A 672,300-nucleotide genomic window follows, 5' to 3' on the forward strand; every position below is an offset into this window, starting at 1 on the left:
TGTCGATTCGCTGGGGCGATTACTTGCGGATCGGCTTACGCGGACCTTTACGGGTACGCGCGTTGGTCTTGGTACGCTGACCGCGTACTGGAAGACCACGACGATGACGCAGACCGCGATAGCAACCGAGGTCCATCAAGCGCTTGATTTTCATGTTGATTTCGCGACGCAGGTCACCTTCAGTGGTGAACTTCGCCACTTCGCCACGCAGCTGTTCAATTTGCTCGTCGCTCAGATCCTTGATCTTTGCCGCTGGGTTAACCCCAGTCACTGCACAAATTTTCTGTGCAGTAGTGCGACCAACACCATAGATGTAGGTCAGCGAGATAACAGTATGCTTGTTATCTGGAATGTTGACGCCTGCAATACGGGCCATTCAGTGGGACTCCAATTGACAGCTACCTACGCCCCGGAAGCCAAGAAATAGGGCGCGAGATAATATCGCTGTAATAACAAATAATCAACCCGGCAGCGCACTAGCTGCCGGGCTTAAAGCACAATCACACTCAGCCTTGGCGCTGTTTGTGACGCGGTTCCGCGCTGCAAATTACCCGAACAACACCTTCGCGGCGAATAATCTTGCAGTTACGGCACAGCTTTTTCACCGATGCACGAACTTTCATCACCAACTCCTCGAACCTTATGGACGCTACTCAGCGCAACATGCCGCTGCCGTAGCCCTTCAGGTTGGCTTTCTTCATCAGGGATTCGTACTGGTGCGAAACGAGGTGCGATTGTACTTGGGACATGAAGTCCATCACAACCACGACCACGATCAGCAACGAGGTCCCGCCAAGGTAGAACGGTACGTTTGCCGCAACCACCAGGAACTGGGGCAACAGACAGACGGCCGTCATGTAAAGAGCACCGAACATGGTCAAGCGAGTCAGAACGCCATCAATGTAGCGCGCAGACTGCTCACCTGGACGGATGCCCGGAATAAAGGCACCGGACTTCTTCAGGTTTTCCGCTACGTCTTTCGGATTGAACATCAACGCCGTATAGAAGAAGCAGAAGAAAATAATCCCTGCACTAAACAGCAGAATATTCAACGGCTGACCAGGAGCGATCGACTGCGAGATGTCCTGCAACCAGCCCATACCTTCAGACTGGCCGAACCAGGCACCCAACGAAGCCGGGAACAGCAGGATGCTGCTCGCGAAAATAGCCGGAATTACGCCGGCCATGTTCACCTTCAACGGCAAGTGGCTAGTCTGCGCAGCAAATACCTTGCGGCCCTGCTGACGCTTGGCGTAGTGAACAGCAATACGACGCTGACCACGCTCAATGAACACCACGAAACCGATAATCGCTACTGCCAGCAGACCGATGGCAACCAGGGCGAAAATATTGATATCACCCTGACGCGCAGACTCGAAAGACTGCCCGATCGCTCTCGGAAGACCGGCGACGATACCTGCGAAGATCAACATCGAGATACCGTTGCCAACACCACGCTCAGTAATCTGCTCACCCAACCACATCATGAACATCGCGCCCGCCACAAACGTGGTTACCGCAACGAAATGAAAGCTGAAGTCAGCAGTGAACGAAACGCCCTGCCCCGCCAAGCCGATGGACATGCCAATGGCTTGAACGAGAGCGAGGACGACAGTGCCGTAGCGGGTGTACTGGCTGATCTTGCGACGGCCAGCTTCACCTTCCTTCTTCAACTGCTCCAGCTGCGGGCTGACGGCGGTCATCAGTTGCATGATGATCGATGCCGAGATGTACGGCATGATCCCCAGTGCAAAGATGCTCATCCGCTCCAGCGCACCGCCGGAAAACATGTTGAACAAGCTAAGAATGGTCCCCTCATTCTGTCGAAACAGGTCCGCGAGTCGGTCCGGGTTGATACCTGGAACCGGGATGTGTGCGCCTATTCGGTAGACGATAATCGCCAGGAACAGAAAACGCAGACGAGCCCAGAGTTCAGACATACCGCCTTTGCCGAGCGCAGAGAGAGCACCTTGCTTAGCCATTTATTCCTCGAACTTGCCGCCAGCTGCTTCGATAGCCGCACGCGCACCTTTGGTGGCGCCGATTCCCTTTCCGATGGTGACAGCACGAGCAACTTCGCCCGACAGCATGATTTTCACACGCTGTACGTTCTGGTTGATCACGTTGGCATCCTTCAGGGACTGCACGGTGACGATGTCGCCATCCACTTTGGCCAGCTCGGACAGACGCACTTCGGCGCGGTCCATGGCTTTCAGGGAAACGAAACCGAACTTCGGCAGGCGACGATGCAGCGGCTGTTGACCGCCTTCAAAGCCTGGAGCGATGGTGCCACCGGAGCGGGAGGTCTGACCTTTGTGGCCACGGCCACCGGTCTTGCCCAAACCGCTACCGATACCACGGCCCGGACGATGCTTTTCGCGACGGGAACCCGGCGCTGGACTCAGATCATTGAGTTTCATCGATTAACCCTCGACACGCAGCATGTAGTAAGCCTTGTTGATCATCCCGCGATTCTCGGGAGTATCCAGGACTTCTACAGTGTGACCGATGCGACGCAGACCCAGACCCTTAACGCACAGTTTGTGGTTAGGGATGCGGCCGGTCATGCTTTTGATCAGCGTAACTTTTACGGTAGCCATGATCAGAAGATCTCCTTGACGCTTTTGCCACGCTTGGCGGCAATGGATTCAGGAGACTGCATTGCTTTCAAACCCTTGAAAGTGGCGTGAACCACGTTTACCGGGTTAGTCGAGCCGTAGCACTTGGCCAGAACGTTCTGAACGCCAGCAACTTCGAGGACAGCACGCATAGCGCCGCCAGCGATGATACCGGTACCTTCAGAAGCAGGCTGCATGTACACCTTCGAAGCGCCATGGGCGGACTTCATTGCGTACTGCAGAGTGGTGCCGTTCAGATCAACCTGGATCATGTTGCGGCGAGCAGCTTCCATTGCCTTCTGGATCGCAGCAGGCACTTCACGCGACTTGCCACGGCCGAAGCCAACACGGCCTTTACCATCACCCACTACGGTCAACGCAGTGAAAGTGAAGATACGGCCGCCTTTAACGGTTTTGGCTACGCGGTTAACTTGAACCAGCTTCTCAATGTAGCCTTCGTCGCGCTTTTGGTCGTTATTTGACATAACTTAGAACTCCAGCCCAGCTTCACGAGCAGCATCAGCCAGCGCCTTGACGCGGCCGTGGTACTTGAAGCCAGAGCGGTCGAAAGCCACCTGCGAGACGCCAGCGGCTTTAGCACGCGTAGCGACCAGCTGGCCAACCTTAGTGGCCGCGTCGATGTTGCCAGTGGCGCCATCACGCAGTTCTTTATCCAAAGTCGAGGCACTTGCCAGGACTTTGTTGCCGTCGGCCGAAATGACCTGGGCGTAGATGTGCTGCGACGAGCGGAACACGCAGAGACGCACGACTTCGAGTTCGTGCATTTTCAGGCGTGCTTTGCGAGCGCGACGCAGTCGAGTAACTTTTTTGTCGGTCATTTGCTATGCCCTACTTCTTCTTGGCTTCTTTACGACGGACGACTTCGTCCGCGTAGCGCACACCTTTGCCTTTGTACGGCTCTGGTGGACGGAAGTCGCGGATCTCGGCGGCCACTTGACCTACCAGCTGCTTGTCGATGCCCCGGATCAGGATATCGGTCTGGCTAGGAGTCTCAGCGGTGATGCCTTCCGGCAGTTCATAATCCACTGGGTGCGAGAAGCCAAGAGCCAGGTTCAGCACTGTGCCTTTTGCTTGCGCTTTGTAACCAACACCGACCAGCTGGAGCTTGCGCTCGAAGCCTTGGCTTACGCCTTGGACCATGTTGTTTACCAACGCACGAGTGGTACCAGCCATTGCGCGAGTCTGTTGATCGCCATTGCGAGCAGCGAAACGCAACTCACCAGCTTCTTCAACGATCTCAACGGACGAATGGATGTTCAGTTGCAGAGTGCCCTTGGCACCCTTCACCGAAAGCTGTTGGCCTGCGAATTTGACTTCGACACCGGCTGGCAGCTTAACGGGGTTCTTAGCGACGCGTGACATGCTTATCCCCCCTTAGAACACAGTGCAAAGAACTTCGCCGCCGACACCGGCAGCGCGCGCAGCACGATCCGTCATCACACCTTTGTTGGTGGAGACGATAGACACGCCCAGGCCGCCGCGAACTTTCGGCAGATCCTCGACGGACTTGTACTGACGCAGGCCTGGACGGCTAACGCGCTTCACTTCCTCGATGACCGGACGGCCTTCGAAGTACTTCAGCTCGATGGACAGCAGTGGCTTGATTTCGCTGCTGATCTGATAACCCGCAATGTAACCTTCGTCCTTCAGGACTTTGGCAACAGCTACCTTCAACGTAGAAGATGGCATGCTTACGACGGACTTTTCAGCCATCTGGGCATTACGGATACGAGTTAGCATGTCCGCTAACGGGTCCTGCATACTCATGGGCTAGACGCTCCTAATACACAAAAAATTAGCCTTTCGGCTAGTACGTGTCGCCGAGCGCATCCGCGTAGTAAAAACACGGGCTCAGGCGAGCCGGGTATTCTAGACACACCCCACAAATGAATCAAGCCCCAATAGGGGCTTGATTCAAGTTCAAGGTCACCGACGGTCAGGATCTTGCGATCCCGAACGCCACGACTTTGACATTGCTTACCAGCTGGCTTTAACCAGACCTGGAACGTCACCACGCATTGCAGCTTGACGCAGCATGTTACGGCCAAGGCCGAACTTGCGGTACACGCCGTGCGGACGACCAGTCAGGCGGCAGCGGTTACGCATGCGCGAGGCGCTTGCGTCACGTGGCTGCTTCTGCAGGGCTACGGTAGCTTCCCAACGCGCTTCTGGACTTGCGTTCAGATCAACGATGATAGCTTTCAGCGCTGCACGCTTGGTGGCGTACTTGGCAACGGTGAGCTGACGCTTCAGCTCACGGTTCTTCATGCTCTTCTTGGCCATTTTCCTACTCCAATCAGTTGCGGAACGGGAATTTGAAAGCGCGCAGCAGTGCGCGACCTTCATCATCCGTCCGAGCAGTGGTGGTCAGGGTAATGTCCAGACCGCGGAGAGCGTCGATCTTGTCGTAATCGATTTCCGGGAAAATGATCTGCTCTTTAACGCCCATGCTGTAGTTGCCACGACCATCGAAGGACTTGGCATTCAGGCCGCGGAAGTCGCGAACCCGAGGCAGGGAGATCGACAGCAGACGATCCAGGAACTCGTACATACGCTCACGGCGCAGGGTCACTTTGACGCCGATCGGCCAACCTTCACGGACTTTAAAGCCAGCGATGGATTTCCGAGCGTAAGTCACGACGACTTTCTGACCGGTGATCTTTTCCAGGTCAGCAACAGCGTGCTCGATGACTTTCTTGTCGCCGATCGCTTCGCCCAGACCCATGTTCAGGGTGATTTTGGTAACGCGCGGAACTTCCATCACGTTCGAAAGCTTAAGTTCTTCCTTAAGTTTCGGTGCGATTTCCTTCCGGTAAATCTCTTTTAGTCGTGCCATGGTCTTCTACCTAGCAGTGTTCAAGCATCAACCGCTTTTTGGGTCGACTTGAAGACACGAATTTTCTTACCGTCTTCTACTTTGAAACCAACGCGGTCAGCCTTGTTGGTTTCGCCGTTGAAGATGGCGACGTTGGAAGCGTGCAGTGGCGCTTCTTTCTCGACGATACCGCCCTGTACGCCCGACATCGGGTTAGGCTTGGTATGACGCTTGACCAGGTTCAGACCACCAACAACCAGACGGTTGTCAGCAAGAACCTTCAGCACCTTACCGCGCTTACCTTTGTCTTTGCCGGCGATCACGATGATCTCGTCGTCACGACGAATCTTTTGCATGTCGGATCTCCTTACAGCACTTCTGGGGCGAGCGAGACGATCTTCATGAACTTCTCAGTACGAAGTTCACGGGTCACTGGCCCAAAGATACGGGTGCCGATCGGCTCTTGCTTGTTGTTCAACAGAACAGCAGCGTTGCCATCAAAGCGGATGATGGAGCCGTCAGCACGACGGACGCCATGGCGAGTGCGGACTACGACAGCAGTCATCACTTGGCCTTTTTTCACCTTACCGCGAGGAATTGCTTCCTTGACGGTAACTTTGATGATGTCACCGATACCAGCGTAACGACGATGGGAGCCACCCAGCACCTTGATGCACATAACACGGCGAGCGCCGCTGTTATCGGCCACATCGAGCATGGATTGAGTCTGAATCATATAATTTCTCCGACCCCTAGCCCTTAGACTTCCACAGCGCGTTCGAGAACATCAACCAGCGCCCAAGACTTGGTCTTGGCCATCGGACGAGTTTCACGAATAGTGACTTTGTCGCCGATGTGGCACTGATTGGTTTCGTCGTGCGCGTGCAGCTTAGTCGAACGCTTAACGTATTTACCGTAGATCGGGTGCTTAACGCGACGCTCGATCAGAACGGTGATGGTTTTGTCCATCTTGTCGCTGACAACACGGCCAGTCAGCGTACGGACAGTTTTTTCGGCTTCAGCCATGATTACTTACCTGCCTGCTGGTTGAGCACAGTTTTCACGCGAGCGATGTCACGCTTAACTTGCGAGAGCAGATGAGACTGCCCCAACTGGCCAGTTGCTTTCTGCATACGCAGATTGAACTGGTCGCGCAGCAGGCCGAGCAGTTGCTCGTTCAGCTGCTGTGCTGATTTTTCACGAAGTTCATTCGCTTTCATCACATCACCGTCCGTTTAACAAAGGAGGTGGCGAGCGGCAGCTTTGCAGCAGCCAGGGCGAAAGCCTCACGCGCCAGCTCTTCAGAAACACCCTCGATTTCATACAGGACTTTGCCTGGCTGAATCTGGGCAACCCAGTACTCCACGTTACCCTTACCTTTACCCATACGAACTTCGAGTGGCTTCTTGGTGACAGGCTTGTCCGGGAATACACGGATCCAGATCTTGCCGCCACGTTTTACGTGACGGGTCAGAGCACGACGCGCTGACTCGATCTGACGAGCGGTGAGACGACCACGAGCAACAGACTTCAGCGCGAACTCGCCGAAGCTGACTTTGCTACCGCGCAATGCCAGGCCACGGTTGTGACCGGTCATTTGCTTGCGGAACTTCGTACGCTTTGGTTGCAACATTTGGCGTACCCCTTACTTAGCAGCTTTTTTACGAGGCGCTGGTGCTTGTGGCTTCAGCTCTTCTTGGCGACCACCAATTACTTCGCCTTTGAAGATCCAAACCTTTACACCGATCACACCGTAGGTGGTGTGAGCTTCGTAGTTGGCATAGTCGATGTCGGCACGCAGGGTGTGCAGTGGCACACGACCTTCGCGATACCATTCAGTACGTGCGATTTCAGCACCGCCGAGACGACCGCTCACTTGGATTTTGATGCCTTTGGCACCAATGCGCATTGCGTTCTGTACAGCGCGCTTCATAGCGCGACGGAACATTACGCGACGCTCCAGCTGCTGAGCTACGCTCTGCGCAACCAGCATACCGTCGAGCTCCGGCTTGCGGATCTCTTCGATATTGATGTGCACAGGCACACCCATTTGCTTGGTCAGGTCCTGACGCAGTTTCTCAACATCTTCACCTTTCTTCCCGATAACGATACCTGGACGAGCGGTGTGGATGGTGATACGTGCAGTCTGCGCCGGACGATGGATATCGATACGGCTTACGGACGCGCTTTTTAGTTTGTCTTGGAGATACTCACGCACCTTCAGATCAGCGAACAAGTAGTCCGCATAAGTCCGACCGTCTGCGTACCAGACGGAGGTGTGCTCCTTGACGATTCCCAGGCGAATGCCAATGGGATGTACTTTCTGACCCATCTCTTCGACTCCGTTACTTGTCAGCAACCTTGACAGTGATATGGCAAGACCGCTTGACGATGCGATCAGCACGGCCTTTGGCACGTGGCATGATGCGCTTCAGCGAACGCCCTTCGTTGACGAAAACGGTGCTGACCTTCAGGTCATCAACGTCTGCGCCTTCGTTATGCTCGGCGTTGGCTACGGCCGACTCCAGCACTTTCTTCATGATCTCGGCGGCTTTCTTACTGCTGAAAGCCAACAGGTTGAGCGCTTCGCCCACCTTCTTCCCGCGGATCTGGTCGGCGACCAAGCGGGCTTTCTGGGCGGAGATTCGAGCGCCCGACAACTTAGCGGCTACTTCCATTTCCTTACCCCTTAACGCTTGGCTTTCTTGTCAGCCACGTGCCCACGGTATGTGCGGGTACCGGCGAACTCGCCCAGTTTGTGGCCGACCATGTCTTCGTTCACAAGAACTGGGACGTGTTGGCGACCGTTGTGTACTGCGATGGTCAAACCGACCATTTGTGGCAGGATCATCGAACGACGCGACCAGGTCTTAACTGGTTTGCGATCGTTCTTTTCCGCCGCCACTTCGATCTTCTTCAGTAGGTGAAGATCAATAAAAGGACCTTTTTTCAGAGAACGTGGCACTGTCGTATCCCTCTATTTACTTGCGACGACGGACGATCATTTTGTCGGTACGCTTATTACCACGAGTCTTCGCGCCCTTAGTCGGGAAGCCCCATGGCGATACCGGATGACGACCACCAGAGGTACGACCTTCACCACCACCATGTGGGTGGTCAACCGGGTTCATGGCAACACCACGAACGGTTGGGCGAACGCCACGCCAGCGCTTGGCACCAGCTTTACCCAACGAACGCAGGCTGTGCTCGGAGTTCGAGACTTCGCCCAGGGTCGCACGGCATTCAGCCAGTACTTTACGCATCTCACCAGAACGCAGACGCAGGGTCACGTAGACACCTTCACGAGCGATCAGCTGAGCCGAAGCACCAGCGGAACGAGCGATCTGTGCGCCTTTACCTGGCTTCAATTCGATGCCGTGTACGGTGCTACCAACTGGAATGTTACGCAGTTGCAGAGCGTTGCCCGGCTTGATCGGTGCCAGGGCACCTGCGATCAGCTGGTCGCCAGCACTCACGCCTTTAGGGGCGATGATGTAGCGACGCTCGCCATCTGCGTACAGCAGCAGAGCGATGTGAGCAGTACGGTTTGGATCGTATTCGATACGCTCGACGGTGGCAGCGATGCCATCCTTGTCGTTGCGACGGAAGTCGACCAGACGATAATGCTGCTTATGACCACCACCGATGTGACGAGTGGTAATACGGCCATTGTTGTTACGACCACCAGACTTCGATTTTTTCTCGAGCAGCGGTGCGTGAGGAGCGCCTTTATGCAGCTCCTGGTTGACCACCTTGACCACAAAACGGCGGCCAGGGGAAGTCGGTTTGCATTTAACGATTGCCATGATGCACCCCTTCCTTACTCAGCACTGCTGCTGAAATCGAGATCTTGGCCTGGCTGAAGGGAGATAACTGCCTTCTTCCAGTCATTACGCTTGCCCAGACCGCGAGCAGTGCGCTTGCTTTTACCCAGAACGTTCAGGGTAGTCACGCGCTCTACTTTCACGCTGAACAGGCTTTCGACGGCCTTCTTGATTTCCAGCTTGGTTGCGTCGGTAGCAACCTTGAAAACGAACTGGCCTTTCTTGTCTGCCAGAACCGTAGCCTTCTCGGAAACGTGCGGGCCAAGCAGAACTTTAAATACGCGTTCCTGGTTCATCCCAGCAGCTCCTCGAATTTCTTCACGGCCGACACGGTGATCAACACCTTGTCGTATGCGATCAGACTGACCGGATCGGAACCCTGCACGTCACGAACGTCGACGTGTGGCAGGTTGCGAGCAGCCAGGTACAGGTTCTGATCAACAGCGTCAGACACGATCAGGACGTCAGTCAGGCCCATGCCGTTCAGCTTGTTCAGCAGATCTTTGGTTTTCGGTGCTTCAACAGCGAAGTCCTGAACCACGACCAGACGATCAGTACGCACCAGCTCAGCAAGGATGGAACGCATTGCTGCGCGATACATCTTCTTGTTCAGCTTCTGGGAGTGATCCTGAGGACGAGCTGCGAAAGTGGTACCGCCGCCACGCCAGATTGGGCTACGGATAGTACCGGCACGAGCACGGCCAGTACCTTTCTGACGCCATGGGCGCTTGCCGCCACCGGAAACGTCGGAACGGGTCTTTTGCTGCTTGCTACCTTGACGGCCGCCGGCCATGTAGGCCACGACTGCTTGGTGAACCAGCGTCTCGTTGAATTCGCCGCCAAATGTCAGTTCGGAAACTTCGATCGCTTGAGCGTCATTTACATTTAATTGCATGTCAGCTTCCCCTTAACCGCGAGCCTTGGCTGCTGGACGTACAACCAAGTTGCCGCCAGTAGCGCCAGGAACAGCGCCCTTGACCAACAACAGATTGCGTTCAGCGTCCACGCGCACTACTTCGAGGGACTGCACGGTCACGCGCTCAGCGCCCATATGACCGGACATTTTTTTGCCCTTGAATACACGACCAGGAGTCTGGCACTGGCCGATAGAGCCTGGAACGCGGTGGGATACGGAGTTACCGTGGGTGTTATCTTGCCCGCGGAAGTTCCAACGCTTGATCGTACCCTGGAAGCCTTTACCTTTGGACTGACCGGTTACATCAACCAGTTGACCAGCGGCGAAGATTTCAGCGTTGATCAGATCGCCGGCCTGGTACTCGCCTTCTTCAAGACGGAATTCCATTACGGTACGACCAGCGGCTACGTTCGCCTTGGCGAAGTGGCCAGCCTGAGCTGCTGTTACACGCGAAGCGCGACGCTCGCCGACAGTGACTTGCACTGCACGATAGCCATCGGTCTCTTCAGTTTTGAACTGGGTGACGCGATTCGGCTCGATCTCAATGACCGTGACCGGAATGGAGACACCTTCTTCGGTGAAAATACGGGTCATACCGCATTTACGACCGACTACACCAATAGTCATGTTGTAAACCTCATGAGTGTACGGGGCTTTCACCCGCTATGGCCGCCCATTTCAGAGCGTTACACGACTAAGACCGAGTCTTAGCCGAGGCTGATCTGCACTTCCACACCGGCCGCAAGATCAAGCTTCATAAGTGCATCAACGGTTTTATCCGTTGGCTGGACGATGTCCAGAACGCGCTTATGAGTACGGATCTCGTACTGGTCACGCGCGTCTTTGTTGACGTGCGGGGAGACCAGAACGGTAAACCGCTCTTTACGGGTAGGCAGTGGAATTGGACCACGCACTTGAGCACCAGTACGTTTCGCGGTTTCCACGATTTCCTGGGTGGATTGGTCGATCAGGCGATGGTCAAAAGCCTTCAACCTGATACGGATTTGCTGATTTTGCATTGGATTTCAGACTCCGGCTGCTATTCCCACCGGGCGCAATACGCCCGTTAAAAGGAGGCGCAATTCTATAGACGCCCCCGATAGGTGTCAACCCAATAAAAAAGCCCCCGCTAAGCGGAGGCTTTTTCAACTCATCAAGCTGACTCTATATGAGACTTACTCGATGACTTTGGCTACGACGCCAGCGCCGACGGTACGACCGCCTTCACGGATAGCGAAACGCAGACCGTCTTCCATCGCGATGGTCTTGATCAGAGTGACAGTCATCTGGATGTTGTCACCTGGCATTACCATTTCAACGCCTTCTGGCAGCTCGCAGTTACCAGTCACGTCAGTTGTACGGAAGTAGAACTGTGGACGGTAGCCTTTGAAGAACGGAGTATGACGGCCGCCTTCTTCCTTGCTCAGAACGTAAACTTCTGCGGTGAACTTGGTGTGCGGCTTGACGGTGCCTGGCTTGACCAGAACCTGGCCACGCTCAACGTCGTCACGCTTGGTGCCGCGCAGCAGCACGCCGCAGTTCTCGCCAGCACGACCTTCGTCGAGCAGCTTGCGGAACATTTCAACGCCGGTGCAGGTAGTTTTCTGAGTGTCGCGCAGACCGACGATCTCAACTTCTTCCTGGATACGGACGATGCCACGCTCAACACGACCAGTCACAACAGTACCGCGACCGGAGATCGAGAATACGTCTTCGATTGGCATCAGGAACGGCTTGTCGATAGCACGCTCTGGCTCTGGGATGTAGCTGTCCAGAGTTTCCACCAGCTTCTTGACAGCAGTGGTGCCCATTTCGTTGTCGTCTTGGCCGTTCAGAGCCATCAGAGCCGAACCGATGATGATTGGAGTGTCATCACCTGGGAAGTCGTAAGTGCTCAGCAGGTCGCGCACTTCCATCTCAACCAGTTCCAGCAGCTCAGCGTCGTCAACCATGTCAGCCTTGTTCAGGAAGACAACGATGTACGGAACGCCTACCTGACGGGACAGCAGGATGTGCTCACGGGTTTGTGGCATCGGACCATCAGCGGCCGAGCAAACCAGGATCGCGCCATCCATCTGGGCAGCACCAGTGATCATGTTTTTTACGTAGTCGGCGTGACCTGGGCAGTCAACGTGTGCGTAGTGACGCACGGCCGAATCGTATTCAACGTGAGCGGTGTTGATGGTGATACCGCGAGCTTTCTCTTCCGGGGCGCTGTCGATCTTGTCGAAGTCAACCTTGGCCGAACCGAAAACTTCGGAGCAGACACGGGTCAGAGCAGCGGTCAGCGTGGTTTTACCGTGGTCAACGTGACCGATGGTACCAACGTTGACGTGCGGTTTGTTCCGTTCAAATTTTTCTTTAGCCACGACAATTAACTCCTAGCTTAAAGGGGCTGAATCAGCCTTGCTTTTTGGTAACAGTCTCGACGATATGCGACGGAGCTGTATTGTATTTTTTGAATTCCATAGAGTAGCTTGCGCGACCCTGAGACATGGAACGAACGTCGGTCGCGTAACCGAACATTTCACCCAACGGGACCTCAGCACGAATCACTTTGCCGGAAACCGTATCTTCCATACCCAGAATCATGCCACGACGACGGTTAAGGTCGCCCATGACATCACCCATGTAGTCTTCAGGCGTAACGACCTCTACTGCCATGATCGGCTCAAGCAACTCACCACCGCCCTTCTGGGCCAGTTGCTTGGTTGCCATGGAAGCAGCCACCTTAAACGCCATCTCGTTGGAGTCGACGTCATGGTAAGAACCATCGAACACAGTCGCCTTCAGGCCGATCAGCGGATAGCCGGCAACAACGCCGTTCTTCATCTGCTCTTCGATACCCTTCTGGATCGCGGGGATGTATTCCTTAGGAACCACACCACCTACGACTTCGTTCACGAATTGCAGACCTTCCTGACCTTCGTCAGCCGGTGCAAAACGAATCCAGCAGTGACCGAACTGGCCACGACCACCGGATTGGCGAACGAACTTGCCTTCGATTTCACAGTTCTTCGTGATGCGCTCACGATAGGAAACCTGAGGCTTACCGATGTTGGCTTCGACGTTGAACTCACGGCGCATCCGGTCAACCAGGATGTCCAGGTGCAGCTCGCCCATGCCGGAGATGATCGTCTGACCAGTCTCTTCATCAGTCTTGACGCGGAAAGACGGGTCTTCCTGAGCGAGCTTGCCCAGTGCAATACCCATTTTTTCCTGGTCGTCCTTGGTCTTAGGCTCAACGGCAACCGAAATAACCGGCTCCGGGAAGTCCATGCGAACCAGGATGATTGGCTTGTCGCCATTGCACAAAGTTTCACCAGTGGTGACGTCCTTCATGCCGATCAAGGCCGCGATGTCGCCAGCGCGTACTTCCTTGATCTCTTCGCGGGCGTTTGCGTGCATTTGCACCATACGGCCTACGCGCTCTTTCTTGCCTTTTACAGAGTTGATCACGCCGTCGCCGGAGTTCAACACGCCCGAGTAAACTCGAACAAAGGTCAAGGTACCCACGAATGGGTCGGTAGCGATCTTGAACGCCAGAGCCGAGAACGGCTCGTTGTCGTCTGCATGACGCTCCAGCTCGACAGTCTCGTCATCCGGGTCAGTACCCTTGATGGCAGGAATGTCGGTCGGCGCAGGCAGGAAGTCGATAACGGCGTCGAGAACCAGGGGAACACCCTTGTTCTTGAAGGAAGAACCGCAAACAGCCAGGACGATTTCACCAGCGATAGTACGCTGACGCAGAGCGGCCTTGATTTCCTCATTGGTGAGTTCTTCACCTTCGAGGTACTTGTTCATCAGCTCTTCGTTGGCTTCGGCCGCAGCCTCAACCATGTTGCTGCGCCACTTCTCGGCTTCTTCCAGCAATTCAGCAGGAATGTCCTTGCGAACAGGGACCATGCCTTTGTCAGCATCGTTCCAGTAGACAGCCTGCATGTTGATCAGATCGATCTGACCCTGGAAGTTGTCTTCAGAACCGATAGCCAGCTGGATAGGCACTGGAGTGTGGCCCAGACGCTGCTTGATCTGACCGATCACGCGCAGGAAGTTGGCACCAGCACGGTCCATCTTGTTCACATAAACAAGACGCGGAACGCCGTATTTGTTGGCTTGACGCCATACGGTTTCCGACTGAGGCTCAACGCCCGAGGTACCGCAGAATACAACCACAGCGCCGTCGAGTACGCGCAGGGAACGTTCTACTTCAATAGTGAAGTCAACGTGGCCCGGGGTATCGATGACGTTGAAGCGGTGCTCGTCCTTGTACTGCTTCTCGGAACCCTTCCAGAAAGCGGTAATGGCAGCAGAAGTAATGGTAATACCACGCTCCTGCTCCTGCACCATCCAGTCGGTGGTCGCGGCGCCATCATGCACCTCGCCCATCTTGTGACTTTTGCCGGTGTAAAAAAGGACGCGCTCGGTGGTGGTGGTTTTACCAGCATCCACGTGAGCAACGATACCGATGTTACGGTAGCGGTTAATCGGTGTAGTACGAGCCATAAAGCCCTCGCAAATTGAGTGACGCTAAAATTAGAAGCGGTAGTGCGAGAAAGCCTTGTTGGCTTCAGCCATACGGTGCACGTCTTCACGCTTCTTAACTGCAGCACCTTTACCTTCAGCAGCGTCCAACAGTTCGCCAGCCAAACGCAGGGCCATGGACTTCTCGCCGCGCTTGCGGGCGAAGTCTACCAACCAGCGCATTGCCAGGGCGTTACGACGGGACGGACGAACTTCGACCGGAACCTGGTAAGTAGCACCGCCTACACGGCGCGACTTCACTTCGACCAGCGGAGCGATGGCGTCGAGAGCTTTCTCGAAGATTTCCAGGGGATCGCTGTTCTTGCGTTCCTTAACTTTGTCCAGTGCGCCATAAACGATACGCTCGGCAACGGCTTTCTTGCCGCTTTCCATTACGTGGTTCATGAACTTGGCGAGAATCTGGCTTCCGTATTTCGGATCGTCCAGAATCTCACGTTTGGCTGCTACGCGACGTCTTGGCATTGATAAGCCCTCAAACGGTCTTCAGGTTAGCCCGGGACAGCAGATGCGTGCCCGACCTTACTCTTATCGACTCAATAAAATTAAAAACTGCAAAACGGCCGATTATTTCGGACGCTTGGTACCGTACTTCGAACGACCCTGGTTACGACCTTTAACGCCGGAAGTATCCAACGAGCCGCGAACGGTGTGGTAACGAACACCTGGCAAGTCTTTTACACGACCGCCGCGGATCAGTACCACGCTGTGTTCTTGCAGGTTGTGGCCTTCACCGCCGATGTACGAGGAAACCTCGAAACCGTTGGTCAGACGCACACGGCATACTTTACGCAGTGCCGAGTTAGGTTTTTTCGGCGTGGTGGTATACACACGGGTGCATACGCCACGACGTTGCGGGCAGTTCTGCAGCGCAGGTACGTCGGATTTCTCGACGATACGCTTACGCGGCTGACGTACCAGCTGGTTGATAGTTGCCATCTACTAGCTCCACTGTTGTCTTGCGACGCTATTGTCTTACAAGAAAAGCAAAATGGCAGGAACGAATTCCCGCCAAATTTAGGGGATCAAGAGTCTAAAGAGGATCTTGTCCCCAGTCAAGGCAAGGCCCCGACCTCCCCGCCCGCCGGATCTCGACAATTTGTCTCGATCCGCCGAACGGGGCGACCAGGGCCAGGCACTCAATTACCGCAGAACTCAGTTACCACTCGAGTTCAGTGCTTCGGTCAGTGCAGCTTCCACTTCACTGGCGCTTACGCGCAACGGCTTGTCAGCTTCACGGCGACGCTTGCGCTCGCTGTGATAGGCCAAACCGGTACCGGCCGGGATCAGACGACCCACGACCACGTTTTCTTTCAGGCCGCGCAGGTAATCGCGCTTGCCGGTTACCGCCGCTTCGGTCAGTACGCGGGTGGTTTCCTGGAAGGAAGCCGCCGAGATGAACGATTCGGTGGACAACGACGCCTTGGTGATACCCAGCAGCACGCGAGTGAACTTGGAGACAAACTTGTCTTCGGTCGCCAGGCGCTCGTTTTCCACCAGTACGTGAGTCAGTTCCATCTGGTCGCCCTTGATGAAACTCGAGTCGCCGGATTCAGCGATCTCGACCTTACGCAGCATCTGACGCAGGATGGTCTCGATGTGCTTGTCGTTGATCTTCACGCCTTGCAGACGGTAAACGTCCTGGATCTCGTTCACGATGTACTTGGCCAGCGCACTCACACCCAACAGACGCAGGATGTCGTGTGGATCGCTCGGACCGTCCGAGATAACTTCGCCGCGGTTTACCTGTTCGCCTTCGAAGACGTTCAGGTGACGCCACTTCGGAATCAACTCTTCGTACGGATCGCTACCGTCGTTCGGGGTAATGACCAGGCGACGCTTGCCCTTGGTCTCTTTACCGAACGCGATGGTGCCGCTGACTTCAGCCAGAATCGAGGCTTCTTTCGGACGACGGGCTTCGAACAAGTCGGCAACACGCGGCAGACCACCGGTGATGTCGCGGGTTTTCGAAGTTTCCTGCGGAATACGGGCGATAACATCACCGATCGCGATCCGCGCACCGTCCGCAACACCGACCAGGGCGTTGGCTGGCAGGAAGTACTGAGCGATTACGTCAGTGCCTGGCAGCAACAGATCCTTGCCGTTGTCGTCGACCATCTTCACAGCAGGACGGATGTCCTTGCCAGCAGCTGGACGATCTTTCGCGTCAAGTACTTCAATGTTGGTCATACCGGTCAATTCGTCGGTCTGACGCTTGATCGTAATACCTTCTTCCATGCCCACGTAGGTCACGGTACCTTTCATTTCGGTAACGATCGGGTGAGTGTGCGGATCCCACTTGGCCACGATGGCACCAGCGTCGACCTTGTCACCTTCCTTCACCGAAATCACAGCACCGTACGGCAGCTTGTAGCGCTCACGCTCACGACCGAAGTCATCAGCGATGGCCAGCTCACCGGAACGCGATACTGCCACCAGGTGACCATCCACTCGCTCAACATGCTTGAGGTTGTGCAGACGGACGGTACCGCCATTCTTCACCTGAACGCTGTCGGCCGCGGAGGTCCGGCTTGCCGCACCACCGATGTGGAACGTACGCATCGTCAGCTGGGTACCCGGCTCACCGATGGACTGGGCAGCGATAACGCCGACCGCTTCACCGATGTTCACCTGATGACCACGTGCCAGGTCGCGACCGTAGCACTTGGCGCAGATGCCGTAGCGAGTTTCGCAGCTGATCGGCGAACGCACGATCACTTCGTCGATACTGTTGAGTTCGATGAACTCGACCCACTTCTCGTCAACCAGGGTGCCCGCAGGAACGATCACGTCCTCGGTACCCGGCTTGAATACGTCGCGAGCGATGACACGACCCAATACGCGTTCACCCAATGGCTCTACAACGTCACCGCCTTCAATGTGCGGAGTCATTACCAGGCCATGTTCGGTGCCGCAATCGATCTCGGTCACGACCAGATCCTGGGCAACGTCTACCAGACGACGAGTCAGGTAACCGGAGTTCGCCGTTTTCAACGCGGTATCCGCAAGACCCTTACGAGCACCGTGAGTGGAGATGAAGTACTGGAGTACGCTCAAGCCCTCACGGAAGTTCGCGGTAATCGGGGTCTCGATGATGGAGCCGTCCGGCTTGGCCATCAGGCCACGCATACCGGCGAGCTGACGGATCTGCGCAGCAGAACCCCGTGCGCCCGAGTCGGCCATCATGTACATCGAGTTGAAGGATTCCTGATCGACTTCGTTGCCATGACGGTCGATGACTTTCTCTTTCGAGAGGTTGGCCATCATCGCCTTGGAGACTTCGTCGTTCGCCTTGGACCAGAGGTCGATCACCTTGTTGTACTTCTCGCCCTGAGTTACCAGGCCGGAGGCGTACTGACTTTCGATCTCTTTCACTTCTTCGGTAGCAGCACCGATGATGCGAGCTTTTTCATCCGGGATAACGAAGTCGTTAACACCGATGGAAACGCCGGAAATGGTCGAATAGGCAAAACCGGTGTACATCAACTGGTCAGCGAAGATCACGGTCTCTTTCAGACCAACCACGCGATAGCACTGGTTGATCAGCTTGGAGATCGCCTTTTTCTTCATCGGCAGGTTGACGACGTCGAAGGACAGACCTTTTGGCACAACCTGGAACAACAGCGCACGGCCGACGGTAGTGTCGACGATACGAGTGTTGGTCACGCTGCCGCCGTCACGATCGTTTACGGTTTCGTTGATCCGCACCTTGACCTTGGCGTGCAGTGCGGCTTCGCCGGCACGGAACACACGGTCAACTTCTTGCAGATCCGCGAACACACGACCTTCGCCCTTGGCGTTGATCGCTTCACGCGTCATGTAGTACAGACCCAATACAACGTCCTGCGACGGAACGATGATTGGCTCACCGTTGGCTGGCGACAGGATGTTGTTGGTCGACATCATCAACGCACGCGCTTCCAACTGGGCTTCCAGTGTCAGCGGTACGTGCACGGCCATCTGGTCGCCGTCGAAGTCGGCGTTGTACGCAGCACAGACCAGCGGGTGCAGCTGGATAGCCTTACCTTCGATCAGTACCGGTTCAAACGCCTGGATGCCCAGACGGTGAAGGGTCGGTGCACGGTTGAGGAGAACCGGGTGTTCGCGAATCACTTCAGCGAGAACGTCCCAGACCTCTGGCAGCTCGCGCTCGACCATTTTCTTGGCTGCTTTGATAGTGGTCGCAAGACCACGCATTTCCAGCTTGCCGAAAATGAACGGCTTGAACAGCTCCAGGGCCATTTTCTTTGGCAGACCGCACTGGTGCAGACGCAGGGTCGGGCCTACGGTAATTACCGAACGACCGGAGTAGTCAACACGCTTACCGAGCAAGTTCTGACGGAAACGACCCTGCTTACCCTTGATCATGTCAGCCAGGGATTTCAGAGGACGCTTGTTGGAACCGGTGATAGCGCGGCCACGACGACCGTTGTCGAGCAGTGCGTCGACCGCTTCCTGCAACATACGCTTTTCGTTGCGCACGATGATGTCCGGAGCGGACAGATCGAGCAGGCGCTTCAAGCGGTTGTTACGGTTGATCACTCGACGATACAGATCGTTGAGGTCGGAAGTCGCGAAACGACCGCCATCGAGTGGAACCAGTGGACGCAGGTCCGGCGGCAGAACCGGCAGAACGGTCAGCACCATCCACTCTGGCAGGTTGCCGGAACCCTGGAAGGCTTCCATCAACTTCAGACGCTTGGACAGCTTCTTGATCTTGGTTTCGGAGTTGGTTTGCGGAATTTCTTCGCGCAGACGGCCAATCTCGTGTTCCAGGTCGATAGCGTGCAGCAGCTCGCGGACAGCTTCGGCACCCATGCGGGCATCGAAATCATCGCCGAACTCTTCCAGCGCTTCGAAGTACTGCTCGTCGTTGAGCAGCTGACCCTTTTCAAGGGTGGTCATGCCTGGGTCGATAACGACATAGCTCTCGAAGTAGAGAACGCGTTCGATATCACGCAGGGTCATGTCCATCAGCAGGCCGATACGGGACGGCAGCGATTTCAGGAACCAGATGTGGGCAACTGGCGAGGCCAGTTCGATGTGCGCCATGCGCTCACGACGAACTTTTGCCAGCGCGACTTCAACGCCGCACTTCTCGCAGATCACACCACGGTGCTTCAAGCGCTTGTACTTACCGCACAGGCACTCGTAATCCTTGACCGGGCCAAAGATCTTGGCGCAGAACAGGCCGTCACGCTCAGGTTTGAACGTACGGTAGTTGATGGTTTCCGGCTTTTTAACTTCACCGAACGACCACGAACGGATCATCTCAGGCGAGGCCAATCCAATGCGGATGGCGTCGAACTCTTCGACTTGACCCTGGTTTTTCAGCAAATTCAGTAGGTCTTTCAAGGCCTTTCCTCCTGGCGGAGCAGAGAGCGGGCAAAACAGCCCCGCTCTCGATTCGCGTCACGTGTTATTCGGTTTCCAGATCGATATCGATGCCGAGGGAACGAATTTCCTTGATCAACACGTTGAAAGACTCGGGCATGCCCGGCTCCATACGGTGATCGCCGTCCACGATGTTTTTGTACATCTTGGTCCGGCCGTTCACATCGTCCGACTTCACTGTGAGCATTTCTTGCAGAGTGTATGCAGCACCGTACGCTTCCAGTGCCCAGACCTCCATCTCCCCGAAACGCTGACCACCGAACTGCGCCTTACCACCCAGCGGCTGCTGGGTAACCAGGCTGTAAGAACCGGTAGAACGAGCGTGCATCTTGTCGTCTACCAAGTGGTTCAGCTTCAGCATGTACATGTAGCCAACGGTAACCGGGCGCTCGAACTTGTTGCCGGTACGGCCGTCGAACAGCTGCATCTGGCCGCTTTCTGGCAGGTCTGCCAGTTTCAGCATGGCCTTGATTTCGCTTTCCTTGGCACCGTCGAACACCGGAGTAGCCATTGGAACGCCGCCGCGCAGGTTCTTCGCCAGATCCAGGATTTCCTGGTCGGAGAAGGTGTCCAGCTCTTCGTTGCGACCGCCGATCTCGTTGTAGATCTCGTGCAGGAACTTACGCAGGTCAGCGACCTTGCGCTGCTCTTCGATCATACGGTTGATCTTCTCGCCCAAGCCCTTGGCCGCGAGGCCCAGGTGGGTTTCAAGGATCTGACCAACGTTCATACGCGAAGGTACGCCCAACGGGTTGAGGACCACATCGACCGGGGTGCCATTGGCATCGTGCGGCATGTCTTCAACCGGCATGATCACGGAGACCACACCTTTGTTACCGTGACGACCGGCCATCTTGTCGCCCGGCTGGATGCGACGACGGATTGCCAGGTAAACCTTGACGATTTTCAGCACACCTGGAGCCAGGTCATCGCCCTGCTGCAGTTTGCGCTTCTTGTCTTCGAACTTGTCGTCCAGCAGACGGCGGCGATCAACGATATAGGCCTGGGCCTTCTCGAGCTGCTCGTTCAGAGCATCTTCAGCCATGCGCAGTTTGAACCACTGGCCATGCTCAAGACCGTCGAGCACTTCGTCGGTGATTTCCTGACCTTTCTTCAGGCCGGCGCCGCCTTCGGCTTTGTGGCCGACCAGAGCGGAGCGCAGACGCTCGAAAGTTGCGCCTTCGACGATACGGAACTCTTCGTTCAGGTCCTTGCGGATCTCGTCGAGCTGAGTCTTCTCGATCGACAGTGCACGAGCATCACGCTCAACGCCGTCACGCGTGAAGACCTGTACGTCGATGACGGTACCCTTGGTGCCGGTAGGCACGCGCAGGGAGGTGTCTTTAACGTCGCTGGCTTTTTCACCGAAGATGGCACGCAGCAGTTTTTCTTCCGGAGTCAGCTGGGTCTCGCCTTTCGGAGTGACCTTGCCCACCAGGATGTCGCCTGCGCCTACTTCAGCACCTACATAAACGATACCTGCTTCGTCCAGCTTGTTCAGTGCAGCTTCACCCACGTTCGGGATGTCCGCAGTGATTTCCTCTGGGCCAAGCTTGGTGTCACGGGCCACACAGGTCAGTTCCTGGATGTGGATCGTGGTGAAGCGGTCTTCCTGAACCACACGCTCGGACAGGCAGATGGAGTCTTCGAAGTTGAAGCCGTTCCATGCCATGAACGCGATGCGCATGTTCTGACCCAACGCCAGCTCACCCATATCGGTGGACGGACCGTCGGCCATGATGTCGCTACGCTGAACCCGATCACCTTTGCTCACCAGCGGACGCTGGTTGATGCAGGTGTTCTGGTTGGAGCGGGTGTATTTGGTCAGGTTGTAGATGTCGACACCGGCTTCGCCAGTTTCAACTTCGTCATCGGCAACACGAACCACGATACGGCTGGCGTCGACGGAGTCGATCACGCCACCACGACGAGCCACGACGCAAACGCCGGAGTCACGGGCAACGTTACGCTCCATGCCAGTACCTACCAGCGGCTTGTCGGCACGCAGGGTGGGTACAGCTTGACGCTGCATGTTCGAACCCATCAACGCACGGTTGGCGTCGTCGTGCTCGAGGAACGGGATCAGCGACGCTGCAACCGAAACTACCTGCTTCGGCGATACGTCCATCAAGGTGACGTCTTCCGGCGCCTTGACGGTGAACTCGTTCAAGTGACGAACAGCTACCAGCTCGTCGACCAGGACCTTCTTGTCGTTCATCGTGGCCGAAGCCTGAGCGATCACGTGATCAGCTTCTTCGATGGCGGACAGGAACACGATCTCGTCGGTAACCAGGGCGTCTTTCACCACGCGGTACGGGCTCTCGAGGAAGCCGTACTGGTTGGTGCGCGCATAGGCTGCCAAGGAGTTGATCAGACCGATGTTCGGACCTTCCGGCGTTTCGATCGGGCATACACGACCGTAGTGAGTCGGGTGTACGTCACGAACTTCGAAGCCAGCACGCTCACGGGTCAGACCGCCCGGGCCGAGTGCAGAGACACGACGCTTGTGGGTGATCTCGGACAGTGGGTTGTTCTGGTCCATGAACTGGGACAGCTGGCTCGAACCGAAGAACTCCTTCACCGCCGCAGCCACAGGCTTGGCGTTGATCAGGTCTTGCGGCATCAGGCCTTCGCTTTCAGCCATCGACAGACGTTCCTTGACCGCACGCTCTACGCGCACCAGGCCAACACGGAACTGGTTCTCGGCCATCTCACCTACACAGCGAACACGACGGTTACCCAGGTGGTCGATGTCATCGACGATGCCCTTGCCGTTACGGATGTCGACCAGGGTCTTGAGAACGGCAACGATGTCGTCCTTGTTCAGTACACCCGAACCTTCGATTTCGGTACGACCGATACGACGGTTGAACTTCATCCGGCCGACCGCAGACAGGTCATAGCGCTCAGGGCTGAAGAACAGGTTGTTGAACAGGGTCTCGGCGGCATCCTTGGTTGGCGGCTCGCCAGGACGCATCATGCGATAGATCTCGACCAGGGCTTCCAGTTGGTTACCGGTGGAGTCGATCTTCAGCGTGTCGGAGATGAACGGACCGCAGTCGATGTCGTTGGTGTACAGCGTCTCGATGCGAACGACCTGGGCCTTGGCGATTTTTGCCAGGATCTCGGTGTTCAGCTCGGTGTTGCACTCTGCCAGGATTTCGCCGGTGGCCGGATGCACGATGACCTTGGCCGTGGTGCGACCCAGGACGTAGTCCAGAGGCACCTGCAGCTCTTTGATCCCGGCCTTTTCCAACTGGTTGATGTGGCGAGCGGTGATACGACGACCCTGCTCGACAATAACCTTGCCTTTGTCATCCTGGATATCGAGGACAGCGATTTCACCGCGCAGGCGCTGAGGCACCAGTTCCAGGCTGAGGTTCTCACCTTGCACATGGAAGACGTTGGTGGTGTAGAACGCGTCCAGCACTTCTTCGGTGGTATAGCCGAGCGCGCGCAGCAGTACCGATGCAGGCAGCTTGCGACGACGGTCGATACGCACGAATACGCAGTCTTTCGGGTCGAACTCAAAGTCCAACCACGAACCGCGGTAAGGAATGATGCGCGCGGAGTAAAGCAGTTTGCCGGAGCTGTGCGTCTTGCCACGGTCGTGGTCGAAGAACACGCCCGGAGAACGGTGCAGCTGGGAAACGATTACACGCTCGGTACCGTTGATTACGAAGGTACCGTTCTCAGTCATCAGGGGGATTTCACCCATGTAGACTTCTTGCTCTTTGATGTCCTTGATCGCTTTGTTCGACGATTCTTTGTCGAAAATGATCAGGCGCACTTTTACCCGCAAAGGTACGGCGTAAGTAACACCGCGCAATACGCATTCTTTGACATCAAATGCCGGTTCGCCCAGGCGATAACCGACGTACTCCAGCGCAGCATTGCCGGAGTAGCTGATGATCGGGAAAACGGATTTGAAGGCCGCATGCAGGCCCACGTCGCGGAACTGATCTTTAGTCGCTCCCGCTTGCAAGAATTCACGATACGAATCCAGCTGGATGGCCAGGAGGTACGGCACATCCATGACGTCCGGCAACTTGCTAAAGTCCTTGCGGATACGTTTTTTCTCAGTATATGAGTAAGCCATCAGCGTTCCCCAGCTTGGTCACCTGCTTGTTTGGCCCCTCCCGACGGGAGCAGCCAGAAAATCGTGCAAACCCCATGGTTTGCGCCACCACATCGGGTGGTTACAGCTCGCTATCGGCACCGACCCAGTCGGCTGCCAATAACGGAAAAAGGCCGGTGGCAAGAGCCACCAGCCATCAGCCTGTCGCTTAACGCTCGGGCTGGAGACGCAAAGTCGATGCTTACTTCAGCTCGACTTTAGCGCCTGCTTCTTCCAGAGCGGCCTTGGCTTTGTCAGCTGCGTCTTTGGCAACAGCTTCCAGAACCATGGCAGGAGCGCCGTCAACTACAGCCTTGGCTTCTTTCAGGCCCAGACCGGTCAGTTCACGTACTGCCTTGATCACGTTTACTTTCTTCTCGCCAGCTTCGGTCAGCATGACGTTGAATTCGGTTTGCTCTTCAGCAACGGCAGCAGCAACAGCTGGGCCAGCGGAAGCAGCAGCAGCGGTAACACCGAATTTTTCTTCGAAAGCTTTGATCAGCTCAACAACTTCCATTACGGACATGTTGCCAACGGCTTCGAGGATATCGTTTTGAGAGATAGACATGAATCTAAATTCCTGGATTGGGGGACGGCCTACGCGACCATCGAAATAAACAAAAAACGCGAAAAGGAGTGTCGAGCCTTAGGCTGCGGCAGCTTCTTTCTGGTCGCGCAGTGCCGCCAGAGTACGAGCCAATTTGCTGGTTGCGCCTTGAATCACGCTCATCAGCTGGGAAATTGCTTCGTCACGGGTCGGCAGAGTTGCCAGTACGTCGATCTGGTTAGCTGCGAGGAACTTGCCCTCGAACGCAGCTGCCTTAATCTCGAACTTGTCCTGACCTTTGGCGAATTCCTTGAACAAACGGGCAGCAGCGCCAGGATGTTGGGTGGAGAACGCGATCAAGGTCGGGCCGGTGAACACGTCGTTGAGGACACTGTATTCAGTGTCAGCAACAGCGCGCTTGAGCAGGGTGTTACGTACAACACGTACGTAAACGCCAGCTTCACGAGCCTCTTTACGGAGTCCGGTCATAGCGCCTACTGTTACGCCACGGGCATCAGCCACGACAGCGGACAGAGCAGCTTTGGCAGCCTCGTTGACTTCAGCGACGATGGCCTTCTTGTCTTCGAGTTTAATTGCCACGGGTTTAACTCCTGCTTGTTACCGTTTCATCCGGTCGAAACCGAATGTCGTTTTGGTGTCTGATTCGGTAAGGAACCGGGAGCACCATCTGCGTAGGCTTGTGGTTTAAGACTTGCGTCGCCTACGGTCTTGGACAGCCCCCGCCAGGCAGGGACCCCAATTTTTTGATTGGCGCGATCACTCGCGCCAACCTGAGTCTTACGCGTCGAGCGAGCTCTGATCGATGACCAGACCTGGGCCCATAGTGGTGCTCAGGGTAACGCGCTTGACGTAGATACCTTTCGAAGAAGCTGGCTTGATACGCTTCAGATCAGCGATCAGGGCTTCAACGTTTTCCTTCAGCTTGACGGCGTCGAAGCCGATCTTGCCAACGGAAGTGTGGATAATGCCGTTTTTGTCGGTGCGATAACGAACCTGACCAGCCTTGGCGTTTTTAACCGCGGTGGCTACGTCTGGCGTTACGGTGCCGACTTTAGGGTTAGGCATCAGACCACGTGGACCGAGGATCTGACCCAACTGACCTACAACGCGCATGGCATCCGGGGACGCGATCACTACGTCATAGTTCAGGTCGCCGCCCTTCATTTCAGCAGCCAGATCGTCCATGCCTACGCGATCAGCGCCAGCAGCCAGAGCAGCTTCAGCTGCTGGGCCCTGGGTGAAGACAGCTACACGAACGGTCTTGCCAGTGCCGTGTGGCAGCACGGTAGCGCTACGAACGACCTGGTCGGATTTACGTGGGTCAACGCCCAGGTTTACAGCAACGTCGAACGACTCGCTGAACTTGACAGTCGACAGCTCAGCCAGCAGAGCGGCGGCGTCTACAAAGTTGTAGGCCTTGCCTGCTTCGATTTTGCCGGCGATAGCCTTTTGACGCTTGGTCAGCTTAGCCATTACACACCCTCCACGTTAAGGCCCATGCTACGAGCAGAACCGGCGATAGTACGCACGGCTGCATCCATATCAGCTGCAGTCAGATCCGCGTTTTTGGTTTTCGCGATTTCTTCCAGCTGAGCACGGGTAACGGTGCCAACCTTAACGGTGTTTGGACGAGCGGAACCGCTGGTCAAACCTGCAGCCTTCTTCAGCAGAACCGAAGCTGGGGTGCTTTTTGTTTCGAAAGTGAAGCTACGGTCGCTGTAGACAGTGATGATCACTGGAGTCGGCAGACCTGGCTCAAGACCCTGAGTACGGGCGTTGAAGGCCTTGCAGAATTCCATGATGTTCACGCCGTGCTGACCCAGGGCAGGACCAACAGGTGGGCTTGGGTTAGCCTGAGCGGCCTTCACTTGCAGCTTGATGTAAGCGGTAATTTTCTTGGCCATGAGGCACTCCAATTACGGGTTCGAACGCCTCGAAAGGCTCCCCGGTTACTTGCGCGTTTATCCCAGTGACGACAAAACCCCACAGCCTTGGGCTGCGGGGTTGGGATGCCTGTTCAATCAGACCTTTTCGACCTGACTGAACTCTAACTCTACCGGAGTAGAGCGACCGAAAATGAGCACTGCCACTTGGATCCGGCTCTTTTCGTAGTTAACTTCTTCAACCGTGCCGTTGAAATCAGCGAATGGACCGTCGGTGACGCGTACAACCTCACCTGGTTCAAACAGTGTCTTCGGCTTCGGCTTGTCGCTACCATCAGCGACGCGACGCAGAATCGCTTCTGCCTCTTTGTCTGTGATCGGTGCAGGCTTGTCGGCGGTACCGCCAATGAAGCCCATCACCCGAGGGGTATCCTTGACCAAGTGCCAAGTCCCTTCGTTCATGTCCATCTGTACCAGCACATAGCCCGGAAAGAACTTACGTTCACTTTTGCGCTTCTGGCCATTACGCATCTCAACCACTTCTTCAGTGGGGACCAGAATCTCGCCAAAGCCATCTTCCATGCCAGCCAGCTTTACGCGCTCTACCAGCGAGCGCATGACATGCTTCTCGTAACCCGAGTAAGCATGCACAACGTACCAACGCTTAGCCACGGGACACCCTTAGCCAACAATCAAGGAAACAAGCCAGCCGAGCAGGGAATCGAGCCCCCACAACAGCAACGCCATAACCAGGACAACAGCCACAACAATCAACGTGGTCTGCGTGGTTTCTTGGCGAGTCGGCCATACGACTTTACGAATCTCGGTGCGAGCTTCCTTAGCGAGTACAAAGAAAGACTTGCCCTTGGCTGTTTGCAGGCCTACAAAGGCAGCTACAGCAGCAATGGCAAGCAAAGCGAGTACACGGTACAGGATCGGCGAAGCAGAGTAATACTGATTGCCAACAACGCCAACAACCACCAAAGCGACTACCACTAGCCACTTGAGCAGATCGAAGCGAGAGCCTTGAGCTTCAGCTTTAGGAGTCATCTATGAAGATCCTGTGAAAAGAAAGCCAGACACACCAAGTGAATCTGGCAGGTCAGGAGGGAATCGAACCCCCAACCTACGGTTTTGGAGACCGTCGCTCTGCCAATTGAGCTACTGACCTAAAACAAAATCAGGCCGACCATTATGCCGGCCCGAAAAAGACATTACAACTGTTTACTCGATAACTTTGGCTACGACGCCAGCGCCGACGGTACGACCGCCTTCACGGATAGCGAAACGCAGACCGTCTTCCATCGCGATGGTCTTGATCAGAGTGACAGTCATCTGGATGTTGTCACCTGGCATTACCATTTCAACGCCTTCTGGCAGCTCGCAGTTACCAGTCACGTCAGTTGTACGGAAGTAGAACTGTGGACGGTAGCCTTTGAAGAACGGAGTATGACGGCCGCCTTCTTCCTTGCTCAGAACGTAAACTTCTGCGGTGAACTTGGTGTGCGGCTTGACGGTGCCTGGCTTGACCAGAACCTGGCCACGCTCAACGTCGTCACGCTTGGTGCCGCGCAGCAGCACGCCGCAGTTCTCGCCAGCACGACCTTCGTCGAGCAGCTTGCGGAACATTTCAACGCCGGTGCAGGTAGTTTTCTGAGTGTCGCGCAGACCGACGATCTCAACTTCTTCCTGGATACGGACGATGCCACGCTCAACACGACCAGTCACAACAGTACCGCGACCGGAGATCGAGAATACGTCTTCGATTGGCATCAGGAACGGCTTGTCGATAGCACGCTCTGGCTCTGGGATGTAGCTGTCCAGAGTTTCCACCAGCTTCTTGACAGCAGTGGTGCCCATTTCGTTGTCGTCTTGGCCGTTCAGAGCCATCAGAGCCGAACCGATGATGATTGGAGTGTCATCACCTGGGAAGTCGTAAGTGCTCAGCAGGTCGCGCACTTCCATCTCAACCAGTTCCAGCAGCTCAGCGTCGTCAACCATGTCAGCCTTGTTCAGGAAGACAACGATGTACGGAACGCCTACCTGACGGGACAGCAGGATGTGCTCACGGGTTTGTGGCATCGGACCATCAGCGGCCGAGCAAACCAGGATCGCGCCATCCATCTGGGCAGCACCAGTGATCATGTTTTTTACGTAGTCGGCGTGACCTGGGCAGTCAACGTGTGCGTAGTGACGCACGGCCGAATCGTATTCAACGTGAGCGGTGTTGATGGTGATACCGCGAGCTTTCTCTTCCGGGGCGCTGTCGATCTTGTCGAAGTCAACCTTGGCCGAACCGAAAACTTCGGAGCAGACACGGGTCAGAGCAGCGGTCAGCGTGGTTTTACCGTGGTCAACGTGACCGATGGTACCAACATTGACGTGCGGCTTATTACGTTCGAACTTTTCCTTAGCCATCGAAATCACCCCTAGGAGAAGAATTTAGCGAGTCACACAAGCCATTAAAACAAAGGCAGATATTTTCATATCTGCCTTGTTATATGGAGCTCTTGAGCGGATTTGAACCGCTGACCTCACCCTTACCAAGGGTGTGCTCTACCAACTGAGCTACAAGAGCGAAACACTTTGCACAACCTGCAAACTTGGAGCGGGTAGCGGGAATCGAACCCGCATCATCAGCTTGGAAGGCTGAGGTTCTACCACTAAACTATACCCGCGGAGCTTGCAGCTCACGCTAAAAATGGTGGAGGGGGAAGGATTCGAACCTTCGAAGTCGTAGACGTCAGATTTACAGTCTGATCCCTTTGGCCGCTCGGGAACCCCTCCTAAGCGAGCCGGCATTCTATATCATGCCAGCCTTCTGTCAAGCATTTTCTCATTAAAAACCTGAGGTTAGCTGCGTTGACGTCGCTTCGTATCGCTAGCCTTTAAAGGTCTTCGCTGCGAAGCGGGCGCCATTCTATGCAAACTACCCAGCGGGTGCAACCCCCTCGCATGGCATTATTTTATGTTTTAACTCATTGAATTCTTTAGAAAGGTTTTGAAGCAACGTTTCATTCACCCTTCCCGCGCTTTCCTGGGAAACCTGAACCCAGAATCCCCCACCCTCGGGGAGGTTTGGCGAGTTCGACGCAGCAGAACGACCTACGACGCCCGAGGCAGCCAATCGCTGCTCCAGCTGCCTGGCCAGCTCCGGACGCACAAAACCACCCAAGTAAATACAGGTCTTTTGCGCCTCGCCGGATTTACCCAAGTCGCGCCTGACAAGTGCATCCGCCGTTTCGCTCAGAAGGTGAATATCCTGCTGCGAACCGCGGTACAAACTGAGCGGAGTCACATCCTTGGCGCGAAGTGGGGCCTCCTGCTGATGCCAGATGTAGTAGAAGACATTCAGAACCAGCAACAATAGAAACAACCACCGCATAGAAACCTCAAGACAAAGGACAGGCCATCGCCAAACCGACAAAAACCAGGTCGGGCACCACCTTGGCATCAGGAACAACCCCGGAAACCAGATTGGCGTCCCCCCCTGTGAGAAACACCACGAAATCCTTTCCCCAATATTGCTGCGCCATTTCAAGCTGAGTCAGGACAAACCCTCTGAGCATCAGCATGCAACCGCGCTCGACCGCCTCGACAGTTGTCCGACCTGGAGCAAGACTCTCATGGGCTCGCTCGGCTGCCATATCGTCGTAGCGAATTCTTCGCGTATGGGTACGCAATTGGTTACGCATCAAAGGCATGCCCGGACAAATAAATCCGCCGAGATGCTCACCGTCCGCTGCCACAAAATCAGCCGTAATGGCAGTACCAAAATCAAGGACCAGACACGCACCTGAAGCAAGATGAAACCCACCCAGCAAGGCCAGCCATCGATCAAGCCCCAGCCGCTCATAGTCCTGGTAGCCGTTTTTCACCCCCGCCATTTCCCGAGCAGGCGCAGCACGCGTTACCGACACTCCAAACACATCAACTAGAGAGGCGACCAATAAATCCGTCTCCTCCAGGGTCCTTACGCTAACAAGACGACATTTCTTGAGCTGGAACTTCTCGGCATTACTCAGGCTCACCAACAAATCGTTGTCAGAGCTGACCACGCCACCTTCGACCGGCGTCACTCCGTCGGAACGAAGAACACGCCATTTGATAAAGCTATTGCCGCAGTCAAGCTCAAGAATCATCACGCAACCTCAGACTGAGCTCACCACCGCTAAAGTTTTTTTCCACACCCTCTACCTTCAAACGCAGCGCACCCTGGTGATCAATGCCCAGCACAATACCGTCAATTTTATTAACACCGGCAATCAGGGAGACAGCCCTTCCCTGCCAAAGATGATATTGCTCCCACTCCGACTGGATTGCGGCAAACCCAGATGCATGATGAAGCTTCAGATAGTGCTGAAGCTTCGCCCCCAATCGTGCTACCAACTCGTTTCGATCAAAATCCCTGCCTGCCTCAAGACACATGGATGTCCATTGCTGGTCGACCTCATCAGTCGATTGCATATTCACATTAATCCCCACACCCAGGACAACATGGCAAACGTCGGCAGGATCCCCGACCAACTCAAGCAAAATGCCGGCGATCTTTTTCTCTCCAACCAGGACATCATTAGGCCATTTCAGCCCCGCCTCAGCGATCCCCATATCACGCAGGGCGTGCATGACAGCAAGCCCAACGACCAGACTCAGCCCTTCAATCTGTCGCATGCCGCCATCAATGCGTAACACCAGGCTATGGTAGAGGTTTTCGGCAAACGGACTGACCCACTTACGGCCACGACGACCGCGACCGGCGATCTGTCGCTCAGCCAGAACCATGAACGGCGCTGTCGCCCCACGCTCGATGAAACGCAGCGCCTCTGCGTTGGTAGAGTCGATAGTGTCGAAGATATGGACAGGCCACTCATGAAGGCCTTTTGCGCAAATCTCTGCAGCATCCAAAAGCACCAGGGGCTTAGCCAACTGATACCCCCTACCTCGAACCTTATGAACAGAAAGCCCTATTTCTGCTTCCAAGTGCTGCAATTGCTTCCATACAGCACTACGACTGATACCCAGCGCAGCACCCAGCGCCTGCCCTGAATGAAAGCGACCATCCTTCAGAAGTTTTAGCAACGTGAGCATGCGGACTGCGCCTGATAATGAGGCCCGCATGATAGCCATGCGCAAGACAGTTGCATAGAAACACAAAGTGACTTCCCCGCAGGCAAAACAAAACCCCTACCTGCGTCAGCAGATAGGGGTTTCGGAATTTAATCTTGACGATGACCTACTCTCACATGGGGAAACCCCACACTACCATCGGCGATGCATCGTTTCACTGCTGAGTTCGGGATGGGATCAGGTGGTTCCAATGCTCTATGGTCGTCAAGAAATTCGGTAGCCGGTGCGTGCCTTGCGGTCACGTGCCAGCGAATGGGTATGCGATAGTTTGTGTGTTGCTGGTGAGTTCTCGAACTTTCGGTTCGTTTCGTCTTCACACACCGCAATCTGGTCTCTTTGCTTTTCAGCTTGGAGCATACAAATTGCTTGGGTGTTATATGGTCAAGCCTCACGGGCAATTAGTACAGGTTAGCTCAACGCCTCACAGCGCTTACACACCCTGCCTATCAACGTCGTAGTCTTCGACGGCCCTTCAGGGGACTCAAGGTCCCAGTGAGATCTCATCTTGAGGCAAGTTTCCCGCTTAGATGCTTTCAGCGGTTATCTTTTCCGAACATAGCTACCCGGCAATGCCACTGGCGTGACAACCGGAACACCAGAGGTTCGTCCACTCCGGTCCTCTCGTACTAGGAGCAGCCCCTCTCAAATCTCAAACGTCCACGGCAGATAGGGACCGAACTGTCTCACGACGTTCTAAACCCAGCTCGCGTACCACTTTAAATGGCGAACAGCCATACCCTTGGGACCGGCTTCAGCCCCAGGATGTGATGAGCCGACATCGAGGTGCCAAACACCGCCGTCGATATGAACTCTTGGGCGGTATCAGCCTGTTATCCCCGGAGTACCTTTTATCCGTTGAGCGATGGCCCTTCCATACAGAACCACCGGATCACTAAGACCTACTTTCGTACCTGCTCGACGTGTCTGTCTCGCAGTCAAGCGCGCTTTTGCCTTTATACTCTACGACCGATTTCCGACCGGTCTGAGCGCACCTTCGTACTCCTCCGTTACTCTTTAGGAGGAGACCGCCCCAGTCAAACTACCCACCATACACTGTCCTCGATCCGGATAACGGACCTGAGTTAGAACCTCAAAGTTGCCAGGGTGGTATTTCAAGGATGGCTCCACGCGAACTGGCGTCCACGCTTCAAAGCCTCCCACCTATCCTACACAAGCAAATTCAAAGTCCAGTGCAAAGCTATAGTAAAGGTTCACGGGGTCTTTCCGTCTAGCCGCGGATACACTGCATCTTCACAGCGATTTCAATTTCACTGAGTCTCGGGTGGAGACAGCGCCGCCATCGTTACGCCATTCGTGCAGGTCGGAACTTACCCGACAAGGAATTTCGCTACCTTAGGACCGTTATAGTTACGGCCGCCGTTTACCGGGGCTTCGATCAAGAGCTTCGCGTTAGCTAACCCCATCAATTAACCTTCCGGCACCGGGCAGGCGTCACACCCTATACGTCCACTTTCGTGTTTGCAGAGTGCTGTGTTTTTAATAAACAGTCGCAGCGGCCTGGTATCTTCGACCGGCGTGGGCTTACGCAGCAAGTGCTTCACCCTCACCGGCGCACCTTCTCCCGAAGTTACGGTGCCATTTTGCCTAGTTCCTTCACCCGAGTTCTCTCAAGCGCCTTGGTATTCTCTACCCAACCACCTGTGTCGGTTTGGGGTACGGTTCCTGGTTACCTGAAGCTTAGAAGCTTTTCTTGGAAGCATGGCATCAACCACTTCGTCACCCAAAGGGTAACTCGTCATCAGCTCTCGGCCTTAGAATCCCGGATTTACCTAAGATTCCAGCCTACCACCTTAAACTTGGACAACCAACGCCAAGCTGGCCTAGCCTTCTCCGTCCCTCCATCGCAATAACCAGAAGTACAGGAATATTAACCTGTTTTCCATCGACTACGCTTTTCAGCCTCGCCTTAGGGACCGACTAACCCTGCGTCGATTAACGTTGCGCAGGAAACCTTGGTCTTTCGGCGTGGGTGTTTTTCACACCCATTGTCGTTACTCATGTCAGCATTCGCACTTCTGATACCTCCAGCAAGCTTCTCAACTCACCTTCACAGGCTTACAGAACGCTCCTCTACCGCATCACTTGCGTGATACCCGTAGCTTCGGTGTATGGTTTGAGCCCCGTTACATCTTCCGCGCAGGCCGACTCGACTAGTGAGCTATTACGCTTTCTTTAAAGGGTGGCTGCTTCTAAGCCAACCTCCTAGCTGTCTAAGCCTTCCCACATCGTTTCCCACTTAACCATAACTTTGGGACCTTAGCTGACGGTCTGGGTTGTTTCCCTTTTCACGACGGACGTTAGCACCCGCCGTGTGTCTCCCATGCTCGGCACTTGTAGGTATTCGGAGTTTGCATCGGTTTGGTAAGTCGGGATGACCCCCTAGCCGAAACAGTGCTCTACCCCCTACAGTGATACATGAGGCGCTACCTAAATAGCTTTCGAGGAGAACCAGCTATCTCCGAGCTTGATTAGCCTTTCACTCCGATCCACAGGTCATCCGCTAACTTTTCAACGGTAGTCGGTTCGGTCCTCCAGTCAGTGTTACCTAACCTTCAACCTGCCCATGGATAGATCGCCCGGTTTCGGGTCTATTCCCAGCGACTAGACGCCCTATTAAGACTCGCTTTCGCTACGCCTCCCCTATTCGGTTAAGCTCGCCACTGAAAATAAGTCGCTGACCCATTATACAAAAGGTACGCAGTCACCCAACAAAGTGGGCTCCCACTGCTTGTACGCATACGGTTTCAGGATCTATTTCACTCCCCTCTCCGGGGTTCTTTTCGCCTTTCCCTCACGGTACTAGTTCACTATCGGTCAGTCAGTAGTATTTAGCCTTGGAGGATGGTCCCCCCATATTCAGACAAAGTTTCTCGTGCTCCGTCCTACTCGATTTCACTTCTAAGATCCTTTCGCGTACAGGGCTATCACCCACTATGGCCGCACTTTCCAGAGCGTTCCGCTAAAATCAAAGAAGCTTAAGGGCTAGTCCCCGTTCGCTCGCCACTACTAAGGGAATCTCGGTTGATTTCTTTTCCTCAGGGTACTTAGATGTTTCAGTTCCCCTGGTTCGCCTCTTGCACCTATGTATTCAGTACAAGATAACCATCTTATGATGGCTGGGTTCCCCCATTCAGACATCTCCGGATCAAAGTCTGTTTGCCGACTCCCCGAAGCTTTTCGCAGGCTACCACGTCTTTCATCGCCTCTGACTGCCAAGGCATCCACCGTATGCGCTTCTTCACTTGACCATATAACCCCAAGCAATCTGGTTATACTGTGAAGACGACATTCGCCGAAAATTCGATCTTGCTCAAAGAGCAACTCACAAATTTTACCTTAGCCTGATCCGTTACCAGTGAAAGTAACGTTCAGTCTATCTTTCTATCACATACCCAAATTTTTAAAGAACGAACTAGTCAAAGACTAGAAATCAACATTCACCATCGAACCGATGGAATGCTCATTTCTAAGCTTTATACAATCGAAGCAGTAGTGGTGGAGCCAAGCGGGATCGAACCGCTGACCTCCTGCGTGCAAGGCAGGCGCTCTCCCAGCTGAGCTATGGCCCCGTATTTCTACAGGCGTTTCCCACACAAAATTGGTGGGTCTGGGCAGATTCGAACTGCCGACCTCACCCTTATCAGGGGTGCGCTCTAACCAACTGAGCTACAGACCCAATTTCGGGCTGCTTCTTTCGTCTTCTTCAATGAATCAAGCAATTCGTGTGGGAGCTCATGGAGCAGCTGCGGTCGTCGATTAAGGAGGTGATCCAGCCGCAGGTTCCCCTACGGCTACCTTGTTACGACTTCACCCCAGTCATGAATCACACCGTGGTAACCGTCCCCCCGAAGGTTAGACTAGCTACTTCTGGTGCAACCCACTCCCATGGTGTGACGGGCGGTGTGTACAAGGCCCGGGAACGTATTCACCGCGACATTCTGATTCGCGATTACTAGCGATTCCGACTTCACGCAGTCGAGTTGCAGACTGCGATCCGGACTACGATCGGTTTTGTGGGATTAGCTCCACCTCGCGGCTTGGCAACCCTCTGTACCGACCATTGTAGCACGTGTGTAGCCCAGGCCGTAAGGGCCATGATGACTTGACGTCATCCCCACCTTCCTCCGGTTTGTCACCGGCAGTCTCCTTAGAGTGCCCACCATAACGTGCTGGTAACTAAGGACAAGGGTTGCGCTCGTTACGGGACTTAACCCAACATCTCACGACACGAGCTGACGACAGCCATGCAGCACCTGTCTCAATGTTCCCGAAGGCACCAATCCATCTCTGGAAAGTTCATTGGATGTCAAGGCCTGGTAAGGTTCTTCGCGTTGCTTCGAATTAAACCACATGCTCCACCGCTTGTGCGGGCCCCCGTCAATTCATTTGAGTTTTAACCTTGCGGCCGTACTCCCCAGGCGGTCAACTTAATGCGTTAGCTGCGCCACTAAGAGCTCAAGGCTCCCAACGGCTAGTTGACATCGTTTACGGCGTGGACTACCAGGGTATCTAATCCTGTTTGCTCCCCACGCTTTCGCACCTCAGTGTCAGTATCAGTCCAGGTGGTCGCCTTCGCCACTGGTGTTCCTTCCTATATCTACGCATTTCACCGCTACACAGGAAATTCCACCACCCTCTACCATACTCTAGCTCGACAGTTTTGAATGCAGTTCCCAGGTTGAGCCCGGGGATTTCACATCCAACTTAACGAACCACCTACGCGCGCTTTACGCCCAGTAATTCCGATTAACGCTTGCACCCTCTGTATTACCGCGGCTGCTGGCACAGAGTTAGCCGGTGCTTATTCTGTCGGTAACGTCAAAACACTAACGTATTAGGTTAATGCCCTTCCTCCCAACTTAAAGTGCTTTACAATCCGAAGACCTTCTTCACACACGCGGCATGGCTGGATCAGGCTTTCGCCCATTGTCCAATATTCCCCACTGCTGCCTCCCGTAGGAGTCTGGACCGTGTCTCAGTTCCAGTGTGACTGATCATCCTCTCAGACCAGTTACGGATCGTCGCCTTGGTGAGCCATTACCCCACCAACTAGCTAATCCGACCTAGGCTCATCTGATAGCGCAAGGCCCGAAGGTCCCCTGCTTTCTCCCGTAGGACGTATGCGGTATTAGCGTCCGTTTCCGAGCGTTATCCCCCACTACCAGGCAGATTCCTAGGCATTACTCACCCGTCCGCCGCTCTCAAGAGGTGCAAGCACCTCTCTACCGCTCGACTTGCATGTGTTAGGCCTGCCGCCAGCGTTCAATCTGAGCCATGATCAAACTCTTCAGTTCAAACATCTTTGGGTTTTGAGAAAACCCTAAACTTGGCTCAGCAATCGTTGGTTACATCTTTGATTTCTCGCGGAGTAACTTGTGATGCTGATAATCTGTTGACTAGCAGTCTGACTCCACAAACACCCACACGAATTGCTTGATTCAGTTGTTAAAGAGCGGCTGGCTGAGTCTTTCGTCTCAACCGAGGCGCGCATTCTACAGCGCCCCGTGCATCTGTCAAGCGGTTATTTTAAGAAGTTTTCAAAGTTTCGCTTCGGAAACATCAACAACTTCAACCACTTGCGCTTCCGATCTCTCGTTAGCGGGAGGCGAATTCTACAGCGTTACTCGCTGCTGTCAACACCTCTTTTTCACCGCTTTCGACCGAGAAGATCGAACCGCCGATAGAGCCAAACAACACTGCTCTACCTGCTCATTCCGGGCTTCGATGAACTGAAGCCCAACACCTTCGAAACTTACTTAACTCATTGAATCTCAAGGAGTTTTCCGTTTCGACTGCGCCGGAAGTGGGGCGAATTATAGACTTCCAGAATCTGCCGTCAACCCCTACTTTCACCTTTATTCAGATTTCAGCGTAATACGCGCGAAAGCCTTCTTGCCAGCCTGGCATACATGAGTAGAACCCAGCTCATATATATAGGTGCGATCCACAACCTCACCATCTATACGCACACCACCCGAACCCAGGAGGTCTCGCGCCACCGCCGCGTTCTTGACCAGACCCGCCTTGTTAAGAACTGCCGCAATCGGCATATCCTCGGCTGCAGTCAGCTCGATCTCCGGCAAATCGTCCGGAAGCTCGCCATCCTTCATACGATTACCCGCCGCACGATGGGCATTGGCCGCAGCCTCTTCACCATGGAAACGAGCAACGATCTCTTCGGCCAGCTTGATCTTGATGTCTCGCGGATTGGCCCCTGCCTCTACATCGGCACGGAACGCATTGATCTCATCCATGGACCGGAAGCTCAACAACTCGAAGTAGCGCCACATCAACACATCGGGAATGGAGACCAGTTTGCTGTACATGACGCCCGGCGCTTCCTGGATGCCTACGTAGTTGCCCAGCGACTTGGACATCTTCTTCACGCCATCCAGACCTTCGAGCAGTGGCATGGTCAGGATGCACTGCGCCTCCTGCCCATAACCGCGCTGCAGTTCACGCCCCATCAACAGATTGAACTTCTGGTCTGTACCGCCGAGTTCAACGTCCGCGCGCAACGCGACCGAGTCATAACCCTGTACAAGCGGGTAAAGAAACTCATGAATGGCAATTGGCTGATTGGTTTTATAGCGCTTGTCGAAATCATCGCGCTCGAGCATACGGGCCACGGTGTACTGGGACGTCAGGCGAATGAAATCCGCCGGCCCCATCTGATCCATCCAAGTGGAGTTGAAAGCCACTTCGGTCTTGGCCGGATCAAGAATCTTGAAAACCTGAGTCTTGTAGGTCTCGGCGTTATCGAGAACCTGCTCACGGGTCAGCGGCGGGCGCGTAGCGCTCTTGCCACTCGGATCACCGATCATCCCGGTGAAGTCACCTATAAGGAAGATGACCTGGTGCCCCAGATCCTGGAACTGGCGCAGCTTATTAATAAGCACGGTATGACCCAGGTGCAGATCGGGTGCCGTCGGATCGAAACCAGCCTTGATACGCAGCGGCTGCCCGCGCTTGAGCTTTTCGATCAGCTCGGACTCGACCAACAGTTCTTCCGCACCACGTTTGATCAGCGCTAGCTGCTCTTCAACCGACTTCATAACAGACCCGTAAGGCTCAGATTCAAAGGGCCCCAACCATACAAGATCGCGCACCAAATACAAGGTTTGCCCGGCGCGCGTACACCAATCCACAGAACAGAGCGTCCGCGGGCTTGCTTCGCAGGGGTTTTGGTTATATTTTATACAGTTATTTCATCTTCATCATGTCATTCATCTTTTCCAATCCATCTTTTCAAAAGTCAAAATTACCTATGACCACAGAACCGTCTAAAGCGCCACCGCTTTACCCAAAGACCCACCTGCTTGCCGCAAGCGGTATTGCAGCCCTCCTTAGCCTGGCGCTCCTGGTGTTTCCCTCCAGCGATGTTGAAGCCAAAAAGACGACTCTGAGTCTTGAACTGGAAAGCCCTGCTGATCAACTGACACAAGAACAAGACGCCGCCGAAGCCGTTCAAGCCACAAACGAAGCGGCCGCCTCTCCCTTTGCGCAGATTGAAAACAGCCCAGAGGCCACCGCCCAGGCAGAAGCGCCTGTGGCAGAAGAAAAGAAAGGACCGGACCATCGCGAAGTGATTGTTGCCAAGGGCGACACACTATCCACCCTCTTCGAAAAGGTTGGCCTACCCCCAACCTCGGTCCATGAAGTCCTGGCCAGCAACAAGCAAGCCAAGCAGTTCACTCAACTGCAACGCGGCCAGAAACTTGAATTCGAACTCAGTCCAGACGGACAGCTGAATAACCTGCACACCCAGCTGAGCGATCTGGAAAGCATCACCGTAACCAGAAACGACAAGGGTTACGCATTCAACCGCGTCATTACCAAACCTACCGTCCGCTCGGCCTATGCTCATGGTGTCATTAACAGCTCATTATCTCAGTCGGCCGCACGCGCCGGCCTTTCCCACAGCCTGACCATGGACATGGCCAACGTATTCGGCTACGACATCGACTTCGCCCAGGACATTCGCCAGGGAGACGAATTCGACGTCATCTATGAGCAGAAAATGGTCAATGGAAAGAGCGTCGGCAACGGCCCGATTCTCTCTGCGCGCTTCACCAACCGCGGCAAGACATATACCGCCGTGCGCTACACCAACAAGCAAGGCAACAGCAGCTACTACACCGCCGATGGCAACAGCATGCGCAAGGCGTTCATCCGTACGCCGGTTGATTTCGCTCGCATCAGCTCGAAGTTCTCCGTGGGCCGCAAGCATCCGATCCTGAACAAGATTCGCGCCCATAAAGGTGTCGACTACGCAGCTCCCCGTGGCACGCCAATCAAGGCCGCCGGCGACGGCAAGGTATTGCTGGCCGGCCGTCGCGGCGGTTATGGCAATACCGTGATCATCCAGCATGGCAATACCTACCGCACGCTTTACGGCCACATGCAAGGTTTTGCCAAAGGCGTGAAGACAGGCGGCACCGTCAAGCAAGGCCAGATCATCGGATACATCGGCACTACCGGCCTGTCCACCGGCCCGCACTTGCACTATGAGTTCCAGGTCAATGGGGTCCACGTCGATCCGCTTGGCCAGAAATTGCCGATGGCCGATCCGATCGCCAAAGCTGAGCGCGCACGCTTTTTGGCCCAAAGCCAACCCTTGATGGCTCGTATGGATCAAGAGAAAGCCACCATGCTGGCCTCGAGCAAGCGCTAAGCATGGCGCTCTATATCGGCGTGATGTCCGGGACCAGCCTGGATGGCCTGGATATCGCACTGATCGAACTGACCCCGGCGATCAAATTGATCGCCACGCACTACATCCCGATGCCCGCCACCCTGCACACCGAATTGCTCGGTTTGTGCAGCAGCGGACCCGACGAGATCGCTCGATCCGCCGTTGCCCAGCAAAGCTGGGTAAAACTGGCCGCACAGGGTATCCATACCCTGCTCGATGAACAGAAACTCAAGCCTGACGACATCACAGCGGTTGGCAGCCACGGCCAGACCATCCGCCATGAACCAGCCCGCGGATTTACCGTACAGATCGGCAATCCAGCCTTATTGAGCGAGTTGACCGGCATCGCCGTCGTCAGCGATTTCCGCAGTCGTGATGTCGCCGCTGGCGGACAAGGCGCACCACTGGTTCCGGCGTTTCACGAAGCATTGTTCGAAGAACGAGTCGGCAATCGCGCCGTGCTGAATGTCGGCGGTTTCAGCAATCTCAGCCTGATAGAGCCCGCAAAACCTGTAGCCGGTTTCGACTGTGGCCCAGGCAACGTATTGCTCGATGCCTGGATACATCAACAACGAGGCGACCGTTTCGATCGCGACGGTCAATGGGCTGCCAGCGGGAAGGTCGAGCCAGTTCTACTCAAGACGCTGCTCAACGACCCCTTCTTCGTCACCAAGGGTCCGAAAAGTACCGGGCGCGAAGTATTCAACCTGCCTTGGCTGATACAGCATTTGTCTCAGTTGCCAGCCTTCGCCCCGGAAGACGTGCAGGCAACGTTGCTCGAACTGACAGCCCTGACCATCGTCGAATCACTCCAACATGCCCAGCCCGATACTCAGGAGTTGCTGGTCTGTGGCGGCGGTGCGCACAACCAGGCGCTCATGAGGCGCTTGGCTGACTTGCTGCCGGATGCCAAAGTCAGCAGTACGGCGGTGTACGGCGTAGACCCGGATTGGGTTGAAGCCATGGCTTTCGCCTGGCTTGCCCATTGTTGCCTTGAAGGTATTCCAGGCAACCGCCCAAGTGTCACCGGCGCCCGTGGGCTGCGCGTACTCGGCGCTATCTATCCGGCCTGAATCCGTTATTGCGGACAAAAAAACGCCGCAGGACCTTAAGGCACTGCGGCATTTTTATTGAAGCGCTCAGATCGAGAATGAAGAACCGCACCCACAGGTCGTGGTCGCGTTAGGGTTCTTGATCACGAAACGCGAGCCTTCCAGGCCTTCCTGATAATCCACCTCGGCACCTGCCAGGTACTGGAAGCTCATCGGATCGACCACCAGGCTGACCCCTTCGCGCTCGACGATGGTGTCATCTTCGGCCACTTCTTCATCAAAAGTGAAGCCGTACTGAAAACCGGAACAACCGCCGCCCGTTACAAACACGCGCAGCTTCAAACGATCATTGCCCTCTTCATCGACCAGGCTCTTCACCTTGTGCGCGGCACCGTGGGTGAATTGCAAAGCCGTGGGGGTGAAGGTTTCGACGCTCATGCTGAATATCTCCCGGCGCTTACGCCGCCATAATGCGTGATGGCGGGCATTATCCGCTTCTCCTAGAAAATCGGTCAACTATTTAGAAGAGCAGCGGCAAACTACAAGCTCAAGCGTGTAGCTGCCAACTTGAAGCGTGTGACTACCGTTACGGCAGCATCCCCGCGTGGGACAGCCCCAGGCGCTCATCCAGCCCGAACAGGATGTTCAAGTTCTGCACTGCCTGGCCAGACGCGCCCTTGACCAAGTTATCGATGACTGACAACACCACCACCAGATCGCCGTCCTGCGGACGATGCACAGCGATCCGGCAAACGTTCGCACCGCGCACACTGCGGGTTTCTGGATGGCTGCCGGCCGGCATCACGTCGACGAACGGTTCGTTGGCGTAACGCTTTTCAAACAAAGCCTGCAGGTCCACCGACCGATCGACGACGGTTGCATAAAGAGTGGAGTGGATGCCACGAATCATCGGCGTCAGGTGGGGCACGAAGGTCAGCCCGACTTCCTTGCCCGCGGCCCGGCGCAATCCCTGGCGAATTTCCGGGAGGTGGCGATGCCCCTTGACCGCGTATGCCTTCATGCTTTCCGACGTCTCGGAGTACAGCGAGCCGACACTGGCTCCGCGCCCGGCACCGCTGACACCGGATTTGCAATCGGCAATCAGACGCGAAGCATCGGCAAGACCGGCCTCAAGCAGCGGCAGGAACCCCAACTGTGTGGCCGTCGGATAGCAACCCGGCACGGCGATCAATCGTGCCTGTTTGATTTTCTCGCGATTGACTTCCGGCAATCCATAGACCGCCTCGACGAGCAGATCTGGCGCGCCGTGAGGCTGGCCATACCACTTGGCCCATTCATCGGCGTCCTGCAGGCGGAAGTCCGCCGATAGGTCGATGACCTTGGTCCCGGCTGCCAGCAGTTCACCTGCCAAGGCATGGGCGACGCCATGGGGCGTGGCGAAGAACACCACATCGCAGGCACCGAGGGTCTTGATGTCCGGAACGCTGAACGCCAGGCCGTCGTAATGGCCTCGCAGGTTCGGGTACATGTCGGCGACGGCCAGGCCGGCCTCGGATCGGGAGGTGATGACCACCACCTCAGCCTGCGGGTGCTGTGCCAGCAGACGCAGCAGTTCGACACCGGTGTAACCCGTGCCGCCGACGATACCGACCTTGACCATAAACCTGCCCTCAACGAACCCACTGGAAAGCCGTCGATGATAGGGGCCGCAAGGCGCGGCGACAACCGTCAAGGTGACGTGTGGCCGCTCTAACCTCTACTATCAGGCTACCGTGAATTCTGGGAATAACTAAAAATGCTCTATCTGTGGCTCAAAGCACTTCACATCGTCAGCATGGTCTGCTGGTTCGCCGGTCTGTTCTACCTGCCTCGCCTGTTTGTCTATCACGCCCAAAGCGAGGACAGCGTCAGCAAAGAACGTTTCAGCGTCATGGAGCGCAAGTTGTACCGCGGCATCATGGGTCCGGCGATGATTGCCACCCTGGTATTCGGCATCTGGCTGCTCAGCCTCAACGCCAGCGCCTACTTCACCCAAGGTGGCTGGATGCACGCCAAGCTGACCCTGGTCGTGCTGCTAATCGGTTACCACCATATGTGCGGCGCCCAGGTGAAGCGTTTCGCCCGTGGCGAAAACACCCGCAGCCATGTCTTTTATCGCTGGTTCAATGAAGTGCCGGTTCTGATATTGCTGGCTATCGTAATTCTGGTCGTGGTCCGGCCGTTCTAACCTCCAATCTGCATCCATTATCCGGGGTACTTGCCATGTCGTTGCCCGCTCTGCTTGAACAACGCTTGCGCCTGCCCATCGTGGCGGCGCCAATGTTCCTGATTTCCAATCCGCAACTGGTACTGGCTTGCTGCCGCAACGGTATCGTCGGCAGTTTTCCGGCGTTGAACCAGCGCGAAAGCAGTGGTTTCAAGAACTGGCTGGAGGAAATCGAAGCAGGCCTGGCGACCCTGGAAAATCCGGCCCCCTACGCCGTGAACCTGATCGTCCATCACAGCAATCCGCGACTTCAGGCCGACTTGGCCATCTGCATCGAACACAAGGTGCCGATCGTCATCACCAGCCTGGGCGCGGTGAAAGAGTTGGTGGACGCGGTTCACGGTTACGGCGGCCTGGTGTTCCACGACGTAACGACCCGGCGCCATGCCGAGAAAGCAGCAGAAGCTGGTGTCGATGGCTTGATCGCCGTTGCCGCCGGTGCAGGCGGGCACGCCGGGACCTGGAGCCCGTTTTCGCTGATTGCCGAGATACGCCAGTTTTTCGATAAGACCTTGCTGCTTGCGGGATGCCTGAACCATGGCCATCAGATTTTGGCCGCACAATTGCTCGGCGCCGATCTGGCCTATTTTGGTACACGCTTTATCGCTACGAGCGAAAGCCACGCCCCTGACGCTTATAAAGAGATGTTGCTCACATCCAGAGCCGCAGACATCGTGCATACTCCCGCTGTATCCGGGGTACCGGCCAGTTTCATGCGCCAGAGCCTGGAGAACGCCGGTTTCGATCTGGCCGTTCTGCAGAACAAAGGCGAGGTGGATTTTGGCTCGAAACTCAAACCGCTGAACGATGAAGCCAAGGCCTGGAAAACCGTATGGTCCGCTGGCCAGGGCGTGGGTGAAATCGATGATTTGCCCAGCGTCGATCAGTTGGTGGCACGCCTGGATGAAGAATACCGTCAGGCACATGCCCGGGCGGCGCAGCTTGGCGGGCAATGGCCCCGCTGAAGCAGCCTATAAAACAGTTACTTAATTTTCAGAGACAAGGATGCCGGGCATGAGCGAAACCCGTTTCAACATAGTATTCGACGGAGGCCTGATGCCGGGCGTCGACAGCACCACGGCCAAACTCAACCTCGCCGAACTGTTCAAAAGTGATATCAGCGCCATTGAACGGCTGTTCAGTGGTCGCAAGATTGCCCTTAAAAGCAACCTGTCCCAGAGTGAAGCCCAACAGTACCTGGAAGCGCTCAACAAGAGCGGAATCGATGCCCGAATCGAAGCCGAACCCACCCTCCAGCTGAGTCTTGGCGAAGTACAGGAGTCGCCACAACAGCCGGGTGGACGCCATCCAGAGTCGATCGTCGACCCCGTCTCGCCGTACGCGCCTCCCCGGGCCGAAGTGGGTGATACGCTCGCCGAGTACAGCACGCTCAAGCCGTTCAGCTTCGATGGGCGTATCGGGCGTTTGCGCTACCTGGCCTGGACCATGGTGTTGACCCTGGCCATGCTACCTTTGGTCGGCCTGGGCTTCTGGTTGGCCACGGCCTGGCTGCTGGTTTCAGACTCGATAGCTGCACTGGTCGTCGGCGGCCTGCTCGGCGCAGCCGTCGTACTTGCCTTTGCCTTCGTGAGCATCCAGTTCAACGTCCAGCGCCTGCATGACCTCGGCTGGTCGGGATGGTTGTGGCTGGTCAACCTCGTTCCATTCGTGGGCAGCATCTTCCCGTTCATCCTCATCATTGCCCCGGGCAATACCGGCGCAAACCAATATGGCGCGCCACCACCGCGCAATACCACGGCGGTCAAATTGCTGGCGTCGCTTTGGCTCGTGATGATCGTCCTGATTTTCCTGGCTACCTTTGCCGGCATCTTCGGAGCCCTCCAGGAGGACTACGACAGTAGCAGCCTGAGCAGCTATGAAAGCAGCGAGTACAGCAACGAAACCGTCGAAGAACCCGCTGTCGAGGCAGCCGAGCCCGCCTCGCCTTCTGTAGACTATGAAGAAGAGGAACAATAAGCGCGCTTCATGCCGGTGACAGCCCAGTCGACTGGCGGCGGGCTGTTGCGATGGAGAACTGCATGACCCGTTACGCACTGATCACTGGCGCCTCCAGCGGCATTGGCCTGGCCATGGCCGAAGCGCTGGCCCGGCGCGGTCGCAACCTGATACTGGTGGCTCGACAGCGCGATCGGCTGGAAAGTATTGCAATCGAACTGACTCAACGGTTTGGCGTGGAGGTGTTGTTCCGGGCTTGCGACCTGGGAGAACCGCTGAGGCTTTCAGGCTTTCTCCTGGAACTTGAGGAAGGTGAGCGGCAGATCGACCTGTTGGTCAATTGTGCAGGCATCGGCACCAGCGGGCCGTTCCTTGGCCAGGACTGGATGACCGAGCAGGACCTGATCGAAGTCAACATCCTCGCCCTGACACGGCTTTGTCATGCCATCGGCAACAGCATGGCGCTGCTTGGCGGCGGCCAGATCCTCAACGTCGCCTCGATTGCCGCGTTCCAGCCCGGCCCCTGGATGAGTACCTATTACGCCAGCAAGGCCTATGTGCTGCACTTCTCCGAAGCCCTGCGGGTGGAGCTGAAGAAATGCGCGATCAAGGTCTCGGTGCTTTGCCCTGGCCCGACCCGGACCGGCTTCTTTTCCAGGGCGCAGATGGACGAACAGAAACTCATCGACAGCAAGTTGCTAATGAGCCCGGAAGAAGTGGCCCTGTACGCTGTGCGCGCGCTGGACCGCAACCGCGCCATCATCATTCCCGGACGCCGCAACCGCTGGCTGGCCGCATTGCCACGACTGGGGTCGCGATGGCTGGTCCGAACCATCGCCGGCATGATCAACAAGGCCTATTGCCCGCGCTGATCCCTTCAATTTGAACTACCAGGCGCCTCAACCGGAGCCTTCACGCCCTCGACCTCGACGAACCCAATGGAGAAAACAGCTGTGGATACTCTGTTCACCAAGATCATCAACCGGGAAATCCCGGCGAAGATCATTTACGAGGATGACCAGGTATTGGCCTTCCACGACATCGCCCCACAGGCGCCTGTACATTTTTTGGTCATACCGAAAAAACCGATCCGCACCCTCAATGACCTGACCGAAGAAGACAAAGGCCTGGCTGGACACATCTTGTTCACTGCTCAGCGCCTGGCGCTTGAATTGGGCTGTGAAGAAGGTTTTCGCGTGGTAATGAACTGCAATGAACTGGGGGGACAAACGGTCTATCACATTCATATGCATGTGCTGGGGCAGCGCCAGATGAACTGGCCGCCGGGCTGATACCCCTGACCCAACGCAAATCTTCGGCGGTCGATTGGGTTAAACTGGCCGCTGTGATTTTTCCCGGAGGTAAGCATGACTACCCAACGTCACTACTCGCCGATTGACCGTTTGTTGCTGCAAGCTGATACCGCGATGCGCACACTGCTGCCCTTCAGTGGCCAGCCGTACCGCCCTTCACCGGCTATCGTGCAGCCGGACGCGCAACTGAGTGACGAGCAAACCCGCCACGTCGCCGGACTGATGCGCATCAACCACACCGGTGAAGTCTGTGCCCAGGCGCTGTACCAAGGCCAGGCGCTGACAGCGAAGCTGCCACAAGTGCGAGAGGCAATGGAGCATGCCGCCGAGGAAGAAATCGACCATCTGGTCTGGTGTGAGCAACGGATTCGCCAGTTGGGCAGCCACACCAGCGTCCTGAACCCGCTGTTCTATGGGATGTCATTCGGAATCGGCGCCGTTGCCGGGCTGATCAGCGACAAAGTCAGCCTCGGCTTCGTTGCGGCGACCGAGCATCAGGTGTGCAAACACTTGAATGAACACCTCGAACAACTGCCGGCCGAAGATGAAAAATCCCGGGCGATCCTTGAGCAGATGCGCGTGGACGAGGAACACCATGCCGAGAGTGCGCTAGAGGCCGGAGGCTTCCGATTTCCGGCCCCGGTAAAGTTCGGCATGAGCCTGCTGGCCAAAGTCATGACCAAGAGCACTTATCGGATCTGACGGCGATGGGGACTGAATAGCTCGTCCTCATGCCCACGGAAATTAAAAAGGCGGCTCCCCCAGGGGAAGTCGCCTTTTTTCCATCCAAAAACTCAATACAGCCAGTCGCAGGCCGTTGCTATTGGCTATCGACTCACCCCAACTCGATGATTTCATAATCGTGGGTGATTTCGACCCCGGCGGCACCGAGCATGATCGAAGCCGAGCAGTATTTCTCGGCGGACAGCTCAATGGCGCGCTTGACCTGGGCTTCCTTCAGGGCTCGTCCCTTCACTACGAAGTGCATGTGGATCTTGGTAAACACTTTTGGATCTTCGGTGGCACGTTCTGCCTCCAGGAAGGCTTCACAGCTTTCGACGGCCTGGCGGGACTTTTTAAGAATGCTGACCACGTCGAAGTTGCTGCAACCGCCTACGCCCAACAGGAGCATTTCCATCGGCCGAACACCCAGGTTCCGCCCACCGGCCTCTGGCGGGCCGTCCATGACGACCACATGACCACTGCCTGACTCACCGAGGAACATGGCTTCGCCAGCCCATTGGATGCGTGCCTTCATCGCCAAGACTCCACTGTTAAAAAAGGGTTGCCAGCTTAGCACAGCACTCCGGAATGACCGCTCTGCGTCTTAGGAGACCTGACCTGCCAGCATGTAGGTAAATTCTCAAATCAATTAAGAACGCCTCTGTTAAGCTGGCGCCAACTCGCTGGCGTATGGCCAGCTTTTAGCGATAACCCTTCGCGCCTATAAAAAAAAAACCAAACCATCACACTGCGCAGTCTTTCGGGATACAACCATGGTTGCCGTTACTCCCACGTTCAAGATCAAGAATCTCGACAAGCTCTTGATGCATTGCCAGCGCCGCCGCTATCCAGCCAAACACAACATCATTTGTGCGGGAGATCGTTCCGACACGCTGTTTTTCATCATCAAGGGCTCGGTCACTATCCTGATAGAAGATGACGACGGTCGGGAAATGATCATCGCCTACCTCAACTCCGGAGATTTTTTCGGCGAGTTGGGGTTGTTCGAACAGGCGGGCAAGGAACAGGAGCGCAGTGCCTGGGTGCGGACCAAGATTGAATGTGAAGTCGCAGAAATCAGCTACGCCAAATTCCGAGAACTGTCCCTGCAAGACCCGGACATTCTTTACGTCCTCAGTGGACAAATCGCACAACGCCTGCGTAATACCACCCGCAAGGTGGGTGATCTTGCGTTTTTCGACGTCACCGGACGTGTCGCGCGTTGCCTGTTGGAACTGTGCAAGCAGCCCGATGCCATGACCCACCCCGACGGCATGCAGATCAAGGTGACCCGCCAGGAGATCGGTCGGATTGTCGGTTGTTCGCGTGAAATGGTCGGTCGCGTACTCAAGGATCTTGAAGAGCGCAACCTGGTCAGCGTCAAAGGCAAGACCATGGTGGTGTTCGGAACGCGTTAAGCGCCCAGCAGATTGGTCAGCAGCTCCCGGTACAAAGCCTCGAGTCGCTCCAGCGCGTGAGGCGCCGGGAATTTTTCATGCAAGGCAATATGGCTCTCGGCCCGCACTCGCTGCTCCAGGCCGCAAGCCTCATTGAAGCGATTGACTGCCGCGACCATGGACTCGCGCTCGTTCTGCAGCAAAAGCGCGCCATGGACCAAGCCCACCGGCCGTTGACCGCCCTTGCTCTGACGCCAGCGCTGAGCGGTACCCACCATTTTCCGGCCGTCGAGGTTGACGTTGAAGCGCCCGTCACAAAAAGCCCCTTGCACCTCTCCCAGCGAAGCCACCCCGCCCAGCTCGTCCAACAGCTGACAGATGGGATCGCACAATCGGCGATACCCGGTTTCGATACGTCCGTGGTCACCTTCGCTGCGCGGTGGTGCATAGACCAGGGCAATATTGACGGTAGCGCCCGACTGCGGCACCGGTTCGCCACCCGTTTCACGCAGCAAGACAGGCCAGCCATGGGCGGCTGATACTTCACAGGCGTGTGCAAACCCCGGCAGGCGACTCAAGCGACGCGGCATCACCAGCGCACGATCGTTGGGCTGCCAGAACAGCAGGCCGAACTCCGCGTCGCCTGCACAGATGCTGGCCAGCAGTTCCTGTTCGGCTTGCAGGCCAGCTTCGACGGTCAGTGAAATCACAGGCGACATGGATCAGTCCAGCGTCGAGCCGCTCACCGGCAAGCCTCGTTCAGGAAAGAACAGTCGCTGCAATTCCGTACCCGGGTTCTCGGCCCGCATGAACGCTTCGCCCACCAGGAACGAGTACACATCGCTGACTTCCATCAGTTCGACATCGGCCCGGTTGAGGATGCCGCTTTCGGTGATGACCAAGCGATCGCGCGGGATGCGCGGCAACAGGTCCAGGGTGGTTTCCAGGTTGACTTCGAAAGTGTGCAGGTTGCGATTGTTCACGCCGACCAGCTTGGTATCGAGGGTCTTCAGGGCTCGCTCCAACTCGTCACCGTCGTGGACTTCCACCAGGACATCCAGCCCGACGCTTTTGGCAACGGTCGCCAGCTCGGCCATTTTCACGTCGTCCAAGGCGGAAACGATCAACAGTACGCAATCGGCGCCCAACGCACGCGCCTCGATGATCTGGTACGGGTCGATCATGAAATCCTTGCGGATCACCGGCAGCTTGCACGCCGCCCGTGCTTGCTTCAGGTAGTCGTCGGCCCCTTGAAAAAAGTCGACGTCGGTCAGCACCGAGAGGCAGGTCGCACCGCCCTTTTCGTAGCTTCGCGCGATCTCGGCCGGAACGAAATGCTCACGAATCACGCCTTTGCTGGGGGATGCCTTCTTGATTTCGGCAATCACCGCCGGTTGTTTTTTCTTGGTCTGATCGATCAGGGCCTGGGCAAAGCCACGCGGCGCATCCGCTGAACGCGCCAGGCCTTCCAACTCGGCCAGACTGACCCGGGCGCTGCGCTCGGCCACTTCCTGGGCCTTGCGAGCCAGAATGTTTTCCAGAACCGTTGGCACGCTCATCCTTCGTTCTCCACTTTGAATACGGCAGTAAATGCACCTAACTCTTCGAGCTTTTCCCTGGCCAGGCCGGTATGCAGTGCGTCATGGGCCAACTCCACGCCTTGCTTGAGGCTGCTGGCGTGGTCGGCGGCGTACAACGCGGCACCGGCATTGAGCACGATCATCTCAGCGGCTTTCTGGCCATTCTCGGTCTTGCGGCGACCCAAGGCATCACGGATCAGTTCCAGCGATTGGGCCGGGCTGTCGACCGCCAGCCCGTGCAGGCTCTGGCTCTTCATGCCGAGGTCTTCAGGTTCGACCCAATACTCGCTGATCTGATCATTTTTTAGTTCGGCCACGAATGTTGGCGCCGCCAGGCTGAACTCATCCAGGCCATCCTTCGAATGGACCACCAGCACGTGCTTGCTGCCCAGGCGTTGCAGGACTTCAGCCAATGGCCGGCACAACGCCTGGCTGAACACTCCGACCACCTGATGTTTCACGCCGGCCGGATTCGTAAGCGGGCCGAGCATATTGAACAGCGTGCGCAGCCCCAGATCACGACGGGGGGCCGCGGCGTGTTTCATGGCGCTATGGTGGGTCTGGGCAAACATGAAACCGATGCCGACGTTATCGATGCAGCGTGCCACCTGGATCGGCGTCAGGTTCAGGTAGATACCGGCCGCCTCCAGCAGATCGGCACTGCCGCTCTTGCCGGAAACTGCCCGATTGCCGTGCTTGGCAACGGTGCAACCCGCCGCCGCGACGACAAACGACGAGGCAGTGGAAACGTTGAAGATATTGGCGCCGTCACCGCCGGTACCGACCACATCCACCACACCGTCCAGCGTCTTGAGTTCGACCTTGTCCGCCAGCTCGCGCATCGCCGAAACCGCACCAACGATTTCATCGATGCTCTCACTCTTCATGCGCATGGCCATCATGAACGCGCCGATCTGCGCATCCGTGCATTGGCCGGTCATGATTTCGCGCATCACATCGCGCATCTCGTCGGTGCTCAGGTCGAGATGGCCGACGATACGGCTCAGGGCTGTCTTGATATCCATGAAAAGTCCTTAGCGCGTGCCGCCGGTTTGTTTGAGAAAGTTGGCGAACAGTTCGTGGCCCTGTTCGGTGAGAATAGACTCGGGATGAAATTGCACACCCTCGATATTCAGCGTCTTGTGGCGCAGCCCCATGATCTCATCGACCGAGCCGTCTTCAAGTTGGGTCCAGGCCGTCAATTCCAGGCAGTCAGGCAGAGTTTCGCGCTTGACCACCAGGGAATGGTAGCGGGTTACGGTAAGCGGATGATTCAGCCCCTCGAACACGCCCTTGTCCTCGTGGAATACCGGGCTAGTCTTACCGTGCATGACTTGTCGGGCGCGCACCACGTCACCGCCGAACGCCTGGCCAATCGACTGATGTCCCAGGCAAACACCCAGGATCGGCAGCTTGCCGGCGAAATACTTGATGGCCTCGATGGAAATGCCCGCCTCGGTCGGCGTGCACGGGCCGGGCGAAACCACGATGCGCTCAGGCTTGAGGGCTTCGATTTCGGCGATGGTCAGTTCGTCGTTGCGCACGACCTTGACCTCGGAGCCCAGCTCGCCGAGGTACTGCACAACGTTGTAGGTAAAAGAGTCGTAGTTATCGATCATCAGCAACATGGCGTAAGCAACCTATTGAATTCACTGACTTTAAATACAACCTTCAGAGAGTGACCCGCACGCTGCTGCGCTTGGCGAGGCAAGTGATGCCCCTGCGAAGCGGCTCTACAAGCGGGTAAAGAAGGCAAATCGGTACAGGTCCGGCGAGGCCGGCGGAGAATGTTCAGGCGCGCCAACGCCAGCGGGCGTGTGCCTTGATCATTTGATCCAGAAGTTTGCTGACAATCGACACAGGGAAAGTCTCGTTCATACGTCCCGGCACAGTAGCTTAGCTGGGCGGAGCACGCAATATGACCGTTCCCGAAGGGCTTTGAAACAATCGCGACGTTCAAGATGGATGGCAAGACGCCGGAAATTTTTGGCACTATCGTTTCGTTCTAACAAAAACAAGATGGAAACGGACTTTCTCAGGCCATCTATGGGCATTCAGCACGCGTGTAGGCTATGACATCGCCCAACCGGGCAGCGAGTGGCACCTCTCGCCGTTTGTCAGCGCTGACTATGCGAAGGTGAAGTCGATGGTTATTCGGAAAAGAGCAACCGCTCCACGGCCCTGACCTTCGATGACCAGACCCGTGATTCGAAACGCCTGGGCATCGGCTTGCAAGGCAAATACAACATCACCCGCCAGACCCAGGTGTTTGGCGAATATGCCCACGAACGCGAGTACGAAGACGACACGCAAAAGGTCAACATCGCCCTCAACAGCCTGCCGGCCAACGACTTCACGCTGGAAGGCTATACGCCACAGAGCCACCTGAATCGCCTGAGCCTGGGGGTCAGCCTGGATTTCTAACGAAGGGGCGACTTGCTTCTGCAGGAGCTGCCGGAGGCTGCGATCTTTTGATCTTGATCTTTTGTTCTGGACTCAATTGGTCTTGGAAAGATCGCAGCCTCGTTGCACTCGACAGCTCCTACACAACGCCTACACAGCGCCTATGTCGTGTCAGGTGGATCAGTTGCTGGGGGTCTGCTCGGCCAGTGCCACGGCGCGGAACATCGCCCGACGCTTGTTCAGGGTTTCTTCCCACTCCAGCGCCGGCACCGAGTCGGCGACGATGCCGCCGCCAGCCTGCACGTGCAGTTCGCCGTTCTTGATGACGGCGGTGCGAATGGCAATGGCGGTATCCATGTTGCCGTTCCAGGCGAAGTAACCCACGGCCCCGCCGTACACCCCCCGCTTGACTGGCTCCAGTTCGTCGATGATTTCCATCGCGCGGATTTTCGGCGCGCCGGACAAGGTGCCGGCCGGCAGGATCGCCCGCAAGGCGTCCATCGCTGTCAGTCCGGCCTTCAACTGGCCCGTGACGTTGGAGACGATGTGCATCACATTGGAATAGCGCTCGATGACCATCTTCTCGGTGAGTTTCACCGACCCGATTTCCGAGACCCGCCCGGTGTCGTTGCGCCCCAGGTCGATCAGCATCAGGTGCTCGGCGATCTCCTTGTCATCCGACAGCAGGTCCTTTTCCAAGGCCCGGTCAGCTTCCTCCGTGGCGCCACGGGGGCGAGTGCCGGCGATCGGTCGCACGGTGATCAGGTTGTCTTCGACCCGTACCAGCACTTCCGGCGAACTGCCCACGACATGGAAGTCGCCGAAGTTGAAGAAGTACATGTAGGGCGTCGGGTTGAAACAGCGCAGCGCCCGGTAGAGATCGATGGGCGCCGCCTTGAAGTCGATGGACATCCGTTGCGACGGCACGACCTGCATGCAATCACCGGCGAGGATGTACTCCTTGATGGTATCGACGGCCCGTTCGTAATCGTCCTGGGTGAAACTGGAACGAAACACCGGATCGGCCGCCGACTGCTTGCTGAAGTCCAGGCCGGGACGCGGAGCGATCGGCTGACGTAACTTTTCCAACAGTGCTTGCAGGCTTTGTTGACCTTGCTCGTAGGCACCTTCCTGGGACGGATCGGCCAGGACGATGGCGTGCATCTTGCCGGCGAGGTTATCGAAGACCACGACCGCGTCGGAGACCATCAGCAAAATGTCTGGCACACCCAGCGGATCGGGGTTCGGGCAAGTGCCCAGGCGTTTCTCCACGTAGCGCACGCAATCGTAGCCGAAATAACCCACCAGGCCGCCGTTGAAGCGCGGCAAGCCAGGGATGGTTGGCACGTTGTAACGAGCCTTGAAGGTTTCGACGAAGGCCAGCGGGTCTTCGACTTCGAGGCTTTCGATTTCGACACCGTCGTGGGTCACGCTGATGCGATGGTCATGGACCCGCAGCACTGTACGGCACGGCAGGCCGATGATGGAGTAACGGCCCCATTTCTCGCCGCCCTGCACCGATTCGAGCAAGTAGGAGTTGGGCTGGTCGGCCAGCTTGAGGTAGATCGACAGCGGCGTGTCGAAGTCGGCCAGGGTTTCACAGGCAAGGGGGATGCGGTTGTAGCCGGCAGCGGCTAGACGCAGAAATTCTTCACGGATCATGGGGTGCCTCGTGGCAAGAGGAGCTGACAGTCAGGTATGCAAACGCGCCGGATAACCGGCCAGGATCACGTCAGGTGCGCCAACGCCAGCGGGCCAGGGCCTTCATGACTTTCATCCAGAGCTTGCGAGTGACCACCACGATGGCGTTTCCAGAAGAGGATTGAACAGCGTCGGGCAACGTTATCTCAGCGGCCGGGTCCAGGCAACCGGGAATTAACAGGCGCAAATCGTCGATCACCAGCGTTGGAAACTCTTCGGCGATCGGCCGACCATGGTTGTAGCCATAACTCAACGCCACACATTTGACCCCAGCCGCTTTCGCCGCCAGCACATCGCTGCGCGAGTCGCCGACGAACAACGATTGGGAGGCCGGGATGTTGGCCATTTTCATCACGAAGAACAGCGCGGCCGGGTCCGGTTTTTTCTGCGGCAAGGTGTCGCCGCCGATGATCCAGCGGAAATAACGGCCGATTTTCATCTGGTCCAGCAACGGCGCAACGAAGCGCTCCGGCTTGTTGGTAATCAGGGCCATTTCCACGCCCTGTTTTTGCAGCCACTTGAGGGTGGAGCGCACGCCGGGATAGACCACCGTCAGTTGGTGATTGTCTTCGTAGGCGTCATTGAACAACGCCAGCGCCCGCTCGGCCTCGGCATCATCGACACCTTGGGCGTCGATGTCATTGGCCAGGGCCCGGCGCACCAGCATCGGCGCGCCATTACCGACCCAATGGCGTACCGAATCGAGGCCGGCAGGCGGGCGTCCAAGCTTGAGCAGCATCGTGTCCACCGCCGCCGCAAGGTCCGGGACCGAATCGACCAATGTGCCATCGAGGTCGAACATCACCAGACGCGGCAAGCTGCCGGGGAACAGCTGCTCGAAGCCGCTCATGGGCGCGCCAGGGCCAGTTCGGCGCGCATTTTTGCAATCACCTCTTTGTAGTCGGGTGCACTGAAGATCGCCGAACCCGCGACGAACGTGTCGGCGCCGGCCGCGGCGATTTCACGGATATTGTTCACGTTCACGCCACCGTCGATTTCCAGGCGGATATCACGGCCCGAGGCATCGATCAGCGCACGGGCTTCGCGCAGCTTGTCGAGGGTGCCCGGGATGAACTTCTGCCCGCCGAAGCCAGGGTTGACGCTCATCAGCAGGATCATGTCGACCTTGTCCATCACGTACTTGAGCACGTCCAGGGGCGTGGCCGGGTTGAACACCAGGCCGGCCTTGCAACCGCCTTCGCGGATCAGCTGCAGGGAGCGATCGATGTGCAGCGTGGCTTCCGGGTGGAAGGTGATGTAGGTGGCGCCGGCTTCGATGAAGTCACCGACAATGCGGTCCACCGGGCTGACCATCAGGTGCGCATCGATCGGCGCGGTGACGCCGTACTTGCGCAGCGCCGCGCAGACCATCGGGCCGATGGTCAGGTTGGGTACGTAGTGGTTGTCCATGACATCGAAGTGCACGATGTCGGCCCCGGCGGCCAGAACGTTGTCCACTTCCTCGCCCAGGCGGGCGAAGTCGGCAGAGAGAATCGACGGAGCAATAGCGAAGGGCTGCATGACGCACCTGTTTTGAGCGAAATCACGATGGCGCGCATTGTATACCTCAAGATTTGGCGCGCCCACCGCGACAATCGATCAATACGCTGCGCGGTAGATTTCCTCGATATCGGCAGCGCTCAGTTTGCGCGGATTGTTGCGCATCAGCCGTTCTATCCCCGCCGCTTCCACCGCCATGGATGGAATCACCTCCTCGGTCACGCCCAGGCTGCTGAGGCCCTTGGGTATTTCCACCGCGGCACACAGCGTTGCCATGGCCTCCACAGCCTCGTCGGCAGCCTCAAGATCGCTCAGGTGAGCGGTCTTGAGGCCCATGGCCTCGGCGATGTCACGCATGCGTTCGACACACGCCATCTTGTTCCAAGCCATGACGTACGGCAGCAACAAGGCGTTGGCCACGCCATGGGACACGTGAAAGCGCCCGCCCAACGGATAGGCCAGCGCATGCACCGCTCCAACTCCGGCATTGCCAAATGCCATGCCGGCCATCAGGCTGGCCGTGGCCATGTCTTCACGGGCTTGCAAGTGAGCCGGGTTGGCATAGGCCTTGGGCAGCGCGCGGGTGATCAGCTTGATTGCGCCTATGGCCAGGGCATCGGTGATCGGCGAAGCATTGAGCGACAGGTAGGCCTCGATGGCGTGGACCAGCGCATCAACGCCACTGGCAGCCGTGACGCTGCGCGGGCATGTGAGGGTCATCTGCGGGCTGACCAGCGCCACGTCCGGCAACAGATAATCGCTGACGATGCCTTTTTTCAACTGCGCGGCCTTGTCGGAGAGGATCGCCACGTTGGTGACTTCCGAACCGGTACCGGCCGTGGTGGGGATGGCAATCATCGGCGGGCCTTTGCGCGGCACCTGATCGACGCCGAACATATCTTGCAACTCGCCGTGGTACCCGGCATAGACCCCCACGCACTTGGCGATGTCGATGGCACTGCCGCCACCCAGACCAATCAGGCCGTCATGACCACCGTCGCGGTAGGCTTGCATGCAGTCTTCGACAATGGCGATTTCCGGGTCCGGCATGACCCGGTCGAAAATCTCGTAGTCCCGTCCACCCAGATGTTGCAGGGCCAGCTCAACAGTGCCGGACTTGACGAGCGCGGCATCGGTGACGATCAGCGGGTTGTCGACATCCAGCCGGGTCAGCTCAGCCGCCAGTTGCTCGATGGCAGCGGCACCGGTGATCAGTTTGTGGGCGATCTTGAATGAGGAAAGACTCATGTGCGCGGCCTCTTATTCGAGTATGGGCTGGCACAAGGATAGCTCGGTATTGAGGGTTGTCTGCTATTCAGCGCATGAATACACCCCAGCCCCCGTGGGAGCGAGCAAGCCCGCTCCCACAGGGACCAACGCTGGCCTCAGACTTGGGCAGTGCGCAGTTTCTCGCTGCGCCCACGCAACCATTCCAGGGTCAGCAGCAGGATCACCGAGAAGGCGATCAGCAGCGTCGCCGCCGCCGCGATGGTGGGGCTGAGGTTTTCGCGGATGCCGCTGAACATCTGCCGTGGCAGGGTTACCTGCTCGGGACCCGCCAGGAACAGGGTCACCACCACTTCATCAAACGACGTCGCGAAGGCAAACAGTGCGCCGGAGATCACCCCCGGGGCGATCAACGGCAGGGTCACCCGACGAAACGCCGTCAGTGGCGAAGCCCCAAGGCTGGCGGCGGCCCGAACCAGGTTGTAGTTGAACCCCTGCAGGGTCGCCGACACCGTGATGATCACGAACGGTACGCCCAGCACGGCGTGGACCACGATCAGCGAGACGAAACTGTTGCCCATCCCCAGTGGCGCGAAAAACAGGTAACTGGCCACGCCGATGATCACCACCGGTACCACCATCGGCGAGATCACCAGGGCCATCACCAGCGCCTTGCCTGGGAAGTCGCCACGGGTCAGGCCGATGGCCGCCAGTGTGCCGAAGATCATCGCCAGAAACGTCGCCGCCGGGGCCACGATGATGCTGTTTTTCAGCGCCCGCATCCATTCGGCCGAGGCGAAGAAATCGTGGTACCACTGCAGCGAAAAGCCTTGCAGCGGGTACACCAGGAAACTGCCGGAGTTGAACGACAGTGGGATGATCACCAGCACTGGCAAAATCAGGAACAGCAGGATCAGCCCGCAGAGTATGCGCAAGCTGTAGAACCACACCCGTTCGACGGGAGACATGTAAGGACTCAGCATTTCAATCTCCCCTTAGCTCAGGCGCAGGCGACTGGCGCCCACCAGCCAGTTGTAAATCAGGTAAAGCACGACGGTCGCCAGCAACAGCAACCCGCCGAGCGCCGTGGCCATGCCCCAGTTGATACTGGTGTTGGTGTAGAACGCGACAAAATAGCTGACCATCTGATCGCTCGGGCTGCCCAGCAGCGCCGGGGTGATGTAGTAGCCGATGGCGAGGATGAACACCAACAGGCAACCCGCGCCGACACCGGCATAGGTCTGCGGGAAGTACACGCGCCAGAAACTGGCAAACGGATGGCACCCCAGGGAAATCGCCGCACGCATGTAAGTCGGCGAGATGCCTTTCATCACGCTGTAAATCGGCAGGATCATGAACGGCAGCAGGATATGGACCATGGAGATGTACACACCGGCGCGATTGAACACCAGTTCCAGAGGCTTATCGATGATACCCATGGCCATCAGGCCACTGTTGATCAATCCGCCCGATTGCAGCAGCACAATCCACGCTGCCACCCGCACCAGGATCGACGTCCAGAACGGCAACAGCACCAAAATCATCAGCAGGTTGCTCTGGCGTGACGGCAGGTTCGCCAGCAGGTACGCCAACGGATAGGCCAGCACCAGGCAGATCGTGGTAATCACCAGGCCCATCCAGAACGTACGGGCAAAAATATCCAGGTAGATCGCCTGATCGGGGGTGGCCGGGGCCAGTTCACCGAGGTCATCGATGCGATGATCGACAGCCGCCAGCAGGTAATACGGGGTGACATCACTGGTGTTGCGGCGGATCACCTGCCAATACGCCGGATCGCCCCAGCGTTCGTCGAGGTTCTCCATCGCTTCTTTATAAGAGGCCGGCTCAGTGGCGAACGGCAGCGCACGGGCGGTCTTGGTCATCAGGCTGCGATAGCCGGCCAGTTCCATGTTCAGGCGCTTGGACAAATCGCCCAAGGTCTGATTCTTGCGGGCTTCGGCCAGGTCTTCGCTGGCGGCCTTGTATACCGGCTCGCCTGGCAACCCACGTCCGTCCCAGGCAGCGACCGCAGCGACGGTGCGCGGCATGCCATTGACCACTTCCGGATTGCTGACACTTTTGAACAGCAGCGCCACGATCGGCACCAGGAACACCAGCAACAGAAACAACACCAGCGGCGCGATCAAGGCCTGGGCCTTCCAGCGGTTGACCCGCTCGGCGCGCTTGAGCCGTTGCTTGAGGGTGGGGCTGGTGCCCGCGTTCAGTGGAACGGCGATGGCCATGGCGAACTCCGCAAATCTTTTTGATCGTTACAGCGGCGGCGAACCGCCACTGTTTATGGTGAAACGCAAATCCTGTAGGAGCTGGCGCAGCCTGCGATCTTTTGAGGCCCTCATGGACACTGAAGATCAAAAGATCGCAGCCTTCGGCAGCGCCTACTTGGCCGCCCAGGAGTTGAAGCGCTGTTCCAGTTGCTCACCGTTGTCAGCCCAGAAGCTGACGTCGATCTGCACTTGGTTGGCGATGTTTTCCGGAGTGGTCGGCATGTCTTTCAGAACATCCTTGGCCAGCAAGGGTACTGCCTGGGTGTTGGCCGGGCCGTAGGCGATGTTTTCCGAGTAGGTCTTCTGCTGCTGCGGCGCCACCGAGAAGGCGATGAACTTCTTCGCCGCTTCCGCCCGGGTCTTGTCCAGGCCACGCGGAATGGCCCAAGCGTCGAAGTCGTAGATGCCGCCGTTCCACACCACTTTCAGGTTGCTTTCTTTCTGTACCGCGGCGATCCGGCCGTTGTAGGCCGAGCTCATGACTACGTCACCGGACGCCAGGTACTGCGGCGGCTGGGCGCCAGCTTCCCACCACTGGATGTTCGGCTTGAGCTCATCGAGCTTCTTGAACGCACGGTCCTGACCGTCTTTGCCAGCCAGCACTTTGTAGACGTCTTTCGGTGCGACACCATCGGCCATCAGGGCGAATTCCAAGGTGTACTTGGCGCCTTTGCGCAGGCCGCGCTTGCCTGGGAATTGCTTGGTGTCCCAGAAGTCCGCCCAACTGGTCGGCGCGGTTTTCAGTTTGTCAGCGTTGTAGGCCAGCACGGTCGACCACACGAAGAAGCCCACGCCGCAAGGCTGGATGGCGCCCTTGACGTAGTCTTCGGCCTTGCCGAACAGGGCCGGGTCCAGTTGTTCGAACATGTCTTCGTCACAACCACGGGACAATTCCGGGGACTCGACTTCTACCAGGTCCCAGGAAACGCTCTTGGTATCGACCATGGCCTTGACCTTGGCCATTTCGCCGTTGTATTCGCCAGCGATAATTTTACCGTTACCGGCCGCTTCCCACGGTGCGTAGAAGGCTTTGACCTGAGCCGCCTTGTTCGCCCCGCCAAAAGACACCACGGTCAGGTCCGGGCCCGCCGCCATCGCGCTTGCCGCACCCATCATGCCCAGGGTCAGGGCTGTGAACTTCAGGGATCTCAACATTTATTGTTCTCTCCACGTGCAGGGTTGGTGTTGGTACAGCAGGGGGCGATCAATTCGCCTCTAGAAGGGGATCGAGCGCACGCACATGCTCGACTTGCCAGCCAAGCGGAACCACGTCCCCGACAGCGAGCTCGGGGTCGAGCTCGGCAATCGGTTGTTTCACGAAGAAGTCATTCTTGCCGCAGACTTCCAGGCGAACCCGGACGTGGTCGCCCAGATAGATGAATTCCGCCACCCTCCCTGAGAAGCGGTTGACACATTGTTCGCTTGCGCCGTTGAGGCTCACCCGCTCCGGACGGATCGACAGGGTCACCGGCTCGCCGGGCTTGCCGACATTCACCGCCAGTGCCTCGACCTTCTCACCGCGCCCCAGCTCCACCAGGCAGCGCTCGCCGGTTTGACTGTGCAGACGACCATTGAGACGGTTGTTCTCGCCGATGAAGTTGGCGACGAAGGTGTTTTTCGGCTCTTCATACAGGGTACGCGGCGGGGCGATCTGCTGGATCTCGCCCTGGTGGAATACCGCCACGCGGTCGGACATGGTCAGGGCTTCGCCCTGGTCGTGGGTCACGTAGACCACCGTCACGCCAAGGCGCTGGTGCAGGTGTTTGATTTCCATCTGCATGTGCTCGCGCAATTGCTTGTCCAGCGCACCCAAGGGTTCGTCCATCAGCACCAGCTGCGGCTCGAACACCAGGGCCCGGGCCAGGGCTACCCGTTGCTGCTGGCCACCGGACAGTTGCGCCGGGTAGCGCTGGGCGAAGCTGTCCAGCTGGACCATGCTCAAGACGCGCTTGACCCGATCACTCACGTCGCTCTTGTTCAGGCCACGCACAGTAAGCGGGAACGCCAGGTTCTCGGCGACGGTCATGTGAGGGAACAAGGCGTAGTTCTGGAACACCATGCCGATGTCGCGCTTGTGCGGTGGCACATTGTTGATCGAGCGCCCGGCCAGCAGGATCTCACCGGCGGTTGGGGTTTCAAACCCGGCGAGCATCATCAGGCTGGTGGTCTTGCCGGAGCCGGAAGGCCCGAGCAGGGTCAGGAATTCGCCTTTGCGAATATCCAGGTTGAGGTCCTTGACGATCAGGTTCTCGCCGTCGTAGCTCTTTTGCACACCACGAAAGCTGACCAGCACATCACTGGCCCCCGCGCTTGAATCGACCTGGCTCATACCCGCACCTTTTGTATTGATGACTGCTTGTGAATCAAGCCTAGTGGACCCTGGGAGCCGCGCAAATCGGGAGGCAGGAGAGAATCGCCTCAGCCGGATGGAAGAGTCGGGGTAGGGATTGCCCTACAAGGATGGCGGGATTGGGTAAATGCAGCGGCGAGTTGTAAGCGGCAAGCTGCAAGTAGGGGCAAAAAGCGCTGTTGGAGTGTGTCGCAAATGGATATGCCGACACATTTCCCGTGGGAGCGAGCTTGCTCGCGATAGCGCCATGTCAGCCGACATCAATATTGAATGTGCCGCCGCCATCACGAGCAAGCTCGCTCCCAGGGGGGAATTGCGGGGTTCAGAGCAACTTGTGCTCCATCGCATATTTCACCAACTCTGCCAATGAGGTGATGTTGAGCTTCTGCATCAGCCGCGCCTTGTGGGTGCTGATGGTCTTGCTGCTCAGGGCCAGTTGCTGGGCGATGTCGTTGACGTTGGCGCCCTGGGCCAATCGTTCGAAGACTGAGAACTCACGCTCGGACAGCAGCGAGTGCAACGGCCGCGTGTCGGTCAGGCCGACTTCAAAGACCATGCGGTCGGCCAGGTCCGGGTCGATATAGCGTCCGCCGGCCGCGACCTTGCGAATCGCCATGAGCAGCAGGGCCGGGTCGCTGTCCTTGGTCGCGTAGCCGGCGGCGCCGACCTTCAGGGCGCGGGCAGCCATTTGCGCCTCGTCATGCATCGACAACACCAGGATGGCCGGCGGATTGTTCAGCGCCCGGATCCGTGGGATTGCCTCCAGGCCGTTGACGCCCGGCATGGAAATGTCCAACAGCACCACCTCGCAGGGCACGTGGCGCAAGGTCTCGAGCAACTGTTCGCCATTGCTCGCCTCCCCTACCACCACCAGATCCTTGGCCAGGCCGATCAACTGCTTGATGCCTTCACGGACGATGGTGTGGTCTTCGGCTACCAGTACACGGATCACGTTGTTCTCCAGATTCAGGATCTCATCGCGAGCAAGCTCGCTCCCCCAGGGTCATGTGTACATCTCAATCAATGTGGGAGCGAGCTGGCTCGCGATTGGGCCCGCCCAGGCAACCCACCCCATCAGACCTCATGCAACGGCACCCGCACCGACAGGGTCGTGCCCTCCCCCGGTTCACTCTCCAGGGTCAACTGCCCGCCCATGATCAGCACCCGCTCACGCATGCCGACCAGGCCAAAGGAGGTTGGCCGACCCGTATCGGCAATAAATCCTACACCGTCGTCGCTGACGGTCAGGCACAATTCGTCGCCCTCCTGAACCAGCGTCAGCTCTACAGTATGCGCTTGGGCGTGGCGCATCACGTTGGTCAGCGCTTCCTGGAGAATCCGGAACAGGCCAATGGCCTTGGCATCGCTCAGGGCCGGCAGGTTGTCCGGCACCTGCACCAGGCATGGGATCTGCGTACGCGCCTCGAAACGCCGAGCCTGCCATTCGATGGCCGAGGCAATGCCAGCATCCAGGATCGGCGGGCGCAGCGCCGTTGCCACGTCCCGCACCAGTTGGAACAACTGGGCAATCAGGCGCTTCATGCTGTTGAGCCGCTCATGCAGGCCCGGGTCGAGTTGCGCGTAGGCCAATTCACACATGGATGTTTCTAGCTTCAACACCGTCAGCATCTGGCCCAGCTCGTCGTGAACTTCCCGGGCAATGCGTGCCTTTTCCTCTTCCCGCACGCTTTCCAGGTGCGCCGACAACTCGCGCAACTGCTCCCGGGAGCTGGCCAGTTCCAGTTCGATGCGCTTGCTTTCGGTGATGTCCCAGACGATCCCGTCCCAGACGTAGGCCCCATCTTCCAGGCGACGGGTGATAGCCTTGATCTCGGCCCAACGCTCCTGGCCTTCGCGGGTCAGGATGCGGCCCTGCCACGACCAGTCACTGTCGGTGTCCAGCGCCTGGTCCTGGGTGCGGTGGTAATCGGCCTTGTCCTGCGGGTGCACCAGGCTGCGCAGCCCGGTGTCGCTGCGGGCCAGGGTTGCAGGGGAATAACCCACCAGGCTTTCGCTGCCTTCACTGATGTAGGCAAAGTCGATCTGGCCGGTCACTGGCGCCCGCTCCAGGCGAAAGACCAGGCCTGGCACATTAGCGGCGATACCTTGCAACCGCGCTTCGCTTTCGCGCAACGCCGCCAGCGCACGTCGACGTTCGGTCACGTCATTGAGGTAGACCACCAGGTATTCGGCGTCGCGAAAACGCAGGAAACTCAGGGAAACGTCGGCCGGCAGAATGCTGCCGTCGGCTCGCACGCACTCGGTCTCGAAACTCTGCGGCCGGTCTTCACTGGCCCGGGCGCGCTTCCACAGGTTCAGCCAACGATCCATGTGCAAGCCCGGCTCGAAGTCGATCAAGGGACGGTCGATGATGGCGCCCGAGGCATAGCCGAGCATGGTTTCAGCCGCTCGGTTGGCATAGCGCACGTGGCTGTCCCAATTGACCCAGAGGATGCCGACCGTGCTTTGATCGATGGAAAACTGCGTCAGACGCAAGGCTTCCTCGCTGGCAGCACGCTGGGCGATGTCCTCCTTCGCGGCCCGTAGACGGCGTTCCAGTGCGCGTTGCTGGCGGCGCTGCCAGAACACGATGGCGATGCTGCTGAGCAGCAGGGCCAGAATCAACAGGGTCAAGTTCTGCCAGAAACCCGGGGTCTCGGTCAGGCGCGGGTATTTCGGCTTGAGCCAGCGGCTGTGCAGTTGCTCCAGCTCCTTGGCCGGAATTGCCTGCAAACCGCTCTCGATGATATCGGCCAGTTCCGGCCAGTCCCGGCGCGTGGCAACCCGCAGCAACTGCGGCAGGCCGATGTCGCCCACCACCGCCAGCTCGGCGAATTCGGGCTCGACCATCAGCCGCCCGAGCTGAGCCTCATCGACCACCGCATATCGAGCCTGCTGGGTCAGCAACAATTGCAGGGCCGCGCGCTCCATCGGCACGCCTTGCAGATTCAGCATCGGGTAGTTGCTGCGCAGGTAATCGGCCGTGGCGCTGGGCATGCGCACCGCGACCCGGGCCTGGGTGTCGAGTTTTTCCAACTCCACCCCCTCGGCCCCCTTCTGCGCACCGACGATCAATTGCGGCACGCGCATGTAGGGATCGGAAAACTGCCAGAGCTTGAGCCCGCTCGGAGATTGGCTCAGGCCCGGAGCAATGTCCACTTCGCCAGCGCGCACCGCCGCTTCCAGTTGCGCCAGGTCCTGGAAATTGCGCCACGTGAGTTCGACGTTCAACGCCTTGCCCAGCCATTGCATCAACTCGACGTTGGTGCCGGACAACCGCTGCAAGCGCCGGTCGTATTGCGCATAGGGCGCCTGCAATACCAGGCCGACCCGCCATTGCGGATGCTGCGCCAACCACTGGCGCTGCCCTGCATTCAATTGCACCCCGTGCGCCGACGGCGCGGGCGCGGCCCACGCCATCAAGGGAAGCCATAAACAGCCGATAACCCACAGGCAGCAAAAACGCATCATCGAAGTCTCATGCACTGACAAATACTGACCAACCCATTAGGCTGCCGGAAATACTTCTGGTCATGGAATATCCGATGCCCTCTGTTTATCGCCTGGCGTTGCCAGCATTGTGCCTGTCGCTGATCCTGCCAAGTGCCTTTTCTGTGCAGGCCAGCGAAACGGCACCCGCCGCGCAGCAACCTGCCGAGGAAAAACCCGTCGAGCGCCAACCCTTGCTCGAGCGTAGCCAGGAAGAAGCGATCGCACTTGAGCGAACGATCCCACTTCAGGAACAACAACAGTTGCAGACCGGCAGCGATACCTTCCTGGCGCTGTGGAAACCGGCCAATACCAGCGACCCCAAGGGCGCAGTCATCATAGTCCCCGGCGCCGGCGAAACAGCTGACTGGCCTCAAGCTATCGGCCCGTTGCGTAAAAAATTGCCCGATGTTGAATGGAGCAGCCTGAGTATCACCCTGCCGGACCTGCAAAGCGACGTCATTGCACCGCGCGTGATGGAAACACCGCCCGAAACCAAGCCGGCCGACACCGCTGCGGCAGCACCGGATGCCACCACCGCGGCGCCGATCGAACAGGTCGCGGGCGGCGAAGCTGATGCGGCAGATCCAATCGTTCCCCAAACTGATGAAGAACACGCCAAGGCCGATGCCGAGCGCATCTTCGCCCGTATCGATGCAGCGCTGGCCTACGCCGAACAACAAAGCGCGCGCCGCATCGTGCTGCTGGGCCATGGCACTGGCGCCTATTGGGCAGCGCGTTACTTGAGTGAAAAACAACCCTCGCAAGTCGAACGCTTCGTGATGGTGGCCGCCCAGACCCCGGTCACCGCCAAGCCGGCCCTGGCCGAACTGACCTCGACCTTGAAACTGGCGACCGCCGACATTTTCTACATGGACAAGCCGCTGGATCGCAACGCGGCGCTGGAGCGCTTGCAAGCGAGCAAACGCTTGAAAGGCTCGACCTTCAGCCAAGTGTCCCTCAAGGCCCTGCCGAACCCGGCGGCGGAGCAGGAGCAACTGTTCCGTCGGGTTCGGGGTTGGTTGAGTCCGCAGAAAGCCGGGGAGTAAGGCTGACTATGGCCCCACCCACCGTGGTGGGGGAGCTTGCTCCCGTTGGACCACGCTGTAGGAGCTGCCGAGCGAAGCGAGGCTGCGATCTTTCCAAGGCCAGTTGAGTCTCAGGCGAAATATCAAGATCGCAGCCTTCGGCAGCGCCTACCGCAGGCCAGCAGGCTACCGAAAATCCCGCCGCTCGCGAATCAGTCGATAGGCATTGTGCAGCTCCCGGGTTCTGTCGGTGGCCTCACGCACCTGCAAGGGCGTTGCCCCGCTACCGGCAATCTTGTCCGGATGATGACGACTGAGCAGACGCCGGTAAGCACGCTTGATCTGTGACGGTTCGCTGGTGGCCGAAACACCCAACAAGCGCAAGGCTTCCTGATAGGTCACGCCGCTGTTGGGCCGCGACAGTTTCTGCGGTTCGTAATCAGCCGCCAGCGCTTGGACCTGTTGCGGCGTCCAGCCCAGCCACCGGCCCCACTGCGCCACCAGTTCTCGCTCGTTGACACCGGCACGCCCATCGGCCCAGACCATCCGCCAACACGCGCGCAATACCCCTTCAGCCGCATGAGGCTGGACGGCCAGGCGCCGCATATAACCGCGCAAGTGATCATTTGCGGACTTGCCCCGGTTGAACGCCGCGATCGCCCGGCGCTGCGCCGACTCGCTCAAGTCCAGCGCACGCATTTCCTGGCGAGCCTGCTGGATGTGGCCATCGACCACACGCCCATCACTTTTCGCCAACCGCCCCAGCAATACAAACAACAACTCATCGTTGCGTAACGCCGGGCGCCCACCCAGGCGCTCACGTACCTGCGCCCAGCCCTGCAGGTTCAGGCGCCGATCCAGCGCCTGTCCCAACAACGCCCCAAGCATGGCCCCCGGGATGCTGGCTATGGCAAAGCCAGCCCCGGCTCCAATCAGAGTCCCTGGCCACCACATATCAACCGCTCGCTTCTATCAAGGTTTCGACCTGCGCCAAACGTTCATGGGTGCCGACATCGACCCAATGCCCTTTGAGGTGCTCGCCACTGACGCGTCCCTCGGCCATGGCCGCGCGCAACAGCGGTGCGAGCTTGAACGCACCGGCCGAGCAACCGTCGAACAAGCGCGGGTGCAGGACGGCGATGCCGCTATAGGTCAGGTTGTCGGCAGGTGCGCGCCTATCGTGAACCTTTCCGTCGGCCAGGACGAAATCGCCGTCCGGGTGATGCTCGGGATTATCGACGAGCACCAGGTGCGCCAGCCCCTCGATCGGCCGGCGCAACGCACTGAAATCGTAGTCGGTCCAGACATCGCCGTTCACCACCACAAACGCTTCATCGCCCAGCAGCGGCAAGGCCCTGAAGATTCCGCCGCCGGTCTCCAGCGGCTCGCCTTCGGGGGAAAACCGAATGCTCACGCCAAACCGAGAACCATCCCCCAGGTGATCTTCGATCTGCTGACCGAGCCAGGCGTGATTGATCACGATCTCGGTGAAGCCGGCCCTGGCCAGCGCCCGCAAGTGGTATTCGATCAAGGGAACACCCCCCACGCGAATCAACGGCTTTGGCGTGGTCAGGGTCAAGGGCCGCATGCGTTCGCCCTTGCCCGCCGCCAGGATCATCGCCTTCATGCCGTTGCTCCGGCCGATTGCCGCAGGCTGCCCAGCAATTCACCGAGCGGTGCCAGTTCCGGACGACGGGCAATGACCGCTTCTATATAGGCAAAGAAGCGCGGCACATCGCCGAGGTAGCGTGGCTTGCCATCACGATGGCAAATGCGCGCGAAGATCCCGATGACCTTGAGATGGCGCTGCACGCCCATCAAGTCGCTGGCCCGCAGGAAGTCCTCAAGGTCCGGCTGGACGGGAATGCCAAGGGCGCCGGCCTGCTGCCAGTAATTCTCCAGCCAGCCGCGCACGCGCGCCTCGGGCCAACTGAGGAAGGCGTCCTTGAACAGACAGGTCACGTCGTAGGTGACGGGGCCATAGACCGCATCCTGAAAATCCAGCACACCGGGGTTCGGCACGCTGAGCATCAGGTTGCGCGGCATGTAGTCGCGGTGCACCAGCACTTTGGGCTGGGCCAGGGCGCTGTCGATCAGCAATTCGCTGGCCTGCTGCCAGAGTTGCTGCTGGGCCGAATCCAATTCGATACCCAGCTCGCGCTTGACGTACCACTCGGGGAACAATTCCAGCTCCCGGCGCAGCAACGCGACATCGTAGCTCGGCAACGGCGCAACCATCGGCAGTTGCTGGAAAGCCAGCAAGGCTTGCAGGGCATCGCGGAATAAATCGTCGGCATTTTCGCCGTTGATCACGTCCAGATAGGTCTGGTTGCCCAAGTCATTGAGCAAAAGAAAGCCGCGATCGAGGTCTTCGGCATAAATTTTTGGCACGTTAATGCCGGATTTCGCCAGCAAAAAAGCAATATCCACGAAGGGTTTGCAGTTTTCCTGGGGCGGCGGCGCATCCATTACGATCAAACTGCGACCCTCGCCTTCCCAGCGGAAATAACGCCGGAAACTCGCGTCACTGCTGGCGGCGGTCAACGTGGCCGGGGGTACGACTCCCCAGCCCTGTTGAGTAAAAAGGATAGGCAGTTGTTCATCGAGCCAAACTTTCAGGTGTTGCAAGCGTACATCTTGGTCGGGCATTGCAAGGGTCTCCGACGGCGCTAGCCGTCAAGCGGGTCATGCTTTATTATCCAGCATCTTGTGCGACACGCGTAGCGTGCCTCCAGCTTCGCGATGAGGAGTCATCGTGAAGGGTTCTTGCAAAGGAACCAACAGCCCGGCAGCCAATTCGGGAAACAAAACCGCCCAAGGAGTCCTTCGCTTAAAAAGACTCGTTGTCGCTGCGGCGCAATAGCGAACCCAAAACCACTTAGCACTCGGAAGCGTGGTTATGGTCCGGATTTCGGACTGGGAGTGCTTACTTCATCACATCGGCCCCATGGCCTTACTCTGACGGGAAGAATCCCCGCAGGGGTTCCTCCTTCTGCAAATAGGGGGAACATCACCCAGACAAGCCGTTTTCCTACGGTCCTTGTCCATTTCAACTGGAGACATGAGCGAAAGTTCTGTCTGTCATTGTCCAACTGTTGCAGTCACTGAACAGTAGCGGACTCGTTGTGCGACCAACGATAGCCTAGGAAGACATGCGTCACTGGTAACGGTGGGGTATGAAGCTCTTCCGACAATGTAGCCCCCGTCAGGGCGTGATCTTGCTGCGAGGCAAGTCATGGATGCTCGGAGCAGTACCGGGTTGAGGCGCTAGGCTGGCTGGCAAGGGCAACGTAAGTGAACTGCTGATAAACGCCGTAAGGATAACCATGCCCAAACTGCTGTCAGGCATGAACCAAAAGGTACGAGGCCAGATATTCCTGTGGGATGTGGGAATACGTCGCTGCACAAGCCTCCGGCGAAAAGGCAGGTCCTAAACCAGTCGTGTGACAGTCAGGGAACGTGGTAAGCCCGTATGGCTGCCTTCGGGCAGGCAAACCGCAAGGTGAACTGTTGGCTGTGCGGGTATGGGATCGCAGAGAAAGCGAACGCCGGGCTGTAATGGTTCGGATAGGGATTGGAACATTATCCCACGGGAAACCGGGCAGACTTCTGCGTGGTCTTTCGTCGCATGAATGCTGATTGAGCCTGTTTCAATGAACTTCGAGGTCCAGAAATACCGGACCTTCCAATAGTCCAACCCTGACGGGAGCGCCCCTCCTCATCAGGGGATGCGTACGTCTTTTGCTCAGGGTCATCTGAGAGGAAGGCAGCATGATAGAACACAGCCAAATGGCCGTGTCTGCGCCTTCCGACGTTCCGCAGCAATGGCACGACATCGACTGGTGTCGCGTTCAGCGGAACGTTCGGGCAATGCAGATACGGATTGCGAAGGCTTGTCGGGAAGGCAACTGGCGCAGGGTGAAAGCCTTGCAACGGATGCTGACCCGCTCACGCTCGGCCAGATACTTGGCCGTACGGCGAGTCACTGAAAACCAGGGTAAGCGCACGGCGGGAGTCGACCGCGTGCTCTGGGATACACCGGATGCCAAATGGAAAGCGGCAGATGGATTGAAGCGCCACGGGTATAAACCTCGGCCGCTACGGCGAGTGTTTATCCCAAAGTCGAATGGAAAGGAGCGCCCTTTGGGCATCCCGACCATGACTGACAGGGCAATGCAGGCGTTGTACTTGCTTGCTCTGGCGCCCATCGCAGAAACCACGGGTGATCCCAATAGCTACGGCTTCAGGATCGAACGTTCGACGGCGGATGCGATGGGGCAGTTGTTCGTTTGCCTGTCCAAGAGGCTATCGGCCAAATGGGTTTTGGAAGCGGACATCAAGGGCTGCTTTGACCATATCAACCACGACTGGCTGATCCACCACGTCCCTACGGACAAAATGGTTCTTCGCAAATGGTTGAAAGCAGGCGTGATCCATAAAGGCCAGCTTCAGGCAACGGATGCCGGTACACCTCAAGGCGGGATTATCTCGCCGACCTTGGCAAACATGGTGCTGGATGGCCTGGAAACACAGCTCAAGCGATATCTGGGCGTGACACGGGCCAAGAAGCTGAAAATCAATGTAGTGCGATATGCGGACGATTTTGTGATCACTGGCGAATCGAAAGAGGTGCTCGATAGCGAAGTCAAACCTTGGGTGGAGCAGTTCCTCGCGGTGCGCGGATTGCAGTTATCCCCTGAGAAAACCCATGTCGTCCATATAGATGAAGGCTTTGACTTTCTGGGTTGGAATTTCCGCAAGTACGGCGGGAAGCTTCTGATCAAGCCGAGCAAGAAAAACGTGAAAGCGTTCTATCGCAAGGCCAAGGAGGTCATCAGCACCAACAAAGCGGTGACGCAAGAGGATCTGATCCGATTGCTGAACCCGATGCTGCGAGGCTGGGCGTTCTATCACCAGCCAGTAGTCGCCAAGAAGGCGTACAGCCGCATGGACTTTCAAATATTCCAAGCGCTATGGCGCTGGGCAAAACGGCGACACCCGAACAAAAACCTCGACTGGATCAGGAAGAAGTATTTCCAACTCATCGAGGGTCGAAACTGGGTGTTCTGCACCACGTTACTGACAGAGACTGGGGACAAAGAGGAGATCAGGCTATACACCCTTGAGGCTACGCCGATCGAGAGGCACAGAAAAATCAGCGGGGAGTACAACCCGTTCGATCCTTCGATGGAGGAAATGGGCGAGAAACTGCGGATGTCCCGGATGCTCGGGAAGCTGAAATACCGTAAACAAGTATCAAACCTGTTTCAATCGCAAAAAGGTCTGTGTTTACTGTGCAAGAACCCGATAACCAGGGAGACGGGGTGGCACGACCACCACATCATTTATCGCTCACAAGGCGGTGGTGACTCGCTAAGCAACCGGGTACTATTGCATCCCATTTGCCACCAGCAGCTTCATGCTCGTGGGCTAACAGTGAACAAACCGGCTCCCGATTTCGGGGGTTAAGTAGAGACTTGAGCCGTATGCGCTGAAAGGCGCACGTACGGTTTTTAGGGGGGAGCAGGCCAGAAATGGTCTGCTCCTACCCAACTTTCAGACCATCGAGAGGCGTGCGGCCCACACCGCGGGCAGATGGCACGCAGGAAGCCCGGACTAATAAGATGGCATTGAAATCCCCCGCGTTTCGTAAAAAATTTCCGTTGCTGGTCACCGGCAGTCTGCTGGCCCTGCAACCCCTGGCCTCTTCATTCGTCGTCGCGGCGCAGCAGTATGACTGCTCCGTCTCCGCTTCGGGTGCCTGGGACTGTGCGCCCAAGACACCGGCCGCCGCGTTGCCGCCGCGTCCCGTGCATGACGGCAGCGCGGTTTCCGACAGCGGCGCAACTGCAGCCGACAGCAGCTCGGGCGAGGAAGCCGGCGAAAAGCCGATGCTCGTTACCGAAGCCAAGGGCCGTGGCCTGAAGTCGCGCAGTGCAGACTACAGCCACCTGGATTGGGTTCCACGCGAGAACCTCACCCCGGCGCAATTGGCTGAAACCGGGCCTTACTGCTCGGGTGCCTATATCGAGCCGACCCGTCCTGGCATGAACGACAAGACGGCCAAGAGCGACGCCCCCACCTTCCTCGGCGCCAAGGCTTCACGCTATCAGCAGGAAGAACAGGTGGCGACCCTGGCCGGTGACGTGGTCATGCGCCAAGGCAGCATGCAGGTCGAGGCCGACGAGGCCAACTTGTACCAGGCCGAGAACCGTGGCGAGCTGAGCGGCAACGTGCGGGTTCGCGACAACGGGGCGCTGATCGTCGGCGATCACGCCGATGTACAGCTGGACACCGGCGAAGCCAAGGTCGACAACGCCGAATACGTGATGCACAAGTCGCGCATCCGCGGTAACGCGCTGTACGCCAAGCGCGCCGAGAACGCGATCATCCGCCTCAAGGACGGCACGTACACCACGTGTGAACCGAACAGCAACGCCTGGACCCTCAAGGGCAACAACATCACCCTGAACCCAGCCACCGGCTTCGGTACCGCGACCAACGTGACGCTTCGGGTCAAGGACATTCCAGTCCTGTACACGCCTTATATTTATTTCCCGATCGACGACCGTCGCCAGTCCGGCTTCCTGCCACCAACCATCGGCAGCGGCAGCGATACCGGCTTCCTGCTGGTCACGCCGTACTACTTCAACCTGGCGCCGAACTACGATGCCACGTTGTACCCGCGCTACATGAGCAAGCGTGGCCTGTTGATGGAAGGCGAGTTCCGCTACCTGACCAAGTCCAGCGAAGGTCAGTTCGGCGCGGCGTATCTCAACGACGAAGAAGACGAACGCGCCAAGCAGTCCGACTACAGCAAGACCCGCTACATGTACAACTGGCAGCACAAGGGCGGCCTCGACTCGCGCGTGCTGACGGAAGTCGACTACACCAAGATCAGCGACCCTTACTACTTCCAGGATTTGCAGACCGACCAGATCGGTGTCGAGTCCAGGGATTATGTAAACCAGCAAGGGGCCGTCAGCTATCGAGGGGACAACTACGTTGCCCGCTTGAATGCCCAGGCTTACCAGATGGCGACGATTTCGAAGATCACGCCATATAACCGCCTGCCGCAGATCACTTTCAACGGTGCGCTGCCGCAGCATCCGTACGGCCTGGATTTCGCCTACAAAACCGAACTGGTTCGATTTGATCGGAATCTGCGCGATGGTCTCTATAGTGATGAAGATGGCGTCACGACACCGTGGCTGGATACTCGGGTTTGGGGCCTTGCCCGGGCGAATGGCAATCGCATGAACCTGGCGCCTGTCATCAGCCTGCCGATGAACGCAAGTTATGGCTATATCAAGCCATCACTCAAGTACCAGTACACCCAATATGATCTGGATTTGGACGGCGAAGGCAAAGGTGACATCGCTGGACAGACCGCAGAACAGGATCGTCTGCGCGGCACCTATAGCAGCAGCCAGAGCCGTGGCGTTCCAATCGCCAGCATCGACAGCGGCTTGTATTTTGACCGCGATACCCAATGGTTTGGCACCAACTATCGCCAGACCCTGGAACCACGCTTGTTCTACCTCTATGTACCGGAGAAGGATCAGAGCGATATTCCGGTCTTCGATACCAGCGAATCGACCTTCAGCTATTCCTCGCTGTTCCGGGACAACCGCTTTACCGGCTCCGACCGTGTCGGCGACGAAAACAAGCTGTCCCTGGGCGTAACCAGCCGCTGGATCGAAGAAAACGGTTTCGAACGCCAGCGTATCAGCGTCGGCCAGGCCCTGTACTTCAAGGATCGCGAAGTCCAGTTGCCGGGCATCGACTTCAAGACACGTGAAGACGCCAAGTCGGACGTCTCCCCATACGCCCTGGAATACGAATACCGTTGGAACCGCGACTGGCGCACCACCGCCACCTACAACTGGGACCCGGACACTCGCAGCCCTCGCTCGGGCAGCGCGATGTTCCACTACCAGCCGGAAGACAACCCGAACAAAGTCATCAACGCCGGTTACCGCTATCGCAACGACCAGGTCCGTTACGACGAAGCTACCGGTACATGGCAAGTGGGCGGTGGCGACTACGGCACCCCGGGTACTCCTGGCTACGTGAAGGACTACTACAAAATCAAGCAGCACGACTTCTCGGTCATATGGCCGATCGTGCCGCAGTGGAACGTAATCAGCCGCTGGCAGTATGACTACAACCGCAACCGCACCCTGGAAGCCTTCGGTGGTTTCGAATATGACAACTGCTGCTGGAAACTGCGCCTGATCAACCGTTACTGGGTCGACTATGAAGAATTCAGTCAAGCCGCCCCGGAAAACGAAAAAGGCGACCACGGCGTCTTCCTCCAAATTGTTCTGAAGGGACTCGGCGGCCTGACTGGCGCCAAGGTAGAGAGCTTCCTCGACAAAGGCATCCAAGGTTATCGTGAACGTGAAGACCAAGCTTTCTGATTGTCTGCGCCCGCTGATGCTGGGCGCGCTGTTCCTGGGTACTGCGGCCAACGCCGCGGTACAGCCCATCGATAAAGTGGTGGCCATCGTCGACAACGACGTGGTCATGCAGAGCCAGCTGGACCAGCGCGTCCATGAAGTGCAGCAAACCATCGCCAAGCGCGGTGGTGGCCTGCCGCCGCCAGGCGTGCTGGACCAGCAAGTGCTCGAACGCCTGATCGTCGAAAACCTGCAGTTGCAGATCGGCGAACGTTCCGGCATTCGCATCACCGATGAAGAACTGAACCAGGCCGTTGGCACCATTGCCCAGCGCAATAACATGAGCGTCGACCAGTTCCGTGCCGCCCTGGCTCGCGACGGCCTCTCCTACGAGGACGCCCGCGATCAGATCCGCCGCGAAATGATCATCAGCCGTGTGCGCCAACGCCGTGTAGCCGAACGCATCCAGGTGTCAGAGCAGGAAGTGAAGAACTTCCTCGCCTCTGACCTGGGCAAGATGCAGCTTTCCGAAGAACTGCACCTGGCGAACATCCTGATTCCTACCCCGGAAAGCGCCAACTCCGAAGCGATCCAGAGCGCTTATCGACAGGCGATGGATGTCTACCAACAGCTCAAGCAAGGCGCTGATTTCGGTCAGATGGCCATTGCCAAGTCGGGCAGCGACAACGCCTTGGAAGGCGGCGACATGGGCTGGCGCAAACCCGCTCAACTGCCGCCTCCGTTCGACCGCGAACTGAGCGCCATGGCCGTGGGCGACATCACCCAGCCAGCGCGCACGCCAGGCGGCTTCATCATCCTGAAAGTGCTGGAAAAACGCGGTGGCGGAACCCAGGTGCGTGACGAAGTGCATGTTCGCCACATCCTGATCAAGCCCAGCGAGATTCGCAGCGAAGCCGAGACCAAGCGCCTGGCGGAGAAACTCTACGATCGCATCGAAGCGGGCGAAGACTTCGCCGAACTGGCCAAGAGTTTCTCGGAAGACCCGGGCTCGGCCCTCAACGGCGGCGACCTGAACTGGGTCGACCCCAATGCATTGGTTCCTGAATTCCGCCAGGTCATGGCCAACACGCCGCAAGGCCAACTGTCCAAGCCGTTCAAGAGCCCTTATGGCTGGCACGTGCTGGAAGTCCTTGGCCGCCGCGCCACCGACAGTACCACCCAGGCTCGTGAACAGCAGGCGATGACGGTCTTGCGCAACCGCAAATACGACGAAGAGCTGCAAACCTGGCTGCGGCAGATTCGCGACGAAGCCTACGTTGAAATCAAACTTCCTGGTGCAGACCAGGCAGCGCAGTGAAACCCAAGCGTTTTGCGCTGACACCCGGCGAACCAGCCGGCATCGGTCCCGACCTGTGCCTGCTGCTCGCCTCGCAAGCCCAGCCATATCCCCTGATTGCCATCACCAGTCGCGACCTGCTCCTTGAGCGGGCCGCGCAACTGGGGGTGGTCGTCAAGCTGTTGCCCGTGACACCGCAGGCCTGGCCGGATGTCCCGGCACCCGCCAATAGCCTGTATGTCTGGGATACGCCCCTGGGCGCTCCGGTCGTCACAGGGCATCTGGACAAGGCCAACGCCGCATTCGTCCTCGAGACCCTGACCCGCGCCAGCCAGGGCTGCCTGGACGGCGCGTTCGCCGGCATGATCACTGCCCCCGTGCACAAAGGCGTGATCAACGAATCCGGGATTGCCTTTTCCGGGCACACCGAATTCCTGGCTGAGCTGACCCACACCCCGCAAGTGGTGATGATGCTCGCCACCCGAGGCTTGCGCGTGGCCCTGGTGACCACTCACCTGCCCTTGCGGGACATCGCCGACGCCATCACCGCACAACGCCTGGAGCGGGTCACGCGCATCCTGCACGCCGACCTGCAGGAAAAATTCGGCATCGCCCGGCCACGCATCCTCGTCTGCGGGCTCAATCCCCATGCCGGCGAAGGCGGACACCTGGGCCGTGAAGAAATCGACATCATCGAACCCACCTTGGAGCGCTTGCGCAGCGAGGGCATGGACCTGCGTGGCCCGCTGCCTGCCGACACTCTGTTTACCCCAAAATATCTGGAGCACTGCGACGCGGTGCTGGCGATGTACCACGACCAGGGCCTGCCCGTGCTGAAGTACAAAGGCTTTGGCGCGGCGGTCAACGTGACGCTGGGCCTGCCGATCATCCGCACCTCCGTGGACCATGGCACCGCCCTGGATCTGGCCGGCAGCGGCAAGATCGATACCGGCAGCCTGCAAGTCGCCCTGGAAACCGCCTACCAGATGGCCGAGACCCATTTATGACCGAGCAATACCAACACCGCGCGCGCAAGCGTTTCGGCCAGAACTTCCTGCATGACGCCGGCGTGATCGATCGCATCCTGCGTTCCATCCGGGCCAAGCCCGACGACCGCCTGCTGGAAATCGGCCCGGGCCAGGGCGCCCTGACCGAGGGCCTGCTCGACAGCGGCGCGCAACTGGACGTGGTGGAACTGGACAAGGACCTGGTCCCGATCCTTAACCAGCAGTTCGCCGGCAGGAGCAATTTCAACCTGCACCAGGGCGACGCGCTGAAGTTCGACTTCAATAGCCTGAACGCCGCGCCGAACAGCCTGCGGGTAGTGGGCAACCTGCCGTACAACATCTCCACGCCGCTGATCTTCCACCTGCTGAGCAACGCCGGCCTGATCCGCGACATGCACTTCATGCTGCAAAAAGAAGTGGTCGAGCGCCTCGCCGCCGGCCCGGGCGGGGGTGACTGGGGCCGCCTGTCGATCATGGTCCAGTACCATTGCCGGGTCGAGCACCTGTTCAACGTAGGCCCGGGCGCCTTCAACCCGCCGCCGAAAGTCGATTCGGCTATCGTCCGCCTGGTACCCCACGCCGTCCTGCCGCACCCGGCCAAGGATCATCGCCTGCTGGAACGTGTGGTGCGCGAAGCGTTCAACCAGCGCCGCAAAACCTTGCGCAACACCTTGAAACTGCTGCTCAGCAGCGCCGAAATCGAAGCCGCCGGCGTCGATGGCAGCCTGCGCCCAGAGCAGTTGGACCTGGCAGCGTTCGTGCGCCTGGCCGACAAACTCAGTGAACAGGTCGCCCCGCAAGTCGACGCCAACTGAACGAGTGACGATCGCTATCGGGCAGTACGCCAGTCTGGTCTACTACCCGATACTTGGCCTAGACTGATCCCTTGAGTCGCGCCCGCGTCCCGCTTCGCTTTTAAGGCCTTTTTGCATGTCCGATCCTCGTTACCAGGTCGACGTCAGCGTCACCACCCGTTTTCTGGCAGAACAGTCGCAACCCGAGCATGACCGCTTCGCCTTCGCCTACAGCATTACCGTGCGCAACAACGGCTCCCTGCCGGCCAGGCTGCTGTCGCGGCACTGGATCATCACCGACGGCGATGGCCATGTCGAAGAAGTGCGTGGCGAAGGTGTGGTCGGCCAGCAGCCATTGATCGACGCTGGCAAAAGCCACAGCTACAGCAGCGGCACAGTGATGACGACCAAGGTCGGCACCATGCAGGGCACCTACCAGATGCAGGCCGAGGACGGCAAACGCTTCGACGCCGTCATAAAGCCTTTCCGCCTGGCCGTGCCCGGAGCCCTGCACTGATGGCCACGTATGCGGTCGGCGACCTGCAAGGCTGCCTCGACCCGCTCAAGTGCCTGCTGGAGCGCGTTGCCTTCGATCCTCAAAAAGACACGCTGTGGCTGGTGGGCGACCTGGTCAACCGTGGCCCGCAATCCCTTGAGACGTTGCGTTTTCTCTACAGCATCCGCCAGTCGCTGGTGTGCGTGCTCGGTAACCACGACCTGCATCTGCTGGCTGCCTGGCAGAACATCGAGCGCCTGAAAAAATCCGACACCTTGAGTGAAATTCTCGACGCCCACGATTGCGTTGAACTGCTGGAGTGGCTGCGCCAGCAGAAGCTCATGCATTACGACGAGGCGCGCAACCTGGCGCTGGTCCATGCTGGCATCCCGCCCCAATGGTCCTTGCGCAAGGCGCTCAAGTGCGCCGGCGAAGTCGAACAGGCATTGCGCGACGACAATCTATTGGCCCCTTACCTGGATGGCATGTACGGCAACGAGCCGGTCAAGTGGGACAATGACCTTACCGGCAGCGCCCGTCTTCGCATCATTACTAATTATTTCACGCGCATGCGCTTCTGCACCCGCGACGGCAAGCTCGATCTCAAGGGCAAGGAAGGCATCGAGACGGCACCGCCCGGCTATGCCCCCTGGTTCAAGCACAGTGAGCGCAAGACCCGTAACCTGAAGATCATTTTCGGGCACTGGGCGGCACTGGGTGGCCAATGCGACGAACCCGGCGTCTTTGCCCTCGATACCGGTTGCGTGTGGGGCAGCGCCATGACGCTGATGAACGTCGACACCGGCGAGCAACTGCGTTGCGATTGCGACGAACAGGGCCACGCCAAAACCCATCAACCGACCACTGCACCATTGCCGGCCGGCACTGCCGTTTGACCGGCGTTGCGCTTGAGCCACAGGAGCCCTTCATGAGCGAATTCAAACGCATCCCCCCGGAACAGGCCCAGGCCTTGCGCGAGCAAGGCGCGGTCGTCGTCGATGTCCGCGACCCAGCCACTTTTGCGGCTTCGCATATCAGTGGCTCCCGGCATCTGGATAACCATTCCATCGCCGACTTCATCCATGCCGCCGACCTCGATGCGCCTACAGTCGTGGTCTGCTATCACGGCAACTCCAGCCAGAGCGCAGCCGCCTATCTGGTCAGCCAGGGCTTCAGCGACGTCTATAGCCTGGACGGCGGTTTTGAGTTGTGGCGTGCGACTTATCCTGCAGAAACAGCGCAAGACAATCAGGAATAATTTTTTATGTTGTCCAAGCCCGCGTGAACCGTGGGCTTGAGCGATCGCAGACAAACGGTCTGCCATAACTAATTACGTATTCCACCTTTACCTCCGCGATTCCGAACTATCCTTAGCCTCAGGCCATCCAAAACAGGGGAGAGCCGGTACACCGGCGCGCGGGTCATCGGGAGTCAGCTTTCAAGAGCCTGCATTCTTGAAAGCATTCTGGGGGGTAAACGGCAACTGGGTTCCCAGCGGCTGTCCAGCATCGACTGATTGATCCGACACCGGCTCCACGTATCGAGCGAGGTGACGTCATGAGCATTTTTAGCCACTTCCAGCAACGTTTCGAGTCCACGCGGCAGGAGGAATACTCGCTGCAGGAATACCTCGAACTCTGCAAGCAGGACCGCAGTGCCTATGCATCGGCTGCGGAGCGTCTGTTGCTGGCAATCGGAGAACCGGAGCTGCTGGATACCTCGACCAACTCGAGGCTCTCGCGAATCTTCTCCAACAAGGTGATTCGCCGCTATCCGGCCTTTGCAGACTTCCACGGGATGGAAGAATGCATCGAACAAATCGTGTCCTATTTCCGCCATGCCGCCCAAGGCCTGGAAGAGAAAAAACAAATCCTTTATCTGCTTGGCCCCGTGGGTGGTGGTAAATCATCCCTGGCCGAGAAGCTCAAGCAATTGATCGAAAAAGTGCCCTTCTTTGCCATCAAGGGCTCGCCGGTGTTCGAATCGCCCCTGGGGCTGTTCAACGCCACCGAGGATGGCGAGATCCTCGAGGAGGATTTCGGCATCCCACGCCGCTACCTCAATACCATCATGTCGCCATGGGCGACCAAGCGCCTGGCCGAGTTCGGCGGTGACATCAGCCAGTTCCGGGTGGTCAAGCTCTACCCATCGATCCTCAACCAGATCGCAGTGGCCAAGACCGAACCGGGTGACGAAAACAACCAGGATATTTCCGCCCTGGTGGGCAAGGTCGATATCCGTAAACTGGAAGAATTTCCACAGAACGACGCCGACGCCTACAGCTATTCAGGTGCACTGTGCCGGGCCAACCAGGGCCTGATGGAATTCGTCGAGATGTTCAAGGCGCCCATCAAGGTGCTGCACCCGCTGCTGACCGCCACCCAGGAAGGCAACTACAACAGCACCGAGGGCCTGGGGGCCATTCCGTTCACCGGCATCCTGCTGGCCCACTCCAACGAATCGGAATGGCATACCTTCCGCAACAACAAGAACAACGAGGCCTTCATCGACCGGATCTACATCGTCAAGGTGCCGTACTGCCTGCGAGTGAGCGATGAGGTGAAGATCTACGACAAGCTGCTGTTCAACAGTTCGCTGTCCAAGGCTCATTGCGCCCCCGACACCCTGAAGATGCTTGCCCAGTTCACGGTGCTGTCGCGCCTCAAGGAGCCGGAAAACTCCAACATCTATTCGAAGATGCGCGTGTACGACGGTGAAAACCTCAAGGACACCGATCCGAAGGCCAAGTCGATCCAGGAATACCGCGACAACGCGGGGGTCGACGAGGGGATGAACGGGCTGTCTACACGTTTTGCGTTCAAGATCCTGTCCAAGGTCTTCAACTTCGACCCTCACGAGATCGCGGCCAACCCGGTTCACCTGCTGTATGTGCTGGAACAGCAGATCGAGCAAGAGCAATTCCAGGCCGAAACCCGCGAGCGTTACCTGCGCTTCCTCAAGGAATACCTGGCCCCGCGCTACATCGAGTTCATCGGCAAGGAAATCCAGACGGCGTACCTGGAGTCCTACAGCGAGTACGGCCAGAACATCTTCGACCGCTACGTGCTGTACGCAGACTTCTGGATCCAGGACCAGGAATACCGCGACCCGGAAACCGGCGAAATACTCAATCGCGTGGCCCTCAACGAGGAACTTGAGAAAATCGAGAAACCGGCGGGCATCAGCAATCCGAAGGACTTCCGCAACGAGATCGTCAACTTCGTGCTCCGCGCCCGGGCCAACAACAACGGCAAGAACCCAACCTGGCTGAGCTATGAAAAGCTGCGGGTGGTCATCGAGAAGAAAATGTTCTCCAACACCGAAGACCTGCTGCCAGTCATCAGCTTCAACGCCAAGGCCAGCAAGGAGGACCAGCAAAAACACAACGATTTCGTCACACGCATGGTCGAACGTGGCTACACCGACAAACAGGTACGACTGCTCTCCGAGTGGTATCTGCGGGTCCGGAAATCGCAGTAAGCAGCGGCAAGCTTCTAGCTACAGCCTGCAAGGGAACGGCGTTGAGCCACGGCTCGACGCCACGCCCCTTGCAGCTTGAGGCTTACGACTTGAAGCTCCCTCGGAGGGGCCTATGAGCTATGTGATCGACCGACGCCTTAATGGCAAGAACAAGAGCACGGTGAACCGCCAGCGATTTCTGCGGCGTTACCGTGACCACATCAAGAAGGCCGTTGAAGAGGCGGTCAGCCGGCGCTCCATTACCGACATGGAACACGGCGAACAGATCAGTATCCCCGGCCGCGACATCGACGAGCCGGTGCTCCACCATGGTCGCGGCGGCAAACAGACCGTCGTGCACCCCGGCAACAAGGAATTCACCAGTGGTGAGCACATTCCCCGTCCCCAGGGCGGAGGCGGCGGCAAGGGGCCCGGCAAGGCCGGCAACTCCGGCGAAGGCATGGATGAGTTCGTGTTCCAGATTACCCAGGAGGAATTCCTGGAGTTCATGTTCGAGGACCTGGAACTGCCCAACCTGGTCAAGCGCAACCTGACTGGCACCGACACCTTCAAGACCGTGCGTGCTGGTATCAGCAATGAAGGCAATCCATCACGTATCAACATCATCCGCACCCTTCGTTCAGCCCACGCCCGGCGCATCGCGCTGTCGGGCAGCAGCCGGGCAAAACTACGCGAGGCCAAGGAAGAACTGGCCCGCCTGAAACGCGAAGAACCTGACAATTTCGGCGATATTCAGGACCTTGAAGCGGAAATCGAGAAACTCAGCGCCCGCATCCACCGCGTACCGTTCCTCGACACGTTCGACCTCAAGTACAACCTGCTGGTGAAACAGCCAAACCCCAGCTCCAAGGCGGTGATGTTCTGCCTGATGGACGTCTCCGGTTCCATGACCCAGGCCACCAAGGACATCGCCAAGCGCTTCTTCATCCTGTTGTACCTGTTCCTGAAACGGAACTACGACAAGATCGATGTAGTGTTCATCCGCCATCACACCAGTGCCAGGGAAGTGGACGAAGAGGAGTTTTTCTACTCCAGGGAAACCGGCGGCACCATTGTCTCCAGCGCCCTGAAGCTGATGCAGGAGATCATGGCCGAGCGCTACCCCGCCAACGAATGGAACATCTATGCAGCCCAGGCGTCGGACGGCGACAACTGGAACGACGATTCACCGATCTGCCGTGACATCCTGATCAACCAGATCATGCCGTTCGTCCAGTACTACACCTATGTGGAAATCACTCCACGCGAACACCAGGCCTTGTGGTACGAATATGAACGGATTGCCGAAGCTTTTTCCGACACATTTGCCCAACAGCAATTGGTCTCGGCCGGGGATATCTACCCGGTCTTCCGTGAACTCTTCCAGCGCAGGTTAGTGACATGACCGCCAAAAAAGAGCAGAAGCGCCAGCCCATTTCCACCGGCTCCGAATGGACGTTCGAGCTGATCAAGGCCTACGACCGCGAAATCAGCCGTATCGCGGACCGTTATGCCCTCGACACCTACCCAAACCAGATCGAAGTGATCACCGCCGAGCAAATGATGGATGCCTACGCGTCGGTCGGCATGCCGCTGGGCTATCACCACTGGTCCTACGGCAAGCACTTCCTCAGTACCGAAAAATCCTACAGCCGCGGCCAGATGGGGCTGGCCTATGAGATCGTCATCAACTCCGATCCTTGCATCGCCTACCTGATGGAAGAAAACACCATCTGCATGCAAGCCCTGGTGGTGGCGCACGCCTGTTATGGGCACAACAGCTTCTTCAAGGGCAACTATCTGTTCCGCACCTGGACCGATGCCAGCTCGATCATCGATTACCTGGTGTTCGCCAAGCAGTACATCATGCAATGCGAGGAACGCCACGGCATCGACGCGGTGGAGGACTTGCTGGACTCCTGCCACGCCTTGATGAACTACGGCGTGGACCGCTACAAGCGGCCGTATCCGATTTCCGCCGAAGAAGAACGCCGGCGCCAGAAGGATCGCGAAGAGCACCTGCAAAAACAGATCAATGATCTGTGGCGCACCATTCCCAAAGGTGCAGACAAGTACAACGAAAAAGACAATGCCCGCTTCCCTGCCGAGCCCCAGGAAAACATTCTGTATTTCATTGAAAAACATGCGCCGTTGCTGGAACCGTGGCAGCGGGAAATCGTGCGCATCGTGCGCAAGATCGCCCAATACTTCTATCCACAGCGCCAGACCCAGGTCATGAACGAGGGCTGGGCCACGTTCTGGCACTACACGCTGATGAACGACCTGTACGACGAGGGCCTGGTCACCGACGGCTTCATGATGGAGTTCCTGACGTCCCACACCAGCGTGGTGTTCCAGCCTGGCTTCGACAGCCCGTACTACAGCGGTATCAACCCCTACGCCCTGGGCTTCGCCATGTACCGCGACATCCGGCGCATGTGCGAAAACCCTACCGAGGAAGATCGTCGCTGGTTCCCGGAAATCGCCGGTTCGGACTGGTTGTCCGCCATTAAATTCGCCATGAGCAGTTTCAAGGACGAAAGCTTCATCCTGCAGTACCTCTCGCCCAAGGTGATCCGCGACCTGAAACTGTTCAGCATCCTCGATGATGACCAGAAGGATGACCTGGTAGTACCTGCCATTCACGATGAGAGCGGCTACCGCATCATCCGCGAAACCCTGGCGGCGCAATACAACCTGGGCAATCGCGAACCCAACGTGCAGATCTACAGCATTGACCGCCGCGGTGATCGCTCGCTGACGCTGCGGCACCAGGCGCATGACCGCAAGCCACTGGGCGACTCCACCGACGAAGTGCTCAAGCACCTGCATCGCCTCTGGGGTTTCGATATCCACTTGGAAACCCTGCAAGGCGACCAGGTGATGAAAACCCATCACGTGCCTCCCAGAGGCGAACAAGCCGAAGGAGACTATGGCCGCCTGGACCTGGCCGTCATTCATCTTTGATCCCGTTTTCCCCTCCGGACGTCCGACGCAAAGGTTATCCTGTCGGACCAACGGAGGTTTTTTATGCAGATCTATAAAGTCGGCGGCGCCGTTCGCGACCGCCTGCTAGGCATTCCCGTCACCGACGTCGATCGGGTCGTGGTGGGGGCCACCGCCGAGGAAATGCTCGCCAAGGGTTTTCGCCCTGTGGGGGCCGATTTTCCGGTATTCCTCGACCCGAAGACCGGCGAGGAATACGCCCTCGCCCGCACCGAACGCAAAAGCGGCCGAGGCTATGGCGGCTTCGTGTTCCATGCCAGCCCTGAAGTGACCCTGGAGGAGGACCTGGTTCGTCGGGACTTGACGATCAACGCCATGGCTGAAGATGACCACGGCAACCTGACCGATCCGTACCACGGTCAGCGCGACCTGGAAGCCCGGGTCCTACGTCACGTTTCCCCCGCTTTCGCCGAAGATCCCCTCCGAGTCCTGAGGGTTGCCCGCTTTGCCGCGCGTTATGCTCCATTGGGTTTCAAGGTGGCGGACGAAACCCTCGAACTGATGCGCCAACTCAGCGACTCCGGCGAGCTGGAAGCACTGACGGCCGAGCGCAGTTGGAAGGAAATTTCTCGCGCTCTCATGGAGAAACAGCCACAGGTATTTATCCAGGTCTTGCGCGACTGCACGGCCCTCAAGGTCCTGATGCCCGAGGTCGATGCGTTGTTTGGCGTGCCCCAGCCCGAAGCCCATCATCCGGAAATCGATACCGGCGTCCACACCCTGAGCGTGCTGGAACAAGCCGCCCTGCACCGACAACCGCTGACGGTCCGCTGGGCCTGCCTGCTCCATGACCTGGGCAAAGGCCTGACGCCCCAACACGAATGGCCGCGACACATCGCCCATGAGCACACGGGGTTGAGGCTGATCAAAGCGGTCAATGAGCGCTTCAAGGCGCCTCGCGACTGCCAGGAACTGGCGTTATTGGTTGGCCAGTACCACACCCATGGCCATCGCGCGCTGGAGTTGAAGGCGTCTACCCTGCTTGAACTGCTGCAAAGTTTCGATGTGTACCGCCGACCTCAGCGCTTCGAGGAGTTCATCGCAGCCTGTGAGATGGATGCACGGGGACGCAAAGGGCTTGAAGAGCGAAGTTATCCACAGGCTGATTATCTGCGGGGCGCAGCGGCAGCGGCCCGCGCAGTGGCGGTACAGCCTTTGCTGGAGAAGGGTTTCAAGGGGCCGGAGCTGGGTGAGGCGATCAAGCGTGAGCGTCTCAGGGCGTTGAAGGCCTACAAGGAAGCGGCGAACTGACGCTGAGTTTCGGGTCAGCTTGCATTTTTGCCGGATATACCGCCGTCATCGCGAGCAAGCTCGCTCCCACAGTGGATCTTGGCTGAACACAAAATATGTGCCCGCTGAAACTCCAATGTGGGAGCGTACTTGCTCGCGATAGCGGCAGGTGCCTCAGCGCAGATTCGATGGCGTAAGTTGCTGGCCGCGCCATTCGAAAGCCACCGGCGCCAGTACCTGGTCGATCTGCGCTTCTTCCCACAATGTGGCAAAGCTTTTGCCAACACCCGGATGAATTCGATCCGGCGCGATCAACGACAAAGGCCACAGGACGAAGGCGTTCTTGAGGATTTCCGCGCGCGGCAGGATCAATCCATCGAAGTTGCCGACCTGCTCGCCATACAACAATACGTCGATATCCAGCGGCAGCCCCTTGCGGTCCGGCGCATAGCGACCATTGTCCGCCTCGATGAACTTGAGGCGGCGATCCAGTTCCATCAACGGCAGATCCGTGAAGGCCGAGACGACGAAATTGAAGAATGGCCCGCTCTTGATACCTACCGGCTGGCTCTCGAACACGGCCGAACAGCGCATGCCCACCAGGAAACCGGCCAAGGCCTCAAGACCGGCGCACAGATGGGTTTCGCGCTCGATATTGCTGCCGAGCCCGAGAAAAACCTGAGTCAGCGACATCCGCGCTCGATCTCCACACCAACGCCGCTGGCTGCCGGTACGGCGCCAGGCTTGGTTAATTTCAGACGCAGCCACGTGATCTTGAACTCATCCATGAGCGCCTGGGCCAGTCGCTCGGCAAAGGTCTCGACCAATTGGAATTGCGCCTGTTCGGCAAATGCCTGGATGCGCGACGAAACGCTGGCGTAGTCGAGCGCCAGGGTCAGGTCGTCGCCCGCAGCGGCCGGACGGTTGTCCCAGGCAAAGCTCAGGTCAAGTCGCAGGCACTGTCGGATGCCTCGCTCCCAGTCGTAGGCCCCGATGACCGTGTCGACTTCCAGGCCTTCGATAAACACTCTGTCCAAGCACTCTTCTCCGCAGCACGACAAGGGCGCAATGCGCCGTTAGAATCAGGGCGTCCTCGCCCGGAATAGTTAGCATGTTTTGGTTACTGGCGATTCTCGCCTACCTGCTCGGCTCGCTGTCCTTCGCCATTTTGCTCAGCCGCCTGACCGGTCGCCCGGATCCGCGAATGAGTGGCTCAGGCAATGCCGGCGCCACCAACATGCTTCGCCTGGCCGGACGCAAACTCGCCATCCTGACCCTGCTGGGCGACCTCTGCAAAGGCCTTGTCCCGGTATTGATCGCCAGCCTTGCAGGGCTCTCGTTGCAGCAACAGGCCTGGATCGGCGTCTGCGCCGTCATCGGCCATCTATTCCCGCTGTACTTTCGCTTTCGTGGCGGCAAGGGCGTCGCCACTGCCGCCGGCATGCTGCTGGGCCTGTACCCGCCCGCCGCGCTGCTGGCTGCCTGTGCCTGGCTGCTGACGTTCTACCTGACCCGCACCAGCTCCCTGGCCGCACTGATCGCCACGCCGCTGACCTTGCCGTTGCTGGCCTGGCAGGAACCGGCGGCCTTGCTGCCAATGGCCGCGCTGGTTGCGCTGATCGTCTGGCGTCACCGGGGCAATCTACGCGACCTGTTCGCCGGGCGCGAACGGCATTTTTAAATGACGCTTCACAGCGGCGCCAACTGCTCCATCGGCCAGCGCGCCTGTACGCTGATCGCCAAGCTTTCGTGCTGGCCGGCCTGCAAGCGCTGGCAGCCGGCAAAGGCAATCATCGCGCCGTTATCTGTACAGAACTCCGGCCGGGCGTAGTAAACGTCGCCCTTCATGTCGCCGAGCATCTTCTCCAGCGATGTCCGCAGGGCCTTGTTCGCGCTCACGCCACCAGCGATCACCAGGCGCTTGAGCCCGGCCTGTTTGAGGGCACGCTTGCACTTGATGGTCAAAGTCTCCACCACGGCCTGCTGGAACGCCAGCGAGATGTCGCAACGGGCTTGTTCACTGTCGTCCCCGGCGCTGACGCACTGCTGCCAGGTGTTCAGGGCGAAGGTCTTCAGCCCGCTGAAACTGAAATCCAGGCCGGGACGGTCACACATCGGCCGCGGGAACACGAAACGCCCATCGACCCCTTGTGTCGCAAGCCGGGAGATTTCCGGCCCACCGGGATAGTTGAGGCCCATCATTTTTGCAGTTTTGTCGAACGCTTCGCCGGCAGCATCATCGAGCGTCTCGCCGAGCAACTCGTATTGGCCGATGCCATCGACCCGGATGAGCTGCGTATGGCCGCCCGACACCAACAAAGCGACGAACGGAAATTGCGGCGGTTGCGACTCCAGCATCGGCGCCAGCAAGTGGCCTTCCATGTGATGCACACCCAGGGCCGGAATACCCCAGGCAAAGGCCAGGGCCTGGGCGCAAGAGGCGCCCACCAGCAGCGCGCCCACCAAGCCCGGGCCGGCGGTGTAGGCAATGCCGTCGATCTCCGTCGGCACGCAGCCGGCTTCGGCCAGGACCTGGCGGATCAAGGGCAGCATGCGCTTGACGTGATCGCGGGAGGCAAGCTCGGGCACCACCCCGCCATAGGCACGGTGCAGGTCGATCTGGCTGAACAGCGCATCGGCCAGCAGGCCGCGCTCACTGTCGTAAAGTGCGACACCGGTTTCGTCGCAGGAGGTTTCTAATCCCAGTACTAGCATGGGTTTGCGCCTTGTAGAGGCTGAATTCGAAGGCGCGCATAATAGTCGCCGCGTTGTGCCCCGACCAGCGGTTTTCGATCAGAGGCTTTGCATTCCGAGCGTTGAGGGGTTAACATCCGCAACCCTTAAAAACCGACGTCTTCAAGTGCTCTTTTGCCGCGAGGATGTTGACCCCGGTAATGAATGAAGGTAGCTCTGGATGCCAGCCGTCAAAGTAAAAGAGAACGAACCCTTCGACGTAGCTCTGCGTCGTTTCAAGCGCTCCTGCGAAAAAGCCGGTGTTCTGGCTGAAGTTCGTAGCCGCGAATTCTACGAGAAGCCGACTTCTGAGCGTAAGCGCAAGGCAGCAGCCGCTGTTAAGCGTCACGCCAAGAAAGTTCAGCGCGAACAGCGCCGCGCCGTACGTCTGTACTAATACACAGACGTCCGTAGCAAGCTTCTGCCAAGCCCGGCCTTCAAGCCGGGCTTATGGCATTTGCGGAATAACGCTTGATGCTTCACCGTCAAAGTCGCAGACGCGACCAAGACAACCTGCTTCAGCGCGTCAGACCTGGCTCTTTTGCCAGCGGTGCACGTCTTTCCTGACGAGCCTTCCAAGGCTACCGACGAGCACACCCTGATTCCTCTAACGACGATCAGCCCAAGGCACCTGCCTGCGTGTCCGCTTCATGAGCTATCCGAGGCCTGAACGGCCGTTACCGGACTCAGCGCAACACATTCAAACAGTCGAATACTGATAGTTATTAACGTCAGTGGATTATCGGCAGATACACTTCCCGACAGCGATGATGCAGACGACCCGGTCGAGCCACCGATTTAGCGTGCCTCAAACCCAGACCCGGTTACGCCTGCCGATTTCGGGTCCATATTTCGCGCAGTGATGACGAGAACGCCATGGCCGGGCTGATTCCCCAGAGCTTTATTGACGACCTCCTGAACCGCACCGACATCGTCGACGTGGTCAGCTCTCGCCTGCAAATGAAGAAAGCGGGCAAGAACTACACGGCGTGCTGCCCGTTCCATAAAGAGAAAACGCCTTCTTTCAGCGTGAGCCCCGACAAGCAGTTCTACTATTGCTTCGGCTGCGGCGCTGGCGGCAACGCCCTCGGCTTCATCATGGACCACGACAACCTGGACTTTCCCCAGGCCGTCGAAGAACTGGCCAAAGCCGCCGGCATGGAAATACCCCGCGAGGAAAGCGGTCGACAGCACAAGCCACGCCAACCGACCGATTCTCCGCTTTACCCACTGCTGACGGCGGCGGCGGATTTTTATCGCCAGGCCCTCAAAAGCCATCCGGCACGCAAGGCCGCGGTGGATTATCTCAAGGGCCGCGGCCTGACCGGCGAAATTGCCCGAGACTTCGGCCTCGGCTTCGCCCCGCCCGGCTGGGACAACCTGTACAAGCACCTAAGCAGCGATACGCTGCAACAGCGCGCCATGATCGACGCTGGCCTGCTGATCGAAAATGCCGAAACCGGCAAGCGCTACGACCGCTTCCGTGACCGGGTCATGTTTCCGATTCGCGACACGCGGGGGCGGATCATCGCCTTTGGTGGCCGGGTGCTGGGCGACGACAAGCCGAAATACCTGAACTCCCCGGAAACCCCGGTGTTCCACAAGGGCCAGGAGCTCTATGGCCTGTACGAAGCGCGCAAGAACAACCGCAACCTCGATGAAATCATTGTCGTCGAAGGCTACATGGACGTTATTGCCCTGGCCCAGCAAGGCCTGCGCAACGCCGTCGCGACCCTGGGCACGGCCACCAGCGAAGAGCACATGAAGCGCCTGTTTCGCGTTGTGCCCAACGTGCTGTTCTGCTTCGACGGCGACCAGGCCGGCCGCAATGCCGCCTGGCGCGCACTGGAGGCTACCTTGCCGTGCCTGCAGGACGGTCGCCGGGCACGCTTTCTGTTCCTGCCCGAGGGCGAGGACCCGGACACCCTGGTGCGCTCCGAAGGCACCGACGCGTTCCGTGCACGGATCAACCAGCACGCACAACCGTTGGCCGACTATTTTTTCCAGCAGTTGACCGAAGAAGCCGATCCACGCTCCCTCGAAGGCAAGGCCCACATGGCCACCCTCGCGGCACCGCTGATCGACAAGGTACCCGGTGCCAACCTGCGCACACTCATGCGCCAGCGCCTGACCGAGATCACCGGCCTGAACAGCGAAGCGGTCAATCAGTTGGTGCACAGCGCCCCCCAGGAGGCGCCGCCGGCGTATGACCCTGGCATCGACTACGACGCGATGCCGGATTTCGCCGACTATCATCAACCCCAGCAGGATTACGCCCCCCAGCAGGAATGGACGCCGAAAAAACCCGGCAGTGGCGGCAAGAAATGGGACAAGAAACCCTGGGACAAGAACGGCAAGCGCGGCGATCGCGACCAACCACGTGCCCCGCGCGTGCCGGCCGCCGTCGAACCACCAACACTGGCCGCCTTGCGCACCTTGCTGCATCACCCGCAACTGGCGGAAAAAGTAGAGGACGCCGGGCACTTCGCCGCCGAGGACCACAGCAACACGCAATTGCTGGTTGCACTCCTTGAAGCCGTGCAGAAGAACCCCAAGCTAAACTCTTTCCAGTTGATCGCACGGTGGCACGGCACCGAGCAGGGGCGCTTGTTGAAGGCCCTGGCCGAGAAGGAATGGCTGATTGAGGGAGACAACCTTGAACAACAGTTTTTCGACACCATTACTAGCTTGTCCGCCCGCCAACGCGAGCGAAACCTGGAACAACTTCTGCGAAAAGCTCGCCAGAGCGAGTTGACCAGCGAAGAGAAAAACCAATTGCGCGACTTACTCAGCCGCAATGTTTGCGCATCAAACCCGACCTCAACTGGCGCGTGAGGTCACAGCTCAGGTATAATCCTCGGCTTGTTTTTTGCCCGCCAAGACCTTCAGTGGATAGGGTGTTATGTCCGGAAAAGCGCAACAGCAGTCTCGTATCAAAGAGTTGATCCTATTGGGTCGTGAGCAGGGCTACCTGACTTACGCGGAGGTCAACGACCACCTGCCGGAGGATATTTCAGATCCGGAACAGGTGGAAGACATCATCCGCATGATCAACGACATGGGGATCAACGTATTCGAGGTTGCTCCAGATAAGGATGCCCTTATGCTGGCCGACGCCGATACCGACGAGGCGGCCGCTGAAGAAGCGGCCGCAGCGTTGGCAGCGGTCGAGACCGACATTGGTCGCACCACCGACCCCGTGCGCATGTACATGCGTGAAATGGGTACGGTAGAGCTCCTCACGCGTGAAGGCGAAATCGAAATCGCCAAGCGTATTGAAGAAGGCATCCGTGAAGTGATGGGCGCAATCGCGCACTTCCCTGGCACGGTTGACCATATTCTCTCCGAGTACACCCGCGTCACCACCGAAGGTGGCCGCCTGTCCGACGTCCTGAGCGGCTATATCGATCCGGACGACGGCATTGCGCCGCCTGCCGCCGAAGTGCCGCCGCCGATCGATGCGAAAGCCGTCAAGGCCGACGACGACACCGATGACGACGAGGCCGAAGCGAGCGACGACGAGGAAGAAGCCGAAAGCGGTCCGGATCCGGTCATCGCAGCACAGCGTTTCGGCGCTGTGGCCGACCAGATGGAAATCACCCGCAAGGCGCTGAAAAAGCACGGCCGCAACAACAAGCAGGCGATTGCCGAGCTGTTGGCACTGGCCGAGCTGTTCATGCCGATCAAGCTGGTACCGAAGCAATTCGAAGGCCTGGTCGAGCGTGTTCGCAGTGCCCTGGATCGCTTGCGCCAACAAGAGCGCGCGATCATGCAGCTTTGCGTGCGTGATGCCCGCATGCCGCGCGCCGATTTCCTGCGCCAGTTCCCCGGCAACGAAGTCGACGAAAGCTGGACCGATGCACTGGCCAAGGGCAAGAGCAAATACGCCGAAGCCATTGCCCGCCTGCAACCGGACATCATTCGTTGCCAGCAGAAGCTCAGTGCGCTGGAGGCCGAGACCGGCCTGAGCATCGCCGAGATCAAGGACATCAACCGTCGCATGTCGATCGGCGAGGCCAAGGCCCGTCGCGCGAAGAAAGAGATGGTCGAAGCGAACTTGCGTCTGGTGATCTCCATCGCCAAGAAGTACACCAACCGTGGCCTGCAATTCCTCGACCTGATCCAGGAAGGCAACATCGGCCTGATGAAGGCGGTGGACAAGTTCGAATACCGTCGCGGCTACAAGTTCTCGACTTATGCCACCTGGTGGATCCGTCAGGCGATCACTCGCTCGATCGCCGACCAGGCCCGCACCATCCGTATCCCGGTGCACATGATCGAGACGATCAACAAGCTCAACCGCATTTCCCGGCAGATGCTGCAGGAAATGGGTCGCGAACCGACGCCGGAAGAGCTGGGCGAACGCATGGAAATGCCTGAGGACAAGATCCGCAAGGTATTGAAGATCGCCAAAGAGCCGATCTCCATGGAAACCCCGATCGGCGATGACGAAGACTCCCATCTGGGTGACTTCATCGAAGACTCCACCATGCAGTCTCCGATCGATGTCGCCACTGTCGAGAGTCTCAAGGAAGCGACTCGCGAAGTACTCTCCGGCCTCACTGCCCGTGAAGCCAAGGTACTGCGCATGCGCTTCGGCATCGACATGAATACCGACCATACCCTTGAGGAAGTCGGTAAGCAGTTCGATGTAACCCGTGAGCGGATTCGTCAGATCGAAGCCAAGGCGTTGCGCAAACTGCGCCACCCGACGCGAAGCGAGCATCTGCGCTCCTTCCTCGACGAGTGACCTTCAAAACCCCCGGCCCTGCCGGGGGTTTTGTTATGCAAAGATAAAATCCCCTTCGTTACGCTCCTCACCACCCTGTTGCCCGTCTACACTCGAATCATCCTCCCCAAGCCATGACGAGACAGTGATGCCCAGACTGACGGCCGCGCTTTTGCTGTCATTGATGACCTGGACCGCAACAGCTGGCGCGTTGACGCTCACCGACGAGGAGCTCCGCTGGCTCAAGGACCACCCCGACCTGCGCCTGGGCGTTGACGCCTCATGGCCGCCGTTTGAGTTTCGTGACGACCAGGGCCGCTATCAGGGCCTGGCTGCCGACTACGTTGAGATCATTCGTGAACGGCTGGCCATCAAGCTCACCCCCATCGAGCCGGCCAGCTGGACCGCCGTGCTGGAGCAGGTCGCTCAGGGCAAGATCGACCTCTTGCCGGGCATCATGTCCACGCCGGAACGCCAGAATTACCTGGCGTTTACCCGGCCTTACCTGGATTTCCCCATTGTCATCCTGGCCCATCGCGGTGGCGCCCAGCCTCACAACCTCAAGGAGCTGTACGGGCTGAAAATCGCCGTGGTGGAGAACTATGCCCCCCATGAATTGCTGCGCAACCACCATCCCGACCTGAACCTCGTGGCGCTGCCCAATGTCAGTTCAGCCCTGCAAGCGCTGGCAACCGACGAAGTGGATGCGGTGGTGGGCGATCTGGCATCCAGTGTCTGGAGCCTGCGCCAACTCAAGCTCGAAGGCCTTTATGTCAGCGGGGAAACGCCTTATCGCTATCAGCTGGCAATGGCCGTCCCTCGAGACAACAAGGTATTGGTGGGCATCCTGGACAAAGTCCTGGCAGACATGAGTCCGGCCGAAGTTGCCGAGATCCAGCAGAAGTGGGTCGGCAATGTGCATGATTACCGTCAGCTCTGGTCAGACCTGCTAATTTACGGCCTGCCTGCGTTGCTGCTCCTGGTCGGCATACTGGCGGTGGTGATTCGCATCAACCGCCGACTCAGTTCGGAAATCGCCCGGCGGGTCGAGCTGGAACAGGAACTGCGCAGCAGCGAATACCATTACCGTGGACTGGTGGAGAGCCTGTCGGCCATTGCCTGGGAAGCCAGGGTCAGCGATTTTACCTACAGCTACGTATCGCCCCACGCCGAAGACCTGTTGGGTTATCCCCTCTCCCATTGGCTGGTCCCAGGCTTCTGGCGCAACATCATTCATCCGGCCGACCTGATCCGTGCCCAGACCTACTGCAACCATGAAGTGCTGGCCGGTCGCGACCACTGCATCGATTACCGGGTTCTCACCGCTGATGGCCGCTGCCTGTGGGTGCGCGACATCGTCAGCCTGATCGAGCACGGTCACGAACCGCTGATGCGCGGGCTGATGATCGATATCAGTGAAGCCAAGCGCACCGAGGAAGCACTGCGCCTTTCGGAGCAGAAATTTGCCTCTGTTTTCCGCCAGTGCCCGGACATTCTGGTGATCGCACGGCTATTGGACGGTTGCCTGCTAGAGGTCAACAAGGCCTTCGAAGAGCAGGTCGGCCTCAGTGCCGCCGAGGTGGTGGGACGAAACGCAACCGAACTGAATATCTGGGGCATCCAAGGCGTGGGGCCGGCCCTGTTGCAGCGCTTGCAGGCCGGCAGCATCCGCAACCTGGAAATGCCCTTCCGTCGCAGCAATGGCCAAGTGTTCACCGGGCTGATTTCCGCCGAGCCCTTCGATCTCGACACGACGCCAGCCCTGGTCGTGGTGGTGCGGGACATCAGCCAGCTCAAGGAAACCCAGCAGCAATTGCAGACCTCCGAAGAGAAATTCGCCAAGGCGTTCCACGCCTCGCCCGATGGCCTGCTGCTGTCCCGACAAAGCGACGGCCTGCTGATCGAAGTCAACGAAGGTTTCAGCCGCATTACCGGCTTCAACAGCGTCCTGTCGGTGGACCGCTCCACCTTGGACCTGGGTATTTGGGTCAACCTCAACGAACGAAAGCAGATGCTCGACCTGCTTAAGCGGGACGGCTTCGTGAAGGACTTCAGTTGCCATATCCGTCGCAACGACGGGCAGATCCGGCTCTGCGAAGTCTCCAGTCGCCCGCTGCCCATCGGCAACGAAGACTGCATGCTGACCATCGCCCGGGACATCACCGAACGCCACCTGATGCAGGAGAAACTGCAACAGGCCGCTACCGTGTTCGAAAGCACTGCCGAAGGCGTGCTGATCACCGATACGCAACAACACATCAGCGCCGTGAACCGAGCCTTCACCGAAATCACCGGCTACAGCGAAACCGAAGCCCTGGGCCATACACCTCGATTATTGGCCTCCGGCCTGCACGACAGCGCGTTTTACGCGGCGATGTGGCACCAGTTGACAGCCGAAGGGCACTGGCAGGGAGAGATCTCCAACCGGCGCAAGAACGGCGAACTGTACCCCAGTTGGCTAACCATCAGCGCGGTGCGCAATCGGGACCGACAGATCACCCATTTCGTCGCGGTCTTCGCCGATATCTCCAGCCTCAAACACGCCCAGGCCCGGCTCGACTACCAAGCCCACCACGACCCGTTGACGGGCCTGCCGAATCGTACGTTGTTCGAAAGCCGCTTGCTGACGGCCCTCAACAGCCAGCAGGAAAACGGCGGCCAGGGGGCGGTGCTGTTCCTGGACCTGGACCGCTTCAAACACATCAATGACAGCCTTGGGCACCCGGTCGGCGACCTGCTGCTCAAAGGCATCGCCGTGCGTTTGCGCGAACAGTTGCGCGACATCGACACCGTGGCACGCCTGGGCGGCGACGAGTTCATCATCCTGCTGCCTGGCTTGCAGCAACCCAGCGATGCCGAGCACATCGCCCAAAAACTGTTGAACTGCTTTGCCGCGCCGTTCCAGGCCGGCGAGCACGAGTTCTTCATCAGCGCCAGCATCGGCACCAGCCTCTACCCGCAGGACGGCTGCGACGTCGCCACGCTGGTCAAGAACGCTGACGCGGCGATGTACCGCTCCAAAGCGAAGGGCCGCAACCGGGTAGAGAAATACACCTGTGACCTCACCGCCCAGGCCAGCGAGCGCGTGGCCTTGGAACACGAGCTGCGACGAGCGATTGAACGCAACGAATTGTCATTGTCCTTCCAACCAAAAATCAGCCTCGTCGACAATCAACTGGTGGGTGCCGAAGCATTGATCCGCTGGACGCACCCCACGTTTGGCGACGTGCCGCCGGAACACTTCATCCCCCTGGCGGAAGAAAACGGCATGATCCTGCAAATCGGCGATTGGGTGCTGGAGCGCGCCTGCCGGCAATTGTCTGAATGGAACGACGCCTACGACAGCCTCGGCCCCCTTTCGGTCAATCTGGCCGGGGCCCAGCTGCGCCAACCCAACCTACTGGGGCGTATCGAACAACTGCTGCGCGAGCACCAGCTCGAACCCGGCTTATTGCAACTGGAAATTACCGAAAACTTCATCATGAGCCAGGCCGAAGAGGCCCTGACGGTGCTGCACCAGCTGAAAAAGCTCGGCGTGCAATTGGCCATCGACGACTTCGGCACCGGCTATTCCTCCCTGAGTTACCTCAAGCGCCTGCCACTGGACATCCTCAAGATCGACCAATCCTTCGTCCGCGGCCTGCCCGACGACCCCCACGACGCGGCCATCGTGCGAGCAATCATCGCCCTGGGCCGCAGCATGCAATTCACCGTGATCGCCGAGGGCGTCGAAACCCTGGCCCAGCAGCAATTCCTGACCGAAGAAGGTTGCGAACAGATCCAGGGCTACATCGTCAGCCTGCCGCTGTGTGCCGACGAGTTTGCCGCAACGTTTCTTCGTATGACCGTATCGGATTTTTCGGATAGCACAGCCGAGAAACCATCGCTATAATCCGCGGCCTACTGAGGGCCCATAGCTCAGTTGGTTAGAGCAGAGGACTCATAATCCTTTGGTCCACGGTTCGAGTCCGTGTGGGCCCACCAATTCGAAAGCCGCGCATTGCGCGGCTTCGTCGTTTTTGAGACTGTGGACTTTGCGCACTAGCCGAAGGTTTTCATAAACGGCTCTGCAAACAGGTAGTCCCCAACGAGCCTCCTACTGCCGCCTTCAGGCGCGGCAACCCACAACACAAACACTGCGCCCCCCAAGTCCCTTGAAGGCAGCGACCCGATTGAACATCGACACACGCATCAAATTCCGTCATCTGGTGTGTTTTCTCGAAGTGGCGCGCCAGGGCAGCCTGGCCCGTGCGGCAGACAAACTGGCGATCAGCCAACCGGCGCTTTCCAAGACGTTGAAGGAGTTGGAAACGTTGCTGGCCGCCGTGCTGTTCGAACGAAGCAAGAAGGGGGCGACGCTGACGGAAGCCGGCGCAGCTTTTCTGCGATATGCGGGGCCGAGCGTGCAAGCGCTGCGCGAGGGGGTCAATAGCCTGCGCGCAGGTGTCCATGAGCCCGTTGCCATTAGCGTTGGCGTGCTGTCCACGGTTGAAAGCCTGTTGGTCCCAGAGGTTGTCTGTCGATTGCATGCTCGTCATCCGGCCTTGGTAATCAGCGTGGTGACCGGCCCCAGTGCGCATTTGCTATCGCAACTGCGCGTCGGTGAACTGGACCTGGTGGTTGGCCGAATGACCGATAGCCCATTGATTCACGGGCTGGCATTCGAACACCTCTACAGCGAGTCCATGACCCTGGTGGTGTGCAACGACCATCCTGTGCTCGCGAATCCACAGGGGCATAAGAATCTCGAGGACTATCCCTGGGTACTCCCCTTGGCGGGGACGACCATCCGTAAATTCGCCGACGCCCTGTTTGTTCAGCACGGCATTACCCCATCACGCCAACGCCTGGAAACCCTATCGGTCGCGTTGAGTCGGCGCTACGTACAATGCAGCCAGGCCATCTGGGTGGCGCCTTTCGACGCGGTCCGGCAGGACTTGAAACAAGGCGTTTTGGTGGAGCTGGAATTAGGGGCACGCGAACCTGGCGGTTCCGTGGGGCTGTGCACAAATCCCGCGTTGCCGGTGACACCCCAGGCACAGTGGTGCATGGAGGCACTTCGCGAAGTCGGGCAGGAATACCTCGAAGGAAAATACCCATAACCATTTGGATATGGATCAAGTCGGTTTTTTCAATTTTGGGTTGGGCCGGGCAAGAGGAAACTGGGCTACCAGTTGCTGCCAACGCAGCGCTTGCCTTTGCCGAACCATAACAACAGGAAAAATCGACATGTCTGATGCGCATGACAGCCGCTTCGTCATTCGTGACCGAAATTGGCACCCCAAAGCCCTGACACCTGACTACAAGACTTCGATCCTGCGTTCACCGCGCCAGGCCCTGGTGAGTATTCCCCAGTCCCTGTCGGAAACCAGCGGGCCGGATTTTTCCCATCTGAAAATGGGCCAGCACGATAACGATCTGCTGCTCAATTTCAATCACGGCGGCTTGCCCATCGGCGAACGCATCATCGTCGCGGGCCGGGTCTGTGACCAATTCGGCAAACCGATTCCCCATACGTTGGTGGAAATGTGGCAAGCCAATGCAGGGGGGCGTTACCGGCATAAGAAAGACAGTTATCTGGCGCCGCTCGATCCCAATTTCGGCGGGGTCGGCCGCGCGCTGACTGACCGTGACGGCAACTACAGCTTTCGCACGGTCAAACCGGGCCCCTACCCATGGCGCAACGGCCCCAATGACTGGAGACCGGCCCACATCCATGTCTCCATCAGTGGTCCGTCCATTGCCACGCGCTTGATAACTCAGCTGTATTTCGAAGGTGATCCGCTCATTCCCATGTGCCCGATCGTCAAGACGATCGCGAGTCAGGAGGCGGTGCAGAGCTTGATCGCCAAGCTTGATATGAGCATGGCCAATCCTATGGATTGCCTGGCTTATCGCTTTGATATTGTTTTGCGCGGACAGCGCAAGACCCACTTCGAAAACCGCTGAGGAGGCATGCGCATGTCCGTTCAACTTCTGCCTGAAACCCCTTCGCAAACTGCCGGCCCTTATGTGCATATCGGCTTGGCGCTGGAGGCGGCTGGTAATCCGCCGCGAGCACAGGAAATCTGGAATGAAATGGCCAAGCCTGGCGCGCCAGGTGAGCACATCGTACTGATGGGCCACGTGTATGACGGCAACGGCCATTTGATTCGTGACGCGTTTCTCGAGTTTTGGCAGGCTAATCCGCAAGGCGTCTACGACACCGAATACGCTCTGGAAAAGCCCTTCAACTGTTTTGGCCGTACTGCCACCGCCGACGATGGCGCGTGGATCATCAAGACCGTAAAACCCGGCACCGTGAAAAACGCCGCAGGCTTTCCCATGGCCCCGCATATCAACGTTTCCCTGTTTGCTCGCGGGATCAACATTCACTTGCAGACCCGCCTGTATTTCGACGACGAATCCGAGGCGAACGCCGTGGACCCCATCCTGGGTCTGATCGAGCAGCCGCCACGTCGCCAATCCCTGATTGCCAAGCGCTCCACGCTCGATGGCAAGTTGGTTTATCATTTCGACATTCATGTGCAAGGTGAATCAGAAACGGTGTTCTTCGATTTTTAATCGCCACTTGCACAGCATCGGGGGTGTGAGCACTCGGATTGTTTAGACGCCCTCCCTAAAACCAGCCCCATCAGGGTCTGGTTTTTTGTCGAATTCAGCTTTAAAGGCTGACGGTTTTTTGATCGCCATAGCAACTCCGGCAACCCATCGCTCCCCGCCCTTGTCCCTGTACTCACCGGCAGTAATACTCTGTGACGTTCACCCTTCCCACACCTAAGACCGTTCAGCCTCCTCAGCGAGACACCCATCATCGCCAGCCCCAGCCTCTCTCGACTGTTTCTAGACCTGTTCTGGCAACTCAGCATCCTGCTGGTGCCGGCCTTTTTCGTAACATTGCTACCACCTGCGCTGGCTTTATCGGTGGTGCTGTTCTTCGGCCTGCTGATGGGAGTTGCCGCGCGTCTGGGCTGGCTATCGATCGGCCGAGGCTGTGCCCGGCTGATGATCGGCGCCGTGTTCGGCCTGGGCTTCAGCCTGGGCAGGGCCCTGCCCGAGTGGTGGGGAATTCTGGTGGCAATTGTCAGCATCATCGGTGGGCTCGCGGGCGTCAGTGCATGGGAGCGGCGCCTGGGCTTGGTGTTGGTTAGCCTCAAAGGAGCCAGTGCCTGGGGAGGAAACGAACCGCAACTGACGCCTGAAGGCGAGCCGATCCGGGTGTTCAATCACGGTGAGATCGCCATGGGCGGCCCGACTTATTGCGACTATCTGTTCCCCGACGGTGTGCTCCTGCAAGGCTTGGGCTCTTCGGCCGTGTTCTCCAGCGACGGGCGCTATTTCGCGGCGCCGGTACCGTCCCGGCAGGCATGGGGACTGGTGGTGCTCGACCGTCAGCAACGCCAGTTGTACCGCTGCGCCGACAGCGGGCTTTGGGAGTTGGACGCTTTTGACCTCGACGTCTTGCGCGGCCGCCACAGCCCCTTGGTGGACGACAGTGTTCGCGAAACCCGGCTCGATGAGCTGTTAAAAACGGCCAGCGTTTCCAGTCTGGTGCCTGTCGCCGATCTCTGGCTGGAACCCGACTGGCATCCGGAGAATGTCCTACACACGTTCGAACGACGTTCCGCTGATGGCCTGCAATGCCTGCAAGGCAACATTTCATTGCCTTCGACGTTCCGTGATCTGGCCCAGCCATTGGAACCGCTGCGTTCACCGCGCTACACCGTCAGCGTCAACGGGCAACCGTCTGGCCTGCTGATGGCGGCCGATGCGCCGCTGGTATGGAGCAGCGATCAACGCGCGCTGGTGTGTCTGGCCCAGGCGCGGGATTCTCAAGAGGGCGACCAGTATTGGTTGTGGCAGCTCGACAAAGGCTGGCGCGCCTTGCCGTTGCCGTGGGTGAAGAGTGTTACTGAACCGTCTTTCTATTGGCATGAGTTGCTGAGTCTCGACGCGCACCATGTGCATATCGGCGCGTACCTCGACTATCCCCGACCAGGCTCTGGCCGTTATGGCTACCGCCTGGACAGCATCCATAGCGACACCGAAACCCAGGCCGGTCATGACGCCCAGGGTCGGGTAAAGGTCGCTGAGTTCACACTGACCCGCACGGCCATTGTGATGCCGTTGGACAGCCGGGGCCTGCGCGGTGACTCATACATCGAGACGCAGCCGATGCTGGGTGGCGCATGCGCTCAGTTGATCTGGCTTAGCGACAATCGCGAGGGGCTTGGCGGTTATCGCTGCCAGATTGGTGATTGGCACTTGCCAGGCAGTTGGCTGCTGGATCATCGCGTCTCTGACTGCGGGCGTTACCTGGCGCTGCTGCCCTTTGCAGACTCGACGACAGTGACCACCCATGCGGTCATTGCAGATGTGAAGGATCGACGCCTGCTAGAAGGCCCCGCCATGTGGGTGGAACGAATACTCGATTTTCGGGATGGCCGGCTGAGCCTGGCGGTTGTGGCCGGTCGTCTTGACCAAGACCTGGACAGCAGCGCGCTGCAACGCTTCAACATCCCCGCGCCGCCGATCGGCAGCGACCCTTCGTTCTTTCATCCCCGCGAGCAATCCCGGCTGTTCTACAACACCGTGGACCTGCAGGTAACAAACTCACAACTGCACCGCGTTGCCCCCTGGCGCCTGGTGGATCGACCGCAAGTGGCCAACGCCGACGGTGACTTCATCCAGCCCGCCCGCGACCATCAGGATGCCGCCTGGCTGTTCGGCAGCGAAACGGAATATGCCGACAGTTGGGTGCGCGCGCAGACGCCCCGGCTCGCAGGCCATCTGCTGACAGCCTCAGGCTGCGCGTTGGTCGACCTTGCACCGTCGATGATCTGGTCGACGGATAGCCGCTACTTGGCCCTGACTTGCATGGCAACCGATGTGACGGAACAGTGTGGCAGTTATCGAGGCTGGCAATTGCTGCTCCTGGATGTCCAGGCGCACTCGTTGCGGGTGCATCCGCAGTGGCTGGGCAACCGGCCGCTGTTTGAACGCTTCGACGCCGAGCAGCTGCATGTCCGGTGCTTCGAGCGCGATTGGGAAGCGCAAGACGATGACGACCCAGGCTCAGTACAGTCGTTCTCACTGGATCTCTTGTTGCAGCTGCCCGCCGAACAACTGGTTCGCCAGGACGGTTTCTGGTTCAGGGCTTCACAGGTGCATCTGGCCCCCGCCTGGCGCGCACTGACTTTGCCTGCCATTGGCTATTTCGCACGTGAGAGCCTGTAACATGCTCGCCATCGAATGCCTGCGCCGGAGCCCACTGTGACTGACACCCGCCCTCCCGTCCTCGACGAAATCGACCGGCAGCTGATCGCGGCGCTGCAAATCAATGCACGGGAAAGCGTCGCCATGCTCGCCCGGCAACTGGGTATCGCCCGTACGACCGTGACCTCGCGGCTGGCGCGCCTGGAAAAGACCAAGGTAATTACCGGATATGGCGTGCGCCTGGGGCAACGAGTGATTGACGGCGGCTTGCAGGCTTACGTCGGCATCAAGGTCCAGCCGCGCTCCGGCAAGGACGTGCTGCGACGCTTGAGCGCCATGGCCCAGGTGCAGCAGCTGTGCGCGGTCAGCGGTGAGTTCGACTATGTCGCCTGGTTGCGCACGGACTCGCCGGAACAGCTGGACCAGTTGCTGGACCAGATCGGCAGCGTGGACGGCGTGGAAAAGACCACCACCTCGATCATCCTCAGCAGCAAGATCGATCGGGGCCAGCCAGTCTAAGCCCGCTCCCACAGTGACATGTTTCGTCATTACGACTTACAAGCACAACAAAGTGACTAGAAACCGTTCAAAACGACGACACATTGTGTCTTATTAACGTGTTCCACCCTCCCTAGAATGGCGGGCATCTTTCCTATACTCAGACGCGAACACCGCGTCGAGTCGCCCATCAAGGTCAGCCATGAACAAGAACAATCGCCACCCAGCAGACGGTAAGAAGCCCATCACCATTTTCGGGCCGGACTTTCCTTTCGCCTTTGACGACTGGATCGAGCATCCGGCTGGCCTGGGCAGTATTCCCGCTCACAACCACGGTGCGGAAGTGGCGATTGTCGGGGCCGGGATCGCTGGCCTGGTGGCGGCGTACGAGCTGATGAAGCTGGGTCTCAAGCCCGTGGTCTACGAAGCGTCGAAAATGGGTGGGCGCCTGCGTTCACAAGCGTTCAATGGCGCCGAAGGCGTGATCGCCGAGCTGGGCGGCATGCGCTTTCCGGTGTCGTCCACTGCGTTCTACCATTACGTCGACAAGCTGGGCCTGGAGACCAAACCGTTCCCCAACCCACTGACCCCGGCGTCCGGCAGCACGGTCATCGACCTGGAAGGCCAGACCTACTACGCACAGAAGCTGGCGGATCTCCCCGCACTGTTCCAGGAAGTCGCCGACGCCTGGGCCGATGCGCTGGAGGATGGTTCGCGCTTCGGCGACATCCAGCAGGCAATCCGTGACCGCGACGTGCCACGCCTCAAGGCGCTGTGGAACACCCTGGTGCCACTGTGGGACGACCGCACCTTCTACGACTTCGTCGCCACCTCCAAGGCCTTTGCCAAGCTCTCTTTCCAGCACCGCGAAGTGTTCGGCCAGGTCGGTTTCGGCACGGGCGGCTGGGATTCGGACTTCCCCAACTCCATGCTGGAAATCTTCCGTGTGGTGATGACCAACTGCGACGACCACCAGCACCTGGTGGTCGGCGGCGTCGAGCAGGTGCCCCACGGCATCTGGAACCATGTGCCGGAGCGCTGCGTGCACTGGCCAGAAGGTACCAGCCTGAATTCGCTGCACCTGGGTGCCCCGCGCAGCGGCGTGAAACGCATTGCCCGCGCGACTGATGGCCGGTTCAGCGTGACCGACGTCTGGGATAACACCCGCGAGTACGCCGCCGTGCTGGTCACCTGCCAGAGCTGGCTGCTGACCACCCAGATCGAATGTGAAGAAACGCTGTTCTCGCAAAAAATGTGGATGGCCCTGGACCGCACCCGCTACATGCAATCGTCGAAGACCTTCGTGATGGTCGACCGGCCATTCTGGAAGGACAAGGACCCGGAGACCGGCCGCGACCTGATGAGCATGACCCTGACCGACCGTCTTACCCGCGGCACCTATCTGTTCGACAACGGGGACGACAAGCCAGGGGTGATTTGCCTGTCGTATTCCTGGATGAGCGACGCGCTGAAAATGCTGCCGCATCCAGTGGAAAAGCGCGTGAAGCTGGCCCTCGATGCCCTGAAGAAGATCTACCCCAAGGTGGACATCGCCGCACGGATCATCGGCGATCCGATCACCGTGTCCTGGGAAGCCGACCCGCATTTCCTCGGCGCCTTCAAGGGCGCCCTGCCCGGCCACTATCGCTACAACCAGCGCATGTATGCGCATTTCATGCAGGACGACATGCCAGCCGAACAACGCGGGATCTTTATCGCCGGTGATGACGTCTCATGGACACCGGCCTGGGTCGAAGGCGCGGTACAGACCTCCCTCAATGCCGTGTGGGGCATCATGAAGCACTTCGGCGGTGAAACTCACGCCGAGAACCCGGGTCCAGGTGATGTGTTCCACGAGATCGGTCCGATCGCCCTGCCCGAATAAAGGAGTTTTTGATGCGTGTAGCCCTCTACCAATGCCCGCCGCTGCCACTGGATCCGGCCGGCAACCTGCAACGCCTGCACCAGGTGGCGGGGGAAGCCAGGGGCGCCGATGTGCTGGTGCTGCCGGAGATGTTCATGACCGGCTACAACATCGGCGTCGACGCGGTGAATGTATTGGCCGAGGTCTACAACGGCGAGTGGGCGCAACAGATCGCCCGCATTGCCAAGACGGCCGGCCTGGCGATTGTTTATGGCTACCCTGAACGCAGCGAAGACGGGCAGATCTACAACGCCGTGCAGCTGATCGACGCCCGGGGCGAGCGTCTGGCCAACTACCGCAAGAGCCACCTTTTCGGCGATCTCGATCACGCCATGTTCAGCGCTGGCGACGACGCATTGCCCATCGTGGAGCTCAATGGCTGGAAGCTCGGCGTCCTGATTTGCTATGACCTGGAGTTCCCGGAAAATGCCCGACGCCTGGCCCTGGCCGGCGCCGAGCTGATCCTGGTGCCGACCGCCAATATGCAACCCTACGAGTTCATCGCCGACGTCACCGTGCGCGCCCGGGCCATCGAGAACCAGTGTTTCGTGGCGTACGCCAACTACTGCGGCCACGAAGGTGAACTGCAGTATTGCGGCCAAAGCAGCATCGCCGCCCCGAATGGCAGCCGCCCGGCCCTTGCGGGGCTGGATGAGGCCTTGATCGTCGGAGAACTGGATCGACAACTGATGGACGACTCCCGCGCGGCCTACAACTACCTGCATGATCGTCGCCCCGAGCTTTACGACGACCTGACAAACATTGATTGAGGATTGAGAACGCGGCCTAATCCGCTAGCATGAGCGCATCTTTGTTCTGGAAGCGCTCATGCCGGCCCCCGACTCCCTCCGCCCCCACACTGAAACCCTGGCCAACGGCTTGCGGGTGACATTGCGTCACGTCCCAGGCCTCAAGCGCAGCGCTGCAGTACTGCGAGTCGCGGCTGGCAGCCATGATGCGCCCCTGGCCTGGCCGGGAATGGCGCACTTGCTCGAACATCTGTTCTTCCTCGGCACCGAGCGTTTTCCCACTGGGGAGAACCTGATGGCCTACGTGCAGCGCCATGGCGGCCAGGTCAATGCGCGTACCAGCGAACGCACCACGGACTTTTTCGTCGAGTTGCCGCCCGCAACCTTCGCCGACGGACTGGAACGACTGGGGGACATGCTCGCCCACCCGCGCCTGGATGAAGCCGATCAAGTGCGCGAACGGGAAGTGCTGCATGCCGAGTTCATTGCCTGGTCCCAGGATGCTGCAGCCCAGCGACAGCTCGCCTTGCATGATGGCCTGTCGGCGACCCATCCACTGCGGGGTTTTCATGCCGGCAATCGCGACAGCCTCGCGGTGACGCAAACCGAATTCCAAAGCGCATTGCACGACTTCTATCGCTGCTTTTACCAGAGCGGCCAGATGACCCTGAGCCTGGCCGGCCCGCAAAGCATCGACGCCTTGAAAGCGCTGGCAGAACAGTTCGACAGCCACATACCGGCCGGTGAAGCGGTTGCCAGGCCCGCACCGCCAAGGCTGATGGCGTCGTCCCAGACGAGTTATCAACAGACCCGCGCGGGTGGCCTTGATCTGCTGTTCGCCTTTGAAGATTTGCCCGCTGCCTCGCCTCAAGCCCTGGATTTTCTCTGTACGTGGCTGAACTCCAGCAAACCGGGTGGCCTGCTCGCCACGCTGCGTCAGCGCGGCCTGGCTGACAGCCTCAAGGCCACGCCGCTGTATGAATTTGCCGGGCAAGCGCTGCTGCACCTCGAACTCAAGCACGCCAACGCTCTGGCAGCAGAGCAGATCCTACCGTTGCTGCTCGACTGGCTGGGGTTCATTGCCGCCCAGGCCGACTGGGCGCCGTTGCGCCAGGAGTTCACCGCACTGTTGCAGCGCCGGCAGGAGACAGGATCGGCCTTGCAGTTGGCCCGCTGGGATTGTGAAGGGCGTGACGGGCCGCTGCTGGCAAAAGACCTCATGAGGCTCAGGGAAATCCTCAAGCAGCTGCACCCCGTCGACAACGTCACGCAACAATGGCAACTGCCCGCGCCCAATCCGTTTCTGCAAACGCCAAGCGAAGCGCCACGCGCCGGCCTGATACGCGGCCAGACCAGTGCCCACCGCGGTTTACGAACTTTCGCCCAGGACCGCTCCCGGGGGCGCCGGGAACGTTCGCCCATGCAGTTCAGCCAGGCGCTGCCAGACAACGGTCGTGAAGGCGCGGTGTACCTGCGCTGGCAATTGACGACCCAGGCACCGCTCGACTTTCAACCCAGGCTCGACCGGCACCTGCAGGATGTGCGCGAGGATGCTCGCCAGGCCGGTGTGGACGTCAGCTTCGAGCCCTCCGGTCATCAATGGCTACTGAAACTGGTCGGTTTACAGGCGCCGATACCATTGGTACTCGAACACGTTCTGACGAAGCTTGCGCAACCGCTGCCAATGGTCCAGGCCGATCATGAAACTCCGCTGATGCCGATTCGACACCTGCTGAAGGCCTTGCCGAATCACTGCCGGCAATCGTCAACGTTGCCAATGCCCGACAGCGATCAACATGTGTGGACAACGGCCCGATGGGACGGGTTGGCCATCGGTCTGTCGACGGCCACCCAAGGAGCGCTGGGCCCTGCGTTGGCCCGGGTGCCAGGCATCGCCGACGAGGACGTCAACCTGGCAGCGGCACCTGGCGGGCAGTGCCTCTGGCATACGCTCCAGACTCACGGCGAAGAACCGGCCGTGTTGCTGTTTTGCCCGACAGCCACTCCGGCACTGGCCGACGAAGCCGCCTGGCGGTTGCTGGCGCAGCTGTGTCAGACACCGTTCTACCAGCGCCTGCGCGTCGAGTTGCAGTTGGGTTATGCGGTGTTCAGTGGATTGAAGCAGATCGATGGACAAACCGGGGTGTTGTTCGGCGTCCAATCGCCCAGCCTCTCGGCCACGCAACTGAGCGCCCATATCGAACAATTCCTGGCCGGGTTACCGGCATTGATCGAGCAGCTCGATGATTTATCCCTGACTGGCCAGCAACAAGCGCTCGCCGCCCAACTCCAGAGCACCGCCCTGCCCTGCGCCCAAGCCGCCGAGCTGCTTTGGCAGGGCAAGCTGGCCGGCCACCCGTCGGATTATCTTGAGCAACTGTCCGCTGCCATCGCGTGCCTGGATCGCACGCAGCTAAAAATGGCCGCCCAACGTCTGCTCGAGGCTGAAGGGCGATGGCATTGCCTGAGCAACGGAACCTGCCCGGGAGGACGCTGGCAAGCGGCGCAGTGATCATTGCAGACGCTGTAATGAGCTTTCTTCGAGAATCGCGGCGAACGAATAGGTCAGATTTAGTAACATAGGCGCCTAAGCATCTGAACATCTCCGAGCGGAGGTGGACTATATGTATAGGTCTCAACCGTTCTGTCTAACGAAAGCATCCCAAAGGAGTATTCCCATGTCCTGGTCCAAACCCGCATATATCGACCTGCGTATCGGTTTCGAAGTCACCATGTACTTCGCCAGCCGTTGAATGCTGCAGGCGGTTAAGCACGCAGCACTACGCCTCGGTCAGCCGAGGCGTTTTTATTTCGGTTTGCAGATGGAGCAGCCATGTTCGTCCAGATTCTAGGTTCTGCCGCCGGTGGCGGTTTCCCCCAGTGGAACTGCAACTGCGCCAATTGCGCAGGTTTTCGCGACGGCAGCCTGCGGGCCCAGGCGCGCACCCAATCGTCCATCGCCCTGTCCGATGACGGTGTGAACTGGGTGTTGTGCAACGCCTCTCCGGACATTCGCGCCCAGCTCCAGGCGTTCGCCCCGATGCAGCCGGGCCGGGCCCTGCGTGACACCGGCATTGGCGCGATCATCCTGATGGACAGCCAGATCGACCACACCACCGGCCTGCTCAGCCTGCGCGAAGGTTGCCCACATCAAGTCTGGTGCACCGACATGGTCCATGAAGACCTGAGCACCGGCTTTCCGCTGTTCAACATGCTGACCCACTGGAACGGCGGGTTGAGCTGGAATCGCATCGAACTCGACCAGAGCTTCACCATCGCCGCCTGCCCGAACCTGCGCTTCACCCCCCTGCCCCTGCGCAGCGCCGCGCCACCCTACTCACCGCATCGCTTCGACCCGCACCCGGGCGACAACATCGGGCTGATCGTCGAAGACCTGCGTACAGGTGGCAAGCTGTTCTATGCCCCAGGCCTGGGCAAGGTCGACGAGTCGTTGTTGGAGATCATGGCCGGCAGCGATTGCCTGTTGGTGGACGGTACGATGTGGGACGACGATGAAATGCAGCGCCGTGGCGTCGGCACCCGCACCGGCCGGGAAATGGGCCACCTGGCCCAGAATGGCCCCGGCGGCATGCTGGAAGTGCTGGAACAAGTGCCTGGGCCGCGCAAGGTCCTTATCCATATCAACAACACCAACCCGATCCTGGACGAAGATTCGCCTGAACGGGCTGAGCTTGTACGTCGAAAGATTGAAGTGTCTTACGACGGAATGAGTATTGAGTTGTAGGAAGGGCGGAACGATTGTGGGGGTGAGCCTGCGGTGCATCAGCCTAGTCGATGCTGGCTGGACTGGCCTCATCGCGAGCAAGCTCGCTCCCACAGTAGTTCGAGTCGCATTGGATACCTGATTCACAGCAAAACCAGTGTGGGAGCGAGCTCGCTCGCGATGGGGCCAGCCCTGACGCCACAAAACCCACGGGCATTTCCCGGAGAACCCAAATGACTGACACCCCCCTGTCCCCCGCCGAGTTCGAAGCCGCCCTGCGTGCCAAGGGTGCGTATTACCACATCCATCACCCGTATCATGTGGCGATGTATGAAGGCCGCGCGACTCGCGAGCAGATCCAGGGCTGGGTCGCGAACCGCTTTTACTACCAGGTGAATATCCCGCTCAAGGACGCCGCGATCCTGGCCAACTGCCCGGACCGGGAGATCCGCCGCGAGTGGATCCAGCGCTTGCTCGACCATGACGGCGCTCCCGGCGAAGATGGCGGCATCGAGGCCTGGCTGCGACTGGGCCAGGCCGTGGGGCTGGACCCCGATCAACTGCGCTCCCAGGAGCTGGTACTGCCAGGTGTGCGTTTCGCCGTGGACGCCTACGTCAACTTCGCCCGCCGGGCCTGCTGGCAGGAAGCCGCCAGCAGCTCGCTGACCGAACTGTTCGCCCCGCAGATCCACCAATCGCGCCTGGACAGTTGGCCCCAGCATTACCCATGGATCGACCCGACCGGCTATGAGTACTTCCGCACCCGCCTGGGCCAGGCCCGACGTGATGTGGAACATGGCTTGGCGATCACCTTGCAGCACTACACCACCCGTGCCGGGCAGGAGCGCATGCTGGAGATTCTCCAGTTCAAGCTGGACATCCTCTGGAGCATGCTCGACGCCATGAGCATGGCCTACGAATTGAACCGCCCGCCTTACCACAGCGTGACCGAGCAACGGGTGTGGCACAAAGGGATCACCTTATGAGTTTCGACCGCAGCAAAACCCCGAACTGGCGCCCCGGCTATCGCTTCCAGTACGAACCGGCCCAGAAAGGCCACGTGCTGCTCTATCCTGAAGGCATGATCAAGCTGAACGACAGCGCTGCGCTGATCGGTGGCCTGATCGATGGTAAACGGGATGTAGCGGCCATCATCGGCGAGTTGGCCAAGCAGTTTCCCGACGTGCCGGAACTCGATGACGACATCGAGCAATTCATGGAGGTCGCCCGTGCACAGCACTGGATCGAACTTGCCTGAGACCCCTGGCCTGCCGCCCAAACCTGAAGTCGGCTTGCCGCTGTGGTTGCTGGCGGAGCTGACTTATCGCTGCCCGCTGCAATGCCCGTACTGTTCCAACCCGCTGGACTTTGCCGAGCAGGGCCAGGAGCTGAGCACCGAGCAGTGGTTCAAGGTCTTTCGCGAAGCCCGCGAGATGGGTGCCGCGCAACTGGGGTTTTCCGGTGGCGAGCCGTTGGTGCGCCAGGACCTGGCCGAGTTGATCGGCGAGGCACGCAGGCTAGGCTTCTATACCAACCTGATCACCTCCGGCATCGGCCTGACCGAGCAGAAAATCAGCGACTTCAAGAAAGCTGGCCTGGACCATATCCAGATCAGTTTCCAGGCCAGCGACGAGCAGGTGAACAACCTCCTGGCCGGCTCGAAGAAAGCCTTCGCGCAAAAACTGGAAATGGCCCGGGCGGTAAAGGCCCACGGTTATCCGATGGTGCTGAACTTCGTGACCCATCGGCACAACATCGACAAGATCGATCGCATCATCGAGCTGTGCATCGCCCTGGAAGCCGACTTTGTCGAGCTCGCCACGTGCCAGTTCTACGGCTGGGCGCAGCTCAACCGCGTCGGCCTGCTGCCCACCCGCGAGCAACTGGTACGCGCCGAGCGTGTCACCAACGAATACCGCGCCAAGTTGCAAGCGCAAGGCAATCCGTGCAAGTTGATCTTCGTCACGCCGGACTACTATGAAGAACGCCCCAAGGGCTGCATGAACGGTTGGGGCAGTATTTTCCTCACCGTCACGCCGGACGGCACAGCGTTACCCTGTCATGGCGCCCGCCAGCTGCCGGTGCAATTTCCCAACGTGCGCGACCACAGCATGCAGCACATCTGGTACGACTCGTTCGGCTTCAACCGCTTCCGCGGTTATGACTGGATGCGCGAACCGTGCCGCTCCTGCGATGAAAAGGAAAAAGACTTCGGCGGCTGCCGCTGCCAGGCGTTCATGCTCACAGGCGACGCCAGCAACGCCGACCCGGTGTGCAGCAAGTCCGAACATCACGGGGTGATTCTCAGAGCGCGTGAAGACGCCGAGCACGCTACGCAAACCATCGAACAATTGGCCTTTCGCAATGAACGAAACTCGCGCCTCATCGCCAAAGGCTGAGCCTTTCAGTGCCGCCCAGGCCGTTGCCGCCGGCACTGACTTCGCCGAACTGCAGCTCGGGCCTTTGGGCCTGTTCTGGAATGAATACCGCCCCGCAGACGGCGCCTGCCGGATCTGGCATTGGCAAGACGGCATGCCCCGTTGCCTGACGCCGGACGGGTTCAGCGCGCGCAGCCGGGTCTATGAATACGGCGGCGGGTCATTCTGCCTGAGCCATGACGGCGTGCTGTTCGTCAATGAGGCCGACCAGCAGTTGTACCACCAATCCCTGAGTGACGAACGCCCCGTAGCGCTGACCTTAGGTGACTGCCGTTATGGGGATCTGAGCTTCGTCGACGGTCAGGTATTGGCCGTGGAAGAACAGGCCAACCAGCATCGACTGGTGTCGATCGGGCTGGCGGATCATCAGCGGCATCTGCTGGCCGAAGGCGCAGATTTCTATGCTTCGCCAACCGTGAGCCCGGACGGTCTGCGGCTCGCCTGGATTGAGTGGAGCCGTCCGCATCAACCCTGGACCGCAACGCGCTTGATGCTGGCCGAGCGCAACGCTGCGGGTTGGGGTGAGCCGCGCTGTGTCGCGGGCAACGGTGAAGAAGAGTCCATCCAGCAACCGCGCTTCGATGCGGCCAGTCGTCTTTATTGCCTGACAGATCGCGAGGGTTATTGGCAGCCTTGGATAGAGTCGGCCCAGGGCCTGCAACCGCTGCCTGCCGCCCAAGCCGATCACGCCCCAGCGCCATGGCAACTGGGTGGCTGCACCTGGCTGCCGCTGGGCAAACACACGTACCTGGCCAGTTGGACCGAAGCGGGTTTCGGCCGTCTGGGCCTGTGCCAAGATGACGATATCGATGAGGACTTCACCGGCCCCTACACCCGCTTTCGCAGCCTGGCGCTGGATGAGCGGTTCATCTACGCCGTTGCAGCCTCGCCGACCCACCCATCGACGGTCATTGCCATTGAGCGCCATAGCCACGAAGTGTCCGTGCTGGCCGGCGGCGTCACGCCATTGCTCGTCGAACAGATCAGCCGTCCTCGAACCCTGCGCTATCCATCCGCGTCAGGGGAGGCCCATGGGTTCTTTTACCCGGCCATGAACGCACCCGCGAAGCCGCCATTGGTGGTGTTCATTCACGGCGGCCCCACCTCGGCCTGTTATCCCCTGTTCGACCCGCGTATCCAGTATTGGACCCAGCGTGGTTTTGCCGTTGCCGATCTCAATTACCGCGGCAGCAGCGGCTATGGCCGAGCCTATCGGCAGGCGTTGCATTTGAAGTGGGGCGTGGTGGATGTCGAGGATGCCTGCGCGGTGGTCGCTTATCTGGATGAACAAGGCCTGATCGACGGCCGTCATGCGTTCGTTCGAGGTGGCAGTGCCGGTGGCTACACGACGCTTTGCGCACTGGCATTCCATGATGTATTCCGCGCTGGCGCCAGTCTTTATGGCGTGAGCGACCCCGTCGCTCTTGGCCGTGCCACGCACAAGTTCGAAGGTGATTATCTGGACTGGCTGATCGGCGATCCGCAACAGGACGCCGAACGCTACCGCGCCCGCACCCCGCTGCTGCACGCCGGGAACATCCGCGTGCCGATGATCTTTTTACAGGGTGAGCTGGACGCCGTGGTCGTGCCGCAGCAAACCCGCGACATGGTCAGTGCTTTACAGGCCAACGGCGTGGCGGTCGAGGCGCACTACTATCCCGATGAGCGCCACGGTTTTCGCAAGGCTGCGAACCAGGCCCATGCGCTGGAGCATGAGTGGTTGTTCTATCGCAAGGTGATGGACGCGCGCCTATAGGAAGTGGCGAACATTTGTGGCGAGGGGATTTATCCCCGCTGGGCTGCGTAGCAGCCCTGAAACCAGACACCGCGGTGTGTCAGATTCATTGAGTCCAACCTTCAAAGGGCCGCTACGCAGCCAACGGGGATAAATTCCCTCGCCACAACAAGCCTGTTCCCTGCGCGACAGCGGGCGAGCGCTTCCTCGCCACAGGTACGTCCAACAACAGAACCTTCAGCGCTTGGCGATGATGTACACCGCATGCACGATGCCAGGGATATAACCCAGCAGCGTCAGCAGGATATTCAGCCAGAAAGCCCCGCCGAAGCCGACCTGTAGGAATACCCCGAGTGGCGGCAGCAGGATGGCGATAATGATGCGAATGAAATCCATGGGTGACTCCCTGATCGACGCTGGCCAAATTGCCATACAGCTCATTGACCCCAGGCCGTTCGCCAGGGTTCAGTGAAACGTAACCAGAAGCAGCCCCGATGGCGGGCGCCTGCAAGAAACAAAAAACGCAGGCAAAAGAAAACCCCGCCGAAGCGGGGCTTTGCAGACTGTTTCCCTGACATCCATTTCACTCCGCCATCCTGGCAGAATCCTACGTATCCGTGTTGTTACTTTGCGCGTCCTGCGCTACATCCATGGAAGCTAGATTAGCCGTGGATCCAATCCGCCGATAGAGGGAAAACGCCAGCACGACGTGTAAGAGAATGCTTACACATCGTCATGATTTCAGAACTGGCCGGCTTCCAGCAGGAACAGCGACTCGCTGCCCGCCTTGACCGAAGCGCTCAAGGAATGAATACGCGGCAGCAGGCGGGCGAAATAGAACCGCGCCGTCCCCAGTTTGCTCGCGTAGAAATCATCCTGGCTTTCTTTGCCCAAGGCCGCCCTGGCCATCAGCGCCCACATGTAGGCATACGCGGTGTAGCCAAACGCCTGGAGATACTCCACCGACGCCGCGCCGATTTCGTTCGGGTTGCTTTTCGCCCGGTCCAGCAACCAATCGGTCAACGCGTCCAGTGTGTCGACAGCGCTGTTCAATGGCTTGATGAACTCCGCCAGGTCGCTGTTCGCGGTGGCCGTGAAGTGACGGATTTCATCAGCAAACAACTTGTAGAACGCACCGCCGCTGCCGACAATCTTGCGCCCCACCAGGTCCAGCGCCTGGATACCGTTGGTGCCTTCGTAGATCTGGGTGATACGCACGTCGCGCACCAGTTGCTCCTGGCCCCATTCACGAATGTAACCGTGGCCGCCGAACACCTGTTGACCATGGACGGTGGTTTCCAGGCCCAGGTCGGTCAGGAAGGCCTTGGCCACTGGCGTCAGCAACGCCACCAAGTCTTCGGCGCGCTTGCGGGTGACTGGGTCTTCGCTGAACTTGGCGGTATCGAGTTGCATCGCCACGTAGGTGGAAAATGCCCGGCCGCCCTCGTTCGAAGCCTTCATGGTCAGCAGCATCCGACGCACGTCGGGGTGGACAATGATCGGGTCAGCGACCTTGTCCTTGTTCTGCGCACCGGTTGGCGAACGGCTTTGCAGGCGGTCACGGGCATATTCGACGGCGTTCTGATAGGAGCGCTCGCCGGAGGCCAGGCCTTGGATGCCAACCCCCAGGCGCTCGTAGTTCATCATGGTGAACATCGCCGCCAGGCCTTTGTTCGGCTCGCCCACCAGGTAACCCACGGCGTCGTCGAAGTTCATCACGCAGGTGGCGGACGCCTGGATGCCCATCTTGTGTTCGATCGAGCCGCAGTTGGCCGCGTTGCGCGCGCCCAGGCTGCCGTCGGCATTGACCATGAACTTGGGCACCAGGAACAGCGAGATGCCCTTGGGACCTGCCGGCGCGTCCGGCAGTTTCGCCAGCACCAGGTGAATGATGTTCTCGGTGAGGTCGTGTTCACCGCCGGTGATGAAAATCTTCGTGCCGCTGACTTTGTAGGACCCGTCAGCCTGGGGTTCGGCCTTGGTGCGGATGATCCCCAGGTCCGTTCCGGCGTGAGGCTCGGTCAGGCACATGGAACCGGCCCAGACGCCGGCGTACATGTTCGGCAGGTACGCCGCTTTCAGCTCTTCACTGGCGTGGGCGTTGATCGACAGGCAGGCACCGGCGGTCAGCATCGGGTACAAGCCGAAGGACAGGCTGGCGGAGTTGACCATTTCCTCGACCTGGGCCGAAACGGCCTTGGGCATGCCCATGCCGCCGTATACCGGGTCACCGCCGACACCGACCCAACCGCCTTCAGCGTAAGTCTTGTAGGCCTGTGGGAAACCTGCCGGCGTGGTGACAACGCCGTCAGCCCAGTGGCAACCTTCTTCGTCAGCGGCGCGGCTGAGGGGCGCGATACTTTTGCTGGTGACTTTACCGGCTTCTTCAAGGATCGCTTCGACCGTTTCGGCATCCACGGTGTCGGCCAGCGCCGGCAATTGGGCCCAGAGTTTCGCCACCTCGAACACTTCATTGAGGACGAAGCGCATATCGCGCAGGGGCGCTTTGTAGTCAGCCATGGCAAACCTCGCAGGATCTAAACAGTTGGTTCGTAAAAGACGGTTTTCGCAATGGCCTGAGTGTACCTCAACAACTTTTGCGACACATAGGGTCAACCCATGACCGTTTTGTTATTTTTGGTCACCAAGAAAGATCGCAGGCTTCGCCAGCTCCTACAGGGAATACGCATTTCCATGTAGGAGCTGGCGAAGCCTGCGATCTATTGGCATTTCCTCTAAATCAAAGCGCAAACAACTCCGCCGGCAGCTTCATCAGACAATCACTCCCCGCCTCGACGGCAGCCCGATGGGCGGTCGTGCGCGGCAGCAGGCGCTTGAAGTAAAACTCACACGTCGCCAATTTACCCCGGCAGAAATCCCCATCACCCTGGCCGCTGTCGAGTTGCGCCTGAGCCACCAAGGCCATGCGCAGCCACAGATAGGCCAGGATGATGTAGCCGCTGTACATCAGATAATCCACCGAGGCGGCGCCCACTTCATCGGGATTCTTCATGGCCGCCATACCGACCCGGGTGGTCAGTTCGCCCCATTGCTGGTTGAGCCCGTCGAGTTGCGCAACGTAATCGTTGAGCTGCGGATGTCCAGCGTTGGCAGCGCAAAATTTATGGACGATTTTGGTGAAGCCACGCAGCAACTTGCCTTGGCTGCCCAGCACCTTGCGCCCCAGCAGATCCAGGGCCTGGATGCCATTGGTGCCCTCGTAGATCGGCGCAATGCGGCAATCTCGCACCAATTGCTCCATGCCCCACTCGCGAATGAAGCCGTGACCACCGAACACTTGCATGCCGTGGTTGGTCACCTCCAGCCCCGTGTCGGTCATGAAGGCCTTGCAGATCGGGGTGAGGAACGCCAGCAGGTCCTCGGCCTCCTGGCGGGCGGTTTCGTCCGGGCTCAGGTGCGCGGTGTCCAGCAGTTGCGCGGTGAAATATGTCAGCGCCCGGTTGCCTTCGTTGAAGGCTTTCATGGTCAGCAACATCCTGCGCACATCGGGATGGACAATGATCGGGTCGGCGACCTTTTCCGGTGCCTTGGGGCCGGTCAGCGCGCGCATCTGCAAACGGTCGTTGGCATATTTGATCGCGCCCTGGAAGCTCGCCTCGCCCAGGCACAGGCCCTGCATGCCGGTGCCGAGTCGGGCGTGGTTCATCATGGTGAACATGCAATTGAGGCCCTTGTTCGGCTCGCCGATCAGGAACCCCTTGGCCCCGTCGAAATTCAGCACGCAGGTGGCTGATGCCTTGATGCCCATCTTGTGTTCGATCGAGCCACAGGACACGCCATTGCGCGCCCCTGCCTCACCCGTGGCGTCGGGCAGGAACTTGGGCACGATGAACAGCGAGATGCCCTTGGTCCCGGCCGGGGCGTCCGGCAACTTGGCCAGCACCAGGTGGATGATGTTATCGCTCATGTCGTGTTCGCCGGCGGAAATGAAGATCTTGCTGCCAGAGATCGCGTAGCTGCCGTCGGCCTGGGGCACAGCGCGGGTCTTGATGATGCCCAGGTCGGTGCCGCAGTGGGCTTCGGTCAGGCACATGGTGCCGGTCCACTGGCCGGCGGTGAGTTTGCTCAGGTAGGTCTGCTTCTGTTCTGCAGTGCCATGGGCATGGATCGCCGACATGGCGCCGTGAGTCAGGCCGGGGTACATGCCCCAGGAGGTGTTGCTGGAGCCGATCATCTCGCTGATGACCAGGCCCAGGGAGCTGGGCAAGCCCTGGCCGCCATATGCCGGGTCCGCCGCCAGCCCATGCCAGCCGCCCTCAACGTACTGTGCAAAAGCCTGTTTGAAACCTGTAGGCGTGGTGACTACGCCGTTATCGAAGTGACAACCCTCTTCGTCACCGGAGCGATTGAGCGGCGCCAGCACGTTCTCGCAGAACCTGGCGCCTTCCTCGAGAATCGCGCTGACCATGTCCGGGCTGGCATCGCTGGCACCCAGCTCGGCATACCGGCCATGGAAATCAAAGACGTGATCGATCAGAAAGCGCATGTCGCGCAGGGGGGCTTTGTACTCGGGCATGGTGGTTTTCTCCGGTAGCAGGTCGTTTCAACCTACTGCTGGCCACCCAGGCCCACAATCACAGTCCAGACGCTGAATGCGCCGTCATCACTCAACCCGTGGCGGCTTCCATGCGCACCGCGCCGCGGCGGTTCTGCCCGAAGGCAATCACACAGTTGCGCCCCGCTCCCTTGGCGTTATAAAGCGCCTGGTCGGCGGACTTGAGCACTTCTTCAGGCGTGCGTTGCTCGAGGCGCTCCGCTACGCCGATGCTGACCGTCACCGAGACGCTGGAGGCGCCTGCGCCGGAGCGACGCTGACGACCTTGTTGATCATCCTGGGGACGGCTGTCGGGATTGCGCAGCTGGATGGCATACGTTTCGATGGACTGGCGGATGACCTCCAGATGGGGCATGCACTCGTCGATGGTCTTGCCTGCAAACACCAGGGCAAATTCCTCGCCGCCGTAGCGATACGCCCTACCGCCACCGCCGATCTTCGACAATTTGCTGGCGACCAGGCGCAACACCTGATCGCCCACGTCGTGGCCGTGGGTGTCGTTGAATTTCTTGAAGTGATCCACGTCGCTCATCGCCAACACATAATTACGCCCCAGGCGCTGCATGCGTTCATTCAACGCCCGGCGCCCAGGCAGGCCGGTGAGTTCGTCACGGAACGCCATTTGGTAGGCCTCGTGGGCGACCGCGGCGGCGATCATCAACATCACCTGGCTGCACATGATGTTCAGGGTGAACGGCAGGATGAAGGTTTTCGGCAACATCCAGAACAACCCCAGCAACCCCACCAATTGCGCAGCATGCAATGGCCGAGGGTGACGCCAGTATTGCCAGGCCAGCAACAGGAATGCGGCTGCGAACATCGGGTAAGACAATTGGATCAGGCTCATCCAGGCGCCGTGCAACGCCGGCCAGCGGATCTCCGAAAGCCACAACAGCAGGGCCTGGGGAAAGCGCTGCTCCAGGGCCAGCGCCACACTGCCGAAAACCAGCAGCACGGCGAACCGCGCCACCATGTCCTGGAACAGGTGGGTGCGCTCCTGCCACGCCGCGAACAAGCCGAACAACAGCGGCAGCAACAGGCAAACGAGATGGAACACCACCGCCGCGTCTTCGCGCACCTTGCCGTTATCGCGGTAGAAGTCAGTCTGGGTGTCCAAGAGGAAGTAGGCGATATACACCGTGACCATCAGAAACAGCTCACGTTGACGTCGGTAAACGGCGCAATACGCTCCGCCCAGCAATAACACCAGCGTCGGCAGGACGTTGAACAGCGAGGTGAAGAAAACGTTGAGATCCTTGACGTACGCAGCCGCAAGCCCCGCCAGCAATAGCAGTAATGACGGTAGGAAATGGCTTAGACGTACAGCGGAAGAACGCGGCAAGGGTAAAGCTCCGACCCGGCTAATCAAAGATGGCATTGTGCCTGCAACTGGCGCAGTAAGGCACGCCAGATGTGACAGATGTCACACTGCCATCCCTGTAACGGCAGGAGGGAATGTTTTCTTAGGGTTCTGTTTGATGAATGTTTTTTCGAAATATTTAGAGATCCGCTGTGTGCGGGCTTGCTCGCGAAAGCGGTGGGTCAGCTTGCATTGATGTTGGATGTGCCGCCTTCGCGAGCAGGCCCGCTCCCACAAGGGGATTTGCGACAGGCATGAAAAAGCCGCTGCTCCCGAAGAAGCAGCGGCTTTTAGAAGAAGCGCGTGAGGCTTAGTAGCCCAGCGCGAAGTCCTCTTCCTTCATGTCCATCAGGTTGTTGGCGCCCGACAGCATGGTTGCCACGTGGGTACGGGTACGCGGCAGGATGCGCTGGAAGTAGAAGCGCGCGGTCTGCAGCTTGGCGGTGTAGAAGGCTTCTTCAGTGGTGCCGGCAGCGAGTTTTTCCGCCGCCAGGCGCGCCATGTCGGCCCAGAAATAGGCCAGGCAGGCGTAACCGGAGTACATCAGGTAATCCACCGATGCTGCGCCGACTTCTTCGCGATCCTTCATGGCCGCCATGCCGACCTTCATGGTCAGCTCGCCCCACTCCTTGTTCAGCGCAGCCAGGGGCTCTACGAACTCCTTGATCGCCTCGTTGCCTTCGTTGCCCTGGCAAAACTTGTGGACGATCTTGGTGAAGCCCTTGAGTGCCTCGCCCTGGGTCATCAGCACTTTACGGCCCAGCAGGTCGAGGGCCTGGATGCCCGTGGTGCCTTCGTACAGCATCGAGATACGGCTGTCGCGAACGTTCTGCTCCATGCCCCACTCGGCGATGAAGCCGTGGCCGCCATAGATCTGCACGCCATGGTTGGCCGATTCGAAGCCGACTTCAGTCATGAACGCCTTGGCGATCGGCGTCATGAACGCCAGCAGCGCATCGGCCTTTTTCTTCTCTTCTTCATCCACGCCGTACTTGACGATGTCGACCTGCTTGGCGGTGAAGTAGACCATCGCCCGGTTACCTTCGGCGAAAGCCTTCATGGTCAGCAGCATGCGACGCACGTCAGGGTGGACGATGATCGGATCGGCAGCCTTGTCTGGCGCTTTCGGGCCAGTCAGGGAACGCATCTGCAGGCGATCGCGAGCATATTTCAGACCACCCTGGAAGCCGATCTCGGCGTGGGCCAGGCCTTGCAGCGCGGTGCCCAGGCGTGCGGTGTTCATGAAGGTGAACATGCAGTTCAGGCCTTTGTTCGCCGGGCCGATCAGGAAACCGGTGGCCGCGTCGAAGTTCATCACGCAAGTGGCGTTGCCGTGGATGCCCATCTTGTGTTCCAGGGAACCGCAGCTCACCGCGTTGCGCTGGCCGATGGAGCCGTCGGCGTTAGGCAGGAACTTGGGAACGATGAACAGCGAGATGCCCTTGGTGCCAGCTGGTGCGTCCGGCAGGCGTGCCAGCACAATGTGGACAATGTTGTCGGCCATGTCGTGTTCGCCGGCCGAAATGAAGATCTTCGTACCGGAAACCTTGTAGGAACCGTCGGCCTGAGGCTCGGCCTTGGTGCGCAGCATGCCCAGGTCGGTGCCGCAGTGCGGTTCGGTCAGGCACATGGTGCCGGTCCATTCACCGGAAACCAGCTTGGTCAGGTAGGCCTCTTGCTGTTCGGGCGTACCGTGCTCGGAAATCGTGTTCATCGCGCCATGGGACAGGCCCGGGTACATGCCCCACGACCAGTTGGCTTCACCGACCATCTCGCTGACCGCCAGGCCCAGGGACTCCGGCAGGCCTTGACCACCATGCTCGACGTCGTGGGCCAGGCTTGGCCAGCCGCCTTCGACGAATTGCTTGTAGGCTTGCTTGAAACCCGTCGGGGTTTTCACGCCGGACTCGCTCCAGGTGCAACCCTCGATGTCGCCCACGCGGTTCAGCGGAGCCAGCACCTGCTCACAAAACTTGGCGCCTTCTTCGAGAATGGCGTCAACCATGTCCGGAGTTGCGTCCTGGCAAGCCGGAAGGCTTTGATAATGCGCTTCGTAGCCAAGCAGTTCGTCACGAACGAAGCGAATATCACGCAAGGGGGCCTTGTAGTCAGGCATAGCGATAAACCTCTGCTGTTATAACCGGGAATGAGCGACCGCGTGAATTTGTTGTAGCGGTCAAACAGTTGTTTGAAACATACGTTTACGCCCAAATCTTGTCAAGCGCCGATCTTTTGCCGTTGGTCATCAGCCAGAGAAAAATGTCGGACACAGGAAATCCATCGCGCTGAAGAATTCAGCGATGCGCGTAGGAAAAGATTAGTTGAGCAATAAGACGTTAGAGACAAGAACGCCGCGAATAATCGCGGCGTTTTCGTAAAATCTGAAGCACAGGATCAAGCGAAGGTATCGATCAACGTACCAAGCATTTCATCGGATGCCTTGGCGACATTCACGCCCAGTTGCACCTGGAACTTGCCTTGGGCCATTTCGACCATGTTGCTGGCCGTGTCCGACTGCTGGCTGCGATCCACTGAACGCAGGCGATCGACCTGCAATTCAGACGACTGGCTGGTGACCGAACGCTCGATCGTGGTGTTGGCAATCTGGCCGGCCGCCTGATCGACACGGTTCTGCCCCGTCTGAATCGTGCTCAGACCGGCATAGAACGCGGTGTTTCCTGAGATTTCCATAGCAGAGCTCGTCTTCTTGAAGGGTCGACTGTGGCCATTGAATCAGAACCCCGAGGAAAAGACCCGACAAAAACACTAATGGCACAGTGCCTTGCCATAGTAAAAACCTTCCCTTGGATGATTAATCCAGTAGATCCAGGTGCAGATGCTCAGCCACGATATCGGCAGTGATGCCTTTGACCCTAGGCACGCGCCCCAGGCACGGCGCAGGGAGGCGTTCGGCCAGGGTGGCGAGATTTTCTTCCAGGCGCGAGGTCTTGGGATCGATGATATTCGCCACCCAGCCGGCCAGTTGCAGGCCGTCCCGGGCGATGGCCTCGGCGGTCAGCAGCGCATGGCTGATGCACCCCAGGCGCACGCCCACCACCAGGATCACCGGCAGGCCCAGGGCAATTGCCAGGTCCGAGAGATTGTCCTGATCGGCCAACGGCACGCGCCAACCGCCCGCGCCCTCTATCAAGGTGAAATCGGCCTTCAGGGCCAGCAACTCACGCATCGGTCCCAGCAAGGATTGCACCGTCAGCGCCACGCCGGCCTCCCGGGCGGCCAGATGCGGCGCTATTGCCGGTTCGAACGCCACCGGATTGACCTGTGCATAAGTCAGCGGTATCGAGCATTCGGCCAGCAAGGCCAAGGCATCGGCGTTGCGCAGCCCCTTGGGCGTTACGTCGCAACCCGAGGCCACGGGTTTTCCGGCAGCCGTGCTCATGCCAGCCTGCCGCGCAGCATGCAGCAGACCCGCCGCGACGGTGGTCTTGCCCACGTCGGTGTCAGTGCCGGTAATGAAATAGGCCTGGCTCATAGCGGTTTCTCCAAAACGGCGTAGACCACCTGGTAAGTCGCCGGCAGCCCCTGCACCTGACGAAACTGCTCATAGGCTTCGACCAGCGCCAGGATTCGCGCCCTGCCGGTCAAGCCGCCGGGACGGCCGGGGTTCAGATTGTGGGCGCCCAAGGCTTTCAATTCGTGAGTCAGGCTGCGCACGTCGGGGTAATGCAACACATGGGGACGGTTTTCAAGACTGACGACATTCAGCCCGCTGTCCGCGCAAAGGTGTTGATATGTCTCGAACGCCCGGAAACGGTTGACGTGCACCAAGCCATCCACCTGACGCCAACTGTCACGCAATTCGTACAGAGTGCCCACGCAGAGGCTGGTAAAGGCAAACACCCCACCCGGTTTCAACACACGATGGGCCTCGCTCAGCACCGAGGCAAAATCCGCACACCACTGCACTGCCAGGCTGGAAAATACCAGGTCGCAGCTCGCCGCTTGCAAAGGCAACCGCTCCGCGTCGCCAGCAACAAAATGCGCGGCGCCACCTTGGGGACGAGCATGGTTGAGCATGCCTTCGGCAATGTCCAATGCCAGGCCGGAGGTCACGCCAAAACGCACGCCCAGGGCCCGGGTGAAATAGCCGGTGCCGCACCCCAGGTCCAGCCAACGCGGCGGGATGAACGAAGTCGGCAAGCGCCCGAGCAACTGTTGGCCCACGTCACGCTGCAGTTCGGCCACGCTGTCATAGCTGGTTGCCGCCCGGGAAAACGAAGCCGCCACCTGGCGCTTGTCGGGCAAGGCACCGGGCAATTTGGGAAGAGACAGATCAGTCATCGCCGGACTCATGCAAAAAAGCCTGGATCGCCCCCGCTACACCGTGCGGGTCCTCCAGAAGGAATCCGTGGCCGGCCTGTTCGATCAGACCGATTTCAACATCCGGCAGCAAAACCAGCAATTGAGTCGCGGCCTCAGCCGGCACCAGGGCATCGAGCCCGGCAAACAGATGCAGTTGCGGGCCACGAAAGCTTTGCAATGCGGCGCGCGTGTCCAATTGCGCCAGCAGTTCGAGCCCGGCCATCAAGACCTCGGGCGACGTACTCGGCGCCCCGGCCAATAACAACCGCGACAACCCGCGTGGATCGCTGCCGCCCTGGGCGCACAGCAAACTGAAGCGCTTGAGGGTCTGGCGAGGGTCGGCCGCACAGCTGGCGAGAAAGCCATCGAAGGTCTGGCCGTCCATCGCGCTCGGCCACTGTTCATGGGCGACAAACGACGGATTGCTCGCCAGGGTCAACAGGCCGCAGCAGCGCTCACCCCGACGCGCCGCCAACGCCGAGGCCAACATGCCGCCCAGGGACCAACCGCCCAACCAAGCGTCCTGGGGCACGGTGGCGTCCAATTCTTCGAGCCATTCACCCGGATCGTTCGAGACCAACGCCGGCAACGGTTCGATTTCCACTCGCAGGTGTTCGTCGAGCCCTTGCAACGCCGCCGCCAGCGGCTCCAGCGGTGAAACGCCCAAGCCCCAGCCCGGCAACAATATCAGTCGATCACGCATCGCTTGGCTCCGGTCCCAACAGGGCAAAACACTCGGCCAGTGCATTCAACAATAGCTGCACCTGGGCCTCGCTGTGGGCGGCGGTCAGGGTCACGCGCAAACGGGCGCTGCCGGCCGGCACGGTGGGCGGGCGGATCGCCGTGACCATCAACCCGCGCTCACGCAGCATCTGCGACAGGCGCATGGCCCGCCCCGCATCGCCAATCAGGATCGGCTGGATCGGCGTGAAGCTGTCCATCAAGTGCAGGCCGATCTGCTCGGCGCCCTGGCGGAACTGGCGGATCAGCAGCTGCAAATGCTCACGCCGCCAATGCTCGCTGCGCAGCAGTTCAAGGCTCTTGAGCGTGGCACAGGCCAGGGCCGGCGGTTGGCTGGTGGTGTAGATGTAGGGGCGAGCGAACTGGATCAGGCTCTCGATCAACTCTTCACTGCCGGCGACAAAAGCCCCGGCGGTACCAAAGGCCTTGCCCAGGGTGCCCACCAACACCGGCACGTCATCCTGGCTCAAGCCAAAATGCTCGACGATACCGCCGCCATGAGCCCCCAATGGACCGAAGCCGTGGGCATCGTCGACCATCAGCCAGGCGCCCTTGGCCTTGGCTTCACGGGCCAGGGCGGGCAGGTCGGCAATGTCGCCGTCCATGCTGAAGACGCCGTCGGTGACCACCAGGGTATTGCCGGTGGCTTTCTCCAGGCGGCTGGCCAGGCTCTGGGCATCGTTGTGCAGGTAACGGTTGAAACGCGCACCGGACAACAGCCCGGCGTCGAGCAGCGACGCATGATTGAGGCGGTCTTCCAGCACCGTGTCGCCCTGCCCCACCAGCGCGGTGACCGCGCCGAGGTTGGCCATGTAACCGGTGGTGAACAGCAACGCCCGCGGGCGGCCGGTCAGGTCAGCCAAGGCTTCTTCCAGGGCGTGATGAGGGCTGCTGTGGCCGATCACCAAATGAGAGGCGCCACCACCGACACCCCAACGCAGCGCCCCGGCGCGCCAAGCTTCGATCACTTGCGGGTGATTGGCCAAGCCCAGGTAATCGTTGTTGCAGAACGCCAGCAACGGCTGGCCGTCCACCACCACTTCCGGGCCCTGCGGGCTTTCGAGCAGCGGGCGCTGGCGATAGAGGTTGTCGGCACGACGGGCAGCCAGGCGTGCGGCGAGATCGAAGGGCATGCAGGCCTCAACTGTTTAAAGATTGGCCAAAGCCCCTTGCGGGAGCGAGCTTGCTCGCGATGAGGCCATTACATTCAACATTTCTGTCGGCTGTTATACCGCCATCGCGAGCAAGCTCGCTCCCACAGGGTCTTGCATTCCAATCCGGGAATCGGTGAGTGGTCAAACAGCGGCGTTATAGAACTGCTCGCTGCTCTTTTGCTCCACCAGCGCCTGTTCAATCGCTGCCTGGTGCACTTCGTCGGCATGTTCTTCGCGGGCTTCGGGCTGGATGCCCAGGCGTGCGAACAACTGCATGTCCTTGTCAGCTTGCGGGTTGGCGGTGGTCAACAGCTTGTCGCCATAGAAAATCGAGTTCGCACCGGCCAGGAACGCCAAGGACTGCATCTGCTCGTTCATCGCTTCACGGCCAGCGGACAGGCGCACGTGGGACTGGGGCATCATGATTCGCGCCACGGCGAGCATGCGGATGAAGTCGAATGGATCGACGTCCTCGGCATTCTCCAGCGGCGTGCCGACGACTTTGACCAGCATGTTGATCGGCACCGATTCCGGGTGTTCCGGCAGGTTCGCCAGTTGGATCAGCAGGTTGGCGCGGTCGTCCAGGGATTCGCCCATGCCGAGGATGCCGCCGGAGCAGATCTTCATCCCCGAATCACGCACATAGGCCAGGGTTTGCAGGCGCTCGCTGTAGGTGCGCGTGGTGATGATGCTGCCGTAGAACTCCGGCGAGGTGTCGAGGTTGTGGTTGTAGTAATCCAGGCCGGCCTGGGCCAGCGCTTCGGTCTGTTCCTGGTCGAGGCGGCCCAGGGTCATGCAGGTTTCCAGGCCCATGGCCTTCACGCCTTTGACCATTTCCAGCACATAAGGCATGTCCTTGGCCGACGGGTGCTTCCAGGCCGCGCCCATGCAGAAACGGGTCGAACCGATGGCCTTGGCGCGCGCGGCCTCTTCGAGGACCTTCTGCACTTCGAGCAATTTCTCTTTATCCAGGCCGGTGTTGTAGTGACCGGACTGCGGACAATATTTGCAATCTTCCGGGCATGCGCCGGTCTTGATCGACAGCAGCGTGGAAACCTGGACGCGGTTGGCGTCGAAGTGCGCGCGGTGCACGGTCTGCGCCTGGAACAGCAAGTCATTGAATGGCTGGACGAAGAGTGCTTTGACTTCGGCCAAAGACCAGTCATGACGCAGGTTGGCAGTGGTGCTGGCGCTCATGGGCAATTCCTTGATTATGCTTGGCTGGCCCCTGGAGGATGGAATACCCACAGGGGCGACACGGATGTTCGGCATATTTAAGGAAGAGTCATGCGCTGTCAACCACGATACAAAGGACCGGTTTACATCTGGTTAAAAAACAAACAATTCTGTTTGCTGTGTGGCGAAAGCACCGATACGCCGCAGCCCATCTGCACGCCCTGTGAAAGCGAGCTGCCCTGGCTCGGCGATCAATGCAGCGTCTGCGCCCTGCCGCTGCCCATGGCCGGACTGCGTTGCGGACAATGCGCCTCACAGCCGCCGGCCTTCGAGCGGGTCCTGGCGCCCTGGGCCTACGATTTCCCGGTGGACAGCCTGATCACCCGTTTCAAGCATCAAGCGAAATGGCCCCTGGGTCGGCTGTTAGGCGAATTGCTGGCGCAGTCGCTGCAGCATCACTTCGACGAAGGGCTGGAACGGCCCGACGCACTGGTACCGGTGCCACTGGCGACCCGGCGTTTGCGCCAGCGCGGTTTCAACCAGGCGGCGCTGCTGGCCCGCTGGCTCAGTGGGCCGTTGGCGATCCCTTGCGAAGAACACCTGCTGCGACGCACCCAGGACACGCCCGCACAACAGGCACTCGATGCCAGGGCCCGACGGCGAAACCTGCGTCAGGCCTTTGCCCTGGCACCCCAGACTGCGTTGCGCAACCGTCACCTGGCGTTGGTCGACGACGTGCTCACCACGGGGGCCACCGCCCAGGCACTGGCCGCCCTGCTGCTCGATGCCGGCGCTGCGCGGGTCGATGTGTACTGCCTGGCCCGCACGCCGAAACCCGGTGACATGGCTTGACGCGCCGCGCCCGAGGCGCCAACGTCCATTCATCGACCTTTACAGCAGTTTTCCGTCATGTCCTTGCCCACGCTTTTGACCCAGCACATCGTTCGACGCCCGCAACGCATCGCCCTGTTGCAGCACATCGCCGAACAAGGCTCGATCACCCGCGCCGCCAAGAGCGCGGGCCTGAGCTACAAAGCGGCGTGGGACGCCATCGATGAATTGAACAACCTGGCGGACCAGCCGTTGGTGGAGCGCAGTGTCGGCGGCAAGGGCGGTGGCGGCGCCAAGCTGTCGGAGGAAGGCCAACGCGTACTGCGCCTGTATCTGCGCCTGCAAGCACTGCAGGCGCAACTGCTGGAAGCGAGCGAGGATGCCGGCGACCTGGGCCTGCTCAGTCGCCTGATGCTGCGCACCAGCGCCCGCAATCAATTGCACGGCAAGGTCCTGGGTATCGAGGCCCAGGGGCACAACGACCGGGTATGCCTGGAGCTGGCCCGGGGCCTGGTCATCGAAGCCCAGATCACCCACGACAGTACGCTGCGCCTGGAGCTGGATGTTGGCACCAACGTGGTGGCGCTGATCAAGGCCGGCTGGCTGCAATTGCACCCCGTCGAACAAGCGGAGAAAACGGGAGTGAATACGCTGCGCGGCGTGATCGAGCATATCGCCGCCGCCGAAGACGGCCCCAGTGAGGTGCGCATCGGCCTGCCCAACGGCCAGACGCTGTGCGCCCTGGCCGACGCGCTTGAGCTACAAAAGCAGCATCTGGAAGGCGGCTCACCGGTGCAAGTGACATTTTCAGCGACAAATGTGCTGCTCGGCACACCGCTGTAGCGCGCTGCAACAATAGTTTCATCGACCCGCTTTAAGGTGACTGCCAAAACCAGCAGGGAGCCTGATGATGAGCCTATTAGAAGAAAACCAATCCACCGACCTGGAAAAGATCGTCGGCCTGAGCCGTCGCAGCTTCATCAGCGCCGGCGCCCTGTGCGGCGCGGCGATGTTCCTGGGCGGCAACCTGCTGAGCCGCAGCGTGCTGGCCGCCGCCGTGAGCGAAGGCAACAGCCGGCTGCTGGGCTTCAACAGCATCGCCGCCGCCACGGCCGACACCATCACGTTGCCGCCAGACTATAAAGCCTCGGTGCTGATCAGCTGGGGCCAGCCGCTGCACAAAAATGCACCGGCCTTCGACCCCAGCGGCAACGGCACCGCCCGCGCACAGGAAATGCAGTTCGGCGACAACAACGACGGCATGAGCCTGTTCCCGTTCCCCGACGACAAGAACCGGGCGCTGATGGCGATCAACAACGAGTACACCAACTACCAATACCTGTTCCCTCACGGCGGCCAGCCGCAGTCGGCCGAGGACGTGCGCAAGGCCCAGGCCAGCGAAGGGGTGTCGGTGATCGAGATTCAGCGTCGTCGCGGCCAGTGGCAGTTTGTCCAGGAGTCGCGCTACAACCGCAGAATCCACGGCAACACGCCGATTCGCCTGCGTGGCCCAGCCGCCGGGCACGACCTGCTGAAAACCAGTGCTGACAAGAGTGGCAAGAAAGTGCTGGGGACTTTCCAGAACTGCGCCAACGGCATGACGCCTTGGGGTACTTACCTGACCTGTGAAGAAAACTTCACTGACTGCTTCGGCAGCAGCAAGTCAGACCTGCAGTTCGACGCTGCACAGAAGCGCTATGGCGCCACTGTCACCAGCAGTGAAATCAACTGGCACTTGCACGACCCGCGCTTTGACCTGGCGAAAAACCCCAACGAACTCAATCGCCACGGCTGGGTGGTGGAAATAGACCCGTTCGATCCGCAATCCACTCCGGTAAAACGCACCGCCCTGGGCCGCTTCAAACACGAAAACGCCGCCCTGGCGCAGACTAATGACGGTCGCGCCGTGGTGTACATGGGCGATGACGAACGTGGCGAGTTCATTTACAAGTTCGTCAGCCGCGACCGTATCAATCACCGCAATGCCAAGGCCAATCGTAACCTGCTGGACCATGGCACCTTGTACGTAGCGCGGTTCGATGCCGGCGACGGCAATCCTGACCATCCCAAAGGCAAAGGCCAGTGGATCGAGCTGACCCATGGCAAGAACGGCCTCGACGCCAGCAGTGGTTTCGCCGACCAGGCCGAAGTGCTCATCCATGCGCGCCTGGCCGCCAGTGCCGTTGGCGCCACCCGCATGGACCGCCCGGAGTGGATCGTGGTCAGCCCCAAGGATGGCCAGGTCTATTGCACCCTGACCAACAACTCCAAGCGCGGCGACGCCGGCCAACCGGTGGACGGGCCGAACCCTCGGGCCAAGAACGTCTACGGGCAGATCCTGCGCTGGAAAACCGACCGCGACGATCACGCCTCCAAGACCTTCGCCTGGGACCTGTTCGTGGTCGCCGGCAACCCGACGGTACACGCCGGCACGCCGAAAGCCGGTTCGTCCAACATCAACCCGCAGAACATGTTCAACAGCCCTGATGGCCTGGGCTTCGACAAAGCCGGCCGGCTCTGGATTCTCACCGACGGCGACTCCAGCAACGCCGGGGACTTCGCAGGCATGGGCAACAACCAGATGCTCTGCGCCGACCCCAACAGCGGTGAAATCCGCCGTTTCATGGTCGGGCCGGTGGGCTGCGAAGTGACCGGAATCAGCTTCTCGCCGGACTACAAGGCTATGTTCGTCGGGATCCAGCATCCCAGCGGCGGCTCGACCTTCCCAGAGCACCTGCCCAACGGCAAGCCGCGGTCTTCGGTGATGGTGATTACCCGGGAAGATGGCGGGGTGATCGGGGCCTGACACTTTGTGGCGAGGGAGCTTGCTCCCTCGCCACGAAGATCGATGCAAGTCTCACCGATCAATCCCGACTGCTTTGCGCTACCATGCTGGGCCGGACGCGGCAGCCCTGCCGCTGCGCAGGAGTCAGCATGTCCCATCCGTTTGAAACCCTCACGCCCGACCTGGTGCTCGATGCCGTTGAAAGCATTGGCTTTCTCAGCGACGCCCGCGTGTTGGCCCTCAACAGCTACGAGAATCGCGTCTACCAGGTGGGCATCGAAGACGCCGAGCCGCTGATCGCCAAGTTCTATCGCCCTCAGCGCTGGACCAACGAAGCGATCCTGGAAGAGCACAGCTTTACCTTCGAACTGGCCGAATACGAAGTGCCCGTGGTCGCACCGCTGATCCACAACGGCACCAGCCTGCACGAACATGCCGGGTTTCGTTTCACCCTGTTTCCCCGTCGTGGCGGCCGTGCACCGGAGCCGGGCAACCTCGATCAGCTCTATCGCCTGGGACAACTGCTCGGACGCCTGCACGCGGTCGGGGCGACCCGTCCGTTCGAACACCGTGAAGCCCTGGGCGTAAAGAACTTCGGCCACGATTCGCTGGCCACCGTGCTGGCAAGCGGCTTTGTACCCCGCAGCCTGCTGCCGGCCTACGAGTCGGTCGCCCGGGACCTGCTCAAGCGCGTCGAAGAGGTCTACGCTGCCACGCCCCACCAGAACATCCGCATGCACGGCGATTGCCACCCGGGCAACATGATGTGCCGCGACGAGGTGTTCCACATCGTCGACCTGGACGACTGTCGCATGGGCCCAGCGGTGCAGGACTTGTGGATGATGCTCGCCGGCGATCGCCAGGAATGCCTAGGGCAATTGTCGGAATTGATGGACGGCTACCGTGAGTTCCACGACTTCGACCCGCGTGAACTGGCGCTGATCGAGCCGCTGCGGGCCCTGCGCCTGATGCACTACAGCGCCTGGCTGGCGCGACGCTGGGACGACCCGGCGTTCCCACGCAGCTTCCCGTGGTTCGGCAGCGAACGCTACTGGGGCGACCAGGTATTGGCGTTGCGCGAACAACTGGCGGCGCTCAATGAAGAGCCGTTGAAGTTGTTCTGACTGGGACTGGCTCCAACAGCCACCGCAGGCCCGCTCCCACAAAGGGATTTGCTGTGAAACGCTCACAAAGGTTCACAGCACAACCAGACAAATCTCCTTACAATCATCCCTTTGTTAGCTGCCTAAGCAAGGATTCTGCATGCAAGCCGCCAACCCGCGTCGCGGGTACATCCTGGGCCTGAGTGCCTATATCATCTGGGGTCTGTTCCCGATCTACTTCAAAGCCATCGCCAGCGTGCCATCGGTGGAGATCATCATCCACCGGGTGCTGTGGTCGGCCTTGTTCGGCGCGGCGTTGCTGATGGTCTGGAAACACCCGGGCTGGTGGCGCGAGTTGCGGGACAATCCACAGCGCCTGGCAATCCTGGCCCTGAGCGGGACGCTAATCGCGGCCAACTGGCTGACATACGTCTGGGCAGTGAACAACGGCCGCATGCTCGAAGCCAGCCTGGGTTACTACATCAACCCGCTGGTGAACGTATTGCTGGGCATGTTGCTGTTGGGTGAGCGCCTGCGCCGCATGCAATGGCTGGCGGTGGGGTTGGCGGCGGTCGGCGTGGCCCAGCAGGTCTGGCAAGTGGGCAGCCTGCCTTGGGTGTCGCTGGTGCTGGCGCTGACCTTCGGTTTCTATGGGTTGATCCGCAAGCAGGCGCCGGTCAAGGCATTGCCGGGGCTGGTGGTGGAAACCTGGATGCTGGTGCCGATCGCCATCGCCTGGTTGCTGTTCAATCCCACGGCCACCAGTGCCCAGGCGGCATTCTGGACCACCTCCGAAGCCTGGTGGCTGGTGGCGGCCGGCCCCGTGACGTTGGTGCCGTTAGTGTGTTTCAACGCCGCAACACGGCATTTGCCCTACACCACCATCGGTTTTCTCCAGTACATCGCGCCGACGCTGGTGCTGCTGCTCGCCGTGATGCTGTTCGGTGAGCACCTGTCGTCCAGCACACTGGTGGCGTTCCTGTTCATCTGGGCCGGGCTGGCGGTGTACAGCGTCGATGCCGTGATCAGCATGCGCCGACGCAGCTGATCAAAAAACGCACAAATCTCTACAGGCCACGTCTGGCGTGGCCTGCGCTTATCCTTCCCAAGGTTATCCACAGCGTGATCCCCGCCGTTTGTGCACAAGCCCTTGAAAACTGGTGTTTTTTTGATCATTGACCGCTGAGCCCCGGCGGGCCTGGGCTGGCGCCGGGTCTCTACAGGTTATCCACAGGCAGGCGCAGTTTTTCCTTGGATAACCTTCGTCACGCTTCGTCGCTGAGCTTGAGCTCCACCATCAACTCATCGGCCAGGGTCTCCAGGCGTTCCTGCAACGTCTCCAGCGACAGGGTCAACGGCACCCCCAGGATCGCTTCGGCGTGGAACAACAGTTCGCTGCTCATCGGCGCCGGTCGCACATCGGTCACCAAGCGCTCGACGTTCACTCCCTGCTCACTCAACAACCGCGTGATGTCCCGCACGATGCCGGGACGATCATTGCCCACCAGTTCCATGGCGATGGGTTTCCAGGTGCAGGACTCTTCAACGGCGCTTTCAGCGATCAACACGCGGATGCCGTGAGTCGATAGCCCCTGCAAGGCTTCGATCAGTTCCTCATGGGCCTCGGCCGGGGCGCTGAGGCGCAGGATCCCGGCAAACTGCCCGGCCAGGTGCGACATGCGGCTTTCCAGCCAGTTACCGCCGTGTTCGGCGATGCAATCGGCAATGCGCTCGACCTGCCCGGGCTTGTCCGGGGCGAAAACAGTGATGACGAGGTGGTCCATGGCGCAGTCCTCTTGTTGGGGAAGGGACAGTATAGGCAAGGCTGAAGCTCAACACGGTCGCGCTTTCGTGATGAGGGAGCTTGCTCCCGCTGGACTGTGTAGGAACTGTGGAGCTGTCGAGTACAACGAGGCTGCGATCTTGCCCCTGTCAATTGAGTCTAAAGCGAAAGGTCAAAAGATCGCAGCCTTCGGCAGCTCCTACAAGGGAGTCTCTGCAGCGATATGTGTACGAACTACAGATTTATCTGGAACAATCCATCAGTTTTTTGAGAACATCCCGTGTCCCGACGTGACCGTAACACTTTAGTCGGTCGCGGAACGACGCAATTAGTCTAATTTTCACAACCGCAATTGATCATGTAGTATGCCGCAGCGAGCACTACATAGCGTTGTACCGATGTCTGCTTAAGGCGCAGTCGCATCCCTGAAAAGCCCCGTCAGCAAGGCTTACCACCCAGCCGCCAGCGATGGCATGTACTGGTTCCGGGGTTTGTGGTTTAAATGTCCCGAGGCTTCATTGTCAAAATCGAAGAGCTGAAAAGCGAAATAGCTGAGCAGAGTGAGGCAAGCAATGACTGAACACGTTCAAGTCGGTGGCCTGCAGGTCGCCAAAGTCCTGTTCGACTTCGTGAATAACGAAGCCATTCCCGGAACCGGCCTCACCGCCGACGCGTTCTGGGCCGGTGCCGACAAGGTCATTCACGACCTGGCGCCGAAGAACAAAGCCCTACTCGCCAAACGCGATGATCTCCAGGCGCGGATCGACGCCTGGCACCAGGCCCGTGCCGGCCAGGCCCACGACGCCGTGGCTTACAAAGCCTTCCTGCAAGACATTGGATACCTGCTGCCAGAAGCGGCGGATTTCCAGGCTACGACCCAAAACGTCGATGACGAAATCGCCCGCATGGCCGGCCCGCAGCTGGTGGTGCCGGTGATGAACGCCCGCTTCGCCCTCAACGCATCGAACGCCCGCTGGGGTTCGCTGTATGACGCGCTGTACGGCACCGATGCCATCAGCGAAGCCGATGGCGCGGAAAAGGGCAAAGGCTACAACAAGGTGCGCGGCGACAAGGTCATCGCCTTCGCGCGCGCCTTTCTCGACGAAGCCGCGCCCCTGGCGGCCGGCTCCCATGTCGACTCCACCGCTTACAAGATCGTCGACGGCAAACTGGTGGTCACCCTCAAGGGCGGCAGCAACAGCGGCCTGCGTGACGATGCCCAGTTGGTCGGCTTCCAGGGCGATGCCTCGGCACCGACCACCGTGCTGTTGAAACACAACGGCCTGCATTTCGAAATCCAGATCGATGCCAGCACCCCGGTCGGCCAGACCGACGCGGCCGGCGTCAAAGACATCCTGATGGAAGCCGCGCTGACCACCATCATGGATTGCGAAGACTCGGTCGCCGCCGTCGATGCCGATGACAAAGTGGTGATCTACCGCAACTGGCTCGGCCTGATGAAAGGCGACCTGGCTGAAGAAGTCGCCAAAGGCGGCCAGACGTTTACCCGCACCATGAACCCCGACCGTGTCTACACCGCCGTCGACGGTTCGAGCGTGACCCTGCACGGCCGCTCGCTGTTGTTCGTGCGTAACGTCGGCCACTTGATGACCATCGATGCGATCCTGGACAAGCATGGCAACGAAGTGCCCGAAGGCATTCTCGACGGCCTGATCACCAGCCTGGCAGCGATCCACAGCCTCAATGGCAACACCAGCCGCCGCAACAGCCGCACCGGTTCGGTGTATATCGTCAAGCCGAAGATGCACGGCCCGGAAGAAGCCGCGTTCACCAACGAGCTGTTCGGTCGCGTCGAGGACGTGCTGAACCTGCCGCGCAACACCCTCAAGGTCGGGATCATGGACGAGGAGCGCCGTACCACGGTCAACCTCAAGGCCTGCATCAAGGCTGCCAGCGAGCGCGTGGTGTTCATCAACACCGGCTTCCTCGACCGCACGGGCGATGAAATCCACACCTCCATGGAAGCCGGCCCGATGGTGCGTAAAGCTGACATGAAGGCTGAGAAGTGGATCGGTGCGTACGAGAACTGGAACGTCGATATCGGCTTGAGCACTGGCTTGCAAGGCCGTGCGCAAATCGGCAAGGGCATGTGGGCCATGCCGGACCTGATGGCCGCGATGCTCGAACAGAAAATCGCCCATCCAATGGCCGGTGCCAACACTGCATGGGTGCCATCGCCGACCGCCGCTGCCCTGCACGCGCTGCATTACCACAAGGTCGACGTGTTCGCCCGCCAGGCCGAACTGGCCAAGCGCACGCGTGCATCGGTGGACGACATCCTGACCATCCCGCTGGCCGTCAACCCGAACTGGACACCGGAGCAGATCAAGAACGAACTGGACAACAATGCCCAGGGCATCCTTGGCTACGTGGTGCGCTGGATCGACCAGGGCGTGGGCTGCTCCAAGGTGCCGGACATCAACGACATCGGCCTGATGGAAGACCGTGCGACGCTGCGTATCTCCAGCCAGCACATCGCCAACTGGCTGCGCCACGGCATCGTCACCCAAGACCAGGTAATGGAAAGCCTCAAGCGCATGGCGCCGGTGGTGGACCGCCAGAACGCCAGCGACCCGCTATACCGTCCGCTGGCACCGGACTTCGACCGCAACATCGCCTTCCAGGCAGCGGTCGAGCTGGTGATCGAAGGCACAAAGCAGCCTAACGGCTACACCGAGCCGGTACTGCACCGTCGTCGTCGCGAGTTCAAGGCAGCCAATGGGTTGTGATTGAGCGGTAGACGCGGCACAAAAAAAAGCCCTGATCGAAAGATCAGGGCTTTTTCATTTGCAACACCTGACTGCCTTTGTGGCGAGGGAGCTTGCTCCCGCTCGGTTGCGCAGCGACTGCAATACAGGTCAATGAGATTCCCAGGTCTGGAAAAGGGTCTGCTTCGCAGCCCAGCGGGAGCAAGCTCCCTCGCCACAAAAGCGATCTCGCCATGGTTTCGTTCCTGGAGGAAGACGATGGACTAGAGATCCATCCCCAACTCACGCTTGACCAACCCCAGCAGCTTGTCGGTATCGATCGGCTTGAGCAAAAAGTCCACCACGCGCAGGTGCATGGCTTCGATGGCGTCCTTCACGTCAGCATCGCCCGACACGATGATGATCGGCAACTCCGCCCGCTCGGACTCGCGCACCAGGCGAACCAGTTCCAGGCCATCGACATTGCCCATGCGCAGGTCGGTGATCAACAGGCCGATCGATGGCCTGGTCTCCAGCATCTTGAGTGCCGTTTCGCCACTGGCGGCGGTCATGCAGTGAATGCCATCCAACGCCAGGATCTCCGACAGCAGCTCACGAGCGTCCTTGTCGTCATCGACGATCAAGACGCGCTGCGGCGGCAGGTCAGGTTCCAGCATGACGGCACTCAGCGCCTCGCGCTCGGCGTCACTCAAAATATCGTGGTCGGACATGGTGCTCTCTACGTTCTTTAAATCGATCCCCTGGCACAGTGGTCAGACATCGTTCTGCGTCGCTTCAATGTGCACTTCGTCGGATTTTTTTCCAAGTACATTCAACGAGGATTTTTCCGGCGCCTGGCGTAGGATTTTTCCGTAAGCCGACCCCTGCTCAGCGACCTAGACTTACGTCCAATGGGCACCCCGCGCTGAGGGGCCGACCATGGAACAGATCCGACCACAACAATTCAAAAAAAGACTGCGCAATGGTTATGAAAAAAGCGGACGCCTTCACCCAGGCAGGGAAAACCGCGGTGTTGCAGAACATCCAGGGGACGCTGCAGTTTCTCCAGCGCTTCCCCCCGTTCAACCAGATGGAAAATGCCCACCTGGCCTATCTGGTGGAGCAATGCCTGCTGCGTTTTTACGCGCCGGGCGAAACCATCATCAAACCGGCCGACGGCCCGGTGGAACACTTTTACATCGTCAAGCAAGGCCGGGTGATAGGCGAACGTCCGCATTCGGCCAAGGGTGGCACCGAAACCACCTTCGAAATCACCACCGGCGAATGCTTCCCCCTCGCCGCGCTGCTGGGCGAACGGGCCACGCGCACCGAACACCGGGCCGGCGAGGACACGTTCTGCCTGCAACTGAACAAGCAGGCCTTCATCAAGCTGTTCGCCCTGTCCGGCCCGTTTCGCGACTTCGCCCTGCGTGGGGTCAGCAGCCTGCTCGACCAAGTCAACCAACAGGTCCAGCAAAAGTCCGCACAAACCCTGGGTACCCAGTACTCCCTCAACACGCGGCTGGGTGAACTGGCGATGCGCCATCCGGTCAGTTGCAGCCCGGACACGCCGCTGCGCGAAGCCGTGAAGCTGATGCACGACCAGCAAGTGGGCAGCATCGTGGTGGTGAATGAACAGAAAGCCCCGGTGGGGATCTTCACCTTGCGCGACCTGCGGCACGTGGTGGCGGATGGGGCCGGGGATTTTTCCCAGGCCATTGTCGGACACATGACCCAGGCACCGTTTTTTCTCTCGCCGGACCACAGCGCCTTCGATGCGGCCATCGCCATGACCGAACGGCACATCGCCCATGTCTGCCTGGTCAAGGACCATCGCCTGTGTGGCGTGGTGTCGGAGCGCGATCTGTTTTCCCTGCAGCGCGTCGACCTGGTGCACCTGGCCCGGACCATTCGCAACGCGCCCAGGGTGGAAAACCTCGTGGCCCTGCGTGGCGAGATCGGCCAACTGGTGGAGCGCATGCTGGCCCACGGTGCGTCGTCGACCCAGATCACCCATATCATCACCCTGCTCAACGATCACACCGTGTGCCGCGTCATCGAACTGACCCTGGCCGAGAAAGGCGACCCGGGGGTGCCGTTCAGTTGGCTGTGTTTCGGCAGTGAAGGCCGGCGCGAGCAAACCCTGCACACCGATCAGGACAACGGCATTTTGTTCGAAGCCCGGGACGCCGCCCATGCCGCACAGATTCGTGGCTTGCTGCTGCCCATCGCCCAGCAGATCAACCAGAGCCTGGCCCTGTGCGGCTTCACGTTGTGCAAGGGCAACATCATGGCCGGCAACCCCGAGTTGTGCCTGTCCCGCGCTGAATGGGCCCGGCGCTTTTCGGCATTCATTCGCGAAGCGACCCCGGAAAACCTGCTGGGCTCGAGCATCTATTTCGACCTGCGGGTGGTCTGGGGCGATGAGCAAGGCTGCGAACAGTTGCGCCGGCAGATCCTCGATCAAGTGGCCGACAATCGTTTGTTCCAGCGCCTGATGGCCGAAAACGCCCTGCGCCACCGCCCGCCCGTGGGGCGCTTCAGGGATTTCGTACTGAGCCGCAAGAATGGCGAAAAGGCCACCCTCGACCTGAAAGTGCAAGGCCTGACGCCCTTCGTCGACGGCGCCCGCCTGCTGGCGCTGGCCAACGGCATCGAAGCCAACAATACCCTGGAGCGCTTGCGGCAATTGGTCGACAAGCAAGTGATCGAACCGCTCGATGGCGCGGCCTATGAAGAGGCCTATCACTTCATCCAGCAGACCCGCATGCAGCAGCACCAACTGCAAACCCGCGAGAACCTGCCCTACTCCAACCGCGTCGACCCCGACAGCCTCAACCATCTGGACCGGCGCATCCTGCGCGAGTCCCTGCGCCAGGCCCAACGCCTGCAAAGCAGCCTGACGCTGAGGTACCAGTTGTGAGCATTTTTTCCTGGTTGCGCCCAGCCCAGCCCATGTTGTCCGAAGACATGCAAAGGCGCCTGGAATGCCTGCCGACGGCTTCAGCCTTGGGTGAATGCGACCTGCGCGAACAACGCTGGGTCGTGCTGGACCTGGAGACCACCGGGTTGAACCTGAACAAAGACCAGGTGCTGTCCATCGGCGCGGTGGTCATCGAAGATGGCGCCATCGACTTCAGCCAACAGTTCGAACGAACCTTGCAATGCGATAAGCAGAAACTCGGGCCGAGTGTGTTGATCCATGGCCTGGCGCCCAGCGCCATTGCCGCCGGCAGCGACCCGGCCGAGGCGCTGCTGGCGTTCATGGAGTTCGTGGGCGACAGTCCGCTGCTGGCTTTTCACGCGCCGTTCGATTCCCACATGCTCGGGCGGGCCTTGAAAGACTACCTGGGCTATCGCCTGCAGCATTCGTTCCTCGACGTGGCTGACCTGGCACCGATGCTTTGCCCACAAGCCCATCTGCGCAAGTCAGGCCTGGATGAGTGGATTGACTGGTTCAAGCTGCAAGTCTTCGATCGCCACAACGCCAGTGCCGATGCCCTGGCCACGGCGGAACTGGCGCTGATCCTGTTCAGCCGCGCCCGCCAGCAACGGCTCCACAGCCCACTTGAGCTGCAACAACGCCTGAGCCAGTGGAAACGGCGGCAACAGGCGCCTTCGCTCTAAATCCCCTGCTCCAAGGGTGGTCACCTGTGGGAGCAAGGCTTGCCCGCGATGGCATCGCCGGGTTTGACAGGCAAATCGAGTCGCCTGCATCGCGGGCAAGCCTTGCTCCCACAGACCTCTTTGGCCCACAGACTTATGTGGCCCCACAAAATCGGGTCCCGACCAGCGCCAATTGCTTTCCCTCCCCACCCTCTGCCACAATCGCGAACAATTCTCGTTACTTAAAACATCGGTGATGCTTCGTGTCGTCAGTTCCTAGTGCCCGGTCTCACAGTGATTTGGTTGGTGCGTTGTACCGTGACCATCGCGCTTGGCTATTGGCATGGCTGCGACGCAACGTGGCGTGTGCGCACCGGGCCGAGGACCTGAGCCAGGACACCTTCGTGCGCTTGCTGGGTCGTGAGGAGCTGAAGGCGCCCCGCGAGCCGCGGGCGTTTCTGGTGGCCATCGCCAAGGGCCTGTTGTTCGATTATTTCCGTCGAGCGGCCCTGGAGCAGGCCTACCTCACCGAACTGATGCTGATCCCCGAGGCCGAGCAGCCCTCGGTGGAAGAACAGCAAATCATCCTCGAAGACCTCAAGGCCATTGACCGCCTGCTCGGCAAACTGTCGAGCAAGGCCCGCGCAGCCTTCCTCTATAACCGCCTCGACGGCCTCGGCCACGCCGAAATTGCCGAGCGCCTGGGGGTTTCGGTGCCACGTGTACGGCAGTATCTGGCCCAAGGCATCCGCCAGTGCTACATCGCACTTTATGGTGAACCGACATGAGCCAGGCCCATGCCAAACCGGTCTCGGCCAGCGTGCTGGATGCCGCCATTGCCTGGCAGTTGTCCCTGGACTCGAGCAGCGCCCAGGAACGTGAAGCCTTCGCCCGCTGGCATGCCGCCGACGAAGAACACGCCCGGGCCTGGCGGCAGTTGGGCATGCTTGACCAGCGCTTCAGTGTGGCCACCGGGCCGGCGCGCGCCGCGTTGCTGCAATCGCGGGTGAGCATTCGCCGCCGGATACGCAAGATCGGCAGCGGCCTGGCCTGTGTTGTCGCGGTCATCGGCCTGGCCTTGTTTGCCGGCGATCGTTACCTGCCGCTGGATTACTGGCTGGCCGATCAGCGCACCGCGACAGGCGAACAGCGCACCCTGCGCCTGGCCGATGGCACGCTGATCAACCTCAACACCCACAGTGCCCTGGATGTGCGTTTCGATGACAAGCAGCGACGCATCGTCCTGCAGGAAGGCGAGATCCTGGTGGAAACCGGTCACAACGACCCTCGCCCATTTATCGTCGAGACCCGCGAAGGCAGCCTGCGCGCCTTGGGCACACGGTTCCTGGTCAAGCGTGAAGACAAAGGCACGCGCCTGAGCGTGTTGAAATCCGCTGTGGCCGCCCATCCACAGGCCACGGACAAGGAACAGATCCTGCGCGAAGGCCAACAAGTGCTGATGCGCCGCGACGGCCTCGGCCCGACCCTTGCCTTGAAGCCCGGCGCCGATGCCTGGACCCGCGGCATGCTGGTGGTGGACAACGCGCGCCTTGAAGACCTGGTCCACGAACTGGGACGTTACCGGCGAGGCTACTTGGGGGTCGCGCCGCAAGTGGCAGACCTGCGCATCACCGGCAGTTTCCCGCTGCACGACACTGACCTGGCCTTGACCGCCCTGCTGCCGACCTTGCCGGTGCAGGTCGAGCATCACACGCGATGGTGGGTAGTGGTGGGGCCGAGCATGGCGCCGAAACCCTGATGTGAACGGCACGCCGTTGTAGGGGCTGCCGAAGGCTGCGATCTTTTGATTCTGATCTTTCGCTTGAGACTCAATGTCTGGAGAAAGATCGCAGCCTCGCTTCGCTCGGCAGCTCCTACAGAAGGGTTTTCCGCTTTATCTGAATCTAAATTATTTTCATCCAGCCCTATCACTTTTCGATTTTCATCCGGCACCCAGGCAATTGAGAAATATTTTCATTCAGGAGCCGCCGTATGTCCCGCCCGCTAGACACCCTGTTGCGCCCCAGCCTGTTGGCCATCGCCATTGCCCTCGCCACTCCCTTAGCCAGCGGCCCGTTGCTGGCCGCCGAACAGGCCTCCAGCGTGCGCACCTACAACCTGCCCGCCGCACCACTGGCTAGCACCTTGAACCAGATCGCCAGCCAGGCCGGCCTCGCCCTGAGCCTGAATCCGTCGCTGGCCTCGGGCAAGACCTCAGCCCCGGTCCAGGGCCAGTTCGACGCCACGGGCGCATTGCGCGAAGCCTTGCGCGGTACCGGCCTGCAACTGGAACAAAGCAGCGCCGGCACCTACAGCCTGGTGGCGGTGCCTGAAGGCGTCATGGCCTTGCCGGAAACCAGTGTGATCGGGTCCGGCCTCAGCGAAACCGCGTGGGGCCCGACCGAGGGCTACGTCGCCACCCGCACCGCCGCCGGCACCAAGACGGATACGCCGATTGTCGAACTGCCGCGTTCAGTCTCCGTGGTCACGCGCCAACAGATGGAAGACCGTTCGGTCCTCAACCTCAATGACGCCCTGCGCTACACCGCTGGCGTGCAGAGCAGCGGCTACGGTTCGGATTCGCGCAACGACTGGCTGCTGGTTCGCGGTTTCATACCGACCCAGTTCCTCGATGGCCTGCCGCTGCCCAAGGGCAACTACATCACGCCAAAAATCGAGCCCTGGAACCTTGAGCGCATCGCCGTGCTGCGTGGCCCGGCCTCCTCGGTCTACGGCCAGACACCACCCGGTGGCATGCTGGACATGGTCAGCCGTCGTCCACAGGCCGAAAGCAGCAATGAGGTCGAGTTGCAGGCCGGCAGCAACGAACACAAGCAGATCAACTTCGACAGCACCGGCAAAGTCGATGACGAAGGCCAGTTCCTCTATCGAGTCAGCGGCACCGTGCGCGACAGCAATGCCCAGGTCGATCACATCCCGGACAAGCGCTACAACCTCGCGCCGAGCCTGACCTGGAACATCAACGACGACACGCGCCTGACCTTCCTGTCCCAGTACACCCGCGACGACACCGGCATCACCGGGCAATTCTTGCCGCTGCAGGGCACCAAGCTGTCCTCGCCAGCGGGCAAGATTTCCCATCACAAGAACCTCGGCGACCCGGACTGGGAATTCTACGACCGTACCTACTACGCACTCGGCTATGCGTTTGAACATCGGCTGAACGACACCTGGCAGTTCCGCCAGAACCTGCGCTACACCAAGAGCGACCTGGAAACCCAAGGCATTTCCGCTGGCGGGCAATTCTGGCCAGCGGGGCCTGAGCAAGCAGTGAGCGCCGATGGCACCGTCAAGCGCAGCGCCAGCGTCATTGACGAAGACATCAGCCAGTTCGCCGTGGACAACAACTTCCAGGCCGACTTCCAGACCGGCGCCCTCAGCCACACCCTGCTGCTGGGCCTGGATCACCAGCGCTCCAACAGCAATTCGCGCTGGGATTGGGGTTCGACTGGCGTGCCGACCAGCAACATCAACAACCCGATCTACGGACAGGATTTCTCCAACGTCCAGTACTTCACCATGTACGACTACAACCAGAAAACCAATCAGACCGGCCTGTATGTCCAGGACCAGATCGCCCTGGACAACTGGCGCCTGACCCTCGGAGGTCGTGAAGACTGGATTCACACCGGCACCGTGTTCCACAACCTGAACAACGTCACCAACACCCAGCGTGACAAGAAATTCAGCGGCAACGCGGCGTTGAGCTACGTCTTCGATAACGGCGTGACGCCCTACATTTCCTTCGCCCAATCGTTCCAGGCGGCGGCAGGTTCAACCGTCAACAGCACCGAAGCATTCAAGCCGACCGAAGGCGAACAGTACGAAGCGGGCATCAAGTACCAGCCACCCGGCACCAAGACCCTGCTGACCGCTGCGGTGTTCGACCTGACCCAGAAAAATAACTCTGTCACCGAAAACAACGTCACCCGCCAGGTGGGTGAAGTCCAGGTGCGTGGCCTGGAACTGGAAGCCTCGGGCGACGTGACCGACAACCTCAAGCTCATCGGCTCCTATACCTACAACGACAGCGAAATCACCAAGGGCACGGCGGCGGAAAAAGGCAAGCGCATGGCCCAGGTGCCGCGCAACCAGGCCACTGCCTGGGCGGATTACACCTGGCATAACGGCCCACTGGACGGCTTCGGCGTCGGCGCCGGTGTGCGTTACGTCGGCGACACCTACGGCAACACCACCAACACCGACTGGGGCCATGTCGGGTCCTACACCGTGTATGACGCCTCGGCCCATTACGACCTGGGTCGTCTGAACCAGACCCTCAAAGGGGTCACGGTGGCGGTGGATGCGAAGAACCTCTTCAACAAGGACTACCTGTCCACTTGCGACGGTTTCTACTGCTACTACGGTGACCAACGCAATGTCGTCGCCAGCGTGAATTACAAATGGTAAACGGTTAGCATTTGCAAAATCTTTGAGGGCACCTGTAACCGAGATCCATCAGTCAGATGAAATCCCTGTGGGAGCGGGCTTGCTCGCGAAGACGGCGTAACAATCAACAATGATGTTGTCTGGCACACCGCTTTCGCGAGCAAGCCCGCTCCCACAGGTTTCTCGGCTGATATCAGGCATCGTGGCCCTCTTGCATTCGGATCGATCATGAAAAGCAAAACCATCCGCCGCTGGTCTTTCGTCCACACCTGGACCAGCCTGATCTGCACGGTGTTCCTGCTGATGCTGGCAATCACCGGGCTACCGTTGATCTTCCACCATGAAATCGAACACCTGTTGGGCGACGCCCCGCAGCTTCGGGAAATGCCGGCCGACACGCGGCCGCTGGACCTGCAACAACTGGTGGAAAAAGCCAAGGCTCACCGCCCGGGTGAAGTGGTCCAGTATTTTGGCTGGGACGATGACGAGCCCAACGGCGTCATCACCATCATGGCGCCGACGCCGGGCACCGAACCCAACTCGTCCCACACCTTCATGCTCGATGGGCGTACCGGCGAGGCCCTGGAAATGCCCTCGGCCAATGGCGGTTTCATGATGGTCATGCTGCGCCTGCACGTGGACATGTTCGCCGGGCTGCCGGGCAAGTTGTTGCTGGCGTTCATGGGCCTGCTGTTCGTGATCGCCATCGTCTCCGGGGTGGTCCTGTACCTGCCGTTCATGCGTCGCTTGAAGTTCGCCACGGTGCGCCAGGACAAATCCACGCGCCTGCGCTGGCTCGACCTGCACAACCTGATCGGCGTGGTCACGCTGGTCTGGGCACTGACCGTGGGCGTCACCGGCGTGATCGCCGCGTGCGCCGACCTGATCATCGCCGCGTGGCGCAACGACAGCCTCAGCGCCATGGTCGAACCCTACCGCAACGCCCCGCCACTGACCCAACTGGCGCCGGCCACCCGGCTGCTGGACATCGCCAAGGACGTCGCTCCGGGCATGGAACCGAGTTTCATTGCCTTCCCCGGCACGTTGTTCTCCAGCGAGCACCACTACAGCGTCTTCATGAAGGGTGACACCCACCTGACCTCGCACCTGCTCACGCCCGTGCTGATCGATGCCACCACCCTGGACGTCACCGCCGTCGCCGAACGGCCGTGGTACATGGACATGATGAGCCTGTCCCTGCCGCTGCACTTCGGCGACTACGGTGGCCGGCCGATGCAGATCTTCTGGGCGACCCTCGATGTACTGACCATCATCGTCCTGGGCAGCGGCGTTTACTTGTGGTTGGTGCGGCGTAAAGCGGCCAGGCGGGCAACCGTTGGTACGGAGGTCGCCTCGTGAGGCCTCGGCAGTCGAGTTTCTGGAAGGTGTTTGGTATTCCCCTGATGATCGGTGCGCTTAGCGCGGCGGGGTTGTTCAGCGCGTTGCTCGGTGACGGAGCCTGGGATGCGGTGAGCTGGGTGGGTTTGGGGGTCCCGACGGTCCTGGGAACGTGGGGATTGATCAAGCGCGGATAACTCCAGACGGACGCTCCCACACTGGAACTCGCCAGCTGCCTTGGAACTGTCTAGGCTAAGCCCCTGGCCGATTATCGAGGATGCCTGCATGTCCAATCCCAGCATGACGCTGTTCCACAACCCCGCTTCGCCCTTCGTTCGCAAAGTCCTGGTGCTGCTGCACGAAACCGGCCAGCAAGACCGCGTGGCGTTGCAGCTCAGCCAGCTCTCGCCGGTCAAGCCAGACCGGGCGCTCATCGATGACAACCCGTTGAGCAAGATCCCGGCCCTGCGCCTGGCCAACGGGACGGTGATCCACGACAGCCGCGTCATCCTCGACTACCTCGATCACCAGCACGTCGGCAACCCGCTGATCCCCCGGGACGGCGCGGCCCGCTGGCGGCGCCTGACCCTGGCCTCCCTGGCCGATGGAATCATGGATGCGGCTGTGATGATCCGCTACGAAACTGCGCTACGTCCTGTGGAAAAACACTGGGACCAATGGCTCGATGCGCAACGGGACAAGATTCGCCGGGCCCTGGGCATGCTCGAAGCCGAAGCGATTGCCGAACTGACCTGCCATTTCGACGTAGCCTCCATCAGCGTGGCCTGCGCCCTGGGCTACCTGGACCTGCGCCATCCGGACCTGGAATGGCGCAAGGCCAACCCGCAATTGGCAGCGTGGTTTGCCGAAGTGAGCTTGCGGCCGTCGATGCTCGAGACAGTGCCCAGGGTCTAGCTTTGCGTTAGCTGTACCGGCCTCATCGCGGGCAAGCCTTGCTCCCACATGGACCACCGCTCAACCTGTGGGAGCAGGTTGGCTCCCACATGGACCCGCTCGACCTGTGGGAGCAAGGCTTGCCCGCGATGGCAGCGCACCGGATCCAAAGGAAACAACCCGGCAATCTGCATCACCAACACCTCCCGCACCCGCTGATCCTCCCGCAACCCCAACGACCGGCTCATTTCACCTCTCCCAGCTCAAAGCTCATCGCCACCGCCGGCTTCGCCCCAACCCCATACCAGTCCAACTTGCGGGTCAGCACCATGAACACGCCCAGCAGGCCGAACAGCAACAGCGAGCCCATCAACAGCGCGTAGTCCTCGGCGCTCAACAGGCCGTAGAGCAAACCGTACAAGCCCGCCAGCCCTGCCGAGAATCCCAGGCCATGGCTGACGCTGCGCAGCACATGGCAGACATAGAAGCCGATCAGCAAGACACAGGCGCTGGCCGACACCAGGTACGCCAGGGTGAAGCCGATGTGCTCCGACAGCGACAACAGCAGCAGATAAAAGAACGCCAGCGCCACACCCACCAGGGCGTACTGGACCGGATGCACCGCCAGGCTCTTGAGCACTTCGAAGAGGAAGAAGCCGGCGAAGGTCAGGGCGACAAACAGCAGCGCATATTTGATCGCCCGGTCGCTCTTGAGGTACTGGTCCACCGGGTCGATGAAGCTCACGCCGAAGGCCCGGCTGCGGAACGCGTCACAACCATCGCTCGGTTCGCAGGCTTGTAGTGTTTCCAGCAGGTTGGTGGAAAAAAACGACGTCTGCCAGTCGGCACTGAAACCCTGTTCATTGATCTCACGCTGGCTGGGCAGGTAGTTGCCGATGAAGCTGGGGTGTGGCCAGTCGGCCGACAGGTGCACCTTGGTGGATTTGCCCACTGGCAGAATCTGGAACTCGCCAGTGCCTTGCAGGCGCAGGTCGAAACCGAAGGTCAGCTCAGGGCTGCCCTGGGCGGTGATCATCGGCAGCGGCACATGCACACCCTGCCCCAGCCAACCGAGCCGCGAGCCTGGCAGGAAGTCGACGGTCTGCTGGTTCAGCGTCAGGGTCAGCGTATTCTCGATGCCGCGAATATCGCTGATACCGACGCTCAGGTACGGTTCATCGAAGCGATAGTCGGCAAAGTCCTTGGCGGCGACACCGTAGCGCTCAGGCACCTTGAAGCGGCCATCGATCCGGTTATCGGCATGGAACAACCGCGCTTCGTAGATGCCCCGGGCACGGGTTTCGGTGCGGACCTGGCCGTCGAGTTCGAATTGCTCCGGCAAAAAATACAACTCGCCGGTTCGCTCGACGGTTTCCAGGAAACGCACACCGGTCTTCTCGTTGGTGTTCCAGACCTTCACGCTCTTGCGAAACGGCACCACGATCATCGGCCCGATCAGTTGCTGGCTGTAGCTGGAGCTGCGGGCGATGTCCTGCAGCACACCGTCGCGCAACTCCTGGCGCTCATCGATGAGGCCGTTGATCATCAACAGCGGGATCATCAGCAAGAGAATCAAGAGGGCGATCATGCCCAGTTTTATGGCGAGGCTGCGGTTCATGTGGGGCTCTCCCTGTTCGAATGCGGGAGAGTCTGGAATGGCTGTGTGAGGGATTTATGGGGAGAATATGGAGATTGTGTGGAGACTGGAATCCGCCTGATCAATGAAACCTGTGGCGAGGGAGCTCGCTCCCGTTGCGCCCTGTAGGAGCTGGCGAAGCCTGCGATCTTTTGATCTTTTGATCTTTTGATCTTTCACTTGGAGATTCAAGTGTCTTTGAAAAGATCGCAGCCTCGTTGCACTCGACAGCTCCTACGCAGCTCCTACGCAGTTCCTACGCAGCTCTTGCACAGTTTCTACAGGCGCAACCCAGCGGGAGCAAGCGCCTTCGCCACAATAGGGTTCCAGACCGAGTAACGGGGTGTTCAGGGCAACCGCAGAACCACTTCCACCCCGCCCTCGACATTGCCAATACTGAACTGCCCTCCATGCAACTGCACCACCTCCTCCACGAAGTTGAGCCCCAGGCCGGTGCTCTTGCGGCCGCTGTCCGGGCGCGGCAGAGAATAGAAACGCTCGCTCAAGCGCGGCAGCGCGTAGTCGGGGATCGGCGCGGCCTGATTGAACAGGCGGATCTCGACACGCTTCCCACGGCGCTCAGCGCTGACCCGTAGCAGGCCGTTGACGGGGGTAAAGTCCAGGGCGTTTTCCAGCAGATTGCCCAAGGCCTGGCGCAACAGGAACGGCTCTCCGGTCAACGTCAGGTCAGCAGCGATGCGCTGTTCGATCCTCAATTGCCGACTTTCAATCCAGCCGCCGCGGGCCTCCAGCAGCTCGTCCATCAACGCCGCCAGCGGCACCGCGACTTCTTCCTCCAGTCCCTGGCGCTGCTCGATCTGGGCCAGGTTGAGCAAGCGTTCGATCAACTGCTGCATGCGCGCACTTTCGTTGTCGATGTTGCTGACAAAGCGCTGATGCTGGGCGGCGGGCATGTCGCTTTGCAGCAGTTCGGCGGCGCCGCGAATCGCCGCCAGCGGGCTCTTGAGTTCGTGGGTCAACGTGTGCACGTAACGCTCGACGTAAGCCTTGCCTTCCAACTGAGTGCGCATGTGTTCCACCGCGCCCGCCAGTTGCTCGAACTCGCCGCCGCGATAATGCGGCACCTCCACCCGCCGCCCCTGGCTGACCGCCTGGGCATAGGCCGTCAACCGGCGCAATGCCGCGCTCAGCCACCACGACAGCAAGCCCCCCAGCAACAGGCCCAGGCCGATCAACCCGGCGCCATAGGCCAACAGCCGCCGCTCGGTGCGATCGACATAAGGCTGCAATGAACTGTTGGGCTTGGCGACGGTGACGACCCCGATGATGTGGCCGTTGTCGCGGATCGGCGCGCCGACGTGCATCACCGAAGACGTCGGATCATCCGGATCGCTGCGGCTCGAACGGGCGCCGTAGTGGCCGCGCAAGGTCAGGTAGACGTCGTTCCAGCGCGAATAATCCTGCCCCACCGCCACACCACTGGAATCGAGCACCACGATGCCATTGGCATCGGTGACGTAAATGCGGTGGCTGACCTGGTTTTTCGGCAAGCCCCAGATCGTGGCCGCCGGCTGACGCTCGCCATAGGCCTTGAGCAGCTGCGGCCAGCGATTCTGATTGAGGGTGCCGGCCTTGAAATCGTCCCGCAGGATCTCGGCCATCAGGTTGGCCGTGTCCACCAGGGTTTCTTCGGTGGACTGACGCACGCCGGGGCGGATTTCCTCCATGACCGTGTTGAGCACGAAATAACCGGTCAAGGCGATGAACAGCACATACACCAGGAAAATCCGGATCCCCAGCGACATCAGCTGTGCCCCGGGCTGTAGCTATAGCCCAGGCCCCGATGCGTCTGGATCGGCTCGGCCTCGGCCCGGACCAGGCGCAGCTTGGCGCGCACGCTCTTAATGTGGCTGTCGATGCTGCGCTCGTAGCCGGCATCGCTGGGCACCCCCAGGGCATCGAGCAACTGTTCGCGGCTGAAGACCCGTTCGGGTTGCTCCAGCAGGCAATTGAGCAGGCGGAATTCGTGGCGGGTGAGGTTCAGCGGTTTGCCGCGATAGTTGATCTGCACACGCTCGGCATCGACCTGAAACAGCGCCATGCCCGGCTCCACCAACGGCCTCGGTGCCACGCGCTTGAGAATCGCCCGGACCCTGGCCGCCACCTCGCGGGGGCTGAAGGGTTTGACCACGTAATCGTCGGCACCGATCTCCAGACCCACCACCCGGTCTATCTCGCCATCCCGTGCTGTCAGAAAGATGACCGGAACGTCGCTGAAACGTCTGAGATTTTTACATGTCTCGAATCCGCTGATATCCGGCAGCCCCACATCGAGGATGATCAGGTCCGCCGGGGTGCTTTTCTGGTGCTCGAGGGCCGCCGCGCCAAGGCTCAGCCACGTGGTGTCGAAACCCTCCCCTTGCAGGGCAAACACCAGCGTATCGGCGATGGCGGCTTCGTCTTCGACAATCAGGATATGAGGCATGGCTTGCGAGCCTGGCAGTAAAGTTGCCGGAACGGTGCCGCAAGCCTTGGGGTGAGTCAATCAGGGAAATCAGCAGTCAGGCTTATCCGCCGTAAACCGCCGCGCCGGGTTCACTGCCGCGCCGAATTCACGTAACGCCTTGGCGCCAATCAGCAGCGGGTAATTGAAACTGCTGCGGTCCGTCAGGTTGACCTCGACCGTGCGCCTGACGTTACCCAGGCACAACTCCAGATCGACCACCGGACGCTTGGTGGGCGCGATCTTTTCATCGTCGTCTTCATCCTCCTCGGAGCGGGTCTTGATCTTGCTGATGCGCGCAATCTTGTGTTCGTAGACCTTGTTGCTCGCATCCTTGGTCGCCAGACGGAAGCGCACCCAATCATCGCCGTCGCGGGTGAAGGTTTCGATGTCCTTGGCCGACAGCGAGGCGGTCAGGGCGCCGGTGTCCATCTTGGCCTTGAGCACCTCACCGCCGATTTCCGGCAGCGCGATGTATTCGTAGCGCCCGTACAGGGTCGGCTCGGCGGCCAACACTGGAAGGGCCACCAGGGAAAGCAGGGCGAGAAAGGATTTCATGCAATAGGGCTTCCTATGTGGGTGGTTTTTTAGACCGTGGCTGATGAATTCGTTCGGTTGAACACGCCTGTGGCCTGCTCGGACCTGTAGAAGCTGTCGAGTGACACGAGGCTGCGATCTTTCCCCAGCCACTTGAGTCTCAAGCGAAAGATCAAAAGATCGTCCGAACGCGGCCCGAGCCTTCGTCAGCTCCTACAGAGCCCTGCAGGAGCAAACTGTGGCCCACAAAAACCGACCCAGTTTAGCCAGGCCAAAGTGAAACTTTCGTTCCAGCCGATTTGGCCTGCTGCCCGAAGCTTGCTTATCATGGCCCGCCCATCTGTTTGCAAGAGTCATCTATGCGCCGCCTGCTCACCGGCTGTTTCGTCACGCTGCTGTTGTTGCTCAATACCCTGGTGCTGTTCGGACCGTTGATGGTGTTCGCGGTACTCAAACTGGTCCTGCCCGGGCGTTTTCGCGACTACGCCTCATGGGCGGTGATGTGGATCGCCGAAACCTGGGCCGAGATCGACAAGCTGATCTTTGCCCTGTGCATCCCCACCCGCTGGGACATCCGTGGCGGCGCCGACCTGCGCGGCGACACGTCTTATCTGGTAATCAGCAATCACCAATCCTGGGTAGACATCCCCGCCCTCATCCAGACCCTCAACCGGCGCACACCGTTCTTCAAATTCTTCCTCAAGAAAGAGCTGATCTGGGTGCCGTTCCTGGGCTTGGCCTGGTGGGCACTGGACTACCCGTTCATGAAGCGCTACACCAAGGCTTTCCTGGCAAAGAACCCGGAACTGGCCGGCAAGGACCTGGAAATCACCAAGGCCGCCTGCGAGCTGTTCAAGCGCCAACCGGTCACCGTGGTCAACTACCTCGAAGGCACCCGCTTCACCGCCACCAAAAGCCAACAACAGCAATCGCCCTTCACCCACCTGCTCAAGCCCAAGGCCGGCGGCGTGGCGTTCGTGCTGGCGGCCATGGGCGAACAGCTGGACGCGGTGCTGGACGTGACGGTGGTGTACCCGCAGGCACGCATTCCCGGTTTTTGGGATTTGATCAGCGGCGCGGTGCCCAGGGTCATCATCGACATCCAGACCCGCGAACTGGACCCGGCACTGTGGCAGGGCGACTACGAAAACGACCCGGTGTTCCGCCAGTACGTGCAGGACTGGGTCAACCGGCTCTGGACTGAAAAGGATCGGCGCATCGCGGCTTTACGCAACAAGGGGAGCTGATCAGGCTCCGGCTCCCCAAATACCCCCCAGGTTCTGCAGCAACGAACCCGCCACCCCCTGTTGGCCGAGGTACTGCAAGATGATCGGGGCAAACTGGCCGATCATGCCGCTGTCCATGCCCAACGCACTGAAGGCATTGTTCAGGTCATCGGTGTCCTTGACGTTACCCAGCAACCCGTCGAGCAGTGCGTTTTTGTCCGACCCGCCCCCGAGCAAACCGCCCAGGCCATTGAGCCCGCCGATGGCGCTGTTCCCGGCGATCTGATCCAGGCCCGGCACACTTTTGCTCAACTCGGAGAACTGCGGCTCGCTGAGTCGGTTCTTCGCCAGCCCCAGCATCGCACCGGCACCGCCGATGGCCTGTTCCGGCGTGATCTTGAGTTCCGATCCCAGCGTGTTGAGCAACCCGGCGGCTTTCGGCGCGGCGGCCACAACGCCCTCGCCCTGCTCGCCTTGGTTGCCCTGCATGGCCGACACCACATTGGCCGCATCATTGAGGCTGAACTGCGCGAAGGCTGGGCTGGCAGCCAGCGTCAACAGGCAAGACAGAGCAAAACCGCGTGAAACCTTCATCCTGGAGATCCTCTTGAGCATGAAAAAGCCGCCCATGAAGAGCGGCGTGAAGCGTGCGTTGGACTGGCGTGGACGGAGATTGTTCCTACATGTATTACATAAATGGCCGATAGCCATTACAGAAAAATCTTTCAAGGCCGTCAGAAACATCCGATTCAAGGAAAACTGCACTTTTTTATATAGCTAAAAGTTACCAAATATCCATATACAGTTCTGAATTGACATAAATAACTGTCAACATTGACAGTGGCCCGCCCGACCAAAGTCATGAAATCGTCGAACTGAGCCTTGGAGGTTGGTAAATGAAAAAAATACTGGCTGGAGGCGCGGCATTATTTTTGCTGCTCATTGGCCACGCCCATGCCGGTGAAATAACGTGCCCTGCCGTCACTGACATCCATAGAAACATTGAATCGGTGGAAGATGTTTTCTTCGTCGATGTACAGGACGGTCACGAATGGGAAAGCGAAAGCCTGGTGGACGTGGTCAACCCGACCTCGTTGCGATTCGAAGGTGCCGAGTACGTTATCCATGAGGCCGACGAGGACCAACAGGCAGCCACAACGGCGACCATCACGTGCCGGTACGGGGATATCAATCTGAATCTGGAGTATCAGCAGATCCTGGAACCGGCATTTTCAGGATGGGCGAATAGTCGCTGTGACAGCCCGGACATCAGAATGTGCAGGTTAATGGACAGCGACTACTTCAACCTGACTTTCTGATCGGCAATGGCAACCGCGTCACTGTTCCTGCACAACGTCTCAAGGCGTCCTGCCATCACCTGCTCCGTTACCGTACAGTGCGGCCTCCTCGCCGACGATGATCAGCCTGGCGTTCAGCTTCCTGGCCCTGACCTGGGCACAAAATGATTGCCGCGACCCGAACACCCAGGGTGTTCTGCCCGCAGTTCTGCGAGCGGGTCAGGATGGCAGTCGCTCGCGATTAACCGTAGCGAGCGTGGGTTCTGCAGGAACTGGCGAAGCCTGCGATCTGTTGACCTTTCGCTTGCATGACAGCTGCGCCAGTCATCCAACTATCAACGCAAAATCCGTTATTTCTTCTCGGTATTGCCTACTGTCAACTCTGACAGTAGGCAACTGGATATGGCGATTCTAATCTCCAGCCGAGACAGCGAAAAACAAGGCTCTGGGCAAACTACAGTCCCTGTGCCTTTCTTCATTCGGGCAAGCAGGACAATAAAAATGAACGACCGAATCAAAGGAACCGTTAAATGGTTTAACGATGCAAAAGGCTATGGTTTCATCACCTGCGGCAACGACGGCGAGGAACTGTTCGTTCATTATTCGGCGATAGCAGGTGAAGGTTATAAAACGTTAAAACAGAAGCAAATGGTCTCCTTCGAAATCGAGAAGGGGGATAAAGGCATGCAAGCCACGAGGGTGACGCCGGAATAACGTTCGGTCCGAGCTACCACGATCAGCGTGTGGCGCAACAACAGGGCCAGGGCAACGTTTTCGAAACATAAAAAAGGGCGACATCACTGTCGCCCTTCTCCCGTCTTGCTTCCAACCTTACGCCGCACTAAACAACTTATGCGGATCGATCACAAACTTCTTCGGCACGCCCGCATCGAACTCGCCATAGCCCTTCGGCGCGTCATCCAGGCTGATCACCTGCACGCCTACGATTTCAGCAATGTTGATACGGTCCCACATGATCGCCTGCATCAACTGGCGGTTGTACTTCATCACCGGGGTCTGGCCGGTGTGGAAGCTGTGGGATTTAGCCCAGCCCAAGCCGAAGCGAATGCTCAGGCTGCCCATTTTCGCCGCGGCATCGACAGCGCCCGGGTCTTCGGTGACGTAGAGGCCAGGGATGCCGATTTTGCCGGCCACGCGCACCACGCCCATCAACGAGTTGAGCACGGTGGCCGGGGCTTCGTGCTTGACGCCGTCATGACCGTGGCCGCGGGCTTCGAAGCCTACCGCATCGACGGCGCAATCGACTTCAGGCTCGCCCAGCAAGGCGGCGATCTGTTCGTGCAATGGGGTGTCCTGGGACAGGTCGGCGATTTCAAAACCCTGGGCCTTGGCATGGGCCAGGCGAACCGGGTTGACGTCGCCAATGATCACCACCGCCGCGCCCAGCAGGCGGGCGGAAGCAGCGGCCGCCAGGCCAACCGGGCCGGCACCGGCGATGTAGACGGTGCTGCCAGGACCAACGCCGGCGGTGACGGCGCCATGGTAGCCGGTCGGCAGGATGTCGGACAGGCAGGTCAGGTCGCGGATTTTCTCCATGGCCTTGTCGCGGTCCGGCAGTTTCAACAGGTTGAAGTCGGCGTACGGCACCAGTACGTATTCGGCCTGGCCGCCGGTCCAGTCACCCATGTCCACATAACCGTAGGCACCGCCGGCACGGGCCGGGTTGACGGTCAGGCACACGCCAGTGTGTTGCTCCTTGCAGGAACGGCAGCGCCCGCAAGCCACGTTGAACGGCACCGACACCAGATCACCGATTTTCAGGTTCTCGACGTCGCTGCCCTTTTCGATCACTTCACCGGTGATTTCGTGACCCAGGACCAGGCCGGTCTGGGCAGTGGTACGGCCGCGCACCATGTGCTGGTCGGAGCCGCAGATGTTGGTGGAGACCACGCGCAGGATGACACCGTGCTCAATCTTCCTGCCGCGCGGGTCCTGCATTTTTGGATAGTCGATTTTCTGTACTTCGACCTTGCCGTTGCCGAGATACACGACACCACGATTACCAGACATGCTTTCACCTCGCTGTTGTTTTTGTGGAACTGCGTTGCCCAGGCAGGCAGCGCGTTGATTGCTCGGGTAGTGCTTGTGTCTTGTTTCTTTGTTGTCTGTAAGGGCCTGCTCGCGATGGCGATCTAAAGAACAACGGTTCGGTTGGCATTGAGAAACACCCGCCGCTCGATGTGATACCCCACCGCCCGGGCCAGCGTCAGCCCTTCGATGTCCCGGCCCTTGGCGATCAGGTCTTCGGGATAGTGGCTGTGGTCCACCACTTCCACGCCCTGGGCGATGATCGGGCCTTCGTCCAGGTCGTTGTTGATGTAGTGCGCCGTGGCACCCACCAGTTTCACGCCTTTGTTGTAGGCCTGGTGGTACGGCTTGGCGCCCTTGAAGCCCGGCAGCAGCGAGTGGTGGATGTTGATCGCCTTGCCGTCGAGCTTGCGGCACAACTCCGGCGACAGCACTTGCATGTAGCGCGCAAGGATCACCAACTCGGCGCCGGTGTCTTCGATCACCTGCCACACCTGCCGCTCCTGGGAAGGCTTGTCGTTCGGGTCCAGGGGGAAGTGGTAGTAGGGAATCTGGTGCCAGTCGGCCAGCGGCTTGAGGTCCGGGTGGTTGGACACCACGGCCACCACGTCCATGGACAACTGGCCGATGCGCTGGCGGTAGAGCAAGTCGTTGAGGCAGTGATCGGCCTTGGAGACCATGATCACCACTTTGGGCCGGTAGTTGGGCGGCGTCAGTTCGAAAATCATGCCGAAGGCTTCGGCACGCTCGGCCAGGCCGGTGCGGAAATTCTGCTCGTCAAAACCTTCCGGTTGGCGAAACTCCACGCGAATGAAGAAGCGTCCGGAGAGGCGGTCGTCGAAGGAGTGGTGCTCGGTGACGTAGCAGCCCTGCTCGAACAGAAAGCGGGTCACCGCGTCCACCGTGCCGAGCACGCTGGGGCAGTCGGCAGTCAAGATCCATGTGTCTGGGGCGCGGCTCATTGCGGTGACTCCTGTTTGTTATGGATAACCCCCCCGCCGGACACAGAACCTGTGGCGGAGGATTTATCTGTGGGAGCAAAGCTTGCTCGCGATAAAAACAACGCGGTCTATCTGGAACTCAAGCGCCCGCATCGCGAGCAAGCTTTGCTCCCACAGTTTTGCTTCCACAAGGACTGCAGTGTTTCAGCCCTGCACGCTCAACCCATACTCAGCCGCGGCATCCTGCAACCACAGCCACCAGTAATCGGAGAAGCTGCGGCGGATCACCAGTTCCCAAGTGTCTTCGCCCGTGTGGCGGATCACCAGTTGCGACTTGGCAAACACCGTGCCCACGGCCTTGCCCACCGGAAAGTTGTTTGGGTGAACGTCGTAGCTGGTGGATTTCATCAGCACGTCGCGCACGTTCGGGCCGGACAGTTCGAGAATCTGCTGGCCGCCGCTGACGTTAACGATCTGGATATGCAGCTCGCCCAGGGCTTCGCGCAGTTTCTTCTCGGCGGCGAATTCTTCGCCAGTGGGCACCACCAGCAGCCACTCGTCCGGGCCGAGCCATTGCAGGCTGGTTTCACCCTTGACGATGACGGTCAGCGCACCTGGCAATTCCAGGCCCAAGGCCTTGTGCACGCCGGCGGCGAACGCCGGGTCGTGACCGTCGCCACGAAGGGTCAGGTGACCCAGGAGTTTTTTCTCGCGCACGGTCACGCCGGCGTTCTTGCGGCCCTTGCCCACCCTGCTTGCGAGGTCGGCATGGTGCAGCGACGACTCGGCCTTGGCCCCGGTGGTTGGGCGTTGTTGGTACACGTTGACTGCGGTCATATGGAGCACCTGTCTTGAATGCTTGCTCGACCTGCCGGTGCGTGGCGCTGCGGGAGCAAGCCTTGCTCCCACATGCCCCCACCACAGGGCTTGAATGTTAGATGTTCTGCCGATCCCCCTTCGGATCGAAGAACACCGAAGAAACAATCTCTGCCTCGATCACGCTGCCGTCGGCCAATGGTGCGAACACGCGCTCGCCCATCCGCTTGAGGCCGCCCTTGACCACGCCCATGGCAAATGAATAACCCAGGGAGTTGTGGGCATAGCTGGAGGTCACGTGGCCAACCATGGTCATCGGGATCGCCTGCTTGGTGTTGAACACCAGTTGCGCACCTTCCGGCAGCCAGACATTCGGGTCGATCGGCTTGAGGCCCACCAGTTGCTTGCGGTCTTCACGCACGCAATCCTCGCGATTCATGCCGCGCCAGCCGATCCACGAGAACGGTTTGGTCCGGCCTACGCACCAACCCATGTTCAGGTCGTCCGGGGTCATCGAGCTGTCCGTGTCCTGACCGACGATGATGAAGCCCTTCTCGGCCCGCAACACGTGCATGGTCTCGGTGCCATACGGGGTCAGGTTGTACTGCTTGCCGGCCTCGACGATCTGCTCGAGCACGCCCATGGCGTAGTCGGCCTGCACGTTGATTTCGTACGACAGTTCACCGGTGAACGAGATCCGGAACACCCGCGCCGGCACGCCGCCCACCAGGCCTTCCTTCCAGGTCATGAACGGGAACGCGTCCTTGTCCAGGTCGATGTCGGTGACGTGGCTCAGCAGCTTGCGGCTGTTGGGGCCCGACAGGGTCATGGTCGCCCAGTGGTCGGTGACCGAGGTGAAGTACACCTTCAGGTCCGGCCATTCGGTCTGGTGATAGATCTCCAGCCATTGCAGCACGCGCGCCGCGCCGCCCGTGGTGGTGGTCATCAGGAAGTGGTTGTCCGCCAGACAGGCCGTCACGCCGTCGTCGAAGACCATGCCGTCTTCCTTGCACATCAGGCCGTAGCGGGCCTTGCCCACGTCGAGCTTGGTCCAGGCGTTGGTGTAGACGCGGTTGAGGAACTCACGGGCGTCCGGGCCCTGGATGTCGATCTTGCCCAGGGTCGAGGCGTCCAGCAGGCCAACGCTGTCGCGCACGGCCTTGCATTCGCGCTTGACCGCGGCATGCATGTCTTCGCCGTTCTTCGGGAAGTACCAAGGGCGCTTCCATTGGCCGACGTCCTCGAATTCGGCACCGTTCTTCACATGCCAGGCATGCAGTGCGGTGTAACGCACCGGCTCGAAGATGTGCCCACAGTGCCGGCCAGCCACCGCGCCGAAGGTCACCGGCGTGTAGTTCGGACGGAACATGGTGGTGCCCATCTGCGGGATGCTCACGTTCAGCGAACGGGCCGCGATGGCCAGGCCGTTGACGTTGCCCAGCTTGCCCTGGTCGGTGCCGAAGCCCAGTGCGGTGTAGCGCTTGACGTGTTCCACCGATTCGAAGCCTTCGCGGGTGGCGAGTTCGATGGCGGCGGCGGTGACGTCGTTCTGCAGGTCGACGAATTGCTTCGGCGCTCGTGCAGTGGATTTTTCGTGGGGCACCTGGAACAGCGCCAGGGTTGGCTCTTCATGACGGCTCAAAGCTTTGGGCAACACGCCCTCAACCGCTTTGAAGCCGGCTTCGCTGGCCGCGCGCACGCCGCCTTCGAAACCGTCGGCCAAGCTGTCGCCGAGGCTGTAGACGCCGTTCACACCACCGACACACACACGTTTTTGCGGTGCTTCGCCCGGTACGAAACCGAGGATGTCTTCACGCCAGATCGGCTTGCCGCCCAGGTGCGAAGCCAGGTGAACCACCGGGCTGTAGCCGCCGGAACTGGCCACCAGGTCGCAGTCCAGCCATTCGCCGGGGCTGGTGACTTTGTGGGCACGGACGTCGATCGCGGCAACACGTGCCCCGGTGACGCGCTTGCTGCCACGGGCCTCGATCACGGCGCTGCCGGTGAGGATGCGGATGCCCTTGGCGCGGGCTTCTTCCACCAGCGCACCACGCGGATTGCTACGGGCATCGGCCACGGCCACCACTTGCAGGCCAGCGTCGAACCAGTCCAGGGCCACGCGGTAGGCGTGGTCGTTGTTGGTGCTCAGCACCAGTTTCTTGCCCGGTGCCACGCCGTAGCGACGCACGTAGGTGGACACCGCACCGGCCAGCATGTTGCCCGGCACGTCGTTGTTGCCGTAGACCAGCGGACGCTCGCAGGCGCCGGTCGCCAGGACCACGCGCTTGGCGCGAACGCGGTTGATGCGCTGGCGGACCTGGCCGATCGGTGCGCGGTCGCCGAGGTGGTCGGTGAGGCGCTCGTGGATGGTCAGGAAGTTATGGTCGTGGTAACCGTTCACCGTGGCGCGAGGCAGCAGCACCACGTCCGGCATCGACTTGAGTTCAGCCACGACAGCAGCCACCCATTCGGTCGCAGGCTTGCCGTCCAGGCTCTCGCGGGAGTCAAGCAGGCTGCCGCCAAACTCTTCCTGCTCATCGGCCAGGATGACACGCGCACCGCTGCGGGCCGCGGCCAGTGCGGCGGCCAGGCCAGCAGGGCCGGCGCCGACGATCAGCACGTCGCAGTGACGGTTCATGTAGTCGTAGGTGTCCGGATCGTTCTCGGTCGGCGAGCGACCCAGGCCTGCGGCCTTGCGGATGTACTTCTCGTAGGTCATCCAGAACGATTGCGGGTACATGAAGGTTTTGTAGTAGAAGCCCGGCGGCATCAGCTTGCCGCCGACCTTGCCGAGAATGCCCATCATGTCGTTGTTCACGTTCGGCCAGCCGTTGGTGCTGGTGGCGACCAGACCCTGGTACAGCGCCTGTTGCGTGGCGCGCACGTTAGGGATTTGCGTGGCTTCGGTGGCACCGATCTGCAGCACAGCGTTCGGCTCTTCGGCACCGGCGGCGTAGATGCCGCGCGGCCGGGAATACTTGAAGCTGCGGCCGATGATGTCGACACCGTTGGCCAGCAGCGCAGCGGCCAGGGAATCGCCCTCGAAGCCTTTGTAGGTCTGGCCGTTGAAGGTGAAGCTCAGCACTTTGTTGCGGTCGATCCGTCCGCCGTTGGACAGGCGATTGATCTGGCTCATACCTTCTCTCCCAGAGCCTGTGCAGCCGCTTTCGGACTGTCAGCCTTGTCGGTGAACTGCGGCTTTTGGCCGATCTTGTAGGTTTCGAGAATTTCGTAGGTCACGGTGTCACGGGTCACGTTGAAGTACTGGCGGCAACCGGCGACGTGGTCCCACAGTTCATGGTGCAACCCGCGTGGGTTGTCACGGAAGAACATGTAGTCGCCCCACTGCTCGTCGGTGCAGGCATTCGGATCCAGCGGACGCGGGATATGCGCCTGGCCGGATGCATGGAATTCCTCTTCGGAGCGCAGTTCGCCGCAGTGAGGACAGAAGATGTGCAACATGGGGATTTCTCCTGTTAGTGGGCAACCGCAGCAGCGCCGTGTTCATCGATCAACGCACCGTTATGGAAACGGTCGATGGAGAAAGGTGCAGCCAATGGGTGCATTTCACCCTTGGCCAGGCTCGCGGCAAATACGTTGCCCGAGCCAGGTGTTGCCTTGAAGCCACCGGTGCCCCAACCGCAGTTGAAGAACATGTTCGGCACCGGGGTCTTGGAGATGATCGGGCAGGCGTCCGGCGTGGTGTCGACGATGCCGCCCCACTGGCGGTTCATGCGTACGCGGGAGAGCACCGGGAACATCTCGACGATGGCCTGGACCGTGTGTTCGATCACCGGGTACGAGCCGCGCTGGCCGTAGCCGTTGTAGCCGTCGATACCGGCGCCGATCACCAGGTCGCCCTTGTCGGACTGGCTGATGTAACCGTGCACGGCGTTGGACATGATCACGCTGTCGATGATTGGCTTGATCGGCTCCGACACCAGCGCTTGCAGCGGGTGGGATTCGATCGGCAGGCGGAAGCCCGCGAGCTTGGCCATGTGCCCGGAGTTACCGGCCGTCACCACGCCGACACGCTTGGCGCCGATGAAGCCCTTGTTGGTTTCCACGCCGATGCATACGCCGTTTTCCTTGCGGAAACCGATCACTTCGGTCTGCTGGATCAGGTCCACGCCCAACGCGTCCGCCGCCCGGGCAAAGCCCCAGGCCACGGCATCGTGACGCGCCACGCCACCGCGACGCTGGACGGTGGCGCCCATCACCGGGTAGCGGGTGTTCTTCGAGCAATCCAGGTACGGGATCTCGTCGGCCACTTGCTTGGCGTCGAGCAGCTCGCCGTCCACGCCGTTGAGGCGGTTGGCGCTGACACGACGCTCGGAATCACGGATGTCCTGCAGGGTGTGGCACAGGTTGTAGACGCCACGCTGGGAGAACATCACGTTGTAGTTCAGGTCCTGGGACAGGCCTTCCCACAATTTCATCGCGTGTTCGTACAGGTGGGCCGATTCGTCCCACAGGTAGTTGGAGCGCACGATGGTGGTGTTGCGCGCGGTGTTGCCGCCGCCCAACCAGCCCTTCTCGACCACGGCCACGTTGGTGATGCCGTGCTCCTTGGCCAGGTAGTAGGCGGTCGCCAGGCCATGCCCGCCACCGCCGACGATGACCACGTCATAGACCTTTTTCGGGGTCGGCGTGCGCCACATCCGCTGCCAGTTTTCGTGATGGCTGAGAGAGTGCTTGAAGAGGCCGAAGCCCGAATAGCGTTGCATAGTCATTACTCCAAAACCGACTCAGCGATAAACCGGGAAGTCCGCGCACAGGGCCGCCACTTGCTGCGCGACATTGGCCTCGACATCGGCATCGCCGAGGTTGTCGAGAATGTCGCAGATCCAGCCGGCCAGCGTGACGCACTGGGTCACCTTGAAACCGCGCGTGGTCACCGCCGGGGTGCCGATGCGCAGGCCCGAGGTCACGAACGGCGATTGCGGGTCGTTCGGCACGGCGTTCTTGTTGACGGTGATGTGGGCACGGCCCAGGGCAGCATCGGCGTCCTTGCCGGTCAGGCCCTGACGGATCAGGCTGACCAGGAACAGGTGGTTATCGGTACCACCGGACACTACATCGTAGCCGCGCTTGATGAACACGCCAGCCATGGCCTGGGCGTTGTCGATCACTTGCTGCTGGTAAGCCTTGAAGCCTGGCTCCGCCGCTTCCTTGAAGCACACTGCCTTGCCGGCGATCACGTGCATCAGCGGGCCGCCCTGGGCGCCCGGGAATACGGCAGCGTTGAGCTTCTTCTCGATCTCTTCGTTGGCCTTGGCCAGGATCAGGCCGCCACGTGGACCGCGCAGGGTCTTGTGGGTGGTGGTGGTGACCACGTCGGCGTACGGCAGTGGATTCGGGTACAGACCGGCAGCGACCAGGCCCGCCACGTGGGCCATGTCGACGAACAACAGGGCACCGACCTTGTCGGCGATCTGGCGGAAACGTGGGAAATCCAGGGTCTTGGAGTAAGCCGAGAAACCGGCCACGATCATCTTCGGCTTGTGCTCGACCGCCAGGCGCTCGACTTCGTCGTAGTCGATCAGGCCGGTGGTGGTGTCGATGCCGTATTGCACCGCGTTGTAGAGCTTGCCCGAGGACGACACCTTGGCACCGTGGGTCAGGTGACCGCCGTGGGCCAGGCTCATGCCCAGGATGGTGTCGCCAGCCTGCAGCAGGGCCAGGTACACGGCGCTGTTGGCTGAAGAGCCGGAGTGCGGCTGGACGTTGGCGTAATCGGCACCGAACAACTGCTTGGCGCGTTCGATGGCCAGGGCTTCGACTTTGTCGACGTGCTCGCAGCCACCGTAGTAGCGCTTGCCCGGATAGCCTTCGGCGTACTTGTTGGTCAGGCCGCTGCCCTGGGCCTCCATTACGCGCTTGCTGGTGTAGTTCTCTGACGCGATCAGCTCGATGTGATCTTCCTGGCGTTGCTCTTCGGCATTCATCGCCGCCAGCAGTGCATCATCGTAGCCTTGGATTTGGTCTTGCTTGCTGAACATCGCGTCTCTCCCAGCGGCGGCGGTGCGCCTTTCGTCTCGGTGAGGCACGGACCGTTCGGTCGTGCCCTTTGGATGCGATGGTATGGCTGGCGCAGGCAGGTCAAATGCCTATGGACGCCACGCAAAGGTGCGTTTACGACATGGGATCAAAGAGTCGCAGAGCAAGGCCTGCGCGATAGCACTGTGGGAGCAAAGCTTGCTCGCGATCCAGGCGCCTCGGTCCATGGGAGAGCGCGGCGCTTTCATCGCGGGCAAGCCTTGCTCCCACTGGCTTTGCTCCCAAAATGCTGCTCCCATAGGATTAGGCGACGATCTGGCGAACCACGAGCAAGACCAGGAAATGCGCGGGATAAAGGCCATAGGCCCAACGCCGCATCGCCGGTGGATGAAAACGACCAGCCTGTCGCAAAAGCATCAGCCCAAGCCATGGCGCGATCAGGCAAGCCACCAACCCGCCGATCGCCACCGCATCCCCCAGCCATGCCGCGCCATACAACACCCGCCATTGGTTGGCCGCCACGCACACCAACCCCGGCAACCACGCGAAATACCAGGGCCGACGAAACACCAGCAGCATCGCCAGCGGCAGCAGCACGCCGAAGAACCCGAACATCAGCCGCGACGAAAACAGCGCCGCCATAAGCAGCGCCCCCGCGGCCAGGCTGCGCGCCTCCAGGGACGATGCCTGCCAGCCGCGCGCCACCAGCAAGCCCAGGACCAGGGTCGGCATGACATTCAAAGTGGCCGGGGCAGGAAAGAACAGTCGATAGGCTATTTCGCTCACGGCACTGAACAACAGCAACCAACCCAGGTAGCGCCAGGGGGCTGCACTGGCGCCGTTTCGCGCCAGGTTCGCCGCCATCGCCAGACAGAACCAGGGGAACGCCAACCGTCCTGGCACATAGAGCCAATCGACGGAAAAACCAACATATCGAAGATGATCGAGGACCATCGACAAAAGAGCCAGCCACTTGAGCAGGTCCAGCGCACCGTCGCGCCGGTTCATGTGCAAAACGGCTCGATGACTTTGATACTTTCCGACAGAAACATCCGGTGTGTTCCCCCGCTAATCTTGGGTAAAGTGCGCACGAGTATCGACCACGGCGCTGTGGACCCAAACACGCCGAAAACCAAGGAACGCCCCACCCGGGCATTCCACCAGGGATCTCTTTACCCAGGACTCTCTATTCAAGGAGCAAGGCCATGACCGACAAGAGTCAACAGTTTGCCAGCGACAATTATTCCGGCATTTGCCCCGAAGCCTGGGCGGCCATGGAAGAAGCCAACCAGGGTCACCAACGCGCCTACGGCGACGACGAGTGGACCCACCGCGCGGCGGACGATTTCCGGGCCTTGTTCGAAACCGACTGCGAAGTGTTCTTCGCGTTCAACGGCACGGCGGCCAACTCTTTGGCGTTGTCCTCACTGTGCCAGAGTTACCACAGCGTGATCTGCTCGGAAACCGCCCACGTCGAAACCGACGAATGCGGCGCCCCGGAATTCTTTTCCAATGGTTCCAAGCTGCTGGTGGCGCGCACCGAAAACGGCAAACTGACCCCCGAGTCGATCCGTGAGATCGCCCTCAAGCGCCAGGACATCCATTACCCCAAGCCCCGGGTCGTGACCCTGACCCAGGCCACGGAAGTCGGCAGCGTCTACACCCCGGAAGAAATCCGCGCCATCAGCGTCACCTGCAAGGAACTGGGGCTGAACCTGCACATGGACGGCGCGCGGTTTTCCAACGCTTGCGCCTTCCTCGGCTGCTCCCCGGCCGACCTGACCTGGAAGGCCGGCGTGGACGTGCTGTGCTTCGGCGGCACGAAAAACGGCATGGCGGTGGGTGAGGCGATCCTGTTCTTCAACCATGACCTGGCCGAAGACTTCGACTATCGCTGCAAACAGGCCGGGCAACTGGCCTCGAAGATGCGTTTTCTCTCCGCGCCCTGGGTCGGCTTGCTGCAAAACCAGGCCTGGCTCAAGCACGCCCGCCACGCCAACCACTGCGCCCAATTGCTGGCAGAGCTGGTCAGCGACATTCCCGGCGTGGAATTGATGTTCCCGGTCCAGGCCAACGGCGTGTTCCTGCAACTCTCGGAGCCGGCCATCGCCGCGCTGACCGCCAAGGGCTGGCGTTTCTACACCTTCATTGGCAAAGGCGGCGCACGGTTCATGTGTTCGTGGGATACCGAAGAGGTGCGGGTGCGGGAATTGGCGGCGGATATTCGGGAAGTGATGAGCGCCTGAAGCAACGACCGATATCTTGTAGGAGCTGTCGAGCGAAGCGAGGCTGCGATCTTTCCAAGCCAGATTAAATCTCAAGCGAAAGATCAAAAGATCGCAGCCTCGCTTCGCTCGACAGCTCCTACAGAGCCGAGCGGGAGCAAGCTCCCTCGCCACAAGGGGCTCACTGCAGCATCAGAACTCGATCCGCACATCCCCCTTCGGCACGCTGCAGCACGACAGGATGTAGCCCTCGGCCTCGTCGTCCTCGGTGATCCCGCCGTTGTGGTCCATCTCCACTTCCCCGCCCAGCTTCAGCACTTTGCAGGTGCCGCAAATGCCCATGCCGCAAGCCTTGGGGATCATCATGCCAAGCTTGGCGGCGGCGGCGTGGACGGTCTCTCCCGGACCCACGCGAATACTCTTGCCGGAGGCGGTGAACTCCACCAGATGCAGGTCCGCCATATCGACTTCCGGGGCATCGGCAGCCTGTTCGGCTTGTTCCACCGCGTCGGCGCGGGCTTCCGGTGGCGTGGCGCCGAAGGATTCCTCGTGGTAACGCGTCATGTCGAAGCCAGCGGCTTCCAGCAGGCGCTTGACCGCGTTCATGTATGGCGTCGGGCCACAGCAAAACACTTCGCGCTCCAGGAAGTCCGGCGCCATCAACTCCAGCATCTTGTGGTTCAAATAGCCGCGATACCCGGCCCAGGGCTCGCCCAGCCCGTGTCTTTCGCAGATCAGGTGCAGGTTGAAGTTATCGATCCGCGACGCCATGTGCTCAAGCTCGCGGTGATAGATGATGTCCTTGGGCGAGCGGGCGCTGTGGATAAACACCATGTCGACGTTGGCATTAGTGTCGTAGTACCAGCGCGCCATGGACATCACCGGCGTGATGCCGACGCCGCCGCTGAGGTAAAGCACCTTCGGGTTCGAGAAGTCGATGGCATTGAACAGGCCAACCGGCCCGTGTACCGCCAGTTCCTGGCCTTCATGCAGGGTGTCGTGCAGCCAGTTGGACACCTTGCCCCCCGGTACGCGCTTGATGGTTACCGAAAAACTGTAGGGCACCGACGGCGAGCTGGAGATGGTGTAGGACCGCATGATCGGCTGACCTTCGATTTCCAGCTCCAGGGTCACGAACTGCCCCGGCTTGAAAAAGAACAGGATCGGCTGATCAGCCATGAAACAAAAGGTGCGCACATCCCAGGTTTCCTGGATGACTTTGACGCAACGGACAATGTGACGACCATTGGCCCAGGTCTGGGTGGTTACCGGGTTCAGGAAGCTGTTGGACATGCTGATCTCCACGGCCGACTGTCGGCCTCTTATGAGGCGATTCTGCGTATAGCGCGAACCGCCCATTTACCTATCTGCGACATTCACATGCTTACCGCGACCAGCCCCCAACGGCCGGACCTTGCGCGTCGGGAACAGATTGGGCCATGTCGCCCATGGATAAGGTTCGCCCCCTGCGCGGCCCCACACTCGCCCCCAACAGACAAATAATATTTTCTGCCTTGCGTAGCACATATGATCAGCCACTTTCGCCGGCCACGTAGAGGGCCATGAGGATAAAACGATGGACGTCACCGCAACCCTGAGCCTGGGCGATCCGCTGGAACCCGCACGCAAGGCCACCGCGCAAATGCTGCAGGAACGCGAGCGCACTTTCTCGCTGCCGCAGCCGTTCTACTCCGATGAGCGCCTGTTTGATATCGACATGCAGGAAATCTTCCAGAAGGAATGGTTGATCGCCGGCATGACCTGCGAAATTCCGACCAAGGGCAACTACCTGACCCTGCAGGTTGGCAAGAACCCGATCATCGTGATTCGCGGCGCCGATGGCGTGGTGCATGCGTTCCACAACGTCTGCCGTCACCGTGGCTCGCGGCTGTGCACCAGCGAAAAGGGCAAGGTCGCCAAGCTGGTCTGCCATTACCACCAGTGGACCTATGAGCTGGACGGTCGTCTATTGTTCGCCGGCACCGAAATGGGCGCCGATTTCGACATGAACCAGTACGGCTTGAAGCCAGTAAACGTGAAGACCGCTGGTGGCTACATCTTCATCAGCCTGGCGGAGAACCCGCCGGCCATCGATGACTTCCTGTCGACCCTGACCCATTACATGGAACCCTACGACATGGAAAACACCAAGGTGGCGGTGCAAACCACCTTGATGGAGAAAGCCAACTGGAAACTGGTACTGGAAAACAACCGTGAGTGCTACCACTGCGGCGGCGCGCACCCGGAACTGCTCAAGACCCTGCTGGAATGGGACGACGTCACCGACCCACGCGCCGACCAGGCGTTCAAGGACCACGTGGCTGCCTCCGCCGCTGCCTGGGACGCCGAGAAGATCCCTTACGCCCACGCCAGTTTCGGCCTGCGCAACCGCATCGTGCGCATGCCGCTGCTCAAGGGCACCGTGTCGATGACCATGGACGGCAAGCAAGGCTGCGCCAAGCTGATGGGCCGCATCAAGAACCCGGACCTGGGCTCGATGCGCATCCTGCACCTGCCGCACTCGTGGAACCACTGCATGGGCGACCACATCATCGTGTTCACCGTGTGGCCGATCAGCGCCCAGGAAACCATGGTCACCACCAAGTGGCTGGTGCATAAGGATGCAGTCGAAGGCGTGGACTATGACGTGGCGCGCATGCGCCAGGTCTGGGACGCCACCAACGACCAGGACCGTCGCCTGGCCGAAGAAAACCAGCGCGGCATCAACTCCACCGCCTACCAGCCAGGCCCGTACTCCAAGACCTATGAGTTCGGCGTGGTGAACTTCGTGGATTGGTACAGCGAGCGCATGCTCAACAACCTGGGGGCCGAACCGGCACCGTACCTCAAGGGCGTTCCGGTCCAGGGCTAAGTCAGAAGCATCGCGAGCAAGCTCGCTCCCACAGGTTTTGTGAACGACACAAAACCCCTGTGGGAGCGAGCTTGCTCGCGATAGCGGTCTAAGATTCACCGGCTACTTGGAAGACCACCGCACACTGCCATCCTCCCCATAAAACGTCTCGACAATCTCCTCCCCCTTCAGCCGCACCTTCACATACCCGTTCAACACCCGTTGCGGATACGCCTCGTCCCCTGCCAACTGGGTCTCCGACCACAGCACCCGGGCATGCCCATTCAATTCGCTCGTGGTGCCGTAGGGGATCGCCCCGTGCCCGGCGCAGCGCGCATGCAATCCGCCTTGCGGCGCGTAGCAGATGCCGTTGTGCAGATGCCCCCAATACCAGTAGTCCGGTTCTCGCCCCAAGGCATCGCACACCGGTTGGTAGAGCGCGGTCTTGTTGTGCCCGGAAATGTCGAAGCCCTGGTGATGACTGAGCACCATGAGTTTCTTGCGCTTGGGCAGGGTCTTCATCCACTCGATCTGCTGGGTGTTGAGGGTGCCGTCCATGTACAGGTTCATGGCGTCCGAGGCGTAGGCGCTGTCCAGGCCCACCACCAGCCAGTCGTCGTTGTACAAGGCAAAGTAACTGGTGCCTTGCTGCACCGGGAAACGCTTGGACAGTTCCTTGAAATAGCCGTGGGCGCCGCTGTACATCTCGTGGTTGGAATTGAGGGTGAACGCGCCATGCTTGCCCTGGGGCCAGCCGACCATGTCGACGTCTTCCTGGGAATGGGTGCCGGCGTAATACACGTCACCCAGATGGATGGTGAAATCGGCCAGGGCCAGCTGCATCTGGTTGGCCACCGCCACGGCCGGGGCGTGACTGTCGAACGGCCCGGTGCCCCAGTCGCCAGCGATGGCCAGCACCACGTCGTTGTCCATTTTCACCAGCGCCGGGTTGGTGGCGAACGGCGCATGGTGGCGCAGGTTTTCGATCCACTTGAGCAGCGCCTCGCTCCACAACAGGTCCAGCAGTTCCCATTTGCGGCAGCCGAGCAAGGTGCCGTCCTTGAGCACCCGGGTCGGCAACTCGTCCTCGCTTTGCGGCAAGGGCGTGGCGTTGCCGATCTTGAGGATCGACAAGCCGTGGGACAACTCCCAGGGTACGGCAGGTTCGTCGTCCGGCAGTTCGCCATGTTCGATGACATGCCGCGCCTGGTCGTGGCCTCGCTGCAATAATTTGACGATGGCCTGGAATTCCTCGGGCTCCAAGTCGTTGACCAGTTTTTTCCAGGACATCTCCAGCCGCGTGACCAACCCGTGCAGGCGGACCTTGACCTTGTCGAACTCATGTTCCCAATGATGCAGTAATGACATGTGAACGCTCCTTCGCAATGCCCTGGGCTACAGGGTCTTCATGAATTCGATCAGGGCCCGTTTGTCGACGTCCGACAGCTGCGTGCCATACAGGTGACCGCCGTTGTGGTTGCCTTCCAGGCGGGTGTCATATTTGAAATCCGCCGACGCCTTCATCTGCGCGCCGCTGGTAATGAAGCCGACCTTCTCCTGGTCGTAGATGTCGGAGCCGGTGTAGAACACCTGCGGCCGCTGTTCCGGTGCTTGCAGCAAATCCCACAGGGTCGGCACCGAACCGTTGTGCAGGTATGGCGCGCGCAGCCAGATGCCGTCGGTGGGCGTGTTGCTGTAGCTCTGGGTCTTGCGGTAGGCGCCAAAGTCGAACGGCGGCTTCTTGAAGCCGTGGAATGCCGCCACCAGGCCGGTGGTGAAGGAGTTCAGGCGATGAGGGTCGGTGCCCAACTGGTCGATGTTGGTGGTGACCTGGCCGGTGTCGCTGCGGCCAAAATCATGGCAACCGGCGCAGTTTTTCTCCCAGATCGGTTTGCCTTGGGCGACTTTCGCCTGGTCCAGGGCGAACGGCCAGGCCGGTGCCTTGTGGCCCAGCAGCCAGTTGGTCACGCGATTGAAACTCGGTGGCAGCACCGATTCCGGCGTCGCGCCCACGGCCATGGCCGCTGCGTAGTTGCGTTCGTGGATCTGGTTGTTATTGCCGTCCCAATGCAGGTACATGGACTCGCGGGGTTTCTGGTTCCAGACCTGCGGCAGGTCCACGGTGCCGATGGTGGAGTCATCCGGGAAGCCGAACACCACCATTTTGGTCGGGTTGAAAGTGTCGGTCCGCCCTGGCCCCTGGTCCGGACGCAGTTTCTGCCAGGCGTACGCTTGCTTCTGCTTGAGCAGCGCGGTCTTGGCCATCGGGATGATCAGGTAACGGTTGTACAGCTTTTCGAAAAAGCCCAGCTGGAACTTGCTGTTGATCGCCGCCATCACCGCATCGGGGGTGAATTTCGGGTCGCTGGCACAATCGTAGGCGAACCACTGGAAGGCTTGCAGTTGCAGGGTATTGGCCGGTGCAGTGGCGACCGGAACCGCTACGTCACTGGTGTTGGCCCGATAGGAACCGGTGTGGCACAGGGCGCAGTTGGGCTCCACGGTGGGGTAGCCGAGTTGCCGCTTGGCCATGCCGATGGGCAGGTCGTTGCCGTTTTCATAGAGGAACCCGAACACCTCATAGCCGCCCGGCTTGGGCAGTTTTTCCGGGCACATTTGCGGCAGCACGGCGAACAGGTAGTAGGGAATCCGCGCCTCGATGCCCAGGCCGATGGCGGCGTATTTGTAATGGTCTTCATCGGAGGCGAAGTCCGGTTGCGGCACTTCGCGGATCATCTGGTACCAGGTCTGGTAACCGATGAAACCCAGCAGCAATACCACCACCAACGTGCCGACCTTGAAACCGTGGCGCTGCCAACGCAGCGCCCAGCCGGCGCGCCACTCCCGCCAACCGGCGCAGAGCAAGGCCAGCGGACGATTGGCCACTGGGCAGCCCAGGTACAACAGCACGCCCAGGATCAGGAACATGCTCAGGTCGCCCATCAACATCGGCACGAACAGCTGGCCCTGGTTGTTGGTGTTGATCAGGTAGATCCAGAACACCACCGCCACCAGCCGCGACAGCACGCACAACCATGAGTGCACGACGAAACGCGGCGCGTTGAACCCCGAGGGCATGTAGAACAGGCTGATCCCCACCAGCAACATGCCGGTATTTTCCAGCCAGGGATCGGACAACACGGGCGGCAGGCCGAGCATGGACGTCAGCAACGCCGGCGCGAACAGCGCCGGTATCGCGAAGACCATGTTCATGACAATCCCGACCCAGATGATGCGTTGGAACCAGCGGATGTAAGTGTTCATGGCATCCTTTTCCTTATTCTTGACTCACCACACAGCCTTTGCGGCCAGAGCTTGCTCCCGCCGAACTCCTGTAGGAGCTGTCGAGCGAAGCGAGGCTGCGATCTTTCCAAAGACACTCGAATCTCAAGCGAAAGATCAAAAGATCAAAAGATCGCAGCCTTCGGCAGCTCCTACAGAGCCGAGCGGGAGCAGTGATTAGCCAAGCGCCGTCTTCTCCAGGTGCTCAAGGATGATCGGATACACATCCACCACCGCATCCTTGCCGAACATGCAGTCGATGTGGCCGTACCCCGGTATTTCGTGGCGACTGAACAACTGCGGGCCGTGCATCTCGCACAATCGTTCGTAGGTCTTGAGGGTGCTTTGCGGCAGGTAGCACTGGTTGTCGGCGCCGCTGATGAAGCAGATCGGCAACTTCAGCCGATCGAAATGCGGCATGTAGACGTCGTTGCCCTTGAAGTCCACCAGGTGCCCTTTGCGCACGATCAGCGCCAGGTGCTCGAAGGTCTGGATGTTCGATTCGCCGAACAACTCATGCAGGTTGTCGTGCAGGGTTTCGTTGAGGGTGTCGTGGCGGTACAGCGAGGCATACATAAACGTGATGCGATGGCAGACCGGGTTGGTGCAATAGCCCTGGGCCTCGATCCGGGCATAGCCATTGAGGGCCTTGTCGTAGAGTTTGTTGAACCAGCTTTCCTTGGTATCGGCGTAGGCCGTGAGGGACTTGATGCCGATGGCATCGAGCATCCCCGGCAAGTGCAGACCGGCTTTCAGACCAGTGGCGGTGGCGACCACCGTGTCGGCGGCGATCTGCGAGCAGACCACCGAGCGCACGCCCTGCAAGCCTGCCAGCATCGACATGAAGAACGTCGTCGCACCGTAGCAATGCACCACGCACTGCACGTCCCGGGCCAGGGTCGCTTGCTGGATCTGCTCGATGGCGGCCTTGAAGTCGTACTGGGCCACTTGGTCGCCGTTCCATTCGTTTTTGCTGGCCGGCAGCAGGATGCTCACCCGCAGGTCCAGCAGCCAGACGTCGTATTCGTGCTTGCAGAGGTATTCCAGCAGGTTGGTGTGGATGGTGTCGGTGGAGAAAATATTCGAGCCCACGCCCAGGCCATGGACCAACATCACCGGGCCTTTGGTGCCGGCCTGGTACCGCGTCAGGCGCAGCTCGACGCTGTCTTCGGTCTGGAAGAAATGTACCACCGGTGGCGGCGCATCCAGCGGCCGTTTCAACCGGGGTGGCGCGTCCGGATTGAAGTAGACGTCGCCCGCGAAGACACCGCCGTAGCTCTCCCACAAGATGCCGGCAAAGAACTTGCCGAACCGCGCCAGCGCCTCCACGCGCTCACGTTCATTGCGCGCGTTAAGCACTTTCATGGTGGTCATTTGCTTGGCGAAGTCGGCCGGCAGAATGTGCATCACCCCGGAGCCGATCACCGCGCCGGTCTTGTCCGGCCCGTGATAGAGCGTGACATAGAGCGTGCTGGTGTCGTGCCAGATGTTCAGCACGCCGTTGTCCTCGGGCACGGTCTTGAAGGCGCTGAAATAATAGTCGCTGCCGTCTTCGGCGGTCAGCTTCATGTCGTAGTTCATGTGCCGCACACCAACTTGTTCCTGGTACTGCTCGAACAGGTTGAACACCCCATTGCTGGCGACCAGCGGCTGCGGCGAGAGCGACGGTGCGTCGAGGGTGCCCACCAGGGTCGCGGCGTGCTCCGGTTCCTTGATCAGCCGGTTGAGGTCGGCGGCGGTGATGGTCAGGGTGAATTCGATGGGCGAGTTGTCGGCCTTGCCACGCTTGGCCGCCGCTTCGTACAGGCTCAGATCGGTGCCTTGGGGCTGGGTGAAGGCGGTGGAAAAGTAACCCTTCATGGTTTCGGTGAACTGCACGCCGAGGGTGGGTGCCGCCACCGGTTTGCGCGGGGCCGAGGGCAGCGTGTAGTCGATGACCCAGCCTCGATCAGCCGCCAGCAGGCCCATGTTGCGCTCGCTCACCGCCGAGATGGTCAGCAGCGGGTTAACCGCCAGTGACGTGGGAATCACCGCACCGTCGGTCACGTACAGGCCCGGATAGACATCGGTGCCGCTGGTGCCACTGAACACCTGGCCCTTGTGATTGACCACGCCTTGGGTCGCATCTTCGCCCATCACGCAACCGCCCAAGGGATGGACCGAGACGATGCTGTGCTTGAGCAGCTTGGTCCAGATCGGGTTCTCGACCCAGATCCCGCCCAGGGCCTTGGTGCTCTGGTGCAGCCGTTCATTGCCGAGGGTGACGTTCTCCTGTTCGCCGACGCCGGGCCAGTCGATGCGCAACTGATCCTTGTTGTCGAGCAGCATGCGGCCCTTGGCGTTGTCATGGCTCATGATCAGGTAGGTCTGCATGTTATGCAGCGCGCCGTAGTAGGGGCCGCGCAAAAAGCTCTCGGCCTCCCGTCCCTTGTACTTGAGGCTGGCGCCGAAACCGGTGTCGGTGGGCACGCCGATCATTTCGGCAAACGCCGCCATGCTCGGCACCATGGCCCGGCCGAGGGCGCCGGGAATCGAACCTTCTTCGATGACCATGCGGCTGCGCCAGTCGCCCTCGGTGCGCATGTCGATGATCGAGGTGATGCACGGCCCCACCGGCTCCAGTTCCTTGGCCGAATGGGCGCCGAAGCCGATGCCGTTGATGGTCTGGTCGCAGTTGTGGCCGAAGCCCAGGATGTCGCCGTTGCCGCTCATGTGTTCGCCCAACTGGCTGGACATCGACAGGCCCTTGTCCCGCGAGCGCAACATGATTTCAGTGGAGCCCAGGGTACCGGCGGACACCACCACGATGTCGGCGCGAACGAACAGGGTCGGCGCCGAGAACATCTCCCGACCGCTGTCCAGGTATTGGAAGTGCACGATCCAGCCATCGCCGTCGCGCTCCAGGTGCCGCACCTCGGCCTGGCAGAAAATTTCCGCGCCGTGGTTCCAGGCATCGGGCAGATAGTTCATCAGCGTGGTGTTCTTGGCCTTGTTGTTACAGCCCGAGACGCAATCGCCACAGCCATTGCACGGCAGCTGTTCGACGCCGACGTGATTAAGATTGTTGGGCAGTTTGTCGAAGGTCACGTTGATCGGCGGCTTGTAGAAATGCGCGCTTTGCTTGAGGTAATCGGCGGACTTCTTGTGGGCATCAAGCTTGGGCAGGTTCGGCCCCGACGCCGGATACGAATTGGGCTTGAGCATCTCCCGGGCCCGGGTGTAGCCGTCCTTGAGCAGCGTGTCGCGGTGTTCCCGTACCGCCTGGGGCCAGCGCGGGTCCTCGAACACGCCAGGCTCCGGCTCCAGCGAAACGTTGGCATTGATCAGCGACGTGCCGCCCAGGCCACAACCGACCACCACGTTTTGCTGGGCGTTGACGTGCAGGTCGAACAGCCCGGTGCGCGAACCGATGTGGCCATCCGGGTCGTGAACTTGCAGTTCCTCGGTGGCCGCGAGCAGGGTATTGGGGTATTCGCCGGGCTGGATTTCCCGGCCTCGCTCCAGCAGGCACACCTTGCGTCCGGCCCTGGACAGGCGCGAGGCAGCAATACCGCCACCGTAGCCGGAACCGATGACAATCACGTCGTAGTGTTCCTGGATGTCACTGATGGGGGTCGAGATCCGTGTCATGTTCAAGTCCTCTCAGGCAGAAGGGGCAACTCTGCGGTTGCCTGCAAATCGACAGGCGCACGAACGCCTGGCCGCTATCCCGCAAGGGGCGAACGGCAGTGAGCGGTTACGAAGCAAACTCAGGTACTGATCAGGGCGCTATAGCCGCGCACGCTGATTGACGGCACGTCGACGGGGGCGCTTGGGCAGCGCGGTGGGACGCTTCGGCACGCACGTTACAGGGAAAAAAAAATAGGTGCGGGGGGGCTGGCTATCCATCATGCGTTCTCCCTGAACCTGACATGGATAAAGTGACGATGTCCTTGTGCCATGGAGTGAAGACAGCCCACAGACCCTCGTCAAGGCAGTGACTTAGAACTGTATGAAATTTGATCTATCGCGATTTGCACTATGCAGGCCGTGGCTTGCAGCGTTCGGCGAACAAGTTATCCACACGACCACCCACAGCTAATGGGGACAAGTGCGGGTATGCCCGGCATTTTTCCACCGGCAAAGTGAATAAAAACCGTGACTTATGAACAATGATGGTTTTACCGGCCTATCGGTTGTTTTTTGATCAAAGGCCTGTAAGCCTTGCCTGGCAAGGGGTGTGGCGGTGAGCGAACACCTTATCCACAGAAGCACCAACAGTGTTTGGGGGTAATTTTGACGATTCTGTGGAAAACCCATTGAACGGCTTGTAAATCGAGGTTTTCCAGGCGTTTTCCCGACAAAAAGGACTGATTGATCATTTTATAATCAACTGACTGAACGCCACGTCCCGTATGGCCTGCAGCGTAGAGCGAACATCTTATCCACAGAAGCGCCAACAGAGATTGGGGGCAAGTTTCAGCTTGAACGGATAACTACTCACAGGCAAAAGCCAATAAAAACCGTGGGTTAGGCTGGCTATTTTTTGAGCGCAGGCCTGCAGGGCCTGGTTTTCATAGGTTGCAGCGAGGGGCGAACAGGTTATCCACAGAGGCGCGCACAGGGATTGTGGGTAACCCACCATGCCTATCTGCTGTAGGAGCTAGCCCTGTGGGAGCAAAGCTTGCTCGCGATGAAAACGCCTCGGTCTCTTAAGTCCAAGCCGCCTGGATCGCGAGCAAGCGTTGCTCCCACAAGGGGGTTAGGGGTATTTGAGGTCAGCGAACCACGCCTTCCTCCACCAACAGCTTGAGAATCGCCTCGGCCCCTGCCTCCGGGCTCACGTCCTTGAGCACTTGCCCGCCTCCACCGCTGGCCTTGGCCGTGGCTGCTTTCATGCGGTCGGCGCCGCTCTTGGCCTTGATCACTTTCAAGCGTTTGGGGCGTGGCTTGGCCGGTTGCAGGGTTGCCACCGCCAGCAAGGTGTCGTCGATCACCTCGACTTCCTCGCCATGCAATGCCCCCCGCCGGGCCGGGCCGAAGGCGCTTTGCCGGGGTTTTGGCGCGGCGTTATCCACAGTGGCCAGGAACGGCAGGCGCACTTTGAGACGGCGACGTTGACCGCGAGGCAAGGCTTGCAACACCAGGGCCACGCCGCCGTCGATGGATTCGACCTGGGCCAGCCCCACCACCAGCGGCCAACCGAGATTCTCGGCCAACAGGAACGGCAACATGCCCGAGCCTTCACCGGTTTCCGCCTGGCTGCCGGTGAGCACCACTTGGGCACCGGCGTCACGCAGGTAATCGGTCAGGGCCGGCAGGGCGTCGGCACCCACGGGGTTTTCCAGCACATGCAGTTCGTCCAGGCTCATGCCCAGGTAGGCGCGCAGGGCCGGTTCGGCCACGTCGCCGGCGTGCAGCACTTGCAGGTCGCTGCCGGCCAGCTGCAGGCCCAGTTCAACGGCCCGGGCGTCCTGTTCGGCGCGCCGGGGCCGACCGGAAGTGGGGTGGGCGCCGATGGACACGAGGCTGATCACTTGGGTACTCATCAACTTATCCTTCTTAAGCCGCATCGCGCTTGGCTTCGTTGCGGTAAGCCTCTACCGCCGCGATCAAGGCCTGGAGAATCGCCGCGCTGTCACCGATCACCGACAGGTCTGCCCGTTTGATCATGTCGCAACCTGGGTCGAGGTTGATCGCCACCACCTTGTCGCAGGCGCCGATGCCCTGCAGGTGCTGGATCGCCCCGGAAATCCCCACGGCCACGTAGACCCGCGCCGTGACCCAGGTGCCAGACGCACCGACCTGGCGATCGCGGGCCATGAAACCGTCGTCCACCGCCACCCGCGAAGCGCCTTCGGTGGCACCCAGGGCCGCAGCGGTCTGGTGGAAAAGATCCCAGTCCTTGACCCCGTTGCCGCCGGAGAAAATGAATTCGGCCTCGGCCATCGGGATCGCGCCCGGGTCCACTGCCACCGCACCGAGGTCTTCAATGCGCGACAAGCTACGGGCCACGCTTGTGGATAACTCCACCGGCAAGGCTTCGTGACGGGTCTCACTGACCGGTTCGGCGCATTCGGCCGCCGCCAGGATCAAGCGCGCCAATGGCCGGGCCAAGTCTTGCAGGCCGGCACCGGCGCGGCCGATGCACTCTTCGCCCTTGACCTGCCAGACCCGCGTAGCCGGGCGTTCGCCCAGGGCTGCGGCAAAACGCCGACCCAGTTCACCGCCACCGGTGCGGCTGTCGGGCAGCAGCCAATGGCGTGGGTTGAACTGGTTATCCACAGCCCGCAGGCCTTGCACTCGTTGCTCCGGTGCATAACCGCTGAATGCCTCACCTTCCAATACCAACAAGCGGTCGACACCGGCCGTGGCGAAGGCGTTTTCCTTATGCTCGCCGAAGACCACCGCCAACACCGCACCTTCGCTGCCGGCAAGCTGATGGGCCAGGCCCAGCAGATCGCGGTCGTGGCTGCTCAAGCGGCCACCGACCATGTCCGGCACCACACTGATGTAGAACGCCGGTTGCGGCACCTGATGCAGCGGCAGTTGCACTTCAGCGGCGGCGGTACGCTTGGTCGCGCCACCCTGCTGGGCGCCGCTGCGGTCGATGCGCTTGATGCCGTTGGGGCCGATGAAACCGACACCATGGACATTCTTGCGAATGATGCCGTTAGGCCCCATCCAGCTGTGCTGCACCGGTTGCATGGCTGCGTGCAGCGGGTGCAGGCGGTTGCGGGCGATCCACTCGGCACGAGGGTCGCGGCGGATGATTGTGCTCATGAATGCACCTGCGCGAGTTCACGTTTGGACGGGGCCACTGGCTTGCTTGGCGCCGCGTCTTCGAGCAGCGCGTCGGCCACCAGTTCGGCAATGTCCTTGATCATCGGCCGCGGTTCGACCACGCCTTCCAGCATCGCGGTGCACTGTGGACAACCCACGGCCACCAGTTCGGCGCCGGTTTCGCGGATGTCTTCCATGCGCATGTCAGGGATTCGCTGCTTGCCGGGGATGTCCGTGATTGGCGCACCGCCGCCACCGCCGCAGCAACGCGAACGGAAACCGGAACGCTGCATCTCCTTGACCTCGATGCCCAGCGCGCGCAGCACCTGGCGCGGCGCCTCGTATTCGCCGTTGTAGCGGCCCAGGTAGCACGGGTCGTGATAAGTCACGCTGTCGCCCTTGTGCTGGCCGAGGTTCAGCGCCCCGGCGTCGATGATTTCCGCCATATAGGTGCTGTGGTGCTGCACCAGGTAGTTGCCATCGAAGGCGCCGTATTCGTTTTTCAGCACGTGGAAGCTGTGGGGGTCGCAGGTGACGATGCGGTTGAAGTTGTATTTGGCCAGGGTCTGGATGTTGCGCTTGGCCAATAGCTGGAACGTCGCCTCATCACCCAGGCGCCGGGCCACGTCGCCACTGTCGCGTTCTTCGAGACCGAGCACGGCAAAGTCGATTTTCGCCGCCTTGAGCACTTTGACGAAGGCGCGCAAGGTGCGCTGGTTGCGCATGTCGAAGGCACCGTCGCCGACCCAGAACAGCACGTCGGTGGATTTCTTCTCGCTGAGCAGATTGAGGTTCAGGTCCGCCGCCCAGTTCATCCGTCCGCCCGGGGCGAAGCCGCCAGGGTTGTCGGTGGCGATGAGGTTTTCCAGCACTTCGGCGCCCTTGTTCGGCGTGGCGCCTTTTTCCAGGGTCAGGTGCCGACGCATGTCGACGATGGCGTCGACGTGCTCGATCATCATCGGGCATTCCTCGACGCACGCCCGGCAGGTGGTGCAGGACCACAGCGTCTCGGCGTCCACCAGACCGTTGACGATCGGCTGATGTGGGTTGCCGCTGTGCTCGCCCACAGGTTTGCCTGGGTAGGGGCTACCGGCGAATTTCGCATCGGTGCCGCCGGCCAGGCCGACGACCATGTCCTGGATGAGTTTTTTCGGGTTCAGCGGCTGACCGGCAGCGAACGCCGGGCAGGCAGCTTCACACTTGCCGCACTGTACGCAGGCATCGAAACCCAGCAGTTGGTTCCAGGTGAAGTCCTTGGGTTTTTCCACACCCAGCGGCGCGCTCGGGTCATTCAGGTCCAGCGGCTTCAGGCCGGTGGAGCGACCGCCACCAAAGCGCTCGGCTCGGCGGTGCCAGGCCAGGTGCAGGGCACCGGCGAAGGCGTGTTTCATCGGCCCGCCCCAGGTCATGCCGAAAAATAGTTCCGACACGCCCCACAGCACGCCGACACCGAGGATCGCCGCCACCAGCCAACCGCCGAAGTTTTCCGGGAGGATACCCGCCACCGGCAGGGTCACCAGGAAGAACGACGCCGAGAAGGCCAGCAGGCTTTTCGGCAGGCGCATCCACGGGCCCTTGGACAAACGGGCCGGCGGATTGCGCCGGCGCAGGTAGACGAAGATCGCACCGACGAACATCACGGCCGACATCAACAGCAACGCATAGCCGAGGAAGCGATTATGCAGGCCAAACCCGTGGACCAGGATCGCCAGCACCACCGACGCCACCGCACCACCGGCCGTGGCGACGTGGGTATTGGCAATGTATTTGTCCCGAGCCACCACATGGTGCAAATCCACCATGTAGCGCTTGGGCATGGCGAAGAGACCGCCGATCAGGTCGACCTTGGCCGGTCGTCCGCGGCGCCACATGTTCACCCGCCGCAAGGCGCCAAGGACCGCGAGGCCCAAGGCAGCGAACAGCAGGATTGGAAGAAGGGTGTTCAACATGGTGAAGCTCCCAAAGACCTCAGGGTCATGTGCGCGCCAGTGAGAGCGACGCACCTACTTGTGGCGAGGGAGCTTGCTCCCGCTGGAGCGCGAAGCGCTCCCAAAACAGCCCCAGGTGTAAACCTGACGCTCCTCGACTGATAATTTGGGGCCGCTTCGCAGCCCAGCGGGAGCAAGCTCCCTCGCCACAGGTGATGGTGTTAAGCCGTTAGAAATCCTTGCACAACCGCAGGGCGTCGTAGATGGCCGCGTGGGTATTACGCTGGGCCACGCAGTCGCCGATGCGGAACAGCAGGTAGCCGTCGCCACTCTGCGCAAGGCACGGCTGGGGCTTGATCGCGAACAGGGCTTCAACGTCGATCTGGCCCTTGTTGCGCGAACCTTCCTTGAGCGCGTAGTAGATTTCCTCGTCCGGCCGCACGCCGTTTTCCACCACCACCTGGTCCACCACGCGTTCTTCCTTGGCACCGGTGTATTCGTTCTCCAGCACCGCCACCAGCTTGTCGCCTTCGCGGTAGACCTTCTCCAGCATCATGTCCCCGGTCATGATCACTTCCTTGGGGTACATGCTGCGGTAGTAGGTAGGGAACGACGTCCCGCCAATCGCCACGCCCGGCTTGATGTCGTCGGTGACGATCTCGACCTGGCTGCCTTTGTCGGCGAGGAAGTCGGCCACCGACATACCGGTGAATTCGCAAATGGTGTCGTAGACCAGCACGTTCTTGCCCGGCGCAACCTTGCCGTCGAGCACGTCCCAGCTGCTGACCACCAGCCCTTCGGCAGCGCCCCAGTGTTCGTTCTGCTCCAGGAACGGATGGCCGCCGACGGCCAGCACCACCACATCCGGACGCAGGTCCATGATGGTCGCCGCGTCAGCCGCCACGCCCAGGCGCAGGTCGACTTTCAACCGTGCCAGTTCCAGTTGGAACCAGCGGGTGATGCCGGCGATCTGGTCCCGTTGCGGGGCTTTCGAGGCGGTGGTGATCTGCCCGCCGATGAATTCCTTCTTCTCGAACAAGGTCACATCGTGGCCACGTTCGGCGGCCACGCGCGCCGCTTCCATCCCCGCTGGGCCGGCACCGACCACAACGACTTTGCGCTTGGGCCCGGTGGACTTCTCGATGATGTGCGGCACGCCCATGTATTCACGGGACGTCGCGGCGTTCTGGATGCACAGCACGTCCAGGCCTTGGTACTGGCGGTCGATGCAGTAGTTGGCGCCGACGCACTGCTTGATCTGGTCGATCTGGCCCATCTTGATCTTGGCGATCAGGTGCGGGTCGGCGATGTGGGCGCGGGTCATGCCGACCATGTCGACGTAACCGCCCTCCAGGATCCGCGTGGCCTGGTTCGGGTCCTTGATGTTCTGCGCGTGCAGAACCGGAACCTTGACCACTTCCTTGATACCGGCGGCCAGGTGCAGGAACGGCTCCGGTGGATAACTCATGTTCGGGATGACGTTGGCCAGGGTGTTGTGGGTGTCGCAACCCGAGCCCACCACGCCGATGAAATCCAGCATGCCGGTGTCGTCGTAATACTTGGCGATCTGCTTCATGTCCTCATGGGACAAGCCGTCCGGGTGGAATTCGTCACCGCAGATGCGCATGCCCACGCAGAAGTCGTCACCGACCTCGGCACGCACGGCTTTCAACACTTCCAGGCCGAACTTCATGCGGCCTTCGAAGGTGCCGCCCCATTCGTCGGTCCGCTTGTTGACCCGCGGGCTCCAGAACTGGTCGATCATGTGCTGGTGCACGGCGGACAGCTCGACGCCGTCCAGGCCACCGGCCTTGGCACGTCGTGCGGCCTGGGCGTAGTTGCCGATCACCCGCCAGATCTCTTCCGGCTCGATGGTCTTGCAGGTGGCGCGGTGCACCGGCTCACGCACACCGGACGGCGACATCAGGGTCGGCCAGTTGAAACCGTCCCAACGCGAGCGCCGGCCCATGTGGGTAATCTGGATCATGATCTTGGCGCCATGCTTGTGCATGGCGTCGGCCAGGTTCTGGAAGTGCGGGATGATGCGGTCGGTGGACAGGTTCACCGAACTCCACCACTCCTGCGGGCTGTCGATGGCGACCACCGACGAGCCACCACAGATCGCCAGGCCGATGCCGCCCTTGGCCTTCTCTTCGTAATACTTCACGTACCGGTCGGTGGTCATGCCGCCGTCGGTGGCGTAGACCTCGGCGTGGGCGGTGCTGAGCACACGGTTGCGGATGGTCAGCTTGCCGATCTGGATCGGCTGGAACATTGCTTCAAAAGCCATGGCGCAATCCTCGACTTACAACGGCTTGACGATGAACAGGCCGTCGTCGTGGCCTTCTTCGGAACCGCCGTAGACCTGCTCGGCCACGGTGCGGATCGAACTGCCGCGCGCGGCCAGGATCTGGTCCATGGCGCCGGCGAACCAGCCGGTGAACATGTAGTCGACCTTGCGCCCGACCTTGCCGTACACATAGACGAACGCCGAGTGTTCGAGCTTGACGCTGGCGGTGCCTTTGTCCAAGTCGATGTCCTGGATCTTGAACAGGCCCCAACCACGCTGCGACAGGCGCTTCATGTAGTGCTCGAACACCGCGACGCCTTCCAGGCCATGGCATTCGGCTTCTTTTTCACACCAGTGCCAGGCGGATTTGTAGCCGGCCTTGTAGAGAATCTCGGCGTAGGCGTCGGCGCCCAGCACTTCTTCGATGCCCATGTGGTTGTTGACGAAAAAGTGACGCGGCACGTAGAGCATCGGCAGGGCGTCGGAGGTCCAGACACCGGTTTCGCTGTCGACTTCGATAGGCAGTTGGGGGGCGATCTTGGCCATGAAAACTTGACTCCGGAAATTCGTGGTATTGCCTGCGGCGCAGAGGGCCGCAGGTAGAGGATTAGCGTGCGGCGGCGTTTATTCGCCCCAGACGTCTTTCAAGACGTTGACCCAGTTTTCACCCATGATCTTGCGCACCACCCGCTCGGGATGGCCGCGCTTGAGCAGCGTTTCGGTGAGGTTCGGGAACTCGCCCACAGTTCGGATGCCCAGGGGGTTGATGATCTTGCCGAAGCTGGTCAGACGACGGGCGTAGCCCTTGTCATGGGTCAGCATTTCGAAGAAGTCCTGGCCGTGGCCCTGGGTGAAGTCGGTGCCGATGCCGATGGCGTCTTCACCGACGATGTTCATGGTGTATTCGATGGCTTCGGCGTAGTCGTCGATGGTCGAATCGATGCCCTTGGCCAGGAACGGCGCGAACATGGTCACGCCGACGAAACCGCCATGGTCGGCAATGAACTTCAGCTCTTCATCGGATTTGTTGCGTGGGTGTTCTTTCAGGCCGGAAGGCAGGCAGTGGGAATAGCACACTGGCTTCTTCGATTCGAGGATGACCTCTTCGGAGGTCTTGGAGCCGACGTGGGACAGGTCGCACATGATGCCGACGCGGTTCATCTCGGCGACGATTTCGCGACCGAAGCCCGACAGGCCGCCATCACGCTCGTAGCAGCCGGTGCCCACCAGGTTCTGGGTGTTGTAGCACATCTGCACCACACCGACGCCCAGTTGCTTGAAGATCTCGACGTAGCCGAGCTGGTCCTCGAAGGCATGGGCGTTCTGGAAGCCGAAGATGATGCCGGTCTTGCCCTGTTCCTTGGCGCGACGGATGTCGGCGGTGGTTTTCACCGGGATCACCAGGTCGCTGTTCTCGCGGATCAGTTTCTGGCTGGCCACGATGTTGTTGATGGTGGCCTGGAAACCTTCCCACACCGACACGGTGCAGTTGGCTGCGGTCAGGCCGCCCTTGCGCATGTCTTCGAACAGGTCGCGGTTCCACTTGGCAATGATCAGCCCGTCGATAACGATGCTGTCGGCGTGCAGTTCGGCTGGGCTCATCAGGCAGTCCCCTTTTGTCAGCGATTCATGCGCCGAATCGTGTGCCGGCGCTTTGGGGCCAGCATATGCCTGAGGGCCGTGGCGACCGGGTGCAAAAACGACAGGGGAATTGCCGAAAGCGTCAATCCACGACAAAGGGGTATGCCAGGCCCAGCCTGCCCGTCTGTTCTTTAGCCGACGCTTGCCCCAGAATCCGCCGCATCACTGGTTTTCACTGGACTCGAGCGGCAACACAATGAAATCAATCTTCCTGGCTTTGGCACTGATCAGCACCGTCGCACACGCAACCGAAGACACCGAACCAAACCCCTGCGATGAAGTTGAAAACGACGTCCAGACCCTGGCCTGCTCGGCCTACGGCAAAGCCGCCGCCGAGCAACTACTCGCCGAAAACCTGCAAAGCCTCTTTGAGCGCCTGCAAACCCGCTACGCCAGCGACAAGGCCCAGCTCAACGACATCACCGCCAAGGTCAAGTCCGCCCAACAACTGTGGCAAAAACAGCGCGACGCCGACTGCGCCATCGCCGCTTTCCCGGCCAAACCCAGCAGCGAAGCCTACAAAATCGCCGAAAACGATTGCATGGCCCAGGTGAGCGACGATCGGTCGGAGTTTTTGGAGTCGATTGGGCAGGAGTGATGCTTCAGAAACCGTTTAGCGCGGTAAGCTGCTTGCATCATTGGTAAAGGGATTCACATGAAAACGTGCGGCATCGAAATCAAAGGCAGCGAAGCGATCATCGCCGTTGCCTCGCTGGATCAACAGGCGTTGAGCCACGTCCCTCTGAACACCAAGAAAATCGCCCTGGACGACGATGACGAAGCCGCCAACGTCAAGGCGTTCGCCGCGCAGGTGCGAGCGTTCGTGACTGATAATGGTATCGAACGCATCGCCATCAAGAAGCGCAGCAAGAAAGGCGAGTTCGCCGGCGGGCCGACGACGTTCAAGATCGAAGGGGTCTTCCAGTTGCTGGAAAGTTGCGAGGTGACGCTGCTGTCGCCGCAGACCATCAATGCGCAGAGCAAGAAACATGACTTCGTCCTGCCGGCGACGCTGAACAAGTATCAGCATGAGGCTTATAAGGCGGCGTGTTCGGCGTTGGTGAAGAAATAGAGCTTTTCCAACCGGACACCGTACCTGTGGCGAGGGAGCTTGCTCCCGCTCGGCGCTGTAGGAGCTGTCGAGTGCAACGAGGCTGCGATCTTTCTCCAGACACTTGAGTCTCAAGCGAAAAATCAAAAAAATCGCAGGCTTCGCCAGCTCCTACAGCGCCGAGCGGGAGCAAGCTCCCTCGCCACAGGATGTATTTCAAATTCAATGTTGCTGGCGATACCCCTTCAACCACTCCGCAAACGCCTTGTCCTCCAGCGCATAACCACCCCGGTTGGACTTCCACACCAATTCCTTTTCACGCAGCGCATCAATGCAGGCTTGGATGGTCTGGGTACCGGGTACGACTTCGCTTCCCATGGTCCTCAGCGCCTTGCCCACCGCCTCCAGCGTTGAATCGGTGAAGGGCGCGAAGGGTTCGTTGTTCTGCGAGCGTTCGGCCATGACCTGCAGCACCGCGCGTTGTGGCACCGTCAGGGCGTTCCAGGCGCTCTCGAACTCGGTCCAAACGCCGGCGCGCAGCATTTCGGCGCTGCTGCGCAGCAATTCACCCAAATGGCTTGCCTCCCCCAGCTCCAGAGCAATTTCGCCGATGACGCTGCGCAACATCTCGGGACGGCGCCCCACCAGCTCAAAAGCCTGGTCGAGATCATCGGCATTGAACTGGTTGGTCTGGGCCAGGTGCGCGTTCAAATGAGCGGTATAGGCTTGGGTGAAGGCTTTGCCCAACAACGGAAACGGCGTGATGCTGGACCCGTAGAACGGTTGGTTGCGGCTCAGTACCAAGTGGGCGAGCTTGTCGCGATTGGAGCCGGTGAACACCAGCCGCAGTCCGCTGGTATCCCCCTCACGTCCCTGGTTGAGCTGGTCACGGGCAGCCTTGAGGCCGAACATCGCGTTGACCCCGGCCTCGGTGGTCAAGGCATGCTGGGCTTCATCGATCACCAGCACCACGGTTTTATCCGCGGCACGGTGCAACAGCTCCAGCGCCTGGGTCAGCGTCGCCCCCTCGGGCAGTTGCGGCTGGCTGAAATCCCAGGACAACGTGCGCAAGAAGCTGAGTTTGTCGATGCCCATGGATTTGGCGAGCTTGCGGATGCCCTTTTCATAAGGCACCAGTGCCCCGGCGATGGCCGAGGCGATCAGGTCGGCAGGGTCCTTCTCCTTGTTTGCCCAAAGGTCGACGTAGACCGCGAGCCAACCTCGCGTCTCGCATTCGGGAATCAAGTCTTCGCGCAGGAACGTACTTTTTCCGGTACGCCTTGGCGCGGCCAGGAACAGGCCTGAGGTGTAATCCTGGATCCCGGCGCCAGCCAGCCCATCGACAATATTGCGGGCCAGATCGGGGCGCCGGAAGACAAAACCGGGATGCTTGGACATGGTTTTATACTCAATTATGGCGGCAGGTATAATTTATAGTCGCGAGTATAATTAAGTATAAAAGCCTGTCAAACCAGTTCTCGCCCATCCCCCTGCCGTCGCCGATCCTCCCGCGGGCAGCGCTCGAACCGGGCCCGATAGCTGCGAGTGAAATACGACGGTGATTCGAAACCACAGGCAATGCTCACTTCCAGCACGCTCATGTCGGTCTGGCGCAACAGTTGCTGGGCCTTTTCCAGGCGCAGGCGCAGGTAGAAGTTGCTCGGGGTGTCGTTCAGGTGCAGGCGGAACAGGCGTTCGAGCTGGCGACGGGTGACGTTGATCGCCTCGGCCAGCGCCAAGGTGCTCAGGGGCGGTTCGCTGTGGGTTTCCATCTCGCCGATGACGTGCACCAGCTTCTTGTTGCGAATGCCATAGCGGTTGGCGATTTCCATGCGTTGGTGATCTTTGCGCGGGCGGATGCGGCCGAGCACGAACTGCTCGCTGACCTGGATCGCCAGTTCCGAACCGTGGGCCTGGCCGATCAGGTCCAGCATCAGGTCGATGGAGGCGGTGCCGCCCGCGCAGGTGATGCGACGACGATCGATTTCGAACAGTTCCTGGGTCACGCTGAGCTGTGGATAAGACTCCTTGAACGCCTCGATCGCTTCCCAGTGCAGGGTCACGCGGTGCCCTTCCAATAGTCCCGCCTGGGCCAACACCACGGAGCCGGTGTCGATCCCGCCCAAGGTCACGCCTTCGTTGTCCAGCCGATGCAGCCAGCGCTCCAGTGCCGGGGTGGCGAATTTCAGCGGTTCGAACCCGGCCACCACCCAGAGGGTCGCGCCTTTCTTCAAAGGCTCCAGTGCGGCATCGGCGTTGACCGACATGCCATTGCTCGCCAGCACCGCCCCGCCATCAGCGCTCAACACATGCCAGCGGTACAGCTCGCCGCGAAAACGATTGGCAACCCGCAACGGCTCGATGGCCGAAATGAAGCCGATGGCCGAAAAACCCGGCATCAGCAAGAAGTAGAAATCCTGGGACATGGAGCGCACTCGGTTGGCGGGTAGCGTGCGGACCTTGATACGCCAGTTGCAACGGCCGTTCAAGAGTCGCTGCAGTGCAAGAGCACGTCGCCGCTGTGCGTTTTGCCAGGCGCCGGGCTGCGTAACTTGGCATCACCGGTGCGCAGATGCCGGAACCCATAACAATAAGCTGCCGAGGAACCCGACATGAAACGACTGATCAGCTCTTGCGCTCTTGCACTTTGCGGTACCACTTTCCTCAATGGCGCCGCCATGGCCGCCGAGCCCGCCGCGTGCCAGAACGTGCGCCTGGGCGTGGTCAACTGGACCGACGTCATCGCCACCAGCGCCCTGACCCAAGTGATGCTCGACGGCCTCGGCTACAAGACCAAGCAAACCAGCGCCTCCCAGCAAATCATCTTCGCCGGCATCCGCGACCAGCGCCTGGACCTGTTCCTGGGCTACTGGAACCCGTTGATGACCCAGACCATCACCCCGTTCGTCGAAGCCAAGCAGGTCAAGGTGCTGGAGCAGCCCAGCCTCAAGGACGCCCGCGCCACCCTGGCCGTACCGACCTACCTGGCCGACAAGGGCCTGAAGACCTTTGCCGACATCGCCAAATTCGAAAAAGAATTGGGCGGCAAGATCTACGGCATCGAACCCGGCTCCGGCGCCAATACCCAGATCAAGGCGATGATCGCCAAGAACCAGTTCGGCCTGGGCAAATTCCAACTGGTGGAGTCCAGCGAAGCCGGCATGCTCGCCGCCGTGGACCGCGCCGTGCGGCGCAAGGAAGCCGTGGTGTTCTTCGGCTGGGCGCCGCACCCGATGAACGTCAATGTGCAAATGACCTACCTCACCGGCAGTGACGACGCCCTCGGCCCGAACGAAGGCATGGCTACCGTCTGGACAGTCACCGCGCCGGACTACGCCCAGCAATGCCCCAACGTCGGCCGCTTGCTGAGCAACCTGACCTTCACCGCCGAAGACGAGAGCCGGATGATGCAGCCGTTGCTCGATCACAAGGACCCGCTCGAATCGGCCCGGCAATGGCTCAAGGATCATCCGCAAGACAAGCAGCGTTGGCTCGAAGGCGTGACCACCTTCGACGGCAAGCCGGCGGCCGACAACCTGAAACTCACCAGTAACTGACCAAACGTTCTCCACCTGCGCAGCACCAACGGGCTGCGCGGTGACTCACCACGCCTGAAGGAATCCGCACCATGAACCACGACGTCATCATCACCTGCGCACTCACCGGTGCTGGCGACACGACCGCCAAGAGCCCTCACGTGCCGGTCACTCCGAAACAGATCGCCGCCGCTGCCGTCGAGGCCGCCAAGGCCGGCGCCACGGTGGTTCACTGCCACGTCCGCGACCCGCAGACCGGCAAGTTCAGCCGCGACGTGGCGCTGTACCGCGAAGTGATGGAGCGCATCCGTGAAGCGGACGTGGACATCATCGTCAACCTTACCGCCGGCATGGGCGGCGACCTGGAGATTGGTGCGGGCGAACGGCCAATGGAGTTCGGCCCCAACACCGACCTGGTGGGTCCGCTGACGCGCCTGGCCCACGTCGAGGAGCTGCTGCCGGAAATCTGCACCCTGGATTGCGGCACCCTGAACTTCGGCGACGGCGACACCATTTACGTCTCCACCCCGGCGCAACTGCGGGCCGGGGCCAAGCGCATCACCGAACTGGGGGTCAAGGCCGAGCTGGAAATCTTCGACACCGGTCACCTGTGGTTCGCCAAGCAACTGATCAAGGAAGGCCTGCTGGACAACCCGCTGTTCCAACTCTGCCTGGGCATCCCGTGGGGCGCGCCGGCCGACACCACCACCATGAAAGCCATGGTCGACAACCTGCCCGCCGACGCGGTGTGGGCAGGTTTCGGCATCGGCCGCATGCAAATGCCGATGGCCGCCCAGGCGGTCCTGTTGGGGGGCAACGTGCGCGTCGGCCTGGAAGACAACCTCTGGCTGGATAAAGGCGTACTCGCCACCAACGGCCAACTGGTGGAGCGCGCCGGCGAAATCCTCAGCCGCCTCGGCGCGCGCGTGCTCACGCCGGCTGAGGGGCGCAAGAAGATGGGCCTGACCCAGCGCGGCTGAGCCGACATCCACCTTCCCCTATTGGGGGGCTCAACCTGTGGGAGCAAGGCTTGCCCGCGATAACGGTATGTCAGTCGACATCCCCGTTGAATCTACTGCCGCCATCGCGGGCAAGCCTTGCTCCCACAGGAGATCACCGAACTATTTTTTCAGGAAATCACCATGAGCTTTATCACCGACATCAAGACCTTCGCCGCCCTGGGCAGCGGTGTGATCGGCAGCGGCTGGGTCAGCCGGGCCCTGGCCCATGGCCTGGACGTCGTCGCCTGGGACCCGGCGCCGGGCGCCGAAGCGGCGTTGCGCAAGCGCGTCGCCAATGCCTGGGGCGCCCTGGAGAAACAAGGCCTGGCGCCCGGCGCTTCGCAAGATCGGCTGCGCTTTGTCGCCACCATCGAAGAATGCGTGCGCGACGCCGACTTCATCCAGGAAAGCGCCCCCGAGCGACTGGAATTGAAACTCGAGCTGCACGCTCAGATCAGCGCCGCCGCCAAGCCAAACGCGCTGATCGGCTCCAGCACTTCGGGGTTGCTGCCAAGCGAGTTCTATGAGGGTTCCACCCACCCGGAACGCTGCGTGGTCGGGCACCCGTTCAACCCGGTCTACCTGTTGCCGCTGGTGGAAGTGGTCGGCGGCAAGCACACCGCGCCCGAAGCCGTACAGGCGGCGATGCAGGTGTATGAATCCCTCGGCATGCGGCCACTGCACGTGCGCAAGGAAGTGCCCGGTTTCATCGCCGACCGTTTGCTCGAAGCGCTCTGGCGCGAGGCCCTGCACCTGGTCAACGACGGCGTCGCCACCACCGGCGAAATCGACGATGCGATCCGCTTTGGCGCCGGCTTGCGCTGGTCATTCATGGGCACGTTCCTGACCTACACCTTGGCCGGCGGCGATGCCGGGATGCGCCACTTCATGGCCCAGTTCGGCCCGGCGCTGCAACTGCCGTGGACCTACCTGCCGGCGCCAGAGCTGACCGAGAAGCTGATCGACGATGTGGTGGACGGCACGAGCGCGCAATTGGGCAGCCACAGCATCTCGGCCCTGGAGCGCTATCGTGATGACTGCCTGCTGGCGGTGCTGGAGGCGGTGAAGGCCACCAAAGAAAAGCATGGGATGGCCTTCAGCGAATAACCGGCTGCAGGTCTGGCCCCATCGCGAGCAAGCTCGCTCCACATTGGCTCTGTGTCGTTCACAAGACCTGTGGGAGCGAGCTTGCTCGCGATAGCGCCGGCTCAATCACCACAACCATCGGAACCCACCCCATGCCCACCCTCACCACCTACCAAACCCGCATCCTCCCCGAATGGGTCGATTACAACGGCCACCTGCGCGATGCCTTCTACCTGCTGATCTTCAGCTACGCCACCGACGCGCTGATGGACCGACTCGGCCTGGACAGCCAGAACCGCGAAGCCAGCGGCCACTCGTTGTTCACCCTCGAATTGCACCTGAACTACCTGCACGAAGTGAAGCTCGACGCCCAAGTCGAGGTGCACACGCACATCATCGGCCACGACGCCAAACGCCTGCACCTCTATCACAGCCTGCATCTGGTCGGCGGTGATAAAGAACTGGCCGGCAATGAACAGATGCTGCTGCACGTCGACCTGGCCGGCCCACGCTCAGCACCCTTCGCGGAACCGACCCTGGACCGGCTCAAAACCCTGCTCGACCAGCAATCCGACCTGCCGCCCCCAGCGTACATCGGTCGGGTCATCGCCCTGCCTCCCGCCCGATAAGCCTTGCACTGGAGATCGCCATGAACACCGCCGCCGCTTTTGCCGACTTCCGCCGTTACCCCCTGATCTTCCCATTGACCGCCGCCACGCCGTTGGCCGATCGGGTGCAAGTGACGTGGGCGGACGGTCGGGTCAGCCCCTTTCATCACCAGTGGTTGCGGGACAACTGCCCTTGCCCACAATGCGTCTACAGCGTCACCCGCGAGCAGGTGCTGGAGATCGTCGACGTCCCTGAAGACATCGCCCCCGGCGCGACCCGCCTCGACGACGAAGGCTGTCTGTGCGTGGACTGGCAGGACGGTCACCAGAGCCGTTTCGACCCGGGCTGGTTGCGCGCCCACGCCTACGATGATCAGTCCCGCGCCGAGCGCCTGGCGAACAAGCCCCGGCGCCAACTGTGGCGACACGACCTGCAACTGCCCGTGTTCGATTACCCGGCACTGATGGACGATGCCGATGCGTTGTTGCAATGGTTGCTGGCAGTGCGCGACATCGGCCTGACCCAGGTGCGCGGCTTACCCACCGAACCCGGCTCGCTGAGACGGATTGCCCAGCGCATTTCCTTCATTCGCGAGAGCAACTTCGGCCTGCTGTTCAACGTGCAGTCCAAGGCCGATGCCGACAGCAACGCCTATACCGCCTTCAACCTGCCATTGCACAGTGATTTGCCGACCCGGGAATTGCAGCCGGGGCTGCAGTTTTTGCATTGTCTGGTGAATGACGCCGACGGTGGCGAGAGCATTTTTGTCGACGGTTTTGCCATTGCCCAAGCGCTGCGCGAGGAAGACCCCGAGGCCTTCGACGCGCTGTGCCGGATTCCGGTGGAATTTCGCAACAAGGACCGTCGCAGCGACTACCGCTGCCTGGCACCCATCATTGCGCTGGACGCCGTCGGGCAGGTTTCGGAGATCCGCATGGCGAACTTCCTGCGTGGGCCGTTCGACACCTCGGTCGAGCAGATGCCCAAGCTTTACCGCGCCTACCGCCGCTTCATCGGCCTGACCCGCGAGCCGCAATTTCGCCTGGTACAGCGTCTCGAACCCGGCCAGCTCTGGTGCTTCGACAACCGTCGCACCCTTCACGCCCGCAATGCCTTCGACCCGGCTTCCGGGGCGCGACATTTCCAGGGGTGCTATGTGGATCGGGATGAATTGTTGTCGCGGATCCTGGTGTTGCAACGCTAGACCGCGTCATCGTTCATCGCGAGCAAGCCCGCTTCCACAGGGGTTCTGTGCCGTTCACAAAATCTAATGTGGGAGCGAGCTTGCTCGCGATAGCGGTCTGTCCTGCCGCCCATCGCCCCCCTGATTCACAGGCAAAAAAATCCCCGATCAAGCCGTGACAGGATCGGGGCAGGTTGCGTTACTGGAGGAGCTGTCGCGCGAGGGTGACCAAACCATCGTGATTCAGCTTGGGGCCAGTGTGCACAGTCCAGATCCGCACAAGTTAGCCGAAAACGACGCCTCCATAGTCATTCATGACATCGCGACCATTTGCCCTTGCCGCCGCTTCGGGTGGCTACCAGAATCGAGACACGACCCCAATCCCTGAACAAGGAAAAGCGTCATGATGTACGCCGATTTGATCGACCAGGAAGACCTGCTGGGCCATCTCAAGGCCCTGGGGGTGAACATACCCAGTAACTCCACCGCCGAGCAGGCGTGCGAGTGCGCCGTACGTGGGCTGGACACGGTCCGAGCCAATGAATTGCGGCGGATGGTCAAGGAGATGTACACCAGCAGCGCCACCATCCTGCCGGCCGTGCGCCAGGCGATCGATAAGCAGCTGTTGCCGGCTCTGACGGATTACCAGCAAAACCATAGCGCCTGACAGAACCCAATTGCTCCCACAGGATCTGTGTCGTTCACAAAACCTGTGGGAGCGAGCCTGGTCGCGATGAAGGCGCTGCGGTCTCAGAGCCTCACACTGGCAAACGTCGACTCATTACGCGCCTGGCTCAGCGCCGACAGCGGGCCGGACAATGGCGACAGCACCAGCGCCTGCGGCAACGGCATCATCGCCACCTGTTGCGTGGTGTTGGAACCCACGCGCTCGTCGCGCGGCGGAATGCCGAAGTACTCGCGGTAGCACTTGGAGAAGTGCGGGGTGGAGACGAAGCCGCACACCGAGGCCACTTCGATGATCGACATCGGCGTCTGCTTGAGCAGTTGCCGCGCACGGATCAGCCGCAGCTTGAGGTAATAGCGCGATGGCGAGCAGTGCAGGTACTTCTGGAACAACCGCTCCAGCTGGCGCCGGGACACGGCGACATACACCGCCAGTTCGTCCAGGTCGATCGGCTCTTCGAGGTTGGCCTCCATCAACGCGACGATTTCCTGCAACTTCGGCTGATTGGTGCCGAGCATGTGCTTGAGCGGCACACGCTGGTGATCCTGCTCGTTGCGGATACGCTCGTAGACAAACATTTCCGAGATCGCTGCCGACAGCTCACGACCGTGATCGCGGCTGATCAGGTGCAGCATCATGTCCAGCGGCGCGGTGCCACCAGAGCTGGTGAAGCGGTTACGGTCAAGGCTGAACAAGCGGGTGCTCATCGACACCCGTGGGAAAGCTTCCTGCATCGCCGCCAGGCATTCCCAGTGCACGCTGCAATCGAAGCCGTCCAGCAGGCCGGCGCAGGCCAGGGCCCAACTGCCGGTACAAACTGCGCCGAGGCGACGGGATTGGCGGGCCTGGCTCTGCAGCCATGACACGTGTTCGCGTGTCACGGTGCGCTGGATGCCGATGCCGCCACAGACGATGACGGTGTCCATGGCCGGCGCCTTGTGCATGGAGGCGTCGGGGGTGATCTGCAAACCGTCGCTGGCCCAGACCTGGCCACCATCGACCGTGAGGGTGGTCCAGCGATACAGCTCGCGACCGGACAATTGGTTGGCCATGCGTAGCGGTTCTACCGCGGACGCCAGGGAAATCAGCGTGAAATTGTCCAGCAGCAAAAAGCCGATGGATTGAGGCGTACGGTTCTGGGGCCCGGCCCCGGAGTTGGACGGCGTCATCGCGGTATCTCCTCACACAAAGCGGGTGATGGCCTCAGGCGGAGGCTCTTTTTATTGGTTATTGCCCTCGTTCTCACGAAAGAGATGGGCTTTACAGCGATAGAGCAATTGCCATGCCTAAATTGAATGCGTGTTCAATAAATCCTGAAAACGACATCGAGACCTGTCTATATAAGGCGTGTATCAAGTACGGATCATGAGCGCTATCAATGGCGGCTGGCGCTGGTCACAGAGGGCTGTGAGCAGTTCGGTAGCACTTGTGGGAACTGGGCTGCGGGGCTTGCGCAACAGGTATCACCACAGGTGCGAATGACGGACGGTCGAGCACGGTTCAACGGTTGGCTCGACAACAGGGCTCTTGTCTGTTTGCGACGCGCTAAAAGGTGGCGCGTTTGCAGATTGGTGTTCATTTTGTGAGCGGTTTTTACATTCATCTGCATGGAAGGAGCTTGCTCCCGCTCGACCCTGTAGGAGCTGGCGAAGCCTGCGATCTTTTGATCTTTTGATCTTTTGATCTTTTGATCTTTCGCTTGGGACTCAAGTGTCTGGGGAAAGATCGCAGCCTCGTTGCACTCGACAGCTCCTACACAGCTCCTCCACAGTTCCAACACAGTTCCGACACAGCTCCCTTACCTGGCCACAAGGTTCGGCATGAACGTTGGATCAGCACTCCACCGCACTGACCGCCAAGCCGCCGCGCGAGGTCTCTTTGTATTTGTCATGCATGTCGGCGCCGGTATCACGCATGGTGCGGATCACCCGGTCCAGGGAGATGAAATGCTGGCCGTCACCGCGCAAGGCCATTTGGGCGGCGTTGATGGCCTTGACCGCGGCGATCGCATTGCGCTCGATGCACGGCACCTGCACCAGGCCGCCCACTGGATCGCACGTCAGGCCAAGGTTGTGCTCCAGGCCGATTTCCGCCGCGTTGCACAGTTGCGCAGGCGTTGCCCCGAGGATCTCCGCCAGGCCGGCCGCCGCCATGGCGCAAGCCGACCCCACCTCGCCCTGGCAACCGACTTCGGCGCCGGAGATCGATGCGTTCTTTTTGCACAGGATCCCGACGGCCGCCGCACCGAGGAAATAATCCACGACGTTGGCGTCGGTGACCGCTTCGCTGAATTTCATGAAGTAATGCAACACCGCCGGAATGATCCCCGCCGCGCCATTGGTCGGCGCCGTGACCATGCGCCCACCGGCAGCGTTCTCCTCGTTGACCGCCAGCGCGAACAGGTTGACCCACTCCATGGCACTGAGGGTCGAGCCGATGACATTGGGCTTGTTCAGCTCTTGCAAGCTGCGATGCAACTTGGCCGCACGCCGACGCACATTCAAACCACCCGGCAAGATGCCTTCGTGCTTGAGGCCCTGCTCGACGCAGTCCTGCATGGCCCGCCAGAGCTTCATCAGGCCGCTGCGGATCTCGTCTTCCGAACGCCAGACCTTTTCGTTGGCCATCATCAACTCGGCCACCCGCAAGTTATGGCTGCGGCACAACTCGAGCAGCTCTTGGGCGCTGGAAAAATCGTAAGGCAGTTCAGTGCGGTCCAGGTCCACCACACCGCTGGTAGCCTGGGCCTGATCGACGACGAAACCACCGCCGACCGAGTAATAGGTGTCGCGGTGCAGCTCGCCGTTGGCGGCCTCAGCCACCAGCGTCATGGCGTTGGGATGAAACGGCAGGTTCTCGTCGATCAGGCGCATGTCCCGGGACCAGACGAAAGGCACCGGCAGGCGACCGTCCAGCAGCAGGGTCTGGGTCTGGCGCAGTCGCTCGATGCGCGCACCAATCTGCGACGGATCGATCGCGTCCGGCCACTCGCCCATCAAGCCCATGATCACCGCGTTATCGCTGCCATGGCCGATGCCAGTGGCCGAAAGCGAACCGTAGAGCTGAACTTCCACCCGCGTTACTTGTTCCAAAAGTCCTCGCTCACGCAAACCTTGCACGAACAACGCAGCGGCCCGCATCGGGCCCACGGTGTGTGAGCTGGATGGGCCGATACCGATTTTGAACAGGTCGAAAACGCTGATTGCCATTGCCGAAAACCTCCAGAACAGGCACATCCGGGCGCAGGAGCGTCCGGTGACGGAGCTGCTACGCTCAACGCCGGGATGGCCGCATCATCCGGTTTTTGCCTTGGGGTCCGACGTCTGACACCGACGCAATCATGCCCACCAACGCCGCCCCGTCCTGGCCTCGGTTTTACGCCGTTTTTCTGCGTATCAGAGGCCCGCCAGGGGCGGAAAAAATCTGTAAACGACGTCACCGACACTGGATGCGACCCTCCCTGTACTGGATACGACCCACCCTGTAGGCGTCAGATTTGCACTGGTACATGATCGGTTACGGCTCGTTTGCAAGGCCGCGTGTCAGAGAGTGCCCACGCGCCACCAACCGCAACATCCAATAAGCGCGGTTGTCCTGACCGGACACCGCCGATAAAACACCAGGAGTCCACCCATGAAAGGTTCCACATCGTTGTTGTTGGCCGCCATGCTGAGTCTTCCGATGCTGGCCAACGCTGCAGAACCCGAACAGTGCAGCACCGTCAACTTCTCCGACGTCGGCTGGACCGACATCACCGTGACCACCGCCACCACCAGCGTGGTGCTCGAAGCCCTCGGCTACAAGACCAAGACCACCATGATTTCCGTGCCGGTGACCTACAAGTCCCTGGCCGACGGCAAGAACATGGACGTGTTCCTCGGCAACTGGATGCCGACCATGGAAAACGACATCAAGGCCTACCGCGAAGCCGGCACCGTGGAAACCGTGCGCACCAACCTCAAGGGCGCCAAGTACACCCTCGCCGTGCCTCAGGCCTTGTATGACAAAGGCCTGCACGACTTCGCCGACATCCCCAAATTCAAGAAAGAGCTGGACGGCAAGATCTACGGGATCGAACCTGGCAACGACGGCAACCGCCTGATCCAGAGCATGATCGAAAAGAACGCCTTTGGCCTGAAGGACGCAGGCTTCAAAGTCGTCGAGTCGAGTGAAGCCGGCATGCTCTCGCAGGTCGACCGCGCCTCCAGGCGTGGCACCGATGTGGTCTTCCTCGGCTGGGCGCCACACCCGATGAACACCCGCTTCAAGATCCAGTACCTGACCGGCGGCGACGACTTCTTCGGCCCCGACTTCGGTGCCGCAACCGTGGCGACCAACACCCGCAAGGGCTACAGCCAGGAATGCAGCAACGTTGGCCAGTTGTTGAAAAACCTGGAGTTCACCGTCGACATGGAAAGCACGCTGATGGGCAACGTGCTCGACGACAAGATGAAGCCTGAAGCCGCCGCCAAGGCCTGGCTGAAGAAAAACCCACAGGTACTCGATACCTGGTTGGCTGGCGTGACCACCATTGACGGTAAACCTGGCCTGGAAGCCGTGAAAGCCAAGCTCGCGCAATAACTGCTTATGTTATGCCGGGCGAGTTCGCTCGCCCGGGCTGTTTATCCCTTGCATGCGGACGTTCGCTACCATGCTTATTGATCAGAAAATACCCTTGGGCCAGTACATCGCCGGCTTCGTCGAATGGCTGACGGAACACGGCGCCGACACCTTCGATGCCATCGCGCTGTTTCTGGAAACGATGATTCACGGCGTGACGTTTGCGCTGACCTGGTTCAATCCCCTGGCCCTGATCGGCCTCATCGCGCTATTGGCGCACTTCATCCAACGCAAATGGGGCCTGACCGTATTCGTCATTGCGTCCTTCCTGTTGATCCTCAACCTGGGTTACTGGCAAGAGACCATGGAAACCCTCGCCCAGGTGCTGTTCGCGACCCTGGTTTGCGTACTGATTGGCGTGCCGCTGGGCATTGTTGCCGCGCACAAGCCGATGTTCTACACCCTGATGCGGCCGGTGCTCGATCTGATGCAGACCGTACCGACCTTCGTCTACCTCATTCCTACCCTGACCCTCTTCGGGCTGGGTGTGGTCCCGGGCCTGATCTCCACGGTGGTGTTCGCGATTGCCGCGCCCATCCGCCTGACCTACCTGGGCATCCGCGACGTACCGGACGAACTGATGGACGCCGGCAAAGCCTTCGGCTGCTCCCGACGCCAGCTCCTGTCGCGCATTGAACTGCCCCATGCGATGCCGAGCATCGCGGCCGGTATCACCCAGTGCATCATGCTGTCGTTGTCGATGGTGGTGATCGCCGCGCTGGTGGGTGCCGATGGCCTGGGCAAACCGGTGGTCAACGCACTGAATACCGCCGATATCGCCCTGGGCTTCGAAGCCGGCCTGGCGATCGTGTTGCTGGCGATCATGCTCGACCGAATCTGCAAACAACCCGACGCCAAAGTAAGGGGTGACGCATGAGCACCATTCGTTTTGAAGACGTCGACGTGATCTTCGCCAAGGATCCACGCGAGGCCCTGAAACTGCTCGACCAAGGCATGACCCGCAACGAAATCCTGAAGAAAACCGGGCAAATCGTCGGCGTGGAAAAAGCCAGCCTGGACATCGAGAAAGGCGAAATCTGCGTCTTGATGGGCCTGTCCGGCTCCGGCAAATCCAGCCTGCTGCGCTGCATCAACGGTCTGAACACCGTCAGCCGCGGCAAGCTGTTCGTCGAACACGACGGCCGGCAGATCGACATCGCCTCCTGTACCCCCGCCGAACTGAAGATGATGCGCACAAAGCGCATCGCCATGGTGTTCCAGAAGTTCGCCCTGATGCCCTGGCTCACGGTGCGCGAGAACATCAGCTTCGGTCTGGAAATGCAGGGCCGTCCAGAGAAAGAACGCCGCAAGCTGGTGGATGAGAAGCTGGAGCTGGTGGGCCTGACCCAGTGGCGCAACAAGAAGCCCGACGAATTGTCCGGCGGCATGCAGCAACGGGTCGGCCTGGCCCGCGCCCTGGCGATGGACGCCGACATCCTGCTGATGGACGAACCCTTCTCCGCCCTTGACCCGCTGATCCGCCAGGGCCTGCAGGACGAACTGCTGGAGCTGCAACGCAAGCTGAGCAAGACCATCGTGTTCGTCAGCCACGACCTCGACGAAGCCCTGAAGCTGGGCAGCCGTATCGCGATCATGAAAGACGGCCGGATCATCCAGTACAGCAAGCCGGAAGAAATCGTACTGAACCCGGCGGATGACTATGTGCGCACCTTCGTCGCCCACACCAACCCGCTCAACGTCCTGTGCGGTCGCAGCCTGATGCGCACCCTGGACAACTGCAAGCGCATCAACGGTTCAGTGTGCCTGGACCCGGGCGGCGATTCCTGGCTCGACCTGGCCGAAGGCAACACCATCAAGGGCGCCCGGCAGAACGGCGCGGCGCTGGACCTGCAAAACTGGGTACCGGGCCAAGCCGTCGAAGAGCTGGGCCGACGTCCGACCCTGGTGGACTCCAACATCGGCATGCGCGACGCGTTGCAGATTCGCTACCAGACCGGCAACAAACTGGTGCTCCACGATAACCAACAAGTCGTCGGGATCCTGGGCGACAGCGAGCTGTACCACGCACTGCTCGGCAAAAACCTGGGCTAAGCCAACACCTGCAAAAACGCCGCGAGATGAACGCGGCGTTTTTGTTTGGTGGTTCTGAACTGCTGACTAGCTTGACCTTGAATGCAAATAACTGTGGCGAGGGGATTTAGCGAAACGTCGCACCGCCCCGTCCGGCTCTGTAGGAGCTGGCGAAGCCTGCGATCTTTCGCTTACGACTCAATTGTCCAGGACAAGATCGCAGCCTCGTTTCACTCGTCAGCTCCTACGGCCCAACGGGGATTTATCCCCTCGCCACAACAGTGTTTCAGCTATCAAGCGCATTAGGCCTGCATGCCAACCGACGAGTGTTATAAAGACATCCCCAAAAGTCTTCGCCCCGGCAAACAGCGATGACTTGTCATAGAACTTATTTTTTGTTGATTGAACGTTCAATCAAAACAAAATAGACTGGCTTTCGTTCCGGCAGACGACATTCGTGCGCCGGATGGCCTAAGGAGATGTGCTAGATGCCCAAGGTCGGTATGCAACCCATCCGCCGCCAACAACTGATCGAAGCCACGTTGCAAGCGGTCGATCAAGTCGGCATGGGGGACGCCAGCATTGCGCTGATCGCCCGTTTGGCCGGTGTCTCCAACGGCATCATCAGTCACTACTTTCAGGACAAGAATGGCCTGATCGCGGCCACGGCCCAGTACCTGATGACTGTCCTGAGCGAGAACGTCACCGCGCGCCGCCAGGCACTGGAGGACGCAAGCCCCCGGGCTCACCTGAAGGTGATCATCGAAGGCAACTTCGACGCCAGCCAGGTCAACGGCCCGGCAATGAAAACCTGGCTGGCCTTCTGGGCCACCAGCATGCACCACCCGTCTTTGCACAGGTTGCAGCGGATCAACGATCACCGTCTGTATTCCAACCTGTGTTGCCAGTTCCGCCGCGTGTTGCCCGTTGATCAGGCACGCAGCGCGGCACGGGGCCTGGCCGCGCTGATTGACGGCTTGTGGCTGCGCGGAGCGCTGTCGGGAGACGCGTTCGATACCGCCCAGGCGCACCAGATCGCTTACGAATACATGGATTTCCAACTGGCCAAAGCAGGGGCGCCAGAGCACACAGAACCGCTCGACTCCTGAACCGCCGCCCAAGCGCGTAGTCAGCTATAAACGACACGCTCCGGTGGCCAGCCAACCACTCATGCACTTGCGAGGACTTTATGGCCCGTTTCGAACTGCAAAAACTCTACATCGATGGCGCGTACAGCGATGCCAGCGGCGACGCTACTTTCGAAGCCATCAACCCTGCCAACGGTGAAGTCCTTGCCCAAGTGCAGCGTGCGACGTTCGAGGACGTCGAGCGCGCCGTGGTCAGCGCCGAAAAAGGCCAGAAGGTCTGGGCCGCCATGACCGCCATGCAGCGTTCGCGCATCCTGCGTCGCGCCGTGGACATCCTGCGCGAGCGCAACGATGAGTTGGCCGCCCTGGAAACCCTGGACACTGGCAAGGCCTACTCCGAAACCCGCTACGTCGACATCGTCACCGGCGCCGACGTGCTGGAATACTACGCCGGCCTGGTGCCAGCCATCGAAGGCGAGCAGGTTCCGCTGCGTACAACTTCATTCGTCTACACCCGTCGCGAGCCCCTGGGCGTGGTGGCCGGTATCGGCGCATGGAACTACCCGATCCAGATCGCCCTGTGGAAATCCGCCCCGGCCCTGGCAGCCGGTAACGCGATGATCTTCAAGCCGAGCGAAGTCACCTCGCTGACCACCCTGAAACTGGCCGAGATCTACACCGAGGCCGGCGTCCCAGCGGGCGTGTTCAACGTACTGACCGGCAGCGGCCGTGAAGTCGGCACCTGGCTGACCGAGCACCCGCGCATCGAGAAAATCTCCTTCACCGGTGGCACCGACACCGGCAAGAAGGTCATGGCCAGCGCCTCGAGCTCTTCGCTCAAGGACGTGACCATGGAACTGGGCGGCAAGTCGCCGCTGATCATCTTCGACGACGCCGACCTGGATCGCGCCGCCGACACCGCGATGATGGCCAACTTCTACAGCTCCGGCCAGGTCTGCACCAACGGCACCCGCGTGTTCGTGCCGAGCCACCTCAAGGCGGCCTTCGAAGCCAAGATCGCCGAGCGCGTGGCGCGCATCCGCATTGGCAACCCAGAGGACGAAAACACCAACTTCGGCCCGCTGGTGAGCTTCGCCCACATGGAAAGCGTGCTGGGCTATATCGAGAAAGGCAAAGCCGAAGGCGCGCGCCTGCTGTGCGGCGGCAGTCGCCTGACCGACGGCGAATTGGCCAAGGGCGCCTTTGTCGCCCCGACCGTGTTCACCGATTGCACCGACGAGATGACCATCGTGCGTGAGGAAATCTTCGGCCCGGTGATGAGCATCCTCACCTACGACACCGAAGAAGAAGTGATCCGCCGCGCCAACGACACCGACTTCGGCCTGGCCGCCGGCGTCGTCACCCGCGACCTGAACCGTGCCCACCGTGTGATCCACCAGCTCGAAGCCGGCATCTGCTGGATCAATGCCTGGGGTGAATCGGCGGCTGAAATGCCGGTCGGTGGCTACAAGCAATCGGGCGTGGGCCGGGAGAATGGCATCAGCTCGCTGAACAACTTCACCCGCATCAAATCGGTACAGGTCGAGCTGGGCGATTACACGTCGGTGTTCTGATCTGACACCGAGCCTGAGGCCGGGGCCTTTTGTGGCAAGGGGGCTTGCTCCCGCTGGGCTCTGTAGGAGCTGGCGAAGCCTGCGATCTTTTGATCTTTTGATCTTTTGATCTTTTGATCTTTTGATCTTTTGATCTTTTGATCTTTCGCTTGAGATTCAAGTGTCTTTGGAAAGATCGCAGCCTCGTTGCACTCGACAGCTCCTACACAGCTCCTACACAGATCGTATACAGCTCGTATACAGACCGCGGCCTGAACCCAATTCAAAAAGAGGGTGCATTTCATGTCCCAAACATTCGATTACATCATCATCGGCGCCGGTTCGGCCGGTAACACCCTGGCCACCCGCCTGACCGAAGACGAAGGCGTCACCGTCCTGCTGCTCGAAGCCGGCGGCCCGGACTATCGCCTGGACTTCCGCACGCAAATGCCCGCTGCCCTGGCGTTCCCGCTGCAAGGCCGGCGCTACAACTGGGCCTACGAGACCGACCCGGAGCCGCACATGAACGGTCGCCGCATGGAGTGCGGTCGCGGCAAGGGCCTGGGCGGTTCTTCGCTGATCAACGGCATGTGCTACATCCGCGGCAACGCCCTGGACTATGACAACTGGGCCAAGCTGCCGGGCCTGGAAGACTGGACCTACCTCGATTGCCTGCCATATTTCCGCAAAGCCGAAACCCGCGACATCGGCCCGAACGACTACCACGGTGGGGAAGGCCCGGTCAGCGTGACCACACCCAAGGCCGGTAACAACCCGCTGTTCCACGCCATGGTCGAAGCTGGCGTGCAGGCCGGTTACCCGCGTACCGAAGACCTCAACGGCTACCAGCAGGAAGGCTTCGGCCCGATGGACCGTACCGTCACGCCCAATGGCCGTCGTGCCAGTACCGCGCGCGGATACCTGGACATCGCCAAGAAGCGTTCGACACTGACCATCGTCACCCACGCCCTGACCGACAAGATCATCTTCGAAGGCAAACGTGCGGTCGGCGTGCGTTACCTGGTAGGCGCCGCCGAAGAGCGCGTCGAAGCCCGCGCCCGCAAGGAAGTACTGCTGTGCTCCGGCGCCATCGCCTCGCCGCAGATCCTGCAACGTTCCGGTGTCGGCCCCGCCAAGCTGCTGGAAAGCCTCGACATCCCGGTGGTTCACGACCTGCCAGGCGTCGGTGAAAACCTGCAGGATCACTTGGAGCTGTACCTGCAATACGCCTGCACCCAGCCGGTTTCGCTGTACCCGTCGCTGCTCTGGTACAACCAGCCAGCCATCGGCGCCGAATGGCTGTTCAACGGCACCGGCATCGGCGCCAGCAACCAATTCGAGGCCGGCGGTTTCATCCGCACCCGTCCGGATTTCGATTGGCCGAACATCCAGTACCACTTCCTGCCGGTGGCGATTAACTACAACGGCAGCAACGGCGTGAAGGAACACGGTTTCCAGGCACACATGGGCTCCATGCGCTCGCCAAGCCGCGGCCGGATCCAGGCCAAGTCCAAGGACCCACGCCAGCACCCGAGCATTCTGTTCAACTACATGGCGACCGAGCAGGACTGGCAGGAATTTCGCGACGGCATCCGCCTGACCCGCGAGATCATGCAGCAGCCGGCGCTCGATCCGTTCCGTGGCCGCGAGATCAGCCCAGGCATCGAAGTGCAGACGGACGAGCAGTTGGACCAGTTCATCCGCGAACACGCCGAAACCGCCTTCCACCCGTCCTGCTCGTGCAAGATGGGCACCGACGACATGGCGGTGGTGGACGGCGAAGGCCGCGTGCATGGCATGCAAGGGTTGCGCGTGGTGGATGCTTCGATCATGCCGATCATCACCACCGGCAACCTGAACGCGCCAACGATCATGATGGCCGAGAAAATCGCCGACAAGATCCGCGGTCGCAAGCCGCTGCCACGTAGCACCGCCCCGTACTTCGTGGCCGGCGACGCGCCAGTGCGTGGCAAGCCACTGCGGGAAGTCGGGCCTAGCGCCCAGTAAGGCCCAGGACCGCCATCGCGAGCCTGCTCGCGATGGCGTCCAACCTGACCCCAAACTTCCATCTACCTTGATCCCTCCCCCGCCCAGGCCTAATCTAGAGCCGCCGCGTCAATGCACCGCACCTCGCTGCACCGCCACTCCATACAAGGAGGTTCCATGTTCGACTTCCACCCCCAGCTCAAGCAGCGTTTTGCTGCCCTGCGCACGGGCGCTGAATTCTTTTCCCTGCGTTACGTGCGCGAATCCGGCCAGCATTTGTCGGTGCGCAAGAATGTCGCCGAACCGCCCAGCCTGGGCCGTGATGAAGGGGCGATGCTCACCGTGCGGGTCAACGGGGTCGAGGCGTATGCCGCCACCAACGACCTGTCCCAGGCCGGCCTGCAAGCGGCGCTGGAGCGTGCCGAGCAACACGCGCGCGGGCTCAAGCCCCATGCCCTGTTGGACCTGCGCGAGCATACGGTGTCCAGCGACCGTGCCGATTACTTCTCGCCGCATTTCGACCAGGCCTTCCCACCACTGAGCGATTGCTACCAATTGCTCGGCGACGAGTCAGCCGCGGTGCCCCAGGACGAACGCCTGGTGAACTGGCAAGCCAGCATCGGCCTGACCCAGGTCGAGCAGATCTACCTCAACAGTGCCGGCGCTGAACTGCGCCAGGCCCAGCGCTTCATCTACCCGGCCCTGGAAGTCACCGCCTTCGACGGCCACGACAGCCAGACCCGCACCCTGGGTCGGGAAAACTTCGGCCAGCAAGGCGGCTTCGATGTGATCAGCCGCAGCGGCCTGATTGGCGCCGGGCTGAGAATTGCCGACCAGGCCCTGCAGTTGCTGCTGGCGCCGAACACGCCGCAAGGCCCCCGCGACCTGCTGCTGATGCCCGACCAGATGATGTTGCAGATCCACGAATCCATCGGTCACCCGCTGGAACTGGACCGCATCCTGGGGGACGAGCGCAATTACGCCGGCACCAGCTTCGTCAAGGCCAGCGATTTCGGCCACCTGCAATACGGCTCCAGCCTGTTGAACGTGACCTTCGACCCGGACATTCCCGAAGAACTGGCGAGCTACAGTCATGACGACGAAGGCAGCGCCGCCAGCAAACAATTCCTGATCCGCGAAGGCCTGTTGCTGCGCCCACTGGGCGGCGCACTGTCGCAGTTTCGCGCAGGCCTGGACGGCGTCGCCAACAGCCGCGCCTGCGGCTGGAACCGTCCGCCCATCGACCGCATGGCGAACCTGAACATCGAACCCGGCGACCAGTCCTTGGAACAACTGATCCAGGGCATCGAGCACGGCGTGTTGATGCGCACCAACCGCTCATGGTCCATCGACGACGCCCGCAACAAATTCCAGTTCGGCTGCGAGTGGGGCCAGTTGATCGAGAACGGCGAGCTAAAGGGCGTGGTGAAGAACCCCAACTACCGGGGTATTTCCGCGCAATTCTGGAAGAGCCTGCGCGCCGTGGGCGATGCCAGCACCTCCCGGGTCCTCGGCACGCCGAACTGTGGCAAGGGCGAACCGAACCAGGTCATCCGCGTCGGCCATGCGTCACCGGCGTGCGTGTTCAGCAACATTGATGTGTTTGGGGGAGATGCCTGATGAGCACCCTTAATAATGAGGCCGAGGCATTCAAGGTATTGGTCGACTGGCTGCGCGCTGCCCTGCATGAGCAGGAACAGTTCACCTTGGGTTATGCCGCCGAGTCCTCGGCCTTCGTGCGCTTCAACCACGCCCTGGTGCGCCAGGCCGGGCAGGTGCAGCAGGCCAATGTCAGTTTCAAATTGATCGACGACGGACGCCATGCCGACTTGCAGATCACTTTGTCCGGCGACACCGAGAGCGACCTGCAACGCCTGTCCGAAGGCCTGCAACAGCTGCGCGACACCTTGCCGCTGCTGCCCCGCGATCCGTATCTGCTGCTCAACCACAACCACTGGCAGAGCCATAACGTGCAGGACCATCCACTGCCGGACACCGAACAGGCCGTGGCTGAAATTACCCGTGCCGCCAAAGGCCTGGACCTGGTGGGATTCTATGCGGCCGGGCCCATCAGCCGAGGTTTCGCCAGTTCTTCGGGAGCGTTTGGCTGGCATCAGGCCAACAGCTTCAACTTCGATTTCAGCCTGTTCCATGAAAACGGCCAGGCCGTGAAAGCCAGTTACGCCGGGCATGCGTGGAGCAGCGAAGGATTCGCCCAGCGCTTCGAACAGGCCCGCGAGCAACTGGCATTCCTGGGCCGACCACTGCGCACGCTACCGCCCGGCGAATACCGCGCCTACCTGGCGCCGGCCGCCCTGGAAGAGATCATGGGCATGCTCAGTTGGGGCGGGTTCTCGGCCCGGGCAATTGCCAGCAAGCAGAGCCCGCTGCAGAAGTTCTACGCCAACGAAGCAAGCTTGAGCCCCAACGTGTGGCTGAGCGAACAGGTCAGCGGCTCCTTGAGCCCAGCGTTTTCCGACGAAGGTTATCCCCGTGACGACCTGGAGCTGATCGCCAAGGGCACGGCCAATGCGCAGTTGATCAACTCCCGCAGCGCCGCCGAATACGGCCTCACCGCCAACGGCGCCAGCAGCTACGAATACCCCACGGCACTGGACATGCAGGGCGGGCAACTGGAGCACAACAATATCCTCGAACAACTCGGCACCGGCCTGTACATCAGCAACCTCTGGTACCTGAACTACTCGGACCAACCGGCCGCCCGCCTGACCGGCATGACCCGCTTCGCCACGTTCTGGGTCGAGAACGGCCAGATCGTAGCGCCGGTCAGCACCATGCGTTTCGACGACAGCGTCTACGGCCTGCTCGGCTCGCAACTCGAAGCCCTGACTCGGGAACGGGAATTGCTGCTTTCGGCCAGTACCTACAGCCAGCGAGCCACGGCCTCGATGTTGTTGCCGGGGGCGCTGGTCAAGCGATTGACCTTGACGCTGTAAAAAAGCATCGCGGGCAAGCCTTGCTCCCACAGGATGTGCGCCGTACGTGTGGGAGCAAGGCTTGCCCGCGATGAAGCCAACAGACACCCGAACACAAACAAGAGGTCCCATGCCCAACCGTGCACCGCTCGACGCCGTCACCGCCCGCTGGCTTCCGTGGGTGGTGGCGATCGCCTTCTTCATGCAGTCCCTGGACGGGACCATCCTCAACACCGCCCTGCCCGCCATGGCCAGCGACCTGGCGGAAAACCCGCTGCGCATGCAGGGCGTGATCATTGCCTACATGCTCACCGTGGCGCTGCTGATCCCGGCCTCGGGCTGGATCGCCGACCGCTTCGGCACCAAGAAGATTTTCTTCGGGGCGATCCTGCTGTTCAGCTTCGGCTCGCTGCTGTGCGCCTTGTCCAGTTCGTTGAGCATGCTGATCGGCGCCCGGGTCATCCAGGGCCTGGGCGGAGCGCTGATGCTGCCGGTGGGCAGGCTGGTGGTGCTGCGGGCGTATCCGCGCTCGGAACTGGTGCGGATCATGGGCTTCATCACTATTCCCGGCCTGCTCGGCCCACTGATCGGCCCGACCATGGGTGGCTGGATGGTGGAGTACCTGACCTGGCACTGGATCTTCATCATCAACCTGCCGGTGGGCGTGATCGGTTGTTATGCCGTGTGGAAGTTCATCCCCGACCTGCGGGGCAGCGAACGCACGCGGTTCGATGGGCTGGGGTTCCTGCTGTTCGGCGCGGCGATGGTGCTGATCACCATCGCCATGGAAGGCCTGGGTGAACTGCACTTGCCGCACCTGCGCGTGATGTTGCTGCTGTTCGGCGGCATGGCCTGCCTGGCGGCCTATTGGCTGCGGGCCGGGCATGTCGAGAACGCGCTGTTCCCACCGTCACTGTTCAAGACCCGGACCTTCGCCGTGGGTATTCTTGGCAACCTGTTCGCGCGCCTGGGCAGCGGCGCCCTGCCGTTCCTGGTGCCGTTGCTGCTGCAAGTCGCCCTGGGCTATTCACCGTCCCAGGCCGGGATGAGCATGCTGCCCCTGGCGGCGGCGGCCATGGTCGCCAAGTCCGTGGCCCGACCGTTGATCGAGCGCTTCGGCTACCGCACCGTGTTGACCGGCAACACCCTGGCCCTGGGCCTGATGCTGGCGAGCATGGGCCTGGTCAACGAGCAGACGCCGTACTGGCTGCTGCTGGCGCAACTGGCGGTGCTGGGGGCGATCAACTCGCTGCAATTCACGGCGATGAACACCGTGACCCTGATCGACCTGGACGACGCGAGCGCCAGCAGCGGCAACAGCCTGCTGTCGGTGGTGGCGCAACTGTCCCTGAGCCTTGGTGTGGCCTGCGCAGGTGCCTTGCTCGGCGGCTTTACCGCCCAGGTGGGCAATGATGGGGTGGAGACAGTGCTGGGGGCGTTCCAACTGACCTTCGTGACGGTGGGAGTCATGGCGATGCTGGCGGCGACGATTTTTTCCCAGTTATCGAAACAGGATGGACGGCGGGTCAAGCGACCGGATGAGCATATCGAGCATTAATTGGAGGCCCCCCCGCTGGAGCGTAGGAGCTGTGTAGGAGCTATGTAGGAGCTGTGTAGGAGCTGTGTAGGAGCTATGTAGGAGCTGTGTAGGAGCTGTGTAGGAGCTGTGTAGGAGCTGTCGAGTGCAACGAGGCTGCGATCTTTCCCCAGCCACTTGAATCTCAAGCGAAAGATCAAAAGATCAAAAGATCAAAAGATCGCAGGCTTCGCCAGCGCCTACAGAGCCCAGCGCGAGCAAGCTCCCTCGCCACATGTTCTGCGGTTTGGCCCTCACAGCTCGTCCAGAACTTTCGAAGAAAGTGGCACGGGGCTGCTACACTGCGCGACATTTTGTTTTGCAGGCCAGTCCCGTGACCACCATTGCCACCGCTTTTAATACTTTGCCGCTGTCCGCCGCCATGCTGGCTAACCTCGAATCACTCGGTTATGCCCAGATGACGCCGATCCAGGCGCAAAGCTTGCCGGTGATCCTCAAGGGCATGGACCTGATCGCCCAGGCCAAGACCGGCAGCGGCAAGACCGCCGCCTTCGGCATCGGCCTGCTGAACCCGATCAACCCGCGTTTCTTCGGCTGCCAGGCCCTGGTGATGTGCCCGACCCGTGAGCTGGCCGACCAGGTCGCCAAGGAAATCCGTCGCCTGGCCCGCGCCGAAGACAACATCAAGGTCCTGACCCTGTGCGGCGGCGTGTCCTTCGGCCCGCAGATCGCCTCCCTCGAACACGGCGCCCACATCATCGTCGGCACGCCAGGACGCATCCAGCAGCACCTGCGCAAGGGCTCGCTGGTGCTGGATGGCCTCAACACGCTGATCCTCGACGAAGCCGATCGCATGCTCGACATGGGTTTCTACGACGCCATCGAAGACATCATCCAGCAGACCCCGGAACGCCGCCAGACGCTGCTGTTCTCCGCCACCTACCCGGTAGGCATCAAGCAACTGTCGTCCAAGTTCATGCGTAACCCGCAGCAAGTGAAGGCCGAGGCGTTCCACTCCGACGCGCAGATCGAACAGCGCTTCTACGAGATCTCCCCCGAAGAGCGTATGGACGCAGTGGTCAAGGTGCTGGCGCATTTCCGCCCGGCTTCCTGCGTGGCGTTCTGCTTCACCAAGCAGCAGGTCCAGGAAACCGTCGACCACCTGACGTCCAAAGGCATCTCGGCCGTCGGCCTGCACGGCGACTTGGAACAGCGCGACCGTGACCAGGTGCTGGCGATGTTCGCCAACCGCAGCACCTCGGTGCTGGTGGCCACCGATGTGGCGGCCCGCGGCCTGGACATCGATGCGCTGGACATGGTGATCAACGTCGAACTGGCCCGGGACTCGGAAATCCACATCCACCGCGTCGGCCGCACTGGCCGCGCCGGTGAGAAAGGCATCGCCATCAGCCTCGTGGCGCCGTCCGAAGCCCACCGCGCCCAGGCCATCGAGCAACTGCAGAAGTCGCCGCTGAGCTGGGACCAACTGGACAACCTCAAGCCCCAAGGCGGCGGCCCGCTGTTGCCGGCCATGAGCACCCTGTGCATCGGTGCCGGGCGCAAGGACAAGGTCCGCCCCGGCGACATCCTCGGCGCCCTGACTGGCGAAGCCGGCATCCCCGGCACCCAGGTCGGCAAAATCGCGATCTTCGATTTCCAGGCCTATGTAGCCGTGGAGCGAGGGATCGCCAAACAGGCCCTGCAACGCCTGAACGATGGCAAGATCAAGGGCCGCTCGTTGCGGGTGCGGATCCTCTGACGGCGGTTGATTCACCCTGTGGCGAGGGAGCTTGCTCCCGCTGGGCTCTGTAGGAGCTGGCGAAGCCTGCGATCTTTTGATCTTTTGATCTTTCGCTTGGGATTCAAGTGGCTGGGGAAAGATCGCAGCCTCGTTTCACTCGACAGCTCCTACACAGCGCCTACGGGAGCGCCTCAGCGGGAGCAAGCTCCCTCGGCATAAAAGCTCCCTACCTATCCAAACTTGAGGACACCGTTTTGCGCTCTACCGAAGTCGTGATCATTGGCGCTGGCGCCGCAGGGTTGATGTGCGCGCTGACCGCGGCCGCGCGCGGGCGGCAGGTGATGTTGCTGGACCACGCCAACAAGGCCGGCAAGAAAATCCTCATGTCGGGCGGTGGACGCTGCAATTTCACCAACATGTACACCGAGCCGGGCAATTTCCTTTCGCAGAACCCGCACTTCTGCAAATCGGCCCTGGCCCGCTATACCCAATGGGATTTCATCGCCCTGGTGGCCAAGCACGGCGTGCCCTATCACGAGAAAAAGCTCGGCCAGTTGTTCTGCGATAACAAGTCCAGCGACATCCTTGGCTTGCTGCTGGAGGAATGCGACCAGGCCGGCGTCAGCCTGCACCTGGACACCTCGATCACGCAGATCGAAAAAACCGACGGCGGCTACCTGTTGCAAACCACCCTCGGCGCCATCGCCTGCCAATCCCTGGTGATCGCCACGGGCGGGCTGTCGATCCCGACCCTGGGGGCGACCGGTTTTGGTTATCAGGTGGCAAAACAGTTTGGCCATGAACTGCTGCCGACCCGCGCCGGCCTGGTGCCGTTCACCATCACCGATCAGCTCAAGACCCTCTGCACCGAACTGTCGGGCACGTCGGTGGATTGCCTGGTGAGCTGCAACGACCAGAGCTTTCGCGAGAACATCCTGTTCACCCACCGCGGTCTGAGCGGCCCGGCGATCCTGCAGATTTCCTCGTTCTGGGCGCCAGGGGACACGGTGCAGATCAACCTGTTGCCCGACCACGACGTGCCGCAATGGCTGCAACAGCAACAGGCCGAACGCCCCAACAGCGAACTCAAGACGTTGCTGGGCGAGTTGTTCACCAAGAAAATGGCCAACCTGCTGGCGGACACCTGGTTCGTCTCCAAACCCATGAAGCAATACACCCACGCGGAACTGGCGGACATAGCCGAGAAACTGGCGAGCTGGAACGTCATCCCCGCCGGCACCGAAGGCTACCGCACTGCCGAAGTCACCCTGGGCGGCGTCGATACCCGGGAAGTCTCGTCCAAGACCATGGAATCGCTGAAAAGCCCCGGCCTGTATTTCATCGGCGAAGTGCTGGACGTCACCGGGCACCTGGGCGGGTTCAACTTCCAGTGGGCGTGGGCATCAGGGTATGCGGCGGCGCAGTACGTCTGAGCCCCATCTATGCTGAGCCTGCTTTTGTAGCAAGGGAGCTTGCTCCCGCTGGGCTCTGTAGGAGCTGGCGAAGCCTGCGATCTTTTGATCTTTTGATCTTTCGCTTGAAACCCAAGTGTCTGGGGAAAGATCGCAGCCTCGTTGCACTCGACAGCTCCTACGGCCCAGCGGGAGCAAGCTCCCTCGCCACAGGGTAGAGATGTGTCCTTCGCATGCCGGAACACTTTTTGCTGTCAGATGTGATCGCCGCCATTGCGTCGGCGTCATTACTGCCTCAATTTAGCGTCATTGCCCGTCAGGCCCGTGTACTTCATGTCATCGACTTCGTTTAGCCAGTCTCTGCGTCGCCTTTGGGCGTTGGATAAGTTCAGTTATAGCGTGCGGGTCTTCATCGCCCTGACCGGCAGCATGGGGCTGTGCTGGTACCTGGACGAGATGGCGCTGCTGATTCCCTTGTTCCTGGGCATCATCGCCAGCGCCCTGGCCGAGACCGATGACACCTGGCAAGGCCGCCTCAACGCGCTGGCCGTGACCCTGGTGTGCTTCACCGTCGCGGCACTGTCGGTGGAATTGCTGTTCCCCTACCCCATCCTGTTCATCATCGCCCTGGCCCTGGCAGCCTTTGGCCTGACCATGCTTGGTGCCCTGGGCGAGCGTTATGGTGCGATTGCCTCGGCCACGTTGATTCTTTCGGTCTACACCATGATCGGCGTGGACCAGCGCGGTGGCGCGGTCACCGACTTCTGGCATGAACCGCTGCTGCTGGTGGCCGGTGCCGCGTGGTACGGCCTGCTCTCGGTGTTGTGGCAAGCGCTGTTTTCCAACCAACCGGTGCAACAAAGCCTGGCGCGGCTGTTTCGTGAGCTGGGCCGTTACCTGAAGCTCAAATCGTCGCTTCTGGAGCCGATCCGCCAACTGGACGTCGAAGCCCGACGCCTGGAACTGGCCCAACAGAATGGCCGAGTGGTCGCGGCGCTGAACGCGGCGAAAGAGATCATCCTGCACCGCGTGGGCAATGGCCGCCCCGGCTCGAAAGTCAGCCGCTACCTGAAACTGTACTTCCTGGCCCAGGACATTCACGAACGCGCCAGCTCTTCCCACTACCCCTACAACGCCCTGGCCGAGGCCTTCTTCCACAGCGACGTGCTGTTCCGCTGCCAGCGCCTGCTGCGCCAGCAAGGCAAGGCCTGTCAGGCACTGGCCGAGTCGATCCAGCTGCGCCAGCCGTTCGTCTACGACGACACCTTTGCCGAGGCCCTCAACGACCTGCACGCGTCCCTCGAACACCTGCGCATCCAAAGCAACCCGGCCTGGCGCGGCTTGCTGCGATCGCTGCGAGCCCTGTCGGCCAATCTTGCCACCATGGATCGCCTGCTCAGCGATGCCAGCAACCCCGACGCCCTGGCCGACGCCACCGACAGCAGCCTGCTCGACCGCTCGCCGCGCAACCTCAAGGATGTCTGGCTGCGCTTGCGCACCCAGCTCACGCCGACCTCGCTGCTGTTCCGTCATGCCCTGCGCCTGCCCCTGGCCCTGAGCGTGGGCTACGCCATGGTGCATCTGATCCACCCGTCCCAGGGTTATTGGATCATCCTCACCACGCTGTTCGTCTGCCAGCCCAACTACGGCGCCACCCGGCGCAAGCTCGGCCAGCGGATCATCGGCACCGCCATCGGCCTGACGGTGGCCTGGGCGCTGTTCGATCTGTTTCCCAACCCGCTGGTGCAATCGAGCTTCGCCATTGCCGCCGGGGTGGTGTTCTTTACCAACCGCACGACCCGCTACACCCTGGCGACAGCGGCGATCACCATCATGGTGCTGTTCTGCTTCAACCAGGTGGGCGACGGCTACGGGCTGCTGCTGCCGCGGCTGTTCGATACCTTGCTCGGCAGCCTGATCGCCGGGCTTGCGGTGTTCCTGTTCCTGCCCGACTGGCAGGGCCGCCGGCTGAACAAGGTGCTGGCCAATACGCTGACCTGCAACAGCATTTACCTGCGCCAGATCATGCAGCAGTACGCCGCCGGCAAAAGCGACGACCTGGCCTATCGCCTGGCCCGACGCAACGCCCACAACGCCGATGCCGCGCTGTCCACCACGCTGGCCAACATGCTGATGGAGCCGGGGCATTTCCGTAAGGAAACCGATGTGGGGTTCCGCTTCCTGGTGTTGTCCCACACCCTGCTCAGTTACCTGTCTGGCCTGGGCGCCCACCGGGGCACCGAACTGCCGGCGCAGGTACGCGAACAACTGATCGATGGCGCGGGGGTGAAACTGGCGACGAGCATCGACGAAATCGCCCAGGGCCTGGCGAGTAAAACGCCGATTGTGGTCCAAAGCGACGAAGAGGAAGCCCTGGCCAATGAGCTTGAGCAGATGCCCGATGAAATCGACGAAGGACAGCGGTTGGTGCAGACGCAGTTGGGGTTGATCTGCCGGCAACTCGGTCCGTTGCGGACCTTGGCGGCGCATTTGATCAAGGACACCAGCGAGGCTTGAGGTTGTGGTGAATGGGCCGGCCCCTTCGCGAGCAAGCCCGCTCCCGCATTTGGAATGCGTACTCCTGTGGGAGCGAGCTTGCTCGCGATGAGGCCAGCCCGGGCACCCTACATCCCGTGAGCTTTCAATAACCGCGCATAACTCCCATCCGCCTTCATCGCAGCGATCTCCCGGTCAAACCCCGCCACGATCTGTTCATGCTCCGGGTTCTTCAGGCTGACCAGGATGTGCAGGCTGTTTTCACTCAACGCCTTCGGCAAAAATTCCACGGCATTACGCACCCTGGCGGATTCGCGGGCCAGGTAATAACGGGCAACGTACTCGTCTTCCAGGGTCAACTTCACGCGGTCGGCAGCCAGCATGCGCACCGCCATCGCGAAGTTGTGCACAGGGACTTTCTGCATTTGCAGGTCTTGGTCGAAGTCCTTGGAATAGGCGTAGCCCCGAACCACGGCGATGGGATAAGCACGCAGTTGTTGCAGGCTGTCGAACTGAATCGCTTCGCCCTTGCGCTTGAGGAAACGCACGCGGTTGAGCAGATACTCGGCCGAGAACTGGCCGATGTGAGTGCGTTCTTCGCTGTACCAGGCGTTGACCAGCACGTCATAGCGGCCCTCGCCGATGCCCAGCATCGCCCGGGCCCAGGGCACCTGTTCGAAGTCCGCGGCATAGCCGGCCCGGGCCAGGGCCGTGCTGACGATATCGGTGGCCAGGCCACCATTGATCAACGTGGAATCGGTAAAGGGCGGCCAGGCATCGGCGACCAGACGCAGCTTTTGCGCACAGGCCTCGTAGCTCAGCAACAGCAACCCGATCAATGCAAGAGCTCGATGCAATCGCGGCATGCCAAACATCCTTGACGGGTTCAAAGCCCGGTTTGTTTTTAGCCGAAACTCAACGGATATTCTCAGAGATCCGGTCCTAACATTAGCTCATTGGAACCGCTGCGCAGCGCTGTCACGAAGATTACACAAAGAAGACAACGCTGCGACAGGGGAATGATGGCATTTTGACCTTTATCGCAGATTTTCCAGTCGACCGAAAAAGAGACTTCCGGGCCAAGCACGCTTAAGATCGGCACCAGGTTCTTCAGGAAATTTTAAAAAATGGATATCGAGTGGGTCTGCAAACATCACAATGACCTGAGCAAGAAACAGCTGTATGCCATCCTCAAATTGCGTGCCGAAGTATTCGTTGTCGAGCAGAACTGCGCCTACCAGGATGTCGACGGCCTGGACCTTGAAGGCGACACTTGCCATCTGATGGCCTGGCAGGGCAACCACCTGGTGGCCTACCTGCGCTTGCTCGACCCGCACTCGCAAAACAGCGACGTGGTGATCGGGCGCGTAATCATCGCCCCGCAAGCACGCGGCCAAGGGCTGGGTCACACGCTGATGGAGCAAGCGCTCAAGCAGGCCGAGAAGCATTGGCCCGGTACGTCGATCTCATTGTCGGCCCAGGCGCATCTGCAGGGGTATTACGGACGGTATGGGTTTGAAGTGGTGGGCGTGGAATACCTGGAGGATGGGATTCCACACATCGGCATGCACCGGCCGTAGGAGCTGCCGTAGGAGCTGCCGTAGGCTGCGATCTTTTGATCTTGAGCTTGATCTTGAGCTTTCGTTTGAGATTCAAGCGTCTGGGGGAAAGATCGCAGCCTCGTTGCACTCGTCAGCTCCTACACAGCTCCTACACCGCTCCTACACAGCTTCTACACCGCTCCTACGGGTACTCAAGCACCGCCTTGATCCGCGGCAAATTCCCTTCGATCCACCCCCGATCGATCGCTCCCCAATCGCGAATCCGATACCGCCCGGCATGATTGCGCGCGCCGTCCTCTTGCTCGAACTCACAAACGATATCCAGGTCGGCCAGCGCGGCGATGGTGTCCTGGGCGGTGCGCCGCGGCATGCCGGTGGCTTCGATGAGGGCCGGGACGTTGCTGGCGACGCCGCTCTCGATCAGGTAAGCCACGTACAGGCGACGGTAGAAGCTGCTCTTGGTCTTGCTGACGTCCATTCGGTCATTCCTTGTGGGGTTGCAGGTCCCGCCAGGTCAGGTACACCCGCAGGTCGAATTCCAACTGGTGATAGCCCGGCAGCATGTGCTCGCAGAGTTGGTAGAACGCCTTGTTGTGGTCCGACTCCTTGAAGTGCGCCAGCTCGTGCACCACGATCATGTTCAGGAACTGCGGCGCCGCGTCCTTGAACAGGGCCGCGATGCGGATTTCCTTCTTGGCCTTGAGCTTGCCGCCCTGCACCCGTGACACCGCGGTATGCAGGCCGAGGGCGCGGTGGGTCAGGTCCAGGCGACTGTCGAACAACACCTTGTCGATGGCCGGCGCGTTACGCAGGTATTGCTGCTTGAGGTCCAGCGCATAACCGTACAGGGCCTTGTCGCTCTGGATCGAATGCCGGCCCGGATAGCGCTGTTGCAGGTAATCGCCCAGTCGGTCCTGGGCGATCAATTGCTGCACTTGGGCTTGCAGGGCGGCGGGGTAGGCCTGGAGGTATTTGAGCGCGGTCATCAAGGGGCAACACAGTCACAAGAGGCCGCCAGTGTAGCGAATTCAAGCCTGCACCGCGCTCCAGTCGAACGGCGTGGCAAAGGCATCGGTGTCTTCGGCCATCAAGGGCCGCGCCACGAGGAAGCCCTGCACGTACTCACAGCCATGGGCCTGCAGCCACTGATATTGCTCGTGGGTTTCCACCCCTTCGGCAATCACCCGCAAGCCCAGTTGCGTACACAGGTCGATTACCGAGGCGGCCAACGCGGCATCCCGGGGCGACCCTGGCAGGCGGGCGATCAGGTGCCGGTCGAGCTTGAGAGTGTCGAGTTCAAGGTCGCGCAGATGCGTCAGAGAACAAGGCCCCGAACCAAAGTCATCCAATGCCACCCGCACTCCGAGGTGACGCAGCAGGCGCAATTGCTTTTGGGTTTCATCGGGATTGCGCATCAGCGCATCTTCGGTCACCTCGACCTCCAACTGCCTGGGCTTCAAGGCATGGCGCTCCAGGACCTGGCGTAACTCGGTCACCAGGTTGGGCATGCCGAACTGGGTGCTACTCAGGCTCACCCCCAACACCAGGTCGTCAGCGAACAACCGTTCCCAGACTTTGCGCTGAGCCGCGCTGCGATGATAAATCCAGCTGCCCAGGCGACTGATCAACCGCGCCTCTTCCAGCAAGGGCAGGAACAGGCCCGGCGGAACATCCCCAACGCTGGGGTGCTGCCAGCGCAACAGCGCCTCGAAGCCGCGGATCCGCCCATCGTTAATGCTCACCTGCGGTTGATAGACCATATTGAAATCGCGGTTCTCGATGGCCGAGCGCACGCTTTCTTCCAGCATCAGCCGTGAACGGGCTCGACCGTTCATTTCATGATCGTAAAAACGGTATTGCTGACGGCCGGCACGCTTGGCTTCGTACATGGCGATGTCGGATGCCCGCAGCAACCCATCGAGATTGGCGCCGCAATCGGGGTACGTCGCGATGCCGATGCTGGCCCCCAATGCCACGTCCATGCCTTCGATCTGCTGGCAGATCGCGACGCGCTCGATGAGTTTCTCGGCGATCTTGGCCGCCTGCTCGGGAAACTCCAGGTCCAGCAGCGCCGTGAACTCATCCCCGCCCAGCCGCGCCAGGATATCGAATGGCCGCAGGCACGCCTTCAACTGCTCCGACACCCAGCGCAATACCCGGTCCCCGGCATCGTGTCCCAGCAAGTCATTGACCCGCTTGAAGCCGTCGAGGTCCAGGTACAGCAACACCCAGTTGCTTTCCAGTCGCTCGCTGCGCATCAACAGGTTTTCCGCCGTCTGGTAGAACCCCCGGCGGTTGAGCAAGCCGGTCAACGGGTCCGTGACAGCCTGGTATTCGAGTTGTTGGTGCAAGTGGCGAACCACCGACATGTCCTGGAGCGTCACCACCATCGCCTTCTGCTCCGAGGGCAGCGGCGCACAGGACAAGGCCACCGACACCTGCTGGCCGGGTGCCGTGCGCAGGACCGCGTCATGCAAGCGCCAGGTTTCACCCCGACGATAGGCATTGTGGATATCGGAATCGACCCACTCGGGAATGTGCGGTTTCTGCAGGAAATCCAGGAACGGCATGCCCTGCAACTGCTTGGCGGTAGCATTGAGCAAGCGGCAGGTGGAGGGGTTGGCGAAGCGGATACACCCATGCTCATCCACCACCAGGATGCCTTCGGCGGCGTTGTCCAGCACCGAGGCATTGAAAGCCCTGGCTGCTTCGAGATCCTGGCTCAGGCGCTGCAAGGCCCGGCGATTGCGCTGGTGCTCGAGCAGCGCCTGGACCTTAGGCTTGAGGATCTGCGGATCGAAGGGCTTGAACAGGTAATCCACGGCGCCACTGGCATAACCCTTGATGACTGCATCCTGGGATTGCTCGTTGGCCGTCAGGAAAATGATCGGCGTGAGCCGCGTGCGCTGGCTGCCACGCATCAGGCGCGCCACTTCGAAACCGTCCATCTCGGGCATCTGCACATCCAGCAGAACCAGGTCGATATCGTGTTCGAGCAACAGGTTGAGCGCCTCGACCCCCGAGGACGCGGTCATGACTTGCCAATCCTGACGCTGCAACAAGGCTCGCATGCTGAGCAGGTTTTCAGGGTAATCATCAACAATCAAAAGGACAGAGCTGTCTTCGCCGAGCGTTGGTTGCGCGCATTCCATGCTGCTTCTCTTATCGGGCGCCACGTCCGTTTTTACGTAGCAAAGCGGACAAATACTGTCCCCTCACTCTAGACCGGGATTATGAAAAGCAGTAGGTGTCAACGCGCCATCATCCGGGCAAAGCCCGAAATAGCCGACTAACGGTCACCCTCATCGGGCACAGAAACTGCAACGACACCCTCGACGAACATTTGACGTCAAACATCCGCCGAACGGTTAACAAGAAAAGCCCCTGTCCAGCGTTCCAAAACGCTTCAAAAGGGCGGTTTAAAGCCTCCCGCTACGGCATAAACGTTTACATCTCGATACGCAGGACCTGGACATGATTGATCTCGCAACCTGGAACTTGAGCATCCCCGAGGGCAGCCCGGCGATGACCATCGAAACCCCTCGGCTGGTCCAGGGGTTCAAGGACCAATATTTCAACGCAGAAACCGGCACCGTATTCTTCTGGGCACCGGTGACCGGCACCAAGACGGCCAACGCCAGTTACCCGCGCAGCGAACTGCGCGAAACCTACGCTGACGGCACCCTGCGCAATTGGCTTTACCCTGCGGCGGACAATTCCCTGCGCGCGATCGTGACCGTCAATCAGGTGCCTAGCACTGGCAAGATCGTGATCGGCCAGATTCACGCCAAGGACAGCACCAGGCCGATGGTGAAACTGGAGTACCAGTACAAAACCTACAGCTCTACCGGAAATATCGTTGCCAAGGTGCGCATGCGTCCTGACGACGCGACGGGCCAGGTCATCACTATTGCCACGGGCGTGACTCTCAACCGCAGTTTCTCTTACATGATCCACTTGAGCCCCAAGGGCGCGCTGGGCATCACCGCCGCAGGCTACAACTGGCGAACCACCATTGATCCGAGCTGGAAAGCCAAACCGCTCTATTTCAAGGCCGGCGTGTACGTGCAGGACAATACCGGCTATGTCACCGAAGGTGGGAAAGCGACGTTCAGCCTGCTGGAAATCAAACACACCACCCGTTGAATACCGCTCGACTTCGAAGGCATCCGTTTTCCGGGTGCCTTTTTTTTGTCCGCGTAAGGCGAAAGAGCCAAATGGCCATCGCCCAATTGTTCCGAGAAAATCCTGGCTAGCCGACCAACGGTCATTGGTCTCGGGCACAAAAGCGATAAACGCAACTCTGACGGACTGTTGACGCCAACCCTCCGCCAGACGAACGTGCCAAACATTCGCCTGCGCTCCCTTCTGGCCTCAGCAAAAAGCGCGTCTTAGGGCCTCCGGCTGTGGCGTAAATCATTTCTTCTTCTCAGAAAGGATCCGAACATGGTCGATCTTGCAACCTGGAACCTGAGCATCCCCGAAGGCAGTCCGCCGAAAACCATTGAAACGCCTCGGCTGGTGGATGGGTTCAAGGATAAATATTTCAACTCCGAAGGCAGCACGGTGTATTTCTGGTCACCGGTGACCGGCACCAAGACTGAAAACGCGATCTACCCACGCAGCGAATTGCGCGAGACCTACAAGGACGGCACTTTGCGCAATTGGGTCTATCCCGACGCCGACAATCAGCTACGGGCAAAACTCGTTGTCAATCAAGTGCCCAGCAGCGGCAAGATCGTGATTGGTCAGATCCATGCCAAGGACAGCAGCAAGCCCATGGTCAAACTGGAATACCAATACAAGGACGCCAGCGCCACCGGGAACATCGTCGCCAAGGTCCGCATGCGCCCCGATGACAGCGAAGGCAGGGTCATTACCGTTGCCACGGGGGTGGAGCTGAACCGGTCCTTCTCTTACCGGATCCACCTGGATCGTACTGGCGACCTGGGCATCACCGCAGCCGGTCATAGTTGGTACACCACCGTGGGCCGCGCCTGGCGCGACAAGCCGTTGTATTTCAAGGCTGGGGTGTATGTGCAGGACAACACCGGCTACACCAGTGAAGGTGGGAAAGTGACGTTCAGCGTGCTGGATATCGATCACAACACCTGAAATTTCACTTCCGATAATCTCGTAGGAAACCCCCTCTTGTGGCGAGGGGATTTATCCCCGCTGGGCTGCGAAGCAGCCCCTCTTTTCGTCAGACCCACCGCATGTGCCGACTTTACGGCGGCTGCGCCCCCGAGCGGGAGCAAGCTCCCTCGCCACGGGGGGCCGGTGCGTCCTACAGGTCGGTTTTGGCTTCGAAAATCTCCTCTATAGTTCGGTGGGTCTGCTGGCTTTGGTCAGTGGGCAAGGGTTTCGCAGCCCACTGACAGAACAGAGACTTTGCACCGTCAAATGAAAATTCAGGCAAACTCGCCTGCGTTCATTTTATGGCGGTTGCGCGCGGGAGACCTTCGGGTCTGCCGGGTTTGGTCTCTATCTCGGTCTGCGAACCCGCGCGCAACTGCCACCCATTTGTTTCGCAGCAAGAAGGTGGCGATCAATTTTTATTAATAGAGCCCAAACCTTATGACGACGACTCAATCACTTAGCCGCTTCACCCCTCTTACTCCAATCGCCACCACCCAACCTGTGCTGTTCATCGACAAAACCGCCCCGCTAACAGAGCTTCACGCCTGCGCCAGCGAACGCCTACACGCCACCCTCGACTACCTGACACTCATGGCCTGCGCCACCCTGCGCGATTCGGCCGCCAGCGACTTCAATACCCTCACCAATGTTGCCCGGATCCTGGTTCAGGATGTCACCGATGTGTTCGGCGTCATTGAGCAGCGTGGGCTTGAAGAGGAATAAATATTGCGGGCATATCCATTGCTGCGGTAACGGCTGCTTAGGGTTCCGCCCTGACGGCGGCTCACTTTTGAGAAGCGCAAAAGTAAGCAAAACGCTCCTGCCCCACCACTCGGCACCTCGCCTAGGCTCGGTGTGCCCGAACGAAGGCATTGCTCCGTGGGCCCGCCGCGAAGGGCCATCCATGGCCCAGAGTGTGTCAAAACCCTGAAGCCAACCCTTGCTATGATTTCCCCAGGACTTCATTGCAAGGGCTGCCCATGAAACGCTTCATCCAAGGTGAACATCGAGATCAAACTACCTTGCTCCCCGAGAGCTTGGACGACTACGTCAGCGATACCAATCCGGTGCGCGTTGTCGATGTCTTCGTGGATGAACTCGACCTGATCACCTTGGGTTTTGAAAGCGCTGTCCCCGCTAAAACGGGCCGACCGGCTTATCACCCTGCAGTCATGCTGAAAATCTACATCTACGGCTATCTCAACCGTATCCAGTCAAGCCGGCGTCTTGAGTGCGAGGCGCAGCGCAACGTCGAGTTGATGTGGCTGACCGGTCGCCTGATGCCGGATTTCAAGACCATCGCCAACTTCCGCAAAGACAACTCAAAGGCCATTCGAGGAGTCTGTCGGCAGTTCGTCGTGCTGTGTCAACAACTGGGGCTTTTCTCGGAACATTTCGTTGCCATCGATGGCAGTAAATTCAAGGCGGTGAACCACCGCGACCGCAACTTCACCAGCGCCAAGCTGAAGCGCCGGATGGAAGAGATCGAATCAAGCATTGCCCGTTATCTGAAGGCGCTGGATGAGGCTGATCGGCAAGAGCCCAAGTCTTCAGGGCCCAAAGGCGGCCTGGAAGAGAAGATCGCCAAATTGAAGGAGCAGATGAAGGCGCTCCAGGCGATTGAAATACAGCTTGAAGCATCGCCGGACAAACAGATCTCGCTGACCGACCCGGACGCGCGCTCGATGATGATGACGAGCGGTCATGGCATCGTGGGCTACAACGTGCAGACAGCAGTCGATACCAAACACCATTTGATTGTCGCGCACGAGGTGACCAATGTCGGTCACGACCGTGATCAGCTTAGCTCGATGGCCCAGCAGGCCCGTGAGGCGATGCAAATCGAATCGTTGTCGGTGGTAGCGGACCGAGGGTATTACAAAAGCAGAGAAATCCTGGCCTGTCACGAGGCAGGGATCACCGCTTATGTGCCGAAAACGCTGAGTTCGCGGGCCAAATTTGATGGCCGTTTCGGTAATGACGAGTTTATTTACGACGCGGACAAAAATGTGTATGTCTGCCCCGCCAAGCAAGTGCTGATCTGGCGCAACTCTTATGTCGACAAGGGCAAGAAGCTGGACGTTTACTGGCACTCCAACTGCCAGGCCTGTTCGATAAAGGCGCAATGCACGCCGGCCAGAGAGCGAAAGATTCGGCGCTGGGAACATGAGGCGGTACTGGAGGAAATGCAGGTCCGCCTGAACAATGAGCCGCAGATGATGAGCATCCGCAAGCGAACGGTCGAACACCCCTTCGGGACGCTGAAGCAATGGATGGGGGCGACGCATTTTCTGACGCGGCGGCTGGCTGGGGTAAGCACCGAAATGAGCTTGAATGTGCTCGCTTACAATTGGAAAAGGGTGATGAAAATCCTTGGTGCGCAGGGTCTGATGAAAGCGCTGGCGGCCTGAAGCCTGCCGTTTTGCCCCGTTAATCAAGCCTACGGAGCCTTGCTAGCGCTTGTAGGGGCCGTTTGGAGCTACAAGAGCGCTTTAGGTTTTAATCAATTGGCCAACACCTGTCGGCACTACGTGCCGACGATGTTTTATTTGTTTTTACACACCCTGGGCCCAGCGCGGCTATCCCGGCATCCATGCCGGGATGCCCACTCCACAATGCCTGCGTTCGGCCAGCGTGGTTAACGGGGCGCCGAGATCAACGTCCACCGCGAGGCGGCCTTATAGCCGGCCTGGCTCTCCCGGTCGTACACCCATCAAATCTGTTTAAGCAGGACCTGTGGGAGCAAAGCTTGCTCGCGAGGCGGCCTCACAGCCGACCTGGTTCTCCGGGTCGTACACCCATCAGATCAGTTTGAGCAGGACCTGTGGGAGCAAAGCTTGCTCGCGAGGCGGCCTCACAGCCGACCTGGTTCTCCGGGTCGTACACCCATCAGATCTGTTTGAGCAGGACCTGTGGGAGCAAAGCTTGCTCGCGAGGCGGCCTCACAGCCGGCCTGGCTCTCTCAGTCGTACACCCCTCAGATCTGTTTGAGCAGGACCTGTGGGAGCAAAGCTTGCTCGCGAGGCGGCCTGACAGCCGACCTGGTTCTTTCCGGAGGTATACCAATCAGATTTTGGGGGAGCGAGCCTGCTCGCGAAGAGGCCGGTACATTCAACATCTTCATCGACTGAACCACCGCCTTCGCGAGCAAGCTTTGCTCCCACAGGTCCTGCTCAAACAGATCTGACGGGTGTACGACCGGGAGAGCCAGGTCGGCTATAAGGCCGCCTCGCGGTGGATGTTGATCTCGGGCGCCCCGTTAACCACGATGGCCGAACGCAGGCATTGTGGAGTGGGCATCCCGGCATGGATGCCGGGATAGCCGCGCTGGGCCCAGAGTGTGTCAAAACCCTGAAGCCAACCCTTGCTATGATTTCCCCAGGACTTCATTGCAAGGGCTGCCCATGAAACGCTTCGTCCAAGGTGAACATCGAGATCAAACTACCTTGCTCCCCGAGAGCTTGGACGACTACGTCAGCGATACCAATCCGGTGCGCGTTGTCGATGTCTTCGTGGATGAACTCGACCTGATCACCTTGGGTTTTGAAAGCGCTGTCCCCGCTAAAACGGGCCGACCGGCTTATCACCCTGCAGTCATGCTGAAAATCTACATCTACGGCTATCTCAACCGTATCCAGTCAAGCCGGCGTCTTGAGTGCGAGGCGCAGCGCAACGTCGAGTTGATGTGGCTGACCGGTCGCCTGATGCCGGATTTCAAGACCATCGCCAACTTCCGCAAAGACAACTCAAAGGCCATTCGAGGAGTCTGTCGGCAGTTCGTTGTGCTGTGTCAACAACTGGGGCTTTTCTCGGAACATTTCGTTGCCATCGATGGCAGTAAATTCAAGGCGGTGAACCACCGCGACCGCAACTTCACCAGCGCCAAGCTGAAGCGCCGGATGGAAGAGATCGAATCAAGCATTGCCCGTTATCTGAAGGCGCTGGATGAGGCTGATCGGCAAGAGCCCAAGTCTTCAGGGCCCAAAGGCCGCCTGGAAGAGAAGATCGCCAAATTGAAGGAGCAGATGAAGGCGCTCCAGGCGATTGAAATACAGCTTGAAGCATCGCCGGACAAACAGATCTCGCTGACCGACCCGGACGCGCGCTCGATGATGATGACGAGCGGTCATGGCATCGTGGGCTACAACGTGCAGACAGCAGTCGATACCAAACACCATTTGATTGTCGCGCACGAGGTGACCAATGTCGGTCACGACCGTGATCAGCTTAGCTCGATGGCCCAGCAGGCCCGTGAGGCGATGCAAATCGAATCGTTGTCGGTGGTAGCGGACCGAGGGTATTACAAAAGCAGAGAAATCCTGGCCTGTCACGAGGCAGGGATCACCGCTTATGTGCCGAAAACGCTGAGTTCGCGGGCCAAATTTGATGGCCGTTTCGGTAATGACGAGTTTATTTACGACGCGGACAAAAATGTGTACGTCTGCCCCGCCAAGCAAGTGCTGATCTGGCGCAACTCTTATGTCGACAAGGGCAAGAAGCTGGACGTTTACTGGCACTCCAACTGCCAAGCCTGTTCGATAAAGGCGCAATGCACACCGGCCAGAGAGCGAAAGATTCGGCGCTGGGAACATGAGGCGGTACTGGAGGAAATGCAGGTCCGCCTGAACAATGAGCCGCAGATGATGAGCATCCGCAAGCGAACGGTCGAACACCCCTTCGGGACGCTGAAGCAATGGATGGGGACGACACATTTTCTGACGCGGCGGCTGGCTGGGGTGAGCACCGAAATGAGCTTGAATGTGCTCGCTTACAATTGGAAAAGGGTGATGAAAATCCTTGGTGCGCAGGGTCTGATGAAAGCGCTGGCGGCCTGAAGCCTGCCGTTTTGCCCCGTTAATCAAGCCTACGGAGCCTTGCTAGCGCTTGTAGGGGCCGTTTGGAGCTACAAGAGCGCTTTAGGTTTTAATCAATTGGCCAACACCTGTCGGCACTACGTGCCGACGATGTTTTATTTGTTTTTACACACTCTGGGCCATGGATGGCCCTTCGCGGCGGGCCCACGGAGCAATGCCTTCGTTCGGGCATGCCGAGCCTAGGCGAGGCACCGAGTGGTGGGGCAAGCCTTTTTTGCTTACTTTTTTTGGCGTTTGAAAAAAAGTGAGCCGCCGTCAGGGCGGAACCCTAAGCAGCCGTTACCAAAGAAACGGATATACACCCAAATCCCAAACATAAAAAAACCCGCATCACTGCGGGCTTTCTAACAACGCTAAAACATCAATTAACCTTAGCGTTCAACTCACCTTTCAAATACCGCTGATACATAGCCTCCAGCGAGATCGGCTTGATCTTGGAAGCATTACCCGCAGTACCAAACGCCTCATAACGCGCAATACACACATCACGCATCGCCGTCACAGTCGCACCGAAGAACTTACGCGGATCAAACTCACTCGGATTGGTCGCCATCAAACGACGCATCGCACCAGTGGAAGCCAGGCGCAAATCGGTATCGATGTTGACCTTGCGCACGCCATACTTGATGCCTTCGACGATCTCCTCAACCGGTACACCGTAGGTCTCTTTGATGTCGCCACCGTACTGGTTGATGATCGCCAGCCACTCTTGTGGAACCGAGGAAGAACCGTGCATCACCAGGTGAGTGTTGGGGATGCGCTTGTGGATTTCCTTGATGCGGTCGATCGCCAGCACGTCGCCGGTTGGCGGCTTGGTGAACTTGTAGGCGCCGTGGCTGGTGCCGATGGCGATGGCCAGGGCGTCGACCTGGGTCTTCTTGACGAAGTCCGCGGCTTCTTCCGGGTCGGTCAGCATCTGGCTGTGGTCCAGCACGCCTTCGGCGCCGATGCCGTCTTCTTCACCGGCCATGCCGGTTTCCAGCGAGCCCAGGCAACCCAGTTCGCCTTCCACCGACACGCCGCAGGCGTGGGCCATGGCGACGGTCTGTTGGGTGACGCGTACGTTGTACTCGTAGTCGGTCGGGGTCTTGCCGTCTTCGCCGAGGGAACCGTCCATCATCACCGAGCTGAAGCCCAGCTGGATGGAGCGCTGGCAGACGTCCGGGCTGGTGCCGTGGTCCTGGTGCATGCACACTGGGATGTGTGGGAATTCTTCGATCGCTGCCAGGATCAAGTGACGCAGGAACGGCGCGCCGGCGTATTTGCGGGCACCGGCCGAAGCCTGGACGATCACCGGAGAGTCAGTCTTGTCAGCGGCTTCCATGATGGCGCGCATCTGCTCAAGGTTGTTGACGTTAAAGGCTGGAACGCCGTAGCCGAACTCGGCTGCGTGGTCCAGCATCTGACGCATGCTGATAAGTGCCATTAGTGTGTCTCTCCCGGTCGAGGGTCGTTAATCGTGCCAGCCTGCCGGAGCGGCGGCGGCTATTCAAGTCATTGCGGATCGGGGGTCGGCCCCGTTCTGCGTGTTCAATGAAACAAAAACTCAAAACGTATGGAGGCCCCTGTGGGAGCGGGCTTGCTCGCTCCCACATTGGATCTCAGTGGATCAATCAGCCTTGCAGCCACGCCCAATCAAGTCATTGGTGGCGACCCAATACACCAGGCCTTCCTCACCCTTGACGTGGAACGCCAGCATGTCATCGCTGTACAGCGAACCCGACGCGCCTGGCTCCTGCTTGAGGTGATAAACCTTATCCGCGCCGCCCAGGCGTACATCGACTTCCTCGCGGGCGGCATCGGTGTAGCGCCAGAGCACTTTGGCCTCGCTGTCACAGGTCCAGGTCGTCCAGCCCTGTGCAACAGGTTCGGACGAGTGCAAAAAACCCAGTTGCGCACAACCGCCCAGCAATGCCAACGCCACGACGGCGATCAAGCCTTTCATCCGTGTTCCTCGACTGACGACGCGCGCCGCCAGCCATGAGTAAAAAGTCTGACCCGTCAAGGACAGCCATGTTCCTTGACGGGGGTTTGCGTCTCGTATTTGTCCAGGCCATCCGGCCCGGAACGCTTGTTCAGCACCGGGTTGGTCTCGGCCTGCCATTCGGCCTGGTAGCAGCCCTTTTCAGGCGGCGTCCCAGTCTCGGGGGCCGTTTCCTTCGGGCTGCTCGAGCAGGCCGCCAGCACCGTCGCCGCCAACAGCAACGTGAACGTCTTGACCATCAGAACACTCCTTTGCCTGGTCAACGCAGCTTCAAGCCTTGGCCCGGCTTTCCAGGACTTCCACGGCAGGCAACACTTTGCCTTCGACGAACTCCAGGAATGCGCCGCCGCCGGTAGAAATGTAGGAGATCTGCGAGGCCACGCCATATTTGTCGATGGCCGCCAGGGTGTCGCCGCCGCCAGCGATGGAGAATGCGTCGCTCTCGGCGATGGCCTGGGCCAGCACCTTGGTGCCGTTGCCGAACTGGTCGAACTCGAACACGCCGACCGGACCGTTCCACAGGATAGTCTTGGAAGATTTCAGCAGTTCGGCGAAGTTGGCTGCGGTTTGCGGGCCGATGTCGAGGATCATGTCGTCCTCGGCTACGTCATCGATCAGCTTGACGGTGGCGGTGGCGCTTTCTGCGAATTCCTTGGCCACGACCACGTCCACCGGCAACGGCACGCTGACCTTGGCGGCGATTTCCCGGGCGGTGTCCAGCAGGTCCGGCTCGTACAGGGATTTGCCGACCGGGTGACCGGCCGCGGCGAGGAAGGTGTTGGCGATGCCGCCACCGACGATCAACTGGTTGCAGACCTGGCTCAGACTGTTGAGCACGTCCAGCTTGGTGGAGACCTTGGAGCCGGCAACGATGGCCGCCATCGGCTGGGCCGGGGAGCCCAGGGCCTTGCCCAGTGCGTCCAGTTCAGCAGCCAGCAACGGGCCTGCGGCGGCGATTTTGGCGAACTTCGCCACGCCATGGGTCGAACCCTCGGCGCGGTGGGCGGTGCCGAACGCGTCCATCACGAACACGTCGCACAGGGCAGCGTATTGCTGGGCCAGCTCGTCGGCGTTCTTTTTCTCGCCTTTGTTGAAACGCACGTTTTCGAACAGCACGACATCACCGGGCTTGACGTCCACGCCGCCCAAGTAGTCGGCCACCAGCGGCACGTCACGGCCCAGGGCACGGCTCAGGTAATCGGCGACAGGCTTGAGGCTGTTCTCGGCCGAAAATTCGCCCTCGGTCGGACGGCCCAGGTGCGAGCAGACCATCACTGCCGCACCTTTTTCCAGGGCCAGCTTGATGGTCGGCAGCGAAGCCAGGATACGCGCGTCGCTGGTGACAACACCGTCCTTGACGGGGACGTTGAGGTCTTCGCGGATCAGTACGCGCTTACCTTGCAGATCGAGGTCGGACATCTTCAACACGGTCATGGGTCGCAATTCCTGGGTAACTGTTTAGAGAGCAGGTTTTTTAGAAGCGGTTTGCAGGTAATGCTCGGCAACGTCCAGCATTCGGTTGGCAAACCCCCATTCGTTGTCGAACCAGGCCAGGATGTTCACTAGCCGAGGCCCGGAAACACGGGTCTGGCTGGCATCGACAATGGCCGAATGCGGGTCATGGTTAAAATCACAACTGGCATGAGGCAACTCGGTGTAGGCCAGAAGGCCTTTGAGCGGACCGCTAGTGGCGGCTTCGCGCAGGATCCGGTTGACCTCGGTGGCGTCGGTATCGCTCACGGTCTGCATCGTAATGTCGAGGCAGGACACGTTGACCGTCGGCACCCGCACGGCTTTGGCCTGAATTCGCCCGGCAAGTTCCGGCAACAGCCGTTCGATGCCGCGCGCCAGACCAGTGGACACCGGAATCACCGACTGGAACGCCGAACGGGTGCGGCGCAAGTCTTCATGGTGGTAGGCGTCGATCACCGGCTGGTCGTTCATCGCCGAGTGAATGGTGGTGATCGACACATATTCCAGGCCAATGGCCTGGTCCAGCAGGCGCAACAGCGGTACACCGCAATTGGTGGTGCAGGACGCGTTGGACACCAGCAACTCGTCGCCGGTCAGGCAATCCTGGTTCACACCGTAGACGATAGTGGCATCCACGTCCGCTTCACTGGCCATCGGCTGGGAAAACAGCACCCGTGGCGCGCCAGCAGCGAGAAAACGCTGGCCGTCTTCGCGGGTGTTATAGGCACCGGAGCACTCGAGCACCAGATCGACATCCAGGGACGCCCAATCGATGCTTTCGGGGGTGGCACTGCGCAGGACTTTCACGCAGTCGCCATTAATATGCAGACAATCGCCCTCGACCCGCACTTCGCCGGGAAACCGGCCGTGGGTGGAGTCAAAGCGTGTCAGGTATTCGATGCTGGCCATGTCGGCCAGATCATTGATCGCCACGATCTCGAAACCAGCCTTGGCCCCTCGCTCGAACAACGCACGCAAGACGCAACGACCTATCCGGCCGTAGCCGTTGAGTGCAACTTTGTAGGGACGCGGTTGGGGCATGGGGTTCTCGATAGTCGCGGGAAACGAATTCGTGCTGACCACACAAATCCCTGTAGGAGCTGACGAGTGAAACGAGGCTGCGATCTTTCCCCCAACGCTTGAATCTCAAGTGAAAGATCAAGATCAAAGGATCGCAGCCTCGCTACACTCGTCAGCTCCTACAGGAAGCGCGGTGGTCTCGGCCACCGCCTCGTGTCTTAGTCTTCCAGCAGCTCTTCAGCCTGGCCCAGGATATTTTCCAGGGTGAAGCCGAATTCCTCGAACAGCGCCGGCGCAGGTGCCGATTCGCCGTAGGTGGTCATGCCGATCACGCGACCTTCCAGGCCCACGTACTTGTACCAGTAATCGGCATGAGCAGCCTCGATGGCGATCCGCGCACTGACCTGCAATGGCAACACCGCTTGCTTGTAGCCAGCATCCTGGGCGTCGAACACGCTGGTGCAAGGCATGGACACTACGCGCACGTTGCGGCCCTGCTCGGTCAGCTTGTCGTAGGCCTGGACGGCCAGGCCGACTTCGGAACCGGTGGCGATCAGGATCAGCTCAGGCTCGCCAATGCAGTCCTTGAGCACGTAGCCGCCGCGGGTGATGTCACCGATCTGGTCGGCATCGCGGTTCTGGTGCTGCAAGTTCTGGCGGGAGAAGATCAGCGCCGACGGGCCATCGTTACGCTCGATGGCGTATTTCCATGCCACTGCCGACTCCACGGCATCGCATGGGCGCCAGGTGTCCAGGTTCGGCGTGCAACGCAGGCTCGCCAGTTGCTCGATCGGCTGGTGAGTCGGGCCGTCTTCGCCCAGGCCGATGGAGTCGTGGGTGAACACGTAGAGCACGCGCTTTTTCATCAGCGCCGACATGCGCACGGCGTTGCGGGCGTATTCCATGAACATCAGGAAGGTCGCGCCGTAAGGTACCAGGCCGCCATGCAAGGCCACGCCGTTCATGATTGCGCTCATGCCGAACTCGCGAACGCCGTAGTACATGTAGTTGCCGCTGGCGTCTTCAGCGCTGACACCTTTGCAGCCTTTCCACAGGGTCAGGTTGGAACCGGCCAGGTCGGCCGAACCGCCCAGCAGTTCCGGCAGCAATGGGCCAAAGGCGTTCAAGGCGTTCTGGCTGGCCTTGCGGCTGGCGATGGTTTCGCCCTTGGCGGCGACCTCAGCGATGTACGCCGAGGCTTTTTCGGCGAAGTCCGCCGGCAGCTCGCCGCTGAGGCGACGCACCAGTTCATTGGCCAGCTCAGGGAATTCGGCGGAATACGCGGCGAAGCGCTGATCCCATTCGGCCTCGAGCGCGCGGCCTTTTTCCTTGGCATCCCATTCGGCATAGATGTCGGCCGGGATTTCGAACGGGCCGTGGTTCCACTTCAGTGCGGCGCGGGTCAGGGCGATTTCCTCGGCACCCAGTGGTGCGCCGTGGCAGTCTTCCTTGCCTTGTTTGTTCGGCGAGCCGAAACCGATGGTGGTCTTGCAGCAGATCAGGGTCGGCTGGGCGCTTTTGCGGGCCGTCTCGATGGCGGTCTTGATCTCTTCCGGATCGTGGCCGTCGACGTTGCGGATCACCAGCCAGTTGTAGGCTTCGAAGCGCTTGGGGGTGTCGTCGGTGAACCAGCCTTCGACTTCGCCATCGATGGAGATGCCGTTGTCGTCATAGAAGGCGATCAGCTTGTCCAGGCCCAGGGTGCCGGCCAGGGAGGCGACTTCATGGGAAATGCCTTCCATCATGCAGCCATCACCCAGGAATACGTAGGTGTGGTGATCGACGACGTTATGGCCTGGGCGGTTGAATTGCGCTGCCAGGACTTTTTCCGCCAGGGCAAAGCCCACGGCGTTGGCAAGACCCTGGCCCAATGGACCGGTGGTGGTTTCCACGCCTGGGGTGTAGCCGTATTCCGGGTGGCCCGGGGTGCGACTGTGCAGTTGGCGGAAGTTCTTCAGGTCATCGATCGACAGGTCGTAGCCGGTCAGGTGCAGCAGCGAGTAGATCAACATCGAGCCGTGACCGTTGGACAGTACGAAACGGTCACGGTCGGCAAACGATGGGTTGCTCGGGCTGTGCTTGAGGTAGTCGCGCCAAAGCACCTCGGCGATATCCGCCATACCCATGGGGGCACCGGGATGGCCGCTGTTGGCTTTCTGCACGGCATCCATGCTGAGGGCACGAATGGCATTGGCACGCTCACGACGGCTGGGCATCGCTGTTCTCCTGCGGGTATTGAATCGAGAATGAATAAAACGAAACTGAAAAAGGCGAGCATTTTCCCTCACCCACCCGCCCCGGGGCAATGACAGATAGTCATCCTTGGGTGTTTTTCCGGTGGATAAAGTCGCATTCGCCAGGTGAAACCTTTCCGCTGATGGCTTGTAGAGTCAAGCACGGGTTGGGAAGTGCCATTTATCTACCAATATCAAAACTTTTTGATATTGGACTTGCGGGGTTCCAGTCCCCTCACTAGACTGCCGCACATGAACTTACCTGCGCCTTCCATTCGCCATGACGACTGCGATGAGCTGGCGGCCCTTTGCAAGGCCGGCGGCGATCCGTTGCGGCTCAATGTATTGCGCGCCCTGGCCAACGATTCGTTCGGCGTGCTGGAGCTGGCGCAGATCTTCGGCATCGGTCAGTCCGGCATGAGCCACCACCTCAAGGTCCTGGCCCAGGCCGACCTGGTGGCGACCCGCCGCGAAGGCAACGCCATTTTCTATCGCCGCGCCCTGCCCCACACCGACCTGCTGGGCGGCAAGCTGCACGCCGCGCTGCTGGACGAAGTGGACGCGCTGAACCTGCCGACGGACGTGCAGGCTCGCATCGCCCAGGTACACGGGCAACGGGCCGCCGCCAGCCAGGACTTCTTCGCACGGGTCGCCGAGAAGTTTCGCGCCCAGCAAGACCTGATCGCGGGATTGCCGCAATACCGCGAAAGCGTCGTGGCGCTGCTCGACAAACTAAGCTTCGAACCCACGGCCACGGCGATCGAAGTCGGCCCCGGCGATGGCGCCTTTCTGCCAGAGCTGGCACAACGTTTCAGCCAGGTGACGGCGCTGGACAACAGCCCGGCCATGCTCGAGCTGGCGCGCCAGGTGTGTGAACGCGAGGCCCTGGCTAACGTCAGCCTGCAACTGGCCGATGCACTGGATGGCATGAGCCTGCAGGCCGACTGCGTGGTATTGAACATGGTGCTGCATCATTTCGCCGCGCCGGCCGATGCCCTCAGGCACATGGCCGGCCTGCTGCAACCGGGCGGCAGCTTGCTGGTGACCGAGTTATGCAGCCACAACCAGAGCTGGGCCAGGGAGGCCTGTGGCGATCTCTGGCTCGGCTTTGAACAGGACGACCTGGCCCGCTGGGCCACCGCTGCGGGCCTCGTGCCCGGGGAAAGCCTCTATGTAGGCTTACGTAATGGTTTCCAGATCCAGGTTCGCCACTTTCAGCGGCCCACTGGCGACACTCACCAACGGTAACTTGTAGGAAAACATCGAGATGAGCGAATACTCCCTTTTCACCTCCGAGTCCGTGTCTGAAGGGCATCCGGACAAAATCGCCGACCAGATTTCTGATGCGGTGCTGGACGCCATCATTGCTGAAGACAAGTTCGCCCGCGTGGCGTGCGAGACTCTGGTGAAAACGGGCGTGGCGATCATCGCCGGCGAAGTCACCACGTCGGCCTGGGTCGACCTGGAACAGATCGTCCGGGACGTCATCCTGGGCATTGGCTACAACAGCTCCGACGTCGGCTTCGACGGCGCGACCTGTGGCGTCATGAACATCATTGGCAAGCAGTCCCCCGACATCAACCAGGGCGTTGATCGGGCCAAGCCTGAAGACCAGGGCGCCGGCGACCAGGGCCTGATGTTCGGCTACGCCAGCAACGAGACCGACGTGCTGATGCCGGCCCCGATCACCTTCTCGCACCAGTTGGTTCAACGCCAGGCCGAGGCCCGTAAATCCGGCCTGCTGCCTTGGCTGCGTCCGGACGCCAAGTCTCAGGTGACCTGCCGTTACGAAGGCGGCAGGGTGGTCGGTATCGATGCCGTCGTGCTGTCGACCCAACACAACCCGGAAGTGTCCTACAAGGACCTGCGCGAAGGCGTGATGGAGCTGATCGTCAAGCATGTGCTGCCTGCCGAGCTGCTGTCCAAGGACACCCAGTTCCACATCAACCCGACCGGCCAGTTCATCATCGGCGGCCCGGTGGGTGACTGCGGCCTGACCGGCCGCAAGATCATCGTCGACAGCTACGGCGGCATGGCCCGTCACGGCGGCGGCGCGTTCTCCGGCAAGGACCCATCGAAGGTTGACCGTTCGGCCGCCTACGCCGGTCGCTATGTCGCCAAGAACATCGTCGCCGCCGGCCTGGCCGAGCGCTGCGAGATCCAGGTGTCCTACGCCATTGGCGTGGCCCAGCCTACGTCGATCTCGCTGAACACCTTCGGCACCGGCAAGATCGGCGATGACAAGATCATCAACCTGGTCCGTGAAGTGTTCGACCTGCGTCCGTACGCCATCACCACCATGCTCGACCTGCTGCACCCGATGTACCAGGACACCGCTGCCTATGGTCACTTCGGTCGTACGCCACAGACCAAGACCTGGGGTGACGATACCTTCACCACCTTCACCTGGGAAAAAACCGACCGCGCCGACGCCCTGCGCGCCGCTGCCGGCCTGTAATACCCGCGTGTAAAGAAAAAGCCCCTGGCGACTGGGTCGTCAGGGGCTTTTTCATGCCAGGTGCTTGGCTACTCAGAGGGTAAAGTCATGCCAGGCTCTTGTGGCGAGAGAATTTATCTGTGGGAGCAAGGCTTGCCCGCGATGAAAACAACGCGGTTGCTGCGGTAACGAGGCGCCTGTGTCGCGAGCAAGCCTTGCTCCCAAAAACCCCCTCGCCATGGCGCTCATGATCGCCGTGCCACCAGCAAAAACGAAGCCGCACTGGCCAGCAGTCCCGCGCACATCCGATTGAACAGGCGCTTGCCACTGGGACGGGCGAACAACCGCCGCGCGTAAATGCCCATGTAGCAATACAAGCCGATGGCGATGCACTCCAGCGCCAGGAACAAGCCTCCCAGCACGGCGAATTGTTGGGTGACGGTGCCTGTACGGTCGACGAATTGCGGCAGGAACGCGGTAAACAACAGGATCGCCTTCGGATTGCCGATCGCCACCAGGAACTCCTGGCGCGCCAGGCCGGCCCGGCTCATCGACGCGACCGCGGCTTCGCTGCCGGCCTCAGGCTGGGCCCGCCACAACTGCACAGCCAGATAGAACAGGTAGCCGGCACCGACGAGCTTGATCCCCAGGAACAACAACTCCGAGGTGTGCAGCACAGCGGTGAGCCCCACCGCTGCCAGGGCGATCATGATCGCAAACGCCAGCAACCGACCAATGCCGCCACTGCACGCCCGGACGAAGCCATACCGCGAGGCGTTGCTGATGGACAGCAGGTTGTTCGGCCCCGGCGCCATGTTCAGCGCAAAGCAGGCCGGGATGAAAACAGCGAGTGTCGTCAGTTCCATCGGGAGCACTCCAGGCAGAGGCGAATCGAAGGTCCATTCTGCGCCGGTCGTTGACGAGGACAAGGCACAGTTGCGCGACTAAATCGCCGCGCACTGTACCGCCGCGACTTTGCCAGCAGGCACCGTAAAATCCGGTAACGCTCCAGGCCTCGCAACTTCCGGGACGGTGGCTAGCCTTCAGTACTCAACCGAGCAAGGATGCTTCGATGCCACCGTTTCTGTATGCACTCGCCTGTCTTGTCTGCATCACCCTTCCCGCAGTCGCCGCGCCCTGCCCCGACTGGCCCACTGAACGCGCCCGTGCCGAAGTCGCCGCGCTGCAACAGCAAATCGATACCTGGGACGACAGTTATCATCGCCTCGGCCAATCGCTGGTGGCCGATGAACTGTATGATCAATCCCGCACAGAGTTGGGCCAATGGCGCCGCTGTTTCAACCTCGCGGCGTCCGACGAGCCGCTGCGCTCCGCGGGCGGAAAGGTGCCGCACCCCGTTGTCCATACCGGCCTGGAAAAACTCAAGGATGCCGACGCCGTAGGGGCTTGGCTGCACGGTCGAGAGGACGTCTGGGCCCAGCCGAAAGTCGACGGCGTGGCGGTAACCCTGGTTTACCGCAAGGGGCGCCTGCATCAGGCAATCAGCCGTGGCGATGGTGTCCAAGGACACGACTGGACCACGAATGCGCGCAAGATTGGCGCCATCCCGCAACGACTGCGCCAGCCTGTAGACCTGGTGGTCCAGGGCGAGTTGTACTGGCACCTGCAAGCCCATGTCCAAGCCAGCAGCGGCAGCTTGAACGCCCGCGGGACCATGGCCGGCTTGATGGCACGCAGCAATCTGACGGTGCACGATGGTGTGTATATCGGCCTGTTTGTCTGGGATTGGCCACAAGGGCCGGACACCCTGCCCGAGCGAATGGCCGCACTGAGTGAGTTGGGCTTCGCTGACACCCTCGTCTATAACCAGCCTGTCCGGACATTGGCCGATGCCGAGCAGTGGCGCGACCACTGGTATCGCACCCCCCTGCCATTTGCCAGCGACGGGATCGTCCTGCGCCAGAGTCGCCGCCCACCCGCCGATCGCTGGCAGGCCCGGGCGCCATTCTGGAGCGTGGCCTGGAAGTATCCGTATGCCCAGGCCCTGGCCGAAGTGCGCAAGGTGCACTTCAAGATCGGTCGTACCGGACGCATCACCCCCGTACTGGAGCTTGAACGCATCCGGCTCGACGACCGGTGGATTCGCCGGGTAAGTGTCAGCTCCCTCAAGCGTTGGGAGGAGATGGACATTCGCCCCGGCGACCGGGTCGCTATCAGCCTGGCCGGGCTCACCATCCCGCGACTCGACGCGGTTGTGCTGCGCAGCCTCGAACGCCAGGACGTCAATGCCCCGGCAGCGGGTGACCATCACTTCTTGAGCTGCTGGCAAGCGACGCCCGGCTGTGAAAGCCAGTTCCTCGCACGCCTGGACTGGCTCAGTGGCAAGCACGGGCTCGCCCTGCCCCATGTCGGTCCCGGCACCTGGGAAAAACTCCTGGCTGCAGGTCGACTTCACGGATTGCTGGATTGGTTGACCCTTGATGCCGCCGAGCTTGCTAATATTGACGGCTTCGGCGAACGCAGTAGCGCCCGCTTGCTCGCCAGCCTGGACAGCGCCCGGCAACGCCCTTTCGGGCAATGGCTCAAGGCCCTGGGCCTGCCGCCCGTCGGTGAGGCCCGGTTGAAAGGGCCGTGGCAGACGCTGGCCGAGCGCAATACCGAACAATGGCAAGCCGAAGCCGGCATCGGACCGGGACGCGCCGCGCAGCTGAGCGCATTTTTTCGCGACCCACAGGTGCTGGCTTTGAGTGACGTATTACGCACCGCCGGGGTCGACGGTTTTTGATCCGGACCCCGTGCGGTTGAACCCAAGGGGCAAGCATGCGTTCCAACAGCGCATCGGTCCTGACCGCTCGCGATTTTTCACGGAGTTGCTATGAATTTCCTGTCCCCCGTTGCCCTGCTGGTGTTATGCAGCGCCATGGCCGCCCCTTTGATGGCGGACGAGCAAACCCCGGAGCTCACTGGTTGCGCGGCCAAGCGCCAGGGCATCATCAACCAGATCGAACTGGCCAAGTCCCGTGGTAACCAGGACCAGCAGGCCGGCCTGGAAACCGCATTGAATGAAGTCACCACCCATTGCACCGATGCGTCCTTGCGCAAGGAGCGTGAAAACAAGGTGCTCGATGCAAAACACGAGGTGAGCCGACGTCAGGCCGACCTGGAAAAGGCCATGAAGAAAGGCGACGCCGAGCGGATCAACAAACGCAAGGACAAGCTCGCGGCCTCCCGCAAGGAACTGCAGGAAGCGGTGGATGAGCTGGACAAGTGAACATTGAAAGGATCGCAGGTTCCTACAGGCTCAATGCGATCCCCTGCAGGGGCTGGCGAAGCCTGCGATCTTTCAAGCCATGTCAATGATCCCGAAACTCCTTATGACAGGCACTGCACGCATCCTCGACCTTCTGCACCGCCGGCCCCAGGTAACTGGCCTTGTAGGGTTGGACTTTGCTGGCGGTTACCAATTCACCGGTGGCGGCTTCAAGGTTGCGGGCCAGCTCCTGGAAACGCGCCTGCTTTTGCCAGACTTCATCCCGGGCACTGGTGTGGTCTTGCTCACGCACTTGCGGGAAGTGTTTCCACGGTTCATGGGAGAGTTGATCCAATTGCGCCGCGCCTTCGGCAAATCGTGCGCCATCGAATGGGACTCGGCCGCGCAACATGCCGCCCAACTCTTCGTTGGTCTTGAGCATCTGCTTGAAGATAGCCTTGCGCTGGCCAAGGGGAGAATTGGGATCGACGCCGCCACAGGCGGACAACATCAGGCAGGCCAGTACGGCCATGGAAAATCGTTTTACAAACATCTTGGCCTCGGAGCAGGAAACGGCAATTAGTATCCTCGGATCATCGGTAAAGACCAATGGCCCTATCAACAATACGGGTTGTTCGAGCGCCTGACTGCCTACGAATGACTGCAAAGGAAATTTTCATGAACAGCCGCATCAAGACCTGGCACAAAGGCCTGGCATTGGCCCTACCGCTGATCGCACTGTTGGCCGGTTGTAATCGCGGCGAAAAGGTCGAAAAACCTCAGACCCACGCCGTCGCCACCTATGTCAGTGCACCCTGGGAGGCGTTGCCGTCGGTGTCCGATGCAGACCTGCTGGCCGGTTTCGGTTCCTGGCGCAGTGCCTGCACCCGGCTCAAGGCCGATGCGACCTGGGGCCCAACCTGCGCGGCAGCAGCCAATGTGCCGCAAACCGCACAGGGTGTACGCAATTTCCTGAAACAGAACCTGGACGTCTATGGCCTGCGCTCGGGCGACAACAGCCCCAACGGCCTGATTACCGGCTACTACGAACCGGTCTACCCCGGCAGCCTCACCCAGACCGCCACGGCGAATATCCCGGTCTACGGTGTGCCGGAGGACATGATCATTGTGTCGCTGGACAGCATTTACCCTGAGCTCAAAGGCAAACGCCTGCGTGGCCGCCTCGAAGGCCGGGTGCTCAAGCCATACGACGACGCGGCCACCATCGAAACCAACGGGGTGAAGGCACCGGTCATCGCTTGGCTGACCGACCCCATGAACCTGCAATTCCTGCAGATCCAGGGTTCGGGACGCATTCGACTCGACGATGGCCGCCAACTGCGCATCGGTTATGCCGACCAGAACGGCCACCCTTATCGGCCTATCGGACGCTGGCTGGTCGAGCAGGGCGAGCTGAAGAAAGAGGACGTGACCATGGGTACCATCAGTGCCTGGGCCAAGGCCAACCCGAACCGTATTCCCGAATTGCTGGGCAGCAACCCCAGCTACGTGTTCTTCAACCGTAACCCCGACAGCAACGAAGGCCCGCGAGGCTCGCTGAATGTCCCGCTGACCGCCGGCTACAGCGTGGCGGTGGACCGCAAGGTGATTCCACTGGGCAGCCTACTCTGGCTATCCACCACGCGCCCCGACGGCAGCGCCTTGAACCGGCCCGTCGCCGCCCAGGACACTGGCGGTGCAATTGCCGGCGAAGTGCGGGCGGACCTGTTCTGGGGCACTGGCGAGGCGGCCGGGCAACTGGCCGGGGACATGAAACAACAAGGCCAGATCTGGATGCTCTGGCCCAAGGGCATGGCGTTGCCGCAAGTGCCGCAGGTGGCGAATGCGGTGACCGCCAATCCCTAGGAATGGGTTGACCGTGCTTCCGCCTTCGCGAGCAAGCCCGCTCCCACATTTGATCTCCAATGGACGCAACATTTGTGAGCGACCTGAGATCAGTGTGGGAGCGGGCTTGCTCGCGAAGAGGCCAGTACAGGCGCCTTGATTCAAAAACCAGGCTCAGACCGAAACAAAGAAGAAACTCAAGACCAACCCAGCCCCCACGAACCACACCAGCGAACGCAGGATCGCCCAGTCCGCCAGATAGCAAATGATGTAGAGCAGGCGACTGGTGATGAACAGCACCGCCAGCACATTGATGGTCACCAGCTCGGCATTGCCAGCCAGGTGCGCGACGATCACGGCGGCGGCAAAAAACGGGCTGATTTCGAAGCTGTTCAGTTGCGCAGCGTATGCCCGTCGGGGGGCGCCTTCGAGTGTGTCCAGAAAGTCCCGAGGGTCGTTGTTATCTGCCAGCCTGTATCGTCCACCGATCTTGGCAATGGCGATGCACAGGTAAGGCAGGATAAAGGCAATCAAAATACACCACAGGGCAACCGTCATTGATGCAGTTCCTTCTTTGGGTTTTATAGAAAATCGCGAGTTCGGGCGCCGGTCAGAACTTCATCACCAGCATGCCAACCAACACCAGCCCGCAGGCTAAGAGCCGCGGCAAGCCGAAAGGTTCTTTCAAGTAACGCATGCCGAACAGCACCACCAGGATCACGCTGACTTCCCGCAGCGCGGCCGCCTCGGCGATCGAGCCCAGTTGCATGGCCCACAGCACCAGAGCGTAGCTGAACAATACGCAGAATCCGACCGCCAACCCCAACCGCCACTGCTCACGCCAGAACCGCATGAACGCCGGCCGCTTGCTCACCAGCGCCAGCAACGGGAACGGCCAGGCACTGAGCAGCGTGACCCAGACCAGGTAATCCAGCGGATGGGACCAGCGCCGCAGAGCGTGGCCGTCGATAAAGGTGTAGCACCCGATGCACAGACCGATCAGCGCCACCACCGGCAGCATCGACCAGGGCAGCCGCTCGCCACCACCGCCCTGCCACAACAGGCAAAGCATGCCGAACGGGATCAGCAAAATGCCGATGACCTGCTGGGTCGTCAGGGCTTCACCGGCGAATATAAATGTCAGGGCCAGTACCACCAGCGGCGACAGGCCGCGCATCAGTGGATAGACCAACCCCAGGTCACCGACCCGATAAGCCTGGATCAGCAAATAGCGATACAGCAGCTCGAACGCCGCCGACGCCAGGATCCACGGCCAGATCTCCAACGGCGGCAACGCCACGAAACCCAGTGCCAACGCGACGAACAGCAAGGCGACGCTGTCCATGCACGCCACCACCAGCAAACGCTCGCCGCTGAACTTGATCAGCGTATTCCATGCCGCATGCAACAAAGCCGCGACCAACACCAAGGCCGTTGCAAGCACGGCACGCTCCTTATCTTGTCCCCCGCCCCGTAGGAGCTGTCGAGTGCAAACGAGGCTGCGATCTTTTGATCTTTCGCTTCAAACTCAATTGTCGGCGGAAAGATCGCAGCCTCGTTTGCACTCGACAGCTCCTACAGCTCCTACGCTCAGTAAGGCTCATGAATTGATTGGCTATCGTTTATACTGCAAACCGATCACGCCGCACTCAGTTGCGCATATTCCTATTCCAATAATCTCGCTGCTGTCCCATTCACTCGAATGGGTGCGCCGGCATGCGTATGCCTGATCCGGGCGTCAAGACTACAGACAGAGACCTTGCGCATGCCACTCGCCTTGCTTGCTTTGGCCGTCGCCGCTTTCGGCATCGGCACGACTGAATTCGTCATCATGGGCCTGTTGCCCGATGTCGCCCGGGACCTGGCCGTGAGCATTCCCCAGGCCGGGCTGTTGATTACCGGCTACGCCCTGGGCGTGGTGTTCGGCGCGCCGATCCTGGCGATTGGCACCGCCAACATGCCGCGCAAGGCCACGCTATTGGGCATGACCCTGATGTTCATCCTCGGCAATGTGCTCTGCGCCCTGGCGCCGAACTACGCCACGCTGATGGCCGCCCGGGTCATTACGGCCCTGTGCCACGGAGCGTTCTTTGGCATCGGCTCGGTGGTGGCGGCCGGGTTGGTGGCGCCGAACAAACGGGCCCAGGCGATTGCCATGATGTTCACCGGCCTGACCCTGGCAAACGTGCTGGGCGTGCCGTTGGGCACGGCCTTGGGTCAATACGCCGGTTGGCGTTCGACGTTCTGGGCGGTATCGGTGATCGGCGTGATCGCCGCCATCGCCCAATGGGTCTGGCTGCCCAGGGAAATCCCCATGGACAAAGCCAACCTGGCCAGCGAGTTCAAGGTGCTGGGCAAGGTCAACGTGTTACTCGCCCTGGGCATGAGCGTACTGGCCTCCACCAGTTTGTTCAGCGTGTTCACTTACATCGCGCCGATCCTGCAGGACATCACCGGTGTCAGCCCCCACGGCATCACCGTCATGTTGCTGTTGTTTGGCGTCGGCCTGACGGCGGGCAGTTTCCTCGGCGGGCGCCTGGCGGACCGGCGCCTGCTGCCTTCACTGGTGGCCATGGCCCTGGCCGTGGTGCTGGTGCTGGCGGCGTTCAGCCAGACCAGCCAATCGGTGATCCCGGCGGCGATCACCCTGGTGCTATGGGGCATCTTCGCCTTCGCCCTGTGCCCGATCCTGCAACTGCTGATCATCGACCAGGCCCATGAAGCACCCAACCTCGGCTCGACCCTGAACCAGAGTGCCTTCAATCTGGGCAACGCGGCAGGGGCGTGGATGGGTGGGCTAGTAGTGGCCAGTGGTGCCGACCTGGCGGATCTGCCGTGGACCGGGGCCCTGGTGGGCGGGCTAACCGTACTGGCCGCGCTGTATTTTATTTATCGCCAGCGTCATCTCGGCGCTGCGGCAAGCCTTGCCGACTGAGGGGCGTATTGGTCTCGCTGCGCACCTGTGCGTGGCTGATCAGCGCAAAGATGAAACTGCCGCCGATGATATTTCCCGCCAACGTCGGCCCGGCGAACACCATCCAGAAGTCCTCCCAGGACAATTGGCCGGCAAATACCAGATATGACACTTCGGCCGAGCCGACGACGATGTGGGTGAAATCCCCGAGCGCCATGAGGTAGGTGATCAGGATGATGATCCACATCTTGGCGCTTTCCATGGACGGGATCATCCAGACCATGGTGGCGATCATCCAGCCGGAAATGATGCCCTTGGCGAACATCTGGCCGGTGTCGTTCTCCATGACTTTGCGACCGATTTCCAGGAAGGCCTGGTCGGTGCGCTGATCGAAAATCGGCAGGTGCAACATGACGTAGGCCACCAGCAAGGTGCCGCACAGGTTGCCTACCAGCACCACGCCCCAGAGCCGCAACAGCCGGCCGAAGTTGCCCAGCGTGGGCTTGCTCATGATCGGCAGCACGGCGGTCAGGGTGTTTTCGGTGAACAACTGCTGGCGAGCCAGGATCACCGCGAGAAAGCCGGCGCAGTAACCAAAACTGGCGATGACCTTGAAGCCTTCGTGTTCCGGCAGCCGGGAGTTGAGCAACCCCATGGCCATCAGCGACAGGCCCATGGTCAACCCCGCCGCCAGGGCCGACCACCAGAGCGCGGCGATACTGCGCTCCAGTTCCTGATTGCCCTGGGTGCGGATGATTTCATGCAACACGGCCGCCCGCGGCGGCTGGTTGCGGTCGACTTCATGCTGCTCCTGAGCCGAGAGATCAGGGGTCTTGCCTTCTTTATGGGTGTCCATACAGCTCCTGAACCGGTGGCGTGATGTATCTACGACACGCGGCGCTCAGTGCTGTTCAGTATGGCCTGCTCGCGAAGGCAGCGTCGCCGATCTCACACCACGACATCGTCCTTGAACTGATCCTTGACGTAGGTGATCTCGGTCCGCCCATGCGGCGCAGGCAGGCCGTCTTCGCCAAGGTTGACGAAGACCATTTTCTCCACGGTCAGGATGCTCTTGCGGGTGATTTTATTGCGCACCTCGCAGGTCAGGGTGATGGAAGTACGGCCAAACTCGGTGGCGGTGATGCCCAGCTCGATGATGTCGCCCTGGCGCGAGGCGCTGACGAAGTTGATTTCCGAGATGTACTTGGTGACCACGCGCTGGTTGCCGAGCTGGACGATGGCGTAGATCGCTGCCTCCTCGTCGATCCAGCGCAACAGGCTGCCGCCGAACAGCGTGCCGTTGGGATTGAGGTCTTCGGGCTTGACCCATTTGCGGGTGTGGAAATTCATGATCACTCCTGAGTGTCTGGCCGTTGGATTGCTGCATCATGGCAGACCGCAGGGCCGGGCTCTACGTCGCGGCCCCTATGACGGTCATCGGCAATTTCGATTTGCCGACAGAAACCCTTTTGGAAGATCCGATTAGCCCGTTATAATCGCCACCGCTTTACCTCGGTCCACCCTTTGGACCGTTCCCGCCACCTGTCCGAGGGGCGCTGCAGCAGGCTCGACCTGTCAGGCTCGGATGGGGCGTTGTTTGTACGGGGGCTCCCCGCGCAGACACTAAACGCACAACGGCGCCCATTCGCATACATTACGAATGGAGGCTCTTCATGAGCGCTGTTATCACGCCTGCCGATTTTACCGACTACAAAGTCGCCGACATGTCCCTGGCTGCCTGGGGCCGTCGCGAAATCATCATCGCCGAATCCGAAATGCCAGCCCTGATGGGCCTGCGCCGCAAGTATGCCGGCGAGCAACCGCTCAAGGGCGCGAAGATCCTCGGCTGCATCCACATGACCATCCAGACCGCCGTGCTGATCGAAACCCTGGTTGCCCTGGGTGCCGAAGTGCGCTGGTCGTCCTGCAACATCTTCTCGACCCAGGACCAGGCCGCTGCCGCCATCGCCGCCGCCGGTATCCCGGTATTTGCCTGGAAAGGCGAGACCGAGCAAGAGTACGAGTGGTGCCTGGAGCAGACCATCCTCAAGGATGGCCAGCCGTGGGACACCAACATGATCCTCGACGACGGCGGCGACCTGACCGAGCTGCTGCACAAGAAGTACGCAGCCGTACTGGAAAACGTCCACGGTGTGACCGAGGAAACCACCACTGGCGTGCACCGTCTGCTGGACATGCTGGCCAAGGGCGAACTGAAGATCCCGGCCATCAACGTCAACGACTCGGTGACCAAGAGCAAGAACGACAACAAGTACGGCTGCCGTCACAGCCTCAACGACGCCATCAAGCGCGGCACCGACCACCTGCTGTCGGGCAAGCAGGCGCTGGTGATCGGCTACGGTGACGTGGGCAAGGGTTCGGCCCAGTCCCTGCGTCAGGAAGGCATGATCGTCAAGGTGTCCGAAGTCGATCCGATCTGCGCCATGCAGGCCTGCATGGACGGTTTCGAGTTGGTTTCGCCGTTCATCGACGGGATCAACGACGGCACCGGAGCCAGCATCGACAAGGCCCTGCTGGGCAAGATCGACCTGATCGTGACCACCACCGGCAACGTCAACGTCTGCGATGCCAACATGCTCAAGGCCCTGAAGAAGCGCGCCGTGGTCTGCAACATCGGTCACTTCGACAATGAAATCGACACCGCTTTCATGCGCAAGAACTGGGCATGGGAAGAAGTGAAGCCGCAGGTTCACAAGGTGCACCGCACCGGCACCGGCAGCTTCGACCCACAGAACGACGACTACCTGATCCTGCTGGCTGAAGGCCGCCTGGTTAACCTGGGCAACGCCACCGGCCACCCAAGCCGCATCATGGACGGCTCGTTCGCCAACCAGGTCCTGGCCCAGATCTTCCTGTTCGGCCAGAAATACGCCGACCTGTCGCCGGCCCAGAAAGCCGAGCGCCTGACCGTGGAAGTGCTGCCCAAGAAACTCGACGAAGAAGTGGCCCTGGAAATGGTCCGCGGTTTCGGCGGCGTGGTCACCAAACTGACCAAGCAACAGGCTGACTACATCGGCGTGACCGTCGAAGGCCCGTTCAAGCCGCACGCTTACCGCTACTGATCGGCTCTATTGCCTGCTCTCCCTGTGGGAGCGGGCCTGTGGGAGCAAAGCTTGCTCGCGATGCAGACACCTCGATCCAGCTATCGGAGCGAGGCGAAGCCAATCGCGAGCAGGCTCGCTCCTACATGAACCCGCTCCCACAAGGGCTATGCAAGCCTCTCCGGCCTACGCGTTTCCAAGGATATGACCATGTCCCAAGACCGTCGCTACAGCTTCGAGTTCTTCCCGACGAAGACCGATGCTGGGCATGAAAAACTGATCGCCACTGCCCGCCAGTTGGCCAGCTACAACCCCGACTTTTTCTCCTGCACCTATGGCGCCGGCGGTTCGACCCGTGACCGCACCCTGAACACCGTGCTGCAGCTCGAAAGCGAAGTCAAAGTCCCGGCCGCACCCCACCTGTCTTGCGTGGGCGACAGCAAGGACGACCTGCGCAGCCTGCTGACCCAGTACAAGGCCGCTGGCATCAAGCGCATCGTTGCCCTGCGCGGCGACCTGCCATCAGGCATGGGCATGGCCAGCGGCGAACTGCGCCACGCCAACGAACTGGTGAGCTTCATTCGTGAAGAAACCGGCGAGCATTTCCACATCGAAGTGGCTGCGTATCCAGAAATGCACCCCCAGGCACGCAACTTCGAAGACGATCTGCGCAACTTCGTACGCAAGGCCAACGCTGGCGCCAATAGCGCGATCACCCAGTACTTCTTCAACGCCGACAGTTACTTCTATTTCGTCGAGCGCATACGCAAGCTGGGCGTCGACATTCCTGTCGTGCCAGGCATCATGCCTATCACCAACTACAGCAAGCTGGCGCGCTTCTCCGACGCATGCGGTGCAGAAATCCCACGCTGGATCCGCAAGCAGCTGGAGGCCTACGGCGACGACTCCTCCAGCATCCAAAGCTTTGGCGAGGAAGTCATCACGCAAATGTGTGAGCGCTTGTTACAAGGTGGTGCACCGGGGCTGCATTTCTATACCCTTAACCAGGCCGAGCCCAGCCTCGCGGTATGGAACAACCTCAAGCTGCCGCGCTGAATGACTTGATGCGGTGGTACAAAGAGGCCTTGGCGAAAACCAAGGCCTTTTTTTTAAGCAAAGATATCCGGAGGATTGCAGTAGATGCCTAATGGTCACAGGTTAACGACCCCACAACTCATTTACCTGGTCTACGGGGCCGAAACCTATCACCAGGAAGCGTTGTTCAGCATCGCCAGCGCGTTGGCAGGCCTACGCAAGACGCCGGACGATGCATTGGATATCCAGGTGTTCACCGACAATCCCGTGCCGTATGAAGGATTGCCGGTGCGTGTGCGCCCGTTGGACAACGAGACCCGCAAGGCCTGGATCGAACCCCACGGTTATCACTTCCGTGCCAAGCATGTGGTGATGCAGAAAGTCCTTGAAGAAGCCGAAGTGGCGTTGCTGATCGACACCGACACTTTTTTCCATTGCTCACCGCTCGAACTGTTTCGCCGCGTCCAGCCTGGCACATTGCTGTGCAATGCCTTCGGCCTGACCTATGGCGCCAACAAGGACGCCGGGCTTTACCTGACACTGGCCGACGCACTGCGCCAACGGCAGTTGGCAGACGATGACATGCCCTTGTTGAACTCGGGGGTCATCGGCCTCAACTGCGTCGATGCCTCAGTCCTGGATCGCTCGATCGCCCTGATGGATGAGCTGTATCCATTGGCACAGGGCGCCTACACATTGGAAGAGTTCTGCCTTTCGGTGGCGGCCTATCGCTCGGTGCAGGTGCGCGAATGTCCGGACCTGATCCATCATTACTGGAGCCGCAAGCAACTATTTCGCGCCAAGATCAAAGCCTGGCTCGACAAACACCGAGCCGCACCGGTTTGCCAACTGGCCTTGGATGAAACCGGGCAAGTCACCGCCATCCTGCCCCGCCCACCGACCTTTCAGCGCCTGACCTACAAGTTCATCACCCTGGCGCTGCCCAGCCATAAACGCCAGTTCATGCGCGAGATCCTCTACGGCTGCTACCGCCACACCAACCAGTTCGATCAAGCCTGCGCCCCGGTCTGGTGGGAAAAGGCCTTGGAGAACGTCGAAGACCGCCGGAAGAAACCATTGCAAGACCATGAGCTCAAACGCTGGCTCAATCATCCACTGATTCGCCTGGTACTGGGTGAGCGCCGCGAAGCCATCTACGAGCACCTGATGCAGGCCACCAGGGCGCAGTCCAGAGGGCTCTAGCTATTTGATGAGCTCTCGTCGTAACCTCAGGCCATGCCCGTCATTGTCCAGCTGCTGACCGCCCTTCTTCTCTTGTGCCTGAGCATGGTTGCCCGGGCCGAGAAGTTGCGCATTGTCACTGAACCCTGGGCCCCATATGTCTACGAAGAAAACGGCACGATGCTGGGCCTGGACTACGAAACCACGGCCATCGTGTTCAAACGCCTGGGCATCGACGTGGAATGGCACTTCCTGCCGTGGAAGCGCTGCCTGGTGATGCTGGAGCAGGGGTTGGCGGATGGTGCGCTGGACATCTTCCACAGCGACGAGCGCGATACCATGCTGCTTTACCCCAGCGAACCGCTGTCGGACGTGGAGTTCGTGATGTTCTACGCCAATGCCCGGCCCCATCCGTTTCGCACGTTCGATGACCTGGCCGGCCTGACCGTCGGCACCTCGCCCGGTTACCTCTACAGCCAGGCCTTCAGTGAGTCGACCCTGTTCACCCGGGAAACGGCGCCAACCCACGAAGCCAATTTCGGCAAGTTGCAGCTGGGACGGATCGACCTGCTCATCACCGACCGCAGGGTGGGCCGACATGTGCTCGAACAAATGCAGTTGGGCGACCAGATCACCGAAAACCCGACGGTCGTGAGCCGTCAAAGCCAATACCTGGCGGTACGACGCAGCGCCGGGATGGATTTGCTGGTGCAACGCTTCGGTGCCGAACTCAAGCGCTTCAAGCGTGAACCGGCCTATGCCGAACTGAGCGCCCGTTACGGCGCCGGACCGATGGCCAAGGCCACCTCGCCCGGCCAGGCTCAACGTTGAAATAAACCGTTGAGCAGCAGGAAAGCGGCGCACGGCGTTTGCTCTGTTATACTCCGGCCTTCCCGCCAGGCTCACGCCCGGACGCCCGGCCTTGCAAAAGGCATCCCGACACCGCTACAGCGCCGCCTACGGCCCGCGCGAGCCTTGTCCGGACCCGCCTTCGAGGCCCGGCAGGACCGGACGGGATGACGTCTTTTTATTGAACGTCATTCGCGCCAGGCAAGACTATCCCATTGGGCCAGGCCCTCACTAAAACAGGATTACTCATGTCCTTTGCTTCCCTCGGTCTCTCCGAGGCTTTAGTCGGCGCCATCGAAGCCGCCGGCTATACCCAGCCTACCCCGGTGCAACAGCGGGCCATTCCCGCCGTGTTGCAAGGTCGCGACCTGATGGTCGCGGCGCAGACAGGTACTGGTAAAACCGGCGGTTTCGCCCTTCCGATCCTGGAGCGGTTGTTCCCCAACGGTCACCCAGACAAATCCCAGCGTCATGGCCCGCGCCAACCGCGCGTACTGGTCCTGACCCCAACCCGCGAACTGGCGGCCCAGGTACACGAGAGCTTCAAGGTCTACGCTCGCGACCTGAAGTTCGTCAGCGCCTGTATTTTTGGCGGCGTGGGCATGAATCCCCAGGTCCAGGCCATGTCCCGTGGCGTCGATGTACTGGTCGCCTGCCCCGGTCGCCTGCTGGACCTGGCCGGCCAGGGCAGCGTCGACTTGTCCCACGTGGAAATCCTCGTGCTGGACGAAGCCGACCGCATGCTCGACATGGGCTTTGTCCATGACGTGAAGAAAGTCCTCGCCCGCCTGCCCGCCAAGCGCCAGAACCTGCTGTTTTCGGCGACGTTCTCCAAGGACATCACCGACCTGGCTGGCAAGCTGCTGCACAACCCGGAGCGCATCGAAGTCACGCCACCGAACACCACGGTCGAGCGCATCGAGCAACGCGTCTTCCGCCTGCCGGCCAGCCACAAGCGTGCCCTGCTGGCGCACCTGATTACCGCCGGCGCCTGGGAACAGGTCCTGGTGTTCACCCGCACCAAGCACGGCGCCAACCGCCTGGCCGAGTACCTGGACAAGCACGGCCTGCCGGCTGTGGCGATCCACGGTAACAAGAGCCAGAACGCCCGCACCAAGGCCCTCGCCGACTTCAAGGCTGGCGAAGTGCGCATCCTGGTGGCCACCGACATCGCGGCCCGTGGCCTGGATATCGACCAGTTGCCTCACGTGGTCAACTTCGAGCTGCCAAACGTCGATGAAGATTACGTGCACCGTATCGGCCGTACCGGCCGGGCCGGTCGTTCGGGCGAAGCGATCTCGCTGGTCGCGCCGGACGAAGAAAAGCTGCTCAAAAGCATCGAGCGCATGACCAAGCAAAAAATTGCCGACGGCGACCTGATGGGCTTCGATGCCAGCACCATCGAGGCCGAGAAGCCTGAAGTGCGCGAACGTCCGGACGTGCGCAATCCGCGCAATGCCCGTGGCCCGCGCGGCGACGGTCCGAACGGCGGCGGTGGTGGCGGCGGCCGCAAAGACAAAGGCAAGGACAAGGGCAAGGAAAAATCGGCCAGCAACAGCAATGGCCGCGGCGAACGCCCAGCCCGCGAGCAGAAGCCCCGCGAAGGCACGCCAGCCCGTGAACAGCAGCGTCCAGCCCCCCGCGCAGCAGCCGATCGTGCCCCGGACGAGTTCCTGGACGACGATATCGATAACTTCGGTAACCGCGTCGACTACGTGCCACAGCAGAAACCGGCCCAGGGTCGCGGTCGCCGTCCAGGTGCCCCGGCACAAGGCGCTGGTGCAGGTGCACCGCGTAGCGGCCAGCCACAAGGTCGCCAGAACGGTCCACGCAACAGCAATGGCTCGTCCACCGGCACGCCACCGGCCAAGCGCAGCGGCCCACGCAACGGTGCCCCGCGTGACGGCCAGGCCCGTCGCGACGACACCCGCCCGCGCCGTCCGGCCCGTGACGACCAGCCTCGTCAGGAACCCGCCGTGCAGAACCCGCGCAGCAACCAGCCGAAGATCATGCACAAGGAATCGAAAGCCGATCGCTTCCCGACGCCTGAACAGCTGGATCAACTGCCAAGCCGTCCACGGGGCGAAAAACCAGCGCTGCTGACCCGCAATCGCTGAGTTTTTCCAAGCCGTACAAAATGCCCCAGGTCTCGCGACCTGGGGCATTTTTTTGGCCCAACACAATTCCAAATGTGGGAGCGAGCTTGCTCGCGATAGCGGTATATCAGTCAACATCGAAGTCGGCTGGCATGACGCCATCGCGAGCAAGCTCGCCCCCACAGGGTTCTGTGTATTACCCGAATCCGCGTAATAAAAAACGCCCCTGATCGCAAGACCAGGGGCGTTTTTTGTCAGGCGCGAAGGTTACTTCGCTTTGACACCTTCAAACGAGATGTACAGCTCAACGGCGTCGGATTGCGGACCCAGGTCCATCATCTTGCCGAAGTCGGAACGCTTGATGCTGGTGGTGCCCTCGAAGCCAGCACGGTAGCCGCCCCACGGATCCTTGCCTTCGCCCAGGAACGTGGCCTTGACCACGATTGGCTTGGTCACGCCGTGCAGTGTCAGGTCACCCATCACATCTGCAGTGTCTTTACCATCAGCGTTCTTGCCGGTGGGCTTGACGCTGGTGGACACGAACTTGGCATCGGCGAACTTGCCTACGTCCAGGAAGTCCTTGCTGGCGATGTGCTTGTCGCGTTCGGCGTGGTTGGTGAACACGCTGGCGGTACGTACGTTGAACTCGATCTTGCTGGCTTCAGGCTTGGCGGCGTCAAAGCTGAACTTGCCGTCGATGTCCTTGAAGGTACCGGTAATGTAGCTATAGCCCAGGTGGCTGATCTTGAAGTCGACAAAGGCGTGCTGGCCTTCCTTGTCGACGACGTAGTCAGCAGCCATGGCCTGGCCGGCCGACAGCAGGGCAGAACCGATTGCCAGGGCGGCGAGCGTCTTTTTCAACATGCTTTCTATTCCTTTGGAGTCGAGGTTGAACATCAGGCTTGGCGTCCCAGCATTCGCTTGAGGGTCGCGTCACGGTCGATAAAGTGGTGTTTCAATGCTGCCAAGGCATGAAGGCCGGAGAAAATGACCAACGCCCACGCCAAGTAGAGGTGAATCTGGCCGGCGACGTCTGCCTGATCGGGCAGTCCGGACACCAGCGCAGGAACTTCAAACAGACCGAACACCGGGATCCCCACACCGTCTGCGGTGGAAATCAGGTAACCGGCAATCATCACGGCGAACAACCCGAGATACAGTGCACTATGGCCGAGCTTGGCGCTGGCGCGGGTCAGGCGGCCATAGGTTGGCAGGGTCGGCGGCGGCGGGCTGACAACGCGCCAGATCACCCGCAGCAACATGGCCGCCAGCAGCACCAGGCCGATGCTCTTGTGCAGGTCCGGTGCGTCTTTGCGCCAGGCGCTGTAGTAATCCAGGCCGACCATCCACAGGCCCAACGCGAACAGCCCGTACACCGCCAGAGCAACGCCCCAGTGCAAAGCGATACTGACCCAGCCATAGCGAGAAGAAGAGTTGCGTAGCTGCATTGCTCATTTCCTGTAAAAACTGCGACCAAGACTAGCGAGTTATCTATCGATTTAAAGCGGAAAATTTCGCTTTGAAATATCGAGAAATACGATCATCAGTCTGGGATGAGTGGGTTAAGGAAAGATTAAAGGCAAGACGATGCGTGATAACGGGACGGACCTCATCGCGAGGAAGCTCACTCCTGCGCTGGCCTTGTGGGAACTAACTCGCTCGCGACAGCGGTTTCACAGGCAAAAAAAAGCGCAGCTGACACGCCACGCTTTTTTTTCTGACACCGAGCCTTACTGAGCCTTGGTCTCAGTCGCCGCCGGTGTTGTCGCTGCCGGCTTGGCCGCCGGTTTTTTCGCCGGTGTGGCTTTCTTCACTGGCGCTTTTTTAGCCGGAGCCTTGGCGGCTGGTTTTTTCGCCGTCGGTTTGGCCGCTGCTTTCTTGGCTGGCTCAACCTTCGCTGGAGCAGGTGCAGGTGGTTCCACCGGGGCCGGCGCAGGAGCGGGTGCAGGTACCGGGGCAGGCGCTACCGGCTCCGGTGCCTTGACCGGCTCTGGCTTCTTGTCGTCATCCGAGCCACCAAACAGGTTAGTGAAGAAGTTGCCCTTCTTCGCCGCCACCGCACCGGCCGCTGCCGCTGCCACTGGCGCGACCTTGGCCGGTTCGAACGACTTGCCCGCCGCCAGGTCTTCAACCTGGCTGGCGGCCCGTTGACCGCTGCGCAGCGCGCCTTCCAGGGTGCCCGGATACAGGGTGTCGGTGTGTTCACCGGCAAAGGCTACGCGCTGCAATGGCCTTTCCCAGAGGCGCCAGTACTTGCTGATCTGGCCCGGGCCAAAGGCCAGGTACGCACCGCCCATGGACGGGTCGGTGCTGTAGCGGCGGATTTCATAGCCGGTGAACGCGCCACGGGCCTGTGGATAAAACGCGTGCAGGCGGATCAGTACCTGATCGACCATCTGCTTGTCGCCGAACGCCTGCATCACCCGGGCGTTGTCGCCGGACAGGTTGATGACCACGTTGGCACCGCCCTTCATGGCCGGTTCGATCCACATCATGCCCAGGCCGGCGTTGCTGTAGATCTCACCTGACATGCGCGCCTTGCTGTCCCAGACCGGGGTCTTGAACTTGAGCATGATCTGGTCGCGCCAGCCGTAGTTGGTGCCCTTGATGGCGCCTTGATGCTGGGCGTCCAGGGCCGGGGTCAACTGGATCTTGTTCAGCGCCCGCAACGGCACTGCCAGCACCACGTAATCCGCCTGGTAGCCAACGGCGCCAACCTTTACGGTTACCCCGTCCTTGTCCTGGGAGATGGCCGACACGGGCGAACTGGTCTTGATGGTTTTCAGTTGCTTGACGAACGCCTGGGCCAGGACCGGGCTGCCGCCGAGCAGGCGCGAGGCCCGCCGGTCACGGTCGGAGACGCCGCGATAGACGCGGTTCTGCTGGGCGAAATACAGCAGCGACAGGCGCGAAGGTTCGTCATACCGAGTGCGAATTTCCTGGTTCACCAACTGCCGCGCCGTGGCCGGCAATTGCAGGCGGTCGAGCCAATTGGACACGGTGATCTGGTCCAGCGCGTGCAGCGTATTGTTGGCCGCCGGGTTCTGCGGGTCTTCGATGGAGCGCGCCAGGTCGTCCAGGGTGGTTTCGTAGCGCTTGAGGGCTTCGGCGGTGGCCGGCTGTTTGGTCGCCAGGTCCGCGGCGGTGAAGTAGGTGCCGTCGATCAGATAGCTGGGGGTGCGCACGAATTCCGGGGCCGGCGTGGTGCTCAGCTTGAAGGTGGAGATGTACTTGTTCAGCACTGGCTGGGTCTTCTCGTTGCCGATCCACTCGCTGGTGGCCATGCCCGAACGGCCGCCCAGGCTCGGCTTGGCTTCCAGCAGCGTCACGGCCCAGCCTTTGTTCTGCAGCTCATAGGCCGCCGTGAGCCCCGCCAGGCCGCCGCCGATGACGATGGCCGTCGGTTGTTTGTCCTTGGCCAGCGCCGAAACGCTGAACAGCCCTATCATCACCAGCGCACAGGCGCGTAGCCAACCAGCAGACATTCAACGAACTCCGGATTAAAACTTGGGAAACTTCAGCTTTCGAGCCAGTCGGCTCAGGGAACGGCGAAGAATACGTCAGCCATCAAAACGCCGCCAGCGACGTCTATCGCCTCGTTCAAAGTAGTGGGAATGACACAATGGGTTGTCCGCGGGGCCGCCATTGCATAGGCTTGCGCGATTGTTTTGCCCGCGCCCGCCGCGAGCCGCCTCGAGGAGACTGTAAATGGGCCTGAATAACCAGTGGATGCAACGCGACCTGGCGGTGCTGTGGCATCCCTGCACCCAGATGAAAGACCACGAACAGCTGCCGCTGATCCCCATCAAGCGCGGTGAAGGCGTGTGGCTGGAAGATTTCGAAGGCAAGCGTTATCTCGATGCCGTCAGCTCCTGGTGGGTCAACGTGTTCGGCCACGCCAACCCGCGCATCAACCAGCGCATCAAGGACCAGGTCGATCAGTTGGAGCATGTGATTCTCGCCGGCTTCAGCCATCAGCCGGTGATCGAGTTATCCGAGCGCCTGGTGAAGATGACACCCGAAGGCCTGACCCGGTGCTTCTACGCCGATAACGGCTCGTCCTGCATCGAAGTAGCGATGAAGATGAGCTTTCACTACTGGATCAATCGCGGCCGGCCGGATAAAAAACGCTTCGTCACCCTGAGTAACAGTTACCACGGCGAAACCATCGCGGCGATGTCGGTGGGCGATGTGCCGTTGTTCACTGAAACCTACAAGGCGTTGCTGCTGGACACGATCAAGGTGCCGAGCCCCGACTGCTACCACCGCCCTGAAGGCATGGGCTGGGAAGAACATTCGCGCAATATGTTCGCGGCCATGGAACAGACCCTGGCCGAGCACCACGACACGGTGGCGGCAGTGATCGTCGAACCGCTGATCCAGGGCGCCGGCGGCATGCGCATGTACCACCCGGTATACCTGAAGTTGCTGCGCGAAGCCTGCGACCGCTATGGCGTGCACCTGATCCACGACGAAATAGCCGTCGGCTTCGGCCGTACCGGGACAATGTTCGCCTGTGAGCAGGCCGGCATCACGCCGGATTTCCTTTGCCTGTCCAAGGCCCTGACCGGCGGTTACTTGCCGCTGGCGGCATGCGTGACCACCGACGAGGTCTACAGCGCGTTCTACGATGACTACCCGACCCTGCGCGCCTTCCTGCATTCCCACAGCTACACCGGCAACCCGCTGGCCTGTGCGGCGGCCCTGGCGACGCTGGATATCTTCGAAGAAGACAACGTCATCGAAAACAACCAGGCCCTGGCCCTGCGCATGGCGAGCGCCACCGCGCACCTGGCCGACCACCCGAACGTCGCCGAGGTGCGCCAGACCGGCATGGTGCTGGCCATCGAGATGGTCAAGGACAAGGCCAGCAAAACCGCTTATCCGTGGCAAGAACGGCGCGGCCTGAGCGTGTTCCAGCACGCCTTGGAGCGTGGTGCCTTGCTGCGACCGCTGGGCAGCGTGGTGTATTTCCTGCCGCCGTATGTCATCACCCCGCAGCAGATCGATTTCCTCGCCGAAGTGGCCAGCGAAGGCATCGACATCGCCACCCGGGACAAGGTCAGCGTGGCGGTGCCGAAGGACTTTCACCCGGGTTATCGCGACCCGGGCTGACACTGCGATGCACTGTTGGAACACTATTGTGGCGAGGGGATTCAGCGAAACGTCGCACCGAACCGCTGGGCTTGTAGGAGCTGGCGAAGCCTGCGATCTTTTGATCTTTTGATCTTTTGATCTTTTGATCTTTCGCTTGAGATTCAATTGTCTGGGGAAAGATCGCAGCCTCGTTGCACTCGACAGCTCCTACACCGCTCCTACACCGCTCCTACATAGCTCCTACATAGCTCCTACATAGCTCCTACATAGCTCCTACACAGCTCTACACATTTAACTTTTCCAGAGATTCAGTATGAGACTGTCCCGCTTCTTCATCGATGCGCCCCTGAGCCTCGGCGACCACGAACTGCCTGAAGCCCAGGCCCACTACATCGGCCGTGTGCTGCGCATGGCCGAGGGCGATGCCGTGCAGGTGTTCGATGGCTCGGGCCAGGAGTTTCGCGGCACCCTGGCCGAGGTCGGCAAGAAACGCGTGCGGGTGCAATTGGACGAGCAGTTCGCCGGACAGCCTGAATCGCCGCTGCGCATTCACCTCGGCCAAGGCCTGTCCCGAGGCGAGCGCATGGATTGGGCGATCCAGAAAGCCACGGAGCTGGGGGTCGGCGAGATCACGCCGATCTTCAGCGAACGCTGCGAAGTGCGCCTCAAGGACGAACGCGCCGACAAACGCCTGCTGCACTGGCGTCAGGTGGCAATCAGCGCCTGCGAGCAGTGCGGGCGCTCGAGCGTGCCGATCATCCACCCGCCCCTGCTGCTGGCTGACTGGCTGAAGCAGACCGAGGCCGAGCTCAAACTGGTGCTGCATCCGGTGGCCGAGCCCCTGGTCAGCCATGACAAACCGTCGACGCTGGCGTTCCTGATTGGTCCTGAAGGCGGTTTGTCGGACGCCGAAGTCGAACAGGCCAAGACCGCCGGCTACCACGCCGCCCGCCTCGGCCCTCGCGTGCTGCGCACCGAAACCGCGCCGGTGGTGGCGCTGGCGGTGGCGCAGCAGCTGTGGGGGGATTTCTAGAGTCAAATGTTGAACCCATGGCGCTAGAGCACGTAGAACAGAATCGCCACGAAGTGCAGCAAACTGCCGGCGATGACAAACAGGTGCCAGATGCCATGGGCGTGGCGTAGCCGATGGTCGAGGGCGAAGAAGATAATGCCCACGGTGTACAACACGCCGCCCGAGGCCAGCCAGGCAAACCCGGCGCTGCCCAGGGCCGCCAGCAGCGGCTTGACCGCCACCAACACGATCCAGCCCATCACCGCGTAGATGACGATCGACAGGATCCGCGCTTCGGAACGCGGCTTGATCTCCTGCAGTATCCCGATCAGCGCCAGCCCCCAGACGATTCCGAACAAGGTCCAGCCCCACGGCCCGCGCAGGGTCACCAGGCAAAACGGGGTGTAGCTGCCGGCGATCAACAGGTAGATCGAAAAGTGATCGACCTTCTGCATGATGGCTTTTTTGCGCCCGCGCACGCTGTGGTAAACCGTCGAAGCGCTGTACAGCACCAGCAAGGTGAACCCGTAGATTGCCACGCTGACGATCTTCCACGGATCGCCCGCCATACCGGCAATCACCAGCAACCACACCGCCCCGATAAAAGCCGCCACCGCCCCGACCAAGTGCGTCCAGGCGTTGAGTCGTTCCCCGTGATACATCCAGTCCCACCTCACATTCCAGAACAGAGGCCAAGGCTCAGGCCTGGCGCGCCAAAGTGCAATGCTTTGCTTCAAGCCAGCCAAGTACGAACCTGTGGCAAAAGACTTATCTGTGGCGAGGGAGCTTGCTCCCGCTTGAGTGCGCAGCGCTCACAAGATTCTTGGGGCGGCTTCGCCACCCAGCGGGAGCAAGCTCCCTCGCCACAACAGCTTCCAAGCGACATAAATCGCGTCGCTGGGAAGACATGGGGCACAATCGGCCAATACGAATAAGAGTCCGCCCCATGCTGATCGACGAAGAATTGACCCTGAAGAAACTCGAGGTGTTCCTGGCCTTCATGCGCACTGGCAACCTGGCGCGGGCGGCCGCCGAGTTGCAGACCAGCAACGTCAGCGTGCACCGGGCCATTCACTCGCTGGAGAGTGCCCTGCGTTGCCCGTTGTTCAAGCACGAAGGCCGCAACCTCACGCCGTTGGAAAGCGCTTATGTGCTGGAAGAGCGGGCGCAGAGGCTGATCCAGGACGTGGTCGAAAGCGTACGCCTGACCCGCGAAGCCGCCGGTTTCTCCGCCGAACGCTTCAAGCTCGGCTCGCTGTATTCATTGACGGTCAAGACCGTGCCGCAACTGATCATGGGCCTGAAGATCCGCCGCAGCGAACTCAATATCGACCTGATCCTGGGTTCGAACATCGACCTGCTGTACAAGCTCAAGAACATGGAGGTAGACGCGATCCTGATCTCCCTGGACGACAGCGTGAACGACCCGGACTGCGAGCATATCGAGCTGTTTTGCGACGACATCTTCCTCGCCACACCGGCCGATTCTCCCTTTGCCCAACGCACTGAGGTCGATCTGGCCGAGGTGCGCGACGAGACGTTCATTACCCTGACCCAGGGGTTTGCCACGCACCAGGACGGTATCCGGGTGTTCAAGCAGGCGGGGTTCGAACCTAAGGTGGCGATGCAGGTCAACGACATCTTCACCCTGCTGAGCATGGTCAGTTCCGGGGTGGGCTATGCGTTGCTGCCAGGACGAATTGCGGCGGTGTATGAAAACCGGGTGAAACTGATCCCATTGCAGGAAAAGTACCGGTTGCAGCAGCGCATCGGCGTGGTGTTCCTGAAGGCCAAGGAGCGTGATCCGAATTTGCTGGCGCTGCTGGCTGAGTGCCGGATGTATGCCAATCGGCAGGCTTGAGACCGTGTTGCCTTCATCGCGAGCAAGCTCGCTCCCACAAGGGATGTGTGAACACCGATCCAATGTGGGAGCGAGCTTGCTCGCGATGGGGACAGTCCTGTCAGCAAGAGACTTTGCCTTACCCCATCAACCCCCGCATGATCAGAAACAACAACGAAGGCCCCAACAAGCAACCAAGCGCCGTATAGAACGCCGCCGTCAGGCAGCCATATGGCACCAGCTTCGGATCGGTCGCCGCCAACCCACCGGCCACACCGCTGGAGGTACCCATCAAGCCACCGAAAATCACCGCACTGCGTGGATTATTCAGGCCAATTAACGGTGCCACGAACGGCGTCGCCACCATCACCAGGATCGCCTTGATCAACCCGGCGGCAATGGACAGCGCCATCACTTCGGAACTGGCACCAATTGCCGCTCCGGTCACCGGCCCGACGATGTAGGTCACCGCCCCGGCGCCAATGGTGGTCAGGCTCACCGCATCGGTGTAACCGAAGGCCATTGCCACGCCCACGCCAGCAATGAACGACGTACCGACCCCGACAAACAGCGCCAGCACCCCGACAAAGCCGGCGCGCTTGAGTTCTTCGACACTCACGCCAAACGCCGTGGCGACGATGGCGAAGTCCCGCAGCATCGCACCACCCAGCAAGCCGATCCCGGACAGCAGCGGAATGTCCACCACGCCCTTATGCCCGCCGGTCACGGCACCGCCAATGTAGGAGAGCACCAGCCCCAGGAGAATGGCGATGGCCGAGCCGTGCAGGCGGCCTTTGGTGAACGTGTCGCTGATCCAGTAGGACACCCACATGGTGATGCCGACAATGGCAAAACCGCTGATCAGGCCGTAGCTGGTGATGACTTTCATCATGGATTCGTACATGGCAATCACCCGACCGTCTTAACGGAAACATCGGCCTGAGGCCCTTTGTTGCCAATGCGCACCAGCACCGGCACCATCGCAAAGGCAATCACCACCGCCAGGGTCCCGGCCAGGATCGCCATCGGCCCGCCCTTGAGCGCGCCGTAGACGTTTTGCTGCGCCGCCATCGCAACCACGATGGGGATGTAGATCGCACTCCAAAATTCCACGCCAGCCTCGGATTTGCCCTTGAACAGGCCGCGCTTGCTCAGGTAACTGCCCAGGCCGATCAACAGCAGCATCGCAATGCCGACGCCGCCGACGTTGGCCGGCACGCCGATCAACTTGCCCAGCAGCTCACCGATAAAAATACCCGTCAGGGTACAAAAGGCCAGAAATGCCACACCGTAGATAATCATTGTTGTAGTCCTCAAAGTGCATCGTCGAAGTTGTTGTTTTTGTGCTTCGCCAGCTTGAGTCGGTGGTTTAGGGTTGGCGGTTTCCCTCCTCACGCAACAGCGCTTGCAAGGTGTCGAGCCGGGCGCCGTCGAAAGCCATGACAGTGCCTTGCTCGAATACCCGGCGCGCCAGGGCGGTCAGTACCGCACCGGGGGGCAGTTCGATTTGCAGTCGTACGCCACGCTCGTAAGCGCTTTGCACGGTACCGCGCCAATCCACCACGCGGCACATGTTGAACGCCAGGTCGTCGCGCAAGGCCTCGGTGTCGATCACCGGTCGCGCGCGGCTACCGCTGAGATAACCCAAGGCCGGTGCTTTCAACGGCACGTCGGCAAATGCCTGGGCCAATGCCCGGGCCGGTGCTTCCAGCAACGGGCAATGGGACGGCACACTCACCGCCAGCCGACAGGCCTTCCCGGCCCCCAGGCTTCGCGCTTGCCTGGCAACGTCGGTCATGGCCTCGTCGCTGCCGGCGATGACCACCTGGTTATCGGCGTTGATGTTGGCCAGATAGACCGGGGTACGGTCGCTGTGCACCTGCGCCAGCAACGCTTCCACTGCCGCGAGGTCCAGGCCGATGATCGCGGTCATGCCATAGCCTTGCGGGTACGCCTGCTGCATCAATTCGCCCCGCAGGCTGACCAGTCGCAAAGCATCCTCGAACCCCAGCGCTCCGGCCACTACCGCTGCCGGATAAGCACCGATGGACAGCCCCGCCACGTAATCCGGCGCAGGGGCCAGTTCCAGCAATCGGCGCGACGCTGCCACGCCGGCGATCAACAGGCACAGTTGCACGGCGCGGGTCGATTGCAAGGCCTCGGCACTGTCCAGTTGCAGCACGTCCTCACCGAGCACGTCACCTGCCTCGTCGAGGACTTGCGGCGCCAGGCCATGGAGCATCCCCACGCGCTGCGCACCCTGGCCGGGAAAGACGAAGAGGCTGCTCACGCGACTTGCTCCAATGAAGGCTGCCAAGGATCGCTCACCAGCCGTGCCTGAACATCATCCTTGAGCAGGACCCGCCGCGACGAACCCGCCCACTCGCGCAAGGCGACGGCACCGCAGGGCGTTTGCAATTGCAGGTCCACGGCGCAGACCGAAGCATCCAGTTGCGCCAGCAACTCCTTGGCCTGGAGTCGGTCGATAACGTGCGGCGCCCGCAGAATCAAATCCAGGTCGCTGCGTTCATGCAGCGCCTCGACGCCCGTGGCGAGCTCGAACCCGGCGCTGCCGCTGACGCCCCAGACCCAGCCACTGGCATCGAGCAGCGGACGCAGGCGGGACAGCGCTTGCAGGGCTGGCAAGTCACGAGTCGACGGAACATGACAAAGATCTTCCGGCCTTACACGACGGGAAATCGCCGCGACCGCCATCGACGTTGCATAACGCTGCTCGCGCAAGCGCCCGCGCACGCCGACCGCGATTTGATCCGGTGCCGTCAGCGCGCGTCGAACCACCACCGGTTGACCGGCGGCAATCGATTCGACCACCCATGCCGGCGCACCCGCAGGCAGCTGCCCCGGGGTCAGCCCCCAGAGCAGGTCATGGGCCAGATACCTATTCACCACTGCGCTCTCAGCAGCTGGCGCACGGTGCTGGAAGCCGCGCGATGGGTCGCACCGAGGCGACTGCTCAAGTCCCGAGGTGCCCCGGCAACATCGTTGATCGCCTGTTGCAGGCAATCCGTTACCCGAGCCAGATCCGCCGCCGTCGGTTGCTCGATCTGCTCCACCGACAAGGTTTCCCACAGCAGGCCCAAGCTGGCAAAGCTTTCGATGTCATAAGCCATTGGCGGCACGCTGGCAGCCAACGCCTCAAGCTCTTCGACACTGCGCAGGGTCACCCGCGCCGCCGAGGCCTTGCCCATGGCGTGGACCATCACGCCCGGGTCGCGCAGGGCAATCAGCCGGTTGGCCTGGTAGCCGTGGGCCAGGAACGCCCCGGACATGGCCTTGCCCACCAGCAAACCGATCACCGGATGTCCGGCCAATCGGGCGCGGGCGTAACTGTCCGCCGCACCGGCCAAGGCCTGATGAATACCCAGGGCTTCTTCACGCCGGCCGTAGGCCTGGCTCGGTACATCGACAATGGCGATCAGCGGACGCTTGTTGACTGCCTCGCGGTCGGCGTCGATAGCATCGTCCACCGCTTTAGCCAGGCCCCAGCCCTCCAGCAAACCGACTTCGCCATTGCGAGCACGGGGAAAGCGACTGTCGGGATCCGCCACCACGGCCAGCAGGCGCACGGTTTGCTCGCCCAGCCGGACGTCAGCGACTTTCAACGAAGCCGGCAAGCCTTCCAGCGGTTTGGCGTCGCCACCCAAGGCCTCGAACCAGCGCAAGCCTCTCAACGAATAGGCACTCATGGGCGTTCTCCCTGATACAGCTGGCGAACCGTAGCCGGTTCGATTTGCACTTTTGTGTCCAGGCGGGCCAGACGTTGCAGGAACAGCTCGGCCTGGCCGCTGCGGTGTTCGGCGGCAATGCCCTGATGCAGCAACTGGCCGACCTGTTGGCGGATCTGCGCCACATCATCGGCGACGTAACGGTCCACCAGCCCACTGGCGAAACGCTGTTCGCCGCCGGTCAGGCTCCAGATGAATGGCCGGTCACGGGAGTCGTATTCGTCGATCCCGGCCTCCTGTTCGATCACTTGTGGGCCGTTCAGGCCCAGCCGCGCTTCCTGGGTCACCAGCAGATAACTGCACAGCCCGGCGGCGATGGACATGCCACCAAAGCAGCCGACGCTGCCAGCCACCACGCCGACCACCGGTTGGTATTGGCGCAGATCGACAATCGCCGAATGAATCTCGGCAATCGCCGCCAACCCGAGGTTGGCCTCCTGCAACCGCACGCCGCCGGTTTCCAGCAGCAACACGGCGCGGGTCGGGATGCCCTTGCGGTTGTCCTCGGCGGCTAGTTCCAGCGCACCGGCAATTTTCGCCCCGCCGACTTCGCCGAGGCTGCCACCCTGGAACGCGCCTTCAATGGCGGCGATTACCACGGGCAGGCCATCGAGCGTGCCCTTGGCGATCACCACCCCGTCGTCGCTTTGCGGCACTACGCCCTGGCGCAACAGCCACGGCGACATGACCCGTTGGAACGGGTCGAGCAGTTCACGGAAGGTGCCGTCATCGAGCAAGGCTTTCGCCCGTTGCCGGGCGCCGAGTTCGACGAAGCTGTGCTTGTTGAGCAACGCTGCACTGTCAGTCATGGCCGATCTCCTCGAAGCCTTGCTCCAGGCGCAAACGCACCACGCCGGGGGTAGCGCCGAAATCGTGGATGTCGATAGACAAGGCCGGCGGTGTCTGGCCGTCGAACATGCGGGCGAACAGGTGCTGCCAGCGTTGTTCACTGCCGTTGACCGAGGTCTGCACCTGGATGGTCAGCTTGCCCGCCAGGCCGGGTTCGATCAGTACTTCCAGGTCGCCCGAACCGACACAGCCCACCAGCGCCCGGCCCCGAGGCGGCTGCCCGGCGGGGAATTCAAAGGATAAGGTTTCCATCAGCACACTCCAGGGAAGAGGCCATCGCCGCGTTCGATACGGTCGAGGAACAGGCAGGCGGCGAGCAGGTCGGCAGCACCACCGGGCGAGGCATTCAAGGCAATCAGTTGTTGGTCCAGCGCGTGCAATTGGCGACGACCGCCCAGGCTCGCACTGCCACCGGCATCGAGCACAGCCTTGGCCCCCTGTTGCATGGCCTGCAAACCCGGCTCGCCAGCGCGGTAGAGCACGCAGGTGTCGGCCAGGGTGGTCATGATCGCCAGCAAGGCATCGAGCCGGGCGTTCTGCTCTCCCGCGCCCGCCGCGCGACTGCGCTTGAGCTGCGGCAGGCCCAGGCCAGTCACCGCGGGAAACGCCAGTTGCGCTTCTTCCCGGGCACCGCGTACGCCGTAGCGTTGGGCTACCTGGGCGCCATGGCTCAAGGGTTGGGGCGCATAACGGTCGTTGAGCAAGGCCAGCCGGGCAGCACGTAAAGTGACGGCGCCAGCGACCCTGGATTCAGATTCCAGCGCTGCCGCAGCGACCAACAGGCCCAAGGCCCAGATCGCACCCCGGTGCGTGTTGACGCCGCCAGTGGTGACGAGCATCGCGGCTTCACCTTCACGGCCGATGCGTCCCAGGGCTTCGCGCAGCGGCAAGCCGATCTCGCCACAGTCAAGGGCGGCTTCGGCCATTTCCTTGAACGCCGGCCACAGCGACAGTGCCGAGGCGTGCATCAGACCCAGGTGCAGGTCGGTGTGGGCGCCATTGCCACGCCGGTCCACCAAGGCCGGTTTAGGCGAGAGGTCGGCTTCGTCGATCAGCGCATCCACCGCCATATCCGCCAGGCGCTCGGCCAAGGACAGTTTTTTCGGTTGCAGGTTGAAGGCGTGCATTTACCAGCTCCTGAACTTGGCGGGCGGGTTGTAGAGGCCACCGGACCATTCCACCAGATCGGCCACGCTCTTGGCTGCAAGCAACTCGCGGGTGGCATCGGTGCGGCGGATGCCGAGGTCCTCGGGCAAGGCGATCAGCCCTTCGCGGCGCATGCGCGCGGTGTCTTTCGGGTTGTGGCGCAGGCCAATGGCAGTAACGCCGGCCACGGCCGCGATCATCGCCTGGCGCTCCTCCAGGGAGCGGGCCTTGTACAGGTAGGCGATGCCCTCTTCGGTCAGCAGGTGGGTGACGTCGTCGCCGTAGATCATGATCGGCGCCAGGGGCATGCCGGCTTTCTTCGCCACGTCCACCGCATCGAGTGTCTCGACGAAGGTCGGTTTGCCGCCCTCCTGGAACGTCTCGACCATCTGCACCACCAGCTTCTTGCCGCGTTCGAGCAACGGCGCCTCGCCATCGCCGTGGCGCATATCGAGCCAGGCCGGCGTGCCGTGACGACGACCGCGCGGGTCGTGGCCCATGTTCGGCGCACCGCCGAAGCCGGCCAATCGGCCACGGGTCACGGTGGAGGAATGGCCGTCGCCGTCCACTTGCAGGGTGGCGCCGATGAACAGGTCCACCGCGTACTGCCCGGCCAGTTGGCAGACCATGCGGTTGGAGCGCAGCGAGCCATCGTGGCCGGTGAAGAACACATCCGGCCGGGCGGCGATGTAGTTTTCCATGCCCAGTTCGGTGCCAAAGCAATGCACGCTTTCGACCCAACCACTTTCGATGGCCGGAATCAGGGTCGGGTGTGGATTGAGGGTCCAGTTGCGGCAGATCTTGCCCTTCAGGCCGAGGGATTCGCCGTAGGTCGGCAGGATCAGTTCAATAGCGGCAGTGTTGAACCCGATGCCGTGATTGAGCGACTGGACGTTGTGTTTTTCATAGATCCCGCGGATCGCCATCATCGCCATCAGCACATGCACAGGCTTGATGTGGCGCGGGTCGCGGGTGAACAGCGGCTCGATGTAGAACGGCTTGTCGGCCACCACCACGAAATCGACCCAGGAGGCCGGGATGTCGACCCGTGGCAAGTCGCTGACGTCGTCCACCAACTGGTTGACTTGGACAATGACGATGCCGTCACTGAAGGCCGCCGGTTCGATCAGCGCCGGTGTGTCTTCGGTGCTGGGGCCGGTGTAGATATTGCCGGCACGGTCGGCCATGAAACCGGCCGAAAGCACCACGTTGGGGATCAGGTCCACCACCAGCCGGGCATAGAGTTCGATGTAGGTGTGGATCGCGCCAATTTCCAGCAAGCCATCTTCGAGCAACTGGCTGATGCGCAGGCTCTGGGTGCCGGCAAAGGAGAAATCGAGCTTGCGAGCGATGCCGCGTTCGAACAGGTCCAGGTGCTCGGACCGCCCGACGCTGGGCATGATCATGTGCAAATCGTGCAGCTTCGAAGGGTCGACCTTCGCCAGGGAGCGGGAAAGGAAGTCCGCCTGCTTCTGGTTATTGCCCTCCAGCACCACACGGTCGCCGGGCAGGATCAACGCCTCCAGCGCCGCCACGATCTTGTCGGTGGGCAGCACCACACCGTCGGCAAGCCCCTTCACCAGCCCGAGACGCCGCTGCTTTTCGCTGCGCCGCCGCGTCCAGCGCGAGTCGGGGGATATTGTTGTTGTCATGACCACTCCACGGGTTCGCTGTCGTGGAGGTCACATTAGGAGTGTTGTGGCGCGGGCATCAATCAAGCTCGACGGCGGATCGTTACGGTTGGAGTAATGATTGAACGCCATCCTTGCTCGCGATGGCGTCGAATCAGTCAACATTGTTGTTGCCTGACACTCCGCTATCGCGAGCAGGTTCGCTCCCACATAGGTCGTTTATAAGATCAGTGCTCACCGCTAATCCTGTGGGAGCAAAGCTTGCTCGCGATAGCGATGGGTCAGATTGCATCAATGCAGAATGTGCCGCCGCCTTAGCGAGCAAGCCCGCACACAATTGGATTGGGTACACCTGCAATCGCAGGTCGGCTGTCAGGCCGCCTCGCGAGCAAGCTTTGCTCCCACAGGTCCTGCTCACACAAATCTGGTTGGGGTACACCCGCAAGAGCCAGGCCGGCTGTCAGGCCGCCATCGCGAGCAAGCTCGCACACATTGGAACTTCGTATGTCTCAGGTTTTGTAGGGTTGAATCAGGCCCGCAGCCATCACCAACTCCTCCAACGCCAGCAGATCCGGCACTTTCGCCACGTGTTCCCCGACCTGCACCGCCGCCTGTTCCAACCCACACAGCGGCACGTCGACGTAGCTCAATTGGCTGTCGAGCTTGTAGGAGCGGGGGATGCCTTGCACCAGCAGGGCAATGAAACGCAGCTCCGGCCGCCCGCCCAGGGCGTTGAGCACGACGATGCGTGCTCGCTCGCCAATCACGGTTTTCTGGCCGCAGGCCGACTCGAAGCTCAGCAACGGGATTTGCCGTTCGCGCCAGCTCACCCAGCCCAGGAACCACGGCGGGGTGTCCATATCGAATACGCTGTCCTGGTAGTCGATCAGTTCGGCCACGGCCACGTTGGGCAACACCAGGTGCCGGTCGGCCAATGGCAGCAGCAGACCGGTGAGGGGGCTGGTGCGCGAGTGAAGATGCAGGTCATGCATGGGTTTTGCTCCAGTACGCGATGCTGTCGAGCAGCACCGACTCCTGGTACGGCTTGCCCAGGTAGTCGTTGACGCCGATGGCCATGGCGCGGTCGCGGTGTTTCTGGCCGGTGCGGGAGGTGATCATGATGATCGGCAGGTGCGCCAGGCGCGGGTCGTTGCGCACCTGCGTGGCCACTTCGAAGCCGTCCATGCGCGGCATCTCGATGTCCAGCAGCATCAGGTCAGGCATATGTTCGGCCAACAACGCCATGGCGTCCACGCCATCCTTGGCGGTCAAAACGTGCATGCCGTGGCGCTCCAGCAAGCGGCTGGTGACCTTGCGCACCGTCACCGAGTCGTCCACCACCAGCACCAGCAGCGGCCGTTGCGATTCGCCCTCGCCCTCAGCCGGCACCTGGCGGCGCGGGACCTGGTGGGGCAAGGCGCGGATCGGCGCCAGCAGGTCGAGAATCAACACCACCCGGCCGTCCCCCAGGATCGTCGCCCCGGACAGCCCCTGCACCGCCGAAAACTGCGGACCGAGGCTCTTGACCACGATCTCCCGGGTCCCGGCGGTAGCGTCCACCTGCACAGCGACATGCCGCTCATTGCACTGCACCAGCAGCACCGGCAACGGTTGGCTCTGGCCCAGCAGTTTCGGGCGGGTGCCGGTTTTCAGCAGCTCACCGAGGTAGCACAGCTCATAACGTTGCCCGGCATAGGTGTAGGTCGGCGGATCGAGCTGGTAATAGCCATCCAGTTCGACGGGCAACACCCGGACAATGCTCTCGATGGTGTTCAGCGGGATCGCGTACTGGTCTTCCTGGCAGTGCACCATCAACGCCCGGTTCACTGCCACGGTAAACGGCAGGCGAATGCGAAAATGCACGCCCTGCCCCCGCGTGGAATCGATGATCATGCTGCCGCCCAGTTGCCGAACCTCTTCGTGGACCACGTCCATGCCAACGCCGCGGCCGGATATCTGGGTGATTTTCTCAGCAGTGGAAAACCCCGGCTGCAAGATGAACTGCAGCACGTCGCGGTCGCTGATGTCGCTGTCCGGCGCCAGCAAGCCACGCTTGATCGCCTTGTTGCGCACCGCCTCCAGCGGCACGCCGGCGCCATCGTCGCGGATGTCGAAAATAATGTCGCCGCCTTCCCGGGACAGGTCGAGGCTGATGCGTCCGCGTGCCGGCTTGCCGGCGGCAATGCGCACGTCGGCCGGCTCCAGGCCGTGATCGACGGCATTACGCAACATATGTTCAAGCGGCGCGGCCATGCGCTCCAGCACGTTACGGTCCATCTCGCCCTCGGCATTGCCGACCACGAACTCCACGTCCTTGCCCAGTTCCTGCGCCACTTGCCGGACGATGCGCTTGAGCCGTGGCAGCATGCGTTCGAACGGCACCATGCGCGTACGCATCAGGCCTTCCTGCAGCTCGGTGTTGATCCGTCCCTGCTGTTGCAGCAGGACCTCGGCATCGTGATTGCTACGGTCGAGGGTTTCCTTGAGCTCAAGCAAGTCCGAGGCGGATTCGAACAGTGCCCGGGACAACTGCTGCAATTGGGAGTGGCGGTCCATCTCCAGCGGGTCGAACTCTTCATAGCCCAGGCGCTCGGCCTCGACCTGCTGGCGGCTGAGAATCCGCCCCTGGGTTTCGGTGTCCAGGCGCCGCAACTGGTCGCGCATGCGCTCGATGGTGGTTTCCATTTCACCCAAAGCCACCCGCGCGTCATTGACCTGCTGTTCGATGCGCCCACGGAAGATCGACGTTTCACCCGCCAGGTTCACCAGGTCGTCGAGCAGTTCGGCGGAGACCTTGACCATGTCCGCGCCGTCGCCTGATGTACTGGGGTCCGGCCTTGCAGGCGCCGCTGGCGGAGCTACGGCGGGGGCCGGCTCCGGTACCGGGACAGCCTGCGACGCAGCATTCTCGGAGGGATGATTCACCGCCTGGATCTGCGCGATCAACCGGTCGGCCAGCGGGCACGGGTGGCCGGCGCGCACCGCGTCGAGCATCTGCGCCAGTCGGTCATGGCTGCTTTGCAACAAGGTGAACAACGCCGGGGTCGGCTGAAGCAGGCCCGCCGACAGGCCTTCGTAGAGGTTTTCCAACTCGTGGGCCAGGTCGCCGATGGGCACGATCTCCACCATGCGCGCACCGCCCTTGAGGGTATGCAAATCCCGCAGCAGGGTTTCCACGGCCTGGCGATTCGACGGCTCGTCCTGCCAGCGCACCAGCGCCGCGCCCGAGCTGTCGAGGATGTCGAAGCCTTCCTCAAGGAAGATTTCCAGCAGCTCGGGATCATGGCCGGTGCCGTCGGCCTGGGCCGCTGCGCTCGTCTCGATGCCGTTCGGCTTGTCCTGGCGGAACCTTCGCAGGGCGTCGATCAGCGCTACGGGATCGCCCAACGGCTGGCCCTGTTGCAGCTGCCCAAGCAACAGATCGAGGCGTTCGTGGCTGCTGGCGAGCAGTTGCGCCAGTTCCTCGCTATAGCTGTAGCGCCGGTCTACCAGCCCTTCGTAAAGGTTTTCCAACTCCTGGGCCAGGTCGCTCACTGGCCGGATGTCGGCCATTCGCGCACCGCCCTTGAGGGTGTGCAAGTCACGCTGCAGCGAGGACAGCGGCGCGCCGTTATCCGGATCGGCCAACCAGCGGTGCAGGGCCTGGGCGGCGCTTTCAAGAATGTCCTGGGCTTCTTCGAGGAAAATCGCCGCGAGGTCATCTTCCATCGAAGTATCGACGGGCGCGTCACGCTCCATTTGCGCCGTCGCGTGGCTCAGTTCGCGGATGCTCAGGGTGCGGCTGCCGTCGCTGCGTATCAGGCCGGTGGCCGACGGGTCGAGGCTCTCCTGGAGCAGGCGGCGCAAGGCCTGTACCCGTTCGGGCTGCGGATGCACATGCTGCCCGGCCGCCAGTTCATCGAGCATGTCGATCAGCGCTTCATGGGCGCGCTGGGCCTCCTGGAAAAATTCATCGCTGACCGCCAGGCTGCTTTCTTCAACCGCGCCATAGAGGTCCAGCAAGGCTTCGCAGAGTTCGTCCACCGGGTGCAGGTCGGCCAGGTGCGCGCCTTCGCCGAGTGTGGTCAGCTCATCGAGCAGCGCACTCAGCTCCTGGCCTTCGCCGGGGTGCTGCTGCCAGCGCTGCAAGAGGCTTTCGGCGTCCAGCAGGATGTCCATGCCCCGGGCGAGGAAGTTGTTGATCAGTTGTGGGTCGCGCTTGGTCCGCAGCGCCTTGTCCGGCGCACTGTTGGCGGCATGCAGACGCTCGGCCAGCAGGGCCTGGGCGCGCTGGATCAGGTCCTCGGCGCCGGGGATCGCGGCCAGCGGCTCGCTGTGCAACTGGCGCAAGCCACGGCGCAGCAGGCCTTCGGCTTCCAGCAGCAATTCGACCTCATCCAGGTCGAGGGCAATCAGGTGCGCCCGGTATTCCCGGGCCAGCTCATCCATCGCCCCGGCCAGCTCGGCGATCGGCAGCACGCCGGCCATCGAAGCGCTGCCCTTGAGCGTATGCAAGGCCCGCTGCAATTCATCACTGGCCTGCAAGGGCAGGTGATCGGCCGACTGATCGAGAAAGCGATTGAGGCTGGCGAGGTGGCCCTGGGCTTCGTTGTCGAAGATCTTCAGCAGCAGCGGATCGAGGGCGGTCACGTCCTGCTCGTCCTCATCCTCCTCATCGCCGCCCTTGGCCAGGACATGGGCGCGGGCGGCCAAGCGGTCGACGTCGTCGCGCTGGCGCTGGTGATTGGCCGCGAATTCGGCCACCAGGGCCGGCAACAACTGCACCGTGTCTTCGATCAACTGGCGGACCGAGGCCTGCGGCTCGACACTGCGCTCCAGCACCCGGTTGAGCAGGTTTTCCACGGCCCAGGCCAGTTCACCCAACACCAGCGCCCGGACCATCCGGCCACTGCCCTTGAGGGTATGGAAGGCCCGGCGCAGTTCGCTCAGTGCAGCGTGGTCATCAGGATGCGCACTCCAGCGCGGCAAGTATTCACGCAGGACGTCCAGCACCTCGTCGGTTTCCTCGAGGAACACCTCGCGCAACTCGTCGTCCACCGGACTTTCATCCGGCGGTGGCGGCAACAGGCTGCCCGGGGTGCTCCTGGCCGGCGGATTGACCGCCGAGACCGGGCTGGCCAACACCTGGGCCAAGGATTGCACTGTCTGCGGGTCGTCCAGCTCCTGCAAGTCTTGCATGACCTGGGCTTCGTTGGGGCTCAACACCTCGTCGAGCACCGGCACCCGCGCTTCGTCAGGGAAATAACCGAGCGCGGCCAGGCTCCGCTCGACCGCATCCAACAAGGGTTCGCCGGGGGTTTCGGGGTCCTCGCTCAAGCGCTCCAGGTAGTATTCAAGGCCGGTGATCACGTCGGCCAGGTGGTCGAGTTCTTCCCAACCTGGCTGGGCCTGCTCCAGCAGCAGGTGGTCGCGGATAAACCCGTTGCAGGCCTCCACCAGGCTGGCGGCACGGCTCAGCGGGATCATCGCCAGCGCGCCGCGCACCTGGGTCAGCAGCGCCGGCAAGGGCTGCAGTTGCTCGCTGCTCCAGTCCGCGTCGATGTAGTCGACGATCATGTCCTTGGCCTGTTGCAGGCAGGTGTGGGCTTCCTTGATGACGATCTGGTGGATCTGGGTCAGGTCGGTGGTGGGCAGGTGGGTGTCTTCGCGACTCTCCGGCTCGACGGTGCCGACCATGCCGGCCAGGGTCGCCTCGACGTAGAGCAAGGCCCCGGCGACGTCCATGAGGGTCGCGTCATCCGGCTCGCGCTGGCCCTGGGCGAGGCTCAAGACCACCGCCAGTTGATCGATGATGACCTTGCGCGGCTGGCCGAAACCGAGCACCGCCAGGGTGTCGGCGATCTGCCGCAGCGGCGCCAACAGGCTTTCCAGCTCCGAGGCGTGCTGGCGATCGCTGCGCACGAACAGGTCCAGGCGCTCCTTGACCCGTACCAACTCCTCGCACAGCGCGGCAAGCACCGAGCGCATGGCATCGCGGTCGGGCCCGGCCAGGCGCGCGCGTTCTTCGTCGACCATGGCGCTGTCGGGCAGCGCGTCGTCCAGTGAGTAGCGTTCTTTCATGATCTGCATCTGCCCGCTGGGGTGTTCGGCCTTGGCAATATAGAACAACAAACTCTTGAGCAAGTGGGGCGGTGCCGGCTGATTGATGCCTGGCATGCTTTGGTCCAGCAGGCGCTTGAGTTCCTTGTCGGCTTCCTTGAACAGGCTGCGCAGCGCCGGGCTGTTGGCGATGCGCCCGTCACGCATGCCTTCGACCAGCGCCGAAGCCACCTGCCACAAGGCATTGAGGGGCGCATCGGCACACAGGGTTTCCAGGCGATGGAAGACCTTGGCCAGGTAACCGAGGTAGGTCGCGTCATCCTGTTCGCGCAACAGGCCCACCAGGGCCATTTGCAGGGTCTGGCGACATTTGCGCAAGGTGTTTGGCAGGTCAGCGGGTTCCAGGCGCTGCAAGGCCTCGTCGCTGAGCGGCGCAATATCGGGCAACTCGGGGCTGAACAGGCTGGTTTCCGACAACAGGCTCTCGCCCCGGGCACTGCGCAGGTCGTTGATCAAGGGCAACACCACCAGCGGCAGGTCGCGACGGGCACCTTGTACGCGATCCAGGTAGATCGGCAACTGCCCCAGGGCCTGGCTCAACAGGCTGATGGCTTCGTCGCGATGGGTGACGCGGTTGTCCTGCAGGGCGGCGCACAGCTGCTCCATCTCCTCGGCCAGCAACGCCGCACCGTAGAACTCGACCATCTGCAGGCCGCCGTGGACCTGGTGAATGCACGCCAGGCATTGCCCGAGGGCATCCGACGCCTGCGGATCGTCCACCAGGCGGTTGAGGGCCAGGTGCGCCTGCTTCAGCGTTTCGGCAATCTCGCCCTTGACCCATTCCAGGGCCACATAGTCGTGCCGATCACCCATAACCACTCCAATCAGGAGAACACAACACGCCTGCGGGGAAGGGATTTACCTGTGGGAGCAAAGCTTGCTCGCGATGCAAACACCTCGGTTCCCGAAGAACCGCGTTATCTTCATCGCGGGCAAGCCTTGCTCCCACAGAAACCTCCTCGCCACAAAAAGCCTTTTCCAACGGATGGATCCGGTTGGTCACCCTTTTTCCTCATCGCCAGCCGCTGCCGTCGGCAACGTGAACCCCGACACCGAACGACGCAGCTGGCTGGCCATTTTCGCCAGGTTGCCGATGCTCTCGGCAGTGGCGGTGGAACCGGACGAAGTCTGCGAAGTGATCTGCTGGATCACGTTCATGGTCAAGGAAATCTGCCCCGCCGAGGTGGTCTGTTGCTGCGCCGCGTTGGAAATGCTCTGGATGAGCGCCGCCAAGGTCTTGGACACACCTTCGATTTCTTCCAGGGCGACGCCGGCGTCCTGGGCCAGTCGCGCACCGCGCACCACTTCGGTGGTGGTCTGCTCCATGGAAATCACCGCCTCGTTGGTGTCAGCCTGGATCGCCCGCACCAGGGTCTCGATTTGCCGCGTCGCCGCCGAAGAGCGCTCGGCCAGGCGCTGCACTTCATCGGCCACCACCGCGAACCCGCGCCCGGCATCCCCGGCCATGGACGCCTGGATGGCGGCGTTGAGGGCCAGGATGTTGGTCTGGTCGGCGATGTCGTCGATCAGGCTGACAATGTCGCCGATTTCCTGGGATGACTCACCCAGGCGCTTGATGCGCTTGGCGGTGTCCTGAATCTGCTCGCGAATGTTATCCATGCCATGAATGGTGTTGTGCACCACCTCATTACCCTTGTTGGCAATCTCCACCGACCGCTCGGCCACCGCCGACGACTCGGCGGCATTGGCCGACACCTGGTCGATGGACTGGGCCATTTCATTAATTGAAGTCGAAGCTTCGGAGATTTGCTGGGCCTGGTGCTCGGAAGCCTGGGCCAGGTGCATCGCCGTGGCCTGGGTTTCCTGCACGGCAGCCGCGACCTGGCCGGCGGTGAGGTTGATGGTCGCCACCAGATCGCGCAGTTGATCCACCGAGTAATTGATGGAGTCGGCGATGGTGCCGGTGAAATCCTCGGTGACCGAGGCCGTGACGGTCAGGTCGCCGTCGGCCAGGTCTTCGATTTCATCCAGCAACCGCATGATCGCGTTCTGGTTGCGCTCGTTCTTTTGTGCGGTTTCGTGCAACTGGCGGTTGGTTTCGCGAACCATCACCAGGCCGATCAGGATGATCGACATCAGCGCCAGCAAACCCAGCACATAGCCGCCGATGGTGTTGATGGAACGCCCACTGGCAAGGTTTTCGAAGGCCGTGGCCAGGTGCGAAGCCTCGTCAAGCAGGGTCTGCGACAGGTTGAAGATGTTGCCGGCCGATTCGCGAACCTTGAACAGCTCCGGGGAGGTCTCGAGGATTTCGTCCACCGAACCGGAGACGAACTCGAAGAGTTCGCTGATTTCACTCAGGCGTGCCCGGGCATCGCGGTCCTGGACCTGGGATATCTTCAAGGCCGGGTCACCTTGCAACATGCCATTGAGCACCTGGCCAAAACGCGCGGCGTCGCGACCGAAGGTGTCGGCGGCCTGGCTGGCATTTTCGTCCCCCGCCAGCACGGTATTCACCGCGCCGAGAATCCGTTCGGCCAGCAGCGACTGGCGCTGGGCCATGGCCACCTGGGTGGCCGGCGCGCCGCGTTGCAGCAGGATCTCGACGACTTTTTCGTATTCGACCTGCAGCTGCGGCACGGTTTCGGCCAGGGTCGCCGCCACCTGGTGCAGCGACAGCACGGTCTGTTCGCTGGAGAGGATGGCATCGGTGTTCTTGAGCAGGCGTTCCCAATCCAGCTGCACGGCGCGCATCTGCGGGCGCAGGGTGGCGGGCGCAGGGGGCAGGCCGGTCACCGGGTCGCCCTGTTTCAAGGAACCCCAGCGCTGGGCGAAGTCATTGCGCGCATCGCTGAGCAGCTTGAACGCCGCAGGCTTGCCGGCGGCGGCCTCGGTGGCGTTCTTGGCGATGCGCTGGGACAGCACCCGCAGCTCACCGGCATGGCCGATGTACTGTTTGTCATAGGTCGATTGGGTGTTGAGGTACGCAAAGTTGGCGAACAGCAGCATGATGAAGACGATCAGCGCGACGAACAGCACGATGATCTGCGAACGACTGCGCGACGCTTCCAGTGGCTTGCCTGTTTTTGCTTTGATCATCGGTTCTCGCCTGTGCTGCCCAATCTATCCACAATCCCAAGCCCGACTGGATTCCCCGTAGGAGCTGCCGAAGGCTGCGATCTTTTGATCCTAGGGCGTATGCCAAAGCAAGCTGTCTGTTGGAAAGATCAAAAGATCGCAGCCTTCGCCAGCTCCTACCCTGAGTTGCGCTGTCGCCTAAATCGCCACATCCATGAACCCTGGCGAGCGCGCCAGGGCAAACGGGCTGAACACTTGCCACTCGCGCTCGCCGCCAAACCGGCCCTTGACGAAGGCCGCTTCCGGGCCGTCGAGGTCGTCCGTCAGCGTCGGTTCCAGGCGGTCCTGGGCAAAATGCTGCAGCCCAAGGACCTCGTCCACCAGCAACCCGGCGAATACCTCGTCGTGATCCACCACCAACACCCGTCGCTGCTTGCGCACGGTCGACAGCTCGTGACCAAAGAACCCGCACAAGTCCATCAACGGCAACAAGCGCCCGCGCAGGTTAGCCACTCCACGCACCCACGGCTTGACCCCGGGCAAATGCGTGTGACGTGGTTCGTGCAGCACTTCGCTGACTTCGCCCATCGGCGCCACGTACCAGTGCTCGCCCAGACGAAAGCCGATGCCGCTCCAGCCGGCGCGGTGGGTCGGCTGAGAGGGCAGGTCCGCCCCCAGCAACCGGCAGCGCCGGTCGATCTGCAGCAGCAGTTCGAATGCGGTCAGGGATTGGCTCATGGCCGCGCCGTCAGCCCGCCAGCACTTTGTTCAGGGTTGCGATCAGGGTTTCTTCGTCCACCGGTTTGGTCAGGTAGTCCTTCGCCCCTTGGCGCGTGCCCCAGACCTTGTCGGTGTCCTGGTCCTTGGTGGTAATGATGATCACGGGGATGTGGCCGGTGTCCGGGTCCTTGGTCAGCTGGCGCGTGGCCTGGAAACCGTTGAGGCCGGGCATGACGATGTCCATCAGCACCGCATCGGGTTTTTCCTGGCGGGCCAGGGCCACGCCATCGGCGCCATTCTCGGCCTTCAGGACCTGATGGCCGTGCTTTTCCAGCATGCCGGTCAGTTTGTACATTTCAGTCGGCGAATCATCGACGATCAGAATTCGTGCCATGGTGTTCCCCATTTTTTGTTGACCCCGGGCCCGGTGGCCGAGTGTCATTAATGTGCCTGGTGCGGCTGGACAGCGGCAAAGCCCGGGACATGGGCCTGTATCGCACCCAGCAGTTCTTCCTTGCTGAACGGCTTGGTCAAAAACTGATCGGAACCGACGATGCGCCCCTTGGCCTTGTCGAACAACCCGTCGCGGGACGACAGCATGATCACTGGCGTGGCCTTGAACGCACTGTTGTTCTTGATCAGGGCACAGGTCTGGTAGCCATCGAGGCGCGGCATCATGATGTCGACAAAAATGATGCCCGGATGATGGTCGGCGATCTTGGCCAGGGCATCGAAGCCATCGACGGCCGTGATCACCTCGCAGCCCACGTTGCGCAGCAAGGTTTCGGCGGTGCGGCGGATGGTCTTCGAGTCGTCGATGACCATGACCTTCAAGGCGCTGGGTTGCTGCTGCGTGAGATGCTCTGCCATTGCCACTGCGAACCGGTTTTTAACGCGTAAGTGTGATCGACAGCGCAAACCCTTGATGTTCAAGGCCCGCACGTCACATGCCAGCCTTTTTAGCACAGTCTCCATCGCCGATCTATCGGCCGCTTGGCACGGTGGTTTTTCCTTGACCGCCAATCTTCCGGGCGCCACTCTGACGCCACTTTTTCACGCCAATATGTGCCCATCAAATTTCGAGGAACCAAGCCATGAGCGTACGCGTCGGCATTGTCATGGACCCTATCGCCCGCATTTCCTATAAAAAGGATAGCTCGCTGGCCATGCTGCTGGCCGCTCAGAAGCGCGGCTGGGAGCTGTTCTACATGGAGCAGCGCGATCTCTACCAGGCCGAGGGCCAGGCTCGGGCGCGGATGAAGCCGCTGAAAGTCTTCGCCAACCCCGAAAAATGGTTTGAGCTGGGCACCGAGCGCGATGCGCTGCTCAGCGACCTGGACGTGATCCTGATGCGCAAGGATCCGCCGTTCGACATGGAGTTCGTGTACTCCACCTACCTCCTGGAGCAGGCTGAAAACGCCGGTGTGCTGGTGGTCAACAAGCCCCAGAGCCTGCGCGACTGCAACGAAAAGCTGTTCGCCACGCTGTTCCCGCAATGCACGCCGCCAACCATCGTCAGCCGTCGCCCGGACGTGTTACGCGAATTTGCCGACCATCACGGCGACGTGATCCTCAAGCCCCTGGACGGCATGGGCGGCTCCTCGATCTTCCGCCACACCGCTGGCCACCCTAACCTCTCGGTGATCCTGGAAACCCTGACCTTGCACGGCAAGCAGCAGATCATGATCCAGGGTTACCTGCCGGCCATCGTCGATGGCGACAAGCGCATCCTGATGATCGACGGCGAACCGGTGGATTATTGCCTGGCGCGCATCCCGGCAGCTGGCGAAACCCGCGGCAACCTGGCGGCCGGCGGGCGTGGCGAGGCGCGCCCGTTGACCGACAAGGACCGCTGGATCGCCGCCCAGGTCGGCCCGACCCTGCGCGAAAAAGGCCTGCTGTTCGTAGGCCTGGACGTGATCGGCGAGCACCTGACGGAAATCAACGTCACCAGCCCGACCTGCATCCGCGAGATCGACAATGCCTTTGGCACCGACATCGGCGGCATGCTGATGGATGCCATCGATCAGAAGCTCAAGGCTCGTTGATCCAGATCTGCTGAAGGAAACCCACATTGCGTTATCATGCCCGGCCTGAAAAAAACGCGATGTTGGTTTCCTTGTCATGACACTCCCGTCCGATCTGCCCCAAGAGCTCGCCCATCGTAGCGTGCGCCCGGCTGATCGCCTCGGTTTTACCCTGTTCCTGGCGGCGTTGATCCACCTGGCCCTGCTGCTGGGCGTCGGTTTTGCCACGGTCGAGCCCAAGCAGATCAGCCAGACCCTGGAAATCACCCTGGCCACCTTCAAGAGCGAGACCAAGCCCAAGAAGGCTGATTTTCTCGCCCAGGAAAACCAGCAAGGCAGCGGCACCCTGGAAAAAAAGGCGACCCCCAAGACCACCGAGATCGCGCCGTTCCAGGACACCAAGGTGCAGAAAGTCACCCCGCCGCCAGCTGCAAAGCCCGAAGTGAAGGAGACGGCGCCCAAGGCAGCCGTGACCACCGTGGCGCCGAAGCCGAAAAAGGCCCCGGTCAAGGAAGAGGTCAAGCCTGATCCCAAGCCCAAGGCCCCCGAACCCACCTTCGACAGCTCACAGTTGTCCAGCGACATCGCCAGCCTGGAAGCCGAACTGGCCCAGGAGCAACAGCTCTACGCCAAGCGCCCGCGCATCCACCGCCTGAGCGCCGCCTCGACCATGCGCGACAAGGGCGCCTGGTACAAGGACGAGTGGCGCAAGAAGGTCGAGCGCATCGGCAACCTCAACTACCCCGACGAAGCGCGGCGCAAGCAGATCTACGGCAACCTGCGGCTAATGGTCTCGATCAACCGTGACGGCTCGCTGTATGAAGTGCTGGTGCTCGAATCCTCCGGCCAGCCGCTTTTGGACCAGGCCGCCCAGAGGATCGTGCGCCTGGCCGCGCCGTTTGCACCGTTTACCGGGGACCTGTCGGACATCGACCGCCTGGAGATCATCCGCACCTGGAAGTTCGCCCGTGGCGACCGGCTCTCCAGTAACTGACTCAGGCCTGAGCCCGCCACAGATCCCTTGTGGGAGCGGGCCGTGTGGGAGCAAGGCTTGCTCGCGATGAAAGCGCCGCGGCCTCTTGAGAACCGCAGCGCCTGGATCGCGAGCAAGCCTTGCTCCCACAAAGCCCTCTCCCACATTTGGTCGGAGTCGCCAACCAGATCGAGACATTTCCTGCACATCCCCAGCTTGTCAGTTCGGCCCTGCCCCGCCACACTAGCGCCTATGAAAAACGTCAGCCCCACCTACCTCAAGCATCACTTCCTGATTGCCATGCCGCACATGGCCGATCCGAATTTTGCCCACACCTTGACCTACATCGTCGAGCACACGGCCAATGGGGCCATGGGGCTGGTAATCAATCGCCCGCAGGAGCTGAACCTGGCGGACATCCTGGAGCAGTTGCGCCCCGAAGTGGAACCGCCACTCTTGTGCCAGCACGTACCGATTTTCATCGGTGGCCCGGTGCAGACCGACCGCGGCTTCGTGCTCCATCCGTCGGGCCCCAAATACCAGGCCACCGTGGATCTGGACGGGATATCACTGTCCACCTCCCAGGACGTGCTGTTCGCCATCGCCGACGGCGTCGGCCCGCAAAAGAGCCTGATCGCCCTCGGCTATGCCGGTTGGGAACCCGGGCAACTGGAAGCCGAACTGGCCGACAACGCCTGGCTGACCTGCCCGTTCGATGCCGACATCCTGTTCAACACCAGCAGCGAACTGCGCCTGGAAGCGGCGGCCAGCCGGCTAGGGGTCAACCTCAGCCTGCTCACCAGCCAGGCAGGACACGCCTGATGGCCCTGCGCTTGCTGCTGGGTTTCGATTACGGCACCAAACAGATCGGCGTAGCGGTCGGCCAGGTCATTACCGGCCAGGCCCGCGAGTTGTGCACCTTGAAGGCGCAAAATGGTGTTCCGGACTGGAACCAGGTCGAAGCGCTGATCAAGGAGTGGAAACCCGATGCCGTGGTGGTCGGCCTGCCGCTGAACATGGACGGCACGCCCAGCGACATGTGCCTGCGCGCCGAGAAATTCGCCCGCCGGCTCAATGGCCGCTACAACCTGCCCTTCTATACCCATGACGAGCGCCTGACCACGTTCGAGGCCAAGGGTGAGCGCCTGGTGCGCGGCGGGCAGAAAGGCAGTTACCGCGACAACCCGGTGGACGCCATCGCCGCCGCCCTGCTGCTGCAAGGCTGGCTCGACGCCAACGCCGCCCTGTTCGAAACCTGATTTTTTGAAAGCGCCGCCAAGGCGCTTTCTCTTAGCGATAGACCGCGCCACTCACCACCGGCCCGGGAACCTGAAGGAGCCAGCATGAGCCTGCCCAATCCTGCCGAACTGATCAGCCAGATGGCGATTCGTCTCAAGGCACACCTGGAACACCGCGGCATCAGCGACCCGCGCTACATCGGTATTCGCACCGGTGGCGTCTGGGTCGCCCAGGCCTTGCTCGAAGCACTGGGCAGCCAATCGCCACTGGGCACCCTGGACGTGTCCTTCTACCGCGACGACTTCAGCCAGAACGGCCTGCACCCGCAAGTGCGCCCCTCGGCCCTGCCGTTCGAGATCGAAGGCCAGCACCTGGTGCTGATCGACGACGTGCTGATGAGCGGTCGGACCATCCGCGCCGCCCTCAATGAACTGTTCGACTACGGCCGCCCGGCCAGCGTGACGCTGGTGTGCCTGCTGGACCTGGACGCCGCCGAGCTGCCGATCCGGCCGAACGTGGTCGGTGCGACGCTGACGCTGGCCGCCCATGAGCGGGTCAAGCTCTCCGGCCCGTCGCCGCTGCAACTCGAACTGCAAGACCTTGCCCTTTAACTGCCCTTGTAAGAGTCCATCGCGATGACGCCTCTCGAAACCAAGCGCCCGCTGCAGCTCAACGACCAGGGCCAGCTGCAGCACTTCCTGTCCCTCGACGGCCTGCGCCGCGAGCTGCTGACGGAAATCCTCGACACTGCCGACTCGTTCCTGGAAGTCGGTGCCCGGGCGGTGAAGAAAGTCCCATTGCTGCGCGGCAAGACCGTGTGCAACGTGTTCTTCGAAAACTCCACCCGCACCCGCACCACCTTCGAACTGGCGGCCCAGCGGCTGTCGGCGGACGTGATCACCCTCAACGTGTCCACGTCCTCGGCGAGCAAGGGTGAAACCCTGCTCGACACCCTGCGCAACCTCGAAGCCATGGCCGCCGACATGTTCGTCGTGCGCCACGGCGACTCCGGTGCAGCGCACTTCATTGCCGAACACGTCTGCCCGCAAGTGGCGATCATCAACGGCGGCGACGGCCGTCACGCCCACCCGACCCAGGGCATGCTGGACATGCTGACCATCCGTCGGCACAAGGGCGGCTTCGAGAACCTGTCGGTGGCCATCGTCGGCGACATCCTGCACTCGCGGGTGGCCCGCTCGAACATGCTGGCCCTCAAGACCCTCGGCTGCCCGGACATCCGTGTGATCGCGCCCAAGACCCTGCTGCCCATCGGCGTCGAGCAATACGGCGTGAAGGTCTACACCGACATGACCGAAGGCCTCAAGGATGTGGACGTGGTGATCATGCTGCGCCTGCAACGCGAGCGCATGACCGGCGGCCTGCTGCCCAGCGAAGGTGAGTTCTACCGCCTGTTCGGCCTGACCACCGCCCGCCTGGCCGGGGCCAAGCCGGACGCTATCGTCATGCACCCGGGGCCGATCAACCGCGGCGTGGAGATCGAGTCGGCGGTGGCCGACGGGCCGCACTCGGTGATTCTCAACCAGGTGACCTACGGCATCGCCATCCGCATGGCCGTGCTGTCCATGGCCATGAGCGGGCAAACGGCCCAGCGCCAATTCGACCAGGAGAACGCCCAGTGAAGCTCAGCATTCTCGGCGCACGCGTGATCGATCCAGCCAGTGGCCTGGATCAAGTGACTGATATTCATATCGATGCCTGCAAGATCGTCGCCCTTGGCGCAGCGCCGGCCGGTTTCGTCGCGGTCGAGACCCTCGACGCCCAAGGCCTGGTGGCCGCTCCCGGCCTGGTGGACCTGAACGTCGCCCTGCGCGAGCCGGGCTACAGCCGCAAAGGCAGTATCGTCAGCGAGACCCGGGCCGCCGCTGCCGGTGGCGTGACCAGCCTGTGCTGCCCGCCGCAGACCAAACCGGTGCTGGACACCTCGGCCGTGGCCGAACTGATCCTTGACCGCGCCCGCGAGGCCGGCAACACCAAGGTTTTCCCCATCGGCGCACTGAGCAAAGGCCTGGACGGCGAGCAACTGGCCGAGCTCATCGCCCTGCGTGACGCCGGTTGCGTGGCGTTCGGCAACGGCCTGAACAGTTTCCGCAACACCCGTACCCTGTGCCGTGCCCTGGAATACGCGGCGACCTTCGGCCTGACGGTGATCTTCAACTCCCAGGACCACGACCTGGCCGAAGGCGGCTTGGCCCACGAGGGCCCGACCGCCAGCTTCCTCGGCCTGCCGGGCATCCCGGAAACCGCCGAGACCGTGGCCCTGGCCCGGGACCTGCTGTTGGTCGAGCAAAGCGGCGTGCGCGCCCACTTCAGCCAGTTGACCAGTGCCCGCGGCGCGGCGCTGATCGCCCAGGCCCAGGCCCGCGGCCTGCCGGTGACCGCCGATGTGGCGCTCTACCAGTTGATCCTGACCGATGAAGCGCTGATCGATTTCAACAGCGTCTACCACGTCCAGCCGCCGCTGCGCACCCGCGCCGACCGCGATGGCTTGCGCGAGGCGGTGAAATCCGGGGTGATCTCGGCCATCTCCAGCCATCACCAACCCCACGAACGCGATGCCAAGCTGGCACCGTTTGGCGCCACCGAGCCGGGCATCAGCAGCGTCGAACTGCTGCTGCCGCTGGCCCTGACACTGGTGGAAGACGGTTTGCTGGACCTGCCGACCCTGCTGGCGCGCCTGAGCGCCGGTCCGGCCCAGGCACTGCAATTGCCGGCGGGGAAACTCGCGGTGGGCGCCGCGGCGGACCTGGTGCTGTTCGACCCTGCCACGTCCACCGTGGCCGGTGAAGCCTGGCGTTCCAAGGGTGACAACTGCCCGTTCCTCGGCCATAGCCTGCCGGGAGTGGTGCGTTACACCCTGATGGATGGGCGGATTACCCACCAGGCCTGATACCGCGCCGCGCCTATCGCGAGCAAGCTCGCTCCCACAGGTGGATCTTTGGTGAACACATGATTTGTGAACATCTCGATCCAGTGTGGGAGCTTGCTCGCGATGCAGGCGACCCGGTCTTACTGAAAAGCCCCACGCTTCTGCGCATTACGAATCGACACCTGATCGTTCAGCGTCCAGAAGTCATACAGCACCCCCAGGAAAAACACCCCGCCGGTCAGCAGGTAAAGGATCCCGCTGAGCCATTTGCCCTGGTACATGCGGTGTACGCCCAGCACCCCGAGAAACGTCAGAAGAATCCACGCCACGCTGTATTCGATGGGCCCCGGGGTGAAACGCAGGTCCGCTTCGCGGTCCATGGCCGGAATCAGGAACAGGTCGATCAACCAGCCTATGCCCAGCAGGCCGAAGGTGAAGAACCAGATCGTGCCCGTGACCGGCTTGCCGTAATAGAAACGATGGGCCCCTGTGAACCCGAAAATCCACAGCAGATACCCAATGACCTTGCTGTGGGTATCGCGGATTGCATCCTGCTGATAGCTGTTCATGAATGGCCTCTTTTGCCTCGATAGATAAATTTTTTCTGACTTTTTGTGACTTTTTCGTGTCTGGCCGACAAACGGTTCTCGGCGCCCCGAACCGACGAAAGCCCCGTGGCATAGGGGTTCTGTCGGACAATCCGGTCAATTTGTCGCATTTTGCTGGTTTTTGCGCGGCGTTTCGAATCGACAAACGGCCTCGGAATGGCAAAAAAAGCTGTTATAAAGTTGCGCGCCAACCTTTAAGAGCCCTGCCTAATGCGTCCATTTTTCAAGACATGGCTAACCCTCTGCCTATTATTGCCACTGGCCGCCCACGCCACCAATCGTGAGCAACGTCTTCCCAACGTCAACGGCTATACCCCGAAATCCCATGTTTCTGCTTCCTTGAGCAAGAACAAGCCAAGCGCCCAGCGCGTGAGCACGGCCAACAGCAAGCTGGTCCCGCCGATGGCGACCAAAACGAGCAGCAATGTGTTGAGTCGCGCCGTGAATGTACTCGGCACACCTTACCGTTGGGGCGGCAGTAGCCCAAGTAAAGGTTTCGATTGCAGCGGGCTGGTGAAATACGCCTTCAACGACGCCACCTTCGACCTGCCGCGCACCTCCAACGCCATGGCCACCGGTCATGGCGAGAAAGTCGAGCGCAAGGATCTCAAGCCAGGCGACCTGATCTTCTTCAAGCTCAGGAGCCGCCGGGTCAACCACGTGGCCATCTACCTGGGCAACGACCGCTTCATCCACGCCCCGCGCCGTGGCAAGTCGGTGAGCATCGATACCTTGAACAAGCCGTATTGGAACAGTCATTACGTGATAGCCAAGCGCGTGCTGCCCAAAGAGCCGGGGGCGATGCGCGTGGTTCAGCGCTGAAGAGCGCATGGCCTTTAGCTAGGTTGCACTTGTAGGAGCTGCCGAAGGCTGCGATCTTTTGATCCTGATCTTTCGCTCTCGACTCAATCGGCAGTGGAAAGATCGCAGCCTCGTTGCACTCGACAGCTCCTACAGGGACTGCCGCCTCCCTGTTCCTGCTTAGAAGTTATCCGGCGTACGCGCCCGCTCCCGCGCATGCTCGCGGCTGATCAGCCCCTTGTTCACCAAGTCCTTCAGGCACATGTCCAGCGTCTGCATCCCCAGCGAGCCGCCGGTCTGGATGGCCGAGTACATCTGCGCCACCTTGTCTTCACGGATCAGGTTCCGAATGGCCGCGGTGCCCAGCATGATTTCATGCGCCGCGATCCGGCCGCCGCCGATCTTCTTGACCAGCGTTTGGGAAATCACCGCCTGCAACGATTCCGACAACATCGAGCGAACCATGGACTTCTCGTCACCGGGGAACACGTCCACCACCCGGTCAATCGTCTTGGCCGCCGACGTGGTGTGCAGGGTGCCGAATACCAGGTGCCCGGTTTCGGCGGCGGTCAGCGCCAGGCGAATGGTCTCCAGGTCGCGCATCTCCCCCACCAGGATCACGTCCGGGTCCTCCCGCAGGGCCGAACGCAGGGCCGTGGAGAAACCCTGGGTGTCGCGGTGCACCTCGCGCTGGTTGATCAGGCATTTGCGCGGTTCGTGAACGAATTCGATAGGGTCTTCGATCGTGAGGATGTGATGGTGCTTGTGGCTGTTCAGGTAATCGATCATGGCCGCCAGGGTGGTGGACTTGCCTGAACCGGTCGGCCCGGTCACCAACACCAGCCCGCGAGGGGCCTCGGTCACTTTGCGAAACACCTCGCCCATCCCCAGGTCTTCCATGGTCAGGACTTTCGACGGAATGGTGCGGAACACCGCCCCCGCACCGCGATCCTGGTTGAAGGCGTTGACCCGAAACCGCGCGACGCCCGGTACGTCGAAGGAAAAATCGGTCTCCAGAAACTTTTCGTAATCTACGCGTTGCCGGTCGTTCATGATGTCGTAGATCAGTTCATGAACCTGCTTGTGGTCCAGTGCCGGCAGGTTGATGCGCCTGACATCGCCATCGACGCGGATCATCGGTGGCAGCCCGGCGGACAGGTGCAGGTCCGACGCGCCCTGCTTGGCGCTGAACGCCAGTAACTCAGTGATATCCATAGCGCTCCTCAATTCCAGTAGAATGCCGCGAACCTCACCGCTGGCGCTTCCTTATGTCCACGATAGCAGACAACATCGCTCAGGTTAGTTCGCGCATCCGCGCTGCGGAGCAGGCCGCCCAGCGTGCCGAACACAGTGTCCAACTGCTGGCCGTGAGCAAGACCAAGCCCGTCCAGGCCCTGCGCGAAGCCTATGCCGCCGGCCTGCGGGACTTCGGCGAGAACTACCTGCAAGAAGCCTTGGGCAAACAGCTCGAACTGACCGACCTGCCCTTGATCTGGCACTTCATCGGCCCCATTCAATCGAACAAGACGCGCGCTATCGCCGAACATTTCGACTGGGTGCATTCCGTGGATCGCTTGAAAATTGCACAGCGTCTGTCCGAGCAGCGTCCGGCCGACCTGCCACCGCTGAACATCTGCATTCAGGTCAACGTCAGCGGTGAAGCCAGCAAATCCGGCTGTACCCCAGCGGACCTGCCCGCCCTGGCCAGCGCCATCAGCGCCCTGCCCCGCCTGAAACTGCGCGGGTTGATGGCGATTCCCGAACCCACCGAAGACCGCGCCGCCCAGGATGCTGCCTTCGCCGCTGTCCAACGCCTGCAAGCCAGCCTGGCGCTGCCGCTGGACACCCTTTCCATGGGCATGAGCCACGACCTTGAGTCGGCCATTGCCCAGGGCGCCACCTGGGTGCGCATCGGTACAGCCCTGTTTGGTGCCCGCGACTACGGTCAATCCTGAAACATGGCCGACTCATCTCTTTATAAGGACCTGTCATGAGCAACATGCGTATTGCCTTCATCGGCGCCGGCAACATGGCCGCCAGCCTGATCGGCGGCCTGCGGGCCAAGGGCCTGGACGCTTCCCTGATCCGCGCCAGCGATCCGGGCGAAGCGACCCGCACCCGGGTGAGCGCCGAGCACGGCATCGAAACCTTCGCCGACAACGCCCAGGCCATCGACGGCGCGGACGTCATCGTGCTGGCGGTCAAGCCGCAGGCGATGAAAACCGTCTGCCAAGCCCTGCGCCCAAGCCTCAAGCCCCATCAACTGGTGGTGTCGATTGCCGCCGGCATTACTTGCGCCAGCATGAACAACTGGCTCGGCGAGCAGCCCATCGTACGCTGCATGCCCAACACCCCGGCGCTGCTACGCCAGGGCGTCAGCGGCCTGTTCGCCACTTCCCAAGTGTCCACCGCACAACGCCAGCAGGCCGAGGAGCTGCTGTCGGCTGTCGGCCTGGCACTGTGGCTGGACACCGAACAGCAACTGGACGCCGTCACCGCGGTCTCCGGCTCGGGCCCCGCGTACTTCTTCCTGCTGATCGAAGCCATGACCGCCGCCGGCGAGAAACTCGGCCTGCCCCGGGAAACCGCCGCTCAGCTGACCTTGCAGACCGCACTGGGCGCCGCGCACATGGCGGTGTCCAGCGACGTCGATGCGGCCGAACTGCGCCGCCGTGTGACCTCGCCGGCCGGCACCACCGAAGCGGCCATCAAATCGTTCCAGGCCGGGGGCTTCGAAGCCCTGGTGGAAAAAGCACTCGGCGCCGCCGCGCACCGCTCGGCCGAAATGGCCGAACAACTGGGCCAATAAGGAGTCATTCATGATTGGATTGAACACTGCAGCGGTGTACGTGCTGCAAACCCTCGGCAGCCTGTACCTGCTGATCGTGCTGCTGCGCTTCGTGCTGCAACTGGTGCGCGCCAACTTCTACAACCCGCTGTGCCAGTTCATCGTCAAGGCCACCCAGCCACTGCTCAAGCCGCTGCGTCGGATCATCCCGAGCCTGTTCGGCCTGGACATGTCGTCGCTGGTCCTGGCTATCCTCGTGCAACTGGCGCTGATGGCCCTGACCCTGCTGCTGACCTACGGCACCACCGGCAACCCGCTGCAACTGCTGATCTGGTCGATCATTGGCGTGACCGCGCTGTTCCTGAAGATTTTCTTCTTCGCCCTGATCATCAGCGTGATCCTGTCGTGGGTCGCACCGGGCAGTCACAACCCGGGCGCCGAACTGGTGAACCAGATCTGCGAGCCGGCCCTGGCGCCGTTCCGCCGTATCCTGCCGAACCTCGGCGGCCTGGATATCTCGCCGATCCTGGCATTCATGGTGCTCAAGCTGATCGACATGCTGGTGATCAACAACCTGGCGGCGATGACCATGATGCCGGAAATCCTGCGCCTGCTGATCTGACCCACGTGAGCTACTTTCGCTGGGATGGCGACGACCTGATCCTGGAGTGTCACCTGCAACCGGCAGCCCGCAGCGATGATTTCGCCGGGCTGCACGGTGACCGCCTGAAGATCCGCCTCACCGCCCCGCCGGTCGAGGGCAAGGCCAACGCATACTTGATGGCGTTCCTGGCCAAGGCGTTTGGCGTGTCCAAGAGCCAGGTCAGCCTGGTCAGCGGCGAATTGAACCGGCAGAAACGGGTGCGCATCCATTCGCCGAAGAAACTGCCGGAGTTGCCGGGCCTCGCCCGGCCCACCTGATCCGGCTTGGATCGGGGGCATGGTTAACCCTGTGGCGAGGGAGCTTGCTCCCGCTGGGAGGCGCCTGCAGGAGCTGCCGGAGGCTGCGATCTTTTGATCTTGATCTGTTGTGCGTTCGCTCACGACTCAATTGCCTGGGGAAAGATCGCAGCCTCGTTGCACTCGACAGCTCCTACAGGGCCGCTTCGCGCCCCAGCAGGAGCAAGCTCCCTCGCCACAAAAACAACGGCGGACAATCAGCCGCGCCTTTGCTTGCCGCCCGCCACAGCGGTCTTTAGACTTACGCCTCATTTCAACGCGAGCAGGGTCGATGCCAGCTGCCTTTCCCCCCGATTCCGTTGGTCTGGTGACGCCGCAAATGGCGCATTTCAGCGAGCCCCTGGCCCTGGCCTGCGGCCGTTCGTTGCCAGCCTATGACCTGATCTACGAAACCTACGGCACCCTCAATGCCACGGCGAGCAATGCCGTGCTGATTTGCCACGCCTTGTCGGGGCATCACCACGCCGCCGGCTACCACAGCATCGACGACCGCAAGCCCGGCTGGTGGGACAGTTGCATCGGCCCGGGCAAGCCCATCGACACCAGCAAGTTCTTCGTGGTCAGCCTGAACAACCTGGGCGGCTGCAACGGCTCCACCGGCCCCAGCAGCCTCAACCCGGACACCGGCAGACCCTTCGGCGCCGATTTCCCGGTGCTGACCGTGGAGGACTGGGTCCACAGCCAGGCACGCCTGGCCGATCGCCTCGGTATCGGCCAGTGGGCAGCCGTGATCGGCGGCAGCCTGGGGGGCATGCAAGCCCTGCAGTGGACCATCACCTACCCGGACCGCGTGCGCCACTGCCTGGCAATCGCCTCGGCGCCCAAGCTGTCGGCGCAGAACATCGCCTTCAACGAAGTGGCACGCCAGGCGATCCTCACCGACCCCGACTTCCACGGCGGCTCGTTCCAGGAGCACGGCGTGATCCCCAAGCGCGGGCTGATGCTGGCGCGGATGGTCGGGCACATCACCTACCTGTCCGACGACTCCATGGGCGAGAAATTCGGCCGCGGCCTCAAGAGCGAAAAGCTCAACTACGACTTCCACAGCGTCGAGTTCCAGGTCGAGAGCTACCTGCGTTATCAGGGCGAGGAGTTCTCCGGGCGTTTCGACGCCAACACGTACCTGTTGATGACCAAGGCACTGGACTACTTCGATCCGGCGGCGAACTTCGACGATAACCTGGCGAAAACCTTCGCCAATGCCACCGCCAAGTTCTGCGTGATGTCGTTCACCACCGACTGGCGCTTCTCCCCGGCGCGCTCGCGCGAGCTGGTGGACGCGCTGATGGCCGCGCGCAAGGACGTCTGCTACCTGGAAATCGACGCGCCCCAGGGTCACGACGCCTTTTTGATCCCGATCCCGCGCTACCTGCAGGCGTTCGGCAACTACATGAACCGTATAACGCTGTGAGGACGCCATGAGAGCCGATCTGGACATCATCCAGGAATGGATCCCCGCCGGCAGCCGCGTGCTCGACCTGGGCTGCGGCAACGGCGAACTGCTGACCTGGCTGCGGGACAACAAGCAAGTCAGCGGCTACGGCCTGGAAAACGACCCGGACAACATCGCCGAGTGCGTTGCCAAGGGCATCAACGTCATCGAGCAGGACCTGGACAAGGGCCTGGGCAATTTTGCCAGCAACAGCTTCGACATCGTGGTCATGACCCAGGCGCTGCAAGCGGTGCACTACCCGGACAAGATCCTCGACGAAATGCTGCGGGTCGGACGCCAGTGCATCATCACCTTCCCCAACTTCGGCCACTGGCGTTGCCGCTGGTACCTGGCGAGCAAGGGTCGCATGCCCGTTTCGGAGTTCTTGCCCTACACCTGGTACAACACGCCGAACATCCACTTCTGCACCTTCGAGGATTTCGAAGCGCTGTGCCGCGAGCGTCAAGCCAAGGTCATCGATCGCCTGGCCGTGGACCAACAGCACCGCCACGGGTGGGCCAGCAAGCTATGGCCTAATCTGTTAGGTGAGATAGGCATCTATCGGGTCAGCAGCCCAGGCCTTAACGATCATCAGGTCGCGGTCTGAGCCCCGGCCTTACCCAGGAGCACGACATGAAACGTCTAGCGTTGTTTCTCATCACCGCTTGCCTGAGCGTTGGCGCCATGGCCGCCGACGCTATCAAGGGTGAGCGCAAGGAAGTGTTCGGTGATATCACCGTGCACTACAACACCTTCAACTCCACCTTCCTGACACCGGACATCGCCAAGGGCGCCGATCTGATTCGCAGCAAGCAACAAGGTGTGATCAACGTCTCGGTGCTCAAGGATGGCAAACCCTTGATGGCCCAGGTCAGCGGCACTGTGAAAGACCTCACCAGCCAGAGCATCCCGCTGCAATTCAAGCAGGTGACCGAGCAAGGCGCGATCTACTACATCGCCCAGTACCCGGTGCCCCAGCAGGAAACCCGTACCTTCGAGATCAAGGTGCAGACCGGCGACAAGATCAACACCATCAATTTCAACCAGGAACTGTTCCCGGGCCAATGATCAATTTCACCCAACTCGTACTGGCCAGCCACAACGCCGGCAAACTCAAGGAACTGCAAGCCATGCTCGGCGGGTCGGTGCAGCTGCGCTCGATTGGCGAGTTCAGCCAGGTGGAACCGCAAGAGACCGGCCTGTCGTTCGTCGAGAACGCCATTCTCAAGGCCCGCAATGCCGCACGCATCTCGGGCCTGCCAGCGCTGGCCGACGATTCCGGGCTGGCCGTGGACTTCCTGGGCGGCGCGCCCGGCATTTATTCGGCCCGCTATGCCGACGGCAAAGGTGACGCGGCGAACAATGCCAAGCTGCTCGACGCCCTCAAGGACGTGCCCGAAGCTGAGCGCGGCGCGCAGTTCGTTTGTGTGCTGGCCCTGGTACGCCATGCCGATGATCCATTGCCGATCCTCTGCGAAGGCCTGTGGCACGGGCGCATTCTCACCGAAGCCAGCGGCGAGCACGGTTTCGGCTATGACCCGTTGTTCTGGGTGCCGGAACGCAATTGCTCCAGCGCCGAGCTGGGGCCGGTGGAAAAGAACCAACTGAGCCACCGCGCCCGTGCGATGGCCCTGCTGCGTCAACGCCTGGGCCTGCAATGATCGATGACGCTCCCGCACCGCTGATTCATGGCGGTGTACAAACGCCTCGGGCACCACTGCCGGTGCTGCCGCCCCTGGCGTTGTACGTCCACATCCCGTGGTGCGTGCGCAAATGCCCGTATTGCGACTTCAACTCCCACACCGCCAGCCCTCAGCTGCCGGAAGAGGAATATGTCGACGCCTTGCTGGCCGACCTCGAACAGGACTTGCACGCGGTCCATGGTCGCCCGTTGAGCTCGATCTTTTTCGGCGGCGGCACCCCGAGCCTGTTCAGCGCCCGGGCCCTGGGGCGTCTGCTCAAGGGGGTGGAAGCGCGGATACCGTTCGCCCAGGACATTGAAATAACCCTGGAAGCCAACCCCGGCACCTTCGAACAAGAAAAATTCGTCGCTTACCGGGCCTTGGGCATCAATCGCCTGTCCATCGGCATCCAGAGTTTCCAGCAGGCCAAGCTTGAAGCCCTGGGCCGGATCCACAACGGCGACGAGGCGGTGCGCGCCGCCGGCATGGCCCGCCAGGCCGGTTTCGACAATTTCAACCTTGACCTGATGCATGGGCTGCCCGACCAGTCCCTGGAAGACGCCTTGAGCGACCTGCGCCAGGCCATCGCCTTGCAGCCGACCCATTTGTCCTGGTACCAGCTGACGCTGGAGCCGAACACGGTGTTCTGGAACCAGCCGCCGACATTGCCCGAAGACGACACGCTGTGGGACATCCAGGAAGCCGGGCAAGCCTTGCTGGCCGAACACGGCTACGCCCAATACGAGGTTTCGGCCTACGCCCAACCCGGCCGGGCGGCGCGGCATAACCTCAATTACTGGAGCTTCGGCGACTTCATCGGCATCGGTGCCGGCGCCCACGGCAAGCTCAGCCATCCGGACGGGCGCATCGTGCGCACCTGGAAGACCCGCCTGCCCAAGGACTATCTCAACCCGGCCAAAAGCTTCCAGGCCGGCGAGAAAACCCTGGCCAACGAAGAGCTGCCGTTCGAGTTCCTGATGAATGCCCTGCGCCTGACCGCAGGCGTGGAAGCGCGGCTGTACCCGGAGCGCACCGGGCTGCCCCTGCAAAGCCTGGCCGAAGGTCGGCGCGAGGCCGAACAAAGCGGGTTGTTGCAGGTCGAACCGACACGTCTGGCGGCCACCGAGCGCGGACAGCTGTTTCTCAACGACTTGCTGCAGACATTTCTGAGCTGATCAACACAAGGAAATCGAATGGATCTGGTACTCGATCTGCTGGCCACCGTGTCCCGCTGGAGCCGCAGCAATCTGTCGGAAATCTCCCTGGCATTGGTAGGTTGCCTGCTGGTGCTGTTTGGCGCCGACATCAAGGGTTGGGTCGAACAACGCCTGGGCAGCATCGCCGGCGCCTTGCGCGTCCCGCTGATCGCCCTGCTGTGCATGATCGGCAGCGGCGCGGCACTGATCTACGCCACGCCGTGGGTCGTCCGGGGCTTGAGCCAGTTCAACAACTACAGCCTGGCGCCGGTGTTGTTGGTGGTGCTGGTGTTGATCGGCGTAGTCGCGGATCGGCGCTGATCCCACCCACACCACAAAACAAATGTGGGAGCTGAGCTTCTGTGGGAGCAAGGCTTGCCCGCGATAGCAGCGCCTCGGTACCCACTTGAATCCCGAGTTGCCTGCATCGCGAGCAAGCTTTGCTCCCACAAAGCCTTGCTCCCACAGAAGTTCAGCTCCCACATTGGGTATTGGTGATGCTTAAGCCACCTTCTCGAACTTCAAATCCCAAACCCCATGCCCAAGCCGCTCGCCTCGGCGCTCGAACTTGGTGATCGGCCGCTCAGCCGGGCGCGGCACGCACTTGCCGTCTTCGGCCAGGTTGCGGTAGCCCGGGGCGACGTTCATCACTTCCAGCATGTATTCGGCGTAGGGTTCCCAGTCGGTGGCCATGTGCAGCACACCGCCGACCTTCAACTTGCTGCGCACCAGTTCAGCGAACGACGCCTGGACGATACGGCGCTTGTGGTGGCGGCTTTTGTGCCAAGGGTCCGGGAAGAACAACATCAGCCGGTCGAGGCTGTTGTCGGCCACGCAGCGGTTGAGCACTTCGATGGCGTCGCAATCGTAGACCCGCAGGTTGGTCAGCCCTTGGGTCAGCACGCCGTTGAGCAGCGCACCAACGCCGGGACGGTGGACTTCCACACCGATGAAATCCTGCTCCGGCGAAGCCGCAGCCATTTCCAGCAATGAATGGCCCATGCCGAAGCCGATTTCCAGCGAGCGCGGGGCCGATCGGCCGAAGACCTGGTCAAAATCCACCGGCGCATCGGCAAGCGGCAGGACAAACAGCGGCGCGCCCTGCTCCAGGCCGCGCTGCTGGCCTTCAGTCATGCGCCCGGCGCGCATCACGAAACTCTTGATGCGGCGGTGCTGGCGCTCTTCGCCTTCTTCCGGCAGGACCGGCGTGTCGTTCGATTCAGTCATCAATGGCTCTTACTTGATCAGACCATCCAGCGGCGAGGAGGCGCTGGCGTAAAGTTTTTTCGGCATGCGGCCGGCCAGGTACGCCAGGCGACCGGCGACGATGGCGTGCTTCATGGCTTCGGCCATGAGGATCGGCTGCTGGGCGTGAGCGATGGCCGAGTTCATCAGCACTGCTTCGCAACCCAGCTCCATGGCGATGGTGGCGTCGGATGCGGTACCGACACCGGCATCCACCAACACCGGGATCTTGGCTTCTTCCAGGATGATCTGCAGGTTGTACGGGTTGCAGATCCCCAGGCCGGTGCCGATCAGGCCGGCCAGCGGCATGACCGCGATGCAGCCGATTTCCGCCAATTGACGGGCGATGATCGGATCATCGCTGGTGTAGACCATCACGTCGAAGCCTTCCTTGACCAGGGTTTCGGCGGCCTTGAGGGTTTCGATCACGTTGGGGAACAGGGTTTTCTGGTCCGCCAGCACTTCCAGCTTCACCAGGTTGTGGCCGTCGAGCAGCTCACGGGCCAGGCGGCAGGTGCGCACGGCCTCGATGGCGTCGAAGCAACCGGCGGTGTTCGGCAGGATGGTGTAGCGATCCGGCGGCAGGATATCCAGCAGGTTCGGTTCGCCCGGGTTCTGGCCGATGTTGGTCCGGCGCACAGCGACGGTCACGATTTCGGCGCCCGAGGCTTCGATGGCCAGGCGGGTTTCTTCCATGTCGCGATATTTGCCGGTGCCTACCAGCAAGCGCGACTGGTAGGTACGACCGGCCAGGACGAAGGGCTTGTCGCTACGAACGATGCTCATGGGAAATCCTCTGTTGGGGTGAGGTTCTTGCGAAATACCGCGAAACCGAGGCGACTAGCCGCCGCCGATGGCGTGGACCACTTCGACGCTGTCGCCATCGTTCAACGTGGTTTCGGTGTGCTGGCTGCGCGGGACGATATCCAGATTGAGCTCCACCGCGACGCGGCGTCCGGTGAGTTCCAGACGGGTCAGCAGGGCCGCAACGGTTTCACCGTCGGGCAGTTCAAGGGGTTCGCCGTTCAACTGAATGCGCATGCCGGATGCCGCCATCATTTTTAGGGGCTGGCATTCTAGCCCGATCAGTCTGGGTGACCCAAGCCATTCGTCATGAAATGGACCGCCCGGTCAGCCCAGCCGCCAGGCGGCAAGCCCCAGGCACAGCCAGCCGATCAGGAACGCCACGCCGCCAAACGGCGTGATGATGCCCAACTTGCTGATACCTGTGAGGGTCAGCAGGTACAGGCTGCCGGAGAACAACAGGATACCGATCACAAATGAAACCCCGGCCCAGGTGACGATGCGGCCGGGAATGTGCGTGGCCAGCAGCGCAACGCCCAGCAACGCCAGGGTGTGCACCAGTTGGTAGGTGACGCCGGTGTGGAAAATCGCCAGGTATTCGGCGCTCAGGCGGCCTTTGAGGCCATGGGCGGCAAATGCCCCCAGTGCCACGCCCGTGAAGCCGAAAAAAGCAGCCAGCATCAGAAAGCTACGCAGCATGAGAACTCCAGTCAGACTCGGTGGACAGGGTCTGTATAATGGCCCGCTCGACGGGTTCGGCCAAGCCATCTCTATGCTGCGTTTATTATTTCGACGATTCCTTAACGCCCTGCTCTGGTTCGCCGTTGGCAGTGTTGTGCTCGTACTGTTGTTTCGGGTGGTGCCGCCGCCGTTCACGGCGCTGATGATCGAGCGCAAGGTTGAATCCTGGTTCGGCGGCGAACCGATCGACCTGCAACGTACCTGGCAGCCTTGGGATCAGATCTCCGATAGCCTGAAAGTGGCGGTGATTGCTGGCGAAGACCAGAAATTCCCCGAGCACTGGGGCTTCGACTTCGGTGCGATCCAGGCTGCGCTTACCCATAACGGACGCGGCGGCTCGATTCGCGGCGCCAGCACCCTCAGCCAGCAAGTGTCCAAGAACCTGTTCCTGTGGCCCGGCCGCAGTTGGCTGCGCAAGGGCCTGGAAGCCTGGTTTACCGCGCTGATCGAAATATTCTGGCCCAAGCAGCGGATCCTCGAGGTGTACCTCAACAGTGTCGAGTGGGATGACGGCGTGTTCGGAGCTGAAGCGGCAGCGCGACATCATTTTCGCGTAGGCGCCGACGCCTTGTCTCGGCAACAGGCCAGCCGTCTGGCGGCGGTATTGCCCAACCCGCGGAAATGGAGCGCCAGCCGGCCGAGCCCTTACGTACTGCGACGGGCGAGCTGGATTCGCCAGCAGATGAGCCAGCTGGGGGGCGACAGTTATTTGCTGGAGCTCAATAATTCGCGGCGAGCGCCTTGGGCCCAGTAACCAAGACACTGGAGATCCCTTGTGGGAGAGGGCTTGCTCGCGAATGCGGTGCACCAGATACATTGATGTGCACTGACACACCGCATTCGCGAGCAAGCCCGCTCCCACAGGTGGAGTGTCGGGTCCGACATCGAGCACAAAAAAACGCCCCGATCATCACTGATCGGGGCGTTTTTTCATGGCCGCTATCGCAGTCAGGCAGCGATCGACACCTTGAGCTTGTTCATCGCGCTCTTCTCAAGCTGGCGAATCCGCTCGGCCGACACGTTGTACTTCTGCGCCAGGTCGTGCAGCGTGGCTTTTTCCTCGGCCAGCCAGCGCTGGTAGAGGATATCGCGGCTGCGCTCGTCCAGCACTTCCAGGGCTTCGTGCAGGTTGGTGTTGGAGTTGTCGCTCCAGTCGGCGTCTTCCAGTTGACGCGCCGGGTCGTACCGGTGGTCTTCTAGGTAGTTGGCCGGCGATTGGAAAGCGCTGTCGTCGTCCGCTTCGGCGGCCGGGTCGAAGGCCATGTCATGGCCGGTCAGGCGGCTTTCCATCTCGCGCACCTCCCGAGGCTCTACACCCAGGCTTTCGGCGACACGATGGACTTCTTCGTTGTTCAGCCAGGCCAGGCGTTTCTTCTGGCTGCGCAGGTTGAAGAACAGCTTGCGCTGGGCCTTGGTGGTCGCGACTTTCACGATGCGCCAGTTGCGCAGGATGAACTCGTGGATTTCCGCCTTGATCCAGTGCACCGCAAACGACACCAGGCGCACGCCCATTTCCGGGTTGAAACGCTTGACCGCCTTCATCAGGCCGACGTTGCCTTCCTGGATCAGGTCGGCCTGGGCCAGCCCGTAGCCGGAATAGCTGCGGGCGATATGTACGACAAAACGCAGGTGGGCGAGCACCATCTGCCGAGCCGCCTCAAGATCCTGCTCATAATAGAGACTCTCGGCCAGTTCACGCTCCTGCTCGGGGGTCAGCAGTGGAATGCTGTTGACCGTGTGCACATAGGCCTCCAGGTTCGCACCCGGGACCAGAGCATAAGCAGGTTGCAAAGAAGTGGTCATACGAAAAAACCTCCGACTCACATAACTCGTGCAGTTCAGCACTGCGAAAATTGACCGGAAACCCTAGGACAAGTTCCCACAAAAATTGAAAGGTCAATACACGCAAAAAACACTTATTTTGGCGCAAGCTCACGCAAGTGGCGTGCGACCGCAATCCATGCACCGATATAACCCAACAGCACCGCGCCAAGCAAGAGCGACAGACCATCGGCGACTGGCACACCGGCGAGCGAGAAATCACTGCCGTACAAACCGGCCAACCTTGTTACCGCGTCGTTCAGCCAATCCAGTCCGAACGCCAATACCCCCCAGGACAGGATCCCGGCACCGAAGCCATACAACGCGCCCATATAAAGGAAAGGCCTGCGTACATAACTGTCCGTACCACCGACGAGTTTAATCACTTCTATCTCGGTGCGGCGGTTTTCAATATGAAGACGAATGGTATTGCCTATCACCAAAAGTAATGCAGAAACCAGCAGCACCGTCAGACCGAAGACGAACCGGTCGCCGAGCTTGAGGATCGCCGCAAGACGCTCGACCCAGACTAGATCAAGTTGCGCCTGTTGTACCTTCGGCAACTCGGAAAGTCTTTGTCTCAATGCTTCAAGGGTCGGTTTGTCGACCTCGTTCGGCGTCACCAGTACCACGCCCGGTAGCGGGTTCTGCGGCAACTCCTTGAGGGCGTCACCCAGGCCGGACTGCTGCTGGAACTCTTCAAGCGCCTGCTCGCGGCCGATGTACTCGGCTTCGGCCACGCCCGGCATGGCCTTGATCTGCTCGCGCAACGCCTGGCCTTCGCCGGGGCTTGCGTCCATCTGCAGGTACAGGGAGATCTGCGCCGCGCGCTGCCAGGAACCGCCCAGGCGCTCCACATTACTTAGCAATAATGACAGGCCCATGGGTAGACTCAGGGCAACCGCCATGACCATGCAGGTAAAGAAGCTGCCGATGGGTTGCTTGCCCAGGCGCCTCAGGCTGTCCAGCAGGCTGGCGCGATGGCTTTCGATCCAGGCGTGCAGCAGCGTAGCGAAGTCCGGGCCGTCGTCATCGTCGCGTTTTTTCTTTTGCGGCTGCGGATCGGAGGCCTTCGGGGCCACGCGTTCGGCCACTTTCGGGCTGCGGGTCGCACTCATACGCCAGCCTCCCCGTCACCAATCAGTCGTCCACGTTGCAACGTGAGCATGCGGTGACGCATACGCGCAATCAATGCCAGGTCGTGACTGGCGATCAGCACGCTGGTACCCAGGCGGTTGATGTCTTCGAATACGCCCATGATTTCCGCCGCCAGTCGCGGGTCGAGATTACCGGTGGGCTCGTCCGCCAGCAGCAACGCCGGGCGATGGACGATGGCGCGGGCGATGCCGACGCGCTGTTGCTGGCCGGTAGACAGGTCGCCCGGGTACAGGTCGGTCTTGTCCGACAGGGCCACGCGCTCCAGGGCCGAATCCACGCGCTTGACGATCTCGGCCTTGGACAGGCCAAGGATCTGCAACGGCAATGCCACGTTGTTGAATACCGTGCGGTCGAACAGCAACTGGTGATTCTGGAACACCACGCCGATCTGCCGTCGCAGGTAGGGGATCTGGGCATTGCTGATGGTGCTCAGGTCCTGGCCGGCCAGCAGCAATTTGCCGGTGGAGGGCCGTTCCATCGCCAACAGCAGGCGCAGCAAGGTACTTTTACCGGCGCCGGAATGGCCGGTGACAAACAGAAACTCGCCCCGACGGACCCGAAAGCTCAGCTCATGCAAGCCGACGTGACCGTTCGGATAGCGTTTACCGACCTGTTCGAAACGAATCATGAATGCTCCCGTTCGGCAAACAGTGCCTGGACAAAGGGCTCGGCTTCAAAGGTGCGCAAGTCGTCGATGCCTTCGCCCACGCCGATATAGCGAATGGGCAGGCCGAACTGCTTGGCCAGGGCGAAAATCACCCCGCCCTTGGCGGTGCCGTCGAGCTTGGTCAGGGCCAGCCCGGTCAGTTCGACGGTCTGGTTGAATTGCTTGGCCTGGTTGATGGCGTTCTGGCCGGTACCGGCGTCCAGCACCAGCAGCACTTCGTGGGGGGCGTCGGCGTCGAGCTTGCCGATCACCCGGCGCACCTTCTTCAATTCTTCCATCAGGTTGTCTTTGGTGTGCAGGCGACCGGCTGTGTCGGCGATCAGCACATCGATGCCACGGGCCTTGGCAGCCTGCACGGCGTCGAAGATCACCGAAGCGGAGTCGGCGCCGGTGTGCTGGGCGATCACTGGGATCTTGTTACGCTCGCCCCACACTTGCAGCTGCTCGACCGCGGCGGCGCGGAAGGTGTCGCCCGCGGCCAGCATGACTTTCTTGCCTTCGAGCTGCAGTTTCTTGGCCAGCTTGCCGATGGTAGTGGTCTTGCCTGCGCCGTTGACGCCGACGACCAGGATCACGAACGGCTTGTTCTGCGAGGCGATCACCAGCGGCTTTTCCACCGGCTTGAGCAGGCTGGTCAGCTCGCCTTGCAGGGATTTGTACAGTGCGTCGGCGTCGGTCAGCTGCTTGCGCGCAACCTTCTGGGTCAGGCTCTGGATGATCACCGAGGTGGCCTCCACACCGACATCGGCGGTCAGCAGGCGGGTCTCGATGTCTTCCAGCAATTCGTCGTCGATGACCTTCTTGCCCAGGAACAGGCTGGCCATGCCTTCGCCGATGCTGGCGCTGGTCTTGGACAGGCCCTGCTTGAGGCGGGCGAAGAAGCCGACCTTGTTTTCCTCGGCGCTACGCACGGGCTCGACGGTTTCCAACACAGCGGGTGCCGGCTCGGGTGCGGCAGGCGCAACCACGGGTGCAACGGCGACTGGCGGCTCAATGACTGCTTCGACGACTGGCGCCTCGACAACCTGCGTCGGCGCTGGAATCGGCGGGGTGATATGGGGCGCCGTTTCCTCCACCAACGCGACCGGTTCTTCCGCCACCGGCAAGGTCAACCAGGGGGTTTGCTCGGCGGGCGGGGTCAGCGGCTGCTCGGCCACTGGCTCAGCAACGGTCTGAGGCTCGACCGGTTGCAGCACCGGCTCGGCAATCGGCAGGACAATGGGCGCGGTTTCTTCGGCCACTGCCTCGGCGGGCTCAGGCAGCGGTTGCGGCTGTTCGACGACGGTTTCCTGCGGTTTCTTGCGCAGCCATCCGAACAGGCCTTTCTTCTCGCCAGCCGCAGCTGGGGTCTTCTTGTCGTCGTTGGAACCAAACATGGAGGACGGCTATCTCACGGTAGCGACGCGCCAAAGGGCGCCTCGGTAATAAATATTCAATGCTGAACAGACTGCGTTTCATCCAGCTTGTTCACGCGCAACATTTTGTCGAGACGTCCCATGGACACCTCAAAGTCGATTTTTTCGAAGGACTGGTACGGCATCATCGGCGAAAACGCCGGGATCAACGGGCAAACCCGACAATTCTCCGGGGAACCCAGACAACCCCGGACCGATAAAAGGCCCGATAGGCGTGGCCGCCAGTAAAACGGACCGTTATCCTAGCACCCTCTCGCCCGCCGACGCTAAGACCTAGCGGGCAACCCAACAGGTTTAAACACGAATGAATGCTCTTGCCCGCCGCGCCGCAGGCCTGCTGCTCAGCACAGTTTGTCTGCCCTTTTCAGCCTTGGCTGCCGACCCACAACCCACCCATGAATTTACCCTCGACAACGGCCTGAAGGTCGTCGTGCGCGAAGACCATCGTGCGCCGGTGGTGGTCTCCCAGGTCTGGTACAAGGTTGGCTCCAGCTACGAAACGCCAGGCCAGACCGGTTTGTCCCACGCTCTGGAACACATGATGTTCAAGGGCAGCGAAAAAGTCGGCCCCGGCGAAGCCTCGCTGATCCTGCGCGACCTCGGTGCCGAAGAGAACGCCTTCACCAGCGATGACTTCACCGCCTATTACCAGGTACTGGCCCGTGACCGCCTGGGCGTGGCCTTCGAACTGGAAGCCGACCGCATGGCCAGCCTGCGCCTGCCGCCGGAGGAGTTCAGCCGCGAGATCGAGGTGATCAAGGAAGAGCGCCGCATGCGCACCGACGACAAGCCCATGTCCAAGGCCTACGAGCGCTTCAAGGCCATGGCTTACCCAGCCAGCGGCTACCACACGCCGACCATCGGCTGGATGGCCGACCTGGACCGGATGACCGTCGAGGAGCTGCGTCACTGGTACGAATCCTGGTACACCCCGAACAACGCGACCCTGGTGGTGGTCGGCGACGTGACGCCGGACGAGGTCAAGTCCCTGGCCCAGCGCTACTTCGGCCCGATTGCCCGGCGTGCGGTGCCGGTCGCGAAAATCCCCCTGGAACTGGCCGAACCCGGCGAGCGCCAGATCACCCTGCATGTGCAGACCCAACTGCCCAGCGTGATGCTGGCCTTCAATGTGCCCAGCATCGCCACCGCCACGAACAAAACGTCGGTCAATGCGCTGCGGCTGATCTCGGCCCTGTTGGACGGCGGCTACAGCGGGCGGATCCCGACCCAGCTGGAGCGCGGCGAAGAGCTGGTGTCCGGCGGCTCGTCGAGCTACGACGCCTACACCCGTGGCGACACGCTGTTCACGTTGTCGGCGACGCCCAACACGCAGAAAAACAAAACCATCGCCCAGGCCGAAGCCGGCCTGTGGCGCTTGCTTGAACAGCTGAAAACCACCGCGCCGACGGCCCAAGAGCTGGAACGCGTGCGCGCCCAGGTCATCGCCGGCCTGGTCTATGAACGCGACTCGATCACCAGCCAGGCCACCGCCATCGGCCAGTTGGAGACCGTCGGTTTGTCCTGGAAGCTGATGGACACCGAGCTCGCTGAACTGCAAAGCGTGACCCCGCAAGATATCCAGAAGGCAGCCCAGCTGTATTTCACCCGCTCGCGCCTGAGCGTTGCGCATGTCCTGCCCGAGGAGAAAGCTCATGAGTGAGCGCAAATCGCGGCGCCCGGTACTGATCGGCCTGGCGCTCATCGTCCTGGCCGGCTCCCTGGCGTTCTATCTGTCGCCGACCACCGACGTCACCGCCAGCCAGGCGTTGGATAACGCCAAGTCCGGCAACAAGCTGCAATCGTTGGCGGAACTGGACGGTAAAGCCCCCAGCCACCGCCAGCTCGACGTGCAGACCTGGAAAACCGCCGACGGCGCCAAGGTGCTGTTCGTCGAAGCCCGGGAATTGCCCATGTTCGACCTGCGCCTGACCTTCGCCGCCGGCAGCAGCCAGGACGGCGACGCTCCCGGTCTCGCGCTGCTGACCAACGCCATGCTCAACGAAGGCGTGGCCGGCAAGGATGTCAGCGCCATTGCCCAAGGCTTCGAAAGCCTTGGTGCCGTCTTCGGCAACGGCGCCTACCGGGACATGGCCGTGGCGTCCCTGCGCAGCCTCAGCGCAGCCGACAAGCGTGAGCCGGCATTGAAGCTGTTCGCCGAAGTTGTCGGCAAACCGACCTTCCCTGCCGACTCCTTCGCCCGCATCAAGAACCAGATGCTCGCCGGTTTCGAGTACCAGAAGCAGAACCCCGGCAAACTGGCCGGCCTGGAACTGATGAAGCGCCTGTACGGCGATCATCCTTATGCCCACTCCAGCGACGGCAGCGCCGAGAGCATTCCACCGATCACCCTGGCCCAGGCCCGGGCTTTCCACGCCAAGGCCTACGCCGCCGGCAATGCAGTGATCGCGCTGGTGGGGGATTTGTCCCGTGCCGAAGCCGAAGCGGTTGCCAACCAGGTATCCGCCGCGCTGCCCAAAGGCCCGGCCCTGGCGAAAACCCCGCCGCCGGTGGAGCCCAAAGCGAGTATTGGCCACATCGAATTTCCGTCCAAGCAGACCAACCTGATGCTCGCGCAACTGGGCATCGACCGAGACGATCCGGACTATGCCGCCGTATCCCTGGGCAACCAGATCCTCGGCGGTGGCGGCTTCGGCACACGACTGATGACCGAGGTGCGGGAAAAGCGCGGCCTGACCTACGGCGTATATTCCGGCTTCACGGCGATGCAAGCCCGCGGCCCGTTCATGATCAACCTGCAGACCCGTGCGCAGATGAGCGAAGGCACCTTGAAACTGGTGCAGGACGTGTTCGCCGACTACCTCAAGAACGGTCCCACCCAGAAAGAACTCGATGACGCCAAGCGTGAGTTGGCCGGCAGTTTCCCGCTGTCCACCGCCAGCAATGCCGACATCGTCGGCCAGCTCGGCGCCATGGGTTTCTATGACTTGCCGCTGAGCTACCTGGAGGACTTCATGCGTCAGTCCCAGGAATTGACAGTCGAGCAGGTCAAGGCCGCGCTGAACAGACACTTGAGCACCGATAAAATGATCATCGTCACCGCTGGCCCGAGCGTGCCGCAAGAGCCGCTGCCGCCCCCCACTGACAAACCTGCCGAGCAGCCGCTCGGGGTTCCGGAGCACTAATGGCCCGCCCATCGAATTCCAGCAAGAAACCCGTGCACAACGGTGTGAACCAGTTGCGCATCATCGGCGGCGAATGGCGCAGCCGGCGCCTGAGCTTCCCGGATGCCCCGGGGCTGCGTCCCACTCCCGACCGCGTGCGCGAAACCTTGTTCAACTGGCTCGCACCCTACGTGGCGGGTGCCCGGGTGCTCGACCCGTTCGCCGGCAGCGGCGCGCTGTTTCTCGAGGCCCTGTCCCGTGGCGCCGCCATGGGCCAGGCGCTGGACGCCAGCAACCTGGCGGTCTCCAGCCTGAAAGAACATTTGGGCACCCTGCGCTGCACCGTCGGCCAAGTGCAGACCGCCGACGCACTGCGCTACCTGGACAGCCAACCGGCAACGCCTTTCGACCTGGTTTTCCTCGACCCGCCTTTCAATCAGAACCTGCTGCCGACGGTTTGCGCCTTGCTCGAGGAACGTCAGTGGCTGGCCGAGGATGCCTGGGTCTACACTGAAAGCGAGACAGCCCCGTCCACCCTGGGCTTGCCGGGCAATTGGCGCTTGCATCGCGAGCAGAAATCCGGACGGGTGTATTACGCGTTGTGGCAGCGTTTGACAAAGGACATGGACTGAACGGCTGGCCAGTGCATCGAGAATAATAATGATGTCCGCCGCATTTGAACGTTTCGTCCCCGCCCCGGGCCTTGGCAACCCGCATTTGCAAACCTTATGGGGCCCATTGTGGCGCCAGACCACTCACCTCGATCGCCAACGCGAACGCCTGTGGCTGGACGACGGTGATTTCCTCGATCTTGACTGGCATGGCCCCCACAGCGCCGAGGCGCCATTGGTGCTGGTGCTACACGGGCTGACCGGTTCTTCCAACTCGCCTTACGTGGCCGGGCTGCAACACGCCCTTGCTCGCCAGGGTTGGGCCAGTGCGGCCTTGAACTGGCGTGGCTGCTCGGGTGAGCCGAACCTGCTGCCGCGCAGCTACCACTCGGGCGTCAGCGAAGACCTGGCCGCCGCCATCACCCACTTGCGCGCCCGACGGCCCTTGGCACCGCTGTTTGCGGTGGGTTATTCACTGGGCGGCAATGTGCTGCTCAAGCACCTGGGGGAAACCGGCCGCGACAGCCAGTTGCAAGGGGCCGTGGCGGTCTCGGTGCCGTTTCGCCTCGACCAGTGCGCCGATCGCATCGGCCAGGGCTTTTCCAGGTTCTACCAGGCGCATTTCATGCGCCAGCTCGTGGCCTATGTGCGCAACAAGCAACGCCAGTTCCAGCACGACGGACGCCACGAAGGCCTCGCGACCCTCGCGGCGCTTGGCCCGTTGGAAAACATGCGCACCTTCTGGGACTTTGACGGCCGGGTGACGGCGCCGCTGCATGGGTTCTCCGATGCGGCGGATTACTACCGCCGTGCCTCCAGCCGTTATTTCATGGCAGGCATCAGCACGCCGACCCTGGTCATCCAGGCCGCCGACGATCCTTTTGTGTTTCCCCACAGCGTGCCAGAACCGGGCGAATTATCCGCCTCGACCCGAATTGAACTGCACGCCCAGGGCGGGCATGTGGGATTTGTCGACGGAACGCTGCGGTGTCCGGGGTATTACCTGGAGCGACGGATTCCCGATTGGCTGGCCAGCCTGTAACAGGCCTGTAGGAGCTGACGAGTGCAACGAGGCTGCGATCTTTCCACAATCACTTGAGTCCAAGAGCGAAAGATCAAAATCAAAAGATCGCAGGCTTCGCCAGCTCCTACGGGGATTGCATTCAGTCCCCGACGGCCAATGGCCTTTGGGGATCATTGATCCACTCACTCCACGAGCCGGCGTACAGCCTCCCCAGCGGATACCCTGCCAGGCACAAGGCAAACAGGTTATGACACGCCGTCACGCCGGAGCCGCAATAGGCCACCAGGTCGGTGGGCGAGCGCTCGCCCAGTTTTTCGGCGAAGCGCTGCTTGAGCTGGTCGGCCGGCAAGAAACGGCCATCGGCGCCCAGGTTGTCTGTGAACGCCGCACACCGGGCGCCCGGGATATGCCCGGCCACTGGGTCGATCGGCTCGACTTCACCCTTGAATCGCGGCAACGCCCGGGCATCGAGCAGGGTCATGTCCGATTGGCCGAGGCGCTGTTGCAGCGCTTGGGCACTGACCATCAAGCTCGCATCCGGCGCCCCACTGAAAGTCCCGCGACTGTTCTGCGGCGGATCCAGGCTCAAAGGCAAGCCGGCGGCGTGCCAGGCCTTGAGCCCACCGTCGAGGATGTACACGCCATCGCGCTTGCCCAGCCAGGCCAGCAACCACCAGGCCCGCGCGGCATAGGCGCCGGGACCGTCGTCGTACAGCACGACATCGCTATCGTTATCGATCCCCCAGGCCTTGAAGCGCTCGATCAACGCCTCGGGCTCGGGCAGCGGATGACGCCCGGTCACGCCTTTGATCACCGCCCCGCTCAGGTCGCGCTCAAGGTCCGCGAACGACGCATCGGCGATGTGACCCTCGGCATAACTGCGCTGACCGTAATCGGGGTCTTCCAAGGCAAAACGGCAATCGAGGATGACCAGCCCGGGCTGTGATCGCCGCTCTTCGAGGGCTTGAGGGCTGATGAGTTGCGCAATGGGCATGGTGAGCTCCTGTGGCTAAGTCGGGGGGTCGATCCTACTGCCCTTCCTCCAGGGTCTGGGCCAGGGGGACGTAATACTCTTTGAACAATGCATCCACCTCTTCGCGGGCCTGATCGGTCACAAAACCGGCCTCCAACACCAGCACCTGATACACGCCACGCTTGATGGCCTGCTCGCTCAGGTGGCTGAAGTTTTCCCGCGTGGTGCACAGGAACCGCACCCAGGACGTGAGGATGATCCAGGCATTGAGGGTCAGGGACTCGATCTGCACCCGGTCCATCTTCAGGATGCCGGCGGCAACGAAGCCTTCATAAATAGCGGTGCCATGGATCAGGCTGCGCTGGGAAAACCGTCGATAGCGCGCCGCAAGGTCCGGATCGCTGTCGAGCAGATGTTCCAGGTCCCTGTGCAGAAAACGGTAGCGCCACATGGCCGCCAGCAGCTCCTGCAAATAGAAGCGCTTGTCCTCCACCGTGGCCGCACGGCCCTGGGGCGGGCGCAAGAAGCTGTCCACCAGGTTCTCATATTCACTGAACAACACGGCGATGATCGCCTGCTTGTTGGGGAAGTGGTAATAGAGGTTGCCTGGGGACATGTCCATGTGGGCGGCAATGTGGTTGGTGCTGACGCTGCGCTCGCCTTGCTGGTTGAACAGCTCGAGGCTGTTCTGCACGATGCGCTCGCTGGTTTTCATTCGTGGGGCCATGGTTTGGGCTTTAATTCGACGAAGGCATTGATCGGCATCTTACGACCTATCGGTCACAGGAAAAACCCATCGCCGTTACGGATGCCATTGACTTTCTAGAGTATAAGCTCTAGAAAACATCCACTCTAATAATATCCGGTGCCCGACGATGCCTGCCGACGTTGCCTACCTGCACGAGTCTCAACAACAACTGGACGAGCTGCGGTCGCTCTTCGATGCCCAGCGCCAGGCCTACGCCGTCCAGCCGATGCCACCGGCCGAACAACGCCGACAATGGCTCAAGGCACTGCGTGAGGTATTGAGTGACGAACGCCAAGCCTTGATCGAAGCCATCAGCCAGGATTTCAGCCACCGCAGCGCCGACGAAACACTACTGGCCGAGCTGATGCCGAGCCTGCACGGCATCCATTACGCCAGCCGACACCTACGCGGCTGGATGAAACCTTCCCGGCGCAAGGTGGGCATGGCCTTCCAGCCAGCGTCGGCCAAAGTCGTGTACCAGCCGTTGGGCGTGGTCGGGGTCATCGTGCCGTGGAACTACCCGCTGTTCCTGGCCATCGGGCCGCTGACGGGAGCGCTGGCGGCGGGCAACCGGGTGATGCTCAAGCTCAGCGAATCGACACCGGCGACCGGCTTGCTGCTCAAGCGACTGTTGGCCCGGGTCTTTCCCCAGGACCTGGTGTGCGTGGTGCTTGGCGAAGCGGAGGTCGGCATGGCGTTTTCCAAGCTGCCCTTCGATCACCTGTTGTTCACCGGCGCCACCAGCATTGGCAAGCATGTCATGCGCGCCGCTGCCGAAAACCTGACCCCGGTCACCCTCGAGCTGGGTGGAAAGTCGCCGGCCATCGTGTCGACCGATGTGCCGCTCAAGGACGCCGCCGAACGCATCGCTTTCGGCAAGACCCTGAATGCCGGGCAAACCTGCGTCGCCCCGGACTACGTACTGGTACCGCAGAACCGCGTTGGCGAGTTCGTCGAGGCGTATCGCGAGGCGGTTCGCGGGTTTTATCCGACCCTGGCGGACAACCCGGACTACACCGCAATCATCAACGAACGACAGCTGGCGCGGCTCAACGGCTACATCAGCGACGCCACCAGCAAGGGCGCGCTGCTGATCGAACTGTTCGCCCAGGGCCAGGATCGCCGCATGGCCCACAGCCTGCTGCTCAACGTCAGCGATGAAATGACCGTCATGCAGGACGAAATTTTCGGCCCGCTGCTGCCTATCGTGCCCTATGAGCACTTGGACCAGGCGTTTGCCTACATCAATCAGCGACCTCGCCCGCTGGCGCTCTACTACTTCGGCTACAACAAGGCCGAGCAGAATCGCGTGCTCCACGAAACCCATTCCGGCGGCGTCTGCTTGAACGACACGCTGCTGCATGTCGCCCAGGACGACTTGCCATTCGGCGGCATCGGCCCCTCGGGAATGGGGCATTACCACGGGCATGAGGGTTTCCTGACCTTCAGCAAGGCCAAGGGCGTGCTGACCAAACAACGATTCAACGCCGCGAAGCTGATTTATCCCCCGTATGGCAAGCCTTTGCAGAAATTGATCCAGAAGCTGTTTGTCCGCTGACGCGTCTCTTGCCGGGTGATCACAATAATGAACCCAAGCCTCACCGATTCACCCGTGCTGTCACGGCGCGGCCTGCTGAAGTTCAGCCTCGGCGCCAGCGCCTTCCTGGCCACCGTCGGTGTGGGTGCCAGCCTGAGCGGTTGCTCGCCAAGCCAACCGGCCAACGGCCTGGCGGCCCTGCGCGACAGCGACCTGCCATTTTTACGCAGCGTCATCCCGGTGATGCTGGACGGTGCAGTGGCCGTCGGGCAGGTCCCCGCCGCCATTGACGCGACCCTGCTAAGCCTGGACAGCAGCCTGGCCCACCTGTCCCCCGCCATGCTCAAGCTCACGCGCCAACTGTTCGACGTGCTCACGCTGGGTATTACCCGCGGGCCACTGACCGGCGTCTGGGGCTCGTGGGAAAACGCCAGCGTCGATGACATCCGCCAGTTCCTCGGGCGGTGGGAAAACAGCTCGCTGGACCTGCTACAACAAGGCCACAACTCGTTGCTGCAACTGGTGATGATGGCCTGGTACGTCCGGCCCGAGGCCTGGGCGCATTGCGGGTATCCGGGGCCGCCCAAGATTTGAAAGCCATTGAGATCCTGTGGGAGCTTGCTCGCTCCCACAGGGTTCTTCATCGCCCGTTCATAACAATAAGAGAGCCCTGAACATGCCCGTACCCGATCTCTTCCGCGAAGGCCTGGCCCGTGGCTGGACCACCTACAACGGCGCGCAGTTGTCCCAGGACCTGATCCTGGAGGCCGACGTGGCCATCGTCGGCAGCGGTGCCGGTGGCGGTACCACGGCGGAAATACTCAGTGCTGCCGGCTACAAGGTGTTGCTGATCGAGGAGGGGCCGCTCAAGACCAGTCATGATTTCACGCTGCTCGAAGACCAGGCCTACAGCAGCCTGTATCAGGAAGGCCTCGGGCGCATGAGCAAGGACGGCGCCATCACCATTCTCCAGGGCCGGGCCGTCGGTGGCACGACGCTGATCAATTGGACCTCCAGCTTCCGCACGCCCGACCAGACCCTCGACCACTGGGCCGCCGAGCACAACGTCAAGGGCCACGGCCGCGCTGAAATGGCGCCCTGGTTTGCGCAGATGGAACAACGCCTGGGCGTGGCGCCGTGGCTGGTTCCGCCCAATGCCAACAACGACGTGATCCGCAAGGGTTGTGAACAATTGGGCTACGCCTGGCACGTCATCCCGCGCAACGTACGCGGCTGCTGGAACCTGGGCTATTGCGGCATGGGCTGCCCGACCAACGCCAAGCAGTCGATGCTGGTCACCACCATCCCGGCCACGCTGGACAAGGGCGGCGCGCTGCTTTACCTGGCGCGGGCCGAGCGTCTGACGATCAAAAATGATGCCGTCATCGGCCTCGAGTGCCAAGCCATGGACGAACGTTGCGTGGCGCCGACCGGACGGCGCATCACCGTCAAGGCGCGGCACTACGTGCTGGCGGGCGGCGGAATCAATAGCCCCGGATTGCTGCTGCGCTCCGATGCGCCAGACCCGCATCAACGCCTGGGCAAGCGCACCTTCCTGCACTTGGTGAACATGTCCGCCGGGCAATTCGACGAGGTCATCAACCCGTTCTACGGTGCGCCGCAATCGATTTATTCGGATCATTTCCAATGGCAGGACGGAACCACCGGCAAAATGTCCTACAAGCTTGAAGTCCCGCCCCTGCACCCGGCGCTGGCCGCCACGCTATTGGGCGGCTTCGGCCCCGAGAACGCCTTGCACATGTCCCGGCTGCCCCATACCCACGCCATGCTGGCGCTGTTGCGCGACGGCTTTCATCCAGACAGCCCCGGCGGCAGCGTCGAATTGCGCAGCGACGGCACGCCGGTGCTCGATTATCCCGTGACTCCGTATGCCTGGGATGGCCTGCGCCGGGCCTTCCACAGCATGGCCGAGATCCAGTTTGCCGGCGGCGCCAAGGCGGTCATGCCCTTGCACAACGATGCCCGCTACGTAAAGACCCTGGCCGAAGCCCGCACGCTGATCGACGGGCTCGACCTGGTGTTGTACCGCACACGCCTGGGCAGCGCCCACGTGATGGGCGGTTGCGCCATGGGTGAAGACCCGAAAACCGCCGTCACCGACAGCCTTGGCCGCCATCACCAACTGGGCAACCTGTCGATCCATGACGGCTCGCTGTTCCCCACCAGCATCGGTGCCAACCCGCAATTATCGGTGTACGGGCTGACCGCGCAATTGGCGACGGCCCTGGCCGAGCGCCTGAAAAATCCATGAATTTGCGGATTATTCGCAGCGTCTATAGTGCTTTCTTACGCAACAGCCGACTTGGCCGACCGAGAAGGCTGCGATACCATCCGACTCCCCAACGGACTCCCGCCAGGACGACGCGATGAACCGAGTGTTGTACCCAGGTACCTTCGACCCTATTACCAAGGGCCATGGCGATCTGGTCGAACGCGCCGCGCGCCTGTTCGACCATGTGATCATTGCCGTCGCCGCCAGCCCGAAGAAAAACCCGCTGTTCCCGCTGGAGCAACGTGTGGAACTGGCCCGCGAGGTCACCAAGCACCTGCCCAACGTCGAAGTGGTCGGTTTCTCGACGCTTTTGGCGCACTTTGCCAAGGAAAAAAACGCCAATGTGTTCCTGCGTGGCCTGCGGGCGGTCTCGGACTTCGAGTATGAGTTCCAACTGGCCAACATGAACCGCCAACTGGCACCGGACGTCGAGAGCCTGTTCCTGACGCCGTCTGAGCGCTATTCCTTCATTTCCTCGACCCTGGTACGGGAAATCGCGGCGCTGGGCGGAGATATCACCAAGTTCGTCCACCCGGCCGTGGCCGATGCGCTGACCCTGCGCTTCAAGAAATAATCCGCGGGCTGTGACCCGCTTCGCTGCCCAGCACAGCGCAGTCCATCGCGCCCGCGTGCACTGCGCTCGCCAATGCGGCACAATTGCGCCCATACGTTTTCATATGCCCGGGCCCAACGCCCCGGCAGGAGCCTGCATGTCCCTGATCATCACCGACGACTGCATCAATTGCGACGTCTGCGAACCCGAATGCCCGAACGAGGCCATTTCCCAAGGCGAAGAGATCTACGTCATCGACCCGAACTTGTGCACCCAGTGCGTCGGCCATTACGACGAACCCCAGTGCCAGCAGGTCTGCCCGGTAGATTGCATCCCTCTGGACGAGGCTCATCCGGAAACTGAAGAACAGTTGATGGCCAAGTATCGCAAGATTACCGGCAAGGCTTGAGCCGGGTGGTCTTGTAGCGTCTTTGCCGACCTCTTCGCGAGCAAGCCCGCTCCCACAGGAATCGACTGTGCTCAGATAATTTGTGCCTAAGTACATCCCTTGTGGGAGCGGGCTTGCTCGCGAAGAGGCCCTCAGCCACCACCCATATGTAACTGTTGACCTTCACTCCTGCCGCTCAAACCCCTCCCCAATACACCCCAGGCAGCGCACAAACGTGGCTTTTGCCGGGTCCACCACCAACGCCTTGCCCGCATCGCCTACCCCGCCGCCCAGCGCGGTAAAGGGCAACGACACCACGAATGCCCCGGCACCGACCACAGTAGCGGCCAGCAGCAGCGGACGGGCGATCAGCAGATCGCCGATCATGGCAAAGGCAGGAGGATTCTGGATGGTATAGCGTGGGTCGCCGCTGCCGTCGCTTGCCAAGGCAGGCAAACCGACACTCAGCAGCAGCGCGAGAACGACAGGTCGAAGCAGTTTCATCGGGCGATCCTTCGGCTAAATCAGTATGAAAGTGGCCTGTGTGGCTAGTTCGTTAGCTCAAATTCGGATGCCAGAAGTCCATAGCCAAGGCGCTGTGACGAGTCATAGCCCGCTATGGCGAGGAACAGCAACGCAGGATATGGACTTCTGGCGCCGAAGTTGACTAACAGAACTAGCCACACAGGCCACTTGACTATAGACCGTAGGACAAATCAGCTCTGGCAGCGCGGACACCAGACGCTCGCACGCTGGCCCAGGCGGATTTCCCGCAGCCCCGTGCCACACACCTTGCACAGCTCCCCGCCGCGGCCGTAGACGAACAGTTCCTGCTGGAAATAGCCGGGCTGGCCATCTCCGCCGATAAAGTCCCGCAGCGTGGTGCCGCCGCGCTCGATGGCATGGGCGAGGATGCGCTTGATCTCGATCGCCAGCTTCAGGTAACGCGCCCGGGAAATGCCTCCGGCGGCCCGGCGCGGATCGATCCCGGCGGCGAACAACGCCTCGGTCGCGTAGATATTGCCCACCCCCACCACCACCGCGTTGTCCATGATGAACGGCTTGACCGCCATGGAACGCCCCCGCGAAAGCTGGAACAACCGCTCACCATCGAACAGGTCGGTCAACGGCTCGGGGCCAAGGCGAATCAACAGCTCATGATTGAACGGATCAAGGCTCCAGAGCATCGCGCCGAAGCGGCGAGGGTCGGTGTAGCGCAAGGCCAGCCCGGACTCCAGCTCGATGTCCACGTGCTCGTGCTTGGCGGCAGGCATGCCGACCTCCACCAAGCGCAGGTTGCCGGACATGCCCAGGTGGCTGATCAACGTGCCGACCTCGGCATTGATCAACAGGTACTTGGCCCGCCGCTCGACCTGCACGATGCGCTGGCCCGAAAGCCGCACGTCGAGATCTTCCGGGATCGGCCAGCGCAGGCGGCGGTCGCGGACCACCACGCGACTGACTCGCTGGCCTTCAAGATGGGGCGCGATGCCGCGACGGGTGGTTTCGACTTCCGGCAGTTCTGGCATGGAGTTCTCGCATCAGGCGAAGCACCGCACTCAACGAGAGGCGAGGTCGCGAATTTCCTGTTTCTGGGTCTGGAAGTCGTATTCCGACAAACCGATGTAATCGAGCACAAGGCTGCCGACGCAATCCCACTCGTGGTCTTCGGCCTGATTGCCGAGCACCCGGTGGGACGCACAGATGTTTTCGGACATTTTCAGGATCGCCAGCAGGTTCTTCAGTTGGCTGTTGTTGCGTGAAGACTCGTCGCTGAAGATCGCCAGGGCGTTGTGGTGGTTGGCGATGGCCTGGCTGACGTGATCCGGCAAGCGCCAGGACTTGGAGGTGTAGTAACCGACCACGGCATGGTTGGTGTTGAACACGCGGTTCTCGCTGTCCACCACCCGGCACTCGGCGCTGGCATTGGCGTAGGCCTCTTCCAGCACGCCCATGTAGTTGGGGAACTGCTTGAGCATCAACGGCACGCCGCAGTCGTGGAACAACCCCAATGCATAGGCTTCGTCGCCATTTTCCAGGCCGACGCGCTTGGCCAGGGTCAGGCAAGTCATCGCCACATCCTGTGCGGTATCCCAGAAGCGGTTCAGGGTGACGATGGCGTCGTCGTGCAACTCGCCCTTGATCGACTGCGCGTTGATCAGGTTGATGATCGAACGGCTGCCCAACAGGTTCACCGCGCGCTGGATCGAGGTGATCTTGTTGTGCAAGCCGTAGTACGGCGAGTTGACGATCTTGAGCAGGGCCCCGGAAAGACCAGGATCGTGGGAGATCAGCTTGGCGATGGCCTCCAGGTCCGGGTCGGGCATGTACTGTTCCATCTGCAGATCCACCATGATCTGCGGCTGGGGCGGCACGCTGATGCCTTGCAAGGACTGTTGGATCTGTTCGGCGGAAAGTTCTTTGGACATGAGTACACACTCCGGGTCAGGCGGGGATTCTAACCCTTAAAGATGGATCCGATACACCGCCGGGTAGATCGACGGAACTTTCCTTCAGGCGCAGGCTTCGGACTTTACAGGGCCGACATTCAAGCCTGCATAAAGGCTTGAGTCGGCAGCCCAGCCACTCAGCTTGAGGAGATTTTTCATGCCTGGCTCCCTGAACAACAAACGTGTCGCCATCCTCGTGACCGACGGTTTTGAACAGGCCGAACTGACCGGCCCCCAACAGGCCCTGGAACAGGCCGGCGTCGAGGTGGACATCGTTTCGGCCCGCGAAGGCCAGGTCAAAGGTTGGAACCATGACCAGCCGGCCGACGACTTCCGGATCGACCTGACTTTCAAGGCCGCCAATGTCGAGCAATACGACGCCGTGGTGCTGCCCGGTGGCGTGCAGAACTCCGACACCATCCGCATCGACGCCGATGCCCAGAAGCTGGTCAAAAGCTTCGAGGCGGCGGGCAAGCCCATTGCGGTGATTTGCCATGGCGGCTGGCTGCTGGTGTCGAGCGGGCTGGTCAAGGGCAAGACCATGACCAGCTACAAAACCCTCAAGGATGACCTGGTCAACGCCGGCGCGAACTGGGTCGATAAGGAAGTGGTCAAGGACGGCACGTTGATCAGCAGCCGCCAGCCCGATGACATCCCGGCGTTCAACCGCGAGTTGATCAGCGCGTTGTCCGCCTGAGCCTGCTGCGCTCTGTGTAGGAGCTGGCGAAGCCTGCGATCTTTTGATCTTGATCTTTCGCTTACGATTCAAGTGTCTGGGGAAAGATCGCAGCCTCGTTTCACTCGACAGCTCCTACATAGCTCCTACATAGCTCCTACATAGCTTCTACGCAGCTTCTACGGCTAAGCGAGAGTGTGCTTGCTCACCGCATGTCCACCGCAAGCCCCGCCAGAGTTGCAACACGGTATACTCCCGCTCTTTTTTCCGGAGCGACGTCATGTCCCTGCCTAGCCTGCGCCTCAAAGCCAACGCCGACCGTCGCCTGCGCGCCGGCCACCTGTGGGTCTACAGCAACGAAATCGATGTAGCCGCCACGCCGCTGCACGGCTTCAAGGCCGGCGACCAGGCCATCCTCGAAGCCGCCGGCGGCAAGCCGCTGGGCATCGTTGCGATGAGCCCCAACAACCTGATCTGCGCCCGGCTGCTGTCCCGTGACGTGAAGCTGCCGCTGGACAAATCCCTGCTGGTGCATCGCCTCAATGTGGCGTTGTCCCTGCGCGAGCGGCTGTTCGACAAGCCGTTCTATCGCCTGGTCTACGGTGACTCCGACCTGTTGCCAGGCCTGGTGGTCGACCGTTTCGGCGACATCCTGGTGGTGCAGATCGCCTCGGCCACCATGGAAGCCCACAAGGACGACGTGATCGCCGCCCTGACCCAGGTGCTCAAGCCCAGCGGCATCCTGTTCAAAAACGACTCCGCGGCCCGTGACGCCGAAGGCCTGAACCGCTACGTCGAGACCGTGTTCGGCCTGGTGCCGGAATGGGTCGCGCTGGAAGAGAACGGCGTGAAGTTCGAAGCGCCGGTCATGGAAGGCCAGAAAACCGGCTGGTTCTACGACCACCGCATGAACCGCGCACGCCTGGCCCCGTACGCCAAGGGCAAGCGTGTACTGGACCTGTTCAGCTACATCGGCGGCTGGGGCGTGCAAGCCGCAGCGTTCGGCGCCAGTGAAGTGTTCTGCGTCGATGCCTCGGCCTTCGCCCTCGACGGTGTCGAGCGCAACGCCGCGTTGAACGGCTTCGCCGAGAAGCTGACCTGCATCGAAGGCGACGTGTTCGAAGCCCTGAAGGAACTCAAGGCCAGCGAAGAACGTTTCGACGTGATCGTGGCCGACCCACCCGCTTTCATCAAGCGCAAGAAAGACCTGAAGAACGGTGAAGGCGCCTATCGCCGCCTCAACGAACAAGCCATGCGCCTGCTCAGCAAGGACGGCATCCTGGTCAGCGCGTCGTGCTCGATGCACCTGCCCGAAGACGATCTGCAAAACATCCTGCTGACCAGCGCCCGTCATCTGGACCGCAATATTCAACTGCTCGAACGCGGCGGCCAAGGGCCAGACCATCCGGTACACCCGGCCATTGCCGAAACCCGCTACATCAAGAGCATCACCTGCCGGTTGTTGCCCAACAGCTGAGGCCGGGCGGGGCCAGGGCCATAGCGCTGTGCCCCGCACACTCCAATTGCACTCTGATCGCAGCCTCGGCTGCGATTTTTTTTTGCATGTCTGAATAAGTCCGTAGGAGAACCCCCACGCAATTACCAGAGCCTTCCTACTCAATCTCCCCCACGCCTGGCCGGCATGACGCATTAGGATTGAAAGCGCACCTCAGGCACGTCTTGGAACTGTTCGATGACTGATCCGCAAAACCGCCTGGCCGCCCGCAAACCGGCCATCGTCGGCCTATTGCTGACACTGACACTGCTCGGCGTCTTTCCAATCGACGTCGTGCTGCCTTCGTTCCCTGCCCTCTCCGAGCACTTTGAACGTCCATCGTCGGACATTGCCCTGTCTGTCAGCCTGTACGCAGTGGGCATCGCCCTTTCGCAACTGCTGGTTGGCCCACTCTCCGACACCATGGGGCGAAAAAACCTGCTGCTGATCGGGATCGCTGTTTCAGCGGTCGGCGCAGCAGGTTGCGTGCTTGCCGATGGCTACTGGTCTTTTTTGCTGTTGCGTATTGTCCAAGCCTTGGGGTGTGGCTGCTTCGTGCTGTCCCAAGCGCTGATCCAGGACCTGTTCACCGGCCGGGAACAGCAGCGACTTCGTATTTTCCTGGTCACCTGCGGGGGGATTTTCATTTCCGTTTCGCCCCTGGCCGGCACCGGCCTGCAAAGCTGGATGGGCTGGCGTGGCAGCTTCCTGGTGTTCATTGCCCTGGCAATCGGCGCATTCATCGGCGCCAGTCGTTTACTTCAACGTGGCGCGGCAGGCAGCCAACCCAGGCGACTGGAACTCATCGCTGCCTATCGAAAGGTCTGCCGCGACTTCAGCTTCATGGCCTATTGGCTCACCTCGGCGCTGGCTTTTTCCTGCCATTTCTCGTTCATCGTCATTTCGCCATTGGTCTTGATCGACCAGTTGCACCTCTCGCCCGAAGCTTTTTCACTGGCGCTGCTGGGCTATGGCTTGGCCTACATTGGCGGGGGCGCGGTGGCGACCGTGCTGAGCAATCGCATCGACTCGCAGACGCAAATCATCACCGGCCTGGGCCTGATCCTCGCGGCAGGGATCCTGATGCTGGGGCTTTCCAGTCACCTTGGCTTGTCGGTCACCACCCTGCTGCTGCCCATGATCGTGTGCACCGCCGGGACAACCATTGCCCGCGCAGCCGCACACACCCAAGCCATGAATAGATTTCCCGGGCAGGCTGGCACATCGGCCTCGGCCGGTAGCGTGCTGATCTTCATCGTCGGCGGGCTGACCAGCGCCGCGATCAGCCTCACCCCGCTGGACTTGCAGGTTACCCTGGCCCTCTGCCTGGTCCTGCTCAGCCTGCTGGGGCTGGCCCTCAATGCCCTGGTCCGGCATCGCTACAGGGGCTTGCTGGCCGACTGAACCCTGCCAGTCGTCATCCTACGCACGACATTGGCGCCCAATCAGCTCTTTGCGTCATTTCATCCTGGCGCCAGCGGTGTAGAATCGCGACATTCATCGCCATTCATCCCCGGCGGGTTTATGAGCTCATGCTGAGGCGCGCAGTGATCCTGCAAAGTCATCAGCCACTTCCGGACACACGGCCAAACCCGGGTATTCCAGACGTTGACGCAAGCTCACTTCCCCATTGATACCTGATAAGTACCTGTTTAGCCGCCCGGAGTGCTCCATGCCTGATTACCGCTCGAAAACATCCACCCATGGCCGCAACATGGCCGGCGCCCGTGCCTTGTGGCGCGCCACGGGGATGAAGGATGACGACTTCAAGAAGCCGATCATCGCCATTGCCAACTCCTTCACCCAGTTCGTGCCCGGCCACGTCCACCTCAAGGACCTCGGCCAACTGGTTGCCCGGGAAATCGAACGCGTCGGCGGCGTAGCGAAAGAATTCAACACCATCGCCGTGGACGACGGCATCGCCATGGGTCACGACGGCATGCTCTATTCGCTGCCGAGCCGCGAGATCATCGCCGACTCCGTCGAATACATGGTCAACGCCCACTGCGCCGACGCCATCGTGTGCATTTCCAACTGCGACAAGATCACCCCGGGCATGCTCATGGCCGCCCTGCGCCTGAACATCCCGGTGATCTTCGTCTCCGGCGGCCCGATGGAAGCCGGCAAGACCAAGCTCGCCAGCCACGGCCTCGACCTGGTCGACGCCATGGTGATCGCCGCCGACTCCAGCGCCTCTGACGAGAAGGTTGCCGAGTACGAGCGCAGCGCCTGCCCGACCTGCGGTTCGTGCTCCGGCATGTTCACCGCCAACTCGATGAACTGCCTGACCGAAGCCCTGGGCCTGGCCCTGCCGGGCAACGGTTCGACCCTGGCCACCCACAGCGATCGCGAACAGCTGTTCCTGCAGGCCGGCCGGACGATCGTCGAGCTGTGCAAGCGCTACTACGGCGAGAACGACGACTCGGTGTTGCCGCGCAACATCGCCAACTTCAAGGCGTTCGAAAACGCCATGACCCTGGACATCGCCATGGGCGGTTCCACCAACACCATCCTGCACTTGCTGGCCGCGGCCCAGGAAGCCGAGATCGATTTCGACCTGCGCGACATCGACCGCCTGTCCCGTCACGTGCCGCAACTGTGCAAGGTCGCGCCGAACATCCAGAAGTACCACATGGAAGACGTGCACCGTGCCGGCGGGATCTTCAGCATCCTCGGCTCCCTGGCCCGTGGCGGCCTGTTGCACACCGACCTGCCGACCGTGCACAGCAAGACCATGGCCGAAGGCATCGCCAAGTGGGACATCACCCAGACCACCGACGAGGCCGTGCATCACTTCTTCAAGGCCGGCCCGGCGGGCATCCCGACGCAAACCGCGTTCAGCCAGTCGACCCGTTGGGAAACCCTGGACGACGATCGTGAAAACGGCTGCATCCGCAGCGTCGAGCACGCCTATTCCAAGGAAGGTGGCCTGGCCGTGCTGTACGGCAACATCGCCCTGGATGGCTGCGTGGTGAAAACCGCCGGCGTCGACGAGTCGATCCATGTGTTCGAAGGCAACGCGAAGATTTTCGAAAGCCAGGACAGCGCCGTGCGCGGCATCCTCGCTGACGAAGTGAAGGCCGGCGACATCGTGATCATTCGCTACGAAGGTCCGAAAGGCGGCCCGGGCATGCAGGAAATGCTCTACCCGACCTCCTACCTGAAGTCCAAAGGCCTGGGCAAAGCCTGCGCCTTGTTGACCGATGGCCGGTTCTCCGGCGGTACCTCGGGCCTGTCCATCGGCCACGCTTCGCCGGAAGCAGCGGCGGGCGGTGCCATCGGCCTGGTGCGCGATGGCGACAAAGTCCTGATCGACATTCCGAACCGCTCGATCAACCTGTTGATCAGCGACGAAGAACTGGCCGGGCGCCGCGTCGAACAGGACAACAAGGGCTGGAAACCGGTGGAAGTGCGTCCACGCAAAGTCACCACGGCTCTCAAGGCCTACGCCCTGCTCGCCACCAGCGCCGACAAGGGCGCGGTGCGTAACAAGGCAATGCTCGACGGCCTGTAAGCGTCGACAACGCCCATAAAAAGCCCCGCCAAGTGCGGGGCTTTTTTTGATTCCAGTTCGCCCCTTGGAGCCAAGTGCTCTTTGTGGCGAGGGAGCTTGCGCCCTCGCCACGGGTTCATCCCCTTTCGAATCCCTGATAATCCCTGTGGGACGGGGGTTACTGGATATCTTCCGGTTTGACGATCACCCAGTTCTTGTCCGCCGTCACCGACAGCCCTTCCTTGGCCTGGGCGGCAGCGTGCTTGGCCATCATGCCGTTAATCTGGGTCATGTATTTGTCCTTGCGGTTGACCCACAGATGGATGCCGCCCTTGGCCACGTCCACATCGTGGAACAGCATGTAGCCGTCACTGCTCGGCGTGTCACCGGCCACCAGCACCGGTTTCTTCCATTCGTCGATGTACGTCAGGATCGCCGCGTGCTTGCCGGCCATCCAGGTCGCCGGGGTCCACAGGTAAGGCGTGTACTCCAGATCAAGGTTGGCCTTCTCGTCATACTTGCCCGCGGTGATTTGTTTGCGGGCGGTGGTCAGCTCGCCAGTCTTGCGGTCCTTGAGCAACGTGGTCACGCCGATCACATTCTGCGGCTTGAGGTTGTAGCCATACTTCGGATCCGAGGCGACCATGCGCACCAGCTCTTCGGAAGCGGCGGTCATGACATAGACCTCGATGCCGTTTTCCATCAGCTTGTTGTACAGCTCGGCCTGGCCGGTGAAGATTTTCGGTGGGTTGACGCTGTACTGGACCACCTTGTCGCCGTCGTAATACGTGGTCTGCACTGGCTTGCCGGACGCCATCAGTTCGTCGACGTAGCCCTTGAGCTCCTTGAGGGTAAAGCCGGAAAACACCTGGGCCACCCAGGGGTAGCAGACCATGTCATCGACTTCGCACAGGCGGTAGTAATAGCTGAACAGGCTTTCCTTGTGGTCGGCGGTGTCCTTGAACGGCATCAGCTTCAAGGACGGGTCCAGGGTTTCCCGGGTGATGAGGCCCTTGTTCTCCAGGAACGGCAGCAACGACTCCTCAAGGTCGTAGCGGTAACTGGTGTTGTCCATGTCGAACACCGCGTAGTTACCCTTGTTGGCGTTGGCCGCGATCATCGCCTCCAGGGCCTTGGCTTGTTCCGCCGGCCAGTGCTTGAGGTCAGTGGCCAGTGCCTGGCCAACCAGACCAAGGCTCAAGGCGACAGCGAGAAAACGAGGTACGAGCTTCATCGGCATTTCTCCCGGGTTCAAAAGAACTCGACGCTAACAAATGCTTGTGACAGTCCTCGCCTACCCGCGACCGCTTACGTCTTGATAGCGCCAGCGACATATCCGTAAACGTCGCCGCCTTATTCCATAAACGACAATCCAGATGCGTTTTTAGTATTAACTCGTTAGTTATCAGGCTATTAGGCTCACTGGCTCGCAGTCGCGGCCTCAGGTGACTGGCACCCGCCTTATCAGAGTTTTTTGATGAATCTGCCGCGGATCCTCAATCCTCAGATATCGCTCCCACATGGCCTACAGCTTTTCCCACACCTCAAAGCTATAGGCCGGCTTGTCCCCTTCGGCCGGGTTTGGCTGGCTCGAAACCAGCGTCCACTGGCTCGGATCAAATGCCGGGAACCACGCATCCCCTTCCGGGCTCAGCGCCACGCGGGTCAGGTACAGCCGATCCGCCTGCTCCAGGGCCTGGGCGTACAGTTGGGCACCGCCAATCAGCATCAACTCGTCGACGCCTTGTTCCTGCGCCCACGCTTGGGCCCGCGCCACCGCGGCCTCCAGGGTGGAAAACACTTCTGCGCCCTCCAGCACCAGGCCCGGCTGACGGCTGACCACGATGTTCAGGCGTCCCGGCAGCGGTCGACCGAGGGAATCCCAGGTCTTGCGCCCCATGATGATCGGCTTGCCCAGGGTGGTGGCCTTGAAGTATTTGAAATCCCCCGGCAGGTGCCAGGGCATGCGGTTGTCGACGCCGATCACACGGTTTTCACCGAGGGCTGCGATCAGGCTTAAAGGGAGAGTTTTGTTCATGGCCGCGAGGATACCAGAGGCCCGTCGTACCCCGACAGGCATCACAGCGGTTATGCTCAACCCTCATTCGAGCAACGGAAGCACCCGTGACAGCACTGCAGAACCTCTGGTTGACCGAGACGATACGCCTGCGTGAAGAACACGCCGGCCCGCTCGAGGACCAGGAAGCCAATCGCCTGGCCCGTGCGGCAGGCGGCGACTTAGCCACTCGCATCCACCACCGCGCCCGCTGGCTGGCCGAACGCGATGGCCTCACCGCGGCCCTGCACCACTGGCTGCAAGGGGCGCGCCTGGCGCTGATCGCATTGGCGCTGCTCGCCATCATCAGCGGCGCCGGCCTGGGCTTTGCCGCACTCGGCGACGGGCAGGCACCGGTCAATGTGTTCTGGGCCTTGGGCAGTCTGTTGGGGCTGAACCTGATCCTGCTTATCGGCTGGGCCCTGGGCCTGATATTCGCTGGCGAGCAAGGCGCAACGCTGGGACGCCTGTGGTTGTGGCTCAGCGAAAAATTCGCCCGCGACGCCAAGGCTGCCCACCTGGCGCCGGCCCTGCTGCTGTTGCTGCAACGGCACAAACTCAATCGCTGGGCCCTCGGTGTGTTGGTCAACGGCCTGTGGCTGCTGGCGATGCTCAGCGCGCTGGTCATCGTGCTTCTGCTGATGGCGACCCGGCGCTATGGCTTCGTCTGGGAAACCACCCTCCTCGGCGGTGAGACCTTCGTCGCCATGACCCAGGCCCTCGGCGCGCTGCCCGCCCTGCTGGGTTTCAGCGTGCCAACGGTGGAAATGATCCGCGCCAGTGGCGACGGAGCCCTGAACATCGAGAGCGCCCGCCAGGCCTGGGCCACCTGGCTAGTGGGTGTGCTGCTGGTCTATGGCCTGTTGCCGCGCTTGTGCCTGGCACTGCTGTGCCTGTGGCGCTGGCGGCGCGGCCGCACCACCCTGCGCCTGGACTTGAACCTGCCCGGCTATGCCCAATTGCGTGAACGGCTGATGCCCAGCAGCGAGCGACTGGGCGTCAACGACGCCGCCCCCGCGCAATTGCATCGAGTCGAAAGTGCTGTCAGTGCAATGGACAGCGACGGCGCGCTGCTGGTGGCAATCGAGTTGGACGATCGACCCTGGCCACCCAAGCTGCCCGAGACCGTGAAAAACGCCGGCATTCTCGACAGCCGCGAGTCTCGCCACAAACTCCTTGAACAACTGTCGCGCTTTCCCCCTGCGCGCCTGGCTATTGCCTGTGACCCACGCCGTTCACCGGACCGCGGCAGCCTGGCGCTGATCGCCGAGCTGGCCCGTTGCGCCAGCGCCACCCGCGTCTGGCTGTTGCAGGCACCGCCCGGCGAAGCGCTGGACGCCGAGCGCCTGGGCGACTGGCATACCGCACTGCAACAGTTGCAGTTGCCCTTCGCCGACTGCATGCCCTTGAACTGGCTGGAGACCGGCCATGACTGAGCCCATGAAGCCGCTGAAGCTGGCGGTGGTCGGCCACACCAATGTGGGCAAGACCTCGCTGCTGCGTACCTTGACCCGCGACGTCGGCTTCGGCGAAGTGTCCCATCGCCCGAGCACCACTCGGCATGTCGAGGGCGCGCGCCTGTCGGTGGATGGCGAAGCGCTGCTGGAACTGTACGACACGCCAGGCCTGGAGGACGCCATCGCCCTGCTCGATTACCTCGAGCGCCTGGAGCGTCCTGGCGAACGCCTGGATGGCCCGGCGCGCCTGGCCCGCTTCCTCGAGGGCAGCGAGGCGCGGCAACGCTTCGAACAAGAAGCCAAGGTACTGCGCCAACTGCTCGCCAGCGATGCTGGGCTGTATGTGATCGATGCCCGGGAGCCAGTGCTGGCCAAGTACCGCGATGAACTGGAAGTGCTCGCCAGTTGTGGCAAGCCGCTGCTGCCCGTGTTGAACTTCGTCAGCAGCGCCCACCATCGCGAGCCCGACTGGCGCGAAGCCCTGGCGCGATTGGGGCTGCACGCCCTGGTACGTTTTGACAGCGTGGCCCCGCCCGAGGACGGCGAGCGGCGCCTGTATGAGAGCCTCGCGCTGTTGCTGGAAAGCGCCCGTGAGCGGTTGGATCGACTGGTCGCCGACCAACAGGTTCAACGCCTGGCCCGGCAGCAGAGCGCGGCGCGCGTGATCGCTGAACTGCTGATCGACTGCGCCGCCTGCCGACGCAGCGTCGCCAGCGACGCCGAGCTGGAACGCGAGGCCATCAGTAAACTGCGCAACGCGGTGCGCCAGCGCGAACAGCGTTGTGTCGAGGCCCTGCTCAAGCTCTATGCTTTCCGTCCCCAGGACGCCGCCGCCAGCGACCTGCCGCTGCTCGACGGACGCTGGGGCGACGACCTGTTCAACCCCGAGACCCTCAAGCAACTGGGCGTGCGCGTCGGTGGCGGGATCGCGGCGGGCGCGGCGGCCGGGGCTGGCGTCGATTTGCTGGTGGGCGGCCTGACCCTTGGGGCCGCCGCCCTGGCCGGGGCCATTGTCGGCGGCACCCTGCAAACCGCCCGCAGCTATGGCAACCGTCTGATGGGCAAGCTCAAGGGCCAACGGGAACTGACAGTGGACGACAGCGTGCTGCGCCTGTTGGCCCTGCGCCAACGCCAACTGCTGCAAGCCCTCAACCAGCGCGGCCATGCGGCGATGGACAGCATCCGCATCGCCACGCCCCAGGACAAGACCTGGCGCGAAGGCAAGCTGCCCGAAGCCTTGAACAAGGCGCGGGCGCATCCGCAATGGTCATCCCTGAATACTCAACCGCGATTGAGCCAGGCAGAGCGCCAAGAGCTGATAGAGCAGCTGGCCGAGCAGCTCTGAACGACACGAAACCTTGCTCCCACTGGGCTCTGTAGGAGCTGGCGAAGCCTGCGATCTTTTGATCTTTTGATCTTTTGATCTTTCGCTTGAGATTCAAGTGTTTTGGAAAGATCGCAGCCTCGTTGCACTCGACAGCTCCTACGCAGCTCCTACATAGCTCCTACATAGCTCCTACATAGCTCCTACGCAGCTCCTTCGGCCCAACGGGGATAAATCCCCTCGCCACAAAAGCAATCCATCAGTCGTTGCTCAAGGCCTTGAGGGCCGCCGCCGCTTCAGGCAACTCCAGTTCACTGAATACCTTCACGCCATGGCGCTTGAGCAACGCAGCCGTCACGCCTTCGCCGCTGACCTTCACACCGCTGAACGTTCCATCATAGGTCTGCAGGTTGCCGCACGACGGGCTGTTGGCCTTGAGCACGGCGATGCGGATGCCGTGTTCACGCACCCGCTCCAACGCTTGATACGCGCCTGACAGGAACTGCGCACTCACATCCTCGCCGTCGGTGGTGATGACCATTGCCTGGTCGTCGAGCACTTGCGCCCCCTGCCCGCCAGCAATCTCCGCCGCCGCCCGAGGCGTGGGCAAGCCGCCGGCGACTTCCGGGCACAGCGGCACGATCCGGCCTTCGTCGAGCCACTGCTGAAGTTGATCGAACGGCCCGCTGGCGCCGCCGTCGTAACGCACGCGATGCCCGAGCAGGCAGCGACTGACCAAGACCTTTTCCATCTCAGAACAACTCATTGCCACGACGACGAAACCAACCGGTCAAGGACAGGCGATTGCGCGTGGCCGGCAGCACTTCATGGGGAATGCCCCCCGACAGGAACACCACCAGGCAACCGCCGATGGGCACCACCTCCCGCTCCACGCCATCCTCCAGGTACATGCGCAACTGGCCGCCGTGCTCCGGTAGCCAATCATCGTCGTTGAGGTAGAGCACCGCCGACACCATGCGTCGGTCGTCATCGCGAAAGCGGTCGACATGCCTGAGGTAGAACGCGCCGGGTGGGTAGAGGGCAAAGTGACTTTCGAAGTCTTCCAGGCCCAGGAACAACCCACGATTCATCGCCTCGCGCAGGCTGTCCATCAGCGCCAGGTAATGGTCGCAGGCTTGCGCCTGGCCGGGTTCGATCCACTGGATGTGATCACCCCGGATCCCTTCGCGGATCTCCGAGAACGGCCCGCGCCCGACCGCTGCCGGGGCCAGTTCGCCCTCGGCGGCACGCTGGCGGCATTCAGCCGCCAGGGTGCGGGTCAGCGCATCCGGCAGGAAGAGGTTCTGCTGCGACCAGCCGCGCTCGGCCAGGTCGTCGACGATACGTAACAGCAGCGGGTGATCAGAAGGTATTTGCATGGCGCGCATAGTATGCCTGTGCCTGCAAAACCGACAGCGCCACGCAGCGGGTTCGCTGCGTCAGTTCGCTGCGTCAAATTGCACCGCCGTACGAACTTGATACGAATTCTCGACAAGACCCCACACCCCACGGAGAATAGTCGGCTGCTGACAGGAGTCCCTATGCGCCGTTTGCTTTTCTCACTGTTGATGTTCTGTGTTTTGCCCGCCTGGGCAGACAGCTACGACCAGTTGTACAAGGTCGCCGGCTGGCCGCAACAGCGGGCGCATTTCAGTGACGCCTTGAGCGCTGCCCAGCAGCGCTATCAGAGCAGCCTGCCGCCGGCGGTGTTCCAGGCCCTGGTGAACAACAGCAATCAACGTTTTGCCCCCCAGGCCATGGACCAGCGGGCCGAGGCGCAAATGCGCAGCAATCTTCAAGACCCGAGCCCGGCCCTGAGCTTTTTCCAATCGCCCCTGGGCCGCAAGGTCGTGGCGGCCGAGTTGCTGGCGACCCGGCGCGATCAATTGGCGAAAAACGCCAAGGGCCTGCCGAAGATGCCCGCCAGCGACAACCGCCTGTTGATCATCGGCCACCTGGCCCAGGCCCTGCCCGCCCGCGAGGCCGGCGCCGAAGTCAGCCTGGCGATCGCCGGCGTGGCGGCCGACAGCCTGAGTTCGATGATCCCGGGGCTCCTGGGGGCCGGCCAGGCCCAAGGCATGCTCAATGGCCAGCGCCAACGGTTGATGGAACAGATCGGCGCGGACCTGAACAACACGCTGCTATACGTCTACCGTGACCTGACGGATACCGAACTGGAAGAGTTCGCCACCTTCGCCGAATCGACCGAGGGCCAGGCTTATTATCAAGCGGCCTTGGCGGCGATTCGGGCGGGATTGGCGGTGGGGCAGAATCTCGGGCAGTAGATAGATCATCCGCGTCTGCCATACCGCTTTCGCGAGCAAGCCCGCGAAGGCGATTGATCAGTCACCGCCGAACCCGGCTCATCCGCTTGCTCAAGAACCCAAACATCTCCTGCCGCATCGCCAGTGCCTCATTCGCCAAATGATGGCGCCCCTCGGGCAACATCAACACCTGCGGCCGATCGAACTTGCTGCGCAGCACTTGCAGGTTATGCACCCAATCCACCGTCATGTCCGCCTGCCCCTGCACGATCAAGGGCTGGCGCGGGCTGCTCGGGGCGGCTTCGATACGTTTGATCCATTGCCCCAACGCGCCCACCCAGGCGGTGGGCAGGCGCAGAGGTTGCAATGGGTCGGCTTGCAGGAAGGGCAGGAACTGCGGGTCGGTGGAGTTCTCGCTGAAACGCCGGGCGATACCGCTCACGAAGGGCTTGAGCAGGTAATAACTCAGGCGCGACCACCCCCAGGCCCGCGGCCGCACCAGGGGCGATAGCAGGATGACCTGGCCCTGGGCCGGGCTCTGCGCGCCCTGATTGAGCACGTGATCGACGACAATGGCCCCGCCGGTGCTTTGCCCGCATAGATGCCAGGGCTGCGGCAGGCCCAGCGTCCCGGCCTCGGCCAACAGCCCCTGCAACGTGGCCTGGTACTCGGCAAAATCCTCGATGCTGGCGCGTTCGCCGCTGGACAGGCCGTGTCCCGGCAGGTCGCAGGCGATCACCGCGAATTTCTGCTCCAGGGCCCACTCGATCAAGTGGCGATACAGCCCCATGTGATCGTAGTAACCGTGGAACACAAACAAGGTCGCCACGGCTTTTTCCGGCCACCAGACCTGGCTGACCAACTCATACCCGCCCACTTCGAAGCGCCCCAACCCCTTGCGCACGACGCGCTGGGGAAAGTCCAGCCCATAGAACCGCTGGTAGGCCTGGGCTTGCTCGGACAGGGCTTGCCACTGGGCCAGCGGTTGCAGGCTGGCACGCAGGAGATCGGGGTCGAAAGTGGCAGGCATCAAGATTTCCAGGCATAGGCGCATCGCGCGAAACAGACTTTGTAGGCCTGCGATATTCATCTGTCGCGGCAGGCATGGCAAGCTACGCGCCTTCAGAGGATCGACTCCATGCGCCCGTCCCACCGCACGACCTTGCTCGCCAGCCTGCTCGCCCTCGGATGCGCCGTCGTCTTGTGGATGGCCTACGACTGGTTCCAAGGCCGTTTCCTGCGGGCCTTCAGCCAACACACAGCGGTGTTTTCCGGCGATCCTTTGCGCCTGCCTGCCGATCTGGCCGGCCCCGGCGCAATACGCCTGGTGCATTTCTGGGACCCGGCGTGCCCATGCAATGTCGGCAACCAGCAGCACCTTTCCGAGTTGATCGATAAATATGTGCCGCAAGGCGTCGAGTTTTATGCAGTACAAAAAGCCGGCAGCCAAGGTCAGCTGCCGGCCACGTTGAGCCACTTGAAAACCCTCCCGGCGCTCCCCGGCTCGAGCCAGATTCCTGCAAGCCCGGCCGTGGCGATCTGGGATCGCAGCGGCAAACTGGCGTACTTCGGCCCCTACAGCGAAGGCCTGACCTGCAACTCGAGCAACAGCTTCATCGAGCCGATTCTCGAGGCATTGAGTATTAACCGACAAGTTAACGCGACCCATACCCTGGCGGTGGGTTGTTATTGTGCGTGGTCGACTTCAAATTGATCTAGCGACACTACTGCCGAATCAAGCAAACGTACCGTGGCAGAACATCACCAATCCAAACCGGGACAGCCTGCCCCATACCCAACCCCCAGGTGTGGGACGCGCTATCGAGAACCTCTATACCACCACTCGCGGCGCTAACCAGCTGGCTACGCAAGCCACTGTCGCGGGGCTCAACGTAGGTGCCGAGTGGATTCAGAGCTTGGCACCGAGATCTAAAAACCCTGGTGCTGGCGACAATATGGAGCTGGCGGAACGAGGCGAAGCGCGGACCCAGGGCGGGCCGGCCAACGAACCAGCACCCACCACCCGGCCAAGCTGATGAAACCGCCGGGCCATCGACGATCACCGGTTGAAACGCCCTTCTACGCCGGCCACAGGAGCCTCCTGTGGCCGGCCCTCGCGACACACGCCGACTCATATCCCTTTGTGCTTCGACGACGGCCGACGTGATTGCCGTGCCGATCGCCGATAGCCTTCCGATTCGCGGCACCGGCCTCCAAAGCCCAGCCGCTACCCGAAACCTTCCACCGCCTATACTCCCGCCCGCGAGGCGACCTGGAGAAAATCCCTCCGACGGACGATGGGCCGGGAAGCAGCCGTATGCTAAACAGGGAATCAACAGCGAGACCATGGAGCCGCTGTCATCAGAATAAGGAATCACCATGAAACGCACCCTCATCGCCTTTCTGTCATTGCTCGTCACCGCGATCATCGTTGCGGGCGGCTACCTCTACAGCAAGCAGCCCACCCGCCAGGGCACGGTACAGTTGCAAGGGCTGCAGGGCTCGGTGACGGTGCGCTACGACGAACGCGGTGTGCCGCATATCCGCGCCGAAAACGAAACCGACCTGTACCGCGCCCTTGGTTATGTCCATGCCCAGGATCGGCTGTTCCAGATGGAGATCATGCGCCGCCTCGCCCGTGGTGAGCTGGCCGAGGTGCTGGGGCCGAAACTGCTCGACACCGACAAGCTGATGCGCAGCCTGCGCATCCGCGAGCGTGCCGCGGCCTACGTGACCGAGCAGGACCCGCAATCCCCGGCCTGGATCGCCATGCAGGCCTACCTGGACGGCATCAACGCCTATCAGGACAGCCACACCCGCCCCGTGGAGTTCGATGTGCTGGGCATTCCCAAGCGCCCCTTCACCGCCGAAGACACCGTGAGCATTACCGGCTACATGGCCTACAGCTTCGCCGCCGCCTTTCGCACCGAACCCCTGCTGACCTACGTGCGCGATGTGCTGGGTGCCCACTACCTGAGCATTTTCGACCTCGACTGGCAGCCTCAGGGCGTGCTGGCCGAAGGTCGCAAGGGCAGCCTGCCGCTGGCCGCCGCCGATTGGAAAGACCTCAATGCCCTGGCCCGCCTGAGCGAGCAGGCCCTGGCCGATAATGGCCTGCCGCAGTTCGAGGGCAGCAATGCCTGGGCGGTCTCCGGCAGCCGCACCCACAGCGGCAAGCCGTTGCTGGCGGGTGACCCGCACATCCGCTTTTCCACGCCTTCGGTGTGGTACGAAGCGCACTTGTCGGCCCCGGGGTTCGAACTCTACGGGCAGTACCAGGCGCTGATGCCCTTTGCGACGCTGGGCATGAACCGGGATTTCGGCTGGAGCATCACCATGTTCCAGAACGACGACCTGGACCTGATCGCCGAGAAGGTCAACCCGGACAATCCCGAACAGGTCTGGTATCGCGACAAATGGGTGGACATGACCCGCAGCGAGCAGCAGATCGCAGTCAAGGGCCAGGCGCCGGTGACGCTGGTGCTGCGCCAGTCGCCCCATGGCCCGATCGTCAATGATGCCCTCGGCGCGAATGCCGGCAAGACCCCGGTCGCCATGTGGTGGGGATTCCTGGAAAGCCGCAACCCGATCCTCGACGCCTTTTACCAGCTCAACCGCGCCGACACCCTGGCCAAGGCCCGTGGTGCTTCGGCCAAGATCCACGCACCGGGGCTGAACGTGGTGTGGGCCAATGCCAAGGGGGACATCGGCTGGTGGGCCGCCGCGCAACTGCCCAAGCGGCCGGCCGGCGTGAAGCCCGGCTTCATCCTCGACGGCAGCAGCCCGGAGGCGGAAAAGGAAGGCTTCTATCCGTTCAGCAGTAACCCGCAGGAAGAGAATCCGGCGCGGGGCTACATCGTCTCGGCCAACTTTCAGCCGGTGCCGGCCAGCGGCATCGAGATCCCGGGTTACTACAACCTCGCCGACCGCGGCCAGCAACTCAACCACCAGCTCAGCGACAAGCAGGCGAAGTGGGACATCGAAACCACCCAGGCACTGCAACTGGGCACCACCACCGCCTATGGCCCTCGCCTGCTCGCGCCTTTGCTGCCGGTACTGCGTGAAGTGGTCAGCGACCCGCAGGAACGCAAATGGGTGGAACAACTGGCTCAATGGCCGGGCGATTACCCCCTGGACTCCACCAGTGCCACGCTGTTCAACCAGTTCCTGTTCAACCTGGCCGACGCCGCCCTGCACGATGAGCTGGGCGACGGGTTCTTCGAAACCGCCCTGTCGACCCGGGTGATCGACGCGGCCTTGCCACGCCTGGCAGCTACCGAGAACTCACCGTGGTGGGATGACCGCACCACCCTCGGTACCGAGACCCGTGCCGACACCGTGAAAAAGGCCTGGGCCAAGAGCCTGGCGCACCTGAAGGTCACCCTCGGCGACGATGCCTCGCAATGGCAGTGGGGTAAGGCCCACACCCTGACCCACGGTCACCCGCTGGGCATGCAAAAGCCGCTGGACCGGATCTTCAACGTCGGCCCCTTCGCCGCGCCGGGCACCCACGAGGTGCCCAACAACCTCTCCGCCAAAATCGGCCCGGCACCGTGGCCGGTGACCTACGGGCCTTCGACACGGCGCATCATCGACTTCGCCGACCCGAGCCACAGCGTCACCATCAACCCCGTCGGCCAGAGCGGCGTGCCGTTCGACAAGCATTACGAGGACCAGGCCGAGGCATACATAGAGGGGCTGTATCACCAGGCGCACCTGGCCGAGGAAGAAGTGACGGCCAATACCCATGGCACCTTGAAACTGTTGCCGGCCCGGGCGCCCTGAATCGGGCGCGCAGGCTTTTTCATCGCCACCTGGGCTTGATCGTCATTGATGGTCAAGACTAGAGGGGCTCAATCCCGTCTCGTCCTTAGGAGTCAACGCAATGTTCAATAACTGGTCCGAGCTGCTGCCTACCATCAAGAGCGCCTTTGGCGCCCTGGGCAAAAGCAATCCGAAGATGGTCAAGGCCTACATGGCCCTGGACGAAGCCGCGGCTGAAAACAACGTGCTCGATGCCAAGACCCGTGAGCTGATCTCCATCGCCGTCGCCATCACCACGCGCTGTGACGGCTGCATCGGCGTACACACTGACGCCGCCATCAAGGCCGGCGCCACCCGCGAAGAAATCGCCGCCACCCTGGCCACCGCCGTGTCCCTGAATGCGGGCGCGGCGTACATCTACTCCCTGCGCGCGCTGGAGGCCCATGACGCGTTGAAGAAGTGAGCGGCTGACACCTACGCCAGCGCGCCGAAATTCAGCCTGAATTGCTGTGGCGTCACGCCCAGCCTGCGATCGAATACGCTGCGCATGTGCTGGGCATCGCGAAAGCCACATTGCCAGGCCACGGTCTTGAGCGGGGCGCGGGTGCTTTCCAGCATCACCCGCGCCGCGTCCACCCGGGCCTGCTCGACGAACTCCGCCGGCGTGATCTTCGCTTCCCGGGTGAACACCCGAGAGAAGTTGCGCGGGCTCATGTTCGCGGCACTGGCCAGGTCGGCGATGGTCAGGTCACCGTTCAGGTGCGCCAGGACATACGCCTGGACCTGGGCCACGGTGGACGTCGGCTCAGCGTGGGGCGCAAGAAATGGGCTGAATTGCGACTGCCCGCCCGAGCGCTGGGTAAACACCACCAGCCGCTTGGCGACACTCAGGGCAACGTCCGGCCCATGGTCCTGGGCCAGCAGGAACAACGACAGGTCGATGCCTGCGCTGACCCCGGCAGAGGTGTAGAGCTGGCGATCCTGCACGTACAAACGATCCGCCTCGACCCGGGTCGAGGGGCACAGCTGCGCCAGCGCCGCGGCGTCACCCCAATGGGTGGTGACGGTCCGCCCCTCCAGCAATCCAGCCCGGGCCAGCATGAAAGCGCCATTGCAGATCGAGCCAAAGCGCCGCGCTCGTGCGCAAGCATCCCGCAGCCAGGCATCGAATACCGCGCCAACGTGCATGAACGGTAACTGCGGCCCGCCCGCCACCAACAGCAGGTCGTAGGCCTGTCGAGCCTCGCTGAAATGCCGATGGGCATTCAGGGACAAGCCGTTGGAACAGGACATCGCGCCTTGCTCGGTGCCGATCACTTCAAGCCGATAGTGATCCTCGGCGGCCAGGAACCGATTGGCTTCGCTGAACACGTCCATGGGCCCGGTAACGTCCAGCGACTGGACGCCTGGGAATACCACGACGGCGACGACTTTCTGCATGGTGCTCACTTGCCTTCGAGTGGAACGACTCCAGCACCCTAGCCAATTCGCGTCCCGGAAGCCATCTGGCACGAAACCCAGGCTTATTGGCAAGGATCGCAGCCATGGGAACATTGTTCGGCTAACGCCCGGCGAACAGACTGAAACCCTCGGCGCCGCACTGGCCCATCGTCAAGAGGAGAACAGCATGAACAGCATCGCCGGCATCAAGATCCCCGATAGTCCCCTCGCCCGCGCCACCACCGAATACATCCGCGATATCGAATCCGACCTGCTGTACCACCACTCCCGCCGGGTGTTTCTGTTCGGCGCCTTGAGTGGCCAGCGTCGGCAGTTGGCCTACGATCCGGAGTTGCTGTACGTCGGAGCGATGTTCCACGACCTGGGCCTGGTGGAAGGTTATCGCAGCGATGATGAGCGTTTCGAAGTGGACGGGGCGAACGCGGCCGCAGCGTTTCTCAAGCCCTACGGGTTGAGCGATGACGACATTGAGCAGGTGTGGCTGTCGATTGCCCTGCACACCACGCCAGGCGTGCCCAAACACCTGCGCCCCACCGTCGCCCTGGTGACCGCTGGTGTGGAGATGGACGTGCTGGGCATGGACTACGCCGCGTTCCCGGCAGCACAGCGCGACGCCGTGGTGCACGCTCATCCCCGCGAGGAAGGGTTCAAGGAATGCATCATCTGCGCCTTTGCCGACGGTTTGCGGCATCGTCCGCAGACCACATTTGGCAACGTGAAGACCGACGTGCTGGTGGATCAGGAACCCGGGTTCAAACCGATGAACTTCGTGGAGGTGATCCGCACTTCGCCTTGGCATTCGTAGCCAGCACGCCCCACCGCTATCGCGAGCAAGCTCGCTCCCACAAGGGCATCTGCGTTCGGCTGCGGATTTGCAGGTGCCCCAAAAACACCTGTGGGAGCGAGCTTGCTCGCGATGACGGACTGACATTCAACATCTTCGCTGACTGCCACACCGCTATCGCGAGCAAGCCCGCTCCCCACATTCAGACCGGTGCGGTCTCGGCCCGGCGTACTTCCGGTTGTTTCCAGGAGTCGGCGGCGCTTTCTTCGATGGCTTGCTGGATCGCGCGCCTGCGATTTTCTTCGGCGCGACGGCTGAAGTACCAGACCAGGAAAGTCACCAGCGACACCGCCAGCAGGATCAGGCTCGCCACGGCATTGATTTCCGGTTTTACCCCCAGGCGCACGGCCGAGAAGACTTCCATCGGCAAGGTCGTCGAACCAGGGCCGGAGACGAAGCTCGCCAGCACCAGGTCATCCAGGGACAACGCGAATGACATCATGCCCCCCGCCGCCAGTGACGGCGCGATCATCGGGATGGTGATCAGAAAGAACACCTTCCACGGCCGCGCACCGAGGTCCATGGCCGCTTCTTCGATGGACAGGTCCAGCTCACGCAAGCGCGCCGAGACCACCACCGCCACATAGGCCGCGCAGAATGTGGTGTGGGCAATCCAGATCGTGACGATGCCACGCTCCTGGGGCCAGCCGATCATCTGGGCCATGGCCACGAACAGCAGCAACAGCGACAGGCCAGTGATGACTTCCGGCATCACCAGCGGCGCGGTGACCAGGCCACCGAACAACGTGCGGCCCTTGAAGTGGGTGATGCGGGTCAGCACGAAGGCCGCCAACGTACCCAGGGCCACCGCGGCAATCGCCGTGTAACAGGCGATTTCCAGCGAGCGCACCACCGAACCCATCAACTGGCTGTTGTCCAGCAGGCCGACGTACCACTTGATCGACCAACCGCCCCACACCGTCACCAGTTTCGAGGCATTGAACGAGTAGATCACCAGGATCAGCATCGGCGCGTAGATGAACAGCAAACCCAGCACCAGCATCAGGCTTGAAAAACTGAAGCGCTTCATTCCTTGCCCTCCATTTCCTTGGCCTGACTGCGGTTGAACAGGATGATGGGCACGATCAGGATCGCCAGCATCACCACCGCCAAGGCGGATGCCACCGGCCAGTCACGGTTGTTGAAGAATTCCTGCCACAGCACTTTGCCGATCATCAGGGTTTCCGGGCCGCCCAGCAGTTCCGGGATCACGAACTCGCCCACCACGGGAATGAACACCAGCATGCAGCCTGCGATGATGCCGTTCTTGGACAGCGGCACGGTGATTTTCCAGAAACTGTTGAAAGTACTCGAACCCAGGTCCGACGCGGCTTCCAACAGGCTGGGGTCATGTTTCACCAGGTTGGCGTACAACGGCAGGATCATGAACGGCAGGTAGGAATAGACGACCCCGATATACACCGCCAGGTTGGTGTTGAGGATTTGCAGCGGTTCACTGATCAAACCGATGCTCAGCAAAAAGCTGTTGAGCAAGCCGTTGTTACTGAGGATGCCCATCCACGCGTAGACGCGGATCAGGATCGCGGTCCAGGTCGGCATCATGATCAGCAGCACCAGCACCGTCTGCATCTCTTTGCGGGCGCTGGCGATGGCGTAGGCCATCGGGTAACCGATCAACAGGCACAAAACGGTGCTGATCAGGGCCATCTTCAGCGAGCCGAGGTAGGCGGCAATGTACAGCTCGTCCTCACTGAGCATCACGTAGTTGGCGAGGTTGAGCAGCACCTGCAGTTTCTGATCTATGTAGCTATAGATCTCGGTGTACGGCGGGATGGCCACGGCGGCTTCGGCGAAGCTGATCTTCAGGACGATGAAGAACGGCAGCATGAAGAACAGGAACAGCCAGATGAAGGGCACCCCGATGACCAGCTGGCGGCCACCGGGCGTTATTCGAGCGAGTCGGCGTTTGAGTTTGCGCAGGTTCATGAGCGAAGCACCACGCCGCTGTCGTCTTCCCACCAGACGAACACCTGGTCGCCCCAGGTCGGACGCTGGCCGCGGCGTTCGGCGTTGGCGACGAAGGACTGCACCAGCTTGCCGCTTGGCAACTCGACGTAGAACACCGAGTGGCCGCCCAGGTAGGCGATGTCATGGACCTTGCCGCTGGACCAGTTGTGTTCGCAGTCTGGTTGCTCGGCGGTGACCAGCAGTTTTTCCGGGCGAATGGCGTAGGTCACGGACTTGTCCTGCACCGATGTGCTGATGCCGTGGCCCACGTAGATGTTGCGGTCCAGATCCTTGCAGGTCAGCACCGCATGGCCTTCGGCGTCGTCCACCACTTCAGTCTCGAAGATGTTGACGTTGCCGATGAACTCGCAGACCAGCCGGCTGGTCGGGGTTTCATAGATGTCGATCGGGCTGCCGATCTGGGCGATCCAGCCCAGGTGCATGATCGCGATGCGCTCGGCCATGGTCATGGCCTCTTCCTGGTCGTGGGTCACCATGACGCAGGTCACACCGACCCGCTCGATGATCTCCACCAGCTCAAGCTGCATTTGCGAGCGCAGCTTCTTGTCCAGGGCTCCCATCGGTTCGTCGAGCAGCAACAGCTTCGGCCGCTTGGCCAGGGAACGGGCCAGGGCCACGCGCTGGCGCTGGCCACCGGAGAGCTGGTGCGGCTTGCGCTTGGCGTACTGGCTCATCTGCACCAGCTTGAGCATTTCAGCCACGCGGGCATCGACCTCGGCTTTCGGGATCTTGTCCTGCTGCAAGCCGAATGCGATGTTCTGCGCCACCGTCATGTGGGGGAACAAGGCGTAGGACTGGAACATCATGTTGATCGGCCGCTCGTAGGGCGGCATGTCGGTGATATCCACGCCATCGAGGAAAATCCGCCCCTCGGTGGGCCGCTCGAAACCGGCCAGCATGCGCAGCAGGGTGGACTTGCCCGATCCCGAACCGCCGAGCAAGGCGAAAATCTCGCCTTTCTTGATTTCCAGGGACACATCGTCCACCGCAATCGTCTCGTCGAACTTCTTCGTGACCCGGTCGATTTTGACCAACACCTGCTTGGGTGTCTGGTCGCCCTCGAGGGCTTTCTTATAGGCGCCGGAGGCAACTGCCATTTACGAAACTCCCACAGAATTTGCAGTTCGCCCCACGCGGGCGAACCTTAAGAGTGTTGACGTTATTTACCCGACTTGACCTTGGTCCAGCTGCGGGTCATGAGTCGTTGGATCTTGGGCGGCAACTCGGAGTTGACGTAGAGCTTGTCGACGACTGCTTGCGGTGGGTAAACCGCTTCGTCGGTGCGTACTTCCTGATCCATCAGCTCGCCAGCCTTGGGGTTCGGGTTGGCATAACCGACAGTGTCGCTGACCTGGGCGATGACCTCAGGCTTGAGCAGATAGTTGATAAAGGCATGCGCTTGCTTGACGTTGCCGGCGTCGCGCGGGATCGCCAGCATGTCGAACCAGAGATTGCCGCCTTCCTTGGGAATCACGTAGGCGATATCGACGCCCTTGCCGGCTTCGCTGGCACGCTCGCGGGCCTGGAAGATGTCGCCGGAGAAACCGGCGGCCACGCAGATCTCGCCGTTGGCCAGGTCGGAGATGTACTTGGAGGAGTTGAAGTAGGTCACGTAAGGCCGGATCTTGAGGAGCTGGGCCTCGGCCTTCTTGTAGTCTTCAGGGTCTTGGCTGTTGGGGTCCAGGCCCAGGTAGTTGAGCATCGCCGGGATCATCTCGTCACCCGAGTCGAGGAACGAAACACCGCAGCTGGACAGTTTCTTGATGTTTTCCGGTTCGAACAGCATGGCCCACGAATCGATCTTGTCGACACCCAGGACCGCCTTGATCTTCTCGACGTTGTAGCCGATGCCGTTGGTGCCCCACAGGTAAGGCACGGCGTACTGGTTACCCGGGTCGTTCTTTTCCAGGCGCTTGAGGAGCACGGGGTCGAGGTTGGCGTAGTTGGGCAACTGCGCCTTGTCGAGCTTCTGGAACGCCCCGGCCTTGATCTGTTTGCCCAGGAAGTGGTTGGACGGCACCACCACGTCGTAACCGGTACGCCCGGCCAGCAACTTGCCTTCCAGGGTTTCGTTGGAGTCGAACACGTCATACACCGGCTTGATGCCAGTGGCTTTTTCGAAATCCGCCAGGGTGGTCTCGCCGATGTAGTCCGACCAATTATAAATATGCACGGTGGAGGCGGCCTGGACGCTGACGGCGAGCGTCAGGCCGGCACCGACCAGCAAGGCGTTGCGTAACAAAGAAAAGACTGGCATGTGGAGGTCCTCTTAAATAGTTGGGCCCAAGTTGCCCCCGTTACTTGGCCAAGAGAGGCCCTGCAACAAAACCGGCGCGCAACTTACCCTCGATAAACCGATCCAGCAAAATTTTTTGGTTATTTAATTGCTCCTGTTGCCGCCGCCGCGACGGCAGCGACAACAGGAGGATGCTTCAGGCCGGCTTATTTACCGGATTTGATCTTGGTCCAGCTGCGGGTCATGATCCGCTGGGTCGCGGACGGCAGATCGGCGATGGCGTAGAGCTTGGCCTTCACTTCGTCAGATGGATAAATGCTCGGGTCACCGGAGATTTCCTTGTCCACCAGAGGGGTGGCGGCTTTGTTGCCGTTAGGGAAACGCACGTTGTCGGTGATCTCAGCCATGATTTCCGGCTGCATGATGAAGTTCATCCACTTATAAGCGGCTTCGATGTTTTCGGCATCCTTGGGGATGGCGACCATGTCATAGAACGAACCGGCACCTTCCTTGGGAATGGTGTAGGCCACTTTCACTTTGCCGCCAGCCTCGGCAGCACGGCTCTTGGATTGCTCGATATCACCCGAGTAGCCCACGGCGACGCAGATGTTGCCGTTGGCCAGGTCGGAGATGTATTTGGACGAGTGAAAGTAACTGATCGATGGACGCAGTTTAAGGAACAGCGCTTCGGCCTCGGCCAGTTGCTTCTTGTCCTGGCTGTCGGTCGGGTAGCCCAGGTAATGCAGGGCTACCGGAATCATTTCGGTTGGCGAATCGAGGAAGCTCACACCGCAGCTCTTGAGCTTGGCGATGTTCTCTGGCTTGAGCAGGGTGTCCCAGGAATCGATCTTGTCGACGCCCAAGGCGGCCTTGACCTTCTCGGGGTTATAACCGATCCCGATAGTGCCCCACATGTAAGGGAAGGCGTGTTTGTTGCCCTGGTCGCTGGCATCGCCGACCGCCTTGAGCAGGTCGGTGTCCAGGTTCTTCCAGTTCGGCAGTTTGGACTTGTCCAGTTCCTGGTAGACCCCGGCCTTGATCTGCTTGGCCAGGAAGTTGTTCGACGGCACCACGATGTCATAACCGGACTTGCCGGCCAGCAACTTGGCTTCCAGTGTTTCGTTGCTGTCGAACACGTCGTAGACGACTTTGATCCCCGTTTCTTTTTCGAACTTGGCGACCGTGTCCGGCGCAATGTAGTCGGACCAGTTATAGACGTGCAGCACTTTGTCCTCCGCCTGAACGGCGCCCGCCATCACGCCCATCAGGGACATGGCGAGGAGGGTCTTGCCAGCTATCTTCATACCTAATGTCTTCATGCCTAATGCCTTCATGAAAAAGTGCTCCAGTTATTCTTCTTAGCCACAGTTCAGTAGCCGGCCACCAGTCTGGCAAGTTACAGGCCGGGCTTTCAACACAAGCCCAGACTTTTGTTCGCGCTGGGCGAGGCCCTTGCAGGAACCTCGCTCAGAGCCTAGCACTTAGCCTTGCAACGCACTGAGCGTCAGGTCCAGGCACTGCCGCGCCTTGGTCACCAGTTCATCGATCTCGGCCTTGCTGATCACCAGCGGCGGCGCAATGATCATGGTGTCGCCCACCGCGCGCATGATCAGCCCGTTATCGAAACAGAACTGCCGGCAGATCATGCCCACGCCCTTGCCTTCGTAGCGCTTGCGCGTGGCCTTGTCCTGGACCAGCTCGATAGCCCCCAGCAAACCGACACCGCGCACCTCACCCACCAACGGATGATCGTTCAGCTCGCGCAAACGTTTCTGCAAATAGGGTGCCGTTTCAGCATGGACGCGCTCGATGATCTTTTCGTCGCGCAGGATGCGGATGTTTTCCAGGGCCACCGCGGCGGCCACCGGGTGACCGGAATAGGTAAACCCATGGTTGAAGTCACCACCTTCGTTGAGCACCGCGACCACGTCGTCACGCACGATCAGCCCGCCCATGGGGATGTAGCCGGAGGTCAGGCCCTTGGCGATGGTCATCATGTGGGGTTTCAACCCGTAGTAGTCGGTACCGAACCACTCACCGGTACGACCGAAACCGCAGATCACTTCGTCGGCCACGAACAGGATGTCGTACTTGGCGAGGATTTCCTTCATGCGCGGCCAGTAGCTGTCCGGCGGCACGATCACGCCACCGGCGCCCTGGATCGGCTCGGCGATGAAGGCACCGACGTTGTCCACGCCGAGCTCCAGGATCTTCTCTTCCAGCTGGTTGGCGGCCCACACGCCGAACTCTTCGGGGCTCATGTCGCCGCCTTCGCCGAACCAATAAGGTTGGGCGATGTGGACAATGCCCGGGATCGGCAGGTCGCCCTGCTCGTGCATATAGGTCATGCCGCCCAGGCTCGCGCCGGCCACGGTCGAACCGTGATAACCGTTCTTGCGGCTGATGATGACTTTCTTGTTCGGCTGGCCCTTGATCGCCCAATAGTGGCGGACCATCCGCAGCATGGTGTCGTTGCCTTCGGAGCCGGAACCGGTGAAGAACACGTGGTTCATGCCTTCAGGGGCGATGTCGGCGATGGCTTTGGACAATTCCAGCACCGGCGGGTGGGCCGTCTGGAAGAACAGGTTGTAGTACGGCAGCTCGCGCATCTGTTGGCTGGCGGCATCGGCCAGTTCCTCGCGGCCATAACCGACGGCCACGCACCAGAGGCCGGCCATGCCGTCGAGGATCTTGTTGCCTTCACTGTCCCAGAGGTAGACACCCTTGGCGTGAGTGATGATGCGCGGGCCTTTCTCTTTGAGCTGCTTGAAGTCGCTGAACGGCGCCAGGTGGTGATCGTTGCTCAGGGCCTGCCATTCACGGGTCTGCGGGTTGTTGCGGGTCATGCCAATTCTCCTTTTATCGGTGAGGGCGAAGCTGCCTGAAGCAGCTCCGCCCGGCGCTTCAGACGGCGAAGAGCAGGAATTCCCGCTCCCACGAACTGATGACGCGCTTGAAGTTTTCATGCTCGGCCCGCTTGACCGCGACGTAGCCTGTGATGAATTTCTTGCCCAGGTATTTCTCGATGGTGGTGCTGTTTTCCATGCGTTCCAAAGCATCTTCGATGGTCAGCGGCAAACGCAGGTTGCGGCGTTCGTAGCCTCGGCCCACCACCGGCGCGCTCGGGTTGATACCTTCGACCATGCCGATGAAGCCACACAGCAGGCTGGCGGCAATCGCCAGGTACGGGTTGGCATCGGCACCCGGCAAGCGGTTTTCCACCCGACGGTTCTGCGGCCCGGCATCCGGCACCCGCAGGCCCACGGTGCGGTTCTCTTCGCCCCACTCCACGTTCACCGGTGCCGATGTGTCCGGCAGGAAGCGGCGGAACGAGTTGACGTTGGGGGCGAACAGCGGCAACAGCTCGGGGATGAATTTCTGCAGGCCACCGATGTGGTGCAGGAACAGATCGCTCATGGTCCCGTCTTCATTGGAGAAGACGTTCTTGCCGGTTTCCTTGTCGATGATGCTCTGGTGCAGGTGCATCGCACTGCCCGGCTCGCCGGTCATGGGCTTGGCCATGAAGGTGGCGGCCACGTCGTGCTTGAGGGCCGCCTCGCGCATGGTGCGCTTGAACACCAGGATCTGGTCGGCCAGGGACAGGGCATCGCCATGACGGAAATTGATTTCCATCTGCGCCGTGCCGTCCTCGTGGATCAGGGTATCGAGGTCAAGCTCCTGCAGTTCGCACCAGTCGTAGACGTCTTCGAACAGCGGGTCGAATTCGTTGGCCGCCTCGATCGAGAAAGACTGACGGCCGGTTTCCGGACGGCCGGAGCGGCCAACGGGCGGTTGCAGCGGAAAGTCCGGGTCGTCGCTGCGCTTGGTCAGGTAGAACTCCATTTCCGGCGCGACGATCGGCTGCCAACCCTTGTCGGCGTAGAGCTTGAGCACTTTCTTGAGCACGTTGCGCGGCGACAGCTCGATGGGGTTGCCCTGCTTGTCGTAGGCGTCGTGGATGACCTGGGCTGTGGGCTCGATGGCCCAGGGCACAAGGAATACTGCGTTCTCGTCCGGGCGGCAGATCATGTCGATGTCAGCAGGGTCGAGCAGTTCGTAATAGATGTCGTCTTCGACATAGTCGCCCGTAACGGTCTGGAGCAGAACGCTCTCGGGCAGGCGCATGCCTTTCTCGGCGATGAACTTGTTGGTCGGCGAGATCTTGCCCCGGGTGATACCGGTGAGGTCGCCAATCATGCATTCGACTTCTGTGATCTTGTGGTCTTTCAACCAATCGGTGAGCTGGTCGAGGTTGTTACTCATAAATGCCTCTAGGCGTGAGTTTCCTGACTGCTATTAGTCGTCAGGCGTTGTTTGACGCATCGGCGTCGCGTTGGATTGCCCTTGCTCGGCAGGCATCGCCAAATGCCTGGAAAATCGCAAGGTAGTGCGGGTTAGAGCTTACCTCCCATTCGGGGTGCCATTGCACACCTAAAGCAAAAGCCTTGCCTTTTGGCACCGAAACCGCCTCGATCAGGCCATCGGGCGCCACCGCTTCGGCCCGCAACCCAGGCGCCAGGCGGGCGATGCCTTGGCTGTGGATCGAATTGACCGCTATCTGTTGAGGCAGCCCCAGGCCTGCCAGTACACCGCCAGGCTGGATATGCACGGCGTGGGCAGGGCCGTATTGGACATCCACCGCTTGAGTATCGTCTTCACGATGATCGATGAAGGTTCCGACTTCATGAACTTTCTGATGCAGGCTGCCGCCAAAGGCGACGTTCATCTCTTGGAACCCACGGCAAATGCCCAGCACCGGGATGCCCGCATCGACAGCGGCGCGGATCAGCGGCAAGGTGGCGGCGTCCCGTGCAGGATCATGAGCAGTGCCTGGCGCACTGGCCGGGCCTTGGTAATGAAAAGGTTCTATATTGGAAGGAGAGCCGGTAAAGAGGATACCGTCCAGAGCGTCCAGAATATCGGACGGCGAAAACAGATCCGCCATGGACGGGATCAGCACTGGCAAGCCCTTGGCGGCTGTCGCGACAGCCCGGGCATATTTGTCGCCGGTGGTGTGATAAGCATGCAGACCGATCTGCTTGGAGCAGGTGGTGATGCCGATTAACGGCAGGCGAGACATGAAGCACCCCGGTATTATTGCTGTTATGGGTTTGAATCGAGCTTAGCCTTGTTCATTTTTTTACACAACACCCCCGTAAAAAATACAACACGGCCCGCTCAAGCCTGCGGGCGCCAAGCCCCCTTAACGGGAAAAAACGCCCCAAATTGCCTCAAAAAAGCCCTGCAGGTGCTTTTTTAGGGCAAAAAAGGCCCTGCTTGACTTCGGCATGCCGTTCGGGTTGACTGGGTTTGGAAGAGATCAATGATTGATATTTTTAACAACAAAGGTGTTGCATCATGTCGGTACCCCCGCGTGCCGTTCAGCTTAACGAAGCGAACGCGTTCCTTAAGGAACATCCTGAGGTTCTGTACGTTGACCTTCTGATTGCGGATATGAATGGTGTGGTGCGCGGCAAGCGCATAGAACGCACCAGCCTCCACAAGGTTTACGAGAAAGGCATCAACCTGCCGGCCTCTTTATTTGCCCTGGATATCAATGGCTCCACGGTGGAAAGCACCGGCCTGGGTCTGGACATCGGCGATGCCGACCGGATCTGTTATCCAATCCCTGACACCCTGTGCAACGAGCCTTGGCAGAAGCGCCCGACTGCGCAACTGTTGATGACCATGCACGAACTTGAAGGCGAGCCTTTCTTCGCCGACCCGCGTGAAGTCCTGCGCCAAGTCGTGACCAAGTTCGATGAACTGGGCCTGACCATCTGCGCCGCATTCGAGCTGGAGTTCTACCTGATCGACCAGGAGAACGTGAATGGACGCCCACAACCGCCCCGCTCGCCGATCTCCGGCAAACGCCCGCACTCGACACAGGTCTACCTGATCGATGATCTCGACGAATACGTCGATTGCCTCCAGGACATTCTGGAAGGGGCCAAGGAGCAAGGCATTCCTGCCGACGCCATCGTCAAGGAAAGTGCCCCGGCGCAGTTCGAAGTGAACCTGCACCATGTGGCCGACCCGATCAAGGCCTGCGACTATGCGGTCCTGCTCAAGCGTCTGATCAAGAACATCGCCTACGACCATGAAATGGACACCACCTTCATGGCCAAGCCTTATCCGGGCCAGGCGGGTAATGGTCTGCATGTCCACATCTCGATTCTTGATAAAGATGGCAAGAATATTTTTGCCAGCGAGGATCCCGAGCAGAACGCCGCACTGCGTCACGCGATCGGCGGTGTGCTCGAGACCCTGCCCGCGCAGATGGCTTTCCTCTGCCCGAACGTCAACTCCTACCGTCGTTTCGGCGCACAGTTCTACGTGCCGAACTCGCCGACCTGGGGCCTGGACAACCGCACCGTGGCTTTGCGCGTTCCTACCGGTTCGGCCGATGCCGTGCGCCTGGAACACCGCGTCGCCGGTGCCGATGCCAACCCGTACCTGCTGATGGCCGCCGTGTTGGCAGGCGTTCACCATGGCCTGGTCAACAAGATCGAGCCCGGGGCGCCAGTGGAAGGCAACAGCTACGAGCAGAACGAGCAAAGCCTGCCGAACAACTTGCGTGATGCCTTGCGCGAGCTGGACGACAGCGAAGTCATGGCCAAGTACATCGACCCGAAATACATCGATATCTTCGTGGCCTGCAAGGAGAGCGAGCTGGAGGAGTTCGAACACTCCATCTCCGACCTTGAATACAACTGGTACCTGCATACCGTGTAAGCGGGTTGCAGTAAAAAAACGCCGCAGGCCTTCGGGACTGCGGCGTTTTTTTATATTTGGGTGGATGGCCGCCTTCGGCGGATCGCGAGCAAGCTCAGCTCCCACAGAGGGGCTCTTCTGATCATTTGGTCTGATTCACAATATATTGCTCTGTGGGAGCAAGGCTTGCCCGCGATGACGGCCCGGCAGACAACACATAAATCGACTCGTACAATGCCCGGCAGCCCCGCAGGAGACGTCCATGACGCGCATCGCCACCCCCCGCAAACCCCGCGCACGCAGCCAGGCCCGGATCGACAGCATTCTTGATGCCGCCCGTACGCTGCTTACCGCCGAAGGCGTGGCCAGCCTGTCGATCTACAGCGTCGCCGAGCGCGCCGGGATCCCGCCCTCTTCCGTGTACCACTTCTTCGCCAGCGTCCCGGCCCTGCTCGAAGCCCTGACCGCCGACGTCCACGCCGCCTTTCGCGCCTGCCTGCAAGCACCGATCGATCATGCGGCGCTGAACCATTGGCACGACCTGTCACGGCTGGTGGAACAGCGCATGCTCACCATCTACAGCCAGGACGCCGCCGCCCGCCAATTGATCCTGACCCAGCATGGCCTGACCGAAGTCACCCAGGCCGACCGTCAGCACGACCTCGAGCTGGGCGACCTGATGCATAAGGTGTTCGACCATCATTTCGAACTGCCGACCCTGCCCGACGACGTCGACGTGTTCGCCCTGGCCATGGAACTGGGCGACCGCGTCTACGCCCGCTCGGTACAGCAACACGGCCAGATCACCCCGCGCATGGCCGAAGAAGGCATGCGGGTGTTCGATGCATACCTGGGGCTGTATCTGCCGCCGTATTTGCCCAAGCGCTCTGATTGATCGTTGATCGCCAGGGACCGGAAAGCCCCGAAGGGCTCTCACCTTCCGGGGCTGTGGGTCAAGCATCGCTCACAATTTGGCGATAGACACCTCGGTGGATTTGACGAAGGCGATCACTTCGCTGCCGATCGCCAGTTCCAACTCCTTGACCGAGCGGGTGGTGATGACCGACGTGACGATGCCCGACGCGGTCTGCACGTCGATTTCCGACAGCACGTCGCCTTCGACGATTTCCTTGATGGTGCCTTTGAACTGGTTGCGTACGTTGATGGCTTTGATAGTCATGGTGTCGATTCCTGTCTGGATGAAGTTATTGCGCCCAACGCAATTGCGTAGGCAAGGGTGAAACGGGGTCGGGTTCCGGCGGTTGGCCGGGCAAGGACAGCACACGGGTGAGGACTTCGGTTTCCAGGCTCGCCAGGCGATGAGAGCCGCGAACCCGCGGGCGTGGCAGGTCGATAGTCAGGTCGAGGCCGATATGGCCGTCCTCGATCAAGATCACCCGATCGGCAATCGCTACCGCCTCGCTGACGTCGTGGGTCACCAGCAACACCGTGAAGCCGTGCTGCTGCCAGAGGTTTTCGATCAGCTGCTGCATCTCGATGCGGGTCAGTGCGTCCAGCGCCCCCAAGGGTTCGTCGAGCAGCAACAGGCGTGGCTGATGAATCAGGCCGCGGGCCAGGGCCACTCGTTGTTTCTGTCCGCCGGACAACGCCGCCGGCCATTCGTGGGCGCGATCGGCCAAGCCGACGGCTTGCAGTGCCTGCAACGCCTGCGGGCGCCAGTTGCCTTTTAGTCCAAGGCCGACGTTGTCGATGACTTTTTTCCAGGGCAGCAAACGCGCTTCCTGGAACATCAACCGCGTGTCCTGTTGCGCAGCACTCAACGCTGCCGAGCCCGCCAGCAGTTGGCCGTCCGTGGGTTGGTCGAGGCTGGCCAGCAACCGCAACAAGGTACTTTTGCCGCAGCCACTGCGACCGACCACGGCCACGAACTGCCCGGCCGGGATATGCAGGTCGATGTCGCGCAACACTTGGCGCGTGCCAAAGGTTTTTTGCAGCTTGCGCACTGCCAGCGAGATACCACGGCGCAGGCACGGCGGTTGTTGGGCGGTCATGCGACACCTCCCTTGTTCACCTGGTACGCCGGGTGCCAACGCAGCCAGACCCGTTCAAGCCCGCGGGCGGCAAGGTCGGCCAGCTTGCCCAGCACGGCGTACAAGAGAATCGCCAGCACCACCACATCGGTCTGCAGGAACTCCCGGGCATTCATCGCCAGATAGCCGATGCCAGAGCTGGCCGAGATGGTTTCCGCCACGATCAGCGTCAACCACATGAAACCCAGGGCAAAGCGCACACCCACCAGGATCGAAGGCAAGGCCCCCGGCAGGATCACCTGGCGAAACAGGCTGAAACCGGACAAGCCGTAGCTGCGGGACATTTCCACCAGCGCTGGGTCGACGTTGCGAATGCCGTGGTAGGTGTTGAGGTAAATCGGGAACAACGTGCCCAACGCCACCAGGAAAATCTTCGCCGACTCATCGATGCCAAACCACAGGATCACCAGCGGAATCAGCGCCAGGTGCGGGATGTTCCGGACCATTTGCACGGAACTGTCCAACAGGCGCTCGCCCCACTTCGACAAACCGGTGATCAAGCCCAGGGCCAGGCCGATACCGCCGCCGATCAGGAATCCGACCGCTGCGCGCCAACCGCTGATCGCCAGGTGCGTCCAGATCTCGCCGCTGCGCACCAGGTTGACCCCGGCCTCGATCACGGCCACGGGTGTCGGCAGGATCCGCGTGGATAACCAACCGGCCGATACCGACAGTTGCCATACCGCCAGCAACAGCAGCGGCACCGCCCAAGGCGCGAGGTTGTGGATGATTTTCTTCATGGCCGCCTCAGCTCTGGGACGCGGCTTTGGGAAGAATATCGTTGGCGACCATTTCACCGAACGGGCTCACATAGCCCTGGCTCCTGGACCACTCCGGGCGCTCCACGTCCAGGTGCGGGAACAGCAGTTCCGCCACGCGATAGGACTCTTCCAGGTGTGGATAACCGGAGAAAATAAAGGTGTCGATGCCAAGATCGGCGTATTCCTTGACCCGCGCCGCCACGGTCGGGCCATCGCCCACCAGCGCCGTGCCGGCCCCGCCGCGCACCAGGCCGACACCGGCCCAGAGGTTGGGGCTGACTTCCAGCTTGTCGCGACGGCCACCGTGCAGGGCGGCCATGCGTTGCTGGCCCACCGAGTCGAAGCGCGCCAGGGAAGCCTGGGCAAGGGCAATGGTCTCGTCGTCCAGGTGGGAAATCAGCCGGTCGGCCGCTTGCCAGGCTTCGGCGCTGGTTTCACGTACGATCACATGCAGGCGGATGCCGAATCGCACGGTACGGCCAAGCTTCGCGGCCTTGGCTCGCACTTGTTCGATTTTCTGTGCGACAGCTGCGGGCGGCTCGCCCCAGGTCAGCACCATGTCCACCTGCTCGGCCGCCAAATCCTGGGCGGCTTCGGAGGAGCCGCCGAAGTACAGCGGTGGTCGCGGTTGCTGGATCGGCGGATAGAGCAGCTTGGCGCCCTTCACACTGATGTGCTCACCGTCGTAATCCACGGTTTCGCCTTCCAGCACCCGACGCCAGATGCGGGTGAATTCCACCGACGCCTGGTAGCGTTGCTCGTGGTCCAGGAACAGGCCGTCGCCGGCCAACTCATCCGGGTCGCCGCCGGTCACCAGGTTGAACAGAGCACGTCCGCCGGATAACCGGTCGAGGGTCGCGGCTTGGCGCGCTGCCACCGTTGGAGAAATGATCCCGGGGCGCAGGGCAACGAGGAATTTCAGGCGCTGGGTCACCGGAATCAACGAAGCGGCCACCAGCCAGGAGTCCTCGCAGGAACGCCCGGTGGGAATCAACACGCCGCCGAAACCCAGTCGATCTGCCGCTTGGGCAACCTGCTGCAGGTAACCGTGATCGACGGCGCGGGCACGTTCGGCAGTGCCAAGGTAATGGCCGTCGCCATGGGTAGGCAGGAACCAGAAAATATTGAGGCTCATGGAGTGGTCTCCTAAGGGATCGAATTACTGCGCTTTCGCAACGGCCGCCGGCGGCGTCCAGATCACGTCCTTGATGCTCAAGGGTTTTGGAATCAATTTGAGCTGGTAGAAGCTGTCGGCGATTTTCTGCTGCGCCTCCACCACTTCCGGCGTAAGGAACAACGCCCCATAGCCTTGGCGCTTCACCGCCGTCAGGGTGATGTCCGCCGGCAGGCCGAGCAGCGGTGATACTTGCTGGGTCACGTCTTCAGGGTTGGCCTTGGACCACGCCCCCACTGCGCGCACCTCTTCCACCAGTGTCTTAATGACCTGGGGATTTTTTTGCACATAGGGTTTGGTGGCGAGGTAGAACTGGTGGTTATCGACGATGCCTTTGCCGTCACGCAGGGTGCGCGCCTGCAGCTGCTGTTCGGCGGCCGCCTGGTACGGATCCCAGATCACCCAGGCGTCGACGCTGCCACGCTCGAACGCGGCGCGGGCGTCGGCCGGCGGCAGGAAAACGGTCTGGATATCGGAGTATTTCAGGCCAGCATCTTCCAGCGCCCGCACCAGCAGGTAGTGGACATTGGAGCCTTTGTTCAGCACGACTTTCTTGCCCTTGAGGTCTCGCACCGACTGGATCGCCGCCCCCTTGGGTACCAGGATCGCCTCGCTGGTGGGCGCCGGTGGCTCGTAGGCGACGTAGAGCAGATCGGCGCCCGCGGCCTGGGCGAACACCGGCGGGGTTTCACCGGTCACGCCAAAGTCGATGGAGCCGACATTCAAGCCTTCAAGCAGCTGCGGCCCGCCGGGGAACTCGGTCCATTGCACGTCCACGCCAAGGACTGCGAGACGTTTCTCCAACGTACCCTTGGCCTTGAGCAGCACCAGGGTGCCGTATTTCTGATAACCGATCCGCAAGGTTTCGGCTTGAGCTTGGGTGATGACGCCGAGGGACACAGCCGCAGCAAACAGAGCGACCAGCCCGCGACGCAAAATGACAGTGCGCATGGCACCTCTCCTTTTTGCTGTGGGGTTTTGGCTGCACCTGCTTGGCCGTTGACGGCTGAGTAAGGTGAGTTGAATCAGGGGTGTTCGGGGTTCATATGCTCCAGCGAGCGCTCAGCAAACGTTCGTTCAATACACTGGGGTCCAGCGGCCTGGGCCGACGGGCCATGGCGCTGAAAAACTGTTCCAGCGCCTCGTCCAGGCGCTGTTGCAGGGCCGGCGCCAATTGCGCCGGGGCGCTGCCTTCGCCATAAGCGACCTGGCTGTCTTCAGCAAAGATCCCGTGGAGCATTTCCTGGGCCTTGAGCGCCGACAAAACCGGCTTGAGGGCGTAATCCACCGCCAGCATGTGGGCGATGCTGCCGCCGGTTGCCATCGGCAACACCACTTTATGGGCCAGGGCGCGCTCAGGCAGCAGGTTCAGCACGGTTTTCAGCGCACCGGAAAAAGACGCCTTGTACACCGGCGTGGCGATCAACAGGCCATCGGCATTTTCGATCTGCTGGAGCAAGTCGATCACCTTCGGGCTGTCGAAGCGGGCATGGAGCAGATCTTCGGCCGGGAAGTCGCGCACCTGATAGCTCACCACTTCCACACCTTGCTGCTGCAACGAGCGTTGCGAGTTCTCCAGCAGCACCCCGGAGCGGGAGCGTTGGCTGGGACTGCCACCGAGCGAGACGACCAACATGCCTGCTATTCCTTAACTGTCACGTGCGATTCGCGGTGGGCGATCTCGCGGTATGTAGCCAACCATAACAGGGGGACACATATATCTTTAAATCATATTTATTCATTTATTTATGCAGTTAAGAGATATGCAACCCACTCTCTTTAAGCATTAAAAAAAGGCCGTCGAAACGGCCAAAACCCTTGGTGCACAGAAATCCCCTGTGGGAGCGAGCTTGCTCGCGATAGCGGTGTATCAGTCGACATCGACGTTGGCAGATCCGCCGCCATCGCGAGCAAGCTCCCACAGGTTCAGGTCGGGTGTGCGTCAGCGGTTGGGCTGCGGGGTCAGGCGCAGGTAAGGTTTCACGGCGCGATAGCCCTTGGGAAAGCGCTGCTTGAGTTCCTCTTCATCCTTGAGCGACGGCACGATCACCACTTCATCACCGTCCTGCCAATTGGCTGGTGTGGCGACTTTGTAGTTGTCGGTCAATTGGAGGGAGTCGATCACCCGCAGGATCTCATTGAAATTGCGCCCGGTGCTGGCCGGGTAGGTAATGGTCAGGCGGATCTTCTTGTTCGGGTCGATCACGAACAACGAACGCACGGTCAAGGTGTCGCTGGCGTTAGGGTGGATCAGGTCGTACAGGTCCGACACCTTGCGGTCGGCATCAGCCAGGATCGGGAAATTGACCACGGTGTTCTGGGTCTCGTTGATGTCCTCGATCCACTTGTGGTGCGAGTCCACCGGGTCGACCGAGAGGGCAATGGCCTTGACCCCGCGCTTTTCGAACTCGTCCTTGAGCTTGGCGGTCAGGCCCAACTCGGTGGTGCACACCGGGGTGAAATCCGCCGGATGGGAAAACAGCACACCCCAGCTGTCACCGAGCCACTCGTGGAAGCGGATCTTGCCGGCGCTGGAATCCTGTTCGAAGTCGGGGGCGATGTCGCCGAGTCTGAGGCTCATGGTGCGGCTCCTGGATGAGAGGGTTGTGAGCCCAAACTTTGCACCGCTTTCGATTGCTTTAAAAAGAATGAATATCCATTTATGTAGATCTTTAGTGAATATAAAAAACTGTTCACTGGCGCCATAACGCATACCGGCACAAGATCGTCAGCGAGGTTCGAGAAGGCCTCGAGTTGCTGTAAAGAGGAGAGGTTTCGAGAAGGGCTACAGGGGTGGGCCTGACTCGAAAACGCAAAGCCCCGCCCGGCGTGTTGCCGGGCGGGGCTTTTTTTTGTTTTGTACCCACACTACGGAAATTATTGAGGCGATTTCAGAACGAGCGGCTAGGATAGGCAGCATGAACACTCAAGCCTTGCTGACTCATCTGCAAAACCACCTCCCTGGCCTGCTCGCGGTCTACCTGTTCGGCAGCCATGCACAGGGCACCGCCGGGCCTGACAGTGATGTCGATTTGGCTGTGCTTTTGTCCGGCGAGATCGACCCTGTGTCGTTATGGCAGCTTTCAGGTGATCTGGCGGATATCGCGGGCAGTCCAGTGGATCTGATCGATCTACGCGGCGCAACGACCGTCATGCAGTATCAGATCCTGACCCGCGGTCGGAGGCTCTGGGCCAGAGACATCCAGGCGGGGTTGTTCGAGTGTTTTATTCTTAGCGAAAAAACCGCTCTCGACGAGGCTCGGGCCGGATTGCTCCAGGATATTCAGGAAGAAGGCAGCGTGTATGGCCGATGACATACTGATTAATAAAGCAGCGAGTATCGAGCGTTGCGTCGCCAGGGTGCGGGAGGAGTACGAGAAGGATCCCGCTACGTTTGCCACTGACTTCACTCGCCAGGATTCGGCAGTCCTGAATATCCAGCGTGCGTGCGAAGCGGCACTGGATATGGGACAGCATCTGATTCGACGTGAGCGACTGGGTGTCCCGCAAAGTGCCCGCGATACATTCGAGTTACTTTTTCAAGGTGGCTGGGTGGAAGAAGGTCTGGTGAAAAACCTGAAGAACATGGTGGGTTTCAGGAATATCGCCGTGCATGACTACCAAGCCCTGCAATTGCCGATCATGGTCGCGATCATTACCCAGCATCTGGGCGACTTCCTGGCTTTCAGCACGTTCATCCTGCGTAAGGACGCGGCGGAGTCCAAGGGATAAAGCGATATCCGGCTCGTTGAGACAAAAACGTAAAAGCCCCGCCCGGCGTGTTGCCGGGCGGGGCTTTTTTTACTTCGCTACGTCTTACATGAAGTTGTAAGTGTAGTTGAAGATCAGGCGGGTCTGATCCTGGCTGTCGCCCACGCCGCTGCTGCGGTATGTACCCTGACGCAGGGTAGTGCCGAAGCCTTTCAACGCGCCCTGCTGGATGACGTAATCCACACGCATGTCGCGTTCCCACTCGGAGTAATCGCTTGCGCCGTTGGTGGTTTTAACGTCGTCACCGCGCAGGTAGGAAACCGAGGCTTTCAGGCCTGGAACGCCCAAGGAAGCGAAGTCGTAGGAGTATTGGCCAAAGGTGGTGTTTTCACCGGCACGGACAAACCCGTTGATCATGCTGTCGGTGAACAGGTAGAAACTCGCGCCACCGGCACCTTCGGGACGACCGTTGCTGTCAACCACGTTGCCCTGGTTCAGGTATACGAAGCCACCGTCATCACCGACTTGCTGGTGACCCAGCAGGAAGGCGCTGCCGCCGAGGGTGTAAGTGAACATGGCGCTCCAGGTCTTGTTATCGACCTCGCCCGCATGTTTGGCATAACCGCTGTTGTTGTTGAACTCATAACCCGCGTCGCCGTTACGGCCATCCGAGCTGCTGTCGAAGTAACGCAGGTCAGTCTTGAACGACTGGCCTTCGCTGATCGGGAACACATGAACCGCACCCAGGAAGTGCTGCTTGTAGTAATCCTGCAGGTTGGCGTAGTAGTACTGCAGGGTCAGGTCCTTGGTGACCTTCCAGTCAGCACCGGCAAAGCGGAACTGGTTGCTTTCCTCGGTACCACCCGCCACTGCCAGGCCGGTGCTGTTGCTCGATGCACGACCTGTGGCGTGTTCCAACTGACCAGCGTTGAAAGTGACGTTGTCGATTTCCTTGGAGGTGATGGTGCCACCTTCAAAGGTCTGTGGTAGCAGACGGCTGTCGTTGGAAACCAGGATCGGCAGGTTTGGCGCCAGTGCGCCACCCACGTGAGCTTCGGTCTTGGAGAACAGCGCCTTGACGTTACCCGACAAGCGGCTCCACTCATGTACCGCCGAACCATCAGTATCGGCTGGCATATAGGAACCGTTGTTACGACCCCTTCCCCCATCGAGACGGATACCCACCAGCGCCTGAGCGTCGATACCGAAACCCACAACACCTTGCGTGAAGCCAGACTTGTAGTCGAACTTCAGGCCCGTGCCCGTTTCGCGCAGGTCTTCTTTGCCCGTTTCGTGGTTGTCATTATTGAAATACAACGTACGAGAACTGACAGACGCCTTGCTGTCTTCGATAAAACCAGCGGCGCCTGCCTGCTGCGCCAGAACCCCAACGGCCACAGCCAGTGCCAAGGTGGACTTGTTCATGCTTCGCTCCTCTCGTTTTCTAATTCTTGTGTGTCTTTGGTTCCGGATCGAACGCCCGGATCCCGCGGATGCGCGATTAGCGCCAGACCGTGACCGACAAGTCAATCGTAACCATTTATGACTACGACTATGGTCTAACCCCCGCTACACGGTCCGCAGGATAATGGATTCTTTATGACGGTAAGAAGAATTGTTTCAAAAGTTTTCAGATCGTTTCGATACATGATCGCATCACAGCACCATCAGGCCGTGACATGACTTATCGGCGAAGCAGGAAATTACTGAACGATGATTCGTCGGGGATTCATGAGGCCCGCGAATGCTTGGCGGCGAGATAGGTTTGCGCGCCTCCTGCGCCTTCGATTCCTGTTTACGACAGCTCGCGCATGCCGCGATCTTGACGCGATCCAGACTAGTTACTCATTGTCTGAAATCAAGAAGATCGCGGCAGTGCACGTTTTCCGAAGCCGCTTACAAGGATTTTTCGAAGATTTTCGAATTGCGCTGGTAGTTGTAGAGCGAAGCCCGCGCCGCTGGCAGGCGCTCGACACTGCTGGGTTCAAAGCCACGTTCACGGAACCAGTGGGCGGTCCGCGTCGTCAGCACGAACAGCGTCTTGAGCCCTTGGGCGCGGGCCCGGGTTTCGATCCGTTCCAGCAATTCGTCACCGCGCCCGCCGTGGCGGTACTCCGGGTTCACGGCCAGGCAAGCCAGCTCCCCGGCGTCCGAATCGGCGATCTGGTACAACGCCGCGCAGGCGATGATCATCCCTTCGCGCTCGACCACGCTGAACTGCTCGATCTCGCGCTCCAGCACTTCGCGGGAGCGACGCACCAGGATCCCCTGCTCTTCCAACGGGCTGATCAGGTCCAGCAGGCCGCCAACGTCCTCGATGGCCGCTTCGCGTACCACCTCGAATTGCTCCTGGGCCACCAGCGTACCGCTGCCATCGCGGGTGAACAGTTCGGCCAGCAGCGCACCGTCCTCGGCATAGCTGACGATATGGCTGCGGGCCACGCCGCCACGACAGGCCTGGGCTGCCGCATCCAGCAGTTCGGCCTGATAGTCGCTGCCCAGGCGCTGCATATGGCCCGGAACCTGTTGCGGGCGCAATTCGCGGACCAGCCGACCGTCTTCCCCGATAAGCCCCTGCTCGGCACCGAACAGCAGCAGCTTGTCGGCTGCCAGATCGATGGCCGCCCGGGTGGCAACGTCCTCACAGGCCAGGTTGAAGATCTCTCCGGTGGGCGAATAACCCAACGGCGACAGCAACACGATCGAGCGCTCGTCCAGCAGACGATTGATACCCTTGCGATCGACCCGGCGCACTTCACCGGTGTGGTGATAATCCACGCCTTCGAGCACGCCGATGGGACGTGCGGTGACCAGGTTGCCGCTGGCGACCCGCAGCCGCGAGCCCTGCATGGGCGAGGACGCCATGTCCATGGACAGCCGGGCCTCGATGGCGATGCGCAACTGGCCGACCGCGTCGATCACGCACTCCAGGGTCGCGGCATCGGTGATGCGCATGCCGTGGTGGTAGTGCGGCGTGAGGCCCCGTGCAGCGAGGCGGGTCTCGATCTGCGGGCGCGAACCATGGACCAGCACCAGGCGCACGCCGAGGCTGTGCAGCAGCACCAGGTCATGGACGATGTTGCCGAAATTAGGATGCTCCACCCCGTCGCCAGGCAGCATGACGACAAAGGTGCAATCGCGGTGGGCGTTGATGTAGGGCGAAGCGTGACGAAGCCAATTGACGTATTCGGGCATGAACCTGGACCTGTAATAAATAACAGCCAAAAAAAAGACGAAACAGAACGCACAACGGGCTGGTGGTTATCGTCGGAACAGGCTTGGCGACACGCGCGCTCTCCTCATGTGATGAATACGGCCCCGCAAGGGGGCAATTTAACCGACCGTGGCCGGTGTCAGGCAGTAATGACCGATCAATTGTTGCAACAGCTGTACGGTAGGTTGCAAACGTGACATTTCTAGGTACTCGCCCGGCTGGTGGGCGCAGGCGATATCGCCAGGGCCGAGCACCAGGGTTTCGCAGCCAAGGCGCTGAAGATAAGGCGCTTCGGTGCCAAACGCCACTGCTTCGGCACGATGGCCGGTGAGTCGCTCGGCCACCCGCACCAGCTCGCAGTCTTCGGCCTGCTCGAAGGGTGGCACTTCAGGGAACAGCGGTGCGTAGTCGATCTTGACTTTATGGCGTTCGGCGATGGGGTCGAGCTTCTGTTGGATCGCTGCCCGCAGCACTTGCGGATCCATGCCCGGCAAGGGCCGCAAGTCGAATTCCATGGAACACTGGCCGCAGATCCGGTTGGGGTTGTCGCCACCATGGATGCAGCCGAAGTTCAGGGTCGGTTGCGGCACGGTGAACTGCGGGTTACGGAACTCACGCTGCCATTGCAGGCGCAGCCCACGCAGTTCGCCCATGGCATCGTGCATGGCTTCCAGCGCGCTGTGGCCCAGGCTCGGGTCGGAGGAATGGCCGCTGCGCCCGAGAATGTCGATGCGCTCCATCATCACGCCTTTGTGCAGGCGAATCGGCTTGAGGCCGGTCGGCTCACCGATCACCGCCGCACGCCCCAGCGGTCGCCCGGCATCGGCCAGGGCCCGGGCGCCGGCCATGGAGCTTTCTTCGTCACAGGTCGCGAGGATCAGCAGCGGTTGCTTGAACGGTTGGTCCAGCAGCGGCTTGACCGCTTCGATGACCAAGGCGAAAAAACCCTTCATGTCACAACTGCCCAGGCCCACCCAACGGCCATCGACCTCGGTGAGCTTCAGCGGATCGGTCTGCCACAACGCGCCGTCGAACGGCACCGTGTCGCTGTGGCCAGCCAGCACCAGGCCGCCGGGGCCGCTGCCGAAACTGGCCAGCAGGTTGAATTTGCCGGGGCTGACCTGCTGGATATCACAGCAGAACCCAAGCTCAGTGAGCCAGCCTGCCAGCAGCTCGATCACGGCACTGTTGGACTGGTCCAGCCCAGGCTGGGTGCAACTGACCGAAGGCGTGGCGATCAGGGCAGCGAATTGATCTTTCATGGAAGGCAAAGGCATCGCTGACTCCGGGCTTACAGATTGATGTCCATCATAGAACCATCCGGCGCCAGGAATAAACCGTCGCAGCACCTAGGGCGGGTGAGTCCTGTACACTGCACGGCCTTGGCAGCCACACCTTCCCCCGGCTGCACACCCGATCCCTGGATTTTCCGGCCATGCAGAAAGAAACCGAAATCAAACTCCGCGTCAGCCGCGAGACCCTGGCAGCCTTGCGCGAGCATCCGCTGCTGAAAAAACGCAACAAGAGTGGCTGGGAACGCCACGAACTGATGAACCAGTATTTCGACACGCCGGAGCGTGACCTGGCACGGGCCAAGGTCGCCCTGCGCCTGCGTCGCGACGGCGAAGAGGTGATCCAGACCCTCAAGACCCGCGGCCAGAGCGTTGCCGGCCTGTCCGAGCGCAACGAGTACGATTGGCACCTGCCCAAGGCCAAGCTCGACCTGAAAAAACTCGACGGTGAATGCTGGCCCGAAGCCTTGACCGAACTGGACAAGAAAACCCTCAAGGCCATCTTCACCACCGATTTCGTTCGCGAACGCGCTGAAATCGCCTGGGGCCGTGGCAAAAGCAAGGTGGTCATCGAAGCCGCCCTGGACCTGGGCCATGTGGTGGTCGGCAAGCAGAAGGAAGAAATCTGCGAACTGGAGCTGGAACTGCGCGAAGGCGAACCCGCCGCCCTGCTGGAACTGGCCGCCGAGCTGGCCGCGACCCTGCCCTTGATGCCTTGCGACATCAGCAAGGCCGAGCGTGGCTATCGCCTGTATGACGCAGGCAGCTACGCCCTGAGCCTACCAGCGCCACAACTGACCGCCGAAACGCCGCTGGATGACGCCTTCGCCGCGCTGAGCTGGCATCTGCTCGGCAGCAGCCAGCGCTTGGCCGAGCAGTACCGTTTCAACGGTCACTGGCGCCTGCTGCAGGACTGGGTGGAAAACCTCGCCGAACTGCGTGCCCTGCTCAGCAGCCTCGGCCAGGCCGCGCCGCGCCAATCGACCCACGACTTGCGCCTGGCCCTGGACGCGTTGCTGGAAGACTGGCGCCCACTGGTCCAGGCCGGCCTGGATGACGAAGACGTGCGCAAGGCGGCGCCGGAACAGTTCCTTGAAGAGCTGCAAGACCCGCGCTGGGGCCTGTTTTCCCTCAACACTTCACGCTGGCTGCTGGCTCGCAGCTGGGCCGCCGAGCGCAACACCCGTGGCAATCGCCAGGGCGCGGCGCAACTGGGCAGCTGGCTGCCGCGCCTGCTGGGCGAAGAGTCCTCGTCCCTGCAACTGCAACGCTATCAGCAGCAACCGGAAGACCTGGCCGAGCAACTGCCGCGCATCGAACGCATCCAGGCCTGGCTGCACCACGCCCGCCATGTGCTGGAGATCCCGGAAATGGATCGCCTCTACGGCGAGCTGAACAAACTGGCGCAACTGGCCAACCAGCCGATCACCGACGAAACGCTGGATGCGCGCAAGCAGCAGGCAATTGCGGTTTACCAGAATCGGGCCTGGAAGACTTTGCTGCGCCTGTAATATCGCCATCGCGAGCAAGCTCGCTCCCACATTGGATCAGTGCTGTACACACATCTTGTGGCCACTGAAGATCAACTGTGGGAGCGAGCTTGCTCGCGAAGGGGCCGGCACATTCACCTCAGATCCAACTATCGCAGCACCGGCAAACTCGTCGTCGACTTGATCTCCGACAGCGCCACGATCGAGTTCACTTCCTGGATCCCCGGCACCATCGACAGCTTTTCGAAAAAGAATCGCTCATACGCCTCGATGTCCGCCGTGACGATGCGCAGCAGAAAATCCACCGACCCCATCAGCACGTAACATTCCAGCACTTCGGGGAAGCCGCGGATCGCCTCGGTGAACTCGGTAAAGTTCGAACGACCGTGGGCGTTGAGTTTGATCTCAGCGAATATCTGCGTGTTGAGGCCGATTTTCTTGCGATCCAGCAGGGTCACCTGGCCGCGGATGATGCCCTCCTCCTTCATCCGCTGGATCCGCCGCCAGCATGGCGATTGAGACAAGCCGACCTGTTCGGCGATCTGCGCACTGGACAGCGAGGCATCCTCCTGCAGCAGCGCCAGTATCCTGCGGTCGTAGCCATCCAATTCGCTGTGCATGAATAAACCCGAAATAATTGATTTAGAGAATCAGGCGATTCGAAACTTCGCCAGAGTTACTCATTTTAGATAAGAAATACCTCGGGTCGCATGTAAATATTTCTCCCGTCACCCAGGAGACCGAACATGCCCCCACTCGAAGCCGTTGCCATTGCCCCGACCCGCGCCGACGTCTGGCACGCCGCCCATACCCATTGTCGGGCGAGGTACCAGATACTGGCCGAAGCCGAACCGGATTTACTGTGCCGGGCGATGAACCTGTTTGCCTTGCAGGGCCTGACGCCGCAGCAGGTTCAGGTCGAGCGACTCGACGATGTGCTGTCGCTGGACATCGTCATGGATGGGTTGAGCTGGCACCGTGCCCAGGTCATCGCTGAAAAATTACGTAACTTGATCAGCGTCTGTTCGGTGGACTTGCAAGACGCTGATATTGCGCACGTTGGGCCGGCCCAGACCGCCTGTTGAATGCCCAAGGGCAAGAATTGGTAACTCATTGGTCGGGTAGTGGCCCAACGGTCCACGGGGTCGGGACTATTCTTTTGCAGACCGAGCGAGGACGCCGAAGCGTCTGTATCGCGGCTTTGCTGCAATTGTCCAATAGGAACCCGCATGTCCACCAAACACGCCACTCAGGACCGCTGGCTGGACCTCAACGATCTGCTGCGCCAACTGGTCACCCAGGGCCTCATCAGCCAGGATTCGGCTGAAACCGCGCTGAACGCCCGCCGACGCCATAGCGCCAATAGCCAGTTGCATCCGCTGGAGTTCATCGCCAACCAGCACTTGGACGATCTCAGCCGACCTGGCAAGCACCTGGACCTGGAGAACCTGACCCTGTGGTTGTCCCAACAGGCCGGCCAGCCGTACATGCGCATCGACCCGTTGAAAATCAACGTCGCGGCCGTGACGCCCTTGATGTCCTACGCCTTTGCCCAGCGCCACAAGATCCTCGCGGTGGCGGTCGATCGTGACACCGTCACCGTCGCCAGCGCACAGCCCTACGTCAACAGCTGGGAAGCCGACCTGACCCACGTGCTCAAGCTGCCGATCCAGCGGGTGGTCGCCAACCCGGTGGACATCCAGCGCTTGAGCGTGGAGTTCTATCGCCTGGCCAAATCGGTCAGCGGCGCCACCACGGTCGATCAGCAACCGAGCAACCTGAGCAACTTCGAACAATTGCTCAACCTGGGCGCCAGTGACCAGGAGCCGGACGCCAACGACGCCCACATCGTCAATATTGTCGACTGGCTGTTCCAGTACGCCTTCCAGCAGCGTGCCAGTGATATCCACATCGAACCGCGCCGCGAACAGGGCACCGTGCGGTTTCGCATCGACGGAGTGCTGCACACCGTCTACCAGTTCCCGCCGCAGGTCACGATGGCGATCGTCAGCCGCCTCAAGAGCCTGGGGCGGATGAACGTCGCAGAAAAACGCAAACCCCAGGACGGCCGGGTCAAGACCAAGACGCCGGACGGCGGCGAAGTGGAATTGCGCCTGTCGACCTTGCCCACCGCGTTCGGCGAAAAAATGGTCATGCGGATCTTCGACCCGGAAGTGCTGCTCAAGGATTTCGACCAACTCGGCTTCTCCGCCGACGACCTGCGGCGCTGGCAGGACATGACCCGCCAGCCCAACGGCATCATCCTGGTGACCGGGCCTACCGGTTCCGGCAAGACCACCACGCTCTACACCACCCTCAAGAAACTGGCGACGCCGCAAGTGAACCTCTGCACCATCGAGGACCCGATTGAAATGGTCGAGGCCTCCTTCAACCAGATGCAGGTCCAGCACAACATCGACCTCTCCTTCGCCGCCGGGGTGCGGGCCCTGATGCGACAAGACCCGGACATCATCATGATCGGTGAGATCCGCGACCTGGAGACCGCCGAAATGGCGATCCAGGCGGCGCTCACCGGGCACCTTGTCCTGTCGACGCTGCACACCAACGACGCGCCGAGCGCAATCAGTCGCCTGCTGGAGCTGGGTGTGCCCCATTACCTGATCAAGGCCACCGTGCTCGGGGTCATGGCCCAGCGACTGGTGCGCACCCTGTGCCCACATTGCAAGACGCCCCTGGCCCTGGACGAAGACGACTGGCAAACCCTGACGCGTCCCTGGCAGGCCCCGCTGCCCAGCAATGCGCAGCAGGCGGTCGGTTGTTCGGAATGCCGCGATACCGGCTATCGTGGGCGTGCTGGGGTATACGAAATCATGCAACTGACCGACAGCGTCAAGGCCTTGATCCACCCTGACACCGACCTGCTGGCAGTGCGCCGCCAGGCATTCAAGGAAGGCATGCGCAGCCTGCGACTGTCGGGGGCACAAAAGGTGGCGGCGGGTTTGACCACGGTCGAGGAAGTGCTGCGGGTGACGCCGCAGAGCGAGCAGAAGTAGCGACGGGAAGTTGATCTCCGCTGAGCCGTAGCAGCTGTGTAGGAGCTGTGTAGGAGCTGTGTAGGAGCTGTCGAGTGCAACGAGGCTGCGATCTTGTCCCAGACAATTGCGCCGGAAGTGAAAGATCAAGATCAAAAGATCGCAGCCTTCGGCAGCTTCTACAGGGCTCAACGTGTCACTAAATCTCCACGGCACAAGGACTATAGGGAAGATAATGGCCGCTTGCCTTACACTCAGGGCTCGCAGGTCCATCTCAATTCACACAAGGAACCGTCATGCAGATCGGCAGTGTACTTTTACTTTTCATCGGCCTCGTGGTCGCCATTCTATTCATGGGTTTCAAGGTCGTGCCCCAGGGCTACCAATGGACCGTCGAGCGGTTCGGCCGCTACACCAACACCCTCAAGCCCGGCCTGAACATCATCATTCCGGTGATGGATCGCATCGGTCGCAAGATCAACGTGATGGAAAGCGTGCTGGACATCCCGCCCCAGGAAGTCATTACCGCCGACAACGCCACGGTACAGATCGACGCCGTGTGTTTCTTCCAGGTGGTCAACACCGCCCAGGCCGCCTACGAGGTCAACAACCTCGAACACGCCATCCGCAACCTGCTGCAGACCAATATCCGTACCGTGCTGGGGTCCATGGAGCTGGACGCGATGCTGAGCCAGCGCGACGGTATCAACGAAAAACTGCTGCGCACCGTCGATGAAGCCACGGCGCCGTGGGGTATCAAGATCACCCGGATCGAGATCAAGGACATCAGCCCGCCGGCCGACCTGATGGCCGCCATGTCGGGGCAGATGAAAGCCGAACGTATCAAGCGTGCCCAGATCCTCGAAGCCGAGGGCCTGCGAGCGTCGGCGATTCTCACTGCCGAAGGCAAAAAGCAGGCGCAGATCCTCGAGGCCGAGGGCAGCCGTCAAGCCGCATTCCTGGAGTCCGAGGCCCGCGAACGCCAGGCACAAGCCGAAGCGCTGGCCACCCAGGTGGTGTCCCAGGCGATTGCCGACGGCAACGTCCAGGCCGTGAACTACTTCGTCGCGCAGAAATACATCGATGCGCTGGGCAAACTGGCTTCGGCCAACAACAGCAAAGTAATCCTGATGCCTCTGGAAGCCAGCCAGGTCATTGGTGCGGTCGGCGGCATTGGCGAGATCGTCAAAGCCACCTTCGACAGCAAGAAAGCCTGAGGCACGCATATGTGGGTGTTCCTGCAACACATGTCGTACTGGGACTGGCTGGCGCTGGGCGTGATCCTGCTGATCCTCGAAGTGTTCGGCGCCGGCGGCTACCTGCTGTGGATCGGCATGGCCGCCGCGGCTGTCGGCGTGCTCACGTTCCTTCTGCCGCAGATGGCGTGGGAGCTGCAGTTCCTGCTGTTCGGCCTGTTCGCCATCGCAACGGCGCTGTATTGGTGGCGACGCCAGCGCAGCGCTGTTCGCGAAAGCGATCAGCCGCACCTGAACCTGCGCGGGCAAGAGCTGATCGGCAAGGTCTTCCAGGTTCATGAAGCGATTGTCGATGGCCGCGGCAAGATCAAGGTGGCCGACAGTGTATGGCTGGCCAAGGGCCCCGAGTCGGCCGTGGGCACGCGGGTCAGGGTGGTGGCGCAGGAAGGCGCGGTGCTGCAGGTGGAGCGGGCTGACTGAGGAGTCATGGAACTGAACAGAGGCGCAGGTAATCCAACGTGATAGTTAACCCAGTGGAGTCACCTATCATGCGTCTCAAACTTGCTGTCGCTACCCTAGCCTTGCTGTCTCTTCCTGTTGGCTCGGCAATGGCTGACACGTTTTGGCGTAACGTCATCTCATCCGGTGCGACTACCGGTTCCACCTACCTGACTTTCAAGGATCACAAGCTGATCGTCGCCGCCCAGGACGACGCCGGCAGCTTCGTCGCCAGTGACGGCGGTATTCGGGGCCCCTACCTGGAAGCGGCGATGCAGAAAGTGCGTGCCGATAACCCAGGCCTGCAAGCCACCGACATGGAACTGGCCAACGCGATCCTGGCGAAAAACGCCGTCGCCCAGGATTGATTCAAGGCCAATAAAAAATGCCGCTCGATTGAGCGGCATTTTTTTGCCCGGTGAATGCCCCAAGGCTGTACTCACACATTAGATCCGGGTTATTCGCCGATAGCGGACCTGTAGCCTGCTGCATCGAGCAGCTTGTCCAGGTCGGCCTTATCGCTCGGCTTGAGCTTGAAGATCCAGGCGCCGTACGGATCGGAGTTCAACGACTCCGGCGAACCGCCCAAGTCTTCGTTGATCGCGATCACTTCGCCGGCAATCGGGGAGTAGATGTCGGAAGCGGCCTTGACCGACTCAACCACACCGGCCTGGTCACCTGCGGCAAAAGTCTTACCGACTTCAGTCAGCTCGACGAATACCACATCGCCCAAGGCTTCCTGCGCATGATCGCTGATGCCCACGGTGACGGTACCGTCAGCTTCCAGGCGTGCCCACTCATGGCTTTCGGCAAAACGCAGTTCGGCAGGGATATCACTCATATTCTGTGTCCTCAAGAGAAAGTGTCAGCGGCCAGCGGCCCACCGCAAAAGGTTAGATCAGGGTTCTGCCATGGCGGACAAAGGTCGGTTTGACCACCCGTACCGGGTACCACTTGCCGCGAATTTCCACCTCGGCACGGTCGGCGGTAGCCATCGGAACACGTGCCAGGGCAATCGACTTGCTAAGCGTAGGAGAAAAACTACCACTGGTGATCTCTCCATCGCCAACATTGGCGATGCGAACCACCTGATGGGCGCGCAAGACACCCCGCTCCTCCAGCACCAGCCCGACCAGTTTGTGCTGCACACCGCTGGCAAGCTCGGTTTCCAGCGCACTGCGCCCGATGAACTGACGGCTCGCCGGTTCCCAGGCGATACTCCAGGCCATGTTCGAGGCCAGCGGCGAAACGCCTTGGTGAATGTCCTGACCGTAGAGGTTCATGCCGGCCTCCAGGCGCAAGGTATCGCGGGCACCGAGGCCGATGGGCGAAATACCGGCACCGACCAGGTCGTTGAAGAAACTCGGGGCCTCCTGGGCGGGCAGGACGATTTCCAGGCCATCTTCGCCGGTGTATCCGGTCCGGGCGATGAACCATTCGCCGTCGGCGCGACCTTCGAAGGGCTTGAGCTGCAGGATGATTTGCCCACGCGGTTGTGTCACCAGTTCGGCAATCTTCTGCCGGGCCTGGGGGCCCTGGATCGCCAGCATCGCCAGTTCGGGGCGCTCATGCAACTGCACGTCGTAGCCACCGAGCTGTGCCTGCATCCACGCCAGGTCCTGATCGCGGGTCGAGGCGTTGAAGACCAGCCGATAGCCGTCCTCGACACGGTAGATGATCATGTCGTCGACGATGCCGCCGCGCTCATTGAGCATCGCGCTGTACAAGGCACTGCCTGTGTCCTGCAAACGATCGACGTCATTGGCCAGCAAACGCTGCAGCCAGACCTTGGCCTGGGGACCGGCGACATCGATCACGGTCATGTGGGATACATCGAACACTCCGCAGTCGCGACGCACCTGATGGTGTTCTTCGACTTGCGAGCCGTAATGCAAAGGCATATCCCAACCGCCAAAATCGACCATCTTCGCGCCGAGGGCGAGATGAAGGTCATACAGAGGCGTACGCTGTCCCATGGGTTTCTCCTTCCGGGCTTGGCGAAGGTGCGGACGGACACTGCGTAGCGCGAACGTCTGAAAAAAGGAGTTTTCTGACATTCTCAGTTGCCCGGTCCGACAGATGGACCGCACCGAATGCCGCGCATTGTAGCCGCATGAGGTAGGACTGACACCTAGCTGTTTCGATGGGCCGAACGTCGTATCAATCCGATGACCGGCAAGAGGCCCACAAGCACCAGCGTCAGCGCCGGCAAGGCAGCCCGGGCCCACTCCCCTTCGCTGGTCATCTCGAAGATCCGCACCGCCAGCGTGTCCCAGCCGAACGGGCGCATCAGCAGGGTCGCGGGCATTTCCTTGAGCACGTCGACGAATACCAGCAACGCCGCGCTCAAGGTGCCGGGCAGCAGCAGCGGCAGATACACTTTGAAAAACAGTCGCGGCCCACTGACCCCAAGGCTGCGTGCCGCTTCGGGCAAAGACGGACGAATTCGCGCCAGGCTGCTCTCCAACGGACCGTAGGCCACGGCCAGGAAGCGCACCAGATATGCCAGCAACAGCGCCGACAGGCTACCTAACAACAGCGGTTTGCCTGCACCGCCGAGCCAGGTCGACAGCGGGATGACCAGCTCACGGTCCAGGTAGCTGAATGCAAGCATGATCGATACCGCCAGCACCGAACCGGGCAAGGCATAGCCCAGGTTCGCCAGGCCGACGCCGACACGAATCGGGCGGGTTGGCGCCAGCCGGCGGGCGAACGCCAGCAGCAAGGCCACGCAGACGGTAACCAGCGCGGCCAGGCCGCCCAGATAGAGGGTGTGGACGATCAGCCCGGTATAACGTTCATCCAGGTCGAAACGACCGCGTTGCCAGAACCACACCAGCAACTGCAGTACCGGGATGACAAAGGCACAGGCGAACACCAGGAAGCACCAACTGCTGGCTGCCACGGCCTTGAAACCGCGCAACGTATACAAAGCCTTGGCCCGGGGACGCTCGTTACTGGCTCGGTGGGCACCGCGGGCCCGGCGTTCGCCGTAGAGCACCAGCATCACCGCCAGCAACAGCAGGCTGGCCAGTTGGGCAGCGCTGGAGAGGCTGAAGAAGCCGTACCAGGTCTTGTAGATCGCGGTGGTGAAGGTGTCGAAGTTGAACACTGACACTGCGCCGAAATCTGCCAGGGTTTCCATCAACGCCAACGCTACGCCCGCACCGATGGCCGGCCGGGCCATCGGCAGCGCTACGCGCCAGAACGCCTGCCACGGTGACTGCCCGAGCACGCGGGCGGCTTCCATCAACCCCTTGCCCTGGGCCAGGAAGGCACTGCGCGCCAGCAGATAGACGTAAGGGTAAAAGACCAGCACCAGCACCAGGATCACCCCGCCGGTGGAGCGGACCCGGGGCAGGCGCAAGCCGCTGCCGAACCATTCACGCATGAGCGTCTGTACGGGGCCGGCAAAATCCAGCAGGCCAACGAAGACAAACGCCAACACGTAAGCCGGAATCGCAAATGGCAGCATCAACGCCCAGTCGAGCCAGCGTCGCCCGGGGAACTCGCACAGACTGGTGAGCCAGGCCAGACTGACACCCAGCAAGGTCACCCCGACGCCCACGCCAAGGATCAACGTGAGGGTGTTGCCCAACAGGCGCGGCATCTGCGTCTCCCACAAGTGGGACCAGATCTGTTGATCGATGCTCTGCCAGGACAGCAGCAAGACGCTCAGGGGCAACAGGACCAGCGCGGCGATGGCGAAGACCAGGGGGTACCAGCGGCGTTGGGCGGGATGGGCCAAGGAATACTCTCGTTAAACAAACAGGACTTGCTACCGCTGGACTCTGTAGGAGCTGGCGAAGCCTGCGATCTTTTGATCTTTTGATCTTTTGATCTTTTGATCTTTCGCTTGAGATTCAAGTGTCTTTGGAAAGATCGCAGCCTCGTTGCACTCGACAGCTCCTACATAGCTCCTACACAGTTCCTACATAGCTCCTACAGGGCTCCTACAGGCCCGAGGGGAGGGAGCTCCCTCACCACAGGTTCAGTTCCAGCCAGCGCGATCCATCATGCGAATGGCTTCAGCCTGGCGCTTACCCGCGACTTCCACTGGCAGGGTATCGGCCTTGAACTTGCCCCAGGCCGCCACTTCCTTGGACGGCTCGACGTTCGGGTTGGCCGGGAACTCCTGGTTCACGTCGGCGAAGATGTTTTGTGCTTCTGGCGTGGTCATCCACTCCACCAGTTTCTTCGCCGCATCCGGATGCGGTGCATGCTTGGTCAGGCCAATGCCCGAGAGATTGATGTGCACGCCACGGTCGGCCTGGTTCGGCCAGAACAGCTTGACCTTCAAATCCGGCTTCTGTTGGTGCAGGCGGCCATAGTAGTAGGTATTGACGATGCCGACATCGCACTGCCCGGCATTGATCGCCTCGAGCAGCGCGGTGTCATCGGAGAACACGTCGGTGGACAGGTTCTTGACCCAGCCCTTGAGGATTTCCTCGGTTTTTTCCGCCCCGTGGGTTTCGATCAGCGTGGCGGTCAGGGACTGGTTGTAGACCTTCTTCGAGGTCCGCAGGCACAGGCGGCCTTCCCACTCTTTGCCAGCCAGCGCTTCATAGGTGGTCAATTCGCTAGGTTTAACCCGCTCAGTGGAGTAGACAATGGTCCGCGCCCGCAGGCTCAGGCCGGTCCAGGCGTGGGAAGAGGCGCGATATTGGGACGGGATATTCGCGTCGATCACCGGCGAGTTGAACGGCTGGAGAATGCCCATCTGCTCGGCTTGCCAGAGGTTGCCGGCGTCGACGGTGAGCAGCAGGTCGGCGGTGGCGTTCTCACCCTCGGCCTTGATCCGCTGCATCAACGGCGCTTCCTTGTCGGTGATGAACTTCACCGCCACGCCGGTTTTCTTGGTATAGGCATCGAAGACCGGCTTGATCAGCTCGTCGATACGCGAGGAGTAGACCACCACCTCATCGGCGGCCTGGGCGGCAGTAGAACCGATCAGGGTCAAGGCGAGGGCGGACAGCAGGCGTCTGGTTGCCAACATGGTAGCGGTCTCTGGATGGTGAGCGAAGCGCAAATGATAAGGACTCACATTTGGCATCTCAATCGAACAATAGTTGGACACATTTCCAAATGTTGCGACTTTGAGAAGATGTGCAGTGTTTGCGTCCGTCATCGCTTGTGGGAGCAAGGCTTGCCCGCGATAGGGCCATAAGCCCCAACCTACCTCTCAGGCCTTGGCCAAGTCCGGCAAATCCCCAATCAACCCCAGCGCCTCGCGCACGAACAGCGCCTTGGCTTCAGGCATGCGGTCCACCAGTTTCAATCCGGTATTACGCAACCAGCGCACCGGCAACGGATCGGCCTGGAACAAGCGCTCGAACCCTTCCATCGCCGCCATAAGCGCCAGGTTATGGGGCATGCGTCGCCGCTCGTAGCGGCTCAGCACCTTCACGTCTGCCAGTCGTTCGCCACGCCCGGCCGCCTGCAACAGCACTTCGGCCAGCACGGCGGCGTCGAGGAAGCCCAGGTTCACGCCCTGCCCGGCCAACGGATGAATGGTATGGGCCGCGTCGCCGATCAGCGCCAGCCCTTCGGCCACATAGCGCTTGGCATGTCGTTGGCGCAGCGGCACGCACAGGCGCGGGTCGGCGCTCAGTACCGTGCCGAGCTGGCCTTCGAAGGCCCGTTCCAGTTCGTTGCAGAACTCAGCGTCATCGAGCGCCATCAAGCGCTGCGCTTCACCGGGGGTGGTGGACCAGACGATCGAGCACCAGTCGTGCTGACCGTCACGCTCAAGCGGCAGGAACGCCAGCGGACCGTTGTCGGTGAAACGCTGCCAGGCCGTCATTCGATGCGGCCGGACGCTGCGCACGCTGGTGACGATGGCGTGGTGCAGGTAATCCCATTCGCGTGTGGCGACGCCAGTCAGGCGGCGTACCGCGGAATTCGCGCCGTCAGCCGCGATGACCAGGGGCGCGCGCAACGTGCGGCCATCGGCCAGGGTCAGCAGCCAGTCGTCACCGGAACGACGCATCTGTTCCAGCCGGGCATTGGCCAGCAGACCCAGGTCGCAGTCATGCAGTCGATCCAGCAAGGCGTCCTGCACAACACGGTTTTCAACGATGTGCCCAAGCGCCTCGGCGTGCAGGCTGGCGGCTGAAAAATGGATCTGCCCGGTGCCGCTGCCGTCCCAGACGTGCATGTCGGTGTAGGGGCTTGCGCGTCGGGCGATGATGCCGTCCCAGACGCCCAGGCGATCGAGGATCCGCTGGCTGGCCATCGACAAGGCACTGACCCGAGGCTCGAACGCGGCCTGGGGATCGAAGGGTTTGACGCTCATCGGGCTGCCGTCGAGCAACAGCACTTGCAGGCCACTGCCCTGCAACGCCAGCGCCAGGGCGCTGCCGACCATACCGGCGCCGACAATCAGCAGATCTGCACGCAATTCCATGCTCTAAGCCTGTTTTGCTGGCGACATCAGTCGCCCATGAAAAGAAATGACAGCCCCGGCCTCAAGCATCGGGACGCGTCCCCAACCCCATGGCCTGGCGGGCGAACCAGCGCTTGGCCGGCGGCAGCAAGTCGAGGCCCAACAGGCCGAGGTTACGGCCCAGGGACACCAGTGGCAGGCTGCTGGCGAACAGGCGCGTGACCTGGTCGGAGAAGCCCACGGTCAGGGCCTGATCCATTCGCTGGCGCTCGCGATAGGCTTGCAACACGGCAAAATCCCCAGGCTCGCTTTCGCTGTCGAGCAAGGCATCGGCCAAGGCCTGGGCGTCGCGCAGGGACAGGTTGAACCCCTGCCCGGCAATCGGATGCAGGCTGTGGGCGGCATTGCCCAGGATCGCCAGGTGCGGACGAACCTGCTCTTCGGCCTCCACCAGCGCCAGCGGGTAAAGATGGCGCACGCCTACCTGTTTCAGGGTGCCCAGGCGATAGCCGAACACGCCCTGCAATTCGCTGAGGAAACTGCGCTCGTCAAGGGCTGCGAGCCGTTGTGCGTCCATGCCCTGGCGGGTCCAGACCAGCGCGCAACGATTCTCCGGCAGCGGCAACAAGGCCATCGGGCCGTCATCGGTGAAACGTTCGAAGGCCATGCCGTTGTGGGATTCGCTGGGGGTGATGTTGGCGATCAAGGCGCTCTGGTCATAGGGTCGACTGCGCACGCCGATACCCAACTGCTCGCGCAGGCCGGAGCGGCCGCCATCGGCCAGTACGGCAAGGTCGCACTCCAAGGTGGTTTCGTCGTCGAGGGTCAAGCGATAACCGCCGACCAGCGGTTCCATGCGGGTGACCTGTGCCGGGCAGCGCCAACTGACGACCTCCGGGTCCAGGCCTTGCCACAGGCATTGGCCGAGCCAGGCGTTTTCCACCACGTAACCCAGCGCCGGCACGCCCTCTTCCATGGCCGACAGCCGCGCCGTGGAAAACCGCCCGCGGTCGGACACGTGAATCTGCTTGATCGGTTCGGCGCGGCGGGAAATTTCCTGCCAGACACCCAGGCGTTGATAAATCTGCCGGGCACCGTAGGACAATGCCGAGGACCGGGCATCGTAGCTTGGCTGCCAGGCGTCGCCGGGGGCGAAGGGCTCGATCAGCATGATCTTCCAGCCCCGGGCCTTGGCACCGGCCTGCAAGGCCAGGGCCAGACTCGCGCCGACCAGGCCGCCGCCGATGATCGCCAGGTTGACCCGGCTCATGCTGCTTGCGTCCGGGCGGCGGCCATCAGGGCCTCGATGTCGGCGACCGTCTTCGGTACGCCGTGGCTCAAGATTTCACAACCGGTTTTGGTCACTACCACGTCATCCTCGATGCGCACGCCAATGCCGCGCCATTTTTTCGCGACGCTGCGGTTGTTCGGGCTGATATAGATGCCCGGCTCCACCGTCAGCGTCATGCCCACCTCAAGTACCCGCCACTCGCCACCCACCCGGTATTCACCCACGTCGTGCACGTCCATGCCCAGCCAGTGGCCGGCGCGGTGCATGTAGAACGCCCTGTGGGCCTCGCTGGCAATCAAATCGTCCACCTCACCCTCCAGCAGCCCCAGGCGCACCAATCCTTCGGTAATGACCCGCACCGTCGCTTCATGGGCCTGGTTCCAGTGTTTGTCCGGCGCAATCTGGGCAAACGCGGCTTCCTGGGCGGCCAGCACCACTTCGTAGATCGCCTTCTGCTCGGGTGAAAACTTGCCACTGACCGGCCAGGTACGGGTGATGTCGCTGGCGTAGCAGTCGATTTCACAACCGGCGTCGATCAGCACCAGGTCGCCGTCCTTGAGCAACGCGTCGTTCTGCTGGTAGTGCAGGATGCAGCTGTTGCGCCCCGCCGCGACAATCGAGCCATAGGCCGGCATCTTCGCCCCGCCCTTGCGAAACTCATAATCGAGCTCGGCTTCCAGGCTGAACTCATGCAGCCCCGGGCGCGCCGCCTGCATCGCCCGGATGTGCGCCTGGGCGGAGATCCGCGCCGCTTCGCGCATCACTTTCACTTCTGCCGCCGTTTTATACAGGCGCATGTCATGCAGCAGATGATCCAGGGCAACGAATTCGTTCGGCGGCTGGGCGCCGAGGTGGGCCTTGGAGCGAATCACGTTGATCCATTCCATCAGGTGCCGATCGAATTCCGGGTTGCTGCCCATGGCCGAATACACCCGGTCGCGGCCTTCGATCAGGCCTGGCAGGATGTCGTCGATGTCGGTGATGGGAAACGCGTCGTCGGCACCGTAGTCACGGATCGCCCCTTCCTGGCCGGCGCGCAGGCCATCCCACAATTCACGTTCGGCGTTGCGCTCGCGGCAAAAAAGGATGTATTCGCCATGGGCGCGGCCAGGCATCAGAACGATCACCGCCTGCGGCTCGGGGAAGCCGCTGAGGTACTGGAAGTCACTGTCCTGGCGATAGACGTGCTCGACGTCGCGGTTGCGGATGGCAACGGCGGCGGCGGGCAGGATTGCGATGCTGTTGGGTTCCATCTGCGCCATCAGCGCCTTGCGGCGACGGCTGTATTCCGATTTCGGGATATGAATCATGGGCAGACGGGGTTCCCTCTAAAAATTAATGCAAGGATGGCTTGGGGGCCGCTGCATCGGTTTTCTTGGTCTCGGTGAACAGCAGCAATGGCGCGACCCGCAGGTACTCCATCACTTCCATGTAGTCGCTTTCGCCGTCATCGGACTCTTCCAGGGCATCCTGGACCTGGGAGATCGCGGCCAAGTCCTGCAACACTTCCTTGGCCTCTTCGCTCAAGGCGTATTCGCGGCGGGTCAGGCCGAAGCCGGCAAGGAAGCCCTGGCACCACTGGCCCAACGCAGCGGCGCGTTCGGCCAAGGGGGCGTCGTCGGTGGGCAGCAGCAGGACGACGGTCATGTCGTCGCTGGTCAGCTCGCCCTTGACCATTTCCTGCAGGCCGATAAGCGCGTTGCGGACGTTGTCAGCCGGTTCGCCTTCCAGCAGCTCGGCGGCGTCGGCCAACCAGCCGTCGGCTTCGAAACCGGCGCCGGCGCAGCTGCGACCGAGCAGCAGGCCATGCAGTTCGGCAGGCGAGACAGGATGACCGCTGGTGCTCAGCAGGGTGGCGAATGCTTGATACGGGGAATTCTGAATGGGCATGGGCAGCTAGGCGCCAGACGGCGCTATGTCTAGAATGGAGGCCTTGTATCCTACATCGACAGACTCGCCAAGACTATCAGAGGCTGTGCGACCCATACCCTCCATCAGACACAATCTTCAGTGGACACAATGGAAGACACCGACCTGCAAGCGCTGATGGCCAGACTCGAACTGCTAATTGACCGGGTCGAGCAACTTAAGAGCCAAAACGGACTCCTATTAGCTCAGGAAAAAACCTGGCGCGAGGAACGCGCGCACCTCATTGAAAAAAACGAAATCGCCCGACGTAAGGTCGAATCGATGATTTCGCGCCTCAAGGCCCTGGAGCAAGACTCATGAGTTCAAGCAATAGCGTTACCGTGCAGATCCTCGACAAAGAGTATTCGATCATCTGCCCCCAGGAAGAGCGCAGCAACCTGGTGAGCGCCGCCCGTTACCTGGACGGTAAGATGCGCGAGATCCGCAGCAGCGGCAAAGTCATCGGTGCCGATCGCATCGCGGTGATGGCCGCCTTGAACATCACCCACGACCTGCTGCATCGCCAGGATACGCCGGACGTACAGGTCAGCGGCTCGACCCGTGAACAGGTGCGCGACCTGCTCGATCGGGTAGATCTGGTGCTCGCCACCGATCCAGACGTCAGCAAAGGCTGATTCGCGAGGCTGCCTGGGGTATACTCGCTTCACTCCCTGGGGTGCTTGCCAGTTGGTGATGTCCCTGAGCCGATACGCACAACCACGGGGGTTGCACGTTGGGGCCGGTGTGCATGTCCGCTTGACGGAAAGCCTTAACGCCCCCTGCAACTTCCACCTTGAACTTTCGGGTTCAAGGGCTAAGCCGACAGCGGTTCATCCGGGGAGCCTGACTCCAGACAATGCCAGTCCATGTGGACTGGCATTGTCGTTTCTGGCGCAGGCATTTCTGAGCAGCCTGTTTTGCGGTTACGCTGTGGCATCGTCACCGCGTGAAGCTCTGATATGACCGAACCTGCGCTGCTGCCCCGCCCGCAACTTCGCCGCCTGCTGCGCCAGGCCCGTCGCGCCCTGACGCCCGCCCAGCAACGGCAAGCCGCCCGCGGGCTGTACAAACAACTGGCTCAGCATCCGCTGTTTCGCCGCGCCCGCCACATCGCCCTGTACCTGCCCAACGACGGCGAGATCGACCCGCGCCTGCTGCTGCGCGCCGCCCAACGCCGGGGCAAGGCCACTTACCTGCCAGTGCTCAGCCCATGGCCGCAGACCAAAATGGTGTTCCAGCGCATCCACCCCGGCGAAAAAATGCAGCCCAACCGGTTTCGTATTCCTGAGCCGCGCAAGAACATCGCCCGGCAACGCAAGGTCTGGACGCTGGACCTGGTGTTGTTGCCACTGGTGGGGTTCGACGATGCGGGAGGCCGGCTGGGCATGGGCGGCGGCTTCTATGACCGCAGCCTGGCGTACCTGGCACGGCGCAAGCAGTGGCGCAAGCCGACGCTATTGGGGCTGGCCCATGAATGCCAGAAAGTCGAACGATTGGCACAGGCGAGCTGGGACGTGCCGCTGCAGGGAACGGTCAGCGACAAGCATTGGTATATCGCGGGGTAGACGCCGCAATAATCAGCGGCGCCAGGAAAGCGGGTTCAGCGTTTGAGCGATGGCGCGGACTGGGTGATTTCCATCGGCGCATCGGTGGTCTTGTTGGCCCATAGGCTTTGGGCGTAACCCGTGGTCACGACACCTAGACCGAACAGAATGACTAAGATCCACAACAAATCCGGTTTGCGTTTCATCGATTGCCCCCCTCAAGGCAGATCACACACGATGACAGCAGCGGTTTTCTTATTGGCCGTGCAGCAGCGTCAAGCTTGGAAGGCCGGCATTTTGCGGCAACCGGCCCCGACACGCAAACTCTGGCGTCAACCGACTGTCGGTTTGTCATAAAATCGCTGAACTATTTTTTTCAACACCGCCAAGGAGCAGCAATCATGGCCTATTGGCTGATGAAGTCCGAGCCCGACGAATTATCCATCCAAGGTTTGGAAAAACTCGGCCAGGCACGCTGGGACGGGGTTCGCAACTACCAGGCGCGCAATTTCCTACGGGCCATGGCGGTGGGGGACGCGTTCTTTTTCTATCACTCCAGTTGCCCCGAGCCAGGCATTGCCGGGATCGGCCGGATCGTCCGCGCAGCCTATCCCGACCCAACAGCGCTGGAACCTGACAGCCATTACTTCGACCCCAAGGCCGGCCCGGACAAAAACCCCTGGACCGCGATCGACGTGGCCCACGTCGAAACGTTTGCCCACGTGCTGAAGCTCGACTACCTCAAGCAACAGACCGCCCTGGCTGAAATGCCGCTGGTGCAGAAAGGCTCGCGACTGTCGGTGATGCCTGTCACGCCTGAACAATGGGCCGCGGTGATTGCCCTGCGCTGATCGCCGATGAGTTGATGGATATCAAGCTGGATCGGTCGTTGATCCCGCAGACTTCGATGCTATAGCCGCAGGATGCTGGATATGTCGACGAACCATCGTACCTCTCGCTTTTTTGCCCTCGCCTTGATGACTGTATTGCTGGCCGCTGGTGGTTTCGGCTATTGGAAATCACGCCACGATCGCCTTCCGGAAGGCCTGAGCATGGGCAACGGGCGCCTGGAGGCCACCGAAGTCCAGATTGCCAGCAAGACACCCGGGCGCCTGGCCGAAGTGCATGTCGACGAAGGCGACAACGTCATCAAAGACCAAGTGCTGGCGCGCATGGACACCCGCACCCTGGAGGCCCAGCGCAACCAGGCAGAGGCCGAAGTCGTGCGTGCCCGGCAGAACCTTGCCGCCGCCGAAGCCAACGTGCAGTTGCGCCAGAGCGAACAATTGCTCGCCCATCAGGAACTCAAGCGAACCCAGGAACTGTTCAAGCGCGGTTACGCCAGCGCCCAGGTCATCGACCAGCAACAGGCCCGAGTCGACACCGCCAACGCTGCGGTCAACGCTGCCCGGGCCCAGGTATCGGCAGCGACGGCCGCCATCGGCGCGACCCTGGCTCAAGTGGCCCAACTCACCAGCGAAATAGACGACAGCACGTTGCGGGCACCACTCGACGGCGTGATCCAGTTGCGCTTGGCCGAGCCAGGTGAAGTGCTGGGTGCCGGTGGCCGAGTACTGCTGATGATCGATCCGAACGACCAATACATGAACCTCTACCTGCCGGCGTCGGTGGCCGGGAAACTGACGGTGGGCGATGAAGCGCGACTGCTGCTCGACGCCCTGCCCGAGCGGCCGCTGCCGGCCAAGGTCAGCTTTGTCGCAGCCAAATCCCAGTTCACCCCCAAAGAAGTCGAGACCCGTGATGAGCGGCAGAAACTGGTGTTCCGCGTCAAAGTACGCCTGACCCAACCCGGCGAGATGCCCCAGGCCAAACCCGGCATGCCCGGCGCCGGCTATGTACGCACCGCCCCCATCGGTTGGCCGGCCAACCTGCAATGACCATCGCCCTCGGTGAGGCACTGCACGCTTCGGGCATCGAGCATCGCTACGGCCAGCAGGTGGCGTTGAGCGATATCACCTTCAGCCTGCCGGTCGGCACTCGCTGTGGCCTGATCGGCCCGGACGGCGCCGGCAAGTCGAGCCTGCTGGGGCTGATTGCCGGAGTGAAGAAACTCCAGCACGGCCAATTGGACGTGCTCGGTGCCTCGATCGACGACCGACGCCATCGCAACACCCTCTACCGACGCATTGCCTTCATGCCCCAGGGGCTGGGGGGTAACCTTTACCCGGACCTGTCGATACGCGAGAACATCCGGTTCTTCGGCACGTTGTTCGGGTTATCGCGGGCAGACTGCGAACAACGCATGGGCACCTTGTTGTTGGCCACTGATCTGCAGCGTTTTGCCGATCGCCCGGCGGGCAAACTGTCCGGCGGCATGAAACAGAAGCTCGGCCTGTGTTGCGCACTGATCCATGAACCGGACCTGCTGATTCTCGACGAACCCACCACCGGCGTGGACCCGCTGTCCCGGCGACGCTTCTGGGAACTGATAGAAGACGTGCGCCGACAACGCCCGCAACTGACCCTGCTGGTCGCCACCGCGTACATGGAAGAGGCTGAACAATTCGAGCATTGCCTGATGCTCGATAACGGTCGCTTGATCGCCAAGGGCTTGAGTACCGAGCTGGCGAAGGTCACCCCGGACGGCAAGCTCGATTCGGCCTTCACCCATTTCCAAGGCGACAGCGGTCGCAACGCCGAACCGCTGGTGATTCCCCCCAGGAGCGCCAACACCACCGACATTGCCATCCAAGCCCACGACCTCACCTTGCGCTTCGGTGATTTCACGGCCGTCGACAACGTCAGCTTCGCGATTGGTCGCGGCGAGATCTTTGGGTTCCTGGGTTCCAACGGTTGCGGCAAGACCACCACCATGAAGGTGCTGACCGGACTGATCCCCGCCAGCGAAGGCAGCGCCCGGCTGCTGGGCAACCCGGTCAACGCCAAGGACCTCGCCACCCGCAAGCGGGTGGGTTTCATGTCCCAGAGCTTTTCGCTGTACGGCGAACTGAGCGTGCGCCAAAACCTGGAACTGCACGCCAAACTCTTCGACCTGCCCACAACGCAGAGCCGCCAACGCATCGACGAACTGATCCAGCGCTTCAATCTCCAGGCTCTGGCGGACCAGCCTTCCGGCGCGCTGCCGTTGGGCCTGCGTCAGCGTTTGTCCCTGGCGGTGGCGGTGTTGCATCGCCCGGAAGTGTTGATCCTCGATGAACCGACTTCAGGTGTCGACCCGGCTGCACGGGATGATTTCTGGCGACTGCTGATCGAGTTGTCTCGCGAACAGGGCGTGACGATTTTCCTTTCCACGCACTTCATGAACGAGGCCCAGCGCTGCGATCGCATTTCGCTGATGCACGCTGGCAAGGTCCTGGCCTGTGATACACCGGCGGCCTTGCAGGCGCAGTTCAACGGCCAGACGCTGGAAGCCGCGTTCGTCACCTGCCTGGAAAAAGCCCAGGGCCAGACGCAACAAGACGCCGCCCCCGTGACCCTCGACAGTGCCGACGCCCCCCGTGACCGGCGCGGCCTGAGCCTCGGTCGCCTGTGGGCCGTCGCCAGCCGGGAGGGCAAGGAACTGTTGCGCGACAAAGTGCGGATGGCATTCGCCCTGCTGGGGGCCTTGTTCATGATGGTGGTCTTTGGCTTCGGTATTTCCCTGGATGTGGAGAAACTGGCCTTCGCCGTGTATGACCAGGATCAGAGCCCGCAAAGCCGTGCCTACCTGGAAGCGTTTCGCAGTTCGCGCTACTTCGAGGAGCAGCCGATCATTCTCGACGCGAAGGAGCTGCACCGCCGTTTGCAGCGCTCGGAGATCAAGCTGGCCCTGGAAATACCCCCCGGTTTCGGTCGTGACCTTTATGCCGGCCGCCAGCCGACAGTGGGTGCCTGGCTGGACGGCGGCATACCGTTCCGGGCCGAGACCAGTCGCAACTACGTCCAGGCCGTGCACCAGGCCAACCTTGAGCAACTGGCTGAATTCAGCAGCCGCGCGCCGACCCGGCAACCCGGTGCGACACTGGAGACGCGCTTTCGTTATAACCAGGACGTGGTCAGCGTCAACGCCATCGGCCCGGGGGTGATGGCGCTGATCCTGGCGTTCATTCCGGCCATGCTGACGGCGCTGGGCATCGTGCGGGAGAAGGAACTGGGCTCGATCACCAATTTCTACGCCACGCCGCTGACCCGCCTGGAGTTCCTGCTGGGCAAACAAGTGCCCTACCTTGTGGTCAGCCTGATCAACCTCGCCCTGCTGACAGCGATGAACCGCTGGCTGTTCGGCGTGCCGTTCAAGGGCAGCGGCCTGACGCTGGCGGTGGGCGGCCTGCTCTATGTACTGGCGACCACCAGCATGGGGCTGCTGATCTCGGCGTTCACCCGCACCCAGATCGCGGCGATCCTCGGCACCATGATCATCACCAGCCTGCCGACCATCCAGTTCTCGGGGCTGATCGTGCCGCGTTCATCCCTGGACGGTGCGGCCTCGGTGATGGGCCAGTTGTTTCCCGCCGGTTACTTCCTGGATATCGCCGTCGGCACCTTCACCAAGGCCCTGGATTTGCGCCAGCTATGGCCGCAATGCCTGGCGCTGGGCGGGTTTTTCCTGGCCTTCACCGGGCTCAGCCTGATCATGCTGAAAAAGCAGGAGGCCTGATGCACACGCTTTCACATATCTGGCGCCTGGGGCTCAAGGAGCTGACCAGCCTGCGCTACGACTCCGTCCTGCTGCTGTTTTTAGGCTACGCCTTCACGGTGGCGATCTACATGCCAGCCGCCGGTTCGGTAATCGGTGTCCACAACGCCAGTGTCGCAATAGTGGACGAAGACCAGAGCCACCTTTCGCGTCAATTGGCCCAGGTCCTGCAACCGCCGGAGTTCCAGAACCCGGTGGCCTTGCCCTATGCCGAACTGGACAAGGTCATGGACAGTGGCCGCTACACCTTTGTCATTAACGTGCCCGCCAACTTCCAAGCCGACCTGCTCGCAGGACGCGAACCGACACTGCAACTCAATGTCGATGCCACGGCCATGAGCCAGGCGTTCATGGGCGCCGGCTACATCGGGCGGATTTTCCAGCAGGAACTGACGACCTACGCCGGCCAGGCACAAACGAGCGAAGCAACGCCCGTGAGGCTGACCACGCGTTCGCTGTTCAATACCAACCTGGAAGGTGGCTGGTTCCTGGCGGTGATCCAGATCGTCAACAACATCACGATCCTGGCCATCATCCTGACGGGGACCGCGTTGCTGCGCGAGCGCGAACACGGCACCCTCGACCACTTGCTGGTGCTGCCGCTGACGGCAGTGGAAATCATGCTGGCGAAAATCTGGAGCAACCTGCTGGTAGTGGTGCTGTGCACCTGGGCGTCGCTGGAAATCATCGTCAAGTTCGCCCTGGGGGTTCCACTTGCCGGCTCCATGGTGCTCTTTCTGCTGGTGACTGCACTCTACCTGTTCGCCAGCACCTCACTGGGTATCTTCCTCGCCACCCTCGCCCGTTCGACTCCGCAATTCGGCTTGCTGGCGATCCCGGTCATCATTCCGATGCTACTGCTGTCGGGCGGCAGTACACCGCTGGACAGCATGCCGCAATGGTTGCAATGGGTGATGCAAGGCTCGCCCTCGACGCATTTCGTCAGCCTTAGCGCGGCGATCCTGTTCCGAGATGCCGGCCCTGGTGTGATCTGGCCGGACCTGCTGGCGCTGGCGGCCATCGGGCTATTGTTCTTTGTCATCGCCCTGGCCCGGTTTCGGAAAAGCCTGGCGTCTTGACGAAAAAAAGCAGCCTTGGGCAGCGCCAGGAGATCCGGCACTGCCAAAGGCTGCGATCGAGCCGGTTTACTGAATGATCAGGTTGTTGAACAACAGGTCATCAACCATCGGCTTGCCGGTTTCGTCGCTCATCACCTGTTGGGTCTGCTTCAGCGCTTCCTGGCGCAGCTTTTCCTTGGCTTCCAGGTTATTCATGGCCTCGGTGGTCTGCTGGGCAAACAGCGCTACCAACTGGTTGCGAATCAACGGCTCATTGGCCTTGACCGCTGCTGCAGCGGCATCTCCTGTCACGCGCAGGGCTACATCGGCCTTGTAGACCCTCAGCTTCGCCGAACCGTCGAGCCCATAGTTGCCAACAAAGGGTGGGCTGAGGGTGATGTAACTGACCTTCGGCGCCTCGCCTTCCTTCGCTTCCTTGCCCTCTTCGGCCATCGCTGCCACAGGCAACGACAGGGCCAGCATCAACATGATCCACGCTTTCACAATTGATTCCTCATCCGGTTTGCGGCCCAGCATACCGCCCCGCCGTTCAAGCACAAGCTTATAGCCGGCTATCAGGGCAGGGCATGCTCGTTGACCCGTTGTCTCTCACACCTACACTTATCGGCCATCACTCCCAAAGGAATAGCCCTGATGAAAGCCGTGCTGTGCAAAGAATTCGGCCCCGCCGAATCGCTGGTGCTGGAAGACGTCGCCAGCCCCGTCGCCAAGAAGAACGAAGTGCTGCTGGACGTGCATGCCGCCGGGGTGAACTTCCCTGACACGCTGATCATCGAGGGCAAATACCAATTCAAGCCACCCTTCCCGTTTTCCCCCGGCGGCGAAGCCGCTGGCGTGGTCAGCGCGGTGGGCGAGAAGGTCAATCATCTCAAGGTCGGTGACCGGGTCATGGCGTTGACCGGCTGGGGCAGCTTTGCCGAACAGGTGGCGGTACCTGGCTACAACGTGTTGCCGATCCCCGCATCCATGGACTTCAACACCGCCGCCGCCTTCAGCATGACGTATGGCACCTCGATGCACGCCCTCAAGCAACGGGCCAACCTGCAACCCGGCGAAACCCTGCTGGTGCTTGGCGCCTCGGGCGGCGTTGGCCTGGCGGCGGTGGAGATCGGCAAAGCCATGGGCGCCAGGGTGATCGCCGCTGCCAGCAGCGCAGAGAAACTCGCCGTGGCCAAGGCCGCCGGCGCCGACGAATTGATCAACTACACCGAAACCAACCTGAAGGATGAAATCAAGCGCCTCACCGACGGCCAGGGCGCCGACGTGATCTACGACCCGGTGGGTGGCGACCTGTTCGACCAGGCCATCCGCGCCATCGCCTGGAACGGCCGGTTGCTGGTGGTGGGCTTTGCCAGCGGACGCATCCCCGAACTGCCGGTGAACCTGGCCCTGCTCAAGGGCGCCGCCGTGGTGGGCGTGTTCTGGGGCTCCTTCGCCCAACGCCAGCCCCAGGACAACGCCGCCAACTTCCAGCAATTGTTCGGCTGGTTTGCCGAAGGCAAGCTCAAGCCACTGGTGTCACAGGTGTATCCGCTGAGCAATGCGGCACAAGCCATCAATGATCTTGGCCAACGCAAGGCGGTCGGAAAGGTGGTGGTGCAGGTTCGCTGATTGCTTACCTAAAACTGTTTATACCGGGCCGCAACCCTACGACCCGGTTTCGCCATTCCCATACCGCCCTTCATTTATACCTGAGCGACATGTTCATAAAAGAACACTGTATCTCCAAAATTCCCGCTTTTTTGTTGATGCGAACCGATGCTATTTTCGGTAACGAAACTGTAACATTCGCATCCGCAGTCAAAACAAGAAATTTGGAGCTCTTGAATGTTTGCTTTCTTTCGCCCTGCCGCACATCAGGCTCCATTGCCTGAAGAAAAAATAGACAGCACCTATCGACGCCTTCGCTGGCAGATCTTCGCCGGGATTTTCATTGGGTATGCGGGTTACTACCTGCTGCGCAAGAACTTCACCCTGGCGTTTCCGGATCTGATCGCCCAAGGCTATACAAAAGGCCAGCTGGGGGTGGCGGTGTCGGCGATCGCAATCGCCTACGGCCTTTCCAAGTTTTTGATGGGCATCGTGTCCGACCGCTCCAATCCTCGTTACTTCCTGCCCTTTGGCCTGATCGTGTCCGCCGGTGTCATGTTTGTTTTCGGTTTCGCACCGTGGGCAACCTCCAGCGTGACCATGATGTTCATCCTGTTGTTCATCAACGGCTGGGCCCAAGGCATGGGGTGGCCACCTAGCGGGCGCACCATGGTGCACTGGTGGTCGCAGAAAGAACGCGGTGGTGTGGTTTCGGTATGGAACACCGCCCACAACGTCGGCGGCGGCCTGATCGGTCCACTGGCAATACTTGGCATGGGCTGGTTCAACGACTGGCACAGCAAATTCTACGTACCGGCAGCGGTGGCGCTGCTGGTCGCTGTATTTGCCTTCATTGCCATGCGCGACACGCCGCAATCGACCGGCTTGCCACCCATCGAGAAGTACAAGAACGATTACCCGGAAGGCTACGATGCCAGCCACGAAGAAGAATTCAGCGCCAAGGACATCTTCGTCAAATACGTGCTGCGCAACAAAATGCTCTGGTTCATCGCGCTGGCCAACGTCTTCGTCTACTTGTTGCGTTACGGCATCCTGGATTGGGCGCCGACCTACCTTAAAGAGGTCAAGCACTTCAACTTCGACAAGACGTCCTGGGCTTACTTCCTGTACGAGTGGGCCGGCATTCCCGGCACGCTTCTGTGCGGGTGGATGTCGGACAAGATCTTCCGGGGCAACCGTGGCCTGACGGGCATGGTGTTCATGGCATTGGTGACCGTTGCGACGATCGTTTACTGGCTGAATCCGCCGGGCAACCCGATGGTCGATATGATCTCGCTGTTCGCGATCGGCTTTCTGATCTACGGTCCGGTCATGCTGGTGGGTCTGCAGGCACTGGAACTGGTGCCCAAGAAAGCGGCGGGCACGGCTGCCGGCTTCACCGGTCTGTTTGGTTATCTCGGTGGTTCGGTCGCGGCCAGTGCCATGATGGGCTACACGGTGGACTATTACGGCTGGGATGGCGGTTTCATCCTACTGGTTAGCGCTTGCCTGCTGGCGATGGCCTTCCTCGCGCCAACCCTGTGGCACAAGCAAATCGCCAGTCAGAGCCGCGAAGCGGTCGCCTGATCCAGCGCTGATTTGCAGCGCTTGAGCCGCGCCTCCAGATTCCGGTCTGGCATGGCGTGGCTGCGCAGGGCGTGGATGGTCTGCTCGACGTAATCGCGAGTGGTGCCGTAACGCCCACAGGCGCTTTCGAACACTTGGCTCAGCACATGGTCCGGCAGGTTGCCGGCATAGCTGGGCAGGTGTCGCTCCAGCACGAACCCCAAGGCTTGCACCCGGCTGCCATCCTCGAGACGGCAAGTGAGCCAGTGCGGACGATAGGACGGGACCGGCATCTCGCGCTGCCACAGGGCAAACAGCGAGTCCTCGAGATTCTCCTGCGGCAATCGGTAGGCGAAACCGCTGCACGAACCGCCGCGATCCAGCCCGAACACCAGCCCCGGCAACTCCGGTGTACCGCGATGCTCGTGGGACCACAGGTACAAACCGCGATGATAACCATGGACCCGGCCGCGCATCCGCTCCACCGCCGTGCATTCGGGCCGCCAGATCAATGAACCGTACGCGAAGAGCCAGACCGGACCGCCCTGGTGGAGGCTCATGGTCAATTGCATCGAGGCGAGCAGTTGCTCACGGGTCAGCTGCGGCCCCAGTTCCAGTCGTGGTGGATACAGGGCACAGGTAATGGCGGATTCGATAGCGGTCATGGCCGGTAGCGTTTGGCTCCTCGCGGGTCGGAAGGTGAAGGGACGCCCGTCATGCAGTTGACGTTTATCGGGATCAAGGCAAGTTAAATGCCATCCCGCACTCTATATACGTTATCGGTATCTAGCCTAGAGACTAAATATCGAAACGAAATATATGAAGTTATATCGACGGAAAGGTAGCACCCACTCCTGTGGCGAGGGGATTTATCCCCGCTGGGCTGCGCAGCAGCCCTAATGCAGTGAACTCAATCTTCCTGGCACACTGAGTTGCCTGGTTTGGGGCTGCTTCGCAGCCCAGCGGGGATAAATCCCCTCGCCACAAAAAGCTCACTAAGCCTGGGTAGATGAATGCGATTCAAGCCCGCGGCGCATACGCAAACACGTCGGCGCGCATTTGGTGGGCGTCCATTCCAGCTTCCACCAGCGCATCGAGCGTGGCGTAGATCATGGCCGGCGAGCCGCTGGCGTAGACGTGCACGCCGCAAAGATCGCGGATGTCCTCGCACACGGCCTCATGGAGCATGCCGCAGCGCCCTTCCCAGCCGCACAAGTCGCTGACGACTTTGTGCAGGAACAGGTTCGGCAGTTTTTTCCATTCGTCCCAATGCTCGATTTCATAGAAATCTTCCGGCCGGCGCACCCCCCAATACAGGTGCACCGGGTGCTTGAAACCCGCCGCCCGGCAATGCTCGATCAGGCTGTGCATCTGCGCCATGCCGGTTCCGGCGGCGATCAACACCAACGGTCCGTCCGGCAGTTCGGACAAATGCGTGTCGCCAAAAGGCATCTCGATACGCACGCTGGGGTTGCGTCGCAGTTGCTCCAGCAAGGCTTGTGCACTGCTTTCGCGCACCAATACGTGCAATTGCAGCTCGCGCCCCGAATGCGGTGCCGAGGCCAGGGAGAAGGCCGATTTTTCGCCGTTCTCCCGTTCGATCATCAGGTACTGCCCGGCGTGATAGCGTGGCGGCTTGCCGGCCGGCGCACGCAGGCGCACCCGCCAGACATCGCCCCCCACGTCGGCGCACTCGACCACCTGGCACGCCAGGTTGCGTACCGGCAGCTCACCCGGCGACAGCACGCCATCCCACAACACCACGCAGTCCTCCAGCGGCTCGGCGATGCAGGTGAAGATCTCACCGTGATCGCGCACCTCGCCCGCCTGTTCCACACGGCCTTCCACCAACAACGCGCCACAGACGTGGCAGTTGCCGTTGCGGCAGCTTTGCGGGCATTCATAGCCCAGGCGCCGCGCACCATCGAGAATCCGCTCGGCGGGCCGAATCTCCAGCACCGCCCCGGAAGGCTGCAAGGTTACACGCATCAATCTATTCCTAACTGATTCCAGATGGCATCGATCCGTTGGGTAACGGCTTCATCCTTGACGATAACCCGGCCCCACTCACGGGTGGTTTCACCGGGCCACTTATGCGTGGCATCGAGCCCCATCTTCGACCCCAGGCCAGACACCGGCGAGGCGAAGTCGAGGTAGTCGATCGGCGTATTCTCGATCATCACCGTGTCGCGCTTGGGGTCCATGCGCGTGGTGATGGCCCAGATCACGTCGTTCCAGTCCCGTGCGTTGATATCGTCGTCGGTGACGATAACGAACTTGGTATACATGAACTGTCGCAAAAACGACCAGACCCCCAGCATCACCCGCTTGGCGTGTCCCGGATACGACTTCTTCATGGTCACCACGGCCATGCGATACGAACAGCCTTCCGGCGGCAAATAGAAATCGGTGATTTCCGGAAACTGCTTCTGCAGGATAGGCACGAACACTTCGTTCAGCGCCACGCCAAGAATGGCCGGCTCATCGGGCGGACGACCGGTATAGGTGCTGTGGTAAATCGGCTTGATCCGATGGGTGATGCGCTCGACGGTGAACACCGGGAAGCTGTCGACTTCGTTGTAGTAGCCGGTGTGGTCGCCATACGGGCCTTCATCGGCCATCTCGCCAGGATGGATCACCCCTTCGAGGATGATCTCGGCGGTGGCCGGCACTTGCAGGTCATTGCCGCGGCATTTCACCAGCTCGGTACGGTTGCCGCGCAACAGGCCGGCGAACGCATATTCGGAGAGGCTGTCGGGCACAGGCGTGACGGCGCCGAGGATGGTCGCCGGGTCCGCGCCCAGGGCCACCGACACCGGGAAGGGCTGGCCGGGGTGTTTTTCACACCACTCACGGTAGTCCAGTGCACCGCCGCGATGACTCAACCAGCGCATGATGACTTTGTTGCGGCCAATCACCTGCTGACGATAGATACCCAGGTTCTGGCGGTCCTTGTTCGGGCCTTTGGTAACGGTCAGGCCCCAGGTGATCAGCGGGCCCACGTCGCCCGGCCAGCAGGTCTGCACCGGGAGCATGGCCAGGTCGACATCGTCGCCCTCGATCACCACTTCCTGGCAGATCGCGTCCTTGACGACTTTCGGCGCCATGGCAATGATCTTGCGGAAAATCGGCAGCTTGGACCAGGCGTCCTTCAAGCCTTTGGGCGGCTCGGGCTCCTTGAGGAACGCCAGCAGCTTGCCGATTTCACGCAGCTCGCTGACGGCTTCGGCGCCCATGCCCAGGGCCACGCGCTCCGGCGTGCCGAAGAGGTTGCCCAGCACCGGAATGTCATACCCCGTCGGGTTTTCGAACAATAACGCTGGGCCTTTGGCGCGCAGGGTGCGGTCGCAGACCTCGGTCATTTCCAGGACGGGGGACACCGGCACCTGGATGCGCTTGAGTTCGCCGCGCTGTTCCAGCCCGCTGATAAAGTCGCGCAAGTCGCGATACTGCATGCAAAAGCCTCATGATGGCCGTGGCGTTCGGGGGCCCGAGTTTAACGCCGCCCGTCCAGAATAGTGAATGCACAGATAGCAAAAAGCCGGGTTTCCCCGGCTCTTGCTGGCCTGTCTTGGCGATTTACTTGCGTTTCATCGACAGGAAGAACTCATCGTTGGTCTTGGTCGCCTTCAGCTTGTCGACCAGGAACTCGATGGCAGCGACTTCATCCATCGGATGCAGCAACTTGCGCAGGATCCACATGCGCTGCAACTCGTCGTCGGCAGTCAGCAACTCTTCGCGGCGCGTGCCGGAGCGGTTGATGTTGATGGCCGGGAACACACGCTTCTCGGCGATACGACGATCCAGAGGCAGCTCCATGTTGCCGGTGCCCTTGAATTCCTCGTAGATCACTTCGTCCATCTTCGAACCGGTTTCAACCAGCGCGGTGGCGATGATGGTCAGCGAACCGCCTTCCTCGATGTTCCGTGCGGCACCGAAGAAACGCTTCGGTTTTTCCAGCGCGTGGGCATCGACACCACCGGTCAACACCTTGCCGGAGCTTGGGATCACGGTGTTGTAGGCACGGGCCAGACGGGTGATGGAGTCCAGCAGGATCACCACGTCTTTCTTGTGCTCGACCAGACGCTTGGCCTTCTCGATCACCATTTCGGCAACCTGCACGTGGCGGGTCGGCGGCTCGTCGAACGTCGAGGCGACCACTTCGCCGCGCACGGTGCGCTGCATCTCGGTCACTTCTTCCGGACGCTCGTCGATCAGCAGCACGATCAGGTGAACTTCAGGGTTGTTACGGGCGATGTTGGCCGCGATGTTCTGCAGCATGATCGTCTTGCCCGCTTTCGGCGGTGCCACGATCAGGCCACGCTGGCCTTTGCCGATGGGTGCGCACAGGTCGATGACACGACCGGTGAGGTCTTCGGTGGAACCGTTGCCGGCTTCCATCTTCATGCGCACGGTCGGGAACAGCGGCGTCAGGTTCTCGAAGAGAATCTTGTTCTTCGCGTTTTCCGGACGATCGAAGTTGATCGTGTCGACCTTGAGCAGCGCGAAGTAACGCTCGCCTTCCTTCGGAGGGCGGATCTTGCCAACGATGGTGTCACCGGTGCGCAAGTTGAAGCGACGGATCTGGCTCGGCGAGACGTAGATATCGTCTGGGCCGGCGAGATAGGAAGCGTCTGCAGAGCGGAGAAAGCCGAAGCCGTCCTGGAGAATCTCCAGCACGCCATCACCGGAGATTTCCTCGCCGCTTTTCGCGTGCTTTTTGAGCAGGGAGAAAATCACGTCCTGCTTGCGCGAACGGGCCATATTTTCTATGCCCATCTGTTCGGCCAATTCGAGCAGTTCGGTAATCGGCTTTTGCTTGAGTTCAGTCAGATTCATATAGGAATGACGTAATCATTTATGGAGGGGGGAAATTAAGCTTTTGGCTTAATGAGGCCGCGCCGCGGAGAAGGCGACAGGATCGCGTACTTATTCGAAAGGAGAGCGTCGGCGACGGCTTGCAGGGGGCAATGGAGAAACCAGTGCGGGGCCGAATGTACCACCTGGATTTGCAAGCGTCTAGCCCCGAATAACGAAAAAGCCCCGCGATTTGCGGGGCTTTTCCAGTGGCATTCGGCGCTTAGATGTTGGCGTCGAGGAAAGCAGCCAGCTGCGACTTCGACAGCGCACCCACTTTGGTGGCTTCGACGTTGCCGTTCTTGAACAGCATCAGGGTCGGGATACCACGCACGCCGTGCTTGGCCGGAGTCTCCTGGTTTTCGTCGATGTTCAGCTTGGCAACGGTCAGCTTGCCTTTGTAGGTCTCGGCAATCTCGTCCAGGACCGGAGCGATCATTTTGCAAGGACCGCACCACTCGGCCCAATAGTCGACCAGTACTGCGCCTTCGGCCTTGAGTACGTCAGCCTCGAAGCTAGCGTCGCTAACGTGTTTGATCAGATCGCTGCTCATGGAAATCTCCGGGGTTGTCAGCAAAAAAACGTGGCCCATCATAGCGGCCCTTCCCGGGTTCAGGAAGCCGCAGTTGATTGAGTCTCGCTATGGCGGTCGATGGCTTTGGGTATGGCCGACGTCACGAAGCCGCGGGGGCGACGAAGGAAATCCCGGTACGCAGTGCAGCGTTACGTACATGTTCCTGCATGGCTTTTTGCGCAGCGCCTGAAGCCCGACGGGCCAGGGCGCGAAGGATCTTGCGATGCTCCTGCCAGGTTTCCATCGCCCGCTCCGCCCTGATGAACGGTAGTTTCTGGCTCTCCAGGAAGATGTCGGCGCTGGCGGTGAGGATGCTCAGCATCGCCTGGTTGCCGCTGGCCAAGAGGATGCGCCGATGGAACTCGAAATCCAGCCGCGCGGCGGCGTCGAAATCGCCGATCTTCAATTCCCGGCGCATGGCTTCGACATTGTCTTGCAGCCTGTCCAGCTCGTCGGCGCTGAGGGTCACCGCCGCCAACCCCGCCGCGAAACCCTCCAGGGCGTAGCGCAGCTGGAAGATATCCACTGGCGAGGCCTGGGCCGCGAACGGCCAACCCGACGCCGAGTCGCTGGGTGGAGCCTCCACCGGGGTCTGCACAAACACGCCCTTGCCCGGCTGCACGCTGATCATGCCCAGGGCACTGAGGGATGACAGCGCTTCGCGCAACGACGCCCGGCTCACCCCCAATTGCAGCGCCAGATCCCGTTGCGACGGCAGCGCATCCCCGGGACCAAAGCCTTCATCGGCGATCAGTTTGCGGATGGCTTGCAGGGCCACTTCAGGAACGGCGCGAGCGATGGAATTCATGATTTTTTAGACGAACCGGGCCAGTGAGCGGCTAGTTGTAAAGCTATTCGCCGCGCCCGGCAAGTCGTGCCCCAGCAGGGTTCGGCGATAAATAGCGATGCCCGATAACGGTGCGAAAAACGCCGCAACTGTTCAGACCAGTAAGACCGCTCCCCACCAGCAAAACCGTGGCTTGGGCCGATGAAAAGTCGCCTTGGCATGGCCTGTGCTCTGTCCGAACGCAGAAATCACATCACCGATTGCGGAGATTCGCCATGATTCAGCGTTGCAGCGCCCTGCTCACAGCCCTGTTTGCCAGCCTGATGCTCTGTCAGCTACCCGCCCACGCCGACGGCCTGGAAGACGTGGTCAAGCGTGGCACCCTCAAGGTCGCCGTGCCCCAGGACTTCCCGCCATTCGGTTCGGTAGGCCCGGACATGAAACCCCGCGGCCTGGACATCGACACCGCAAAACTGCTGGCCGACCAGCTCAAGGTCAAGCTTGAACTGACGCCAGTCAACAGCACCAACCGCATCCCCTTCCTGACCACCGGCAAGGTCGACCTGGTGATTTCCAGCCTGGGCAAGAACCCGGAACGGGAGAAGGTCATCGACTTCTCCAGCGCCTACGCGCCGTTCTACCTGGCCGTGTTCGGCCCGCCTGACGCCGCCATCAACACCCTGGACGACCTCAAGGGCAAGACCATCAGCGTCACCCGTGGCGCCATCGAAGACATCGAGCTGAGCAAGGTCGCCCCCGAAGGCACCACCATCAAGCGCTTCGAAGACAACAACTCGACCATCGCCGCCTACCTGGCCGGCCAGGTCGACTTGATCGCCAGCGGCAACGTGGTGATGGTCGCCATCAGCGAACGCAACCCCAAGCGTGTTCCAGCGCTGAAGGTGAAACTCAAGGACTCGCCGGTGTACGTGGGCGTGAACAAGAACGAGCCGGCGCTGTTGGACAAGGTCAACCAGATCCTCGCCACCGCCAAGACCGATGGCAGCCTGGAGAAAAACGCCCAGACCTGGCTCAAGCAGCCACTGCCGGCCGATCTCTGACCGTCGCTTGAGAGGCTGAGCATGGCTTATCAGTTCGATTTTCTACCGGTGGTGCAAAACACCGAGCTGCTGTTGCGCGGTGCGCTGTTCACCCTGGAACTGACGGCCATCGGCACGTTGCTCGGGGTCAGCCTGGGCATCGTCGGGGCTGTGGTGCGGGCGTGGAACATTCGTCCGTTCGCGGCGATCTTCGGCGTGTACGTGGAGTTGATCCGCAACACGCCGTTCCTGGTGCAACTGTTTTTCATCTTCTTTGGCTTGCCGTCCCTGGGCCTGCAGATTTCCGAATGGCAGGCGGCGGTACTGGCGATGGTGATCAACCTCGGCGCCTACTCCACCGAGATCATCCGTGCCGGCATCCAGGCGATTCCGCGGGGGCAACTGGAAGCCGCCGCGGCCCTGGCGATGAGCCGCTTCGAGGCCTTCCGCCATGTGGTGCTGCTGCCGGCGCTGGGCAAGGTCTGGCCAGCCCTGAGCAGCCAGATCATCATCGTGATGCTTGGCTCGGCGGTCTGTTCGCAGATCGCCACCGAAGAGTTGAGCTTTGCCGCCAACTTCATCCAGTCGCGCAACTTCCGCGCATTCGAAACCTACGCGCTGACCACGCTCATTTACTTGTGCATGGCGCTGTTGATCCGCCAGTTCCTCAACTGGGTGGGCCGCCGCTGCCTGTACAAGAGCGGCAACGGGAGCGGCCGATGAGCGATTTCACTTTCTGGGACGTGGTGCGCAACCTGCTCACCGGCCTGCAATGGACCCTGGCGCTGTCGCTGGTGGCGTTTATCGGTGGCGGCGTGATCGGTTTGCTGATCATGGTGTTGCGCATCTCCAAGAGCGCCCTGCCCCGCAACATCGCCCGTACCTACATTGAGCTGTTCCAAGGCACACCGCTGTTGATGCAGCTGTTCCTGGTGTTCTTCGGCGTGGCCCTGGCCGGGGTGGAGATTTCCCCCTGGATGGCGGCGGCGATTGCCTTGACGCTGTTTACCAGCGCCTACCTGGCGGAGATCTGGCGCGGTTGTGTCGACTCGATTTCCCACGGCCAGTGGGAAGCCTCGGCGAGCCTGGCCCTCAACCCGCTGGAGCAGTTGCGCTACGTGATCCTGCCCCAGGCCCTGCGCATCGCCGTGGCGCCGACCGTGGGCTTTTCGGTGCAAGTGGTCAAGGGCACGGCCGTGACCTCGATCATCGGCTTTACCGAACTGACCAAGACCGGCGGCATGCTCGCCAACGCCACGTTCGAGCCGTTCATGGTCTATGGCCTGGTCGCCCTCGGTTACTTCCTGCTCTGCTACCCCTTGTCCCTCAGTGCGCGCTACCTGGAAAGGAGACTGCATGCCTCTGCTTAGAATTACCGCCCTGCATAAATACTACGGCGATCATCACGTGCTCAAAGGCATCGACCTGAGTGTCGAGGAAGGCCAGGTGGTGGCGATCATCGGCCGCAGCGGCTCGGGCAAATCCACCTTGTTGCGCACCCTCAATGGCCTGGAATCGATCAACGACGGCGTAATCGAAGTCGACGGCGAATACCTCGATGCGGCCCGCGCCGACCTGCGCAGCCTGCGGCAGAAAGTCGGGATGGTGTTCCAGCAGTTCAACCTGTTCCCACACCTGACGGTCGGCGAGAACGTCATGCTGGCGCCGCAAGTTGTCCAGAAAGTGCCCAAGGCCAAGGCGGCCGAGCTGGCGCGACAGATGCTGGAACGGGTCGGGCTCGGCGAGAAATTCGATGCCTTCCCGGACCGTTTGTCCGGCGGCCAGCAGCAACGGGTCGCGATTGCCCGGGCCCTGGCGATGTCGCCGAAAGTGCTGCTGTGCGACGAAATCACTTCGGCCCTGGACCCGGAGCTGGTCAATGAAGTGCTCAGCGTGGTGCGGCAACTGGCCAAGGAAGGCATGACCCTGATCATGGTCACCCATGAAATGCGTTTCGCCCGGGAAGTCGGCGACAAACTGGTGTTCATGCACCAGGGCAAGGTCCATGAGGTGGGCGATCCCAAGGTGTTGTTCGCCGAGCCGCGGACGGCCGAACTGGCGAATTTTATCGGGACGGTCGAGCCGGCCTGATCTTTGCTGCCAAGGGAGTCCTCTGTGGCGAGGGCGCTTGCTCTCGCTCGACCCTGTAGGAGCTGACGAGCGAAGCGAGGCTGCGATCTTTTCAAGGCCAATGGAGTCTGGAGCGAAAGATCAAGAGATCGCAGGCTTCGCCAGCTCCTACAGGGTCGAGCGAGAGCGAGCTCCCTCGCCACAGGGAAGCCAAGCCAACACTGCTCTGGCTCAAGGGTTTGGTTCAGGTGCGTTGGCGTAAGCGGTTGATCGTGGCAGGATGGCGAGGTTATCGACCGAGACTTTTTGACCATGCCGCTATCCCAAGCCAAGAATCTGTCCCTGATCGCTGCTATCGACCTAGGCTCCAACAGCTTCCATATGGTCGTCGCCAAGGCCCAGAACGGTGAAATCCGGATTTTGGAGCGGCTCGGCGAGAAGGTTCAGTTGGCCGCCGGTATCGATGACGAGCGCAAGCTCAGCGAAGAATCGATGCAGCGCGGGCTCGATTGCCTGAAACGCTTTGCCCAACTGATCAATGGCATGCCCCTGGGGGCCGTGCGAATAGTGGGAACCAACGCCTTGCGCGAGGCCCGCAACCGCACCGAATTCATCCACCGCGCCGAGGAAATCCTCGGGCATCCGGTGGAGGTAATTTCCGGCCGTGAAGAAGCCCGCCTGATCTATCTGGGCGTCTCCCACACCCTGGCCGACACCCCGGGCAAGCGTCTGGTGGCGGACATTGGCGGCGGCAGTACCGAATTCATCATCGGCCAGCGCTTCGAACCGCTGCTGCGCGAAAGTCTGCAGATGGGTTGCGTCAGCTACACCCAGCGTTATTTCCGCGACGGCAAGATCACCCCGGCCCGCTACGCCCAGGCCTACACGGCGGCGCGCCTGGAAATCATGAGTATCGAACACGCCCTGCACCGCCTGACCTGGGACGAAGCCATCGGCTCCTCGGGAACCATTCGGGCCATCGGCCTGGCCCTCAAGGCCGGCGGCCACGGCACTGGCGAGGTCAACGCCGAAGGGCTGGCCTGGCTCAAGCGCAGGATGTTCAAGCTCGGCGATGTGGACAAGATCGATTTCGAAGGCATCAAGCCCGATCGCCGGGCGATTTTCCCCGCGGGCCTGGCGATCCTCGAGGCGATTTTCGACGCCCTCGAGCTGCAACGCATGGACCACTGCGAAGGCGCCCTGCGCGAAGGCGTGCTCTACGACCTGCTGGGGCGTCATCACCACGAAGACGTGCGCGAGCGCACCCTGGGCTCGCTGATGGAGCGCTATCACGTCGACCTGGAACAAGCCGTACGGGTCGAGCGCAAGGCGCTGCACGCCTTCGACCAGGTCGCCGATGACTGGGACTTGAACGACGGGGTCTGGCGCGAGTTGCTGGGCTGGGCCGCCAAGGTCCATGAAGTGGGCCTGGACATTGCCCACTATCACTACCACAAGCATGGCGCCTACCTGATCGAGCATTCGGACCTGGCGGGCTTCTCCCGGGAAGACCAGCAAATGCTCGCGCTATTGGTGCGCGGCCATCGGCGCAACATTCCCAAGGATAAATTTGCCGAGTTCGGCGATGACGGCATCAAGCTGATTCGCCTGTGCGTGCTGCTGCGCTTTGCGATCCTGTTCCATCACATCCGTGGCACCCAGGAAATGCCCCAGGTGGCCCTGCACGCCAATGGCGATCAGTTGGATGTGTTGTTCCCAGAAGGTTGGCTGGAAGAGAATCAGCTGACCCAGGCCGACTTCGCCCAGGAAGCCGACTGGCTGACCCGGGTCGCGATTGTGTTGAACATTCACTGATTGCTTGCCGGTGGCTCTGCAATCCCGCCTGCCCCCGCCGGGCCTGTAGGAGCTGCCGAGCGAAGCGAGGCTGCGATCTTTCCCCCTGACGCTTGAGTCTCAAGCGAAAGATCAAAAGATCAAAAGATCGCAGCCTTCGGCAGCTCCTACAGTACAGCTCCGCGGGAGCAATCGCCCCCGCCGCTGAACTTAACGAACCGCCAACACCGGGCTGCTCAAGCGCTCGAGCAAGGTCGCCTGGGCGCTGCGCGGGTTCTGGTTGCCGGTCGGCGTGTTGCGGATGTAACGGCCATCCGACTGCAAGCTCCAGCTGTGGGTGTTGTCGGTAAGGTAGCTTTCCAGCTCCTTCTTGACCCGCAGGATCAGCTTCTTGCCTTCCACCGGGAAGCAGGTCTCGACCCGCTTGTCGAGGTTGCGCTCCATCCAGTCGGCGCTGGACAGGAACATCTGCTCCTCACCGCCATTGAGGAAATAGAACACCCGCGTATGTTCCAGGAAGCGCCCGATGATCGAGCGTACGTGGATGTTATGGGACACCCCGGCAATGCCCGGCCGCAGGCAGCACATGCCACGCACCACCAGGTCGATGCGCACGCCCGACTGGCTGGCCTTGTACAACGCACGAATGATCTTCGGGTCGGTCAGCGAGTTGAACTTGGCAATAATGTGGGCCGGCTTGCCATCCAGGGCGAACTGCGTCTCCCGGGCGATCATGTCGAGCATGCCCTTTTTCAGCGTGAACGGCGCATGCAGCAGTTTCTTCATGCGCAAGGTCTTGCCCATGCCGATCAACTGGCTGAACAGCTTGCCGACGTCTTCGCACAAGGCATCGTCAGAGGTCAGCAGGCTGTAGTCGGTGTACAGGCGCGCGTTGGCGGCGTGGTAGTTACCGGTGCCCAAGTGGGCGTAACGCACGATCTCACCGGCTTCACGGCGCAGGATAAGCATCATCTTGGCGTGGGTCTTGAAGCCGACCACGCCATAGATCACCACCGCGCCGGCCGCTTGCAGGCGGCTGGCCAGTTGCAGGTTGGATTCCTCGTCGAAGCGCGCGCGCAATTCGATCACTGCCGTGACTTCCTTGCCGTTTCGCGCCGCGTCCACCAGGGCGTCGACGATTTCCGAGTTGGCGCCGCTGCGGTACAGGGTCTGGCGCACTGCAAGGACGTGGGGGTCCTTGGCGGCCTGGCGCAGCAAATCGACCACCGGCGTGAACGACTCGAACGGGTGCAACAGCAAGATGTCCTGCTTGCTGACCACACTGAAAATGTTCTCGCTGTTTTGCAGCAGTTTCGGGATCTGCGGCGTGAACGGCAGGTATTGCAGTTCCGGATGGCTGTCCAGGCCGGTGATGCTGAACAGGCGGGTCAGGTTGACCGGGCCGTTGACCTGATACAGCTCGGTCTCATGCAGGTTGAACTGCTTGAGCAGGTAGTCGGACAGGTGTTTCGGGCAGGTATCGGCCACTTCCAGGCGCACCGCATCGCCGTAGCGACGGGAGAACAGCTCGCCGCGCAGGGCGCGGGCCAGGTCTTCGACGTCCTCGGTGTCCACCGACAGGTCGGCGTTACGCGTCAGGCGGAACTGGTAGCACCCCTTCACCTTCATGCCCTGGAACAGGTCATCGGCGTGGGCGTGGATCATCGACGACAGGAACACATAATTGTCGCCGGGGCCACCGACGTCTTCCGGCACGCGGATGATGCGCGGCAGCAGGCGTGGCGCCGGAATGATCGCCAGGCCGGAATCGCGACCGAAGGCATCGACGCCTTCCAGCTCGACGATGAAGTTCAGGCTCTTGTTGACCAGCAGCGGGAACGGGTGCGTCGGATCGAGGCCGATCGGGGTGATGATCGGCGCGATCTCGTCGCGGAAATAACGGCGCACCCAGGTCTTGATCTTGGTGTTCCAGTTGCGGCGACGAATGAAACGCACCTGGTGCTTTTCCAGCTCCGGCAACAGGATGTCGTTGAGGATCGCGTACTGCCGGTCAACGTGACCGTGGACCAGCTCGCTGATGCGCGCCAGGGCCTGGTGCGGTTGCAAGCCGTCGGCGCCGGCCTGTTCACGGGCGAAGGTGATCTGCTTCTTCAGCCCGGCGACGCGGATTTCGAAAAACTCATCCAGGTTGCTGGAAAAGATCAGCAGGAACTTCAGCCGTTCCAGCAGCGGGTAGGACTCGTCCAGCGCCTGCTCCAGCACGCGGATGTTGAACTGCAGTTGCGACAGCTCGCGATGGATGTACAGGCTGCTGTCATCCAGGTTGGGAATCACAATCGCCGGGGCCGGTGCAGGCTCGACGGCAGCTGGGGCAGCGGGCTCCAATGCCGGCGGTGTCTCGGCAACCTGCTCGACCACGGGTTGAGCGTCTTTTACGGCAACTTCGGAGAGTCCTTCGGTATTCATCGCAAGTTCCTGGGAGGCTATTTCTGCTCTCGTAACAATTGGGCGGCGCGCACAGCAAAGTAAGTCAGGATGCCATCAGCGCCTGCACGCTTGAAAGCGGTCAAGGACTCCAGGATCACCCCTTCGCCCAACCAGCCGTTCTGGATCGCGGCCATGTGCATCGCGTACTCGCCGCTGACCTGATAAACAAAGGTCGGCACTTTGAATTCGTCTTTGACCCGGCAAAGAATGTCGAGGTAAGGCATGCCAGGCTTGACCATGACCATGTCTGCCCCTTCTGACAAGTCAGCCGCCACTTCGTGCAAGGCTTCCTGACTGTTGGCCGGGTCCATCTGATAAGAGGCCTTGTTGGCCTTGCCCAGGTTCAGGGCCGAGCCGACCGCGTCGCGGAACGGGCCGTAATAGGCGCTGGCGTACTTGGCCGAGTAGGCCATGATCCGCACGTTGACGTGACCGGCCACCTCGAGGGCTTCGCGGATCGCCTGGATGCGCCCGTCCATCATGTCCGACGGCGCCACCACCTGGGCTCCGGCCTCGGCGTGGGACAACGCCTGCCTGACCAGTGCATCGACCGTAATGTCGTTCTGCACGTAGCCCTCTTCATCGAGGATACCGTCCTGCCCGTGGGTGGTGAACGGGTCCAGCGCCACGTCAGTGATCACCCCCAGCTCCGGGAAGCGCGCGCGCAGGGCGCGGGTCGCGCGCTGGGCGATGCCCTCCGGGTTCCAGGCTTGCGCGGCGTCCAGGGACTTGAGTGTCGGTGGCGTGACCGGGAACAGCGCCAGCGCCGGAATGCCCAGCTCGACCCAGTGAGCGGCTTCTTCGAGCAGCAGGTCGATGGTCAGGCGTTCCACCCCGGGCATCGACGCCACCGCTTCGCGACGGTTCTCACCGTCCAGCACGAACACCGGCAGGATCAGGTCATTGGTGGTCAGCACGTTTTCACGCACCAGCCGACGAGAGAACTCATCACGGCGGTTGCGACGCAGGCGAGTAGCAGGGAACAGACGATTGGCGGGGGTAAAGCTCACGGCAGACTCCTGAGCCCGTGCTGACGGGCGAGCGTGACAGTTATAAGCGCCCATTATGACGAAGACATTACAGTTATGTGCACCTGCGTCCTGTCGTCGCAGTTATTGTCATTGCAGGAATTGTTCACGTCGAGACACATTTCGATACTTTCCTGAATGTGCCTGAAGGGTTAGGCTGCGCGTTCATTTCGCCAGCACCCAGACAATGCTCCAACAATTTCTGCATGACTTCGGCTACTTGGCCTTGTTTATCGGCACGTTCTTCGAAGGCGAAACTATCCTCGTGCTCGCAGGTTTCCTGGCGTTCCGTGGCTACATGGACATCAATCTGGTGGTGGTCGTGGCGTTCTGCGGCAGCTACGCGGGCGATCAGCTGTGGTATTTCCTGGGACGCAAGCACGGGCGCAAGCTCCTGGCCCGCAAGCCGCGCTGGCAATTGATGGGGGATCGGGCGCTGGAGCACATTCGCCGGCATCCGGACATCTGGGTCCTGAGCTTCCGTTTCGTCTATGGCCTGCGCACGGTGATGCCGGTGGCGATCGGCCTGTCAGGCTATCCGCCAGGCCGATACCTGTTGCTCAACGGCATCGGTGCGGCAGTCTGGGCCACGGCGTTGGCCGCTGCCGCGTACCACTTTGGCGCAGTGCTCGAAGGCATGCTGGGCAGCATCAAGAAGTATGAGTTGTGGGTACTCGGCGCGCTGCTGGTGCTGGGCCTGGTCTTGTGGCTGCGCCGACGCATCAAGAATGCGCGGCTGGCCAGGAAAGTCCTCGAAGCCGAGCGCCTGGAGCGAGCCCGGTCCAGCGAACCTACGACGCCAACCGAGTAAACCGGCTGCGACAACAATACAGCCCGATGCCGCTGAGCAGGCTGTAGCTGAGCAGCCCGGCCCAGGCCCCATGGCTCATCACAGCGCTGGCCGGCCACAATCCGGCCAATGGCGCCAGCCATACCAGCGGCAGGTTCGAGGCCAACCGCAACAGCTCCAGCCTCAGCGCCCACGGGCGATTCTCCAGGGCCACGCCCAACACGAACAGCCCCAATGCCACGGCGCCCCAACCCAGCACCAGGGCGGCGACCGGCAGGCGGCTTTCAAGGTTCATCAAATAACTGCCCAGGGCAATGTAGACGCAGAACTGCAGCCCCACGTACCACTGCTGGCGCGCATCCAACGGCACTTCGAATTTGCGGAACTGGCTCAGGTCCGGCTTGTTCAGCGGGTACTTGGCCGCGACGTCCGCCGGTCGCCAACCGGTGGGCATGAACCAGATCCGCAGCTTGTCCCTCCAGCGTTCGGCCCGCCGCGCATCGGCCCACAGCTGTGCATAGAACTGCAGGTTGGCCCACAACGGATTCCAGCTGGCCAGTGGCGTGGTCACGCCGAAAATCACCGGTTCGTTGGCGTCTTCTTCCTGGAAAGTGCCAAACAGACGGTCCCAAATAATGAACACCCCGCCGTAGTTGCGATCCATGTAGAGAGGGTTCTGTGCATGGTGGGCACGATGATTGGACGGCGTAACGAAGCACCACTCCAGCCAGCCGAGCTTGGGAATGTGCTGGGTGTGGACCCAGAATTGATACAGCAGATTCAACGCCGCGACGCTGACGAAGACCACCAGCGGCACGCCCAGCACGGCGAGCGGGAGGTAGAAGATCCAGCTCAGCAGGAAGCCGGTGCTGGTCTGGCGCAACGCAGTGGAAAGGTTGTAGTCCTCGCTCTGGTGGTGCACCGAATGGGCGGCCCAGAGGATGTTGCGTTCATGGCCCATGCGGTGCAGCCAGTAATAGCAGAAGTCGTAGAGCACAAAGGCAAACACCCAGGTCCAGGCGCGGTCGGCAGGCAGCTCGATGACAGCCAGGTGTTTCAACGCAAAGGCGTAGGTCACCAACCCCACGCCTTTGGTCAACAGGCCCGTGGTGGTCGACAGCACACCAGTGCTCAAGCTGTTGATCGCGTCTGCCACACGGTAGTGGCTCACGCCCCGCCAGCGATCGGCCAGCAACTCGACGGCGATCAGCACGAAGAAAAACGGCACGGCATACAGGATGAAATTCATGACGCAACCCGGGCATGCAAGGCAGGGAGATAGTCGGCAGATTAGGTGTAGCTGCCCGATCCCCCTATGGCAACGAGTGACAAATTAGTAGACATTTAACGCCATGAATCTGGAGAAAAGCCCATGAGCAAAAAAATTGCAGTGATCCTTTCCGGCTGTGGCGTGTATGACGGCGCCGAGATCCACGAAAGCGTGATCACCTTGCTGCGTCTCGATCAGCGTGGGGCTCACGTCCAGTGCTTTGCCCCCAATATTGCCCAGTTGCATGTGATCAATCACCTGACCGGCGAGGAAATGCCCGAGAGCCGCAACGTGCTGGTGGAATCGGCACGGATCGCCAGGGGTAACGTAAAGGACTTGCGTGAAGCCAGGGTCGAGGACTTCGACGCCCTGATCATCCCCGGTGGTTTTGGCTCGGCGAAAAACCTGTCCAACTTTGCCGTCGAAGGCGCCGGCTGCACGGTCCAGCCAGAGGTCCTGGCACTGACCGAGGCCTTTGCCGAAGCCGGCAAACCGGTCGGGCTGATCTGCATTTCCCCGGCCCTGGCGGCGAAAATCTATGGCCCGGGCGTGGTCTGCACCATTGGCAACGACGCCGACACTGCCGCCGCCGTGATCAAAATGGGAGGCACTCACGAAGAGTGCACCGTCACCGATATCGTCGAAGACCGCGCGCGCAAACTGGTCAGCACCCCGGCCTACATGCTGGCGCAAAACATCAGCGAAGCGGCTTCTGGCATCAACAAGCTGGTGGATCGGGTGTTGGAGCTGACGCACGAGAACGACGCCTGACCCAACACCGCCCCCACAAGGGAATTGAGGCAAGACTCAGGAGATCCGGCTCAGGCGCGTCAGGATCCGGTCCAGCGCATTGGCAAACCCTTGCTTGTCCCGCTCGCTGTACGCCGCCGGGCCGCCGCCCATGTGGCCCTGTTCACGTAAATCGGTGAACAGGTTGCGCACCGCCAGGCGATCGCCCATGTTCTGGGCATCGAACTCTTTGCCGCGTGGATCCAGGGCGGCGACGCCCTTCTTCACCAACCGGTCGGCCAAGGGCACGTCGCTGCAGATCACCAGTTCACCCGGCTCGGCGTGCTCCACCAGGTAATCGTCCGCCGCGTCAGGGCCACTGGGCACCACGATCAGCTTCACACAAGCCAGGGCCGGCTTGATCTGCGGCTGGCCGGCCACCAGCACCACCTCGAACCTGCGCTTCAAGGCGAACTTGACCACCAGTTCCTTCGCGGCCTTGGGACAGGCATCGGCGTCGATCCATACACGCATTGAGTGATTTCCTCTGGATTAAAAGCATCGCGGGCAAGCCTTGCTCCCACAAGCCTTGCTTCCATAGCCTGTGGGAAAAAAGCTTGTGTGGGAGCAAAGCTTGCTCGCGATCATGAGCGCAGCGAATGCCGCTGTTCAGGAAACCTGAACCCGACGCTTCTCCACCACCCAACTGCGCCCATACAGCACCACGATCGCCAGGATCGCCACCACTTGAGCGGCCAGCGAATAGGCATCGGCATGAATGCCCAGCCAGTCGAAGTCAAAGAACGCCACCGGACGGGTGCCGAAGATCCCGGCCTCCTGCAACGCCTTCACGCCGTGACCGGCGAATACCACCGACAGCGCGCACAGCAACCCGGCATTGATGCTGAAGAACAATGCCAGCGGCAGTTTCGCCGAGCCGCGCAGGATCACCCAGGCCAACCCGACCAGCAATACCAACGCCGTCGCGCCGCCGGCCAGCACTGCGTCATGCCCGGCGGGGCCCGCCTGCAGCCACAGGGTTTCGTAGAACAGGATCACTTCGAACAGTTCACGATAGACCGAGAAGAACGCCAGGATCGCAAAACCAAAACGACCACCGCCGCCCACCAGGCTGCTCTTGATGTAGTCCTGCCAGGCCGCAGCGTGGCGACGGTCGTGCATCCACACCCCCAGCCACAGCACCATCACACTGGCGAACAACGCCGTCGCGCCTTCGAGCAGTTCACGCTGGGCACCGCTGACGTCGATCACATATGCCGCCAGCCCCCAGGTCGCCAGGCCGGCCAACAGCGCCAACCCCCACCCAACGTTGACGCTGCGCACGGCCGACTGCTGGCCGGTGTTGCGCAGGAACGCCAGGATCGCCGCCAGCACCAGGATCGCTTCCAGCCCTTCGCGCAGCAGAATCAACAACCCTGAGATATAGCTCAGCGACCAGCTCAAGCCATCGCCGCCCAGCAGGCCGGCGGACTCCTTCAACTTGGCCTTGGCCGCGTCCAGGCGCTGGACCGCCTGCTCGACCGGCAAACCGTCCTGCAAAGACTGACGGTAGGCCATCAGGGACTTTTCAGTGTCCTTGCGTACGTTGGCGTCGACGTTATCCAGCGAGCTTTCCACCAGCTCGAAACCTTCCAGGTAAGCGGCCACCGACAGGTCGTAGGCCTGGTCGTGGTCACCGGCACGGTACGCCGCAATGCTTTTATCCAGGGTGGCCGCCGTGTAGTCGAGCAACTGCCCCGGGCCTCGTTGCACCTGCGGCGGCTGGGCACGCTGGGCACGGAACGTCGCCGCCGCTGCTGGGCCTTGCACGGCGAGGACTTCGGCCGGGGTCTGGCGCGCCAGGTCAGCGAGGTTGAAGACCTGTTCACCTTTGGCAGCGGCCGGGTCGGCGCTGAGACTGGCGATGTAGGTCGCCAGGTCCCAACGCTGACGGTCGTCGAGTTGATCAGCGAAGGCCGGCATGTCGGTGCCCTCGATGCCCATGCCGACGGTGTTGTAGATCGCATAAAGACTCAGGCGATCCAGGCGCTGGGCGTCCCGCAAGTTGGCGGGCGGCGGTTCCAGGCCGACACCGGCAGGACCGTCGCCAGCACCGTTGGCCCCATGGCACACCGAGCAATTCTGGGCATACAGCGGCGCACCGCGGGAAGGATCGGGAGTGATGACCGGCGCCTGGCTGACTTCATACGCCACCGCCAACCTGGCCCCCAGTTGCCGCGTCAGGCGGGCGACATCCTCGCCGCCCTGGCGCTGGGTAATCGCACGGCGCAAGGTATCGATGCCTTGGACCAGCTCAGTCTTTTCCGGCTTGGCCGGCAGCCCGGCGATCAAGCCTGCCAGCACCTGGGTGAATTCCAGCTGCTCGCGGTATTCCCCCTCCTCGATGACCTTGCCTGCCTCCACCGTCGCAGGGTAGTCCGCGCCGATGTAATCCAGCAAATGCAGCGCCTGGGGGGCGCCCTCGACGGTGTCGGCCAGCAGCGGAGTGCTGCACAGCACAAGCAATGGCAGTGCAAGCCAGGCCAGGAAACGGAACGGCGCAGTCATGAATGACTCTCGGTTGGTAATAAGAAGTAACACATTGTTCACTTCCAATGACTTTGGCTCAAGAGCCGATGTGCTTTGGCGGCACATTTTCATCGGATTTCCTGCTTTGGAGGTGATGTCAAAAAAAAGGCACTTCGAGATTGAAAAGCCATTACATAGCCAAGCGCCATGTTTATAATCGCGCCGCTTTCTTATTGTTAGATGGCATAAAAGCTCCTCTTTTTATGAGGAACCGACAGCGTCCCGACGCTTGTCCGTGGGATCGCCCCAGCCCGACCCGCAAACCCCCGGCTGTTTCTCAGGGAAGAAATGTTCATGGCATCCCGTGCCGTTTTTTCGGTCGCCCTTGGCGCGATCACCTTGTTGTCCGGCTGTTCGGCCTTTCGCAACTACGACAGCGAATTGGCCCAGACCAACCAGCAGCTGGCTTCCGGCAATATCGACGCCGCATTGACGCTGCTGGAAAAGAACAACGCCAGCCAGGACAAGGACCTGCTGTACTACTTCGAGAAAGGTGAGCTGCTGCGCGCCAAGGGCGATTTGTCTGGCAGCCAGACGGCCTGGACCAGCGCCGATCAACAGGTTGGCCAATGGGAAGACGCGGTCAAACTCGACACGGCCAAGTACCTGGCCCAGTTCGGCAGCTTCCTGGTCAACGATAAGGTCCGCCGCTACGAAGGCTACGATTACGAAAAGGTCATGCTGACCACGCAGATGGCGCTGAACCTGCTGGCTGTGAATGACTTCGACGGGGCGCGGACCCAGATCAAGAAGACCCACGAACGCGAAGCGGTGATCGCCGACCTGCGGGACAAGGAATACCTCAAGCGCGAGGAAGACGCCGAGAAGCAAGGGGTCAAGACCGAATACAAAGACCTCAAGGGTTACCCGGTGGCCAGCCTCGACGCCCCGGAAGTGGTCAGCCTGAAAAACAGTTACCAGAGCGCGTTCAGCCATTACCTGGCCGGCTTCGTCTATGAAGCCCTGGGTGAAAGGGACCTGGCCGCACCGGGTTACCGCCAGGCAGCTGAACTGCGCCCCAACACCCCGCTGCTGGAGCAGGCCCTGCTCAACCTCGACAAGCCTGCCGCCAAGAACGACGACAGCGACATCCTGATCGTGGTGCAGAGCGGCCTGGCACCGTCCCGGGACTCGATCCGCATTCCCCTGCCCTTGCCGATCAGCGGCAACCTGGTCATCACGCCGTTGTCGTTCCCGCTGATCAAGCCTGACACCTCCACGGCCACCTTCAGCCAGATCGGTGTCGACGGCCGTCAGTTGGACCTGACCCAACTCAACAGCACCACCGCCATGTCCCGCCGCGCCCTGCGCGACGACATGCCGGGCATCATCCTGCGCACGACCGTGCGCGCCATCACCCGTGGCGTGGCGCAAAAGCAGATCAACGATACCAACCCACTGGCCGGCCTGGCCGTCGGCCTCACCTCGGCCGTACTCGAAGGTGCCGACACCCGGACCTGGCGCACCCTGCCCGACTACACCCAGGTGGTGCGCCTGCGCCTGAAGAAGGGCGAGCACCAAGTCACCTTGCCAAGCTCGGTGGGCGGCTCGGTGGTCAAGGTCACCGTCGACCAGCGCTACCAGGTCATCAGCCTGCGGGCGGTGGGTAACCAGGTGTTCGCCGGTGGCCTGTCGGCCCAGGTGATGCCAAACGCCAACCCGACTGCCATTGCCCTCAAGCAACCTTAAGAACGGAGTCTTGTTCACATGCGTTTAAAACTGATCGCCGTCGGCGCCCTGGCCTTGCTGGCCGGTTGCGCCACCCCGCCGCCACCGGAGCCGGGCAGCGCCGCCAGCAAGGTCGTGGCGATGGGCAAGACCAAAAACATCGTGGTCGGCGCCATGCGCGTGGCCCGGGAAAACGACTACATGACCGTCAATGTCCAGTTGAGCAACACCAGCTACAACAACAAGACGATGTATTACCGCTTTGCCTGGCTGGGGCCGGAAGGCTTTCCGATCGCCGAGGAAGAAACCTGGAAAAGCCTGACGCTGTACGGCGAACAGACCCGTTTCCTGCCGGCCATCGCACCGACACCCAAGGCGGTGGATTTCCGTTTGGAAATCAATACGCCTTGAGCCTGGGCCATAGGAGCTGATGTAGGCACTGTGTAGGAGCTGACGAGTGCAACGAGGCTGCGATCTTTCCCCAGACACTTGAGTCGCAAGCGAAAGATCAAAAGATCGTCCGAACGCGGCCCGAGCCTTCGGCAGCTCCTACAGTGCGCAGCCAGCGGGGATAAATCCCATCGCCACAAAACCTTTTATACAGTTATTGAGAGCACCCACATGTTCGTACGCATTTCCTCCCTCGCCCTCGCCGCCCTGCTGGTCAGCGGCTGTGCCAACAACTCGCCGGTCCTGGGCAACAAGAACATCAGCTACGGTGACACCAAGGCCGTGGAAACCGTGACCAACGAGTTCGGCTCCACCGACCTGCAAATGATCGCCGAATCCATGACCCGCTCCCTGGCCCAGTCCGGCGTTTTGCAGGGTCGGCCAGTGGTCCAGGTCTATGACGTGAAGAACAAGACCAGCGAATACATCGATACCCGTGAAATCACCACCAGCATCAAGACCCAACTGATGAAGACCGGCGCTGCCCGTTTCGCCAGCGACAACACCGCTATGGACAGCCAGGTCGACCAGCTCAAGCTGCAGAACCAGAGCGGCCTGTACAAGAAAAGCACCGTGGCCAAGACCGGCAACATGATCGCTGCCAAGTACCGCCTCGAAGGCTCCATCAGCTCGATCGTCAAGCGCAGCAGCGACTACAAGGACGTCTTCTACAAATTCAGCCTGCAGTTGATCGACGTCGAAAGCGGTCTGGCCGAGTGGATGGACGAGAAAGAAATCCGCAAGACCACGGAGCGTTAAACCATGCGCACATGGATAGGTATCATGGCCCTGGCCTGCGCATTTGGCGCGCAGGCGGCCCCAAAAGTCGCGGTGACCGACCTTGCGTACCAGGAGCGGGTGGAAGAATACATCCACACCGTTTCAGCGCAGAGCAACTTCCAGGCGAACCCTTACAGCGCCAGCGCTTCCTCGAGCTACGACGAGATGGAAGCCACCAGCAGCTACATCGAGCAGGGCGAACTGCGCAAGTTCACCGGCGACATCAAGGGCGAGATCCTGCGCAGCGGGATGTTCCAGCTGACCCAGGGCACGCCTTACACGGCGGCGTCCCAGGGCGACGTCTATGACGTGATCAAGCGCATCAAGGCCGGGAACTTCAAGGGTGCCGACTACGTGCTGTTCGGCACGGTGTCGGATATCGACTTCACCCGCGACATCAACGAGCTGGCCAATACCGACAGCTACTCGGCCGTGCTGGCGCTGACCCTGGTGGCGGACTTCAGCCTTATCAACACCAAGACCTACGAAATCACCTCGGCCTTTACGGCCATGGGCGAAGGCCAGGACACCAAGCTGTTGAACCATCGGGACGTTCACATCAGCCTCAATCGTCCACGGGTGGTGCGCGAAGTGTCCAAGGCCCTGGGTGAAGACGTGGCGCGGCAACTGAGCGAACAGCTCGGCGGTCCAAGCTACCAGCAACCGGGTGAGCAGGTGCAGCGCAACAACCTGCCTCGGGACACAGCGCCGGTGATCCTGCGCTGACCTCGTAGGAGCTGCCGAGCGAAGCGAGGCTGCGATCTTTTTTTCTTTCGCTTGAGATTCAAGTGCCTGGGAAAAGATCGCAGCCTCGCTTCGCTCGACAGCTCCTACAGCTCCACTCCCGCTCGGTTTTACACCGCAGCCTTGCGAATCGTCGCCAGCAAACCCGCCGCGCCAATGAACATACCCGCGAAGGTACGGTTCATCCGCCGTTGCTGTTTCGGGGAGCGCAACAGTCGCAGGACTTTGGACGCCAGCCCGGTGTACCCGGCCATGACGATGAGGTCGACGACGACCATGGTGACGCCCAGGATCAGGTATTGCTGGATCAAGGGTGCATGGGGATTGATGAACTGCGGCAACACCGCCAGCATGAACACCAGCGCCTTGGGGTTGCTGATGTTGACCAGGAAACCGCGAAACACCAGCGCCAAGGGCTTGCCGATGGGCCGCGGGGACGCATCGTCAGTCATGTCACCGGGAATGGCCCGCCACTGTTTGACACCCAGGTAGACCAGGTAGACCACGCCGAACCACTTGATCGCATAGAACGCAGTGGCCGACGTCGTGAGGATCGCGCCAACGCCAGCGGCGACGATCACGATTTGCAACGCCAAGCCCAATTGCAGGCCCAAGGCGTTCCAGTAGCCACGCCAGAAGCCGTATCGCAGACCGCTGGACATCGAGGCAATAGCGCCGGCACCCGGCGAAAGACTGATCACCCAGCATGCGGCAAAAAACGCCAACCATGTTTCCAGCACCATCGCACACCTCGGCTCAGATTCGTCTAACCGCCTAAGCTAATGCGCCTTCGGGCGGTTGACCACCGCTTTTTGCAACGTCAGTCGATCGGCCAGCACCGGCTCATTCGACGAAACCACCCACCGGAAACGCTTCGCTGCCGCGCCAGCGTCGTACCGAACGCTGGAAGAACAGGCTATTGGGTACTTGCACCATGGCGCTGCCGGTGCCGAGTTCCTCGGGTTCGATCAGCGTGGTGTACAGCAGGTTGATCGCCACCACGCGCCCCTTGATGCCAGGCTTGTCGGTGGTGTCCACCAACTCGACCACATCGCCCAGGCGAAACGGTCCGACGGTGTAGATCAAAACGGCACAGAGCAGGTTCGACAGCACGCTCCAGATGGCAAAGAACGCCACCGCTGCCACCGCAACGAATCCCGACAGTGCCGTCCACAGCACCGTAGCCGAGACGCCCAGGCGTTCGAGCACCACCAGCACTGCGCTGCCCATGATCAGCCAGCGCAGTATGCCCCGCAGGATAATGACCAGTTGGGGTGGGAACGGGTAACGCTCGCCCAGGCCTGTCAGGGTCCGCGCCACGACACGCTGCGCGACATAACCGGCCAGCAGGATCAGCAGGATTTGCACACCCAGCCAGATCGGCTCGATCCACATGACCGGAATAGGCAACGCCAGCGCTTCCATCAGGACAATGCCTCCAGCTCCGCTTGCAGGGTTTCCAGCAGTTCCAGCGCTTGCATCCACGCCTCCTCGAGCTCCGCTTCCCGAACCTTCAGTTTGGCCTGCTCGGCCAGCAGGTCACGCAACTCATCCTTGCGCGCCGCCTCGTAGAGACCACTGTCGCCAAGGCTGGTTTCGATCTTTTGCAGTTTTTCATGCAACTTGCCCAGCTCGGCTTCGAGCTTGTCGGCCTCGCGCTTGTGCGGCGCCAGTTGCTGGCGCAATGCGGCGGCGGCCTGGCGCTGGGCTTTCTTGTCGGTCTTGTCCGGGTTGACCGGCGTGCTGCTGACCGGTGCGTTGCGCTGGCGGTATTCCACCAACCAACGGGCGTAGTCTTCCAGGTCGCCGTCGAACTCCTCGACCTTGCCGTCGGCCACCAGGAAGAAATTATCCGTGGTGCTCTTGAGCAAATGCCGATCGTGGGACACCACCAGCACTGCGCCATTGAATTCTTGCAACGCCATGGTCAGGGCCAGGCGCATCTCCAGGTCCAGGTGGTTGGTCGGCTCGTCGAGCAGCAACAGGTTCGGCCGGCCCCAGGCAATCAACGCCAGCGCCAGGCGCGCCTTTTCGCCACCGGAGAAATTCAGCACCGGCTCGTCGATGCGCGCCCCGCGAAAATCGAAACCGCCGAGAAAATCGCGCAGGGTCTGCTCACGCTCGGTCGGCGCCAACCGTTGCAGGTGCAGCAGCGGGCTGGCCTTGGAATCCAGGGAATCGAGCTGATGCTGGGCGAAGTAGCCGACCACCGTGTTCTCGCCCCGGGTCAGGCGCCCGGCCAGAGGCTGGAGTTCGCCGGAAAGGTTCTTGATCAGGGTCGATTTACCGGCACCGTTGGGCCCCAGCAGACCGATCCGCGCACCCGGGGTCAGTTGCAGCTTGACCTTCTCCAGCACCGTCTTGTCGCCGTAGCCCAGGCGCGCGTCGGACAGGTCGATCAGCGGGCTGGAAATCTTGGTCGATTCGCGGAAGACGAAATCAAACGGCGAATCGACGTGGGCCGCCGACAGCTCTTCCATCCGCTCCAGCGCCTTGATCCGGCTCTGGGCCTGGCGGGCCTTGGTGGCCTGGGCCTTGAAGCGGGCGATGTAGCTTTCCATGTGCGCACGTTGCGCCTGTTGCTTCTCGTAGGCCTGCTGTTGCTGGGCCAGGCGTTCGGCACGCGCGCGCTCGAAAGCACTGTAGCCGCCGCGGTAAAGGGTGAGCTTGCGCTGATCGACATGGGCCACGTGGTCCACCACCGCGTCGAGGAAATCACGGTCGTGGGAAATCAGCAGCAGGGTGCCGGGGTAACTCTTGAGCCAGTCTTCGAGCCAGATGATAGCGTCGAGGTCCAAGTGGTTGGTCGGCTCATCGAGCAACAGCAGATCCGAAGGGCACATCAAGGCCTGGGCCAAGTTCAGGCGCATCCGCCAGCCACCGGAGAAGTCCCCGACCTGGCGATCCATCTGCTCGTTGGTAAAGCCCAGGCCGGCGAGCAATTTGCGCGCGCGGGCATCGGCGGTGTAGCCATCGGCAGTGTCGAGTTCCGCGTGCAGGCGGGCCTGTGCGGCACCGTCGTGGGCCGCTTCGGCCTGCGCCAGGTCGCGCTGCACCTGGCGCAGGCGCAGGTCGCCATCGAGCACGTAGTCCACCGCCAGGCGCTCGAGGGTGTCGACCTCCTGGCGCATGTGGGCGATGCGCCAATCGGCCGGCAACAGGCAATCACCCGAGTCGGGGTGCAACTCGCCTCGCAGCAAGGCGAACAGGCTCGATTTGCCGGCGCCGTTGGCACCGATGAGGCCGGCTTTGTGGCCGGCGTGCAGGGTCAGCTCGGCGTCTTCTAGCAGACGTTGCGGGCCACGCTGTAAAGTCAGGTTCTGAAGTCGGATCATAATGGCGGCGGAGTCTACCAGCTTCGCTCGCAACTGGCGCGAGTAGCACGATGTCCCCTGACCTGTGGAGTTTTTCCCTCGACCTCTATGCCAAGCCCGGCGTAGAGCCTGCCTGCCTGGCATCACAAGACGCCGGCGCCAACGTCTGCCTGCTGCTTTGTGGCTTGTGGCTGGCGCAGCGCGGGGTGGCCTGCAATGAACACAGGCTTCAGCAGCTTCGACAAGTGGCCGAGCCATGGGATACCGAGGTAGTGCGGCCGCTGCGCACGCTTCGTAGCCAATGGAAAACCAGCGCCCTCCAGGACACGGCACTCAATAGCCTGCGCGAGCAGGTCAAGCAACTGGAGTTGGCAGCCGAACGGCAATTGCTGGCGCGATTGCAAGCGTTGGCCAAGGATTGGCCCGGGGCACAACAGAACGATTCAGCGCAATGGCTGCAAGGGCTGGCGGCGAATGCCGGGCCAGCGATCCGCGACGCGCTGCATCAGCTGCGCGTCGCGGTGTCCGGCACTTAGGAAGCGCTGGTTGGGGTGCTGCTGGTGCTCGGCGCAACGGCGGTGGACGGGCTGGCCGCCGGAGTGCTGGCGGTTGGAGCCGGTGCCGCGGTCGGAGCCGGCGTCGCTGGCTTGGCTGCTGGCGCAGTCGAAGGCTTTGCAGCGACTGGCTTTTTCACGGCAGGTTTGGCTGCTGGCTTGGCGGCAGGTTTTGCGGCGGCCGGCTTCGCGGCAGCTGGCTTGGCAGCAGGTTTTGCCGCAGCCGGTTTGGCAGCGGGTTTAGCTGCTACTTTGGCCGGTGCTTTGGCAGCGACGGGCTTGGCAGCCGTTTTCGCAGCAGGCTTGGCCGCAGCCGTCTTGGTTGCCGCAGGTTTGGCAGCTGGCTTGGCGGCGGCAGGTTTGGCAGTGGATTTTACCGCCGCTTTGGCAACAGGTTTAGCAGCAGCGGTTTTCGTCGCAGCGGGTTTTGCGGCGGCGGTTTTAGCGGCAGGTTTGGCTGCAGCTTTTGCAGCGGGCCTGGCGGCAGCAGGTTTAGCGGCCGCCGTTTTTGCGACGGGCTTGGCAGCCGCCTTGACGACTGGTTTTTTTGCCGCAGGTTTTGCAGCACTGGCCGCGACGGGTTTGGCAGCAGGCTTGCTGGCAGCTTTGGCCGGCGCTTTCGCCGCAGGCTTGGCAGCGACTTTGGCCGGTGCTTTTGCCGCGACGGGTTTAGCCACCGACTTCTTGGCCGATACAGCGGCAGGCTTGGCGGCACGAAGTGTCAGCGCCTTGCCTGCGGCTTCCTGCACGCGACCGACACCCTGGGCCAGTTTCAGGCTTTCCTGGGCATCACGCTTGAGTTGCAGAATGTAGGCGCGGGTCTCGGACTGACGAGCCTTCAAGGCATCGAGCAGGTCTTCGAGTTCTTTCACGACTTCTTTGGCCTTGGCTTGCGCCTTGGCCTTGCCAGCGGTGGCTGCGTCTTGCAGTTTGGTGCGCGACTTGTGCAGTTTTTCCTGCGCTTTACCGCGTTGTTTTTCCAGTTTGGCGAGCAGTTTTTCAGCATCAGCCAGGGCTTGGGAGCAGGCGTTTTCCAAATGTTCGAGCAAGCTGCCCGAAAGTTGTTGGAGCAAGTGCAACGGAGTGTTTACAGGCTTCTTGGTGGCCGACATGGTTTACCTCCTGACTGACGTAAGTGCGGCTCATACTAGACCTCTGCTACAACCGCCGCTAGGGCATGTTGACACTACATAAGGCGTTGCGTTGCAAGAGACAAAAAATCTTCTGCGTCAGCGCCCAGGCAACACACCTTTATAGATATCGGCACTGGCATAATTTCTCGATTCGAAGCCGGAGAGCACACATGTCGCGTCACCTGTTTTTGTTCCTGTGCATGGCTTGCTCCACGGTCCAGGCCGTTGAAAAAACCAACGCAAACGATGCCCACGATCTGGCTTACAGCCTGGGCGCCAGCCTCGGCGAACGCCTGCGCCAGGACGTGCCGGACCTGCAGATCAAAGCCTTGGTCGAAGGCTTGCAACAGGCCTACCTGGGCAAGCCGCTGGCCCTCAAGGATGAGCGCATCGAACAGATCCTGGCCGAGCACCAGGCACAACTGAATTCGCAATCGACATCGCCGCAGATCGAAGCCGCGTTGAAAACGGAGCAGACATTTCTCAACGAAGAAAAGAACCGGCCCGGCGTCCAGCAACTTGCAGACGGCATCCTGCTGACCGAAATCAAGCCAGGCCACGGCGCGAAGGCCGGCCCGCACGGCAAGGTCCAGGTGCTGTATACCGGTCGACTGCCGGACGGCACCGTATTCGACTCAAACCGCCAGGCGCAGTGGTTCAACCTCGACAGCGTGATTGACGGCTGGCGCAGTGCATTGCCGCAAATGCCGGTAGGCGCAAAATGGCGCCTGGTGATTCCGTCGACCCTGGCCTATGGCGCCGAAGGGGCGGGAGATGTGATCCCGCCGTTCACGCCATTGGTGTTTGAAATCGAATTGCTGGGCGCGACGACCTGATGCCGGCCCAATAAAAAACGGTGCGCAATGCGCACCGTTTTTTCATGACTGCGAAACCCTCAGGCCTGGACCGCGTCTTCTGCCTTGTGAGCGGTGTGCAGCACTTCGATCAGGCAGTCTTCCAGTTCGAAACGTTCGTGCAGCAAGCCGCCCAGCTCCTTGAATTTTTCCGCTACGCACTTGCCTTCATCGCACAGGTCGTTGAACGCCAGCAGCTTTTCGGTAATGACGTCGATGCGCGGGTAGATCTGCTCGGCGAGCTCCAGGCCGCGCTTATCGTTGAAGGCCTTGGCCTCGCCCGTCAGTTGTTCGTAGATCTCGAAATGCCCGGCAGACACATAGTCGACCAGCACACCGCAGAACTCCTGCAAGGGTTTGCGGCTTTCGCCCAGCGCTTCAGGCCTGTCGCCGAGGGCATCATAGGCTCGAACCAGTTCGTGACGCTCCTGCAGCCAGCGATCGATCAGCAGATGCACCCCACCCCAGCGTTCCTGAGCATTCTGACAACTTTCGAGCATGGTGATTTCTTCCCTTGTGAGTCATGCCACTCGCAGCCTGTGCACGCCTGATGATCAGGGACAAGCCAGACATAACATGAGCGAGCGGCACAATTCCAATAACACGTGCGGGCCAGATTATGCCCGCACGACAATGGCTTCAAGGTACGCAGGAGATAAAGTTCATACAAGTGTTTAATCCAGGGCCCGGACCACCTGCGGCGTATCGCCGCTGAGCGGTCGTACCAGAGCACTCCAGGCAAGGCGCAGCAGCAGATAGGTCATCGCGCTGGACACCGCGAGAAAAAACAACAGGCTCCATTCGGGGACGCTCAGGTCGAACAGCGTCCAGGTGACATTCGCGCAGTCCACCGCTCCGTCCAGGACGCGATGCACGGCCCCCCACCAGGAATCTGCCCTCTGCAACTGCGCAATACAATCAGGTACCGGTTCGAAGGAAGCGCTCTGCACCAGAACCTGACGCCATGCCAGGACCATTCCCACCGACGCAAAAACCAACCCCATCGCCCCGTAGCAAATGCTGCCTCTTTGACCTGGGCCATGTACGCAGGCCACGAGGCCAGTCACCAGGAACAGCATCAGACACAACCGCTGCAACACGCACAGGCTGCAAGGTGTCAGACCGACTGCATATTCCAGGTAGCTGGCTATGCCCAAAGCCAGGGCTGCGGCGATGGAAGCCATGAGAAACAAGAAGCGTGAGCTGGCCAAAGACATGGCGGTTCCGTAACAAAAGAGACAAGCAGTTACGGTAGAGGAAAGCCCTTGGGCCTTTCAAGGCAGGCCCGCGCAGACACTTCACCAGGGATGTAGGGAAATCCCGACAAGCCAAAGAGGATTCAGCGCGATGGGCTGTAGGACTTTACTAATGGCGTGACCAAAGCCCCTAAAACGGACCGGTGCTCGTCCCCTCTCTTTCGAGGTTTACACACACCTGTGGCAAGCAAGCTTGCTCCCGCCGGGCTGCATGCAGGACCTGTGTAGCTGTGTAGCTGTGTAGCTGTGTAGCTGTGTAGGAGCTGTCGAGTGCAACGAGGCTGCGATCTTTCCAAAGACACTTGAATCTCAAGCGAAAGATCAAAAGATCAAAAGATCAAAAGATCGCAGCCTTCGGCAGCTCCTACAGGGTATCAGCCGAGCGAGAGCAAGCGCCCTCTCCACAATTATGCCCTCTCAGGTGGACAACACCTGGGCCGGAACCGGCAACGGCGCGGCCAGCAGGCGCTCGTCCAGCAGCCCCAACCCCTCCTGGAACAACTGGTTGCTGCGCTCGGCATCCCCCAGTTGCGCCAGCAATCGCGCCAGTTCAGCACAGGCTTCGGGATTGCGTTGGACGCGCAAGCTGCTTTCCAGGTAATCCCGCGCCTTGCCCCACAAGCTGTTCTGCAGGCATAGACGCCCCAGGGTCAGCAGCAGGCTTGGATCGGCCGGGTGATCCTTGAGCCAGCCTTCGGCCATTTGCAGTTGGCGGATCGGATCATTGCCACGAACCAAGCCGTACAGGCGCGCCAGATGGCTGTCGTAGTGACGCTTGAGCGCTCCTCGCAGCACCTCTTCGGCCTCGACCTGGGCGCCCAACTGGCGCAACTGCTCGGCATAGGCCAGCACCAACGCCGACTCCTGGCGCTGCGCGGAGGTCAATTGTTGCCAGGCGCGATTGAGCGACTGCAAACCGACGCTGCCGTCCTCCTCACGATGGGCTGCCAGGGTGAGGTTTTCGCCCCAGGCGCGACGCTCCAATTCAGCCAGTTCAGCCGGCGGCAGGACCTTGTCCTTGCGCAGCTCCGGCAACAGCCGGATCACCGCCGACCAGTCGCCGCGTTGCTGATGCAGTCGTTGCAGTTGGCGCAAGACCTGGGCGTTATGGGGATGGCGCTCATGCATGGCCTGCAGCGTGCTCAACGCACCGTCCGTGTCGCCTCGGTCCGTCTGCAATTGCGCATGCGTCAGGGCAATGGCCAGTTCCGCCTGGGGCTGACGCTCCAGGGCGCGCTCCAGCAAACTGTCGCTCTGTTCGTAAAGACCTTGTTCGTTGGCCGCACGGGCGGCACCGAGGTAATACAGCAGCGGCTGGCGCTCGGCTTCGGCGGCACGATGCAGGTGCCGCTGGGCACTGGCCCAGCGTCCTTCGGCCAGGTCCAACTGGCCGTGCTCGATCGCCACTTGCACCCGACGGCTGCGGTTGCGCCGCGACCACGGGTTGACCACGCCACTGGACGTGGTCACCAGCCCGATCAGTGCCCTCAGGCCTCGCCACACCAGCCAGAGCACCGCCACCAGCGCCAGGGTGACCCACAGGCCGGCTTCATAACGGAAGTTCTTGTACGCCACCAACACGTAACCCGAATGCTCGGCAATCGCCACGCCCAGCAAACCGGCGGCAGCGATGACCACGAACAGAATCACGTAGAGACGCTTCATGGCGTGGCCTCCTGCGCGCCGGGCGCGGGCAGCGGCTTGACCGACTCCTGGGCATTGAGGTTGCGGCGCTCAAGGTAAGCCTGGACGCTGCTCAGCGTGCCCGTCAGGTCCGGGGTGACCACCGTCACCGGCTGCTTGGACAGCTCGACCACGCGCTCAAGCATGATCTTGCTTTGCGGGTTGTCCTGGTTGAAGTTGTTCTTCAATACGTCCCGAGCCTCGGTCAGCGCCTGGGTGTAGACCGATGCCTGACCATTGAGGGCGGCCCATTGCGCCTGCTCCAGCGCCAGGCTCAAGGCCAGGCGCACTTGCACAAGGCTTTGCCCGGCCAGTAGCGGACGGACGTTCTCATCGGCGTTGAAGTCGATACGGATATAGCGCGAGATCTGCTCCCACCACTGCGCCCAACGACTGGCGCCATCGCCGTCGGCGGTCAGGCCCAGCAGGGATTCACCGCGGTCCTTGTACTCGGGCGCCAGCTCGGTCAGTTCCAGGACCTGGTCACGCAAGGCACCCAGTTGCAGGAACAGCCCGGTACGATCCGGTTGCTCGGTGCTGCGCAACGCGGCGAGGGTCTTGGCCAGTTGCTCGCGGGCGGCGAACGAGCCGGGGTCGTTCTGCTCGCGCAGGATTTCGTCAGCCCCCTGGACCAGCGCCTGGGCACTGTTGATGTCCTGCAGGGCGGAAAGACGCAGGCTGGCCAGGCGCAACAAGTGCTCGGCCTCGGCCAGGCGCCAATCCTTGCGACTGGCACCGAGCACGGTTTCCAGGCGCTGGTTCAGGTGCTGCTGGTCACTTTGCAACTGGGCCACCAGGCGCCGCCGCTCCTCCAGCTCTTCGGCCGGGGGCAATTGCGCCAGGCGTTCACTCAGGCGTTGCTCGTTGAGCTTGAGGGTCTGGGCCTGGTCATTCAGCGCCTGGACCTGGGCGGACTGCTGCTGGTTATTGGTTTGCAGGTGACGCACCTGCCACACACCCCAACCGCCCACGGCCACGCCGGCGGCCCCGAGCAGCAATGCAACAATGGCCAACCCGTTGCCGCGACGCGGCGCCATCGGGGGCGGAGTTTCAACCGGCGCATCGATCGCTGGCTGGTCTAGATCTTCTTTTGGCAAGGCTGTTTCGCTCACGTATCCATCCTTTGCATTAGAAAACGGCACGCAGTGGTCCCGTAATGCCGCCAGCAAAGCCGCGGCATTGGCGCCACGACAATCCACAACAGTTCGGGCCCCGGCGGCACGCGCCATCTCGGCAACCCTTGGGCTTGGAACAAACAACGGTAACCGCGCCAAGGCCGGCCACGCATCGCCGGCCAGCCGCTGCAGATGCTCGAAGCCCTGCCCACTGCTGACCACCAGGGCATTCAAGCGTTCCGCTTCGACTTTCGCCAGTAACGCCCCTTCGCCGTAATGGGGCAAGTGGCGGCGGTACAATTCCAGATAATCGACACTAGCACCTTGCTCGCGCAAACGCTCTGCCAGCAAGCCACGCCCACCTTCGCCCCGCACGATCAAAACCTTGGGGTCGGGCCGCGCGACTGCCTGGCGCAAGACCAAGTGCTCCAGCAAGGCTTCGCTGTCATCGCCGTTATCGGGATAAAACACTGTGAGGCCGGCATCGACGAGGATCTGTCCGGTGGCCGCGCCCACGCTGAACCATGGTTGGTCTGGAGGCTGGGGCCAGTATTGGCGCAGCAGCTCGACACACAGACGTGCGGCAGGTTTGCTGACCACGATCACGGCAGAGTATTGGTCCAGCGCCTGGAGTATCGCCCGCCCGGCATCGGACAGCGGGACCGGCTCGATATCCAGCAAGGGCAGGCTGCTGCTATAGACCCCCGCTTCGGCCAGGACCGCCGCCAGCGCAGACGACTCGTCTGCCGGCCGGGTGAGCAACAGCCGCCAGCCCGTCACGTGTGGCCGGCCTCGCCATAGACCGCCTTGAGAATATCGGCGGCGCCCTGGCTCAACAGGTCTTCGGCCACACGCACGCCCAACGCCTCGGCATCCTGGCGCGGCGCCCGGGCGTCGGCGCTGAGCAGCCGGCCACCGTTGGGATCCCCCACCAGACCCCGCAACCAGACCTGTTCGCCTTCGAGCACGGCGTAACAGGCGATCGGCACCTGGCAACCGCCATTGAGGTGTTTGTTGAGGGCGCGTTCGGCGAACACCCGCGTGGCGGTATCTTCATGGTGCAACGGCGCCAGCAAGGCGTGGATTTCGCTGTCGGCGCTGCGGCACTCGATACCCACCGCCCCTTGCCCACCAGCCGGCAGGCTGTCGTCGACGCCGATGGCCGAGGTGATGCGATCTTCAAAGCCCAGGCGAATCAGGCCGGCGGCGGCGAGGATGATCGCGTCGTACTCACCAGCATCGAGCTTGGCCAGGCGTGTATTGACGTTACCGCGCAGGAAACGGATTTGCAGATCCGGACGGCGCGTCAGCAACTGTGCCTGGCGGCGCAGGCTGGAAGTGCCGACCACACTGCCGGCAGGCAATGCTTCAAGACTGGAAAACGTGTTGGAAACGAACGCATCGCGTGGGTCTTCCCGCTCGCAGATGCAAAAAAGGCCCAGGCCTTCGGGGAAGTCCATGGGCACATCTTTCATCGAATGCACGGCGATGTCGGCTTCGTTGTCCAGCAACGCGGTCTCCAGTTCCTTGACGAACAGGCCCTTGCCGCCGATCTTCGACAGCGGCGAGTCCAGCAGCTTGTCACCGCGACTGACCATGGGCACCAGGGTCACGATCAGGCCGGGATGGGCGGCTTCCAGGCGGGCTTTGACGTATTCGGCCTGCCAGAGGGCCAAGGCACTTTTACGGGTGGCGATGCGGATCTCGCGAGGGGACATGGATCAATCCGTACTTAAAAGATACGGCAGATAATAACAGCTCAGCCAAAACCGCTTTGATTTGAATCACGACCCCAAGGCCTCCCTGGCCGTCAAATCCTCGAAATCAAACACATCGAACGCCTTGGACCGCCGTATCAAAGCTGCTGCATCATCTTGCGCACGCCGGCCACGTGTCGCCGGCTGACAATCAGCGCATCGCCATTGAGCCCCTTGAGGAACAGTTGGAAATGTCCAAGGGGGGTGCGTTGCAAACGCTCGATACGCTCGCGGGCCACGAGGGCGTTGCGGTGGATGCGTACGAAACGTTCGCCGAACTCGTCCTCGAGGGCCTTGAGGGGCTCATCCAGCAACACCTCGCCACTCTCATGGCGCAAGGTCACGTATTTGTGGTCGGCAATGAAGTAGACCACTTGGTTCAACGGGATCAGCTCGATGCCTTTGCGGGTACGCGCACTGATGTGACTACGCGGGCCGCTGCCGCTTTCGGCGGCCGGACGGGTCAGTGCCGCCAGTTGTACCCGGTTGGGCCGCTCGGCCTTGCGCAAGGCGTCGAGCAACGCCTCGGCCGTCACCGGCTTGACCAGGTAGCCCACGGCACCGGCCTGCAACACCTCGGGAGGGAAGTCGTCCCGGGTGGTACAGAACACCACGGCGGGCGGCGACTCTCGTTCGCACAACCTCGCCGCGACCTGCAGACCGTCCAGGCCAGGCATGCGAATGTCGAGCAGCACGATATCCGGCTTGTGGCTGTCAATAAGGGCCAATGCCTCTTCGCCATTGGTGGCGCTCGGCTCCAGGACACTGTAACCCTCGAGCTCGCCAACCATTCGGCTCAGGCGCTCGCGGGCCAGTGGTTCGTCATCAACGATCAGGACATTCATATTGCGCTGGATTCCTGCGTGAGTCTCGCACAAGGATAGCGTAGACAGGGGAAGTGACATCCGTCACCGCGATCCACGCTAAGACTCGTCCGAGGGCCAAAAAGTGCCGCGAGACGGTTGCCTATCTTTACCAGCGCTTGCCGAGCGATGCCCGAGGCCCGTTGTCGCACGGCGTCGCCGTAGGGATTGTTAACTGTCGATCTGACCAATATGAGCACCCCCTTCTTATCTATATCCGCTGCGCCATGGATGGAAAAAGCAAAAGTCCTACCGTCCACTGTAGACGGTTGCCGCGACGATATTGCTCAATCGAAAAATATCGTTGTGGGAAAACCCGGTTGGATCCCAGGCTTGCATCGGAAAAACCTGCCGACCAGTGCCAGCGCCAGTCCCGGCAACCCTGCTATCATCCGCCGCAGCCTTTAACCGCTACTTTTTCTTCAGCCGATCACGAGCGAATTCATGAGCACTGACAAGACCAATCAGTCCTGGGGCGGCCGCTTCAGTGAACCCGTCGACGCCTTCGTCGCCCGCTTCACCGCCTCCGTCAACTTTGACCAGCGCCTGTATCGCCACGACATCATGGGCTCGATCGCCCACGCCACCATGCTGGCCAAGGTCGGCGTGCTGACCGATGCCGAGCGCGACAGCATCATCGACGGCCTGAAAACCATCCAGGCTGAAATCGAGGCCGGCCAGTTCGATTGGCGCATCGACCTTGAAGACGTGCACATGAACATCGAAGCGCGCCTGACCGACCGCATCGGCGTGACCGGCAAGAAACTGCACACCGGCCGCAGCCGCAACGACCAGGTCGCCACCGACATCCGCCTTTGGCTGCGCGACGAGATCGACCTGATCCTGGCCGAAATCACTCGCCTGCAAAAAGGCCTGCTGGAGCAAGCCGAGCGCGAGGCCGAGAGCATCATGCCGGGCTTCACGCACCTGCAAACCGCCCAACCTGTAACGTTTGGGCATCACATGCTGGCCTGGTTCGAGATGCTCAGCCGCGACTACGAGCGCCTGGTGGACTGCCGCAAGCGCACCAACCGCATGCCCCTGGGCAGCGCCGCGCTGGCGGGCACCACGTACCCGATCGATCGTGAATACACCGCGCAGTTGCTGGGCTTCGACGCCGTGGGTGGCAACTCGCTGGATAACGTCTCGGACCGCGATTTCGCCATCGAATTCTGCGCTGCCGCGAGCATCGCGATGATGCACCTGTCGCGCTTCTCCGAAGAGCTGGTGCTGTGGACCAGCGCGCAATTCCAGTTCATTGACCTGCCGGACCGCTTCTGCACCGGCAGCTCGATCATGCCGCAAAAGAAAAACCCCGACGTGCCGGAACTGGTGCGGGGCAAGAGTGGCCGGGTATTCGGCGCACTGATGGGCCTGCTGACCCTGATGAAGGGCCAGCCGCTGGCCTACAACAAGGACAACCAGGAAGACAAGGAGCCGCTGTTCGACGCCGCCGACACCTTGCGCGACTCGCTGCGGGCCTTTGCCGACATGATCCCGGCCATCAAGCCCAAGCACGCGGTGATGCGCGAAGCGGCCCTGCGCGGCTTCTCCACCGCCACGGACCTGGCCGACTACCTGGTACGCCGTGGCCTGCCGTTCCGCGACTGCCATGAGATCGTCGGCCATGCCGTGAAATACGGCGTGGACAACGGCAAGGACCTGGCGGAAATGAGCCTGGACGAACTGCGCCAGTTCAGCGACCAGATCGAGCAGGACGTGTTTGCCGTGCTGACCCTCGAAGGCTCGGTCAATGCCCGTGACCACATCGGCGGCACCGCGCCGGCACAGGTCAAGGCAGCGGTGGTCCGTGGCCAGGCGCTGATCGCCAGCCGCTAAAAGCTGAAAAGCTTCGCGAGCCAGCCCGCTCCCACAATGGATCTTCAGTGAACTCAGAATCTTGTGAGCATGGAGATCTAATGTGGGAGCGAGCTTGCTCGCGATAGCTCACTTCAAAACACCACAAAACTCACTTCTTGGCAGCGATCATCGCCAAAAATTCCGGCATCGCCGCGTCCCTGTCCGCCGCGATCCGCTGCACATGCGGACTCTGCTCCAAGCGCTCCATCAGCGCCTTGGCCGCCGGCATGCCTGCCAGCAGGTCAATATCGAACAGTTTCCTGCCCACCTGGAGGGCCAGCGAAACGCTGTAGAAGAAATACAGGTCGGCAATACTCAAGCTATCGCCTGCTACATAAGGCGAAAATTTGCCGTGCCTGGCCAGTGACGCGAACCCCAGCAGCAATTCGGCCTTGGTCTTTTCCTTGATGGCCTCGGGCACCGACATGCCGAAAAACGCCTCGGCGTAGCAGGCTCGCCCCGGCAACTCGATGTACAACTCGATCTCCCGGCACAAGGCCAATACCTGGGCCCGCTCGAACGGGTCACTGGGCAGCAGGGCCTTGCCTGGCTGGGTTTGCTCGATGTACTCAAGGATGACGCTGGTTTCGTTGACGAACCCCTGTTCGGTTTTCAACACCGGCACCTTCCCGCGCGGGCTGATGGCCCACGCTTCAGGGGTCTGGTTGGGGTAGAAGTGCACTTCTTCGAAGGGCAGGCCCTTCTCCAACAGCGCCAGCTTGACCATGTTGTAATAGTTACTGACAGAGAAACCATAAAGCTTGAGCATTACAAAGCCTCCAGGCCGTGTGGGGTTGGCAGCCTTGCGTTATAGACCGTCGGGGCGCTTCTTGCCAGGCGCATCACGCCGCTGAATGCAGGTAAACTGGCGACCTTTCTCACAGGAGCCTGCCATGAGCGAGCCAACCGATATCGACAACGACGAAGAAGAATTCGTCGAGAACACGCTGATCCAGGCCATCGAAAACCAGATCGAAAGCGACAACCCGCCTGCGGCCAAGGCCACTTTCAACAAGTTGACCCTGGTCGGTTATGAGCGCGAAGAAATCCTCAACCTGATGGCCCATGTGCTGGCAGTGGAGATCGATGCGATCCTGGAAGAAGATCGCCCGTTCGATACCCAGTGGTACGAAGCCGCATTGCGCACCTTGCCTGAGTTGCCGCCGGAAAAAAACTGAACCGCTCTTGTCCCCCGCTCGGCTGCGCCCTGTAGGAGCTGTGTAGGAGCTGTGTAGGAGCTGTCGAGTGCAACGAGGCTGCGATCTTTCCCCTGACAATTGAGTCTGGAGTGAAAGATCAAAAGATCACAGCCTTCAGCAGCTCCCACACAGCTCCTACACAGCTCCTACACAGCTCGGACCAAAGAGAATCGCTTTAAATAAAAAAAGCATGACACTGAGACTGGACAGCTCGGCCGAGTGCGCTCACCTTAGTGACGCTGTCGACCAAATTCCTAGAAAGTCTGGAGTCCTTATGTCGCTTACCCCTGAGCTGGTTGCCGAACTGGAAATCCTTGCACTCTTCAACCTGGACAGTTCCCAGGAAGGCCTGAAAATTCATCAGACCGCTGCCCCCAAAGCGATTGCCGCTGCCCAACGCCTGTTCGAAAAAGAACTGATCACCCAGCCCGACGGTGGTTACCTGACAAGCCTGGGCCGAGATGCCGCCCAAAACGTACAAACCGTCCTGACGATACTCAGCGTGCAAGAAGCCGCCTGATTCCCCCTGTCGCCCACGGGAATCTCCTTTACGGGATTTCCGCAGGCGCACGGGTGCCCTGCGTAAAAAACTGGCATCCAAATCCTGCTTCCAGCTTAAGAATTCTCAAGATCGGGCGCTAACCTGCCATCACCCCCACGTTCGACGCCGCGAGCTGGTTTGAGCTGACATGACCCGCAATCACGAAATACGCCCCGATCTGGACGAGGGAATCGACCGCAAGGTCTTGAGCCAGTTGCGCGCACGTTTTCTCAAGCTCAACACCGTGCGGATGGAGCGCGCCCTCGAAGGCCTGTCGCCGCGCCAGCAAGGCGTGCTGACGTTGCTGCCGCTGTTCTTCCACGTCAACCATCCGCTGCTGCCCGGCTACGTTTCCGGCAGCACGCCTGCCGGGCTGTCGAACTACGAGCCTGACGCCAATATCCTTGCCGAAGCCCAGCGGCTGACCCGTTCGTTTTCCTACAAGCCCCGGCACGGCAGCAACCCGCCACGACCGATCCTTGGCCTGTTCCTGATGGGCAGCCTCGGCACCCTGGCCCAAGCCGACCAGAGCGACATGGACGTGTGGGTTTGCCACAGGCCGGACCTGAGCGACGATGAACTGGCCGAGTTGCGCAAGAAATGCCAGTTGTTGGAGATCTGGGCCGCGACCCAGGGTGCCGAAGCCCATTTCTTCCTGATCGACCCGGCGCGTTTCGTACGGGGCGAGCGGGACAACCAGCTCAGTTCCGACGACTGCGGCACCACCCAGCATTACCTGCTGCTGGACGAATTCTACCGCACCGCGATCTGGCTGGCCGGGCGCACACCGATCTGGTGGCTGGTGCCGGTCTATGAAGAAGAGAACTATGAGCAGTACACCCATACGCTGATATCCAAGCGCTTCATTCGCGCGGATGAAACGCTGGACCTGGGGCACCTGGCCTACATTCCGCCGGGCGAATTCGTCGGTGCCGGGCTCTGGCAGCTGTTCAAAGGTATCGAGTCGCCCTACAAGTCCGTGCTCAAGCTGCTGCTGACCGAGGTCTATGCCAGCGAACACCCGACTGTCCGCTGCCTGAGCCTGCGCTTCAAGCAGGCCGTGTTTGCCAATCGCCTGGACCTCGAAGAGCTGGACCCGTACATGCTGGTCTACCGCCGCATCGAGGAATACCTCAACGCCCGCGGCGAATCCGAACGCCTGGAGTTGATCCGCCGCGCGCTGTACCTGAAGGTCAATCGCAAGCTCACCGGCCAGGCGCGTAGCAACGGCTGGCAACGGGTACTGCTCGAACGACTGGCCCGGGAATGGGGCTGGGACCAGCGTCAACTGGCGCTGCTGGACAGCCGCAGCCAATGGAAAGTCCGCCAGGTCAGCCACGAGCGGCGAGCACTGGTCAGCGAACTCACCCACAGCTACCGCTTCCTGACCCAGTTCGCCCGCACCGAGAAAACCGTCAGCCTGATCAACAAGCGCGATCTCAACGTGCTTGGCCGGCGGTTGTATGCAGCCTTCGAGCGCAAGGCCGACAAGGTCGAATTCATCAACCCCGGCATCGCACCGGATTTGGCCGAAGACACCCTGACGCTGGTCCAGTCGCCCAACAAGAAAGAACCGGGACAGAACCAGTGGGCGCTGTACAACGGCAGCCTCAACGCCCTGGAGTGGGAGAACTTCGCACCGATCAAGCGCTGCCGCGAGTTGCTGGAACTGCTGACCTGGTGCCATCGCAACGGCGTGATCGACAGCAGCACGCGCCTGGCGCTGCACCCAGGCAGCAGCGACCTGAGCGAGTTCGAACTGTTCAACCTGCTGGGCAGCCTGCAACAGTCCATCGCCCTGCCCTTGACCACGGTGGATGAAGCACAGTTGCTGCGCGCCAGCGTGCCCAGCGAAGTGCTGATCCTGGTGAATGTCGGCGTCGACCCGCTCAAGCACCACCGCGACCTGAATATCCTGATGACCACCGAGCGCACCGACTCCCTGAGCTATGCCGGGGTCCGGGAGAACCTGGTGCTGACCCTCGACCAGGTCACGCTCAACAGTTGGAATGAGGTACTGGTCAACCGTTTTGACGGCGAACACGCCCTGCTCGACTGCCTGCGCGATTACCTCAACGACCTGCCCGTCACCCAGCGCCAACCACGCTTGCAGGTGCGCTGCTTCTGCCACAACCGCGCCCAATTCATTGCGCGGCGCGTCGAAGACGTCATCGAAACGGCGCAGACCCTGCTGTTGAGCAGGCTCAATCACCGCTATCTGCTTCAGGTCCAGCAGCACTATCATGTGTTGGAGCTGGTGCCCGGCCAGGTCAATCACGTGGCACTGGGCAGCCTGTCGGCGCTGGTGGATTACCTGGGCGAGGATCTGACGGCCTACAGCCCCTTGCACCTGGACCCGATGGCCCTGGAAGACCACGACCTGGCGCTGATCCTGCCCATGGGCCAGCCCGAGTGCATCCAGGTGTTCTACCGCGTCGACGAAGACGAAGCCGATCTGTACGTGCTCGATGAATTCAACGCGCTGTGGCAACAACACGTGCCTTATCACGACGAACAAAGCCTGCTGGTGCCGCTGCAACGCTTTCTGCAATCGGTGCTGTACCGTCGCGACGCCCTGCTGCCGCTGGATGCCGCCCAGCCGCTGACCCTGGAAACCCTGTACTACCAGTTATTGCCCTCCGGCAGCGGCCGGGCGCGACGGGTCGAAGCGCGGCAAGCCCCGCAGATGCTGGTCAACAAGCCGTTCTATGACGTTCAGGCGATCATCGGCAAAGCGGCGCACGGGCAGGTGCACGTCACCCTGTACTGCGATCAGCAGGAGTTTTCCGAACTGGAGCATGGCGACCAACTGTTTCGCGTAGTCGCCAGGGAGATCGTCCAACAGCGCCGCGAAGCCCAGCGCTATCGCTGCTACATCACCGACCTGGACCTCTCGGGCCTGGTGGGCGACGGGGCCTGTTCAAGCAATTTGTACCTGCGCTACAAGGCCGACCTGGAACGAGCCCTGAACGAGGCGCTGGCGTTGGTCTGAAGCCCCCAGGCACTCAGAGGTGGAAATCACCGCCTGCTTCAGGCTGGTATTCGACAGCCAGCAACGTCAGCTTCAACGTCTTGCCACCCGGGGCCGGCCAGTCGATGTGCTGGCCGACCTTCAGGCCCAGCAACGCACTGCCCACGGGTGCCAGGATCGAGATACGGCCTTCGTCGGCGTTCGCGTCCTGTGGATAAACCAATGTCAGGTGATAGTCCTTGCCGCTGCTTTCTTCGCGACAGTGCACGCGCGAGTTCATGGTCACGACGTCGACAGGCACTTCTTCGTGACCCACCACGTTCTCGGCGCGATCCAGTTCGGTTTGCAGCGCAATCACGCCCGGCAGCGTTTCATCAAGGCTGTCGATCAGGCGTTCCAGACGCTGTACGTCCAGACGGGTAAGGGTGATGGAAGGTGCGGTCATGGTCCTGGCAGACTCCTTTCTTCTGCACAAAAAAAGCAAAACCCCGCCACAAAAAGGCGGGGTTTTCACGGGCCTCGATAGGTTGAGGCGTAACCGGACACTATCAGTAGGAGCTGACGAGTGCAACGAGGCTGCGATCTTGCCCCGGGCTGTAGGAGCTGACGAGCGCAGCGAGGCTGCGATCTTGACTCGGGCAATTGGGTCTTAAGCGAAAGCCCCAAGATCAAGATCAAAAGATCGCAGTCTTCGGCAGCTCCTACAAGGATCTGCGCTTGAGCGCCTCGGCACAGATGACCCGCCGCCGCTCGTCGTCGGCCGAGCGCCATTGGCGGATATCTTCCACGTGGCGCGAACAACCGAGGCAGACTTTCTGTTCATCCAGCTTGCACACGCCGGTACACGGCGACGGCACGGCCGGGCTGACGTTGCTGTAGAGCGGCTTGGGTGGCCGTTGCGCGGCGGTCTGGCTCACGCGCTCACAAGCCTTCGAAATCGAGTTCCACGTCAGCCTGCTGCTTGACGATGCGCTCGAGCATCTCGCCCAATTGTTCTTCGCTCTTGTCGCACATCCAGCGTTCGCTTTCCTCGTCGTAGTCGAAGTGAAAGCCACCGGAGACCGCCGCCAGCCACAACTGCCGCAACGGCTCCTGGCGACTGAAAATCAACTGGCTGCCGTTCTCGAACTTGACGGTGAGTACACCGGCGGAGCTTTCCAGGTCGATGTCCAGCTCACTCTCGTCGAACACATCCTCCAGCGTTTGCTGGGTCGCATCGACCAGATCGTGGAAACGGGCTTCAGTCAAACTCATTGCGGCAACCTCGAAAATGTCTGCTCATGCTCAAGCGCCGCAAGATACGGACGCTTCCCGGCGATTGCAAAGGATAACCCACTGACGACAACCAGCGCCGCCGGACGGGCGCCCCGTTGCATAGGCAAGCTGACGGGTGGCCGGTATACTCCGGCGCAATTAAAGCATTTTCAAGGATTTCGCCATGAAGCGCCTGATCTCTTCCCTTGCTGCGCTCGTCGCGGTTGCCTGCCTCGTGACAGCCTGTGGTCAAAAAGGTCCGCTGTATCTGCCTGATGACAGCAAGTCCCCTGAAGAACAGGCCAAGTCGTCGCAAGCCAAATCCCACTCGCACGACACCCACACCACCACCTACTAAGGGAACGCCATGGACGCTTTTAACTACCGTGGCGGGGAGCTGTTCGCGGAAGGGGTTGCCCTGTCCGCGATCGCCGAACGTTTCGGCACGCCGACCTATGTCTATTCCCGCGCCCACATCGAAGCCCAGTACCGGACGTTCGCCGATGCCCTCGAGGGCATGCCGCACCTGGTGTGTTTCGCTGTAAAAGCCAACTCCAACCTGGGTGTGCTCAATGTCCTGGCGCGCCTGGGCGCCGGTTTCGACATCGTCTCCGGCGGCGAACTCGAACGCGTATTGGCTGCTGGCGGCAGCGCCGACAAGATCGTGTTCTCCGGCGTCGGCAAGACCCGTGAAGACATGCGCCGCGCCCTGGAAGTTGGCGTGCACTGCTTCAACATCGAATCCACCGACGAGCTGGAGCGCCTGCAAATCGTCGCCGCCGAGCTGGGTGTCCGCGCGCCGATCTCCCTGCGCGTGAACCCGGACGTCGACGCTGGCACCCACCCGTACATTTCCACCGGCCTGAAGGAAAACAAGTTCGGCATCGCCATTGCCGACGCCGAAGACGTGTACGTGCGCGCCGCCCAACTGCCGAACCTGGAAGTGCTGGGCGTCGATTGCCACATCGGCTCGCAACTGACCACCCTGGAGCCGTTCATCGATGCCCTCGACCGCTTGCTGGCGCTGGTCGATCGCCTCGGCGACTGTGGCATCTACCTGAGCCACATCGATCTCGGTGGCGGTGTCGGCGTGCGCTATCGCGATGAAGAGCCACCGCTGGTGGCCGACTACATCAAGGCCGTGCGCGAGCGCCTCGAAGGCCGTGAACTGGCGCTGATGTTCGAGCCGGGCCGCTACATCGTCGCCAATGCCGGCGTACTGCTGACCCAGGTCGAGTACCTCAAGCACACCGAGCACAAGGATTTCGCCATCGTCGATGCAGCAATGAACGACCTGATCCGCCCGGCGCTGTACCAGGCCTGGATGGACGTCACCGCCGTGCGCCCTCGCGATACCGCTGCGCGCAGCTACGACATCGTCGGGCCGATCTGCGAAACCGGTGACTTCCTGGCCAAGGGTCGGGAGCTGGCACTGGAAGAAGGCGATCTGCTGGCCGTGCATTCGGCCGGTGCCTACGGGTTTGTCATGAGTTCCAACTACAACACTCGCGGCCGTTGCGCCGAGGTGCTGGTGGACGGTGATCAGGCATTCGAAGTGCGTCGCCGCGAGACGGTAGCCGAGTTGTTTGCCGGCGAAAGCCTGCTGCCGGAGTAAAACCATGCTGCTGCGTTTTACCAAGATGCACGGCCTGGGCAATGACTTCATGGTCCTCGACCTGGTCAGCCAGCACGCGCATATCCTGCCCAAGCACGCCAAGCAATGGGGGGATCGGCACACCGGTGTCGGTTTTGACCAATTGTTGATCGTCGAGGCGCCCAATAACCCCGATGTGGATTTCCGTTACCGGATCTTCAACGCCGACGGCTCGGAAGTGGAGCAATGCGGCAATGGCGCGCGCTGCTTCGCCCGTTTCGTGCTGGACAAGCGCCTGACCGCCAAGCGGCAGATCCGCGTCGAGACCAAGAGCGGCATCATCGAACTGGATGTGCGCAGCGACGGCCAGATCGGCGTCAACATGGGCGCTCCGCGCCTGGTTCCGGCAGAAATTCCGTTCCAAGCGCCGGCCCAGGCCTTGAGCTATCCGTTGGAAGTCGATGGCAACACGATGGAGCTGGCGGCGGTATCCATGGGCAACCCCCACGCGGTGCTGCGAGTGGCCGATATCAACAGTGCCCCGGTGCATGAGCTGGGGCCGAAAATCGAGCATCATCCGCGCTTCCCCGCGCGAGTGAACGTCGGTTTCCTGCAAGTCATCGACCGCCACCGCGCACAATTGCGCGTCTGGGAACGCGGCGCCGGGGAAACCCAGGCCTGCGGTACCGGCGCCTGTGCCGCCGCAGTCGCTGCGATCAGCCAGGGGTGGATGGATTCGCCGTTGTTGATCGATCTGCCCGGCGGGCGCCTGTCCATCGAATGGGCAGGCCCTGGTCAACCGGTGATGATGACCGGCCCGGCAGTACGCGTATACGAAGGACAAGTTCGTCTTTGAGTGAGCCAAACCCATGACCGACCAGCCACAGGTTCCAGCCCCACAGCCCGACGAATCCCCCAGCCTGCCAGAAGCCGCCGCCGTGGCGGCTTACCTGGAAGCTTATCCGGACTTCTTCGTCGAGCATGAAGAACTGCTTGCGACGATGCGCATCCCCCACCGGCGCGGCGATACCGTGTCGCTGGTGGAGCACCAGATGAAAATCCTGCGTGAGCGCAACATCGAAATGCGCCATCGTCTTTCGCACCTGATGGACGTGGCCCGGGACAACGACCGGCTGTTCGACAAGACCCGTCGGCTGATCCTGGCCCTGATGGACGCCAGCACCCTCGAAGACCTGGTCATGAGCGTCGAAGACAGCCTGCGCCAGGATTTCCAGGTGCCCTTTGTCAGCCTGATCCTGTTCGGCGACAACACCATGCCGGTGGGCCGCTGGGTGACCCACGCCGAAGCGCAGACGGCCATCGGCGGCCTGCTCACGGAAGACAAAAGCGTCAGCGGCAGCCTGCGCGAGCATGAGTTGGACTTCCTGTTCGGCGAAGAGCAGCGCAAGCAGATCGGCTCCACCGCCGTCGTCGCCATTGCCCATCAGGGCGTGCACGGCGTACTGGCTATCGCCAGTCGCGATCCGCAGCACTACAAGAGCTCGGTGGGCACGCTGTTTTTGAGCTACATCGCCGAAGTCACCGGCCGGGTGCTGCCACGGGTCGCCGGTTCGCTGCGCTCGGTACGCTGATGGAACGGCAACTGGACGCCTACTGCGAACACCTGCGCAGTGAGCGCCAGGTGTCGCCCCACACGTTGTCGGCCTATCGCCGCGACCTGGAAAAAGTGCTGGGCTGGTGCCAGAAGCAGAACATCGGCAGCTGGTCGGCCCTGGACATCCAACGCTTGCGCAGCCTCATTGCCCGCCTGCATCAACAGGGGCAATCCTCCCGCAGCCTGGCACGACTGTTGTCAGCGGTGCGCGGCCTGTATCACTACCTCAATCGCGAAGGCTTGTGCGATCACGATCCGGCCACCGGCCTGGCACCGCCCAAGGGCGAACGCCGATTGCCAAAGACCCTCGACACCGACCGCGCCCTGCAATTGCTTGAAGGTGCCGTCGAGGATGACTTCCTGGCACGGCGCGACCAGGCGATTCTCGAGCTGTTCTATTCTTCCGGCCTGCGGCTTTCAGAGCTGACAGGGCTGAACCTGGATCAACTGGACCTGGCCGATGGCATGGTCCAGGTGCTCGGCAAGGGCAGCAAGACCCGCCTGCTGCCCGTCGGCCGCAAGGCCCGTGAAGCCCTGGAGCAGTGGCTGCCGCTGCGGGCGCTGACCAACCCCGCCGACGACGCGGTCTTCGTCAGCCAACAGGGGCGGCGCCTCGGCCCGCGAGCGATCCAGTTGCGGGTCAAGGCCGCCGGCGAACGGGAGCTGGGACAGAACCTGCACCCACACATGCTCCGGCACTCCTTCGCCAGCCATCTGCTGGAATCCTCCCAGGACCTGCGCGCCGTTCAAGAGCTGCTGGGGCATTCGGACATCAAGACCACCCAGATCTACACCCACCTGGATTTCCAGCACCTGGCGACGGTCTATGACAGTGCCCATCCCAGGGCCAAACGCATCAAGGGCGACGAATCATGACCATCGAGTTGATCACTTTCGACCTGGACGACACCCTGTGGGACACCGCACCGGTGATCGCCAGCGCCGAAGCCGTACTCCGCCAATGGCTGACCGACAACGCACCGAACCTGGGCGGTCTGCCGGTGGAGCACCTTTTTTCGATTCGCGAACAAGTGCTGCGCGAGGAGCCTGGACTCAAGCACCGCATCAGCGCGCTGCGCCGGCGGGTGCTGTTTCGTGCCTTGCAGGACGCCGGCTACGACCAGTGGCAAGCCTCCGGGCTGGCAGACCAGGCCTTCGAGACGTTCCTGCATGCCCGTCATCAACTGGAGATCTTTCCCGAGGTGCAGCCCACCCTGGAGATCCTGGCCAATCATTTCGCCCTCGGTGTAGTCACCAATGGCAACGCCGACGTGCGACGCCTGGGGTTGGCGGACTATTTCAAGTTCGCCTTGTGCGCCGAAGACATCGGCATCGCCAAGCCTGACGCCCGGCTGTTCCACGAAGCCCTGCAACGCGGCGGCGCCACGGCGCAGACCGCCGTACACATTGGCGATCATCCGGGCGACGATATCGCCGGCGCCCAACAGGCCGGCCTGCGCGCGGTATGGTTCAACCCGACAGGCAAGCCCTGGGATGCCGACCACGCGCCGGATGCGGAGATTCGCAGCCTGACCGAACTGCCGGGGTTATTGGCAGGGTGGCATGGCCAGCGCTGATCCCTACCCTGTAGCCACTACATCCCTCTGTGGGAGCGAGCTTGCTCGCGAAGACGGTCTCATACTCGACAAATGAGCTGACTGATAGACCGCTTTCGCGAGCAAGCCCGCTCCCACAGGGACTGCGCCGGGCCTGAAAATGGAATCGCGCCCATGAAAAAAGCCCGCAGCGACGGCGGGCTTTTTCAGCAAGCAATGAAGCCGGTACTCAGATTGGGCGGCTGCCGTACTTGTTGTCAGGCTTCTTGGGCGGATCAGCGACCACATTGGCCTCCACTTCCTGCACCTTACCGCCCCTGGCCAGGAATTCCTCCATGGCCTTGGCGAGCGCATCACGCTCCTTGTTCTTGGCCTCTACGCTCGGCAACTCGTCGACCGACACGGCCGCCTTGGCCTTGCCTTTGGCGGTAGGAACCGGAACATCGGCCCCATCGTCATCGGCAACGTCTTCCGCCGCCGCTTCAAGGCCTTCTTCGGCCTCGTCTTCGTCGCCTACTTCGAGGTCGTCGTTTTCCAGATCATCGTCGCTCATGTTCTACCTCATGACTTGCGAAAAGCAGATTAGTTATAGCCCAGCTTCGCCATCTGTTCGAAGGCTGCCAGAAAAAATTCAACATCCGCCGGCAACCAGCGGTTATGCCCCTTCACCGTACAAGGTGGCGAGGACTTTACGAGCACCGCCGTGATCACGGTGCTCGCCCAGATAAACACCTTGCCAGGTTCCCAATGCCAACCGTCCTGCCGTGACCGGCAGGCTGAGCTGGCAACCGAGCACGCTGGCCTTGAAGTGCGCCGGGAGGTCGTCCAGGCCTTCGTCGTTGTGCTCATAATCGGCGGTTCCTTGTGGGATCAGCCGATTGAAAAATCGTTCGAAGTCTCGACGTACCGCCGGATCGGCGTTCTCGTTGATGGTCAACGAGGCCGAGGTATGCTGCAGCCACAGATGCAACAGACCGACACGACACGCCTGGAGTTCAGGCAGGCCGGCAAGCAACTCGTCCGTCACCAGATGAAAGCCCCGAGGCCTTGCCCGCAGGGTTATCAGCGTCTGTTGCCACATACAGATCTCCGCACGTTCGGCGCGCATTCTAGCGCGCTCTGGGAAAAAACAAAGGGCCTAATATTCTTGCTTCGGTGTAAGCCTTTGGCGGTATAAAAACCTGTGTCGCATCCACAACAAAAGGCGTCGGAAAAACCGCTGCACCTTGTGAGCAATGACAAATTCCAGACAAAAAAATGCCCGGCGAACCGGGCATTTTTTATTGCGTGTGCTTACAGGTTGTAACCACGCTCGTTGTGCTGGGCCAGGTCCAGGCCCACGGCTTCTTCTTCCTCGGAGACACGCAGACCCATGACGGCGTCCAGGACCTTGAGGATGATGAAGGTGACGATCGCGGTATAGATCACCGTGAAACCCACGCCCTTGAATTGAATCCACACCTGCGCACCGATATCGGTCACGGTGCCGAAGCCACCCAGGGCTGGTGCTGCGAACACACCGGTCAGGATCGCGCCGAGGATACCGCCGATGCCGTGCACGCCGAAGGCGTCCAGGGAGTCGTCGTAGCCGAGTTTGCGCTTGAGGGTGGTGGCGCAGAAGAAGCACACCACGCCCGCTGCCAGGCCAATGACCAGGGCGCCCATTGGGCCCACGGTGCCGGCAGCCGGGGTGATGGCAACCAGGCCGGCCACCACGCCCGAGGCGATGCCCAGTGCGCTTGGCTTGCCATGGGTGATCCACTCGGCAAACATCCAGCCCAGCGCCGCCGCAGCGGTCGCGATCTGGGTCACCAGCATCGCCATGCCGGCGGTGCCGTTGGCCGCGATGGCGGAGCCGGCGTTGAAGCCGAACCAGCCGACCCACAGCATGGCCGCGCCCATCAGGGTGTAACCCAGGTTATGCGGCGCCATCGGAGTAGTCGGGAAGCCCTTGCGCTTGCCCAGTACCAGGCACGCCACCAGGCCAGCAATACCAGCGTTGATGTGCACCACGGTGCCGCCGGCGAAGTCCAGCACGCCCCAGTCCCACATCAGGCCGCCGTTGCCGGACCAGACCATGTGGGCAATCGGTGCATACACCAGGGTGAACCACACGGCCATGAAGATCAGCATGGCGGAGAACTTCATCCGCTCGGCAAACGCGCCGACGATCAGGGCCGGGGTGATGATGGCGAACGTCATCTGGAAGGTGATGAACACCGCTTCAGGGAACAGGCCAGTCAGGCTATCGGGCGTGAGGCCCGCCAGGAATGCCTTGTTCAGACCCCCGACGAACGAATTGAAGTTGACGACGCCCTGCTCCATCCCCGTGGTGTCGAACGCAATGCTGTAGCCGTAAATGACCCACAGAATGCTGATCAGACCGGTAATGGCAAAGCATTGCATCATCACCGAAAGAATGTTTTTCGACCGAACCATGCCGCCGTAGAACAGCGCCAGGCCGGGAATGGTCATGAACAGTACAAGAATCGTGGCCGTGAGCATCCAGGCGGTGTCGCCGGAGTTCAGGACTGGGGCTGCCGCTTCTTCTGCCATGGCCAGGCCAGGCATTGCGAAGGACAACAGGGCTCCTAGCCCTGCGAATTTACGCAGAGTCATATTGTTTTCTCCTGGGGCGTTGGGTTTGGCGGCCTAGATAGCGTCGGTATCGGTTTCGCCGGTACGGATGCGGATAGCCTGTTCCAGATTGACCACAAAGATCTTCCCGTCACCGATCTTGCCGGTGTTGGCGGCCTTGGTGATTGCCTCGATCACCCGATCAAGATCCTTGTCGTCAATGGCGACGTCGATCTTCACCTTGGGCAGGAAATCGACCACGTATTCCGCGCCGCGATACAGCTCGGTGTGACCTTTCTGCCGACCGAAGCCTTTGACCTCAGTAACGGTAATGCCCTGCACGCCGATCTCGGACAACGACTCGCGCACGTCGTCCAACTTGAACGGCTTGATGATGGCAGTGACTAGCTTCATGAAACTTTCTCCCGAATTGGTGGACTTGCCCCAGGAAAACAAACCCGACTCAAGTCTAAGCGCAGTGCCTGGCTTTGTAACGCATCGTCGGCCCAAGTTGCCCGACAGGTGCCAGTTAACCGATCCTGACGGAACTCCCCGTTCCGTCTGCTGCACTGCATTCGTCACAGCGACTGCATCAGTGCATGGGTCATCAGCCTCTAAGCAGAAACCTTGCCATCTGCACCCAAACCCTCTGATATCAGTCTCTTGGCCACCTGCTCGATGTGCGCCGCGCCATGAAGTGCAGCGATACGCACAACAACAGTGCAGCGACGTCCAGCACCATGCGCGAAAAGCGTGCATCCCTGGCTTGCGAATTGACTATAGACACTGCGTGATACACTGCCTGCCATTGTTTTCAGGACACCTGCCATGCTTGCGCCCAAAGACCTCCTCGACGCCCTGAGCGGCCACGCCTCCCGCCTCTTGAGTGGCGACACGCCGCTGCCCAAAAGCGAAATCGAAAGCCAGTTCAAGGCCCTGCTGCAAAGCGGCTTCAGCAAACTGGACCTGGTGAGCCGGGAAGAATTCGACAGCCAGATGGTTGTGCTGGCCCGGACCCGGGCGCGGCTCGAAAGCCTGGAGGCCAAGGTCGCGGAGTTGGAGGCGAAGGTAAATCCACCTACCGAATAACCTTCCTTGCAGGGGTGGCCGAAGGCTGCGATTTGCTGTCTCGCCCTATTGCCCCCCCTATTGCCGCGCAAAGTTGGCGTTCCCGTGTACAAGGCCGTGCGTATTCTAATGGTGCCGGGGAGGCCCCCCATCGCCCGTTCAAATGATCATGCCCGGCAGGCCTAAACCAAATACTTTCTAGTAGCCTATCGCCATTGCATTTTTACACCGCCGTGCTATACAACGCTGGTTAACGTGCTATTTGCTGTTGAACATCGGTTTACGATCATGCTTAAAACTACATGAAGACACGGCTAGTGGGCTAATATTCGTCAACCCTATAAGTCTGGTAGTACCTGGAACGTCAAAAAATTAAACACGGAGATTCAATGACTCTACCTGACGATTTTTCCCCTGATAAGTATTTAGAGTTACACCCCGATGTGCTTAAGGCAGGATTAAATCCAGCACTGCATTACTTGAAATTCGGCATACCGGAAGGACGAGCTTACAAGGGTGCCGCACGTTATATTGAAAAAAAATATAACCCATTACACCCAAAAATTGATGAAACCTATAATCACGATGGGTTGGCCTCCAGACACAACCATGACTTCATGATTGATCCCGCTTACAGGACCGCCTATGGTCGCGGCGTAGCTGCCGCGGGCATGGATTACAAATGGTTCTGGAGAGTTCATGTTGGGCTTTGGGCCGCGAGATCTGCTGCGAAACTCACAGGTGACTTCGTGGAGTGCGGTGTCAATCGTGGATTCTTAAGTTCCGCTATTATGCATGACTTGGACTGGAACAAGACCAACAGAGTCTTTTATCTCTTAGACACTTTTGCTGGCCTCGATGAGCGTTATCTATCAGATGAAGAACGGGAGGGTGGTGTGTCTGAGCGTAACCGCAGAGAGATAACCTCCGGTTTCTATACAACCAATCTCGAGTCAGTGAAAAAAAATTTTGCAGAGTGGCCAAGAGCAACCATTATTCAGGGCAGCATTCCGGACACGCTCCCCCAAATTGATTCGACCCGAATTGCATTCCTGCACATTGACTTGAACTGCACGATTCCTGAAGTGGCGGCCATTGATTACTTGTGGGATCGCTTGGTACCTAATGCGTTTATTTTGTTGGATGATTACGCCTACTTTGGCTATCAGCCGCAAAAAGAAGGCATGGATCAATGGGCAGAAAAAATGAATTTGTCGATTTTGAGTTTGCCTACCGGTCAAGGTCTCTTGATCAAGCCTTGAGCTCGTATGAGGGAGATACGTCCAAGCATATGAGTAACAAAACTCTCGGTATCTATTGAGCATTCAGGTAGCGGCGGTCCGAGAGACTGCCCTCCCTTATCCCTCCCCCGGCAACGTTTCCGACGCCAAGGTTAGAGTGAGGAAAAATTTTTCTACGCGTCATTCATTTGTAACATCCGGTCCATATTTGACGGCTGCATCCTCACGCTAACTCGCCATATCGCTACTACCCTTCCAGAACCGCAGGACGCGGTTTGCCCCCACCAAAGGAACTATCCATGTCTCTGGCCATTGTCCATAGCCGCGCCCAAGTGGGTGTGGAAGCGCCCGCCGTTACCGTTGAAGTCCATCTGGCCAATGGCTTGCCGTCACTGACGATGGTTGGCCTGCCGGAGGCGGCGGTGAAGGAAAGCAAGGATCGGGTGCGCAGCGCGATCATCAATTCGGGGCTGAACTTCCCGGCACGGCGTATCACCCTGAACCTGGCGCCAGCGGACCTGCCAAAGGACGGTGGGCGCTTCGACCTGGCCATCGCTTTGGGGATCCTGTCGGCCAGTGTGCAGGTGCCAACCCTGACGCTGGACGACGTGGAATGCCTCGGTGAGCTGGCATTGTCCGGCGCGGTGCGACCGGTGCGCGGGGTCTTGCCCGCGGCGCTGGCGGCGCGCAAGGCCGGGCGCATGCTGGTGGTGCCGCGGGCCAATGCCGAGGAAGCCTGCCTGGCCTCGGGGCTGAAGGTGATCGCCGTGGACCATCTGCTCGAAGCAGTGGCGCACTTCAATGGGCATACGCCGATCGGCCCTTTCGTTTCCAATGGGCTGCTCTCGGCCAGCAAACCCTACCCCGACCTGAATGAAGTACAAGGCCAGGTCGGGGCCAAGCGGGCCTTGCTGATTGCCGCCGCGGGGGCTCATAACCTGTTGTTCAGCGGGCCGCCGGGCACCGGCAAGACACTGCTGGCGAGCCGCCTGCCGGGGCTGTTGCCACCGCTGGCCGAAAGTGAGGCCCTGGAGGTCGCGGCCATCCAGTCGGTGGCCAGTTGCGTGCCGTTGAGCCATTGGCCGCAGCGTCCGTTTCGCCAGCCACACCACTCGGCTTCCGGCCCGGCGCTGGTGGGTGGCGGGTCAAAACCGCAACCGGGGGAGATCACCCTCGCCCACCATGGCGTGCTGTTTCTGGATGAACTGCCGGAATTCGATCGTAGGGTGCTGGAGGTCTTGAGAGAGCCGCTGGAGTCTGGGCATATCGTGGTTTCTCGCGCTCGTGACCGAGTGCGCTTCCCGGCGCGTTTCCAGTTGGTGGCAGCGATGAACCCCTGCCCCTGTGGATACCTTGGCGAGCCCAGCGGCCGCTGCTGCTGTACACCGGACATGGTGCAGCGCTACCGCAACAAACTCTCCGGCCCGCTGCTGGACCGCATCGACCTGCACCTGACCGTCGCCCGGGAAGCCACGGCGTTGAACCCCAAGAGCGAAGCCGGAGACGATACCGCCACGGTCGCCGAGCAGGTGGCCGAGGCCCGGGAGCGTCAGCACCGGCGTCAGGGCTGCGCCAACGCCTTCCTCGATCTGCCGGGGTTGCGCCGGCATTGCAAGTTATCCACAACCGATGAAACCTGGCTGGAAACCGCCTGCGAACGGCTGACCTTGTCGTTGCGCGCCGCCCACCGCTTGCTCAAGGTCGCCCGGACACTGGCGGACCTGGAGCAAGCGGGGTGCATCCGCCGCGAGCACTTGGCCGAAGCGTTGCAGTATCGGCCGGCTACCCCCTGAACCGTCTCATGGTTTGCTCAGGTCTACCAACGGTGTGTTCCGCACCTCGGTTTTTTGACCGTTCTGGATAGCGTCGATGCGCTTGAGCGCCGTATCCACGGAGCCCTTGTCCGCCAACAGGCTGTAGTGGATCTGGAATTGCTTATGTTCTTTCGGCCCGATGGTGGGAACCAGGCCCAGGGGACGTTGATACCGGCGGTTATAGGAAAAACTGGTGCCTGGCTCCAACCCGGTCACGTAGCCCTGGCCTTGGGTATCGGTGTTTTTCCATAGGGAGAACACCGGAAGCGTGCTGGTGTTGAAGCCCACCGACACACCGAGGCTACCGGCCTTGTTGTGCAGCACGGTGAGCGTGTCGCCCTTGGCATCGGCGTATGGCACGACGTTATAGACGGTTTCGTCGTAATCCTTGGTGGGGGCCCGGTAGGTTTGCCAATCGGGCAAGTCACCCTTGGCCTTGTCGTTGAACGGCGAGACCTGCTTGACCGGTGCCGCGAAACGAGCGCCCTGCTCCAGGAAAGGTGTGCTGAAGTTGCTGTGGTAGAGCGCTTGGTACTCCTTCGGATAATCACCGTTGTTGGTCAGCGTATCGCTGAGCGCGAACGTCACGCTGCCAGGCTCGGTGACCAGTTCGGTCTGTACCGAGAAGTCGACCTTCTTGAACGCCTGCTCCTTCAACTCGCCACGCAGGGTGATGGCGTAGGGCGGTTTTTCATCAATGTGCAACGTGACTTTGTTGGCAGGAATATTCGCAGCGCGACCATGCAGGGTCAGCAGCTCGCCGTTGTCCATGCCGGGATGGCCGACCCACTCGTAGCCGCAACGGGTGACCAGCTCGTTGAAACCTTCAAGCCAGCCCAAGCCGCCTCGGCCGTTGAGCTCGATGAACGCCGGGTTGACCACTTCCTTGACGGGCGAATCCCACCCCATGCGCACATCACCGACTGACGCCTGCAGCACATTCATGCCACGGGTCGGGACGACTGAAAGCTTCAGGGTCCCATTGTCGATGTCGACGATGCTGACGCCTTCCTGCCGGCCACCGTGCAGGGTGCGCATCGTCACGGAAAAGGGCTTGCCGGTCTTCACGCCAAGTTGCTGGCTGGTGATTTGCCAGGGTTGGGCGGCTTTATCGGTATCCAGCAGGACGTAATCCCAAGCCATCGCATGGGAGGCAGCGCCCAAGGCGCCAAGGGTAACGAGGAGTTTGAGCGGAGTCATGGTCACGACCTTTTATTGGAGTTGTGCGGTTTTTATAGACTTGAAGAAACGTTTCAGCAAGCTTAAAAACAGCAATATTCCTAAAAAAGGGACGAGCTAAGGTTGGGAGCTTTTGTGGGAGCGAGCTTGCTCGCGATAGCGGTGGGTCAGATTGAGATGATGTTGGCTGGGCGGCCGTCATCGCGAGCAAGCTCGCACACAGGGGTGTGGGTGAACTTGCTCGTGACGGGACGCCTCAGCGGAACCGATCAACCTCTTGGCGCAGGTCCTGGGCCAGTTTTTCCAGTTCCTTGGCGGTGAGTGCCAGGTTCGAGACCACTTGGCGCTGTTCGCTGTTGGCCATGGCGATGCTTTGCAGGTTGCTGCTGAGCAGGGTCGCAGTGCTGCTTTGCTCCTGGGTGGCGGTAGTGATCGCCGCAAATTGCAGGCCAGCCGAGCGGCTTTGTTCGTCGATGCGCGCCAGGGCCGAGGCCACGTTGGCGTTGCGCGACAGGCCTTCCTGCATCAACAGGTTGCCCTGCTCCATCGTGCTGATGGCATTGCCGGTTTCCTGCTGGATGCTGTTGATCATGCTGGAAATTTCGTCAGTGGCCTGGCGGGTGCGGGAAGCCAGGCTGCGGACTTCATCGGCCACCACGGCGAAACCACGGCCCTGCTCGCCTGCGCGGGCAGCTTCGATGGCCGCGTTCAAGGCCAGCAGGTTGGTCTGCTCGGCGATCGAGGTGATGACCCCCACGATGCCGCCAATTTCCTGGGAACGCTGGCCCAAGGTATTGATGACCGAGGCGGTGCTGTTCAACGCGCCGGCAATTTGTTCCAGGGACGACGACGCTTCATCCATCGAGGTTCGACCAATGCGGGTTTGCTGGGCGTTTTCCTGGGCCAGGCGCTCGGTGTTGCCCATGTTGTCGGCAATGTTCAATGAGGTTGCACTGAACTCCTCCACTGCGCCGGCCATGCTGGTGATTTCGCCGGATTGCTGCTCCATGCCCTCATACGCCCCGCTGGACAACCCGGACAGGGCCTGGGCACGGCTGTTGACCTCCTGGGAGGCCTTGCGGATGTGCTCGACCATGGTCGACAAGGCCTGGCTCATTTGGTTGAAGGCACGGGCCAACTGACCGATCTCATCATGGCTCGACACGTTCAGGCGCACGCTCAAGTCACCGGCACCCAAGGCTTCGGCCTGGCGCACCAGATCCCCCAGCGGGGCCAGTTTGCTGCGCAGCAACCACATCGCCGAGCCGACCGCCAACAACATCGCCAGCAGGCTGCCAATGGCCAGTTGCGTACCGACGCTCCAGGTCACGGCGCGAATCTCGGTCTTGGGCATGCTCGCCACCACCGCCCACGGCCCCTCTTCGAACGGCACGGCAACGCTGTAGAAATCTTCGGCGGTATCGGTCCAGAACGCGCCCTTGCCCGGTTTCTTGACCAGGCCAACGATGGTCGCGCTCGCCTGGTCCAGCGCCTGCACGCCGGCCGGAGGCACGAGCCATTTATTTTGTTCGTCCAGCAGGGCCAGCGAACCGGTCTGGCCAATGCGGAAGCGCTTGAGGTTCTCGAACTGCGCGTTCTGCGCATCGGTGTAGTCGAAACCTACGTACAGCACGGCAATGATCTTGCCGCTGCTGTCGCGTACGGGCGTGTACTGCGACATGTAGTAACGTCCGAACAGCAAGGCGCGGCCGATGTAGCTTTTCCCGCCTATCACGGGGCCGTAAGCCGGCCCGGCGCGGTCGAGCAAGGTGCCGATGGCCCGCGTACCGTCCTGCTTGGTCAATGACGTGCTGACGCGGATGAAGTCGTCGCCGTTGCGCACGAATACCGTCGCCACCCCGGCCGTCATTTGCTTGAACTCATCAACTTCCTTGAAGTTGTTGTTCAACACTTCGCTGCCCAGGCTCAAGCCTGGGGTTTGTACGCCCGCCACCGTCACCGGCTGGTCCGGATGCACGTTCAGGCCAGCGCTGAAACGCTTTTCGAACAGACCGGCCAGGCGCTGGGTGCTCTCGCGCAAGGTGCTGTGGAAGGTATTGAGCTGATCGGCCATCAGGCGCGCTTCGCTGGCCAGGTGTTCTTCACGGGTGGCGAGGTTGGCAGCGTCCAGCGAACGCAGGGCGAAGACGGTACTGCCGGAGATCACGACCGCCAATATCACAGCGAGGGCAAGGCCTAGCTGTGAGGCGATCCGGGCACGGGGTTGAGACATGACGGCTCCTGGCCGAGAGACCGGATCATCCTGATCACGCTCGCACGCTCGGCATTTTCGAGTGAGGTGTAAGTTGGGCCCTTTCTGCACGAAGGTTCCATCCTCACTTCGGCGGCAAAACCAAATACTTGAGCGGTTTAGAAGGATTAATGCCAAGTGGCTAGCACGGCAACTGCAACGTTTCAGCCCAGGCGCTGCACGTCGGGTAATTGCATGGCCCTCACCTCACCCTGGAGGAAGTCGCTGAGCCGGCGCAAACGTTCACCTCCCGGGCGGGTTTTCGGCCAGACCAGATAATAGTGCTCACCGCTGGCGACAGCCGTCGGCCATGGCAGGCTCAGGCGTCCCTGGGCGACATCCTCGGCCACCATCAACAGGTCGCCCATGGACACCCCATAGCCACGTGCCGCCGCGATCATGCCCAGCTCCAGGGTATCGAACACCTGCCCCCCCTTGAGCGAGACCTTGTCGGACAGGCCCATGCGTTGCAGCCAATTGCGCCAGTCCCGGCGATCGGGCGTGGGATGCAGCAGCTCCGCGCTGGCCAACCGCGCCACATCCCAGGGTTGATCGTTCAACAGGTTCGGCGCGCCCACCGGGATCAATTCCTCGGGGAACAGCAAACTGGCCTCCCAGTCCGCCGGGAAATGCCCGTTGCCCAGCAACACGGCGCAATCGAAGGGCTCGGCGTTGAAGTCCACCGAGTCGATGTCCATCCAGGCACTGGTCAGCTGCACCTCGTTGCCAGGCTGCAAATGCCGGAAGCGACTCAAGCGCGCCAACAGCCAGCGCATGGTCAGCGTGGAAGGCGCTTTCATTCGCAGGATGCCATCCTCGCCATGCAAGGTGTGGCAGGCCCGCTCCAGCGCCATGAAGCCCTCACGTACGCCCGGCAACAGCAACCGTGCCGCCTCGGTCAATTGCAGGTTGCGGCCGCTGCGCAGGAACAGCCGACAGGCAAAGTGATCTTCCAGCGTGCGAATGTGCCGGCTGACCGCGCTCTGGGTGATCGACAGCTCTTCAGCGGCCCGGGTGAACGAGCTGTAGCGCGCCGCGGCTTCGAATGCCCGCAGCGCATAAAGAGGAGGAAGACGACGAGGCATCGCAAAAGCTCCATGGCGAGGTCTGCAAACCCTACCAGAAACACGTCCAGCATGAGTTTTAATCATGCCAGCGATCTTTTTTATCCCTTTGTGCAATCCGCCGAGAGCGCCGAGAATCGTTGCTTTACTGCCTTGTTTGAACATGGAGCGTGATGATCATGCGGCATCCGGCGCGTATCGAACTCTGGGCCATCCTGCGGCTGGCGGGGCCGTTGATTGCCTCGCAGTTGGCGCACATGCTGATGGTGCTCACCGACACCGTGATGATGGCGCGCCTGAGCCCCCAAGCCCTCGCCGGCGGCGGGCTCGGGGCGGCCACCTATTCGTTCGTGTCGATCTTCTGCATCGGCGTGATCGCCGCGGTGGGCACCCTGGTCGCGATCCGCCAGGGCGCAGGCGATGTCGAAGGCGCCACCCGGCTGACCCAGGCCGGACTATGGCTGGCCTGGCTGATGGCGCTGATGGCCGGGTTGCTGTTGTGGAACCTCAAGCCGGTGCTGCTGATGTTCGGCCAGACCGAAACCAACGTGCTGTCCGCCGGACAGTTCCTGCTGGCACTGCCGTTCGCCCTGCCCGGCTACTTGAGTTTCATGGCCCTGCGCGGCTTCACCAGCGCCATCGGCCGGGCCACACCGGTCATGGTGATCAGCCTCGGCGGCACCGTGGCCAACTTCCTGCTCAACTACGCGCTCATCACCGGCATGTTCGGCCTGCCGAAACTCGGCTTGATGGGCATCGGCCTGGTCACGGCCATCGTTGCCAACTGCATGGCCCTGGCGCTGGCCTGGCATATCCATCGGCACCCGGCCTACCGTGCCTATCCACTGCTCGACGGCCTGTCGCGGCCCAATCGCCAGTACCTCAAGGAGCTGTGGCGCCTGGGCCTGCCGATTGGCGGCACCTACGCGGTGGAGGTCGGGCTGTTTGCGTTCGCCGCGCTGTGCATGGGCACCATGGGCAGCACGCCGTTGGCAGCCCACCAGATCGCGCTGCAAATCGTCTCGGTGGCGTTCATGGTACCGGCCGGGATGTCCTACGCCATCACCATGCGCATCGGCCAGCACTACGGTGCCGGGCAACTGCTGATGGCACGCCTGGCCGGTCGGGTCGGGATTGGCTTTGGTGCGGCGGCCATGCTGGCGTTCGCCATGGTGTTCTGGCTGCTGCCCCATCAATTGATCGGCTTGTTCCTGGACCACGACGACCCGGCGTTTCGCGACGTGATCAACCTGGCCGTGAGCCTGCTGGCGGTGGCGGCGTGGTTCGAGCTGTTCGATGGCACGCAAACCATTGCCATGGGTTGCATTCGCGGGCTCAAGGACGCCAAGACCACCTTCCTGGTGGGTCTGGGTTGCTATTGGCTGATCGGCGCTCCGGCGGCGTGGTGGATGGCGTTTCACCTGAACTGGGGGCCGACTGGCGTCTGGTGGGGCTTGGCCCTGGGGCTGGCCTGCGCGGCCGTGAGCCTGACGGCGGCGTTTGAATGGAAGATGAAGCGGATGATTCGCAGTGAGCCTGGGCAGCAACGCTTCCAAGCCATCCAGGCCGATTGAGATGTATCCCCCTGTGGGAGCGAGCTTGCTCGCGATAGCGGTGTGTCAGTCAAAATAAATGGGACAGACCTATCGCCATCGCGAGCAAACTCGCTCCCATAGGGTTTTGTGTCAGCTGATTTCCAGCATCGACTGTTGATCACCCTCGAACGTCAGGTATTCAACCAACTCCGGCAACGGCAACGGCTTGCTGATCAGGAAACCCTGCACCTGGTCACACCCGAAGCCGCGTAGCAGGTCCAGTTGTTCCTGGGTTTCCACACCTTCGGCCACCACTTCCAGGTTGAGGTTATGCGCCAGGTTGATCATCGCGTGCACCAGTTTGCGGTTCTCTTCGCGCTGCTCCATGCCGCCGACGAAACTCTTGTCGATCTTGAGCAGGGCGATGGGCAGGCTGTTGAGGTGCACGAACGAGGAGAACCCGGTGCCGAAGTCGTCCAGGGAGAAGCGCACCCCCAGGCGGCCCAGGGCATCCATGGTCTGCTTGACCAGTTCGCTACGGCGCATGACGGCGGTTTCGGTGAGTTCGAACTCCAGCCACTGCGCCTCGACACCCCGCTCGGCAATCAGTCGACTCAAGGTTGGCAGCAACTGGCTGTCCTGGAACTGTCGGAACGACAGGTTGACCGCCATGTGCAACGGCGCCAGCCCCCGCTCGCGCAAAGCCTGCATGTCCCGCAGCGCCCGGGAAATCACCCAGTAGCCCAGCGGCACGATCAGGCCGCTCTGTTCGGCCAGCGGCACGAACTCACTCGGTGGCAGCAAGCCACGTTCCCCATGACGCCAGCGCACCAGGGCTTCGAGGCCGACGATGTGGCCGCCATCAAGGTTCAACCGTGGCTGGTAATGCAGCTCCAGCTCGTCGCGGCGCAGTGCCCGGCGCAGTTCGCTTTCCAGGTCGGCGAGGCTGCGGGCATTGCGATTGATGCGCTCGTTGAAGATATGAAAAGTGCAGCCCTGGGTGCTCTTGGCCTGCTGCATGGCGATGTGGGCGTGCCACATCAGCGGATCGGCGCCGGCCTGGGCGCGAGCGTGGGCAACCCCCAGGCTGCAGCCGATCAGCAGGCTTTCACCGTCCACCCAATAGGGTTCGGCCAAGGCTTCCGTAATACGCTCGGCCATCCACTCGGCCCGCTGTGGCGCGCGGCGGGTGTCGATCAGCAGGGCGAATTCATCACTGCCCAACCGCGCCAATTGATCGCCGGCCTCGAGCGAGCCCTTGAGCCGCGACACCACTTGCAGGATCAAGCGGTCACCGGCCTGATGGCCGAGGGCGTCGTTGGCGTGACGAAAGTTGTCCAGGTCCAGGTGACCGAGCGCCAGGCCACGGCCGTCGTTTTCCGCCAGGCGCGCCGCCAGCAGCGTCTGGAAGCCCTGGCGATTGGCGATGCCCGTCAAGGGGTCCTGTTCGGCAAGGCGCTGCAAGGTGTTTTCCAGCACGCCCCGTTCGCGCACATGCCGCAGGCAACGACGCAGGGTCGCGCTGTCGAGGACATCACGCACCAACCAGTCGCTGACACCGTCGGGGGCAACCGCCGGCTCGTGCTCGAGCAACAGGATCGTCGGCAGGCTGCAACGGCCCGGCGCCGGCTGCAACGCCGCGACGGTCAGCAACACCGCGTTGCGATTATCTTCGAACAGGCTGCTGACTGACTCCCAGCTCGGGGCGCTGATCAACACGACCAAGGGCCCCAAGGGCGCCAGGCACTCGCGCAATATTGCTGACCACGCAGGCTCTTGGGCCAATAACAGCAAACGCAAGGGTTCGACAGGCGTTGACAAGCTGACTCCCTAGACTCTGCAAGGTGGTAGGCGCCGGGCATTATGACGTGCCCATGGGCAATGACCAATGCCAATGGTTCTCAAACACGCGGTTTCGGTGGTTTTTTCCACTCCAAATCCTGCGCTGGACGCAATTGGCCTCACATCCTGCGTGAAAGTAACAAAAGCGGCAAATGACAATGCGCTGTGCGTCACAAGTCGGACAGAGCAGCACAATTCTCTGAGCCTGTTAAAATGCCGGCCCATTTCGCAAACGACTCCCTGATCCTGTCATGTCCCGACTCAATCCTCGGCAGCAAGAAGCCGTGAACTATGTCGGCGGCCCTCTTTTGGTGCTCGCCGGTGCAGGCTCCGGCAAGACCAGCGTAATCACCCGAAAGATCGCGCACCTGATCCAGAATTGTGGCATCCGCGCCCAGTACATCGTCGCCATGACCTTTACCAACAAAGCCGCCCGGGAAATGAAAGAGCGGGTCGGTGGCCTGCTGCGCGCCGGTGAAGGCCGCGGCCTGACGGTCTGCACCTTCCACAACCTGGGCCTGAACATCATCCGCAAGGAACACGCGCGGCTGGGCTACAAACCGGGCTTCTCGATTTTCGACGAGACCGACGTCAAGGCCCTGATGACTGACATCATGCAGAAGGAATACTCGGGCGACGACGGCGTGGATGAGATCAAGAACATGATCGGCGCCTGGAAAAACGACCTGATCCTGCCGCCCGAGGCCCTGGAAAACGCCCGCAACCCCAAGGAACAGACCGCCGCCATCGTCTACGCCCACTACCAGCGCACGCTCAAGGCGTTCAACGCGGTGGACTTCGACGACCTGATCCTGCTGCCGGTCAAGCTGTTCCAGGACCACGCCGACATTCTCGAGAAATGGCAGAACAAGGTCCGCTACCTGCTGGTGGACGAATACCAGGACACCAACGCCAGCCAGTATTTGCTGGTGAAGCTGCTGATCGGCAAGCGCAACCAATTCACCGTGGTGGGTGACGACGACCAGTCGATCTATGCCTGGCGCGGCGCGCGGCCGGAAAACCTGATGTTGCTCAAGGAAGACTATCCGTCGCTCAAAGTGGTGATGCTGGAGCAGAACTACCGCTCCACCAGCCGTATCCTGCGCTGCGCCAACGTGCTGATTTCCAACAACCCCCACGAGTTCGAAAAACAACTGTGGAGCGAGATGGGCCACGGCGACGAGATCCGCGTGATCCGTTGCCGCAACGAAGACGCCGAAGCCGAGCGCGTGGCCATGGAAATCCTCAGCCTGCACCTGCGCACTGACCGGCCGTACAGCGATTTTGCGATCCTGTACCGCGGCAACTACCAGGCCAAGCTGATCGAGCTGAAACTGCAGCATCACCAGATCCCTTATCGCCTGTCAGGGGGCAACAGCTTTTTCGGACGCCAGGAAGTGAAGGACCTGATGGCCTACTTCCGCCTGATCGTGAACCCGGATGATGACAACGCCTTCCTGCGGGTGATCAACGTGCCGCGCCGGGAAATCGGTTCGACCACCCTGGAAAAACTCGGCAACTACGCCACCGAACGCAAGATCTCGATGTACGCCGCCACCGACGAAATCGGCCTGGGCGAGCATCTGGACAGCCGTTTCACCGATCGCCTGGCGCGCTTCAAGCGCTTCATGGACAAGGTCCGCGAACAGTGCGCCGGCGAAGACCCGATTTCGGCGCTGCGCAGCATGGTCATGGACATCGACTACGAGAACTGGCTGCGCACCAACAGCTCCAGCGACAAGGCTGCCGACTACCGCATGGGCAACGTCTGGTTCCTGATCGAGGCATTGAAGAACACCCTGGAAAAAGACGAAGACGGCGACATGACGGTCGAGGATGCCATCGGCAAACTCGTGCTGCGCGACATGCTCGAACGCCAGCAGGAGGAGGAAGACGGCGCCGAAGGTGTGCAAATGATGACGCTGCACGCCTCCAAGGGCCTGGAATTCCCCTACGTGTTCATCATGGGCATGGAAGAAGAAATCCTGCCGCACCGCTCCAGCATCGAGGCCGACACCATTGAAGAAGAACGGCGCCTGGCCTATGTCGGGATTACCCGTGCCCGTCAGACGCTGGCCTTCACCTTCGCCGCCAAGCGCAAGCAATACGGCGAAGTGATCGACTGCGCCCCCAGCCGCTTTCTCGATGAACTGCCGCCGGACGACCTGGCCTGGGAAGGCAACGACGACACACCGACGGAAGTCAAAGTCGTTCGCGGCAACAGTGCCCTGGCCGATATACGAGCGATGTTGAAGCGTTAGTTTTCCACCACACTTTTTACCCAATCCAGGCGCCGCAGGCGTCACCAGAGGAGGCTTCATGGAAGCCCTGCACCAGAAAATTCGCGAGCAAGGCATCGTGCTTTCCGATCAGGTCCTGAAAGTCGACGCGTTCCTGAACCATCAGATCGACCCGCAGTTGATGAAACTGATCGGCGACGAATTTGCCGCGTTGTTCAAGGACTCGGGCATCACCAAGATCGTCACCATCGAAGCCTCAGGGATTGCCCCGGCGATCATGACCGGCCTGAACCTTGGCGTACCGGTGATCTTCGCCCGCAAACAACAGTCCCTGACCCTGACGGAAAACCTGCTGTCGGCCACTGTGTATTCGTTCACCAAGAAAACCGAAAGCACCGTCGCCATCAGCCCGCGTCACCTGACCAGCAGCGACCGGGTACTGATCATCGATGACTTCCTGGCCAACGGCAAAGCCTCCCAGGCGCTGATCTCCATCATCAAGCAGGCCGGCGCCACCGTCGCCGGGCTGGGGATCGTGATCGAGAAGTCATTCCAGGGCGGTCGCGCGGAACTCGATGCCCAGGGCTATCGGGTTGAATCGTTGGCGCGGGTGAAGTCGCTAGCCGGTGGGGTTGTGACCTTCATCGAATAACCCTGTGCCTCCTGTGGGAGCAAGCTCGCTCCCACAGGGGTTTTAGGTGGGTCGCTAAGGCGCGGTGGCCTTAAGCCCCGCCAACAACAACCGTTGAAACAACTCTTCTTTCAGCCCTTCAGGGCTGGCCAGCTGCATCCGCTCCAGATGCCCGGCAAACTCCCAAGGTTCCGGCGCATCGAGCGCGGCTTTGCCCAACTCCAGGATCTCGGTGAGCTTGAACTTGCTCTTGAGCCAGTTCAGTGCCCGCAGCAGGTCCCGCTCGACCTCATCGAAATCACACCCCAGCGGGTATTCGGGAAACAGAGTCGGATGCCGCGCCTGGATCGCCTGCAAGCGTTCCGATGTGTTGTCGGCGAACCGCGGATCGAGACGGAAGTCCTTCGGCAGCTTGCCGGCACTTTGCGCCTGCTCGATCAGCCCGGGCTGGAAGCGTGAATCGCTGATATTGAGCAACGCCTCGATCACTGCGGCGTCGGTCTTGCCTCGCAGGTCGGCGATGCCGTATTCGGTCACCACGATGTCGCGCAAGTGCCGCGGAATCGTGCAATGGCCGTACTCCCAGACGATGTTCGAGCTGATCTCGCCCGCGGCCTCACGCCAACTGCGCAGCAGCAGGATCGAACGCCCGCCCTCCAGCGCATGGCCCTGGGCAACGAAGTTGTACTGCCCGCCCACACCGCTGAGCACCCGCCCGTCTTCCAACTGATCGGCCACCCCGGCCCCCATCAGGGTCATGGTGAAGACCGTGTTGATGAACCGGGCGTCCAGGCGCTGCAGGCGCTTGAGATGTTCCTGGCCGTACAGCTCGTTGATGTAACTGATGCGCGTCATGTTGAATTCAAGAAGACGGCTGTGCGGCAACTCACGCAGGCGTTGGTAAAAACTGCGCGGCCCGAGGAAGAACCCGCCGTGTATGCAGATGCCGTCGGGCTGCGCCGCCTCGTCGAGGGTACCGGCGTTGGCCCGTTCCTGGGTTGGAACGTCGGGGTAGACCTTGCGCCGGATGATCCCGGCCTCGGCCAGCACCAGCAAACCGTTGACGAACATTTCACTGCAGCCGTACAGCCCTTTGGCAAATGGCTCGACCCCGCCCTCGCGCTCGATCAGTTGCGCCCACTGGCTTAGGTTCAGGTCCACCAGCAACGCCTGGTAACCGGCGTTGTCGGCCTGGCGCGCCAGCAGCGCCGCCGTCAAGGCATCGCCCATGGCGCCGATGCCGATCTGCAGCGTCCCGCCGTCGCGCACCAGGGTACTGGCGTGCAGGCCGATCAGATGGTCCTGCAAGCCCACCGGCATGTTCGGCGTGGAAAACAACGTGTGGTTGTCCTTCTCATCGATCAACAGGTCGAAAACGTCGATGCCGACTTCCGCGTCACCCGGCATGTACGGCAAATCGTTGTGCACCTGGCCGACCAGGAGGATGGTTTCTCCGGCGGCCCGGCGCTTGGCGATCATCGGCAGCAGGTCGAGGGTGATGTCCGGGTTGCAGCTCAGGCTCAGGCGATCCGGATGCTGTGGCTCGCTCGCCACCAATTGCGCCACCAGGTTCAAGCCGGCAGCGTTGATATCCCGGGCCGCGTGGCTGTAGTTGCTGCTGACATAGTTCTGCTGGGCCGACGCGCTGTGCAACAGGCTGCCGGGCTGCATGAAGAACTGCTCGACCCGTATGTTGGGTGGCACACTGTCCTGATGCAGGTCGGCCAGGTAATCCAGTTCGGCATAGTCGCCGAAGACCCGCTCGACAAAGGGCTCGAGGAAACGCTTCTGCAGGCCATCACCCAGGTTTGGCCGCCCCAGGCTCAGGGCCGTGTAGATCGTCAGCTGTCGCTCGGGTAGTTGAGCGATGCGCCGGTACAGCGCGTTGGCGAACAGGTTGGGTTTGCCCAGCCCCAGGGGCATGCCCAGATGAATATGCGCGGGCAGGCGCTCGAGCACGTCATCCACCGCTTGTTCGATTGAACACAACTGCACCATCGCACCCTCCTGGACATTCCATGAATGTGGGTTGGACCGAGCTTGCCGGGTCTTGGTTGCGATGAACAGCCCTGAAGAACCCCAGGCACAAAAAAGCCGCTCGTAAGCGGCTTTCTTGTGCAGGATGTCGGCGTATTACAGGCCAGACATCTCTTTGATGGCGCCCTTGAGCTCTTCATCCGAGCAATCGGCGCAGGTGCCTTTTGGCGGCATGGCGTTGATGCCGGTAATGGCCTTGGCCAGGATGCCGTCGAGGCCGCCCTGGTGATCGGCGCGCTCTTTCCAGGCTGCCGTGTCACCGATTTTCGGCGCACCCAGCAGGCCGGTACCGTGGCAAGCATTGCAATGTTTGGCAATGATATCTTTCGGCGCCTTGGCACCGCCAGCGCCGCCGGCGGCAGTGGCAACTTCCATGCCTTTGCATTCTTTCCCCTGGACGCAGACCTGGCCGACGGGTTCGAGGCGCTTGGCGATTTCGTCGGTGGTCGCCGCTTGGGCACTGACTGCCCATAGGGCCAATACGGTTGCTGGTGCAGCCAGCATTTTCATAATTAGGTTCACGCGTACACCCTCAATGGTGGCTAGTCACGCCTGCGGCCACGGTTTGCAGGCGGGCGCAAGTATAGCGGTAAGCCCGTCACACTGAAACAACCCCAAAGTCGCAAGGGTCTTGTTTGCGATGACAGCTCATTGCTTGGACGCCTTTGCCCTGCGGGGCCGGCGCCGCTTTTTCTAGAAATTGGCCGGTGTGGCTGCGCTGATCAGTCGCGCCGGCACGTCGAACGGATTACGAAAACGGTGCGGCTTGGTGCTTTCGAAATAGTAGCTGTCGCCGGCTTCGAGCACGAAGGTTTCGACACCGACCACCAGTTCCAGCCGCCCTTCCACCAGGATCCCGGTTTCCTCGCCTTCGTGGGTGAGCATCTCTTCACCGGTGTCGGCGCCAGGCGGATAGATCTCGTTGAGGAAGGCAATCGCCCGGCTCGGGTGCGCCCTGCCCACCAGCTTCATGGTCACGGCGCCGTCGGAGATGTCGATCAGTTCGTTGGCTTTATAGACGATCTGAGTCGGTTTCTCCTGAAGGATTTCTTCGGAGAAAAACTCGACCATGGACATGGGAATCCCGCCAAGGACCTTACGCAGCGAGCTGATCGAGGGGCTGACGCTGTTCTTCTCGATCATCGAAATAGTGCTGTTGGTGACGCCCGCGCGCTTGGCGAGTTCACGCTGGGAAAGGCCTTTGAGTTTACGAATGGATTGCAGTCGTTCACCGACGTCCAATGCTGGAGCCTCCAGGGAATCAGGTTGTGAGGAAAGTGAGCGTTATCATGGCGACAGCGTTCAGTATTTACAACACTTTGACCCGAATCCTGTGCGGTGAAGCGACTTTCGGTAGCTGGCGCTTGGTGTCAGCCCCCGGAATAGAGGCGTGGCACCCGCCGCAGGTTGCAGAAAATCTGATAGGGAATCGTGTCGGCGGCCTTGGCAACGTCGCTGGCGAGGATGTGCTTGCCCCACAACTCAACGGTCGAGCCGAGTCCGGCCTGGGGGACATCGGTCAAGTCGACACACAGCATGTCCATCGACACGCGTCCGACCAGTTGGCTGCGCTGCCCATCCACCAGCACCGGTGTACCGGTGGGCGCCTGGCGTGGGTAGCCGTCGGCATACCCCATGGCGACCACGCCGACCCGGGTCGGTTGCGTGGTCACAAAACGGGCACCGTAGCCCACCGGTTCGCCGGCGGGCAATTCGCGCACGCTGATGATCTTCGACTCCAGGGTCATCACCGGTTGCAAGCGCGAGGCAACAGCGTTGGGCTCGTCAAAGGGCGTCGCCCCGTAGAGCATGATGCCCGGGCGTACCCAGTCGCTGGGTATCTGCGGCCAACCCAGCACGGCCGGTGAGTTGCGCAGGCTGATCTGCGCCACCAGGCCCTGGCGGGCCTTGTCGAATATCGCCAGTTGCTCAGTGCTGCTGGGATCGTGCAGTTCATCGGCACGGGCGAAGTGGCTCATCAAGACAATCTTCGCCACCTTGCCGCTGGCGAGCAGGCGACGGTAGGCCGCCTGGTAATCCGCCGGATGCAGGCCGACCCGGTGCATGCCGGAATCGAGCTTGAGCCAGACCGTGATCGGCTGGCTCAGCGCGGCTTTTTCGATCGCTTCAAGCTGCCACAACGAATGCACCACACACCAGAAATCATGCTCGACGATCAACGGCAGCTCACTGGCCTCGAAAAACCCCTCCAACAGCAGGATCGGCCCACGGATCCCGACGGCCCGCAGTTCCAGGGCTTCTTCGATGCAGGCCACGGCGAACCCGTCCGCCGTGTCCTGCAGCGCCTCGGCGCAACGCACCGCGCCGTGTCCGTAGGCGTCGGCCTTGATCACCGCAAGGGCCTTGGCCCCCGTGACTTCGCGGGCCAATTGGTAGTTGTGACGCAGGGCTTGGAGATCGATCAGGGCACGGGCAGGACGCATGGCGGCAGACTTCTAGGCGGTCATGAATAAAACCGGTGCCGGCTGACAGCATGGAACCACCAACAGCACCGGGAGAGGGATCGTTTGGGGCGATATTTAAGGCAGCGCGGCCACGACCGACAGCTCCACCAGGATCTCCGGCTCGCACAGCTTGGCTTGCACCGTGGCACGGGCCGGGGCGACGCCCCTGGGCAACCATTTGTCCCAGACTGCGTTCATGCCTTCGAAGTGGGCGTCGATGTCCTTCAAGTAGATCGTCACCGACAGCAAGCGATTCTTGTCGGTACCGGCCTGGTCCAGCAAGCGCTCGATATTGGCCAGGCTTTCACGGGTTTGCTGTTCAATACCGGCATTCATGTCGTCGCCGACCTGTCCGGCCAGGTAAACGGTGCCGTTGTGCACGACAACCTGGCTCATGCGGTCATTGGTGAGCTGGCGCTGGATTGACATGTTTTGCAGACTCCTGGTGTTTGCTGCCATAACGGGAAATATCGAGGCCTTCGGCGCTGATCTGCGGCTTTTTCTTGGCCATCAGGTCGGCCAACAGGCGACCGGAACCACACGCCATGGTCCATCCGAGGGTGCCGTGGCCGGTGTTCAGGAACAGATTCTTGAAGGGCGTGGCCCCCACGATTGGCGTGCCGTCCGGGGTGGTCGGGCGCAAGCCGGTCCAGAAGCTGGCCTGGGCCAGGTCGCCGCCCTGAGGATAAAGGTCGTTGACGATCATCTCCAGGGTTTCGCGCCGACGCGGGTTGAGGGACAGGTCAAAACCGGCGATTTCCGCCATGCCGCCCACCCGAATGCGGTTGTCGAACCGGGTGATCGCGACCTTGTAGGTTTCGTCGAGAATGGTCGAAGTCGGCGCCATCGCCGGGTTGGTGATCGGCACGGTCAGGGAGTAGCCCTTGAGCGGATAGACCGGTGCACGGATCCCGAGGGGCTTGAGCAGTTGCGGCGAATAGCTGCCCAGGGCGAGGACGTAGCGGTCGGCGGTTTCCAGCTTACCGTCGATCCAGACACCGTTGATGCGGTCACCGGCGAAGTCCAGGCGCTGGATATCCTGGCCGAAGCGGAATTGCACACCGAGCTTCTCGGCCATTTCCGCCAGGCGCGTGGTAAACATCTGGCAGTCACCAGTCTGGTCGTTAGGCAGGCGCAAGGCGCCGGCCAGAATGTCGGTGACATTGGCCAAGGCTGGTTCAACCCGGGCAATGCCCTCGCGGTCGAGCACTTCGAACGGCACACCCGACTCTTTCAACACCGCGATGTCTTTTGCCGCGCCATCGAGCTGGGCCTGGGTGCGGAACAGTTGGGTGGTCCCCAGGCTACGGCCCTCGTAGGCAATGCCGGTTTCGGCGCGCAGCTCGTCGAGGCAGTCACGGCTGTACTCGGACAGGCGCACCATGCGCTCCTTGTTGATGGCATAGCGGCTGGCGGTGCAGTTGCGCAGCATCTGTGCCATCCACAGGTACTGGTCGATGTCGGCGGTAGCCTTGATCGCCAGCGGCGCGTGGCGTTGCAGCAGCCATTTGATGGCCTTGAGCGGTACGCCCGGTGCGGCCCACGGCGAGGCATAACCCGGGGACACCTGGCCGGCGTTGGCGAAACTGGTTTCCATGGCAGGCGCCGGCTGACGGTCGACCACCACCACTTCAAACCCGGCACGGGCCAGATAATAAGCACTGACGGTACCGATGACGCCGCTACCCAAGACCAGAACGCGCATGTTGATGCCCTCATCGCGGATAACCGCTGACGTTTGTTGTACATAGCTTTGATGGTCGCAGTGTAAAAAAGATTAGCCAGTGCTTTTCACTATATAAACGCCTATATTTGGCGAGAATTCTCGGCAGAAACCCTTTTCACGGAGGCGCATCACCTGTGCGTACCAACACCCAGACCAAACGTGAGCTGGACAAGATCGACCGCAATATCCTGCGCATTCTCCAGGCGGACGGGCGCATCTCCTTCACCGAGCTGGGGGAAAAGGTCGGCCTCTCCACCACGCCTTGCACCGAGCGGGTACGGCGCCTGGAGCGCGAGGGCATCATCATGGGCTACAACGCCCGGCTCAATCCGCAGCACTTGAAAGGTAGCCTGCTGGTGTTTGTCGAGATCAGCCTTGACTACAAATCCGGCGACACTTTCGAAGAGTTCCGACGCGCGGTGCTGAAACTGCCTCACGTGCTGGAATGTCACCTGGTGTCAGGGGACTTTGACTATCTGGTGAAAGCACGGATTTCCGAGATGGCTTCGTATCGCAAGCTGCTGGGTGACATCCTGCTCAAGCTGCCCCATGTGCGCGAATCCAAGAGCTATATCGTGATGGAGGAAGTGAAGGAGAGCTTGAACCTGCCGATTCCGGATTGAGCCTGGCTCGCGAAGGCCGCGACTCGGTATCCGTACCTGCTAGACCAACACCTGCCGGGTGCTGGCCATGTACTCATGAATCTGCTTCTCGACTCGTGGATGAATCAGTTCCACCGGCCGCCGTCCATTGGGACACGGCAAGGTCGCGGTGGTGCCGAAGAGCCGGCAGATCAGCGGGCGCTCGTCGTAGACGGTGCAACCGTTGGGTCCCAGGTGCACGCAGTCGAGCGCGTCCATGGCCGCGTCTTGTTCGGCGCGGGTCTTGCGGGGCAAACGGGCCATTTCCTCGGGCGAGGTGGTCACCGGACCACAGCAGTCATGGCAGCCCGGTACGCACTCGAACGAGGGAATCTGCTGGCGTAGCGTGCGGATTTTTTGACTGTTGCAGCTCATCGAGTCGATTACCGAAGGAGATGGTCTAGGATTTTGCCTTAAAAGCCGCGCGCCAGACAGCGCGAACCGACCGGTGTTGCCCAGCGGGGAATCCCCGGCTTATGCTCCGTAAAATTTCTCAAACACAAGAATCAGGATTACGCACATGAACGCCCGTGTTCAGCAACCTGTCCCGAGCCACGCGCACGCCGCCTCTTATTACGCCGCCAGCAGCCTGCCACAGCCGGACCATCCGCTGCTGCAGGGTGAGTTGCTGGCGGATGTCTGCGTGGTTGGCGGCGGGTTCTCCGGCTTGAACACGGCGATCGAACTGGCCGAGCGCGGCATGAGCGTGGTGCTGCTGGAAGCGCATCGGATCGGCTGGGGCGCCAGCGGGCGCAACGGTGGCCAGTTGATTCGTGGCGTCGGCCATGGTCTCGATCAGTTTGCGCCGATCATCGGTGCCGACGGCGTGCGCCAGATGAAACTCATGGGCCTTGAGGCCGTGGAAATCGTCCGACAGCGCGTCGAGCGTTTCCAGATCCCGTGCGACCTCACCTGGGGCTACTGCGACCTCGCCAACAAGCCTGGCGACCTGGAAGGCTTCGCCGAAGACGCCGAAGAATTGCGCAGCCTGGGTTATCGCCATCCGACCCGACTGCTGCAAGCCAACGAAATGCACAGCGTCGTGGGTTCGGATCGTTACGTCGGTGGGTTGATCGACATGGGCTCTGGCCATCTGCATCCACTGAACCTGGCCGTGGGCGAAGCTGCCGCCGCGCAACAGCTGGGGGTCAGGCTGTTCGAGCAATCGGCAGTCACACGCATCGACTACGGTCCTGAAGTGAAGGTGCACACCCACCAGGGCTCGGTCCGCGCCAAGACGCTGGTACTGGGCTGCAACGCCTACCTCAATGGACTCAATCCGCAACTGGGCGGCAAAGTGTTGCCGGCTGGCAGCTACATCATTGCAACCGAACCCTTGAGCCAGGCCCAGGCACAGGCGTTGTTGCCGCAGAACATGGCGGTCTGCGATCAACGCGTGGCCCTGGATTACTACCGGCTTTCGGCGGATCGACGCTTGCTGTTTGGCGGAGCCTGTCACTATTCCGGCCGCGACCCACAGGACATCGGCGCCTACATGCGTCCGAAAATGCTCAAGGTTTTCCCGCAATTGGCGGATGTGAAAATCGATTATCAGTGGGGCGGGATGATCGGCATCGGGGCCAACCGTTTGCCGCAGATTGGCAAGCTCAAGGACCAACCCAACGTGTATTACGCCCAGGCCTATTCCGGCCATGGGGTGAATGCCACGCACCTGGCCGGCAAGCTGTTGGCCGAAGCCATCAGCGGTCAGCAAAGCACTGGGTTCGATCTGTTCGCCCAGGTCCCGCACATGACCTTCCCGGGCGGCAAGCATCTGCGTTCGCCACTGCTGGCGCTGGGGATGTTGTGGCATCGCTTGAAAGAGTTGGTTTAAAGAACTCAGCGCTACTCATAACGCTATCGCGGGCAGGCCTTGCTCCCACAAGCCATTCCAATCTGTGGGAGCAAGGCTTGCCCGCGATAGCCATCTCAGGGCCAGCACCGCTTCAAAGCCGCCAGAACGGTTTCAATCCCTCCTCCCGCGCCTGCTCCCGCGTCAGCCCGATATCACGCAACTGTTCGGGTGTAAGTTCCAACAAGGCTTTGCGTGTATGCAGACGATGCCAGAGCAGGGCCCAACGGCTCAGGCCGGACGGCGGATTACGCAGCATCGCGCTGCGCAGCCCCTTCTCCTGCCCTGCCACCAGTTCCTGACTGTGTAACGTCAGCCGCACATCGCTCAAGCCGTTCATTTTGATCGCTCCTGTTTACTTGGGTAGCCAGAGGTTTCATGATGCGCGGACGGTCAAAAGCAATACAGATTCAACTCATTTCTTTTATAAGCATACAGATTCGGTATTTCCGGCACTGAATTGTCATTTTCCACCTCAACTGTATCGGTTGCAGTGGTCCATCTCATCGGGAGCGCACCATGACCCTCTACGTGAACCTCGCCGAATTGCTGGGTACCCGCATCGAACAGGGCTTCTACCGCCCCGGCGACAGGCTGCCATCTGTGCGGGCATTGAGCACGGAACATGGGGTCAGCTTGAGTACGGTGCAGCAGGCCTATCGCGTGCTGGAAGACAGTGGGCTGGCGATGCCGAGACCCAAGTCCGGCTACTTCGTACCCGTGGGCCGCGACCTGCCCGACCTGCCGGCGGTAGGCCGTCCGGCCCAGCGCCCTGTGGATATTTCCCAGTGGGACCAGGTACTGGAGCTGATCCGCGCCGTACCGCGCCCGGACGTGGTGCAGCTGGGACGCGGCATGCCGGATATCAACTCGCCGACCATGAAACCGCTGCTGCGCAGCCTGGCGCAGATCAGCCGTCGACAAGACATGCCCGGCCTGTATTACGACAATATCTACGGCAACCTCGCGCTACGTGAACAGATCGCCCGGCTGTCGCTGGACTCCGGCTGCCAGTTGGGGCCCAACGATGTGATCGTCACCACCGGCTGCCATGAGGCGCTGTCGGTCAGCATTCGCGCCACTTGCGAACAAGGCGATATCGTCGCGGTGGATTCACCCAGTTTTCACGGGGCCATGCAAACCCTCAAGGGCCTGGGCATGAAGGCTTTGGAGATTCCTACCGACCCGCTCACCGGCATCAGCCTGGATGCACTGGAACTGGCGCTGGAGCAATGGCCCATCAAAGCCATACAGTTGACCCCCAGCTGCAATAACCCGTTGGGCTACATCATGCCCGACGCCAATAAACGCGCACTGCTGAACCTGGCACAGCGCTTCGACGTGGCGATCATTGAAGATGATGTGTATGGAGAATTGGCCTACACGTACCCTCGCCCACGCACCATCAAATCCTTCGACGAAGACGGCCGCGTCCTGCTCTGCAGTTCATTTTCCAAGACCTTGGCTCCAGGCCTGCGCATTGGCTGGGTCGCCCCTGGCCGGTATCTGGAGCGGGTGCTGCACATGAAATACATCAGCACCGGTTCCACCGCGCCACAACCGCAGATCGCCATTGCCGAATTTCTCAAGGGGGGGCATTTCGAGCCCCATTTACGTCGGATGCGCACGCAATACCAGCGTAATCGCGACGTGATGATCGATTGGGTCAGCCGTTATTTCCCCCACGGCACCCGGGCCAGCCGGCCCCGGGGCAGCTTCATGCTCTGGGTCGAGCTACCAGAAGGTTTCGATACCTTGAAGCTCAACCGCATGCTCCATGATCAGGGCGTTCAAATCGCCGTCGGCAGTATCTTCTCGGCGTCTGGCAAATACCGTAATTGCCTGCGCATGAACTACGCTGCCAAGCCGACCCCGCAAATCGAAGAGGCGGTGCGCAAGGTAGGTGCGGTCGCGATCAGGCTGCTGAACGATACCCCGTTACCTGCATGAACCTCGATCGGCCCGGCGCCTTGGCTGGCTTGGCACATCATCGCGCCTGACAAACCACGTCGGCGCTGTCATACGGTCCTGAAGCCGCCGGCAACCGACCCGTATCAAGCTCCAGGCTGCAAGCGCGGCCCTCGGAAAGCAACACCCGCAACCGAACCACTGCAGGTGCGTGATCCAGGTACACCAGGCCCGTATCGACCACCGAGGTCAGGTACTGATTGTGTTCGTCATACACCCCAAGGCCCTTGCTCACAGGCACCCCCTCGTCGGTGCGTATGCTCAGCATCAGGCGACGAACCGAACCCGCCTGGAAGTCGAGCCGCGGCACGGCGCCACGTGCAGCCAGTACTTCTTGAAATCCATTGGGTACATCGAGGTTGCGTGGCAGGCTGGACGTATCGATTTCAATCCGACAGGCCTGGTAGGCGGACAAACTGGACGCCACCGCGCGTCCTCCGGCGTCGGTCCAGACGGGACCGTGGGGCGTGCCAATCCTGATTCCCGCGTCATCGCCGACCTTGATCAGGCCAAAGGTATCGCGCAAAGGATAAGGCGAAGGCGTCATGCCGTCCTCGTGCAACGCCAAGCCGCCGCGCAGGGCCAGATCATAATGACGGGCCCCGGCGCCATTGCGGGAGAGGCCGATGTCCACGCTGGTATAACGCGGCAAGGCGTTGAGTCTGGCGTTGAGATCGTTCTGGCCACTGGCCGAGCGGTCGACACCGACGCTATAGCCCAGGCTATCGCTGAGCTGCTCGGTGTAACGAGCTCCGGTACGCAGCCCTCGATCATCATCCTGGCGGGCGAAGGTACTGATCCTTCGGTTGCGCCCCAGGGGCACGCTGAGGTTCGCGGACATGCCGGTATTGCGTGCTTGCCCGACATGCTCGTGTTGCACACTCAATGACAGGGTCGTCCTGTCGAATGTTCGGGACCAAGCCGTGCTGATTCGTGCGGCATCCCTCCCCATGGCCCCGGAATAACGCGTCAGCGATCCACTGAGCGCCCCCCATCGCGGATCGGCACGTCGCAAGGAGATGGCCCAGTGACGCTCTGCCCAAGCGAGTCGATCATCGGTCGCGGCGTCCAGCCCCGTCTCAGCCAGATGCCGGAAACCACCGCTGCGTCGCCCCGTCGTCAACCCGATCGAAAACCTATCGTTCAGAACCGTGTTCAACGCGGCCTGCAGGTCATGCCCCTGAGTACCCCGGGCCGTGCGCGAACCTAGCTGCTGGAACCGCGCCGTCATGTTACGCGTCAGCGCCTGCTCGATTCCCCATCCCATGGAGCGATATTCGTCAGCGCCCATCACCCCGGCGCTGAACTGCGTTGCCTGCCCAAACCGCCAGTCCCGGCTCAGGGCGAAAAACGACGGCGTATCACGCTCATCGTTGTTGAGCCGCCGCACCTTGCCGACCGCCAGCGCATAGCTGGGCGCGGTTCTCAGGCTCACCGGACGCAGGTTGGCGGCGGGGACACGGAAATCACGGCGCTCGCCATTTTCTTCAAGGACGCTCACGTCCAGGTCGAGACGCTGGCTGAGCAGGGGCAAGTCGCTCAGTGTGAAAGGCCCCGCGGGCACCAACGTGTTAAAGATCACCACACCGCTTTGCCGGACTTCGACCCGCGCTGTCGAGTAGGCGAGCCCTTGCACCACCGCTCCGCCGCCCACGCCACCACTTGCTTGCGAGAGCGCCGTTTCCGGAAGAATCTGCGCGCCGAAAAAGGGTTCGCCCGCAAACAACGATGAGCGCATGTTCAACTGCCCCAACTGAACCTGCGCTCCGTAGCGCTCCCAGGTCTTTGAAGCCTGGGTGTACAGCGTTTCGAAACGCGTTACACCTGCAAAAGAGGTGTAGTTCTGACGGCTGCGCACCACCCAATCGCCAGCGTTGAATCCCAACTCGGTGCCCAGGCTGCGGTATGGGCTGGACTGCCCGGCGGCAGAACCGTTTACCATCAGCGCATCATAGTTGATGACACCGGCCATCCCGCCCGACGTCCAGGCGTCCCGGCGGGTCGCCGCAGCGAGCAACCAGTCGGTGGGCACCAGCAGGCGCACCAGGTTCAGCCCCGGCTCAAGCCATACCTGGGCCCCGGACAGGCTTTCAGTCACCCGTGAACACGGCACCTTCCCGGCGTCGGGATGCAGGCCTGATGGCGCAGCTATTGCCGCCCGATCCAGCAGGTCCGCATCCAGGCATAGCTGTCCTTGCTCGTCAAAAGTGGCCATTACCTGCCCCGCCGATGCGCCATTGACGCTCAAGGAGATCAGATGGCGCCCGGCCGCGAAGCGCGGCGCATCGCGAAAATACTCGGCGATCTGCGGATCAAGCCCTCGGGCCTCGAGTACTGATCGGTCGAACTCGGCGAAGGTCCGGGCCATGGTCCCCGCCTGTGCTATCCCAAGCAAGGCCAAGCCACCGGCCAGGCGAAATAAGACTCGAAAACGCACTATTGCAAACTCAAATGTGCGTCATAGCTGTCAGTTGCAAAACCGTAAGTGGTCGCGGGAAACAGCCGGACATGGGTAGCCAGACTCGAAGGCGTACTCAGTGTCAGTACTTCGCCGGGCAGGATATAAGTGCGTCCGAGGTCCAGCATTGCGCCCCCAGGAATCAGACTCACCGACCGCGCCAGTCGGACAACATAGGGACTGGGATTGTTTACGCGGACCAGGCCACCCTTGGCGCTCCAGACCAACCGCTTCCACGGTGCTCGCTCAACCGCGAGCCCGGCGGGGCGAAGAATCACCGGAATATTCTGCCGCACGCCCATGGCGATCTGTGCGCCATTGCCCGCCGGACGCGACTGGATGCCCTCGAACTGCACGCGCTTGAGCCGCTCCGTCTTCAGGGGGACAGTGGTGTGCAGGATAAAGCGCACTTGCTGGCTCTGGCCCGGTTCGACCCGGGCCACTGGCGGACTCAGAACCAGCAAAGGGTCCTGGTCCTGCGGAAGATGAATGACCGAGCTATGAAGCAATGCCGGCTGAGCATCGGTGTTCCTGACGGTGAGTGTCGCCTCGCCCTTGCCTTGGTCGACGATCACGACCGGCGTCTCCGGGACCATGCCGGCGCCTTGGACACTTTGGACGATAAACGCCAGGCACAGCGCGACTACCACGCTGAGCTTCGGCGAAGATATTGGGGAAAACATGGGAATCTCCAGAGGGTGTCAGCCGGGCAGGAAAAACGGCGTAGCCCGCACCCGGCCAACCCGCCGGAGCGTGGCCCTTTCAGGCAAGCAGGCGGCTTTCAAGCGCCTGCCACGCTCCGTCATGGGTCAGGACTCAGAGGTAGAACACATCGAACGTCACCGAACCGTCGAGATCGAACTCGTCGTTGGTTGGCGGCAATTCGGAAGTCGGTCGAATGGAGGCGACTACCTGCATCGGGAAGCTGTGCAGACTGGCAGCGACTGGGCCCGCCAACACATTCGCCCCCCAGGAATAAGCCGGTGTATTGGCCACCAGGCCGTTGGTGGACACTTGCCAGGCCGGATTGGCGGACGTACGCATCAGCAAGGTCTGCGGGCTGCCGTCAGCCATTGGTTGGCCGGACAATAAACCGAAACCACCGATCCCCTCGCCCTGGGTGCTGCCCAGGCCGAAGTAAAGGTCGTTATCTCGACGGCCATTGAAAACCAGTCCCGGCACCTTGGTAGCGCCGCGGTTATCGGTGACGGCAACTTCCACCGCCGCGGGTGCGTCACAAGAAATATTCAGCATGATGTCACGAGGCGGCAGATCGTTCTGCCGGTCAGGGGCCAGGGTTGAAGAGAAGATCCGTCCCAGATTGACCTCATTGCCACCGGCGAACGCCGGCACACAAGTGGTCGGGATAACGCGGCCGGTCACGCTCAAGTCGACACTGGCAGCCTGGGCGGCGAACGGGATTAATGTGGCAGCGGCCAGTGTGCCGGCGAGAATTATTTTCATGCTCATGGACCTGTTGAATGGTTGGAAAACATCCGTGACGCAACTGCGAGACTTCACTGCTGCGAACACCCACGCATAGTTGCCCGTCGAGTAGGATTTTTCTGTAGGAGGAAGCTCTGTTAATTGCAGTATTCCTCAACAAGGCTCGTGGCTTTTTCGACCTACACAGCCAATGAGCCGCCAGGCTGCGTCGCGTTTCGAGCGGGCGTGAAAAATCCGAAGCCGTGCCATACTTCGCTTTTCTCAAAGCCGGATGACCTCGTTTGAGACAGCACCTTGCTCTGCCATTCATGCTGTTGATCGCCATGCTGCTCAATGGCTGCGCGAGCCTTGATGTAGTGCGCGAGCCCAGCCAGGCGCTACCGGCGACAGATTCCGCCTTCGGCCGTTCGGTTCAGTCCCAGGCCGCACCACATGAAGGTCGCTCAGGCTTTCGCCTGTTGGCCGACAGCACCGACGCCTTCATCGCCCGGGCCGAGTTGATTCGCCACGCCCAAGGCAGCCTGGATTTGCAGTACTACATCGTCCATGACGGCATCAGCACCCGAATGCTGGTGGACGAACTGCTCAAGGCCGCAGATCGCGGCGTACGCGTGCGCATCCTGCTGGATGACACCACCAGCGACGGCCAGGATCAGATCATCGCCACCCTCGCCGCTCATCCGCAGATCCAGATCCGCCTGTTCAACCCGCTGCACCTGGGACGCGCCACCGGCGTGACCCGCAGCCTCGGTCGCCTGCTCAACCTGTCACAGCAACACCGCCGGATGCACAACAAACTGTGGCTGGCGGACAACAGCATGGCCATCGTCGGCGGCCGCAACCTGGGCGACGAGTATTTCGACGCCGAACCCAACCTGAACTTCACCGACATCGACCTGCTCGGTGTCGGCCCGGTGGCTGAACAATTGGGGCACAGCTTCGACCAATACTGGAACAGCGCCCTGAGCAAACCCATCGAACAGTTCCTGTCCCGTCGCCCCACGCCCAAGGACCTGGCCAACAACCGCCTGCGCCTGCAAGAGTCCCTGGAGCAGACCCAAAAGGAAAATCACGCGCTCTACCAGCAGTTGACCGCCTACAAGACCCAACCGCGCCTGGACATTTGGCGCAACCAGTTGATCTGGGCCTGGAACACAGCGCTGTGGGACGCGCCCAGCAAAGTGCTGGCCAAGGACGAGCCGGACCCGCAGTTGTTGCTGACCACGCAACTGGCCCCCGAGCTGACCGGCGTCAGCAAAGAGCTGATCATGATTTCCGCCTACTTCGTCCCCGGCCAGCCAGGTTTGGTGTACCTGACCAGTCGCGCCGATGCCGGCGTGTCGGTGAGCCTGCTGACCAACTCCCTGGAAGCTACCGACGTGCCCGCGGTGCACGGCGGCTATGCGCCGTACCGCAAGGCCTTGTTGCAACATGGCGTACGCCTGTTCGAGCTGCGACGACAACCGGGCGACACCGGCAGCAGCCCTCACCTGTTCTACAGCAAATCCTACGGCCAATCGGACTCCAGCCTGCACAGCAAGGCGATCATCTTCGACCAGCAGAAATCGTTCATCGGCTCGTTCAATTTCGACCCGCGCTCGGTGCTGTGGAACACCGAAGTCGGCGTACTGGTGGACAGCCCTGAACTCGCCGGCCAAGTCCGTGAGCTGGCCTTGCAGGGCATGGCGCCGGCCCTGAGTTATCAGGCCAGGCTGGAGCACGGAAGGCTTGTATGGACCACCGAAGACAACGGCCAGATACACGACCTGGACCGCGAACCGGGCAGTTGGTGGCGCCGGTTCAATGCCTGGTTCAGCACGACGATCGGGCTGGAGCGGATGTTGTAGGCCTGCTCAAACCGCTGTGGGCTCAGGCTGTTTGGCTCGCCCCGAACGCCCCTTGGCGCATTAGCAGAATCACCAGGCCAAACGCCCCTGCCGCCATGAACAAAGGCAGCGCATGCCCGCTGATCCACTGGCTGCCCGCTCCCGCCGCCAGTGGGCCGATCAGGCAACCAAGGCCCCACAGTTGCGCGACATGGGCATTGGCCCGCACCAGCGCATCGTCGCGATAACGCTCGCCGATCAGGATCAGCGACAACGTGAACAACCCACCGGCACTGGCACCGAACAGCACCCACAACGGCCAGATCAACAGGGTATCGATCAACAGCGGAACCGCCAGGCTCGATAACGTCAGCGCCACCGCACACCCCGTCAACAGCGCCCGGCGAGACACGCGATCGGCCAGGGCGCCGATGGGCAACTGCAACAAGGCATCGCCGACCACCACGGTGCTGACCATTGCCAGCGCGATGTCGGCAGTGAAGCCCTGGCGCAGGCAATACACCGGCAGCAACGTGAGGATCATGGCCTCGAACGCGGCGAACAACGAGACCGCCCAGGCAATCGCCGGCAAGCCTCGGCAAAACGTCCACAAGTCGCTAAACGTAACGCTGCCGGCCTCGCTGCTCGGCGCACCGCTGCGGCCCAGCAACAGCAAAGGTGCGACCAGCAGCAGGCCGACGCCCACCCAGAACCCATAGTCATGATCGGTCCCCAGCGCGCCCAGCAGCAGCGGGCCGGACAACTGGCTCAGGGCGTAGCAGCTGCCGTACAGCGCCACCAGTCGCCCACGCCATTGTTCAATGACCAGTTGATTGATCCAGCTTTCACCGAGAATGAACACCAGGGTCAGGACCACGCCAATCACCAGGCGCAGCAGCAACCAGACCGGATAGCTGGGCAACAGTGCCAGCAACCCGATGGACACTGCGCCGCCCCACAGGCACAGGCGCATCAACGCTGCCGTACCGAACCGCGCCGCCAACCGGCTCGACACCTTGGCCCCAAGCAACACCCCTACGGCCGGCATGGCGGCCATCACGCCAATGGCGAACGAGCCATAGCCCCAGCCCTCCAGGCGCAGCGACACCAGCGGCATGCTCACGCCCAGGGCCAGGCCGACACTCAGGACAGATGCCAATACGGCGAAATAGGTCGCCCAACGCATTTCCACGCTCCTGTGGACAGTGATCGGTTTTTCAGACACCACTCAAAACAAAGTGGGAGCAAGCTTGCTCGCGATGACGGCGCAACATTCAACAAAGTCGTCGTCTGTCATACCGCTATCGCGAGCAAGCTCGCTCCCACAGGGATTTGTGTCGACCGCCAATCTTCCGCTCATCCCCGCTCCCACAGGGGGAATCAGCGCTGCATGACACCCCGCACAGATCCGGGGCCGCCTCTGTCAGAGCTTGATCCAGGTCGACTTCAGCTCGGTGTACTTGTCGAACGCATGCAGCGACTTGTCGCGACCGTTGCCCGATTGCTTGAAACCACCGAACGGCGCGGTCATGTCGCCGCCGTCGTACTGGTTGACCCATACGCTACCGGCACGCAGGGCCTTGGCGGTCAGGTGGGCCTTGGAGATGTCCTTGGTCCATACCGCTGCGGCCAGGCCGTACGGTGTGTCGTTGGCGATCTCGATGGCCTGCTCGGCGGTGTCGAAGGCAATGACCGACAGCACCGGGCCGAAAATCTCTTCCTGGGCGATTTTCATCGCGTTGCTCACGCCATCGAAAATTGTCGGCTCGACGTAGGTGCCGCCCGTTTCCTCAAGGATGCGCTTGCCGCCGGCCACCAATTTGGCGCCGTCGCTGTGCCCGGCCTCAATGTAGGACAGCACGGTGTTCATCTGCTGGGTATCGACCAGGGCGCCGACATTGGTGGCCGGGTCCAGGGGGTTGCCAGGCTTCCAGCCCTTGAGGGCTTCGATCACCAGTGGCAGGAACGTGTCCTTGATGGAGCGCTCCACCAACAGCCGCGAGCCGGCGGTGCAGACCTCGCCCTGGTTGAAGGCGATGGCGCTGGCGGCGGATTCGGCGGCGGCTTGCAGGTCCGGGGCATCGGCGAACACGATGTTCGGGCTCTTGCCGCCGGCTTCCAGCCAGATACGCTTCATATTGGATTCGCCGGAGTAGATCATCAGTTGCTTGGCGATCTTGGTAGAGCCGGTGAACACCAGCGTATCGACGTCCATATGCAGGGCCAGGGCCTTGCCGACGGTGTGGCCATAGCCTGGCAGCACGTTCAGCACGCCTTTGGGAATACCGGCCTCGATCGCCAGTGCGGCGATACGGATGGCGGTCAGCGGGGATTTTTCCGACGGTTTGAGCACCACCGAGTTACCGGTGGACAGCGCCGGGCCGAGTTTCCAGCAGGCCATCATCAACGGGAAGTTCCATGGCACGATAGCGCCCACGACACCCACCGGCTCACGGGTTACCAGGCCCAACTGGTCGTGGGGGGTGGCCGCCACTTCGTCGTAGAGCTTGTCGATGGCTTCGCCGCTCCAGCTCAAGGCTTGGGCCGCGCCGGGAACATCGATATTGAGGGAATCGCTGATCGGCTTGCCCATGTCCAGGGTTTCGAGCAGGGCCAGTTCTTCGGCATGCTGCTTGAGCAGGCCGGCGAAACGAATCATGGTGGCTTTGCGCTTGCTTGGGGCCAGCCGCGACCAGGCGCCGGAATTGAACGTGGCACGAGCGTTTTCGACCGCACGCTGGGCGTCGGCCACGTCACAGCTGGCGACCTTGCCCAGCAAGCGGCCATCGACCGGGCTGAGGCAATCGAAGGTTTCGCCGGACACCGCATCGGTGTACTCGCCGTTGATGAAGGCGCGGCCTTCGATCTTCAGGTCGCGGGCGCGTTGTTCCCAGTCGGCACGAGTCAGGGTGGTCATGCGTGTGTCCTCCTCTTATTGAGTACGAACGCCGCGCAATGCGCAGCGCTCAAAAGAATTCTGCCCGGCCAGCCTGTTTTCGACGCTATTTTCGACACGGGCACCCGCCACCCTAAACCAGCGACCGGTCATGTTTCAATATATTTGACACTACGCGGGCAAACGGCCTTGCGATGTTCATTTTAATAAACATAGACTCGAAGCCTTCCAAGCGATCACTGGGGATCACCCGCATGAGCATTCAGGACATTGTCGATTTCAGCCAAGCCAATACCACCGCCGAACGCTATCGCCCGGACCCGGCCAAGGTGTTCAAGGGCGACCCCGAACAAACAGTGTTCAACCACTACAGCAGCCCCTGCGGGCAAATGAATGCTGGCGTATGGGAAGGCGCCGTCGGCCAGTGGACGGTCAATTACACCGAGCATGAGTATTGCGAGATCGTCCAGGGCGTTTCCGTGCTGCGGGACGACGATGGCAATGCCAAGACCCTGCGGGCCGGCGACCGTTTCGTGATTCCAGCGGGGTTCAAGGGTACTTGGGAAGTGTTGGAGCCGTGCCGCAAGATTTACGTGGTGTTCGAACAGAAGGCTTGAGGATTTTGCGTGGCCTGGGCAGGCCTCATCACCAGACCGTATGACGCCTGAGATCCCTGTGAGAGCTTGCTCGCGATGAGGCCCTCACAGGATCGAGTAGGAGGCGGCCTTACAGCCGCCGTCCTCTCACACCACCGTACGTACGGTTCCGTATACGGCGGTTCAGGTTACACGGCTAAGCCGGTTTATCGTATCCAGTATCGAGAGCAATCCGAGCTGATTCCACAGTTTCTTCGGTAGCGCCTGATTCATATGTGACGCTCCCGAGTTCCACCATGGGCCTCGCCCGTTGAATGCTGATGTACAGGCTCGCGCTTCGCTAAGGCCTAGGCGTATCAGGTTGCGCGCCCTCGTCGAGGGCTGCTTCCATTGGCGCCAGATGACACATCGAAGCTTACGTCGTACCCAACCGTCCAGTTCCTCAAGGGCTCGCTTGTTCTGACTGCGCTTGAAGTAGCCCGCCCAGCCTTGAGGATCGGCCAATACTGATTCGTGTAGTCCGCCAATTGCTCCACCGTCATGCCATCGGCACCCGGTGCGCCCTTGTTGCTGACCACGCGTTGGTACGCACGCCGCAGGTTGGCGGGCGCAAGCACCCGCTCCATCAGCGTGTCCGGCTCCGCGTTCGTCCACGTCACAGACGCCGTCGATGTTTGTGCCCTACCAGCCGTCATCCTCGGATACCGTCCGGGACTTGGGGTAGCAGTTTTATCTTGGAGAATATTCCGCGTTTCAACATTCGACGAGACTCTGACGCCTACCGGCGGCATAACCTGTTCGGCCCTTGGTGACGTGGTTATCCGTCACTTACTACGGCCTCGGCTGACTTCTGCACGCTCATCCCGTCGCCTCTCGACGCTCGGTAGCACAGTGGCAAGCCTGCAGATCTCCCAGGTAATTCGCGCGACCTTCCTGCTTATGCCTGTCGGATCTACGTCACAGCGTTCCGTGCAAGTATTGGGCTTTGAAGATGTTGGCCTTCTTACCCCGCTGCGCCGCCTCTATCCGCTTCCTGTTCGTCAGGCCAGCATTTTGCCTCGGGCTTCCTTCAGATTCGCAGTCACCCGCGACACCCTTGCCTCTGGCTAACACTTCCCCTTGCCGGGTGTGTAGAGGACTTGCACCTCCAAGTCACCAGCGTGGCCACCACAGCCAAGCTGGTTGCGCTTACGCGCAACGCGCCATGCCTGGCGCACCAACAAAAAAGGCCCGTATCTCGCGATATGGGCCTTTTTCGTAAGAAGGGAAAAATCAATTACTTGATTTTGCCTTCCTTGTAGATCACGTGCTTGCGAACAACCGGATCATATTTCTTGATCTCGATTTTGTCCGGGGTAGTACGCTTGTTCTTGTCGGTAGTGTAGAAGTGACCAGTACCGGCGCTCGAGATCAAACGAATCAATTCACGCATGATTAGCTCCCTTAAACCTTGCCATCGCGACGAAGTTCGGCCAGCACGACACTGATGCCACGCTTGTCGATGATACGCATGCCCTTGGCAGATACGCGCAGACGCACAAAACGTTTCTCTTCTTCAACCCAGAAGCGGTGATGCTGCAGGTTCGGCAGGAAACGACGACGGGTTTTGTTGTTTGCGTGGGAAATGTTATTCCCAGTCACCGGACCCTTACCGGTAACTTGACAGACTCTCGACATGCCTCAGCCCTCTAAAACCACATGCCCAACCCGGCATGGGTTGGCCGCTTAATCTCTCAGTCATTTGGCGCCAGGCGCCGCGTTTCTTTAAGGGTCTTACCGGCTACACCTACAGTGAAGGAACCGGGCCCCTAGAAAAGAGCGCTGCTTTATACCAGAAAGACCACAGTGCAACAACAGCCGATGTGATTTGTCTTCATGGCCAATCATCGACCAACCGCCCCGGACGGCGGGCGCAAAGGCTGGCGCAGCCCCTTACCGCTCGTCGCTGCATGCAGGTTTTTTTCACCCGCGGCGTTTTCCAGCCCATCAACGCACCGACGCAGAGTGCCGGAAAATGCAAAAAGGGGATAGTCATTTAGCGGCGAGCCCACTAGGGTAGGCCTTTTCCAGACTGCACTCGCAGATGGGCCTTCGACTTGCACAGGAAACCGACCATGCGCCTCGCTGCCCTACCATTGTTGCTCGCCCCTCTGCTGATCAGCCCGCAGGCCTTGGCCGCCGCCCTGAGCGTCTGTACCGAAGCCAGCCCGGAAGGGTTCGATGTCGTCCAGTACAACTCCCTGACGACCACCAACGCCTCCGCCGACGTGCTGATGAACCGCCTGGTGGACTTCGATACCGCCAGTGGCAAAGTGGTCCCAAGCCTGGCCGAGCGCTGGGAAGTCTCCACCGATGGCCTGACCTATGTGTTCAAGCTGCGGCCACAGGTCAAGTTCCACCGCACCGACTACTTCACGCCGCGCCGCGACCTGACCGCCGAGGACGTGAAGTTCAGCTTCGAGCGCATGCTAGACCCTGCGACCCCATGGCACAAGGTTGCGCAGAGTGGCTTCCCCCATGCCCAGTCCATGCAATTGCCGGCGCTGATCAAGAAAATCGACGCGCTGGACCCACTGACCGTGCGCTTCACCCTCGATCACGCCGACTCGACCTTTTTGGCGACGTTGAGCATGGGCTTTGCCTCCATCTATTCGGCCGAATACGCCGATCAATTGATGAAGGCCGGCACGCCGGAAAAACTCAACAACCAGCCGATCGGCACCGGCCCGTTCATTTTCAACCGGTTCCAGAAAGATGCTTCGATTCGCTACAAGGCCAACGCTGATTATTTTGGCGGCAAGCCCCAAGTGGATCCCTTGATCTTCGCCATCACGCCGGACGCCAACGTACGCCTGCAGAAACTGCGCCGCAACGAATGCCAGATCGCCCTGTCGCCCAAGCCGCTGGACGTACAAGCCGCCAAGCAAGAACCTACGCTGAAAGTCGAGCAGACCGACGCCTTCATGACCGCGTTCGTGGCGATCAACAGCCAGCATCCGCCACTGGACAAGCCTGAGGTGCGCCAAGCCATCAACCTGGCCTTCGACAAGGCCAGCTACCTCAAGACCGTCTTCGAAGGCACCGCCGAAGCCGCCAACGGCCCCTACCCGCCCAACACCTGGAGCTACGCCAAAAACCTGCCCGGCTACGCCCATGACCCGGCAAAGGCCCGTGACCTGCTGGCCAAGGCCGGTTTGAAGGAAGGCTTCCAGACCACCATCTGGACCCGCCCTTCCGGCAGCCTGCTGAACCCCAACCCCAGTGCCGGCGCACAGCTGCTGCAGTCCGACCTGGCGCAAATCGGCATCCAGGCCGAGATCCGGGTGATCGAATGGGGCGAGTTGATCCGTCGCGCCAAGGCCGGCGAACATGACCTGCTGTTCATGGGTTGGGCGGGCGACAACGGCGATCCGGACAACTTTCTCACGCCACAATTTTCCTGCGCGGCGGTCAAGTCCGGCACCAACTTCGCCCGCTACTGCAACCCCGACCTGGACAAACTGATCACCGCCGGCAAGACCACTGGCGAACAAGGTGTGCGTACCAAGCTCTATGAGCAGGCCCAGGCCCAGATCCAGCAGCAGGCCCTGTGGCTACCCCTGGCCCACCCGACCGCGTTCGTCCTGACCCGCAAGGATGTGCAGGGTTATTCGGTCAGCCCGTTTGGGCGCCAGGACTATTCGAAAGTCAGCATCAAGTAACCCCTGCCCCACAGTCCCCCTCTTGTGGGAGCTTTGCTCCCACAAGGGATTATTCAAGCCTGGCCCTGCCTACATCCACCCACACTCCGCCATCGACAGCGGCTCCCCATCGCCAACGATGAAATGATCGAGCACCCGCACATCGATCAGCTCCAGCGCCTCCCGAAGCCGCTCGGTGAGCACCCGATCGGCCTGGCTGGGCTCGGAGTTACCGGAGGGGTGGTTGTGGCACAGGATCAGCGCGGCGGCGTTATGGGCCAAGGCCCTTTTGACCACCTGCCGGGGATGAACACTGGCGCTGTCGATGGAGCCGCGAAACAGCGCCTCGAAGGCCAACACCTGGTGCTTGGAGTTGAGAAACAGGCAACCGAACACTTCGTGGGGCTCGTGGCGCAGCATCGATTTCAAGTACTCACGCACCACGAATGGGCTTTCCAGCGAGGTCTTTTCCCGGGCTCGTTCAGCCAAATGCCGACGGCTCATTTCCTGAGCCGCCTGCAGTTGGGCAAACTTCGCCGGCCCGAGCCCCATATGGTTGCTGAATGTGATCTGATCGGCCTCAAGCAGTGCGCGCAGGCTGCCAAATTGAATCAATAGTTGTCGTGCCAGATCCACCGCACTTTTGCCCGACACGCCGGTTCGTAAAAAAATCGCCAGCAGCTCGGCGTCCGACAGACTCCCCGCCCCCAGCGCCAATAACCTCTCCCGCGGCCGCTCGGCTGCGGGCCAATCGCGAATACTCATGGCATCTCCCTGATTGTGGGCGCCGCTGTTCCGTAGCGGTCGCTGTGATATCGTAGCCCATCTTTTTTGCAGGCGATTTGCACCCTGGCAGGCTGTTGCCAAGGGGTTCGCCTTGCACTGACCACTGAAATCGAAAGGCAGGCCTATGCAGCGGCTGTATCGGAAACGCATCGTTCTGGGCGTCGGCGGCGGCATTGCCGCCTACAAGAGCGCCGAGCTGGTTCGCAGGCTTATCGACCAGGGCGCGGAAGTACGGGTCGTCATGACCCGCGGTGGCAGCGAGTTCATTACTCCGCTGACCATGCAAGCCCTGTCCGGGCACCCGGTCCATCTGGATTTGCTCGACCCGGCGGCAGAAGCCGCCATGGGTCATATCGAACTGGCCAAATGGGCCGACCTGGTGCTGATCGCCCCGGCTACGGCCGACCTGATGGCCCGCCTGGCCCAAGGCATCGCCGACGACCTGCTGACCACTCTGGTGCTCGCCACCGACGCTGTGGTCGCCGTGGCACCGGCCATGAACCAGGCCATGTGGCGCGACCCGGCCACCCAGGCCAACCTGCAATTGCTGGAAAGCCGCGCCCTGAAAGTCTTCGGCCCGGCCTCCGGCAGCCAGGCCTGCGGCGATGTCGGCATGGGCCGCATGCTCGAAGCCACTGACCTGGCCCAGTGCGCCGCCGACTGCTTCCAGCGCCAGGCGCTGACCGGCAAGCACGTGCTGATCACCGCCGGACCGACCCAGGAAAACATCGACCCGGTGCGCTACATCACCAACCACAGCTCCGGGAAAATGGGCTTCGCCCTGGCCGAAGCCGCCGTGGAAGCCGGCGCCCGGGTGACGCTGATCACCGGCCCCGTACACTTGCCAACGCCGGACCGGGTCACGCGCATCGACGTGGTCAGCGCCCGGGACATGCTCGCAGCCTGCGAAGCAGCCATCCCCTGCGACCTGTTCATCGCCTCGGCGGCGGTGGCGGACTACCGTCCCGAAGTCGTTGCCCCGCAAAAATTGAAGAAAGACCCTACAAGCGGCGACGGCCTGCTACTGCAAATGGTGCGCAACCCGGACATCCTGGCCAGCATCGCCACCCGCCCCGACCGCCCGTTCAGTGTCGGCTTCGCCGCCGAGACCGAACACCTGCTCGATTACGCCGCACGCAAGCTCAAGGACAAGAACCTCGACTTGATCGTCGCCAACGACGTGGCCAACCCGAGCATCGGCTTCAACAGCGAAGAAAACGCCTGCAGCGTGATCGACCGCCAGTTGCACGCCACACTTTTCGCCCAGACCAGCAAGAGCAAGATTGCCCGCCAGCTGATCACCTTTATCGCCGAACGTCTGAACCAGGTTTAATGTCATGCACGCCCTACAAGCCAAAATCCTCGATCCACGCATCGGCAACGAATTCCCGCTGCCGCAATACGCCACACCGGGCTCCGCCGGCCTCGACCTGCGGGCGATGCTCAAGCAGGACACGATCCTGGAGCCGGGCCAGACCCTGCTGATCCCTACCGGCCTGTCGGTGTACATCGGCGACCCGGGCCTGGCCGCGCTGATCCTGCCTCGCTCGGGCCTGGGCCACAAGCACGGCATCGTGCTGGGCAACCTGGTGGGCCTGATCGACTCCGATTACCAAGGCGAACTGATGGTGTCGTGCTGGAACCGCGGCCAAACGGCCTTCAACATAGCCGTGGGCGAACGCATCGCGCAGTTGGTGCTGGTGCCGGTGGTCCAGGCCCACTTCGAACTGGTCGAAGAATTCGACGAAAGCCAGCGCGGCGCAGGTGGTTTCGGGCATTCCGGCAGCCATTGACCGGTGGTTTTCGGGCCGGGCGTCCTGCCTGGCCTGTTTGTGAAGCTTGTGTTTCAGGACAAAAAATGCGCAATGGCTTTCTGCTAGGTTTCCCATCCGGAATCAATGTATTAGGCGACCGAGGCCGGGATAACGCTGTCTCATGGCACTTTCCCACCACGAACTCTCTGTCAAAAACGCCGTCATACCCTTCAGCTTGAGCCTGCCGACGCTAACCGTCGGCCTGTCCAGTCACCTTCCAGATAGAGCGCCCCGCCCATGAACACCCCAGCCGCAATCGCCCCGATCTTCCCTGAAAGCATCTTCCGCGCCTACGACATCCGTGGCGTGGTACCGGAAACCCTCACCGCCGAAACCGCCTACTGGATCGGTCGCGCCATTGGCTCCCAGAGCCTGGCCCAGGGTGAACCGAATGTGTGCGTCGGCCGTGATGGCCGTTTGTCGGGCCCTGAGCTGGTCGAACAACTGATCAAAGGCGTTGCCGACAGCGGCTGCCACGTCAGCGACGTAGGCCTGGTGCCGACCCCGGCGCTGTACTACGCCGCCAACGTGTTGGCCGGCAAGTCCGGGGTGATGCTCACCGGCAGCCACAACCCGTCGAACTACAACGGCTTCAAGATCGTCATCGCCGGCGACACCCTCGCCAACGAGCAGATCCAGGCCCTGCACACCCGCCTCAAGACCAACGACCTGAGCAGCGGCCAGGGCAGCGTGACCAAGGTCGATATCCTCGAGCGCTACAACGACGAGATCGTCAAGGACGTGAAACTCGCCCGACGCCTGAAAGTGGTGGTCGATTGCGGCAACGGCGCGGCTGGCGTGATCGCCCCACAACTGATCGAAGCCCTGAACTGCGAAGTCATCCCGCTGTTCTGCGACGTGGACGGCAACTTCCCCAACCACCACCCGGACCCGGGCAAGCTGGAAAACCTCGAAGACCTGATCGCCAAGGTCAAGGAAACCAACGCCGACCTGGGCCTGGCCTTCGACGGCGACGGCGACCGCGTGGGCGTGGTGACCAATACCGGCAGCGTGGTGTTCCCCGACCGCCTGCTGATGCTGTTCGCCAAGGACGTGGTGGCGCGTAACCCGGATGCCGAAATCATCTTCGACGTCAAATGCACCCGTCGCCTGGTGCCGCTGATCAAGGAATACGGTGGCCGTCCATTGATGTGGAAAACCGGTCATTCGTTGATCAAGAAGAAAATGAAACAGAGCGGCGCCCTGCTGGCCGGCGAAATGAGCGGCCACATCTTCTTCAAGGAACGCTGGTTCGGTTTTGACGACGGCATCTACAGCGCCGCGCGCCTGCTGGAAATCCTCAGCAAGGAGAAATCCACGGCCGAAGAGCTGTTCGCAACCTTCCCGAACGATATTTCTACGCCAGAAATCAATATCCATGTGACCGAAGAGAGCAAATTCAGCATCATTGATGCACTGCACGACGCTCAATGGGGCGAAGGCGCCGAACTGACCACCATCGATGGTGTGCGGGTCGACTATCCCCATGGCTGGGGCCTGGTTCGCGCATCCAACACCACACCGGTGCTGGTACTGCGTTTCGAGGCCGACAACGAGGCCGAGTTGCAGCGCATCAAGGATGTGTTCCACACCCAACTCAAACGTGTTGCACCTGATCTCCAACTACCGTTTTGATTTTTTTCAAGCACCACCGGAGCCCTGAATGACCCTCGAACGCGAAGCCGCCGCCAACACCGCCAAGGTCCTGTCCGAAGCGTTGCCTTATATCCGACGCTACGTCGGCAAGACCCTGGTGATCAAATATGGCGGCAACGCGATGGAAAGCGAGGAGCTGAAAACCGGCTTCGCCCGTGACATCGTGCTGATGAAGGCCGTGGGCATCAACCCGGTGGTCGTACACGGTGGTGGCCCGCAAATCGGTGACTTGCTCAAGCGCCTGTCGATCGAAAGCCACTTCATCGATGGCATGCGTGTCACCGACGCGCAGACCATGGATGTGGTGGAAATGGTCCTGGGCGGCCAGGTCAACAAGGACATCGTCAACCTGATCAACCGCCATGGCGGCAGCGCCATCGGCCTGACAGGCAAGGACGCCGAGCTGATCCGGGCGAAAAAGCTCACCGTCACTCGCCAGACACCGGAAATGACCCAGCCGGAAATCATCGACATCGGTCATGTGGGCGAAGTGGTCGGCATCAACACCGACCTGCTGAACCTGCTGGTCAAGGGCGACTTCATCCCGGTCATCGCGCCCATCGGCGTGGGCGCCAATGGCGAGTCGTACAACATCAACGCCGACCTAGTGGCCGGCAAGGTTGCCGAGGCACTGAAAGCTGAAAAGCTGATGCTGCTGACCAACATCGCCGGCCTGATGGACAAGTCGGGCAAGGTCCTGACCGGCCTGTCGACCCAACAGGTCGATGACCTGATCGCCGACGGCACCATCTACGGCGGCATGCTGCCGAAGATTCGTTGCGCACTGGAAGCGGTACAAGGCGGCGTCGGCAGCTCGCTGATCATCGACGGACGGGTGCCGAATGCGATCCTGCTGGAGATCTTCACCGACACTGGCGTGGGTACGTTGATCAGCAATCGCAAGCGTCCTTAAGCGACACCTATAAAAAAGACCCCGCTCAACCTGGTTGGGCGGGGTCTTTTTTACACCTCTTTTTCAGATGATGCTTTTGTGGCGAGGGAGCTGCCGCCGCGTCTTCGACGCTGCGCTGTCGCGCAGTGAACTGGTCTTGTGGCGAGGGGATTTATCCCCGCTGCGCAGCCCAGCGGGGCGGTGCGACGTTTCGCTAAATCCCCTCGCCACACGGGAATAGCGGTCCAACTGAGCCACATTGCAGCTTGTTGAAAAGTACTTCAAAAACATGGGGTTGTAATTTGTTCCATGAGAGCTTGCTCCCGCTGGGCTTTTGTAGGAGCTGGCGAAGCCTGCGATCTTTTGATCTTTCGCTTGGGATTCAAGTGGCCGGGGAAAGATCGCAGCCTCGTTGCACTCGACAGCTCCTACAGGCCCAGCGGGAGCAAGCTCCCTCGCCACAAGATCAAAATCAGCGGGCTTCTTAGACGCCGAACTGCGCCCGATAAGCCTCAACCGCCGGCAAATGCTGCTTGAGCTGCGGATCGTCGGCCAAAAACTCCAGCACCTGGTTCAGCGACACAATGCTGATCACCGGGATGCCGAAGTCGCGCTCCACTTCCTGGATCGCCGACAACTCACCGTTACCGCGCTCCTGGCGGTTCAGGGCAATCAGCACGCCAGCGGCCTTGGCGCCTTCCTGGGAACCGATGATCTGCATCACTTCACGAATGGCAGTGCCGGCGGTGATGACGTCGTCGATGATCAATACGTCGCCGGTCAGCGGCGCGCCCACCAGGCTACCGCCTTCGCCATGGGCCTTGGCTTCCTTGCGGTTGAAGCACCAAGGCAAGTCGCGGCCGTGGTGTTCGGCCAGGGCGACGGCGGTGGTGGCGGCCAGCGGGATGCCTTTGTAGGCCGGGCCGAACAGCACGTCGAACGGGATGCCACTCTCGACGATGGCTGCCGCATAGAAACGACCCAGTTGCGCCAGGGCGGAACCGGTGTTGAACAGGCCGGCATTGAAGAAGTACGGGCTGGTGCGCCCGGACTTGAGGGTGAACTCACCGAAGCGCAAAACGCCGCGATCGATGGCAAAGCGAATGAAATCGCGCTGATACGCCTGCATGAAAAAAAGCCTCAAATACCGCGGATTTAGCTAAATAGGTACACGGCGTGTATCATACACGCACGTGATTTTTGGGGCCATTTATGCGGATCATCAGTGTGAACGTCAATGGTATTCAGGCTGCAGTCGAGCGTGGTTTGCTCAGTTGGCTGCAAGCACAGAATGCCGACGTCATCTGCCTGCAGGACACCCGCGCCTCCGCCTTTGAACTGGACGATGCAGCCTTCCAACTGGATGGTTACTTCCTTTATGCCTGCGATGCCGAAGTCCCCGCCCAGGGTGGCGTGGCTTTGTACTCGCGGCTGCAACCGAAGGCTGTCATCAACGGTCTCGGTTTCGAGACGGCGGACCGCTACGGGCGCTACCTGCAAGCCGATTTCGACAAGGTCAGCATCGCGACCTTACTGCTCCCTTCGGGGCAGAACGGCGATGAAGATTTGAATCAGAAATTCAAGTTGATGGACGACTTCGCCCGTTACCTGGATAAACAGCGGCGCAAACGTCGCGAGTACATCTATTGTGGCTCGCTGTACGTGGCGCAACAGAAGCTGGATATCAAGAACTGGCGCGACAGCCAACAATCTCCTGGCTTCCTGGCACCGGAACGGGCCTGGATGGACGAGATCATTGGCAACATGGGTTATGTCGACGCCCTGCGTGAAGTCAGCCGTGAAGGTGACCAATACAGCTGGTGGCCGGACAACGAACAGGCCGAAATGCTCAACCTCGGTTGGCGTTTCGACTACCAGTTGCTGACGCCTGGGCTGCGCCGTTTCGTACGCAGCGCCCGCCTGCCGCGTCAGCCACGGTTCTCGCAGCACGCGCCGCTGATCGTGGATTACGACTGGACGTTGACCATCTAAGCACCGTTTGTACCTACAAAAAAACCGACAGTGATGTCGGTTTTTTTATGTCGCTGAAAAACCACTGTGGGAGCAAGCTCGCTCCCACAGGGACAGGTCTTTACTGGTCGTTATTTGACCAAGCGCCAGGTAAACGGATACCTATACGGCAGCCCTTCATTGGCCTTCACGCCGCCAATAATGGTCAGCACCAGCGCACCGATGGCCACCAGGCCGAACAGGAAGAAGCCGATCACCACGACCATCAGCAACAGGCAGATCGCCGAGGCAATCGCCACGGTAATCTGGAAGTTCAGCGCTTCCTTGCCCTGGGCATCGATGAACGGGTCGGATTCACGCTTGAGCTGCCAGAGCACGAGCGGCCCGATCAGGGTGCCGAACGGAATCCAGATCCCCAACAAGGCGGACAGGTGACAAAACATTGCCCATTGACGCGCCTCTTTGCTCGGCTGGGGCAGCAGGATTTGCTCATCACTCATGACGCTCTCCTTGTCTTGAAACGGGGATCGATCAGTCAGCCAAGGCGGCCTTTTGCAGTTCGAATATCTCGTTCATGCCTTTCTTCGCCAACTCCAGCATAGCGTTCAATTCTTCCGGCTGGAACGGCGCGCCCTCGGCAGTACCCTGGACTTCGATAAAACCACCGGCACTGGTCATGACCACGTTCAGGTCGGTCTCGGCGGCGGAATCTTCCAGGTAATCCAGGTCCAGCACCGGCTCGCCCTGGTACATGCCCACGGACACCGCGGCGATCATTTGCTTGAGCGGGTCGCCGCCCTTGAGGCCGCCGCGCTTCTTGATCACTTTCAAGGCATCGACCAGTGCGACCATGGCTCCGGTAATGGACGCGGTACGGGTGCCGCCGTCAGCCTGGATCACATCGCAATCGACATACAGCGTCACGTCGCCCAACTTGGACATGTCCAGCGCGGCACGCAGCGAACGGCCGATCAAACGTTGGATTTCCAGGGTACGGCCGCCCTGCTTGCCACGGCTGGCCTCACGTTGATTGCGCTCACCAGTGGCGCGCGGCAGCATGCCGTATTCAGCGGTCAGCCAGCCTTGACCCTGGCCCTTGAGGAACCGTGGCACGCCGTTTTCGACGCTGACCGTGCAGATGACTTTGGTATCACCGAATTCGACCAGTACAGATCCCTCGGCGTGTTTGGTGTAGTTGCGGGTAATGCGGATCGAGCGAAGCTGATCGGCAGCGCGACCACTTGGACGTTTCATAGGGAATACCTGTACAGAGGACGGAAAACTGCCGAGCATTATAGAGCCGTGAATCGTCAGAGGGCAGTTAAACGTAGCGCCGCAAGAAAAGCCGGCGCAAGCGAAGCCGCGCAAAGCCCCGCCCGACGGGCTGCTGCGCTTTGTCGCAAGCGCGGTTGGGGCATACGCCTCACTGCGCTACAATCCTGCGCCTTTGCTGCCCTTGGGCTTTTAATTTACAGATCCCAGGCCCGCGACCACCGTCGTGCCGGCCTGCATTGCGAGGAACCTCCATGGTGCACAGCATGACCGCCTTCGCCCGCGTCGAAAAAGCCGGGGCCCAAGGCACGCTGAGCTGGGAACTGCGCTCGGTCAACAGCCGCTACCTGGAGCCGCACCTGCGCCTGCCCGAGTCTTTCCGCGACCTGGAAGGCGGCGTGCGCGAAGCACTGCGCCAGGGCCTGTCCCGGGGCAAGCTGGAATGCACCCTGCGCTTCACCGAAGAAAGCACCGGCAAGACGCTTCAGGTAGACCGCGAACGCGCCGCGCAACTGGTCGCCGCCGCCGAAACCGTCGCCAGCCTTATCAAGAACCCCGCCGCCCTGAACCCACTGGAAGTCCTGGCCTGGCCCGGCGTGCTGGTGGGGGACGCGAATGACCCGCAGGCGCTGAACGCCGAGGCGATGGCGCTGTTCAATGAAGGTCTCAAAGAACTCAAGGCCGGCCGCGAGCGCGAAGGTGCGGAGCTGGCCCGGCTGATCAACGAGCGCCTGACCTCCATTGAAGAAGACGTCAGCACCCTGCGCGAACTGGTCCCGCAGATGCTCGCCACCCAGCGCCAGAAAATCCTCGACCGCTTCACCGACATGAAGGCCGAGCTGGATCCGCAACGCCTGGAACAGGAAATGGTCATGCTCGCGCAAAAGAGCGACGTGGCCGAAGAACTGGATCGCCTGAGCACCCACATCATCGAAGTTCGCCGGGTGCTCAAGTCCGGCGGTGCGGCCGGTCGCCGCCTGGACTTCCTGATGCAGGAACTCAACCGCGAAGCCAACACACTGGGCTCCAAGGCCTTCGACCCGCGCAGCACCCAGGCGGCGGTCAACCTCAAGGTGTTGATCGAACAAATGCGTGAACAAGTGCAGAACATTGAGTAAGGCTAACCCGACATGACCCACAGCACCGGCACTCTCTACATCATTTCCGCGCCCTCGGGCGCCGGCAAGACCAGCCTGGTCAAGGCGCTGATCGACGCCGAGCCGCAGATCCGCGTCTCGGTCTCGCACACCACCCGCGCCATGCGCCCGGGCGAAGTGAACGGCGTGAACTATCACTTCGTCGACCGCGAAGAGTTCGTGAAGATGGCTGAGCATGGTGATTTCCTGGAGCGTGCCGAAGTCTTCGGCAACCTCTATGGCACTTCGCAAAGCTATCTGCAGCAGACCCTGGACGAAGGCCACGACCTGATCCTGGAAATCGACTGGCAAGGCGCCGAGCAGGTGCGCAAGCTGATGCCCCAGGCCCGTTCGATCTTCATCCTCCCGCCAAGCCAGCAAGCCTTGCGCCAGCGCCTGACCAACCGTGGCCAGGACAGTGACGAAATCATTGAAGGCCGGATGCGCGAAGCGGTCAGCGAAATGAGTCACTACGTCGACTATGATTACCTGATCATCAACGACGATTTCGCCCACGCGCTGGACGACCTGAAGGCGATTTTCCGCGCCAGCCAGCTGCAGCAGAAACGCCAACAGCAACGTTTCGGCAAATTATTGGCCGAATTGCTGGGCTGAACAGCCCTTCCCAAAACCGCTGCGACGGCTTTACATTGGTACTCGCAGCGCGCCGAGGGGCTTGGTCAAAAAATCAGCGCTTCCCTAAACGCTGGTGTTTTTTTAAACTGTCGAGTCCGCTCGCCCAACCGGGCAGCGCGCATATTGCATTCGCTCCGAGGAATACCATGGCCCGCGTAACCGTTGAAGACTGCCTAGAACACGTGGAAAACCGCTTTGAGCTGGTCATGCTCTCTACCAAGCGTGCCCGTCAACTGGCCACCGGCGGCAAAGAGCCATTGGTCCAGTGGGAAAACGACAAGCCTACCGTAGTAGCGCTGCGTGAAATCGCCGAAGGCCTGATGAGCTACGAGTTCATCGCCAACGCTGAAATCGTCGAAGACGAACCGCTGTTCGCAGCGTTCGAGGACGAGTCCAACGAGGCGGTCTAAGCCTATGCCTGGTCGACGTAGCACGGCGCGGGGTCACAGCAAACGGCAGGAGTCATCATGCCGAGCATAGACGCCCTCGCCGATCGCTTATCGGCCTACCTCGGCACGGACCAGGTCAACCTGGTCCGCCGAGCCTATTTCTACGCCGAACAAGCCCACGACGGCCAGCGCCGCCGCAGCGGCGAGGCGTACGTCACGCACCCCCTTGCGGTGGCGAATATTCTTGCCGACATGCACATGGACCATCAGAGCCTGATGGCTGCGATGCTGCATGACGTGATCGAAGACACCGGCATTGCCAAGGAAGCGCTGCAAGCGCAGTTCGGCGAAACCGTGGCCGAACTGGTCGACGGGGTCAGCAAGCTGACCCAGATGAACTTCGAGACCAAGGCCGAGGCCCAGGCCGAGAACTTCCAGAAAATGGCCATGGCCATGGCCCGCGACATCCGCGTGATCCTGGTCAAGCTCGCCGACCGCCTGCACAACATGCGCACCCTGGAAGTACTCTCCGGCGAAAAACGTCGGCGCATCGCCAAGGAAACCCTGGAAATCTACGCGCCCATCGCCAACCGCCTGGGCATGCACGCGATCCGCATCGAGTTCGAAGACCTGGGCTTCAAGGCCATGCACCCGATGCGTTCGGCGCGGATCAACCAGGCCGTCAAACGCGCCCGGGGCAACCGCAAGGAAATCGTCAACAAGATCGAAGAGTCCCTGAGCCACTGCCTGGCTATCGACGGCATCGACGGCGAAGTCAGCGGGCGGCAGAAACACCTCTACGGCATCTACAAGAAAATGCGCGGCAAGCGTCGGGCCTTCAACGAAATCATGGACGTCTACGCGTTCCGGATCATCGTCGACAAGGTCGATACCTGCTACCGCGTGCTGGGCGCTGTACATAATTTGTACAAACCATTGCCGGGGCGCTTCAAGGATTACATTGCGATTCCCAAGGCCAACGGCTATCAATCGCTGCACACCACGTTGTTCGGCATGCACGGCGTACCGATCGAAATCCAGATCCGCACCCGTGAAATGGAAGAGATGGCCAACAACGGCATCGCCGCCCATTGGCTCTACAAATCCAGCGGCGACGAACAACCCAAGAGCACCCACGCCCGGGCCCGGCAGTGGGTCAAGGGTGTGCTGGAAATGCAGCAGCGCGCCGGCAACTCCCTGGAATTCATCGAGAGCGTGAAGATCGACCTGTTTCCGGACGAGGTCTACGTCTTCACGCCCAAGGGCCGGATCATGGAGCTGCCCAAAGGCTCCACGGCCGTGGACTTTGCCTATGCGGTGCACACCGACGTCGGCAACAGCTGCATCGCCTGTCGCATCAACCGTCGCCTGGCACCGTTGTCCGAACCGCTGCAAAGCGGTTCCACGGTGGAAATCGTCAGCGCTCCGGGCGCACGGCCCAATCCGGCGTGGCTCAATTTCGTGGTCACGGGCAAGGCCCGCACACACATCCGGCACGCCTTGAAACTGCAACGCCGCTCCGAATCCATCAGCCTCGGCGAACGCCTGCTGAACAAGGTGCTGAACGGTTTCGACAGCTCGCTGGACAAGATCCCGGCCGAACGTGTGCAGGTAATGCTCCACGAATACCGCCTCGAACTGATCGAAGACCTGCTCGAAGACATCGGGCTGGGCAATCGCATGGCATATGTCGTCGCCCGCCGCCTGCTCGGCGAAGGCGAACAATTGCCAAGCCCCGAAGGCCCGCTGGCGATTCGCGGCACCGAAGGCCTGGTGCTCAGCTATGCCAAGTGCTGCACGCCGATCCCGGGCGACCCGATTGTCGGCCACCTGTCCGCAGGCAAGGGGATGGTGGTGCACCTGGACAACTGCCGCAACATCAGTGAAATCCGCCACAACCCGGAAAAATGCATCCAGCTCTCCTGGGCCAAGGATGTCACCGGCGAATTCAACGTCGAGCTGCGGGTCGAGCTGGAGCACCAGCGTGGCCTGATCGCCCTGCTGGCCAGCAGCGTCAACGCCGCCGACGGCAATATCGAAAAAATCAGCATGGACGAACGCGATGGCCGCATCAGCGTCGTCCAATTGGTGGTCAGCGTGCACGACCGTGTGCACCTGGCCCGCGTGATCAAGAAACTGCGCGCCCTGACCGGCGTCATCCGCATCACCCGCATGCGCGCATAGCTCCTCAAATAGCCCCCCTATTCCTTACAAGGAGTCATCAATGACCAAGACCGTTATCACCAGCGACAAGGCCCCGGCCGCCATCGGTACCTATTCCCAGGCGATCAAGGCCGGCAACACCGTGTACATGTCCGGCCAGATCCCACTGGACCCCAAGACCATGGAACTGGTTGAAGGCTTCGAAGCCCAGACCGTGCAGGTGTTCGAAAACCTCAAGGCCGTGGCCGAAGCTGCCGGTGGCTCGTTCAAGGACATCGTCAAGCTCAACATCTTCCTCACCGACTTGAGCCACTTCGCCAAGGTCAACGAGATCATGGGCAAGTACTTCGACCAGCCTTACCCTGCCCGCGCCGCCATTGGCGTGGCCGCCCTGCCAAAGGGTTCGCAGGTCGAGATGGATGCCATCCTGGTCATCGAGTAAACAGGTCGGCGCAGCGTCCCCCGCTGCGCCGTTTTCGTTTTGAAAGGATTCCACCATGCGCAAAGCGCTTGCTCTCCCCCTGCTCGCCCTCCTGCTGGCCGGCTGCGCCAGCGACCCTGCCGACCGTGACATCAGCGGTACCTGGATCAACCAGGCCGCCATCGACGCTGCCGCCAAGGGTGGCCCGCTTCGCGAGGCATTGCAGGGCTATGGCCCGAACCTGGAATGGGACGTCAACACCCGGGCCGGCCAGGCGCGCTACACCAACGGCTTTGAAAACGTCGAAGGCAAATTGCTGGGCGAAGAAGACGGCACCTGGAAAGTCGATTTCTACGGCAGCTCCGCCAGCGAACTCAAGCGCGACGGCGACCAGTTGAGCCAGGCCGCCACCGAGAACGAACCGCAGCAGGTGTTCGATCGCGCACAAGTCCAGGTACCGGAAGGCGCGCCCATCGGCGCCAGTTTCGAGCGCGCGCTGTATGCCGCCTACCTTGGCGGCACCTGGAACATCGCCAGCGGCCCCGGCCAGGGCGCGACCGTGCAATTCCAGCCCGACGGCCAGGTCAGCGGCCTGCCGGGGGCCGATCGCTACGCCTTGTGCCTGGCCGGCGATTGCGCCTCCATGAGCGGTGGCAACGACAACATCTGGCTGCAGCAGAACGGCCAGGGCAATCCCTGGATCTTTACCCGCGACGGCAAGAAGCTGGAAATCTTCCAGACCGTCAACGCGGCGCTGGCCGATGAAATGCCGTCGTTCACGCCGGGTGATCGTAAGTGGGTACTTGAAAAGCAGTAGTGCGAATACCCTGTAGGAGTGGACCTGTGGGAGCAAAGCTTGCTCGCGATAGCGGTTCTACAGCCAACAGAAATGTTGTATGTGGCGACGTCATCGCGAGCAAGCTTTGCTCCCACAGGCCCGTTCCCACAGTTTGCTTTGGGCTGACCGTCAGTCAGCAGCGCCCTTCCAGAATCGCTGCATACCCCTCGCGAAAACTCGGATAACGCGGCGTCCAGCCCAAGGCCTTCGCCCGGGCATTGCTGCAGCGCTTGCTGCCGGCACGCCGCACGCTGGCGTCTTCGGCCCACTGGGTGACGCCCATGTATTCACGCAACCAGCCCACCACCTCGGCCAGCGGCGCAGGGGCGTCGTCGACGCCGATGTAGCAATCGTCCAGCACCCGGCCCTGGCGATCGGCCTCCAGCAGGAACGCCAGCAAGCCGGCCGCATCGTCGGCGTGGATGCGATTGGCGTAGAGCGGCGGGTCGATCACGACGCGATACCCTTGGCGCACCTGGCTCAGCAACCACTCTCGACCCGGCCCATAGATACCGGTCAGGCGCACGCGGCTGGCCGGGATGCCGCTGTCCAGGGCCACTTGCTCGGCTTCGAGCATCAGCCGACCGGAATACCCGCCGGCCACGGTTGGCGAGGCTTCATCCACCCATTCGCCCTGCTGTTGCCCATAAACACTGCTGCTGGACACAAAAAGCAGACGCTTGGGCTGCTGCCCATGCTGCTTCAACCAGCTCAACACATGCTGCAACCCCTCGACATAAGCTGTGCGATAACCCGCTTCGTCATGGTCGGTGGCGGCAGCGCTGTACACCAGGTAATCCAGCGAATCGGTGGGCCAGTCGGTAGGACATTGCTCGCTGAACAAATCCCCCGCCACCCCGATGACGCCCGCCGGCAGGTTCGAAACCGTGCGCCGCAGGCCATGGACTTGCCAATGTTCGGCCACTAACCGGCTGGCCAGGCGGCCGCCGATATCACCGCAACCGGCGATCAAAACAGAAGGCGCGGACATCAAAAACTCCTCTGGCAAAGCCGCAGACTAGCCTCCGTGGGGGACGAGCGGCTAGCCATGTGAGAAAAAAAGTTACTGTATTACTTTTGTTAACAAGAATTAATTGCAATAATGCCCACCACTTTTGTTCTCGGCCCACGAGGCCTGGAAGAACATCAACCTTCTTTTTTCTCTCAGGTCCGGCCAGCATGAAACGCTCTCTATCCCCCGCTTCGCCAACCAATCGACCTCGTGCCTGGAGCACGGTAGCCGCCCTGCTGTTCAGCCTGCTGCTGGCACCTGCCGCCGCGCTCGCAGATCAAGCCTCCGCTCCCACAGCCACTAACGAACCCGCTGCAAGCGCCACGCCGAACGTACCGCGCAACCCTGACGGCAGTGTGGACACCTCGTCACTTCCTCCGGAAGTCCAAAAGGCGTTGTCCGAGCTCGGCGAAACGGCCGAGCTGATGGAACAAGAGCAGCAAAACGCCGACAACTCCCTGGGCATGGCCCACGACCTGTCGCCATGGGGCATGTACAAGAACGCTGACATCATCGTGAAAATCGTGATGATCGGCCTGGCCATCGCCTCGATCATCACCTGGACCATCTGGATCGCCAAAGGCTTCGAGCTGCTGGGTGCCAAGCGTCGCTTGCGCGGTGAAATCGCCGCCCTGAAAAAAGCCACCACCCTCAAGGAAGCCAGCGCCAGCGCCGCGAAGGCAGGCACTCTTGCCAACCTGCTGGTGCATGACGCCCTCGAAGAGATGCGCCTGTCGGCCAACAGCCGCGAGAAAGAAGGCATCAAGGAGCGCGTGAGCTTCCGCCTCGAGCGCCTGGTCGCCGCCTGCGGTCGCAACATGAGCAGCGGCACCGGCGTGCTCGCCACCATCGGCGCCACCGCGCCGTTCGTCGGCCTGTTCGGCACCGTGTGGGGCATCATGAACAGCTTCATCGGCATCGCCAAGACCCAGACCACCAACCTCGCCGTCGTGGCCCCCGGCATCGCCGAAGCGCTGCTGGCGACTGCGCTCGGACTGGTCGCGGCAATCCCGGCCGTCGTGATCTACAACGTCTTCGCCCGCTCCATTGCCGGCTACAAGGCCCAGGTCTCCGACGCCTCGGCCGAAGTCCTGCTGCTGGTCAGCCGCGACCTCGACCACCTGCCGCCCGAGCGTGGCTCGCAACCGCACATGGTGAAAGTGGGGTAATCGGCCATGGGCCTGCATTTGAAAGAAGGCGCAGACGACGATCTGGCCGAAAATCACGAAATCAACGTCACGCCGTTCATCGACGTGATGCTGGTGCTGTTGATCATCTTCATGGTGGCCGCCCCGCTGGCCACCGTGGACATCAAGGTTGACCTGCCGGCGTCGACGGCCAAGCCCTCGCCACGGCCGGAGAAACCGGTGTTTCTCAGCGTCAAGGCCGACCAGCGCCTGTTCCTGGGTGAAGACGAGGTCAAGGCCGAAACCCTCGGCGCGACCCTCGACGCCAGGACCCAGGGCAAGAAAGACACGACGATCTTCTTCCAGGCCGACAAAGGCGTGGACTATGGCGACCTGATGAGCGTGATGGACGCGCTGCGGGGCGCCGGCTACCTGAAGGTCGGCCTGGTCGGACTCGAGACGGCGCCCAAAAAATGATCACGACGCGCCAAAAGCTGATGCGTTACAGCACTAGCCTGGTGGTGGTGCTGGGCGTGCATGCGCTCGCCATCGCCCTGGCGCTGAACTGGACATCGCGCCCGCCCATCGAATTGCCTCCCCAAGCGATGATGGTCGAGCTGGCGCCGATGCCTGCGCCGCCGCCACCGGCACCGCCGAAAGTCGTCACACCGCCGCAACCTCCCGAGCCGGTCGAAGAATTGCCGTTGCCCAAGCTTGCCGAAGCGCCGAAGCCGGAGATTTCCGTGCCCAAGCCGGTCAAGCCCAAGCCAAAGCCTCAACCGCCCAAGCCCAAACCGGTGGAGAAAAAGCCCGAGCCGCCGAAAGAACCGCCCTCGGAGCAAAAGCCCAGCGACACCCCGCCGACCCAGTCACTGGCCGAGAAGTCCGCGCAACCGGCTCCCGGCCCGTCGCCTGCGCAATCGGCGGCCAAGGCCAATTGGCAGGGCACGTTGCTGGCGCACCTGGGCAAGTACAAGAAGTACCCGCACAGGGCCCAGCAGATGAACAAGGAAGGCACCAACCGCCTGCGCTTCGTGGTAGATGCCGAAGGCAACGTGTTGTCGTTCGAACTGGTGGGCAGCTCCGGCACGGACTCCCTGGACCGGGCCACCCTGGAAATGATCCGCCGCGCCCAACCGCTGCCCAAGCCGCCGGCGGAGCTGCTGACCAACGGCACCATCGAACTGACGGCGCCGTTCGTGTACTCCATCGACAAGCGCCGGCGTTGATCCAGACCTGGCACCCCGATGGCATGATGAATCCTGTGGCGAGGGAGCTTGCTCCCGCTGGGGCCTGAGCTGTCGAGCGGAGCGAGGCTGCGATCTTTCCAAAGACGCTTGAATCCCAAGTGAAAGATCAAGATCAAAAGATAGCAGGCTTCGCCAGCTCCTACAGAGACCAGCGGGAGCTGGTTCCGTCGCCACAATGGGTACAACCAACAGGAAGGCATCGAAAGATGCCTTTTTCATATCCGGCAACGACCCGACAGACATTGGACAGTGTCACACCGCACCCCCAGTCTGATAACGTGCGTCTATCGATTGCAGCCGGTATGCTTGGCTCGCAACTTCACGGACGCTCGCCATGACCCTCACAGAATTACGCTACATCGTGACCCTCGCCCAAGAGCAGCATTTCGGCCATGCGGCCGAGCGTTGCCATGTCAGCCAGCCGACGCTGTCGGTGGGTGTGAAAAAGCTTGAAGACGAACTCGGTGTGCTGATTTTCGAGCGCAGTAAGAGCGCGGTGCGCCTGACCCCCGTGGGCGAAGGCATCGTGGCCCAGGCGCAGAAGGTCCTGGAGCAGGCCCAGGGCATTCGCGAATTGGCCCAGGCCGGCAAGAACCAACTGACTGCCCCGCTGAAAGTCGGCGCGATCTACACCGTCGGCCCGTACCTGTTCCCGCACCTGATTCCGCAACTGCACCGGGTCGCCCCGCAGATGCCGTTGTACATCGAAGAAAACTTCACCCACGTGCTGCGCGACAAGCTGCGCAACGGCGAGCTGGACGCGATCATCATCGCCCTGCCGTTCAACGAAGCCGATGTCCTGACCCTGCCGCTCTACGACGAACCGTTCTACGTCCTGATGCCGGCCCAGCACCCCTGGACCCAGAAAAAAACCATCGACGCCGCCCTGCTCAACGACAAGAGCCTGCTGTTGCTTGGCGAAGGCCACTGCTTCCGCGACCAGGTGCTCGAAGCCTGCCCGACCCTGGCCAAGGGCAGCGAAGGTGCCAAGCACACCACGGTGGAATCCAGCTCCCTGGAAACCATCCGCCACATGGTCGCTTCCGGCCTGGGCATTTCGATCCTGCCGCTGTCGGCAGTGGACAGCCATCATTACTCCCCGGGCGTGATCGAAGTCCGCCCGCTGACGCCGCCCGTGCCGTTCCGCACCGTCGCCATCGCCTGGCGCGCCAGTTTCCCGCGGCCCAAGGCCATCGAGATCCTCGCCGACTCGATCCGCCTGTGCTCCGTGGCCAAGCCGCCTGCCGGCAAGTAAGCCACGGCCATGACTGAGCTGTCGAAAGTGCCGGTCACGGCACTCAAGGGTGTCGGTGAAGCCATGGCCGAGAAACTGGCCAAGGTCGGCCTGGAAAACCTCCAGGACGTACTGTTCCACCTGCCGCTGCGCTACCAGGACCGCACCCGTGTGGTGCCCATCGGCCATTTGCGCCCGGGGCAGGATGCGGTGATCGAAGGCACCGTCAGCGGCGCCGACGTGGTCATGGGCCGCCGTCGCAGCCTGGTGGTGCGCTTGCAGGACGGCACCGGCGGGCTCAGCCTGCGCTTCTACCATTTCAGCAATGCACAAAAGGAAGGCCTCAAGCGTGGTACCCGCGTGCGCTGCTACGGCGAGGCACGGCCCGGGGCTTCGGGGCTGGAAATCTATCACCCGGAATACCGCAGCATCACCGGTGACGAACCGCCGCCTGTGGATGAAACCCTGACCCCGGTCTATCCGCTCACCGAAGGCCTGACCCAGCAACGCCTGCGCCAGCTCTGCCAGCAAACCCTGACCCTGCTCGGCCCCAGCAGCCTGCCCGACTGGCTGCCCACGGAACTGGCCCGGGATTACCACCTGGCGCCGTTGGCCGATGCGATCCGCTACCTGCACCACCCGCCCGCCGATGCCGACGTGGACGAACTCGCCCTCGGCCATCACTGGGCCCAGCATCGCCTGGCATTCGAAGAACTGCTGACGCATCAACTGTCCCAGCAACGCCTGCGCGAAAGCCTGCGTTCCCTGCGCGCCCCGGCCATGCCCAAGGCCCGGGAGCTGCCGGCTCGCTACTTGGCCAACCTCGGCTTTACCCCAACGGGCGCCCAGCAACGGGTCGGCAACGAAATCGCCTACGACCTGAGCCAGCCCGAACCGATGCTGCGGCTCATCCAGGGCGATGTCGGCGCCGGCAAGACCGTGGTCGCCGCCCTCGCCGCGCTGCAGGCCTTGGAGGCCGGTTATCAGGTAGCGTTGATGGCGCCCACCGAGATCCTTGCCGAACAACATTTCATCACCTTCCAACGCTGGCTCGAACCGTTGGGCATCGAAGTCGCCTGGCTGGCCGGCAAGCTCAAGGGCAAGAACCGAGCCGCCGCCCTGGCACAGATCGCCGAAGGCGCACCCATGGTGGTCGGCACCCATGCGCTGTTCCAGGACGAAGTGCAGTTCAAGAACCTGGCCTTGGTGATCATCGACGAACAACACCGCTTCGGCGTGCAACAGCGCCTGGCCCTGCGGCAGAAAGGCGTCGGTGGGCGGATGTGCCCTCATCAACTGATCATGACCGCGACGCCGATCCCGCGGACCCTGGCGATGAGCGCCTATGCCGACCTCGACACCTCGATCCTCGACGAACTGCCTCCCGGCCGCACGCCGGTCAATACCGTGCTGGTCACCGATACCCGTCGGGTCGAAGTGATCGAGCGTGTGCGCAGCGCCTGCGCCGAAGGGCGGCAGGCTTATTGGGTGTGCACGCTGATCGAAGAGTCGGAAGAACTGACCTGCCAGGCGGCCGAAACCACCTATGAAGACCTCACCGCCGCCCTCGGCGAGTTGAAGGTCGGGCTGATCCATGGCCGCATGAAACCCGCCGAGAAAGCCGCCGTCATGGCTGAATTCAAGGCCGGCGCCCTGCAACTTTTGGTTGCCACCACGGTGATCGAGGTCGGCGTCGACGTGCCCAATGCCAGCCTGATGATCATCGAAAACCCCGAGCGCCTGGGCCTGGCGCAGCTGCACCAACTGCGCGGCCGGGTGGGCCGGGGCAGCGCCGCCAGCCATTGCGTCTTGCTGTATCACCCGCCGCTGTCGCAGATTGGGCGGCAGCGACTGGGCATCATGCGCGAAACCAACGACGGTTTCGTCATCGCCGAAAAAGACCTCGAATTGCGCGGCCCCGGTGAAATGCTCGGCACCCGCCAGACCGGCCTGCTTCAATTCAAGGTAGCCGACCTGATGCGCGACGCCGACCTGCTCCCCGCCGTACGCGATGCCGCCCAGGCGCTGCTGGAGCGCTGGCCCGACCACGTCAGCCCGCTGTTGGATCGCTGGCTGCGTCACGGGCAGCAATACGGCCAAGTGTGAGCACGCGCTCAGTTTTCCGGACGCGCGTACCGGACAAGCTGGTTATACTGACCAACTTGTAGGAAAACGGATACAGACCATGACAGAAGCTGCCCTCGCCCCCGAATCCCCGCACGCTCCGTCTGTTATTCGGCTGTTGCTCGATAAATTGGGCATCGGCTTTGACGAAGTGCTTGAACGCCCCGGCCTGAACCCAGCCCGCAAAGTGCAGGCGGTGTTGCTGCACGATGCCGTTGGCGCGCTGATGGTGCTGTTTCCGCAAAGCCAGCTGCTGGACCTCAACCGCCTGGCCGAACTCACCGGTCGCAAACTCACGGCAGTACCGACCGAACGCCTGGAGCGCATGCTCGGCAAACACAGCCTGAGCCTGCTGCCCGGCCTGCCGGCGCTGACCAGCTCGCCGTGCCTGTACGAAGAAAGCCTGCTGCGCGAGCCGAAGTTGCTGATCAACTCGGGCGAGCCGGGGCTGCTGCTGGAAGTCACCAGCGAAGCGTTCAAGACCATGCTCACCAAGGCCAGCGCCGCGACGTTCGGCGAAGCCGTGAGCAACATCACCCCCAACCTGGACCGCCCGCACGACGACCGCGCGGAAATCACCCAGGCTGTGCAGGCGTTCACCGCCCGGCGTATCCAGCAACGGCTGGAAGAAACCATCGAAATCCCGCCGCTGGCTGAAACCGCACAAAAAATCATCAAGCTGCGGGTCGACCCGGACGCCACCATCGATGACATCACCGGCGTGGTGGAAACCGACCCGGCCCTGGCCGCGCAAGTGGTGAGCTGGGCGGCATCGCCCTACTACGCATCACCCGGCAAGATTCGTTCAGTGGAAGACGCCATCGTGCGGGTCCTGGGCTTCGACCTGGTGATCAACCTGGCGCTGGGTCTGGCCCTGGGCAAGACCCTGAGCCTGCCCAAGGACCATCCGCAACACACCACGCCGTACTGGCACCAGTCGATCTACACCGCCGCCGTCATTGAAGGCCTGACCCGCGCCATGCCGCGCGCCCAGCGACCCGAAGGCGGCCTGACCTACCTGTCCGGCCTGTTGCACAACTTCGGCTACCTGCTGCTGGCCCACGTGTTCCCGCCGCACTTCTCGTTGATCTGCCGACACCTGGAGGTCAACCCGCACCTGTGCCACAGCTACGTGGAACAGCACCTGCTGGGCATCAGTCGCGAACAGATCGGCGCCTGGCTGATGCGCTACTGGGACATGCCCGACGAACTGGCCACCGCCCTGCGCTTCCAGCACGACCCGCACTACGATGGCGAATACGCCGAGTACCCGAACCTGGTGTGCCTGGCCGTGCGCCTGCTGCGCGCCCGTGGCATCGGCACCGGCCCGGATGAAGAGATCCCCGAAACGCTGCTCGAACGCGTGGGTTTGACGCGAGACAAAGCCAATGACGTGGTCAGCAAGGTGCTTGAGGCTGAAGTGCTGCTGAGGGAGCTGGCTTCGCAGTTCGGCCATTGAGCGCTGATGCAGGCAACTGAGCTACTGTGGCGAGCGGATTTAGCTGTGGGAGCAAAGCTTGCTCCCACAAGGCTTGGCTCCTACAGAATCCACTCGACTAAACCTTCTTAGCCTTCTTCGGCTTCAGGTATTTGGTCAACCCCTGGAACCAGATCACCAGCGCCGGGTTGCCCTTGATCTGGATCGACTTGTCCTGGATCCCCGTCATGAACGCCAGTTGCTTGTTCTTGGCCTGCATCGTGGCGAAGCCATAGGCCGCGTCCTTGAAGGCGATGGCGAACGCAGGCTCCGGGTAGGTGCCCGACTGGCTGGTGATGCGCTGGTTTCTCACGGTGAAATGCCGGGCGACTTTACCGTCCAGGGTTTGCAGCTGGAACACCAGCTCCTTGTCGCCCAACTGCTGCTGGAACGCCGGATTGGTCCGGCTGGCCTTGCCCATCAACAATCCCAACATCCACAGCAGAAAACGAAATTTCATGGGCACAGCCTCGTGAGAAAAGATCGATGGCTGGCAGTTTAGCGATTCTGCGGCGTAACGCCATCATCGGATCTCTTTGCCGGAAGATAAGCTAGTTTTCACGAAAGATGACCGCTAAGTCACGAAACCAAAAATCAAAAGATCGCAGCCTTCGGCAGCTCCTACATCGATTTCCGTAGGAGCTGCCGAAGGCTGCGATCTTTTGATTTTTTTGCCCTCCTGTTCCTCGGACATTTCCTTCAAAACGCCGGGCTGTTCATGAACTAGGCAGCGCTGTGGGACGCCGCTAACCTCTGTTCGTCATCGCAAAAAACGGTGACCCGGACGTGCAAGTCCGGTACATATCGGCGCGCGAACTGCCACACCAATTGGCTCATGCTCATATTGGTGCGTTTATGGCGGCTGCGCGCGGGAGACTCTCGAGGTCTGCCGGGGTCCGATATGCCCGGTCTTGCACACCCGCGCACAGCTGCCACCTTCTTCGGTGCAACGAGAGGTGTCAGTTTCCAATCAATTACATATCGGGTAATTAATCATGTTCAAACCAACTCCGAATCCGCCGCAAAACCAACGCAAATCCCGCGTCGAAATCCTCGAAGAAAAACGGCTCGATGACGCTGCCACCCGCGCCCTCGACTAATAGCTCAACCCCAAGCCCGACTCACCGCCCGAACCTGACAGCACCCAGTTGTTCATCGTCGCCCCCCACATCGACACCGAAACCCTGCTGGCCAACGCCTCCGAAGACCTGCTCTCCATCAGCACCATCGCCGCCGACCTGGCTGACGATGTGGACGACTCACGCCGCTGCATAGCCCTGGCGATCAGCCGCATGGCCAATGGGGTGCAGTTGTTGGTTGAGCGGGCGTTGGATCATTTGGAAACCAAGGAAATGGCGGCGCCTGGGACCAAGGGGTAGCGCATAGCTTTGATGCAAGCTGTGCCGACGCCATCGCGAGCAAGCTTTGCTCCCACAGGCGGATTGGGGCTTGGCGCAGATATTTCAGCCAGCACAAAACAACTGTGGGAGCGAACTTGCTCGCGATGACGGCGGGTCAGTCAACATAGATGCCAACTGAACCAACGCTATCGCGAGCAGGCTCGCTCCCACAGGTTTTAGCTGCTGATCAACGATCAGCCGCCCTCACTCAATCAAACATTCGGGCAAGGAACCGGTGCCCAGTCGCCCAGGTCCGGGTTTTTGCACATGCTGTTGACCTGGCTGGTACCGGCACTGGCAACCTGCTTGCTTTCATCCTGCTTGGCCTTGGCAGTCTGCAGGGTTTTCTCGGTGGTCACCGCTTCTTTCGGCACGGTTGGCAGCACCGGTTTTTTCGCCGGTTTCGTGGCTTTCTTGGTCTTGGTCTTGGACGACGCCACAACCTGCTTGGTTTCGGCGGTAGCCACGGTCACCACGTCAGTACGCTGCACGCCCACTTGCTGCAGATCTTTCTCGTAAGCCTGGGTGTAGTTGTTCAAGTCTTCGGATGCCTTGCCGTTGACCGCAACGATCAGGTCGTTCGACTCTTTCAAACCAGAGACGATTTCCGCCAGGCGCTTGCGGCCTTCAGTGTCGTTGACAGTCTTGGCCTTACGGTCGGCAACCAGTTTGCTGAACGCGTTCTGGTAGCACTGCTGCGACGTCTTGGCGTAGGCAGTGCTGCGGTCGATGTCGGAGACGCTTTTGTTGACGTCGGTGGCGTAGGACGCGATGCGCTGGTTGTCATCGGCGATCTGCTTCTGGCGCTCGGTGTAGTAACCGGTTGCACCACCGGCCAACGCGCCGCCCGCGGCACCAATGGCGGCGTTGCGGCCACGGTCTTCCTTGTCGGCGGTCAGTGCACCCAGCAGTGCACCACCGACCGCACCCACGGCCGCACCGGTGATGACCGACTTGGTCATGTTCCCTTCGGTGGCGCGCAAGTGTTGCACCGGCTCGTAGCAGTTCGGGTAGTACTCGACCTTGGTGCTCGACGCGACCTTGGACGTCGGCGACGTGGCGCAACCAGTCAGTACGGTGCTGAAGCCGACAGCGACCATCAGCAAGTGACGCTTGGAAACCGAAGCAAAAGGTTTACGGGGAAAAAGCATAATTATGTTCTCGTTTAAGTGTTGACCAGCTCAGCGCGGCGCTATCGCCGCCTGAGTCCCTTCCAAGCTCGCTGACAACGAACACTCAAGACCGCTGAGCGCTCGATACGAGCAATTCCTTCAATATCGCCGCCGGGTCGGCTCGTTTTTGCTGACGATAAGCCCCGACGTGACGAACGAATAACGTGGCGCGCGCCACCAGGCTCTTGCCCAGCACCGGCTTGCGCTCCAACTCTTCCTTGATGCGTTGAAACTGCGCCTGGATCACCGCATCGGTGTAGCGCGTGCCGGTCGCCAGGTTGTCGATGTAGATCGCCACCGCGCCATCCAGCGCACTGCGGCCGTTGTCGATGGCCGTGCCGAACAGCGTGGCGCTGGCCTCGTCCTTGGCGTCCAGGGCGGCTTGCCGACTGTTCTGCAGATTGGTCAGGCGAATGTTGTAGTTGTTGATGGTCTCGGCCACCAGGGCCGCGGACTGGATCAGGTTGCCCGCAGCTTCCTCGCGCTGCTGGGCGATGAGCGAGACGTTGCGCTTGAGCTCTTCGTTGACCAGCCCCAGCTCGGCTTGCAGGCGTGGGTCGATGCTGGCGGCGATGATGCTGTCCAGGCGCTTGGTCGGGTCTTCGGCATCGTCGATAGCATCGGTCAGCGACGCGAGCCGACCTTCTTTCTGCCATTGGGCAAACAATTCCTTGTAGCGCGAACGCGGCGCCAACAACGCACCGACGGCCACGCGAAAACCGGTGGTTTCGTTGCTTTGCTCAGTGCCATCGGCGGCGAACAGCGGGTATTCGCGGCGCATGCCGGTGAACAATGTGCCCTCGCCTTCCAGGTAGTTGCCGCCCTTGACCACGAAGCCGCCGTAGGCGCCCTGGCGGCGACCGGCGTGCACCAATTGGAAGGATTCCTGGACCATTTCGGCGGCGTTGCCCACCACATCGAACAGGCCGATGGGGTTCGGCCGCTTGGTGCCGATAGGCATCAGCCGTGCCGCCTGACCAGTGCCCCCAGCGACCTGGTTGAACACCGCCCAATCGGCCAGCGGCCCGTCGCTTTCACTGCCTTCCAGGCGGCGCGGAAACAGGCGCCCTTCCAAGTCCTGACGGCTCACGGCTTGCCCGCCACGGGCGGCGAATTCCCACTCCACTTCCGTCGGCAAGCGCACGAAACCCAGCCCGCCGTCTTCGGCGGAACTGCCGCGACCACTCACCGGCAGCAGGTCCTTGTGGTATTTCATCAGCCAGGCGCTGTACACCGCCGAAAAGCGCTCGGCCTCGAACTTCGACAGTTTCACCTTGGGCAAACGCCCGGCCACGCCCTGAGGCAAATCGGCTTGCAAGGTTTCGCAGGCCGGTGCCGGCTCACCGCTGGCCAGCGATTGCGCCTGTGCCATGACCTGGGCGTATTGCCGGGCCGTGACCTCGTACTTGCCGATGAAATACAGCATCGGCTTGAGCGGCGTCTTGGCGTCGGTCTTGGGCATCAACGGCGTGATGGTCTTGTTCCACGCCTTGGGCAGGTCCTTGAGGGTGAACTGGCCGTTGATGAAGTCGCGCCGGTAGCCGGAAATGAACGACTGTTGATAGCCCGCCTCGCCTTCGCTGAACGGGTAACCGAGGCTGATCTCGCGGTCGTCCAGGGTGCCCTGGGCGAGGATGTAGACGTAGCGGAACACCATCTGGCCTTCGCACGGCAGCGGCAGGCTGACGTCGTCGGGCAACGGCTTGGGGTTGTCCAGCTTGTCCGTGCTTTCATCTGCCCAAACCATGCTGGCCAGGCTCAGCGCCACGGCGGCGCCCAATAGCTTATACATCGCGAATTCCTTCACACGCCTGGATGCGCGCCACCCGCCAGCCACCACAAGCCGCTGCCACGGCGCTGACGCCGAGCACGGCCACCAGGGCCAACGCGTAATGACGCACCAGCAGATGACTGGCGTATTCGCCGGGCATCTGCGCAAATAAATAATTCAGGCCTGACTGCGCCAGGCCATACAGACCGGCACTCAACAGGGCCGCAAAGGTGGCGCTGTAGAGCGCCTGCAACACCACGAACAGCAACAGCGCCGCGGTGGAAACCCCCAGCAGGCGCAACACCGACAGCTCACGACGCTTACGCTCGACCGCCGCCAGGGCGCCGGCAAAAATCGCCGCGAACGCGCCGGCCAAGGCCAACCCGGCGATGATCCAGAACACGATCGACAGATTGCGGCTCAGCGATTGCACTTGGGCGATAGTCTGGGCCTGGGTCGACACCAGCAGGTTTTGCCCGGCGAAATACTGCCGCAGCGGCTCGACATCGCCGAGGCTGCGGGCATACAAACGAAACGCCGGGTAGACCCGTTGCCCGGCCAGCCCAATCGCCTCGCCCGGCCAGCCGAACGCGGGCACGGCACGGCCGTCGCGGTAATCCTCAGCCGCCTCCAGCAACGCCAGCGGCGCAAACAAGCCGTCGCGGGCGAAGGCTTCCAAGGGCAGCACGTGCAGCACCTGCACACGGGTGCGCTGCGCCTCGCTGCGACCGGCCACCTGCCGGCCGAAACTGGCCTGCAACCAATCGCCGGCCTTGGCGCCGAGCTTTTCAGCGGCGGTCTGGCTGAGCACCACTTGATCCAAGCCTTGCGGCACCGGCAAGTGATCGAACAAGGGATCGTTGGCCGCGGTGGGAATCATCTCGACCGTGACGGCCGAAGCATCGCTGCTCAAATCGGCGGTTGCCGCGATTTGCCGAGTGCGCGGCAAGGCAAAGGCCACATCGCTGCGCTGGCTCAATTGTTCGACGAATTCGGCACTGAAGCGGCCGCCGCCCAAGGGGATGATCTCCCGGGTCGCCGGGTCGTTCTGCAAGCGCTCGGTCAGGCTGCTGACCAGGCCGAACTTCAGGCCGAACAGCACCAGCAATGGCGCCACCACGGCCACCAAAGCCAACACCGAGCAGGCCGACAGCCAGGCATCGTTGCGGTAATCCTGCCAGGCCAGGGAAGCCACCAGCGCACTACGCATCAGCAGGCCTCCCCGAGGGTGGCGGTGACACCGCCGTCGACGTCGCGACGGCAACTGATGCGCCGCACCTGCAAACCACTGGCGCGGGCCAGCGCCTCATCGTGGGTCGCGACCACACAGCACACGCCGTGCTCGCGCGCCTGGGTCACCAGCAACTGCATGACGCGCTCGGCGTTGAGCGGGTCGAGGGCGGCGGTCGGTTCATCGGCCAGCAGCAGGCGCGGCCCATGGGCCAACGCCCGGGCACAGCTGACTCGCTGGCGTTGGCCGACGGATAAGTCCGCCGGCTTCTTGTCCAGTTGGTCGGCAATATCCAATTGCCCAACCAGGCGCGTCACGCTGCCGTCATCCTTCAAACCCAACAGTTTGCGCGACAACTCGATGTTGCCGCGCACATCCAAAAAGCCCAACAGGCCACCGGTTTGCAGAACATAACCCAGGTATCGACTGCGCAGCTCGGCCAAGGCCTCCTGTTGCGACCCACGCCACAATTTGGCGATGTCCAGCGGCGTGTTGGCCGGCGTGAAGTCGAATTGCCCGGCCTGATCCGGCGCCAATACCAGCGCCAACAAGTCCAGCAAGGTGCTCTTGCCGCAGCCGCTGGGGCCGACCACCGCCAGTTGTTCGCCGCCGCGCAAATGCAGCCGCGGAATCACCAGGCTGTAGCGCTGGCTGGCGGTGCCCCGGCTTTTGTGCACGGCGTTCAGGGTCAACATCACGGCAGCGTCGACAACGGAACGCGGTACAAGGCATCACCCGGCTCGGCGTCACCGAAACGCACCCAGTTGGCGAGGTCGTTGTGGAAGGTTTCGTAGAGGCGGATTTTCGAATCCAGCTCGTCGATGAAATCTTCCTGCTCGGCCACGCTCAACGACAGCCACAGATCCTGGGTCATGTTCAGCGACTTGCTGCGGTACGGCAGCCCTTCGAGGTACTCGCCGAGAATCCCGCCGTCGGCCAGGTTGCCGCCCTTGCGCAGGGCCGACGGGTCGCGGCTCATGTAGGCACTGGCGCTGGCGATTTCCTGGAAGAAGTCCTTGGGCGAACTCTGGGTCTTGCGGGCCGCGTCGACGATCAGCTTGAGCGATTGCTGCAAGTCGTTGAGTTGCAGCTTGGTCAGCATCACGCAGACCTGGAACGCCGGCAGTGCCGGGTTGGTCAGGTCGCGGTCGGCGGTCCAGGCGCTGACCAGTTGCGGCGCCTGGCTGGCGGATTTACGCCCCAGGAAGTCCATGTGCATCGCATAGCCGATCGCTGCCGACTTGTCGGCCAGGCTCGGCGCGGCACTGAGCAGCGGCACACTTTGCGCCTTGTTGCTGCGCACCTGATGCACCAGGTCGGCGAACACCGAGCCGATCTCGTCGACGCGCTGGCCGAACTTGCGCACATCGGCACCCGGCACCGGAATGTACAGGTCACCGATCTGCGGGTTGGCGTCGGCGGTCAGGATGCGGTACTGGCTCTGGGCGCCGGCGTGGGTTTTCTTGCCGGCGTCGCTGAGCAGGTGCAAGGCGTAGATCTTGATCTGCTTGCCCAGCGCCGCCTGGCGCACTTCGGCTTCGTTCATTTGCGTGGCGGCAAATGGATCGTTCTTGCGCAGGGCCCCGGCGTCGGTGACCAACAGGATCAAGCGCCCGCCGTAACCGGACCAGTCCATGCCTTCGACGGCTTCCATGACCCCGGCAAACGCATCCTCGTTGAACGAATGGCTCGACACCGTCGAGGCCTTGACCTGCCGCGCCAGCGCCATGAAACGTTGTGGATCGCGGCCCTGCTCCAGGGTGATCAAGGTCTTGGCGACGTATTCCAGCCCAGGGGTTTTCTTGATGCTGCTGCGGAAACCCACCATGCCGAAGCTGACGCTGTCCAACTCGCCGCGCTCGGCGATGCGGGTTTGCAGTTCGTGGACCACGTCGCGCACCTGGTCGATGTAGGGCTGCATCGACACGGTGGTGTCCACCACCAGCACCACGGCGGTGCGGAAAGCGTCGGCGTTGGCGGTGGTGATCGGCGTATTGGTCGTCGCCCTGGGTGTGTTGCCCGGGTCGATGGACGCCACGTTCAGCAACTGCACCGGTTGACCGTTCTCATCGAGGCTCTCGCGGGAATCGAAGATCGGCAACAGGTAGAACTGATTTTGCGGCACGGCGCTGGCGGCCGGCTCCAGGGCCAGCACTTGCTGGTCTTCGTGGGGGTTCTGCTGGGCCTTGAGCAGCACGTTCCTGGCCGCCGAAGGGTTAGCCAAGAGCTTTTCCACTTCACCGGGCTGACGCAGGAACATCACCGGCGCCCGGCCGGAACGTTCGGTGAACTTGAGCACCAGGCTTTGCTTCCAGTCGCTGACCTGGGCGGCGGGCAACCAGCCGTCGCTGCGCCCGTCAGTGGCGGCGCCGACCCGCACCCACGAACTGCCGTCGACGTCCTTGCGCTGATACACATACAACACGGAGAACGCCGGCAGCGCCTTGCCCGGGGCTGCGCCCGGCGCCTCGGCGAGCTTCGCCCCCGGTTTGCTGAGCACGCGCTGGAACAGGGTTTTCTTGCCGGCCATCAACAGCGGACGCTGGCCGCCATCGGCCTCGGTCGCCACGGGTGGCTGGGCAGCCGGTGGTTTGACCGCCGGCACTTCGGGGGCCTTGGGCGGCGACACTTCAGGGGGCTTGACCGAGGTGGTCGTGGCCACTGGCGTCTTCACGTCTTTGCCGTCATCACCGGACAACCACCAATAACCCGCGCCACCCAACGCCAGTGCCACGGCGACCGCAACGGCAGCCAGGGCGAACACCGGCCCCTTGCGTTGCTCCGACACAGAGGATTGAACCGGCGGTTTTATCGGCGGCGCAACGGGCTTGGGCTGCGATTGTGGCGGCGGTGGTGAATAAGCCGGGCCGCTGGGAATGTCGATGGACATGGGGGTCAAACCCGCCAGGTCATCCACCGGTTTCGGCGTCTGCGGCAGTTGCAGCGACAACGGCCGAATCAGCGTCGCTTCTGCCGATTCCTCTGGCAGGTTATCCAACGCCCGCAACAACGCCGCCGCATCCGGGAAACGCTCCGCCGGATCCTTGGCCAGCAGCTTGCGCAACACGTCCTGGTAACGGCCGTGGTGCACCGGCAATTCCGGCAACGGTTCGGTCAGGTGCGCCAGGGCCGTGGACAATGCGTCGTTGCCGGTATACGGCAGTTTGCCAACGAGGATTTCGTAGAGCACCACGCCCAGGGCGTACAGGTCGGCGCGGCCGTCGATGTCTTGGCCTCGGGCCTGCTCCGGGCTCATGTAGCTGGGCGTGCCGACGGCAAAACCGGCCTGGGTGAACTGGGTGCGATCGTCCAGGGACTTGGCAATGCCGAAGTCCGAGAGCACCGCCGTGCCATCGGCGCGGAACAGGATGTTGGCCGGCTTGACGTCACGGTGGACCAGGCCCAGCCCGTGGGCATAACCCAGGGCCGAGGCGATCTGGCGGATGTAGGTCAGGCCCTGCTCCGGCGTCAGGCCCGCGGCGATGCGCTCCTTGAGCGTGCCGTTGGGCAGGTATTCCATCGCCATGTAATACAGCTCACCGACGTTGCCGATGTCATGGATGGTGACGGTGTGGGGGTGCGACAGGCGCGCCAGGGTCTTGCCCTCGCGCAAAAAACGCTCGCAGAACGTCGGGTCGGCGGCCAGCGCGGCAGCCATGACTTTCAACGCCACCTTGCGTTCCAGCGAGCGCTGGGTCGCCAGGTACACGCTGGCCATCGCGCCTTCGCCGATCGCCCCTTCGATGTCGTAGCCGGGGATGACAATGTTCAGGGTCAAGCTCATGACGGCACCTTCACAACCACCACGGTGATGTTGTCCGGGGCGCCGCGCATCAGGCCCAGGGACACCAGGCTGCTGGCGATTTCGCCGGGCTCGTCGTGGCTCAATACTTCACGGATTTCATCGTCCTCGACGGTCTTGGTCAGCCCGTCGCTGCACAACAGGTAACTGTCGCCGGGCACCAGCAACAGCTCGGTCAGCGCCAGGTTCAATTGCGCCTCGACGCCAATGGCCCGGGTGACAATGTTGGCCCGCGGATGCACCCGCGCCTCGGCTTCGCTGAGCAGGCCGCTGTCCTGCAAATCCTGGACGTAGCTGTGGTCCCGGGAGATGCCTTCGAGCACGCCGTCGCGCAGGCGATACAAACGGCTGTCGCCGGCCCACAGGCACATGCCGCGCAGATCACGGGCGGCCAACACCACCACGGTGCTGCCCATCATGGTCACGCCACGGTTGGCGGTTTCTTCACGCACGGCGGCGTTGACCCGCAGCAGGTCGCTTTGCAGCGCCGCGACGTATTCGTCCAGCGAACGCCCGACGGCAATGCTGCGCAGGCTGTCGACGATCAGGCTGCTGACGTAGTCGCCCGCCGCGTGCCCGCCCATGCCGTCGGCCACGACCCACAGGCCTTTTTCCGGCAGGTCCAGGCAGGCGTCTTCGTTAACCTGGCGGACCATCCCGACATGGCTCTTGCTTGCAGACTTGATTGCTTTTCCGGCACTTGGACGCATCTACACAACACCTTCTTGGCCGAGCAAAAATTGCGCGAAATCAGCCGCCGCCGGCAGTCCCTGGCAGCGCATCAAACCCGGGGCAATGCGTTCCGATCCCTGGCCCCACCACAGGCTCGCGCCTTCGCAGGCCACCTCGGCGAGGGCGCTCATGCGCCGCTGCGGGTCGGTGGCATCGAAGCGATGCAGGCTGGCAAAGCGGCTGCTCGGCGAACGCGGCAGGTACATCGGGCTGCCCAGGGTTTCCAGCTGCCCGCTGAATGCCTCGAAACTGGCCTCTACACTCAACGTGCTCAGCAACAGGTTCTCGACCCGCTCAAACCACTCGTCCGCACCGCCCACCACGGACGCCGGGTCCGCGTCAGGCTCCAGCAGCATCGCGACAGTCAGCGGGAAATAACGGCCGACCCGGTCGATGCTCGGCATCACCACCCCAACCGCAGCGTCCGGGCCACACACACCCGGTGCGACCATGAAGCGCCACAACGGGCTGACCAGATAAGCATCCAGCCAGCGTTCACCGAGGCTGGTCTGGCTGGCGAGCAAACCCGCCGCCAGCCACGAATCCCACGGGCCGATAAAACTCTGGGGCAAGCTTCGGCTGACGAAGTCTCCGCGGCTGGCCAACTTTCCATAGAAGCCCGGCGTACTCATAGCCGCTCCGGCAGGCTGAAGCCGCTGAGCACCCGGCTCTTGAACGGGTTGAAGGCGCTATTGGCCCGCAACTCATAAGAGGCGCTGGCACCATCGACCCGCAGCCGCAGGCTGAAGCGGTCCGGCGAGTTGCCGGCGGTCAGGTCCGATTGCTCCAGCAGCCGGAACCAGGCCCATGGCCCGTCCAGGGTGATGCCGGAGCGACCGCTGGCGGACGGCGGCATGATCGAGATCCGCACCACACCGATGCTGCCCGGGTTCGGCCACTGCATGGCGGTCGGGCGGCTCGGGCCGTGGTCGTAGCTCAGTTGCTGGCCGTCGAGGTCGAGCAGGAACTGGGTGATCGTCGAGTCCATCGCCACTGGCTTGAGCTCGAAGCGCACCATCGGCTGCGTGCCGCCGGAACGGAAGAACGCATCGCGGATGGTCGCCGCACGCTGGAAGGTCTGCAGCACGCCAGGGGCGATGCCGAGCTTCTGCGCCGCGCCCGGCTGCCAGCGCCAGGTCGGGGTCGAGGTGTCGACGTAGGGTTGCAAGTACTTGCGAAAGTAGTTGTCCATCACCCCGCCGACGCCGAAGAACTGGCCGAAATCATCCAGGGTCGCGTCCCGCGCACTGCCTGGTGACATCGGATAGCGCCCGGCCAGGGACTGGCGATAGATGTTCACCACTTCGCTGGTCCAGGCGGCGTTCAGTTGGTTGCGCACCCCGCCCATCATGCTGTTGGTGGTGGAGTTGACCACCGACTTGACCAGGCCCTGCACCAGCGGCGGCTGGCGTTCGGCGTTGAGGCTGACGCGCGTCGCGGCAGCCGTGGCCTGGTTCTTGGCTTCGCCGAGCAAGGCGTCGCCGCTGGCACCGACCATGGCGCTGACCTGCACGTACAAGGCGTTCATGTCCGCCAGCAAGCCGTCGATGGGGGCCGGTTCGCCTTCGCTTTTGCTGACGATGCTGTTGAGCTCGGCGAAGTGCGCGGTGATCGGGTCATCGCTCGCCGCCGGTGCGTTTGACGTCGGCTGTTCCTGGCCGAGCAAGCTGCCCAGGCGTTCCTTGAGTTTGTCCACGCCGCCGTCCACTGGCGCACCTTGGGCCGCCAGCAGGCGTTCATCCTGTTGCAGGTCGGTTTCCTTCGCCACCGCCACCAGCAGCTTTTTCAACGGTGAGGTCGGCCCGGAAATCACCCGCAGCACATCGGCGGCCTGGGCCACGCTGGTGATCGGCACGAAGTCGATGTCGGCCAGCAAGGCGTCCCATTGGCGCAGGTAATCCTGGAAGTACAGCCGCCGCACATCGGCGGCCAGGCTGGCGACGTTCTGCTGATCGCCCTCTTCGTGGCCCAGCACCCATTGCTCTTCGGCCAGGGTGCCGGTCTGGCTCAGGCTGGAGAGCAAGAAGCCCTGGCGGTAGCCCTTGACGGTGAAGAACCCGCTCAAAGGCTCGCCCAATGGCTTGCCGCTCTTGCGGCTGAACACCAGCGCCGCGTCACGTCCGGCGGCTTCGTTGATGCGAAAGTCCGGGATGCCTTCAGGCAGCTTCTGACGCTTGATCCGGTCATAGACTCGCTGGGCCACTGGCATTTGCTGCAACTGGCGGCGCAGGTCTTCGACCAGGCGCGGGTCCAGGCGCGCGACAGGTGGACGCCGCTCGAACAGCGCCTGCAAATGCGCGGTCAGGGCCTGGCGCTGCTCGGCCGGCAAATCGCGCGGCAGGCTGCGGTCCCAATCCAGGGCGATCCAGGCCTTGATGAAGTCGGCATCGTAATGCTCGGTGTCGGCGAGCATCAGGTAGGCTTTCAAACCTTCGTAGAGGAAATCCGAATTGCCGCCGCTGTGCAGTTGCTCTTCGATGCGCGTCAGCAGGCGTGGCGCGAACACCGCGATCAGCAGCTTGCGATAGACGCTGCCGGACTCGGCTTCGAGCATGTCGCCCTGGTACAGCCCGAGGCCTTCGGCCCAGTCGGGGGCGTCGCCGGCCAAGTGTTTCACGGCGTTGAGCAACGGCAACACCGCGAGGACGTCGCGTTGCGCCGGGCTGAGGTTCTGCACGGTTTGCCCCAATGGCGCGACCTTCTGGTCGACCTGGGCGATGTAGGCCTGGTTGGCGCGGTAGCTGACCCACCACAACGTGCTGACCACCAGCACCAGCACCACGGTGGAGGCCAGAACGCCGCGGGCGATCCACTTGCGCCGCCGCTCGACTTTCGGATCGACACCCACCAGCCCGCGCTCGGCAAAAGCCACGGCGGTGAAGAGTTTTTCGATGAAGTAGCTGCGCCCGGTGCCGGTCTGGCGCGCCAGGTGCTGACGGTCCAGGTTCATGCTCTGGGCCATGGAGCCGATCAGGCGATCGATCGGGCTGCCTTCCTGGGTGCCGCTGGTGAAATACACGCCGCGCAGTAACACGCGCTCTTCGAAGGCGTTGGGTTTGAACACGCCTTCGAGGAAGCTTTGCAGGCAATCTTTCAAGGCGCCGAACTGCTGTGGGAAGCCGTAGATCAGATCGCGCCGCGCCGGGTCGCGCTCTTGTTGCAGGCGTTCGACCAAGCGGTCGTTGAGGCGCTGCTCAAGGCCGGTGAATTCACTTTGCAGGTGCGCCAGTGGGCTGTCGCTGCTCTTACCATCGTCCAGGGCGAAAGTCATGCCCCAGACCTGGGCGCGCTCTTCCTTGCTCAGGGTATCGAAATACTCCATGAACCCGGGCACCAGGTCGAGCTTGGTCAGCATCAGGTAGATCGGGAAGCGCACGCCCAGTTGGGTGTACAGCTCCTGGATCCGCAAGCGAATCGCCGCGGCATGGGCAGCGCGCTCGGCGTCGCTGCCCAGCAGCAGGTCGGACAGGCTGATGGCGATGAACGCACCGTCAATCGGGCGCCGGGCCCGCTGTTTTTTCAACAGACCCAGGAAGCCCAGCCATGCAGCCTTGTCGATGGTCGCGTCGCTGTCCTGGGTGGTGTAGCGGCCGGCGGTGTCGAGCAGGACAGCCTGGTCGGTGAACCACCAATCGCAATTGCGCGTGCCGCCCACGCCGCGCACCGCACCGGCGCCCAGTTGCGCGGCCAGTGGGAAATGCAGCCCAGAGTTGACCAGCGCGGTGGTCTTGCCCGAACCCGGCGGGCCGATGATCACGTACCACGGCAGCTCGTAGAGGTTGCGGCGCTCATCACCGCCCAGCTTGGCTTTCTTGAGCAGCGCCAAGGCTTCGTCCATGCGCTGGCGCAGGGTTTCGAGCTCTTCGGCGGTGGCGATGCTGGTCGGGTCGGGCGGGGTTTGCGCGGCCAGGCTGCGCATCACTTCGGCAGCCTGCCGGCGGGCCTGGATGATGCGCAACACCCGGTAGGCGATCCACACCGCGAACACCAGGATGATCAAGGCCCAGCGGCGGCCTTCAGGCACCAGCCAATCGAGCAGCGGGCCCACGAACCAGATGATCAGGCTCAGGGCGATCAGCCCCAGCAACGGGATGACCCAGCGGGTCATAAAACTGAAAAACGCCTTCACTCGACCCCCTCCGCCAATACTGTGATTTCAACCCGACGATTGCGCGCACGACCTTCCGTGGTGGCGTTGGACGCCAACGGCTCGGTGTCGCTGCGGCCTTCGGCGCTAAAGCGCTCGGGCTGGCCGGTCTTGGCCGAAAGAATGTCCAGCACCGACCTGGCCCGCGCCTCGGACAACGCCCAGTTGGACGGAAACCGGAGGGTGGCGATCGGCCGATTGTCGCTGTGGCCGGTGACCAGGACCTGGCCCTTGACCTTGCGCACCGCATCGGCGATGCGCAGCATCAGCGGCTGGAAATCGTCCTTGATGCTGGCGCTGCCCGAGGCGAACAGTTCATCGCCGCGGATGGTCACCACCGAGCGGTCGACGGCGTCTTCCACGGCGATCCGGTTGGCCCGGATTTCATCGGCGAGGAAGCCGGCCAGGCGTGGGCGCTCGATCACCTTCGGCTGCACCACCGGACGGTCGATGGTCTGCACCGGGATTTCACCGAGGAAATGAATGTTCTTGAACACCGGCTCGGCATCGGACGCCAGCTTCATGCGCAGGCCGAACAGCAGCGCCAGCAACAGCGCCGCGCCGATGGCCACGGCGATCCACGGTGGCATGAATTGCGCCAGTCGATCACGAGCCACAGTGACACCGCGCCAGTGCGGCGACAGTTCGCGCTCGTAGTCGCCACGGGCGCTGCGGATGACGGCGGCGGTGCGCTCACGCAACGCTTCCAGTTGGCTGCGACCGTCGTTCATCACCCGGTAGCGCCCTTCGAAACCCAGGCACATGCACAGGTACAAAAGCTCCAGCAGGTACAGGCGCTCGCGCGGGCTTTGCAGACAATGCTCCAGCAGCTGGAACACCTTCTCGCCGCCCCAAGCTTCGTTGTGCACGGTGATCAACAGGCTTTGCTTGCCCCAATCGCTGGTGCCGCCCCACGGGGTGCTCAACACCGCTTCGTCCAGCGCGGTGCACAAGGCGTAGCGGGCCAGCAACACATCGTTGCGCACCACGCCGGCGGCCTCGGCGCGCTCTTCGAACTGGCGCAGGTAGGCCAGCAGTTGTGCGCGCAAACTGGCTGGCGCCGGGTGGGCAATGGTGCTGCGCAGGCGCGTCAGCAGGGCCAGCAGCGGGCCGGCGGCGCTTTCCAGCGGGTTGAGGCCTTGGGCCTTGCCGGTCAGGACCGGCGCGGCCGGCATCGACAGCGGTGCGGGCGCAGGCGTCGGCTGTGGGCGGCCGGCGTCCGGGCGGAAGGGATCTCCACCGCGGCCACCGGGCGTCGGCATGAACTGGGTACGATCGTCGTTACTCATCGCGGTTTATCCTCGGATCGCCCAGAAGGCCAGGTTCAGCCCCGGGAACTGGCCGGCGATGTGGAACGCAAAGCCGCCGGAGTTGCTCAACTGCTGCCAGTGATCGCTGCCCCGGTCGAGCTCGTAGTAGGTGGAGCCGGCGTGGTACGGCAACTGGCGTGGCGCCACCGGCAACGGCAGCAGGCCAATGCCCGGCAGTTGCAGATTGACCAGGTCGCGGATGTGCTCCACCGAACCGACCTTGCTCTGCTGGCCGAAGCGGCCGCGCAGGGTTTCGGCCGGCACGTCGGCGCGCACCACCAGGATGAAACTGGCGCTGTCGAGCAGGGTCTTGTCGGCCAGCATTGCCACGTGGATACCGTAGGCTTTCTCGACAATCGGAATCGGCGTCGCCTTGCTGTCGATCAGCATCGACAGGGCTTCGCGCAGGGCCTGCATCACGGGCGCGTAGCTGAGCGCCAGGTCATCGTGCTGGTAAGGCGGGTATTGCTGCGGTCGCCGCCCGGACGCGGTGAACGTGGAGAACTCCCCGGCCAGGCTCACCAGCTCGCTGTAGAAGCGCTCAGGATGCAGCGGGCTCAACTGGCTCAGGTGCTGGATCAATGGCTGGGCGCGGTTGACCAGTTGCAACAGCATGAAATCGGCAATCTCCGAAGCGCCACCGGCACCGGACGCCACCACCCGCCCGGCCAGGGCTTCGCCGCGTTGATGCAACAGGCCCAGCAGTTCGCTGCGAAACGCCGCCAGCGGCTTGGAGGCGACCACATCCAGCAGCGGCGGGATGTAGACGTCGTCGAGTACCAAGGCACGGTCGGCGCGTTTTTCCTTGATGCGCACCACGCCGATCGCGGCGTAGTCGCCGATGCCATCCTGCTCGGTCAACAGCCGCAGCGCCCGGGAGCCGAGGGCCACCGGTGCGCGGTTTTCGAACGGTGCGTTGTCGTCGCGCACTTCGCACACCTGGCTCACGTAACGCGCAGCGCCGAGGTCTTCGCCTTCGTCCACGGTGTCCCGGGCGCCGGCGCGCTTGAGCGGCAAGGCCAGGTACACCAGGCCATCGCGCAGGTTGTCGTCGACGTTCAGCGGGGTTGGCGCCAGGTCATCCTGGGGAATATTGAACGGTGTGCCGTCCGGCAACAGGCCGCGCGCCGAGATGATCGCCAGCTTGCCCTGGGCCAGCAGGCCCTGGTCGATCAGCAATTCGGAAAAACCCCAGGCGCCGGCCGACAAGGGGCGGCTGCGTGCGTCGATGAGGTTTTCCAGGTAACGGTCGTGCTGTTGGAAGTGCTGCGTTCCAATGAACATGCCTTCCGACCAGACCACGCGATTGTTCCAGGACATGGGGGCTCCGATTGCTTATTGGGCAGGGCTGGATGGGGGGACGACGACGGCGCTGCGCACGGCGCGCACATCGAGGCTGATCTGGTATTCGGTGTATTCGCGCGCCGGGACATTCATCACCGTGCGCCACAGCGACTGATCCAGCTCGCGATAGCCCACCAGTATTCCGATATGCCGCGTGGCCGGGTCGAGGTCGCGTTGCAGGCTCAGTTGCTGGCCGGGCTGGACCAGCACCTCGTCCTGGTCGATCAGGTCGGCACCCAGCGTGGCCTGGGCCCGTTCGGCGAGGGCGAAATAATCGGAACGGCCGAAAGTCGCGGCATTTTTCAGTTCGAAAATGCGCACCCGGACCGGGGCTGGATGGCCGGTGGCGCCGGGGTTGAGCCCGGCGATGGCATGGAAGTGCAACTCGACGGCGGCGGTATCAGCCTCTTCGGGCTGGGTATTGGCCGCATCCTTGGCGCACGCCGTCAGCAGAAGCACGGTGGCGACTGCGAGTAAAAACCTGGGAATCATCCTGCGTCCTCAATGACGTTTGAGCTATCCGTTGTGTGCTGATCAATCTTGTTATGGGGCGGCGCCGCTTAGCGGCGTCGCTGTCGCGTACTGTGTTCCTCGTAGGCGCGGCTGAACTCGCGACCGAACAGGTCCTGGAAATCCTCTTGGGCTTCCCGGGAAATGTTGCTGTAGAGCTCGGTGAACTGCTGCCAGTACTGGGCCTGTCGCGAGCCGCTGAAAATACCCGAGAGCCCACCGGGCTTGGCCATGCGCTCTTCCAGTTGCGCCGGTTCGAAACGCGTCAGCAAATGCTTGATGGCCGCTTCCACACCGGCCATCACCGCCAGTTGGTGGGCACGCAAGTCATCGAAACTGTCACGCACCGCGGCGTCCGGGGCCATGAACGCCTGATTGCCGTGGCGCAATAGCAACAACAGGGCTTCATCGACGTTGGGAGCGAATTTGAGCGGGTTGTTTTCCACCGGCTGGATCATCGTCTGCTGGATACGGAACTCACCCTTGAGGCTGCTGCGGGCGCGCAGGACATCGATCAGGCCTTCGACCATCAACCGATAGCTGCGCCCGATGCTTTCCATCTGTGCTTCGGCCTGGGCCTTGTCCAGGCGCAACTGATCCAGCCCGGCGCCGCGCAGGAAGGCTTGCAGTAAATCGGGTTGGTTGGCCTCGACCGGGGCGACTGGAGCAACCGGCGCAACCGGCGGTGCGACCGGGGGTTCGACGTGGGTCATCGACGCTTCAGGTGCCGGTGCCGGTGCCGGTGGCGCTGCACTGACTTGAGCAAAGATGTCGGCGAGCGGAGCCTGCGCAACAGGCGTCGCGACCGGCTCGACCACCGGCGGTAGCGGTAACGGCTGCGGGGCTACCGCCACCGGCACGGGCTTGTCGCTGAAGGGGTCCCAGTCGTCCGGAATCACCGAGGCAGACGGCGGTATCACGGGTTCGACCACGGGCGGCGGGCTCGGCCGGGGAATGGGCGTCGGCGGGCGGAAATCGTGTTGCTCGGCCGGCACATGGTCAGGCTGGGTGGCCGGCGGGACACTGGCTGGGGTCAAGAAATCGAACAGGTCCGGCAGGGTGTCCATGGCCGACCCCCCCTGGAAATGCGCGGGCACGTGGACCGGTGACGGCATCGGCGACGGCGTTTGCACGGCGGCGCCTTGGCGCCCCATCAAGGCCTCGAAACTGCTGGGCGATTCGGCAAACGGGTTGCTGTCGGTGACCGGCAGGCTGAAATCGACGCGCGCCTGGATTTCATAATCGCCGATGCGGATCACTTCGCCGTCTTGCAGTGGCTCGCTGTTGCCCTTGCGCAGGCGCACGCCGGCCTTAACCAATTCCACACCATTAGTACTGTTATCGGTTAAGTAATAACGCCCATCTTTGTATTGGATAACGCAATGTTTACCGGAAACCAGACGCTCAGGATCCGGCAATACCCAATCATTATCGGAATTACGGCCAATTGCCATCACCCCCTGATCCATGGACTTTTCCGAACACTGGCCTGGGGTAATCTTGTGATAACTAGTGATAGTCAAACACAGCGGCATCTTGCCTCCTTGCTGAATACATCCCGCGCGGGTGGGTGACGTGAGGCTCCAGGCCCTGACTACCCACCAACAACCTTGCCAACCACCGCGAAACGGCTTTTTGCCAGCATGATTGCTGATCATAACCGGCTTGCGTGACAAAAACCCCCCGTCAGTTGCCGCTTCGACCGATGAGTCGAGCAGGCTGTTAAGCGCATCACAACTGTTACATAGGGGCTACACTGGCGAAATAGCTTACCTTGACAAGCGATAAGTACTACACCAAAAATGCACAACTTCTTGAATATAGATGATGGCACTTTAAAATCATTGCAGGCCTAAAGAGCCATTATCGTCAAGGAACATGCGAAGTTTCATCCGAAACTTGCATGTGAACTGCCCGACTTCTTCAGCGGGCGATAGGGAGATCGATTCAAGTGGATGTGCCTTTGTTGCTCGCCGCCGTTTCCGCGACTTCGCCATGCGGAGAAGACCTGGAATATGACGCGGATTTCTTGCGCCTGGAGCGCGACTCCCGGGGCCAGCCCGAGCGCAGCATGGGCGATTCGATCCTGCCTGCCGAGCCTCCTGAGTGGCGCAGCATCCAGCAGCAGAGCCTGGACTTGCTGCAGCGCAGCAAAGACCTGCGCATCACCCATTTCCTGTTGCAAAGCGCCCTGGCCCTCGAAGGCCTGCCGGGCATGGCTCGGGTGCTGACACTGATCAGCGAACTGCTCAAGCAGTACTGGGCCGAGTTGCATCCGCGCCTGGACGCCGATGACGACAACGACCCCACCGTGCGCATCAATGCCCTCGCCGGCCTGACGTCCGACGTCACCATTCGCCTGCTGCGCGAGAGCATCCTGGCCCGCTCGCGGACCTTCGGTGCCGTCAGCCTGCGCGCCGCCGCCAACGCCAGCGGCCTGCAAAGTTTCCCGGATGAAAACCTCGGCGCCGAACAGCTCGCCGGAGCCCTGCTCGACAGCGACCCCGAGCAGCTGGAAATCACCCGCGCCGCCCTGCTGGAAGCCCGCAGCGCCGCCGAGGCCATCGAACAACAAGTCAGCGACCAGGTCGGTTCCGCCCAGGGCGTGGACCTTGGCCCGCTGAAGCAACCGCTGAAGATGGCCCTGCAGATTCTCGGCCAGTTCGCCCCGCAGAGCGGCGACAGCGCCCTGTCCGATCCCGTCAACGACGACAGTACCGCGACTGCTGAATATGCCAGCGCGCCAAGCACACCGCGCAACACCAGCACGAGCGCCGTCAGCGGCGAAATCAACAACCGCGACGACGTGCTGCGCAGCCTGGACCGGATTCTCGCTTACTACACCCGTCATGAGCCCTCCAGCCCGCTGCCGGTGCTGTTGAACCGGGCCAAGAACCTGGTGCACGCCGACTTCGCGGCCATCGTGCGCAACTTGATTCCCGACGGCATGAGTCAATTTGAAAACCTGCGCGGCCCAGACAGCGAATAAAAAGCGAACGGATCACGCAGTCACGTCACCGGTACCCCCGATGACGCCAACACCGTCGCTCAAGCGACCAGGAGCAGCAACGTGGCGAAGCAAAGTTCTCAGAAATTCATCGCGCGCAACCGCGCGCCTCGAGTGCAGATCGAGTACGACGTCGAGCTCTACGGCGCCGAGAAAAAGGTCCAGTTGCCCTTCGTCATGGGCGTGATGGCCGACCTCGCCGGCAAGCCCGCCGAGCCTCTGGCAGCCGTGGCCGACCGCAAGTTCCTTGAGATTGACGTCGACAATTTCGACTCGCGCCTCAAGGCCATGCAGCCGCGCGTGGCGTTCCATGTGCCTAACGAATTGACCGGCGAAGGCAACCTGAGCCTGGACCTGACGTTCGAAAGCATGGACGACTTCAGCCCGGCGGCCGTGGCCCGCAAGGTCGACTCGCTGAACAAACTGCTCGAAGCGCGCACCCAGTTGGCCAACCTGCTGACCTACATGGACGGCAAGACCGGCGCCGAAGAAATCATCATGAAGGCGATCAAGGACCCAGCGCTGTTGCAGGCCCTGGCGAGTGCGCCGAAGCCAGCACAGGACCAATGATCATGACTGACAATACAGCCCGCGAAGGCGTGCAGAACCTGGGCGCAACGCAAGAAACCAGCGAGTTCGCGTCCCTGCTGCTGCAAGAATTCAAACCCAAGACCGAACGCGCCCGCGAAGCCGTCGAAACGGCCGTGCGCACCCTGGCCGAGCAGGCCCTGGCGCAGACCGACCTGGTGTCCAACGACGCCATCAAGTCGATCGAATCGATCATCGCCGCCATCGACGCCAAGCTTACCGCCCAGGTCAACCAGGTCATCCACCACCCCGACTTCCAGCAACTGGAAAGCGCCTGGCGTGGCCTGCACTACCTGGTCAACAACACCGAGTCCGATGAGCAGCTCAAGATCCGTGTGCTCAACATCTCCAAGACCGATCTGCACAAGACCCTGAAGAAATTCAAGGGCACCGCGTGGGACCAGAGCCCGATCTTCAAGAAGATGTACGAAGAAGAATACGGCCAGTTCGGCGGCGAACCTTACGGCTGCCTGGTGGGCGACTACTACTTCGACCAGTCGCCACCGGATGTCGAGCTGCTGGGCGAACTGTCGAAAGTCTGCGCGGCCATGCACTCGCCGTTCATCGCTGCGGCATCGCCGACCGTGATGGGCATGGGCTCGTGGCAGGAACTGTCGAACCCGCGCGACTTGACCAAAATCTTCACCACCCCGGAATACGCCGGCTGGCGCTCGCTGCGTGAATCGGAAGACTCGCGCTACATCGGCCTGACCATGCCACGCTTCCTGGCGCGCCTGCCGTACGGCGCCAAGACCGACCCGGTGGAAGCCTTCGCCTTCGAAGAAAACACCGACGGTGCCGACAGCTCCAAGTACACCTGGGCCAACGCCGCCTACGCGATGGCGGTGAACATCAACCGTTCGTTCAAACACTTCGGCTGGTGCTCGCGCATCCGTGGCGTGGAATCCGGCGGCGAAGTGGAAAACCTGCCAGCCCACACCTTCCCGACCGACGACGGTGGCGTGGACATGAAGTGCCCAACCGAAATCGCCATCTCGGACCGCCGTGAAGCGGAACTGGCGAAGAACGGTTTCATGCCGCTGTTGCACAAGAAAAACACTGACTTCGCCGCGTTCATCGGCGCCCAGTCGCTGCAGAAACCGGCCGAATACGACGACCCGGACGCCACCGCCAACGCCAACCTGGCCGCGCGCCTGCCGTACCTGTTCGCCACTTGCCGTTTCGCTCACTACCTCAAGTGCATCGTGCGCGACAAGATCGGTTCCTTCAAAGAGAAGGACGAGATGCAGCGCTGGTTGCAGGACTGGATCCTCAACTACGTCGACGGTGACCCGGCGCACTCCACCGAGACCACCAAGGCCCAGCACCCGTTGGCCGCAGCCGAAGTGATCGTCGAAGAAGTCGAAGGCAACCCGGGGTACTACAACTCCAAGTTCTACCTGCGCCCGCACTACCAGCTCGAAGGGCTGACCGTGTCGCTGCGCCTGGTATCGAAACTGCCGTCGGCCAAGGGCGCGTAAAAATTTACTGAACGGTGCAAGGCCAATGTGGGAGCGAGCTTGCTCGCGATGGCGGTGGATCAGTTGTCATGCGTACGTCTGACACTCTGCTATCGCGAGCAAGCTCGCTCCCACAGGGGATCTTCAGTGGGTTGGAGATCATTGGGTCCGTTCGGCACACATAATTTCGCAAGGTCAGCGTCAACCAAACAATGTGGTAGAGACCACACAGGGAGAAAACATGGCTGTTGATATTTTCATCAAGATCGGCGACATCAAGGGCGAGTCCATGGACAAGGCCCACAAGGACGAGATCGATGTCCTGAACTGGAGCTGGGGCATGTCCCAGTCCGGCAACATGCACGTGGGCAGCGGCGGTGGTGCGGGCAAGGTCAACGTCCAGGACCTGTCCCTGACCAAGTACGTCGACAAGGCGTCGCCGAACCTGATGATGCACTGCGCCAGCGGCAAGCACATCGACAAGGTCAAGCTGACCGTGCGCAAGGCCGGTGGTGAAAGCCAGGTCGAGTACATGATCATCAACCTGGAAGAAGTGCTGGTCACGTCCCTGAGCACCGGCGGCTCGGGCGGCGATGATCGCCTGACCGAAAACGTCACCCTGAACTTCGCCAAGGTGCTGGTGGACTACCAGCCACAGAAAGCCGACGGCACCAAGGAAGGCGGTCCGGTCAAGTTCGGCTGGAACATCCGTCAGAACGTCAAGGTGTAATCGAACACGCCCCCGGTGCCACGCGCCGGGGGTGTTTGGTGCTTGCTCGAATCCAATTCTTTCCTACGTGGTATCTGAGTCATGGCCAAGCCTTCGTTTGTCAATTTGTGGAACAGCTATCCGCCCTACCCCTCCGCCAGTCCGGTTTGCGACGGTCCCTATATCAACCAGTGCGCCATTCGTATGAGCATCGCCTTGTGCGGGGAAAAGACCTTTCCGGTCAACACTTCGACTTATACGCTGGATCCCAAATGCGCCCATGGACATGCCCGCGGCGCGGAGTCATTGGCCAACTGGCTATGGAAGAAGAACCGCCTCGGCCCGCCGAAGGTCTACACCACCAGCGTGGCAGACCGCACAACACTGATGGGCAAGACCGGGATCATCTTCTTCAAGGACTGCTACCAACAAAATAGCGACACTGCCGGCCGACCTACTGGCGATCACATCGACCTGTGGAACCGTGGCCTGACCAAGAGCGGTGATCTGTTCTCAAGATCCAAGGCCATCTGGTTCTGGGAGCTTTCGTGATGCGCAGCCCTTTGTTTCTTTCGGCGCTGGCGGCAAGCCTCGTCAGTCTAAGCGCGTGCGCTGGGCAGGAAACAGTCGCTCCGGCAGCCCCGACTCAAGCAGTTTTCGTCGGACATCCGGTGAGTCTGATCGACGTTCAAGGCCGCTGTACGCTCGTAAAACCTGACCAGGGCCACCTGACGCTCGATATGGAATGGCCTTGCCAGTTCAGCCTGGGTCCGGACAAGCAACTGCGTGTGGAGACTTTCAACCAAGTGCCGATTTTCTTGGTCGAACGCAGCGAACAAATGCCCGCTCCCAGTCGCGATTGCTTGACCAAAATTCAAGCAGTACGCCTGGTCAAGGAAACATTGGAGGTCTCGGATGTGAGCCAGTTCGCCTCCTGCGGCCCTGGCCAATGGGATCAAAAAATGTATACGGCGCTCTTTCGGTGGTAACCGAAATCGCCACGCGCGATCGCCTGCAACCGTCCCTATTGGACCGGTTGACCGACGACGATCCGACCAACCCCAAGGAAAGCGCCGACAAGCGCGTGCTCTCCCTGACCCAATTGAAAGCCTCGGTGCTGCGTGACCTGGCGTGGCTGCTCAACACCACCTCGTTGCTCGACGCGGACGCCACGCTGCATACCCCGGCGGGCACCTCGGTGGTGAATTTCGGCCTGCCGGCACTGGCCGGCAACAGCGCGTCGAACGTCGATGTCTCGGCCCTGGAAACCTTGATCCACCAGGCCATTGCCACCTTCGAACCGCGCATCCTGCGCCACACCCTGCGGGTGCGGGCCCGGGCGACAGCCGAGATGAACCACAACGCGTTGAGTTTCGAGATCGAAGGCGATCTCTGGGCCCAGCCCGTGCCGCTGCGCCTGATGCTGCAAACCGACCTGGACCTGGAAACCGGCCATGTGCGCGTGGTCAACGCCGACCAGCGGAGACGCTCATGAACCCACGCCTGCTGGAGCTGTACAACCAGGAACTGCACCACGTGCGCGAAAGCGCGGCGGAGTTCGCCAAGGAATACCCCAAGATCGCCAGTCGGCTGAGCTTGTCCGGCATGGACTGCGCCGACCCGTATGTCGAGCGCCTGCTGGAAGGCTTTGCCTACCTGACGGCGCGGGTGCAGCTCAAGCTCGACGCCGAATACCCGACCTTCACCCACAACCTGCTGGAAATCGCCTACCCGCATTACCTGGCGCCGACGCCGTCGATGACCGTGGTGCAACTGCAGGCCGACCCGGACGAAGGCTCGCTGAGCAGTGGTTTCCCGCTGCCGCGCGATACCGTCCTGCGGGCTGCCCTGGGGCGTGAAACCCAGACCTGCTGCGAGTACCGCACCGCCCACGCGGTGACGTTGTGGCCGTTGCAGGTCAGCCAGGCCGAATACTTCGGCAACCCCTCCGCGGTGCTCGGGCGCCTGGCCGCCAGCGAACCGAAAGCCAAGGCCGGGCTGCGCATCACACTGCGCACCGGCGCCGAACTGCCGTTCAACAGCCTGGCCCTGGACAACCTGCCGCTGTACTTGAGTGGCGCCGACGAACAGCCCTTCCGCCTCTACGAACAACTGCTGGGCAATGCCTGCGCGGTGTTCGCCCGCAAGCCCGGCGGTGACTGGGTGGAACGGCTGCCCCAGGATGCGTTGCGCTCACGCGGTTTCGACGATGCCGACGCCGCGCTGCCGGTGGTGCCGCGCGCCTTCCAGGGCTATCGCCTGTTGCAGGAATACTTCGCCCTGCCCCACCGTTTCCTGTTCGTCGACTTCACCCAGTTGAGCCGTGCGGTCAAGCGTTGCGACGGCCAGGAGCTGGAGCTGATCGTGCTGTTCGACCGTCACGACCCGAGCCTGGAAGGCAGCGTCGGCGCTTCGCAGTTCCTGCCGTTCTGCACCCCGGCCATCAACCTGTTTCCCAAACGGCTGGATCGCATTCACTTGTCGGATCGGGTCAACGAGCACCACGTGATCGCCGACCGTACCCGGCCGATGGATTTCGAAGTGCATTCGCTGAGCGGCCTCACCGGCCACGGCACCGGGCCGGAGCAGCCGTTTTTGCCGTTCTACGCGGTGCGCGATCCGTCCCGTTATGGCCGCGACCAGGCCTACTACACGGTGCGGCGCGAACCGCGCGTGCTGTCCAGCGATCAACGGCGCAACGGCCCGCGCTCGACCTACATCGGCAGCGAAACCTTCGTCAGCCTGGTGGACAGCCAGCAAGCGCCCTATCGCCACGACCTGCGCCAACTGGGCGTGACCGCGCTGTGTACCAACCGCGACCTGCCGCTGTTCATGAGCGTGGGCAGCGGCAAGACCGACTTCACCCTGGCCGACAGTGCGCCGGTTGGCGCGGTTCGCTGCGTGGCAGGTCCCAGTCGCCCACGGGCCAGCCATGCCCACGACGCCAAGGCCTGGCGACTGATCAGCCAGTTGTCGCTGAACTACTTGTCGTTGAGCGAACAAGGCCAAGGCGCGGCCGCCCTGCGTGAACTGCTGCGCCTGTACGGCGACAGCAACGACGCGGCGCTGCAATTGCAGATCGAAGGCCTGCGCGAAGTCAGCAGCAAGGCCTGCACCCGGCGCTTGCCGATGCCCGGCCCGATCGTGTTCGGTCGTGGCCTGGAGATCACCCTGGAATTTGATGAAAACGCGTTTCGCGGCACCGGGGTGTTCCTGCTCGGCGCCGTGTTCGAGCGCTTCCTGGCACGCTACGTGTCGATCAACAGTTTTACCGAGACGGTGATCCGTACCACCGAACGCGGCGAGATCATGCGATGGAAAGCCAAGCCCGGACGTCGTCCGACCCTGTGAGTACCCTGGAGGCGATGCACCAGGAACCCTGGGAATACGATTTCTTCCAGGCGTTGCGGCGCATCGAGTGCGAGTCCCCCGAGCTGCCGCGCCTGGGCCATTCCCTGCGCCTGGCCGACGACCCGCTGCGTCTCGGGCAACAGGCCGAATGCACTTTCGCGCCAGCCACCCTCGCCTCGGTGCAACCGGGCAGCGACGGTGCGCCGGCACGCCTGGAGCAATTTTTCTTCGGCCTCGGCGGGCCCAACGGCCCGATGCCGCTGCACATCACCGAATACGTGCGCGAACGCCAGCGCAACAACGCCGACAGCACCAGCAAGCGCTTCCTCGATGTGTTCCACCATCGCCTGCTCAGCCTGTTTTATCGGGCCTGGGCCGAAGCGCGGCCAACGGTCAGCCATGATCGCCCGGACGATGACTATTGGTCGGCGCGCCTGGCGGCACTGAGTGGCCGGGGCATGCCGAGCCTGCTCAACCAGGGGCTGATCCCCGACACGGCGAAGCTGCACTACAGCGGCCACCTGTCGGCGCAAACCCGCTACCCCGACGGTTTGAAAGCGATCCTCAACGAGTACTTCGGCCTGCCGGTGGAGATCGAAGAATACGTCGGCCAATGGCTGGAACTGCCCGAGCGCAGCCGCGTCGGGGTCAGTGCTCATCAATTGGGCGTGGACTTCTGCCTGGGTCGCTTCGTGTGGGATCGCCAGCACAAGTTCCGCATTCGCCTGGGGCCACTCAAGCTCGTTGACTACATGGGCATGCTGCCCGGCAGCCAACCGTTCAACGAACTGGTGGCCTGGGTCGCCGAGTACCTGGGCCATGAACTGGACTGGGACCTGAACCTGGTCCTGGAGCAGCCCGAAGTCCCGGCGCTACAACTCAACGGTCGCTTCCGCCTGGGCTTCAACACCTGGCTGGGCCGCCCCGAAACAGATGCCAACGATCTAATACTGGCCAGGCATTACGCCGAACAGGCCAACACCTCACAGACCTCAAGGAGCCATGAGCATGGGTGAAATCAGTCGCGCCGCGTTGTTCGGCAAACTCAACAGCGTGGCCTACAAAGCCATCGAAGCCGCCACCGTGTTCTGCAAGTTGCGCGGTAACCCTTATGTGGAACTGGTCCACTGGTTTCACCAGTTGCTGCAACTGCAGGACTCGGACCTGCACCGCATCATCCGCCAGTTCAACATCGAGCCGGCGCGCCTGGCCCGTGACCTGACCGAAGCCCTGGATCGCCTGCCTCGGGGTTCGACGTCCATCACCGACCTGTCGTCCCACGTGGAAGAAGCCGTGGAACGCGGCTGGGTCTACGGCAGCCTGATGTTCGGCGAAAGCCAGGTGCGCACCGGTTACCTGGTGCTGGGCATCCTCAAGACGCCGAGCCTGCGCCACGCGCTGCTGGGCCTGTCGTCGGAGTTCGACAAGGTCAAGGTCGAAGCCCTGAGCGAACGGTTTGACGAATACGTCGGCGACTCGCCGGAAAACGCCCTGACCGCCAGCGACGGTTTCAACGCCGGCGCCGTGCCGGGCGAAGCCAGCGGCGCCATGGCCCCCAGCGCCATGGGCAAGCAGGAAGCCCTCAAGCGCTTTACCGTCGACCTCACCGAGCAGGCCCGCAGCGGCAAGCTCGACCCCATCGTCGGCCGTGACGAAGAGATCCGCCAACTGGTGGACATCCTCATGCGCCGCCGGCAGAACAACCCGATCCTCACCGGTGAAGCCGGCGTGGGCAAGACCGCCGTGGTCGAAGGCTTTGCCCTGCGCATTGTCGCCGGCGACGTACCGCCGGCCCTCAAGGACGTGGAACTGCGCAGCCTCGACGTTGGCTTGTTGCAGGCCGGCGCGAGTATGAAAGGCGAATTCGAACAGCGCCTGCGCCAGGTCATCGAAGACGTCCAGGCCTCGCCCAAGCCGATCATCCTGTTCATCGACGAAGCCCACACCCTGGTGGGAGCCGGTGGCGCCGCCGGCACGGGCGATGCGGCCAACCTGCTCAAGCCGGCGTTGGCCCGCGGCACCTTGCGTACCGTGGCTGCCACCACCTGGGCCGAGTACAAGAAGCACATCGAAAAAGACCCGGCCCTGACCCGGCGTTTCCAAGTGGTACAAGTGGCCGAGCCGTCGGAAGACAAGGCCCTGCTGATGATGCGCGGCGTGGCTTCGACCATGGAAAAACACCACCAGGTGCAGATCCTCGACGAAGCCCTGGAAGCCTCGGTCAAGCTGTCACACCGCTACATTCCCGCGCGCCAGCTGCCGGACAAATCCGTGAGCCTGCTGGACACCGCTTGCGCCCGCGTCGCCATCAGCCTGCACGCCGTGCCGGCCGAAGTGGATGACAGCCGTCGGCGCATCGAAGCACTGGAAACCGAGCTGCAAATCATCGCCCGCGAACACGCGATTGGCGTGGTCATCGGCACTCGCCAGACCCAGAGCGAAAACCTGCTGAGCGCCGAGCGCGAACGCCTGGCCGAACTGGAAGGTCGCTGGGCCGAAGAGAAAACCCTGGTGGACGAACTGCTCGCTACCCGCGCCACCTTGCGCGAACGCGTTGGCGTGGTGGACAGCGAGGATGGCAGCGAAACCAGCCATGAACTGCGCGAGAAACTGGTGGACCTGCAACAGCGCCTGACCGCCCTGCAAGGCGAAACCCCGCTGATCCTGCCCACCGTGGATTACCAGGCCGTGGCCTCGGTGGTCGCCGACTGGACCGGTATCCCGGTGGGCCGCATGGCCCGCAACGAACTGGAAACCGTGCTCAACCTCGACCAGCACCTGAAAAAACGCATCATCGGCCAGGACCATGCCTTGCAGATGATCGCCAAGCGCATCCAGACCTCCCGCGCCGGCCTCGACAATCCAAGCAAGCCGATTGGCGTGTTCATGCTCGCCGGCACCTCCGGCGTGGGCAAGACCGAAACCGCCCTGGCCCTGGCCGAAGCCATGTACGGCGGCGAGCAGAACGTCATCACCATCAACATGAGCGAGTTCCAGGAAGCCCACACCGTGTCGACCCTCAAGGGCGCACCGCCGGGCTACATCGGCTACGGCGAAGGCGGCGTGCTGACCGAAGCCGTGCGGCGCAAACCGTACAGCGTGGTGTTGCTGGACGAGGTGGAAAAGGCTCACCCGGACGTGCATGAGATCTTCTTCCAGGTGTTCGACAAAGGCGTGATGGAGGACGGCGAAGGCCGGGTGATCGACTTCAAGAACACCTTGATCCTGCTGACCACCAACGCCGGCACCGAGTTGATTGCCCAGGTCTGCAAAGACCCGCAGAACGTGCCCGAGCCGGAAGACATCGCCAAGGCCCTGCGCCAGCCGCTGCTGGAGATTTTCCCGCCGGCGCTGCTGGGCCGCCTGGTGACGATCCCGTACTACCCGCTCAGCGACGAGATGCTCAAGGCCATCACCCGCCTGCAACTCAACCGCATCAAGAAGCGCGTGGAGAGCACCCACAAAGTCGCCTTCGACTACGACGACGCGGTGATCGACCTGATCGTCTCGCGCTGCACCGAAACCGAAAGCGGCGGGCGCATGATCGACACCATCCTGACCAACAGCCTGCTGCCGGACATGAGCCGCGAGTTCCTGACCCGCATGCTCGAAGGCAAGGCCTTGGCCGGGGTGCGGATCAGCGCCGTGGACAACGAATTGCAGTACGACTTCAGCGACGCGGCTTGACGGTAAGGAACACTGTAAAACCCTGTGGGAGCGAGCTTGCTCGCGATAGCGCAGTCACATTCAACATCCATGTTGACTGACACACCGCCATCGCGAGCAAGCTCGCTCCCACAGTGGGTATTCAGCTCCGCCAGTTACTACAACCTGCACGAGACCCTCGATGTTATTCAACCAAGCCTCACGCCTGGCCAAGATCACCAGCCCCCTGGGACCTGAGGTACTGCTGCTCAAGGACATGGGCGGCGGCGAAGAATTGGGGCGGCTGTTCAACTACGAGTTGCAGTTGCACTCACTGGACAATGCCATCGACCTCAACCAGCTGCTCGGCAAGCCCATGTGCGTGAGCCTGCAGCTCGATGGCGGTGGCGAACGCTACTTCCATGGCATCGTCGCCCGTTGCAGTCAGAACGTCGACCAGGGCCAGTTCGCCAGCTACCAGGCCACCCTGCGCCCGTGGTTCTGGCTGCTGACCCGCACCTCCGATTGCCGGATTTTCCAGAACCTGACCATTCCGCAGATCATCAAGCAGGTGTTCCGCGACCTGGGCTTTTCCGATTTCGAAGACGCCCTGAGCAGGCCTTATCGCGAGTGGGAATACTGCGTGCAGTATCGCGAGACCAGCTTCGATTTCGTCAGTCGCCTGATGGAACAGGAAGGGATCTACTACTTCTTCCGCCATGAGCAGGGCCGCCATGTGCTGGTGCTGGCCGATGCCTATGGCGCCCACACCACGGCCCCCGGCTACGGCTCGGTGCCCTACTACCCCAAGAACGAGCAGCAGCGCGAGCGTGACCACATCCACGACTGGCACCTGGCCCAGGAAGTCCAGCCCGGCTCGCTGGAGCTCAACGACTACGACTTCCAACGCCCCAGCGCACGCATCGACGTACGCTCGGCCATGCCCCGCCCACACACGGCCGGCGACTATCCGCTATACGACTACCCCGGCACCTACGTGCAGAGCCAGGACGGCGAACACTATGCCCGCACCCGCATCGAAGCCTTGCAGACCCAGCACGAACAGGTCGAGCTGGCCGGTAACGCCCGGGGCCTGGGCTCGGGGCATCTGTTCAGCCTCACCGGCTTCAGCCGCCAGGACCAGAACCGCGAATACCTGATCGTCGGCGCCCGCTACTACCTCTCCCAGGAAAGCGGCGAAACCGGTGGCGGCGCGCCGGCCGCGCAGTTCGAAAGCAGCCTGACCTGCATCGACGCCCAGCAAAGCTATCGGCCACTGCCCATCACCCATCGCCCTATCGTCAAGGGCCCGCAGACAGCGTTGGTGGTGGGCCCCAAGGGCGAGGAAATCTGGACCGATCAGTTCGGCCGGGTGAAGGTGCACTTCTATTGGGATCGGCACGACCAGTCCAACGAAAACAGCTCGTGCTGGATTCGCGTGTCGCAGGCATGGGCCGGCAAGAATTGGGGCTCGATGCAGATCCCGCGCATTGGCCAGGAAGTGATCGTCAGTTTCCTCGAAGGCGACCCGGACCGGCCGATCATCACCGGTCGCGTCTACAACGCCGAACAGACCGTGCCCTATGACTTGCCTGCCAATGCCACCCAGAGCGGCATGAAAAGCCGTTCGAGCAAGGGCGGCACGCCAGCGAATTTCAACGAAATCCGCATGGAAGACAAGAAAGGTGCCGAGCAGCTGTACATCCATGCCGAGCGCAACCAGGACATCGTGGTCGAGGTGGATGAAAGCCACTCGGTGGGCCATGACCGCAACAAGAGCATAGGCCACAACGAGACGGTGACCATCGGCAACAACCGCCTGCGCATCGTCAAGCAGGAGGACATCCTCTGCGTCGGCCAGCGCAAGACCGACAGCATCAGCCAGAGCTATGTGATTGAAGTGGGCGAAAACCTGCGCCTGGTGTGCGGCGAAAGCATCCTGGAGCTCAACGCCAGCGGCCAGATCAACCTGACCGGCGTACAGATCAGCTTCTACGCCAGCGGCGATGCCGAGTTCAACACCGGCGGCGTGCTGCACCTGAACAATGGTGGCGGCCCCGGTGCCACGCCGGACGGCCAGGGCGTCAAGGCCAGCATCGATGCCAACATCAACGCCGCGTTCCCGTCGCCCAAGGGCTAACCTCGAGATTTATGCGCCATGACTTATCGCCTCAATGAATTCCAGCTCCAGTTGCCGCCCAGCCAATTGCTGGACGCGACAATCAACATCCTCAAGTTCCCCGAACTGGGCACGTCCCTGATCGTCAGCCGCAGCTTGCTGGCCGACGGCGAGACCCTGCAAAGCAACCTCGACGACCAGCTCAAGCGCCTGGAAAAACAGGTCCAGGACCTGCGCTGCCAACCGGGCGCCACCGTGCGCGTGGGCGCCAACCAGGAAGTCGAAGCCATCGAACTGCGCAGCCAGTTCAACAAAGGCAATGAAAAAGTCTTCCAGTTCCAACTGGCCCTGGTACTGCCCGGGACCCGCAAAATGCTTGCCCTGAGCTATGTGAAAGCCGAGAAACTGGGCGATGCCGAAGCCGCGCATTGGGCGACGATCAAGGGGTCGCTGCTGTTCGACGTCTTGGCTTGATGAGCACCTTGCATGTCTGACGCACTTTGGGCTGCTCGACTAGGCGATGCACTGAACCACACCTCGATGATGGCCGATATCCTCGGTGGCGTCCTGGAAGTGGCCGCGAACATTGCGATCACCGCGGTGGCGACGGCTGCCGTGGTAGCCGCCACGGGCATTACCGTTGCCACTGGCGGCTTGGGTTGCTTCCTGCTCGGCGCGGTGGTGGGCGCCGTGGTGGGCCTTGCCATGAGCAAGACCGGGGCCGACAAGGGGTTAAGCGATATCTGCGAGGGCATCGGCAACGCCCTCTTCCCGCCCACGGTGCAGGCCAACATCCTCACCGGCTCCACCAACACCTTGACCAACAACATCCCTGCCGCCCGCGCCGCCGGGGCGATCGAGTCCCATGTCGCGCCGGCCGGCACCGAACTTGAAGCACCCGAAGCCGAACCCAGCTACCTGGACATGGCCGAGAATTTCTTCTCGCAGATGTGGCGTCCCACCGTCGCCGTGCCCGCGCCCGGTGCCGTGCCCAAGCCGCTGGACATGATCACCTGCATGAAACACCCGCCAATGCCGCCGCAGTTCCTGGCCGAAGGCTCGGACAAAGTCACCATCAACGGCCAGCCCGCCGTGCGCAGCGGCGACCGCAGCACCTGCGATGCGACCGTGGTGTCGGCCGGGCTGATTTCACCTGACGTGACCATTGGCGGCGGTTCGGTGGTGGTGCGCGAGATCCGCAGCGGCAAGACCCCGGGCGTCGGGCTGGCGGTCACGGCGCTGCTGATGCTAAAGGGCGGCAAGGGTAAATTCCTCAGTAACCTGCCGTGCATGTTGGTCGGCGGTGCGGCGTCGATGGCGGTCAGTAGCGCGATGGGCGCCGCGGCCAACGCCGCGATGGGCTCCTCGAACCCCGTGCACGCCGCCACCGGGGCCAAAGTGTTGGGCGATGTCGAGGAGATGGACTTCGTCCTGCCCGGCATCTTGCCGATCGACTGGCAACGCTTCTACAACAGCCGCGACGAACGCCGCGACGGGTTGTTCGGTGCCGGTTGGAGCGTGCCCTATGAGGTACGCGTCGAAATCCTGCCCCATCCAGACGGCGGCGAAACCCTGGTTTATAGCGACGAACAGGGCCGACGCATCGACATGGGTTCCATCCCGTTGGGCGGCGCCGTGTTCAGTGCCGGTGAAGGCCTCAGCGTGCGACGGCATGCCAACGGCGAGCTGCTGATAGAGAGCGCGGACGGACTGTACCGCTTGTTCGAGCCCACGCCAGCCAATGCAGCGCTGCTGCGCCTGAACCAACTGGGTGACCGCAACGACAACCGTATCTACCTGGACTACGACGACAACGGACGCCTGGCGCAACTGCGTGACACCTTCGACCTGACCCGCATCGCACTGGCGTATGACGAGCGCTGGCCACAACGAGTCAGCCGGATCGACCGCCAATATGCCGATCAACGCCGGGAAGTGCTGATGCACTATGGCTACGACGGCCAGGGCGATCTGGCGCAGGTCCGTCAGTCCAACGATCAGGTAAAACGTCGCTACGCCTACGACGCCGGGCGGCGAATGGTGGAACACCAACTGCCTACCGGGCTTCGCTGTTTCTATGAATGGGCGTTGGTTGAAAACCTGGATTGGCGCGTGGTTCGCCACTGGACCGACGCGGGCGACGCCTACACCTTCGATTACGACCTGGCCGCCGGGACCACGCGCATCACCGACGGCTTGCAGCGCATCAGCACCCGTCGCTGGGATAGCCGCTATCAGATCATCGAAGCCACCGACGCGCTGGATCGCACCTGGACCTTCCAGTGGAACGACGAAAGCCAGTTGCTAGGGGCCACCGACCCCAACGGCGGACAACATCAGTTCAGCTATGACGAAGCGGGCAACCTCTGCGAAACCCGCGACCCGCTAGGGCGCAGTGAGTCAACCCTGTGGCTCGAACACTGGGCCCTGCCCCTGGCTGAAACCGACGCCGCGGGAAATACCTGGCAGTACCGCTATGACGCGCGGGGCAACCGCATCCGCGAAACCGACCCGCTGGGCCACGTCACCCGCTATCGCCACGACGCCCACGGCCAAGTGGTGGAGGTCATCGACGCCACCGACAAAAGCAAGACCATGCGCTGGACGGCGCTTGGGCAACTGAGCGAACACACCGATTGCTCCGGTTACACCACACGGCTGAGCTATTGCGAACGCGGGCTGTTGCTCAGCAGCACCGACGCACTGGGAGAGCGGACGCTTTTCAGCTACGACGACCAGGGGCGACTGCTGAGCAAGCAACTGCCGGACGGGCGCACCGAGCATTATCAGCGTGACGCAAGCGGACAGTTGATCGGCTATAGCGACCCGGCCGGGCACACGACAAATTTCCAACACACCCTAACCGGTCAACTGCGGGTGCGCACCGACGCCCATGGCCGTCGGGTGGAGCTGAGCTACGACAACTACGGGCGCCTGCTGGCCCTGACCAACGAAAACGGTGAGCACTACCGGTTTGCCTGGGACGCCGCCGACCGCTTGACCGCCCAACACAGCCTGGACGGCAGCCTCAAGCGCTACGCCTACGACCCGCTGGACAACGTCACCCGCGTGGAAGCGCTCGCGGTGCCCGGCAGCACCGAGCTGGACCTCTCGCCACAAGCCCCCATCATCCATGAACTGGAGCGCGATGCGATGGGGCGGCTGGTGGCGAAAGTCACCGCAGACGGGCGCACCGAGTACCGCTATGACGCGCTCGACCAGGTCAACGCGATCACCTTCACCAGCCAGACCGGTGAAGTACAAAGCCTGGGCTTGCGTTACGACGCCCTGGGGCAATTGATTACCGAGCAAGGCTGGGCGGGGAACCTCGAACATCGCTATGACGAACTGGGCAACCTGACCCAGACGCTGCTTCCCGACGGTCGTTGGCTGAACCGCCTGCACTACGGCAGCGGTCACCTGCACCAGATCAACCTCGACGGCCAGGTCATCAGCGATTTCGAGCGCGACCGCCTGCACCGCGAAGTGCTGCGCACCCAGGGGCGCCTGAGCACCCGCAGCGAATACGACCGCAGTGGCCGCCTGCGGGCCCGCCAGCGCCGGCAACAGGGTCAATCCACGCTGCTGCCGCCTGTGGCGCAATCGCTGTTTGGCTATGACGCCAGCGATCAGCGGGTGGAGCGCTTCGACAGCCAGCCCGAAGCGTCCCATCGCCAATTGCTGCACTATGACGCCACCGGCCGCATTCTCGCCAGCCAGGACAACCTTCAAGGCCAGCGTGAAAGCTTCGCCTATGACCCGGCCGCCAACCTGCTGGACGGGCTGGGCACAGGCCAGGTCGCGCATAACCGCTTGTTGACCTACCAGGACAAGCGCTACCGCTATGACGGTTTCGGTCGCATGGTGGAAAAACGCAGCGCCCGCCGTGGCGTCCAGCGTTTTCGCTACGATGCTGAACAGCGCCTGGTGGAAGTGCGCAACGATAACGGCTCGGTCGTAAAAATGACTTATGACCCGTTGGGTCGACGCATCGAAAAAGCCGAGTACGACCGCCACGCCACGCTGCTCAACCGCACCCGTTTCACCTGGGATGCGCTGCAACTTTTGCAGGAACACCGCGACAGCCAGACCAGCCTCTACATCTACGCCGACGACAGCCACGAACCCCTGGCGAGGGTCGACGGCCTGGGCGAGCAACAGAAGGTCCGCTACTACCACAACGACTTCAACGGCCTGCCCGAACAGCTCTCGGAAGCCGACGGCCACACACTCTGGCGAGCTCGTTACCAAGTGTGGGGCAACACGGCCGAAGAGTTGCGCGAACCGTATTACATCGAAGAGCAGAACCTGCGCTTCCAAGGCCAATACCTGGACCGCGAAACCGGGCTGCACTACAACACCCTGCGTTTCTACGACCCGGACATCGGCCGCTTCACCACACCGGACCCGATCGGTTTGGCCGGTGGGCTGAACCTCTACCAGTACGCGCCGAACCCGGTGAGTTGGATCGACCCCTTCGGGTTGATGAAATGCTCGACGCCGCCCAAGGGGCGCAAGGTCAACCGAACGGTGTATCGCTTTGAAGAGCCAGGGCGGATCAGCACGACGTGGACAGCGCACAAGTGGAACGTCGCCTCCAGACACCGTTACACCGCCCCCGGCCTGGGTGGCGTCTATGGCGCCAACTCACGCAAGACCGCCATGGGCGAAGTCAATCACTGGGGCGTGGACCTGTCCACACGGGTGCTGGTGAGCAAGAAAGTGCAGCTCAACAACGTCCTGGACCTGACCCGGGCCGATGTTCGCAAGCAATTGGGGGTTTCCCTCAAGAGCATTACCGGCAACAAATACACCCAGACCCATCAAATCGGCGCCTGGGCCAAGGCTAATGGCTATGATGGGATCCTGGCACCGTCGGCGCGAAACCCGACCGGCAGCAACTTGATTTCCTTTGCAGGTTTTTAAAATGGGACTGGAAGACGAATACGTTGGTGACGCCGATTGGCAGACGTTCGTGCAGCTGTACGAAGAGGACTACCTCGACGACAACGCCCGCACGCTGGCCAAGGCCATGAACGACCACCTCGACATGGCCGTGGTGCTCTACGGCAAAAGAGGGCTCAAGGAAGGCTTATGGTGGCTGGAACAGACCGTGCCCGCCCTGGGCAACAAACGCCCGGCCGATTGCCTCAAGACCCCGAAACTGATCAAGCGCCTGAGAATGGCCTTGATGAGCATGCCGTAACCGACCAGGAAAAATAGCCAATGGAAGGCCTCGCATCACGTAGGCGCGCAGCCGCTTGCATGAGTATTCGGCATGTCTGACGCGCTCTGGGCGGCCCGCCTGGGCGATGCACTCAACCACACTTCAATGATGGCCGACATCCTCGGCGGCGTATTGGAGGTGGCGGCCAACATCGCGATCACCGCCCTGGCGACCGCCGCCGTGGTCGCGGCCACGGGCATCACCGTCGCCACTGGCGGCCTGGGTTGCTTCGTCCTGGGCCTGGTGGTGGGCACCGTTGTCGGCCTGGCCATGAGCAAGACCGGGGCCGACAAAGGCCTGAGCAATTTATGCGAGGGCATCGGCAACGCCCTCTTTCCGCCCACGGTGCAGGCCAACATCCTCACCGGATCCAAGGACACCGTCACCAACAACATCCCCTCGGCCCGCGCCGCTGGCGCTGTGGTTTCCCATGTCGCGCCGGCCGGCACCGAACTGGACATGCCCGAGCCGGAAGAAGAACCCAGCTACCTGGACATGGCCGGGGAATTCTTCTCACAGATGTGGCGCCCCACCGTCGCAACGCCAGCTCCCGGCGCCGTGCCCAAGCCGGAAGACTTGGTGATCTGCACCAAGCACCCACCCATGCCACCGCAGTTCATGGCCGAAGGTTCGGACAAAGTCACCATCAACGGCCAGCCCGCCGTGCGCAGCGGCGACCGCAGCACCTGCGATGCGACCGTGGTGTCGGCCGGGCTGATTTCTCCTGACGTGACCATTGGCGGCGGTTCGGTGGTGGTGCGCGAGATCCGCAGCGGCAAGACCCCGGGCGTGGGCCTTGCAGTCACCGCGCTGCTGATGCTCAAGGGCGGCAAGGGCAAGTTCTTCAGCAAACTGCCGTGCATGCTGGTGGGCGGCGCGGTGTCCATGGCCGCCAGCAGTGCGGCGAACGCGGCCGCCAACGCCGCCATGGGTTCGTCGAACCCGGTGCATGCCGCCACGGGCGCCAAAGTATTGGGCGGTGACGAGGACCTGGATTTCGTCTTGCCCGGCATCCTGCCGATTGACTGGCAGCGCGTGTACAACAGCCGCGACGAACGCCACGACAGCCTGTTCGGCGCCGGCTGGAGCGTCGCCTACGAAGTCCAGGTGCAAATCCTGCCCCACCCCGAGGGCGGCGAAACCCTGGTCTACACCGACGAACAAGGCCGGCCCATCGACATGGGTTCCATCCCCTTGGGCGGCGCGGTATTCAGTGCCGGCGAAGGCCTGGCCGTGCGTCGCCACGTGAACGGGCAATTGCTGATCGAAAGCGACGACGGCCTATACCGCTTGTTCCAACCTTCGCCAGCCAACCCTTCGCACCTGCGCCTGAGCCAACTGGGCGACCGCAACGACAACCGCATCCACCTCGACTACGACGACGCCGGACGCCTGGTGCGGCTGCGCGACACCTTCGACCTGGTGCAAGTCGAGCTGATCCGCGCAGGCGAATGCGTCACCCACATCGAACGCCTCTACCCCGACCAATCGCGGGAAGTGCTGGTCAGCTACGCCTACGACGCGGCGAACACCCTCGCCGAAGTGCGCGACGCCACCGGCCAGGTGCAACGGCGCTTCAGCTACGACGCCGGGCAGCGGATGGTCGAGCACCAGTTGCCCAGCGGCCTGCATTGCTTCTACGAATGGGCCCTGATCGACGACCAGGAATGGCGCGTGGTCCGGCACTGGACCGACGAAGGCGACGCCTACCAGTTCGACTATGACCTCAAGGCTGGCACCACCCGCATCAGCGACAGCCTGCAACGCGTCAGCACCCGGCACTGGAACAGCCAGCACCAGATCACCCAGTTCAGCGACAACCTCGGCCAGACCTGGTTGTTCGAATGGAACGACGAGCGCCAGTTGCTCAGCGCTACCGATCCACAGGGCGGCCAGTACACATTCAGCTACGACGACGCCGGCAACCTGATCAGCGAAACCGACCCGTTGGGCCGCAGCGAATCCACCCTCTGGCTCGAACACTGGGCCCTGCCGCTGGTGGACACCGACGCCGCCGGCCACAGCTGGAAATACCGCTACGACCAACGCGGCAACTGCACGGCGGAAACCGACCCGCTGGGCCACATCACCCACTATCGCTACGACGCCCACGGTCAGGTCGTGGAAATCATCGACGCCACCGGCAAGAGCAAAAAGCTGCGCTGGAACCCGTTTGGCCAATTGGTGGAACATGTGGATTGCTCGGGTTACCCGACGCGTTTCAGCTACGACGCACGCGGTTACCTGCACACCATCACCGACGCCCTCGGCGAGCGCACCCAATTCAGGTACGACGCCCAGGGGCGCCTGCTCAGCAGCCAATTGCCGGACGGTCGCACCGAGCACTACCAGCGCGACACCGCAGGCTTACTCACCGGCTACACCGACCCGGCCGGGCACACCACGCTCTACCAACACAACCGCCGCGGCCAGGTCCGCCAACGCACAGACGCCCAAGGCCGGCAGGTGCAGTTCGCCTACGACAGCTTCGGCCGGCTGCAAGCACTGACCAATGAGAATGGCGAGAGCTATCGGTTTGCCTGGGATATCGGGGATCGGTTGACCGAACAACAAGACCTGGACGGCAGCGCCAAGCGCTACGACTACGACCGCCTCGACAACGTCGCGGCAGTGACGGCGATGCCTGCGCCGTACGGCACAGGCCTGGCGCTCATTCCCGAAACACCGCCGGCCCCCATCGTCCATCGCCTGGAACGCGACGCCGTGGGCCGCCTGATCGCCAAAGTCACCGACGACGGCCGCACCGAATACCGCTACGACCCGCTGGACCAACTCACCGCCGTCACTTTCACCGACCTGCAGGGCAACGCGCAAACCCTGAGCTTCGCCTACGATGCCACCGGCCAGCTGCTCGCCGAAAACAGCGCCGCCGGCAGCCTGCAACACCACTACGACGAACTCGGCAACCTGATCCAGACCCAACTGCCCGATGGTCGCTGGGTCAACCGCCTGTACTACGGCAGCGGCCACCTGCACCAGATCAACCTCGACGGCCAGGTCATCAGCGACTTCGAACGCGACCGCCTGCACCGCGAAGTGCTGCGCACCCAAGGGCAGATCAGCACCCGCAGCGAATACGACCGCAGCGGCCGCCTGCGCGCACGGCAACGCCGTCACAGTAGCCAACCCTCGCTGTTGCCAGCGGCGGTGCAAAAACACTTCGAGTACGACCCCGCCGACAACCTCATCGGCAAACTCGACCAACAACCCGCCGCACAACAGCGCCAGCTCCTGCACTACGACGCCACCGGCCGCATCATCGCCACCCAGGACAGCCTGCACGGCCAGCGCGAAACCTTCACCTACGACGCCGCCGCCAACCTGCTGGACGGCCCGGCCCCCGGCGTAGGATTGGTGGTGCACAACAAACTGCTGACCTACCAGGACAAGCGCTACCGCTACGACGCCTTCGGCCGGATGATCGAAAAACGCAGCGCCAAACGTGGCGTGCAGCACTTCGCCTACGACGCCGAAAGCCGCTTGATCGAGGTGCGCAACGACAACGGCAGCGTCGTTAAAATGGCCTACGACCCGCTGGGCCGGCGCATCGAAAAAACCGAACACGACAGCAATGGTTACCCGCTGGGCGAAACTCGCTTCACCTGGGACGGCCTGCGCCTGTTGCAGGAACACCGCCACCAGCAAACCAGCCTGTACCTCTACGAAGACGACGGCTACGAACCCCTGGCCCGCGTCGACGGCAGCGGCCCGCTGCAAAAGATCCGCTACTACCACAACGACCTCAACGGCCTGCCGGAACAACTCACCGAAGCCGACGGACACAATGTGTGGCAGGCGACGTATCGGGTGTGGGGCAATACGCTGGAGGAAGTGCGCGAGCCGTATTACATCGAAGAGCAGAATCTGCGGTTCCAGGGGCAGTACCTGGACCGGGAAACCGGGCTGCATTTCAATACGTTCAGGTTTTATGATCCGGATGTGGGGCGGTTTACCACGCCGGATCCGATTGGGTTGAACGGTGGTCTGAATTTTTACGCCTACAGTCCCAACCCCTTTGGATGGATCGATCCATTGGGTCTATCTTGTCGCCTGAACTCTGTAGGCAGAACCCCTGGGAAGAGCAGCCGTACCGGCAAAGCGGTGATCGCGCGGATGAGAGCCGAAGGTAAAATAATCGGCACCGGGAAAAACATGAGATTCCAGAGCACCGACAAGAAATGGTATTCCATTAAAGACGCCGACATGGCTCATAAAACGGATGCCGTTAAATACTGGAACTCCAAAGGCGGTTTCCATGGGGCTAAAACCAAAGAAGTGAGGGGATGGATGCGCGACCCTGACAATTATGAGCTGGAATATTATTCCCATAACCGCTCCAAAGGCGCGCTCCTGACGGATCGATATAGGGACCCCGGCGATTTTATTGGTCCCGCAGAAAAGCCCATTTACTAGTAAAGGAACGTCATATGAAAGACTTGGCAGATAAAAGCCCGACGCTGGCAGACGAAATAATGCGCATCATGGCGTCGGGTAATGAGCTCGATGAGCAAAACAAAAAAAATGAAGCTCAAGCCCTGTACCAAAAAGCTTGGGAATTGCTTCCTGAACCGAAGCTGGAATGGACACCTTTGTCAGCCTGGGTCACAGGTTCTTTTTTCAACCTGCATTTTGACAATGGGGATTTCGAGGCTGCTAAAGACTGGGCACAAAAGACCTTGAATGGCCGGGAATCGGATATCGATACAGGGCCGCTGATTAACCTGGGAATGGTCTATTTTGAGCTGGGAGACCACGCGCAGGCTTATAGGTACTTTGATGACGCCTACAGCTTCGGCAAAGCTCGAGCCTTTCAAGAAAGACCCAAAAAATATCTGAAGTTTTACTTGGAAAAAAAGGCCTGACCAAAGCATGGCTCTAGAGCCCTCGGTTTCTAGCCCGGACAAGCTTTGACATTTATATGCCGATCGAGCCAACACCACAGGGCCTGATCCAAAACACAGATCCCGTGGCGAGGGAGCTTGCTCCCGCTGGGCTGCGCAGCAGCCCCAAAAAGGCCGGCGCATTCCTACAGAAAAACCGCTGCGCCACCGAGCGAAAGCACGCTCCCTCACCCCGAATCCTGGGCATTACGAAGGCTTGTTTATTCTCCCTCCGCCACGCTTCCGCCAGGCTACGAATCCTTGCGCCATTGCCTACAACTACGCCAGAATCCGCCCTCTTGTGCGCCTTGCCCATGGGTTCTATCGTTTCCCTGCCACTGCCCATCAGTGGTCGGGCTTGGCGGCCCGGTACACGAAAGGCGCAACAGCCCCCAATATGATTGCAATGCCTCTGGCATTTGGCACTCCTATGTTATGGCGGGTTGCGCAAGGATCCCTTCGGGGATGCCGGGTTCCTTTCGTTCCGGTCCGCCAACCTTGTGTAATCCGTCACCCCATCTGCTTGGCGGCAGACGGTGATGGTTCCTCTTACGAAAGGAGCTGCACCATGTTCAAAGTTACACCGAATCCTCCCGAAGCAGATCGCACCTCTGCGTCCACTAAATCCAAAACGAAGAAACAAGACGAAGCAGAAAAGCGCGCCTTGGATTACTACCTACTACCGAAACCGGAAAAGTCCGAAGATGCATCCAAACCGGACCAACTATTCACCGTGGCAAAAAACGCCGACAACGAATGCCTGCTCGCCAACCTCAGCGAAAACCTGGCGTCCGCCGACGCGATGATCAGCAACCTCGCCTTCGACCTGGAAGGCCCCCGCCGCCACATTGCCCTCGGCATCCAGCAACTGATCGAACTGAGTTCAATGCTGGCCAGCCGTGTGCTGGATAACGTCGATCCTCGCTAACCGCTACACCACCAACACCCGTGGCGAGGGGGTTTAGCGAAACATCGCACCGCCCCGCTGGACTGCGCCCGTAGGAGCTGTCGAGTGCAACGAGGCTGCGATCTTTTCCCTGGCACTTGAGTCTCAAGCGAAAGATCAAAAGATCGCAGGCTTCGCCAGCTCCTACAGAGCCGAGCGGGAGCAAGCTCGCTCCCACAGAGAAAATGTCACCACCAGGACGACACACCCCCTAAGGCATCACGTAACCGAGCCGCCCCCATACGCCGCTGCCTCGGATCAAACGCCAACGCCATCCGCAGCGCCGGCCAGCAACGCCTGGGCAGGTTGCGCGGTGCCTTGAGCGGGCGTTCCAACTGGGCAATAGTCACTGACTTCGTTTTCATGTGGCACGAACGCACCGCCCATGGGCAGCTTCCATAGCCCGGTACGATCCTCCCAGTACAGTGGGATGACAATCACCCCGTCGCGCTCTTCCTGTAGGAAGCCCCGGGTATCCGGCAGCCAATTGGCGACACCCGGGGACATGGTCAAGCACAGGGCCATGCGCTTGGAGGAGCGCATGCCACCGTGTTTGCCACCACCAGCTCCATCGGGCCAGACCCAGGGGCTTCAAGGGCTACCACTGGATACGGCAGGCGAGCCATGTCGACATGCGCCTGGCGCAGCTCGCTCATGTCGACCAATTCGGCGCAGTTGGGCAGCAGAAACTTCACGCTGTCGCGCAGTTGCTTTACTACAAACGTATGGGCCACACGAGTACCGCGGAGGTTCTTGCCAAACAAGGGCAGGGATACCTCCAGTTGCTCCAGGGCCTGAGTCGAATAGTTCAAGCTGCGCACGTGATCGGTCTTATCCATCATGCGGAGCTCCTCAGCGTTGCGTGACGCTGTCAGTAGCTTTTTTCCTGCCGCGCTCTTCCAACAGCGTTCTCGGCAACACAAACCCTTCAAAGCTGCGCTGGGTAATCGGGTTGTTGGCCTTCTCCGCCCCAATCCGATAACGCATCAATCCATCAGCGACGGCAAAGGTCAGGTCCACGCTGGTGTCGGTTCTCCCATTGAGGTGCCCGCGACTGAGCAGGCGGAACAACGACCACGGCCCGCGATAGCTCAGGCTGGCGGTGTTGCCGGTGCTGTGCACCAGGGTCAACTGGCTACCGTTGGTGTTGCCCAGGCTGTTGGGCCACACCAGTCCTGTGCGTTGCGGCGCGCCGTGTTGGTAGGGGATCAGTTGGCCGTCGACGCTGAGCATGCTGCTCAGGCGGGTGGCGCTCAGGGCCAGGGGTTCGATGGTGAGTTGCACGGCCAGGTGGCCACGGTGGTTGAAGAAGGTGTCACGGATGCGCTCCGCCTTCTTGAGCTGTTCCAGTACGTCGTTGCGCACCAGGTAGCCACCGAGGCTGTCTGAGTACAGAGCATCGAGGTTGTCCTTGAGAAACACGTTCAGGTATTGATCGTGGAACTGCTGCAGACGCCCTTGTGGACCGAAGAACGCTTCAAAGTCGTCCAGCGAGGCGTCCTCGCCGCTGACCTTGAATGGGTAGCGACCCGCCAAGCGCTCACGGTAGAAACTGTAGATTTCACTGTCCCAGCGTTTTTCCAGTTCACGCAGGGCAGCAATCACCAGCACCTGTGCGGTCTGGTCGGCGAGCTTTCTGACGTGTTGGTTCAGCGGCTCGGGCAGGCCCACGGCGACGCGTTGCAGGTTGGCTATCGGGTCAGCACCGTCCAGGGAGAAGCGGTTGAGTACGGTTTTCAGCGCCGCCTTGCCGGGATCTGGGTTGTCGTGCACGGCTTTGGCGTAGTCGTAGACGGCGCTGACTGAGCGCAGAGTTTCTTCGTAATAGGACGGCTGCTCGCCTCGCGCAGCGATCAATTCCGCCAGGCTGGAGAACGCGCGCCGGATACCGGCGGCTTGTTGCTGGCCGTCCGGAACCTTGTCCATCGAGAGCGGTGCTTGCCCCTCGACCAAGGGCACCGACGGGTAGATCACGCTGTTGTCGCGCAAGGTTTCCAGCAAACGCCGCAACGGCGCGGCCGGGCCGGTGACCTGTTCCAACACCGCCACGCCGTGGCTGAGATCGTCGAAGTCAGTCACCGCGAACTGATTCAGCGCCCGCCGCCAGCTGTCCACGTAGTCGGCGCTGTACAGGGCACGGATACGTTGGGTCAGCACTTTGCGGTCTTCATCGGAGTAGTCCAGGCGTTGCCGCTCGCCGAGCACCCACTGGTCGATCATCGCCAGTTCGATGATGCCCTCGGTGCCGGGTTCGAAATAGTCCTTGAAGCCCCTGGCAGTGAGCAGCGGTGGCAACTGCAAGCCGCTGCCCTCTTGATCGGTGTTCAGCGGGCGGTAGACGATATCGAACGCCGGCCCCACTTCGTTGCGCAGGTCCAGTGGGCGATGCAAACGCTCCAGGGCATCCTGTTTCAGGCTCATGTAGACCCGTTCAGCCATGGGCAACTGGCGCAGTTGCTGCTGCACCTGGCCAATACGTTCGCGGTAGTGCGGCAGCTCGGCGTCAGCGTATTTCAGCGCGTAGTCCAGGTGCCCCATCAGGTCGGCCTGCAACTGGCCTTGGCCAGGATAGGCGCGCTGCCATTGCTTGCCGACCCATTCTTCGACAATGGCTGAGCGGCGGTTTTGGCGCTCTTCGAGCATGCGGTACACGCGCAGGGCCGCCAGTTGCTGATTGCTTCCGGCGGGCGCGGTGTTGATTGCATCCAATACACCGCTGGCAATCGCAGGGAGGAAGCGTTTGGACAATAGGTTCAGATAGGCCTCATCCACGGTGGGGCCAATAGCCCTCCCCTGATATAGCCCCATATCCGACAGCAACGGCCAGGCTTGGCGATAGTCGCCGAAGACCAGCACCGCATCACGGATCTGGTCCAGGGGCAGCAATAGGTTGCGCCCGGTAGGGTCGACCTTGGTGTCGATATCCCGCCCACTGAACTCCTGGCTCTTGACCAAGACGTTGACCGCCTTGTCTCGGTTGATGTTGAAGTAAAACTGCCAGGTGCCGATGACGACCAAACAGCCCAAGGAGGCGACGCTGAACCCGGCGATCAGCAACCGCCGCTTGCTGCGGGCCACCTTGATGTTGTCGCCCGCCAAGCCTGCTTCGGGGTAGATCACTCGTTGGAACAGTTGCTGGGCAAAATAGATGGCGGTGCCACCGGCTGGTTTGACTTCGGGTGGCGGTGGCGGCAGTTGATAGGCTTGCCCCGCTTCTTTGACGAAGGCGTTGCTCAAGGTACCTTGCTGAAGCACCGAGGAGAAATACAGCCCGCGCACCAACGCCGGGGTTGTGAAACGATCGCTGCCGAGCATTTCGCCGAGAAAGCCGAACAGTGCCGGGCGCAAGCCCGCCATCTGATGCATCAGCGCCTGCAAGCGATCACGCTCCTCCAACGTACGCGAATCCCTGGTGCTGTTGAAAACCTGTTCGCTCAGGCAGGCGACAAAGGTTTGGTATTGGCGCGTCAGTTCTGCCAGCCAGGCATCGAAATCATCCACCGCGTCCAGGCTGAAGGTGAAGCCCAACAGGTCTTCGCGCCCACTGCGCGACAAGCGGGCGAAGAACTCTTCAAAACCCTCCAGCAGGTCAAACTTGCTCAGCGTCACGTACACCGGCAAACGCGTGCCCAACTGCCGCGTCAGCTCAAACAGCCGAGTGCGCAGCAGGTTGGCGTGGGCCTTGCGTTGTTCGGGACGTTGCGCCAACAAGACCTGCACATCGATCACCAGGACCACGCCGTTCAACGCTCGACGGCTACGGTTGCGCGTCAGCCAGTCGAGCAGGTGCGACCAAAGGCGCGCATGGGTGCCGGTGGGCAGTACCGATTTGACCTTGCCCTGTTGCTCGACGTTTTCAGCCGGTGAGTCCGGATGGCTGAGGAACTCACCAGGAGGGTCGATCAACACCGCCTCGTCACCGATCCACCAATCCACCGGATAGGCCAGTTGCTCTTCCTGATGAGCCCTCACTCCGGCCTTGGTCACATGGGATAACGCAAAGCTCTGGTTGGAACGCGTGATCAGACTGGTCTTGCCGGCATTTTCCTCGCCCAGCACCAGATACCACGGCAGTTGATAGAGCGAACGGCGGCGCTCCATATTGTTCAGCAGGTTGCCCAGGCTGCGGTCCAGCGCACGCTCCTGCGCCTCGATATAAGGCAGACTGGGATCGGCTTGCACCGCTGCCTCATGTTGGCGCTCCACCTGTAGACGCTGGTAACGATTACGCACACGCCACGCCCAGATCAGCAGCGGCATCACCACCACCACGACACTGGCCGAGATGCGCACCGACAATTCACTCAGCGGTTGATGCTCGCGCCAGGTCCATTGGGGGCCTAGCCACCAGATGGCGATCAGCAAGAACACTACGCCCAGCAGCACCAGCACCGGCAATGCCTGGTTGAACTGACGCAGTACCGGCAGGCCCCAGCGTTTGAGGTAACTCCAGACCATCCCCATAAATCGCTCCTACTCCTTAACCGCTTTAATCAAATGACTGTCGTCGACGGGTTGCGCCACCTTCCGGTACAACTCCGGCTCCCACCCTTGCGCCGTGGTCTCGCGCATCAGCCGCGCAACGTTGGCGTATAGGTCATCCGCCAGCCACGACAAGCCACGCGATGTCAGCAAGTCGGCGGCGATCACAGTGGCGTAGCTGCGCTGGCGCGGGGCGTCTTGGGCAGCGTGCAGTTCCTGCAGGCGCAGCAGCACCCGCTCAACGCCTTCAGTGTTGAGTTGGGCTGCCAGTTCGTCGCGCAGGCCGGTGTATTCCTGCACCGGGCTGCCGGTGGTTTGCGCCTGATCGGCGCCGGTGATCCAGGCCTGGGTCTGCGCATCAATAAACGGTGTGCCGTCGCTAAAACACAGTTCCAACAGCGCCGGAAGACGACAGACAAACCGCTCGCAGGTCTGGCGGATGGCGCCGGCCACTTCTTCCATCGCCAGGCGCGAGGCGACCTGGGCGGCCAGGTAACTGCCGCGCAGCCAGTACGGTGAGGCGCAGACACTTTTTTCGATGCGCAGCAGCAGATTCAGCTCAATGCCGTTATGGTTCAGCGCGTCCTGGTAGCCGTCGACGATATCCTTGGGCACGGCGGTCAATTCGGTGCGACGGTCGCGGGTGATGGGCGGCGCGGTGCGCAGGTGCGACCACAGGCCGAAGCGGCGCAAGTGATAGCCGGTGGGGTCGTAGGGGTCTTGCTGGTTGATCTGCTCGGCCATGTTCAACATGGCACGGCGTTGTTCGCGCTCATTGCTCGGCGCTTGCGGCTTGGGGCTGGTGAAAAAGGCTGACTCCAGCACGCTGCCGGAGGTGGCCACACGGGCGGGCTCAGTGGCAACGACCGGCTCGCTGTATTTCTCCAGTTGGCGTTGCAACGCATCCAACGGCGCCGGATCGAGCTTGGCGCTTTCGGCGCAACGTTGCAGGTTGGCCAGGGCCAGTTCTGCCGCGGCTTGATAAGCCGGTTCAAAGCTGCTGCGCTCCAAGGTCGGCAACACCTGTCCAAGGTCGCTCAGCAGGCGCTGCACCTGCTTGCGCTTGTTCAGATAGCCGGTAGGGCCGGGCTTGGGGTGGGCACTGTCCCAATACCGTTCAACCATGCCGGTGACCAAACTCAGGGCATCGGCCCAACGCGCCCATTGGCGAGTTCGCAGCCAGACCACTTGCAGATGGGCGACGATGCGCCAGTGCTTGCACTGGGTCGCCAGGTATTGGCGGGAGGCTTCGTCGATATAGGGCCAGTCGATATCCCCTTCGCGCAGGCCGCCGAGCTTGACCATTTCCTGGTCGATGGCCTGGTAGGTTTCGTCCTCCATATCGAAATGCCCGGCGGGTAGCTCGGGATCGATGGGGGTCAGCAGTAACTTGACAGTGTCCGCCGGCACGTCGATCACCAGCGACATACTTGGCGCTCCTGCTCGATCAGTTCACCCAGCCCTTCGGCATCGAAGACCAGGCCGTGCAGCTGCGGATAGTCACTCTCCAGCCGCAGGCGCTGGCCGCCGCCCATGTTGCGCAACAGGGAAATCGCCTGCAGCCCGCGCCCGGCGTCGACCACCAGGCCCGCGTCGTCTAGGACCTGCCACTGATAAGCCGCGGAGACCGGGCGTTCATCCTTGAACAGCTGGATGCGAATCTTGTTGGGCTTGGCCGGTTCATCCAGCACCAGTTGCAGGCGCGATATTTTCGATTCGCAACTGATGGCCAAATAGGGCCGAGGCGGCAACGCTCCCAGGGCCGGGGCGGAAATCACCAAGCGGGGTTGTTGGTCGTTGTCCGGCTCCGGGAATGACGACAACAGGAAACGCTGGTCCTCGGGGGAACGCTTGGCTTCATTGCGCTGGACCAGATCGACAATCGGCAGTACCCGGCCCAGGGCATGTGGTGCCGCTGGTGCGTGATGAATGGGCGTACCAGCGGCCAAATCAAAACACTCCAGCCGCTTCAAAGGGGAGACGATGGAGGGGCAATCTTGTGTCGCCGCTTGCACACCCGTTACAGCCACCACCATGAGACAAAGCCCCCATTTCCACCCTCGCCATCCGTCGCGCATCAACACCTCCTGAAATGCCTCATTGAGGTCCAAATCAGACATTTTTTTAAGTTTTCGAACTACCGCTTTTTAGCATGCGAGTTCAACGATTAACTTTAAGAGCATCTCCTGAGTTCAACGGGGAGGCAAGTAAAAGACGAACAGCACACCACAAAACCCGAACAAAAAAAATGCCTGTCAGATATTTCTATAACCACCGTAGGAACAATGCAAACTTGTACAACTCCCTATGCCAGCTTCCTACGAATCGCGTCCACATCGTCCTACATGACAAATATTGCAATAGCCGGTTCTAATGCGCCGACCTTCCGAAAAGGATTTTCCCTATGTCGAAAACTCAGGGTTCTGTCGCGCCCAAAGAACGCGTCAACATCAAGTACGTCCCAGCCACGGGCGATCAGCAGGCTGAAGTTGAGTTACCTCTGAAGTTGTTGATTACCGGTGACTTCAAAGGCCACAGCGAACTAACCGCCCTTGAAGACCGGCAGTCCGTTCGAATAGACAAAGACACCTTCAATGAGGTAATGAGCAAAGCCGAAGTTGCTCTGGACATGGCTGTTCCGTCTGTTTTGAACAACAACCATGACACCGACTTGAATGTGCAAATTCAATTCAAAAACATCAACGACTTCGGCCCCGACGCCGTCGCCCGCCAAGTGCCTGAATTGAACAAGTTGCTGGAACTGCGCGAAGCCCTGGTTGCACTCAAAGGCCCCATGGGCAATGTCCCGGCATTTCGCAAACACCTGCAGAGTCTGCTGACCGATGAAACCGCCCGCCAACGTCTGGCAAGCGAACTGAATCTGGTGCTCGACGCGCCCCACAACTGATTGAACGCCCTTCTCAACGGAGTACTCCCCATGCCCATGGAAAGCGCCGCCGCCCACGTATTGGTGGCTGACGAATCGCCGTCGTTGCTCGACCAATTGCTGGCCAACACCACCATCCGCCCCTCCCAGGAAGGTTATGCCGTGGCCCGTCAGGGTGTGGCCGCGTTCATCAGCGAGATCCTGCAAAGCGGTGACCACCAGCAGCCGGTCAACAAGCATCGGGTCGACCAGATGATTGCTGAAATCGACCGTGCCTTGAGCAAGCAGATGGACGTAATCCTGCACCAGCCGCAGTTCCAGCAACTGGAATCGGCCTGGCGTGGGTTGAAGCTGCTGGTGGATCGCACGGATTTCCGCGAGAACATCAAGCTGGAAATGCTGCATGTCACCAAGGAAGAGTTGCTGGACGACTTCGACAACGCCGGCGATATCACCCGCAGCGGTCTGTACAAGCACGCCTACACCTCCGGTTACGGCCAGTTCGGTGGCGAGCCTATCGCGGCGATGATCGGCAACTACACCTTCGGCCCGTCATCCCAGGACATGAAGCTGTTGAGCTACGTCGCCTCCGTGGGCGCCATGGCCCATGCACCGTTCGTGATGGCGGCCGGCCCTGAGTTCTTCAACCTCAAGAGCTACCAGGACCTGCCGTCGGTCAAGGAAGTCAGCGACATCTTCGAAGGCCCCGGCCACACCAAATGGCGCAGCCTGCGCGAGATGGAAGACTCCAAATACATCGCCGCAACACTGCCGCGCTTTCTGCTGCGCTCGCCTTACAACGGGCTGGAGAACCCGATTCGCAGCTTCTGCTACAACGAAACCGTCGACGGCAACCACGACAACTACCTGTGGGGCAACACCGCGTTCCTGATGGCCACGCGCATCACCGACAGTTTCGCCCGCTACCGCTGGTGCCCAAACATCATCGGCCCACAATCCGGCGGCGCGGTGGACGACTTGCCGGTGCACCTGTACGAATCCCTCGGCCAATTGCAGGCCAAGATCCCCACCGAAGTGCTGATTTCCGACCGCAAAGAATTCGAGCTGGCCGAAGCCGGCTTCATCCCGCTGACCATGCGCAAGGACAGCGACAACGCGGCGTTCTTCTCCGCCAACTCGGTGCAAAAACCGAAGAACTTCCCCAAGACCCGCGAAGGCCAGGAAGCCCAGACCAACTACAAGCTCGGCACCCAGTTGCCGTATCTATTTATCGTCAATCGCCTGGCCCATTACATCAAGGTGCTGCAACGTGAACAGATCGGCAGTTGGAAGGAACGCCAGGATCTGGAACGCGAACTCAACACCTGGCTCAAGCAGTACATCGCCGATCAGGAAAACCCGTCGTCCGACGTACGCAGCCGTCGCCCCTTGCGTGCCGCGCAAATTGTCGTGCAGGACGTGGCTGGCGATCCGGGCTGGTACCAGGTGTCGCTGGCCGTGCGCCCACACTTCAAGTACATGGGCGCCAACTTCGAAATCTCCCTGGTCGGCCGCCTGGACACCCAATAAATGGGCGGCAGCCTGTTCGAACGCCTGGAACCCGACGCACCGCGCTACCGCCCCGGCAGCGCGGATGAACAGGCGCGACAGCGGGTCGAGGCGATCAAACGTCACTTGGAACACGTGCTCAATTCACGTCAGGGCTGTTCGCAAAGCAGCCCTGAACTGGGCCTGCGCGATTTCAATGGGGTTACCCAGGCCAGCAGTGATCTGGTGGTGGCTATCAGCGCCGATATCCAGCGCTCGGTGGAAGCGTTTGAACCCCGCATCCAGGTCACGGGCGTGCGCTACCGGCCCGACCCGGACCTGCCGCTGGAGCTGAACTTTCGCCTGGATTGCCAGGTGCGGGTCAACCACAAGGAAGAACAGGTACAGATCGAGGTGGCCATGCATGGCCGCGACGGCTACACCCGCGTGAGATGATGAGGATGCGATGGACTTGAAACAACGCTTTGCCGAGGAACTGCGCTACCTGCGCGAACTCGGCCGCGAGTTTGCCGAGGACAACCCGCAGCTGGCGCAGTTTCTCGGCGATCAGGCCGGCGACCCGGACGTGGAGCGGCTGCTGGAAGGCTTTGCCTTCCTCACCGCCAAGCTGGGCATGAAGATCGACGATGATTTGCCGGAACTGACCCATCCGCTGTTGCAGATGCTCTGGCCCAACTACCTGCGGCCCTTGCCCAGCGCGACCATCATTCGCTTTACACCGTTGCCCGACGCGATCAGCCAGCGCCAGCTGATTCCCAAAGGCACGCCGTTGTTTGCCAAACCGGTAGATGGCATCTCCTGCCAGTTCCGCACCTGCACCGACATCAACCTGTACCCACTGGCCTTGCAGGAGGTCAGTGACGCCCACAGCCGTGAGGCCTCGGTGATGCGCATCGACCTCAAGGTGTTGACCGAGCAGCCACTGACCAGCATGGCCTGTGACCAGCTGGACTTTCACCTGGGCGGCGATAACGCCACCGCGCTGACCTTGTACCTGTGGCTTGCCCATTATCTGGACAGCGTCACGCTGCACATCAATGACCAAAGCTATCGCCTGTCGGCCAAGGATATTGGCTTCCCCGGCTTCACCCCCGAGGAGGCCCTGCTGCCCTATCCGCGCAACGTGTTCGATGGCTACCGCATCCTGCAGGAGTACTTTGTGTTCCCGCAGCGGTACCACTTTTTCAGTCTGAACCGCCTGGCTCACGTTTGGCCGGATGCCAGCGCCACCACCCTGCGTTTCGAGTTTCAGTTCAGCCGGCCAATGCCGCACGATATCCGCCTGCGTACCAGCGACCTGCACCTGTACTGCGCGCCGGCCGTCAACCTGTTCCGCCACGATGCCAACCCTATTGCGCTGGACGGGCGCAGCCTGGAGCGGCGTATCAGCCCCAGCGGCAACAGACCCGAAGCCTACGAGATTTTTAGTGTCGACAAGGTGACTGGCTGGGATGCCGCCGACAAGGAGCGCAAGGGCGATCCATTGCGGCGCTTTACGCCGTTCGAGTCCTTCCAGCATGAGATCGAACACGCGCGAGGCCGCACGGCACTGTACTTCCGCACGCATATCGAGGAGTCCCATGGCCGCGAGGGCTTGCGTCATCGCATTGCTTTCGTGCGCGGCGATGAAAGCCTGTACATCGGTGAGCATGAAGCGGCGTCCATCGAGTTGACCTGTAGCAACCGTGATCTGCCGCAGTTGCTGGGTGTTGGGGATGTGTCGCTGTCCACCGAAGTCACGCCGTCGTTTGCCACCTACACCAACCTGATCGCACCGACTCGCAGCTACCGGCCCGTGCTGGACAGCAGCCTGCACTGGACGCTGATTTCCAACCTGTCGCTGAACTACCTGTCGCTGCTGTCGGCCGAGCCGCTCAAGGCGGTGATCCGCGCCTACGACTTTGCCGCCTTGCACGACTTGCAACAGGCCCGCGCCACCCGCAAGCGCCTCAACGGCATCCACGAGGCCGTGACCACGCCCATCGACTGGCTGATGAAAGGCCAGCCGGTGCGCGGCTTGCAGACCCGCCTGCAATTGGACCAGAACGCTTTTCTCTGCGAGGGCGAGCTGTACCTGTTCGCCAGCGTGCTTTCGCACTTCTTCGCCCTGTACGCGAGCATCAATTCCTTCCATCGCCTGGAAGTGATCAATACCACCAACAACGAGCGTTATGAATGGCCACTGTTGACCGGCAGACAACCCGTGATCTAGCCGATGTGCTGCTGGCTGACGCGCGGAACTATTCGTTTCACCGTCTGCTGGAGCATTTGCACGCTTTGCATGGCGATGACCTGGAGGCGCAGCCCTTGAGTGCTGCGGCGCGCCGCCGTGTGCGCCTGCAAAGCCATGCGGGGCTGGGCTTTCCGGCCTCCGACGTGGTCGAGGCGGTGCGCCTTGAGGAGGATCGCGAAGAGATGCGCTATCGCTTGCAGACGAGCTTCTTTGGCTTGCACGGTACCGACTCGCCACTGCCCGGCTATTACCTTGATCGTCTGGCTTACGAGCAGGCTCAGGAGCGCGGGATCCGCCCGGCGTTCATGGATTTTTTCAACCATCGCTTGCTGACCCTGCTTCACACCAGCTGGCGCAAGTACCGCTACTACATTCGCTTTCAGGCCGAGGCCAGCGACCGCTTTTCGCGCTACGTATTCTCCATGGTCGGGCTGAACGACAACGACCTTCGCGGTGCCACGCCGCTGCCCTGGGGCCGCCTGCTGAGCTTTGCCGGGTTGATTGCCAGCCGTAGCCGGTCGCCCTCGGTGGTGTCTGGCATTGTCGAGCATTGCTTCGACCTGAACGGCGTGTACATCCGTGAATTCGAGGTGCGCACGGTAAACTTTCCGCAGCGTCAGCGCATGGCGTTGGGCAAAGTCAACGGCACCCTGGGCAACGACTTTGTGGTGGGTGACCGCAGCAAGACCCGCGCCAGCAAATTCACCTTGGTGATTCCCAACCTGACCCAGACGCGCTTTCGGCAGTTTTTGCCCAGTGGTGAGCAGTTCGGACGATTGCGCCAGTTGATGGATTTTCTACTGCGCGACGTCACCGCCTACGACCTGGAACTGGGCCTGCGCGAAGAGGATGTACCGCCCTTCAACCTGCAACGCGCTGGCGGCACCCACCTGGGCTGGACCAGCTTTATCGAACATCAAGAACAACGTCATCCCGCCGTGGTGCGGATTCGGGGGCGCGCATGAAGTTGACGCTGGTCATCAATAATCCTGCGCAGTTGTTGCACGGGTATTTGCCCGGTCATCAATTTGGCCCACAAGGCGGCAGCATCGGCAGTGCCGCGGTGGACTGGCGCCTGGAGGATCGCCACAACAGCGTACGCCCCACCCACTGTGACATCCGTGTCGTCGAGGGGCGCTTTTGTGTGATCGACCGCAGCGGTAGAACCTACGTCAACGGTCACGATCTGCCACTTGAGCGTCATGTTGCGATAAGCCTCAACGACGGTGATTGGTTGCAGATTGGTGCGTATCAGGTGGCGGTGCAGCTCGGTGAGCACACCCCAGGGCAGCGTTCGCTCGATGAGCTGCTCGGCGGCCACCCCGAGGGCATGCACGTGTGGCACCAGGAAGACCTGCCGAGTAGGCCGCTGGCGGATAGGCGACCTGCCACTTGCCCGGAATTCGAGCGCCTTTGCCGGCCCGAGGATCTAGCCGCGCAAGGCGACCCGTTGCGAGCGATGCATGAAACGCCGCCACCCGAACCGCTGGCTGACTGTTGCGCGCCTGCACCCAAGCGCACCGTCAGCCTGTTCAGCACCCTGCGCCTGGGTAGCTTGTTGCTGGCCTGCCTGACCCTCGTCGGCTGCACCATGCTCGGCAAGATCGGCCAGGTGATCTGGACGCCATCCATCCCGGTCGGCGGCCCTGACGATCAGCCCAGCCGCTACTCCCTGAGCCTATATGCCAGCGACAACGTCAACCCACGCCTGATCAGCACCGGCACGGCGCCGGATGAAGACGCGAGCCGCTCGCACTACACACTCAACGTGCAGGCAACCAGCCCGCAGGCTCTGACGGACAAAGTGCAAACCCTGCTCAGTCACCTTTACGAAAGCGTACCGGCCCAATCGCCACTGAGCGACGAACCGGCGCCCGTAGTGCCGATGTCACCTCTGGAAGAAACGCTGTTGGGTGACTACGACGCCCAGGGTGTACGCCTGACCACCCCGTGGGGCAACCCGACACTGGCGCATGTCGCCACGCCAATCGCCTTCAAGGTGTTGCAACTGAGCGACGACTCGCTGCTGGTCAACGCCAGCCCCCAGGCCCTGGCCGAGGACCTGAGAAAAACCTTGGGCAGCACCTATGTCCGCGCCGACGACTACCTGCTCCAGCCCGGCCAATTCAAGTTCATCGACCTGCGCACCCTGGATGAAGACACCCGCTTTATCGCGGTGATTGCCAACTACCACAGCAGCGAGGTCGGCCAGTGGAAACAGCGTCTGCGCGTCGAGCCGAAAGGCCGGCAATACGCGGTGCTGGTGCAGCTGGACGCCGCGCAGGTCAGCCTCAAGGGAGAAACCCGATGAGGCCCTTTCCAGCCGCTATTGCCCAGAGTAATTACCGATGAGTTCACGTAACCCCGTCATCTGGCATGAAGGTTTGTTCGTCAAGCCCCAGCATTTCCAGCAACAGGCCCGCGCCGCCGAAGCCGCCGTGCACCAGCGTTTGCACAGCCTCAACGACGCCCTCTACGGCTTCAACGAGCTGGTGTTGAACAGCGAATACCTGAGCTTCGGCAAGGTCGCGATTACCCAGGCACGCGGAATCATGCCCGATGGCAGTGTCTTCGATATCCCCCACGACTTGGCACCGCCCTCTCCGCTGGAAATCGCCGACAGCAGCGCCGTCGGCCAAATCGTCTACCTGGCCCTGCCGCTGCGCTCCAACGGCGCTCTCGAAGTGCGCTGGCCCGACCAGTACGGCAACAGCCGCTACATCGCCCGCCGGGAAGAAATCCGCGATACCCACAGCGATGACGGCGATCAAGTCGGCATGGACCTGGCCGTGCCCAACCTGCAACTGATGTTCGAACGCAGCGACCGCAGTGCCTTCACCGGCATCGCCTTGGGCCGGATCAAAGACAAGCGCCCCGATGGCAGCCTGGTGATGGACGAGCATTTCTACCCCACCAGCCTATCCCTGCAAGCGGTGCCGGCGTTGCATCGCTACCTGGGCGAAGTGGCCGGGCTGATGCGCGAGCGGGCCAAGAACCTGGCCCAGCGTATCGGTTCACCGGGGCAGTCGGGCGTGGCCGATGTCACCGATTTCAATCTGCTGCAAACCCTCAACCGCTTGTTCCCGCTGTTCCAGCACTTGGCTCGCCAGCGCCAAGTCCACCCGGAACGGCTGTACATCGCCCTGGCACAGGCCTGCGGCGAACTGGTGACCTTTACCGATGAGGGCCACCTGCCCCAGGAATACCCGGCCTACCAGCACGACAACCTGCGCGAATCCTTCCAGATGCTGGAACACACCTTGCGCCGTGCCTTGGGCACGGTGCTGCAACCACGTGCGGTGTCGTTGCCGATTGTCGAGCAGCAGTACGGCGTGCGTAGCGCTGCATTGAATGACAAGCGCCTGCTGGACAACGCCGAATTCATCCTCGCCGTGCGCGCCGAACTGCCCGCCGAAACCCTGCGCCAGCAACTGCCCAAGCAGATCAAGATCACCTCCACCGAAGGGCTGGAGCAACTGGTCAGCCTGCAACTGCCGGGTATTCCACTGCGGCCGCTGCCGGTGGCGCCGCGACACCTGCCGTTCCATGCCGGTTTCAGCTACTTCGAACTCGACCGCCATCATCCTGCCTGGCAAAACCTGAGCAGCGGCAGCGGGTTCGGTTTCCATATTGCCGGTGAATTCCCTGCGCTGGAGTTGCAGTTCTGGGCGATCAGGAGTGAGAGAGATGAATAAAACGACACCAGACTCATGGCATCACGAGGAGATCTCCGGCGCAATCGACTTTGACGGCAAAACGATCACTGCCGGCAGCCAAACAAACTTGGCCGACCCTGAATTCAACATGCGCGGCGTGGCCTGGAACCCGTTGTGCGATGCCGCCACACCGCTAATCGGCCTGGTCATCCGCCTACGCCGTCTGGACCAACACGATGACGTACCCGCGCTGTACCTGAGCGTCAGCAACCAGATCACCACGATCATGGAGGAAGTCAGCCAGCTCGACTACGACGCCGGCATGCTCAAGGCCTATTCCTACAGCCTGTGTCTGCTGGTGGACGAGGTGGTCATGCGCACCACGTGGGGCAGGCTCTCCAGCTGGAGCGCACGCTCGTTGCTCAGCCAATTCCACGGCGAAACCCAAGGCGGCGAAAAATTCTTCACCGTCATGAACAACATGATCCCCGAAGCGGCCAGGTACCAGCATGTGCTGGAGTTCATGTACCAGTGCCTGATCTCCGGTCTCAAGGGCAAATACGGAGCCCATATCAAGGGCGATGACGAAATACAGAAAATCATCACCCAGCTGCACGGCCTGTTGCGCCCCTTGCGCGGCGAAACACCCAAGCGCCTGACCGACCCGCTGAGAAACGTCGCCCCGCGCAACTACCGGATCAAACGCGCCTGGCCATTGTGGACGCCGTGGGCCATGGCCGCCGTCGTGCTGACCGTCGCCTACACGATATACGCCATCCGCCTGAACACCATCACCCAGCAGGTGCTGGTGTCGCTGGAGCGAGTGCTGCACCTGTAACCGATTTTCAGCGTGCTCATCCCGAGCGCCTGCAAAGCCATGGCCGTGTCGGCCATAACCTGCGGCCCCCAGGGGCCGTTCACTTGATCACGACAAGGAGCTTGTCATGCCAACACCTGCGTACATCAGCATCCACGGCAAAAATCAGGGCCACATCACCAAGGGCGCCTTCACCGCCGACTCGGTGGGCAACGTTTATGTGGAAGGCCACGAAGACGAAATCCTCGCCCAGGAAATCGACCACGCCATCGGTACGCCCACCGACCCACAGAGCGGCCAACCGTCCGGGCAACGGGTGCACAAGCCGCTGACATTCACCAGCGCCTTGAACAAAGCCTCACCGATGCTCTATCAGGCCCTGGCCACTGGCGAAATGCTGCCGACCGTTGAAGTGAAGTGGTTCCGCACCTCGGGTGACGGCAAGCAGGAGCACTTCTTCACCACCAAGCTGGAAGACGCCACTGTCGTCGACATCCACACCGTCCTGCCCCATGCGCAAAACAGCAGCAACGAAAACTACACCCAACTGATCAAGACCAGCCTGGCCTATCGCAAGGTCAGCTGGACCCATGTGGTGGCCGGTACCGAAGCCTCGGATGACTGGCGTAAGCCGGCTTAAGCGCCAACCGGAACGTTCCGCCGCACAGGCGGCGGAATGTTCACTGACTCGATGCTAATCAGGAGGCTCTATGCCCGCCGTCGTTCTGGTCGGACACGACCATGATTGCCCTTTGTGTGGCCCCACCACCGTCGACAACGGTACGCGCAACGTGACCGTCAACGGTCGCGCCGTTGCTCGTGTTGGCGACACCCTCGGATGCGGCGCCGTGATCACCAGCGGTTCGCCCTCGATGATCGTCAATGGGCAGCCAGTAGCCCGTGTCGGCGATACCACCGATCACGATGGAACACTGGAAAACGGTGATATCAGTTGGTTGATCGACTGACATTTACACTCTCGACAAGGAGGCCCCATGCCCCGTCAAAGCGACCTGCGTTACACCTTCGAACCGCTGCGGGGCGATCCCTTCGAAGTGGTTTCTTTCAAGCTCGAAGAAGGCCTCTCCCAACCATTCAAACTTGAACTGGAACTGGTCAGCCACGACGCCGCCATCGGCTTCAATAACGTGCTCGACCTGGCGGGGTTGTTCACGATCTGGCGCGGCGAAACCCCGGTGCGTTACGTCCACGGCCTGGTCAGCCTTTTCACCCAGGGCGACACCGGCTTTCGCCGCACTCGCTACACCGCCGTGATCGAACCGACATTGGCGCGTTTCAGGCTGCGTTCCAACTGGCGCATCTTCCAGAGCCAGACCGTGCCCGACATCATCACCAACGTGCTGGCCGAGCAAAAGCTGACCGACATCCGCACTGAAATCTGCTTCGACCACCAACCCCGCGAATACTGTGTACAAGCTGGCGAAACCGACCTCGACTTCATCGCCCGCCTCGCCGCCGAAGAAGGCCTGCTCTACACCTTCGAACACCGCGCCGACGGCCACACCCTGATCCTCACCGACCGCGTTGGCGGCCTCGGCACCATCGGCACCCACACCGATTGCCCGGTGATCTACCAGCCGATGGCCGGCGGCGATGCCACCGCACCGGCCCTGACCCGCTTTCACTACACCGAGCAAGTGCGCACCGCCGTGCAGGTGCAGCGCGACTACACCTTCACCCACCCGCGCTACAACCAGCAGCACACCGCCACCGGCGACCAGGACTTGAACAACCAGCACAAGGACTACGAACGCTACGACTATCCCGGGCGCTACAAGCGCGATATCGCTGGCAAGCCCTTTACCAAGACGCGCCTGGCCGCGCTGCGCAACGACGCCAAGCTGGCCCATCTGGAAGGAGACGACGCGCGCCTGCAACCGGGGTTGGCGTTCGATCTCAACGATCATCCGCGCGAGGATTTCAATGATCGCTGGCGCACCATCGCCATCCAGCACGAAGGCAAGCAGCACACCAGTTTGCAGGAAGAATCGTTTGGTAGCGGACTCGGCACCTCTTACACCTTGAAGGCCACAGCCATCCGCTGGAACTCGGACTGGAAGGCGCCGTTGCGTGACAAACCCTGCATTGACGGCCCGCAGATCGCCACGGTGGTTGGGCCACCGGAGGAAGAGATTTATTGCGATGAATGGGGGCGGGTGAAAGTGCAGTTCCCGTGGGATCGCTCGGACAAGAACAACGACCACAGCTCCTGCTGGATCCGCGTCACCCAAGGCTGGGCCGGGGCGACCTGGGGCTCGATGGCCATCCCGCGTGTGGGTCAGGAGCTGGTGATCAGCTATCTGGACGGGGATCCCGACCAGCCGATCGCCACTGGGACCGCGTACCGCGAGACCAATTTACCGCCCTACCCGCTGCCCGAACACAAGACGCGGATGACTATCAAGAGCCGAACCCATAAGGGCGAAGGTTTCAATGAGCTGCGCTTTGAGGATGAGTTGGGGCAGGAGGAGGTGTTTATCCATGCCCAGAAAGACAAGAACGTTCATGTCAAGCACGACAACACGACGTTTGTGGGTAATAACCGCAAAGAAGAAGTAGGCAATGACGAGCAGATCACTGTCGGGAACGACCAGTCCCACGTGATAGGCCGGGACCACACGCTCTCGTCGGGACGTGACTATGAAACAACCGTCGGTCGGGATCGCAGTGAGCGGGTCGGCAACAACCGCTACGACACCACAACGGCCAATCACCAAAGCGAAGTGGGCGGTCACTGCCAGCAGACGATCTCAGGGCAACATCGTCTAACTGCCGGCCAAGGCATGCACCACACCACCACCGTCTATCAACTGCAAGCCAGTGAGCGTGTGGTCTTTCAGAGCCCCGGTGGCAGCCTCACGCTGGACGCGCAAGGCATCCACCTCAATGGCGTAGCGATAACCCTACGTGGCCCGGTAACCTCCACGGCCCCAGGCGCCGGCCAAGCCCTGACCCTGCAATTGCAACCCGAGTCAGGGCAGACCTGCGTGGAGAAAAACCGATGACCCTGGGTAGCGTCCAGGCGTTCGTCGCCGAACAGCATGCGTCCGATGCAACGCTGTACCTGCTACTCGACCTCTTGGCCGACTGCGCCGCGGATGATCCATTACACATTGAGGCGCTGCGTCGAACGCTTGGCAATGACGCCGTCACGCCTGTGCATCGGCCCGATCTAATTCATACGCCATCGGCCTGCCCAGCGTTGGTGACCCTCGCTACGCCCGGCGTCTCGCCATCGCAAGAACTATTGGCGCGATCTGCCTTACGCGCGCATGAGGATTTGGATCGTAACAAACGTTACGTTTGCGGCTGGCTCAGTAGCAACGCCCCATCCTCGGACCTAAGCGCCCACATCGTGTCGCTAGGACAACTTCCCTTGGAGCACGGGCGAACGTATTTCCCGATACATGAGCCGTTGCGTCTGGAGTTGCTGGCTGGCACCTTCCGCAACAATGAGGGACCTTGGTGGCCGATCCGACACTGGTTGCTGCCCACCAGCAGCGGTACCGGCAGCGTATTGGTAGGCGTCCTCGAACGTCGCACCGCCCCGCATACCCGCACGACTGCCGTACAGCAAGATGCCCCCATGGTGTCTGCCCTGCTAAGCAGTTGGCGACGCGCCCTTCGCTTGCCGCTGACGTATGCCCCCGCCCGCTGGAACGGTTCTACTGCACTCCCGCCCCAAGCGGCGGCACAGGCCTTTATCCAGATCCAGCAAGCCCGCCAACTGGGGCTTAGCCACCAAGACGACATCCTGACATTGGCCTTGCACCGCCTGATGCTGCATCCGCGCCTGCATCAGCACACCGGCGTTCGCGCCCTGATCGAGCAAGCGGTCCAAGGGCAAGCGCCGCTCAGCCACTTGTTAGCCCCCTACAACGACAACGCCTGGCAGCGGGCCGTGTCGGATCTGACCTATGCAGGAGCACTTCAATGACCTTGGGCACACAGCTGAGCATCGCCATAGCCGAGACCGCCGCTTCAAAAGATCAATGCAAGGCCTGTCAACGTAAAGGGCTGCCCATCCTGCCATTGCGTCACGCGCTGGTGCCACGCTCACCCAATGAATCGGTGCGGCCGGATACCGTGCGTATTGATACCCGCATGGGCTTACGCACGTTACGCGCGGGTTACCTGTATGTATTGCTGGATCGCAAAATCTGGCAGGCCTATCAGGTCAGCCCGGACGGTTATCTACGTCAATTCAACCCCTACGCACCTGCGCCTGCCAACGAGACCCCACTGTCCGATGCTTGCGTCTCGGCCAATCACGATTGCCCGGCATCATTTCTCAACATCGACACCGACAAACACACCCAGGCGTGGCTGGCCTTTGCCAGCGACCCGTGGCCGGCCAGCGTGCTGGACGCGTATAAGGCCGGCCATGCTTCAGAGCGTTTCCACAAGCTCGACCTCGCCAGCGCACGCGACAACCCCGCCAGCGTGGGCCTGGCCATGACGGATGAAAACCTGCAAGTGGACAAGCAGGTTTACGAATACCAGCAACACCAGACGACCCCACTGCCCATCACTACCGAACCCGATTGGCGCTTCTATGAGCATCCGCCGCAGAAGCCAACATCAAGATTCGACAGCGTGCATGGTTTCCATAGCCGTGCCCATCGCCTGAGCGCGCTGAAGGGCTTCCTGCGCAACGCCATCCCACAGCAGAAGCTCCAACAAGGCGTCCTCGCGTTTGTACTGGATGACATCATCGGCCTGGTGCAGGAGTTCAACGACACCCGCAACCGCTGGATCCAGCAGCGACAGACCTGGATGAACGACCCGGACCGGGCTTATCAATACCAGACCTCTCAATTACTGCTGGCTATTCGCGAAGTACATCGCGAACGGGCAGAAGGCCAAACGCCCCTACCGGCGTCTGTCGAGGCCATGACCGGCGATGGCCCACCGGTATTTTCCAGCCCTGAGCAGCAACGCGAGCGGATCGTGCAAAAACGCACCCTGGCCGCCAACCAGAACCTGGAGGAACGCTACGACGAACAAAGCCGTGCCCGGTTTCACCAACGCTATGAGCAAGAATGCGCGAACTATCAGCGTTACATCGACCAAAGCGCACACGCCTATGCGGCAGCGTGTCGCTCCAGCCTGTTTGCGTGTGTCGAGCAAAACGACTACGACGGCGATGATCGCCCGTCAGGAATGGCTTACAGCCAGACCATGGCGCTGTGCCTGGAGGGTGGCATCAGTGAAGCGCCCACGACACAAGATGACGGCCATACCGCCTCCCTCTGGAGTGACTGGCTGAACGACCCACAGAGTCCGATCTACCGTGCCCTTCTCTTGCGTGACAAACGCTTGCTGGCCGACTTGTTGCCCAGTTTCAAGGCGACAGGCGATACCGACTGGAACGACAGTGAAAAGCTCTATTCCGCCATTACCAAGCTCATCGGCAACGACGACTTCAAGCACCATGTCCGCCCCCGTTTACAGCAAGCCATGGCACAGCTTCTCGGCGCCCTCAACGCCGCTGCCGCCCGCTTGCAACCGTCGCTCGGCCCTGGTGTGGAACGGGTCGTTTCGCGCATCAACAGCGCCAGTCAACTGCTCTACAGCGGCATTCATCTGACCGAGCTCAAGGTGAAGATGAAGCTAGGTGAATACTACGCCCTGCAATGCGAGCACCTGCGCAACCTGCAACGCAAGGCCGCGGATGCCATCGACCGCACCTGGGAAGGCCTAAAGGACGAGCTGGGCAAAATCGACGATGAGGCCCGCAAGACGCGCAAACAGGTGCGCCCGCTGATTCAGGGCGGCCTGCTGAGCCTGGCAGTGCTGGACCCCAAGATCGCCAACCTCAGCGTGACCATCAGCGTCTGGGTGGAAGGCCAGGTCAGCGAGCTACAGGACACTCTGATGCGCCAGGCCAACCTCGGCGTGGATCAGCTGGGTAAAGGTGCCCACGCTACGCTGGTCGAAATTGCCGTCGGGGTAGGCACGCTGGACCCGCAAGCGCGCAAGGTGCTACAGGGCGTCAAGGTGTCCTCATACCTGGCGGCTCAATGGGTGCGTACCGGCTTTACCGGGTTGCGTGGCGCGGTCGGCAGTAGCGAGCTGTTGCTGGCGATGGGCGGGATGTACCTGCTTAGCGACTCGCTGAAAAAAAACCTCAAGGAAGCGGAGAAAGCCATGGGCGAAAAGGCCGTTGAGGCCAGGTTGGCGTTGTATGGCAGTAGCTTGGGGGTGTTGGGGGGAGGCGTGGAAATCGTAGGTATCGCACTGGAAAAGGGGGCTGAGCAGGTGCAGAAGGTGGGCAGTTTGTCTACCCAGGCGATGACTGCTGCAAAAGCGACTGCACGTGTGGGCAACGTGTTCGTACGGGCCGGGGGGAGTATTGCTGCGGTGGCGGGATTGTATGATGCGACGCGAGCGGGGTTTGCTGCTAGTCGCACCTCCAAAGCGGGTGATGCTTCTGCTGCAGGGCTATATATGCTTTCGACGGTGCTTTCAAGCGTAGGAGCTGGCTTGGGTATCTGGGCTGCCGCTGTAGGCGCCAGCACGCTATTTGGCCCATTAGGTGTAGCCATACTTCTCGGCCTAACAGGATACGGTTTGTACAAATGGGCCGAGGGAGAAGAATCAACACCACTCGACCGCTGGGCACGCCGTTGTTTTTTTGGTATGCACAACGAAGTCCCCCCGTTCATTGGAACAGACCTGAACACGCCCACATCGCCATTGCCGAACTTAATGCCGCGACCATAGGTGTTGAAGCTGGCATCAATTTTCGCTTACGAATCGTCAATAGCGGCTCACATGGCTGGGGCAGCCCCATGGGTAGCGTAGGCGCGCAGGTCCATGAACAGCACCTTGAGTATCGCCTGGTTCTGCCGCTCTTCGACGCCAACCGGTCGGCCTATCGTTGGTCACTAACGGTTCATCGTCACGGCGATGGCGCGGCCAATCAATACACTGGCGGTGAAGTACTGGCCGAAGGCGAGTTGAATCCGCCCATCCTGGCAACCGCAGCCAGCAAACGCAGGGCGGCGCTGGCCGTACCCAAACACCCGAACAAGCCTGATTACCAAGCCGATAGCACCCTACCCAAGCAGGAAGTACGCACCGTCTCGTTGGCCGACGCCCGTACCTTGCAGGTCAAGGACATTCAAGGTGCCGTGGTGCTGTTGCCCTACAGCCGTCGGCACAACATTGAAGCGGCAACCTTGTCGGTAACCTACTGGCCCGATCGCGACATTCACGATGCCTATGCCGAGCTCATCTTGATGGATAGCTTGTAGACGACAGCCGATGGCGCATCTGGCGTACACATTCGTCTACTTTCCCCATGGCAACCATCGCGGTACGTCATTAACAGTGTGTCTGCTTACTGGTTACTTGGTGCCCGCTCGACAAGCCAAAGGTCACAAACAGCTCTCACCCAAACTGGAACTCTCCATCATGCTATTCACAACACCTTTACTCGACAAACCTGCTCCTGGCTGGAAGCGCGATCTTACAGGTCCAAACGAGTCGCCCTCCATTGAACCGTATCCTCCCGTACTATCGAACCCACCCAATCATGTTGACAATGTGTATTTCGAACTGGCGCGCGCCACGATGAGAATTCGTGGGGTTGGTGCTTGGTTAACTCCTTTCATGTTTGTGTTCTCTCTAGTTCCTCCCTTCGCTTGGATTACCCTTTTTATAACAACTGGAGCTGTACCTTCTTTTGTATTCCATTTCTTCGGCCTCATCGCGTTTATCGCCCCTCTATGGGTAGGCGTGTTCTTCTGGCGGATGGACACCGAAGCCCCCCGCGACGAACCCATCCGTTTCAACCGCTTGCGGCGCAAAGTCTATGTCTATCGCTTCTGCCATAACGGCCTCAAGCCCTTCAGCCGCAGCGCCTGGGGCATACGAACCGAAGTCTATGACTGGGATGATCTGCGCGCCGAAGCTTGCAGCGTATACGGCCCCATGGGCAGTGGCGGCCTCATCGAAACCGTCACCCTCGCCGTGGTGAAGCCTGGCACTCACCAGGTCATTGATCGTTTTCATTTCGCCCACGAAATTCAACAAGGCGAAATGTACTGGGCCATGGCCCAGTTGTTCATGCAACAAGGTCCCCAAGCCCTGCCCACCTTCCCCCGCCCACCTCGCGACTGGAACAACGAAAACGTGACATTCAACCTCGCGCGCCGTTTGGCGCCCAAGGTGCGGTGGCCGACGGAAATAGACCTGGAATCACGCACCGCGCCCTGAATACAACCCGTCAACCGAAGCAGCCTCCATACGACAGGCTAGATATTGCAAGCGGCGTTCACCCCGAACTGGAACGGCTCATCATGGTATTTAAAACACCTCTACTCGACAAACCTGCTCCTGGCTGGAAGCGCGATCTGCCGGGGCCAAACGAGTCGCCCTCTATTGAACCGTACCCTCCAGTACTCTCGAATCCGCCCAATCATGTTGACAATGTGTATCTTGAACTAGCGCGCGCTACAGCGAGAGTTCGTGGCGTAGGCATTTGGTGTGCCGCATTCATGTTTGCAATGGCATTGTCCTTAGCAATGTTCCTAATAATGATCCACGCCAGTTCTCCAACCCCTTCGTCTTTGCTATCCAAAATATTGGAGCTCGTCCCGATAGGTATCGGCATGTGGCTAGGTATTTATTTTTGGCAAATGGACGTTGCCCCTCCCCGTGACGAACCCCTCCGCTTCAACCGCTTACGGCGTAAAGTCTATGTCTATCGCTTTCACCGTGACGGGCTCAGGCCCTTCAGCCGCACCGCCTGGGGCGTACGCGTCGAAGTCTATGACTGGGATGATCTGCGCGCCGAAGCTTGCAGCGTATACGGCCCCATGGGCAGTGGCGGCCTCATCGAAACCGTCACCCTCGCCGTGGTGAAGCCTGGCACTCACCAGGTCATTGATCGTTTTCATTTCGCCCACGAAATTCAACAGGGCGAAATGTACTGGGCCATGGCCCAACTGTTCATGCAACAAGGCCCGCAAGCCCTGCCCACCTTCTCCCGCCCACCTCGCGACTGGAACAACGAAGACGTGACCTTCAATCTCGCGCGCCGTTTGGCGCCCAAGGTGCGGTGGCCTGCGGAAATAGACCTGGAGTCACGCACCGCGCCCTGAATACAAGCCATCAACCGAAGCAGCCTCAATACGACAGGCTAAATATTGCAAGCGGCGTTCACCCCGAACTGGAACGGCTCATCATGGTATTTAAAGCAGCTTTACTCGACAAACCTGCTCCTGGCTGGAAGCACGATCTACCGGGGCCGAATGAGCCACTGTCCACTGAGCCCTACCCTCCTGCACTTTCAAATCCTCCCAATCATATTGACGACGTATGCCTTGAACTGGCACGCGCCACAGTTAGGACTCGTGGGGTTGGTGTCTGGATGGCCCCCTGTATGTTCCTGTTTGCTCTCATCCCTCCCGTCGCTTGGATCGTTATCCTTATAGCGACTGGAGATATACCCTCGTTTATATTTCATTTCTTCGGTCTCATCGGATTTATCACCCCCCTATGGGGAAGCGTGTTCATCTGGCGGATGGACACCGCCGCCCCCCGCGATGAACCCATCCGTTTCAACCGCTTGCGGCGCAAAGTCTATGTCTATCGCTTCTGCCATAACGGCCTCAAGCCCTTCAGCCGCAGCGCCTGGGGCGTACGGACCGAAGTCTATGACTGGGATGATCTGCGCGCCGAAGCTTGCAGCGTATACGGCCCTATGGGCAGTGGCGGCCTCATCGAAACCGTCACCCTCGCCGTGGTGAAGCCTGGCACTCACCAGGTCATTGATCGTTTTCATTTCGCCCACGAAATTCAACAGGGCGAAATGTACTGGGCCATGGCCCAACTGTTCATGCAACAAGGCCCGCAAGCCCTGCCCACCTTCTCCCGCCCACCTCGCGACTGGAACAACGAAGACGTGACCTTCAATCTCGCGCGCCGTTTGGCGCCCAAGGTGCGATGGCCGACGGAAATAGACTTGGAGTCACGCACCGCGCCCTGAATACAAGCCATCAACCGAAGCAGCCTCCATACGACAGGCTAAATATTGCAAGCGGCGTTCACTCCGAACTGGGTGAGGGAGCTTGCTCTCGCTGGGCTGCGCAGCAGCCCCAAAACGGCCGGCGCATTCCTACAGAAAAACCGCTGCGCCACCGAGCGAAAGCAAGCTCCCTCACCCCGAATCCTAGGCATTACGAAGGCTTGTTTATTCTCCCTCCACAACGCTTCCACCAAGCTACGAATCCTTGCGCCATTGCCTACAACTACGCCAGAATTCACCCGCTTGTGCGCCTTGCCCGTGGGTTCTATCGTTTCCCTGCCACTGCCCATCAGTGGTCGGGTTTAGTAGCCCTGGATGGAAATACATAATGGTTGCATGAGTCTCATCAGTCAGGCGTCGCCTGCATTTGATGGTGGCTGTGCGCATGGCGCCTTCGGGCGCGCCGGGCTTTTATGTATTTTCCACCGGTCTACTAACTTGCGCACAGCTGCCACCCCCTTCGTTTAGTAGCGAGATGGTTGCGGCCTACTAGAAGGAAAAATGCATATGTTCAAGATAACGCCGAACCCTCCAGAAACTGACTCAACGTCTACTCATTCCGGTCGCAAAAACAAAAAGCACGACGAAACCACCAAACGCGTCTTGGATCACTACCTGCTACCCAAACCGGAAAAGTCCGAAGAAGCATCCAAACCAGACCAGCTCTTCACCGTGAAAAAAAACGCCGACAACGAATGCCTGCTCGCCAACCTCAGCGAAAACCTGGCATCCGCCGACGCGATGATCAGCAACCTGGCCTTCGACCTGGAAGGCCCCCGCCGCCACATCGCCCTTGGCATTCAGCAACTGATCGAACTGAGTTCAATGCTGGCCAGCCGAGTGCTGGATAACGTCGATCCACGCTAACCGCTACACCACCCAGCTGTGGCGAGGGAGCAAGCTCCCTCGCCACAGACCGCGTACACGTGTGCTGCCGTCTTGGCGAGCAGGCGCGTGAGCATGTCCTTCAAGTAAGCATACGGATCATGACTATTCAGCCGTGCAGACTGGATTAAACTCATTATCGCCGCCGCTCGTTTGCCGCTGCGTAGCGACCCTGTGAAGAGCCAGTTCTTGCGACCCAACACCCAGGGTCGGATCTGGTTCTCGCACCAATTATTGTCAATGGGTAGTGCTGTGCTGTCGACTTGGGGACATCAGACGCTTGAGCGGATGCTAAAAGCCCTGTACTTACTGTTTCAAGGTGTGCCTCTTCAAGGGCGGCTGTCGCGAGCCGAGCCGCCGGGGCGTCTCGGCCCTTCGGGCATTCATCCTTCACACCTACGGGCTTCGGCATACGCGCACCGCTTGCGAGGGAACGCACCACTCCTCGTTAATCTGTAACCTGCGGGCAAGGGTTAAAAACCTCGGTTACGTCGAGTGTTGTATGCCACGGGACGGCAGTGCCTGACACCATTCCGCCTACGGTTTGCTGTCGACCCGACTTGCGCACATATCCGCCATCCGTCCCAGTGAAGACGTGCTGCCCTGGCTTCGTCAGATAATCAAAGAAACTGACTTTCACAGGCACATTCATTTGCCCACCCGGCGTAATGACGGCGAGCATGATCGCTCGGTCTTTGGTGAATACAACGAACGGTTCGACTCCAGTGCGACCACCAACTGTCTTCACGCACTGCACTTGTTCTGGGAGGATGCGTGCGGTTTCAGTGTAGGTGTGGTTGTTGTAGAGGCTGAGGATCAGGCCTTTGCTGGTCAACACTCCCAGGCCTTGAGTGACTCTGCAGCTGCCTTCGCTTCCATATGGGAACAAGCACCAGTTCGTTTCCGACACGGCTTGAATATCCGATGGTGCAATTTTCAGATCGCGCTGGATTTGGGCTTTTGATTCCGGCGTGTCGTAAGGGATCATCACGCATCCACCGACTGTTACTACTGCGATGAGGCCTATGGCCGCAGCAACGTTTTGAACTGATGATTTGAAGGTGTTCATTGTTCGCTCTCCTTGCTGTATTACCACCACTGGAGGGCTGTGGCGATTTTGGTAGCGAACCTTACGACATGGGCGGCAAGCAGTCATCCTCGTGCTGATAGCTGGATCGGTAGATGACTTGACTGGACGCTTACCCTGGGCCGTTAGCAACCGTTTACCAACAGCTGCTTTCGGCCGATTCTGTTGAAAAAGTCGGTCTGCCCAAACTGCCTGATCATTGACTGGTGAAAACGCCTTTTTTGCACGCTGCTACGTGAAATCCGAGTCCGGAAGCCCCTGCCGAAAGTAAAGATTTCAATCTCGGACGCGTACTTTTCTGATGCCCAAACCATGGCCGACTTTTTCAACAGAATCGGCCAAAAGCAGCCGTTTGGAATAGACTGCTTCCGACGAATTTGGACTTAGTACGCCAATTTGCGCTGCTAGGTTCGCAGCCAATAGTAGAGGTCGAACTTCGACTTCATGTGTTGAGGATGCTGGTTGTCGGAGTCGGGATCTGGAATGGCGACTCGGCGAGTCCAGAGTGGGAACCACTCACCATCCCGCATATCGCTATCGCGAACCATTCGCACATTCTTCAACATGGTTCGCTCGCAGGCACCGAATTGGACGAAATTGACCTGCGCCTCGATCAAGCTACATCTATTCGGTCCATCCACCTGGTGAGGGTAATAGAGTTGGAACACGTCATCCTCCCAGAAGCAAATTGGGCAAATGTCGTATGACCCTGGGTGTTCCTCGAAGACTGCATATCCGCAGCATGGGCAGGTAAACATCAGTTTTCACTTATGGGTGGCAGTCTATTCTTGGTCGATTTTAGCCACATGCTGAACGGTTGCAATGGGTCGGTGGCTGCCCTTAATGACAGGCCGCAACCGGCCGATTCTGTTGAAAAAGTCGGTCTGCCCAAACTGCCTGATCATTGACTGGTGAAAACGCCTTTTTTGCACGCTGCTACGTGAAATCCGAGTCCGGAAGCCCCTGCCAAAAGTAAAGATTTCAATCTCGGACGCGTACTTTTCTGATGCCCAAACCATGGCCGACTTTTTCAACAGAATCGGCCAAAAGCGGTCTCTTGCCCTTATCCTTCAGGATCAGGTATTAGCTATGAACATTAGCTACATGGGATTGATATAGACGCAGTCACTGTCGATGCACGCCTATACTGGGCGACTCGGTATCAGTATTCCTACCGTCGAAAGCACGTCACTCCGGTATGACAACCTTAAACAGCATCGATGAGTTGATCGTATGAGATTCCATCCCGATGGTCCTTCGATACCAGATATCCTCCTGGAGCGCTGTGATTCTGGCCGCGTGGTATTTCTGTGCGGTGCCGGAGTTTCGTTACCATCTGGTATGCCTACTTTCGTCGGTCTTACTCGTCACGTCATTGAGTTTTTTGACCCGCCAGCCGATTCAGAAATTATGGCCGCGTTTCGGCCATGGCTGAACGATCAGTCTGCTGCGAATGTCCCACTCGACCAAATCTTTAACCTCCTCCACCTTGAATACGGCAAGGATGAAGTTAATGCTTTGGTCACGGAGCGACTAAGCGCCCCTCTAAAAATCAAAGATGTTGGACGTGAACACGATCTGATTAAGCGAATTTCTTCAAGTCAGAGCGGCGTGCCACAGATTGTAACGACGAACTTCGACCGATTGTTTGAGGTCGGGAATGAGGGAGGGCATCTGGTCTGGCATGTGCCGCCTGCGTTTCCAGATCTGAACTTCGGATCGAAGATAGAGGGGATCACGTATCTTCACGGGAGACTGGTGGAGGCAGCCTCTGAAACTCATCCCTATGTGCTTAGCAGCGCAGACTTCGGACGTGCATACCTCTCAGAAGGATGGGCTACCAACTTCATCAGACACCTCCTCGAACGGCATACCGTCGTTTTAGTCGGCTATCAGGCAGAAGACCCGCCTGTCAAATATCTTCTACAGGGCCTTAATCATGACGGTCAGTATGATCGATCTCGACTCTATGCCTTTGACCGTGGGCTCCCAGAGGACATCGAAGCCAAATGGCGTGACAGAGGCGTTACAGCGATAGCCTATTCCGATCACTCGGACTTGTGGACGAGCATGGAAGCTTGGGCAGAGCGAGCCGATGATCCGCGCAGATGGCGTGCATCCGTAATCGCTCAATCCCAGCAGGATCCGAAAGTCCTCTCCCCTCATGTGCGCGGCCAAGTTGCTCATGTCCTTCGCACGGCTCAGGGCGCTAGATTATTCTCGGAAGCTAATCCAACTCCGCATCCTGAATGGGTATGTGTGATGGATGCGTATGTGCGATCGGCTGAACCAGTCCGTGACTACGACGTTGATGCAGAGACCTTTGACCCTCTGGTCGCTTATGGACTTGATGACGATCTGAGCGATATCTCTGATGAAGACCGCAAGCAGGGTGTAAGCAACGACAATCTATTGGTTTGGCGGGAGGAAGACGACAATCCACATACGCTTCATCGGCTCGGTGGGCGCCAAGCAGAAGGTTTTGAGGCAACGCCGGTAAGGCTTGGCCACCTTATCAACTGGGTGAGCAAAGCCATCGACAGCCCTGTGCTGGCCTGGTGGACCATTCGTCAGAACGGTCTGCATCCACGACTTCTGCAACAGTTCGAGTTGCAAGTGGAGCATTCAAAGGCTCTCAACGAACGAGCTCGTCATATCTGGAGCCTCATCCTCGAACATAATCGAGACCCTCGTAATCGTCAGTGGAATGGCGAATGGTTTGACTTGAAGAAACGGATCAATGCAGAGGGATGGACGGCTAGTTCCCTAAGAGAATTCCGGAAGGTTACGACTCCTCGTTTGGAGATCAAGCGACCGATTGGCCTGGCGCAGTGTAAGCCACCGTCAACATCCTGGGGGGACATTCATCTCGGCGACCTCGGTCAGTACGAAGTCATGTTCCTGGATAAGCACAACGAAGATTTAGACATACCCGACGAAGTACTACCACAGGTATTTGGCATCCTGCAGGATCAGCTTACTGTCGCCTCAGGACTATTGGGGGATATCGAGACCATCTACTTCCGTACACCGACTTGCTATCCGGGACGAGAAGTCGAGGGAAAAATGTACATTACGAAAGCCGCGGAGGCGATGGCTTGGTTTGTTGAACTTTTCGATCAGATGATTGCTAAATGGCCGGCACTTGCGATAGCGCATGCGATGACTTGGCCCCCGACGGAGCGTTACTTCTTCCGAAAACTCAAACTCTATGCGTACAGTAAAGTAAACCTCTTCGGGGCCGACTCGGTTGCCGAGCAAGTTTTGTTCTTAGATCAAGAGGCATTCTGGGACATTAATGTGGCCCGAGAGCTTCTTTTCCTACTGGTTGACCGGTGGAAAGAGTTCTCTCAGGTGAGTCGGAATCAACTTATAGACCGTATCTTGACGGGCCCCGACCAGCGTACTCACTGGTCTGACGAAGAGTTCCATGACCTGCGGGATGAGTTCGCCGCAAGATACGCTCGATATCTCGAACTACAAGGTTGTGAACTTACAACCGCTCGCAGCGAACGGCTTGCCGAGATGATCGGAGGTATTCTTGATTGGAGCGACGCTTGGGCGACTTCGACTGTCATCGAGCACGGCTCTCATACCGGCTGGGTCGGTACGGACGAGAAACCAGATGCAGTCTTGGATCTTCCCGTAAACGAGGTGGTCTCCAGGGCAAAGGAAGAGCTGAAGCGTGACTTTGGTAGTTTCACCGAGAAGCGACCCTTTACTGGTTTGGTGAAGGTCAATCCGCGAAAGGCGTTGTCTGCTCTGACGATTGCAGGTAAAGCTGGCGATTACCCAGAAGCTTTCTGGTCCTCCATGATCAATGAGCTTCCTGAAGACACCACAGCCAGGCTGAGACGGGTATTCCTGAACCGAGTAGCACGGCTTCCGCATGCAGTTATCGCCCAACTGAACCACACGTTGGGCCGATGGCTCCAACAGCACCTGGTGGCAATCCTTGAGTTTGATGCCGACCTCGGTTGGGCGGTCTACGATAATATCGTCGAAGGCATCCTGAGCGGTGGAGCAGATGCAGCGAAGAGTGGTCTTGGTGAAACCCGCCAAGGTGGAAAAGTTATCGAACGGTCCTCACGCACATATGGCCATGCGATCAACGGCCCCGTCGGTATGTGTACTGAGGCCCTTTTCCGCGCAGTGCCCAGAGAGAGGCAGGAGGTCGCCGGCTCACTACTTCCAGATCACATCAAGTCTCGTGTCGAACGCCTCTTAGCTGTACCTGGCGAGGGCTCAGATCATGCCGTATCAATAGCGAGCAGGATGCTGAACTGGCTCATGTTCGTAGATCCCGTCTGGACCGGGGAACGACTTGTTCCCATATTGGCGTTCGAACATCCAGCTTCGGAACCAGCATGGAACGGATTTCTTTATAGCGGCCAAGTGCCTCAACGGCCGTTGCGAGAGGTTATCAAACCGCTCCTGCTTCAAGTATTCCCGTGGGTCGAAGGATTTTCATGGGATCGTGACCTCTCAAGAGGAGCCGCCGAATGGCTAGGCTACATGTGCGTATTTCATCCGAATGAGCCTGGCGGCCTTTCACAAGGCGAAATGCGTTCGGTCCTTCGAGCAATGTCTGATGACACTCGGAACCGGTTCATCTTCTGGCTAGGCCAGGTTGGACAAAAAAACGAGGACGGTTGGGCCAAACACGTCATCCCTTTAATCAACAAGGAATGGCCGAGAGAACGCCGATACAGGACCTCAGCATCGATGAGAGCCTGGATAGGCATGCTTGATGACACCGGCGATAGTTTCCCCGCAGTCTATGAAGCGGTGAAGAAATTCTTGGTGGCGGTGGAGACAAATGATCACCCGTTCTACCGGTTCACTCGAGAGTTAAACGATGAAAAGCCGATTACCGTTCTATTCCCTGAAACAACACTGGATTTGATGAATAGAGTTACACCCCAGATTCTCACACGCCCTCCATACGAGTTGCCGAAGGTGCTCACTCTGATCGCGGAAACCCAGCCTGACCTGAAATCGGACTCACGTTATTTACGCCTTGTCGATCTTGTTGAGCGAAGCTAAACCTTGGTCTTTCAGTCGAAAAGTCAGCTGCTATCCTCGGACTTCCCGGGTACCAGACGACTGTTTTTGACTGCACTAGCTCTGGTGGATCGTCCGCTTCTGGCCGTTAGCGGTCAGATTGTTTATCCAACCGGGTGACTTCATCTGGTCGACACCATCACCCAACACGCCGCCTGCGAGGTGGCCCTCGAGCATAAATATGGCTTGCCGAACCGCCCGGCATTGCTGGCCCAACTCATCCAGACCGGTGATCACTTCATGGTCCCCAGCTACATTCCCGCTTGCTGGGCGACTTTACGGCGCTGGCAGGAAGCGCAAATCGAGGGAAGCACGCTGGCGACAAAACGCGAATATGAATGGATCGACAATGCACTGGCACGGATTACCCAACAGTTGCGCGATGAAGAGCGCTACCTGGCGGGACGGGGCGCGCCCAATGGACGTAGCGAAAGATCCGTCAACATTGCGCTGATCCGTGAGGTCGACAAGATGCACAACACGCGCGCGCGCCTGGCCACGCTGCGCAACGCGTCAGTCAGCGAAAAAGACGTCTACGGAAGCTTGGCGGAACAACCCGAACAACTGGCACACAACCTGGCCCGCTGGCAGGCACACCCGGAAAACCGAGTGGCCGAGCAACTGGCGATGGCGCCGGCCATGGATGACGACAGTGAATTGATCCGTGGTGCTCACGGGTATGCGATCGGTAAACCCTATACGCTGGATCTTGATTCCATCATCTGATCGACGCGGCGTTCTTCACGCCTTCAGGTCAGGATGTACCGTGCTGCCGCCTTCGCGAGCAGGCTCGCTCACACTGGGGTTGGTTGTGGGCGCTCATTCTGTGATCACCTCAGGAGGGTCAACGAAGCTCAACCTGTGGCGAGGGCGCTTGCTCCCGCTGGGCGGCACTGTAGGAGCTGTCGAGCGAAGCGAGGCTGCGATCTTTCCCCCTGGCATGTTGAGTCTCAAGCGAAAGATCAAAAGATCGCAGGCTTCGCCAGCTCCTACAGAACCGAGCGGGAGCAATCTCTGGCCACGAATTCCGGGACAATTTGGAGCCTTGTTTATTCTCCCTCCGCAAAGCTTCCACCCAGCTACACATCCTTGCGCCATTGCCTACAACTACGCCAGAATCCGCCCGCTTGTGCGCCTTGCCTCCGGGTTCTATCGTTTCCCTGCCACTGCCCATCAGTGGTCGGGTTTAGTAGCCCGAGGTAGTGTCAGTAGGATGCATGAGCTCTCCATCCAAGCAGGTTCCTAACCTGTCCTTGATGGTGGCTGTGCGCAGGGCGCTTCGGCGCGCCGGCAATGCTGATCTCCCCGGTCTACTAACCTGCGTACAGCCGCCACCCTTCTTTTAGTAGGGAAGAGGTTGCGGCTTAACCATGGAGTATCAGCACATGTTCAAGCCTACACCGAATCCCCCCGAAGCAGATCGCACCTCTGCGTCCGCTCAACCCAAGACGAAGAAACAAGACGACGCAGAAAAGCGCGCCTTGGATTACTACCTGCTACCGAAACCGGAAAAATCCGAAGATACGTCCAAACCAGACCAGCTCTTCACCGTGAAAAAAAACGCCGACAACGAATGCCTGCTCGCCAACCTCAGCGAAAACCTGGCATCCGCCGACGCGATGATCAGCAACCTGGCCTTCGACCTGGAAGGCCCCCGCCGCCATATCGCCCTTGGCATCCAGCAATTGATCGAACTGAGTTCAATGCTGGCCAGCCGTGTGCTGGATAACGTCGATCCGCGCTAGCCGCTACACCACCAACCCCGTGGCGAGGGAGCTTGCTCCCGCTGGGTGGAACTGTAGGAGCTGTCGAGCGAAGCGAGGCTGCGATCTTTCCCCAGGCATTTTGGGTCTGAAACGAAAGATCAAAAGATCGCAGGCTTCGCCAGCTCCTACAGGACCGGGCGGGAGCAAGCTCCCTCGCCACGGATCGCGTACATCTTGGGCCCAGGTGTAACGTTCCGCCGCCTCGCGAGCAGGCTCGCTCCCACAGGCACTTTCTGCCCCACCCCCGCGCACGCCCGCGCCAACAAGGGGCGATTTACGGTCAAACTTATTGGCCATTTCGATCCCCTTTTGGCCTCTCCTGCCGTTCTCTGAAACGCTGCGTGCCGCAAGACTGTGTTCACACCGATCAGCCTTAGCGGAGAACAAAAATGCTGACGATCTACTCAGACGATCACCACCTGCACCACGGGCGCTGCGAGTTGATGGACGGGCAACTGATGCCCTGCTTCGAGATGCCGTCCCGGGCCGATCATGTGTTGGAGCGGGTCAAGGCGCGGGCGCTGGGGTCGGTGGAGGCGCCGCAGGATTTTGGCCTGGGGCCGATCCAGCGTATCCACAGTGCGGCGTACCTGGAGTTTTTCAAAGGCGCCTGGGACCGTTGGGCCAAGTACCACCGCGACGGTGATTTGTTGCCCTACACCTGGCCGGCGCGGACCTTTCGCACGATCATTCCCACCAGCCTGCACGGCCAATTGGGTTATTACAGTTTCGACGCCGGCGCGCCGATTACCGCTGGTACTTGGCAGGCGGCCTACAGCGCCGCGCAAGTGGCCCTCACCGCCCAAGCGGACATCCAGCGCGGTGCGCGCAGTGCCTTTGCCTTGTGCCGCCCACCGGGACACCACGCCGCCAGCGATTTGATGGGCGGTTATTGCTACCTCAACAACGCTGCCATCGCCGCCCAGGCCTTTCTCGACCAAGGCCATGAGAAGGTCGCGATCCTGGATGTGGATTACCACCACGGCAACGGCACCCAATCGATTTTCTATGAACGCAGCGACGTGTTGTTCGCGTCGATCCACGGCCATCCGGAGGCGGAATTTCCGTTTTTCCTGGGCTATGCCGATGAGCATGGCGAGGGCGCCGGTGAGGGCTTCAACTTCAACTACCCTTTGCCAGCAGGCTCAGGCTGGGACACCTGGAGCGCGGCGCTGGAGCAGGCGTGCGGGCAAATCCGGGGTTACGACGCCGATGTCATCGTCGTGTCCCTGGGTGTGGACACGTTCAAGGACGACCCCATCTCGCAATTCAAGCTCGACAGCCCGGATTACCTGGCGATGGGCAAGCGCATCGCGGCGCTCGGCAAGCCGACGCTGTTCGTGATGGAAGGCGGCTACGCGGTGGCAGAAATCGGCATCAATGCCGTGAACGTTCTTGAAGGTTTCCAAAGCGCCCCATGAGGAATAACAGCATGAACAGACTCAAGCGTTTAATGGCTCCAGCCATGTGCGCCGCGCTGCTTTGCGGCGCGGTCCAGGCCGAGGAGCGCACCTTGCGCGTCTACAACTGGTTCGACTACATCACGCCCAAGGCCCTGGACGATTTCAAGGCGCAGAACAGCCAGGTCAAGCTGGTCTATGACATCTTCGACACCAACGAGGCTCTGGAGGCCAAGCTGCTGACCGGCAACTCCGGCTATGACGTGGTGGTGCCGTCCAACGTGTTCCTGGCCAAGCAGATCGAAGCCGGCGTGTTCCAGCCCCTGGACCGCAGCAAGCTGCCGAACTGGAACCACCTCGATCCCAAGCTGATGAAACTGATCGAAGCCAACGACCCGGGCAACAAGTTCGCCGTGCCCTACATGTACGGCACCATCCTGATCGGCTTCAACCCGGACAAGATCAAGGCCGCCCTGGGCGACAATGCACCGGTGGACAGTTGGGACCTGATCTTCAAGGAAGAGAACATCAGCAAGCTCAAGCAGTGCGGCGTGGCGCTGCTCGATTCGCCGTCGGAGATCCTGCCCCTGGCCTTGCAGCACCTGGGCCTGGACCCCAACAGCAAGAAGCCGGCGGACTACGCCAAGGCCCAAGCGCTGATGATGAAGGTGCGCCCGTACATCACCTATTTCCACTCGTCCAAGTACATGGCCGACATCGCCAACGGTGATATCTGCGTGGCGGTGGGCTACTCCGGCAGCTTCTCCCAGGCGGCCAACCGGGCCAAGGAAGCCAAGAACGGTGTGACGGTGGACATGCGCCTGCCCAAGGAAGGCGCGCCGATCTGGTTCGACATGCTCGCCATCCCCAAAGGCGCGAAAAACCCGGACGACGCCTACACCTTCATCAACTACTTGCTGCAACCCCAGGTGATTGCGCCGGTCAGCGATTTTGTCGGCTATCCGAACCCGAACAAGGACGCGACCGAGATGGTCGACCCGGCGATCCGCGGCAACCCCAACCTGTACCCGACCGCCGCGGCCATGACCACGCTCTACACCCTGCAACCCTTGCCCAGGGATGCCGAGCGCGCGCGCACGCGGGCCTGGACCCGGATCAAATCCGGCCAGTAAAGGCTGTTGGGGGAAAAGGCCATTGTGGGAGCAAGCTTTGCTCCCACCAGCGTATACATAGTTACCACCTGCCCCGTTCCTGGCCTCTCTAGCATGAAAGGCCCGAAGCATCCGGCTTCGGGTTTTTCATGTATCTCGAGACAGGGACACTCAGATGACGACACCAGACCCTACCGACACGCCCCCTTCATCCGACACAAACATCAAGGGCGCGCTGCTCAACCAATTGCTCGCGGGCCCCAGCTACCCGGAAGTCGCCGCCGCACTCCTGCGGGATGCGCTCAAGGAGCTTTACCCCACCCTGGACATCGATCCCTATACCACCGTCGTCGGCGAACCGGCCTGGGACATTGTCGGCGGCGAATTGATCGAGCGCCCCACCCGCTATCAATCGCTCTGCGACCTGCTCGTCCTGCAATCGGACCGAAGCAAACCCACCTTGCTGGTTGATGGCCTGCACTACCTGACCCAACTACCGCTCACCGTGCCCGAAGTGCATTTGCCGGTGCGTATCGACCAGATCGGACGTTTGATCAACGAGCTGGCCCCGGCCATGTTGCAGGCCAACCAGGAGCAGCAGTTGGCTTACTGGAACGCTCCATTCGGCAGTTATGGTCCGCGTTGGCATGAGCTCTCCAGCACGCTGCGCAAGCTCTGGGACGTCAAGCAGGTCAAGGGCTGGACGGCGACGGAATGCGACATGGCCAGGCAGTTGTTTCTCTACCCCGACCCGCAAGACCGCAACGACAAATATGACAGCCACGCGTATCTGATCGACATCGAGCGGGTCAACGGCGACCAGGCAAACCAAATCGCTGAGAATTCTCTGGTGGTGCTGATCGGTTCGATCGACAACAAGGAAGTCATCCTTGCCCATTCATTGGTCAACGGTTATGAGAAGTTCGAGTCCCGACAGGCATTGGGACAATCCCTTACAGCTCATCTGGGCTCCTTTAGCCGGCCCTCGACAATCCGATGGCGACTCTATGAGCCCAGCGGCAACATTTTCGACAGCAAGGCCTGCGGGATCATCGCCATACAGGTGAAAATCGTCGGCACTCCCCTTATCAAGCAACATTCGACCTCCTCAGTAAACGAACCACCCACCAGCGGACTGAGCACCGGGCCTGGCGAAGACTGGTTTCAAGAACAGTTACCCGAGTGGCTACAGGCCGCACCGGTACCCGACCAGATCCTGTTTGCCCAATACATGAAGAACCTGTCGGCGCTGAGCATCTCCCACGTTGGCAAAACCTACTTGGACGATATCCCCCCCATCAAGGAATATGCGGCGCGTGCCTTGAAGACGCAGATGCGCGCCGATCACGCCGACGCCTCGACGCTGGACCCGGAAAAAATCGAAATTGAAATAGAAAGCCTGGTTGTCTGGGGGACTTTCGTCGTTCCCTTCGAGTTGGACAGTACTCGGTTCAACCTCGTCGAACTGGCACTGCAAAACCTGATTGCCGTTCCATCGGGCAACAAGACCGTCAGGTCCCTCGACGGGGCCGAGCTGCCCGAGTGGATGACTGTCGATTACGTAGAAAAACTCATCACCCAAGTCGATATCGGACGCGTTTATCCCGAGCTGATCAAGCGCAGACTGCTCGATGACCCGGCAGAATCGGCCCGCCGCGAAACCTTGTACATCTCGCAATTACGCATACAGCTGCCCTTGCTCGCGCTGGAGGGAAAACTGCGTGGGGTAGGCAATATCGATGAGCGCGGATGTCGCTATGTCGCCGCACTGATGGAACCTGAGGAAGCCGACCGCAAAGTGGACGGGCAAGCGGTCGTGCTGCGCAAACTGGCCTTCGTGCCCGAACTGCAGCTGGGGGTTTCCCAGGATATCGTTGCCAATATGTTCGTGATCGGCCCACAGACGCTGGGTGCCGGTCCTTGCCTGCTTTATCGTCCGTTGTTGGAACCACAGCTTTGGCAGTTCCCCTCTTTCAGCAACTTGTTGTATGCGATCCGGCAAACCGACGCCTTGCGCCAGTCAGTACTCGCCTGGCTGCCTGACGGCGTCCGGGAAACCTACAGCCGTGACGTATTCCCCGGCGCACTCCCGTCCCCTTGGACCGTGGTGGAATTCCTTGCCGACCCGCTGTCGTCGCTGGTCAACAATGGCCCCATCAGTCTGAGCGAGGAAACCCTGGGGGGCGATTTCCTGCCACTGTTATACAAAGCCAATGCCAACGCCTTGGTCACGCTTGCCGACCATCAGTCGGTCTCCAATAGTGAAAGCCGGTGGGCAACGTTCAAGCAAGCGGGTTGGCTGATTCTCAACTTGGCGCTGCCCTATCTCGGCACCACGGCGAACACCGCGACCTGGCTCTGGCAAATTCTCAACGACCTCGAACAATTGACGCAAAGCGACGAGGCCCCCGACCGGAACACCAAATGGGAAGTTTTCGTTGATCTACTGCTGAACGTGGCATTAGGCATCATCAATTACACCAGCGAGCGCAACAGGGCAGGTCAACGCAAACTGGCAACAGAAGCCCCGGAAATTGCCCCTGAGCCCAGCCTGCCCCTGCCCAAGCCCGAATTGACTATCGAGACGCTCGCTCCGCTCACCGAAACCGCATCGGCGCAAGAGCACTACAGGGTCATCCATACCAGCGGCGCCCTGATGGGCAAATCGAGCAAAGACGTCAAGCGCCTCGAGAGCTTCAGCATCGACGCGCCCAGCGACCTCGGAGAACCCGAAACCGAAGGCACACTCAAGGGGCTCTATGAGCAAGATGGGAACTGGTACGCGAAGATGGCTGGAGAATGGTTCGAGGTGTCCGTAGAAGGTGACCAAATCTCCATTGTCCGCGGCACGCACACCGGCCCACCGCTGGTCCATGACGACCATGGCCAATGGATAGTCGATAGCCGCTTGCGTTTACGCGGCAGCGGATCAAAAGGCGCCAGGCGCAAGGTGATCGTCGACGCACAACGCCGCAACATTGAATTGCTTGCCCAACTCAACCAGTTTGAGGAAAAGAAACCGCAGATGCAGAAGCTGTTGACCATGCAAGCGCAGGAAATGAAGCAGGCTTCGGGTTCAACCAAAGACACCAAGCGCGAGGCCTATTTGACGACCTTGCAGTCACAGCGGGAAAACTACGAGCAAGCACTCAAGACCCTGCTTGAGTGGCCGGTCTTCCAGGCCCGGCCCGAATGTCCTCGTATCAGCCTTGGCTATCTCAACGCGCAAATCAACTTCACCTTCGCAGAAATGGACGCGTTGCGAGAGCGCTTCAGCCCGGCCCTGAGCGAGGCCATGCGCATGATCACAGCCAAGGTCAAGACATCTGAGCAGCAGCATGTCGATGCGGCCAACAACATGATCAGCACCGCCGAAGACATGATCGAGCGCCTGGACTATATGGAAACGCGCTTTTCCAAGCTCAAGGAACTCGGGCGCGAAGGCTTTGAGTTTGTCCGGCAGCACCGTGGAAAAATGCCTGTCTATAAAAGCGACGATCTGTGGCTTATCCAGATAGAGATGTATCGCCATCTCTGCCTGTCCCTGGAAAGTGTCAACACGATGCCTGAGGGCTGGTTGGAAATTAACCAGTTGGTCGACAACGCCACAGTGGCTTTCCAGAGCCTGCGGGACGCCATCGATGAGCGAAGCGTGATCCGGCTGGACGAGCAAATCGACGCGATTGGCAGCCTGACGGAACAGTTCGCCGCCATTGAAGAGCATCTCGATTACCTGGGCAGCGAATACAAGGACAGCGCCAACCCCGAGCACATCCAGCGCATGCTCAAGCTGGTCGGTAAATGTAAAAAACGGGCATTGCAGCATCTGGCACAGGCACTCGATGAGCGAGGCAGCCGACGCAGGGCTGACAGCCCCTATGAGCAACGCCCACGAACCCGGAAAAAATTCATCAGGGCCCGCTTCTGGGGCTTCGTCAGCGGCGAGCCTCGGTTATCCGGGCTGCGCGAAGAAACGGACTGGGTGGACGTGAAGAATCCGTTCTCGGACGAAATCATCGTCACGTTCCACCGCAAGAAAACCGGCGAATGGGCCCCTCATGAGCCATCCACCCCCCCATCGTTGGCGATACCCGCGCTGCAAACGAGCATTCGCAAAGGCCAGGCCCTGATCGATGGCCTGGCTGACTTCAAGGCGCAAATCGAACGCGACCTGAAGCAGCCCAACCGAACGCCTGCCGGTATTGCCATGATCATGAACGCGCATGCCAGCAGGATGGCGAAAGTCGGCATCGCGCTCAAAGCGGCCCTTGATCAGGCACTGAGCGTTGTCACAAACGAAACGATCGAACTGTCACCGCAAGAACAGCGTTCGGTCGATGCCCTGCGATTGCAGCTCAAGAAAGAATCGATGGCACTGTACGCGCAGGAGTTCGAGACCGTCCTGAACATCATCAAGCAGAGCCCGCCCACCATGACTGGCGTTATCTGGCTAAAAGACCGAAATCGAATTTCCATCGCCAAGCGGAAAAATCGACAGCGGATCAAGACGCCAACACAGGGCTATCTCGATCGTTATGAGATCACCGACAAAAAGACCGGCAAACCGCTCTGGTTCGCGGATTTTCTTTACTCCACCAACTGGGTGCCTGCCCGGACGTTCCTTTCGGCACGCCTGAAAACGGTCGAGCAAATCAATGCTGGAATGACCGAGCGTTCCACCCGGAGCTTGAGCCAACGTCAGTTGATCGATCATTACCGTAGCGAAATCGCCGTGGATCAGGCCCAGCAGGTGTTTTTTCCAAAAGAACGGCCTTGAAACGGACTGATACGGCTGTGAGGCCTCAGACTTTCCAGGCCTTGGACAGGTTCGCCAGCGCGGTGTCAATCGCCGCTGGCGCAACCGCCGCAAACCCCAAAACCAGACCGGCACGCGCCTGCGAGGGTGTAGTGGGCAGCCAGTAGCCGCTCAGGCCGTTGATCTCAACCCCAACGCTCGTCGCCTGAGCGATCAGCTCGTGCTCACGCTCGATACTCGCCACAGGCACCGTGACATGCAGCCCGGCTACCACCGTGGGCATGGTCCCCAAACCCGCAACGGCCTTGGGCCAGCCTGCCAGCAACGCATCACGCCGAGCCAGCGCCGCCCTGCGCATGCGCCGGATATGCCGCTGGAAATGCCCCGCAGCCATGAACTCGGCCATGACGGCCTGGGTACTGACTTCGGAGTGGCGCACGTCCACGGCGCGCCGTCGGGCGAAGGCGTTGACCAGGCCGGGTGGCAGCACCAGGTAACCCAGGCGCAGGGCCGGGAACGCCACTTTGCCGAACGTGCCGACGTAAAGCACCCGCCCGTGACGATCCAGTGCAGCCAACGGCGCCAGTGGCGCGCCGCTGTAGCGGTACTCGCCATCGTAGTCATCCTCGACGATCCAACCCTCGTTGCGTTCGGCCCAAGCTAACAACTCCAGCCGCCGTGGCAGGCTCATGACCACCCCGGTCGGGTATTGATGGGACGGGGTGACATAGGCCAGCCGACAGTGGCTCAACGCACCGAGCGCGGCGCAATCCAAGCCATCGCCATCCACCGGCACGCCCCTGACGTCGGCACCGGCAACGGCGAATGCATGCCCAGCGGCGCGATAGCCGGGATTTTCCACCGCCACGACGTCGCCCGGATCCACCAACAGCTGTGCACAAAGGCTGATGCCCTGCTGTGCGCCACTGGTGATCACAATTTGTTCAGCCGTGCAGTGCAGCCCCCGGGAGCTGCGCAAGTACGCCGCGATCAGCCCGCGCAAGCGCGCATCCCCTTGGGAATCGCCATAACACAGTTGCTGCAGATCCGGCTTGCGCCAGAAAGCCGCATTCAGCTTGGCCCAGACGTCGAAAGGGAACAGATCGAAAGCCGGCACACCGACCCTGAACGCTCGTGGCGGGCCACTGGGCGGCTGGGCCAAATGGTGTTTTTCGACACGGTTCAACGCGTCACTGTGGATAACTTTACTGGATGGACCCACAGGTAAATCGAGCCAATCTGTGGATAAGGTTGTGGATAACCCTGTTGAAAACCCTGTGGATACTTTTGTGGATATGTTTTTCAGCGGCAACGTCGTCGAGGACAGTTTCGCCACATACGTACCGTCACCGACCCGCCCTTCGATGAAACCCTCGGCGTAGAGCTGGTCGTAGGCCCGCACCACACTATTGCGCGAAATCGACAAGGCCGCCGCCAGGTCTCGGCTGGCCGGCAGGCGCGTGCCGCTGGCCAGGCGTCCGTCCAGCACCCGGGCTCGCAACGCCTGGTACAGCTGGCGGCTGAGCCCTTGGCGACGGTCCAGCTCGATGCCTGCGGGATTGAACGACAGTGGTGGCGCGGCGTTGTGCATGACAGCCCTCACGAATGGACCTATCGAATTGGCCGAAAGTGGCTCTTACAACAGACCAATAGCCTGCCTAGGATGCTCGCATTCGCCAAGGAAAATCATCATGTACAACCCCAAAGCCTTTGCCGTCGAAGACCTGTCCCAGTTGCACCAGATGATGGACGATTGCCGCCTGGCCGTATTGGTCACCCAGGGTGAACACGGTCTGCAGGCCAGTCATCTGCCACTGTTGCTGGACACGCAACAAGGGCCGAACGGAAGCCTCTACGGCCACATGGCCCGGGCCAATCCACAATGGCGCGACCTGCAAGCCGGTGCCGAAGCCTTGGTGATCTTCGCCGGGGCCGATGCCTACGTCAGCCCAGGGTTGTACCCCAGCAAGGCCGAACACGGCAAAGTCGTGCCGACCTGGAACTACGTGGCCGTACACGCCTATGGCAGCGCCGAGGTGTTCAGCGACGCGCATCGCCTGCGCAACCTGGTGAGCGCCCTCACCGACCGCCACGAAACCGCTCGCGAGCAGCCGTGGAAGATCGATGATGCGCCGCCCGAGTACATCGACAGCATGCTCAAGGCCATCGTCGGCTTCGCCCTGCCCATCCAACGCCTGGAAGGCAAGCGCAAGCTCAGCCAGAACCGAAGCCCGGCGGACGCCGCCAGCGTACGCAACGGCCTCGCCGCCAGCCCCGCCTCGCAGGACCGGGCGCTCGCCCACCTGATGCCTGAACAATCGTCCAAGGAGTGAACATGAGCCAACCTCAAATCCGTCTCGTCAGCGCCGACGATCACGCCGCCTGGCTGCCGCTGTGGCAAGCCTACCTGCGGTTCTATAAGACCGAATTGCCGGACGCCGTCAGCCAAAGCACCTGGCAACGCTTGCTCGATGAGCGTGAACCGACCCATGCTGCCCTCGCCTGGAAGGGCGACACGGCGGTGGGCCTGGTGCACTTCATCTATCACCGTTCGAACTGGAGCATCGAGAATTCCTGCTACCTGCAAGACCTGCTGGTGACGGAACAGAACCGTGGCACTGGCGTGGGTCGCCAGCTCATCGAATTCGTCTACGCCACCGCCAAGGCCGATGGTTGCTGCAAGGTGCACTGGTTGACCCACGAAACCAACGCCACGGCGATCCAGCTGTACGAGCGCATCGCCGAGCGCCCAGGCTTCATTCAATTTCGCAAAGCCCTTTAAGGAGCGCAGCATGTCGACTTCACTCGCCGATTGGAAAGGTGTCCCGGCGCCCTCTGCACAGTTGCTCGAAGGGCGTTTCATCCGCCTGGAGAAACTCGATCCGGCGCGCCATGCCGATGGCCTCTGGCAAGCCCTCGAAGGCCCCGGTGCCGACCCGAAACTCTGGGATTACTTGCCCTATGGCCCGTTCAAGGATCGCGGCGCGTTCGACGCCTGGCTGAACAACCATGCGGCCAACACCGACCCGTATTTCTTCAGCGTGATCGACCGTGCCAGCGGCGAGGTGCAGGGCATTCTCAGCCTGATGTCCATCGTGCCGGCCCAGGGTCGCATCGAGATCGGCCACGTGACCTTCGGCGCACCGATGCAGCGTTCGCCGAAAAGCACCGAGGCGGTTTATCTGCTGGCCAAGGAGTCTTTTGCCCTGGGTTATCGCCGGCTGGAATGGAAGTGCAACAACGCCAATGCCCGCTCCAAATACGCCGCCGAGCGGTTGGGGTTCACGTTCGAAGGGGTGTTTCGCCAGCACATGGTGGTCAAGGGCCAGAACCGCGACACCGCGTGGTACTCGATACTGGACTCGGAATGGCCGGCGATTGCCGCGGGCTTCGAGCGCTGGTTGAGCGAGGACAATCAGCGCGAGGGTGGACAGGTGCGAGGGTTGGTGGAGTGTCGGGCATAGGTATCGGTGCCTGACGCTCCGCCATCGCAAGCAAGCCCGCTCCCACGGGGGATCTGTTGTGGACCTGGATTCATTGGTCATCGCAGATTGACTGTGGGAGCGAGTTTGCTCGCGATGGCGATCGATCAGGCCATGAACTCATGGCCTGCCAAGCACCGATTACTCCGGTTTCGGTCTCATCTCGCCGAACGATTTAAGCGATTGGCGCGTGACCCCATTCCTCAGGTACTGCCATGCCCAGTCCGGCACGGCCATATAACCTTCCAGATACAACGCAAAGTTCAAACGGGTATGCCCCAGGCGATCAGTTGGGAAGTCGAAGCTGTACAGATACTGTTGGGCGCGGCTTTGGCCCATGCTGAACAGCTCCATGACAATGCGATTCGCGCGCTCCTCTTCACTTGTGAGATTGCTTCTTAATGCTCGCACGAACTCCAGCGCAGAACGCAGTACGCCGGGGCGACTGAGCGTGCGTTGAATCGCCGAATCACTGAAGTGTGACCCGATCATATCGTCCCAGATTCGCACCGCGTGACTGCTTGGCATCTGTTGAAGCGAACGCCTTAGGCCAGGAGTATTGAACAGGATGTTCACCCTGGTATTGGAAGGTGATTGCCCTGGGGCACTGAATAACTCCACCAACGCTGCTTGATCTCCTTCTCCAGCGGTGGCCTGCGCGTTGCCCATGAACTTCCAAAGCTGTGTCAGCGCGTCTTGATGCGTGACGATGTTTTGCAGGTTAGTGTCATCGAACAGTCGCATCCAGTGGATATCAATATCGTTTTGCCTGACCACTTCTGCATAACGAGTGTCTGCATATTCGGCGATGATCCGCAGTCGTTTGTCCGAAAGCGCCGGATTACGCAGCCACCTCGCCACGACACTCACAGGCAGCATGCCATCGAGGTTGGATGAAACCACGAAGGAGCGCAGAAGGATGTGTGCCCGCTTCAACAACTCAGGAAAACGTTCGAGGGATGCCAGCAGCAGGTCGCGAGTGTCCTCGGCCCTTTCGTAATAAATATACTGGTCCATCAGCTCCGCATCATCATCGACTAGCCTGCCCGTTTCGCGATGGAATCTCAGTTTTACCAGGTCCAGATCGTTGCGATCCACCAGATAGGCCCCCTCGAGCAACGCCTCAAGCTGATCATCGTCGAGATGACCATGGGTGGCCTGATCGAACATCACATAGGCCGCCCTGTTCTTCGGATGATGATCCGTCAACTCCCGGGCCTTGACCCCATACTCGAGCATGATGTGCATCACCCCTTCAGAGAGCCGAATGTATTCGTTATTGATCAGTTCGGTGACCTGGCGGTCTTCAAGGCGCCCTAGCAGGGTATCGACGAAAAACCGCCGTAGGGTTTGCTCCTCTACGGTGTAGAACGGCGCGCTGCTAGGCATGAGCTGCTGCGGAGACCTGGACGACAAACGGCGCCCGATTTCCTGCAGAATCTCGGGAGGCAGGTCGGCTTGCTGCGCCGAAACCAGCGTCCTGCGGCCGACATTGTTTACGTGCAGCGCCAAGAAATCCTGAGTCGGTTTAAACAAGCCGTGGGGGTTCGGTCCCCCATAGATGATCCGGGTGAGATCGGACATTGCCGCCTCGTCCAACAAGTCGTCCAGCCAGGGGGCATTTTCAAAAAGCGCTTGCTGGACCCCGGAAGCTTGCGACACCACATATTGATTCAACTCGGGATGCTGATCGATGTAGTCAGCCGCTGCGTTGCGCAACCCCTGCATCGAGAAAGTCGCCTGCGCTTGACCTTCATTCAGCCCACGGGCAACGGCATTGAAAAAACAATCACCGTCGCCAGGAATCTCCACGACACGATCCCCCAGAATCAGGTTGTAATGGTTCTGGGCCGAGCGCCTCAAGACAATATCGGTACTTGACTGACCCGGGTGATAGCCCATGGGATAGACGCTTTCAGCCTGGCCCGGCGTAAAGCGTACCGACCAACTCCGGTGTGCGGTTATCTCATCAACGATCAGCAAGCTGCGATTCTGCGGCCAACTTGGAAGACGAGTGATGATCGCCGGGACCAGCTCCATGACTTGAGTGTCCCAGATGCCGGGTGTGCGAATCGAGTGGGAAACCGCTGATGACGATACCTTGGGTTTCGAGGGACCTTGTTCGGAAGGTGCATTGGCAGGCCGCTTACCGCCTCCTCGTCCAAAACCTACGGCTCGCCACTCGCCATTGGGCATCCGTGCCACGGTACTTCTCATGACGCCGCTGGAACGGATGCTCGATCCTGTCACCGGGTCGACAAGGGTCGCTTCGGTAGCCGTCAACTTCGTGTGATCGTGCACCCGGAACACAGTCCCATCGGGTTGGCGCACGAACACCGGCCGATGGACGCTACCGGTAATATCATTGTTCACCGCGGGACGATAAAAGCCTTGGGCATCGGCGGCCACACCCTGTATCAACGAGGTGTCCGTCACGGCGTATCGTCGGTAGAGCGCCTCCTCCAGGGGCAGCCCAACGAGCACTTCGTCCTGGCTTTGGCGAGCTGTCACCGCCAGGAAGGAGGATTGTCCCCGCACTGGAACCGTCACACCCGCCATCCCTCGTCCGCCATAATTTGCCACCCTGTGCAAGAAAACCAGGGTCGTCAGGTTCATTGGGATCGAGCCGGTCCTGACGATCAACAGGCCTGTCTTGATCGCACTTCCAAGTAGCTGGAAACCGGGTATCAGGAGCATGCCGGCCAGGTCCATGAAGACTTCCATCGCCACCATCACAATCCTGGCCGACGTCTGGCGCTGTACATCCTGGTTGCTGTTGGAGCGGTGATCGGCGTAAGCCCTATGGAAGTTGAGGTGCGCTTTGTGAAAGAACTCAAGCAGATCGTTGGGAATCAACATGCCCCGGGTCAACGGTTGGCCACGTTGTTGCCCCAATACGCGTTTTACTTCTTCAGGATCGGTGGTACTGATGCGTGATCGGAAGTACGCCTGCCACTGCTCTTGCTGCAAAAGCCCGGCGATACCATCGCCCAGGCTGGAAAACTCATACAGGTCCTGCCCCTCGGGGCTGTCCGGAAAATAAGCCCCCACGGTTCCCTTGATATCCGGGCCGTCCTGATCTGAAAAAATCAGGGCGCCATCAACACTGACCGCATTGCCCATCGTTCCATGCTGCCCTCCGGCGCCCAAACTCCCCCCCAGCAACAGACCGTACGCATGAACCCGTCGCCCCTGGACGAGGGCACGTGTCTGTGGGAGAGGCGATTGGATAATCGCGTCCAGCCAGAGCCCAAGCAGCTTCCTGGGCTTGGGCGGTTTGAAAGTGCTGTCAAATACAGTGGCCTTGAATACCTTACTCCCCCCAAGTTCAGCCTCGTACGCTTTGAGTTTCATGTTGGCCAAATACGCCGCCTGCCAGGCTGTCTTGTATTCAGGCTTATTCATTTTCTCCTTGAGGTAAGTTTCATAACTGCCACCGGCGTCGATGCGCCTCGCCATCCTGGCGACCTCACCCCCCGTCAAAAGAATCAGGAAGCCGCTGGCCGGGTGTCGAATACGATGGCCATCCGGATCGGCAAGGTAGACGGCCACCACTTCCCTCATGGCGTTCGGATATTGAAGCGGGCGCAGATTCTCCAGCATCAACTCGGTCAGGCTGCAAATACGCGACTGCCTTGGGTTGGCGCTCTTGCCGTAGGACAGCGTGACCAGGGTCTTGTCCGAATCGGGGTTTATGCCGGGGTGAACGGTGAGTTGCAGGTATTGTTTGACCTTCTGGCGGGTGAACTGCCGCAATGTCTGGAGATCACGATTGCTGAGTTTATGGACGGCCTCCAATACGCGGTTTTCCAGACGGCGGCAGTTGGATTTTTCCGACCGGTTTGCGGTTTTGTAGAAAACGGGGCGGCTGTTTTCCACCAGGGTTTCCTGGCGCCTGGCCAGCGGCCCGGCGAGCGCCAAATTGGGCAAAGCCAAGGCATCTTCAACCTTCAGCGCAAAAGCCGCCAATGCGAGCGCCTCGTTTGCTGGTGCATTCAGCACCGCGTCCAGTGCGGTGCGTTGGCTCTGCAGCAGATCATCCGCCGCCACGTCAAAAACTGACCCGGACACCTCAGAAGAAATATCCCGGATCCCACGCTTTTGCCCCGCGAAGGTTGGGCTTACTTGATTGACCAGGTCCTGGAAAGATTCGAATCGTTGGAATCCTCCTTCCAGCGAGTACAGGAACAAGGCGTTTCGATCCATGCGTTTGATGACCATCGCAGCGGGCCATTTCTGTGGTTTCGCTGTGCCCATGTCGAGCATGACGCAATAGACATGGGGGATGGGCGCCCGCATCAAACGACTTCTGTGCGCCATGGAAGGATGTGTGGTGATGAGATTCAGCAGTCGGTCTTCTTCATTCTGCTGGGTTCGTGCCTCTTGGTTTAACTCAATCGCCGGGTTGCGATCGACCTTGTACAAATCCAAAAGATGCAGGTATCGCCGGGACAGGAGATGGGAAAGGATTTCTTCAGTCGTCGACGGTGTGGGCGTATCGAGCAAGTCGCTGTTTTGGCTTTTGCCAAAGGCCGCCAGATCGTCACGCAACTGACGCTTCAAGTTGTCATTGGCTGTAGGTTCGACGATATAGAACACCGACTCCATGATGGCTGGAATTTTCGCGCCTAATGGGCTGGCGAATAAGCTGTCGCTTTCCTCCACCGAGTCCGGACGACTGAAGAAACCCACGCCACCGGATTTGTAGTTCGCAGGCGTATTTGTCGCCAAACAATCCAACATAACCTCAGTAAAGCTCTGAGAGGACGTCAACGAACGGCCACCGAGCGAGTCCACGGCAAAATGGTTTACGTAGCAATGATCGGGATCGATATCGGGTAGCGGTGAGGTGCGAAACTCTTGCTCGGGAATCTTTACCTTGATTCGGCTGACCAGCAGATTCTTGAGCGCCGTGTCGAACGTCGGATGACCGGCAAACAGACGCGCCAATTGCGTCTGATTGGTATCCAAAAGCCTCAGTTGTCTGATTTGTTCTTTTTCATGGGCGCCGAGCTGAGCGCCCTCGCTATCCATGGCCGGATAAGTGACTTGAACCTGTGCATCGTCGATAAGGCCCCATTGACCTGATCGCTGATCGGCGAATTCATGTTGAAACTCAGCCTCGTTGAACAACAAATGGGTGGGTTTCAGAGATACGCTGGCAGGATGGGGCTTGGCGTCAGGTTCATTCGCAGAAGAGACAGTCATTTCAGGTGTCCGATTGTGAGTAGGACACAGACCCTATCGCGCCGCTCCAGCGCAAATGACATACATACGTATAGGATTGGCTTCGGGATTTACAAAAAAGCGTAAGCCGGAATGTCAGCGAAATCCCAAGAACCGTGGCGAGGGAATTTGCTCCCCGGCCACGGTGATTTCCTCAGGTTCAGGCCAGCTGTTGCGCCAACACCGCAATATGCTCCGGCCCGATCCCGCAGCAGCCGCCCAGGTGGCTGGCCCCGCGTTTTTGCCAATCCGCCGCCCACTGGAGATAGCCTGGCGGATCGAGGTCTTCGCGCAGCGGATCGAGCCCGTCGTTGGCCGTCGCTTCCTTCGGTTGCGGCGGGAAGGCGTTGGCGTAGGCACCGATGTGGACCTTCACGCCCAGGCGCGCAAAGGTGTCCCGTGCGGCATCGATGGCCGCGCCGATCACTTCCGGCTGGCTGCAGTTGAACAGCAGCACTTCGACACCCAGTTCGGCCGCCACCGCCGCAGCATCCGCCACCGGTTCGCCGGAACGCAGGCGCGGCACTTCATCGGTGTCTTCGTCTTTGAGGGTGAACGACAGCCAGAAGGGCTTGCCGTCCTTCGGCAACCCGGCGTGAATCGCCCGCGCTTCGACCGTCGAGCTCTGGGTCTCGGCCAGCCACAAGTCGACATGAGGCGCCAGGCCATTCACCAGGGGCGCGAGCAATTCACTGGCGCGGGACGCGTCGAACAGATCCGGCCGATAGGAACCGAACAACGGTGGCAGCGACCCGGCCACCCGTACCGCTTTGCCCGAAGCGTGCACCGCCCGTTGCGCCAACTCGCCCGCCAGTGCGGCCAGGGCCTGGCCTTCTTCGGCGAAACGCGCCTCGCCAATATGAAACGGCACCACGGCATAGCTGTTGCTGGTAATCACGTTGGCGCCGCTGGCGATGTAGGCCGCGTGCACAGCCTCTACCGCCTGGGGCGCTTCGCTCAAGGCCAGGGCCGACCACTCGGGCTGTCGAAACGGCGCGCCCCGGCGTTGCAGTTCGCGGCCCATGCCGCCATCGAGAATGACTGTCGTTACTGCGCCCATATGCGATTCACTCATAAGCTTATGAAAAATACTCACTACCGGAGTCGTTCTTATAACTATTTAATACGCACCATTCGGTGAACCACAACTTATTTTTCTATCAGGGCCCTCCCATGAAATTACAACCACTGCTGGCCCTGGGCCTGACTCTGCTGGCCGCCTCTTCGCAAGCATCCGCCGGCGCCACGCTGGATCGCATCGAACAGAAAAAAGAACTGGTCGGCGTGCTGATGGAAAGCTATCCACCCTTCTCGTTCCTGAATGATCAGAACCAGCTCGACGGTTTTGACGTGGACGTCGCCAAAGCCGTGGCGCAGAAATTGGGCGTGAAGCTGCGCCTGGAAACCCCGTCCTGGGACGTGATCGCGGCCGGCCGCTGGAGCGGGCGCTATGACATCTGCATCTGCTCCATGACGCCGAGCAAGGCCCGCGCCGAAGTGTTCGATTTCCCGGTGCAGTACTACGCTTCGCCCGCGGTGATCGTGGTCAACGCCAAGGACGACCGTATCCACGGCGCCAAGGACTTGAGCGGCAAGAAGGTCGGCCTGACCAGCGCCTCCAGCTACGAGAGTTACCTGAACAAGAACCTGGTGATCGAAGGCGCCGAGGATACCCAACTGAGCTACCCGTTCGAGGACGTGCAGATCGCGCCGTACGACACCGACAACGTAGCGTTCCAAGACCTGGGCCTGGGCGCCGGGGTGCGTCTGGACGCGGTGCTGACCAACCTGGTGACCGCACAGCCGCGCCTGACTGAAGACAAGCGCTTCAAGCTGGCCGGCGAGGCGCTCTACTCCGAGCCGAACTCGGTGGCCATCGAAAAGGGCGATGCCCAGTGGGACAGCAAGGTCCGTGAAGTCTTTGCCCAGTTGAAACAGGACGGCACGTTGAGCAAACTTTCGCAAAAATGGATCGGCGCCGACATTACCCAATGACTTCTTTTCCACCCCCGCAGCCACCGCCACCGGTGGCTGAGTCACGCCTGCAGAAAATCTTCGGTTTTCGCACCCGGCTGTACCTGACCTGGGCGGCCATGCTGGTGCTGTTCGCGAGTTTCTTCCTGAGCTTCGACCTGAAGTTCTCCATCATCCTCGACAAACTGCCGAACCTGCTGGGCGTGCACCTGGCGCCCAATGGCTTTTTGCAAGGCGCAATGCTGACGTTGTTCCTGTGCCTGTGCTCGATCGTCGCTTCGTCATTGCTGGGCTTCATCACCGCCTTGGCGCGGCTGTCCAGCAGCGCGGTGGCGTTCGGTATGGCCAGTTTCTATGCGTCGTTCTTTCGCGGCACGCCGTTGCTGATCCAGATCCTGCTGATCTACCTGGGCCTGCCTCAACTGGGCGTAGTCCCGGGCGCCGTCGCCGCCGGGATCATCGCCCTGTCGCTGAACTACGGCGCCTACCTGAGCGAAATCTTCCGCGCCGGCATCCTCGGCGTCCCCAACGGCCAACGCGAAGCGTCCCTCGCCCTGGGCCTGGGCGAAACCGTGATCTTCTGGCGCGTCACCCTGCCCCAGGCCATGCGCACCATCATCCCGCCGACCACCAACCAATTCATCTCCATGCTCAAGGATTCTTCGCTGATCTCGGTGATGGGGGTTTGGGAGGTGATGTTTCTGGCGCAGTCTTATGGTCGTTCCAGCTATCGCTATATTGAAATGCTGACTACGGCGGCGATTATTTACTGGTTGATGTCCATTGCGTTGGAGCTGATTCAGGCGCGGATGGAGCGGTATTATGGGAAGGCTTATCTGAATAATCGTTGAGCTAGGGTGGTCTGGGAGGCCGTAAAGCTATTCCGTGGATTGGTGTGTATATCCATTGCTGCGGTAACGGATATACACACCAGCCAATCCGCCCCCCCCAAAACGGCGCTTTCCATTTCTGAAAGGGTTGTAGGGCAAAGCTTCGAACCATGAAAGCCAACGAGACAACACGCTGATCGCAGCACGAGCGGCCTACACATTTCATCCGCCGAATCTTTCCTGTGACGGGGAGATGGCTGGCATCGCCGCCCAGGGTGAAATTTTTAAAGTGCGACCTCCGTCATTAGAGGTCCCATTCGATGCCTACCCAACACACATACCTGCCCCAACATCTTGCGCTGGCAATCGCCTTGGCGCTTGGTTGTGCCGATGTTTCGATGGCTCAGCAACCTACCGATGTCCCCACGACTGCCGAGCTGCAGGAGCGTCTCAAGGCGTTAGCAGAAGCTCCAGATACCAAACTTCACAATGTCGACAAACCTCGCAAAGCTGGCATGAAACTGACCAAGGCCAACGACTTGGTCAACGTCAGTGCAAATGCTGCGTTCGGCGGGATGGTTGATGGAGGTGCCGGTACCAACGTGTTGCGATTGGACGCCGCCGTGCACTCAAAATTGGCTGATACCCGTAACTTTCTGGCCTTGCACGTCACGAAAGGCGAATGGGAGCACATCGCAAGCTTCACTGGCTGGGGAGTGATCGAACCAAAAACCAAATTGATCAACACCGGCCTTATCGACGGACAGATCGGAGTCCTCGGTGAGTTTGACAACAAGGGGGATGTTGCAAATAACGTGATTGTCGAGCCGGGGGCTCGTATGGCGAATACTGGAACAGTGACCGGCCGAGTAGATGTTCGAGAGAATGCAACGTTCAGCGGCTCCGGGACAGTGGGTTTGCTGAACGTAGAGGGTCAGTTGGAGGTAGGCCTTGAAACGGGTGCCCCCTTAGCCAGGGAGCTGTCTCTTTCCAAAACTGCCGTACTGATCTACGGCGTCGACGAAGACGGTCGTAGTTCGACGATCAATGTTGACGGCACCGCGCGCTTGAACAACGCGACGCTGAAGATCGTCGGTGTACCAGGCAAGTACATTGATGCTAAAGAACATACCGTCATCAAAGCAGGGCAGATCGTCGGTGAATTCGGGATGGTGATCAGCGAGCTAAAATTCATGACGGCGACACTGCACCCCACTGCGACGCAGGTCAGCCTGACCTACGCGCGCAACGCTGTTCCAATCGAAGCGGCAGCGATCTCCGATTACGGGCGAGCGATTGCGACCAGTATCGAAGAACCGCAACCGATCAAACCAGCCACCGAACCCAACGCCGCTATCAATGCCCTGCTCGGCAGCAACCTGATCACCGCCGCCAATGCTCTCGACCAATTGAGCGGCTACGACACCGCCGACCTCGGCAACGCCACCCTGAGCAGCGTCGCGCCGATCCGCAGCGGAATGCTTTCAGCGATGAGCCGTAATCACCCGACCGGTGAATATGACAACGGCCAGGTCTGGGTCCAGGCCATCGGCAATAGCGGCAGCCTCGCCAAACAGCTGGGCAGCTATGCCCTCAAACACTCGACAAAGGGTTTGATGCTGGGAACCGACTGGGCTGTCAGCCCCGATTGGCGGCTCGGCATTATCGGCAGCAAGACCCAGACCCGGCTGGACAGCTATCAGTTCGACGGCGCGCTCGACAGTTGGCTCGTAGGTGCGTACGCCTTACGCCAGGACGGGCCGCTGGCGCTGCGCCTGGGTGCCGTCCATGGCAATCATGACGGCAGCACCAAACGCCACGTCGCCTTCAACGGGTTCAGGGATCGCCTGAAGGGCCGTTACGATGCCACGACACAGCAGGTCTTCGGACAGGTCGGCTACAACCTGGATATCGTTCATTTCGATATCGAGCCCTACGTCCAAGTGGGCTACCAACGCTACCAACGCGATGCCTATACAGAAAAAGGCGGGGACGCTGCGTTGCAGTACAACGGCCAGGCACAGGAACACTACAGCAGCGACCTCGGCCTGCGCCTCGCCCGTACCTTCGCGCTTGACCAAGGCATGCGCTTGACGCCGCGCCTGGATGTCGGCTGGAAGCACTTGTATGGCAACGTCAAGGGCAGTTCCCATCAACGCCTGGTCCGCGGGGGCAACACCTATATCATCGAAGGGGTCGAGCTGGACCGTGACAGCCTGCTCCTGAAAGCCGGGCTGGACCTGGCCGTTTCACCACGGCATACGCTGGGGCTGAACTATCGCGGCGAAACGGGACAGGACAACCGCAACGGTGCGCTGATGGGCCAGTGGCGAATGATGTTCTGACAGGCAAAAAAAAAGGGGAGCACATGCCCCCCCGAGGTTAAAACGTTGTATCGAGGCTGTTTAGTCAGCCTTCGATCTCGATCAGGATCTCGCCCGGATTGACCCGGTCGCCCTTGGCTACATGAATCGCGGTGACCTTGCCGGCGATGGCCGCCTGCACTTCGGTTTCCATCTTCATGGCTTCGGTGATCAGCACTGCTTGACCGGCCTTGACCACGTCGCCTTCCTTGACCAGCACATCGACGATGTTGCCCGGCATGGTGGTGCTGACATGGCCCGGCGCAGTGGCTTGCTTGCGCTTGCTGCTGCCGCCGCCGACGAATTCATTGAGCGGTTCGAACACAACCTCTTCCGGCATGCCATCGATGGACAGGTAGAAGTGACGCTTGCCTTCGGCCTTGACGCCCACACCGGTGATGTCGACGCGATAGGTTTCGCCGTGAACGTCGATGACGAACTCGGTCGGTACACCTTCGCCGCCCACCGAGCCCACACTGCCGGCCTCAGGGATTGGCAGCAGCACTTCAGGGGTCAGGGTGCCGGCATCGCGTTCTTCGAGGAACTTGCGACCGATGTCCGGGAACATCGCGTAGGTCAGTACGTCCTCTTCGGATTTGGCCAGCGCACCGATTTCACCGCGCAGCTTGGTCATTTCCGGCTTGAGCAAATCGGCCGGACGCACGTCGATCACCTCTTCGCCGCCGATGGCCTGGCGACGCAGCGTCTCATTCACCAAACCCGGCGCCTTGCCGTAGCCACCCTGCAGATAGAGCTTCACTTCGTTGGTAATGGTCTTGTAGCGCTCACCGGCCAACACGTTGAAGAACGCCTGGGTGCCGACGATCTGCGAAGTCGGGGTCACCAACGGCGGGAAACCGAGGTCCTCGCGCACGCGCGGGATTTCCGCCAGCACTTCGCTCATGCGGTTCAGTGCGCCCTGCTCTTTCAACTGGTTGGCGAGGTTGGAGATCATCCCGCCCGGTACCTGGTTGACCTGGACGCGGGTATCCACGGCGGTGAACTCGCTTTCGAACTGGTGGTACTTCTTGCGCACGGCGTAGAAGTACAGGCCGATTTCCTGCAACAGCTCCAGGTCCAGCCCCGTGTCGAATTCGCTGCCTTTAAGGGCCGCGACCATCGACTCGGTGCCCGGATGGCTGGTGCCCCAGGCGAAGCTTGAGATCGCGGTGTCGATGTGATCGGCACCGTTTTCGATAGCCTTGAGCTGGCACATTGCGGCCAGGCCGGCGGTGTCGTGGGAGTGGATGAACACCGGCAACGATTGCTCGGATTTCAGCGCTTTGACCAGTTCGCCAGTGGCATAAGGGGTCAACAGACCGGCCATGTCCTTGATCGCCACCGAGTCGCACCCCATGGCCTCCATCTGCTTGGCCTGGGCCACGAATGCGTCGATGGTGTGCACCGGGCTGGTGGTGTAGGCAATGGTGCCCTGGGCATGTTTGCCGGCAGCCTTTACCGCTTCGATGGCAACGCGCAGGTTACGCACGTCATTCATCGCATCGAAAATACGGAACACATCGATGCCATTGACGGCGGCCTTGGCCACGAACGCCTTGACCACGTCATCGCTGTAATGGCGGTAGCCCAGCAGGTTCTGGCCGCGCAGCAGCATTTGCAGACGAGTGTTGGGCAGCGCCGCGCGCAGTTGGCGCAGACGCTCCCACGGGTCTTCCTTCAGGAAGCGCACGCAGGCGTCGAATGTCGCGCCGCCCCAGACTTCCAGCGACCAATAGCCGACTTTGTCGAGCTTGTCGCAGATCGGCAGCATGTCTTCGGTGCGCATGCGGGTGGCGAGCAGCGATTGGTGGGCGTCGCGCAGGATTGTGTCGGTAACAAAGATCTTCTTGGACATGGTCATACTTCCTTACAGGCCTGCGTGGGCGGCAATGGCGGCGGCGATGGCCAGGGCCAGCTCTTCGGGTTTGCGCTTGATCGAGTAGTTGGTCAGTTCAGGGTGGCTTTCAACGAAGCTGGTATTGAACTGGCCGCTGCGGAATTCCGGATTGCGCAGAATCTCCTGGTAATACGCGGCGGTGGTCTTGACCCCCTGCAGGCGCATGTCATCCAGGGCCCGCAGGCCACGGTCCATCGCTTCTTCCCAGGTCAACGCCCAGACCACCAGCTTGAGGCACATCGAATCGTAGAACGGCGGAATGGTGTAGCCGGTGTAGATCGCCGTGTCGGTGCGCACACCCGGGCCGCCAGGGGCGTAGTAGCGGGTGATCTTGCCGAAGCTGGGCAGGAAGTTGTTTTTCGGGTCCTCGGCGTTGATGCGGAACTGCAACGCAAAGCCACGGTGCTGGATGTCTTCCTGCTTGACCGACAGCGGCAGCCCGGAGGCGATGCGGATCTGCTCACGAACAATGTCGATACCGGTGATTTCTTCGGTGATGGTGTGTTCCACCTGCACCCGAGTATTCATCTCCATGAAGTACACCTCGCCTTCGGCGAGCAGGAACTCCACAGTGCCGGCATTTTCGTAGCCCACGGCCTTGGCGGCGCGCACCGACAGGTCGCCGATGTAGGCGCGCTGCTCGGGGGTCAGCTGCGGGCTCGGGGCAATTTCGATCAGTTTCTGGTTGCGGCGCTGGATCGAGCAGTCACGCTCAAACAGGTGCACCACGTTGCCGAAACTGTCGCCCAGGATCTGCGCTTCGATGTGCTTGGGATTGACGATGCACTTTTCCAGGAACACTTCCGCCGAACCGAACGCCTTGGTGGCTTCGGAAATGACCCGAGGGAAGGCCTGTTCGAGTTCTTCGCGGCTGTTGCAGCGACGAATACCCCGACCGCCACCACCAGACGTAGCCTTGAGCATGACCGGGTAGCCGATCCGATCACCTTCGGTCAGCGCTTCTTCGATGCCCGCTACGTTGCCTTCGGTGCCTGGCGTGACCGGCACACCGGCCTTGATCATGCTGCGGCGCGCCTCGGTCTTATCGCCCATGCGGCGAATGACTTCTGCCGAGGGGCCGATGAATTTGATTCCGCGTTCGGCGCAGATGTCTGCCAGTTCGGCGTTTTCCGAGAGGAAACCATAGCCGGGGTGCAAGGCATCACAACCGGTTTCCACCGCCAGGTTCACCAGTTTGCGCGGGTTCAGATAGCCGGCCAGCGGATCGGCGCCGATGCTGTGGGCCTCGTCCGCACGCTTGACATGCAACGCATGGCGGTCCGCGTCGGAGTAGACCGCGACCGAGCGAATGCCCATCTCGGCGCAAGCGCGCACAATGCGGACGGCAATCTCACCACGGTTGGCGATCAAGATCTTTGTTATCAATTGGAGGTTCCCTTGAGCCGGTGATACCACGGCCTGGGGGTTCAGGCCGACGCGTGACCAGATGTAACAATTGGTCGCAGCTCCACACTAGTCCTGGCTGGGGATTAACAAAAATGAATAATTATTGGGTGATGCATAAGTAAAGACTTATAGTTGCGCTTCCCGCCCCGCTCCAGAGTGCTTAGAAAATGCGTAAGTCATTGATGCGTATGACATTGCGTCAATTGCAGATTTTCAATGAAGTGTGCGACCTGAGGTCCTACAGCCGTGCAGCCGACGAAATGTCTCTCACACAACCGGCCGTTAGCCTACAGATTCGTTCCCTGGAAGAGCTGATTGGCCAGCCATTGTTCGAGTATGTCGGTAAAAAACTCTACATGACCGAAGCCGCCGAAGCCCTGCAACGTGCCAGCCGGGACATCTTCGGACGCTTGGAAAACCTCGATATGCAGCTCTCGGACATGCAGGGTTCGCTGCAAGGCCAATTGAAGCTGGCGGTGGAGTCCAGCGCCAAGTACTTCGTCCCGCACCTGTTCGCCGCGTTCAAGCGCCAGCACCCGGAGGTCAACCTCAACCTCACGGTGGTCAACCGCGGGCAGGTCATTCGACGGCTTTCGGACAACCGTGACGACCTGGTGATCATGTCCATGGTGCCCCAGGACATGGGCCTGGAATTCCTGCCCTTTCTCAACAATCCGATCGTCGCCGTGGCACCGCCCGATCATCCGCTGTGCCACATGGGCCCGCTGCGCTTGCAGGACCTGGAGCCCTATACGTTGCTGTTGCGCGAACCGGGCTCGGGCACGCGATTGGCCTGCGAGGAGTATTTCAAGGAGAAACGGGTGCATTTCACCCAGACACTGGAGGTGGCGTCGGCGGAGGCCCAACGCGAGTGCGTGGTGGCCGGGCTGGGCGTGGCGCTGTTGACGCGCCACGCCGTGAGCCGGGAACTGTCGTCCGGCGCACTCATCGAGTTGCCGGTGGAGGAATTGCCGCTGTACCGCAGCTGGTGCCTGGTGCAGGCCAGGGCCAAGCGCCTGTCACCGGTGGCTCACGCCTTCCTGGCATTCGTTCGCGGTGAGCGCGCTCAGATCATCGGCCTGGTTGAGCGTTTCGACGGGAAACCGCCGGCGCTGCCTGCCAGTAGTTGAATTCTGTCGCGTCAGGAAATTCGCTGATTTCGGCCAGGAGCTGGCGCTGTTCATAGCGGTCTTCGATGGCACGACGGAACGCCATGCGGCGCTGGTCTTCCTGCTGACGACGGGTTTTGACGGCGCTGCGTTCTTCGTAGGACTGGGTCATGTCGAGACTCCCAAGACGTATACGGGAGCTTTACGATGACGACGCGGGATGACGGTTTGGCGGCGCGCAGATTACAAGACGATGAATTTGGAAAGGTGCCACTTTGGCGAGGAAGCTCGCTCCCGCAGGGCCATAGGAGCTATGTAGCTGTGTAGGAGCTGTCGAGTGCAACGAGGCTGCGATCTTTTCCCAGGCACTTGAGTCTCAAGCAAAAGATCAAGATCAAGATCAAGATCAAGATCAAGATCAAGATCAAGATCAAGATCAAAAGATCGCAGGCTTCGCCAGCTCCTACAGAGCCCAGCGGGAGCCCGGCACGTCAAGACCGACTCAGTCGTCCAGCGCCTTCACCGACTTGGGCGACAGCCGCAGGCTGCGAAGGCTGCGCTTCACGCTCTTGAGGTGGTTGACCAGGCTTGGGCCTCGCGCCATGGCGACACCCATTGCCAGCACGTCGATTACCACCAGATGGGCGATACGCGAGGTCAACGGCGTGTAGATCTCGGTGTCTTCATGCACGTCGATGGCCAGGTTCACCGTGGACAGTTCCGCCAATGGCGTCTGGCTCGGGCACAGGGTGATCAGTGAGGCACCGCTCTCGCGCACCAGGTTCGCGGTGATCAGCAGGTCCTTGGAACGCCCCGACTGGGAAATGCAGATCGCGACATCGGTGGGCTTCAAGGTCACCGCTGACATGGCCTGCATGTGCGGGTCGGAATAGGCCGCAGCCGTCAGCAGCAACCGGAAGAACTTGTGCTGGGCATCGGCCGCCACTGCGCCCGAGGCGCCAAAGCCATAAAACTCGACACGCTGGGCCTGGGACATGGCCGTGACGGCTTTTTGCAACGCCACCGGGTCGAGCTTCTCGCGAACCTCCATCAGGGTATGCAGGGTCGTGTCGAAAATTTTCAGGCTGTAGTCAGCAACGGAGTCGTCTTCATGGATCGCAAACTGGCCAAAGCTCGCGCCGGCGGCCAGGCTTTGCGCCAGCTTGAGTTTCAGGTCCTGGAAACCCGAGCAACCGATGGCCCGGCAGAAACGCACGATGGTCGGTTCGCTGATACCGACGCTGTGGGCAAGATCGGCCATGGAGCTATGCATCACGGCCGCAGGATCAAGTAGTACGTGATCGGCGACTTTCAGCTCCGACTTGCGTAGCAAGTGGCGTGACTGGGCGATGTGTTGCAACAGGTTCAAGGGGCTGGACTCTTGTTATGGGCAGATGCCGGGATGTAGCAAGCTTGTAGTTATACTACAAGAATTGGCTTTTTGCCCGTCCAAAACGTAACTGGATTGCCTCGCCGGCCCTCTGTTTTGGCCGAGGATCCCCCGATGTAGCAGCTTGTGCCGTAGCGCAAACCTTCAACGCTGCCGATCCGCTGATTTCCAAGCCCGTCCTGAGCTTCCAACTCGGGGGAAAATCGTCTATTGGTCATTAGCCAATCACCCAGTAACTTGCTCCCATGACTTCCCGTCAGACGAATTCGTTGCCTGACGGGAAGTTATCGTCGTGCTTCAGGCTCATTCAACCAGGTGTTGCGCCCGTAACAATGCAGCCAGTCCCTCGGCCCCCACCGGCCGGCTGATCAGATACCCTTGAACTTCATCGCAACCTTCGCGCCTGAGGAATTCGAGCTGCTCCTGCCGCTCAACGCCTTCGGCCACTACCTTGAGCGACAACCCATGGGCCATTGCAATGATTGCCCGAGTAATTGCCGCATCCACGCTGCCCTCACCCAACCCGCGAATGAACGCCTGGTCGATCTTCACGTAATCCACTGGAATACGCTTGAGGTAACTCAGGGATGAGTAGCCGGTGCCGAAATCGTCGATGGCCAACTTGACCCCCAGGTCGCGCAATTGCTGGAACGTGGCAATGATGTGTTCAACGCTGTCGAGCAACTGGCTCTCGGTCAGTTCCAGCTCCAGGTATTGCGGGGCCAGGCCGGTTTCCTCCAACACTTGCCGCACCAGGCTGACCAGCTTGCCCTGGCGCAATTGGTGCACCGACAGATTGACTGACACCCTGATCGGCGCGAGCCCCTGGCGCTGCCATTCGCATGCCTGCCAACAAGCCTGGCGCAATACGAATTCGCCAATCGGCCCGATCAACCCGGTCTCTTCGGCCAGGCCGATGAAATCCCCCGGCGGTACCCGCCCCATGGCCGGATGATCCCAACGCACCAACGCTTCGGCGGCGTTCAGGCGACCGGTCGCCAGGCACAGTTTTGGCTGATAAAAAACCTTCAGTTGCTGCTCTTCCAAGGCCTTGCGCAGCTGATTTTCCAGTTGCAGGCGCTCCAGCGTGCTGGCCTGGAGACTGTCGGTGTAGAACTGGAAATTGTTGCCCCCCAAATGCTTGGCATGCTGCATGGCCATGTTCGCCTGGCTGACCAGCGTGGCAACTTCCCGTGTGTTGTCGGGCAACAGGGTGATGCCGATGGAGGCACTGAGCACCAGTTCATGGCCTTCGATGGTCAGCGGCACACGCAGCTTGGCGGCCAGCCGGGTTGCCACCCGCGCCAGACTCGAAAGGTTGCCATAGGCATCGAACAACACCGCAAACTCATCGCCCGATAGCCGGGCGATGGTGTCCGCCTCGGGCAGCGCATTGATCAGGCGTCGTGCCATTTTCTGCAACAACTGGTCGGCGATGTCATGACCGAGGCTGTCGTTGAGCAACTTGAAGCGGTCCAGGTTGATATGCAGCAACGCCAGGCTGCGCCGTCCGCCCTGGCGCACACGCTGATGAGCTTCGTGCAGGCGCTCGCGAAACAGCGAGCGATTAGCCAGCCCGGTCAATTCATCGTAATGGGTCAGGTAGCGCATCCGCTCTTCGGATTCGCGTCGCGCCGAAAGATCGGCGAAGAAGCCCACGATATGGCTAACATTTCCCCGAGCATCGCGCACGACGTTCAATTGGAGCCACTGTGGATACAGCTCGCCGTTGGCCCTCGCCTCCACCAGCTCCCCCTGCCAGGTGCCGTGCTGCTTGAGCGATTGGCGAATGATGGGGTAGTGCCGGCGCGCATCGCGACTGCACGGCAGGTCCACCACGTTACACCCGAGCATGTCATCGATATTGAAACCGGTGACCCGCGTAAATGCCTGGTTGGCGGCGAGTAGCACGTAGTGAGGGTCGAAAATCACGATACCTTCGCTGGCGGCTTCGAACACCGTGGCTGCCAATTGCCGCTGCTGCTCGAGTTCCTTGCTGGCGCTGATGTCTCGCCGGGTGCCGACCATGCGCAGCACCCGTCCGCTCACGCTGCGTTCCACGGCCCGACCGCGGTCTTCGATCCAGACCCAGTGACCATCGCCGTGACGCACGCGGTATTCGATCTGGTAATCCTCGCTGCGGCCCTTGAGGTGTTCGACCAGGGCCCGCTTGAGCGCCGGCAGGTCTTGCGGGTGCAGGCGCGGAGTGAGGTGAGTGAGCATCGCCGTGATGTATTCGGGCTCAAGGCCAAAGAGCTCCTTGAGTTGAGTGTGGTGCACTTCGTCAGTCAGCAAGTTCCAATCCCACAACCCCAACTCACTGGCCTTGAGCGCCAGGGCCAGGCGCGCCTCACTCTTGCTCAAGGCCTGGCTGGCGGCCTCCAGTTCAAGGCTGCGCTGTGCTACCCGCGCCTCCAGGCCAACCTGGGCCGCCCGCAATTTTTCCTCGGCGCTGCGGCGTTGCTCGACCTCCCGGGCCAGCGCGTCGTTGAGCTGAGCGCTGCGGGATTGTGCTTGCTGCAGATGCTCGATCAGCGCCTGGTTCTGGAAGCGTCGCAGCAGGCTGCTTTGGATCAAGCGGTTGACCTGCCAGGCCACCACGCTCAGCGAGACCAGCACAATCAGCCCAAGCCAGCCCCACCCACGTTGCTGCTCATCGCCGCCCCAGAAGAGATAGCCGATGGCCGGTAACAGGCACGGCAGGGTAAAGGACAGGAACGCAGGAAGGCTTACCGCATAAGCCACGCTGGCCGACAGGGTGGCAGCGCCAATCAGGCCGAACACCCAGGCCTGCTGCTGGAAGCTATCGGCCGGGACCAGTGCGATGCCGGCCCCGGCCAGTGTCAGGCCGGTCAGCGCTGAACCCAGCAAAAACATACGCAACCAGACCGGGTGTGCCTGGCGGCTTGGCATCGCCGAATCGAAAGCCGCCACCTGGATCACCCGCAACGCCACCAGCGACAACAACCAGACGAGCCAGACGCTGACCAGGAAATAGCGCCGCGGCTCCCATAGCAGTACGGCGCAGACCAGACCGTTGAGCAACATGAACAGCGTAGGCAGCAGCGAGCCTTGATACAGCAGACGTGTGCGTTCGACCGCCATCTCCGTAGCGTACTGCTTGCAGATGACCCGCGGCTCCACACAGGGGCCCGAGGGATCGGATTTGAGGGGCATTGGCACTGTTCTTGTTCTTATTCAGTAGAGCGTGGAGAACCCGAAACAAGCACCGAGCATACACAAGCCATGGGCCATCCCACACTGCCCCAGCTCATAAAAATACTGAAAAAAGTCGCTATTTCATTGGGTGGCGCCCCTCCCGAGCGAGTCCCGCCAACGCCTGTAGCCCATGACCAACCAGTCATCATCAAGCGGTCTTTTATCGGCTGATGCAAAGCTCGGTTTGCCCGGGCTGACGCCGCACCCTAGAATGCCCCGATGCGCGATGATCTCTCCCTTCTGCTGAACTCCCTCAACGATGCCCAACGTCAGGCCGTAGCAGCCTCCGTGGGTCGTCAGTTGGTCCTGGCCGGTGCCGGCTCCGGTAAAACCCGAGTGCTGGTGCACCGTATCGCCTGGTTGATCCAGGTCGAGAACGCCTCGCCCCATTCGATCCTGTCGGTGACGTTCACCAACAAGGCCGCAGCCGAGATGCGCCATCGCATCGAGCAACTGATGGGCATCAACCCTGCCGGCATGTGGGTCGGCACGTTCCACGGCCTGGCGCACCGCTTGCTGCGGGCGCATTGGCAGGAGGCCGGGCTGAGCCAGACCTTCCAGATCCTGGACAGCGACGACCAGCAGCGCCTGGTCAAGCGGGTGATCCGCGAGCTGGGCCTGGACGAGCAACGCTGGCCCGCCCGCCAGGCCCAGTGGTTCATCAACGGCCAGAAAGACGAAGGCCTGCGCCCGCAGCACATCCAGGCCAGCGGCGATCTGTTCCTGGCGACCATGCGCAGCATCTACGAAGCCTACGAGGCGGCGTGCCAGCGTGCCGGGGTCATCGACTTTTCCGAGTTGCTGCTACGGGCGCTGGACCTGTGGCGCGACCACCCTGGCCTGCTGGCCCACTACCAAAAGCGCTTCCGGCATGTACTGGTGGACGAATTCCAGGACACCAACGCCGTGCAATACGCCTGGTTGCGCCTGCTCGCCAAGGGCGGCGACAGCCTGATGGTGGTGGGTGACGATGACCAGTCGATCTACGGCTGGCGCGGCGCCAAGATCGAGAATATTCACCAGTACTCGGCGGACTTTCCCGACGCCGAAGTCATCCGCCTGGAACAGAACTACCGCTCCACCGCCGGTATCCTCAAGGCCGCCAACGCCCTGATCGCCAACAACACCGGGCGTCTGGGCAAGGAGTTGTGGACCGACGGCGGCGAAGGCGAGGCAATCAACCTCTATGCCGCCTTCAACGAGCACGACGAAGCCCGCTACGTGGTGGAAACCATCGAAAGCGCGCTGAAAACCGGCCTGGCCCGCAGTGACATCGCCATCCTGTACCGTTCCAACGCCCAGTCGCGGGTGCTGGAAGAGGCCTTGCTGCGCGAGCGAATCCCCTATCGCATCTACGGCGGCCAGCGCTTCTTCGAACGTGCTGAAATCAAGAACGCCATGGCCTACCTGCGCCTGATCGAAGGTCGCGGCAACGATGCGGCCCTGGAACGGGTGATCAACGTGCCAACGCGTGGCATTGGTGAGAAAACCGTCGAAGCGATTCGCGATCACGCGCGCCACAGCCACGTATCCATGTGGGAAGCCATGCACCAACTGGTCGCCAACAAAGGCATGACCGGTCGCGCCGCTGGCGCCCTGAAGGCCTTCATGGACCTGATCGAAGACCTGGCTGCCAAGTGCGGGGAAATGCCCCTGCACTTGATGACCCAGACCGTCATCGAGCAGTCCGGCCTGATCGCCTATCACGAAGCGGAAAAAGGCGAGAAAGGCCAGGCCCGGGTGGAAAACCTTGAGGAACTGGTCAGCGCCGCGCGCAACTTCGAGAGCAGCGAAGAAGACGCAGACCTGTCGCCGCTGTCGGCCTTCCTGGGTCACGCTTCCCTGGAGGCCGGTGACACCCAGGCCGACGAACACGAAGACAGCATCCAGCTGATGACCCTGCACAGCGCCAAGGGCTTGGAATTCCCCTACGTGTTCCTCGTGGGCATGGAAGAAGGCCTGTTCCCTCACAAAATGAGCCTGGAAGAACCGGGACGCTTGGAAGAAGAGCGGCGCCTGGCCTATGTCGGTATCACCCGCGCCATGCAGAATCTGGTACTGACCTACGCCGAAACCCGGCGTTTGTATGGCAGCGAGACCTACAACAAGGTGTCGCGCTTCGTACGTGAAGTCCCGAAGGGGCTGATCCAGGAAGTGCGGCTGTCCAACAGTGTCAGCCGTCCGTTCGGAGGCGGCCAGCAGCAAAGCACCAGCAGCCTGTTCGGCGGCAGCGACATCCCGGAAACCGGCTTCAGCCTCGGCCAGACCGTACGGCATTCGGTATTCGGCGACGGCGTGATCCTCAACTTCGAGGGCGCCGGCGCCCAGGCCCGGGTGCAGGTGAACTTCAGCGAAGGCAGCAAGTGGCTGATGCTGGGGTATGCCAAGCTCGAAGCGATCTAGGGATTTCGTAAGAAGCACCTTGCTGTGGGAGCAAGGCTTGCCCGCGAGGCGGTGGCGCATTTGACAGAGATGTGTCAGACAGATCGCTATCGCGGGCAAGCCTTGCTCCCACTGATGTCTCCCCCACATTAGTTTCCGACCGACCTTATTTCTTTTTCCTACAGCCCAAAGCGAACAAGCCTTCTTGCACAGCCGAAGCTGAACCTCAGCTGTCACGCAAAAGCCCGAAACACTCTGTCGCTAGCCAGCAACAGTTCAGCTGTGCAACATGGCGCGCGTGCTATCCACAAATGGGAATGCCTTTATATGAAACGTTTTCTTAGCATCGCCATGGCGCTGTGCATTGGCCTGACGATGGCCATCGACGCCAATGCCGCCAAGCGCTTTGGCGGTGGTAAAAGCTCGGGCGCTGCCCCGACTCACCAAACCAGCCAGATGGCACCGTCTTCTGCCGCTGGCTCTACCGCTGCCACCGCAGGCGCTGCCGGTGCCGCAGGCGCTGCCACCAAGGCCAGCGGTGCTTCGCGCTGGCTCGGCCCCCTGGCCGGCATCGCCGCCGGTGGCCTGCTCGCCTCCATGTTCATGGGCGACGGGTTCCAGGGCATGCAGATCTTCGACATCCTGATCATGGCGGTCATCGCCTTCCTGGTCTTCCGTTTCATTGCCGCCCGTCGTCGCAAGCAGCAGGAGCAATTCGCTCCGGCCGGCCACGCGCCGATGCAGCGTGAAGTGTTCAACCAGCAGCCGGCCAGTGGTTCGATCTTCGGTGGTTCGGCAGCGCCTGTGACCGCCCGTCCGGTCATCAATGCGCCGGCCTGGTTCAACGAGCAACGCTTCATCGAAGCTGCGCGTAGCCACTTCATGTCCCTGCAGCAACATTGGGACGCGAACGAAATGGACAAGATCTCTGAGTTCGTGACCCCGCAATTGCTGGAGTTCCTCAAGCGCGAGCGGGCCGAACTGGGCGATGGCTTCCAGTCCACCTACATCGACAATCTGACCGTACAACTGGATGGCGTCGACGATCGCGCCGACAAGACCATCGCCACCCTGACCTTCAGCGGTGTGTCGAAGGATTCTCGCTTCGACAAGGGCGAAGCGTTCAGCGAAAGCTGGAACATGGAACGTGCCCAGGGCGATGACCAGCCTTGGCTGGTGGCCGGTATCCGCCAGAACGGTTGAACCTTTGCCCGTTTTGCATGTTGAAATAAAAGAACCCCGGCTCAGGCCGGGGTTTTCTATTTCGCGGTTGCATCTATAGCGAGCTACTGTATAAACCGCTCCATATAAAACCGCGCCATCGAGAAAGAGGATCCCCGGACGTGGAAGAAATCATCGAACAATTGCGTGAAGCCAACGAGCCCGTACCGGTCCCGCTGGAGTTGCCCGACGAAGACTTGCTGGTAGAGATCGAAGAGCAGCTGTTCATCGATATCCCATTCGTCTTCAGGGAGTTTTTGCTGACCGTCAGCGATGTCGTCTATGGCAGCCTGGAACCGGTGACCGTCACCGATCCACAATCCCACACCTACCTGCCAGATGTGGCCGCCAATGCCTGGGATGCCGGCGTCGACCGCAGCCTGATCCCGATCTGCCAGGACGGCGACGATTATTATTGCGTCGAGGAAGACGGCACTGTGGTGCTCTGGCAGGCCGAAGAAGAACTGATCGCCGAAGAGACCTGGGAATCGGTCTGGCACTGGGCCCGGGATGTCTGGCTGGAAAGCTGAGCCCACCGCCGGTCAATGCCCGGACGAGTCCTTGTGGTTGTCCAGGGTTTCAAGCAAGGCCACCTGCATTCGCGTATGCAGGCGGATGAACCAGCGCCAGAGCAGTGCCGCCACGGCAGTCGCCACCACGGCGATCAGTACGAGCAACTTGTTGGTCGGCAGAATGCTGGCCGACAAGGCTGCCAATAGCAGGAAAATCACCAGCAGCGAGAGAATCGGGATCACTTCGGCGATCACCCGACGCACTCGCTGGGTGTGGCGGCCAGCCATTTCCGGTTTCACACCCATCTCTGCCAGCAGCATCGACAGCGCCTTGAGCTTGCGATAGGCGGCGATCAGGAAGGGTAGCGACAGCAGCAACGCACCGCCCCAAATCAAGGCCTTCTGCCAGCTCGGGTCGCTGATCCACGCTTGCAGGTAAGCCGACATTCGCTCGGCGAAATAACCGCCCGAAACAAAGATCGCGATCACCAACGCCAGGTTGACCCCAACCTGCAGCAAAATCCGCCGGATCATCGACGCCACCATCGCACCTTCACCATGGGGCTGGATACTGCGCAGCCATTCGCCATACATCCCAAGCACCCGCGTCAGCCGTTGCGGCATGAACGTTGCCAACTTGACGGACAACGGGTCAGCGGCCCGGATCAGGTACGGCGTCAGCAGTGTGGTCAATACCGAGACGGCAACCGCGACCGGATAGAGGAAATCGCTGGTGACCTGCAGGGTCATCCCCAACGACGCAATGATGAAAGAAAATTCGCCGATCTGCGAAAGCCCCATCCCAACTCGCAGCGAGGTGCGTCCGTCGTTGCCGGCGATAAAGGCCCCGACGCCGCAGGACAACATCTTGCCGAGCACCACTGCGCCGGTAATTACCGCAATCGGCCAGGCGTATTGCAGCAATATCGCCGGGTCGAGCATCAGCCCGATGGCGACAAAGAAGATCGCGCTGAACAGATCCCGCACCGGCTCCACCAGCCGCTCGATTTTCAGCAGTTGCCGGGACTCGGCCATGATCGCACCGATCAGGAACGCCCCAAGCACCATGCTGTATTCCAGCTTCACCACCAGCAGACAGAAGCCGAAACACAGGCCCAGCACGGTAATCAGTAGCATTTCGTTGCTGTCGAACTTCGCCACGTAGGCCAGCACCCTCGGCACCAGCAAAATACCGATGACCAAAGCGACGATCATGAACAGCGACAACTTGCCTACCGTGGAGAACACTTCGCCGGAGCTTACGGTGCCGCTGACGGCAATGCTCGACAGCAAGGCGATGATGCCAATGCCCAGGATGTCCTCGACGATCAACACCCCGAAAATCAGCTGCGCGAAGCGCTCGTTCTTCATCTTCAGGTCGTTGAGGGCCTTGACGATGATGGTAGTGGAGGAAATGGCCAAGATCGCGCCGAGGAACAGCGAGTCCATGGTGCTCCACTCGAACCAGCGGCCGATTTCATAACCGATCCAGATCATCAGCACGATTTCGAGGAACGCCGCGATGAAGGCCGTGGCCCCGACCTTGAACAGTTTGCGCAGGCTGAATTCCAGGCCCAGGCAAAACATCAGGAAAATCACCCCGAGCTCGGCCAGGGTCCTGATCGTGTCTTCGTCGTGGATAAAACCGAACGGCGGCGTATGCGGGCCAATGATGAAGCCGGCCACGATGTAGCCCAGTACCACCGGTTGCTTGAAACGATGAAAGAGTACGGTTACCAGCCCCGCAGCCATCATGATGATCGCCAAGTCTTGAATGAAACTGATGGCATGCATGTCGGGGCTCCCTGTTCTAATGACGCACTGCAGAGCTGGAGAAATCCGTTTCCTCTGTAGGAATTGCCCTCGCAACGGGCTTTTGAAGGGTAACACCGCGACTTCCGACGAAAAGACGGTGCAATATATGGAAACAGATCCCTCGGCGCGTGACGGCAACCACGGGCGCAGCGTCCCGATATCGGTGGTTTTTAAAACCTGGTGACCTGTTCGCAGGCCACGCACCAGCACCCGCAGAGGTGCACTCCCGAATGACTGCCTTGACCGTGAGTACGTTATGGAACCCGGAAATGCCCAGCTGTCGATGACGGTGTTGATGACCCCCGATATGGCCAACTTCTCTGGCAATGTCCATGGCGGCACCTTGCTCAAATACCTCGACGAAGTCGCCTACGCCTGCGCCAGCCGCTATGCCGGGCGCTACGTGGTGACCCTGTCGGTTGACCAGGTCATCTTCCGGGAGCCGATTCATGTCGGCGAGCTGGTGACCTTCCTGGCATCGGTGAACTACACCGGCAACACGTCGATGGAAGTGGGCATCAAAGTCGTGACCGAAAATATTCGTGAACGCTCGGTACGCCACACCAACAGTTGCTTCTTCACCATGGTTGCGGTGGATGATCAGCGTAAACCCGCCGCCGTGCCGCCCTTGCAGCCGCACAACAGCGAAGAAAAACGCCGCTACGAACAAGCCCAGCAACGCCGGCAGATTCGCCAGGAACTGGAAAAGCGTTATCAGGACATCAAGGCAGACGGGCCATAACGGATCGCCGAAGCTCAACTGTGGGAGCGAGCTTGCTCGCGATCGCGATGTCACAGCCAACATCTATGTTGAATATGACGTCCTCATCACAATCAAGCTCCCACAGGCGGCTTGCATTGATCAAAGGCTGATCGGCACAGCCTCGAACCGCACCCGTGGATGGGCGATCCGGTCCTGGGCGCGGACCAGTTCCAGCTCATAGCTGGTGCAGGCCTGGGTTTCCAGCAGCACTTCATGCACCGCCGCGGCAGTGAATTCGAGCGCCGCCACCAGGCTGTCCCCCAACAGTATCCGCGCCAGGAACAACCCCGAGGTCAGGTCACCCACGCCCACCGGCTGGCGCGGGAACGCCAGCAGCGGACGGCGCAGGTGCCAGCTACCGTCGGCAGTCACCAGTAGCATTTCGAAGCTGTCATCGGGTTTGCCGGGGTAGACCAGGTGCTTGACCAGTACCGCCTTGGGTCCACGGGCCAGCAATGCCCGGGCCATGGCCAGGCAGTCCAGCAAAGACTGCGCCTTGCGTCCCGAAAAACTGTCCAGCTCCAGTTGGTTCGGGCACAAGAAGTCCGCCACGGCAGCGGCTTCTTCCAGGAGAAATTCACTCACCTCGGGCGCCACGATGCAGCCCTTCTCTGGATGCCCCATGACCGGGTCACACAGGTACAGCGCCTTCGGATTGGCGGCCTTGATCCGCGCCACGCCCGTCAGGATCGCCCGCCCTTGAGCCGCGCTGCCCAGATAACCGGACAACACCGCATCGCACTGACCCAGCTCACCGATGGCCGCAATGCCTTCCACCAATGCCGGTATCTGCTCCGGTGCAAGCACCTCCCCGGTCCATTGGCCGTATTGGGTGTGATTGGAAAATTGCACGGTATTGAGCGGCCAGACGTTCGCCCCGACCCGCTGCATCGCAAACACCGCGGCACTATTGCCGGCGTGACCGAACACCACGTGGGACTGAATGGCAAGCAGATGAGGCGTACGTTTCATGCGGGAAGTTTCCGTAAAACGATTGAAATTCAAGCCGCGCAGTATGCGACTAAACACAGCCTGTACGACAGACCGGCGAGACAGTTAAGCTGGCAGCAACTTGTTGGAGCGCTTCGTTCATGCTGACCCTTGGAAACATTTTCGTGCTGATGCTGCTGGCTACCGGCGGCGCCTGGCTGTGGCACAACCATGGCTTGCGCGAACGGGCGTTGGCGAGGGTCATGCAGCATTGCGCCAACCTCAAGATCGAGTTGCTGGACGGCAATGTGGCGCTGAAAAAAATCGGTTTCGTGAAAGACGCCAACGGACGACGACGCCTGGCTCGCGTCTACACCTTCGAGTTCACCGTCACCGGCGAAAGCCGCCATTCGGGCACCATCACCCAGTTTGGCGCCCACAGCGCGCACATCGAGCTGGCGCCCTACCCGATGCCCTTCGAAGAAACACCGCCAACGCCGATTGAACCGATCCAGACCAGGCCCAGGGCTGAAGTCATCGAGTTGAGCCAGTGGCGCCAGGAACACAACAAGTGGAAGCCTTGAAACACGGCTGACTCAAGCACACTGACAATTCACCAGCCCGGCTTGCAGGCGATCAACGTCTTGCGGCTGATCGAAAATCAGCTCGATTCGAGAATCCTGGCGCCACTCACTGGCTTGCCAGCCCAGCGTCGTCCCCTCCAGTGCGTTGGCTGAAACCCAACCGTCGACACTGTGGATAACCATTTTCGCCCGCTTCCAGTCTTGCTCTTGCAGCCATCGCGTCAGTGCCGCTGCATCGAATTGCTGGCTGGGGTGCCAGCGCCAACCAATACTCCAGCCACCGTCCTGCTGCTGATACAGGCAGATCGGCAGCGTGGGGTCGGACCAAATAGCCGGTAACTGGCCCAAGCTCTTCGGCAGATTCAAGATAGCCACAGCCCCACTGCCCCGAGCCGCAAGCCCTGGCAATCGCTCGATCGGCAGCGCAGCCTGCTGCGTCCAGTACAACGCACGCCCAGGCAGTTGCGCCGTCAGCCGTTCGCGATCGGCTTGGGTGAGGGTCTCGGACTTGTTCAGCACCAACAGTCCGGCCTCCGCCAGGGTTTGTCGCTGCGCGTCGGGCAAAGGCTTGCCGTCTGCCATCGCCTGGGCATCCAGCACCAGCACGCAGGGTTGCACCGCCAGCACGCCGAGCCATGGTGCTTCATTCAGTTGTCGCATCAACTGCACCGGATGGCCCAGGCCCGAGGGTTCGATGAACAGCCGATCCGGCCGGGCCTTGCGCAGCAAACGCCCAAGACCGATCTGAAACGGCGTGCCGTTGACGCAGCACAAGCAACCGCCGGCCACTTCGCCCAGTGCGATACCATCGCCGGCCTGGGTCAGCAACGCGGCATCCAGGCCGATCTGACCGAATTCATTGATCAGCACCGCCCAGCGCTCATCGGCCGGGCGCTGCGCCAGCAGATGCCTGATCAGGCTGGTCTTGCCGGCGCCCAAAGGACCGGCGATGACATGGGTGGGAATGTGCTGCAACATAATCGGCGGCTTTCGATGGAGGTGAATATGCGAATGATCGGCTGGTTGTTACTGGCACTGACGTCGAACCAGGCATTGGCCCAGGCTTGCGTGGTCCGCAGCCAGGCGGAACGGCTGGATGTGAAAGTCTGCCAGCAGAACCGCAACATCCCGCAGAAGCTGTTTGCCGACGGTTTCTGCCAGCCAAACCTTGCCGGCCAGAAGGTCGAGGTGCAATACGTCGATCAGTGCCCTGGCGGCGCGTTCGGCGTTTGCAGCAACGCCCAGGTCGCCAATATGCCTTACCGCCAGGATATTCACTATTACGGCGTGGCGACCGATGCCGCTTACCTGCAGCCATTTTGCGAAGGGCAGAGCCAGGGCACCTGGCTCAAGCCTTAAGCCTTAAGCCTTAAGCCAGCCAATCCAGCGTGAGAATCAATCGACGCTCTCCCGGCGCGGGATCCGGAGAGCGATGGATCAGGCCAAGCCCTTCGTTACCGTGCCACTTTTCGCCTTTAAGCAAACCCACATCACCGCAACGAAACTGCTGGATCACGCTCGGATCACTGGGCTCAGCCTCAGGCTCGGCAAGGCGTCGCCGGTCCATGGCGCCTTCCTTGAGCCACTGGCTGCCGACACCCGCATAGGTGGTCAGCAGCCGCACCGGCACATGGTCAACGTGAAAGCGCGGGCACATGGCCTTGTCCAGTGTGCGCAGGCGCAGGCCGACACGTTGCGCACCCAACAGGCAGGCAAATGCACTGACCAGCCAGGCAACATCGGCGATAAAACCTTCATAGCCTTGCAAGTCTCTGAAACCCGCGGCCAGGCCCAGCAGCGCTGGCGGGGTGTCTTCCTGCGGCAACTCGAGCACCCGTGATTCGGCCAGCGGCTGGTCCATCGCCAGCACCATGGCCGCAAAATCGCTGATATGTGCAGGAAGCTGACGCTGCCAGACCGCCAGGTTGGTGCCGTCGTCCAGGATCTGCGTGAATATCCCTGGCGTATCCTCTTGGACCTGCCGTACCCGCACCGCCCTTTTCAGACTAGGCGCCAGCATCATGCCGCGACCTCTTCATGCCACGGGCCGAACGGATCCGGCAACAGGCGCCAACTTTCAACACCGAGGGCCATTTCCGCGTCAGTGAGCAGGCAAGCGTCCAGTTCAGCGGCGAGTTGGCCAAAATCGATATCCTGGCCAATGAAGACCAGCTCCTGGCGGCAATCGCCTGTGGCAGCAAGCCAGTTCTTCATGATCGCGGCTGTACTTTCTTCATCCTGCGGCCATTGGTTTTTCGGCACGAACCGCCACCAGCGCCCGGCGAAGCCATGCCGCATCAAGCCACCGGCCTGGGACCAACTGCCCGCCTCCTCAGGTTTGCTGGCCAGCCAGAAGAACCCCTTGGAGCGCAGCAGTTTGCCATTGGGCCACGGACGGTCGATAAAATTGAAGAACCGCTCGGGATGAAACGGCCGGCGAGCCCGATAGGCGGTCGAGGCGATGCCATATTCCACGGTTTCCGGCACGTGCTCGCCACGCAGCTCCTGTAGCCAGCCAGGGGCCTGGGCGGCGCGTTCGAAGTCGAAAAGGCCTGTGTCGAGAATCCTGCCCAACGGCACCTGCCCCATGACCATGGGGAGGATCTGCGCCTGGGCGTTGAGGCGCCGCAGAATTGCGCTCAATTCTTCTCGCTCATGCTGGCTGATCAGATCGATCTTGCTGATCAGAATCACGTCGGCAAACTCGATCTGTTCGATCAGCAGGTCGGTGATCGAGCGTTCATCCTCCTCACCCAGGGTTTCACCCCGTGACGCAAGGCTTTCGGCGGCTTGGTAATCGAGCAGGAAATTCACACCATCGACCACCGTCACCATGGTGTCGAGCCGCGCCACATCGGCCAGGCTTCGACCTTCTTCGTCACGAAACGTGAAGGTTTCTGCCACGGGCAACGGTTCTGAAATGCCCGTGGATTCGATCAACAGATAATCGAAACGCCCTTCCCTGGCGAGTTGCCCGACCTCTTCGAGCAAGTCTTCGCGCAACGTGCAGCAGATGCAGCCGTTGCTCATTTCCACCAGTTTTTCTTCGGAACGACTCAGGGTGACATCTCGCTGGACTTCGCTGCCATCGATGTTGATCTCGCTCATATCGTTGACGATCACCGCAACTCGCAAATTGTCGCGATTACGCAGGACGTGGTTGAGCAGTGTGCTTTTGCCGGCACCGAGGAATCCAGAAAGGACGGTTACGGGAAGACGATTGGGCATCAGGTATATCCTCATCGGGCGGCCGCTTCGACTACGGCTCGTTTCCAGGTTTGGCTGGGGTCAGGGTCACGGCATTTTATGTTATAGTATAACAACGCAATTCAACCAGCCCCCACCGTCCCCCATTGGTCTGAGATCACTCCATGCGCAATCATTTGAAATTCGTATTGGCGAGCGCGTTGTTGCTGTGGGTATTAAGCGCTTCAGCCCAAAGCTCGCTCTTGGCTAATTGCACCCGAAGTGCAAATTTGCTGGCGTGCGTGGATCTCCAAGGCAATGCCTACAGCGTTGCGACCGCGGGAAACACTATTTATTTACGGGGTTTTGAAGCGGCCAGTCGTCGTTATTGGGCGCAAACGAACAGTCGTTACGGTCAGCTCACATTCTTTACTGGCTTGGCATCGGATGGAGAAAGCTGGGTCGGATATAGCCGGCGTGTGGGCTGGACGACTCTCAATCGTTTCTCGAGTTCTGGCGGTAGCGCGGGCGCATTTGTATGCGGACGCATGAACGGGTGTCAGGACTCATCGCGCTGATGTTTCACGTGGAACGTGAACGTTTAGGGAGATGAAACTCCTTTCATGGAAAAGGTTTCTTTAAATTCATTGTTATACTATAACATCTAATTTTGAACCTTCGATGGACCTTGACCATGAACGCGTTAACCCTGCCCGACGTCGCTGCGCAGGCTTCACGTCAAACCCTGCCCCTTGATTGGGTGGGCATGTGTGGCATCGCAACGCCGGTGCTGATTGACGGCCAGCGTCTCAGTGCAATGGCCGATGCGGGTGTCAGCCTTGATGACGCTGAGGCGCGCGGCATTCACATGTCACGTTTATACCTGGCGCTAGAGCTGCTTGAAGAGACCACGCTGTCGCCAGCGTTGTTGCGCCGAATCCTGCAGCAGTTTCTCGATAGTCATGAAGGCTTGTCCCACGCGGCATCGCTCAGTGTGCATACCGATCTGCTGCTCAAGCGTCCGGCACTTATCAGCCCATTGATGGGTTGGAAACGCTATCCAGTGAGCATCGAAGCCCACTTGAAAAACGCAGTGTTCCACGTGGAACTGAACATTCAGATCCCCTATTCCTCCACCTGCCCTTGTTCGGCCGCACTTGCTCGGCAATTGATCCAACAGCAATTCGTCGACGACTTCGCTAACAAGAAACTTGAGCATGCCGAAATCCTGGCCTGGCTAGGTTCATCGAACGGCATTGTCGCCACCCCTCATAGCCAACGCAGTACGGCGACCCTGAGCCTACGCCTGAACGCCGATGCCGACGATTTGCCGCTGCAGTCGTTCATCAACGAAGCCGAAGCAGCCCTCGGCACCGCTGTGCAGACCGCCGTCAAACGTGCCGATGAACAGGCCTTCGCCCTCGCCAACGGCCAAAACCTGATGTTCTGCGAAGACGCCGCGCGGCGATTAAGCACAGCCCTGCGTCGGTCACCCGATATCGTTGCGCTGAATGTGCGCGTCGTTCACGCCGAAAGCCTGCACGCCCATGACGCCGTGGCGCAAAGCTGCTGGACCCGGGACGCGTCATGATCAACTGCCAAGCGCTGTGCTGGGGCGCCCCCGGACAACCCCTCACGCCACCCCTCGCCATGCAGCGACCGGCCGGCAGCCTCACCGCCATCATCGGTGCCAACGGCTCGGGCAAAAGCAGCCTGTTGAAAGTGTTCGCGGGCCTGCAAAAACCGATCTCCGGCAAAGTCACCCTGGAGGTTCCACGCCGCGGAGGGGTTTCGTTCATGCCGCAGCAACAGCATCTGGATCGGCAATTCCCCATCAGTTTGCAAGAGTTGGTGGCCGCCGGTTCCTGGGGTAATCGACACACGCCAGCCATGCGAAGGCAATTGCTCCAGACCGTACTGGCCGACTGGGCGTTGACCGGCCTGGAGCATCGTCCATTAATGGCGTTGTCTGGAGGCGAACTGCAACGCGCCCTGCTCGCTCGCCTGAGCTTGGCCGAAGCGCCACTGCTGTTGCTCGACGAACCCCACGCCGCCCTCGACGAACAAGGCCAGGCGCTGCTGTGGAAACACATTCATCAATGGCATGCCGCGGGCAGAACCGTGGTGGTGGTGTGCCATGATCTGGCAGCGGTCCGCCAACATATTCCCCATACGCTGCTGATCAGCAGCACTGGCTGCGTACTAGGCCGCAGTGTCGACTTGATCGCCCAACAACCTCTGACGTGGGTGGCCTGATGCTTGCGGTCACTCATCTCTGGCAACCGTTTCAAGAGTTTGTCTTCATGCGCAGGGCCTTGCTTGGCGGCCTGGTGCTGGCGTGCAGCACGGCGCCGTTGGGTGTGTTCCTGATTCTTCGGCGCATGAGTTTGATCGGCGACGCCGTGGCGCACGGTATTCTGCCTGGCGCCGCCCTCGGCTTCTGGTTTGCCGGGCTGAGCCTGCCCGCCCTGACTGTTGGCGGCCTGGGCGCGGGCCTGAGCATGGCCGGGCTCGCCGCCTGGATTACCCGGCGTACCGGTCTAAGAGAGGACGCCAGCCTCGCGGCGATTTATCCGATTTCCCTGGCGGCCGGCGTGTTGATTCTCGGCATGGCCGGTAAACGCCTGGACTTGCTTCATCTGCTGTTCGGCTCGGCCCTGGCGGTAGACGGTCCGACACTCACCGGCATGCTCTGGGTTTCCGGTGCCAGCCTGGTGGCGATGGCATTGATTTACCGACCGTTGCTGCTCGATACCCTGGACCCACTGTTCCTGCAAACTGTCAGTCGTCTCGGCCCGTTGGCCCATGGCGTGTTCCTGACCCTGGTGGTGTTGAACCTGGTGATCGGCTTCCAGGCCATCGGTGCGTTGATGGTGGTTGGCCTGATGATGTTGCCGGCCGCCGCGTCGCGATTCTGGAGCCGTCGCTTGCCGCTGCTGATGCTGATCGCGGGGCTGCTTGGTTGCCTCTCGGTGTGGCTTGGCCTGTTGTTGTCCTTCTATTACTCACTGCCCAGCGGGCCGTCCATCGTGCTGGTGGCGGGCGGATTGTACCTGCTTTCGGTGGTATTCGGTCCGGTGCACGGTTTGCTGCGCCGCCCGCCTTTGCTCACATCCCAATGAGGTGTTTCCCAATGCGCGTTCTGCTCGTGCTGTTCACTCTGATGCTGTCCATGTCTCTGTCCGCCGCCGAAAAGCTTCAGGTGGTGACCAGCTTCAGCATCCTCGCCGACATGACCCGACAGGTCGGCGGTGAGCATATCCACATCACCAACATGGTCGGGCCGGACGCCGATGCACACACCTACGAACCCACTCCAGACGACGCCAAGGCATTGCTCAAGGCAAAATTGATCATCAAGAATGGACTGGGCTTCGAGCCCTGGTTGGATCGCCTGGTAACCAGCACTGAAACCACGGCTCCGGTGATCAGCGCCAGCCATGGCGTCATTCCGCGCTCACTGGATGAGGATGGCGAGACCATCCCCGACCCGCACGCATGGCACAACCTGGCGAACGCCGAGCTTTATGTCAGCAATATCACCAAAGCATTGGAAGCTGCCGACCCGGCCAACAAGGCCGACTACGAACGCAACAGCCAGGCGTATCTGAAGAAAATCTATGCCTTGCTCGCCGAAGCCAAGGCCAAGCTCGGTGCGTTGCCACCAGGCAATCGCAAGATCGTGACCTCCCACGACGCATTCGGTTACCTGGGCCAGGCCTATGGCATCGAGTTCATGGCGCCTCAGGGTTTATCCACAGAGCGTGAACCATCGGCGGCAGAAGTCGCGGCGCTGATTACCCAGATCCGCCAGGCTAAGGTCAAAGCGGTGTTCATGGAAAACATCAAGGACGCACGCCTGCTCAAGCAAATCGCCGACGAGAGCGGTGCGCACATCGGCGGCACGCTGTACTCCGATGCACTCGCGGCTAGCGGACCGGCCAGTACCTTTACGGGTCTGTTCGAATACAACCTCAATACGTTGTATGAGGCGCTAAGTCGGCCTTGATAGAACATTTGTGGGAGCAAGGCTTGCCCGCGGGCGATGCACCGAGTTGTCTGCATCGCGATGCAAGCCTTGCTCCCACAGATTCTTCAAACGATTACTTCATACCCGCTTCACGCCCTCGGCTTGACCGTTCCGCAATCCTGCCCCAGCCACACCGCGCGAGTGTCGAGGCTGCCGTTCTGCTGGATGCCGGTGGCATTGAAAGTGCCGTTGACCTTGGTGGTGAATTCACGATCGCTCTGGAACGTCGCGACGCCATTACCCTGGGCTTTCGGGCAACTGAAGCGAAACTTCCACTGATTGCCGGTACGCTCGGTGATCTGCTGCTTGCAACCCGATTGCGGGTCTTGCAGCGGAATGTCATTGGTTTGCACCTGCGCCGGGGTCAGGCAGACACGAATACCTTTACCGCCCATGGTGATGCCCTGCTTCTCCAGCATCGCTCGCTGCTCCGGCGTCATCTGGTTCTGCACCTGGCCCAGGATCAGCTGCAGGTCCGGCAGGTTCTGGTTATCGACCTTCATGTTACTGGTGGTCAGCTCCCATAAACCCGGCTGGAGCATCTGCGCCTGAGCCGCCATCGGAACCGACAACCCCATTGCCAAGACCACACCCAGCAGACGAACATTCATTGCATAAACTCCAAAGGACAGGTGGCCGTTAGACGCCGCCCACAGGCTTCGGTTCAGGCTTGGGACGAGTGAATTAAATCGCGACATTCGCCATGGAACATGGTCTGTTAAGCATTGAAACCTCCGGAGCAAGAATGCCCCATGGATTATTTCGGCCCGCATGTTTTCGGTTACCTGATCGCGCTGCTCCACACCCTGGGTTCCATTGCCGCCGTCCACGCCGTCTTGACGGTGCGCACGGCCCAAGGCTCGATTGCCTGGGCCCTGTCGTTGCTGTTCATACCCTACCTGACCTTGATTCCTTACCTGGTTTTCGGACGCAGTACCTTTGATGGCTACATCAAGGCGCGCCGACAAGCCAATGAAGAGATGCGCAAGGCGATCTCCGAGCTCAACTGGCGACCGTGGGTCGAAGAGGCCCTGACCGCCCGCGCTTCCCAGGCCTACGACTCGTTGCGGGCCATGCCCCAGCTGGGGCGCACACCGTGCCTGGCGAACAATCAGGTGCGCTTGCTCGTCAATGGCCAGGCCACGTTCGAGGCGATCTTCCAGGCCATCGATAACGCCCGGCAGGCCGTGCTGATTCAATTTTTCATCATCCACGATGATCGCCTTGGCTTACGCCTGCAGGCACTGCTCCTGAAAAAGGCCGCCGAAGGCGTGGCGGTGTATCTGCTTTATGACCGCATTGGCAGCCACTCCCTGCCCCACCGCTACGTCCAGGCGCTGCGCGACGGTGGTGTCCACGTGAAAGCCTTCGCCACCCGCAGTGGCTGGCTCAACCGGTTCCAGGTCAACTTTCGCAACCACCGCAAGATCGTGGCGGTGGATGGCGTTCTAGGCTTCGTCGGCGGGCACAACGTGGGCGATGAATACATGGGCGAAAAGCCCCCCCTGGCGCCGTGGCGCGACACCCATGTCGAAGTCCGCGGTCCGGTGGTGGGGAGCATGCAAGAGTCGTTTGCCGAGGACTGGTTCTGGGCGGCCCGTTCGCTGCCCCCGCTGATCCTGCCGGACACCTACCCGGACGACGGTGTGCTCTGCCAGTTGCTGACCAGCGGCCCGGCCGATGCCTACGAAACCTGCTCGCTGTTTTTCGTCGAAGCAATCCATGCGGCCAGCGAGCGAGTCTGGATCACAACGCCTTACTTCATCCCCGACGAAGCGGTGTTCGCAGCCTTGCGCCTGGCGGTACTGCGCGGGGTGGATGTGCGCATCCTGCTGCCCTCGCGGCCGGACCACAAGATCGTCTACGCCGCATCCAGCCTGTATGCGTTTGAGGCGGTGCGGGCCGGTGTGCGGATGTTCCGTTACACGCCGGGCTTCCTGCATCAGAAGGTGGTGCTGATCGACCGGGAAATCAGCGCCATCGGCAGTGCGAACCTGGACAACCGTTCGTTCCGCTTGAATTTCGAAGTCATGCTGCTCACGGTGGATATCCGGTTCGCCACCGAGGTCGAGCAGATGCTTGAGCAGGACTTCGCCCAAGCCGTGGAAATCGACAAACAGGAAAGCCGGGAGACCCACCGCCTGCAGAAGATCGGCATGCGGATCGCCCGGCTCATTTCCCCGATTCTTTAAGGGGTGTAGATGTCGTCGCGGGTCCAGGGCAGTTCATGGCTACCGTCGGCGTGGGCCTTCACCGCCAGGATCTGATGCAGATTGATCCAGCCCTTGGCGAACGCGTAGGCGCAGCCGGCCAGGTACAGACGCCAGATCCGCAATGCCTGCTCCGACACCTCCTTCGACGCAGCCTCGAGGTTGTCCTCCAGGCGTTCACTCCAGTGATCGAGCGTGCGCGCGTAATGCAGGCGCAGGCTTTCCACGTCGACGATCTCCAGCCCCGCTTCGCTGATCTGGGCGGAAATCATCGACAGGTGCGGCAGCTCGCCGTTGGGGAACACATATTTCTCGATGAAATCGCCTGCGCCACGACCGACCGGACGACCGTCGGTGTGCTTGGCGGTGATGCCATGGTTCATCACCAACCCGCCCTCGCGCACGGCGCCGAACAGCGTCTTGCAGTACTGCTCGAGGTTGGCGTGGCCGACGTGCTCGAACATCCCCACACTGACCACTTTGTCGAAGCGACCGTCCTGCGGCAGGTCGCGATAATCCAGTAATTGCAACTCGACCAGATCCTCCAGGCCCTCTGCCTTGACCCGTTCCTGAGCCAACGTCAGCTGCGCCTTGCTCAGGGTAATACCGAAGACCTTGGCACCGAACTCGCGCGCAGCGTAACGCGCCAGACCACCCCAGCCGCAACCGACATCCAGCAGATAGTCACCCGGCTGCAATCGCAGCTTGCGGCACAAATGGCGGAATTTGGCTTGCTGGGCCTGTTCGAGGGTTTCACTGCCCGTCTCGAAATAGGCGCAGGAATAGGCCATGTCACTGTCGAGCCACAGCTGATAAAACGCGTTGGAAAGATCGTAGTGATAGGAGATCGCCTTGGCGTCGGTTTCCTTGTCGTGGAGCGATCGCACCGGCAGGTTGTCGGCGTCATCCTCGAGCAATGCCTGGCTCCATTCATCGCAGACACGAATGACTTCGTGAATCGAACCTTCGAGCTCCAGTTTGCCCTCTACGAAGGCGGCCCCCAGCGCATCAAGGCTGGGATGGGTGAATTGCGCGACCATTTGTGGGTCCTTGACCACGATCGTGACACTGGGGTCGTCACCCAGTGAAAATTCATGGCCATCCCAGAGCCGTAACCGAAGCGGAAGGTGCAGATTCTGTAAGGCCGGTGGAAGTTGCGCGAGCATGAATAAACCCCCTTGTTTCAGACGTCTGAAATGAGGGTAGACCATCATAGAAAAATAGCAGGCTATCGAATTTATAGCCTTTATCTATCACTGCCCCAAATTCACTCCTTGTGCCGGGTACTGCCAGTATGGGTACGCCCTCTCCAACAGAGACTGCAAGGGTGACGCACAGTTCGCCAAGGGTTTATCCAACGGTTCCCTTCGCTTGGATTTTCAGGAGTGGCTCCTGGAACCGCAGCAATCGCCCTGCATTACCTAACACTAGCAGGGTACTGAGATTGTGCAGCAGCGCAGCGATCATCGCCCCCGCCGCGCCGAGCCAGCCGAAGGCGGCAAACGCGACGATTGCCAGCGTCCAGCCCAGGCCAATGATCACGTTGACCTGCAACGTGCGCCTGCATTGACGACTCAATCGCACACAGGTGCCGAGGCGCCGCAGGTCGCTGCCGATCAGCACGATGTCTGCCGACGCCAGGGCAATGTCTGCACCGCCGGCTCCCATGGCGACACCCACCACCCCAGCCTTTAGCGCCAGGGAATCGTTGATGCCATCGCCCACCACCATAGGGCGGAACCCATGGTCGATTTCAGCCATGACCCGCTTGAGTTTGTCTTCCGGCAGGGCCTGGGCTTGCAAATCGCCAATGCCGACATCCCTGGCCAAGGTCGTGGCCACACTCTGGCGGTCGCCGGTCAACAGCAACTGCCGCCCCAGGCCCAGCTCGCGCAGCTCGGCCATGGCAACCCGTGCCTCCGGCTTGACACTGTCGGCCAACAACAGCCAGGCGAGGAATTGCCCGTTCAGGGCCAGGCCGGCAATCGGGCCATCGTGCTCAGGGATCGTTGAGGTTTGAATACCCAACTGTGCAAACAACTCCGGCCGCCCAAGCGCCGCTTCGCCCTGGTCGGTCATCGCGACCACGCCCAACCCTTGGCGCTCATGGATGTCCGTCAGCGCCAGGCAGTTTTCCTTTTCCACCAGTCCTGCCAACGCTCGACTGACCGGATGACTGCTGGCCGAACCGAGGCTGGCAGCCAAAGGCAGCAACGATAGAGGAGCATCCTGGGCATGTTCGATGGATTGCAGGCGCAGGACGCCGAAGGTCAGAGTACCGGTCTTATCGACCACCAACGACGTCAGGTCCGCCAGTTCTTCCAGGAAGGCCGAGCTGCGGATCAGGATCCCGTGGCGCGCTGCCACCGCGATCCCGGCAATGGCGGTGGCCGGGGCCGACAGCACCAACGCACAAGGACAGGCGGCAACCAACACCGCCAGCATCGCCTGGGCATCGTTGGTCACGAACCAGGTCACCGCCGCCAGCAACAACACCAGTACCAGGTAACTGCCGGCGTAGCGTTCCAGCAAGCGAGTGATGGGCGGCTTGGAGCGTTCGGCGTTTTGCATCAGGGCGATGACCTTGCCCAAGGTGGATTCTTCGCCGGTACGGGTCACTTCCAGGCGTAGCAAGCCATCCAGATTGATCGCGCCACCAAAGACTTCAGTGCCGACCACAGCCTCCAACGGCACCGACTCACCCGTGATGGGCGCGGTGTCGAGGCTGGCCTGGCCGGACAACACCAGACCATCGGCCGGCACCCGGTCGCCAGCGCGCACCTCCACGACATCGCCGGGCTGAAGCGTCGCGTTGTCGACATCAATGATCGAACCGTCGGCCTGTACCTTGCGACCTTGGCTGCGGGTCAGTTGGCCAAGGGCATGGATCGCCTCCTGGGAGCCAATGACGCTGCGCTCTTCCAGCACATGCCCGAAGATCATGATGATCGGCAACAATGCCGCCGTCAGCAAGTCGCCAGTGGCCCAGGCACCGAGCATCGCCAGGGCGATGAGTTGGTCAGTAATCCCGTGCAGGCTTGGATAGCGCAAGCTGTACCAAGCCGAACGCATCACCGGCACCGCCACCAACAGCGAGGCGAACCCCAACAGCAGTTGGCTGACTCCGCTCTGCTCCGGCGACCAGGCGCGCCATACCAGGCCCAATGCGAGCAAGCCGAGGGCGAGCATTGCCAAAGTCAGTTGCCGGGCGGCGATGCGTTGTTCCGTCGAGGACAACATCGGTGCAGCGCTGGTTTGGGCGGTCATTGTCCGGCTCCCTGGATGATCAGGCGGGCATCGTCTTTCGGGTCGACCGTGGTCACTGAACCGGCCTGGCGAAGGATGGCAGGCATGCGTTCGCGATACAGACGCAGCAGCATTTGCGGATCGCTGCCTTGGGTCTTCGCCAGGCCGAGCACCGTGGCGGTGTCGGCCGAAGCCTTGGCGAGTCGTTCGCTGGCCTGGGCATGGGCGACTTGCACGGCACGGTCGGCGTCCTGGCGGGCGGCCTGGGTGAGCTTTTCGGCTTCGGTGCGCGCGTTGGCCACAGCTTTATCGGCTTGCTGGCTGGCCGTCAGTACCGCGTTGAAGGCGCTGACCGCCGGCCCCGGCAGACTCGATTGCACATCGACCCGCACCACTTCGATCCCCAACCCCTGCCCCGTCGACGCTAGGTCAGCCAGGCGTCGGTTAAGCCCCTGCACCAGATCGCCACGCAAGCGTTCGCGACGTTCGGCCGCCTGGTTATCGCTGCCCATCAGTTCGGGGCGCGCCACCAGAATGGTGTCCAGGTCCCGAGCTGCGGTCAGGGCCACGGCACTGCGGGTCGCCAGCCGGTCCAGTGCCGGCAGGACATGCTCACCTTGCAAGACGAACGCGTAAGGGTCGGTGACTTTGTAGAACACTCGCACATCGAGTTGCACGACGCCGGCATCACCGGTCAATAAATAACCAGAACCGGCCAACGCATCGCTGACCGGCGTGGCGAAACTGGCAACACGATCAGCCTGCAAGGCCGCATCCGAGCGCAGCAGATTTTCCACCCGCCGCTCCAGCACCCGATCCGCCGCCGGCAACAAGATCACTTGTTCCACAGGACGAGGCCACGCCAACAAGAGGCCGGCATTCTGGATTCGATCCAAGGCTCCAAAGTGCAGCACCACCGCACGATTCTGCGGATCGATCTGCCGCACGTTGGAAAAAACCCAGGCCAACGCTGCCAACACCGTGACGACGTAAAGGGCAAGAAATGCCAGGCGTCCGGCCTGGATCCACGGACTGGATAACTCATTTGTTCCACGTGGAACCAAACTCATGGTTGTGTTCCACCTTTGCCTTCCACGGAAACAGGACCGTCCACCAGCACACGGAATGGCGCCGCATCGGTGCGCAAAATCAGCTTCGTGCCTGGGCTGACGATCGTGCCCAAGGTGTCCAGCGAACGGAGCAGGTTGTAGAGCTGCGGGGAACCTGCGTACGCACGGCCATAGATCTGGGCCGCCTCTACTCGCGACTGGGCTTCGATATCCGCGGCCTTCACCGTGGCATCGGCTTGCATGACTCGCGCATCACGCTCCGCGGCGGAGCGAATCTGCGCCGCTTCGCGCTTGCCGATGGCTGTGCGTTCGGTGGCGATGGTCTCACGCTCGGCGCGCATGCGATCCACCGTCGCCGTCAGTGTCACCGAGGGCAAGGTCAGGCGTTCGACGCCGACTTGCAACACCCGCACGCCATAAGTGGTGAGCAACTGTTGATCGATCTGCTGACGCAGCTGGGCTTCGAAATCGGCGATGCGCACCTGGCTGGCATCGGTGTTGACCAGGTTCGCCAGGTCAAAACTGGCGGCCGTGGTTTCCAGCGCCGAGCCGACGAATGTACGAATCTGCCGTGCGGCTTCGTCCGGTTGGTTCTGCACCGCACGCATGAAACGCTGCACGTTGTCCGGGTCTCCCTGCACCTGCCAAGCCACGTAGGCCTGGACGATGATCCGCAGCCCATCACGGGTGCCGACATCCTGCAGGCCACTGGATGTAGTGCGCAGTCGCAAATCTACCGGGATCGCCGCCTCGAACGGCGCCGGCCAGCGCCAACCCAAGCCAGGTTGCAGCAACACCCGCGCTGGATTGCCGAAACGGGTGATGACCGTGGCCTCCCCCGAACGCACTTGCACCAGGCTTGCGGCCGCAACGGCAAACGCCACCAACAGCGCCGCCCAACCCATCCGTCGCCACGGGAACGGACCGGCTTGCTGCGGATCGCCATGATGGTGGTGATGATGATGGCCATGGTGATGACCGGAATGGCCGTGATCGTGACCAGCGTGGTCGTGGTGATCGTGTGAAGAGGACTGGCTCAATGGGCAGCTCCTGGCGGGACAGGGTTACGCGGCGACGCGGGGTCTGCCGGCAGCGTGAAGGTACGCAAGTCGATGGTCGGCCCGTTGCCGTTGCCGCCCAGGCGATGGTCGAGAATCAGCAACCGGGCATTGGCGAGGCCCTGGCTCAGTTGACCCAGGTAGTGTTCCAGCACAAAAGCGTGCCCCGCCGTGGCGTAGGCTTTGCGGTCGGCATTGAAGCGCAAGTCGGCGGCCTGGGCAGTTGCGTTGATTTCCCGGGCGGTGGCCGTGGCCTGGTCATGGGCGACGCTGGCTTGCAATTTCGCCTGGTTCGTCTGTTCCGCCGCCGCGCCGCGCTCTCGAGCGATCAATGCCTGCGCGCCGATCTGCGCCGCCTGAACGCCGTGGTAGGCGTTGGCCGCTCCGGCCGGTGGATGAATCGCCTCCACGACCGTTGCCAGGATTTCCACGCCGCTGTCGAGCGATTGCAAGTCAGCCTGGACGGCGCGACCGATTTCGTCGGCGAGGCTGACACGGTCCGCGCCCAACAAACCGTCCAGCGTGCGCGACGCGAACTCATGCACCAGGATGCGGCTGGCGGTGCTGCGAATCAGCGTCGGCACATCGGCGCTGTTGTAGGTCGCCGCCAACGCCGCGGCGTCCGTCAAGCCGATGCGGTAGACGAAGCGCACGTCCATGTTGACGATCTGGAAGCTCTGCTGGTCGGCACGACGACTGGCAATGACCTGGGACTTGTCATTCACATGGCTGGCGTCCCACAACCGATTGGCGATTGCCGGTGCGGGTCCCTCCGCCGGTTCAGCCTCGACCACTGCCCGACTCTCCGCGACGCTGGTGGCCAGTTCATGCACAACGCCATTCTCGACGTTGAGCACCCTGCCCCACGGCCAAGGCAACGCGACATGCAAGCCCGGGCCGAATACCTCTACCGGTTTGCCGAAACGCTCATAGATGCCACGCCCCTGCAGCGGCACTTCGTGCACGCCCGTCAGCAACCAGCCCACCAGCACCACCAGCGCCAACACCGGCAAAAAAGCCCGGCGCATGTAACTGAAGGCCCAGATCTGGCGCAGGTCGATGCCAAAACGGTTGTGCAGTTCATGTTGCAAGGCCAGCCACGGTTGCGGCGGCCAGCGCAGCAGATCGGCGATGACGCTGCGGCCCAGCAGCGTCGGTTCCAGGGCGTCCCGGCGTGGGATGAATAACGACAGCACCGCGCGCAACAACAACTCTGCCGCCACCAGCCCCGGCAGCAACCCCATCAGGACTGCCAGGCGCGTCGGCCAGAGGGACGTTTCTGCGCCGAACAACAAGCACAAAGCGCCAAGCACCAGCACGATGATCGCCACCCGCGTCAGTTGCGCCAGCGGCGGCGCTTCCGGCCATTCCACGGGAGATTGCTGGGCCAATTGCCGCTCGAACACCAACAGCCCGAACGCCAACAACAACGACAACACCGCCCCCACACTGGCCGAGCCACCGAGGGCGGCAGCCGGCAGTTGCAAGTTCCAGGCTTGTTCCAGGCCCAGCAATACCAACACTGACCAACCCGCCAGCCACAACGCAGGCGCACCGATTTGCTTCAGCAGACCGACCCCGCGAGCCCCCATTCGCTCCAGCAGCCGCTCATACCAACCCAAGTTATCAACAGGCTCGTTTTCCGTCGGCAGGTTATCCACAGCCGGCAGCAGCGCCCTGCTACGCCATTGCGTGACCCACCAGGCCGATTGCAGACCTGCCACCAGCACCAGCAGTCCCGCAACTTGGCTGACCAGCAGCACCGGCCACAACGATTGCGGCGAAAACACCCCGATAAAAAACGCCAGTAACAGGCCCACGCCCGCCACGCTTCCCAGGCCGAAAGCAATCTGCTTCAAGCGGCGTCCCTGAAACGACGCGCGCTGAAAACGCGGCCATTGGGCCACCTGTGCCCCTTCGACATCAAGATCGACTTGCATACCACCCCAGCACTCGTGGCGCTCAAAATCCGGGCCCGTGGACAGACGCCACCGACGCTTCGTTACATGCCGTTACCTTATAACCATTACTGTGAAATTTCCGTTTTGAATTCTTCATGCCAAGGCCAGTGCCGACCTATTGACTTAAGCCTTGACCGAAATCGCTGGAAACGCTCATATTACGATCATAATTTTTTATCAGGGCAAGCGGGAGAACAGCGATGAGCAACTACGACGTGATCATTCTGGGCGGTGGACCCGGCGGGTATAACGCAGCGATTCGGGCCGGGCAGTTGGGGTTGAAAGCCGCCTGTGTCGAAGGTCGCGCCACCTTGGGCGGCACCTGCCTGAACGTCGGCTGCATGCCCTCCAAGGCCTTGCTCCACGCCTCGGAACTGTACGAAGCCGCCATGGGAAGGGAATTCGCCAACCTGGGCATTGAAGTCAGCCCCACCCTCAACCTTGCGCAGATGATGAAGCAGAAGGACGAAAGCGTGGCCGGCCTGACCAAGGGCATAGAGTTTCTGTTTCGCAAGAACAAGGTCGACTGGATCAAAGGCTGGGGCCACATCGACGGGCCGGGCAAGGTGACCGTTACCGGCAATGATGGCGCCAAGACCGAACTCAGCGCCAAGGATATCGTCATCGCCACCGGCTCCGAACCCATGCCGCTGCCAGGGGTGGTCATCGATAACCAGCGCATCCTCGACTCCACCGGCGCCTTGTCCCTGAGTGAGGTGCCCCGGCATCTGGTGGTGATCGGCGCCGGTGTCATCGGCCTCGAACTGGGTTCGGTCTGGCGACGCCTGGGTGCCCAGGTGACCGTGGTGGAATACCTCGATCGCATCTGCCCGGGGGTGGACGCAGAAGCCGGCAAGACCCTGCAACGGGCCCTGGGTAAACAAGGCATCCAGTTCAAGTTGAGTTCGAAGGTCACGGGTGCCATTACTTCAGCCAGCGGCGTGCAATTGCAGATCGAGCCGGCGGCGGGCGGCGAAGCACAGGCCCTGGACGCCGACTACGTGCTGGTCGCCATCGGCCGTCGACCTTACACGCAAGGGTTGGGGCTGGAGAACGTCGGGCTGAGCATTGACCCGCGCGGCATGCTCGCCAACCAGCATCAACGCACCGAAGCACCCGGCGTCTGGGTTATCGGTGATGTGACGTCCGGACCGATGCTCGCCCACAAGGCCGAAGACGAAGCCATGGTCTGCATCGAACAGATCGCCGGCAAGGCCGCCGAGGTCAACTATGCGCTGATTCCCAGCGTCATCTACACCCGTCCGGAACTGGCCAGTGTCGGCAAGACCGAGGAACAGCTCAAGGCTGAAGGCCGCGTCTACAAAGTTGGCAAGTTTCCCTTCACGGCCAACAGCCGGGCCAAGATCAACCACGAGACCGAAGGGTTCGCCAAGGTCCTGGCCGATGAACGCACCGATGAGATCCTTGGCGTACACCTGGTGGGCCCGAGCGTCAGTGAGATGATCGGTGAATACTGTGTGGCCATGGAGTTCAGTGCCTCGGCCGAGGACATCGCCCTGACCTGTCACCCACACCCTACCCGCTCGGAGGCGTTGCGCCAGGCGGCCATGAATGTGGAGGGGATGGCGACGCAGATGTAGGAACAACGCAAAGCCAGGGTGAACAATCTTTGTGGCCAGAGATTGCTCCCTCCGGACCGCGCCCGTAGGAGCTGACGAGTGAAACGAGGCTGCGATCTTTCCCCAGACACTTGAGTCTCAAGCGAAAGATCAAAAGATCGTCCGAACGCGGCCCGAGCCTTCGCCAGCTCCTACAGAGCCGAGCCAGCGCCAAGCTCTGGCCACGCTCGACTTAATTGGCCGCCATCCGCGCCTTGCGCCGGCGCCGACTGATCAATCCCAACCCCACCGCCACTACCAGCACCAAACCACCCATTTGCAGCCAACCCTTGTAAGGTCGCAGCATCGAGCGGATCGGGTCCAGGGCCTGGGTCACGTAGCGTTTGTTCGCCGTGCCAAAGTCCGGTTCCTGGCATTGATGACCGAAATCCTCGGCCCAATCCACATACGGACCTTCCTTCACGTACCGTTGATACAGCGCGCTTTGCTCCTCGAGGCTGGAGTTGTACCCCACCGCTTTGCATAGCACCGCCGCAAACGCCTGGCTGGTATGCGGCAATTGATCCGCCGCCTGACTCGCCAACGCGGTGGCAACAAACCGATAGTGGTAACGCACCTCAGGCTTCGCCGCGCTGGCCTGCTGGCGTTGCACTTCACCTTCGGCCACCAGCGGTCCGACCTTCAGCTCAACCGGTTCCAGGCTGTAGTTGCCGCCCAGGCTGGCGTAATCCGGCGCCATCTCATAGCCAAGCAACTCCATACCCCATTTGCGCGCCATCCAGGACGCATTGAAATACGCCTCGGCCCGTCGGGTTGGCCACCATTTGGACTCCGCGTCCTGGCGCAATTGCCCATAGGCGCGGGCCTTGTCCTGCAGGTCCGCGTTATCGAAATAAGCCGGCGCCTCATCAAAGCGCCCCTCCCTCAGCAAACGCCGGCCCAGCAGGTTGCGCAGACTCGCAGCCACCGGCAGCGGCACGTAGTTATCCCGATCCTCCTGGCTCAACGCCGGTGGCGCCGGGACTTGCGCGTCGACGTACTGCTTGAGCTCATCCACCGTGAGCACACGCTCTGCGACGGCGGCAGCGTCGTACCAATAGTTGCTCTGGCTGCGATAAAGCTGATCGAAGGCTTGCAGGTAATCGCCGCGCTGCAAGGCCAGGATCGCACTTTCACCTTCGACCCGGCACTTGGGCTGCACCGACTCGAAGTTCCAATCCGGTGTCCGCCGGCTGCCCCAGGATTCATCGCTCGGAAACGCCTGGGCGGCCTTGGCATAAGCCGCCGCCGCGGCAACCTTGTCGCCGTCGCGCAGGGCCAGCTTGGCGTGCACCCACCAGGCCAGCCCCGTGTCGGAGGCCTTTTGCACAAACGCCTGGGCGCTGGCGTAATCGCCGTGCTGGTAACTCACCGCTGCCAAACGGTCGGCATCGTCGAGGCTGTCCCGGGCGTTGGCTTGCAACAGTTGGACGAGCCTTTTCTCACCCGAGGGTTCTTCACCGTCCCACCAGCCGACGCGGCTGAGCAGGTAGGCGGTGACCAATCGCTGCACCGCCCTGGTTTTGAGCAATTCGCTCAAACGTTCATCCGGTTGGACGCTCAAATCACCGGCCAATTGCAACAACGAGCTGTAGCCGACCGCAGATCCTTGCAGGTTCTGGATCGCATACAGGCCGATGGCACTGTCCCAATCGTCAGCGGTGTAGGCCACCCGGGCTTCTTCGCCAAGGCTGGCGATGCCCAGCTCCAGCGGATCGCTGAAGCCGGCAATGCTCAACTCGCGGGCCTGGCGAAACGCCACTCGCGCCTGGTCCTGCAAGACCACGGGGTCGCCGCTGCCGGCCTCGGTGCTCACGGCGAACAAGGCCCGCCCCAGAGAGTACGCGGCCCAGGTGCTGCGCAACCGACGTTGGTCACCCGGTAACGCCAGCAATTGCTGGAATGCTTCCACGGCGCGCTGATGCTCACCAACGTGAAAAGCCGCCGCACCAATCGCATACAAGCGCAGCTCATCAGGCAGATTGGCCGCCTCGGCTGCCACCTGGTCGACATCGGTGAGGGCCCGCAGGCGCTCCACCACCGCTTGCTGCGGCGGGGTCAGGCCGATCTGCTCGGCCTGGTTGCGTTGTTCCACGTAGGAAGGCAGGTCGTCATAGCTGTAGTTCGGGTTGCGCGTCGCCTCGGTGGCCGGTTTGAGCCCGGCAATCGCCTGGCCAAGGCGGCTGACCTCGAAGCGAAAACTGCCTTCGGGCAATTCGGCCAACGACTGGGCGCGGTTATCCAGCAAGCGCATCGGGAAATCCGGCCCGCAGGCCAGCGCCGGGCCCAGGGGCAGGCACAGGCTCAGGCACAGCAAGTGACGAGGCCACCTACGGATAAACATTGAAACCTCCTTGGTCAATTTTCGTACAGCGCGCCCAGCCGATTGCCCGTTGGCTGCCGGCAGCCAGGCGGCCTTCCTGAATGCGGGTGAAGGTAAGCAGTCCGGGGGTTTGTTGCAACGTATAACCGGCCAAGGCATCGACGCCGTCACACGCGCCAACAGCCAGCGTCAGGCGCTGGGGCCAAGGGCTGTCGAGATTGCCCTGGTTAACCAGGCGGATATCGTACAAACCGCCCTGCTGCTCCCACTGCAGTGCCAAGCGACTGTCCAGGTTGTCTCCCCGCGCGACGGCGCCGAGCGTGGTCAGGCTCCACGCCCGTCGGTCGCCGGCCAGCGGCAGGCGAAACCAGATCAACCCAGCGAGATGTTTCGGCGGATCGGCACGCAAATCTGCCGCAAGCCCGGCCACTTGTTGCGGATCGGCCAGCAGCTCCCGACGCTCACCGCCGCGATCGATCGGCACCTCGCTTTCCACCACCGGCACGCCGCTCTCCTGGGTCAACAGCGCCACGCCGTACGCCGGCAGGGCCAGATAAAACGGCCGTGTGGTGACGTCGCTCCAGCGTTGCGCCCACTGCCGGGCCTGTTTCGGATCGAACAATCCCTGCCGTGGATCGCTCACCGCGTGGACCTGCAGCACGCTGCTGTCCACCGCTTCCAACAACCCCGGCAATGCTGGGCTGTCGAGCCAGGCCGGCAGCGCGGTAATACTCAGCCGCAGGTTGGGGGGCAGGACGTGGCGCAGTTGGCCGAGGAATTTTCCATAGGCCGGCAACCGTGCATTACCCGCATCGTGATCGATCTCCACACCTACCGGGGTCAGGCCTTGGGCTTGCCAATCGCCCAGCACTTGCTGGATCTGCGCGATCACCTCGTCCTGGTCCAAGGCCTTGAGCTGACCGTCCAGGCGAATCACGGCGATCAGCGGACGGCCGTCAGCCTTGAGCAAGGCCGGATCGACCCGCGCACGGCTCCAGCCCGCCCCGGGAAAAGCCTGCAACGCCAGCACCCGCAGGCTGGAAAAGTCGTCATGACTCTGGCGCAACGCCAGCTCGTGGGCCGGTGTCCATTGGCGTTGCCAGATATAAAGCTGCTGATCGAGGGCCGGGGCCGGGGGCTGTTCGCAGCCCCCTGAAAGCAACACGGCGAGGGCCAGAGAGAACCGGAAAAGAACAGTCATGAGGCCTTATCACCCATCAAAGTCCGGCAGATTACCGCCACTCGGGTCCAAGCGAAAATGGTGCAGAGCAGATTTGATCCTGCTGTGGGAAAAAGGCTTGCCCGCGAAGCAGGCGCCCCGATCTCTGAAAGACCGCAGTGCCTTCATCGCGGGCAAGCCTTGCTCCCACAGTGAAATACTCCCCTCGCCACCGAATCCGTTTCAGGCGTGCCTTTGCAACCCGACAACCGTACGCGGCATGCCCACGAACCCGGGCAAGGCTTCGATCCGCGCCAGCCAGGCCCGCACATTGGCATAGTCCTCCAATGACACATTGCCTTCCGGTGCGTGGGCGATGTAGCTGTAGCCAGCGATGTCCGCGATGGTCGCAGTGTCACCCGCCAGATAAGCGCGGCTGCTCAATTCTTGATCAATGACTTTCAGCACGTTGTGGGAACGGGCAATTACGTCCTCGGCGTTGTAGGCTGCGCCAAACACCGTGATCAGCCGTGCCGTGGCCGGGCCGGCATGAATCGGGCCGGCCGCCGCCGACAACCAGCGCTGCACCCGGGCGGCGCCGACTGGGTCGGTCGGCAGCCAGCGGCCCTTGCCATATTTGTGCGCCAGGTACACCAGGATCGCGTTGGAGTCCGCCAGCACCACGCCGTCATCGTCAATGACCGGCACCTGGCCAAACGCATTGAGCGCCAGGAAATCCGCCTGTTTGTGCGCGCCCTTGGCCAAGTCGACGAAGACCTCTTCGACAGGCAGCCCGAGCAACGAAAGCATCAGTTGAACGCGATGGGAATGGCCGGAAAGCGGGAAGTGATAGTGCTTGATAGGGTTCATGGTCGACTCCGCTGCAAGTGACGCCATCAGCACAACGGCGTCGATGGGGTCATCTTCCGCTCCAGGCAAAAACAAGAGAATCACCCAGATATGCAATCCATTGTTTCAGCCTGAGAAACAATGCTTCAACCGCTCAAGGCCGGATGTTCGCGCAGTGCACTGACGACGAAATCGACAAAACTGCGCACCCGCGCCGGCGCATTGCGCCCGCCCTGGTACACCACATGGATCGGCAGAGGCGGCAATTCGAAATCGGCCAGGACGATTTCCAGTTCCCCAGCCGCCACGTTGCCTGCCACTTGGTAAGACAGGACCCGCGTCATCCCCAATCCCTGGCAGGCGGCCGTGATCGCGGCCTGGTTGGCTGTCACCACCAGCCGAGGCACGGGCCGGACGGTCAACGGCTGGCCTGAATCGATGAAGGTCCAGCTTTTGACCTGACCGATGGCCGATGACGCCACCACCGGCATTCGCTCCAAATCCTCCGGATGCCGGGGTCGCCCGTGACGGGAGAAGAAATCAGGGGCGCCGCACACCACCCGTCGCACTTCACCGACACGCACGGCATGCAGATTGCTGTCCGGCAGCTCGCCAATGCGCAGGGCAACGTCGATGCCCTCCTCCACCAGGCTGACCGTGCGGTCCAACAACAAGGCGTTAATGCTGACCTCGGGGAACTGGTGCAAGTAATCCACCAGCAGCGGCGTGACGAACAACTGACCGAACAGCACTGGCGCGGTAATCGTCAACTGCCCACGGGGCTGGACATGGCTGCCGGCCGCCGAATCCTCGGCTTCCTGCAGATCGCTCAGGATCCGCCGACAGTCCTCGAGAAAACGCTGGCCGGCCTCGCTCAAGTACACATTGCGGGTGGTGCGCACCAGCAATGGCGTGCCGATCCGTTGCTCCAACGCCGCCACCGCCCGCGTCACGCTGGCCGCCGACAACCCCAGGCGCCGCGCCGCCGCCGAAAACCCCGATGCCTGGGCCACGGCAAGGAAAACCTGCATTTCCTGGAACCTGTCCATCCATCCCCCGATGAGAAATCCTGATACAAGTTTTCTGCGCGTCTCAAAGCAGCGCTACGCGGCCATTGTAGAGGCCTGGGCCAGTGAACCACAGCGTAGCGCAGCCAGACACCGGGACATTGGCTCGGCCAGGGGCGAATACCCTTGATACCATCCCGCCCATCATGACAATTTCATGACCGAATGAAGAACCCTCTGTGGGAGCGAGCTTGCTCGCGATAGCGGTGTATCAGTCCATATGGCGTGCGACTGCCTGACGCTATCGCGAGCAAGCTCGCTCCCACAGGGTAGGTGTGTTGTTCAATGGATTGGCTTCAACGAAAGGCCTGCTTTTTGTGAATTTTCTTCGTCGCGCTTCAGCCCACCCCCGCGCCACCCTCATCGCCCTGATTGGCTGCGTACTACTCGTCCCCATGGGCCTGCGTCTCGCCCTGGGCTGGTCCGACCCACTGGGCTATCTCTCGGACCTGGGTATCGGCGGGTTGCTGATCGTGCTGCTCCATCGCCGCCCCGGGTGGTTGGCTTTCCCGGTATTGCTGGCTTGGAGCGCGTTGACGCTGGCCAGCACCGAGCTGGTCAGCGCAGTCGGGCGGATGCCCAACCCTTCGGACATTCATTACCTGACCGACCCGCAGTTCGTTGAAAATTCCACCAGCGGCGGCTTCGCCCATCCCTGGCTGGCCGCAGTCCAGTTGGCCGCCCTGGTGCTCTGGCTGGTGACCCAGTGGACCAGCCGCCCACGCCAGGCGCCACGCTTGCCTCGCCACGCCTGGACCGTACCCATGTTGTTCCTGTTGGGCCACGGCGCGCTGCAATCCTGGCGCCCGAGCGAGGCGGACCAATGGAACGTATTCAACCTGCCTCATCAACTCGTCACGGCGGGTATCGCCGCCGGGCAGGACCACGCCCGACAATGGCTCGACGGCGATACGGTGGACCCAGCCCCGTCGATGGAGGGGCTGACCCGCCTGGACCTCGATGGCAACAGACTGCTGGCCGAACCGGGGCGTGCGCGCAACGTCCTGATCATCGCCCTGGAGGGCATTCCCGGCGCCTACGTGGGCGCCAACCGCCAGGCCTTGAAAAGCAGCTACCAGGAAAACCTGATGCCGCACCTCAGTGCCTGGGCCGAGCGCGGCATGAACACACCCGATTACGTCCTGCACAGCCACCAGACCATCCGCGGCCTCTACGCGATGCTGTGTGGCGACTACGACAAGCTCGACAACGGCACGCCCAAAGGCGTCGAAATGCTCAACCAGACCCAGCGCAACCAGGCCTGCCTGCCGGCTCAACTGCGCCAGAATGGCTTTTCAACGCACTTCCTGCAGGGCGCGGGCCTGCGGTTCATGGCCAAGGACCGGATCATGCCGCACATCGGCTTCGATACGACCCTGGGCATGGAGTGGTTCACTCGTCCCGCCTACCTGGAATTCCCTTGGGGCAAGGACGACAAGACCTTCTTCGAAGGCGCGCTGGATTACGTCGGGCAACTGCAGCAGGCGGACAAACCCTGGATGCTGACCCTGCTGACCGTCGGCACGCACCAACCCTACTCGGCCCCGGATGACTACCTGCAACGCTACGACACCGCCAAGCAGGCGGCCGTGGGTTACCTGGACGACGCCCTGGAAAATTTCCTGACGGGCCTGGAACGCCAGGGCATCCTGGACAACACCCTGGTGGTCATCACCTCGGACGAATCCCATGGCATCGACGACGTGCGGCTGGCCTCGTCCTGGGGATTCAACCTGACGCTGGCGCCGGAGCCGTTGCCCAAAATCAAGTCAGGCACTTACGGCCACGTCGACCTGACCGCCTCGATCCTCGATTACTTCGGCTTTACGGTGCCCACGTCGTTGTCCGGCCGCTCGATGTTCAGGGACTACCCGACGGGCCGGGAAATCATGTCGTTCACCAACGGCCAGCTGCGCTACCACGACGGCAAGGGCACCTTTACCGAGTGCGACTTCCTCCAGCATTGCCGCTATTACACCAGCGCAGGCTTCATCGCCGACCGCGCCACCTATGGCGGGCAATACAGCGGCCGGCGCGCCAGGCTGATCGGCGCCCGGGCCACGGCCCTGGACCAGACCCTGTTGCGCACGCCCTTGAACCAGCAATACCAGTTTGGCAGCGCGGATAAAATCCCGCTGCCGGCCCAGGTCACCAACGACTGGACCGACAACCTGATCGGTGCCCAATACCTGGAAATGCCCAAGGGCTCACAGACCCGCGTCAGCCTGACCATCCGCGCCGTGGATGAGCATGCCGCCTACATTTCCCTCAAGGCCAAGGAGTTCGAGCAGGATGTGCCGATGGACCTGCCGACAGACGTGGCGGTAACACCCGACCAGCCGCTGGTGATGAACATCCGTTTCGACAACCCGCAGCAGCGCAAGGCGTTTTCCTTCCATTTGCTCGGTCATGGCGTCGGCGCCATCGAGATCAGCGACTTCAGCGTCGTGACCGAACTGCCGGAACCGGCAGACCAGCCGCAATACCTGGACGATATACAGGAAGACAGCGAGGCCCAATCCAGCTGAGCGAAAAACGCGGCTAATCCAGCAACCGATGCAGCTTGGCGTACTGCAACAGCGTGATGGTCTTGCCGTCGCAAATCTCCCCGGTCTCGATCATGCCCAAGGCCTGGTCGAGGGGCAGCTCCAGCACTTCGATCTCTTCGCCCTCGGCTTCCAGGCCACCGCCTTCGTGCTGCTTGTCTTCGTCGAAGTATTCGCCGACGAAAAATGCACCCGCTATTACAACGATACCGGAACGCGGGGCAAGGCTCGTTTGTGGGCCGTCTTGAGGTAGGCGCGTTCAATGATCTGTCGCGCTTGCGGCGACACCTCTTCGCCCATCAGATACCCATCGATTTCCTCGTAGCTGCAGCCATACGCCGCTTCATCCAGCTTACCGGGTACCAGGTCTTCCAAATCAGCGGTCGGAGCCTTGTGCACCAGATAGCCGGGGGCGCCCATCGCATCGGCCAATGATCTCACCTGAGTCTTCGTCAACCCGGACAGCGGGGCCAGGTCGCACGCGCCGTCGCCGAACTTGGTGAAAAACCCCATCACCGCCTCCGCCCCATGATCGGTGCCAACCACCAACCCGTCGCTCAGATTGGCAATGGCGTATTGCGCCAGCATCCGTGCCCGGGCCTTGGCGTTGCCTTTGGCGAAGTCGATGAGCTCGGCGCCAGGCTGCAAACCATCGATTGCGATTTGGCTCATCAACCCGTCAACACAAGCGGCGATGTTGCTGGTGGTGATCGAGTCCGGCCGGATGAAGTCCAGGCAAGCCTGGGCGTCTGGCTCGTCGGCCTGGGCCTTGTAGGGCAACCGGACGGCGATAAAACGCGCCGCGTAGTCTTCATCCCGCAATTGCTCCACCGTCAACTGGCATAGGCGGCCGGCGGTGAGAGAATCGACGCCGCCACTGATCCCCAGTACCAGGGACTTGCAACCCGACTCGCGCAAGATCTGCTTGATGAATTCGATGCGGCGGGCAATCTCGCTTGCTTCGCCACCCCGTGTGAGTTGACGGTCGATGCCCAGCTCCCGGGCAATGCGTTCTTGCACGAGCGTAGTCATATCAGGCTCCCAGCTGTGGATTGATCAGGGCAACGTTGAACACTTGGGCGGCGTACCGCAGAAACGACGCATCCTCGCAGACGTTCTTGATCGGGTCGTCGGAGAACTTCACGACCGGCTCACCGTGGACCCGCACCAGTTTCATGACGATGCTCAGCGGTTCGACACCGTCGACATCGCAGGCCAGACTGGTGCCCATGCCAAAACCGAATCTGGCCTTGCCGCGAACATGACGCAGGATCGGCAGGCACTTTTCGAAATTGAGGCCATCGGAGAACATCAGGTCCTTGGTGCGCGGGTCGATGCCCAGTTCCTGGTAACGCTCCAGCACCTTGTCCGCCCAGACGATCGGATCACCGGAATCCTGGCGCAGGCCGTCATAGAGCTTGGCAAAGTACAGGTCGAAATCCTTGAGGAAGAAGTCGGTGCTGATGCAGTCCGTCAGGGCGATACCGAGGCGGCCGCGATACTCGCGCACCCAGTTTTCCAGCGCCGCGTTCTGGCTCTCGCGCAAGCGCCCGAGTTGTTGATGCACCATCAGCCATTGGTGAGCCATTGTGCCGATCAGGGGCAGATTGAACTCATAAGCCAAGTGAGCGTTGCTGGTGCCGACAAACACGCCAGGAAAATCGTTGCGCATGACATTCACCACTTCACGCTGGGCCCTGAACGACAGCCGTCGCCGGGTGGAGAAGTCTGAAACGCGAAACTCGGCGAGTTCTTCACGGCTGGCGTTTTTCTCCAGCCATTCGAACTTCTGGTACAGCTTGCGGGTGACGTCGGCCAACTCGACTTCGGGGTATTTCTCGCGGTTGCGCAGTTCGCTGACCATCGCCAATACCGGTTGCTCGAACATGATGCAGTGCAGCATCGGCCCACGGACGCGGATGTGCAGTTGGCCGTCGACTTGCGAAACGTGTATGTAGCGCAAATTGAAGCGAAACAGGCCGAGAAACTGTTCGAAGTCCGGTGTCAGGTACTCGCGCAAACGCTTGTTGAACAGAAACCGCTGCTCTCCCTCGCGCAGTTGCAGCCCAGCGAGCTTCTCAAGCTCTACACGAATGTCCGGGATCAGGTGACCGAGCCGCTCCTTGGAACGCACGATGAACTGGTATTCCACCTCGACATTCGGGTGTTGGTGCAAGACCGCCTGCATCATGGTGAAGGTGTAGTAGTCGGTATCCAGAAGACTCTGGATGGTGCCGCTGGTTGAATCGAATGCACTGTCCATGGCGCTTCCTTATGCGTTTGCCAGGCGAATGGTTGCTTCGCGCGTCGCGGCAACCGAGACGCCCGCTAGCCGCATGTCTTGAATGGCTTGATTGGCCCCCTCCTCACTGATGGCCCGGCAGGCTGGGAGGTGAATGATCACCTTGAAGCCGGCGGCGGCCAGTTGCAGAGCGGTGGTCTTGACGCAGAAGTCCAGCGCCAGCCCACCAACAATCACTTGCTGCACACCCAGGCCGTTCAGGTACTCGATCACCCCGGTGGACAGCTTGCCGTGCAGGTCGTGGTAGCACGCGCCGTAGGGGTGCAAATCCGGCTCGACGCCCTTCCAGACGAAATAGTCGTAGTCGTAGGGAGTCGGCAGGTGATCCAGCAAAGCGAAACCTTCGGTGCCGGGAACGCAATGGCTGACCCAGGTGATGTCGGCATGCTCGAGCCCGGTCGGCACGAACATCTGTGCGTGATCGGCGACGACCCACGGGGCCAGGGGCGAATGGGCGTCCTTGCTGCCGATGCGAAGGCTGGCCAGGGAGGCAATGAAATTCAGCTCACCGGCAATCTGGTCACCGCCCGGCACTGGAAGCTCATCAGGGCATAGCGGCGTAAAGCTCTTTTGCGCATCGACATCGAAGGAAGCGGTTTTGCGGGTCAGGTTGTTCATGCTGGGTTTCTCCTCTTCATGACCACGAGAGTACATAAGATGTACTTTCGTAACAAGCCACGCCAAGAGAATATACTTAGATAAGCCTTTTATGTCCTTATCAAACGGTTAGTCAGAACGTAGGTTTTCATCCAAAAAACTTTGCTGTTAGAGTACATCTCATGTACCAAATAGGATGAGCCATGTTCGAGATTGCCCTTTATGGCGGCGCCTTCAATCCCCCGCACGCCGGTCACGCCCAGGTAATGATCGAGGCCTCACGCCTGGCCAGACGTGTGCTGGTGGTCCCCAGCTTGCGGCATCCCTACGGCAAGCAAATGGTCGACTATGACGTTCGCCTGAACTGGCTGGAATCGATCGTCGAAAAGGTGCAGCCACTGTGCTGCGCCGAAGTGCGTGCAAGCCGGGTGGAACAGGTCGTGGCCCGTGGCGTTGAAGGCGCAATCTACAGCTACACCCTGCTCGCCCATCTCGCCGACAGCCTGGCCCTGGACGGCAAGCGGATTGCGTTGGTGGTGGGCCAGGATGTCGCGGATCGGCTGCCGACCTTCTACCGCGGCCAGGAATTACTGGAGCGTTTTTCCATTCTTTGCGTGGAGGAAAAGATCCACGTGCGCAGCACGGTGGTTCGCGACCGACTGGCCTTGGGCAAGCCGATTCCCAGCGACTGGATGGCACCCGGCATGAACCCGTTAAACTATGACCTTTACGCTACCCACGGAAATCGACATGCCCACTAGCACAGCCCCCGCACGCGGTTATCTGCACACCATCGATCTCTGTGTGCTGCGCTTCTGCCGGGAAACCCAGGCGCTGGAAATCCTCCTGAACCGACGGGAAGCCGAGCCGTTCGCCGGCCATTGGGCGCTGCCCGGGATCGTGGTCAATGGTGACGTCGAAGATCTCACGCTGAACGACGCCGTGGAGCGTTTGCGCAACTCAAACAAGGTAGGCATGCCGCTGGCCTGGATCGAACAGGTCGGTACCGTCGGCGACGCGTTCCGCGATCCGCGCTGCTGGTCCTCCTCGACGTTCTACCTGGCGATTGTCAGCGATGCAGTCCAGCTCGCCGAACACCAGGGGTTTTTTCCGCTCAAGGATGTGGCCGACGCCTCGATCAAACTCCCTTTCGACCACAACAGTCTGGTGGCTGCTGTACAGGAGCGGTTGTTGTCCAAAGCCCTCTACAGCAGCCTGCCGCTGATGTTCCTGGGCCCGGAATTCAGCGCGCCGCAAGCGGTGAGCATTTTCTCCGTGGTGCTCGATCGTCCGGTGCTCAAGACCAGCATGCGCCAGCGTTTGCTGAAGATGACCGAGGCGGGTTATTTGCAAGAAACCGGTCGCAAAAAAAGCGGCGAAGGCGGCCGGCCGCAACGCACGGTGGAGAATCTCAAACCGACCAGCGTTTATCTTTTTGATCGTTGTTTTCTGGAGTGACTTGTGCGTGCGGCCAGCACATCTTCCTGCCCCCGACCCCAAAGGCTAGGGGCTCTGCCGGATTCGAGAACAGCTTAGGAGAGGCCTTCGAGCAATCCGGCCTCACCCAGCAGGTCCACGATGACATGCTCATCAACCGCGTAGACACCACGAGAGGCTTTCCAGACCAGCTTCTTTTCCTGAAGGGCTATGAGTGCTTGCTGAACACCCGGCACTTCGACCTTTATATCGCGCTCTGCGATACCGGCCTGCTCCATCGCTTTCGCGTAGAGCTCCATGGTAGGTGCCTCGAAGGGCGCATAGTTATCGCCTTTGGCACTCATGACGCGGATAACGGCGGACTGAATAGGGGTCAGGCTATGAATAACTTTCTTAAGGTTTGCATTGAGCTCATCAGCTTGCGCCCGAACCAACAATGCGAATCGCTCGGGGATGGTTGCAGGGTCCAACGCAAAATCGAACCTGATCTCATCTGCGGCGGCACCTAGCAACTCAGGTCGATAACCACTCTCCCTGAACAACTCGAACACATTAAAGGGATCGAGCGGATGGGCGAGGTCGATATTCGCGCAGAACCAGTTGATGAACTCTTGATCCAGGGTTGGAAATTGAACCATGGAGGCCCCAAAGAAAGCTTGGTCCTTACTGTTTCGGAGCATGGCGAGCTTGTCCCGGTTCGATCCGGTGCACACGATGCGCAGACCATGGTGCTTCGAACTGTTGAGTTCATCCCTTGCCGCTTTCAGTGCGAAAAGCGCAGCAACGCCTTCATCCGTGGTGATCGCATGTTGAGCTTCGTCGATCATCAGGACGATGATCTTCTTCGACTCATCCGAAAGCGCCGCAAGCGCGGTGGTCAAGTCGATGTCCTTGCCCAGCCCAATCTTGTCCAGACTGAAACTCAGGCCGCCGACCGTCACCTTCTCCATACCAGCACTTTTCGCCAGACGGGTTACGAATCCTTCGCTCTGGCCAAAGGCTTCTCGGACAGCCTCTACGATGACCAAGCCAGGATCTTTCGTCAGGTCTTTCCAAAGATCGGCATACAGTACGATCGCTCCTGCTGCCTCCAATGCTGGCCGCAAATCTTCTCGAGCGAAGGTGGACTTTCCCGTACGCCGAGGAGCAGCCAGAAAGACGCCCGAACTGGCAGCGCTACCAATGGCAACCTGCATGATCAGTTTTGATAGGCGGGCAGCCAAAACGGGACGGTGGTAAACGATCTCGACCATTGGGAACCTCTGGCGGGATTCTATAGAAAATTATAGAGCGACTATAGATCAATTATTTTTAAGAGACGCCGAGTTCTCATTGGCAATTTATAGACAATTATAGAGGGACTATAGACCGATCAACCTGAACCCGCCCAGCGCTAGTTTTTCCGATCCCGAAAGCTGTTGACGGTTGTAGCGTTGTCGCTTCAATTCATGTAATTGCTCTTGCAAGGCTTGGTAACGCTGCCAGCCATCGGCCACCAGTTGCAATGAATGCTGTTGTTTTCTAGCGGTTTCCAGCTTTTGGTGAATGTCGGTCAGATCATCATATGAAAATATTTTTTCATAATTGCGAGAATAATCGAGAAATACCTCCAGTCACTCCAGCCCGACGCTGAAAACCTTGCCGGGGTTCATCAGCCCGGCCGGGTCCAGCGTGCGCTTGATGGCACGCATCAGCTCCATCTCCAGAGGGTCCTTGAAGCGCACCGCCGCGTCCGGTTTGGCCTGCCCCAGCCCATGTTCGGCACTGATGCTGCCGTTGAAGGTGCTCGTCATCCGGTAGATGACTTGCATGATCGCGTGTTCGCGGGCCTTGAACGATGCGTCCGCATCGCCGACCGGCTTGCTGATGTTGTAGTGCAGGTTGCCGTCGCCCATGTGGCCATAGGAAACGATGCGCACGCCCGGGAAATCCTGTTGCAGGGCCTTGTCGGTGCGTTCAATGAATTCCGGGATCCGACTCACAGGCACGCTGATGTCGTGCTTGAGGCTGGGGCCTTCATGATTCTGCGCCTCGGAAATACCTTCGCGCAGCGCCCATAGCGCCGCGGCCTGTGCCTGGCTGCTGGCCAATACCGCATCGATGACCCAACCGTGCTCGAAGGCCTGGGCCAGGCCGTTTTCAAGCAACAGCGTCAAGGGCGCGTCGGGCACCGTGTCGCGCAGCTCGATCAAGGCGTACCAAGGGTGCTTCGTTTCCAGCGGATCAGTGCAGCCGGTCACATGGTCCAGGACAAAGTCCAGGCTCTGGCGCGACATCATCTCGAAGCCCGTCAGGCGGTCGGCGCACAAGCTGCGAACATGACCGATCAAGTCCACCGCGGCCTGCGGCGAAGGCAGCGCGACCCAAGCAGTCGCCGTGCTGTGGGTCGCCGGAAACAGTTTCAGCACCGCAGCGGTGATGATGCCGAGCGTGCCCTCCGAGCCGATAAACAGATGCTTGAGATCGTAGCCGGTGTTGTCTTTACGCAAGCCCCGCAAACCGTTCCAGACGCGCCCGTCAGGCAGCACCACTTCCAGGCCGAGGGTCAGCTCACGCATGTTGCCGTAGCGCAACACAGCCGTGCCGCCGGCATTGGTCGCCAGGTTGCCGCCCACCGTGCAGCTGCCCTCGGCCCCCAGCGATAGAGGGAACAGGCGTCCGGCCTGACTGGCAGCATCCTGTAGCTGCTGCAGTATCACCCCGGCCTCCACCGTGATGGTTTCATTGGCCAGGTCGAGTTCACGGATGCGCTTCATCCGGCTCAAGGACAGCACCACCTGTCGACCGGAAGCGTCCGGAATCGATCCGCCGCACAACCCGGTGTTGCCCCCTTGGGGCACCAGCGCCACCCCGGCGTCATGGCAGAGCCGCACCACCGCCGCCACTTCCTCGGTGCTGCCAGGACGCACCACCAACGCGGCCAAGCCTTGATAAGCGTTGCGCCAATCGGTCAGGTAGCCCTGCATGAGTTCGGGATCGCGCACCAGCCCGGCGGGACCGACCAAACGCTCGATATTTTCGATCAACTCCTGACTCAACAGCGACGACATCGTACCTCCTCACGCACGCTGGCCAATCTCGACCTGTTGCGCAGTCCAACCGGCGACTTGGTCGCTGAGCGACAGGCCAAGCCCTGGCCGGGTCGGCACGAGCATGCGTCCGTCCCGGGTTTGCATACGCTCGTTGAACAGCGGCTCCAACCATTCGAAATGCTCGACCCAGGGCTCGCGGCTATAGGTGGCAGCCAAATGGATGTGCAACTCCATGGCGAAATGCGGCGCGATCATCAGCCCCGCTTGCTCGGCCAATGCCTGGACCTTGAGGTAAGGGGTAATGCCGCCAACACGGGGCGCGTCGGGCATCAGGTAATCGGCCGCGCGCAGCTTGATGAACTCCCAGTGCTCGGCAACGCTGGTGAGCATTTCACCGGTCGCGATCGGTGTATCGAATTGCAGCGCCAGCGCGGCATGTCCTTCGGCGTCATAGCAATCGAGCGGTTCCTCGATCCAGACCAGGTTGTACTGTTCCAGCTGGCGGCACATGCGCTGCGCCGTGGGCCGATCCCATTGCTGGTTGGCGTCGACCATCAGCGGAAAGGCATCGCCCAGGTGTTTGCGAATACTGCTGACACGGTGCAGATCCAGCGCCTGGTCTGGCTGGCCGACCTTGAGCTTGATCCCACCGATGCCCTTCTCTCGGGAGATATCGGTATTGATCATCAACTGATCGAGCGGCGTGTGCAGGAACCCGCCGGAGGTGTTGTAGCACTGGACCGAATCACGATGGGCGCCGAGCAGACGGGCCAGGGACAGATTGGCCCGCTTGGCCTTCAGGTCCCACAGGGCGACATCGAATGCGCCGATGGCTTGTGTTGCCAGGCCGCTGCGCCCCACCGAGGCGCCGGCCCAGCAGAGCTTGTCCCAGAGCTTTGAAATATCGCTGGGGTTTTCACCGATGAGCGTGGGGGCGATTTCCTGGGCGTGGGCAAATTGCCCAGGCCCACCGGCGCGCTTGGAATAACTGAAACCCAGGCCGCGGTGGCCGTCTCTGGTTTCAATTTCCACGAACAACATGGCGATTTCGGTCATTGGCTTTTGCCGACCGGTCAGCACCTTGGCATCGCTGATGGGATTGGCCAGCGGTAGAAATACCGACGCTATGCGCAGCCAACTGATGCGGTCGTCGTCGGCTGACGGAAGAGGGGTCGGGCTTGACATGGCAGTCCTCCGGTTCGACCGGCGCAATGCAAGATTGCATTGCGCCGGCCAAAACCATGGGTTGAGCTGAATCAGCTGCGCATCAGTTCAATGGCAGCGCTCTTCTTGTGACGGATCACGGTCACCAGGTGCCAGGAGACAGACACCGCGGCGAGGGCCAGGAAAGCGGCCGAGATGGGAGTGGTCAGGAAACCGCTGAAGTTGCCATCGGACAGCATAAGGCCGCGTCGCAGGTTGGTTTCCGCCATCGGCCCCAGGATGAAGCCGATGATGAACGGTGCAATTGGCAGACCGCTTTTGACGAATCCGTAGCCCAGCAAGCCAAACAGCAATACCGCCCAGACATCGAAGATCCGGCTGTTCAAGCCAAAAGCCCCGACCACGCACAACACCAGGATGATGGGCAGCAGGATGTGCTTGGGCACCGCCAGCAATTTGATGAACATGCGCAGGCCGTAGAACTCGAGTACCAGCATGAACACCGAAGCCAGGATCAGCGCAGCAAAGATTGTGTAGACCAGCGGCGCCTGGCTGATAAACAGCAGGGGGCCGGGCTGGATGCCATGGATCATGAAACCGCCCAACAGGACAGCCGTGGTGGTATCACCAGGAATACCCAGGGTCAGCAGCGGGATCATCGCGCCGCCGATACCGGCGTTGTTTGCCGTTTCACTGGCAACCACGCCATCGATCGTACCTTTGCCGAATTCCTCCGGATGCTTCGATCGTTTCTTGGCTGCGATGTAAGAGACGATATTCGACGTACCGGCACCGATGCCCGGCAGGATGCCGATGCCCAGGCCAATCAGCGATGAACGGGTGGCGTTCGGGAGTTGGCCGACAAATTCCTTCATCGAGAAACCAAAACCTTTTACGCCTTTCATACTGACGTTCTGCGGTTTGGCCCGGTGACTCAGGCGCGCGCTTTCAGCGAACTTCAGCACTTCGGCGACTGCGAACATACCGATCATGACGGTGAGCATGGCGAAGCCGCCATTGAGGCTCGGCAGATCAAAGGTGAAGCGGCGAATGGCTTCGACCGGGGCGATCCCCACAGTGGAGAAGGCAAAGCCCAGGACACCGGCAAACAAGCCTTTGACCAGCGAGCCGGTGGACAGCGTGGCGATCAACGTCAGCGAGAAAATCGCAATGGAAAAGTATTCGTGCGGACCAAAGCTCAGGGCCAGTTCAGCCAGGATCGGGGCGATGAACATCAGCGCGGCGATGCTGAAAATCGTCCCCAGGAAAGAAAACACCACACCAACGCCCAAGGCCTTGACGCCCAGGCCCTTCTTCATCAGCGGCCAACCATCGAATGTCGTGGCGATGGAGGCCGGCGTTCCCGGTATGTTGAGCAATATCGCCGATATCAACCCTCCCGAGGTGGCACCGACAAACAGCGCGACCAGCAGCGCCAGGCCAGGGCCAGGGCCCATCGAATAAGTCAGCGGCAAACAGAGTGCGATAGCCATGGTGGCCGAGAGGCCGGGCACCGCACCAAAAACAATACCCACCGCCACGCCAAGGGCAATGAGGACAAAGACGTAGGGGGTGAGAACGGCACCGAAGCCTTGCTGCATAAGTTCAATCATGGCCGTCCCCTAGAAATCCAATAAACCGACCGGCAGGAGCAAGTCGAAGCCATGGCGAAAAATGTAAAAAATCAAGACCGCGGAAATGATCGATATCAGCGCGTACAGGGGATGCTTGACCTTCTGGTCAGCGGGAGTCAAAACGATGAACTGAGCGTAGAGAAAAAGCACGGTCATGATCACGAAACCCACGGTCTCCAGCAACGCTGTAAAAACCAGCACCAAGGCCAGGGATTTGATGACCGTTGGATAGTCAATCGACTCGGGCTTTTCGGCGGGCTCGGCCGTTTTGTCCGGCAGCTTTCGCCACGCCCACAATTGCAACGCACCCAACAGGCACAACGCGACAGCAAGTAACCAAGGCACGAACGCGGCATCGACGAAACCACGACGCGGCAGGTTCAAGGTCAACACCAGATAAGCCACGCCGGCGCCGAGCATGGCCAGGCCGGTTAGCAGCTCGTTTCTTTTATAGGAATCCATACCGGCTCCTCTTATTGGAAAGGACTGGGCGTCAGGTGCTTGCCGCCCACGCGGCGCACACCCGACCCCCGTTACGCAAAATTACTTCCCTTTACGCATCTCGTCCTTGAACTCCATGAAGCTGTCGCGGGTCTTGCTCAAGGTGGCAATAGCTTCTTCGGTGCCCTGGAAGCTGACCGGCTGCTTGAAGGATTTTTTCAGCTCTTCGGCGTATTCCGGCTCTTCGGTGATTTTCTTCATGGTGTCGGCCATTTTCTTGACGATGGCCGGGTCCGTGCCTTTCGGGAAAGCGACGACATAAGGCTTGTCCAGAATCAGATCCACGCCTTGTTCCTTGAAGGTCTTCACATCGCCCAGCAACGCGTTGCGCTCGGCGTTGGGTTGGCCAAGGGCAGTCATCTTGCCGCTGGCAATGTAATCCTGGACCGAGCCGTAGCTGATGGCGCCCAGGTCGATGCGCTTGCCCAGCAAGGCAACGATTTTTTCGGACACCGTGCCGCTGTCGACCATTTTCAGTTTCACGCCGGCGAGCTTCTCGAACATCAAGCCTTGCAGGTGAGAGAAGTTGCCCATCTCGGTGCCGTAGGTGATGGTGCCGGGCTTGGCCTTGGCTTGTTTGATCAGTTGGTCAAGGCTGTCGATGCCCGAGCTTTTCGCCGAGACGAACACCGCGCCTTTGTCGACGCCAGCGATGCAGGAGATATCAAGCGCATCGAAGCGGTCCTCCGACAGCCCCGCGACCTCGTTGACGATCAGCTGGCCGGTATGGGTGAACAAGATGGTATTGCCATCCGGCGCCGCGTTTTTGACCGCATCGGCGGCAATCGTCCCACCCCCGCCGGCCATATTGGTCACCACCATGGATTTGCCGGTGAGCTTGGTGAAGTACTTGGCCATCATCCGTGCGTTGAAATCGGTGTCACCGCCGGCGTTGGCAATCACCACCACCTGCACCGGACGGCTTGGCCAGTCGCTGGCGTCGGTGGCCATTGCCGTGCCAGCGGTCAGGCTCAGAAAAGAGGCGATCAAAGAGGCGCAGAGTGTTTTCTTCATTATTGTTCTCCAGGTGCTGCCATTCATTGTGGGTTTGAAGTTGCGCAAGAAACGAGCACGCCCAGCGCTAACGCCTGACGAGGCAAGCGTGCGGGCCTGAACGTTGGGATCGGGGAATTGGATAGCAGTTGCGAGCCGGCATGGGGCTTTTTGCAACGAGAGAAAGGTAGCTGGCGCCCTGCGATAACGCGTGGGACCGGTGACCTGCAAAATCGCTGGGCGGTAGATGTAGAAGACATGACTGCGCCTTTCGTTTTTATTATTTTCTATGTCATACGTTGTCGTATGACTTGATATCATCACCTCTGTCCCGTGTTGTCAATGCAGTTGTTCGGCGGCTTGCCCTGAATACGACGAACAGGGCCGGCCGACCCAGGCGCGAATGAGCTCGGTTCCCAGCCTGACCCGGCATGAAGTCTAGTCGCCCCTAAAAAAAAACCCCCTGAATCAGGGGGTTGGTTTCTATCAGCGTTTCGGAGTCGAGCCAGCAGGCAGGATCCGCTACATCCTTACTCAACCGTGACCGATTTCGCCAGGTTACGCGGCTGATCCACGTCGGTGCCCTTGAGCACTGCCACGTAGTACGACAACAACTGCAATGGGATGGTGTAGAGAATCGGCGACAGGATGTCGTGGATGTGCGGCATGTGCACCACGTGGGTGCCTTCGCCATTGGTCATGCCAGCCTTCTCATCAGCGAAGACAATCAACTGGCCGCCACGGGCGCGCACTTCCTGCAGGTTGGACTTGAGCTTTTCCAGCAGCTCGTTGTTCGGCGCGACGGTGACAACGGGCATGTCGTTATCCACAAGCGCCAGCGGGCCGTGCTTGAGTTCGCCGGCCGGATAGGCCTCGGCGTGGATGTAGGAAATCTCCTTGAGCTTGAGGGCCCCTTCCATCGCCACCGGGAACTGCGCGCCACGGCCCAGGAACAGGGTGTGGTTTTTCTCGGCGAACAGCTCAGCGATTTTTTCCACAGTGCTGTCCATGGCCAAGGCTTCGCCCAGGCGGGCCGGCAGGCAACGCAGTTCTTCCACCAGTTCGGCCTCGACGCCCTTGCCCAGCGTGCCGCGCACTTGGCCCAGGGCCAGCGTCAGCAACAGCAACCCCACCAGTTGCGTGGTGAACGCCTTGGTCGACGCTACGCCGATCTCACGGCCAGCCTGGGTCAGCAGGGTCAGGTCGGATTCGCGCACCAGCGAGCTGATGCCCACGTTGCAGATCGCCAGGCTGGCGAGGAAACCCAACTCCTTGGCGTTGCGCAGGGCGGCCAGGGTGTCAGCGGTTTCACCGGACTGGGAGATGGTGACGAACAGCGAATCGGGTTGCACCACCACTTTGCGATAGCGGAACTCGCTGGCGACTTCTACCTGGCACGGAATACCGGCCAGTTCTTCCAGCCAGTAACGAGCGACCATGCCGGCGTGATAACTGGTGCCGCAGGCCACGATCTGCACGTTGCGGACCTTGGCGAACAACTCGGCCGCCTGTGGACCGAACGCCTGGACCAGCACCTGGTTCTGGCTCATGCGGCCTTCCAGGGTGCGTTGCACCACGGCCGGTTGTTCGTGGATTTCCTTGAGCATGAAGTGGCGGAACTCGCCCTTGTCGGCGGCTTCGGCACCGTCGCGGTACTGGACGGTCTCACGTTCCACTTCTTTGCCGTCGAGGTCCCAGATCTGCACGCTGTCGCGGCGAATTTCGGCGATATCGCCTTCTTCCAGGTACATGAAGCGGTCGGTAACCTGGCGCAATGCCAACTGATCGGACGCGAGGAAGTTTTCCCCCAGGCCCAGGCCGATCACCAATGGGCTACCGCTACGGGCCGCCACCAGGCGATCAGGTTGTTTCGTGCTGATGACCGCCAGGCCATAGGCTCCGTGCAGTTCCTTGACGGTGGCCTTGAGGGCGACGGTCAGGTCCACCAGGTCCTTGAGCTTGTGATTGAGCAAATGGGCGATGACTTCAGTGTCGGTGTCCGAGGTGAACACGTAGCCGAGCGCCTTGAGCTGTTCACGCAGGGCTTCGTGGTTTTCGATGATGCCGTTGTGCACCACCGCCAGGTCACCGGAAAAATGCGGGTGGGCGTTACGCTCGCAGGGCGCGCCGTGGGTGGCCCAACGGGTGTGAGCGATGCCCAGGCGACCGAGCAGCGGTTCGGCTTCCAACGCTTGCGCAAGCTCGCTGACCTTGCCCGGACGACGCATGCGTTCGAGCTTCTCGTCGTTGGTAACCACCGCCACGCCGGCGCTGTCGTAGCCGCGATATTCCAGGCGCTTGAGGCCTTCGAGCAAGATTGCAGTGATGTTGCGTTCAGCAACGGCGCCGACAATTCCACACATGCTATTTCTCCTGGCTGACAGGCGCGCAGATCACGGTGATGCCGCGGGCCTGAATCTGATCGCGGGCCTCTACGGGCAGGCGATCATCGGTAATGAGGGTATGGACGCTGCTCCACGGCAGCTCCAGGTTGGGGATCTTGCGGCCGATCTTGTCGGCCTCCACCATCACGATCACTTCGCGGGCAACCTCAGCCATCACACGGCTCAAGCCCAGCAGTTCGTTGAAGGTGGTGGTACCTCGAACCAGATCGATGCCGTCGGCACCGATGAACAACTGGTCGAAGTCGTAGGAACGCAGGACCTGCTCGGCGACCTGGCCCTGGAACGACTCGGAATGAGGGTCCCAGGTGCCGCCGGTCATCAACAGCACCGGCTCGTGCTCCAATTCGCTCAAGGCATTGGCGACGTGCAGGGAATTGGTCATCACCACCAGGCCCGGCTGTTGGCCGAGTTGCGGAATCATGGCCGCCGTGGTGCTGCCGCTGTCGATGATGATGCGCGCATGTTCGCGGATCCGCTTCACCGCGGCCCGGGCAATGGCGAGTTTGTACTTGGAGACGCTTTGCCCGTTATCGGCCACCAACTCCTGCGGCATCGGGACCGCGCCACCGTAGCGACGCAGCAACAGGCCATTGGTTTCCAGGGCGGCGAGATCCTTGCGAATCGTAACTTCCGAGGTTTCGAAGCGCTTGGCCAACGCATCCACACTGACCTCACCCTGCTCTTGGAGCAAGGCAAGGATGTTGTGACGGCGTTGTGGTGTGTTGCGTTTCGACATGGCGGTATAAGTTTCGATTCGAAAGATAACGTAAGCAATCAAAACCTATTGAAGGGATGTCGTCAAGGCAGGAGAAGAAAAATTCAGAAATCATGAGCGCTGTGTGCGAGCGGGCTTGCTCGCGAAGGCGGTCTGTCAGTTCAGGCTGTACCGTCTGACACGACCCCTTCGCGAGCAAGCCCGCTCCCACAGGGGGTTGTGGATAACTTAGCTTTTCTTGATTTTCTCCGGGCGCTTCCAGCCATCAATATTGCGCTGACGGGCGCGAGCCACAGCCAGTTGGGACTTATCCACATCCTGATTGATAGTTGAACCTGCGGCCGTGTTTGAACCATCACCGATAGTCACTGGAGCTACCAGAGAGTTGTTGGAGCCGATGAACACGTCTTCTCCAATGGTCGTCCGGTACTTGTTGGCGCCATCGTAGTTGCAGGTGATGGTCCCGGCGCCAATGTTGGTGCGGGCGCCGATTTCAGCGTCACCGAGGTAGGTCAGGTGCCCGGCCTTGGCGCCTTCGCCCAGGTGAGCATTCTTCAGTTCAACGAAGTTACCCACATGGGCACGGGCTTCCAGCACAGAGCCTGGGCGCAGGCGAGCAAACGGGCCGGCGTCGCTGCCCTCCCCCATGACTGCACCGTCGAGATGGCTGTTGGCCTTGATCACCACGCCTTTGCGCAGGGTGCTGTCCTTGATCACGCAGTTCGGGCCGATGACCACGTCGTCTTCGATCACAACCTTGCCTTCGAGGATGACGTTGATGTCGATGACCACGTCGCGGCCCACGCTGACTTCACCGCGCACGTCGAAACGGGCCGGGTCGCGCAGGGTCACCCCTTGGGCCATCAGGCGGCGAGCGGCGCGCAACTGATAGTGGCGCTCCAGCTCGGCCAATTGCCGGCGATCGTTGGCGCCCTGCACTTCCATGGCGTCCAGCGGCTGCTCGGTGGCAACCACCAGCCCGTCGCCGACCGCCATGGCAATCACGTCGGTCAGGTAGTACTCGCCCTGGGCGTTGTTGTTCGACAGACGACTCATCCAGTCACCCAGGCGCTCGGCCGGCACGGCCAGGATCCCGGTGTTGCCTTCAGTGATCGCGCGCTGGGCCTGGTTGGCGTCCTTCTGCTCGACGATGGCGGTCACTTGGCCATCAACGTTACGCACGATGCGACCGTAACCGGTGGGGTCGTCCAGCTCGACGGTCAACAGGCCCAACTGTTGTGGCGCGACATGCTTGAGCAGGCGCTGCAAGGTGTCGACTTCGATCAGCGGCACATCGCCGTAGAGAATCAGCACCGTATCAGCCGTGATGAACGGCACGGCCTGGGCCACCGCATGGCCGGTGCCCAGTTGTTTGTCCTGCAGGACGAAATTCAAGTCATCCGCGGCCAGGCGTTCGCGCACCGCATCGGCACCGTGGCCAATCACCACGTGAATGCGCTGTGGATCAAGTTGCCGGGCGCTGTGGATAACATGGCCAAGCATGGAATTGCCGGCTACCGGGTGCAAGACCTTGGGCAGCGCCGAACGCATGCGGGTGCCTTGACCGGCCGCGAGGATAACGATTTCGAGAGACATGACTGGCTACCAATCCTGGGTGGTCAGCGGCTGCGACCAGATGATGAGTGTCGGGAAAAGAAAAAAGGGTAGCCGAGGCTACCCTTTTTAATCAATCGCACAGAAAGCAGACGGCTTAGCCGCCGAACTTCTTGCGGATCTGCTGGACGGTGCGCAGCTGAGCTGCGGCCTCGGCCAGACGTGCAGCAGCAGAACCGTAATCGAATTCCGCGCCTCGCTCGTGCAGGGCCTTCTCGGCAGCCTTGACGGCTTCCTGAGCGGAGGCTTCGTCCAGGTCGGCAGCACGTTGCACAGTGTCGGCAAGGACCTTGACCATGTTCGGCTGAACCTCGAGGAAACCACCGGAGATGTAATACACCTCGGCTTCCCCGCCCTGCTTGATCAAGCGGATCGGACCTGGTTTCAGATTAGTGATCAGCGGTGCGTGACCCAGAGCGATACCAAGATCACCCAGCTCACCATGCGCAATCACCATCTCGACCAGACCGGAGAAAATTTCCCCTTCCGCACTGACGATATCGCAATGGACTGTCATAGCCATCTGATTGCCTCAACCTAAATTAGCGCCCGTTGCCGGGCGCCGGGATTACAGTTTCTTGGCTTTCTCGATCGCTTCTTCGATGCCGCCGACCATGTAGAACGCTTGTTCTGGCAGGTGGTCGTAGTCACCGTTGAGGATGCCTTTGAAGCCAGCAATGGTGTCTTTCAGGGAAACGTATTTACCCGAGGCACCGGTGAAGACTTCAGCCACGAAGAACGGCTGCGACAAGAAGCGCTGGATCTTACGAGCGCGGGATACCAACTGCTTGTCGGCTTCCGACAGTTCGTCCATACCCAGGATCGCAATGATGTCCTTCAGCTCTTTGTAGCGCTGCAGCACGTACTGGACGCCGCGAGCGGTGTCGTAGTGCTCCTGGCCGATCACGTTCGGATCCAGCTGGCGCGAAGTCGAGTCCAGTGGGTCAACCGCTGGGTAGATACCCAGGGAAGCGATATCACGGGACAGAACGACGGTGGCGTCCAAGTGGGCGAAGGTGGTCGCTGGCGACGGGTCGGTCAAGTCATCCGCAGGTACGTATACCGCTTGGATCGAAGTGATCGAACCTTCCTTGGTCGAAGTGATACGTTCCTGCAGAACGCCCATCTCTTCAGCCAAGGTCGGCTGGTAACCTACTGCCGAAGGCATACGGCCCAGCAGTGCGGATACTTCGGTACCGGCCAGGGTGTAACGGTAGATGTTGTCGACGAACAGCAGAACGTCGTTACCTTCGTCACGGAACTTCTCGGCCATGGTCAGGCCGGTCAGGGCTACGCGCAGACGGTTTCCCGGCGGCTCGTTCATCTGGCCGTAGACCAGTGCCACTTTGTCCAGAACGTTGGAATCCTTCATCTCGTGGTAGAAGTCGTTACCCTCACGAGTACGCTCACCCACACCGGCGAACACGGAATAACCGCTGTGCTCGATGGCGATGTTACGGATCAGTTCCATCATGTTTACGGTCTTGCCTACACCGGCACCACCGAACAGACCGACTTTACCGCCCTTGGCGAACGGGCAAACCAGGTCGATAACCTTGATGCCGGTTTCCAGCAGGTCGTTGCCGCCTGCCTGTTCAGCGAAGGATGGCGCAGGACGGTGAATGCCCCAGCGCTCTTCGGTGTCGATCGGACCCGCTTCGTCGATCGGGTTACCCAGTACGTCCATGATCCGGCCCAGGGTCGCTTTACCGACCGGTACGGAGATGGCAGCGCCAGAGTCGACAACGTCCAGACCGCGCTTCAAGCCTTCGGTAGAACCCATCGCAATGGTACGAACGATGCCGTCGCCCAGCTGCTGCTGAACTTCCAGGGTAGTTTCCGCGCCTTGTACTTTCAGCGCGTTGTAGATGCTCGGTACGCTGTCGCGTGGAAATTCCACGTCGATAACGGCGCCGATGATTTGAACGATACGTCCGCTACTCATAGCTGGATCCTCTGAATATTTGAACCGTTAAACCGCGGCAGCGCCGCCGACGATTTCCGAGATCTCTTGGGTGATCGCAGCCTGACGCGCCTTGTTGTAGATCAGTTGCAAATCGCTGATCAAATCACCGGCGTTGTCAGTAGCGTTCTTCATCGCGATCATCCGCGCTGCTTGTTCAGCTGCGTTGTTCTCGACCACCGCCTGGTAGACCTGCGACTCCACGTAGCGGACCATCAAGCCGTCAAGCAGCTCCTTGGCATCCGGTTCGTAGAGATAGTCCCAGTGGTGCTTGAGTTCCTGTTCCGGGGTCGCCACCAGTGGGATCAACTGCTCCACGGTTGGATGCTGCGTCATGGTGTTGATGAACTTGTTGGATACCACGGACAGGCGGTCAATCCGGCCTTCCAGGTAAGCATCCAGCATCACCTTGACGCTGCCGATCAGATCATTGATCGACGGCTCTTCACCCAGGTGGCTGATAGCAGCGACGACGTTGCCGCCGAAGTTGCGGAAGAAAGCCGCACCCTTGCTACCAATCACGCACAGATCGATCTCGACGCCTTGTTCGCGGTTTACAGCCATGTCCTTGACCAGGGCCTTGAACAGGTTGGTGTTCAAGCCACCACACAGACCACGGTCACTGCTCACCACGACGTAACCGACGCGCTTGATAGCACGGTCGATCATGAACGGGTGGCGATATTCCGGGTTGGCGTTGGCCAGATGACCAATAACCTGGCGGATGCGCTCCGCATAAGGGCGGCTAGCAGCCATGCGCATTTGTGCCTTGCGCATTTTGCTGACCGCCACTTTTTCCATGGCGCTGGTAATTTTTTGCGTGCTTTTGATGCTCGCAATCTTACTGCGAATCTCTTTTGCGCCTGCCATGTAACACCTATCAGGTTAGCAAGCGGGAGCCTTGCGACTCCCGCTGCGGCTTACCAGGTTTGGGTGGCCTTGAACTTCTCGATACCGGCTTTCATGCCAGCGTCGATTTCGTCATTGAAGTCACCCTTCACGTTGATCTTGGCCAACAAGTCGGCGTGATCGCGGTTGAAGTAAGCAATCAGCGCTTGTTCAAAGCTGCCGACCTTGGCGATTTCAACGTCAGTCAGGAACCCACGCTCAGCGGCATACAGCGACAGCGCCATGTCAGCGATCGACATTGGTGCGTATTGCTTCTGCTTCATCAGCTCGGTAACGCGCTGACCATGCTCAAGTTGCTTACGGGTCGCTTCGTCCAGGTCAGAAGCGAACTGGGCGAATGCCGCCAGTTCACGGTACTGGGCCAGGGCGGTACGGATACCACCGGACAGCTTCTTGATGATCTTGGTCTGAGCGGCACCACCCACACGGGATACCGAAACACCGGCGTTCACAGCAGGACGGATCCCGGAGTTGAACATGGCCGATTCCAGGAAGATCTGACCGTCGGTGATGGAAATCACGTTGGTCGGAACGAACGCGGAAACGTCGCCAGCCTGGGTTTCGATGATCGGCAGCGCGGTCAGGGAGCCGGTTTTGCCGGTCACTGCGCCGTTGGTGAACTTCTCTACGTACTCTTCCGAAACGCGGGATGCGCGCTCCAGCAGACGGGAGTGGAGATAGAACACGTCGCCTGGGTAGGCTTCGCGGCCTGGTGGACGGCGCAGCAGCAGGGAGATCTGGCGGTAAGCCACTGCCTGCTTGGACAGATCGTCATAAACGATCAGCGCGTCTTCACCGCGGTCGCGGAAGTATTCGCCCATGGTGCAACCGGAGTACGGTGCCAGGAACTGCAGCGCTGGAGATTCCGATGCGCTGGCCGCCACGATGATCGTGTTGGCCAGGGCGCCGTTTTCTTCCAGCTTGCGAACCACGTTGGCGATGGTCGATTGCTTCTGACCGATGGCTACGTAGACGCAGAAAATGCCGCTGTTCTTCTGGTTGATGATCGCGTCGATCGCCAGAGCGGTCTTACCGATCTGACGGTCACCGATGATCAGCTCACGCTGGCCACGGCCGACAGGGATCATGGCATCGACAGCCTTGTAGCCAGTCTGTACAGGCTGGTCTACCGACTTACGCCAGATCACGCCAGGAGCAACTTTCTCGACCGCGTCGGTCTCGGTGTTGTTCAGCGGACCTTTGCCGTCGACAGGGTTGCCCAGTGCGTCGACAACGCGACCCAGCAGTTCCTTACCAACCGGAACTTCGAGGATGCGGCCAGTGCACTTGGCGCTCATGCCTTCGGCCAGCGACTGGTAGGCGCCCAGTACAACGGCACCTACGGAGTCTTGCTCCAGGTTGAGGGCCATACCGTAGACGCCGCCCGGAAACTCGATCATCTCGCCGTACATGACGTCGGCCAGACCGTGAATCCGCACGATGCCGTCAGATACGCTGACGACAGTGCCTTCGTTACGGGCTTGGGAGGTCACATCGAGCTTGTCGATGCGGCCCTTGATAATTTCACTTATTTCGGAAGGATTGAGTTGCTGCATTGCTCTGCTGCCCCTTCAAACTCAAGATTTCAATGCTTCGGCAAGTTTCGCGATTTTGCCGCGAATCGAGCCATCGATAACCAGGTCGCCGGCGCGGATTACAACGCCCCCTATCAGGGACTTGTCTTCCTCGACTTGCAGGCGCACTTCCCGGTTGAGTCGTGCACTGAGAACCTTGGCGAGTTTGTCTTGCTGTTCTTGGTTCAATGCAAAAGCACTGGTCACTTCCACGTCTACCGACTTCTCTTGCTCGGCCTTGTACAGGTCAAAAAGAGTGGCGATCTCCGGCAGAAGCAGGAGACGGTCGTTTTCGGCAACGACGTGAATGAAATTCTGTGCCTTGGCATCGAACTTGTCGCCGCACACGTCAATGAACGTGGCGGCCTTTTCTGCGCTCGTCAGTCGCGGGGCCTTGAGCACGCGCTGCATGGTGTCGTCTTGCGACACCGCTGCAGCCAGGCCGAGCATGGCTGACCAATTGGCCAGTTGCTGGTGGGCCTGAGCGTGCTCGAAGGCCGCCTTAGCGTAAGGTCGGGCCAACGTGGTCAGTTCTGCCATGATCGCCCTCGCTTAGATTTCAGCAGCCAGTTGGTTAACCAGCTCTGCGTGCGCGTTTTGATCGATTGTGGCACCCAGGATCTTAGAAGCACCGCCAACGGCCAGGGCACCCACTTGGGCACGCAGCGCGTCTTTGACACTGTTGAGTTCCTGTTCGATCTCGGCTTGAGCCTGAGCCTTCACACGGTCAGCTTCGACGCGAGCCTGTTCACGGGCTTCGTCGACAATCTGGGTACCGCGTTTCTTGGCTTGCTCGATGATTTCAGCTGCCTGAGCTTTCGCTTCGCGCAGTTGATGACCCACTTTCTCTTGGGCCAACTCCAGGTCGCGAGCTGCACGGCTGGCAGCGTCCAGACCATCAGCGATCTTCTTTTGACGTTCGTGCAATGCCGCAATGACCGGAGGCCATACGAACTTCATGCAGAACAGTACAAAAATCAGGAACGCAACGGACTGGCCAATCAGGGTCGCATTAATGTTCACGCCAACACCTCGCAGTTACGTTGTCCATCACACCAATCTACTCGAGACATCCGAGTAATTAGCCAGCGATTTGACCAACGAACGGGTTCGCAAAGGTGAAGAACAGCGCGATACCAACACCGATCATGGTCACGGCGTCGAGCAGACCGGCCACGATGAACATTTTGACTTGCAGCATTGGAACCATTTCTGGCTGACGCGCTGCGCCTTCCAGGAACTTGCCGCCCAACAGGCCGAAACCAATTGCGGTACCCAGTGCGCCCAGGCCGATCAACAGTGCAACAGCGATAGCGGTTAGACCAACTACAGTTTCCATCTTTCCTCCCGACTTTTACGTCGTATGGTTTAGGTTTTTTAGATTAAAGCGGTAAAACAAATCGTTTCTCAGCCCGGTTCGGGCTCCTTCCCGTTTGACCGGGAAGGACATCAGACTAGTCGAGACTGGCCTTAATGGTTTTCTTCGTGCGCCATCGACAGGTAGACGATGGTCAGCATCATGAAGATGAACGCCTGCAGGGTGATGATCAGGATGTGGAACACAGCCCACGCCCACTGCAGAACTACACCCAGGCCGCTGAGCCACAGCAGGCCGCTGCCGAACATCACAGCGATCAGGATGAACACCAGTTCGCCGGCATACATGTTGCCGAACAGACGCAGTGCCAGAGAAATCGGCTTGGCGATCAGGGTCACGAATTCGAGCAGGAAGTTCACCGGGATCAGCAGGGCTTGAACCAGGATGTTCTTGCTGCCGAACGGGTGCAGGGTCAGTTCGCCGATGAAGCCGCCGATGCCCTTGACCTTGATGCTATAGAAAATGATCAGTGCGAAGACCGAGAAGGCCATGCCCAGGGTCGCGTTCGGGTCGGTGGTCGACACGGCGCGGAATGGGATGTGCTGGTCGCCGGAGATCAGGATGGCCAACTGAGGAATCCAGTCGACCGGTACCAGGTCGACGGCGTTCATCAGGAACACCCAGACGAAGATGGTCAGTGCCAGCGGTGCGATCACCGGGCTACGGCCATGGAAGCTGTCTTTCACGCTGCCATCGACGAATTCGACCAGTACTTCAACGAAGTTCTGCAGTGCACCAGGCTGACCGGAAGTCGCCTTCTTTGCCGCCATGCGGAAAAGAAGAACGAAGATCAGACCCAAAGCGACCGACCAGCCGAGAGTATCGACGTGGAAAGCCCAGAAGCCCATTTCCTTGGCTTCTGCTGCGGTGTGGGCAAAGCCCCAGCCGCCGTTGGGTAGCTGACCGAAAGTCAGGTTCTGCAAGTGGTGCTGGATATAGCCCGAAGCGGTTGTCTCTGCCATGGTTGCCTCAAACGCCCTAAGGTCTCGAAAGTCTTGTTCTCATTAGCAGGGGAGCGAACCAGCTAACCAGTTGGGTCAGCACGAAGACGCTGAATACAGCCAGCGGCGCCAGTGGCTTCACACCTGCGAACGTCAATGCAAACAGCACTGCCGTCAAAATCAGTTTCCCCGCCTCGCCGGCATAAAAAGACCGGACGATAGCCTGGGCTGCTCGGGCGCCGGAAAACCGAAAGGCCCTGTGAGCGAAGTAAATATTGGGAAGCAAGGCTATCAGGCCTCCGCAAAGCCCTGAGTATCCGGTGACGACTCCTTTCCATTGCCAGAGCGCCAGTGTGGCGATCAGTACGACGGTAAATTGAGCCATCAAAACCGGGAAAACTGCCAGGCGATGGAACGGCAAGCGGTTTGGCGTGCGGGTTTCCATCGCTTTTGCTCTCCAATGATCGGCCGCCATAATTCAATAACTTGGCATAATTTGTGCCGACAAAATGCGCGCAGAGTATAGGGGCGGTTCTGCCCCTATTCAACTGTCAGGTAGTGATTTCCGACTGCGCGCTACAAGAGCAATTGTTTCAGCGAATGTGCGCAAGGACACCTTGCAGCTCATCGAGGGAGTTATAACCGATCACCAATTGCCCTTTGCCCTTCTTACCGTGGCGGATCTGTACCGCAGAGCCCAGGCGCTCGGCCAGGCGCTGTTCCAGGCGAGCGATATCAGGATCGGTTTTGGGGGCTTCGACAGGGGCCGGTTTGCCGCTCAGCCACTGGCGAACCAGTGCCTCGGTCTGGCGCACAGTCAGGCCTCGTGCGACAACATGTCGCGCCCCTTCAACCTGTTGATTTTCCGGCAAACCGAGCAATGCCCGGGCATGACCCATTTCCAGGTCGCCATGGGACAGCATGGTCTTGATGACTTCCGGCAAGGCAATCAGGCGCAGCAGGTTGGCCACGGTCACACGGGACTTGCCCACCGCCTCGGCAACTTGTTGCTGGGTCAATTGGAATTCCTGCTGCAAGCGCTGCAGGGCCACGGCTTCCTCGATCGGGTTGAGGTCTTCACGCTGGATGTTCTCGATCAGCGCCATGGCGATAGCCGTTTCATCCGGCACATCGCGGACCATTGCCGGGATGGTTTCCTGGCCGGCCTGCTGGCTGGCGCGCCAGCGACGTTCGCCGGCAATGATCTCGAAGCGCCCATTGGCGATCGGCCGGACCACGATCGGCTGCATCACACCCTGGCTCTTGATCGACTGGGCCAGTTCTTCCAGCGCCTGTGGGTCCATGTCCCGGCGCGGCTGGTATTTGCCGCGCTGGATCAGGTCCAGCGGCAAATGCTGCAACTCACGCTGATCGACCTGGACAGCCTGTTCTTCCAGCGAGCTGACAGTGGGACCGCTGAGCAGTGCATCCAGTCCACGTCCGAGACCTCGTTTCTTGACGGCCATGGGGTTTCCTTAAGTTGGCTGGGCTGCAGCGGTGCGAGGGTTGCGGCGCTGACGGCGAACCATCTCGCCCGCCAGGGCCAGGTAAGCCAGCGCACCACGGGATTGTTTGTCGTAGGCCAGGGCCGGCATGCCGTAGCTCGGCGCTTCGGCCAGACGGATGTTACGCGGGATGACGGTGTCGTAGAGCTGCTCGCCGAAGTGTTCCTTGAGCTGGGCCGAAACATCGTTCATCAGGCTCAGGCGCGGGTCATACATGGTCCGCAGCAGGCCTTCGACCTTCAGGTCCGGGTTCAGCAGTTCGGCGATGCGCTTGATGTTATCCACAAGGTCGCTCAACCCTTCCAATGCGAAGTATTCGCACTGCATGGGGATAATCACACCATCGGCCGCCACCAGGGCGTTGAGGGTCAGCATCGACAGCGACGGTGGGCAATCGATCAGGATGTAATCGTAGTTTTCCCGGATCGGCGCCAAGGCGCTGCGCAGACGGCTTTCCTTCATCTGCATTTCCAGCAGCACCACTTCGGCCGCCGTCAGGTCACGGTTGGCCGGCAGCAGTTGATAACCGCCATGTTCGGAAAAGTGCATGGCCTGGCCCAGATCGCACTCGCCGATCAGGACGTCGTAGATGGAGTTTTCCAGGCCATGCTTATCCACACCGCTGCCCATGGTAGCGTTGCCCTGTGGATCGAGATCGATCAACAGCACCCGGCGCTTGGTCGCGACCAGGGATGCTGCGAGGTTGATACAGGTGGTGGTCTTGCCCACACCACCTTTCTGGTTCGCTATCGCGAATACCTTAGCCATTCTTGCTTGTGTTCCCAATCATGCCGTGCGGCGCAGTATCAGCAGATGGCGTTGGCCTTGGCAACCGGGTACGGCCAAGGCGTGTTCGCTATCGAGGTGGAAGTCTGCCGGCAATGCTACCAGCTCATCGGCCGGATGAACGCCCTTCATTGCCAGCCAGCGCGTATCGGCGTCGCCCAGGTGGCGAGTCCAGTTGCTGAAGTTCTCCATGCTGCTGAACGCCCGGGAGATGATCCCGTTGAACGGCTCGGCAGGTTGGAACGCTTCGACGCGGCTGTGGATAACTTGCAAGTTATCCAGTTTGAGTTCGAGTTTGACCTGGGTCAGGAAGCGGGTTTTCTTACCGTTGCTGTCCAGGCAGGTCACTTGCGAGTCGGGAAACAGGATCGCCAGCGGGATGCCCGGCATGCCTCCGCCGCTGCCGACATCCAGCCAGCGACCGTCTTCGATGAAGGACATGACGCTGAGGCTGTCGAGCAAATGGCGCGAGACCATTTCGTCCGGATCGCGCACGGCGGTCAGGTTGTAGGCCTTGTTCCATTTGATCAACAACGCCAGATAACCTAGCAATTGCGCGTGCTGGGCTTCGGTCAGGCTGACGCCGAGCTGACGGGCACCTGTGGATAACTCTTCAGCGTGTTGCGAGGTGACCATCGAACTCAAGCGCTTTGCTCCAACTGGCGGCCGGCGCCGCGTTTTTTCAAATGAATCATCAACAGCGAGATCGCCGCTGGAGTGACGCCTGGAATGCGCGAGGCCTGGCCCAGGGTTTGCGGACGGGTCGCACCGAGCTTGCCCTGGATTTCTTTCGACAACCCGGAAATGCCGGTGTAATCGATATCCACAGGCAACTTGGTGTCTTCACTGGCGCGCAGACGGGCGATTTCGTCCTGCTGGCGGTCGATGTAACCGGCGTATTTGGTCTTGATCTCGACCTGTTCGGCCACTTGTGGATCTTCCGCGCCCTGGCCGGTCACTTCCACCAACCCGGCATAATCGATTTCCGGGCGGCTCAACAGGTTCAGCAGGTTGTATTCGTGGGTCAGCGGCGTGCCGAATTTCGCCGCGATAGCATCGCCCTGCTCGGTACCGGGACGAACCCAGGTGCTTTTCAGGCGCTGCTCTTCCAGCTCGATGCTCTCGCGTTTCTTGCAGAACGCAGCCCAGCGCACGTCATCCACCAACCCCAGTTCGCGACCTTTCTCGGTCAAGCGCAGGTCGGCGTTGTCTTCACGCAGGATCAGGCGGTATTCGGCGCGAGACGTGAACATCCGATACGGTTCCTGGGTACCCAGGGTAATCAGGTCGTCCACCAGCACACCGATGTACGCCTCATCGCGGCGCGGGCACCAGGCTTCTTTGCCCTTGGCGAGCAATGCGGCGTTGGCTCCGGCGAGCAAACCCTGGGCACCAGCTTCTTCGTAGCCGGTGGTGCCGTTGATCTGCCCGGCGAAGAACAGACCGCCGATAGCTTTGGTTTCCAGGCTGTACTTCAAATCGCGCGGATCGAAGTAGTCGTACTCGATCGCATAACCCGGACGCACGATGTGCGCGTTCTCCATGCCACGGATCGATTGCACGATCTGCAATTGCACGTCGAACGGCAGACTTGTGGATATCCCGTTCGGATACAACTCATGGGTGGTCAAACCTTCCGGTTCGATGAACACCTGATGGCTTTCCTTGTCGGCAAAGCGATGGATCTTGTCTTCAATCGACGGGCAATAGCGCGGGCCGACACCTTCGATTTCACCGGCAGCTGAATACATCGGCGAACGATCGAGGTTCGCCGCGATGATTTCGTGGGTGCGGGCGTTGGTGTGGGTGATCCAGCAACTGACTTGCCGTGGATGCTGTTCCTTGTTGCCCATGAACGACATCACCGGGATCGGCGTATCGCCAGGCTGCTCGGTCATCACCGAGAAATCCACGGACTTGCCGTCGATGCGAGGTGGCGTACCGGTTTTCAGGCGCCCGACACGCAATGGCAACTCACGCAGGCGGTGAGCCAGAGCAATCGACGGCGGATCACCGGCGCGACCGCCGGAAAAATTCTGCAAACCGATGTGGATAAGTCCGCCGAGGAACGTCCCGGTGGTCAACACCACGGAATCGGCGAAGAAACGCAGACCCATTTGCGTGACGACACCGCGTACCTGGTCCTGTTCGACGATCAGGTCATCGGCCGCTTGTTGAAATATCCACAGGTTCGGCTGGTTTTCCAGAATTTCACGGACAGCGGCCTTGTACAGGACTCGGTCGGCCTGGGCGCGTGTAGCGCGCACGGCTGGGCCTTTGCGGCTGTTCAATACGCGAAACTGGATACCGCCTTTATCGGTGGCCATGGCCATCGCGCCCCCAAGGGCATCGATTTCCTTGACCAGGTGGCTTTTGCCGATCCCACCAATGGCAGGGTTGCAACTCATGGCACCGAGGGTTTCCACGTTATGCGTCAGCAACAGGGTTTTTGCCCCCATGCGTGCTGATGCAAGTGCTGCCTCGGTACCGGCATGACCGCCGCCGATGACGATCACTTCAAAACGGGAAGGGAAATCCACCACGCACCTCGTGCCTGCTTAATTCAGGTAATTCGGAAATAGGTCTTGAGCCTGGCCAGAGCGTTTTTCGAGCCAGGTCGGCAAGTATAGGGACTTCCCCTTTCCTAAAGAACCCTTTGCACAAAATTTAACCAGCTGTGGAAAACTCACGGTTAAAGAAATTAAAAAGAAAGAAATTTATAAAACCTTTGTTTTTATGTTTATTCTTACTGAGCCCAGTATCTGTGGATAACGTTACACAGGCCTTTATTTTCAATGTGTACAGAGATTCAAAACCCTGTGGTCAGGTGGCCATGAGGGGTTTGGATAACCGGTGTAAGCCTGTGGATGAATGGGCATGTTATCCACAGGAGCGGTTATCTCCAGATTTGAAGGGGGTTTATCAACCGACCTCAATGGCAGTTATTCACAGGGCTTAATCCACAGAAAACCGCCGCGATGGACAGCCGCAGCGTCCACAGGCAAGCCGCCATCAAGGGCAATCGTTTCAAAAACAGAGGGGAAGAACCGGGTTTGCGTTGGACTCGAGAGGCTTCGAGGGCAAACCCGGTTTGAAAAGCAGAGTTATTTACCGATGCAGAAGCTGGAAAAGATCCGCCCCAACAGGTCATCGGAGCTGAAGGCGCCGGTAATTTCCCCAAGGGCATGTTGGGCCTGGCGAAGGTCTTCGGCCAACAACTCACCCGCTCCCGCCAAGGTCAGCTGCGCGCGACCGTGCTCCAGGGCGGCGCTGGCATGGCGCAAGGCTTCAAGATGTCGCCGGCGGGCGCTGAAGCTGCTTTCCGAGGTCTGCTCATAGCCCATGCAGGCCTTGAGGTGTTCACGCAGCAATTCCAGGCCTTCGCCCGCCGCCTTCGCGCTCAGACTGATGGTCACATGGCCGTCGTTGCTGACTTCAAGGACAATCGCTTCCCCGGTCAGGTCGGCCTTGTTGCGGATCAAGGTGACTTTTGCCGGATCCGGGCGGACTTCAAGGAATTCAGGCCACAAGGCAAATGGATCGTCCGCTTCCGGTGCGGTGGCATCCACCACCAGCAGGACCCGATCGGCTTCACCGATGGCCTTGAGTGCCCGTTCAACGCCGATTTTTTCCACCTGGTCCTCGGTGTCGCGCAAACCTGCGGTATCCACCACATGCAGTGGCATGCCATCGATGTGGATATGTTCACGCAGGATGTCCCGGGTGGTGCCGGCGATCTCGGTGACAATCGCCGCCTCACGGCCGGCCAAGGCATTCAACAGGCTGGACTTGCCGGCATTCGGCCGCCCAGCGATCACCACGGTCATCCCATCGCGCAACAAGGCGCCCTGCCCGGCTTCGCGCAGTACTGTGGATAACTCATCGCGCACTTTATCCAACATGCTCAACACATGGCCATCGGCAAGAAAATCGATTTCCTCTTCCGGGAAATCAATCGCGGCTTCGACGTAGATCCGCAGGCCGATCAATTGTTCGGTGAGGTTATGCACACGCTGGGAAAACGCGCCCTGCAACGAACGCAATGCGTTGCGTGCCGCCTGTGCAGAACTGGCTTCGATCAAATCGGCAATCGCCTCGGCCTGGGCCAGGTCGAGTTTGTCGTTGAGGAATGCCCGTTCACTGAACTCACCCGGCCGGGCCAGGCGACAGCCCAGTTCCAGGCAACGCTTGAGCAGCATGTCCAGCACGATGGGGCCGCCGTGCCCCTGCAGTTCCAGTACGTCTTCGCCGGTGAACGAGTTCGGCCCCGGGAAATACAACGCCAGCCCCTCGTCGAGCACCTGCTGGTCATCACTGAAAAACGGGCCGTAATGAGCAAACCGCGGCTTGAGTTCACGACCGCTGATAGCCTTGGCCGCGGCACTGGCCAAGGGCCCCGAAATACGGACGATGCCGACGCCACCGCGACCTTGGGCGGTGGCAACGGCGGCGATGGTTTCACGCGGTGCGCTCATAAACCGGTATCCAGACAAAAGTGGCAGATAGCAAAACGCCCCACTAGGGGGCGTTTTGTGTGGTTATCCACAGAGCAAGTTACGCCTCGGCTTTTTTCGTAGCCGCTTCGATCTTACGCGTGATGTACCACTGCTGAGTAATGGACAACACGTTGTTAACAACCCAGTACAGCACAAGACCTGCAGGGAACCACAGGAAGAAGAAGGTGAAGATGATTGGCATCATTTTCATGACCTTCGCCTGCATTGGATCCGGAGGTGTTGGGTTCAACTGCTGCTGGATGAACATGGTCGCGCCCATGATGATCGGCAGGATGAAGAACGGATCCTTGATCGACAGGTCAGTGATCCACAGCATGAACGGCGCCTGGCGCATCTCCACGCTTTCCAACAGCACCCAGTACAACGACAGGAACACTGGCATCTGCACAAGAATCGGCAAGCATCCACCCAGCGGGTTGATCTTCTCTTTCTTGTACAGCTCCATCATGGCCTGGGACATTTTCTGCCGGTCGTCGCCATGTTGCTCTTTCAGCGCGGCCAGTTTCGGGGCCACGGCGCGCATGCGGGCCATGGATTTGTAGCTGGCGGCCGACAATGGGAAGAACAGACCCTTGATCAGCATGGTCAGGAAAATGATCGACCAGCCCCAGTTACCGACGATGCTGTGGATATGTTGCAGCAGCCAGAAGATCGGCTGGGCAATGAACCACAGGAAGCCGTAGTCCACAGTCAGCTCCAGGCCTGGGGACAACTCTTTCAGCACAGCCTGGCTTTTAGGACCGGCATACAGAATGGCGCTGGTTTCGGCTTTCGCACCTGGCGCGGCAGTCAATGTCGGGCCGGTGTAACCGATGATGTAGTTGCCTTTGCTGTCCTTGCGCGTCTGGACGATATTGTTTTCGCCCTTCTGCGCAATCCAGGCGGTTACAAAATAGTGCTGCAGCCAGGCAACCCAGCCACCTTGGACGGTTTCCTTGAGCTGGCCCTTGTCCATGTCCTTCATGGACACTTTTTTGTACGGCTCCGAACTTGTCCACAGGGCGGCGCCCAGGTAAGTCGCGGTGCCGGTGGCAGTGCTCGAAGACGGATCGGAGCTGGCGTCACGCTTCAACTGCGCGAACATCGCACCGGACCAGGGCTGTGCGCTCTGGTTGTCGATCAGGTAAGAGACGGTTACGTCATACAGGCCACGTTTCAAGGTGAAACGCTTGATGTAGTTGACGCCATCCTTGCTGTACTTCAGGTCTACGACCAGTTGGTCCTGACCGTCAGCCAGTTGATAACTCTTCTTCTCGGCGGAGTAGATCGGGCGACCGGCCGGGTTCGAATCCGGGCCGTTCGTACCGATCAGGCCACTTTGGGCCAGATAGGTCCGCTCGTTACCGTTGTCGAACAACTGGAACGGGATTTCCGGATGATCCTGGCGACGCGGGTACAGCGGCAGTTTCAGCTGGGCAACGTCACCACCTTGTGGATCGATTGCCAGCTCAAGCACGTCCGTCTTGATCTGGATGAGATCTTTGCTTACGGCCACAGGGGCTTCGGCGGGAGCGCTGGTATCGCTTGCCGCGCGCGGGATGTCGTCATTGCTGGCAGCGTTGTTGCCAACAGGGACATCCGGCAGGCTCGGTGCGGTATTGCTGGCTGCAACATTCTGAGTCGGCAGGGCAGCCTGGCCATAGTCCTGGTTCCATTTAAGGACCATGACGTAGGACACGATTGCCAGGGCGACGATCAGGATCGTGCGTTTGATATCCATGATTACTCGGCCATCGAAGAAGAACGGGAGGTAGGGATAGGCGGAACCGGGTCATAACCGCCGGGATTCCACGGATGACAGCGACCTAAACGACGAAAGGTCAGCCAGCCACCGCGCAGTAGGCCATGATTTTCTATGGCTTCATACGCGTAGCAGGAACAACTGGGGTAGAAACGACAGTGACTGGCCATCAAAGGACTAATGGCATAGCGGTAAAACTGGATCGGAACGAGTGCCAGTTTACGCATCGGGACTGTCTACCCCTACAGTTTCGGTGTTGACTGCTGGTACTGGCTTGTTGCGTGCCAGACGCTTCCAGAGCTTGCCGAAATGCTGAATCAGTTCGGGGTTTTCTACGTCACCCAAACCTTTGCGCGCGACGATAACGATGTCCCATCCAACCAGTGAATCCTGGTTCAGGCGAAACGATTCGCGCATCAGACGTTTGAGGCGATTGCGCTGAACGGAGAGCTTGACGCTCTTTTTCCCGATAACCAGCCCAAGTCGGGGGTGATCGAGATCGTTACTGCGCGCAAGGAGCAGGAGATTTTTCCCCGGAACCTTGCCGGTAGGGGAGTCAAAGACTGCCTTGAAATGCCGGGGTGTAAGCAAACGCTTTTCCCGACTGAAGTCCTGACTCACCTCCAGTGCCGGATTATCAAACTGCCAGACGCGCACGACCTTTGGCGCGACGACGCGACAGGACGGCACGACCGTTCTTGGTAGCCATGCGAGCACGGAAACCGTGGGTACGAGCGCGTTTGATAGTGCTTGGTTGGAAAGTACGTTTCATGTCGTGTTACCTGGTTCGTCCACAACGGGCCGGAATGGCCCCCGTTTTAAGAGACCGGGGATTCTAGAGAAAGCAAGCCTCTAGGTCAATTTCCAACCAGCGTTTCCTTTAAATAGATATCCAGGCACTTGGGCGGTTTCATCACACAGCGCTAGATATAGAAATAAAGAAGGGAATTATTTAAAGCTTTTCTGTAAAGCTTATAAAAGCAAGGCAGCCACCTCTCTGTGGATAACCACGCTCAGGCCTTGTAATCCGCCATGTACAGAGAATGACAACTACAGGGGAAAGCAGTGGCCAGCCTGTGCTGCGCTGTCGGATAAGCTGTGCGTGGAATGGCATGTTATCCACAGCCCAGTTATCCACCGACTTTCGCCCCCACTTGTGCAACGACCTCAGGCCCGGTTATCCACAGGGCTTATCCACTGACCGCCC

At 60.8% G+C, this 672,300-nt stretch carries 588 protein-coding genes, 7 tRNA genes, 3 rRNA genes, 1 other RNA gene, 9 pseudogenes and 1 riboswitch; of the genes and pseudogenes, 278 read left to right on the forward strand and 330 right to left on the reverse strand.

Annotation, left to right across the window (positions count from 1 at the left end; translation table 11 throughout):
• Positions 1–19: 19 nt before the first annotated feature.
• The 50 genes from rpsM to tyrS all read right to left on the reverse strand — a co-directional run bounded on the left by rpsM (position 20) and on the right by tyrS (position 38,901).
• The gene (gene rpsM, locus GFU70_RS25615) at positions 20–376 is read right to left on the reverse strand and encodes a 30S ribosomal protein S13 (protein WP_003186020.1); all 357 of its coding nucleotides are present in this window, start codon (positions 374–376) and stop codon (positions 20–22) included.
• A gap of 130 nt (positions 377–506) precedes the next feature.
• On the reverse strand, positions 507–623 hold the full coding sequence (gene rpmJ / locus GFU70_RS25620) for a 50S ribosomal protein L36 (RefSeq protein ID WP_002555468.1): 117 nt from the start codon (positions 621–623) through the stop codon (positions 507–509).
• Between the two features lie 30 nt (positions 624–653).
• On the reverse strand, positions 654–1,982 hold the full coding sequence (gene secY, locus GFU70_RS25625) for a preprotein translocase subunit SecY (RefSeq protein ID WP_015097035.1): 1,329 nt from the start codon (positions 1,980–1,982) through the stop codon (positions 654–656).
• Positions 1,983–2,420: a 50S ribosomal protein L15 gene (rplO, locus tag GFU70_RS25630; RefSeq protein ID WP_003186032.1), complete on the reverse strand. Its 438-nt coding sequence runs from the start codon at positions 2,418–2,420 to the stop codon at positions 1,983–1,985.
• 3 nt (positions 2,421–2,423) lie between these two features.
• Positions 2,424–2,600: a 50S ribosomal protein L30 gene (rpmD, locus tag GFU70_RS25635; protein WP_003186033.1), complete on the reverse strand. Its 177-nt coding sequence runs from the start codon at positions 2,598–2,600 to the stop codon at positions 2,424–2,426.
• Between the two features lie 2 nt (positions 2,601–2,602).
• The gene (rpsE, locus tag GFU70_RS25640; RefSeq protein ID WP_003186035.1) at positions 2,603–3,103 is read right to left on the reverse strand and encodes a 30S ribosomal protein S5; all 501 of its coding nucleotides are present in this window, start codon (positions 3,101–3,103) and stop codon (positions 2,603–2,605) included.
• A gap of 3 nt (positions 3,104–3,106) precedes the next feature.
• Positions 3,107–3,457 (reverse strand): 50S ribosomal protein L18, encoded by a 351-nt coding sequence (gene rplR, locus GFU70_RS25645; protein WP_003186037.1) that lies wholly within the window; start codon positions 3,455–3,457, stop codon positions 3,107–3,109.
• Positions 3,458–3,467: 10 nt separating this feature from the next.
• Positions 3,468–4,001: a 50S ribosomal protein L6 gene (rplF, locus tag GFU70_RS25650; protein ID WP_053125864.1), complete on the reverse strand. Its 534-nt coding sequence runs from the start codon at positions 3,999–4,001 to the stop codon at positions 3,468–3,470.
• A gap of 12 nt (positions 4,002–4,013) precedes the next feature.
• Positions 4,014–4,406, reverse strand: coding sequence for a 30S ribosomal protein S8 (rpsH, locus tag GFU70_RS25655; RefSeq protein ID WP_017848802.1), 393 nt, complete (start codon positions 4,404–4,406; stop codon positions 4,014–4,016).
• Between the two features lie 210 nt (positions 4,407–4,616).
• Positions 4,617–4,922, reverse strand: coding sequence for a 30S ribosomal protein S14 (gene rpsN / locus GFU70_RS25660; protein WP_003186042.1), 306 nt, complete (start codon positions 4,920–4,922; stop codon positions 4,617–4,619).
• Between the two features lie 13 nt (positions 4,923–4,935).
• The gene (rplE, locus tag GFU70_RS25665) at positions 4,936–5,475 is read right to left on the reverse strand and encodes a 50S ribosomal protein L5 (RefSeq protein WP_003186044.1); all 540 of its coding nucleotides are present in this window, start codon (positions 5,473–5,475) and stop codon (positions 4,936–4,938) included.
• A 20-nt stretch (positions 5,476–5,495) separates the two neighbouring features.
• Positions 5,496–5,810: a 50S ribosomal protein L24 gene (gene rplX, locus GFU70_RS25670; protein ID WP_003186046.1), complete on the reverse strand. Its 315-nt coding sequence runs from the start codon at positions 5,808–5,810 to the stop codon at positions 5,496–5,498.
• 11 nt (positions 5,811–5,821) lie between these two features.
• Positions 5,822–6,190, reverse strand: a complete 369-nt coding sequence (gene rplN / locus GFU70_RS25675) for a 50S ribosomal protein L14 (RefSeq protein WP_002555479.1) — start codon at positions 6,188–6,190, stop codon at positions 5,822–5,824.
• A gap of 23 nt (positions 6,191–6,213) precedes the next feature.
• Positions 6,214–6,480, reverse strand: a complete 267-nt coding sequence (rpsQ, locus tag GFU70_RS25680; RefSeq protein ID WP_003194644.1) for a 30S ribosomal protein S17 — start codon at positions 6,478–6,480, stop codon at positions 6,214–6,216.
• Between the two features lie 2 nt (positions 6,481–6,482).
• A complete protein-coding gene (gene rpmC, locus GFU70_RS25685; RefSeq protein WP_002555481.1) occupies positions 6,483–6,674 on the reverse strand; it encodes a 50S ribosomal protein L29 in 192 nt (63 codons plus the stop codon).
• Complete coding sequence (rplP, locus tag GFU70_RS25690; RefSeq protein WP_003186052.1) at positions 6,674–7,087, reverse strand: 50S ribosomal protein L16; 414 nt, start codon at positions 7,085–7,087, stop codon at positions 6,674–6,676. The genes rpmC and rplP overlap by 1 nt, the downstream gene beginning before the upstream one ends.
• Before the next feature lie 12 nt (positions 7,088–7,099).
• A complete protein-coding gene (gene rpsC, locus GFU70_RS25695) occupies positions 7,100–7,786 on the reverse strand; it encodes a 30S ribosomal protein S3 (protein ID WP_003176422.1) in 687 nt (228 codons plus the stop codon).
• Positions 7,787–7,799: 13 nt separating this feature from the next.
• Positions 7,800–8,132, reverse strand: coding sequence for a 50S ribosomal protein L22 (rplV, locus tag GFU70_RS25700; protein ID WP_003103908.1), 333 nt, complete (start codon positions 8,130–8,132; stop codon positions 7,800–7,802).
• 11 nt (positions 8,133–8,143) lie between these two features.
• Positions 8,144–8,419: a 30S ribosomal protein S19 gene (gene rpsS / locus GFU70_RS25705; RefSeq protein WP_002555486.1), complete on the reverse strand. Its 276-nt coding sequence runs from the start codon at positions 8,417–8,419 to the stop codon at positions 8,144–8,146.
• Between the two features lie 16 nt (positions 8,420–8,435).
• Positions 8,436–9,260, reverse strand: coding sequence for a 50S ribosomal protein L2 (gene rplB / locus GFU70_RS25710; protein ID WP_003186055.1), 825 nt, complete (start codon positions 9,258–9,260; stop codon positions 8,436–8,438).
• Between the two features lie 14 nt (positions 9,261–9,274).
• Positions 9,275–9,574, reverse strand: a complete 300-nt coding sequence (rplW, locus tag GFU70_RS25715) for a 50S ribosomal protein L23 (protein WP_002555488.1) — start codon at positions 9,572–9,574, stop codon at positions 9,275–9,277.
• Positions 9,571–10,173: a 50S ribosomal protein L4 gene (gene rplD / locus GFU70_RS25720; RefSeq protein ID WP_003186057.1), complete on the reverse strand. Its 603-nt coding sequence runs from the start codon at positions 10,171–10,173 to the stop codon at positions 9,571–9,573. The genes rplW and rplD overlap by 4 nt, the downstream gene beginning before the upstream one ends.
• 12 nt (positions 10,174–10,185) lie before the next feature.
• Positions 10,186–10,821: a 50S ribosomal protein L3 gene (rplC, locus tag GFU70_RS25725; protein ID WP_003186059.1), complete on the reverse strand. Its 636-nt coding sequence runs from the start codon at positions 10,819–10,821 to the stop codon at positions 10,186–10,188.
• 80 nt (positions 10,822–10,901) lie between these two features.
• Complete coding sequence (rpsJ, locus tag GFU70_RS25730; RefSeq protein WP_003186070.1) at positions 10,902–11,213, reverse strand: 30S ribosomal protein S10; 312 nt, start codon at positions 11,211–11,213, stop codon at positions 10,902–10,904.
• A gap of 156 nt (positions 11,214–11,369) precedes the next feature.
• The gene (gene tuf / locus GFU70_RS25735; protein WP_003186103.1) at positions 11,370–12,563 is read right to left on the reverse strand and encodes an elongation factor Tu; all 1,194 of its coding nucleotides are present in this window, start codon (positions 12,561–12,563) and stop codon (positions 11,370–11,372) included.
• Between the two features lie 31 nt (positions 12,564–12,594).
• Complete coding sequence (fusA, locus tag GFU70_RS25740; protein WP_058542711.1) at positions 12,595–14,700, reverse strand: elongation factor G; 2,106 nt, start codon at positions 14,698–14,700, stop codon at positions 12,595–12,597.
• Between the two features lie 30 nt (positions 14,701–14,730).
• Positions 14,731–15,201, reverse strand: a complete 471-nt coding sequence (gene rpsG, locus GFU70_RS25745) for a 30S ribosomal protein S7 (RefSeq protein WP_003186074.1) — start codon at positions 15,199–15,201, stop codon at positions 14,731–14,733.
• A 102-nt stretch (positions 15,202–15,303) separates the two neighbouring features.
• A complete protein-coding gene (gene rpsL, locus GFU70_RS25750; protein ID WP_003186084.1) occupies positions 15,304–15,675 on the reverse strand; it encodes a 30S ribosomal protein S12 in 372 nt (123 codons plus the stop codon).
• Between the two features lie 216 nt (positions 15,676–15,891).
• A complete protein-coding gene (rpoC, locus tag GFU70_RS25755; protein ID WP_058542713.1) occupies positions 15,892–20,091 on the reverse strand; it encodes a DNA-directed RNA polymerase subunit beta' in 4,200 nt (1,399 codons plus the stop codon).
• 64 nt (positions 20,092–20,155) lie between these two features.
• A complete protein-coding gene (gene rpoB, locus GFU70_RS25760; protein WP_013694338.1) occupies positions 20,156–24,229 on the reverse strand; it encodes a DNA-directed RNA polymerase subunit beta in 4,074 nt (1,357 codons plus the stop codon).
• 220 nt (positions 24,230–24,449) lie between these two features.
• Complete coding sequence (rplL, locus tag GFU70_RS25765; RefSeq protein ID WP_007970414.1) at positions 24,450–24,815, reverse strand: 50S ribosomal protein L7/L12; 366 nt, start codon at positions 24,813–24,815, stop codon at positions 24,450–24,452.
• A 78-nt stretch (positions 24,816–24,893) separates the two neighbouring features.
• Positions 24,894–25,394: a 50S ribosomal protein L10 gene (gene rplJ / locus GFU70_RS25770; protein WP_003206099.1), complete on the reverse strand. Its 501-nt coding sequence runs from the start codon at positions 25,392–25,394 to the stop codon at positions 24,894–24,896.
• A gap of 198 nt (positions 25,395–25,592) precedes the next feature.
• A complete protein-coding gene (gene rplA / locus GFU70_RS25775; RefSeq protein WP_003186095.1) occupies positions 25,593–26,288 on the reverse strand; it encodes a 50S ribosomal protein L1 in 696 nt (231 codons plus the stop codon).
• Positions 26,288–26,719 (reverse strand): 50S ribosomal protein L11, encoded by a 432-nt coding sequence (rplK, locus tag GFU70_RS25780; protein ID WP_003176435.1) that lies wholly within the window; start codon positions 26,717–26,719, stop codon positions 26,288–26,290. The genes rplA and rplK overlap by 1 nt, the downstream gene beginning before the upstream one ends.
• Before the next feature lie 117 nt (positions 26,720–26,836).
• The gene (gene nusG, locus GFU70_RS25785; RefSeq protein WP_003186097.1) at positions 26,837–27,370 is read right to left on the reverse strand and encodes a transcription termination/antitermination protein NusG; all 534 of its coding nucleotides are present in this window, start codon (positions 27,368–27,370) and stop codon (positions 26,837–26,839) included.
• A gap of 9 nt (positions 27,371–27,379) precedes the next feature.
• Entirely contained in the window at positions 27,380–27,748 is a 369-nt protein-coding gene (gene secE, locus GFU70_RS25790; protein WP_003186101.1) for a preprotein translocase subunit SecE, read from the reverse strand.
• A 45-nt stretch (positions 27,749–27,793) separates the two neighbouring features.
• A tRNA-Trp gene (locus GFU70_RS25795) sits at positions 27,794–27,869 on the reverse strand.
• Positions 27,870–27,922: 53 nt separating this feature from the next.
• The gene (gene tuf, locus GFU70_RS25800; protein WP_003186103.1) at positions 27,923–29,116 is read right to left on the reverse strand and encodes an elongation factor Tu; all 1,194 of its coding nucleotides are present in this window, start codon (positions 29,114–29,116) and stop codon (positions 27,923–27,925) included.
• A gap of 84 nt (positions 29,117–29,200) precedes the next feature.
• Positions 29,201–29,276 (reverse strand) — tRNA-Thr (locus GFU70_RS25805).
• Between the two features lie 26 nt (positions 29,277–29,302).
• A tRNA-Gly gene (locus GFU70_RS25810) sits at positions 29,303–29,376 on the reverse strand.
• Positions 29,377–29,400: 24 nt separating this feature from the next.
• Positions 29,401–29,485, reverse strand: a tRNA-Tyr gene (locus tag GFU70_RS25815).
• A 142-nt stretch (positions 29,486–29,627) separates the two neighbouring features.
• Positions 29,628–30,083: a hypothetical protein gene (locus GFU70_RS25820; protein WP_058545475.1), complete on the reverse strand. Its 456-nt coding sequence runs from the start codon at positions 30,081–30,083 to the stop codon at positions 29,628–29,630.
• A 7-nt stretch (positions 30,084–30,090) separates the two neighbouring features.
• The gene (locus GFU70_RS25825; protein ID WP_058545474.1) at positions 30,091–30,840 is read right to left on the reverse strand and encodes a pantothenate kinase; all 750 of its coding nucleotides are present in this window, start codon (positions 30,838–30,840) and stop codon (positions 30,091–30,093) included.
• Positions 30,830–31,786, reverse strand: a complete 957-nt coding sequence (gene birA / locus GFU70_RS25830; protein ID WP_058545473.1) for a bifunctional biotin--[acetyl-CoA-carboxylase] ligase/biotin operon repressor BirA — start codon at positions 31,784–31,786, stop codon at positions 30,830–30,832. The genes GFU70_RS25825 and birA overlap by 11 nt, the downstream gene beginning before the upstream one ends.
• Before the next feature lie 132 nt (positions 31,787–31,918).
• Positions 31,919–32,034, reverse strand: a 5S ribosomal RNA gene (rrf, locus tag GFU70_RS25835).
• Between the two features lie 168 nt (positions 32,035–32,202).
• Positions 32,203–35,094 (reverse strand): 23S ribosomal RNA (locus tag GFU70_RS25840).
• Positions 35,095–35,339: 245 nt separating this feature from the next.
• Positions 35,340–35,415 (reverse strand) — tRNA-Ala (locus GFU70_RS25845).
• A gap of 30 nt (positions 35,416–35,445) precedes the next feature.
• Positions 35,446–35,522: transfer RNA gene (locus GFU70_RS25850), tRNA-Ile, on the reverse strand.
• Between the two features lie 81 nt (positions 35,523–35,603).
• Positions 35,604–37,140, reverse strand: a 16S ribosomal RNA gene (locus tag GFU70_RS25855).
• Together the 16S, 23S and 5S rRNA genes with 2 tRNA genes alongside form the textbook arrangement of a ribosomal RNA operon.
• 561 nt (positions 37,141–37,701) lie before the next feature.
• The gene (gene tyrS, locus GFU70_RS25860; RefSeq protein WP_153388992.1) at positions 37,702–38,901 is read right to left on the reverse strand and encodes a tyrosine--tRNA ligase; all 1,200 of its coding nucleotides are present in this window, start codon (positions 38,899–38,901) and stop codon (positions 37,702–37,704) included.
• 212 nt (positions 38,902–39,113) lie between these two features.
• Between tyrS and GFU70_RS25865 the strand changes: the two genes are divergently transcribed.
• Both GFU70_RS25865 and GFU70_RS25870 read left to right on the forward strand, forming a co-directional pair.
• Positions 39,114–40,520, forward strand: a complete 1,407-nt coding sequence (locus GFU70_RS25865; protein WP_058542818.1) for a peptidoglycan DD-metalloendopeptidase family protein — start codon at positions 39,114–39,116, stop codon at positions 40,518–40,520.
• 2 nt (positions 40,521–40,522) lie between these two features.
• Positions 40,523–41,614: an anhydro-N-acetylmuramic acid kinase gene (locus GFU70_RS25870; protein ID WP_058542819.1), complete on the forward strand. Its 1,092-nt coding sequence runs from the start codon at positions 40,523–40,525 to the stop codon at positions 41,612–41,614.
• Positions 41,615–41,680: 66 nt separating this feature from the next.
• Here the strand turns inward: GFU70_RS25870 and erpA are convergent, their stop codons facing one another.
• Both erpA and argC read right to left on the reverse strand, forming a co-directional pair.
• Positions 41,681–42,031, reverse strand: coding sequence for an iron-sulfur cluster insertion protein ErpA (gene erpA / locus GFU70_RS25875; protein ID WP_003177727.1), 351 nt, complete (start codon positions 42,029–42,031; stop codon positions 41,681–41,683).
• A 148-nt stretch (positions 42,032–42,179) separates the two neighbouring features.
• Positions 42,180–43,214, reverse strand: coding sequence for an N-acetyl-gamma-glutamyl-phosphate reductase (gene argC, locus GFU70_RS25880; RefSeq protein ID WP_153388993.1), 1,035 nt, complete (start codon positions 43,212–43,214; stop codon positions 42,180–42,182).
• Positions 43,215–43,349: 135 nt separating this feature from the next.
• Between argC and hemJ the strand changes: the two genes are divergently transcribed.
• The 6 genes from hemJ (at position 43,350) to coq7 (ending at position 47,791) form a co-directional block, all read left to right on the forward strand.
• Positions 43,350–43,781 (forward strand): protoporphyrinogen oxidase HemJ, encoded by a 432-nt coding sequence (gene hemJ / locus GFU70_RS25885; protein WP_039590834.1) that lies wholly within the window; start codon positions 43,350–43,352, stop codon positions 43,779–43,781.
• 35 nt (positions 43,782–43,816) lie between these two features.
• The gene (locus GFU70_RS25890; RefSeq protein WP_153388994.1) at positions 43,817–44,785 is read left to right on the forward strand and encodes an NAD(P)H-dependent flavin oxidoreductase; all 969 of its coding nucleotides are present in this window, start codon (positions 43,817–43,819) and stop codon (positions 44,783–44,785) included.
• Between the two features lie 49 nt (positions 44,786–44,834).
• Positions 44,835–45,797 (forward strand): DUF805 domain-containing protein, encoded by a 963-nt coding sequence (locus tag GFU70_RS25895; RefSeq protein ID WP_153388995.1) that lies wholly within the window; start codon positions 44,835–44,837, stop codon positions 45,795–45,797.
• A gap of 62 nt (positions 45,798–45,859) precedes the next feature.
• A complete protein-coding gene (locus tag GFU70_RS25900) occupies positions 45,860–46,648 on the forward strand; it encodes an SDR family NAD(P)-dependent oxidoreductase (protein ID WP_003206122.1) in 789 nt (262 codons plus the stop codon).
• 81 nt (positions 46,649–46,729) lie between these two features.
• On the forward strand, positions 46,730–47,068 hold the full coding sequence (locus GFU70_RS25905; RefSeq protein WP_003316306.1) for a histidine triad nucleotide-binding protein: 339 nt from the start codon (positions 46,730–46,732) through the stop codon (positions 47,066–47,068).
• A gap of 75 nt (positions 47,069–47,143) precedes the next feature.
• Positions 47,144–47,791: a 2-polyprenyl-3-methyl-6-methoxy-1,4-benzoquinone monooxygenase gene (gene coq7, locus GFU70_RS25910; RefSeq protein ID WP_014340488.1), complete on the forward strand. Its 648-nt coding sequence runs from the start codon at positions 47,144–47,146 to the stop codon at positions 47,789–47,791.
• A gap of 133 nt (positions 47,792–47,924) precedes the next feature.
• On the opposite strand, the gene GFU70_RS25915 is transcribed toward coq7, so the two are convergent.
• Entirely contained in the window at positions 47,925–48,347 is a 423-nt protein-coding gene (locus GFU70_RS25915) for an OsmC family protein (protein WP_003206127.1), read from the reverse strand.
• A 238-nt stretch (positions 48,348–48,585) separates the two neighbouring features.
• Here GFU70_RS25915 and crp point away from each other — a divergent pair, with 238 nt between their 5' ends.
• The gene (gene crp / locus GFU70_RS25920) at positions 48,586–49,230 is read left to right on the forward strand and encodes a cAMP-activated global transcriptional regulator CRP (RefSeq protein ID WP_058542824.1); all 645 of its coding nucleotides are present in this window, start codon (positions 48,586–48,588) and stop codon (positions 49,228–49,230) included.
• On the opposite strand, the gene GFU70_RS25925 is transcribed toward crp, so the two are convergent.
• Genes GFU70_RS25925 through GFU70_RS25940 form a run of 4 tightly spaced genes read right to left on the reverse strand, consistent with a single transcriptional unit; the run spans position 49,227 to position 52,417 of the window.
• The gene (locus GFU70_RS25925; protein WP_116643720.1) at positions 49,227–49,928 is read right to left on the reverse strand and encodes a biotin/lipoate A/B protein ligase family protein; all 702 of its coding nucleotides are present in this window, start codon (positions 49,926–49,928) and stop codon (positions 49,227–49,229) included. The genes crp and GFU70_RS25925 overlap by 4 nt on opposite strands.
• Before the next feature lie 3 nt (positions 49,929–49,931).
• On the reverse strand, positions 49,932–50,768 hold the full coding sequence (gene trpC, locus GFU70_RS25930; RefSeq protein ID WP_153388996.1) for an indole-3-glycerol phosphate synthase TrpC: 837 nt from the start codon (positions 50,766–50,768) through the stop codon (positions 49,932–49,934).
• Positions 50,765–51,814, reverse strand: coding sequence for an anthranilate phosphoribosyltransferase (trpD, locus tag GFU70_RS25935; protein ID WP_058542827.1), 1,050 nt, complete (start codon positions 51,812–51,814; stop codon positions 50,765–50,767). The genes trpC and trpD overlap by 4 nt, the downstream gene beginning before the upstream one ends.
• A 9-nt stretch (positions 51,815–51,823) precedes the next feature.
• A complete protein-coding gene (locus tag GFU70_RS25940; RefSeq protein ID WP_003206137.1) occupies positions 51,824–52,417 on the reverse strand; it encodes an aminodeoxychorismate/anthranilate synthase component II in 594 nt (197 codons plus the stop codon).
• Between the two features lie 410 nt (positions 52,418–52,827).
• On the opposite strand from GFU70_RS25940, the pseudogene GFU70_RS25945 reads away from it, so the two are divergent.
• Positions 52,828–53,201, forward strand: a pseudogene (locus GFU70_RS25945) (autotransporter domain-containing protein); the annotation flags it as partial.
• Between the two features lie 171 nt (positions 53,202–53,372).
• Here GFU70_RS25945 and trpE read toward each other — a convergent pair.
• The 10 genes from trpE to GFU70_RS25995 form a co-directional block, all read right to left on the reverse strand.
• Complete coding sequence (gene trpE, locus GFU70_RS25950; RefSeq protein WP_058542829.1) at positions 53,373–54,854, reverse strand: anthranilate synthase component I; 1,482 nt, start codon at positions 54,852–54,854, stop codon at positions 53,373–53,375.
• Positions 54,855–54,924: 70 nt separating this feature from the next.
• Positions 54,925–55,743 carry a phosphoglycolate phosphatase gene (locus GFU70_RS25955; protein ID WP_058542830.1) on the reverse strand — a complete coding sequence of 273 codons (819 nt, stop codon included), beginning with the start codon at positions 55,741–55,743 and terminating at the stop codon, positions 54,925–54,927.
• Entirely contained in the window at positions 55,740–56,414 is a 675-nt protein-coding gene (rpe, locus tag GFU70_RS25960; protein ID WP_153388997.1) for a ribulose-phosphate 3-epimerase, read from the reverse strand. Before rpe ends, GFU70_RS25955 begins: the two co-directional genes overlap by 4 nt.
• A 78-nt stretch (positions 56,415–56,492) precedes the next feature.
• Positions 56,493–57,641 carry an iron-containing alcohol dehydrogenase gene (locus GFU70_RS25965; RefSeq protein WP_058542832.1) on the reverse strand — a complete coding sequence of 383 codons (1,149 nt, stop codon included), beginning with the start codon at positions 57,639–57,641 and terminating at the stop codon, positions 56,493–56,495.
• Positions 57,642–57,778: 137 nt separating this feature from the next.
• Positions 57,779–58,603 carry an ABC transporter permease gene (locus tag GFU70_RS25970; protein ID WP_153388998.1) on the reverse strand — a complete coding sequence of 275 codons (825 nt, stop codon included), beginning with the start codon at positions 58,601–58,603 and terminating at the stop codon, positions 57,779–57,781.
• Between the two features lie 12 nt (positions 58,604–58,615).
• Positions 58,616–59,863: an ABC transporter permease gene (locus GFU70_RS25975; protein ID WP_058542834.1), complete on the reverse strand. Its 1,248-nt coding sequence runs from the start codon at positions 59,861–59,863 to the stop codon at positions 58,616–58,618.
• A 153-nt stretch (positions 59,864–60,016) separates the two neighbouring features.
• Complete coding sequence (locus GFU70_RS25980) at positions 60,017–61,060, reverse strand: ABC transporter substrate-binding protein (protein ID WP_116643717.1); 1,044 nt, start codon at positions 61,058–61,060, stop codon at positions 60,017–60,019.
• 49 nt (positions 61,061–61,109) lie between these two features.
• Positions 61,110–62,234 (reverse strand): ABC transporter ATP-binding protein, encoded by a 1,125-nt coding sequence (locus GFU70_RS25985; protein WP_058542836.1) that lies wholly within the window; start codon positions 62,232–62,234, stop codon positions 61,110–61,112.
• A 343-nt stretch (positions 62,235–62,577) separates the two neighbouring features.
• The gene (locus tag GFU70_RS25990) at positions 62,578–63,207 is read right to left on the reverse strand and encodes a response regulator transcription factor (protein ID WP_003206156.1); all 630 of its coding nucleotides are present in this window, start codon (positions 63,205–63,207) and stop codon (positions 62,578–62,580) included.
• A gap of 122 nt (positions 63,208–63,329) precedes the next feature.
• Positions 63,330–65,726, reverse strand: a complete 2,397-nt coding sequence (locus GFU70_RS25995) for a PAS domain S-box protein (RefSeq protein WP_153388999.1) — start codon at positions 65,724–65,726, stop codon at positions 63,330–63,332.
• 74 nt (positions 65,727–65,800) lie between these two features.
• On the opposite strand from GFU70_RS25995, the gene GFU70_RS26000 reads away from it, so the two are divergent.
• On the forward strand, positions 65,801–66,793 hold the full coding sequence (locus tag GFU70_RS26000) for an alpha/beta hydrolase family protein (protein WP_116643715.1): 993 nt from the start codon (positions 65,801–65,803) through the stop codon (positions 66,791–66,793).
• A gap of 165 nt (positions 66,794–66,958) precedes the next feature.
• Here the strand turns inward: GFU70_RS26000 and GFU70_RS26005 are convergent, their stop codons facing one another.
• From GFU70_RS26005 to GFU70_RS26015, 3 genes are read right to left on the reverse strand one after another with little or no spacing between them, the layout of a single operon-like run.
• On the reverse strand, positions 66,959–67,726 hold the full coding sequence (locus GFU70_RS26005) for a TerB family tellurite resistance protein (protein WP_153389000.1): 768 nt from the start codon (positions 67,724–67,726) through the stop codon (positions 66,959–66,961).
• 1 nt (position 67,727) lies between these two features.
• Positions 67,728–68,399 carry an N-acetylmuramate alpha-1-phosphate uridylyltransferase MurU gene (gene murU / locus GFU70_RS26010; protein ID WP_058542840.1) on the reverse strand — a complete coding sequence of 224 codons (672 nt, stop codon included), beginning with the start codon at positions 68,397–68,399 and terminating at the stop codon, positions 67,728–67,730.
• Positions 68,396–69,421, reverse strand: coding sequence for an aminoglycoside phosphotransferase family protein (locus GFU70_RS26015; protein WP_058542841.1), 1,026 nt, complete (start codon positions 69,419–69,421; stop codon positions 68,396–68,398). The genes murU and GFU70_RS26015 overlap by 4 nt, the downstream gene beginning before the upstream one ends.
• Before the next feature lie 1,122 nt (positions 69,422–70,543).
• Here GFU70_RS26015 and ltrA point away from each other — a divergent pair.
• From ltrA to GFU70_RS26075, 12 genes are all read left to right on the forward strand, one after another.
• Positions 70,544–72,241 (forward strand): group II intron reverse transcriptase/maturase, encoded by a 1,698-nt coding sequence (ltrA, locus tag GFU70_RS26020; protein ID WP_057449615.1) that lies wholly within the window; start codon positions 70,544–70,546, stop codon positions 72,239–72,241.
• A gap of 155 nt (positions 72,242–72,396) precedes the next feature.
• Positions 72,397–75,195, forward strand: a complete 2,799-nt coding sequence (locus GFU70_RS26025; RefSeq protein WP_153389001.1) for an LPS-assembly protein LptD — start codon at positions 72,397–72,399, stop codon at positions 75,193–75,195.
• A complete protein-coding gene (surA, locus tag GFU70_RS26030) occupies positions 75,176–76,492 on the forward strand; it encodes a peptidylprolyl isomerase SurA (RefSeq protein WP_153389002.1) in 1,317 nt (438 codons plus the stop codon). The genes GFU70_RS26025 and surA overlap by 20 nt, the downstream gene beginning before the upstream one ends.
• The gene (pdxA, locus tag GFU70_RS26035) at positions 76,489–77,478 is read left to right on the forward strand and encodes a 4-hydroxythreonine-4-phosphate dehydrogenase PdxA (RefSeq protein WP_153389003.1); all 990 of its coding nucleotides are present in this window, start codon (positions 76,489–76,491) and stop codon (positions 77,476–77,478) included. Before surA ends, pdxA begins: the two co-directional genes overlap by 4 nt.
• Entirely contained in the window at positions 77,475–78,293 is an 819-nt protein-coding gene (gene rsmA / locus GFU70_RS26040; RefSeq protein WP_116643712.1) for a 16S rRNA (adenine(1518)-N(6)/adenine(1519)-N(6))-dimethyltransferase RsmA, read from the forward strand. The genes pdxA and rsmA overlap by 4 nt, the downstream gene beginning before the upstream one ends.
• 115 nt (positions 78,294–78,408) lie before the next feature.
• A complete protein-coding gene (gene apaG / locus GFU70_RS26045; protein WP_058542846.1) occupies positions 78,409–78,789 on the forward strand; it encodes a Co2+/Mg2+ efflux protein ApaG in 381 nt (126 codons plus the stop codon).
• Positions 78,789–79,664, forward strand: a complete 876-nt coding sequence (locus GFU70_RS26050; RefSeq protein WP_153389004.1) for a symmetrical bis(5'-nucleosyl)-tetraphosphatase — start codon at positions 78,789–78,791, stop codon at positions 79,662–79,664. The genes apaG and GFU70_RS26050 overlap by 1 nt, the downstream gene beginning before the upstream one ends.
• Positions 79,665–79,696: 32 nt before the next feature.
• Positions 79,697–80,026, forward strand: a complete 330-nt coding sequence (gene glpE / locus GFU70_RS26055) for a thiosulfate sulfurtransferase GlpE (RefSeq protein ID WP_058542848.1) — start codon at positions 79,697–79,699, stop codon at positions 80,024–80,026.
• Between the two features lie 299 nt (positions 80,027–80,325).
• Complete coding sequence (locus GFU70_RS26060) at positions 80,326–82,248, forward strand: PrkA family serine protein kinase (protein WP_058542849.1); 1,923 nt, start codon at positions 80,326–80,328, stop codon at positions 82,246–82,248.
• A gap of 112 nt (positions 82,249–82,360) precedes the next feature.
• Positions 82,361–83,632, forward strand: a complete 1,272-nt coding sequence (locus tag GFU70_RS26065) for a YeaH/YhbH family protein (RefSeq protein ID WP_003206179.1) — start codon at positions 82,361–82,363, stop codon at positions 83,630–83,632.
• Entirely contained in the window at positions 83,629–85,194 is a 1,566-nt protein-coding gene (locus GFU70_RS26070; protein WP_058542850.1) for a SpoVR family protein, read from the forward strand. The genes GFU70_RS26065 and GFU70_RS26070 overlap by 4 nt, the downstream gene beginning before the upstream one ends.
• 63 nt (positions 85,195–85,257) lie before the next feature.
• Positions 85,258–86,484 (forward strand): multifunctional CCA addition/repair protein, encoded by a 1,227-nt coding sequence (locus GFU70_RS26075; RefSeq protein ID WP_058542851.1) that lies wholly within the window; start codon positions 85,258–85,260, stop codon positions 86,482–86,484.
• Between the two features lie 153 nt (positions 86,485–86,637).
• Here GFU70_RS26075 and folK read toward each other — a convergent pair whose 3' ends face one another.
• Entirely contained in the window at positions 86,638–87,156 is a 519-nt protein-coding gene (folK, locus tag GFU70_RS26080; protein WP_153389005.1) for a 2-amino-4-hydroxy-6-hydroxymethyldihydropteridine diphosphokinase, read from the reverse strand.
• Positions 87,147–87,500 (reverse strand): dihydroneopterin aldolase, encoded by a 354-nt coding sequence (gene folB, locus GFU70_RS26085; RefSeq protein WP_058542852.1) that lies wholly within the window; start codon positions 87,498–87,500, stop codon positions 87,147–87,149. The genes folK and folB overlap by 10 nt, the downstream gene beginning before the upstream one ends.
• Positions 87,501–87,574: 74 nt before the next feature.
• Between folB and plsY the strand changes: the two genes are divergently transcribed.
• The gene (gene plsY, locus GFU70_RS26090) at positions 87,575–88,144 is read left to right on the forward strand and encodes a glycerol-3-phosphate 1-O-acyltransferase PlsY (protein WP_058542853.1); all 570 of its coding nucleotides are present in this window, start codon (positions 87,575–87,577) and stop codon (positions 88,142–88,144) included.
• 8 nt (positions 88,145–88,152) lie between these two features.
• On the opposite strand, the gene tsaD is transcribed toward plsY, so the two are convergent.
• The gene (gene tsaD, locus GFU70_RS26095; protein ID WP_058542854.1) at positions 88,153–89,178 is read right to left on the reverse strand and encodes a tRNA (adenosine(37)-N6)-threonylcarbamoyltransferase complex transferase subunit TsaD; all 1,026 of its coding nucleotides are present in this window, start codon (positions 89,176–89,178) and stop codon (positions 88,153–88,155) included.
• Between the two features lie 199 nt (positions 89,179–89,377).
• On the opposite strand from tsaD, the gene rpsU reads away from it, so the two are divergent.
• The 19 genes from rpsU to GFU70_RS26190 all read left to right on the forward strand — a co-directional run bounded on the left by rpsU (position 89,378) and on the right by GFU70_RS26190 (position 114,230).
• On the forward strand, positions 89,378–89,593 hold the full coding sequence (rpsU, locus tag GFU70_RS26100; protein WP_002551877.1) for a 30S ribosomal protein S21: 216 nt from the start codon (positions 89,378–89,380) through the stop codon (positions 89,591–89,593).
• A gap of 479 nt (positions 89,594–90,072) precedes the next feature.
• Entirely contained in the window at positions 90,073–92,031 is a 1,959-nt protein-coding gene (gene dnaG, locus GFU70_RS26105; RefSeq protein ID WP_024616738.1) for a DNA primase, read from the forward strand.
• 67 nt (positions 92,032–92,098) lie between these two features.
• Positions 92,099–93,946 carry an RNA polymerase sigma factor RpoD gene (gene rpoD / locus GFU70_RS26110; RefSeq protein WP_058542855.1) on the forward strand — a complete coding sequence of 616 codons (1,848 nt, stop codon included), beginning with the start codon at positions 92,099–92,101 and terminating at the stop codon, positions 93,944–93,946.
• A gap of 127 nt (positions 93,947–94,073) precedes the next feature.
• Positions 94,074–97,817: an EAL domain-containing protein gene (locus tag GFU70_RS26115; protein ID WP_058542856.1), complete on the forward strand. Its 3,744-nt coding sequence runs from the start codon at positions 94,074–94,076 to the stop codon at positions 97,815–97,817.
• 15 nt (positions 97,818–97,832) lie between these two features.
• Positions 97,833–97,909, forward strand: a tRNA-Ile gene (locus GFU70_RS26120).
• A 188-nt stretch (positions 97,910–98,097) separates the two neighbouring features.
• Positions 98,098–99,027, forward strand: a complete 930-nt coding sequence (gene pcaQ / locus GFU70_RS26125; protein WP_058542860.1) for a pca operon transcription factor PcaQ — start codon at positions 98,098–98,100, stop codon at positions 99,025–99,027.
• 127 nt (positions 99,028–99,154) lie between these two features.
• The gene (pcaH, locus tag GFU70_RS26130) at positions 99,155–99,874 is read left to right on the forward strand and encodes a protocatechuate 3,4-dioxygenase subunit beta (protein ID WP_153389006.1); all 720 of its coding nucleotides are present in this window, start codon (positions 99,155–99,157) and stop codon (positions 99,872–99,874) included.
• Positions 99,875–99,886: 12 nt separating this feature from the next.
• On the forward strand, positions 99,887–100,489 hold the full coding sequence (gene pcaG, locus GFU70_RS26135; RefSeq protein WP_153389007.1) for a protocatechuate 3,4-dioxygenase subunit alpha: 603 nt from the start codon (positions 99,887–99,889) through the stop codon (positions 100,487–100,489).
• Positions 100,490–100,801: 312 nt separating this feature from the next.
• The gene (locus GFU70_RS26140) at positions 100,802–103,162 is read left to right on the forward strand and encodes a hypothetical protein (protein WP_226920997.1); all 2,361 of its coding nucleotides are present in this window, start codon (positions 100,802–100,804) and stop codon (positions 103,160–103,162) included.
• A 36-nt stretch (positions 103,163–103,198) separates the two neighbouring features.
• A complete protein-coding gene (locus GFU70_RS26145) occupies positions 103,199–103,660 on the forward strand; it encodes an Lrp/AsnC family transcriptional regulator (RefSeq protein ID WP_018607342.1) in 462 nt (153 codons plus the stop codon).
• Positions 103,661–103,841: 181 nt separating this feature from the next.
• Positions 103,842–105,524: a flavin monoamine oxidase family protein gene (locus GFU70_RS26150; RefSeq protein WP_116643707.1), complete on the forward strand. Its 1,683-nt coding sequence runs from the start codon at positions 103,842–103,844 to the stop codon at positions 105,522–105,524.
• An 11-nt stretch (positions 105,525–105,535) separates the two neighbouring features.
• Positions 105,536–106,333, forward strand: a complete 798-nt coding sequence (locus GFU70_RS26155) for a carbon-nitrogen hydrolase family protein (RefSeq protein ID WP_153389008.1) — start codon at positions 105,536–105,538, stop codon at positions 106,331–106,333.
• Between the two features lie 58 nt (positions 106,334–106,391).
• On the forward strand, positions 106,392–108,824 hold the full coding sequence (pqqF, locus tag GFU70_RS26160; protein ID WP_153389009.1) for a pyrroloquinoline quinone biosynthesis protein PqqF: 2,433 nt from the start codon (positions 106,392–106,394) through the stop codon (positions 108,822–108,824).
• Between the two features lie 166 nt (positions 108,825–108,990).
• A complete protein-coding gene (pqqA, locus tag GFU70_RS26165) occupies positions 108,991–109,065 on the forward strand; it encodes a pyrroloquinoline quinone precursor peptide PqqA (protein WP_003177660.1) in 75 nt (24 codons plus the stop codon).
• Between the two features lie 80 nt (positions 109,066–109,145).
• Positions 109,146–110,057: a pyrroloquinoline quinone biosynthesis protein PqqB gene (gene pqqB / locus GFU70_RS26170; protein WP_003206215.1), complete on the forward strand. Its 912-nt coding sequence runs from the start codon at positions 109,146–109,148 to the stop codon at positions 110,055–110,057.
• A gap of 212 nt (positions 110,058–110,269) precedes the next feature.
• Positions 110,270–111,022: a pyrroloquinoline-quinone synthase PqqC gene (gene pqqC, locus GFU70_RS26175; RefSeq protein WP_057449638.1), complete on the forward strand. Its 753-nt coding sequence runs from the start codon at positions 110,270–110,272 to the stop codon at positions 111,020–111,022.
• On the forward strand, positions 111,019–111,294 hold the full coding sequence (gene pqqD / locus GFU70_RS26180) for a pyrroloquinoline quinone biosynthesis peptide chaperone PqqD (RefSeq protein ID WP_058542866.1): 276 nt from the start codon (positions 111,019–111,021) through the stop codon (positions 111,292–111,294). The genes pqqC and pqqD overlap by 4 nt, the downstream gene beginning before the upstream one ends.
• Entirely contained in the window at positions 111,266–112,435 is a 1,170-nt protein-coding gene (pqqE, locus tag GFU70_RS26185) for a pyrroloquinoline quinone biosynthesis protein PqqE (protein ID WP_058542867.1), read from the forward strand. Before pqqD ends, pqqE begins: the two co-directional genes overlap by 29 nt.
• Positions 112,401–114,230, forward strand: coding sequence for an alpha/beta hydrolase family protein (locus GFU70_RS26190; RefSeq protein ID WP_153389010.1), 1,830 nt, complete (start codon positions 112,401–112,403; stop codon positions 114,228–114,230). The genes pqqE and GFU70_RS26190 overlap by 35 nt, the downstream gene beginning before the upstream one ends.
• Positions 114,231–114,446: 216 nt before the next feature.
• Here the strand turns inward: GFU70_RS26190 and GFU70_RS26195 are convergent, their stop codons facing one another.
• From GFU70_RS26195 to bioB, 11 genes are all read right to left on the reverse strand, one after another.
• Entirely contained in the window at positions 114,447–114,605 is a 159-nt protein-coding gene (locus GFU70_RS26195) for a YqaE/Pmp3 family membrane protein (RefSeq protein WP_003177654.1), read from the reverse strand.
• Between the two features lie 345 nt (positions 114,606–114,950).
• Positions 114,951–116,729 carry an acyl-CoA dehydrogenase C-terminal domain-containing protein gene (locus GFU70_RS26200; RefSeq protein ID WP_064106872.1) on the reverse strand — a complete coding sequence of 593 codons (1,779 nt, stop codon included), beginning with the start codon at positions 116,727–116,729 and terminating at the stop codon, positions 114,951–114,953.
• Positions 116,730–116,949: 220 nt separating this feature from the next.
• Complete coding sequence (locus GFU70_RS26205) at positions 116,950–118,746, reverse strand: acyl-CoA dehydrogenase C-terminal domain-containing protein (RefSeq protein WP_153389011.1); 1,797 nt, start codon at positions 118,744–118,746, stop codon at positions 116,950–116,952.
• 91 nt (positions 118,747–118,837) lie between these two features.
• Positions 118,838–120,127 (reverse strand): GGDEF domain-containing protein, encoded by a 1,290-nt coding sequence (locus GFU70_RS26210; protein WP_153389012.1) that lies wholly within the window; start codon positions 120,125–120,127, stop codon positions 118,838–118,840.
• Positions 120,128–120,455: 328 nt separating this feature from the next.
• Positions 120,456–122,261: a phenylacyl-CoA dehydrogenase gene (locus GFU70_RS26215; protein WP_058543499.1), complete on the reverse strand. Its 1,806-nt coding sequence runs from the start codon at positions 122,259–122,261 to the stop codon at positions 120,456–120,458.
• A gap of 278 nt (positions 122,262–122,539) precedes the next feature.
• Complete coding sequence (locus tag GFU70_RS26220; protein ID WP_058543500.1) at positions 122,540–122,836, reverse strand: hypothetical protein; 297 nt, start codon at positions 122,834–122,836, stop codon at positions 122,540–122,542.
• Between the two features lie 121 nt (positions 122,837–122,957).
• The gene (gene bioD, locus GFU70_RS26225; protein ID WP_058543501.1) at positions 122,958–123,638 is read right to left on the reverse strand and encodes a dethiobiotin synthase; all 681 of its coding nucleotides are present in this window, start codon (positions 123,636–123,638) and stop codon (positions 122,958–122,960) included.
• Complete coding sequence (bioC, locus tag GFU70_RS26230; protein ID WP_058543502.1) at positions 123,635–124,447, reverse strand: malonyl-ACP O-methyltransferase BioC; 813 nt, start codon at positions 124,445–124,447, stop codon at positions 123,635–123,637. Before bioC ends, bioD begins: the two co-directional genes overlap by 4 nt.
• On the reverse strand, positions 124,440–125,171 hold the full coding sequence (locus GFU70_RS26235; protein ID WP_153389013.1) for an alpha/beta fold hydrolase: 732 nt from the start codon (positions 125,169–125,171) through the stop codon (positions 124,440–124,442). The genes bioC and GFU70_RS26235 overlap by 8 nt, the downstream gene beginning before the upstream one ends.
• On the reverse strand, positions 125,164–126,342 hold the full coding sequence (gene bioF, locus GFU70_RS26240) for an 8-amino-7-oxononanoate synthase (protein WP_064106873.1): 1,179 nt from the start codon (positions 126,340–126,342) through the stop codon (positions 125,164–125,166). The genes GFU70_RS26235 and bioF overlap by 8 nt, the downstream gene beginning before the upstream one ends.
• 162 nt (positions 126,343–126,504) lie before the next feature.
• Positions 126,505–127,560 (reverse strand): biotin synthase BioB, encoded by a 1,056-nt coding sequence (gene bioB, locus GFU70_RS26245; RefSeq protein ID WP_058543409.1) that lies wholly within the window; start codon positions 127,558–127,560, stop codon positions 126,505–126,507.
• A gap of 90 nt (positions 127,561–127,650) precedes the next feature.
• Between bioB and GFU70_RS26250 the strand changes: the two genes are divergently transcribed.
• The 5 genes from GFU70_RS26250 (at position 127,651) to rarD (ending at position 133,306) form a co-directional block, all read left to right on the forward strand.
• The gene (locus tag GFU70_RS26250) at positions 127,651–128,391 is read left to right on the forward strand and encodes a ComF family protein (RefSeq protein WP_153389014.1); all 741 of its coding nucleotides are present in this window, start codon (positions 127,651–127,653) and stop codon (positions 128,389–128,391) included.
• Between the two features lie 57 nt (positions 128,392–128,448).
• The gene (locus tag GFU70_RS26255; protein WP_153389015.1) at positions 128,449–129,213 is read left to right on the forward strand and encodes a TOBE domain-containing protein; all 765 of its coding nucleotides are present in this window, start codon (positions 128,449–128,451) and stop codon (positions 129,211–129,213) included.
• Between the two features lie 67 nt (positions 129,214–129,280).
• On the forward strand, positions 129,281–131,176 hold the full coding sequence (locus GFU70_RS26260) for a PhoX family protein (protein ID WP_058543406.1): 1,896 nt from the start codon (positions 129,281–129,283) through the stop codon (positions 131,174–131,176).
• A gap of 128 nt (positions 131,177–131,304) precedes the next feature.
• Positions 131,305–132,279 carry a serine/threonine protein kinase gene (locus GFU70_RS26265; RefSeq protein WP_013694391.1) on the forward strand — a complete coding sequence of 325 codons (975 nt, stop codon included), beginning with the start codon at positions 131,305–131,307 and terminating at the stop codon, positions 132,277–132,279.
• Positions 132,280–132,418: 139 nt separating this feature from the next.
• Positions 132,419–133,306 carry an EamA family transporter RarD gene (rarD, locus tag GFU70_RS26270; protein WP_058543405.1) on the forward strand — a complete coding sequence of 296 codons (888 nt, stop codon included), beginning with the start codon at positions 132,419–132,421 and terminating at the stop codon, positions 133,304–133,306.
• A 217-nt stretch (positions 133,307–133,523) separates the two neighbouring features.
• On the opposite strand, the gene GFU70_RS26275 is transcribed toward rarD, so the two are convergent.
• On the reverse strand, positions 133,524–134,042 hold the full coding sequence (locus tag GFU70_RS26275; RefSeq protein WP_058543404.1) for a glycine cleavage system protein R: 519 nt from the start codon (positions 134,040–134,042) through the stop codon (positions 133,524–133,526).
• Positions 134,043–134,613: 571 nt separating this feature from the next.
• On the opposite strand from GFU70_RS26275, the gene GFU70_RS26280 reads away from it, so the two are divergent.
• Positions 134,614–136,791, forward strand: coding sequence for a malate synthase G (locus GFU70_RS26280; RefSeq protein ID WP_058543403.1), 2,178 nt, complete (start codon positions 134,614–134,616; stop codon positions 136,789–136,791).
• A gap of 242 nt (positions 136,792–137,033) precedes the next feature.
• Here GFU70_RS26280 and GFU70_RS26285 read toward each other — a convergent pair whose 3' ends face one another.
• Positions 137,034–137,480, reverse strand: a complete 447-nt coding sequence (locus GFU70_RS26285; RefSeq protein WP_058543402.1) for a response regulator — start codon at positions 137,478–137,480, stop codon at positions 137,034–137,036.
• Between the two features lie 257 nt (positions 137,481–137,737).
• Between GFU70_RS26285 and GFU70_RS26290 the strand changes: the two genes are divergently transcribed.
• From GFU70_RS26290 to GFU70_RS26320, 8 genes are all read left to right on the forward strand, one after another.
• Positions 137,738–139,672, forward strand: coding sequence for a putative nucleotidyltransferase substrate binding domain-containing protein (locus tag GFU70_RS26290; protein WP_302850196.1), 1,935 nt, complete (start codon positions 137,738–137,740; stop codon positions 139,670–139,672).
• Positions 139,669–140,376, forward strand: coding sequence for a PolC-type DNA polymerase III (locus tag GFU70_RS26295; RefSeq protein WP_153389016.1), 708 nt, complete (start codon positions 139,669–139,671; stop codon positions 140,374–140,376). Before GFU70_RS26290 ends, GFU70_RS26295 begins: the two co-directional genes overlap by 4 nt.
• A gap of 242 nt (positions 140,377–140,618) precedes the next feature.
• Complete coding sequence (locus tag GFU70_RS26300) at positions 140,619–141,143, forward strand: RNA polymerase sigma factor (RefSeq protein WP_058543399.1); 525 nt, start codon at positions 140,619–140,621, stop codon at positions 141,141–141,143.
• Positions 141,140–142,114: a FecR domain-containing protein gene (locus GFU70_RS26305; protein ID WP_153389017.1), complete on the forward strand. Its 975-nt coding sequence runs from the start codon at positions 141,140–141,142 to the stop codon at positions 142,112–142,114. The genes GFU70_RS26300 and GFU70_RS26305 overlap by 4 nt, the downstream gene beginning before the upstream one ends.
• A gap of 233 nt (positions 142,115–142,347) precedes the next feature.
• Entirely contained in the window at positions 142,348–144,786 is a 2,439-nt protein-coding gene (locus GFU70_RS26310; RefSeq protein ID WP_153389018.1) for a TonB-dependent siderophore receptor, read from the forward strand.
• 207 nt (positions 144,787–144,993) lie between these two features.
• Positions 144,994–146,124 (forward strand): PepSY-associated TM helix domain-containing protein, encoded by a 1,131-nt coding sequence (locus tag GFU70_RS26315; RefSeq protein ID WP_153389019.1) that lies wholly within the window; start codon positions 144,994–144,996, stop codon positions 146,122–146,124.
• Positions 146,121–146,300 carry a hypothetical protein gene (locus GFU70_RS28855; protein ID WP_058543395.1) on the forward strand — a complete coding sequence of 60 codons (180 nt, stop codon included), beginning with the start codon at positions 146,121–146,123 and terminating at the stop codon, positions 146,298–146,300. Before GFU70_RS26315 ends, GFU70_RS28855 begins: the two co-directional genes overlap by 4 nt.
• Before the next feature lie 88 nt (positions 146,301–146,388).
• Positions 146,389–147,018, forward strand: coding sequence for a glutathione S-transferase (locus tag GFU70_RS26320; RefSeq protein WP_153389020.1), 630 nt, complete (start codon positions 146,389–146,391; stop codon positions 147,016–147,018).
• Here GFU70_RS26320 and GFU70_RS26325 read toward each other — a convergent pair.
• From GFU70_RS26325 to GFU70_RS26345, 5 genes are all read right to left on the reverse strand, one after another.
• Positions 147,015–147,245: a hypothetical protein gene (locus tag GFU70_RS26325; RefSeq protein ID WP_058543393.1), complete on the reverse strand. Its 231-nt coding sequence runs from the start codon at positions 147,243–147,245 to the stop codon at positions 147,015–147,017. The genes GFU70_RS26320 and GFU70_RS26325 overlap by 4 nt on opposite strands.
• Positions 147,242–148,615: a cell envelope integrity protein CreD gene (creD, locus tag GFU70_RS26330; protein WP_153389021.1), complete on the reverse strand. Its 1,374-nt coding sequence runs from the start codon at positions 148,613–148,615 to the stop codon at positions 147,242–147,244. The genes GFU70_RS26325 and creD overlap by 4 nt, the downstream gene beginning before the upstream one ends.
• 365 nt (positions 148,616–148,980) lie before the next feature.
• Positions 148,981–150,399: a two-component system sensor histidine kinase CreC gene (gene creC / locus GFU70_RS26335; RefSeq protein ID WP_058543391.1), complete on the reverse strand. Its 1,419-nt coding sequence runs from the start codon at positions 150,397–150,399 to the stop codon at positions 148,981–148,983.
• Entirely contained in the window at positions 150,399–151,079 is a 681-nt protein-coding gene (creB, locus tag GFU70_RS26340) for a two-component system response regulator CreB (protein ID WP_058543390.1), read from the reverse strand. The genes creC and creB overlap by 1 nt, the downstream gene beginning before the upstream one ends.
• A 69-nt stretch (positions 151,080–151,148) precedes the next feature.
• Positions 151,149–151,655, reverse strand: coding sequence for an ATP-dependent zinc protease (locus tag GFU70_RS26345; protein ID WP_135847519.1), 507 nt, complete (start codon positions 151,653–151,655; stop codon positions 151,149–151,151).
• Positions 151,656–151,993: 338 nt separating this feature from the next.
• Here GFU70_RS26345 and GFU70_RS26350 point away from each other — a divergent pair, with 338 nt between their 5' ends.
• The gene (locus GFU70_RS26350; protein ID WP_058543388.1) at positions 151,994–152,881 is read left to right on the forward strand and encodes an acyltransferase; all 888 of its coding nucleotides are present in this window, start codon (positions 151,994–151,996) and stop codon (positions 152,879–152,881) included.
• On the opposite strand, the gene GFU70_RS26355 is transcribed toward GFU70_RS26350, so the two are convergent.
• Positions 152,882–153,454, reverse strand: coding sequence for a DUF2780 domain-containing protein (locus GFU70_RS26355; RefSeq protein WP_058543387.1), 573 nt, complete (start codon positions 153,452–153,454; stop codon positions 152,882–152,884).
• A 302-nt stretch (positions 153,455–153,756) separates the two neighbouring features.
• On the opposite strand from GFU70_RS26355, the gene GFU70_RS26360 reads away from it, so the two are divergent.
• Positions 153,757–154,179: a DUF3757 domain-containing protein gene (locus GFU70_RS26360; RefSeq protein ID WP_058543386.1), complete on the forward strand. Its 423-nt coding sequence runs from the start codon at positions 153,757–153,759 to the stop codon at positions 154,177–154,179.
• Positions 154,180–154,659: 480 nt separating this feature from the next.
• Positions 154,660–154,872: a cold-shock protein gene (locus GFU70_RS26365; RefSeq protein WP_058543385.1), complete on the forward strand. Its 213-nt coding sequence runs from the start codon at positions 154,660–154,662 to the stop codon at positions 154,870–154,872.
• A gap of 117 nt (positions 154,873–154,989) precedes the next feature.
• Here GFU70_RS26365 and fdhA read toward each other — a convergent pair whose 3' ends face one another.
• The 8 genes from fdhA to GFU70_RS26405 all read right to left on the reverse strand — a co-directional run bounded on the left by fdhA (position 154,990) and on the right by GFU70_RS26405 (position 164,972).
• Positions 154,990–156,189, reverse strand: a complete 1,200-nt coding sequence (fdhA, locus tag GFU70_RS26370; RefSeq protein ID WP_003206297.1) for a formaldehyde dehydrogenase, glutathione-independent — start codon at positions 156,187–156,189, stop codon at positions 154,990–154,992.
• Between the two features lie 122 nt (positions 156,190–156,311).
• Positions 156,312–157,169 carry a formyltetrahydrofolate deformylase gene (purU, locus tag GFU70_RS26375; protein WP_058543384.1) on the reverse strand — a complete coding sequence of 286 codons (858 nt, stop codon included), beginning with the start codon at positions 157,167–157,169 and terminating at the stop codon, positions 156,312–156,314.
• Positions 157,170–157,352: 183 nt separating this feature from the next.
• A complete protein-coding gene (locus tag GFU70_RS26380; protein ID WP_058543383.1) occupies positions 157,353–157,985 on the reverse strand; it encodes a sarcosine oxidase subunit gamma in 633 nt (210 codons plus the stop codon).
• Positions 157,986–158,082: 97 nt separating this feature from the next.
• On the reverse strand, positions 158,083–161,100 hold the full coding sequence (locus GFU70_RS26385; protein WP_153389022.1) for a sarcosine oxidase subunit alpha: 3,018 nt from the start codon (positions 161,098–161,100) through the stop codon (positions 158,083–158,085).
• Entirely contained in the window at positions 161,097–161,426 is a 330-nt protein-coding gene (locus GFU70_RS26390) for a sarcosine oxidase subunit delta (protein WP_003206305.1), read from the reverse strand. Before GFU70_RS26390 ends, GFU70_RS26385 begins: the two co-directional genes overlap by 4 nt.
• 14 nt (positions 161,427–161,440) lie before the next feature.
• Positions 161,441–162,691 (reverse strand): sarcosine oxidase subunit beta, encoded by a 1,251-nt coding sequence (locus GFU70_RS26395; RefSeq protein WP_008057117.1) that lies wholly within the window; start codon positions 162,689–162,691, stop codon positions 161,441–161,443.
• A 21-nt stretch (positions 162,692–162,712) separates the two neighbouring features.
• On the reverse strand, positions 162,713–163,966 hold the full coding sequence (gene glyA / locus GFU70_RS26400) for a serine hydroxymethyltransferase (protein WP_003206308.1): 1,254 nt from the start codon (positions 163,964–163,966) through the stop codon (positions 162,713–162,715).
• Positions 163,967–164,267: 301 nt separating this feature from the next.
• Complete coding sequence (locus tag GFU70_RS26405) at positions 164,268–164,972, reverse strand: TraX family protein (protein ID WP_081264434.1); 705 nt, start codon at positions 164,970–164,972, stop codon at positions 164,268–164,270.
• Positions 164,973–165,169: 197 nt separating this feature from the next.
• Between GFU70_RS26405 and GFU70_RS26410 the strand changes: the two genes are divergently transcribed.
• Complete coding sequence (locus tag GFU70_RS26410; protein ID WP_058543380.1) at positions 165,170–166,210, forward strand: threonine aldolase family protein; 1,041 nt, start codon at positions 165,170–165,172, stop codon at positions 166,208–166,210.
• Between the two features lie 171 nt (positions 166,211–166,381).
• On the opposite strand, the gene gbcB is transcribed toward GFU70_RS26410, so the two are convergent.
• Complete coding sequence (gene gbcB, locus GFU70_RS26415; RefSeq protein ID WP_058543379.1) at positions 166,382–167,482, reverse strand: glycine-betaine demethylase subunit GbcB; 1,101 nt, start codon at positions 167,480–167,482, stop codon at positions 166,382–166,384.
• A 283-nt stretch (positions 167,483–167,765) separates the two neighbouring features.
• Here gbcB and gbcA point away from each other — a divergent pair, with 283 nt between their 5' ends.
• The gene (gene gbcA / locus GFU70_RS26420; RefSeq protein WP_064106876.1) at positions 167,766–169,061 is read left to right on the forward strand and encodes a glycine-betaine demethylase subunit GbcA; all 1,296 of its coding nucleotides are present in this window, start codon (positions 167,766–167,768) and stop codon (positions 169,059–169,061) included.
• 102 nt (positions 169,062–169,163) lie between these two features.
• Here the strand turns inward: gbcA and GFU70_RS26425 are convergent, their stop codons facing one another.
• From GFU70_RS26425 to GFU70_RS26465, 9 genes are all read right to left on the reverse strand, one after another.
• A complete protein-coding gene (locus GFU70_RS26425) occupies positions 169,164–170,408 on the reverse strand; it encodes a metallophosphoesterase (RefSeq protein ID WP_058543659.1) in 1,245 nt (414 codons plus the stop codon).
• Between the two features lie 27 nt (positions 170,409–170,435).
• Positions 170,436–172,304, reverse strand: coding sequence for a hypothetical protein (locus GFU70_RS26430; RefSeq protein ID WP_153389023.1), 1,869 nt, complete (start codon positions 172,302–172,304; stop codon positions 170,436–170,438).
• A gap of 195 nt (positions 172,305–172,499) precedes the next feature.
• Positions 172,500–175,952, reverse strand: coding sequence for a GMC oxidoreductase (locus GFU70_RS26435; protein WP_153389024.1), 3,453 nt, complete (start codon positions 175,950–175,952; stop codon positions 172,500–172,502).
• Between the two features lie 1,127 nt (positions 175,953–177,079).
• Positions 177,080–177,850, reverse strand: a complete 771-nt coding sequence (locus GFU70_RS26440) for an electron transfer flavoprotein subunit beta (protein ID WP_153389025.1) — start codon at positions 177,848–177,850, stop codon at positions 177,080–177,082.
• Between the two features lie 13 nt (positions 177,851–177,863).
• A complete protein-coding gene (locus GFU70_RS26445; protein WP_116643679.1) occupies positions 177,864–179,084 on the reverse strand; it encodes an electron transfer flavoprotein subunit alpha/FixB family protein in 1,221 nt (406 codons plus the stop codon).
• A complete protein-coding gene (gene dgcB, locus GFU70_RS26450) occupies positions 179,081–181,033 on the reverse strand; it encodes a dimethylglycine demethylation protein DgcB (RefSeq protein WP_153389026.1) in 1,953 nt (650 codons plus the stop codon). Before dgcB ends, GFU70_RS26445 begins: the two co-directional genes overlap by 4 nt.
• A gap of 208 nt (positions 181,034–181,241) precedes the next feature.
• Positions 181,242–183,302, reverse strand: a complete 2,061-nt coding sequence (gene dgcA, locus GFU70_RS26455) for a dimethylglycine demethylation protein DgcA (RefSeq protein WP_058545294.1) — start codon at positions 183,300–183,302, stop codon at positions 181,242–181,244.
• A 15-nt stretch (positions 183,303–183,317) separates the two neighbouring features.
• Entirely contained in the window at positions 183,318–183,848 is a 531-nt protein-coding gene (locus GFU70_RS26460) for a DUF5943 domain-containing protein (RefSeq protein ID WP_030139308.1), read from the reverse strand.
• Between the two features lie 78 nt (positions 183,849–183,926).
• Positions 183,927–184,904, reverse strand: coding sequence for a dipeptidase (locus GFU70_RS26465; protein WP_030139307.1), 978 nt, complete (start codon positions 184,902–184,904; stop codon positions 183,927–183,929).
• A gap of 235 nt (positions 184,905–185,139) precedes the next feature.
• On the opposite strand from GFU70_RS26465, the gene GFU70_RS26470 reads away from it, so the two are divergent.
• On the forward strand, positions 185,140–185,541 hold the full coding sequence (locus tag GFU70_RS26470; RefSeq protein ID WP_058545295.1) for a lysozyme inhibitor LprI family protein: 402 nt from the start codon (positions 185,140–185,142) through the stop codon (positions 185,539–185,541).
• Positions 185,542–185,598: 57 nt separating this feature from the next.
• Positions 185,599–186,015: a DUF3010 family protein gene (locus GFU70_RS26475; RefSeq protein WP_058545296.1), complete on the forward strand. Its 417-nt coding sequence runs from the start codon at positions 185,599–185,601 to the stop codon at positions 186,013–186,015.
• Between the two features lie 201 nt (positions 186,016–186,216).
• Here the strand turns inward: GFU70_RS26475 and GFU70_RS26480 are convergent, their stop codons facing one another.
• Complete coding sequence (locus GFU70_RS26480; protein ID WP_116643676.1) at positions 186,217–187,392, reverse strand: hypothetical protein; 1,176 nt, start codon at positions 187,390–187,392, stop codon at positions 186,217–186,219.
• A gap of 68 nt (positions 187,393–187,460) precedes the next feature.
• On the reverse strand, positions 187,461–188,420 hold the full coding sequence (locus GFU70_RS26485) for a GlxA family transcriptional regulator (protein ID WP_058545298.1): 960 nt from the start codon (positions 188,418–188,420) through the stop codon (positions 187,461–187,463).
• A gap of 186 nt (positions 188,421–188,606) precedes the next feature.
• Here GFU70_RS26485 and GFU70_RS26490 point away from each other — a divergent pair, with 186 nt between their 5' ends.
• From GFU70_RS26490 to GFU70_RS26515, 6 genes are all read left to right on the forward strand, one after another.
• Entirely contained in the window at positions 188,607–189,551 is a 945-nt protein-coding gene (locus GFU70_RS26490; protein WP_058545299.1) for a choline ABC transporter substrate-binding protein, read from the forward strand.
• 71 nt (positions 189,552–189,622) lie between these two features.
• On the forward strand, positions 189,623–190,510 hold the full coding sequence (locus tag GFU70_RS26495) for a 3-keto-5-aminohexanoate cleavage protein (protein WP_014340599.1): 888 nt from the start codon (positions 189,623–189,625) through the stop codon (positions 190,508–190,510).
• 162 nt (positions 190,511–190,672) lie between these two features.
• Positions 190,673–191,638 (forward strand): L-carnitine dehydrogenase, encoded by a 966-nt coding sequence (locus tag GFU70_RS26500; protein WP_058545461.1) that lies wholly within the window; start codon positions 190,673–190,675, stop codon positions 191,636–191,638.
• A gap of 131 nt (positions 191,639–191,769) precedes the next feature.
• Entirely contained in the window at positions 191,770–192,246 is a 477-nt protein-coding gene (locus GFU70_RS26505) for a thioesterase family protein (protein ID WP_058545451.1), read from the forward strand.
• Between the two features lie 20 nt (positions 192,247–192,266).
• Entirely contained in the window at positions 192,267–193,430 is a 1,164-nt protein-coding gene (locus tag GFU70_RS26510; RefSeq protein ID WP_058545452.1) for a gamma-butyrobetaine dioxygenase, read from the forward strand.
• Positions 193,431–193,812: 382 nt separating this feature from the next.
• The gene (locus GFU70_RS26515) at positions 193,813–194,076 is read left to right on the forward strand and encodes a hypothetical protein (RefSeq protein ID WP_116643675.1); all 264 of its coding nucleotides are present in this window, start codon (positions 193,813–193,815) and stop codon (positions 194,074–194,076) included.
• An 83-nt stretch (positions 194,077–194,159) separates the two neighbouring features.
• On the opposite strand, the gene GFU70_RS26520 is transcribed toward GFU70_RS26515, so the two are convergent.
• Positions 194,160–195,263, reverse strand: a complete 1,104-nt coding sequence (locus GFU70_RS26520) for a GlxA family transcriptional regulator (RefSeq protein WP_058545454.1) — start codon at positions 195,261–195,263, stop codon at positions 194,160–194,162.
• A 663-nt stretch (positions 195,264–195,926) separates the two neighbouring features.
• A complete protein-coding gene (locus GFU70_RS26525) occupies positions 195,927–197,303 on the reverse strand; it encodes an L-serine ammonia-lyase (RefSeq protein WP_058545455.1) in 1,377 nt (458 codons plus the stop codon).
• A gap of 424 nt (positions 197,304–197,727) precedes the next feature.
• On the opposite strand from GFU70_RS26525, the gene GFU70_RS26530 reads away from it, so the two are divergent.
• The 12 genes from GFU70_RS26530 (at position 197,728) to yccS (ending at position 215,515) form a co-directional block, all read left to right on the forward strand.
• Entirely contained in the window at positions 197,728–198,675 is a 948-nt protein-coding gene (locus tag GFU70_RS26530; protein WP_058545456.1) for a choline ABC transporter substrate-binding protein, read from the forward strand.
• Positions 198,676–198,745: 70 nt separating this feature from the next.
• Positions 198,746–199,591 (forward strand): choline ABC transporter permease subunit, encoded by an 846-nt coding sequence (choW, locus tag GFU70_RS26535; RefSeq protein WP_058545457.1) that lies wholly within the window; start codon positions 198,746–198,748, stop codon positions 199,589–199,591.
• Positions 199,588–200,766: a choline ABC transporter ATP-binding protein gene (gene choV, locus GFU70_RS26540; protein WP_058545458.1), complete on the forward strand. Its 1,179-nt coding sequence runs from the start codon at positions 199,588–199,590 to the stop codon at positions 200,764–200,766. The genes choW and choV overlap by 4 nt, the downstream gene beginning before the upstream one ends.
• A gap of 467 nt (positions 200,767–201,233) precedes the next feature.
• Positions 201,234–201,854 (forward strand): transcriptional regulator BetI, encoded by a 621-nt coding sequence (gene betI, locus GFU70_RS26545; protein WP_058545459.1) that lies wholly within the window; start codon positions 201,234–201,236, stop codon positions 201,852–201,854.
• 80 nt (positions 201,855–201,934) lie between these two features.
• Positions 201,935–203,407: a betaine-aldehyde dehydrogenase gene (gene betB, locus GFU70_RS26550; protein WP_003206360.1), complete on the forward strand. Its 1,473-nt coding sequence runs from the start codon at positions 201,935–201,937 to the stop codon at positions 203,405–203,407.
• 282 nt (positions 203,408–203,689) lie between these two features.
• Complete coding sequence (gene betA, locus GFU70_RS26555; protein ID WP_116643674.1) at positions 203,690–205,393, forward strand: choline dehydrogenase; 1,704 nt, start codon at positions 203,690–203,692, stop codon at positions 205,391–205,393.
• A gap of 156 nt (positions 205,394–205,549) precedes the next feature.
• Positions 205,550–206,992: a TldD/PmbA family protein gene (locus GFU70_RS26560; protein WP_064106878.1), complete on the forward strand. Its 1,443-nt coding sequence runs from the start codon at positions 205,550–205,552 to the stop codon at positions 206,990–206,992.
• On the forward strand, positions 206,992–208,329 hold the full coding sequence (locus tag GFU70_RS26565; RefSeq protein WP_153389027.1) for a TldD/PmbA family protein: 1,338 nt from the start codon (positions 206,992–206,994) through the stop codon (positions 208,327–208,329). The genes GFU70_RS26560 and GFU70_RS26565 overlap by 1 nt, the downstream gene beginning before the upstream one ends.
• 70 nt (positions 208,330–208,399) lie before the next feature.
• The gene (gene mdtD / locus GFU70_RS26570) at positions 208,400–209,866 is read left to right on the forward strand and encodes a multidrug transporter subunit MdtD (RefSeq protein ID WP_116643671.1); all 1,467 of its coding nucleotides are present in this window, start codon (positions 208,400–208,402) and stop codon (positions 209,864–209,866) included.
• A gap of 400 nt (positions 209,867–210,266) precedes the next feature.
• Positions 210,267–211,604: an ATP-dependent RNA helicase DbpA gene (gene dbpA, locus GFU70_RS26575; protein ID WP_254704482.1), complete on the forward strand. Its 1,338-nt coding sequence runs from the start codon at positions 210,267–210,269 to the stop codon at positions 211,602–211,604.
• A 236-nt stretch (positions 211,605–211,840) separates the two neighbouring features.
• Positions 211,841–213,019 (forward strand): NAD(P)/FAD-dependent oxidoreductase, encoded by a 1,179-nt coding sequence (locus GFU70_RS26580; protein WP_064106880.1) that lies wholly within the window; start codon positions 211,841–211,843, stop codon positions 213,017–213,019.
• A 312-nt stretch (positions 213,020–213,331) separates the two neighbouring features.
• Positions 213,332–215,515 (forward strand): YccS family putative transporter, encoded by a 2,184-nt coding sequence (gene yccS / locus GFU70_RS26585; protein WP_153389029.1) that lies wholly within the window; start codon positions 213,332–213,334, stop codon positions 215,513–215,515.
• 107 nt (positions 215,516–215,622) lie between these two features.
• Here the strand turns inward: yccS and GFU70_RS26590 are convergent, their stop codons facing one another.
• Complete coding sequence (locus GFU70_RS26590) at positions 215,623–216,360, reverse strand: substrate-binding periplasmic protein (RefSeq protein ID WP_058544060.1); 738 nt, start codon at positions 216,358–216,360, stop codon at positions 215,623–215,625.
• Between the two features lie 261 nt (positions 216,361–216,621).
• Between GFU70_RS26590 and GFU70_RS26595 the strand changes: the two genes are divergently transcribed.
• Positions 216,622–217,074, forward strand: a complete 453-nt coding sequence (locus GFU70_RS26595; protein WP_058544059.1) for a GNAT family N-acetyltransferase — start codon at positions 216,622–216,624, stop codon at positions 217,072–217,074.
• Between the two features lie 163 nt (positions 217,075–217,237).
• Here the strand turns inward: GFU70_RS26595 and GFU70_RS26600 are convergent, their stop codons facing one another.
• The 3 genes from GFU70_RS26600 to GFU70_RS26610 are packed head-to-tail and all read right to left on the reverse strand — an operon-like array spanning position 217,238 to position 220,208.
• Positions 217,238–217,534, reverse strand: coding sequence for a winged helix-turn-helix domain-containing protein (locus tag GFU70_RS26600; RefSeq protein ID WP_153389030.1), 297 nt, complete (start codon positions 217,532–217,534; stop codon positions 217,238–217,240).
• A 4-nt stretch (positions 217,535–217,538) separates the two neighbouring features.
• Positions 217,539–218,042, reverse strand: coding sequence for a M48 family metallopeptidase (locus GFU70_RS26605; RefSeq protein WP_058544057.1), 504 nt, complete (start codon positions 218,040–218,042; stop codon positions 217,539–217,541).
• A 42-nt stretch (positions 218,043–218,084) separates the two neighbouring features.
• Positions 218,085–220,208: a putative bifunctional diguanylate cyclase/phosphodiesterase gene (locus GFU70_RS26610; protein ID WP_058544056.1), complete on the reverse strand. Its 2,124-nt coding sequence runs from the start codon at positions 220,206–220,208 to the stop codon at positions 218,085–218,087.
• Positions 220,209–220,530: 322 nt separating this feature from the next.
• Between GFU70_RS26610 and GFU70_RS26615 the strand changes: the two genes are divergently transcribed.
• From GFU70_RS26615 to GFU70_RS26635, 5 genes are all read left to right on the forward strand, one after another.
• Positions 220,531–221,202, forward strand: a complete 672-nt coding sequence (locus tag GFU70_RS26615) for a polysaccharide lyase family 7 protein (RefSeq protein WP_153389031.1) — start codon at positions 220,531–220,533, stop codon at positions 221,200–221,202.
• Positions 221,203–221,502: 300 nt separating this feature from the next.
• The gene (locus tag GFU70_RS26620) at positions 221,503–222,171 is read left to right on the forward strand and encodes a polysaccharide lyase family 7 protein (protein WP_153389032.1); all 669 of its coding nucleotides are present in this window, start codon (positions 221,503–221,505) and stop codon (positions 222,169–222,171) included.
• 462 nt (positions 222,172–222,633) lie between these two features.
• Entirely contained in the window at positions 222,634–222,918 is a 285-nt protein-coding gene (locus GFU70_RS26625; protein ID WP_058544053.1) for a hypothetical protein, read from the forward strand.
• A gap of 257 nt (positions 222,919–223,175) precedes the next feature.
• Complete coding sequence (locus GFU70_RS26630; RefSeq protein ID WP_116641313.1) at positions 223,176–224,606, forward strand: IS1182 family transposase; 1,431 nt, start codon at positions 223,176–223,178, stop codon at positions 224,604–224,606.
• 993 nt (positions 224,607–225,599) lie between these two features.
• A complete protein-coding gene (locus GFU70_RS26635) occupies positions 225,600–227,030 on the forward strand; it encodes an IS1182 family transposase (protein WP_193034265.1) in 1,431 nt (476 codons plus the stop codon).
• Between the two features lie 400 nt (positions 227,031–227,430).
• Here GFU70_RS26635 and fba read toward each other — a convergent pair whose 3' ends face one another.
• From fba to tkt, 6 genes are all read right to left on the reverse strand, one after another.
• Complete coding sequence (gene fba / locus GFU70_RS26640; RefSeq protein WP_003177554.1) at positions 227,431–228,495, reverse strand: class II fructose-bisphosphate aldolase; 1,065 nt, start codon at positions 228,493–228,495, stop codon at positions 227,431–227,433.
• A 183-nt stretch (positions 228,496–228,678) separates the two neighbouring features.
• Positions 228,679–229,014 (reverse strand): MliC family protein, encoded by a 336-nt coding sequence (locus GFU70_RS26645; RefSeq protein ID WP_058543087.1) that lies wholly within the window; start codon positions 229,012–229,014, stop codon positions 228,679–228,681.
• 56 nt (positions 229,015–229,070) lie between these two features.
• Positions 229,071–229,292 (reverse strand): hypothetical protein, encoded by a 222-nt coding sequence (locus tag GFU70_RS26650; protein WP_058543086.1) that lies wholly within the window; start codon positions 229,290–229,292, stop codon positions 229,071–229,073.
• 31 nt (positions 229,293–229,323) lie between these two features.
• On the reverse strand, positions 229,324–230,487 hold the full coding sequence (locus tag GFU70_RS26655; protein ID WP_153389033.1) for a phosphoglycerate kinase: 1,164 nt from the start codon (positions 230,485–230,487) through the stop codon (positions 229,324–229,326).
• Between the two features lie 24 nt (positions 230,488–230,511).
• Positions 230,512–231,567 carry an erythrose-4-phosphate dehydrogenase gene (epd, locus tag GFU70_RS26660; protein WP_116643666.1) on the reverse strand — a complete coding sequence of 352 codons (1,056 nt, stop codon included), beginning with the start codon at positions 231,565–231,567 and terminating at the stop codon, positions 230,512–230,514.
• A gap of 197 nt (positions 231,568–231,764) precedes the next feature.
• On the reverse strand, positions 231,765–233,762 hold the full coding sequence (gene tkt / locus GFU70_RS26665; protein WP_058544193.1) for a transketolase: 1,998 nt from the start codon (positions 233,760–233,762) through the stop codon (positions 231,765–231,767).
• 270 nt (positions 233,763–234,032) lie between these two features.
• Here tkt and GFU70_RS26670 point away from each other — a divergent pair, with 270 nt between their 5' ends.
• Together GFU70_RS26670 and metK are read left to right on the forward strand one after the other, a co-directional pair.
• Positions 234,033–235,028, forward strand: a complete 996-nt coding sequence (locus GFU70_RS26670; protein WP_058544194.1) for an ArsR/SmtB family transcription factor — start codon at positions 234,033–234,035, stop codon at positions 235,026–235,028.
• 19 nt (positions 235,029–235,047) lie between these two features.
• Positions 235,048–236,238: a methionine adenosyltransferase gene (metK, locus tag GFU70_RS26675; protein WP_058544195.1), complete on the forward strand. Its 1,191-nt coding sequence runs from the start codon at positions 235,048–235,050 to the stop codon at positions 236,236–236,238.
• 224 nt (positions 236,239–236,462) lie between these two features.
• On the opposite strand, the gene GFU70_RS26680 is transcribed toward metK, so the two are convergent.
• On the reverse strand, positions 236,463–237,083 hold the full coding sequence (locus GFU70_RS26680; RefSeq protein WP_058544196.1) for a LysE family translocator: 621 nt from the start codon (positions 237,081–237,083) through the stop codon (positions 236,463–236,465).
• Positions 237,084–237,289: 206 nt separating this feature from the next.
• Between GFU70_RS26680 and ligB the strand changes: the two genes are divergently transcribed.
• Together ligB and GFU70_RS26690 are read left to right on the forward strand one after the other, a co-directional pair.
• On the forward strand, positions 237,290–238,963 hold the full coding sequence (ligB, locus tag GFU70_RS26685) for an NAD-dependent DNA ligase LigB (RefSeq protein WP_058544197.1): 1,674 nt from the start codon (positions 237,290–237,292) through the stop codon (positions 238,961–238,963).
• A 90-nt stretch (positions 238,964–239,053) separates the two neighbouring features.
• A complete protein-coding gene (locus GFU70_RS26690; RefSeq protein ID WP_058544198.1) occupies positions 239,054–239,449 on the forward strand; it encodes a DUF1090 domain-containing protein in 396 nt (131 codons plus the stop codon).
• Between the two features lie 82 nt (positions 239,450–239,531).
• On the opposite strand, the gene GFU70_RS26695 is transcribed toward GFU70_RS26690, so the two are convergent.
• Positions 239,532–239,981: a c-type cytochrome gene (locus GFU70_RS26695; RefSeq protein ID WP_058544199.1), complete on the reverse strand. Its 450-nt coding sequence runs from the start codon at positions 239,979–239,981 to the stop codon at positions 239,532–239,534.
• Between the two features lie 125 nt (positions 239,982–240,106).
• Here GFU70_RS26695 and GFU70_RS26700 point away from each other — a divergent pair, with 125 nt between their 5' ends.
• On the forward strand, positions 240,107–241,294 hold the full coding sequence (locus GFU70_RS26700) for a murein transglycosylase A (protein WP_058544200.1): 1,188 nt from the start codon (positions 240,107–240,109) through the stop codon (positions 241,292–241,294).
• Positions 241,295–241,447: 153 nt separating this feature from the next.
• On the opposite strand, the gene GFU70_RS26705 is transcribed toward GFU70_RS26700, so the two are convergent.
• Positions 241,448–241,831: an MAPEG family protein gene (locus GFU70_RS26705; protein WP_058544201.1), complete on the reverse strand. Its 384-nt coding sequence runs from the start codon at positions 241,829–241,831 to the stop codon at positions 241,448–241,450.
• Between the two features lie 52 nt (positions 241,832–241,883).
• Complete coding sequence (locus GFU70_RS26710; RefSeq protein WP_116643663.1) at positions 241,884–242,717, reverse strand: EamA family transporter; 834 nt, start codon at positions 242,715–242,717, stop codon at positions 241,884–241,886.
• 321 nt (positions 242,718–243,038) lie between these two features.
• Here GFU70_RS26710 and GFU70_RS26715 point away from each other — a divergent pair, with 321 nt between their 5' ends.
• Complete coding sequence (locus tag GFU70_RS26715; protein WP_153389034.1) at positions 243,039–244,208, forward strand: MFS transporter; 1,170 nt, start codon at positions 243,039–243,041, stop codon at positions 244,206–244,208.
• On the opposite strand, the gene GFU70_RS26720 is transcribed toward GFU70_RS26715, so the two are convergent.
• Positions 244,159–245,043, reverse strand: coding sequence for a formate/nitrite transporter family protein (locus GFU70_RS26720; protein WP_153389035.1), 885 nt, complete (start codon positions 245,041–245,043; stop codon positions 244,159–244,161). The two genes, GFU70_RS26715 and GFU70_RS26720, sit on opposite strands and share 50 nt — an antisense overlap.
• A gap of 92 nt (positions 245,044–245,135) precedes the next feature.
• A complete protein-coding gene (locus tag GFU70_RS26725) occupies positions 245,136–245,537 on the reverse strand; it encodes an acyl-CoA thioesterase (RefSeq protein WP_058544205.1) in 402 nt (133 codons plus the stop codon).
• A 192-nt stretch (positions 245,538–245,729) separates the two neighbouring features.
• Positions 245,730–245,837: riboswitch (S-adenosyl-L-homocysteine riboswitch) on the forward strand.
• 23 nt (positions 245,838–245,860) lie between these two features.
• Between GFU70_RS26725 and ahcY the strand changes: the two genes are divergently transcribed.
• The 5 genes from ahcY (at position 245,861) to GFU70_RS26750 (ending at position 252,432) form a co-directional block, all read left to right on the forward strand.
• Complete coding sequence (gene ahcY / locus GFU70_RS26730; protein ID WP_153389036.1) at positions 245,861–247,270, forward strand: adenosylhomocysteinase; 1,410 nt, start codon at positions 245,861–245,863, stop codon at positions 247,268–247,270.
• A gap of 189 nt (positions 247,271–247,459) precedes the next feature.
• Positions 247,460–248,305, forward strand: a complete 846-nt coding sequence (gene metF, locus GFU70_RS26735; RefSeq protein WP_058544207.1) for a methylenetetrahydrofolate reductase [NAD(P)H] — start codon at positions 247,460–247,462, stop codon at positions 248,303–248,305.
• A gap of 84 nt (positions 248,306–248,389) precedes the next feature.
• Positions 248,390–249,487 carry a hypothetical protein gene (locus GFU70_RS26740; protein ID WP_116643661.1) on the forward strand — a complete coding sequence of 366 codons (1,098 nt, stop codon included), beginning with the start codon at positions 248,390–248,392 and terminating at the stop codon, positions 249,485–249,487.
• A 33-nt stretch (positions 249,488–249,520) separates the two neighbouring features.
• On the forward strand, positions 249,521–250,297 hold the full coding sequence (locus GFU70_RS26745; RefSeq protein WP_153389037.1) for a substrate-binding periplasmic protein: 777 nt from the start codon (positions 249,521–249,523) through the stop codon (positions 250,295–250,297).
• Between the two features lie 266 nt (positions 250,298–250,563).
• Entirely contained in the window at positions 250,564–252,432 is a 1,869-nt protein-coding gene (locus tag GFU70_RS26750; protein WP_058544209.1) for a DEAD/DEAH box helicase, read from the forward strand.
• Positions 252,433–252,678: 246 nt separating this feature from the next.
• On the opposite strand, the gene GFU70_RS26755 is transcribed toward GFU70_RS26750, so the two are convergent.
• From GFU70_RS26755 to GFU70_RS26765, 3 genes are all read right to left on the reverse strand, one after another.
• The gene (locus GFU70_RS26755; RefSeq protein WP_058544210.1) at positions 252,679–253,275 is read right to left on the reverse strand and encodes a YceI family protein; all 597 of its coding nucleotides are present in this window, start codon (positions 253,273–253,275) and stop codon (positions 252,679–252,681) included.
• A 32-nt stretch (positions 253,276–253,307) separates the two neighbouring features.
• A complete protein-coding gene (locus GFU70_RS26760) occupies positions 253,308–253,859 on the reverse strand; it encodes a cytochrome b (protein ID WP_058544211.1) in 552 nt (183 codons plus the stop codon).
• A 282-nt stretch (positions 253,860–254,141) separates the two neighbouring features.
• Positions 254,142–255,896: a flavin monoamine oxidase family protein gene (locus GFU70_RS26765; protein ID WP_153389038.1), complete on the reverse strand. Its 1,755-nt coding sequence runs from the start codon at positions 255,894–255,896 to the stop codon at positions 254,142–254,144.
• A 223-nt stretch (positions 255,897–256,119) separates the two neighbouring features.
• Here GFU70_RS26765 and GFU70_RS26770 point away from each other — a divergent pair, with 223 nt between their 5' ends.
• Positions 256,120–257,526, forward strand: a complete 1,407-nt coding sequence (locus GFU70_RS26770) for an adenosylmethionine--8-amino-7-oxononanoate transaminase (protein ID WP_058544213.1) — start codon at positions 256,120–256,122, stop codon at positions 257,524–257,526.
• A gap of 295 nt (positions 257,527–257,821) precedes the next feature.
• Entirely contained in the window at positions 257,822–258,541 is a 720-nt protein-coding gene (locus GFU70_RS26775) for a 16S rRNA (uracil(1498)-N(3))-methyltransferase (protein WP_153389039.1), read from the forward strand.
• Between the two features lie 23 nt (positions 258,542–258,564).
• On the opposite strand, the gene trhA is transcribed toward GFU70_RS26775, so the two are convergent.
• Positions 258,565–259,182, reverse strand: coding sequence for a PAQR family membrane homeostasis protein TrhA (trhA, locus tag GFU70_RS26780; RefSeq protein ID WP_018609564.1), 618 nt, complete (start codon positions 259,180–259,182; stop codon positions 258,565–258,567).
• 284 nt (positions 259,183–259,466) lie between these two features.
• Between trhA and GFU70_RS26785 the strand changes: the two genes are divergently transcribed.
• On the forward strand, positions 259,467–260,381 hold the full coding sequence (locus GFU70_RS26785) for a LysR substrate-binding domain-containing protein (protein ID WP_058544215.1): 915 nt from the start codon (positions 259,467–259,469) through the stop codon (positions 260,379–260,381).
• Positions 260,382–260,499: 118 nt separating this feature from the next.
• Here GFU70_RS26785 and madM read toward each other — a convergent pair whose 3' ends face one another.
• The 15 genes from madM to GFU70_RS26860 form a co-directional block, all read right to left on the reverse strand.
• Positions 260,500–261,264: a malonate transporter subunit MadM gene (gene madM, locus GFU70_RS26790; protein WP_058544222.1), complete on the reverse strand. Its 765-nt coding sequence runs from the start codon at positions 261,262–261,264 to the stop codon at positions 260,500–260,502.
• A gap of 5 nt (positions 261,265–261,269) precedes the next feature.
• The gene (gene madL, locus GFU70_RS26795) at positions 261,270–261,662 is read right to left on the reverse strand and encodes a malonate transporter subunit MadL (RefSeq protein ID WP_153389040.1); all 393 of its coding nucleotides are present in this window, start codon (positions 261,660–261,662) and stop codon (positions 261,270–261,272) included.
• A gap of 67 nt (positions 261,663–261,729) precedes the next feature.
• Positions 261,730–262,650, reverse strand: a complete 921-nt coding sequence (mdcH, locus tag GFU70_RS26800; protein ID WP_058544217.1) for a malonate decarboxylase subunit epsilon — start codon at positions 262,648–262,650, stop codon at positions 261,730–261,732.
• Complete coding sequence (locus GFU70_RS26805) at positions 262,647–263,270, reverse strand: malonate decarboxylase holo-ACP synthase (RefSeq protein WP_193034266.1); 624 nt, start codon at positions 263,268–263,270, stop codon at positions 262,647–262,649. The genes mdcH and GFU70_RS26805 overlap by 4 nt, the downstream gene beginning before the upstream one ends.
• Positions 263,264–264,067 (reverse strand): biotin-independent malonate decarboxylase subunit gamma, encoded by an 804-nt coding sequence (gene mdcE / locus GFU70_RS26810; protein WP_153389042.1) that lies wholly within the window; start codon positions 264,065–264,067, stop codon positions 263,264–263,266. The genes GFU70_RS26805 and mdcE overlap by 7 nt, the downstream gene beginning before the upstream one ends.
• Positions 264,064–264,915, reverse strand: a complete 852-nt coding sequence (locus GFU70_RS26815; protein WP_058544220.1) for a biotin-independent malonate decarboxylase subunit beta — start codon at positions 264,913–264,915, stop codon at positions 264,064–264,066. The genes mdcE and GFU70_RS26815 overlap by 4 nt, the downstream gene beginning before the upstream one ends.
• Positions 264,908–265,207, reverse strand: coding sequence for a malonate decarboxylase subunit delta (locus GFU70_RS26820; protein ID WP_003206454.1), 300 nt, complete (start codon positions 265,205–265,207; stop codon positions 264,908–264,910). The genes GFU70_RS26815 and GFU70_RS26820 overlap by 8 nt, the downstream gene beginning before the upstream one ends.
• The gene (locus GFU70_RS26825) at positions 265,207–266,082 is read right to left on the reverse strand and encodes a triphosphoribosyl-dephospho-CoA synthase (RefSeq protein WP_064106882.1); all 876 of its coding nucleotides are present in this window, start codon (positions 266,080–266,082) and stop codon (positions 265,207–265,209) included. The genes GFU70_RS26820 and GFU70_RS26825 overlap by 1 nt, the downstream gene beginning before the upstream one ends.
• A complete protein-coding gene (gene mdcA / locus GFU70_RS26830) occupies positions 266,083–267,753 on the reverse strand; it encodes a malonate decarboxylase subunit alpha (RefSeq protein ID WP_116643654.1) in 1,671 nt (556 codons plus the stop codon).
• A 488-nt stretch (positions 267,754–268,241) separates the two neighbouring features.
• Positions 268,242–268,724 (reverse strand): chemotaxis protein CheW, encoded by a 483-nt coding sequence (locus GFU70_RS26835; protein ID WP_058544371.1) that lies wholly within the window; start codon positions 268,722–268,724, stop codon positions 268,242–268,244.
• Entirely contained in the window at positions 268,717–274,644 is a 5,928-nt protein-coding gene (locus GFU70_RS26840; protein WP_153389043.1) for an Hpt domain-containing protein, read from the reverse strand. The genes GFU70_RS26835 and GFU70_RS26840 overlap by 8 nt, the downstream gene beginning before the upstream one ends.
• A 186-nt stretch (positions 274,645–274,830) precedes the next feature.
• On the reverse strand, positions 274,831–276,891 hold the full coding sequence (locus tag GFU70_RS26845; protein WP_116643653.1) for a methyl-accepting chemotaxis protein: 2,061 nt from the start codon (positions 276,889–276,891) through the stop codon (positions 274,831–274,833).
• A gap of 177 nt (positions 276,892–277,068) precedes the next feature.
• Positions 277,069–277,608 carry a chemotaxis protein CheW gene (locus GFU70_RS26850; protein WP_058544374.1) on the reverse strand — a complete coding sequence of 180 codons (540 nt, stop codon included), beginning with the start codon at positions 277,606–277,608 and terminating at the stop codon, positions 277,069–277,071.
• A gap of 10 nt (positions 277,609–277,618) precedes the next feature.
• Positions 277,619–277,984, reverse strand: a complete 366-nt coding sequence (pilH, locus tag GFU70_RS26855; RefSeq protein WP_058544375.1) for a twitching motility response regulator PilH — start codon at positions 277,982–277,984, stop codon at positions 277,619–277,621.
• A 47-nt stretch (positions 277,985–278,031) separates the two neighbouring features.
• Positions 278,032–278,460: a response regulator gene (locus GFU70_RS26860; RefSeq protein ID WP_003206467.1), complete on the reverse strand. Its 429-nt coding sequence runs from the start codon at positions 278,458–278,460 to the stop codon at positions 278,032–278,034.
• A 224-nt stretch (positions 278,461–278,684) separates the two neighbouring features.
• Here GFU70_RS26860 and gshB point away from each other — a divergent pair, with 224 nt between their 5' ends.
• The 7 genes from gshB (at position 278,685) to GFU70_RS26895 (ending at position 284,737) form a co-directional block, all read left to right on the forward strand.
• On the forward strand, positions 278,685–279,638 hold the full coding sequence (gene gshB / locus GFU70_RS26865) for a glutathione synthase (RefSeq protein ID WP_064106883.1): 954 nt from the start codon (positions 278,685–278,687) through the stop codon (positions 279,636–279,638).
• 76 nt (positions 279,639–279,714) lie between these two features.
• Positions 279,715–280,611: an energy transducer TonB gene (locus tag GFU70_RS26870; protein WP_116643652.1), complete on the forward strand. Its 897-nt coding sequence runs from the start codon at positions 279,715–279,717 to the stop codon at positions 280,609–280,611.
• Between the two features lie 231 nt (positions 280,612–280,842).
• Positions 280,843–281,412 carry a YqgE/AlgH family protein gene (locus tag GFU70_RS26875; RefSeq protein WP_058545932.1) on the forward strand — a complete coding sequence of 190 codons (570 nt, stop codon included), beginning with the start codon at positions 280,843–280,845 and terminating at the stop codon, positions 281,410–281,412.
• A complete protein-coding gene (gene ruvX / locus GFU70_RS26880; RefSeq protein ID WP_003177497.1) occupies positions 281,412–281,849 on the forward strand; it encodes a Holliday junction resolvase RuvX in 438 nt (145 codons plus the stop codon). The genes GFU70_RS26875 and ruvX overlap by 1 nt, the downstream gene beginning before the upstream one ends.
• Before the next feature lie 84 nt (positions 281,850–281,933).
• The gene (pyrR, locus tag GFU70_RS26885) at positions 281,934–282,440 is read left to right on the forward strand and encodes a bifunctional pyr operon transcriptional regulator/uracil phosphoribosyltransferase PyrR (protein ID WP_058545933.1); all 507 of its coding nucleotides are present in this window, start codon (positions 281,934–281,936) and stop codon (positions 282,438–282,440) included.
• 24 nt (positions 282,441–282,464) lie between these two features.
• On the forward strand, positions 282,465–283,469 hold the full coding sequence (locus GFU70_RS26890) for an aspartate carbamoyltransferase catalytic subunit (protein ID WP_064106885.1): 1,005 nt from the start codon (positions 282,465–282,467) through the stop codon (positions 283,467–283,469).
• Positions 283,466–284,737 (forward strand): dihydroorotase, encoded by a 1,272-nt coding sequence (locus tag GFU70_RS26895; RefSeq protein ID WP_116643651.1) that lies wholly within the window; start codon positions 283,466–283,468, stop codon positions 284,735–284,737. The genes GFU70_RS26890 and GFU70_RS26895 overlap by 4 nt, the downstream gene beginning before the upstream one ends.
• Positions 284,738–284,856: 119 nt before the next feature.
• Here GFU70_RS26895 and GFU70_RS26900 read toward each other — a convergent pair whose 3' ends face one another.
• Positions 284,857–285,285, reverse strand: a complete 429-nt coding sequence (locus GFU70_RS26900) for an NINE protein (protein ID WP_003206477.1) — start codon at positions 285,283–285,285, stop codon at positions 284,857–284,859.
• Between the two features lie 249 nt (positions 285,286–285,534).
• Between GFU70_RS26900 and GFU70_RS26905 the strand changes: the two genes are divergently transcribed.
• A complete protein-coding gene (locus tag GFU70_RS26905) occupies positions 285,535–286,146 on the forward strand; it encodes a C40 family peptidase (RefSeq protein WP_116643650.1) in 612 nt (203 codons plus the stop codon).
• A gap of 159 nt (positions 286,147–286,305) precedes the next feature.
• Here GFU70_RS26905 and GFU70_RS26910 read toward each other — a convergent pair whose 3' ends face one another.
• Positions 286,306–287,340 (reverse strand): type IV pilus twitching motility protein PilT, encoded by a 1,035-nt coding sequence (locus GFU70_RS26910; protein ID WP_153389044.1) that lies wholly within the window; start codon positions 287,338–287,340, stop codon positions 286,306–286,308.
• Between the two features lie 53 nt (positions 287,341–287,393).
• On the opposite strand from GFU70_RS26910, the gene GFU70_RS26915 reads away from it, so the two are divergent.
• The 10 genes from GFU70_RS26915 to GFU70_RS26960 all read left to right on the forward strand — a co-directional run bounded on the left by GFU70_RS26915 (position 287,394) and on the right by GFU70_RS26960 (position 294,504).
• Positions 287,394–288,080: a YggS family pyridoxal phosphate-dependent enzyme gene (locus GFU70_RS26915; protein WP_063323964.1), complete on the forward strand. Its 687-nt coding sequence runs from the start codon at positions 287,394–287,396 to the stop codon at positions 288,078–288,080.
• A gap of 35 nt (positions 288,081–288,115) precedes the next feature.
• Positions 288,116–288,934, forward strand: a complete 819-nt coding sequence (gene proC / locus GFU70_RS26920) for a pyrroline-5-carboxylate reductase (RefSeq protein ID WP_058543295.1) — start codon at positions 288,116–288,118, stop codon at positions 288,932–288,934.
• 10 nt (positions 288,935–288,944) lie between these two features.
• Positions 288,945–289,535, forward strand: a complete 591-nt coding sequence (locus GFU70_RS26925) for a YggT family protein (protein ID WP_058543294.1) — start codon at positions 288,945–288,947, stop codon at positions 289,533–289,535.
• 5 nt (positions 289,536–289,540) lie between these two features.
• Positions 289,541–289,834: a DUF167 domain-containing protein gene (locus GFU70_RS26930; RefSeq protein ID WP_064106886.1), complete on the forward strand. Its 294-nt coding sequence runs from the start codon at positions 289,541–289,543 to the stop codon at positions 289,832–289,834.
• 310 nt (positions 289,835–290,144) lie between these two features.
• A complete protein-coding gene (metX, locus tag GFU70_RS26935) occupies positions 290,145–291,284 on the forward strand; it encodes a homoserine O-succinyltransferase MetX (RefSeq protein WP_058543292.1) in 1,140 nt (379 codons plus the stop codon).
• A gap of 7 nt (positions 291,285–291,291) precedes the next feature.
• The gene (metW, locus tag GFU70_RS26940; protein ID WP_058543291.1) at positions 291,292–291,912 is read left to right on the forward strand and encodes a methionine biosynthesis protein MetW; all 621 of its coding nucleotides are present in this window, start codon (positions 291,292–291,294) and stop codon (positions 291,910–291,912) included.
• 26 nt (positions 291,913–291,938) lie between these two features.
• Positions 291,939–292,373 (forward strand): DUF4426 domain-containing protein, encoded by a 435-nt coding sequence (locus tag GFU70_RS26945; RefSeq protein ID WP_058543290.1) that lies wholly within the window; start codon positions 291,939–291,941, stop codon positions 292,371–292,373.
• Positions 292,370–292,966 (forward strand): RdgB/HAM1 family non-canonical purine NTP pyrophosphatase, encoded by a 597-nt coding sequence (gene rdgB, locus GFU70_RS26950; RefSeq protein ID WP_058543289.1) that lies wholly within the window; start codon positions 292,370–292,372, stop codon positions 292,964–292,966. Before GFU70_RS26945 ends, rdgB begins: the two co-directional genes overlap by 4 nt.
• Positions 292,963–294,162, forward strand: a complete 1,200-nt coding sequence (gene hemW / locus GFU70_RS26955) for a radical SAM family heme chaperone HemW (protein WP_058543288.1) — start codon at positions 292,963–292,965, stop codon at positions 294,160–294,162. Before rdgB ends, hemW begins: the two co-directional genes overlap by 4 nt.
• An 18-nt stretch (positions 294,163–294,180) precedes the next feature.
• Positions 294,181–294,504 carry a DUF3392 domain-containing protein gene (locus GFU70_RS26960; protein WP_003177482.1) on the forward strand — a complete coding sequence of 108 codons (324 nt, stop codon included), beginning with the start codon at positions 294,181–294,183 and terminating at the stop codon, positions 294,502–294,504.
• Between the two features lie 180 nt (positions 294,505–294,684).
• On the opposite strand, the gene trmB is transcribed toward GFU70_RS26960, so the two are convergent.
• The 4 genes from trmB to GFU70_RS26980 all read right to left on the reverse strand — a co-directional run bounded on the left by trmB (position 294,685) and on the right by GFU70_RS26980 (position 296,931).
• Entirely contained in the window at positions 294,685–295,410 is a 726-nt protein-coding gene (gene trmB / locus GFU70_RS26965) for a tRNA (guanosine(46)-N7)-methyltransferase TrmB (protein WP_014340682.1), read from the reverse strand.
• A gap of 9 nt (positions 295,411–295,419) precedes the next feature.
• Positions 295,420–296,214, reverse strand: coding sequence for a thiazole synthase (locus GFU70_RS26970; protein WP_003177480.1), 795 nt, complete (start codon positions 296,212–296,214; stop codon positions 295,420–295,422).
• A gap of 54 nt (positions 296,215–296,268) precedes the next feature.
• Complete coding sequence (gene thiS, locus GFU70_RS26975) at positions 296,269–296,469, reverse strand: sulfur carrier protein ThiS (protein ID WP_058543286.1); 201 nt, start codon at positions 296,467–296,469, stop codon at positions 296,269–296,271.
• 90 nt (positions 296,470–296,559) lie between these two features.
• Positions 296,560–296,931: a DUF423 domain-containing protein gene (locus tag GFU70_RS26980; protein ID WP_058543285.1), complete on the reverse strand. Its 372-nt coding sequence runs from the start codon at positions 296,929–296,931 to the stop codon at positions 296,560–296,562.
• A gap of 73 nt (positions 296,932–297,004) precedes the next feature.
• On the opposite strand from GFU70_RS26980, the gene mtgA reads away from it, so the two are divergent.
• Complete coding sequence (gene mtgA, locus GFU70_RS26985) at positions 297,005–297,727, forward strand: monofunctional biosynthetic peptidoglycan transglycosylase (protein WP_058543284.1); 723 nt, start codon at positions 297,005–297,007, stop codon at positions 297,725–297,727.
• Between the two features lie 194 nt (positions 297,728–297,921).
• Here the strand turns inward: mtgA and rpoH are convergent, their stop codons facing one another.
• The 4 genes from rpoH to ftsY all read right to left on the reverse strand — a co-directional run bounded on the left by rpoH (position 297,922) and on the right by ftsY (position 301,995).
• A complete protein-coding gene (gene rpoH / locus GFU70_RS26990) occupies positions 297,922–298,776 on the reverse strand; it encodes an RNA polymerase sigma factor RpoH (RefSeq protein WP_003177476.1) in 855 nt (284 codons plus the stop codon).
• A 113-nt stretch (positions 298,777–298,889) separates the two neighbouring features.
• Positions 298,890–299,912 carry a permease-like cell division protein FtsX gene (ftsX, locus tag GFU70_RS26995; RefSeq protein ID WP_058543283.1) on the reverse strand — a complete coding sequence of 341 codons (1,023 nt, stop codon included), beginning with the start codon at positions 299,910–299,912 and terminating at the stop codon, positions 298,890–298,892.
• Positions 299,909–300,580 (reverse strand): cell division ATP-binding protein FtsE, encoded by a 672-nt coding sequence (gene ftsE / locus GFU70_RS27000; RefSeq protein WP_025215982.1) that lies wholly within the window; start codon positions 300,578–300,580, stop codon positions 299,909–299,911. Before ftsE ends, ftsX begins: the two co-directional genes overlap by 4 nt.
• On the reverse strand, positions 300,577–301,995 hold the full coding sequence (gene ftsY / locus GFU70_RS27005) for a signal recognition particle-docking protein FtsY (protein ID WP_058543282.1): 1,419 nt from the start codon (positions 301,993–301,995) through the stop codon (positions 300,577–300,579). Before ftsY ends, ftsE begins: the two co-directional genes overlap by 4 nt.
• A gap of 343 nt (positions 301,996–302,338) precedes the next feature.
• On the opposite strand from ftsY, the gene GFU70_RS27010 reads away from it, so the two are divergent.
• Genes GFU70_RS27010 through GFU70_RS27025 form a run of 4 tightly spaced genes read left to right on the forward strand, consistent with a single transcriptional unit; the run spans position 302,339 to position 306,809 of the window.
• Positions 302,339–303,694: a M16 family metallopeptidase gene (locus tag GFU70_RS27010; RefSeq protein ID WP_153389045.1), complete on the forward strand. Its 1,356-nt coding sequence runs from the start codon at positions 302,339–302,341 to the stop codon at positions 303,692–303,694.
• Positions 303,687–305,177, forward strand: a complete 1,491-nt coding sequence (locus GFU70_RS27015; RefSeq protein WP_058543280.1) for a M16 family metallopeptidase — start codon at positions 303,687–303,689, stop codon at positions 305,175–305,177. The genes GFU70_RS27010 and GFU70_RS27015 overlap by 8 nt, the downstream gene beginning before the upstream one ends.
• Positions 305,177–305,788, forward strand: a complete 612-nt coding sequence (gene rsmD / locus GFU70_RS27020) for a 16S rRNA (guanine(966)-N(2))-methyltransferase RsmD (protein WP_064106887.1) — start codon at positions 305,177–305,179, stop codon at positions 305,786–305,788. Before GFU70_RS27015 ends, rsmD begins: the two co-directional genes overlap by 1 nt.
• A 28-nt stretch (positions 305,789–305,816) precedes the next feature.
• Positions 305,817–306,809: a hydrolase gene (locus GFU70_RS27025; protein WP_413468832.1), complete on the forward strand. Its 993-nt coding sequence runs from the start codon at positions 305,817–305,819 to the stop codon at positions 306,807–306,809.
• Between the two features lie 121 nt (positions 306,810–306,930).
• Here the strand turns inward: GFU70_RS27025 and GFU70_RS27030 are convergent, their stop codons facing one another.
• Positions 306,931–307,785 carry a sulfurtransferase gene (locus GFU70_RS27030; protein ID WP_153389047.1) on the reverse strand — a complete coding sequence of 285 codons (855 nt, stop codon included), beginning with the start codon at positions 307,783–307,785 and terminating at the stop codon, positions 306,931–306,933.
• Between the two features lie 34 nt (positions 307,786–307,819).
• Positions 307,820–308,491 carry a TetR/AcrR family transcriptional regulator gene (locus GFU70_RS27035; RefSeq protein WP_003206524.1) on the reverse strand — a complete coding sequence of 224 codons (672 nt, stop codon included), beginning with the start codon at positions 308,489–308,491 and terminating at the stop codon, positions 307,820–307,822.
• Positions 308,492–308,639: 148 nt separating this feature from the next.
• Here GFU70_RS27035 and GFU70_RS27040 point away from each other — a divergent pair, with 148 nt between their 5' ends.
• From GFU70_RS27040 to GFU70_RS27060, 5 genes are all read left to right on the forward strand, one after another.
• Positions 308,640–310,070 carry a coniferyl aldehyde dehydrogenase gene (locus tag GFU70_RS27040; protein WP_116643645.1) on the forward strand — a complete coding sequence of 477 codons (1,431 nt, stop codon included), beginning with the start codon at positions 308,640–308,642 and terminating at the stop codon, positions 310,068–310,070.
• Positions 310,071–310,097: 27 nt separating this feature from the next.
• Entirely contained in the window at positions 310,098–310,643 is a 546-nt protein-coding gene (locus GFU70_RS27045) for a twin-arginine translocation pathway signal protein (RefSeq protein WP_153389048.1), read from the forward strand.
• 82 nt (positions 310,644–310,725) lie between these two features.
• Complete coding sequence (locus GFU70_RS27050; RefSeq protein WP_153389049.1) at positions 310,726–312,321, forward strand: GMC family oxidoreductase; 1,596 nt, start codon at positions 310,726–310,728, stop codon at positions 312,319–312,321.
• A 115-nt stretch (positions 312,322–312,436) separates the two neighbouring features.
• Positions 312,437–312,916: a pantetheine-phosphate adenylyltransferase gene (coaD, locus tag GFU70_RS27055; protein ID WP_003177462.1), complete on the forward strand. Its 480-nt coding sequence runs from the start codon at positions 312,437–312,439 to the stop codon at positions 312,914–312,916.
• A gap of 136 nt (positions 312,917–313,052) precedes the next feature.
• Positions 313,053–313,304: a YfhL family 4Fe-4S dicluster ferredoxin gene (locus GFU70_RS27060; RefSeq protein WP_003206534.1), complete on the forward strand. Its 252-nt coding sequence runs from the start codon at positions 313,053–313,055 to the stop codon at positions 313,302–313,304.
• Positions 313,305–313,466: 162 nt separating this feature from the next.
• Here the strand turns inward: GFU70_RS27060 and GFU70_RS27065 are convergent, their stop codons facing one another.
• The 3 genes from GFU70_RS27065 to GFU70_RS27075 form a co-directional block, all read right to left on the reverse strand.
• Positions 313,467–313,787: a hypothetical protein gene (locus tag GFU70_RS27065; protein ID WP_058543275.1), complete on the reverse strand. Its 321-nt coding sequence runs from the start codon at positions 313,785–313,787 to the stop codon at positions 313,467–313,469.
• Positions 313,788–313,999: 212 nt separating this feature from the next.
• A complete protein-coding gene (gene mutM / locus GFU70_RS27070) occupies positions 314,000–314,812 on the reverse strand; it encodes a bifunctional DNA-formamidopyrimidine glycosylase/DNA-(apurinic or apyrimidinic site) lyase (protein ID WP_003206537.1) in 813 nt (270 codons plus the stop codon).
• 30 nt (positions 314,813–314,842) lie between these two features.
• Positions 314,843–315,658 (reverse strand): HDOD domain-containing protein, encoded by an 816-nt coding sequence (locus GFU70_RS27075; RefSeq protein WP_165826107.1) that lies wholly within the window; start codon positions 315,656–315,658, stop codon positions 314,843–314,845.
• 232 nt (positions 315,659–315,890) lie between these two features.
• Between GFU70_RS27075 and GFU70_RS27080 the strand changes: the two genes are divergently transcribed.
• The 4 genes from GFU70_RS27080 to ilvD all read left to right on the forward strand — a co-directional run bounded on the left by GFU70_RS27080 (position 315,891) and on the right by ilvD (position 321,418).
• A complete protein-coding gene (locus GFU70_RS27080) occupies positions 315,891–316,430 on the forward strand; it encodes a type 1 glutamine amidotransferase domain-containing protein (protein ID WP_153389050.1) in 540 nt (179 codons plus the stop codon).
• 259 nt (positions 316,431–316,689) lie between these two features.
• Entirely contained in the window at positions 316,690–317,886 is a 1,197-nt protein-coding gene (locus GFU70_RS27085; RefSeq protein WP_003206543.1) for a class I SAM-dependent rRNA methyltransferase, read from the forward strand.
• 216 nt (positions 317,887–318,102) lie between these two features.
• A complete protein-coding gene (locus GFU70_RS27090; RefSeq protein WP_153389051.1) occupies positions 318,103–319,308 on the forward strand; it encodes an MFS transporter in 1,206 nt (401 codons plus the stop codon).
• Positions 319,309–319,576: 268 nt separating this feature from the next.
• Positions 319,577–321,418 (forward strand): dihydroxy-acid dehydratase, encoded by a 1,842-nt coding sequence (gene ilvD, locus GFU70_RS27095; RefSeq protein WP_058543271.1) that lies wholly within the window; start codon positions 319,577–319,579, stop codon positions 321,416–321,418.
• A 157-nt stretch (positions 321,419–321,575) separates the two neighbouring features.
• Here ilvD and GFU70_RS27100 read toward each other — a convergent pair whose 3' ends face one another.
• Together GFU70_RS27100 and GFU70_RS27105 are read right to left on the reverse strand one after the other, a co-directional pair.
• Positions 321,576–322,631, reverse strand: coding sequence for a phosphorylcholine phosphatase (locus GFU70_RS27100; RefSeq protein WP_058543270.1), 1,056 nt, complete (start codon positions 322,629–322,631; stop codon positions 321,576–321,578).
• 291 nt (positions 322,632–322,922) lie between these two features.
• On the reverse strand, positions 322,923–323,435 hold the full coding sequence (locus GFU70_RS27105) for a dihydrofolate reductase (protein WP_058543301.1): 513 nt from the start codon (positions 323,433–323,435) through the stop codon (positions 322,923–322,925).
• 86 nt (positions 323,436–323,521) lie between these two features.
• Between GFU70_RS27105 and GFU70_RS27110 the strand changes: the two genes are divergently transcribed.
• On the forward strand, positions 323,522–324,889 hold the full coding sequence (locus tag GFU70_RS27110) for a DUF2868 domain-containing protein (protein ID WP_153389052.1): 1,368 nt from the start codon (positions 323,522–323,524) through the stop codon (positions 324,887–324,889).
• Positions 324,882–326,255: a GTPase/DUF3482 domain-containing protein gene (locus GFU70_RS27115; protein WP_153389053.1), complete on the forward strand. Its 1,374-nt coding sequence runs from the start codon at positions 324,882–324,884 to the stop codon at positions 326,253–326,255. Before GFU70_RS27110 ends, GFU70_RS27115 begins: the two co-directional genes overlap by 8 nt.
• A gap of 238 nt (positions 326,256–326,493) precedes the next feature.
• On the opposite strand, the gene GFU70_RS27120 is transcribed toward GFU70_RS27115, so the two are convergent.
• Both GFU70_RS27120 and GFU70_RS27125 read right to left on the reverse strand, forming a co-directional pair.
• The gene (locus GFU70_RS27120) at positions 326,494–326,985 is read right to left on the reverse strand and encodes a DUF523 domain-containing protein (protein ID WP_058543268.1); all 492 of its coding nucleotides are present in this window, start codon (positions 326,983–326,985) and stop codon (positions 326,494–326,496) included.
• Position 326,986: 1 nt separating this feature from the next.
• Positions 326,987–327,622, reverse strand: coding sequence for a 2OG-Fe(II) oxygenase (locus GFU70_RS27125; protein ID WP_058543267.1), 636 nt, complete (start codon positions 327,620–327,622; stop codon positions 326,987–326,989).
• A gap of 153 nt (positions 327,623–327,775) precedes the next feature.
• Between GFU70_RS27125 and GFU70_RS27130 the strand changes: the two genes are divergently transcribed.
• Complete coding sequence (locus GFU70_RS27130; RefSeq protein WP_064106889.1) at positions 327,776–328,519, forward strand: DUF2059 domain-containing protein; 744 nt, start codon at positions 327,776–327,778, stop codon at positions 328,517–328,519.
• A 61-nt stretch (positions 328,520–328,580) separates the two neighbouring features.
• On the opposite strand, the gene GFU70_RS27135 is transcribed toward GFU70_RS27130, so the two are convergent.
• Positions 328,581–329,528 carry an alpha/beta hydrolase gene (locus tag GFU70_RS27135; RefSeq protein ID WP_058543300.1) on the reverse strand — a complete coding sequence of 316 codons (948 nt, stop codon included), beginning with the start codon at positions 329,526–329,528 and terminating at the stop codon, positions 328,581–328,583.
• Positions 329,529–329,636: 108 nt separating this feature from the next.
• On the opposite strand from GFU70_RS27135, the gene GFU70_RS27140 reads away from it, so the two are divergent.
• The 3 genes from GFU70_RS27140 (at position 329,637) to GFU70_RS27150 (ending at position 333,725) form a co-directional block, all read left to right on the forward strand.
• Positions 329,637–330,212: a DUF6436 domain-containing protein gene (locus GFU70_RS27140; protein WP_058543266.1), complete on the forward strand. Its 576-nt coding sequence runs from the start codon at positions 329,637–329,639 to the stop codon at positions 330,210–330,212.
• A 665-nt stretch (positions 330,213–330,877) separates the two neighbouring features.
• Complete coding sequence (locus tag GFU70_RS27145) at positions 330,878–333,283, forward strand: penicillin acylase family protein (RefSeq protein WP_058543265.1); 2,406 nt, start codon at positions 330,878–330,880, stop codon at positions 333,281–333,283.
• Positions 333,284–333,383: 100 nt separating this feature from the next.
• Positions 333,384–333,725, forward strand: coding sequence for a carboxymuconolactone decarboxylase family protein (locus GFU70_RS27150; RefSeq protein ID WP_014340738.1), 342 nt, complete (start codon positions 333,384–333,386; stop codon positions 333,723–333,725).
• A gap of 11 nt (positions 333,726–333,736) precedes the next feature.
• On the opposite strand, the gene GFU70_RS27155 is transcribed toward GFU70_RS27150, so the two are convergent.
• The gene (locus GFU70_RS27155; RefSeq protein WP_058543264.1) at positions 333,737–334,702 is read right to left on the reverse strand and encodes a GlxA family transcriptional regulator; all 966 of its coding nucleotides are present in this window, start codon (positions 334,700–334,702) and stop codon (positions 333,737–333,739) included.
• 187 nt (positions 334,703–334,889) lie between these two features.
• Between GFU70_RS27155 and GFU70_RS27160 the strand changes: the two genes are divergently transcribed.
• Positions 334,890–335,528, forward strand: coding sequence for an HD domain-containing protein (locus GFU70_RS27160; RefSeq protein ID WP_058543263.1), 639 nt, complete (start codon positions 334,890–334,892; stop codon positions 335,526–335,528).
• Positions 335,529–335,709: 181 nt separating this feature from the next.
• On the opposite strand, the gene GFU70_RS27165 is transcribed toward GFU70_RS27160, so the two are convergent.
• From GFU70_RS27165 to GFU70_RS27200, 8 genes are all read right to left on the reverse strand, one after another.
• Positions 335,710–336,597, reverse strand: a complete 888-nt coding sequence (locus tag GFU70_RS27165) for an ABC transporter permease subunit (protein WP_064106890.1) — start codon at positions 336,595–336,597, stop codon at positions 335,710–335,712.
• A complete protein-coding gene (locus tag GFU70_RS27170) occupies positions 336,594–337,514 on the reverse strand; it encodes an ABC transporter permease subunit (RefSeq protein ID WP_058542258.1) in 921 nt (306 codons plus the stop codon). Before GFU70_RS27170 ends, GFU70_RS27165 begins: the two co-directional genes overlap by 4 nt.
• A complete protein-coding gene (locus GFU70_RS27175) occupies positions 337,511–338,653 on the reverse strand; it encodes an ABC transporter ATP-binding protein (protein ID WP_058542259.1) in 1,143 nt (380 codons plus the stop codon). The genes GFU70_RS27170 and GFU70_RS27175 overlap by 4 nt, the downstream gene beginning before the upstream one ends.
• Positions 338,654–338,715: 62 nt before the next feature.
• Entirely contained in the window at positions 338,716–339,813 is a 1,098-nt protein-coding gene (locus GFU70_RS27180) for a polyamine ABC transporter substrate-binding protein (RefSeq protein ID WP_058542260.1), read from the reverse strand.
• A gap of 185 nt (positions 339,814–339,998) precedes the next feature.
• The gene (locus GFU70_RS27185) at positions 339,999–341,096 is read right to left on the reverse strand and encodes a polyamine ABC transporter substrate-binding protein (RefSeq protein ID WP_058542261.1); all 1,098 of its coding nucleotides are present in this window, start codon (positions 341,094–341,096) and stop codon (positions 339,999–340,001) included.
• A gap of 177 nt (positions 341,097–341,273) precedes the next feature.
• Positions 341,274–342,638, reverse strand: a complete 1,365-nt coding sequence (locus GFU70_RS27190) for an aspartate aminotransferase family protein (RefSeq protein ID WP_013694499.1) — start codon at positions 342,636–342,638, stop codon at positions 341,274–341,276.
• Positions 342,639–342,696: 58 nt separating this feature from the next.
• Positions 342,697–344,055: a glutamine synthetase family protein gene (locus GFU70_RS27195; RefSeq protein WP_018610575.1), complete on the reverse strand. Its 1,359-nt coding sequence runs from the start codon at positions 344,053–344,055 to the stop codon at positions 342,697–342,699.
• Positions 344,056–344,095: 40 nt separating this feature from the next.
• Positions 344,096–344,872 carry a gamma-glutamyl-gamma-aminobutyrate hydrolase family protein gene (locus GFU70_RS27200; RefSeq protein ID WP_153389054.1) on the reverse strand — a complete coding sequence of 259 codons (777 nt, stop codon included), beginning with the start codon at positions 344,870–344,872 and terminating at the stop codon, positions 344,096–344,098.
• Between the two features lie 278 nt (positions 344,873–345,150).
• Between GFU70_RS27200 and GFU70_RS27205 the strand changes: the two genes are divergently transcribed.
• Both GFU70_RS27205 and GFU70_RS27210 read left to right on the forward strand, forming a co-directional pair.
• The gene (locus GFU70_RS27205; protein ID WP_025216023.1) at positions 345,151–346,527 is read left to right on the forward strand and encodes a glutamine synthetase family protein; all 1,377 of its coding nucleotides are present in this window, start codon (positions 345,151–345,153) and stop codon (positions 346,525–346,527) included.
• 241 nt (positions 346,528–346,768) lie between these two features.
• Positions 346,769–347,401 carry a TetR/AcrR family transcriptional regulator gene (locus GFU70_RS27210; protein WP_058542264.1) on the forward strand — a complete coding sequence of 211 codons (633 nt, stop codon included), beginning with the start codon at positions 346,769–346,771 and terminating at the stop codon, positions 347,399–347,401.
• Positions 347,402–347,470: 69 nt separating this feature from the next.
• Here the strand turns inward: GFU70_RS27210 and GFU70_RS27215 are convergent, their stop codons facing one another.
• The 7 genes from GFU70_RS27215 to GFU70_RS27245 form a co-directional block, all read right to left on the reverse strand.
• A complete protein-coding gene (locus GFU70_RS27215; protein ID WP_003177394.1) occupies positions 347,471–347,686 on the reverse strand; it encodes a TOBE domain-containing protein in 216 nt (71 codons plus the stop codon).
• 25 nt (positions 347,687–347,711) lie between these two features.
• Entirely contained in the window at positions 347,712–348,518 is an 807-nt protein-coding gene (gene ssuB, locus GFU70_RS27220) for an aliphatic sulfonates ABC transporter ATP-binding protein (RefSeq protein ID WP_153389055.1), read from the reverse strand.
• Positions 348,515–349,297, reverse strand: coding sequence for an aliphatic sulfonate ABC transporter permease SsuC (gene ssuC, locus GFU70_RS27225; RefSeq protein ID WP_116643639.1), 783 nt, complete (start codon positions 349,295–349,297; stop codon positions 348,515–348,517). The genes ssuB and ssuC overlap by 4 nt, the downstream gene beginning before the upstream one ends.
• 7 nt (positions 349,298–349,304) lie before the next feature.
• Positions 349,305–350,453, reverse strand: a complete 1,149-nt coding sequence (ssuD, locus tag GFU70_RS27230; RefSeq protein WP_153389056.1) for an FMNH2-dependent alkanesulfonate monooxygenase — start codon at positions 350,451–350,453, stop codon at positions 349,305–349,307.
• Positions 350,454–350,477: 24 nt separating this feature from the next.
• On the reverse strand, positions 350,478–351,443 hold the full coding sequence (locus GFU70_RS27235) for a sulfonate ABC transporter substrate-binding protein (RefSeq protein WP_116643638.1): 966 nt from the start codon (positions 351,441–351,443) through the stop codon (positions 350,478–350,480).
• Positions 351,444–351,534: 91 nt separating this feature from the next.
• On the reverse strand, positions 351,535–352,128 hold the full coding sequence (gene ssuE, locus GFU70_RS27240) for an NADPH-dependent FMN reductase (protein WP_116643637.1): 594 nt from the start codon (positions 352,126–352,128) through the stop codon (positions 351,535–351,537).
• 306 nt (positions 352,129–352,434) lie between these two features.
• The gene (locus GFU70_RS27245; protein ID WP_153389057.1) at positions 352,435–353,073 is read right to left on the reverse strand and encodes a peroxiredoxin; all 639 of its coding nucleotides are present in this window, start codon (positions 353,071–353,073) and stop codon (positions 352,435–352,437) included.
• 337 nt (positions 353,074–353,410) lie between these two features.
• On the opposite strand from GFU70_RS27245, the gene mntA reads away from it, so the two are divergent.
• Together mntA and hepT are read left to right on the forward strand one after the other, a co-directional pair.
• A complete protein-coding gene (mntA, locus tag GFU70_RS27250) occupies positions 353,411–353,806 on the forward strand; it encodes a type VII toxin-antitoxin system MntA family adenylyltransferase antitoxin (protein ID WP_116643636.1) in 396 nt (131 codons plus the stop codon).
• The gene (hepT, locus tag GFU70_RS27255; RefSeq protein WP_058542271.1) at positions 353,796–354,224 is read left to right on the forward strand and encodes a type VII toxin-antitoxin system HepT family RNase toxin; all 429 of its coding nucleotides are present in this window, start codon (positions 353,796–353,798) and stop codon (positions 354,222–354,224) included. The genes mntA and hepT overlap by 11 nt, the downstream gene beginning before the upstream one ends.
• An 84-nt stretch (positions 354,225–354,308) precedes the next feature.
• Here the strand turns inward: hepT and GFU70_RS27260 are convergent, their stop codons facing one another.
• From GFU70_RS27260 to argE, 3 genes are all read right to left on the reverse strand, one after another.
• Positions 354,309–355,628: an OprD family porin gene (locus GFU70_RS27260; RefSeq protein ID WP_058542272.1), complete on the reverse strand. Its 1,320-nt coding sequence runs from the start codon at positions 355,626–355,628 to the stop codon at positions 354,309–354,311.
• A 471-nt stretch (positions 355,629–356,099) separates the two neighbouring features.
• Positions 356,100–357,398: an amino-acid N-acetyltransferase gene (gene argA / locus GFU70_RS27265; protein WP_058542273.1), complete on the reverse strand. Its 1,299-nt coding sequence runs from the start codon at positions 357,396–357,398 to the stop codon at positions 356,100–356,102.
• Positions 357,399–357,536: 138 nt separating this feature from the next.
• On the reverse strand, positions 357,537–358,694 hold the full coding sequence (gene argE / locus GFU70_RS27270; protein WP_058542274.1) for an acetylornithine deacetylase: 1,158 nt from the start codon (positions 358,692–358,694) through the stop codon (positions 357,537–357,539).
• A gap of 158 nt (positions 358,695–358,852) precedes the next feature.
• Between argE and GFU70_RS27275 the strand changes: the two genes are divergently transcribed.
• The gene (locus GFU70_RS27275) at positions 358,853–360,220 is read left to right on the forward strand and encodes an inorganic triphosphatase (protein WP_058542275.1); all 1,368 of its coding nucleotides are present in this window, start codon (positions 358,853–358,855) and stop codon (positions 360,218–360,220) included.
• A 128-nt stretch (positions 360,221–360,348) separates the two neighbouring features.
• On the opposite strand, the gene GFU70_RS27280 is transcribed toward GFU70_RS27275, so the two are convergent.
• Entirely contained in the window at positions 360,349–360,819 is a 471-nt protein-coding gene (locus tag GFU70_RS27280) for an Lrp/AsnC family transcriptional regulator (protein ID WP_058542276.1), read from the reverse strand.
• A 126-nt stretch (positions 360,820–360,945) separates the two neighbouring features.
• Here GFU70_RS27280 and GFU70_RS27285 point away from each other — a divergent pair, with 126 nt between their 5' ends.
• From GFU70_RS27285 to GFU70_RS27305, 5 genes are all read left to right on the forward strand, one after another.
• The gene (locus tag GFU70_RS27285; RefSeq protein ID WP_058542277.1) at positions 360,946–361,284 is read left to right on the forward strand and encodes a hypothetical protein; all 339 of its coding nucleotides are present in this window, start codon (positions 360,946–360,948) and stop codon (positions 361,282–361,284) included.
• A gap of 144 nt (positions 361,285–361,428) precedes the next feature.
• The gene (locus tag GFU70_RS27290) at positions 361,429–363,213 is read left to right on the forward strand and encodes a GspE/PulE family protein (RefSeq protein WP_153389058.1); all 1,785 of its coding nucleotides are present in this window, start codon (positions 361,429–361,431) and stop codon (positions 363,211–363,213) included.
• Between the two features lie 275 nt (positions 363,214–363,488).
• A complete protein-coding gene (locus tag GFU70_RS27295; RefSeq protein ID WP_003206668.1) occupies positions 363,489–364,409 on the forward strand; it encodes an SPFH domain-containing protein in 921 nt (306 codons plus the stop codon).
• Positions 364,410–364,418: 9 nt separating this feature from the next.
• Positions 364,419–364,868 (forward strand): NfeD family protein, encoded by a 450-nt coding sequence (locus GFU70_RS27300; protein WP_058542279.1) that lies wholly within the window; start codon positions 364,419–364,421, stop codon positions 364,866–364,868.
• Positions 364,869–364,933: 65 nt separating this feature from the next.
• The gene (locus GFU70_RS27305) at positions 364,934–365,254 is read left to right on the forward strand and encodes a DUF2388 domain-containing protein (RefSeq protein WP_170846005.1); all 321 of its coding nucleotides are present in this window, start codon (positions 364,934–364,936) and stop codon (positions 365,252–365,254) included.
• Positions 365,255–365,343: 89 nt separating this feature from the next.
• Here GFU70_RS27305 and gcvH read toward each other — a convergent pair whose 3' ends face one another.
• The 8 genes from gcvH to GFU70_RS27345 all read right to left on the reverse strand — a co-directional run bounded on the left by gcvH (position 365,344) and on the right by GFU70_RS27345 (position 374,452).
• Positions 365,344–365,727 (reverse strand): glycine cleavage system protein GcvH, encoded by a 384-nt coding sequence (gcvH, locus tag GFU70_RS27310; RefSeq protein WP_116643634.1) that lies wholly within the window; start codon positions 365,725–365,727, stop codon positions 365,344–365,346.
• Positions 365,728–365,779: 52 nt separating this feature from the next.
• Complete coding sequence (gene gcvT, locus GFU70_RS27315) at positions 365,780–366,862, reverse strand: glycine cleavage system aminomethyltransferase GcvT (protein WP_058542281.1); 1,083 nt, start codon at positions 366,860–366,862, stop codon at positions 365,780–365,782.
• A gap of 155 nt (positions 366,863–367,017) precedes the next feature.
• Positions 367,018–368,634 carry an ABC transporter permease gene (locus tag GFU70_RS27320; protein WP_058542282.1) on the reverse strand — a complete coding sequence of 539 codons (1,617 nt, stop codon included), beginning with the start codon at positions 368,632–368,634 and terminating at the stop codon, positions 367,018–367,020.
• 243 nt (positions 368,635–368,877) lie between these two features.
• Positions 368,878–369,882, reverse strand: coding sequence for an extracellular solute-binding protein (locus GFU70_RS27325; RefSeq protein ID WP_116643633.1), 1,005 nt, complete (start codon positions 369,880–369,882; stop codon positions 368,878–368,880).
• 186 nt (positions 369,883–370,068) lie between these two features.
• Positions 370,069–371,286 carry a 2-octaprenyl-3-methyl-6-methoxy-1,4-benzoquinol hydroxylase gene (locus GFU70_RS27330; RefSeq protein ID WP_193034318.1) on the reverse strand — a complete coding sequence of 406 codons (1,218 nt, stop codon included), beginning with the start codon at positions 371,284–371,286 and terminating at the stop codon, positions 370,069–370,071.
• A gap of 67 nt (positions 371,287–371,353) precedes the next feature.
• A complete protein-coding gene (ubiH, locus tag GFU70_RS27335) occupies positions 371,354–372,541 on the reverse strand; it encodes a 2-octaprenyl-6-methoxyphenyl hydroxylase (protein ID WP_058542285.1) in 1,188 nt (395 codons plus the stop codon).
• Entirely contained in the window at positions 372,538–373,872 is a 1,335-nt protein-coding gene (pepP, locus tag GFU70_RS27340; RefSeq protein ID WP_058542286.1) for a Xaa-Pro aminopeptidase, read from the reverse strand. Before pepP ends, ubiH begins: the two co-directional genes overlap by 4 nt.
• Positions 373,873–373,897: 25 nt before the next feature.
• Positions 373,898–374,452 carry a YecA family protein gene (locus tag GFU70_RS27345; RefSeq protein ID WP_058542287.1) on the reverse strand — a complete coding sequence of 185 codons (555 nt, stop codon included), beginning with the start codon at positions 374,450–374,452 and terminating at the stop codon, positions 373,898–373,900.
• Between the two features lie 129 nt (positions 374,453–374,581).
• Between GFU70_RS27345 and GFU70_RS27350 the strand changes: the two genes are divergently transcribed.
• From GFU70_RS27350 to GFU70_RS27365, 4 genes are all read left to right on the forward strand, one after another.
• Positions 374,582–374,791 carry a TIGR02449 family protein gene (locus tag GFU70_RS27350; protein ID WP_003177365.1) on the forward strand — a complete coding sequence of 70 codons (210 nt, stop codon included), beginning with the start codon at positions 374,582–374,584 and terminating at the stop codon, positions 374,789–374,791.
• The gene (locus GFU70_RS27355; RefSeq protein ID WP_039590276.1) at positions 374,788–375,105 is read left to right on the forward strand and encodes a cell division protein ZapA; all 318 of its coding nucleotides are present in this window, start codon (positions 374,788–374,790) and stop codon (positions 375,103–375,105) included. The genes GFU70_RS27350 and GFU70_RS27355 overlap by 4 nt, the downstream gene beginning before the upstream one ends.
• A gap of 30 nt (positions 375,106–375,135) precedes the next feature.
• A non-coding RNA gene (gene ssrS / locus GFU70_RS27360) (6S RNA) lies at positions 375,136–375,315 on the forward strand.
• A gap of 114 nt (positions 375,316–375,429) precedes the next feature.
• Positions 375,430–376,035: a 5-formyltetrahydrofolate cyclo-ligase gene (locus GFU70_RS27365; protein ID WP_153389059.1), complete on the forward strand. Its 606-nt coding sequence runs from the start codon at positions 375,430–375,432 to the stop codon at positions 376,033–376,035.
• A gap of 35 nt (positions 376,036–376,070) precedes the next feature.
• On the opposite strand, the gene GFU70_RS27370 is transcribed toward GFU70_RS27365, so the two are convergent.
• Complete coding sequence (locus tag GFU70_RS27370; protein ID WP_165826062.1) at positions 376,071–376,220, reverse strand: hypothetical protein; 150 nt, start codon at positions 376,218–376,220, stop codon at positions 376,071–376,073.
• A 195-nt stretch (positions 376,221–376,415) separates the two neighbouring features.
• Between GFU70_RS27370 and GFU70_RS27375 the strand changes: the two genes are divergently transcribed.
• From GFU70_RS27375 to GFU70_RS27390, 4 genes are all read left to right on the forward strand, one after another.
• A complete protein-coding gene (locus tag GFU70_RS27375; RefSeq protein WP_058542289.1) occupies positions 376,416–376,865 on the forward strand; it encodes an EVE domain-containing protein in 450 nt (149 codons plus the stop codon).
• Positions 376,866–376,946: 81 nt separating this feature from the next.
• Complete coding sequence (locus tag GFU70_RS27380) at positions 376,947–377,912, forward strand: HlyD family secretion protein (protein ID WP_058542290.1); 966 nt, start codon at positions 376,947–376,949, stop codon at positions 377,910–377,912.
• Positions 377,909–380,632 (forward strand): ribosome-associated ATPase/putative transporter RbbA, encoded by a 2,724-nt coding sequence (gene rbbA, locus GFU70_RS27385; RefSeq protein ID WP_058542291.1) that lies wholly within the window; start codon positions 377,909–377,911, stop codon positions 380,630–380,632. The genes GFU70_RS27380 and rbbA overlap by 4 nt, the downstream gene beginning before the upstream one ends.
• A complete protein-coding gene (locus GFU70_RS27390) occupies positions 380,632–381,750 on the forward strand; it encodes an ABC transporter permease (protein WP_116643630.1) in 1,119 nt (372 codons plus the stop codon). The genes rbbA and GFU70_RS27390 overlap by 1 nt, the downstream gene beginning before the upstream one ends.
• 66 nt (positions 381,751–381,816) lie before the next feature.
• Here GFU70_RS27390 and GFU70_RS27395 read toward each other — a convergent pair whose 3' ends face one another.
• Positions 381,817–382,233: a flagellar basal body-associated protein FliL gene (locus tag GFU70_RS27395; protein ID WP_057449588.1), complete on the reverse strand. Its 417-nt coding sequence runs from the start codon at positions 382,231–382,233 to the stop codon at positions 381,817–381,819.
• 150 nt (positions 382,234–382,383) lie between these two features.
• Here GFU70_RS27395 and GFU70_RS27400 point away from each other — a divergent pair, with 150 nt between their 5' ends.
• Positions 382,384–383,361 carry an NADPH:quinone oxidoreductase family protein gene (locus GFU70_RS27400; RefSeq protein ID WP_116643629.1) on the forward strand — a complete coding sequence of 326 codons (978 nt, stop codon included), beginning with the start codon at positions 382,384–382,386 and terminating at the stop codon, positions 383,359–383,361.
• Positions 383,362–383,577: 216 nt separating this feature from the next.
• Positions 383,578–384,927: a glycerol-3-phosphate transporter gene (glpT, locus tag GFU70_RS27405; protein ID WP_058542294.1), complete on the forward strand. Its 1,350-nt coding sequence runs from the start codon at positions 383,578–383,580 to the stop codon at positions 384,925–384,927.
• Here the strand turns inward: glpT and GFU70_RS27410 are convergent.
• The 6 genes from GFU70_RS27410 to GFU70_RS27435 all read right to left on the reverse strand — a co-directional run bounded on the left by GFU70_RS27410 (position 384,903) and on the right by GFU70_RS27435 (position 391,145).
• On the reverse strand, positions 384,903–385,571 hold the full coding sequence (locus GFU70_RS27410; protein WP_058542295.1) for a gamma-glutamylcyclotransferase: 669 nt from the start codon (positions 385,569–385,571) through the stop codon (positions 384,903–384,905). The genes glpT and GFU70_RS27410 overlap by 25 nt on opposite strands.
• Positions 385,572–385,926: 355 nt before the next feature.
• Complete coding sequence (locus GFU70_RS27415) at positions 385,927–386,895, reverse strand: CDP-6-deoxy-delta-3,4-glucoseen reductase (protein WP_058542296.1); 969 nt, start codon at positions 386,893–386,895, stop codon at positions 385,927–385,929.
• The gene (gene ubiD / locus GFU70_RS27420; RefSeq protein WP_014340789.1) at positions 386,895–388,361 is read right to left on the reverse strand and encodes a 4-hydroxy-3-polyprenylbenzoate decarboxylase; all 1,467 of its coding nucleotides are present in this window, start codon (positions 388,359–388,361) and stop codon (positions 386,895–386,897) included. The genes GFU70_RS27415 and ubiD overlap by 1 nt, the downstream gene beginning before the upstream one ends.
• 124 nt (positions 388,362–388,485) lie before the next feature.
• Entirely contained in the window at positions 388,486–389,745 is a 1,260-nt protein-coding gene (rho, locus tag GFU70_RS27425) for a transcription termination factor Rho (protein WP_003177350.1), read from the reverse strand.
• Between the two features lie 241 nt (positions 389,746–389,986).
• Positions 389,987–390,316: a thioredoxin TrxA gene (gene trxA, locus GFU70_RS27430; RefSeq protein WP_003206727.1), complete on the reverse strand. Its 330-nt coding sequence runs from the start codon at positions 390,314–390,316 to the stop codon at positions 389,987–389,989.
• 121 nt (positions 390,317–390,437) lie between these two features.
• Positions 390,438–391,145: a FadR/GntR family transcriptional regulator gene (locus GFU70_RS27435; protein WP_116643628.1), complete on the reverse strand. Its 708-nt coding sequence runs from the start codon at positions 391,143–391,145 to the stop codon at positions 390,438–390,440.
• Between the two features lie 254 nt (positions 391,146–391,399).
• Between GFU70_RS27435 and GFU70_RS27440 the strand changes: the two genes are divergently transcribed.
• From GFU70_RS27440 to ppx, 5 genes are all read left to right on the forward strand, one after another.
• The gene (locus tag GFU70_RS27440) at positions 391,400–392,185 is read left to right on the forward strand and encodes a transporter substrate-binding domain-containing protein (protein WP_116643627.1); all 786 of its coding nucleotides are present in this window, start codon (positions 391,400–391,402) and stop codon (positions 392,183–392,185) included.
• A gap of 21 nt (positions 392,186–392,206) precedes the next feature.
• Positions 392,207–392,887: an amino acid ABC transporter permease gene (locus GFU70_RS27445; protein WP_014340792.1), complete on the forward strand. Its 681-nt coding sequence runs from the start codon at positions 392,207–392,209 to the stop codon at positions 392,885–392,887.
• Entirely contained in the window at positions 392,884–393,534 is a 651-nt protein-coding gene (locus GFU70_RS27450; RefSeq protein ID WP_003206735.1) for an amino acid ABC transporter permease, read from the forward strand. The genes GFU70_RS27445 and GFU70_RS27450 overlap by 4 nt, the downstream gene beginning before the upstream one ends.
• Positions 393,521–394,255 (forward strand): amino acid ABC transporter ATP-binding protein, encoded by a 735-nt coding sequence (locus GFU70_RS27455; RefSeq protein ID WP_058542300.1) that lies wholly within the window; start codon positions 393,521–393,523, stop codon positions 394,253–394,255. The genes GFU70_RS27450 and GFU70_RS27455 overlap by 14 nt, the downstream gene beginning before the upstream one ends.
• Positions 394,256–394,546: 291 nt before the next feature.
• Positions 394,547–396,049 carry an exopolyphosphatase gene (gene ppx / locus GFU70_RS27460; RefSeq protein WP_058542301.1) on the forward strand — a complete coding sequence of 501 codons (1,503 nt, stop codon included), beginning with the start codon at positions 394,547–394,549 and terminating at the stop codon, positions 396,047–396,049.
• 189 nt (positions 396,050–396,238) lie between these two features.
• Here the strand turns inward: ppx and ppk1 are convergent, their stop codons facing one another.
• Together ppk1 and hemB are read right to left on the reverse strand one after the other, a co-directional pair.
• Entirely contained in the window at positions 396,239–398,455 is a 2,217-nt protein-coding gene (ppk1, locus tag GFU70_RS27465) for a polyphosphate kinase 1 (protein WP_058542302.1), read from the reverse strand.
• A 17-nt stretch (positions 398,456–398,472) separates the two neighbouring features.
• Positions 398,473–399,486, reverse strand: coding sequence for a porphobilinogen synthase (hemB, locus tag GFU70_RS27470; protein WP_024619873.1), 1,014 nt, complete (start codon positions 399,484–399,486; stop codon positions 398,473–398,475).
• Positions 399,487–399,691: 205 nt separating this feature from the next.
• Between hemB and GFU70_RS27475 the strand changes: the two genes are divergently transcribed.
• Positions 399,692–400,315 carry a DedA family protein gene (locus tag GFU70_RS27475; protein ID WP_058542303.1) on the forward strand — a complete coding sequence of 208 codons (624 nt, stop codon included), beginning with the start codon at positions 399,692–399,694 and terminating at the stop codon, positions 400,313–400,315.
• Here GFU70_RS27475 and GFU70_RS27480 read toward each other — a convergent pair.
• Positions 400,296–401,543, reverse strand: a complete 1,248-nt coding sequence (locus tag GFU70_RS27480; protein ID WP_058542304.1) for a sterol desaturase family protein — start codon at positions 401,541–401,543, stop codon at positions 400,296–400,298. The genes GFU70_RS27475 and GFU70_RS27480 overlap by 20 nt on opposite strands.
• Positions 401,544–401,666: 123 nt before the next feature.
• Between GFU70_RS27480 and elbB the strand changes: the two genes are divergently transcribed.
• A complete protein-coding gene (gene elbB, locus GFU70_RS27485) occupies positions 401,667–402,335 on the forward strand; it encodes an isoprenoid biosynthesis glyoxalase ElbB (RefSeq protein WP_058542305.1) in 669 nt (222 codons plus the stop codon).
• Between the two features lie 36 nt (positions 402,336–402,371).
• Here elbB and GFU70_RS27490 read toward each other — a convergent pair whose 3' ends face one another.
• Positions 402,372–402,827, reverse strand: a complete 456-nt coding sequence (locus tag GFU70_RS27490; protein ID WP_116643626.1) for a YaiI/YqxD family protein — start codon at positions 402,825–402,827, stop codon at positions 402,372–402,374.
• Between the two features lie 135 nt (positions 402,828–402,962).
• On the reverse strand, positions 402,963–404,861 hold the full coding sequence (locus GFU70_RS27495) for a cytochrome c/FTR1 family iron permease (RefSeq protein WP_153389060.1): 1,899 nt from the start codon (positions 404,859–404,861) through the stop codon (positions 402,963–402,965).
• Between the two features lie 315 nt (positions 404,862–405,176).
• Here GFU70_RS27495 and GFU70_RS27500 point away from each other — a divergent pair, with 315 nt between their 5' ends.
• The 4 genes from GFU70_RS27500 to GFU70_RS27515 all read left to right on the forward strand — a co-directional run bounded on the left by GFU70_RS27500 (position 405,177) and on the right by GFU70_RS27515 (position 408,506).
• A complete protein-coding gene (locus GFU70_RS27500) occupies positions 405,177–406,571 on the forward strand; it encodes a COG3014 family protein (RefSeq protein WP_153389061.1) in 1,395 nt (464 codons plus the stop codon).
• A gap of 18 nt (positions 406,572–406,589) precedes the next feature.
• Positions 406,590–406,961 (forward strand): YcfL family protein, encoded by a 372-nt coding sequence (locus GFU70_RS27505; protein WP_153389062.1) that lies wholly within the window; start codon positions 406,590–406,592, stop codon positions 406,959–406,961.
• A gap of 210 nt (positions 406,962–407,171) precedes the next feature.
• Entirely contained in the window at positions 407,172–407,759 is a 588-nt protein-coding gene (gene lpoB, locus GFU70_RS27510) for a penicillin-binding protein activator LpoB (RefSeq protein ID WP_058542309.1), read from the forward strand.
• Positions 407,760–407,762: 3 nt separating this feature from the next.
• Complete coding sequence (locus GFU70_RS27515; RefSeq protein ID WP_058542310.1) at positions 407,763–408,506, forward strand: hypothetical protein; 744 nt, start codon at positions 407,763–407,765, stop codon at positions 408,504–408,506.
• Positions 408,507–408,634: 128 nt separating this feature from the next.
• On the opposite strand, the gene rhtB is transcribed toward GFU70_RS27515, so the two are convergent.
• The 3 genes from rhtB to GFU70_RS27530 form a co-directional block, all read right to left on the reverse strand.
• Positions 408,635–409,267, reverse strand: a complete 633-nt coding sequence (gene rhtB, locus GFU70_RS27520) for a homoserine/homoserine lactone efflux protein (protein WP_058542311.1) — start codon at positions 409,265–409,267, stop codon at positions 408,635–408,637.
• 100 nt (positions 409,268–409,367) lie between these two features.
• The gene (locus GFU70_RS27525; protein WP_058542312.1) at positions 409,368–409,949 is read right to left on the reverse strand and encodes a mechanosensitive ion channel family protein; all 582 of its coding nucleotides are present in this window, start codon (positions 409,947–409,949) and stop codon (positions 409,368–409,370) included.
• On the reverse strand, positions 409,949–411,859 hold the full coding sequence (locus GFU70_RS27530) for an ATP-binding cassette domain-containing protein (protein WP_058542313.1): 1,911 nt from the start codon (positions 411,857–411,859) through the stop codon (positions 409,949–409,951). The genes GFU70_RS27525 and GFU70_RS27530 overlap by 1 nt, the downstream gene beginning before the upstream one ends.
• Before the next feature lie 50 nt (positions 411,860–411,909).
• On the opposite strand from GFU70_RS27530, the gene GFU70_RS27535 reads away from it, so the two are divergent.
• A complete protein-coding gene (locus GFU70_RS27535) occupies positions 411,910–412,374 on the forward strand; it encodes a TIGR02444 family protein (RefSeq protein ID WP_058542314.1) in 465 nt (154 codons plus the stop codon).
• On the opposite strand, the gene GFU70_RS27540 is transcribed toward GFU70_RS27535, so the two are convergent.
• Positions 412,371–413,504 (reverse strand): AlgP family protein, encoded by a 1,134-nt coding sequence (locus GFU70_RS27540; protein WP_153389063.1) that lies wholly within the window; start codon positions 413,502–413,504, stop codon positions 412,371–412,373. The two genes, GFU70_RS27535 and GFU70_RS27540, sit on opposite strands and share 4 nt — an antisense overlap.
• Positions 413,505–413,695: 191 nt before the next feature.
• Between GFU70_RS27540 and GFU70_RS27545 the strand changes: the two genes are divergently transcribed.
• Positions 413,696–414,361, forward strand: a complete 666-nt coding sequence (locus tag GFU70_RS27545; protein ID WP_058542315.1) for an FKBP-type peptidyl-prolyl cis-trans isomerase — start codon at positions 413,696–413,698, stop codon at positions 414,359–414,361.
• A gap of 59 nt (positions 414,362–414,420) precedes the next feature.
• Here GFU70_RS27545 and GFU70_RS27550 read toward each other — a convergent pair whose 3' ends face one another.
• The 8 genes and pseudogenes from GFU70_RS27550 to GFU70_RS29215 all read right to left on the reverse strand — a co-directional run.
• Positions 414,421–414,879: an Rsd/AlgQ family anti-sigma factor gene (locus GFU70_RS27550; RefSeq protein WP_058542316.1), complete on the reverse strand. Its 459-nt coding sequence runs from the start codon at positions 414,877–414,879 to the stop codon at positions 414,421–414,423.
• Positions 414,880–415,053: 174 nt separating this feature from the next.
• Positions 415,054–415,596 (reverse strand): disulfide bond formation protein B, encoded by a 543-nt coding sequence (locus GFU70_RS27555; RefSeq protein WP_116643619.1) that lies wholly within the window; start codon positions 415,594–415,596, stop codon positions 415,054–415,056.
• A gap of 456 nt (positions 415,597–416,052) precedes the next feature.
• The gene (locus GFU70_RS27560; protein WP_116643618.1) at positions 416,053–417,300 is read right to left on the reverse strand and encodes a heme biosynthesis protein HemY; all 1,248 of its coding nucleotides are present in this window, start codon (positions 417,298–417,300) and stop codon (positions 416,053–416,055) included.
• Positions 417,297–418,430 (reverse strand): uroporphyrinogen-III C-methyltransferase, encoded by a 1,134-nt coding sequence (locus GFU70_RS28860; protein WP_058542321.1) that lies wholly within the window; start codon positions 418,428–418,430, stop codon positions 417,297–417,299. The genes GFU70_RS27560 and GFU70_RS28860 overlap by 4 nt, the downstream gene beginning before the upstream one ends.
• 36 nt (positions 418,431–418,466) lie before the next feature.
• Positions 418,467–419,213, reverse strand: a pseudogene (locus tag GFU70_RS28865) (uroporphyrinogen-III synthase); the annotation flags it as partial.
• A complete protein-coding gene (gene hemC, locus GFU70_RS27570) occupies positions 419,210–420,151 on the reverse strand; it encodes a hydroxymethylbilane synthase (protein ID WP_064106868.1) in 942 nt (313 codons plus the stop codon). The gene hemC and the pseudogene GFU70_RS28865, both read right to left, overlap by 4 nt.
• A 137-nt stretch (positions 420,152–420,288) precedes the next feature.
• Positions 420,289–421,035: a LytR/AlgR family response regulator transcription factor gene (locus GFU70_RS27575; RefSeq protein WP_058542663.1), complete on the reverse strand. Its 747-nt coding sequence runs from the start codon at positions 421,033–421,035 to the stop codon at positions 420,289–420,291.
• Positions 421,032–421,181 (reverse strand): annotated as a pseudogene (locus tag GFU70_RS29215) (sensor histidine kinase); the annotation flags it as partial. The pseudogene GFU70_RS29215 and the gene GFU70_RS27575, both read right to left, overlap by 4 nt.
• Before the next feature lie 316 nt (positions 421,182–421,497).
• On the opposite strand from GFU70_RS29215, the gene argH reads away from it, so the two are divergent.
• Positions 421,498–422,892: an argininosuccinate lyase gene (gene argH / locus GFU70_RS27580; protein ID WP_058542662.1), complete on the forward strand. Its 1,395-nt coding sequence runs from the start codon at positions 421,498–421,500 to the stop codon at positions 422,890–422,892.
• A gap of 130 nt (positions 422,893–423,022) precedes the next feature.
• On the opposite strand, the gene GFU70_RS27585 is transcribed toward argH, so the two are convergent.
• A complete protein-coding gene (locus tag GFU70_RS27585; RefSeq protein WP_058542661.1) occupies positions 423,023–423,682 on the reverse strand; it encodes a glutathione S-transferase family protein in 660 nt (219 codons plus the stop codon).
• Positions 423,683–423,806: 124 nt separating this feature from the next.
• Here GFU70_RS27585 and GFU70_RS27590 point away from each other — a divergent pair, with 124 nt between their 5' ends.
• The 3 genes from GFU70_RS27590 to GFU70_RS27600 all read left to right on the forward strand — a co-directional run bounded on the left by GFU70_RS27590 (position 423,807) and on the right by GFU70_RS27600 (position 427,645).
• Complete coding sequence (locus GFU70_RS27590) at positions 423,807–424,091, forward strand: hypothetical protein (RefSeq protein ID WP_058542660.1); 285 nt, start codon at positions 423,807–423,809, stop codon at positions 424,089–424,091.
• Positions 424,092–424,386: 295 nt separating this feature from the next.
• Positions 424,387–424,632: a TIGR02647 family protein gene (locus GFU70_RS27595; RefSeq protein WP_003206789.1), complete on the forward strand. Its 246-nt coding sequence runs from the start codon at positions 424,387–424,389 to the stop codon at positions 424,630–424,632.
• Between the two features lie 169 nt (positions 424,633–424,801).
• Positions 424,802–427,645, forward strand: a complete 2,844-nt coding sequence (locus GFU70_RS27600; protein ID WP_153389064.1) for a class I adenylate cyclase — start codon at positions 424,802–424,804, stop codon at positions 427,643–427,645.
• A 13-nt stretch (positions 427,646–427,658) separates the two neighbouring features.
• Here the strand turns inward: GFU70_RS27600 and rnk are convergent, their stop codons facing one another.
• The 3 genes from rnk to cyaY form a co-directional block, all read right to left on the reverse strand.
• Entirely contained in the window at positions 427,659–428,069 is a 411-nt protein-coding gene (gene rnk / locus GFU70_RS27605; protein ID WP_058543102.1) for a nucleoside diphosphate kinase regulator, read from the reverse strand.
• Positions 428,070–428,325: 256 nt separating this feature from the next.
• Positions 428,326–428,541, reverse strand: a complete 216-nt coding sequence (locus GFU70_RS27610; protein WP_116643615.1) for a DUF1289 domain-containing protein — start codon at positions 428,539–428,541, stop codon at positions 428,326–428,328.
• Positions 428,542–428,545: 4 nt separating this feature from the next.
• Positions 428,546–428,878, reverse strand: coding sequence for an iron donor protein CyaY (gene cyaY, locus GFU70_RS27615; RefSeq protein WP_116643614.1), 333 nt, complete (start codon positions 428,876–428,878; stop codon positions 428,546–428,548).
• Positions 428,879–429,062: 184 nt separating this feature from the next.
• Here cyaY and lptM point away from each other — a divergent pair, with 184 nt between their 5' ends.
• The 6 genes from lptM to GFU70_RS27645 are packed head-to-tail and all read left to right on the forward strand — an operon-like array spanning position 429,063 to position 433,664.
• The gene (lptM, locus tag GFU70_RS27620) at positions 429,063–429,236 is read left to right on the forward strand and encodes an LPS translocon maturation chaperone LptM (protein ID WP_013694543.1); all 174 of its coding nucleotides are present in this window, start codon (positions 429,063–429,065) and stop codon (positions 429,234–429,236) included.
• A gap of 9 nt (positions 429,237–429,245) precedes the next feature.
• A complete protein-coding gene (gene lysA / locus GFU70_RS27625; protein ID WP_153389065.1) occupies positions 429,246–430,493 on the forward strand; it encodes a diaminopimelate decarboxylase in 1,248 nt (415 codons plus the stop codon).
• 4 nt (positions 430,494–430,497) lie between these two features.
• Positions 430,498–431,328, forward strand: coding sequence for a diaminopimelate epimerase (gene dapF / locus GFU70_RS27630; RefSeq protein ID WP_058543107.1), 831 nt, complete (start codon positions 430,498–430,500; stop codon positions 431,326–431,328).
• A 13-nt stretch (positions 431,329–431,341) separates the two neighbouring features.
• Positions 431,342–432,064, forward strand: a complete 723-nt coding sequence (locus GFU70_RS27635) for a DUF484 family protein (RefSeq protein WP_153389066.1) — start codon at positions 431,342–431,344, stop codon at positions 432,062–432,064.
• Positions 432,064–432,963 (forward strand): tyrosine recombinase XerC, encoded by a 900-nt coding sequence (xerC, locus tag GFU70_RS27640; RefSeq protein ID WP_153389067.1) that lies wholly within the window; start codon positions 432,064–432,066, stop codon positions 432,961–432,963. Before GFU70_RS27635 ends, xerC begins: the two co-directional genes overlap by 1 nt.
• Positions 432,960–433,664: an HAD family hydrolase gene (locus GFU70_RS27645; protein ID WP_153389068.1), complete on the forward strand. Its 705-nt coding sequence runs from the start codon at positions 432,960–432,962 to the stop codon at positions 433,662–433,664. Before xerC ends, GFU70_RS27645 begins: the two co-directional genes overlap by 4 nt.
• Positions 433,665–433,872: 208 nt before the next feature.
• On the opposite strand, the gene sutA is transcribed toward GFU70_RS27645, so the two are convergent.
• The 4 genes from sutA to glnK form a co-directional block, all read right to left on the reverse strand.
• Positions 433,873–434,196 carry a transcriptional regulator SutA gene (gene sutA, locus GFU70_RS27650; protein WP_007941277.1) on the reverse strand — a complete coding sequence of 108 codons (324 nt, stop codon included), beginning with the start codon at positions 434,194–434,196 and terminating at the stop codon, positions 433,873–433,875.
• Positions 434,197–434,298: 102 nt separating this feature from the next.
• Positions 434,299–434,724: a secondary thiamine-phosphate synthase enzyme YjbQ gene (locus GFU70_RS27655; protein WP_014340828.1), complete on the reverse strand. Its 426-nt coding sequence runs from the start codon at positions 434,722–434,724 to the stop codon at positions 434,299–434,301.
• Positions 434,725–434,936: 212 nt separating this feature from the next.
• Complete coding sequence (locus GFU70_RS27660) at positions 434,937–436,262, reverse strand: ammonium transporter (protein ID WP_058543111.1); 1,326 nt, start codon at positions 436,260–436,262, stop codon at positions 434,937–434,939.
• A 33-nt stretch (positions 436,263–436,295) separates the two neighbouring features.
• Positions 436,296–436,634 (reverse strand): P-II family nitrogen regulator, encoded by a 339-nt coding sequence (gene glnK / locus GFU70_RS27665; RefSeq protein WP_002555808.1) that lies wholly within the window; start codon positions 436,632–436,634, stop codon positions 436,296–436,298.
• Between the two features lie 414 nt (positions 436,635–437,048).
• Here glnK and GFU70_RS27670 point away from each other — a divergent pair, with 414 nt between their 5' ends.
• The 3 genes from GFU70_RS27670 (at position 437,049) to GFU70_RS27680 (ending at position 440,322) form a co-directional block, all read left to right on the forward strand.
• On the forward strand, positions 437,049–437,309 hold the full coding sequence (locus GFU70_RS27670) for an accessory factor UbiK family protein (RefSeq protein ID WP_058543112.1): 261 nt from the start codon (positions 437,049–437,051) through the stop codon (positions 437,307–437,309).
• Between the two features lie 368 nt (positions 437,310–437,677).
• Positions 437,678–438,550, forward strand: coding sequence for a TylF/MycF/NovP-related O-methyltransferase (locus GFU70_RS27675; RefSeq protein ID WP_081264428.1), 873 nt, complete (start codon positions 437,678–437,680; stop codon positions 438,548–438,550).
• Between the two features lie 278 nt (positions 438,551–438,828).
• Positions 438,829–440,322 (forward strand): YifB family Mg chelatase-like AAA ATPase, encoded by a 1,494-nt coding sequence (locus GFU70_RS27680; RefSeq protein WP_058543113.1) that lies wholly within the window; start codon positions 438,829–438,831, stop codon positions 440,320–440,322.
• A gap of 6 nt (positions 440,323–440,328) precedes the next feature.
• On the opposite strand, the gene GFU70_RS27685 is transcribed toward GFU70_RS27680, so the two are convergent.
• The 3 genes from GFU70_RS27685 to GFU70_RS27695 all read right to left on the reverse strand — a co-directional run bounded on the left by GFU70_RS27685 (position 440,329) and on the right by GFU70_RS27695 (position 444,858).
• On the reverse strand, positions 440,329–441,543 hold the full coding sequence (locus tag GFU70_RS27685; protein ID WP_153389069.1) for an aldose 1-epimerase family protein: 1,215 nt from the start codon (positions 441,541–441,543) through the stop codon (positions 440,329–440,331).
• A 235-nt stretch (positions 441,544–441,778) separates the two neighbouring features.
• The gene (locus GFU70_RS27690) at positions 441,779–443,755 is read right to left on the reverse strand and encodes a methyl-accepting chemotaxis protein (protein WP_153389070.1); all 1,977 of its coding nucleotides are present in this window, start codon (positions 443,753–443,755) and stop codon (positions 441,779–441,781) included.
• A gap of 182 nt (positions 443,756–443,937) precedes the next feature.
• The gene (locus GFU70_RS27695; RefSeq protein WP_058543116.1) at positions 443,938–444,858 is read right to left on the reverse strand and encodes a LysR substrate-binding domain-containing protein; all 921 of its coding nucleotides are present in this window, start codon (positions 444,856–444,858) and stop codon (positions 443,938–443,940) included.
• Between the two features lie 158 nt (positions 444,859–445,016).
• Here GFU70_RS27695 and GFU70_RS27700 point away from each other — a divergent pair, with 158 nt between their 5' ends.
• Entirely contained in the window at positions 445,017–446,411 is a 1,395-nt protein-coding gene (locus GFU70_RS27700) for a NorM family multidrug efflux MATE transporter (protein ID WP_058543134.1), read from the forward strand.
• A 111-nt stretch (positions 446,412–446,522) separates the two neighbouring features.
• On the opposite strand, the gene GFU70_RS27705 is transcribed toward GFU70_RS27700, so the two are convergent.
• Entirely contained in the window at positions 446,523–448,193 is a 1,671-nt protein-coding gene (locus GFU70_RS27705; protein ID WP_153389071.1) for a putative bifunctional diguanylate cyclase/phosphodiesterase, read from the reverse strand.
• Positions 448,194–448,465: 272 nt separating this feature from the next.
• On the opposite strand from GFU70_RS27705, the gene rep reads away from it, so the two are divergent.
• Both rep and GFU70_RS27715 read left to right on the forward strand, forming a co-directional pair.
• Complete coding sequence (gene rep / locus GFU70_RS27710; RefSeq protein WP_058543118.1) at positions 448,466–450,475, forward strand: DNA helicase Rep; 2,010 nt, start codon at positions 448,466–448,468, stop codon at positions 450,473–450,475.
• Positions 450,476–450,533: 58 nt separating this feature from the next.
• Complete coding sequence (locus GFU70_RS27715; RefSeq protein WP_018602593.1) at positions 450,534–451,106, forward strand: xanthine phosphoribosyltransferase; 573 nt, start codon at positions 450,534–450,536, stop codon at positions 451,104–451,106.
• 54 nt (positions 451,107–451,160) lie between these two features.
• Here the strand turns inward: GFU70_RS27715 and GFU70_RS27720 are convergent, their stop codons facing one another.
• From GFU70_RS27720 to dadA, 6 genes are all read right to left on the reverse strand, one after another.
• Positions 451,161–453,083, reverse strand: coding sequence for an acetyl-CoA hydrolase/transferase C-terminal domain-containing protein (locus tag GFU70_RS27720; RefSeq protein WP_153389072.1), 1,923 nt, complete (start codon positions 453,081–453,083; stop codon positions 451,161–451,163).
• Between the two features lie 135 nt (positions 453,084–453,218).
• Positions 453,219–453,632 carry a c-type cytochrome gene (locus GFU70_RS27725; protein ID WP_058543120.1) on the reverse strand — a complete coding sequence of 138 codons (414 nt, stop codon included), beginning with the start codon at positions 453,630–453,632 and terminating at the stop codon, positions 453,219–453,221.
• Positions 453,633–453,815: 183 nt separating this feature from the next.
• Positions 453,816–454,364, reverse strand: a complete 549-nt coding sequence (locus GFU70_RS27730) for a cupin domain-containing protein (RefSeq protein WP_003206841.1) — start codon at positions 454,362–454,364, stop codon at positions 453,816–453,818.
• A 128-nt stretch (positions 454,365–454,492) separates the two neighbouring features.
• Positions 454,493–455,566 carry an alanine racemase gene (gene alr, locus GFU70_RS27735; protein WP_153389073.1) on the reverse strand — a complete coding sequence of 358 codons (1,074 nt, stop codon included), beginning with the start codon at positions 455,564–455,566 and terminating at the stop codon, positions 454,493–454,495.
• A gap of 96 nt (positions 455,567–455,662) precedes the next feature.
• The gene (locus tag GFU70_RS27740; RefSeq protein ID WP_153389074.1) at positions 455,663–456,016 is read right to left on the reverse strand and encodes a RidA family protein; all 354 of its coding nucleotides are present in this window, start codon (positions 456,014–456,016) and stop codon (positions 455,663–455,665) included.
• Positions 455,988–457,292, reverse strand: coding sequence for a D-amino acid dehydrogenase (gene dadA, locus GFU70_RS27745; protein WP_024618128.1), 1,305 nt, complete (start codon positions 457,290–457,292; stop codon positions 455,988–455,990). Before dadA ends, GFU70_RS27740 begins: the two co-directional genes overlap by 29 nt.
• Positions 457,293–457,447: 155 nt before the next feature.
• Between dadA and GFU70_RS27750 the strand changes: the two genes are divergently transcribed.
• Positions 457,448–457,936 carry an Lrp/AsnC ligand binding domain-containing protein gene (locus GFU70_RS27750; protein ID WP_003206849.1) on the forward strand — a complete coding sequence of 163 codons (489 nt, stop codon included), beginning with the start codon at positions 457,448–457,450 and terminating at the stop codon, positions 457,934–457,936.
• Positions 457,937–457,975: 39 nt separating this feature from the next.
• Here the strand turns inward: GFU70_RS27750 and GFU70_RS27755 are convergent, their stop codons facing one another.
• Positions 457,976–458,329 carry a YkgJ family cysteine cluster protein gene (locus tag GFU70_RS27755; RefSeq protein ID WP_018602566.1) on the reverse strand — a complete coding sequence of 118 codons (354 nt, stop codon included), beginning with the start codon at positions 458,327–458,329 and terminating at the stop codon, positions 457,976–457,978.
• Positions 458,330–458,474: 145 nt separating this feature from the next.
• Between GFU70_RS27755 and GFU70_RS27760 the strand changes: the two genes are divergently transcribed.
• A complete protein-coding gene (locus tag GFU70_RS27760) occupies positions 458,475–459,788 on the forward strand; it encodes an NAD(P)/FAD-dependent oxidoreductase (protein ID WP_116643604.1) in 1,314 nt (437 codons plus the stop codon).
• A gap of 112 nt (positions 459,789–459,900) precedes the next feature.
• On the opposite strand, the gene GFU70_RS27765 is transcribed toward GFU70_RS27760, so the two are convergent.
• Positions 459,901–460,146 (reverse strand): DUF1127 domain-containing protein, encoded by a 246-nt coding sequence (locus GFU70_RS27765; protein ID WP_058543125.1) that lies wholly within the window; start codon positions 460,144–460,146, stop codon positions 459,901–459,903.
• 179 nt (positions 460,147–460,325) lie between these two features.
• On the opposite strand from GFU70_RS27765, the gene GFU70_RS27770 reads away from it, so the two are divergent.
• Entirely contained in the window at positions 460,326–461,756 is a 1,431-nt protein-coding gene (locus GFU70_RS27770) for a PLP-dependent aminotransferase family protein (protein ID WP_153389075.1), read from the forward strand.
• Between the two features lie 37 nt (positions 461,757–461,793).
• On the opposite strand, the gene GFU70_RS27775 is transcribed toward GFU70_RS27770, so the two are convergent.
• The 3 genes from GFU70_RS27775 to GFU70_RS27785 all read right to left on the reverse strand — a co-directional run bounded on the left by GFU70_RS27775 (position 461,794) and on the right by GFU70_RS27785 (position 465,696).
• Positions 461,794–464,142 (reverse strand): fimbria/pilus outer membrane usher protein, encoded by a 2,349-nt coding sequence (locus GFU70_RS27775; protein ID WP_153389076.1) that lies wholly within the window; start codon positions 464,140–464,142, stop codon positions 461,794–461,796.
• A gap of 68 nt (positions 464,143–464,210) precedes the next feature.
• Positions 464,211–464,915: a fimbria/pilus chaperone family protein gene (locus tag GFU70_RS27780; RefSeq protein WP_153389077.1), complete on the reverse strand. Its 705-nt coding sequence runs from the start codon at positions 464,913–464,915 to the stop codon at positions 464,211–464,213.
• A gap of 133 nt (positions 464,916–465,048) precedes the next feature.
• Entirely contained in the window at positions 465,049–465,696 is a 648-nt protein-coding gene (locus GFU70_RS27785) for a DUF1120 domain-containing protein (RefSeq protein ID WP_116643601.1), read from the reverse strand.
• Between the two features lie 290 nt (positions 465,697–465,986).
• Between GFU70_RS27785 and GFU70_RS27790 the strand changes: the two genes are divergently transcribed.
• Positions 465,987–467,525: a phospholipase D family protein gene (locus tag GFU70_RS27790; RefSeq protein ID WP_058543129.1), complete on the forward strand. Its 1,539-nt coding sequence runs from the start codon at positions 465,987–465,989 to the stop codon at positions 467,523–467,525.
• A 22-nt stretch (positions 467,526–467,547) separates the two neighbouring features.
• Here the strand turns inward: GFU70_RS27790 and GFU70_RS27795 are convergent, their stop codons facing one another.
• Positions 467,548–468,690 (reverse strand): MFS transporter, encoded by a 1,143-nt coding sequence (locus tag GFU70_RS27795; RefSeq protein WP_058543130.1) that lies wholly within the window; start codon positions 468,688–468,690, stop codon positions 467,548–467,550.
• Positions 468,691–468,927: 237 nt separating this feature from the next.
• On the reverse strand, positions 468,928–470,421 hold the full coding sequence (locus GFU70_RS27800) for an aldehyde dehydrogenase (RefSeq protein WP_058543131.1): 1,494 nt from the start codon (positions 470,419–470,421) through the stop codon (positions 468,928–468,930).
• A gap of 233 nt (positions 470,422–470,654) precedes the next feature.
• Between GFU70_RS27800 and GFU70_RS27805 the strand changes: the two genes are divergently transcribed.
• Positions 470,655–471,017, forward strand: a complete 363-nt coding sequence (locus tag GFU70_RS27805; protein WP_003206861.1) for a cupin domain-containing protein — start codon at positions 470,655–470,657, stop codon at positions 471,015–471,017.
• Between the two features lie 162 nt (positions 471,018–471,179).
• Here GFU70_RS27805 and GFU70_RS29220 read toward each other — a convergent pair.
• The 3 genes and pseudogenes from GFU70_RS29220 to rpmB form a co-directional block, all read right to left on the reverse strand.
• Positions 471,180–471,488: pseudogene (locus GFU70_RS29220) on the reverse strand (group II intron maturase-specific domain-containing protein); the annotation flags it as partial.
• A 784-nt stretch (positions 471,489–472,272) separates the two neighbouring features.
• Entirely contained in the window at positions 472,273–472,428 is a 156-nt protein-coding gene (rpmG, locus tag GFU70_RS27815) for a 50S ribosomal protein L33 (RefSeq protein ID WP_003177274.1), read from the reverse strand.
• 11 nt (positions 472,429–472,439) lie between these two features.
• Positions 472,440–472,673, reverse strand: coding sequence for a 50S ribosomal protein L28 (gene rpmB / locus GFU70_RS27820; RefSeq protein ID WP_003177273.1), 234 nt, complete (start codon positions 472,671–472,673; stop codon positions 472,440–472,442).
• 437 nt (positions 472,674–473,110) lie between these two features.
• On the opposite strand from rpmB, the gene GFU70_RS27825 reads away from it, so the two are divergent.
• Positions 473,111–474,697: an ABC transporter substrate-binding protein gene (locus GFU70_RS27825; RefSeq protein ID WP_058543132.1), complete on the forward strand. Its 1,587-nt coding sequence runs from the start codon at positions 473,111–473,113 to the stop codon at positions 474,695–474,697.
• A gap of 69 nt (positions 474,698–474,766) precedes the next feature.
• Here the strand turns inward: GFU70_RS27825 and radC are convergent, their stop codons facing one another.
• Positions 474,767–475,441, reverse strand: coding sequence for a RadC family protein (radC, locus tag GFU70_RS27830; RefSeq protein ID WP_064106866.1), 675 nt, complete (start codon positions 475,439–475,441; stop codon positions 474,767–474,769).
• A 145-nt stretch (positions 475,442–475,586) separates the two neighbouring features.
• Between radC and coaBC the strand changes: the two genes are divergently transcribed.
• The 4 genes and pseudogenes from coaBC to argB all read left to right on the forward strand — a co-directional run bounded on the left by coaBC (position 475,587) and on the right by argB (position 479,845).
• Positions 475,587–476,795 carry a bifunctional phosphopantothenoylcysteine decarboxylase/phosphopantothenate--cysteine ligase CoaBC gene (gene coaBC / locus GFU70_RS27835; RefSeq protein ID WP_153389078.1) on the forward strand — a complete coding sequence of 403 codons (1,209 nt, stop codon included), beginning with the start codon at positions 475,587–475,589 and terminating at the stop codon, positions 476,793–476,795.
• A 4-nt stretch (positions 476,796–476,799) separates the two neighbouring features.
• Positions 476,800–477,255 (forward strand): dUTP diphosphatase, encoded by a 456-nt coding sequence (dut, locus tag GFU70_RS27840; RefSeq protein WP_003206867.1) that lies wholly within the window; start codon positions 476,800–476,802, stop codon positions 477,253–477,255.
• A 252-nt stretch (positions 477,256–477,507) separates the two neighbouring features.
• Positions 477,508–478,911 (forward strand): annotated as a pseudogene (locus GFU70_RS27845) (phosphomannomutase/phosphoglucomutase); the annotation flags it as partial.
• A 28-nt stretch (positions 478,912–478,939) separates the two neighbouring features.
• The gene (gene argB, locus GFU70_RS27850; protein WP_003206871.1) at positions 478,940–479,845 is read left to right on the forward strand and encodes an acetylglutamate kinase; all 906 of its coding nucleotides are present in this window, start codon (positions 478,940–478,942) and stop codon (positions 479,843–479,845) included.
• A gap of 463 nt (positions 479,846–480,308) precedes the next feature.
• Here the strand turns inward: argB and pyrE are convergent, their stop codons facing one another.
• Positions 480,309–480,953, reverse strand: a complete 645-nt coding sequence (gene pyrE, locus GFU70_RS27855; RefSeq protein WP_003206873.1) for an orotate phosphoribosyltransferase — start codon at positions 480,951–480,953, stop codon at positions 480,309–480,311.
• An 83-nt stretch (positions 480,954–481,036) separates the two neighbouring features.
• On the opposite strand from pyrE, the gene GFU70_RS27860 reads away from it, so the two are divergent.
• Positions 481,037–481,816, forward strand: a complete 780-nt coding sequence (locus tag GFU70_RS27860) for an exodeoxyribonuclease III (protein WP_013694557.1) — start codon at positions 481,037–481,039, stop codon at positions 481,814–481,816.
• 110 nt (positions 481,817–481,926) lie between these two features.
• Here GFU70_RS27860 and GFU70_RS27865 read toward each other — a convergent pair whose 3' ends face one another.
• Together GFU70_RS27865 and rph are read right to left on the reverse strand one after the other, a co-directional pair.
• On the reverse strand, positions 481,927–482,295 hold the full coding sequence (locus tag GFU70_RS27865; protein ID WP_058545766.1) for a DUF4870 domain-containing protein: 369 nt from the start codon (positions 482,293–482,295) through the stop codon (positions 481,927–481,929).
• Positions 482,296–482,326: 31 nt separating this feature from the next.
• The gene (rph, locus tag GFU70_RS27870; protein WP_003177262.1) at positions 482,327–483,049 is read right to left on the reverse strand and encodes a ribonuclease PH; all 723 of its coding nucleotides are present in this window, start codon (positions 483,047–483,049) and stop codon (positions 482,327–482,329) included.
• Between the two features lie 272 nt (positions 483,050–483,321).
• Here rph and GFU70_RS27875 point away from each other — a divergent pair, with 272 nt between their 5' ends.
• From GFU70_RS27875 to GFU70_RS27900, 6 genes are all read left to right on the forward strand, one after another.
• Complete coding sequence (locus GFU70_RS27875; RefSeq protein WP_058545765.1) at positions 483,322–484,185, forward strand: YicC/YloC family endoribonuclease; 864 nt, start codon at positions 483,322–483,324, stop codon at positions 484,183–484,185.
• A gap of 12 nt (positions 484,186–484,197) precedes the next feature.
• The gene (gene gmk / locus GFU70_RS27880) at positions 484,198–484,818 is read left to right on the forward strand and encodes a guanylate kinase (RefSeq protein ID WP_053126561.1); all 621 of its coding nucleotides are present in this window, start codon (positions 484,198–484,200) and stop codon (positions 484,816–484,818) included.
• A gap of 167 nt (positions 484,819–484,985) precedes the next feature.
• The gene (rpoZ, locus tag GFU70_RS27885) at positions 484,986–485,249 is read left to right on the forward strand and encodes a DNA-directed RNA polymerase subunit omega (RefSeq protein WP_003177259.1); all 264 of its coding nucleotides are present in this window, start codon (positions 484,986–484,988) and stop codon (positions 485,247–485,249) included.
• A gap of 57 nt (positions 485,250–485,306) precedes the next feature.
• On the forward strand, positions 485,307–487,412 hold the full coding sequence (gene spoT, locus GFU70_RS27890; protein ID WP_058545764.1) for a bifunctional GTP diphosphokinase/guanosine-3',5'-bis pyrophosphate 3'-pyrophosphohydrolase: 2,106 nt from the start codon (positions 485,307–485,309) through the stop codon (positions 487,410–487,412).
• Between the two features lie 40 nt (positions 487,413–487,452).
• Positions 487,453–487,833, forward strand: a complete 381-nt coding sequence (locus GFU70_RS27895; RefSeq protein WP_003229509.1) for a RidA family protein — start codon at positions 487,453–487,455, stop codon at positions 487,831–487,833.
• Between the two features lie 55 nt (positions 487,834–487,888).
• Entirely contained in the window at positions 487,889–488,629 is a 741-nt protein-coding gene (locus GFU70_RS27900; RefSeq protein WP_058545763.1) for a hypothetical protein, read from the forward strand.
• A gap of 154 nt (positions 488,630–488,783) precedes the next feature.
• Here GFU70_RS27900 and GFU70_RS27905 read toward each other — a convergent pair whose 3' ends face one another.
• Positions 488,784–489,641, reverse strand: a complete 858-nt coding sequence (locus GFU70_RS27905; protein WP_153389079.1) for an SDR family oxidoreductase — start codon at positions 489,639–489,641, stop codon at positions 488,784–488,786.
• 188 nt (positions 489,642–489,829) lie between these two features.
• Between GFU70_RS27905 and exbB the strand changes: the two genes are divergently transcribed.
• From exbB to GFU70_RS27935, 6 genes are all read left to right on the forward strand, one after another.
• Positions 489,830–490,831, forward strand: a complete 1,002-nt coding sequence (gene exbB / locus GFU70_RS27910; protein ID WP_153389080.1) for a tonB-system energizer ExbB — start codon at positions 489,830–489,832, stop codon at positions 490,829–490,831.
• 6 nt (positions 490,832–490,837) lie between these two features.
• Positions 490,838–491,266, forward strand: a complete 429-nt coding sequence (gene exbD, locus GFU70_RS27915) for a TonB system transport protein ExbD (protein ID WP_116643600.1) — start codon at positions 490,838–490,840, stop codon at positions 491,264–491,266.
• Positions 491,263–492,018 carry an energy transducer TonB gene (locus tag GFU70_RS27920; RefSeq protein ID WP_058545759.1) on the forward strand — a complete coding sequence of 252 codons (756 nt, stop codon included), beginning with the start codon at positions 491,263–491,265 and terminating at the stop codon, positions 492,016–492,018. The genes exbD and GFU70_RS27920 overlap by 4 nt, the downstream gene beginning before the upstream one ends.
• A gap of 355 nt (positions 492,019–492,373) precedes the next feature.
• The gene (locus GFU70_RS27925) at positions 492,374–493,294 is read left to right on the forward strand and encodes a hydrogen peroxide-inducible genes activator (protein WP_058545758.1); all 921 of its coding nucleotides are present in this window, start codon (positions 492,374–492,376) and stop codon (positions 493,292–493,294) included.
• Between the two features lie 9 nt (positions 493,295–493,303).
• Complete coding sequence (gene recG, locus GFU70_RS27930) at positions 493,304–495,379, forward strand: ATP-dependent DNA helicase RecG (RefSeq protein WP_058545757.1); 2,076 nt, start codon at positions 493,304–493,306, stop codon at positions 495,377–495,379.
• 79 nt (positions 495,380–495,458) lie between these two features.
• Positions 495,459–496,856 carry an aminoacyl-tRNA deacylase and HDOD domain-containing protein gene (locus GFU70_RS27935; protein WP_058545756.1) on the forward strand — a complete coding sequence of 466 codons (1,398 nt, stop codon included), beginning with the start codon at positions 495,459–495,461 and terminating at the stop codon, positions 496,854–496,856.
• Between the two features lie 97 nt (positions 496,857–496,953).
• On the opposite strand, the gene GFU70_RS27940 is transcribed toward GFU70_RS27935, so the two are convergent.
• Positions 496,954–497,334: a hypothetical protein gene (locus GFU70_RS27940; protein WP_058545755.1), complete on the reverse strand. Its 381-nt coding sequence runs from the start codon at positions 497,332–497,334 to the stop codon at positions 496,954–496,956.
• 535 nt (positions 497,335–497,869) lie between these two features.
• Here GFU70_RS27940 and GFU70_RS27945 point away from each other — a divergent pair.
• Positions 497,870–498,253: pseudogene (locus GFU70_RS27945) on the forward strand (DUF6124 family protein).
• A gap of 233 nt (positions 498,254–498,486) precedes the next feature.
• Here GFU70_RS27945 and tagQ read toward each other — a convergent pair.
• The 12 genes from tagQ to tagH form a co-directional block, all read right to left on the reverse strand.
• Complete coding sequence (gene tagQ, locus GFU70_RS27950) at positions 498,487–499,425, reverse strand: type VI secretion system-associated lipoprotein TagQ (RefSeq protein ID WP_153389081.1); 939 nt, start codon at positions 499,423–499,425, stop codon at positions 498,487–498,489.
• A gap of 85 nt (positions 499,426–499,510) precedes the next feature.
• Positions 499,511–501,238, reverse strand: a complete 1,728-nt coding sequence (locus tag GFU70_RS27955) for an SUMF1/EgtB/PvdO family nonheme iron enzyme (protein ID WP_058545753.1) — start codon at positions 501,236–501,238, stop codon at positions 499,511–499,513.
• Complete coding sequence (locus GFU70_RS27960) at positions 501,231–502,427, reverse strand: ABC transporter permease (protein WP_153389082.1); 1,197 nt, start codon at positions 502,425–502,427, stop codon at positions 501,231–501,233. The genes GFU70_RS27955 and GFU70_RS27960 overlap by 8 nt, the downstream gene beginning before the upstream one ends.
• Positions 502,427–503,143 carry an ABC transporter ATP-binding protein gene (locus GFU70_RS27965; protein WP_058542809.1) on the reverse strand — a complete coding sequence of 239 codons (717 nt, stop codon included), beginning with the start codon at positions 503,141–503,143 and terminating at the stop codon, positions 502,427–502,429. The genes GFU70_RS27960 and GFU70_RS27965 overlap by 1 nt, the downstream gene beginning before the upstream one ends.
• Entirely contained in the window at positions 503,143–506,232 is a 3,090-nt protein-coding gene (locus GFU70_RS27970; protein ID WP_058542808.1) for a serine/threonine-protein kinase, read from the reverse strand. Before GFU70_RS27970 ends, GFU70_RS27965 begins: the two co-directional genes overlap by 1 nt.
• Positions 506,229–506,960, reverse strand: a complete 732-nt coding sequence (locus GFU70_RS27975) for a PP2C family protein-serine/threonine phosphatase (protein WP_058542807.1) — start codon at positions 506,958–506,960, stop codon at positions 506,229–506,231. The genes GFU70_RS27970 and GFU70_RS27975 overlap by 4 nt, the downstream gene beginning before the upstream one ends.
• Positions 506,961–507,614, reverse strand: a complete 654-nt coding sequence (gene tagF, locus GFU70_RS27980) for a type VI secretion system-associated protein TagF (protein WP_058542806.1) — start codon at positions 507,612–507,614, stop codon at positions 506,961–506,963.
• Complete coding sequence (gene tssM, locus GFU70_RS27985; RefSeq protein WP_153389083.1) at positions 507,611–511,111, reverse strand: type VI secretion system membrane subunit TssM; 3,501 nt, start codon at positions 511,109–511,111, stop codon at positions 507,611–507,613. The genes tagF and tssM (GFU70_RS27985) overlap by 4 nt, the downstream gene beginning before the upstream one ends.
• Positions 511,108–512,418 (reverse strand): DotU family type VI secretion system protein, encoded by a 1,311-nt coding sequence (locus tag GFU70_RS27990; protein ID WP_153389084.1) that lies wholly within the window; start codon positions 512,416–512,418, stop codon positions 511,108–511,110. Before GFU70_RS27990 ends, tssM (GFU70_RS27985) begins: the two co-directional genes overlap by 4 nt.
• Before the next feature lie 6 nt (positions 512,419–512,424).
• A complete protein-coding gene (gene tssK / locus GFU70_RS27995; RefSeq protein WP_058542700.1) occupies positions 512,425–513,759 on the reverse strand; it encodes a type VI secretion system baseplate subunit TssK in 1,335 nt (444 codons plus the stop codon).
• Between the two features lie 15 nt (positions 513,760–513,774).
• Positions 513,775–514,275 carry a type VI secretion system lipoprotein TssJ gene (tssJ, locus tag GFU70_RS28000; RefSeq protein WP_058542701.1) on the reverse strand — a complete coding sequence of 167 codons (501 nt, stop codon included), beginning with the start codon at positions 514,273–514,275 and terminating at the stop codon, positions 513,775–513,777.
• A gap of 68 nt (positions 514,276–514,343) precedes the next feature.
• Positions 514,344–515,828 (reverse strand): type VI secretion system-associated FHA domain protein TagH, encoded by a 1,485-nt coding sequence (gene tagH / locus GFU70_RS28005; RefSeq protein ID WP_153389085.1) that lies wholly within the window; start codon positions 515,826–515,828, stop codon positions 514,344–514,346.
• Between the two features lie 416 nt (positions 515,829–516,244).
• Here tagH and tssA (GFU70_RS28010) point away from each other — a divergent pair, with 416 nt between their 5' ends.
• The 17 genes from tssA (GFU70_RS28010) (at position 516,245) to GFU70_RS28090 (ending at position 540,228) form a co-directional block, all read left to right on the forward strand.
• Complete coding sequence (tssA, locus tag GFU70_RS28010; protein ID WP_058542703.1) at positions 516,245–517,282, forward strand: type VI secretion system protein TssA; 1,038 nt, start codon at positions 516,245–516,247, stop codon at positions 517,280–517,282.
• Positions 517,283–517,363: 81 nt separating this feature from the next.
• Positions 517,364–517,870 carry a type VI secretion system contractile sheath small subunit gene (gene tssB / locus GFU70_RS28015; RefSeq protein WP_003206923.1) on the forward strand — a complete coding sequence of 169 codons (507 nt, stop codon included), beginning with the start codon at positions 517,364–517,366 and terminating at the stop codon, positions 517,868–517,870.
• A 2-nt stretch (positions 517,871–517,872) separates the two neighbouring features.
• Positions 517,873–519,369: a type VI secretion system contractile sheath large subunit gene (gene tssC, locus GFU70_RS28020; RefSeq protein WP_058542704.1), complete on the forward strand. Its 1,497-nt coding sequence runs from the start codon at positions 517,873–517,875 to the stop codon at positions 519,367–519,369.
• A gap of 220 nt (positions 519,370–519,589) precedes the next feature.
• Complete coding sequence (locus GFU70_RS28025) at positions 519,590–520,078, forward strand: Hcp family type VI secretion system effector (RefSeq protein WP_003206927.1); 489 nt, start codon at positions 519,590–519,592, stop codon at positions 520,076–520,078.
• 81 nt (positions 520,079–520,159) lie between these two features.
• Positions 520,160–520,609, forward strand: coding sequence for a type VI secretion system amidase effector protein Tae4 (locus GFU70_RS28030; protein WP_058542705.1), 450 nt, complete (start codon positions 520,160–520,162; stop codon positions 520,607–520,609).
• Positions 520,609–521,046 (forward strand): hypothetical protein, encoded by a 438-nt coding sequence (locus GFU70_RS28035; RefSeq protein WP_116643591.1) that lies wholly within the window; start codon positions 520,609–520,611, stop codon positions 521,044–521,046. The genes GFU70_RS28030 and GFU70_RS28035 overlap by 1 nt, the downstream gene beginning before the upstream one ends.
• Positions 521,040–521,552 carry a type VI secretion system baseplate subunit TssE gene (gene tssE, locus GFU70_RS28040; RefSeq protein WP_058542707.1) on the forward strand — a complete coding sequence of 171 codons (513 nt, stop codon included), beginning with the start codon at positions 521,040–521,042 and terminating at the stop codon, positions 521,550–521,552. The genes GFU70_RS28035 and tssE (GFU70_RS28040) overlap by 7 nt, the downstream gene beginning before the upstream one ends.
• Positions 521,549–523,408: a type VI secretion system baseplate subunit TssF gene (gene tssF / locus GFU70_RS28045; RefSeq protein ID WP_153389086.1), complete on the forward strand. Its 1,860-nt coding sequence runs from the start codon at positions 521,549–521,551 to the stop codon at positions 523,406–523,408. The genes tssE (GFU70_RS28040) and tssF (GFU70_RS28045) overlap by 4 nt, the downstream gene beginning before the upstream one ends.
• Entirely contained in the window at positions 523,372–524,424 is a 1,053-nt protein-coding gene (tssG, locus tag GFU70_RS28050; protein ID WP_058542709.1) for a type VI secretion system baseplate subunit TssG, read from the forward strand. Before tssF (GFU70_RS28045) ends, tssG (GFU70_RS28050) begins: the two co-directional genes overlap by 37 nt.
• On the forward strand, positions 524,417–527,095 hold the full coding sequence (tssH, locus tag GFU70_RS28055) for a type VI secretion system ATPase TssH (RefSeq protein WP_153389087.1): 2,679 nt from the start codon (positions 524,417–524,419) through the stop codon (positions 527,093–527,095). The genes tssG (GFU70_RS28050) and tssH overlap by 8 nt, the downstream gene beginning before the upstream one ends.
• Positions 527,096–527,255: 160 nt before the next feature.
• The gene (gene tssI, locus GFU70_RS28060; RefSeq protein ID WP_058545368.1) at positions 527,256–529,193 is read left to right on the forward strand and encodes a type VI secretion system tip protein TssI/VgrG; all 1,938 of its coding nucleotides are present in this window, start codon (positions 527,256–527,258) and stop codon (positions 529,191–529,193) included.
• An 18-nt stretch (positions 529,194–529,211) separates the two neighbouring features.
• Positions 529,212–529,646 carry a DcrB-related protein gene (locus GFU70_RS28065; protein ID WP_058545367.1) on the forward strand — a complete coding sequence of 145 codons (435 nt, stop codon included), beginning with the start codon at positions 529,212–529,214 and terminating at the stop codon, positions 529,644–529,646.
• A gap of 12 nt (positions 529,647–529,658) precedes the next feature.
• Complete coding sequence (locus GFU70_RS28070; RefSeq protein ID WP_153389088.1) at positions 529,659–534,098, forward strand: RHS repeat-associated core domain-containing protein; 4,440 nt, start codon at positions 529,659–529,661, stop codon at positions 534,096–534,098.
• A 1-nt stretch (position 534,099) separates the two neighbouring features.
• Positions 534,100–534,378: a hypothetical protein gene (locus tag GFU70_RS28075; RefSeq protein ID WP_116643585.1), complete on the forward strand. Its 279-nt coding sequence runs from the start codon at positions 534,100–534,102 to the stop codon at positions 534,376–534,378.
• 72 nt (positions 534,379–534,450) lie between these two features.
• Positions 534,451–538,833 carry an RHS repeat-associated core domain-containing protein gene (locus GFU70_RS28080; protein ID WP_153389089.1) on the forward strand — a complete coding sequence of 1,461 codons (4,383 nt, stop codon included), beginning with the start codon at positions 534,451–534,453 and terminating at the stop codon, positions 538,831–538,833.
• A gap of 14 nt (positions 538,834–538,847) precedes the next feature.
• Positions 538,848–539,282, forward strand: a complete 435-nt coding sequence (locus GFU70_RS28085) for a tetratricopeptide repeat protein (RefSeq protein ID WP_058545365.1) — start codon at positions 538,848–538,850, stop codon at positions 539,280–539,282.
• A 586-nt stretch (positions 539,283–539,868) separates the two neighbouring features.
• Positions 539,869–540,228: a DUF6124 family protein gene (locus GFU70_RS28090; RefSeq protein ID WP_153389090.1), complete on the forward strand. Its 360-nt coding sequence runs from the start codon at positions 539,869–539,871 to the stop codon at positions 540,226–540,228.
• A 206-nt stretch (positions 540,229–540,434) separates the two neighbouring features.
• Here GFU70_RS28090 and GFU70_RS28875 read toward each other — a convergent pair.
• The 5 genes and pseudogenes from GFU70_RS28875 to GFU70_RS28115 all read right to left on the reverse strand — a co-directional run.
• A pseudogene (locus GFU70_RS28875) lies at positions 540,435–540,584 on the reverse strand (serine/threonine protein kinase); the annotation flags it as partial.
• Between the two features lie 171 nt (positions 540,585–540,755).
• A complete protein-coding gene (locus tag GFU70_RS28100) occupies positions 540,756–541,088 on the reverse strand; it encodes a hypothetical protein (RefSeq protein ID WP_153389092.1) in 333 nt (110 codons plus the stop codon).
• Positions 541,089–541,098: 10 nt separating this feature from the next.
• On the reverse strand, positions 541,099–544,710 hold the full coding sequence (gene tssM, locus GFU70_RS28105; RefSeq protein WP_153389093.1) for a type VI secretion system membrane subunit TssM: 3,612 nt from the start codon (positions 544,708–544,710) through the stop codon (positions 541,099–541,101).
• A gap of 9 nt (positions 544,711–544,719) precedes the next feature.
• Positions 544,720–546,156, reverse strand: a complete 1,437-nt coding sequence (gene tssA / locus GFU70_RS28110; RefSeq protein WP_153389094.1) for a type VI secretion system protein TssA — start codon at positions 546,154–546,156, stop codon at positions 544,720–544,722.
• A complete protein-coding gene (locus GFU70_RS28115; RefSeq protein WP_264295953.1) occupies positions 546,144–546,677 on the reverse strand; it encodes a type VI secretion protein in 534 nt (177 codons plus the stop codon). The genes tssA (GFU70_RS28110) and GFU70_RS28115 overlap by 13 nt, the downstream gene beginning before the upstream one ends.
• Positions 546,678–547,132: 455 nt before the next feature.
• Here GFU70_RS28115 and tssB (GFU70_RS28120) point away from each other — a divergent pair, with 455 nt between their 5' ends.
• From tssB (GFU70_RS28120) to GFU70_RS28205, 18 genes are all read left to right on the forward strand, one after another.
• Positions 547,133–547,636 carry a type VI secretion system contractile sheath small subunit gene (gene tssB, locus GFU70_RS28120; RefSeq protein ID WP_153389096.1) on the forward strand — a complete coding sequence of 168 codons (504 nt, stop codon included), beginning with the start codon at positions 547,133–547,135 and terminating at the stop codon, positions 547,634–547,636.
• Positions 547,637–547,672: 36 nt separating this feature from the next.
• Positions 547,673–549,145, forward strand: coding sequence for a type VI secretion system contractile sheath large subunit (tssC, locus tag GFU70_RS28125; RefSeq protein ID WP_153389195.1), 1,473 nt, complete (start codon positions 547,673–547,675; stop codon positions 549,143–549,145).
• On the forward strand, positions 549,146–549,559 hold the full coding sequence (gene tssE, locus GFU70_RS28130) for a type VI secretion system baseplate subunit TssE (RefSeq protein WP_153389097.1): 414 nt from the start codon (positions 549,146–549,148) through the stop codon (positions 549,557–549,559).
• A 10-nt stretch (positions 549,560–549,569) separates the two neighbouring features.
• Positions 549,570–551,336 (forward strand): type VI secretion system baseplate subunit TssF, encoded by a 1,767-nt coding sequence (gene tssF, locus GFU70_RS28135; RefSeq protein ID WP_153389098.1) that lies wholly within the window; start codon positions 549,570–549,572, stop codon positions 551,334–551,336.
• The gene (gene tssG / locus GFU70_RS28140) at positions 551,300–552,322 is read left to right on the forward strand and encodes a type VI secretion system baseplate subunit TssG (protein WP_153389099.1); all 1,023 of its coding nucleotides are present in this window, start codon (positions 551,300–551,302) and stop codon (positions 552,320–552,322) included. Before tssF (GFU70_RS28135) ends, tssG (GFU70_RS28140) begins: the two co-directional genes overlap by 37 nt.
• Positions 552,319–553,668, forward strand: a complete 1,350-nt coding sequence (gene tssJ / locus GFU70_RS28145; protein WP_153389100.1) for a type VI secretion system lipoprotein TssJ — start codon at positions 552,319–552,321, stop codon at positions 553,666–553,668. Before tssG (GFU70_RS28140) ends, tssJ (GFU70_RS28145) begins: the two co-directional genes overlap by 4 nt.
• Before the next feature lie 37 nt (positions 553,669–553,705).
• Positions 553,706–555,052 carry a type VI secretion system baseplate subunit TssK gene (gene tssK, locus GFU70_RS28150; RefSeq protein ID WP_153389101.1) on the forward strand — a complete coding sequence of 449 codons (1,347 nt, stop codon included), beginning with the start codon at positions 553,706–553,708 and terminating at the stop codon, positions 555,050–555,052.
• A complete protein-coding gene (gene icmH / locus GFU70_RS28155) occupies positions 555,045–555,851 on the forward strand; it encodes a type IVB secretion system protein IcmH/DotU (RefSeq protein ID WP_153389102.1) in 807 nt (268 codons plus the stop codon). Before tssK (GFU70_RS28150) ends, icmH begins: the two co-directional genes overlap by 8 nt.
• Positions 555,852–555,957: 106 nt before the next feature.
• On the forward strand, positions 555,958–556,470 hold the full coding sequence (locus GFU70_RS28160; RefSeq protein WP_153389103.1) for an Hcp family type VI secretion system effector: 513 nt from the start codon (positions 555,958–555,960) through the stop codon (positions 556,468–556,470).
• 70 nt (positions 556,471–556,540) lie between these two features.
• Entirely contained in the window at positions 556,541–556,798 is a 258-nt protein-coding gene (locus GFU70_RS28165) for a PAAR domain-containing protein (protein ID WP_153389104.1), read from the forward strand.
• Positions 556,799–556,825: 27 nt separating this feature from the next.
• Positions 556,826–558,856 (forward strand): type VI secretion system Vgr family protein, encoded by a 2,031-nt coding sequence (locus GFU70_RS28170; RefSeq protein WP_153389105.1) that lies wholly within the window; start codon positions 556,826–556,828, stop codon positions 558,854–558,856.
• Positions 558,853–559,788 (forward strand): hypothetical protein, encoded by a 936-nt coding sequence (locus tag GFU70_RS28175; RefSeq protein ID WP_153389106.1) that lies wholly within the window; start codon positions 558,853–558,855, stop codon positions 559,786–559,788. The genes GFU70_RS28170 and GFU70_RS28175 overlap by 4 nt, the downstream gene beginning before the upstream one ends.
• On the forward strand, positions 559,785–562,577 hold the full coding sequence (locus GFU70_RS28180; protein WP_153389107.1) for a T6SS effector BTH_I2691 family protein: 2,793 nt from the start codon (positions 559,785–559,787) through the stop codon (positions 562,575–562,577). Before GFU70_RS28175 ends, GFU70_RS28180 begins: the two co-directional genes overlap by 4 nt.
• Before the next feature lie 68 nt (positions 562,578–562,645).
• Positions 562,646–563,110: a hypothetical protein gene (locus GFU70_RS28185; RefSeq protein ID WP_153389108.1), complete on the forward strand. Its 465-nt coding sequence runs from the start codon at positions 562,646–562,648 to the stop codon at positions 563,108–563,110.
• A gap of 10 nt (positions 563,111–563,120) precedes the next feature.
• Positions 563,121–564,074: a DUF6708 domain-containing protein gene (locus GFU70_RS28880; RefSeq protein WP_226921007.1), complete on the forward strand. Its 954-nt coding sequence runs from the start codon at positions 563,121–563,123 to the stop codon at positions 564,072–564,074.
• A gap of 395 nt (positions 564,075–564,469) precedes the next feature.
• Complete coding sequence (locus tag GFU70_RS28195) at positions 564,470–564,961, forward strand: DUF6708 domain-containing protein (RefSeq protein ID WP_319017027.1); 492 nt, start codon at positions 564,470–564,472, stop codon at positions 564,959–564,961.
• Between the two features lie 407 nt (positions 564,962–565,368).
• Positions 565,369–565,848, forward strand: coding sequence for a DUF6708 domain-containing protein (locus tag GFU70_RS28200; protein WP_319017028.1), 480 nt, complete (start codon positions 565,369–565,371; stop codon positions 565,846–565,848).
• A 546-nt stretch (positions 565,849–566,394) separates the two neighbouring features.
• Entirely contained in the window at positions 566,395–566,754 is a 360-nt protein-coding gene (locus GFU70_RS28205; protein WP_153389110.1) for a DUF6124 family protein, read from the forward strand.
• Here the strand turns inward: GFU70_RS28205 and GFU70_RS28210 are convergent.
• The 3 genes and pseudogenes from GFU70_RS28210 to GFU70_RS28220 all read right to left on the reverse strand — a co-directional run.
• Positions 566,751–567,035, reverse strand: a pseudogene (locus GFU70_RS28210) (transposase domain-containing protein); the annotation flags it as partial. The gene GFU70_RS28205 and the pseudogene GFU70_RS28210 overlap by 4 nt on opposite strands.
• Before the next feature lie 185 nt (positions 567,036–567,220).
• Positions 567,221–567,841, reverse strand: coding sequence for a hypothetical protein (locus tag GFU70_RS28215; RefSeq protein ID WP_153389111.1), 621 nt, complete (start codon positions 567,839–567,841; stop codon positions 567,221–567,223).
• Between the two features lie 422 nt (positions 567,842–568,263).
• Positions 568,264–568,617 (reverse strand): CPCC family cysteine-rich protein, encoded by a 354-nt coding sequence (locus GFU70_RS28220; protein ID WP_153389112.1) that lies wholly within the window; start codon positions 568,615–568,617, stop codon positions 568,264–568,266.
• A 475-nt stretch (positions 568,618–569,092) separates the two neighbouring features.
• Here GFU70_RS28220 and GFU70_RS28225 point away from each other — a divergent pair, with 475 nt between their 5' ends.
• The 6 genes from GFU70_RS28225 to GFU70_RS28250 all read left to right on the forward strand — a co-directional run bounded on the left by GFU70_RS28225 (position 569,093) and on the right by GFU70_RS28250 (position 581,978).
• Positions 569,093–572,905, forward strand: a complete 3,813-nt coding sequence (locus tag GFU70_RS28225) for an SIR2 family protein (protein ID WP_153389113.1) — start codon at positions 569,093–569,095, stop codon at positions 572,903–572,905.
• A 180-nt stretch (positions 572,906–573,085) separates the two neighbouring features.
• Positions 573,086–573,649: a hypothetical protein gene (locus GFU70_RS28230; protein ID WP_193034268.1), complete on the forward strand. Its 564-nt coding sequence runs from the start codon at positions 573,086–573,088 to the stop codon at positions 573,647–573,649.
• 659 nt (positions 573,650–574,308) lie between these two features.
• Positions 574,309–574,668, forward strand: a complete 360-nt coding sequence (locus tag GFU70_RS28235) for a DUF6124 family protein (protein WP_153389114.1) — start codon at positions 574,309–574,311, stop codon at positions 574,666–574,668.
• A 410-nt stretch (positions 574,669–575,078) separates the two neighbouring features.
• Positions 575,079–576,110, forward strand: coding sequence for a histone deacetylase family protein (locus GFU70_RS28240; protein WP_153389115.1), 1,032 nt, complete (start codon positions 575,079–575,081; stop codon positions 576,108–576,110).
• 11 nt (positions 576,111–576,121) lie between these two features.
• Complete coding sequence (locus tag GFU70_RS28245; RefSeq protein ID WP_058544339.1) at positions 576,122–577,222, forward strand: polyamine ABC transporter substrate-binding protein; 1,101 nt, start codon at positions 576,122–576,124, stop codon at positions 577,220–577,222.
• Between the two features lie 154 nt (positions 577,223–577,376).
• Positions 577,377–581,978, forward strand: coding sequence for a dermonecrotic toxin domain-containing protein (locus GFU70_RS28250; RefSeq protein ID WP_153389116.1), 4,602 nt, complete (start codon positions 577,377–577,379; stop codon positions 581,976–581,978).
• Positions 581,979–582,003: 25 nt separating this feature from the next.
• Here the strand turns inward: GFU70_RS28250 and GFU70_RS28255 are convergent, their stop codons facing one another.
• Positions 582,004–583,548, reverse strand: a complete 1,545-nt coding sequence (locus GFU70_RS28255) for a PLP-dependent aminotransferase family protein (protein WP_153389117.1) — start codon at positions 583,546–583,548, stop codon at positions 582,004–582,006.
• Between the two features lie 100 nt (positions 583,549–583,648).
• On the opposite strand from GFU70_RS28255, the gene GFU70_RS28260 reads away from it, so the two are divergent.
• From GFU70_RS28260 to GFU70_RS28270, 3 genes are read left to right on the forward strand one after another with little or no spacing between them, the layout of a single operon-like run.
• Positions 583,649–584,290 carry an FMN-binding negative transcriptional regulator gene (locus GFU70_RS28260; RefSeq protein ID WP_153389118.1) on the forward strand — a complete coding sequence of 214 codons (642 nt, stop codon included), beginning with the start codon at positions 583,649–583,651 and terminating at the stop codon, positions 584,288–584,290.
• Positions 584,291–584,292: 2 nt separating this feature from the next.
• Positions 584,293–584,739 (forward strand): GNAT family N-acetyltransferase, encoded by a 447-nt coding sequence (locus tag GFU70_RS28265; protein WP_153389119.1) that lies wholly within the window; start codon positions 584,293–584,295, stop codon positions 584,737–584,739.
• Positions 584,740–584,749: 10 nt separating this feature from the next.
• Positions 584,750–585,421 carry a GNAT family N-acetyltransferase gene (locus tag GFU70_RS28270; protein WP_153389120.1) on the forward strand — a complete coding sequence of 224 codons (672 nt, stop codon included), beginning with the start codon at positions 584,750–584,752 and terminating at the stop codon, positions 585,419–585,421.
• Between the two features lie 159 nt (positions 585,422–585,580).
• On the opposite strand, the gene GFU70_RS28275 is transcribed toward GFU70_RS28270, so the two are convergent.
• Positions 585,581–590,647, reverse strand: a complete 5,067-nt coding sequence (locus GFU70_RS28275; protein ID WP_153389121.1) for an OTU domain-containing protein — start codon at positions 590,645–590,647, stop codon at positions 585,581–585,583.
• A gap of 178 nt (positions 590,648–590,825) precedes the next feature.
• Entirely contained in the window at positions 590,826–591,725 is a 900-nt protein-coding gene (locus GFU70_RS28280; RefSeq protein WP_058544332.1) for a homocysteine S-methyltransferase family protein, read from the reverse strand.
• Between the two features lie 113 nt (positions 591,726–591,838).
• Between GFU70_RS28280 and GFU70_RS28285 the strand changes: the two genes are divergently transcribed.
• From GFU70_RS28285 to GFU70_RS28295, 3 genes are all read left to right on the forward strand, one after another.
• Positions 591,839–592,660 carry an ABC transporter substrate-binding protein gene (locus GFU70_RS28285; protein ID WP_058544344.1) on the forward strand — a complete coding sequence of 274 codons (822 nt, stop codon included), beginning with the start codon at positions 591,839–591,841 and terminating at the stop codon, positions 592,658–592,660.
• Positions 592,657–593,490, forward strand: coding sequence for an amino acid ABC transporter permease (locus GFU70_RS28290; RefSeq protein WP_058544331.1), 834 nt, complete (start codon positions 592,657–592,659; stop codon positions 593,488–593,490). The genes GFU70_RS28285 and GFU70_RS28290 overlap by 4 nt, the downstream gene beginning before the upstream one ends.
• A 299-nt stretch (positions 593,491–593,789) precedes the next feature.
• Positions 593,790–595,814 carry an autotransporter domain-containing protein gene (locus GFU70_RS28295; RefSeq protein WP_153389122.1) on the forward strand — a complete coding sequence of 675 codons (2,025 nt, stop codon included), beginning with the start codon at positions 593,790–593,792 and terminating at the stop codon, positions 595,812–595,814.
• A gap of 64 nt (positions 595,815–595,878) precedes the next feature.
• Here the strand turns inward: GFU70_RS28295 and oadA are convergent, their stop codons facing one another.
• Both oadA and GFU70_RS28305 read right to left on the reverse strand, forming a co-directional pair.
• Positions 595,879–597,687, reverse strand: a complete 1,809-nt coding sequence (gene oadA, locus GFU70_RS28300; RefSeq protein ID WP_058544329.1) for a sodium-extruding oxaloacetate decarboxylase subunit alpha — start codon at positions 597,685–597,687, stop codon at positions 595,879–595,881.
• 12 nt (positions 597,688–597,699) lie between these two features.
• A complete protein-coding gene (locus tag GFU70_RS28305; RefSeq protein WP_003187105.1) occupies positions 597,700–599,115 on the reverse strand; it encodes an acetyl-CoA carboxylase biotin carboxylase subunit in 1,416 nt (471 codons plus the stop codon).
• Between the two features lie 188 nt (positions 599,116–599,303).
• On the opposite strand from GFU70_RS28305, the gene GFU70_RS28310 reads away from it, so the two are divergent.
• Positions 599,304–600,266 (forward strand): LysR family transcriptional regulator, encoded by a 963-nt coding sequence (locus tag GFU70_RS28310; protein WP_058544328.1) that lies wholly within the window; start codon positions 599,304–599,306, stop codon positions 600,264–600,266.
• Here the strand turns inward: GFU70_RS28310 and GFU70_RS28315 are convergent.
• From GFU70_RS28315 to GFU70_RS28325, 3 genes are all read right to left on the reverse strand, one after another.
• Entirely contained in the window at positions 600,208–600,417 is a 210-nt protein-coding gene (locus GFU70_RS28315; protein WP_058544327.1) for a PA3496 family putative envelope integrity protein, read from the reverse strand. The genes GFU70_RS28310 and GFU70_RS28315 overlap by 59 nt on opposite strands.
• A 330-nt stretch (positions 600,418–600,747) precedes the next feature.
• Entirely contained in the window at positions 600,748–601,614 is an 867-nt protein-coding gene (hexR, locus tag GFU70_RS28320; protein WP_003187110.1) for a transcriptional regulator HexR, read from the reverse strand.
• A gap of 324 nt (positions 601,615–601,938) precedes the next feature.
• Complete coding sequence (locus GFU70_RS28325; protein WP_058544326.1) at positions 601,939–604,812, reverse strand: putative bifunctional diguanylate cyclase/phosphodiesterase; 2,874 nt, start codon at positions 604,810–604,812, stop codon at positions 601,939–601,941.
• Positions 604,813–605,073: 261 nt separating this feature from the next.
• Between GFU70_RS28325 and uvrD the strand changes: the two genes are divergently transcribed.
• From uvrD to GFU70_RS28340, 3 genes are all read left to right on the forward strand, one after another.
• Positions 605,074–607,257 carry a DNA helicase II gene (uvrD, locus tag GFU70_RS28330; RefSeq protein ID WP_064106857.1) on the forward strand — a complete coding sequence of 728 codons (2,184 nt, stop codon included), beginning with the start codon at positions 605,074–605,076 and terminating at the stop codon, positions 607,255–607,257.
• A gap of 306 nt (positions 607,258–607,563) precedes the next feature.
• Positions 607,564–608,439 (forward strand): Tim44 domain-containing protein, encoded by an 876-nt coding sequence (locus GFU70_RS28335; protein ID WP_058546487.1) that lies wholly within the window; start codon positions 607,564–607,566, stop codon positions 608,437–608,439.
• A 140-nt stretch (positions 608,440–608,579) separates the two neighbouring features.
• Positions 608,580–608,987, forward strand: a complete 408-nt coding sequence (locus GFU70_RS28340; protein ID WP_003187120.1) for an SMI1/KNR4 family protein — start codon at positions 608,580–608,582, stop codon at positions 608,985–608,987.
• 12 nt (positions 608,988–608,999) lie between these two features.
• Here the strand turns inward: GFU70_RS28340 and GFU70_RS28345 are convergent, their stop codons facing one another.
• Positions 609,000–610,763 carry a cation:proton antiporter gene (locus GFU70_RS28345; RefSeq protein WP_058546486.1) on the reverse strand — a complete coding sequence of 588 codons (1,764 nt, stop codon included), beginning with the start codon at positions 610,761–610,763 and terminating at the stop codon, positions 609,000–609,002.
• Positions 610,764–611,040: 277 nt separating this feature from the next.
• Here GFU70_RS28345 and GFU70_RS28350 point away from each other — a divergent pair, with 277 nt between their 5' ends.
• Positions 611,041–611,526, forward strand: a complete 486-nt coding sequence (locus GFU70_RS28350; protein ID WP_116643559.1) for an acyl-CoA thioesterase — start codon at positions 611,041–611,043, stop codon at positions 611,524–611,526.
• A gap of 120 nt (positions 611,527–611,646) precedes the next feature.
• Here GFU70_RS28350 and pdxY read toward each other — a convergent pair whose 3' ends face one another.
• Positions 611,647–612,519, reverse strand: coding sequence for a pyridoxal kinase PdxY (pdxY, locus tag GFU70_RS28355; protein WP_116643558.1), 873 nt, complete (start codon positions 612,517–612,519; stop codon positions 611,647–611,649).
• A gap of 119 nt (positions 612,520–612,638) precedes the next feature.
• Between pdxY and GFU70_RS28360 the strand changes: the two genes are divergently transcribed.
• Positions 612,639–613,061 (forward strand): DUF3301 domain-containing protein, encoded by a 423-nt coding sequence (locus GFU70_RS28360; RefSeq protein WP_153389123.1) that lies wholly within the window; start codon positions 612,639–612,641, stop codon positions 613,059–613,061.
• A gap of 12 nt (positions 613,062–613,073) precedes the next feature.
• Here GFU70_RS28360 and GFU70_RS28365 read toward each other — a convergent pair whose 3' ends face one another.
• The gene (locus tag GFU70_RS28365; RefSeq protein WP_153389124.1) at positions 613,074–614,039 is read right to left on the reverse strand and encodes a CobW family GTP-binding protein; all 966 of its coding nucleotides are present in this window, start codon (positions 614,037–614,039) and stop codon (positions 613,074–613,076) included.
• 27 nt (positions 614,040–614,066) lie between these two features.
• Here GFU70_RS28365 and GFU70_RS28370 point away from each other — a divergent pair, with 27 nt between their 5' ends.
• On the forward strand, positions 614,067–614,420 hold the full coding sequence (locus GFU70_RS28370; RefSeq protein WP_058546481.1) for a hypothetical protein: 354 nt from the start codon (positions 614,067–614,069) through the stop codon (positions 614,418–614,420).
• Between the two features lie 10 nt (positions 614,421–614,430).
• Here the strand turns inward: GFU70_RS28370 and GFU70_RS28375 are convergent, their stop codons facing one another.
• Together GFU70_RS28375 and zigA are read right to left on the reverse strand one after the other, a co-directional pair.
• Positions 614,431–615,081, reverse strand: a complete 651-nt coding sequence (locus GFU70_RS28375) for a DUF1826 domain-containing protein (protein WP_058546489.1) — start codon at positions 615,079–615,081, stop codon at positions 614,431–614,433.
• Positions 615,081–616,289 carry a zinc metallochaperone GTPase ZigA gene (gene zigA / locus GFU70_RS28380; protein WP_153389125.1) on the reverse strand — a complete coding sequence of 403 codons (1,209 nt, stop codon included), beginning with the start codon at positions 616,287–616,289 and terminating at the stop codon, positions 615,081–615,083. The genes GFU70_RS28375 and zigA overlap by 1 nt, the downstream gene beginning before the upstream one ends.
• 143 nt (positions 616,290–616,432) lie before the next feature.
• Between zigA and GFU70_RS28885 the strand changes: the two genes are divergently transcribed.
• From GFU70_RS28885 to GFU70_RS28400, 5 genes are all read left to right on the forward strand, one after another.
• Positions 616,433–616,825 (forward strand): glutamine synthetase, encoded by a 393-nt coding sequence (locus tag GFU70_RS28885; protein ID WP_081264424.1) that lies wholly within the window; start codon positions 616,433–616,435, stop codon positions 616,823–616,825.
• A 116-nt stretch (positions 616,826–616,941) separates the two neighbouring features.
• Positions 616,942–617,838 (forward strand): GTP cyclohydrolase FolE2, encoded by an 897-nt coding sequence (gene folE2 / locus GFU70_RS28385; RefSeq protein WP_153389126.1) that lies wholly within the window; start codon positions 616,942–616,944, stop codon positions 617,836–617,838.
• Positions 617,835–618,503, forward strand: a complete 669-nt coding sequence (locus tag GFU70_RS28390; RefSeq protein ID WP_153389127.1) for a metal ABC transporter ATP-binding protein — start codon at positions 617,835–617,837, stop codon at positions 618,501–618,503. Before folE2 ends, GFU70_RS28390 begins: the two co-directional genes overlap by 4 nt.
• Positions 618,503–619,369, forward strand: coding sequence for a metal ABC transporter permease (locus GFU70_RS28395; protein ID WP_116643554.1), 867 nt, complete (start codon positions 618,503–618,505; stop codon positions 619,367–619,369). Before GFU70_RS28390 ends, GFU70_RS28395 begins: the two co-directional genes overlap by 1 nt.
• Before the next feature lie 11 nt (positions 619,370–619,380).
• Positions 619,381–620,256, forward strand: a complete 876-nt coding sequence (locus tag GFU70_RS28400; RefSeq protein WP_116643553.1) for a metal ABC transporter substrate-binding protein — start codon at positions 619,381–619,383, stop codon at positions 620,254–620,256.
• Between the two features lie 110 nt (positions 620,257–620,366).
• On the opposite strand, the gene GFU70_RS28405 is transcribed toward GFU70_RS28400, so the two are convergent.
• Positions 620,367–620,888: a DUF3617 domain-containing protein gene (locus GFU70_RS28405; protein WP_058546475.1), complete on the reverse strand. Its 522-nt coding sequence runs from the start codon at positions 620,886–620,888 to the stop codon at positions 620,367–620,369.
• 141 nt (positions 620,889–621,029) lie between these two features.
• On the opposite strand from GFU70_RS28405, the gene cls reads away from it, so the two are divergent.
• The gene (cls, locus tag GFU70_RS28410) at positions 621,030–622,469 is read left to right on the forward strand and encodes a cardiolipin synthase (RefSeq protein ID WP_153389128.1); all 1,440 of its coding nucleotides are present in this window, start codon (positions 621,030–621,032) and stop codon (positions 622,467–622,469) included.
• On the opposite strand, the gene cfaB is transcribed toward cls, so the two are convergent.
• The 5 genes from cfaB to GFU70_RS28435 all read right to left on the reverse strand — a co-directional run bounded on the left by cfaB (position 622,466) and on the right by GFU70_RS28435 (position 629,801).
• Positions 622,466–623,653 (reverse strand): C17 cyclopropane fatty acid synthase CfaB, encoded by a 1,188-nt coding sequence (cfaB, locus tag GFU70_RS28415; RefSeq protein ID WP_153389129.1) that lies wholly within the window; start codon positions 623,651–623,653, stop codon positions 622,466–622,468. The two genes, cls and cfaB, sit on opposite strands and share 4 nt — an antisense overlap.
• Before the next feature lie 184 nt (positions 623,654–623,837).
• The gene (locus GFU70_RS28420; RefSeq protein ID WP_116643551.1) at positions 623,838–625,754 is read right to left on the reverse strand and encodes a heavy metal translocating P-type ATPase; all 1,917 of its coding nucleotides are present in this window, start codon (positions 625,752–625,754) and stop codon (positions 623,838–623,840) included.
• A complete protein-coding gene (gene hflK, locus GFU70_RS28425) occupies positions 625,751–626,803 on the reverse strand; it encodes a protease modulator HflK (RefSeq protein ID WP_058546471.1) in 1,053 nt (350 codons plus the stop codon). Before hflK ends, GFU70_RS28420 begins: the two co-directional genes overlap by 4 nt.
• The gene (gene hflC, locus GFU70_RS28430; protein ID WP_058546470.1) at positions 626,800–627,843 is read right to left on the reverse strand and encodes a protease modulator HflC; all 1,044 of its coding nucleotides are present in this window, start codon (positions 627,841–627,843) and stop codon (positions 626,800–626,802) included. Before hflC ends, hflK begins: the two co-directional genes overlap by 4 nt.
• Complete coding sequence (locus tag GFU70_RS28435) at positions 627,840–629,801, reverse strand: protease modulator HflK (RefSeq protein WP_058546469.1); 1,962 nt, start codon at positions 629,799–629,801, stop codon at positions 627,840–627,842. Before GFU70_RS28435 ends, hflC begins: the two co-directional genes overlap by 4 nt.
• Before the next feature lie 221 nt (positions 629,802–630,022).
• Here GFU70_RS28435 and lpdA point away from each other — a divergent pair, with 221 nt between their 5' ends.
• A complete protein-coding gene (gene lpdA, locus GFU70_RS28440; RefSeq protein ID WP_153389130.1) occupies positions 630,023–631,423 on the forward strand; it encodes a dihydrolipoyl dehydrogenase in 1,401 nt (466 codons plus the stop codon).
• Between the two features lie 211 nt (positions 631,424–631,634).
• Here lpdA and GFU70_RS28445 read toward each other — a convergent pair whose 3' ends face one another.
• From GFU70_RS28445 to GFU70_RS28460, 4 genes are all read right to left on the reverse strand, one after another.
• Positions 631,635–633,785: a hypothetical protein gene (locus tag GFU70_RS28445; protein WP_153389131.1), complete on the reverse strand. Its 2,151-nt coding sequence runs from the start codon at positions 633,783–633,785 to the stop codon at positions 631,635–631,637.
• Entirely contained in the window at positions 633,772–634,965 is a 1,194-nt protein-coding gene (locus tag GFU70_RS28450; protein ID WP_153389132.1) for a DUF3142 domain-containing protein, read from the reverse strand. Before GFU70_RS28450 ends, GFU70_RS28445 begins: the two co-directional genes overlap by 14 nt.
• Positions 634,966–635,166: 201 nt before the next feature.
• The gene (locus GFU70_RS28455) at positions 635,167–635,793 is read right to left on the reverse strand and encodes a glutathione S-transferase family protein (RefSeq protein WP_116643547.1); all 627 of its coding nucleotides are present in this window, start codon (positions 635,791–635,793) and stop codon (positions 635,167–635,169) included.
• Between the two features lie 125 nt (positions 635,794–635,918).
• On the reverse strand, positions 635,919–636,821 hold the full coding sequence (locus GFU70_RS28460) for a LysR family transcriptional regulator (RefSeq protein WP_058542445.1): 903 nt from the start codon (positions 636,819–636,821) through the stop codon (positions 635,919–635,921).
• A gap of 335 nt (positions 636,822–637,156) precedes the next feature.
• Between GFU70_RS28460 and GFU70_RS28465 the strand changes: the two genes are divergently transcribed.
• On the forward strand, positions 637,157–639,367 hold the full coding sequence (locus tag GFU70_RS28465) for an LTA synthase family protein (RefSeq protein ID WP_153389133.1): 2,211 nt from the start codon (positions 637,157–637,159) through the stop codon (positions 639,365–639,367).
• A 13-nt stretch (positions 639,368–639,380) separates the two neighbouring features.
• Here the strand turns inward: GFU70_RS28465 and GFU70_RS28470 are convergent.
• From GFU70_RS28470 to GFU70_RS28485, 4 genes and pseudogenes are all read right to left on the reverse strand, one after another.
• A pseudogene (locus GFU70_RS28470) lies at positions 639,381–639,572 on the reverse strand (GDP-mannose pyrophosphatase); the annotation flags it as partial.
• 11 nt (positions 639,573–639,583) lie between these two features.
• Entirely contained in the window at positions 639,584–640,417 is an 834-nt protein-coding gene (gene nadE / locus GFU70_RS28475; RefSeq protein WP_153389134.1) for an ammonia-dependent NAD(+) synthetase, read from the reverse strand.
• Between the two features lies 1 nt (position 640,418).
• Positions 640,419–641,648, reverse strand: coding sequence for a nicotinate phosphoribosyltransferase (gene pncB / locus GFU70_RS28480; protein ID WP_153389135.1), 1,230 nt, complete (start codon positions 641,646–641,648; stop codon positions 640,419–640,421).
• Between the two features lie 9 nt (positions 641,649–641,657).
• Complete coding sequence (locus GFU70_RS28485) at positions 641,658–642,305, reverse strand: nicotinamidase (protein ID WP_153389136.1); 648 nt, start codon at positions 642,303–642,305, stop codon at positions 641,658–641,660.
• A 182-nt stretch (positions 642,306–642,487) separates the two neighbouring features.
• Here GFU70_RS28485 and GFU70_RS28490 point away from each other — a divergent pair, with 182 nt between their 5' ends.
• Entirely contained in the window at positions 642,488–643,045 is a 558-nt protein-coding gene (locus tag GFU70_RS28490; protein WP_116643545.1) for an adenylyltransferase/cytidyltransferase family protein, read from the forward strand.
• Positions 643,035–643,742, forward strand: coding sequence for an NUDIX hydrolase (locus GFU70_RS28495; RefSeq protein ID WP_058542451.1), 708 nt, complete (start codon positions 643,035–643,037; stop codon positions 643,740–643,742). Before GFU70_RS28490 ends, GFU70_RS28495 begins: the two co-directional genes overlap by 11 nt.
• Positions 643,743–643,816: 74 nt before the next feature.
• On the opposite strand, the gene GFU70_RS28500 is transcribed toward GFU70_RS28495, so the two are convergent.
• The 27 genes from GFU70_RS28500 to rpmH all read right to left on the reverse strand — a co-directional run bounded on the left by GFU70_RS28500 (position 643,817) and on the right by rpmH (position 671,865).
• Complete coding sequence (locus GFU70_RS28500; RefSeq protein ID WP_153389137.1) at positions 643,817–644,974, reverse strand: ATP-binding protein; 1,158 nt, start codon at positions 644,972–644,974, stop codon at positions 643,817–643,819.
• Positions 644,975–645,334: 360 nt separating this feature from the next.
• Positions 645,335–646,771 (reverse strand): FAD-binding oxidoreductase, encoded by a 1,437-nt coding sequence (locus GFU70_RS28505; RefSeq protein WP_153389138.1) that lies wholly within the window; start codon positions 646,769–646,771, stop codon positions 645,335–645,337.
• 9 nt (positions 646,772–646,780) lie between these two features.
• Complete coding sequence (locus tag GFU70_RS28510; protein ID WP_058542454.1) at positions 646,781–647,938, reverse strand: L-talarate/galactarate dehydratase; 1,158 nt, start codon at positions 647,936–647,938, stop codon at positions 646,781–646,783.
• Between the two features lie 71 nt (positions 647,939–648,009).
• The gene (locus GFU70_RS28515; protein ID WP_058542455.1) at positions 648,010–649,530 is read right to left on the reverse strand and encodes a tripartite tricarboxylate transporter permease; all 1,521 of its coding nucleotides are present in this window, start codon (positions 649,528–649,530) and stop codon (positions 648,010–648,012) included.
• A gap of 9 nt (positions 649,531–649,539) precedes the next feature.
• Complete coding sequence (locus GFU70_RS28520; RefSeq protein ID WP_058542456.1) at positions 649,540–650,013, reverse strand: tripartite tricarboxylate transporter TctB family protein; 474 nt, start codon at positions 650,011–650,013, stop codon at positions 649,540–649,542.
• A gap of 81 nt (positions 650,014–650,094) precedes the next feature.
• Positions 650,095–651,066 (reverse strand): tripartite tricarboxylate transporter substrate binding protein, encoded by a 972-nt coding sequence (locus tag GFU70_RS28525; protein ID WP_058542457.1) that lies wholly within the window; start codon positions 651,064–651,066, stop codon positions 650,095–650,097.
• Positions 651,067–651,575: 509 nt separating this feature from the next.
• Positions 651,576–653,408, reverse strand: coding sequence for a glutamine--fructose-6-phosphate transaminase (isomerizing) (gene glmS / locus GFU70_RS28530; RefSeq protein WP_116643544.1), 1,833 nt, complete (start codon positions 653,406–653,408; stop codon positions 651,576–651,578).
• Between the two features lies 1 nt (position 653,409).
• The gene (locus tag GFU70_RS28535) at positions 653,410–654,186 is read right to left on the reverse strand and encodes a DeoR/GlpR family DNA-binding transcription regulator (RefSeq protein ID WP_058542459.1); all 777 of its coding nucleotides are present in this window, start codon (positions 654,184–654,186) and stop codon (positions 653,410–653,412) included.
• Between the two features lie 207 nt (positions 654,187–654,393).
• A complete protein-coding gene (glmU, locus tag GFU70_RS28540; RefSeq protein ID WP_058542460.1) occupies positions 654,394–655,761 on the reverse strand; it encodes a bifunctional UDP-N-acetylglucosamine diphosphorylase/glucosamine-1-phosphate N-acetyltransferase GlmU in 1,368 nt (455 codons plus the stop codon).
• A 115-nt stretch (positions 655,762–655,876) separates the two neighbouring features.
• Entirely contained in the window at positions 655,877–656,302 is a 426-nt protein-coding gene (locus GFU70_RS28545) for a F0F1 ATP synthase subunit epsilon (RefSeq protein ID WP_003207087.1), read from the reverse strand.
• 45 nt (positions 656,303–656,347) lie between these two features.
• On the reverse strand, positions 656,348–657,724 hold the full coding sequence (gene atpD, locus GFU70_RS28550) for a F0F1 ATP synthase subunit beta (protein ID WP_014340987.1): 1,377 nt from the start codon (positions 657,722–657,724) through the stop codon (positions 656,348–656,350).
• 27 nt (positions 657,725–657,751) lie between these two features.
• Positions 657,752–658,612 (reverse strand): F0F1 ATP synthase subunit gamma, encoded by an 861-nt coding sequence (atpG, locus tag GFU70_RS28555; protein WP_058542461.1) that lies wholly within the window; start codon positions 658,610–658,612, stop codon positions 657,752–657,754.
• 50 nt (positions 658,613–658,662) lie between these two features.
• Complete coding sequence (gene atpA / locus GFU70_RS28560; RefSeq protein ID WP_058542462.1) at positions 658,663–660,207, reverse strand: F0F1 ATP synthase subunit alpha; 1,545 nt, start codon at positions 660,205–660,207, stop codon at positions 658,663–658,665.
• Positions 660,208–660,228: 21 nt separating this feature from the next.
• Complete coding sequence (locus GFU70_RS28565; RefSeq protein WP_003207094.1) at positions 660,229–660,765, reverse strand: F0F1 ATP synthase subunit delta; 537 nt, start codon at positions 660,763–660,765, stop codon at positions 660,229–660,231.
• Between the two features lie 12 nt (positions 660,766–660,777).
• A complete protein-coding gene (locus GFU70_RS28570) occupies positions 660,778–661,248 on the reverse strand; it encodes a F0F1 ATP synthase subunit B (protein WP_058542463.1) in 471 nt (156 codons plus the stop codon).
• Positions 661,249–661,306: 58 nt separating this feature from the next.
• Positions 661,307–661,564, reverse strand: coding sequence for a F0F1 ATP synthase subunit C (atpE, locus tag GFU70_RS28575; protein ID WP_003097235.1), 258 nt, complete (start codon positions 661,562–661,564; stop codon positions 661,307–661,309).
• Between the two features lie 131 nt (positions 661,565–661,695).
• Positions 661,696–662,565, reverse strand: coding sequence for a F0F1 ATP synthase subunit A (gene atpB, locus GFU70_RS28580; RefSeq protein ID WP_058542464.1), 870 nt, complete (start codon positions 662,563–662,565; stop codon positions 661,696–661,698).
• Positions 662,566–662,581: 16 nt separating this feature from the next.
• Positions 662,582–662,989, reverse strand: a complete 408-nt coding sequence (locus GFU70_RS28585; protein WP_058542465.1) for a F0F1 ATP synthase subunit I — start codon at positions 662,987–662,989, stop codon at positions 662,582–662,584.
• A 148-nt stretch (positions 662,990–663,137) separates the two neighbouring features.
• Positions 663,138–664,010 carry a ParB/RepB/Spo0J family partition protein gene (locus GFU70_RS28590; RefSeq protein ID WP_003207098.1) on the reverse strand — a complete coding sequence of 291 codons (873 nt, stop codon included), beginning with the start codon at positions 664,008–664,010 and terminating at the stop codon, positions 663,138–663,140.
• Between the two features lie 9 nt (positions 664,011–664,019).
• On the reverse strand, positions 664,020–664,817 hold the full coding sequence (locus tag GFU70_RS28595; RefSeq protein WP_003207100.1) for a ParA family protein: 798 nt from the start codon (positions 664,815–664,817) through the stop codon (positions 664,020–664,022).
• A gap of 18 nt (positions 664,818–664,835) precedes the next feature.
• Positions 664,836–665,471 carry a 16S rRNA (guanine(527)-N(7))-methyltransferase RsmG gene (gene rsmG / locus GFU70_RS28600; RefSeq protein WP_193034321.1) on the reverse strand — a complete coding sequence of 212 codons (636 nt, stop codon included), beginning with the start codon at positions 665,469–665,471 and terminating at the stop codon, positions 664,836–664,838.
• 5 nt (positions 665,472–665,476) lie between these two features.
• Positions 665,477–667,375, reverse strand: coding sequence for a tRNA uridine-5-carboxymethylaminomethyl(34) synthesis enzyme MnmG (gene mnmG / locus GFU70_RS28605; protein ID WP_058542467.1), 1,899 nt, complete (start codon positions 667,373–667,375; stop codon positions 665,477–665,479).
• A 564-nt stretch (positions 667,376–667,939) separates the two neighbouring features.
• Positions 667,940–669,310, reverse strand: a complete 1,371-nt coding sequence (mnmE, locus tag GFU70_RS28610; RefSeq protein WP_153389139.1) for a tRNA uridine-5-carboxymethylaminomethyl(34) synthesis GTPase MnmE — start codon at positions 669,308–669,310, stop codon at positions 667,940–667,942.
• A gap of 79 nt (positions 669,311–669,389) precedes the next feature.
• A complete protein-coding gene (gene yidC, locus GFU70_RS28615; RefSeq protein ID WP_058544791.1) occupies positions 669,390–671,072 on the reverse strand; it encodes a membrane protein insertase YidC in 1,683 nt (560 codons plus the stop codon).
• A 2-nt stretch (positions 671,073–671,074) separates the two neighbouring features.
• Positions 671,075–671,320, reverse strand: a complete 246-nt coding sequence (gene yidD, locus GFU70_RS28620) for a membrane protein insertion efficiency factor YidD (protein ID WP_010465488.1) — start codon at positions 671,318–671,320, stop codon at positions 671,075–671,077.
• On the reverse strand, positions 671,313–671,714 hold the full coding sequence (gene rnpA / locus GFU70_RS28625) for a ribonuclease P protein component (protein WP_003207107.1): 402 nt from the start codon (positions 671,712–671,714) through the stop codon (positions 671,313–671,315). Before rnpA ends, yidD begins: the two co-directional genes overlap by 8 nt.
• A 16-nt stretch (positions 671,715–671,730) precedes the next feature.
• Positions 671,731–671,865 carry a 50S ribosomal protein L34 gene (gene rpmH, locus GFU70_RS28630; RefSeq protein WP_003213577.1) on the reverse strand — a complete coding sequence of 45 codons (135 nt, stop codon included), beginning with the start codon at positions 671,863–671,865 and terminating at the stop codon, positions 671,731–671,733.
• Positions 671,866–672,300 lie beyond the last annotated feature (435 nt).

Source organism: Pseudomonas brassicacearum (genome assembly GCF_009601685.2).
Taxonomy (GTDB): Bacteria; Pseudomonadota; Gammaproteobacteria; order Pseudomonadales; family Pseudomonadaceae; genus Aquipseudomonas; species Aquipseudomonas kilonensis_B.

Excerpts from the sequence above, each read along its gene's own strand:
- rplK (WP_003176435.1), bottom strand. The coding sequence starts at position 26,719 with ATGGCCAAGAAAATTACCGCTTACATCAAGCTGCAAGTGAAGGCCGCT.
- GFU70_RS27390 (WP_116643630.1), top strand. The coding sequence starts at position 380,632 with ATGCACACGCTTTCACATATCTGGCGCCTGGGGCTCAAGGAGCTGACC.
- GFU70_RS26490 (WP_058545299.1), top strand. The coding sequence starts at position 188,607 with ATGAAACGACTGATCAGCTCTTGCGCTCTTGCACTTTGCGGTACCACT.
- GFU70_RS26205 (WP_153389011.1), bottom strand. The coding sequence starts at position 118,746 with ATGCCCGAGTACAAAGCCCCCCTGCGCGACATGCGCTTTCTGATCGAT.
- GFU70_RS26655 (WP_153389033.1), bottom strand. The coding sequence starts at position 230,487 with ATGACCGTGTTGAAGATGTCCGACCTCGATCTGCAAGGTAAGCGCGTA.
- ssuD (WP_153389056.1), bottom strand. The coding sequence starts at position 350,453 with ATGAGCCTCAATATTTTCTGGTTCCTGCCTACCCATGGCGACGGCCAT.
- GFU70_RS27645 (WP_153389068.1), top strand. The coding sequence starts at position 432,960 with ATGACCATCGAGTTGATCACTTTCGACCTGGACGACACCCTGTGGGAC.
- crp (WP_058542824.1), top strand. The coding sequence starts at position 48,586 with ATGGTTGCCGTTACTCCCACGTTCAAGATCAAGAATCTCGACAAGCTC.
- GFU70_RS26835 (WP_058544371.1), bottom strand. The coding sequence starts at position 268,724 with ATGCATGACCTGCATCTTCACTCGCGCACCAGCCCCCTCACCGGTCTG.
- GFU70_RS27200 (WP_153389054.1), bottom strand. The coding sequence starts at position 344,872 with ATGTCTCGCCTGCCGTTAATCGGCATCACCACCTGCTCCAAGCAGATC.
- GFU70_RS28585 (WP_058542465.1), bottom strand. The coding sequence starts at position 662,989 with ATGGAAACCCGCACGCCAAACCGCTTGCCGTTCCATCGCCTGGCAGTT.
- GFU70_RS27285 (WP_058542277.1), top strand. The coding sequence starts at position 360,946 with ATGCCCCCACTCGAAGCCGTTGCCATTGCCCCGACCCGCGCCGACGTC.
- GFU70_RS27690 (WP_153389070.1), bottom strand. The coding sequence starts at position 443,755 with ATGTCTCAACCCCGTGCCCGGATCGCCTCACAGCTAGGCCTTGCCCTC.
- GFU70_RS26395 (WP_008057117.1), bottom strand. The coding sequence starts at position 162,691 with ATGCAACGCTATTCGGGCTTCGGCCTCTTCAAGCACTCTCTCAGCCAT.
- GFU70_RS27150 (WP_014340738.1), top strand. The coding sequence starts at position 333,384 with ATGTTCAATAACTGGTCCGAGCTGCTGCCTACCATCAAGAGCGCCTTT.
- GFU70_RS26870 (WP_116643652.1), top strand. The coding sequence starts at position 279,715 with ATGACACTCCCGTCCGATCTGCCCCAAGAGCTCGCCCATCGTAGCGTG.
- GFU70_RS28080 (WP_153389089.1), top strand. The coding sequence starts at position 534,451 with ATGTCTGACGCGCTCTGGGCGGCCCGCCTGGGCGATGCACTCAACCAC.
- GFU70_RS27780 (WP_153389077.1), bottom strand. The coding sequence starts at position 464,915 with ATGTTTTCCCCAATATCTTCGCCGAAGCTCAGCGTGGTAGTCGCGCTG.
- tagF (WP_058542806.1), bottom strand. The coding sequence starts at position 507,614 with ATGAGTACGCCGGGCTTCTATGGAAAGTTGGCCAGCCGCGGAGACTTC.
- proC (WP_058543295.1), top strand. The coding sequence starts at position 288,116 with ATGAGCAACATGCGTATTGCCTTCATCGGCGCCGGCAACATGGCCGCC.
- GFU70_RS26435 (WP_153389024.1), bottom strand. The coding sequence starts at position 175,952 with ATGACACGGATCTCGACCCCCATCAGTGACATCCAGGAACACTACGAC.
- sutA (WP_007941277.1), bottom strand. The coding sequence starts at position 434,196 with ATGAGCGACGATGATCTGGAAAACGACGACCTCGAAGTAGGCGACGAA.
- argB (WP_003206871.1), top strand. The coding sequence starts at position 478,940 with ATGACCCTCGAACGCGAAGCCGCCGCCAACACCGCCAAGGTCCTGTCC.
- tssC (WP_153389195.1), top strand. The coding sequence starts at position 547,673 with ATGGAAAGCGCCGCCGCCCACGTATTGGTGGCTGACGAATCGCCGTCG.
- tssG (WP_153389099.1), top strand. The coding sequence starts at position 551,300 with ATGGCCACTGTTGACCGGCAGACAACCCGTGATCTAGCCGATGTGCTG.
- GFU70_RS26635 (WP_193034265.1), top strand. The coding sequence starts at position 225,600 with ATGAAACGCTTCGTCCAAGGTGAACATCGAGATCAAACTACCTTGCTC.
- GFU70_RS27575 (WP_058542663.1), bottom strand. The coding sequence starts at position 421,035 with ATGAATGTCCTGATCGTTGATGACGAACCACTGGCCCGCGAGCGCCTG.
- GFU70_RS27145 (WP_058543265.1), top strand. The coding sequence starts at position 330,878 with ATGAAACGCACCCTCATCGCCTTTCTGTCATTGCTCGTCACCGCGATC.
- GFU70_RS26115 (WP_058542856.1), top strand. The coding sequence starts at position 94,074 with ATGCCCAGACTGACGGCCGCGCTTTTGCTGTCATTGATGACCTGGACC.
- GFU70_RS27740 (WP_153389074.1), bottom strand. The coding sequence starts at position 456,016 with ATGTCAATCCAGCGCCAGCTCACCAATGACCGCATGAGCCAGGTTGTC.
- ftsE (WP_025215982.1), bottom strand. The coding sequence starts at position 300,580 with ATGATTCGTTTCGAACAGGTCGGTAAACGCTATCCGAACGGTCACGTC.
- GFU70_RS27660 (WP_058543111.1), bottom strand. The coding sequence starts at position 436,262 with ATGACTCTGCGTAAATTCGCAGGGCTAGGAGCCCTGTTGTCCTTCGCA.
- GFU70_RS28545 (WP_003207087.1), bottom strand. The coding sequence starts at position 656,302 with ATGGCTATGACAGTCCATTGCGATATCGTCAGTGCGGAAGGGGAAATT.
- GFU70_RS27140 (WP_058543266.1), top strand. The coding sequence starts at position 329,637 with ATGCGCCCGTCCCACCGCACGACCTTGCTCGCCAGCCTGCTCGCCCTC.
- GFU70_RS27115 (WP_153389053.1), top strand. The coding sequence starts at position 324,882 with ATGACTGAGCCCATGAAGCCGCTGAAGCTGGCGGTGGTCGGCCACACC.
- purU (WP_058543384.1), bottom strand. The coding sequence starts at position 157,169 with ATGAGCCGCGCCCCAGACACATGGATCTTGACTGCCGACTGCCCCAGC.
- GFU70_RS26820 (WP_003206454.1), bottom strand. The coding sequence starts at position 265,207 with ATGGAAACCTTATCCTTTGAATTCCCCGCCGGGCAGCCGCCTCGGGGC.
- GFU70_RS28375 (WP_058546489.1), bottom strand. The coding sequence starts at position 615,081 with ATGCTGGCGCCTAGTCTGAAAAGGGCGGTGCGGGTACGGCAGGTCCAA.
- GFU70_RS26705 (WP_058544201.1), bottom strand. The coding sequence starts at position 241,831 with ATGACGGTTGCCCTGTGGTGTATTTTGATTGCCTTTATCCTGCCTTAC.
- glnK (WP_002555808.1), bottom strand. The coding sequence starts at position 436,634 with ATGAAGCTAGTCACTGCCATCATCAAGCCGTTCAAGTTGGACGACGTG.
- pepP (WP_058542286.1), bottom strand. The coding sequence starts at position 373,872 with ATGATTCATATCCCGAAATCGGAATACAGCCGTCGCCGCAAGGCGCTG.
- mnmE (WP_153389139.1), bottom strand. The coding sequence starts at position 669,310 with ATGAGCGCACCGCGTGAAACCATCGCCGCCGTTGCCACCGCCCAAGGT.
- GFU70_RS26155 (WP_153389008.1), top strand. The coding sequence starts at position 105,536 with ATGCGTGTAGCCCTCTACCAATGCCCGCCGCTGCCACTGGATCCGGCC.
- GFU70_RS28070 (WP_153389088.1), top strand. The coding sequence starts at position 529,659 with ATGTCTGACGCACTTTGGGCTGCTCGACTAGGCGATGCACTGAACCAC.
- GFU70_RS28245 (WP_058544339.1), top strand. The coding sequence starts at position 576,122 with ATGAACAGACTCAAGCGTTTAATGGCTCCAGCCATGTGCGCCGCGCTG.
- GFU70_RS28025 (WP_003206927.1), top strand. The coding sequence starts at position 519,590 with ATGGCTGTTGATATTTTCATCAAGATCGGCGACATCAAGGGCGAGTCC.
- GFU70_RS26815 (WP_058544220.1), bottom strand. The coding sequence starts at position 264,915 with ATGACTGACAGTGCAGCGTTGCTCAACAAGCACAGCTTCGTCGAACTC.
- GFU70_RS26630 (WP_116641313.1), top strand. The coding sequence starts at position 223,176 with ATGAAACGCTTCATCCAAGGTGAACATCGAGATCAAACTACCTTGCTC.
- GFU70_RS28235 (WP_153389114.1), top strand. The coding sequence starts at position 574,309 with ATGTTCAAGCCTACACCGAATCCCCCCGAAGCAGATCGCACCTCTGCG.
- dut (WP_003206867.1), top strand. The coding sequence starts at position 476,800 with ATGCACGCCCTACAAGCCAAAATCCTCGATCCACGCATCGGCAACGAA.
- GFU70_RS27355 (WP_039590276.1), top strand. The coding sequence starts at position 374,788 with ATGAGTTCAAGCAATAGCGTTACCGTGCAGATCCTCGACAAAGAGTAT.
- GFU70_RS26740 (WP_116643661.1), top strand. The coding sequence starts at position 248,390 with ATGCCTAATGGTCACAGGTTAACGACCCCACAACTCATTTACCTGGTC.
- GFU70_RS26845 (WP_116643653.1), bottom strand. The coding sequence starts at position 276,891 with ATGATCAAAGCAAAAACAGGCAAGCCACTGGAAGCGTCGCGCAGTCGT.
- GFU70_RS28275 (WP_153389121.1), bottom strand. The coding sequence starts at position 590,647 with ATGACTGTCTCTTCTGCGAATGAACCTGACGCCAAGCCCCATCCTGCC.
- atpA (WP_058542462.1), bottom strand. The coding sequence starts at position 660,207 with ATGCAGCAACTCAATCCTTCCGAAATAAGTGAAATTATCAAGGGCCGC.
- rbbA (WP_058542291.1), top strand. The coding sequence starts at position 377,909 with ATGACCATCGCCCTCGGTGAGGCACTGCACGCTTCGGGCATCGAGCAT.
- bioF (WP_064106873.1), bottom strand. The coding sequence starts at position 126,342 with ATGCCCTTCGATCTCGCCGCACGCCTGGCTGCCCGTCGTGCCGACAAC.
- GFU70_RS26485 (WP_058545298.1), bottom strand. The coding sequence starts at position 188,420 with ATGTCCCAGGATTTCTACTTCTTGCTGATGCCGGGTTTTTCGGCCATC.
- GFU70_RS26075 (WP_058542851.1), top strand. The coding sequence starts at position 85,258 with ATGCAGATCTATAAAGTCGGCGGCGCCGTTCGCGACCGCCTGCTAGGC.
- GFU70_RS27670 (WP_058543112.1), top strand. The coding sequence starts at position 437,049 with ATGCTTGCGCCCAAAGACCTCCTCGACGCCCTGAGCGGCCACGCCTCC.
- bioD (WP_058543501.1), bottom strand. The coding sequence starts at position 123,638 with ATGAGCCAGGCCTATTTCATTACCGGCACTGACACCGACGTGGGCAAG.
- GFU70_RS27475 (WP_058542303.1), top strand. The coding sequence starts at position 399,692 with ATGCTCCAACAATTTCTGCATGACTTCGGCTACTTGGCCTTGTTTATC.
- tkt (WP_058544193.1), bottom strand. The coding sequence starts at position 233,762 with ATGCCCAGCCGTCGTGAGCGTGCCAATGCCATTCGTGCCCTCAGCATG.
- GFU70_RS26605 (WP_058544057.1), bottom strand. The coding sequence starts at position 218,042 with ATGACCGCGCTCAAATACCTCCAGGCCTACCCCGCCGCCCTGCAAGCC.
- GFU70_RS26250 (WP_153389014.1), top strand. The coding sequence starts at position 127,651 with ATGCGCTGTCAACCACGATACAAAGGACCGGTTTACATCTGGTTAAAA.
- rpmC (WP_002555481.1), bottom strand. The coding sequence starts at position 6,674 with ATGAAAGCGAATGAACTTCGTGAAAAATCAGCACAGCAGCTGAACGAG.
- GFU70_RS27415 (WP_058542296.1), bottom strand. The coding sequence starts at position 386,895 with ATGCGTGTAACCTTGCAGCCTTCCGGGGCGGTGCTGGAGATTCGGCCC.
- GFU70_RS25955 (WP_058542830.1), bottom strand. The coding sequence starts at position 55,743 with ATGAGCGGCTTCGAGCAGCTGTTCCCCGGCAGCTTGCCGCGTCTGGTG.
- pdxY (WP_116643558.1), bottom strand. The coding sequence starts at position 612,519 with ATGAAACGTACGCCTCATCTGCTTGCCATTCAGTCCCACGTGGTGTTC.
- GFU70_RS27065 (WP_058543275.1), bottom strand. The coding sequence starts at position 313,787 with ATGAAACTGCTTCGACCTGTCGTTCTCGCGCTGCTGCTGAGTGTCGGT.
- tssK (WP_153389101.1), top strand. The coding sequence starts at position 553,706 with ATGAGTTCACGTAACCCCGTCATCTGGCATGAAGGTTTGTTCGTCAAG.
- GFU70_RS27370 (WP_165826062.1), bottom strand. The coding sequence starts at position 376,220 with ATGAAACGCAAACCGGATTTGTTGTGGATCTTAGTCATTCTGTTCGGT.
- GFU70_RS28420 (WP_116643551.1), bottom strand. The coding sequence starts at position 625,754 with ATGACCGCCCAAACCAGCGCTGCACCGATGTTGTCCTCGACGGAACAA.
- GFU70_RS28180 (WP_153389107.1), top strand. The coding sequence starts at position 559,785 with ATGACCTTGGGCACACAGCTGAGCATCGCCATAGCCGAGACCGCCGCT.
- ssuE (WP_116643637.1), bottom strand. The coding sequence starts at position 352,128 with ATGTTGGTCGTCTCGCTCGGTGGCAGTCCCAGCCAACGCTCCCGCTCC.
- GFU70_RS26900 (WP_003206477.1), bottom strand. The coding sequence starts at position 285,285 with ATGAACAGCTATCAGCAGGATGCAATCCGCGATACCCACAGCAAGGTC.
- rpsH (WP_017848802.1), bottom strand. The coding sequence starts at position 4,406 with ATGAGTATGCAGGACCCGTTAGCGGACATGCTAACTCGTATCCGTAAT.
- GFU70_RS28390 (WP_153389127.1), top strand. The coding sequence starts at position 617,835 with ATGATCAACTGCCAAGCGCTGTGCTGGGGCGCCCCCGGACAACCCCTC.
- GFU70_RS26470 (WP_058545295.1), top strand. The coding sequence starts at position 185,140 with ATGAAATCAATCTTCCTGGCTTTGGCACTGATCAGCACCGTCGCACAC.
- madM (WP_058544222.1), bottom strand. The coding sequence starts at position 261,264 with ATGTACGAATCCATGATGAAAGTCATCACCAGCTACGGCCTGATCAGC.
- GFU70_RS27940 (WP_058545755.1), bottom strand. The coding sequence starts at position 497,334 with ATGAAATTTCGTTTTCTGCTGTGGATGTTGGGATTGTTGATGGGCAAG.
- GFU70_RS27010 (WP_153389045.1), top strand. The coding sequence starts at position 302,339 with ATGAATGCTCTTGCCCGCCGCGCCGCAGGCCTGCTGCTCAGCACAGTT.
- tssK (WP_058542700.1), bottom strand. The coding sequence starts at position 513,759 with ATGTCCTGGAACAATCGCGTGGTCTGGTCGGAAGGCATGTTCATTGGA.
- GFU70_RS28880 (WP_226921007.1), top strand. The coding sequence starts at position 563,121 with ATGGCGCATCTGGCGTACACATTCGTCTACTTTCCCCATGGCAACCAT.
- argC (WP_153388993.1), bottom strand. The coding sequence starts at position 43,214 with ATGGTCAAGGTCGGTATCGTCGGCGGCACGGGTTACACCGGTGTCGAA.
- hemJ (WP_039590834.1), top strand. The coding sequence starts at position 43,350 with ATGCTCTATCTGTGGCTCAAAGCACTTCACATCGTCAGCATGGTCTGC.
- GFU70_RS27720 (WP_153389072.1), bottom strand. The coding sequence starts at position 453,083 with ATGGTGCAGTTGTGTTCAATCGAACAAGCGGTGGATGACGTGCTCGAG.
- GFU70_RS28510 (WP_058542454.1), bottom strand. The coding sequence starts at position 647,938 with ATGTCAAGCCCGACCCCTCTTCCGTCAGCCGACGACGACCGCATCAGT.
- GFU70_RS28295 (WP_153389122.1), top strand. The coding sequence starts at position 593,790 with ATGCCTACCCAACACACATACCTGCCCCAACATCTTGCGCTGGCAATC.
- coaBC (WP_153389078.1), top strand. The coding sequence starts at position 475,587 with ATGCAGCGGCTGTATCGGAAACGCATCGTTCTGGGCGTCGGCGGCGGC.
- GFU70_RS25975 (WP_058542834.1), bottom strand. The coding sequence starts at position 59,863 with ATGGCCATCGCCGTTCCACTGAACGCGGGCACCAGCCCCACCCTCAAG.
- GFU70_RS27680 (WP_058543113.1), top strand. The coding sequence starts at position 438,829 with ATGTCTCTGGCCATTGTCCATAGCCGCGCCCAAGTGGGTGTGGAAGCG.
- yidD (WP_010465488.1), bottom strand. The coding sequence starts at position 671,320 with ATGCGTAAACTGGCACTCGTTCCGATCCAGTTTTACCGCTATGCCATT.
- pyrE (WP_003206873.1), bottom strand. The coding sequence starts at position 480,953 with ATGCAGGCGTATCAGCGCGATTTCATTCGCTTTGCCATCGATCGCGGC.
- GFU70_RS27175 (WP_058542259.1), bottom strand. The coding sequence starts at position 338,653 with ATGGCAGTTGCCTCCGGCGCCTATAAGAAAGCCCTCGAGGGCGACCAG.
- GFU70_RS28260 (WP_153389118.1), top strand. The coding sequence starts at position 583,649 with ATGTACAACCCCAAAGCCTTTGCCGTCGAAGACCTGTCCCAGTTGCAC.
- rplX (WP_003186046.1), bottom strand. The coding sequence starts at position 5,810 with ATGCAAAAGATTCGTCGTGACGACGAGATCATCGTGATCGCCGGCAAA.
- fdhA (WP_003206297.1), bottom strand. The coding sequence starts at position 156,189 with ATGTCTGGTAATCGTGGTGTCGTGTATCTCGGCAACGGCAAGGTCGAA.
- GFU70_RS28495 (WP_058542451.1), top strand. The coding sequence starts at position 643,035 with ATGCCCACTAGCACAGCCCCCGCACGCGGTTATCTGCACACCATCGAT.
- GFU70_RS25895 (WP_153388995.1), top strand. The coding sequence starts at position 44,835 with ATGAGCGAAACCCGTTTCAACATAGTATTCGACGGAGGCCTGATGCCG.
- fusA (WP_058542711.1), bottom strand. The coding sequence starts at position 14,700 with ATGGCTCGTACTACACCGATTAACCGCTACCGTAACATCGGTATCGTT.
- GFU70_RS27895 (WP_003229509.1), top strand. The coding sequence starts at position 487,453 with ATGACCAAGACCGTTATCACCAGCGACAAGGCCCCGGCCGCCATCGGT.
- GFU70_RS28505 (WP_153389138.1), bottom strand. The coding sequence starts at position 646,771 with ATGTCGTCGCTGTTGAGTCAGGAGTTGATCGAAAATATCGAGCGTTTG.
- GFU70_RS26220 (WP_058543500.1), bottom strand. The coding sequence starts at position 122,836 with ATGGAAATCTCAGGAAACACCGCGTTCTATGCCGGTCTGAGCACGATT.
- GFU70_RS26700 (WP_058544200.1), top strand. The coding sequence starts at position 240,107 with ATGAACAGCCGCATCAAGACCTGGCACAAAGGCCTGGCATTGGCCCTA.
- rplA (WP_003186095.1), bottom strand. The coding sequence starts at position 26,288 with ATGGCTAAGCTGACCAAGCGTCAAAAGGCTATCGCCGGCAAAATCGAA.
- GFU70_RS28205 (WP_153389110.1), top strand. The coding sequence starts at position 566,395 with ATGTTCAAGATAACGCCGAACCCTCCAGAAACTGACTCAACGTCTACT.
- GFU70_RS26670 (WP_058544194.1), top strand. The coding sequence starts at position 234,033 with ATGAACTTACCTGCGCCTTCCATTCGCCATGACGACTGCGATGAGCTG.
- rpmD (WP_003186033.1), bottom strand. The coding sequence starts at position 2,600 with ATGGCTACCGTAAAAGTTACGCTGATCAAAAGCATGACCGGCCGCATC.
- tagH (WP_153389085.1), bottom strand. The coding sequence starts at position 515,828 with ATGCCGCTGTGTTTGACTATCACTAGTTATCACAAGATTACCCCAGGC.
- GFU70_RS27440 (WP_116643627.1), top strand. The coding sequence starts at position 391,400 with ATGATTCAGCGTTGCAGCGCCCTGCTCACAGCCCTGTTTGCCAGCCTG.
- pqqD (WP_058542866.1), top strand. The coding sequence starts at position 111,019 with ATGAGTTTCGACCGCAGCAAAACCCCGAACTGGCGCCCCGGCTATCGC.
- GFU70_RS25940 (WP_003206137.1), bottom strand. The coding sequence starts at position 52,417 with ATGTTGCTGATGATCGATAACTACGACTCTTTTACCTACAACGTTGTG.
- bioC (WP_058543502.1), bottom strand. The coding sequence starts at position 124,447 with ATGACTGATCTGTCTCTTCCCAAATTGCCCGGTGCCTTGCCCGACAAG.
- GFU70_RS27955 (WP_058545753.1), bottom strand. The coding sequence starts at position 501,238 with ATGTATAAGCTATTGGGCGCCGCCGTGGCGCTGAGCCTGGCCAGCATG.
- GFU70_RS26410 (WP_058543380.1), top strand. The coding sequence starts at position 165,170 with ATGACCGACAAGAGTCAACAGTTTGCCAGCGACAATTATTCCGGCATT.
- GFU70_RS28265 (WP_153389119.1), top strand. The coding sequence starts at position 584,293 with ATGAGCCAACCTCAAATCCGTCTCGTCAGCGCCGACGATCACGCCGCC.
- GFU70_RS27155 (WP_058543264.1), bottom strand. The coding sequence starts at position 334,702 with ATGCAGAAAGTCGTCGCCGTCGTGGTATTCCCAGGCGTCCAGTCGCTG.
- GFU70_RS26275 (WP_058543404.1), bottom strand. The coding sequence starts at position 134,042 with ATGGACCACCTCGTCATCACTGTTTTCGCCCCGGACAAGCCCGGGCAG.
- GFU70_RS26600 (WP_153389030.1), bottom strand. The coding sequence starts at position 217,534 with ATGGACGTCAGCAAGACCAAGAGCAGCTTCTACCGTCGCCTGTACGTG.
- creD (WP_153389021.1), bottom strand. The coding sequence starts at position 148,615 with ATGAACCGCAGCCTCGCCATAAAACTGGGCATGATCGCCCTCTTGATT.
- exbB (WP_153389080.1), top strand. The coding sequence starts at position 489,830 with ATGAAACGCTCTCTATCCCCCGCTTCGCCAACCAATCGACCTCGTGCC.
- pcaG (WP_153389007.1), top strand. The coding sequence starts at position 99,887 with ATGTCCGTTCAACTTCTGCCTGAAACCCCTTCGCAAACTGCCGGCCCT.
- rplB (WP_003186055.1), bottom strand. The coding sequence starts at position 9,260 with ATGGCAATCGTTAAATGCAAACCGACTTCCCCTGGCCGCCGTTTTGTG.
- lpdA (WP_153389130.1), top strand. The coding sequence starts at position 630,023 with ATGAGCAACTACGACGTGATCATTCTGGGCGGTGGACCCGGCGGGTAT.
- tsaD (WP_058542854.1), bottom strand. The coding sequence starts at position 89,178 with ATGCTAGTACTGGGATTAGAAACCTCCTGCGACGAAACCGGTGTCGCA.
- GFU70_RS28175 (WP_153389106.1), top strand. The coding sequence starts at position 558,853 with ATGACCCTGGGTAGCGTCCAGGCGTTCGTCGCCGAACAGCATGCGTCC.
- GFU70_RS27015 (WP_058543280.1), top strand. The coding sequence starts at position 303,687 with ATGAGTGAGCGCAAATCGCGGCGCCCGGTACTGATCGGCCTGGCGCTC.
- tssM (WP_153389093.1), bottom strand. The coding sequence starts at position 544,710 with ATGGGGATGGTCTGGAGTTACCTCAAACGCTGGGGCCTGCCGGTACTG.
- GFU70_RS26405 (WP_081264434.1), bottom strand. The coding sequence starts at position 164,972 with ATGAACCGGCGCGACGGTGCGCTGGACCTGCTCAAGTGGCTGGCTCTT.
- rpoH (WP_003177476.1), bottom strand. The coding sequence starts at position 298,776 with ATGACCACTTCTTTGCAACCTGCTTATGCTCTGGTCCCGGGTGCGAAC.
- GFU70_RS28325 (WP_058544326.1), bottom strand. The coding sequence starts at position 604,812 with ATGCCCCTCAAATCCGATCCCTCGGGCCCCTGTGTGGAGCCGCGGGTC.
- rplD (WP_003186057.1), bottom strand. The coding sequence starts at position 10,173 with ATGCAATTAAATGTAAATGACGCTCAAGCGATCGAAGTTTCCGAACTG.
- argE (WP_058542274.1), bottom strand. The coding sequence starts at position 358,694 with ATGCCTTTGCCTTCCATGAAAGATCAATTCGCTGCCCTGATCGCCACG.
- GFU70_RS27760 (WP_116643604.1), top strand. The coding sequence starts at position 458,475 with ATGAACGCCCGTGTTCAGCAACCTGTCCCGAGCCACGCGCACGCCGCC.
- GFU70_RS27400 (WP_116643629.1), top strand. The coding sequence starts at position 382,384 with ATGAAAGCCGTGCTGTGCAAAGAATTCGGCCCCGCCGAATCGCTGGTG.
- GFU70_RS27755 (WP_018602566.1), bottom strand. The coding sequence starts at position 458,329 with ATGAGCTGCAACAGTCAAAAAATCCGCACGCTACGCCAGCAGATTCCC.
- GFU70_RS27030 (WP_153389047.1), bottom strand. The coding sequence starts at position 307,785 with ATGCCCATTGCGCAACTCATCAGCCCTCAAGCCCTCGAAGAGCGGCGA.
- ftsX (WP_058543283.1), bottom strand. The coding sequence starts at position 299,912 with ATGAGTGCGACCCGCAGCCCGAAAGTGGCCGAACGCGTGGCCCCGAAG.
- secY (WP_015097035.1), bottom strand. The coding sequence starts at position 1,982 with ATGGCTAAGCAAGGTGCTCTCTCTGCGCTCGGCAAAGGCGGTATGTCT.
- folE2 (WP_153389126.1), top strand. The coding sequence starts at position 616,942 with ATGAACGCGTTAACCCTGCCCGACGTCGCTGCGCAGGCTTCACGTCAA.
- GFU70_RS27300 (WP_058542279.1), top strand. The coding sequence starts at position 364,419 with ATGTGGGTGTTCCTGCAACACATGTCGTACTGGGACTGGCTGGCGCTG.
- GFU70_RS25825 (WP_058545474.1), bottom strand. The coding sequence starts at position 30,840 with ATGATTCTTGAGCTTGACTGCGGCAATAGCTTTATCAAATGGCGTGTT.
- GFU70_RS27550 (WP_058542316.1), bottom strand. The coding sequence starts at position 414,879 with ATGCTCGAAAGTTGTCAGAATGCTCAGGAACGCTGGGGTGGGGTGCAT.
- GFU70_RS28170 (WP_153389105.1), top strand. The coding sequence starts at position 556,826 with ATGCCCCGTCAAAGCGACCTGCGTTACACCTTCGAACCGCTGCGGGGC.
- GFU70_RS26430 (WP_153389023.1), bottom strand. The coding sequence starts at position 172,304 with ATGAACACTTACATCCGCTGGTTCCAACGCATCATCTGGGTCGGGATT.
- GFU70_RS26215 (WP_058543499.1), bottom strand. The coding sequence starts at position 122,261 with ATGCCTGACTACAAGGCCCCCTTGCGTGATATTCGCTTCGTTCGTGAC.
- GFU70_RS27345 (WP_058542287.1), bottom strand. The coding sequence starts at position 374,452 with ATGCCCATTCAGAATTCCCCGTATCAAGCATTCGCCACCCTGCTGAGC.
- GFU70_RS28535 (WP_058542459.1), bottom strand. The coding sequence starts at position 654,186 with ATGTCGAAACGCAACACACCACAACGCCGTCACAACATCCTTGCCTTG.
- GFU70_RS28350 (WP_116643559.1), top strand. The coding sequence starts at position 611,041 with ATGGAACCCGGAAATGCCCAGCTGTCGATGACGGTGTTGATGACCCCC.
- GFU70_RS27800 (WP_058543131.1), bottom strand. The coding sequence starts at position 470,421 with ATGACCACCCTGACTCGTGCCGACTGGGAACAACGCGCCCGCGACCTG.
- GFU70_RS27410 (WP_058542295.1), bottom strand. The coding sequence starts at position 385,571 with ATGACCGCTATCGAATCCGCCATTACCTGTGCCCTGTATCCACCACGA.
- rnk (WP_058543102.1), bottom strand. The coding sequence starts at position 428,069 with ATGACCGCACCTTCCATCACCCTTACCCGTCTGGACGTACAGCGTCTG.
- metW (WP_058543291.1), top strand. The coding sequence starts at position 291,292 with ATGAGAGCCGATCTGGACATCATCCAGGAATGGATCCCCGCCGGCAGC.
- thiS (WP_058543286.1), bottom strand. The coding sequence starts at position 296,469 with ATGCGCATTCAGTTGAACGGCGAACCCCTTGAACTGCCCGACGGTGAA.
- GFU70_RS26050 (WP_153389004.1), top strand. The coding sequence starts at position 78,789 with ATGGCCACGTATGCGGTCGGCGACCTGCAAGGCTGCCTCGACCCGCTC.
- GFU70_RS26750 (WP_058544209.1), top strand. The coding sequence starts at position 250,564 with ATGTCCTTTGCTTCCCTCGGTCTCTCCGAGGCTTTAGTCGGCGCCATC.
- rplF (WP_053125864.1), bottom strand. The coding sequence starts at position 4,001 with ATGTCACGCGTCGCTAAGAACCCCGTTAAGCTGCCAGCCGGTGTCGAA.
- trpC (WP_153388996.1), bottom strand. The coding sequence starts at position 50,768 with ATGAGCGTGCCAACGGTTCTGGAAAACATTCTGGCTCGCAAGGCCCAG.
- epd (WP_116643666.1), bottom strand. The coding sequence starts at position 231,567 with ATGCCCCAACCGCGTCCCTACAAAGTTGCACTCAACGGCTACGGCCGG.
- rpsL (WP_003186084.1), bottom strand. The coding sequence starts at position 15,675 with ATGGCAACTATCAACCAGCTGGTACGTCAGCCGCGTAAGCGTATCGTC.
- rep (WP_058543118.1), top strand. The coding sequence starts at position 448,466 with ATGTCCCGACTCAATCCTCGGCAGCAAGAAGCCGTGAACTATGTCGGC.
- GFU70_RS26385 (WP_153389022.1), bottom strand. The coding sequence starts at position 161,100 with ATGAGCCAGATCAATCGCCTGTCCAACGGCGGACGGATCGACCGCAAC.
- GFU70_RS27135 (WP_058543300.1), bottom strand. The coding sequence starts at position 329,528 with ATGCCTGCCACTTTCGACCCCGATCTCCTGCGTGCCAGCCTGCAACCG.
- alr (WP_153389073.1), bottom strand. The coding sequence starts at position 455,566 with ATGCGTCCTGCCCGTGCCCTGATCGATCTCCAAGCCCTGCGTCACAAC.
- GFU70_RS27275 (WP_058542275.1), top strand. The coding sequence starts at position 358,853 with ATGCAGAAAGAAACCGAAATCAAACTCCGCGTCAGCCGCGAGACCCTG.
- GFU70_RS27085 (WP_003206543.1), top strand. The coding sequence starts at position 316,690 with ATGTCCCTGCCTAGCCTGCGCCTCAAAGCCAACGCCGACCGTCGCCTG.
- GFU70_RS28460 (WP_058542445.1), bottom strand. The coding sequence starts at position 636,821 with ATGGACAGGTTCCAGGAAATGCAGGTTTTCCTTGCCGTGGCCCAGGCA.
- uvrD (WP_064106857.1), top strand. The coding sequence starts at position 605,074 with ATGCGCGATGATCTCTCCCTTCTGCTGAACTCCCTCAACGATGCCCAA.
- GFU70_RS26625 (WP_058544053.1), top strand. The coding sequence starts at position 222,634 with ATGACGACGACTCAATCACTTAGCCGCTTCACCCCTCTTACTCCAATC.
- GFU70_RS26910 (WP_153389044.1), bottom strand. The coding sequence starts at position 287,340 with ATGGATATCACTGAGTTACTGGCGTTCAGCGCCAAGCAGGGCGCGTCG.
- GFU70_RS26015 (WP_058542841.1), bottom strand. The coding sequence starts at position 69,421 with ATGCCCGACCAAGATGTACGCTTGCAACACCTGAAAGTTTGGCTCGAT.
- gcvT (WP_058542281.1), bottom strand. The coding sequence starts at position 366,862 with ATGGGACAGCGTACGCCTCTGTATGACCTTCATCTCGCCCTCGGCGCG.
- trpE (WP_058542829.1), bottom strand. The coding sequence starts at position 54,854 with ATGATCCGTGAAGAATTTCTGCGTCTAGCCGCTGCCGGCTACAACCGC.
- GFU70_RS27970 (WP_058542808.1), bottom strand. The coding sequence starts at position 506,232 with ATGAGCTTGACCCTGAACATTGTCATCCCCGGCTACGACATCGAAGGG.
- GFU70_RS27455 (WP_058542300.1), top strand. The coding sequence starts at position 393,521 with ATGCCTCTGCTTAGAATTACCGCCCTGCATAAATACTACGGCGATCAT.
- ilvD (WP_058543271.1), top strand. The coding sequence starts at position 319,577 with ATGCCTGATTACCGCTCGAAAACATCCACCCATGGCCGCAACATGGCC.
- GFU70_RS26850 (WP_058544374.1), bottom strand. The coding sequence starts at position 277,608 with ATGAGCCAATCCCTGACCGCATTCGAACTGCTGCTGCAGATCGACCGG.
- GFU70_RS28590 (WP_003207098.1), bottom strand. The coding sequence starts at position 664,010 with ATGGCCGTCAAGAAACGAGGTCTCGGACGTGGACTGGATGCACTGCTC.
- gbcB (WP_058543379.1), bottom strand. The coding sequence starts at position 167,482 with ATGTCCAACAGCTTCCTGAACCCGGTAACCACCCAGACCTGGGCCAAT.
- GFU70_RS27260 (WP_058542272.1), bottom strand. The coding sequence starts at position 355,628 with ATGAACAAGTCCACCTTGGCACTGGCTGTGGCCGTTGGGGTTCTGGCG.
- GFU70_RS27655 (WP_014340828.1), bottom strand. The coding sequence starts at position 434,724 with ATGTGGCAACAGACGCTGATAACCCTGCGGGCAAGGCCTCGGGGCTTT.
- secE (WP_003186101.1), bottom strand. The coding sequence starts at position 27,748 with ATGACTCCTAAAGCTGAAGCTCAAGGCTCTCGCTTCGATCTGCTCAAG.
- GFU70_RS27775 (WP_153389076.1), bottom strand. The coding sequence starts at position 464,142 with ATGGCCCGGACCTTCGCCGAGTTCGACCGATCAGTACTCGAGGCCCGA.
- dnaG (WP_024616738.1), top strand. The coding sequence starts at position 90,073 with ATGGCCGGGCTGATTCCCCAGAGCTTTATTGACGACCTCCTGAACCGC.
- ppk1 (WP_058542302.1), bottom strand. The coding sequence starts at position 398,455 with ATGAATACCGAAGGACTCTCCGAAGTTGCCGTAAAAGACGCTCAACCC.
- GFU70_RS28085 (WP_058545365.1), top strand. The coding sequence starts at position 538,848 with ATGAAAGACTTGGCAGATAAAAGCCCGACGCTGGCAGACGAAATAATG.
- ubiH (WP_058542285.1), bottom strand. The coding sequence starts at position 372,541 with ATGAGCCGGGTCAACCTGGCGATCATCGGCGGCGGCCTGGTCGGCGCG.
- rpsJ (WP_003186070.1), bottom strand. The coding sequence starts at position 11,213 with ATGCAAAATCAGCAAATCCGTATCAGGTTGAAGGCTTTTGACCATCGC.
- GFU70_RS25865 (WP_058542818.1), top strand. The coding sequence starts at position 39,114 with ATGACCACAGAACCGTCTAAAGCGCCACCGCTTTACCCAAAGACCCAC.
- GFU70_RS28405 (WP_058546475.1), bottom strand. The coding sequence starts at position 620,888 with ATGAATGTTCGTCTGCTGGGTGTGGTCTTGGCAATGGGGTTGTCGGTT.
- GFU70_RS26345 (WP_135847519.1), bottom strand. The coding sequence starts at position 151,655 with ATGAAATCCTTTCTCGCCCTGCTTTCCCTGGTGGCCCTTCCAGTGTTG.
- rplC (WP_003186059.1), bottom strand. The coding sequence starts at position 10,821 with ATGACTATTGGTGTAGTCGGTCGTAAATGCGGTATGACCCGTATTTTC.
- GFU70_RS28215 (WP_153389111.1), bottom strand. The coding sequence starts at position 567,841 with ATGAACACCTTCAAATCATCAGTTCAAAACGTTGCTGCGGCCATAGGC.
- GFU70_RS26530 (WP_058545456.1), top strand. The coding sequence starts at position 197,728 with ATGAAAGGTTCCACATCGTTGTTGTTGGCCGCCATGCTGAGTCTTCCG.
- metX (WP_058543292.1), top strand. The coding sequence starts at position 290,145 with ATGCCAGCTGCCTTTCCCCCCGATTCCGTTGGTCTGGTGACGCCGCAA.
- dgcA (WP_058545294.1), bottom strand. The coding sequence starts at position 183,302 with ATGGCTTTTGAAGCAATGTTCCAGCCGATCCAGATCGGCAAGCTGACC.
- GFU70_RS27515 (WP_058542310.1), top strand. The coding sequence starts at position 407,763 with ATGCGCACATGGATAGGTATCATGGCCCTGGCCTGCGCATTTGGCGCG.
- GFU70_RS27585 (WP_058542661.1), bottom strand. The coding sequence starts at position 423,682 with ATGCTCAAGCTTTATGGTTTCTCTGTCAGTAACTATTACAACATGGTC.
- rpsU (WP_002551877.1), top strand. The coding sequence starts at position 89,378 with ATGCCAGCCGTCAAAGTAAAAGAGAACGAACCCTTCGACGTAGCTCTG.
- GFU70_RS27180 (WP_058542260.1), bottom strand. The coding sequence starts at position 339,813 with ATGCCAGTCTTTTCTTTGTTACGCAACGCCTTGCTGGTCGGTGCCGGC.
- GFU70_RS27935 (WP_058545756.1), top strand. The coding sequence starts at position 495,459 with ATGACAGAAGCTGCCCTCGCCCCCGAATCCCCGCACGCTCCGTCTGTT.
- GFU70_RS27505 (WP_153389062.1), top strand. The coding sequence starts at position 406,590 with ATGCGTTTAAAACTGATCGCCGTCGGCGCCCTGGCCTTGCTGGCCGGT.
- GFU70_RS26235 (WP_153389013.1), bottom strand. The coding sequence starts at position 125,171 with ATGCGTGATCGACTGATATTGTTGCCGGGCTGGGGCTTGGGCGTTTCA.
- GFU70_RS26390 (WP_003206305.1), bottom strand. The coding sequence starts at position 161,426 with ATGTTGCACATCTTCTGTCCTCACTGCGGCGAACTGCGCTCCGAAGAG.
- murU (WP_058542840.1), bottom strand. The coding sequence starts at position 68,399 with ATGAAGGCGATGATCCTGGCGGCGGGCAAGGGCGAACGCATGCGGCCC.
- xerC (WP_153389067.1), top strand. The coding sequence starts at position 432,064 with ATGGAACGGCAACTGGACGCCTACTGCGAACACCTGCGCAGTGAGCGC.
- glmU (WP_058542460.1), bottom strand. The coding sequence starts at position 655,761 with ATGTCTCTCGAAATCGTTATCCTCGCGGCCGGTCAAGGCACCCGCATG.
- GFU70_RS26000 (WP_116643715.1), top strand. The coding sequence starts at position 65,801 with ATGCCCTCTGTTTATCGCCTGGCGTTGCCAGCATTGTGCCTGTCGCTG.
- GFU70_RS26615 (WP_153389031.1), top strand. The coding sequence starts at position 220,531 with ATGATTGATCTCGCAACCTGGAACTTGAGCATCCCCGAGGGCAGCCCG.
- GFU70_RS28160 (WP_153389103.1), top strand. The coding sequence starts at position 555,958 with ATGCCAACACCTGCGTACATCAGCATCCACGGCAAAAATCAGGGCCAC.
- rplL (WP_007970414.1), bottom strand. The coding sequence starts at position 24,815 with ATGTCTATCTCTCAAAACGATATCCTCGAAGCCGTTGGCAACATGTCC.
- GFU70_RS26680 (WP_058544196.1), bottom strand. The coding sequence starts at position 237,083 with ATGGAACTGACGACACTCGCTGTTTTCATCCCGGCCTGCTTTGCGCTG.
- GFU70_RS26905 (WP_116643650.1), top strand. The coding sequence starts at position 285,535 with ATGCGTCCATTTTTCAAGACATGGCTAACCCTCTGCCTATTATTGCCA.
- GFU70_RS27675 (WP_081264428.1), top strand. The coding sequence starts at position 437,678 with ATGACTCTACCTGACGATTTTTCCCCTGATAAGTATTTAGAGTTACAC.
- GFU70_RS27875 (WP_058545765.1), top strand. The coding sequence starts at position 483,322 with ATGGTGCACAGCATGACCGCCTTCGCCCGCGTCGAAAAAGCCGGGGCC.
- pilH (WP_058544375.1), bottom strand. The coding sequence starts at position 277,984 with ATGGCACGAATTCTGATCGTCGATGATTCGCCGACTGAAATGTACAAA.
- GFU70_RS27060 (WP_003206534.1), top strand. The coding sequence starts at position 313,053 with ATGTCCCTGATCATCACCGACGACTGCATCAATTGCGACGTCTGCGAA.
- GFU70_RS26520 (WP_058545454.1), bottom strand. The coding sequence starts at position 195,263 with ATGACGCCGTCCAACTCCGGGGCCGGGCCCCAGAACCGTACGCCTCAA.
- rpoD (WP_058542855.1), top strand. The coding sequence starts at position 92,099 with ATGTCCGGAAAAGCGCAACAGCAGTCTCGTATCAAAGAGTTGATCCTA.
- GFU70_RS28500 (WP_153389137.1), bottom strand. The coding sequence starts at position 644,974 with ATGGTCGAGATCGTTTACCACCGTCCCGTTTTGGCTGCCCGCCTATCA.
- lysA (WP_153389065.1), top strand. The coding sequence starts at position 429,246 with ATGGACGCTTTTAACTACCGTGGCGGGGAGCTGTTCGCGGAAGGGGTT.
- GFU70_RS26025 (WP_153389001.1), top strand. The coding sequence starts at position 72,397 with ATGGCATTGAAATCCCCCGCGTTTCGTAAAAAATTTCCGTTGCTGGTC.
- GFU70_RS26560 (WP_064106878.1), top strand. The coding sequence starts at position 205,550 with ATGTTCGACTTCCACCCCCAGCTCAAGCAGCGTTTTGCTGCCCTGCGC.
- GFU70_RS28360 (WP_153389123.1), top strand. The coding sequence starts at position 612,639 with ATGCTGACCCTTGGAAACATTTTCGTGCTGATGCTGCTGGCTACCGGC.
- GFU70_RS27635 (WP_153389066.1), top strand. The coding sequence starts at position 431,342 with ATGACCGACCAGCCACAGGTTCCAGCCCCACAGCCCGACGAATCCCCC.
- GFU70_RS27125 (WP_058543267.1), bottom strand. The coding sequence starts at position 327,622 with ATGCGCGCCATGCAAATACCTTCTGATCACCCGCTGCTGTTACGTATC.
- glmS (WP_116643544.1), bottom strand. The coding sequence starts at position 653,408 with ATGTGTGGAATTGTCGGCGCCGTTGCTGAACGCAACATCACTGCAATC.
- GFU70_RS27805 (WP_003206861.1), top strand. The coding sequence starts at position 470,655 with ATGAGCATTCAGGACATTGTCGATTTCAGCCAAGCCAATACCACCGCC.
- glpE (WP_058542848.1), top strand. The coding sequence starts at position 79,697 with ATGAGCGAATTCAAACGCATCCCCCCGGAACAGGCCCAGGCCTTGCGC.
- GFU70_RS28030 (WP_058542705.1), top strand. The coding sequence starts at position 520,160 with ATGGCCAAGCCTTCGTTTGTCAATTTGTGGAACAGCTATCCGCCCTAC.
- nadE (WP_153389134.1), bottom strand. The coding sequence starts at position 640,417 with ATGACTACGCTCGTGCAAGAACGCATTGCCCGGGAGCTGGGCATCGAC.
- GFU70_RS27435 (WP_116643628.1), bottom strand. The coding sequence starts at position 391,145 with ATGAATTCCATCGCTCGCGCCGTTCCTGAAGTGGCCCTGCAAGCCATC.
- hemW (WP_058543288.1), top strand. The coding sequence starts at position 292,963 with ATGATCGATGACGCTCCCGCACCGCTGATTCATGGCGGTGTACAAACG.
- GFU70_RS27160 (WP_058543263.1), top strand. The coding sequence starts at position 334,890 with ATGAACAGCATCGCCGGCATCAAGATCCCCGATAGTCCCCTCGCCCGC.
- mdcE (WP_153389042.1), bottom strand. The coding sequence starts at position 264,067 with ATGAGTGCCTATTCGTTGAGAGGCTTGCGCTGGTTCGAGGCCTTGGGT.
- ssuB (WP_153389055.1), bottom strand. The coding sequence starts at position 348,518 with ATGACCGCCCAACAACCGCCGTGCCTGCGCCGTGGTATCTCGCTGGCA.
- GFU70_RS26745 (WP_153389037.1), top strand. The coding sequence starts at position 249,521 with ATGCCCGTCATTGTCCAGCTGCTGACCGCCCTTCTTCTCTTGTGCCTG.
- GFU70_RS27785 (WP_116643601.1), bottom strand. The coding sequence starts at position 465,696 with ATGAAAATAATTCTCGCCGGCACACTGGCCGCTGCCACATTAATCCCG.
- argA (WP_058542273.1), bottom strand. The coding sequence starts at position 357,398 with ATGCCCGAATACGTCAATTGGCTTCGTCACGCTTCGCCCTACATCAAC.
- GFU70_RS27685 (WP_153389069.1), bottom strand. The coding sequence starts at position 441,543 with ATGACTCCGCTCAAACTCCTCGTTACCCTTGGCGCCTTGGGCGCTGCC.
- GFU70_RS28285 (WP_058544344.1), top strand. The coding sequence starts at position 591,839 with ATGAAATTACAACCACTGCTGGCCCTGGGCCTGACTCTGCTGGCCGCC.
- GFU70_RS27100 (WP_058543270.1), bottom strand. The coding sequence starts at position 322,631 with ATGAAGCTCGTACCTCGTTTTCTCGCTGTCGCCTTGAGCCTTGGTCTG.
- GFU70_RS28335 (WP_058546487.1), top strand. The coding sequence starts at position 607,564 with ATGAAACGTTTTCTTAGCATCGCCATGGCGCTGTGCATTGGCCTGACG.
- ssuC (WP_116643639.1), bottom strand. The coding sequence starts at position 349,297 with ATGAAGAAAATCATCCACAACCTCGCGCCTTGGGCGGTGCCGCTGCTG.
- tuf (WP_003186103.1), bottom strand. The coding sequence starts at position 29,116 with ATGGCTAAGGAAAAGTTCGAACGTAATAAGCCGCACGTCAATGTTGGT.
- argH (WP_058542662.1), top strand. The coding sequence starts at position 421,498 with ATGAGCACTGACAAGACCAATCAGTCCTGGGGCGGCCGCTTCAGTGAA.
- GFU70_RS27545 (WP_058542315.1), top strand. The coding sequence starts at position 413,696 with ATGTCGCGTCACCTGTTTTTGTTCCTGTGCATGGCTTGCTCCACGGTC.
- GFU70_RS26445 (WP_116643679.1), bottom strand. The coding sequence starts at position 179,084 with ATGAGCACAATCATCCGCCGCGACCCTCGTGCCGAGTGGATCGCCCGC.
- rpmB (WP_003177273.1), bottom strand. The coding sequence starts at position 472,673 with ATGTCGAGAGTCTGTCAAGTTACCGGTAAGGGTCCGGTGACTGGGAAT.
- GFU70_RS27090 (WP_153389051.1), top strand. The coding sequence starts at position 318,103 with ATGACTGATCCGCAAAACCGCCTGGCCGCCCGCAAACCGGCCATCGTC.
- GFU70_RS26480 (WP_116643676.1), bottom strand. The coding sequence starts at position 187,392 with ATGTCCAAGCATCCCGGTTTTGTCTTCCGGCGCCCCGATCTGGCCCGC.
- yccS (WP_153389029.1), top strand. The coding sequence starts at position 213,332 with ATGTCATCGACTTCGTTTAGCCAGTCTCTGCGTCGCCTTTGGGCGTTG.
- GFU70_RS26325 (WP_058543393.1), bottom strand. The coding sequence starts at position 147,245 with ATGAGCCGGTCGTTGGGGTTGCGGGAGGATCAGCGGGTGCGGGAGGTG.
- GFU70_RS27535 (WP_058542314.1), top strand. The coding sequence starts at position 411,910 with ATGTCCCCTGACCTGTGGAGTTTTTCCCTCGACCTCTATGCCAAGCCC.
- GFU70_RS26465 (WP_030139307.1), bottom strand. The coding sequence starts at position 184,904 with ATGAGCCCAGCCGAACTGCACGCCGACAGCATCGTTATCGACGGGCTG.
- GFU70_RS28240 (WP_153389115.1), top strand. The coding sequence starts at position 575,079 with ATGCTGACGATCTACTCAGACGATCACCACCTGCACCACGGGCGCTGC.
- GFU70_RS26150 (WP_116643707.1), top strand. The coding sequence starts at position 103,842 with ATGAACAAGAACAATCGCCACCCAGCAGACGGTAAGAAGCCCATCACC.
- GFU70_RS26755 (WP_058544210.1), bottom strand. The coding sequence starts at position 253,275 with ATGTTGAAAAAGACGCTCGCCGCCCTGGCAATCGGTTCTGCCCTGCTG.
- ltrA (WP_057449615.1), top strand. The coding sequence starts at position 70,544 with ATGATAGAACACAGCCAAATGGCCGTGTCTGCGCCTTCCGACGTTCCG.
- GFU70_RS28345 (WP_058546486.1), bottom strand. The coding sequence starts at position 610,763 with ATGCATGCCATCAGTTTCATTCAAGACTTGGCGATCATCATGATGGCT.
- GFU70_RS28370 (WP_058546481.1), top strand. The coding sequence starts at position 614,067 with ATGCGAATGATCGGCTGGTTGTTACTGGCACTGACGTCGAACCAGGCA.
- GFU70_RS27540 (WP_153389063.1), bottom strand. The coding sequence starts at position 413,504 with ATGTCGGCCACCAAGAAGCCTGTAAACACTCCGTTGCACTTGCTCCAA.
- GFU70_RS26320 (WP_153389020.1), top strand. The coding sequence starts at position 146,389 with ATGTCCAATCCCAGCATGACGCTGTTCCACAACCCCGCTTCGCCCTTC.
- madL (WP_153389040.1), bottom strand. The coding sequence starts at position 261,662 with ATGATTATCTACGGTGTGGCATTTCTGGCCTTTTGTACCCTGACGGGT.
- rph (WP_003177262.1), bottom strand. The coding sequence starts at position 483,049 with ATGAAACGTCCAAGTGGTCGCGCTGCCGATCAGCTTCGCTCGATCCGC.
- GFU70_RS26260 (WP_058543406.1), top strand. The coding sequence starts at position 129,281 with ATGAGCCTATTAGAAGAAAACCAATCCACCGACCTGGAAAAGATCGTC.
- GFU70_RS27325 (WP_116643633.1), bottom strand. The coding sequence starts at position 369,882 with ATGTTGGCAACCAGACGCCTGCTGTCCGCCCTCGCCTTGACCCTGATC.
- GFU70_RS25970 (WP_153388998.1), bottom strand. The coding sequence starts at position 58,603 with ATGCTGAGTCCTTACATGTCTCCCGTCGAACGGGTGTGGTTCTACAGC.
- GFU70_RS27205 (WP_025216023.1), top strand. The coding sequence starts at position 345,151 with ATGTCGGTACCCCCGCGTGCCGTTCAGCTTAACGAAGCGAACGCGTTC.
- rarD (WP_058543405.1), top strand. The coding sequence starts at position 132,419 with ATGCAAGCCGCCAACCCGCGTCGCGGGTACATCCTGGGCCTGAGTGCC.
- GFU70_RS25925 (WP_116643720.1), bottom strand. The coding sequence starts at position 49,928 with ATGTCGCCTGTGATTTCACTGACCGTCGAAGCTGGCCTGCAAGCCGAA.
- GFU70_RS26715 (WP_153389034.1), top strand. The coding sequence starts at position 243,039 with ATGCCACTCGCCTTGCTTGCTTTGGCCGTCGCCGCTTTCGGCATCGGC.
- radC (WP_064106866.1), bottom strand. The coding sequence starts at position 475,441 with ATGAGTATTCGCGATTGGCCCGCAGCCGAGCGGCCGCGGGAGAGGTTA.
- GFU70_RS27590 (WP_058542660.1), top strand. The coding sequence starts at position 423,807 with ATGAGCGAGCCAACCGATATCGACAACGACGAAGAAGAATTCGTCGAG.
- pqqC (WP_057449638.1), top strand. The coding sequence starts at position 110,270 with ATGACTGACACCCCCCTGTCCCCCGCCGAGTTCGAAGCCGCCCTGCGT.
- creC (WP_058543391.1), bottom strand. The coding sequence starts at position 150,399 with ATGTCGCTGGGGATCCGGATTTTCCTGGTGTATGTGCTGTTCATCGCC.
- GFU70_RS27130 (WP_064106889.1), top strand. The coding sequence starts at position 327,776 with ATGCGCCGTTTGCTTTTCTCACTGTTGATGTTCTGTGTTTTGCCCGCC.
- GFU70_RS28515 (WP_058542455.1), bottom strand. The coding sequence starts at position 649,530 with ATGATTGAACTTATGCAGCAAGGCTTCGGTGCCGTTCTCACCCCCTAC.
- GFU70_RS26915 (WP_063323964.1), top strand. The coding sequence starts at position 287,394 with ATGTCCACGATAGCAGACAACATCGCTCAGGTTAGTTCGCGCATCCGC.
- yidC (WP_058544791.1), bottom strand. The coding sequence starts at position 671,072 with ATGGATATCAAACGCACGATCCTGATCGTCGCCCTGGCAATCGTGTCC.
- GFU70_RS27290 (WP_153389058.1), top strand. The coding sequence starts at position 361,429 with ATGTCCACCAAACACGCCACTCAGGACCGCTGGCTGGACCTCAACGAT.
- ligB (WP_058544197.1), top strand. The coding sequence starts at position 237,290 with ATGCCACCGTTTCTGTATGCACTCGCCTGTCTTGTCTGCATCACCCTT.
- mtgA (WP_058543284.1), top strand. The coding sequence starts at position 297,005 with ATGCTGCGTTTATTATTTCGACGATTCCTTAACGCCCTGCTCTGGTTC.
- GFU70_RS26255 (WP_153389015.1), top strand. The coding sequence starts at position 128,449 with ATGTCCTTGCCCACGCTTTTGACCCAGCACATCGTTCGACGCCCGCAA.
- GFU70_RS27960 (WP_153389082.1), bottom strand. The coding sequence starts at position 502,427 with ATGCGTAGTGCGCTGGTGGCTTCCCTGGCCTGGCAGGATTACCGCAAC.
- GFU70_RS28565 (WP_003207094.1), bottom strand. The coding sequence starts at position 660,765 with ATGGCAGAACTGACCACGTTGGCCCGACCTTACGCTAAGGCGGCCTTC.
- GFU70_RS28035 (WP_116643591.1), top strand. The coding sequence starts at position 520,609 with ATGCGCAGCCCTTTGTTTCTTTCGGCGCTGGCGGCAAGCCTCGTCAGT.
- creB (WP_058543390.1), bottom strand. The coding sequence starts at position 151,079 with ATGCCTCATATCCTGATTGTCGAAGACGAAGCCGCCATCGCCGATACG.
- GFU70_RS27695 (WP_058543116.1), bottom strand. The coding sequence starts at position 444,858 with ATGCCTCGTCGTCTTCCTCCTCTTTATGCGCTGCGGGCATTCGAAGCC.
- trhA (WP_018609564.1), bottom strand. The coding sequence starts at position 259,182 with ATGTATCACGGGGAACGACTCAACGCCTGGACGCACTTGGTCGGGGCG.
- choW (WP_058545457.1), top strand. The coding sequence starts at position 198,746 with ATGCTTATTGATCAGAAAATACCCTTGGGCCAGTACATCGCCGGCTTC.
- GFU70_RS26510 (WP_058545452.1), top strand. The coding sequence starts at position 192,267 with ATGAACACCGCCGCCGCTTTTGCCGACTTCCGCCGTTACCCCCTGATC.
- GFU70_RS28450 (WP_153389132.1), bottom strand. The coding sequence starts at position 634,965 with ATGACTGTTCTTTTCCGGTTCTCTCTGGCCCTCGCCGTGTTGCTTTCA.
- GFU70_RS26475 (WP_058545296.1), top strand. The coding sequence starts at position 185,599 with ATGAAAACGTGCGGCATCGAAATCAAAGGCAGCGAAGCGATCATCGCC.
- GFU70_RS28395 (WP_116643554.1), top strand. The coding sequence starts at position 618,503 with ATGCTTGCGGTCACTCATCTCTGGCAACCGTTTCAAGAGTTTGTCTTC.
- trpD (WP_058542827.1), bottom strand. The coding sequence starts at position 51,814 with ATGGATATCAAGACAGCCCTGAGCCGTATCGTCGGCCATCTCGACCTG.
- GFU70_RS27725 (WP_058543120.1), bottom strand. The coding sequence starts at position 453,632 with ATGAAAATGCTGGCTGCACCAGCAACCGTATTGGCCCTATGGGCAGTC.
- GFU70_RS26200 (WP_064106872.1), bottom strand. The coding sequence starts at position 116,729 with ATGGCTGACTACAAAGCGCCCCTGCGCGATATGCGCTTCGTCCTCAAT.
- gbcA (WP_064106876.1), top strand. The coding sequence starts at position 167,766 with ATGGACGTCACCGCAACCCTGAGCCTGGGCGATCCGCTGGAACCCGCA.
- GFU70_RS27350 (WP_003177365.1), top strand. The coding sequence starts at position 374,582 with ATGGAAGACACCGACCTGCAAGCGCTGATGGCCAGACTCGAACTGCTA.
- GFU70_RS26265 (WP_013694391.1), top strand. The coding sequence starts at position 131,305 with ATGTCCCATCCGTTTGAAACCCTCACGCCCGACCTGGTGCTCGATGCC.
- GFU70_RS26980 (WP_058543285.1), bottom strand. The coding sequence starts at position 296,931 with ATGCTGCGTAGCTTTCTGATGCTGGCTGCTTTTTTCGGCTTCACGGGC.
- GFU70_RS27825 (WP_058543132.1), top strand. The coding sequence starts at position 473,111 with ATGCGCCTCGCTGCCCTACCATTGTTGCTCGCCCCTCTGCTGATCAGC.
- GFU70_RS26065 (WP_003206179.1), top strand. The coding sequence starts at position 82,361 with ATGAGCTATGTGATCGACCGACGCCTTAATGGCAAGAACAAGAGCACG.
- GFU70_RS25870 (WP_058542819.1), top strand. The coding sequence starts at position 40,523 with ATGGCGCTCTATATCGGCGTGATGTCCGGGACCAGCCTGGATGGCCTG.
- GFU70_RS27165 (WP_064106890.1), bottom strand. The coding sequence starts at position 336,597 with ATGAAGCGCTTCAGTTTTTCAAGCCTGATGCTGGTGCTGGGTTTGCTG.
- GFU70_RS28455 (WP_116643547.1), bottom strand. The coding sequence starts at position 635,793 with ATGAACCCTATCAAGCACTATCACTTCCCGCTTTCCGGCCATTCCCAT.
- GFU70_RS27715 (WP_018602593.1), top strand. The coding sequence starts at position 450,534 with ATGGAAGCCCTGCACCAGAAAATTCGCGAGCAAGGCATCGTGCTTTCC.
- GFU70_RS28435 (WP_058546469.1), bottom strand. The coding sequence starts at position 629,801 with ATGCAAGTCGATCTTGATGTCGAAGGGGCACAGGTGGCCCAATGGCCG.
- GFU70_RS27560 (WP_116643618.1), bottom strand. The coding sequence starts at position 417,300 with ATGAAGCGTCTCTACGTGATTCTGTTCGTGGTCATCGCTGCCGCCGGT.
- rpmG (WP_003177274.1), bottom strand. The coding sequence starts at position 472,428 with ATGCGTGAATTGATTCGTTTGATCTCGAGCGCCGGTACTGGTCACTTC.
- tssJ (WP_153389100.1), top strand. The coding sequence starts at position 552,319 with ATGAAGTTGACGCTGGTCATCAATAATCCTGCGCAGTTGTTGCACGGG.
- GFU70_RS27235 (WP_116643638.1), bottom strand. The coding sequence starts at position 351,443 with ATGCGCACTGTCATTTTGCGTCGCGGGCTGGTCGCTCTGTTTGCTGCG.
- rpsE (WP_003186035.1), bottom strand. The coding sequence starts at position 3,103 with ATGTCAAATAACGACCAAAAGCGCGACGAAGGCTACATTGAGAAGCTG.
- rpsG (WP_003186074.1), bottom strand. The coding sequence starts at position 15,201 with ATGCCAAGACGTCGCGTAGCAGCCAAACGTGAGATTCTGGACGATCCG.
- betA (WP_116643674.1), top strand. The coding sequence starts at position 203,690 with ATGTCCCAAACATTCGATTACATCATCATCGGCGCCGGTTCGGCCGGT.
- GFU70_RS27190 (WP_013694499.1), bottom strand. The coding sequence starts at position 342,638 with ATGACCCGCAACAACCCGCAGACCCGTGAATGGCAGGCCCTGAGCAAC.
- GFU70_RS27865 (WP_058545766.1), bottom strand. The coding sequence starts at position 482,295 with ATGAGTGATGAGCAAATCCTGCTGCCCCAGCCGAGCAAAGAGGCGCGT.
- GFU70_RS28400 (WP_116643553.1), top strand. The coding sequence starts at position 619,381 with ATGCGCGTTCTGCTCGTGCTGTTCACTCTGATGCTGTCCATGTCTCTG.
- GFU70_RS27920 (WP_058545759.1), top strand. The coding sequence starts at position 491,263 with ATGATCACGACGCGCCAAAAGCTGATGCGTTACAGCACTAGCCTGGTG.
- GFU70_RS26590 (WP_058544060.1), bottom strand. The coding sequence starts at position 216,360 with ATGCCGCGATTGCATCGAGCTCTTGCATTGATCGGGTTGCTGTTGCTG.
- glpT (WP_058542294.1), top strand. The coding sequence starts at position 383,578 with ATGTTTGCTTTCTTTCGCCCTGCCGCACATCAGGCTCCATTGCCTGAA.
- GFU70_RS27280 (WP_058542276.1), bottom strand. The coding sequence starts at position 360,819 with ATGCACAGCGAATTGGATGGCTACGACCGCAGGATACTGGCGCTGCTG.
- tssI (WP_058545368.1), top strand. The coding sequence starts at position 527,256 with ATGTTATTCAACCAAGCCTCACGCCTGGCCAAGATCACCAGCCCCCTG.
- GFU70_RS25965 (WP_058542832.1), bottom strand. The coding sequence starts at position 57,641 with ATGAGTCTTTCCTCATTCAAGATCGCCCACAAACTGATCACCGGTGCC.
- GFU70_RS27120 (WP_058543268.1), bottom strand. The coding sequence starts at position 326,985 with ATGGAAAAGGTCTTGGTCAGTCGCTGCCTGCTCGGGCATCGCGTGCGT.
- GFU70_RS27040 (WP_116643645.1), top strand. The coding sequence starts at position 308,640 with ATGCCTGCCGACGTTGCCTACCTGCACGAGTCTCAACAACAACTGGAC.
- GFU70_RS26365 (WP_058543385.1), top strand. The coding sequence starts at position 154,660 with ATGAACGACCGAATCAAAGGAACCGTTAAATGGTTTAACGATGCAAAA.
- atpB (WP_058542464.1), bottom strand. The coding sequence starts at position 662,565 with ATGGCAGAGACAACCGCTTCGGGCTATATCCAGCACCACTTGCAGAAC.
- mdcA (WP_116643654.1), bottom strand. The coding sequence starts at position 267,753 with ATGACAACAACAATATCCCCCGACTCGCGCTGGACGCGGCGGCGCAGC.
- rpmJ (WP_002555468.1), bottom strand. The coding sequence starts at position 623 with ATGAAAGTTCGTGCATCGGTGAAAAAGCTGTGCCGTAACTGCAAGATT.
- GFU70_RS25985 (WP_058542836.1), bottom strand. The coding sequence starts at position 62,234 with ATGAGCCAGGTCGATTCAAGCGCGGGGGCCAGTGATGTGCTGGTCAGC.
- hflK (WP_058546471.1), bottom strand. The coding sequence starts at position 626,803 with ATGAGTTTGGTTCCACGTGGAACAAATGAGTTATCCAGTCCGTGGATC.
- GFU70_RS26070 (WP_058542850.1), top strand. The coding sequence starts at position 83,629 with ATGACCGCCAAAAAAGAGCAGAAGCGCCAGCCCATTTCCACCGGCTCC.
- GFU70_RS26425 (WP_058543659.1), bottom strand. The coding sequence starts at position 170,408 with ATGTCATTACTGCATCATTGGGAACATGAGTTCGACAAGGTCAAGGTC.
- GFU70_RS26285 (WP_058543402.1), bottom strand. The coding sequence starts at position 137,480 with ATGTCCGACCACGATATTTTGAGTGACGCCGAGCGCGAGGCGCTGAGT.
- GFU70_RS27525 (WP_058542312.1), bottom strand. The coding sequence starts at position 409,949 with ATGGAAGCGCTGGCGTTGCCTATTCCGGTCATGTGGATCGAGCCGATC.
- tssH (WP_153389087.1), top strand. The coding sequence starts at position 524,417 with ATGGGTGAAATCAGTCGCGCCGCGTTGTTCGGCAAACTCAACAGCGTG.
- GFU70_RS25900 (WP_003206122.1), top strand. The coding sequence starts at position 45,860 with ATGACCCGTTACGCACTGATCACTGGCGCCTCCAGCGGCATTGGCCTG.
- GFU70_RS27795 (WP_058543130.1), bottom strand. The coding sequence starts at position 468,690 with ATGCGTTGGGCGACCTATTTCGCCGTATTGGCATCTGTCCTGAGTGTC.
- apaG (WP_058542846.1), top strand. The coding sequence starts at position 78,409 with ATGTCCGATCCTCGTTACCAGGTCGACGTCAGCGTCACCACCCGTTTT.
- exbD (WP_116643600.1), top strand. The coding sequence starts at position 490,838 with ATGGGCCTGCATTTGAAAGAAGGCGCAGACGACGATCTGGCCGAAAAT.
- cfaB (WP_153389129.1), bottom strand. The coding sequence starts at position 623,653 with ATGCTCGCGCAACTTCCACCGGCCTTACAGAATCTGCACCTTCCGCTT.
- GFU70_RS26970 (WP_003177480.1), bottom strand. The coding sequence starts at position 296,214 with ATGAGCATCGTTCGTAGCGACAAGCCCTTCGTCCTGGCCGGTCGTACC.
- GFU70_RS27900 (WP_058545763.1), top strand. The coding sequence starts at position 487,889 with ATGCGCAAAGCGCTTGCTCTCCCCCTGCTCGCCCTCCTGCTGGCCGGC.
- GFU70_RS26315 (WP_153389019.1), top strand. The coding sequence starts at position 144,994 with ATGAAAAGCAAAACCATCCGCCGCTGGTCTTTCGTCCACACCTGGACC.
- metK (WP_058544195.1), top strand. The coding sequence starts at position 235,048 with ATGAGCGAATACTCCCTTTTCACCTCCGAGTCCGTGTCTGAAGGGCAT.
- GFU70_RS26840 (WP_153389043.1), bottom strand. The coding sequence starts at position 274,644 with ATGGGTGATCGGCACGACTATGTGGCCCTGGAATGGGTCAAGGGCGAG.
- GFU70_RS26875 (WP_058545932.1), top strand. The coding sequence starts at position 280,843 with ATGAAAAACGTCAGCCCCACCTACCTCAAGCATCACTTCCTGATTGCC.
- GFU70_RS28885 (WP_081264424.1), top strand. The coding sequence starts at position 616,433 with ATGCGCAATCATTTGAAATTCGTATTGGCGAGCGCGTTGTTGCTGTGG.
- glyA (WP_003206308.1), bottom strand. The coding sequence starts at position 163,966 with ATGTTCAGCAAGCAAGACCAAATCCAAGGCTACGATGATGCACTGCTG.
- GFU70_RS26860 (WP_003206467.1), bottom strand. The coding sequence starts at position 278,460 with ATGGCAGAGCATCTCACGCAGCAGCAACCCAGCGCCTTGAAGGTCATG.
- GFU70_RS26725 (WP_058544205.1), bottom strand. The coding sequence starts at position 245,537 with ATGAATTTCCACACCCGCAAATGGGTCAAGCCCGAAGACCTCAATCCC.
- rpe (WP_153388997.1), bottom strand. The coding sequence starts at position 56,414 with ATGCAGCCCTTCGCTATTGCTCCGTCGATTCTCTCTGCCGACTTCGCC.
- rplR (WP_003186037.1), bottom strand. The coding sequence starts at position 3,457 with ATGACCGACAAAAAAGTTACTCGACTGCGTCGCGCTCGCAAAGCACGC.
- GFU70_RS27765 (WP_058543125.1), bottom strand. The coding sequence starts at position 460,146 with ATGAACGGCTTGAGCGATGTGCGGCTGACGTTACACAGTCAGGAACTG.
- hemC (WP_064106868.1), bottom strand. The coding sequence starts at position 420,151 with ATGTCCCCTCGCGAGATCCGCATCGCCACCCGTAAAAGTGCCTTGGCC.
- pqqB (WP_003206215.1), top strand. The coding sequence starts at position 109,146 with ATGTTCGTCCAGATTCTAGGTTCTGCCGCCGGTGGCGGTTTCCCCCAG.
- coaD (WP_003177462.1), top strand. The coding sequence starts at position 312,437 with ATGAACCGAGTGTTGTACCCAGGTACCTTCGACCCTATTACCAAGGGC.
- GFU70_RS27600 (WP_153389064.1), top strand. The coding sequence starts at position 424,802 with ATGACCCGCAATCACGAAATACGCCCCGATCTGGACGAGGGAATCGAC.
- GFU70_RS27215 (WP_003177394.1), bottom strand. The coding sequence starts at position 347,686 with ATGACTATCAAAGCCATCAACGTACGCAACCAGTTCAAAGGCACCATC.
- spoT (WP_058545764.1), top strand. The coding sequence starts at position 485,307 with ATGCCGAGCATAGACGCCCTCGCCGATCGCTTATCGGCCTACCTCGGC.
- ahcY (WP_153389036.1), top strand. The coding sequence starts at position 245,861 with ATGAGCGCTGTTATCACGCCTGCCGATTTTACCGACTACAAAGTCGCC.
- GFU70_RS26595 (WP_058544059.1), top strand. The coding sequence starts at position 216,622 with ATGGATATCGAGTGGGTCTGCAAACATCACAATGACCTGAGCAAGAAA.
- trmB (WP_014340682.1), bottom strand. The coding sequence starts at position 295,410 with ATGACTGAATCGAACGACACGCCGGTCCTGCCGGAAGAAGGCGAAGAG.
- rplO (WP_003186032.1), bottom strand. The coding sequence starts at position 2,420 with ATGAAACTCAATGATCTGAGTCCAGCGCCGGGTTCCCGTCGCGAAAAG.
- GFU70_RS26310 (WP_153389018.1), top strand. The coding sequence starts at position 142,348 with ATGTCCCGCCCGCTAGACACCCTGTTGCGCCCCAGCCTGTTGGCCATC.
- GFU70_RS27530 (WP_058542313.1), bottom strand. The coding sequence starts at position 411,859 with ATGATCCGACTTCAGAACCTGACTTTACAGCGTGGCCCGCAACGTCTG.
- recG (WP_058545757.1), top strand. The coding sequence starts at position 493,304 with ATGACTGAGCTGTCGAAAGTGCCGGTCACGGCACTCAAGGGTGTCGGT.
- GFU70_RS26720 (WP_153389035.1), bottom strand. The coding sequence starts at position 245,043 with ATGGACACCCATAAAGAAGGCAAGACCCCTGATCTCTCGGCTCAGGAG.
- GFU70_RS27975 (WP_058542807.1), bottom strand. The coding sequence starts at position 506,960 with ATGCGTCCAAGTGCCGGAAAAGCAATCAAGTCTGCAAGCAAGAGCCAT.
- metF (WP_058544207.1), top strand. The coding sequence starts at position 247,460 with ATGTCCCAAGACCGTCGCTACAGCTTCGAGTTCTTCCCGACGAAGACC.
- gcvH (WP_116643634.1), bottom strand. The coding sequence starts at position 365,727 with ATGAGTGATATCCCTGCCGAACTGCGTTTTGCCGAAAGCCATGAGTGG.
- rpsM (WP_003186020.1), bottom strand. The coding sequence starts at position 376 with ATGGCCCGTATTGCAGGCGTCAACATTCCAGATAACAAGCATACTGTT.
- pyrR (WP_058545933.1), top strand. The coding sequence starts at position 281,934 with ATGAGCCTGCCCAATCCTGCCGAACTGATCAGCCAGATGGCGATTCGT.
- GFU70_RS25980 (WP_116643717.1), bottom strand. The coding sequence starts at position 61,060 with ATGTTGAGATCCCTGAAGTTCACAGCCCTGACCCTGGGCATGATGGGT.
- GFU70_RS28195 (WP_319017027.1), top strand. The coding sequence starts at position 564,470 with ATGTGGCTAGGTATTTATTTTTGGCAAATGGACGTTGCCCCTCCCCGT.
- atpE (WP_003097235.1), bottom strand. The coding sequence starts at position 661,564 with ATGGAAACTGTAGTTGGTCTAACCGCTATCGCTGTTGCACTGTTGATC.
- ubiD (WP_014340789.1), bottom strand. The coding sequence starts at position 388,361 with ATGCAGTATCGCGACTTGCGCGACTTTATCAGCGGGCTGGAACAGCGC.
- GFU70_RS27245 (WP_153389057.1), bottom strand. The coding sequence starts at position 353,073 with ATGAGCCTCAGACTCGGCGACATCGCCCCCGACTTCGAACAGGATTCC.
- GFU70_RS26945 (WP_058543290.1), top strand. The coding sequence starts at position 291,939 with ATGAAACGTCTAGCGTTGTTTCTCATCACCGCTTGCCTGAGCGTTGGC.
- GFU70_RS28270 (WP_153389120.1), top strand. The coding sequence starts at position 584,750 with ATGTCGACTTCACTCGCCGATTGGAAAGGTGTCCCGGCGCCCTCTGCA.
- plsY (WP_058542853.1), top strand. The coding sequence starts at position 87,575 with ATGTTTTGGTTACTGGCGATTCTCGCCTACCTGCTCGGCTCGCTGTCC.
- GFU70_RS26645 (WP_058543087.1), bottom strand. The coding sequence starts at position 229,014 with ATGAAAGGCTTGATCGCCGTCGTGGCGTTGGCATTGCTGGGCGGTTGT.
- fba (WP_003177554.1), bottom strand. The coding sequence starts at position 228,495 with ATGGCACTTATCAGCATGCGTCAGATGCTGGACCACGCAGCCGAGTTC.
- tssJ (WP_058542701.1), bottom strand. The coding sequence starts at position 514,275 with ATGATTCCCAGGTTTTTACTCGCAGTCGCCACCGTGCTTCTGCTGACG.
- rpsN (WP_003186042.1), bottom strand. The coding sequence starts at position 4,922 with ATGGCCAAGAAGAGCATGAAGAACCGTGAGCTGAAGCGTCAGCTCACC.
- GFU70_RS26620 (WP_153389032.1), top strand. The coding sequence starts at position 221,503 with ATGGTCGATCTTGCAACCTGGAACCTGAGCATCCCCGAAGGCAGTCCG.
- GFU70_RS27080 (WP_153389050.1), top strand. The coding sequence starts at position 315,891 with ATGCCTGGCTCCCTGAACAACAAACGTGTCGCCATCCTCGTGACCGAC.
- rplP (WP_003186052.1), bottom strand. The coding sequence starts at position 7,087 with ATGTTGCAACCAAAGCGTACGAAGTTCCGCAAGCAAATGACCGGTCAC.
- folK (WP_153389005.1), bottom strand. The coding sequence starts at position 87,156 with ATGTCGCTGACTCAGGTTTTTCTCGGGCTCGGCAGCAATATCGAGCGC.
- gmk (WP_053126561.1), top strand. The coding sequence starts at position 484,198 with ATGACCCACAGCACCGGCACTCTCTACATCATTTCCGCGCCCTCGGGC.
- GFU70_RS28445 (WP_153389131.1), bottom strand. The coding sequence starts at position 633,785 with ATGTTTATCCGTAGGTGGCCTCGTCACTTGCTGTGCCTGAGCCTGTGC.
- GFU70_RS26195 (WP_003177654.1), bottom strand. The coding sequence starts at position 114,605 with ATGGATTTCATTCGCATCATTATCGCCATCCTGCTGCCGCCACTCGGG.
- pqqF (WP_153389009.1), top strand. The coding sequence starts at position 106,392 with ATGCCGGCCCCCGACTCCCTCCGCCCCCACACTGAAACCCTGGCCAAC.
- birA (WP_058545473.1), bottom strand. The coding sequence starts at position 31,786 with ATGCTCACGTTGCTAAAACTTCTGAAGGATGGTCGCTTTCATTCAGGG.
- GFU70_RS27050 (WP_153389049.1), top strand. The coding sequence starts at position 310,726 with ATGCCCGTACCCGATCTCTTCCGCGAAGGCCTGGCCCGTGGCTGGACC.
- dbpA (WP_254704482.1), top strand. The coding sequence starts at position 210,267 with ATGCTGGCTAACCTCGAATCACTCGGTTATGCCCAGATGACGCCGATC.
- GFU70_RS27500 (WP_153389061.1), top strand. The coding sequence starts at position 405,177 with ATGGCATCCCGTGCCGTTTTTTCGGTCGCCCTTGGCGCGATCACCTTG.
- elbB (WP_058542305.1), top strand. The coding sequence starts at position 401,667 with ATGAGCAAAAAAATTGCAGTGATCCTTTCCGGCTGTGGCGTGTATGAC.
- GFU70_RS27045 (WP_153389048.1), top strand. The coding sequence starts at position 310,098 with ATGAACCCAAGCCTCACCGATTCACCCGTGCTGTCACGGCGCGGCCTG.
- GFU70_RS28250 (WP_153389116.1), top strand. The coding sequence starts at position 577,377 with ATGACGACACCAGACCCTACCGACACGCCCCCTTCATCCGACACAAAC.
- bioB (WP_058543409.1), bottom strand. The coding sequence starts at position 127,560 with ATGAGCGCCAGCACCACTGCCAACCTGCGTCATGACTGGTCTTTGGCC.
- tssF (WP_153389098.1), top strand. The coding sequence starts at position 549,570 with ATGGACTTGAAACAACGCTTTGCCGAGGAACTGCGCTACCTGCGCGAA.
- GFU70_RS26500 (WP_058545461.1), top strand. The coding sequence starts at position 190,673 with ATGAGCTTTATCACCGACATCAAGACCTTCGCCGCCCTGGGCAGCGGT.
- GFU70_RS26440 (WP_153389025.1), bottom strand. The coding sequence starts at position 177,850 with ATGAGTACCCAAGTGATCAGCCTCGTGTCCATCGGCGCCCACCCCACT.
- zigA (WP_153389125.1), bottom strand. The coding sequence starts at position 616,289 with ATGCCCAATCGTCTTCCCGTAACCGTCCTTTCTGGATTCCTCGGTGCC.
- atpG (WP_058542461.1), bottom strand. The coding sequence starts at position 658,612 with ATGGCAGGCGCAAAAGAGATTCGCAGTAAGATTGCGAGCATCAAAAGC.
- choV (WP_058545458.1), top strand. The coding sequence starts at position 199,588 with ATGAGCACCATTCGTTTTGAAGACGTCGACGTGATCTTCGCCAAGGAT.
- GFU70_RS26775 (WP_153389039.1), top strand. The coding sequence starts at position 257,822 with ATGAGACTGTCCCGCTTCTTCATCGATGCGCCCCTGAGCCTCGGCGAC.
- dapF (WP_058543107.1), top strand. The coding sequence starts at position 430,498 with ATGCTGCTGCGTTTTACCAAGATGCACGGCCTGGGCAATGACTTCATG.
- GFU70_RS26380 (WP_058543383.1), bottom strand. The coding sequence starts at position 157,985 with ATGACCGCAGTCAACGTGTACCAACAACGCCCAACCACCGGGGCCAAG.
- GFU70_RS26305 (WP_153389017.1), top strand. The coding sequence starts at position 141,140 with ATGAGCCAGGCCCATGCCAAACCGGTCTCGGCCAGCGTGCTGGATGCC.
- GFU70_RS26005 (WP_153389000.1), bottom strand. The coding sequence starts at position 67,726 with ATGTGGTGGCCAGGGACTCTGATTGGAGCCGGGGCTGGCTTTGCCATA.
- GFU70_RS26360 (WP_058543386.1), top strand. The coding sequence starts at position 153,757 with ATGAAAAAAATACTGGCTGGAGGCGCGGCATTATTTTTGCTGCTCATT.
- GFU70_RS28220 (WP_153389112.1), bottom strand. The coding sequence starts at position 568,617 with ATGTTTACCTGCCCATGCTGCGGATATGCAGTCTTCGAGGAACACCCA.
- rpsC (WP_003176422.1), bottom strand. The coding sequence starts at position 7,786 with ATGGGTCAGAAAGTACATCCCATTGGCATTCGCCTGGGAATCGTCAAG.
- GFU70_RS26610 (WP_058544056.1), bottom strand. The coding sequence starts at position 220,208 with ATGGAATGCGCGCAACCAACGCTCGGCGAAGACAGCTCTGTCCTTTTG.
- GFU70_RS27035 (WP_003206524.1), bottom strand. The coding sequence starts at position 308,491 with ATGGCCCCACGAATGAAAACCAGCGAGCGCATCGTGCAGAACAGCCTC.
- GFU70_RS27185 (WP_058542261.1), bottom strand. The coding sequence starts at position 341,096 with ATGAAGATAGCTGGCAAGACCCTCCTCGCCATGTCCCTGATGGGCGTG.
- GFU70_RS27860 (WP_013694557.1), top strand. The coding sequence starts at position 481,037 with ATGCGGATCATCAGTGTGAACGTCAATGGTATTCAGGCTGCAGTCGAG.
- GFU70_RS26525 (WP_058545455.1), bottom strand. The coding sequence starts at position 197,303 with ATGGCAATCAGCGTTTTCGACCTGTTCAAAATCGGTATCGGCCCATCC.
- GFU70_RS28525 (WP_058542457.1), bottom strand. The coding sequence starts at position 651,066 with ATGAAGAAAACACTCTGCGCCTCTTTGATCGCCTCTTTTCTGAGCCTG.
- gshB (WP_064106883.1), top strand. The coding sequence starts at position 278,685 with ATGAGCGTACGCGTCGGCATTGTCATGGACCCTATCGCCCGCATTTCC.
- GFU70_RS27365 (WP_153389059.1), top strand. The coding sequence starts at position 375,430 with ATGACCGAACCTGCGCTGCTGCCCCGCCCGCAACTTCGCCGCCTGCTG.
- GFU70_RS28280 (WP_058544332.1), bottom strand. The coding sequence starts at position 591,725 with ATGGGCGCAGTAACGACAGTCATTCTCGATGGCGGCATGGGCCGCGAA.
- rplV (WP_003103908.1), bottom strand. The coding sequence starts at position 8,132 with ATGGAAGTAGCCGCTAAGTTGTCGGGCGCTCGAATCTCCGCCCAGAAA.
- tssC (WP_058542704.1), top strand. The coding sequence starts at position 517,873 with ATGACTGACAATACAGCCCGCGAAGGCGTGCAGAACCTGGGCGCAACG.
- GFU70_RS25995 (WP_153388999.1), bottom strand. The coding sequence starts at position 65,726 with ATGATGCGTTTTTGCTGCCTGTGGGTTATCGGCTGTTTATGGCTTCCC.
- GFU70_RS26785 (WP_058544215.1), top strand. The coding sequence starts at position 259,467 with ATGCTGATCGACGAAGAATTGACCCTGAAGAAACTCGAGGTGTTCCTG.
- betB (WP_003206360.1), top strand. The coding sequence starts at position 201,935 with ATGGCCCGTTTCGAACTGCAAAAACTCTACATCGATGGCGCGTACAGC.
- GFU70_RS27490 (WP_116643626.1), bottom strand. The coding sequence starts at position 402,827 with ATGCGTGTATGGATCGACGCCGATGCCTGTCCCAAGGCCGCGAAGGAA.
- atpD (WP_014340987.1), bottom strand. The coding sequence starts at position 657,724 with ATGAGTAGCGGACGTATCGTTCAAATCATCGGCGCCGTTATCGACGTG.
- GFU70_RS26505 (WP_058545451.1), top strand. The coding sequence starts at position 191,770 with ATGCCCACCCTCACCACCTACCAAACCCGCATCCTCCCCGAATGGGTC.
- rpsQ (WP_003194644.1), bottom strand. The coding sequence starts at position 6,480 with ATGGCTGAAGCCGAAAAAACTGTCCGTACGCTGACTGGCCGTGTTGTC.
- pncB (WP_153389135.1), bottom strand. The coding sequence starts at position 641,648 with ATGGACAGTGCATTCGATTCAACCAGCGGCACCATCCAGAGTCTTCTG.
- tyrS (WP_153388992.1), bottom strand. The coding sequence starts at position 38,901 with ATGAAGTCGGTTGAAGAGCAGCTAGCGCTGATCAAACGTGGTGCGGAA.
- GFU70_RS28225 (WP_153389113.1), top strand. The coding sequence starts at position 569,093 with ATGAGATTCCATCCCGATGGTCCTTCGATACCAGATATCCTCCTGGAG.
- GFU70_RS27480 (WP_058542304.1), bottom strand. The coding sequence starts at position 401,543 with ATGAATTTCATCCTGTATGCCGTGCCGTTTTTCTTCGTGCTGATCGCC.
- GFU70_RS27555 (WP_116643619.1), bottom strand. The coding sequence starts at position 415,596 with ATGTCTTTGGCCAGCTCACGCTTCTTGTTTCTCATGGCTTCCATCGCC.
- GFU70_RS27495 (WP_153389060.1), bottom strand. The coding sequence starts at position 404,861 with ATGACTGCGCCGTTCCGTTTCCTGGCCTGGCTTGCACTGCCATTGCTT.
- GFU70_RS27925 (WP_058545758.1), top strand. The coding sequence starts at position 492,374 with ATGACCCTCACAGAATTACGCTACATCGTGACCCTCGCCCAAGAGCAG.
- GFU70_RS28065 (WP_058545367.1), top strand. The coding sequence starts at position 529,212 with ATGACTTATCGCCTCAATGAATTCCAGCTCCAGTTGCCGCCCAGCCAA.
- GFU70_RS26690 (WP_058544198.1), top strand. The coding sequence starts at position 239,054 with ATGAATTTCCTGTCCCCCGTTGCCCTGCTGGTGTTATGCAGCGCCATG.
- rdgB (WP_058543289.1), top strand. The coding sequence starts at position 292,370 with ATGATCAATTTCACCCAACTCGTACTGGCCAGCCACAACGCCGGCAAA.
- GFU70_RS27770 (WP_153389075.1), top strand. The coding sequence starts at position 460,326 with ATGACCCTCTACGTGAACCTCGCCGAATTGCTGGGTACCCGCATCGAA.
- rpoB (WP_013694338.1), bottom strand. The coding sequence starts at position 24,229 with ATGGCTTACTCATATACTGAGAAAAAACGTATCCGCAAGGACTTTAGC.
- pcaH (WP_153389006.1), top strand. The coding sequence starts at position 99,155 with ATGTCTGATGCGCATGACAGCCGCTTCGTCATTCGTGACCGAAATTGG.
- GFU70_RS28185 (WP_153389108.1), top strand. The coding sequence starts at position 562,646 with ATGGGTAGCGTAGGCGCGCAGGTCCATGAACAGCACCTTGAGTATCGC.
- GFU70_RS28075 (WP_116643585.1), top strand. The coding sequence starts at position 534,100 with ATGGGACTGGAAGACGAATACGTTGGTGACGCCGATTGGCAGACGTTC.
- GFU70_RS28290 (WP_058544331.1), top strand. The coding sequence starts at position 592,657 with ATGACTTCTTTTCCACCCCCGCAGCCACCGCCACCGGTGGCTGAGTCA.
- GFU70_RS27700 (WP_058543134.1), top strand. The coding sequence starts at position 445,017 with ATGCGGCATCCGGCGCGTATCGAACTCTGGGCCATCCTGCGGCTGGCG.
- GFU70_RS25890 (WP_153388994.1), top strand. The coding sequence starts at position 43,817 with ATGTCGTTGCCCGCTCTGCTTGAACAACGCTTGCGCCTGCCCATCGTG.
- GFU70_RS25820 (WP_058545475.1), bottom strand. The coding sequence starts at position 30,083 with ATGCGGTGGTTGTTTCTATTGTTGCTGGTTCTGAATGTCTTCTACTAC.
- GFU70_RS26190 (WP_153389010.1), top strand. The coding sequence starts at position 112,401 with ATGAACGAAACTCGCGCCTCATCGCCAAAGGCTGAGCCTTTCAGTGCC.
- GFU70_RS27295 (WP_003206668.1), top strand. The coding sequence starts at position 363,489 with ATGCAGATCGGCAGTGTACTTTTACTTTTCATCGGCCTCGTGGTCGCC.
- GFU70_RS26890 (WP_064106885.1), top strand. The coding sequence starts at position 282,465 with ATGACGCCTCTCGAAACCAAGCGCCCGCTGCAGCTCAACGACCAGGGC.
- GFU70_RS26695 (WP_058544199.1), bottom strand. The coding sequence starts at position 239,981 with ATGTTTGTAAAACGATTTTCCATGGCCGTACTGGCCTGCCTGATGTTG.
- cls (WP_153389128.1), top strand. The coding sequence starts at position 621,030 with ATGGATTATTTCGGCCCGCATGTTTTCGGTTACCTGATCGCGCTGCTC.
- GFU70_RS27195 (WP_018610575.1), bottom strand. The coding sequence starts at position 344,055 with ATGAGTAACAACCTCGACCAGCTCACCGATTGGTTGAAAGACCACAAG.
- GFU70_RS27170 (WP_058542258.1), bottom strand. The coding sequence starts at position 337,514 with ATGAACCTGCGCAAACTCAAACGCCGACTCGCTCGAATAACGCCCGGT.
- GFU70_RS26495 (WP_014340599.1), top strand. The coding sequence starts at position 189,623 with ATGAACCACGACGTCATCATCACCTGCGCACTCACCGGTGCTGGCGAC.
- erpA (WP_003177727.1), bottom strand. The coding sequence starts at position 42,031 with ATGAGCGTCGAAACCTTCACCCCCACGGCTTTGCAATTCACCCACGGT.
- GFU70_RS28490 (WP_116643545.1), top strand. The coding sequence starts at position 642,488 with ATGTTCGAGATTGCCCTTTATGGCGGCGCCTTCAATCCCCCGCACGCC.
- rplE (WP_003186044.1), bottom strand. The coding sequence starts at position 5,475 with ATGGCACGACTAAAAGAGATTTACCGGAAGGAAATCGCACCGAAACTT.
- cyaY (WP_116643614.1), bottom strand. The coding sequence starts at position 428,878 with ATGAGTTTGACTGAAGCCCGTTTCCACGATCTGGTCGATGCGACCCAG.
- lpoB (WP_058542309.1), top strand. The coding sequence starts at position 407,172 with ATGTTCGTACGCATTTCCTCCCTCGCCCTCGCCGCCCTGCTGGTCAGC.
- ppx (WP_058542301.1), top strand. The coding sequence starts at position 394,547 with ATGCCGCTATCCCAAGCCAAGAATCTGTCCCTGATCGCTGCTATCGAC.
- GFU70_RS27025 (WP_413468832.1), top strand. The coding sequence starts at position 305,817 with ATGATGTCCGCCGCATTTGAACGTTTCGTCCCCGCCCCGGGCCTTGGC.
- GFU70_RS27105 (WP_058543301.1), bottom strand. The coding sequence starts at position 323,435 with ATGAACAAAACTCTCCCTTTAAGCCTGATCGCAGCCCTCGGTGAAAAC.
- rplN (WP_002555479.1), bottom strand. The coding sequence starts at position 6,190 with ATGATTCAGACTCAATCCATGCTCGATGTGGCCGATAACAGCGGCGCT.
- GFU70_RS28165 (WP_153389104.1), top strand. The coding sequence starts at position 556,541 with ATGCCCGCCGTCGTTCTGGTCGGACACGACCATGATTGCCCTTTGTGT.
- GFU70_RS26960 (WP_003177482.1), top strand. The coding sequence starts at position 294,181 with ATGGATCTGGTACTCGATCTGCTGGCCACCGTGTCCCGCTGGAGCCGC.
- GFU70_RS27595 (WP_003206789.1), top strand. The coding sequence starts at position 424,387 with ATGTCGCTTACCCCTGAGCTGGTTGCCGAACTGGAAATCCTTGCACTC.
- GFU70_RS27450 (WP_003206735.1), top strand. The coding sequence starts at position 392,884 with ATGAGCGATTTCACTTTCTGGGACGTGGTGCGCAACCTGCTCACCGGC.
- rsmA (WP_116643712.1), top strand. The coding sequence starts at position 77,475 with ATGACCGAGCAATACCAACACCGCGCGCGCAAGCGTTTCGGCCAGAAC.
- GFU70_RS28595 (WP_003207100.1), bottom strand. The coding sequence starts at position 664,817 with ATGGCTAAGGTATTCGCGATAGCGAACCAGAAAGGTGGTGTGGGCAAG.
- hepT (WP_058542271.1), top strand. The coding sequence starts at position 353,796 with ATGGCCGATGACATACTGATTAATAAAGCAGCGAGTATCGAGCGTTGC.
- oadA (WP_058544329.1), bottom strand. The coding sequence starts at position 597,687 with ATGTCCAAGAAGATCTTTGTTACCGACACAATCCTGCGCGACGCCCAC.
- rsmG (WP_193034321.1), bottom strand. The coding sequence starts at position 665,471 with ATGGTCACCTCGCAACACGCTGAAGAGTTATCCACAGGTGCCCGTCAG.
- GFU70_RS26565 (WP_153389027.1), top strand. The coding sequence starts at position 206,992 with ATGAGCACCCTTAATAATGAGGCCGAGGCATTCAAGGTATTGGTCGAC.
- mdtD (WP_116643671.1), top strand. The coding sequence starts at position 208,400 with ATGAAGCCAACAGACACCCGAACACAAACAAGAGGTCCCATGCCCAAC.
- GFU70_RS27790 (WP_058543129.1), top strand. The coding sequence starts at position 465,987 with ATGCTGTTGATCGCCATGCTGCTCAATGGCTGCGCGAGCCTTGATGTA.
- tssA (WP_153389094.1), bottom strand. The coding sequence starts at position 546,156 with ATGTCGCTGGTGATCGACGTGCCGGCGGACACTGTCAAGTTACTGCTG.
- GFU70_RS28365 (WP_153389124.1), bottom strand. The coding sequence starts at position 614,039 with ATGTTGCAGCACATTCCCACCCATGTCATCGCCGGTCCTTTGGGCGCC.
- GFU70_RS26925 (WP_058543294.1), top strand. The coding sequence starts at position 288,945 with ATGATTGGATTGAACACTGCAGCGGTGTACGTGCTGCAAACCCTCGGC.
- GFU70_RS28315 (WP_058544327.1), bottom strand. The coding sequence starts at position 600,417 with ATGACCCAGTCCTACGAAGAACGCAGCGCCGTCAAAACCCGTCGTCAG.
- GFU70_RS26280 (WP_058543403.1), top strand. The coding sequence starts at position 134,614 with ATGACTGAACACGTTCAAGTCGGTGGCCTGCAGGTCGCCAAAGTCCTG.
- GFU70_RS25915 (WP_003206127.1), bottom strand. The coding sequence starts at position 48,347 with ATGAAGGCACGCATCCAATGGGCTGGCGAAGCCATGTTCCTCGGTGAG.
- GFU70_RS26355 (WP_058543387.1), bottom strand. The coding sequence starts at position 153,454 with ATGAAGGTTTCACGCGGTTTTGCTCTGTCTTGCCTGTTGACGCTGGCT.
- tssF (WP_153389086.1), top strand. The coding sequence starts at position 521,549 with ATGAACCCACGCCTGCTGGAGCTGTACAACCAGGAACTGCACCACGTG.
- rpoZ (WP_003177259.1), top strand. The coding sequence starts at position 484,986 with ATGGCCCGCGTAACCGTTGAAGACTGCCTAGAACACGTGGAAAACCGC.
- GFU70_RS27965 (WP_058542809.1), bottom strand. The coding sequence starts at position 503,143 with ATGTTGACCCTGAACGCCGTGCACAAAAGCCGGGGCACCGCCAGCCAG.
- dgcB (WP_153389026.1), bottom strand. The coding sequence starts at position 181,033 with ATGTTGAACACCCTTCTTCCAATCCTGCTGTTCGCTGCCTTGGGCCTC.
- GFU70_RS26515 (WP_116643675.1), top strand. The coding sequence starts at position 193,813 with ATGATGTACGCCGATTTGATCGACCAGGAAGACCTGCTGGGCCATCTC.
- tagQ (WP_153389081.1), bottom strand. The coding sequence starts at position 499,425 with ATGCTTTTTCCCCGTAAACCTTTTGCTTCGGTTTCCAAGCGTCACTTG.
- GFU70_RS27375 (WP_058542289.1), top strand. The coding sequence starts at position 376,416 with ATGGCCTATTGGCTGATGAAGTCCGAGCCCGACGAATTATCCATCCAA.
- rho (WP_003177350.1), bottom strand. The coding sequence starts at position 389,745 with ATGAATCTGACTGAACTCAAGCAAAAGCCGATTACCGAACTGCTCGAA.
- dadA (WP_024618128.1), bottom strand. The coding sequence starts at position 457,292 with ATGCGCGTTCTGGTCTTGGGTAGCGGCGTCATCGGTACCGTCAGTGCT.
- icmH (WP_153389102.1), top strand. The coding sequence starts at position 555,045 with ATGAATAAAACGACACCAGACTCATGGCATCACGAGGAGATCTCCGGC.
- tssE (WP_153389097.1), top strand. The coding sequence starts at position 549,146 with ATGGGCGGCAGCCTGTTCGAACGCCTGGAACCCGACGCACCGCGCTAC.
- ftsY (WP_058543282.1), bottom strand. The coding sequence starts at position 301,995 with ATGTTTGGTTCCAACGACGACAAGAAGACCCCAGCTGCGGCTGGCGAG.
- betI (WP_058545459.1), top strand. The coding sequence starts at position 201,234 with ATGCCCAAGGTCGGTATGCAACCCATCCGCCGCCAACAACTGATCGAA.
- tssG (WP_058542709.1), top strand. The coding sequence starts at position 523,372 with ATGGAAAGCCAAGCCCGGACGTCGTCCGACCCTGTGAGTACCCTGGAG.
- lptM (WP_013694543.1), top strand. The coding sequence starts at position 429,063 with ATGAAGCGCCTGATCTCTTCCCTTGCTGCGCTCGTCGCGGTTGCCTGC.
- GFU70_RS27905 (WP_153389079.1), bottom strand. The coding sequence starts at position 489,641 with ATGTCCGCGCCTTCTGTTTTGATCGCCGGTTGCGGTGATATCGGCGGC.
- GFU70_RS26650 (WP_058543086.1), bottom strand. The coding sequence starts at position 229,292 with ATGGTCAAGACGTTCACGTTGCTGTTGGCGGCGACGGTGCTGGCGGCC.
- mntA (WP_116643636.1), top strand. The coding sequence starts at position 353,411 with ATGAACACTCAAGCCTTGCTGACTCATCTGCAAAACCACCTCCCTGGC.
- coq7 (WP_014340488.1), top strand. The coding sequence starts at position 47,144 with ATGACTACCCAACGTCACTACTCGCCGATTGACCGTTTGTTGCTGCAA.
- rplW (WP_002555488.1), bottom strand. The coding sequence starts at position 9,574 with ATGAACCAGGAACGCGTATTTAAAGTTCTGCTTGGCCCGCACGTTTCC.
- rhtB (WP_058542311.1), bottom strand. The coding sequence starts at position 409,267 with ATGGTGCTGGAAACATGGTTGGCGTTTTTTGCCGCATGCTGGGTGATC.
- GFU70_RS26350 (WP_058543388.1), top strand. The coding sequence starts at position 151,994 with ATGCGCCGCCTGCTCACCGGCTGTTTCGTCACGCTGCTGTTGTTGCTC.
- GFU70_RS26060 (WP_058542849.1), top strand. The coding sequence starts at position 80,326 with ATGAGCATTTTTAGCCACTTCCAGCAACGTTTCGAGTCCACGCGGCAG.
- ruvX (WP_003177497.1), top strand. The coding sequence starts at position 281,412 with ATGGCCCTGCGCTTGCTGCTGGGTTTCGATTACGGCACCAAACAGATC.
- GFU70_RS28255 (WP_153389117.1), bottom strand. The coding sequence starts at position 583,548 with ATGCACAACGCCGCGCCACCACTGTCGTTCAATCCCGCAGGCATCGAG.
- mutM (WP_003206537.1), bottom strand. The coding sequence starts at position 314,812 with ATGCCAGAACTGCCGGAAGTCGAAACCACCCGTCGCGGCATCGCGCCC.
- tssB (WP_153389096.1), top strand. The coding sequence starts at position 547,133 with ATGTCGAAAACTCAGGGTTCTGTCGCGCCCAAAGAACGCGTCAACATC.
- GFU70_RS27445 (WP_014340792.1), top strand. The coding sequence starts at position 392,207 with ATGGCTTATCAGTTCGATTTTCTACCGGTGGTGCAAAACACCGAGCTG.
- GFU70_RS28310 (WP_058544328.1), top strand. The coding sequence starts at position 599,304 with ATGCGTAAGTCATTGATGCGTATGACATTGCGTCAATTGCAGATTTTC.
- GFU70_RS26770 (WP_058544213.1), top strand. The coding sequence starts at position 256,120 with ATGGGCCTGAATAACCAGTGGATGCAACGCGACCTGGCGGTGCTGTGG.
- GFU70_RS27990 (WP_153389084.1), bottom strand. The coding sequence starts at position 512,418 with ATGAGTAACGACGATCGTACCCAGTTCATGCCGACGCCCGGTGGCCGC.
- GFU70_RS28520 (WP_058542456.1), bottom strand. The coding sequence starts at position 650,013 with ATGGATTCCTATAAAAGAAACGAGCTGCTAACCGGCCTGGCCATGCTC.
- GFU70_RS27380 (WP_058542290.1), top strand. The coding sequence starts at position 376,947 with ATGTCGACGAACCATCGTACCTCTCGCTTTTTTGCCCTCGCCTTGATG.
- GFU70_RS26765 (WP_153389038.1), bottom strand. The coding sequence starts at position 255,896 with ATGTCTGCTGGTTGGCTACGCGCCTGTGCGCTGGTGATGATAGGGCTG.
- trxA (WP_003206727.1), bottom strand. The coding sequence starts at position 390,316 with ATGAGCAGCGATCTGATCAAACACGTTAGCGACGCTAGCTTCGAGGCT.
- GFU70_RS28090 (WP_153389090.1), top strand. The coding sequence starts at position 539,869 with ATGTTCAAAGTTACACCGAATCCTCCCGAAGCAGATCGCACCTCTGCG.
- GFU70_RS26825 (WP_064106882.1), bottom strand. The coding sequence starts at position 266,082 with ATGCACGCCTTCAACCTGCAACCGAAAAAACTGTCCTTGGCCGAGCGC.
- GFU70_RS27210 (WP_058542264.1), top strand. The coding sequence starts at position 346,769 with ATGACGCGCATCGCCACCCCCCGCAAACCCCGCGCACGCAGCCAGGCC.
- rsmD (WP_064106887.1), top strand. The coding sequence starts at position 305,177 with ATGGCCCGCCCATCGAATTCCAGCAAGAAACCCGTGCACAACGGTGTG.
- rpmH (WP_003213577.1), bottom strand. The coding sequence starts at position 671,865 with ATGAAACGTACTTTCCAACCAAGCACTATCAAACGCGCTCGTACCCAC.
- GFU70_RS26760 (WP_058544211.1), bottom strand. The coding sequence starts at position 253,859 with ATGCAGCTACGCAACTCTTCTTCTCGCTATGGCTGGGTCAGTATCGCT.
- GFU70_RS26290 (WP_302850196.1), top strand. The coding sequence starts at position 137,738 with ATGAAAAAAGCGGACGCCTTCACCCAGGCAGGGAAAACCGCGGTGTTG.
- GFU70_RS28485 (WP_153389136.1), bottom strand. The coding sequence starts at position 642,305 with ATGAACAACCTGACCCGCAAAACCGCTTCCTTCGATGTCGATGCGCAA.
- GFU70_RS28100 (WP_153389092.1), bottom strand. The coding sequence starts at position 541,088 with ATGATGGATAAGACCGATCACGTGCGCAGCTTGAACTATTCGACTCAG.
- GFU70_RS26460 (WP_030139308.1), bottom strand. The coding sequence starts at position 183,848 with ATGGCCAAGATCGCCCCCCAACTGCCTATCGAAGTCGACAGCGAAACC.